The 922,746-nt window shown below is 42.6% G+C and carries 740 protein-coding genes, 14 tRNA genes, 6 rRNA genes, 3 other RNA genes, 6 pseudogenes and 2 riboswitches (2 of these 771 cut by a window edge); of the genes and pseudogenes, 295 read left to right on the forward strand and 474 right to left on the reverse strand.

All coding sequences use genetic code 11. The features are described from left to right. From A6J60_RS02395 to A6J60_RS02410, 4 genes are all read right to left on the reverse strand, one after another. Positions 1–441 carry the 5' portion of a 5-guanidino-2-oxopentanoate decarboxylase gene (locus A6J60_RS02395; protein WP_096064581.1) on the reverse strand. Its footprint begins 1,233 nt before the window's first position, so the window shows 441 of its 1,674 coding nt (coding positions 1–441); the start codon lies at positions 439–441; its stop codon lies off the left edge, out of view. A gap of 277 nt (positions 442–718) precedes the next feature. Then, positions 719–1,675 carry an agmatinase gene (gene speB / locus A6J60_RS02400; RefSeq protein ID WP_096064582.1) on the reverse strand — a complete coding sequence of 319 codons (957 nt, stop codon included), beginning with the start codon at positions 1,673–1,675 and terminating at the stop codon, positions 719–721. A 30-nt stretch (positions 1,676–1,705) separates the two neighbouring features. Further along, complete coding sequence (gabT, locus tag A6J60_RS02405; RefSeq protein WP_096064583.1) at positions 1,706–2,965, reverse strand: 4-aminobutyrate--2-oxoglutarate transaminase; 1,260 nt, start codon at positions 2,963–2,965, stop codon at positions 1,706–1,708. Positions 2,966–3,162: 197 nt separating this feature from the next. Beyond that, a complete protein-coding gene (locus tag A6J60_RS02410; protein WP_096064584.1) occupies positions 3,163–4,617 on the reverse strand; it encodes an NAD-dependent succinate-semialdehyde dehydrogenase in 1,455 nt (484 codons plus the stop codon). A gap of 269 nt (positions 4,618–4,886) precedes the next feature. On the opposite strand from A6J60_RS02410, the gene A6J60_RS02415 reads away from it, so the two are divergent. Continuing rightward, positions 4,887–5,660 carry an IclR family transcriptional regulator gene (locus A6J60_RS02415; RefSeq protein ID WP_193778010.1) on the forward strand — a complete coding sequence of 258 codons (774 nt, stop codon included), beginning with the start codon at positions 4,887–4,889 and terminating at the stop codon, positions 5,658–5,660. A gap of 125 nt (positions 5,661–5,785) precedes the next feature. Here the strand turns inward: A6J60_RS02415 and A6J60_RS02420 are convergent, their stop codons facing one another. After that, a complete protein-coding gene (locus A6J60_RS02420) occupies positions 5,786–7,051 on the reverse strand; it encodes a CaiB/BaiF CoA transferase family protein (RefSeq protein ID WP_096064585.1) in 1,266 nt (421 codons plus the stop codon). Positions 7,052–7,120: 69 nt separating this feature from the next. After that, the gene (locus A6J60_RS02425) at positions 7,121–8,326 is read right to left on the reverse strand and encodes an acyl-CoA dehydrogenase (protein ID WP_227526038.1); all 1,206 of its coding nucleotides are present in this window, start codon (positions 8,324–8,326) and stop codon (positions 7,121–7,123) included. A 170-nt stretch (positions 8,327–8,496) separates the two neighbouring features. Between A6J60_RS02425 and A6J60_RS02430 the strand changes: the two genes are divergently transcribed. Continuing rightward, positions 8,497–9,360, forward strand: a complete 864-nt coding sequence (locus A6J60_RS02430; protein ID WP_096064586.1) for an IclR family transcriptional regulator — start codon at positions 8,497–8,499, stop codon at positions 9,358–9,360. A gap of 57 nt (positions 9,361–9,417) precedes the next feature. Here A6J60_RS02430 and A6J60_RS02435 read toward each other — a convergent pair whose 3' ends face one another. Both A6J60_RS02435 and A6J60_RS02440 read right to left on the reverse strand, forming a co-directional pair. After that, positions 9,418–9,666: a nuclease-related domain-containing protein gene (locus A6J60_RS02435; protein WP_096064587.1), complete on the reverse strand. Its 249-nt coding sequence runs from the start codon at positions 9,664–9,666 to the stop codon at positions 9,418–9,420. Between the two features lie 57 nt (positions 9,667–9,723). Next, a complete protein-coding gene (locus A6J60_RS02440) occupies positions 9,724–10,242 on the reverse strand; it encodes an HPP family protein (protein WP_096064588.1) in 519 nt (172 codons plus the stop codon). A 163-nt stretch (positions 10,243–10,405) separates the two neighbouring features. Between A6J60_RS02440 and A6J60_RS02445 the strand changes: the two genes are divergently transcribed. Next, positions 10,406–10,945, forward strand: coding sequence for a TetR/AcrR family transcriptional regulator (locus A6J60_RS02445; RefSeq protein ID WP_096064589.1), 540 nt, complete (start codon positions 10,406–10,408; stop codon positions 10,943–10,945). A gap of 121 nt (positions 10,946–11,066) precedes the next feature. After that, entirely contained in the window at positions 11,067–11,321 is a 255-nt protein-coding gene (locus tag A6J60_RS02450; RefSeq protein WP_096064590.1) for a hypothetical protein, read from the forward strand. Positions 11,322–11,436: 115 nt separating this feature from the next. On the opposite strand, the gene istB is transcribed toward A6J60_RS02450, so the two are convergent. The 3 genes from istB to A6J60_RS02465 form a co-directional block, all read right to left on the reverse strand. Further along, complete coding sequence (istB, locus tag A6J60_RS02455; RefSeq protein ID WP_193778011.1) at positions 11,437–12,180, reverse strand: IS21-like element helper ATPase IstB; 744 nt, start codon at positions 12,178–12,180, stop codon at positions 11,437–11,439. After that, positions 12,173–13,756, reverse strand: a complete 1,584-nt coding sequence (gene istA / locus A6J60_RS02460; protein WP_096064592.1) for an IS21 family transposase — start codon at positions 13,754–13,756, stop codon at positions 12,173–12,175. The genes istB and istA overlap by 8 nt, the downstream gene beginning before the upstream one ends. 243 nt (positions 13,757–13,999) lie before the next feature. Then, on the reverse strand, positions 14,000–14,203 hold the full coding sequence (locus A6J60_RS02465; RefSeq protein ID WP_096064593.1) for a hypothetical protein: 204 nt from the start codon (positions 14,201–14,203) through the stop codon (positions 14,000–14,002). Positions 14,204–14,292: 89 nt separating this feature from the next. On the opposite strand from A6J60_RS02465, the gene A6J60_RS02470 reads away from it, so the two are divergent. Further along, positions 14,293–14,679, forward strand: coding sequence for a helix-turn-helix domain-containing protein (locus tag A6J60_RS02470; RefSeq protein WP_096064594.1), 387 nt, complete (start codon positions 14,293–14,295; stop codon positions 14,677–14,679). Positions 14,680–14,690: 11 nt separating this feature from the next. Then, a complete protein-coding gene (locus A6J60_RS02475; RefSeq protein ID WP_227526172.1) occupies positions 14,691–15,116 on the forward strand; it encodes a hypothetical protein in 426 nt (141 codons plus the stop codon). Positions 15,117–15,195: 79 nt separating this feature from the next. Here the strand turns inward: A6J60_RS02475 and A6J60_RS02480 are convergent, their stop codons facing one another. The 5 genes from A6J60_RS02480 to A6J60_RS02500 all read right to left on the reverse strand — a co-directional run bounded on the left by A6J60_RS02480 (position 15,196) and on the right by A6J60_RS02500 (position 18,661). Beyond that, on the reverse strand, positions 15,196–15,879 hold the full coding sequence (locus A6J60_RS02480) for a C39 family peptidase (protein WP_096064596.1): 684 nt from the start codon (positions 15,877–15,879) through the stop codon (positions 15,196–15,198). Between the two features lie 66 nt (positions 15,880–15,945). Beyond that, entirely contained in the window at positions 15,946–16,425 is a 480-nt protein-coding gene (locus A6J60_RS02485) for a DUF2059 domain-containing protein (protein ID WP_096064597.1), read from the reverse strand. Between the two features lie 59 nt (positions 16,426–16,484). After that, positions 16,485–16,856, reverse strand: a complete 372-nt coding sequence (locus A6J60_RS02490) for a hypothetical protein (protein ID WP_096064598.1) — start codon at positions 16,854–16,856, stop codon at positions 16,485–16,487. A gap of 389 nt (positions 16,857–17,245) precedes the next feature. Further along, positions 17,246–17,572 carry a hypothetical protein gene (locus A6J60_RS02495; protein ID WP_096064599.1) on the reverse strand — a complete coding sequence of 109 codons (327 nt, stop codon included), beginning with the start codon at positions 17,570–17,572 and terminating at the stop codon, positions 17,246–17,248. Positions 17,573–17,692: 120 nt separating this feature from the next. Beyond that, positions 17,693–18,661, reverse strand: a complete 969-nt coding sequence (locus tag A6J60_RS02500) for a transporter (RefSeq protein WP_096064600.1) — start codon at positions 18,659–18,661, stop codon at positions 17,693–17,695. A gap of 315 nt (positions 18,662–18,976) precedes the next feature. On the opposite strand from A6J60_RS02500, the gene A6J60_RS02505 reads away from it, so the two are divergent. Both A6J60_RS02505 and A6J60_RS02510 read left to right on the forward strand, forming a co-directional pair. Then, positions 18,977–19,672: a hypothetical protein gene (locus A6J60_RS02505; protein WP_127891425.1), complete on the forward strand. Its 696-nt coding sequence runs from the start codon at positions 18,977–18,979 to the stop codon at positions 19,670–19,672. A gap of 116 nt (positions 19,673–19,788) precedes the next feature. Further along, positions 19,789–21,093 carry a hypothetical protein gene (locus A6J60_RS02510; RefSeq protein WP_096064602.1) on the forward strand — a complete coding sequence of 435 codons (1,305 nt, stop codon included), beginning with the start codon at positions 19,789–19,791 and terminating at the stop codon, positions 21,091–21,093. Positions 21,094–21,441: 348 nt separating this feature from the next. On the opposite strand, the gene tkt is transcribed toward A6J60_RS02510, so the two are convergent. Both tkt and serS read right to left on the reverse strand, forming a co-directional pair. Then, positions 21,442–23,442, reverse strand: coding sequence for a transketolase (gene tkt / locus A6J60_RS02515; protein WP_096064603.1), 2,001 nt, complete (start codon positions 23,440–23,442; stop codon positions 21,442–21,444). A 68-nt stretch (positions 23,443–23,510) separates the two neighbouring features. Beyond that, a complete protein-coding gene (gene serS, locus A6J60_RS02520) occupies positions 23,511–24,797 on the reverse strand; it encodes a serine--tRNA ligase (protein ID WP_096064604.1) in 1,287 nt (428 codons plus the stop codon). A gap of 426 nt (positions 24,798–25,223) precedes the next feature. On the opposite strand from serS, the gene A6J60_RS02525 reads away from it, so the two are divergent. Further along, entirely contained in the window at positions 25,224–25,895 is a 672-nt protein-coding gene (locus A6J60_RS02525; protein ID WP_096064605.1) for a YcxB family protein, read from the forward strand. Between the two features lie 380 nt (positions 25,896–26,275). Beyond that, positions 26,276–26,746, forward strand: a complete 471-nt coding sequence (locus A6J60_RS02530) for a Dps family protein (RefSeq protein WP_096064606.1) — start codon at positions 26,276–26,278, stop codon at positions 26,744–26,746. A 136-nt stretch (positions 26,747–26,882) separates the two neighbouring features. On the opposite strand, the gene A6J60_RS02535 is transcribed toward A6J60_RS02530, so the two are convergent. Further along, positions 26,883–28,352 (reverse strand): SLC13 family permease, encoded by a 1,470-nt coding sequence (locus tag A6J60_RS02535; RefSeq protein WP_227526039.1) that lies wholly within the window; start codon positions 28,350–28,352, stop codon positions 26,883–26,885. A gap of 386 nt (positions 28,353–28,738) precedes the next feature. Here A6J60_RS02535 and A6J60_RS02540 point away from each other — a divergent pair, with 386 nt between their 5' ends. The 4 genes from A6J60_RS02540 (at position 28,739) to A6J60_RS02555 (ending at position 32,043) form a co-directional block, all read left to right on the forward strand. Then, complete coding sequence (locus A6J60_RS02540) at positions 28,739–29,470, forward strand: AzlC family ABC transporter permease (protein WP_413772356.1); 732 nt, start codon at positions 28,739–28,741, stop codon at positions 29,468–29,470. Continuing rightward, positions 29,460–29,819, forward strand: a complete 360-nt coding sequence (locus A6J60_RS02545; RefSeq protein ID WP_096064607.1) for an AzlD domain-containing protein — start codon at positions 29,460–29,462, stop codon at positions 29,817–29,819. Before A6J60_RS02540 ends, A6J60_RS02545 begins: the two co-directional genes overlap by 11 nt. Positions 29,820–30,022: 203 nt before the next feature. Next, complete coding sequence (locus A6J60_RS02550; RefSeq protein ID WP_096064608.1) at positions 30,023–31,444, forward strand: aspartate ammonia-lyase; 1,422 nt, start codon at positions 30,023–30,025, stop codon at positions 31,442–31,444. A gap of 203 nt (positions 31,445–31,647) precedes the next feature. Next, positions 31,648–32,043: a hypothetical protein gene (locus A6J60_RS02555; RefSeq protein WP_096064609.1), complete on the forward strand. Its 396-nt coding sequence runs from the start codon at positions 31,648–31,650 to the stop codon at positions 32,041–32,043. Positions 32,044–32,139: 96 nt separating this feature from the next. Here A6J60_RS02555 and A6J60_RS02560 read toward each other — a convergent pair whose 3' ends face one another. The 6 genes and pseudogenes from A6J60_RS02560 to A6J60_RS02585 form a co-directional block, all read right to left on the reverse strand. Continuing rightward, positions 32,140–32,757, reverse strand: coding sequence for a hypothetical protein (locus tag A6J60_RS02560; protein WP_127891426.1), 618 nt, complete (start codon positions 32,755–32,757; stop codon positions 32,140–32,142). Positions 32,758–32,950: 193 nt separating this feature from the next. Next, a pseudogene (ald, locus tag A6J60_RS02565) lies at positions 32,951–34,069 on the reverse strand (alanine dehydrogenase). A gap of 349 nt (positions 34,070–34,418) precedes the next feature. Next, positions 34,419–36,536, reverse strand: a complete 2,118-nt coding sequence (gene uvrB, locus A6J60_RS02570) for an excinuclease ABC subunit UvrB (protein ID WP_096064611.1) — start codon at positions 36,534–36,536, stop codon at positions 34,419–34,421. Positions 36,537–36,976: 440 nt separating this feature from the next. Then, positions 36,977–37,639, reverse strand: coding sequence for a DUF2059 domain-containing protein (locus A6J60_RS02575; protein ID WP_193778012.1), 663 nt, complete (start codon positions 37,637–37,639; stop codon positions 36,977–36,979). A gap of 87 nt (positions 37,640–37,726) precedes the next feature. Then, complete coding sequence (locus A6J60_RS02580; RefSeq protein WP_096064613.1) at positions 37,727–38,410, reverse strand: DUF2059 domain-containing protein; 684 nt, start codon at positions 38,408–38,410, stop codon at positions 37,727–37,729. A gap of 53 nt (positions 38,411–38,463) precedes the next feature. Then, a complete protein-coding gene (locus A6J60_RS02585) occupies positions 38,464–39,030 on the reverse strand; it encodes an acyl-CoA thioesterase (protein ID WP_096064614.1) in 567 nt (188 codons plus the stop codon). A 544-nt stretch (positions 39,031–39,574) separates the two neighbouring features. Between A6J60_RS02585 and A6J60_RS02590 the strand changes: the two genes are divergently transcribed. The 5 genes from A6J60_RS02590 to A6J60_RS02610 all read left to right on the forward strand — a co-directional run bounded on the left by A6J60_RS02590 (position 39,575) and on the right by A6J60_RS02610 (position 41,212). Next, a tRNA-Asn gene (locus A6J60_RS02590) sits at positions 39,575–39,650 on the forward strand. A 404-nt stretch (positions 39,651–40,054) separates the two neighbouring features. Then, positions 40,055–40,130, forward strand: a tRNA-Asn gene (locus A6J60_RS02595). Between the two features lie 252 nt (positions 40,131–40,382). Next, complete coding sequence (locus tag A6J60_RS02600) at positions 40,383–40,721, forward strand: CopG family transcriptional regulator (RefSeq protein ID WP_096064615.1); 339 nt, start codon at positions 40,383–40,385, stop codon at positions 40,719–40,721. A 173-nt stretch (positions 40,722–40,894) separates the two neighbouring features. Next, positions 40,895–40,985, forward strand: a tRNA-Ser gene (locus A6J60_RS02605). Positions 40,986–41,121: 136 nt separating this feature from the next. Next, a tRNA-Ser gene (locus A6J60_RS02610) sits at positions 41,122–41,212 on the forward strand. Between the two features lie 89 nt (positions 41,213–41,301). On the opposite strand, the gene A6J60_RS02615 is transcribed toward A6J60_RS02610, so the two are convergent. The 3 genes from A6J60_RS02615 to A6J60_RS02625 all read right to left on the reverse strand — a co-directional run bounded on the left by A6J60_RS02615 (position 41,302) and on the right by A6J60_RS02625 (position 45,595). After that, positions 41,302–42,426, reverse strand: a complete 1,125-nt coding sequence (locus A6J60_RS02615) for a type I glyceraldehyde-3-phosphate dehydrogenase (protein WP_096064616.1) — start codon at positions 42,424–42,426, stop codon at positions 41,302–41,304. Between the two features lie 146 nt (positions 42,427–42,572). Beyond that, complete coding sequence (locus A6J60_RS02620) at positions 42,573–44,594, reverse strand: AAA family ATPase (RefSeq protein WP_096064617.1); 2,022 nt, start codon at positions 44,592–44,594, stop codon at positions 42,573–42,575. A 272-nt stretch (positions 44,595–44,866) separates the two neighbouring features. Beyond that, positions 44,867–45,595, reverse strand: a complete 729-nt coding sequence (locus tag A6J60_RS02625) for a hypothetical protein (protein WP_096064618.1) — start codon at positions 45,593–45,595, stop codon at positions 44,867–44,869. Positions 45,596–45,896: 301 nt separating this feature from the next. Between A6J60_RS02625 and A6J60_RS02630 the strand changes: the two genes are divergently transcribed. Continuing rightward, complete coding sequence (locus A6J60_RS02630; protein ID WP_096064619.1) at positions 45,897–47,270, forward strand: NAD(P)-binding domain-containing protein; 1,374 nt, start codon at positions 45,897–45,899, stop codon at positions 47,268–47,270. 186 nt (positions 47,271–47,456) lie between these two features. Here the strand turns inward: A6J60_RS02630 and A6J60_RS02635 are convergent, their stop codons facing one another. From A6J60_RS02635 to A6J60_RS02650, 4 genes are all read right to left on the reverse strand, one after another. Next, positions 47,457–48,224, reverse strand: a complete 768-nt coding sequence (locus A6J60_RS02635; protein WP_096064620.1) for an MBL fold metallo-hydrolase — start codon at positions 48,222–48,224, stop codon at positions 47,457–47,459. Positions 48,225–48,430: 206 nt separating this feature from the next. Further along, positions 48,431–49,123, reverse strand: a complete 693-nt coding sequence (locus A6J60_RS02640) for a 1-pyrroline-5-carboxylate dehydrogenase (protein ID WP_096064621.1) — start codon at positions 49,121–49,123, stop codon at positions 48,431–48,433. Positions 49,124–49,177: 54 nt separating this feature from the next. Beyond that, on the reverse strand, positions 49,178–52,372 hold the full coding sequence (gene putA, locus A6J60_RS02645; RefSeq protein WP_096064622.1) for a bifunctional proline dehydrogenase/L-glutamate gamma-semialdehyde dehydrogenase PutA: 3,195 nt from the start codon (positions 52,370–52,372) through the stop codon (positions 49,178–49,180). Positions 52,373–53,233: 861 nt separating this feature from the next. Next, positions 53,234–54,529 carry an NCS2 family permease gene (locus A6J60_RS02650; protein WP_096064623.1) on the reverse strand — a complete coding sequence of 432 codons (1,296 nt, stop codon included), beginning with the start codon at positions 54,527–54,529 and terminating at the stop codon, positions 53,234–53,236. Between the two features lie 516 nt (positions 54,530–55,045). Between A6J60_RS02650 and tolQ the strand changes: the two genes are divergently transcribed. The 5 genes from tolQ (at position 55,046) to A6J60_RS13350 (ending at position 59,160) form a co-directional block, all read left to right on the forward strand. Next, complete coding sequence (tolQ, locus tag A6J60_RS02655; protein WP_096064624.1) at positions 55,046–55,780, forward strand: protein TolQ; 735 nt, start codon at positions 55,046–55,048, stop codon at positions 55,778–55,780. Positions 55,781–55,797: 17 nt separating this feature from the next. Next, entirely contained in the window at positions 55,798–56,250 is a 453-nt protein-coding gene (tolR, locus tag A6J60_RS02660) for a protein TolR (RefSeq protein WP_096064625.1), read from the forward strand. Between the two features lie 109 nt (positions 56,251–56,359). Then, the gene (locus tag A6J60_RS02665) at positions 56,360–57,259 is read left to right on the forward strand and encodes a hypothetical protein (protein WP_096064626.1); all 900 of its coding nucleotides are present in this window, start codon (positions 56,360–56,362) and stop codon (positions 57,257–57,259) included. Between the two features lie 241 nt (positions 57,260–57,500). Beyond that, entirely contained in the window at positions 57,501–58,814 is a 1,314-nt protein-coding gene (locus A6J60_RS02670) for a PD40 domain-containing protein (RefSeq protein WP_096064627.1), read from the forward strand. 169 nt (positions 58,815–58,983) lie between these two features. After that, on the forward strand, positions 58,984–59,160 hold the full coding sequence (locus A6J60_RS13350) for a hypothetical protein (RefSeq protein ID WP_193778013.1): 177 nt from the start codon (positions 58,984–58,986) through the stop codon (positions 59,158–59,160). 114 nt (positions 59,161–59,274) lie between these two features. Here the strand turns inward: A6J60_RS13350 and A6J60_RS02675 are convergent, their stop codons facing one another. Further along, positions 59,275–60,249, reverse strand: coding sequence for a polyphenol oxidase family protein (locus A6J60_RS02675; RefSeq protein WP_096064628.1), 975 nt, complete (start codon positions 60,247–60,249; stop codon positions 59,275–59,277). 104 nt (positions 60,250–60,353) lie between these two features. Then, on the reverse strand, positions 60,354–61,598 hold the full coding sequence (locus A6J60_RS02680) for an RluA family pseudouridine synthase (protein ID WP_227526040.1): 1,245 nt from the start codon (positions 61,596–61,598) through the stop codon (positions 60,354–60,356). A gap of 442 nt (positions 61,599–62,040) precedes the next feature. Between A6J60_RS02680 and A6J60_RS02690 the strand changes: the two genes are divergently transcribed. The 5 genes from A6J60_RS02690 to nrdA all read left to right on the forward strand — a co-directional run bounded on the left by A6J60_RS02690 (position 62,041) and on the right by nrdA (position 71,881). Beyond that, positions 62,041–63,264: an outer membrane protein assembly factor BamD gene (locus tag A6J60_RS02690; protein WP_096064630.1), complete on the forward strand. Its 1,224-nt coding sequence runs from the start codon at positions 62,041–62,043 to the stop codon at positions 63,262–63,264. Positions 63,265–63,573: 309 nt separating this feature from the next. Continuing rightward, a complete protein-coding gene (dnaG, locus tag A6J60_RS02695; RefSeq protein ID WP_096064631.1) occupies positions 63,574–65,820 on the forward strand; it encodes a DNA primase in 2,247 nt (748 codons plus the stop codon). Between the two features lie 537 nt (positions 65,821–66,357). Further along, a complete protein-coding gene (gene rpoD, locus A6J60_RS02700; RefSeq protein ID WP_096064632.1) occupies positions 66,358–68,229 on the forward strand; it encodes an RNA polymerase sigma factor RpoD in 1,872 nt (623 codons plus the stop codon). Between the two features lie 319 nt (positions 68,230–68,548). Next, on the forward strand, positions 68,549–68,896 hold the full coding sequence (locus A6J60_RS02705; RefSeq protein ID WP_227526041.1) for a YbeD family protein: 348 nt from the start codon (positions 68,549–68,551) through the stop codon (positions 68,894–68,896). A 705-nt stretch (positions 68,897–69,601) separates the two neighbouring features. Then, complete coding sequence (gene nrdA, locus A6J60_RS02710) at positions 69,602–71,881, forward strand: class 1a ribonucleoside-diphosphate reductase subunit alpha (RefSeq protein ID WP_096064633.1); 2,280 nt, start codon at positions 69,602–69,604, stop codon at positions 71,879–71,881. A gap of 451 nt (positions 71,882–72,332) precedes the next feature. On the opposite strand, the gene A6J60_RS02715 is transcribed toward nrdA, so the two are convergent. Continuing rightward, a complete protein-coding gene (locus tag A6J60_RS02715; protein ID WP_096064634.1) occupies positions 72,333–72,701 on the reverse strand; it encodes a hypothetical protein in 369 nt (122 codons plus the stop codon). A gap of 237 nt (positions 72,702–72,938) precedes the next feature. Continuing rightward, positions 72,939–74,104, reverse strand: a protein-coding gene (locus tag A6J60_RS02720; RefSeq protein WP_096064200.1) for an IS3 family transposase whose coding sequence is annotated in 2 segments (ribosomal slippage) — positions 72,939–73,846 and positions 73,846–74,104 — 1,167 coding nt in all. Because the reading frame shifts where the segments join, the coding sequence is not laid out codon by codon here. A gap of 132 nt (positions 74,105–74,236) precedes the next feature. On the opposite strand from A6J60_RS02720, the gene A6J60_RS02725 reads away from it, so the two are divergent. Both A6J60_RS02725 and A6J60_RS02730 read left to right on the forward strand, forming a co-directional pair. Then, positions 74,237–74,614 carry a hypothetical protein gene (locus A6J60_RS02725; RefSeq protein ID WP_096064635.1) on the forward strand — a complete coding sequence of 126 codons (378 nt, stop codon included), beginning with the start codon at positions 74,237–74,239 and terminating at the stop codon, positions 74,612–74,614. A 341-nt stretch (positions 74,615–74,955) separates the two neighbouring features. Continuing rightward, positions 74,956–75,831, forward strand: a complete 876-nt coding sequence (locus A6J60_RS02730; protein ID WP_096064636.1) for a YwqG family protein — start codon at positions 74,956–74,958, stop codon at positions 75,829–75,831. 96 nt (positions 75,832–75,927) lie between these two features. Here A6J60_RS02730 and A6J60_RS02735 read toward each other — a convergent pair whose 3' ends face one another. The 3 genes from A6J60_RS02735 to A6J60_RS02745 form a co-directional block, all read right to left on the reverse strand. Then, complete coding sequence (locus A6J60_RS02735) at positions 75,928–77,274, reverse strand: TRAP transporter large permease (protein ID WP_096064637.1); 1,347 nt, start codon at positions 77,272–77,274, stop codon at positions 75,928–75,930. Further along, positions 77,271–77,807: a TRAP transporter small permease subunit gene (locus tag A6J60_RS02740; RefSeq protein WP_096064638.1), complete on the reverse strand. Its 537-nt coding sequence runs from the start codon at positions 77,805–77,807 to the stop codon at positions 77,271–77,273. Before A6J60_RS02740 ends, A6J60_RS02735 begins: the two co-directional genes overlap by 4 nt. 100 nt (positions 77,808–77,907) lie before the next feature. After that, complete coding sequence (locus A6J60_RS02745) at positions 77,908–79,005, reverse strand: TRAP transporter substrate-binding protein (RefSeq protein WP_096064639.1); 1,098 nt, start codon at positions 79,003–79,005, stop codon at positions 77,908–77,910. Between the two features lie 765 nt (positions 79,006–79,770). Here A6J60_RS02745 and A6J60_RS02750 point away from each other — a divergent pair. The 3 genes from A6J60_RS02750 to yfaE all read left to right on the forward strand — a co-directional run bounded on the left by A6J60_RS02750 (position 79,771) and on the right by yfaE (position 82,768). Continuing rightward, positions 79,771–81,114, forward strand: a complete 1,344-nt coding sequence (locus A6J60_RS02750) for a hypothetical protein (RefSeq protein ID WP_096064640.1) — start codon at positions 79,771–79,773, stop codon at positions 81,112–81,114. Between the two features lie 216 nt (positions 81,115–81,330). Beyond that, the gene (nrdB, locus tag A6J60_RS02755; RefSeq protein ID WP_096064641.1) at positions 81,331–82,464 is read left to right on the forward strand and encodes a class Ia ribonucleoside-diphosphate reductase subunit beta; all 1,134 of its coding nucleotides are present in this window, start codon (positions 81,331–81,333) and stop codon (positions 82,462–82,464) included. A 46-nt stretch (positions 82,465–82,510) separates the two neighbouring features. Next, the gene (gene yfaE / locus A6J60_RS02760) at positions 82,511–82,768 is read left to right on the forward strand and encodes a class I ribonucleotide reductase maintenance protein YfaE (protein ID WP_096064642.1); all 258 of its coding nucleotides are present in this window, start codon (positions 82,511–82,513) and stop codon (positions 82,766–82,768) included. A 157-nt stretch (positions 82,769–82,925) separates the two neighbouring features. Here yfaE and A6J60_RS02765 read toward each other — a convergent pair whose 3' ends face one another. After that, positions 82,926–84,272 carry a S1C family serine protease gene (locus A6J60_RS02765; RefSeq protein WP_096064643.1) on the reverse strand — a complete coding sequence of 449 codons (1,347 nt, stop codon included), beginning with the start codon at positions 84,270–84,272 and terminating at the stop codon, positions 82,926–82,928. Between the two features lie 315 nt (positions 84,273–84,587). On the opposite strand from A6J60_RS02765, the gene A6J60_RS02770 reads away from it, so the two are divergent. Together A6J60_RS02770 and A6J60_RS02775 are read left to right on the forward strand one after the other, a co-directional pair. Next, positions 84,588–85,355 carry a Nif3-like dinuclear metal center hexameric protein gene (locus A6J60_RS02770; RefSeq protein WP_096064644.1) on the forward strand — a complete coding sequence of 256 codons (768 nt, stop codon included), beginning with the start codon at positions 84,588–84,590 and terminating at the stop codon, positions 85,353–85,355. Between the two features lie 1,574 nt (positions 85,356–86,929). Beyond that, positions 86,930–88,249 (forward strand): transglycosylase SLT domain-containing protein, encoded by a 1,320-nt coding sequence (locus A6J60_RS02775; RefSeq protein WP_096064645.1) that lies wholly within the window; start codon positions 86,930–86,932, stop codon positions 88,247–88,249. A 293-nt stretch (positions 88,250–88,542) separates the two neighbouring features. Here the strand turns inward: A6J60_RS02775 and A6J60_RS02780 are convergent, their stop codons facing one another. The 37 genes from A6J60_RS02780 to A6J60_RS02960 all read right to left on the reverse strand — a co-directional run bounded on the left by A6J60_RS02780 (position 88,543) and on the right by A6J60_RS02960 (position 118,953). Beyond that, the gene (locus A6J60_RS02780) at positions 88,543–89,166 is read right to left on the reverse strand and encodes a hypothetical protein (protein ID WP_096064224.1); all 624 of its coding nucleotides are present in this window, start codon (positions 89,164–89,166) and stop codon (positions 88,543–88,545) included. Next, positions 89,166–89,474, reverse strand: coding sequence for a hypothetical protein (locus A6J60_RS02785; protein ID WP_096064223.1), 309 nt, complete (start codon positions 89,472–89,474; stop codon positions 89,166–89,168). The genes A6J60_RS02780 and A6J60_RS02785 overlap by 1 nt, the downstream gene beginning before the upstream one ends. Positions 89,475–89,483: 9 nt before the next feature. Then, positions 89,484–95,234 (reverse strand): phage tail protein, encoded by a 5,751-nt coding sequence (locus A6J60_RS02790; protein ID WP_096064646.1) that lies wholly within the window; start codon positions 95,232–95,234, stop codon positions 89,484–89,486. Further along, positions 95,234–95,944 (reverse strand): tail assembly protein, encoded by a 711-nt coding sequence (locus A6J60_RS02795; protein WP_096064221.1) that lies wholly within the window; start codon positions 95,942–95,944, stop codon positions 95,234–95,236. Before A6J60_RS02795 ends, A6J60_RS02790 begins: the two co-directional genes overlap by 1 nt. Then, positions 95,944–96,654, reverse strand: coding sequence for a C40 family peptidase (locus tag A6J60_RS02800; RefSeq protein WP_096064220.1), 711 nt, complete (start codon positions 96,652–96,654; stop codon positions 95,944–95,946). The genes A6J60_RS02795 and A6J60_RS02800 overlap by 1 nt, the downstream gene beginning before the upstream one ends. Then, positions 96,651–97,352: a phage minor tail protein L gene (locus tag A6J60_RS02805; protein WP_096064219.1), complete on the reverse strand. Its 702-nt coding sequence runs from the start codon at positions 97,350–97,352 to the stop codon at positions 96,651–96,653. Before A6J60_RS02805 ends, A6J60_RS02800 begins: the two co-directional genes overlap by 4 nt. Then, on the reverse strand, positions 97,349–97,699 hold the full coding sequence (locus A6J60_RS02810) for a hypothetical protein (protein ID WP_096064218.1): 351 nt from the start codon (positions 97,697–97,699) through the stop codon (positions 97,349–97,351). Before A6J60_RS02810 ends, A6J60_RS02805 begins: the two co-directional genes overlap by 4 nt. A gap of 39 nt (positions 97,700–97,738) precedes the next feature. Next, a complete protein-coding gene (locus A6J60_RS02815) occupies positions 97,739–98,068 on the reverse strand; it encodes a phage tail protein (RefSeq protein ID WP_096064647.1) in 330 nt (109 codons plus the stop codon). 122 nt (positions 98,069–98,190) lie between these two features. Beyond that, positions 98,191–98,778 (reverse strand): hypothetical protein, encoded by a 588-nt coding sequence (locus A6J60_RS02820; protein ID WP_096064648.1) that lies wholly within the window; start codon positions 98,776–98,778, stop codon positions 98,191–98,193. Positions 98,779–98,846: 68 nt separating this feature from the next. Next, positions 98,847–102,236 carry a phage tail tape measure C-terminal domain-containing protein gene (locus A6J60_RS02825; RefSeq protein WP_096064649.1) on the reverse strand — a complete coding sequence of 1,130 codons (3,390 nt, stop codon included), beginning with the start codon at positions 102,234–102,236 and terminating at the stop codon, positions 98,847–98,849. A gap of 86 nt (positions 102,237–102,322) precedes the next feature. Then, entirely contained in the window at positions 102,323–102,667 is a 345-nt protein-coding gene (locus A6J60_RS02830) for a hypothetical protein (RefSeq protein WP_096064650.1), read from the reverse strand. An 8-nt stretch (positions 102,668–102,675) separates the two neighbouring features. Further along, the gene (locus tag A6J60_RS02835) at positions 102,676–103,056 is read right to left on the reverse strand and encodes a hypothetical protein (RefSeq protein ID WP_096064211.1); all 381 of its coding nucleotides are present in this window, start codon (positions 103,054–103,056) and stop codon (positions 102,676–102,678) included. 75 nt (positions 103,057–103,131) lie between these two features. Beyond that, on the reverse strand, positions 103,132–104,067 hold the full coding sequence (locus tag A6J60_RS02840) for a hypothetical protein (protein WP_127891419.1): 936 nt from the start codon (positions 104,065–104,067) through the stop codon (positions 103,132–103,134). 8 nt (positions 104,068–104,075) lie between these two features. Further along, entirely contained in the window at positions 104,076–104,516 is a 441-nt protein-coding gene (locus A6J60_RS02845) for a hypothetical protein (RefSeq protein WP_096064209.1), read from the reverse strand. Then, positions 104,506–104,925 (reverse strand): phage virion morphogenesis protein, encoded by a 420-nt coding sequence (locus A6J60_RS02850; protein ID WP_096064208.1) that lies wholly within the window; start codon positions 104,923–104,925, stop codon positions 104,506–104,508. Before A6J60_RS02850 ends, A6J60_RS02845 begins: the two co-directional genes overlap by 11 nt. An 81-nt stretch (positions 104,926–105,006) precedes the next feature. Further along, complete coding sequence (locus A6J60_RS02855) at positions 105,007–105,261, reverse strand: hypothetical protein (protein WP_096064207.1); 255 nt, start codon at positions 105,259–105,261, stop codon at positions 105,007–105,009. A 25-nt stretch (positions 105,262–105,286) separates the two neighbouring features. Further along, positions 105,287–105,742, reverse strand: coding sequence for a gp436 family protein (locus A6J60_RS02860; RefSeq protein ID WP_096064206.1), 456 nt, complete (start codon positions 105,740–105,742; stop codon positions 105,287–105,289). After that, complete coding sequence (locus A6J60_RS02865; protein ID WP_096064205.1) at positions 105,739–106,209, reverse strand: hypothetical protein; 471 nt, start codon at positions 106,207–106,209, stop codon at positions 105,739–105,741. Before A6J60_RS02865 ends, A6J60_RS02860 begins: the two co-directional genes overlap by 4 nt. 105 nt (positions 106,210–106,314) lie before the next feature. Beyond that, complete coding sequence (locus A6J60_RS02870; RefSeq protein WP_096064651.1) at positions 106,315–107,226, reverse strand: Mu-like prophage major head subunit gpT family protein; 912 nt, start codon at positions 107,224–107,226, stop codon at positions 106,315–106,317. 73 nt (positions 107,227–107,299) lie between these two features. After that, positions 107,300–108,268 carry a phage protease gene (locus A6J60_RS02875; RefSeq protein WP_096064203.1) on the reverse strand — a complete coding sequence of 323 codons (969 nt, stop codon included), beginning with the start codon at positions 108,266–108,268 and terminating at the stop codon, positions 107,300–107,302. A 236-nt stretch (positions 108,269–108,504) separates the two neighbouring features. Then, positions 108,505–109,824 (reverse strand): phage minor head protein, encoded by a 1,320-nt coding sequence (locus A6J60_RS02880; protein ID WP_096064202.1) that lies wholly within the window; start codon positions 109,822–109,824, stop codon positions 108,505–108,507. Next, a complete protein-coding gene (locus A6J60_RS02885; protein ID WP_096064652.1) occupies positions 109,824–111,326 on the reverse strand; it encodes a DUF935 domain-containing protein in 1,503 nt (500 codons plus the stop codon). The genes A6J60_RS02880 and A6J60_RS02885 overlap by 1 nt, the downstream gene beginning before the upstream one ends. Continuing rightward, positions 111,323–112,960, reverse strand: coding sequence for a terminase large subunit domain-containing protein (locus A6J60_RS02890; protein WP_096064653.1), 1,638 nt, complete (start codon positions 112,958–112,960; stop codon positions 111,323–111,325). The genes A6J60_RS02885 and A6J60_RS02890 overlap by 4 nt, the downstream gene beginning before the upstream one ends. After that, positions 112,953–113,528, reverse strand: coding sequence for a DUF3486 family protein (locus A6J60_RS02895; protein WP_096064654.1), 576 nt, complete (start codon positions 113,526–113,528; stop codon positions 112,953–112,955). Before A6J60_RS02895 ends, A6J60_RS02890 begins: the two co-directional genes overlap by 8 nt. Before the next feature lie 8 nt (positions 113,529–113,536). Continuing rightward, positions 113,537–113,836, reverse strand: coding sequence for a hypothetical protein (locus A6J60_RS02900; RefSeq protein ID WP_096064655.1), 300 nt, complete (start codon positions 113,834–113,836; stop codon positions 113,537–113,539). A 1-nt stretch (position 113,837) separates the two neighbouring features. Further along, positions 113,838–114,185, reverse strand: a complete 348-nt coding sequence (locus tag A6J60_RS02905; RefSeq protein WP_193778014.1) for a DUF2730 family protein — start codon at positions 114,183–114,185, stop codon at positions 113,838–113,840. 3 nt (positions 114,186–114,188) lie between these two features. Further along, positions 114,189–114,410, reverse strand: a complete 222-nt coding sequence (locus tag A6J60_RS02910; RefSeq protein WP_096064657.1) for a TraR/DksA C4-type zinc finger protein — start codon at positions 114,408–114,410, stop codon at positions 114,189–114,191. Between the two features lie 2 nt (positions 114,411–114,412). Beyond that, on the reverse strand, positions 114,413–114,595 hold the full coding sequence (locus A6J60_RS02915) for a hypothetical protein (protein WP_096064658.1): 183 nt from the start codon (positions 114,593–114,595) through the stop codon (positions 114,413–114,415). 27 nt (positions 114,596–114,622) lie between these two features. Continuing rightward, positions 114,623–115,279, reverse strand: coding sequence for a M15 family metallopeptidase (locus tag A6J60_RS02920; RefSeq protein WP_264755562.1), 657 nt, complete (start codon positions 115,277–115,279; stop codon positions 114,623–114,625). 92 nt (positions 115,280–115,371) lie between these two features. Continuing rightward, complete coding sequence (locus A6J60_RS02925; RefSeq protein ID WP_096064659.1) at positions 115,372–115,644, reverse strand: HU family DNA-binding protein; 273 nt, start codon at positions 115,642–115,644, stop codon at positions 115,372–115,374. Between the two features lie 53 nt (positions 115,645–115,697). Continuing rightward, a complete protein-coding gene (locus A6J60_RS02930; protein WP_096064660.1) occupies positions 115,698–115,904 on the reverse strand; it encodes a hypothetical protein in 207 nt (68 codons plus the stop codon). Next, the gene (locus tag A6J60_RS02935) at positions 115,904–116,146 is read right to left on the reverse strand and encodes a hypothetical protein (protein WP_096064661.1); all 243 of its coding nucleotides are present in this window, start codon (positions 116,144–116,146) and stop codon (positions 115,904–115,906) included. The genes A6J60_RS02930 and A6J60_RS02935 overlap by 1 nt, the downstream gene beginning before the upstream one ends. A 9-nt stretch (positions 116,147–116,155) precedes the next feature. After that, positions 116,156–116,785 carry a DUF3164 family protein gene (locus A6J60_RS02940; protein WP_096064662.1) on the reverse strand — a complete coding sequence of 210 codons (630 nt, stop codon included), beginning with the start codon at positions 116,783–116,785 and terminating at the stop codon, positions 116,156–116,158. A gap of 42 nt (positions 116,786–116,827) precedes the next feature. Further along, on the reverse strand, positions 116,828–117,055 hold the full coding sequence (locus tag A6J60_RS02945) for a hypothetical protein (protein WP_096064663.1): 228 nt from the start codon (positions 117,053–117,055) through the stop codon (positions 116,828–116,830). Between the two features lie 43 nt (positions 117,056–117,098). Continuing rightward, positions 117,099–117,488 (reverse strand): Mor transcription activator family protein, encoded by a 390-nt coding sequence (locus tag A6J60_RS02950; protein ID WP_096064664.1) that lies wholly within the window; start codon positions 117,486–117,488, stop codon positions 117,099–117,101. 10 nt (positions 117,489–117,498) lie between these two features. Beyond that, positions 117,499–118,041, reverse strand: coding sequence for a regulatory protein GemA (locus A6J60_RS02955; protein ID WP_096064665.1), 543 nt, complete (start codon positions 118,039–118,041; stop codon positions 117,499–117,501). Positions 118,042–118,044: 3 nt separating this feature from the next. Further along, positions 118,045–118,953 carry an AAA family ATPase gene (locus A6J60_RS02960; protein ID WP_096064666.1) on the reverse strand — a complete coding sequence of 303 codons (909 nt, stop codon included), beginning with the start codon at positions 118,951–118,953 and terminating at the stop codon, positions 118,045–118,047. 33 nt (positions 118,954–118,986) lie between these two features. Between A6J60_RS02960 and A6J60_RS02965 the strand changes: the two genes are divergently transcribed. Beyond that, positions 118,987–119,559 carry a hypothetical protein gene (locus A6J60_RS02965; RefSeq protein ID WP_096064667.1) on the forward strand — a complete coding sequence of 191 codons (573 nt, stop codon included), beginning with the start codon at positions 118,987–118,989 and terminating at the stop codon, positions 119,557–119,559. 29 nt (positions 119,560–119,588) lie between these two features. Here A6J60_RS02965 and A6J60_RS02970 read toward each other — a convergent pair whose 3' ends face one another. After that, positions 119,589–121,601 carry a transposase domain-containing protein gene (locus A6J60_RS02970; RefSeq protein ID WP_096064668.1) on the reverse strand — a complete coding sequence of 671 codons (2,013 nt, stop codon included), beginning with the start codon at positions 121,599–121,601 and terminating at the stop codon, positions 119,589–119,591. Between the two features lie 12 nt (positions 121,602–121,613). Beyond that, entirely contained in the window at positions 121,614–121,877 is a 264-nt protein-coding gene (locus A6J60_RS02975) for a helix-turn-helix domain-containing protein (protein WP_096064669.1), read from the reverse strand. Positions 121,878–122,073: 196 nt separating this feature from the next. On the opposite strand from A6J60_RS02975, the gene A6J60_RS02980 reads away from it, so the two are divergent. Further along, the gene (locus tag A6J60_RS02980; RefSeq protein WP_096064670.1) at positions 122,074–122,760 is read left to right on the forward strand and encodes an XRE family transcriptional regulator; all 687 of its coding nucleotides are present in this window, start codon (positions 122,074–122,076) and stop codon (positions 122,758–122,760) included. 269 nt (positions 122,761–123,029) lie between these two features. Here the strand turns inward: A6J60_RS02980 and A6J60_RS02985 are convergent, their stop codons facing one another. The 8 genes from A6J60_RS02985 to A6J60_RS03020 all read right to left on the reverse strand — a co-directional run bounded on the left by A6J60_RS02985 (position 123,030) and on the right by A6J60_RS03020 (position 133,877). Continuing rightward, on the reverse strand, positions 123,030–126,248 hold the full coding sequence (locus tag A6J60_RS02985) for a lytic transglycosylase (RefSeq protein WP_096064671.1): 3,219 nt from the start codon (positions 126,246–126,248) through the stop codon (positions 123,030–123,032). A gap of 335 nt (positions 126,249–126,583) precedes the next feature. Then, positions 126,584–127,069 carry a hypothetical protein gene (locus A6J60_RS02990; RefSeq protein WP_096064672.1) on the reverse strand — a complete coding sequence of 162 codons (486 nt, stop codon included), beginning with the start codon at positions 127,067–127,069 and terminating at the stop codon, positions 126,584–126,586. A gap of 399 nt (positions 127,070–127,468) precedes the next feature. Then, on the reverse strand, positions 127,469–128,689 hold the full coding sequence (locus A6J60_RS02995) for a CNNM domain-containing protein (protein ID WP_096064673.1): 1,221 nt from the start codon (positions 128,687–128,689) through the stop codon (positions 127,469–127,471). A gap of 69 nt (positions 128,690–128,758) precedes the next feature. After that, positions 128,759–129,058, reverse strand: coding sequence for an integration host factor subunit beta (locus A6J60_RS03000; RefSeq protein WP_096064674.1), 300 nt, complete (start codon positions 129,056–129,058; stop codon positions 128,759–128,761). 529 nt (positions 129,059–129,587) lie between these two features. Next, the gene (gene rpsA, locus A6J60_RS03005) at positions 129,588–131,270 is read right to left on the reverse strand and encodes a 30S ribosomal protein S1 (protein ID WP_096064675.1); all 1,683 of its coding nucleotides are present in this window, start codon (positions 131,268–131,270) and stop codon (positions 129,588–129,590) included. A 176-nt stretch (positions 131,271–131,446) separates the two neighbouring features. Next, positions 131,447–132,157 carry a (d)CMP kinase gene (gene cmk, locus A6J60_RS03010; protein WP_096064676.1) on the reverse strand — a complete coding sequence of 237 codons (711 nt, stop codon included), beginning with the start codon at positions 132,155–132,157 and terminating at the stop codon, positions 131,447–131,449. A gap of 200 nt (positions 132,158–132,357) precedes the next feature. Next, a complete protein-coding gene (gene tadA, locus A6J60_RS03015) occupies positions 132,358–132,939 on the reverse strand; it encodes a tRNA adenosine(34) deaminase TadA (protein ID WP_096064677.1) in 582 nt (193 codons plus the stop codon). 194 nt (positions 132,940–133,133) lie between these two features. After that, positions 133,134–133,877: a uracil-DNA glycosylase gene (locus A6J60_RS03020; protein ID WP_096064678.1), complete on the reverse strand. Its 744-nt coding sequence runs from the start codon at positions 133,875–133,877 to the stop codon at positions 133,134–133,136. Positions 133,878–134,260: 383 nt separating this feature from the next. On the opposite strand from A6J60_RS03020, the gene A6J60_RS03025 reads away from it, so the two are divergent. Then, a complete protein-coding gene (locus tag A6J60_RS03025; RefSeq protein WP_096064679.1) occupies positions 134,261–134,455 on the forward strand; it encodes a hypothetical protein in 195 nt (64 codons plus the stop codon). A 116-nt stretch (positions 134,456–134,571) separates the two neighbouring features. On the opposite strand, the gene A6J60_RS03030 is transcribed toward A6J60_RS03025, so the two are convergent. The 11 genes and pseudogenes from A6J60_RS03030 to A6J60_RS03075 all read right to left on the reverse strand — a co-directional run bounded on the left by A6J60_RS03030 (position 134,572) and on the right by A6J60_RS03075 (position 148,941). After that, positions 134,572–136,953, reverse strand: coding sequence for an AAA family ATPase (locus tag A6J60_RS03030; protein WP_413772374.1), 2,382 nt, complete (start codon positions 136,951–136,953; stop codon positions 134,572–134,574). A gap of 57 nt (positions 136,954–137,010) precedes the next feature. Beyond that, positions 137,011–137,136: pseudogene (locus tag A6J60_RS13715) on the reverse strand (Clp protease N-terminal domain-containing protein); the annotation flags it as partial. A gap of 567 nt (positions 137,137–137,703) precedes the next feature. Continuing rightward, a complete protein-coding gene (clpS, locus tag A6J60_RS03035; protein WP_413772357.1) occupies positions 137,704–138,120 on the reverse strand; it encodes an ATP-dependent Clp protease adapter ClpS in 417 nt (138 codons plus the stop codon). Between the two features lie 138 nt (positions 138,121–138,258). Beyond that, on the reverse strand, positions 138,259–139,065 hold the full coding sequence (locus tag A6J60_RS03040; protein ID WP_096064681.1) for a hypothetical protein: 807 nt from the start codon (positions 139,063–139,065) through the stop codon (positions 138,259–138,261). A 362-nt stretch (positions 139,066–139,427) separates the two neighbouring features. Next, entirely contained in the window at positions 139,428–140,495 is a 1,068-nt protein-coding gene (argC, locus tag A6J60_RS03045; protein ID WP_096064682.1) for an N-acetyl-gamma-glutamyl-phosphate reductase, read from the reverse strand. A 119-nt stretch (positions 140,496–140,614) separates the two neighbouring features. Further along, positions 140,615–141,772, reverse strand: a complete 1,158-nt coding sequence (gene hemE, locus A6J60_RS03050) for a uroporphyrinogen decarboxylase (protein WP_096064683.1) — start codon at positions 141,770–141,772, stop codon at positions 140,615–140,617. Between the two features lie 148 nt (positions 141,773–141,920). Then, positions 141,921–143,144: a glutamate 5-kinase gene (proB, locus tag A6J60_RS03055; RefSeq protein ID WP_413772358.1), complete on the reverse strand. Its 1,224-nt coding sequence runs from the start codon at positions 143,142–143,144 to the stop codon at positions 141,921–141,923. Positions 143,145–143,313: 169 nt separating this feature from the next. Beyond that, positions 143,314–144,525: a GTPase ObgE gene (gene obgE / locus A6J60_RS03060; RefSeq protein WP_096064684.1), complete on the reverse strand. Its 1,212-nt coding sequence runs from the start codon at positions 144,523–144,525 to the stop codon at positions 143,314–143,316. Positions 144,526–144,982: 457 nt separating this feature from the next. Continuing rightward, positions 144,983–146,416 carry a glyceraldehyde-3-phosphate dehydrogenase gene (locus A6J60_RS03065; protein WP_193778015.1) on the reverse strand — a complete coding sequence of 478 codons (1,434 nt, stop codon included), beginning with the start codon at positions 146,414–146,416 and terminating at the stop codon, positions 144,983–144,985. A gap of 254 nt (positions 146,417–146,670) precedes the next feature. Continuing rightward, positions 146,671–147,399, reverse strand: coding sequence for a lipocalin family protein (locus A6J60_RS03070; RefSeq protein ID WP_096064686.1), 729 nt, complete (start codon positions 147,397–147,399; stop codon positions 146,671–146,673). A 390-nt stretch (positions 147,400–147,789) separates the two neighbouring features. Continuing rightward, positions 147,790–148,941 carry an NUDIX domain-containing protein gene (locus A6J60_RS03075; RefSeq protein ID WP_096064687.1) on the reverse strand — a complete coding sequence of 384 codons (1,152 nt, stop codon included), beginning with the start codon at positions 148,939–148,941 and terminating at the stop codon, positions 147,790–147,792. A gap of 306 nt (positions 148,942–149,247) precedes the next feature. Between A6J60_RS03075 and hemP the strand changes: the two genes are divergently transcribed. Further along, positions 149,248–149,412, forward strand: coding sequence for a hemin uptake protein HemP (gene hemP, locus A6J60_RS03080; protein ID WP_096064688.1), 165 nt, complete (start codon positions 149,248–149,250; stop codon positions 149,410–149,412). Positions 149,413–149,485: 73 nt separating this feature from the next. Here hemP and A6J60_RS03085 read toward each other — a convergent pair whose 3' ends face one another. Both A6J60_RS03085 and A6J60_RS03090 read right to left on the reverse strand, forming a co-directional pair. Beyond that, positions 149,486–154,504 carry a translocation/assembly module TamB domain-containing protein gene (locus A6J60_RS03085; protein WP_096064689.1) on the reverse strand — a complete coding sequence of 1,673 codons (5,019 nt, stop codon included), beginning with the start codon at positions 154,502–154,504 and terminating at the stop codon, positions 149,486–149,488. Positions 154,505–154,766: 262 nt separating this feature from the next. Next, complete coding sequence (locus tag A6J60_RS03090; protein ID WP_096064690.1) at positions 154,767–158,534, reverse strand: autotransporter assembly complex protein TamA; 3,768 nt, start codon at positions 158,532–158,534, stop codon at positions 154,767–154,769. Between the two features lie 428 nt (positions 158,535–158,962). Here A6J60_RS03090 and A6J60_RS03095 point away from each other — a divergent pair, with 428 nt between their 5' ends. Next, entirely contained in the window at positions 158,963–160,291 is a 1,329-nt protein-coding gene (locus A6J60_RS03095) for an MFS transporter (RefSeq protein WP_096064691.1), read from the forward strand. Between the two features lie 307 nt (positions 160,292–160,598). Here A6J60_RS03095 and A6J60_RS03100 read toward each other — a convergent pair whose 3' ends face one another. Beyond that, on the reverse strand, positions 160,599–160,787 hold the full coding sequence (locus A6J60_RS03100) for a hypothetical protein (protein WP_096064692.1): 189 nt from the start codon (positions 160,785–160,787) through the stop codon (positions 160,599–160,601). A gap of 453 nt (positions 160,788–161,240) precedes the next feature. Between A6J60_RS03100 and A6J60_RS03105 the strand changes: the two genes are divergently transcribed. The 5 genes from A6J60_RS03105 (at position 161,241) to A6J60_RS03125 (ending at position 169,175) form a co-directional block, all read left to right on the forward strand. Continuing rightward, entirely contained in the window at positions 161,241–163,256 is a 2,016-nt protein-coding gene (locus A6J60_RS03105; RefSeq protein ID WP_096064693.1) for a DUF389 domain-containing protein, read from the forward strand. Positions 163,257–163,543: 287 nt separating this feature from the next. After that, a complete protein-coding gene (gene alaS / locus A6J60_RS03110) occupies positions 163,544–166,261 on the forward strand; it encodes an alanine--tRNA ligase (RefSeq protein ID WP_413772359.1) in 2,718 nt (905 codons plus the stop codon). A 373-nt stretch (positions 166,262–166,634) separates the two neighbouring features. Next, the gene (locus A6J60_RS03115; RefSeq protein WP_096064694.1) at positions 166,635–167,918 is read left to right on the forward strand and encodes an aspartate kinase; all 1,284 of its coding nucleotides are present in this window, start codon (positions 166,635–166,637) and stop codon (positions 167,916–167,918) included. A gap of 491 nt (positions 167,919–168,409) precedes the next feature. Then, positions 168,410–168,655 carry a carbon storage regulator CsrA gene (gene csrA, locus A6J60_RS03120; RefSeq protein ID WP_019672642.1) on the forward strand — a complete coding sequence of 82 codons (246 nt, stop codon included), beginning with the start codon at positions 168,410–168,412 and terminating at the stop codon, positions 168,653–168,655. Positions 168,656–168,800: 145 nt separating this feature from the next. Then, a complete protein-coding gene (locus A6J60_RS03125) occupies positions 168,801–169,175 on the forward strand; it encodes a HopJ type III effector protein (RefSeq protein ID WP_096064695.1) in 375 nt (124 codons plus the stop codon). Between the two features lie 111 nt (positions 169,176–169,286). Here A6J60_RS03125 and A6J60_RS03130 read toward each other — a convergent pair whose 3' ends face one another. Both A6J60_RS03130 and A6J60_RS03135 read right to left on the reverse strand, forming a co-directional pair. Then, a complete protein-coding gene (locus A6J60_RS03130) occupies positions 169,287–169,598 on the reverse strand; it encodes a YeaC family protein (protein ID WP_096064696.1) in 312 nt (103 codons plus the stop codon). Between the two features lie 57 nt (positions 169,599–169,655). Then, positions 169,656–170,672 (reverse strand): NAD(+) kinase, encoded by a 1,017-nt coding sequence (locus A6J60_RS03135; RefSeq protein WP_193778016.1) that lies wholly within the window; start codon positions 170,670–170,672, stop codon positions 169,656–169,658. Between the two features lie 257 nt (positions 170,673–170,929). On the opposite strand from A6J60_RS03135, the gene A6J60_RS03140 reads away from it, so the two are divergent. After that, positions 170,930–171,652, forward strand: coding sequence for a Bax inhibitor-1/YccA family membrane protein (locus A6J60_RS03140; RefSeq protein WP_096064697.1), 723 nt, complete (start codon positions 170,930–170,932; stop codon positions 171,650–171,652). 219 nt (positions 171,653–171,871) lie between these two features. Here the strand turns inward: A6J60_RS03140 and A6J60_RS03145 are convergent, their stop codons facing one another. After that, positions 171,872–174,955, reverse strand: coding sequence for a heavy metal translocating P-type ATPase (locus tag A6J60_RS03145; protein ID WP_096066444.1), 3,084 nt, complete (start codon positions 174,953–174,955; stop codon positions 171,872–171,874). 432 nt (positions 174,956–175,387) lie between these two features. Between A6J60_RS03145 and mrcB the strand changes: the two genes are divergently transcribed. The 6 genes from mrcB (at position 175,388) to purH (ending at position 182,531) form a co-directional block, all read left to right on the forward strand. After that, complete coding sequence (gene mrcB, locus A6J60_RS03150) at positions 175,388–177,925, forward strand: penicillin-binding protein 1B (RefSeq protein WP_227526042.1); 2,538 nt, start codon at positions 175,388–175,390, stop codon at positions 177,923–177,925. Positions 177,926–178,204: 279 nt separating this feature from the next. After that, a complete protein-coding gene (locus tag A6J60_RS03155) occupies positions 178,205–178,633 on the forward strand; it encodes a hypothetical protein (RefSeq protein ID WP_096064698.1) in 429 nt (142 codons plus the stop codon). 223 nt (positions 178,634–178,856) lie between these two features. Next, positions 178,857–179,138, forward strand: coding sequence for a tetratricopeptide repeat protein (locus A6J60_RS13355; RefSeq protein WP_096064699.1), 282 nt, complete (start codon positions 178,857–178,859; stop codon positions 179,136–179,138). A gap of 235 nt (positions 179,139–179,373) precedes the next feature. Further along, the gene (prmA, locus tag A6J60_RS03165) at positions 179,374–180,297 is read left to right on the forward strand and encodes a 50S ribosomal protein L11 methyltransferase (RefSeq protein WP_096064700.1); all 924 of its coding nucleotides are present in this window, start codon (positions 179,374–179,376) and stop codon (positions 180,295–180,297) included. 111 nt (positions 180,298–180,408) lie between these two features. Then, positions 180,409–180,711 carry a helix-turn-helix domain-containing protein gene (locus tag A6J60_RS03170; RefSeq protein WP_096064701.1) on the forward strand — a complete coding sequence of 101 codons (303 nt, stop codon included), beginning with the start codon at positions 180,409–180,411 and terminating at the stop codon, positions 180,709–180,711. 245 nt (positions 180,712–180,956) lie between these two features. Beyond that, positions 180,957–182,531: a bifunctional phosphoribosylaminoimidazolecarboxamide formyltransferase/IMP cyclohydrolase gene (gene purH, locus A6J60_RS03175; RefSeq protein ID WP_096064702.1), complete on the forward strand. Its 1,575-nt coding sequence runs from the start codon at positions 180,957–180,959 to the stop codon at positions 182,529–182,531. Positions 182,532–182,693: 162 nt separating this feature from the next. On the opposite strand, the gene A6J60_RS03180 is transcribed toward purH, so the two are convergent. Both A6J60_RS03180 and A6J60_RS03185 read right to left on the reverse strand, forming a co-directional pair. Next, positions 182,694–184,568 (reverse strand): SurA N-terminal domain-containing protein, encoded by a 1,875-nt coding sequence (locus tag A6J60_RS03180; protein ID WP_096064703.1) that lies wholly within the window; start codon positions 184,566–184,568, stop codon positions 182,694–182,696. 142 nt (positions 184,569–184,710) lie between these two features. Next, the gene (locus A6J60_RS03185) at positions 184,711–184,983 is read right to left on the reverse strand and encodes an HU family DNA-binding protein (protein ID WP_019672654.1); all 273 of its coding nucleotides are present in this window, start codon (positions 184,981–184,983) and stop codon (positions 184,711–184,713) included. An 810-nt stretch (positions 184,984–185,793) separates the two neighbouring features. Here A6J60_RS03185 and A6J60_RS03190 point away from each other — a divergent pair. The 8 genes from A6J60_RS03190 (at position 185,794) to fdx (ending at position 193,248) form a co-directional block, all read left to right on the forward strand. After that, entirely contained in the window at positions 185,794–186,432 is a 639-nt protein-coding gene (locus A6J60_RS03190; protein WP_096064704.1) for a hypothetical protein, read from the forward strand. 563 nt (positions 186,433–186,995) lie between these two features. After that, positions 186,996–187,517 carry an Rrf2 family transcriptional regulator gene (locus A6J60_RS03195; RefSeq protein WP_096064705.1) on the forward strand — a complete coding sequence of 174 codons (522 nt, stop codon included), beginning with the start codon at positions 186,996–186,998 and terminating at the stop codon, positions 187,515–187,517. Beyond that, on the forward strand, positions 187,514–188,740 hold the full coding sequence (locus A6J60_RS03200; protein WP_096064706.1) for an IscS subfamily cysteine desulfurase: 1,227 nt from the start codon (positions 187,514–187,516) through the stop codon (positions 188,738–188,740). Before A6J60_RS03195 ends, A6J60_RS03200 begins: the two co-directional genes overlap by 4 nt. A gap of 146 nt (positions 188,741–188,886) precedes the next feature. Further along, positions 188,887–189,288 (forward strand): Fe-S cluster assembly scaffold IscU, encoded by a 402-nt coding sequence (gene iscU, locus A6J60_RS03205; RefSeq protein WP_096064707.1) that lies wholly within the window; start codon positions 188,887–188,889, stop codon positions 189,286–189,288. 300 nt (positions 189,289–189,588) lie between these two features. Further along, the gene (gene iscA / locus A6J60_RS03210) at positions 189,589–189,909 is read left to right on the forward strand and encodes an iron-sulfur cluster assembly protein IscA (protein ID WP_096064708.1); all 321 of its coding nucleotides are present in this window, start codon (positions 189,589–189,591) and stop codon (positions 189,907–189,909) included. Positions 189,910–189,962: 53 nt separating this feature from the next. Beyond that, positions 189,963–190,517 (forward strand): Fe-S protein assembly co-chaperone HscB, encoded by a 555-nt coding sequence (gene hscB / locus A6J60_RS03215; protein ID WP_096064709.1) that lies wholly within the window; start codon positions 189,963–189,965, stop codon positions 190,515–190,517. Between the two features lie 284 nt (positions 190,518–190,801). Then, a complete protein-coding gene (gene hscA / locus A6J60_RS03220) occupies positions 190,802–192,772 on the forward strand; it encodes a Fe-S protein assembly chaperone HscA (RefSeq protein ID WP_096064710.1) in 1,971 nt (656 codons plus the stop codon). Between the two features lie 137 nt (positions 192,773–192,909). Further along, the gene (gene fdx / locus A6J60_RS03225; RefSeq protein WP_096064711.1) at positions 192,910–193,248 is read left to right on the forward strand and encodes an ISC system 2Fe-2S type ferredoxin; all 339 of its coding nucleotides are present in this window, start codon (positions 192,910–192,912) and stop codon (positions 193,246–193,248) included. A 322-nt stretch (positions 193,249–193,570) separates the two neighbouring features. Here the strand turns inward: fdx and A6J60_RS03230 are convergent, their stop codons facing one another. The 4 genes from A6J60_RS03230 to A6J60_RS03245 form a co-directional block, all read right to left on the reverse strand. Next, complete coding sequence (locus tag A6J60_RS03230) at positions 193,571–194,005, reverse strand: HIT domain-containing protein (RefSeq protein ID WP_096064712.1); 435 nt, start codon at positions 194,003–194,005, stop codon at positions 193,571–193,573. A gap of 453 nt (positions 194,006–194,458) precedes the next feature. Continuing rightward, entirely contained in the window at positions 194,459–198,238 is a 3,780-nt protein-coding gene (gene mfd, locus A6J60_RS03235) for a transcription-repair coupling factor (RefSeq protein WP_193778017.1), read from the reverse strand. A 403-nt stretch (positions 198,239–198,641) separates the two neighbouring features. Further along, entirely contained in the window at positions 198,642–199,157 is a 516-nt protein-coding gene (gene rraA / locus A6J60_RS03240; protein ID WP_096066447.1) for a ribonuclease E activity regulator RraA, read from the reverse strand. Between the two features lie 156 nt (positions 199,158–199,313). Then, positions 199,314–200,021, reverse strand: coding sequence for an NAD(P)H-binding protein (locus A6J60_RS03245; protein WP_096064713.1), 708 nt, complete (start codon positions 200,019–200,021; stop codon positions 199,314–199,316). Positions 200,022–200,663: 642 nt separating this feature from the next. Here A6J60_RS03245 and rpsF point away from each other — a divergent pair. From rpsF to A6J60_RS03275, 6 genes are all read left to right on the forward strand, one after another. Continuing rightward, positions 200,664–201,059 (forward strand): 30S ribosomal protein S6, encoded by a 396-nt coding sequence (gene rpsF / locus A6J60_RS03250; RefSeq protein ID WP_096064714.1) that lies wholly within the window; start codon positions 200,664–200,666, stop codon positions 201,057–201,059. Positions 201,060–201,085: 26 nt separating this feature from the next. Continuing rightward, positions 201,086–201,313 (forward strand): 30S ribosomal protein S18, encoded by a 228-nt coding sequence (rpsR, locus tag A6J60_RS03255; RefSeq protein ID WP_019672669.1) that lies wholly within the window; start codon positions 201,086–201,088, stop codon positions 201,311–201,313. Between the two features lie 19 nt (positions 201,314–201,332). Continuing rightward, positions 201,333–201,845, forward strand: coding sequence for a 50S ribosomal protein L9 (gene rplI, locus A6J60_RS03260; RefSeq protein WP_096064715.1), 513 nt, complete (start codon positions 201,333–201,335; stop codon positions 201,843–201,845). 214 nt (positions 201,846–202,059) lie between these two features. Continuing rightward, positions 202,060–202,417, forward strand: a transfer-messenger RNA (tmRNA) gene (gene ssrA, locus A6J60_RS03265). A gap of 324 nt (positions 202,418–202,741) precedes the next feature. Then, positions 202,742–203,623, forward strand: coding sequence for a HEAT repeat domain-containing protein (locus A6J60_RS03270; protein ID WP_127891428.1), 882 nt, complete (start codon positions 202,742–202,744; stop codon positions 203,621–203,623). Positions 203,624–203,774: 151 nt separating this feature from the next. Continuing rightward, positions 203,775–204,416, forward strand: a complete 642-nt coding sequence (locus A6J60_RS03275) for a DUF2939 domain-containing protein (protein ID WP_096064717.1) — start codon at positions 203,775–203,777, stop codon at positions 204,414–204,416. Between the two features lie 150 nt (positions 204,417–204,566). Here A6J60_RS03275 and A6J60_RS03280 read toward each other — a convergent pair whose 3' ends face one another. Together A6J60_RS03280 and ffs are read right to left on the reverse strand one after the other, a co-directional pair. Then, on the reverse strand, positions 204,567–205,751 hold the full coding sequence (locus A6J60_RS03280; protein WP_096064718.1) for a CinA family nicotinamide mononucleotide deamidase-related protein: 1,185 nt from the start codon (positions 205,749–205,751) through the stop codon (positions 204,567–204,569). A 257-nt stretch (positions 205,752–206,008) separates the two neighbouring features. Next, positions 206,009–206,105, reverse strand: an RNA gene (gene ffs / locus A6J60_RS03285) — signal recognition particle sRNA small type. Between the two features lie 394 nt (positions 206,106–206,499). Here ffs and A6J60_RS03290 point away from each other — a divergent pair. Beyond that, positions 206,500–207,246 carry an SIMPL domain-containing protein gene (locus tag A6J60_RS03290; RefSeq protein WP_227526043.1) on the forward strand — a complete coding sequence of 249 codons (747 nt, stop codon included), beginning with the start codon at positions 206,500–206,502 and terminating at the stop codon, positions 207,244–207,246. A gap of 188 nt (positions 207,247–207,434) precedes the next feature. Here the strand turns inward: A6J60_RS03290 and glnA are convergent, their stop codons facing one another. After that, positions 207,435–208,844: a type I glutamate--ammonia ligase gene (glnA, locus tag A6J60_RS03295; protein WP_096064720.1), complete on the reverse strand. Its 1,410-nt coding sequence runs from the start codon at positions 208,842–208,844 to the stop codon at positions 207,435–207,437. Between the two features lie 852 nt (positions 208,845–209,696). On the opposite strand from glnA, the gene A6J60_RS03300 reads away from it, so the two are divergent. From A6J60_RS03300 to A6J60_RS03315, 4 genes are all read left to right on the forward strand, one after another. Continuing rightward, positions 209,697–210,272 carry an anthranilate synthase component II gene (locus A6J60_RS03300; RefSeq protein ID WP_096064721.1) on the forward strand — a complete coding sequence of 192 codons (576 nt, stop codon included), beginning with the start codon at positions 209,697–209,699 and terminating at the stop codon, positions 210,270–210,272. An 86-nt stretch (positions 210,273–210,358) separates the two neighbouring features. Next, complete coding sequence (gene trpD / locus A6J60_RS03305; protein WP_096064722.1) at positions 210,359–211,474, forward strand: anthranilate phosphoribosyltransferase; 1,116 nt, start codon at positions 210,359–210,361, stop codon at positions 211,472–211,474. A gap of 90 nt (positions 211,475–211,564) precedes the next feature. Further along, complete coding sequence (gene trpC / locus A6J60_RS03310) at positions 211,565–212,428, forward strand: indole-3-glycerol phosphate synthase TrpC (protein WP_096064723.1); 864 nt, start codon at positions 211,565–211,567, stop codon at positions 212,426–212,428. A gap of 91 nt (positions 212,429–212,519) precedes the next feature. Next, on the forward strand, positions 212,520–213,251 hold the full coding sequence (locus A6J60_RS03315; RefSeq protein ID WP_096064724.1) for a Smr/MutS family protein: 732 nt from the start codon (positions 212,520–212,522) through the stop codon (positions 213,249–213,251). A 143-nt stretch (positions 213,252–213,394) separates the two neighbouring features. Here the strand turns inward: A6J60_RS03315 and A6J60_RS03320 are convergent, their stop codons facing one another. After that, a complete protein-coding gene (locus A6J60_RS03320) occupies positions 213,395–215,146 on the reverse strand; it encodes a mechanosensitive ion channel family protein (RefSeq protein WP_096064725.1) in 1,752 nt (583 codons plus the stop codon). A gap of 312 nt (positions 215,147–215,458) precedes the next feature. Between A6J60_RS03320 and A6J60_RS03325 the strand changes: the two genes are divergently transcribed. After that, a complete protein-coding gene (locus A6J60_RS03325; protein WP_096064726.1) occupies positions 215,459–217,378 on the forward strand; it encodes a TonB-dependent receptor domain-containing protein in 1,920 nt (639 codons plus the stop codon). Positions 217,379–217,501: 123 nt separating this feature from the next. Here the strand turns inward: A6J60_RS03325 and A6J60_RS03330 are convergent, their stop codons facing one another. From A6J60_RS03330 to hemW, 4 genes are all read right to left on the reverse strand, one after another. Then, on the reverse strand, positions 217,502–218,191 hold the full coding sequence (locus tag A6J60_RS03330; protein ID WP_096064727.1) for a TetR/AcrR family transcriptional regulator: 690 nt from the start codon (positions 218,189–218,191) through the stop codon (positions 217,502–217,504). Positions 218,192–218,587: 396 nt separating this feature from the next. Then, complete coding sequence (locus tag A6J60_RS03335; protein WP_096064728.1) at positions 218,588–219,613, reverse strand: endonuclease/exonuclease/phosphatase family protein; 1,026 nt, start codon at positions 219,611–219,613, stop codon at positions 218,588–218,590. Between the two features lie 99 nt (positions 219,614–219,712). Continuing rightward, positions 219,713–221,302 (reverse strand): glycerol kinase GlpK, encoded by a 1,590-nt coding sequence (glpK, locus tag A6J60_RS03340; RefSeq protein WP_096064729.1) that lies wholly within the window; start codon positions 221,300–221,302, stop codon positions 219,713–219,715. A 249-nt stretch (positions 221,303–221,551) separates the two neighbouring features. Next, positions 221,552–222,808, reverse strand: a complete 1,257-nt coding sequence (gene hemW / locus A6J60_RS03345; protein WP_096066448.1) for a radical SAM family heme chaperone HemW — start codon at positions 222,806–222,808, stop codon at positions 221,552–221,554. Between the two features lie 508 nt (positions 222,809–223,316). Between hemW and A6J60_RS03350 the strand changes: the two genes are divergently transcribed. The 3 genes from A6J60_RS03350 to accC all read left to right on the forward strand — a co-directional run bounded on the left by A6J60_RS03350 (position 223,317) and on the right by accC (position 226,842). Further along, a complete protein-coding gene (locus tag A6J60_RS03350) occupies positions 223,317–224,687 on the forward strand; it encodes an MATE family efflux transporter (protein ID WP_096064730.1) in 1,371 nt (456 codons plus the stop codon). Positions 224,688–225,054: 367 nt separating this feature from the next. Next, positions 225,055–225,474 carry an acetyl-CoA carboxylase biotin carboxyl carrier protein gene (gene accB / locus A6J60_RS03355; RefSeq protein ID WP_096064731.1) on the forward strand — a complete coding sequence of 140 codons (420 nt, stop codon included), beginning with the start codon at positions 225,055–225,057 and terminating at the stop codon, positions 225,472–225,474. Positions 225,475–225,489: 15 nt separating this feature from the next. Continuing rightward, positions 225,490–226,842 (forward strand): acetyl-CoA carboxylase biotin carboxylase subunit, encoded by a 1,353-nt coding sequence (gene accC / locus A6J60_RS03360; RefSeq protein WP_096064732.1) that lies wholly within the window; start codon positions 225,490–225,492, stop codon positions 226,840–226,842. 174 nt (positions 226,843–227,016) lie between these two features. Here accC and A6J60_RS03365 read toward each other — a convergent pair whose 3' ends face one another. After that, positions 227,017–228,252 (reverse strand): argininosuccinate synthase, encoded by a 1,236-nt coding sequence (locus A6J60_RS03365; RefSeq protein ID WP_096064733.1) that lies wholly within the window; start codon positions 228,250–228,252, stop codon positions 227,017–227,019. Positions 228,253–228,635: 383 nt separating this feature from the next. Here A6J60_RS03365 and pyrC point away from each other — a divergent pair, with 383 nt between their 5' ends. The 3 genes from pyrC (at position 228,636) to A6J60_RS03380 (ending at position 231,016) form a co-directional block, all read left to right on the forward strand. Further along, positions 228,636–229,769 carry a dihydroorotase gene (pyrC, locus tag A6J60_RS03370; RefSeq protein ID WP_096064734.1) on the forward strand — a complete coding sequence of 378 codons (1,134 nt, stop codon included), beginning with the start codon at positions 228,636–228,638 and terminating at the stop codon, positions 229,767–229,769. Between the two features lie 130 nt (positions 229,770–229,899). Further along, a complete protein-coding gene (gene rnt, locus A6J60_RS03375) occupies positions 229,900–230,727 on the forward strand; it encodes a ribonuclease T (protein ID WP_096064735.1) in 828 nt (275 codons plus the stop codon). A 213-nt stretch (positions 230,728–230,940) separates the two neighbouring features. Further along, positions 230,941–231,016: transfer RNA gene (locus A6J60_RS03380), tRNA-Glu, on the forward strand. A 236-nt stretch (positions 231,017–231,252) separates the two neighbouring features. Here the strand turns inward: A6J60_RS03380 and ispD are convergent. The 12 genes from ispD to A6J60_RS03440 all read right to left on the reverse strand — a co-directional run bounded on the left by ispD (position 231,253) and on the right by A6J60_RS03440 (position 247,010). Next, complete coding sequence (gene ispD, locus A6J60_RS03385) at positions 231,253–231,954, reverse strand: 2-C-methyl-D-erythritol 4-phosphate cytidylyltransferase (protein WP_096064736.1); 702 nt, start codon at positions 231,952–231,954, stop codon at positions 231,253–231,255. After that, the gene (locus tag A6J60_RS03390) at positions 231,954–232,310 is read right to left on the reverse strand and encodes a septum formation initiator family protein (RefSeq protein WP_096064737.1); all 357 of its coding nucleotides are present in this window, start codon (positions 232,308–232,310) and stop codon (positions 231,954–231,956) included. Before A6J60_RS03390 ends, ispD begins: the two co-directional genes overlap by 1 nt. A 183-nt stretch (positions 232,311–232,493) precedes the next feature. After that, positions 232,494–233,810, reverse strand: a complete 1,317-nt coding sequence (gene eno / locus A6J60_RS03395) for a phosphopyruvate hydratase (protein WP_096064738.1) — start codon at positions 233,808–233,810, stop codon at positions 232,494–232,496. Positions 233,811–234,106: 296 nt separating this feature from the next. After that, positions 234,107–236,413 (reverse strand): heavy metal translocating P-type ATPase, encoded by a 2,307-nt coding sequence (locus A6J60_RS03400; protein WP_096064739.1) that lies wholly within the window; start codon positions 236,411–236,413, stop codon positions 234,107–234,109. Between the two features lie 68 nt (positions 236,414–236,481). Further along, positions 236,482–236,706 carry a copper ion binding protein gene (locus A6J60_RS03405; protein ID WP_096064740.1) on the reverse strand — a complete coding sequence of 75 codons (225 nt, stop codon included), beginning with the start codon at positions 236,704–236,706 and terminating at the stop codon, positions 236,482–236,484. An 86-nt stretch (positions 236,707–236,792) separates the two neighbouring features. Continuing rightward, positions 236,793–237,047, reverse strand: a complete 255-nt coding sequence (locus A6J60_RS03410) for a cation transporter (protein ID WP_096064741.1) — start codon at positions 237,045–237,047, stop codon at positions 236,793–236,795. 81 nt (positions 237,048–237,128) lie between these two features. Next, a complete protein-coding gene (gene kdsA / locus A6J60_RS03415) occupies positions 237,129–237,989 on the reverse strand; it encodes a 3-deoxy-8-phosphooctulonate synthase (RefSeq protein ID WP_096064742.1) in 861 nt (286 codons plus the stop codon). Between the two features lie 408 nt (positions 237,990–238,397). Further along, on the reverse strand, positions 238,398–240,026 hold the full coding sequence (locus A6J60_RS03420; protein ID WP_096064743.1) for a CTP synthase: 1,629 nt from the start codon (positions 240,024–240,026) through the stop codon (positions 238,398–238,400). Between the two features lie 362 nt (positions 240,027–240,388). Further along, positions 240,389–241,387, reverse strand: a complete 999-nt coding sequence (locus A6J60_RS03425; RefSeq protein WP_096064744.1) for a porin — start codon at positions 241,385–241,387, stop codon at positions 240,389–240,391. 232 nt (positions 241,388–241,619) lie between these two features. After that, positions 241,620–242,723, reverse strand: a complete 1,104-nt coding sequence (locus A6J60_RS03430) for a porin (RefSeq protein WP_096064745.1) — start codon at positions 242,721–242,723, stop codon at positions 241,620–241,622. 560 nt (positions 242,724–243,283) lie between these two features. Beyond that, on the reverse strand, positions 243,284–244,381 hold the full coding sequence (locus tag A6J60_RS03435; RefSeq protein ID WP_096064746.1) for a porin: 1,098 nt from the start codon (positions 244,379–244,381) through the stop codon (positions 243,284–243,286). Positions 244,382–244,805: 424 nt separating this feature from the next. Then, positions 244,806–247,010 carry a malate synthase G gene (locus A6J60_RS03440; protein WP_096064747.1) on the reverse strand — a complete coding sequence of 735 codons (2,205 nt, stop codon included), beginning with the start codon at positions 247,008–247,010 and terminating at the stop codon, positions 244,806–244,808. 699 nt (positions 247,011–247,709) lie between these two features. Between A6J60_RS03440 and A6J60_RS03445 the strand changes: the two genes are divergently transcribed. Continuing rightward, positions 247,710–248,483: a tRNA-(ms[2]io[6]A)-hydroxylase gene (locus A6J60_RS03445; RefSeq protein WP_096066449.1), complete on the forward strand. Its 774-nt coding sequence runs from the start codon at positions 247,710–247,712 to the stop codon at positions 248,481–248,483. A gap of 152 nt (positions 248,484–248,635) precedes the next feature. Here A6J60_RS03445 and A6J60_RS13360 read toward each other — a convergent pair whose 3' ends face one another. The 3 genes from A6J60_RS13360 to mtgA form a co-directional block, all read right to left on the reverse strand. Next, positions 248,636–248,803 carry a hypothetical protein gene (locus A6J60_RS13360; RefSeq protein ID WP_193778019.1) on the reverse strand — a complete coding sequence of 56 codons (168 nt, stop codon included), beginning with the start codon at positions 248,801–248,803 and terminating at the stop codon, positions 248,636–248,638. 245 nt (positions 248,804–249,048) lie between these two features. Further along, positions 249,049–251,298, reverse strand: a complete 2,250-nt coding sequence (gene ppk1 / locus A6J60_RS03450) for a polyphosphate kinase 1 (RefSeq protein ID WP_227526044.1) — start codon at positions 251,296–251,298, stop codon at positions 249,049–249,051. A gap of 329 nt (positions 251,299–251,627) precedes the next feature. Beyond that, the gene (gene mtgA / locus A6J60_RS03455; protein ID WP_096064748.1) at positions 251,628–252,305 is read right to left on the reverse strand and encodes a monofunctional biosynthetic peptidoglycan transglycosylase; all 678 of its coding nucleotides are present in this window, start codon (positions 252,303–252,305) and stop codon (positions 251,628–251,630) included. Between the two features lie 128 nt (positions 252,306–252,433). Here mtgA and A6J60_RS03460 point away from each other — a divergent pair, with 128 nt between their 5' ends. The 7 genes from A6J60_RS03460 (at position 252,434) to A6J60_RS03485 (ending at position 259,259) form a co-directional block, all read left to right on the forward strand. Beyond that, on the forward strand, positions 252,434–252,742 hold the full coding sequence (locus A6J60_RS03460) for a glutaredoxin family protein (RefSeq protein ID WP_227526045.1): 309 nt from the start codon (positions 252,434–252,436) through the stop codon (positions 252,740–252,742). Between the two features lie 444 nt (positions 252,743–253,186). Further along, positions 253,187–254,956 (forward strand): L-lactate permease, encoded by a 1,770-nt coding sequence (locus tag A6J60_RS03465; RefSeq protein WP_096064749.1) that lies wholly within the window; start codon positions 253,187–253,189, stop codon positions 254,954–254,956. 215 nt (positions 254,957–255,171) lie between these two features. Next, positions 255,172–256,383 (forward strand): alpha-hydroxy acid oxidase, encoded by a 1,212-nt coding sequence (locus A6J60_RS03470; RefSeq protein WP_096064750.1) that lies wholly within the window; start codon positions 255,172–255,174, stop codon positions 256,381–256,383. A 255-nt stretch (positions 256,384–256,638) separates the two neighbouring features. After that, positions 256,639–257,142: a rhomboid family intramembrane serine protease gene (locus A6J60_RS03475; RefSeq protein WP_227526046.1), complete on the forward strand. Its 504-nt coding sequence runs from the start codon at positions 256,639–256,641 to the stop codon at positions 257,140–257,142. 21 nt (positions 257,143–257,163) lie between these two features. Further along, a complete protein-coding gene (locus A6J60_RS13505; protein ID WP_227526047.1) occupies positions 257,164–257,394 on the forward strand; it encodes a hypothetical protein in 231 nt (76 codons plus the stop codon). 164 nt (positions 257,395–257,558) lie between these two features. Then, positions 257,559–258,389, forward strand: coding sequence for a MipA/OmpV family protein (locus A6J60_RS03480; RefSeq protein ID WP_096064751.1), 831 nt, complete (start codon positions 257,559–257,561; stop codon positions 258,387–258,389). A gap of 90 nt (positions 258,390–258,479) precedes the next feature. Next, positions 258,480–259,259 carry a hypothetical protein gene (locus A6J60_RS03485; RefSeq protein ID WP_227526048.1) on the forward strand — a complete coding sequence of 260 codons (780 nt, stop codon included), beginning with the start codon at positions 258,480–258,482 and terminating at the stop codon, positions 259,257–259,259. A gap of 185 nt (positions 259,260–259,444) precedes the next feature. Here A6J60_RS03485 and A6J60_RS03490 read toward each other — a convergent pair whose 3' ends face one another. The 18 genes from A6J60_RS03490 to apbC form a co-directional block, all read right to left on the reverse strand. After that, the gene (locus A6J60_RS03490) at positions 259,445–260,260 is read right to left on the reverse strand and encodes a ferredoxin--NADP reductase (protein WP_096064752.1); all 816 of its coding nucleotides are present in this window, start codon (positions 260,258–260,260) and stop codon (positions 259,445–259,447) included. 486 nt (positions 260,261–260,746) lie between these two features. Continuing rightward, positions 260,747–262,222 (reverse strand): NADH-quinone oxidoreductase subunit N, encoded by a 1,476-nt coding sequence (locus tag A6J60_RS03495; protein WP_096064753.1) that lies wholly within the window; start codon positions 262,220–262,222, stop codon positions 260,747–260,749. After that, positions 262,222–263,979, reverse strand: a complete 1,758-nt coding sequence (nuoM, locus tag A6J60_RS03500; RefSeq protein WP_096064754.1) for an NADH-quinone oxidoreductase subunit M — start codon at positions 263,977–263,979, stop codon at positions 262,222–262,224. Before nuoM ends, A6J60_RS03495 begins: the two co-directional genes overlap by 1 nt. Before the next feature lies 1 nt (position 263,980). Continuing rightward, on the reverse strand, positions 263,981–265,855 hold the full coding sequence (gene nuoL / locus A6J60_RS03505) for an NADH-quinone oxidoreductase subunit L (RefSeq protein ID WP_096064755.1): 1,875 nt from the start codon (positions 265,853–265,855) through the stop codon (positions 263,981–263,983). Positions 265,856–265,859: 4 nt separating this feature from the next. After that, entirely contained in the window at positions 265,860–266,171 is a 312-nt protein-coding gene (gene nuoK, locus A6J60_RS03510; RefSeq protein WP_026348978.1) for an NADH-quinone oxidoreductase subunit NuoK, read from the reverse strand. A 407-nt stretch (positions 266,172–266,578) separates the two neighbouring features. Continuing rightward, entirely contained in the window at positions 266,579–267,301 is a 723-nt protein-coding gene (gene nuoJ / locus A6J60_RS03515) for an NADH-quinone oxidoreductase subunit J (protein ID WP_096064756.1), read from the reverse strand. After that, the gene (gene nuoI / locus A6J60_RS03520; protein WP_096064757.1) at positions 267,298–267,846 is read right to left on the reverse strand and encodes an NADH-quinone oxidoreductase subunit NuoI; all 549 of its coding nucleotides are present in this window, start codon (positions 267,844–267,846) and stop codon (positions 267,298–267,300) included. Before nuoI ends, nuoJ begins: the two co-directional genes overlap by 4 nt. A 220-nt stretch (positions 267,847–268,066) precedes the next feature. Beyond that, positions 268,067–269,107 carry an NADH-quinone oxidoreductase subunit NuoH gene (nuoH, locus tag A6J60_RS03525; protein ID WP_096064758.1) on the reverse strand — a complete coding sequence of 347 codons (1,041 nt, stop codon included), beginning with the start codon at positions 269,105–269,107 and terminating at the stop codon, positions 268,067–268,069. Position 269,108: 1 nt separating this feature from the next. After that, positions 269,109–272,144: an NADH-quinone oxidoreductase subunit NuoG gene (gene nuoG / locus A6J60_RS03530; RefSeq protein WP_096064759.1), complete on the reverse strand. Its 3,036-nt coding sequence runs from the start codon at positions 272,142–272,144 to the stop codon at positions 269,109–269,111. Positions 272,145–272,160: 16 nt separating this feature from the next. Next, a complete protein-coding gene (gene nuoF, locus A6J60_RS03535) occupies positions 272,161–273,747 on the reverse strand; it encodes an NADH-quinone oxidoreductase subunit NuoF (RefSeq protein WP_096066453.1) in 1,587 nt (528 codons plus the stop codon). A 38-nt stretch (positions 273,748–273,785) separates the two neighbouring features. After that, positions 273,786–274,295 carry an NADH-quinone oxidoreductase subunit NuoE gene (nuoE, locus tag A6J60_RS03540; RefSeq protein WP_193778083.1) on the reverse strand — a complete coding sequence of 170 codons (510 nt, stop codon included), beginning with the start codon at positions 274,293–274,295 and terminating at the stop codon, positions 273,786–273,788. Between the two features lie 51 nt (positions 274,296–274,346). Further along, a complete protein-coding gene (locus A6J60_RS03545; protein ID WP_096064761.1) occupies positions 274,347–275,087 on the reverse strand; it encodes a hypothetical protein in 741 nt (246 codons plus the stop codon). A 114-nt stretch (positions 275,088–275,201) separates the two neighbouring features. After that, entirely contained in the window at positions 275,202–276,989 is a 1,788-nt protein-coding gene (nuoC, locus tag A6J60_RS03550) for an NADH-quinone oxidoreductase subunit C/D (protein WP_096064762.1), read from the reverse strand. A 126-nt stretch (positions 276,990–277,115) separates the two neighbouring features. Next, positions 277,116–277,784, reverse strand: coding sequence for a NuoB/complex I 20 kDa subunit family protein (locus tag A6J60_RS03555; RefSeq protein ID WP_096064763.1), 669 nt, complete (start codon positions 277,782–277,784; stop codon positions 277,116–277,118). A 10-nt stretch (positions 277,785–277,794) separates the two neighbouring features. Further along, positions 277,795–278,433 (reverse strand): NADH-quinone oxidoreductase subunit A, encoded by a 639-nt coding sequence (gene ndhC, locus A6J60_RS03560; protein ID WP_096064764.1) that lies wholly within the window; start codon positions 278,431–278,433, stop codon positions 277,795–277,797. A gap of 299 nt (positions 278,434–278,732) precedes the next feature. Further along, positions 278,733–279,308 carry a dCTP deaminase gene (gene dcd / locus A6J60_RS03565; protein ID WP_096064765.1) on the reverse strand — a complete coding sequence of 192 codons (576 nt, stop codon included), beginning with the start codon at positions 279,306–279,308 and terminating at the stop codon, positions 278,733–278,735. Between the two features lie 199 nt (positions 279,309–279,507). After that, positions 279,508–280,746 (reverse strand): DUF2804 family protein, encoded by a 1,239-nt coding sequence (locus A6J60_RS03570; protein WP_227526049.1) that lies wholly within the window; start codon positions 280,744–280,746, stop codon positions 279,508–279,510. A gap of 171 nt (positions 280,747–280,917) precedes the next feature. Continuing rightward, a complete protein-coding gene (gene apbC / locus A6J60_RS03575; protein ID WP_096064767.1) occupies positions 280,918–282,171 on the reverse strand; it encodes an iron-sulfur cluster carrier protein ApbC in 1,254 nt (417 codons plus the stop codon). A gap of 1,068 nt (positions 282,172–283,239) precedes the next feature. Here apbC and A6J60_RS03580 point away from each other — a divergent pair. The 3 genes from A6J60_RS03580 to A6J60_RS03590 all read left to right on the forward strand — a co-directional run bounded on the left by A6J60_RS03580 (position 283,240) and on the right by A6J60_RS03590 (position 286,929). Next, positions 283,240–284,244: an MBOAT family O-acyltransferase gene (locus tag A6J60_RS03580; protein ID WP_413772360.1), complete on the forward strand. Its 1,005-nt coding sequence runs from the start codon at positions 283,240–283,242 to the stop codon at positions 284,242–284,244. A 161-nt stretch (positions 284,245–284,405) separates the two neighbouring features. Continuing rightward, positions 284,406–285,539: a DUF459 domain-containing protein gene (locus A6J60_RS03585; RefSeq protein WP_096064769.1), complete on the forward strand. Its 1,134-nt coding sequence runs from the start codon at positions 284,406–284,408 to the stop codon at positions 285,537–285,539. A 97-nt stretch (positions 285,540–285,636) separates the two neighbouring features. Next, positions 285,637–286,929, forward strand: coding sequence for a GDSL-type esterase/lipase family protein (locus A6J60_RS03590; protein ID WP_096064770.1), 1,293 nt, complete (start codon positions 285,637–285,639; stop codon positions 286,927–286,929). Between the two features lie 168 nt (positions 286,930–287,097). Here A6J60_RS03590 and mgtE read toward each other — a convergent pair whose 3' ends face one another. The 4 genes from mgtE to A6J60_RS03610 all read right to left on the reverse strand — a co-directional run bounded on the left by mgtE (position 287,098) and on the right by A6J60_RS03610 (position 292,021). Further along, a complete protein-coding gene (gene mgtE / locus A6J60_RS03595) occupies positions 287,098–288,435 on the reverse strand; it encodes a magnesium transporter (protein WP_096064771.1) in 1,338 nt (445 codons plus the stop codon). A 436-nt stretch (positions 288,436–288,871) separates the two neighbouring features. Further along, a complete protein-coding gene (locus A6J60_RS03600) occupies positions 288,872–289,501 on the reverse strand; it encodes a 3-oxoacid CoA-transferase subunit B (RefSeq protein ID WP_102993946.1) in 630 nt (209 codons plus the stop codon). A gap of 124 nt (positions 289,502–289,625) precedes the next feature. Further along, the gene (locus A6J60_RS03605; protein ID WP_102993947.1) at positions 289,626–290,327 is read right to left on the reverse strand and encodes a CoA transferase subunit A; all 702 of its coding nucleotides are present in this window, start codon (positions 290,325–290,327) and stop codon (positions 289,626–289,628) included. Between the two features lie 353 nt (positions 290,328–290,680). After that, complete coding sequence (locus A6J60_RS03610) at positions 290,681–292,021, reverse strand: short-chain fatty acid transporter (RefSeq protein WP_096064773.1); 1,341 nt, start codon at positions 292,019–292,021, stop codon at positions 290,681–290,683. 498 nt (positions 292,022–292,519) lie between these two features. On the opposite strand from A6J60_RS03610, the gene metG reads away from it, so the two are divergent. From metG to A6J60_RS03635, 5 genes are all read left to right on the forward strand, one after another. After that, positions 292,520–294,628 (forward strand): methionine--tRNA ligase, encoded by a 2,109-nt coding sequence (gene metG / locus A6J60_RS03615; protein WP_096064774.1) that lies wholly within the window; start codon positions 292,520–292,522, stop codon positions 294,626–294,628. 354 nt (positions 294,629–294,982) lie between these two features. After that, positions 294,983–295,978 carry an ABC transporter substrate-binding protein gene (locus A6J60_RS03620; RefSeq protein ID WP_096066454.1) on the forward strand — a complete coding sequence of 332 codons (996 nt, stop codon included), beginning with the start codon at positions 294,983–294,985 and terminating at the stop codon, positions 295,976–295,978. A gap of 321 nt (positions 295,979–296,299) precedes the next feature. Next, positions 296,300–297,316, forward strand: coding sequence for an ABC transporter substrate-binding protein (locus A6J60_RS03625; protein ID WP_096064775.1), 1,017 nt, complete (start codon positions 296,300–296,302; stop codon positions 297,314–297,316). Between the two features lie 339 nt (positions 297,317–297,655). After that, entirely contained in the window at positions 297,656–298,549 is an 894-nt protein-coding gene (locus tag A6J60_RS03630; RefSeq protein ID WP_096064776.1) for an ABC transporter permease, read from the forward strand. 111 nt (positions 298,550–298,660) lie between these two features. After that, positions 298,661–299,455: an ABC transporter ATP-binding protein gene (locus A6J60_RS03635; protein ID WP_096064777.1), complete on the forward strand. Its 795-nt coding sequence runs from the start codon at positions 298,661–298,663 to the stop codon at positions 299,453–299,455. Positions 299,456–299,597: 142 nt separating this feature from the next. Here A6J60_RS03635 and A6J60_RS13610 read toward each other — a convergent pair whose 3' ends face one another. Both A6J60_RS13610 and A6J60_RS13615 read right to left on the reverse strand, forming a co-directional pair. Further along, positions 299,598–299,897 (reverse strand): DUF302 domain-containing protein, encoded by a 300-nt coding sequence (locus A6J60_RS13610; RefSeq protein WP_264755563.1) that lies wholly within the window; start codon positions 299,895–299,897, stop codon positions 299,598–299,600. A 51-nt stretch (positions 299,898–299,948) separates the two neighbouring features. Next, positions 299,949–300,152 carry a hypothetical protein gene (locus tag A6J60_RS13615; RefSeq protein ID WP_264755564.1) on the reverse strand — a complete coding sequence of 68 codons (204 nt, stop codon included), beginning with the start codon at positions 300,150–300,152 and terminating at the stop codon, positions 299,949–299,951. A gap of 492 nt (positions 300,153–300,644) precedes the next feature. Between A6J60_RS13615 and A6J60_RS03645 the strand changes: the two genes are divergently transcribed. Both A6J60_RS03645 and A6J60_RS03650 read left to right on the forward strand, forming a co-directional pair. Further along, positions 300,645–301,742 (forward strand): pyridoxal phosphate-dependent aminotransferase, encoded by a 1,098-nt coding sequence (locus A6J60_RS03645; protein WP_096064778.1) that lies wholly within the window; start codon positions 300,645–300,647, stop codon positions 301,740–301,742. A gap of 214 nt (positions 301,743–301,956) precedes the next feature. Next, on the forward strand, positions 301,957–302,319 hold the full coding sequence (locus tag A6J60_RS03650) for a hypothetical protein (protein WP_096064779.1): 363 nt from the start codon (positions 301,957–301,959) through the stop codon (positions 302,317–302,319). A 136-nt stretch (positions 302,320–302,455) separates the two neighbouring features. Here the strand turns inward: A6J60_RS03650 and A6J60_RS03655 are convergent, their stop codons facing one another. The 7 genes from A6J60_RS03655 to A6J60_RS03685 form a co-directional block, all read right to left on the reverse strand. Then, the gene (locus A6J60_RS03655; RefSeq protein WP_096064780.1) at positions 302,456–303,718 is read right to left on the reverse strand and encodes a saccharopine dehydrogenase family protein; all 1,263 of its coding nucleotides are present in this window, start codon (positions 303,716–303,718) and stop codon (positions 302,456–302,458) included. Positions 303,719–303,935: 217 nt separating this feature from the next. After that, positions 303,936–305,081: a carboxynorspermidine decarboxylase gene (gene nspC / locus A6J60_RS03660; protein WP_096064781.1), complete on the reverse strand. Its 1,146-nt coding sequence runs from the start codon at positions 305,079–305,081 to the stop codon at positions 303,936–303,938. Between the two features lie 280 nt (positions 305,082–305,361). Then, positions 305,362–305,838, reverse strand: a complete 477-nt coding sequence (locus A6J60_RS03665) for a septum formation family protein (protein WP_096064782.1) — start codon at positions 305,836–305,838, stop codon at positions 305,362–305,364. Between the two features lie 131 nt (positions 305,839–305,969). After that, a complete protein-coding gene (locus A6J60_RS03670) occupies positions 305,970–307,214 on the reverse strand; it encodes a vWA domain-containing protein (protein ID WP_096064783.1) in 1,245 nt (414 codons plus the stop codon). A 42-nt stretch (positions 307,215–307,256) separates the two neighbouring features. After that, the gene (locus A6J60_RS03675) at positions 307,257–308,138 is read right to left on the reverse strand and encodes an AAA family ATPase (RefSeq protein ID WP_096064784.1); all 882 of its coding nucleotides are present in this window, start codon (positions 308,136–308,138) and stop codon (positions 307,257–307,259) included. Between the two features lie 487 nt (positions 308,139–308,625). Continuing rightward, positions 308,626–309,405 (reverse strand): hypothetical protein, encoded by a 780-nt coding sequence (locus A6J60_RS03680; RefSeq protein ID WP_227526051.1) that lies wholly within the window; start codon positions 309,403–309,405, stop codon positions 308,626–308,628. Between the two features lie 313 nt (positions 309,406–309,718). Further along, positions 309,719–310,039, reverse strand: a complete 321-nt coding sequence (locus A6J60_RS03685; RefSeq protein ID WP_096064785.1) for a YcgL domain-containing protein — start codon at positions 310,037–310,039, stop codon at positions 309,719–309,721. A gap of 162 nt (positions 310,040–310,201) precedes the next feature. Continuing rightward, positions 310,202–310,333: riboswitch (glycine riboswitch) on the forward strand. A 65-nt stretch (positions 310,334–310,398) separates the two neighbouring features. After that, positions 310,399–310,589: riboswitch (glycine riboswitch) on the forward strand. A gap of 362 nt (positions 310,590–310,951) precedes the next feature. On the opposite strand from A6J60_RS03685, the gene gcvT reads away from it, so the two are divergent. From gcvT to A6J60_RS03710, 5 genes are all read left to right on the forward strand, one after another. Beyond that, a complete protein-coding gene (gene gcvT / locus A6J60_RS03690; protein ID WP_096064786.1) occupies positions 310,952–312,097 on the forward strand; it encodes a glycine cleavage system aminomethyltransferase GcvT in 1,146 nt (381 codons plus the stop codon). 147 nt (positions 312,098–312,244) lie between these two features. Next, positions 312,245–312,625 carry a glycine cleavage system protein GcvH gene (gcvH, locus tag A6J60_RS03695; protein WP_096064787.1) on the forward strand — a complete coding sequence of 127 codons (381 nt, stop codon included), beginning with the start codon at positions 312,245–312,247 and terminating at the stop codon, positions 312,623–312,625. Positions 312,626–312,833: 208 nt separating this feature from the next. Next, positions 312,834–313,625, forward strand: coding sequence for a nitroreductase family protein (locus A6J60_RS03700; RefSeq protein WP_227526052.1), 792 nt, complete (start codon positions 312,834–312,836; stop codon positions 313,623–313,625). Between the two features lie 113 nt (positions 313,626–313,738). Further along, positions 313,739–316,621, forward strand: coding sequence for an aminomethyl-transferring glycine dehydrogenase (gcvP, locus tag A6J60_RS03705; protein WP_096064788.1), 2,883 nt, complete (start codon positions 313,739–313,741; stop codon positions 316,619–316,621). A gap of 116 nt (positions 316,622–316,737) precedes the next feature. Next, complete coding sequence (locus A6J60_RS03710; RefSeq protein WP_096064789.1) at positions 316,738–317,460, forward strand: esterase/lipase family protein; 723 nt, start codon at positions 316,738–316,740, stop codon at positions 317,458–317,460. Between the two features lie 9 nt (positions 317,461–317,469). Here A6J60_RS03710 and A6J60_RS03715 read toward each other — a convergent pair whose 3' ends face one another. From A6J60_RS03715 to A6J60_RS03730, 4 genes are all read right to left on the reverse strand, one after another. Further along, positions 317,470–318,780, reverse strand: a complete 1,311-nt coding sequence (locus A6J60_RS03715; RefSeq protein WP_096064790.1) for a ribonuclease D — start codon at positions 318,778–318,780, stop codon at positions 317,470–317,472. A gap of 115 nt (positions 318,781–318,895) precedes the next feature. After that, a complete protein-coding gene (gene recR, locus A6J60_RS03720) occupies positions 318,896–319,483 on the reverse strand; it encodes a recombination mediator RecR (RefSeq protein ID WP_096064791.1) in 588 nt (195 codons plus the stop codon). Between the two features lie 218 nt (positions 319,484–319,701). Beyond that, positions 319,702–320,034 (reverse strand): YbaB/EbfC family nucleoid-associated protein, encoded by a 333-nt coding sequence (locus A6J60_RS03725; RefSeq protein WP_019673357.1) that lies wholly within the window; start codon positions 320,032–320,034, stop codon positions 319,702–319,704. Between the two features lie 140 nt (positions 320,035–320,174). After that, positions 320,175–321,464: an O-succinylhomoserine sulfhydrylase gene (locus A6J60_RS03730; RefSeq protein ID WP_096064792.1), complete on the reverse strand. Its 1,290-nt coding sequence runs from the start codon at positions 321,462–321,464 to the stop codon at positions 320,175–320,177. A gap of 250 nt (positions 321,465–321,714) precedes the next feature. Here A6J60_RS03730 and A6J60_RS03735 point away from each other — a divergent pair, with 250 nt between their 5' ends. The 5 genes from A6J60_RS03735 (at position 321,715) to dusA (ending at position 329,337) form a co-directional block, all read left to right on the forward strand. Continuing rightward, a complete protein-coding gene (locus A6J60_RS03735) occupies positions 321,715–322,680 on the forward strand; it encodes an NAD(P)-dependent oxidoreductase (protein WP_227526053.1) in 966 nt (321 codons plus the stop codon). A gap of 335 nt (positions 322,681–323,015) precedes the next feature. Continuing rightward, complete coding sequence (locus A6J60_RS03740) at positions 323,016–324,788, forward strand: phospholipase D family protein (protein ID WP_096064793.1); 1,773 nt, start codon at positions 323,016–323,018, stop codon at positions 324,786–324,788. Positions 324,789–325,039: 251 nt separating this feature from the next. Beyond that, entirely contained in the window at positions 325,040–326,347 is a 1,308-nt protein-coding gene (locus tag A6J60_RS03745; RefSeq protein ID WP_096064794.1) for an MFS transporter, read from the forward strand. 287 nt (positions 326,348–326,634) lie between these two features. Continuing rightward, entirely contained in the window at positions 326,635–328,047 is a 1,413-nt protein-coding gene (locus A6J60_RS03750) for an MFS transporter (RefSeq protein WP_096064795.1), read from the forward strand. A gap of 291 nt (positions 328,048–328,338) precedes the next feature. Beyond that, positions 328,339–329,337 (forward strand): tRNA dihydrouridine(20/20a) synthase DusA, encoded by a 999-nt coding sequence (dusA, locus tag A6J60_RS03760; protein ID WP_096064797.1) that lies wholly within the window; start codon positions 328,339–328,341, stop codon positions 329,335–329,337. Between the two features lie 6 nt (positions 329,338–329,343). On the opposite strand, the gene A6J60_RS03765 is transcribed toward dusA, so the two are convergent. From A6J60_RS03765 to A6J60_RS03805, 9 genes are all read right to left on the reverse strand, one after another. After that, complete coding sequence (locus A6J60_RS03765; RefSeq protein WP_096064798.1) at positions 329,344–329,949, reverse strand: DUF411 domain-containing protein; 606 nt, start codon at positions 329,947–329,949, stop codon at positions 329,344–329,346. Positions 329,950–330,139: 190 nt separating this feature from the next. Then, positions 330,140–330,595 (reverse strand): hemerythrin domain-containing protein, encoded by a 456-nt coding sequence (locus tag A6J60_RS03770; protein ID WP_096064799.1) that lies wholly within the window; start codon positions 330,593–330,595, stop codon positions 330,140–330,142. A gap of 9 nt (positions 330,596–330,604) precedes the next feature. Then, a complete protein-coding gene (locus A6J60_RS03775) occupies positions 330,605–331,558 on the reverse strand; it encodes a peptidylprolyl isomerase (protein ID WP_096064800.1) in 954 nt (317 codons plus the stop codon). Positions 331,559–331,692: 134 nt separating this feature from the next. Continuing rightward, positions 331,693–332,874 carry a globin domain-containing protein gene (locus A6J60_RS03780; protein ID WP_096064801.1) on the reverse strand — a complete coding sequence of 394 codons (1,182 nt, stop codon included), beginning with the start codon at positions 332,872–332,874 and terminating at the stop codon, positions 331,693–331,695. A 279-nt stretch (positions 332,875–333,153) separates the two neighbouring features. Then, positions 333,154–333,879 carry a respiratory nitrate reductase subunit gamma gene (gene narI / locus A6J60_RS03785; protein WP_102993948.1) on the reverse strand — a complete coding sequence of 242 codons (726 nt, stop codon included), beginning with the start codon at positions 333,877–333,879 and terminating at the stop codon, positions 333,154–333,156. Between the two features lie 13 nt (positions 333,880–333,892). After that, positions 333,893–334,696 carry a nitrate reductase molybdenum cofactor assembly chaperone gene (narJ, locus tag A6J60_RS03790; protein ID WP_413772375.1) on the reverse strand — a complete coding sequence of 268 codons (804 nt, stop codon included), beginning with the start codon at positions 334,694–334,696 and terminating at the stop codon, positions 333,893–333,895. 61 nt (positions 334,697–334,757) lie between these two features. After that, entirely contained in the window at positions 334,758–336,296 is a 1,539-nt protein-coding gene (gene narH, locus A6J60_RS03795) for a nitrate reductase subunit beta (RefSeq protein WP_096064804.1), read from the reverse strand. 36 nt (positions 336,297–336,332) lie between these two features. Beyond that, positions 336,333–340,103, reverse strand: coding sequence for a nitrate reductase subunit alpha (locus A6J60_RS03800; protein ID WP_096064805.1), 3,771 nt, complete (start codon positions 340,101–340,103; stop codon positions 336,333–336,335). A gap of 359 nt (positions 340,104–340,462) precedes the next feature. Beyond that, the gene (locus A6J60_RS03805) at positions 340,463–341,827 is read right to left on the reverse strand and encodes a NarK family nitrate/nitrite MFS transporter (RefSeq protein WP_096064806.1); all 1,365 of its coding nucleotides are present in this window, start codon (positions 341,825–341,827) and stop codon (positions 340,463–340,465) included. A 257-nt stretch (positions 341,828–342,084) separates the two neighbouring features. Between A6J60_RS03805 and A6J60_RS03810 the strand changes: the two genes are divergently transcribed. Together A6J60_RS03810 and narL are read left to right on the forward strand one after the other, a co-directional pair. Beyond that, positions 342,085–344,094, forward strand: a complete 2,010-nt coding sequence (locus A6J60_RS03810) for a histidine kinase (RefSeq protein ID WP_102993949.1) — start codon at positions 342,085–342,087, stop codon at positions 344,092–344,094. A 166-nt stretch (positions 344,095–344,260) separates the two neighbouring features. Further along, a complete protein-coding gene (narL, locus tag A6J60_RS03815) occupies positions 344,261–344,920 on the forward strand; it encodes a two-component system response regulator NarL (protein WP_096064807.1) in 660 nt (219 codons plus the stop codon). Between the two features lie 127 nt (positions 344,921–345,047). Here the strand turns inward: narL and A6J60_RS03820 are convergent, their stop codons facing one another. Next, complete coding sequence (locus tag A6J60_RS03820; RefSeq protein ID WP_096064808.1) at positions 345,048–346,544, reverse strand: MFS transporter; 1,497 nt, start codon at positions 346,542–346,544, stop codon at positions 345,048–345,050. Between the two features lie 413 nt (positions 346,545–346,957). Between A6J60_RS03820 and nirK the strand changes: the two genes are divergently transcribed. From nirK to A6J60_RS03840, 4 genes are all read left to right on the forward strand, one after another. Then, positions 346,958–348,478 (forward strand): copper-containing nitrite reductase, encoded by a 1,521-nt coding sequence (gene nirK / locus A6J60_RS03825; RefSeq protein ID WP_227526054.1) that lies wholly within the window; start codon positions 346,958–346,960, stop codon positions 348,476–348,478. Between the two features lie 155 nt (positions 348,479–348,633). Continuing rightward, the gene (locus tag A6J60_RS03830) at positions 348,634–349,557 is read left to right on the forward strand and encodes a formylglycine-generating enzyme family protein (RefSeq protein WP_227526055.1); all 924 of its coding nucleotides are present in this window, start codon (positions 348,634–348,636) and stop codon (positions 349,555–349,557) included. An 84-nt stretch (positions 349,558–349,641) separates the two neighbouring features. Beyond that, positions 349,642–350,439 (forward strand): SCO family protein, encoded by a 798-nt coding sequence (locus tag A6J60_RS03835; protein ID WP_096064809.1) that lies wholly within the window; start codon positions 349,642–349,644, stop codon positions 350,437–350,439. Between the two features lie 358 nt (positions 350,440–350,797). Continuing rightward, on the forward strand, positions 350,798–353,074 hold the full coding sequence (locus A6J60_RS03840; RefSeq protein WP_096064810.1) for a nitric-oxide reductase large subunit: 2,277 nt from the start codon (positions 350,798–350,800) through the stop codon (positions 353,072–353,074). A 136-nt stretch (positions 353,075–353,210) separates the two neighbouring features. Here A6J60_RS03840 and arsC read toward each other — a convergent pair whose 3' ends face one another. After that, a complete protein-coding gene (gene arsC / locus A6J60_RS03845; protein ID WP_096064811.1) occupies positions 353,211–353,618 on the reverse strand; it encodes an arsenate reductase (glutaredoxin) in 408 nt (135 codons plus the stop codon). Positions 353,619–353,935: 317 nt separating this feature from the next. Here arsC and A6J60_RS03850 point away from each other — a divergent pair, with 317 nt between their 5' ends. The 4 genes from A6J60_RS03850 (at position 353,936) to A6J60_RS03865 (ending at position 358,152) form a co-directional block, all read left to right on the forward strand. Next, entirely contained in the window at positions 353,936–355,033 is a 1,098-nt protein-coding gene (locus A6J60_RS03850) for a siderophore ABC transporter substrate-binding protein (protein WP_096064812.1), read from the forward strand. 114 nt (positions 355,034–355,147) lie between these two features. Beyond that, complete coding sequence (locus A6J60_RS03855) at positions 355,148–356,200, forward strand: ABC transporter permease (protein WP_096064813.1); 1,053 nt, start codon at positions 355,148–355,150, stop codon at positions 356,198–356,200. 15 nt (positions 356,201–356,215) lie between these two features. After that, complete coding sequence (locus A6J60_RS03860; RefSeq protein ID WP_096064814.1) at positions 356,216–357,238, forward strand: iron chelate uptake ABC transporter family permease subunit; 1,023 nt, start codon at positions 356,216–356,218, stop codon at positions 357,236–357,238. 152 nt (positions 357,239–357,390) lie between these two features. Further along, positions 357,391–358,152 (forward strand): ATP-binding cassette domain-containing protein, encoded by a 762-nt coding sequence (locus tag A6J60_RS03865; protein WP_096064815.1) that lies wholly within the window; start codon positions 357,391–357,393, stop codon positions 358,150–358,152. A gap of 57 nt (positions 358,153–358,209) precedes the next feature. Here A6J60_RS03865 and A6J60_RS03870 read toward each other — a convergent pair whose 3' ends face one another. The 4 genes from A6J60_RS03870 to betB form a co-directional block, all read right to left on the reverse strand. Beyond that, positions 358,210–358,551, reverse strand: coding sequence for a DMT family transporter (locus tag A6J60_RS03870; RefSeq protein WP_096066459.1), 342 nt, complete (start codon positions 358,549–358,551; stop codon positions 358,210–358,212). A 181-nt stretch (positions 358,552–358,732) separates the two neighbouring features. Then, the gene (betT, locus tag A6J60_RS03875; protein ID WP_096064816.1) at positions 358,733–360,748 is read right to left on the reverse strand and encodes a choline BCCT transporter BetT; all 2,016 of its coding nucleotides are present in this window, start codon (positions 360,746–360,748) and stop codon (positions 358,733–358,735) included. 258 nt (positions 360,749–361,006) lie between these two features. After that, positions 361,007–362,695, reverse strand: a complete 1,689-nt coding sequence (gene betA / locus A6J60_RS03880) for a choline dehydrogenase (protein ID WP_096064817.1) — start codon at positions 362,693–362,695, stop codon at positions 361,007–361,009. 230 nt (positions 362,696–362,925) lie between these two features. Next, positions 362,926–364,437: a betaine-aldehyde dehydrogenase gene (betB, locus tag A6J60_RS03885; protein ID WP_096064818.1), complete on the reverse strand. Its 1,512-nt coding sequence runs from the start codon at positions 364,435–364,437 to the stop codon at positions 362,926–362,928. A 1,056-nt stretch (positions 364,438–365,493) separates the two neighbouring features. Between betB and A6J60_RS03890 the strand changes: the two genes are divergently transcribed. From A6J60_RS03890 to A6J60_RS03920, 8 genes are all read left to right on the forward strand, one after another. Further along, positions 365,494–367,014, forward strand: coding sequence for a catalase (locus A6J60_RS03890; protein ID WP_096066460.1), 1,521 nt, complete (start codon positions 365,494–365,496; stop codon positions 367,012–367,014). 349 nt (positions 367,015–367,363) lie between these two features. Next, positions 367,364–367,561, forward strand: coding sequence for a hypothetical protein (locus A6J60_RS13300; RefSeq protein ID WP_127891429.1), 198 nt, complete (start codon positions 367,364–367,366; stop codon positions 367,559–367,561). Positions 367,562–367,768: 207 nt separating this feature from the next. After that, positions 367,769–368,515 carry a hypothetical protein gene (locus A6J60_RS03895; protein ID WP_096064819.1) on the forward strand — a complete coding sequence of 249 codons (747 nt, stop codon included), beginning with the start codon at positions 367,769–367,771 and terminating at the stop codon, positions 368,513–368,515. Between the two features lie 461 nt (positions 368,516–368,976). Then, complete coding sequence (locus A6J60_RS03900) at positions 368,977–370,722, forward strand: TolC family protein (protein WP_096064820.1); 1,746 nt, start codon at positions 368,977–368,979, stop codon at positions 370,720–370,722. Between the two features lie 230 nt (positions 370,723–370,952). Further along, positions 370,953–371,912, forward strand: a complete 960-nt coding sequence (locus A6J60_RS03905; protein WP_264755565.1) for an HlyD family secretion protein — start codon at positions 370,953–370,955, stop codon at positions 371,910–371,912. A 27-nt stretch (positions 371,913–371,939) separates the two neighbouring features. Next, positions 371,940–373,451, forward strand: coding sequence for an ABC transporter permease (locus A6J60_RS03910; RefSeq protein ID WP_096064822.1), 1,512 nt, complete (start codon positions 371,940–371,942; stop codon positions 373,449–373,451). Further along, positions 373,451–374,659: an ABC transporter permease gene (locus A6J60_RS03915; RefSeq protein WP_096064823.1), complete on the forward strand. Its 1,209-nt coding sequence runs from the start codon at positions 373,451–373,453 to the stop codon at positions 374,657–374,659. Before A6J60_RS03910 ends, A6J60_RS03915 begins: the two co-directional genes overlap by 1 nt. Positions 374,660–374,699: 40 nt before the next feature. After that, complete coding sequence (locus A6J60_RS03920) at positions 374,700–376,490, forward strand: potassium/proton antiporter (protein ID WP_096064824.1); 1,791 nt, start codon at positions 374,700–374,702, stop codon at positions 376,488–376,490. Positions 376,491–376,636: 146 nt separating this feature from the next. Here A6J60_RS03920 and A6J60_RS03925 read toward each other — a convergent pair whose 3' ends face one another. The 11 genes from A6J60_RS03925 to A6J60_RS03980 form a co-directional block, all read right to left on the reverse strand. Beyond that, positions 376,637–377,305, reverse strand: a complete 669-nt coding sequence (locus tag A6J60_RS03925) for a DUF938 domain-containing protein (RefSeq protein WP_096064825.1) — start codon at positions 377,303–377,305, stop codon at positions 376,637–376,639. A gap of 7 nt (positions 377,306–377,312) precedes the next feature. Continuing rightward, entirely contained in the window at positions 377,313–377,606 is a 294-nt protein-coding gene (locus tag A6J60_RS03930; protein ID WP_096064826.1) for a DUF6804 family protein, read from the reverse strand. A 380-nt stretch (positions 377,607–377,986) separates the two neighbouring features. Further along, positions 377,987–378,358, reverse strand: coding sequence for a hypothetical protein (locus A6J60_RS03940; protein WP_096064827.1), 372 nt, complete (start codon positions 378,356–378,358; stop codon positions 377,987–377,989). A gap of 301 nt (positions 378,359–378,659) precedes the next feature. Continuing rightward, positions 378,660–378,773 (reverse strand): 5S ribosomal RNA (rrf, locus tag A6J60_RS03945). Positions 378,774–378,910: 137 nt separating this feature from the next. Continuing rightward, positions 378,911–381,760, reverse strand: a 23S ribosomal RNA gene (locus tag A6J60_RS03950). A 327-nt stretch (positions 381,761–382,087) separates the two neighbouring features. Further along, positions 382,088–382,163: transfer RNA gene (locus tag A6J60_RS03955), tRNA-Ala, on the reverse strand. Between the two features lie 11 nt (positions 382,164–382,174). Next, positions 382,175–382,251, reverse strand: a tRNA-Ile gene (locus tag A6J60_RS03960). 62 nt (positions 382,252–382,313) lie between these two features. Further along, positions 382,314–383,848: ribosomal RNA gene (locus tag A6J60_RS03965) — 16S ribosomal RNA — on the reverse strand. Together the 16S, 23S and 5S rRNA genes with 2 tRNA genes alongside form the textbook arrangement of a ribosomal RNA operon. A 757-nt stretch (positions 383,849–384,605) precedes the next feature. Beyond that, positions 384,606–385,604: a 1,4-dihydroxy-2-naphthoate octaprenyltransferase gene (menA, locus tag A6J60_RS03970; RefSeq protein ID WP_096064828.1), complete on the reverse strand. Its 999-nt coding sequence runs from the start codon at positions 385,602–385,604 to the stop codon at positions 384,606–384,608. A gap of 90 nt (positions 385,605–385,694) precedes the next feature. Continuing rightward, positions 385,695–386,543, reverse strand: coding sequence for a CDP-diacylglycerol--serine O-phosphatidyltransferase (gene pssA, locus A6J60_RS03975; protein WP_227526056.1), 849 nt, complete (start codon positions 386,541–386,543; stop codon positions 385,695–385,697). A 142-nt stretch (positions 386,544–386,685) separates the two neighbouring features. Next, complete coding sequence (locus tag A6J60_RS03980; protein ID WP_096064829.1) at positions 386,686–387,561, reverse strand: 23S rRNA (adenine(2030)-N(6))-methyltransferase RlmJ; 876 nt, start codon at positions 387,559–387,561, stop codon at positions 386,686–386,688. A gap of 161 nt (positions 387,562–387,722) precedes the next feature. Between A6J60_RS03980 and A6J60_RS03985 the strand changes: the two genes are divergently transcribed. The 3 genes from A6J60_RS03985 (at position 387,723) to A6J60_RS03995 (ending at position 390,416) form a co-directional block, all read left to right on the forward strand. Continuing rightward, entirely contained in the window at positions 387,723–388,652 is a 930-nt protein-coding gene (locus tag A6J60_RS03985) for a 2OG-Fe(II) oxygenase (RefSeq protein ID WP_096064830.1), read from the forward strand. A gap of 123 nt (positions 388,653–388,775) precedes the next feature. Beyond that, positions 388,776–389,984: a succinyl-diaminopimelate desuccinylase gene (dapE, locus tag A6J60_RS03990; protein WP_096064831.1), complete on the forward strand. Its 1,209-nt coding sequence runs from the start codon at positions 388,776–388,778 to the stop codon at positions 389,982–389,984. 30 nt (positions 389,985–390,014) lie between these two features. After that, on the forward strand, positions 390,015–390,416 hold the full coding sequence (locus tag A6J60_RS03995; protein ID WP_096064832.1) for a hypothetical protein: 402 nt from the start codon (positions 390,015–390,017) through the stop codon (positions 390,414–390,416). A gap of 102 nt (positions 390,417–390,518) precedes the next feature. Here the strand turns inward: A6J60_RS03995 and iscX are convergent, their stop codons facing one another. The 3 genes from iscX to A6J60_RS04010 form a co-directional block, all read right to left on the reverse strand. Beyond that, positions 390,519–390,725, reverse strand: a complete 207-nt coding sequence (gene iscX / locus A6J60_RS04000; RefSeq protein ID WP_019672935.1) for a Fe-S cluster assembly protein IscX — start codon at positions 390,723–390,725, stop codon at positions 390,519–390,521. A 122-nt stretch (positions 390,726–390,847) separates the two neighbouring features. After that, positions 390,848–391,663, reverse strand: coding sequence for a tryptophan-rich sensory protein (locus tag A6J60_RS04005; RefSeq protein ID WP_227526057.1), 816 nt, complete (start codon positions 391,661–391,663; stop codon positions 390,848–390,850). Positions 391,664–391,822: 159 nt separating this feature from the next. After that, positions 391,823–392,347, reverse strand: a complete 525-nt coding sequence (locus A6J60_RS04010; protein WP_096064833.1) for an acyl-CoA thioesterase — start codon at positions 392,345–392,347, stop codon at positions 391,823–391,825. Between the two features lie 342 nt (positions 392,348–392,689). On the opposite strand from A6J60_RS04010, the gene groES reads away from it, so the two are divergent. The 3 genes from groES to A6J60_RS04025 all read left to right on the forward strand — a co-directional run bounded on the left by groES (position 392,690) and on the right by A6J60_RS04025 (position 396,473). Beyond that, positions 392,690–392,983, forward strand: a complete 294-nt coding sequence (gene groES / locus A6J60_RS04015) for a co-chaperone GroES (RefSeq protein ID WP_096064835.1) — start codon at positions 392,690–392,692, stop codon at positions 392,981–392,983. A gap of 147 nt (positions 392,984–393,130) precedes the next feature. Next, positions 393,131–394,771: a chaperonin GroEL gene (gene groL / locus A6J60_RS04020; protein ID WP_096064836.1), complete on the forward strand. Its 1,641-nt coding sequence runs from the start codon at positions 393,131–393,133 to the stop codon at positions 394,769–394,771. Positions 394,772–395,234: 463 nt separating this feature from the next. Then, on the forward strand, positions 395,235–396,473 hold the full coding sequence (locus A6J60_RS04025) for a flavin-containing monooxygenase (protein WP_096064837.1): 1,239 nt from the start codon (positions 395,235–395,237) through the stop codon (positions 396,471–396,473). A gap of 74 nt (positions 396,474–396,547) precedes the next feature. Here A6J60_RS04025 and yaaA read toward each other — a convergent pair whose 3' ends face one another. Then, a complete protein-coding gene (gene yaaA / locus A6J60_RS04030) occupies positions 396,548–397,360 on the reverse strand; it encodes a peroxide stress protein YaaA (protein ID WP_096064838.1) in 813 nt (270 codons plus the stop codon). A gap of 676 nt (positions 397,361–398,036) precedes the next feature. Between yaaA and A6J60_RS04035 the strand changes: the two genes are divergently transcribed. The 4 genes from A6J60_RS04035 (at position 398,037) to A6J60_RS04050 (ending at position 402,488) form a co-directional block, all read left to right on the forward strand. Next, a complete protein-coding gene (locus tag A6J60_RS04035; RefSeq protein ID WP_096064839.1) occupies positions 398,037–399,170 on the forward strand; it encodes a Re/Si-specific NAD(P)(+) transhydrogenase subunit alpha in 1,134 nt (377 codons plus the stop codon). A 198-nt stretch (positions 399,171–399,368) separates the two neighbouring features. Next, complete coding sequence (locus A6J60_RS04040; protein WP_264755587.1) at positions 399,369–399,728, forward strand: proton-translocating transhydrogenase family protein; 360 nt, start codon at positions 399,369–399,371, stop codon at positions 399,726–399,728. A gap of 23 nt (positions 399,729–399,751) precedes the next feature. Next, the gene (locus tag A6J60_RS04045) at positions 399,752–401,137 is read left to right on the forward strand and encodes an NAD(P)(+) transhydrogenase (Re/Si-specific) subunit beta (RefSeq protein ID WP_096066463.1); all 1,386 of its coding nucleotides are present in this window, start codon (positions 399,752–399,754) and stop codon (positions 401,135–401,137) included. Positions 401,138–401,774: 637 nt separating this feature from the next. Then, positions 401,775–402,488: a DUF3108 domain-containing protein gene (locus A6J60_RS04050; RefSeq protein WP_096064841.1), complete on the forward strand. Its 714-nt coding sequence runs from the start codon at positions 401,775–401,777 to the stop codon at positions 402,486–402,488. Between the two features lie 136 nt (positions 402,489–402,624). Here the strand turns inward: A6J60_RS04050 and A6J60_RS04055 are convergent, their stop codons facing one another. The 4 genes from A6J60_RS04055 to wrbA form a co-directional block, all read right to left on the reverse strand. After that, positions 402,625–404,754: a TRAP transporter permease gene (locus A6J60_RS04055; RefSeq protein WP_096064842.1), complete on the reverse strand. Its 2,130-nt coding sequence runs from the start codon at positions 404,752–404,754 to the stop codon at positions 402,625–402,627. Between the two features lie 104 nt (positions 404,755–404,858). Next, entirely contained in the window at positions 404,859–405,872 is a 1,014-nt protein-coding gene (locus A6J60_RS04060; RefSeq protein WP_096064843.1) for a TAXI family TRAP transporter solute-binding subunit, read from the reverse strand. Positions 405,873–406,270: 398 nt separating this feature from the next. Then, positions 406,271–406,702, reverse strand: coding sequence for a hypothetical protein (locus A6J60_RS04065; protein WP_096064844.1), 432 nt, complete (start codon positions 406,700–406,702; stop codon positions 406,271–406,273). Between the two features lie 3 nt (positions 406,703–406,705). After that, complete coding sequence (gene wrbA / locus A6J60_RS04070; protein ID WP_096066464.1) at positions 406,706–407,344, reverse strand: NAD(P)H:quinone oxidoreductase; 639 nt, start codon at positions 407,342–407,344, stop codon at positions 406,706–406,708. Positions 407,345–407,541: 197 nt separating this feature from the next. Between wrbA and A6J60_RS04075 the strand changes: the two genes are divergently transcribed. Continuing rightward, positions 407,542–409,116, forward strand: coding sequence for a YihY family inner membrane protein (locus A6J60_RS04075; protein WP_096064845.1), 1,575 nt, complete (start codon positions 407,542–407,544; stop codon positions 409,114–409,116). Between the two features lie 59 nt (positions 409,117–409,175). Then, positions 409,176–410,441: a cation:proton antiporter gene (locus A6J60_RS04080; RefSeq protein ID WP_096064846.1), complete on the forward strand. Its 1,266-nt coding sequence runs from the start codon at positions 409,176–409,178 to the stop codon at positions 410,439–410,441. A gap of 53 nt (positions 410,442–410,494) precedes the next feature. On the opposite strand, the gene A6J60_RS04085 is transcribed toward A6J60_RS04080, so the two are convergent. Beyond that, on the reverse strand, positions 410,495–411,106 hold the full coding sequence (locus A6J60_RS04085; RefSeq protein ID WP_227526058.1) for a GNAT family N-acetyltransferase: 612 nt from the start codon (positions 411,104–411,106) through the stop codon (positions 410,495–410,497). Between the two features lie 240 nt (positions 411,107–411,346). Here A6J60_RS04085 and ribF point away from each other — a divergent pair, with 240 nt between their 5' ends. Next, on the forward strand, positions 411,347–412,441 hold the full coding sequence (gene ribF / locus A6J60_RS04090; protein ID WP_096064847.1) for a riboflavin biosynthesis protein RibF: 1,095 nt from the start codon (positions 411,347–411,349) through the stop codon (positions 412,439–412,441). Between the two features lie 62 nt (positions 412,442–412,503). Here the strand turns inward: ribF and A6J60_RS04095 are convergent, their stop codons facing one another. Continuing rightward, a complete protein-coding gene (locus A6J60_RS04095) occupies positions 412,504–413,745 on the reverse strand; it encodes an NAD(P)/FAD-dependent oxidoreductase (RefSeq protein ID WP_096064848.1) in 1,242 nt (413 codons plus the stop codon). 277 nt (positions 413,746–414,022) lie between these two features. After that, the gene (gene acs, locus A6J60_RS04100) at positions 414,023–415,981 is read right to left on the reverse strand and encodes an acetate--CoA ligase (protein WP_096064849.1); all 1,959 of its coding nucleotides are present in this window, start codon (positions 415,979–415,981) and stop codon (positions 414,023–414,025) included. 354 nt (positions 415,982–416,335) lie between these two features. On the opposite strand from acs, the gene A6J60_RS04105 reads away from it, so the two are divergent. From A6J60_RS04105 to A6J60_RS04115, 3 genes are all read left to right on the forward strand, one after another. Beyond that, positions 416,336–417,628 (forward strand): NAD(P)/FAD-dependent oxidoreductase, encoded by a 1,293-nt coding sequence (locus A6J60_RS04105; protein WP_227526059.1) that lies wholly within the window; start codon positions 416,336–416,338, stop codon positions 417,626–417,628. A gap of 242 nt (positions 417,629–417,870) precedes the next feature. Then, a complete protein-coding gene (locus A6J60_RS04110; RefSeq protein WP_096064851.1) occupies positions 417,871–418,683 on the forward strand; it encodes an ApaLI family restriction endonuclease in 813 nt (270 codons plus the stop codon). Then, positions 418,680–419,864: a site-specific DNA-methyltransferase gene (locus A6J60_RS04115; protein WP_227526060.1), complete on the forward strand. Its 1,185-nt coding sequence runs from the start codon at positions 418,680–418,682 to the stop codon at positions 419,862–419,864. Before A6J60_RS04110 ends, A6J60_RS04115 begins: the two co-directional genes overlap by 4 nt. Positions 419,865–420,016: 152 nt before the next feature. Here the strand turns inward: A6J60_RS04115 and A6J60_RS04120 are convergent, their stop codons facing one another. The 3 genes from A6J60_RS04120 to A6J60_RS04130 form a co-directional block, all read right to left on the reverse strand. Next, positions 420,017–421,513: an amidase gene (locus A6J60_RS04120; RefSeq protein ID WP_096064852.1), complete on the reverse strand. Its 1,497-nt coding sequence runs from the start codon at positions 421,511–421,513 to the stop codon at positions 420,017–420,019. A 157-nt stretch (positions 421,514–421,670) separates the two neighbouring features. After that, positions 421,671–422,381: a pirin family protein gene (locus A6J60_RS04125; RefSeq protein ID WP_096064853.1), complete on the reverse strand. Its 711-nt coding sequence runs from the start codon at positions 422,379–422,381 to the stop codon at positions 421,671–421,673. A gap of 343 nt (positions 422,382–422,724) precedes the next feature. Then, complete coding sequence (locus A6J60_RS04130; protein WP_096064854.1) at positions 422,725–425,898, reverse strand: DNA translocase FtsK 4TM domain-containing protein; 3,174 nt, start codon at positions 425,896–425,898, stop codon at positions 422,725–422,727. A 430-nt stretch (positions 425,899–426,328) separates the two neighbouring features. On the opposite strand from A6J60_RS04130, the gene trxB reads away from it, so the two are divergent. The 3 genes from trxB to A6J60_RS04145 all read left to right on the forward strand — a co-directional run bounded on the left by trxB (position 426,329) and on the right by A6J60_RS04145 (position 429,482). After that, positions 426,329–427,357, forward strand: coding sequence for a thioredoxin-disulfide reductase (gene trxB / locus A6J60_RS04135; protein WP_096064855.1), 1,029 nt, complete (start codon positions 426,329–426,331; stop codon positions 427,355–427,357). A gap of 300 nt (positions 427,358–427,657) precedes the next feature. After that, entirely contained in the window at positions 427,658–428,518 is an 861-nt protein-coding gene (gene aat / locus A6J60_RS04140) for a leucyl/phenylalanyl-tRNA--protein transferase (protein ID WP_096064856.1), read from the forward strand. Between the two features lie 28 nt (positions 428,519–428,546). Beyond that, positions 428,547–429,482 carry an arginyltransferase gene (locus A6J60_RS04145; protein ID WP_096064857.1) on the forward strand — a complete coding sequence of 312 codons (936 nt, stop codon included), beginning with the start codon at positions 428,547–428,549 and terminating at the stop codon, positions 429,480–429,482. A gap of 46 nt (positions 429,483–429,528) precedes the next feature. On the opposite strand, the gene rimI is transcribed toward A6J60_RS04145, so the two are convergent. The 12 genes from rimI to A6J60_RS04205 form a co-directional block, all read right to left on the reverse strand. Continuing rightward, positions 429,529–430,044 carry a ribosomal protein S18-alanine N-acetyltransferase gene (rimI, locus tag A6J60_RS04150; RefSeq protein ID WP_227526062.1) on the reverse strand — a complete coding sequence of 172 codons (516 nt, stop codon included), beginning with the start codon at positions 430,042–430,044 and terminating at the stop codon, positions 429,529–429,531. 142 nt (positions 430,045–430,186) lie between these two features. Further along, positions 430,187–431,119 carry an electron transfer flavoprotein subunit alpha/FixB family protein gene (locus A6J60_RS04155; protein ID WP_096064859.1) on the reverse strand — a complete coding sequence of 311 codons (933 nt, stop codon included), beginning with the start codon at positions 431,117–431,119 and terminating at the stop codon, positions 430,187–430,189. 232 nt (positions 431,120–431,351) lie between these two features. Further along, positions 431,352–432,101: an electron transfer flavoprotein subunit beta/FixA family protein gene (locus A6J60_RS04160; RefSeq protein WP_096064860.1), complete on the reverse strand. Its 750-nt coding sequence runs from the start codon at positions 432,099–432,101 to the stop codon at positions 431,352–431,354. 592 nt (positions 432,102–432,693) lie between these two features. After that, positions 432,694–432,909 carry a cold-shock protein gene (locus tag A6J60_RS04165; protein ID WP_007394029.1) on the reverse strand — a complete coding sequence of 72 codons (216 nt, stop codon included), beginning with the start codon at positions 432,907–432,909 and terminating at the stop codon, positions 432,694–432,696. 369 nt (positions 432,910–433,278) lie between these two features. Beyond that, complete coding sequence (locus A6J60_RS04170) at positions 433,279–433,692, reverse strand: hypothetical protein (RefSeq protein WP_096064861.1); 414 nt, start codon at positions 433,690–433,692, stop codon at positions 433,279–433,281. A gap of 377 nt (positions 433,693–434,069) precedes the next feature. Further along, positions 434,070–435,086: a ketol-acid reductoisomerase gene (ilvC, locus tag A6J60_RS04175; protein WP_096064862.1), complete on the reverse strand. Its 1,017-nt coding sequence runs from the start codon at positions 435,084–435,086 to the stop codon at positions 434,070–434,072. A gap of 164 nt (positions 435,087–435,250) precedes the next feature. Next, positions 435,251–435,745, reverse strand: a complete 495-nt coding sequence (gene ilvN / locus A6J60_RS04180) for an acetolactate synthase small subunit (protein WP_096064863.1) — start codon at positions 435,743–435,745, stop codon at positions 435,251–435,253. Beyond that, positions 435,745–437,460 (reverse strand): acetolactate synthase 3 large subunit, encoded by a 1,716-nt coding sequence (locus tag A6J60_RS04185; protein WP_193778085.1) that lies wholly within the window; start codon positions 437,458–437,460, stop codon positions 435,745–435,747. The genes ilvN and A6J60_RS04185 overlap by 1 nt, the downstream gene beginning before the upstream one ends. 1,012 nt (positions 437,461–438,472) lie before the next feature. Then, on the reverse strand, positions 438,473–439,354 hold the full coding sequence (gene queF, locus A6J60_RS04190) for an NADPH-dependent 7-cyano-7-deazaguanine reductase QueF (protein ID WP_096064865.1): 882 nt from the start codon (positions 439,352–439,354) through the stop codon (positions 438,473–438,475). Between the two features lie 205 nt (positions 439,355–439,559). After that, positions 439,560–440,369, reverse strand: coding sequence for an ABC transporter permease (locus A6J60_RS04195; RefSeq protein ID WP_096066467.1), 810 nt, complete (start codon positions 440,367–440,369; stop codon positions 439,560–439,562). An 11-nt stretch (positions 440,370–440,380) separates the two neighbouring features. Next, complete coding sequence (locus A6J60_RS04200) at positions 440,381–441,346, reverse strand: ABC transporter ATP-binding protein (protein WP_096064866.1); 966 nt, start codon at positions 441,344–441,346, stop codon at positions 440,381–440,383. 491 nt (positions 441,347–441,837) lie between these two features. Next, the gene (locus A6J60_RS04205) at positions 441,838–442,458 is read right to left on the reverse strand and encodes a c-type cytochrome (protein ID WP_096064867.1); all 621 of its coding nucleotides are present in this window, start codon (positions 442,456–442,458) and stop codon (positions 441,838–441,840) included. Between the two features lie 539 nt (positions 442,459–442,997). On the opposite strand from A6J60_RS04205, the gene A6J60_RS04210 reads away from it, so the two are divergent. Further along, positions 442,998–443,074: transfer RNA gene (locus A6J60_RS04210), tRNA-Arg, on the forward strand. Positions 443,075–443,247: 173 nt separating this feature from the next. Here the strand turns inward: A6J60_RS04210 and A6J60_RS04215 are convergent. After that, positions 443,248–443,691, reverse strand: coding sequence for an OB-fold protein (locus A6J60_RS04215; RefSeq protein ID WP_096064868.1), 444 nt, complete (start codon positions 443,689–443,691; stop codon positions 443,248–443,250). Positions 443,692–443,986: 295 nt separating this feature from the next. Between A6J60_RS04215 and A6J60_RS04220 the strand changes: the two genes are divergently transcribed. Then, a complete protein-coding gene (locus A6J60_RS04220) occupies positions 443,987–444,376 on the forward strand; it encodes a surface-adhesin E family protein (RefSeq protein WP_102993951.1) in 390 nt (129 codons plus the stop codon). Positions 444,377–444,478: 102 nt separating this feature from the next. On the opposite strand, the gene A6J60_RS04225 is transcribed toward A6J60_RS04220, so the two are convergent. Both A6J60_RS04225 and A6J60_RS04230 read right to left on the reverse strand, forming a co-directional pair. Continuing rightward, complete coding sequence (locus A6J60_RS04225) at positions 444,479–445,438, reverse strand: hypothetical protein (protein WP_096064870.1); 960 nt, start codon at positions 445,436–445,438, stop codon at positions 444,479–444,481. A 456-nt stretch (positions 445,439–445,894) separates the two neighbouring features. Further along, on the reverse strand, positions 445,895–446,329 hold the full coding sequence (locus tag A6J60_RS04230) for a hypothetical protein (protein WP_096064871.1): 435 nt from the start codon (positions 446,327–446,329) through the stop codon (positions 445,895–445,897). A gap of 269 nt (positions 446,330–446,598) precedes the next feature. Here A6J60_RS04230 and A6J60_RS04235 point away from each other — a divergent pair, with 269 nt between their 5' ends. Then, positions 446,599–447,387 carry an SIR2 family NAD-dependent protein deacylase gene (locus tag A6J60_RS04235; protein ID WP_096064872.1) on the forward strand — a complete coding sequence of 263 codons (789 nt, stop codon included), beginning with the start codon at positions 446,599–446,601 and terminating at the stop codon, positions 447,385–447,387. Positions 447,388–447,508: 121 nt separating this feature from the next. On the opposite strand, the gene A6J60_RS04240 is transcribed toward A6J60_RS04235, so the two are convergent. From A6J60_RS04240 to A6J60_RS04255, 4 genes are all read right to left on the reverse strand, one after another. Then, positions 447,509–448,087, reverse strand: coding sequence for a TPM domain-containing protein (locus tag A6J60_RS04240; RefSeq protein WP_096064873.1), 579 nt, complete (start codon positions 448,085–448,087; stop codon positions 447,509–447,511). 182 nt (positions 448,088–448,269) lie between these two features. After that, complete coding sequence (locus A6J60_RS04245) at positions 448,270–449,439, reverse strand: TPM domain-containing protein (protein WP_096064874.1); 1,170 nt, start codon at positions 449,437–449,439, stop codon at positions 448,270–448,272. Positions 449,440–449,553: 114 nt separating this feature from the next. Then, on the reverse strand, positions 449,554–450,285 hold the full coding sequence (locus tag A6J60_RS04250) for a TPM domain-containing protein (RefSeq protein ID WP_096064875.1): 732 nt from the start codon (positions 450,283–450,285) through the stop codon (positions 449,554–449,556). A 192-nt stretch (positions 450,286–450,477) separates the two neighbouring features. Next, positions 450,478–451,089 (reverse strand): LemA family protein, encoded by a 612-nt coding sequence (locus A6J60_RS04255; RefSeq protein WP_193778020.1) that lies wholly within the window; start codon positions 451,087–451,089, stop codon positions 450,478–450,480. A gap of 869 nt (positions 451,090–451,958) precedes the next feature. On the opposite strand from A6J60_RS04255, the gene A6J60_RS04260 reads away from it, so the two are divergent. Next, positions 451,959–453,515 carry an alanine/glycine:cation symporter family protein gene (locus A6J60_RS04260; protein WP_096064876.1) on the forward strand — a complete coding sequence of 519 codons (1,557 nt, stop codon included), beginning with the start codon at positions 451,959–451,961 and terminating at the stop codon, positions 453,513–453,515. A 194-nt stretch (positions 453,516–453,709) separates the two neighbouring features. Here A6J60_RS04260 and A6J60_RS04265 read toward each other — a convergent pair whose 3' ends face one another. Then, positions 453,710–454,537 (reverse strand): fasciclin domain-containing protein, encoded by an 828-nt coding sequence (locus A6J60_RS04265; protein ID WP_096064877.1) that lies wholly within the window; start codon positions 454,535–454,537, stop codon positions 453,710–453,712. A gap of 260 nt (positions 454,538–454,797) precedes the next feature. Between A6J60_RS04265 and metH the strand changes: the two genes are divergently transcribed. Beyond that, on the forward strand, positions 454,798–458,616 hold the full coding sequence (gene metH, locus A6J60_RS04270; protein WP_096064878.1) for a methionine synthase: 3,819 nt from the start codon (positions 454,798–454,800) through the stop codon (positions 458,614–458,616). Between the two features lie 216 nt (positions 458,617–458,832). Beyond that, positions 458,833–460,140 (forward strand): hypothetical protein, encoded by a 1,308-nt coding sequence (locus A6J60_RS04275; RefSeq protein ID WP_096064879.1) that lies wholly within the window; start codon positions 458,833–458,835, stop codon positions 460,138–460,140. Between the two features lie 47 nt (positions 460,141–460,187). On the opposite strand, the gene A6J60_RS04280 is transcribed toward A6J60_RS04275, so the two are convergent. Genes A6J60_RS04280 through A6J60_RS13620 form a run of 3 tightly spaced genes read right to left on the reverse strand, consistent with a single transcriptional unit; the run spans position 460,188 to position 461,607 of the window. Then, on the reverse strand, positions 460,188–461,147 hold the full coding sequence (locus tag A6J60_RS04280) for a reverse transcriptase family protein (protein WP_096064880.1): 960 nt from the start codon (positions 461,145–461,147) through the stop codon (positions 460,188–460,190). After that, positions 461,116–461,430: a helix-turn-helix domain-containing protein gene (locus A6J60_RS04285; protein ID WP_096064881.1), complete on the reverse strand. Its 315-nt coding sequence runs from the start codon at positions 461,428–461,430 to the stop codon at positions 461,116–461,118. Before A6J60_RS04285 ends, A6J60_RS04280 begins: the two co-directional genes overlap by 32 nt. Positions 461,431–461,472: 42 nt before the next feature. Then, on the reverse strand, positions 461,473–461,607 hold the full coding sequence (locus tag A6J60_RS13620) for a hypothetical protein (RefSeq protein ID WP_264755566.1): 135 nt from the start codon (positions 461,605–461,607) through the stop codon (positions 461,473–461,475). A gap of 598 nt (positions 461,608–462,205) precedes the next feature. On the opposite strand from A6J60_RS13620, the gene A6J60_RS04290 reads away from it, so the two are divergent. The 3 genes from A6J60_RS04290 to torA all read left to right on the forward strand — a co-directional run bounded on the left by A6J60_RS04290 (position 462,206) and on the right by torA (position 467,353). Continuing rightward, positions 462,206–463,141: a bile acid:sodium symporter family protein gene (locus A6J60_RS04290; RefSeq protein WP_096064882.1), complete on the forward strand. Its 936-nt coding sequence runs from the start codon at positions 462,206–462,208 to the stop codon at positions 463,139–463,141. Positions 463,142–463,731: 590 nt separating this feature from the next. Then, positions 463,732–464,874: a NapC/NirT family cytochrome c gene (locus tag A6J60_RS04295; protein ID WP_096064883.1), complete on the forward strand. Its 1,143-nt coding sequence runs from the start codon at positions 463,732–463,734 to the stop codon at positions 464,872–464,874. Then, positions 464,867–467,353 carry a trimethylamine-N-oxide reductase TorA gene (gene torA / locus A6J60_RS04300; protein WP_096064884.1) on the forward strand — a complete coding sequence of 829 codons (2,487 nt, stop codon included), beginning with the start codon at positions 464,867–464,869 and terminating at the stop codon, positions 467,351–467,353. Before A6J60_RS04295 ends, torA begins: the two co-directional genes overlap by 8 nt. A gap of 158 nt (positions 467,354–467,511) precedes the next feature. On the opposite strand, the gene A6J60_RS04305 is transcribed toward torA, so the two are convergent. Both A6J60_RS04305 and ffh read right to left on the reverse strand, forming a co-directional pair. Next, on the reverse strand, positions 467,512–467,673 hold the full coding sequence (locus A6J60_RS04305) for a DUF2256 domain-containing protein (protein ID WP_096064885.1): 162 nt from the start codon (positions 467,671–467,673) through the stop codon (positions 467,512–467,514). A 284-nt stretch (positions 467,674–467,957) separates the two neighbouring features. Beyond that, positions 467,958–469,502 carry a signal recognition particle protein gene (gene ffh, locus A6J60_RS04310; RefSeq protein WP_096064886.1) on the reverse strand — a complete coding sequence of 515 codons (1,545 nt, stop codon included), beginning with the start codon at positions 469,500–469,502 and terminating at the stop codon, positions 467,958–467,960. A gap of 504 nt (positions 469,503–470,006) precedes the next feature. Between ffh and A6J60_RS04315 the strand changes: the two genes are divergently transcribed. The 3 genes from A6J60_RS04315 to rpmG all read left to right on the forward strand — a co-directional run bounded on the left by A6J60_RS04315 (position 470,007) and on the right by rpmG (position 471,706). Further along, the gene (locus tag A6J60_RS04315; protein WP_096064887.1) at positions 470,007–470,798 is read left to right on the forward strand and encodes an inner membrane protein YpjD; all 792 of its coding nucleotides are present in this window, start codon (positions 470,007–470,009) and stop codon (positions 470,796–470,798) included. A 443-nt stretch (positions 470,799–471,241) separates the two neighbouring features. Continuing rightward, positions 471,242–471,478 (forward strand): 50S ribosomal protein L28, encoded by a 237-nt coding sequence (gene rpmB / locus A6J60_RS04320; RefSeq protein WP_007394060.1) that lies wholly within the window; start codon positions 471,242–471,244, stop codon positions 471,476–471,478. Between the two features lie 72 nt (positions 471,479–471,550). Further along, the gene (gene rpmG / locus A6J60_RS04325; protein ID WP_019671862.1) at positions 471,551–471,706 is read left to right on the forward strand and encodes a 50S ribosomal protein L33; all 156 of its coding nucleotides are present in this window, start codon (positions 471,551–471,553) and stop codon (positions 471,704–471,706) included. Positions 471,707–471,857: 151 nt separating this feature from the next. On the opposite strand, the gene A6J60_RS04330 is transcribed toward rpmG, so the two are convergent. The 7 genes from A6J60_RS04330 to aqpZ all read right to left on the reverse strand — a co-directional run bounded on the left by A6J60_RS04330 (position 471,858) and on the right by aqpZ (position 478,106). Beyond that, positions 471,858–472,190: a hypothetical protein gene (locus tag A6J60_RS04330; RefSeq protein WP_193778021.1), complete on the reverse strand. Its 333-nt coding sequence runs from the start codon at positions 472,188–472,190 to the stop codon at positions 471,858–471,860. 217 nt (positions 472,191–472,407) lie between these two features. Further along, a complete protein-coding gene (locus A6J60_RS04335; protein ID WP_096066470.1) occupies positions 472,408–472,719 on the reverse strand; it encodes a hypothetical protein in 312 nt (103 codons plus the stop codon). 44 nt (positions 472,720–472,763) lie between these two features. After that, complete coding sequence (locus A6J60_RS04340) at positions 472,764–473,114, reverse strand: hypothetical protein (RefSeq protein WP_096064888.1); 351 nt, start codon at positions 473,112–473,114, stop codon at positions 472,764–472,766. A 79-nt stretch (positions 473,115–473,193) separates the two neighbouring features. Continuing rightward, on the reverse strand, positions 473,194–473,904 hold the full coding sequence (rpe, locus tag A6J60_RS04345; protein WP_096064889.1) for a ribulose-phosphate 3-epimerase: 711 nt from the start codon (positions 473,902–473,904) through the stop codon (positions 473,194–473,196). A 146-nt stretch (positions 473,905–474,050) separates the two neighbouring features. Then, positions 474,051–474,914 (reverse strand): S-formylglutathione hydrolase, encoded by an 864-nt coding sequence (gene fghA, locus A6J60_RS04350; protein WP_096064890.1) that lies wholly within the window; start codon positions 474,912–474,914, stop codon positions 474,051–474,053. Between the two features lie 359 nt (positions 474,915–475,273). Then, positions 475,274–477,013 carry an AMP-binding protein gene (locus A6J60_RS04355; RefSeq protein WP_096064891.1) on the reverse strand — a complete coding sequence of 580 codons (1,740 nt, stop codon included), beginning with the start codon at positions 477,011–477,013 and terminating at the stop codon, positions 475,274–475,276. A 331-nt stretch (positions 477,014–477,344) separates the two neighbouring features. After that, positions 477,345–478,106 carry an aquaporin Z gene (gene aqpZ, locus A6J60_RS04360; RefSeq protein WP_096064892.1) on the reverse strand — a complete coding sequence of 254 codons (762 nt, stop codon included), beginning with the start codon at positions 478,104–478,106 and terminating at the stop codon, positions 477,345–477,347. Between the two features lie 278 nt (positions 478,107–478,384). On the opposite strand from aqpZ, the gene A6J60_RS04365 reads away from it, so the two are divergent. After that, positions 478,385–478,924 carry a DUF924 family protein gene (locus A6J60_RS04365; protein WP_096066471.1) on the forward strand — a complete coding sequence of 180 codons (540 nt, stop codon included), beginning with the start codon at positions 478,385–478,387 and terminating at the stop codon, positions 478,922–478,924. A 103-nt stretch (positions 478,925–479,027) separates the two neighbouring features. On the opposite strand, the gene pncB is transcribed toward A6J60_RS04365, so the two are convergent. From pncB to A6J60_RS04385, 4 genes are all read right to left on the reverse strand, one after another. Further along, positions 479,028–480,242: a nicotinate phosphoribosyltransferase gene (gene pncB / locus A6J60_RS04370; RefSeq protein ID WP_096064893.1), complete on the reverse strand. Its 1,215-nt coding sequence runs from the start codon at positions 480,240–480,242 to the stop codon at positions 479,028–479,030. A 173-nt stretch (positions 480,243–480,415) separates the two neighbouring features. Beyond that, positions 480,416–482,359 (reverse strand): molecular chaperone HtpG, encoded by a 1,944-nt coding sequence (gene htpG / locus A6J60_RS04375; RefSeq protein ID WP_096064894.1) that lies wholly within the window; start codon positions 482,357–482,359, stop codon positions 480,416–480,418. 257 nt (positions 482,360–482,616) lie between these two features. Then, complete coding sequence (gene puuR, locus A6J60_RS04380; RefSeq protein WP_096064895.1) at positions 482,617–483,237, reverse strand: HTH-type transcriptional regulator PuuR; 621 nt, start codon at positions 483,235–483,237, stop codon at positions 482,617–482,619. Next, complete coding sequence (locus tag A6J60_RS04385) at positions 483,209–483,952, reverse strand: gamma-glutamyl-gamma-aminobutyrate hydrolase family protein (protein WP_096064896.1); 744 nt, start codon at positions 483,950–483,952, stop codon at positions 483,209–483,211. The genes puuR and A6J60_RS04385 overlap by 29 nt, the downstream gene beginning before the upstream one ends. 405 nt (positions 483,953–484,357) lie before the next feature. On the opposite strand from A6J60_RS04385, the gene A6J60_RS04390 reads away from it, so the two are divergent. The 4 genes from A6J60_RS04390 (at position 484,358) to A6J60_RS04405 (ending at position 490,511) form a co-directional block, all read left to right on the forward strand. Further along, entirely contained in the window at positions 484,358–485,767 is a 1,410-nt protein-coding gene (locus A6J60_RS04390; protein ID WP_096064897.1) for a glutamine synthetase family protein, read from the forward strand. Further along, complete coding sequence (locus A6J60_RS04395; RefSeq protein ID WP_264755567.1) at positions 485,767–487,089, forward strand: NAD(P)/FAD-dependent oxidoreductase; 1,323 nt, start codon at positions 485,767–485,769, stop codon at positions 487,087–487,089. The genes A6J60_RS04390 and A6J60_RS04395 overlap by 1 nt, the downstream gene beginning before the upstream one ends. Positions 487,090–487,366: 277 nt before the next feature. Continuing rightward, positions 487,367–488,860: a Na+/H+ antiporter NhaC family protein gene (locus A6J60_RS04400; RefSeq protein ID WP_096064898.1), complete on the forward strand. Its 1,494-nt coding sequence runs from the start codon at positions 487,367–487,369 to the stop codon at positions 488,858–488,860. A 268-nt stretch (positions 488,861–489,128) separates the two neighbouring features. Continuing rightward, positions 489,129–490,511, forward strand: coding sequence for an NAD-dependent succinate-semialdehyde dehydrogenase (locus A6J60_RS04405; RefSeq protein ID WP_096064899.1), 1,383 nt, complete (start codon positions 489,129–489,131; stop codon positions 490,509–490,511). Positions 490,512–490,663: 152 nt separating this feature from the next. Here A6J60_RS04405 and A6J60_RS04410 read toward each other — a convergent pair whose 3' ends face one another. Together A6J60_RS04410 and ispH are read right to left on the reverse strand one after the other, a co-directional pair. After that, the gene (locus tag A6J60_RS04410; protein ID WP_096064900.1) at positions 490,664–491,476 is read right to left on the reverse strand and encodes a thioesterase family protein; all 813 of its coding nucleotides are present in this window, start codon (positions 491,474–491,476) and stop codon (positions 490,664–490,666) included. Positions 491,477–491,699: 223 nt separating this feature from the next. Next, positions 491,700–492,656, reverse strand: coding sequence for a 4-hydroxy-3-methylbut-2-enyl diphosphate reductase (gene ispH, locus A6J60_RS04415; RefSeq protein ID WP_096064901.1), 957 nt, complete (start codon positions 492,654–492,656; stop codon positions 491,700–491,702). 442 nt (positions 492,657–493,098) lie between these two features. On the opposite strand from ispH, the gene gmk reads away from it, so the two are divergent. The 3 genes from gmk (at position 493,099) to A6J60_RS04430 (ending at position 494,766) form a co-directional block, all read left to right on the forward strand. Next, positions 493,099–493,713: a guanylate kinase gene (gmk, locus tag A6J60_RS04420; protein ID WP_096064902.1), complete on the forward strand. Its 615-nt coding sequence runs from the start codon at positions 493,099–493,101 to the stop codon at positions 493,711–493,713. A gap of 142 nt (positions 493,714–493,855) precedes the next feature. Next, on the forward strand, positions 493,856–494,116 hold the full coding sequence (gene rpoZ, locus A6J60_RS04425; RefSeq protein ID WP_096064903.1) for a DNA-directed RNA polymerase subunit omega: 261 nt from the start codon (positions 493,856–493,858) through the stop codon (positions 494,114–494,116). A gap of 452 nt (positions 494,117–494,568) precedes the next feature. Beyond that, positions 494,569–494,766, forward strand: coding sequence for a hypothetical protein (locus A6J60_RS04430; protein WP_096064904.1), 198 nt, complete (start codon positions 494,569–494,571; stop codon positions 494,764–494,766). A 36-nt stretch (positions 494,767–494,802) separates the two neighbouring features. Here the strand turns inward: A6J60_RS04430 and A6J60_RS04435 are convergent. Next, positions 494,803–495,878 (reverse strand): IS3 family transposase gene (locus A6J60_RS04435; protein WP_413772355.1). Its coding sequence is split into 2 segments (ribosomal slippage): positions 494,803–495,623 and positions 495,623–495,878, totalling 1,077 coding nucleotides; the frame shifts between segments, so codons are not numbered across the junction. A 98-nt stretch (positions 495,879–495,976) separates the two neighbouring features. On the opposite strand from A6J60_RS04435, the gene A6J60_RS04440 reads away from it, so the two are divergent. The 4 genes from A6J60_RS04440 to A6J60_RS04455 all read left to right on the forward strand — a co-directional run bounded on the left by A6J60_RS04440 (position 495,977) and on the right by A6J60_RS04455 (position 502,499). After that, positions 495,977–498,193, forward strand: a complete 2,217-nt coding sequence (locus tag A6J60_RS04440) for a RelA/SpoT family protein (protein ID WP_096064905.1) — start codon at positions 495,977–495,979, stop codon at positions 498,191–498,193. A 38-nt stretch (positions 498,194–498,231) separates the two neighbouring features. Then, a complete protein-coding gene (locus tag A6J60_RS04445; RefSeq protein ID WP_096064906.1) occupies positions 498,232–498,627 on the forward strand; it encodes a Rid family detoxifying hydrolase in 396 nt (131 codons plus the stop codon). Positions 498,628–498,854: 227 nt separating this feature from the next. Then, positions 498,855–501,278, forward strand: coding sequence for a primosomal protein N' (gene priA / locus A6J60_RS04450; RefSeq protein ID WP_096064907.1), 2,424 nt, complete (start codon positions 498,855–498,857; stop codon positions 501,276–501,278). Positions 501,279–501,434: 156 nt separating this feature from the next. Continuing rightward, the gene (locus tag A6J60_RS04455; RefSeq protein ID WP_096064908.1) at positions 501,435–502,499 is read left to right on the forward strand and encodes a cation diffusion facilitator family transporter; all 1,065 of its coding nucleotides are present in this window, start codon (positions 501,435–501,437) and stop codon (positions 502,497–502,499) included. A gap of 195 nt (positions 502,500–502,694) precedes the next feature. Here the strand turns inward: A6J60_RS04455 and A6J60_RS04460 are convergent, their stop codons facing one another. The 4 genes from A6J60_RS04460 to serA all read right to left on the reverse strand — a co-directional run bounded on the left by A6J60_RS04460 (position 502,695) and on the right by serA (position 506,163). Further along, on the reverse strand, positions 502,695–502,997 hold the full coding sequence (locus A6J60_RS04460; protein ID WP_096064909.1) for a hypothetical protein: 303 nt from the start codon (positions 502,995–502,997) through the stop codon (positions 502,695–502,697). A 119-nt stretch (positions 502,998–503,116) separates the two neighbouring features. After that, complete coding sequence (locus tag A6J60_RS04465) at positions 503,117–503,461, reverse strand: hypothetical protein (protein ID WP_096064910.1); 345 nt, start codon at positions 503,459–503,461, stop codon at positions 503,117–503,119. A gap of 359 nt (positions 503,462–503,820) precedes the next feature. After that, positions 503,821–504,741, reverse strand: a complete 921-nt coding sequence (locus tag A6J60_RS04470) for an MBL fold metallo-hydrolase (RefSeq protein WP_096066473.1) — start codon at positions 504,739–504,741, stop codon at positions 503,821–503,823. A gap of 195 nt (positions 504,742–504,936) precedes the next feature. Next, positions 504,937–506,163 carry a phosphoglycerate dehydrogenase gene (serA, locus tag A6J60_RS04475; RefSeq protein ID WP_096064911.1) on the reverse strand — a complete coding sequence of 409 codons (1,227 nt, stop codon included), beginning with the start codon at positions 506,161–506,163 and terminating at the stop codon, positions 504,937–504,939. A gap of 419 nt (positions 506,164–506,582) precedes the next feature. On the opposite strand from serA, the gene A6J60_RS04480 reads away from it, so the two are divergent. Further along, positions 506,583–508,094: an FAD-binding oxidoreductase gene (locus A6J60_RS04480; RefSeq protein ID WP_096064912.1), complete on the forward strand. Its 1,512-nt coding sequence runs from the start codon at positions 506,583–506,585 to the stop codon at positions 508,092–508,094. Positions 508,095–508,293: 199 nt separating this feature from the next. Here the strand turns inward: A6J60_RS04480 and A6J60_RS04485 are convergent, their stop codons facing one another. After that, entirely contained in the window at positions 508,294–508,938 is a 645-nt protein-coding gene (locus A6J60_RS04485; RefSeq protein ID WP_096064913.1) for a BLUF domain-containing protein, read from the reverse strand. 867 nt (positions 508,939–509,805) lie between these two features. Here A6J60_RS04485 and A6J60_RS04490 point away from each other — a divergent pair. The 3 genes from A6J60_RS04490 to A6J60_RS04500 all read left to right on the forward strand — a co-directional run bounded on the left by A6J60_RS04490 (position 509,806) and on the right by A6J60_RS04500 (position 513,952). Further along, a complete protein-coding gene (locus A6J60_RS04490) occupies positions 509,806–511,443 on the forward strand; it encodes a carbon-nitrogen hydrolase family protein (protein ID WP_096064914.1) in 1,638 nt (545 codons plus the stop codon). A gap of 171 nt (positions 511,444–511,614) precedes the next feature. Then, a complete protein-coding gene (locus tag A6J60_RS04495) occupies positions 511,615–512,202 on the forward strand; it encodes a protein disulfide oxidoreductase (protein WP_096064915.1) in 588 nt (195 codons plus the stop codon). A gap of 364 nt (positions 512,203–512,566) precedes the next feature. Continuing rightward, the gene (locus tag A6J60_RS04500; RefSeq protein WP_096064916.1) at positions 512,567–513,952 is read left to right on the forward strand and encodes a solute carrier family 23 protein; all 1,386 of its coding nucleotides are present in this window, start codon (positions 512,567–512,569) and stop codon (positions 513,950–513,952) included. A 175-nt stretch (positions 513,953–514,127) separates the two neighbouring features. Here A6J60_RS04500 and A6J60_RS04505 read toward each other — a convergent pair whose 3' ends face one another. After that, positions 514,128–515,102, reverse strand: coding sequence for a DMT family transporter (locus tag A6J60_RS04505; protein ID WP_096064917.1), 975 nt, complete (start codon positions 515,100–515,102; stop codon positions 514,128–514,130). A gap of 316 nt (positions 515,103–515,418) precedes the next feature. Between A6J60_RS04505 and ppc the strand changes: the two genes are divergently transcribed. Together ppc and A6J60_RS04515 are read left to right on the forward strand one after the other, a co-directional pair. Then, positions 515,419–518,235: a phosphoenolpyruvate carboxylase gene (gene ppc / locus A6J60_RS04510; protein WP_096064918.1), complete on the forward strand. Its 2,817-nt coding sequence runs from the start codon at positions 515,419–515,421 to the stop codon at positions 518,233–518,235. A 204-nt stretch (positions 518,236–518,439) separates the two neighbouring features. Next, complete coding sequence (locus A6J60_RS04515; protein WP_096064919.1) at positions 518,440–518,745, forward strand: monooxygenase; 306 nt, start codon at positions 518,440–518,442, stop codon at positions 518,743–518,745. A 122-nt stretch (positions 518,746–518,867) separates the two neighbouring features. Here the strand turns inward: A6J60_RS04515 and tsf are convergent, their stop codons facing one another. Next, complete coding sequence (gene tsf / locus A6J60_RS04520; RefSeq protein ID WP_096064920.1) at positions 518,868–519,746, reverse strand: translation elongation factor Ts; 879 nt, start codon at positions 519,744–519,746, stop codon at positions 518,868–518,870. 291 nt (positions 519,747–520,037) lie between these two features. Further along, positions 520,038–520,820, reverse strand: a complete 783-nt coding sequence (gene rpsB, locus A6J60_RS04525) for a 30S ribosomal protein S2 (protein WP_096064921.1) — start codon at positions 520,818–520,820, stop codon at positions 520,038–520,040. A 796-nt stretch (positions 520,821–521,616) separates the two neighbouring features. On the opposite strand from rpsB, the gene map reads away from it, so the two are divergent. From map to A6J60_RS04560, 7 genes are all read left to right on the forward strand, one after another. Then, on the forward strand, positions 521,617–522,417 hold the full coding sequence (gene map / locus A6J60_RS04530; protein WP_096064922.1) for a type I methionyl aminopeptidase: 801 nt from the start codon (positions 521,617–521,619) through the stop codon (positions 522,415–522,417). A 91-nt stretch (positions 522,418–522,508) separates the two neighbouring features. Then, positions 522,509–525,220 (forward strand): [protein-PII] uridylyltransferase, encoded by a 2,712-nt coding sequence (gene glnD / locus A6J60_RS04535; protein WP_096064923.1) that lies wholly within the window; start codon positions 522,509–522,511, stop codon positions 525,218–525,220. Between the two features lie 77 nt (positions 525,221–525,297). After that, positions 525,298–526,551 (forward strand): succinyldiaminopimelate transaminase, encoded by a 1,254-nt coding sequence (dapC, locus tag A6J60_RS04540; protein ID WP_096064924.1) that lies wholly within the window; start codon positions 525,298–525,300, stop codon positions 526,549–526,551. 289 nt (positions 526,552–526,840) lie between these two features. Continuing rightward, positions 526,841–529,075 carry a DUF294 nucleotidyltransferase-like domain-containing protein gene (locus tag A6J60_RS04545; RefSeq protein WP_096064925.1) on the forward strand — a complete coding sequence of 745 codons (2,235 nt, stop codon included), beginning with the start codon at positions 526,841–526,843 and terminating at the stop codon, positions 529,073–529,075. A gap of 73 nt (positions 529,076–529,148) precedes the next feature. Continuing rightward, positions 529,149–529,769, forward strand: coding sequence for a 3'-5' exonuclease (locus tag A6J60_RS04550; RefSeq protein WP_413772361.1), 621 nt, complete (start codon positions 529,149–529,151; stop codon positions 529,767–529,769). 123 nt (positions 529,770–529,892) lie between these two features. Continuing rightward, positions 529,893–531,914, forward strand: coding sequence for a D-alanyl-D-alanine carboxypeptidase/D-alanyl-D-alanine-endopeptidase (locus A6J60_RS04555; protein ID WP_193778022.1), 2,022 nt, complete (start codon positions 529,893–529,895; stop codon positions 531,912–531,914). A 98-nt stretch (positions 531,915–532,012) separates the two neighbouring features. Then, positions 532,013–532,555: a DUF421 domain-containing protein gene (locus A6J60_RS04560; protein ID WP_096064927.1), complete on the forward strand. Its 543-nt coding sequence runs from the start codon at positions 532,013–532,015 to the stop codon at positions 532,553–532,555. 226 nt (positions 532,556–532,781) lie between these two features. Here the strand turns inward: A6J60_RS04560 and A6J60_RS04565 are convergent, their stop codons facing one another. Further along, on the reverse strand, positions 532,782–533,231 hold the full coding sequence (locus A6J60_RS04565; RefSeq protein WP_096064928.1) for a DUF2147 domain-containing protein: 450 nt from the start codon (positions 533,229–533,231) through the stop codon (positions 532,782–532,784). A gap of 445 nt (positions 533,232–533,676) precedes the next feature. On the opposite strand from A6J60_RS04565, the gene A6J60_RS04570 reads away from it, so the two are divergent. Further along, on the forward strand, positions 533,677–534,564 hold the full coding sequence (locus A6J60_RS04570) for an N-acetylmuramoyl-L-alanine amidase (RefSeq protein WP_096064929.1): 888 nt from the start codon (positions 533,677–533,679) through the stop codon (positions 534,562–534,564). A gap of 143 nt (positions 534,565–534,707) precedes the next feature. Here the strand turns inward: A6J60_RS04570 and A6J60_RS04575 are convergent, their stop codons facing one another. Together A6J60_RS04575 and A6J60_RS04580 are read right to left on the reverse strand one after the other, a co-directional pair. Next, the gene (locus A6J60_RS04575) at positions 534,708–535,514 is read right to left on the reverse strand and encodes a M48 family metallopeptidase (protein WP_096064930.1); all 807 of its coding nucleotides are present in this window, start codon (positions 535,512–535,514) and stop codon (positions 534,708–534,710) included. A gap of 267 nt (positions 535,515–535,781) precedes the next feature. Further along, complete coding sequence (locus A6J60_RS04580) at positions 535,782–537,716, reverse strand: acyltransferase family protein (protein ID WP_096064931.1); 1,935 nt, start codon at positions 537,714–537,716, stop codon at positions 535,782–535,784. Between the two features lie 225 nt (positions 537,717–537,941). On the opposite strand from A6J60_RS04580, the gene A6J60_RS04585 reads away from it, so the two are divergent. Further along, positions 537,942–538,148, forward strand: coding sequence for a hypothetical protein (locus tag A6J60_RS04585; protein WP_096064932.1), 207 nt, complete (start codon positions 537,942–537,944; stop codon positions 538,146–538,148). 88 nt (positions 538,149–538,236) lie between these two features. On the opposite strand, the gene A6J60_RS04590 is transcribed toward A6J60_RS04585, so the two are convergent. Beyond that, positions 538,237–539,454 (reverse strand): SEL1-like repeat protein, encoded by a 1,218-nt coding sequence (locus A6J60_RS04590; protein WP_096064933.1) that lies wholly within the window; start codon positions 539,452–539,454, stop codon positions 538,237–538,239. A gap of 185 nt (positions 539,455–539,639) precedes the next feature. Continuing rightward, complete coding sequence (gene purL / locus A6J60_RS04595) at positions 539,640–543,653, reverse strand: phosphoribosylformylglycinamidine synthase (protein WP_096064934.1); 4,014 nt, start codon at positions 543,651–543,653, stop codon at positions 539,640–539,642. 591 nt (positions 543,654–544,244) lie between these two features. On the opposite strand from purL, the gene A6J60_RS04600 reads away from it, so the two are divergent. After that, positions 544,245–544,742 carry a pyridoxamine 5'-phosphate oxidase family protein gene (locus A6J60_RS04600; protein WP_096064935.1) on the forward strand — a complete coding sequence of 166 codons (498 nt, stop codon included), beginning with the start codon at positions 544,245–544,247 and terminating at the stop codon, positions 544,740–544,742. Positions 544,743–544,966: 224 nt separating this feature from the next. On the opposite strand, the gene pgsA is transcribed toward A6J60_RS04600, so the two are convergent. From pgsA to A6J60_RS04650, 10 genes are all read right to left on the reverse strand, one after another. Further along, complete coding sequence (gene pgsA / locus A6J60_RS04605; RefSeq protein ID WP_096064936.1) at positions 544,967–545,644, reverse strand: CDP-diacylglycerol--glycerol-3-phosphate 3-phosphatidyltransferase; 678 nt, start codon at positions 545,642–545,644, stop codon at positions 544,967–544,969. Between the two features lie 201 nt (positions 545,645–545,845). Then, the gene (locus A6J60_RS04610; RefSeq protein WP_227526064.1) at positions 545,846–546,760 is read right to left on the reverse strand and encodes a class I SAM-dependent methyltransferase; all 915 of its coding nucleotides are present in this window, start codon (positions 546,758–546,760) and stop codon (positions 545,846–545,848) included. A 4-nt stretch (positions 546,761–546,764) separates the two neighbouring features. Next, positions 546,765–547,616 (reverse strand): undecaprenyl-diphosphate phosphatase, encoded by an 852-nt coding sequence (locus A6J60_RS04615; RefSeq protein WP_096064937.1) that lies wholly within the window; start codon positions 547,614–547,616, stop codon positions 546,765–546,767. A 123-nt stretch (positions 547,617–547,739) separates the two neighbouring features. Next, on the reverse strand, positions 547,740–548,471 hold the full coding sequence (tsaB, locus tag A6J60_RS04620; protein ID WP_096064938.1) for a tRNA (adenosine(37)-N6)-threonylcarbamoyltransferase complex dimerization subunit type 1 TsaB: 732 nt from the start codon (positions 548,469–548,471) through the stop codon (positions 547,740–547,742). 84 nt (positions 548,472–548,555) lie between these two features. Beyond that, entirely contained in the window at positions 548,556–549,245 is a 690-nt protein-coding gene (locus A6J60_RS04625; protein WP_096064939.1) for a YidB family protein, read from the reverse strand. A 67-nt stretch (positions 549,246–549,312) separates the two neighbouring features. Further along, positions 549,313–549,774, reverse strand: a complete 462-nt coding sequence (locus A6J60_RS04630; RefSeq protein WP_096064940.1) for a hypothetical protein — start codon at positions 549,772–549,774, stop codon at positions 549,313–549,315. A 169-nt stretch (positions 549,775–549,943) separates the two neighbouring features. Next, complete coding sequence (locus A6J60_RS04635; RefSeq protein ID WP_096064941.1) at positions 549,944–550,207, reverse strand: succinate dehydrogenase assembly factor 2; 264 nt, start codon at positions 550,205–550,207, stop codon at positions 549,944–549,946. A gap of 99 nt (positions 550,208–550,306) precedes the next feature. Then, the gene (gene folP, locus A6J60_RS04640; protein WP_096064942.1) at positions 550,307–551,215 is read right to left on the reverse strand and encodes a dihydropteroate synthase; all 909 of its coding nucleotides are present in this window, start codon (positions 551,213–551,215) and stop codon (positions 550,307–550,309) included. 281 nt (positions 551,216–551,496) lie between these two features. After that, complete coding sequence (gene ftsH / locus A6J60_RS04645) at positions 551,497–553,392, reverse strand: ATP-dependent zinc metalloprotease FtsH (RefSeq protein ID WP_096066476.1); 1,896 nt, start codon at positions 553,390–553,392, stop codon at positions 551,497–551,499. Positions 553,393–553,982: 590 nt separating this feature from the next. Then, positions 553,983–554,615, reverse strand: a complete 633-nt coding sequence (locus A6J60_RS04650) for an RlmE family RNA methyltransferase (RefSeq protein WP_096064943.1) — start codon at positions 554,613–554,615, stop codon at positions 553,983–553,985. A gap of 291 nt (positions 554,616–554,906) precedes the next feature. On the opposite strand from A6J60_RS04650, the gene A6J60_RS04655 reads away from it, so the two are divergent. Beyond that, positions 554,907–555,242 (forward strand): YhbY family RNA-binding protein, encoded by a 336-nt coding sequence (locus A6J60_RS04655; protein WP_096064944.1) that lies wholly within the window; start codon positions 554,907–554,909, stop codon positions 555,240–555,242. A 235-nt stretch (positions 555,243–555,477) separates the two neighbouring features. Here A6J60_RS04655 and A6J60_RS04660 read toward each other — a convergent pair whose 3' ends face one another. Next, positions 555,478–556,227, reverse strand: a complete 750-nt coding sequence (locus A6J60_RS04660) for a CHAP domain-containing protein (protein ID WP_096064945.1) — start codon at positions 556,225–556,227, stop codon at positions 555,478–555,480. A 281-nt stretch (positions 556,228–556,508) separates the two neighbouring features. On the opposite strand from A6J60_RS04660, the gene A6J60_RS04665 reads away from it, so the two are divergent. Beyond that, positions 556,509–557,048, forward strand: coding sequence for a DciA family protein (locus tag A6J60_RS04665; protein ID WP_096064946.1), 540 nt, complete (start codon positions 556,509–556,511; stop codon positions 557,046–557,048). Between the two features lie 294 nt (positions 557,049–557,342). On the opposite strand, the gene lpxC is transcribed toward A6J60_RS04665, so the two are convergent. From lpxC to A6J60_RS04780, 23 genes are all read right to left on the reverse strand, one after another. Continuing rightward, positions 557,343–558,236 (reverse strand): UDP-3-O-acyl-N-acetylglucosamine deacetylase, encoded by an 894-nt coding sequence (gene lpxC / locus A6J60_RS04670; RefSeq protein ID WP_096064947.1) that lies wholly within the window; start codon positions 558,234–558,236, stop codon positions 557,343–557,345. A gap of 624 nt (positions 558,237–558,860) precedes the next feature. Next, positions 558,861–558,974: ribosomal RNA gene (gene rrf / locus A6J60_RS04675) — 5S ribosomal RNA — on the reverse strand. Positions 558,975–559,111: 137 nt separating this feature from the next. Further along, positions 559,112–561,961, reverse strand: a 23S ribosomal RNA gene (locus tag A6J60_RS04680). 327 nt (positions 561,962–562,288) lie between these two features. Beyond that, positions 562,289–562,364: transfer RNA gene (locus tag A6J60_RS04685), tRNA-Ala, on the reverse strand. 11 nt (positions 562,365–562,375) lie between these two features. Then, positions 562,376–562,452: transfer RNA gene (locus A6J60_RS04690), tRNA-Ile, on the reverse strand. A 62-nt stretch (positions 562,453–562,514) separates the two neighbouring features. After that, positions 562,515–564,049: ribosomal RNA gene (locus A6J60_RS04695) — 16S ribosomal RNA — on the reverse strand. Positions 564,050–564,804: 755 nt separating this feature from the next. Further along, entirely contained in the window at positions 564,805–565,269 is a 465-nt protein-coding gene (locus A6J60_RS04700; protein ID WP_096064948.1) for a flavodoxin family protein, read from the reverse strand. A gap of 2 nt (positions 565,270–565,271) precedes the next feature. Further along, a complete protein-coding gene (locus A6J60_RS04705; protein ID WP_096064949.1) occupies positions 565,272–565,685 on the reverse strand; it encodes an OsmC family protein in 414 nt (137 codons plus the stop codon). A gap of 212 nt (positions 565,686–565,897) precedes the next feature. Then, a complete protein-coding gene (ftsZ, locus tag A6J60_RS04710; RefSeq protein ID WP_096064950.1) occupies positions 565,898–567,097 on the reverse strand; it encodes a cell division protein FtsZ in 1,200 nt (399 codons plus the stop codon). Between the two features lie 292 nt (positions 567,098–567,389). Further along, positions 567,390–568,697 carry a cell division protein FtsA gene (ftsA, locus tag A6J60_RS04715; RefSeq protein ID WP_096064951.1) on the reverse strand — a complete coding sequence of 436 codons (1,308 nt, stop codon included), beginning with the start codon at positions 568,695–568,697 and terminating at the stop codon, positions 567,390–567,392. Between the two features lie 230 nt (positions 568,698–568,927). After that, the gene (locus A6J60_RS04720) at positions 568,928–569,704 is read right to left on the reverse strand and encodes a cell division protein FtsQ/DivIB (protein ID WP_227526066.1); all 777 of its coding nucleotides are present in this window, start codon (positions 569,702–569,704) and stop codon (positions 568,928–568,930) included. A 233-nt stretch (positions 569,705–569,937) separates the two neighbouring features. Continuing rightward, a complete protein-coding gene (locus tag A6J60_RS04725; protein WP_096064952.1) occupies positions 569,938–570,924 on the reverse strand; it encodes a D-alanine--D-alanine ligase in 987 nt (328 codons plus the stop codon). Positions 570,925–571,034: 110 nt separating this feature from the next. Then, on the reverse strand, positions 571,035–572,471 hold the full coding sequence (gene murC / locus A6J60_RS04730) for a UDP-N-acetylmuramate--L-alanine ligase (protein WP_096064953.1): 1,437 nt from the start codon (positions 572,469–572,471) through the stop codon (positions 571,035–571,037). A 122-nt stretch (positions 572,472–572,593) separates the two neighbouring features. Further along, positions 572,594–573,721 (reverse strand): undecaprenyldiphospho-muramoylpentapeptide beta-N-acetylglucosaminyltransferase, encoded by a 1,128-nt coding sequence (gene murG, locus A6J60_RS04735; RefSeq protein ID WP_264755568.1) that lies wholly within the window; start codon positions 573,719–573,721, stop codon positions 572,594–572,596. Between the two features lie 578 nt (positions 573,722–574,299). After that, positions 574,300–574,746 carry a DUF2147 domain-containing protein gene (locus tag A6J60_RS04740; protein ID WP_096064954.1) on the reverse strand — a complete coding sequence of 149 codons (447 nt, stop codon included), beginning with the start codon at positions 574,744–574,746 and terminating at the stop codon, positions 574,300–574,302. 218 nt (positions 574,747–574,964) lie between these two features. Beyond that, positions 574,965–575,936, reverse strand: a complete 972-nt coding sequence (gene gshB, locus A6J60_RS04745) for a glutathione synthase (RefSeq protein WP_096064955.1) — start codon at positions 575,934–575,936, stop codon at positions 574,965–574,967. Positions 575,937–576,061: 125 nt separating this feature from the next. Then, positions 576,062–576,736, reverse strand: coding sequence for an orotate phosphoribosyltransferase (gene pyrE, locus A6J60_RS04750; RefSeq protein ID WP_096064956.1), 675 nt, complete (start codon positions 576,734–576,736; stop codon positions 576,062–576,064). A gap of 113 nt (positions 576,737–576,849) precedes the next feature. Then, positions 576,850–578,409 (reverse strand): hypothetical protein, encoded by a 1,560-nt coding sequence (locus A6J60_RS04755; RefSeq protein WP_096064957.1) that lies wholly within the window; start codon positions 578,407–578,409, stop codon positions 576,850–576,852. 127 nt (positions 578,410–578,536) lie between these two features. Then, positions 578,537–579,409: an NAD-dependent epimerase/dehydratase family protein gene (locus tag A6J60_RS04760; RefSeq protein WP_096064958.1), complete on the reverse strand. Its 873-nt coding sequence runs from the start codon at positions 579,407–579,409 to the stop codon at positions 578,537–578,539. An 85-nt stretch (positions 579,410–579,494) separates the two neighbouring features. After that, positions 579,495–580,217, reverse strand: coding sequence for a hypothetical protein (locus A6J60_RS04765; RefSeq protein ID WP_096064959.1), 723 nt, complete (start codon positions 580,215–580,217; stop codon positions 579,495–579,497). Further along, positions 580,195–581,877 (reverse strand): WG repeat-containing protein, encoded by a 1,683-nt coding sequence (locus A6J60_RS04770; RefSeq protein WP_127891430.1) that lies wholly within the window; start codon positions 581,875–581,877, stop codon positions 580,195–580,197. The genes A6J60_RS04765 and A6J60_RS04770 overlap by 23 nt, the downstream gene beginning before the upstream one ends. A 97-nt stretch (positions 581,878–581,974) precedes the next feature. After that, complete coding sequence (locus A6J60_RS04775; RefSeq protein ID WP_096064961.1) at positions 581,975–583,390, reverse strand: esterase/lipase family protein; 1,416 nt, start codon at positions 583,388–583,390, stop codon at positions 581,975–581,977. A gap of 165 nt (positions 583,391–583,555) precedes the next feature. After that, positions 583,556–585,643: a DUF4105 domain-containing protein gene (locus A6J60_RS04780; protein ID WP_096066479.1), complete on the reverse strand. Its 2,088-nt coding sequence runs from the start codon at positions 585,641–585,643 to the stop codon at positions 583,556–583,558. 265 nt (positions 585,644–585,908) lie between these two features. Between A6J60_RS04780 and ampD the strand changes: the two genes are divergently transcribed. Further along, a complete protein-coding gene (gene ampD, locus A6J60_RS04785) occupies positions 585,909–586,493 on the forward strand; it encodes a 1,6-anhydro-N-acetylmuramyl-L-alanine amidase AmpD (protein ID WP_413772376.1) in 585 nt (194 codons plus the stop codon). 66 nt (positions 586,494–586,559) lie between these two features. Here the strand turns inward: ampD and A6J60_RS04790 are convergent, their stop codons facing one another. Further along, entirely contained in the window at positions 586,560–587,483 is a 924-nt protein-coding gene (locus tag A6J60_RS04790) for an HpcH/HpaI aldolase/citrate lyase family protein (RefSeq protein WP_227526067.1), read from the reverse strand. A gap of 295 nt (positions 587,484–587,778) precedes the next feature. Between A6J60_RS04790 and murJ the strand changes: the two genes are divergently transcribed. Next, on the forward strand, positions 587,779–589,329 hold the full coding sequence (murJ, locus tag A6J60_RS04795; RefSeq protein WP_096064963.1) for a murein biosynthesis integral membrane protein MurJ: 1,551 nt from the start codon (positions 587,779–587,781) through the stop codon (positions 589,327–589,329). Between the two features lie 112 nt (positions 589,330–589,441). Here murJ and A6J60_RS04800 read toward each other — a convergent pair whose 3' ends face one another. From A6J60_RS04800 to A6J60_RS04810, 3 genes are all read right to left on the reverse strand, one after another. After that, the gene (locus tag A6J60_RS04800) at positions 589,442–590,875 is read right to left on the reverse strand and encodes a DUF4041 domain-containing protein (RefSeq protein WP_096064964.1); all 1,434 of its coding nucleotides are present in this window, start codon (positions 590,873–590,875) and stop codon (positions 589,442–589,444) included. 315 nt (positions 590,876–591,190) lie between these two features. Next, positions 591,191–591,469: a type B 50S ribosomal protein L31 gene (locus A6J60_RS04805; protein ID WP_096064965.1), complete on the reverse strand. Its 279-nt coding sequence runs from the start codon at positions 591,467–591,469 to the stop codon at positions 591,191–591,193. A gap of 305 nt (positions 591,470–591,774) precedes the next feature. Further along, positions 591,775–592,836, reverse strand: a complete 1,062-nt coding sequence (locus A6J60_RS04810; RefSeq protein WP_096064966.1) for an EcsC family protein — start codon at positions 592,834–592,836, stop codon at positions 591,775–591,777. 499 nt (positions 592,837–593,335) lie between these two features. Between A6J60_RS04810 and A6J60_RS04815 the strand changes: the two genes are divergently transcribed. Continuing rightward, positions 593,336–595,090 carry an anthranilate synthase component I family protein gene (locus A6J60_RS04815; RefSeq protein ID WP_096064967.1) on the forward strand — a complete coding sequence of 585 codons (1,755 nt, stop codon included), beginning with the start codon at positions 593,336–593,338 and terminating at the stop codon, positions 595,088–595,090. A 131-nt stretch (positions 595,091–595,221) separates the two neighbouring features. On the opposite strand, the gene hisC is transcribed toward A6J60_RS04815, so the two are convergent. From hisC to A6J60_RS04850, 7 genes are all read right to left on the reverse strand, one after another. Continuing rightward, positions 595,222–596,334 carry a histidinol-phosphate transaminase gene (gene hisC / locus A6J60_RS04820; RefSeq protein WP_096064968.1) on the reverse strand — a complete coding sequence of 371 codons (1,113 nt, stop codon included), beginning with the start codon at positions 596,332–596,334 and terminating at the stop codon, positions 595,222–595,224. Positions 596,335–596,510: 176 nt separating this feature from the next. After that, a complete protein-coding gene (hisD, locus tag A6J60_RS04825) occupies positions 596,511–597,809 on the reverse strand; it encodes a histidinol dehydrogenase (protein ID WP_096064969.1) in 1,299 nt (432 codons plus the stop codon). A gap of 82 nt (positions 597,810–597,891) precedes the next feature. Then, a complete protein-coding gene (hisG, locus tag A6J60_RS04830; protein ID WP_096064970.1) occupies positions 597,892–598,566 on the reverse strand; it encodes an ATP phosphoribosyltransferase in 675 nt (224 codons plus the stop codon). A 102-nt stretch (positions 598,567–598,668) separates the two neighbouring features. Then, a complete protein-coding gene (murA, locus tag A6J60_RS04835) occupies positions 598,669–599,943 on the reverse strand; it encodes a UDP-N-acetylglucosamine 1-carboxyvinyltransferase (RefSeq protein ID WP_096064971.1) in 1,275 nt (424 codons plus the stop codon). Positions 599,944–600,079: 136 nt separating this feature from the next. Next, the gene (locus tag A6J60_RS04840; protein WP_096064972.1) at positions 600,080–600,334 is read right to left on the reverse strand and encodes a BolA family protein; all 255 of its coding nucleotides are present in this window, start codon (positions 600,332–600,334) and stop codon (positions 600,080–600,082) included. A 147-nt stretch (positions 600,335–600,481) separates the two neighbouring features. Next, a complete protein-coding gene (locus tag A6J60_RS04845; RefSeq protein WP_096064973.1) occupies positions 600,482–601,471 on the reverse strand; it encodes a BON domain-containing protein in 990 nt (329 codons plus the stop codon). A 92-nt stretch (positions 601,472–601,563) separates the two neighbouring features. Then, entirely contained in the window at positions 601,564–602,028 is a 465-nt protein-coding gene (locus A6J60_RS04850) for a YraN family protein (protein ID WP_096064974.1), read from the reverse strand. A 296-nt stretch (positions 602,029–602,324) separates the two neighbouring features. On the opposite strand from A6J60_RS04850, the gene rsmI reads away from it, so the two are divergent. Next, positions 602,325–603,248: a 16S rRNA (cytidine(1402)-2'-O)-methyltransferase gene (rsmI, locus tag A6J60_RS04855; protein WP_227526068.1), complete on the forward strand. Its 924-nt coding sequence runs from the start codon at positions 602,325–602,327 to the stop codon at positions 603,246–603,248. Between the two features lie 137 nt (positions 603,249–603,385). Continuing rightward, positions 603,386–603,877, forward strand: coding sequence for a hypothetical protein (locus tag A6J60_RS04860; protein WP_096064975.1), 492 nt, complete (start codon positions 603,386–603,388; stop codon positions 603,875–603,877). 51 nt (positions 603,878–603,928) lie between these two features. On the opposite strand, the gene A6J60_RS04865 is transcribed toward A6J60_RS04860, so the two are convergent. The 6 genes from A6J60_RS04865 to A6J60_RS04890 all read right to left on the reverse strand — a co-directional run bounded on the left by A6J60_RS04865 (position 603,929) and on the right by A6J60_RS04890 (position 609,445). Continuing rightward, positions 603,929–604,585, reverse strand: a complete 657-nt coding sequence (locus A6J60_RS04865) for a DNA-3-methyladenine glycosylase family protein (protein WP_096064976.1) — start codon at positions 604,583–604,585, stop codon at positions 603,929–603,931. A 56-nt stretch (positions 604,586–604,641) separates the two neighbouring features. Then, positions 604,642–605,343 carry a hypothetical protein gene (locus A6J60_RS04870; RefSeq protein ID WP_127891431.1) on the reverse strand — a complete coding sequence of 234 codons (702 nt, stop codon included), beginning with the start codon at positions 605,341–605,343 and terminating at the stop codon, positions 604,642–604,644. A 212-nt stretch (positions 605,344–605,555) separates the two neighbouring features. Then, complete coding sequence (locus tag A6J60_RS04875; protein ID WP_096064978.1) at positions 605,556–606,320, reverse strand: sulfite exporter TauE/SafE family protein; 765 nt, start codon at positions 606,318–606,320, stop codon at positions 605,556–605,558. Positions 606,321–606,407: 87 nt separating this feature from the next. Further along, positions 606,408–607,235: an oxygen-insensitive NADPH nitroreductase gene (gene nfsA / locus A6J60_RS04880; protein WP_096064979.1), complete on the reverse strand. Its 828-nt coding sequence runs from the start codon at positions 607,233–607,235 to the stop codon at positions 606,408–606,410. A gap of 409 nt (positions 607,236–607,644) precedes the next feature. After that, a complete protein-coding gene (gene coaBC, locus A6J60_RS04885) occupies positions 607,645–608,895 on the reverse strand; it encodes a bifunctional phosphopantothenoylcysteine decarboxylase/phosphopantothenate--cysteine ligase CoaBC (RefSeq protein WP_096064980.1) in 1,251 nt (416 codons plus the stop codon). Positions 608,896–608,977: 82 nt separating this feature from the next. Next, complete coding sequence (locus A6J60_RS04890; RefSeq protein WP_096064981.1) at positions 608,978–609,445, reverse strand: GNAT family N-acetyltransferase; 468 nt, start codon at positions 609,443–609,445, stop codon at positions 608,978–608,980. A 384-nt stretch (positions 609,446–609,829) separates the two neighbouring features. Here A6J60_RS04890 and radC point away from each other — a divergent pair, with 384 nt between their 5' ends. The 3 genes from radC to A6J60_RS04905 all read left to right on the forward strand — a co-directional run bounded on the left by radC (position 609,830) and on the right by A6J60_RS04905 (position 614,442). Next, the gene (radC, locus tag A6J60_RS04895) at positions 609,830–610,510 is read left to right on the forward strand and encodes a RadC family protein (protein WP_096064982.1); all 681 of its coding nucleotides are present in this window, start codon (positions 609,830–609,832) and stop codon (positions 610,508–610,510) included. 303 nt (positions 610,511–610,813) lie between these two features. After that, positions 610,814–613,609 carry an acyl-CoA dehydrogenase gene (locus tag A6J60_RS04900; protein ID WP_096064983.1) on the forward strand — a complete coding sequence of 932 codons (2,796 nt, stop codon included), beginning with the start codon at positions 610,814–610,816 and terminating at the stop codon, positions 613,607–613,609. A 224-nt stretch (positions 613,610–613,833) separates the two neighbouring features. After that, the gene (locus A6J60_RS04905; RefSeq protein ID WP_096064984.1) at positions 613,834–614,442 is read left to right on the forward strand and encodes a M23 family metallopeptidase; all 609 of its coding nucleotides are present in this window, start codon (positions 613,834–613,836) and stop codon (positions 614,440–614,442) included. 8 nt (positions 614,443–614,450) lie between these two features. On the opposite strand, the gene A6J60_RS04910 is transcribed toward A6J60_RS04905, so the two are convergent. Next, positions 614,451–614,951, reverse strand: a complete 501-nt coding sequence (locus A6J60_RS04910) for a c-type cytochrome (protein WP_096064985.1) — start codon at positions 614,949–614,951, stop codon at positions 614,451–614,453. A gap of 117 nt (positions 614,952–615,068) precedes the next feature. Beyond that, positions 615,069–616,208 (reverse strand): EF-P beta-lysylation protein EpmB, encoded by a 1,140-nt coding sequence (epmB, locus tag A6J60_RS04915; protein ID WP_096064986.1) that lies wholly within the window; start codon positions 616,206–616,208, stop codon positions 615,069–615,071. A gap of 128 nt (positions 616,209–616,336) precedes the next feature. On the opposite strand from epmB, the gene efp reads away from it, so the two are divergent. The 3 genes from efp to A6J60_RS04930 all read left to right on the forward strand — a co-directional run bounded on the left by efp (position 616,337) and on the right by A6J60_RS04930 (position 619,422). Continuing rightward, entirely contained in the window at positions 616,337–616,909 is a 573-nt protein-coding gene (gene efp / locus A6J60_RS04920; RefSeq protein ID WP_096064987.1) for an elongation factor P, read from the forward strand. 459 nt (positions 616,910–617,368) lie between these two features. Further along, positions 617,369–618,571, forward strand: coding sequence for a hypothetical protein (locus A6J60_RS04925; protein ID WP_096064988.1), 1,203 nt, complete (start codon positions 617,369–617,371; stop codon positions 618,569–618,571). A 98-nt stretch (positions 618,572–618,669) separates the two neighbouring features. After that, on the forward strand, positions 618,670–619,422 hold the full coding sequence (locus A6J60_RS04930; protein WP_127891432.1) for a hypothetical protein: 753 nt from the start codon (positions 618,670–618,672) through the stop codon (positions 619,420–619,422). Between the two features lie 16 nt (positions 619,423–619,438). Here the strand turns inward: A6J60_RS04930 and A6J60_RS04935 are convergent, their stop codons facing one another. From A6J60_RS04935 to A6J60_RS04950, 4 genes are all read right to left on the reverse strand, one after another. Continuing rightward, positions 619,439–620,059 (reverse strand): DUF4112 domain-containing protein, encoded by a 621-nt coding sequence (locus A6J60_RS04935; RefSeq protein WP_096064990.1) that lies wholly within the window; start codon positions 620,057–620,059, stop codon positions 619,439–619,441. Then, a complete protein-coding gene (ubiA, locus tag A6J60_RS04940) occupies positions 620,046–621,017 on the reverse strand; it encodes a 4-hydroxybenzoate octaprenyltransferase (RefSeq protein ID WP_096064991.1) in 972 nt (323 codons plus the stop codon). Before ubiA ends, A6J60_RS04935 begins: the two co-directional genes overlap by 14 nt. Before the next feature lie 106 nt (positions 621,018–621,123). Then, positions 621,124–621,852 carry an HAD family hydrolase gene (locus A6J60_RS04945; protein WP_096064992.1) on the reverse strand — a complete coding sequence of 243 codons (729 nt, stop codon included), beginning with the start codon at positions 621,850–621,852 and terminating at the stop codon, positions 621,124–621,126. Between the two features lie 74 nt (positions 621,853–621,926). Next, positions 621,927–623,030: an RluA family pseudouridine synthase gene (locus A6J60_RS04950; protein WP_096064993.1), complete on the reverse strand. Its 1,104-nt coding sequence runs from the start codon at positions 623,028–623,030 to the stop codon at positions 621,927–621,929. A gap of 1,073 nt (positions 623,031–624,103) precedes the next feature. Between A6J60_RS04950 and A6J60_RS04955 the strand changes: the two genes are divergently transcribed. Beyond that, complete coding sequence (locus A6J60_RS04955) at positions 624,104–628,243, forward strand: Rne/Rng family ribonuclease (protein WP_096064994.1); 4,140 nt, start codon at positions 624,104–624,106, stop codon at positions 628,241–628,243. A 101-nt stretch (positions 628,244–628,344) separates the two neighbouring features. On the opposite strand, the gene A6J60_RS04960 is transcribed toward A6J60_RS04955, so the two are convergent. Further along, positions 628,345–629,259, reverse strand: a complete 915-nt coding sequence (locus A6J60_RS04960) for a DUF808 domain-containing protein (protein WP_096064995.1) — start codon at positions 629,257–629,259, stop codon at positions 628,345–628,347. Positions 629,260–629,826: 567 nt separating this feature from the next. Here A6J60_RS04960 and A6J60_RS04965 point away from each other — a divergent pair. After that, entirely contained in the window at positions 629,827–630,525 is a 699-nt protein-coding gene (locus tag A6J60_RS04965; protein ID WP_096064996.1) for a hypothetical protein, read from the forward strand. Positions 630,526–630,649: 124 nt separating this feature from the next. On the opposite strand, the gene A6J60_RS04970 is transcribed toward A6J60_RS04965, so the two are convergent. The 4 genes from A6J60_RS04970 to ligA all read right to left on the reverse strand — a co-directional run bounded on the left by A6J60_RS04970 (position 630,650) and on the right by ligA (position 635,608). Continuing rightward, positions 630,650–630,988, reverse strand: a complete 339-nt coding sequence (locus tag A6J60_RS04970; protein WP_096064997.1) for a RidA family protein — start codon at positions 630,986–630,988, stop codon at positions 630,650–630,652. A gap of 164 nt (positions 630,989–631,152) precedes the next feature. Next, positions 631,153–632,412 carry an NAD(P)/FAD-dependent oxidoreductase gene (locus A6J60_RS04975; protein WP_096064998.1) on the reverse strand — a complete coding sequence of 420 codons (1,260 nt, stop codon included), beginning with the start codon at positions 632,410–632,412 and terminating at the stop codon, positions 631,153–631,155. A gap of 260 nt (positions 632,413–632,672) precedes the next feature. Then, a complete protein-coding gene (locus A6J60_RS04980; protein WP_096064999.1) occupies positions 632,673–633,302 on the reverse strand; it encodes a LysE family translocator in 630 nt (209 codons plus the stop codon). 236 nt (positions 633,303–633,538) lie between these two features. Continuing rightward, a complete protein-coding gene (ligA, locus tag A6J60_RS04985) occupies positions 633,539–635,608 on the reverse strand; it encodes an NAD-dependent DNA ligase LigA (protein ID WP_096065000.1) in 2,070 nt (689 codons plus the stop codon). 338 nt (positions 635,609–635,946) lie between these two features. Between ligA and A6J60_RS04990 the strand changes: the two genes are divergently transcribed. After that, positions 635,947–636,822, forward strand: a complete 876-nt coding sequence (locus tag A6J60_RS04990; protein ID WP_096065001.1) for an SDR family oxidoreductase — start codon at positions 635,947–635,949, stop codon at positions 636,820–636,822. Positions 636,823–636,978: 156 nt separating this feature from the next. On the opposite strand, the gene A6J60_RS04995 is transcribed toward A6J60_RS04990, so the two are convergent. Together A6J60_RS04995 and A6J60_RS05000 are read right to left on the reverse strand one after the other, a co-directional pair. Next, complete coding sequence (locus A6J60_RS04995) at positions 636,979–638,007, reverse strand: cell division protein ZipA C-terminal FtsZ-binding domain-containing protein (RefSeq protein ID WP_096065002.1); 1,029 nt, start codon at positions 638,005–638,007, stop codon at positions 636,979–636,981. A gap of 374 nt (positions 638,008–638,381) precedes the next feature. Continuing rightward, entirely contained in the window at positions 638,382–642,329 is a 3,948-nt protein-coding gene (locus A6J60_RS05000; RefSeq protein ID WP_096065003.1) for an AAA family ATPase, read from the reverse strand. Positions 642,330–642,548: 219 nt separating this feature from the next. On the opposite strand from A6J60_RS05000, the gene A6J60_RS05005 reads away from it, so the two are divergent. Continuing rightward, a complete protein-coding gene (locus A6J60_RS05005) occupies positions 642,549–642,863 on the forward strand; it encodes a DUF4298 domain-containing protein (protein ID WP_096065004.1) in 315 nt (104 codons plus the stop codon). Positions 642,864–643,060: 197 nt separating this feature from the next. Next, positions 643,061–644,128 carry a biotin--[acetyl-CoA-carboxylase] ligase gene (locus tag A6J60_RS05010; protein ID WP_096066482.1) on the forward strand — a complete coding sequence of 356 codons (1,068 nt, stop codon included), beginning with the start codon at positions 643,061–643,063 and terminating at the stop codon, positions 644,126–644,128. Between the two features lie 34 nt (positions 644,129–644,162). Here the strand turns inward: A6J60_RS05010 and A6J60_RS05015 are convergent, their stop codons facing one another. After that, positions 644,163–644,939 carry an NUDIX hydrolase gene (locus tag A6J60_RS05015; RefSeq protein WP_096065005.1) on the reverse strand — a complete coding sequence of 259 codons (777 nt, stop codon included), beginning with the start codon at positions 644,937–644,939 and terminating at the stop codon, positions 644,163–644,165. A gap of 165 nt (positions 644,940–645,104) precedes the next feature. On the opposite strand from A6J60_RS05015, the gene A6J60_RS05020 reads away from it, so the two are divergent. The 3 genes from A6J60_RS05020 to A6J60_RS05030 all read left to right on the forward strand — a co-directional run bounded on the left by A6J60_RS05020 (position 645,105) and on the right by A6J60_RS05030 (position 647,756). Then, entirely contained in the window at positions 645,105–645,668 is a 564-nt protein-coding gene (locus A6J60_RS05020) for an NUDIX hydrolase (protein WP_096065006.1), read from the forward strand. Between the two features lie 152 nt (positions 645,669–645,820). Continuing rightward, positions 645,821–646,396 carry a hypothetical protein gene (locus tag A6J60_RS05025; RefSeq protein WP_127891433.1) on the forward strand — a complete coding sequence of 192 codons (576 nt, stop codon included), beginning with the start codon at positions 645,821–645,823 and terminating at the stop codon, positions 646,394–646,396. Between the two features lie 70 nt (positions 646,397–646,466). Then, positions 646,467–647,756 (forward strand): APC family permease, encoded by a 1,290-nt coding sequence (locus A6J60_RS05030; protein ID WP_096065008.1) that lies wholly within the window; start codon positions 646,467–646,469, stop codon positions 647,754–647,756. 130 nt (positions 647,757–647,886) lie between these two features. Here the strand turns inward: A6J60_RS05030 and A6J60_RS05035 are convergent, their stop codons facing one another. Beyond that, the gene (locus tag A6J60_RS05035) at positions 647,887–649,659 is read right to left on the reverse strand and encodes an NAD(P)H-hydrate dehydratase (RefSeq protein ID WP_227526069.1); all 1,773 of its coding nucleotides are present in this window, start codon (positions 649,657–649,659) and stop codon (positions 647,887–647,889) included. A gap of 75 nt (positions 649,660–649,734) precedes the next feature. Here A6J60_RS05035 and queG point away from each other — a divergent pair, with 75 nt between their 5' ends. Beyond that, positions 649,735–650,952 (forward strand): tRNA epoxyqueuosine(34) reductase QueG, encoded by a 1,218-nt coding sequence (gene queG, locus A6J60_RS05040; RefSeq protein ID WP_096065009.1) that lies wholly within the window; start codon positions 649,735–649,737, stop codon positions 650,950–650,952. Between the two features lie 247 nt (positions 650,953–651,199). On the opposite strand, the gene lysM is transcribed toward queG, so the two are convergent. The 6 genes from lysM to A6J60_RS05070 all read right to left on the reverse strand — a co-directional run bounded on the left by lysM (position 651,200) and on the right by A6J60_RS05070 (position 655,574). Further along, complete coding sequence (gene lysM / locus A6J60_RS05045) at positions 651,200–651,703, reverse strand: peptidoglycan-binding protein LysM (RefSeq protein WP_096065010.1); 504 nt, start codon at positions 651,701–651,703, stop codon at positions 651,200–651,202. 237 nt (positions 651,704–651,940) lie between these two features. Beyond that, positions 651,941–652,183 (reverse strand): acyl carrier protein, encoded by a 243-nt coding sequence (acpP, locus tag A6J60_RS05050; RefSeq protein WP_096065011.1) that lies wholly within the window; start codon positions 652,181–652,183, stop codon positions 651,941–651,943. 355 nt (positions 652,184–652,538) lie between these two features. Next, positions 652,539–653,267, reverse strand: a complete 729-nt coding sequence (gene fabG, locus A6J60_RS05055) for a 3-oxoacyl-ACP reductase FabG (RefSeq protein WP_096065012.1) — start codon at positions 653,265–653,267, stop codon at positions 652,539–652,541. A 2-nt stretch (positions 653,268–653,269) separates the two neighbouring features. Beyond that, complete coding sequence (gene fabD / locus A6J60_RS05060) at positions 653,270–654,262, reverse strand: ACP S-malonyltransferase (protein ID WP_096065013.1); 993 nt, start codon at positions 654,260–654,262, stop codon at positions 653,270–653,272. A gap of 131 nt (positions 654,263–654,393) precedes the next feature. Beyond that, positions 654,394–654,576 (reverse strand): 50S ribosomal protein L32, encoded by a 183-nt coding sequence (gene rpmF, locus A6J60_RS05065; protein WP_011959737.1) that lies wholly within the window; start codon positions 654,574–654,576, stop codon positions 654,394–654,396. Positions 654,577–655,010: 434 nt separating this feature from the next. Beyond that, on the reverse strand, positions 655,011–655,574 hold the full coding sequence (locus A6J60_RS05070) for a YceD family protein (RefSeq protein ID WP_096066484.1): 564 nt from the start codon (positions 655,572–655,574) through the stop codon (positions 655,011–655,013). A 468-nt stretch (positions 655,575–656,042) separates the two neighbouring features. Here A6J60_RS05070 and A6J60_RS05075 point away from each other — a divergent pair, with 468 nt between their 5' ends. Both A6J60_RS05075 and A6J60_RS05080 read left to right on the forward strand, forming a co-directional pair. After that, on the forward strand, positions 656,043–656,666 hold the full coding sequence (locus A6J60_RS05075) for an elongation factor P hydroxylase (protein ID WP_413772377.1): 624 nt from the start codon (positions 656,043–656,045) through the stop codon (positions 656,664–656,666). Between the two features lie 123 nt (positions 656,667–656,789). Further along, a complete protein-coding gene (locus A6J60_RS05080) occupies positions 656,790–657,410 on the forward strand; it encodes an L-threonylcarbamoyladenylate synthase (RefSeq protein ID WP_096065014.1) in 621 nt (206 codons plus the stop codon). Between the two features lie 230 nt (positions 657,411–657,640). Here the strand turns inward: A6J60_RS05080 and rplQ are convergent, their stop codons facing one another. The 33 genes and pseudogenes from rplQ to A6J60_RS05245 form a co-directional block, all read right to left on the reverse strand. Then, on the reverse strand, positions 657,641–658,000 hold the full coding sequence (gene rplQ, locus A6J60_RS05085) for a 50S ribosomal protein L17 (protein WP_096065015.1): 360 nt from the start codon (positions 657,998–658,000) through the stop codon (positions 657,641–657,643). 20 nt (positions 658,001–658,020) lie between these two features. After that, a complete protein-coding gene (locus A6J60_RS05090) occupies positions 658,021–659,028 on the reverse strand; it encodes a DNA-directed RNA polymerase subunit alpha (RefSeq protein ID WP_096065016.1) in 1,008 nt (335 codons plus the stop codon). Between the two features lie 39 nt (positions 659,029–659,067). Next, complete coding sequence (rpsD, locus tag A6J60_RS05095) at positions 659,068–659,709, reverse strand: 30S ribosomal protein S4 (protein WP_096065017.1); 642 nt, start codon at positions 659,707–659,709, stop codon at positions 659,068–659,070. A gap of 124 nt (positions 659,710–659,833) precedes the next feature. After that, complete coding sequence (rpsK, locus tag A6J60_RS05100; protein WP_007394225.1) at positions 659,834–660,226, reverse strand: 30S ribosomal protein S11; 393 nt, start codon at positions 660,224–660,226, stop codon at positions 659,834–659,836. A 20-nt stretch (positions 660,227–660,246) separates the two neighbouring features. Continuing rightward, positions 660,247–660,603, reverse strand: a complete 357-nt coding sequence (gene rpsM, locus A6J60_RS05105) for a 30S ribosomal protein S13 (protein WP_096065018.1) — start codon at positions 660,601–660,603, stop codon at positions 660,247–660,249. Positions 660,604–660,857: 254 nt separating this feature from the next. After that, the gene (gene rpmJ / locus A6J60_RS05110; protein WP_007394227.1) at positions 660,858–660,974 is read right to left on the reverse strand and encodes a 50S ribosomal protein L36; all 117 of its coding nucleotides are present in this window, start codon (positions 660,972–660,974) and stop codon (positions 660,858–660,860) included. A gap of 43 nt (positions 660,975–661,017) precedes the next feature. Further along, positions 661,018–662,349, reverse strand: a complete 1,332-nt coding sequence (secY, locus tag A6J60_RS05115) for a preprotein translocase subunit SecY (RefSeq protein WP_096065019.1) — start codon at positions 662,347–662,349, stop codon at positions 661,018–661,020. Between the two features lie 5 nt (positions 662,350–662,354). After that, positions 662,355–662,804, reverse strand: a complete 450-nt coding sequence (gene rplO / locus A6J60_RS05120; protein ID WP_096065020.1) for a 50S ribosomal protein L15 — start codon at positions 662,802–662,804, stop codon at positions 662,355–662,357. After that, positions 662,804–662,983, reverse strand: a complete 180-nt coding sequence (gene rpmD / locus A6J60_RS05125; protein WP_019671651.1) for a 50S ribosomal protein L30 — start codon at positions 662,981–662,983, stop codon at positions 662,804–662,806. Before rpmD ends, rplO begins: the two co-directional genes overlap by 1 nt. Before the next feature lie 34 nt (positions 662,984–663,017). Then, entirely contained in the window at positions 663,018–663,515 is a 498-nt protein-coding gene (rpsE, locus tag A6J60_RS05130) for a 30S ribosomal protein S5 (protein ID WP_019671650.1), read from the reverse strand. Between the two features lie 2 nt (positions 663,516–663,517). After that, the gene (rplR, locus tag A6J60_RS05135; protein WP_096065021.1) at positions 663,518–663,868 is read right to left on the reverse strand and encodes a 50S ribosomal protein L18; all 351 of its coding nucleotides are present in this window, start codon (positions 663,866–663,868) and stop codon (positions 663,518–663,520) included. Between the two features lie 11 nt (positions 663,869–663,879). Beyond that, positions 663,880–664,413 (reverse strand): 50S ribosomal protein L6, encoded by a 534-nt coding sequence (rplF, locus tag A6J60_RS05140; RefSeq protein ID WP_096065022.1) that lies wholly within the window; start codon positions 664,411–664,413, stop codon positions 663,880–663,882. A 251-nt stretch (positions 664,414–664,664) separates the two neighbouring features. Beyond that, positions 664,665–665,063: a 30S ribosomal protein S8 gene (rpsH, locus tag A6J60_RS05145; RefSeq protein ID WP_096065023.1), complete on the reverse strand. Its 399-nt coding sequence runs from the start codon at positions 665,061–665,063 to the stop codon at positions 664,665–664,667. 12 nt (positions 665,064–665,075) lie between these two features. Beyond that, positions 665,076–665,381, reverse strand: a complete 306-nt coding sequence (gene rpsN, locus A6J60_RS05150) for a 30S ribosomal protein S14 (RefSeq protein WP_096065024.1) — start codon at positions 665,379–665,381, stop codon at positions 665,076–665,078. Positions 665,382–665,394: 13 nt separating this feature from the next. Continuing rightward, a complete protein-coding gene (gene rplE / locus A6J60_RS05155; RefSeq protein ID WP_019671645.1) occupies positions 665,395–665,931 on the reverse strand; it encodes a 50S ribosomal protein L5 in 537 nt (178 codons plus the stop codon). A 21-nt stretch (positions 665,932–665,952) separates the two neighbouring features. Continuing rightward, positions 665,953–666,270: a 50S ribosomal protein L24 gene (rplX, locus tag A6J60_RS05160; RefSeq protein ID WP_096065025.1), complete on the reverse strand. Its 318-nt coding sequence runs from the start codon at positions 666,268–666,270 to the stop codon at positions 665,953–665,955. Positions 666,271–666,279: 9 nt separating this feature from the next. Continuing rightward, positions 666,280–666,648 carry a 50S ribosomal protein L14 gene (rplN, locus tag A6J60_RS05165; RefSeq protein ID WP_007394238.1) on the reverse strand — a complete coding sequence of 123 codons (369 nt, stop codon included), beginning with the start codon at positions 666,646–666,648 and terminating at the stop codon, positions 666,280–666,282. Between the two features lie 145 nt (positions 666,649–666,793). Continuing rightward, positions 666,794–667,081, reverse strand: coding sequence for a 30S ribosomal protein S17 (gene rpsQ / locus A6J60_RS05170; RefSeq protein WP_096065026.1), 288 nt, complete (start codon positions 667,079–667,081; stop codon positions 666,794–666,796). After that, positions 667,081–667,275 (reverse strand): 50S ribosomal protein L29, encoded by a 195-nt coding sequence (gene rpmC, locus A6J60_RS05175; RefSeq protein WP_019671642.1) that lies wholly within the window; start codon positions 667,273–667,275, stop codon positions 667,081–667,083. Before rpmC ends, rpsQ begins: the two co-directional genes overlap by 1 nt. After that, positions 667,275–667,688, reverse strand: coding sequence for a 50S ribosomal protein L16 (gene rplP, locus A6J60_RS05180; RefSeq protein WP_019671641.1), 414 nt, complete (start codon positions 667,686–667,688; stop codon positions 667,275–667,277). Before rplP ends, rpmC begins: the two co-directional genes overlap by 1 nt. Further along, positions 667,628–668,429: pseudogene (rpsC, locus tag A6J60_RS05185) on the reverse strand (30S ribosomal protein S3). The gene rplP and the pseudogene rpsC overlap by 61 nt, the downstream one beginning before the upstream one ends. Positions 668,430–668,432: 3 nt before the next feature. Then, positions 668,433–668,762 (reverse strand): 50S ribosomal protein L22, encoded by a 330-nt coding sequence (gene rplV, locus A6J60_RS05190; RefSeq protein ID WP_011959717.1) that lies wholly within the window; start codon positions 668,760–668,762, stop codon positions 668,433–668,435. Positions 668,763–668,772: 10 nt separating this feature from the next. Continuing rightward, positions 668,773–669,048, reverse strand: a complete 276-nt coding sequence (gene rpsS, locus A6J60_RS05195; protein ID WP_096065028.1) for a 30S ribosomal protein S19 — start codon at positions 669,046–669,048, stop codon at positions 668,773–668,775. An 11-nt stretch (positions 669,049–669,059) separates the two neighbouring features. After that, entirely contained in the window at positions 669,060–669,890 is an 831-nt protein-coding gene (gene rplB / locus A6J60_RS05200) for a 50S ribosomal protein L2 (RefSeq protein ID WP_096065029.1), read from the reverse strand. Between the two features lie 11 nt (positions 669,891–669,901). Continuing rightward, positions 669,902–670,252 (reverse strand): 50S ribosomal protein L23, encoded by a 351-nt coding sequence (gene rplW / locus A6J60_RS05205; RefSeq protein WP_096065030.1) that lies wholly within the window; start codon positions 670,250–670,252, stop codon positions 669,902–669,904. Next, positions 670,249–670,851 carry a 50S ribosomal protein L4 gene (rplD, locus tag A6J60_RS05210; protein ID WP_096065031.1) on the reverse strand — a complete coding sequence of 201 codons (603 nt, stop codon included), beginning with the start codon at positions 670,849–670,851 and terminating at the stop codon, positions 670,249–670,251. The genes rplW and rplD overlap by 4 nt, the downstream gene beginning before the upstream one ends. A 14-nt stretch (positions 670,852–670,865) precedes the next feature. Beyond that, positions 670,866–671,504, reverse strand: coding sequence for a 50S ribosomal protein L3 (rplC, locus tag A6J60_RS05215; protein WP_096065032.1), 639 nt, complete (start codon positions 671,502–671,504; stop codon positions 670,866–670,868). A gap of 95 nt (positions 671,505–671,599) precedes the next feature. Beyond that, positions 671,600–671,911 (reverse strand): 30S ribosomal protein S10, encoded by a 312-nt coding sequence (rpsJ, locus tag A6J60_RS05220; RefSeq protein ID WP_007394248.1) that lies wholly within the window; start codon positions 671,909–671,911, stop codon positions 671,600–671,602. A gap of 573 nt (positions 671,912–672,484) precedes the next feature. Continuing rightward, positions 672,485–674,422, reverse strand: coding sequence for an Rne/Rng family ribonuclease (locus A6J60_RS05225; protein WP_096065033.1), 1,938 nt, complete (start codon positions 674,420–674,422; stop codon positions 672,485–672,487). A 444-nt stretch (positions 674,423–674,866) separates the two neighbouring features. After that, positions 674,867–675,493, reverse strand: coding sequence for a Maf family protein (locus tag A6J60_RS05230; protein ID WP_096065034.1), 627 nt, complete (start codon positions 675,491–675,493; stop codon positions 674,867–674,869). A gap of 216 nt (positions 675,494–675,709) precedes the next feature. Next, positions 675,710–676,189: a rod shape-determining protein MreD gene (gene mreD, locus A6J60_RS05235; RefSeq protein WP_096065035.1), complete on the reverse strand. Its 480-nt coding sequence runs from the start codon at positions 676,187–676,189 to the stop codon at positions 675,710–675,712. Between the two features lie 170 nt (positions 676,190–676,359). Beyond that, positions 676,360–677,277: a rod shape-determining protein MreC gene (gene mreC, locus A6J60_RS05240; RefSeq protein ID WP_096065036.1), complete on the reverse strand. Its 918-nt coding sequence runs from the start codon at positions 677,275–677,277 to the stop codon at positions 676,360–676,362. A 71-nt stretch (positions 677,278–677,348) separates the two neighbouring features. Continuing rightward, complete coding sequence (locus tag A6J60_RS05245) at positions 677,349–678,377, reverse strand: rod shape-determining protein (protein ID WP_096065037.1); 1,029 nt, start codon at positions 678,375–678,377, stop codon at positions 677,349–677,351. A 954-nt stretch (positions 678,378–679,331) separates the two neighbouring features. On the opposite strand from A6J60_RS05245, the gene gatC reads away from it, so the two are divergent. The 9 genes and pseudogenes from gatC (at position 679,332) to A6J60_RS05290 (ending at position 687,759) form a co-directional block, all read left to right on the forward strand. Next, the gene (gene gatC / locus A6J60_RS05250; RefSeq protein ID WP_096065038.1) at positions 679,332–679,670 is read left to right on the forward strand and encodes an Asp-tRNA(Asn)/Glu-tRNA(Gln) amidotransferase subunit GatC; all 339 of its coding nucleotides are present in this window, start codon (positions 679,332–679,334) and stop codon (positions 679,668–679,670) included. A gap of 242 nt (positions 679,671–679,912) precedes the next feature. Next, the gene (gatA, locus tag A6J60_RS05255) at positions 679,913–681,421 is read left to right on the forward strand and encodes an Asp-tRNA(Asn)/Glu-tRNA(Gln) amidotransferase subunit GatA (RefSeq protein WP_096065039.1); all 1,509 of its coding nucleotides are present in this window, start codon (positions 679,913–679,915) and stop codon (positions 681,419–681,421) included. Between the two features lie 84 nt (positions 681,422–681,505). Then, on the forward strand, positions 681,506–683,011 hold the full coding sequence (gene gatB, locus A6J60_RS05260; protein ID WP_096065040.1) for an Asp-tRNA(Asn)/Glu-tRNA(Gln) amidotransferase subunit GatB: 1,506 nt from the start codon (positions 681,506–681,508) through the stop codon (positions 683,009–683,011). 62 nt (positions 683,012–683,073) lie between these two features. Then, positions 683,074–683,150: transfer RNA gene (locus A6J60_RS05265), tRNA-Pro, on the forward strand. A gap of 159 nt (positions 683,151–683,309) precedes the next feature. Next, positions 683,310–684,026, forward strand: coding sequence for a tetratricopeptide repeat protein (locus A6J60_RS05270; RefSeq protein WP_096065041.1), 717 nt, complete (start codon positions 683,310–683,312; stop codon positions 684,024–684,026). Positions 684,027–684,290: 264 nt separating this feature from the next. Continuing rightward, positions 684,291–684,473 (forward strand): annotated as a pseudogene (locus A6J60_RS05275) (formyltetrahydrofolate deformylase); the annotation flags it as partial. 208 nt (positions 684,474–684,681) lie between these two features. After that, a complete protein-coding gene (locus tag A6J60_RS05280; RefSeq protein ID WP_096065042.1) occupies positions 684,682–684,873 on the forward strand; it encodes an excalibur calcium-binding domain-containing protein in 192 nt (63 codons plus the stop codon). A gap of 277 nt (positions 684,874–685,150) precedes the next feature. Beyond that, a complete protein-coding gene (gene purU, locus A6J60_RS05285; protein WP_096065043.1) occupies positions 685,151–686,047 on the forward strand; it encodes a formyltetrahydrofolate deformylase in 897 nt (298 codons plus the stop codon). A gap of 386 nt (positions 686,048–686,433) precedes the next feature. Continuing rightward, on the forward strand, positions 686,434–687,759 hold the full coding sequence (locus tag A6J60_RS05290; protein ID WP_193778024.1) for an APC family permease: 1,326 nt from the start codon (positions 686,434–686,436) through the stop codon (positions 687,757–687,759). A gap of 152 nt (positions 687,760–687,911) precedes the next feature. Here A6J60_RS05290 and A6J60_RS05295 read toward each other — a convergent pair whose 3' ends face one another. The 4 genes from A6J60_RS05295 to A6J60_RS05310 all read right to left on the reverse strand — a co-directional run bounded on the left by A6J60_RS05295 (position 687,912) and on the right by A6J60_RS05310 (position 693,578). After that, a complete protein-coding gene (locus A6J60_RS05295) occupies positions 687,912–689,282 on the reverse strand; it encodes a vWA domain-containing protein (protein WP_096065045.1) in 1,371 nt (456 codons plus the stop codon). A 236-nt stretch (positions 689,283–689,518) separates the two neighbouring features. Continuing rightward, entirely contained in the window at positions 689,519–690,184 is a 666-nt protein-coding gene (locus A6J60_RS05300) for a hypothetical protein (protein ID WP_096065046.1), read from the reverse strand. A 128-nt stretch (positions 690,185–690,312) separates the two neighbouring features. After that, positions 690,313–691,146, reverse strand: a complete 834-nt coding sequence (locus tag A6J60_RS05305) for an inositol monophosphatase family protein (protein WP_096065047.1) — start codon at positions 691,144–691,146, stop codon at positions 690,313–690,315. Between the two features lie 197 nt (positions 691,147–691,343). Then, positions 691,344–693,578: a 1-deoxy-D-xylulose-5-phosphate synthase gene (locus tag A6J60_RS05310; RefSeq protein WP_264755589.1), complete on the reverse strand. Its 2,235-nt coding sequence runs from the start codon at positions 693,576–693,578 to the stop codon at positions 691,344–691,346. 743 nt (positions 693,579–694,321) lie between these two features. Between A6J60_RS05310 and ribA the strand changes: the two genes are divergently transcribed. The 3 genes from ribA to A6J60_RS05325 all read left to right on the forward strand — a co-directional run bounded on the left by ribA (position 694,322) and on the right by A6J60_RS05325 (position 696,693). After that, positions 694,322–695,035 (forward strand): GTP cyclohydrolase II, encoded by a 714-nt coding sequence (ribA, locus tag A6J60_RS05315; RefSeq protein WP_096065049.1) that lies wholly within the window; start codon positions 694,322–694,324, stop codon positions 695,033–695,035. A gap of 67 nt (positions 695,036–695,102) precedes the next feature. After that, positions 695,103–696,095 carry an oxygen-dependent coproporphyrinogen oxidase gene (hemF, locus tag A6J60_RS05320; protein ID WP_193778025.1) on the forward strand — a complete coding sequence of 331 codons (993 nt, stop codon included), beginning with the start codon at positions 695,103–695,105 and terminating at the stop codon, positions 696,093–696,095. Positions 696,096–696,240: 145 nt separating this feature from the next. Further along, the gene (locus A6J60_RS05325) at positions 696,241–696,693 is read left to right on the forward strand and encodes a c-type cytochrome (RefSeq protein WP_096065051.1); all 453 of its coding nucleotides are present in this window, start codon (positions 696,241–696,243) and stop codon (positions 696,691–696,693) included. A gap of 180 nt (positions 696,694–696,873) precedes the next feature. On the opposite strand, the gene A6J60_RS05330 is transcribed toward A6J60_RS05325, so the two are convergent. The 13 genes from A6J60_RS05330 to pilM all read right to left on the reverse strand — a co-directional run bounded on the left by A6J60_RS05330 (position 696,874) and on the right by pilM (position 715,500). Next, entirely contained in the window at positions 696,874–697,839 is a 966-nt protein-coding gene (locus A6J60_RS05330) for a mechanosensitive ion channel family protein (RefSeq protein WP_096065052.1), read from the reverse strand. A 172-nt stretch (positions 697,840–698,011) separates the two neighbouring features. Further along, positions 698,012–698,557 (reverse strand): lactoylglutathione lyase, encoded by a 546-nt coding sequence (gene gloA / locus A6J60_RS05335; RefSeq protein ID WP_096065053.1) that lies wholly within the window; start codon positions 698,555–698,557, stop codon positions 698,012–698,014. A 201-nt stretch (positions 698,558–698,758) separates the two neighbouring features. Continuing rightward, positions 698,759–699,403 carry a carbonic anhydrase gene (locus A6J60_RS05340; RefSeq protein ID WP_096065054.1) on the reverse strand — a complete coding sequence of 215 codons (645 nt, stop codon included), beginning with the start codon at positions 699,401–699,403 and terminating at the stop codon, positions 698,759–698,761. Between the two features lie 393 nt (positions 699,404–699,796). After that, positions 699,797–701,215, reverse strand: a complete 1,419-nt coding sequence (locus A6J60_RS05345) for an FAD-dependent oxidoreductase (RefSeq protein ID WP_096065055.1) — start codon at positions 701,213–701,215, stop codon at positions 699,797–699,799. 326 nt (positions 701,216–701,541) lie between these two features. After that, complete coding sequence (gene gltB, locus A6J60_RS05350; RefSeq protein ID WP_227526070.1) at positions 701,542–706,101, reverse strand: glutamate synthase large subunit; 4,560 nt, start codon at positions 706,099–706,101, stop codon at positions 701,542–701,544. A 912-nt stretch (positions 706,102–707,013) separates the two neighbouring features. After that, positions 707,014–708,153, reverse strand: coding sequence for a hypothetical protein (locus A6J60_RS05355; RefSeq protein ID WP_096065056.1), 1,140 nt, complete (start codon positions 708,151–708,153; stop codon positions 707,014–707,016). A gap of 125 nt (positions 708,154–708,278) precedes the next feature. Beyond that, a complete protein-coding gene (gene aroB / locus A6J60_RS05360; protein ID WP_096065057.1) occupies positions 708,279–709,355 on the reverse strand; it encodes a 3-dehydroquinate synthase in 1,077 nt (358 codons plus the stop codon). A 151-nt stretch (positions 709,356–709,506) separates the two neighbouring features. Continuing rightward, a complete protein-coding gene (gene aroK / locus A6J60_RS05365) occupies positions 709,507–710,061 on the reverse strand; it encodes a shikimate kinase AroK (RefSeq protein ID WP_096065058.1) in 555 nt (184 codons plus the stop codon). Positions 710,062–710,215: 154 nt separating this feature from the next. Further along, a complete protein-coding gene (locus A6J60_RS05370) occupies positions 710,216–712,240 on the reverse strand; it encodes a type IV pilus secretin PilQ (protein ID WP_227526071.1) in 2,025 nt (674 codons plus the stop codon). A 165-nt stretch (positions 712,241–712,405) separates the two neighbouring features. After that, positions 712,406–713,047, reverse strand: a complete 642-nt coding sequence (locus A6J60_RS05375; RefSeq protein WP_193778026.1) for a pilus assembly protein PilP — start codon at positions 713,045–713,047, stop codon at positions 712,406–712,408. A 37-nt stretch (positions 713,048–713,084) separates the two neighbouring features. After that, a complete protein-coding gene (gene pilO / locus A6J60_RS05380) occupies positions 713,085–713,429 on the reverse strand; it encodes a type 4a pilus biogenesis protein PilO (protein WP_096065060.1) in 345 nt (114 codons plus the stop codon). Beyond that, positions 713,426–714,220 (reverse strand): PilN domain-containing protein, encoded by a 795-nt coding sequence (locus tag A6J60_RS05385; RefSeq protein WP_096065061.1) that lies wholly within the window; start codon positions 714,218–714,220, stop codon positions 713,426–713,428. Before A6J60_RS05385 ends, pilO begins: the two co-directional genes overlap by 4 nt. Next, positions 714,208–715,500 carry a type IV pilus assembly protein PilM gene (gene pilM / locus A6J60_RS05390; RefSeq protein ID WP_096065062.1) on the reverse strand — a complete coding sequence of 431 codons (1,293 nt, stop codon included), beginning with the start codon at positions 715,498–715,500 and terminating at the stop codon, positions 714,208–714,210. Before pilM ends, A6J60_RS05385 begins: the two co-directional genes overlap by 13 nt. Before the next feature lie 666 nt (positions 715,501–716,166). On the opposite strand from pilM, the gene A6J60_RS05395 reads away from it, so the two are divergent. Then, positions 716,167–718,815 (forward strand): penicillin-binding protein 1A, encoded by a 2,649-nt coding sequence (locus A6J60_RS05395; protein ID WP_096065063.1) that lies wholly within the window; start codon positions 716,167–716,169, stop codon positions 718,813–718,815. Positions 718,816–719,008: 193 nt separating this feature from the next. Further along, positions 719,009–720,058: a rhodanese-related sulfurtransferase gene (locus A6J60_RS05400; RefSeq protein ID WP_227526072.1), complete on the forward strand. Its 1,050-nt coding sequence runs from the start codon at positions 719,009–719,011 to the stop codon at positions 720,056–720,058. A 100-nt stretch (positions 720,059–720,158) separates the two neighbouring features. On the opposite strand, the gene topA is transcribed toward A6J60_RS05400, so the two are convergent. From topA to A6J60_RS05415, 3 genes and pseudogenes are all read right to left on the reverse strand, one after another. After that, on the reverse strand, positions 720,159–722,816 hold the full coding sequence (topA, locus tag A6J60_RS05405; protein ID WP_096065064.1) for a type I DNA topoisomerase: 2,658 nt from the start codon (positions 722,814–722,816) through the stop codon (positions 720,159–720,161). Between the two features lie 656 nt (positions 722,817–723,472). Beyond that, positions 723,473–724,141: a hypothetical protein gene (locus tag A6J60_RS05410; protein ID WP_096065065.1), complete on the reverse strand. Its 669-nt coding sequence runs from the start codon at positions 724,139–724,141 to the stop codon at positions 723,473–723,475. Positions 724,142–724,465: 324 nt separating this feature from the next. Continuing rightward, positions 724,466–725,128 (reverse strand): annotated as a pseudogene (locus A6J60_RS05415) (ParA family protein); the annotation flags it as partial. A gap of 312 nt (positions 725,129–725,440) precedes the next feature. Here A6J60_RS05415 and A6J60_RS05420 point away from each other — a divergent pair. Further along, complete coding sequence (locus A6J60_RS05420; protein ID WP_096065067.1) at positions 725,441–725,938, forward strand: DUF2799 domain-containing protein; 498 nt, start codon at positions 725,441–725,443, stop codon at positions 725,936–725,938. Between the two features lie 165 nt (positions 725,939–726,103). Here A6J60_RS05420 and A6J60_RS05425 read toward each other — a convergent pair whose 3' ends face one another. The 3 genes from A6J60_RS05425 to A6J60_RS05435 all read right to left on the reverse strand — a co-directional run bounded on the left by A6J60_RS05425 (position 726,104) and on the right by A6J60_RS05435 (position 731,835). Continuing rightward, entirely contained in the window at positions 726,104–727,336 is a 1,233-nt protein-coding gene (locus A6J60_RS05425) for a multidrug effflux MFS transporter (RefSeq protein ID WP_096065068.1), read from the reverse strand. Positions 727,337–727,563: 227 nt separating this feature from the next. Beyond that, positions 727,564–728,376: a crotonase/enoyl-CoA hydratase family protein gene (locus tag A6J60_RS05430; protein WP_096065069.1), complete on the reverse strand. Its 813-nt coding sequence runs from the start codon at positions 728,374–728,376 to the stop codon at positions 727,564–727,566. 114 nt (positions 728,377–728,490) lie between these two features. Continuing rightward, the gene (locus A6J60_RS05435; RefSeq protein ID WP_096065070.1) at positions 728,491–731,835 is read right to left on the reverse strand and encodes a histidine kinase dimerization/phospho-acceptor domain-containing protein; all 3,345 of its coding nucleotides are present in this window, start codon (positions 731,833–731,835) and stop codon (positions 728,491–728,493) included. A gap of 230 nt (positions 731,836–732,065) precedes the next feature. Here A6J60_RS05435 and cysM point away from each other — a divergent pair, with 230 nt between their 5' ends. The 5 genes from cysM (at position 732,066) to mutM (ending at position 739,786) form a co-directional block, all read left to right on the forward strand. Further along, positions 732,066–733,013 carry a cysteine synthase CysM gene (cysM, locus tag A6J60_RS05440; protein WP_096065071.1) on the forward strand — a complete coding sequence of 316 codons (948 nt, stop codon included), beginning with the start codon at positions 732,066–732,068 and terminating at the stop codon, positions 733,011–733,013. A gap of 89 nt (positions 733,014–733,102) precedes the next feature. Further along, a complete protein-coding gene (locus tag A6J60_RS05445; protein WP_096065072.1) occupies positions 733,103–733,924 on the forward strand; it encodes a 3'-5' exonuclease in 822 nt (273 codons plus the stop codon). A gap of 115 nt (positions 733,925–734,039) precedes the next feature. Beyond that, on the forward strand, positions 734,040–735,599 hold the full coding sequence (gene rlmD, locus A6J60_RS05450; RefSeq protein WP_193778027.1) for a 23S rRNA (uracil(1939)-C(5))-methyltransferase RlmD: 1,560 nt from the start codon (positions 734,040–734,042) through the stop codon (positions 735,597–735,599). A gap of 527 nt (positions 735,600–736,126) precedes the next feature. After that, complete coding sequence (locus A6J60_RS05455; RefSeq protein WP_096065073.1) at positions 736,127–738,790, forward strand: RelA/SpoT family protein; 2,664 nt, start codon at positions 736,127–736,129, stop codon at positions 738,788–738,790. A gap of 69 nt (positions 738,791–738,859) precedes the next feature. Next, complete coding sequence (mutM, locus tag A6J60_RS05460; protein WP_096065074.1) at positions 738,860–739,786, forward strand: bifunctional DNA-formamidopyrimidine glycosylase/DNA-(apurinic or apyrimidinic site) lyase; 927 nt, start codon at positions 738,860–738,862, stop codon at positions 739,784–739,786. Positions 739,787–739,967: 181 nt separating this feature from the next. Here the strand turns inward: mutM and mscL are convergent, their stop codons facing one another. From mscL to A6J60_RS05475, 3 genes are all read right to left on the reverse strand, one after another. After that, a complete protein-coding gene (gene mscL / locus A6J60_RS05465) occupies positions 739,968–740,402 on the reverse strand; it encodes a large conductance mechanosensitive channel protein MscL (protein ID WP_096065075.1) in 435 nt (144 codons plus the stop codon). Between the two features lie 318 nt (positions 740,403–740,720). Next, positions 740,721–742,568 carry a translational GTPase TypA gene (typA, locus tag A6J60_RS05470; RefSeq protein WP_096065076.1) on the reverse strand — a complete coding sequence of 616 codons (1,848 nt, stop codon included), beginning with the start codon at positions 742,566–742,568 and terminating at the stop codon, positions 740,721–740,723. Between the two features lie 231 nt (positions 742,569–742,799). Next, positions 742,800–743,963: an OmpA family protein gene (locus A6J60_RS05475; RefSeq protein WP_096065077.1), complete on the reverse strand. Its 1,164-nt coding sequence runs from the start codon at positions 743,961–743,963 to the stop codon at positions 742,800–742,802. 609 nt (positions 743,964–744,572) lie between these two features. On the opposite strand from A6J60_RS05475, the gene A6J60_RS05480 reads away from it, so the two are divergent. Further along, entirely contained in the window at positions 744,573–745,145 is a 573-nt protein-coding gene (locus A6J60_RS05480) for a Tfp pilus assembly protein FimT/FimU (protein WP_096065078.1), read from the forward strand. Positions 745,146–745,177: 32 nt separating this feature from the next. Here the strand turns inward: A6J60_RS05480 and A6J60_RS05485 are convergent, their stop codons facing one another. From A6J60_RS05485 to nhaA, 12 genes and pseudogenes are all read right to left on the reverse strand, one after another. Beyond that, positions 745,178–745,942 carry a pyridoxine 5'-phosphate synthase gene (locus A6J60_RS05485; protein WP_096065079.1) on the reverse strand — a complete coding sequence of 255 codons (765 nt, stop codon included), beginning with the start codon at positions 745,940–745,942 and terminating at the stop codon, positions 745,178–745,180. Between the two features lie 91 nt (positions 745,943–746,033). Continuing rightward, positions 746,034–746,741 (reverse strand): DNA repair protein RecO, encoded by a 708-nt coding sequence (gene recO, locus A6J60_RS05490; protein WP_096065080.1) that lies wholly within the window; start codon positions 746,739–746,741, stop codon positions 746,034–746,036. 59 nt (positions 746,742–746,800) lie between these two features. Then, a complete protein-coding gene (gene era / locus A6J60_RS05495; protein WP_227526179.1) occupies positions 746,801–747,760 on the reverse strand; it encodes a GTPase Era in 960 nt (319 codons plus the stop codon). A gap of 155 nt (positions 747,761–747,915) precedes the next feature. Beyond that, entirely contained in the window at positions 747,916–748,674 is a 759-nt protein-coding gene (rnc, locus tag A6J60_RS05500; protein WP_096065082.1) for a ribonuclease III, read from the reverse strand. Between the two features lie 60 nt (positions 748,675–748,734). After that, the gene (gene lepB / locus A6J60_RS05505) at positions 748,735–749,610 is read right to left on the reverse strand and encodes a signal peptidase I (RefSeq protein ID WP_096066490.1); all 876 of its coding nucleotides are present in this window, start codon (positions 749,608–749,610) and stop codon (positions 748,735–748,737) included. Positions 749,611–749,736: 126 nt separating this feature from the next. Continuing rightward, positions 749,737–749,850 (reverse strand): annotated as a pseudogene (locus tag A6J60_RS13720) (signal peptidase I); the annotation flags it as partial. A 125-nt stretch (positions 749,851–749,975) separates the two neighbouring features. Next, complete coding sequence (gene lepA / locus A6J60_RS05515; RefSeq protein WP_096065083.1) at positions 749,976–751,778, reverse strand: translation elongation factor 4; 1,803 nt, start codon at positions 751,776–751,778, stop codon at positions 749,976–749,978. Positions 751,779–752,070: 292 nt separating this feature from the next. Next, a tRNA-Met gene (locus A6J60_RS05520) sits at positions 752,071–752,147 on the reverse strand. Between the two features lie 215 nt (positions 752,148–752,362). Next, positions 752,363–752,733, reverse strand: an RNA gene (gene rnpB / locus A6J60_RS05525) — RNase P RNA component class A. A gap of 194 nt (positions 752,734–752,927) precedes the next feature. Continuing rightward, on the reverse strand, positions 752,928–753,314 hold the full coding sequence (locus tag A6J60_RS05530) for an MliC family protein (RefSeq protein WP_096065084.1): 387 nt from the start codon (positions 753,312–753,314) through the stop codon (positions 752,928–752,930). 543 nt (positions 753,315–753,857) lie between these two features. Next, positions 753,858–754,430 (reverse strand): DUF2799 domain-containing protein, encoded by a 573-nt coding sequence (locus A6J60_RS05535; RefSeq protein ID WP_096065085.1) that lies wholly within the window; start codon positions 754,428–754,430, stop codon positions 753,858–753,860. A gap of 387 nt (positions 754,431–754,817) precedes the next feature. Continuing rightward, complete coding sequence (nhaA, locus tag A6J60_RS05545) at positions 754,818–756,020, reverse strand: Na+/H+ antiporter NhaA (protein WP_096065087.1); 1,203 nt, start codon at positions 756,018–756,020, stop codon at positions 754,818–754,820. Positions 756,021–756,261: 241 nt separating this feature from the next. On the opposite strand from nhaA, the gene A6J60_RS05550 reads away from it, so the two are divergent. Then, complete coding sequence (locus A6J60_RS05550; RefSeq protein ID WP_096065088.1) at positions 756,262–757,017, forward strand: TSUP family transporter; 756 nt, start codon at positions 756,262–756,264, stop codon at positions 757,015–757,017. Between the two features lie 88 nt (positions 757,018–757,105). Further along, complete coding sequence (locus A6J60_RS05555) at positions 757,106–758,065, forward strand: LysR family transcriptional regulator (protein ID WP_096065089.1); 960 nt, start codon at positions 757,106–757,108, stop codon at positions 758,063–758,065. Between the two features lie 124 nt (positions 758,066–758,189). Here the strand turns inward: A6J60_RS05555 and crcB are convergent, their stop codons facing one another. The 4 genes from crcB to A6J60_RS05575 form a co-directional block, all read right to left on the reverse strand. Beyond that, positions 758,190–758,561, reverse strand: coding sequence for a fluoride efflux transporter CrcB (crcB, locus tag A6J60_RS05560; protein ID WP_096065090.1), 372 nt, complete (start codon positions 758,559–758,561; stop codon positions 758,190–758,192). Positions 758,562–758,606: 45 nt separating this feature from the next. Further along, the gene (tsaD, locus tag A6J60_RS05565; protein ID WP_102993953.1) at positions 758,607–759,647 is read right to left on the reverse strand and encodes a tRNA (adenosine(37)-N6)-threonylcarbamoyltransferase complex transferase subunit TsaD; all 1,041 of its coding nucleotides are present in this window, start codon (positions 759,645–759,647) and stop codon (positions 758,607–758,609) included. 192 nt (positions 759,648–759,839) lie between these two features. After that, positions 759,840–760,442, reverse strand: coding sequence for a c-type cytochrome (locus A6J60_RS05570; protein ID WP_096065091.1), 603 nt, complete (start codon positions 760,440–760,442; stop codon positions 759,840–759,842). 227 nt (positions 760,443–760,669) lie between these two features. After that, a complete protein-coding gene (locus A6J60_RS05575) occupies positions 760,670–761,059 on the reverse strand; it encodes a hypothetical protein (RefSeq protein ID WP_096065092.1) in 390 nt (129 codons plus the stop codon). An 898-nt stretch (positions 761,060–761,957) separates the two neighbouring features. Between A6J60_RS05575 and rpsU the strand changes: the two genes are divergently transcribed. After that, positions 761,958–762,173: a 30S ribosomal protein S21 gene (gene rpsU / locus A6J60_RS05580; RefSeq protein WP_007394316.1), complete on the forward strand. Its 216-nt coding sequence runs from the start codon at positions 761,958–761,960 to the stop codon at positions 762,171–762,173. Between the two features lie 220 nt (positions 762,174–762,393). Then, a complete protein-coding gene (locus A6J60_RS05585) occupies positions 762,394–762,843 on the forward strand; it encodes a GatB/YqeY domain-containing protein (protein ID WP_096065093.1) in 450 nt (149 codons plus the stop codon). 7 nt (positions 762,844–762,850) lie between these two features. Here the strand turns inward: A6J60_RS05585 and A6J60_RS05590 are convergent, their stop codons facing one another. Then, on the reverse strand, positions 762,851–764,605 hold the full coding sequence (locus tag A6J60_RS05590; RefSeq protein WP_227526073.1) for a M48 family metalloprotease: 1,755 nt from the start codon (positions 764,603–764,605) through the stop codon (positions 762,851–762,853). 447 nt (positions 764,606–765,052) lie between these two features. Between A6J60_RS05590 and A6J60_RS05595 the strand changes: the two genes are divergently transcribed. From A6J60_RS05595 to thiS, 4 genes are all read left to right on the forward strand, one after another. Beyond that, positions 765,053–765,439 carry a sulfurtransferase TusA family protein gene (locus A6J60_RS05595; protein WP_096065094.1) on the forward strand — a complete coding sequence of 129 codons (387 nt, stop codon included), beginning with the start codon at positions 765,053–765,055 and terminating at the stop codon, positions 765,437–765,439. Between the two features lie 335 nt (positions 765,440–765,774). Further along, positions 765,775–766,641, forward strand: coding sequence for an RNA polymerase sigma factor RpoH (gene rpoH / locus A6J60_RS05600; RefSeq protein WP_264755590.1), 867 nt, complete (start codon positions 765,775–765,777; stop codon positions 766,639–766,641). A gap of 30 nt (positions 766,642–766,671) precedes the next feature. Next, a complete protein-coding gene (locus tag A6J60_RS05605) occupies positions 766,672–767,037 on the forward strand; it encodes a DUF423 domain-containing protein (RefSeq protein WP_096065096.1) in 366 nt (121 codons plus the stop codon). A 91-nt stretch (positions 767,038–767,128) separates the two neighbouring features. Continuing rightward, on the forward strand, positions 767,129–767,329 hold the full coding sequence (thiS, locus tag A6J60_RS05610; protein WP_096065097.1) for a sulfur carrier protein ThiS: 201 nt from the start codon (positions 767,129–767,131) through the stop codon (positions 767,327–767,329). 208 nt (positions 767,330–767,537) lie between these two features. On the opposite strand, the gene hpf is transcribed toward thiS, so the two are convergent. Continuing rightward, the gene (gene hpf, locus A6J60_RS05615) at positions 767,538–767,903 is read right to left on the reverse strand and encodes a ribosome hibernation-promoting factor, HPF/YfiA family (protein WP_096065098.1); all 366 of its coding nucleotides are present in this window, start codon (positions 767,901–767,903) and stop codon (positions 767,538–767,540) included. Positions 767,904–768,512: 609 nt separating this feature from the next. After that, on the reverse strand, positions 768,513–770,177 hold the full coding sequence (locus A6J60_RS05620) for an RNA polymerase factor sigma-54 (RefSeq protein ID WP_102993954.1): 1,665 nt from the start codon (positions 770,175–770,177) through the stop codon (positions 768,513–768,515). Positions 770,178–770,426: 249 nt separating this feature from the next. Between A6J60_RS05620 and A6J60_RS05625 the strand changes: the two genes are divergently transcribed. Beyond that, entirely contained in the window at positions 770,427–771,335 is a 909-nt protein-coding gene (locus A6J60_RS05625; RefSeq protein WP_096065099.1) for a nitrilase-related carbon-nitrogen hydrolase, read from the forward strand. A 143-nt stretch (positions 771,336–771,478) separates the two neighbouring features. Here A6J60_RS05625 and A6J60_RS05630 read toward each other — a convergent pair whose 3' ends face one another. The 4 genes from A6J60_RS05630 to lptM form a co-directional block, all read right to left on the reverse strand. Further along, the gene (locus A6J60_RS05630; RefSeq protein ID WP_413772378.1) at positions 771,479–772,516 is read right to left on the reverse strand and encodes a tyrosine recombinase XerC; all 1,038 of its coding nucleotides are present in this window, start codon (positions 772,514–772,516) and stop codon (positions 771,479–771,481) included. A gap of 29 nt (positions 772,517–772,545) precedes the next feature. Then, positions 772,546–773,430, reverse strand: a complete 885-nt coding sequence (dapF, locus tag A6J60_RS05635) for a diaminopimelate epimerase (RefSeq protein ID WP_096065100.1) — start codon at positions 773,428–773,430, stop codon at positions 772,546–772,548. A 491-nt stretch (positions 773,431–773,921) separates the two neighbouring features. Further along, complete coding sequence (gene lysA / locus A6J60_RS05640) at positions 773,922–775,256, reverse strand: diaminopimelate decarboxylase (protein ID WP_096065101.1); 1,335 nt, start codon at positions 775,254–775,256, stop codon at positions 773,922–773,924. Positions 775,257–775,425: 169 nt separating this feature from the next. Next, on the reverse strand, positions 775,426–775,776 hold the full coding sequence (gene lptM / locus A6J60_RS05645; RefSeq protein ID WP_096065102.1) for an LPS translocon maturation chaperone LptM: 351 nt from the start codon (positions 775,774–775,776) through the stop codon (positions 775,426–775,428). Between the two features lie 534 nt (positions 775,777–776,310). Between lptM and A6J60_RS05650 the strand changes: the two genes are divergently transcribed. The 5 genes from A6J60_RS05650 (at position 776,311) to A6J60_RS05670 (ending at position 782,183) form a co-directional block, all read left to right on the forward strand. Further along, positions 776,311–777,513: an acetate/propionate family kinase gene (locus A6J60_RS05650; RefSeq protein WP_096065103.1), complete on the forward strand. Its 1,203-nt coding sequence runs from the start codon at positions 776,311–776,313 to the stop codon at positions 777,511–777,513. Between the two features lie 70 nt (positions 777,514–777,583). After that, the gene (pta, locus tag A6J60_RS05655; RefSeq protein WP_096065104.1) at positions 777,584–779,734 is read left to right on the forward strand and encodes a phosphate acetyltransferase; all 2,151 of its coding nucleotides are present in this window, start codon (positions 777,584–777,586) and stop codon (positions 779,732–779,734) included. Positions 779,735–779,923: 189 nt separating this feature from the next. Beyond that, the gene (locus tag A6J60_RS05660; RefSeq protein ID WP_096065105.1) at positions 779,924–780,721 is read left to right on the forward strand and encodes a nicotinate-nicotinamide nucleotide adenylyltransferase; all 798 of its coding nucleotides are present in this window, start codon (positions 779,924–779,926) and stop codon (positions 780,719–780,721) included. Positions 780,722–780,987: 266 nt separating this feature from the next. Further along, a complete protein-coding gene (gene rsfS / locus A6J60_RS05665) occupies positions 780,988–781,392 on the forward strand; it encodes a ribosome silencing factor (protein ID WP_096065106.1) in 405 nt (134 codons plus the stop codon). A gap of 23 nt (positions 781,393–781,415) precedes the next feature. Beyond that, positions 781,416–782,183 carry a pantothenate kinase gene (locus A6J60_RS05670; RefSeq protein ID WP_096065107.1) on the forward strand — a complete coding sequence of 256 codons (768 nt, stop codon included), beginning with the start codon at positions 781,416–781,418 and terminating at the stop codon, positions 782,181–782,183. Between the two features lie 12 nt (positions 782,184–782,195). Here A6J60_RS05670 and A6J60_RS05675 read toward each other — a convergent pair whose 3' ends face one another. The 18 genes from A6J60_RS05675 to A6J60_RS05770 form a co-directional block, all read right to left on the reverse strand. Continuing rightward, positions 782,196–783,296, reverse strand: coding sequence for an alkene reductase (locus A6J60_RS05675; protein WP_096065108.1), 1,101 nt, complete (start codon positions 783,294–783,296; stop codon positions 782,196–782,198). 212 nt (positions 783,297–783,508) lie between these two features. Beyond that, the gene (locus tag A6J60_RS05680; protein WP_096065109.1) at positions 783,509–783,988 is read right to left on the reverse strand and encodes a hemerythrin domain-containing protein; all 480 of its coding nucleotides are present in this window, start codon (positions 783,986–783,988) and stop codon (positions 783,509–783,511) included. A 210-nt stretch (positions 783,989–784,198) separates the two neighbouring features. After that, a complete protein-coding gene (locus tag A6J60_RS05685) occupies positions 784,199–784,879 on the reverse strand; it encodes an RDD family protein (protein ID WP_096065110.1) in 681 nt (226 codons plus the stop codon). 522 nt (positions 784,880–785,401) lie between these two features. Next, positions 785,402–785,478 (reverse strand) — tRNA-Arg (locus tag A6J60_RS05690). A gap of 176 nt (positions 785,479–785,654) precedes the next feature. After that, positions 785,655–785,744 (reverse strand) — tRNA-Ser (locus A6J60_RS05695). A gap of 128 nt (positions 785,745–785,872) precedes the next feature. Next, a complete protein-coding gene (locus A6J60_RS05700; RefSeq protein WP_096065111.1) occupies positions 785,873–786,442 on the reverse strand; it encodes a YggT family protein in 570 nt (189 codons plus the stop codon). A 270-nt stretch (positions 786,443–786,712) separates the two neighbouring features. Beyond that, positions 786,713–787,561, reverse strand: coding sequence for a pyrroline-5-carboxylate reductase (proC, locus tag A6J60_RS05705; RefSeq protein WP_096065112.1), 849 nt, complete (start codon positions 787,559–787,561; stop codon positions 786,713–786,715). A gap of 140 nt (positions 787,562–787,701) precedes the next feature. Continuing rightward, positions 787,702–789,303, reverse strand: coding sequence for a tRNA lysidine(34) synthetase TilS (gene tilS / locus A6J60_RS05710; RefSeq protein ID WP_096065113.1), 1,602 nt, complete (start codon positions 789,301–789,303; stop codon positions 787,702–787,704). A 138-nt stretch (positions 789,304–789,441) separates the two neighbouring features. Continuing rightward, the gene (gene fdhD / locus A6J60_RS05715) at positions 789,442–790,596 is read right to left on the reverse strand and encodes a formate dehydrogenase accessory sulfurtransferase FdhD (RefSeq protein ID WP_227526075.1); all 1,155 of its coding nucleotides are present in this window, start codon (positions 790,594–790,596) and stop codon (positions 789,442–789,444) included. A gap of 1 nt (position 790,597) precedes the next feature. Further along, complete coding sequence (locus A6J60_RS05720) at positions 790,598–792,907, reverse strand: FdhF/YdeP family oxidoreductase (RefSeq protein WP_096065115.1); 2,310 nt, start codon at positions 792,905–792,907, stop codon at positions 790,598–790,600. A 589-nt stretch (positions 792,908–793,496) separates the two neighbouring features. Beyond that, positions 793,497–793,838, reverse strand: coding sequence for a carboxymuconolactone decarboxylase family protein (locus tag A6J60_RS05735; RefSeq protein ID WP_096065117.1), 342 nt, complete (start codon positions 793,836–793,838; stop codon positions 793,497–793,499). Between the two features lie 99 nt (positions 793,839–793,937). Beyond that, positions 793,938–794,123, reverse strand: coding sequence for a DUF2892 domain-containing protein (locus A6J60_RS05740; RefSeq protein ID WP_096065118.1), 186 nt, complete (start codon positions 794,121–794,123; stop codon positions 793,938–793,940). A gap of 256 nt (positions 794,124–794,379) precedes the next feature. Next, a complete protein-coding gene (locus tag A6J60_RS05745) occupies positions 794,380–795,177 on the reverse strand; it encodes an acetyl-CoA carboxylase carboxyltransferase subunit alpha (protein WP_096065119.1) in 798 nt (265 codons plus the stop codon). Positions 795,178–795,365: 188 nt separating this feature from the next. Further along, on the reverse strand, positions 795,366–796,883 hold the full coding sequence (gene ppx / locus A6J60_RS05750) for an exopolyphosphatase (RefSeq protein WP_096065120.1): 1,518 nt from the start codon (positions 796,881–796,883) through the stop codon (positions 795,366–795,368). A gap of 342 nt (positions 796,884–797,225) precedes the next feature. Continuing rightward, positions 797,226–798,524 (reverse strand): glutamate-1-semialdehyde 2,1-aminomutase, encoded by a 1,299-nt coding sequence (gene hemL / locus A6J60_RS05755; RefSeq protein ID WP_096065121.1) that lies wholly within the window; start codon positions 798,522–798,524, stop codon positions 797,226–797,228. 364 nt (positions 798,525–798,888) lie between these two features. Further along, positions 798,889–799,038 carry a cytochrome bd-I oxidase subunit CydX gene (cydX, locus tag A6J60_RS13675; RefSeq protein WP_096065122.1) on the reverse strand — a complete coding sequence of 50 codons (150 nt, stop codon included), beginning with the start codon at positions 799,036–799,038 and terminating at the stop codon, positions 798,889–798,891. Positions 799,039–799,065: 27 nt separating this feature from the next. Continuing rightward, on the reverse strand, positions 799,066–800,202 hold the full coding sequence (gene cydB / locus A6J60_RS05765; RefSeq protein ID WP_264755591.1) for a cytochrome d ubiquinol oxidase subunit II: 1,137 nt from the start codon (positions 800,200–800,202) through the stop codon (positions 799,066–799,068). Beyond that, positions 800,195–801,793 carry a cytochrome ubiquinol oxidase subunit I gene (locus A6J60_RS05770; RefSeq protein ID WP_096065124.1) on the reverse strand — a complete coding sequence of 533 codons (1,599 nt, stop codon included), beginning with the start codon at positions 801,791–801,793 and terminating at the stop codon, positions 800,195–800,197. The genes cydB and A6J60_RS05770 overlap by 8 nt, the downstream gene beginning before the upstream one ends. A gap of 640 nt (positions 801,794–802,433) precedes the next feature. On the opposite strand from A6J60_RS05770, the gene cydD reads away from it, so the two are divergent. Continuing rightward, positions 802,434–804,341, forward strand: coding sequence for a thiol reductant ABC exporter subunit CydD (gene cydD, locus A6J60_RS05775; protein ID WP_096065125.1), 1,908 nt, complete (start codon positions 802,434–802,436; stop codon positions 804,339–804,341). After that, entirely contained in the window at positions 804,338–806,182 is a 1,845-nt protein-coding gene (locus tag A6J60_RS05780) for an amino acid ABC transporter ATP-binding/permease protein (protein ID WP_227526076.1), read from the forward strand. The genes cydD and A6J60_RS05780 overlap by 4 nt, the downstream gene beginning before the upstream one ends. Before the next feature lie 210 nt (positions 806,183–806,392). Here the strand turns inward: A6J60_RS05780 and ppk2 are convergent, their stop codons facing one another. Beyond that, positions 806,393–807,526 (reverse strand): polyphosphate kinase 2, encoded by a 1,134-nt coding sequence (ppk2, locus tag A6J60_RS05785; RefSeq protein WP_096065126.1) that lies wholly within the window; start codon positions 807,524–807,526, stop codon positions 806,393–806,395. Between the two features lie 465 nt (positions 807,527–807,991). Between ppk2 and A6J60_RS05790 the strand changes: the two genes are divergently transcribed. Then, positions 807,992–808,885, forward strand: coding sequence for a DegV family protein (locus tag A6J60_RS05790; protein WP_096065127.1), 894 nt, complete (start codon positions 807,992–807,994; stop codon positions 808,883–808,885). Positions 808,886–809,049: 164 nt separating this feature from the next. Here A6J60_RS05790 and A6J60_RS05795 read toward each other — a convergent pair whose 3' ends face one another. After that, positions 809,050–809,403 (reverse strand): zinc ribbon domain-containing protein YjdM, encoded by a 354-nt coding sequence (locus A6J60_RS05795; protein WP_096065128.1) that lies wholly within the window; start codon positions 809,401–809,403, stop codon positions 809,050–809,052. Between the two features lie 389 nt (positions 809,404–809,792). Between A6J60_RS05795 and A6J60_RS05800 the strand changes: the two genes are divergently transcribed. After that, positions 809,793–810,536 (forward strand): YgfZ/GcvT domain-containing protein, encoded by a 744-nt coding sequence (locus A6J60_RS05800; RefSeq protein WP_096065129.1) that lies wholly within the window; start codon positions 809,793–809,795, stop codon positions 810,534–810,536. Positions 810,537–810,689: 153 nt separating this feature from the next. On the opposite strand, the gene A6J60_RS05805 is transcribed toward A6J60_RS05800, so the two are convergent. Together A6J60_RS05805 and A6J60_RS05810 are read right to left on the reverse strand one after the other, a co-directional pair. Then, complete coding sequence (locus A6J60_RS05805) at positions 810,690–811,352, reverse strand: Spy/CpxP family protein refolding chaperone (RefSeq protein WP_096065130.1); 663 nt, start codon at positions 811,350–811,352, stop codon at positions 810,690–810,692. A 1,641-nt stretch (positions 811,353–812,993) separates the two neighbouring features. Then, positions 812,994–815,174 (reverse strand): carboxy terminal-processing peptidase, encoded by a 2,181-nt coding sequence (locus tag A6J60_RS05810; protein WP_096065131.1) that lies wholly within the window; start codon positions 815,172–815,174, stop codon positions 812,994–812,996. Between the two features lie 532 nt (positions 815,175–815,706). Here A6J60_RS05810 and nagZ point away from each other — a divergent pair. Continuing rightward, on the forward strand, positions 815,707–816,807 hold the full coding sequence (gene nagZ / locus A6J60_RS05815; protein WP_096065132.1) for a beta-N-acetylhexosaminidase: 1,101 nt from the start codon (positions 815,707–815,709) through the stop codon (positions 816,805–816,807). 207 nt (positions 816,808–817,014) lie between these two features. On the opposite strand, the gene A6J60_RS05820 is transcribed toward nagZ, so the two are convergent. Continuing rightward, positions 817,015–818,637: an OmpA family protein gene (locus A6J60_RS05820; protein ID WP_096065133.1), complete on the reverse strand. Its 1,623-nt coding sequence runs from the start codon at positions 818,635–818,637 to the stop codon at positions 817,015–817,017. Between the two features lie 620 nt (positions 818,638–819,257). Between A6J60_RS05820 and A6J60_RS05825 the strand changes: the two genes are divergently transcribed. Next, positions 819,258–819,878, forward strand: coding sequence for a rhomboid family intramembrane serine protease (locus tag A6J60_RS05825; protein WP_096065134.1), 621 nt, complete (start codon positions 819,258–819,260; stop codon positions 819,876–819,878). Between the two features lie 147 nt (positions 819,879–820,025). On the opposite strand, the gene hemA is transcribed toward A6J60_RS05825, so the two are convergent. Continuing rightward, positions 820,026–821,414, reverse strand: coding sequence for a glutamyl-tRNA reductase (gene hemA, locus A6J60_RS05830; RefSeq protein WP_096065135.1), 1,389 nt, complete (start codon positions 821,412–821,414; stop codon positions 820,026–820,028). 505 nt (positions 821,415–821,919) lie between these two features. Then, positions 821,920–822,546, reverse strand: coding sequence for a superoxide dismutase (locus A6J60_RS05835; RefSeq protein ID WP_096065136.1), 627 nt, complete (start codon positions 822,544–822,546; stop codon positions 821,920–821,922). Positions 822,547–823,377: 831 nt separating this feature from the next. On the opposite strand from A6J60_RS05835, the gene rdgB reads away from it, so the two are divergent. The 14 genes from rdgB to mmsB all read left to right on the forward strand — a co-directional run bounded on the left by rdgB (position 823,378) and on the right by mmsB (position 842,310). Continuing rightward, on the forward strand, positions 823,378–824,031 hold the full coding sequence (rdgB, locus tag A6J60_RS05840; RefSeq protein ID WP_096065137.1) for an RdgB/HAM1 family non-canonical purine NTP pyrophosphatase: 654 nt from the start codon (positions 823,378–823,380) through the stop codon (positions 824,029–824,031). Positions 824,032–824,493: 462 nt separating this feature from the next. Further along, positions 824,494–825,831: a trigger factor gene (gene tig / locus A6J60_RS05845; RefSeq protein ID WP_096065138.1), complete on the forward strand. Its 1,338-nt coding sequence runs from the start codon at positions 824,494–824,496 to the stop codon at positions 825,829–825,831. Between the two features lie 308 nt (positions 825,832–826,139). Then, complete coding sequence (clpP, locus tag A6J60_RS05850) at positions 826,140–826,862, forward strand: ATP-dependent Clp endopeptidase proteolytic subunit ClpP (RefSeq protein WP_096065139.1); 723 nt, start codon at positions 826,140–826,142, stop codon at positions 826,860–826,862. Positions 826,863–826,960: 98 nt separating this feature from the next. Continuing rightward, positions 826,961–828,235, forward strand: a complete 1,275-nt coding sequence (clpX, locus tag A6J60_RS05855) for an ATP-dependent protease ATP-binding subunit ClpX (protein WP_096065140.1) — start codon at positions 826,961–826,963, stop codon at positions 828,233–828,235. Between the two features lie 298 nt (positions 828,236–828,533). Beyond that, on the forward strand, positions 828,534–829,595 hold the full coding sequence (locus tag A6J60_RS05860; protein WP_096065141.1) for an SDR family NAD(P)-dependent oxidoreductase: 1,062 nt from the start codon (positions 828,534–828,536) through the stop codon (positions 829,593–829,595). Positions 829,596–829,788: 193 nt separating this feature from the next. Continuing rightward, a complete protein-coding gene (locus A6J60_RS05865; protein ID WP_264755592.1) occupies positions 829,789–830,922 on the forward strand; it encodes an MFS transporter in 1,134 nt (377 codons plus the stop codon). A 355-nt stretch (positions 830,923–831,277) separates the two neighbouring features. After that, entirely contained in the window at positions 831,278–833,290 is a 2,013-nt protein-coding gene (locus tag A6J60_RS05870) for a propionate--CoA ligase (RefSeq protein ID WP_096065143.1), read from the forward strand. Between the two features lie 153 nt (positions 833,291–833,443). Beyond that, positions 833,444–834,832 (forward strand): GntP family permease, encoded by a 1,389-nt coding sequence (locus tag A6J60_RS05875; RefSeq protein WP_096065144.1) that lies wholly within the window; start codon positions 833,444–833,446, stop codon positions 834,830–834,832. A gap of 426 nt (positions 834,833–835,258) precedes the next feature. Beyond that, positions 835,259–836,746, forward strand: a complete 1,488-nt coding sequence (locus tag A6J60_RS05880; RefSeq protein ID WP_096065145.1) for a CoA-acylating methylmalonate-semialdehyde dehydrogenase — start codon at positions 835,259–835,261, stop codon at positions 836,744–836,746. A 108-nt stretch (positions 836,747–836,854) separates the two neighbouring features. Then, on the forward strand, positions 836,855–837,811 hold the full coding sequence (locus A6J60_RS05885) for a DMT family transporter (protein ID WP_096065146.1): 957 nt from the start codon (positions 836,855–836,857) through the stop codon (positions 837,809–837,811). 90 nt (positions 837,812–837,901) lie between these two features. Then, on the forward strand, positions 837,902–839,068 hold the full coding sequence (locus tag A6J60_RS05890) for an acyl-CoA dehydrogenase family protein (RefSeq protein ID WP_096065147.1): 1,167 nt from the start codon (positions 837,902–837,904) through the stop codon (positions 839,066–839,068). An 88-nt stretch (positions 839,069–839,156) separates the two neighbouring features. Further along, complete coding sequence (locus A6J60_RS05895) at positions 839,157–839,939, forward strand: enoyl-CoA hydratase (protein WP_096065148.1); 783 nt, start codon at positions 839,157–839,159, stop codon at positions 839,937–839,939. A 94-nt stretch (positions 839,940–840,033) separates the two neighbouring features. Next, a complete protein-coding gene (locus A6J60_RS05900; RefSeq protein ID WP_096065149.1) occupies positions 840,034–841,260 on the forward strand; it encodes an enoyl-CoA hydratase/isomerase family protein in 1,227 nt (408 codons plus the stop codon). A gap of 75 nt (positions 841,261–841,335) precedes the next feature. After that, complete coding sequence (gene mmsB, locus A6J60_RS05905) at positions 841,336–842,310, forward strand: 3-hydroxyisobutyrate dehydrogenase (protein WP_264755593.1); 975 nt, start codon at positions 841,336–841,338, stop codon at positions 842,308–842,310. Between the two features lie 142 nt (positions 842,311–842,452). Here the strand turns inward: mmsB and A6J60_RS05910 are convergent, their stop codons facing one another. The 3 genes from A6J60_RS05910 to argS form a co-directional block, all read right to left on the reverse strand. Beyond that, entirely contained in the window at positions 842,453–843,211 is a 759-nt protein-coding gene (locus A6J60_RS05910; RefSeq protein ID WP_096065151.1) for an IclR family transcriptional regulator, read from the reverse strand. 62 nt (positions 843,212–843,273) lie between these two features. Then, entirely contained in the window at positions 843,274–844,083 is an 810-nt protein-coding gene (locus A6J60_RS05915; RefSeq protein WP_096065152.1) for an SPOR domain-containing protein, read from the reverse strand. A gap of 52 nt (positions 844,084–844,135) precedes the next feature. Further along, entirely contained in the window at positions 844,136–845,965 is a 1,830-nt protein-coding gene (gene argS, locus A6J60_RS05920) for an arginine--tRNA ligase (protein ID WP_096065153.1), read from the reverse strand. A gap of 348 nt (positions 845,966–846,313) precedes the next feature. Between argS and A6J60_RS05925 the strand changes: the two genes are divergently transcribed. Next, complete coding sequence (locus A6J60_RS05925; RefSeq protein WP_096065154.1) at positions 846,314–846,544, forward strand: DUF2788 domain-containing protein; 231 nt, start codon at positions 846,314–846,316, stop codon at positions 846,542–846,544. A 105-nt stretch (positions 846,545–846,649) separates the two neighbouring features. Here the strand turns inward: A6J60_RS05925 and cmoB are convergent, their stop codons facing one another. The 9 genes from cmoB to A6J60_RS05970 form a co-directional block, all read right to left on the reverse strand. Further along, the gene (cmoB, locus tag A6J60_RS05930; protein ID WP_096065155.1) at positions 846,650–847,711 is read right to left on the reverse strand and encodes a tRNA 5-methoxyuridine(34)/uridine 5-oxyacetic acid(34) synthase CmoB; all 1,062 of its coding nucleotides are present in this window, start codon (positions 847,709–847,711) and stop codon (positions 846,650–846,652) included. Between the two features lie 179 nt (positions 847,712–847,890). Further along, entirely contained in the window at positions 847,891–848,472 is a 582-nt protein-coding gene (locus A6J60_RS05935) for a hypothetical protein (protein ID WP_096065156.1), read from the reverse strand. A gap of 22 nt (positions 848,473–848,494) precedes the next feature. After that, complete coding sequence (locus A6J60_RS05940) at positions 848,495–850,063, reverse strand: WG repeat-containing protein (RefSeq protein WP_102993955.1); 1,569 nt, start codon at positions 850,061–850,063, stop codon at positions 848,495–848,497. Between the two features lie 82 nt (positions 850,064–850,145). After that, entirely contained in the window at positions 850,146–850,343 is a 198-nt protein-coding gene (locus A6J60_RS05945) for a hypothetical protein (RefSeq protein WP_096065159.1), read from the reverse strand. Between the two features lie 27 nt (positions 850,344–850,370). Further along, positions 850,371–851,942 carry a WG repeat-containing protein gene (locus A6J60_RS05950; protein ID WP_102993956.1) on the reverse strand — a complete coding sequence of 524 codons (1,572 nt, stop codon included), beginning with the start codon at positions 851,940–851,942 and terminating at the stop codon, positions 850,371–850,373. An 82-nt stretch (positions 851,943–852,024) separates the two neighbouring features. Next, a complete protein-coding gene (locus A6J60_RS05955; RefSeq protein WP_096065162.1) occupies positions 852,025–852,222 on the reverse strand; it encodes a hypothetical protein in 198 nt (65 codons plus the stop codon). 22 nt (positions 852,223–852,244) lie between these two features. Further along, entirely contained in the window at positions 852,245–853,834 is a 1,590-nt protein-coding gene (locus A6J60_RS05960) for a WG repeat-containing protein (RefSeq protein WP_102993957.1), read from the reverse strand. A gap of 66 nt (positions 853,835–853,900) precedes the next feature. Continuing rightward, positions 853,901–854,098, reverse strand: coding sequence for a hypothetical protein (locus tag A6J60_RS05965; RefSeq protein ID WP_096065164.1), 198 nt, complete (start codon positions 854,096–854,098; stop codon positions 853,901–853,903). Positions 854,099–854,120: 22 nt separating this feature from the next. Continuing rightward, on the reverse strand, positions 854,121–855,680 hold the full coding sequence (locus tag A6J60_RS05970; protein ID WP_096065165.1) for a WG repeat-containing protein: 1,560 nt from the start codon (positions 855,678–855,680) through the stop codon (positions 854,121–854,123). A 135-nt stretch (positions 855,681–855,815) separates the two neighbouring features. On the opposite strand from A6J60_RS05970, the gene A6J60_RS05975 reads away from it, so the two are divergent. Next, positions 855,816–856,898: a WG repeat-containing protein gene (locus tag A6J60_RS05975; protein ID WP_096065166.1), complete on the forward strand. Its 1,083-nt coding sequence runs from the start codon at positions 855,816–855,818 to the stop codon at positions 856,896–856,898. Between the two features lie 106 nt (positions 856,899–857,004). Here the strand turns inward: A6J60_RS05975 and A6J60_RS05980 are convergent, their stop codons facing one another. The 3 genes from A6J60_RS05980 to cmoA form a co-directional block, all read right to left on the reverse strand. After that, a complete protein-coding gene (locus A6J60_RS05980; protein WP_096065167.1) occupies positions 857,005–857,571 on the reverse strand; it encodes a bifunctional adenosylcobinamide kinase/adenosylcobinamide-phosphate guanylyltransferase in 567 nt (188 codons plus the stop codon). A gap of 176 nt (positions 857,572–857,747) precedes the next feature. Further along, on the reverse strand, positions 857,748–859,475 hold the full coding sequence (locus tag A6J60_RS05985) for a DUF262 domain-containing protein (protein ID WP_102993958.1): 1,728 nt from the start codon (positions 859,473–859,475) through the stop codon (positions 857,748–857,750). A 111-nt stretch (positions 859,476–859,586) separates the two neighbouring features. After that, complete coding sequence (cmoA, locus tag A6J60_RS05990; RefSeq protein WP_096065168.1) at positions 859,587–860,378, reverse strand: carboxy-S-adenosyl-L-methionine synthase CmoA; 792 nt, start codon at positions 860,376–860,378, stop codon at positions 859,587–859,589. A gap of 264 nt (positions 860,379–860,642) precedes the next feature. Here cmoA and msrA point away from each other — a divergent pair, with 264 nt between their 5' ends. From msrA to A6J60_RS06010, 4 genes are all read left to right on the forward strand, one after another. Beyond that, a complete protein-coding gene (gene msrA, locus A6J60_RS05995; RefSeq protein ID WP_096065169.1) occupies positions 860,643–861,164 on the forward strand; it encodes a peptide-methionine (S)-S-oxide reductase MsrA in 522 nt (173 codons plus the stop codon). A 158-nt stretch (positions 861,165–861,322) separates the two neighbouring features. After that, positions 861,323–862,015, forward strand: a complete 693-nt coding sequence (locus A6J60_RS06000; protein WP_096065170.1) for a thiopurine S-methyltransferase — start codon at positions 861,323–861,325, stop codon at positions 862,013–862,015. A gap of 56 nt (positions 862,016–862,071) precedes the next feature. Further along, on the forward strand, positions 862,072–863,037 hold the full coding sequence (locus A6J60_RS06005) for a D-hexose-6-phosphate mutarotase (protein WP_096065171.1): 966 nt from the start codon (positions 862,072–862,074) through the stop codon (positions 863,035–863,037). 318 nt (positions 863,038–863,355) lie between these two features. Then, positions 863,356–864,759 (forward strand): lytic murein transglycosylase, encoded by a 1,404-nt coding sequence (locus tag A6J60_RS06010; protein ID WP_096065172.1) that lies wholly within the window; start codon positions 863,356–863,358, stop codon positions 864,757–864,759. Between the two features lie 151 nt (positions 864,760–864,910). Here A6J60_RS06010 and A6J60_RS06015 read toward each other — a convergent pair whose 3' ends face one another. From A6J60_RS06015 to A6J60_RS06025, 3 genes are all read right to left on the reverse strand, one after another. Further along, on the reverse strand, positions 864,911–865,099 hold the full coding sequence (locus A6J60_RS06015) for a hypothetical protein (RefSeq protein WP_096065173.1): 189 nt from the start codon (positions 865,097–865,099) through the stop codon (positions 864,911–864,913). 179 nt (positions 865,100–865,278) lie between these two features. Further along, complete coding sequence (gene murI / locus A6J60_RS06020) at positions 865,279–866,469, reverse strand: glutamate racemase (protein ID WP_227526077.1); 1,191 nt, start codon at positions 866,467–866,469, stop codon at positions 865,279–865,281. 73 nt (positions 866,470–866,542) lie between these two features. Beyond that, the gene (locus tag A6J60_RS06025) at positions 866,543–867,181 is read right to left on the reverse strand and encodes a DUF1285 domain-containing protein (RefSeq protein WP_096065175.1); all 639 of its coding nucleotides are present in this window, start codon (positions 867,179–867,181) and stop codon (positions 866,543–866,545) included. A 557-nt stretch (positions 867,182–867,738) separates the two neighbouring features. Here A6J60_RS06025 and A6J60_RS06030 point away from each other — a divergent pair. Next, positions 867,739–869,406 (forward strand): electron transfer flavoprotein-ubiquinone oxidoreductase, encoded by a 1,668-nt coding sequence (locus A6J60_RS06030; RefSeq protein WP_096065176.1) that lies wholly within the window; start codon positions 867,739–867,741, stop codon positions 869,404–869,406. Between the two features lie 138 nt (positions 869,407–869,544). Here the strand turns inward: A6J60_RS06030 and A6J60_RS06035 are convergent, their stop codons facing one another. After that, positions 869,545–871,050, reverse strand: coding sequence for an alanine/glycine:cation symporter family protein (locus A6J60_RS06035; RefSeq protein WP_096065177.1), 1,506 nt, complete (start codon positions 871,048–871,050; stop codon positions 869,545–869,547). Positions 871,051–871,825: 775 nt separating this feature from the next. Between A6J60_RS06035 and A6J60_RS06040 the strand changes: the two genes are divergently transcribed. From A6J60_RS06040 to A6J60_RS06050, 3 genes are read left to right on the forward strand one after another with little or no spacing between them, the layout of a single operon-like run. Beyond that, a complete protein-coding gene (locus tag A6J60_RS06040; RefSeq protein WP_096065178.1) occupies positions 871,826–872,086 on the forward strand; it encodes a DUF4212 domain-containing protein in 261 nt (86 codons plus the stop codon). A 5-nt stretch (positions 872,087–872,091) separates the two neighbouring features. Beyond that, on the forward strand, positions 872,092–873,960 hold the full coding sequence (locus A6J60_RS06045) for a sodium:solute symporter family protein (RefSeq protein ID WP_096065179.1): 1,869 nt from the start codon (positions 872,092–872,094) through the stop codon (positions 873,958–873,960). Between the two features lie 60 nt (positions 873,961–874,020). Then, entirely contained in the window at positions 874,021–874,737 is a 717-nt protein-coding gene (locus A6J60_RS06050) for a hypothetical protein (RefSeq protein WP_227526078.1), read from the forward strand. Positions 874,738–874,795: 58 nt separating this feature from the next. On the opposite strand, the gene A6J60_RS06055 is transcribed toward A6J60_RS06050, so the two are convergent. Together A6J60_RS06055 and mazG are read right to left on the reverse strand one after the other, a co-directional pair. Beyond that, on the reverse strand, positions 874,796–875,266 hold the full coding sequence (locus A6J60_RS06055; RefSeq protein WP_096065180.1) for a ComEA family DNA-binding protein: 471 nt from the start codon (positions 875,264–875,266) through the stop codon (positions 874,796–874,798). Beyond that, on the reverse strand, positions 875,259–876,131 hold the full coding sequence (gene mazG, locus A6J60_RS06060; RefSeq protein WP_096065181.1) for a nucleoside triphosphate pyrophosphohydrolase: 873 nt from the start codon (positions 876,129–876,131) through the stop codon (positions 875,259–875,261). Before mazG ends, A6J60_RS06055 begins: the two co-directional genes overlap by 8 nt. A 226-nt stretch (positions 876,132–876,357) precedes the next feature. Here mazG and A6J60_RS06065 point away from each other — a divergent pair, with 226 nt between their 5' ends. Next, positions 876,358–877,593, forward strand: coding sequence for a nucleotide sugar dehydrogenase (locus tag A6J60_RS06065; protein ID WP_096065182.1), 1,236 nt, complete (start codon positions 876,358–876,360; stop codon positions 877,591–877,593). An 88-nt stretch (positions 877,594–877,681) separates the two neighbouring features. Continuing rightward, positions 877,682–879,181 (forward strand): phosphomannomutase CpsG, encoded by a 1,500-nt coding sequence (locus tag A6J60_RS06070; RefSeq protein WP_096065183.1) that lies wholly within the window; start codon positions 877,682–877,684, stop codon positions 879,179–879,181. A gap of 155 nt (positions 879,182–879,336) precedes the next feature. On the opposite strand, the gene A6J60_RS06075 is transcribed toward A6J60_RS06070, so the two are convergent. From A6J60_RS06075 to sdhC, 12 genes are all read right to left on the reverse strand, one after another. Next, a complete protein-coding gene (locus A6J60_RS06075) occupies positions 879,337–880,677 on the reverse strand; it encodes a UDP-glucose/GDP-mannose dehydrogenase family protein (protein ID WP_096065184.1) in 1,341 nt (446 codons plus the stop codon). 70 nt (positions 880,678–880,747) lie between these two features. Beyond that, a complete protein-coding gene (pgi, locus tag A6J60_RS06080) occupies positions 880,748–882,418 on the reverse strand; it encodes a glucose-6-phosphate isomerase (protein ID WP_096065185.1) in 1,671 nt (556 codons plus the stop codon). A 15-nt stretch (positions 882,419–882,433) separates the two neighbouring features. Continuing rightward, positions 882,434–883,315, reverse strand: coding sequence for a UTP--glucose-1-phosphate uridylyltransferase (locus A6J60_RS06085; RefSeq protein WP_193778029.1), 882 nt, complete (start codon positions 883,313–883,315; stop codon positions 882,434–882,436). A 193-nt stretch (positions 883,316–883,508) separates the two neighbouring features. Further along, the gene (gene sucD, locus A6J60_RS06090) at positions 883,509–884,384 is read right to left on the reverse strand and encodes a succinate--CoA ligase subunit alpha (RefSeq protein ID WP_096065186.1); all 876 of its coding nucleotides are present in this window, start codon (positions 884,382–884,384) and stop codon (positions 883,509–883,511) included. A 73-nt stretch (positions 884,385–884,457) separates the two neighbouring features. Beyond that, a complete protein-coding gene (gene sucC / locus A6J60_RS06095) occupies positions 884,458–885,621 on the reverse strand; it encodes an ADP-forming succinate--CoA ligase subunit beta (RefSeq protein ID WP_096065187.1) in 1,164 nt (387 codons plus the stop codon). 182 nt (positions 885,622–885,803) lie between these two features. Beyond that, the gene (lpdA, locus tag A6J60_RS06100; protein WP_096065188.1) at positions 885,804–887,264 is read right to left on the reverse strand and encodes a dihydrolipoyl dehydrogenase; all 1,461 of its coding nucleotides are present in this window, start codon (positions 887,262–887,264) and stop codon (positions 885,804–885,806) included. A 140-nt stretch (positions 887,265–887,404) separates the two neighbouring features. Continuing rightward, a complete protein-coding gene (gene odhB, locus A6J60_RS06105; protein WP_096065189.1) occupies positions 887,405–888,646 on the reverse strand; it encodes a 2-oxoglutarate dehydrogenase complex dihydrolipoyllysine-residue succinyltransferase in 1,242 nt (413 codons plus the stop codon). Between the two features lie 213 nt (positions 888,647–888,859). Continuing rightward, a complete protein-coding gene (locus A6J60_RS06110; RefSeq protein WP_413772379.1) occupies positions 888,860–891,730 on the reverse strand; it encodes a 2-oxoglutarate dehydrogenase E1 component in 2,871 nt (956 codons plus the stop codon). Between the two features lie 969 nt (positions 891,731–892,699). After that, positions 892,700–893,410 (reverse strand): succinate dehydrogenase iron-sulfur subunit, encoded by a 711-nt coding sequence (locus tag A6J60_RS06115; RefSeq protein ID WP_096065191.1) that lies wholly within the window; start codon positions 893,408–893,410, stop codon positions 892,700–892,702. 127 nt (positions 893,411–893,537) lie between these two features. Continuing rightward, positions 893,538–895,388: a succinate dehydrogenase flavoprotein subunit gene (sdhA, locus tag A6J60_RS06120; protein WP_096065192.1), complete on the reverse strand. Its 1,851-nt coding sequence runs from the start codon at positions 895,386–895,388 to the stop codon at positions 893,538–893,540. Between the two features lie 232 nt (positions 895,389–895,620). Then, a complete protein-coding gene (sdhD, locus tag A6J60_RS06125; protein ID WP_193778093.1) occupies positions 895,621–895,974 on the reverse strand; it encodes a succinate dehydrogenase, hydrophobic membrane anchor protein in 354 nt (117 codons plus the stop codon). 17 nt (positions 895,975–895,991) lie between these two features. After that, positions 895,992–896,369 carry a succinate dehydrogenase, cytochrome b556 subunit gene (sdhC, locus tag A6J60_RS06130; RefSeq protein ID WP_096065194.1) on the reverse strand — a complete coding sequence of 126 codons (378 nt, stop codon included), beginning with the start codon at positions 896,367–896,369 and terminating at the stop codon, positions 895,992–895,994. 1,602 nt (positions 896,370–897,971) lie between these two features. Between sdhC and gltA the strand changes: the two genes are divergently transcribed. Then, on the forward strand, positions 897,972–899,252 hold the full coding sequence (gltA, locus tag A6J60_RS06135) for a citrate synthase (RefSeq protein WP_096066496.1): 1,281 nt from the start codon (positions 897,972–897,974) through the stop codon (positions 899,250–899,252). 187 nt (positions 899,253–899,439) lie between these two features. Here the strand turns inward: gltA and A6J60_RS06140 are convergent, their stop codons facing one another. Further along, the gene (locus A6J60_RS06140; RefSeq protein WP_227526079.1) at positions 899,440–899,958 is read right to left on the reverse strand and encodes a type IV secretion protein Rhs; all 519 of its coding nucleotides are present in this window, start codon (positions 899,956–899,958) and stop codon (positions 899,440–899,442) included. A 493-nt stretch (positions 899,959–900,451) separates the two neighbouring features. Here A6J60_RS06140 and A6J60_RS06145 point away from each other — a divergent pair, with 493 nt between their 5' ends. The 18 genes from A6J60_RS06145 to A6J60_RS06230 form a co-directional block, all read left to right on the forward strand. Beyond that, positions 900,452–901,750, forward strand: a complete 1,299-nt coding sequence (locus A6J60_RS06145) for a replication-associated recombination protein A (protein ID WP_096066498.1) — start codon at positions 900,452–900,454, stop codon at positions 901,748–901,750. 304 nt (positions 901,751–902,054) lie between these two features. Beyond that, a complete protein-coding gene (ribBA, locus tag A6J60_RS06150) occupies positions 902,055–903,167 on the forward strand; it encodes a bifunctional 3,4-dihydroxy-2-butanone-4-phosphate synthase/GTP cyclohydrolase II (protein ID WP_096065195.1) in 1,113 nt (370 codons plus the stop codon). 53 nt (positions 903,168–903,220) lie between these two features. Beyond that, complete coding sequence (locus A6J60_RS06155; RefSeq protein ID WP_096065196.1) at positions 903,221–904,276, forward strand: alpha/beta fold hydrolase; 1,056 nt, start codon at positions 903,221–903,223, stop codon at positions 904,274–904,276. A 129-nt stretch (positions 904,277–904,405) separates the two neighbouring features. Further along, complete coding sequence (locus tag A6J60_RS06160) at positions 904,406–906,727, forward strand: ATP-dependent helicase (protein WP_193778031.1); 2,322 nt, start codon at positions 904,406–904,408, stop codon at positions 906,725–906,727. A gap of 260 nt (positions 906,728–906,987) precedes the next feature. Next, positions 906,988–908,136 (forward strand): polysaccharide biosynthesis/export family protein, encoded by a 1,149-nt coding sequence (locus tag A6J60_RS06165; RefSeq protein WP_096065197.1) that lies wholly within the window; start codon positions 906,988–906,990, stop codon positions 908,134–908,136. A gap of 60 nt (positions 908,137–908,196) precedes the next feature. Beyond that, positions 908,197–908,628: a low molecular weight protein-tyrosine-phosphatase gene (locus A6J60_RS06170; protein ID WP_096065198.1), complete on the forward strand. Its 432-nt coding sequence runs from the start codon at positions 908,197–908,199 to the stop codon at positions 908,626–908,628. Positions 908,629–908,707: 79 nt separating this feature from the next. Further along, positions 908,708–910,984, forward strand: a complete 2,277-nt coding sequence (locus tag A6J60_RS06175; RefSeq protein WP_096065199.1) for a polysaccharide biosynthesis tyrosine autokinase — start codon at positions 908,708–908,710, stop codon at positions 910,982–910,984. A gap of 236 nt (positions 910,985–911,220) precedes the next feature. Next, the gene (locus A6J60_RS06180; RefSeq protein WP_096065200.1) at positions 911,221–913,212 is read left to right on the forward strand and encodes a polysaccharide biosynthesis protein; all 1,992 of its coding nucleotides are present in this window, start codon (positions 911,221–911,223) and stop codon (positions 913,210–913,212) included. Positions 913,213–913,286: 74 nt separating this feature from the next. Next, positions 913,287–914,579, forward strand: a complete 1,293-nt coding sequence (gene tviB, locus A6J60_RS06185; protein ID WP_096065201.1) for a Vi polysaccharide biosynthesis UDP-N-acetylglucosamine C-6 dehydrogenase TviB — start codon at positions 913,287–913,289, stop codon at positions 914,577–914,579. A gap of 69 nt (positions 914,580–914,648) precedes the next feature. Beyond that, positions 914,649–915,674, forward strand: coding sequence for an NAD-dependent epimerase/dehydratase family protein (locus A6J60_RS06190; protein ID WP_096065202.1), 1,026 nt, complete (start codon positions 914,649–914,651; stop codon positions 915,672–915,674). Then, a complete protein-coding gene (locus A6J60_RS06195) occupies positions 915,671–916,933 on the forward strand; it encodes an oligosaccharide flippase family protein (RefSeq protein ID WP_096065203.1) in 1,263 nt (420 codons plus the stop codon). Before A6J60_RS06190 ends, A6J60_RS06195 begins: the two co-directional genes overlap by 4 nt. Before the next feature lie 5 nt (positions 916,934–916,938). Then, positions 916,939–917,883 (forward strand): ATP-grasp fold amidoligase family protein, encoded by a 945-nt coding sequence (locus A6J60_RS06200; protein WP_096065204.1) that lies wholly within the window; start codon positions 916,939–916,941, stop codon positions 917,881–917,883. Beyond that, positions 917,880–919,013, forward strand: a complete 1,134-nt coding sequence (locus A6J60_RS06205; protein ID WP_096065205.1) for a glycosyltransferase family 4 protein — start codon at positions 917,880–917,882, stop codon at positions 919,011–919,013. Before A6J60_RS06200 ends, A6J60_RS06205 begins: the two co-directional genes overlap by 4 nt. A 261-nt stretch (positions 919,014–919,274) precedes the next feature. Further along, on the forward strand, positions 919,275–920,168 hold the full coding sequence (locus A6J60_RS06210; protein ID WP_127891434.1) for an O-antigen ligase family protein: 894 nt from the start codon (positions 919,275–919,277) through the stop codon (positions 920,166–920,168). A 20-nt stretch (positions 920,169–920,188) separates the two neighbouring features. Beyond that, complete coding sequence (locus A6J60_RS06215) at positions 920,189–921,340, forward strand: glycosyltransferase family 4 protein (protein ID WP_096065207.1); 1,152 nt, start codon at positions 920,189–920,191, stop codon at positions 921,338–921,340. Then, entirely contained in the window at positions 921,333–921,941 is a 609-nt protein-coding gene (locus A6J60_RS06220; RefSeq protein ID WP_096065208.1) for a sugar transferase, read from the forward strand. Before A6J60_RS06215 ends, A6J60_RS06220 begins: the two co-directional genes overlap by 8 nt. Beyond that, the gene (locus A6J60_RS06225) at positions 921,931–922,461 is read left to right on the forward strand and encodes a GNAT family N-acetyltransferase (protein ID WP_102993960.1); all 531 of its coding nucleotides are present in this window, start codon (positions 921,931–921,933) and stop codon (positions 922,459–922,461) included. Before A6J60_RS06220 ends, A6J60_RS06225 begins: the two co-directional genes overlap by 11 nt. Next, positions 922,451–922,746, forward strand: partial view of a 1-aminocyclopropane-1-carboxylate deaminase/D-cysteine desulfhydrase gene (locus A6J60_RS06230; RefSeq protein ID WP_096065211.1) — the 5' portion only. 604 nt of this gene lie beyond the right edge of the window; 296 of the gene's 900 nt are visible here — the first part of the coding sequence; the start codon lies at positions 922,451–922,453; its stop codon lies off the right edge, out of view. The genes A6J60_RS06225 and A6J60_RS06230 overlap by 11 nt, the downstream gene beginning before the upstream one ends.

Raw genomic sequence — 922,746 nt, forward strand, 5'->3', positions numbered from 1 at the left:
TGGCAATGCTTCTGGCTTCCAGATGGTCTTACTATATAGCGCGACCTTATCTGCCATACCTTGCTGATCATGCAGCTCATGCAAATGCCCTTCACCGCTGCCCGTATCCCCCACTTTATTGACACTGGAGATGACCAACATCGGAATAGAGTCTGCTAAGGCTTGCGCCATGGCCGTCATAATATTGGTCATACCTGGGCCAGTAATAATAAAGCAGGCAGCAATTTTACCCGAAGCTCTAAAGTAGCCATCGGCCATAAATCCTGCCCCTTGCTCATGACGGGGTGTGATATGGGTAATAGCCGTATTAGGTAGGCCACGATACAGCTCAACGGTATGAACACCTGGAATACCAAATACAGTGTCAACACCGTAATATTCAAGCCATTCAACAAGCAGCTCACCACAAGTCAATTGAGTTGCTGTGTTTGAAATAGACATAGTTAAATCCTTTTAGGGTCTTTTCGCTTATCCCAGTGAAATAGTGACGCCTGATCGTTTCATATCATTGATTGGTTAGAACAATGAGTACAAAAAAACAAGCATATATTTTAATTGTTATAAAATAAAAAAAGGTGAACAAGTTGATTTAAACAGCTTGCTCACCACATGAAAATTGAGATTAAAGGTCCTAAACCTTCGCAACTTTTAATCGCGACTTTATATAGTCAGCATGTCTTAATTTATTAAGCTTAATTTTATCAAGCTCACTGCCCGTTTAAGGCTTTTCGTCATAACGAACGCCTGGCAAAATACACAGCATTTCAAACAACAAGTTGGCTGCAAGTACTGAGGTATTACCAAAGGGATCATATGGCGGTGATACTTCGACCAAGTCACAGCCAACCACATCAAGACCGCGCATACCACGGATAATTTCGATACCTTGAGTAGAGGTTAAACCACCGATTTCTGCGGTTCCAGTGCCTGGCGCAAACGCAGGGTCGATACCATCAATATCAAAGCTTAAATAGACAGGACCTTCTCCAAGCTTTTCTCGTACTTCTGCCATAAGCGGTGCTAGCGACTTGTACCAACACTCTTCTGCTGGTACCACTCTAAAGCCTTGATCTGTTGACCAATCAAACTCTTCAGCGCTATACCCTGTCCCACGCAGTCCAATTTGAACCACACGGTTACCATCTAACAGGTTTTCTTCGACAGCACGACGAAACGGTGTACCATGTGCAATCTTTTCACCAAACATCTCATCATTAATATCAGCATGAGCATCAACGTGCACCATGCCAACTGGGCCATGTTTTTTAGCCAGTGCCCTTAAGATAGGCAGTGCAATGGTATGGTCACCGCCCAGTGTTAATGGGATAGCGTCATACTGTAAGATGTTTTCAGTGTAAAATTTCTCGATAATATCGATACTTTTTAATAAGTTAAAGGTGTTAATCGGCACATCACCAATATCAGCCACTTGCAGTGACTCAAAGGGTGCCGCACGGGTGGCCACATTATAGGGACGCAACATCCGCGACTCATCGCGAATCTGGCGTGGACCTAATCGAGCACCCGAGCGGTTTGATGCCCCGATATCTAAAGGAACACCGACAAAGGCCGCATCCAATCCTTCCGCAGTGGCTTGAGTCGGTAAGCGCATCATAGAGGCAAAACCGCCAAATCTTGGCATATCATTGCCACTTAAAGGTTGATTGAATGTCATAGTCCGTTCCTTGTCTTTTTTATCCAGTGTTTATAGTACTTGTTTAATGATATCTAGGCCTTCTTGAAGCACCTCATCCGATACCGTTAATGGCACCATAACACGAATCGCGTTGCCATATCGACCACATGACGCCAGTAGCAAACCCTTATCAAACGCATCGGTACGCAGTTTAGCCGTTGCTTCTGCATCTGGATTACCATCGGCATCGACGATATCAAACGCTAACATTGCACCCTTGTGACGGATATTACCGATCTTGTCGCTGTTTAATCCTTTTAAGAAATCAGCAATGGTTTGACCGATAACCTTACTGCGCTCAAGCAAACCTTCCTCTTCGATCACTTCGATAACTGCCAGTGCCGCCACACAGCCCAATGGGTTACCTGAATAAGTACCGCCTAGTCCGCCTGGTTGTGGCGCATCCATCACTTCTGCACGTCCGATAACTGCTGAAATAGGATAACCACCGGCCAAGCTCTTGGCACTGGTCATTAAGTCAGGCTCAACGCCTAACTGCTCCGTGGCAAATAAAGTACCGGTACGACCAAAGCAGGTTTGTACTTCATCAAAGATTAATAAAATACCATGCTCATCACAGATTTCACGCAGCTTTTTGGCAAAGCTTGGTGTTACTTGGTGGAAACCGCCCTCACCTTGTACCGGCTCAACAATCATGGCTGCTACATCAGTAGGATGAATAGACGACTGGAAAATGGTCTCAATACTGGCAAGCGCTTGTTCTTCAGTCACGCCCAGCTCTGGTGCTGGAAACAGTGCATGATAAATAGACGCCGGCATAGGACCAAAATTGTTTTTGTAAGGAACCACTTTACCGGTTAAACCCATACACATGTGCGTACGACCATGCCAACCACCAGCAAACGAGATGACACCGTGACGACCAGTACTGGCACGGGCAATCTTCATGGTGTTCTCTACTGCTTCAGCACCAGTGGTAAAAAATACCGCCTTTTTGTCACCACTAATTGGGGCAAGCTCACAAAGCTTCTCCGCCAAACTCACATAGCTTTCGTAGCTAACAATTTGAGCCGCAGTATGGGTGAACTTATCAAGCTGCTCGCGTACACGAGCGGTAACTTTTGGGTGATTGTGACCTGTATTTAAAACTGAAATACCGCCGATGAAGTCAATATAACGCTTGCCTTCGACATCCCAAAGCTCTGAGTTAAGTGCTTTCTCCGCAAAAATTGGGAATGCAATACCCAAACCCTTAGGTAATACAGCCAAACGACGCTCTAATAGTGATTGATTGGTTAATGTGCTCATATCTACATCCTTGTATTGTCATTAATGCAGGTGCATTGTTTGCTATTGTTTAATAGTAGCTTTATTTAATTGTGCGATTTAATTGTGCGTTGGTTTTACCAACTTTGATTTGATTCAACTTAACTTTTTTAACTTAAATTATTTCACTTAAATTATTTATGACGTATTTGGTTAGTACTGACTTTAATGAATACCAACTAACCTAACTCTTGTGCCCAGTATTTAATGGTCACGTATTCATCAATACCGTATTTAGAGCCTTCTCGGCCAAAGCCAGATTGCTTCACCCCGCCAAAAGGCGCAACTTCGGTTGATAAAATACCGGTATTTTGACCGACCATACCGTAGTCTAAGCCTTCACATACGCGCCATGATCGGGTTAAATCATTACTATAGAAATAAGCAGCTAAGCCATAAATGGTATCGTTGGCCTGCTTAATCACTTCCGCCTCATCGCTAAAGGTAAAGACAGTAGTGATTGGTCCAAAGATTTCTTCGTGAGCGATATCCATATCATCAGTCAAATTACTGATAACCGTTGGGTTCATCGTCAGCTTAGATGCTGAATTAATATCACCACCTGCTAATAGCTCTGCGCCTTTATCTAACGCATCTTGAAGCAGTCCTGACACTTTATCCAGTGCGCCTTGGTTAATTAATGGTCCAATATCTACCCCTTCTTTTAGACCATCACCAACTGACAGCTTGGCGACTTTCTCCAAGAATATCTTCATGAAGTCATCTTTAATACTGTCTTGGACATAAATGCGGTTGGCACAAACACAGGTCTGACCCGCATTACGGTATTTGGCGGCAATTAGGCCATCTGCTGCTTTTTCAAGATTAGCATCATCGAATACGATAAATGGTGCATTACCGCCCAGCTCTAAAGATAGCTTTTTGATGGTTGGTGCACACTGTGCCATCAAGGTACGGCCCACTTCTGTAGAACCTGTGAATGACAGCTTATGTACCCGTTTGTCTGAAGTCAGCACACCGCCCACAACCGATGATTTACCGGTTACGATTTGAATAACGCCTTTTGGTATGCCTGCTTGAATGGCCAGCTCTCCTAAAGCAAGGGCAGAAAATGGGGTTTCAGTTGCTGGTTTTACAATCATCGTACAGCCCGCTGCTAATGCAGGTGCCGCTTTACGAGTAATCATTGCAGATGGGAAGTTCCAAGGCGTAATAGCCGCACACACACCTACTGGCTGTTTTAATACGGTAATACGCTGAGTTGGTTTGGTAGAAGGAATGACATCACCATAGACGCGTTTGCCCTCTTCGGCAAACCATCGGATGAAACTGTTGGCGTAGGTGATTTCACCGCGTGATTCTTTTAGAGGTTTACCTTGCTCGGCTGTCATTAACACCGCCAAATCTTCATGATTGTCATCAATCAGATCCGCCCATTTGTGTAATAACTTGGCACGCTCAGCAGCAGTCAAAGCTGCCCAGCCAATCTGTGCTTGCTCTGAATCAGCAACGGCTTGTTCGATTTGAGATTGGCTTAAGCTAGGGATACTACCCAACACTTCGCCATTGAATGGATTGGTGACGTCGATTTTTGCGCCATCTTCGGCATCTACCCAGCCCTCACCAACTAGGCACTGAGTTTTTAATAGATCAGGGTTTTGCAAAGTAAGCATGGTAACCATCCTTGTTAAATTATGCAGTTCGTGACTGCCTTATTTAAATTACTAGTCCGTGTAATTCAGCATATTGAATTTGCATTTCATATATGAGATAACTTATTATAAGTTCACTTTCAGCACAATTGCAACACCTTAATAACGCATTTTTACCTTTTTAAATAAAGCGATTCATCTTTGAATCTGATTGAATGTTTCGCAAGACATGATTTTATTAATGGGCAACGATTAGGTCGCAAATAAGATCATCAACTAGGATAAACACTTTGAAATCTAACGATCAAAAACCCTCGGTAAGTGTGCCTGCGATTGACAGAATGTGTTTGATTCTTGACCTCATTACCGACACCAATTATCCGCTAACTTCGGCAGAAATCGCTGAACAATTAGAGTTGCCGCGCAGTAGCACTCACAACATTCTGCAAAGCTTGTTGAATAAACACTTAGTCTTTAGAGACCGTGATAACCGCTATCATCTGGGCTCATATCTTCTATATTGGGCAGGCAAGTATGAAAAGCAGCACAGTATTATTGACGTATTTCTCGAACTTATTAATAACTACCCTGTTCTACTTAAGAACACAGTGACTTTGTCTAAGATTGATGGCAAAGAAGTGGTATTTTTAGCCTGTTACGAGTCGCCTGCACCTCTAGGATTTACCTTTCGTTCAGGGGTGCGTGTGCCAGCGCCCTTCTCAGCGACCGGCAAAGCCATGTTGGCAACTTACGATGATAAAACTCTGAATCAACTGTTCGGTCAGCAAATGCCAGCACCCTATACCACGCGAAGTGTACAGCGACTAGATGATTTGATTAGCGAGTTACAACAAGTACGTCAGTCAGGAATATCACTTGATGATGGGCAATTAAGAGAAGGCATGTATTGCCTCGGCACTTGCATTAGTGATGCTGACGGCCAGCCTATCGCCGGTATGGCGGTAAGTTTTGTGAAGCAAGAATATGAGCAGCAGCAACAAGCTGTTAGTGAAGCCTTGGTGTCACTGGCACAGGACATTTCTAAACACATAGGCACTCATTGATACGCGCTTACTGATACGCGCTCACTGATACACACACATCGATAATAGGCCATTCAAGCTAATAATCTGTTTCAGGTGTAGATTGCTACTTAGAAAATTATATCTGCCTAAATGGCCGTTACCCTTTAAATGACCCCTTTATCCTGCAACTGCTGAACCTGCTCAGCGCTTAGGTTCAACTGCTCTAATACTGCTTGCGTATCTGCGCCCAACGCTGGCGGCGCACTGTCATAGCGGACCGGCGTCTTCGATAGCTTAATAGGATTGCCCAATGCTCGTACCGGACTGTCTGGGAAGCTGACAACCATGTTACGCGCTTGAACTTGTGGCATCGCCAACGCCTCAGTCACATTGTGAATCGGACCACAAGGCACACCAGCTGCTTGGAACAACTCTAACCACTCTTCACGGGGCTTTTGCTTAAAGATAGGTACCAAAATCTGCTGCAAGCTGTCTCTATTAGCAACGCGCTCAGGATTAGTGGCATAGCGGCTATCTTGATGCAAGTTTTGCCCTATTACCTGGCACACCTTAGCAAACTGACTGTCATTACCACAGGCTAATATAAAGTGACTGTCATCAGCGGTAGCATATACTTGGTAAGGCGTGATGTTGGGATGCGCATTACCCAATCTTGGCGGCGTGTTACCTGATGCCAACTGATTCATACCAATATTTGCCAACATCGCCACCGCACTGTCCAGTAAAGCCACATCCACATACTGACCTTCGCCGGTTTTCGCACGTGCCAATAGCGCCGCTTGAATTCCCACGGTCAACTGTAATCCCGCGAACAAATCAACCACTGCCACACCCACTTTATGCGGCTCTCCATCGCTAGGCCCGGTGATACTCATCAATCCTGATAAGCCTTGGATAATATAGTCATATCCAGGCTTATTGGCATCAGGACCATCTTGACCAAAGCCGGTTAGCGAAGCATAGATAAGCTTAGGGTTAATTGCCTTTAGGGTTTCATAATCTAAGCCGTATTTCTTAAGCCCGCCAACCTTAAAGTTCTCAACGACCACATCACTTTGTTTCGCCAGCTGCTGTAGCAGTTGTTGACCTTCAGGCTTAGTAATATCGACCGTGATTGACTTTTTATTACGATTAACCGTTGCAAAATAAGCCGCTGTTTCTGCCCCTGTTTGCTCATCTTTAAAGCTTGGCGGACGCCATTGACGCGTCTCATCACCAACGACTGGACGCTCGACTTTGATGACCTCAGCACCTAAATCTGCAAGAATCTGAGTACTTGAAGGCCCTGCCAATACGCGAGACAGATCCAACACTTTAATACCGCTTAGCGCTTGTGTTGATTGCTGCTGATTTGATTGAGGCTGTTGTTGAGAGTGCGAACGTGTATCTTGTCCTTGATTGGATTGCATATCATCTCTCTCGTTTTGTGTGTTGAATACGTTTAATGTCCTTTTAGTGAACGGCACACTATTCAAGCATTAAGAAAAGGCTTGAATACCGGTTTGTGCACGACCTAAAATCAACGCATGCACATCATGCGTACCTTCATAAGTATTAACCGCCTCTAAGTTCATTACATGACGAATCACATGATACTCATCGCTAATACCATTACCGCCATGCATATCACGCGCTACTCGGGCAATATTTAGCGCTTTACCACAGTTATTACGCTTGATTAACGAGATCATCTCAGGCGCTGCGTTGTGCTCATCCATTAATCGGCCCACTCTTAATGCCGCTTGCAATCCTAACGCAATTTCAGTTTGCATATCAGCCAGCTTAAGCTGTACCAATTGCGTCGCTGCCAATGGACGGTTAAATTGCTTACGATCTAAAGTGTACTGACGCGCAGCTTGCCAGCAAAACTCAGCCGCACCCATTGAACCCCAGGCAATGCCATAACGCGCTTTATTCAAGCAGCCAAATGGACCTTTTAGACCACGAATCTCAGGGAATGCATTCTCTTCTGGCACAAACACATTATCCATTACGATTTCACCGGTAATAGACGCACGCAGTGAGAACTTACCTTCAATCTTAGGCGCAGATAAGCCTTTCATGCCTTTCTCTAAAACAAAGCCGCGAATCTGACCTTCGTCATCTTTGGCCCACACCACAAACACATCAGCAATCGGGCTGTTGGTAATCCACATCTTACTGCCTTTTAGCTGATAACCGCCGTCTACTTTTTTGGCACGGGTTTTCATAGAAGCAGGATCAGAGCCTGAATCTGGCTCTGTTAATCCAAAGCAGCCCACATATTCGCCCGAAGCTAGTTTAGGCAAATACTTCTCTTTTTGCGCATCCGTACCATAGGCCCAAATCGGATGCATCACCAAACTTGATTGCACACTCATTGCTGAACGATAGCCCGAATCGACGGCTTCGACCTCTTTGGCAATCACCCCGTAAGCCACACTCGATAGACCGGCACAGCCATAGCCATCAATAGTCACACCCAGCAATCCAAGCTCACCCATTTGACGCATGATATTGCGATCAAAATTCTCATGGCGGTTGGCCTGTAAGATGCCAGGCATTAATTCAGTTTGACAAAAATCATGGGCGCTTTTTTGCACCATTAACTCTTCTTCGGTTAATTGGTCACGCAATAAAAATGGATCTGACCATTCAAATGATGGCATCTTAGTGGCGTAAGCAGTATTGGTTGCGTTTGACATAACGGGCTCCTTGTTGGTGTCTGAAGATATTGATGTCGACGTTTAAAGCTGTTAAACTGTCTTTAGTTTCGCATAGTGAAACGCTGTTTCATTAATATGATTAATTAAAGCAGAATTTATTGTGCAAGTAAAGATATATTGCTCACTTAATTAATAAAAAAAGAACAGCCATGACTCAAAATATCATTCAAAACACCACACAAAACCCGACCCAAAATAAGATACCCAATCCAACTGCGCCTTTAAGCGATCACATACAACAGGCGTTACAAACCGCTAAGCAAACGCAAGATAAAGCATTTATCACGGCGCTGGGTCGTGGCATGCTAGTGCTTAGTGTGTTTGAGCAGCAACAGCAATTAACGCATCAGCAAATATGTGACAAAACACAACTGCCTAAAGCCACAGTCAGCCGCTTAATACATACCTTATTGCAATTGAATGTGTTGAAACGTGATTCCAATGACAGCTATCAGCTGGGTAAAAATCTGCTGGCGTTGAGTAACAGTTGGCCAGTACAGGATATGGTCGAACAATCAATGCCGCTGCTGCGAGAGTTTGCGCAAGCGCATCAGGTATCGGTGAATATTGCGACTGAAAGTGAAGGAGAGATGCGCTACTTGGCGTGCTACCGTAGCCCCGCTCGATTGGCAGTGAATTTAACGGTTGGTTCTACGGTGCCGCTTGATAAGACAGCCATTGGTCGCGCTTTTTATGTGGCTCAAACCCCGAGCATGCAGCAGCAAATGATTGATAGCCTGCCCTATCCGCCCGTTTCAGATGAACAGTCTAAAGCGCTGACAAACTTAGCAGCAGCGACTGCCTTTTTTGAGCAACACGGTTATACCCTCTCTGATGGTGAGTATTCGCCAGATATTTTGGCGGTAGCAGTGCCTTTATATGACAGTATTGAAGGTAGATACACCCATTCATTGAATGCCAGTGTGCCTAGAGCCAGCTGGGACGCGCAGGATTATATTGACTTTATTGTGCCTAAGTTACAGGCGCTAGCGCGTCAGATTGAGGCGTTATAAACGAAGGGTTAAGAAAGAATTCTGTTAAAAAGCATCTACACCTTATTTCTGCATACCTTATAAACTTTGTGTCCACTGTGACCGATTTTCACTACCGAATATCCAGCCTTTATAATTTTTGGTCTCCACCACGAATATGCCATAGACTGACACAATGATATGGTCTATTTGGGTCGTTCTCTCATCAGGTAATGGCAAGGTCACATTTTTGATACGGTGATAGACCTGCTTGTCTAACATCAGCCAAGTCGTAAAATTAATAGCCGCTTCACCAAGCATACCTTTTAAGGTAGATTTTAAGGACATTCAGGTTCTCTATGATATGGATATGCTTTAAATAGATATCTTATCAGTAAATTTGATCTACCACCAGTAAGTCGGGTATTGCCGTTCTCTGCCCAAATTATTATAAATAAGCGCAACACCCACCAGTACAAGCGAACCAAGCAGTGTGGGTGTGATAAGAAACTGCCAACCTACCCCTCCTAACATAACGATTAAAGGGTTTGAACCCGCAGGTGGATGCGGTACTCTTAAAATTAACATGAGCGCAATCGCTGTTCCCACAGCCATCGCCATACTCCACCAATGCACGCCAAACCACATCATAAATAATAGTCCTGTTAAGGTTGCGACGAAATGCCCACCAATAACGTTTCGAGGCTGAGCGAACGGACTTTGCGGATAAGCAAATACCAGCAAGCAACTTGCCCCAAATGACCCTAATATCATGACAGCTTGTGTCCAATCCCCTATTAAAGCGACACTAGCCGTTGCTATTGTGCCACCTAACCATGCAACAGCTACCATCCACATTGGTAATCTTTCAGGGCAAGCGAGTGATTGACCTTTTAGCTTTTTGATATTGAAAAATTGACTCATTATGTTCTTCCCTTTTCTATAAAAAGAATTAAATTCTCATATCTTATTAACTTGGTGATATTCATCTAGCTATTAGCTATAATGTATACCGATAAGTATACATAACTAATATACCGATTGGTATACCTGATTTAATATATGTCAAATTAAATAAAGGAAAACAATGAGCATTAAAGAGGATATCTTAGTCAAAAGCTTCGAAACGTTTTATAAAAATGGCTTCCATGATAGTGGCGTGTCGTTATTAGCCGAACGAGCAGGTACAACAAAGCGCACGTTATACGCCCATTTTGATAATAAAGAAGGGTTGATTGAGGCGGTTTTGAATTATCGTCATGATATGTTTATGACGCAATTAATTAGACATTTTGAGTCATTGATAATAAGCGATTCAACAGATGTGACAAATGCCTATGTTGTTTTTCTGAAAAACTGGATAACATCGGATAACTTTTATGGGTGTTTATTTATTAATGCGTGTGCCGAGTTTTCAGAATCTACTTCGATACCGCATGATATTGCGAGACAACATAAAAGTGCAGTAAGACAATTCTTGCTTGAGCAATTTTTAAAGATAAAAACAGATAATCCGAAGCGATTGGCAGATACTTTGTTTGTGTTTGGCGAAGGTTTAATTGTGAGTGCGCAGACGGGACAAGATGATTTGGAGTGGGATTTGGGTTTGATTAATGGAATAACTTGAAAAAAACATAATCGTTATAACAGTTATTGAAACGCTAAACAAAACTTGATACTCTCACTAAGTACACTCGTACATTTTATTAACCTGACCCCTCCTGTCGCCACGTTTGCGCCAGTTAATTATGTTTGAAACTCGTATCGAAGATTACTGGATAACCCGTCCAGATACTTTAAACCTTGGGTATATCAAAGATTTAAACCACTTCCTGATACTTTATAACCTCTCTATAGCCTACCAACCTTGTGAAGACTTGCCAGATTTCGGTATTTTGCAACTGTCTAAAGAAGATGCTAAAACTATTTTAGATGTCTTAAAAGACAACTCATTAATAAACGATTATATCAAGCATAGTATTCAAAACTATATTGCAAAATAACCTCTTACATACCCACCTATTCTTATCAAACGTGACCATCAAATGGCAAATGATGTGACCAGTCATTATTACCATTCGTGACCACATTAATTTCAGAATAGAAAACTATTCAATATTATCCATCAAAAGCATCTGCCACTTTTCTCATAGACTTACCTTTTAATTCTATGATGTGCGCTTGATTGATAACCCGATCTAACAAAGCATCAGCGATCGTTGAATCACTGAACTTATCATGCCAATGCTCTATTGAAAACTGACTAGTAATCATTAGGCTTCCATTCATGGACTGTAAATCAATAATTTCTAGTAATAATGGTGCAATTTGTATATCTATCTGACCTAAAGCGAAATCATCAATGATCAATAAGCGACTTTTTATCAATTTTCGTCTTAATCTAATTAAACTCCCATCAAGCAGTGCATCACTAAGCTCTTCAAGTAACTGATGTGCAGTTATGAACAATGTCTCATAACCTTGTCGACAAGCTTGAATACCTATAGCGCAAGAAAGCCATGTTTTACCAGTACCTGTTGCACCAAATATCAATAGGTTCTGTTTTTTCTCTAACCAACCACCTGATGCTAAGTGCTGTATAATCGCTTTATCTAACTTTCGACTGGGCGCATAAGTAACTTCTTCAAGTCTAGCAGAAGGATAACGAAACTTTGCAGCTTTTATCAGCCTTTCAATTCGCCTTTGATGTCGATTTTGTATTTCAGCATCGCTTAATAGACTAAGCATTTCGCTAAACGACAACCCTTGTTTTAAATATAGTTCATAATTGGTATCTAATAATTCGACAAAGCTAGTTAATTTTAGCTCATTTAATTGTTTACGTAGTGTTGTATTAAGCATGACTATTCTCCAAGCTAGTATTTTGTTGAATAATGTGCTGGTAATAGCCAGCACCTCGAATATTTTCATGACAAATATCTGTATGAGTTTTGCCAGACTTATTATTCAACTTTAAATAGCTTTTACTGGATACCAATTTTTTTAGTGTTGATATATTAAATGATTGCATATTAATCGCACATTGGCATGCACCATCAAGACGCTCTTCAAAGTTATTATCAACAACCCACTCTTTAAAATCTCGAAATTTGAGCGAATTCGACTTAAACTCCCTTTTATTTGCCAAATACTCATGCGCCCATAGCTCACAATTATCTCCCCATTGCCCAGACCATTGTTTTAAGTAGTCAATATTCGATCCAGCTTGATACTGATGGTCTTTAGGCATATGGTTAATATCAATCACATCAAGCTGACCATCACTTGCGATAGCATGAGAAGCAATACGATTACGCTGAAAGTACATTTCAATCAATTTATCTGAGATAGCAATGTCAATCTGTTTATGCGCATATTGATAAGGTACGCTATAGCGCACTCCATCCACGTTCACTTGATAAAACTCATCAACTCTTTGGTCGTACAGCCAATCCCTAATTTCAAAGCTAGATTGTGGTAATGGCGTTAAATACGGTTTATCAAGCTTCAAAAATTGCTCATATCTTGACGTAGGAAAACGTTTAGTGGCTTTAGCGTTTAGTTCAATTAATCCTGCCAAAATAGATTCATTTAACTCATCTAATGAGAAAAAAGTACGATAACGTAGTTTTGCTAAAATACCTCGCTGTACGATTTGTACACATACCTCCGCTAACCCCTTATCTTTGGGTTTACGTGGTCGAGTTGGATTAATTGCAAAGTTATAGTGCTCAGCAAGTTCAGCATAACTTTGATTGATCTGTAGCCGAGTTTTAGTATTGGTGATGACAGCAGATTTTAGATTATCAGTAACGACTTGCTCTGGTACACCTTCAAAATAACGAAACATTTCAATATGACAGCGTAACCAGTCTTTAATTTTCTGTGATTCAACAGCATAAGCAAATATATATCCCGATGCTCCCAACACCCCAACAAATACCTGTACGTAACGCACTTCACCTGTTTCAGGATTCTGTATAGGCATGGTACGACCACAGAAATCAACTAACACTTGTTCACCCACTTTATAGTGTTGACGCATGGATAGCCGATTGGTTTTACGCCATTGTCTATATTTACGAGCAAACTGTGAGTATGACAGGCCTTCAGGGCAATCAATTCGGTATTCTTGCCATAGTAGCATTAGCGTCATATCACGCTTCTTTAGTTCATCGTTTATGTAATCCCAATCAGGTTCGACTTTGTGAGACTGTTGATAAACTTTAGGCTGTGAGCCTAACTGGGCTTCAAACTCATTATTAGGTAGATTCAACAAGTCATCACCATGTATGGTGCACCGCTTATAGAGTCTTAATACCCTGCCAACAGTGTTATGTGAAATGCTAAGCATACTAGCGATTTTACGTTGACTATAGCTTGGATTAATTAAATGATATTGAATGATTTTACGTTGAGTTTTAACATCTAAACGCATAAATATTTCCTAAAATAGATTAAAATATATCAATGCGCAAACATAGATGCTCGGTTTCTGATTGACATCATCAACTAGAAACGTAACAATAGTAATGTCGAAGCTTGAAAACGACACCTGTGCAGTATCTGTGTGTATCAGACACGGATACTGTGCATCTTTATCTACGCAGCCTGTTTATTCAATTGTTGATAGATTTTTTTAGTCCATAACCCCCTCCTGTTTGCGCTGTGTTTTATCGTACTAATCCTTATGATTTATCCTTTGAAATTCGCTGGATAGATAACCTGATGCTTGTAACTCTTTTGTGATAAGCATTGCTGATTGGGCATCTAAACTTCGCATATTATCTAAGCAGTATTGTTCATATGCTTGCCTGATATGAGATGAGGGCAAACGCACTAAAAATGGCTTTGCCCGCTGGGTTGTCTTAGCTCTAACGCTCATGGCATAATCTCCTTGTAACACTTTGTTTATTGCACTAACATAATGTATGTTAATCATACGATTAATTAATGTCAATAGGATTTAATCTTTTGAGTAATTTATTCTTGGCAGAAGAGCGTTCACGGCTTGGCTTAAAGGCAAAAGATGTTGCTGACTATGCAGGTATTGCTATTCCTACTCAATCTAACTATGAGCAGGGTAAACGGTATCCTGATGCTCAGTATTTAATCAAAATTTCTGAATTAGGATTTGATATTAATTATGTCATAACTGGTAGACGAGACAGTCTTTTGTTATCAACACAAGAAAAGCTACTTATTGAACTATTTAGGCAGGCATCAGAGTCTGTGCAAAAGCATGTTATAACTGGCTTGATGTATGGTGAGCAAGCACAAGCAACAGGTACTGGTAATACAATAAGTGTAGGGGATGGTAATACAGGTAGTATAGCTGGAAGAGATATTAAGCTTAAGTAGGAGGTTTTTTGATGCACAACCATGTAACGGTAGGAAGCAATAATCATGGGAATGTTTGCGGGGGTGATTTAACTATTAATTCAATGCTTCCCTGCAAGAACGGCGATGGTATGCTGTCTTTTGAGGATTATCAAAGAATGCCGTACTGTAATAAATGTATTGGTGTTTCAAGGTATCGTAATGAGCAACGTTTTCACTTTTATAGCCTTTTAGCGGGCTTGGTAATAAGTGCATTAGTGATTGCGCTTCACTTGATTGTCACGGGTGGTTTACCAAGGTTTTTATTGCCAATGTTTAAAGACAACTTTCTAGCACCTCTAGTGGTACCTGTGCTTTCCACAGCAATGCTGGCAGTAGTCATTTTGTTGATATGTGCTATTTTTTCTAAAAGATTAGCTGATAGGTATAACAACCAATATTTTTCTTATCATAAGTAGCTGAACCCAGAAGCTAGCTATAAGGAAGTTTTTCAGTTTATATATAATTAGCTGTTTTTTAAAGAGTAATAAGATCAGTTTACATAAACGGACGGAATAGCTCAGGACTTTGTCTTAATAATTGCTGTGTTTGCTTTACTTGCATAAAGCCAATATTGGTATTAAGCTTCTGATCATTATTAGTGGGTAGTATCAATAAAACGCTACCTTTTAAATTGTCATCTGAACGTGTATGCCACATATCTTCAAACTGCTTGCGTGTTAACGTTCGATTACCCCAGCTTGAATCTGCTAGTACAATATGGGTGTCGTTAATGGCTTTAATAACACTAAAGTGATCGCTACGTTTATGGTTGACATAGACAATGGCAGGTATTTTTAATTTTTTTAATGAGTCGTAATTGGTTGCTATACCTTTGGCAGTAAAGCCATATTTTTGACTAACCTCTGCTAGATCTTGAAAAGATGCCATCATATCTGTTAACTGCATATCTTCTAAAATCTGTTGCTCAGAAGTCGGCGTATTATAAAAGTAGGTTAATACCGTTGATAGTGATGATGCACCGCAAGAGTAATCTAAATCCTGTTTAACAACCCCAGCATCACGCATTTGCTTCCAAGTCGTTATGGGAATATCAGACACTGTACCTGCACTGGTATTTAACACTATAGGCGCAGCAGAAGTACTAATGGGCAATGTAAGTGCTAAAAAGAAAGGCACTACTTGTGATATTTTCTTACCATTATTTGAATAATTAATCATAAATAATGCCTATCTAACTTAATACCAGTGATAAATTCAAAAACGCGCTTAAACTAACGACATAGATTAATCCAGCATATCCATTTCAACCAAAGTTTGTTGAATCATCTGTTCAGAGATTTGACTTTGTTGTAAAGCAATACGTTCCGTTAACAACCCCATCTTATTAGCTAATGATTTGCCTATCGGGGAACTATATAACTCAATCAGAGCATTTAGTTCATCAGTGGATAATACTTGTGCATAAGTAGAAGCAAGTTGAGCTTCATAGTCGTAGTTATCCATTTTTTTTGATAGTCTGTCAAAAAACTCATCAGGCATATCAATCATATTACTACGCATAGACTCTATGACGAATTTATTGGCTTGCTTGAAACCTTGTTTAGAGCCATCCATATTAATAAGTTTGCGAGCAAGGGCTACTTTTTGACTGTCTTGTGCTTGAAAAGCTACGGCGGCATGACTTACTTGAGTGATGGATAAGCCAGATAGCATAAGCGTGGCTGATAAGAATAAATGTTGACAAGTTTTAGTTAAAAATGACACTTTTTACTCCTTTTTAAGTCCTTATATTAGATAGCAATGAGGTTTTAATTTTAAAGGATCTAAAGTTTATAAATAATATCGTAGCTTAAACTCAATTTTTGATTGAAATCAGCTTGTATGTAATCTTTATTAGTTATTAGCCTCAAAGCGTTATCACAGGCTTCTTTTTCACCCATCTTATTTTTTAGATGCATAACAGACCAGTAAGCTTCATTATTATCTAGTGATGTTAGCTTTTTAAGCAAGCTTAATCCACTTTCAGATAGTTGATAATATTGATTATCAAGACTGGCAAACATACTTTGCGTATAATCATATCTTATATAAGCAAAGAAATTTTGAATCTTAACGTACTCTACGAATTTTAAGTAACGTTCTTTTGGCAAAAACTCCGCTTGTTGTTTTGAGATAATGATATTAATGATTGTCATAAATATTGACAGTTTCCAATGGTAAAGTTAGAGCATCAACTTTATCTAGAAAGTACCAACGTATTACCAATAGGGTGAATATGAATAGTCCCCCGTAGAACATATCATTACTGTAAAGATAACCAGTATAAAATGCTAGGATTATCGAAACAATTGAGGATAATAATGCATTGGTCTGGATCAAAGAGTTGCAATTTGAGCATTTATAGGGCTCAAGCTTTTTAAACATTAATGGATTGATGACTTTTTCATTGCAACGTGGACATTTTCTTTTTATCATAATTTTATAAATGTTTAAATCTATTAGAATAAGAAGGATTCTAAATATTTACTTTAAAATCCTTCTTATACATACTGTATAAACAAATAGCTTAACTAAGAGATCGTTACTATCTATTGCTTAAACTTTTACCTGTGGAATAAGTACCATATACTAAAGCTGCATTAGATATATAATGCTTAGCGAGCTGACTAGTTACAAAACGACCACCAACGTTTAAAATAATCGGAATAAAAGCACCCTCGGTCTCTTCCATTTCTTGATTAGTCATAGCCATAACTTGAAGGTCTTGACTATCATCAAACGCATAGCTTAAATCAGCAGATGGTTGAACTGCTAGATTTGAGGTAGTTTGAATATTTTCTGAAGCCATTGCTGATACACTTAAGCCCAAACCAAGTGTTGTTGCAGTAGCGATTTTAGTTAATTTTTTCATTACACTTTCCTTATGATTTAAGTTTTCAATGACTGTTGCCCTTATACACTGGCGGGGCAACTGGTTTAATTTTAAGATGGGTAGTTAGTCCATCTGCCAGAATTTGAATAAAGCTAAAATTTATTGAGTCTGTTGTTTATGTTTTCGATACTGCTCCGAGATAGGGGGTGGCAACTTACCTAGCTTGGTTGTCATACCTAATGACAAAGTACTGCCTGAATCACCAGATACCGCTGTGCGCAGGTTGGCGGTTAAATTGCTTCTTTCATTTAAAGCATACGCCAAGCCTACGTTTAGGCTTGTTTCAGTATATTTAGCACTAGAGATATCAGAGTTATCAAATTTATCTCCTTTCACCATACGCCAGCCAACACCTGTATTTAACGTGATATCAGGATTAACTGCGAACCCTACCGAACCATTTAATGAAAATACATCACCAATATCAACTTTACCTATCGACTCTTTAAAATCTCGATTGCCGTTATATTGATACGTGCCTGTTAAGCTAAGTGCTATCGGATCATTGACAGTATAAATGGTACTACCAACAAGAGCAGAAGTTAGATAGTCTGACTTAAGTCCTTGCGTATTATCATAAACAGATAACTCGGTAAAAACTAAACTATCAGGTAAGCTATTATGGTTTTTAGTCAACTGATATTGGGTAGTTAATAAGATGTCTTGAAATCTATCATCACTTTGGGTCGTTACCTTACCGTTGTGTTCAAGCCTCTGCTCCAAAGTTAAGGCATTTGCCTTTACACCCACTTCCCAGTCTTCAGTTATGCCATAACGCAACCCAAGTGTTGCAATTAAATTATCAGTATTTACTTTCCCTTCTGTCGGCATATTAGGAATAGTGATGCTGCGGCCATCACCCAGATCAATATTGGTTGAGCCTTGAGATAATAAATTGGAACTATTTTGATTAAAGTAGCTCACAGTTGTATCTAGCTTAAATCTTCCCTTATCAGTGGTTAGGCTTTCAATAGTAAGTGGCAAGTCTGCATGACTGTAAGGCGCAGTCAGCAAACCTGCCGTGTTAAGCAAAATAAGATGAATAACAAATTTGGGATACTGAGCCATTTTATATCCAATGTTTAAATAAAGTTATGATTGTTAGATGTGAGTATTAACGTTCTAATACGTCTGCTAAATAATAATCATTCCTAATTAAGATGATAGTATTAATCCTGTTAGTGATTGTCAATAGTCATTCAAGAAAATTTAATTCAGGCTATCAGTTAAATCAATAATGATAATATATTTATTGCTTATGATAGCCTATCTAAATTTAGTGTAAACATTGGGCATGGATTTAACGATAAGAATAACTGGTCACCTCACATAATAATTGATGGATATGTTGATGAGAATGTGCACTATATTGATGACACACCTTTGTCTTTTGCAGAATATGAGAATCAACAAAACTATCTAGACCTGCAAAACGCAGACTACGAAACGTTTATCCGCTTTATTACGCATCCGAATATCGCTAATAAGCAACAAAATAATTATGACTTAGATATCTATAAAAAATATCCTGCTAAAAACTGGATAGATGGCGATTTCAATAAGCTTTTAGCGTTTTATCAGCGTTTTTTCAAAGAGTCAGATAAGTTATGGCAAACATACTCTGTTGCTGAGTTGGATGCTATGTTGCAATATATTTTAAATGGTCTTAAGCATGGCTTAGACAAACTGATATACGACAGTCGCTTGTCTTTTGAGAAGCGCCAAGCCGTTATTGAATCAATTTATGATTTGTATGCCAAGCTGTTTATTCATGATTCTATTGGGCATCATCGGCATATGTTGTGGGATGGTCTAGCCTATAGCTATTCGCATGGCTCGTTTAGTTATTATCTTGATAAGAATGACACTGTAGCCTTGCAGAACGTGATGTTTGATACCTTAACTAAAATTTTAAAGATTGATTGTGAAGCCTGCCAAAATGGTGCTTTACACGGTCTTAATCACCTTCACCATCCTGATACTGAAACGGTGATTCGGCAATATTTAAAGAGCCATCCTGATTTAGATGAGGATGATATAGCGTATGCTGAGGCGTGTATTACTGGTGATATGATGTAGATATGAGCTTTTGTTAAATCAAATGAGTGCCTTGTAGATTATATTTTGCACCTGTGCTACGCTCAACTTTCGATGTTCTCTGCTTGCTTTATCTTATTTTACGGGATATTTAAACGATGAGAGATGAGTTTTCATTAGAAGCACTAAAAGATAAAATACATTCTCCGAATACAGCAAACTATTTTGAGGAGGTCTACTCCTGTTATGTACATGGTAACTATAGGTCAGCTGTAGTTATGTTATGGTCAGTCGTAGTTTTAGACCTTGTAGAAAAATTGAAGTCACTTGAAGAGGTTTATAGGGATGACGTGGCAACAAAAATTTTAGAAAAAATTGAAAAGCTTAAGAAGGATAATAGTAAATCTTCAGCTTGGGAGCTTGAGCTAGTACAAGATATCTACAAGCATACAGATTTAATAGATATTAGCGAAATTAAAAGCTTAGAGTATTTGCAACAACAAAGACACTTATCTGCTCATCCTGTATTAGAAGGACTAACAAGGCTATATGTTCCTAATAAGGATACTACTAGAGCACTAATAAGAAATGCTTTAGAGATAATATTTCTTAAACCACCAGTTTATACGGATAAGATACTAGAAAAAATACTAAATGATTTATCTGAGAACCAAGAGCTTTTTTCAAGTCTAGAAGAGTTACAAGAATATGTCGAACATAAGTATTTATCTCGTCTTAGTCCTAAAACAAAATTAAAACTATTTGAAATATTTTGGAAGTTCGTTCTGAAGTTAGATAACGAGGATACCAATGCTAACAGAAAAGTTAATCTTAGATTCCTAATAATCTTAGCATTAGATAACTTAACTGAAGTTGAAAATATAATAAAGAGTAAACCTGAGTCATATAGTGCTATAGAAAATGAAATTAAATTTACATCACCCCTAATTGTATTCTTAGCTAGAGTACCCTCTATTTATCCATTATTAGCCCCTGACCTCCATATTATCCTTAACAAAGCAATTGAAAAGCGTAAAGTTTGGCAAATAGGAGCATATTTCAATAAAGATAACCTAGTAGAACATTACGACCATATAGATAAGTTTATTGACGAAGAAATGAATGTGGAAAAAATTGGTTATAATATATGGAATAGACTAAATACAGTGTCGACTAGCAAAGAAATGCAGGATAGGCTCCATAGGGCAATATGCAAATACTATTACAAAAGTCAGAACTTTGATAGTGCAGACCATGCTTGTTCTAACGTAATTAAATTCATGAATAATTTTAGCATAGAAACTTTTAAATATTTACTTGAAAATGCAGAAAATAACGATCAGACCTATGGAAGAAACCAAGCAGGGGCAGACTATAAAATAATCAAGGATAAGATTCTAGAAAAAGATAGTTCTTTCGATTTTACGCCTTACCCTCACTTCATTAGTACTGTTGATGAATAAACAGACATCTCGCATGACCTACATATACTTCTTATCCGTTCGAATAAAATACTACTAATGCTGCACCGAAGGAGCGGTTTAGCCGTGACAGTAGCGGATATACTTGTGCAACCACTGGCTTGCAGTGACTTGGCTAGGAGTGGTCGCTCGAATGTTGGAACACTACTCGCCTATAGTCACTGCGCCAGTGGGTGTGCAAGATAGTAGCGAATGGCGGGAATAGCTAAAAATAAATCTTAACCTTAAACCGACCATAAAAAAAGAGTTGCCAGATTATCTGACAACTCTTTTTTTCGTTACATTGAATGCTGGGCTAAAGCCTCAGCCTACTCAATTACTTCTATAACTTTATTTGACTAAGCTTGTGACAGCGTCGACCACAGCGTCTGTCGTGATACCAAACTCTTCGAACAGCTCAGCAGCTGGTGCAGACTCACCATAAGTGGTCATGCCGATCACTTTACCGTCTAAACCAACAAACTTATACCAGTAATCAACGTGCGCTGCTTCAACTGCCACGCGAGCACGGATATTTGATGGTAATACAGACTCACGGTAATCGCTGCTTTGCGCCATAAACACTTCAGCACATGGCATAGATACCACTCGTACACCAATACCCTGATCGCTTAGCGTATTATAAGCATTCATCGCTAAGCCAACTTCTGAACCAGTCGCAATAACGATCGCTTGCAGCTCAGATTTTTCTTTAGCCAGTACATAACCACCTTTAGCGATGTTAGCCACTTGCTCGCTATCACGCGTTTGATGTGGCAGACCTTGACGGCTAAAGATAAGCGCAGACGGTGTGCTGTCCGCTTTTAATGCTTCTGCCCAAGCGGTTGCAGACTCAGTGGTGTCACATGGACGCCAAGTGTGTAGATTTGGCGTGCTGCGTAAGCTGGTTAACTGCTCAACAGGCTGATGCGTTGGGCCATCTTCACCCAGACCGATTGAGTCATGAGTATAAACATGAATTACGCGCTGTTTCATCAATGCGCCCATGCGTACTGCGTTACGCGCGTATTCCATAAACATCAAGAAAGTAGCCACGTAAGGGATAAAGCCGCCATGGATTGCGATACCGTTGGCAATCGCTGTCATACCAAATTCACGTACACCGTAATAGATGTAGTTACCATCAGCGTCAGCCTCAATACCTTTTGCGTCTTTAAATAGGGTTAAGTTTGAACCTGCTAAGTCAGCAGAACCGCCCATAAGCTCTGGTAGTAATGGCTGGAAAGTATTGATAGCGTTGAAGCTGGCTTTACGGCTAGCAACATCTTCGCCTTGATCTTGACACTGCTGGATGTATTCTTGTGCTTTTTGTTCAAAGTCAGCTGGTAGCTCACCATTTAGGCGACGCTCAAGCTCAGCTGCAAGCTCTGGGTAGGCTTTTTTGTAAGCTTCAAAGTCTGCTTCCCAGTTCTTTTGAATCGCATCGCCTTTTGCTTTGGCATCCCATGCTTCATAGATTTCGTCAGCCAACTCAAATGGTGCATGTTTCCAAGCCAGCTCATCACGGGTTAACGCGATTTCATCATCACCAAGTGGTGCACCGTGGCTTGACGCTTTACCTTGTTTGTTCGGGCTGCCGACACCGATAATAGTTTTACAAATGATTAAGCTTGGCTTGCTGGTTTCTGCTAAAGCTTCTTCCGTTGCTTTGGTGATTTCATCAGCGTTGTGACCGTCGACTTTGATTACTTGCCAGCCATAGCTTTCAAAACGCTTCTGGGTGTCATCAGTGAACCAACCTTCAACGTCACCATCAATTGAGATGCCATTGTCGTCGTAATAGAACACTAATTTGCCTAGACCTAATGTACCGGCTAGCGAGCATACTTCGTGGCTGATACCTTCCATCAAGCAGCCATCGCCTAAGAAAGCATAAGTATGGTGGTCGATGATGTTGTGGCCGTCACGGTTAAACTGAGCCGCTAAGGTTTTTTCTGCGATAGCAAAACCAACCGCGTTAGCAATACCCTGACCTAATGGACCCGTGGTAGTTTCAACACCTGGGGTGTAACCAAGCTCTGGGTGACCTGGTGTTTTAGAATGCAGTTGACGGAACTGTTTTAGATCTTCAATGCTCACATCATAGCCGGTCAAATGTAGCAATGAATAAATTAACATCGAGCCATGGCCGTTTGATAATACAAAGCGGTCACGGTTTGGCCACTGTGGATCGTTAGGGTTGTGTTTTAAAAACTTACGCCATAATACCTCAGCAATATCTGCCATGCCCATTGGTGCGCCTGGGTGCCCTGAATTGGCTTTTTGAACCGCATCAAAAGAAAGCACGCGAATGGCGTTGGCGAGTTTGCGTTCAGATATAGGTGTCGACATAGTAAATCCTAGGTTTTGGTGGACTATTAAACTAAAAGTTAAAGGTTAATACTGACTTAAATTTACAGTTAAACTGAAATGGTTTCAGCCCCGCCCATGAATGGACGTAGTACTTCAGGAATAGTGATGCTGCCATCTGCATTTTGATGGTTTTCCATAATCGCAAGTAATGTACGACCAACTGCTAGACCTGAACCATTTAAGGTATGCGCTAACTGTGTTTGCTTACCGTCTTTAACGCGAGTACCCATACGGCGTGCTTGGAAATCACCACAGGTTGAGCAGCTTGAGATTTCACGATACGTATCTTGGCTTGGTATCCACACTTCGATATCGTATGTACGGCGAGCACTAAAGCCCATATCGCCAGTACACAGCTTGACCACACGATATGGCAGCTCTAATTGCTGCAAAATGTCTTCTGCTTGCGCGGTCATTTGCTCAAGTAACTCATCAGACTGCTCGGCTGTACCGATATTGACCATCTCAACTTTTTCAAACTGATGCTGACGAATTAGACCACGGGTATCACGGCCATGTGAGCCAGCTTCACTTCTAAAGCAAGGCGTGTGCGCTGTAAATTTAAGCGGTAAATCTTTGGCTTCTAAACGCTCACCACGCACCAAGTTAGTCATTGGCACTTCTGCGGTTGGGATTAGATAAAAGCCCATGCCTTCATTGTTGGTGTGGTTGGTTAGCTTAAATAAATCATCTTCAAATTTTGGTAACTGACCCGTACCTTGCAAGCTGTCAGAGTTCACAATGTATGGCAGATAGCATTCTGTATAGCCATATTTTACAGTGTGCGTATTTAGCATGAACTGAATCAATGCACGGTGTAGTTGCGCAAGCTGGCCGGTTAATACGTTAAAACGACTGCCGGTTAATTTAGCGGCTGCTGCAAAGTCAAGCATGTGCAGCCCTTCACCAATGTCAGTATGGTCTTTAATGTCAAAATCGAATTGACGCGGCGTGCCCCACTTACGTACTTCAACGTTGTCCTCTTCTGACTCACCTAAAGGCACATCATCGGCAGGAATATTTGGAATTTGCAGGGCGGCTTGATTGATTTTATCTTGCAGTGCTTTTAGGTCTTCTTCTGCTTGTTTAATCTCACTGCTGATATTTTGCATCTCAGCCAATAGCTCACTGGCGTCTTCGCCATTTTTCTTTAATACACCCACTTGTTTGGCGCCGGCATTACGCTTGGCTTGCAAATTCTCGGTTTGTACTTGCAATGCTTTGCGTTCTGACTCCATTTGTTGCCAAAAATCGACGTCCAACTCATAACCACGGCCAGCAAGCTTTTGTTTTAGCTCAGTTAAATCTTGGCGTAATAACTTAGGATCAATCATGCAGCACCTTTTTTTAAGTGTATTAGACTTTTAAAATGTATTTTAAGTAGATTAGACAATGCCTTATCAAGCATATCTAACAGATGACTATCAAATAAAAACAACCGTAAAAATAATGGTGACTATAATACCAAGACCTGACATTTTTGACCACGTTTAAACGCAGATAAGTTTACAAATAGCCGATAAAAGTAGACAAAATAGTCCAAATCACAGGCTAAGACACCTAAGCTTTGGCTGAAACTCAATATTTTTGTGACTCACACACGGCTTAAACGTTTCAATTGACCCCAGTTTTCGGTAAGATAAGCCTATCTCTATAACAAGTTTCTGTGACAAGCGTCATTTGCATCAAAATCAGGCACAATGGCGGCTTATCACTGTCTTTTTAGTTTCGCTTTTTTAATATCCTATTCGAGTAATTATATGGCTCTTTACCCTTACACCTTACAACCTGTTGATATCAACTTAACCGAAGAAGAATTTCACCAAGCTCAGTATGAGTTATTTGAGCAATCACAGCCCTCTTTTGGCCTATCTGGCATTAAAATGAAAGAGTGGATTATTATGGCGATTTTTACCGCCATCGGTATCGCAGGCATTGTTTTCGTCAAAGGCTACTCAACCTTTATCTTTTATCTGATGTTGGTATTGGTTGTGATCTATATCTTGATTCGTACCCTTGGCATGAAGTGGTATGTTAAGCGTGAATTTGAAAAGCAGATGGCTGAGCAAGAAATGCCAGATGAAATGAAGCAGTTAAAGCTTGGCGTGCAAAAACATGGTCTAATCATGAGCATCCCTGCGCCAAATGCAGGCCTACAGCCAAAAAACAGTGGCATGTCGAAATCAATGCGTGGCAGCTTACAGATGCGTGCCGCTAACAATCAGCAAGCGGTTATTCCTTGGACCTCAGTTAAAAGCTGGGAAGAGACCGATGATTACATCTTTATGATGTTTGAAATGCAAGGTCAGCAAGGCAGCCAAATCATTCCAAAACGTTTAAAAGCGCAAAAGTTCCCGGTTGATACCGTTCGCACTCACCTGCAAGAAGTCATTCCTGAAAAAGGCTTAAACATGCAGGCATTAGGTCAGTAAACCATTTAAGCCAAGCCGTTCGAATTGAAGGCAGACTATTTAATAAGCACACGCTATTAGATAATCTGCCTTTTTTAATAGCTAACATATTAAAACCGTTGGTTAGAATGGGTTGGCTTTACTTTTTGATTTGTAAAATGTCATTAAGCTGACACCTTATATTGGTTAAGATAGTAGCTAATAAGAAAAAAGCTAAATTAAATATAGAAGTTTAATTTATAAAACCTATCACAAAATTCAATACATTATATTTAACTAATACACCCTGTTTTGCTACTATTATAGGTGTTGAAGGATATAGGTGTTGACGTATTGAGGATAAGCGTAGCAACGCCCTTAACACACGAAAATCTTAACTAACTAAAATAAGGATAAAAGTTATGTCTACTAATCAAATCGGTCTAGAGAAAAAAGATATGTCAGCGGTTATCGAACAACTAAATAACCTACTTTCTACTTATCATATCTTTTATATTAACGTTCGCGGCTATCACTGGAACGTAAAAGGTCCACACTTCTTCTCACTACACGAAAAGTTTGAAGAACTGTATACCGACCTACAGGTTCAAATTGACGAAATTGCAGAGCGTGTACTAACGCTAGGCGGTACCCCACTACATGCATACAGCGACTTTGCTAAGCACAGTGGTATCCAAGAGCACAAAGATGTGTTCTCTGGTGAAGACTGCGTAAAAGGTGTGGTTGCTGGCTTACAAGAGCTAATTGCCGAGCAGCGTAAAGTATCTGCTGTTGCTGAAGAAGCAGAAGACCAAGGTACTGCCGACTTAGTTGACGACTATGTACAAGAGCAAGAAAAACTAATCTGGATGTACAATGCTTTCTTAGGCTAATAGCTTGTTGTTGGTCAGATGCTTGTTTAATTAATAAAGCATAAAAAAATCCCCCATCAGCTGATGACGGGGGATTTTTGTTTTTAGCTATAAACTAATTTTTCGTATTAAGTTTCTTATTAAACGATGGCTGCGGTTATAGCAAGATGAAATATGCCCAGCAAGCCACAACTAGTGAAGCCACGATATTTAATACAACACCAACACGTACCATTTCAGACTGCTTGATCAGACCGGTACCAAACACAATCGCATTCGGCGGCGTTGCCACAGGTAACATGAACGCACACGATGCACCGATACCAATAATCATCACCAGCACCTCTGTCGGTAAGCCCATTTGCTCGGCAATGGCCACAAACACAGGCACTAATAAAGCAGCTGAAGCGGTATTCGAGGCAAACTCAGTTAAGAAGATAATAAAGGCGGCAATCACAAGCATTACTAAGAATAGCGGCGTTGTCATTAACGCATTGGCAACCGTCTCACCCATTACCAATGATGCGCCTGACTGCTTCAACACGTTAGATAAAGCAATACCACCACCAAATAGCATGAGGACGCCCCAGTCGGTATTATCAGAAACCTGCTTCCAGGACACCAACCCTAAGCTGACCACAGCTACCGCTGCACTAAGTGCAATAACAGAGTCCATCGAACTAATGTCTAGATACTCACCCAACTGCTTGCCGAATATCCACGAAATCGCTGTTGCTAAGAATACGATGATGGTCAACACTCGTGGCTTGGTCCACTCAATCTTAGCTTTGTTGATTTTATCAATTTTGACATTCAGATTTGGCTTTAAAACCAAGTACATCACGCCTAATAATAATGGCGTTAATACAAAGGTTAGCGGCAGACCAAACTTCATCCAGTCAATAAAAGACACATCTAACGCTTTGGCAGCAATGGCGTTTGGCGGTGAACCAACAATGGTACCCAGTCCACCCAAACTTGCTGAATACGCAATACCCAATAATACGAAGACAAAGGTGCCTCTGTCTTTTTCACGGTCAACTTGCGACAACATACCAATCGCTAATGGCAACATCATTGCCGCCGTTGCAGTATTAGAAATCCACATCGATAGCAAGGCTGTGGCTGCAAAGATAAGCATTACCGCATTACCCAATCGACCGCCTGCCATAGAAATTAGCCCAAGTGCAATCTTCTCATCTAAGCGCTGCACATGTAACGCCGCTGCCAACGCAAAGCCACCAAAGAACAGATAAATGGTGGGGCTCGCGAAGCTGCTTAACGCGCTTTTGGTATCAAAATCAGGAATACCAATTGCCACGCCGACAATAATGACCAAAATAGCAGTAATGGTCACATGCAAGGCTTCGGTTAACCACAGCACACCGATAAACAGCAGCATGGCCAAGCCTTTGTTAACATCAACATCAAAAGGCAACATGTTAAATGCCAAAATACTAGCAATGGCCGCTATGGCTGTTATCACCAAGCCTTTAACCGTTCCTTTTGGGAAAGTATCGGTAAACAAATACTCATTACCATCCTGAGGAATATGAGCATCTAAACTATCCGTCTCTTTGACGACATTAGGCCGTAGTTCCGACCTGTTATTATTTGGCTCTTTCATATCATTTCCTTATAAAGATCAAAGTGCTTGCTTGAACAGCAGGCAGTTGCGGTATTTAAAATCTTTATCAATAAGACAGCTCTAGGTGAAACTGTCCAACAGGGGTATACTTTGCTAGGTTACTACTCACTTTTATGACAAATTAATGACATAATGATGTCTGGATTAGACAGTTAAAACCAATTGCCATCAGTCCTAAACCGCCATCCATAAGGCGTTCACTCATTATCGCTAATCGCTATAGAACGAGCCGTTCGAAAAAGTAGCTGTAACATAACAGTAACGTTATTATACATTGTATAAGAATAAAGGCGCATTGAACATTACAAAATCAGCTTAAAAATCAAAAAACATCAGCTTAAAAATTAAAACCAGTAGGATAGCCTGTGACAACTCATTCTAAAGACCTCTCTTCAGCACCGGCCAGCACCCACGATTGGGCGACTGGCTTCAAAAAAAGTTTACCCGTTGCCATGGGATATTTACCTGCAGGTATCGCCTTTGGTGTCCTCGCTCAAGTCGCCGGTATTCCGGTGTGGGCAACCATCATGTTAAGTGTGGTGTTATACGCCGGCGCGGCACAATATGCCTGCCTGCCAATGTTAAGCGCAGGCTTACCTATCGGCACCATGGCCTCAAACATTGCCGCCATCAACCTACGTCATATCTTCTATGGCACTCCTCTATTACATGCCTTACCAGATAATAAGTTGGCCAAAACCTACTGCTTATTTGCGTTAACCGATGAGACTTTTTCGGTGATGACCAGTCTGCCGAGTGAATCACGCCGTGCGTTGATACTACCCATCAGCTTGTTTAACCAATCCTGGTGGGTATTGGCAGGCGCGATCGGGGTGATGATTGGTACTGCACTCAATGATATGGTGCCGCATTTAGATTTTGCGTTGGTGTGTTTATTTGCCATCTTAGCGTATGAGCAGTTTCAAAGTATCAAACGCTACTACCCGATTGCCATCGCCGTCATTGCATTAATTATCGCCTCCTTTTTTACCGAAAGCTGGCTGTTATTGACCGCTATTACGCTGTGTACGCTATTAATTCTGGCACGCAGTGCTTGGATTGAGCGTGCGGTAAATGGAGGTGGCCATGACCAGTAGTTATTTAATTTTGGCAACTTTTGCGATGGCCGGTGTCACCTTTATCACCCGAGCGCTACCGGCATTGATCCCAAAAAGACTGCTAGATACACCTTGGCTGCATCGACTTAATGAAAGTTTACCGTTATCAGTAATGGTTTTACTTATCTTAACCAGCCTGTCTTATCAGGACTTGTCTGCCAAAACGGGACTACAAAGCGCAGAGCTGCATCTACTACTGGCACAAATTGGTGCGCTGCTAATGGTATTGCTGGTTTATCATATTAGCCGACAGTTGTTGGTTTCTATGATTGTTGGCATTGCTGCAGTGAATGGTTTTTTATGGCTATTTGCGACGCTTTTTGTATAGATTTTCTTAAAATTAAATACATAACAGGCTAAAAATATTGATAGCAACTTCAAATTTTAGTTTTTTAAAATCAATGAATTAGCGCTTATGTATAACCTTTATTTATCAAAGCCATCAAAAGTATTTGTTCGACTTATTTATTTTTAAATATATGATATTGTATAAGGCTTAATCTAAGACTTCTGACTAGGATGACTATAAGTATGAGTACCTCTACCCGTCAAGAATACGACCTACTTGGTGAACGTGAGATTCCCGCTGATGCCTATTACGGCATTCAAACGCTGCGTGCTTATGAGAATTTTAATATTAGTGGCAACCGCTTACACCAGTTCTCTCCCTTTATTCGCGCTTTTGCAACCGTAAAAAAAGCGGCCGCCATTGCTAACCATCAAGTGGGTGTTTTGGATGGCAAATTAAAAGATGCCATCGTTGCTGCCTGTGATGAGCTGATTGCAGACAAGCTTCATGACCAGTTTATTATTGATATGTTCCAAGGTGGCGCTGGCACCTCGACCAACATGAACGTCAACGAAGTCATTGCTAACCGTGGTCTTGAAATCATGGGCCACAACAAGGGCGAATATAAATATCTGCACCCAAACAATCATGTGAACTTATCACAGTCTACCAATGACTCTTACCCAACGGCTCTAAAGCTGGCACTAGACCATTACTGCGATGAATTATTACAAAAGATGGATGTGCTGCTTAAGAGCTTCTTGAACAAAAAACAACAGCTGGGTGACCGTCTAAAAATGGGCCGTACTCACTTGCAAGACGCGGTACCGATGACAGCAGGTCAAGAGTTCAATGCCTTTGCAACCATGATTAAAGCTGAAAAAGCACGTATCGAACAGGTTCGCGAACATCTGTATGAAATCAATATGGGTGCAACCGCGATTGGTACCGGTATTAATGCGCCTAGCGACTATCCTGAAACGGTTGCTTCGGTATTGGCAGAACTGACTGGCAAGCCTTTTTATACCTCAGAAGACTTAGTACAAGCCACTCAAGACACCAGTACCTACGTTTCTTTATCAGGTAACTTACGCCTACTTGCCACTCGCCTATCTAAGATTGCCAATGACATCCGATTGCAGTCTTCAGGCCCACGTGCCGGCCTAGGTCAGTATCGTATTCCACAAATGCAGCCAGGCAGCTCGATCATGCCAGGCAAAGTTAACCCCGTCATTCCAGAAGTCGTTAACCAAGCGTGTTTTCATGTAATGGGTATTGATCACGCCATCGCTATGGCCTCTGAAGCAGGTCAAATGCAGCTTAACGTGTTCGAACCTGTCATGGCCTTCAACCTATTTACTGGAATGACCATGCTCGGTAATATTTGTGAGACTTTCGCTACTCGCTGTATTGATGGCATTGAAATGAACGAAGATTATTGCCGTCAGCAGGTATTGAGTAATATCGGTCTGGTTACTGCATTAAACCCACACTTAGGCTATGAAGTCTCTAGTCGTATTGCCAAAAAAGCGCAAGAAAATGGCGGCAGTGTGTATAACATCGTCCTTGAAGAGAAACTATTAGATCAAGAAACTCTGGATCAAATTATCTCTCCTGAAAACATGGTTTATCCTTTATTAAAGGGCAAAAAGATGCAAGGCTAATAAAGCTGATGCATAAAAAGCTTAAAGGATAAGCAAAAAAGTGTTAAATTAAAATAAATAAAGTTATGGCTTATAAACAGAGGCTATCGATTGATATTCTCTGTTTTTTAAATCCACTGTTTTTTTAAATCATCTATTTTTTAAGCAGCCTACTTTTTATTCTCAATATTCCATTCCTCAATATTCCATTCTAAGGACCTTGCATGAAACCACTTATCACCAGCATCGCATTATTAACTACTCTAGCCTTGTCTGGCTGCGCTACCACTGGCGGTACAACCAATGGCAATACCACCATGGGTAATGCGACCAATATGGGCATGAATATTTTTAAATCTGCTGTCGATGCCCAGTGTCGCAGCGAGTTAGAAAAACAAAATGCTTGGCGCGTTGCCCGTGTTGCCATGAACACTGAGCAAGAAGAAGCGGCTAAGACCAAAATCTGTGGCTGTGTTAGCGAACAAGCACCACAGCAAGTGACTGTCGTTGAATTAGCAGAAGCGGCGATGGACACCACTTATCGCTCACAGCTAGTCACTAAAGTTGTCGCTAAGTCACTACAAAGCTGCTATGCAAGCTTCACTAAGCCAAGCGCTTAATGATTACCCTCATACTAAAAGCTAACTGTTTACAATAAAAAAAGCCCAGATAGATATCTGGGTTTTTTTATTTAAGTCATCCAAGCCTAGTTGAGCTTAATCAGGAGATGTAGCATGGACAATCCCTGCCGCACCAATCCAAAGCAACTGCAATGGTAGCGTCACGACATCAATTGCGACAGAAGCCGGCAATAACATTAGTTCACCGTAATCTCGATAAGTCTTTTCACCTTGTTGTCTTATCTCTACGTGGCGGCCTTTCTGAAGCGAGTAATTTGCTTTGTCCGAAGCTCTGGTTTTATATAATTCACCTATTAATAATACATCACAATCGTAATAAAGCTTTGGTTTCCATGACTCTGACTTTTTGCTGTTACACATACGATTTAGAAGCTTTTTCTCTTCATCGCTATAGTTTTCATCACTTTTTTTGTATTCAAATGACAGATGGGTCTGAATACTATTTTCAGTAATTCTATCGACATAGACCGTCTTTGGTAGCTTTAAGTATTGAGGATTGAGTTGAGTCATTAACTCTACCTTATCAATCCCTTCATTAAGTACATAAGAGTATTTATCACCTAGCAGTACCATTTTTTTATCATCACCCTCACTGGTACTATAGCCAATATTTCTAATGACATCATCGTCTATTTTAGTATACGTTGTTTTGGTTCTTTCTCTTGTAGCCTGACCTGTAGTTATCAAGGTCATACAGCTTGTCAAAGATAGGGATAACAGACAACAGGTTAGTACTGATAGTGTTTTATTGAAGGTTTTATGCATCGCACTTTATTCCTTGCACTTTATTCTTTTATAGGAGCTGCCTTTATAAATATTAAACACCAGAAAAAAGAGTGAGTCGTCATTGACTCACTCTTATAATATCGCTTTATTGCCATAAATACTACTGTTCAAATACCGAGCTTAGCGCTTTATAATCATAGTCAAGCGCTTCTGCGACCGCTTCATAAGTCATATGCCCTTTTGCAGTATTAACACCTTTTGCTAGCGCAGGATTGTCCACACAAGCTTTTTCAAGGCCTTTATTGGCCAGCTGTAACACATAATTTAAAGTGACATTAGATAAGGCCATGGTTGAGGTGCGCGGCACACCGCCTGGAATATTGGCAACCGCATAATGCACCACGCCATGTCTGACATAGGTAGGATCATCATGAGTAGTGACCTTGTCTGTGGTTTCAAACACACCACCCTGGTCAACCGCAATATCAATGACAACACCGCCATCATCCATCTGCTTAATCATATCCTCTGTGACCAGCTTAGGCGTTGATGCGCCTGGTATGAGCACCGCACCAATCACCAGATCACTGTTTTTGACACTTTCCGCAATATTGACCTTATTCGACATCAAGGTTTGGATATTATTACCAAACATCTCAGACAGCTCTTTTAGACGCTGTGGGTTTAAGTCTAGAATGGTGACATCAGCGCGCAGTCCAATGGCAATTTTTGCCGCTTCTGTCCCTGATACACCGCCACCGATAATGGTAACTCTACCTTTTTTAACCCCAGGGACACCGCCCAATAAAATACCTTTACCGCCATAAAAGCTTTGTAAATATTGAGCACCAATTTGAGTACTCATGCGCCCTGCAATCTCACTCATTGGGGTTAATAGTGGCAACGAGCCATCATCCAACTGCACCGTTTCGTAGCCTAAAGCCGTCACTTTATTATCAATCAATACTTTGGCCAAATCTGGCTCATTGGCTAAGTGTAAATAAGTAAATAAGATCAGCCCTTCAGTTAAGTATTAAAATTCTTCTGGCTGTGGCTCTTTTACTTTGACTACCATATCCACTTGCCAGGCCTGTTTTGCGCTATCAACAACAGTCGCCCCTGCCTGCTTATAATCGTCATCAGAAAACTGTGAGCCTAAGCCTGCATCAGTTTCAACAAGTACCTCATGGCCTTGATCAACCAATACTTTGACACTGTTTGGCGGCAATCCAACTCGATTTTCATTATTTTTAGTTTCTTTAGGGATGCCTATTTTCATAATTATTGCTCCTTATTGGTAATCATCTAACCTAACTTATTCTCCATTTAAATTTAGCCTAGCAAACAACCTAACTAAGATAAAGTAAACAGTCTTCCTAACAGACAAAACACTAACACTCAGACTACCAATCAATTACGCAACTGTCTTTTATTATTGAACTCAGATGATTGCACTCAGTAAGTTATTAGCATTATAAAGATAAGCATAAAAATGTAGGTATAAAAATCTAAGCATAAAAAAAGCGCACCATAGATAATGGTACGCCTTTAACTGACTGACTATGTATGATTAAAACGTTTACGGTAATCAAGCCGTCATCATGACCGCCTAATCACCACAGGTTCAGCTATTGCACGATATAAGTTCTTAACTCTAAAACGGTATCACGAATCTTCGCCGCCTCTTCAAACTTAAGCTCACGTGACAGCTGCTTCATTTGTTTTTCTAAGCGATTAATCTCTTTGGCCAACAAATCAGGACTGCGTAAAATCTCAATATCCACATCAGGCAGACCGGTACTGGTTGGGATTGATTGGTTGTCATTGACATCCTGTTCATCTTCACCGGTATCAATCTTATCGGTAATGCTACGCGTTGCTGATTTTGGCGTAATACCATGCTCTAGGTTAAAGGCAATCTGCTTTTCACGGCGGCGATCGGTCTCTTCAATCGCTTTTTCCATACTTGGCGTAATGCGATCAGCATACAAGATGGCCTTACCATTTAAGTTACGTGCGGCACGACCAATGGTCTGAATCAATGAGCGCTCAGAGCGCAAGAAGCCTTCTTTATCAGCATCGAATATCGCAACAAGCGACACCTCAGGCATATCAAGACCCTCACGCAGCAGGTTAATCCCGACTAACACATCATGTACGCCAGTACGTAACTCGTGGATAATCTGCATCCGCTCAACGGTATCGATATCTGAGTGTAAATAAGCCACTTTGACATCATATTCTTTCAGATAATCGGTCAAATCTTCCGCCATGCGCTTGGTCAGCGTGGTAATTAACACCCGCTCATTAACTTCACGGCGCTTGGTAATCTCTGACAACACATCATCAACCTGAGTTAATACCGGACGGATCTCAATCTCAGGGTCAATCAGACCGGTAGGACGCACTACTTGCTCAACCACTTGCTCACTCTGCTCTAGCTCATATTGAGCCGGTGTGGCTGATACAAAAATCGTGGTCGGTTTAATACGCTCCCACTCTTCAAACTTCATTGGGCGGTTGTCCATGGCACTGGGCAGTCTAAAGCCGTAGTTCACCAAGTTTTCTTTACGGGAACGGTCGCCTTTATACATCGCACCGATTTGCGGCACAGTCACATGCGACTCGTCAATAAATAACAACGCATCCGGCGGAATATAATCAAATAAAGTTGGCGGCGCTTCCCCAGATGGACGACCTGATAAATGCTGCGAGTAGTTCTCAATACCATTACAGTAGCCGAGCTGCTGAATCATCTCCAAGTCATACTGAGTACGCTCTTTGATGCGCTGTGCTTCAATCAGCTTGTCATTATCACGGAAATACTTTAATCGATCTTCAAGCTCTGCTCGGATGGTCTTGCTGGCCGCTTCAAGCTTCTCACGTGGGGTTACATAGTGCGACTTTGGATAAATGGTAATACGCGGCACACTACGCACCGTCTTACCGGTTAATGGGTCAAACCAGCTGATCTTTTCAATTTCATCATCAAACATGCTGATGCGTACCGCTAACTGTTCGGATTCTGCTGGATAAATATCCAAAATCTCACCACGTAAGCGATACGTACCACGCTCAAAATCTAACTCATTACGGGTATATTGCAGCGCCACCAAACGTTTGACTAAAGCTTTGCGATCGACAATGTCACCAACTACCAAATGCAGCAGCATTTTTAGGTAACTTTCTGGATCACCAAGACCATAAATCGAGGACACCGAAGAGATAATAATCGCATCACGGCGCTCCAATAAGGCACGCGTTGCCGACAGGCGCATTTGGTCAATATGATCGTTAATGGCACTGTCTTTTTCGATAAAGGTATCACTGGCAGCGACATAAGCCTCTGGCTGATAATAGTCATAGTAACTGACGAAGTACTCTACCGCATTGTGCGGAAAAAAAGACTTAAACTCACCATACAGCTGAGCGGCCAAAGTCTTGTTATGCGCCATAATAATGGTTGGGCGCTGACATTCACTGATGACTTTGGCCATGGTATAGGTTTTACCAGAGCCGGTTACCCCAAGCAGTAATTGAGCATCCATCCCCGACTCAACGCCTTTTACCAACTTTTCAATGGCTTGCGGCTGATCACCAGCTGGCTCGAAGTCGGTGACCATTTCAAAGGCACGGCTCGATATCTGGGTACCCGAGACGTTAACACCGGTAATCTCTGCTTCATCTTGCAGCTGAGTGGCGAGTTGATTTAATTGTCTTGACGATCTTGGTTCTGGCATGCGCATAGTTATTGTCTTTTCTTTATCTAAGTTTCGTTATTTAAGTTTCTTTATTTAAATAATTTGAATAAGGTTTAATTTTTTATTGTCTGGACTGTCTTATATAACTGAGTGCTTTTAAAATTAGTTGCTTTTAAGGTTTGGGTGTTAGTTAGCTTATTTATGGGGGCAAATTTTAACTTTTAAAGCCGTAACAGGTGTTTGACATAGCCAATGACAGCCTAATAAAAGGCGCTAAACTCAATGCAATCCGTGGTCATTTTAACAATAACTCAAATACCCGCTGCGCTACTCACTTCAACAATTCAGTAATACCCCAATTACCCTATAATCACTCTAAGAACTGTCATAAAAAAAGACGACAACCTATTCAGATTATCGTCTGGTATTCGTCTTATATTTTAGCTATTCGCATTGAACTTGTTTAAATCAAATCTTAAAAATATCTAGAAAACATCCTTCATCAGCTGTTGTAACTGTGGCAACATTTGCTCAAGTTGATCTTGAGTCTGCTGCATCTGATCATCATCTGGTAGTGACTTTTGCATAAAATCAGCCGTTACTTTCGGATTTTTATCCAAGATGCTCTGCCCCACTGCGGTGTCATAAAAGCCGATTATCGCATCCACTTCTTGCTGAGTATAATGCGCTTGTGCTGACTCGATATAGGCTTGGGTCAAAGATTCAACGCTGCCATGACTTTGCAAACTACCAACCACTATTTGCGCATATTCAGTCAAAATGCCTTTCATCTTAGCTTCTAAGACTTTTTTATCACCCTTTTTATCTTCACTCTGGTTTTGCAATATATCAGCCGCTTTTTGCTTACCATCAATCACCGCTTGTATTTGCTGATCAATACGCATCACTTGCATCAGCTTCATCACAGATTCTTTGCTGGGCTTTGCTTGGTTAACGGCTGCTTGATTAGCGCCAGTTTGATTAATGCCACTTTGATTAATGACAGTCGCATTAACGTTCTGACTGCTATTAGCACCATTAGAGATAATCAGCTCAGCATAGGCAGGTGTCACTGCCGTCAACATAGTGGCAGCGGTTAACACTGATAGCTTATGCGCAAGGTTTTTCTTTAGTTTGACACTTAGCATAGATTTAACGCTTAGCATGGGTTTAACGCGTCGCGCTGAATAAAGATGTAACATATATTTTGACCTAAAAGTTATAGAAGAACAGCCTTACCTTAAGATTCGCTCCAACTCTTGCTTTAGTTTTGGTTTGAGCTTCTGCTGGGTCTGATTCACAACATCCATCGTCTCTGGCGTGATGGCTTTCATATAAGCTTGCATGAATGTCGGCTGTTTATCGAGAATACGTTGACCAATATCACTGCTATAAAAAGCAATTTGAGCATCCACCTCAGCTTGAGTGTAATGCTGCTTAGCCAGTACCAAAAAATGCTTTTTGACAATATCAATCATGGCTTTATTGGAGTCTGCCATTAGCTCCTGAGTATAGTCAGATAACACCCGCACCATCTGTTGCCTTTGTGTCTCAGTAATTTGCTGAAGATCCTTATCCTGTAACGCAGACTGCATAACAGAGTCCATCATCTCACCTTGAGCCACTGTCATTGACTGCATCATTTCAGTCATCCGCATCACCTCCATCAGCTCCAGCAAAGAGGCGTCGGTAGGTATTTGGGCAGGCACTTGCTTCTCATTTGCTCCAGCATAACTTGATCCGCTATACCCACCACTATACAAGGACACTTGACCCCCGCCATTGATTGAGTGCTTCATCCCTTTATTGGCCGAATTACCCTGACTTGATTCAGCCAAAGTTAATTCAGCCAAAGCTGGCGTGGTGACCGTGAGCATACCTGCTAATGACAGGGCGCCCAAAGTGAGTGATTTTTTCATCCAATATCCTTCACACTATTCGATTAAAACTTACATTAACCCTGTAAATCTATTTATTTCAGCTGGTCACTTGGCTTAAAGCCGTCTAATTCACCTGGCTTTTCATCAGCTAAATCACAGCTTGGGCGATTAGACTGCTTCTTACGCATCTCTTTACGCGCAGCGGCAGCATCGAAGCGACATTGCTGTACATAGTCTTTAATCTCAAGTGGCGGTACAGGCGTTGGTTTACCATTTTCATCGACAGCGACCATCGTAAAGTAGCAGCTATTGGTATGGCGCACGGTACGCTCTTGAATATTTTCAGCTTCAACGCGAATACCCACCTCCATCGAGGTTTTACCAACATGGTTAATATTGGCCGCAAAAGTAACCAACTCACCCACATAGATAGGTTCTAAAAACATAACCTGATCGACAGACAAGGTAACAACATAAGTACCACTATAGCGACTGGCACAGGCATAAGCGACTTGGTCAAGCATTTTTAACAAGTCACCACCATGCACATTACCAATAAAGTTGGCCATATCTGGTGTCATCAATACTGACATATACAGTTCGTGCTTTAGTGGCGCTTTTACAGCATTAGAGCTTGGTAACGTATTTAATTGTGGCATAACACCCATCCTTATTTTTAGATAAACGGATAATTTAATCAGCACTTTTTAAAGCAACCTGTTATTAAAAGGTCTGGACCTAAACAAAGCTTGTTTTGATAAAAAAGCCAATTAAATTAATCAATAACCCAGTTAGTTTAGCTTAATTTTAAAGTGCTAAGCAATTGAACAGCCGACTATTGGGTTTTGACAGTAACACATATAAATGCATAACCTAAACCAAAGTGATGACAATCTATTAAAAACCGAATTTCAAAGTCCGTATTTTAAAAACAGTTGTTTAAATAACCTCCTATAAAATAGCTTCCTAAAAAAATAGCCTTCTAAAAAATTACTTGCTAAAAACAGCTAAAAACCACTGATTTTTGCTTAAAAAGCCCTTTTTTTGCAAAAAATGCACTTTTTTCATCTTTTTTTTAAAAAAAAGGTTGACGCCTGTTATTTATCTGCTAGAATACGCCCCACTTAACAACGACAGCACATCAATTCAGTGCTTTGAATTCAATAAAATTTTTAATTGAATCTTGTTGTTAACACCAGCTATTCCCTAATAGCTCAGTTGGTAGAGCATCGGACTGTTAATCCGTGTGTCCCTGGTTCGAGCCCAGGTTAGGGAGCCAAATTCTAGCATGTTAAGCATGCTAACACTGCGAAAGGCAGTTTTCTTTATGGCAAAATGCCAAAGTCCTTATCTTAACCGATAAGGACTTTTTTTTGTCTAAAATAATTAGTGTATCTATTTATAGTGGGTCTTCCTAAAACCTAGCCAGCCGCAAAATTAATCAACTAAATAATTAAACCAATCTGGCTGACCCTTACTTTTGTTGAATAATATAAGCTTTCTGGGATACAATAAGCGCGCTAATCAGCCTTGATAAGTAGCAAAAATAGTCGATTAAAAGTTTTTATGACAATTTTATGCAATAAGGCTTGACACCCAGTCAAAGCTTGGCTAGAATACGCATCACTTAGTCGTTAACCCCTTTAGTTCTTTGCTATAAAGATTAATGTGGTGACAAGTTATTCCCTAATAGCTCAGTTGGTAGAGCATCGGACTGTTAATCCGTGTGTCCCTGGTTCGAGCCCAGGTTAGGGAGCCAAATTCTAAAAGGTTTTAACACCCATAGATTTTAGTTAAAACCTAAAAAAGTCCTAATCAGTGATTAGGACTTTTTTTTATGCATGTTGTTTTGTGCATCTCAGTTTGCCACAAAGCACAAAGATACCTTAAGCAAAATCCCCCCTACTTTGCTTATAACACAACTAACACGCTCTATTGGTGCTTACTGCTTGGTGTTTAGTCCCATATCACCTATAATAAATTAAATCTACTTAACCTAATTGATGATAATATGGCTTTAATTCCTCCTCATATCCGCAATAAATATTCAAATCATCCACAGAAAATCACTCGTCCGGTCAGCATTAGACTGTCTGAAGAAATGATCAGCTTAATGGAAGAAACCGCGCATGAGCATGGCTTTAAGCGTATCCAGGGTCTGATTCGTCTTTATATACGTCAAGGCTTAGACAGAGACCATGATGGCTATACCCTAGCTGACGATGAGCTATTTATTGAGCAACTACGCTCTAAAGGTGTTAGCAGCTCTATTATCGAGCAGGCCATTATTGATACCCATAATAGCTATGCCACTAAAGGCTTGCTTGAAGAACAGTATGAAGAAAAATAAGTAAGTTCTATCATGCCCAATGCTGTATGCCCTCACATACCACTTATATGGTTTAGTTTTTGGGGCTCGATTGGGCATTTAATGCTGGCAAAAGCATTGATAATAAAAAAAATTACAAAAATGTGAAAAAATACTTGCAATCAAAATCAAACCCTCTATAATACTGCACCTACGGAGTCGTGGCAGAGCGGTTGAATGCACCGGTCTTGAAAACCGGCAAGGGTTCATAGCCCTTCGAGAGTTCGAATCTCTCCGACTCCGCCAGATACTTAAAAGACCAACTTATTGACTAAGTTGGTCTTTTTTTATGTTCGTAATTTATGTCTGCCAGCTGCCACTAAATTAAATTTTATTCACCCCTTGCATTTGGTCAGATTTTCATTATAATAAGCCACTTATTGGAGTCGTGGCAGAGCGGTTGAATGCACCGGTCTTGAAAACCGGCAAGGGTTCATAGCCCTTCGAGAGTTCGAATCTCTCCGACTCCGCCAGATATTAAAAAGACCAGCTTATTACTAAGCTGGTCTTTTTTTATGTTGTTTATTTTAATGTTGCTGGGTTTTTTATTACAAATTACCGGCTAATCCACATGATGCAGATATAAGCACATATCAAGTAAACGATTGGCATAGCCCCACTCATTATCATACCAAGCAAATACCTTCACCTGACTACCAACCTGCATCAGCTGCTCATCATCGATGATTAGCGACTCAGGTTGATGGATAAAGTCGCTAGACACCAATGGCTCTTCAGTGTATCCCATAATGCCATGCAAACGGCTGTCAGGCGCGCAGGCGGCTTTAAGCACTGCCCTCACCTGCTCTAGATTAACCTCACGCTCAAACACAAAGGTGACATCAATGGCAGCCACATCTATCGTCGGCACCCGTATTGAATGACCATCAATTTTGCCGAGCATATGCGGTAAGGTGCGCTCGGTAGCGGCAATACTACTAGAGGTCGTTGGGATAAAGTTATGGCCTGAAGCACGTGCTCGGCGCTTATCACGGTGTGGTTGATCGAGCACATTTTGATCAGCAGTCACCGCATGAATCTCGGTCATCATTACTGACTGAGTGCCAAAGGCTTTATCAAGGACATAGATGAGTGGCACTAAGGCCTGAGTGGTGCAAGACACACTTGAGATAATCGGTAGCTGGCGGTTCAGCTCTGTTTCATTGACGCCCATCACAATACACGCATCGACGTTGTCAAAGGGTGCTGCGCCAATAATGACTTGTTTTGCACCTGCTTGCAAATGACGACTGGCATCGTCATAAGAGCGAAAGTGACCAGTACACTCAAGTACCACATCCACTTTAAGCTTTTGCCATGGTAATAGCTCTGGCTCAGCAGTCGCAAGTAAGTCTATACAGTAGGTATTGTCATTTTTGGTCAGGCACAGTTGGATGTTTTGCTGCTCATCACTGGTTGCGGCTGACGGATAACGGATACTGGCTTGCACCCCTAGCCGGCTTAATCGACCATGGGTGCTGTCATATTTTAATAGATGTAGCAGTGTATCAACATCCGCCACATCATTGATGGCCACAATGTGTACCAATTTACCCAGTACATCAAAACGCTCAATCAGTGCGCGTAATACATTACGCCCTATACGTCCAAAGCCGTTAATGGCGACGCGTAATGGACGCTTGCGTTGCAATGATGTTGTGGCGGACTGTGCAGGTATAAGGGACATAGTGGCAACTTAAAAATAGCAGAATATAACAGACCAATAGCTCTTAATTTGAGGCTATAAATACAGGGATGAGTGCACAACCGCAGAAGCTAAGCTAACTAACGGCATGGCATAGCATGGTTTTGATAAACGTCGATTGTGATGGATTACTCGACAAATATCAACGCCAGACGGATACTATTATAATCTATTTTCTCATTCAGATATTCATAGATCGGACGCAGCTTAATACGATCTTTGGTAAATAGATCTTTGCCAGCGCTATCGACACCACTGCTATCGTCGCCGCCACTAAAGTCATTGGGATCCGCTGCGGCAATAATCACATCAACAGCAGCACTTACCTTTTCGACAATGGCGTCATCAGGGCGCAGATGCTCACATTTAAAGCTAGGGTCTTGCTGCTTGATTTGAGATAAATGCTTCATAATGGTTGATTGAGCCAAGCCACGAGCTTGAGCAACTTCGGCAATAGATAAGCTCTCTTCAAGCAGCAGCCTGGTTTCCATTAGCGTACTTTGCGAATGATCTGTTAGCTGATTACCAAGCTTATCTCTTTGCGCTTGCTTCTTCGCCTGTCTTTGCTGACGTGCTTTAAACTGAGACTCGTAGGCATCGATACTGCTTTTACTTAAGGTGCCACCTCGGGTCAACACGAAGCGATCATGCGATTCTTTCAGCACTTCAGTTTCAATATCACTAAAGGTCTGCTCTGCTTCATCAGACAGCTGTTGGAATCTAGAATCTGCACCCCGCGCTAATGGATCTAAACGTAAGCTTAAATCATTCATACCTAGCAGCTTAAGACCTTCAAGTGATTTGAGACGTGATAAGGCAACATAGCCTTGTCCTAATTCAAAAGTCTTAGATAAGTCAATCTCTGCTGCATCAAGGGTCATCCCTTGCGACTTATGAATGGTAATTGCCCAAGCTAGGGTTAACGGGATTTGGGTATAACTGGCAAGTATTTCACCATTTTCATCTTCAATCACCCACTCTTCAGGCTCAGCAATGACTTGTCGCCCTGTATTGAGCTTAATAATTGGGTAGCGATCAGTCGATACCGGCGCATCTGATTCTGTAGACTCTACTTCGTCGTCAGTGTCATCTTGATTGGTTAAGCTAGTATCAGTGGCAGCTTTTTGGTCTTTGGCAGCTTGTAGCGCTGAGGACTTAATACTTGAGCTTTCTTTATCATCCGCCGCTTTAACACTACTCGTCTTTAATGGCTTAATGGTCGTAAACCCAACCAGCTCGCCCATGGTGCCGTTTGATACCCCAAGCTCAGTATTGTTCTTAATAAACATTACCTTAGCGCCAATTTTCAACGTGAGCTCATCACTGGTACGCACCGACTTTTTAAGGGTTTCAACCAGTTTGTTATCACCATGCGCTATCGCGTGATAGGTTACGGTTTCACCAGATAGCTGCGCCAACTCATTTTCATTAATTTTGTTTACATTGACGTTATGGGTGTATAACCGTGTACGATTGACGTCCACATCTTGATAAAAGGTATTTTGTAGTGCCAAGATAGCCTCTGCGGTAACCCCTTGATCGCCACGTATCTGATTTAAAATGGCATCTAAAGTAATCTGCTGCTGAACATCCTTTGCCTGGTCATCCGCCTGCTGTCGATGCTGCTCTGTCAAATAACAGACCTTAAACCCAGCATCAAGCCAGGCTTCTGACATAAAGGCGAACTTATCTCTATTGCTTTCACCACGACTGCCTACTGGGGGTAACTGAAAGAAATCACCCGCAGCGACCAATTGAATACCGCCAAAAGGCTTATCACTTTGACGTATGTGCTTTAATACCTGATTGACTAAGTTCAGCTGCTTAGCATGAAGCATAGAGATTTCATCGATAATCAGAACCGATGTGCCTTGCAGCCTATCTTTTAGTATCTTTTTACGTGATAAATTAGACAGGTCACGTTCAGTAAGCTCATCTTTAATACCAATGCCTGACCAACTGTGGATAGTTGTCCCATTCATATGGGTAGCAGCAATACCGGTACTGGCAGTCGTCGCTACCGGTACCCGTCTGGCTCTCAAATAATGAATGTATTGATTTAAAGTGTAGGTTTTTCCTGAACCTGCTGAACCGGTTAAAAAAACATTTTTACCCGTTTTGAGAATATCCAAGGCGGTCGATTGTTTCATGAGCGGGGTGTCTTATTAAAAGCAAGTGAACCTGACAAGGCAGAAATTTGTCTAACGTCAAATGCTATCGGCTACTCTATTCAAACCGTGTAATAAGGTTTGATGTTAAGTGGCGATAGCATTCTGATATAGCGACGTATCTGAAATAGCATCCTGCCTGATATAGCAGGATGATAGTGCAAGTGATGATGTCTCTGCTAAGGGACTGTATATTATCAATCGTATTGAATCAAATATTTATTGAAATGCTAGATTCAAGTTGTCGATAAACGTTATGGCACCAGCTTATGGAAAGTCATAAAGCAGTTAGTACCTTTGGGATCAATACACCAACGCATTAGATTATTCTTAGGTTGATAATCAACGAAAGCCAATAAAGCTTCGCCAGCCTGATCGACCTGAGTACCCGAACAGTCAGGCTTATTATTATCATAGCGGGTCGTAATGGCAATAATAGGTAGGCCTTCGTCTTGATGCTGGTACATATAATTGCTGTAGGTCCACTCTTCACCACTGGTGGTTACCAGTACATTATCAGCACCAAAGCTATAACGCTCGCGACACTGATTGGATGCAGCAACCGTTGCCGGTTGGATGGGCAGTGATTTTGCCTCTGGGTCGTATTGAGTTAAACCCGTACTACTCTTTTGACGATTATTGGTTTGATTATTATCTGCTTGTGCCTGACTGTTTTCCTGACTGGCTTGAACCTGCTTAGCGTGATCAATGATGTCTTGATCAACTCTATTTGCTTCTTGAATCGCTGCGATTAAATCTTGTAATTCCTGACTTTCTGACGCGTCTACAGACACACCGCCTGCTTTATTTTGGGCATCTGGTTTTGCAAAATCTGGGATTGCTTGTAAGTCGAGCTCCCATACGCCAGCAATTTCGGGGCTGACATGAGTGGTAATAACAGCCTGCTCTACATTGGCATTATCTGTAGAGAACGTAGCCATCACTGAAGCCAAAGTGACTGGAAGTATTGAAAGTGGTTCCATATTTTAGCCGTATCCTTTTTTGTATTTATAAGCAGATTAAGCAATTTTGGTTCACATAACAAGGGCACAAACGTTAAGTTTGGTTTATATGCGTCAAGTATTGTCGTTTATATGGATATTTAATCCGTTCTACATAAACATAGTTAATCAAAATACATATCATTGATAAAAATTATTTAACCAACTCTATTTTTCTATTACTATAATTCGTATGACTTGTAAGTCAACATATAAAATTGTTTTTAGATAAATGATATAGTCTTGCCTCGATTTGTTTACTTAAATTAAATAGGAGATAATTTTGAGTCATAAAAAGATCGCTATTTTAGGTGCAGGTCCTAGTGGTTTAGCTCAATTGCGTGCGTTTGAAGCCGCAAGAAAAGCAGGTATGAAGGACTTACCTGAAATCGTCTGTTATGAAAAACAAAACGCTGTTGGCGGTATGTGGAACTACAACTGGCGTACTGGTCTAGATAGAAATGGTGAGCCAGTACATGGCAGTATGTACCGCTATCTTTGGTCAAATGGTCCAAAAGAATGTTTAGAATTTGCTGACTATTCATTTGAAGAGCACTTCGGTGCCCCTATCCCTTCTTATCCGCCTCGCGAAGTGTTACGTGACTATATTATGGGGCGTCTAGAAAAACAAGATATTAATAAATATATTCGCTTCGAATGCCCAGTACGTTGGGTTACCTTTGATGACGAAACTAAGAAGTTTACCGTCACTGTGATGGATCACAAAAAAGGCGAACAAGAAACCAATGAGTTCGACCATGTGATTGTCGCGACTGGCCACTTCTCTACCCCAAATATGCCTTACTTTGAAGGCCTAGAAAAATATACTGGCCGTGTTCTACATGCGCATGACTTCCGTGACGCGCTAGAGTTTGAAGGTCAAGATATCCTGCTAATCGGTAGTAGCTATTCTGCTGAAGACATCGGTACTCAGTGCTATAAATATGGCACAAAATCGGTCACTATCAGCTATCGCACACAACCCTTAGGCTATGATTGGCCAGAAGGCATTTCAGAAAAACCACTGGTGACTCACTTTGAAAATGACGTGGCACACTTCTCTGATGGCACTAGCCAAAGATATGATGCGGTCATCATGTGTACCGGTTACCTATTCCACTTCCCATTCTTACCAGATGAGCTGCGCTTACAGACACACAACTGCTTGTATCCAGCTAACTTGTATAAAGGTATTTTCTGGCAGCCTAACCCACAGCTTATTTACTTAGGCATGCAAGATCAGTACTTTACCTTTAATATGTTCGATGCCCAAGCTTGGTACGCACGTGATGTTATCTTAGGTAAAATTGAATTACCTGATTTAGAAACGCGTCAAAAAGATGAGCAACACTGGTTAGAACGTCATGAAAAACTAAGCAATGCTGAAGAAGAAATCGACTTCCAAGCCAGCTATATTCGTGACTTATATGATGCAACAGATTACCCTGAGTTTGAAGTTGAAAAACAAGGGGAAATCTTCAAGCAGTGGAAGAAGGATAAGAAAAAAGGCATCATGACCTTCCGTGAAAAATCTTACCGCTCAACCTTAACTGGTACGATGGCGCCATCTCTACCTAAACCATGGCTGAAGATTATGGACGACTCGTTAGAGCACTTCTTAAACATTACGCTGGAGAAGCCCTCTCGCTCAGCTTAATCGTTGCTATATAACGATTGGCTTTATCTAAGCGTTAAAAAAGGCCAAGCAGCTATCGTTGCTTGGCCTTTTTAATGGCAGTTTGATAAGGCTGTTGACGTCTATCGTGTAAATAAATTGCTATAAACGCTTAGGCTATTTTAGCTTAAACTGTTTTGTTTTGGTTCATAATTAAATGATTAACGTCTATAAATTTGGCTTAGGCCGTTTAAACCACCAAAACAATTTATGCTCTATGGTCGCCTTCACGGTAACAGGACGCTCTGGCACTCTTTGTATCAACTGATCAAACACTTCAGGCTCGACATACTTAGCACCGCCATGGGCCATCATCACCTGCTCTGGGTTTAACTGTTTTACACGTTTTAGCGATTCACGGTAAACCTGAGGCAAATAAATAGGCACAGGAGCGACAAATTTATGGCGCAATTTGATAATTAAATCAGCGGTATAGATACGCTGTGTTTGTGGGTGATATAAAGACAGGTCGCGATCGGTATGCCCAGCGGTTACCAATACCTGCCAGTCTTCAAAATGTGGCAGCCTTTGGCCATCTACCACTGTGATGTCTGGGGTTAAATGAGCTGGATACCACAAACGTTTAGTCGGACGACCTAAGCGCCTAGCGACCCAATACGCCAAGCTGGTATCAATAAAATGCATCACCCGTCCGCCGACACCGGCATACCATTGGTTTGACTTATCACTGGAGACAATTTGACAGCCGGTCGCTTGCCGAAACAACAGCGCCCCACCGGCATGATCAGCATGCATGTGGGTGACCACCACTTTTAAATCAGTAATGGGCCGCTGCAAGGTATGCTTGATATAGTCTAATACTAAAGGCACATCAGGGCGGCAACACCCATCCAGTAACAGTAGTTTGTCAGGATATACCGCCAAATAAATGGATTGTATGTGACCCTCAAGCTGCACAATCTCCGTTAAGCTCATCGAATTTCCTTTTCGCTTTAAACAACCATCTATAATATCACACCCTAAATTTATGATGCCAACTCAAGTACATAAGTCACTCAAGTAAATAAGTACAGTAGATTAAGTATAGTGGCTGTTTGACCTTAACTTTAATCTTAATATTGTTGTATGACTAACAGATAACTTCCCTGTCACATCTGTTTAATAGCCATTACTAAAAGCAATTAGCCCATACCCAGTTCAATTAAGCTGGCATTACCGCCAATCGCTGTGGTATTGACCGTCTTAACGCGCTCTGTGGTAAAGCGTTCAATATATTCAGGCTCAAACATCTCATGGCAGCCTGCCATATCGGTTACCGCAACTAATTGGGTAATAATACCATCTGACTGAGCCAATTCTTGACCCACTTCAACGGCTTCATCTAGGCTACCGACCAAGCCAACAACAGCCAAACGGTAAATATGCAATAACGTCACCAGCTCTGCATCATTGGCCGTACTCATCACCCCTTCTAATACGCCTGCCTGCTGCAAGATAGTGATGGCCTGATCACATAGTGCTTCATCGCGTTGATAGCGCAAAATAACTTCGTTACCTGCCAGTAGCGCCGCAACCAATTGTCCCAAAACTGGAACAGAATCGGCTTGGTCTGTACCCACAATCATTACTTTACCGCGTGGCGCAAAATATAAATCATTGGTCTCACCAGTCGCACCAGACAGTCTATTGATCTGATCTAAGTGCTCAGCCTGATTTAAAATATGGGTAAATAAACGCTGTGCTTTGTCGGGGTTGCTGGTAATGGCTGCCAGTTTGCGACAGGCTTCAGTCAAAATAATACTACGCTGCACCGCCTCCATCGCACCCCAAGTTTCACAGTGCTGTTGTTGGTTGTCTCTAAATATCTGTGTCATGTGTGATCCTTAAATTTTTGGATTATCCATAATTTGTTTGTTCGTTAACCGTGCTTAAACGTTTTGCCACTTAGTCAAGCGCGCCACATAATGTGGGCCACCCGCTTTCGGACCGGTACCAGACAAACCACTACCACCAAACGGCTGCTCATTGACAATGGCACCAATTTGGTTGCGGTTAATATAGGTATTACCGACTTTAGCACGGCTTTCGATATGGTCAGCGGCCGCTTCAATACGGCTATGAATACCTAAGGTTAATCCATATCCAGTGGCGTTAATTTCATCAATCAACTCATCAAGCTTGCTGGCTTTGTAGCGCACGATATGCATGATAGGACCAAAGTGCTCACCGCCAATCACGTCAATGGACTTAACCTCAATCGCTGTTGGCATCACGAAGGTACTGTTGCTTAGCTTATCGGCACTTTCAGCGCTGATTGGGGTTTGTGCAATCACACGGGCACGGGGGTCTTTTCGCATCGCTTCAATGTGGGCGCGTAGACCTTTTTGAGCATCTCTATCAATCACTGGACCGACATCGGTAGACACTTGCGTTGGGTTGCCCACTTTTAGCTCGGCCATATTGCCTTTTAATAGCTCAATGACGTTGTCAGCAATGTCTTCTTGCAAGCATAAGATACGGCAAGCTGAACAGCGCTGACCCGCTGAACCAAAGGCTGATAATACAGCATCCTTCACCACTTGCTCAGGCAATGCGGTTGAGTCCACAATCATGGCATTTTGACCACCGGTTTCAGCAATTAACACTGGTAAATCAGCGTTGGCCGCCGACGCCTTTCTACCGTCATATAGAGAGCGGTTAATCAGCTGCGCAGTTTGAGTTGAACCAGTAAAGATAACCCCATCAATCTGATTAGACGCAGTCAATGCACCACCGACTTCACCGGCACCGGTGACGAACTGCAATGCATAGCCAGGCACACCGGCTTGATACATCAGCTGTACTGCAAAGTAAGCTATTAAGCTGGTTTGCTCAGCTGGCTTGGCCACAACGGTATTGCCTGCCGCCAATGCGCCCATAATCTGACCGGTATAAATAGCCAATGGGAAGTTCCATGGGCTAATACAGACTAAAGTACCGCGTGCTGCACGTTTTTGGGTAACTTGATTACCAGACAGATCGGTAAAGCTGTTGGTCTCTTCGCTTAAGCGCTCTGCTTCATCGGCATAGTAACGGCAGAAGTCAACCGCTTCACGTACCTCATCGATACTGTCTTGCATGGTCTTGCCCGCTTCTTTGTGACACATAGCCACCAGCTGTGCATAGTTGTCTTCATAAACGTCAGCAACACGGCGTAAAATACTGGCACGCTCACTGACATCAATGCCTTGCCACTGCTGCTGCCCTGCTACCGCTTGCTCAATGGCTTGCTTAGCAACGTCTGCATTGGCGTAGGTCACTTCGCCTACTTTGACATCATGGCTCCAAGGTGCATACACCTCAATGGCCTCTAGATTGTTATCTTTAACATTCACTTGTTCGCCGTTAATAACTGACGTCGCGGTCCAAGTGTCGCTTAAATGGCCATCAATAGCGGTTTTGAACGGTTGCCACTGTGAGTCAACAAAGATATTAGGACCGAAGCTGGCTTTTCTGTCGCCATAGATATCCAGTGGCATCTTGATACGCTCATTATGCAGCGTGGCATGGCTGGTCAGCTTGTCATAAGGATGCACCGTCAGCTCGCTAATCGGATAGCTTTTATCAAGCAGCTGATGCACAAATGAACTGTTGGCGCCGTTTTCTAGCAGGCGGCGTACCAAGTACGGCAGCAAGTCTTTGTGTGCCCCTACTGGCGCATAAATACGAACCGGAATGTTATAAGCGGCTAAGATATGATCATACAGTGCATCACCCATACCATGCAGACGCTGGAACTCAAAGTCTCTGTGTGGACTCATGGTCATCACTGTCGATAAGGTATGCGCGTTATGAGTGGCAAATTGTGGCCATAACACACCACGCACTTGCTCGGTTAATAAGAAGCGCGCACAAGCAAGATAAGCCACATCCGTGCCTTCTTTACGCGTCCATACCGGATAGCCGGTAATGCCTTTTTGCTGCGCTAATTTAATCTCATAGTCCCAGTAAGCGCCTTTTACCAGACGTACTGGAATACGGTCGCCCACTTCTTTGGCCAAGCTTGCCAGCCAAGTTAGCACTGCCAGTGCGCGCTTAGAGTAGCCTTGTACGACCAGACCTAGACCATCCCAATCTTGAGTCATAATATCGCGGTACAAAGACTCAAATAATTTTAATGACACTTCTAAGCGGTCTGCTTCTTCCGCATCAATACTAATATCGACATCAACATCACGTGCCGCTTCAATTAACAAAATACAACGCTGACGCAATAGGCCTAAAACTTGGTCGATTTGAGTCGCTTCATAACGCGGGTGTAATGCCGACAGCTTAATAGACACTGATGGCTTAGGCATACCAGGCTTAACCTGAATATTTGCAGCTGACTTAATGGCATGTAGATAGTCACTAAAGTACTTTTCTGCATCCTTATGAGTGACCGCCGCTTCACCAAGCATATCAAATGAGTAGGTATAGCCTTTATCACGGTAAGGTTGGCTATTTTGACGGGCCTGCTCGATGGTTTCACCCAGTACAAACTGATGGCCCATAATTTTCATCGCACGCTGCATCGCGCTACGAATTACTGGCTCACCCATCTTTTTGGTCATACGATCCAAAAAGCCAGCGGCGGTTGTTTTTTTATCAATACTGACCACACGGCCGGTCATCATCAGACCCCAAGTTGAGGCATTGACGATAAATCCATTGTCATCTTTAAGATGCTTTTTCCAATCGGCAACGCTCATTTTATCGGCAATAAGCGCATCGGCAGTGGCATTATCAGGAACACGAATCAAGGCTTCGGCCAGACTCATCAATAAGATACCTTCTTGCGTATCTAGGCTGTATTCTAATAACAGCGAGTCCACCATTTTGACCGCTTTGTCATTGTTACGCACATGCTCAACTAAGCTTGCGGTTTGATCAGCAGCGGCTTGTCTTTCATCGACACCTTGGCTCACTTGCGGCTCTGCCAGTGGCAATAGCTCGCCTAACCAAGCATCTTCATCGGCGCTATATAAAGGGGATATGAGTTTAAATAGCTCTTTAGACGGCTTGTCGATATAACTCGGATCTAGCACCTGTTGCGGTGAGAATTGAATTGGGTTTTGCGGGTAGAATGGGTTATTAAAACTCATATCATCTCCATTGATAATTTAAATAGATAACGAAATATAGGAATAAAAAAACAAGGTAATCAAATAATTAACAGCCGAGTTTATGGTTTGTCATTTATTGGCACAGGGTCAGCACGAAATTTGCGAATCATTGGCAAATCAGCAGGCTTAATGATTAAAATATTAAATATCACTATAGACTGCATAAGCGTGTCATTAAAGGAAGGATAAGTATCTACAATGTTAAAACAACACATTGTAAACCGAGCTTAATTATAAGACGGCTGCTAAGGAGGACGTATTACTACTAACAAAGATTTGCTATCAATTGTTATTATCAAATAGCGCATGGCATCTGTTAAATACAGAAGCGGTTTACTATTGAAATTTAATATCAATTGGGCAGAATTAATGTAAATATAAAGCGGTCAAAAACAGTAGCAAGTCCAAGCCATCGTCTAATAATGTCACCATCCTCGAACAAAACACTTTCGAAAAAACGGTTTAAAAAACCAACGACAAACTCACTAATGCCTTCTTCTTTGATTGATACTGACTTCAGTGAAACAGAACGTTTGACTGAGGATGTCAGTTAAAGAAAAACCTCTACGGCGTTGATTGAGGTTATGAGCTTGATGGATGAATATTAGCACACTCATCGGCCGTTAGACTATAGGCTAACTGTATCAAAGCATAAAAAATTAGAGTCTATAAACAAGACATTAAACAGGCTATTAAATAAGCCACTAAATAAACATAAGACAAGCCAATAATTTAATCTTTAATTATCAATAAACTAGGCAATAAAAAAGCTGATAAAAACCTAAGTCTTTATCAGCTCTACACCATATGCGATTACTTCATTTATGGCTTATAAACACATTATAAAAATACAATTTTGGCCAATAGAACCACAGTCAACACCCAAACCGCAGGGCTAACTTGGTCAAACTTACCGGTTAACACTTTGACAGCAGTATAAGTGATAAATCCCAGTGAAATACCATCAGCAACCGAATAAGTTAACGGCGTCAATAATAATACAACCGCAACCGGTGCCGCCTCTGTTAAGTCTTGCCAGTCTATATCTTTTAACGTATATAACATCAGTACTGAAACATAAAATATAGCACCTGCAGTTGCATAAGCTGGAATGATACCTGCTAAAGGAGCAAAAAATATGCTTAATAAAAATAAAACACCAACTATTACGGCTGTCAATCCAGTACGACCACCCGCCGCAACCCCTGCGGTACTCTCAACAAAGCTAGTAGTTGATGATGTTCCTAACAAAGAACCAGCTACTGTTGCACTTGAATCTGCCAGTAGAGCTTTTCCTAAATTTGGAATATTCCCTTTATTATCTATAAGATTGGCTTTACTGGCTACACCTATCAAAGTACCTGACGTATCAAACAAGTCGACGAATAAAAAGGCAAAAATGACACTGATCATCGCAACATCGAACGCACCGGCAATGTCTAACTGCATTAAGGTCGGTGCGATAGAAGGCGGCATCGACATTACGCCTGCAAACGGCACCTCACCTACTAGCACTGCAATTACAGTAATGCCCAAGATACCAATGGTCACTGCGCCTGGTACATTACGATAGACCAAGCCAATAATTAAGAAGAAACCCAGCGCTGCCATCATTGGTGAAAATTGTTGTAAGTCTCCCAAACTCACAAAAGTGGCTTCGTTTGCTATAATAACCCCTGAGCTTTTTAAGGCAATAAAGGCTAAAAACGCACCGATACCAGCCACAATACCTTGTTTTAAACTGTTAGGAATGGCGTTAATCACCCACTCACGAATCTTAAACAAGCTAAGTAGAATAAAAATACAGCCTGATAAGAAGACAGCGCCAAGAGCGGTTTGCCAGCTGTAACCCATTCCCAAAACCACACCGTAGGTGAAAAAGGCATTCAACCCCATCCCTGGTGCTAAGGCTACTGGTAATCGTGCATACAATCCCATAATAAAACAGCCTATCGCAGCAGCCAAACAGGTTGCTACGAATACTGCACCCCTATCCATGCCGGCATCCGCCAAAATAGTCGGGTTAACAAAAATAATGTACGCCATCGTCAAGAAGGTAGTAATACCTGCTAAGACTTCTGTTTTTATTGTGGTATTTTGACCATCGATACCAAAATAACGCTCAATTGCATTCATAAGGATTAGCCTATTTTTGGGGTTGAAAACCAAAGAGAACAGTCGTTTTAAACGGTGTGTGGTAACAGTTTACTGAGCTTCAACTATGTTTAGATCAGCTATGAACTACCAAATACACTGGGTAATTAGCACTTAAAGCATCCGTTGACCACGCTGCTGAAAACCTACGTCAATAAAAAAAGGGTCAATTATAAAGGATTCACAACAAAACGAGTAGTTTTGTAAATAGCTCATCAGTTTTTTTGTTGATTTAAGCCATTTTGATGTTACGTTTAATAGGAAATTAAGTATAAGTTTCAAAGATTGCTATGCTATTCGCCTCATTGTAGATTAAAATAACGCATTAAAAATATTAAATTGAAAACATTAAATAATACCCTATACAATGCCGTATAGTTTATCAGCTATTTATTGGCGACGATTTAATTTGCCACTATCGTTAATCCCTGTTATACGCTATAAACCCTATTTTTATCTTCCGTTGTTTTTGCTTATTTAGTAACAAGTGAGTTATTCATGTCAGAGTCTATTAACCTTATCGCCCTAATCACAGAGGCCAGCCTACTGGTACAACTTGTCATGGGTATTTTACTATTGGCATCTATTGTCTGCTGGGTATTAATTTTTCGGTTAAGTGCCAGACTCGGTACGGCAAAAAAATTAGACGAACATTTTGAAAATTGGTTTTGGTCTGGTGAAGATTTGGCCAAGCTATATCAAGGCATCCAAAACTCACCCGATCGTCACGGATTGGCCAATATTTTTTATATTGGTTTTTCTGAGTTTTTGCGTATGAACAAAAAGCGTCAGCCGAAAGATCAAATTATTGATGGTGTCGAACGTAAGCTACGAGTGGGCTTAGGTAGACAACAACAAGCCTTAGAATCAGGTTTGGCGGTATTGGCCAGCATTGGTTCAGTTTCGCCTTATATTGGTCTATTCGGTACCGTTTGGGGCATTATGAACGCCTTTTTAGGTCTGTCTATGACCGATCAAGTGAGCTTATCAGCAGTTGCACCAGGTATTGCTGAAGCACTGATTGCGACTGCTATGGGTCTATTCGCAGCCATACCTGCAGTACTCGCTTATAACCACTTTACCGCCAAAGCAGCAACCTTGTATGACAGTCGCGCCTTATTCTGTGACGAAATGACAGGGATGCTACAGCGCGAAACCTATGAAACCTCATCGGTACCCACTGCTGAGACGGCTATTCGAGCGGCGCAAAACGTTCAATCACCCTTGGTATAGTAAAAAAGGAGCCACTGATGAGAACTAGCCCTTTTTCACGCCACAAAAAACAGCTTAATGCCAGTATGAACGTCGTGCCCTACATTGACGTCATGTTGGTATTGCTGGTTATCTTTATGGTTACCACGCCGATGTTGACCACTGGTATCAATGTCGATCTGCCAAAAGCTCAGACAGAGAATATTGGCACCGGGTCACAAATGCCGGTCATTGTTTCTTTGATGAATAATGGCGAGATTTTTGTCAGTTATGAGAACAATATCGATATGCCTGTCTCTGAGGCTGAGCTGATTGATACCTTAATACGACTTCAAAGCCAAGCGCCAGATGATGCAGTCAAAGTGATGATCAATGCCGATCAAAACAATCAATACGGTATGATTATGCAGCTGATGGCCAATCTACAACAAGCAGGGGTCGAAAAAGTGGGACTGCTCACCGGTCAACCGCTTGATACTGCGACACCTTAACCCGCTTGTACTTTTTACTTGTTCGTATTGGTCTATTTTTTTAAGCGTATCTTTTTAAGCGCATTTACTTTTTATAGACCCCTGTTTAACCATTGTCGAGGCCATATCCGTGCTAAATCGCGCACCTAATGTCTACACTCCTGTTGAACCCGAAGATAACGGCGTTGCACTGCCTGTCGTCTTAAGCTTGGTTGTGCATGGCGCTATCTTGGCTTTTATTGTACTTTCGCATCACATTCCAAAGATAAAAACACCGCCGGCTATAGAGACCAGTATTGTTACCCCCGAACAATTGGCGCAAATGCAAGCTGATATTAGTGCCAATCGTGAGGCCATGACAAGCACTGCTGCATCACAGTATACGCCGCCCCCATCTTATGAATCTTATGAGGCCAGAAACTCAGCGCCTACCCCTTCCAATGAGCCAAGATACATTGGCTCAGAGTCTGGTTTTTCGAGTGGATTTTCTTCTATCTTTGGTGGGGATACAGAAGAACCTGATCTCAATACATTTGAGGAAGATCTGGAGCAGGATCCTATTACCGACAACCCATTTGAGTCAGATGAAGGCGATCCTGATACGTCAACCGAGCCCTCAGACAATGCCAATCCACCAGACAGTAAACCGAAAGGCACTCAAGTTGACACTACTTTCCCACCTGGAGAAAAAAAGACAAATAATAACCCGGCCGGTGGCAAGCCTAACTCAGCATCCGCCAATAAGACCAATAACAAAAGCAAACAACAGGTTGCTGCTGAGCTTGATGCTCTCATTACCCCATTATGGAATGCCGGTGAAGCGCACATTGGTGAAAAAGTTGAGGCGACCATCTTCTTTAATAAGCAAGGTGTTGTCACCAAAGTCGAAACTGTCCCTGACGATGAATTAGGCGCCTTGTTAAAGCAAGCTATTAAGAAGGTTACTGACAAGAATGCCGGCCAATTACCACCTGTGGTTGGCACTGGCAGAGACAATATACCTATCACGTTTACGGTATCGAAAAAATAAAAACAAGCCCATTTTTAGACATACAACACTGACAGTGTATCTAATACTGGTACCCTGCTTGTGGTATAGTCAGTGCATACCCATATACAATACGCACCTTACATATAGGTATTTTAAAAGACATGCGATAAAACATACGCATACAATAAGTGATATAACCTAAAAACTAAGCGCTAACATATTTAATTCCCTTTCAACAATCACCTATTATAAAAACCAACCTGATGACCGGATTAACGCTATGACTTTAAAACTAAAATCATCCAACTTATTAACTTTATCAGCATTATCTACCTGCCTGATATCACTAAGTGCGCTGTCATATCCAACCCTGGCCAGTGCCGAAGGTGATGATGATTGGCATATAACCATCGATAAACAGGTTGAAGTATCTCAAAAGCAGATTGCCTTTGTCCCTTTTGCAGGCAGCGAAGCTATTTCTTCTATTATTGAAAATGATCTAAAAGCTTCACCGCTAAAAATAAGTAGTCAAGGCTTAATCGGTCAGCCACATAGCTCAGAAGAGCTTAAAGTGACCTTGCCAGCTTGGCAAAAGCTTAACTTCCCGCACATGATTATCGGCCAAAGTAGCGTGGTTGGCGGTAAAACTCAAATCAACCTTGAGGTGATTGAAGTCGCTAATGGTAGAGTGATTAAGGGTAAGCATACCGTTAGTGATGCCGATCCTAAAGTGGCCGCTCACAAAGCCTCAAACCGCATTTATGAGCTACTCACAGGTAAAAAGCTTGACCTAAATGCTGCGCTGCTTTATATCGAAGAAAAAGACGTGGGCGAACAAAAAATCTCTACTCTAATGCTGCGTGACGCAGATGGTAGCAACCCAACACCTTTGATATCTGTTCCGGATTCTCGGATTTATGCGCCAGCCGTATCTCCTGATGGTCGCTATATCGCTTACTCATTACAAAAAAAATATAACAACGCTTATTTATACACATACGACAGACAGACCAGAACAATCACGCAACTGGTCAACTTAAAAGGCAGTAACTTAAATCCTAGCTTTTCACCTGATGGCAGTATGATCTTGTTCTCCAACTCAACCAATGCTGACTCAGACATTTATCGGGTTAGCAGCCGCGGCGGTCAGGCTGAGCGACTGTCTGCGTTAGCACTGCCTTATGATCAAGTTAGTCCAAGTTATGCACCGAATGGCAGCATCGTCTTCGTCTCTGACCATGCCAACCGTGGCAAACCAAGCATTTATCGTTATAACTTCAGAGGTGCACCGGTACGACTAACACATGGCGGTTATGCTACTAATCCAAGTGTTAGCGCAGACGGCACTAAGATTGCTTTTTTAAGTGGCAGTAACGCCGCTATTATGGATATGTCAGGTAATATTATTGCTAATTATGGCAGTACCGGACTGGACCAAGCGCCAAGCTTTTCACCTTATGGTCAACGTGTGGTCTATGCTAAAGGTGCTAAAAACAGCAGCCTAGTCGTTCGCTATGTTGATGGTGGGCAGCCGGTAACAATACCCGTTAACGGTGTCGCTAAATCTCCTATTTGGGTACCCAGCGGCAAATAACTGGCTGATTATTGAGAGTCAATCAAGTTCATAGGTTTTTAGATAAAAACGGATTTTAGAGTGACTCTTTCAAACTGAGCAGCTAATTTAAACTGAGCAGTTAACTGAGCAGGTTTTGTATCGACAAAGCCTGCTATTCCCCTAACCGCATTAACAGACAGAATAACTCATGGAAGTCATTATTCGTAAATCTCTTATGTTTTGCCAGCTTTCTGTGCTTAGCATTGCACTAAGCGCCTGCCAGCACATTCAAATTGCCGGCAACCCCATCCCAGTTACTGCAGATAAACAACCCAGCAGTGAACAAGCACCTCTCAATTCTGAAGTGAGCGATCAAGACCAATAAAGATAACCCTTTTTAAAGCTCTCTTTAAAACTCTGATTAAAATCTGGAAGTAACACTGGACTTCTAATAGCCCATATCTAATATAAGCCACATCTCGTAACTGTTATTTAACCGTTATTGCAAACGCATAATTAACATGGCCATGCGTCCAGTACTATCTACACCCAAATGGGTCTGACGCCGGTAAGAGTAATAACTGCTATCGCTATAACTACACGCATAAGCGCCGCTATGGCTGGTTTCAGTCGCTACTGACTGCTGCAACTCAACACCCAACTGCTTTAATTGCAACTGCGCCAGTTTCGGCAAATCTAACCACGCCTTATCTGGATTGTCATGATGACCGACTATTTCTTCACGCACCAAACTCACATCCATATCCAGCTGCTCACATCCTGCTAATAGCTTTTCGACCACGGACGACGATACTTCATAGCAGTTTTGACTGATACAAATGCCCATCCAGGCTTGAATCGGCTGTTGCTGAGTTGAGGGCTGCCCAGTTATCTGCGCGTAACAACTGGCAATCACCCCATTTGCCAAGCCCTGCCAACCGGCATGAATGGCGGCAATATGCTGAGTATTTGGGTTATAAAGCACAATCGGTACACAGTCGGCAGTCATAATCGCCAATGCTTGATTGGGCAACTGAGTGACTAGCGCATCCGCTTTTGGAGCAGTTAAAGCCAAGCGGCTGTCATCATCAATTTCAACCACTTTATTGCTATGTATTTGACTTAACCAATAAATCGCATCGATGTGAGCGGCAGATTTGGCATCTGACGGCTGTGATGATGATTCACTGCGTGCTAACTGCTCATGAACATGCTCATGCTCATGTTCATGTTGATTAAGCAGCGACAATAGCTGTGCTCTATTGGCCAAAACTTGCTGTGGATTGTCATTTACGTGCAGCCCCAAGTTAAAGCGACCAAAGCTACTCGCCTGCACTATATTGGTATCTTTATTCTCAATGACAGATTGTGATGGCTGAGTTAAATACTCGCCAGCGTTGGTCTGTACAATCAGAATATCTGGCGTTTGCGCCAATACGTCATAAACCGGTTTTATTTTTGTTGTTGGCTTCATGAGTTGTGCCTTGATATTTTTAATATTAATAATGCTCTGTTATAGAGTTTCTTTTACATGATTTGTATTACAAGCTTAAGTATTAAATAGCTTAGCACTGCATACTACTCGTCACTTAAGACCTCAGTCAATGCCACGATATCCTCAGGCAATGGTGCGGTCACTTCAATGGCCTCGCCAGTGACTGGGTGAATAAAGCCCAGCTTATAGGCATGTAACGCCTGACGTGGGAAATCTAAAATCGCTTGGCGCTGCTCTGCCGTAAGCCCTGCTCTGAGCTGTTTGCGATTACCATAAATATTATCGCCAATAATAGGGTGACCAATATGACTTAAATGCACTCGTATCTGGTGAGTACGCCCTGTCTCAAGACGCACATCAAGCAAACTGTAATTTTCATTTAATGCCGTGATTTTCATGATATGAGTCACCGCAGGCTTACCCATACTGGTGACTGTCATCTTGGTGCGCTGCACTCTATGACGGCCAATGGGTTCATCAATAGTGCGTTGACGGGTTAAGCTTGCTGCATCACCAGCGACCACACACTGATAATGACGATAGACACTTTTATCTCTTAATTGATCTTGTAAATCCAGCTGTGCAGCTTTGGTCTTACCGATGACCAATAAGCCTGAAGTATTTTTGTCAATACGATGCACCAAACCTGCTCTTGGCAGATGCGCCTGATTGGGATAGTGATACAACAGTCCATTGACCAAGGTACCAGTCCAGTTGCCCGCGCCAGGATGCACGACCATGCCTACTGGCTTATTGATAACCACTACACTGTCATCTTCATACAACACATCTAAATCAATATTTTCGGGCTTATCACCGCTGTGCTGCTCTAGCTTGGCTTCTAATAACAGTTGGTCGCCTTGCTTAACTCGGTATTTGGCTTTGATTTGCTTGCCATTGACTTGCAAGTTACCCGATTTTAGCCAATCTTGTAGTTGCGCACGAGAGTGATCAGCAAACAGTTCTGCAGCCAGTTTATCAATACGTTCGCCTGCCTCATCCTCAGTAACCGTATGCTCGGCGTAAATATCAAGCATGTCGCCGTTTGCATTGCCTTGTGCCATTTTAGCCGCAAGTGGAGACGAAGCTGACTGCGCAGTGCCTTGTAGCGGCTCGCTAAAGTCATCGTCTTCAATATCGCCATCGTCCAGTTCGCTTTCATCGAGCTCACTGTCGTCTAGTTCGCTATCGACATCTGATTCGCTGATGGCTTCTAATTCACTAGCTTCTAGCTCATCATCGGCATTGCTAAGGGGTTGATAATCTGCTTGTTCAGTACTGTCTGTCTGCATATCGGCTTGTGTTACGTTGTGTTTGGCTTGTTTCACGGTGTCGTTCACTTTATAGTTTGTAAAAATAGGTTATAAAAAAGAGTCAGTGTTAATTTAATATATTCAATAGGATAATCAATTTTATGTGCAGCCTCGGCTGACATCTTATATGCGCTAAGTGTAGCATGATTTGAGTGATAAGCAGGGACTGACAGCCGCTTCATTTTAATATTACTTTGACTATCTGGCACAGATAATCCTATACTTTGACTGATTTTGATTGCAGTGGGCTATCATTATTTAGCACCATCTACCATGATTTAACATCCTATTAGGGGTGTGTTTTGATGAGATTTAGCAACCACTGATGAGCCAATGAAGAGCACGAAATGAAATTACATTCAGGTTATAATAGCTCACAATCCTATACCCAAATATTATGCTGACGTGCTACACTAGTGCCACTAAAATTTGACTAAAATATTCTGCGGAGACTTCCATGCAGCGTGCGACAACTCCTTTTATGACAGCATCTTCTAATAAAAAGCCGACTCATTCACATAAAAACAAACTGGCTTTGGCCCTACTGACTGCTGGTATGTTAAGCCTTACTGGTTGCCAAACCCTAAAAAACATCACCGGTGATGATGACGCTGTGGCCAGTGCCAAAAAGTCAGATGCTCAATATTATGCGGATGCAGTAGAAGACATGGATAAAGGTCGCTACCTAAGAGCGATTGAACAGTTGACTGAGCTTCGTACCTTCTACCCTACTGGGCCTTATGCTGAGCAAGCTTTATTAGACTTGATGTATGCTCAGTTCCAGAACAAAGAGTATGAACTTGCGGTGACCAGCGCAGAAGAGTTTATCAAGCTATATCCACGTAACATCCAAGTAGACTATGCATACTATGTGCGCGGCGTTGCTAACATGCATGCCGGTACCAGTGGCTTATTAAGCTTCGCTCGTTTAGAACAAGCGCATCGTGATACCTCTTATTACCGCTTAGCGTTTAACAACTTTCAGGAATTACTGGCGCGCTATCCAACCAGTAGCTACGCCCCTGATGCCGCTCAGCGTCTGACTTACATTTATAACCAATTTGCAGAAAGTGAATTGGCTGCTGCACGCTGGTATATCAAGCGTGAAGCGTATGTGGCTGCTGCCAACCGTGCCAAATGGGTATTCCAATACTATCCATTAAGTGAACAGGTGCCAGAATCTATTGCTATCTTAGCCTTTAGTAACCAGCAATTGGGCTTAACGGACTTAGCTGAACAATACCGCACACTACTTCAGATCAACTATCCTGAGTGGTTAACCGATAATGGTAAAGTGAAGATCAGTAACAACCGTACCAGCAGTCTATTGAACCGTATTACTTATGGTAAATTAGGCCGTGCTCACAAAAATGCCGATGAAAATCCAAATCGTATGCCTAATTATACCGGTGAAACCAAGCAGCAAGTGATTCAGCAAGCAGCGCAGCTTCAGTTGCCAGATGATAATTCAGGCGCTACTAATAGCAATATGCCTTCTTTGCCGACCAACCGTCGTGGTATTAACCTAGGCTTAGGCTTGCCAGAGCAAAACGTTTCAGGTCCACAGCAAACGGCGCCACAGCCTATCCAAAGAATCTCTAGTCCAAGAGACATGTACCCTGAAGACTATAATACGCCTCCACAGACCCCTTCAGATGCTGAAGCTGGTGAGACACCTTAGTCTGTCTCACCTTGCAGCTTAAACTGCGATGACGATTGGCATGATAGACTTTTAGCTTATTATAGCTTTTTAGCCTATTATTAGCAGTTTGCAATTGTCGTTGATTGGTGATATCTGCCCTCTTGTTTTTATCCTTTATCACGATATGATAATCATATCAACACATCGGATTAAAGTAAGAGGGTTCATTATTTGACGACTGTGTTTTTGGGTCCTATTTTGCCGTCTTGGTGTTTTAGTATTTATACTTTGTAATCAGTTGCATCAGCAGTTTCATAACCCCACTCTTAGCCTACTATTAAGTCCCCTATGAGCATTCCAAACCATACTCTTGATCAGCTCAATAGCCAAGCCGACTTGGTAGGGATTATTGGTAAGCACACTACCCTAAAAAGAGCCGGCAAAGAGTTTAAGGGTAACTGCCCTTTCCATGGCGAAAAGACCCCTTCTTTTTATGTCAATCCCCGCAAGAATGTGTATAACTGTTTTGGTTGTGGCGTCGGCGGTAATGCCATCAGCTTCCTACGTGACTATGAAAATTTAACCTTCATGGAAGCAGTGCAAGAGCTGTCACGACAGACAGGGATTGAAATTCCCAAAGAAGACACCCGTGAGCTTCAATACAAGCGCCATACTAAGCCTGCACAACCGCAGCAGCCTGCTAATAATCAACGCGCTCAAAATCAGACTCAAACCCATAATAAAGCCCAAAGCCAACCTCAAAACCAAGCCCAAAATCAGAATCCGGATCAAGGTCAATCGCAGACGCCAAATCAGCAAAATCAAACCACAAACACCGGCGTTAATATTGACAATACTGACAATACCCCTAACTCAGTCAATCAAAGTACGTCAGCGCAATCGGACTCTGGACAGTTTGTGCCTGTAGATGAGGGCTACTATGATGGCTCAATGTATATCAGCGAATCAGACTATCTTGATACAGGCATGCCGCCTATCTGGTCAGATGCTGAGATAGACCCTAACTTTGATCCGTCTGCGCCTTACTTTGACCCCACAGGTGGCACTGCCGTTGATATTGCTCCTCAAGGGCCTCAAGAAGGTAACTTATATGACCTGCTGATTAATGTGGCTCAATTTTATCAGCATAACTTGTATAACAACTCGTTGGCGCTTAGTTACTTTCAAGAACGCGGTTTATCAGATAAGACCATTCAAGAGTTTGGACTCGGTTATGCGCCGCGTGGATGGCAACATCTCGAAGAAGCCTTCCCTCATGATACCGAAGGCTTAAAAGCACTAGGCTTAGTCAGACGTTCTGAAAAAGGGCGTGATTATGACCTCCTAAGAGACCGAGTTATTTTCCCGATTCGTGACAGTCAAGGACGGGTCATTGGATTTGCAGGCCGTGCACTCGATAACGAGGTTAAGCCTAAATATATCAACTCCAGCGACTCCCCTGTATTCCATAAACAGCACGTGTTATATGGCTATTACGAGTCACGCCAGCACCGTGCCAATGATTGGCTGGTAGTTGAAGGCTATATGGATGTCATTGCATTATATCAAGCAGGCATCTATGGCGCTGTCGCCTCAATGGGTACCTCAATTAATGAGACCCAAATTGCGCGTCTGCTGCAGCTTAACCCCACTTTGACCTTATGTTTTGATGGTGATGGTGCTGGTCAAAAAGCAGCTTGGCGCACTTTAGAAGTGGCACTGCCGGTGCTGAGTGATGACAAAGAACTGCGCTTTTTGTCACTGCCTGGCGGACACGATCCCGATACCTATATTGCCATGCAGGGTGTTGATGCCATGCGTGAGCAGATTCAGCGCGCCATGCCATTGTCGCAATATGTATTCGCTTATTTGAGCGAGCGCTACGACTTAACCACTGCTGAAGGCAAAGCTAAGTTGATGTCGCAGGTCCGACAATTAACCAACAATTTGCCCAAAGGCTCTAGCTTTAAGTATCTATTAAATAATGATATCTATCAAAAGTTGGGCGGCCGCAAAGGGCAAAAAAATGCGGCGCACGATGTCTTATTAAACTTCGACAGTGATTTGACCGTTAGCCGTCAGCTAGAACTGTGCTTATTATTTGCGCCCACTTTATTGCAGCCTGATCCGATTGAACGTCTGTGGGAAGAGTCCGGTGTAGCGGCAATTCGGCCCAATCGAAGTAAAAAGCATATGCAGCAACCGGTGCAACTGCCAGCCTTACCCAGCTGGCAAGATTTAAATAATCCAAGCTTATTACAGCTGGTGCAAGTCATTAAGCGTCTGTTGCCGTATCTGCCTAAAGATACCAATGCCGCGGCTCACTTTATTATGGCCAATCTACCCAGTCAGGTGCAGCAGACTTTAGCCAAGCGTTGGTATTCGTTTTGGTCCAATCTTAATCAACGCGGTATCATTGATGTCGATGAGTTGGTTGATGATTTATTAGCTCAATTGATGCTACAAGCACTGTCGAAAAAAATATCACAGTCTCGCAGTGTGCTGATTACTGATCATCTAAATAAGCAGCGCCAAGCACTGGCCAATTGGCTCAAACAGCAACAAGCTGAGCAGTCATCCAAACTTGACGCGTAGTTTTTATTGCTAGTTGCTATTGCCTAATTCCTAGTATTGGCAAACGCTATTATTGATAAATCCTATTCAAAGAAAATTACCAGTGTTTATCAATCAGCCGTTAATCAGCCGTTAATAAGCAGTTTATAACACATTGCTAAAAATATTAGGGCCATCAGTAAAGCGTCATAAATAAGTTTTACCATTGATATACAGCCAAGGGCTTTAAATAAAGCGCTTAGCCCCCATATATATTATATTCGCAGGTAGTATTTACTTGAGTCTTGTCTCTTACAAAGTCAGTATCCATGTTTTTTAACCGTTCAGATGTAACGGTAACGTGCGAATCTACTGGCGTAATTGCGGTGCTATTTTTGATATTATGCTATAATATCAGACTCGTTTTTTAAATTTTTGGCAGCAGATATAGTTGCTCAACCTAATGTCACTAGCTTTTGCAAAAAACTAAAACAATAAGACAACCATCTGGCCAATGAAAAACCAAATGCACCCCTCACTCTACCTTTAACCCACATCTTCTATTGCAAGCGAGATATTATGACCGATAAGGCAGCCTCTCAATCTACCTCTCAACTAGCCACCCTCATCCAGATGGGTAAAGAGCAAGGCTATTTGACTTATGCTGAGGTGAACGACCAACTTCCCGCCTCTATTACCGAAAGCGACCAAATCGAAGACATCGTCCAAATGCTTACGGATGTTGGTATTAAAATATTTGAATCTGCACCGGATGCAGATGATATCTTGATGAACGATGAAGCCAATGACGATGACATGGCAACTGACGAAGCTGCTGCTGTATTGGCAGCGGTAGAGACTGAGCCTGGTCGCACCACGGACCCTGTACGTATGTATATGCGTGAAATGGGTACGGTTGACCTATTGACCCGTGAAGGCGAGATTGTGATCGCCAAGCGTATCGAAGAAGGTATCCGTGATGTCCAGCATGCGATGGCTTACTGGCCAGGTACCGTACAGTTTATTCTTGATGAATATGACTTGGTTGAAGCGGGTGAAAAAAAGCTATCTGACGTGATTACTGGGTTTTTAGATCCAGAAGAGCAAGAAGCGGCTCTTGATGAGGAAGAAGAAGAAAAAATTCCAGTCATCACTAGCAAAACCAAAGCTAAAGACATCGATGATGATGAAGACGAAGATGATGCTGAGGACGAGGAAGAAGCCGAAGAAAGCGGCGGCCTTGACCCAGAAATCGTACGCCAACGTATCGAAGAGATTCGTGAATTATTTGCCACTGCCAAGCAAGCACTTGATGATTATGGCCGTGGTAGCGTTCAAGCAGAAGAAGCGTATGCTCAGCTAGCAGATCGCTTTATGCTATTAAAGCTAAACAACCGCATGTCAGACAACGTGATGGCCATCATGCATGATGTGTATGACGACGTGCGTAAGCAAGAGCGTCAAATCATGCGCTTGGTATTGCGCCGCGGTAAAATGCCTCGTTCAGAATTCCGTAAGACCTTCCCAAGCAACGAAACCAACGTTGATTGGTTGACCGATCGACTTAAGGGTAATCCTAAGTTTGCTGATAGCTTAGCCAAAGTGGTTGACGACGTGGTTGTGCTTCAGCGCCGTATCCGTGACCATGAAGATAAGCTGGGCATGGAAATCACTGAGATGAAAGAAGTGGCTCGCCGTATGGCCATTGGTGAAGCTAAAGCGCGCCGTGCCAAAAAAGAAATGGTTGAAGCCAACTTACGTCTGGTAATCTCTATCGCTAAAAAATATACCAACCGTGGCCTTCAGTTCTTGGACTTGATTCAAGAAGGTAACATTGGCCTAATGAAAGCGGTTGATAAATTCGAATACCGCCGTGGTTATAAGTTCTCAACTTATGCAACATGGTGGATTCGCCAGGCAATCACCCGTTCGATTGCTGACCAAGCCCGCACCATTCGTATTCCTGTGCATATGATTGAGACCATAAACAAAATAAACCGTGTCTCTCGTCAGTTGCTACAAGAAATGGGCCGTGAACCAACACCAGAAGAGCTAGGCGAACGTTTAGAGATGGACGAAGTTAAGGTTCGTAAGGTATTAAAAATTGCCAAAGAGCCTATCTCTATGGAAACCCCAATCGGTGATGATGAAGATTCGCATCTGGGCGACTTTATTGAAGACCAGACCATCTCAAGCCCAGTGGAAGATGCCACAGCGGCCGGTCTTCAAGAAGCCACACGTGATGTGTTAGGCAACTTAACTGAGCGTGAAGCGAAAGTATTGCGTATGCGCTTTGGTATTGATATGCCAACCGATCACACCTTAGAAGAAGTTGGTAAACAGTTTGATGTAACGCGTGAACGTATTCGTCAGATTGAGGCAAAAGCTTTGCGTAAGCTGCGCCACCCTTCTCGCTCTGAGCATCTACGTTCGTTCTTAGAAAACGATTAATCTTCAATTAAGATTAATCGTTAGATATGAAAAAAGCTGGGAGACATCTCTCAGCTTTTTTTATGGCCAGCATTTCAGCTAACTTATAGCACTCACAACAGGCAAAGCCAGTGACTTTAATAACCGTTTTATTGGCTATATCTTTAGTTTTTATGCTATAAAAACACCCAAAAGAGCAGTTAGGCCCCCTTTCTCAAAGGGGGATTTAGGGGGGATTCTAGCTATTGAAAATCACCCCTAGCGATACTCGATATACTTGAAGTTTCAACTTAATAACCCCATATAGGTGCCATAGCAAAATAAACATACCGGAGATAATATGGCTAACAATAACAAAAACATCGACCTAACTCGTGACTTGACCTTATACAGCGATCCATTTGCTAAAAAAACAGACATTCAAAATCCAAGCCTTTGGTCATTCCCAATGGATTATCCAATGAGCATCATTGGTCATGAAGGTGAGCATGATAGCTTGGTCAACGAAGTCAAATTGATTTTGGGTACCCACTTCCCTGATTTTGATCATGAAACCATCAAGGTCAAAAAATCAAGCACAGGTCGCTTTAGCTCAGTACGTGTTAAGCTTTATTTTACCAAAGCAGAAGAAGTGAACGATCTGTATGCGGCATTGGATAAAGCAAAAACAGTACGTACAGTGGTTTAATAGCTTACCCAGCTAGCACAATCCAACCAACGTGCCCTATACACTCAAAAAGCAAAAGAGTCTCTCTTTTGCTTTTTGTTTTGCTATAAGGTTAAGGCTTTTAAGTTAAAAAAGTACAGCACTTTAAAGCATTCAATAAATCAACGGACAAAACCCCAAACTATAAAAGTAGACCTACAATAATTCAGGCATAAAATCAGACAACATAACTTTTAATAATGGCTAGTGTTCGCTTTATTGAAATTATTTTCTAATCGACTTTGATGGTTGATTTTTACCCACTTTTACGGAACAAATTTATCACGCCTATTAAGCTGAATATATTTTTTGCTTTTTAGCCACATCGTGAAAATAGTTTAACCATGACCCCCTCGTTTACAAATTTTTAAAAATCACTATTTATGCCTATTATTTTATTCCCCTACTTTGGGAAACCGTCGCTAAGCAACAGCCATTCTGAGGTTGCTAAAAGTCAATGATTTTTTGCGACCAAAGCATATGCTCAAATCAGCGAACTTGAACTAATACACCGGCGTTTGTCAAGATAGAAAAACAAAAAGTTTTCCTTTATATTGTGTCTACAACAACACATTAGCCCTATATGTTGTGTTTGTGCTAATATACTGCCACAACACTCATCAGGGGCTATTTTGTTTGCATCTGAGGCTTTTACTCTCAATATCGTAATAACTAGCGGAGACAGCAATGACAAATATGGATAAATTAAAAGTAACAAAAAGAGATGGCCGCTTAGAGCCAATCGATTTAGATAAAATCCATAAGGTTATTACTTGGGCTGCTGAAGGGCTAGATAATGTGTCTGTCTCACAAGTTGAGTTAAAGTCACACATCCAATTTTATGATGGTATTAAAACCCGTGATATTCACGAAACCATCATCAAATCTGCTGCCGACCTTATTTCTGAAGATACCCCAGACTATCAATATTTGGCTGCGCGTTTGGCCATTTTCCACTTACGCAAGATTGCGTACAATCAATTTGAGCCGCCTCATCTGTATGACCACGTCAAAAACCTAACAGATTTAGGCAAATATGATCAGCACATCTTACAAGACTACTCTCGTGAAGAGTTTGATGAATTAAATGATTATATCGACCACTGGCGTGATATGAATCTTGCCTATGCTGCTGCAGAGCAAATGGCGGGCAAATACTTGGTTCAAGACCGTGTTACCAAGACCGTTTATGAAAGCCCACAGTTCCTATACATGTTAGTGGGCATGTGTCTGTTCGCCTCCTATGACAAATCTGAGCGCATGCATTACGTTAAGCGCTTCTATGACGCAGCGTCTACCTTTAAGATCTCATTGCCAACGCCAATCATGTCAGGCGTACGTACCCCATCACGTCAGTTTAGCTCGTGCGTATTAATCGAGTGTGGTGATAGCTTAGACTCAATTAACGCCACGACCAGCGCCATCGTACGCTACGTATCACAGCGTGCTGGTATCGGTATCAATGCCGGTAATATCCGTGCATTAGGTAGCCCAATCCGTGGCGGTGAAGCACAGCATACTGGTTGTATCCCATTCTACAAACTGTTCCAAACAGCGGTAAAATGCTGCTCACAAGGCGGCGTACGTGGCGGCGCAGCAACCTTATTCTACCCATTGTGGCACTTAGAAGTTGAATCATTATTGGTTCTGAAAAACAACCGCGGCGTTGAAGACAACCGTGTACGCCATATGGACTATGGTGTGCAAATCAACCGTACGCTATATACTCGATTGATTAAAGGTCAGGATATTGCCCTATTCTCACCATCAGACGTACCAGGCTTATATGAGGCTTTCTTCGCTGATCAAGATAAGTTTGATGAGCTGTATCACAAGTACGAGCAAGATGAAAACATCCGCAAACGTCATGTCCCAGCCGCTGAGCTGTTTAGCTTGATGATGCAAGAACGTGCCAGCACTGGTCGTATCTACATCCAAAACGTTGACCACTGTAATACGCACAGTGCATTCGATCCAAGCGTTGCACCGATTCGTCAGTCGAACCTGTGTATGGAAATCACCTTGCCAACTAAGCCATTAGACAACATCAATGACGAAACTGGTGAAATTGCGCTGTGTACACTGTCAGCAGTTAACCTAGGTGAAGTAGAAAACTTAGACGATATCGAAGAGCCAGCAGAGCTGATTGTACGTGCGTTAGATGCGCTACTAGACTACCAGGACTACCCAGTGAAAGCCGCTGAAAATGGTAGTATGCGCCGCCGTACACTGGGTGTGGGTGTCATCAACTATGCTTATTACTTGGCCAAAAATGGCGCAAGATACTCAGACGGCTCAGCACTGGGCTTAACGCACCAGACGTTTGAAGCGCTACAGTACTACTTACTGAAAGCGTCTAACAAACTGGCGAAAGAAAAAGGCGCGTGCCCAGCGTTTGAAGAGACCACTTACGCCCAAGGCATCTTACCGATCGATACTTACAAGACTGATTTAGATCAGGTATGCAATGAGCCACTACAGTTAGATTGGGAAGCGCTACGCAGCGAAATCAAAGCACACGGCCTGCGCAACTCTACCCTATCTGCTCTAATGCCATCTGAAACTTCAAGTCAGATTGCTAACGCCACTAACGGCATTGAGCCACCACGCGGCTTAGTATCGGTTAAAGCATCTAAAGACGGTATCTTAAAGCAAGTGGTACCTGATATCTTAAACCTAAGAGATCAGTACGAGCTGTTATGGCAAATGCCAAACAACGATGGTTACTTAAAGCTGGTTGCAGTGATGCAGAAGTTTATCGATCAAAGTATCTCTGCCAATACCAATTATGACCCAACTCGCTTTGAAGGCAGCCGTGTCCCAATGAAAGTGTTGTTAAAAGACCTATTAACTGCCTATAAGCTTGGCGTTAAGACGCTTTACTACCACAACACTCGTGACGGTGCTAACGACGCTCAAGCCGATATGGTTGATGATGCGTGTGCCAGCGGTGCTTGTAAGCTTTAATCTGTAAAGTAGAATCTTTCTAAAGCAACACCTGATTAAAAAACCTCTCTGCATCTTCCCTTTTTAAGGGAATGATTCAGAGAGGTTTTTTCTTTAAAGCTCAAAGTAATTCTGTCATTTGAAATCATCAAGTATGATGTCTTAGAGAGACTTTATCTAAATTTTAGTGGTGAGAATGAAAAGACTGGCCTTAGCATAGTGGTTCTTTAGATAGGGAGAAAAATGCGGGTCATCGTTAATCTATTTTTAAACTCAATGTCCGTGTCTCATCCCTAGGCAAAGAGCAGTAACTTAACTATTTTAGGTTATTAAAAGCAGTGCTAATAGTTAAAATTACTGCAAAACTAAATTAGTAGTTTAATAGGTATTATCAACCTCTCATCCACTAATCTATTACTTTTAGGACAATTACATTGCAATATTTTTATAAATAAATAGAACTAAAACTATCTTAAATATACCCTGAAATTAATCTCTCAGGTAGATTATGCTTACGTAGCGCTTTATGGATTTTAGCTAAGTGAATATCAGCCTCTCCTGCAGGTATATAGCCATGTTTATGATAGAATTCAATTCTAATTATTTCTAAAATAAAATCTGAAAGGTTTCGAAACTTACCGTTTAAACAATTTTGAACAAATTGCTGGTGCTCCAAAGGAAATCTTTTCTTTAGAGGGTCTCTCTGTTCTATCATTGTAGCTAAAACTATTGGTAAGTTATTTTCGAGCTCACTCCAGTTATGACCGAAATTTTGTTTTAATATTTTAGCGTGTGTGTTTGCAGTCTGGTAAACTGGATTTAAACCATCGAAAAGACCCATAACATACTCCTCGTTAATAATATGGCTCTAGTCTATCAGATAGTTTCTGCCAGTCTAGCGCCATAATATATATCAAAAAATGCTGATAAACCTAATGATTAAACTATAGCACACCTCATCATAATTAATAACCATGATATATCAATATGGTATTTACAGCTTTGTAACACGATTATATGATAGATATGAAATGACCCCTGCCGTCAAATCCGTACACCTAAACTTGGGAGATTTTGATCAGGCAGCTTGACGATAGAAATCCATCCAAACTTGTCTTGGCGATCTCATACCTAAACTCTGCTGAATCCTGACTTGATTGTAATCTAACTCGATATATTTTATGATACTGTTGATTGCTTCAAATCGAGTTTTGTAATTATGATGATATATCAGCTCATTCTTTAAAACGCCCCAGAAGCTCTCTATTGGCGCATTGTCATAACAGTTACCTTTCGCACTCATAGATCCTTTAAAACCGTATTTACTGATCATTTTGCGATAATCTTCGCTGCAATACTGGCTGCCTCTATCTGAATGTACAATAAGCCCTTGGCTAGGTCGTTTATCCTTGATTGCTTTATTTAAGGCTCTACAGACTAAATCTGCTTTCATGCGTTTATCGATAGCGTAGCCAACCAATTCTTTGGTATATAAGTCTTTGACGCCTGCTAAATAAAGCCAGCCCTCATCTGTCCAAATATAGGTTATATCACTGACCCAAGCACAATTAGGACGGTTAACGCCAAACTGTTGTTTAAGAAAATTAGGATAGACTCGCTTGTTATGGTCTGAGTCCGTTGTCACTTTAAAGCGTTTATGACGTCTACATTTGATGTCATGTTCTTCCTTGATACTACGCACCATGTACTTGCTAATCTCATGTCCATGCTCACTTAAATGTGCATGCAGACGCTGATAACCATATCGCTCTTTAGTCTCACTATGCGCAGCTTTTACAAGCAGCTCACAGCGGTTACGATGTATTTGCTGAGCACTGATATTACGCTTGGTCCAGTCATAGTAGCTTGATGGTTTAATATCAAGGGTTTTACACATGCTGGTAATGCTAAATTCATATTTGTGATGGTCAATAAAGGCGTACCTTACTGACCGTGTTTCGCAAAGTACGCCGTGGCCTTTTTTAGTATCTCTCGTTCTTCTTGTGCTATTTTTAGTTCACGCTTTAAACGCTTCATTTCTTCAAGGGCTGAAACAAGCTCTGGATCGTATTGCTTAGTACCCTTGAGCATGCCTTGATTGGCTTTTCGTTGCCAGTTAGCCAGTGTCTGCATTGGCAGCCCTAACCGCCTAGCTGTAGCACTAACATTGCCACCATTATTCTCTATTGCTTTAACTGCTTCTGCTTTAAATTCTTCACTGTATCTTTTAGCTTTCTTTGTCATGGTAAACTCCTATTTGTCTTCCTTAGTTTACCAAGTTTTTGTCTACGGTTTTTTCAGCATAGCTCAGAAATAAGTAAATAATGAGTTAAGTAAAATTTATATTGTATGACTATTCATTCAAAGGAGTTTAGTATGGGTTGGTTTACCTCTAGAAAATCTAAAAAAATAGAAGCCGAAAAATTAGCACTTATCAACTATATTGCTAATATAATACTCCTTTATAAAAATGATAAAAACTTGACCTGGTTTGATATTCATAGAAACTTAAATATGATTTTATCAACTGTAGGGTTAATTCTTGCAGATGAGAACCCTCAATATCATTCAGATTACTCAAATATTGCGCGAAAAGCAGCAACCGAAGGGATGGATAGTGTTCTTATGTTTATATTATGTTCTGTCACGATAGAGTTTGGAGAGGGTGCATATGAAGATTTCGTTAAACTATCTGCGACTATAGATTCAATTTTATTAGATAAGGGTTTTCCAGATTTTATTATTAATTATTAAGCTTATATCATCTTAATGGATGAATGCATATATGTGACAATATAGACTAGGATGCGTTAGTCACCTTGCCCATTATTTTATCTCAACTCTACTGGTCTAAGATCACAGCCTAATCCAAAAATTTTAGCATCAGCGTAGATTGTGTGGAGTTCACGACACCCAGTAACTTAGTCAAAATTTGTTTTGTTTCCTACTCCTCACTAACAAACTCTCTACTAACTAGAAAACTCAAAACAAACTCCCCCTCCCTACAAGATATAAACTCGAGTTAGATATAATGCACTCAAGGTTATCCCTAGCAGTACGCTAACTTAAAAAGAGTTTTGAGCTGAAGTTTAAGTATGACGATAGATCACTCCCAATTACCGCAGTCACTATCAGAGGTCATAGAAGCCAGTCAAACCTCGATGGTTAGAATCAAACTTGATAATGCCAGTGATGCGCTCTCATTGACCGATAGTAAAATAGGCGGCTTAGGCTATTTACCAGAAGATAAGGCCTATCCTTATACCGATGCAGGTAATCCGCTGTCATTATTAATTCAAATAAACTTTGAGCAACTTGCCGATAATATTGATGTCGGTCAGTTAGCACACCCACTGCCTACGTCTGGCATCTTGCAGATTTATATTGATGCAACCGATGATGTATACGGTGCTGACTATGATAACCCTACTCCAAGCGATGCGTATCAAGTTCGCTTCTGGAAAGATATCAGCGCACCAGTAAATACTCAGGCTCTCAGAGAAGCAAAACTCGCCATACAGGGATATATCAGTGATGACGAATACTACCCGCCTTTTGATGTTCATCAAGAGATTGCGCTTAAGTTTGTGCCTCAGACACAAAGCTGTAGTCCCAGCTGCATAGATTTTAGTTACTATCTAAAGACTATCGATGACTCTGCCCAAGAAACTGAATTTTTCGATTATCTAGAGTCATTAGGCATAGAAGATATTGACGATATTCACGATGTGTACAACGAGATAGCTAACGCTCAAGGTCATCAACTGCTCGGATACCCCTACTTTACTCAAACTGATCCACGCACTTTTGATGACGCCATACAACAGCATATCCTTTTGCTGCAGATTGACACTGATGATGACTTTAATATCAGCTGGGGAGACTGCGGTGTCGCACACTTCTTTATCACACCAAAGGCACTGGCAAACGAAGACTTTAGTGGACTGATTTATCATTGGGATTGTTATTAACGCTAAAACCAAAGAGGGTCTGTTGAATGTTCAACAGACCCTCTTTTTATATCAAAACCATGTATCAAAGCCATATATCAAAACTATGATGTCCTATCAGAGCAACGGGGATAGGCCGAATACCGATGGGAAGACAGCAATTAACATCAACACAAATACTTGGATTCCAATGAAAGGTAATACCCCTTTATAGATCTGTGTTGTTTGTACCTCTGGCGGTGCGACCCCCTTCAGGTAAAATAGCGAGAAACCAAACGGCGGTGTTAAGAATGACGTTTGCAGATTCATTGCGATTAAAATAGCAAACCATAATGGGCTAATGCCTAATATCTCAGATACAGGTAATAAAATTGGCACAATGATGTAGGCAATTTCAACAAAATCAATGAAGAACCCTAAGATAAAGATGGCAAGCATGGTAAAGATAATAAAGCTCCATCTTCCATTACCTGGCAAGTTCAGCATAAACTGCTCAACCAACTCTTCACCACCGGTGTAGTTAAACACCATAGAGAATGCAGTTGCACCAATTAGAATCGCAAATACCATTGAGGTAATTTTAACCGACTCTTGAGCGGCCTCTTTGACCATTGAGAATGAGAACTTACGATATAAAGCACCTAGTACTAAGGCGCCCACACAGCCTACAGCAGACGATTCAGTCGCGGTTGCCATACCTGAGAAAATAGAACCTAACACTAAGATGATAAGGGTTAATGGCGGAATAATATTTTTTAAGGCTTCAAATACCAATGCTTTTCTACTAGTAACCCCAAGCTCGCTTGCAGGTATCGCAGGCGCAGCGCCTTTGACAAAGTAAGCAAAAATTAAAATATACACCACATAGAGACCGACCAGTAATAAGCCAGGGCCAACAGCCGCTTTAAACAAATCACCGACCGGCACCTGAAACACATCGCCTAAGATAATCAGTACAATTGATGGCGGGATGATTTGACCAAGTGTCCCTGAGGCACAAATGGTACCGCACGCAAGCTCTGGGCTATATTTGTGTCTTAGCATAATGGGCAGTGAGATAACCCCCATCGACACCACTGACGCACCAACAATACCGGTAGACGCTGCTAATAAAGAGCCCACTAATACGGTTGAGATAGCCAGACCGCCACGGATTTCACCAAACAGCTTGGCCATTGACTCAAGCAGCTTTTCTGCAAGCCCTGTTTTTTGCAAAATGACGCCCATGAAAATAAACATAGGCACTGCCATCAAAATCGTATTGGTCATGATCGACATAATACGAAATGGCATAAAATCAAACATATCTATCGCTGAGGCAAACCCCTCACCGAGATTAAAATCGGTTTCGACAAGACCTGCTAAAATAGCAAATCCAAATGCCACCGCCGCGAAAGTAAACGCTACAGGGTACCCCATTAGCAACATCACCAATGCGGTAAAAAACATGATAATACCAATCATGACTGTTCTCCCTTGAGCGTATTCTGTCCAGACTTATACTCTTGTAAAATGTTTATCTGCTTAACAATAAATCCGATAGCAGAAATAATTAGGAATAAAAAGCTCAAAGGAATCAGTGATTTTATTATCCAGCGATGGGTTAAACCGCCAGGATTACCACTGGCTTCAGCCGATTGATAGGACTCTATAACATAGTCTATCGAGCCATAACCGATAACGATGGCAACAGGAATGATAAACAGCAGCGTCCCTATAATATTAATAAAGGCTTGCTTGGTAACACTCAAATTGTCATAAAACACATCTACTCTGACGTGCCCATCTTGCTGCAGCGTATATGACATACCCAACATAATGATGATAGAAAATAAATGCCACTCTAACTCTTGAAAGCCAATACTGCCGATGTTAAAGAAATATCGCATCACCACATCATAAAAGACATTGACGATCATTAACACCAAAACGATAGATGTTAATCCCCCTATTGCCGTACCAAAGGCATCGAATGCTTTTTCGATTTTTTTAAGCATAGCTCCTTTATCCTTTTTGTTAATCATTAAAAAAACACCAAAAATGCAACTCTACATTTTTGGTGTTATTGTATTTTTGCAGTATTGAGGACGATTAAATTTACTGATTATCTTTAATATATTGATAATCTGCTAATTTGCCCCAGTTACGCGCCTTAGTTTGGTACGCTTGTTGAGACTCGATAATCTCTTTCATCATCGGGCTTTCATTAACCATATCACCAACCAATCGATCATTAATTGCTTTCAGCTCATTCAATACAGCAGGCGGCATGGTTTTAATCTGCACATTTGGTGCTTCCGTCTTCATTTGCGCTAAGAACTCAGCATTCATATGCTGTGTTCTCACTGACATATCATCGGCAGACACACGCATCGCAGTTTTAAGGATTTGCTGTAAATCTGCTGGCAATTTGTCGTAAGCTTTATCGTTCACTAAATAGTGAAGCTCAGCACCTGGCTCATGCCAACCGGTATAGTAATAAGGAGCGATTTTGTGAAAGCCCATCTTAATATCCATTGAAGGACCAACCCACTCTAGCGCATCAATAGTGCCGCGATCTAGTGCGGTGTATAGCTCGCCACCTGGAATGGTAGTCGGAACGGCACCGGTTTCAGCGATAACTTCGCCAGCGAAACCAGGAATACGCATTTTTAGACCTTTAAAGTCATCAACGGTATTGATTTCTTTTTTAAACCAGCCGCCCATCTGCATACCGGTATTACCGCCTGGGAATGCAACGATGTTATGTGGCTTAAATACTTTTTGCATCAGCTCAAGACCACCGCCATAATACATCCAGCCTTGCTGCTCTGTTGATGTCATACCAAACGGCATGGCGGTGAAAGGTATAGTGGCTAAATCTTTGCCTTTATAGTAATAAGTAGCGGTGTGACCCATATCGTATTGACCAGATTTAACTAAATCTAGAATACCTAATGGTGATTTGTGTTTGTTAGAAGGATCGACTTGAATTTTAAGACGACCATTTGACATCTCTTCAGCCATTTTGGCCATGTTTTGCGAGGCATCGATAAATGGCGTTAATGTTGGGCCCCATGTGGCCGCTAACTTAAGCTTATATACTTTATCTGATTGTCCTGAATCGGCACTTCCTGAACCTGCTGTTTCAGAGTTTGAACCACATGCCGTCACTAATAATGTAGTGGCGACCACCAATGTTATTTTCTTTAACAAGATACTGCTCCTTTTTTTATAAAATCCTTAAATACTTTCTTACAGTCTTGTTACAATATTAATAAACACGATAACAAAAACTTACTTATTAGTTGAGTATACACCTATTTTATAAAACTAAAAGTCAAATTTTTCAAAAACATTTCACAATACAACTATTAAGTTAAGATTTTCTATGTTTCAAATATCACTCTGATGACGTTTATTACTGTGTTTATTCAACTTTTTAGAGTATTTTGTGGCTAAAACCATCTTCAATAATTTATTATCTACCCCCTAAGGTCTATCATTTATTAACGAGTAATATATTAAAATAAGTGATACGCTTAAATAAATGACAGACCTTAACTGCCTATAGAGCAATTAAGTGACCTATGAAGCACTTAAGTAAAAGTCATGTATTAATAATAAATTAGTTTGTAAATATGGCTCACTAAAAACCAAATAGACAAAGAACGAAATGGCGATAAAATGATGGGTCAGGTAAAATAGGCAGACATTTTTAGCGAACTGCTAATATATTGCTAGTGCTAACTCGCTGCTGCTACTTATCAGCTCTGCCGTCTTAATTGTTACAAGTCGCTGCGTTTATTGCATTATTTGTGTTTATTGCTATGATGTCAGGTCTACCCTAATATCTCCTACTTAATCGGCTAACTGAGTGACTTATTTATTAATTTATTGATACGGTCAATACTCGATAAACTCTCAATAAGCTCCTATCGCCAGTAATAGCGTTGACCTTATTAACAACCTTGGAAACACATGAATCGTATCCGCTTTACTCAGAGCCGTGGCCGTTATATTAGCGCTGTATCATCATTGATATGTTTATTAATAGTCAGTCAATCTGCTTATGCGAAACCAAATAAATCAATACTAAACCAAGCTAAGCAAAACGCACCTAAAGTCATTACATGTATTGATCGACAGAATTACTATGACAGTTTAGAAGAGCTGGAAATCAAATTTGAAAGCTGTGCGCAACAGGTAACACTCTCATTGGATATCGACCGCAATGACGAGTTATCGTCAAGCTATTTTGATGCATTATATGAACATATATTCGAAGATGAAGGGTTTCAAAATACGATGGCATCGATCGCAGCACGTGAATCATTGCCTATTACCGATCCGTTGTATGATACCGATGACATAGGCCAAGCCTTAGAAGACAGCTTAGTTGGCACTTATAGCTTACCCACTGGTAGTCAATCTCCAGAAGGCGGTCCGGGCTTGGCGCTGCTGCCTAACCGAAAGTATGCTGTATATAGCTTTGGCTATGCTGCAGGCGGTGATTGGAGAATAGTAAAGGGTAAATATTTACACTTGATTCCTTATAGAGTGCCTCAACCATACTATGTATATGGTCGCCATAATAGTGACTTGGGACAGAAATCAAAAATAAGGTTTAACGGTGGCGATTTTAGTGATGCAACTCTGGTAAGCTTCAATGACAAGCCTGCCACACCCACTGAGCTACCTAAGCTAACACCGGTATTTAATGATGGCGCCAATTGTTTTAGTTGGCCCTATGAGGCCGTTTATCCTAATACCTATAAATTTTTAACACTGGCATATAATGCTGATTACAAAAATAAAGGTGATGACGCCATTACGACGTATACCTTTAATAATGAGCAAGGATTTAATCACTTTCATGCGCTCTCGTTTCGCAAAATGAGCGAGCGCAAAACGATGAAATTCATTATAAAAGACGGTGAGCTGTTTGCTTACTCATTTTCAGAATTAGAAAAGCTCTCTAAGTCTGAACTACCAGAGCCAGATACTGAAAATGCTCAGTTTTTCAAGTATATAAGTACCGAGTCAACGATAGCTGACTCATTATTTTACAACCCTGCTGGCAACGAAATACAGCAGTTTGATTTAGACCCTAATAATTATAGTTACGATGATAAGCTAAAGGCGCTGGTAGCCATCAATACCTGCTCGGATGAGAATTGCCCGCCAGCAGATGATTATCACAACTATGATATTTTTTATGAATACAAACGCTTAGACACCATCAGTCAAAATAAAAGCAAGTTTCAGTTACAACCAAAGCCTCTTATCTATAGCGTCTGTCAGGAAGCAGAAAGAATCGATTAGTAGCCAATGGTTCAGCACTAATCGTCTGAAAAACTGTTTATCTAAATTACAGCTAACAGCTGAATTCGGAGCACTAAGTCAACAGGCACTAAGTCAACATTAGTAATAAGAGCACAACGCAGAACCAATCAACACAATTAGCGCAACTGAAACCACTGACAATAAACAACACCCCTTTAACGACGACCATCACTTGAGAATACTAAGGTAAAAATCATGACTTATTCAATCTTTTGCCAAAATCCAAACGATCAGTTAAAAGAACCAATGTTCTTTGGTCAGCCGGTCAACGTAGCACGCTATGACCAGCAAAAGCATCCTATCTTTGAGCAGCTTATTGAAAAACAACTGTCGTTTTTCTGGCGTCCAGAAGAAGTCGATGTGTCAAAAGACCGCATCGATTATTCAAACCTATCTGCGCATGAGCAGCATATTTTTATCAGTAACCTAAAGTATCAAACCCTACTCGACTCTATTCAAGGGCGCAGTCCAAACGTGGTATTGCTGCCATTGGTATCTATTCCTGAGTTAGAGACCTGGATTGAAACCTGGTCATTCTCTGAGACCATCCACTCACGCAGTTATACCCACATCATTCGTAATATTGTCAACGACCCGTCTGTGGTATTTGACGACATTATGGAAAACGAACATATCTTACAGCGTGCTTCAGATATTGCCTTCTACTACGATGATCTGTATCAAAGCTCACAGCTATATAGCCTATTTGGCGAAGGCACGCATACAGTCAATGGCGAAGAAAAATATGTTGATCTTGCCAAGTTAAAAAAACAACTGTATCTGTGCTTAATGGCGGTCAACGTACTTGAAGCCATCCGCTTTTATGTATCATTTGCCTGCTCGTTTGCATTCGCTGAACGTAAGCTGATGGAAGGTAACGCCAAGATTATTAAATTAATTGCACGCGATGAAGCGCTACATTTAACCAGTACGCAACATATGATCAATATCATGGCATCAGGTAAAGATGATCCTGAAATGGCGCAAATTGCCAAAGATTGCTATGACGAAAGTATTGAGATCTTCCGTAAAGCTGCTGAGCAAGAAAAAGAATGGGCTGGCTATTTGTTTAAAGACGGCTCTATGATTGGTCTTAACAAAGATATCTTGTGTCAATACGTTGAGTACATTACCAACTTACGTATGGAAGCGGTTGGCCTGCCAGCCATCTTCCCTGAGTCAAGAACCAACCCAATCCCATGGATTAATACTTGGTTGTCTTCAGATAACGTTCAGGTTGCACCACAAGAGACAGAAATCAGCTCTTACTTAGTGGGACAAATCGATTCAGACTTATCTGACAGTGATTTCGACGACTTTGAACTATAAGGTAAATAGCTTTAATCATTAATATAAGAGGTAATCGTTAATTTCTATGACTTGGGTTTTTACCGCAAAAACACGCTTTTATTTGCACGATGATGAAAGCTTACTTGATGGATTATTGCGTACTGGGCATGATGTTAACTACCAATGTCGTGAGGGTTACTGTGGCAGCTGCCGAGTCACCCTCACCGCCTCCTCTTATCCGGTCACTTATGCTGAGCCGCCACTAGCAATGATTGAGGGTTCTGAAATACTGCCCTGTTGTTGTCAGGTCAAAGGGATGGTTCGACTTAAAGATGTTCATTAGTTAATATCTTTAAGATATAAATCGTATATGAATAAAAAGAACCGCCACTGAATCAGTGGCGGTTCTTTTATTAGGCTAGTTTATCAAGCTTGTGTATTTAGCATAATATTAAACCAATCAGCTTTAAACCAACCCGCTTTCTATGCGCTAACGACCATTACTCAAAATCAGGCTCTGATTCAGGTAAGACTGGATCAACGTCAGGTCTAGCACCATTTTCAAACAGCTCAATCAACTCTTCACGCATGCGCTCACGTTGCTCCTCTGTCAATGGGCTTGACCCTTCTGGTCTGTCAAACAAGCTGGCAGGATCATCATTAACAGCTGGGGCTGGCGTCAGTAATTCACTTTGGCTTGGACGCTCTGCTAGCGTAATGTTGATATTCATGTTTTTAGAATTGCGCTGTACTTGTACTGACAGCACTGTGTTTGGCATCTTGCGGGCCACATGCTGAATAAGACTATTGGCATCGGTCATTTCTACGCCATCGATAGATAAGATGACATCACCAATTTCTAGACCACTCTTAGCAGCCGGACTACCTGGGATAATATTACGCACTACAACCCCAGTAGAGTTATCAATCTTAGTTGGATCTCTTAGCTGTGATAATACTTCAATACCCAACCAACCACGGCTAACTTTACCGTCTTTAATGATGGCATTCATCACTTGCTCGACCAGTGCGGTCGGGATAGCAAAACCAATACCCATAGAGCCGCCTGAGCGTGAGAAGATAACGGTGTTAATACCGACCAATTCACCATAGGCATCAACTAACGCACCGCCTGAGTTGCCTGGGTTGATTGCCGCATCGGTTTGAATAAAGTCTTCAAACGTATTGACGCCTAAGCCGGTACGACCTGTTGCAGAGATGATACCTTGGGTCACAGTCTGGCCAACACCAAATGGGTTACCAATGGCAAGCGCCACATCACCTACTTCAATTGGGTTTTCTCTGAACGCCAAAGCCTCAAGACCCGTCATATCGACTTTGATCACTGCCAAGTCACTGTCAGGATCGGTACCTACCACTTTTGCCACTGCTTTACGCCCATCATTTAGAGCAACCACAATCTCATCGGCTCTAGCAATAACGTGCGCATTGGTGACGATGTAACCATCTTTTGATACGATAACACCCGAGCCTAAGTTGGTCTCTGAACCTGCTTGCGGTGCTTGACCATGAAACTCGTAAAAACGACGTAATACAGGGTCATTCATATAAGGATTCTGGGTAACAGTCTGAGTGGTATAAATATTTACCACAGAGCGTGCCGCACGGGCAACCGCAGTATGATAAGACACAACCGGCTCAGGCTTATCAGACAATCTGTCGCCATTAAGAGGAATAGACGTCGTTTCACTGCGTGGCGGCTGCCATGTGGCTTGTTGACTGGCTTTCTGGTCAATATAAACCCAAATAAATGCCGCTAATACCGCAAGCAATAATAGCCAGGGCAAAATTCTCCAGATTATATTTGATTTTGAAGATGCAGACATGTCACTCCTCGATAGTCTTAATGGCTAGATTGGTTTATGCTAGCGCAATGGGTATAGTGTAGGCGTCATAAAAGTTTAAAACGTCATTTTACAACTAAAAATAGTATTTAGTTTAACATTTGTTAACCGGTTACTGGTAAACCTCTCTCGCAAATTGCAGTTTAAATTGTTAAGTTCCTGTTACAACGCCCCCTAAAGCACATCTGTTTTATTGAACTTGCCCATGATAGATAGCATTTACAGCGTTAGATAGTTTAGAAAAAGCGCTAGATAAATCAGATGACTGACAACAGGTTAATTCATTAAGGATATATTATGAATCATACTCAGATTTCTCCAACAGCACTGGCTCAATGGTGTGATACCTATTTGCAAGCCAGTGAGTTTAGCGACTATTGTCCTAACGGGCTACAAGTCGATACCGATACCCCGATTGAGAATATTATCACTGGCGTCACCGCTAGCCAAAACCTAATCGATGCGGCTATAGAAGCCAACGCTGATGCTATCTTGGTGCATCATGGCTACTTTTGGAAAGGTGAACCCTCTCCACTAACTGGCATGAAAGGTAAGCGTATCCGTAGTCTAATGCAGAACAACATCTCACTTTTGGCATATCATTTACCATTAGATGCCCATCCTATTATCGGCAATAATGCGATATTGGCTGAGCAATTAGATCTTGAAATCACCGGCGCCCTCTACCCTCATGAGAAGCATCCGGTTGGTAATATTGCGAAATGCGATCCGATAACCATTCAAGATTTTATTACTAAAGTTAGTGACAAGTTACAGCGCATACCCACTCATATCAGTGCCGGTAATGACGTTATTACCCGTGTCGGTATATGTACTGGCGGCGCCCAAGATATGATTGAGCAAGCAGCGGCTATGGACTGTCAGCTCTATATATCAGGTGAGATATCTGAACGCACCACTCATGCCGCCAGAGAGCTTGGTATCGATTATTTAGCGTGTGGTCACCATGCCACTGAAAAAGGCGGTATTCAGGCATTAGGTGATTTGATTGAGCAGTCTTTAGGCTTATCTGTTCGCTTTATCGATGATCCAAATCCAGCTTAAGCTGCTGTCAGCATTATAAGCTTTTGCTAGCTTCAGTCTCTGATCCGCATTTGTTAGCTGCTATATCCTGTAGCAGCTAATTTATTTTGCGTATTTATTCTACGTGCCTCTTGCTTAACCTTTATCTCTTATATCGCTTACTCTAATTTTCTCTGTTATCTGCCTAGTTATTTAGTTATTAATCTGGTTATTTACTTGCCCGTCTAAACTTAGAACTGCCCTGTTTTAAGTTAAAGCACTAACTCAACAATTGTCGTTTAAAAATACTAAAGCTAAAGTTTGATTTAATCATATACCTATTTGAATAGTGTTATTTTATAATTAAACTATCAGGCTATTGCCATGTATTGATAGATAAACGTCATTAAAGATTAACGATGTTTAGGTAGGGTCTCATCGCCTAAAGCGTTTAGGTTTTAGCTCTAAAACGCCACTGATTAGTCCTACCCTAAATCTTGAAATTTTGGTTTGTAGCCCGCATATAGAAAATGTAACAAAACCTATAGCGAAATGAAACAGTGCTTACTAAATTAAGTGCCATAATAAAGGTTATCTTAACTTGGGCGATTTGTTTTGTTTCGCTTATTTTGTTTTGCAGCACACTGCACACTGCCAAATTTTACAAATCATCGCAAGTGCGGATTTTAATTGACTTAGGTTATTGATGTTTTATGGTCGCGCTTATTGAAATCTAACTATAAGCAAGCACTATGATTTAAGCTTATCGTACAAAACAGCTGTTTAAGTGTTCTGTACTAGCTTATTTAATACAAGCCATACGCAGCAGTATTATCGCTGCACCTATATAACCAGGTCCGTTAAGACTTTGCAGCTTTAAGGTATTAATCGATTTAAGTAGAGCTCAAATAGCGTTACCTGTGATTGTCATTAGTAAGTATTTTTTAGCTTCTAACAATTAATATTTCGCTTTAATAGCACCTTTATTAGATTAAAACCCGACAGCAACGCAGTTTAACGTTAACACTTAATAGCTATAAAAATAAAGATATCTGGTGTTACTGTTAACTGTCGCAAAGTAAAAAATAATATAAGGTAAATAACCGCTCGTATTTTTAACACGCCCCTTTTAATTAGCCAGCTGTTTATTAAGTGGTTAACAAAAATGACTGTGTTTAGATACCTGTTATTAGCAATACACTGTGAACCTTTACACCGTTTTAATGTGTGTTGCTAGAGCGCCTAATCATTGTTAATTAAACCGTTAAATGATTGGCGACGCTTTTTATCTTTATTGTTTTTAATTCGTCTTGCTAGCAGCACTTTTATTACCCACTAAGCAGCTGTATCGATTAGTGCTTAATAAACATTATTAACAGGCTATTATTTTATTTTTAGCTTTCATTTTATCCAGTCAGCGATACCCAGTATTTTGGTATTCGCTTATGCCATCAAAAACACGGCACAAAACTGGTTAAATAAATTGAAAATACAAGCAACATGAACCGCTTCGATTAATAATGATCCTGCTTGCTCATAGCTGTGGCTTAAGAGAGCTTAATACAATGGTGTATGACTCTCCACACAGTATGGATGATTAGACAAAGGAGACATCCATGCAACGCATGACCTATTGGTATAAAAGTAGCAAGGCATCACACACGCATCTTCCTATTGATAATCAACAGCTGGCTTATTGCCAGGACTGTCACCCTGTCAGAAAATCAGTCGTTAATACGCAAGGCTTTTATAAGCCACAGCCCAATAAAAATATTAATAAACCAGCACCGCGTCTAACTGACCTTAGCCTGTTAGATAAGCTAAATGCTTATCTTGATCGCGATACTAAGCACAAAAAGTGGACCAAAAATAAACTAATTGCCAGCATTACCTTGGCCTCTTTGTCTGTTATTGGTATTAGTAACTTTGCTTTTTCTGGTCCAGAACCAGAAGCCTATAGCACTGTAATGGCGACAAAAACCTTAACTCTTGCCTCTGTTGCTGGTGATAGCACCTTTTTCTCGACCGATGGTTTTCAGCATGGCTTTGGCTATGATATTGCGCGCTCTTACGCCAATGAGTTGGGTGTTACTCTACTGGTTAAAAACTTCGACAATGAGGTCGAAGCGCTACATGCAGTCAGTACAGGTGAAGCTGATATGGCATTAACCACGGCCAGTACCCAATTAATTGAGAAAAATGATGTCACAGCCATTAATATCAGCTGTGGCTTTGACAGCAGTCTAACTCAAAATGGTCTAAACCCAAGAACCAGTTGGAGCTTCCGCAGCAATCAAGATCAACTTGCGGTACAAGCCAGCCATTTCTTATGCCAAAATGGCCAGCTCATCAACACTGCAAATATTGCAAACTTTTATGATCAAACTTTGTTAAAAGATGACTATAACCGTAAACACTTTGAAAAAGTAATGGCCAATAACCTACCCTTATATCTGGCGTCTTTTCAAGAACAAGCGGAAAACTATGATCATGATTGGCAGCTACTCGTTGCCATGGGCTATCAAGAATCACAATTAGATGCCAATGCTGTCTCACCGACAGGTGTGAGAGGCTTAATGATGCTGACTAATAACACAGCCGAAGCCATGGGTGTCTCTAATCGTGTCGACCCCTATCAAAGTATTGGTGGCGGCGCCCGTTATCTAGAGCAGCTAAAAGAAAGATTTAGTGATATCCCAAATCCAGATAGAATCTGGTTTGCATTGGCTTCCTACAATATGGGCCCAAATGCGATTGCAAAAATTCAAGACAAATTATCGTTAGCTGGAAAGGATCCCAACAGCTGGGCCAACGTCTACAGCTATATGTTAGACAATGCTACTAGCAACTCACGCTACGTACAGTGTATGCACTACGTGACCAGTATCCGTAGCTATTTAGAGACCTTAAAGTCGCAGACTAATTTACTCACTTAAGGTATGACTTTTATAGGCCAAATCTTAGCTATGACCGAATTTAGATAATAAAAAAGAGCTCAATATTGAGCTCTTTTTTTGTCGCTAAGATAGGTGTAGCCGGTCGCTAAAAATGAGAATCGCAACCAGTCAAAATGAGAACAAAAAACCCAGTTAAAACGCCTTTTAAACGTTCCCATTTTAACTGGTTTTTATTGCTTTGTATTGTATATACTAACCTTGTTAAAGCATCTTTGAGGCTATTATAAATAGCATTTAAAGATGCTTTAATCGTCAGTCCAAGCTGTACTTATTTAAAAGTGGCTTGTGTCGATAACCAAAAAGTCGATTGCGGAGCTGGATTCAAAGTTTTCGAATGGGGGTGCGGTGGTTACTGCTTTTGTATACCAGCACAACTCTCCTTGTTCTATAGTCCATACCGTAGTAATAAAGTACGCGAGATTAGCAACACCTCCAAGTTGGATGATGAATGGTATTTTATTAGGGACAATTGCTAAGTTAGTAGTACCGTAATTACGTCTGCCGTGTCTTTGAGCATCAATCCCAGCATCAGCTTTGATATGATCAATAACATTCAGACTTGGGTAGCGACTACTAAATGTAATTACACCATCGCTGTCATATACTTCTAGCCCATACTCATTTTGTCGTGCCTGAGGCAACATATAATCAAATATATGCACTTTAGCACCTGTACTACCAGCTATCTGAATCAATCCGTCTGGTTTATTGGGATTGAAGAACAGGTGAGTAACACCGCTATCGTCATCTGCAACGGGTTGCAGTGCGTATATTTTACTTGGATCGATATAAGTAGCACTTGCTTGCTGTTGTATAATAGTTGATGTCAGTGACAGATCATAAGCTTGGTTTGCAGTCACTTGTAGTGATCCATCAGAGTTATACACCTCGAACATTAGTACACTCCAATAATTACTTTAGTTTTTGAAAAGTCTCTATATCGATAGTTAAGAGCTGTAAACGTAACCGTGCACTTAGTACTTTCGAACTGCACATTAACACTGACACCCACACTGCTTAGTACCATTAATGGCTTTATCATATAAAACGGCGTTTGCTCAGCGAGCAAGGGGTGTGTAAAACTAACAGTCCTTGTTATCTCTGACTGATTTATGCCTTGCACCTCTTTTAAAATTTTGAAAGTGGTAAATGACGTATCTAATACTTTTTTACCTTTCTCATCCCATACTTGTAACCCTTGCATCATTGCTCCTTAATTTAACTTGCCCAATCTGACACGTAACCGCCCAGCGCTGTCATAGACTTCGATTTTTTCATGCGTGGTTTTCAGTCCAGTCTTAGCTGTGCTACTTTGGATAGTCGTGTTGCCGTACTTATCAACAATAAAACGGTTGTTGATATTTAACTCACCGCCTTGTATTTTTGGTGCTGATAGTGTTTGATTGGCTTTGATGTGCTTACCCAAGATTGTGCCGTCTGCGATCAAATCGCCATTAAAGACCGCTTGGTTATTAAGCACAGTAAACATTGGCTTGACGACGCCATCACCCGCATCTCTGACAACGCCAAACTTATCAGCCATAACAATGACTTCGCTTTCTGCTGTTTGCTCATTTGCCATTGCCCCAACAGCAATGCCTGCGAGAGCTCGTTTACCGCCAGCAATGGCTTGTGTTTTGATGGTGTGAGTAGATTGGGCTTTGTCTTTGGTTACTGACGTTTGCTGTAAAGACGTGATCTTGCCTTCAGCGTTATCAATACGAGACAGCGCCTGACTATTAACAACAGTTTGAGCTTGGTCTTTAGATGCTTGAGTCTGCTTAAACTCATCAAGACTTGCTTTTGTACTGTTAATTTCTTCAGCAATGTCTTCTGGCGCTGGCGTCCAGTCTGTTGCTTTGTTGCCTTTTTCTAGCTTAATAGCACCGACACTGGCGTTGCTAACAAAAGCGGTACCAAAATTATGGTTATATACTTGCAGGTTTACAGCTGCACGAGACTCCAATGTGAATGTATGAGATAGCTTGACAGTATCCCCATCTACATAATCACTAGGCGCTCTAAAATAACCTATAGTATTTTTCCCATAAATTCTATACACCCTAAACTGACCCTCTGAGCCATTGTTAGCAAAACTAGCCAACAATGAGAACGTATAAGTACCTGGCTCAAGCCAAAATGCTTTTAGCAAGTCCTCTGACGTTTTATTAGAAAATGTGAGTGTTTGAAACTCACCATCTATATTTGGTGTATATTTATATCTTTCAGAAATCAGTAAGTTACGCCCACCAATCTCAATAGCGTCTGCATGAGCTTTAGCTGCTGACTCAGCTGCATCTGCCTTGGCTTTAGCGTCCGCCTTAGCAACAGCTAGTTTAGCATTGGCATCGTCAATAGCCCTTTGCTCTTCAGCACTTACGAGACCGTCAGCGTATGCTTTATCACTAACGCTCTTAGCATTAATTTGAGCGTTAGCGTATTCTTGAGCAGCAGACTTGGCCTCATCTGCCTTAGCTTTGGCATCTGCTTTGGCAGCATTGATTGCTTGCTGTTTAGCTGTATTCGCTGCACTTTGCCATTCACTCTGCAGCCCAGTACGTGCAAGGCTCACTACCTCAGACTTAGAGGCTTTGGTGCTTTGCAGATTGCTGATACTACTTTCGGCACTATTGATACGAGACAGTGCTTGGCTATTAACCACAGTCTGAGCTTGGTCTTTAGTCGCTTGAGTCTGCTTAAACTCATCAAGACTTGCTTTTGTACTGTTAATTTCTTCAGCAATGTCTTCTGGCGCTGGCGTCCAGTCTGTTGCTTTGTTGCCTTTTTCTAGCTTAATAGCACCGACACTGGCGTTGCTAACAAAAGCGGTACCAAAATTATGGTTATATACTTGCAGGTTTACAGCTGCACGAGACTCCAATGTGAATGTATGAGATAGCTTGACAGTATCCCCATCTACATAATCACTAGGCGCTCTAAAATAACCTATAGTATTTTTCCCATAAATTCTATACACCCTAAACTGACCCTCTGAGCCATTGTTAGCAAAACTAGCCAACAATGAGAACGTATAAGTACCTGGCTCAAGCCAAAATGCTTTTAGCAAGTCCTCTGACGTTTTATTAGAAAATGTGAGTGTTTGAAACTCACCATCTATATTTGGTGTATATTTATATCTTTCAGAAATCAGTAAGTTACGCCCACCAATCTCAATAGCGTCTGCATGAGCTTTAGCTGCTGACTCAGCTGCATCTGCCTTGGCTTTAGCGTCCGCCTTAGCAACAGCTAGTTTAGCATTGGCATCGTCAATAGCCCTTTGCTCTTCAGCACTTACGAGACCGTCAGCGTATGCTTTATCACTAACGCTCTTAGCATTAATTTGAGCGTTAGCGTATTCTTGAGCAGCAGACTTGGCCTCATCTGCCTTAGCTTTGGCATCTGCTTTGGCAGCATTGATTGCTTGCTGTTTAGCTGTATTCGCTGCACTTTGCCATTCACTCTGCAGCCCAGTACGTGCAAGGCTCACTACCTCAGACTTAGAGGCTTTGGTGCTTTGCAGATTGCTGATACTACTTTCGGCACTATTGATACGAGACAGTGCTTGGCTATTAACCACAGTCTGAGCTTGGTCTTTAGTCGCTTGAGTCTGTTTAAACTCATCAAGACTGGCTTTTGTGTTGTTGATTTCTTCAGCGACGTCTTCGGGTGCTGGTGTCCAGTCTGTAGCCTTGTTGCCTTTTTCTAGTTTTACTTTCTGAACAAACACATCTCCTAGACTGTCTATAATTAAGTTGGTATTGCCTTTACTGCTAATGACAAACGAATATGGTAAATACTCACTATCAGATTTTAGTGTTACATAACCAGTCCTTGAACCTCCTCCATATCTACATAATATAGAGCCATTGCCCCTGCACCAAACAGTAGCTATCAATGGAGTGCTAGCAATTACTCCTGTTTGGTAAATATCAGCACCTTTAGTTAACCGCATGGTGCCATCTTTTTCTAATGAAGAACCTGTCGATTGCTTGTACCAAAAATTTAAACCTTGATTAAACTCACTATTTCTTAATAAATTCCGACCACCTATCTCAATAGCGTCAATATCATCACGCCACTCGCTTTGTAGTCCGCTGCGTGCAAGGCTTGCTACTTCGGTCTTGCTGGCCTTTGTAGATTGCAGAGTGTTGATACTGCTTTCAGCAGAGCCAACTCTGCTTACCAACGTTTGACGAGCCTCAGCCTCAGCATTGTCACCCGCAATACGTGCTGTCCGTTCTACTTCCAAACCAGATGTTAAATTGCCTTGTTTAGCCGTCAATGTTGTTAACTGCTTAGCTTGAGCATCATTGACAGTCTCAACCGCACTAATTTGCGTGCCAAGCTGTTGAGCTTTAGCAGTCAAAGCGTCTGTTTGCTTTTTGTCTTGTGCTGCCAGTGCTTTCTGCCGTGCTGTGACTTCAGCTTGTATTGCATCAGCTCGCTTGGTCGCTTCTGCTTGCAATGCTTGAGCACGTTTAGTGGCTTCAGCGGCTACTTTATTATCAGCGTTAACATTGGCACTGTTAATAGCTTGGGTTTTAGCCGTATTAATATCAGTCTGTAAGCTATTAATTAATGCTTGCGATAACTCAGTTCGGGTGATTTTGCCGTTAATGCTTGCGACAATTTGCGATGTGTCACTACTGCACTGACCACTCACAGTTACCCAGTCGCCCATATTGCCCTGGTCATCGATTAAGCGTAACCAAAAGTAATGTGTTTCCGATAACTTAACGCCATTTTGAATAAATGTATCGGTGGGGTAAGACAAAGTAGCAACTTTGGTTGCAGTCGCTCTGTTATTGCTTAAGCTACGATATATCTCAATCTTGGCTTTATTAATAACCCTCGTTGGGTTGGTCCAATCCAGCTTAATCGCAAACAGCTCAGATGTTGCTTTTAGCCCTTTGATGTCATAGTCGATAGACCATGTCTTGATAACTGGCTCAGTCAGTTGCCCGTTTGCTGATTTACCACGGATTTCGGCTTTATACTCACCATTCGGTAAGCCTTTAAGTTTAATCTCGGCACTGTCTTGGCTGTAGCTGCGGTATAGCTCTCCGTCTTTATAGATTTTGATCAGATACTCAGTGGTGTTAGTGCCTTCCCACGCAATTAGTAATTCATCGCCATCTTTAGAGACACGGCCATAGCTAACTTGAGGCGTGTGTTTGGTCGCTGTATCATCTTGTTCAAAAGTTACACCTTTATCAACGATGGCTTCTTTGTTTTCATCGTGTTGTACGGCACTGATTGTGTAAGTGTCGCCATCTTCTTTAATGCTTAAAGCCCTAAATAAACGGGGTTTAACGTCTGTTTTAGCAGCACTAAATACACCTAATTGCTCGATGCCATTTGGGGTATCTGTAAGCGTGATTTTGGTATCATTTACTGATTGCACAGACACAGTTTTGCTATGGCCGTTAGCATAGTAGCGGATACTGCTGATATCAGTCATTGCACGGTCAACAGTGATTGTATTGCCAGTGACTGACAGCACACGCCCAGCGATCATATCGCCAGCGTAGTCATTGTCAGCGATTTCAATGATGTCAAACGGCAAATGGCGGATACCTTCACGACCGATCTTAAAATTAACCATTTGTTGCTCACGAATTGAGGTTTCAATGAGCCATTTACCGACACGGGCTGCTTGCCCACGGCTAGTACAACCAAAGGCGGTGACTTGTTTAACATTGAGTCCATAACGCTTGATTGCATCATCGTTTGCGACGTATTCGGTCTTTGTTGCGTAGTTGTCGGCTTTGTCGTTGTATTTGACATGCACAGCAGTAAATATGGTCTTTTGAGCTGCACCAGAGTATGCAAATGCACCGTCCACCACGTTAGCATTAGTGTAAGTGGCAACTGGGTCTTTTTTGGCGTCTTGCAGTGCCGTCACCATTTGACCATCCCACACAGCAATGCCACGGAACACGCTTGCTAAGTCATCAAGCAGTGCTTTGGCGTCTCGCGGCTCGCTTAGATACGCATTACAGGTAAAGCGGGGTTCTTCACCGCCAAAGCCGTCTGGTACAATCTGATCACAGTATTTAGCGATTTGATACAGTGACCATTTATCACAGCCAAAGTCGCCAAGACGGTCGCCCAAGCCGTAGCGTTTATCAGTCACTAAGTCATAAAACACCCACGCTGGATTATCACTCCAAGCGGTCTTAAATTCACCCGTCCAAATACCATCATACGTGCGTTTGATTGGGTCGTAATTGTCAGGTACTTTAATCTGTGTCCATTTGTTTAAATAAGTACGTTTTGGGATTTTGCCGCCAAATTGTGCAGAATCAATCTCAAGACCGACTACTACAGAATTTGGATAGCTAAATTTAGCATCGATTGACTCAACATAGCTTACCCAATGCGTAGCGTTGCTTGTACTGTCGCTAGTGCTGTCTGGTGTGTTGCGATGTACGCTGATATTAAATGGTGTATCGGGCAAATCAGTTAAAACAACATCTTGATGATATGCAGACGTAGTTTTACCTGTTATGGTAACTGGATAGCTTTTATTACCGCATCTGACGGTTAGTGATACAGAGCTACCGACACGGTCGCCATTGTTCTTCATCTCAACTAACGACCCCAGCGCCAATGTTACCCTGACGCTATCAACAAGCGGATCTGTGATGGTACGGGTAATTGGCTTATCTGCTTTTACTTCAGCACCGACGGATACGATTTTATCCGTGCTATCAAAGCCTGCTAGATAATCCTGATTATGGGTACCAGGTAGTGCAGACACACGGATACCCGTGAAGTTATAACTACCATCTTGGTTTTGGATTGGCGTATTGTCCAGATAGATGTTTTTAAAAGTCACATCTTGACCTGCCACGCCTTCACATAACAAATCTATGATTTTCAGCTTCTGTGCTGATTCTAGTGTGTTTGGTTGCTCGATGGGCGTATGTCCGCCGCCGCCACCTTTTCCGCCGCCACCCATTAATCTACCCTCACTATATAGTTAACTGCTCTCACAGAGTCATCATCTGCATCTAAGTTATAGTTATCAAACGCTGTTGGCACATGATAATCACGAGTTTGCACTAGCTGTGCCGCATCTTTTGCAACAACATCACCGCTCACTTTATAGCTCTCAATCGATTGTGAGATGACTTTACTGCCAATCATTATTTCGCCATATGCGACTGGCACACATGAGCCTTGAGCAGTATTATTACCTAGGCTACTAAACGATGATGAGCGTGATTTATTGGTATTACTCGTATCGCCAAAGCTGGGCTGCTTTGTCAGCATCTGGGCGACACCGCCCAATACCATGCCAATACCAGCAGTTAATAGCCCTGTCGATAAGGCACCCCATGCTGCAATCGATGCACCACCTGTGAAAAAGGCCGCACCAATCATTGCCGTGCCTAAGATAATCTGACCAAACTTACCGGCCCCCGCAATTTCTGGTACAACATGGATCACATCGTTATCCGTTAAATCACGGCTAAAGTCAGTGCCTATCGTATTATCTGTCACATCTTTGCGAGCAACACGCACAAAATAACCGCCCTCGCTAATACGCCTTTGCAGCCCGTCTATTTGAGTAAATAAAGCACGCATGGCTTCACCCGCTGTTTTAACCTTTAAGTCAAAGCGGGTGCCAAAATCAGTCAAGTCGCCATATAGTCTTACGATTGCCATTATCTTGTTGCCTCTAAATCATTGAGTATTGCCGTCATCATGTCTGGTTGCCAGTCTTTATGACGCCATACGCTGTGCATCTGCTTGTGCCAGACGTCACAAAACCCCTCACGCCGTGATAGTCCGCCGTATGGGTGGTGTAGTACTTGCTCATTACCCAGATAGATGCTTGCGTGGTTTGCGTTGCCACGGATTGACGTTAAGATGACATCACCAGCTTGCATCTCAGCCAATTCAACTTGGTAAAATCCAGTACGTGGAAAGTTAACAATAAAAGCGTTATCCGCTATTTCTTGGGCTTCGCCTTTGCGTTTATAAGCCATTAGCTCAATACCGCACAGAATATAAGCATCTTCAACAAGCGAGTAACAATCATGTTTGCCATATTCAAAGATGCGACCACGTAACAGAGGGGAGTAACGATATTTGATTAACTCCCAGTTATCAGAGCCATTAACAGCAATCCACCAATCACAGCGCATCTTATGCTGGGCTTTACGGTCTGCATCGCTCAAATAACGCTGACCTTGCGGGTGCGAATGCACGACTACATCAGCAGGCTGCCACTCATCGTGACTAATCCTAAAGGTCTCTATGGGTTTGTCTGCGACGTTGTCACATGGGATATAAACAGCGTCAACAATAAGACCACAGCACTCATTGGGCAGGGCTTGCTTTGCATGGTCAATTATTTGCTGCTCTAACGTCATAACTTATCGACTCCAACAAAGCCACCAAACGGCAGTACCGCTTTACGGCCAAACCTTGCACGGCAACCTTGTAGACACTTACTGCATTTGTCTTTATCAGGGTCATTGGTAGGCTGATCAAACTCATCAGCGACAGGATGACCCGTATAACCACAGCCATCGCCACGATACGTCCAGCCACACGTATTGGCGACAATGATACGGCGTGGCAACATAGCGCCGTCAGTTTCGCTAGGTACTGCCAACTCAAAGGTGGCTGATTGATTATTTAACGCTGAATAACGCTCAATGACATAGCGAGACACTAATTGTTGATTAGGATCAGCGTTTGGGTTGCCGTTGGCAAAATTAGCTGCGTCTAAATGCTGGGCATAGACTTGACGTCTTGTAACCACTGCACCAACACCACCTTGGTAATCTTCAACGACAGCAGTTACCAAGCCATATAGATTAGACAGCGTGACATTAGGGCGATTGCTTGCACCCGTATTTTTAAGCTCAAATCCGTCAGCAGTGATGGGATATGGCAGATAAGTGACGCCTTGCCAGACGATCGGCTGACCAAGCTCATTGGTCTGATTGCAAAAGTGATAGACGTCGCCACCAAACTTGGTAAAGTCGATATCAAACAGCTCAAGCAGTACGTCTTGCTCAAGCTGAGTGATTGCTTTATTTTGCTCTGGTGTTAACTCTCTCATGCTTCTGTGTCTACTTGCTCAGCATCAGACTCAAAGCCAAGTTCAATGCTTAAAACATCATCTACAAAGGTCAGCACAAATGCATTGACGTTTTTATTTTGATAAGAAAAAGTCTTAATTTGTTGATCAGCCCATGCAGTAATTTCAGCTTGTAGTTTCGAGAAACGACCAGGACGCACATTATTTTCACTGGTCGTAACTAAAAAATCTTTGTATTCGTTATCAAAATCAATACTGACTTGAGCTGTATCTTCTTTATCCCAAGCTTCTTTCGCATAATGAAAGCTCATCAAGACTGATAGTTCGTCAAGAGTGACCGTTTTAGTTGTGTTTGTAGATTCGCTCATAGTTTGCTCCGTTTGGATTGGTTGGGGGTGTGATTGTTATTACGCTAGTACTTGTTGCATCGTCCAATTCAGCGTCCATTTACTGCCACCCTGTGGGCTGCGTGATATATCTTTGGCTATGTATTTACGCAAAGGCTCATCACTTGTGACACGCCATAAAAACGGCGTTACTGTGTGTGCATCAAGGAAGGCTTTGATCTCATCAATAGTGGCTTTATTGCCAACTTTGCTTGCTTGCCAATGCTCTAAACGTGGTGCAAGACCTTTGGGCTGACGTTGGGCATAGCCGTCACCGAATTGCACAATCACGACATCGTTGTCAGTGCTACCTACGGGTTGTATGCCAATGTCATAAGTAAATGTTTTCATGTTACTTAGATTAGCAGGGTGGTCGCTTACAGGTCATTAAAGTGATTTACTGATTTTTAGGCATTAAAAACCCCCTTTAACGGTTGGTTAAAGGGGGTTTAAGAGATAGTTATCACTGTTTATTAGTTACAGTTTGCCTCACCGATGGTTTCCCATTTATCTGAGCTAACAAGCTTATCAATATCAATAATTCTTACAATAACAACTTGTTTAACGTTGAAGTCTGATTTAAGCACTTCGCAAGCATACTCTGCATATCCGTCACGATTACCACTGTCATTATGCATACCCAACTTTAATGTGTCATAAGGGAATAATGCATCAAGAACATTTGGCTCATCGTTACCCTTAAAATACTCAATGATTTCGGCTTTTTTTGCATCAGACAGTTTGCCGTCATCCGCTTTTTTTTCTTTCAGCTTTACAGTCTCAGCCTCTTTAGCTTCTTTTTCTACTTTGGCAGGTGGTGTTACTGTTTTGGTGTCTTCAACGGGTGCAACCTCTGTTGGTGTCATGTCAGGTTCTGGCTCTACTGATACTTGCTCAGGTGCCTCTTCAGGCGTTTCTGTTTCTGTAGCCGTCATTTCTACTGGTGTCGCCTCTACCGTTTTATCTTCTGGGCTTTCAGTAGTATCTTCACCTGCAAAAAAGCCAATTATTAGGATAAATAGTAAAAATAAACCAAAACCAATTAGGATTTTCTTAATCATAACTCAACCTTATCTGTGCTCGTTTAAACTTTAATCATACCCTGTTATTACTAATCACTGCAAAACATTTAGACAGGGGCTAACATTCCCCCTGGTCTTATCTCGTTCTGCAACGTTTGCAACACAACTGCCTTTAAAGACTCAGCAAGTTGTTTGCTGTCTTGGGTAGTTGTCTGTACGTCTGCACTAGCACCGTCACTATTGATATGTATATCAATCTTCACTTGATTAACAACACCAGCAGATTGATTATTCTGTTTGCTGTTAAAGACTTGTACACCTAGCTTGCCATTAGGTCCACGAGTTAATGGCATAACCGCTTCAGGGCCTGCTTCACCCATGACACCAAGACCACCAGCATGCCGGAAAGCTGTTGGCTTATTAAAGATGTCGCCATTGGCATAGTACTGGATGCCTTGATTATTAAACGCACCGCCTTTAGCAAGCTCAAGCAGACCGCTGCCAGCAAAAGCACCACCGTCTTCAAACATACCCACAGCCATTTTAGCGACACGTAACATAGCAAACTTAATCAGCATCTTACTAATATCTTGTAAGATAGATGCGGTTAAGTCTTTAAAACTGCCTTTGCCCGTCGCCACAAAGTTACTAAAGCTGTCACTCATTTTGTTAAAGGCGCCAGTCGTGGCCTGTTGCATAGTTTCATTCAAGCTCTTAGCGCCATCAGATAAGCTTTGAAAGCCTGACTGCAATCCATCGACCCAGTTATTATCTTGTAGCGCTTGCTGTTGCTTGCGTAGCTCAATCAGTTCTTCACGCTGTGCTATGATTTTTTGGGTTGCCTGTTCTGATAAAGTAATACCTGCTTGCTCCGCTTGGTTTAACAAGTTACGTTCAAAGCGCAAGCGTTCAACCTCATCGGCTTGCTTGCCAATCAGTGAGGTTTCAAAAGCGTATTTTTCTAAAGCTGATTGCTGTCGAGCAGTAAAGTCTGCCATCTTTTCAGCTTCTTGTTTCTTAGTGCGTAAAGCAACCAATTCTTCACGCTGAGCAATGATTTGTTGTGTGGTTGCCAACAACTGCTGTTGGGCTTGCTCAGATAAATCTTTGCCATCTTGTTTGGCTTGATTAAGTAGGTTGTGACTAAACCGCAAGCGCTCAACTTCATCGGCTTGCTTGCCGATCAGCGATGTTTCAAACGCATACTGCTCTAAAGACGTTTGCTGTCGAATCGTAAACTCATTTACTTTGTTTATTTCGGCATCCAGTTTGATTAAATCTTCTTTTGCTTTGATTAAATTGCGATAGCTGTTTAATACGCTGTCTTTGATACCCTTATACATACCGTTTGCACGGTCATAATCAAAGCTGGCTAACTCACTATTTTTGCCGAATAAAGCGATGTCTTTTTTAATGCCACTCATCGCATTATAGATATTTTGAGCCAGATTTAGCGCCGCTTGTACAGCCTCGCTTTGCTTGCCTTTAATACCCAAGCCCAAGCCTATTGACAGCCATTCACCAAACTTTTTAAATAGTCTTGATGGCGATCGGATGACAAAGAAGTTTTTGACAGTATCGCTGACACTACTTGCTAAATTGCGAGCAACATCAATCGCACCGCTGATTTTTTCCTTAACACCATTAATGAGACCTTGTACAGCATCCCGTCCAATCTGCAACAGCTTAGATCCCAAAGTGCCAAATGCATCAACAAACTGACTGATTGCTGTTTTAGCAATGCCTTTTAGCTTATCCAGCCCTGATTTAATCGTTGTTTTAAAGCCCTCAATATCGCCTTTTGCCAGCGCTTTAATCGCATTAAAAGCAGTTTTAACAACCGTTTTAACCGTATTAAACCCTGTATTAAAAACGGTAGCAATGATATTTATACCCGCACTAAATACCGCTTTTATGACATTAAAACCTGTACTAACAACACCTTTTATGACATCAAATGAGGTGCTAAAAATACCTTTGATAGTAGCCCAATGTGCTGTAAACAACGCTGATACAACATCCATCGTCGCTTTGACGTACGGTGCAAGAAAATCAAAAGCTTTGCCTGCCCAGTCTTTAATACCTGTAAATACAGACTTGATATTTCTAAAGGCTTCTTGGACTGGCCCAGGCAATGAGTTAAATACCTCAGTTGCCTTGGCTTTGATCGTATCCCAGTTTCGATAGAGCAACACTCCAACAGCAACTAATCCAGCGATTGCGCCCAATATCAGCGTGACAGGACTTGTCGCAACACCAACAGCGATACCAAATGCAGTGGTGACAGCGGTTGCCGCTGTGCCGATTGCTGCCCAAGCGGCCACTGCACCATTAAACAGTAAAAACGCACCAGCAGCCGCACCGATACCGCTAGCCAGTGGGATAATAACCTCTTGATGAGCAGCAAAGAAGTCGGTTACTTGATTGATGACATCACCTGTCTGTGATGCGTAGTCCTTTAAGCGATTAAAGCCATCGCTCACTGCCTGTATCACGGATTGAAGTCTTTCAGCATTTTCAGGAGTTCTGAATATCTCAGTCATACTAGTAGCGAACTCGGCTACACCTTGGATTCCATCTTTGAGCGTCTGCCACGATATTACAGCCTTACTGACCACTAAAGATAAGTTGCTAGCAAAACCACCAATCCAGTTTATAATTTGTTCTTTATTGCTTTCAAAAGCTTCAGCAATTGAAAGTAGAGTTGGCATCATGGCTTTAAACGCAGCTACTTTAAAACCATCAAACATTTGCGTCATCTGGTTAATTGAACCTTTTATTTTTGACGCATTTTCAATATCAACCTCAGACATGATCATGCCTGCATCCTTGGCACTCTTGCCTAAACGGTCAAACTCAGCTCCATTATTTTTTAATAGTGGTTGTAAAAGCGTGGCATCTGAGGCTATAGCCTCAAGATAAAATACCATATCGGCTTGACTGACATTAGCCTTCTCTAAGCTAGTATAGTACAACTGCAAAGCATCACTACCAGATAATCCCTTAAACATCTCTTTAGTGACACCAACCTTTGGCGCAATTTTTTCGAAAAAATCAGCCATTGCGCCGCCACCTGTTTGCATAAAGTCACCAACTTTGTCATTGGTGTCTTTTAAGATGTCAGCCAATTTATCTTGCTCAATACCATACAACTTTGCACCTGCTGATAGTTCTTGGAACTTTTCAACATTTACATTAGCAACTTGTGCAAATTGCTTAATTTCTGTAGCCAAAGATAATTGACTGCTCGTAACAATACCCACAACGCCTGCAAAAGCCCCACCAAACATGGTGACTTTTGTGGCAGCACTTGCCAAAGCACTGCCAAGCCCCTTAGCACGTTGACGTATTCTGTCAAATGTATTACTAGTGCTTCTGTCAGCTTGTCTTGACGTATTATCAACATCATTCAGTCCATCTTCCAGGTCATCAAGTGTCCGTATTGCTGCTGTACCATCAGCAGATATGACCAGCCCAAACTTTAGCTCTTCAGCCATTTACTTATCCTTTAATATAAATACAAAAAGCCCAGTGTTTAAGATAAACACTGGGCCTTCTAAGTATTATTAAAGCTGTTTACTGTTTAAGACGAAGAGCTGTTTGATAAGTACTCATTAATGCTATTTACATAGCCGTCGGTTGCAGATCTAAAGTTTGCAAAGTCCTCTGGTGTTACAGTGACATCTTCACGGCGTAATAATATATCTACTGCGATCCAATCAACCCCCATAACATAACCATTAAAGCTATTGCGCTGTAATACAATGTAGTCGAATAAGGGCAGTATCGGCTCAAACTCACGCCATATTGTCATCACCTCAAATTCAAACTCGGATTGCTCGGTTGCTACGCCAAACTCTGCAAATGCATCATCAAGGGCCTGTTGCTCCGCTAAATAGTCTTGATAGGCTTGTCGTTGACAAGCCACATGACTACCTAGCGCATGGAGTTTTTTTGCTTTAGCTTGTCACCAGCCACACTGTCAAAGTAGCCATCAATAACAGCTTGGCGAAACTCTGAAATAGTCAGCACTTGGCGTTTAGTATCGTCAGTAACTTCTAAGTCGTCACCATTCTCATCTTTCACTTGACCTGCATGCCAACCAGCAAAGACCTTATCAAAGAAGTCGTTTTCAACTTCTTCTACGCTTTCAACGTCTTGCGTTGTTTGGATACGCTCCATTAAACGCATACGTTCATCATGTGGTAAACGGTTAAAGTCCACTTTTACAGTTGTCTTTTTATAACTGCCGTTATGTGGCATCTTAATAGTTACTGTCCAAGGATAGGTATCGGTGACATCGCTAAGTTTAAACATGGTTTTATTCCTAATTTAAGTGGGTTTAAAAGCAGTTAAACGGGTTAACTGCTAGGTTAGAGTTGGATTGATGAGTTAACTAAATACAATGGTGTATGGTGGCTTGCTTGCTGATTGCATGACGCTGCACTCAATCTCGTAGCCCAATGCACCGTCCATATCGGTCGCTTTGGGGATATCTAAAGCTACCGCTGGATAGTCCAGTTTGATTTTCTGACCGGCCGTGGTGCCGTGCTCAAGCACCAATGGCATTTCTTCACCGTCCCAGGCTTTTTGATATAAGTTAATCTCGCTTAATTGCGGCGCACCAACGGTAATAGAAACCACAGGTTTGCGGTCACTAATCATGGATGATTGGTGGTTGACCATATCAAGCGAGGTCACCTCATTGCCTGTGGTGTGGCTGAAGCTTTTCATGGCATAGTCTTTATTACCCAGCTTAAATACAGGCGTGTTAGCGAAGTTAACCGCTTTTGGTGTTTTATAACCTTCAACGATTGTATTTAAGTCGCTCGGTTTTTCGATTGGCACAGTACCGCCTACCATGCTAATTTCAAACTCCCAGTAGCCAAGTTCGCCACTGTTCGCTGATAGTTTGACTTCAGCTTGGGCCTTTTTGCCAATGTGAAACTGCCCATCGAGTAAAAACGCCACGGTGCCATGATTGGTGTCTGTGGTTTCAGGCGTATAAGTGACTGTACTTCCTTCTTCTGATACAGTTTCACTATGCCCAGCCATCAAGAACAAGTCACGATAAGCAGGGGCGGTACCGGCGGTGCCACTTGCTGCAAATGCGACTTTACCTGTGATTTTGACCTTATCTGTTGTACGAAACTTCTTGTTAGCACCCCAGCTTTCACCGTCTTTTTCTTGCTCGATGGTGTCACCTTCAAAGCTAATATCGACATCCTTAGTTTCAACGGGTGTCAGCTCGTTAGCGGCGAGGTCACCAATACCCCATAGCAATAGCTTTTTCTTGAATTTACGACTTAATGCAACTTGTGGCATCATTTACTCCTTTATTGCTGATTAATTTGTTGGGTATAGCCCAGCTCATATATGTCCGCCCACACGTGCAAGCTGTCTTTTAGATCGACCAGTCCGCCAGTGACAAACTTGAGCGGGTCAGTGGTGTCACCTTTTTTAGTACAAATAAAGCCACTAATAGCGTTAAACACCGTATCTTGCATGGCTTCCGCACGTTCACCAACCGCTGCACCATAGCTATCTGTGTAGTTACTGCAAATAGTAATAATCTGATAACGCTCCGTAACGGCTTGATAGTATTCGCTTTGGCTTTGCGCTTGCGTTTCCAATTTGATGACATAACAAGCTTCAGTTGTACTTCGGTTTCTTAGCACCTCATCAAGTTGCCCGCTGTCAGCAACCTCAATAAATAACTGGTCATGAGCTTGGTCATAGTCATTGATACGCTGGGCGATTTGTTGTCTAATTTGCATCTCTTAATGCTCGCTTAATGTGCTTGATAATGGCGTTGCTGTCATCATTACTAATCCCCAAAAATGGACGTTCTGCTTGGACATATTTAGCATATTCTTCAGTTGCACCAACCACTACTTTGCGTTGAGTAGGCACGTTGTATGTAATTGATTGCAATAACATGCCTGTATATACAAGTAAGCCACCGCTTGATTTTCGGCTTTTATATCTGGCGTACTTTTCAGTGAGAGGTTTCCACGCTGTGCCTTCAGGCGTTTTCTTTTCATCAGCGATACGCTCTTTTGTACTTTCAGTGAGCTCATGACCAATGGTGTCGAGTATTGGGGTCAAGTCGTCAGTCTGCTCACGCAATCTTGCAAAAAGCGCTCTACAATCAGCCAAGCCTTGCCATGTTATCGCTGTACTCACATCAAACCCTTTTTAAATCGCTTTAAACCCTTTTTAAATTTGTTCAAAACTTAATTATGGTGCTATGACCGCTTTTTATCTTTACGACGGCTCAGAGGGCGTCTGAGAAGCATGATCTTCAAAATAGCTTTTAGCAGCGCTAGTTAAAAAATCGACTGTAAATTCGAATTTATCACCAGTTGCAGCTGCTAGCTCATGACAAGCTAATATAAACAAAGCTTTTGCATAGCCTTTTTTTTCATTTTCTAAACTTAGATTAGCAATAATAGGACGAATAACTTCATTAAAATCTTTTATCGCTTGCTGGGCGCTTTTTTGTTCATCAGATGCGTACATAACCCAACCTCTTAATATTTTTATGCTAAGTTAAACGACCCATCTTATTACGAGTAAACTGCCGTGGCTCACTGCTAATGTCTGCATGATCACTGGTTTGATTGGCGTCATCATCACCATTATCTTCAGGAATAGCTAAGCCAAGACTGGTGTCGCCCTTGGCAAATCGCTCAAGATGCTTGATGGCATCATCGTATAGCTTAGTAGTAGCGTTATCCGCATTGCCTGTATTACCAAGCTTGACCTTTAGATAGTACACAGCTAAATCAATAGCCAGCGTCTTAACTAAAGCAGGTACGATATCAAGCGGCAGGCTCACACGCTGACCGATATAGCTATCAATAATGCCAGTGGCATCTGCAATAGCTGCATCAGCAACTGGCGTATTAATGCTGTCAGCACGGCGCTTCGGGTTAGTCAGTTCAATAACTGTCTGCGTGCCCAAGCGCAATTCTAGATCTGTGACAGCGGCATAGCTCATTCTGGGATACTCTCGGTATATTCGGCAACAAGCACATCCCAAGCGTGATCACGCTCTTTTGCGCTCACATCAAGACCAGCATCTTTAAGCTCTTTGACAGTTGGCTTATCTGCTGTCATATCAAGATTTAAGCCACGCATTGACTCAGTGATGACAGCTAAACGCTCAACAGATGCCTCTGAATCATCATCGCTTTCAGTAGCATTTGCACCTGCATCATCGCTTTGAGCCGTATCAGCACCTGAATCTGCTGCGATATCTTCATCAACGCCCAATGAACCGCTTGCATTTTTGATATCAGCATCATCGGAGAGCACCTTAACTTTAAGATAACTATCGGCTTCAAGCGCTGCCAGCTCGCTTTGCGTAACCTCAATATCTCTTGGTGTCTTTGTGAATTGCATGCCATTACGAAATCGACTTAGGCAACCGGCTGCCATCACTGATACTAAAACTTTGTTACTCATGGTTATATCCTTTGATTTTTATAAAGCTAAGTTATTAAGTTATGTGATTTAAGGGCTGGGCGTTTTAGCCCAGCTTGGTGTTAAATCGTTACATTAAAAGATTGGTTACACTCGCTGAGTGACTAACACATCAACCACATCTTTGTTGATGTTGGTCTGACCATTCGCCAAGCGTTCCGCTTTTACGAGCTCAAGCGCTTTGGCTCGTAGTGATGGTGGGACAACTAGCAAAGTAGGCTTAATATCAAGCTCACGGCCACCGTCAGCCTTTTGTGACTGCATATGTGCAATGGCAGCGTTTAGATTGTCGCTAGTTAATGGTTTATTTGACATATACGCCATTTGCCAAAAGCCATAGCCGACGTTATGACGTGCTCGAGCGCCCCAACGGAAGATGTCTTGCATAAATACTGACTCATCATCCAGCTTGGTCATGCTTGTCAACTCAACGTCTTTACGCTTCTGAAAGATGATTGGCTTGATGATGTTGCTGGTATCTAGCAAATACCACGCTGGTTCACCAGAGTCAGAATCGTAGTCAAGGTTTGATACAGTTGTGGCAGAGCCCGTGCCGTCATGCTTTTCATAAACAGGGTGGTCAGTATCAAAGAAGTTTTGACCGTCATAGCACAGCTGGTTGCGACCGTCTTTTAATGCACCAAATACCAGCTTATCTGGATGTTGCATTGCACGGCGGCCATGTGCTTCTGCAAGCGGGGTTAATGTGCCAAGATTGTCATCTTCGATATCAGTACGTTTCACCGCAATCGTTGATTCATACAGCTTATTAACAATGGTGTAACCGTGCGTTTTAATATCATTTAGCACACGTTCACCGATCCATTCCCGCATGTCCGGCATTTCACCCAGCCATCCGTAAGTGTTGCTGGCAGTGCTAGAGGGTACGACGGTCGCAATCTGGGTGTATTCAGGTTCAACACTGTCCAAACCTTTTTGGAATGTCTGTTTAATCGCCGTATTGAGTGCTGATAGCGTTGCAGCATTAACTAAAGCCATGAGCTTGTTCCTTATGTTTTATGATTTACTTGAATAAATTTACTGATTAATAAAGTGTTAAAGCAGGTGTTGCTTAATCTAAGACAACACCCATTTGAGCCAGGACTGCTTGTTGCGCACTGTTTAGCTCTGTGCTTTTGTCATCTTTGGGTGATGTATTTGGTAAGTTACTGTCGCCAATAATTGCTGCTTTGGTTGATACAAACTTATTAAAGTCAGCCAAGCCTTGCTCAGTTGAGCAACATTTTGTGTAAAACTCTTTATCAGCAGGGGCAATCTTTTTATCTACAATAGCCGTGTTAATGGCCGTCTCTACTGCTTCTTGATGCTTTGCAGCTTTCATGTCTGCAAGCTGTTGTTTAGCAGTATTAAGCTCAGTGACCACTTGAGTGTGGGTTGCTTGCGGCACAAAGCTATTTAAATCAGGCGTTTGTGGCTCTTTTTCTGACTTAGCAGCTTTTAATGCTTTGATAGCGTCAAGCACTGCTGCTTGATCAGCATCCTCAGGTAAGCCAAGGGCTTTTAATAATTCTGGATCCATAGGAGTGTCCTTTTGCGTTGGGTTGGTGGTTGCATTATTTAGGGCGGGTACATTTAAGTTCGGCTTGTTGGTCAAGCCGACACTAGCTAGTGCATGTACCACGCCATCTTTGGTGACGTTAAAGGCGGGGCTGTAGAATTTATAACGCTTATCGGCTATGACTTGTTTGCCAAGACCATTGAGCTCAAGCAATCCCAAGATATGGTTGTTCTCAATCTTAAGCTGAGTTATCCAGCCGCTAGCTTCAGTGTTTGGTGTGGTTTCACTGGCATGGTCGATATCTAAGATAAACGGCAGGGTGGTGTTTTTAATGACCGCTTCAGGGTCGCTGTTGTTCCAGCTACGTCCATCACGTCCACTAAACTTACCAATGGGAATAAGCGGCAACCATAGCCCGCTGTCTGTATTAGAGTCAGACGGCAAGCTACGGCAAAGTGCAGTGATAACGTCACTTTGACTTTGATTGGTATTGTTAAGCGTGGTATATAGAGGTGTTTTCATATTGCTTAGATTAGCAATATGTCAAGGAGGGTATTATTAAAGTGGTTTACTGATTTTTACTTGATAGGAGTGGGGTTTGGCGTATAATATTAGTTAGTTTTTATGTTGTAGAGCCCAATTCAGGTAGAAGGGATTGTTAACTGTGGTTTTGTAGTATTATGATGGCGGTATTACAAAAATAGGTTAGCAAGTGACGTTGGTTCAAATCCAACCCAACATAAAAACGCCATCTTTTCTTATAACTCCCCCCACAGTAGTTCAAACGCCCTTAAAGTAGATAGCTCATCCTTAGATAACGCCGACCCTGTTTTTACCAAATTCAATAAAATTTGTTTTTTCTCGCCATTGGTATCTTTTGTTTTGACAGCATAATCAACTTTAACGAGTAGCTTTCCATTTTGTTGAGCGTAAACAAACACTAATGTATCAAGTGCATTCTTTTGCCGTTGTTGCTCTTTACTCTGTAATAAAATTGCAGTAGGGTTTTGTAGCTCGATTGGTAAGTTTTGCCAGAACTCTATATCTAAATGCTTATCTAATTTCTGCTTACTATCTCTTAAACCATGCAATATATCCACATCTCGTACGGCAATAATGCGATGGTATGGCGCTTTACCCAGTTGCTCAAGCTTATCAACAACCTCATCTTTTATAGTGCCAACTGCCAGCGTATTGCCATAAGCACGCTTATTCTCAGCAATATCAGTAACCATGTCATGTACCACTTTAGCTATCATCGCTTTTTGAGCTGTATCATTAAGCAAGGCTGTCATGGTGGCATTGGCTAAGCCTGGGTTTTGCGTCACGACCTGTGACAGCTTATCTGTCACCATCTCAAGCGCTTTATGTTCGTGATGCTTACCGACATTATATTCAAATCCTGGATCAATACCCTTGGGCACTTTATGAATACGACCAGTTGATTTATTCACCCAGTCATGCAATTCAACCTCGGGTGATTTGCTGATACCCATTTTCTCCGCTTTTTCAGCAGTTAGGCTTTGCACCCAGCACTTACAGCCCCAGCCATTCATAGGCATATGTGTTTGCCAGAACGGGTCATCAACATGCAATACCAAGCTCTCAAACCCTTTGTGTTCAAGTCTATGTTCTTTGCTTGGCCCAAGGCGATAGCGTAAGTAAGGGTGAGTGGCTTTGTTAGTCTCAAACCGATGCCAAGAGCCTGTGTGATAAGACTGAGTTTTATTAACGCTGTAGACCTTTCTTAATCGACGGTTTGACAATCGGGTTATTTTTTCGCCAGTTACCTCATCTGCTTGCTCAAAGTTACCCCAGCCAGACTCACCAAGTCGATTAAGTATGCCTTTTTTAAATGTGTAAAAACTTTGTCCTTCAGCAACGGCTTCAATTACAGATTGATGGATGTCATCTAATACATCCATCTCCATAATCTTAGCAACCGTAAACTTTGAGGCATGCTGTTGTGCGTATATCTCTGACCAGTTATAGCTGGTTGCCAGCTTTTTACTCTTAATATAAGCAATGGCCTCATGAGGTATAACTTTGGGTTCGTCATCTAAAAGTTTGTCCGCCATTATTTAACCCCATCAGCAAAAGCCTTAATGCCAGCCAATGCCAACGCATCCGCAATATCACTGGTGTTTAATTGAGCGTCATTAAGAAGAGTTAGCATCTCATCAAAGCTATTTGCGCTTTGTAGCTGTGTGACCAACGCTTTAATAGATTGCTCGGTCACATTGATAAAGCCGTCTAAATCATCGTCATCTTCAATATCCAAAGCAGGATTAGCCGTGTTTAACTGTGTTGTACTGTTTAGAGGGGGCATCTGATTAGGCATGATGCCTTGAGCCGTTGGTGCTACCAGCAACTCCTCATCCTCTTGTGGATCAGGGATGCCAAGTTTGTCACGAACAAAGTTCTGTGGCACTTTAAGCCCCAGTGGTATCAGCTTTGATAGACCATCAACCAGCCCTGCAATGTCCTCAGGTTCTGGTACGTGCAGGACAAATTTCGGGTAGACCTCTTGTACGCCATAGTTAAAGTCAATGTACGGCTTAATCAGTTGCTGATTAATCGTAGCCGCCAATTGCTTAGCATCAGCTTTGAGCAAGTCCAAGCGCACTTCGTTGTGTACTTGTGACTGAGCATTGCTGCTGCCATCATCAGCCGTCATCGTCTGCCCAAGCACGGCTTTGCTGATTTGCTTGTCCAGCCAGTTTGCTAGATTCTCAAACAGACTTTCGCCACCCGTTGAGCTTGCGGCTTGGATAAACTCCAGCTGCATACTCTCAGGTATAATGGCCGCCGCATCTGTACCAATATTTGCCACAGCACGCTTTAAGATGGTTTTGTCTTGATCCGATGCGCCATTGCCGTATTTGCCCACACGGATGGGCATACCAAAGACCTCGCAGAACGCCATCCAGTCTGTTAGGGCATAGGTTTTACACATATAGCTAAGTGCTGCCATGCGTGCAAGGCCACCACGGATGGGCACACCCGCTTTTAGCTTGGGTTGATGCACCACAAACTTATAAGCAGGCAGATGCTGACCTGCCGTGCCGTCCTCATTGCGTAGCCTGAGTGTATATGCATCGTCAGCTGCATAAGTAAAATAACGAGGGTCGCACCATTTATATTCTGTTGGCTTAAAGCTCTGCCACATTACTTCACACGCAGCAAAGCCTTTGCCAAGCCCATCAACTAACGCACTGATTAGGTCATCAAATTCAGCTGACTGCACCAAGTTATTGATATCATCAGCAATCTTTTGTCCTAATTCGTCATCACTGCCAGGCTCAACGTGTCTATCTAATCCCTCAATTGCCAGCTTACGAGTGCGAATCACACTGCCATAGTGTGGCTCACGCTCTTCCATTTCTTCGGCAAGCGTTAGGTAGTCGTATATATCACCTTGGTTAGCAGCCGCTAGTACATTGGCAAGCTTAACAGGATTTAACCCCTTGGCTATGCTGTCATCATTCCAAGCACGGCGCACACCAGTCATGGATGCTGTCGCAATCTCTTGCTCTAATATTCTTTTGCCTTTTTTGCTGGTTGGCTCAATTTCTTTCACAGCACGCCTCGCTTAAATCCATAAAATTCGGTGTTGTCATCATCTTGATCAATAGTGTCGTTTTTAACGCTCTCATAGCCGTATTCACGCACCTTGGCTTCAATAGTAAACTGTGCATGACGTAGCAGTAATAACGATATGGCAGTATCAGCATGGCGTTTGATGCCTTGTCTGTCTTCACTAGCCGTCGCAGTGGGTATCTTTGGTATACCTCTAACCACTCTAAATGCCCGTAAATCCGCCAGCACTCGATCTGTTTTAGGTATCTTCTTAAACGTACCATCTTCTAATGCAGATTTTAAAGGCGGGGTATTGTTTCTATACCACGGGTCACTAAAGATGACCTCATCAATCAGACCAGTTTGCTTTTTTTCATCCCAGCGTCCAAACTCATCTGCTGCTGCTTCAGCCAAATACCCGCCGTTGCCTCGGGCATCAAATGCACCGCCCGCAAAGTTAGGCAGTCGCTTTAAAATATAATCAACGATGATTTGTTCTTGTTGCTTGTAGGGCATCTTGCCAAGCTCAACAATAAACTGTACTTCCAAGTCCAAGTTATGTTGTTCAGCTCCCACGCTCAGTGAAGTCAGGTTACTACTACGGGCAAAGTCTTCACCGACATAGTGCTTTAAATTAGGATTTAAGCCGTCTAAAAGGGGCTTTAAATGTTCTTCACACCAGTCTTGTATTTCGCTACGTCTGATATGCTCATCAACCAAGCTAAAGTCATCTGTTTTAATAAGACTAATAACAGGCGTGCCTTTATCCATATTCTTTTCAATCATGGCACGGGTCAGCCAGTTACCAGAGCCATGCTTGGGCACACACATATATTCTTCTTGAGCGTCTTCTTCACTTTCGGTATCGTTCAGCAAGTTTTGTATCCACTGACGCTCGCCCTCAATCGTGTATTCACCGCCAGTGACTTGGCATTTACCCAGCACCTGACAAATACGCTGATACAAGCCATCACGGCAAGCATCTTCAATGGTGATAGTGTGTACAGAGCCACGCTTTTTACCAGATCGGCAATCTTTAATGTACTCATTAAAAGGACTGTCATCGCCATTGTGCGTAGAGATAATGCGGACTTTACTGCCCCACATAGTTAAGGCCATTGCAGCCTTTAATACTTCAGCAAAGCGGTCGTGGAATGCCGCCTCATCAATGACCACGTTACCTTGCATACCACGCAGGTTTTTTGGACTGGATGATAAGGCTTTAACTTTAAAGCCTGACGCAAAGTAAATAACAAAGACCTGAATGTCTTTGTCTTCATCGTTAAACACATCTTCCTGTGTTTCACTTGCAGCATAACCGTAAGCCTTGGCCCACATAGCGACGGCGTCAATATATTCGCGCGCCATCTCTTTATTTGAGCCAATATAGAACGTGTCACAACCGCCCGCTGTACGGCTCATACTGGCATCAAGCGCATTGTCCGCAGCTTCCGCCCAGGTCAAGCCAATACGGCGTGATTTTTCGCCAACCTTGATTTGGCTATCATCGGCTATCCAGCGTTTTTGATAGCCCAACAAAACATCATTTTTATTAAACGCACTAAAGCTATCTAAAAAGTTTTGACACTCATTAGACAGCTGATTAAGTGGGCGCTCATTAACGGCATTAGTCATTAGCGATACCAAGAATTTGATGTTTAATCATCTTGACTGTATCAGCAGACAATCCAGCTTCTGATACGGCTTGCTCGGCGGTATCGGCGGCAAGTGTGGCGATCTCCTTACGTATCGCTTGCTCACGCTTAAAGCTACTGGTTTCAGCTTGCTCAACACGCTGTACCACAAGGGCTAACTGGTTAAGTGCTTTGATATCAACGCCGTCTTCACTTTCACCCACGGTCATTGTGGTTTCAAAAGCCAGCTGCTTGATAAACTCCATCAGCATTTTGCCCACATCGCTTTGCGGTGCTTCACCAAACTGCTTAGTCCAAATCTCTGCCATCTCACGGCTTTCACGAATACGGGCAGACATTTGCTCCATACGAGTGCTAAAGCGATTAAGCCCGCTACGACTTAAGCAGTGTTCCTCATCAAGACCGGCGTCCAAGATGAGCTGATTTATCTCAGATAATATCTTGGCCTGTGATAGCTTTTTATCACGTAGCATCAGCGTTAGTTGGCTTTTGATGTCACTAGGGAGTAGATCCACTTTGCTTGCACGTCCTCGTGTCTTGTCAGTCATAGCTATCCTTAATACTTCGGATTAGGCTTTTTAACACCATCAACGACGCTCACGCCGTTTGTAACATCAAGACCACGCTGGGTGATTGTTGCTACTAATAAGTCAGAGCCTGTCACATCAATATGATTTACTTTAACCAGCCCTTGCTCCTCAAGCCACAGCATATGGTTACGCACTAAGTCCATGCTGATACTGTGACCGTATTGAGCGAGGCAGGTTTGCAAGATGTTTTGGTTGGCGTCGTTATTGCAAGCAACCAATGCTTGAAGCAGTGCTAGGCGCTGATCTGCTATAATTAAATTGGTCACGCTATTTATCTCCTTTGTTTACTTCTTTCTCAACGAGCAAATCAACCAGTCGAGACAATCCTTTAATGCTGGAACGTAATGCATATGTTTCGCCCCTCATTTCTTTGATGGCCGCTTGCAGCCCCATTAGGTCTTTGGCTGAGGGTAGATGTTGTAACTCTTGTTCCACTTTATCGACTCGATTTTCCACTTCATCAAATTTTAGATTGAGATAATCTAAGCCTTCTTTAATCTCTACTTTACGTGCATAACGTGCATCTAGTATCAAATACACGATAGAGCCAACTGTACCGCATAGCGTCAAAAACACTGCCCAATGAGCTGTAATGTATTCAAAGATTTGTCGCACCAGCTATCCTTTTTTTTCATAGTCTTGCTGGCAACCAATACAGCGCAAAGTCAGCCCCAGCTTGACTCGTTGTGGCTCTACCAGCTCGCCACAGTCAATACACTCATAGTCACCATCACTGTTTTGATTGTGAGTTGTTATGACTTGTGCTTTCGCGTGTGCAATAGCTAATTGCTGTGCCAGCATAATATCTTGCTGTTTTTGTGCATAATCGACGTTATCCATAGCTATCTTTTGTGTCTATATGTTTTGTTAAAGAGTAACCACGCCGTTGCACCCAATGTAATCAATGCGCCAACTGCTGTATCAAGCTGTTCCGCATTGAGTAAACCGCTTTGTACCAAGTTAGTACCTAGACCGATAAGCGAATAACGGATGATGGGGAATAAAATGCTGTCTTGCTTATCCATGTTAGATTCCTAATAACAAGTTATTTGCTAAATTTGAAAGTGGGGGTTATCGTACTCACCACGCTCATGCCAACGGCTATCGCCATCCCAATTACCGCCCCACGTTATATCAATACCAAGTTCTGCACCCGCTGCATACATGGCTTTAGCGACTTCTTCAAATAAGTCGATGCGCTCCCAGACAGCATTCGTGTAGGGTGCGGGGAACACATCAACCGCATGACCATAACCATCTGCATGCGCACGGTGTTTAGATCCCAGCGGATTGTTTAGCCACGTCACTTTTCGTACTTTAGGTTTTGCGTATTTAACAGGTACGCCTTTAGCTCGCAATTGACTAGCCGTTCGACCTTTCCCGTACATTTCCCACATCTTCTCTTTACTACGTACACCATCGATCACTTTAAATGGGGTCGTAGTAAGTTCAGCAGCACGGCGCACGACTTTAACTAAATCAGGATGCACACCTTTAAGCTTGGCATCCCAGTCATCCTTCCAATCACCGGCAGCAGGTTTAGCTGGTTCGACTTCTTTTAATCCACTGTCAGCAATCATTTGATTAAATGTCTTTAATGTCTCTTTACCTGCGACACCATCGACTGCTAAGTTGTAACCAAGTCGTCTTAGTGTGTGTTGCATCTGTAAAACGTATCTGTCACCCATATTTACTCCAGTCATAGACATAAAAAAACTCTAACTAATGTGTATTAGTTAGAGTTTATCGAGTGTGTGACTGTGAGGTTATTAAACTGGTTTACTGATTAAATAAGGAGTTATCAGTTGACCGCTTCATCTAAGCTTTTACCAGCTTTAAATTTGGCCACGTTTTTAGCAGGGATTTGCAAAGATTCGCCAGTCTTAGGGTTACGGCCAATACGTGACTTACGCTTTGCAGTACTAAAGGTGCCAAAGCCAACCATTTGCACGTTATCACCATTTGCTAGTGCTTCTGTTACGCCATACTCAAACGCTTGTAGTGCAGAGCGAGCTTGCTCTTTTGTGATACCAGCGTCTTCTGCCATTTTGTTAATTAGATCTTGTTTGTTCATTGTTTAATTCCTTATTTTGATTTATTTCCCAGTATCCGACTGGTGGCGGCTAACTATAAATGTTTAGGTTGTTTGGCTTGCAATGCTTTTACTGCTTTACCTAACTTTTTTGCAAATCGTGATATTTTACGACTAACCAAAACTCGAAAAAGTAAATCTTCTTCATCAGGCCTTAGTTTTCGTTGCACACCGCCAATATAAACCAAGTTTCCATGTTGCTCATAGAATGGGAATACTTTACGCATTTTGCTAATTTTCATTACCACTCCCAGTTTTCATCATTTTCATCATCTTTAAGGTCGTCATCTTCATCATCGTGAGTGACCATGACGACTTTGACATCAAGAAGCGTTCTAGGCCTTTCATCAGGTCTTAAACTTTCATTGAAAGACTTAATTGTTCTAGTCGCCCATTTATACTCGTCCTGATTATTATCAATTTGATATTCTTCAATCCAAGGTTTATCCCTATCATCTTTGACTTTAATTTCAATATGTTTCATACGACCATCCTATACCTTACTAAAATCCAATGAAATTTGATGATACTTACCATGCTCATCACGCTCATAAAAACGCATATATTCAGTGCTGCTAGTTACTTGCATAGCATCCGCAATGGCTTCCATTGCTTTTTCCCACTTGGGATGCTCAAAGTTGTGACGGCGTAGGCCAAGCACACGCTGGGTGCTAACTTTACCTTCTTTATCCACTTGGAACGCATCATTAACTAGGGTCATAATCTCTTTGGCACTGCTTGCACCCCATTCTTCAATACATGCGTGAATAAGGTTTTGGGCTATCTGCAAGCGTTCATCAAAGACAATATGATCTTGGATAGCAATCTGTACTTTGTATTTACCGTCAAAGCTTGGCAGACTGACATTGCCTTTTTTACCACCATATTCAGTGTCATATTCAGCAGCAGACAAGTCCAAAAAGTCTCTAAAATCAGCAAATAAAGAGGCCTTAATATCCTGCATCACACCTCGTAAGTGCTTGGCATCCTTAATCATCATTTTGACTTGCTCATCTCGTAGCCTATCAATAGGTTTTATCTTATCGATAGGCACGTGATAGCCTTTTTCGTTGAGCATATAGCCTGCTGGCACTTGTTCTTGATGTTCTTGATAATGAGTCATACCGCAATTCCTTTTATTATTAAATAAGTTATATCTGGCTACTTACTGTGCAAACCACAGCATCAGTTGCATAGCCAGCACCAGTACTAACATTGCTACCCCCACACGCAGCCACAGATGCACTGTGTCTACATGACGCTTCATCTGTGCAATATCACGCTCAAGCGCATTGCGTCTGTTGTCTGCACGCAACCAGTCTTTGATGCTTCTCTCTTTACCGGTTTTAGCGGTTTTGGCAGGTTCAATATTTTCAATATATTCATCTAACATCGTCTTATCCTCTTAATGTGTTTTAAACGTCTTTAAAGCTAATTTAAAACAGGTTTGGTTGGTTTTTATCTTGCATCTGTTTGCGAACACGCTTTATCACTGCATATACCCAAGCTACGCTACAGCCAAACTCTTTTGCTAGCTGATTATGATTGCTGCCGTTGAATTTCTCGTACATCTGCATATCTCTATTACTGATTTTTACGCTTAGTGTAATAGGGATATACACTTGCGTACCGCCAGCTTGCTCAGCAAACGCCAGTGCAACATCAACGCCAAGCTTGTTTGCAGTAACTGGTGTAAGACCATAGTGCTTAACACCGACATGGGCGACTGTGCCCGCCAAGTCTTTGATCAATTCAGGAGCGGATACATCAAACACATCAAGTGACATACCAGCCGCACTTACTTCTTCTTTTTTTGTATCCGCCATGATTAACCCCTTACTTGTCGTTTTTCAGTTTTTGTAGTCGCAACTTATCTTCTTCTCGTTGCTGCCAGCTTTTTAGTGTTTCGATTAACTGCCAAAGTTCTCTATCATCAGCACCACGCAAGTTGATAATAAGCGGCTTATCATCCTGCTTGCGTTGCTTGTTAAACAGCTTACGAGCAAAGGCATTCAGCGCATTATCGCTACCATCTTTTACAAATCCTTGCTGGTGCATCGTGATCCACAGCGCTTGGACTTTGCCTAGCATAGGCCGTTCAATCCTTTGCTCATCTTTATTGCGGACAGAGTTGTCTTTTTTACCACTGTACTTACCACGTCTGGCCTCAAAGCCTTTACTACGCATCTCATCAATCACGCCGTTAAGCTCAGCCAAAGTCATGTTTTTGATGCTACGCTTGGCACTGCCACTGACACGCTGGCTAACGTTAGCCAACATATCTCTGTAAGTCGCATCATCCAGCTGTAGCGCATGCATGCCAGTCTTTATAGTGCGTTTGAGCTTGTTCTTATAGATAGTCGTCGTATTAGTCGTCATAACTCACCCCATTTGCTTCTGTGCTGATAAGATCAGCGGTAGCGTGATTGGCTCATTGCGAGCCTTGGCAGTTAGTCCTGCAAGTTGCAAGTAGTTGGTTAGGGCACGCAATGAGCCAGCACCTTGACCAATGCTATATAAGGCATTCATCAGCTTGGTGTCAGACAGCTCAAGCCCCCAAGCCTGTGCTACTGCATCGATATCCTTTTTGCTGTTCTGTTGTACTGATTGTCTTTTGGCGTTACGACTCCAAAGCCGTGCAAACTGGTGACGCTGGTTAAATCCACCTTGCATCTGTGTATACACCTTGTCATTACCGATTAGCATAAAGCCGACTTCACTGTCTTCTTGCAAGATGCGTAATTCTTCTAACACCTTAAGTGGTAAGTGGTCAGCTTCATCAATAATCATCAAGCCCTTGGTGCCTGAGAGTTTCGACTTTAAGATGCGTGATAGTTTGCCAGCACGCTTAGGGGCATCACTGATACCAAGCTCTAACGCCATTTCATACAGCACTTCATTGATAGTGCAAATGCTAGGGCGTGCGGTTATCATCCATACGTTATTATTGGCTTTGGTGTATTGGCGAGCCGCTTGCGTCTTACCAACGCCAGATGCGCCGTATACCACACCCATCTTGCCGAACATCTTCAAAAAGTCGCAGTCAGCAAATATCTTTGTCGCAGTAGGTGTCTCTACAAAGTCAGGAGCAGAGACAAACGTAGCAGTCTGCTTTGTTTGTGCGTCATACCAGCTTTGCAGTGACGCCTCCAGCTTCTCGTTATCACCTTTATAACTACCCTTAAAAAAGCTGCTTAACGCACCAGAGCTAAAGCCACATTCTTTGGCAACTTGGGTTTGAGTTAAGCCTTTTTCTTCTATCAGTTGTTTTACTTGATCTGTTAATGTCATAATATTTTCTCTCTTCTATTTAAGAGGTTCGTTATGCTTAAGTTTTATAATACGCCACTCACCGTATCCAACAGCTTTCAAAATATGTTTTACACCTTTCACGAGATGCAACGTATTGCTTTTGAGGGTTGGAGTGATGAGGACTTTATTAATCTAAAAAGATGCCTTTTAATTGTAGGTAGCGATGAATTTTACCGATGGGAGCATGCCAACAAAAACGAGATCTTTTCTTTTTGCCTTGCTGATACAACACGGCGCAACAAGACAAAAAAGTGGCAAACCCCTGTCGCTCGTCTTTTGTTAGCTTGCACACGTTGGCGAATGCTCTGCTATTCACAAGAGTTGCAATCTGAGCTTGAAGATCTTGAAAATTTTGAGTCTGTATCTGAGATGAAAGAAATTCAAATGTCGGTGCAGTTAGTAGCCGACTGTCATGCAATTTTTGACGGTATTCCTGTGCTTCCTCCCGAAGCTGGTGGTCTTCTAGACGACTTAAATCAAACCCCTTGGTCTTTTTGGCAGAAGATTGTTGCAACTGATTTTGGTCAGCTTCTGCTTTCAGACATGGTGCTAGACGGTGATCACTATCGTTTGAAAGATTTTTAGTTTGCATTGGGTTTTTTGCTTGTGTTGTCTTACTCATCACTCATCTCCTTTTTTAACATTGCTATATAATTCATATAGTCATCTTGATGTTCCCACTCGTCATCTGCATCAGCTGTCTGCTTCCGCACCGTATTTCCTTCTATTCTCATAATCTCAGTAATACTTGGTATTGGAGGTGCATCATCTTTCACCTCAATCGCCGCTTCAAGCTCCGCATACTGTCTCTTAGTCATCTTCAACTGTGCTTTAGCAGCAGCTTTCTCATGTCTAATACGCTGTCTAAGATCTCTACTGTGCTCACGAGCCTTAGCCGTATCACCAAAGGCGACTTTCTTGGTACAAACTGCTTCAGCCAAAAACCTACCATCCAAGCTATATACCAGCACATTCTCATGTAGCTTTTGAGGATCAAAGCGGATAACCACTTTCTTATGATGACTACCGATTAAGTCCACCGCCTCATAACGGTTTTTCTGTCCATCAATGCTACCGCCAGAATGAGACTCAAACGTACCATTGTGTTTCAACGTCACCGCCTCACTGGTTAGCATTAGCAGGCGCATCTGCTCAGTGGTGGCACGGCGTATCGTCGCTTGTGCATAATCACGCTCAAACACTTGGTTAAAGCTATACCGCTTTAAACACAATTCAGTATCACGCCCCTCACGGTTGTTCCAAAGATCAACTCCCTTATCCAATGCGGTAATAAAGTCTTCATAGCTTGCTCCACGTTTACCACCGTGATAATTATCAGGCTTATCTTTAGCACTACCACCCGTGTTATGTCCTCTAAGTAGCATGTCTTTATCTACCGTTTCACCAAGGCCGCCGTGACTAAATGCACGTTCAATTGGTTTTGCCTGACCATGCCCTTTGCCATAGTTCACACTCGTCCAATGCACCTTGATACCAAGTATTTTCAAAATCCCATCAGGCTCGTCCTCTTTCACTTTGAAGCGGTAACGGTTAGGCACGCCACCTGTCATCTTCTTGTTAGCAGCCGCACGGGTATTATCAATAGTTGCTTCACGAGGTATGCCGTAGCGATATATCAAATCCATTAAAGATAAACGGATAGTGTCAGTGTTTTCAGACTTATCAGTACGGTAAGCAAGTATCTTGCGAGTACGCACGTCTTGCCAAAACCACGTCACTGGTCTGCAAATCTCCCCATCAGGAAACTCAACAAACACATTGTGTTTGTAGCCATCGCCATTAATCCACTCCATAGCCTCAAGTGACTCAACACTACGTTGTAGAGATGGGTACATTTCAAACAGCTTATGATCTCCTTGACGTAGTAACACTTGCTGGGTCATCGGCACTTCACGCTTAAGCTTACGCTTGACACTGCTAAGACTAGGTATCGTCCAACCATGCTCTTTTGCTAAAAGTTTTAAACGCTCGTAGCAAGTACCCATCTGTGGACGTTCAAGGCGTAAGTAATCTGCTTTAAACGCCTCCCATGCTTCAGGGGTAAAGTCCGCTTGACGCTTTTTGCTTTTGTGATAGTTACCGATTAATATTGGCAACCAATCACTACGCTCAAAGTTGCGTACCTTGTAATACCAGCGCTTTAATGAGCCTTTGCTAACACCGGTATCGGCAGCAACTTGCTCAATCGCTTGCACAGTACCCATGCCCGTGTTGATTAAGTCATCAACAGCAAAGCAGTTACCCACTTGTTCAGTAGCTTTCTGTTTTTGCTTAGCTGTAGCATCCTCCCAGCCACTCCAAAGCACTTCTGGCAAATAGTTTGCCTGTTTAGGTTCATCTGCCTGTTTGGGCTGATTGTCTTTTGCTTCACGAGCTTGTTGCTTTGCTACCTGCTTGGCAACCTTGATATGGATTTCGTTTTGAGCATCCTCAGGCAGGCTTTCAAAGGCGTATTCAAGACCACCACCACGCCCAACCCGTTTTCTGCAAGCCCAACCCTCTTTAGATGCCTTTTTCCGTACATTCGCATGGAAAGTTGGTAAACATGTAAGTTGCATGTTTGCTAGCTCTTTTGCGGTATAATACTTTTTAATTTCTACATTCATGTTTATTTTCTCCTAACATGAGTGTAGACTAGGGGTGTAGTTTCTTTGTGCAAATCTTTGAGGCCAGATAGTTTCAGGTTCGACTCCAATCGCTTCTGCTATTAACCTTTCAGATTTTGGATATGGCTTATCTAGCGCACTTCTAAGCGTACTGGGGGATAAGCCATGTTCTCTTGCCAATCTAGCTACACTCCAGCCTTTTTTATGTAAGGCGGCAACAATATCCGCACGATGCCAGTCGTGCGTATTTTTTTTACTTACTTGTACGTTGTTCATCTTAGTTTCTCCTTTAAGCTGACATGTGTATTACAACATGTATGTAATATAAATTCAACATATATATCTATATACATGTAAAAAAAAGTAAAAAACATAACTTACTTATCGTAATCCACTGATGTATATAGCTTTGATGAAACATGTATATAAATAGAACATAGATATTAAACATACATATTTAAAGGTTTATAACATGTATATAAAAGAGTTTGCTGAGCGGATTGATATTGCGATTGATAAGATAGGTGGAGTGGGTAAAGCATCTTCGATTATTGGTGTATCCAATCCGACTATTGGTAGGTGGAAGGATGGATCATCAGATGCCAAGCTTTCAAATATTGCAGCATTTGCTAAAGCAGCAAATGTAAGCCTAGACTGGTTAATCTTTGGTGATACAGAGTCTCAACCACCACAGCAGCTAGCACCTGACTCAGAAGCGGTTAATGATGATGAATACGTCCATATACCTGCTTTTGACATCGCTGTCAGTGCAGGGCATGGCATGTTCAATGACGGCACTATTAAGCCCAACAAATACCTAGCGTTTCGCCGCCACTGGGTGCAAGCAAGGGGTTTAACTGTTAAGTGTTTAGCGGTGCTGTTCACAGAAGGTGACTCAATGATTCCTACCATTCCAGAGAATGCAGCTATCGTCATTAATAGAGAGCGCAACCAAGCGCTGGATGGCAAAGTGTACGTCATCCGCATTGATGACAGGCTGTATGTCAAGCGTACTCAGTGGATACCGACAGGCGGGCTAAGGCTTATCAGCGATAACAAAGCCTATGACAGCTTCGATATATCCAAGCAGGATATGCAAGCTAATGATATTGAGATATGCGGTCAAGTCATCCATGCCAGTTACGATCTTCCTGACTAATCTTTGCCCACGAAAAAGGGCAGCCTAAGCCACCCTTTTAAAACTCATTTAAACATCTTTTAAAGCCCGTCAGCGTATTCCCATTTTAACTGGCTATATCGCCCTAAATCGGCTGGTGTGCTAAAATGAGAATAATTTAAAACGTCGAACTTTTGAATCTTTCAAACCTTGGAATTACGTGGACTTCATGGGGCTTGTCCCATCTATTCCCGCATAGTTTAACTTATTCCCATATTTAGTGATTGGTTACAATAGGGAGTCCACAGTATTTATTGGACAGGTACTTTTAGAATCTGTCCAACTTGTAGCATGGTGTTGCTGCTAATACCATTAAGTTCAGCGAACTTCTGTGGCGTCATACCGTATTTCTTAGCCAAACCAATCAAACTATCCCCTGATTTTACTTTATAAGTGGTAGTAGTAGATGGGATGGTAATTTTTTGACCAATCTGTAGCTCTGCTGTGGTACTTAGACCATTCGCAGAAGCCAATTGACTCACTGTCAGTCCATGCTGACTGGCTAGGCGATTAAGCGAGTCGCCAGATTTAACGGTATAGTTGCCACTTGTAGTAGTAGCTGAGCTTGAGCTGCTGCTAGTACTCGACTGGCTATTTGAACTGCTAGTGCTAACGCCAGACTTGGTGTTTGGTACCTTAAGCGTTTGACCAATACGCAACCCAGCCGTTGCACTAATGCCGTTCGCTGCTGCTAAATCAGCGGCAGACACACCATACTCACGCGCTAAGTTAATCAGACCATCACCTGCTTTTACCTTATAAGTACCTGTATAAGATACTTTAGAGGCCGTTGAGGTATTGGTTGATGTTGACTTATTGCTTGTTTGATTACTTGTCTGACTGCTAACAGGCTGTGAGCCGCCTGCTGGAATGGTCAATGTCTGACCGATAATTAAGTTTGCCGTTGGGCTGACATTATTGGCTTTAGCAAGATCACTGACAGATACTTTGTACTTATTGGCAACACTGGTTAATGAATCACCAGGTTTCACTTTATAGCTAACCGCTTCATTGCTCACTTTAACGGACACTTGTTCTTTGGTTGCCGGCAACTTCAATTTTTGCCCACGTAATAGCTGACCTGTGTCAGAAATATTATTCATTTCTGCAATTTGGGTATGCGAAACACCCAGCTTATTAGCAATACCAATTAATGTATCACCAGATTTTACCGTATAAGTGGTGGTTTCACCTTGGTAGCTATTAGATGAGCCACTGCTCTTAGACTGACTGCTATTAGTATTTGTGGTTGTAGACTGTGTTGATTGGGCTGGCACTGTTAAGCGCTGACCTACCAATAACTGCTCGTTGGTTTCTAAGCCATTCATAGCCGCCAAGGTATCAACAGACACGTTAAATCGTGAAGCCAGAGCAATTAAGCCCTCACCTCTTTTGACGGTATAACTTTGGGTTTTCCCTTTGTAAGCTGATGCACTGTTAGTAGAAGTGCTGCTGCTACTGGTTTCGACCTTACCTGGGATTAACCAAAGCTTTTGGCCGGTACGGAGCTGAGCATTGGTCGATAATCCGTTATAGCTTGCCAAACGTGAGACACTCAAACCAACACGGTTAGCCGTGCCGATTAAGGTATCGCCTGGACGAACAATATAGGTATTTGGTTGCGCACCACTTTGACTAGGGTCAGGCTTGGCTGCTGAGCCAAGAGGTGCGATCGGCTGTGCATTGTATAAATACAATTTAGTACCGGCCATTAATGTCGAATTTGGATTAATTTGGTTCCAATCCGCAATATCGCGCCAGTTAAGTCCAGCTCTAGAGGCGATATTAACTAAGGTGTCTCCACGTTGTACGGTATAAACACTGCGTGTGCCGGCAGGCTTAGGTGGCGTAGCAGGTTGCTGTTGTGTTGACGATGATGATGTGGTTGGTGCAGTGCTTGTAGAGCGATCAAAGCTGATACGCTTTTCTTCACCACGCGCTTCCAAAATTGACTGCTGGGTCTGAATTGCTTCCAACTTAATATTACCATCGACCGAGCTTACTACTTCACCCACACCTGGAGACTGCTGACGAATTTGCTGTGAAATAAATTCTTTTTCTTCAGGTGACAAAGGCGGCTCTTGCACAATGGTATCGTTCTTAGTTAGTTGCGCAGAGGTAGTCGGCAGCGTGTTTGAAGTCGCTAGCTCAGATTCAATTTTTCTTTTTTCAGCATCACTGATAGGTGGTTCTTGCGTGGTTGAGGTATTCACAGAGGCTGATACATTGGGCGCAATATAGGTGTTATTCTGCTGCGGTGCACGTGCTTTACTGGCGAACTCCGCTAAGCCTTCAGGAGATTTCGCCATGACTTCATATTGTGAGTCAGGGATAGTATAAGGCGTTGTGCTGCCACTTACCGTACCGCCATTACCATTTAGATTACTTAGTTTAGAATCTACTAACACATTAATTTGGTTAGGAATAATGACACGGTTAGGACCAGACGTATCGACTCGGCCATTTGTTAAGGCTGGGTTCAATGCTTTTAGCTCGTCATAGCTAACACCGGTAATCTGTGACACTTCGTACAGGCTAACACCATAGTTAACCGGAACACTTCTGAAATGCTGACGGTTAGCAATGGCTGGTAAAGCGATACTGTATTGATTGGTGTCTTTAACGATTTGGGCTACTGCCATAAAGCGTGGCACATAGTGCATGGTCTCAGTCGGTAAAGACAGTGACCAATAATCAGTGGGTAAGCCACGCGCACGGTTGGCATCTATTGCTTTTTGTACACGTCCTGGACCTGCGTTATAAGACGCTAGGGCCAACTCCCAGCTGCCAAACTGATTATATAATGAGGTTAAGAAGTCGTATGCAGCACGAGTCGATTCGATAACATCACGACGACCATCATAGGTTGGCGTTTGGGTTAAGCCATAAATACGGCCGGTGCTAGGAATGAACTGCCATAAACCAGCAGCGGCGGCATTACTGGTACCGGTTGGATCATAAGAACTTTCAATGACAGGCAGTAGTGCAAGCTCGGTCGGAATGTTACGACGCTCAGCTTCTCTAATCGTATGGTACAAATAGCGACTGGCACGCGCTGTTAATCGGTTGATATATTCTTGACGTGTGATAAACCAGTTTTTCTGAGCATCGATACGCTGCTGTTGGCTAAAGCCATAGCTTTGGTCCATGCGAAATCCAGCGCGCATTCTGTCCCATAAGTTACCGTATTGCTGAATGGCCAACTTATCATCTTCCACCATTTTCATATCGGTGGCTTCTAATAGGTTCTCAAGCTCTGCTAAGCTGTCATCGTCTAACAGTGAGGTGCTGTAGCTACTGTCAGTGGCTGGTACATTTGATACCGCTTCGTTCTGAGCCACTGGGACTCTAGTCGACGTTCCGCCTGCAACCGGCGCTGTATTGCTACTACAACTTGCTAAGAAAACTGAACCTATAGCGATGACTAAAGGAAGTTTGCAGAATTGAACGGAAGTTTTTCTAAAGTCCATAACAGTAATAACCCAGTAGAAGAAATGTAGATGAAATAAAAATTATAATAGTAAGTAAAAAATGAGTAAGCGGGCTCAATATAGCCCGGTCAATATCTAGCCAATATGTGCCGCTGTTTACTTGTTAGCAGTCTAATGTGCGGTAAGCTGTAAAATGCACTCAATTGAAGTGCTTAATTTATATAGCAAACCAGATACGACCCGCTAGACACCATAAAAATGATGCATCTAATGAGACGTATCTAGTCGCAAGCTGTTTGTAACAAATAAGGTGTTAATCTTAAGCCTAATTTTGAAATAACTTAATTAGCTAAATCGGCTTAATCACAATCAACTTAATCAATAGTCACTTGTGATACAGCACGTAGTAGTACCGCGTTATTGTTACCTGCTTTTAAAGTGGCTCTTGAAGAAGTGGTAAATGTTCTTTTCTCACCATCTTTCACCCAAGACTCAACGGTTTTAACGTCTGCTTTGGCTTGACTGCCGCTAATGACGACATTAGATATACTGATATCATAAGTATAGTTGCTTGAGTTCGTCCAACTTTTTTGTAACAAATTAAGATAAGCTGACTTATCTAAGCTGGTCGTTTTGCCACGACGTGATAATGAAATCAAGGCTTCATCAGCCACTAGATTTGATACTTGGCTGACGTTTTTGCTATTTGCCGCTTGCTTCATTTTTGCCGCATAGTTTTGAACGTCGGCTTCAGAAAGGTCGGCAGCTTGAGCAGCTGTTGCTGTTAAGCTTACTGCTGTCGCCATAGCAACTGGTGCAATAACAGTTGATAATAGGTTATTTGTATTAAAAATAGCCATGGTTTGATCCTTTGTTAATTATGAGATTATTTATTGTTAGTATGTTTACGTGTTGACTGTCTTAAGTAGCTGTCTTAACTTAACTGTTTTAAACGATGAGCACTTAAGTGATCAGTCAGTAGTCGTTGTCACTTTTATCATTTCTGTCATGGAAATGTTTGCCTTTGGCATTAAACGATTTGACATCAAATAACAGGACACGTGCCTTAGTATGTGGCCTTATCTTACTATATTAACAAGATGACAATCCTAGCTGAATATTAACCGCATGTAATAATTAGTGACAAAACACAAGATTTACTCACTAACTAGCATGATTTTTTACTATGCCTATTACCAAACTGTTAATGAACTAGCCTATTAAGCCTCTTTATTAAAAAGACTTAGATATTGGTTCGGCTACTGGTTGTTCTCATGGGTATCGTCATCTTCAACCAGCATACCCAAACGTGCAGAGCGACGTTGCATCATTTGTCGTGCTAACGCCTGCATATCCTCTACTCTATCGACTTCATCAACAATCTCTAGTCCCAATAACGTCTCAAGCACATCTTCTAACGTTACCAGTCCTTTCACCTCACCATACTCACCAACAGTAATGGCGATATGGATTCGGCTATTTAACATCAAATCAAGCAAATCAAACAGCTTCATTTTTGAGAACACAAAGGTAATCTCACGCTTATAGCTTTCAAGTGGCTTGTCCATGTGATTATTAGCTTTGGCTAATAAAATATCGGACTTAAGCACAAAGCCTGTCACCTTATCTAGATCTTCATCATAAATCGGCAGTCTTGAGAACATCAGCTTAGGACGATTGGCCAAAAGCTCAGCCACGGTAATAGATTGATCAAAGGCATGCATCACTGAACGAGGCGTCATGATATCTTCAACTTTGATCGCACCAAAAGCTAATAAATTACGAATAATTCTAGATTCTAACGGATCTATTTGACCTGACTGCTCACCCACGCTTGCTAGTGCAGCAAACTCATTTCGGCTAAATGAATGTGCCTTTTTACCACGGGTTAACAGTTTGGTTAACTTCTCAGATACCCAAATTAATGGGTATAACATAAAGATGATAGCTTTAACAAAATAAGCAACAGGGCCTGATAACTGGCGCCAATAAACAGTGCCCAATGTTTTAGGGATAATCTCAGAGCCGATAAGAATAATTAACGTCATTGCCGCTGAGAACACACCAAACCACTGGCTACCAAAGACGATAGTCGCCTGAGCACCCGCTCCAATAGAACCTACTGTGTGTGCGACTGTATTTAAAGTCAAAATAGCAGCGATTGATTGATCGATATTGTCGACTTTGACGTTTTTCAACATCGCTGATTTTTTAGGATTTTCTTCTGCAATAGAAGCCACATAAGAAGGCGTCATTGTCAGTAACGCAGCTTCAGAAACAGAACACACAAAGGAGACGGCAACGGATAGCGTCACAAACCCAATGAGCATAAATACATGAAAGCTGTAACTAGAGGTCTGTATTGCGGTGTCAACGGCACCACCAGCGGCGTAAGCAGCTAACGGCATCATGACTAATAGTGCAAGTAAAGTTGTCTTTTTACGGGAAAACAATGCTGATGTTCTAAATCGAGCTTTCAAGTCAAACACCTAATGTAGTTAAACATAATGAAGAATAAGGGCTACAGGATAGCATTAATTGAGGTTGGATTACATCCATTTATCATTGACACCTTCACGCAATGCTTTGCCTGGCTTAAAGTGAGGAATGGCTTTTGCCGGTACCAATACGGTTTCACCAGTCTTTGGATTACGCCCTTGTCTGGCATCACGATGGTGTAAACAAAAGGTACCAAAACCGCGAATTTCTATACGGCTGTTATTGATAAGATTGTCTGATAACAGTGCCAAAATTTCTCGCACTGCGCTATCGACGTCTGAATCAGTAATGTAGTCGCAACGTGATGCTACGTCTTGGATTAAATCTGATTTATTTATAATACTTGTCATATCCTTGTGACCTTAATAAATAATAGTTAAAAATTAATATAATAATAAATGGCTTTAAATCGCTAGTCCTTTAACTGATTTTGAGCAAAATTTGATACAGTGGCTGTTTAAATAAGAGGGATTTATATTCCATATTGATCTTAAAGTCATTAAGGAAAATACCCAGTACTTGTGCCATATTTAGTATTGCTTCAGTGCTTAATTTAGCTAATAGCACATTCGAGCTTTTTCACTCATTGTTAAGTCTATAGCTAGAGACCCTGCAATTAAATAAATGGTATTGTATTTAATTGCTTAAGTAGATATTAAATCATAACTTGGCCTTGCTGTGGAGTTTATCTGCAACTTTTTTCGACATTTGTAGTGTAATAATCGTTTTTTGCAACAAAAAAGGAGCAACCCGAGGGTCACTCCTATTTTTTGACTTCATATTAGGGCCATATCAAAAATAATAAACTCAATTTATGATATTAAAATTAATGACATAGCCACTAACTAACACTCAACTTATTATCAAAATAAGCGGTGATTAGTCTTCTTGCATTTGCTCTTTAATCAAGTCACCAATTGTTTTTGGCTGTGCTTCAGGAGCAGCTTGAGTGCTACCAAGCTCTTTAATTGCTTGACGCTCTTCTGCTTCATCTTTCGCTTTGATTGATAAGCTGATGCCACGTGACTTACGGTCAACGCTGATGATTTTCGCTTCAACAGTGTCGCCTTCGTTTAGGTGCTTAGTAGCATCTTCAACTTTATCACGCTGGATTTCAGAAGCGCGTAAGTAACCTTCTACTTCGTCAGCTAAAGTGATAGTAGCGCCTTTAGCGTCTACTTCTTTAACCGTACCAGTTACGATTGAACCACGGTCGTTAGCAACTAGGTATTCGTTGAATGGATCAGAGCTTAACTGCTTGATACCAAGGCTGATGCGGTTGGCTTCAGCGTCAACTGATAGAACCATAGCTTCAACAGTGTCGCCTTTGTTGTAGTTACGGATAGCTTCTTCGCCAGCTTCGTTCCAAGAGATATCAGATAGGTGAACTAAACCATCGATGCCACCGTCAAGACCGATGAAGATACCAAAGTCAGTGATTGACTTGATAGTACCGGTTAGCTTATCGCCACGGTCATATTTCTTATCGAACTCTTCCCATGGGTTTGGTAGAGTTTGTTTGATACCTAGGCTGATACGACGACGCTCTTCGTCGATATCTAGGATCATAACGTCAACTTCGTCACCAATCTGAACTACTTTAGATGGGTGGATGTTTTTGTTAGTGTGATCCATTTCTGAAACGTGTACTAGACCTTCGATACCGTCAGAAATTTCAGCGAAACAACCATAATCAGTTAAGTTAGTAACGCGTGCTTTAACGATGCTACCTACTGGGTAAGTACCGCTTACGTTATCCCATGGATCTGTACCTAGTTGTTTTAGACCTAGGCTTACGCGATTGCGCTCACGGTCAAACTTAAGTACTTTAACTTTAAGGTCTTGACCCACTTCAACCACTTCAGATGGGTGCTTAATACGGCGCCATGCCATATCAGTGATGTGTAGAAGACCGTCGATACCACCTAAGTCTACGAATGCACCGTAGTCAGTTAGGTTTTTAACGATACCTTCAACTTCGATACCTTCTTCAAGTTTGTTCAATAGCTCTTCGCGCTCAGCTGAGTTTTCAGCTTCCATAACCGCTTTACGGCTAACAACAACGTTGTTACGCTTCTGATCTAGCTTAATGATTTTGAACTCAAGCTCTTTGCCTTCAAGATGTGTCGTGTCACGAATAGGACGTACATCTACTAATGAACCTGGTAAGAAAGCGCGTACTGAACCGATATCAACAGTAAAACCGCCTTTTACTTTGCTTGAGATAACGCCTTTTACAATTTCATCGCCTTCAAATAATTTCTCAAGCGCATTCCAAGTTTCAACACGTTTTGCTTTTTCGCGCGACAGTAGGGTTTGACCCATGCCGTTGTCAACAGCCTCAACTACCACATCAACGCTGTCGCCCACTGCTACTTCAAGCTCGCCATTGTCGTCTAAGAACTCTTCACGAGCTACCACACCCTCAGACTTTAAACCAGTGTCAACTGTAATCCAATCGCTATCGATTGCTACAACAGCACCGCTGATAACTGAGCCACGCTCAATATCAAGACCCTGCTCTTCTAGACTCGCTTCAAATAGTTCAGCAAATGATTCCATTATGATTACCTTAATATAGCCGTATCCTGTCCAGCACAGTACGGTTCAAGTTAATGAGAATAAAAGATTGACGCTGGTTTTACTCTTTTACTCTCATTTGATAAAAATGTTATTTTGAAAGATGATTCTCTTAAAATCTAAAACGATTGTTTATAACAAAAGACTATTATAAAAAATTATGCACTAAAACTAATGCCTTTTTGTTGGCAGAAGTTTTTGATTTGTGTAAACACCTGATCTGCAGAAAGCTCTGAGCTATCTAATAGTAAAGCATCAGGTGCCGGTTTTGACGGAGAGGCACTTCTATTTTCATCGCGTGCATCTCTATCTTGAATACTTTGTAATATTGCTGCGTAGTCTGCCTGTTGACCCGCTTGTTGCAATTGAGCCACTCGGCGCTCTGCGCGTGCTTCAGCACTGGCTGTCAGATACACTTTAGCATCTGCATTTGGGAACACCACTGTGCCCATATCTCGGCCATCTGCTATCAAGCCTGAGTCATTGGCCATGTCTTGTTGCAATGCCAATAAGGCGGCTCTAACTTTAGGCAAGGCTGCCACTTTTGAGGCATAACCGCCGACGGTTTCATTTCTAATCTCGCCCGCCACATTATGACCATCAACCACAATATCAACTTGCCCTGATGCTTGCGGCAAGAACTGAATATCAAGCTGCTCAGTTATTTGCGCAATGTTCACTTCATCATCAGCATCTAGGTCAGGCTTGTCTTGTTTTAGCAGTCCGGCTTCAAATGCTTTTAGGCCAACAATGCGATATAAAGCACCTGAATCTAATAGGCGGTAGTTTAATGCTTGTGCCAGCCTTAAACACACAGTACCTTTTCCTGCGCCACTTGGCCCATCGATGGTAATGACAGGAAAGCCCATGTTAGTCACCTATTATCGCTGCTTAGTTTACTTAAGTCCTAGCCTTATAAGCTCTATAACGCGCCATTGGCTATGACCATTAATCATTGTCTATCTATCATTGCATTCATCACCAAAACAGTACAACTGTAAGCAATAAACGCAAATAGGGCCGGATTATAACAAATTTCTAACGCTTTCACCAGTCAAAATTAGACGATTTAATTGCTAACTTGCCCAGTGGCTTTTGCCTGACTTTTTTGTTGTCTCCGGGCTTTAAAAAATGACTTTAATTGCTGCTGACTTAACGAGCGTAAAAGTTCAGAGTTCACCTTTATTCGGTGATTATAGAAGCCCATTTTTGATAAATCTAACTGACTGCCTACCATGCCGGCGCGTGGCTCGTATGTGGCAAACACTAAGCGCTGAAGGCGCGCATGTATCAAAGCCCCAAAGCACATGGTACATGGCTCAAGCGTGACATACATTGTGGTATTCGGCGGTAATCGATAGTTCTGTATTGTCTCACAAGCACAGCGTAGGGCCACAATTTCTGCATGTGCTGTCGAATCATGACTGGTGATAGGTTGATTAAAGCCTTCACCAATCACCTCACCATCACAAACCAGCACTGCCCCAACAGGCACTTCTTCTAGCTCAGCTCCGCGCGCTGCTAACGATAAAGCTCGCCGCATAAACTTAACATCAGCTAATGTCCAATATTTGGCACTAGCTAGGTAGCTAAGTGCTTCACTAGAAGACTCAAACCCTTGGTAGGAACTTAAACGATTAGGATGGCTCATAAGGCTCACAACACAGGTCAAAATTTAATGGCTTCAATAATTAATTGCTTTAATACTCAACTTCAACGACTTAACTCTTAAATAGCTTTAATACTCAGTAGCGATTGCTTTATGTTAGTTCATTTATATAAGTCACTTTATCCTAGTTACCTTATATGAGCCACTTTATATAAGTCGCTTTATTTTAATTGGTTTTACTGTGGTAACTGCCATTGAATAGGAGTCTTACCATGCTGCTGTAAATACTGATTGGCTTTTGAAAAGGGCTTACTACCAAAGAAGCCGCCTCTGTTCGCAGCCAATGGCGAGGGATGCACAGCTGATAACACCAAGTGCTTATCAGTGTCAATAAAGCGGCCTTTAAGTTTGGCCTTACTACCCCACAGAATAAACACTGTATTTTGGGTCTGCTGATTTACCACATCAATCACCGCATCAGTAAACTGCTCCCAGCCTTTACCTTGATGACTGCCTGCCATGCCCTCTTCTACCGTCAATGAGGCATTAAGTAATAACACACCCTGCTCCGCCCATGTGGTCAAGTCACCGTGTCGTGGAGTCAATGTGCCAATGTCATCGGCCATTTCTTTAACAATATTACGTAGTGATGGCGGCATCGGAATCATTTTAGGAACCGAGAATGAAAGCCCCATGGCCTGCCCTGGCCCATGATAAGGATCCTGACCCAAGATCACCACTTTCACATTAGACAGTGGGGTTAAATTAAAGGCGTTAAACATTTGACTGGCTTTGGGATAGATACTTTTACCTGAGCCATATTCTTGTTTTAAAAAGTCACGCAAGTTGTCCATATTGTCTGAGGTTAACTCGTCAGCCAACGCTTGCTTCCAGTCTTCTGGCATTTTGACATTGGCCAATATCGCCTGTTTTTCAGCGTCTGTTTTTTGAGTTTTTAGATTTTTTTCAAATAAGTCCATATGTGCTTACCTTGTATTGTTTTATGCACGTCTAAAAAAATAATGAGTTGCTAAATATACCCCACTCTTAACTCTTTGTAAGTTATTGAAAAATAAAGGCTTAGAAAAATTTTATTCTACAATCTAAATTAACAAGCCTTCTGAAACCAATGGATTGGAAAAAAGAGTTGATATTCGGGTTAAATATATTAGCGACTCTATAAGCATATAGTAGTTACTTTTATAACAACACTACTATGGCGTGTACCTAATATAAGCAGTATTACAGTGAAATAATTGATACGTTGATACTGCTTAACCGTTTCGCTATACTTTTCTTATTAAGCAAGACGGCAACAAACATGAAGAGTATTAATAATAGACTCTTCAGATTAGGTGATTGAATGCAAAACAAAAATACAGTACCAAAATGGCTACTAGTAGTAATTATTGCTGCAGTCGTCTCCCATCTCCTATTACTTTTGAGCAGTTATCATAGTAAAAAACAACTACAAGAGCAGCAGGAATTTTATCAATTAGCAAGTGAGATGAAAGAAGAATTGAATCTTGATATCGACATTCCTGAAGTAGAAAAATAAAACCTTCAACAACGATACTTTTACTCAGTTGCCTTTCACTTCAATTTATCGCCCCGACTATAACAAATAAAGCTAGCAATAATGCTAGCTTTATTCACTTGCAACCTTAGCAATTATTAGCCTTCTTCGGTATCAGCGTATTCAACACCACGTTGGCCATGCTGCTCGACGACAGTTAACAAGATACGGCTGCCTTCTGCGGCCGCTTTGCCATCATCATCAATCGCACTATCAAACGCTTCTTCGCTTAAGGTCACATGCACCGCACCGCCATCAACCAAGTCACCAAACAGCACCATGTTTGCTAGTGGCTTTTTGATTTCATTTTGGATTAAGCGCTGCATTGGGCGTGCACCCATCAAGCGATCATAACCTTTTTCTGCTAAGTACTCGCGTACCGCATCATCAATCTCTAACACCACTTGTTTATCATCTAATTGGGCTTGAAGCTCAACTAAGAACTTATCAACTACCGAGATGACAATCGATGGGTCAAGCGGGTTAAACTGAATAATGGCATCCAAGCGGTTACGGAACTCTGGTGTGAACACTCGGTTCATCGCTTCTGTATTGTCTTTACTGTGATCTTGCTTGGTAAAGCCCATAGAAGAGCGACTGATATTTTCAGCACCAACGTTAGTAGTCATGATTAAGATTACTTGCTTAAAGCTAGCGACACGGCCATTGTTATCGGTTAACGAGCCATGATCCATGACTTGCAATAGCAAGTTGAACACATCAGGATGCGCTTTTTCAATCTCATCCAGCAGTAATACACAATGCGGATGTTGATTAATCTTTTCGGTTAACAGACCGCCTTGATCAAAGCCAACATAGCCTGGAGGCGCACCGATTAAACGTGACGCGGTATGCGCTTCCATGTACTCAGACATATCAAAGCGAATCAGCTCAATACCCATCAAGTTGGCAAGCTGTTTAGAAACTTCGGTTTTACCAACACCGGTAGGACCTGCAAACATAAACGAACCAATCGGCTTGTCAGTGGGTTTCAAGCCAGCACGTGACAGCTTAATAGCATCTGATAGCGTCTTAATCGCCTCCTCTTGACCAAACACTAAGCGATTCAAGTCACGGTCTAGATGCTGCAGCAATGATTTGTCATCATTTGAGACAGACTTAGGCGGAATACGTGCCAATTTAGAAATAATGGCTTCAATGTCTTCTACATCAATCACTGTCGGAGCAGGCGCTTCTGTTTGCTGCTCTTCTTGAGCCGCGTCATTATTCTCTGAACCATGTTCTGCTTCAGTAGTCTCTTTCTGAGTACTTTCGGCTTCAACACTATCATCTAAGCTGCTAGTATTAGCATCCGCATCATTGTCTAAACCTGAGTCATCAGCATCAATTTCAGCGGTATAATCAGTACTACTGATGTCACTAATCAACTGATCTTCATCTGCTACTTGCTCAGCATCAGGAGTAATACCCAAACGCTTATAAGCACCTGCTTCATCGATCACATCAATCGCTTTATCTGGTAAAAAGCGCTCATGAATGTGTTTGGCTGACAGCTGTACCGCACTCACTAAAGCGTCATCGGTATACTCAACATTATGGAACTCTTCATAACGTGATTTCAAGCCACGTAAGATTTCGATACTGTCATCAATACTTGGCTCATTGACATCGATTTTTTGGAAGCGACGCGATAGCGCATGATCTTTTTCAAATACTTGGCGATACTCAGTAAAGGTCGTTGAACCAATACATCTTAGCTCACCATTGGCCAAAGCAGGTTTGATTAAGTTCGAGACATCCATATTGCTGCTCATCGACGAACCTGCGCCAATAATCATATGAATCTCATCAATAAACAAAATTGCATTTGGCTTTTTCTTAAGCTCATCAAGCAATGCTTTCATACGTTTTTCAAAGTCACCACGATACTTGGTGCCTGCGATTAAGGTACCAATTTCGAGGCTATAAATAACGCAGCCTTGTAGTGGCTTAGGCGCTTTATTGTTAATAATTAACCAAGCCAAGCCTTCAGCGATAGAGGTTTTACCCACACCAGGGTCGCCCACTAATAATGGGTTGTTCTTACGGCGACGGCACAACACTTGCGCGGTACGCTCAATTTCACTTTCACGACCGATTAATGGGTCTGTTTTGCCCTCTGCTGCGCGCTTATTTAAGTTTTGCGCATATTCTTCTAATGGATCTTTTTTGCCACGGCTTGCTTTGCCCTCTTCGGCTTCCGCATCGTTTTGACTGCTACGCGTCTCATCACCATCGGTACCGTGTGATAAATACTGTGTCAGTTCAAGACGACTAACGCCTTGCTTTTTAAGCAAATAAACCGCATAGGTATCGTGTTCTGAGAACATAGATACTAAGATATCTGAGCCTTGCACCAGTCTACCTGAGCCAATCGATTGCACATGGAATATGGCACGTTGCAAGATACGGTCAAAGCTTTGTGTTGCTTGAGGCGTTTGTTCAAGATCAGCATCAATCTTAGGCGTATGCTTTTCTATGTACGCTTCTAAATCTGTACGCAGGCTACTGATATCTGCGCCGCACGCCTTTAGAGTGGTGACGGCGTTGTTATTTTCGAGCAGTGCCAGCAATAAATGCTCCACTGTCAAATACTCGTGTGACTTCTGTCGTGCCAAAGTCATGGCAAGACGTAATGAAACTTCGAGATGACGACTTAACATAGAGATATCCTAATTATATTGTTATTTTAAATGGGTTAGATCTTGAGAGTAATTACTTTACTCTTCGCCTATTGCTCAGATGGCAACTAAAGGACTCATCTTATTATTTTGGCATTGGCCTGGGGTTATCAAAGTCTATTTTTGTTCAACCGTGGTTTTATAATAGTGTCACTTTAGTCCATTCATTAGCAAGTTAAATTTTAGTTTAAGTGTTTCAGTTACCTAACCAAAGACATCATATTTGTTGCACAGCAACCATTTAATAGCCATCTAAGACAATTATTGTTTCATATTGATGAATTTATCACTCTGGTTTGGCAGTTGGGAACACTCAAAATATAAATATTAACAAGGCGTTAGCCAGATCTATACCACATACTCATACCTACTTAGTAGGGTTGACTCACCCAAAAATCAAGAGCGAACCCTGATAATGTGTTAATCGAAGCTTAACAAGCACAAAAAAACCTCTGAACACCCAATTAGGATATTCAGAGGTTTTCGTTTAATCAAAGATAAAGCCAACTGGATTAAGCTTATTGGTCTAGCCCGTTGTTTATTATCCTATCAGCTTTGATGCGGCTCAATTTGGCTTAATAACGGGTAGCCCTCTTTACGCGCGGTTTGATTAACCTTTTTGGCTTTGGTTTCAGCAATATCCTTAGGATAAATACCAGCAATGCCACGGCCTTGATGATGAATATTGAGCATAATCTCAACCGCGTCATCTATATTATGGCGAAACTCTGACTGTAGCACATAGACCACAAATTCCATTGGCGTATAGTCATCGTTATACATCACCACAGCATACATCGGCGGCTCAGCAATTTCAGGGTCAGCCAGCATCACATCTACCTCACCCTCCTCTTGCGGCTGCTCATCAATCAGACGAGAAGGCAAAGTGGTCGGCATAATAGGCAGTGAGGCAGGATGATGCCAGTCCGCTGATACTTGCTTATTCATGATATTGTCAGTATTCATTGGTTGTTTCATAAATTATATTTAAGCTACATCGGTCTGCTTACTGTTTAAGAGTTATTGTTAAGAATTATCGTGATTAAGCGGTGACTTGATCACCACTTATCCTACAAGTTTCCTATAGCTATTACTTATTAAAGGTTACTTATCTTTATCATCGCCACTCTTACCATCGGTAACAGGACGTTGATCGGTTTCTGGAATTTCAGATAAAGACATTGGCATGGCGTCTACCGGGCTAGATAACTGCCAATTATAGATTTGCTCAACCTCTTCTTCGTTAGCCGTTAGTGTCAATTTCGCCTGCTTAGGGCTAAATCCTTTTGGCATCACAAAGCGTCCACGGATTCGAGCCATACCTTGAATATTATAGGTACTCGGTTCTAATGGCACTTCTACTAGATTTTCTTCATCAAGCAACGTTAAGGTTGGCGTTAATCGATGCTGTCGCCCATCTTTCGATAACATGGCCACATCAAAACGATACTCAAAGGCGTTTTCTGGCAAAGGTTGCATCTTAGCGCCTACGATTTGCAATGGTAAGCCGCCCTGCTCAATCAGGCTATTGGCATAAACATCATTGACTTGCAATAACTGTAAGTTTTTCACTTCCAGCTCTTGGATATCTGAGCGCAACTGACCTAAGTTATTTAAGCTGATATCACGTTCTTTTTTGGCAGCTTCTAACTGCGACGTTAACGAAGTAACATTGGCCTTCAATTGCTGGATACCTTCAGAGGTCAACTCTTGAGATTCATTTTGCTCTTCATAGGCTTTTTGCGATGCTTGATAACCTCGGTAGTAACCAAACTTATGACCAAATGCCATAGCCATCACCCCAGTTAATAGCACGGCACTAGCAAATAATACCAATACCAGCGGGCTCATCAATTTATTAGATGATGACTTAACAAATTTAGGGCTGGGTTTGCTAATTTCGGTAGGCATGTGTTCTAGACTCGTATCTGGTGAATCGGCAATGAGTTAAAGCGCCAAAACTATTAATGTTAAATTTAAGGTCAGAGAAGATTTAAGGCTACGTATTATACCTAACTCTTAAAACAATAACTAACCTCATATTAGCATCGATGAAAACTCTAACTCATTGGTGCGACAATCATTGATGCCATACTAACCCAAGGCATCAACTTAAGCTACAATAAATTTACTTAGCTATCCATCAAGTTTAAATAACAAAAAAATTATATAAAATATTGATTTTTATCAAAAAACTTATCAAATCCTTGAGTCAACTGTACTCATCAATCAACAGCAAGCAAAACAGCTAAAATAAACGCTCTTATGACAGACTAAGGGACAACTGGAACATGGTTAAGCCCTAACGCCTCGTCAAAGCCAAACATAACGTTCATACACTGTACAGCTTGTCCTGCAGCGCCTTTAACCAAGTTATCTTGCACAACCAAAATAGTGGCTTCTTGTCTGTCATTATTTTGATGAACCGCTATACGCAATCGGTTGCTGGCTCTAACACTACGGGTATCAGGATATTCACCTTGAGGTAGCACGTCTATAAATTGCTCATCTTTATAAGCATTTTCGTATAAAGACTGCAGATCTAACTTGCTTGCCTCTTCAGTCAGCCCAAGGTGAATGGTCGTAAACATACCGCGTATCATCGGCACTAAGTGCGGTACAAAACGAATGTTATGAGTAAATTTACTGCCTAATAACTGATGTACACCTTGCTCAATTTCAGGTAAATGACGATGCCCAGTGACACCATAAGCATTAAAGTTATCAGTGGTTTCAGCATAGTTTAAATTTAACTTAGCCTGACGTCCAGCACCTGATACACCTGACTTAGCATCGATAATTATACGCGATTCGACCAGTTGCTTATTGTCTGCATTTTGTGCATCGATGATTGGCTTTAGGCCTAAAATAGCGGTGGTTGGATAACAGCCTGGATTACCAATCACTTGTGCCGACTTAATCGCGTCACGGTTAATCTCTGGCAATCCATAAGCGGCTTGCTTCAACAACTCTGGGCACGCATGCTGATGCTTATACCAATGTTCAAACGCTTCAAGTGACTGCAAACGAAAGTCTGCTGCAAGGTCAATGACTTTTACCCCTGCATCCACCAGTTTTTGAGCCTGTTGCATCGCCACACCGTGCGGTGTTGCAAAAAATACCACATCACACTCAGCTAAGGCTTCTACTGTCTGCTCACCCAGATCACTATAAACCAAATCTGAAATCCCTCTCAAACTTGGAAATATAGAGGCCACTGGCTTACCTGCTTCAGAGCGTGATGTCAGCCACTTAATAGTGACTTCTGGGTGTGAGGACAACAGGCGTATAAGCTCCACACCTGTGTATCCGGTACCGCCGACGATGGCTACTTGCAACATATCTCATCCTATCTGATTATAATTTTTTATCTTTTATGCCAGTCAGTTAAATAACCGCTGGCATATTACGCTTTCTTATAGCCTACCTAAAACAAGCTATAAGACAACTGTTGAATGTATTACAGCTTGTAGCTGTGTACTGCATCCACAAATACTTTGGCATTTTCAGGATTTACCCACTGGGTAATACCATGGCCTAGGTTTGCAACATATCCTGTCTTCTCACCAGACGCATAAGCATCATCAAGCATCAGCTTAACGGCTAGGCGAATTGACTCAGGTGTTCCGTATAAAGTCGCTGGGTCTAAGTTACCTTGTACGGCAACTTTCTTACCAGACTGAGCGATAATTGATCTGGCTCTGTCTAACGGCATGGTCCAATCTAATCCTAAGCAATCTGCTTCACTGTCAGCTTGTACATCTAACCACAGTCCGCCACCTTTGGTAAATACCACTACAGGAATATCAGGATGACGTTTCTTCAGCTCTGCAACCACACGCTTGTTATAGTTGTGCGAGAACTCCACGAATTGACGATGCGCCAATGCGCCGCCCCAACTGTCAAACAACTGAACAATTTGAGCACCAGCCACGATTTGTGCATCTAAGTAATCAATAATGCAATCTGTGGTGTGCTGCAGAATCTTGTGTAAAAATTCAGGCTGACTGTATAGCAAGCCTTTGGTATAACGATAATCTTTTGAGCTGCCGCCTTCAATCATATAAGTGGCTAAGGTCCACGCACTACCTGAGAATCCAAATAATGGTACCAGTCCGTTAAGCTCTTTACGGATGCTGGTTACTGCGTCCATCACGTAGCCTAATGAATCGTTAGCATCAAACGGCTCTAACTGTTTAAAGTCTGCTTCAGTGCGTAAGGTGCGTTTAAACTTTGGACCCTCACCAGTTTCAAAGTATAGGCCTAGACCCATGGCATCAGGGATGGTCAAAATATCACTGAACAGGATTGCCGCGTCTAAATCAAAACGGCGTAGCGGCTGCATCGTCACTTCAGTGGCTCTTGCCGTATCTTTACATAAGCTTAGAAAGTCTCCAGCTTCTGCACGCGTCGCCTTATATTCAGGCAGATAACGACCCGCCTGACGCATCATCCATACTGGCGTCACATCAACATCTTCAAAGCGCAGGACTTTTAGTAAACGGTCATTTTTTAAAGGTGCAAAATTATGTGTTGTATTGGTCAAGTTTACATCCTCATTTTGATTACCGTTGACTAGCTGATCGTCGATACGGTTACTTGTATTAGTAATAGACATTATTATCTCTTTTTAATCCACCTGATTTATATGGTGTTTCATGTGATATTTATTCAGTTTAATAATATAAGCTCGCGGTTTATATTCACGCCAAACGTGACTGGTCGTCTTAAGCTTAATGTTTAGCGCCAATACATCATGCAACTTCTTATTTATTTAAAATGGCCATATCATCACGATGAACCATAACCACTCTGTCTTCAGACTCACCTAAAATTTTATCAAAGTTTTGGGTTTTTTCACGTGCCACACGCTTCGCTTCATCCGATGAGAAGTTGACCTGACCGACTGCGATGCGCTCTTTGGTATCATAATCGACCAAAGCAACCACGTCACCCTCATCGAAATCACCTTGAATCTCAACCACACCAACAGGCAATAAGCTCTTTCCTTGAACGGTAATCGCTTCAACTGCACCTGAGTCAATAAATAACGTGCCTGCCATACGTAAGTGAGCCGCTAGCCACTGCTTACGCGCAATGATCTTATCGGCTTGGTTGGTTTTCAATAAGGTACCGACCGATTCACCAGCAGCGACTCGAGTAATGACTTTATCAATGCTACCGTTAGCGATAACGGTTGGACAACCACCCATGGCAGCCAAACGGCCGGCACGAATTTTGGTTAACATACCGCCGCTGCCCAGCTTACCGCCTTCACCAGCGATATCAAATAAATAATCTGCCATCGCGCGCTCTTGGCGAATCATTTTAGCATCTGGGTTTTCACGTGGGTTATCCGTAAAGACACCGTCTTGATCAGTTAGAATGATATATAGATCAGCGCTGACCATGGCTGCTGCCATAGCACCTAAGGTGTCATTGTCACCAAATTTAATTTCATCGACGGTAATGGTGTCGTTCTCGTTAATTACTGGCAGCACACGCCAAGACAGTAATTTACTTAAGGTGTTGGCTGTATTTAAATAGCGCTCGCGATTAGACAAATCATCATGGGTTAATAGAATCTGAGCACTTTGGACACCGCTTTGGATTAACGCTGATGACCAAGTTTCAATCAATCCCATTTGACCGATAGCGGCACACGCTTGCAGACCTTCAAGCTTTTTAGGTCGCTCTTCTAAGCCCATACGTACTACACCTTCGGCAACCGCACCTGAAGAGACCAATATAACTTCTTTGCCCTCGTTATGCAGCTTAGCAATTTGGCTGGCCCATTCGTAAATGGCTGTTCGATCCAGCCCTTTACCATTATTGGTCAGTAATGATGAGCCAATTTTTACAATGACACGCTGTAATTTAAAAGAACGTTTTTCAGTATTAAAGCGTTCATCACTTGAATCGACAGGTTTTGGGATGCTGCCCTGATTTTGATTTGCTATTGTTTTTTTATCGCTTTTATTAGCACTCATAATCCTTCCTATAATATATTGATTCATCTATATATTTAAATGGTACTATGCCCTGTACTAAAAAAGGCTATCTTTTCGCGCTATAACCCTATAGCCAGTCAGTGCGCTATAGGGTGTTGTTTAAATTTTAAATACATAGCGTATTGCTTTGCTTTTTAGACGCTTTTGCTTATGGTGCGTAAATGACCTCGACACCATCATCGTCGTCATCGTCGCCAAGTTCCATATTGAAGGCAGCTTCACGTTGAGCACGTCGAGCCGCACGGTAGGCTTCTTTTTGCTCTTCGGTATTCAAGCGTACTTCTTCTTCTAAGCGTAGGAATCTTTCTCTCTGCGCTTCGGCAAACAATGGATCTTCTTCCTCACGCTCTTGCTCACGCTCAATCTCATTCATCAGATGATATTTAACATCATCGACGCCTTCGCCGGTTAAGGTTGAAGTTCTGAATACAGCCCCTGTCCAACCTAACTCAGCCACGATATGCAGACACAGCTCATTTAATTCATCTTCTTCTGGTACCTGATCAATTTTGTTCAAAATCAGGATTTGTGGCAAATTGGCCAGCTCAGGAGAGAAACGCTCCAGCTCATTTAAAATAACTCGGCCATTTTCAACCGGATCACTGCCATCTATCGGCTTAATGTCGATAATATGTAGCAGACGGCGTGTACGTGCCACGTGTTTTAAGAAGCGGATACCAAGTCCAGCACCTTCAGAGGCGCCTTCAATTAAACCTGGAATATCAGCCATCACAAATGAACGGTGTAAACCGACATCCACTACGCCTAGATTAGGCACCAAGGTAGTAAATGGATAGTCTGCAACCTTAGGTTTCGCTGAAGAGACCTGACGAATAAAGGTTGATTTACCTGCGTTTGGCAGACCAATCAGACCCACATCGGCCACAACTTTTAGTTCAAACTTAAGCTCTTTTAACTCGCCTTCAAAGCCTGAGGTCGCTTTACGTGGCGCTTGGTTGGTTGAGCTTTTAAAGTGGGTATTACCCAAACCGCCGTCACCGCCTTTGGCAACCAATAGCTCTTGACCGATCTCAGTCAAATCGCCGATCACTTCTCCAGTTTCATTATTTACGATAGTCGTACCAATGGGTACGCGTAAATAAATGTTATCTGCCCCTTTGCCTGAGCAGTTTTTACTTTGGCCATTTTGGCCACGGCCCGCATCATAACGGCGCGTATAACGATAGTCGACAAGAGTGTTGGTGTTATCATCAGCAACAACAATCACATCCCCGCCTTTACCGCCATCACCACCATCTGGGCCGCCCCGAGGAACATACTTCTCTCGGCGAAAGCTCACAATGCCGTTACCGCCATCTCCTGCTTTGACAGTAACAATTGCTTCATCAATAAATCGCATTGGTCTTGCTCCCTAACTTTTCTTAAATTGGTGTATCTTAAATGGCTAAATATGACTTAATTGACGTTATGACAGCTGCAATATGCTTCTGTCTGTCAGTGCTGCATTATTTATGTGATGCTGCACTATACTTATCAGTACGTATCATATTTAGAGTAATTATATTTTATAAAATTATTGGCTAAAAATAAGTAATAAATTCATTACTGCGTATTCTACAGCATTCTAATGATTTATTTTTAATATTTATTATTCATAAAAATACCCGATAACCATAACGATTATCGGGCATGGTTGCAAATCGTCCCAGTCACTTGCTTGGACTCATTCACAATTTTACACTTCAGCTGTTAAACATTTAACGCTGATACCATAAGACTAAATTAGTATCAGCGTGTGATGCAAACAAATGCTAAGCGCATATATCAGTACTGTTATTAATAAAGACTAATATAGATTATGCGCTGATATTGGTATAGTGGATACCTGCCATCTGAGCAGCCACTCTTAATACTTGAGTGCTGTAACCCACTTCGTTGTCGTACCAAACGTAAACAGTAGCATGGTTGTCTGTCACGATAGTCGCTTGTGCATCAAAGATACCCACATGCTTAGTACCAACGAAGTCAGTAGAAACAGCTTCTGTTGAATCAGAGTAAGCAATCTGTGATTGCCATGCATCGCTATCAGACACTTGTTTGAAGAACTCATTTAGCGCGTCTGCACTGGCTGGTGCTTTTTCAAGATTTAGGTTTAAGATAGCCAAGCTAACGTTTGGTGTTGGTACACGAATAGCATTACCCGTTAATTTACCGTTTAGCTCAGGAAGTGCTTTACCTACTGCTTTAGCAGCACCAGTGCTGGTAATAACCATGTTTAATACCGCACTGCGACCACGACGATCAGATTTGTGATAGTTATCGATTAGGTTTTGGTCGTTAGTGAATGCGTGAATGGTTTCAACATGACCGTTAACGATACCGAACTCATCATGGATAACTTTTAATGATGGTGTGATAGCGTTGGTTGTACAGCTTGCAGCACTAACAATAGTGTCATCGCCGATAGTGTCATTATTCACACCATATACAACGTTCTTGATATCGCCTTTTGATGGTGCCGTTAGCAATACTTTTTTCACGCCTTTGGCTTTTAAGTGCTTACCTAGGCCATCTTCGTCTTTCCAGATACCTGTATTATCAATAACAATAGCGTCTTCGATACCATAGCTGGTGTAATCAACTTCACTTGGATCGTTGGCATAGATTACTTGGATAAAGCGACCATTAACCAAGATACCTTGGTTTTCTTCATCAACTTCTACAGAGCCTGCAAATGTACCATGTACAGAGTCACGCTCAAGTAGTGATGCACGCTTGGCTAAATCACCTTCTTTACCTGGACGTACAACGAATGCTTTTAACTGTAGACCTTTATCAGTAACCGCTTCTTGTAGTAACAGGCGCGTTAAGATACGACCAATACGACCAAAGCCGTATAGCACAACATCGGTAGCTTCACTTGTTGCAGACTGTGACTTATCAGCTTTTGCAAAAGCGTCATTAACGCTTAGTTTATTTTTTACTAATTGACCAGCATCAACCACAGCAGTTGTGATTTCTTGGTTATCAGCAACTTGCTTGATAGTAGCGACTATGTCATCAATGCTCAGTGCAGTGCCTTGATTACGAGTGGCTGTTTGCTGAACTTTGGTTAGAATTTCAGAAGCCGCCAAACCGTTTAGGCTATCGCCAAATAAGTTTACTTTAACGTCTTTGTTAACGTATAAATCATGCAATTGATTGGCAAGCTCATAGGCTTTGCTTTCTTGTTGTTGATAGTTAGCCAAATAGTTTTGGTGTAACTCACGGCGCGTATTAGCATTACTCACAATAGTCTTCCTTTGGATAAATGAAGTGAAAGGTTAGTCAAAAAAGTAGGCGCTAACTTACAGTTGATAGAGCTCATTGATTGGTAATCGAATGAGCTCATAAGCTATCAGGATAGATTTTAAATCATATTGGCAATTTTAGCCAGTCGCTAAACCTAAACCCAACTATTGGTTTAATGAATAATTGCTTATTTGATTAGCAAAAGCTATGGCTAACCAGTAACAGTTAATAACGACTATTAACTAACCACAACCTACTGTGCAGACTGTGAGGTATGCGTCGTCATTTTCAACTGGCTAATGTCATAGCCTTGCTGCTGTGCTGCGGCTTTATACTGGCTAATGGTTTCTTCTGGCAATGTCGGTGTACGTGATAATATCCATAGATACTTGTTATCAGGGGTACCCACTAATGCACTTTGATACTCGCCTTGTTGTTGGCCTTGTTGTTCCTGGTCAATAACCATGCCATCAGCAGTTTTACCATCAAGCGCTAATACCCAATAGTCAGCTTTACCGACTGGTAGCCATCTTAACCAACTCGGTAAAAATGACACTTTTAGCTCGCTACCAGTATCATTGGCTGGCTTGGCAAGACCTTTGGCCGTCATATTTGAGCCATCTGTCTTTTTGCATTGGTTAAGCACATCAACCGACTTAATAGAGCCTGAGTTATCAGTATTTAAGGTATAAGTGGCGGTTACATCAGACGCACAGTTGCGCTGGAAGTACATTGGCATACGCGCAATTTCATACCACTGACCGGCATATTTGTTTAAATCAACACGATCAACAGAGGTAGGCTGAGTAACAGGGGCTTGGGTAGCTGTTTGTGTAGCTGCCATCTCTGCTGATCCAGTACTGGCATGTGAAATCGATGAATAGGCCGCTAATGGTACTAATATTGCCAATGCAATACCGGTGTGTTTTAACAGCGCTTTCATAAATGGGCGCTCTGGGATATCTGGATTGTAATCATTCATAGTAAGTAGTTTCATCATTTGAGTCGAATTTAATATCTAATATGGGGGTGTGATGTTACTCACACTTATCGACATAACTAGACATTTGTCATTTAATTTTGCATAACTTAATTGGTAATAGCTTATCCTGATTTGAGTGTCACTAACTTGGCTTTACTTTAACTTTATTATTGATTGATAGCCGTTATTGCTTGTCAGCCATTACGAGATTACGAGCTGTCTTTTATATTTGGTTCGTAACCAATAAATAGACCGCTATTTAACTGGCTCTCAAATCTTGATTGCTTTTATATTGAGTATAATAGAATTGCATTCGGTATATTACTATCGAGAAAATGTGTTATTAAGATACGGTTTGTAAACTAATACGATTAACGTAAACTTTTCAGATTATTGCGTTAAAAAAGCACGTATCCCAGCAACCTTATCGACACCATACTGTCTTGCCGTACTAAGATCACTCGGTGCCAGTCCGCCTAAGCCAATAACAGGTATCTCAGATAATGAGGCTAATTGTTCAGCTTCACTCCAACCCAACGCTTGACGTTCAGGATGTGTTTTAGTCGCCTTGATAGGAGAAATATATGCCCCGACTAGTACAGATAGCTTCTGATTGAGCCGCTGCTGTGCCAAGCTGTTGGCTAACTGGATACTTGCGGCATCATGACAACTGACCGTGATAGGTAACTGGGGTAATTGTTGCGCATCTGTTGGCGGATGATTGGCCCAGTGTGTCAGCTGAGACTGGGTTAAATGCTGCGCCCTGACCTGCTTTGGCAAGGTATTATCTTGTGTACTATTTTGCTCCATCATATACACCGCCAACTCACTACTGATAATTAACTTAAGATCTGGGCGCTGCTGTATCAAATCCAGTATTAGTCGCTGCTGATCATCAAGTTCAGCTTGCTTAAGACGACAATAGACATAAGCGTTTTCGGGTAAATACTGAGTATAATAATTGACCCAAGCTTGAGTTTGCTGCTCTATCGTTGAGCGCTGAGTTGTTGAGCTGACATTTAAGCTTTCTGATTTTGAGGTAACAGACGCTGGGTTATCGACAGCTTTAGGCTCACCCAAATTTAAAGTAATACTAATTTTATCCCCGACTTGCAGCCACGCCAGTATCGACTTATTAGCCTCCGGTAACGGATAGCGAGACGCTAATAAATCAGCCAAATCTACCCAGGTTAACGCCTGCCCTTCTGTACCTTGTTTCTGCTTCAGCTGCTGCTGATATTGGGCATCTGATAGCTGCACTCGATACACATGCAAGCAGACTTGTTTTGATTCTTCACCGTCTTGTCCAGGATAGTGATGACGCAGTATTCCCAATCTATTTATCTGACTGTCAATTGAAATGTCTAGCCCAATCTCTTCATTAACCTCTCTGATGAGAGCCTGCTTAGGCGCTTCATCGGCTTCAATTTTACCACCCACAAACTCATAGCGGTTGCCCTGATGTTGCTGCGCATTTCTATAGCCTAATAAATAATGCTGTCCATGATGAATCACTGCTATCGCCACATCTATCTGTCGCATGGTTGCCCCTACCTCTTTATTTTTGTCTTAATTATCTTAACTTTTTAATTGTTTTATTTTAACTGTTTATATTTTATCCATTACTGGCTTAGTTGGTATCTGTTGCTAATAGTTAGATATTAAAACACCAAACTATCATTTATTTAAAGCGGATGCTGCATTTTGCAATCTATTAAAAAAATACTTGCAAATTAGATGATAATCAATAATAATCAAGTTAATGATAATCATTATCAATTATATTTTGTGGCAATGATTATCCATCAACTCAACTATTTAAACATTCATACAACCAGAGGATAGATCATGGCGACTATTATTTCTCGTGCACTTCATTTACGTGACAATCAACTTCCTATGCTACAGTCTGAGCATCTGTTTGCCCTAACCAAAGAGATTAGAATTCAGCATGAAGGTGAAGAATACCGATTGCGCTTAACCCGAAATAATCGTTTGATTCTGACCAAATAAATACTAACACCTAAAATAAAAAGGACAGCTCAACGGCTGTCCTTTTTGTTTACTTAAACTATTATTTTCTCAACTAGAAGCGGAAGCTATAAACCACATCAATCGCATTCTCAATTGATGACGTGGCCTGCACATAAATGCGTCGAGTCAACTGATAACGCAATGACAAGCTGTTTTGCGCATTAAACACACCAACACCATAACGAATATACAAGTCAGGGGTAATATAGCCGGTAACGTTGACATTGGTATCTTCACTATTACCAGATGCATCGATGGTCAAGCGCTCTAGACCAAAGGCATTACCAATACTGTTGGTCAAGCTACTGGCACTTCTTAGCCCTAGGCTTAGACCAGCTGCCGCCAAGTTATTGGTAACCTCTGACTTAAAGCCCTCTTCACTGATCTGAGTAGCACCAGAGTCAGAGATACGACCGGTAACCAGCGCATTCATAGCCTGCTGCTGGGTCAGACCTGCTTCATTAAAGACGATGATATTTGGATCAGCAATCTCACCTTTGACGCGGATACCAACATCAAAGCCTTCAATCTCTCTAGCAGCTTCGATACTCAACTGTGGATTAGTCACATCACCATTAAAGCGAATTTGACCATAGTTGAGCTCAAGGCTCTGACCAAAGGCATCAATTCGGGTACGGCGGCTCACTTGGATCACACCCAGTCCATTCATCACGCCTTGACCTTTTTGGGTAATATGAATCGCACCGGCCAATGGAATCACGGCACCAAACCCGCGGAAGTTAACATCATTACCTAAGTCGACACCAATCTCAGCGTTAATAGACCAAGGCTTAGATATCGCAAGAACCTCTTCGATATTACCTATTAGCTCACGGTCCAATACCACCACATCTTCGGATTTGGTGACGACCTCTTCGTTCGCTTCAGGCGGACGGATGGTTGCACTTGGTACGGTCACTGCACCGACGATATTAACGTAGCGCTGCTGCGGTTTGATAATGATATTAAAGTCAGGGTTGACCTCAGCAAACAGCAATGGCGGCTGCGTAATGACTAGGTTCTCACCTTTAATACGCAGCATCGCTTGCAGCTCTTGTTGCCAGTTTATCTCACCACTGATATCGCCCTGGCCCTCACCACTCATGAAGTCGCCTTCAATCTTGGCTTGTTGACCACGTATTCTGGCTTTTGCATTAATATCTGTTAAGTTGACTGGCAAATCAAGCATGGCAACTGTGGCATCTTTCAGATCCACATCGCCATAGAAGACCGGTTTTGATAACGTGCCGCCAAGACCTCCTGCCATCGTGATGTTACCGCCTAATTGACGCATTCCTGGGAAGAACGGCTTTAATATCGCTAAGTTAAACTCATTCAATACCAGTGCACCAGAGATTGGTTTTTGCTCTTTAAACGGATCTAATGCAATATCGGCATAACCACGCGCACCTTGACCACTGTCGATGTCGGTTCTGATTTGTACCCCTTTCTCAAACGAGCGTACAATCAAAGACACACGCTTGTAAGGCAAAGTAATTGGATCTAGATAACTGTCTTGCTGCATGCCAATTTGACCGTTATCGGTATACAAGGTTGCATTAATGGTCGGGTTTACACCTTTACCCCAAGCCATCACTGCTTTACCATTAAGCGTTGATTTCCAAGTCAGCTCTTTTGGTAAAAATGGCGCAAATAAAGTGGTATCAATCTCTTGAATCGCGAGGTTGACTTGCCCTTGATCAGCAGAAGCAATTAAATTCTCACGAAGACATAGTTTGCCCTCTTGATTGCTTGCTTGCCAGCAATGTGCAGCCAGCTGTAACTTAGGCTTATTGTTAGCAAAGGATGCATTAAGCTGCGCAGGCTGACTTTGAGACAAGGTGACATATTCTGTCGCAATCTTACCGTTACCAATAGCGCCGTCCCAAGTTTGTGCTTGACGATCTAGACTACCTTTCACCGCAGCCTCAACCGTCACATCGGTACCGGCACTGACCGTATCTGCTTTCAGTGTTAATGTGTGCTGCTGCTCGGTACCATTGAATACAGCTTGTACACTGCTTAGTTTGGTTTGCGCTGCTTGCAGTCCGTCAACCATCACCACTAAGGTACTTGGACGCTTGGCCAGATCAACAATCTTACCTTTAACACTACCACTTTCAAGATAAGCACCTGGCAACTGCAGCTGTTTACTTTCTAAATCAACATACAGGGTTGGCAACGCTTGTCCTTCAGGCTGTACCACCGTTAACGCACCGATGATATTACCGGACATGCTGTCACTAACTTGACCTAAATCACGAATGTTGACTCTGGCCTGAAGGTCTTCAATATTACCATTGGCTAAAATCTCATTATCGCCCCACTGAACCAGAACATTATCCGCATTTAGGATTTCTACAATACTTTTGACCTTAGCGACTTGACCACTGGCATCATCAGTTTTTAGGCTCGCCAAGTACTGGTTCATGTTTTTAGGAAGATGTAAGGTTGTATCAAGGCTGCCTTCAGCGCTCAATGGCTTACCATCAAGCTCACCACGTAGAGCCATTTGGCTGACCTTAATTTGCTGAACACTGTCTTTCCACAGCCCAGTGCTTGAAACACGGCCAGTAATATTACTCGGAACATCACTAACAAAGTAGCCTAAATTGAACTCATCCATCACAGCGTTAATGTCCCAGGCAATGCCATTTTTGACATTAACATCACCTTTGGCGACTAAGCTGCCGGCCTCTCCCACATGACTTAAGTTACGCACGGTGATTTGCTGTGCATTACCGCCAGCATCGATTTTTAGCTTACCTTTAGGTAGCTGCGGCGTATCAATGGCACCGTCAAATTTTACGTCAAATGCGCGCAAGTCTCCCAACTGTGTTTGATTATCTCGCCAATGACCCGAGGTCTGTAAATCACCGCTAACGATGGCATCGGTTTGTGGTGCGAAAAATCCAACATCAAAGTCTTTAGTATTGGCTTTGACATTCCATTTAATACCGTCAGCCAAATTAACATTACCCGACGCCAGTAAATTACCCGCTTCGCCCTGATGGCTTAAGCGTTTGATATTAATATTTTTTAAATTACCATTGGCATCGACATCTAAGTCGCCTTGAGGCAGTCCTTGAGAATCAACCTTACCTTTAAATCTGGCATCAAAGTGACTGACCTCACCGTCAAATAAATCAACAGAGCCATCACCACTGCCTATCACGTTAACATAACGCGGCTCAGTAGTGGTTTTCGCATTAGCCCCTGCATTTGAGGTTTCAACTTGTGCAGTCAACTGCGAATCTAAATCAGCAGATTTGATGGTGAACACATGGCGTTGACCAGTCACCCTACGCCCATTTCTACGCTGAGTAATATCCAGCATTCTACCAGTGGCATTAATATTACCCGAGAGCTTGGCAACAGGAATAGCGTCACTTAGCACCTGTGGTCTAAGCTCACGAGTATTGGCGGTAATATCCCAGATTAGAGGCTGAGACTGGCTGGCTAGAAGTACGCTACCTTTACCAGTCAAGTCGCCCATGACACCATTATAGTTAATGGCTTGTAGGTTTATACTATCGTTTATTTTGCTTAAATCAACCTTGTATCGACCGGCAGGTGCTGCATTAAGCTCTTTAATTTGTGCATCAGCATTTACCCACAATTTATTATCACGCAGCTCGACATTTGCGGTACCGTATGGACTATTGATGTCACCCACTTGTGGCGTATTTTGGCGTACCAAGTTTTGCCAGCTGGCATCGATATACCAAGGCGCACTTTGTCTTGGATTAGTTGGTGTTTTACCTTGCACCACTTTGGCTTTGATATTCTCGCCATCTTTTTGTTGCAAGTTGGCCTGAATTTGCATCAAATCATCTTTATTCTTCAGGTCAAATAAGAAAGCCAACTTACCATTTAAATATTTGGGTGCAAAATCAGCAGCTTCTTCTGGTAATAAGGTACCCACTTGATAGTCATTGCTATACAACATGGCTTTGATATTAAAATCGTTTTGCCAATCTAAAATACCTTTCGCCAGTAAGTCACCGTCGGCTGTTTCAGCAGTTAGACGCTGTACATGCATAGCGCCAAAGTCTCTGATATTGGCACGCCCTTTGTATTGACCATTTGGAATAGTATTGGCCAACAAACGACTATTAATACGCAGCTCAATATCAGATAACACACCCGAAGCTGTGGCTAAACCATTTTGTAAATGAATATCTAGACCTTCAGCATAAGGAATCGTCACTTCATCCCACAGCAGCTTAGCAGAGAATGGACTGTTATCATCCATACCCTGAACTGTAAATTCACCAGTTACTCTACTGTCATTGTATTTACTGCGCAGCTTACCGTAGGTACGCTTTAAACTACCGGTGGCTTCAATCTCAATAGGATCGATATAGGCTTTTTCTAAGCTATGTACGGTGACAACGGTTGATAAATCTAATGGATATTGGTCTGTAAGATCAATAAACCCTTTTAGCTCAGTGACATCAACAACATCACTATACTTTAGGCTGGCCTCACCAATGTCTAACTTAGTACCTACCCACTTTAAGTCATCGGCATAAATATCGGTTACTTCGACCGGCTCTTTACCGTCTTGGTTATAAATAATCTTATCAATATGCGCCTGATCAAAGCGTAAATTTACCGGCAGCTCAATAGACTTATAATCGAATGGATCATCTGATGGCGGATTGTTATTGTTGATAACAATCGATGCAATCTCAGCATTACGCAGATGTACTTCTCGAGCAAATACGGCACGCCAGCCAATTTGCACAAAAGTATCAACGAAATGTACGTTGACCCCTTCTGCGGCATTCATACTGATATTTTTGACCAGCAATCCATCACGTAAGTTGCCTTCACCGTACTCAAGTTTGACTCCGGTTTCAGAAACAATCTTTTCAATTAAAAACTTAGTGCCTCTATCGCTACCTGCCATGATATATAAGGCGACACACAGCATCACCAACAAAAATATGATCAGCGCCAATAGTTTGGTAAAAAAGGACACCGAAAAGAAACGCTTAGACCGCTTAGCCTTAGGCTGAGCAGCGTTATTATCATGGTTAGGCTGTGGCGTTTGCGAATTGGTCATAGCGTAAGTAACTTACTTTAAAGTCAAAGGGATAAGAAACGTTAGTTGTATAGATATTCTAATCTGTGTTGTACTTATTTTGCCTTGTACTGTCTCAAGCTAAACCTGTACTGTATTCAAGCTAAAATGCAGCGCTATAAATTGACAGTAGCCAATGATAATTAAGGCAAAATCTACTGAATTATCATTGGCTAAAATGCTGCTCATAGTAAATCAAATTCGATAAATGGGCAATATAGCTAACTATATGCAGCACAAGCGACTACTGCAGCGGAGAGCCGATATAAAAGTGTAAGCGAATTGGAATACTGTCTTCTAATACCCCGGCACCTAGGTCAACACGAACCATACCGACTGGTGAGGCCCAACGCACACCGAAGCCCACACCCAACTTGGTTTCAGCTTCGAAATCTTTGTCGTAAGCGTTACCAAAGTCGGCAAATACAGCCCCTCTTAAGCCAGGTTTAAATTCGTAGTTGTATTCTGTGCTACCCACAGCCAACACCTGACCACCGACTAAGTAGCCTTTCTCTAGTGCCGATAAGCTGTTGTAGTCATAACCACGGATACTGCGGTCACCACCAGCGAAGAAGCGCAGTTTATAAGGCACACGCTCAAAGTCATCTGCCCAAATATAACCACCATCTAGACTTGCTAATATCTGATGTCTGTTGTCTTCACCAAAGCTATATAGGCCGCTAACCCCTGCACGAGCGATTGCCATATTGGTATCGGTTAATGCATTTTCTGAGCCCGCTTCAATCGAATAATACTGACGCCAGCCTTTGGTTGGGTTTAGAACATTATCCGATGTAGTCTTATCAATTTGATATCCCAGTAGCAACGCTTCTTGATCGAAGCTTGCGCCTTCACGGTTAAATGGCACCGGTAAGTCTTCACGCGCCGGACCTTCAACCCCACTTTCTAACTGATCCATTCGGTATCTTAAAGAATAAGTACGGTTCCAACCATTTTCTTTACGGATGTTGCGCGTAATACCAGCCTGTATGGTGTTGGTTTCAAGATCTAGGTTACCTTCACCTTGATTAATCTCTTCTTGCTCATAGCTGATATTACCAGTCAAGGTGTCATCTAACGGATGCTTCCATGGACGGCTGGCATGCAGGTTAATATTTCTATTAATCTTAGAAGCCCCAACTGTAATACCAGCTTGATATCCGTCTTTATTAATCAGATTATTTTCAAATCGTGTGACCGCGCGCACCCCAGTATCGGTACCATAACCAATACCGATATCCATATCTCTTGGCTTATCAGCGCTCACGAATACATATAAAGGTACAGATTTGCTTTCTGCCACTTGCTGTGGTGTTTTACGATTAGCAAGCACCGTTTTACTTAAATCATCTGGCAGGCTGTCGGTATCTGCATACGGATCTTTGTCATCTGGTAATACTTTTTTGACGGTATTACTAATAGAGTTGGCAATTTTACCTAACAAGCTCTTAGCTTCAGACTCAACTTCATCCAGTACGCGGTCATCAGGCAGACGCGATAGACGCTCTGCTTTAACGCGAATCTGAGCCAGCTTCTCAGAAGTTTCATCATTAATCGAATAAACCACCGGCGCCAGCTCTTCATCCAGTACATCAGAATCATCAGAAGCTTCAAGGTTTTTCGAATCCTCTGAGTCGTCTGAATTGTTTGTGTTATTAGATCCTATACTGTTTAAACCGCCCTCACTTGAGCTTGAATCGTTAGCCGTTATATTATCCGTCTCACTGCCATCGGCTGCCGCTTGATCGGTATCAGCTTGTGCCAGTTCCTGGTCTTCATCCGGCTCTCTTTCTGTCTCTTCAAAGCCTAACACGCCACGACTGGTGCCAGGACGGATGGTTTCGACGTTGACAGAGTTAAAGTACTGAGTTCTGGATAAGTCATTGGTAAACTTAGTCACCAAAGGCGCAGAGAAGCTATCGCCTGCTTTAAACTCATGTAATTGATGCAATAGCTCAAGCTTAACCGGCAGCTTATCTGGGTCTGTGGTCAGTTGACCGGTTTCTTCATCAATGGTGAAGAACACAACCTCATCAAATCGATAACGCTCACCGGTATCATAAATCAAGTCAATATCAGCGGTGTTATCCGGCAAAATCACATCGACAGAGCGGTTCAACCATTGACCATCAAAGAAGCCAAGTTGATCTGTTGCGGTCTCAATCTCACGTTTGGTATTTTCATACACGCCATGATTAAAGACATCATCCGCTTTTGGCGGTGCTTCATCAACAATGGTCTGGAACTCTTCAAGCTCCTGCCCTTCACCACGAATATCGACAATACGACTGGCGACTCTGACCGGCTCACCTAAGTGATCAATTACTACCGCAATTTCATCACTGGCGACCTTTTTAAAACTTAATTTAACATCATAGTAGCCGACCGCTTGCGCGGCATCTAATGCCTCTTGATACAGCTTAGGTGTCGCAGCAGTAAAGTCCGCAATCGAGCCTGCTGGAATATTTTCCATCGCCGCTTTGATATTAGCCGCTGGCTGTTCTTCTTTGTCTGCCACTACCAACTGCGGATTAGGACCTTTTAACGCCTGTTGTAGCTGCTGAGTAGTGACTGGCTCTTCGGTTTGATTGACATATACTTTTGCCTTAACTTTCGGCAGTCCGCCAACCCCATCATTAAAGAAGCGGTTAAACAAACGTTTTACCAGACCCTGCTTAGCTTCAGGTTCTTTTTCGGTGTCATCGGTTGCCGCTAACTGTTCTTGTTCAAGCTCATCATCAATACCATTAGGACGCTGGCGATACTCTGGTAGATAGTCGTCTGGATTGATCTCAGCTTTTTGACCACCGTTTTTTTGCACCTCCTCGACTAAGTCATCGGTGATATCACCTTCCGCCTTAACAATCTTGTCATCGACTTTGCCCAGGTTGCTTTGTTCAAGACTGGCTTTTGCTTTGGCATCAACTTGCTCTTGAGTGTTATCTGGATCTGTCACCACATCCGTGGCTTGATATACAGGCTCGGTTGCCGCTTGTTGCGTACTCGACTCTGAGCTCTTAATACCTAAGGTTTCTCTATTACTCGGATGTAATGAGTCACTTTGATCTATCTTATTATTAAAGCCTAAAGGCGGCTCAGCGGCATCTAGACGTGCCACAGGCTGATCAAAGTCTACAGAAACTTGCGAGCCAATGTCATTTAGCAATTGATCAAGTTGCTCAGGTGAACTCAGGTTTGCCGAGTCATTAAAATCTCTAGCTGCACCCTGCTGACGGGTTGCGCCTTGGTTATCAAAACTACTGTCAGTGAATATACGATCAAAAATAGCATCACTGTCTTTACTGTTACTGCCGTTGTTGCTTATATTGCTACTACCGTTGACGCTCTGACTGTCTTTAGACTGTGGCGTAGCAGGACTGGTAGGCGAGGTTTTATTAATAGGATATGGTTGCACAATAGGCTGCTTGGTTGCGGGCTGATTACCCGTATTGGTCTGGCCATTGGTTTTTTGATTGGTAGTTGAGTTGTCTATAGACTTATCTACCGTCTGCTCAGCTAACGCTTCTGCCTGATTGTATGCTGACTTTGACTCATCACTGGCTTTGTTTAACGTTTCGCGTTGATAGTCTTCTAATACACTGGCATCAACCAATCCCTGCTCAACGGCACGCTTTAGTCTGAGTGCAATCAAAGCTTGTTCTAACTCAGCATCTGACTTAGCTTGTCGTAATGCTTGGGTTTGAGAAGACTGATCTTGAGCGCTCTGAGAGGTTTGTGCGCTTTGATTAACCGCCGCTTGTGAAGGCTCAGAATTGCTTGATGCATTCTTTTGTGAGTCAGTATCATTGACCGCAGCATAGGCAGCATTTGGCAAATAAGCTTGCGCCAATAAGCACAGCGATAAAGCTGTCGCCAGTTGCGAATAACGAAACGGAGGCTTAGCACTTAGCTTACAGTTTGACACGAAACCATCTTGCACTACTGCCTGTTGCGAGCTCTTGTTGCTCACAGATTTTGTTGCAATCATCACTGGCTGTTGTTTATTACGCATTACCAATCTCATATTCAGTCACTTAGCTAAGAAACTTATCAGGAACACATCTAAAAATAAAATCTATCTGCAATGTCAGTCTAATACAATTGCTCTAATATAATCGCTCTAGCTAGCATAACCGCTAGAGTTATAAACATGGATAATAGTTATAAAAATGGATAACTTATGAATAACTACAAAAACGGAACGCTAGGCTTGGAATTATCACGTAACTTACTGACAATGTGTATAAAAAAAACAAAAATTACGTAGTTGTGATAAATTATCGCTATGATAACGTGATTATGCTTATTTATCAGCTGCTATTTTGTCAGCTTTTACTATTAAATCCATAATATATAAGCGTTATAAATGAATGTCTTTTGTAACAAATAAAATCAATATTACCTATAAAACATACTGATAAAATAGTAGGAAGCCGCCTTATGGCATCACAGTTTACTCTTTTTCGTACCCGCCGTTTTACGCCCATGTTCTTTACTCAGTTTTTAGGGGCGTTTAATGACAACTTTTTTAAGCAAGCACTATTACTGGTCTTGACCTATAGCGCTGCCGCTAAGCTTGGCTGGTCAGTAAGCTTACTCAATAACTTAGCGGCCCTGCTTTTTATTCTACCCTTCTTCTTATTTTCAGCGTTAGCCGGTCAGTTGGCTGACAAGTATGAAAAATCTAGGCTGACCTGGTATATCAAAGTACTCGAAGTGGTCATCATGACTTTTGCGGCGATCGGTCTGATATTTGAGCTGTATTGGCTGCTATTTGTGGCGTTATTTTTACTCGGCGCACAATCGACCTTTTTTGGCCCCATTAAGTATGCTTATCTACCACAAGCTATGCGTCAAGATGAATTAGTTGGCGCCAATGGATTATTCCAGACCGGTACCTCTCTTTCCATTTTGGTCGGTATGATGGCAGCAGGCGTGTTTACACAGCTTGAGAATAACTTATATTGGGTCAGCGGCATGGCGCTATTAATCGCTTTGTTGGGCCTGATAGCGACCAAATTTATTCCTAGAATGCCAGCGGTACAACCGGATCTTAACGTCAACTGGAATATCTTTAGCACCAGTCGCGATACAGTGAAGTATCTTTATTCCCTACCTTTATTGTTCTTTATTGTTATCGGTAACAGCTGGTTTTGGTTCTACGGGGCGACCTTTATCACTCAAACCCCTGAGTTTAGTAAGGTTATTTTAAAGGGTAATGAGTCAGTGGTCATCTTTTTATTGACTTTATTTTCAGTCGGTGTTGCCACAGGGTCTTTGCTGTGTAAAAGCCTAACCAAAAATAAGGTCAGCTTTAAGTTGGTTCCATTTGGCATTGCAGGACTCAGCCTGTTTGCGATTGACTTGTATTTTTCACTGTCATCATTGAATATCAGCAGCGATACTTTATTGGGCGTGACTGAGTTGGCAGCAGTTAACGGTAGCTGGCGCGTGTTTGCAGATTTATTCTTTTTGGGCTTTAGTGGCGGTATCTATATTGTTCCTCTATACGCGTCGATGCAAGCTTATTCACCGATTAGCCATCGTGCCCGTGTGATTGGTGCTAATAACATTTTTAATGCCATATTCATGGTGACCTCGGCCATTTTTGCTATTTTGATTTTGGCAGTACTTTCGCTTAGCCTACCGCAGTTATTTTTGGTAACTGGTGTGGTAAATCTACTGTTTGGCATCTTGCTGTACTCTAAACTTAAAAAGTACGCTGGCACCATGCAAATTGAAGATGATAACTTTACTAAAGCCTCTTGACCCTTAAATCGATCTAATCAGCTCAATCAGTGAGCGAAGCAAATTGATTATGTAAACGTTTAGGCTTAAGCCAGTATCATTCAGAAGTACCATTTAGATATGCAGATATGAATACAAAAATAGGGCCCTAATAACTGGCCCTATTTTTTATTATCAATACCAATAATTGTGTAAACCACTTGCTGCTGTTTTTATTTATGCTTTGCTTATTTATGCTGTGAATGCAAATGTAATCATTAGTAGTACAGCACCATTAGCAGTGCACAGCAGCTAGTTATTGGTATTTATTAATTAATGGTTCAATGGATTAATTAATTCTGCCAATCTTTTTGGTTAGCATTAAAGAGATAGGAATAGCAACCAAGGCGCCTACCACTGCCGTTGCAATAATGTGCGGAATATCGTCAAAACCAATAACCAAAGCCGCAATCATAAATACGCCAATCAAGACAGTCGCAGCCATTCCCCAAATCATACTTAGTAATTGCCAGTTCATTTTTTATTCCTCACTTTAAAATTAAAAAGATAACGATTAAAACAATAACTAAAGAAAAAAACTAATTAAGCGGTTATAAACCAAATAAGCTTATTTATTAACGGTTATATGGATGTGGTTGTATTTATATTATCCATTATAGTTAATTATAATATAGTTATACACTAAATCCCTAGTTTGTTTAAGGGTTTTTACAATTATTTTCATTACGCACCATATCGTATATTGTTGCAGACGCTTTTCTTGCAAAATGTTATACTTGTAAGTTGCTTTTTTTTCGCTGGTTTTTGGTGTTTTTCTCTCTTTGATTTTTAAGTCATTTTGCGCTGTTTTATTAAATAGCGATTAAAAATAAAAACGTTAATAAATACTACGCTGAACATAATAAGCACACACCACTTGAGCATACCTTCAATAACGACCCTCTAATGCTTTGGCAACATAGGCTTTATCATGGCAAAATCCACTTTTATACCCGTTCCCTATTTCCAATTTGTTGAAGATGCCACGACCTATGACCTCACTCGCATCAACTACAAACCTGTGCCTAATGAAAAAATTCACTGGCACTGCCCATTTGTGGTGATTGATGCCACTTTGATTAATAAACCCTTTAAAGACATTGCCATCGCAGCGGCTGCACCTACGCCAGCTGATCAGTTGCAAAGCCCTGATGTTGTGCAAATTTCAGATATAGCTCAAACCGATAACCCAAATGCAGTCAGTTCTGACGCATCGCAGCCTGCTTCTGTAGAGTCTGCTGAGCAGCAAAGCCAAAGCTTGGATGGTTCGGAGTCGCAAGCTGAGATAGATCCAGAAGCCGCTGAAAAAGAAAAACAGCGGTTAGATTTTTTGGCACAACAAGAAGCGTTGCCCTACCCTGATGCAGACATGATTGCAGAAGATGGTAGCGAATCCAGTGCCAATCAAAACGTGGCCGCTAATCCTGAAGACGGCTTACAGCAGCAGTCAGATGTTGCCTCAAAAAATGGTGAAATAGCCGAGCCCCAACCAGTTGCAGCGCAAGATCCAGATGCAACCGTCGAAGTGGCTCAAGATGATAATCAAAATCAAAGCCACAATCAGGATGACGCTCAGAATGAGATTCAACAACTAGAACTAGCACAAGATAAATCAGAGCAACAACCCGTTCAATCAGAGCTTGAGCAAGCCGCTGAACAAGCGCCACTTTCTACTAACTTAGATTCTGACGCTTTGGACTCTGATAGTGAATCCAATACTGAACAATTAGAATTAGCTTCTGATGAACAAGATTTAGAGAGCATTGAGCAACAGCTAGACAAAGATCAAGAACAAGACGACGAAGATGAAGATGAAGACGAAAAACTGAGCGAAGAAGAAAAGGAAAAAAAGGAAAAAGAAGCCAAGCTTGAGTCTTACAAACAATTTGTTGCTGAGCAAAAAAGCAAAGTTGATGTCGATTATCAAGGGATACGGGTAGATATCGAGGCCAACGCCTTACCTAGCCGCATGTATTTTATTATGAATGCGTTGTCTGCGATTATCGCCAGTTACGGCTTAGTGATTAACTCAGCGGCTGTGGTCATTGGCGCGATGTTAGTCGCCATGATGCTTGGGCCTATTAGTGGTGTGGCACTGGCCATTATTGACTATCGCATGCCCTTTTTACGTAAGTCGTTAGTGACGGTGCTTAGCGGCGGTGCCATGGTGGTATTGATTGGTTTTGTGGTTGGTTTGACCCATCAAGACACTGCATTGAGCCAAGAAATATTATCGCGTACACAGCCGACTTCGATGGACTTAATGATTGCGCTAGCGGGTGGTACAGCCGGTGCTTACGCTATGATTTCTCCGCACTTATCTGTAGCTGTGGTCGGTGTTGCGGTTGCCACTGCCTTGGTGCCGCCTTTGGCAGCCAGTGGTATTTTGTTTGCCCATGGTGAAGGCTCATTAGGATTGGGTGCGCTGCTTTTGGCGATTACCAACATTATTGCCATTCAATTTACCAACGCCTTGGTGCTGTGGTTTACAGGCTTTCGCCGATTGGTGGAAGATGATTACAAATCCAACCCGATGATTACCTTTTTCCGCCGTAATGCAGTGCCATTATTACTGTTAACCGTCATTGGTGGTTACCTCAGTTATAACCTGCATAATATTACTAAGAAGCAGACCTTCGAAAATGAAGTAGAAGACAGTATCAGTCAATATTTTGCTGATAAAGGCAACACCATTACCTCCACGCAGTTCGTCAACCGCGAAGATCATCAAACAGTACGCGCTGTAATGCATGGTGAAACTGAGCCGACAGCGACCGACGTTCAACAGATTGAAAATCAGGTCAATGAGCAAATACAGCAGCACTACCCTGACTATCAGCCGGTGCGCGTTCAGTTGCGCTATATGCCTGTTAAAGTGGTTGAATCTAGCCCAAATAATACCGATGAGATTAGCAAAACCGATGCAACCATCTTATCAACCGAGTAGCGTTCTGTTAAACAACTGAGTCATTGCTGTGATTTAGTGAGACGTTTTTAAGACACCTGTTTTTATTAATATAAATTTGGTTATAAAACTCTACTGATTAAGACTGCCTACTGATATGACAACACTTGTGATAATGGTCACAGTAGGCATTCATGTTTTAATCGTAAATATGCTAAACTTTGTCGCTAGCATTTTATGTTACCCAACAATCTTGCATCTAATTCTAATATTTAATTTTATAAGTTTTTCATTCCCTTTCGCTTTTAGCCATTCTTTAAGGAGTTCATGTGACTCAGTCTGCGCCTACATCTTCAACGCAAGTGCACCCAAATTCTGATACGTTTTTAAGCACTGCTCAAATTCGTCAAGCTTTCATCGACTTTTTTGTCAGTAAGCAGCACACGCATGTGCCTTCATCTAGCTTGGTGCCTTACAACGACCCGACCTTACTATTTACCAATGCGGGTATGAACCAGTTCAAAGACTGCTTCTTAGGCATTGATAAACGTGACTACACTCGCGCCGTTACCTCACAAAAGTGTGTGCGTGCTGGAGGTAAACATAACGACTTAGACAATGTGGGTTATACCGCCCGTCACCATACCTTCTTTGAAATGCTCGGTAACTTCTCATTTGGTGATTACTTCAAAAAGTCAGCCATTAACTATGCGTGGGAATTCTTAACCTCAAAACAGTGGTTAGGTCTTGATGCCAATAGACTGTATGTCACTATTTATGAGACTGATGATGAAGCGTTTGATATTTGGCATAAAGACGTTGGTCTAGCCGCTGATCGCATTATTCGTATTGGCGACAACAAAGGCGCACCGTATGTCTCTGATAACTTCTGGGCAATGGGTGACACTGGTCCTTGTGGTCCCTGTTCTGAAGTTTTCTTCGATCATGGTGACCATGTTGAAGGCGGCTTACCTGGTACGCCAGAAGAAGATGGCGACCGCTATATTGAAGTATGGAACTGTGTATTTATGCAGTTTAACCGCCTACCTGATGGCACCATGGAGCCGCTACCTGCACCAAGCGTCGATACGGGTATGGGACTTGAGCGTATCAGTGCCATCTTGCAAGGTGTGCATAGCAACTACGAAATCGACTTATTTGTAAACCTTATTGATAGTGCTGCTAAGCTATTAGACATCCCTAACGAGGGTCAAGCGTCATTAAAAGTAATCGCTGACCACATCCGTGCGGTAAGCTTCTTAATCGCTGATGGTGTACTGCCAAGTAATGAAGGTCGTGGTTATGTATTGCGTCGTATCATTCGCCGCGCAGTACGTCATGGTAACAAGCTTGGCGCCACAGACAGCTTCTTCTACAAAATGGTCGCGCCTTTGGTTGCTGAAATGGGCGAAGCCTATCCACAGTTGGTTGAAAAACAAGCCTATATTGAATCAGCCATTGAAAAAGAAGAAGCACAGTTTGCTAAGACCCTGGCTCAAGGCCTACGCCTATTAGACAGTGAGCTTGAGAATTTAAAATCAGGTGATGTGTTATCAGGTGAAGCCGCGTTTAAACTATATGACACTTATGGCTTCCCAGTTGACTTAACCGCTGACATCACTCGTGAGCGTGGCATTAGCATTGACGAAGCCGGATTTGATGAGCAGATGAATATTCAGCGTCAGCGTGCCCGTGATGCCGGTAAATTCGATGTCGACTACTCTGCTGCGATCAAAGTAGATACCCCAACAGAATTTGTGGGTTATGAACAACTAGACGAGCAAGACGTCAATATCATTGGCTTATACCAAGATGGTAAAGAAGTCGAAGAACTAAATGAAGGCGATGAAGGTGTTATCGTCCTTGATCGCACACCGTTTTATGCTGAAGGTGGTGGTCAAGTTGGCGAAATGGGTGAAATTCGCACCAGCTCTGGTGTATTTAATGTAGAAAACACCAAAAAATCAGGGCAAGCCATCATCCATCACGGTGTGGTCAATATGGGTAGCCTACAAAAGAGCCAAGTTGCTGAAGCACAAGTGGTATCAGCGATTCGTTCAGCCAGTGCGCGTAACCACTCAGCCACTCACTTATTACATGCTGCTCTACGTAAAGTACTGGGCGATAAAGTATCGCAAAAAGGTTCTTTGGTTAGCAGCGACGTACTGCGCTTTGACTTCTCGTATGATTCAGCAGTCAGCCAAAAAGACTTGATCGCTATTGAGCGCTTAGTAAATGAGCAAATTCAAGCCAACGTAGCCACTCAGATTGAGTTTATGAACATTGATGATGCCATGGCCAAAGGTGCTGCTGCCCTATTTGGTGAGAAATACGGCGAAACCGTCCGTGTTCTAACCATGGGTACCAATGAGATTGAAGACGGCGTTGAAAAGCCTTTCTCAATCGAGCTTTGTGGTGGCTTGCACGTGAAGCGCACTGGTGACATTGGTCTATTCAAAATCACTTCTGAGTCAGGTATCGCTGCGGGGATTCGCCGTATCGAAGCCTTAACTGGTATGGGCGCCCTACGTTATGTGCAACAAGCCGACAGCCAATTAACCACTTTGGCCAATCAGCTAAAAGCCAAACGTCCAGAAGTGGCTGAACGTGTTCAAACCATGGCGGACAAACAGCGTGAACTTGAAAAAGAAATTGAGCGCTTAAATCAAAAAATCGCCAGTGCGCAAGCAGCGACTTTGGTCAATGATGTACGAACCATTGCTGACACTAAAGCGCTTATCGCAAAAGTTGCTGGTATTGATGGTAAAGCCATGCGTGGTCTAATGGACGACATGAAGTCTAAGCTGCAAGATACGGTTATCGTGTTAATCGGTGAAAAAGGCGATCAACTGGCGCTTGCTGCATCAGTTAGCAAGTCACTTACGGGCAACATTAAGGCCGGTGATATCATTCGTCATCTAGCGAGTGAGCTTGATGGTAAAGGCGGTGGTAAGCCAGATTACGCTCAAGGCGGCGCACCAAATAGTGACAAGCTAGATGCTGTTATGAATCAATTACCACAGTGGCTTGAAGCGCAACTGGGATAGCGTTTAGCAATAATTAAATGCATCCCCTGATACCTAACAGTCGCTGTATCGCAGCACTGTTAGGTTGCCGGTTAGGTTAATATTGCAATAAGTTTAGTCACTAATAACTATTTACCATCATTAATTTTGCTGACATACTTTGCTGCATATAGCCGCTTGTGTTATAAAGTAAGTTTGATATTTGAAGGCAAAAGTTAATACTTCACTTCGGTTTATTGACCGAACAACACATTAAGGGATTACCGTTTTTTATTATTATTTTATCTGGCTGCTTATATGGTGGGTGCGGATGTTGCCCATAATGTTGAGCAATATCTGAACAATAATAGTAGAGATAATGGTGAAAACCAAACTGTAATAAAAAGGGTTTCACATGGCATTGATTGTACAAAAATATGGTGGTACGTCGATGGGCAGTATCGACCGTATCAAAAATGTTGCAAAACGGGTTAAACGCTGGCATGACCATGGGCATAAGGTCATTGTTGTTGTCTCAGCCATGAGCGGTGAAACAAACCGTTTAATCGATCTAGCCAACCAGATTAGTAGTACACCTGACCCTCGCGAATACGACCAAATGGTCTCAACCGGTGAGCAGGTCTCTATTTCTTTATTATCAATGGCGTTGAAAGAGCTTGGTGTGGGCGCACGCTCTTTTACCGGTGGTCAAGTGGCCATTCAAACCAACGATAACCACAATAAAGCGCGTATTGAATCGATTGATGATAAAAACATCAAGGCGCAACTTGATGCGGGTAATGTGGTAGTCGTTGCCGGTTTCCAAGGTGTTGATAAAGAAGGTAATATCACTACCCTAGGTCGTGGCGGTTCTGATACCACAGGGGTTGCGCTTGCTGCAGCACTTAATGCAGATGAGTGTCAGATTTATACTGACGTGGATGGCGTTTATACCACTGACCCACGTGTGACCTCAAAAGCACGTAAGTTAGATAAAATTACGTTTGAAGAAATGCTAGAAATGGCAAGTCTTGGGTCAAAAGTACTGCAAATTCGTGCCGTTGAATTTGCAGGAAAATACCAAGTACCTTTAAGAGTACTGTCGAGCTTCGACGAAGGTCTTGATGGTAGCTTTGATGAAGAATTCCGCCAAACTGTTGGCACCCTGATTACAGTAGACGAAGGAGACGACATGGAACAGCCGGTCATTTCAGGCATTGCATTTAATAGAGACGAAGCGAAGATTGTAGTACGCGGTGTGCCTGATCACCCTGGTGTTGCCTCTTCAATTTTGACCCCGATTAGTAATGCCAACATTGAAATCGATATGATTTTACAAAACCTATCTGATCAAGGGTTAACTGATTTTAGCTTCACAGTGAATCGCCCAGATTTTGAAAAAGCAATCAAAATCCTTGAAGGCAATAAGCAAGACATCGCTGCTAAAGAAATCCATGGTAATACCGACGTGGTCAAAGTATCTTTGGTCGGTGTTGGTATGCGCTCTCACGCAGGTGTTGCTAGTAAAATGTTCCAAGTATTGGCTGAGAACAACATCAATATCCAAATGATTTCTACCAGTGAAATTAAAATCTCAGTACTAATCAAAGAACAGCACTTAGAAAAAGCCGTTAAGTCACTACACACTGCATTCGGTTTAGACAGAACCGATGGTGAAAGTAAGGTCGCAGGACTGTAAGCCCTTATTATTTTGCATTAGTAACTTTATTATTCACTGTTATCAACACCCTGCTGTTGTTAATCGATAGCAGGGTCGATTAAGTTTTGTTAAAAATAGTGAATGCTAATGACAGATTGACCTTAAAGCCTTATAATATCCTGTTCGATTGTGGCCTATCCTGATGTATTTTAAGTTGTTTTCTTCTACTGCTATGCTAACTGATTGATTCAACTTAAGGGCAAATGCATCACACATAGTTATGCCAACCGCTTTACTTACTCAGCGCTTTACTTTACGCTTTGTTCAGAGCCCGTCTTACTAGCCTAGATATTTATTAGTAAAACGGTTGCTTTCGTAACATTTGTGCTTCAGTAATAAGTGAGCAGTAAACTGGCATTGGACTATAAAGGTCGCCTCTTTTACAGGGCAAACTTAATGGGCAACGTTATGAGTATTTTATTATTTGGCTTAAGCCAATTAACTTTTTTGCGACATAAGGAGTGTGACGCATGCTAATTTTAACCCGCCGTGTTGGCGAAACCTTAATGATTGGTGACGAAGTCAGCGTAACTGTACTGGGCGTGAAAGGCAACCAAGTACGTATTGGTGTTAATGCACCAAAAGATATCGCTGTTCACCGTGAAGAAATCTATCAGCGCATCCAGCATGAGCGTGCGATGCAATCACAAATGCAACATCTAGAACAAGGTAACTTCCCTGCGTCATTTGACGATGATGATTTTTTTAATCGCTAGGCCGATAATCCTTATTAATTAATTGATATCACTTAATAAGCTCGATGACTTAATAGCTTTATATAAGACATATACTATATATAAGACTTAAGTCATCACCGGCTACGATACGAATTCTAATTTTACATTTGATAATGAGGGCATTATGGGTATCCGAGATTCTGACGTGTCTGCACTATTGAACGGGCTAAGTAAAAAAGCCATTGGTTTTAACGATGTAATCAACTTCATTGATGATTTTTACCGCTATACACCGGTCAAATTCGTTAATGGTGATGCAGTTAATGAACCGGGTGAGAATGAAGGCAGTGCCAAAGTATTTGGCTTTGCCAAGCATCATCAGCTCAATCAGCTAGATACATTAGCATTATTTGGTGAGCACTATCATTCGGTATTAGCGACGCCTAATGGTACCGATCACGCCAATATCCGTAACTTTTTGCACTGGGGATGGCAAGCCTTTTTAATGGAGAAAAACCCATTAACGCCGCGTCCAAGTGTTGATGTCAAAAATATCTAGTTATCGTTATTTAAATATAAAATAGCTATTTAAATAAAAAAGACTAATCCATGGATTAGTCTTTTTTTATGCCGTTTTAAATCAGATCAAACTAATGCTTTAATTTATCTTTTAGCGATCACGGAATTTAACCGGTTGGATATCGCCTGTTGGGTTCGGTAGGTTTGGATAATGACGGTCGTGCTCGACATCGCACTCCTCACCGACAACAGTGCCATCTTTTTTCACAGGTTTGTGAATAAAACCGATACGCTCTTCTGGCGGTAAGTTTTCGTGTTCCCAAATCATCACGGCCTGCATACAAGTTTCGCGTTGCTCTGCTGTTAAGCGACGACCATCTGGCCATTTACCAATCTCAATCGCAGTGCGAAAAGACGCGACCAATTCTGGGGTCATTGCTGCCAATACTTCTTCTTTGTTCATATACCACCTCAGCTTGCTTACAACGTAATATAACGATAATAAAATAGTTTAATGCGTCTAGTCGTCATCTGCATCCATGCTGAACTCTTCAGCATGCACATTCCAATTTAACTTAGTGCGACAGGCTTTATAAAAATCAAAACCTGGTGGATGCAATAAGGTTAATTTATCAGGGTGCTTACGGATATAAAGTTTTTGATCTTGTTCAATCGCCACACTTTGCTTACCATCTGCACTCACCATAGGTTGAGTGCGATTGTCTCTGTGAATGTGAATCATAATCTCACTTTGATCATTGACCACAATAGGACGACTCGACAAAGTATGCGGATGCATCGGCACCAAACAAATGGCATCTAAGCTAGGATGGATAATCGGACCACCGCCAGACAACGCGTAAGCAGTTGAGCCTGTCGGCGTGGCGACAATTAAACCATCGCTGTGCTGACGATAGACATCTAGCCCATCAATATTAAGCTGAAAATCTATCATATGTACTGACTTACCAGCATGCAGCACCACATCATTTAGCGCCATGTCTTGATGCACAATGTTGCGACCTTCACGCACTTCCATCGCCAGTAAGAAGCGTTGATCAAGCTGATAGTCCCCCATCAACACCTGACGCAGCTTAGCACCGACTTCATCTGGATTAACATCTGTTAAGAACCCAAGACGACCACGGTTGACACCCAATACTGGCACCCGGTAGCGCGCTAATGCTTGAGCCGCTTGCAAAATAGAACCATCACCGCCAACCACAATCACCAAGTCACATATCTCGCCCAATAAGCTGCGCTTGACGATTTGTAACTGGCTCAGCTTAGCTAAATCTAATTCAGGTAAACTTGCGGTATCTGAGTCAATATAAAGACTTAGCCCCATTTCATTAATTCTGCGGCCAATTTCGTGAATGGTAGTGACTACGCCACGTTTACGTGCACGACCCATTACTCCAATCCGACGAAATGCTGGGTTCTTAATGGAGTGGAAATGAGGCGAGTTCGACAAGTTAGGTAACTTATCAGACTGGGCAGAGCTTTCCATAGGCTTAAGCTTCATTGAGTTGGTCATTAACGATTAAACTTTACGGTTGATTATAATTGCTAAGCGTATCACATTCTATACATTGCTGCATTAGACTATTGGTTGAGTTCAGCCTAGACTGGTAGCAATATTACTTTACTCTACTCAGTTGATTAAGCTATTATTGTCGATAACTGTGCTGTATTTCAGCCGTTGAAAACAGTCGATGATATTAAAACAATTGATTATAAAACACATTACACTTTATTAAACCAACCCTTAAAAATACTCAAAGGATTTTTAACATGGCAAACCCTATTGTTAGTCGCACCGAGCTTACTGTTGGCGGCAGAGCAATGACCGTTCAAGGCGTTGTGCATAAAACCAGTTTTTTACTTGGCTTAAGTGCACTTGCTGCCATTGGCTTTTTCTTTTTTATTATCAGTGGTGGTCTGAGCGCTGGTATGACCCAAATGATTACCTTCGGTAGTATGTTTGCTGCCTTTGGTATGGGCATCTTTATTACCATGAAGCCGCAAAAGGCAAAAGCGCTGGCTGCGCCTTACGCCATTCTAGAAGGTCTATTTTTAGGCGGTGTCTCTATCATGTTCGCTGGCATTGACCCCACTATTCCAGTCAATGCATTAGCAGCAACCTTCGTTACTGCAGCAGTCATGCTGGGCTTATATCGCTCTGGCGTCATTAAGGTCAATGAAAAGTTCCGCTCAATCATGATGTCTGCCATCATTGCTATTATGCTGATTTATTTGGTGCAATGGGGCTTTGTTCTATTTGGCTCTAGCCTACCATTTTTGTTTCAAACTGGCGGCTTAGTCGCTATTGGCTTTAGCCTATTTGTGGTTGTGATTGCCTCATTTAGCCTACTGTTAGACTTCGATAACATTGAACGTGGCGTTGCTGCTGGCGTATCAGAAGAATATGAGTGGGTATTTGGTATTGGCATCTTAGCCACTCTGGTTTGGATGTACTTTGAATTCATGCGTCTATTAAGCCATTTCCAAGACTAAACTAATGCGCTTATAAACCAGTCATAAAACAAGCTAATAATAAACAGGGTCGTAAATTACGACCCTTTTTTTATTCCCATAATCTTTGATCAGAAGGTTCATATACTATCGTCAGAGACGTCTCAAATGGCTATTAGGCAACCGGGCGCAAGTACTACAAATGTAGACTTAGCAAGGTTAACACCGTAACCATTTAGCGGTTCACTGACTATAGATGGATTAAGCACGTTGTAGACGTAACGCATTTAGCACCACAACCAGTGAACTTAACGACATGCCAATCGCTGCCAACCAAGGCGGTACATAACCAAAGGCTGCGGGTAGTAATACTAATGAGTTGTAACTGATTGCCCAGTGTATATTTTGCTTAATAATCTTATGCGCCTTGTCAGCTATCCGCTTAGCATCATAAACCGCTGACACTTTGCCATTTAAGATAACGCTATCACTTGATACTTGCGCTAAATCTGCGGCGCCTGCAATCGCAGTAGAAATATTAGCGGCCGCCAACACTGGCGCATCATTAATACCATCACCTACCATCATCACCACATGGCCTTGTTGCTGCAGCTGCTTAATGTGATTAACTTTATCAGTTGGTGATAAGCCTGAGTAAACGCTATCAATGCCCAGTTGATCTGCTACCACTTGCGCATGGCTACTTGGGTCACCGGTTAATATCAGCGGCTGTATATTCTGCTGCTTTAAGGCGGCTATCATCTGCGCAACCCCTTCACGCACACTATCATTGAAATAATACAGTGCCACCGGCTGCCAAGCACCAGAATCGGTATCATCCATTTCAGAGTCTGTAACATAGCGGGTTAACATCACCGCAGTACTGGCTTGACGCTGTTTAAGCGCATTCTCTAAATCGAAGTTTTGCATCAATTGACTGGTCAGAGCCGCTTGGCTTGAAGATTGTTCATTAGCATGCGTATTATTCAAAGCAAAGTCGATATGACCGAGACGGTATTTATAACCGCCACCGACATCTTCAACAACTGCTTCAACGCCACCTGCAGTATGGTGCTGCAACTGGCTTACCTGTGGTAAATGCAACTGATAAGCGGCATCTAGTAAGGCCGTTGCGATTGGATGACGACTGCCCACTTCGAGCGCCGCTGCTATCGCCAGCAGATCATCTTTATCTTGTAGTCCACTATTATTCTGCAAGTTATCTCGTTGCAAGCTGTTTGAGCCACTACCCTCTAACTGATTGTTATCTGATACGGCTTGTTGTAACGTTTCGATATACAGCAAGTTTGGCTTGCCATAGGTTAACGTACCTGTCTTATCAAACGCCACATGGGTAATCTCAGCCAAAGTCTGAATAGTATGCCCACGTGTGGTCAAAAATCCATAGCTTGCCAACCGGTTGGTAGAGACGGTTAACGCTATCGGAGTGGCTAACGACAAGGCACACGGACAAGTTGCCACTAGAACCGCTACCGTTGCCCACAGTGCTTGCTGCGGATCAATAAAGTACCAACCAATAAATACAAACACCGACAATACTAAGATGCGCGCCACAAACCAGCGTGCCCACCTATCTGCTTGCTCGGCTACTTTCGGTTTTTCACTCATGGCACGATTCATGAGTCGGTCAATCAATGCAATTTGGCTGTTTTCAGGCAGCGCGGTGACAATCATAATAAAAGGCTGACTGTCATTTTGTGAGCCGCCTATCACCCTATCACCTCTGTGTTTGACCAGCAGTAAACTTTCACCTGTCAGCAAACTTTGAGACACCGTAGCTGTTTCGCTACATAAGATACCGTCAGCAACCACTTCACTACCGGCTTCAATCATAATCACATCACCGATATTCAACGAGTGCGCTGTGACTGCTTCACTGTCTTGCTGCTCATTTTTTGGTAATTCATTGATGTGCTCTGTGCCAACTTGAATCTGGTCTTGGCTTTTATCTACATCATGACCATCTAAATGAGCATCTAATTTGTCTTGGTCTTGCACGGTCAAAGCCGACTTATGACGTTGAATGGTATGAATTTTCTCACCCAATAGCGCCAATTTCTGCTGCTGAGAATCTGACAACTGTAGGGGCGCCGCATCTGTATCTAATAAATCAGCTTGCTTTTGCTGACCTACAGCGTCATCACTGCTCTCAAGCTCGCTATCTGTCTGATTATTAGTAGACTCTGTAGATGCCGTTAAGTTATTGACACCCATGATGTCTGCGACCAATTGCGGCGCAAAATCAATACGCTGAACCAAAGTTGGCTCAACGACTACCAAATCATTGGCCATATTAGCCGCTTTTAAGCGCGCATTATGCTCGATATAACGCCCGGCCAACAAGAAAAACACAAACATACTGACCGAGTCATAATAGGTTTCACCGCCGCCAGTAATGGTCGCGTATAAACTGGCAAAAAAGGTCACCGTCAGTGCAATACTGACCGGCACATCCATATTGACTTGACGTGCTCTTACTGCCGCTATCGCCGATTTGAAAAACGGCACAGCACAGTAAAAGAAGACCGGCACACTGACAAATAACGACACCCAACGCAAAAAGTCACGTTGCTCAACCAACATGCCGCTGTAACTGGTGTAATTACCAAAATACATCCCTACCGCAAACATCATCGCCTGCATTGCCCCTAAAGCAGCAATGCCCAGTCGTATCAGCATGGTTTTGTTATGGCGTGCCAGCATCGCCTCATGGGTATCTTGACGATAAGGCTTAGCGTCATAGCCTATTTGATTAATGGTGGCCAAAATATCACTGATCGGCAGTTTATTTTCATCCCAAATCACACGCATGCGTTGATTGGTCAAATTCACCTGACACGTATCAACGCCTTCAAGCTCATACAGCCGAGTTTCAATCAGCCAAGTACAAGCTGCACAGCGCAAATTATTGACCGACAGCTCTGCAACTGACTTATCGCCTGAGGCATACACAAACTGCGATTTAATATCATCATGATCGTATGCCTGCAAGCGATCAAGCTGTGTTGGCAAACTAGCAGTACGGTTAATCTCTGAGCGATCTAAATAGTACTGCTCCAACCCTGCCTCGACGATACTTTCAGCAGCCAACTGACAGCCCAAACAGCACATCAGGCGTGACTCACCTAATACAAAAGCATGAAACGGTGGATTAGGTACAGGCTCAGCACAATGAAAGCAGTGCCCCTCTGGCGGTAGCACCAGATTACTAATGTCTTCTTCTAAGTAAGCATATTGTTGATCTGCTTGTGGCAAATCTTCGCTAGAGTGTGTGGTCTGTTTTGATGCTGCAGTATTATTGGTGATGTCTTTAGGATGAGTCATAATGTTATTCACAACCAGTGACACAATTAAGTGTTAAGCAGAGCGCATACCTGAAATCTCGAATATCTCAATGAGATATAAATAACAGGTATGGCAATAATGTGATTTGAATATAAGCTGCTAGATAATAAGGATAATCAACTGACTATTGTATCAGGTATCTGTCGCCGGTGAATCAGCTATCTGTACTCGATGTCTGTATTCAAAGTTAAATCTAGATTCTACGTTTTGAGGCAGTTGCCTCTAACAAAACATCTATCTGAAGAACCGCTATGTTACGCGTTTATAATTACAATGGTAGCAAAGTGTGAAAAAGCAATGAAAAGCGGATGTTATATCACCATATAGCAAGGCAATGACGGCAATTGCATTGAAAATAAAGCCATTTTACGTCATTATAATCGAGTCTTTTTTTATGTTGGTAAAACTATCGTGCATCACAACCCATCAAGCAACAAGCTGCAGCAAACACACTCAAAAAAACACCCCACCAATACCCCACCAAATCCTGAACAACAACGTGGTTCGGTGGTTAGCTTTTTGCTGCTCATCATTATTATAGTGGGCATGCTCGTCTTAGCCATGTATCTGATTAAGCAAGACAGAGTGATTACTACTAAGTTTGAAGGTAAGCGCTGGAACATTCCGGCCAAGGTTTACTCACAACCATTAGAGCTGTATCAAGGCGCACCACTGACCACTAAAAACCTAGATACCTGGCTAGATCTGCTCAATTACAAATCCAGCTCAAATTATGATCGTACCGGCACCTATAATAAGTCGTCTGGTCAGTATATCATTCATACCCGTGGATTTAGTTATAGCGCCAATGATGTTGATCCTGAACAAGTGATTAAGATTAAAATTCAGGACTCTAAAGTTGTCAGTATCCAAAGCACTCAGCCCAATGATACAGGTATTGTGCGCATTGAGCCGGCAACCATCGGTGGCATCTATCCTGATAATAATGAAGACCGTATTGTATTGCCAATCTCAGAGATTCCTCAGCCCTTAATTGATGCTCTGATTGCGACTGAAGATCGCAGTTTTTATCAGCATAAAGGGGTATCAATCAAAGGCATTGGTCGCGCCATTTATAACAACCTGCAAGGCGGCTCGATGCAAGGTGGCTCAACTATCACTCAGCAATTGGTTAAAAACTTCTTTTTAAGCTCAGACCGTACCTTAAAGCGCAAAGCCAATGAAGCGGTAATGTCATTACTGCTTGAGCTGCATTACGATAAAAACGAAATTCTACAGACCTATTTAAATGAAATTAACTTAGGTCAAAATGGCAATCGCTCTATTAATGGCTTTGGTTTAGCTGCGCAGTTTTATTTTAATCAACCTTTAAAAGAGTTGCGTCTTGACCAGCAGGCGATGCTTGTTGGTCTGGCTAAAGGCACCAGTTATTACAACCCACGCCGTAACCCTGAGCGCGCGTTAGAAAGACGTAATACGGTATTGGCCAATATGCTAACCACTGGCAAAATTGATCAAGCAACCTACGATGAAGCCATTGCTCAGCCATTAGATGTGGTCGCAAAACCAAGTACAGGTAAAAGCCTATTCCCTGACTTTATGGATGTGGTTAAGCGCGAACTACAAAACAACTATCATGCTGAAGACTTAAAGAACGAAGGCCTTAAAGTCTTTACCACCATGGATCCGATTGCCCAGTTGGCTGCCGATGCCGCAGTAGATAAGCAGCTTAAATCACTGCGTAATCGCAGCAGCAAAACCAAGTCACTGCAAGCAGCTTTGGTGAGCGCCAATCCAAGCTCTGGTGAGCTGGTCGCTGTGGTCGGTAGTGGTAGTGAGTTTACTGGGTTCAACCGTGCTGTTGATGCCAAGCGTCAAGTGGGGTCATTACTGAAGCCATTCATTTATATGCAGGCCATTGAAAGTGGTAAATATAACCTTGCCAGCCCAGTCAATGACAACCCAGTGACTTTAAGTATGCCGGACGGCTCAACCTGGAGTCCAAAGAATTATGACGGACGTGATCATGGCTATGTGCCTTTATTAACCGCCTTGTCTAAGTCTTACAACCAAGCAGCGGTTAATACCGGCGTTGAATTTGGCGTGTCGCCATTTATCAATCAAATGCATCGTTTGGGTATTACAGAAGAGATACCGACCTACCCATCTATCTTCTTGGGATCGGTTGAGCTGAGCCCAATGCAAGTATTGGGTATGTATCAAGTAATGGCCGCTGGCGGCTTTAGAACGCCACTGATTAGTATTCGCTCTGTGGTTGATAATCGCGGTCAAATCCTACAACGCTCAGGATTAGACACCAAGCGCAGTATCGCTCCAGATGTGAACTATGTCACTAACTATGGCCTACAAGAAGTGGTGCGTAGTGGTACAGCGACCTCTATCAAATCACTGGGTAGCAAGTTGAATCTGGCAGGTAAAACTGGAACGACTAATGACTATCGTGATGCCTGGTTTGCCGGTTACAGTGGCAACTATGTGAGTGTGGTTTGGGTCGGTCGTGATGATAACCAGCCTATCAGTCTTAGCGGCGGCAGTGGTGCCTTGCCAGTATGGAAAGATTATATGAACCGCCTACGTTTAACACCAGTTGAGCTGATGCAGCCTGATAGTGTCGAATGGTTGTGGTTAGAGACTGGGACTGGCAAGCTGTCACACGAAAGCTGTGAAGGTGCGCGTTTTGTGCCAGTGCTTAGTAAGTACTTACCTGAAGAAGCCAGTGAGTGTGCGTTAAACATCTATCAACAAGAGCAAGAACGTCAACGCTTACAGTGGTTTAGAAATCAGCACAAAGGACTATTAGACCAAAGCCGTCAGTTAGATGACGATGCTGAAGTAGAAGGTTTGCCAGAAGGCGAAGGTATCTCACAATCAGAAGCATCTGAGTCTCAACCGGTTGAACGAGAGGATAATAATGACAGCAATGACCGCAATGACACTTGGTATAATAAAGCACTAGAATGGTTCTAATGCTTTAACATCAATTGAGCAGCAGTCAATCAAGTCACCGGTTCAATCAGGCTTAGCGTTATCTCTGCTGTTTGGTTGTCAATACCAAACTGCTATGACCACACTGTTTCTAAGCTTGGGTCTGTTAAACTATGTTTATCTAAATCAAGGGTTATCTCAATCAAATACATTTGGATTGAAACGCACTTGATTGCCATATGTTAAAGTTTAGCAGACCCTAAATGATCTTCTAACGCCTATTGCCTATTAATCTGACGCCAATTATTAACGGACTCAAGCATGTATATGCCTTCTATTATTCGAGCAACACGCCGCTTTCAATCCTTTATCACTCCCATTGGTTTCGCTGTGCTAATGACAGGCGCAATAACTGGCTGTCAGACGACCGAAGGCTTATCTGGGCCAGCATCAACACCGGCCCAATCTACTCAGACGACTCAAACGCCTAATTCGTCGCAAAATCAGACACCTTCTGTCATTACTACCACGCCCAATGATAGTCAAAACACCACAGAGCAAACAAGTCATACATCAGGCTCAGCATCGACGCCTACATCATCACCTTCTCCAACAGAACCAGTTGTTATTGATAACTCACAAACATCGGCGACGACGTCTACTCCAGCACAACCTAAGCCTGATAATAGTCCATCTTCAGCAGAGCCTATAGCTGAGCTACCAGTAGAAACTGACTTATATAGAGCCTGAAGTATCAGTAAAGCCCTCTGAACCGGCAACCCCAACACCGATTAAGCCTGCGCCAGCTACCAGAGTTGAGCCCATTACCCCTCCACCTAGACCAGATGCTAAGACCACTCAGCAAATACTGCTCGATCAGGCGCGTCAAAACAGTGGGCAGACCACAAGGCCAACCACAACCATCCAAGATGGCAATGACCTTCCTGCCTTTCGTAAATTGATGGATACAGGAGTGAATCAGCTGCGCCAAGGTCAGCTAAGTGCTGCGCAAAGCACTTTTACTCGTGCACAGCGTTTGGCACCGCAATCGTCAGCGGTTTATTTCTATTTAAGTCAGGTTGCGTTAAAACAAAACCAACCGTTAAAAGCGGAAGCCATGGCCCGCCGTGGCTTGGTCGTGGCTCAGTCATCAGCGCGGAAAAAGGCCTTATGGCAACTGGTATTGATGGCAGCACAAGATCAAGGCAATACCCGTGTTATTAACGAAGCAAGAGCTGCACTGGCTCAGTTTTGATAGCCGGTTTTTATAACTAATTTTGATAGTCGACTGATACAGTAGCTGCCGTTGCTTTATTTGACTGTTATATAACCGACATTCAGGCTAAAATAAAGCATGCTGACTGTTAACTTAAAACACTTAAATTAAAGCGTTAAAGCACACCCTTTCAGTTAATAAGTTATATCGATTACATTAAATAAAAACAGACTACCGAATCTCGGTACTGGTATCAATTTTTCTAAGGAATATTATGGATTGGCAACAACTGCACCTACAATGTGCAAAACAAGACGTTGAACTGGCAGAAACCTTACTATTAGAATCAGGTGCGTTATCAATTAGCTTAGAAGATGCCGGTGACCAGCCGCTATTCGAACCGCTTCCTGGCCAATCCCCTCTTTGGGATGAGGTCATCTTAACCGGCCTGTTTAGCGCAGACAATGCTCAAGATATCGAAGCTTTAGCTCAGACTATTGCTGTTGAGGTTAATGCCAGTCGCGTATGGACCACTGCCCTAGCTGATACTGATTGGGAGCGTGAGTGGATGTCACATTACGTGCCGATTGAGTGCACTAATAATTTATGGATCGTACCAAAGTGGATGACACCGCCCAATCCTGATGCAATTAACATTATGATGGACCCAGGTCTGGCTTTCGGTACCGGATACCATGCCACTACCCGCTTATGTTTGGACTGGTTGACCGATCAAGACTTAAAAGACAAAGTGGTTATTGACTACGGCTGTGGCTCAGGAATCTTAGGTATTGCCGCGCTTTTACTCGGTGCTAAGCAAGTCTATAGTGTCGATATTGACCCTCAAGCGGTACTGGCAACCAAGCAAAATGCAGAGCGCAACCAAGTTAATGATCAGCTTGAAGCGTTTTTGCCTGACGACTTTGCCGAAGCATTCTCATCAGGACGCATTGCACAAGCAGACATCATTACTGCCAATATCTTAGCTAAACCATTAATGGATTTAGCTCCTTACTTAGCCACCTTAATTAAGCCTGCTGGCGGTATTGTATTGGCCGGCTTAATCTCTGAGCAATTAGAGGATGTCAAACAGGCCTACAGCCCATGGTTTAATTTAGATGGCCATCACAGCTATGAAAAGCAAGATGATGCACACTGGCATCGCTTATCTGGCACACTGACTGTATCGCCTAAGTAGAGTTTTTTATTTTAACAACTGACTTAAATCAGTCGTTAATACGCTATTAATTAAAATGCTAGCAGCTCAACTGCTAGCAACCGTCACTACAGTAATTGATTTGATACTACCATGAGCAACCAACTATCTTCACACAATAACCCAAGCCCTGCCATCCATGAAGACCTGGCATTGGGTGCTGTACCTCGTGCCCCACTACGTCAACATGTTCAGCATGCCGTTGAGCAGTACTTTATTGAGCTTGAAGGACAAACCCCGACCAACTTGTATCAAACCATCTTACAAGAGGTTGAAAAGCCGTTATTAGAAGTGGTACTGGCTCAAACTGATGGCAATCAATCTAAAACAGCGTTAATACTTGGTTTAAATCGCGGCACATTAAGAAAGAAAATGCAGCTGTATGGCCTGATGTAAACCCTCACCTATCTTAATGGCACCCAAACTTAACATTTATTATTACGCATTATCTAAAAACAGAGCACCTTAAACCGGGTGCTTTTTTATTAATAACCCTTTGTCATCTGTTATAATAGCTGCTTGCGCCAAGTGGCATTAAACAGTTGTCATTTAAGCCGTAGTCAACTGCTTAACTTAGCACTATGCAACCCTGATCATTGCATCTAACTCTCTTTTTTATCGTACACACTATGGGAAAAACTATGTCTGATAAGCCGTACGCTCTTATTTCTGTTTCTGATAAATCAAACGTCGAAAGCTTTGCAAAAGGCCTGATTGAAGCAGGATACGACCTATTATCTACCGGTGGCACTTATCGCCTACTATCTGAAAATGGCATCGCCGTTACAGAAGTTGCCGATTACACAGGCTTTGCCGAAATGATGGATGGCCGTGTTAAAACATTGCATCCAAAAATTCATGGCGGTATTTTAGGTCGCCGTGGTCAAGATGATGCTGTTATGAGCGAACATGGTATTCGCCCTATTGACCTAGTGGTCGTTAACCTATATCCATTCGCACAAACGGTTGCTAAGCCTGATGTCACCAAAGCAGATGCTATTGAGAACATCGATATTGGTGGCCCAACCATGGTTCGTTCAGCAGCTAAGAACCATGAGCATGTTGCCATTGTTACTAGCCCAGCCGACTATGACGCTATCTTACAAGAGCTAAAACAGTCTGGTAGCTTATCGCAGCAAACTCGCTTTGACCTAGCAGTTAAAGCGTTTGAGCACACGGCTCAATATGACGGCATGATTGCTAACTTCTTAGGCAGCCGCTTACAATCATTTGATGAGCCTGAAGACTTTTCACGTACCTTCAACCTACAGCTGCAAAAAGCACAAGACTTACGCTACGGTGAAAACCCACATCAAAAAGCCGCTTTCTATGTTGAGACCAATGGTTCAGGCGAAGGCAGTATCTCAACTGCTCAGCAGCATCAAGGTAAAGAGCTGTCATATAACAACATCGCGGATACTGACGCCGCTTTAGAGTGTGTTAAATCATTTAGCGAATCAGCCTGTGTGATTGTTAAACATGCCAACCCTTGTGGTGTTGCGATTGATGCAGATCAGACTCAAGCCTACAAAACTGCCTTTAGCACAGACCCTGAGTCTTCTTTTGGTGGCATTATCGCCTTTAACCGTCCTCTAAGTGTAAAAACGGCTCAGGCCATTGTTGATACACAGTTTGCAGAAGTCATTATTGCACCAAGCCTAGAAGAAGGTGTGCTAGAAGTCACTGCGAAGAAGAAAAACGTACGCGTTCTGACTTGTGGCCAGCTACCTGACCCACAACAGCGTGCACCTCAGTTAGACTACAAACGTGTCACTGGCGGCTTATTAGTCCAAAACCAAGATTTAGGTTTAATCGGTATTGATGACCTTAAAGTAGTCACTGACCTACAGCCTACAGCGGAACAAATGAATGATTTATTATTCACCTGGACCGTAGCGAAATACGTTAAATCTAACGCCATCGTCTATGGTAAAGATCAGCGTACCGTTGGTATCGGTGCTGGTCAGATGAGCCGTGTTAACTCAGCACGCATTGCAGCGATTAAAGCAGAGCATGCGAATCTAACCACTCAAGGTGCGGTGATGGCTTCTGATGCCTTCTTCCCATTCAGAGATGGTATCGATAATGCGGCTGAAGTCGGTATCAAAGCCATTATTCAGCCAGGTGGCTCTATCCGTGATGATGAGACCATTGCCGCTGCTAACGAACATGGCATCGCTATGGTATTTACCGGTATGCGTCATTTCCGTCACTAAGCCGATAGCAGTAAACCGATATATAGTTAGTTTTTAGCAAACAACAAAAAGCCGCTTTAGTGATAACTAAAGCGGCTTTTTTGTAACGTTCAATTTTTACAACATTTAATATTAACTATCTAGCCTATAGAGCAAGCTGTTTGGTTCAACGGCCACTAAACCTTAAAGACCGCCTACCTCATTGATCACAGCTTCGTTCTCTTTAATAGGCGTTGATACACGTAGATATTCAATATAATCGCTGAACTGCTCTTGTCCGCGGGTATCTCTCATATCAAACATCACTTGTGCCAACTCAGCTTGTGGGACATCTTTCATAGAGCCCTTATCAATAGAGCCTAGCACCAATACTGTCGCACCGGTATCTGTGATATCAGAGACCGACAACAGTTTATCGCCTTCGGTGTCTTGACTAAATGCCATCGCCTTCTCCTCTGTGGTTAACAGTGGATTTTGACGGTTAATTTTACCCAATGGACTAAAGGTAACGCTGGCAGCAGACATACCTTTATCATTCACCGTTTCCATGATGCGCTTGGCTTCAACCAATGCCAATTCACTGGCTTTTTGCTTGGTTAAGGTCTCTTTAATCTGTGCAGTCGCTTCTGCCAATGTTAACGGAGCAACCGGGCGATAATTGGTAGGTTGTACCCATAAGGTGCCAGAGTTAACTTTAACACTTGGACTGACTGACTCATCTTGAATGGTGAAGTCATCAAAGGCAGCTTCAATAACCGCAGGCTGACGTAGCTCAGTTTGATTATTAACCTTGGTATAATCTTTTAGCTTATGTACCGTCAGCTCTTCTTGCGCGGCAATTTCTTCGATACCCACCCCATCGGTCGCCATATCATTAATGCGCATGATTTTATCAGCGATCAGCTCTTCTTTTTTCTGACGCTCAGCTTGTGCCGTTAACTCTTCACGCATCTGTTCAAGCGTTGGCATATCATCACCAGACATCTTGGTGACCTTAAATAACTGATAACCAAAGCTGGTTTTTACTGGAGCTGAAACTTGACCCACACTTAACGATTCGATAGCTTTAGCAACTTTTTGACCGTCTTCACCGAATGCATCTGGGTTGAAGGTACCAATATCACCGCCTTTCGGGGCACTGACAGAGTCTGCCGAATATTCCTTGGCCAATGCAGCAAAGTCTTCGCCATCTTTGATACGCTGTTCAAGTTGCTTGATGGTATCTTGGGCCTTATCACCTGTAATCAAAATTTGGCTGATTTGCTGAGTATAGTTACCAACAAAGCGCGCTTTATACGCATCATATTGAGCCTGAATCTCATCTTCTGTCACAGGACTGACCGTCAACGCTTCTGGATCCAGCTTAATGTAAGACAGGTCAACCATAGCTAAGCTATTTAAGTCATTTTTATGTTCATTATAATAGTTTTCAATCTCAGCTTGCGACACAGTCACTTTGTCTTGGAATTGCTCCCATGGCAGGCGGTAGACCCATGCATCACGTGTCTCTAGCTGCAATGCTAACAAATCATTGATATCCGCTTCAGGATACAAGGCAGTCTGAGCAACACTGGCGTATAGCTGCATTAAGTTTAACTGCTGACGATACTCAGCGAATAACTGATCTTTAGTAATGCCCTGCTGTTGTAATGCAAAGGCAAAGCGATCGTTTGAGAACTGACCATCTTGATCTAAGTACTGTGGATCTTGTAGCAAGATATTATTAATAACGCTATCAGATACGTGCATACCCAGTTGTTCAGTTTGATTGCGCAACAAGGCACGGTTAATCAAACTTTTTAATACTTCTTTGTTTAATACATTGGTATTAATGGCACTGGCTTCAACACCACCTTCTAACAACTCTGTTCGACGAGTATTGATGCTGTTTTGATAGTCCATACGGCTAATAGATTGCTCGCCGACTTTCGCCACTTCATTAACACTTGTTCCGCCACTAAAATAACTTTCCAGCCCCAGTATCGCTAATGGCGATAGACACAGCATTAAGAAAATTCTTCCAGGCCAACTTTTGAGAAAATTACGTATCGATTCCATAGTACATATCAGTCATTGGTTAATAAAAAGGTAACGCCCTATCATACGTGAAAATAAGGTCTGACACAAAAAAAACGCACCCTAAGGTGCGTTATTATGTACTAAAGACAGCATTCTCACTTAACTGAGCACGAATATCGGCTTAGTTTAAACGATCTTTAAGACCTTTACCTGCTTTGAAATGTGGTACGCGGCTTGCTGGAATTTGTAACTCAGCACCAGTTTTAGGGTTACGGCCAGTGCGTGCTTTACGCTCTTTTACGCTGAATGTACCAAAACCTACCAATGAAATTGTGTCATTGTTTTCTAGCGCTTCACCAACACTTTCCATCATAGCATTTAAAGCGTCAGCAGCTTGAGTTTTGTTAAGACCGCTTTTTTCAGCAATGCTATCAACCAATTCTGATTTATTCATAAAGAGTTCCTTTAAAAGATTTAAATTCGGGGATAAATTCTATCGCTTAAATGTCAATTAAGCAATAGCCAAGCCCTTAAATACTACACAATAGCGCAAAAAAATGCACCTTTTTATTTCTAGTATTATCAACGAGGCAATTTGTAAATGCAGTTATAACAAGCCGACTTAAAATGTGCAAGTGAATTTACATATTATTGCGCATTATAGGCCGTAAATCACGGTTATTAGTGCCATTTAGCCTTAATTAACCGATTTAAGCAATCATTTGGGTATCATTTATGATCACTCGCATGCTTCTCGCGACAAACGTCTTATGTGCTAAACAACCAGCCTATCTCAAAAAGCCAACCTGTATAAAATATTTGATCGATTCATATTATAACGTTAACTAACTTTATACCTTTAACGCATTGGTTTTTCAAGCATCATTGGGTTAATTTCTGCTATAAGATGTATATTGCCACACCAATAGTTACATAGATAGTTGCATAGACAGTCACACAAATATCAGCTTTCTAGCCTAGCAATGCTTAGTAGGTTTAGTAGATTTAGCAGCTTAAGTAGTTATTCGCCTAACAATACATACCTATAATGACAGCCATGCTAATTAATACAATAACTCTAACGTGTTACAGCGCCCAAAATATTGACCATTTGCATTTAAACCATTTATTTATAACCTAAAATAACATTAGTCACAATGATACCTATGGCGTCAGCGCTGCATTATGCTATTATTTATCCCATTTAATGATAACCCTCCCTTAACAGCATCGCGCTTAATTTTAAAATTCAAATAGGTTTAGTATGAGTCAAAATTCGATATCAAACTCTTTGCTTAATGTCGTACTGGTGCTTGCAGAATCTGCAATTACCTTGGTTTTAAGATTCGACCCGAACCTACGCAAAGCTGTCTATCCTCTAGCGAAGAAAAACACTGTTATTTGTGTTCGTACTTACCTACCGCACACTCAATTTTTTGCTACCTTTACCAATAAAGGGGTGTTACTAGACAGCCAGCTACCCAAACAAGTTACTGAACCTGACGTGGTGATTAACACTTATAGTCACAACCTAATTAATGCGTTAATCAGTAATGAAACCACCCAAATTAATAAGCTGACCATGCGCGGCGCTACCGAAACAGTTCACGAGACGCGTCATTTCCTAGTGCAACTGGGCGTTGCTAGCTTGTTTCAAGGTATCATTAAGACGGTTAAAGGTAAGGGTAAAGACAAAGGCGGTAAAGAATCTGACAGCAGCGACAAGCCAGATTACAAAGCCCGTATTCAAGAGCAACAGCAGCAGCTTAATGCACTAAGCACACGCAATCGTGAGCTTGAAGTGAGCTTAAAAGAGCTACAAAGCAAGCAGAAACTAACGCTTATTGGCTTTGTTATCGCAGCTATCATTGCCATTATTTCAGTCATTGGTTGGGTCAGCTAACCACACACTGCTAGCGTCAAACAAATACCTTTTAGCTTGTGAACAGTTAGCATTTTTAACTAACTTATCAAAATTTAAAAAGCCAGCAGACACTCATTGTGTTGCTGGCTTTTTTTTATCAGCATATTTTTTATGATTTTTCTTATTAATTTCTTATTAAACACGACCACCTTTTTCGTATCATTCTACTTCACTGCTGTTTTGCTATGTTTAACTTAATAATTACCTCAATTAATGAATCACTTCTTATTAGTTATTTATTAATTATTAGCCTCTAAATTTGACCCATTAATTTTGCATTTTTGCGGTTGTAAAATCGTTGCCAACCTCAATATAACAGTCAGGTCATCGTTATTTAACACTGTAGTCAAATCATTGTATCCATTATGGATTTAGCGTATATATCTGCCAAAAGCTATTAATTTTTAACGGCTTAAAACGACACTTAGCATTTGCGTAAGAAGGCCCTTACAAAATAGTTACCAATTAATCTTGACTGTTTTACTCAGGATTAACTATAATAGCGAACATAACAACTTATAGACACTTTGTGGAGGCAATCAATGCGCTTAACAACTAGAGGAAGATACGCCGTTACTGCGTTACTTGATTTGGCCATTCAAGATAGTGAGTCATCAAGTGCTGTCTCCTTATCTGATATTGCCAAACGTCAATCTATCTCTATCTCATATTTAGAACAATTATTTTCTAAATTACGTAAAGCGGGATTGGTCACCAGTACTCGCGGAGCATCTGGCGGTTATCACTTGGCCAAGCCTTTGGCAGACATCGACGTAATGACAATTATTACAGCAGTCGATGAATCTGTGAATGCCATGCAGTGTGGCGGCAAAGGCAACTGTCAAGGCGGCGCTATGTGCTTAACGCATGACTTATGGTGTGCCTTATCAAAGCATATCGAACAGTATCTAACCAATATCTCGTTAGAACAACTACTACAAATGGAAAACGTGAAAGATGTTTCTGATCGACAGCAACTTATTTATGATGTCGCCACAGAGTCGTCTGAATCAAAATCAAATTCGAATATAATATTTTCTGCCAGCGAGGTTAACCCAGCATGAGTAACTCAAATCGTCCAATCTATCTAGACTATGCCGCCACCACTCCAGTCGATCCACAAGTGGCTAAGAAAATGTCAGACTACATGACATTTGATGGCATGTTCGGCAACCCAGCATCACGCTCACACGGTTATGGTTGGCAGGCAGAAGAAGCCGTTGAAAATGCACGTCAACAAATTGCTGATTTAATCAATGCCGACCCACGTGAAATTGTTTTCACATCAGGCGCAACTGAGTCAGACAACCTTGCTATTAAAGGTGCCGCTCATTTCTACCAAAGCCGTGGTAAACATATCATTACCAGTAAAATCGAACACAAAGCAGTGTTAGATACTTGCCGTCAATTAGAGCAAGAAGGCTTTGAAATTACCTATATCGAACCTGAAAAAAGCACAGGTCTTATTTTACCTGAACAAGTAAAAGAAGCGCTTCGTGAAGACACCATCTTAGTATCATTAATGATGGTAAATAACGAGCTAGGTACAGTGACTGATGTTGCTGCTATCGGCGAGATTACTCGTGAAGCTGGCGTTATTTTCCACGTAGATGCGGCGCAAGCTGCTGGCAAGTTACCAATCGACCTTGAACAGATGAAAGTAGACTTAATGAGCTTCTCAGGTCACAAGATCTATGGTCCAAAAGGTATCGGTGCTTTATATGTACGCCGTAAGCCACGTGTTCGTCTACGTGCTGAGCAACATGGCGGTGGTCACGAGCGCGGTATGCGTTCAGGTACACTAGCGACTCACCAAATCGTTGGTATGGGTGAAGCATTTGCTATCGCTGCTGAACGCTTACAACAAGATCATGAACACGCTCAGAAGCTACATGACAAGTTATGGAATGGCATCCAAGATATCGAAGAGATCTACTTAAACGGTGATGCTGAAAACAGTATTCCAAATATCGTCAACATCAGCTTTAACTTTGTTGAAGGTGAATCACTGATGATGTCATTAAAAGACATGGCGGTATCTTCAGGATCTGCATGTACGTCAGCAACACTTGAGCCATCATATGTACTACGTGCTATCGGTCGCTCAGACGAATTGGCACACAGCTCGATTCGCTTTAGCTTCGGCCGTTACACTACTGAAGAAGATATCGATGTTATCTTAGCTCAAATTCATGAAGCGGTAGATAAACTAAGAGATTTGTCTCCACTATGGGACATGTATAAAGACGGTGTCGATTTAGATTCTGTTGAGTGGACTGAACACTAAGATTAAGCTTTATACACAAGTTAAAATAGATAATTACAAAATATAGAACAGCAGTCGTTAGATATTAGTTAAATTGAATTAGTTCAAAATAATGAGCTGCTGTTCAAACAAAATCATTTTCAAGGTTAAACCCCAGGAGTTCTACCATGGCTTATAGTAATAAAGTAATTGATCATTATGAGAATCCACGCAACGTTGGTAACTTAGACAAAGACGCCAAAAACGTTGGTACCGGTATGGTCGGTGCACCAGCTTGTGGTGATGTGATGCGCCTGCAGATCCAAGTTGATGACAATGGCATCATCGAAGACGCGCGTTTTAAAACTTATGGTTGTGGTTCAGCCATTGCTTCAAGCTCTCTAGTGACCGAGTGGCTAAAAGGCAAAACACTTGACCAAGCTGAAGAAATTAAAAACAAACACATTGCTGAAGAATTGGCTCTACCTCCAGTGAAAGTTCACTGCTCAGTATTAGCTGAAGACGCTATTAAAGCAGCCATCACTGACTACCGTACTAAGAGCGGCCAAGTAACTGACGCTGACGCCTAAGCTAACAACGGTTAAGCTTACGTTTGAAAATAGCTATAATATCAGTCACTGATGTTAGGCTAATTTAATAAAGGATTAGCAATCAAAACTGCTTAATAAATACTTAGCTTTAGGTAGTGTTTATAGCTTTATAGCTGATTGTTTATAGCGATTTGTTAAAAAAGGGAGAACAACAATGACTCTCCCTTTATTTATCTATATCGTTATAACATCCTTAACTTTTATAATATATACCTTATGCTGTATATACCTTATGATATATATAGCTAAAGTCACTGTTTTAACAATGGGAAAGTCTCAATGATTGAATTGACCGAACGTGCCGCAAAACACGTTACAGACTATCTAGAAAACCGTGGTCATGGTGAAGGCATTCGTGTGGGTATTCGCACCTCTGGATGTTCAGGGCTGGCCTATGTGTTAGAGTTTGTAGATGAGCCAAACGATGTCGACGTTAAATACCATAGCCATGGTGTTAATATCTTTGTTGACCCAAAAAGTAAAGTTTACTTAGATGGTCTGCACATGGATTATGTCACAGAAGGCTTAAACGAAGGCTTTAAGTTCACTAACCCTAACCAAAAGGGTGAATGTGGCTGTGGTGAGTCTTTCACTGTATAGTCTCGTACCATCCCCTTTTTATTTTTTTATATCAATAAATAGCATCTAAGCCTATGTCTGATAACACGCCTACCTTCGCTAATTTTTTTGCTCTTTTTGAGCAGCCTATTGCGTTTGATATCGATACGTCTCAATTAAGCAAACGCTTAAGACAGCTACAACAGCAGTTTCACCCTGATAATCTAAGCAGCGATGAGTCGGCGTCTTCTCAGCAGAATTCGGCGATTATTAACCATGCTTACGCCACTTTGCTCCATCCTGACAGCCGTGCAAATTACTTATTAGAGTTATCTGGTCAAGAGCTTAATACCGATCACTCTATTGCTGATTTAGATTTCTTAGATGATGCGATGGATATGCGTATGGCATTAGATGATGCGGAAGGGTCAGCCGACCTAGCCACTATCAAATCTTTAAAGTCCAAAGCTGAGCAGCGTATTGAAACGCATTCTAATCGCTTTGAAACTGCTTATAATCAGCAAGATTGGTCAACGGCGATGGATGCAACCCAAAAACTGAAGTTTTTAGTCAAACTAAAAAAAGATATGGATACAGCAATCGATAACAGCCATCAGCAACCTGATGACGATGACGAGCTGTATCTATAAGCGATTATGGTGCTTATAAGCTATATCGTATTACAGATAAAACGTTTTCAAGACAACCTATTTAAAGACTAAATAAAAGACTAAGCTGGTAAAAGATTGAACTGGCTGACTGTTTTGACAATATAATTATAAAAGACCTATGCGCCGATGGTTATAAGAGCGCTGTTTTAGTTTTATCTGTTTGCTACTGGCTGTTAATTACACTAGCCTGCAAGCACCCTGATTATATTTTTAAATTTTAAATTCATTATATTTTTCACTATTAGCCATAAATTGAGTGTGTTATGTCCTTATTACAAATTGCCGAACCCAACCAAAGTGCAAAACCGCATGAACATCAATATGCTCTAGGTATCGACTTAGGCACAACACGCTCCATGGTAGCGGTTGTTCGCTCAGGCAAAGCAGCCCTATTAAAAGACCCAGCAGCTGCATCAGATCAAAATGACGGCGCAGAGAAACAGACAGACACCCTGCTTCCTTCGGTAGTTTATTATGGTAATCAAGATCAGATTAGCGCACCGGTTATCGGTAGTACTGCCCTAGCCTATTTTGAAACCGATCCTGCAAATACCATTATTTCAGCCAAGCGCTTTATGGGCCGTAGCATCAATGACATTAAGTTCTCACACCCGTATCAGCTAAAATCTAGTGAGACAACCAAAGAGGCGATGCCTTCTTTTGTCACTGCACAAGGTGAGGTATCTCCTGTTGAAGTATCTGCTGAAATCTTACGCAGTCTGCAGCATCGTGCTCAACTAGCATTACCAGATGACAGTATCAAAGGGGCTGTGATTACGGTTCCGGCTTATTTTGATGAAGCGCAGCGTCAAGCGACTAAAGATGCCGCAAAACTTGCTGGTTTGAATGTTTTACGCTTACTGAATGAGCCAACAGCAGCGGCTGTCGCTTATGGCTTGGATCGCACTGCGGATGATTCTGATGAAAAAATCTACCTTATTTATGACTTAGGCGGCGGCACCTTTGATGTGTCATTGCTAAAAATGAATGAAGGTGTGTTCGAAGTATTGGCGACCGGTGGTAACAGTGCCTTAGGTGGTGATGACATGGACCGCTTAATTATGGGCTGGTTATTAAAACAAGCCGGCTTGAGTCCAGCTGATCTTAGCGCACAACAGCGCACTCATATTGCACGCAAAGCAGAAAGCTATAAGCAAGCACTAACTCATAATGACAGCGTTGATGTCGCAATTGATGTCGACGGCCATCAGTGGCAAGGTCAATTAAGCTCAGCTGATTTGTTAAATATCGTTGATCCTGTAACACGCCGTACTATCTCTACCTGTGAACAGGTCATGCGTGATGCTGATATTGAGCCTGAACAGCTAGACGAAATTATTATGGTTGGCGGCTCTACACGTATGCCTGTGGTGCAACAAGCTGTGCAGAAGTTCTTCAACAAAGAGCCTTTGGCGCATCTAAATCCAGATGAAGTGGTTGCTCTAGGCGCTGCGCAAGTTGCCGAACAACTGATTAAAAAAGACAAATCTAATAATGTATTATTGCTAGATGTCACCCCGCTATCACTAGGGCTTGAGACCATGGGCGGCTTAGTGGAAGTCCTAATCCCACGTAATACGCCGATTCCAGTTGCCAAAAAGCAGACCTTTACTACCTATCAAGATGGCCAAACTGGTATGGTTATCCATGTGGTCCAAGGCGAGCGTGATACCGTTGAGCACAACCGATCTCTTGGCCGCTTTGAGCTGTATGGCATCCCTCCAATGAAGGCAGGCTTGGCCCGCATTGAAGTTACCTTTGATATTGATGCCAATGGTCAATTATCTGTAAGTGCTTTTGAAGCCACTTCTGGCGTGAAAAGTGATATTAAAATCACACCATCATATGGTTTAAGTGATGAGCAACAAGAACAGCTACTGAGTGCTGGTTTTGAAAATGCAGAGCATGACAAAATAGCCCGCAGCTTAATTGAAGCGAAAGTAGAGTCAGAGCGTGAGATATTAGCGCTACAATCTGCACTACAAGAGTTCCAAAGCCTACTAAGCTCAGATGAAGTTAGCGCACTGCAGCAAGCCATGCAGCATTTAGGCAGTGCGTTAAACAAGGTTTCGACCTCATCAGATAACGACACTGATTTGGAAGCATTAAAAGCAGAAATCGAAGCCAAGCAAGCTCAACTAAAACCGCTCAGTGATTTATTCGCATCACGTATTATGGATCAAAGCGTGAAGCAATCACTTTCAGGTACCAGCACTGAAGACTGGGCACAATAATCTAGCTTTTTAGGTTTATCCAACGAATTAGCTTAAAAGCTAAATATCTTAGCTCATGCAGTGCTTGCTCAAATAGATTGATAGTTAACAAAACGATTTAAATAGAAAATTTTAAACATTTAATACTGGAAAATTTTATGCCAAAAATTACGATACTACCGCATCATGAAATCTGCCCAGAAGGCACAGAAGTTGAATTAGAAACTGGCGAAAACCTATGTAAAGGTCTATTAGATAAGGGCATTAAAATTGAACATGCCTGTGAGATGTCTAAAGCCTGCACTACTTGTCACGTTATCGTGCGTAAAGGCTTCAATAGCCTAGACGAAATGGACGATATTGAGGCGGATCTACTAGACAGAGCCTGGGGGCTTGAGCCTGATTCACGCCTGTCTTGTCAGGTGATGATTGAAGATACCGATCTGGTGGTTGAGATACCTAAATATACCATTAACCATGCTAGCGAAAACCATTAATAACTGGCTGTAACAGCTGATATGGTTAATTGATAGACATTTAAAAAAACAGTCATTCAACAAAAAAAGACACCCAATTGAACATTGGGTGTCTTTTTTTATAACTCAAATCTGATGATAATACTTTAATTCAATAGATTGGCAAGCTATTATCACTGCATTCGCACTGTATTCGATGATGACTTCATTCGATTCGTACGCAACAACTCACTGCTTATTTATCTATTTAGACACTTTTATATTTAGAAGTAGGTATGATGCGATTTATTTACTGAGCGATTTATTTACTGAGCAACTTATTTACTGAGCACCTACAAACAACCTACTGCATTTGCCAGTCAAATGGCATTTGATTATGACCTCTTAACGCCATCATCAAGGTTTGCTGCATTGCCAAGTATACTTCTTGAGTGTAAGCAACAGCTGGCGTGCCCCACACTGGATTTGGCCATGCTAAATCGTTTTGGTAACGCACAATATGATGGAAGTGTAATTGAGGCACTTGGTTACCGAGTGCAGCCACATTCATCTTATCTGCATTGAAGGTTTTAGCCATCTGGCTAGATAACCAGCTTGACTCACGCAAAAATTGAGCTTGATCCGCCGCGGATAACTCATAAATCTCTTGTACACCAGCCACTCTAGGGACCAATATCAACCAAGGAAACTGACAATCATTAATTAGACGACACGTTGATAATGGAAAATCCCCAACTAAAAACGAATCTTTAGCAAGTGTTGGATGAAGTTGAAACATATTGGCTCTCTTAGTTATTGTAATGATTCTGCAAACCAATATTTTATCAGGTATTGACAAGATATTATAGATGCACTCGCATCTTTAATCTTGACGCTAATATATTATTAGCAATTACATCTCCATCGCATCTTCGGCATCATCATCGTGCCAGTCTGGCACCTGTAAATCCTCTAAATCAACGGCAAGATCTATATTCTGCACTAACGTTTTCATTGTTTATTGCTCCTTATATGTCAATTATTATCGGTATTATATAGAGTTAAGCTCTATTAATTTCTACTTGAAGTAGTGCTTGGACTACGACTATATAATATACGCATATTAAATGACAGTTATATTAAGCAATAAAGACAGTTTGCAGACAGGGTGACCGTTATGGATTACAGTTTTTAGACTACAGTTATAGATAAAAGCTACAGAATATGGTCACCCTTTAAAACGCGAATTGATTTAGCCCTCTTGGTTTACATGTTTAGAAAAATGGGTTAACAAGTCACGCACCACTGTTACCCTCTGCTGCGGTGTTTCAAGCTTATCGGGGTTGGTATATCGTATTCCTGATGCCCCATGCATTCGATAACGATTGCCATCTGATTGGATTAACTGAATGATAGCTAACGCATCGACTGGTGTATCTGGTGCAAACTCTAACACCACACTATTAGATGTCGCATCAATCTTATAAATGGCCAGTGGCTCAGCTTGTACACGCAGCTGATGAATCGCAAACAGCTGCTTGGTCTGATCTGGTAAGGCACCAAAACGGTCTATCATCTCAGTGCGAATATCAGTCAGCACGTCTTTGTCTTGCGCATTACTAATACGCTTATAGAACAATAAACGCTGTGGCACGTCATTGACATAGTCTTCTGGAATCAAAGCCGAACAATGCAAATTAATATCACTGGTTAACGACAGTGGCGTATTTAAATCAGGCTCTTTTCCTGCCTTAATGGCCTTAGTTGCGCGCTCCAGCATATCCATATACAGACTAAAGCCGATAGCTTGCATATTACCGCTTTGCTGTTTGCCCAATATCTCGCCTGCACCACGAATCTCTAGGTCTTCGCTCGCCAGCATAAAACCTGCCCCTAGCGTATTGGCACGCTCAATCGCAGTCAGACGCTTTTTGGCATCGCCTTTAAGCCCTTTAATAGAAGGCACAAGTAGATAACAGTATGCTTGATGGTGACTACGACCCACACGGCCACGCAGCTGGTGCAACTGCGCCAAACCAAACTTATCAGCACGTTCAATGATAATGGTATTGGCGTTTGGCACATCGATACCGGTCTCAATGATAGTGGTACAGACTAACACGTTAAACTTTTTATGATAAAACTGCTGCATCACCTGCTCAAGACCACGCTCATTCATCTGACCGTGTGCCACACCAACACGAGCTTCAGGCACCAATTCACGGATATTTTCTGCCATTCGCTCAATACTGGCCACATCATTGTGCAGCAGATACACCTGACCACCACGTAATAGCTCACGCAAGATAGCCTCTTTCATCAGCTGATCTGTTTTTTGCATCACAAAAGTTTTAATCGCTAAGCGGCGTGCTGGCGGTGTGGCAATAATCGACATGTCACGCATGCCAGTGAGTGCCATATTCAAGGTTCGTGGAATTGGAGTTGCTGTCATAGACAAGCTATCAACATCGCTTTGTAAGGCTTTAATACGCTCTTTATGACGCACCCCGAAGCGGTGCTCTTCATCAACAATCATCAAGCCAAGATTGGCAAACTTAACGTCTTTTTGCAGTATTTTATGAGTACCGATAACGATATCGACTTTGCCATCAGCTAAGTCTGCCAGCACCTGATCTTGATATTTTTTGCCGCCAAAACGTGACAAGGTTTCAACCCGAATCGGCCAATCAGCAAAGCGGTCCTTAAAGTTGTCTTCGTGCTGACCAGCCAGCAAGGTCGTCGGCACCAATACAGCTACTTGATAGCCACTGTTAACCGCAATAAATGCAGCGCGCATGGCAACTTCTGTCTTACCAAAGCCGACATCACCACAGATCAGACGATCCATCGGTTTATTCTGCTTCATATCATGCATGACAGCATCAATTGCATTGGCCTGATCTGGGGTCTCTTCAAAGGCAAATTGACTGGCAAATAGCTCGTACTGCGCAGTATCTACTTTAAAGTGAATGCCCTCTTTGGCCTGTCGACGTGCCTGCATATTAAGCAGCTCAGCTGCGACATCATGGATTTGCTCTAACGCTTTTTGCTTGGCCTTATCCCATTTACCACTACCAATTTTATGCAGTGGTGCCAACGCAGGGTCTCCGCCACTATAGCGACTGATAAGCTGTAGATTGGCAACTGGCACATAGATACTGGCATCATCAGCATACTTTAAATGAATAAACTCTTGCTCGCCCTCACCGACATCAATGGTGACCAGTCCATGATAGCGACCGATGCCTTGATCGATATGCACCACAGGGCTACCCTCGGTAAGCTCGGTGACACTCTTAATCAAGAATTCTTCTGACACATCACTCTGACGACGTCGACGCGTTTGCAACACTTGTCTACCAAACAGCTGAGTCTCACTAATGATAGACAACTGCTGATAGATGACAGCACCACGTTCAATCGGCGCAATGGTCAGGCCAACCGTTGGCTTAGCACCCTCTGCTGTTGACTGTTGTTGATATAAGGGGCTGTGAAGAAAGTCATGAAAGCTATCAAAAGTTTTTACATTCAGCTTATCCTTAAACAGCTCGAGTAAGATTTCACGGCGACCAGCCGTTTCTGCTACTACCAATATCGGACGCTGTGTTTGGCTTTGATTTTCGGTATCTATCTGATTCGCAGCATCTGTCTGCTTAACGGCTTCGATTAGTGCCTGCTCGGCCTCCGCTTCGCCCCAGTGACCACTGGCATAGGTAAGCAGCTCTGCTAACGGCTCAGCTTTTTGATGACTCACTGGCAGCTCTGGTGTGTTCAGTGCAGGCAAACGCACCTTACCAGTTTGCGAAATATCCGCACTGGCTAAGTCTTTCTGGCTTAAAAGGATTCGAGGATAGTCATTTAGCTTTTGATTGACCTCATTACTGGGCAAATACAGCAGCGTTGGATCCAAGATAGGCTTATCAATATCGTGACGGCGCTCTTCATAGCGACGTTGTATTTGAGACCAATAATCGGCTTGGGTTTCTGCACTATTTTCATCAATGATAAACAGCGCATCTTTAGGTAAATAGGAGAATAAATGACCAGTTTGATTCCAATCCTCTAACTCAAAAAACAGCGGCTGATAATACTCAAGACCACTGCTGGCAATACCGGCCATGACATCTTTGTGCAGCTCAAATTTTCGACTGCTCACTTTCGGGAACATGGCAGCAAAGTTGGTACGGAAAGTCTCTTTACCGTCTTCAAGCGGAAACTCTTTGGCCGGCAAGATTTGAAACTGAGTAATCGGCTTAGACACATCTGGCAGCTTATGCAGCAGCGATAAAGATTCTACGGTCAGATCGTGGCGACTGGCAGTATCTGCATCAGATTGACCAGCTACCAAGTCAACCAGCGTTTGAGTCGATAAGGTGCGCTGGGTCTGAGGATTAAAGAAGCGGATGGTTTCAATTTCATCATCGAATAAATCCAAACGCAGTGGAAATGGCTGACCCATCGCAAAGATATCAATCACACTACCACGAACCGCAAACTCACCTGGCTCAAACACATTATCAACCGCACGATAGCCTGCCGCGGTTAACATTTCACGCTGCGCTTCAATATCGAAGATATCACCGACACTCAAGTCAAAGTGCTGGCCAATCAACCAGCTTGGCGGTGCCATGCGCTGCATTAGGGTTTGAATGCTAATGAGTAAAATGCCACTTTTAGGCATATCAGTCAGAAGATTGATACGCTCACTGACAATGTCTTGATGCGGTGACAGCTCGTCATAGGTCAAAGTTTCCCAGTCTGGGAATACATAGGCATCAACACCGCAAAACGCCAATTCAGTTTCAATTTGATTGAGCTGATTTTGGTCCTTGGTGACCACCACTTTTAAGCGATTGGCAACATCAGCGACCGGGCAGTTGGATAAGCTTGCTAACCACAGGCTACCTGCTGCACTATGCGCAGGATATAGCCAGCGCCGCTGCGCATTGTCTATTGGAAATAATTGCTCATTAACAGCAGTAAACATCTTGGTAAGCGGATGCGCAGGTTGGTTAGGCGTTAGTTTCGGCATGATATTGTGACTTTTATCCTTTTTTATAAAAAATAAGACGCTAATCTATTAAAATCAATAAGGTATTAATAATGATAAAAATAACATTGTATAAAACAACGAAAGCAAACTTAACTATTTCAGTTAATACGAACTAGCACTTCAGGTATAACAAACGAAAACCATCTAAAATAAACAGGCAGGTCATTCATTTGAATAAATAGCAAAACTGACAGCAAAAACATGTCATAAAAAAAGAAAACCACAATTTAGGGACATACCCTTTGGCATACCCCTAACCGTATTAATTTTCTGTATTAACTATTTCAATGGTTATTTAATAGTCACTTTTAGTAGTGAGTTTTATATAGTCACTCTTTTATGTGACAAGTACTCTAATCCACTGGCTGTTTTCAAAAAACCTTTATAGCAGTGGCTTATCGCTGGCAATGATACCGTTGTTATCCGCATACACATGCATGCCTGAATTTAAAGTCAAATCACCAAAGCTAATTTCTAGATCTGTCTGACCTTCACCGCGGCGGGTTGATTTGCGAGGGATACAGCCCAATGCCATCACACCGATATCCATCTGTGCCATATCATCGACATCGCGCACACAGCCATAAACAATGACACCGGCCCAACCATTATCAATGGCTGATTGAGCAATCATATCTCCAAGCAGTGCACAGCGCATTGAGCCACCGCCATCAACAACCAGCACTTTGCCGTCACCATTGGCATCACGTCCGTCACTATTTAACAGCTCTTTAACACGGCTATTGTCTTCAAAACATTTAACAGTGACAATCTCACCGCAAAACTTATCTTTACCGCCAAAGCTATAAAAAGACTTGCCTTCGATGTTAGGCAGGCATACTTGGCTTTCAGGGTTGGCATCTAATAGATCACAAGTTACAAAGTCAGTTTTGGTCATGTTAGTCATGGCTATTTATTCCCTTATATAGTTGTTCGTTATTGACTGTCGTTAGTTATAAAACTAGATATAAAGTTGGATATGATGTTGGTTAACTTGAGCTAAAACATCATTGATAAAACGATACGTATCACTACCGTTTATAACAATGATAGTTTAAAGCTGCGTCATTGTCAGCAGCTGTTTATTGTCAATCACAGTGACCTGGTTCGGCTGCTCAGCATACCTATCTTGTTTGATAAACTTGTGACGCTCGTGCAAATCTTGCGCACACAACACCATTGCTGCTGCCACACGCTGTGCTTCAATAGGTCGATATTTCATTGTTTTTGGTACCAAAGGCGAGAACAATTTGTACGCCGCCTGAGCACCATTTTCTAATAGACGACCTTTGTGCTTACCTAACAATAAAGAAGGACGGAAAATCAATAACTGCTTAAATCCAAGCGCGCGCACATCGGTCTCAAGCTCTGCTTTGACTCTATTGTAAAAAAACCGGCTGTCACTGTCCGCGCCTAATGCTGACAATAAAAAGAAGCGCTGCACCCCTTTTTCACGGCAACTGTTAGCAAAGCTTAAATTGTAATCGTAATCAATACGTCTGAAATCTTCTTCACTACCGGCCTGCTTCATGGTAGTACCCAAACAAGTGAAGGCATCAGTATCGGCACCAATAGCGATACCCGACATGACCTCTTCTAAGTTGCTAAAATCACCCAGTTGATAAAACTGCATACTGGCTGAAATGTGCTCAGGCGGCTTTCTTGCGATAATAATCAAACTGTCGTACATCAAACTAAGCTGGCGAACCAAATGTCGCCCTACCAGCCCTGTTGCGCCTATTACTATGGCTTTACGCTTCATAAATGATACCTATTTGATAACGTGATATCGTCATACTTACAGCACGAATACCTTGGATGTGGCCTGATAACCACAACTGACTTTTAAATTTATATAACCACATAGCGCAGGATAATTAAACAAGCAGCTTGTATTTTTTTATTACAAAGCCTGTTTAAACCCTTAACAACCCTACGCTTAAATACTTTTCAAACTGTTCTTATTGAGTTTTAACTTGGGTCATCATTAAATATTATGTTGTGTCACGAAAGCTCTATAACTGGTCTTAAATGATTTTAACCTACGCCAAAACTGTCGAAATATTATAATTTTTAAACGGGCAAAATTGTCAAACTATCACCCCTGTCACTGTGATGTTCTCAAGAGCTTAACGAATAGCAGCAGATTACTGTAAACATTTTTCACTAATGGCTCAATCAGTTATTGGCTCCTGAAATCATTTGATACAAAGCTTGTCAAAAGCTGGTATAACTGGTATAATCCCGCGCTTTATAGCAATAAGTAAATTATTTTGTTATTGTTCTAATTCTAAAACAATAACAGCTATTTATTTCACCGTAGATGCACCTTATTCTGCATCTGCTATAAATCTCCTTGCTGTTGACATGGGGTCAATGGCTACTAATCCGTAAGGAGTCTTAAATGCGACATTACGAAGTGGTGCTTATCGTACACCCTGACCAAAGCGACCAAGTAGTCGGAATGGTTGAGCGATATATCAAATTAGTTCAAGACAACAATGGCATGGTTCATCGTCTTGAAGACTGGGGCCGTCGTCAGTTGGCGTATCCAATTAACAAAATCCATAAAGCACACTATGTTCTATTTAACATAGAGTGTGATGGTGACACTCTAGCAGAGCTTGAAGAGCTATTCCGTTATAACGACGCTATTATCCGTAGCCTAGTTGTTCGTCGTGAAGACGCTATCACTGAGCCATCTCAACTAGCGAAAAGTGCTGATGAGAAGCGTGCTCGTAAAGCGCCTCAAACCGACAACGATCAGGATAATGAGTCTAACGACGATTCTGACGACTAATTTAAGCTCATTTAAGGAGAAGATCCATGGCACGTTTTTATCGCCGTCGCAAATTTTGCCGTTTTACCGCTGAAGGTATTACTCACATCGACTATAAAGATGTTGAACTATTAAAACAATACATCAGTGACAATGGTAAAATTGTTCCTAGCCGTATCACTGGTACGTCTAACAAATATCAGCGTCAATTAGCAACTGCTATCAAACAAGCTCGTTACTTAGCATTGCTTCCATACACTGACAACCATAAGTAAGCCAACTTAGGAGTGACTCATGCAAGTTATTTTATTACAGCGTATCGTCAACCTTGGTAAACTTGGCGAAACTGTGGATGTAAAAGCAGGATACGGTCGTAACTACCTTATCCCACAAGGTAAAGCATTACCAGCAACACCAGCAAACGTTGAAAGATTTGAAGCACGTCGTGCTGAACTTGAAGCTATCGAAGCTGAAGAGTTAGCCGCTGCTCAAAAACGTGCTGAAGCATTAACTGACGTTAACGTTATCATGCGCGCTAAATCTGGTGAAGACGGTAAACTATTTGGTTCTATCGGTACTCGCGACATCGCTGATGCCCTAACCAAATCAGGTCTTGAAGTTGACCGTTCTGAAGTTAAACTACCAGAAGGTACTTTACGTCAAGTTGGCGAATACAATGTTGATATCCAGCTACACCACGATATCTTCGCTAACATCCTAGTAACCATTCTTTCTGAAGATGGTAACGTACAAGCAGCGACTCAGCAGCAAGAAGAGCAACAAGAAGCCGCTGAAGAAGAAGAGTAATTCCTTCTTTTTAAGTACGTACTAAGATATAAAGTACAAATAGACTGGTTGTAATTAAACCAGTTGAATAAAAAAGTCAGCTTCGGCTGGCTTTTTTAATGTCCAAATAAACCTATTATGTCTATAAGAGTATGCATATGAGTGCTGGCATAGCACAGTTATCCGCTCTATCTTGCATAGTAGGCAATATTTATGTATAATGTCTCGTTCCATTGGGGATGTTCTGGCTTCGACGCTGGTGATGAAACTCAATGATGCATGTCGAGAGTATATGTCCTCTCGTAAATCAAACATATATTGTTATAGTCGCAAACGACGAAACTTACGCTCTAGCAGCTTAAACCCTGCTTACTCCTCTGCCCTTTACCCATAGTGGGTTAGACGAGTTGAAGCGCACGCATATGGGTTCGCTCAAATATCTGCCTTAGGTATTTGGGTTCAAACTTAAAGGATCGCCCTATCCAACCTGACTGTCGGTTCGGTGCGGGTTAAAACCAAAGACAGACCCTAAACATGTAGAGTCATGAGCGTAGTGCTGGCGGACGCGGGTTCAACTCCCGCCATCTCCACCAAATATTGTAAGTGATATAAGTATATAAAATTCAGCCCCTCGATTGAGGGGCTTTTTTTTGCCATCAATTCGGCTAAGAATTTTGTTAACTCATTGTTTTAACTGGTTTTAATATAACAACGCAACACCCTTCCAATATAATCAAACCTTTAATACTGGTGACCATCTATAGTTAACTCATATTTTAAAATACCGGTTATTTAACCAACTATTCTAGTTCTGAGCAATAATTGTTGGTATTTTTGTTGGTAGTGGCCGTTAAAAGCTATGACACTCTGTTATTATCGATAGTTAAAAGTCAAAATACCAAATTCTAAGGACAGATATGCTATCGCTTTCAAGAATGATATTAACCCCCTTATTGTGTACCAGCATGCTATGCAGCATCAGCAGCCATGCAAATACAGACAATACCCGTGCGTTGCATATAACACCAGAGCCTGCGGTTGTCGCTCAATGTCATGCACAGCATCAAGCACCTACCCTACCTATCATAAAACGTAGTCAGCCGCTAGTTGTGAATAAAGAACACGCTGAAGGCTTAGAGAAAGGGCACCGATTTGCGCAGAAGTATATCTTATCGACGGATCCCACTGACCCGCCACATCGCTTTTATTTTGGTTCTGATGATGAGTTTGTTGCTTTGCTTGGGACGGATAGTTTTTCATTAGAAGAGGCGACACACTTTTTGTCAGGCTTATATCGAGCCTATATAACAGGGGAATATATACCTAGAGATGATGATGAAGCGATCATTTATTTGTCCAGAGTTATCGATTATTGGGAACTAGAAAATCCTGGCAACATATCAGGTTTAGCCTATCTTGTCGCTGTGTACTCCTTAACAGACAGTGATGATTTTGCCTTATTGGAGGGTAATGATGCTGTATTATCCGATACTGATGCCTCATTTGATGATGAGCTTGAAAAGAGTTTGTTCGCTATACTTGCAAAAGCCGGCTCTAAAGATGCTCAGGCGGTACTCATAAAAGAGATGTTAAAAGACAGTGATCCTACTTGTCGTGAGGTTTTAATATCTGATTTGATCGCCTTGGCTGATAAAGGCAGCCCTAAGGCCATCGATATTCTTGCCGACACCTATGAGGCGCTAAATAATGAATATCCAAATCAATATGAGAAGCAGATGGATTATTGGCAACAGCAAGCTAAAAAGTTCCCTGTTGTTAACAATACAACTCGGATCTAGCCCAACGTCATTCACACTCATATTTGCATTAATCTGATGCTTTGTTTTAAACAAACCAATCTTAATAACCTGTTTAAATTTTGCTAAATACTCACTTTATTTTATAATATGTTTCTTTATTTTACTAAAAATTAATATTTAGGGGATAAGTGTGAAGAAACCTTTTATATGGATTGCTGCTATTGTTGTCATTATTGCCGCCTATTTATATGCCTCACCTTATTTGGCGTTAAGAAGCATTAAAAATGCAGCCTTAGAAGGCAATGCTGACGTGTTGTCAGAACATATTGACTTTCCAAGCGTCAAACAAAGTCTAAAAGATCAAATCAATGCTCAGCTGATGAAAGAAGTGGCTAAAGAGGACGCAGATGGTTTTGAAGCATTAGGTGCTATGCTAGCGACTGCGATGATAGACCCTATTGTTGATAGCATCGTTACTCCTGAAGGTATCGCTATGATGGTGCAAGGCAAAGAACCTTTGCAGCAAGATGACGCTGAAGACGAGTCAAAAGACGCTACAGAAGCAATGGAGGCTGAGCTTAACCCCAATATAGACTACAAAACAGGCTATGTTAGCTACAAGACCTTCAAAGTCACTTTATCTAATAAAGACCATGATGGTGAACCTATGGACATCATCATGCGCCGTGATGGTTTAGGTTGGAAGGTAACACGTATCGCTCTACCAGCCGATACTTTTGATAATAATGGATCAGAAATTGACGATGCTGCAGATTTAGCATTAGAGGAAATGTTTGATTTTGGCGAAGATGAATCGCTAAGTTTGAATTAAAAACCAGTGACTAATCATCACAATACATAAATTATCTAAATGAATAAAGGAGCGTGTTCTAGCAACACGCTCCTTTTTTTGGTACTAACTATTAAACATTTAAAGTTATAAGTTTTATGATAACTCTATTGCGTTAACACTCTTATAGGTTTAAGACTTATAAGCCTGCAAAAACAGATATATCGCTGTCTTAGCAGCTCGGATATGTACTGCCTGTCGATCACCAATAAAGGCGCGCTCAATCACTGAGGTTTTACCATTCACGCACAAACCAATAAAGAAGGTTTTGGTCGTCTTACCGGAAGCCGTACTGGCTGAAGGTAAGTCATGACAATGGAACAGGCCAATCGCATTGCTTAACTGTCCATCATTTACAAATTGCGCAAAGCTGTCTTCGACCATCTGCTGATTGAGTGGCGGCTGCATACGCTTGATGGCACTGAGTTGGACATTATCGTTGGCATCGTCCCAGTGTAATACTTTATGAGTCAAATAAGCAGTTGTATTGACTTCTAGCACACCAAAGTCGGCAATCTGTTGCTGTCCGAGCACTTGCTCTAGACTTTCATTATCTTCACTATATAAGTGATCGGCCAAATGCTGCTTAATGTCATCAATAACCGGGATAAACTGAGCCTCGGCCTGCTGCTCACTATTTGCTTTAACCGATAAGCGTACAGTGACCTCACCAATATTGGCATAAGGCGCAACTGACACTGCGCCTTGATTGCTAATCAAGTCTTTTAAACTATCGGCTACAGTCGACTCACCAATACCGCCGAACTTAAGATATTTAGAGTACAGCTTGGTACGGTCGCCTAGCAGCTCATCTAATACTGGCTTAAGCTCATGCTCAAACATGTATTTCATTTCTCTTGGCGGCCCAGGCAACACCGCATAATAGGTCTGTTGATGCTGATATAAAAAGCCAACCGCTAGTCCGACGTCATTTTTTAATAATTGACTGCCCTCAATGGTATTGGCCTGTCTTTTGTTAGCAGCTACTAAAGACTCATGTCTGTCTTTAAATAACTCTAGTATCTTTGCCTCTGCATCAGGATCTAATACCAACTTAGCGCCTGTAAATTCAGCAATGGCATCTTTGGTTAAGTCATCATCAGTAGGCCCTAACCCACCACAGCAGACGATTAAGTCTGAACGTGCGCTGGCGATGCTTAACGCATCTTTGACTCGCTCCATGTTGTCACCGACCACGCCCTGAAAATAGACATCAACACCTAAGTCTGCCAGCTCTTGCGCCATATACTGAGCATTGGTATTGAGAATTTGCCCTAATAATAATTCTGTACCAACGGCAATAATTTCCGCTTTCATATTGCGCTCCTGTTTATTTTATTGTTATTCACTATTATGATTTGATTCTTATTATCTACTTACTTTACAACAGGTCTGCCTTTGTAGTGTATCGTTTTTTTATTTAAATGGTATTGCAAACAAAAAAAAGACTTACCACATCATCAGCGGCAAGCCTTTTTATTTAATCAATTGGGTGTCTACGATTAATCATTATTTGAGTTTAAGCGATATAAACTAGGCTTCATTGAGGCCAAATTTTAAGCAAAAAAAGATGGCCCCACTAGCACATCCTCGGCACACAGTGTATCTACTACCGTTGCTACCTTCCGGTCCTGGCGGGGTTCATAGTACATTGTTGCGAGGCTACCAATGGAGCCACCAAGCACGTATTATAACCAAAAAATGATTATTATCAAGTGCAAAATTAAAATTAATGCGCCATAGCTACTTTAAACTAATCATACTGCTAGTAGCTCAGTATTTTTTAACAGCCTGTATTAACCTCAATAAGCTAATAAAAAACTCTCTAACGCTGATAGTTCTGTGGCGTCACGAGTTAGCGTAACATTATTCACAAGCGCTGAACTTACAAGACAGCTAATGCTTGCTACACTCAACTTATGTTGAAATAGCCATATGCTCAAATAGCTATACTTAAATAACCCAAGACTCCAATTATCCAAATATTTTGATTAAATAAAACCATAAGACCTATTAATAATAATACTCGATTAACAATAATCATTGATTAACAAAGGAATCCATTATGAAAACATTAACCTCAAAAAGCTCTAAGTTAACAAAGCTTTTGACCACCGGCACCATGACTGCATTGGCAGCGCTGGCATTAACCTCTCAAACAGCACAAGCAGAGCCCACTGGTTATAATCAAATTAGCTTTAGCGTTGACGCCTCTCAAGAAGTACAAAATGATGAGGTCACTGCTACTTTATACAAAAAAGCACAGGCCAGCTCACCAAAGTTACTGGCAACTGAGTTAAACAAAGCCATGAATCAGGCAATGAACACTGCCAAGCGTTATCCGAAAGTCATTGCAACCACAGGCTCACAAAATACCTATCCTCGTTACGATGATAACGGCAAAATTACAGGTTGGACTGGAACGGTTAGCATTGACCTAAAAAGTAATGACTTCGCCAGTGCCAGTGAACTGGTAGCGCAACTACAACAAAACTTAGTGGTGCAAAACATTCAGTTTGGTATTTCTGAGGAAAAGCAAAAGCAGGTTAAAAAAGAGTTGATTAAAAAAGCATCGCTTGAGTTTAAAGATCAGGCAAAATCATTGACAGAAACTTGGGATATGAGCGGTTACCAAGTGGTTAATGTATCCATTAATAGCAATGGCGGCTACTACCCTCGCCCAGTGATGATGATGCGTGACTCGGCAGCGACAAAAAGCAGCGCACCACCGGCTCAAAGCTTTGAAGGCGGCAACAGCCGTTTGAGCGTTACTGCTAATGGCACCATTGAGCTTATTCCTTGGATGCAGTAGTCCAGGCATTGATTTAAACCCTGCTAGTATTTTTTATAACAAATAGTATCTATAGCAAATACTCATCTCTAACAGAAAATCTCATTCAACAAAAAGCCCCAGTATCAATGGATACCGGGGCTTTTTTTTATCTATGTTATAACTAACACTAGCGGTTTAAAACTAAGTAGGTCTAAACCAAAAGCTGATTAGCAGCTGTAGTACATATCAAATTCAACAGGATGTACAGTGGTGTTTAGACGGCGTACTTCTTCTGTTTTCAGCTCGATGAAAGCATCTAACATATCTTTAGTGAATACATCGCCTTTTAACAAGAAGTCGTGATCGTCTTTAAGTGCTTGTAGAGCCACCTCTAAGTTCTCAGCAACGGTTGGGATAGAACCTTCTTCTTCTGGCGGTAAGTCATATAAGTTCTTATCTGCAGCATCACCTGGGTGCAGTTTGTTCTGGATACCGTCAAGGCCGGCCATTAGTAGCGCAGCAAAGGCTAAGTATGGGTTAGCAGTTGGATCAGGGAAGCGGGCTTCAACACGCACACCTTTTGGTGAGGTAACGTATGGGATTCGGATAGAAGCCGAGCGGTTACGCGCTGAGTAAGCCAACATGATAGGCGCTTCATAATGAGGTACTAGACGCTTATAGCTGTTGGTTGATGGGTTTACAATAGCGTTCAAAGCGCGGGCATGCTTGATGATACCGCCAATGAAGTATAACGCCGACTCTGATAGACCTGCGTATTCGTCACCCGCAAAGGTGTTAACGCCGTCTTTAGAGATTGACATATGCACGTGCATACCTGAACCATTATCACCAACCATAGGTTTTGGCATAAAGGTCGCAGTTTTACCAAACTGATGCGCAACGTTATGTACCACATATTTAAATTGTTGTACTTCGTCCGCTTTACGAACCATCGTGTTAAATGACACACCAATTTCTGACTGACATGAGGCAACTTCGTGGTGATGTACTTCAACACGGTCTGGACCCATAATGTCTTCTAAGCGCTCACACATAACTGCACGAAGATCCTGTGCGCTGTCCACTGGAGGTACTGGGAAATAGCCGCCTTTTACGCGTGGACGGTGACCCATGTTGCCCCACTCATAGTCATTATTGGTTGACCATGCTGCTTCTTCAGCAGTGATTTTTGAGGTTGAGCCAGACATATCAACTGACCATTTCACATCGTCAAATACGAAGAATTCTGGCTCTGGACCAAAGTATGCAGTATCACCGATACCCGTTGATTTTAAATACTCTTCAGCACGACGCGCGATTGAACGTGGGTCACGGTCATAGCCTTGCATTGTGGTTGGCTCAATGATGTCACAAGTCACAACCACTGTGGTTGCATCAAAGAACGGGTCGATAAATGCGGTTTCTGGATCTGGGCGTAAGATCATGTCTGAGGCTTCAATGCCTTTCCAGCCAGCGACAGATGATCCATCAAACATTTTGCCGTCTTCTAGGACATCTTCATCAATGGTTGAGGCAGGATAACTGATATGCTGCTCTTTACCGATGGTGTCGGTAAAACGAAAGTCAACCCATTTGGCGTTAGACTCTTTGATTAGATCGAATAATTTGTTTGACATTGTATGCCTCTCCATTAATTGTTCACAAAACGACTTTGTGACGGGTGTATAAGCGAAACTGGTTTTAAAAATGAATATGCTGTACTTTGGCTTAGCGCTTTATTGTTATCAATACTATGGTGTTATAAACGTTATCACATATAAAAGTATTTCGTTTTATGGCTTATGGCGTTATAAGAAGTATAGCGTTGAACAAATTGGTACATCATTTATATTTTATCAAAAATCAGTATAGGTGACAGTGGTTTAAAATCCTAGTATTAATTTAAAATCATACTGGCTTCAATGGCTGTCATTTAACTCACATTTAACTAACTGGCATCTGATACGGATTGATTTAATAACGGTACAGTGAATATACATTAATAACCAAGTTATAAATGATATTGCAAATGGCGTGCCAATTTAAAAAAATAAGGACCAAAAGTAAAAATAAGCGTCAAAATTAATTTAAAAAACAATCTAAAACAATCAATAAAAGACTTAGCCACTGTTTTGTATTAAATTATTGCACCACAGACAGCCTTCATTTGCAAAACCATGGCTGAAACTAAGTTTTTGCATGAAATAAGCAGCTGACCGAGTTGGTTAAACCCTCTGGATATCTATCAATTTGGTTGAACCATTATGGTCTATATATAGTATAGTTCAAAATAGGGCAAAATCAGGCGCTAGATTAACTAATTTGCACTATTATTGTGCACTGTATGTAACAAGTTTTCTATTTTAGTGCATACGCTTTTTTTAAATTACGGAAAACCGGCCTAAATCAACAGCATCAATATCACAAAACAATGATTTTATGCTGACAATTATTGCCCACTGACAATGACATATTAGTGACAACCCGCTATGATCTTATTATTAGATAACTATGACAGCTTTACTTACAATATCGTACAATATCTGCAGCAGCTTGGCGGAACGGTTAAGGTATGCACCAATGACAGTGTTGGGCTAGATGATATTGCTGCACTACAGCCACAGGCGATTGTATTGGGCCCAGGACCGGGTACGCCTGATGAAGCGGGTATTACCCTAGCCTGTATCGAGCACTTTGCCGACAAGCTACCATTACTGGGCATTTGCCTCGGTCATCAAGCCATCGCCCAAGTATTTGGCGCACGCGTTATATCGGCAGCACAGATTATGCACGGCCGCATCTCACAGGTACATCACGATCAGCAAGGGGTGTTTAAGGATTTACCCAATCCAACCCATTTTACCCGCTACCACTCATTGATTGTCGATCCTCACAGCTTGCCTGATACATTTCATATTAGTGGCTGGACGGATCAAGATGAGATTATGGCCATCCGTCATAAACACTTGCCTATAGAGGGCGTGCAATTTCATCCTGAATCGATTTTAAGCGATGCTGGATTACAATTATTGAATAACTTTTTGCAAGCACATAACCTAGTGTAAGGTGTGCGATGACTTGCAATAAACGCCAATCAGTATTAGATTGACTGACCTAACCCATCAACCGACAACGATAAGTTTATAACACTATGACAAATGACGCTGCTCTAAGAACATCTGATTTAAGTGATGAACAAATCCACGACATCTTGACCACTGCTTTAGGGCGTATCCTGCGCCGTATTGACTTAACACAGCAAGAGATGCGACAAATCATGACCATTATTATGGATGGTCGCTGTCCTGATGCCATGATGGGTGCCCTACTGACCGGGCTAAATATGAAAAGTGAGTCTATTGATGAGATTACCGCATCCGCCAGTGTGATGCTTGATTTTGCCAATACCATTGAGCCCAAAGGTCGTCAAAACTTGGTTGATATTGTCGGTACGGGCGGTGATGGCAGCAACTTATTTAACGTCTCAACCGCTTCTGCATTTGTAGCAGCAGCTGCCGGTGCCACAGTCGCCAAACATGGTAACCGAGGCGTCTCTTCTAAATCAGGTAGCTCAGACTTATTAGAGCAAGCTGGCCTCGATCTGAGTATTACCCCTGACCAAGCACGTCAATGTATTGAGCAGATGGGTATCGGCTTTTTGTTTGCCCCCAATCACCACACTGCGATGAAGCATGCCATCCCTGTTCGCCGTGCTTTAAAAGTACGCACTATTTTTAACATCCTAGGTCCATTGACCAACCCTGCCGGTGTTAAAAATCTAGTGGTTGGTGTATTCACTGATAATATGTGTGAACCGCTTGCCCACGTATTCAAAAATCTTGGCGCTGAGCATGTGATGGTTGTCGGCTCAAAAGATCGCCTTGATGAAATCAGTCTGGCGACTAGCACCAAAGTGGCTGAGCTAAAAGATGGCGAAGTGAGCGTCTATGATATCTACCCTGAAGATGCGGGTATTGAGTCGCAAACTTTGGTTGGCTTAGAAGTTAGTTCATCAGAAAAAAGCTTACAATTGATTCAGTCAGCCTTATCTGGAGCTGATAGCAATGACTTTGGCATTCCTCAAAATGTAGTAAACAAAGCGCGTGACATGATTGCGTTAAATGCGGGTGCCGCCATCTATGTGTCAGGACTTGCCAGCAATCTGCCGAATGGGGTTAATCAGGCACAAACCATTCTGCAAAGAGGTGATGCGCTACAAAAAATGCAGCAATTGGCTGAATTTACCCAAACCTTTAATCGCAATTAGTGGTTGGTAAAAGTTACTTACCCAAATATGAACCAAATTAATAATTAATAACGACTGAAATAACCAAACTATCTGATTAACGAGCCAATTATGACGCAGGATGCCATCCCCTCAATTTTACAAAAGATTGTTAATACCAAGCAGCAAGAAGTTGCACAGGCCAAAGCGGTTAAAGACATAGCGACTATTAAGGCTGAAGCCGAACAACTACTGGCTTCTGGCTCAGCACCGAGACGTGGTTTTGCCAATGCCTTAATTGCCAAGCAACAGGTTTCAAAGCCAGCTATTATTGCTGAGGTAAAAAAGGCCTCTCCTTCAAAAGGGATTATCTCGCCCAACTTTCAGCCAGCGTTAACCGCTGAACAGTATCAAGATGCTGGCGCTGCCTGTTTGTCAGTATTAACCGATGAGCAGTACTTCCAAGGTCATTCGCAGTATCTTGAGCAGGCCAAAGCCGCTTGCCAGCTGCCGGTTTTACGCAAAGACTTCATGATTGATCCGTATCAGATTTATGAGTCTTACTTGATGGGTGCAGACTGTATCTTATTGATTGTCGCCTGCTTAGATCAGCCTACATTACAGCAGCTGCATCAAGTGGCTTGTGATTTAGGGCTTGATGTACTGATCGAAGTACATACTCAGCAAGAGCTTGAGCGCGCGCTGCAATTGCCTGATTCAGTGCACAACATCTATGGTATTAATAACCGAGATCTCAACACCTTTAATACCGACCTGCAAACCTCCATTAAATTAAAAGCAGTGCTCGACAGTAATGCTTCTGAAGCTGCCACCCAGCCAAGACTGCTGGTGACCGAAAGCGGTATTCATAGCACTGAAGATATGCAACTGATGTTAGACAATGACATTGATTGCTTCTTAATTGGTGAGCAGTTTATGAAGACCGATAATCCGGGTGCGACGTTGGCCAACTTACTCAACAGCTTAACCAAATAGCTGACCATATAACTTAACCAAACAACTCAGAACTCGTTATTAATACAAACTATTTAACCCATTCAATACACATTAAAATAAGGTAATCATTATGGCAAACTCTCTGTTTTCCAAAGAAATGCAAGACCAACTCAAAGAGCTTAAAAGCGAATTGAGCAAAGGTCGCCCTACTTCACCTAATGATCCTGAGAATGAAAAACCAACGGATCCGGTAGCCCTACCAACCAAAAAACAAGTAGAAAAAACTGTTAAGCAGCTAGACAGTGAACATATCGATGATGATAAAGTCTTGTTTATGCAAGCGATGGCTGGTGTGCAACCCATCAAAGACAACAACACCGTATCAGAGATTGCTAAGCCTAAAGTCACCAAACCAGATGCAGCTACCCTATCTAAACGTGCTGCTGCCCAAGGTGAAGACTCTGACTCATTAGAGGCTGGCTTGTCTGATATGCAGGCACTATTAAACCCAGTAAGCGGTGATGCTTATCTGGTTTATAAAAACCCAACTCTACAGAACAAAGTGTTTAATCAGCTAAAACAAGGCAAATTACGCTGGTATGATGCGGTAGATATTCATGGCTGCACTATTGATGAAGCCCGTGAAGCGATGACAACGTTAATTGCTCAGGCCAAAACCAACAACGAATCAGTGGTAAAAATCGTACATGGTAAAGGCTCTGATGCAGTATTAAAGACTTGCGTAAACGGCTGGCTACGTCAATTACCTGAAGTGCTTGGCTTTTGCTCAGCGCCCCCAAAAGATGGCGGTAACGGCGCAGTATTGGTATTGTTAAAAAAGAATAAAAACCTAGATGCTTAATTAACGAGTCACTTTGAAAACTTGATAATTTAAGTCAGATAACTGTCTATAAAATAAGTGCTTATCAAAAAAAATAAAAAAGAACACGATCTAAGATCGTGTTCTTTTTTTATGCTCTTTTTCTTATGTTAAGCAGCTTATGACTAAGGTGATTCCGTAAACGGGTTACTGCCGGAGTTTGAGCTACTTGGACCCTCAGATTCGATAATCATGCGCTGTGTTTCAAGAGCATGTTCAACTGGATAGGTCTCAATTTGTTTTAGAATATCGATTAACAGCTGCGTTTGCTTGTCATAAAACTCATCAGCACCACTGGCATATAGATACGCTCTAAATTCAATCACCATAGAATCCTGGCGCAGCTCTGCAATTCTCACCTGTGTCCACTCAGAGTTGGTCAGTTCATGATCAACCACAAACTCTTCCATCTCAACCAAGAACTTCTCAAGTACTGCTGCTTCAACATTACGCTTAATATAGATATTATGTAAGAAGTGGAACATATCACGTGAAGCAAAGTTCTCAATCGACATCGATGAAAAGTCACCATTGGGTACGGTCACTATGGTTCTATTTAACGTACGTAAACGAGTCGAGCGAATACCAATGTCAATGACCGTCCCTTCTAGATCACCAAACTTACAATAGTCACCAACGCGTACCGGCTGATCGGCAACAACAACCACACTACCGACCAAGTTTTCGATCATCTTTTGCGCACCAAGGGCTAATGCCAAACCACCCACACCCAGTGCAGCAATACCAGTGGTCAAATCAAAGCCTAAATTACCGAATATAAAAATACTCGCCAATATCAGTAGTAAGGTTTTGATAATCTTATGCAGTAGGCTTAAGATTGATACTCTTTCTGTCTGATTGCGCTTATAGCTTTGACGCTCAGCACGATGGAAAACGGCATCCACAATGCGTAGCAATAACCAAGTCGAAGCAAACCAACCGACAATATCTTTGATACGGTTAACGGGCTCACGTACTGTCACCGAAACGCCGGCATAGACCATGACTTCATACAAAATTATAGAGGTAATCACCAATGCCAATGGCAAGATAACCTTAGTATCGACTGGTAATGGCTTTTTGCGAACTTTTGGATAGTAGTTTTTCAAAAACAAGTACAGTAGGCCCACAAAGATATATGACGCGGCGACACAAAATAACGCCAAAATAAATACCGCAAAGATATCGGCTACCCCATAACCACCTATGGTTTTATTTTGTAGCGGTTTTAATGAGTATTTATCAATAATTGTGGTCTTAGCTGCGATATTGGAGCTTTTAATAGACTGCAGTGTCTTACGCGAGATCTGCCAATATTTATTACCATCTGCAGAAGTCCGACGCACTAGCAAGATATCAATGACTTGATCTTGAGCGGTAATGGTACCCACTTTTTCTAAAATCGGCGGTAACTGATCTGCTAAATTACCGGTTGCAGTATTGTCAATTTGCAGCTCTGCATTTAAACGCCCGCCCGTATCTAAAGCCAACTTAACCTGGCGAACCACTTCAATTGGGTTTTCTCCTGTAGTCAGGTTAAGGTAATTAGCAGCCAAGGATGCATTATTCTCACCTAAGGCTTTAATAAAGCCTTGCACCGTACTCCTAGGTGTCTGTCTACCAAAGGGATCTACCACATCCTCTTCTGTCACTACCTTTTGAGATGCAGCATCTGGATCTTCAGCATGAGCGCTAACAGATAACATCAATGCTAACAATAGCCCCATTATCAGCACTAAAAACTTAGCCTGCTGTGACCCTTGTTGCGTTTGGCCGCGCTGCCCCTGATTAGATTGTTGAGCAGGTATTTTCTTAGCGACTTGCTGCCCGCTTTCAGGGACAGACGAAGCGTTAGTGTTGTGTTTTGAAATAAGCATCTTTGACAGCCTAGAAGGTTGCAAGTTGAAAGGTTTGCTAATTTTAGCATGAGTTTGAAAGGTAACAAGGCAGTAAAAGTTTTCGTGTGCGCAAAAAGCATGATTTTGTTGCTGAGGTTGTATTTATAAGCGCCATTAGCTCTATTTTAAGATATCAATCTAAACTTTAGCATCACAGTATTAGGGTAATGTTGAATGTAACTAATGAAAGCATGAGCAAATATCGCTCTAATTTTTTTATTTTTTAACATTAATAAGTGATAATACTCTAGTATGTCTTGATTGTTAATTTTATTATTTTTAGGTAAGTATATGAACACCTGTTTTAGCCCTTTGTACAAAAGCTTGTTTTTAGTCAACCATAACTATCGCCAGCTTAGTTTAGCCACAAGTACGGCATTTATCGCCTCTTTAGCTTGCGCCCCTGCCCTAGCTGCTAACGGTGATGCTATAAATCTTGACGCTAATAGTCCACATATTACATTACCGACAACCACCATCACTGCTACCCGAAGCCCGACTGCGATTAACAATACCATCGCTCAAACGCGTGTGATTAAAAGTGAAGACTTAAAACATTTTCAGGGTCAAACCGCATTAGATGTTATCAAACGTCAGCCAGGTTTTAACTTCAAGCAAACTGGTGGCATGGGAACATCTAGCAACTTTTATGTGCGTGGCTATGATAATAAGCAAATTTTAGTACTAATTGACGGTGTACCTTTCAGGTCATTATCTACCGGTGAGCCTGCTTTAAACCTTATCTCTTCTGACCAGATTGATCGTATTGAAATATTATATGGTGCATCAGGCACTAGTATCTATGGCGCAGATGCCATGGGCGGTGTGATTCAAGTATTTACCAAAGGTTATAATGGTGACCACAGTCAGTTTTCTGTCACTGCCGGTGCTGGTAGTCATGATCATTATCAATATGGAGCGTCAGCTCAATTTAATAGCGACAGTGGTACTCGTCTAAGCTTGTCAGCGAACCGTAATGAAACCAAAGGCTATAATGCCACTTTCATTGATCATCCTTGGGGCATCTACAACCCAGACGACGATGGTTTTGAAAGTAACAACTATAGCTTACGCTTAGATCAAAAAATCAACGATGACATCAATGTTGGTATCAGTGGTTTGTATAGTGATTCAGAGACTGAATTTGATAATGGCTTAACCAACGGTAAAGATAACACCTTAGCTAAGCAAAAAAATGGGGCTGCTCAAGCCTATGCTAACTGGCGCTATATGCCTGGTTCAAACCTAAAACTAGCCTATGGTCACTCTATCGATAAGTCTGACAACCCAACTTACTCTAGTTATTACAATACTAAGCAAGATCAAATCAGCTTAGTTGGTCAACATGCTTTACCCGTAGGTACAGCCATTTATGGTGCTGAACATTTAAAACAAAAACTAGACTCAAACCAATACCAAACTGATGATCGTAAGGTTACCAGTGGTTTTTTAGGCTATCTTGTTTCATATGACAACATCGATGCACAGGCCAATGTGCGATATGATGACTACTCAGACTTTGATGATAAGACGACTTATAACTTAGGTGCTGCGTATCGCTTTACTCCTGATTTTCGTATCGGTGCAAACTATGCCAAAGGCTACCGCGTACCGACATTCGGCGACTTGTATGCATGGGGTGGAGATCCAAACTTAAAGCCTGAAACCAGTGATAACTACGAAGCTTTTGTAGACTATACTACAGTCAACCAAACCACACGGCTGACAGGCTACATCAACAAGTTAGATGATATGATTGCAGGTGATGAAAACTATCAACGCAAAAACTATACTAAAGCCAAGATTGAGGGTGTCACTTTTACCACGGATTGGAATATAGATGACTACTTATTTGGTCTAAGCTATGATTACCAAGAAGCCAAAGATGATGGCGACAAGCAGGATAAAGGTAATTATTTACCAAATCGACCCAAGCATAAAGGTTTAATCTACGCTGGCTATCAACTTGCTGATTTAGATCTACGTGCAGAATATGAGTATGTTGGGCACTATTATTATGATGGTACAAATAATGATAAAGCAGACAACTATGGTCTCTTTAATATCAGCGGTAACTATCAATTGTCACCCAATCTATCACTGTCAGCGCGCTTAAATAACGTATTTAATAAAAAATACGTAACCTCGCCTGGCTATAGCACAGACGATGGCACCAACTTCTTTACTTCTTTAACCTATACTTGGAAGTAATTGGCTAACAGTTATTGCGTATCAATAAAAAAGCCACTCAATCGAGTGGCTTTTTTATTTCTATATTTTTAGTTTTACCTTTCAAAATCCAATATTATTACTAACCTGCCTAACCGATAGCCCTTATTTATTTTTAGGCAGCTTTTGTGGCAGATAAGTGCGCAAGTAGCTAATACAGGCTGTGACTGCCTCATCAATCATCTCAGAGGTAATGACACCATGTTGACGATATGATAATGAAAACACACTATGCGCCAGACTATAAGCGATAAACACCTTTGAATGTAACTCTGGGTAATTTGAGGCATCATAATGAGAGGTCAACCTGTCAGTGATCATGTTGACCATACTCACATCAACTTTCTGTTCATAATCAACGCTATCAAAATCTGGTGTATTACAGCCATACATCAGCTTGTTTTTGGTCAAGTCTTTATTAAAAGTAACCGCTGATTCACGTATGATTTTTTCAATATAACCGTCCCACTGATTAAAATCGGACACTGAAATTTTCTCTAAAATATGCAGCGTTTCGATAAAGTTTAAAAATCGAAGAGCTAAGAAAATGGACTCTACATTTGGGAAAAAATGATACGCAGATGCACGAGGAATACCTGCATCTTCACAGACATCTGCCAAGCTAATATCGCCAATATCACGAAACTCACTAAGTTTTTGAGCACTCATCAACAATTTTTGCCGACGTACTCGACCTTGCTTACTGGTATGCTTAAATTTATTAGGTACGAGTATTTTAGCAAGCTCTGAATCAACTAAAATATCTTGAATCAAGTCATCTTTCTTATGTGGCATTTTACTGATCTCTTTCAGTTAATACATAATACAGTCAATTAAGTTATCACTAATCAACCTGCTCTATAAAATGAATAGCAGCTCATCATAATATATTGGCGTTACTGGTAGAGCTCTCTACTCACTCATAGTGCTTATTAATTGTAAATAACAATAATGTATATTATTAATATGACAGTATTCCTGCCTAAAATCAAAAATAAAGTTATACTTAAAGGTCTATTATAAATGCTAAATTGGACTAGCTTTTATTAAGCTTTTGTGCCATCTTAAAATTATAATGCCTCTAGAAAATCGTACCACATTAAACCATATAAAGTCATATAGTATAAGAGATATTTATAATAATACTTATGCCAACTATATACTAATTCTAATCAATATATCACAATATACTTAACTTAGTTCAATTTTAGCCCTGACAATGCCATGATCGGAGAAGCGATTGTCATATTCTTTTTTTAGATGGTCGTTAAAGTAATCGACCTGCTTCACTTCACCAAGCGAAAACTTACCATCGACCAAGAACTCTTCAGAGACGAACAGCTGGTCAATAACCTCTGGCATACCCTGATACAAGTGGGTGTAGGCCACATCTCGCATCCAACCATAACTGGTCTGAATACGCGCTGCATCAAATAGCGCCACATCGCGCATGGTCTTGTCATAGATAACCTCGCTAGTTTCTGCCAGCAGCTGAGTGGTCACACTGTCCGTCACATCATTCATATCACCCAATAAGATTAACGGATGGTTAGTATTGCGCAATATGTCTATCATAAAGATTCGTAACGCCGCCGCTTCTGCCGCTCGCATGCATAAGCTTCTAAGCTTAGCGCGCACCCGCACTCTTGGGTCGTCATAGTCTTCTAAACGGTTGCCTTGCTCATCACGTAAGTAGTGAGGTCGCTTGCTTTTAAGATGGGCGGTTACCACGGTGATAGGCTGCCCGTAGACATCCAAAGTGACCGATAAAGGCGGGCGATTAAATGCGCGATATAACCCTTGATCAGGCACATCGACTACTGCCAGTGGATCAAAATCAGTCAGCTGCTGCCACTCAATCACTTCAAACTTTGAAATAATACCCAAAGCCGGTGTCCCTTGAGCACCTTTACCTTGCGTTAGCTGGCTTGAAGGGTCATTACTGGCCATAGGCGCCAGTACTTGAGAGCGCTCAAAACCTAGTTTTACTGCCAAATCTTGTAATGCCTGCTCATCCCACACTTCTTGCAATGCGTAGATATCCGATCCTGCATTGCGCAGTAGCTCAGATAGTCCATTTAATTTACGCTGATACTGATCGTCAGTATAAGCGTCCATATTGTCGTAAAAGGTGCGGTGTGGTAGCGCAAAATTTAGCAGGTTGCTGGTTGCTATCTTAAACTCTTTGTCTTGATTGGAATGATGTCTTTGGCTCATTTTCTTCTCTTTATGGTTATGCTTATATATGGTTTTACTTGTCTGATCGACTGTGCTTAACTCAGCGTCCTGATATCGTTCTTATACAGACTAGCTGATTTATTGCAGTGTCTTACTAATGGCCTGATGCCACTTATGTAAATGCTGCTCCCGCTCATCTGCTGACATCTGTGGCTCAAAGCATCGGTCTAAATGCCATGAATCATCAATGGTGGTTTCATCATATAGCCCAGCATTGATACCTGCCAGCAGCGCGACTCCTTTAGCGGTAATCTCGGTATCTTTGGGTCTGAGTACAGGAACGCCAAGCATATCTGCCTGAAACTGCATCAATAAATTATTATTCGAAGCGCCGCCATCTACCCTAAGCTCTGTAAGTGGACTGGGGCTGTCTTTTTGCATGGCGGTTAATACATCGTAAGTTTGGAAGGCAATTGATTCTAAAGCTGCGCGTGCAATATGTGCTTTGCTACTACCACGGGTCATACCGAAAATACTGGCAGTAATATCTGAGCGCCAATAAGGGGCACCGAGTCCGGTAAAGGCAGGGACTAAAACCACTTCTTCACTGCTCTCTACTTCATTGGCTAAACGCTCAACGTCTTGGGACTTATAAAACAAACCTAAGTTATCGCGTAACCACTGCACGATGGCTCCTGCCATAAACACACTGCCTTCAAGCGCATAGGTCACTTCTCGCCGAGCTGGGTTTAGTATTCTTTGACCAGACTTGACCAGTTTTGATAAAGAAGGGTGTTCAATTTGATTGCCAATGAACTGCTGGTGTTTTAATCGGCGCTGCCAGCCGACTGTGGTCAATAACTGATGCTGACTTAACTGCACCTCATGACCGATGTTCATCAGCATAAAGCAGCCAGTGCCATAGGTATTTTTTGCCATGCCTTCTGACACACAGCCTTGTCCAAATAAAGCCGCTTGCTGATCACCTAACACCGCTTGAATTGGAATTTGCTTGGCAAACAGCCCTTTTTTAGTTTTGCCAAAGTCACCATCGGAAGCAATCACCTTAGGCAGCATTTGCTTACTGACATCAAACTTACTCAACAGCTCATCTGACCATTGCAGCTTATTGATATCGTACATTAAGGTGCGAGAGGCATTACTGATATCAATCACATGCTCACCGCCAGTCAGCTTAAACATCAACCAACTGTCTATGGTGCCAACCGCGACCTCACCACGTTGGGCTCGGTCTTTTAAATTTGGATGGTTGTCTAACATCCAAACTATTTTACTGGCACTAAAGTAAGGGTCTAAACGCAGCCCTGTCACTTGCTGCACGTGTTGCTGCATAGTGACATCTGAATCTTTTAATTGTTGCTTTTGCAGCTGCTGGCACCAACTGTCTGAACGTCTGTCTTGCCAAATAATCGCAGGTGCCAAAGGTTTGCCGGTACGCTTATCCCAAAATACGATGGTTTCGCGCTGATTGGTAATAGCTAAGCTTGAAATATCTGTTGCCAATAAGCCGGCTTGGTTAATGGCATCATGGGCACAGCTGATTTGAGTGTGCCAAATCTGCATCGCATCTTGCTCAACATACCCTGCCTTGGGCGTTATCAAAGTTGTCTCTTGCTGAGAGACCTGAATGGGCCTGGCCCTGTCATCATAGATGATGGCTCGACTTGATGTCGTTCCTTGATCTAACGCTAAAATATAACCGGCCATAATGCCCTCTCTAAAAACGATTTATTGATTCATTATTAATATACTTTAGTACTTAGTATTTTATTACGAAAATTATTAGTAGGTAATAAATTAGTGTGACAGCAAATAGTGAGTGCTATAAGAATAACTCAGTAAGACAACAATAACTCAATAGCGCTTAAGGTTTCAAATAACACTTAATATTTCAAATCTAGTTATCAATAAGCGCTGATAGCTGACTGTCGCTGATGTTAATGGGCATAAAAGCAGCTATAAAAATGCGTGTAATACTTGATTTAAATAGCGACGTCCTAAAGCAGTCGGCTGAATCCAATCAGCTTGATTTTCTAAAAGCCCTTGCTGCTGTAACTGGTTTATAATTGGCAAAATTGGCGCCACTTGCAGCCCTGTTCTTGCAGCATACACACTCAAATCAACCCCTTGGGTTAGCCTTAACACATTAAGCATAAACTCACCGCAGATTTCATCGGTTGCAATCGGTACCAATCCAACCATTTTGGGATAGTGCTTATAGCTCATATAATCTTTTGGCAAACGGCTTTTACTAAAACGGTATATGCCCTGCTCTAATGCATCCGTCTCATTGCTATCACTCACATCTGCTATGGTGATTTTGCCATGTGCTCCTGCCCCAATCGCCAAATAATCACCAAACTGCCAATAGTTAATATTATGACGGCTACCGGTATCGTTAGCGCTTACCCAGGCCGAAACCTCATAATTACGATAGCCTAATTGAGATAATAGAGCACTGCCCTGCTCCTCAATTTGCGCCAAGTTATCATCGTCTGGTAATACAGGCGTATTGCGATAAAACACAGTGTTGGGCTCGATAGTCAGCTGATACCATGAGATATGAGTTGCGCCTGCGGCATGTGCCAATCGAATGTCCTCTAGCGCCTCAGTGACACTTTGCTGCGGTAGTCCATGCATCAGATCGACATTGATACGCTCAAAACCCGCTTGTTTCGCCGCTTTAATCGCCTGCTGTGCTTGGTTGGCATTGTGAATGCGGCCCAATGCTTGAAGCTTGCTATCTGAAAAGCTTTGCACGCCAATCGACAAACGATTAATACCGACCGCTAAATACTCAGCGAACGGCGCATGTTCTAACGTTCCTGGATTAGCTTCCATAGTTACTTCGATATCTGCAGCCAGTGGCAACACTTTATTAAGATGCGCAAACAATCGCTGATATTGGTCAATCGGTAATAATGAAGGTGTACCACCGCCAATAAATATGGAGCTGATTTCACGCCCTTGGATATATGGCAACTGTGAGTCTATATCTGCTATTAATGCAGTCACGTATTCTGCAAAAAATTCAGGCGACTGCTGCTGTGTTGAATTTGGCTTTTGTTCATTGACCGGCAAGGTATGCGAGTTAAAATCGCAGTACGGGCATTTTTTGACACACCAAGGTATATGGATATACAAGGCGAGCGGAATATCAGCCACCGCTTGCTGTGAAAAAGTAGGATGCTCAATTGTCTGATGTGAAGGCATAGGGTTTTGCAACATAGATTCGATGACTTATATTTATGATGAAGTAACTTTTTAAACGGTAATTTCTTAAACAGTGATTTTTTTAAACGGTAATTTTTAAACGCTCATATTTTTGATAATTAAAGTGGCTTTTGATAACAAAGGCTATAATAATAGCTTAGCGATAAGCTCTTATACTTAAAGTCTTATGCTCAAAGACCTTATACTTACTGGCAGATAGTGGTATAGTTCTTGCCTTTTGACCCAGTGCTACCTTACTTACTAGCCCAATCTGCTACTAAAAACCAAACTAATTGCGCATTATAGACACTAATGGTTTTAGGTTTAAAACATTTAGCGTTAAAATAAGCGCTTTGGGTGCTAAAAACCGCTCATGAACGAGCTTAATATTTAACGAAATATTTAATCAAACCAGTTATTGTAACGACCCTCATTTTACACTTATTCAAACCTGCCATATTGGCAGGTTGTTTCATTTTTGTCTTATCTCTGAGATAGAAGTTTGCATATGTTGCCTAATTTATCATTTCAAGACTTTAAACAATACAGTTTGCGCCTAGGCACACTCGTTTTTCCTATTTTAATTACTCAGTTTTGCCAAGCGGCATTAGGTGTTGTCGATGCCATCATGGCCGGAGCCGTATCTGCGTTAGACTTAGCTGCTGTATCGATTGGCTCTGGTGTGTGGCTACCATTATTCTTATTAGCCACTGGCACCTTGATTGCCACTACGCCGCTTATCGGTGAGAAGATGGGACAAAAAAGGCCCGAAGATGTACCGCACATTACTCAGCAATCTTTATGGGCCGCGCTTTTAATTGGTATTATCGGGCTCATTGTGGTGTCTTTAACGCCTAATATTTTAGGCGCCATGGGTGTGCCTGCAGACATTCAACCCAAAGCCTCTTTATATCTTCGCTTTGTGGCGTTAGGCTTCCCTGCTATTGCCTGTTACGCAGTACTTCGCAGCTATTGTGAAGCGCTTAGCCGCCCTGAGCCGGTGACCGTCATTAGTATTATTGGCTTACTGATTAATATTCCGATTAACTATATTTTCATTCATGGTTTATATGGCATGCCTGCACTCGGCGGCGCTGGCTGTGGTCTGGCAACGGCTTGTGTGCTTTGGATTAACGTTATTTTATTGGGCACTTATTTATATTTTTCCAAAAACAAAGCCTTTGTTGTCACTCGATTTTTCCATAATTTTGGTGCGCCTGATAAGCAACAAATTACCAAACTGTTTAAATTAGGTGTGCCCATTGGTATTTCTATCTTTTTCGAAGCCAGTTTATTTAGCTTGGCTTCTATTGTTATCAGCCCATTGGGAGCCATTGCAGTCGCCTCGCATCAAGTGGCATTGGCGGTGACTTCACAGCTGTTTATGATTCCTATGTCCGTTGCGATGGGACTGACCATTATGGTATCCAACCGCTTTGGTGAGCAAAACTGGATTGCGCTGCGTCAGGTTCAAAGCACCGGCCTTATCTGGGCAGTACTGATTGCCTTATGCAGTATGCTGGGCGTTTGGTTATTTAGAGAAGATCTAGCTAATGCGTTCACTGACAACCCTGCAGTAAAAGCGCAAGCCATGTTCTTATTACTATTTGCCATTGCTTATCAATTGGTTGATAGCTGGCAGGTTAACATTGCTGGTATTTTACGCGGCATGCAAGACACCAAGGTACCGATGTGGATTACCCTATTTTGTTACTGGCTAGTGGCGCTGCCGTTAGGGACTTATCTGGTGCGATTTACCGATACAGGCGCAAAAGGCTTTTGGATTGCCCTGGTTACTGGGTTAACTTTATCATCTGTTTTACTCAGTTTAAGATTGATTTATCGTCAACGCCAAGTGCTAAATTTTAAATCAGTTTAAATAAAAAGCTGTTTGGAATTGTTCATAAACAATTGTCTAAACTTGATACAAAGGGTTAATCAGCCTATTATTTAGCACTTTATAGCTAAAATTTAGAAAAATATCTGATTTTTCAAACTTTTATTGATTTATTTTTATCACATTTACAGGGTGAGTGGTTACGCTTTATCTCAACATTTAAGCGTATAATAACAACATCTTAGGAAACAGTTGTACACTAAGTTTAATAATGTGCCATAATATCCATGCTGATATTGGGCTAAAATTAGCCAACTGAAACCTAATTACATCAATTGAAGCTCATCAAATGTGAAAAAATTTGTTACAATATAAGTTATTAATTATAGAATAACCGGTAGGCAACCGTATGGACATAAAAAAAATTCGTACGCTCATTGAGCTGATGGAAGAAAAAGACCTTGTAAATCTTGAGATTAAAAATGGAGAGGACAGTGTCAGTTTAACCAGACACTATAACACCCCAATCCCCTCAATGATGGCAGCTGGACCTGCATTTATGCCAGAAACACCTGCTGAAGCAGTCAATCCTGGCAGTTTAGAAACCTCACCTATGGTTGGGGTCTTCTATGCCGCTCCTAGCCCAAGTGATCCACCATTTGTTACTCCAGGCCAGAAAGTACAGGCTGGAGACACACTCGGTATCATTGAGGCCATGAAAATCATGAACCCACTTGAAGCGACTCAAAGCGGCATTGTTGATGCTATTTTGGTTGAAAATGGTGACGTGGTTCAATTTGGTCAACCCGTCATTCGTTACAAAAGCTAAGATATAGGCACCTTGATGATAAAAAAACTGCTGATTGCCAATCGTGGCGAAATTGCTCTTCGTATTGTGCGTGCCTGTAAACAGCTGGGCATCAAAACCGTTGGTGTCTACTCGACTGCTGACGAAGACCTGATGCACCTGCGTTTTGTTGACGAAGCGGTATGTATTGGGAAACCCAATGCCAATCAAAGTTATTTGAATATTTCCGCCATCATCACTGCTGCTGAAATCACTGGCAGTGATGCCATTCACCCTGGTTATGGCTTTTTAGCAGAAAATGCAGAATTTGCTGAAACCATTGAAGATGCGGGCATCACCTTTATCGGTCCACATCCAGACCATATCCGCTTAATGGGTAACAAGGTATCTGCGATTAATGCCATGAAGCAAGCTGGCGTCCCTACTGTGCCAGGATCTGTTGGTACAGTGACCTTGAACAATGCTGAAGAGCAAGCCAAAAACATTGGCTTTCCATTGTTAATTAAGGCAGCAGCTGGTGGGGGCGGTCGTGGTATGCGCATTGTTGAACGCTTTGAACATCTGAACGAACAAGTTCAAGCCGCAAAGCAAGAAGCTGAGCTTTGGTTTGGTGATGACAGCGTTTATATGGAGCGTTATCTACAAAATCCGCGCCACATTGAGGTTCAAATATTAGGCGATGGCAATGGTAATGCCATTCACTTATACGATAGAGATTGCTCCTTGCAGCGTCGCCATCAGAAGGTGTTTGAAGAAGCCCCTGCTCCAGACATTCCTGATGACATTCGCGAGCCTATTTTACAGGCTTGTGTGAAAGCCAGTGAACACATTGGTTATCGCGGTGCAGGTACCTTTGAATTCTTATTCGAAGATGGTAACTTTTATTTCATTGAAATGAATACCCGTGTACAGGTTGAGCACCCTATCACTGAGATGATTACCGGTATTGACGTGGTTGTTGAGCAGCTTAAAATTGCTGCCGGATATGGCCTATCTTATCGCCAAAATGAAATCAGTGTTCACGGTCATGCCATTGAATGTCGTATCAATGCTGAAGATCCTAAGACCTTCGCGCCTTCTCCTGGCAAAGTGACTCAGTACTTCACCCCTAGCGGCTCAGGCGTGCGTTTCGATTCTCATCTGTACCCAGGTTATACCATTCCGTCGTACTATGACTCTTTGATTGGTAAGTTGATCTGTCATGGTCAAACCCGTGAACAAGCCATAGCCAAAACACTACATGCGCTAGATGAGCTGATTATCGATGGGGTTAAAACCAATATCCCATTGCATAGAGATGTCATCTTGCAGGATCCTGCCTTTACCTCTCAGGCTCAGAATATTCATTATTTAGAGCAGCGTCTATTGGCGCCAGATACCGATAGCTAGACTAGCAATCACAGCAGCCAACACTAAATAGTGGAAACTACTAAAATTAATAATTAGTAAATAACACATACAAAAAAGCAGATATCCATTGATATCTGCTTTTTTATTACAAGGCTTTATATTAGATGGCTTATTAAACAAGTGACTGTTATTACAAACCACTAAATCAAATGATTAAGATAAATCACGACCTTTGCTAGCCTCAATCGCTAAACGTAAGCCGTTTAGACGGATAAAGCCTTCAGCGTCTTTTTGATCATAAGCGCCGGCGTCATCTTCAAAAGTAGCAATCTTCTCATCAAACAATGAATAAGGTGACTTACGGCCAACAACGCTGACACTGCCTTTGTATAGTTTCACACGTACCGTACCGGTTACATGCTCTTGAGACTTGTCGATTAATGCTTGTAGCATTTGACGCTCTGGGCTGAACCAGTAGCCGTTATAGATGATTTTTGCATAACGTGGCATCAATTCATCTTTTAGATGCGCCGCTTCACGGTCTAATGTTAATGATTCCATCGCACGGTGTGCTTTAATCATAATGGTACCAGCTGGTGTCTCGTAGCAGCCACGTGACTTCATGCCAACATAACGGTTTTCAACGATATCTAGACGGCCGATACCATGCTTGCCGCCCAATTCATTTAGCTTAATCATCACTTGGTATGGCTCAAGTTTCTCACCATCGATAGCAACGATATCACCTTTTTCATACTCAAGCTCGATGTACTCAGGTGTGTCTGGTGCTTGCTCTGGGCTCACTGTCCAGCGCCACATATCTTCTTCTGCTTCAGTGTATGGATCTTCTAGGATGTCACCTTCATAAGAGATGTGTAGTAAATTGGCATCCATCGAGTACGGTGATTTTTTCTTGTTAGCAGCAAAATCAATTGGAATGTTATGCTCTTCAGCATAGGCCATCAAGCTTTCACGGCTTGATAAATCCCACTCACGCCAAGGCGCAATCGTTTTAACTTCTGGCGCCAATGCAATCGCACCAAGCTCAAAACGAACCTGATCGTTACCTTTACCCGTAGCACCATGGCTAATGGCATCAGCGTTGTGCTCTTTAGCAATTTCAACCAAACGCTTAGCAATTAAAGGACGTGCAATAGAGGTACCTAGTAAATATTCACCTTCATAAATCGCATTGGCACGGAACATAGGGAACACATAATCACGCGCAAATTCAGCACGCAAGTCTTCAATATGAATGTGTTTGATGCCCATCGCTTCAGCTTTAGCACGCGCTGGCTCAACTTCTTCACCTTGACCGATGTCTGCAGTGAATGTGATGACTTCGGCATCATAGGTGTCTTGAAGCCACTTAGCGATAATAGAGGTGTCTAGTCCGCCTGAGTATGCCAGAACGATTTTATTAATATTGTCTTTATTCTCTATTGACATAATGCATCCTTTTAGGAGTAAGTGAGAGGATTAATGGGTATTGGCAAGTATCACGAGTGAAAGTATCACGGGTGCTGCAAACAACTGATGTCACTAAATATTCAACCTTTCAGTTTACACTATTTGATAGCGCAAAAAAAGACGCATAACCTACCCTGCCCTAGTGCAACCGTGTTTCAAATCGATAGTTCACTGTGGTTTAAACAGCCTACACACTGATTATTTTAATTTTAAACTCAGTTTTAATCTTGGCTATAGGTCAATATCTTTAATTAATGCTGACAGTGATATAAGGATAGCAGTCACTGCCGAATTTATTGCCAAAACCTGTTATCATTATAGCCACAGACAACCCAACTTTACATTTGAGATGGCTACCGACTATGACCGAAACAACTTTGAACCATACTAATAACGACAATACAGACACTAGCCTAGACAATAATAGCGCAGCACAGCGTGAAATTACCCTAACCCGTCCTGATGACTGGCATATTCACTTACGTGATGCTGAGGCACTGCCAACCACTGTTGCCCATGCTGCTGAGCACTTCAATCGTGTGATATGTATGCCAAACTTAGTACCACCTGTGGTCAATGTTGATGATGCCATCGCTTATCGCGGCCGTATCTTAGACGAGTTGCAGCGAGCCAACATCAAAGAGGAGTATAAAGCCTCATTTAACCCACGCATGACTTTGTATTTAACGGATACTACCAGCGCTGAAGACATTAAATTGGCGGCCGAGTCAGGTATCGTGCAAGCGGTGAAACTTTATCCAGCAGGTGCCACAACCAACTCATCTGACGGTGTGACCAATTTGGCTGCGCGCACAGATGTGTTTGATGCCATGCAAAAGTACGGCTTACCGTTATTAATTCATGGCGAAGTCACTGAATCGCATGTGGATATTTTTGATCGTGAAAAGCAGTTTATCGACACCACTTTGACCCATATGGTCAATCAGTTCCCTGAACTAAAAATCGTGGTTGAGCACATTACTACCGGTGATGCAGCTGACTTTGTGTTATCACAAAGCGAGCGTGTTGCAGCGACCATTACCCCTCAGCATTTGCTATTTAACCGTAACCATCTGTTGGTTGGCGGTGTTAAACCACATTTTTACTGCTTACCAATTTTAAAGCGTCGTCAGCATCAAGAAGTATTACTCGATGTCGCAACCAGTGGTAATCCTAAGTTTTTCTTAGGTACCGACTCTGCGCCTCACGCCACTCATGCTAAAGAGAATGCTTGTGGCTGCGCCGGTTGTTATTCAGCGTCTATTGCCCTTCCTTTATATGCCACTGCATTTGATAGTGTTGGCAAAATAGATCGACTAGAAGGCTTCGCCAGTCAGTTTGGCGCTAAGTTTTACGGCCTACCGGTTAACAAAGAAACGGTTACCTTAGTGAATACCCCTATGCAGGTTCCAGCAAGCTACCCTTACATGCAGCAGCAAAGCCTGACGCCGTTAATGGCTGGTGAAACTCTACCTTGGTCATTAAAGCAAGATTAACCCTTAACCTGTATACGACCAGTAAACCAAAAACAGCTGTTAATTATTAATGATTAACAGCGCTGTTTTTATTACTCGTATTAACGTGGCCTCTATTTTTATCCTTTATTTAATTTGCGGTTTTTGATTTATGACACACTCTAATTTAACAGAAGCTAATACAGCAGCATCAGAGCAGACGGAACCGAGGGTCTGTGCCAATACCAGTAGTGAGCAGACCAGCGCTGATCAAATTAGCAGCACTCAGCTCAATGGTAATGGTTTTGCACAGCAACCGGTGCTAAAACTGGTCGATCGATTTCGTAAGTTTTTACCGGTTGTGGTCGATGTAGAAACGGCCGGATTCAATGCCGCAACTGATGCGCTATTAGAGATTGCCTGCATCCCTATCTTAATGGATGAACAAGGCGTGTTTTATCCCGGTGAAGCACTCAATGCTCATTTAAACCCATTTGAGGGCGCCAATCTTGAACAAAGAGCATTAGAGTTCACTGGCATCGATCCCAATAATCCGATGCGAAAAGCCATTGCTGAGGAAGAAAAACCAGCGCTGCGCCGTATTTTTAAGTCATTAAAAGAAGTACGCCGAGCCAACGAGTGTATGAAATGTATTTTAGTCGGTCATAATGCTCATTTTGACTTATCTTTCTTGAATGCCGCTATTGAGCGTACCAATAGTAAAAATCAAAACCCTTTCCATCAGTTCTCTGTATTAGACACCGTTAGCTTTTCAGCGCTTGCCTATGGGCAGACAGTGTTAGCACGCGCTTGCAAAGCCGCTGGTATCGATTTTAGCGGCTCTGAGGCACACTCAGCACTTTATGACACTCAAAAGACAGCAGAGCTATTTTGTCGCATTCTAAACAGCTATCCAATGTTAGAAAATGCGATGCACTCAATGGTACCTGAAGATTCAGAAGAAAATACTGAAAGTAACGAGTCAGAAGATAACGACTAATCCGATGCTATTAACTCAACTTTGGATCTATCCAGTGTCTTTACAGAGCGTTTTAGATCCAAATCATGTGTTAATTTGACTGTTTTCTAACTTTTTTCACTTTTTTTGCATTTATTTTAAAAAAGTTCAAAAAAAGTGTTGACAACCTAGGGCGTACTCTTTAGAATACGCACCACTTCGACATTAACGGTGAAAGCGGTCGAAGTGGTCTGTGTCCCGTTCGTCTAGAGGCCTAGGACCCCGCCCTTTCACGGCGGTAACAGGGGTTCGAATCCCCTACGGGATACCACTATTTTGTGATATCTAGTTAGTCATTATCCGGTTGATAATACTAACAACCAAAAAGCCAAACTCAATGAGTTTGGCTTTTTTTATTGTCTTAATTTTATCTTAGTCTATCTAATCTAGTAGCTGTTTATTACGACTATCTTTACGTTGTACGGGTTACGTTAAATTGATAGGCTAGTTTTTAAAATAAATACTCAAATAAAGCTACCGGTCTAATCTGTTTACACAATAGCTCAGCTAATTAGATTCCAGCATGCTTTCAATCAATTGTAAGTCTTCTGGATAAGTTAACTTGATGTTCTGACGACTGCCCTGCACCATCTGAATCGGATAGCCCATATACTCAAAAGCACTGGCCTCATCGGTAATCATCACGCCCTGCTCAGCAATATGCTTTAACACCTCATTTAAGATACCCGCTCGGAACACTTGAGGGGTTTGTGCCTGCCATAACTGACTCCTATCGACCGTACGCTCAATCACGGCTTGCGAATCAACACTCTTTAAGGTGTCTGCTACAGGTACGCCTAATATAGCGCCATACTCAGCGCTACACGCAGCCTCAATAACAGCATCAATATGCTTAGCCGACACACAAGGGCGAGCAGCATCATGAATAAGAATTAAATCTTCTGCTCTAGCACCTGCGTCAAGAATACGGGTTACACCAGATTGTACTGACTGCCAACGCTCTGCACCGCCTACTGCAAACGTTACCGGTAAGGCATAAGACAAGTTTTTGGCCTGAGTGTCATCACTGGCTATCACCAAAAACAGTTCATCGATATATTTGCTGTCAGCTAACGCAGCCACACTGCGCTGTAAGATGGTTTCGCCTTTTAGCCGAGTATATTGCTTAGGCTGCGATGAACCAAAGCGGCTACCCTTGCCAGCGGCGACAATAAGACTAAAAACACGAGGGGATGACGAGTTACTCATTAATCAGGCACACTCTCGACAGCATCTTCTGGATTTACAGGCTCTGCAGGTTGACTACTGTGAGTCACTGGCGCAGTTGATAGCTGCACAAACGTCTCACCTGGCTTAATCAAACCTAAGTCCAAACGCGCATGCTCCTCTACCGCTTCTAGACCATTTTTAAGATCATTAACGTCAGCAAGAAGTACTTTGTTTTCGTCCATTTTTTGATCATTTAACCGCTTTTGCTGCTGTATCTCAACTTGCAGCTCTTCTAAATTGCCACGACCACTTTTGCCCATCCAGTACTGGTACTGTAAGCCCAGCAGCACTGCGACAGCAATTAAAAGCAACATGAATTGGCTAAAATATTTCATAGGACGACTTAGGTTGGTCACAACTTCAAGCGAACAACATGCCACTTTAGGTTGTAAAGATCATTGAAAGAATAAAGAGTCTGGCTTTTGAATAACAAAAACTAAATAACAACAACCTAGGTAACGAACCAATCGCTACCTAGGTGTTTGATTTATACATATATTGTATCGTTTAACGGCTTACTAACCACGTAATCCAATAAACTCTTCACCACCACGGTAGCTGGCATGTACTTGCTGCTCAATACGTAGTAATTGGTTGTATTTAGCTACACGGTCAGATCGGCATAATGAACCGGTCTTAATCTGACCTGCAGCAGTACCTACTGCTAAATCAGCAATAGTGCTGTCTTCAGTCTCACCTGAACGATGTGAGATAACAGTCGCATAGCCATTTTTCTTAGCCAGATAGATAGCATCTAACGTTTCAGATAAGGTACCGATTTGATTGAACTTAATCAAAATAGCGTTAGCAATCTTCTTATCAATACCTTCTTGCAAGATAGCTGGATTAGTTACGAATAAGTCATCACCTACCAACTGTACTTTGTTGCCAAGCTTGCTGGTTAAGTAAGCCCAACCATCCCAATCTGACTCATCAAGACCATCTTCAATTGAGATAATTGGATATTGCTCAGTTAAACCAACTAAGTAATCTGAGAAGCCTTGGCTATCAAAGCTCTTATTGCCTTCACCAGCTAGGATGTACTGACCATTTTTGTAAAACTCACTAGCGGCACAGTCAAGCGCTAAGTGAATGTCTTTACCTGGCTGATAACCGGCTTGCTCAATGGCTTTCATGATAACGGTAATGGCTTCTTCGTTACTGCGTAAATCTGGTGCAAAACCGCCTTCATCACCAACTGCGGTATTCAAGCCTTGCGCTCTTAGTACAGACTTTAAGCTATGGAATACTTCAACACCAGCACGTAGTGCTTCTGAGAAGCTAGTAAAGCCAGTTGGCTCGATCATAAACTCTTGAATATCAACCGTATTATCCGCATGCTCACCACCGTTTAAGATGTTCATCATAGGTACTGGCATGGTCAAAGAGGTTTGATTGCGTAGGTTAGCAATGTACTGATGCAGTGGGATGTTTTGTGATATCGCTGCGGCTTTTGCAGTTGCTAATGACACTGCAAGCATGGCGTTAGCACCTAGATTGTCTTTATTTTCTGTACCATCTAGTTCGATAAGCTTGTTATCGATGTCTTGTTGGTTAGTGGCATCGCTTTCGATTAATGCACTTCTGATTTGGCTGTTTACGTTGGCAACTGCTTTTCTAACGCCTTTACCAAGGTAGCGTGATTTATCACCATCACGTAGCTCTAACGCTTCACGCGAGCCAGTAGATGCGCCACTTGGTGCTGCTGCACGCCCCATTGAGCCGTCGGCAAGAATAACGTCTGCCTCAATGGTTGGGTTACCACGTGAATCAAGAATTTCACGGGCACGAATGTCTTGAATTTCTACTGCATTAGTAATATTTTCTGCGTACATAGCGTCTACAAGCCTCTTGGTTAAATCCTGGTTAAATAATGATAGCCATTTTGAAAACAAGCCAACAACCTATTAATCTTAAACGGATGTGGCAGTTTGAGTATTGCCACTTACTGGTTTTAATTAGGTTTTTCTAACGTGGTCAATTCTCACAAATGGTACAAAATTAAAATTAAAAAAGATACTAAAAACTAATCGATCGCTCGTTATTTTGAGCAAAATTGTTTTATAAGTTTAGGGTACAAAACATGTGTGTAATCATAGCATAAAATCTAAATATCTTGGACATCAGATTATCAGACTTTATAACGGGTCAAGCGTAGCGCATTCATTAAGACTGATATGGAACTTAAAGCCATTGCGGCCGCAGCAATCATTGGACTTAATAGGCCAAACGCTGCTAACGGAATACCCAGACAGTTATAAATAAATGCAAAAAACAGGTTTTGTTTAATATTACGAACCGTCGCGCGTGCCACATCAACCCCAGCATGCACTTGCATAATCGAATCACCCATCAACCGTGCTGAGGCACTGTGCTTGGCCACTTCTGTGCCTTCAAGCATCGCAAAACTGGCATAAGCTGTCGCCATTGCCGGCGCATCATTGACACCATCGCCTACCATCGCCACTTTACGACCTGTGGCCTGATGTGACTCAATCCACTGCGCTTTGTCACGTGGTTTTAAGCTGCCGTGCGCCACTGGTATCTCCAGCTGTTCAGCGACCTGATTCACCACTGATGGCTTATCACCACTTAATAGCACCACTTCTAAGCCATCGGCTTTTAAAGCTTTCACTGCTTGTGGGCTTTCTTCTTTTAGCTCATCAGCTAGAGCAAACATACCTAAAGGAACATCATCGACACTGACCGCGATAGTACTGGCGATTTGCCAAACTTTAGGTAATTGCTTAGGCAGATTTAATCCCACAAACTCTGGGGTACCGACTTTTACCAAGCCAAATCCAGCAACTTGTGCTTGTACGCCCATACCGGCTACCACATCCACCTCTGATGCAGACAATAACTCAATCGCCTTGTCATGAGCAGCATTGACCACAGCCGTTGCTAACGGATGGCTAGCATGTGCCTCGACACTGGCCGCTAATTGCAATACATCATCGGCGTTAATGGCTTTGTTAACCATCATTGCGTCAACAATATGAGGGCTGCCTTTGGTTAGCGTACCTGTTTTATCAAACACTACCGTATCCACACCACCGGCTACCTCTAAGCTTTGAGCATCTTTAAACCAAACGCCATGACGAGCGGCGACTCCCATTCCAGCCATAATAGCAGCAGGGGTTGCTAGACCAAGCGCACAAGGACAGGCAATGACCAGCACTGATACCGCATGAAGCACAGCCGCATCCATGGCACCGGTAAACCACCAGGTTAGCCCAAAGGTCAATAACGCAATCCCAACAACCACTGGCACAAAGATAGCAGCCACTTTATCTGCCAATCGTGCCAAATTGGCCTTACTGCCTTGCGCTTCACTTAGCGCCTTTACCATATCGCTCAGCTGAGTGTCACTGCCAGTCGCAGTCACTTGATAGTTGATACTGCCATTGTCTACCATGGCACCTGCCAGCACTTTATCGCCTGGCTTTTTGCTCACCGGTACCGACTCACCGGTTAGATGGCTTTCATCACACCAGCCTTCTCCCGATACCACAAATCCATCGGTAGCAATTCGAGCGCCTTGTTTGGCACGTAAGATATCGCCTTTATTGACTACCTCTAAATTGACCTGCTCAAAGTTTTGGCTACTTTGTTGCTCACTGGTTTGCTCGGTATCGGCTGCAGAAATTTGCTGAGCACTGTCTGTACCCATCACCCATCTTTCTACTGTGGTTGGGGTTAACTCTAGCAGCATGTTTAAGCTGTTTAAACTATGGCGCTTAGTACGCAGCTCAAGATATTTACCCAACTTCACAAAGGCGATAATCATCACCCCTGCTTCAAAATATACCGGCACATGAGCACCATGCTGCGCGATAATGTCTGACAGCGCATAAGAACCTTGTAGGCTTTGAATCCATACATAGGTTGAATAGGCCCAAATGGTAAAGGTGCCGATGACCACCAGTACATCCATGTTGGCCAATCCACCTTTAATAGACGCCCAAGCACTTCGATAAAATGGACCGGCTAAGCCAAGCTGCACAATAGTCGCCAATATAAACTGTATCCATAACGGTGGCATCCAGCTCATACCTTGTCCTATCAGCATACCTGCCATACCGACCAAAAACGGCAACATACAAATCCAGATAGCAATTAGGCGCCAATCTGTGCTCGGCTCTTGTAGCTGTGGTATGTCATTATTTAATAAAGGCTGGGCACTAAAGCCGGTTTTACTCACCCACTCTGCAATCTGATCAGCATCCGCTTGCGAGGCGTCATAAGACACATTCAATGTTTCGCCAGCGAAGCTAACACTGGCCGATTCTACCGCCGGCTTTTTATTGAGCACTTTTTCGATACGAGTCGCACAAGCTTGGCACGACATACCTTCAATCTGAAACTGTGCTTTGCTAAGGGTTTCAGGATTGTGCTTTGGCAGATTGATGGGATTAGAAGAATGCGACGCAGACATAGTATTACCAAATAAAGGTTAAAGTAGAGAGGATAAGGTGATTATATATAGCGCAAGTGCTTTGCTAACTAGCTGTCTGCAACACTGGCGTCGAAGCCAGCCTCTTCAATAGCTTCAACAATTGCATCTACCGACGTTGCTTGCGCATCAAAGCTGACTGCCGCTTTATTGCCGTCTAAATCAACCTCTATATTTTGTACGCCATTTAACTGACTGACTGCATTATCCACGCTTTTCACGCAGCCGCCACAAGTCATACCTTCGATATTAATCACACGGTTTTCTAATGCCATGATGAGCTCCTTAATGGTTATTTATTATTTGTTAGCCGTTTATTATGTTATTCATTCTTTAAAAGTTATGGCCAATATTACACCAGCTATCTGTCATTATCTGGATTTTGTGGTGCATCTTCAGGGAATGGCTGAGTGATGTAATCCACTGTATTGACAGCCGCTTTAAAAGCATGCACCGATGTCTTCTCATCATCATAATGGACCACGCCTGTCTTGTTTTCAGCGTTGATCTCAACATGGGTTACCCCATCAATATTCTGTAATGCAGTGACCACGCTCTCAATACCATCGGTATCGTCGATATTATCGATATCAAATCTTGCTACTTGCTTAGCCATTAAACACTCCCTTTTATCTCGCTAACTCTTCTGCGGCAGTGTATCTATACCATTATAGATACACCACACTCAGATTCCCGTTTAGTGGGTATCTAATACCTTAAAGCCTTTTACTAAGTCATCTATCTGCTTTAACTGTGCTAAGAATGGCTCTAACTGACTGGTACGCAGCGCACAAGGGCCATCACATTTGGCGACGTCTGGATCTGGATGTGCTTCTAAGAATAGACCGGCAAGTCCTGTTGCCATACCGGCACGTGCTAAGGTACTGATCTGCTCACGACGACCGCCGGCACTGTCACTGCGTGCACCTGGCTGCTGCAAACTGTGTGTCACATCAAAGAAAACTGGCACATCCATTTTCTTCATGATATCAAAGCCCAACATATCAACCACTAGGTTGTTATAACCAAACGAGGTGCCACGCTCACACAAGATCAGCTTGTCATTACCAGCTTCCAAGCATTTATTGATAATGTGGCGCATTTCATGCGGTGCCAAAAACTGTGCTTTTTTAATATTAATAATAGCGCCAGTCTTAGCCATCGCTTGTACCAAGTCCGTTTGACGGCTTAAAAAGGCAGGCAACTGAATGATATCAGCTACTTCTGCTACTGGCTCAGCTTGATATGGTTCATGCACATCTGTGATGATAGGCACATTGTATTTTTCTTTAATTTGACCCAGCCAATCGATGCCCTTTTCTAATCCAGGTCCACGAAATGAGTGCAGGCTTGAGCGGTTAGCCTTATCAAAGCTGGCTTTAAATACATAGCCAATGCCCAGACGCTCGCAGATATCGATATAGCTTTCTGCAATCTCAAACGCTAACTCTTTGGACTCAAGCACATTCATACCGCCAAATAACACAAATGGCTGGTCATTACCAATGCGGATATCATTTAATTGTAGATGCGATTTTGCGGTGGTTAACTCACTCATAATGCTCTCTTTTATTATTAATGGATTAGATAGATATTTATTGTGATGGGCTTAGACTAGTCTAACCGTTGCTGTCTAAACTGTCTAACGCACGCCTTATTATATTAGCTGTCTATTATATTATAGCTGGTGGTGATAAATGAAATAGAATAGAAGATACCCAAGCCCTGCTCTATTAAGTTTAGTCCAGTATGTTTAGTAAGCATCAGGCAATTACTAATTTTAGGCTTATAGGTTTATGGATTTATGGTTTTGTAGGGTTAGGCTATCATCTATATAAGGGCATGAGTAACAACAATAAAGGCAGTACCACAAAACTAAACAACCAATGGCTCAATAGAAAAAAGAGGTTAGACCGAAATCCAACCTCTCTTACTTATTTTATTACCAGCAAATCATAGTGCGCGTCTATTTTTGAGAATCAATCGCTGCACCAATGAAGCTTGAAAATAATGGATGGCCTTCACGTGGCGAGCTGGTAAATTCAGGATGGAACTGAACCCCAACAAACCAAGGATGCGATCCAATCTCAACCGACTCAACCAAATGCTGCTTAGCAGAGTAACCAGATATAGTCATGCCAGCTGCTTCTAATGGCTCAATATAACGGTTGTTCATCTCATAACGATGACGATGACGCTCAGTGATTAGCTTAGAGCCGTAAATTTGTTGTAGCTTAGAGCCTTCAACCAGTTCAGCTTTTTGTGCACCCAAACGCATGGTGCCGCCTAGGTCAGACTCATCGCTGCGTAATTGCAATTCACCGCGCTCATCAACCCACTCAGTAATTAGGCCGATAACAGGCTCTTTGGCTTTACGATCAAACTCGGTTGAATCTGCACTTAGACCCAATACATTACGTGCATACTCAATAACGGCCAGCTGCATACCTAAGCAAATACCCAAATAAGGTACTTGGTTTTCACGCGCATAAGTAATGGCACGCATCTTACCTAACTTACCGCGCTCACCAAAACCGCCCGGTACTAATACCGCATCAGCTTGTTGTAGACGCTGATATAGACTGTCATCGGTTTCAAGCGCTTCAGCATCAATATAATCGATATCTACGTGCGTCTTATGGGTAATACCGGCATGCAATAACGCTTCGTTAATAGACTTATAAGCATCTGGTAGCTCGACATATTTACCGACAATAGCGACCGTTACCTTACCTTCGGCATTAAGCAAACCATCTACCACTTTATCCCAGTCAGACAGGTCGGCTTCTGGTGCATCGATACCAAATCGCTCACAGATTAAGTCATCTAAATCTTGCTCATATAACGTGCGTGGAATCTGATAAATAGTATCCGCATCTTCACACATGATAACCGCACGCTCTTCTACATTGGTAAACAGAGCGATTTTGCGACGATTGTCTTCTCCAATCTTATGCTCTGAGCGGCAGATAAGCACATCTGGCTGTAGACCAATTGAACGCAGCTCTTTAACAGAGTGCTGGGTTGGTTTGGTTTTTGTTTCACCGGCACTAGAGATATAAGGCACCAGTGTTAGATGCATCAGCATGGCTCTATTACGGCCAAGCTCAACTTGCATCTGACGTACCGCTTCCATAAATGGTAATGACTCGATGTCACCGACCGTACCACCAATCTCGATAATGGCGATATCATGGCCTTCACCACTGGCGCGGATGCGATGCTTAATTTCATCTGTGATATGCGGAATAACCTGTACCGTTCCGCCTAAGTAATCACCACGACGCTCTTTGTTAATAACGGTTTGATAAATACGGCCACTGGTAAAGTTATTGGTTTTACTCATTTTTGAGTGGCGTAAAAAGCGCTCGTAATACCCTAAATCCAAATCAGTTTCAGCACCATCTTCGGTTACGAAGACTTCACCGTGCTGGAAAGGACTCATAGTACCTGGATCGACGTTGATGTACGGATCCATTTTGGTCATAGTCACTTTAAGACCGCGAGCTTCTAGAATCGCTGCTAACGACGCAGCAGTAATGCCTTTACCTAGTGAGGAGACAACCCCACCAGTCACAAATATAAATTTAGTCATAAGTATCAATCAGCAGTTGGTAAAAAGAGATTTTACTAAATTTGGCGCAAAATATATAGGGTTGACTTTGTATTAAGTTGTTGTTCTATCATTTTGAATGCTATTTATCAGCGTTTGTGGTGTTGCAACTATAGTTTTGGACTGAAAATAGACTTTATAGATTACAAACACAATTTATAGCCTGTACAGACAGAGGCTTTGCTTAACGCTGATTCGATTAATAAAATCAGTGGTCAATCTTAACCCATCACCCATAAAAAAACTCACCTCGATTTGAGATGAGCTGTTTATATTAATATTTGACTTATTATTTAACCAACTACTTATTTAATCAAATTAAAAGCTTAAATGATAGCTGTGTATTAGAATTTATATTCTAAACCGCCGCCAACAGCGAACAAGTCACGATCTTTGGTGTTTGGCACTTCAAGCGTATTTTGACCAGCGTATAAATGAGCGATGATGTTTTTCTTATAGTAGTATTTACCGCCAACAACGATCTGGTCAGAATCGACATCTTTATCACCACGAACATCAGAAGTATTGTTGTATTGGATAAATACAGAAGCCGGTTTGCTAAAGTTCTGTAAGCCATACTCAGCACTTACGATAAAGCCTTTTTCTTTTTCATCTTTATCATCAATATCTGCTTGCTGATACAAACCACCGATAACCAATGGAAGATTGGTGTTACCTAGTTTTGCAAGGTCAACTGATGCAGTACCACGGATAAGATCGCCTGCTAAGTTAACGTCTGATTCATAAGAAACACCTGCCGTAAAGCCGGTACCTTGATCAAACATTAAAGCGGCGCCAAAACCATCATCACCATTTTCTTCTTCAGTGCTATACATAGCAGCAAATTTTAGTGGCATGCCATTAATCTTTGGTGCTTTCCAAAGAAGTGTATTGGCAATACGGCCACTATCAATCATGTTGCCATCACCACCTAAGTTATCCCAAAAGCCAGCTTCGGCCGCAGGTGTTACATTGTTTACATAATCAGTAGTAGATTGCATATGACCGGCACGGATTTCACCAAAGCTTTCATTGGCTAAACCTAGGTAAGTATCACGATTTTTGAAGGCTTTGTCACTATCACCATCAACATCAATACCATATTCAAGCTGATAGACGACATCAGTATTGTTAGTGATGGCTTCAGAGCCCTTAAAGCCAATGCGTGACGAGTTAGAGTTGATTTGCAGTTCATCATCATCCACTGTCGCACTCTCTACATCGACATAGTCAGCAGTAAGATATGCTTTGCCGTATATAGTTGGTGCTGCTTGAGCAACAGGAATGAATATTGATGCTGCTACTAGGGTAAAAACAGACGTACGTAACGTTTGTTTAATCATTTAAAACTCCAACTTTATAAAGTTATATTTAAGTTAAATAATCATGCACTTAGTGCGCATAATGGGTGGAACTTTGGATTACAACGGTGTTACATTTTTAAAAAATGTATTGGTATTAAAACAGTATAAAGTTACAACCGCGTTAAAACAGATTGAACTTAAATAAAAAAAGCCCATCCCATAAGGATGAGCTTTTTAACATTAACGCTTAACATAATCAGATAGTAGCTGATTAGAATTTGTACTCTAAACCAGCACCAACAGCGAATACTTTACCATCACCAAAGTTACCTGTATATGTTTGACCATCATCAGTAACTTCAAGTACCATGTTATCTGCTTTGTTTTGACCAATATAAGCATGCGCAATTACATTTTTACGATAAAAATATTTACCACCAACAACAATCTGGTCTGAGTCAAAGTTATCAACGCCACCTAAGTTAGAAGTGTTGTTGTACTGAGCGTAAATCATCGCAGGCTTAGTGAAGTTTGTTAAGTCCATTGATGCACTTACAATATAACCTTTTTCTTTCTTTGAACCTGCCCAGTCGTAGTCAGCTTGTTGATATAACGCACCTAAAGTTACTGGTACACCAGCATTCATAGCACCTAAATCTACAGTTGCAGTACCACGAATTAAGTCACCAGCAATGTTAACGTCGTCGTCATAAGCGATACCTACAGTATAGCCTGTACCTTGATCGAACATTAATGATGCACCCCAACCGCCGTCATTTTCACCTTTGATATCATCATCATTAGCGTACATAGCAGCGAACTGTAATGGAACACCGTCAATTTGAGGTGCTTTCCAAACTAAAGAGTTGGATACACGACCACTGTCAGCCATGTTCAATGCAGCAGCATTTTGTTCGCCATCTAGCTTAGTAGAACCTAAGTTGTCCCAGTAACCTTCGTTTACGATAACGTTGTTGATGTAGTCAGTAGTTGACTGGTTGTGACCAGCGCGGAACTCACCAAATGTTGCGTTTTTGATACCTAGGAACGTGTCACGGTTACGGAAAGAGTTATGATCGTCAGCGTCAACATCAACACCATACTCTAATTGATAGATAACATCAGTGTTAGCACTTAAAGGCTCAGAACCTTTAATACCAAGACGCGAACCATTTGAGTTGATTTGAGTACCATTTTCATCGTACTTTCCACCAGTCTCTTTAAATCCATCTTGCTCATGCCAGTAGTAAGCTCTGTCAGCTTCTTCATCCACGTAGTCAACTGTCATGAACAGTTTACCATAGAATGTTGGTGCTGCTTGAGCAGCAGGTACAGATAGAGCAGCAATAGCTGATGCTAAAAGTAGTTTTTTCATGGGAAGTTTCTCCACTTTACAATTTTAGTTACGGGCTGCTCTAAAAAGCTAACACCCATCCTTGCTATAAAACCAAATAATTAATTCCAATAATTTGGTATGAAAGAAATACTCTGACCAGAAGTTCAGAAATGTTTGCAGTATGGCGATTTGATGTGACATTTTTGTTAAAATAAGGATGTTTTCGTAAAAAAATAGTGCTTTTGACGCTATTAACCTATACAGAAACAACCTAATTAATAATTCTGTTACATCTTTCACCAAACTTATACTTCAGGAATAAGGATATCAACTTTGCAATAATTTGCAACATTTTTTTAACACCACCCTTATAAACCCTTGAGTCACATTAAATTTTAACTTAATTTATCATTTATATATTTTAGATAAACTTACTAAATTAATATGCGCTAGACGTAAAAAAGCCTACCTTTTTAAGGTAGACTTTTATAAACAGCAGACTTATCAATGAACTAAATCTTATCAGTAACCCTTTGATTTTCAATTAAATATTAATTTAATAAATATCAACCGACTATAATAGTGTTACCATCGAATGATTAGAATTTATATTCTAAACCACCGCCAACAGCTAACAGATCAGATTCACCATTTTTATTTTCGGTATTATTATAACCAGCATACATATGGGCTATCATATTTTTCTGATAAAAGTATTTGCCGCCAACTACAAACTGATCTGAATCAAGATCTTCGATACCAGCTAAATCAGACACATTGTTATATTGAGCATAGATTGTGGCTGGTTTAGCAAAGTTAGCTAGACCCATTTCAGCTGAGATAACAAAACCTTTCTCATCATTATCTGTAGTGTCAAAGTCAGCTTTTTGATATAAAGCGCCTAGAGTAAGTGGTAAACCAGACATTTCAGCTAAATCAACTGTTACCGTACCACGTAAGATATCACCATCAATTGCAAGATCATCATCATAACCGACGCCTACTGTAAAGCCAGTACCTTGGTCAAACATCAATGAAGCAGCATAGCCGTCTTCGCCATCTTCTTCCGTTTGATACATAAGCGCCAATTCTAGTGGCATCTCATTATATTTAGGCGCTAACCACAAGATTGAGTTAGACATACGACCTGCATCAGACATAGTGTATGCTTCAGCAAGGGTTGGCTCAGTATTATTAACCCCTAGATTACTCCAATAACCTTGAGTTACTGTCACGTTGTTAACGCTATCTAGTGGAGATACTAAGTTACCTATACGAAACTCACCCAGTGAATCATTTCTAAGACCCAAATAAGTAGTACGTTGTTTTAGAGTTTTTGAATCATCAGCGTCGATGTCAACACCGTATTCCATTTGATAAGTTACGTCTGTTGATGCAGTAATCGGCTCAGCACCCTTAAAGCCAATACGTGAACCATTTGAGTTAATAGCAACTTCATCATCGTTTAGGTCAATACGGAAAGGAAGATCATCTTTACCAGCGGCTCTTCGAAGAATGTTTGCTTCAGCAATTCTTACATTATCTTGAGCAATGAATTCATCAGACCAATCTAGGTCTGAATCAACATAATCAACTGTTACGAACGCTTTACCATAGACTGTAGGAGCTGCATTAGCTGCGGTAAAAGCGGTTACTGAAACAGCGGCGATGGCTGATGCCAAAAGTAGTTTTTTCATGGGTAAACTCCATTTTTTTAGTTTTGGGATAGCTGTAATCAGCCATTCCCTAAATTGGTATAACATTCCAACTATTTTTGGCATTTGTGTGCGATGACAAAGTAGCTAAAACCTCATGCGATATAAACCTCGTAATAAATATTCTTATTTAAAACAATCTACATAAGAGACATTTTTTATTAACATAACTTAATTTTGTTACAATAAAATTAAATAGTTAACTTAAAAGAAATATTTACTTACTAAACTCATACTTTGTAAAACATCATAGCAACTCTGCAATAATTTGCAACATATTTTTAAATAAATGATCATTTAATTTTTAATAACAGCTTGTTTAACAAATCTGTCACATAAAAAAACCCGCTAAATAAGATATTTAGCGGGGAAACACCAACTAATCAGGTTTTTTATTAATTAAGCATTAGCCACGTGCTTTTAGATCTAAGCGTGCAGCATGTAATAATGGCTCAGTGTAACCACTTGGCTGCTCACGACCTTTAAATACGAGGTCACAGGCTGCCTGGAACGCGATAGAGTTGTCATAGTTATCAGCCATAGGGCGATATAGTGGATCGCCTTGGTTTTGCTCATCAACTACTTTCGCCATGCGCTTCATAGACTCCATTACCTGCTCTTCGGTAACAATACCATGATGTAACCAGTTGGCAATGTGCTGACTTGAGATACGCAGCGTTGCACGGTCTTCCATTAAGCCCACGTTGTTGATGTCAGGTACTTTAGAACAGCCCACACCTTGATCTACCCAGCGTACAACGTAACCTAGGATACCTTGCGCGTTGTTATCCAGCTCCTGACGTTTTTCCTCTTCGCTCCAGTTGGTGTCTTTCGCCAATGGAATGGTTAGGATGTCATCTAGGCTAGCACGCTCACGGTTCTTAAAGCCTTCTTGAATCTGTTGTACGTTGTTTTGATGATAGTGGATACTGTGCAGTGTCGCGCCAGTTGGTGACGGTACCCATGCCGTTGTTGCACCCGCTTGTGGATGGTTCGATTTGGTTTCAACCATCTCTTTCATCTCATCTGGTTTCGCCCACATACCTTTACCGATTTGAGCACGGCCGATTAAACCGGTTTCAATACCGATATCAACGTTCCACTGCTCATACGCAGGTAGCCACGCTTGTGACTTCATTTCACCTTTACGTACGAATGGACCGGCATTCATACTGGTGTGCATTTCATCACCAGTACGGTCTAAGAAACCAGTGTTAATGAAGATCACACGCTCTTTAGCCTGACGAATCGACTCTTTTAGGTTCACTGTGGTACGACGCTCTTCATCCATCACACCCATTTTTAGAGTGTTGCGTGGCAAGCTTAGCGCATCTTCAACGGCTGCGAATAGATCATTAGCAAACTTCACTTCTTCAGGACCATGCATTTTTGGCTTAACGATATACATTGAGCCTTCACGTGAGTTTGAGCGCTCGTTTTTGCCTTTGATGTCATTGATGGTCAATAGCGGTGTGATTAACGCATCCATGATACCCTCAAAGATTTCTTCTTGACCGTTGCCAAGATCAACCAAGATGGCTGGGTTTTGCATTAAGTGACCCACGTTACGGATTAATAGTACCGCACGGCCTGGTAATACCAACTTGCCGCCATCCGGCGTGGTGTATTCACGGTCTGGGTTTAGCTTACGGGTTAGCTCTTTACCACCTTTGGTGAAGGTTTCGGTTAAGTCGCCATTCATTAGGCCAAACCAGTTGCGATATGCTTCTACTTTCTCTTCTGCGTCTACAGCAGCAACTGAGTCTTCACAGTCTTGAATCGCAGTGATTGCTGACTCTAATAACACATCTTTGATATGTGCTGGGTCATCTTTACCCACTGGATGGCTGGCATCAATTTGGATTTCTACGTGTAGATTGTTGTTTTTAAGCAATACGCCACTTGGATTTGCGGCATCACCAACGTAACCGGCAAACTGAGCGCTGTCTTTTAATGAGGTTGTGCTGTCACCTTGAGCAACTTTTAACTCGCCGCTTTCGACGCTAAAGCCAGTGACATCGGTATAGCTGCCTTGCGCTAAAGCAAAGTTCTCATCTAAGAAAGCTTTGGCATAGGCCACAACTGCTGCACCACGTTTCGGGTTATAGCTGCTGCCTTTGTCTTTACCGTCTGCGGTATCAATAACGTCAGTACCATATAGGGCATCATAGAAGCTACCCCAACGCGCGTTGGCTGCGTTTAGTGCATAGCGAGCGTTACGCACAGGTACAACTAACTGTGGACCTGGGATGCTAGCAATCTCTGGATCAACATTTTCGGTTGATACTTCAAAGTCATCGCCTTCTGGCAATAAATAACCGATATCAGTTAAAAACTGCTTATACTTGGGATAATCGATCTCGCCGTCTTTGGCAGGGTTATCTAAGTGCCACTGATCAATCTTGGCTTGTAGCTCATCACGCTTAGCCAATAGCTCTTTATTGCGTGGGGTAAACTTCTCGACGATATCAGCAAAGTTCTTCCAGTAAGTCTCTGATTCCACACCAACACGGGGTAGCACATCGTTTTCGATAAAGTTATAAAGCTGGCTATCAATAGCAAGGATGCCTTTTTGAACGCGATTCTGATTATTATTAACAGAGTTACTCATAGCATAAAATCCTTTATTGGTGAATTTTTTATCAGTGAATCTGGTGTCTCTGGTTGTAAGCTAATTCTAAGCTAAAGCTTCCTGGTCTTTGCTGAGGCTTATAAGACAAGTCTAAAGAGGGTGTGCTTGACCTTATATTTTAGATTGGTTGTCGCTATAATTTTGCAGCTGTCTCTAACAGCCCATATAGAGGATAAACATTAAGCGAGTACAGCAGACTTAGCTTGCGCACCAGATAGATACGCTTTTACTGATGGATAATCCGATTTGGGTTATCTCATTCTCATACTACTATCATTTATATAAATAAACAAGAAACAGTCATTTAGTAAATAAATGTTTGGCCTTTATCCATTTGATGTTGCTTACTGTGTATGAGCGCAGCTTGGTTTTACACCCTATCATTTTCAGCATGACAGCTTATTGACAACGGCTGTTATTTTTACCATTTACCACAAAAAACCTTTTATTGTTAATTCTAAAAAACTGCCAAATCTAACCTGCTAACCCATCGCTGCAGCGTTTATTTGCTACAATATCTTTTATCCTCAAATTTACGCAAAAAATTTAAGCCAACGCTCAGTGCTAACCTAAATAGCACAACGCTATCAAAGCTATCAAACAACATAAATTAAAGAGTCTAAATCAAAGAGCCTAATTATGACGGTTAATCGAGTAGATACTGAACAATCAGCACAGATGCCAACCAACGATTCGCTAATTAACGACAGCAGTAACACGGTACATGCCCCTGCAAAAACAGACATTTCACACATTCATCAGTTTTTGGGTGCTGCAACGCCGCAAGCCTGGCTAGATGCTGCCTTACAAGATATTCCTACATTACTGCAAGATCATGCCAATTGTGAGAAAAAAGCTGCCGGTACAGCGATGAACCTTATCTTCCGCTATGAGTTCCATCAAGACTTGCAGTTAAAATTGGCTCAGCTGATTCGTGAAGAGATGCTGCATTACGAACAAGTGGTCGGTATTATGCAAGAGCGTGGGCAAGCTTGGCGTCACCTGCCCGCCAGCCGCTATGCTAAAGGTATGCTAAAACATAAGCGTACCTTTGAGCCGGCAGCCATGATTGATGTGCTGATTATTGGTGCGTTTATTGAAGCCCGCTCTTGCGAGCGCTTTGCGGCATTAAGTGAAGTCATTGATGATGAAAGATTGGCCAAATACTATCGCTATCTATTAAAGTCAGAGAGCCGTCACTATGAGGATTATATTGCCCTCGCCCGCTCGCTTGAGCCTAAACTGCCAAAATCTGACAGCGCTGACTCTGATGCGACCGCTACTGCTGCTATCGACTTTGATCAATTTCAGCAGGCGACCAATGGCAGTATCAACAGCGATGCACAGACGTTGGATGTGGATCAACGCATTGCCTTCTTTAGAGAAGTTGAAGCTGAACTGATTACCAGCCCTGATAGTGAGCTAAGATTCCACAGTGGCGTGCCCGCTTAACGCTTGGCTTGTTTGACTAATAGCAACTTTAGACTAATATCACAAACATCCAATATCATTAATAACAGAGATTAAAAAAGGCAGTCCCACTAAAATTTGGACTGCCTTTTTTGACTTATTTTTTATACGTACTTGTACTTAATACATTTTTACTATTTATCGGTACGTAGATCGTCTTCGATAAACGGTGTTTGCTCATCATCTGATAAATTTTGAGCTTTATCGGTATTTTCTGATTTTAAATTGTCATTTAACTGGCTTGGATCCGTATTCTCTGCTGCTTTTTTTACGTCAGACTGATGTGCTTTATCATTACTCATAACAGGCTCCTTTTGTTCGTATTTATCTAGCTCTGGTTTATTTTGTGCTTATTTCTTTATTTAATGCGTTATTTACTACATATCATCTATGTTAGCGCTGACTGGCGATTGGTAACCATATCAAATACGTAGTGTTGTGTTTAAAATTGTTGAAAAAAAAGCAACTTTGTAATCAAAGTTGCTTTTTTAGTATCACAGTATAAGGCTGCAGTAGGTCAAATTATCCCTAGTTAGCTTATGCTATGTTAACGCTTCGCATTACCGTTCGAATTTGACTTCTGTTCTAGATCAGACACATGATTGATTTTCTGCAATATGTAATCTTGAGCAACAAACGGAGCCTCATCTTTTTGCGGCTGTACAGATACCCAGCTGCCATCGCCCTGCAATTCCCAAGCTTGAACATTATCACGTAAATAGCTAATTAAGCCATCTTCAAATACCCGCTTAAATAGCTTAGGATCTTCAATCGGGAATGCCACTTCGACACGATGGAACAGGTTGCGGCTCATCCAATCCGCACTGCCACAGTACAAGCGCTCTTTACCATTATTATAGAAGTAATAAACGCGAGTGTGCTCTAAGAAGCGTCCAACCACTGAGCGCACTGTAATATTCTCTGATAGACCTTTAACTTGCGGTCTAATGCAGCTCATAGAGCGCAGTATCAATTCAATCTTGACTCCTGCTTGCGAGGCATCGTATAGCTTATTAATTAAGTTTGACTCGGTAAGCGCATTACATTTAACAATGATGTGTGCTTTTTTGCCCGCTTTAGCGTTGGCTATTTCATCGTCAATAAAGCTCATTAACTGCGTATGTAGCGTAAACGGAGCATGCAATAACTTACTGACGTTAGCTGCTTTACCCATTCCGGTTAATTCTTGGAAAATTTTATGCACGTCTTCTGACATATCAGGGTCTGAAGTGAATAGGCCATAGTCAGTATAAGCTTTGGCATTACCCTCATGATAGTTACCTGTGCCTAGATGCACATAACGGCGAATCTGATTGTCCTCACGGCGTACAATCAGCATCAACTTCGCATGCGTCTTATAGCCTACGATGCCATAAACCACCACAGCACCGGCTTCTTGCAGCATATTGGCTACTTCGATATTAGACGCTTCATCAAATCGGGCACGTAGCTCAATAATAGCAGTCACCTCTTTACCATTTCTGGCCGCTGCTGCTAGTGCTTTGACAATTTCAGAGTTTTTACCCGAACGGTACAAGGTTTGCTTAATAGCCAATACTTTAGGGTCATGCGCCGCCTGCCAAATCATATTCACCACAGGGTTGAAAGATTCATACGGGTGATGTACCAATACATCACCTCGGCGAATGGCAGTGAACATGCTCTCGCCTTTATCAAACGACTCACGTCTAAAGGCTTTTGGCATCACATGTGAAAATGGCTGGAAGCGAAGCTCAGGCACATCAAAGTCGAACAACAAACGGGTTAAGTTGACCGGCCCATTGACTCGATACAGCTGATTTTTATGCAAACCAAACTCAGTTAATAGATAGTCACTGATTTCTGGCGGACAGTTGGTTGTCACTTCTAAGCGAACTTTATCACCAAAACGGCGATTATTCAGTTCGCCCTCTAGTGCTTTGGCAATATCTTCAACATCGTCCGCCAGCTCTAAGTCCGCGTTACGGGTCAAGCGGAACTGATGACAGCCTGTAACACTCATGCCTGGGAACAGCTTACCGACATGTTCATGAATCACAGCGGATAACATGACGTGGTGCTCTTTACCACCGGTTAGTTCATCGGGTAAGCGAATCACTCGCGGCAGACTACGTGGCGCTGGCACGATGGCCAAATTGATATCACGGCCAAACGCATCTTTGCCTTCTAAGCTCACAATAAAGTTTAAGCTTTTATTGACCAAACGTGGGAATGGATGCGCCGGATCGATACTGATTGGGGTCAGTACCGGCATCACCTGCTCCATGAAGTACTCTTTCATCCACTGCGCTTGTGCTGCATTTAATTCATTGCGCTTCAGATAGCGGATATCCTTCTTGGCCAGCGCCGGCAAGATATCTTTATTTAAGATGCGGTATTGCTCATCGATGGCTTTGTGAGCGACTTCTGATATTTCTTCCAACACTTCGCTAGGGCGCATCTTATCTGGCTTATGCGAGATATTGCCATGATTAAGCTGCTGCATCAAACCGGCAACGCGTATCTCAAAAAACTCATCCATATTAGAGGAGAAAATAATCAGGAAAAATAGACGCTCTAATAAAGGGTGACGAGGGTTGGTTGCTTGTGCCAAGACGCGTAAATGAAACTGTAACCAAGACAGCTCACGGTTGATATAACAGTTAGGCGAATAAGTGCCATCATCGTAACGTACCCAATCTAGTTGAGTCAGCGGTTTCGACTCTGCTTTATTAGCAGCCTTGTTGCTGGCAGCTGCATTACTATTGGCGGTGGCTTTTTGCGTGCTGTTATTAGTGGAATTCGCTTTTATGGTCATAGCTTTTTGCCATCCTTATCGATTCGTTATCATCTATTTAGTATACTTTTAGCTTTTAACTATCTATTTAGCTTTCTATCTAACCTTTTTTCAAGTTATCTTCTTTTAAGCTATCTATTTAACTATTAACATCATCTGTTTAACAGTGCAATGACAGTCAGTTAGCAGTTCTTTTAAACTAGTATTTACATCAGGCATTTATACCAGACATTTGGACGGTCACATCAGAACTGCTGTCGGTGATTAGCCTTTGCTGATTGTTTTTTATCCTAGTATGACAGCCAACTATTAACAAATAATGTCAATAGCAAAGTTATAGCAAAGCAGAATTATGGCAAAGCAGCACTATTCATACGGCGCATAATAATGCGTTGCTTATTGCGTAAACGTTTGGCATTCATATTCTTTTGATAATACTTTGGATTGGTGAGCATACTGATTAACAGTGCTGACTCATCACGATTTAGCTGGCTGGCTGGCTTATTAAAATAGTGGCGTGCTGCCGCTTCAATACCGTAGATACCTTCACCAAATTCGGCCACGTTTAAATAAGCGGTCAAAATACGCTGCTTATCCCACATTGCTTCAATCATTATGGTTATGGTGGCTTCAATACCTTTGCGCACATAGGAGCGATGCGAGGTCAAAAATAAGTTTTTTGCCAACTGCTGAGTAATGGTTGAGCCGCCAGCCGATACCGTACCACTGCTCTCATTCTTTTTCATAGCCGCTTCAATACCTTCCATATCAAAGCCATTATGAGTGCTAAAGCGCCCATCTTCGCTGGCAATTGCGGCCTGTTTTGCTGACTTGGCAATGGCGTCATACTCTACCCAAGTTTGGGTCACGTCACCGCCGCCAATGCGATGCGCTAGCATAAACATACTGTTATTGATGGGCTGCGACTTCCAGACCAACAATAAGCTGGCAACGCCCAAATAGAAAGCCACAAACAGAATAATAAACGCCCAAAACAAACGCTTAAAAAATTTAGAAATTGCCGTCATAATATTTGGCTCAGCTATCGATTAAAATACAAACAATGATAAACTAACTGGCGCTATACTGGTAGTTGTCTTTTTTATCTTAACCTTTTTATGCTAACCGTAAGATTCTTTTTTTAGGAGCTCTTTTTGTGACTGATATTACTAACATCACAGCCACTCGCCATCTTATCTCACAACAAGCATATGCTTCTAATACACCTTTAGATACACAGTCTTGGTGGCTACTAGGCACAGCTGGCTGCCACTTATGCAATGACGCTGAGCAAATGCTTCAGTTGTTCAAAGGCGTTTATCCGATTGACTTTCAACTGGTCGATATTGCTGACTTTGATGAACAGCTGATGACCCAGTTTGCTACCCTCATTCCAGTTGTTATCACGCCAAAAAAACAACTAAACTTTCCATTTTCTCTTGTCGATTTACAACAATTAATTTAAAATGCATAACTCTTGATAGACTTTTGTTTACAATAAGTGATATTTTGTCCCAATACCTGTCTAGAATATTTCTATTTACCCAATTCAATAGCAGCCACTATGCATGGGGTAAATACCTTTTTGTAAAACGTTGTGCCTTACTTGTCTTGCTCTGCAAGCTGCCTTGTGTTACTGGGTTTTAATTGGCAAACGTTTGTTGGCTTGATTGATTAGACCTCACTAACTAAATCAAGATAACTAGTCCAATCTTAATCAATTAAGTTTTAGTCAAAACAATATCAGAAACATATTGCACAAAATGACATTCACACAAACCATATTTATTATAAATATTCTGTAATATCTTGTTCTAAAAACTTTTAGAACCCTAAACTTGACATACCCTTGCTCGTTATTAACCTTAACCATGCATCTCTTTCAACATACCTTTTACAAGGAAGTTTTATGTTCACATTTTTGGCATTAACGCCAATCTTAACTGTTTTCTTATTACTGGTTGTGCTACGACTACCCGCTAAATACGCGATGAGTGCATCATACATTGTCACTGCTTTATTAGCATTGTTTGTGTGGAATGTTAGCGGTGCTCAAGTTGCAGCAGCCACAACTAATGGTATTATTGTTGCATTAACCATTTTGTTTATTGTTTTTACCGCTATTTTGTTACTAAACACCTTAAAGGAAAGTGGTGCTATTATCGCTATCCGTAGAGGTTTTATGGACATATCGCCTGATAGACGGGTCCAAGCCATTATAGTAGCTTGGCTATTCTGCTCATTAGTAGAAGGATCATCAGGCTTCGGTACACCATCTGCTGTTGGCGCTCCTTTACTATTGGCTCTTGGTTTTCCAGCAATGGCCTCTGTTATGACTGTACTTATTATTCAGTCAACGCCTGTATCTTTTGGTGCAGTTGGTACGCCTTTGCTAGTCGGTGTATGGTCAGGTATAGATAATAAACAAGATTTGGCACAATCAATTGAGCCGACCACAGTTGCCGATTACTTATTACAAATTACAGCAAATGTTGGTTTTTTCCATGCTGTTATCGGTGTTCTTATCCCTCTTATTTTAAGTGCATTTTTGACACGCTTTTTTGGACAGAAAAAGTCTTTTGTTGAAGGGCTTAAGATTTGGCCTTTTGCTTTATTTGCTGGTATCTGCTTTACCGTACCTTACTTCTTAGTTGCTAAGTACTTAGGCCCTGAGTTTCCTTCATTAGTAGGTGGGTTTATTGGTCTAATGATTGTTGTGCCTGCTGCAAAGCGTGGTTTTTTGATGCCTAAAGAAATTTTTGATTTTGGTCCTAGAGAGAGCTGGGATAAAGAATGGCTTGGATCACTACAAGAAGAGAAGTTTGATGATACAGTAGCACCAAGATTTTCAGTCATAAGAGCTTTCTCACCTTATATTATTGTTATCTTACTGCTTATTACTACTCGTGTTATTGCACCATTAAAAGCATTTCTAGTTGGAGACATGGCCACTATTAAATTTGCTAATTTATTTGGTACAACCATATCTAGTAAAATTCAATTACTTTATTCTCCTGGTAGTATTTTGCTTATTACCTCAATACTATGTATTTTCATTTATAAAATGAATAAAGAATCGATTAAACGTAGCTGGTCAAGCTCTGCTAAGACAATGATTGCTGCAGCTCCAGCTCTATTGCTGTCTGTACCGATGGTACAAGTTTTCATTAACTCAGGTTCAGCTAGCGAATTAACAACCGCCTTACCAGCTATGCCTATTCTTCTAGCACAAAGCGCTAGTGAGGCATTTTCAACAACTTGGCCTCTTGTTTCACCATGGATTGGTGCTATGGGTGCATTTATTGCAGGCTCAAACACTGTTAGTAACATGATGTTTTCGTACTTTCAGTGGTCAACGGCAAGTCAAATTGGTTTAGGTACTGACCTTGCTGCTCAAGTTGTTGCATTGCAAGCTATTGGTGGTGCTGCTGGTAATATGATATCTGTACATAATGTTGTTGCAGCTTGTGCGGTAGTTGGTCTTATTAATAAAGAAGGCTATGTTATTCGTAAAACACTTGTGGCTATGATTTATTATGTGGTACAAGCTGGTTTCTTAGGAATGGCTGTTGTATTTGGTGGTATGGCATGGTGGTTATTAGCCATTGTTTGGCCAATATCTTTCTTAGTAATCATGTCATTATCAAGTAAGCTTGATAAGTCAAAAACTAACGCCTAGTACAGTTACTTTTACTATGTGTTGAATAAATTTCAAAGTGCAGCTTTATTTCTGACATTAAATCTCTTATTAATGTTTTAGTAAAGCTGCCTTTGTATTATCTATATGGTTTTTATTATATAATTTGATGTATAAATGCCTAGAATCCATATAAATAATACTGTAACAAACTTTTAGTTATTGCCTACACACACCTAGAAAGCGAGAGTTATATCATGAAAGATTTAAGCAAGATGACCGAAATTGAAGACTTACGTAGAGTTGCCGAACGTAAAGTACCACGTATGTTTTATGATTATGTTGATTCAGGCTCATGGACCCAAACTACCTACCGTAATAATGAAACCGACTTTGACCGTATTAAGCTACGCCAACGTGTATTGGTAGATATGGATAATCGAAGCCTTACCACTACTATGATTGGCGAAGATGTGACTATGCCAATCGCAATTGCTCCGACTGGATTTACTGGTATGATGTGGGCTAATGGCGAAATGCATGCTGCCAAAGCCGCCAAAGATTTTGGAGTTCCTTTCTCGCTTTCTACCATGAGTATCAACTCTATTGAAGATGTGGCTGAATACACTAATCACCCGTTTTGGTTTCAGTTATATGTGATGCGTGATAAGGACTTCATGGCCAATCTTATTCGCCGTGCCAAAGAAGCCAACTGCTCTGCGCTTATCTTAACCGCCGACTTACAGGTGCTAGGTCAACGTCATAAAGACATCAAAAACGGACTGTCTGCGCCACCGAAACCGACTTTGGCCAACATCTTAAACCTGATGACTAAGCCAGAATGGTGTTATAACATGCTTGGTGCCAAGCGTCGCACGTTTGGTAACATTGTGGGTCATGCCAAAGGGGTTGGTGATTTATCTTCTCTATCGTCATGGACCGCTGAGCAGTTTGACCCAAGCCTAAGCTGGGATGATGTGGCACGTATTAAAGACTTATGGGGCGGCAAGCTTATTATCAAAGGTATTATGGAGCCAGAAGATGCTATATTAGCAGCACGTAGTGGCGCCGATGCCTTAATCGTGTCTAACCATGGCGGACGACAGCTTGATGGTGCCCCTTCTTCTATTGCTTGCTTATCAGATATCGTCCAAGCGGTACAAGCCGAGGACAGTGACATTGAAGTGTGGCTAGACAGTGGTATTCGCTCGGGACAAGATGTATTGAAGGCGATTTCATTGGGTGCTAAAGGCACTATGATTGGCCGCGCCTTCTTATACGGCCTAGGTGCTTATGGTGAAGATGGTGTGCGCCGTGCACTTGAGATTCTATATAAAGAGTGTGATGTGACTATGGCCTTCTGTGGTCATACCAACATTAACCAAGTTGATGAAAATATCTTGGTTAAAGGCACTTATGAAAACCTTAAAGCGGCCCTGCCCTACACGCCTGCCATACGTTGGGGCTAATTAAGCTAACTGTTAGCTCATTAACTTTTGAGTCATTAGTCTTTAAATTAATGGCTTTACAATCAATAGCTGTTTAATCTTTAAACAGCTACTCCTCCATCTAAACTCTCTTTAAACCAAAGCTTTTTAATCAGCCTCACTCTTGATAGCGGGGCTGATTAAAAAGTAACTGGCATTCAACCCACATTTGACAAGGTTAGGTTATTTTCCAAGACTGGTATAAAATGGGTTTACCTCATACCAGCAGATTGCATTATGACTATCCAACGCTTATTTACTCGAACACCCATCACTGCCCTGTTACTCAGCAGCTTTGTTGTGTTATTTGTGATTCAGATTGCCACTGGTGTCGATATCAACCAGTCTTCTAGCCCTGAATATCAGCAGTCATTACTGCTTTGGGGCGCTAATGCCTTACCCTTCACCCTGATTGAACCTTGGCGACTGATCAGCAGTGCCTTTTTGCACATTGGCTTGATGCACTTGCTGTTTAACTGCTTTGCGATATATTTTTTTGGTCAAGCCACTGAGATGAGCTTTGGCTCAGCCAAGTTTTTGCTGATATTTTTGCTGTCTGCACTCGGCGGTAATCTATTAAATAACTATGTGACCTTATGGCAGATACTGCACAATAATGGCAGCCCTGGTATTTCTGCCGGTGCTTCTGGCGGTATTATGGGACTGGGGATGGCGTTATTAATGGTTGAGCTACTCAAAAAGCGACTGCTCAATGTGCGTCAGCAAGGCCCAAACCCATAGCTAAAAAGTTTGGCTGTGATTATGGGCATTAACCTGATGTATGGGTTTGCGGTACCGGGTATTGATAATGCCGGTCATATTGGCGGCGCTATCACAGGCGCTATTTTGGCCGTAGGTATTATGATCGGCTTACGCTTATCACCTCAAGCGTCAAAACCTGCATTTAAAGCCTTACCTTGGTTGATATTTGTTATTATAAGCGCTGTGTTCTTAATGCTTTGGTTTAACTTACGCCATCAAGTGGGACTTTAAGTGTTATTTAATAACCACTGCTAAATTACCATAGCATCTTATATCAATAAGATACTGGCTTTCACTGAATAAACTTATTAAACTAAGCGCATAAATTCTATATTAACCCTGCTTTTTCTTAGTGTTAAATTAATATAAACAATCTAACTTTAAAAGAGTTTTTTATGATAAAAATAGCCCAGACTACTGTCTCAAACGCATCTCCTAACTCATTAGCCACTTCATTTTTGGCAGCGAGCTTAACACTGGCTTATTTGGCATCAACCCAAGCTCAGGCTGAAGATCTGTATGGCAACAGCTCAACCACTGATGCAGACAAAATCGGCTTACAAATTGGCGCTAACGTCATCGCTAACAAAAGTGCTTATGATTTAGATGACACCCAATTTTCGGTATTACCAAGTGCGTTTTATGAAGGCGAAAAAGTCTATGCCCGTGGTAGCCAATTTGGTGGTTATTTATTTAATGACGGCACCAGTGAGCTATCAGCATACGTAGAGCCAACAGGCCCATACTTCGATCCAGATGAAGCACGTGGCGATCTTAAAAATCTAAGCAAAAGAAAATGGTCTGCCCTAGTCGGTGCCAGCTATTTATACCGCTCTCCTATCGGCGGCTTCCGTGGTCAGGTTGCGACAGACGTTAGTGGTCACAGTGATGGTACCGTAGCACGATTAACTTATATCGCGCGTTTAAACCCTGGCAACTGGACCATTTATCCAAGTGCAGGTGTTGAGTGGAACGATAAAAACTACAACGAATATTATTATGGCGTTGATAACAAAGAGTCAGCCAAGTCTGGTGTTAACAGATATGAGCCAAGCTCAAGCTTTAGCCCTTATCTAAGCGTCAATGGTATGTACACCATCAATAACGATTGGGACGTGTTCTTAGGTCAAAAAGTGACTTTCTTGGCAGATGAACAACGCGATAGCCCGATGGTTGATGACCGCGTCGATTATCGTACGACCCTTGGTCTTCTTTATAAATTCTAAACCTACTACTTGAGGTTTAATGTGACCGTTTTATTTGAATAATAAGACGGCTTTAAGCTGAAGTTTTTGGCTCATAGAAGAGGAAATTACGTGCAACCTACTCAGCAACCTAAGATGGATAAGACAGATGAGTCCTATGCAGATTTTGATGACAATCTAAAATTTAATGTCTCTGATATATGGTCTTATCTTTCTGACAAAGTAAAATCGGTATACAGTAAAGCCGCTAACTCTGTCGATGATGAATTTTCTTTACCTGTCAGCCAAGACCAAGTCAATGGCGCATTAGAGAAGTTCGTCACCAAAAACGTCAAGCAGATACATGAGCTGCGTGTTGAGCTGCACGATGATTGGTTCCGCTTATACTGTACCATCGATGTGATGGGCATTTATGCCGAAATCGCCAGTAACTTTGGTCTGGTACATGTTCAGATTGACCGTGATGTTCAGCGCTTTGTGTTTGCTCAGCAGACCAATACCGATGTGATAAAACTACATTGTGAGTCGTTTATCAAACGTACTGGCGTTAAGCTAGTTATCTGGTTCTATCACAGCGTATTGCACAAAGATCCATTGGGCTTTATTTTAAGTAAGATTAATATCGCCAGACCCAAAGATAACATCATTTATTTAGATATTAATCGTTGGTTAAAGCGCAATAAAAAGATCATCAGTACCCTTCACAAAGTTCAGGTTAATTACGGACTGGTAGAAGAAGAGCAGTTGATCTTAAAAACCAAAGTGAATATACGCGACTTACTGGCCAACAATGGGGTTGAAGATTTAATTACTCCAGATGATGAGCCTGAGTTACTAGAAGGTCCAACTAATCCGATTGGTGACGCCATCTCACCGAGCCAAGAAAGTTAATACTACTAATAGAGATTAGTTAACTAGTAAGCAACTCATTAAATTAAGTGCTCAACTAGACAAAGATTACTTTCAAGGTTTCACTAAACTTTCGTTACTTAATAAAGTCAAAAAAAGCCCTATTTTTATAATAGGGCTTTTTGCTTTTAAGCGATTGGCGGTTTAAAGTTTGAATAAGGCGCAAATTACCAATAGTTTTCTACCGCAATATTACCCATCCCACGGCGGTTCATCGCCATACCCTTCTCGTCTCTTAATGTATTACGCGTATCCTCAACCATCTGTGGGTTACCGCATAACATCACATGAGAGTGTTCTGGATCAAGCTTAGCACCAACGAATTGCTCCAACTCACCATTTACCAATAGTTTAGGGAAACGCTCTTCTAATGCGCCCTCTACTTTCTCACGGGTCACAATTGGCACAAAAGTGAACTTTGCAGGGTTATCCACTAAACCGCCAAAGTCTGCTTCAAGGGTATTAATCAAATCTAAATATGCCAACTCTTCTTTAGTACGCGCACTATAAGCAAGTACGATGTGCTCGTAGTTTTCCCACGTTTGCAAATCTTGTAGCATCGATAAAAATGGCGCGATACCGGTTCCTGTCGCCAACAACCATAAATCCTTAGGCGCTGGCTCTTGATAGCGTGCCAATGTCAAAAAGCCAAATGGCATGGTCTTTAATAATAGCTCATCGCCTTCTTGTAAGTGCTGTAACTGTGAGGTAAACGCCCCATCTTCAATCACAATCGAGAAGAACTCTAACGTCTCGTCATATGGAGAGGAAACCATAGAATAGGCACGAAAGATTTCTTCATCCGGCGCATCAGAGTTACCGGCTTGTTGGTGATACGCCAGGCGACTTGGGTTAACGCCTAAGCGTACAAACTGTCCAGCAGTGAACTTAAAGCTCTCTGGACGAGTCACGGTAAAACTAAACAGATTCGGCGTCCATGTGGTTTTACTGAGTACTTTTACGGTTTGAACATTATCTGACATAAAATATACCTATATTATTTTTATAAAGAATTCTTGTATAAACGATACTTGTGCGTTGATATTTATGTATTGAAAGTTTTATCTAATCGACTGTGTGTTAGTCATCAATGACTTAAGTGAACATCGATGACTTAAGTGAACTAAGTTGACAAGTATGATCTAATTTAATTTGAAAGCGGTTATGTAAGTTGTTATATGCGTTTCAAAAGTCTTTGCCTATTATTATGGTGCATATAGGCCAATAAGTGTATTTGTTTTTCAAGATAACTACTTTTAAATATATTTATTAACACTTTTCGGAATAACGACTTAAATCCTACTTAATCGCGACTGCCTTAGTTCACTAATAGAAAAACAGTTGGCCCATAAAATTAAAACCAAAAATGTAGCCCCAAAAAAATGCTTGTAGCACAATGATTGCACTACAAGCATATTAATCTTAAACCGTTATCAATGGTTAGCTTAGGCTATTGGCTAAGCTAACTGTTACCACATGATTGACTGCGTCGCCCATAGGATAAAGTTATTAGGCAACACACCCACGTAGATTACCAGTAGTGTCACTAAAATAACCATCAGACCACCAACCTGGATACCCCAATGCCACAAGGCATCGAATTCCATAGTACGGTTTGGACGCTTGAATAGCGTAAGCATGACACGTAGATAGTAGAACAGACCAATGGCGCTACCGACGATAATCATAGCGGCAAGCCACCATTGACGACCATCAACTGCTGCAACAATCGCAAAGAACTTAGTGATAAAGCCTGCCGTTAATGGGATACCTGCCATAGACAGTAGCATTACCGTCATCACGCCGGTTAATACCGGACGACGCCAGAATAAACCACGATAGTGATATAACTCTGCTGCCTCACCCTCTTCTTTGTAGCTGCTCGACATTAAGGTTAATACGCCAAATAAACCAACAGAGGTTAGCGCGTACACCGCCATATACATGTTGGTAATCGCATAAGCACCACTGGCGACGCTCAATGCGGCAACCATCACATAACCCATATGCGCGATTGAAGAATAACCCAATAAGCGCTTTAAGTTGGTTTGACGTAATGCCAATAAATTACCAAACAAGATAGATAACGTCGCAACAACCATCAGAACCATTTGTACCGCTGGGATAGCTAATATCGCTGCATCAATCAAGAAGCGTATCGCCAATGCCATCATCGCAACTTTGGTCACTGAAGCCAAATAAGTCGCTACTGGTGCTGGTGCGCCTTGATAAACGTCGGCAGTCCAAATATGGAAAGGTGCTGCTGATAGCTTAAAGGCAACCGCAAATGTCATCATAGCCGCCCCTAAAATCATGAGAGGAGACTGATATACATTAGGCAATGACAGTGCAATTTCTTTAAACTGCAGTGTGCCTGTTGCCGCGTAAATAAAGGCCATGCCCATTAACAAGGTCGCCGACGCTGTGGCAGATAATACTAAATACTTCAGACCAGACTCTAATGAGCGGTTGCGCATAAAGGCATAAGCCAACATACCATATAAAGGCACAGACAATAACTCTAAGCTCATAAAGAATGAAGCTAGGTTGTGCGCAGATACCATCAATAGTGCGCCCACTGTAGATAATAGCAGTAATAAATACAGCTCTTCTTTGTGGTCCTTGAAGGTTCTAAAGTAAGGGTACGCTAAGGTACAACAGGCCAATGCCGCCACTAAAATCACGGCCATATTAAATTGAGCAAACGGATCTATGATAAACATAGCGCTAATCACAGGTTGCTCAGGCATGGCGACCCAGCCCATGATTTGTCCAATTAATAACAGCAAGGCAATATTTAGCCCCATCACACTTAATGTACCAATTAAAAAGTGTGAACGCTTTAAGGCGATACCTAGCATGACTACTAATAAAGTAACCACAACCACAATAATCGGGGCAAAAGGTTGCATCACAGACCAAGCGTTTGCAATCAAATTATTCATTAGCGTACCTCCCCTGTGGCAACTGTAGACTGGATGGTCTCAATAGCATCGAAATGAACCACATCATGGTAGGTATAAGCATTGTTAATCCATTGCATCGCATGACTTGATGTATCTAATACGGTTTGTGGGAATAAACCTAACCACACCAATCCCACTGCAAGCACTAATAACAAAGTAAGCTCACGACCGTTTAAATCATACAAATTAATTGTTTTCTTCTTAGGCTGTTCTTCAACATAGCTTGGGTTTAATGCATGCTGATTGTCAGTACCTGAGTATGCCAAAGCGTGTTGTGGCATTGTCTCTGATTTCGCTTTTAAATACGCTGCTTTTTGAGCTTGCGCTGCTGCATTTAGCTTCTCTAAATCTGGTACTGTTGGTTTGCCAAATAACGCACGATAGATAATGATCAGTGAATACAAACCTGCCCATACCAAGCTAAAGGTCGCAAATACTACAAATATTGGATACTGCTCAAATGAGCCAATAAGGATTAAGAATTCACCAATAAAGTTACCGGTTCCTGGAATACCTAATAAAGCGGCACAGAAGAACATTAATAACGGTGAATAATAACGGAATTGCCCCCACATACCGCCCATCAATGGCAACTCGCGCGTGTGCATACGCTCGTATAACTGACCTGCCATAATGAACAATGCTGCTGAAGCCAAGCCATGAGCAAGCATCTGAACCATCAACCCTTGTAGGCTAATTAGCGTACCGGCATAGACCGCCAATACCACAAAGCCCATGTGTGACACACTGGTATAAGCCAACAAACGCTTAATATCGGTTTGTACAAAGGCCATCCATGCGCCATAGAAGATACCTATGGTACCTAGTGTAATGGCAATCGGTGCAAACTCTTGTGATGCAGCTGGGAATAATGGCAATACAAAGCGAATTAAACCATAAGCTGCTGTCTTAATTAGGATACCTGCTAAGTCAACAGAACCAGCTGTTGGCGCTTGTGCGTGGGCATCAGGTAACCAGCCATGAAATGGCATAACGGGTAACTTAACCGCAAAACCAATGAAGAAGCACAGCATGATTGGATATTCCCAACCGCCCAGTTGTGTGCCTAATAGATCATTGTAGTTAAAGCTAAAGACGCTGGTATTTTGATAGTTGATAATTACCAACAGCAAAATACCGACTAGCATAATTAAGCCAGACGCTTGAGTATAAATAAAGAACTTAGTGGCAGCATATTCTTTAGTCTTACCATTGGTAGCATTGTGCCCCCAAATAGCAATTAGGAAATAGATAGGTACTAACATCATTTCCCAAAAGAAGAAGAATAAGAACAGATCGATGGCCAAAAACACACCGATAACGCCGCCCAAACTCCACAATAAGTTAAGATGGAAGAAACCAACACGACGTTGAATCTCACCCCAAGAACAGCCAACAGCCATAATACCTAAGAAGGCAGTCAGTGACACCATCATTAATGACATGCCATCAAGTGCTAGGTGAAAGCTAATACCAAAGCTATCAATCCAAGGCACCATAAATTCGGTAAACCAAGGCAGCTGAGCATCAGTCGGAAGCACCTGCTCGCTCATACCGGCAAACCCACCTTCACGCCACAAAATAAGTGTCAGCGCAAAGGTGATGATCATACCAATCAGAGCAATCCAGCGTGGCAAGCGGTTATTAATTTTTTCTACTAGCCAACACAGTGTCCCCGCGATAAAGGGGATTGCAATTAATGCTGGCAATATCCAAGCTAATTGAAGTTCTGTCATTTTAAATCACCGTCGTCATGACTAGTATCAATAACACTGCCATCCCCAGTCCAAAGCTTGCAGCATATCCTCGAAGCGAGCCTGTTTGTGTCATGGCCATTACCTTGTTACCGGCCGAAGCAATGGCAGGTAAGATATTCCATGTTTTGTCGACAGGATCTGACTTGAGTATTTTGCCAATAAGTAAAAATGGTTTGACAAACACAATGTCATATAAGGCATCAAAGCCTAGGCCATGGTAGCACCAATAATAAATAGCACCGCCCAAACTTGAGGCTTTAAATTTAGCCAGTAGTTTGCCACTGTTTGCCACATATAATAGAAAAGCTAAGATTAGGCCTGCTGCCATCGCACCCATAGCAATATATTCTGCAGTGTGCTTGGCATGTGCGTCGCCCGCTTGCTCTAATAGATGACCAACACTTTCAGGTAATACCCCTTGTAGTGGCGGTGTGATGAACGCGCCAACAGCGGTCGATAGCACCAATAGCACCACTAATGGTACTTGATACGATAGGCCTGATAACTTGTGAGCAATGGTTTTTTCTTCGCCAAAGAAGGTGTACCAAATCATACGGAACGTATAAAGTGAGGTTAAGAACGCACCGAATACACCCATATAGAACAATACTTGATGGCCAGTGGCATAGGTTTCCCAAAGAATGGCTTCTTTTGAGTAAAAGCCCACAGTGACCCAAGGAATTGCAGCCAGTGCTCCTCCACCAATCACAAAACACCAAAATACCAATGGGATCTTTTTACGCAAGCCGCCCATTTTGAAGATGTCTTGTTCGTGATGAACAGCGATAATTACCGCACCAGAAGATAAGAATAACAAGGCTTTAAAGAAAGCATGGGTCATTAGATGGAAGACAGCGCCTTGCCATGCACCCACACCTAGTGCTAAGAACATATAGCCAATTTGGCTCATGGTCGAATAAGCTAGGATACGCTTAATGTCTGTCTGTGCCAGTGCACAAAATCCAGCAACCACAAGAGTAATCGCACCCACAGCACCTACCCAGTACAATAAGATACCTGGCGTTAGGATAAATAGTGGATGTAAACGCGCAATTAAATAAACGCCGGCAGTTACCATGGTTGCTGCGTGAATAAGTGCTGAAACAGGCGTCGGACCTGCCATCGCGTCAGCAAGCCAAGTATGCAATGGAATTTGAGCTGATTTACCCATCGCACCGCCGACCAACATCATGGTAGCCAGTACTAAAGTTGGGTTATTCACCTCAAACATCTGTGGCGCACGAATGATGATGTCTTGAATGTTTAGCGTACCAAACTCACGGAATAATAAGAATAAACCAAACGCTAAGAATACATCACCAATACGAGTCACAGTAAAGGCTTTCATCGCCGCACGGCCATTGGCTCTATTTTCATAATAGTAACCAATTAACAGGTACGAACAAATACCTACCCCTTCCCAGCCTAAATAGAGCAGTAGCAAGTTATCTGCCAATACCAGTAATAACATACTGGCTACGAACAGGTTCATATAGCTAAAGAAGCGAGCAAAGCCTTTATCGCCTTGCATATACCAAGCGGCAAATAGGTGAATTAAAAAGCCAATACCAGTAATAACACCCATCATGGTTAAGGCTAAGCCATCAAAGCTTAGACCAAAGGCTGGCGCAAAGTCGCCCACTTGTAGCCAAGTCCATAACGGTACATTGATTACAGTGCTTGGATCATTTTGACCAAGATAGCTTAAGCCAGCAATTAATGCACACAGCGCTGACAAGCCCATGCTACCGACACCTAGGTATCGAGCCGCTTGTTCTGATAAGTGATCTCGTCTGAACGCTAAGATTAAGAAACTTAACGCCGGAAAGATGAAGGTTAATGCTAGAAAACTCATGATATTAACCTCTCATCTCATTGGCCGTATCCACATCTAAGTGACCACGGCGATGGTAGAATTGTAATAAGATGGCCAAGCCTAAAGACGCTTCAGCAGCTGCCAACGTTAAGATAAAGATAAACATAATTTGACCATCTGCACTTAACCAATGACTGCCTGCAACGATAAACGCTAAGCCTGCAGCACTCATCATAATCTCTAAGCTCATCAGCATAAATAGGAAGTTACGGCGTACCATCACCCCGCATAAACCGATAGCAAAAATAATACCTGCCAATATCAGGCCGTGCTCCATAGGAATCGGTCCAAGCATTGATGCTTGTGCTGCCTCATCGATATGTGGCGCCTGCATCATCTCAACCGGCTTCATTTCTAGAGTCTGTACGCTGGTGGTGTCTGCTAATTGAGAGCCATCAGTGGTTTGAGCAGCTTCAGTAGTTTCATTGCTTGGTGCCAATTGGGCAGTTTGCGCTGGTGCTGTTTCTGCTGCAACAGCAGTATCAGCTACCGGATCCGTAGTAGTTGCTGGCGCTGATGCTGCATCGACTTGTTCATTGGCTGCCTTGTTATTGACTTCTGCCACGTCATTAGCGTCAACAAATTGACTGCCTTCAACCGCTTCTAGCACTTCATCTAATTGAGTAACTGATGAATTGGCTGTCGTTGTCTCAGTTGCCATTTGAGCATCTGTAGTAACTGTTTCAGAGGTTGCAGTTGCCATTAACTCTCCTCCTTATTATGCAGATTTTTATGCTGATGATGAGTACCCTGCCCTTTTTGCTTCTTAAATTTCGCGGCATCAATGGACTGGTAATGGTAGCCTTGCGAGTCGCTATCTAATGGGTTATTCTCACTGTTCAATCCTCTAGCGCCACGGCTGGTATGACTTTCATTTTCATCATCCAATGCCTTTTTACCTAAGTGATAAGCCGCAACTAACGCAGCTAATAGCAACATAGCCGCCACTTCTACCAGTAATAAGTACTCGGTAAATAAAGCAATACCCACATGTTTCGCTGATACTGTTTGTGCGCCAACCATGGTGACCACATGCTCACCTTGATAGCTATTACCCATCGATAACATGTAAACCAATACCACAGCAATCACAAAGCTTAATGCTGCTGGCACTGCCCACACATCTGAGGACAACCATAGGCTTTCACGTTCATCATTTTTGACGCCTAAGTTGAGCATCATAATCACGAAGACAAATAGGACTAAAATAGCACCGGCATAAACGATCACTTGCAGTGCGCCTGCAAATGGAGCACCTAAAATAAAGAAGATGCCTGCTAATGCTAATAAAGAAACAATCATGGATAAGATGGCGTGGACTGGGTTTGCCAACATGATTACGCGTAAGCTGGCAATAATGGCCACTAAGCCCAAGGCATAAAATCCAACTAATGAGGTGTTATCAAACCAATGTAGCCAACTCATGGCAATAGACTCCTTAAATCAACAGGTTCTGCTTCATTTTTGGCAGCACCTTTTGGTTTGTCTTTAATCGCCATGCCGCTGACACGGTAATAGTTATAATCAGGATATTTACCTGGTCCTGAAATTAATAGGTGCTCTTTTTCGTACACCAAATCTTGTCGCACATATTCACCCAACTCAAAATCTGGAGTTAGCTGAATAGCGGTTGTTGGACACGCTTCTTCACACATGCCACAAAAGATACAGCGTGAGAAGTTAATGCGGAAAAATTCAGGATACCAGCGACCATCTTCTCGCTCTGCCTTTTGTAATGAGATACAGGCAACCGGACAAGCGACCGCACATAAGTTACACGCGACGCAGCGCTCATCGCCATCTGGATCACGAGTCAATACAATACGACCCCGAAAGCGTGGGGGCACAGGAACAGGCTGTTCCGGATACAAAATTGTATCTCTTGGTCTTAACGCATGACTGTTAACCATCCACATAGAGCGTACGATGGTAAACATGCCCACGACTGTATTTTTCAACGTTTTAAACATGTTAACTTCTCTTATTGCTTATTAGTGATCGGCTGGCTCAACTAAAATAAGTTAACGCATGATTCAATTTAATCGTTAACCACCTTTTATAAACTTAAAGTAACTTATAAACTTAAATTAACGGCTTAAGTTTAAAGACTTTAGTCGAGCTGGCTTATCATCACCTAATAAATAGAAGATTTAAAAACTGATTTAATTTAACTAACTTATCTAAACTGGATTAATTGCTGGCAACCAAAATTAAAGCCGCAGTAATTAATAAGTTAATTAAAGTAACGGGTAAACATACCTTCCAACCAAAGTTCATCACTTGGTCATAGCGTGGACGCATTAACGAACCACGTGCTAAGACAAACATGGTCATAAAAAATAAGGTCTTAATCATAAACCAAAAGGCAGGCGGCAAAATGGTAAAGCCAAGATTCATTGGCGCATCCCAACCACCGAAGAACAAACAGGTCATTAATGCTGAGATCAACACCACGTTGACATACTCACCAATAAAGAACATACCAAACTTCATACCTGAGTATTCAACATGGTAACCTTCCGCCAATTCTTGTTCGGCTTCAGGTTGGTCAAATGGGTGTCTGTGAGTAACAGCAACACCGGCGACCACAAAGGTTAAAAAGCCTAAAAACTGTGGGAAGATATTCCAGTGCCAAAAACCACCGGTTTGTGCAGTAACGATATCGCGTAGATTGAACGAGCCGGTAATCGCCACCACACCCATTAATGATAAACCTAAGAAAACTTCGTAACTGATGGTCTGTGCTGCAGAGCGTAAACCACCCAGTAATGAGTATTTGTTTTCAGATGCCCAACCACCAAACATTACCGCATAGACGGCCATACCCGCCATGGCAAAGAAGAACAAGATACCAATATTCCAGTCAGCCACACCTAACGTTGGAGAAATAGGAATGATGGCAAATGAAGCCAAAGCAGTGAACATGGCAATGGCTGGCGCCAAAATGAACATGAACTTATCGGCAAACTTAGGCGTCCAGTCTTCTTTGAAGAAGATCTTCAACATATCAGCGACCAGTTGCAATGAACCCCAAGGGCCCACACGGTTCGGACCATAACGGTCTTGCCACAGTGCCAACATGCGACGCTCATAGATAATCATCAGGGCAGCAACAATGACCACCACTAAAAAGATGACTAACGCTTGAGCCACTAAGAATAATATCGACCAAGCCTCAGTAGATAAGTTTAAAAAGCTAGGTACCTCAGGGATGATTCGTATCGATTCCATATTAGCCTCCCTGACCTTCTAAATTGGGTTGTTTCTCATCTATCGACTCACCTTGTGATTGTGGTGGATCTATTTTGATTACAGATGCTGGTAAGTGACCATGTAATATTGGAGCCTGACCGACAGGATAACCAATACAGCCTTCTGCCAAATAAGGCACAACTTGTACTGGCAGCTCTACGCGATGACCATCAACAGTTACCGCTAACCAGTCATTACTACTGACTTGCCAATGTTGTGCATCATCTGCACCAATGTAGAAACTAGCCGGTTTCATTTGTGATGCCACGACTGGACTGCGATGCGCCATTGCCGAGCTACCATACAGATTATGAACTGGCACTAATTTAGCCTGACCTTGGAAAATGCTGGTTTTAACAGGCTGCGCCATCTGTGGGCGCACATAATCACGTTTAGGATGCTTGCTGTCTGTATCGACCAGATCAAACAAACGCACCCCAGGATCGCCTTGTTTTAACGAACCACCAATCTCTTTTTGATATTTGTTCCATGCTTGTGGCGAGTTCCAACCCGCTGCTTGCGCAAATGGAATCATTGCACTTGGTGTTTGCGCGCCACTATAACCTTCCATTGAGAAAGTTAAAGCAGTATCTAAATCTTTTGGCTGCATCGGCTCATGCACTGACAGATTGGCGCGCATGGCTGTACGACCAGAGTAACGTCTTGGCTCACGAGCAATTTTCAGACCCGAGATACGGAAGTCTGATTCTGGTGCTGCGTTCTTGATACCCTCAAGATTTGGATGCGTCGTAATCAGCTCATCGATCACATCATCAAGCTGAGTCCAATCCAGTGGCATATTATGCAAGCTGGTCTCAACCGCATGTAACCAACGCCAGCCTTCTTTAATGCAGTTCTTGTTGCTATAGTAGCTAGGATCATAAACTTGGAAGAAACGCTGCGCACGTCCTTCAGCCGATACCAAAGTACCGTCCGCTTCAGCAAAGCTAGCCGCTGGCAATACGATATCAACAAACTTATGCCAATATAGGTTTTGATGATCTAACGTAATTACCGTTTTGTCAGATAATAACTGTGCTAGCTTTTCAATATCTAGCGCATCAGTTAACTGATTTTCTGCGACAATGACGGCATCAAAATCTGCAGCCAATAGCTCTTCTACTGACTTACCGCCAAGCAGACAAACACCAACACTGTTGGCATTAGGTACACTTAAGTATAGACCGGCTTGTTGCTTATAGGTTTCATTAACCTGTTTAAGCTCTAATGCTGGCTCATTAGGGTCACGCTCTAGGTTATCAGAGGCTTTAGATCCATCTGCTTTGTTAGGTTTGGCATCCAGCTCTTTGTCTTCAACTGGCTTATTACCTGATTGCTGAGCACGTACTTTGGCATTGTGCGCTTCTACTTGCTCAAGCTCATAAGCTTTAATATCAGCACGCTTATCAGTTAAGCTTTGAGCAACTTGAGCAGATGCTTCAATAACGGCCACACTAAATTGACCGGTACCAGAGATGACTAGTGGCTTATCTGCGGTGACTAAATCAAAGGCTATTTGCTCAGCCAGTGCCTGCATTGGATCTTGCTCTGACTCATCGTTATTAGCGCTTGGCACATTATCAACGATTTGTTGTAAGTCATTACCTATCGCTTTAATGGCATCTGCTACCGCAAAGCCTAGGGCGGCAATGTCTTCTGGTGTTGCCACACAGCTTACTTTACTAATGTCATCAAGCTTAGTTTGCACCGTATCAATAATGTAGACCGGGCTTAGCTCTTTTTGACCGATACGTTGCACAGGCTCTGCCAACCATTCTGGGGTTTTTAAGGCATGCGCCATTTTAACTTTTTCATTTTTGGCAGCTTGACGCACTGCCAATGCCACACGAGCACTGGTTTGGGTAATGTCTTCACCCAAAATAAATACCGCATCATGGCTTTCAATATCAGTCACGCTTGGATTATAAATACCTTGCGTATTTAATACTTCAATACATTTTTCAACCAGTGACTGTTGATGGCTGTTTAGACCGGTTGAGAAATTATCAAATCCAACTAACTTTTTAAGAGCAAAGTTGGTTTCTAAGCTGGCTCGTGGTGAACCAATACCAATAACTTTCTTGTCTTTTAAGCGCTTAACGGTTTCATCAATGGCATAGTCAATATTGATTTTGACATGCTTGTCATTGATGTGTTCAATCGCTTGCACCGGACGGTCTTCACGATTGACATAGCCATAGCTAAAGCGGCCTAAGTCACATAAGAAATAACGGTTTACTTCACCGTTATAACGGTTTTCAATACGGCGTAACTCACCATAGCGCTCACCGGCTGAGATGTTACAGCCTACAGAACAGCCATGACAGATGCTTGGGCCATATTGCATATCCCACTTACGGTTATAACGATCTGAATGGGTCTTGTCAGTAAATACACCGGTTGGGCAAACTTCGGTTAAGTTGCCTGAGAATTCGCTTTCAAACTGGCCATCTTTTTCGCGGCCAAAATAAACACGGTTATTCGACGCATAAACGCCTAAGTCTTCACCACCTGCATAGTCTTTGTAATAACGAACACAACGATAACACGCAATACAGCGGTTCATTTCATGTGCGATAAATGGACCAAACTCTTGGTTGTGGTGAGTACGCTTAGTGAAGCGATAACGACGTTTGTTATGCCCAGACATGTAAGTCATGTCTTGCAAGTGGCAGTGACCGCCCTCTTCACAGGTTGGACAGTCATGCGGGTGGTTGGTCATTAAAAACTCAACGATCGATTTACGAAACGCAACCGCTTCGTCATCTTCGACCGAGATATACATGTCGTCAGTTGGTGCGACCATGCACGACATGACCAAACGCCCTTTACCTGCAGCTGCGTCTTCTGCGTTGTTAAACTGCTTTACCGCGCACTGACGGCACGAACCGACTGAACCAAGTGCAGGGTGATAGCAGAAATAAGGCACATCGATACCCAGTGACAAACACGCCTCTAAAAGGTTGTCTGCCCCGTTTACCTCGACCTGCTTACCGTCAATATGTATGACCGCCATGCCTGTTTCTACTCCTCTACTTCACGTCGCTGGGTTTAGAGGCTGAGTCATTAGACTCACCTTCTGAACCTGCTTTTGCGTCTGAATGATTGTTGGTTTCTGTGCTTGCTTTTGACGATGTTGCAGGCTTACCTTTACTCATAGTCGACATGACTTTTTGAATTTCAGATTCAGCCCACTGTGAGGTTTGCTCATCTACTTCAGGTGCGGGTTCTACCACAATTTTGCTTTCGAACTCGTGGCGGAAATATTTAATCGCACTCATTAAAGGTTCCATGGCCCCTGGTGCGTGTGCACAGAATGTCTTACCAATCCATAAATCTCGAGTTAAGCCTTCAAGCTTTTCAATGTCGCCAACTTGTCCTTCACCGTCATCAATGGCGGTTAATAGCTTCACGCCCCAAGGCAGTCCATCACGGCAAGGTGTACACCAACCGCATGATTCACGTTGGAAGAAAATCTCTAGGTTTTTTAACAAAGGCACCATATCTTGAGACTCATCAACCACCATAATCAGGCCAGTACCCATACGGCTACCGGCTTTTTGAATACTATCAAAGTCCATGATGGTATCAAGATGTTCAGTGGTTAAGAAGTCTGTTGAAGCACCGCCTGGAAGCCATGCTTTTAAGGTTTTGCCTTGCTGCATGCCACCGGCGAACTCTTCGATAATTTCACGGGCGCTGTAACCAAAAGGTAGCTCCCAAAGACCAGGATCATTGACCAAGCCTGAGCAGCCAAATATCTTAGTGCCTGGCGTGGTGCTGTTGCCTTTTTCATTAGGTAGGTTTTGATACCAATCAACGCCATTAACCAAGATTGCAGGCATATTGCTTAGAGTCTCAACGTTGTTAACAACCGTTGGTCGACCCCATGCACCCGAAATCTGTGGGAACGGAGGTTTAGTACGTGGGTTAGCGCGGCGGCCTTCAAGACAGTTAATCAATGCGGTCTCTTCACCACAAATATAACGTCCGGCACCGGTATGCACATGCAGATGGAAACTAAAGTCTGAGCCTAAAATATTATCGCCCATCAGATTGTTAGCGATACACTCATCAATAGCCGCCATCAGGCGCTCAGCGGCGATAATATATTCACCACGAATAAAGATGTAACCGTCAGTCGCCCCGATGGCATGAGCGGTAATTAACATGCCTTCAATAAGCTGAAACGGCAAACGCTCCATTAATAGACGGTCTTTAAATGTACCTGGCTCCATCTCATCGGCGTTACAAATTAGATAACGCGGACCACCATCTGGAGGAGTCATGAATGACCATTTAAGACCAGCGTTAAAGCCCGCACCGCCACGACCACGAACGTTGGCCGCTTTGATCATATCGCCGACTTCTTTTGGCGCTTTGTCTAATGCATTTTTTAGACCTTCAAAACCACGTAACGATTGATAAGTAGCCAAGTCTAAGATGGCATCATGATGTGCCAAACGCCAAGTTAGCGGTCTGGTTTCAATGGTTGCGGTTTCTTTATCGCCATAAATAGGCACGCGCTGCTCATTTAATTGACTCGGCGCTTTGCCTTGTTTGCGGCGGGCAAACTGCTCAGCGATACTAAGGCGTTTTGGCTGTGCTTCAGACGTCATACTCTGGCTCATAGCGGCTGTATTTTGGCTATTTTCACTCATGGGTAGTACTCCAATAACTCAGCAACCTCTTCAGGGCTAACCGGTCCAAAGGTATCCTCATCGATTAAAACCGAAGGACCTTTGTCACAGTTACCCAAACAGCAGATAGGTAATAAGGTAAAACGACCATCTGGGGTAGTTTGGCCGTAGTCAATGCCAAGCTGCTCTTTGAATTTAGCAGAAAGTGCTTCATAGCCGGTTAAATAACAAGCAATAGAGTCACAAACTAAGATGACATGACGACCCACAGGTGAGCGGTAAATGCGGTTAAAGAAAGTGGCCACACCTTCGATATCGGTTACCGGTACGTCTAATAAATTAGCGATGGCATTGACTTGCGCATCATCTACCCAGCCATTGCGTTTTTGTACCAGTTTTAACGCATCTAATGAGGCTGCACGAGCATGAGGATAATGCTGGATATACTCTTTAATACCCTCAATTTCTTGAGCAGTTAAGATGGTTGCAACATCAACGGTTGGGGCTTTATCGGTTACTATTTTAATCATTGTGCTACTTTCTCTTTAGATACTCGCTTAGTATTAATTCAAGTAGGACTAATTAACTTGAAAGCTTTTAAAAATAAGATCAGAATCATCAGGGCTGTTACGCATAATTGTCGATTGCCCCTCATGATGTAAAATATCGCCTTTTCTATTTATGGTATAGCAAGTCTGCACTGTATCTACTCTATTTGGCGTATAATGAATTTTTGAGTTTGTACACAGCTTAGCATTTTGGTTGTCTGCTGCTTTCAAAACCCACATATCATTACAAGTCGCTGTCAAAAGCTCATCACTAAATGATGAAGCTTTATACTCAAGGTAGCCCTCATTTAGCCGACCACTATCACCAATCACTGCTTTATTTGGTAAGTCATAAAACTTAGTATTTACTGTGTCAGTATGATACGTACTACTTGTAGACCCCAAGTACCTAAAGCTATCTACATCAATAAATATAAGCCCTTCTCGCTCCTTAAAAACCTCTCCATCAACGATAGTTGTTGAAGAATAGGGCTTTGACAAGGCAAGTTTGCCTTGAAAGGTACGATTTGGCGATACCGTTAAATCCAGAGCGGGCGATGTTATATCTGTCTCTACACTTTCACGGCCTAATGCTTCTGGATTTTGTAAAATACTTTTAGCACTATAGGCATTCACAAGGATATTCCTATAAGCTGCTTGAACATCGTAACTGGCGCTGCGAGTGGCGTTGTCTATGTTGTCTTTATTAGCTGTAACACAAGCATTAAGACTGAATGATAAAAGGGTAAGTATCATTACTTTATACTTCATGAATTTTTTCCTTAAAACCCGTTTATCTTAAAACTTATTTACTCTAAAAACTATCTTAGAGCTTGAGAACACTACAATTAAGCAAGTTATAACTGACTCAATAACAATTTATGCTTATCTATCCGTATCTGCCATCACAATATCAATGGATGCCAAATATATAATTAAGTCAGACACCAAGCTGCCGTTAATCACAGACGGCATTTGCTGTAAATGGGCAAATGTCGGCGTACGAATACGCGTACGATAACTCATAGTCGCTTTATCTGAAGTAATGTAATAGCTGTTGATACCCTTAGTGGCTTCAACCATCATAGAGGCTTCACCGGCTGGCATCACAGGACCCCAAGACACAGAAATAAAGTGGTTAATCAGGGTTTCAATATCGTTTAAAGTGCGATCTTTTGGTGGTGGTACCGCCAATGGATGATCGGCTTTGTATGGGCCTGAAGGCATATTATCCATACACTGCTTGATAATGCGCAGTGATTGACGAATCTCTTCGATCTTAACCATACAGCGATCGTAGGCATCACCGTTATATCCTACTGGGATTTCGAAGTCATAATTCTCATAACCCATATAAGGACGTGCTTTACGCAAGTCAAACTCAACACCTGTTGCTCGCAGACCGGCACCGGTAACACCCCAAGCTAGCGCTTGCTTAGCATCGTACTGGGCCACATTCTGAGTACGGCCTTTAAGTACTGAGTTTTCCATCGCCGCTTTGACATATTCATCTAAACGCTTTGGCATCCAGTCTAGGAATTCACGCACCAAACGCTGCCAACCACGTGGCAAGTCTGCTGCAGTACCGCCAATACGGAACCATGCTGGGTGCATACGATAGCCGGTGACCGCTTCAATCACGTCATATGCTTTTTGACGGTCAGTAAACATATAGAATACTGGTGTCATACCACCCGCATCTTGAATGAAGGTACCAAAGTACAATAAGTTATTGGTGATACGGAAGAACTCACTCATCATCACTCGAATGGTTTGAGCACGCTCCGGAACGGTAATACCAGCCAGTTGCTCAACCGCCATCACATACGGCAGCTCATTCATTACCCCGCCTAGGTAATCAATACGATCGGTATAAGGGATATATGAATGCCAAGTTTGACGTTCAGCCATCTTCTCAGCACCACGGTGGTGGTAGCCAATATCTGGGATACAGTCGATGATTTCTTCACCATCTAGCTGTAGTATCAGTCGGAAGGCACCGTGAGCAGATGGGTGGTTCGGACCTAAGTTCAAGAACATAAAGTCCTCATCACGGCCACTACGTTTCATGCCCCACTCTTCAGGCACAAAGCGTAGGTTTTCTTGTTCAAACTGCTGCTTGGCTGAGTTTAGAAAGTAAGGGGTAAATTCTGTGGCACGCGCATGATACTCTTTACGCAGAGGGTGACCTTCCCAATATTTAGGCAGCAGAATACGCGTTAAATGTGGATGTCCGGTAAAGACGATACCAAACATATCCCACACTTCACGCTCATACCAGTTGGCATTTGGCCAAATCTTGGTTGCTGTCGGTACATTTAAGTCGTCTTCAGATAACGCAACTTTAACGCGAATATCGCTATTACGCTCAAGTGACATCAGATGATAGAACACCGTGAAATCGCTTTCAGGCAACCCATCTCTGTGCTGACGCAAACGCTCATCGATGGCAGATAGATCCAGCAGCATCACATAAGGCTTAGGTAAAGTACGTAAGAACATTAACACGTCAAGCAAATGCTCACGAGCTACCCAAATGGTAGGAATACCATCAAAAGTAAACTGTTCGCTAAATTTACCTGAAAATTTGTGTCCAAGCTCACGCAGCACCGCAGGCTGTGTCTTATTTGCATCGGCACTACGATGGGTTGCTTTGCTGTTATCCGTTACCATGGTCACCGGTTACCTCAGAGTCATTGCGAATATTACGCATACACAAGAATATAGGTTGTTATATTAGTACGTTTATAGCTGGTTATTTTATCGCTGTATTAATGCTTGATAGCTGCTCAATAATAACTAAATACTGTCTGGACTGCGAAGATTTTTCACCGCAATACGATCCGCTTGCTTACGGTCTCTTTCAGCAAGCATCTGTGGCTTATAAATGCCTTTGTCATTGACATACGCACCAAGTGGACGACGCTCTTGCGTAATCGAATCTTGCAACAGCATAAGCCCTTGGATTAAAGCCTCAGGACGTGGCGGGCAGCCAGGTACATAGACATCGACAGGGATAATTTTATCCACGCCTTGTACTACTGAGTAAATATCATACATTCCGCCTGAGTTAGCACATGAGCCCATTGAAATGACCCATTTTGGCTCAAGCATTTGTTCATATAGACGCTGAATAACTGGCGCCATTTTTACAAAGCAGGTACCAGCCACAATCATCACGTCTGCCTGACGCGGTGACGCACGAATAACCTCTGCACCAAAGCGCGATAAGTCATGAACTGCGGTTAAGGTAGTGGCATATTCCACATAGCAGCATGACGTACCAAAGTTAAATGGCCACAATGAGTTCTTACGTCCCCAGTTTGCAGCAGCATGAACCATGTCCTCAAGCCTGCCCATAAACACATTACGATTAACCTCATCCTCGATAGGGTTATTAACGGTTTGCTTCGATTGCGCAGGATAAGTATCGGCGTCAGGATTCGCACGGGTTAGCGTATATTTCATGATTTAACCCTTAACTAGACGTTTTATTTGATGATGAAGAGTTTGATGAACGGTTAGAGAAGTCCACACTGGTGACATTACCGGTAATATTAATACGGTCAATATTGGCAAGATGGCGTTTATTGGCCTCAATATCGTTTGATACATTGACCTGCCCTGAAGACTGAGCCGGTACTTTACCTGTTGGGTCGGTATGCAATTCATCGATACCGTCAAACTTGGTAATATTCGCTAAATTGAAGCCAGCCGGTGCTTGGGTTAAACGCTCTTTTTTACGGCGTTTGTCCGCTGGTGCCCAGTTCATTGCACCCAGTTTCAATTCATATACTAGGCCAACAAATAGGATACCGATAAACACAGCCGCCGCACCAAAACCAAGCCAGCCCACTTCCCTTACAGACACCGAATAGGCATATAAATAAAGGGCTTCTAAGTCAAAGATAACAAAGAAAATAGCGACTAAGTAGAATTTTGCAGACAAACGAATTCGGGCATTGCCTGCTCCGACAACGCCCGATTCAAATACTTCTTCTTTTTCTGCGCCTTGTGAACGACCCCCTAATAGACGGGGTACAACTAGCATGAAAATCACCAAACCAAGGGCAGCCAAAATAAAGGCTAGCGCTGACCAATTAAAGGCGGAATTCATCTATAAGTCTCCTCACTGGCTAGTATCGACTAGACACGCACAGTCATTATTGTAATTTATAATATAACAACTATACCAATCTAACAGGATGAATAATGTTAGTAACGAGTAAAGTAGGATAGCTTGGCTGGAAAATTCGAGGTGATACTATACTTTTTTTAAATCTTAAATTCCAGTTTAATACTGAATGAGAAGGTCATTCTTCTCATTCTAATATGCGCGCTTGCATCTTGACATTGTTAAACTTTTAAGGCATTGCCATCTGTCGCAAGCGTCATAGATAACGTCATTGATAAATACTAAGTACGAGGTAAAGTTACCCCTCGTTGACCTTGATATTTACCGCCTCTGTCTTTATAACTGGTTTCGCAGATATCGTCAGCATCACTTTGGAAGAACAGCATCTGTGCCACACCTTCCCCAGCATAAATACGCGCAGGTAGTGTAGTGGTATTACTAAATTCTAAAGTCACATGACCTTCCCACTCAGGCTCAAGTGGCGTAACGTTGACGATTATACCACAACGCGCATAGGTTGATTTACCTAAGCAAATAGTCAACACATCACGTGGAATTCTAAAGTACTCCACTGTACGCGCCAATGCAAATGAGTTAGGCGGAATAATACATTCGTCGCCAACAATATCAATAAAGCTATTTTCGTCAAAGTTTTTTGGATCAACGATGGCCGAATGCACATTGGTGAATACCTTGAACTCACGGGCACAGCGTACGTCATAGCCATAGCTTGATGTACCATAACTGACAAGCTTTTCACCTGCATCGTTAAACCGAACTTGACCGGCTTCAAATGGCTCAATCATGCCGTGCTCTTCAGCCATTCTACGAATCCAGCGGTCAGATTTTATTGACATTTTATACCCTTATTTTATCAATTCATACCCAAGCGACATCTTTTATTATACAGATGTAACACTTTAGGTTTTTATTTTAAATAGCACCCATACTCGGTTCATACCAAGCAGGCTTATCAAGGCAGCTATTTTACGTTGATTTAGCGCATTGTTCCAGTATAGATAATGATAGATTTCTAAGGATTGGCTACAAGCTGTATTACCACTTAGCAAAATGATCTTCTGCTAGCCCCATCACACGGTCTAACTGGACTGCCTCTTCTCCTGTCTGTGTCTGAATATATACCTTTCCAGAATACAGACCAATCCACTGCTCAAACACACTGGCGACAACCCCATAATTATCAGTCTTTTTATACACTTTCAAGGGGGTAAATCTAAAATCAACACGCACCTTGCTCCATCCTAAATCTTGATTACTGATGTGCCAGTCTGTTAGATGCTGTAAATCTCTATCTGAACTATTATGACTATTGTTGTGATTGTAAGCAGCCTGCTGTTGCGCCTCATTTTGCTTTACTGCCTGACGTCTCACAACCTTTTTGGTGACACTTTTAATCATACTGCGATAATTTTTGTCAATGGGCGGACGCTTAAATAAAACTGGAGGTAGGTAATAAATCTGACCATCAATCCAGCACGCATTTTCATTCACCCCTGTCTCATTAACTCCCATCGACAAGTTAAGCATAAACTGACGGCCATCTGATAGCTGACTGTTAATACAGCTCCAAAACCAGTTGGTTTCATGACGCATAAAACCAAGCGTCCAGTCCAAATTCGCTCGTGCTTGAGAATCAAACTTAATTCGTGACCTATTGACTGGCAGCGGCTTATCAGCAGATATCGAAGCGCTTGAAGCAACTGATTCAAAATGCTTTGAATCCGCTTTAAAGGTCAACTCGCCCTCAGTAATCTGCAGTGGCTCTTTTTGAGTAAAACTCCAACCCCTGCGACCAGATGGCGAACACACTGCTAAAGGCTGACGACTGCGCTGACAACTGGCGTTCACAGCAAACAACTGACTGTCTAATATCAGCTGAATTGATTGTTGAGAAAATTGCATCTGCAATGACAAGTCAGCATGCTCAAAGCGCATCTCACCTTGCTGGTGATCACCGGAAAAATGACTGTGTCGCAACAAAGGCTGTAGCGCCTCAACCACTTCAAACTGCCCGGACTCTTCATTATAAATATAAGCAAAGGCAGTGGTCGCAAGCTTGATAGTCGCTAGCGCCAAGCAAATTCGATACGGCGGCTGTAGCAGCTGAATAAAAGCAAACTGATTGGCTTTTAACTGCTTACGCCATTTGGCCACTGGCTTTTGTGACAGTAAGTGGCTGCGATAATCTAGATAATTAAGCCGTTTAACTTGAGAAAACACCCCAAATTGAGGCTGTCCTGCCTCTATCAGCTGTTCGATTTGCTTTGCTTGCATCCTGCCTCCTTGCGTCATCTGGCTATTTATTCAAAACTTACTCATTAAGCTAAAACTAATCCGTTTTTTAACCTAGCCATTATCTATAACTATGTTATATATAGTCATATTAAATATTTAGTAATCGATAGTATAGATTAAAGGGCTATGCTTACCCTCCAATCTATTATCTTAAAATATACGCCCATCATCACGCTGCTTCGCGAATTTGGCAATATTGGTCTCAATCTTTTTGGCAATATCGACATAAAACTCAGCATAATCATCACCCTTGCCTTCATTGGCAATCACGCTAGGCTCACCTTTATCGGCTTGTGAGCGAATGGCAGCAGCCAACGGCAATTGGCCAAGCAATGGCACTTGATATTCTTTAGCGATAAACTCACCGCCGCCTGCACCAAAAATAGCCTCAGTATGACCACAGTTTGAACAGGTATGCAGCGCCATATTTTCAACCACACCAATCACTGGAATGCTGGTTTTATTAAACATCTCGATGCCTTTTTGCGCATCCATTAATGCAATGTGCTGAGGCGTGGTAACAATAACCGCACCAGTTACCGCAATACGCTGAGCCAATGTCAGCTGGATATCACCAGTACCCGGCGGCATATCAATTACCAAATAATCCAGCATCGGCCAGTTGGTCTGATTAAACAGCTGCATCAATGCGCCGGTTGCTTTAGGCCCACGCCAAGCTACTGGCGTATTATCACCATCTAACAGACTACCGATAGACAACATCGCTAAGCCATGCGCTTCAATCGGCACAAACTGCTCATTCTCAAGCTGCGGCTTCACGCCCTCAACACCCAACATGCTCGGCATTGACGGTCCATAGATATCAGCATCCAAAATACCGACTCGATTACCCAACTTTTGTAGCGCTAAGGCTATATTAACTGTGGTAGTCGACTTACCAACACCGCCTTTGCCCGAAGCTACAACAATCACATGTTTAATGCGTGGATGTGGCTGAAGGCTAGATTGCATCGGTGCTCGTTTAGTAATGGCAGGTTCTTCAGAGGCTGACTCTGCTTTTGGTGCTGCGGCATTGGTTGTTTTTGGTAGCTTATTACCTGCACCTTTGGTGTTAGAAACTGGCTCAATACCAGCCGTGGTTTTCATATTGGCAGGTCTTGAAGCTGACTTTGGCGGTAGCGTCACATTTAGATTGACCTCTTTGACACCATAAGGCTGTAGTGCGATGCCTAACTGTCTGTGAATTTCTTCTGGATCAACATCACCATTTAAGCGCAAATCTAACGTCACTGATTCACCCTGCGACTTGATTCCAGTTAACTGATTACCGGGATCTTGTTGATTGGCTTGCTGTAATACCTGATCTACAGCCGTTTGCAAAGGCGCATTATCACTGCTAAATGCTGTATGTTTTTGCTTGGTTTTTTTTATAAAATTAAACATAACTGTCTTTTAACCTTTAATGGACTTTTTTATAGTCGATCCAAATGTATATTATTAACTTCCTATATAAAATATATTTTTAAATAGGAAATCAAGTAGTGAGTAAAGATTCATTTTAACTGTTACTTTTGATTGATTTTCATTCTATAGAGTCTGCTAATTACTGTAAAGAGCACATCATATAGATATTTTTTGAGCAACTAAATACACAAAAAAAATTAGGATTTCTATTGCTATAGTTAAAGTGATATTTAAGGAAAACACAGTAGCCGGAGTAAATAATTGTTATTAACTGTGATATTATGTTACGCCTGCTTCTACCTAGTAAAGCAATAGTTTTCCAATTAGGATAAATCTTTAATAAAAAGGCTTGTGCATTAAACTTATTTTTAGAGTCGTTCTACTATCCTTATGATCAAAGCAGTAAGCTTATTTCAAAACCACCTACTCTTAACTTTCTCTTAAGATTGGTTGTTATATAAGCACTAATACGCCAACAAAGACTTTTTCAAAAATGAATGTTTATTAGACACTAAGCCCATTGTTATTAACAGATAAATACTTCATCGCACTTTTAAATTAAAACTAATCCGGCGATTTACGCCCTTATTTTAAGGCTTAGCGTTTATTATGGCTATATTGTCCTACGAGTTTGCTTTATTTTTCACCCTATTCTTTGTCATTTATTGGTCTTGTTATAAGCACCCAAATATTCAAAATATACTATTGTTAATCGCAGGTATTTGCTTTTTACTGACATGGCAATGGTTATTCGTTGCTAGCGTATTATTTGTCTGGGTTGTTTTACAGATATGTACTTTTGGTTTTGTCAAAGTACAGAGTTCTGGTCAAAGAAAGGCTGTATTAGTCTTGGGCTTAGTTGCTTTAGTAGCCCACCTTTGTTTCTTCAAGTATAGCAACTTCGTTATTGAACAATTAAACCAGTCTGTGTTAGACAAATCACATAATCTAACACCTTTAGACATTATCATGCCTTTAGGGATATCGTTTTACACTTTCCAGGCTATCAGTTACCTAGTTGACGTGTATCAGCAAAAAATGAAGCCGATGCCTTCAACTATATTATTAGGCTTTCTGTCTTTTTTCCCAACCATAACAGCTGGTCCTATTTTCCGTGCTAGCGAAGCCCAGCATCAGTGGCTACTGACATCTGAAGCGCCTGAAAGTGACAATAAAGCAGCACCCAAACGTCGCTATGTGTTAATGCCTTATATTGCTATGGCGTTAATTATTATCGCTTTATTTAAAAAGATAGTATTAGCCAGTTGGCTCGAAACCTTATGGGTTACGCCTGTATTTGCAAACCCATTACAATTCCATGGTATAGAGGTTTTAACAGCCATTTACGCCTACTCTTTACAGCTATTCTTTGACTTCTCTGGCTATACAGACTTAGTCCTTGCTATTGCATTACTGCTAGGCTTTAAATTACCTGAGAACTTCAATCGTCCTTATCTAGCTACTGATATTCAAGACTTTTGGAAAAAATGGCACATGACCTTGTCTACCTGGATTAGAGATTATCTATATATTCCTTTAGGAGGCAGTAGACGGTCATATTGGCGTGTTCAATTTAACCTAATGGCTGCTTTCATTATTTCTGGTGTTTGGCATGGTGCAGGTTGGAACTTTTTCATCTGGGGCGCCATACATGGTATCGCTTTAGTATTCTTAAACCTATTGAAGCGATTCAATATGCGCTTTTGGCTAACAAATAACGCTAAGCCTGTTGCTATATTTATTACCTTCCACTATGTGGCATTTGGGTGGGTATTCTTCCATAGTGTCACTTTCAACCAAGCAATGCAAATGCTACAAGCACTGGGCAACTTTAGTGGTGTGACTCTAACGCTATCTGTAGTACCAACCTTGAGCTTAATGCTATTTGCTTGGTTAGTATATCCTTACTTAGGCCAGGCCCGTGAAAAGATTGCACATTTACTGTCCTCTATTCCTTGGTGGGTATTACCTATTCCAATCGCTTTGTATGTGGTATTAATGTTCAGCTTAGCGCCGGAAGGTCTGCCTGGATTTATTTATGCAAACTTCTAGTTGATATTGAATCCAGTTTTATAACCCTATTAACCTTTGAACTTAGCTTATGCAGTTATTTTAATTCACGACTATTTTGACTACCTACTTTTTTAGTTGTCTATTTAATAGTAGTTTTTAAAAGACCTCATAATCTTAATACAAATGCTCGAGATATAGTTATGTCTAAGCCTAATAATGATGCCCCAATCAAAGCTAATCCAGTATTACTAACTGAAAACCAAAAAATTGACGATGGCACGCAACCGACTGAGTCCAGTCTAGCGCTATGGAAGCTGATGGCTATTTTGTTGGCTTGTATGCTTTTAGTGACTTGGTTTAAGCATGACCGTTTAACCAGCTATTGGCAGCAAACGTATCAACAGACTCAAGTATGGAATACCCTAAATAAAATTCCTAGCTGGTCAAAAGGTATCTTTGCTGAAAAAATGCTTAATACCGATGGTGTAGTGTCTCAGCTTGCATCTATTAGCAACCAAAGTAACGAGCAAATCAACCAGGTATTTTATCCTAAACTGGTTGAACAACAACGTTTGTTAGAAATTGAAAAGGCTAAAAAATTGGCTGAAGCAAAACGCGTGGCTCAGCTTGAGGCAGAAAGACGCGAACGCGAACGCTTGATTGTGAAGGAAGTGACTATTAGACCAGATCAGAAGGTGTTTTTCGCTGGTGATTCTATGATGGAAGGCGTCGCACCTTGGGCAATGCGTGAACTGCAAAGTCGTTATCAGATAGCCAGTATCGACTTAAGTAAACAAAATACAGGGCTTAGCTACAGTACATTCTTTGACTGGCCAGCGACTATTGAGCAGACTATTTTAGAAAATCCAGATATTGGAGTGCTTGCAGTATTTCTAGGAGCGAACGACCCTTGGGCTGTGCCTGATCCTAATAACCCAGGTGGAAAGTATATAGACTTTGCAACACCGCGCTGGAATGAGCTATATAGTGAAAAAATCAATCGTATTATGCAGGCGGCTGAACGTAACCAAACCCAAGTGATCTGGATGACACCGCCACTCATGAAGTCTGAAAAACTAAAACAACAAATGATCACTCTATCTGCGCTACACAAAGAGACCATTCCAAATACAAAAGCACTGATCCTTGATAGTCGTCCTTTATTGTTAGATAACCCTGAGTCTGAGACTTATACAGATAGCATTTTAATTGATGGTAATAAAGTAAAAGTACGAACTGCGGATGGGATACATTTTACTTCAGCAGGTCAGCAACATTTAGCAGAAGCTATCGTGTCACATATTCGAGTCATTTCTGACACTGATAAGCAATAATAATATGCTAAAACATAGCCTTAAATTAAATTGTCGTTATTTGAATACTTTAACTTAATTTTAGACCTATTTTATCTAACCTCTATGAGAATGTATTATGATCACACCTGATAGCATCAGCTCACTTATTCCTACTAAATCTAATAAGCTAACCAGCCTATTTACTGCAACACTTGCTATCTTAGCAACAAGCTGTGCTGCCCAAGCATCACCAGTTGAAAACTTTGGCCAAGACTTGCAAGGATTACAAAATGCCTTTAATCAAAAAAAGGTTCATGTTTTGCAGTTAGGTGACTCTCACACTGCCGGTGACTTCCTAACAGATCAATTGCGTAAGCGCTTACAACAAGATATCGGTGACGGTGGCTTAGGATTTGCCTATCCTATGGCAGTTAAAGGACAGCGTGTGGCTCGTCATGGCTATGACGTAACCGGTTGGAGACTAAGTAACAGTAGATTTGATAAAAATGAAGATTACCCATTAGGCGGTATGGTTGCTACCTCTTCAAGTAGCTCTGGGCGTTTAACAGTGACCAGTCAATATTATAATAATGACCAACAACAAGCGCGTATTGTGGTTAAAGGTCTATCTGGCCAAAGCATTAAAATAAGTGATGCTAATGGAACACGTGAGCTACCTTTATCTACCAGTGGTTGGCAAACTATCAACACCCCTATCGTGTTTCCTTACACTATCCAGGCGGATGCAGGAACTAAAGTTGGCGGTGCTTGGATTAATAAAGGAACTGGAGGCACTGTATCAGCACTTGGTATTAATGGAGCTACGCAGAGCTATTGGCAACGCTGGCATTCACAGCTACCACAAGATTTAGCAGCAAGCGAAGCTGACTTAGTTATCTTAGCTTATGGGACAAACGAGGCATTCCAAAGCAACGCAGATGATCAAAAACAAATAACCAAACAAGCCATCGCAACTGTCCGTCAGGGTTTGCCAAGTGCCAGCATATTAGTTCTTGGCGCACCGGAGAGCTTGAAGAGTACAGGTGGTAGTTGTGGGACACGCGCTACTAGCTTAGACAATGTTCAGTCTCAGTTACGTCAGGCAGCTCAAGAGTCAGGAGTACTATACTGGAGTTGGGAAGAAGCTATGGGCGGTCGTTGTAGCATGAAGTCATGGATTTCTCAAGGCTTAGGCGCTTCAGATGGCGTACACTTTACACGTTCAGGATATGAGCGTACGGCTAATATCCTATACTCAGACTTAAAACAACTATTGAGCAGTTCAAACGGTTTGGGCAGTAAGCTGTCGCACATACCAAGCTTCTCAAACAGCACGCCTAATATTGTACCCGCAACGCCATCTGTTAGTAACGAAGCAAACTCCTTACTAAAAGACAGCTCAACAGTCACCATTCGCCCTGTTAAATAATCGCTGATAACACTGAGGTTTAACTACATTCATTATTATTGGTTATTATTCGCGGTTTGAAACCACTGACTTGCTCTACTGTCGTAAATGTTCCGCTTATTTGTGACAGTAGAGCTAATAAATTGCTTATTCTAGCTACTTACTGCCTGTCCTATATACTCTCAGGTTCTATAAAGGCAAAAACTGAGACGCAATAAACAAATAGATAGCCACACCAGACGCATCACATACTGATGTGATTAATGGTGCACTGGCACTGGCTGGGTCAAAGCCAAGTTTGTTTAATACAAACGGCAAGCTCATGCCAACCACACAACCAATCATGACCACAGACACCATACTTAACGCCAATACTAACGAAACAACTGCATCACCACGGAAGTAGCCAATGATGGAGATAGCCACTGCCATGGTCATACCTAATAGCAAGGCAACCATTGCTTCTCGTCCAAGCAGTGAGAACCAGTCTCGCATCACAACTTCACCGGTGGCCAGCGCTCGAACCATTAAGGTAGCTGACTGAGATCCAGCGTTACCGCCACTATCGACCAATAAAGGTAAGAAGAATACCAGCACTAAGTTGGCTGCAATGACATCTTCAAAGTGGGAAATACCCACCCCAGATATCAAGTTACCGAATACCAAAAGCACCAGCCAAAATACGCGTTTGCGATACAACAAACGAATACTGGTGTCTTTAAAACTACCCACGAAGCTTGAAACACCGCCAGACTTGCGAAAGTCATCGGTTGCCTCATCACTGGCCACGTCCATCGCATCGTCATGGGTAACAATACCAACCAGCGCCCCACTGTCGTCAATAATAGGCAGCGCAATTAAGTCATAGCGAGCAACGGTCTTAGCCACATCTTCTTGATCTTCATGTACATTACAGGAGACCACCGAGCTGAGCATGATATCGCCAATCAACTGCTCAGGCGCGGCTAATATTAAGCTACGTAATGACACCACACCCACCAGCTTTCGATGATCATCGATGACATAGGCGTGATAAATAGTTTCCGCATCTGGTGCTTCAAGTCGTAACGCAGCTAGCGCATCAGACACCGACATATGCGCTCTTAACGTGGCATAGTCAGAGGTCATTAATGCCCCTGCTGTCCCCTCTTCATAGGCAGCCAGACGACGGATATCTTCACGTTCAGCCTGTGCTAATGCCGGTAATAGAGCGTCTCTTTGAGTCTGATCTAGGCGTTTGTATAAGTCGGCTCGCTCATCCGATGGCATCTCACCAATTAATTGAACCAGACTGGCTCGCGGAAAGATACGTGCCATCGACACTTGATCTTCAGCATCAAGGTAAGCAAAGACGGTCGCTCGATTCGGCAGACGCTCTAAGACTTGCCAAGCAGACTCTGGATTAACAAGAACCAAAATATCAGCCACGTCAATGGGCCTTAGCTGATATAGCTCATCTATGGCGTGATCAAGCTGCTGTTGCTCAATGGCGATATTTAGTTTTTTGGCAATGGCTTTTAGATCCATAGTTCATACTCCCTGCAGCCTAAGACAGAATCGTAGAATAATAAAAAAAGCCAATAACCTAACTTATTGGCCTACAAATCTTGACTTTGACTGTAATCACCACACCGCAACTTTTCAAAGTCTGCAAAGATGCTAAGCGATTACTGTTTGATAAACAAGTATAGGATTGTTAAATGCGGGGCAAGCCTATGCGGCTTGATGCTTTTAAAAACAGGCGATTATGAAAAAGAATTTTATAGCGAGGTGACTGGTTCAAAATAAACGGTTTGTTTATAAAGAACAAGTTAATTTGAAGTGAGGTGCTAAATTTGTATCAGCTCTTATAAAACTAAAATCTGCGAACTCTTGGTTAATGAGTCCGCAGATTAATATGTCAAAGGTGCTTAAATACATCTAACACCTTATAAATTACTGCTGATTAGTTATTGTTGATTAATTACTGTTGGACAGTCACTGGCGTTTTTTGTTGAACCTCTTCAAAGCTTACGCCATCCGCCAACTCGACTAACTTAAGACCTGTTTCTGTCACATCATAAACCGCAAGCTCAGTAATGATGCGATTCACAACCCCTTTGCCCGTTAGTGGTAACTGACACTCTGACAAAATCTTGGGTTCACCATGCTTGTTGGTTTGCTCCATCAGCACAATAACGCGCTGCACGCCAGCAACCAAGTCCATAGCGCCGCCCATACCTTTCACCATTTTACCTGGAATCATCCAGTTGGCCAGATCGCCACTTTCTGACACTTCCATAGCGCCAAGAATAGCTAGGTTGACATGCCCGCCACGAATCATGGCAAATGAATCAGAACTACTAAAGAAACTAGCGCCAGGCTGTGCGGTGACTGTTTGCTTGCCAGCATTAATCAAGTCAGGATCGACTTTATCTTCGGTTGGAAACTCGCCGATACCCAATAAGCCATTTTCTGACTGCAACCAAACATCCATGCCTTCAGGAATATAGTTGGCAACCATAGTGGGTAATCCAATACCCAAGTTGACGTAAAAACCGTCTTGTAATTCTTTAGCCGCACGCTGCGCCATTTGCTCTCTTGTCCATGCCATTGTCTTGCTCCTTGTTGTCTTTTTCTTGTCTTTGATTGCGTACTTTTTGTCTATATTTCGCTTGAATACATAATTTTGCTTAAATGCATACTCATTGGTATTGCTTAGACAAAATACACTGGTTTTATTTTTTTACGGTGATTTTTTCAATGCGCTTTTCAGGATTGGCATTTAATACCAAACGCTGCACAAAGATACCGGGTAGATGGATATCATCTGGGTCCAATTCACCAATCTCGACAATTTCTTCAACTTCAGCAATGGCAATCTTGCCAGCCATAGCACAGTCTGGATTAAAGTTACGCGCGGTTTTGTTAAAAATTAGGTTGCCCGCTTTATCTGCCTTTTGCGCTTTAACAAGGGATATATCTGCGGTTAATGAATGCTCTAAAATATAACTGCGTCCATCAAATTCACGCGTCTCTTTGCCTTCAGCAACTTGAGTGCCCACGCCAGTAGCGGTATAAAAGGCAGGAATACCTGCACCGCCAGCACGTAGCTTCTCAGCAAGTGTACCTTGTGGAGTCAGTTCCACTTCAAGCTCGCCGCCTAAAAACTGACGCTCAAACTCTTTGTTTTCACCCACATAAGAGGAAATCATTTTTTTAATTTGACGGGTTTGTAATAGCAGACCTAAACCGAAGTCATCAACACCAGCGTTGTTACTAATACAGGTGAGCTCTTTTGCACCGCTATCTCGTAACGCTAAAATCAAGGCTTCTGGAATACCTGAAAGTCCAAATCCACCAACGGCTATGGTTTGTCCATCCTTAACAATGTCTTTTAGCGCCAAGTCTGCGCTGTCGTATACTTTCGATTGACTCATTATTCTCTCCCTGTTTGAATCAAGTGTTGGGTTTAGTAGTTTGGCTGTTTACATAAGATACGGTTTAACTTTATCTGAATTAGCAGATTATTTAAATTAGCAAATTAAACGATGCCCTTGAGTAAAAACCTGTGTTTAAAAATTACAATCGATTCATATTATCATGCACAGTTGTGAACTCAAATAGACTGATTGTAAATAATAGCTTATAAACAACTAATTTAACCAATAGCTGGCTTATCAATAGTTAAAATTTTAGTTGTCTGCTTATAAGCGACCTAGCTGAGTGGCTCAATCTAATTAAGCTTTTCAACTAAGTGGCTTAACTAAGCTGCTCAATTTAGTAATTGCCATTAAACCAGCAACCAGAAGCCGCCAGTGATGATTGCCCCTGATACCGCTAAGATAATCAGACAGTAGCCCATAATGGCACGGGCATCTAATCCGGCAATACCCAATAAAGGCAACGCCCAAAAGGGTTGAATCATATTGGTCCAAGCATCACCCCAAGCAATCGCCATCCCAGTTACATTGGGGCTGACTCCTAAAGCCAAACCGGCTGGCATCATAACAGGACCTTGTACAGCAAATTGACCACCACCTGAAGGGACAAATACGTTAACCAGTCCTGCACTTAAGAAAGCAAAAATAGGAAAGCTGTCAGCAGACGCATTATTAATAAAAAACTCTGTCACTTGCGAGCTAATAGAAATACCATCAGCATTAGCACCGGTCATGATACCCATGATGCCACCGTAAAATGGGAATAACAGCACAATACCTGTAATGCCGCCAATGCCAGATTCTACTGCTCGAAAATAGCGCTCTAATGTCCCGTGAGCCATTAATCCAATAAATAAGAATAAACCAATAACGATATTCAGCCCTAAGTTAAAACCATTGGCCGAAAAGTAATTAATGTAGTACAGCACCCCAAAAGCAAATAAAGCCAATGCAACGATTCGGCTGTCATCCAACTTTTGTGCCGGTGTATTTTTATCAGGAACAGTATACGCTTCGACTTTAATAATGGCCGGATCAACGGTCGTCGGATTTTTTGGATGCATCAGACGATTGACGATAGGTAAAACGACAATCAGCGCAAACAAAATAATGAGATTAAACGGAGCAAATACAGTTTCTGCTAAAGGAATGGCTTCAGTGAGCGCCCCGCCAGACAGTGTGACCAGATTCTCACCGCCTGAGCTTAAGGTTAACGGAATAGAACCTGAAAAGCCGCCATGCCAAATGACAAAACCCGAATAAGCGGCTGCTACCAATAGAGGATAGTCTACGTTTGCCACTTTACGCGCTAACGACTTGGCAAAGATAGCACCGACAACCAATCCAAATCCCCAATTAATCCATGAACCAGCCAAGCCAACCAAGGTTGATACCATAATCGCAGTGGTTGGCGAGGTAACCTTACTTGCCATATTATCCAAAAAACGTTGAATAATAGGCGCATTGGCAAACGCATAACCAGTCACTAAAATAAGCGCCATTTGCATGGCAAAACTATGCAGCGACCACAGTCCTTCGCCCCAGTGTCCGGCCATTACCAAAACATTTTGGCCAGTAAGTGCGATGCCTGTAATCAGCGCAATAAAGGTTAATACAATGGAGAATACAAACGGAGAGGGTAAATATCGGTTGACCAGCTGCACACTGGCATTGGTGAGAAACTGAAACATAATACATCCTTGTCATCGAGTGTTCGGTTACGAATACTGTTTTTAACTTGCTAATGACATCCCTATTTAGCAATCTTAACTTATTATCTTTGACCTATGCTTATTATCCGTATTATTAATCTTACTCATCATGCCTACTAATGCTGTTGGCAGCTAATTTTGATAATAGGTCGGCTAAAAATAATAGCATGTACATCTGTAAACCGAAATAGGTTGGTTAACAAAAAACTCTATCAATCTGGTTTTATACTGCCGTACGTATGAGACAGCTCGCCATACCAATCTACTGATTAGTGATTAGCTATTAAACAACCTGCTGGGTTAACTCAAGAGCCGAAACCTAACTTTCATCCTGTATCGACGACATTTAAACAACAGGAATTTCCCATTTTTATGCCATTTGCGGTATCATAGACACACAATTTTCGGCAATTTCTTTTCGCCAGTACTTACTGCATCCTAACAACTTCAAAACTAACAAACTAAATAGGTGATTTTGTGCGTCAAATTCTTGTAACCAGTGCCCTCCCCTATGCCAATGGCCCCATTCACTTAGGACATCTTGTCGAGTATATTCAAACCGACATTTGGGTGCGGGCGATGAAAGCGCAAGGCCACCAAGTGACCTACGTTTGCGCCGATGATGCACATGGTACGGCCATCATGCTAAAGGCGGAAGCCAATGGCATTACCCCAGAAGAGCAAATCGCCAACGTTAAAGCCTCTCATGAGGCTGATTTCAGCAAATTCTTAATTGGTTTTGATAACTACTATTCAACTCATTCAGAAGAAAACCGTGAGTTCTCAGAGCTAATCTATCGCCGCTTAAATAGCGAAGGTCATATCTCAACCAAAGATGTTGAGCAGCTATTTGATCCTGAAAAAAATCTATTTTTAGCCGACCGCTTTGTTAAAGGCGAATGCCCAGAGTGTGGCGCAGAAGACCAATATGGTGATAACTGTGAAGTATGTGGCACCACTTATAATGCCACTGAACTTAAAAACCCATACTCTACTTTATCGGGTGCGACTCCTGTTTTAAAAACCTCAAAGCATTACTTCTTTAACCTGCCAGAGTTTGAGCAGTTTTTGCAGCAGTGGACTAAGGATAAAGATCGCCTACAGCCATCTGTATCGAATAAGCTACAAGAGTGGTTCGAAGCAGGCTTGGCTAAGTGGGATATCTCACGTGATGCGCCTTACTTTGGGTTTAAGATTCCAGACACACCAGAGGGTGAGCCTGACAAATACTTTTATGTTTGGCTGGATGCGCCTGTCGGCTATATGGCCAGCTTTAAGAACTTATGTCAGCAGCGCCAAGGCTCTACCGATCCATTAAAGCCAGAGCTTAACTTTGATGATTACTGGCTGCAAGAAAATCAGCACAAAACCGAGCTGTATCACTTTATTGGTAAAGACATCGTCTATTTCCATGCCCTATTCTGGCCAGCAATGCTTGCCGGCAGTGAGTTTAGAACTCCGACCGGTGTATTCGCCCACGGCTTCTTGATGGTCAATGGCGATAAGATGAGTAAGTCACGTGGCACCTTTATTCAAGCAGAAACCTTTGTGAAGCATCTGCAGCCTGAATACTTGCGTTACTACTTTGCTAGCAAACTGTCTGAAAAAGTAGAAGATATTAATCTAGACTTTGGCGACTTTATGCAAAAAGTAAACTCAGACATGGTCGGTAAAGTGGTGAACATCGCCAGTCGTAGTGCTGGCTTTATCGTCAAAAAATATGACGGTATGCTGTCAGAGAATTGCGCTGAGCCTGAGCTATTAAACGATATCATGCGTACTGGTGAAGACATCGCTACTGCTTACGAAAACCGTGAGTTTAGCCGTGCGATGCGTTTAATCATGCAGTGTGCAGATAAGGCCAACGAATACATCGATAGCAAAAAACCTTGGGCAATGGCCAAAGAAGAAGGCACTGAGCAAGAAGTACAAGATGTGTGCTCTGTCGCCATTAACATCTTCCGTCAATTGATGGTTTATCTTGCACCGGTACTACCTGAGCTGACTGATAACGCCAAAGCTTTCTTAAACATCGATGACTTAAGCTTTAGCAGTCGCAACCAGCTACTATTGAATCACAAAATCAATAAGTTTAAGCCTTTAATGCAGCGCATTGAACAATCTCAAATCGATGCCTTAATTGAAGAGTCTAAACAAGACCTAGCCGCAGCGACCGGCAATGCTAAAAATAGCACTGCTGCTGGCGCTGATAAGAAAGATAAAAAGTCAGACAGCAAAAAAGCGGACACCGCTACTGACACCATCGAGTTCGATGACTTTATGAAAGTTGAGATGACTGTGGCGCATGTGCTTGAGTGCAACTATGTTGAAGGCGCTGATAAGCTACTACAATTTACGTTAGATATCGGTAAAGACCAGCCAATTAACGTGTTTAGCGGTATCCGTAAGTTTTATGAGCCTGAACAATTAACCAATAAAAAGGTCATCTGTGTCACTAACCTTGCCCCTAGTAAAATGAAGTTTGGGGTGTCAGAAGGTATGATTTTATCCTCTGGTGATCCAAAAACTGGCTTGGTTGTCATCACCCTACCTGACGACTGCCAAGTTGGTGATAAACTTGCATAATTTTTTGCATCGCTCACTGTATAGCAATCAATATTAGCTATTTATTGAGCCATTATGTACCAAACTCGTTGATAAAACGGGTCGTTAAAAGCCGATGTTATAACAGCATCGGCTTTTATCTTAAGCGACCCTCTTTTTTTATTTCCCACTTGTGTTACATTATTGTAATATAGTCTTACACTGTTAAACTTTCATGGAATAGTTAACCTTATGCTGCCAAATCTTTTTACCGCAAATGCGGCATCCTCGTCAGTACTTAATAATCAACAACACATGGCTCAAAACAAGGTGAATTTGCCTAATGCAAATAACACTCATAAACCTAAGCTATGGCGAGGTTTGCTGACCTTAAGCATGGGCGTAAGCTTAGCAGCGCTAACCGCTTGTGGTGATAAGCCAGCTGATGACACAACAGAGCAAGCAGCCAGTAGTGAAAAACAAGCCAAAACCCTAGCAATCACTCAGATTGTCGAGCATCCTTCTTTAGATGATATTCGACGCGGCATTGTTGATGAGCTAGCCGAACAGGACTATGTTGAAGGGCAAAACTTAACCGTCAACTTCCAAAGCGCGCAAGGCAACACGGCCACAGCGGGTCAAATTGCTAAGCAGTTCGCTGGTGATGTGCCTGACGCAATCGTAGCTATTTCGACCCCATCAGCACAAACCGTAGTTGCTTCAACCACAACGATTCCAGTTATTTATACCGCCATTTCAGATCCTGTAGCCGCCAAACTAATTGACCAAAACGATGTACCTATTCAGTCCAATATCACAGGGCTATCTAGTCAATTACCTATCGATCCGCCACTAGATCTTATTCAAAAAATCGTCCCTGATGCTAAGACCATCGGCTATGTCTATAGCCCAGGTGAAGCCAACTCTGTAGTGGTATTAAAACAGCTACAAGATGCCGCACCTGCCCGCGGCCTTGAAATCTTAGATGTCACTGCTAACCGTCCTAATGATGTGGCGATGGCGGCACGCAGCTTGCAAGGTCGTGCTGACGTCATTTATACCTCATTAGATAATAACGTAATCACCGCTTTTGAAGCCATGGCTGGCGCAGCCAATGAAATGGGCATTCCAGTTATTACTTCAGATGAATTTAGTGTTCGCCGTGGCGCCACTGCTGCACTGGGTGTGAACGATTATGACTTTGGTCGTACCACAGGGAAGATGGTATATCGTGTGTTAAATGGTGAAGCCATTACTGACATTAAGCCAGAAGTTATGAATAAGCTGACACTGTATGTCAGCCCTAAGCATGCTAAAGCACAAGGCGTAACTTTAGATCCTTCAATAATAGCAGATGCTATTAATGTTGATGAGACCGAGCCTAGCCACTGATTAAACCCGTAATAATGCTAAGCCGATAGCAACACTTACTAGCTTAGCCAATTGGTTTAGTGATTATGGTTCAGTAGTTTTACGGTTCAATAAAAGTGTTATCGTCCCAGCATTTTAAAGGTGTAGAAGGTCTTATAAGGACGAAGCATAAGGAAATCAATCACAAGAAAAGGAAATCACAAACAATATTAGACACGTAACACACCGAGAAATTTATTTAAATAGTTGATTTATAAATCAATTTTATAGGTCTATAATCAATACAACAGTAACTGGTTATCAAAATAATAGTGGATAGATAACATTTTTTAGGAGAAATCAATGTTTAACTCAAATCGCCTAGTAACAACCTTAATGTGGGGCGGCGTTGCTGCCGCTGTCTTAACCGGCTGTAATAAACCAGATGCAGATAATGCAGACACCACTACCCAAGCTGCTGATGCCGATGTGAAAAATGTGGCGATTACTGCCATTGTTGAGCATCCGGCTTTAGATGCGGTACGCGCTGGTGTTATTGAAGAATTAGCTGCTGAAGGCTTTAAAGAAGGTGAAAACCTTAAGATTAACTTCCAAAGCGCTCAAGGTAACACCGCTACTGCCGGCCAAATTGCCAAGCAGTTCGTTGGTGAGAACCCAGATGTGATCGTTGCCATTGCGACCCCATCAGCACAATCTGTAGCCGCTGCTACCAACACTATTCCATTGGTATTCTCAGCCGTTACTGACCCAGTTGAAGCAAAACTACTAAACTCACTCGATGGTTCAGGCTCTAACGTAACCGGTGCTTCTGATGCGCTACCATATGCACCACAAATCGACTTAATGAAGCAAATCATTCCTGATCTGAAAAATGTCGGTTATGTCTATAGCCCAGGCGAAGTTAACTCTACCATTGTGTTAAAAAATCTAGAAGCACAGCTAACACCTATGGGCATTAAAGTGCACTCTGCACCTGCGCAAAAGAGTAATGATATCGCTATGGCAGCACGCAGTATCGCTGATAAAGTAGACGTAATTTACTCATCAACCGATAACAACGTCGTATCTGCTTATGAGTCACTATATCAAGTAGCAAAAGAAAGCAAAGTGCCTTTAATTGCTTCTGATACTGACTCTGTTGAACGTGGCGCTATTGCCGCATTAGGCGTGAACTACCATGCGCTTGGTCGCGAGACAGGTAAACTGGTCGTGCGTATCTTAAATGGTGAAGCACCAGGCACGATTCCTGTGTACACACCACAAGAATTAGACCTTTATGTCAGCAAAAGTCATGCTTCTGAGCAAGGTATTGAGCTTCCTCAAGCGTTAATCGATGACGCTAAAGAAGTCTTAGAATAAATACTGATAAAACTAAAAGTTAAATATATGCAGGCTATCTTTTGTGATGCTTAACTTTTAGTTATTTGCTAAAATAGTTTTTAACACAGCCAGTTGTTCGTAGCGTTATTAGTGCGTAGCAGTCTTAATGATTATTATTGGTTATGAGCATTTATTCAACGAATACAACAACGCCATGGTTACCTTGAGCTGCAGATCTTTATCTGTTAAATACACGTTGGTGCCCTACTTGTTTTTTTGGTCTTTGGTCACAGTTTTAACTCACTACCTGTTAAAACCTGTCGCTAAAGTCTAAGCAGCAAGCAGCATGCCCTATACATAGCGGTGTCTTAATCTCTTATGTCTCTCATTGCTTTTTTTGGTGCCCTTGAAAGTGGTCTTATCTATGCGCTAGTCGCTCTTGGTGTGCTACTTTCATTTCGTACCCTAGACTTTCCAGATTTGACTGCCGATGGTAGCTTCCCCTTAGGTGGTGCTGTCGCTGGTATTTCCATTATTTCTGGTATTGATCCATGGATAGCCTGCGGTCTTGGTATGCTTGCCGGTGCTGTTGCGGGTATGGTAACCGCTTGGTTGCATGTTAAATTAGGTATTTTACAGCTGTTGGCCAGTATCTTGGTGATGGTTGCCTTATACTCAGTTAACCTGCGTATTATGGGCGCCCCTAACCTGCCTTTATTGGGAGAGCAAACAGTCTTTAGTGATCTGGTAACCAATGAAAATGGTTCTTGGATGCGCTGTTTAATTATTGGTGCGGTGGTCATCATTGCTAAGCTGATACTCGACTGGTTCTTCTCCACAGAGGCAGGGTTGTCGATGCGTGCTACTGGCTCTAACCTACGCATGGCACAGGCACAAGGTATCAATACCTCTGTCATGACTGTGGTTGGTATGGCCATTTCGAACGCCTTGATTGCTTTAGGCGGTGCGCTGTTCGTTCAGACTCAAGGTAGTGCTGATATCTCTATTGGTATTGGTACCATTGTTATCGGTTTGGCAGCGGTTATTATTGGCGAGACCATTATTCCGGCCAAACGCATTTGGTTGATTACTTTTGCGGTTATCTTAGGTGCTGTGATTTACAAGCTGTTTATCCAAGTCGCTTTATCAAGCAGCACCCTACGCAGTATTGGTTTCGGCTCTCAAGATCTAAACTTAATTACTGCACTATTAGTAGTGATTGCTCTACAGCTGCCTTCGATAAAATCAAAGCTGTTATCCGGCCGCAATTAAATGACCTAACCGCTGAGTTTTTGGATTGATCTTGATAATGGATTTTATAAAAATCAGCACAATAAATTATAGCAAAGCTCGTAATATGCTAATACGTAAGGATATCGCCATATGATGGAAGCCAATGACCTACGGTTAACCTTTAACCGTGGTACGCCAATTGAAAACCCTGCGCTACGTGGCATTAGCTTAAACATCGCTGAAGGTGAGTTTGTGACCGTCATTGGAACAAATGGCGCGGGGAAATCTACCTTTTTGAATGCAGTTAGTGGCACCATACGCGTTGATAGTGGCTCTATCTTATTGAACGGTATGGATGTTACCAAAAAGAGCGCACACAAAAGAGCGCATTGGGTTGCCCGTGTTTTCCAAGACCCTATGGCGGGTACTTGTGAAGCCCTGACCATTGAAGAGAACTTAGCACTGGCCTTCAAACGAGGCGGCAGACGTGGTTTAAAGTTTGCGCTCAATAATGAAAACCGTGAACTGTTCCGTGAAAAGCTGTCTATCTTAAAGCTGGGTCTTGAAAACCGTCTTACCGATAGAATGGGATTGTTATCAGGTGGTCAGCGTCAGGCGGTTAGCTTGCTAATGGCCTCATTACAACCGTCAAAAATCTTACTGCTGGATGAGCACACTGCTGCACTAGATCCTAAAACCGCTGCTTTCGTGTTAGAGCTGACTGATAAGATTGTGCATGATAATAATCTAACCACCATGATGGTCACCCATTCAATGCAGCAGGCACTGACCCATGGTGATCGCACTGTGATGTTACACCAAGGTCAGGTCGTACTTGATGTGGCAGGAGATGAGCGTAAAGGCATGGATGTGCATGACTTACTCGATATGTTCGAGCGCACCCGTGGTGAAAAAGTTGAGGATGACAGCTTAATTTTAAGCTAACCACTGCCCTTCACTTATTCGCTTATTTTTGCGATTAAATATGTTAACTATTAAAAAGCTCACCCTTGATAGGATGAGCTTTTTTAACGCGACCAGTTTAATGACTATATTGGAGGGTTACTCTTTTGACAGTTACTCAGAGCTACTGCGTGACTGTATTGCTAATCAGTTTCTCGGCAGCGGCCAAACTGTTTTCAACATCAATGTATTGAATGTTGCTGCCCCTGATAAGCTCGCGAGTATCATTAAAGCTTACCAAAACCTTATTATCAACTTCGGTAATCAATATCTTTAACGGCAACTGTAAAGCAAAGGTTGGATCCTTCTTCATCAGTGGCGTGCCTGCCTTAGGGTGACCGAATATTAACACGGTTGCTGGCTGCATCTGTAAGCCAACATCATGAGCCGCTTGGGTATGATCAATCTCTGCAAACAGAGTCATATTTATGCTACTAATTGCTGATTTTAGACGCGCGACTGTTTGCTCAAAGTCCTAACGACTAGATACGGTTTTTACTTTGCTACTGTTTAAGTCTAATGTATTTGGCTCAAGCATAAATTGCTGACCCTGACTTAATTGTTTACTCACCGTTTGAATGGAGCCACTAGACTTATCCACTCCCTGGCAGGCTGTTAGCAGTATAGTTGCTGCGCATACCGAAAATAGTGTCAGCCCCTTATTTAAATTTGTACTCATGACATACCCTTCTTTTTTAAATCTGTTTGGGGGTTTAATCGCTTTTACTAACTATTTTTGTTAGCCAATTTATTATTAAAATATTTTATTATTAAACAATAGCTTAGATTGTATCACAGGTTTCTGATTCAACTATTATGCAATTATCGTGCTCAATGTTTTAATTTAAGTGCTTAAGTATCTGGCATCTTGATTGGGCTGACTGCTATTCCTACTTACTTACTCAATCTATTCTATTCATCAATTCTTGTCGTATTCTAGACTTTAAGCCTTAACCTGTTAGTGCTATTTAGGCAAACACAGCGGTTCTTTATCAAAACCGGCGCTCAGGGCTGTCAAAACAGGATTAATTTAATAAAAATAACCATAAACTTACCGACAATCATTGCGTCAGCGAAGAAATATGTCTATCCTAAAGTATAAACATTTGTTTGTAGAGGTATAACAAATAGTTTTCCAAATTAGCTATCATATTATTAAAAGGATTTAAGTATGATAAAGAAAGCCCCATTAGCCGCTATCAACCATAAGGGCATTGCCCTACCCAGTGATGTTTTAAGATTAAATTTCAATGAAAATGCCTTAGGGATGCCGCCTAGTGCCAAGCAAGCCATTGCCGATCATATCAATCTGGCTTTTCGTTACCCTGATGAATACCGACGCAAGCTAATCTCGAAACTAGCCACACGACACAATGTCACCGAAAGCCAAATCTCTATGGGTAATGGTTCTAGTGAAAATATTCGCTCAGTTGTACAGATGCTAAATACTAAAGCACTCAGTCAAGGCTTAAAGTTTCAGGTCATTATCCCCACGCCAACTTTCCATTTTGCTGAACTATACGCCAGCTTGCTCAATATTCCAGTCGTGAGAGTGCCTTTAATCAGTGATGATTTTGCGATAGACCTTGAGACCATGCAATGTATTGCGGATAAATTTGATGGCATTAGTCTGTTTTATCTGGTCAATCCAAATAACCCAACCTCAACCATTATTAAGTCTAAGAAACTGCAAAAGTGTATTAAAGACGCACCTGATAATCACTACTTCTTATTAGATGAGGCCTATGGCGATTATGTTAGAGACCCAGGCTTCACCAGTGGTATCGACTTAATCAAGCAACAACTCTCAGATAATATTATCGTTACTCGGACTTTCTCCAAGCTTTATGCCATGGCTGGACTGCGTGTTGGCTATGCCATTTCCAACGCATTAACCGTCAAGTCGCTAGAATCTTTTATGTCGCTTGATAACACCAATCTAGCCGGCGCGCTTGCCGCCAGTGCAGCGTTAGATGACACCGAGTTTCGAGATTATGCCTTACAATCAAACAATGAGGCCCGTCTTATTGTCGAGAATGCATTGGACGAGTTAGGGTTACGTTATTTGGACAGCCAGGCCTGCTTTGTGCTGCATGAGATAACCACCGAGGTGCCACTCTATCAGTCACGTATGGCTGAGCATAATATCTTGGTTGGTCGAGAGTTCTTACCAATTAGGGGTTATAACCGAGTATCACTGGGTACACCAGAGCAAATGCAGAAGTTTGTGACTACCTTAAAGCTTTTTCGTGATAAAAACTGGCTGTAGCAGCTGCAAAAACGAGACAAAAAAAAACTGTTCAACTTTTTCAACATTTGTTCATTTTTTTATTGCGCTGAAAAAATTTTAGGTGTATATTTCGCAGCCACACTACTGTCTCGTTGCTTAAGCACTGTCAGGTTATAGCTATACTGGCATATCTAAGGCTGGCGCTAAACATACGAGCTACTTAGACTAATCCCCTGCTTGGAGTATATTATTGATGAAGGATTCTTTGTTTGGCGTCATATCAGCGGTGACTATAATTGTGGCCACTATGCTCTCTGCCTGTACCATATCGCCTAATACTGGCGATATCGATGTTAGCGGACCACCAACACCGATTTCTGTGCCGGTGATTATCAGTGTTCAAACTGATAATAACAAGCCTAAAAAGGAAGACAAGCCGCAAGATGAGGCAGATAAGTCAATTCATGCCTGTACGCTAAGCGCCTTTACCCATCAGTATCGTACAGAGAACACCAATAGAGGTCGCGCACGTTTCGATGTCAAAAAGCAATGCTTAAGAGAGTTTGATGAGATGTTCTGTCGTGACCAAGATATCAAGTGTACTGAATATAATTAACCTGACCCCATAAACTGTACTCAATACTCAACAGCATCTTGCTTAACGCTAAGCACAAAAAAAGCCTAACAATTATTGTTAGGCTTTTTTTATTGCAGTCTATATTTGTCGAAGCTATTTAATGTTTAAACAAGAATTAGATATCAAACTCTAAAGCACGATCGCCTTGATCATCTTGAATACGGGTTGGCAGGCCGATTTTGTTAAGTAGATTGATAAATGGCTTCACATCCAGCTCTTCAACGTTTGCCATATGACCCACGTCCCACTCACCAGTGGCCACTAAAATAGCAGCTGCGACAGGAGGGACGCCAGCAGTATAAGAGATACCTTGACTACCGACTTCGTTATAGGCTTCTTTGTGATCTGATACGTTGTAGATAAATACTTCAGTGTCTACCCCGTTAATCTTACCTTTAACTTTGTCACCAATACAGGTTTTACCGGTGTAGTTTGGTGCCAATGAGCTTGGGTCTGGTAGCACAGCTTTCACTACTTTCAGTGGTACCACTTCTTGACCTTCGGCAGTAATGACTGGCTGCTCAGATAATAAGCCTAAGCTTTGTAATACGGTAAACACATTGATGTAATGATCACCAAAGCCCATCCAGAAACGAATGTTGGGTACATCTAAGTTCGCTGATAACGAGTGGATTTCGTCATGACCACTTAGGTAGCTGTTTTGCTCACCAACCACAGGTAAATCATCAGTACGTTTGACTTCAAACATTTTGTTTGACTGCCACTGGCTGTTTTGCCAAGAGTATACGGTACCGGTAAATTCACGGAAATTAATCTCTGGGTCAAAGTTGGTAGCAAAGTACTTGCCATGGCTGCCGGCATTAATATCGATAATATCAATATCGGTTACCGAGCCTTTATCCATCATATCGTAACCAACGCGCGCGTACGCATTAACCACACCGGGATCAAAACCAGCACCTAAAATGGCGGTTACATTATTATCGGCACAGCGCTGTTTGCGCTTCCACTCGTAGTTGCCATACCAAGGCGGGGTCTCACAAATCTTGCGAGGATCTTCATGAATAGCAGTGTCAATATAAGCCACACCGGTATCGATACAGGCTTCAAGAACGGTCATATTGACGAAAGCAGAACCCACATTAATCACAATTTGGGTGTCTGTTTGTTTGATTAACTCAGCTACTGCTGCTGAGTCCATCGCATCGATGGCATGGGTATGCAAAGTCGCAGGTTGCTTAAAGCTACCTTTTTCTTTAACGCTTTCAGCAATGGCATCACATTTGGCTTTGGTACGAGAAGCAATATGAATCTCGCCCAATACATCATTGTGCATCGCACATTTATGGGCAACCACTTGCGCAACACCGCCTGCGCCTATGATCAATACATTACGTTTTGAAGCTTGAGTAGTCACTCTAAAAATCCTCCTTAGTGGGTCAGCTTATTTCTAGACAAGTGACGCCGTGAATGTTGTGCGTGAATTAAAAAGGAAGAATTAGGAAAACCCACGCACCCGAATAAGATGTTAAAAAAGCCCGCAATTATAAAGTTAAATGCTCCATTATGCGAGCTTTGATACTGTAAAATATACAAAAATTAGATGACAATTTAGGTTAATAAAAAAAGTTAGCTTAAGACAGGCTGGCCTTAAAGTCGTCATAGCCAAAGGTTTTTTGAACCTTAAGCTCGCCTTGCTCGTCACAAATAACAATCGCTGGCATCGCTACCCCATTGAACCAGTTTTTCTTAACCATGGTATAACCCGCTGCGTTACCAAACGCCACTTTATCACCAATAGCCAATGGCTTATCTAGCGCATACTCACCGAAGATATCGCCTGCCAGACATGATTTACCATAAATAATGGTGCTGTCATCGGTCTCTTGCGATGTCATATGACAGTTGTCATCATTGATTTGAACCAGCGGAGCAGTTTCACGATAGATTAACAAATCCAGCATGTGCGCTTCGATTGACGCATCAACTACGGCCAACGGCTTACCGTTGTGCAAAGTATCTAATACTGTGGTTACCAGTTTGGCAGCGTTATGAATACAGGCTTCACCCGGCTCTAGATACACTTGCACCCGGTATTTTTCACTAAAGTCTTTTAAGCGCTGTGCTAATTTTTCAAGCGGATAGTCTGGTGCAATAAAGTGAATACCGCCGCCTAAGCTGACCCATTCAAGTTGATGAAACAGATCACCAAACTTGTTTTCAATGTCATCAAGACTGGCACTAAAGGCCTCAAAGCTTTCGTTCTCACAGTTATTATGAATCATCACGCCGGTGATGTGGTCAATAACAGGTTTTATTTTGTTAATGTCATGCTCGCCTAGACGACTAAAAGGACGGGCGGGATCAGCAATAATAAAAGATGAGTTGCTGGTTTTTGGATTAATACGCAAACCAACCGGCACACCTTTTGCCGTAGCTTGATCTTTGAACGCATGTAACTGATTAAAAGAGTTAAAGATAATCTTGTCAGCGTAGGTTAATACGTCATCAATTTCATCAGGGCTATAGGCCACACTATAAGCATGCGTTTCTTTATCTGACCCATCACCAAACTCTTCTTTGCCCAAGCGCACCTCATTCAGTGAGGACGATGTGGTGCCATGCAAATAAGGCGCCATCTCATCAAACACGCCCCAAGTGGCAAAGCACTTAAGTGCCAACAACGCTTTTGCACCAGATAAATCACACAGCTGTTTAACAATCTCAAGGTTTTGCTTTAAGGCAGGGATATCAATTTGGTAATACGGTGTTTTTAGCATAGACCATTCCTAGGCAGTGAGTAATAAGGCAAACAGGTTTTTTGACCCTGCGATTATGGGTAGCCTTCAGTCAAAATTCAAGCAATTTTTGATGCTAAAGATGATTTTAGTGGCGCCTATAAGCTGAGCTTTAAGCCATCACATTTTTGAGTATTTCAATAGCTAAGCGATTAAAGCTAACTAGCCAAAATAGTTGAATCAAACAAAAGCTAAATAAGATAAACTCTAAATAAAACAAACGCTAAATAAGATAAAAGATAAACCAGACAAATCTAACCCACTATTCATTGATATCTTTTAACGGAAAATCAATCTTTTTGCCATTAGGATGAAATGCATAACAAACCACTTCCCTATCGCCATCTTCCCAGCTGGTAACGGTTGGTGTCAGCACCGACATTTCATAATAAGACTTCTTATATGACTTACCGACATAACCTTTAAACTTGTCTTCGCACACATCAAGCATGCTGTTCAATAAGGTTTCAGTCTCCACATATTCTTTAGCCTCAGGCAGATTGAATATATAGTAAATCTCATTGTCATGCAGCGCCTGACAATCGACAATAGGAAAGTTATCTGCGGCGGTATTACGCGCCTCATCGATGATGATGTCCTCTTCACTCGGGTCATCAAAGCACATGCCCACAAGCAAGTCATTGACTTCGCTGTCAACAACGATACTTTGGCTGTCTTGCTGTGAGCAGCTAACACCTAATATCGCTAACATCATCATAGCTACCCACCGATACTTCATAAAACGCCCTTTTCTGTTTTAATTTAACTTTTTAACTGACTTTACTTAACGGGTTTGCCCAGTCAGTAATTACAATCAACTTTATAGCCAATTATATAATACTTTATAATTTAATAACTTATCTAAGCCTATTATCTGGCCAAATAAGTGGTCATATCTTCCACACCATGCAAGGTCATCGGATACATGTGCCCCTGCATGATCTTTTCAATCTCATTAATGGTATGCACATACTGCCAGTGTGCTTGCTCAACCGGATTAAGCCACGCCACCTTATCAAAGTGTTCTAATATGCGCTTTAACCATACCGCGCCTGGCTCAGGATTCATGTACTCGACACTGCCGCCCACTGAAAACAGCTCATAAGGCGACATCGACGCATCCCCGACAAAAATCACTCGATATTCACGGCCGTATTTTTGTAGCAGCTCCATAGTAGGCGTACGCTCGGCATGACGGCGTTGATTGTTCTTCCACACAAAGTCATACAAACAGTTGTGAAAATAGAAAAACTCTAAGGTTTTAAATTCATTTTTGGCCGCTGAGAATAAGCTTTCAAGTGCTTCAATATGCTCATCCATACTGCCGCCCACATCAAACAACATTAACACCTTAACTCGATTACGACGCTCTGGCTGCATATGAATATCCAGCACCCCTTTTTGCGCTGTACGCTTAATGGTTTGCTCAATATCCAACTCATCGGCACTACCGGTACGGGCAAACTGACGCAAATTGCGCAGCGCCATCTGTAATTGGCGAGTACCCAGCAGCTTATCATCATCGAGGTCACGGTATTTGCGTTGTTCCCAGACTTTGACCGCACTGCGTTTACGCGATTCACCGCCGACACGAACCCCTTCTGGGTGATCGCCATAAGCACCAAATGGAGAAGTGCCACCGGTACCGACCCATTTACTGCCACCTTGATGGCGCTCTTTTTGTTCTTTTAAGCGCTCTTCGAGTGCCTTCATCAGCTCCTCAAGTGAGCCGTATTTTTTGAGCAAACGACGCTGCTCTTCGGTTAAGTTTTTTGGATCAAGCTTTAAGTCGAGCCACTCTTTGGGAATGTGAGTCAGCTTCGACATCAGCTCATCGATATCTAAGCTATCGACACCTTCAAAATAGTCCGCCATGGCCCGATCAAACTTATCAAAGTGACGCTCATCTTTGACCATACACAGCTTAATCAGCCGGTACATATCGTCACGACTGGCAAAGGTCCATAAGTCCTTGTTGTCGGGATCATCCGCAGACAGCTCTGGATGTGGCTGACGCATCAAGCCCTTATCCAGCGCTGCATTTAAATCGAGTAGCTCACGGGTGCTAACTGGCACCCCATAAGCACGCAAGGTATAAAACAATTTGACAAACATAGCCGCCCTCTTGGTTCTAAATTAGAAACGATGTGCCAGCGACTAGCGATTCATCAAGTTAGCAAAGCGCTGTAATAAGCTAATATCGGCTTCGTTTTTAAGCAGTGCACCATATAACGGCGGAATTGACTTTTCACCACGTAGGTTTTCTTCAAGCTCTTCTTGTGCCATGTCATCTGCTAATAGTAGCGTTAACCAATCAACCAACTCTGATGTTGAAGGCGGCTTTTTAAGCCCTTGTAAACTACGAAGCTTATAGAACACATTGAGCGCATCATTGACCAGTTTTTGTTGAATGTCTGGGAAATGCACCTCAACGATTTGGCGCATGGTTTCTTCATCTGGGAAGTCAATGTAATGGAAAAAGCAGCGACGTAAGAATGCATCGGGCAGCTCTTTTTCGTTATTTGAGGTGATAATCACTACCGGACGCTTGTCAGCAGTGATGGTTTCACCCGTCTCATAAACATAAAACGACATTTTGTCCAACTCATGCAGCAAGTCGTTTGGAAACTCAATATCGGCTTTATCAATTTCGTCAATCAGCAACACGCTGCGCTGTTCTGAGGTAAAGGCTTCCCACAATTTACCAGGCTTAATGTAGTTGTTGATGTCATACACTTTGTCATCGCCCAGTTGTGAATCACGTAGACGCGAAACAGCGTCGTACTCATACAGACCTTGCTCCGCTTTGGTCGTCGACTTAATGTGCCAAGTAATCAGTGGCATACCTAAACTTTGTGCCACTTCTTCCGCCAATAAGGTCTTACCTGTTCCTGGCTCACCTTTAATCAGTAAAGGCTTTTGCAAGGTGATGGCGGCATTGACCGCAAGCTGTAAGTCATCGGTAGCAATATAGCTTTGGGTACCTGAAAATTGGGTATTTTGGGCGTGTTGTTGATTATTATCAATGTCTTGGCTCATAACAAAGTTCTCGCTGGCTAATGGTGAGTTATCTAAGTAAAAATAAGGTTAAATATAACAAATAAAACAACAAACAGAAATTTAATACTGTTATTTATAGCGTTTGTATTTATAGCAACTGAGTCATGCTTGAGTGATTCTAGATTGATGGATATCAGTGAGGTGATATTATCTAAACTAATCACCTAGTCTAGGCAAATACTGAGGTTTTGCAAGTGCAGGGCATTGTTAATAAGAATATTGCTAGCGAAAGAGCTGCCATAATCAGCAAAACAAAATGCTTTCTTATCGCAATCGTCTTATGCCAGTTAGTGATATAACTAATTTAAAACAGAGTGTTATAAAAGAAAGAGATATAAAAGAGAGGGGTATAAAAAGAAGCCGGTATAAAAAAATGGGTTATTAAAGAGGTGGATTCAAGTGTTACCACACTAAAAGTAGTAACACTTGATTGATAGTAGACTTAATTAATAGTGACAGGTGAGCGCTATGATTTTGGCTTATCGTTTGGGCCTTTAGTTGGTTTAGTCACTGTTTTTTCTATAGGCTTCTCTGCAGTTTTAACTGTAGGCTCAGGCTGCTTAACGGGCTTGCTGTCTACTGTTCTATCAGCTGGTTTGGCTAACATTTCATCTTGTTTCTCTGCTGGTTTAGCAGGCTGTTTTCTTGCCTTATTGCTAAGCTTAGTTGCTTCCGATTTTAAGCTTTTGAACAAGCCCTTTGACTTGGTATTGGTTTCTACCTTTTCGCCATCAACTTCTTGTACTATTTGTGCATAATTGGCAGAAGCCAGCTCTAATTGGCGCTGTTCTTCTAGGCGCTCTTGCTCACGCATACGGTCAGAATTTGACTCAATGACACTTCTAATCATTTGCCAAATAAATCCAAGCACCAGTCCCACAGAAAACACCACTAAAATAGGCAATAAACTGCGCATAGCCATGCCTGGCTCTTTCATCAAGATGCCATATATCACACCAATGCTTGCCGGTGCAATATCACCAGAGTCACCTGCTGCTGAACCAGGTGCCATCAATACTGAAAAAACGGCCAACCAGCTCATGCCACCAATAGGGCTTGGTAATACTTTGACCACAAACAACCAAAGTAATAGCACCACAATTGAGAACCCGATATAAGCATACATGGGCAGCATATCAGGTGGCACATCTGCCACAAAATTACTCCACCAAATGGTCAATCGGCTTGCTGCTTCACTGATATCATCAAGTGGTAAATTAGAAACTATATTGCGTAACCAGTCCATGCAATGCTCAGTCTACAATTAATTAATTTAAATTTAAATCTTCGATTTGTTAGGCAGTATTCTACCATGACTTGATGAATAATAAACCTATCATGGCGGCATCTATGCCCTGCTCTGCCCTCTCATCATACAAAATAGTACGCTGATTAAGCTATCAGAAACCACTAAACGCTGCTGTTAGCTCGTTTTAATTTTAGCCTATTTTAAATGTTTTTTGATGAAAAAGAAAAAGCTATCTGTCTATTACTCACCAAAACAACGTTAACTTAAAGCTATCACTCATCTTCTATAGCACTTCTTTATGAGGGAAAAGCTAGTCGTAGCGATTGTCTTGTGATTCTTTCATACGTGACTGAGCTTGAGCCAATAGCACATCAGATGGCGGTGATTGGACAAAATAGCCTTGTGACTCTAATTTAGCGATCACCTCTTGCTTATCTACTCGTGCCAGCTTTTTGGTTTCTGCTAAGTCTAAATGCATTAAAAACTTAGATTCGCCCAAGCTTTGGCGCAGCTCTTTTGGTAACACACCAAGCCAATCTTTTAGCTCATCGGTATCATTAGGATAATCTGGACGCGCGATATAAACATACATTTCACTGTGTTTTGGAAACTTATAAATATCACAATGCATACTAAATCCAACCTTGTTAATTCATTTTTTATAAGCGGCTATTGTAACATGATTGAACCAATCTTAGCGTATGCTTAAACCCAATTATCGCCACTTTAATCCACACTTATTAGCGCAGAAGAATTTGTTACTTGTAAAATAGTGCCACACCTTTCATAATAGCACTGTTTTTCAGGAGAGCGCAGTAAGCGAATACCGTATTGTATGACTCGTATCATATGACTATAGGTATCACTGCCACCGAAGGCGTAATCACCCTGCCAATCGCTCAGGTAACCGGACTGAATAACTCATTAATCTTGTCAGCACCTTAAGCGGTGTTGCAGCAAGAGCTTGAAAGCCAAACACTTTAAAGCAGCAATGACAAATCTGGAGAGAGATACATTTTAGCAAATGCTTAGGCACAGGCTGGTATCCACCGAAGGGGAAAAGACATGTTAGTTTTAATTTGCTAAACAGCTACATGCTATTGATTCAATAAAGACAATAGCAGCAGCTAAATTACAACTAAGATGACGAAAATCTCAGGTCACAGGACAGATGGGGCAAATAAGTTAGACAAGACATCTTATGTCAGTAATGATGAAATCATAGACTGTATTACAGCTTTGGTTTTAACTGATGGATGACGCTTGTTGCTTATTTGCCCTTTTTTGTTGTCTGTCAGTTTTGGTTTCTTATTAGCGCAGCCAGTTACTGTCACTTTATTAACCAGTTACTGCCGCCTTAATTCATAAGACTAGAATTAATAGGACTAGGCAGTCCGAGCATATTAAGCATGTTCAAAGCAGCTTATTTTAAGCAGCAGATTAATACTTAATCAATCACACAATTATTAAAATCGTTATACCCACGCTATGGTTATGCTGCGCAAAAAATCATAGCCTTATCTATACCACACAAGGATTTGTCATGAGCACTTTACAACGTACGCCTTTTTATCAATCTCACTTAGATGCTGGCGGCAAGCTGGTAGATTTCTCAGGTTGGGAACTACCGATTCATTATGGGTCACAAATTGACGAGCATGAAGCGGTTCGTACCGATGCCGGTATGTTCGATGTATCACACATGGTGATTACTGATGTCGCTGGCCCACAAGCCAAAGCCTGGTTACAAAAGCTACTGGCTAACGATGTGGCTAAATTAAAAACCGTTGGTAAAGCCTTATACTCAGGCATGCTTAACGAAGAAGGCGGCATCATTGATGACCTAATCGTTTACTTAATGAACGAAGCAGAAACCGAATATCGTATCGTTTCAAACGCCGCAACCCGTGACAAAGACTTGGCCCAATTCAACAAAGTCGCAGCAGACTTCGATGTTGAGCTAACTGAACGTCCTGAGCTTGCCATGCTAGCGGTTCAAGGCCCTAAAGCGGTTGCTAAGCTAAAACAAGCCAAGCCAAACTGGTCAGACATCCTTGATGAAATTAAGCCTTTCGTTGGTGCTGACTTAGCTGAAATTGAAAGCGACAACTGGTTTGTGGCACGTACTGGCTACACTGGTGAAGATGGTGTGGAAGTAATTTTACCAGGCGAGCAAGCACAAGCGTTTTATAGCCTATTACTAGACAATGGCGTTAAGCCTGCTGGTCTTGGCGCTCGTGATACCTTGCGTATGGAAGCCGGTATGAACTTATACGGCCATGATATGGACGAGTCAACCAGCCCTTATGAGTGCAACATGGGTTGGACCTTAGCATTAAAAGATGATCGTGACTTTGTCGGTCGTGAGGCTTTAGTTGCTAAGCGTCAGCAGTCAAAAGAAGACGGCACCGCTATGAAGCAAGTGGGTCTATTATTAGAAACCCGCGGCGTGTTGCGTGAAGGCATGACAGTGACCATCAATCAAGGCACTGACAATGAGCAAACGGGCACCATCACCAGTGGTACCTTCTCACCTAGCCTAAAACAGTCTATCGCTATTGCTCGCATTCCAGCCAATGTTAGCGACGAAGACAGCGTACAGGTTGATTTGCGCGGTAAAGGTAAGTTTGTTGACTTACGTGTATTAAAGCTACCGTTCGTTCGTAATGGCGAAAAGCAATTCGATTAATATTATTATTTATTTTTTTAAAACCTTTTGTGATATGTTTACTTTAATAGCTTAATTGCATTGTCGTTAGTTTTATTCTAATTACTTTTAATGTGATTAAGCTATGATTCGATTTCACCCAACCCTCTACCTTAATTGGAGAAACCCATGAGTAATGTACCAAGCGAGTTAAAGTATGTAGCAAGCCACGAATGGTTACGTCTAGAAGATGACGGCACCATCACTGTTGGTATTACCGACCACGCTCAAGACGCACTAGGCGATATCGTCTATGTTGAACTGCCTGATGTAGGCGATACCGTTGCTGTTGATGATGAAGTGGCGGTTGTTGAGTCTGTTAAAGCAGCCTCTGACGTTTATGCCCCTATCACTGGTGAAGTTGTGGCGATCAACGAAGCGCTTGAAGACGAGCCTGAAGTAATCAACACTGACCCATACGGTGACGGCTGGATGTATCGTATCAAGCCAGACAATGTTGATGACTATGAAGCATTATTGTCTGCTGAAGAGTATCAAGCTGACCTGTAATATCAGGTAGTGATTACTGATTGATAATCGTCTTATAAAGCGTTGTTTCATTAACATGGGACAACGCACTTAATTATTAAACCAACCACTTTTAAGCAACTGCTTTAAATTAACTGATTTAATTTAACTGCTTTAATTTATAAAAATTTTTCCATTCAAAGTTTTTAAAGTCACGATACTTGACCTGACTTGCAAAGGATATGCCAAAATGACGAACCCGCAACATGATGCGTCACAGGTAAATAGCCAGACTGCTCATGACACAAATAGCGAAACAGGACGTATAAAAGCGCCTAATCTTAATGCTTTTAAACAGGTTATAGAGTCTCGTCGCTCAGTAAGACGATTTACAGAAACACCCATACCTGATGAGGTTTTAAAAGATTGTTTGCGTATGGCAATGCTTGCCCCTAACGCGAGTAACCTACAACAATGGGAGTTTTATGTTATTGACTCTGCAGAAGTTAAACAACAAGCCGTAAAACTTTGTTTGGGTCAAAATGCTGCCAAAACGTCTAGTAGACTTATTGCCGTCGTGGCACGTACAGATAACTGGCGTCAACACAGCAAACAGATTATTGATGAATACCCAGAAAAGCCTGTACCACCCAAAGTGAAGCGATATTACGAAAAGCTAATACCGCTCGTTTATACCCAGGATCCGGTAAACGCCTTAGCGTTGGTTAAATGGGGGTTTGCGACTGCTCATCGCAAACTCAAAGGTCCAGTAGTAACACCGTACTATACTCAGGCTGATCAAGTAAAATGGGCGCTTAGTAACACTTTTTTAGCCGCTGAAAACTTGATGCTGGCTTTAAGAGCCTATGGATTCGATAGCTGCCCGATGGGCGGGTTTGATGAACCTGGTATGAAAAAACTATTAGGCCTTGGCCGTCACCATCACATTGCTATGATGATCGGTGCTGGCGAAAGAGCACACAATGGTATTTATAATGAACAGTTTAGATTTGATTACGACCAGTTTGTTAAACACGTTTAATTTTAATCTTTACTATGAGCATAGCTCACTCTCTTTAACCCTGATTAACCGTTTGCACCCTTCTTAGTGTAAAACCCCAGCTCCTCGTTTGACTTAAATTATTAAGGATCAACATGACTGCACAACAGACCACTTTTTCTAACTTATTTGATGAGGCACGCTTTGTCTCACGCCATTTAGGTTCAAGCACCGATAATCAACAAGCGATGCTAAAAGCCATCGGCTATGATGACATGGACAGCTTTATCGCTGATACCGTACCTGAAGCGGTACGTATGAACCGTGAACTTGAATTGCCTGCTGCTATGAGTGAGCACAATGCTCTGGCTAAGCTGCGTTCAATGGCGGATAACATCACTGTTAACAAAAGCTATATCGGCCAAGGCTACTCACCAGTACGTATGCCAGCGGTTATTCAGCGTAACGTGCTAGAAAATCCAGGTTGGTACACTGCTTACACCCCATACCAAGCTGAAATCTCACAAGGCCGCCTAGAAGCCTTATTAAACTTCCAACAAGTATGTATCGACTTAACTGGTCTTGAAATGGCCGGCGCATCACTTCTTGATGAAGCCACAGCCGCTGCTGAAGGTATGGCGATGGCCAAACGTGTCAGCAAGTCAAAGTCGAACCAGTTCTTCGTTGATGAGCGTGTTTATCCACAAACATTAGACGTCATCAAAACCCGCGCCAAATACTTTGGCTGGGAAGTTGTGGTTGGTGACTTTGAAACCGCTAAATCTGGCGACTTCTTTGGTGCCCTATTCCAGTATGTCGGCCGCGAAGGTGACGTGGTTGACTTAACTGACGTGATCGCTGCAGTTAAAGAAAAGAAAACCTACGCATTAGTAGCCAGTGACATCATGAGCTTGGTGTTATTAAAATCACCAGCTGCAATGGGCGCAGACGTGGCTTTAGGTAGCACTCAGCGCTTTGGTATCCCAATGGGCTTTGGTGGTCCACACGCCGCTTACTTTGCCTTTACTGACAAAGCCAAACGTTCAGCACCTGGCCGTATTATTGGTGTGTCTAAAGACGCCCAAGGTCAAACTGCACTACGTATGGCACTACAAACACGTGAGCAGCACATCCGCCGTGAAAAAGCCAACTCAAACATCTGTACTTCGCAAGTACTGTTAGCCAACCTAGCTGGCATGTATGCGGTTTATCATGGTCCTGAAGGCCTAAAACGTATTGCTACTCGTATCCACGCTTTAGCAACTGCCTTTAGTGATGCAATCAAAGCTGCTGGTGGTGACCTTAAAGTGGTTCACGATCAAATCTTTGACACCGTATTAATTGATTGCGGCTCTGAAAAACTGGCCACTCAAATCTTTGAAAATGCCGACAATGTTGGTTACAACTTATGGCGTGAAGGCGACAGCAAGTTAGCGGTATCTTTCTCTGAAACCAGTGATCAAGCAGACTTTGAAATTCTAACGCAACTGTTTACTAATAAAGCGCAATCGTTAGAAGCTGATGCTAAAGTATCTCTAGATGCGTCACTACTACGTGAAGATGACATCTTAACTCATCCTGTGTTCAACTCTCATCACACAGAGCACGAGATGCTTCGCTATCTGAAGAAGCTAGAAGACAAAGACTTAGCGATGAACCGCAGCATGATCTCGTTAGGCAGCTGTACCATGAAGCTAAACGCAACCAGCGAAATGCTTCCGATTACTTGGAATGAGTTTGCCAATGTGCATCCATTTGCGCCAAAAGAGCAAGTCACTGGCTATCTAGATATGATCGAAAGCTTGCAAGAGCAGCTAAAAGCCATCACTGGTTTTGATGACATCTCTATGCAGCCAAACTCTGGTGCTTCTGGTGAATATGCCGGTCTATTAGCGATTCGTCGCTATCATGAGTCATTGGGTGAAACCGATCGTGATGTGTGCTTAATTCCAAAATCAGCGCACGGTACCAACCCAGCAACCGCCAACATGATGGGCATGAAGGTTGTGGTGGTAGCGACAGATGATAACGGTAACGTTGACATAGATGACCTAAAAGCCAAATGTGAAGAGCATAGCGACAACTTAGGTGCGCTGATGATCACTTACCCATCAACCCATGGTGTGTTCGAGCCAGGTATTCGTGACATCTGTGACTTGATTCATAATCATGGCGGTCAGGTGTATATGGACGGCGCAAACATGAACGCTCAAGTGGGCGTAATGCAGCCAGCTGACGTGGGTGCTGACGTATTGCACATGAACTTGCACAAAACCTTCTGTATCCCTCATGGTGGCGGCGGTCCAGGCATGGGTCCTATCGGCATGAAGTCACACTTAGCACCGTTCAAAGCTAACCACAGCGTGACGCCAGTATTTAACGCGCCACAAGAGACTTCTGCGGTATCTGCAGCGCCATATGGCTCAGCCAGCATCTTACCTATCTCATGGATGTACATCACCATGATGGGACGTGATGGTCTGTTAGAAGCCACTAAGTCTGCACTACTAAATGCCAACTACGTTGCCAGCCAGTTAAAAGACGACTACCCTGTTCTTTACACTGGTAAAAATGGCCGTGTGGCACACGAATGTATCATCGACATCCGCCCACTTAAAGAAGAGACTGGCATCTCTGAAGCAGACATTGCTAAGCGCTTAATGGACTATGGTTTCCACGCACCAACCATGAGTTTCCCAGTTGCTGGTACCTTGATGATTGAGCCAACAGAGTCAGAAGCCAAGCATGAGCTTGACCGCTTTATCTCTGCATTGAAGACCATCAAGCAAGAAGCAATGAAAGTTAAAGATGGTACGGATGGCTGGACATTGGAAGACAATCCATTGGTTAATGCCCCACACACTGCTTTTGTTATCTCAGCAGAAGACTGGGCGCACCCATACAGCCGTGATACAGCAGCCTTCCCATTAGACTATATCCGTGAGCACAAATTCTGGCCATCAGTGGGCCGCATTGATGATGTGTATGGCGATAAGAACCTAATGTGTAGCTGCCCTAGCATCGAAAACTACATGTAATATCACAACGGTAGTATTTAGTTTTAATAGCTTACATAAAAACCTGCAAATCGCTTGATTTGCAGGTTTTTTTTGTTTAACGTAAAGCTTATCTATCCAATCATTAAGATACGCTTATGTCACAGCCAGCTGCTCTAAAGCCCTCCTATCTTAGCGTAGCAGACTCGCCAGCCACTGCGCGGGTCAATCTGCCTTTGGTAGTGCTGATACATGGACTGCATCAACGCGGTTTTATTATGTCGGTGCTTGGCAAGCGTCTTAAAGCACAAGGATTTGACACCCATCTGCATGATTATCACAGTTTAAGTGCACCCATTGAAGAGCACAGCCGCAGTCTTAACCTATGGCTCGAGGCCAATTACAATCCTAGCGATATGTTGTATTTGGTAGGACACAGCTTAGGAGGATTAGTGATACGCGATTTCATTGAACGTTATCCGCATTGGTCAATCGGACGCTGCGTTACCTTAGGTACGCCGCATAACGGCAGTATTAGCGCAGAGTATGTCAGTAGATTACTGCCGGTTGCGGTAGGCGCCGCCTATCAAGGCGCGCTCGATGGGGATATAGCGCCATTACCGGATAGGATTAGCTTGGGGGTGATTGCTGGCAATAAGCCTCATGGATTGGGTCAACTATTTTTGAACCATTACAAGCGCAAGGCTAAATTGAGTGCAGAACAAAGCGCGCATGATGGCACGGTGTTCGTTAGTGAAACACGCTTGGTCAATGCGCGCGATCATTTGGTGCTACCGGTATCGCATACCGGCATGTTGGTCAACAAAACTGTGGCTGACCAAACTTCCTATTTCTTATTACATGGCCACTTTAAGCGCTAACCATCAAACTCAACTATCAGATTCTTTATCCGACTGATTATCATCATCGTCAGGCATATTCATGCCCGCTTTTAACGCTTCTTTATGAGTATTAATCAAAGGAATCAAAGTATCCATTACCCACTCATTACGCCAACCTTTCAAGCCCTCTGGCAGCTGAGTTAACGGTAATTCATAGGCCACAATTTCATACAGCTGCGACAGCCATTTTTTGCGCATAAGCACATTGGCGGGTACACCAATATCGTCGGCATAGGTTTTTACCGCGGCATCGACTGCTTTGGAGAGGGTCTTATCTTTAGAGCGATAAGGCGGTAATATACGAGCCGGCTGCTCTTCTGGGGTTAAGGTTCTGGCATGACTAATGACGCTTAATAACTCATCGCCATACAAGCGCACCATGCTGCGATGCATGGTTGTTTTTTGGGTCAACTGCTTAATGCTGGTCGGCATCTCAAGCACCACATCCCGCACCGCTTGTTTTTTTAGAATGAAGGTTTTTGGCTGATTGGTGGCTCGTGCCAGTGCTTCACGCCAGCTCGATACCGCTTGCAATACCGCAAGCTGCTCGCCGGTATAGCGAAAGTCTGCCATAGCTAAATAAGTGGCATCATTTTCAATATTGGCCGACTCATACAGCTCTTTGGCATAGAGCTGACAATCTTCGACCACTTGATCATAGAGACCATTTTTTTGTAATTGCTGCTCCAAGATATCGTACAGATTAAGCAAATAGCGCACATCATCAATGGCATAGCTTTCTTGTTCTTGGCTTAGCGGTCTGGCCAACCAATCTGATTGACTCTCGCCTTTTTCTAACTGCACATCCAGCTCTTGGCTTACTGCCTGCTGATAACCCATTTGCAGCTGACCGGTTAAGTATGCCAGCGCAATCTGCGTATCAAATACATTGGTGAGCTCAGGGCTGTTAGACAGTAAGTAAAAGATACCGAGATCTTCGCCGCAAGCATGCCAAATCATTTGCGGCATCTCTTCAAGTACTACCCAAAACTCAGTCAAATCAAGCTTTGGTGCGTCGATTAAATAGATACTTTCACCAGTATTAATTTGTACCAGTGCCAGAATCGGGAAATAGGTGTTACGTTTAATAAACTCAGTATCAAGCGCAATACGATCTTGGGTCTCTAAATCATCAAGACAGGCTTCTAGCGCATCAAAGTCCGATACCCAGTACACTGGCAAATCGGTCGATGCCTGCAAATCTTGTTGAATACGCTCAATATCTATCAGCTTACTGTCATCATAAATCGATGCTAATTTTGGCTTACTCGGCTGCTTATCATGCACGGACTGAGTCATTAGGGCCTTCTTTCTTGATGTTATAAAATAAGTAAAACAAAGGTTATTAAAAATAAGTTTATTTTGATACGCTTGCGCTAGTCAGTATTAAACTACTCTGCTGAATATTAAACCACTAAGAGCGGTTTTGTAACGCCTGCGATAAAGTCATACTGTCTAGATACTCAAGCTCGCCGCCCATAGGAATACCTTGAGCAATGCGAGTGACTTTACCCACATGCCGGCGCACGGCCTCGGCAATAAAATGTGCCGTGGTCTGCCCTTCTACCGTGGTGCTGGTCGCCAAAATGATTTCTTCAACCGGGGCGGCTTTCACTCGATTGACCAATTGATCGATATTTAAGTCATCAGCATTGATGCCATCAAGCGGCGATAGATGCCCGCCAAGCACAAAATAACGACCACGATAGCCGGCAGTTTGTTCAATGGCCATCACATCAGAAGCGGTCTCAACCACACACAGCAGCAAATCATCACGACGCGGATCCAAACAAATCGGACAAACCTCATCGTCACTAAACGAGTGACACTGACGACACTCAATAATGTCATGCATAGCAACATCTAACGCTTGTGCCAGCGCCATGCCCTGAGGGCGTTTACCATTTAACAAATGCAGTGCCATTCTCTGCGCAGTCTTTTGACCAACGCCTGGCAATACCCGCAGCTGCTTAACCAAATTATCAAATTTTTCGGTTAACAATCAATCACCTTTGTCTTCTATTTATGTTTGTCGTCTATTTATGTGCGTGTTTTTACTGAGAGTTTATTAGTCGGTTTATTCTAAATCAGTAAAAATTAAAACCGCTAAAAATAAAAAAGGGAGGTAACTAAATACATTACCACCCTAGGTGTTGCGATTCATTTAATAAGCCATTAGCTAATTTAATAGGCCATTAGCTGACTGTGTGAATGCGCTTATTAGCCGAATAGACCTTGCATGCCTGGTGGTAAGCCCATGCCGCTTGTCGCATCTGCTAAGGTTTTGTCTGATAATTCATCAGCTTTAGTCACTGCGGCGTTGATTGCTGCTGCAATTAAGTCTTCAATTAAATCAGGCTCATCTTCAAGTAAGCTTGGGTCAATTGATAAACGCTTCACCACATGACGGCCTGTCATGGTTACTTTAACCAGACCATTACCGGCTTCAGCTTGTACTTCTTTGTCCGCAAGTTCTTTTTTTGCCTTTTCAACATTGGCTTCCACTTGCTTTTGCATGGCTTGCGCCTGTTGCATTAGAGCCTGAATATTCATAATTACCTCTATAAGTCATCACAGATTGGGTTTTGGCTGTCGCCGTCAATGGGGTTATTATACTGATAACTGTGCGTGCTGTCTAAAGTAAATAGCGCAGTTATGTTGCTAATCAGCAACCGCTTAACTTCAGCAACTGATTAACTCAGGCTGTCTAACCCACGCGCCAAGTCGGCGATAATATCTTCTGCATCTTCTAGGCCAACGGACAGGCGAATCAAGGCATCGGTAACACCCGCTTCATCACGGGATTGCTGTGAGATTCTAAAGTGTGTGGTGGTCGCCGGATGGGTAACTGTGGTTTTGGCATCACCCAAGTTATTGGTAATAGACACCATTTGAGTGCTGTCGATGACGTGCCAAGCGGCAGACTGCTGCGTGTGCTCACCAACTGCTTTTACTTCAAAGCCCATAATCGCGCCAAAACAGTTCTCACGATGGTGCTGCTGCTTAGCTAGGTTATGCATCGGATGACTGGTTAGGCCGGAGAAATGCACTTTGCTCACATTAGGGTGTGCTTCTAAGTAGGCTGCAACTTTGTTGGCATTATCACAGTGCGCTTGCATACGTAAGTTTAAGGTTTCTAAGCCTTTGATAAATACCCACGCATTAAATGGACTCATACTAATACCGCCTGAGCGCACCACCACAAAGGCCTGTTGCATCAGCTCATCGCTACCAACTAGCGCACCACCAAGTACTCGCCCTTGCCCATCAATATATTTGGTCGCTGAGTGAATCACCACATCGGCACCAAATTGTAGCGGACGCTGAATGGCTGGAGTCGCAAAGCAGTTATCTACTACAAATAACGCACCGTGCTGATGCGCAATGTCGCTAATAGCACGTAAATCTGCAATTTGACCCAAAGGATTACTTGGAGTTTCACAAAATAGCAGTTTGGTATTCGGCTGTATCGCTTGTGCCCAGGCATCATTGTCAAAACAATCAACATAAGTAACGCTGACACCAAACTTGCCCATAAAGTTATTAAACAGGCCAACAGAGGAGCCAAATAGCTGTTTAGCTGCGACAATGTGATCGCCTTGTTTCAGATAAGCCAGACACATGGTCAAAATAGCGCCCATACCAGAAGCGGTCGCAACTGCTCGCTCACCGCCTTCTAATGCAGCTAAGCGGCGCTCAAAGGTACGCACTGTCGGATTGGTATGACGTGAATAGACATTACCGGTCTTAGTGCCGTTAAAGTGTGCAGCAGCATCTGCAGCTGAAGCATACACATAAGAGCTGGTAGTATAGATGGGGTCGTTGTGCTCCCCTTCATCACTACGATGTTGGCCGGCACGCACCGCAATGGTCTGCATCCCATAATCTTGGGCTAAATCCAATGCGTCGCTACACCAGTTATTGTCTAGACCTGCAGGCTGATTATCTTGAGTCGGCTTGTTGCTTTGATTGGTGTCTATCATAGTATTATCAGCTAATTGTGTTTAAGTGAATAAAAAACGGTATTATTATGGCAAATACGTTACAGTTTATATAAGTGGCTTATATGGTTAATTATTTATACGCTATTTTAACGATAGTTTAATTATTTTGCGTGACTTTATGCTGTTCTAATCTAGGTTAACGCTATTCTGTTTTTAAATATAGGACAAGTCAATAACAATTCAAAGGTGTTTATTAGACCCATCATAACTATTAGATAAGGAATCATCCATGGATATCACAACAACCAATACAAACTCAGCAAACCCTTCGACAAACCCTGACACCCCACTGTTTCAACCAAAAGCAGCGATTGAATCGGTTAGCTTTTTGGGTCTTGGCGCCATGGGTCATCACATGGCCAAGCACTTAGTGGGTCAATTTGATCGCGTGATGGTCTGGAACCGTAGCTTCGAGACCGCTGAAGCACATGCTAAGCAATTTGGCACACAAGCAGTTAGCCTTGAGCAAGCGGTCAGCGCCGATGTTATCTTTTCATGCCTGCCCACCAGTGATGTGGTAGACAGTATTATTGAGCAAGCATTACCACATATGCGCGCCAATAGCGTCTGGGTCGATTGTACCAGTGGTGTGCCTGAGCAAGCCAAACAGAGCCAAGCCAAATTAGCAGCCATTGGCTGTCAATTTATAGATGCGCCAGTGTCAGGACAAACGGCTGGTGCAGACGCCGGTACATTAACGGTTATGGTCGGTGCAGAAGCAGCGGCGCTTGAATATGCCAAACCAGCCATTGACTGCTTCGCCGGTTTGATTGTACACGTGGGTCCATCAGGTGCTGGGTTTGCGGTGAAAGCAGTCAACAATACCTTATTTGCAATCAATGCTTGGGCAGCCGCTGAAGGCTTGAGTGTGCTAAAAGCGCATGGCGTCAATCCAAGTGCCGCACTAAGCTGTATCAATAAGGCCAGCGGTCAAAGCTTTGCGACGTTAGCCACTTTCCCTGACCGCATTGTCAACCGTGAATTCCCAAAAACCTTTACCTTAGATTTAATGGCCAAAGATTGCGGCATTGCCATTGACTTACAGACCGAGAAAAAAGTACCGACCCCAGTGATGGCACAAGTGGCCAGCTTAATCCGTGCTGCCAGCAATCAGCAGGCACCTGGCACAGTCGACTTTTCAGAGTTTGCTAAGTTTTATGAAATGTTCACTGGCATCACAATTGAAGATGACTGATTCACTATGTAAGAGAATTAAGTAGCGTAATAGGATTAAGTAACCCTTAATCCTGTTATAAACATCTTTTATTTCAATAGTTTAAATCTTTTATTGCATTAAGCGCTTGTCGGTAGTTAGCGTTGCCTTGAGTTTGGCATGACCAACTGCCCTGGTTCAGTGTAAAATACCTATTTTACGACATTAAATATTAACTAAACTGTAACTGTAATAATCGCTGAGCAAACCCTATTAAACGAGGTAGTATTATTTTGAACGGCATGTTAAATGGCGACCCAAACCTAAGCCATCGGCTACATCCAAACAAGCGACTATCACCAAACAGTGAGTCGAAGATGGGTAGCCCACTTTGGCTGCTGTTAGTGATACTAATACTACCGATGCTTAGCGCTTGTAACACACTGCCGGCGCAACCGCATACTGCTAAAAGTGTACGCTTGAGCAACCTGTTAGAGTCGCATTATAAAGATGCAGACCGCGGTGATAAGCAAACCATATTAAACGCGCAAGCCCCTAACTATCAACCCATCACTAACCCATACACAGAGCGCCAAAAGATTCGTTTGACCGAATCTATCAACGAACAAAGTGAGCTGCACCCTAACCAATCTGGCTATCATACAATTATTACCGGCTCTAACGCCTTCGCTGCACGTAGTGTGTTAAGCGACATGGCCCGCGAAAGCATCGATGTTCAATATTATATTTGGCACAACGATCAAGCCGGACAGCTACTGTTAAAGAAGTTATGGCAAGCGGCTGAGCGTGGGGTAATTGTTCGCTTTTTGCTTGATGACTTTAATAACACCGCTGCTTTAGATAAGCACTTATTGCGCTTTGCTAGCCATCCGAATATTGCCGTACGTTTGGTCAACCCTTTATCACACCGCAAGCTACAAACCCTAAACTATGTCACTGATCTTAGGCGTATTAATCATCGCATGCATAATAAAAGCATGACCTTTGATCGTAACTTAAGTATTATCGGCGGCCGCAATGTGGGTGACGAGTATTTGAGTAATAATGAATTCAACCAGTTTGCCGATTTAGATGTGTTATTAATCGGTGATGTGGTTGATGAAGTGACCGACAGCTTCGATCGCTATTGGCGCTCACCGCTGGCGTTTGATATTGAAACCTTGGTAAAACCCAGTCTAGCCGATAAGCGTCAAAGCCATGTTCAAAGCAATACCCAAACTAATACTAACAACAACGCTGATAAAAGTTCACAGACACCGGTCTCTGCCAACACTACCCAAACTTCTAATGGCAAACTAGACTTTATTGGCCAGTTAGATAAAATCAGCTTCGACGAGCGCGGTAATAAAGCCCAAAGCCTGACCGCCTATTTGCAAGCGCTACAAAAATCGCGAATCGATATTGATTTGATTAATAAACAAGTACCTTTTCGCTGGGCACCCATGACTTTCTTAGATGATGACGTCGATAAGTTGGTCAATGACGCCTCTGTGGATAGCCACTTAGTGTATAAGCTAAGAGACCTATTAGGCACTCCGGATACCCATTTATCTATCATTTCATCGTATTTTGTTCCCACTAAGGACGGCGTGGCTACATTAATCAAACTTGCAGAACAAGGCGTTCAGGTTAAAATACTCACCAATTCGTTTAATGCCACTGATGTGGCTGCTGTTCATGCTGGTTACGCCCAGTGGCGCCTACCCTTGCTCAAAGCTGGGGTTGAGATATATGAACTAAAAGCAACCGCAGGTACCGAAGAGCGTGAGAACAAACTGTGGCGTGCGCGCTCACAGTCTTCTACCAGCTTACATGCTAAGGCGTTTGCTGTAGATGATCATCATGTGTTTATCGGCTCATATAACGTTGACCCACGTTCAGCCAATATCAATACTGAAATGGGTGTGGTTATTGAAGACAGCGAACTTGCGGACAAGCTGCACGCTGCTATTAGTGAAGACTTATTACCTCAAGCCTATCGCTTAGTATTAACACCACAAGATGAATTGCGTTGGCAGACCATTGAAGATGGGATGCCTGTGATTCATGAAAAAGAGCCTGATGTTGGCTTTATGGACAGCTTTTGGATTACGGTGATGTCGTTAATGCCAATTGATTGGTTGTTATAATTCAGTTTTAAACAGAATAGCCAAATCAATTGAGCCACAACCAAATTAACTTAAAACGAATAACTTATAAACCAATTAAGTAATAACAAAGCCAGCTAAGTTAGCTTATGGCTTTAAGACTGCTGCTACTGCTGCTACTGTTACTGCTGCTGCTAATAGTAATTACGTCCTATCACAGGGTTAAAGTTATTATTTTATACACTCTTTTACGCTTTAAATTTCTTATTGTTTCATAACTGAATGCGACGACTATGCCTTTTATTGCCTTAACAAATAATCAAACTTCCCTATCTCCAAAGCAATTAATGGTTATTTGCTTTGGCAATGCCGTGGCTTATTTTGATTTTTTGATCTACCTTTTTATGGCGGATATCATCAGTGCAACTTTCTTTCCGACCCATGAAAACCCAGTATTAGCCAAACTTCAAGCGTTTAGCTTATTTAGTGCCGGTTACCTAACCCGTCCGATCGGTGCGCTGCTGATTGGTCGCTATGCGGATGTCAGCGGCCGTAAGCCTGCGTTACTGATGAGTCTGCTTTGTATTGCCATTACCACTTTGATAACCGCCTCACTACCTACTTATGCGCAGGTGGGCATGCTGGCGCCGATTTTATTTTTCGTCGCTCGATTATTTCAAGGTATGGCCTTTGGTGCGCATACGCCATTAGGCTGGGTATATATTGCTGAGCATGTGCCTAAGAGCAACTTGGCAACTTATCTAAGCTTCGTGACTGCCAGCTTTATGTTCGGTCAACTTGGGGCCAACCTATTATTTGAAGCGTTAACCACGACTTATACCCAAGAACAGCTTATCGACAGCGGTTGGCGCATTCCTTTTGTGTGGGGTGCCATGCTAAGCTTCGTGGCAGTTATGCTTTGGAATGTGCTTGATGAAACCCCTATCTTCTCTTGTCAGCAAGTAGCCAAAAAGTATGTGCCTAAGTTGGCCGAGATAGGTTTTAACTTTAGACGCTTTAACGCCATTTTCTTAGCTTTAGTATTGACCTTTATTATCTCTAGTCTCAGCATGGTGATTGCTTTATTACTGCCAGAGTTGATTTTGATGCGCTTTAGTGTTGATGAGTCGATGCTGAGTTTTTCAAACAACCTAGGGCTTTTATTCTTGATGATTGGCTGTGTATTTTTTGGCTTAATTGCAGATAAGAGCAGTACCGGTAAAGCGTTGATGATGGGATCTTTTGCGTTGATTATTCAAGCACTGGCTTTTTATTATCATTTAGAAAACAGTGCCGGCTCATTCATCTTATTAATGTATGCCATTTTGGGATTCTGTGCGGGTATCATGAGCTTGGGTTCTGTTATCTTGGTACAGTTGTTCCCAACAGAAGTCAGAGTGATAGCAGTCGGATTAACCTATAACTGTACTTACGCGGTTATCGGTACTGCACTACCGTTTGGTTTGGCTTATGCAACCAATATGATTAGCTTCTCACCAGCGTTGTATTTAACCTTTGTGGGTCTGGTCAGCTTTATTATTGGCTTGTATATTTTCCGCTTACCAAAATTTAGAGATTTGGATGCCTCGCTTAAGCTTTAAAGCTTGGCATCATATAATGACAGTTTTTTCTATAAAGCAGTTTATTTACAGGGTTTTTCTTGTTATTCTGTTTTTAAATAGCAACAGCGTTAGCTTAGTCTAACACTGCATAATTAGAGCTAATGTGTTCTTTATCGGCAACATGGCATATTTATTTTAATAGCAGTCGCAAACTATAGTTTGTTATCTACTTTTTAGTGCCAATGATATTGTGCCAATAACAATTTACCGCTTTCTTGTAGCCCTCTACAGGTTATCGGTGTTCAAGATAAAGATACCCCACATTTATGACTGCTAATCAACATGACAATACCCCGCCACACCTCAGACAGGTATTGGCAGGGGCTACTGATGACACCTCCTCTATCAAAGATCAGACCGCTGACACAGCCAATCAATCTGACTATGTCACTCCGCCTACCTCACAAATACTGTTTGTCGTCTTTACCAGTATGGTGGGTTGCTTCGACTTTTTAATCTACTTTTACTTGGCTGATGTCATTAATCAGGCCTTTTTTCCCGCCTTATCAAACTCTTGGTTAAACCAACTGCAAACCATTGGTCTGCTTAGTGCCGGCTTTTTATCACGGCCAATCGGCGGACTGCTTATCGGACGCTATGGTGATATCCATGGACGCAAACCTGCTTTATTTATTAGCTTAAGCTTTTTGTGTGCCGCTACCATTGTGACTATATTTTTACCCACTTATGCTCAAATAGGCATGCTGGCACCAATATTGTTTGTGTTAACACGACTGTTGCAAGGTATGGCGTTTGGGGTATTTTCGCCTTTAAGCTGGGTATTTATTGCCGAACACGCCTCAAAGCACAGCATCAGTACTTATTGTAGTCTTGCAGTAGCTGGCTTGATTGCTGGTAACCTGGCTGCTGTGTTATTTGCGAAAGTATTGCTAAGCACCCTAACCATGGCTGAGCTGACCAGCTTTGGCTGGCGCATTCCTTTTGTGATAGGCAGCGTGCTAAGTTTGGTAGCATTATACTGTTGGCGTTATACCAAAGAAACCCCAGTATTTACTACCTTAAAGAACCAGCGCAACAGTACGCCTCGTTATTTGCAGGTATTTTCTGCCTTTAATCAACCGCTTGCTTTAACCTTAAGTCTCATTATTGCTTTTTTACAAGCCAGCCTAATCATGGTCGCTGTGTTATTGCTACCGAAGTTAATCGCGATTAAGTTTAGTTTGCCTTCTACCTTTACCAATTATGCCATTTTGTTGGGTCTAATTTTTCAGCTGATAGGCTGCTTGTTTTATGGCTGTATGGCCGATCGGTTCGGTACAGGTAGAGCGCTTATTGTTGCTGCCACGGCGTTAATCCTACAAGCCTTGATATTCTATAACCAGTTAAGTTATGGCAATGGTGATTACATTTTATTGTTGTACGCTTTGCTTGGCTTTTGTAGTGGCATGATTGGGCTATTTCCTTCGATCTTATTACAACTGTTTCCGACCCAAGTTCGCCTCACCTCTTTATCGATTACTTACACCTGTGCTTCTGCTATTGCAGGTACCGCACTACCGGTGGCTCTGTATTATCTGACCAATGTGGTCAGCTTCTCTCCTGCGTTATATCTTACTTTTGTGGGTTTGACTACCATGGTATTGGGTGTCTATCTGCATCATATGGCCTTGTTTAATCAACTGGATAATTTGCAGTCATCGACTATCAGCAATCGCTAAGATTGCAAGTTTTATTAAAATCTATTATTTGATTGTTGTATCTCTATTGTTTGCTGCTTATTGGTTCATACTTTATTTTACCAGTAGCATCAGTGCTACCCCTGGGTTGTTTCTGATGTTTATTGGCGTTATGGCCTTTATACTGGGTTGGTTTTTTTATAACATACCCAGCTTTAGCAAGCTTGAAAGCCAGACTCAGATTGCACAGCCAGTCATGGTATAATGCAGCGCCATGCATAAGCTGATGTTTGCTTAGGCTAAATACAACATAACACAAGGGTTTGAGACTAAATGCTTGATATCATGCACAACAAACGCCTATCGGTTGCCCCTATGATCGACTGGACTACCACCGATTATAGATACTTTGCTCGCTTATTTAACCCGCATGTTTATTTGTATACCGAGATGATCTCAACCGGTGCCATTTTGCATGGTAATACCGATCGTCTATTGCGTTATGATGATATTCAACATCCGTTAGTACTACAACTGGGCGGTGCTGATATTGGCGAGATGAGCCGGTGCACGGTTATTGCACAGCAGCGTGGCTTTGATGAGATCAATATTAATGTGGGCTGCCCTTCAGACAAAGTGCAGCATAATAAAATAGGCGCCTGTTTAATGGCAGAGCCGGATACCGTCGCCAGCTTAGTGCGTCATATGCAGGCTGAAGTAGATATTCCAGTAACGGTTAAGCACCGCATTGGTATTGATGAGTATGACAGCTATGAGTTTATGCGTGACTTCGTGGCTGCCAGTGCTGAAGCTGGTTGTCAGCGCTTTATCGTTCATGCCAGAATAGCGTGGCTGCAAGGATTAAGCCCGAAGCAAAACCGAGAAATTCCGCCCCTACGTTATGATGATGTGTATCGACTAAAACAAGAGTTCCCCGAGCTCGATATCGAAATTAATGGCGGCATAGACAGCATCGAGCAAATCAAACAGCACTTGCAACAAGTCGATGGGGTGATGATAGGACGTGCTGCCTACCATAATCCCTATATCCTGTCAGAGGCGATGCAGCTGTGGGGTGAACCTAGTATCAGCCGTGAGCACATACTAGATAAGCTCTATCCCTATTTAGAACAGCAAGTTGCCAATGGTGAGCCACTGCCCTCTATTGCTCGCCACTTGTTGGGTCTATTCCAAGGGCTGCCTGGCGCTCGCAAATGGCGCCAAGCGTTAAGTGGCAAGCAACAACTCAGTGTCGATGAAATCAAAGCCGCGGCTGACTATACCTTCCAATTGATACACAAAGCAGAGCAAGCCGAACAGGCCGATTCATAAATCTGGTTATAGCTGCTGCTGTGGTGTGTCGACACTGGCAAACTCAATAACAGAGCCATCTTTGTTAATCTGATACACCTTATAGGCCATAAACTGATCATCAACTTCCATGCCAGGGCTGCCGACCGGCATACCTGGTACGGTTAGACCAATCGCATCAGCCGGTGGATTATCTAAGAACTGTGCGATAAATTTCGCCGGTACATGTCCTTCAAATACATAGCCATCTTCAGTCACAGCAGTATGACACGACTGCATTTGTGGTGGAACACGATACTTCTCTTTGAATACCGATAAATTTTGTGGATGCTGAACCGCAGCATGCATGCCCGCCTTTTGGGCATAATCAATCCATTCTGTACAGCATCCACAGTTAGGGTCCTTATACACAGTGGCAGAAACGCCTTGCAATAAGTCACTATGATTAGCGCTGACCTGCTCTACTTGCTGCTCTACCTGCTGGTCTGGCTGAACATTATTCGCTTGCTGAGCTTCTACTGGGCTGCTATTGCCACAGGCCGTCAGTAATGATATTACTGCTGCTGATAGCATTACTTTGCCGCCGCAGTGCAGTTGATGGGGTTTGATCAAATGTTGGCTGATAAGTCGCATCTTGTATCCTCTATCTGGTTTAAACTTAAAGTCCATTCTTTCCTACAATCTATAACTTAATAAAGTCTCTTTCTTAATGCATCTTACCTTAGCTATGATATAAAGTCATGGCCTACATAAGGGTGTGAGGTTATGGATGGTTATCGGCACTTAGTAATAGTTATCGCCACTTAGTAACGGCTATCAACGATTAGCGATTTTCATCGATACGCTTGGCATTACTCGAGCTGGCTTCATAAACGGCTTGTAATTGTTGCTCGCTAAACAGCTGCTCAACTAAGGGAAACAGCTCACGCTCTTCAAATCGAATGTGATCATATAACGCAGTACCCAGCTCACGCACTTGTGCAGCACTTAAGCTATCTAGTGTCACTAGCTGATATAACTGACTGTGCTGCTCGGTTAGCTTTTGCATGACCTCGGCTACTTTCGGATGCTGCTGTTGATACTGAGCCAGTGTGGTCAATATCAAATCATCTTCAACCTTAAAGTGATTGTCCATATTATGATTAATATAATCGGTTAATGCGGTCCAATGCTTGGCAATCTGCTCAACATCATTGGCACATTGTTTGGCATGATTAGAAATCACCAGTCCCAAATGATGCTCTCGGGATAATGGCTGAAGTTGTTCAATACGTTTCATGGTTACCCTTTAACCTCGATATATGTTTTCTTGAGAAAGCTCCATTTGAATGCCGTCAATATACGCCTGCTCAGCAAGCGTATATAGATAATCACATAGCCCATGATGGAAAGCTTGCTGCGCGAGCTTATTAGCGATAGCAGGTTTGGCTTGCAAGTAGTCAAGCTGAACACCTGGCTGCTTATCCATCACATCGACGATATGAAAGCCATAACGGGTCTCAACAGGACTTGGTGCTAACCCTTCATCCATAGTAAATACCACGGACTCAAACTCAGGCACTGTCTGACCTTGGCTCAGTACACCCAGCTCTCCGCCCTGCTCTTTTGATGGGCATGCTGAATACTGACGAGCCAATTCGATAAATTCAGCACTTGGATTGTTGCTGTTTTTAATTTGCTCAATCAGCTCGTACGCTTGTTTCTTAAGTGCTAAGCGCTCTTCCCCATCTTCTGGAAGACTGGCTAGCAAGATATGACGTACCGACATAATCGGTGCAGTTTTATAATCAGATTTGTTTTGCTCGTAGTAACGCTCACACACCTCATTTTCAGGCGTGGCTGCATTTACGTTTTTATCAATCAAATCTGAAATGGCTTGTTCTTCGTTGCTATTCCAAGCTTCTTGACCAAGCGTTTCATCATTAAGTACAGCATCTTTTAGTAGCTCACGAACTACTAATGCTTGCGTTGCTAAAAATAACGCATCTTCTTTGGTAGGTGCTGGATGATACTGTAACTCTTGAGCAATGGCTTGCTTGTCAATCATCACGCCATTAACAGTCACAGTAGGCAACTCTTCACGGCTAGAGGCAATCAGATTTTTATGATTACTATGCTCTTCAGCCAATGCTTTTTCGATAAACTCTTGATCTGAATGCGGTTTCTTCAAATCATCAGAGGTTGGCATAATACGAATGTTGTCATCAGCCGCCTGTTTTGGATCGTAAGTCGTTGCCGTCATGTTGTACTCCATTGAGTCATATTCATTACAAAGCCGATTGAGCAATCAACGCTTTAGCTTGCATTTAACGCTTAGTCGGCTTTATAATGGCGCTGTATAACTAAACAGCTTTAATGATTATTTAGTAAATTAATTTATCCTGCGCTTAGGCTCATTTTTGGACCAAATGGCTCATAATGTAAGTTGTCACCGCTGTGCTCTAACGTCATTAGTCCATCAATCATGCTGTCCATAAATGCCATCGATCCGCACACATAGACATCTGCAGGATTGGGTAATGTTTTTAGCCATGTCTCATCAAGGCGCTGATTGTCTTCAGAATAAAATGTGTTTTTCTGAACCTGCTCTGCTTGCTCGAGCAAAGCATTCACACGCTCATCAAAGGCATGGTGTTCCTGATTTTGGCACGCATAAGCCCAGATGATAGGACGCTTAGGATTGGTCTTAACCTGCACCTCTAACATGGCAAATACGGGTGTGATACCTACGCCTGCGCTAATAAACGCCAATGGTACATCGTTTTGTTCAATCAGTGATTGATTGAGCTCAAAGTCGCCCGCTGGCGCCGATAGATATATGGTGTCGCCAACTTTAACGTTGTCGTGCAAGTGGTTTGATACCAGACCACGATACGCGTTTTTATTATCGCGGCGTACCGCAAACTTTAGACCGTCGCTGCTATCGACTGAATACAATGAGTAATGTCTTAAGGCAATATGGTCACTGTCTTTAGGGTCGGTTTTGACCGTAATGTATTGACCGGCTTTTAACGGTAGCTTACTGACATCAAAGCCATTGTCTTCAGGCTGAACAGTGAAAGCAGCAATATCTGAGCCTGTGATGTCTTTCTTAACCACTTTGAAAGGTACAAAGCCTGACCACATGGCATTTTGATACATATCTGCTTCGACCTTGATAAAGACAGAAGCAATCTCGTCATAGGCTTCAGCCCAAGCATTGATAATCTCATCGGTTGCCGCATCGCCTAGCACCTCTTTAATTGCGCCCAATAAGTGCTGGCCAACGATTGGATAATGCTCAGGTTTAATCTGTAACGCACGGTGCTTATGACCAATTTGCATCACTTGTGGCAATAACACTTCTAGGTTTTCTAAATGCTTAGCCGCTGCCAATACCGTTGTCGCTAATGCAGTCTGCTGTCGCCCAAGCTTTTGGTTGGTCTCATTAAAGATATCCAGTAGCTCAGGGTGCTCGGCAAACATATTCTTATAAAAAACAGTGGTAATCGTATTGCCATGCTCCTCTAATACAGGAACCGTTGCTTTAACAACCTCTAGTGTTTTGGGAGAAACCATCGTTATATCCTTAATGATTGCTAATCGATAAGCCGCTTATCAACGTTTTAGTGTCATTAGCTTATAGACGTATCAACGTATCGATGAAAGTGATGCAATCATGAGTTGGTGGGTTAAGTATGTCGCTATCAAGCTTACTGATGACTAGCGACATAAATTAGATACCTGTCAATTAGATGCCTATCTAAATTACCGACTATTTTATCATAACATTCATTTTAAATTCATGTTATAAACTTATATCACCAACTCAATCCTGTATCACTTTGGTAAGGCTTTCTATTGCGATTGTTTTTGTCTAACAATCTGATAACGGCGGCCCAAATACCACACTGGTGCACTGATGATATGAATCAAACGTGTGAACGGGAAAATCATAATCAGCGTAATACCCAGTGCCATATGCAGCTGATAAATCAGGTCAGCTTGTTCGATACGAGCTGCTGCATGCCAAGGTCTTAAGATAGTGATATCTTGTGCCCAGCCTGCAAGATTCATCATGGTGAGACCGTCTAGATGCTGCATCGAGGTAAAGATTGAAATCAGTCCCAAGTTCAACTGGATAAACAGCAACACCAATACTAACTTGTCACTAAATGATGAGGTATGCGAAATACGATCATCGGTAAAGCGGCGCCACATCAGCATCACCATACCAATCCAGCACATAACACCAGCGATACCACCGACCACAACGGCTAGGATTTGCTTGTTACCCGCACTGATAAATGGCTCATAAATAAAGTGCGGCGTTAACATACCAAATAAGTGACCAAGCAATACGATGATAATACCGACGTGAAATAGGTTGCTCGCAACGCGCATACCTTTACTACGTAGCATCTGTGATGAGCCGGTCTTCCACGAGTATTGTGACAAGTCAAAACGTACCCAAGTGCCTACGATGGCGACTACTAAGGCGATGTATGGGTAGATGCCAAATAAAAATATTTGTAGCCAGCTTAAGTTGGCCAAAGACTGTACACCAGGATCTGCAATATTCATGTCCTCTCTCTCCTTAAGGCTGTTTAACGGATTTCGGTTTATCGAAATCTACCCAATGCACAGGGGCATCGACTTGTTTTGGTGGCATCACATTACGGTCTATTGCAATACCTTTTGCGAGGTTTTGAGTGCTTGATGGGCAACGCTCTTCTTGCTGCGCACCCAAGAAATCAACTACTTCTTCTTCCCACTCTTGGTCAAGCGCTTCAAACGTATCGTCACGTTGCTCTTGTTGCACTTGCTCCTCTAATGCCTTAACGGCGTCTAGTGGCTTGCCCGCTATTTGTAGCAGTGCGTTAAAACAGCCTTCATACAAACTGTCTCTGTCTTTAAGTCTTGCTGCAAGTAGCGCAATGATGTGACTGACATCAGCGATATCCATACGGATTTTGATTTCATCGCCAGTTACTGCCGCTTGATAAGCCAAAAACTCCAAATACATCGGCAGATAATCAGGCAACTCTTTTTGATCAATCACAAAGCCAGCTTCTTCATACTGACCCATCAAATCGACCATAGCCTGTCCGCGGTCACGTGATTCGCCGTGCACATGTTCAAATAACCATAAAGACAGCGAACGACCACGCTCAAACAAACCATCGTATTGTGCTTGCGCCTCAAGAGAGCCCATTTCAATCAGCTCATCGATTAGTGCTACGATTTGAGTGCGCACCTCTGGACTAATCAGTGGTGACTTACTAACAATGTCTTTCGACATTGCCAGCGTTTCACCTTCAAACAGCTCATTGGTTGGATAATCAATCAATAGGCTCAATACTTTGAGAATTTTCATATCAGAGTCTGCAATGGTTGGCATTGCTGCTTCGCTTTGATTAACATCGGTGTCAAAAGCTGTGTTTTGAATAACGTCTGTCATGCTACATCTCCCACTTTTGAACAGTGTCAATGAAGTCACGGCGTGTGGCCTTCTTCTGACCGAACATGCTGGTATCACTGCTGCCTGAGCAGCCTTCACCAAAGGTAAAGCCGCAACCGTTACGCTCTGCAAACGCATCGCTCATGGCCTCTTCGCGATGTGCGGTTGGGATAACAAAACGGTCTTCATAGTTGGCAATCGCTAAGTAGCGGTACATCTCTTCGACTTGTAGCTTGGTTAAGCCCACATCATCCAAGATGCTTTGTACTTCTTGCTTCTCGACCAATTGCATACGCTTATAGCTACGCATTGCAAGTAGGCGTTTTAGTGCCATACGTACGGGTTCTTCATCACCAGCAGTTAGCATATTGGCCAAATAACGCAGTGGGATACGTAAGCTGTCTACGTCTGGAATCAGACCGTCCATGCCTACCTTGCCCGCTTCTGCTGCATTTTGAATCGGTGATAATGGCGGTACGTACCACACCATAGGTAGCGTACGGTACTCAGGGTGTAATGGCAGTGCCAGTTTCCAATCCATCGCCAGTTTGTACACTGGTGATTTTTGAGCCGCATCAATCACTGATTGAGGAACGCCATCTTTTAATGCTTGAGCGATGACTTCTGGATCATTTGGATCTAAGAAGACATCCAACTGCGCTTGATATAAGTCTTGCTCGTTTGGCGTTGCAGCTGCTTCTGCAATCTTATCGGCATCATATAAAAGCACGCCGAGATAGCGAATACGGCCAACACAGGTTTCAGAACAGACTGTCGGCATGCCCGCTTCAATACGTGGATAACAGAAGATACATTTTTCAGATTTACCTGATTTCCAGTTATAGTAAATCTTCTTGTATGGGCAGCCTGAGATACACATACGCCAGCCGCGGCACTTGTCTTGGTCGATCAGTACAATGCCGTCTTCTTCACGCTTATAAATCGCACCACTTGGGCAAGACGCCACACAGGTCGGGTTTAAGCAGTGCTCGCACAGACGTGGCAAATACATCATGAAAGTGTTTTCGTACTCGCCATAGATGTCTGCTTGTACGTTGTCGAAGTTTTTATCACGGCGACGCTTTTCAAACTCTGACCCTAAGATTTCCTCCCAGTTAGGACCCCACTCGATTTTCTGCATACGTTTACCGGTAATGGCAGAGCGCGGGCGAGCAATCGGCTGATGGTTGCTAATGGGTGCGGTTTGAAGGTGCTGATAATCAAAGTCAAACGGCTCATAGTAATCGTCGATCTCTGGTAAATCTGGGTTAGCGAAGATGTTCGCTAACACTCTGAATTTACCGCCGATACGCGGATTAATCGTGCCATTGGCATTACGAATCCAGCCGCCTTTCCATTTGTTTTGATTCTCCCAGTCTTTGGGATAACCAATACCCGGCTTTGACTCAACGTTGTTAAACCATGCGTACTCCATACCTTCGCGGCTGGTCCAAACGTTTTTACAGGTAACTGAGCAGGTGTGACAACCGATACATTTATCGAGGTTAAGCACCATGCCTACTTGTGATCTAATTTTCATGGGTGTGTGCTCCAAATTAAATTGTTTAAGGTTGTCTTAACCTTCCAAAGTCGTTGGTAATGGTTGTGGTAATGAGTCGTCTGGTTTGTCTTCTAACCAATCAATTTTCGACATCTTACGAACCACAACAAATTCATCACGGTTACAGCCCACGGTACCGTAGTAATTAAAGCCGTATGATTGCTGCGCGTAGCTACCAATCATGTGTGTTGGCTTCAAGATAGTACGGGTGACTGAGTTATGGATACCGCCACGGGTACCGGTCTGCTCAGAGCCTGGAATGCTGACCAGTTTCTCTTGTGCGTGATACATCATGGTCATGCCATCTTTCACACGCTGACTGACGACCGCACGTGCTGTAATCGCGCCGTTGACGTTAAATACTTCAATCCAGTCGTTGTCTTCAATACCGGCTGACTTAGCATCATTTTCTGATAACCAAACAATCGGACCACCACGGCTGAGCGTTAGCATTAATAAGTTTTCAGAGTACGTACTGTGGATGCCCCATTTTTGGTGCGGCGTTAAGAAGTTCAGTACAATCTCTTTGTTACCATTTGGTTTAGCGTCTTTCATAATGTCCGTGGTTTTGGTATCAATCGGTGGGCGATACTGCTGCATCTGCTCACCGAACGCCTGCATCCAAGGGTGATCTTGATAGAACTGCTGACGGCCAGTGATGGTACGCCAAGGAATCAGCTCATGAACGTTGGTGTAGCCTGCGTTATAGCTTACGGTTTCAGACTCAAGGCCCGACCATGTTGGGCTTGAGATAATCTTACGCGGCTGGGCAACGATGTCTCTAAAGCGGATTTTTTCGTGCTCACTTGCAGACGCTAAATGCACATGCTCACGGCCGGTAAATGCCTCTAATGCTTTCCAGCCTTTGACGGCGACTTCACCGTTGGTCTCAGGCGCTAGCATTAAGATGGTCTCTGACGCATCAATAGCAGTAAAGATTTGTGGACGACCTTCTGATACACCCGGTGTGGTTACACGGTGGTTTAAATCACCTAAGTCTTTGACTGCTTTGGTCATATCCCAGTTCAAGCCTTTTGAACCGTTTCCTAATTTCTCAAGCGCAGGACCTAGAGAAGTATATTTGGCATACGTATTAGGATAATCACGCTCAACCACTTTAATCATTGGGCAGTTTTTACCAGGTATTGGTTTTTCACCCGCTGTTTTCCAGTCGGTACCGCCAAATGGCTGTGCTAATTCGCCTGGGCTGTCGTGTTGCATCGGCAGCGTGACTACATCTGTCTCAATGCCTAGGTGACCCACTGATACTTCTGAGAAGGCTTTTGCAATGCCTTTATAGATTTCCCAGTCTGTTTTTGATTCCCAAGCAGGGTCAGTCGCTGCGGTTAGTGGGTGAATAAATGGATGCATGTCCGAGGTGTTCATGTCATCTTTTTCATACCACGTCGCAGTTGGCAACACGATATCTGAATACAAGCAAGTTGACGACATACGGAAGTCTAGGGTTACTACCAAATCAAGCTTGCCTTTTGGCCCCTCTTCCACATAATCCACTTCTTTAGGACGCAAGCCATCTGGCAAGTTCTCTTCACTCATTAGGCCGTTTTTGGTGCCTAAGAAGTACTCAAGCATGTACTCATGGCCCTTACCTGATGAGCCAAGTAAGTTTGAGCGCCAGATAAACATATTGCGTGGGAAGTTTTGAGGATTGTCAGGTGACTCACAGGCAAAACGTAAGCTGCCCTCATGTAACGAATCCACGACATACTCTTCAATCTCTTTACCTTGCGCTTTGGCCGCAGCCGCAATAGATAGCGGGTTACGGTTTAGCTGTGGTGCTGAAGGTAACCAGCCCGCACGCTCGGCTTGAATGTTGTAATCAAGCATGTGCTCTGGGAAGAACTTCTTATTTACACGAGGCGATAAGATTTCATGCGCTGAAACTGTCTCATGACGCCACTGTGAGCTGTGGTTGTAGAAGAAGCTTGTGCCGTTCATGTGACGTGGTGGACGGTGCCAGTCTAAAACGAACGCTAGAGGCAACCAACCGGTCTGCGGACGTAGTTTTTCCTGACCCACATAGTGTGCCCAGCCGCCACCTGATTTACCGATACAACCACACAGCATTAGCATATTAATCACGCCGCGGTAGTTCATATCTAGGTGATACCAGTGGTTCATACCGGCACCGATGATAATCATCGATTTACCATGTGTTTTGTGTGCGTTTTCCGCAAACTCACGACCCACTTGGATAACTTTTTCACGTGATAAACCAGTAATGACTTCTTGCCATGCTGGCGTGCCAGGTACGGTAGCGTCGTTATAATCGTCAGTGACGTGCTCGCCGCCTAGACCGTTATCGACACCTAAGTTAGCCACGGTTAAGTCAAATACAGTTGCAACTTTGACAGTGCTTCCGTCTGCTAAAGTAACCGTCTTACAAGGAATGCGTTTAACTTGTAGCGCTTCACCTGGTACGGCTGTGAAGTATGGGTGCTCAGTATGACCAAAGTAATCGAAAGTCACATCACATACTTCTTGCTCATCGCCGTCAGATTTTAGGCTTAGGGTTAAGTCGATATCTTTACCGGTTGAGCCGCTCTTCTGCTCTAAGTTCCACTTACCTTTTTCACCCCAGCGATAACCAATTGAGCCCAGTGGTGACACAAGCTCACCGTCACTATTTAGACCAATGGTTTTCCACTCTGGGTTGTTCTCTTCACCTAAACCATCAACCAAGTCTGATGCACGTAGATAACGGCCCGGACGACGGCTACCGCTCTCGTCTTCTTCTAACATGACCAATATTGGCATGTCGGTGTAACGCTTGGCATAGTCAATGAAATAATCGCTTGGCTGTTTTAGATAAAACTCTTTGATAATCACGTGACAGAATGCTTGAGCCACAGCCGCGTCTGTACCTTGTTTTGGGTTTAACCAAAGGTCGGTTAGCTTTGAGATTTCAGCATAGTCAGGTGTGATAGAGACTGTTTTGGTACCTTTATAACGCACCTCAGTAAAGAAGTGAGCGTCAGGCGTACGTGTCTGCGGAACGTTAGAGCCCCATGCGATGATGTAGTCTGAGTTGTACCAGTCTGCTGACTCAGGCACGTCAGTTTGCTCACCCCATGTCATCGGTGACGCTGGTGGTAAGTCGCAGTACCAGTCATAGAATGACAAGCAGGCACCGCCGATAAGCGACAAATAGCGGCTACCGGCAGCATAACTGACCATAGACATGGCAGGAATTGGCGAGAAACCAATAATACGGTCAGGACCGTAAGTTTTGGCCGTATAAACGTTACTGGCAGCGATGATTTCGTTTACCTCGCTCCAAGTAGAACGAATAAAGCCGCCCATACCGCGTTTTGATTTGTATTTAACGGTTTTGGCTGGGTCTTCTACGATACTGGCCCATGCATCAACTGGATCAGCGTGTTGTGCTTTGGCTGCACGCCATAGTTTTAATAATGGCTTACGCACTTTTGGATATTTAACACGGTTGGCTGAGTACATATACCAACTATAACTTGCACCACGAGGACAGCCACGTGGTTCATGGTTTGGTAGATCTGGGCGCGTGCGTGGATAATCGGTTTGCTGCGTCTCCCAAGTCACCAGACCATTTTTAACAAAGATTTTCCAAGAACAAGAGCCGGTACAGTTTACGCCATGCGTAGATCTGACGACTTTGTCATACTGCCAGCGGTTACGGTAACCATCTTCCCATCCACGCGACTCATCGCGCACTTCACCATGGCCGTTAGCAAACTCCCCTTTTTTACGTTTAAAAAAACGGAATTGGTCGAGTAAATGGCTCATATTGCTATCCTCTAGGTTATTAATCCGATATCAAAGGCTTAGACAAACACTTAAATCATGTCTCAATAAATACCTAAGCGCCATAAAAAACTTTTTCATAGTCACAATTGTAGGTGCTACTAAAAACCCTTGCCATTATCTAACATGAGCAGATAGCTACTCCTTTGGTAGTATTTGGATTATCGATATCGCCCTTAACAAGACTGCACGAAAATTAAAAATGCACTTATGATGCAAATATAAATAATAAAAAAGTGCCAGATGATAAATCTGACACTTTTATACTTGATAGGTTTTTACTATTGGCTAACTCATTTATTTTAAGCTCTAGTAAAAAACCAAATAATAGAGCCTAACTATTAGCTTGGGAACGGCGCATTTTTGCGACTGTAATACCACCAAGTTAATATGATACAAATGATATAAAACACAATTAAACTAATAAAAGTACCCTGTGCACCTAGACTTGAGCCAAACATTTTAGGAATAAAGAATGCACCATAAGCAGCAAAAGCAGAGGTGAAACCAACCACAGCTGCTGATTCTTTATTAGACTCAGTCACTACATCTTTAGTACCTAATTTTTCATGGAACGTTCTAAAGATAACGGGAATCATACGAAACGTTGAGCCATTACCGATACCTGTGGTGATAAATAGCACCATAAATGAGATAAAGTAACCGACAAAGCTGCCTTGAGATATATCACTTGGTAAAAAGTACATGACAGCGGCGACAGCCAATACCATAATAATAAAGTTCCAAAAGGTGACACGCGCACCGCCTAATTTATCTGCCATCCAGCCGCCTAGTGGACGAAATATTGCACCTACAAATGGACCTAAGAAAGCAAATTTCAGAGCATCAATCTCAGGGAATGAGTTTTTAATTAGCATCGGGAAAGCGGCTGAAAACCCAATAAACGAACCAAATGTTGCCATATAAATAATGCACATAATCCAATTGTGTTTGCGCTTAAAGATAATGGCTTGGTCTTTGAAGGAAGCCTTGGCTGAGGTTAAATCATTCATGCCAAACCATGCGGCAATTGCGACCAGAAAAATAAAAGGCACCCAAACAAAACCAGCATTTTGTAAATACAATGTTTTACCCGCACTGGTTACTTGCGGTGCACCACCCAATGCACCAAAGATACCCATACCAATAACCACAGGTATCAGAAACTGCATCACTGAAACGCCTAAATTACCCAAGCCTGCATTAAGCCCGAGCGCCGTACCTTGTTTGTCTTTTGGATAAAAAAATGAGATATTTGACATTGACGAGGCAAAGTTACCGCCACCAAAGCCACACAGTAAAGCAATGATAGCGAATACACTAAATGGCGTATCGGGATTCTGTACCGCAAATCCCATCCATAAAGCAGGAATCATAAGCGAGGCTGTTGAGATGGCTGTCCAGCGTCTTCCTCCAAAGATAGGCACCATAAAGGAATAAAAAATACGCAAAGTCGCTCCCGAAAGACCAGGTAACGCCGCCAACCAAAACAACTGAGCTTGATCAAACTCAAAACCTATATCAGGTAAGCGTACAATAACAGCACTCCATACCATCCAAACTGCAAATGCCAGTAATAATGCGGGGATTGATATCCATAAGTTACGATTTGCTAACTTATTAGCACCACTTTCCCAATACTGTCTATTTTCTGGCTGCCAGTCTGTAATGACTCTACCGCCTTTAAACTTGTTTTTATTTTTCATATTTACCTCAGCTATTATGATAATCAGCGCCTATTTACTTATTAAGAAAGGTTAAAACCAAACCCTTTTTCTAAGCAGTATCTTAAATTACGCTAACTCACTTTATTTTTATATGGGTATTAGGGTTTAATAGACTCTCATATAGAGGTAATGGTTTTTCATACTTGTTAAGTAAGACTTTAGTGGTATATCAAAAATATATATCGAAATTATAATTTATCGCTGTTTACAGTGACACTACTTGAACTTACTATACTATGTCTAAATGCTTATCCAACTCTCTTCCCAATCGTGCTTGGTACGCTGCTTTTATCGTCACTTTATTGCTGGTGTTATCTAGTATCAGCAGTGGGTTTTTAGCATGGATAGCCAAAGAAGATGCACAAGCTATTAATGTAGCAGGCTCGATGCGAATGGCCACCTACCGTCTCAATTTTTTATTGGCGTCAGATTCTGTCTCTTTAGACACTCTGATGCTTAATGAGCTAGGCTCAAACGCCTTAAGCAATGAGACTGATAATACTAAAAAAAGAATATTGGCGAATCATCTCATCAAAGATATGAAGCGTCGTCATGCGTTTTTGAACCAATATCAAGATAAATATAAAAATAAAAATACAGATATTGATTATCAGCTATCTAGTATTAATACACAGTGGCATCAACAGCTAGAGCCTCTGCTTTTGAACTTAGACTCACCACAGTTTTATCAACACTCTCTTACTTATTTAAAAAAAGTAGATACGCTAGTTAGTGAATTACAATACAGAAATGAGGCGCGCCAAGCCTACCAACAACAGCTACAACTGTTTATTCTTTTTATTACCATACTTATTATGTGGTTTGGGCTACGCGAATTACGCCGTAACGTACTAATACCTGTCAAAAACTTAGTAAATGCTAAGAAGAAGTTTAGATCTGGTGCGCTTGGTACGCGTATCGATATAGAGGGATATTCAGAGTTTAGAGAGCTGGGCAATTCTTTTAACGCCATGGCTGATACCATTCAAACCAATCACAATCATTTAGAGCATGAAATAGCAACCAAAACGGCTCATCTAACCCAAGCCAATCAGGTACTCACACTACTCTACGATTTCTCTAAGCGCTTGGCAAAAAACCAAATTAGCATCAGCGAGCTAAATAGTTTAATTGTTAAATTTAGTGAGATAATCCCGGAGCTTGAGTTGACGCTATGTATTCAAAGCGATACGGTCAATAATGACAAAGATGCTATTTCTCTGCACAGCCGTGAGCTCAAAGAGCTGTGTTCAACCACAACCTGTGAGCAGTGCTTGATAAAAAACAATCAACACACTAAGTCTTTCCCTATACATCATAATAAAACGCAGTATGGGGACCTGAGAGTGAGACCTAAAAACCTGGGGATCAGCCGTCGATTAGCATCAAAAGACATACCTGTTATTCATCATAATCAGGATGCATGTGAGACCAACCAAATCCCGCTGATTGAAGAGCCTGTGATTTATACACCAGACGATATAAAAATGGCTGACTTAGTGATTGCCAATAATAATGATGCCATTCATGCATTAGCAAATTTTATTGCTACAGCAATGTATTTGTTACAACAACGTCAGCAAGAGCATCAAATTATATTGTTAGAGGAACGAGCGACCATTGCACGTGAGCTTCATGACTCGTTGGCACAGTCTTTGTCTTATTTGAAAATTCAGGTTTCTATTTTGGAAAAGCAATTGATTAACCATCATTGCACAAGTCCAGAATTTGATAATTTAACAACATCCATTACTAAGATTAAAGATGGGCTAACCTCTGCATATCAGCACCTACGAGATTTGTTAGTAACATTTAGATTGAGTCTTAACGATGATAGCTTTGATGAGGCGTTACATAATTCAGCTGAAGAGTTTTCTGAAAAAGGAGGATTTAATATTCATGTTATCAATCAAGTTATCTCATTAAATTTAAGTGCAACCGAACAAGTAAACATTATTCAGATTACCCGTGAGGCGCTATCTAATATTTGTCGGCATGCTGATGCTACTCAAGTCAATATCAGTTTTAAATACGTGCCAAACAGCAATGACACAATATTACGTATCAGCGATAATGGAGCAGGCATTTCTCATGACTTTGACCAGACCCATCATCATGGAATCATGATTATGCAGCAACGTGCTCAAAGTTTGGGAGGAACATTTAAGATAGCAGAAAACGTGCCAAATGGTACAATGGTAGAAGTTCGGTTCTCACCAGAGTTTTTTAATGAGTCATCAAGTTAGGACGTGTCCTCATTATAAAAATAGTGATAAAAACAAAATACAACCAAGTCAGACAAAAAAATGACTGTTTTTATCCTATTTGAATGTCACTACGAATTAGGATTATCCCTAAAGACTTAATTTTTTTGCTTTTAATTTTAATTTTTATATTAAGATATGAATCCTTATGAGCCCTAAAATATATACGTCCACCTCCCCTGCCAAAATCCTATTAGTTGATGATCATCCTATGTTACGACGTGGCATGGCAGACTTATTGAGTTTAGAGCCTGATTTTGATGTGGTTGCTGATGTGGGCAGCGGCGAAGAGGCCCTAAGCTACCTACAAGATAACGATGTCGATCTCATTATTTTAGACCAAAATATGCCAGGATTAAGTGGTCTCGACACACTTAAGCGAATACATGAGCAGGACTTTAAGACCAAAATTTTGATGTTTACTGTTTCTGATAGTGGCGATGATATTCATAGTGCATTAAAGCTTGGCGTTAATGGTTATTTGCTAAAAGATATGCAACCAGAACAAGTTGCTATGGATATCCGTAAGGCGCTGCGCGGGGAGTTGGTAGTGAGCTCCCGTCTGGCGGCAGTACTGGCACAAGCACTACGCACACCCAATTTAGATGATATCGTTACCAACTTAACTGGCCGAGAGCTCGAAGTTGTTAAGATGATTGCCAAAGGTCATAGCAATAAAATGATCGGAAATGAGCTTGGTATCTCAGAGTCAACGGTGAAAGTACATGTTAAGCATATTTTGAACAAAACCAATCTGCGTACCCGTGTTGATGTAGCAGTATGGGCTGTTAATAACTTATCCTCTTGAATACCAAAATCGCTTATATCACTGTCTGTCTCTCATGAAAAAGTAGCCCAGTCTTAGATTGGGCTACTTTTTACTATCTAAAACTGCATACTTAAAAAGGCTTATCTATCAAGATCTATAGTCGTACTTATCTACCTTCTTGAGCCAAACGCTCCTGTTCAGCAATTTGGCGGTCAACCGATGACATGGCGTATTCATCGCCAAAGGCATCGTCAGGCTCTTTTAACCAGAAGTAGCAGACCAACCATGATATGAAAGCACCACCGGCAATAATAAAGAAGAACTGATTTGGGTCAACGAAGGTAAATAAGAATAAGTAGAATACCGCACCTACGTTACCATAAGCACCTGCCATACCAGATATCTGACCGGTTAGACGACGCTTGATAGCAGGAATGATACCAAAAGTTGCACCCTCAGCACCTTGCACAAATACCGAACATAAGATGGTAAAGACAACGGCGATAAACAACGGCCAACTTTCATTAAGTAGTCCCATTAACGCAAAACCAATACCAATACCAAACATATAAATAAGCATCACTAAACGGCGATTACCGATTTTATCTGAGATATATCCGCCTAATGGACGCGCCCATAAGTTAACAAAGGCGAAAGTTGATGCAATCAAGCCAGCCGTGGTTGGGTTAAGTTTCCAAGTGTCAGCAAAGAACATTGGTAGCATAGATACGACTGCAAGCTCAGCACCAAAGTTGGCAAAGTAGGTTACGTTTAATGCTGCAACAGAGGTAAATGGATATTTATCATCTTCAGGAATACCTTCCTTAAGCATCGGTATATTCACGCTCAGAGCTTTATAAATCTGATAAATCACTAATAACGCAATGATCGCATAACAAATGATTGCGCCTGTCTCACTCAAAAAACCCATCGACTGAGTACGGTACACCAGTACACCTAGTACACCATATAACGGGATGGTAAACAGGCAATAAAGCCATAAATCACGCCATGTAGATACTTCTAAGGCACCTGCTTTTCTAGAGCGTTTATGCGTATCGGCAGTAGGTCCGTCAGTGATTAAAAACCAATAAGCGACACCGTAAATAGCCATGAGTAAACCCGATAACGCAATCGCCCAGCGCCAACCGTCATCCCCACCAAAGAACTGTAAAGCAACTGTTGGAATGGTAATAGCAGCAGCAGCAGAACCAAAGTTACCCCAGCCCGCATAGAACCCTTCAGCAAAACCAATATCTTTTGGCTTAAACCAAAGTGCAGTCATATGAATACCGACCACAAAGCCTGCGCCAACAATCGACATAAACAGTCGTGCGACAAACAGCTGCATGGCAGAGTTGCCAAAGGCAAAGAACCATGTGGGTATGGCCATCACGACCATCAATACTGAGAAGACACGACGCGGACCAAATCTATCGAGGGCCATACCGACCACCACTCGACCTGGAATGGTTAATGCAACGTTCGCAATCAAAAATAGTTTAATATGATCTGGTGTCAAATAGTCCTCTGTCGCCAGCATAGATGTGGCCAAAGGCGCCATGTTAAACCAGACATAAAAGGTTAGAAAAAAGGCAATCCACGTATAGTGGAGCGCTCTGATATCTCGACGTTCAAGTTCAAGCAGCTCTTTTGCATGCATGATATCTCTCCTTACTTAAGGATAGGTTGGCTGTTTGATTAGCCTAGTCACTGTTTAGTTAAGGTGAATATACCAAAAGATAAATGCATTAAATATTGAGCAAAAGCATTATAAATTTAAAGCCCATACTACTTTTGGGGGATTGGTTTTAATCATTTACCAGAATCATAATCATCATAATTATTGATTGTTATCTGAATACCTTTGAAAGCCCTGTCTTTTAAGTGCTTCCGACCTAAAATCAGCTACCATAAGTAAAAATAAAAGTAAATAAAAATTATCAACTATTAGGTGCTCAAATTTCTAATAAACGGTAACAATAACAGTCGATTAACACTAAACATTCATTTATAATATATCTTATAAACATTCATTTTAAATATATGTTTTAAACTTAACGCTCGGAGGACACCATGCGCTTATTAAACTCTTTCTCCACATCGAAATCTCCACATCGATACTCTAAGTTAGCACTCGCCTGCCTATTAGCAGCAAGTACCACATTTTTGGCTAGCTGCGGCGAAGATACCAAAGACAGCAGTGCGACTGCAGCATCTGCACAAGCCGAAGACAAAAAAGCGCAAGCCTCTGATGGCAAACAAGGTGAATTACCGGTTGTCGACGCGGTGTTAACCCATGCGCCAGAAGTACCACCACCTATCGACAGAGACTACCCTGCCAAAGTGGTCGTTAAAATGGAAACCGTTGAAAAAACCATGCGCTTAGCCGATGGCGTGGAATACAACTTCTGGACCTTTGGCGGTCAAGTACCTGGCCAATTCCTGCGTGTCCGCGAAGGTGATGAAATTGAATTTCACTTATCCAATCACCCCGACTCTAAAATGCCGCACAACATTGACTTGCATGCGGTGACAGGTCCTGGCGGCGGTGCAGCGTCATCATTTACCTCACCTGGTCACACCACTCAATTTAACTTTAAAGCGTTAAAGCCAGGTCTGTATGTGTATCACTGTGCTGTGGCACCTGTGGGTATGCACATTGCAAATGGTATGTATGGTCTGATTTTGGTTGAGCCTGAAGAAGGTCTGCCTAAAGTGGATAAAGAGTTCTACGTCATGCAGGGCGACTTCTATACCAAAGGTGATTATGGCGATAAAGGGCTACAACCGTTTGATATGGAAAAAGCCGTTAAAGAAGACGCGGACTATGTTGTCTTTAACGGCTCAGTGGGCGCTTTAACCGGTGAAAACGCACTGAAAGCAAAAGTGGGTGAAACCGTTCGCTTGTATGTTGGTAACGGCGGTCCAAACTTACTGTCTTCTTTCCACGTTATCGGTGAAATCTTTGACAAAGTAAATATGGAAGGCGGCTCAGCTGAGAACCAAAACGTTCAAACCACGCTCATTCCAGCAGGCGGCGCTGCAATCACGGAGTTCAAACTAGACGTTCCTGGTGAATACGTGATGGTTGACCACTCTATCTTCCGTGCCTTTAACAAAGGCGCGCTAGGTATCCTTAAAGTCGATGGACCAGAAGATAAGAAAATATACTCAGGCAAAGTCAAAGAGCAGGTTTACTTACCTGAAGGCTCAGCCACTCAAAGTATTGGCAAAAATGATAAGCCTAAACCTCAAGTGACCGCCAAAAACTTACAAGAACGCATCACCATGGGTAAATCTATCTACGACAGTAACTGTGCAGCCTGTCACCAACCTAATGGTACTGGCGTGCCAAAAGCCTTCCCACCATTGGCGAAGTCTGATTACTTAAATGAAGATCCAACTCGCGCTATTGATGCTATCTTGCATGGTTTAAGCGGCAAAATCACGGTTAACGGTGAAGAGTACAACAGCGTCATGCCAGCGGTTGCGCTTGATGATGAAAAAATTGCCAACGTTGTGACCTATGTCATGAACAGCTGGGGTAACAAAGGTGGTGAAATCACCCCAGAAGATGTCAAAGCCAAACGCTAGTCGTTAGCAGTAAATCATCTTCAACCATTGTTGATATGTATCGATAATACAGTGCCTATTTGTTAATGCTAAAAACACAACAAATAGGCACTTATTGTCTGAATAATCGTCAATAAATAACCGCTCGTATTCGTAGTGAACTGGTAGAGGCTCTTATGTCAGCTAGCAATCATTGTAACCGCACTCATTTTGTGATCTCAACGCTTAGGCAGTCGCAGCGCGTGCTAATGCTCGGCGGGCTTTATGTTGCTATCAGCGTTGGGCTATCTGCGACCAATCAAGTGGCCGGTTTTAACCTAGCACAGACTGGCCTATTTATGCCGACTGCACACGCGTCATCGCACAAGACATCTAAGCTAACCCCAACCAAAGAGCGCCCCATTAAAGCAGGGACTTATCGACCTTTATATTTAAGTAAAAACTCACCACTGGTCAAAGTCAATGACTTCAAAATTGATGAAACGCCGGTGACCAACATTCAGTTTTATGCTTTTTTGAAAAACAATCGCAATTATCAAAAGCAGTCAATTGCGTCTATTTTTGCGGACAAAGGATACCTCAAGCATTGGCTTAAAGCCGATAGAGGCTATACCCCCAAAATAGCTGATTTTGACAAGCCAGTGGTCAATGTATCTTGGTACGCAGCAAATCAGTATTGCCAAGCACAAGGTAAACGACTACCGACTGTTGAGCAGTGGGAATATGTGGCACAAGCGTCAGAGACTCACATCAATGGCAGCTTACAACCAGGATATAACCAGCGCATTCTAGAATGGTATAGCAAATCTGCCGGCAATAATCAAACACTTAACAAAGTCGGTCAAAGCCCTGCCAACTACTGGGGCGTGAAAGATATGCATGGTCTAATTTGGGAATGGACAGAGAACTTTAATAACAGTCTTGTCACCGGTGAATCGCGTGCTGATAGCAACTTAAATCAGCAAATGTTTTGTGGTTCTGGTGCTGCCGGTGCTGTCGATCCAAGTGACTATGCTGCCTTTATGCGCTACGGCTTTCGCTCAAGTTTAGAGGCGAAATATACCGTGAGCAGTCTTGGTTTTCGCTGTGCTAAATACTAACACCTGCCATTTTCATCATTTAGGATTTTTTGATATTTAGACCTTTTAGTTGTTTAGGCTCTTTTGCTTTTTTAGGAATTTATTATGAAACACCCGATTGCTCACGCTGATCGCTCATTGTCACCTGATGGTTTGCGCTCATCATCTACGCTCAATAACTCGGCGCAGCCTTTGATAGGCGTTTGTATAAAAGCTGCGTTAATTGCCAGTGTGTCGTTGACAGCCGTTGCCTGCAGTCAGTCAAGCTCAGAGGCACATCCTGAACAAGCGCACACAACAGCAACCCATGCTTCATTGCAATCAGATGCCGAACAAACGCATATGCAGCACCAAGATCATGGCGCCATGACGCACATGGACATGAACTCGCATGAGCCTGCAGAAGCGCTAGGACAAGACTACTCTATCTATCAAGTCGGCGGCGAATGGACTGACCACAAGGGCCGTAGCTTTGAGCTTGATAACCTGCAAGGCAAAAATCAAGTAGTGGTGATGGCTTATACCAGCTGTCAGCATACCTGCCCTATCTTAGTGCGTGCTATGAAGCAAATAGAAAAAGAGATGTCAGACGAGGCGCGTGCTGAAACAGAATTTGTATTAGCAACACTAGATACTGAGCGCGATACGGTAGAAGTGATGAATAACTATGCTGAACACAATGAGCTTGGCGATCAATGGCGTCTTATACGTAGTAACGAAGCCAATACCCGTATGTTAGCCAACACCTTAAACATTAAATATCAGTTTGCAGATAACGGAGACATCAATCACTCCAATCTGATTTCGATATTGGACAAACAAGGTCGTTTAGTCGCTCAAGAGATTGGAGTCGCTGATTCGGGCATTCACCCATTAATTGATTATTTAAACACTCATTACTGAGCAGTCATCTGACTCAGTAAAAATAGCGTAATAAAACGAGAATCTTTATAACATTCATTTTAAATGAATGTTATAATTTTACTGAAATAAGTTTTACAGTTCTCGAATAAAGTGACTGGCTTTTCTTTACTCAGGTGAATGAGCTAATCAGGTGAATGACTTAATAAGCTGAAACACCTCGATTTTAGACAAATACCGATTAGAACGACGCTTATGTTTAAAGATTCATTTTTAAGTAATCTTTTTATAAGTCTGGGCTATCACAGTTTTGATTGTCACTCACTGAGTCGCGCTTTATTCACTTAGCTTAACCTTAACCCTTAGATTTAAACCATTAAATTAAATATAGGAGCAAGACATGGGCGAGTACAAAAAGTACTGGTGGGGCTTAATAGCCATTCTTGTCGTCACCTTCTCCCTATTAGGTTGGGGTGGCGTTGAGATTTATCGCACCGCACCCCCTATTCCTGATAAATTCGTCGATAATTCTGGTCAAACCTTATTGACCAAAGACGATATCTTAGATGGACAATCTGCTTGGCAACGTACTGGTGGTCAGCAGCTCGGGTCTGTATTGGGACATGGCGCCTATCAGGCACCTGACTGGACTGCAGACTGGCTACATAGAGAGTTGGTGGCTTGGCGAGACATACGTGCCAACGAGCTGTATGGCACAGACTTTGAGTCTGCGACTGAAGACCAGCAAGCCGTACTAAACGCACAATTGAAAAAAGAGTATCGCACCAGCGCGGTTGATAGCAACAATACTGTGGTGCTATCTGACACTCGTATTGCTGCTATCAATCAAGTGGCACCCTACTATATTGGTCTATATGGTGATGATCCAGAGCTACAAACATCTCGTGAAAGCTTTGCGATGAAAAACAACACCATCACCAGTCTAGAAGCACGTGAAAAATTAACAAACTTCTTCTTCTGGACAACTTGGGTTGCTTCAGCAGAACGTCCTGGTACCACAGCCACTTATACCAATAACTGGCCACCAGAACCATTAATTGATAACGTACCAACCACTGAAAATATCTTCTGGTCGGTTGCAAGTGTGGTGTTTTTAATTGCTGGTGTTGGCTTATTAATCTGGGGCTGGGCATTCTTACGCCGTGAAGAGACAGACACCAAGCTTGTTACTCCTGATGCCGATCCATTGACTAAAATTGCATTAACACCGTCACAAAAAGCGTTGGCGAAATATGGCTTCTTAGTGGTTGCCTTATTCGTGGCGCAGGTGTTTATCGGTGGCTTCGTTGCTCACTATACCGTTGAAGGTCAAGAGTTTTACGGTATCCCTGTATCAGACTTCCTACCTTACTCCTTGGTTCGTACTTGGCACATTCAGTCTGCTTTATTCTGGATTGCGACCGCCTTCTTAATGGCAGGCTTATTCTTAACCCCAATTATTAATGGCGGTAAAGATCCTAAGTTCCAAAAGCTGGGCGTTGATATCCTGTGGGTTGCGTTAATCATTGTCTGTGTCGGTTCATTTGCTAGCCAATACTTCTCTATTGCAGAGATTATGCCTGCCAAATACAACTTCTGGTTCGGACATCAAGGTTACGAATACATTGACCTAGGCCGCTTCTGGCAGATCTTAAAGTGGGTTGGTATCTTAATCTGGTTAGTATTAATGACCCGTGGTGTGTTACCAGCACTAAAACAAAAAGGTGATAACAACTTACTGGCCATCTTCTTTGCCTCTGTGGTGTGTGTCGGCTTATTCTATGGCTCAGGCTTGTTCTATGGCGAGCGCACTCACTTAACCATCATGGAATATTGGCGCTGGTGGGTAGTTCACTTATGGGTTGAAGGCTTCTTTGAAGTATTCGCAACCGTTTCATTGGCCTTTATCTTCTATAACTTAGGCTTAGTGAACAAAAAAGTAGCGACCGCATCTTCAATCGCTTCAGCAGGTCTATTCTTGCTTGGCGGTGTACCAGGTACTTTTCACCACTTATACTTCTCAGGTACCACTACCCCTGTTATGGCCATCGGTGCGTCATTTAGTGCGCTAGAAGTTGTACCATTAGTGGTATTAGGTTATGAAGGTTATGAGCACTGGTCTATGCAGCACAAGAGCCCTTGGATGCAAAAGCTTAAATGGCCAATCATGTGCTTTGTGGCGGTTGCCTTCTGGAATATGTTAGGTGCCGGTGTGTTCGGATTTATGATTAACCCACCAGTTTCTTTATTCTACTTACAAGGCTTAAATACCACAGCGGTTCACGCACACGCTGCGTTATTCGGGGTATACGGCTTCTTAGCACTGGGCTTTGTGTTACTGGTGATGCGTTATATCCGTGCCGACTATGTGTTTGATGAAAAACTTATCAAAACTGGTTTCTGGTCACTAAACGCCGGCCTAATGTTGATGATTGCGACCAGCTTATTACCAATCGGTGTGTATCAGGTATTTGCTTCTGTCAATGAAGGTCTATGGTATGCGCGCAGTGAAGGCTTTATGCAACAAGACTTCTTACAGACCCTACGCTGGATCCGTACCGGTGGTGACTTAGTATTAATCTTTGGTGCAGTTTGCGTCGCTATTCAAGTGGTCAAACTGGTGTTTGCAAAACCTTCAAGTTCAAACTATAAGCCTAGCAGTCCAGTTAATGATTAATCGGCTAAGACTAATCGGCTAAATAGTTTATAAAATCAATAATGTATTAACCAAATAAGGGCGCTGTAATCACAGCGCCCTTATTATATTGGCCATTAACAAGCCATTAAAAATTTGTGGTTAATTAGAATGACGACTAATTAGGACGACGCAAAATATCACCATTTTCTTTTTCAAATTCAGCCACTGCATTATCGTCTAATACTGAATAGATTTGCTCTAAAGGACGACACAACACCGCCCCTTTGTCCGTAATAACAATAGGACGGTTAATTAAAATAGGATTTGCTACCATCGCTTCAATCAGCTGCGCCTCTGTCAACTCTGCATTATCCAGTTGTAACTCACTATATACCGCTTCTTTGCTACGCATGATGTCACGTGCCGATAGCTGCATTGTCTCAAGTAATGAGCTTAAGGTCTCAGCAGTCGGCGGATTTTTTAAATACTCCACAATTTCAGGCTCATAGCCAGAAGCTTTTAATAACGCTAACGCATTGCGTGAAGTACTGCATCTTGGATTGTGCCAAATAGTAACCGTCATAATATTCTCCTTATTGATGCATACAGGGGTTAAAAATAGTTTTATTGTGTTACGAAAACTCAATGATAGCAGCTATAACGAAAAATAAACAAAAACCACTACCAAAATTTAATGCGAATAATTATCATTTGTTTCTTGATTAAAAAACGTATCATAAGAATCAAATTTAATGAATATTAATAGATGAGCAGCGGTTTTAACATTTAATTTTATAAACAAACTTTTTACTCATCTAAAGCTGTTTTGACAATCAGCCCTATCCGATAGTTTAAATTTATCATCTACATTAGCAAATTCGATGCTACCAGAGAGGTCTTATGTTTAACCTAACATCTAACTCTTCAACACTTAGCCCTTCAACAGCTCACACCTCAATCAGCCCGTTTAAAAAAACCAAGTCTTTGTTGCTAACTTTAATGGTGACTAGTGCTTTGGCTGCCTGCTCGCCACAAGGCTCCGAAACTGAGCAAAACAGTGCCACAGATACAGAAACTGCCGCCGAAACTGCGCAAACTCAAAATAATGACAACGCGCAAGCCAGCATCCAAGCTAATAATGCCAGAGTAACGATTGACAGTGTTCGCGGCGATGTCGAGCTACCAGCTAATCCTAGCCCTGTCGTAGTATATGACATGACCTTATTACAAGATCTGGCCGCTTTAGGTATTACTGTCGATGGTGCGCCAAGCAACTTATATCTAGACAACTTGAAAGCCGCAGTCAGCTCAGACAGTCCTGATGTGGGCACGGTATTTGAGCCAAACCTTGAGGCCTTAAGTGCGCTGCAACCACAAGCGATCTTAATTGGTAGCCGCATGGCACCTAAGTTCGAGGAACTAAATAAAATGGCGCCCACTGCTGATATGACGTTAGCGGCCGATCAGACCTATGAGATGGGCAAGCAGCGCTTAGCTGATTTAGGCAAATTGTTTAATAAGAGCGAGCAAGCCGCCAAATTACAGCAAGAGGTCGATGATGCCATTGCTAAGGCCAAAGAAGCCAGTGCTGGCAAGGGTAACGGGTTGGTTATCTCAGTTGCCGGTAATAAGATCTCTGCTGCTGGCGAGGGCTCACGCTTAGGCTTTGTACATCGCGTATTTGGTATTCCAGCTGCTGACACCACTATTGAAGACTCAAAACACGGTCAGCCTGTTTCTTTTGAATACCTTCAAAAAGTGGATCCAGACTGGTTGTTTGTTTTGGACAGATCAGCGGCAATTGGCCAAGAAGGATTGGCAGCAAAAGAAGTGTTAGACAATCCATTGCTACATCAAACTAAAGCTTGGAAAAACAATCACATCGTCTATTTAAGCCCAGATGCCTACCTCGCTTTTGGCGGCTACTATCAATGGATGACTGATGCTAAGACTGTGACTGAAGCGATGAGCAAAGCCCCTAAAGTCGCTGCTGATTAATGAGATCTATGGCTAAACTAACTCATTACTATTGGCCATAAGCTATTCATCATCAGATATAAGTCATCTAAACCCAAACTTAGCCCCTATTATCACTGAGCGTTTGTTGCCACTATGCCAATATCATCGACAGCCACTTACATCAAGCCTAGCAAACCCAAAACAAAGCGGTCACCTTTACTGCTGAACGCCTTAAGCATGCTGCTATTAGCACTGCTTATCTTAATGAGTTTGTCATTGGGTGTGGCTGACTTTTCGTGGTCTGGACTGTGGCAGGCCATCACCCAGCAGTCTCAAAGTGATGATTTGCAGCTATTATTGGTCAGTCGCCTCCCCCGCACTGTGGCCATTATCTTAACCGGTGCCTCATTATCGGTTGCGGGTATGATTTTACAAGTGGTATTAAAAAACCGCTTTGTTGACCCCTCCATGGTTGGCGCCACTCAAAGTGCCGGACTGGGACTATTACTGATTAGCTTGTATTTTCCTGCCAGCACTTTGCTCGGTAAAATGCTATTTGCGACCTTATGTGCGATTGCCGGCATGTTTGTGTTCATGCGCCTTATTAAGTATTTGCCTGCGACAGATATCTTGATGGTACCTTTAGTCGGTATTGTATTCGGCGGTATTATCGAAGCGGTCACCACCTTTATGGCCTTTCAGACAGAGTCATTGCAAATGCTGTCTATTTGGCGCTTTGGTGATTTTTCTTCGGTGTTGGCTGGCCGCTATGAGCTACTCTACTTAACCGGCGGCTTAGCTTTTATTGCTTATTTATTGGCTGATAAATTGACCATCGTTGGATTGGGTGACGCCATAGCCACTAATTTAGGCGTTAACAAACAAAGCTTGATATGGTTTGTGATATTAACTGTAGCCATGATTAGCTCAGTGGTTGTGGTAACCGTCGGCGCCATTCCTTTTGTTGGTCTGGTGGTACCCAATATCATCAGCCGTATGATGGGTGATCGCTTACGTCGCAGCTTGCCAGCTGTTGCCCTACTCGGTGCCAGTATGGTGCTGTTGTGCGACATCATTGGTCGCAGTATCAACTATCCGTTTGAGATTCCGATTGCCACTGTATTTGGCGTGTTTGGTGCAGCCATCTTCTTATGGTTGCTGTTACGCAAGCCTAAACCGCAACCGCCAATAAATGAAGGGACTTAAAGGGTGAGGCCGACTATGACTGCGATATTTTCTGCTAAACACTCATCCTCAGCACAGACTGACGCTGACCCACAACCCTCAGCTGTCTGGACCAAGCCAGTGTGCTTAAGCTTATTACTGGCTGTGGTCAGCTGCGTGTTGTTTATTAGTCTCAATGCTCACGGCAACTGGGATTTTGTGATTCCGTTTCGCAGCCAAAAGCTGATTGCGCTCATGATTGTCGGTTACAGTATTGGGGTATCTACCCTACTGTTTCAAAGCTTGACGCATAACCCTATTTTGACGCCATCGCTACTTGGGTTTGATGCGCTTTATGTGCTTATCCAAAGCGTTCTGATTTACTTTTTGGGCACCGTTAATATTTTCACGCATCAGCCGCTATTGAAGTTTGGCCTAGAGCTGCTGCTGATGGTTGGCGCCTCTTTATTATTATTTCGCCTATTATTTACCCGCTCTGAGCAGTCTTTATCACGTTTGATTCTAGTTGGTATTGTATTTGGCGTCTTATTTAGAAGCTTATCAAATCTGGTTGCCCGCTTAATTAGCCCAGAAGATTTTGTCATTGTGCAAGCGCTCAGCTTTGCTCAGTTTAATACCATTAATACCACCATGATGTGGGTAAGCTTAGCGGTCTGTGCTATCAGTGCTGTATTTGTTTGGCGCTGGCGCTATCAAATAGATGTGCTGCTTTTGGGCCGTAACTATGCCATTAATCTTGGCATTGATTATCAAGCGCTGACCTTAAAGCTACTGGTAATTATTGCTCTATTGGTTGCCACGGCCACCTCATTTGTTGGACCAGTTATTTTCCTAGGCTTATTAGTATGCGCGTTGACCAATCGTATTAGCCGCAGCATGTATCACAGCGAACGCTTGGTACTGGTCAGCCTGGTGTCTATTATCTGTCTGGTATTGGGGCAAGCTCTATTTGAGCAGGTACTTGGCATGGCCGGCGTATTGGCTGTAGTGATTGAGTTGTTAGGCGGTATTGTATTTATTGCGCTAATTTTAAAGCAATATCGTAAGCAGTTGGCTTAGGCTATTTTGATTAGCATTTTTAATAGCGCACACTATTAATAGCCCATACTATTGAGCTTAGCAAACCAGCGCTCGAGCAACCAAACTCTCATAACGACCTTGTGGTAATAAACGATCGACTACCCAAACTGACGACTTAAGCTGATAACACTATGATTACTCTTCAAAACGTTAGCCATCATATTGACTCTCATCTGATCTTAGACAATATCAATCTTAGTCTCGAAGATGAGCAAGTCATTGCTTTAATCGGCCCCAATGGTGCCGGTAAGTCAACCTTGTTTAGTGTCATGTCACGCTTGCAACCCCTTCAATCCGGCAGCATTCATTTTGGCGACATTGACATCACTACCAGCAGTAGCAAAATACTGGCCAAAACCGTGGCCATTCTTGCCCAAAGTAATGAAATCCAAGGCCGATTGCGTGTCGCTGAGCTGTTAATGTTTGGTCGCTATCCTTATCACCAAGGACGCCCCACTGAACTTGATCGCCAAAAAGTAGCAGAAGTTATCGAGCGCTTTGAGCTGCAGTCATTGGCACAACGCGATATCGCCACCTTATCAGGCGGGCAAAGACAGCGTGTCCTCATCGCTATGATTGTCTGTCAAGACACACCTTATCTGCTGCTTGATGAGCCATTAAATAACTTGGATATGTATCATTCAGGCAGACTGATGCGTGCGCTGCGCAAACTGGCGCATACCGATAAAAAGACCATCGTTATTGTCATTCACGATATAAATCAGGCAGCACAATTTGCCGATACGGTAGTCATGATGAAATCAGGTAAAATCATTAAAACCGGCCAGCCCATTGATGTGTTGACTCAAAATACCATTGAAGATTTATATGGGGTGAAAGCCACCGTGATTGAACACAATGGCTATCCGGTAATTATTGATAGTAGAGACTAGACTAGCTTAGCCAAACTTATCTTAACTTGATTTCGTATGCTTGTGGTTAATAAAGTGCTAACCAATACTCGATGAAAACAGATTTAACACCACCACACCTGCGACGATAAGACCGATACCCAGTACAGCTGGTCCATCTATGGCTTGTTTAAATACCACCAAACCAACCAATGCGGTCAAGCAAATACCTATCCCGCCCCACAACGCATAAGCGATACCTAGTGGTATGACTCGTAGCGTCTTGGTCAATAAATAAAAGGATATACTGTATAAAACAATAGAAGCAAGCGTCGGTAATGGCCGTGTAAATTCTTGCGACTTTGCCAAAAAAGTAGTGCCGATAATCTCAAAGGTTATGGCACAGACTAGGTAGAGGTAAGCGACCACAGTTGGTGACATATAAAAGCCCTCATGACGAATTGCCATAATTTAACACACTAAGACGTTATTCAAATAGCGTGCCGTGTTAATTTTTTATCTTTAAAACTTAAAACTAATACAGTGAAAGATAAAACGCACCCTTAATCATAAGAGTGCGTTTTTTAATCCAAGAATAATTAGAATGTTAGTCAGTTAAAAATTAACGCCCTAAGTGTAGGTACTGCATATGACGCTCGTATTGATTTAAGATATCCACCAATACTTGCTCTTTTGTGTAACCTACCAAGTCGTATTCTTGAGAACCTTCATTTAAGAACACTTCAGCACGATAGTAATATTCAGCTTGCTTACTTGATGTTGCTAAGGTGAAGTTAGGACGCTCCGCTCTGACTAGGCACACATCATAAATAAAGTCATCTTCGGTGCCATGACCCACTTTTAATCGCAAGCCTTCAAAGCCGCCATCTTGAACAGTACGCTCAATAAGCTGAGTGCTTAAGCCTTCAGTGTTTAGCTCAGACTCCACTTCCTGCATAGCTGACAACACCACATTATCCAAGAAGCGTTGTACTTGCTTTTTGTTAGGGAAGCTAACAATACGCTGTAATCGCGCCTTCCAGCTTTTACCGTTATTAAGTACGTTCGCGGTATCAACAGCATTTGCCTTACGCTTGTTGCCCTCTTCTTTAAGTGACTTCCACATGGCAATCATGTACATCACTAGGATGACAGAAAAAGGCAGACCGGCAATAACAGACACTGATTGTAGTGATGTAAAGCCACCGGCAAACAATAAGCCTAATGTAATCAAACCCGTCGCTGCTGCCCAGAATAGACGAAGCCAAACTGGCGCATCTGCATCACTGGTTAAGCCTCTTGAACTTAGGTTAGCCAGTACTAGAGCACCTGAGTCAGCAGAGGTAATAAAGAATACTAGGCCGATGATAACACCTGCAAATGATAAGATGCTGCTAAACGCATAGTGCTCAAATAAGGCAAACATACCCATAGGAGCGTTATTAATCGCAATTTCGCCCAACTCTGTTGCGCCATTAGCGACGAAGTCAATCGCTGAGTTACCAAAGATTGAGAACCAAGCAAAGATAAAGCCTAGCGGGATAAACATCACACCAAATACAAACTCACGTAGCGTACGTCCACGGCTAATACGCGCAATAAACAGACCCACAAATGGTGCCCAAGCAACCCACCATGCCCAGAAGAAGATAGTCCACCATGACTTCCACTCGGCACCCGCTGCGCCTTCATACGCATAAACATCAAATGTTTTGGCGACAACAGTTTGGAAATAATCACCCACGTTTTGAGTAAAGGCATTAAGCAGGTGCGTGGTGTTACCTAGGAGCAAAATAGCGATTAACAGCATGGTCGCAGTTATCATGTTGAACTCTGACAAACGGCGAACACCCTTTTCAACACCAGTCATCGCTGACAAACCAGCTGCAACGACAACTAAGATAATAATCACACTTTGAACCGTCTTACTGTCTGGCAGACCGAACACGTGCGTTAAGCCTGCGTTTGCCTGCAGCACACCAATACCCAAGCTGGTTGCGATACCCATTAAGGTACACACCACACCAAATGTATCAACGCTATCACCAAGCCAGCCTTTGACTAATCGTTCACCAAATATAGGAGTCAATGCGGAGCGCAGTGCCAATGGCATATTTTTACGGTACGCAAAATAAGCTAAGGTCATACCAATCAAGGCATAAATACCCCAGCCGTGCAGACCCCAATGCAAGAACGTCTGAGGCAAGGCTTCACGCATTGCTTGTGCACTTTCAGGTGTGAGCCCACTGTGCGGGGTTAAATAGTGCATTAACGGTTCTGATGCGCCAAAAAAAAGCAGGTCGATACCGATACCTGCTGAAAATAACATCGCCGCCCACGTTAAGAATGGGAACTGCGCTTTTTCGTGGTCTTGACCAAGCTTAATGTCGCCATAGCGTGACATTCCCACGAATAGGGAAAATATACTATAAGCTGCAACCACTAGCATGTAGTACCAGCCAAAACCGTCTGATACCCACGTCATAGCAGTGCTTAATAGATTTTCACTATAGGTTGGAAAGGCGATTGTCCAAAAGATAAGTAAGATAGAGACAATAGCAGAGCCAATAAACACCGTCTTATTCACACTTAAGACTTCAGGGGTCTCTTCCATGTCTCCTGAGGGTGAACTGTTCATGTAAATTCCTCAAAAATTGAAAATAAAAAAATAGCGGTTGCTTACTCATCATCTGCTGGCCTCTTTTCCACAAAACCAGCACAACAAAATAGAGTTAACAATGGCAAGCAACGCCGCCTAAAATGAGGCTCAAATGCTCTGAGCACTACAAATTACAAATAGCAGTCAAATTAGTGGCCTTAAATCTAAATAGCAGACCATCTAAAATAACGGTAAAACAGTTATCAACCGATACTAATAGCTATCAGCGGAAGCTAATTAAACAGCACGCATCGGCTCGCCGCGAATTGGCGCACCATCTGCTACATAATAGTCCGCTGTCGAACGTGGTAGCTTCTTACCGCGCATCTTATCGGCAATCTTTTCAGCAATCATAATCGTCGTCGCGTTCAAGTTACCGCTGATGATGTTTGGCATAATAGAGGCATCTACCACACGTAGCCCTTCCATGCCATGCACCAGACCTTCGGCATCAACAACCGCCTGATCGTGATACCCCATCGCACAAGTACAAGATGGGTGATAAGCCGTTTCGCCATGTTCACGTACAAACTCATCAAGCTGCTCGTCAGTGACAATATCTTCTGTCGGCGAAATGGCTTTACCGCGATATGGGTCCATAGCAGGCTGAGCGATTATTTCGCGAGTCACACGAATCGCCTCTCTAAACTCGCGCCAATCTTGCTCGGTTGACATGTAGTTGAACAAGATACTTGGATGCTCATTTGGATCACGTGATTTTAGCTTCACGCGGCCACGGCTTGGTGAGCGTAGTGACCCAACGTGTGCTTGGAAACTATGCGCATCAACCGCACTACGGCCATCATAACGAACCGCCAATGGCAAGAAGTGATACTGCACGTTTGGATGGGTAAACTCTTCGTGAGTACGAATAAACCCACCTGCCTCAAACTGGTTCGAGGCACCCAGACCTGTTCCCATAAATAACCACTCTGCCCCAATCGCTGGCTTGTTCCACCATTTATTGGCAGGGGCAATAGACACAGGCTGCTTACATTCGTACTGCAAATAAAGCTCTAAGTGATCTTGTAGGTTGTTACCCACACCCGGTAAATCTTTGACAACAGGAATATTTAGCTCGTTAAGCCATTCCGCAGGACCAATACCTGAGCGCTGTAATAGCTGAGGTGAGCCAATCGCACCTGATGACACAATAACCTCACGACTGGCATGGAAGGTCTTGGTTTCACCTTGATGCTCAACTTTGACACCGATGGCACGATTACCATCAAACAAAATAACGTCAGTCAGTGCACCGGTTAAAATAGTAATATTGCTACGTGGTTTGGCTTTATCTAAATAGCCTCGAGCAGTCGATGCACGGCGGCCGTTTGGCGTCACAAATCGATCCATCGGACCAAAGCCTTCTTGCTGATAGCCATTTAGGTCTTCAGTGTGTGGATAACCTGCCTGCACCCCCGCTTCAATCATAGCTTCATATAAAGGGTTTACACCCGGCTTAGACGTTGTCACCTCTACCGGACCACCCACGCCATGATAGTCATTTTCGCCCGCATCACGGTTTTCACATTTTCTAAAATACGGTAAGCAGTCAAGATACGACCACTCTCCTAGACCTTCAATTTTCGCCCAATCATCAAAATCAAGCGCATTACCACGGATGTAGCACATGCCGTTAATCAGTGATGAGCCGCCCAGGCCTTTACCACGGCCGCAGTCCATCTCACGGTTATTCATATAAGGCTCTGGGTCAGTTTTATATCCCCAGTTATAAGTCGTGCCTTGTAATGGCATCGCTAACGCAGCCGGCATTTGGGTACGAAAGTCTAAACGGTGATCGGGACGCCCTGCTTCAAGTAGCAGTACTGTAGTATCAGCGTCTTCCGTTAAGCGCGTGGCCAAAACGTTACCTGCTGATCCTGCGCCAACAATAATATAATCAAATTTTGATTTTACTGATGTCATAATCCTGTCCTTTTAAGCGACCCTTTTAAACCAGCAGAGTCATTTTTAAAACATACGTCATTCATTCACTACACTCATCGTTTGAGCGTCTAACAATATTTTGAGCGCTAAACTCTGAGCGTCCAAACGAAGAAAACAGTGACATAAAAAAGGCGCTAAGTACTGTGTTACCGGATACTCAATGCAGTGGTAACACAGTGAGTATTAGCGCCTTACACTAAATGAACGCCTTAAAATACAGATTCAAAGCCACCCAGCTCAATTTGAACCGATTTGGTTTGAGTGTAATGTTTCAAGGTTTGCACGCCATTTTCACGGCCAACGCCTGAGTGTTTGTAGCCGCCCACTGGCATTGGTGCAGGTGAATCGCCCCACGTGTTAATCCAGCAGATACCTGCTTCTAACTGAGCAATAACGCGGTGTGCACGGGTGATATCTTTGGTCACGATACCTGCAGCTAAGCCGTAATTGGTATCGTTGGCACGGCGAATGACTTCTTCTTCAGTGTCATAACCTAAGATTGACATGACTGGACCAAAGATTTCTTCACGCACAATACGCATGTCGTCTGTGCAATCTGTAAATACGGTCGGCGCGATATAAGCCCCTTTAGCAAACTCACCAGAGGTTAATCGCTCACCGCCGCACAGCAATTTAGCATCGCTGGCTTTACCGTCTTCGATATAGCTTAAGACGTTGTCCATATGCTTGAAGCTGACCACTGGACCCATAGTGACGCTTTCATCCCTTGGGTCACCAATCTTGATGCGATTAACACGCTCAACAATGGCTTGCTCAAACTTCTCTTTGATAGAATTCGGTACAAACACACGCGTACCGTTGGTACATACCTGACCTGAGCTGTAGAAGTTGGCCATCATTGCAACGTCTGCCGCCATATCGATATCGGCGTCCTCAAAGATAACCAGTGGTGATTTACCGCCCAGCTCCATCGTCACATCTTTAAGCGATGAGCCAGCCGCTGCTTCCATCACTTTCTTACCGGTATCGACACCACCGGTGAATGACACTTTCGCAATGTCTGGATGATTGGTCAGCGCTGTACCGACTTCATAGTTACCTTGTACTACGCTAAACACACCATCTGGCAAGCCCGCCTCTGAATAAATCTCAGCAAGTTTTAATGCAGACAGTGGTGTCACCTCCGATGGCTTAAACACCATGGCGTTACCTGCTGCTAAAGCTGGTGCTGATTTCCACATGGCGATTTGAATTGGATAGTTCCAAGCACCAATACCAGCTACCACGCCCAGTGGCTCTTCACGGGTATAGACAAAGCTTGTCTCACGTAATGGAATCTGACGACCCTCTAATGCTGGCGCTAAGCCTGCATAATATTCAATGACATCAGCACCAGTGACGATATCGACCGCTTTGGTTTCAGACAAACCTTTACCGGTCTCATAAGTCTCAAGTATTGCCAAATCATCATTGCGCTCACGCAGAATATCCACCGCTTTTAGCAAAATACGACCACGCTCAACTGGGGTCATACCTGCCCAGATTTTCTGACCTTTTTGCGCCGCTTTTACAGCCTCATCAACCTGTTCTTTGGTTGTTTGCTGAATCTTCGCCACAACCTCGCCTGTCGCAGGGTTAACGGTATCAAATGTGGTTAGCGACTCATCAACAGGCAAATAAGCGCCATTGATATACGCCGTCTGCACTGAGTCATATTTAACCTTACCTTCGCTAATATTAGACTGATATGTATTGGCCATAACGAGCTCCTTAAATCAAAAGAAAACAACACCACATACTCAACATCACGAAGAGCAGGTTGCTTACAAAATTCTTATTCGGTAATTCGGATGCTGATTAAAATACGCTAGTAATGAGTCATTCATATTTCACTCAATCACTAAAATCATTTAATCAGGTGCTAAAACTATTAAATTAGGACGATTGGTCTAAAATCCAACCATTCGTACAATTCGTAATGTCTAGTCGGCTATTCACCTATCATTTACGTGACCGGCAATAACTATCAAACACCAACCGTCTTATAAACGCTTAACTCACAGCTCAATGACTGCTCAATAGCTGAGTAACATTGCCAATAGGCCAGCCATAACACTCATGAGTTAATAAAAAATCTAAACAATAGAGGTTTGCCATTGGCTTATTTTGGGGATAAAAAAAGAGCCCAACCGCAAAGCAAACTCAATTTTACTTATCAGGTAGCTCTCAACTTAATAATTCTTTATTTTTCAACATAGTAGCAAATTATACAGCCAACTATTGTTCATTTATTATAACAAATACTTTAAAAAATGGTAGTCCAAATTCTTTCTATACCGTTTATCACCTCTACCGTATAGTCATATAAAACATAATATTTAGCATTTTTATCGATATATTTTACGCTTTTCTTAATTAATTTTTACTTAATAGACTACTATATCATCCTATTTATTATTATTCTGACTACTCGCTATAAATAACTTTTATGGATTGATTAAATTAATCGAAAAATTGTAATTAATTTAATATTAAAATGATAGAAAATAGGGTTAAATGAATATTAACAAATAGACTGCATATCAATAAATTAAAGGGTTTGCTAAGACCTGAGAGATACACTATATTTAAGATGTGGTATCAAGTAATGCTTTATTAACCCTAAATTGATAACCTGCATTAAGAATATAGCTTTATAACGTGATTGTTAGGTATGATTTAACAATGTTTAGCTCGTGAAGTGTTTCAAATACCTCACGATTTGGTCGTACATAAAACCACAAACTAATGATAAAGGGAGATCGTCAATGAGCGACATGAATGATAAAAAATGCCCATATTCAGCAACCAATTTAACCATGAGCAATGGTGCACCAGTTGTCGATAATGACAACAGTAAAACAGCTGGCCGCCGTGGGCCTCTTTTGGCTGATGACTTATGGCTGAACGAAAAACTAGCCGATTTTAACCGTGAAGTAATTCCAGAGCGCCGTATGCACGCGAAAGGCTCTGGCGCGTTTGGTACATTCACTGTGACCAATGACATCACCAAATACACTCGCGCTGATATCTTTAGCGAAGTCGGCAAAAAGACTGAAATGTTTGCCCGCTTTAGTACGGTTGCTGGTGAGCGCGGTGCCGCTGATGCTGAGCGTGATATTCGCGGCTTTGCGTTGAAGTTTTATACCGATGAAGGTATTTGGGACTTGGTTGGTAACAACACGCCAGTATTCTTCGTACGTGACCCACGCAAATTCCCAGACTTAAACAAAGCGGTTAAGCGTGACCCACGCACTAACATGCGTTCAGCGACAAACAACTGGGACTTTTGGACACTATTACCTGAGTCATTCCACCAAGTAACGATTACCATGAGTGATCGCGGTATTCCAGCGTCTTACAGACACATGCATGGCTTTGGTTCACATACTTACAGCTTTATCAACAAAGACAATGAGCGCTTCTGGGTAAAATTCCACATGCGCACGCAGCAAGGCATCAAAAACTTAACCGATGCTGAAGCCGCTGATATTATCGCGATGAACCGTGAAAGCCATCAAGAAGACTTGTTAAATGCCATTGATAACGGCGACTTCCCTAAGTGGAAAATGTACGTTCAAATCATGCCAGAAGAAGATGCGGACAAAGTACCCTATCATCCATTTGACCTAAGTAAAGTATGGCCAAAAGGCGATTATCCGCTGATTGAAGTGGGCGAGTTTGAGCTAAACAGAAACCCAGAAAACTACTTCTTAGATGTTGAGCAAGCAGCATTTGCGCCAAACAACCTAGTACCGGGGATCAGCGGGTCACCAGACCGTATGCTACAAGCACGTCTGTTTAGCTATGCCGACGCTCAGCGTTACCGTGTTGGTGTGAACCACAAGCAAATCCCAGTGAACAAACCACGTTGCCCAGTGACCAGCAACCACCGTGATGGTCAGGTACGTGTGGACAACAACTATGATGGTCGCCCACACTATACGCCAAACAGCTTCCAACAGTGGCAAGATCAGCCGCAATATGCTGAGCCACCACTTAAGATTGACGGCTATGCAGAGCACTATGACTTCCGCGAAGACTCAAATGATTATTTCAGCCAGCCACGCGCTCTGTTTAATCTGATGAATGATGAGCAAAAAGAAGCGTTATACGGCAACACCGCTCGTGCAATGGGCGATGCGCCAGACTTCATCAAGTACCGTCACATCCGTAACTGTAATATGTGTGACCCAGCATACGGTGAAGGCGTTGCCAAAGCTCTTGGCTTAACCGTTGAAGATGCTATTAAAGCACGCGAAACGGATCCAGCTCGTGACTTAGATAGCTTACTATAAAGCACCAACTGATGTAAGATTGATGTCATAAGGTTTAAGCACTCTTTACCACGGTAAAGGGTGCTTTTTTATTTCAAACAGTTTATGTCTAAGCAGTAAGGGATAACGCCTGACTCCTCTGCCCTACTGACGTATAATGAAGCGATAGGTATCGATAACATATCAATAATCTTAACGGTTAACCCCATCAAACCCCATGTATCGAGAACAATCGATAGGTCCATATATGAGTCAACATGATCCTTTAAGGTTATATTTTAGTCCTACTTTAACCTCAAGACAGCGGATGATTTGCCGGATATTTTGGAATAAATGTCAACGTGAACCCGATACAGATGTGTTCAGACAGATGCGACACTTAAGTGATAACCTTGGCGTGGGTCCTATCGATGATTTGATGCACATTTTGAAGTTTTGTTATGTCTATGACACTCGCTATCAATGCCAAGTCTGTCAACGACTGCGCTTCATCGATAGCCCCACTGATCTTGGCATCACGCCCAAGTTGCCTTACCGCTGTGATGACTGTTCCATGCTCATTGAGTAGGCTTAACGTTTTGTTTTAATACACGCGATTTTATACACTTAATTTTAATAAACACCATTTTAGAGCACGCTTTTTTAATACATGCTTTAACTGAATAAGCACTGTATATAACAGATGACTTAACTAGAATTAAATCTCAATTAAATTTAAACCCAACAACCCTTAATATCTATAAATAAAGTAATAACCATAAATAAAGAGAAAAATATGACAGATAAAATAATTGATTTAGGATCTGGTTTTTGGAATATCCGCGGCTCATTTAAGCTCGGTGGCATTCTTAATATCGGCACTCAGTGTTCACTGGTCAAGCTTGAGTCGGGTAAGTTTATCTTTTTAGATAGCTATACCCTCACCGGCGATGTGCGTGATGAAGTGATGCGTTTGACCAATAATGGGCAAGATGTTGAAGCCATATTAAACCTACATCCGTTCCATACCGTACACTGTGAACAGATGGCCAAAGACTTCCCGTCGGCGGTAAATTATGGCAGCGCACGCCATATCAAAAAGGTGCCGTCCATCAATTGGTCTGATGATTTAGTAGAAAGTGATGCGGTCGCTGAGCGTTATCCAGAGCTTGAGTTCTCAGTACCTGACGGCATACACTACATTCATCCTAATGAAAAAATTCATGCCAGCTCGTTGTTGGCCTATCATCCTGCCAGCAAAAGCTTGCATGTTGATGATACGTTCGTCACCCCGCCTGCCAATATTTTAAAATCAGTGCTGCCAGAGCTGTCTTTACATCCAACCACTAAGATGGCTCTTAAAGATGAGCCCAACGCAGGTAAAGCTTATTGTGATTGGGCTGAAGCAATAGCTGATAAATGGCAAGACACGATCAACCTGTGTGCGGCGCATTCAAGTCTGGTCAAATTCTCGCCAGGTGAATTCAAGCAGTCGCTAATTGCAACCGTTAATAAGGCACGCCCAAAACTTGAGAAGTCTTAATTAATAATCAACTTCACTATATTTTGAGTCTATTTGAATACTCTCTAAGTCTATTCAAATGGTAGTCAGCTGTTATTAAGCCTTTTATTAAGACTATTATTTAAAACCTGTTATTAACAATCTATTATTAAATATCCTGTTATTAAAACCACTCATTGATGCCATGTTAATTATCGATAGCTATAGGCTTCAATGAGTGAGTCAAGTTATACAATCATTCGCTAATCATATAACTTTTAATCAGCTATTAAGCGTTGTATTATAACCGTTGCTCATCAATAGCCTCGCCTCTTTATTAGTCAAATGCACCTTATTGCTGGCATTTGAAAGGAAGCCAGACTGTTAATTTGTTTAGCGTATCTGACGCTTATCAACCATCAACTCTATAGGTATGCGGTCGATACGTATTTATAATGTAGTATAGTAATACCCCTTACTCCTTTTACGAGTCAGTCGCCATTATGTCATTATTTAAATCAAATCACGTTCATTGTGCTGATAGCAGCACCTCTACTTTTAAAACTGCTGCCGCGGTGACTGATCGCCGTGCGGTGTTAGATACTCAGTGCTTACAAAAGAAACAGCGCTTAAAAACATCACACCTAGCGACGATGATCAGTCTGTGCTTGGTTTCTATCACCGCACCACTGACTGCACAAGCGGTTGATGGCACAGATATTTATATTAACACGACTGACCAAGCCAGTAGCTCATCATCAACTTCAGCAGCAACCGCCTCAGCAGCGAGTATTAGTGACATAGGTAAGAATCTTGAAGCAGGCACCTACCAAAGCTTCCCGCTACACAGCATTACCGACCCCGCCTCTGGCATTACCATAGATGACAGCTACTATATTGAAGTTTCTGACACCTTAAGCCTCAAGCAAGCACAGAATCTGCTACAACAAGTCTCACCCAAGCTTGCCAGCAACAATGCAGGTATTGCAGCCAGTGAGCTACAGTCACAAGCAACACAAGGCTTAAACCGACCTTCTGTGTTTCTACGTGCTGGTATTACCCACTATGATATTGATGCTGATGTCGATTTATCTGATGTCAAATCAAGCGTAGGTGATGGACTATCCGCTCTAAACCCCTTGCCAAACTTACCCTTTGACCCCATACAAGGCATAGGCGATAGAATACCCAACAGCTATGACTTTGAGCGTAAAGACACCACTACCAGTGCTGGTGTGGCAGTGCTTTGGCCGGTTTATACCGGAGGGCGAACGCAGGCAGTCACTGAGCTGGCCGATGCACGTACTGATGAGAGCGAAGCTGACGCACTGCTTGATAATGACGACTTACAAACCACATTAATTGATCGTTACTTTACCGCTCAACTGGCGGCATTAGCCTCTTATTTGAGAGACGATGCATTAAACACCATTCGTGAGACCGATCATATGGCTCAGCGCCTATTAGACGAGGGGTTTATCTCTGGAGTCGAGCGTTTAGAAGCCAGAACTGCTTTGTCTGAAGCAGAAAGTGAGGCTATTAAAGCACGCCATAATGCACAGCTGGCGATGACTGCATTACAGCGATTGTTGCGCTCGCCAACGCCAATAAAACCAACTACCCCACTGTTCGTATCCTCAAAGCCACTGCCTTCTTTGCAGTATTTCCAAAACTTAGCGCTACAAAATCACCCAGGCCTAAAAAAGGTCGATGCCAAATACGCGCAAGCGGTATCTTTGAGCCATCTGTCCGATGCGGGTAGTCGACCGACCATCTCTTTGTTCGGTTATCATGAAATTGATAAAGACCCAAGCTGGATTGCTGGTGTTTCTGCCAGTTGGAAAGTCTGGGGCGGTATTAATAACAGCGCTCTACAGGCCTCCGGCAAGGCGCAGATGCGTCAAGCATTATTAGCCAAAGTAGATGTCAGTGACAACATCCTACTGCTGGTCGAAAAAAACTGGCAATCGGTAGAAAATGCTCGCGTGCGCTATCAGTCATTGAACAGTAATGTAGAGCTGGCTAAAGAGTTATTGCGCTACAAAAAGTTAGGGATGCAAGAAGGGGTTAATACCGCTTTAGATGTCACCACTGCGCAGACCAAGTACTTACAAGCCCGCACTGAGCAAGCAGCTGCTGCCAACGATTATGTGCAAGCATTGGCCGCTTTGATGCAAAGTATTGGTTCACCACAAGCCTTTAATGAATATATGGCCGTCGCAGATATTAAGCTGCCTACGGTTTACTAAAAGGCTTGTTAACTGATTTAGATTGTTTTCTTATTAATATAGCTACCGAATCAGTAAAAGACTAACTGCTTAGGTAATATAACGCCGCCCTTATCTTAATCTTTTTTATCTTCAGGATAAATTGCATGAATGCCCTAAAAAAGCCCAGCTCCATCACAATCAGAAATATCGTCATTACTCTCATTGTGGTTATTGTCATAGGCGTCATAATCTATGGTCTTAACAAGAGCGTGAAAAGCACCGATCAACCTGTGACCCTGCAAGGCCAAATGGAGATGCAATCAACGGCTATTGCTGCCAAAGTACCAGGGCGTATTGCCAAAATCTTGGTCACTGAGGGCGATCAAGTCGAATCAGGGCAGCAGTTGATCGAAATGGATTCACCTGAAATTACAGCAAAAATGAATCAAGCGTTGGCTGGGCGTGAAATGGCACAAAGCCAGTTAGATAAGGCAGAAAATGGCGCCAGACCACAAGAGATTGGGCAAGCCAAAGCAGCTTGGCAAGCAAACCAAGCAGCGGCAGACTTAGCTAAAAGCACCTATGAACGTGTTAATCGCCTATATCAAGAAGGTCTGATGGCACGTCAAAAACGCGATGAAGCTTACACCCAATATGTGGCCAATCAAGACAAGGCGGATGCCGCACGCTTGCAATATGATATGGCAGTAGAAGGTGCGCGTGAAGAAGACAAGGCGGCTGCGCGAGCTCAAGTGGCACAAGTTGATGCCAAGATTGAAGAAGCTCAAGTGGCGCAAGATGAGGCGAACTTAAAAAGTCCGATTGCAGGTATCGTCGATGATGTGATTATTAATCCAGGCGAAGTGGTTGGACAAGGTGTGCCTCTGATGACCTTAGTTGATATCAATGATCAGTGGGTTGTACTCAATGTCACCGAAGACAACTTAAATCACTTTAGTATTGGCTCACAATTTGAGGCAACAATTCCTGCCTTATCAAAAACCGACGCGCCCTATCAAATGACGTTTAAAGTATTTAATACGGCAGCCATGCCTGATTTTGCGGTTTGGCGTGCGACCAATAGCGAAGATAACTTTGATGTTCGCACCTTTGAAGTCAAAGCCCGTCCCCTAAAGGCAGATCCAAAAGTACGTTCTGGCATGAGTGTGTTGGTACAACTTGATCCACAAGACAGTGCTTCAGAGACTAGCGCAACGAAGCGTCGCTAATATTGATTGCTACGGTAAGGCTTGATTATGTCCCAGTCCCAAGGTAGTCACAACCCAACGTCATCTCGCCAAAAGCCCTCTATTGTGTTTGGCGATAAAGACAACAGGCAGTCATCGCTGATTTCAGTCTTCTTGCGTAGTGCACGCTATGAGGGTCGATTTTTGCTGCACAACTCTTGGGACTATGTGATGCTACTGTGGCTGCCGCTACTCACCATTTTAGGTACCTGGTGGATATTCTCCAAGCCCTATATAGTCGATGTGCCGATTGGGGTCATTGATGACAGTAAGAGCAGTTACTCCCGAACACTGACTCGATTTTTGGACACCAGTCCCGATTTAAAAGTTGAGCAAATATTCCAAAACAGTGCTGATGCACAGGCTGCCATCTTAGATCAGCAAGTCTATGCGGTGGTGATTATTCCACATGACTTTTCGGAACAGCTGAACAAAGGTAAACCTGCGCCTGTGGTGCTAAAAGTCAATGCTCAGTATGGTACGCATTCAGGTATTGTGCAAAAAGGAGTACAGACGGTAGTGGGTACCTTGTCTGCCGGCGCTGAAATGAAACGTTTGGTAAAGCAAGGCGCCCACAGCGAGCAGGCAAAAGTCAGCTACTCACCTATTGGTATTGAGCGTATCAGTTTGTTTAATATCGGCGCTAACTATCAGCAATTTTTGGCATCCACCGTCATACCAGCTTTACTACACATATTGGCAATGGTCATTGGCGCCACTACCATTGGGCGTGAAATTAGAGATAAAACGTTTTCGATCTGGTATCACACCATGATTTATCCTGACATGCCCTACCCTGATTTTAAGACGCTCAAACACGTTCCACCAGAACAAAAGCTGGCAGCCCTGCATGCTAATTTGCATCCGAGCTGGCAAATGCCGGTGGATTACCAGTCGTTAAAACAACAAACCTATCGCAAAGATAATCAACTAACCACCACTGCCTTTAGCTTAAAAGATGCAAACTACCGCTACCGGTTAAATCTTAACAAAAGCGCCAAACCGCGCATGCCGACTAAAGTGTCTATTTTGGCGTTAGTGGTCGGATTAAATGGCAAGCTAATTTGGGCGTTGTTATTTTATATGTTGTGGGGCGGATTAATGGTGATGCTAGCGGTAACTGTTCATCCTGCCTCATTGACTGCCATGCTGATGGTATTTGTGGCTTTTGTGGCATTAATGATGGTCTCATTGTGGCTTGGCGCTATCTTTACCCTCACCAGTTACTCATTACGTATGGGATTGTCCTCTACAGGCTTTGTATCTGCACCATCCTTTGCGTTTGCCGGTGTGACATTCCCATTGATGGCGATGAGTGAGGGCGCACAGCGCTGGGCCAATGCACTGCCATTGACTCATTATTTAAAAGTGCATTTATCGCAATTGCAAATGCTCGCGCCAACATCAGTGGCCCTGCCCACTCTAATTGGTTTAATCATTGCTGTCGCAGTTACCTTAGTCATTGCTGCATTATTGTGTCTGCGCGCCTTTAAAAATCCACAGCGTTGGGGGGCTCGATAATGTCTGATTTACCTAACAAGGATAAAAAATACAGCAACGACCCACATCCGTCGTCAAAATCTAATATAACCCATGCCCGATTTTTTGATGGTTTTTTAGGCACGCTTGCCTCTATTTTCAAAGACAAAGGCGTGCTGTTAATGTTGGTGATTGCACCCATTATCTATGGCTTCTTCTACCCTTGGCCATATCGCAGTGAAGTGGTGAAAGAGATTCCAGTGGGCGTAGTGGATTATGATCGCAGTGAGCTCTCAAAGACCATCACCCGCTACAGTGACGCCAGCCCCAACTTAAGCGTGCAGCCTTACGCTAGCGAGCAGCAAGCGTTAAATGCTATGTATCAAGATGAGATTGCTGGTTATTTAATCATTCCAAGCCATCTTGAAAGCGATGTGTATGCTAATAAACCTGCGCATGTCTCAGTACTGGGAAACAACAGTTATTTTCTATTAAACAAACAAATCCAAATGGGATTCACGACAGCGATAGGCACCGTATCAGCGGGCGTCGAGATTAAGCGCGATGTGGCAAAAGGGGCGTATTTCAATAATGCTGAGGCGGGCACTCAATCAGTGCCTTTACGCATTGATCCTTTGTTTAACCGTTCTGAAGGCTATGGTGCTTATGTGGTGCCCGCTGTTGCTATTTTAATTTTGCAGCAGACTTTATTGATGGGTACCGCTTTATTGATTGGTACTTGGTATGAAAAGAAGCAACAAAATGCCACCATATTAGGCTGGTTAGGTCGTATATTGGCTTTAGGGACAGTGACCTTTGGCATGGCCTGTTTTTATTATGGCTGGGTATTTTCATTCCAAAACTATCCGCGTGGTCACAACATGCTCGGAAGCTTGCTGTTTATGGCCCTGTATACACCAACCGTTGCCACTCTGGGCTGTTTTTTGGGTATGTGGTTTAAAGAACGTGAGCGCAGTATGCAGATTTTAATTTTTAGCTCGCTACCTATGTTCTTTTTAAGCGGTTACCCTTGGCCAGTAACCCAGCTACCTGAGCCTTTACAATACGTACGTTGGATTTTCCCTTCTACTTCTGGCATGAACGCCTCAGTGCAATTAAACCAGATGGGCGCATCGCTAACCAATGTCAGCAGTTATATTATTCACATATTAGCATTATGGGCGATTGCCTTTATCCTACTCAACTGGATTCAATATCGACAAATCAAAAGACAGTACCATGGACGGTAACCCCTCTTAAATGACTTAGACTTAAAGGTGTTTTAATAAGATGGAAACCCTAAATATTGTGTATTTAGTCGGCTCAATACTGATTTTTTCCAGTATTTTGGCCAGCACCTTATCCGCACGTTTGGGTATCCCCTTACTATTACTATTTTTAGCGGTGGGCATGCTTGCCGGTGAAGAAGGTATCTTGGGTATTGAGTTTTCACAATACGGTTTGGCCAACTTTTTAGGTCAAGCTGCGCTCGCCTGTATCCTACTTGATGGTGGTTTACGCACCTCATTTCAGTCATTTAGAGTGGGTCTGAAGCCTGCCATTACCCTTGCCACTTGGGGGGTGTTTGCAACCGTCTTAGTACTGGGTCTATTCGTCACTTGGCTGCTGGATGTTGACTGGCGTATTGGGTTGCTAATGGCTGCCATTGTCGGTTCAACAGATGCGGCCGCCGTATTTTCATTGCTGCGTAATGGCGGCGTTAAGCTCAATGATAGGGTGCAAGCCACGCTAGAGCTTGAATCCGGTGCCAACGACCCAGCTGCAATCTTACTAGTGACCGGCTTGATTGCTTTAAATGTCGATCCTGAAGGTCAAACAGTTTGGGGCTTTGTCGGTTTGTTACTTGAGCAGCTTGGCTTTGGTATGGTAATGGGGCTGCTGGCAGGATATTTATTATCTAAGTTACTACCCAAAGTTCACCTTGCTGAAGGCATGTATGCCATTTTAATTTTGACCGCAGGTCTAAGCGTATTTGCTGCCACTAACTTAATGGATGGTAGTGGATTTTTGGCGGTTTATTTGGCGGGTATTATCATTGGCAACAACCGTGTTCGAGCGACCGAACATGTCCTACGCGTGATGGACAGCTTTGCATGGCTATCACAAGCGGTGCTATTCGTCGTATTGGGGCTACTGGTAACCCCTTCTAACGTGATTAACGTTTGGCACTATTCTGTGGCAATTACTGCGTTTATGGTGTTTGTTGCTCGTCCGATTGCGGTGTTTACTGGTATCAAGCCATTTGGCTTTAAATATCGAGAAATTGGTTTTATTTCTTGGGTTGGCCTGCGTGGCGCGGTCCCTATTACCCTAGCCATTTTACCTATTATTGCTGATGTAGAGGATGCATTTTTACTATTTGATATTGCCTTCGGTGTGGTTATTTTATCGTTGGTAATACAAGGCAGCAGCATTCCGTTTATGTCAAACTTATTCAAAGTTCGTATCCCTAAAATTGCTGAGCCTGAAGAGGAGCTCGAAATTTGGGTATCTGACAAAGCAAGCATTACCTTATATGAGTTTGAAGTAAAAGTCGGTGCCTTTGCCAAGGGCCGTCACCCTAAGGCAATATCTTCAACCATAAATACCGATGAAATCGCAGTATTTGCGTTAATTCGAGGCGATGAAATTGTCATTGTCGATAGGGACACGCGCTTACAGTTTGGCGATAGGGTTTGGTATGGCTTACGAGGTGATCATGCAGCCAAAATCGCACGTATCTTTAATGACTTTAAGTTAGACAGACGAGAGTCTGAAAACTTCTATGGCGACTGGATGATTTCGCCTAATGTCAAACTAGGTGACCTGCCTTTCTTTAAAGATTATCAGCTTGAGGCCGCAACCTTGACCAATGGCTCATCTACAACTGACAACACTAATCAGTTTGATAATAAATCCGTTAACATGTGGCAGCAGACCGTAGCAGAATATATCAAAGACAACCTAGAAACAGCACCGGTTGCAGGTGACACGGTAAAAGTTGATGATGAGTGGTCATTGATTGTCAAAGATGTCGATAAACAGGGTCAGTTAAGAACCATCGGCTTAAAGCACTATTAAATGAATACTATCTAAAAAAGTTCTTATAAAGACTATGCTGAGTTAACTTAATAAAAAAACGCGATAAGACTCTTATCGCGTTTTTTATATTTAATAGGACAAATAGATTTAAAGTTATCCATTATTCGACTAGCTGTTACGAAATACTAGTTTTTGATAAATACCAATATCTCGTTATTCGCTGGCATCTTATATTGCTGACTCAAAATCAACTGATGTTGCTTGGCTAAAGCGACTAGATCGTTCTTATCACGAATGCCACTATTAGGATCACGCTGACGTAGATGACTATCAAACTGACGGTTGCTATCACTGCTATATTGACCATTCTCATTAAACGGCCCATAGACAATAAACTTACCCTTAGCAGGTAAAGCCTCTCCTACCAATTCAAATAATCGCTCCACTAAAAGCCAACCGATAATATGTAAAGTATTGGCAGTAAACACCGCGTCATAGGGAGAGTTAGTCTCTGAATCGGCTTTTGCGCTCACTGGCAAAGGAATATCATCACTGTTCAAATCAAAAGTCAATGGCGCATGTAAATTCGGCGCAGGATGTCTATCCTGCCATACCTCTATAACTCGATGGTTATTAACCACATCGCTGGTTTGCCACTGTAAATGAGGCAATCTGGGTGCAAAATAGACACTGTGTTGTCCTGTACCAGAACCTACCTCAAGCACATGGCTGTAACCCCGAAGCTCTTGCTGTAATACTTGAAGGATGGGATCTTTATTATTTTCACAGGCCTGTGAGAACGGTAGTCTACTGGTATGGTTAACGTCTGTATTACCAAGACTTTCTTTGTTCATAATACCTCTACACTCCCTCTTTAAGCTTAGGACTTACAATAAGAAGAAACACTGCGCAACAAAAATCGATCACTGCCCAAGTCTCTTTAGCTAAATAAACCTTTATCACCGGATTAAATAGTAAAGCCAAAACTATAAAAATCCAAGGAAGCAGTGCTTCTTGCTTTTCAAAGGTGACATACGCAGCCCAAGCAAACACAGCACAGCTAATAAGCCTTAATAGTGTGTAATAGCCATAAGGTAAAGGCAGTATGCCGAAGAATAAGAACCCGGCTGCTAGAAATATTACTTGCTTGGGCATATTCAAAATCCTATGACAGATAATAAATAGTTATTCCTACTAGAAATTAATGTATCAATTTCAAGCATATCTTCAGGCAGAGTTTCATGAAGAGACTGCAAGATTACTGTTACATCAAGATCAAAGTAATTAGCATAATCTAAATCAGATAGATCTAATCTTAAGTATAGCCTAGTTGCTATTCAGTCTGTAGGTGAAAAGGCTTTTCCCTTCCCATGATTATCAGTTAGCGCATCGGTAATGATTTGGTTGTAGATGTTAGGCTTACGTGCGTAAGTTGCATTGTATTGGACTATTGATGTGCGTATAGGTTTCTTCCTAAGCCAAAATTCACAAATATACAATCCACTATGAGGTTCAAATAGTGGTTTTATCATGAATCACCAAACTATATTATCAGTATAAGGTAAGTTTTTATACTTCATAAAATCTGAAATTTTAAATAAGGACCTATTAGAAACTATTAATTCCCATATAGCACTATATTGAAACCATGGATCTAATAGTATTTGAATAGTATCTTCATTGATTAACCTTAGTCTTTCTATCCAACAAAACTCTTCTGTTTCAAATTTTGTGAGCTTAGCATTAACCTCATAGCAATCCCAAAGAGTTAAATGCTTACCAGCTACAATTGCATATTTGTTATTTGGATCAATTAAAGCACAAGATGGACCACCGTAAAAACTATCAGTAAATATGATATCGCTGCTTTTTTTATCGATGATAATATACATCGTCACAGCTGCCATATAAATACAATTTTTCCGTTTCCGCAAATATCATCAGGCTATCTCAATAAACTTTAAGTTAACTATCTATAGTTATAAATTATTATCAATAAATAAGCCAATGAAAAGCTCTCTTTCGAGTGAGCGAAGGGGTGTTAGGTATAGGACGCTGACGATGACCTGAACAAAAAGGGAGTTAAGGCACTGCTTTAACCCGAGCGCAAGATAAAATCTCTTAAATGAAATTTTTATGCAAGTTAGATAAATCTTACACAAAGAAAAAGCCCCCGCTCGTTCTGAGCGGGGGCTTTTAGGTATAGGGAGCTGACGATGACCTACTCTCACATGGGCGAACCACACTACCATTGGCGCTACGATGTTTCACTTCTGAGTTCGGGAAGGGATCAGGTGGTTCCATCGTGCTATTGTCGTCAGCAAAGGGGGTATAGATATGAGTTGGTTAAGTTATTTACTTAACTTTGTATTGACTAGTATATCAAGAACCTGAATCAAGTTAATCATCAGGATGATATCGAAATAATTGGCGACATACTAAAACCACTTGGGTGTTGTATGGTCAAGCCAAACGAGCAATTAGTACAGGTTAGCTACACGCATCACTGCGCTTCCACACCCTGCCTATCAACGTCCTAGTCTTGAACGGCTCTTAAGGGAAATCTAATCTTGAGGTTGGCTTCCCGCTTAGATGCTTTCAGCGGTTATCCAATCCGAACGTAGCTACCGGGCAATGCCATTGGCATGACAACCCGAACACCAGCGGTTCGTCCACTCTGGTCCTCTCGTACTAGGAGCAGATCCTCTCAAATTTCCAACGCCCACGGTAGATAGGGACCGAACTGTCTCACGACGTTCTAAACCCAGCTCGCGTACCTCTTTAAATGGCGAACAGCCATACCCTTAGGACCTGCTTCAGCCCTAGGATGAGATGAGCCGACATCGAGGTGCCAAACACCGCCGTCGATATGAACTCTTGGGCGGTATCAGCCTGTTATCCCCAGAGTACCTTTTATCCGTTGAGCGATGGCCCTTCCATACAGAACCACCGGATCACTAAGACCTACTTTCGTACCTGCTCGACTTGTGGGTCTCGCAGTTAAGCGCGCTTTTGCCTTTATACTCTTTGAACGATTTCCGACCGTTCTGAGCGCACCTTCGTACTCCTCCGTTACTCTTTAGGAGGAGACCGCCCCAGTCAAACTACCCACCATACATTGTCCTCGGTATTGTTATACCTGAGTTAGAACCCCAACATGACCAGGGTGGTATTTCAAGGTTGGCTCCACAAATACTGGCGTATCTGCTTCAAAGCCTCCCACCTATCCTGCACAAGTCAGGTCAAAGTTCAATGTAAAGCTGTAGTAAAGGTTCACGGGGTCTTTCCGTCTAGCCGCGGGTACACAGCATCTTCACTGCGATTTCGATTTCACTGAGTCTCTGCTGGAGACAGCGCTGCCATCATTATGCCATTCGTGCAGGTCGGAACTTACCCGACAAGGAATTTCGCTACCTTAGGACCGTTATAGTTACGGCCGCCGTTTACTGGGGCTTCGATCAAGACCTTCGCATACGCTAAGCCCATCAATTAACCTTCCAGCACCGGGCAGGCATCACACCCTATACGTCCACTTTCGTGTTTGCAGAGTGCTGTGTTTTTAATAAACAGTTGCAGCAGCCTGGTATCTGCGACTGTCAATAGCTTACGGAGCAAGTCCTTCACCATCGACAGCGTACCTTCTCCCGAAGTTACGGTACCATTTTGCCTAGTTCCTTCAGCAGAGTTCTCTCAAGCGCCTTGGTATTCTCTACCTGATCACCTGTGTCGGTTTAGGGTACGATTCGTTTATGACTATAGTTTAGAAGCTTTTCCTGGAAGCATGGTATTTGCCACTTCGCTAGTAAACTAGCTTGCTATCAGATCTCAGTATTAACAGCCCGGATTTACCTAAGCCGTCTACCTACATCCTTCCACCTGGACAACCATCGCCAGGCTGGCATAACCTTCTCCGTCCCTCCATCACATCATAAACAAGTATCGGAATATTAACCGATTTCCCATCGACTACGCCTTTCGGCCTCGCCTTAGGGGTCGACTCACCCAGCCCCGATTAACGTTGGACTGGAACCCTTGATCTTCCGGCGTGCGAGCTTTTCACTCGCATTATCGTTACTCACGTCAGCATTCGCTCTTGTGATACCTCCAGCATACCTTACGATACACCTTCACAGGCTTACACAACGCTCCCCTACCACTTGAAACATGTTCAAATCCGCAGCTTCGGCTCCTAGTTTGAGCCCCGTTACATCTTCCGCGCGGGCCGACTCGACTAGTGAGCTATTACGCTTTCTTTAAAGGATGGCTGCTTCTAAGCCAACCTCCTAGCTGTCTATGCCTTCCCACTTCGTTTCCCACTTAACTAGGAATTTGGGGCCTTAGCTGGCGGTCTGGGTTGTTTCCCTCTCCACGACGGACGTTAGCACCCGCCGTGTGTCTCCCGGATATCACTCATCGGTATTCGGAGTTTGCATCGGTTTGGTAAGTCGGTATGACCCCCTAGCCGAAACAGTGCTCTACCCCCAATGGTGTTCGTCCGAGGCGCTACCTAAATAGCTTTCGGGGAGAACCAGCTATCACCGAGTTTGATTAGCCTTTCACCCCTATCCACAAGTCATCCCCTGGCTTTTCAACGACAGTGGGTTCGGTCCTCCGGTGCCTGTTACGGCACTTTCAACCTGCTCATGGATAGATCACTCGGTTTCGGGTCTATACCCTGCAACTAAACGCCCTATTAAGACTCGGTTTCCCTACGGCTCCCCTAATGGTTAACCTTGCTACAGAATATAAGTCGCTGACCCATTATACAAAAGGTACGCGGTCACACTGCAAGAGTGCTCCCACTGCTTGTACGCACACGGTTTCAGGTTCTATTTCACTCCCCTCACAGGGGTTCTTTTCGCCTTTCCCTCACGGTACTGGTTCACTATCGGTCAGTCAGGAGTATTTAGCCTTGGAGGATGGTCCCCCCATCTTCATACAGAATTTCTCGTGTTCCGCACTACTTAATATGCTTCATTATATGTTTCGAATACGGGGCTATCACCCACTATGGCCAGTTTTCCCACACTGTTCTTCTACATATAAATCCGTCGGCTCCTCCCCGTTCGCTCGCCGCTACTAGGGGAATCTCATTTGATGTCTTTTCCTAAGGGTACTGAGATGTTTCACTTCCCCTCGTTCGCTTCCTAATAAATTAGGATACCCAGCTTACACTGGGTGGGTTTCCCCATTCAGAAATCTCCGGATCACAGGATATTGCCGCCTCCCCGAAGCTTATCGCAGGCTGTCACGTCTTTCATCGCCTCTGACTGCCAAGGCATCCACCATGTGCGCTTAATTACTTGACCATACAACCCCAAAGGGTCTTATGTTCAGCAATTATAACGATATCACCTTGATAATTTACGCTTGATTCAGTTCTCTTTACTTTGTAACCAACCCCTTGGGATAACAACTGATGTCATTAAAAGGTTGGTTACTGGTTAAACAATGGCTCAGTGAATGATTCATCGTTTAACCGTATTACAACTCATATCTATGTTTTTAAATAGTAATAACGTCTTCATCAGATCGTCATATATTCTCTGTATAAAACAGAAGTAAGTAATTTATTATTTAACAACTAAATAATCACTTAATTCTACTTTATCCACTCTGATTATCTGCACCTATTATGGTGGAGCCAAGGAGAGTCGAACTCCTGACCTCCTGCGTGCAAGGCAGGCGCTCTACCAACTGAGCTATGGCCCCGTATAGGATAATGGTGGGTCTGATAAGACTTGAACTTATGACCCCCGCGTTATCAACACGGTGCTCTAACCAGCTGAGCTACAGACCCTTCAGAGCTTGCTAAATCAAAGAACAACTTGTTGTGAATTCTTGCTAACCGAATGCTTTTGTTAAGGAGGTGATCCAGCCGCAGGTTCCCCTACGGCTACCTTGTTACGACTTCACCCCAGTCATCGACCACACCGTGGTGAGCGCCCTCTAAAAGTTAGGCTACCCACTTCTGGTGCAATCAACTCCCATGGTGTGACGGGCGGTGTGTACAAGGCCCGGGAACGTATTCACCGCGGCATTCTGATCCGCGATTACTAGCGATTCCGACTTCATGGAGTCGAGTTGCAGACTCCAATCCGGACTACGATAGGCTTTTTGAGATTCGCATCACATCGCTGTGTAGCTGCCCTCTGTACCTACCATTGTAGCACGTGTGTAGCCCTGGTCGTAAGGGCCATGATGACTTGACGTCGTCCCCGCCTTCCTCCAGTTTGTCACTGGCAGTATCCTTAGAGTCCCCGGCCAAACCGCTGGTAACTAAGGAAAAGGGTTGCGCTCGTTGCGGGACTTAACCCAACATCTCACGACACGAGCTGACGACAGCCATGCAGCACCTGTATTCTAATTCCCGAAGGCACTCCCGCATCTCTGCAGGATTCTAGATATGTCAAGACCAGGTAAGGTTCTTCGCGTTGCATCGAATTAAACCACATGCTCCACCGCTTGTGCGGGCCCCCGTCAATTCATTTGAGTTTTAACCTTGCGGCCGTACTCCCCAGGCGGTCTACTTATTGCGTTAGCTGCGTCACTAAGGGATCAAGTCCCCCAACGACTAGTAGACATCGTTTACGGCGTGGACTACCAGGGTATCTAATCCTGTTTGCTACCCACGCTTTCGAACCTCAGTGTCAGTATGATGCCAGGAGGCTGCCTTCGCCATCGGTATTCCTTCAGATCTCTACGCATTTCACCGCTACACCTGAAATTCTACCTCCCTCTCACCTACTCTAGCCTGACAGTATCAGATGCAGTTCCCAGGTTAAGCCCGGGGATTTCACATCTGACTTATCAAACCACCTACGCTCGCTTTACGCCCAGTAATTCCGATTAACGCTTGCACCCTCTGTATTACCGCGGCTGCTGGCACAGAGTTAGCCGGTGCTTATTCTGCAGCTAATGTCATCGCTAATGGGTATTAACCACTAGGTCTTCTTCACTGCTTAAAGTGCTTTACAACCAAAAGGCCTTCTTCACACACGCGGCATGGCTGGATCAGGGTTTCCCCCATTGTCCAATATTCCCCACTGCTGCCTCCCGTAGGAGTCCGGGCCGTGTCTCAGTCCCGGTGTGGCTGATCATCCTCTCAGACCAGCTACAGATCGTCGCCTTGGTAGGCCTTTACCCCACCAACTAGCTAATCCGACTTAGGCTCATCCAATAGCGAGAGCGCAAGCGCCCCCTTTTCCCCGTAGGGTGTATGCGGTATTAATTCGAGTTTCCCCGAGCTATCCCCCACTACTGGGCAGATTCCTAAGTATTACTCACCCGTCCGCCGCTCGACGCCTGGGAGCAAGCTCCCATCGTTTCCGCTCGACTTGCATGTGTTAAGCCTGCCGCCAGCGTTCAATCTGAGCCATGATCAAACTCTTCAGTTTAATCTTGCTATGAAGCTCTTTAAAGAAGCTTCTAAACTTGGCTCATTCGTTACTAGCAAATTTGCTTTCCGTATGTTTCATATAATGAATTAACTTCGAGTTTTTCTACTAATAATGAATGATAATTTCTTATCGCATTCTGTATTAGCAAAAATCCACACAAGTTGTTCTTTGATTTTAGCTTTTAAATAGTTGACTTATCTTGTCGTCCAAGGTAAGTTGTGCATGTAATCAAAAACTCATTCTTAATTTAAGATGGTTAGTGTTACTTGCGAGCCATCCAGTATATCATCACTTTAATATCTGTCAAGCTTTTTTATTCGGTAAGATTTAAATATTTTAAAATCTAAATCTTTATCATTTCACCAAAACACCAGACCAACCCAAAGGTCGCTTCCGTTGTCCCGATAAGGTGCGTATTATAGACGCTTTATTTTTCTTGTCAAGACTTTTTGCTAAGTTTTTTATCACCTAACCACTCCACTCTCGCTTCGCTTTGTCTTGATTAGGTCGTGTATTATAGCGACTTTATCTCAACCGTCAAGGGTTTATTTGGATTTATTTTAGATTGGTATTAATTAGCCTGTGAGACTACATCTAAATCGCGTTATTTCTAATTTTTCATATAGTAAGCCAGCTTGTTTACCTGAATCACTACTATTATTACCTATGTTTGTTAGTTAGTTATTAGCTATATTAGGTTGGCTATTATTCATGACTAATTATTAACTGTCACCAAAAGGTGATAGATAACGGTTTATATTAGATGACTCATAATCATACCTAGTGCAAATAATAGGTTAATGATCAGCGTTATCATCACAATGGCTTTAAGCTGTTTGCCAATCAAGACGGTATCAACACGCATCGTTTGATTATTATCTGATAGGTTTTTGAGCCGAATACGGTGGATAGTATGGATATGCTTATACGCTAAGGGATAGACCAACAATACAGACAGCGTATACCAATTAAAATTAATGGCATATAGTAGATAACACAGATAAGACGCCATAAACAAAAGACCGTAAGCCGATTGCATACGGCTGTCACCTAACAAAACCGCCAGTGTGATTTTGCCTGCTTGTTTGTCACTATAGATATCGCGCATATTATTTACGAATAATACGCAGGCCGCTAACCCGCCACAGCCAGTGGCAACAATCAGATGAGCGATATTGAATTGTTGAGTTTGCAAATAGGCACTACCCAACACCGCTAACCAACCAAAAAACAGTAGGACCGCCACCTCCCCCATCGCACGATATCCATAAGGACGTTTTCCCATGGTATATGCCATGGCTGCTAAAATAGCGATAATACCAAAGGCTAAAAACAATAGAAAATCACTTAAATTATCAAAGCCAAGTGCAATTAACAGTACGCCAGAGAAAAAAGTAAGTGCTGCCCATCCGATAATGATTTTTTTAAACTGTTCAGGCTGCAGTTGCCCGCCTGCTAACATACGCTGTGGACTCGACGCATCACGCAAGTCATCAGTGCCTTTGACCCCGTCACCATAATCATTAGCCAGGTTTGATAAAATCTGTAATGCCAAAGCCACCCAAAAAGTGAGTATCAGCACCAGCCAGTTATGCCATCCGATCGAATCATAAGTGACTAATTGAGATAAGCCCAAACTGCTGCCACAAACAATACTGGCAATCGCTAATGGGAAAGTACGTGGTCGCGTGGCTTGCAAAAATGCTTTTACTAATACAGAGGATGAGTTAGAAACTTGAGAGGAATGCGTCATTACTGATATGCCTGCTCTTGGATGTGCTTACAAACAAATTGTGGTGCAATATGCACCACAATTTACCATTGATTCTAATACGCGAAGAATTTAATGAGTCATCTTAGCTTTAAGGGTCGATAAAATACCTGACAGTGCATAGATAATACCGATGGCTAAGATACCCACTGGGATATCATATAAAACCACGCCCATCACCAGCACAGCAAAGATTAAGGCTACAAAAGGCACTTTCTTTTTATCAAACTCTTTGAAGCTGTAATATTTTAAATTACTGACCATTAATAAACCGCAAATCACGACCCAAATAGCGCTAAGCACCATCACTTGAGTGTCGTACACACCTATCCATTGATTGTGATCGATGGATACCATCACTGAGCTGGTCACTAAGATAGCGGCTAATGGACTGGCCAATCCAACGAAGAATCTTTTATCAACCTCACCAATTTGTACGTTAAATCGAGCCAGACGGAATGCCGCACAAGCAGTGAATACAAAAGCACAAGCAATACCAATACGCCCAAGTGGTTGCAGCGCAAAACTATAGATTAAAATCGCAGGTGCCACCCCAAACGCAAGCATATCTGCCAATGAGTCATACTGCTCACCAAACGGACTTTGCGCATTAAGCATACGTGCCACACGTCCATCAGCGCCATCTAAAATTGCGGATAAAAAGATAGCGAGTGCTGCCTTGTAATAATTACCCTGCATACTCGAAAGGATAGAGAAAAATCCAGACAGTAATGACAAAGTGGTAATTAAGTTAGGCGCCAGATAAACACCGCGACTGACAACAGGCTGGCCATCTGCAACTTCTTGCTCAATAACTTCAAAGGTTAGACTGTCTAAGCCTTCTATGCCCGATTCAGTAGGACGAACATTAAGATGATCTAATGGCGCATCATCTGGTTGTGAAGAAGGTGGCGTTGTCATAGTTAATCCCTACGTATTCCCTATATCAAATTTTTTATGGGTTATTTGGCTTAATTTTTAATCGCTAAAATTTTTGACGACTAGTATGCTTTAACTTTTAGCCTATCACGTGCTCTATAGCGTTAATAATTTGCTGGTCCAGCTATTCGCCGACCAACCAACGGACACCGACTGCTTGGCTTTGTGGCATTTGTGGGGCGTCTTCTGGGCGTAATAACGGTTGTAAGAAGTTTAAAATCTCACGTGCGTGACGATCAAACTGCCAAGGCGGATTGATAATCAACATACCGGTACCATTTAAACCCACTGCTACGTCATTTGGATAGACATTAAGTTCACACAGCAGTTGCTTACGAATTTCAGTGCGCTTCATTTTTTTATAAAACAGTTCAACCGCTTCGATATTCTTAATCGGGAACCATAGTGCATAAACACCTTGTGGCCACTTCTCGACACTCGCTACCAACAAATCAACCAGACTTGAAAAGTCCTTGTGCTCTTGCTCATACGGTGGATCAATCAAAATCACACCACGACGCTCCACTGGTGGAATAACCGCAGGAATGCCTTCAAATGCATTGCGGTTATGGATACCAATGGGCAGCTTATATAGCTGGTAATTTAGCGCGTCATATTCACTGTTTTTAAACTCGAAAGCTTCTGCACGAACTTGTATATCTGGATTTTTTTCGACATGATTTGCAATCCACCATGGCGAGCCCGGATACACATGCTTATCATACGTTTGCTTTGCTTGTGCAATGTCATCAACATATTGACGTACCGCATCTGGCGCTTGATCTAAATCTGCATCCAAAATCTTTTGTACACCGGCCTGCGCTTCTTTGGTTTTGCGCGACTCTTCACTGCTTAAAGAGTATAAGCCACGGCCGCCATAGGCATCTAAGGCATAAAAGGGCTTACCCTTACTGCTCATTTGATTTAATAGTTGTATTAATAAAATATGTTTGACGACGTCGGCAAAATTACCGGCGTGATAAGCGTGTTTGTAATTCATAAGTTAACTTGTATTATGGTAAAGTGTTTGGTTATTGAAACTGTCTTCTATGGTAGCATAAGCAGGTTTAAAATAAGTATATTAATAGTTAACACCTCTATTAAATTCATTAAAATTTACGCCAACGTGCCATTTAGCGACACTAAATCGAGACTCCCTAGATGAACCAAGACGTTACATCGACGATCAACAGTAATTTATCAATCACAGACAGCTCATTACAAGACCCCATCACCGTTGCCATACCACCGCCATTAACCCCTGAGCAGGTACCTGAAGTTAAGCAGCTGGCTGAGCAACTCCAACATCAACAGCTATTAGATATACTGCCAACAACCGATGACAAGCCGTTACCGCTTAAACAGCTGCCTGAATCATTATCAGCGCTAGCGTTAGATGGTGATACCATTGAGGCGTTAGGACTAGAATTAGACACACTCGCCATTGAGGACATCACCACTCAGCAGAGCTTGACGGAGCAAGACTTCGATGTTGACTGGGGGCAGAGCATTGATGATGCTTGCTTGGAGCAATTTATCAACCAAGGCTTTGTCGTATTAGATAATGTCTACCAGCCCAAAGCGTTATTGGCATTACAAGCCGAAAGTGGCTTTATTGATTACCGAGATGCTAAGCTTACTGAAGGTGTGCGCTTGTCTAATATCCGCGGCGACCGTATCCGCTGGATTACCAAACACTTTTTTGCAGGCTACTACTATTTACAAAGCATTAATGAATTAGCGCATCTGTTTAATCGACTGTTTTTCGCCGGTATCCGCCATAGCGAAGCACACTATGCCTGCTATCCACCAGGGTTTGGTTATAAATGGCATTCTGATAATCCCGTTGGCCGTGATGAGCGGGTTATCTCTGCGGTATTTTATTTAAATGACGAATGGACAATTGAGGACGGCGGCGCCTTATCGCTGATTGATATGCAAAATGAGCAACATCAATTACTACCCAAAGCCAATCGCTTGGTTATCTTTGATAGCAATCTACAGCATCAGGTCGAGATTGCCCATCGTCAGCGTTATTCTATTGCTACTTGGCTACGCCGTGACGATGCGGTCTTTATCCCTGAGCCTTAATAGCTGTTATGCTTATAAACATTGAAGTTATAACAACACAACGAAGTTATTATTCACCTTTATTAACTATTTTAGCCGTTTATTAACGGTTATTTATTTTCTATACATTATTTTGAGGTACCTATGAGCGCTAACAACCAATCTGATAACACCACCCAGCATCAACAAGCCACGTTAGAGTTAAGCATTGATTTAATGCGCCGTGACTCTGTGACCCCTCACGACAAAGGAGCGCAGGATGTATTGGTTGAGCGATTAAGCCCGCTTGGATTTGATAGTGAGTTTATGTACTTTGGAGACAAACAAGCAACCGGTCTCAATGCTGAAGTCAAAAACTTATGGCTTAGACGTGGCACTAAAGAACCCGTTATCTGTTTTGCCGGTCATACCGATGTCGTACCAACGGGTAATCCTGATAACTGGAAAGTCCCGCCTTTCGAGCCGACAGTAAAAGATGGCTATCTTTGGGGACGCGGTGCTGCCGATATGAAAACAGGTATCGCAGCCTTCACCGTTGCTGCTGAAAGCTTTGTTAAAAAGCACCCTGACCATAACGGCTCGATTGCGATGTTGATCACCTCAGATGAGGAAGGTCCGTCTATCAATGGCACTGTCAAAGTTATCGAAGCTTTAGAGGCACGCAATGAGAAAATCACTTATTGCTTGGTCGGTGAGCCATCAAGTACCGACACACTTGGTGATATCATCAAAAATGGTCGCCGTGGCTCACTAGGCGGTATTTTGACCGTGACTGGCAAACAAGGTCACGTCGCTTATCCGCATTTGGCAGTCAACCCGATTCATGCCCTCTTGCCAGCCTTAACCGAATTTGAAAGCGCGGTTTGGGATGAAGGCAATGACCACTTCCCTGCCACCACCATGCAAATCTCTAATATTAATGGCGGTACAGGCGCTAACAATGTGATTCCTGAATCGGTAGAAGTGGTGTTTAATTTTAGATTCTCTACTGAAACTACCGAAGAAGAATTACGTGCTAAAACGCATGAGATATTAGATAAGTACTTTGATAATAGTGCTGCCACTTATGACATTCAGTGGAAGCTATCGGGCAATCCGTTTTTAACCGCTGAAGGTAAACTGGTTGATGCGTGCAAGATAGCGGTTAAAGAAGTGACTGACATTGATACTCAGTTATCAACCTCAGGCGGTACCTCTGACGGTCGTTTTATTGCGCCAACTGGTGCGCAAGTGGTTGAGCTCGGTGTACGTAATGCGACCATTCACCAAGTCGATGAAAAAGTAGAAGTAGACGACTTAGGTAAACTGGCGCAGATATATGAGCGTATGCTTGAAGAATTGTTGTTAGACTAATAACCCATGTCATATAGGAAGGTTTATCTGATGAATCGTTTCTCTAAAACACTGTCTTATTTATTCATTAGCAGTGCCATTATATTATCCGGCTGTCAGTCTATGGCAGAGCCTACTAATATGTCATCAGATAATTATGGCAACCAGCAGGACTCAAAAAATACCGCACAGCATGACTTGGAGATAATGGCGCCTATTATCAAGAAATATCGCGGTGAAATTGTCGGCCTATCTAATGATTTTAAGACCAATAGACTTGATGTCGACGTGTGTTTTTATAAACAAGTATCGGCTGATTTGAAAAGTGACATTGAGCAGGAGTTAACTGAGGCAATAGGTAAAAGCGTTGTGGTAACCCCTTCTTCACATCTCACTCTGCCTATCGGCGGTTTAGATGAGTCTACTTATCAGCACGATCCCTGCGTTTATTAGCTAGGCATATTTGATATTTAAACATCGTAATTTTATTAATTAAAAAAAGCCCGACGCATATTAAGCATCGGGCTTTTTTATAGTCAAATTTTAATAACTAGATTAATCTGCTTCATCAATCCAGTTCATTTGAATGGCCTCTAAGATGCCTTCATTCGACTTTTGTGGATCGTCATCAAAGTTCTCAAGCTCGGTTACCCAGCGGTGCAAATCAGTAAAGCGAATGTACTGTGGGTCGGTATCTGGAAACTTCTCATAAAGCTCAATAGCGATATCTAGGCTGTCTGTCCATTTAAGTTTCTGATTCATGAGGTATTCCTTTTAAAGATTAAAGTTTAGTTAAGACGTGTAGGCTGAGACTTAAACCCAGCTATTAATTTTTATAAGGGTGATTCTAGCATAATTTAATTAACACCATTTCGCCCCTCTCCTTAACTAGCAGGCGGCAGAATAGCGTATTTATTTTTATAAAACGTATAGCCAATCAAAGCAATAAAAACAGCAATGCCAAACATGAGCACTATTTGAATGGTAGATGCCATTGACGGGGTATGAGTGCCATTGCTATAGGCACTATAAATACCAAAAAATGCCCAAGCGGGTGCTAATGCAAACAATGCATTTCGATAACGCAGGACATAGCCTGTGATAAAAGCTATCGCCATTAATAATACAATGATTGTCCACACCGAACCTGAAATACCAAAACCGCCCCAACCCTGTTGAACCGCGACAATGGCACTGTTTAGAATCGTTGCGATAAATACCCATGAGGCATATAGCGTAAAAGCGGTGACTGCTAAAGTCGATGGCACCTGTGTTTGATGGGTGTAAATTCTGTGAATAATAGCCATCAACGACAATAAGATGCCGATAATAAATAGCGTGGATAATCCGACTAGCTCGTAAGAAAAAGCAACAATCCAGCCCATATTAAATAGACTACTTAGGATAAATAATCCAGAGATAAGCTCAGTAAGCTTGACAACCCTTGGGTCTTTTCTTTTAATGAATAAGTAAACGAGCGTGGCAAGTACTAGGATATAGATGACACTCCAAATTGAAAATGCAAAACCACTGGGCGTAATTAGGGTGCGATATTTACTCGAAATATCTGACTGATCCATGCCATTAAAAAAACCCGTTGCACCCAAATAGTTAACGCCTAATGTCGTAAAATACACCACGAGATTGGCAATCGTCCACTTCGTCATTGCCTTAGAGTGTTTGGGTTCACTTCTATTCATTTTGTATTCCTTCTTATTATATTTAGCTAGATGTTTATCTGGCAGCATAATAACCCTCTAAAAAGGGAACAACAATTAAGAATAGAAAATCGCTACGAAACACTATCGTGATGTAACCGTTTGGCTTAGAAAAGATACAAGCGGTCGTGGTGACTGTCCTTATTGTGATTTAATGGCTGTCTGGTTAGCATTCCAAGTGCTAATTACCTCAGTCAACTGCTCACCTTGTAAGCCTAATACTTCTGGGCTTTGCTTGCCTTTTTTATTAACTAAAATAAATTTGGTTAGGCCTATCGCCATTAATTTATTTTTGACATAAAAGTGATGTTGAAAATACAAATATTTGTCATCCCAACCTTCTAAGGTACTGGTCACGGTCAGTTTGTCCAAAAACTTAACTTCTTTGAGATACACCATCTCTTGCATCGAGATGATCCAGTTAAGACTCAGTCCGCCCTTACCTTGCTGTTTTAATATTTGATATAGCCAACCGGTGACATTGAGCTCAATAAATGACAAATAACGATAATTGGGAACATGATTACGAAAGCCCATGTCGTGCGGTAATACTCGGTAGCGACGGCTAAAAGGTGCTTTTAAACGCTCAAGATCGATAGAGTCGTTTTTGGCTTGTTCTTGTCTGAGTAAATTGAGCAAGATGGCAAAACGGATGAGCATGTTCATGGTGTTTTATCCTCTAGTTGTGTTTTAAAGGTCCGATTGTCTTTGAATACCCTTAAACTTGGGCGCCTGCAAACTCTAATTTTTGTTGTCAAATGGCTAATATTGGCCTGAGTTTGATAATGGTTACATAAAGCAATCAATTTAGGCAAGCCTAATGTATCTCTAGCTGTCATTGTTGTCATCTGAGTAACTAAAAAAAATTTCACCCAGTTGAACTTGAAACTTTCATCAAGAAACCCCACTTTCAATACAACCCCATAGCTCAATAACAATACTTTAATGAGTGATATGGGTACCCTTTTAAATTTATCTTTTAACTTATTTATTTTAATGGAGTGAACAATGAATATTCGCCCTTTACATGACCGCATCGTTGTCCGCCGTGTGGAAGAAGAACAAAAAACTGCCGGTGGCATCTTGTTGCCAGGTTCAGCTCAAGAAAAACCATCTCAAGGCGAAATTCTAGCTGTTGGTAATGGTCAAGTCCGTGAAAACGGTGAAATTCGTGCGCTTGACGTAAAAGTTGGCGACACCATCTTATTTGGTCAGTATGCTGGTCAAACAGTAAAAGTTGACGGCGAAGAGTTGTTGATTATGAAAGAATCTGACGTATTGGGTGTTTTAGAAGGTAAATAACCTAGATTAAGCTGTCATTGGCATCAATAATTAAAACAGGGTCAATGATCATTTAATCACCGAGCTCAAAACGTTAAACAATTAAAATAATAGATACTTATCAATTATTAACACCATTCATTAACAAAAAATTGGAGAGTTAATCTCATGGCAAAAGAAGTAAAATTTGGCATTGATGCCCGCAAACAAATGATGGACGGCGTAAACGTTCTAGCAAACGCTGTTAAAGTAACCCTAGGTCCTAAAGGCCGTAACGTAGTAATCGACAAGTCTTTCGGCGCACCTGCAATCACTAAAGATGGTGTTTCAGTTGCTAAAGAAATCGAACTTGAAAACAAATTTGAAAATATGGGCGCTCAGCTTGTACGTGAAGTCGCGAGCAAAACCAACGACGTAGCTGGTGATGGTACTACTACAGCAACTGTATTGGCTCAAGCTATCTTAGTTGAAGGCATGAAGTCTGTTGCTGCCGGCATGAACCCAATGGATCTTAAGCGTGGTATCGACAAAGCGGTAACTGCTGCTGTTGAAGAGATTCACAACATCTCTACCCCAGCTGACGACTCTAAAGCGATCGCTCAAGTAGGCTCTATCTCTGCTAACTCTGACACCAAAATTGGTGAGCTTATCTCTGAAGCAATGGAGAAAGTTGGCAAAAAAGGTGTTATCACTGTTGAAGAAGGCTCAGGCTTTGAAGATTCTTTAGAAGTGGTAGAAGGTATGCAGTTTGACCGTGGCTATATCAGCCCATACTTTGCGAACAAGCAAGACAGCCTAACTGCTGAATTTGAAAACCCATACATCCTTCTTGTTGACAAAAAAATCAGCAACATCCGTGAAATCGTGCCATTACTTGAGCAAGTAATGCAGCAAAGCAAGCCACTATTAATCATTGCTGAAGACGTTGAAAACGAAGCACTAGCAACGCTAGTTGTGAACAACATGCGTGGCGGCTTAAAAACGTGTGCGGTTAAAGCACCAGGTTTCGGCGATCGCCGTAAAGCAATGCTACATGACATCGCTATCTTGACTGGCGGTACAGTAATCTCTGAAGAAGTAGGCTTAAGCTTAGAAACTGCTACTCTAGAGCACCTAGGTACTGCTAAGAAAGTAACCGTTGGTAAAGAAAACACCGTTATCGTTGATGGCGCTGGCTCTAAAGCTGACATCGAAGCACGCATTGACTCAATCAACCGTCAGATCGAAGAATCTACTTCTGACTACGATAAAGAAAAACTACAAGAGCGTGTTGCTAAGCTTTCAGGCGGTGTTGCGGTTATCAAAGTAGGTGCAGCAACTGAAACTGCTATGAAAGAGAAGAAAGACCGTGTTGACGATGCGCTACACGCAACTCGCGCAGCAGTAGAAGAAGGTGTGGTACCTGGTGGTGGTGTTGCGCTTGTACGTGCGCTAAATGCACTTGCTGACCTAAAAGGCGACAACGAAGACCAAAATGCAGGTATTAACATCCTACGCCGTGCGATGGAAGCACCACTACGTCAAATCGTAACTAACGCTGGTGATGAAGCGTCTGTTGTGGTTAACGAAGTGAAAGCAGGTTCTGGTAACTATGGTTACAACGCTGCTTCTGGCGAATATGGCGATATGCTAGAAATGGGTATCCTAGACCCTGCTAAAGTATCTCGCTCAGCACTAGAGCACGCTGCATCAGTAGCGGGTCTAATGCTAACTACTGAAGCGATGATCACTGACAAAGCTGACGGTGATGATCCAATGGCCGCTATGGGCGGTGCTGGTGGTATGGGCGGCATGGGCGGCATGATGTAATAGTCTAGTCTGCGTAGAACTGAACTGTGACCGCGTTAACCTCGCTTAGCCTACTTGATGTAGTGCTCACGCTCGGTTGCCTCGTCACATTCCAGTCTACTTGACTTGACACTTATGTGCAGATGACGTGGTTTAACGTTATCAACCCATAATGTTAAAAGCCAGAAAATAGCAAATAAAAGCCCCGTTAGGCAATCGCTTATCGGGGTTTTTTTCATGCTAAAAATTTAATGCTGTAGACAGGGTTATTATTGATTATAACGACTAAATAGTTTGGCTGATGAGAGTCACGCTACTTACTAGCAATTACCGATAGCTTACCTTCAGATTGATTAATTTGTCTTAAACTGCGGTTGACTACTGAGCGTCACTGGTTTATAAAAAGCTCTCTTTTGAAAATGTGAGTTGTATTCAGCATATTTTCAAATCTTAAACCTTATTTAACTTGTTCATCAGGAGAGATATGGCTTTATTAAAAACTGAAGTAGATACATTAGTTATTGGCGGCGGACAGTCAGGTATTGCGATGAGTGAACACTTAAGCAAACATGATATTGATCATTTGGTTGTCGAAAAAAATAGAATTGCAGAGGCTTGGCGCAGTCAACGTTGGGATTCATTGGTCACCAATGGGCCTCGCTGGAATGATAGATTCCCCAGTTTAAAAATGTCAGGTGAACCAGATGGCTTCGTGCACCATGATGATTTGGCGGATTACTTTGAAGCCTATGCCGATAAAATCAATGCACCGATTCAAACCAATGTCGAAGTCACCCATGTCTCAGAGGTGGAGGGTGATGCAAGATATCAAGTCAAAACAAGCAAAGGTCAAGTGTTGGCCAAAAGTATCGTTGTTGCAACTGGCCCCTTTCAACATCCTGTCATTCCGCCAGTTATCCCGACAACAGCGGATGTTAAACAGCTGCATTCACAGCAATACAAAAATCCAAATCAATTGCCAGATGGTGCAGTATTGGTGATTGGCAGTGGTGCTTCTGGTGTGCAAATCGCAAAAGAACTCAATGAAAATGGCCGCTCAGTGTACTTATCTGTCGGACCACATGTACGTCCGCCTAGACGCTATAGAGGTAAAGACATTATATGGTGGATGGGGGTTTTAGGTATTTGGAATGACACAGAGCCGACAGAAGAAGTAGTCAAAGGTTTTGCGGTAAGTGGCACTGGCACAGTCGACTTTAGACAACTGGCTCATGATGGCATTACCTTACTGGGTATGACTGACAACTATCAAAATGGTACGTTGCACTTCTCTGATGATTTAGCGGCGACAATTGATGACGGTGAGCAAGATTATTACAAACTGCTGGATGCTGCCGATAAATTTATTGAAGACAATGGGCTCGACTTCCCTGAAGAGCCTGAGGCGCGAAACCTGCCTGATATGCCTGAATGTGTGACCAATCCACTGACCGCACTGCATCTTAAAGAGGCCAATATAACCAGCATTATCTGGGCCACAGGATTCAAAAACGATTATAGTTGGTTGGATTTAGATATCTTTGATGAAAATGGCAAACCCAAACACTATCAAGGGGTGACCGATGCCCGCGGTGTGTACTTTTTAGGTCTGCCTTTCTTAACCTGTCGCGGTTCTTCATTTATTTGGGGTGTTTGGCATGATGCCAGCCATATTGCTCATAAAATCAAAGTGCAAAACCATTACGATACATATGATGGTTAACCAGATAGCACTTTTGAATAATTGATATAAGCAATACGGCTAAAAATTACGACTCAAAGGATGCTTAGCAATGACTAAGCATCTTTTTCATCCCGCCTAAATGTCCATGTCTTATCATCCGATAACTCATCAACATAGTAATAGCCTGCCAAATCAAACTGCTTTAAATCGTCTGCTTTGGTGATTTTATTATCTGCGGCATATTTCACCATCAGCCCACGCGCTTTTTTGGCATAAAAACTGATTACTTTGTATTTGCCATTTTTTTCATCTTCAAAGCGAGGGGTGATTAAAGTCGCATCCAATTGTTTTTTGTTGACTGACTTAAAGTACTCATTAGACGCCAAGTTAATTAGCACATTATCCTCGCCTTGCTCGCTACTCTCCGCCATGCGCTGATTGATAACGTCAGTGATAGCATCTCCCCAGAACTGATATAAGTTATCACCATTATCATTTTTGAGCTTAGTGCCCATCTCTAAACGATAAGGCTGAATCAGATCCAATGGTTTTAATACGCCATATAATCCTGACAAAATACCCAGATGCTCATTGAGATAAATCACTGTGTCTTTATCTAAGTTATACATATCAAGACCGGTATACACATCGCCATCAAACAAATAACCGGCCGGCTTGGCATTGTCATCGGCAAACGGCTTATCTTCACTCCACGCCCAATCCTGATTACGCTGAGCATTCAGCTGTGCTAAGTCATCTGAAATACTCATCAGCTCTTGCAGATCAATCGGCTCTTTATTCTTTAAAATTTTCATCAGCTGTTGCGCCTGCTCGATTAGCTCAGGTTGGCTGTAGTAGTTACCGACATTAACCGGAACGGTATCACTTTCATTTAAGCTTTTTGCTGGAGACAGTAAGAAGTACATAGCGCTGTTATCCTTTTTAATTTAAATCGTATTGATGAATAGAGATGAATAAAAATTACCCGTCATCATAGCTTTAAACAAACCGTGATTTCAATTCGCTATTGTTATCTTGGCTCTATTGTTACCTAAGCGCTATAGCTATCTAGCTGCTATGATTATCTCAGCATTGTCGTTATCCCATGACTACTCAACAACCTCTTATTCAACAGCCTCCTATTGAACTAATTGCCAGTCAACAACCCCACCCTGCCCACTTTTAAGCACAGCAAACATACAAAATCGAAGCCAAAACCAATGTTGTATAGATAACCTTATGTTATCTATGAATCAACTTGTCTGCAAACCCCATAAATTAAAGTTTGTGATTAAATTTTACTGGTCGGTCATGTTTCTACGATGAAATTTTCTAATTTATGTTCTTATAATAAATCCTGATGATGGTTTTTGAATAACCATTTATTAAATTGATAACCTTTGGTAAGGACTTATAAAACCAAAGGTTTTTTAATCCCGGACCGTTTTTATATCGCTATATATATCACTATTTACACCGTTATCTTTGAAGTCACAGTCTTATATTGGCGCAGCTTTTTAGACGACAGTTAGGGTATTTAACAGCGCATAGATATTTAAAGACGTATACAGATCCAGATCCACCAACACGCTAGGAGCAAACATGATAATAGGCACAATTCAAGCCAAGCAAGAATTTGAAGGTCGCGTTGCCATTACTCCAGACTCAGTCAAAAAACTGGTCAAGCTAGGACATGAAGTCATTATTGAATCTGGTGCAGGTCAACATGCCTATTACGATGACAATGCCTACCTAAATGCTGGTGCAAAAGTTGCCAGTGAGTCTGATGTACTGCGTCAAGCACAAATCATATGTGTGGTGCAAAACCTAACTGCAGAGCAAATTGCTCAATTGGGCAATAACAGCATCGTCATCGGTATGTTAGATCTCTATCGAAACGACCAATTAGACAACTATGCCAAGCAAGGCACCACAGCCTTCGCTATGGAGCTGTTACCTCGAACCCTATCACGAGCACAGAACATGGACGTGCTGTCTTCACAAGCCAACCTAGCCGGTTATAAAGCGGTATTGATGGCGGCCAATGATTATGCCCGCCCTTTCCCCATGTTCATGACCTCAGCAGGCACCGTTAAGCCAGCTAAAGTGGTGGTGCTTGGTGTCGGCGTTGCTGGGCTACAAGCCATTGCGACCGCTAAACGTCTAGGCGCTGTGGTGGAAGCCAGTGATCTGCGTCCTTCAGTAAAAGAGCAAGTAGAATCATTGGGCGGTAAATGGCTGGATGTGCCGATGAGCGATGAAGAAAAGGAAAAAGCCAAGTCAACCGGTGGTTATGCTTGGGTGCCTTCAGAGCAGTACATGAAAGATCAAGCAGCGGTAGTCGATAAGGCAGTGTCTAATGCCGATATCGTGATTACTACTGCACAGATTCCAGGTCGCAATGCACCAAGATTGGTTCATAAAACCACGCTGGATAAGATGAAAGCTGGCTCAGTACTCATTGATATGGCAGCAAGCTCTGGCGGTAACGTTGAAGGTACTGTCGCTGGTGAAACGGTCGTAACTGATAACCAGGTTCGCATTGTCGGTGCAGCCAATATCCCAGCTACTCTAGCTGCCCAATCATCAGACCTATATGCCAATAACTTGGTGAACTTTATTACGACTTTATTCGATAAAGAAAATGACAATGCACTGCACATCAACCTTGAAGATGAAATCCAAGGCGCGTTGGCAGTGACTCATGGCGGCGAGGTGCGCCTGCAGCGTCGCTAGTCCTTCACTTACTCAATCAAAACATACGCCATTTTATTTTTAATCTGAATGATTTTGGAGCTGATTTTGATTTGGCTTAGATTGAGAAGGACAAGCAATAACAAGCAACCCAGTAATATCAAACACGGACATAACTTTTTAAGTTAAGAAAGACATTAGGAGAACACTATGCTTGCTACGCTATTAGCAACCGCACCAATGGGGGTGGCTGTCACAGGGGGCACCCCTTTTGTGGCAATCTTTACCATCTTCGTTTTGGCCATCTTCGTTGGTTACTATGTCGTCTGGGGCGTTACCCCTGCCCTGCATACCCCACTCATGGCGGTCACCAATGCCTTATCGAGTATCGTCATCGTTGGTGCCATGTTACAAACTACCCATATTGATGGCAGCGCCATTTCTTTGACCAGTGTGTTGGGCGCTTTTGCCGTATTTTTGGCCAGTATCAATATCTTCGGTGGCTTTGCGGTAACCGAACGTATGCTTGCCATGTTTAAACCCAAGGAAAAAAAGGCCAAGCCGACTGATGCCGCCAACGCACAAGGAGACGACGTATGAATGAGGTAACTGACTTAGCACAAATGAACTGGGTTGCTGCTCATGCAGATTGGTTTTATCTGGTTGGTGCCATCCTATTTATCTTAACTCTACGTGGTCTATCTAGCCCAAAAACAGCGATTCGCGGTAACCGCTTTGGTATGGCAGCAATGGCCATCGCCGTATTAACCACCTTTTTCTTAGCTGAAGGTCCAGTACTGTGGCTCATCATTGGTGCGATGATATTAGGCGCTGCCGTTGGTATGTGGAAGGCGAAAACGGTTGCGATGACGCAAATGCCTGAGACCGTAGCACTGATGCACTCTTTTGTTGGTTTGGCAGCCGTGGCTATTGCACTGGCGACCGTATTACACACCGGTCAAGAGCACAGCACCATTGCTCGCATTGAGCTGTTTATCGGTTGTTTCATTGGTGCCATTACCTTCTCTGCGTCTGTCTTCGCTTTTGGTAAATTAGCAGCAAAGAAGTGGGCAAAAACTGTCACTGGCGGTTGGGTTAAGCCATTACAGCTGATTTTATTTGTGGCCATGATTGCCTTTGGCGGCATCTACTTCATCACCGAGTCTATGCCTGCGTTCTATGCAATGACTATCTTGGCTGTACTGTTCGGTTGGATGTGGATTGCACCGATTGGCGGCGGTGATATGCCAGTGGTTGTGTCTTTATTGAACTCATTTTCAGGTTGGGCAGCAGCAGGTATTGGTTTTACCTTAGGTAACTCAATGCTAATCATTGCTGGCTCTTTGGTTGGTTCATCTGGTGCCATTTTATCTTACATCATGTGTAAGGCCATGAACCGCTCACTGGTTAATGTGTTATTCGGCGGCATGGGGACTGCAGCAGCAGCGGCTGGTGATGACGATGGCGCACCAAAAACTTACAAATCAGGCTCTGCTGAAGATGCTGGCTTCTTAATGAGTAACGCCAGTGATGTGATCATTGTTCCAGGTTATGGTATGGCACAAGGTCGCGCGCAAAATGCGGTAAAAGAGCTTTATGAGCTGCTTAAAGATGAAGGTGTTAATGTACGCTTTGCGATTCACCCTGTCGCCGGTCGTATGCCGGGTCACATGAACGTACTATTGGCAGAAGCTGATGTGCCTTATGACGACATCTTAGAGATGGATGAAATTAACTCAGACTTCCCAAGCACTGACGTGGTATTGGTGATCGGTGCTAACGACGTGGTGAACCCATCGGCAAAAGATGATCCAAACTCACCTATCTTTGGTATGCCAATTCTAGAAGCATCTAAAGCGCAAACAGTTATGGTCATCAAGCGCTCAATGAGCACAGGTTATGCCGGCCTTGATAACCCACTGTTTTATTTAGATAAGACCATGATGATCTTTGGTGATGCTAAGAAAATGGTTGAAGAAATGGTACGCACCATCAATGGCGGTCACTAATTTTGCTGTTAACTGACCAATAACTGACCAAGCACTTACTGGCTTGATTAACCAAATCAGTTATTCATCTATTCTGTAAACAATAAAGACAGCTTCGGCTGTCTTTATTTGTTTTAAGACTCATACTTTATTATCAAAACAATTAAGCGCTTTGTGCTTGAGTCTTGTGTATAACATTCAATCAATAATTAACCAATGTTCAATCAATTCTCAATCAATACCTAGTCAAGAATGAGTTTGCATAAATCTTATTTAACGCAATAGCGTAACTGTTGGTAGCTTGCCAGTTATATTGATTACTCAAAGTGAGTGCCTGGCTAAGATTAGAAAGGATTACTAACAAAACACCTCCAATAGCACCCTTGGAAATGTAACAAGTTATGACCATATATAAGGTATAGTAGCCACTATTCGCTAGATGCAGCAGGATAAGCAGAAACAACAATCACAAATCAGCTATCCATGTTTAACTTTAATCAGGTGCTTTAACGTGACACTTAAAACTGGACGTCAGATTAGACGTTTTAAGTTTTAACACCAATATAGGCTATACCCCTATTCAGTCTGACAATTCATTTAAGTCGATTAAATTAATCAATTAAGTCAAATAATCTATTCTAATAAGGATAACACTATCATGTTAAACACATTAAAAAATATCAAAACATCAAAAATCGCAGCAGGTATTGGTCTGGCCGCAGCAGCCACTATGGCAGCCGCTCCAGCAATGGCCGCTGACCTTGCGCCATCTACCGCAGACTACACTTTCAGTGTCGATAACAAATACAATGGTACTGGTACACGTACTTTGACTAAATCAGGTAATACTTGGAACTATAAAGTGAATGCCCGCGTCTCTGGTGTGGCAACTGCCAACCAAAATAGCACCTTTACTTTAAGTGGTAATACGGTCATTCCGGTTAAAGCCAGTACTTCATACCGCCTGTTTGGTATCGGCCGTACGCATAACATGAGCTTTAGCAACTCTGGTAAAAAAGTAACCAGTACTTACCGTGGCAAAACTCACAACTTATCGTCATCATCAACCGCATTGGATGACTTAAGCCTAGAGGCACAAATCAGACAAGACCTGTTAAACGGTAAATTTACCGGTAACTACTACATGGTAAAAAAAGATAAAATCGAAAGAACACCATTCAAAAAAGTAGGCAACACCAAGGTTACTGTGCCTGCTGGTACCTATAATACCGTACGTGTTGACCGTGTCCATGATGACAAAGACCGTACCACCAGCTTCTGGTTAGCTCCTAGCCTAAACTATCTACCTGTAAAAGTTGTACAGAATGATGATGGCAAAAAAATTGAAATGGAACTAACCAAAGTTCGTTAATTAAGTTATAAATGAATGGGCCATTTAAAACACCCATCATGAATTTATAGTACAAAAAAAGGAAGCATCTCACGGATGCTTCCTTTTTTATGTCACTTATTTTCAGTTCTTTTAAGTTAGTTCAATTATTTACAACTTAAGCATGAGGCATTTGACCAAGCTTAACTTTGTGACGCTTGGCTTGTAACCAGTAGATAACCGCATACAAACTAACACCTATCACATAGCTCACATATTCATGTGGCAAGTTAAACCACTCTTGAACCATATTCGGTATCATCATCAGCAAGGTAATGATAATCAGTAAAATTACCTCTAGCCAATTGGTTTGAACACGAATCCAGCGCTGAGTGGCTGAAGAGAACGCCAACATACCAAGCACTGCTGTTGCAAAAATAAGCGCAATTTCAAATGGATTGGTAATCCACTGCCAACCTGATGGATCTTTGGGATTTGCAGGGTCAACACCATCAATCAATAACAGCTTACTGTTGAAGAAGAACATAAAAGGTAAGATTGCGGTACGGATATCGTAGGCAAAACCTTGGATACCAGTTTTGATCGGATCGGATTTTGCAATCCCCGCAGCCGCATAAGCTGCCATCCCCACCGGCGGTGTATCATCCGCCAAAATACCAAAGTAGAACACAAATAAATGCGCTGCAATAGCTGGTACCATATAACCTAAATCACCACTTAGACCTAGAATAACCGGCGCTGTTAATGATGCCATTACGATATAGTTTGCCGTTGTTGGCAGACCCATACCTAATACCAAACAGACCACAGCGGTTAATGCTAATACCGCTAAGATGTAGCCGCCTGACATGACTTCAATCACATCGGCCAAGATCAGGCCAATACCTGTAATGGTCACTGAGCCTACTACGATACCAGCTACTGCTGTTGCAATCGCAATAGGTACCATGTTTTTGGCACCGTTCACCATACCTGCACAGATATCGACAATGGCTGTTTTTAAGTTTTCAACAAAATTCAGACCATTTTTTGCCCACAACGATTTAACAAAGGGCTGAACCACCATAATCGCCATCAATACCATAATACCGTTAAATGCGGCACGCTGTGGCGACATACGCAGTACAACTAAGGTGTACATCAGATAGAACACTGGCAGTAAGAAATGCAAACCACTAACGAACACAGTCCAAACTTTAGGCAAACGATCTTTGGCTTCACCTTTAATACCTAACTTTTTGGCTTCTAAATGCACAATGTAGAACAGCGCAATATAGCTGACAAATGCAGGAATGGCAGCGGCCATAATTACGCCCGCATAATCCATGCCCAAAAACTCAGCAATAATAAAGGCGGCTGCCCCCATGATTGGCGGCATAAGCTGACCGTTGGTCGATGCTGCTACCTCTACCGATGCTGCTTTATGCGCTGGGAAACCCAAACACTTCATCAGCGGGATGGTGAAGGTACCGGTTGTCACAGTGTTAGCGATTGATGAGCCTGAAATAATACCCATCATGCCAGAAGCGGCAACCGATGCTTTAGCTGGGCCCCCGTCAAAGCGACCTAACGCCGCATAAGCCAAATCGATAAAGTATTTACCGGCCCCTGCGCGCTCTAGCAGTCCACCGAATAATACAAACAAGAAGACATAGCTGGCACTAACGCCGAGTGGCACACCAAAGATACCTTCGGTGGTCAAGAACATCTGCCCCATCATCTTATTAACGCTGGCGCCTTTATGGGCAATCATGTCTGGCATGAACTGACCAAATTTGACGTAAGCCAAGAATGCGATAGCAATAATGGCCAACGCTGGGCCCAAAGCACGTCTTGATGCCATCAGTAACAGCACAATACCGGCTATTGCCACCCACACATCCATCGGTATCCACGCACCAGAGCGGGCGTTGAGCGCATCATAAAATATAAAGATGTACAGCGAGGTTGCCGCTGCTATTAGACCCAGTGCGTAGTTCCAAATAGGAATACTGCTCATGGTTCGCTTGGTACGAAACATGGGATACATCAAGAACGTCATCAATAACGCAAACGCCAAGTGAATCGACCTAACAAACACATCGTTAAAGGGAATTAATACAACGTATAGTTGAAAAAACGACCATAAGAAGGCGATAACACCAATAATAATATAACCAAAAGAGTTGGTCGGTAATACGCGTTTACCTTCAAGCACGTCTGCTTCATCAATGTGTACTGTGCTATCTGCGTTAATAGCTTGTGAGGCATCGGTAATATCTGTAGCCTCAGAGGGGTGTTTATTCATGGTATTCTCCAAAATTATTTGGCCGACAGAAATCGTTTCAAAAAAAATAAGCACAGGTCAATAAACCTATGCTTACTCATTAACCTAACCCACCATAATTTGACTTATGATGTAGCGTTGGCTGCAACAATTCCTGCTTTTTCGAATACCGCTGCTGCTGCAGGATGTTGTGGTACTGCTAAGCCTTCTAATAAAGACTCTTTAGTGATGCTCTTATAAGCAGGATGTGACTCTTTGAACTCGTCAAAGTTATCTAAGATAGCCTGAGTGATAGCCGCTACTGCATCATCAGCCATATCTTCACGTGTTACCAACACTGCTTTTACACCAATACTTGGTACGTCTTGCTCAACGCCTTCATAGTACTCTGCTAAGATAGTACCTTTGGCATAATATGGGTTTTCTGCTACTAGCTCATCAACACCAGGACCATCGATAGGTACTAGGTCAATCTCTACTGAGTTAGCCGCATCTTTAATGTTAGCGGTTGGGTGACCAACCATATAGAAGTAACCATCAACCTTTTTATCTTTAAGCATGGTTGGGCCTTCTGATGCTTTGAGCTCATTAGCAAAAGCAAGATCATCAATACTGATACCACTGGCTTCAAACACAGCTTCAGCTGTCATACGGTTACCACTGCCTGGTACGTCAACGTTAATCTTTTTACCTTTAACGTCCATCAATGTCTTAATGCCAGAATCTTTACGAACGATTAATGACAGTAACTCAGGATAGATAGCAAGTACACTGCGTAGCTCAGGAACCGGTGCATCAGCGAATTTGCCTTCACCATTTAGAGCCTGATAAGCCGTGTCACTTTGAGCGATACCAAAGTCAAGCTCGCCTGCTTTGATAGTGTTTACGTTATAAACAGAACCACCAGTTGATTCTACTGAACAGCGAATTGGAGATTCAGCTGCTTTTACCATGCGGCAGATAGCGCCACCAGTAGGATAATAAGTACCTGTTACGCCGCCAGTACCAATAGTAATAAATTTGGTTTCGCTGGTTTCAGCTGATGCGTCGCCATTTGCAGTCTCTTCTGCAGGTTGAGAGCAACCTGTCATCATTAACATACCAAGCGCAAGTGCAGATAGAGAAGGAAATAATTTCATGATAATCGTCCTAGTTGATCAAACTTCAAACTTAATTTGAATATTTAAACTTTATTTATGTAAGGTTAAAACTAAGTTATAGACTGCCTTGTCATACGAAAACTTATAGACCACCATTGGGTATTAAGCTGGGTATTAAGCTGGTAATAAAAAGATACAATTCATAACAATTAGTTTCAATGGCTCCATACTATTATAGTTTTATATACAAGTCCAGTGTTTATCCATATAGATAAGACATAAACAACCCATTTTTAGGGCATAAATAACAGATATAAAAAAGGCGAGCCTGCTATGACTCGCCTGATTTTGCGCTCAAAATATCTCAAATAATTTCTAAGATTAGTTGTCGTTATTTATTAAACATCGATTTTAATTTGTTTAAACAGACACCTCTGTTAGCCATTCATAGAAGGCAAACGTTTGAGTAACTTAAATAGCCACACATTGATTAAAAACAGCAAAATAAGATCGATGCCATAGACCCACAGCACACTAATGCCACTGTCATAAAATCTTGAAAACAGCGTCACCCCACTGGCACCCAAATAAATTAGGCTTAGCATACTACTGACCAATAGCGCATAGGCTGATTTTCCAGTCACCATCCAAGGGGTAATAATCAGCGCTGGAATAAGCCATAACAGCTGCCAGGCAATACCGCCAATGATGTTCGGCTCTGTCGCCAACAACAATCCTAATAATATGGGCAAGCCCGCCATTCGATATAGCAACCAAATGAGCCATCCCATGCGTAGCTTTGACTGCATTTGCTTGATGGCCATTTGATTTTCAGCGCTATTGGGGTCAATCCCTTTATTTTTTGCCATGACTTAAGACCAGTTTGCTTGAGACAAAGCTTTGGCTGCTTGCGCAATGCGTTTACCCTGCGCGACTGCCAATGCTCGCTCATCTTGACTCATCGGATGATCATGCGCGGTGCCACTGACGTGTGTCGCCCCATAAGGTGTGCCGCCACGATTGGTTCGACCAAGCTCAGGATTGGCATAAGGTAAGCCCATCATAATCATGCCATGGTGTAGTAGCGGCATCATCATGGTCAGCAAGGTTGTTTCTTGACCGCCATGCATAGAGCCGGTGCTGGTAAACACGCAAGCAGGTTTGTTTTGTAAATTGCCTGCCAGCCATAAAGTGACGGTGTTGTCCCAAAAGTGCTTCATCGATGCGGCCATATTACCAAAGTGGGTTGGGCTACCCAATGCCAAACCGGCACAGTTTTTGAGATCTGCCATCGTACAATATAAGTCGCCCTCATCCGGGATGGCCGGTTTAATCTCTGTGGTTTCTGCTGCCACCGTGGGTACCGTACGAATACGTGCTGTCATGCCAGCATCTTCAATGCCTTGTGCAATAGCGTATGCCAGCTCTTTGGTGGTCCCATGTTGTGAGTAATACAACACCAACACATAGTTTGATGCTTTTGATGCCGTACTGGCGGTTTGAGTTGTCATAGTTCGGTTATCTCCAAGGTAAATATAAGCCAAGCGTTGACCAATTTTCGTCATTTGATCGGCGTCATTTTTTTCAAACGACATTCCGTTGTTAACTTTAAGTGATATCATATCATTTTGACACAAACAAACAGCACAATTAGTATGGCAATTTTTGTTAAACTAGCCCCCTTGTTCACTACACTGACCTAGATACTATGGAAAAACTACTCAAAAAACTGCCCTTTTATGACCACACTTGGTTTAGTTTTTTACGCTTTTTAGTCCGTCACTTTCTAGAGGACAACTGCCAACAAAAAGCCGCCTCTCTGACTTATACCACTTTGTTATCTATCGTACCTATCTTGACGGTATTATTGATGATTTTGTCGTCAGTACCGGCACTAGAGTCTGTACGTGAACAAATCTCACAGGTGATTTATTCTAATTTGCTGCCGCAATCAAGCCTACAGGTCAGCGAATATCTAAATAACTTTGCTGAAAAATCGAGCAACTTGACCGCTATTGGTGCCATGGTGTTATTTGTCACCACCATCATGACCTTGACTACCATTGAACGCGCATTTAACCAAATTTGGCGTGTCGAAGAACGCTCTGGTGGCCTAAAAAGTATTTTGCGTTATTGGACCATTATTACCTTAGGTCCTTTGGTATTGGGCACCGCTTTTATCGCCTCAAGCGCGGTACAAAGCTTAAGTCTGTTAAATAAACAAGTGGCAGGCTACGGCATTGATTGGTCATTTTGGGTACAAGTGATTTCCTTTGCAGTGACAGTTGCTGGCTTTATCGGGATGTATTGGTTTATTCCAAAAGCACGTGTGCCATGGAAAACTGCGGCTATTGCCGGTGTATTTGTCGCCGTGGTGTTTGAGCTATTAAGAAACGTATTTGGCTTAATCATGAGCAACTTTACCAGCTATGAAGCCATCTATGGGGCTTTTGCTGCTTTCCCTATTTTGCTGTTATGGATTTATATGTCTTGGAACCTAATCTTATTAGGGGTCGAGATTAGCTATACATTGACCATTTTTGCCAGTGGTGAAGTACATCCACGTCATCCATTAATCAGTTTGTTGGACATGCTTAACTTATTACATGAGCGTTATCAGCAAGGTCAATGCGCCAAAGAACAAGAACTACGCGATGTATTAGGTCGCAAAGAGCTACCTAAATGGTTTACCTATCTTAACTATCTTAAGCAAAATGAGCTGATTACCGCCACCTCTGATGGCGAGTATGTGTTGAAAAAAGATTTGCACAATCTAACCTTGTGGGACTTTTATCGCACCCTACCCTATCCGCTACCGATTAAAAATGAACTCGATGACGTCAAATTAAATACCGAACAACCTGGCGTTAAGCTGCTACTCGACCGCTTAGAGCATACAGAAGCTTATGTGCGCAAAGAGTTGGATATTCCTTTGTTTGACATCTTTAGTCAAAGTCAGGCAATGGGTAAGAACCACAGCTTATTTGCCGATACCCGCAATCATGCAGAGTCTGCAAACGATAATGGCCATAGCGATGATGATTCGACGCCTGAAGCTGAGTCTTATGATCCTCATGAAGAAGTGGTCACCGATAATAATAACCGCGAAGCTATCATTCCTCAAGATACCAATACTGACGCCGCATCAGAGCAGCAAACAGCTGCTGAAGCAGATGGCGCTAAAAAGGCAGGTAAATCAGGACTACTGGGTACCCTATTCTCTCATCACAACGATAAACCGGTGATTACAGAGGATGACAATCCCAAAAAATCTGGTGACTAATGTTAGAGACAGCTTTTAAACTTGAGTATCACTCTTAAAAAAAGGAATCACGCCCACTTATGCAGCATGCAACCAGCCTCAGTGTTTTTGAAATCGGTGCCATATTCTTAAGCATCACTGCTTTATTAGCCTATATCAATAAGCGCTTTATTGGCTTGCCGACCAGTATCGGGGTTATGACCATCTCCTTGATACTGTCTATCTGCGCAATCTTTTTGGGCGTGTTAGGCTTTGATCAGCTGATTGATTATGAAAAAGGCTTGTTGGCTAAGCTTGATTTCACCGAGATTTTGCTTGATGGCATGCTATCCATGCTGTTGTTTGCAGGCTCGCTGCATATCAATTTAGGCGACTTACGCACTTATAAACTGCCGATTGCCATCTTGGCCTGTATTGGCACTGTGCTGTCTTCGTTATTGATTGCCACCGCTATTTATTACATCCTACCGCTGATTGGATTTGAGATTGGTTTTATTTGGTGTTTGTTATTTGGTGCATTAATTTCACCCACGGACCCTATTGCGGTGATGGGTATCTTAACCTCCGCTGGCGCACCCAAAAGCTTAGAGACAGTGATCGCTGGCGAATCATTATTTAATGATGGTGTTGGCGTGGTTATTTTCGTGGTACTGCTTGGCATTTTGAGCAGTGGCACCATCCCATCGACTGGCGATATTGCGCACACCTTAGCGGTTGAAGCCGGCGGCGGTATCCTATTCGGTTTGGTGCTTGGTAGCATTTTATATTACATGCTCAAAAGTATTAACAGCTACCAAGAAGAAGTATTACTGACTTTGGCCGGTGTATTGGGCGGCTACTCATTGGCCAGCTACTTTCACTTATCTGGGCCATTGGCAATGGTCATGATGGGCTTAATGCTGGGCAACCACGGCCGCACCTATGCCATGAGTGATGAAACTCGGCTACATGTGGATTTGTTCTGGGAATTAATTGACGAGATTTTAAATGCTATCTTATTCGTTTTGATTGGATTAGAGATAGTGACCATTGCCTATTCGGGCAACTTATTTATCGCAGCCGCTATCGCCATTGTCATTGCCTTGGTCGCTCGCTTTATGGTGGTCGGCCTAACCACCAGAACATTACGCCATCAGCTAAATTTACCGGTTGGCGCATGGAAAGTTCTGACTTGGGGCGGTTTGCGAGGTGGCATCTCGGTGGCCTTGGTGCTACAGCTACCCATTGGCATGGAACGTGACGTACTACTGGCCATGACCTATGCCATTGTTATCTTCTCTATATTAATTCAAGGGCTTACGATAGGCAGAGTAACGCGCAGTATCAGACCACTGAGCCAAGCCTAAGAACTGTTCCTGATCAGCTAGCTCTAATGAACTAAAAATGCGTCAGTTAGCGCTTAACTGTTATTGGCCGGCACTACTGATTTACCCAACATCACCACATCAGCGACAAAGGTTTGCATATCACACACCTGCGGCATTGTGCCCCAAGTTTCAAATCCAAACTTGCTAAACAACGCCAGACTTGGCTGATTATGCGAAAAAATCAGCGCTAAGATGTTGCGAATGCCTAACTGTGGTGCCTGTGTTAACATCCATTGCAGAAATAAGCTTGCCAGCCCACGACGGTGATACTGCTGATGCACATAGATGCTAATTTCGGCACTGATATCATAAGCAGGTCGACTTTTGAAATCACTAAAACAGCCCCAAGCCATCACAGTGCCGCTGTCATTTTTGAGCACATAAATAGGACGTATTGGGCGCTGCAAATGCATCTCAAACCAAGGCTGCCTATCTGCGACAGTCACTTCGATTAAGTCAGCCGTTGATTTTTTGGTTAAAATACTTTGATTATAAATGGTAACTATTTGCTCTAAATCAGCTTGCTTAGCAAGCGCTATACTAAAAGCCATGCCAGTGCTATCGTGACCGTCATATAAGTTGTCTGTATCAGTTTCTACTCTATCGGTATCACAGGTATAGTTAGCTTCTTTATCTAATGGCATCTGCGTTATCCTTAAAATGGGTGGTAGCAGTATTACAACTTGCGACATTACAACCTGCAACATTGCTCAGCGATTAATGTTCAACAGCCCAGGTTCGTTTTACACTATAATGGGTTTATAATTCTGCGGTATATATTCTATACTGAACGAACATGAGTAGCGATACCCATTTTAATTGACTAATTTACTGACTACCGCATCGCTGGTACACCCCTTTATTATGTTTATAAACAAGGCTTTATGAAAACAATATTTTTAGACTTAGACCAACTTCACACGCTAACTGGCCATGAGGCACTGACTAAGCCTAGTGCATTAACCATAGGTAACTTTGATGGGGTGCATCTGGGCCATCAAGCCATGCTAACTCAGCTACATGACACAGCCAAAGCTCAGCAGTTGGCCACTATGGTGATGATTTTCGAGCCTCAACCACGTGAATATTTTGCGCAGTTAAAAGCAGATCCTCAATCGGCGCCTGCTCGATTAAGCTCGCAAGATGAAAAGTTAGCATTACTTGCAGAGCTTGGTATAGATACGGTAGTCGTTGCTAAATTTGATGATCGTTTTCGCTCTTTGTCAGCCACTGAATTTGCCGACTTACTGACCAGCAAGCTTAATGTGAAGTCTTTGGTGCTCGGTGATGACTTTAAGTTTGGCCACGATCGAACCGGTGACAGTGAGTTTTTGCGTCGTTACGGACTGCCAGTGACTAACTTACAAACCGTGACTGATACCGATGCCGCTGCTGCCCATGCAAATCAGCTTGATGGCAGTGACAGCTCGGACCTGCAGATTTTAGATGACCGTATTAGCTCAACCCGCATTCGTGAGCTACTTGAAGTAGGTGATTTAACCACTGCCAACCACTTGCTAAACCGAGATTACAGCATTACGGGCAGCGTTATTGGCGGCGATAAGATAGGTCGTACTTTAGACTTCCCCACTGCTAATATTGAATTAAATCGAGTCCGTCCTGCACTACATGGTGTGTTCGGGGTTGATGTGGTTGTATTAGATGAATCCGGCGCAGTCATCGCTGATGCCTTTGAGCAGCTTGCTGAAGACAACCAAACTGGCATCGCCGGCTTACGTCCTTCTAGCTTATTTGGTACCGCTAATATCGGTATCCGCCCTACCCTTGATAAGCCACAAGAATGGCGCCTTGAGGTATTCTTCCCTGAGTTTTCTGGCAGCTTATATGGCAAAACTCTAAATATCAGGTTCTTACATCATCTTCATGCTGAGCGTAAATATGATGGCCTAGAAGCACTTAAAGCGGGTATCAAACAAGATGTTGAAGACCTTATTAATTGGCGTCAACAAGCGGATTAGAGTTTACTAAAATCGTTCACCCCCAATAGTTGAACATCAAGATATCCGCTACCGCAATAACGCTAATTAGCATCATTACTTATAATTTCGACAACATCGGAGGCTGCATTAAAGCAGCTTTCGATACGCCCTCCTTCATCACACCAGTCTCCTGTCACAATCCATTGCCGTTTATGATCAACATAAGCACGTTGCTGTGTGGGTGCGCATGACTCCACTGACTCTTGCAGCGCTTGAGATGCTGCCAATTGAGTCGATGCATAGCGCCAGCGATGACAGTCTATATGTACTGGCGCAGACACCTGGTCCCAACCCAATATCTGTTTTGTCGCCGCCAACATCTTATCTTGCACTGTATCAAGTTCGTCATCGACATGTGCTTGAGCCCAGATATTTGAAGCATGAATGGTTACGCTTGGTAACAGTGACTCACGGCCTGGCTTGTGATGTTCAATAAAGACTCGATCCAATATCGAATCCTCACCATTAGCGCCACTGTTTTCAACTTGTAACACATCCCAATTGCCGGACTGTAGCGAATCAGGCAATGAACTTTGATCATTCCATCCGAGCATCAGGGTATAGCAGGCCAACATGTTTGGTGACTTGATGGCTTGGGTATACTCAAACTTGGTTTGTGCAACCAATTCGATGGCTTGAGCCTGAGGCGCAGTGCAAATCACCCAATCAAACACGCCTAGCACATTGCCCTGCTCATCAAACAATGTCGTTGCACAATCACCATGTTCACTATCTATGCTGGATAGAGCCGATTCGGTTAACGCAGCAACTTTGGTTTTATAATAAATATCAGTGAATTGTAATGTTTTGGCAATTTTACGCCCAAGGCTGGTCATCTTTGCACAGCTGATATAGCGCGGTTGTTCAGCCGACCATTGACCTGTTACTTCAATCGCATTTGCGACACCTTGTGACTGACTGATTTCACCTTTGTTTAATGCAATCGATGCGGTGCGTGCCAGCCACGGCTGGACGACTTCTGCCTCCAACCAAGGTTGTAAATAATGTCTAAATGCCTCGGTTTTTGCGGTAAAAAATTGCGCGCCAAAGTCAAACTGCCACATCTGCTGTTGCTCATTGGCTTGCTTGTAACGTGTTGCTAAACGGCCCACACCCGCCGACTTTTCAAATATGGTCAGCTCAATAGAACAATTATTTTTAAGGCTGTATTGTTCCAATAAGCTTGCCGTTATCAGTCCCGTCAGCCCGCCACCTATAATGGCAACTTGCAGACTATTTTCTTGCTTTGCTTTAAGAGGCTGCTTAGGTGTTGTTGTTATCATAATAAAGGTAAGCCTAAATGGTTGGTCAAAATAAAGAGTAAGATGGGGGTAAGCTAAGATGGTTCAAAGTAAATCAATCAGCCATTATGACAAACTGCATACCATTAAAACAGCAGTAATATAACTCCATAAGCACCTATCAATAAGTGCCCATCAATATATGCAATAAATGTATGCTAAATAAAAAAACACTGCCTTATTAAATAGGCAGTGTTTTTTATGTTATCTATATCAACCTGTACTTTTAAAACAGATTGAACAGAGTCTAGGCCGGTATTTAACCGTTTGCTCGACCTGCTTTGACCGTTTCAATTAATTGCTCAATCACGCTAGAGTCCGCCAAGGTCGAAAGATCGCCTAAGCCATCATACTCGCCTGCCGCTAACTTACGTAGAATACGGCGCATGATTTTACCTGAACGTGTCTTAGGTAGTGCATCGACAATATAAATCGCATCTAAGCTGGCAATAGGACCAATTTCACGGCGTACATGTAAGTTTAGATCAGAGCGTAATCTAGCGCTGTCTTCCTCATCATTTCTTAGAATGATATAAGCACAGATACCCTCACCTTTTAACTCATGCGGCATACCGACAATCGCTGTCTCAGCCGCAGCTGGATGCGATACCAATGCACTTTCAATCTCAGCGGTACCAATACGGTGTCCCGATACGTTCAATACGTCATCGACACGTCCTGTAATCCAGTAGTGACCATCTTCATCTCGCATGGCACCATCACCAGTGAAGTAGCTGCCTGGATAAGTGCTGTAATAGGTCTCTAAGAAGCGCTTGTGGTCGCCGTAAATAGTACGCATCTGACCTGGCCAACCATCGTTAATAATCAGGTTACCAGCAGCAGCATCTTCAAGCTCATGGCCATCAGAGTCGACAATGGCAGGCTTAATACCATATAGCGGATTCATTGCCGCACCTGGCTTCATTTCCACCGTATTTGGCAGAGGCGCCATCAAGATACCGCCAGTTTCTGTCTGCCACCAGGTATCAACGATTGGGCAACGTCCTTCACCGACCACTTGATAGTACCAGTCCCAGGCTTCAGGGTTGATCGGCTCGCCTACTGTACCTAACAGGCGCAGGCTTGAGCGGTCTGATTCACGGACATAGGCATCGCCCTCTTTCATCATGGCACGAATGGCTGTCGGTGCGGTATATAAGATACTGACATCATGCTTATCAATGATTTGACCGATACGTGCCCAAGTTGGATATTGAGGCACACCTTCGAACATAACGGTAGTCGTACCATTGGCCAACGGCGCATAGGTCACATAACTGTGTCCGGTAATCCAGCCCACATCTGCGGTACACCAAAATACGTCATCATTTTTGATATCGAACACATCTCTAAAAGTAGACAGCGCATAAGTAATATAACCGCCCGTGGTATGCACCACCCCTTTTGGCTTACCTGTTGACCCTGAGGTATACAGTAAGAATAAAGGATCTTCGGCGTTCATTGGCTCCGGCGGACAGTCTTCATTTGAGTTGTCGACTAGGGTGTGATACCACACGTCACGACGACCACTCATAGGTACCGAGTTACCAGTGCGATGCACCACTATCACGCGCTCGATACATTGAGTACCGTCCACATCTAGGGCACGGTCAACATTGGCTTTAAGCTGGCTGTATTTGCCGCCACGTACGCCCTCATCGGCAGTAATAATTAGCTTGGCTTGGCTGTCAACAATACGACTGGCTAAGCTGTCTGCTGAGAAGCCGCCAAATACCACGGTATGAATCGCACCAATACGGGCACATGCCAGCATTGAGATGACGGCTTCTGGCACCATTGGTAGATATAAAACCACACGATCGCCTTTGCCAACGCCCATTTTGCGCATGGCGTTACCTAAGCGACATACTTCTGAGTGCAGCTCTTTAAAAGAAATAATTTTGTGTAGTGAAGGGTGATCACCCTCCCAGATAATGGCGGGTTTATAAGGATTGTCTTTAAGATGACGATCAAGGCAGTTTACTGAGACATTGAGCTCACCGTCTTCAAACCACTTAATTTTGAAATCATCTAAATCATAATTGACGTTTTTGATCTTAGTCGGTTTTTTAATCCAATCAATCAGTTCAGCGCGCTCTGCCCAAAACGCTTCATTGTCTTCGTGTGAATTGATAGATTGTTGATAAGTTTTTGCATACTGCTCAGCATTGGTATTAGCTTGATCAGCAAACTCACGACTAATGGGGTATTGTTTCATAACATAAAGTCCTTTTTATGATAATTGTCCTGAAAATCAGGTGTTCCTTAACAGCAACTTTAATTAATCAGTGGTATCATTGACCGCTGGTAATTAAAGCAAAAAAATAATAAATGGCTATCGCGTACAGAGTATATCCTTACCCTAATACGTTCTATTGCGTCATTTAATTTTGCTTTTATCTATAATTTAGATAGCCCAGTACTATTTGTACTAAATTTTGATACAGTTGTAAACTGTTGTTTTGTCTAAAACTATAGTAAATATCTCGCAAATACCTTTTGAAAAACACTAAAAGACTGACGGCAACACAACCTCCATACCTTTCAACTACCCATGACAAAAGCCAACGTAATGACCCATAAGCATCCGACATCGCAAAACGCATCATCAAAATCTGCAACCCCTGCATCACGTTCTAACCCTAGCAAACCATCAAGCCGAACTGTGGTAGACGTGCTTATTATTGGTGCGGGTGCCTCTGGATTGTATTGCGCCATCACGGCTGGACAACGTGGTCGCTCAGTATTGGTCATCGATCATGCCAACAAAGCAGGTAAAAAAATCCTGATGTCTGGCGGTGGTCGCTGTAACTTTACCAATTATGTGGTCGAGCCAGAAAACTTTATTGGCCAAAACCGCCACTTTTGTAAATCTGCCCTAACACGTTATAGCCCTTGGGAGTTTATTGGTTTAGTTGAAAAGCATGGCATTGCTTATGAAGAGCGCGATCATGGCAAGTTATTCTGTGTCGGTTCTTCAAAAGAGATTTTAAATTTACTGTTAGATGAATGCCGTGATGTTGGCGCACGCATACAACTAAAGACGTCAGTTACCAATATTCAGCCAACTGTTGATGATAATGAACAATCAAACGGCTTTGTGGTAAATACCTCAGAAGGTGTCATCCAATGCGCCTCGTTAGTGATTGCCACAGGCGGTCTGTCTATTCCAACTATGGGTGCGACTGGCTTTGGCTACGAGGTTGCTGAACAGTTTGGCCATAATATTTATCCAACCACGGCGGGCCTAGTGCCCTTTACTTTTACTGATAAAACCGGCGAGATGATTGCGTCGTTGGCTGGTATCAGCTTGGATGTGGTCGCCTTCAATGAGCGCATTGCCTTTCCGCGCCCGATGTTATTTACCCACAGAGGCTTGTCTGGTCCTGCGATGTTACAGCTATCTAATTACTGGGAGGTTGGCGAAAATATTCATATCAACTTGATACCCAATGTCGATGTCACCGGCTTACTGATGAGCGCCAAAGCAGAACATCCAAAACAAAAAGTACGCAGCGTGCTAGCCGAATACTTACCCAAAAAACTGCTATTGGCATTACAAGACATGCACTGGACAACCTACAAAGATATGGAACTGGCGAACATCAAAGATGAGGTGCTAGAAAGCATTGGAGATCGCATCAACAACTGGACACTAAAACCTTCTGGCACTGAGGGCTATCGTACAGCAGAGGTGACTCGTGGCGGTGTGGCAACGGATGAGGTCTCGTCCAAGACTTTGGAGAGTCAATTGCAGCCGAATTTGTATTTTATTGGTGAAGTGCTTGATGTGACCGGTTGGCTTGGCGGTTATAACTTTCAATGGGCATGGGCCAGCGGCAAGGCATGTGGTGAGGTCGTTTAGTACAATATATACTTTTCTGTACCTGCTTATTTAAATCTAGTTATAGCCAAGTTATAGTAAAAAAATATAGCCATTACTTGTAAGGGTTATTAGAAACAATATCCTACTCATTATGTAATTGGATAAATAAATATGATATTGTTTATTTCTTTGTCTGATATTCTCTATAAAAAAATTATAAACATATCTATTAAAGTACTATTATTTATTTTCAGTGACTATACTTAAGATACGGAGAAGTAATGAAAGTTGAAAGCCTTAAAAAACCTGAACTTATTGAATATTGTGAAAGCCTAGGGATACAAACTAAAGAGAAAATAAATGGAAGACAAAAAACCCGTTCAGCAAATGATTTAATACAAGCCGTTTATAAATATAGACGTGAAGAAATTGACGTAGCTAGAGAAAATGGTACGTGCCTTCAGCTTCTGGAAAAACAAATTGAAGCTATAGCTGATAAATATGCTGCTAATCTCGATGAAAAGATATCTACAAGAAAGATAGAAATGAAGCAGGATGATAACTCACATTATCTAATTTATAGAGTGCTAGGAGTTTCACAAGAAGATGGTCAGTTAATTGATATATACCAAAATACAGGTCGTTTTCTCTATAAATATGCTGGATCCTTTCTAGAAGAGGTAGCCTCTCTATGCTTGTTTTATGCTAATAGCGAAGGAGGACGAAAATTGGTAGATAATAACTTAGGGGAAAAACCTAAGACATTTGAGATAGACTTTTTAAATGGCAATGACGCTATAGAAATAAAATGGAGAGATGCTACGACTGATGGGGACCATATAACCAAGGAACATACTAGAGTAAAAGTCATAGAGTCCTATGGTTATAAGCCTATAAGAGTCATGTTCTACTATCCGCAAAGAGCTCAATCTATCAGAATACAAAATACACTTAAAACTATATATACGGGGGTTGGTGGCGAGTATCATGCAGGGGATGATGCTTGGAGCTATATTAAAGAGGTAAGTGGCTACGACTTGAAATCGATACTTATGAAAATTGCTGAAAAAAGGGATCAAAAAGAATTAGTATGATAAATAGTATATTGCACGGTGATTGTTTCGAAGTTATGAAGAGTCTAGATGAAGAGTCTGTTGATTTAATTTATCTCGACCCACCTTTTTTTACTGAGAAAACTCATACTTTGAAAAATCGTGATGGTAGCAAAGAGTTTAGTTTTGATGATACTTGGGGAGATAGTGCTAATTACGCTCGTTTTTTGAAAGATAGAATAGAGATTATGCATAGCCTATTAAAAGATACCGGCTCAATATTTGTTCACTGTGATAAAAGTGGAGAACATATTGTTCGAGCTGTTTTGGATAGCGTATTTGGAAGTAATAACTTTCAATCAGAAATAATATGGTCATACAAAAGATGGTCAAATGCAAAAAAGGGACTTTTACCTGCTCATCAAAATATTTATTTTTACTCAAAGTCTAAAAACTTTAAGTTTAATCGTATATTCAAAGCTTATTCTGAGACTACGAACGTGGATCAAATACTTCAAAAAAGAACAAGGAATGAGAAGAATAAAACCGTTTACGCTAAAGATAGCTTTGGGAATATTCAGTATGGCGAGAAGAAAAAAGGTGTCCCCTTAAGTGACGTTTGGGAAATTCCTTATCTTAACCCTAAAGCAAAAGAAAGAGTAGGTTACCCTACACAGAAACCTATCTTGTTACTAGAACAAATTATTGAGCTCGTCACTGATGCAGGGGATTTAGTATTAGACCCTTTCTGTGGGAGTGGTACCACTTGCGTTGCTTCTAAACTCACCAATAGGAACTACTTGGGTATTGATCAATCAGAGTCTGCTGTTGAGTTAAGTCGAGAACGATTAAAAAAACCTATTAAAACAGAATCTAACCTGCTAAAAAAAGGGCGAAAATCTTATTTGAATGTAGATAGCAATGCTCTGAATCTTTTGCAAGGAGTTGAATTCAATCCTGTTCAGAGAAACAAAGGAATTGATGCAATTCTTGTAGAGCAATTTGAAGGAACCCCTGTTTTAGTTCGCATTCAAAAACCTAATGAACCTTTAGCAGATGCAATAAGTTTACTTAAAAAGGCTATGGAAACTAAAGGCTCTAAAAAATCTATTTTAATACAAACTGAGAAGGAAGGTTTAGGATTAGGTTTAATTGACTCTATAGATGGTATTGAAATAATAGAAACGCTGTCTATACAAATAGATAAAAAGTTAACGACGTAATTAACTCATCTATTACTCTAAAAATAATGCCATTCAACTGAATTCTTTGAATGGCATTAAAATACCAATTAAATGGATAAGCTAGCTATATTATTTTTTATCATTCATAAAAACTATTTGATACACAAATTTGACTATACTAAATTGCGGGCTTAAATCGCTGGCTCCGTAAAGAAGCCCGCACGCTCAATGTCTGCCGCTAAACTAAACAATCTTGCCTCGTCATTCATCTGCCCAATCACTTGCATGCCAATGGGTAGCCCCTTGCTACTCATTCCCATGGGCAAAGACATACAAGGCAGGCCAGTGACATTACCCAAAGTGGTAAATGCCATTTTACTGAGCACAGGTGCACTGAGCTTTTCGACTAGGCTTGAGTTATATATCCACTTACCGATATTGACCCCACGCTCAATGACATCAGTGACGCTAAGCAGTAGCTCATCAATACGGCTAGGCGGCAACACACCATGCTTCACCGCTGCAGTTGGCACTGTCGGGCAGACAATCATGTCGTACTGCTCAAGAATTAGCCCGGTTTGATACTGCACATCGTGCCAGCCTTGCTTGGCTTTAAGTAAATCAAGCACACTTAATGAACGCCCTATCAGCGCCATATTACGGGTTTGTGGCTCTAAATTTGCTACCTGCTGTGCACCATGACGCTGCATTAAATCATCAACAAAAAAGGCAGTATGCGCACACACCACGGTGAAAAAGTCACGCCATAAGGTATCCAAATCAATCTGTGGCTGCGCATAATCTAGTTCATGCCCCATGTCTTCAAGCTGCTGACACGTCTTGTCTAACACAGCTAATACTTCCTTATCGACAACCGTGCCAGGAAATAAAGGCTCACGCATAATCGCAATCTTTAACGGTTGACTGGGCTGCTCAGTGGCTTGTAAAAAGCGTGAGCCGGTCATTGACTCAGAGTCCACCACAAAAGCAGATCCTACTTCTCGACCTGCGGTGGCATCGAGCATCGCTGCACTGTCACGCACACTGCGGGTAATCACATGATCGACTACCGCGCCTTCCCAGCCTTCAGCATATAGTGGACCACTTGGGTTGCGGCCACGGCTTGGCTTAAAGCCAAACACCCCACACCACGCTGCTGGGAAGCGAATAGAACCGCCTCCATCACCAGCGCCGGCCATCGGTACAATGCCTGCACTGACCGCTGCTGCACTGCCCCCTGATGAGCCGCCTGTGCTATAGCCTTTTTTAAACGGATTATGCGATGGACCAAAGGACTTAGGCTCAGTGGTAATAATTAATCCAAACTCTGGTGTGTTGGTTTTGCCAAAAGTATTCACCCCAGTGGCGCGCATCCGTTTGACCAGCTCACTGTCATGCTCTGGCACAATATTGACGCTGCGGCTGCCCATTCTTATCGTCTCACCGGCAAACAAGAAGTTTAAATCTTTTAGTAAATAAGGTACCCCACTAAAAATACCTTCTGGCAGACCACTTTGGGCGGCGGCAAAAGCACGCTCATCAAAGCGGTGGATAATGGCATTAAGTTTGGGATTGTGTTTGTTGGCTTGAAACACAGCAGCTTCTAATGCTTGCTTAGCACTAATCTCACCAGATTTAATAAGTTGCGCCAATCCGATGGCATCATATTGGGGGTATTCTTTGAACATAGCGTCCTCTGCTTGAATAATAATTTATAAATATTGATATTAATCCATAGCTTATCCGAATCAGAGACATAAAAAAAGCCAAATCTATTCGATTTGGCTTTTTATTAAACAATACTAGACTGTACTTAAAACCAGTTACTGACTAGTTATTGACTAACTACTGAATAGGTACTTCCATTAGCAATACTCTTGAGTCTTCTAATGCCTCCACATCAAACTCAGTCACATCGATAATGCCCATACCATCACGTCTTTCTAGTACTTCGTCACCAATTTTAACTTTACCTTCAATAACAAAGGCATACACACCGTGGAATGTACCATTTAGTTTGTAATGAGCACTCACACCTTTGTCTAGGTTACCCATGTTAAACCAAGCATCTTGGTGAATCCATACGCCCGCATCATCTGGGTTTGGAGACAAGATTTGACCAAATTCGTTTGGCTTTAACATGTCAGCAATTTTTAACTGCTGATAACGTGGCTCAACACCTTGTTTGTTTGGAATGACCCAAATTTGGAAGAATTTAACTGGCTCATCAGCATTACCATTCATCTCACTGTGCGCAATACCAGTACCTGCTGACATCACCTGAATTTCGCCACTTTCGATAATACCGTTAGTGCCGATGGTGTCTTTATGCGCCAATCTACCTGAAGTGGGAATTGAGATAATTTCCATGTCACGGTGAGGGTGTGTACCGAAACCTTTACCGCCTTCTACATGGTCATCGTTGATAACACGTAATGCGCCAAAGCCCATGCGTGAAGGATCATAGTAGTTCGCAAAGCTAAAAGTGTGTTTGCTTTTTAGCCAACCATGGTTTGCATCGCCGCGAGTATCTGCTCTGTGAATAATGGTTCTCATAGTGATTCCTTATTATTTTTAATCTGTTTTGTATTTAACGAGGGCTATTATATCATGTAATTTAACTTAATCTATATACCCGATTGTTAACTTAGGTTTAAATGTGTAACTAATCTCAGTTTAGCTAAACTAACCCTTTAGTGTCCCTCAGAAATAGCAATCGAGCGACATAAACCATGCCTAATTGACCTAAAGCCGAGCATAAAAGGGCTTCAATAAGTCTGCCTTTGAAATAAGCCATTAAATAAAGAGTTAAAACACGAGAGACCGCAAACCTCAAAATATAACTATGAAAACTAAAAAACTATTTAGTCTAAAAAAGGCTAAAAACAGATTAATACAATTACATCAGCAGCTCACGCTTACCGCTTTTACCCATAGGACTGACTAGACCAGCCTCTTCCATAGAGTCAACAATACGTGCCGCACGGTTATAACCAATACTAAACTTACGCTGAATACTAGAGGCTGATACTTTGCGCGTCTCTAACACAAAGGCGACCGCTTCATCATATAAGGCATCATCTTCACCAGAGGTATTACCGCCACTGCTGGGACTGGTCAGCTCAAAGTTGCTGGCCATATTATCGATATAATCAGGGGCACCACGCTCACGCCAAGCATCACAGACACGGTTAACCTCTTCATCACTCACATAGGCACCATGCACACGATCTGGCTCAATTTGACCTGGGCCTAAGAACAGCATGTCACCGTTACCGAGCATATCCTCTGCCCCGCCAGCATCCAAGATAGTACGAGAGTCTACTTTCGAGTTAACACGTAGCGCGGCACGTACTGGGATATTGGCCTTAATCAGACCGGTAATCACATCGACTGACGGGCGCTGAGTGGCGAGCATTAAGTGGATACCTGCTGCACGTGATTTTTGTGCCAAACGGGTAATCAGCTCTTCAGCCTGCTTACCGACCTGCATAATCATATCGGCAAATTCGTCAGCGACAATCACAATCATCGGCAATGTCTTAAGCTTAGGCGCCTTATCAATACTGACACTGTCATTCGGTCGCCACAATGGATCTAAAATAGGACGACCTGCTTTTTCTGCAGCAATCACCTTCTTATTAAACTCGCCAAGCTTACGTACTTTTAATAAGCTCATCAGCTGATAACGACGTTCCATCTCCGCCACACACCATGACAGGCTGCTAGCCGCTTCATTCATGTCGGTTACTACCGGCGTCAATAGATGAGGAATATCATTGTAGTTAGCCAACTCCAACTGTTTAGGGTCAATCAAGATTAAGCGCAGTTCAGATGGCTTATATTTGAGCAACATCGATAACAACATGGCGTTAACCAATACCGATTTACCCGAACCTGTGGTACCGGCAACCAGCATATGTGGTGCGCGCGCAAGGTCAGTAATAATAGGTTTACCGCCAATGTCTTTACCCATGGCCATGCTAATTTGCGCTTTTGGATCTTGATAGGCTTCAGTCTTTAATAGCTCGATCAGACGTACCATTTCGCGCTTCTTATTCGGCACCTCAATACCGATATAAGGCTTACCCGGAATGACTTCGACCACACGCAGCGATGCCATTGACAAAGAGCGCGCTAAGTCACGTGAAATACCCGTCACTTTGCTGGCTTTTACCCCAGCAGCAAGGTCCACTTCAAAACGAGTAACCACCGGTCCAGGAATGGCGTTAACCACTTCCGCCTTAACATTAAACTCTTGCAGCTTAATCTCTAATAGCTCAGATAACTGCTTTAGCTCTTCTTGAGTATAGCTTGGCTTGCGGTCAGGATCGGGCTTATCTAAGATAGAAATCTCAGGAATTGGGGTTAAGCTTTCTCGATACTTGGCAGTTTGCATCGCACGACTGCTCGACGCAAAGGCGGCATCGTCATGGATTTCAGGCAGTGCTACTTCATCGTCACTGTCAGGAACCATATCTTCAATATGATTGCCATCACCCTCTGGTGTGGCAAAGCGTATGGTTGGCGTTACTGGCTGTGACGCTTTCGACTTATCTTCCGCCTTATGCGGCTCTCTTGGATTCGATGGCGGCGTATTGGTTGGGGTTAAGTCAACAAAGGCTTCCGGCTCTGCTGGTTGCTCCTGATCCGTCGAGACATCTTGCTCAGATGCCTGTTGTGCAGAAACTTCTTGTTGTGCCGAAACCTCGTGCGCTTGTTCCTCTTCTGCTGAATCTGAGTTATCTTCGCTTGAGTTATCTTCGCTAAAGGCTGGGCTTGTTTCAGCAGTATTCTCATCGGCTAGCATCGACTCCGACTCTGCTGTCAAATCAGCCGTTATGCTGTCATCAATAGACTCAGTCGTCGGAGCCGTATCAGGTACCGGATCAACCTCTGGTGCTATCTCTATTTCAGTCGACTCAATGGCGGCAGACAGTTCTGAGTTATCTTGTTCGAACTCTGTTTGCTCAGCCTGTATTTGTTGAGCCTCAACAGGCGCTGTTTGCGATTGGGTGGTTGAAGGTTGTGATGTTGACGGTTGCCCATCTACTGGGTTCTCAGCTTGCGTCGGCTGTGACTGTGACCCGTTACCATCATCAAGTAACTCATCAATAACATCTGGATCATTCCAAGCAAAGCTAGGCTCTTGCTTAACTGTCGGTTGCGATTCAGCGGCGGCTTCTTGTTTTGCTTTAAGCTCACGTTGGGCTTGTGCTTCTTGCTTTTTTTGCTCGCGTAAATTCATGATGCTTTCAGTCAGACCTGAGCTCACCAAAAATTCATCAAGTGCATTGTTCCAAGCCGGATCTTGTGCCTGTTCAGCTTCTTGCTGCGCCTGCTGCTCGTCCAAATTTAGCTTAAGCTGTTGATACATTGGCTGCTCAGCTTCAGGATCTCCTAGCTGATAGCCATCTTCATCACTGTCTTCAGAATCAGAGTCGTGTTCAGTATCCACCTGCGCGTCCTCTTCTGACTGCTCATCGGCGTGAGCCTGCTTATCACGCACACCATTACCCAGCCAAGATAGACTAAATAACGACTTGAGTACCTGACGCCAATGGATATCAAAAGAAAAAGTAGCGGTTAATAACACAAACAGCAATAAGAAAGCGGCTGTGCCATAGATGGTCAATAGGCCTGTTAATCGAGTGGCGATTTCAGCGCCTAAAATACCGCCTACCCGAGCACTACTGACCTCGGAGATACTTAATAGTTGTGGAATGATAGCCACTAAGGCACAGCTTGATAGCAATAAAAACACATAGCCAATCACACGCAATGGACCAATGGCTTGATTGCGCTGCCACCAAATACATAACGCTTCATAAGCTAGGAATACGATGAGCCACCACGCTGACCACCCAAAAAAGGTATACAGCAAATCAGACATCCAGGCGCCAATCGCACCACCCATATTACTGACTTGACCCATGTCACTGCTGATGCGTGACCAACTTGGATCATTTGGCGTATAGGTGAGCAAGATAACGAACAAAAATGCAGACACTAAGACGGCAAGCAATGTAAAAATTACTTTTTTAGAACTATGTAGAAAGTGTGCCGTTATCATTAATAATTTTTCCTAGCGTTTAAAACGTATCAACATGTAAAACTGGTAAAAGAATAGGTTGTGGCTTAGAGACTTGTATTGAAATCCAAAAATAACTTTATGGTTCAAAACTAGTGGAATAACACGGCATATAATCGCTGATGCAGCGTTAAAGCATAAGCCAACCTGTATAACCCTCTATAATAGCAAATTGCGCTCTATTTTCGAGGGTCTGTTGCCTTATTTATTGAATTAATAAATATCATCACTTAAACTTGGTTGTTATTTACAATAAAAGCCCTCATTGAATGAGCATAAGCCTCACAGAATACTAAATCATTTTTAACCATAGTTAGTTATTTTTTTATTACTTTTTTTGACAGGTCATTTTTTGACACCTCATTATTTCATACCTAACTTTTTTGACACATATCATCTTTAAGGAATTTCCATGAGCCAAGATACCACCTCGCCACGTCACGAAAAACTTATTATTTTAGGGTCAGGACCAGCAGGTTATTCAGCGGCGGTCTATGCTGCCCGTGCTAACTTAAAGCCAATTATTATTTCAGGCATGCAATTAGGCGGTCAATTGACCACCACCACAGATGTCGATAACTGGCCAGGTGATGTTGAAGGCTTAACCGGTCCAGACCTAATGCAGCGCATGAAAGCACACGCTGAACGCTTTGGTACAGAGGTCGTTAACGATCATATCAACTCGGTTGACCTAAGCAAACGTCCTTTCACTTTAGAAGGTAACGCTGGTCAGTATACTTGTGATGCTTTGATTATCGCTACCGGTGCTTCGGCTCAATACTTACAGCTTGAATCTGAGCAAAAATTTAGAGGTTTAGGCGTTTCTGCTTGTGCCACTTGTGATGGATTCTTCTACAAAAACCAAAAAGTAGCCGTTGTCGGTGGCGGTAATACCGCAGTTGAAGAAGCGTTATATTTATCTAATATTGCTTCAGAAGTGGTGCTAATCCACCGCCGTGACAGCTTACGTGCTGAAAAAATCTTACAAGATAAACTGTTTGAAAAAGCCAAAAATGGCAACGTAACTATCGAGTGGAACCATCAAGTTAAAGAAGTTGTTGGTGATGAGATGGGCGTTACTGGCTTGATTATCGAGTCAACTAAAGACAATAGTACCAAACAAGTCGATGTGCATGGTCTGTTTGTGGCTATTGGTCACAAGCCAAACACTCAAATGTTTGCCGGTCAGCTTGACATGAAAGATGGCTATATCACGGTCAATAGTGGCACTCAAGGCAATGCGACACAGACCAGTATTGAGGGTGTATTTGCCGCAGGTGATGTTGCTGATAACGTCTATCGTCAGGCAATTACCTCTGCCGGTACTGGCTGTATGGCCGCCTTAGACGCTGAGAAGTTCTTAGACTCTATTGGTGCTGCGGTTGCCAGTGATCACACCTATGACTCAACCTTGACAGCTGCCTCAGACAGCAACGCTTAATTGTTTGCTAGCACCACAGCTTAAACAATCCACTTAGCGTGTCTAAGACTGTTTGTCTATGCTAATACACTGAGCTAACACTGTTTGTCTATGATTGTTAAAAGAGCGACTGCCAGCGCAGTGGCTCTTTTTTTATGCCCTTGGCGCGTGCCACCTATTGAACCTTACTTGTCGTGTAATATGCGGTAAATATTAAGCGCTTTATCCGCCTGAGTGTTTGTGATAGTTTAAAGCCGAACGATTTTGCCAATTTCAAAAATATGGAATCGTTTATTAATAACCAACCACTGATGACTATAAATGGATACCTGTGTGCCAACAAACCATCAAACACGCTTTGACCACGATCAACCCCGTCAAAGCCCGTCCACAGACGTTGACCGCTCAGAAGCAACACCCAACCAGTTTACCAGCAACTACCTGTTTCCCGAGCCAACACTCGCTGACCCTGATGGCTTAGGCTTAATTGCTATTGGTGGTGATCTAGCGCCCAAGACTTTGCTCGATGCCTACTCGCAAGGGTTATTCCCTTGGTTTAATGAAGATGAGCCCATCGCTTGGTGGTGCCCTGAGCCACGCTGCGTGTTGGACCCGACAACTTTTGAGCCCAGCAAATCACTGAAACGCCAAGCCAAATCCTCCTCTTGGCACTTGACGGTTAATCAGGCCTTTGAATCTGTGATTCATGCCTGTAGCCTACCGCGCAGTTATGCCAATGACACTTGGATTCATGATGAGATGATTGATGCTTACACTCAGCTGCATCAACTAGGCTATGCTCACAGTATTGAGGTGTGGGACAACGACACTTTAGTCGGCGGTCTATATGGACTAAAAATTGGACAGCTGTATTTTGGTGAATCCATGTTTCATCGCCAGAGCAATGCCTCAAAAATCGCATTTTGGGCATTAAATGTGTTCTGTCAGCATACTAAAGTTGCGCTCATTGACTGTCAGCTGCCCAATCCACATCTGCAAAGTCTGGGCGCAGGCATCATGCCGCGTGCACAATTTTTGAGCCATCTAAAGCAATTAACCCAGCAAAACAGTAGCGATTGGCAGTCTTTTTCAACACAGCGCTTTGCAGTGAATCGTTTAAAATTAGGTACCGAGCTTTGGCAATCTTCGGCAGCAGACTCAACAACAACAAGAGACCATTAAATAGAAACCATTAAATAGAGAGTATTAAATGCAACAAGCCTCAGATCATAATCCTGGCTTAACCCTAAGTCGTTTAAACTCAGATCATAAAAATACTGAACGTGCCGATAATACGCCGACTGATCGCTCAGATGAAATTAGTCCTAACCAAAACATCAGTGACAAGCAAGACTCCGATGATTTGGTTGAGCAACATCCGCTGTATCTGTCGCCACCTAGCTTATGTAGTTACCTACCCGACCGAGCGTCGCAACTGACATTCATGTTGCTACCTGAAGCCCAAGGTATTGACCGTCTCTTATACACTTATCTCAGCCATCAAGGCTTTCGCCGCAGCGGCAAAGCCATTTACAGGCCTAACTGCCATCATTGCCAACAATGTATCGCCAGTCGCGTTGTGGTCAATGACTTTCACCCCTCAAGACGTTACCGCCGCGTGCTCAATCGCAATGCTCAGGTGAGCATCAATATCATAGATGCCAGCAAAGCCACACAAGAGCATTATGGTTTGTATCAAAAGTATATCAGCGCCCGTCACGCTGATGGTGATATGTATCCGCCTAGCCTGCACACCTTTGAGCAGTTCTTGATTGACAGCCCTGCTGACACCGTTTTTATGGAGTTCCGCGAGCCCAATAACAAACTATTAGCGGTCGCGGTCACCGATAAGCTCAGCGACGGACTATCAAGTATCTACACCTTTTTTGACCCAGATCCTAGTTATCACTCGCGCAGTCTTGGCGTGTTTTGTATCTTGCAGCAAATTGAAATGGCAAAATCATTGGGTCTTACCTACGCTTATTTGGGCTACTGGATTCCAAGTGTCAAAAAGATGAGCTATAAAACAGAGTACGCCCCTATCGAATTATTAATCAATCAACAGTGGCTACGCTTTGAAACCCAACCTAATCACAACGAGGTATTAGCGCTGCTAAATACCAAACCGGTACAGCTACAGAGTTAATATATACTCGTTCAATAGCTCTTAGTTTCCAGTGGCTCAGACCCTATTAATCATTATTAGTATCTTGATAAGCCATAATCAAAGCGTCACATACTGGACTGCTATAATAGGCTATTCTAGTATGAATAAGCTCAAATCCCATCTTTTTATAAAGTGCAATGGCCGCGTGATTGTCGGCTCTAACTTCTAGCAATATTCTCTCTAGTTCTTTATTAGGCATATGCTTTATCAGTGGTTTTAATAGGCACGTGGCCAGACCTTGACGTTGGTATTTTGGATGTGTACCAATTCTTAGTATTTCTGCTGTTTCAAATACAGTGCTATATAGGCAGTAAGCAACGACTTTGATCTCATTTTCATCACCAACATTCGCTTTTAAACTGCCCTCAATGACTGCCCAGCAATGATTGCTATCTTGACTTAACAGAGAAGCTATTGAGTCTTGAGACCATGCGTCATGCGGCTGAATCAATGCTTCTATATTAGCGATTTGGCGAACCAAATCTGTATCATGACTAGCGTCTGTGACAGAACAAATATCATATTCGGTACTTTGTTTCACCCTTAGCCTCCGCATTATTAGTCTAATTGTCTATCAGATATGTGCCCTAAACATACAAGCACCCATAAAAAAAGCCCTCAACATAATGCTGAAGGCTTTTTATTTACTGTGCTGTGTTATTTATACTTATAAAGTATAGCAATTACAGCTTGCTGGTCATTTCTGGAACAGCTTCAAATAAGTCAGCTTCTAAGAAGTAGTCAGCAACGCTAGCAATAGGCGCTTCTGGATCGTTGTTAATAGCAACAATCACTTTAGAGTCCTTCATACCCGCTAAATGCTGGATAGCGCCTGAGATACCAAGAGCGATGTATAGGTTTGGTGCAACAATTTTACCTGTTTGACCAACCTGCATATCGTTTGGTACGTAGCCCGCATCAACTGCTGCACGTGATGCACCGATAGCAGCGCCTAGCTTGTCTGCCAAGGGTTCGATGATCTTAGTGAAGTTCTCACCGTTAGCAAGGGCACGACCACCTGATACAACGATTTCAGCTGATGTTAGCTCTGGACGGTCTGAAGAAGCCAGTTCTTCACCAACGAAGCTTGAAGTACCTGCATCTCGTGCATCGCTCTTCTCTTCGATAGTTGCAGAACCGCCTTCAGCGGCAGCTGGGTCAAACGCTGTAGCACGTACGGTAACCAGTACTTTATCTTCAGTAGTTTTAACTGTTGCAGTCGCGTTACCTGCATAAATAGGACGCTCAAATGTATTGGCATCAACTACTTTAGAGATTTCAGAGATCATGCTCACGTCTAGTAGAGCAGCAACGCGTGGTAAGAAGTTTTTACCATTAGTGGTTGCTGGTACAACGATGTGGCTGTAATCGCCAGCTAGATCTTTAACCAATAGAGATACGTTCTCTGCTAGTTGATATTCATAAGCGGCGTCATCGACACAAATTACTTTGCTAACACCCGCTACTTTAGCTGCTTGTTCAGCAACTGGCTGGCAGCCTGAACCTGCAACTAGAATGTGAACATCGCCACCCATTTGTGAAGCAGCGGTTACTGTGTTTAAAGTTGCCTTTTTTAATTCGGCATTGTCATGTTCTGCATATACTAAAATTGCCATGAGATTATTATCCTTTCTAATATTGAGATGATGATTTGGTAACGGTTGGTTGCTGCCTGTCACTTATTTTAAGTTTTACTTTTTGTGTCCTTAATAACGTCAATGGCTAATAACGTCTTTAGCATCGCACTTTTTTCACTGCTCTGCACTTTGATTGAACGTTGCATTTAAGTTATCGACAGGCGACATACTCGCTGATACTAATCAAATTTAAACAAAATTAATTATTCAATTAGATAACTTTTGCTTCATTTTTAAGTTTGTCGATTAGTTCGTCTACTGAACCAACTTTAACGCCCGCTGTACGTTCAGCAGGTGGCGTTACTTTCAAGATCTCTTGCTTAGTGGCCATATCTACACCGAAGTCTGCTGGTGTTTTTTCATCAAGTGGCTTTTTCTTAGCTTTCATGATGTTTGGCAGCTTCGCGTAACGTGGTTCGTTTAAGCGTAAGTCAGTAGTGATGATAGCAGGTAGTGTTAATGCAACTGTCTGCAGACCGCCGTCGATTTCACGAGTAACATTTACTTTGTCGCCTTCAACTTTTACTTCAGAGGCGAATGTACCTTGACCAGCGCCCATTAATGCAGCAAGCATTTGGCCAGTTTGGTTGTTGTCATCATCAATGGCTTGTTTACCAAGTAGTACGATATCAGTACCTTCTTGCTCTGCAATGCCTTTAAGGATTTTAGCAACTTGTAGAGGATAAGGCTTGTCGTCAGTTTGTACTAAGATACCACGGTCAGCACCTAGTGCTAGAGCGGCACGGATTTGCTCTTGTGCTTCTTTTGGACCGATTGAGGCGATGATAACTTCATCAACTACGCCCGCTTCTTTTAAGCGTACTGCTTCTTCAACAGCAATTTCACAAAATGGGTTGATTGACATCTTAGTATTGCTAAGATCAACTGCAGAATTATCAGCTTTAACGCGTACTTTTACGTTATAGTCAATCACACGTTTAACAGCGACTAATGCTTTCATACGTTCCTCGTTTATTAATGTTATGAATTATTCAGAGTTAATAATTATGTGCCGTATGCTTATCTAAACCTATACACAGCACTTTACAAGTTATTCTTATATATCTTAGCCAATATGTGCACTAATTTATATAACAATTTGTTGGATTTAATTAACTGAGTGCCCTCAGATAAACCCAGTGTTCCATTTCATTCACAAAATAAAATATACCACATCTTGTTTATAGCAATCTTTTTGTTTTCAATTAAGGTGCTATAAATAAAGATAAATTATCAAACGCAACTATATTGCGTGAGCAGCCCATTTAGGTCAAGCCTTTGACGTGAATAAAGGGTCATAAATTATCCCCTTGAAATTTTACAATACCCTTTCTGATTTAGTCAAAACTGGCATACCCGTGCCCTGCTTGTTTCATTTTTATTATAAAAACTTAATGATAACAATGGCCAAAACATCTAACAGTTCATCTAAACGGATGATTAATCGCAATTTTTGACCAAAAAAAAGACAACCGCTTAAGGGTTGTCTTTTTCTTTCACACTCTCACCTTTATAGGTGATAAGCACGAAGTGTAGGTTAAAGCCTACAAAAATTATTCAGCTGATTCGATTTGTTCAGCTTGTGGGCCTTTTTGGCCTTGGCCTAGTACAAAAGTAACTTTTTGACCTTCAGCAAGGGTTTTGAAACCGCTGCCTTGAATAGCACTGTAATGAGCAAATACGTCTTGACCGCCATCGTCTTGTGCGATGAAACCAAAACCTTTCGCTTCGTTGAACCACTTAACAGTACCTTGTACACGTTCTGACATAACTTTTCCTAATATAAAATTGATTTAACTATAGTCATGATGCTTTTAACTGGGCAATAACTACAAAGTAGTCTATGCGCCTGTAGAAAACGTAAATCGAGTATTATTGATTAGGTGAACTAACCCTCACTCTAATAAATAGATACTTCTTACATCACTACGATAAAATGCAGCCATGTTTGAATCAGTAGCTGTGCTATTCATTCAAAAAGTAACTTACTTACTAAAACCTAGTATAACAGCTTTGCAGCGCATGTCCTAATAATATCTGTGCTTTTGGTAGCAATGATGTAAATAAAAGTCCTCTTTAGGTCAGGTTAGTGACAAAACACTGCGTTTTTGAGGGTTAGCATTACTGGATTATCAGTATTAGGTAATCAGCGCGTAAGTGGTGACCGCAACACATAGAACAAAAAACACCAACGCAAACGACTGGCAAAAAGAAATATACGATTCTGATATTTCAAACTTCTCAATATCAGGCGTACCTTTACGCTTAAACAAACGATTACTGTATACCCAGCCTGCAACCGCATAGATCTGATAAGCAATGGGTACTGTCAAATAAATGCCATCCATGTCAAACAGGTACATCGCGCCAATTGAGATGGGCACCCACAGAAAGTCTACGACGGCACAGAATTTAAAAAAAGCGGTCTTCGGTATTTTGCCATTGGTTTTTTTGAGCATTTGCCCTTCGATCCAAATCAAAACAGCTACCAGCGCACTTAACATGATAAAGATGAGCTGGGAATCGATTTGAGCAAACCATTCGGTATTCATTAAATATTATATCCTTTATTCTCGGGTCGTTCGACTATTGTATAGCCAATAGTCTAGTCTATTTTAAGATAGATATTTTCAGCTAGATAGCCTTTAGCTAAATAGCTAAAAACGTTTATTCGCATCAGTCTATACCACTGCTGGCAGTCACCGCAAACAAAACTGTTTAAGTCGTTGCAATCGTATAGCTTTAATTGTAGTAGTTGCACATAATCACAGCAATTACACGCTTTCAACGATATTAATGAGCACCAAACAACAAAGCCCACATGTCTTAGACATATGGGCTTGTTTGCTAATGGCTTTAGGCTTGTTGCTAACTTAGATAAGCAAATCGCTTAAGCCATCAGCTCACAGGTGACAAATAAGTCGAATGATTAGTTCTTCTCTTTGTCGATGATTTTGTTACCGCCAATCCAAGGCATCATCGCACGTAGCTTAGCACCTGTTTTTTCGATTTCATGATCAGCGTTGTTACGACGACGCGCTGTCATTGACGGATAGTTAGCCGCGCCTTCAGCGATGAACATTTTCGCATATTCACCAGACTGAATGCGTTTTAGAGCATTGCGCATTGCTTCACGTGACTGTTCGTTGATTACTTCAGAACCGGTTACGTATTCGCCGTACTCAGCGTTGTTACTGATTGAGTAGTTCATATCAGCGATACCGCCTTCATACATTAAGTCGACGATAAGCTTAAGCTCATGTAAGCACTCAAAGTAAGCCATTTCTGGAGCGTAACCAGCTTCAGTTAGGGTTTCAAAGCCCATTTTCACAAGCTCAACTGCGCCACCGCAAAGTACCGCTTGCTCACCGAATAAGTCAGTTTCCGTCTCATCTTTGAACGTAGTTTCGATGATACCTGAACGACCACCGCCTACGCCTGCTGCGTAAGATAGCGCCAACTGCTTGGCTTGACCAGAAGCGTCTTGATAAACAGCGATAAGATCTGGAATACCGCCGCCTTTAGTGAACTCAGAACGTACAGTGTGACCCGGTGCTTTTGGTGCAACCATGATAACGTCTAAGTCTTTGCGTGGTACAACTTGGTTGTAATGGATAGCAAAGCCGTGAGCGAAAGCAAGGGTTGCGCCCTCTTTGATGTTTGGCTCAATTACGTCTTCATATAACGCTTTTTGGAACTCATCTGGGGTTAAGATCATCACCACGTCAGCAGCTTGTACAGCATCAGCAACTTCAGATACTTTTAGGCCTGCATTTTCTGCTTTTTTCCATGAGCCTGAACCAGCACGAAGACCAACGGTCACATCAACGCCAGAATCTTGTAAGTTTAGGGCGTGAGCGTGGCCTTGTGAACCATAACCAATAATGGCAACTTTTTTGCCTTGGATGATAGATAGGTCACAGTCTTTATCATAATAAACGTTCATAATTTAGTCCTTTTAAATACTTTCAATCAATTTGAAAATAATGGGTGGTGTTGAAAATCAACCTTGAAATAGTACAACAATTGGGCTGGCAAACGTCTCATATATAACCTAATATTTAACATGAATGCTATTAAAACAAAGGCTTATATGAGACGAATGCCCCCTTAAATACTTAGCGTGCGATCGCCACGTAAAATACCGATCACCCCTGAACGCACGACTTCTAAAATACGCTCACGGCCAATAACATCAATGAAACCATCTAGCTTTTCACCATCACCAACAATTTGGATGGTGTATAAGTTGGCGGTCACATCAACAATTTGAGCACGGAAAATATCAGCGCTGCGTTTCACTTCAGAGCGAGCACTGCCTGTGGCTCGAACTTTAATCAGCATCAACTCACGCTCAACGTGCGCATTGTCTGTTAAGTCGATGACTTTAACCACTTCAATCAGCTTGTGCAAATGCTTAGTAATTTGTTCAATTTTTTCTGCACTGGCATTAGTGGTTAAGGTCAAACGTGAAATGGTTTCGTCTTCAGTTGGTGCAACGTTTAGGGTTTCGATGTTATAACCACGCTGTGAGAACAGACCGACAACACGTGATAGCGACCCAGCTTCGTTTTCCATTAGTACAGAGATTAGATGTTGTTGCATTAGGTACGCTCCCCCTTCGATAACCACATATCACGCATAGACTGACCGGCAACTTGCATTGGATAGACGTGCTCGTGACGATCGACATAGACATCGATAAATACCAGCTTGTCTTTCATCGCAAGCGCTTCTGCTAGCTGCTCATCAAGCTTTTCTGGATCGGTAATTTTGACACCGACATGGCCATAGCTTTCAGCAAGCTTAACAAAGTCAGGTAATGACTCCATGTAAGAGGACGCATGGCGACCCTCATACAGCATATCCTGCCACTGTTTTACCATACCTAACTGAGCGTTATTTAAGCATAAGATCTTAACCGGTAACCCATACTGGAAGCAGGTTGATAGCTCTTGGATATTCATCTGAATAGAGCCTTCACCGGTGATACAAACCACATCACGATCAGGATTGACCAGCTTGGCTGCCATCGCATAAGGCAGACCAACACCCATGGTGCCTAGACCGCCAGAGTTCAGCCACTGACGTGGTTCATTATATTTGTAATAAAGCGCTGCAAACATTTGGTGCTGACCCACATCACTGGTGATGATGGCATTACCTTCTGTCAATTCGTATAATTTTTCAACCACAGCCTGCGGCTTCATACCATGCTCGGTGCTGGTGTCATAACGTAAGCCATGACGGTTGCGCCATTCATTGATCTGTGACCACCAGTCTTGTAGCGCTGGCTGATCAAGCTGCTTGTCATCGCCTTCTAGTAGCTCAAGCATATCAGTCAATACTGACTTCACATCACCAACGATTGGAATATCGGCCATAATGGTTTTTGAAATAGATGCCGGATCGATATCAATGTGGATAATGGTCGCATTCGGACAGAATTTTTGAACATTGTTAGTCACACGGTCATCAAAACGTGCACCCACTGCCAAAATCACATCGGCATGATGCATGGTCATGTTGGCTTCATAAGTACCGTGCATACCCAACATACCCAAGAACTGACGATCCGAACCTGGGAAGGCACCTAAGCCCATTAAGGTATTAGTAACAGGTAAGTTAAGCTGACGCGCAAGCTTGGTTAGCTCTTCATGCGCATTGCCTAAGATAACACCGCCGCCTGAATATAAGATAGGACGCTTAGCGGCCAATAAAGTCTCAATCGCTTTTTTGATTTGACCCGTGTGACCTTTCACTGATGGCTGATAAGAGCGGATGTTTACCGAATCAGGATAATTGTATTCAAACTTCTCATGCGGCGCTGTGGTGTCTTTTGGAATATCGATTACCACAGGGCCCGGACGGCCTGATTGAGCAATGTAAAAGGCTTTTTTCACAATTTCAGGAATTTCACTGGCGTGGCGTACCTGAAAGCTGTGCTTAACGATGGGACGTGACACCCCAACCATATCTGTTTCTTGGAAGGCATCATCACCAATCAAGTATCTTGGTACCTGACCTGAGATGACAACCATTGGAATAGAGTCCATGAAAGCGGTGGCAATAGCGGTTACGGTATTGGTTGCGCCTGGACCTGAAGTAGCTAATACCACACCTGGCTTACCGGTAAGACGTGAATAAGCATCAGCCATGTGGCCAGCAGCTTGCTCATGACGCACCAATAAATGCTCAATGGCATCTTGTTTAAAAATAGCATCATAAATATGCAGGACGGCACCACCTGGGTAACCAAAAATATAGTCCACACCTTCATCAATTAAGGACTGGACCAGCATTTCGCCACCAGAAAGCATTATTGGCCCATCGCCATTTTCTAGGAGTTCACGCTTTTTGCCAAAATTAACGGCAGCGTGCGCTGTTTGTGTGTGCCCTGTCATATTAGGGCTTTGGGTTGTTTGGGTCACTGTCATCACCTTATTTATTGCGGGATGTAATTTCAAAATAGCCGTGTGCTATTTTTAAACTTGGTTATGTTACTTTTAAAACCAATTAACTTATCATATTAAGCTTTTTTTATCAGCCATTTCCAGATAATTTAATAACCATTCAGACATGGCAAAAAATACCAACAAGCATGCGCTATGTGATATAAGACTTAACGTTGACAGTGACCATACTTTGCGTGGGGTTGCGATGCTTGATAATACCTAGTTTTGGCAATTATCAATGGGCAAGCACGCTTAGCGTTATTGATCGATTAAGGTGTTAACAAGATTGGTGTGTTTTGGGTTATAAAACATGCAAATCGAGTTAAACAGGCCGATACATCTTTCAAGTTTAATATTAAGTTTATAGACGCAATTTAATATTACACCACTCAATAGGAAGATGATTGCCTTTCAATCTAAACTAAACACGTTAATAACCTAAAGTCATAACGTCATCAAAGACAGCAAACTCTTATTGAAGCTTTAAAGTTGAGTTTGGCAAGTTGAACGCCTAACTGGCTTTAGCATTAGATCGAACACTTAGTCACTGTAGACCGATAAGTCCCTGAGTTCTCGCAGCATCAGCAAAGTTGTCTGACTGCGGCTACTCATCACATTTAAAATAGCTACCCTAAAGTAGGCGGTAAGCCTGCTATAGTTGCTACTTTAAGTTACCTGACTCGATAGAGCCGGTTAACTGACTAATCAAAATCTTATAATCCGATGTTTTGCCAGTGTTGTCAACAAAATAAAATGAATAAGACACCCTACTTTAAGGCATCAGTATTGATAATGAGCACTTAACGTAGGGTGTCTTAGGTTGTAATTTTTCTGTTTTTAATGAATTAGTTCAGATGTTTTATTGGCGTGAAATAAGCTACTGACGCACCAAACGGCTTGGTTTTGGCAGTAGGCTTTCATCACTGACACGGCATGGATTAATATCAATACCACCACGGCGGGTATACCACGCGCGAACCATCAGTGAATCCGGATTAAAACGCTGACTTAAATCGGCAAATACTTGCTCCACACATTGCTCATGAAAGCCATTGTGCTGACGATAGCTTAAGATGTAGCGTAATAAGCTGGCTGGGTCTACCGCCTCAGCGCCTGTCATTTCGATAGAGAGCGTGCCCCAATCTGGCTGATTAGTCACTGGGCAATTACTGCGTAATAGATTTGAGTAAAACTGCTGCTGAACCGGTTGTTTGTCAGATGATTCAGATGGCTGTTGTGAATTAAGTGGCTGTAGCAAACTGGCATCAGGATCAGCGACTAATTCGACTTTCTCATCGCCTTGTAATGCCTGATCGACACACTGCCCTGATGGTTGTGAAATTAACAGCCCACTGTTACTGCCAGAAGCTTGGGTTAATGCTTCTAGCTCAAACAACTCTACTTGCACCTGAGCATCAACGCATGCCGATAAGTCTTTGGCAATGGTCTCTTCCACCGCTTGCCAGCTGTCAAATTCAGTAAAGTTTAAACTGTTTAGATACAGCTTCAACGACTTAGACTCTACGATATATCGAGAGCTGGCAGGAATACCAAATCGAGCAACGGCCACTTGTGAAATGCCCTGCGGTGTTAACCAAGACACTTCAAATGCATGCCACCAGTCCATACCAAGTGCCAACTTATCATGCTCCCAACCTATCGCATCACGCCCTAAAGCGCGCTCAATGGCGAATAATGTGTCGGGCTGATAGGTTTTTGGGTAGCTGGTGCTCTCCCCTAGTACGCCATGAATACTCATAATTTTTCCTGTCTAGTTATGCTGTCTGTTTGCTCAATTTTTGCTAATCACTTTGTGATAACTACTGTTTAATAAGCAGTTTTATATTAAGCAATGTTTATAAGCAATTTGTGAACTGTGATAGATACTGATAATGCTAGATGTAAGGTTAACCGTATTGAGTTGACCGTATTAGGCCAACCGCTTAGTTGGCCTAAAACCAAATTTACAGTCTTAAGCGTGACCCGTTTTCTAATAAACGATAGGCAATGGCATAGAACACACCACAAAAGATAAAGATAGCCAGCATCGAATACCAAACGTTGACATCAGAATAGCCCAAGATGCCGTAACGGAACGAGTTGACCATATACACAATGGGGTTTAGCAGTGACACACTTTGCCAAAATGACGATAAATTGTCTAACGAATAAAACACCCCGCCCAAATAAGTTAAGGGTGTTAATACGAAACTTGGAATGATAGAGATGTCATCGAATGAGCGCGCAAAGACGGCGTTGATAAATCCGCCTAAGGAGAACAACATAGAGGTACCCAGCACCGTAAATAACATCACAAAAAAGTGCTCAATGCCTAGGCGTGTGAAGAACTGTGCCACGATAGAGACAATAACCGCAATCATCAGGCCACGAAACACACCGCCACTGACATAACCCATTAAGATAGAGTGCTTAGAGACTGGCGATACCAATAGCTCCTCGATACTTGAGGTAAACTTGGCACTAAAGAAGCTGGACACCACGTTCGAATAACTGTTGGTAATAACCGACATCATGATAAGACCAGGCACAATAAACTGCATGTACGGCACACCGCCCATTTCACCGACGCGTGAGCCAATCATCTTACCGAAGATGACAAAGTACAAGCTCATGGTAATCACTGGCGGCAACAGGGTTTGTGGCCAAATACGCAAGATACGACGGATTTCTTTCACTACAATAGTACGAAAGGCAATCCACTTTTGTGCAAAGCTAAGGCCGTCTTGAATAGGGCCTGCCGAGTTGTTATTCATTTGATTATTGCTCATAGCCCTGCCTCCTTCATACTGTCTTTTGTCTCCACACCCTGCTCAACCAAACGCATAAATAATTCTTCTAAGCGGTTGGCTTTATTACGCATACTTGAAATTTCTATACCTAGCTCTGATAACTGGCTAAACACCTGATTTAAGGATTCACCCTCGCTCAACGTCACCTCCAACGTTTGTGCGTCAGGCTGTGACATACCGGTCACCCCGGTTAGCTCAATTGGATTAGATACCGGATTGACCAAATCAAATACGAAGGTCTCAATAGACAGCTTCGACAGCAAATCCTTCATCTCAGTATTAATTCGAATCTCACCATGATCTAAAATGGCGATATAACGACACAGCTGCTCTGCCTCTTCAAGATAGTGCGTGGTTAAGATAATCGTAGTATTTTCTTCTTTGTTAATCTGCTGCATAAACTCCCACATCGAGCGGCGCAGCTCAATATCTACCCCAGCGGTCGGCTCATCTAGAATCAGCAGTCTTGGCTTATGAATTAGAGCACGCGCAATCATCAATCGGCGCTTCATACCGCCTGACAGCTCACGAGCTTTATTATTACGCTTATCCCATAGCCCCAAAGCCGTTAGTAGCTTTTTGGCGCGAGGTTTAGAATCACTGGCGGGTATGCCAAAGTAACCGGCTTGAGTGATTAAAATATCCTCAACCTTTTCAAACTGGTTAAAGTTAAACTCTTGCGGAACAATACCCAAATACTGCTTTGCAATAGAGGGGTTTTGCAACAAATCAGTACCAAATATTTTGACACTGCCTTCGGTCGGCTTGAACAATGAGCTAATGATGCCAATCATGGTTGACTTGCCGGCACCATTGGGCCCAAGCAAGGCAAAGAACCCCCCTTGAGGCACCGTTAAATTGACATCTTTTAAGGCAGCAAAACCATTGCCATAAACCTTGGTCAGATTCTCTACTTGTAATGCAGGCGTTGTATTAGTCATAAATTCACAGCTTCATTATCTATTAGTGTGGTAGCGTTAATTTCAGTGTGTTGCTTTCAGTTTGTTAATTAGTTTCTTAATTTGTGAATCTTTAGTCTTTCAATGTCTGAATGAATAAGCCTAACGGCCGAGTATTTATACTATATGGTAGCGAAAATAAATAATTAAACCCTACCCAAGCGCCTCGGTAAACCCAAAGTCTGATTAGCAGCAAGGCAGTAATTGATTTCTACTAACGAAGATTTCTGTTAACAAAAAAACGCTCACCAACTTGGTAAGCGTTTTATTTTTATCCTAACGTCTAATCATTATCTAAATGGTCAATTTAAACTAAGCAGCTTGAACGACCAAAGCAATCAAGGCGGTAAAGCAATTGCTTAATCGTCCTTGATTGCTATACAGCGTTAATGGCTATATCGTCTTCAGCAATGACTTAAAGCATAACAGCTTTATAACGTTGCAGCTTAAAAGTCATTCAGCTTATACACAGATTAGCTTGATTCACCAACCATGTAGTCAACCGCGTTTTGTACTTCTTCATCAGGAATATCCGCACCACCTCTAGCAGGCATCGCGTTGAAACCATTGATAGCATGATCATACAAAGTCGATTTACCTTGAGCGATACGAGGACCCCAAGCACCACTATCACCAACAGCAGGTGCACCAGCTACGCCAGTGGCGTGACAAGTGTGACAAATAGCATCGAATACGGCTTTACCATCACGAGGCTCACCATCAGCAGATGCGCCAGCAGATGCAGTTAAGGTAATGTCACAGTTGGTATCACCTTCAAAACAAACCTTACCGTAAGGCTGAATACGCTCTACCAACTTAGGATACAAAGCAATCACCTTTTTCACTTGAGGTGTATCTTCAGGAATAGGCTCTTCTTCAACAGCAGGTTCAGGCGCTGCAGCCGCTTCTTCTGCACCTTCTTCAGTCGCATCGGTCTCAGTCGCTTCAGCATCATCAGTGCTAGCAGCATCATCGGTAGCAGTCGCTACTTCTGTCGTTTCGGCTGCTGCATCAACAACGTCTTCAGCTTGGCTTAAGGTAATACCAGAAAGACCAAGAATGGCTGCGGCGGATAACATCACGATTTTTTTCATGCGTCACAATCTCTTTGTGGAACGACCGCTAAAGGATGCCATGGCATAAATTGAGCTAGGCCTCAGTCAACAGTCGTGTATGATTGAGTAAATTATTTAAACGTATCAGTTTTTAACAGATTAATAATAAATCAGTAAGAATATCTTTTCCATAGTATTATAAGGGAAAAATAGGGTTAATTGCCATGTTTCAATAGTGACTATATCGACAAATCGTCATTTATTAATATTCTAATGCGATTGTCGTGTGTTACGGACACCCACTAGGTTGTTGTTCCCTATCAGCTTTTATGCGCTATTTTTGGCTAACTCCTGTCTGTCAGGCGTAGTGAATCAACCCTCTTTACTGATAATAAACCTGGTTAAATAACCTGCTAATGTAACAGTTTTGCCACACTTTGTCATTTCTCACGCTAGCAATACCATTATTATTAGCGATAACGTTGGTTTTTAACCGGCTTTTTGCTAAACTAAGCCGCCTATATCTATTGGCCAAAATACGGCTTCATCTGATATAGCGCAGCAGTTGTTCATGATATGCGCCCGTAGCTCAGTTGGATAGAGTATCGGTTTCCGAAGCCGAGGGTCGTGGGTTCGATCCCCGCCGGGCGCACCACTTCTAATCCCCCTATTAACACTCCTTACCTCATACTCCTCGAAAGCCCTATTCTACAGGACTTTTGCCTTTTGTCGTGCCTTGTGATTAGTCATCAATAACTAACCTACCATTTCAAAGAGTACAAAAACCCACTCGATTGAGTGGGTTTTTAAATTATAAATACAGTTTTTTTACTGCATGACACACTTGTCTAGCTGTACAAATCCAGCAATTTCACCAGCACCATTACAAACCATTGTCACATTTTCACCCTTACTAAGTGTTGCAGCTGTATCAGTGAATGTGTCATCACCTTCAGCAGCTACACTCATAAACTCATTAGATGTTGCAAGCTGTACAATTGCTTGATCGCTAATACCGCTGTCAATACTAGCTACTGTACCACTTACTTCTAGCAACTTGCCTTTATACTGCTTATCAGCTGCAACCTCATTATTTTGATATGCATCAAATAACTCATTAGCGGTAACTGGTATAGTCTCTTCTACTACTTCTTCAGCACTTTGAGTGTCAGCAGATGATGTAGAGGTTTCTGTGTCATCGTTACCAGTAAATATAGCAATTACAATTAACACAACAAGGATAATTAAAACCCACTTAAGTATTTTTTTCATAGGAATACTCACAGTCAAAATAAGCAATGGTTAATAAAAATTAAAGAATGATTACTATATCGCATAACCCTGTTACAGATAATGAATTATATTTAATTAAAAATTACTTTAATTGAAATTCTTTTAATTAGTGGCTGTTTTTTTACTATTTCAAATATTTTAGCTGAAATAAATTATAGGTATTCATAGAATAGGTGCATATCCACTGCTGAAAGCTTTATCTAGATATTAGTGCTCTAATGACAGTATTGAGGTATATAGATATAATTTAAGGAAAAATTAAATTAGGATTAATATGATGAGACTAGTAGTTTTAACGGTATTAGGTTTAATCTCAGCAACAACTCATGCGGCTAACTGGGTAGAAGTTGGAATAACCCAAGAAGGCGAAAAATTGTTTGTTGATACTGATTCAATAGTGAATCATGGGAGATATAGACAAGCATTTATTAAATACGATCAAAATGAGGTTCAGACAACAGGCTCCATAAAGTACGACACAATGACTAATTTAAATGAATACGATTGCACCCGACCTATGAAAACGAGAGTACTGTCCGTATCGATGACACTTAATGGAAAATCTACTCACCAAGCCAATGTCCCTAATGCTTGGAGATTATGGGATGTTATTTTCCCAGACTCAGGTAATGAACTTGTAGCTAATTTAGTCTGCTCATACTGATTGTGGGATAAGCAATAAGCATGATTAACTGCTACACAAATATAGATAGAATAAAAAAAGCCAATGATAAATATCACTGGCTTTTTTTGTATCTGCTTTCGCTTAGCGTTTAATTTTGCTGATAATAAAAGTACAGCCGCCAATCAGTAATACAATCCGCTTAACCTTCGAGCCATTCTGATTCAGCTGAGTATTAATGACCTCTAGTAACGATTGCGGCTTAGACCGAGTTACCGCTTGCTTAATAACATCCGCTATCGGACTGTCTTTAAGTTTGCTTTGATTCAGCTTTTTTCGTGCCAACTGTCCAATAGCCAACCTGCTACCAGAGCGACGCTTATTTTTGGACGCTGAGCGATCATCTGTGATTTGTTTTTTCGCGGTCTTATCACGGCTCCACAGAATTTCAGAAGGCTGTCCATCGGCCATATATTTTCTTGCCGCACTACTAACGCCAGCACGATTCACTGTCGCAGCACTGGTATTGTTATGATTGAATGATTGTGTCTGTTGTTGTGGGCTGAGCGTTTCAGTGTCAGCCAACTGTGACACATAACACGCCTCTGCTTGTTGCCATACCTCAGGATACAGCTGATACAAGGTGCTATGCTGTTCGGGCTCACCATACAAAGCAACCAGCATTTTGGCATCAGTCTTCGTCAATAGCTTAAGCTGCTGATAGCCAAGCTGTTGATAGTCGATGGTTAGCTCGGTTACTTTCGATCCAGGGAATTGAACAAATATCTTAAACCCAGGCTCATCTAACTGCGGCGACTGTTTGGGATAAAAAGACTCCCATGCCGCCAGTTGATACAGCGTCCATAGCTGATCTTCATAATCCTGCTGCTGCTTTTTTTGCTCACGAATTATGGCTCTTAATGCCAATACCGACTCTTTAAATCCTAACGGCCAAGGCAAGAACTGCTGCGCCACAGCATATCTTTGCTGCGGGTCATCTTTATGCTGCTTGATATAGTTTGACCAAGACAAAAACCCAGTATCTGGTCGATTGTTCTCTCTTAATGCAACATCTTGTACGGTTTGCTCATCTTGCCACTGCATAATGATTTAAGCCTATAATAAATAGTGAGTTATCCTAGCGTGTGTATCGCCACGACCTGGTATGACGCTGTGCTTTATATCCTTAACACCTGTCTGTATAACTAAAGACATGACTAAAGATATTACTAAAGCAGCTGTTTGCGGCTCTTACTCGACCCTCTTGTCTGACCCAACATAGGACGTAAAGCGGGTAGCATAAGCCAAATTACAAGAAATGCTTAACAGTCAGTTTTAATATTCACTAACTTATTCTAAACAAACAGCAAATCATAGTAAAAAGTATGTGTGCTCGGTCACGCTTAGTCATCATTATCATTATAGCAGCGCTAAAGTCAAATAACGTCGGCGCTGGCAGGTGTGATTAAACAGGCAATTTGCTAGTAATTCACTTATTTCACGCTTAGCTTTATTATCTGATGTATTGCTTTATTGTTTAATCCTACTTTTAAAACAAGCTTATACACCGCTTAATTCAACGCGTAACTCTTCAACACTTGGCATACTGTGAAAATTAATCACAGCAACCTCACCCAGGCGACGACGTCCTAGATCAGCGTTGGTATCTATGGTTAACATGGCGACTTTTTTGGCATTACGCTCTAAGATCAAGTGACTTTCACGTGCAGTGGCGCTAAAGTCTGGGAAGTGCTTGGTGATTCGCTTTTGTAAGCTGAGCATGTCTTGACTGGGCTTACCACTAAAGCTGCCGGCTTTGCTTTGAAACTTAGGTTTATCTGCCTTTGTGGTTTTTATTTTTGCCTTACCCTTCCCTTTTCTTTGATTAGACTTGCCCGTGATATTTGGCTTTTTGACAAACCCAATTGCCAGCAATAGCAGCATGGCAAGCCCAATAATAGCCAGCCATACTGAGCCACTTATCATCTGATTCATACCGACTCTCCGTTTTTATTTATTTTTAATTGTATTTATCATATCAGCTCGCGTCGTCTGATAGCTTTTAATTGTTTATTATTTTTATGTTTCATTGTAGCCCAATACCTATCACTAAAGACCTGCTACTCAAAACCTGTTACTTAAGACTTGCTAGGACTGATAGCGGCTGACCTGTGCTGATAAAAGCACGGCTAAATGTTAAACTGCCCTTAGTCTGGTATAGATAAGATACCCTGTTGTCGATTTTTGCTACTGGAGCGCGTGTCATGACGGATATAACCTCACCTTCTAATTTAGCAACCTCCCCTAATCCATCAGCCATTGCTCAAGCCGCTGACTTAATATCCAAAGCTGATAGCATTTGTGTGCTAACCGGTGCTGGTATCTCAGCAGAAAGCGGTATACCTACTTTCCGTGATAAACAAACTGGGCTATGGGAAAACTATCGAGCAGAAGACTTAGCCAGTATCGATGCCTTTGACCGTGACCCAAAGATGGTATGGTCTTGGTATCAATGGCGCCGTAATCTGGTAAAAGATAAGCAGCCCAATTCAGCACACCATGCGCTTCACTCGATACAAGAGTGGGCGCAACAGCAAGGTAAGACCTTGGCACTAATTACCCAAAATGTGGATGATTTGCATGAACAGGCTGGCAGTGAGGTCACTCACTTACATGGGCATCTGTGGCGTAATAAGTGCAGTGAGTGTGGTGCGCCCTATAATGAAACAATAGATTATAGTGAAGATGGATTGCTAAGCTGCCCTCAATGTGACGGCTATATCAGGCCTGATATTGTTTGGTTTGGGGAGATGCTACCCCAAGATGAGTGGCGGTATGCAGAGTATGCGGTGAATGACTGTGATGTCTTTATCAGTATTGGCACCTCAAGCTTGGTGTATCCGGCGGCAGGACTGTTACAAGTTGCTAAGCAGCAAGGCGCTGCCATCATTGAGATTAACTTAAACCCAACTCAAAATCCGTTAGTCGATATTGAGCTGGCCGGTAAAGCCGGCGAGGTACTGCCAAAATTACAGCAGAGTCTATTAAGCTAAAAAATTTTAATTTAAAACTGATAAAAATCTTAGCTCAAAATAAAAGCTGAGGCTATGACTTAATAGCATACCCTCAGCTTTTTTGTGCATCCGTTGTTATGTTGGTCAGTAGCAGACCCACCTATTTTAAAAATACCACCGTATCTGATAGCTCGTTACCCGCCGGATCATGCTCAAGATAATAATGCTGTCTTAATAACAAGCCAATTTCTGCCAACAGGTCGGTTAAGCTTGACTCCATCTTACCTTTAGACATCCCTGCCAGCGCCTTGTCACACATGGCGCGCCAAACGGTTGGGCTCACATGCGCATTGATACCACGGTCGGCAACGATTTCAAGACTGTGCTCGCAAATATTAACGTAAACTAGAACACCAGTGTTCTCTTCGGTATCCCACACTCGATAAGCACTGAATAAATCAATCGCACGCTCACGGCTGCCAATATGATACGCCTGATTAATCGGCAGATGGTTTTCGATAACCAAAAACACCTCTCCGCGATGGCCTTTTTCAGCCTCACCCACCTGCTCGGTTAGTCGCTGCATCACTTGCTCGGTTAACCACCGATTATGCAGTATGGGGATGAAAATCGCTTGTCGCCACAGCCTGGCAAAGCTTGGCTCACTAACCACAGCATGACCCTCTGCGACATTCGGATGTCGTACATTAGAATCAGGCTTAGGAGGGGGTTGTTGCATGATGTGATACCTCAAAATAGGTTGACTAATAAATCAGAGTCAGGTCTAACAGATTATAATATAGCAGGCTATAAATGGCTCACTCTATATATAGCTCATTGTATATAGGTCATAAGCTTAACGCGGTGTTATCCTTAGCGAATACTTATGGGGCTAGCCAATAACTTTGGCGGTCAAAGTTTCTACCATGAACCGCCAGCACCGCCGCCGCCGAAGCCGCCGCCCCCACCACCGAAGCCGCCGCCTCCAAATCCGCCACCGCCGAAGCCTCCGCCTCCGCCACCAAAGCCGCCGCCTGGGAAGACAATAACACCGCCGCGACGTCTGCCACCTTTACCGCCGCCACGACCGCCTTTACCACCGCCGCCTGAGCCACGTGATATCAAGAACAGCCATAAGAATACGGCCATAAAGATGGTCGCTATGATGCCGGCGCCACTAGACAGTGACATCATCACAAAACCACCGGTCGCAACAAATGAGCCTAGGATGCGTCCTAATACCGAAGTCAAAAACAGACCAAAGATCATCGCGATTAAAAACATACCAAACTGCGACGGCGTATCACCCGCTGACTGTGCCTGACTGCGCTGTTTTGCCAACTCATCAGACTGTCTGAGTATTTCAGGGTCGGTTTGTAAGCGGTTCTCGATTTGGTTAATACCTTTGATCAACCCGCCAGCATAATCGCCTTGCTTAAAAGAAGGCGTAATTTGCTCATCAATAATTCTATTGAGAGCGGCATCCGGTAAGACACCTTCTAAGCCATAACCGGATAGGATATACATATCACGGTCATTGACGGCCACTAAAATCAGCAGACCATCATCAGTATCTTTATCACCCAGCTGCCATCTGTCAGCAACCTGCATACTGTACTGGAAAATATCCATACCATTGGTAGTGGGTACTGTAACTAGTGCCGCTTGCGCTAGACCTTGGTCATAGATCTGACGTAGTCTTTGGGTCAGTATTTGGTTTTGTTGCGGACTAAAGATATTGGCCTGGTCCACCACCGGACTGTTTAAAATCAGCTTATCGCTTTCTACCGCTTCTGAGGTCGATTGACGTGGCTCAGCAGTGTTTGCAGGCGCAGAGGTTTGCGGGGCATCTTCAGCGCTGGCTTCACCAATATTTGGTAAATTATCACGAATCGCCTCATTGCCTAACACCGCATCATTAATGGCTTCATTTTCTTGCCCAGCTTTGGCAATGGCCACCATATCTTCAATGCTTTGGTCATTATAACCTTGGGTAGATGAGGCACCTGTTTCTGCAAAACTCATCGGTGCTGACAGTAGGCTTGCACCCAACAGCATAAAAACTGACAGACGTTTAGTAAGGTTTTGCATAGTATAAGTACCACCCAATTTTTCGTAATATTTATTAAATACTTACCGCTTAAATACTCACCACAAGTATCGCTTTAATTCGAAAAAAGATTAAAGACTAAAGATGTTGCTGTATTAATGATGCTCTTGTTTCAATTTTTCTTGTTTTAAGATAGCTACTAGAGCATCGACACCTTCTGACAGTCCTTGCGCATATTGCGCTTGTTTAAAGTTGGGGGTCATTACATTATCAATAACCTGAGCAACTTTTTTATCTGTCAGTATGTGTTCAATTCCTAATCCTGTGAGGATATACATCTGCCTATCCTCAACGGCCATCATTATCAGTAGCCCATCATTCTCATCAGCGGAGCCTAACTCCCAGCTTTCAGCCACTTGCATGGCATAATCAAAGATTGGCATACCATCGGTAGTCGCAACTAAAACGACACCCGCCTGCATAATGCCTGAGTTATACACCGATCTTAGCTTGGTATTTAGCTGATCAATCTCATAGAGTGTCAGTGTCCCAGTAAAGTCATTTACCGGATCTTTCAGATTAGCCGCAACTGTCTCAGGTGTCAGATAGCTTGGTTTTTTAACCGAGCCCTCTGCCTGTTCTATAGACCCAATAGAAATGCTACTTGAGCGCTGCGACGATTGAGACGCTGTGTTCTGCTGATCATCAGACTTTGAGGTTGACCCAGTAGAATCAGATGCACTGACAACTTCTGTATTAGCACCCTCAGTTGCAATATCATTATAGCCACATGCAACACAGGCCAATGAGCTCAGCACACCTAGGCTAATAGCCATCATGTAGTTAGTTAAACTTTTTGAGCCATTTTTTGTTGAGAGTTTTGACATCCATTTAAACCTATATTGTTGATAGTTATCGTAACTAGAGTTTATCTAAAAAAGCGAATGCCAACTCTCAGAAAATACTAATTATCCGATAGCAGACAGTTAATTAACGACAAGCAACCGTTCATACCTACTCAATCCCTTCTCATCTAATAACTGTCTACTCAGATTAAGCCACTTGATTAGGGCGTATTATTACTCACCAAAATCAACTTTCGGTGCGGTTGAAATCTCTTTTTCATTATCGACACTGAAGTTCTGCTTCGCATCTAGCCCAAACACTTTTGCGGTTAAGTTAGTTGGAAACTGACGAACGGTTGTATTGTAAGTCTGTACTTCTTGAATATAGCGGTTACGCGCCACGGTGATGCGGTTTTCAGTACCTTCAAGCTGAGCTTGTAAGTCAGCAAAGCGCTGATCTGCTTTTAGATCAGGATAGCGCTCAGATACCGCCATTAAGCGTGACAAAGCACCTGTCATTTGAGCCTGTGCTTCCTGATAATTTTCCATCGCTTGCGGGTCGTTTAACGCTTCAGGTGTCAACTGGATGCTACCGGCACGTGAGCGCGCTTCAGCGACATCAGTTAATACGTCTTGTTCGTGGCTGGCATACTGCTTAACCACTTCCACTAAGTTTGGTACCAAGTCGGCACGGCGCTGGTATTGGTTAACTACTTCTGACCAAGCAGCTGCAACTTGCTCATCTTGCGCTTGCAAGGTGTTATAGCCACAACCTGATAGACCTACTGCTGATCCACTTAGGACCACAGACAATAAAAGTGGCTTTAGGATTGATTGACGCGACATAACTGATTACTCCAAAAATTTAATTCACTGATGTTCTAGATAACTGATGTTGTAACTACTGGTGTTGCAACTAACTGATGTTGTAACTTACTTACCGGTTGTATTAACGAACTTTTAATTAAAATTTTCAATTGATTCACATTTTAATTAATCGACACTTTAATTAACATCCATAAACTGACACCCATATTTGTGACCTAGATTATTCACTATCTTGGCTGCCATTAGCCAGTAACGGATAGCATGCATTATATAAGCTTATTGGCGGCAAACCTATTTAAGCTGCAATTATTCAACAATATAAATGCAATAAAATACAAAACAAGCATTTTTCACTGTTAGCAGGCTTTTTAGCATCGACGCACTTTTAACATCAACTCAAGACGAGACTGCTACGTTATGCTACGGATGCTTTATGGGACTGAAACAGCGGATTTACAATTCTTAGTTACCTAAACACAACTACAAACCAACCGCTAAGCCAAACTGTATCCTACCTTTTTATGCGCTCTCAGCATTCATAAAACACTGAATTTAGCTTGTTTAAACAAGCTTAGAGGTATATAAACTGACTGGCTGGCGAGAAAAAATATTGTTTTTATTAAAAAATATTGTAGCAATTTGCTTTTTTTTATGGCAAATTGAGGTTACCTAGGCATACGTTTGTGTAACATTTAGCTAAACTAGCTTACAGTTATTGCAAATGTATCGCTTTTTATCATGTTTGTGCTTATCTAATTGATTAACTGACAGTTTTATTGTCTTATGAATTAAATAAGTGCTGTACATGAACTTAAATTATGACAATTAACTTATGCTCCCATCAAAGATTGTGCGTGATAAGTTTATTAAAATTAGGAACACATACTATGGAAGGCATTGTTAGCTTTTTAAATAGCGTCATTTGGAGCCCCGCTCTTATCTATCTGTGTTTAGGCGCTGGTCTATTCTATTCAATTCTCACCCGCTTCGTACAAGTCCGTTTATTTAAAGAAATGCTGCGTTTACTATTTAAAGGTAAACCAGATAATGATGGTATTTCATCATTCCAAGCATTAGCGGTATCGCTAGCCGGCCGTGTTGGTATGGGTAACATCGCTGGTGTTGCTGCTGCTATCGGTTTTGGTGGCCCTGGTGCAGTATTTTGGATGTGGATTGTGGCGTTCTTAGGCGCGTCAACCGCTTATGTTGAATCAACGCTAGGTCAGATCTACAAAGAACGTGACGTGATTACCGGCGAATACCGCGGTGGTCCTGCTTATTACTTCGAACGTGCTTTAGGTCAAAAGTGGTACGGCGTCCTATTCGCGATCTCATCTATCATTGCTTGTGGTGTGTTTTTACCAGGTGTACAGGCCAACGGTGTTATTAACGCGGTTGCTCAGGTTGCCGGTGAAGGCTCTGCCGTGACCGTTATGGGTATCGATACTGGTAGCGTTCGCTTAATCGCTCTAGGCATTATCTTAGTGGTTCTAGGCTTTATCATCTTCGGTGGTATTAAGCGTATTGCTCGCTTTACTGAATATGCAGTGCCATTTATGGCGCTGGGTTATATCATCTTAGCCCTACTTATCATGTTCGCTAACTACAGCATGATCCCTGAAGTATTCGGCATGATTATTGGTGATGCATTCACTGCTCAAGCAGGCTTTGGTGCTGCTATCGGTTGGGGTGTTAAACGTGGTGTTTACTCTAACGAAGCGGGTCAAGGTACAGGTCCTCACGCTGCATCTGCGGCTGCGGTTGACCATCCTGCACAGCAAGGTTTGGTACAAGCATTCTCAGTATACGTTGATACCTTACTGGTTTGTTCTGCAACTGCATTTATGATCTTATCGACTAAAATGTACAACATCCAAGGTGAATTACCAGACGGACAGTTCGTTGTTCAAAACGTTGCTGCTGATGTTGAAATCAACTCACCGTCATTTACGCAAATGGCAATGGAATCAGTATACGGTACCTTTGGTGATTCGTTCATCGCGGTTGCGGTATTCTTCTTCGCCTTTACCACTATCCTAGCCTACTACTATATCGCTGAGGTTAATATTTCTTATTTAACTCGCTTTATGAGCAGAGGCGCGAGTAAAATTGGTTTGTTTGCGGTAAAAGTAATCATCATGGTAATGGTTGCATACGGTGCACTTAACAGCTCAGGTTATATCTGGGGTCTAGGTGACGTTGGTGTTGGTCTAATGGCATGGTTGAACATTGTTGGTATTATCATCGTGTTCTTCGTGGCGCGTCCTGCACTTGATATTCTTAAAGACTACGAAGCTCAGTTGAAAGCTGGCGGCGGTACAACAGCAAAACGCTTTGTGTTCGATCCTGCTAAGTTTGGTATCAAAAACGCCACTTATTGGGAAGAGCGTCATCAAGAAAACTTAAAAGCACAAGCTCAAAAAGATCGTCAAAATAAGCTATAACCGCTGATTTGACATCTTAATGACTATCGTGATGTTCTAACTATAGATAGAAAGCAATTTAGAAAACTATCGTTAGAACCATAAACAAAAGGCCCAACAGTCATCTGTTGGGCCTTTTTCATGTCTGATATCTGACGTCTGATGTTTGATAGCCAAAGATAAGCTTTATTTTGTCTGTAAGTACTTTTTTATCTCTAATTGACCGGGAACATCACAATATCAATCTCATGCACCATGCCATTTTGGGTGGCGATATTGGGTTGAACAATATGTGCTGTGCGCCCTTTACCATCGATCAAACTAGCTTGAGGCGTTACTTTAAAAGTACGCTTGCTTAACGCTTGCAACTGACCACCCGGTAACTGCGCGACCGTCATCGGCTGATCCGCCTTAACCACATGATAGGCCAGCAAGGCACGCAATAAAGACTTATTGGCCAATAAGCTTTGTTTGGTCAGTGGCGTCTCACTAAACAGCTTGGCAAAAGCAGCATTATTAGGCGCAAAGATAGTATAGCGATCACCAGCAAACCGTAGCATCATGCCAATACCAGCTGCATCAACCGCTTCAACCAAAATTGAAAAATCTGGATCTTGCCTCGCCATATCCAATGCGCTCAGAGATTGATATTGGGTATTGACCGGTGCTCCTCGGAGTGCGGCAGCTGTCTGAGAATTGGAGTTTGCTGCTGATTCTACTGTGGCTGCATTTGTCGACGCTGTTTGACGGGTAATGTTGGTTTGCGAGCCTGCTGCACTTTGCGGCAAGCGGCTATACACCATATTACCGGCATCGATGACTGTATCTGAACGGTTTGCGGTGGAAGTACCAGCATTTTGGCCTTGAACGTTTGCAGTAACTTGAACGCGTTGCTCGGTTAATGTCTCTGTTTTTTGACATCCTGTCAGGGTTAATAACGCAGCCGTTAACGACCCTACCAACTTAGGTGACATTAATTTAGTTGACATTAATTTAGGTGAAAAAACACCTTTTTCTGACAACAGCGTCTGCACTTGTTTCATAGAAATATCCTTATTCTATAGCTATATAAGAGGGTGATAATAACTTGAGTATAACTTATGCTACACTAACAAACATTCACTCTCTATTCACCTCTTAGTCAAAGTCATACAAACAGCGTCATACTCATATAACGGGGTTATTCCCTAATCAGCATCACTCTAAAAGAGAGTAACTTTAAAGAGAGTAACTTTGATAGTCACTGCTGCTGAGCACCTGTTTATAATGGCCTTTGTCTATACTGTAAAAATAAGATAGCACTATGGCAACCTGTTCTCATCCTGAACACAATACTCAAAATAACACTTCAGATGCTCCTGCTAAAAAAGAGCACAATCCAGATAATTTTAATTTAACGCCGCCTAAATCACTGCCTTTTAAAGAGCAGCAAGCGACTGCCCGCCAGCGCATAGAAGCTGAGCTTGCCAAGCGCATCTTAATTCTTGATGGCGCGATGGGTACCCAAATTCAGACCTTTAAATTAAAGGAAGCTGATTATCGTGGTGAGCGCTTCGCTGACTTTGAGCGTGATGTCCAAGGTAACAACGACTTACTGGTATTAACTCAGCCTGACATTATCAAAACCATCCATACCGACCATTTGACGGCTGGCGCGGATATCATTGAGACCAACACCTTTAACGCCACTCAAATCTCTATGTCCGATTATGGCATGGAGCACTTAGTTCCTGAGATTAACCGAGAAGCGGCACGACTTGCGCGTGAAGTGGCCGATGAGTTTACTGCTCAAAACCCTGACAAGCCGCGCTTTGTCGCCGGTGTTATTGGTCCAACGTCGCGTACCTGTTCGTTATCACCTGATGTGAATGATCCGGCTTACCGTAACGTCACCTTTGACGAGCTGGTCGACAACTACACCGAAGCCTTATATGCATTAATCGAAGGCGGTGTTGATCTGATTTTGATAGAAACTATCTTTGATACTTTAAACGCAAAAGCGGCTATTTTTGCGGTTACCGGTGTGTTCGAAGTTATTGGCTTTGAGTTGCCGATTATGATTTCAGGTACCATTACCGATGCCTCAGGTCGTACGCTATCAGGTCAAACGGCCGAAGCGTTTTATAACTCAATTCGTCATGCTAAGCCGTTATCTGTTGGCTTTAACTGTGCGCTAGGTGCTGATGCGTTAAAACCGCATATTCAAACCCTATCTGACATTGCGGATACCTATATATCGGCGCACCCAAACGCTGGCTTGCCCAACGAATTTGGTGAATATGACGAGACTGCGGAGGAAACCGCTGCCCTACTCGATGGCTTTGGTAAAGCAGGCATCCTAAACATTGTTGGCGGCTGTTGTGGTACCCGCCCTGAGCATATCAAGGCCATCCATGATGTGATGCAAAAGTATCCGCCACGTGAGATTCCAACCATTGCGCCAGCCTGTCGTTTATCAGGTCTTGAGCCATTTACCATTAACAAAGACAGCTTATTCGTTAATGTCGGTGAGCGTACCAATGTAACCGGTTCTAAAAAATTCTTACGCCTAATCAAAACCGGTGAATTTACCGAAGCATTAGACGTGGCTCGTAACCAAGTTGACGGCGGCGCTCAAATCGTCGATATCAACATGGACGAAGGGATGCTCGACTCTGAAGGGGCGATGATTCACTTCTTAAACTTGGTCGCTGGCGAGCCTGATATTAGCCGTGTACCATTGATGCTGGACTCTTCAAAATGGGAAATCATTGAAGAAGGTCTAAAACGCGTTCAGGGTAAATCAGTCGTTAACTCTATCTCGCTCAAAGAAGGCTACGATGTATTCGTAGAGCACGCCAAACTGTGTATGCGTTACGGCGCTGCAGTGATGGTCATGGCATTTGATGAGGACGGTCAGGCCGATACTTTCGAGCGCAAGACTCAAATCTGTCAGCGCAGTTATGACATCCTGGTGAATGAAGTCGGCTTCCCTGCTGAAGATATCATCTTTGACCCCAATATCTTTGCGGTCGCCACCGGTATTGTTGAGCACAACAACTATGGCGCTGACTTTATCAATGCTACTAAATGGATTACTGAAAACCTACCGCATGCCATGGTGTCAGGTGGTGTGTCTAACGTGTCGTTCAGTTTCCGTGGTAACCCTATCCGTGAAGCGATTAACGCGGTGTTCTTATATCACGCGATTAAAGCTGGCCTCACCATGGGTATCGTCAACCCGGCGATGCTTGAAGTGTATGACGAAATTCCAAAAGACGCGCGTGATGCCATTGAAGATGTGATGCTTAACCGTAATCAGGGCGAGTCTGGACAAGATGCGACTGAACGCCTGATGACGGTTGCTGAAGGCTACGTGGCTGGCGGTAAGCTTAACGATGGCACCGTTGATTTGTCATGGCGTGAGCAATCGGTTGAAAAACGTATTGAGCATGCGTTGGTCAAAGGTATTACCACTTATATTGACGAGGATACCGAAGAGGCACGCCTCAAATATCCAAAACCACTGCACGTGATTGAAGGCCCATTAATGGATGGTATGAACGTGGTCGGCGACCTATTTGGTGCCGGTAAAATGTTCTTACCGCAAGTGGTGAAGTCTGCACGTGTGATGAAACGTGCAGTTGCGGTCTTAAACCCTTATATCGAAGCTGAAAAAGTAGAGGGCGAAGTTAAGGGTAAAGTGGTCATGGCAACGGTCAAAGGCGACGTACACGATATCGGTAAAAATATTGTGGGCGTAGTACTTGGCTGTAACGGTTATGACGTGGTAGACCTTGGTGTTATGATACCTTGTGAGAAAATCTTGGACACTGCCATTGCTGAGAAAGCTGATATTATTGGCTTGTCAGGCTTAATTACCCCAAGTCTTGATGAAATGGTGTATGTCGCTAAGCAAATGCAAGAACGTGGTATGACCCTGCCACTAATGATTGGTGGTGCGACCACCTCTAAAGCACATACCGCGGTGAAGATTGAACCCCACTATCACAACGATGCGGTCATCTATGTCGCTGATGCCTCACGCTCTGTGGGTGTGGTGACTAAGCTGTTGTCAAAAGAACACCGTGTTGAATTACTGCGCGAAACCCGTGAAGAATATGAAAAAGTGCGTGAGCGCTTGGCCAATCGTAAGCCAAAAGCAGCTAAACTGAGTTACGCAGAGTCAATCGAACAAGGCTTTAAATTTGATTGGGACAACTACACTCCGCCTGTACCTAACGAGCTTGGCCAAGTGGTATTAGACGGCTATCCTATTGAGAACTTACTGCCCTATATTGACTGGACGCCATTCTTTATCTCTTGGGGCTTGGTCGGCAAATATCCAAAAATCTTTGATGATGAGGTAGTCGGTGAAGAGGCCAAAGACTTATTCGCCAATGCTCAAGAGTTACTACAGAAGTTCATCGACGAAGACTTGGTCACGCCTAAAGGGGTGTTTAAAATCATGCCGGCGCGCCGTACCGATCACGACACAGTGACCGTTTATGATAAAGCGCCAAGTGAAGGCGGCCAGCCGACTCATGTGTTTGAACACTTACGCCAGCAGTCTGACAAAGCCAGTGGCAAACCAAACTACAGCTTGGCTGACTTTATCTCCCCTTCTGAAGATCATACTGATTATTTAGGCGGCTTTACAGTATCCATTATTGGCGCGCAAGAGTTGTCTGATAGCTACAAAGAAGCGGGCGATGACTACAATGCCATTATGGTACAAGCGCTGTGTGACCGCTTAGCAGAAGCTTTTGCTGAGCATCTGCATGAGCTTATCCGTACTAAATACTGGGGCTATCAGCCACAAGAGCAGTTGACCAATGAAGAGCTGATTAAAGAAAAATACGTCGGCATCCGCCCAGCGCCAGGCTACCCTGCCTGCCCTGAGCACACTGAAAAAGGCAAGCTGTTTGATTGGCTAGATACGACCAACACCATTGGTACATATCTCACTGAGAGCTTTGCAATGTGGCCGGCGTCATCTGTGAGTGGCTTCTATTACTCACACCCTGAAAGTGTTTACTTTAATGTGGGTAAAATTGACCGTGATCAGTTAGAGGACTATGCCCAGCGTAAAGATTGGGATATTAAGACTGCTGAGAAGTGGTTGAATCCTAACTTAGCTTAAGACTTATCTTAGTTAGACAAATTAGAATGTTTTAAGCTAGATTAGCTTTAATAGTTAATCTAGCTTGTTTTCATACCATGCGTAAGAATACTAATATCTCTAATTGCTATAATAAAATTATATTAAGATAAGTTATTAATAATAATAGGTTATAACAATCAAAGCTATAACAAGATATACTTAAACTAATTGCATATTACTAGAATTTAAAAAGCTATGACTAATTCAGTCTATAACAAGTTCAAAGAGTTCTACGATACGAGCAAAGCTGAACTCTTCACAGCTTTGCTTGCAGGTGTAATTATATCTTTATTCATACCGCTAATAGTGTTTTTAACAGACATATTAACTAATACTTTTGCTGATAAATATTTACAGTTACTAGGTATGGAGAATATAAATTTTATTTCTACAAATAGTAGTCAAGTTCAAAATAGATTCAGTTCCAATATCTTTTTAGTTACTAGTTCAGTAGTTTATGTATTTTGCTTAACACCTTTTCTTTTACGGCTTTTTTATTACTATAATAAAAATGATTTTTCTCTAGGAGAGAATAAATATACTAGAGTTAGAAATGCTTCTTTATTATTTATATTATTTCCTTGTTATGCTTTCATACTAGCTTTATTCTTAAAAAGTGAAGTTGCAACATTCTTAATTATAGTAAGTTTTTTTTCTATTACTTTAATATCTTATTTTAAAATAGTTAGCGCAAAATTTAAATTACACAATGGCTTTTATTCTATAAATCAAGATGAATTCGTAAAATATATCGGAATATCTTCGATCTATGCAATATATATAACAGTCACGTTTATACCCTTCTTTTTTATTTTTAAATTCGTAATAGCATACTATTCCTCAAATAATATAGAGACAGGAGCTGATTACGAGATCATAGTCATAGTTTTCCTTTTTATATTTATTTACGGACTATTATATGGAACTAGAACAGCACTTCATTCGATTTCACAGTACATTGCTGATGTAGTATTGGCACTTTTTATTATTATGGTTTTATACTTCTTTACACCAAGTATACTAATTTTACCAATTGTAGAAATAACAGGAATTAAAGATAAAGATAAAGATTCTTATTATTATAAGATTAGCTTTGATGATTTCGATAGTGACTTAAAAGCTAATGTAACATCTCTTTGGAAATATGACTTATATGATAAGAGGATAAACTGTCGAGATAAAGTTAATAATACTTGTTCATTATTTATGAGTAAATTAGAGAATAGCGATTATTTAATAGTTAACCTTAAAATTATTTATAGAGACAGCAAACAGGTTATCGTCTGTCCACCTAATTTTAAATTAATCATAATTAGTAATTCTAAAAATGATAGAATACAAAAGTTTAAAAATATAGAACTATGCACCGTTATGGAGTCAAATAAAATACTGCCTTCTACTAAGTCCTCTCATTATTTAGAAGCTAATGAAACAAATGAAACATTCGAAAATTTTTATGTAAATGCTAATGATTATCTTTATAAAACTAAGGAAGAAAATTAATCAATTTAATATTTCCCTGTACTTTGAAGCTAAAACACATGAAATATTCAAATCTGTCCTTCTAATTTCTTTTCTAATCTAGCTTGTGTTGTAAAAACAAACTCTGGGACTTTTTGTTGCAACTGCTTTAAATATTGAGCTTTACCTTTAAGAGAATAATACTCATCCTTAAGTTGAGCATAAGAAGCATTATCTATAATGAAGTTAATATCATCGCATAACTGCCTTAACTGCTTATAAAAATCATTCTTAGCGTCTAGATTCTTTGTAAGCGCGATACCTGTAACTATTGGAGTTTGGTTTGAAGTATATCGCTTAGTTTTACTTTCTTTAATTTCGTAACCATAACGCTCCAAGATTTTTCTCATTACGTTGTAATGGCTTTCATTTACAGATTCACCTGATATCGTAATATCGTCCGCATAAACTGTAAATTTATGGTTAAATCTATCGCATTGCAATTTCATTTCGTTAAACATATCTAAATTAACTAAATTACATAGATAAACACTAATCTGACTGCCTGTCGGTAGTGAACCATCAATAGTACATAACTTAGATAGAAGATAAGCGATATCCTGCTCACACTTGAGTTTATGTCTAAAAAACTTTCTTATTAACTCACTACTAATACTAGGATAATATGACTTAATATCAAAAGTCATGAGCTGATTTGAATCTAAATGTACTTCTGCATTACTTATATGAGAGTGACCTTTTTTTGAATAATGAATATAATCAGGTGTTTTAACTCTTGATAACAAGTTAGCTATGCGGTTATGCACAACATACATCAAGTCTCTAGGTTCCTGAATTAAACGTCCTTCTTTATTCTCATAGCAGTTATACAAACCATTACTTTCAGAGTCTGCCATCAACGTAAGCAATTCTTCTTTAGTTATTTTCAGAATTACACAAAGTTTTTTTAAGCTTGGAACCTTATAGAGCAAGCACTGATTTAAAGGATACGTTTTATTAGCTTTTACCTTTAGTTTCTTTTTGCTCACTTTTAATACTCCAGTCTAAAAGCTTTAAAACAAATCCTGCCGATTTAATCCTAAAACTTTTAGAGATTTTGCCTTCGTTCTCTAACTGTTCAGAAAAATACAAAAGAGAAGAGACAGGTATATCAAATACTGTCGCATAGCTTTGTAGGAGCTCAATACTTGGAGGCTTTTTGCCACTTTCAATTTCAGAAAGATAAGAGTTAGAGATATTAAGTTGCTGTGAAAGTTCATTTTGCTTCATATTATGAAACAAACGTATTTTTTTTAACGCATCATTTAGCATATAAGACTCCATAACAAATCTGTTAAGGACAACGCCTAAGAGTTAATCATCAAAGAATCTTAAAATATTTAGTAGACTTGAAATAACTTTAAGAACTTCTACTAACCCAAAAATAAGTCTTTTCAACCATTTTTTGGTTCTCTTAGGCGGTTGCTGATTATTAGTTGAATTATTCATATACACATCTCCTAGTTAATACTAGCAGGATTACTAGTATCCTCATCGCAACTAGAAGAACAGACTTAACCAGCGGTCAATCCTTACAGAGTGCTTGCTTGCACTCATCGCAAGCAAGCACTATATACCGAGCTATTATGATACGTCGAGTCGAGAACGCATGTGCCCGGCAAGAGGTAGAGAAAATTAATTCTCCGCAGGTAAAATATTACCTAATATTAATGATGAGTTGTTCGTCTATACATCAACTAACAGCTCTAATTATAATTATTAAAAATATCATGTCAACAATATTTATTCGCTATTTGCAAATTTTAGTTCTCAAATAGCGAACAAATACTGACTTTATAACTATATCTATTTGTCACCCAACCTATAGACTAATTGCTTTAAAAAAACACTACCCCACCTTAGGTGAGTTTTAGCCCTGATAGTAGCGGATAGCAGGATTGGCTACTTAACAAAATACTCCTCACAAAAATTTACCCGAATCACCAACTTATTTCTCTTCACTGCACAAAACAATTTCATGACTTAGCCGATTAATTCATGCTAATTTAAGTCTTTCTTTATTTAAACTTTTGTCTGGAGTTACGTTGTGCAAGTAATCGCTAATGCCTCTCAATGGGTTGGCAAAACATTTTCTATATGGGCCATCGTTAGTGCCGTGTTGGGATTTTTATTCCCAGAGTTTTTTGCCTCATTTGCTAAATTTATCGTGCCAATCTTGGGCATTATCATGTTTGGTATGGGTACCACACTCAAAACCAGTGACTTTGTTGAAATTATCAAACGTCCAAAGCCGGTTATTATTGGCCTGCTGGCTCAGTTTACCTTAATGCCATTAATCGCCTACTTGCTCACCGTGGTATTTAAACTAGATCCCATGATTGCGATTGGCGTTATCTTAGTTGGCTGTTGTCCTGGCGGCACCTCGAGCAATGTGATTACATTTTTGTCCAAAGGCGATGTGGCTCTAAGTGTCTCGATCACCTCTATCTCTACCGTGCTTGCCCCTATTCTGACCCCGCTGCTACTTCAGCTTTTCGCTGGCGAGTTAATCAATATCGATCTGGCCAACATGATGCTGTCGATTACTAAGATTGTGATTATTCCTATTTTACTCGGCTTACTGTGTCATAAACTACTTGGTGATAAGGTCAGTGTCGTAGAAGATGCCCTACCGCTCGTGTCGATATTCGGTATCGCATTGATTATTGCAGCCGTGGTTGCTATGTCACGAGATACTATCTTAACCAGTGGTATTCTAGTATTTGTCGTAGTGGTGCTACACAACACTATCGGCTATGTGATGGGTTATGTCATTGCCAAACTGAGTGGATTTGATGAAACCCAGCGACGCGCCATCATGGTCGAAGTTGGCATGCAAAACTCTGGATTAGGCGTTGCCCTCGCATCTCTTTATTTTAGCCCGATTGCTGGCTTACCCAGTGCCATCTTTAGTGTTTGGCACAGTGTCAGTGGCGCCTTGCTTGCTAACTTCTTCGCGCATAAAGATAAAGACGCTGTTTGATATTAAACAGCAACTGATTCAAATCTTTACCTCATTAGGCAGTATAACCACTGCCTAATGATATCCCTTCTGTTTTAACCCAATGATTCTTCTCTCTAATCTCTAACCCTCCCTCTAAGCTCAAACATCCCACTTCAATTCAACATCACCCAAATCAGCCATTGGCTAAATAAGACCTTTAACAATTAGAAACCTAACTATTAAATGATTGTTTGATAATCGCTCAGCCACATCATGATAGATAATTTATATTAAAACCGCCTCAATAATAAAATAGATACAATTTGCCCTACCAAAAATGCTTCCAAATCCTTACAATAAGTAATGAATTATATTAAATGTATGTTTAATCTTTCGTTAGTGTAACTTAATCTTAATTTAGATACCTTATTGATTAGCTGTCATTAATCATAGGACGATATGAACAGCTTTTACCCGTTTTTATTTTGAATTTTATTTGGATTTATATTGTATTTGGATGTGTCCTCATTTAATTAGCCAAGAACGCAACATCATCGTTTAAACCTTAATAACGATATCGAACTCAATGAGAACACGCCTAGCCGTCTAGCCAATCGTGGAGAATATTGATGGATAAGCTTGGAAAAAAAGGTCTGATACTGTTGGTCGCTATCGCCATGCTCATTGGTGCCATAGCGTTATATCTCACCCAGTGGTCGCTTGAAGCCACCAGCACCAACGATTTTTGTGTCAGTTGTCACTCTATGGAAAGTGCCAAATTAGAATGGGAAGGCAGTAATCACTTCTCTAACTCTAAAGGCATTCAAGCAGGATGTGCCGACTGTCATATCCCTCACGATACCGATTGGAATTACTTTAAAACCAAAACCACAACTGGCTTAAAAGACGTCTATCACGAAATCATGGGCGGCATTCCTGATGCAGAAGCTTATGAAGAAAAACGTGGCGAAATGGCAAAACGTGTTTGGGCAGATATGAAAAAGAACGACTCTGTCACCTGCCGTTCATGCCACCAGTCAGATGTGTGGGATATTTATGCTCAGTCAAATAAAGCCAGACAGGAACACCTGCTGATGGAGCAGCAAGGTTCAACCTGTATTGACTGTCACCGTGGTGTTGCCCACTTCCCACCTGAATTCACTGAAAGCGCAAAAGAAGCTGGTGCCAAATTAAACCAGTTGGTTGCGCAAACCTCTAACACGGCAAAAACCCTATACCCTATCGCAGAAGCTGCCTTATTTAGCGATGACAAAGCAGATGAAAAAGCCGGTCGTATTTTCCCTGGTGTTAACGCTAGCGTCGTATCAAGCCAAAACGATATGCAGCAACTGAAAGTAGAAGGCTTTCAGCAGCAAGGCGCAGAGCAGGTTATTTATACCGCCTTTGGTAAGCGCATTGTCGGTGCCGTCCTAAATGACGAGCTATTGGATAAATTGGAAGTCAATGGTGACTATACGCTTGATAAGGACAGCAATAGTCAGTGGCGCCCTGTATCTATCACCGCTTGGGCTAAAAAAGACAATCTTATTGATGATGTAGATGGTCTGTGGGCTTACGGTAATGAGCTCAACAATGCTTATTGCGGCGGCTGTCATGCTGTGATTCCAGCCAGCCACTACACTGCCAACCAATGGGCACCTATCGTTGAAGGTATGGTAGGACGGACATCATTGTCTGAGTCTGATCAAATGGTTCTCACCTATTACTTACAAAATGCGGCGAAAGATATGAAAGGAGAAGGTAATGAGTAAGCGTATTAATTGTAGTCGACGTGACTTTTTGAAGACCAGTGCGCTGGTTACCGGTGCCTTTGCCCTCTCCCCATTAGCACCACTGAATAAGGTGTTTGCACAATCGATCAAAGATGGAAAGGTCATTACCGCAGCGCATTGGGGACCCTTATCTGTCACTGTCAAAGATGGCAAAGTCATTAAGTCTGAACCTGTGATTAAAAATAGCATCGAAAACCCGCTGCAATCTGTCGTCGCTGATCAGCTATATAGCAAAGTGCGTATCAAGCAGCCTATGGTACGTAAAGGATTTTTGGATAATCTAAATAATATCGAAAATCCAGACGGTAAGCGTGGTTCTGATAAGTTTGTGCCCATCTCTTGGGATGAGGCATACGACTTAATCGAAAACCAAATTCGACGTGTGCGTGATACCTATGGCTCAGAAGGCATCTTTGCAGGCTCCTATGGCTGGCGCTCCTCGGGTGTGCTGCACAAAGCCTTTACCTTAATGCAGCGATTCTTTACTGCATCAGGCGGCTACGTTGGACACCTAGGCGACTACTCTACTGGCGCGGCTCAAGTTATCATGCCTCACGTATTGGGTACCGTTGAAGTGTACGAGCAGCCAACCAGCTGGGAGGTTGTGCTAAAAGACAGTAAGGTGGTGGTATTTTGGAGTGCCAACTTACACAACACCACGCAAATTGCTTGGGGCTCATCGGACTGTCAGGGTCTTGATTACCTAACCAAGTTAAAAGAAAGCAATATCAAAGTTCTGGTTATCGACCCGACTTATTCTGAAACCGCTGAGTTCTTAGGTGACAAAGCCGAGTGGATACCGGTTAACCCAACCACTGACGTGCCGCTTATGTTGGGTATTTGTCATGAGCTTATTCGTAATGACTGGTATGACAAACAGTTCCTTGAAGACTACTGTGTCGGCTCAGATATCGTCACAGAATATATCTTAGGCAATGGCTTCGATAAGGTCGAAAAAACCCCTGAATGGGCAGCTGAGATCTGTGGCATTCCTGCCAACAAAATCCGTGAACTGGCCAAGCTATTCCATGAAAACCGCACCATGTTTATGGCAGGATGGGCGATGCAGCGTCAACATCATGGCGAGCAAACTCACTGGATGCTAGTCACTATGGCGGCCTATCTCGGTCAAATTGGTCTGCCAGGCGGCGGCTTTGGATTGTCATACCACTACTCTAATGGCGGTGTGCCTGAGCATAAAGCCGGTGTGCTGCCAAATATCGGACTGACATCGGAATCGAGCCAAGGCAGCTCTGCCAATAACAAAGACTGGTTATTGGCCAAAACTGAGCTTTCCTTCCCAGTGGCTCGCATTGCTGATGCGCTGCATAATCCAGGTACTCAATATCCATATAATGGAGAGGTGCGCACCTTCCCGCATATTAAGTTTATCTGGTGGTGCGGCGGTAACCCTTTCCACCATCACCAAGACCTAAATCGTCTGCGCAAAGGTTGGCAAAAACCAGAGGTGATTATCGTATCTGACCCTTACTGGACGGCAACAGCCAAGCATGCTGACATCGTACTACCAGCAACCACCAGTTATGAGCGTAACGACTTAACCATGACCGGTGACTACTCCAATATGCATATTGTGCCTATGAAAAAAGTGGTCGAACCAGTAGGCCAAGCTAAAGATGATCTAGAGGTATTTACGGAGCTGTCTAAGCGTTTTGGGGTAGAAGAAGCCTTTACTGAAGGTCGTGATGAGATGGCTTGGTTGGCTCATTTTTATAATCAAGCGCAAAGCGCAGCCAGACAACAGCGCATTCCGATGCCAAAGTTTGTACAGTTCTGGGCACGCAATGAAGTCTATACCAACCCAGTAACTGAAAAAGGTAAGAACTGGGTGAGATATGCCGATTTCCGTGAAGATCCTATCTTAAAAGCGTTGGGTACACCGTCTGGTAAAATCGAGCTGTTCTCAAAAACCATCGATGACATGAATTATGAAGATTGTCGAGGTCACGCCGCTTGGCTGCCACCTGTTGAGTATCTAGGCAATGCCGATGAAAAATATCCGCTACAGATGGTAACCCCTCATAGTCATTACCGCTTGCACTCTCAGCTGAACCAAACCAGCTTAAGAAAGCAATATGCGGTTGCAGATCGTGAGCCGGTGTGGCTAAACAAAAAAGATGCGGATGCGCGCGGTATTAAAGATGGCGACCTAGTGCGTATCTATAACGATCGCGGGCAGGTGTTGGCTGGTGCTGTGGTCAATGATAGAGTGACTGAGAATGTTATCGCCTTACATGAAGGCGCTTGGTACGATCCAGCCGATGGCAGTGACAATGCCTTGTGTAAAAATGGCTGTGGTAACGTGCTGGCTATTGACCGCGGTACCTCTTCATTAGCACAAGGGAATACAGGCCAGACTGCCTTAGTAAACGTTGAAAAGTACACCGGCGAGGCACAACCTCTAAGTGCATTTACACCACCTGAGGGCGCGAGCTAATACCGTCGCTATTGCATCAATGTAAGTGGTTTTAAACGACTCTAAGTGGTGCTGTATTTAAATATGGCACCACTTTTACCACATCACTTCTATCGACAGTCAATTAAGTTTTACCCTAGCCTTGCCTTATTTATCGAGTATGACTCTAATACGCCTCCCTACTCAGGCTTCTCCACGCCCTCATACTTTTTAACTCGGCGACATTGGTCAGAGCAATACACCATGTTGTCCCAATTTTTATCGAGCTTCTTTGACCAACTAAATTCACGCTCACAAACTGGGCATTCTTTTTTACGGACGTTCTTTTTCTTATGCGCCATAGCGGGCATCCTTATAGGTAATGATTAGCAGTGGTGACTTATAGTCAGCGAAATACTAAACGGTTACGGTGTTAACCTCGCTAAGCCTACATTTGTAGTACTTGCGCTCGGTTGCCTTGTAACCATTTTAGATTTCTTTGACTATAGTATTGTTATTAAATAATGCTGTTAAATATTGGTATTAAATAACAAGGCAATCTAAACCAGCCAATAAAAAAGACCAGATCAAGCGACCTGGTCTTTATCGAATGACATTAGAGTCAGCAATTAATCAGTGCACTGATTTAAAAGCGCTTTTTAAAGTCAGGTGGTAGCTGCTTTTCTAAATCTTTCATTTGACGTTCCATATCTTCTTTGCTCGGCATATTATTTGGATCTAATCCAAATGGAGGCATACCGCCAGCACCTTGGTTTGGCTTAGCACCGCTATTACCACCGCCAAATAATGGGCCGCCACCGCCTTGAGCACCACCGCCCATGCCGGTTAAGCTTTGCACCGCTTTCATCATTTTGCCTAACCCTTCAGGCTTCGATAGCATTTTCATCATTTTTGCCATCTGTTTGTGTTGTTTTAGCAGACGGTTAATGTCTTGAATCTCTTTACCAGAACCGGCAGCAATACGACGCTTGCGGCTTGGGTTAATCTTGTCTGGGTTTTTGCGCTCATAAGGCGTCATTGAGTTAATCAACGCCTCCATTTCCCGCACTTTTTCTTCTGGCTTGGCTTCTTCTAGCGCTTCTTTCACACCAGCACCACTCATGCCTGGCATTTTATCTAAGAAACCGGCCATACCACCCATGTTTTTCATTTGCTGGAACTGGGTTAGCAAATCCTCAAGGTCAAAGTCGCCGCCTTTTTGGATTTTCTTCGCCATTTTTTCGGCTTTGTCACGGTCAATCTTTTGCTCAACTTCTTCAACCAAACTTAAGACGTCACCCATGCCCAAGATACGCTGAGCAATACGCTCAGGGTGGAAGGCTTCAAGCGCATCTAACTTCTCACCACGACCCAAGAATTTAATGGGCTTATCAGTAATGGCACGTACTGATAACGCCGCACCGCCGCGCGCATCGCCATCAGTCTTGGTTAAGATAACACCAGTTAGTGGTAGCGCATCGTTAAAGGCTTTCGCGGTATTAGCCGCGTCTTGACCGGTCATCGAGTCAACCACGAATAGGGTCTCAGATGGGTTAGCCGCAGCGGTTAACGCTTTAATTTCATCCATCATATTCTCATCGATATGCAAGCGACCTGCGGTATCGATAATCAGAATATCTTGGTACTGAATCTTAGCTTCTTCGATAGCGCGCTTGGCGATATCAATCGGATCTTCATCAACCGTTGAATTAACGAACTTGGCATTTACCTGACCGGCGACCTGCTCTAGCTGCTTAATAGCGGCTGGACGATAGACGTCGGCCGAGACCAGCATGACTTTTTTCTTATGACGCTCTTGTAGATATTTGGCTAATTTACCCGCGGTAGTGGTTTTACCCGCACCTTGTAGACCGGCCAATAAATAAACCACAGGTGGCTTACCTGTCATCTCAAGCTGCTGATTGGCACTGCCCATCATTTCTGTCAGCTCATCATAGACAATTTTGACAAAAGCTTGACCCGGTGCCAGCTCTTTTAATACCTCTTGACCCAGCGCTTTTTCTTTAACGCGCTTCACAAAGTCACGGGTAATCGGCAAGGCAACATCCGCTTCAAGCAGTGCCATACGCACTTCACGTAGCGTGTCTTTAATATTATCTTCAGTCAGTTGACCTGAGCCTGAGATTTTACGCAGGCTGCCAGAGAGTCGTTCGGTTAACGTATCAAACATAAGGGGTTCTCAATCAATCGTTGGTTAAATTTACAAATTAAATATTGGTTTTAAGTTTTAACTTTTAAGTAATCACTGCTACTTTATATCGCAAATCGGTTGTCGCTAATTATTTATTACTTAATAACGGTTTAGCGTATACATCTGTTGATGTCATAATTCGGTTGTTGGCCGCTAATTTCAAGCCAATTTTGGCTTTATTCACCATCTTTCGGCCTATTCAGCGTTAAGCGTATTTAGCGTCATGACAAGGCGTTGACATCAATAACATTTGGTATTAATAACAATCGCAAATAAGAGTCATTCTATGTTAAATTAGCATATTAGGCTTTCTGTAGCCTGTCTGAGTGTGGCACTATCGTCTCGCAGGTCAGCTGTTAAACACGCTATCCCTGCTGATATGCCGCGACAAGTTTACGCTGAACCATACAGAATAGCATACTAGTATACCAAACATTATACGGCCTAACCTGTTAACTCGATTTATTTGGAAACCAAAACACCGTGTTGCTCGCATACCTGATCGCTCTTATCGTCTACACCCTAGTTGGCTGCCATTTATTATGGGCGCTACTAAAGATGAAACCCATCGCCAAGGGCTTCACTATCGGCATGTTATTGGTCGGCTTAGTGGCGCACGCCATTACCATCTACCCTCATATATTTACCCTTTATGGGCTAAATTTCAACTTATTTAACACCGCCAGCCTAATCAGCTTCTATTTTACCTTATTTTACGTGATGTTCAGCTTTTATCGTCCCGTACTTAGCTTAGGGGTATTCGCGACCCCTTTGGCTGTGATTGGTCTTAGCTTAGGCTATTTTGGTGTGGCGCCTTATGCGCCCTTAACTGATATTAGCGCTGGTCTTGAACTTCACATTATCTTATCTATCGCTGCTTACTGTATGTTGTTAATGGCTGCGGTACAGGCGCTGATTGTGCGTATTCAAATCCGTGAGCTCAAGCACAAAACCAAACAGCGCTTCTGGGTCGATAAACTACCGCCGTTACAAAGCATGGAATCACTATTATTTGATATGATTTTGGTTGGCTTTACTATTTTAACGGTTGCGTTAGCGGTCGGCTTTGTCTATGTCAGCGACTTATTAGGTCAGCACATTGTCCACAAAACGGTGTTTAGTATCATCTCTTGGCTATTATTTGGTGCTCTATTGGTCGGTCATTGGAAATATGGTTGGCGTGGTCGCCGAGCAGCCAACATGACAATCTGGGCGTTTATTTTATTAGCGATTGGCTTTATCGGAAGTAAGTTTGTGCTCGAGATGCTGCTGTAGCTGTAGACTGTTGTTTAAGCTTAGATTTATCTGAATAAGGTCCTCAACTGAGTTAGTAATTAGCCCCCGTTTCAACTCACCCTATCAGTTTACTGGCGTTGGTTACAATAAATCGTGGCTAAGTTGTGAGTTTTGTTAATATTTATCGGTTTATGCTTAACGTTTGCGCTAAGTTGTGCGATAATAGCGGGATAATTGATTTGAAAAAATACCATTTCTGTGGTATAAATACGCCCTTAAAAATTTTATCATGGTTCCTCTTTATTTGTTGTGGCGAATAAAGGGTTGGCCAATACCTTTCTGTTAACATTTTATTCAAGTTGCAGTCCTATGTGTCCATAACCGCATTGTGATTCGTTATCTTGAGTAGTTAAGGCAATCTATTATTCCGGCATGATTTACATGCCACAACCGATGCCTTACAACTTTATTAGGAGTCCGTCATGTCTCGAGTATGTCAAGTGACAGGAAAGCGCCCTCAGGTGGGTAACAATGTTTCGCATGCGCTAAACAGAACCCGTCGTCGCTTTTTACCAAATCTACATAACCATCGTTTTTGGGTAGAGTCAGAAAACCGTTTTGTTCGTCTTCGCGTTTCTACTAAAGGTATGCGTATTATTGATAAGCATGGTATTGATAAAGTACTTGCTGATTTACGCGCCAAAGGTGAGAAAGTATAGTCAGCTAATCGGCTAACAAGAGCTGTTAATAATAAACAGTATCTTACTTTTACAATTTAATAGGAAAGCATCATGAGAGACAAGATCAAGTTAGTATCTACTGCAGGTACTGGTTACTTCTACACCACTACCAAGAACAAACGTACTATGCCTGGCAAAATGGAAATCAAAAAGTTTGATCCAAAAGTACGCAAGCACGTTATCTTCAAAGAAGCTAAAATCAAGTAATTTATTACTGATTGGCCATCGCTTATTGATTCTATAAGCGTTTTGGTTTTAGAGCAAAGAGGCCGGTTATCAATTGATAACCGGCCTCTTTCTTTTTACTTTGTTTTATTATTGGTTTGATTGCTAGGATAGATTTAACTTAAATCAGAGCTTAGCTAAAATGCTCAGGTTCCTCATCATAGACGTTGGCATGCCACTGGCTTACTTGACGCTGCATCACCTCTTGAATGGCGGCATGAATCATTTTGTGCCCAATAAACTGAGCATCACTACCTAAGATATCTTTTAATTTGCTTGAAAAATCAATGGTTACTAAAGGCTCATCAGAATCGGCTGAATCACGCAGTACGATTTGGCCTTGGTCATTTTCAACCAACTCAAGCACAGTCTCTTGTACAAAACCTTGGCCTTGGCGTGTACGACGCTCACCAGTTTCTGTATCAATATCAATTTCGAATTTATCTTTATCAGAATTAAACACCATGCTTTATTCACCTCTTATTGGCTTGTGTATCATTATACAATGGACGCTTTGGTGTCTAATTTCAAGCCTGAATTGTTGCAATGCATTGCAGCAACTTGCTAGCGCTAAGTTTTGTTGCCAAAACTGACTTTAATAAGCCATACGTCAGCATTTAGGATTTAACGCTTGGCACTTTAACGCTTAGTACATAAGTATAGTAATACTTCATACCAACTGTTTAACGCCAATAACGCAGTTTTGCGAGGGTAAATAGCAGTGCCACGAACATACCCAGATAATAAGCATTCTTTAACTCAAAGCTAGGATCTCGGTATTTAAACGGTATGGCGACGACAGCAGTCGCTGTTGGAAAGATAACCAGCATTAACAGCCACTGCTCGAATACCGCCAGCCAACCTTGCCAGCCTGCGGCATGACGTAAACCTGATAAACCCATCAGTAGACAGGCAATAATTAAGGTTTTAATTAAGCCTTTGGGAATATTTTCAGGATACGGATAATAAAATGAGTTGCGATCAAAGATGGACAAATTGGTTCCTTTTTTAGTTATAACAATAGGCTGCTGTTTGTAAACTAGCTGTATGCGCCCATAAACCATAACATGGTGACACAAGAAATCAGCCAGCCTAGGGTTAACGCATTACGGCGCTGAATGTGCATGCCTTTTACTTTGTTCATAATCACTGAACCCAGCCAAAAACCGGCAGGGATAACAACCACAAATAAAGGTACCAACACTGCCGCATGACGGATAACATCCGCCAACGGATCACCGGCCAATAAGCGAAATACATAACCGGCCAAACTTAATACCAATGCAAATGACGCCAACCCTATGGTCACGCTTTTGGGTATCAGGCTTGGCGTATTAGGGTCATTGCTATCGACTGTATTGGCTTGCTGATCTAGATGATGATTACTCATAATGTCACTTATATTAATAGCCACTTGTGTTCAAGTCGCTCAAATTAAAAGCCACTTAAATTAAAATCACTGGTAATGACTAAACTTGGGTAGAGCCAACCAAACTCAGCTCATGACGCATGGCATCAATGGCTTGCTTATAATCTGGCTGATTAAAAATCGCTGAACCGGCGACAAACATATCGGCGCCCGCTTCAGCAATGGCTTTGATATTATTGGCTTTAACCCCGCCATCAACCTCAAGACGAATGTCACGGCCACTGGCATCAATCAATTGACGGACTTGTCTGATTTTATCAATAGTACCCTCAATGAAAGATTGACCGCCAAAGCCTGGGTTAACACTCATCAATAAGATTTGATCCACTTTATCCATCACATAATCTAGATGGTGCAATGGCGTGGCCGGGTTTAATACCAGACCACACTCAGCGCCGCCATCTTTGATCATCTGTAATGAGCGGTCCACATGCAAGCTGGCTTCAGGATGGAAGGTAATGATACTGGCGCCAGCGTCTAAAAACTGCTCAATCATACTATCGACTGGCGATACCATCAGATGCACATCAATCGGCGCATCGATACCATAATCACGCAACGCCTTACATATCATGCTACCAAAGGTTAAATTTGGCACATAATGATTGTCCATCACATCAAAATGAATCACGTCTGCACCAGCAGCCAACACCGCATCCACTTCATCACCCAAACGGGCAAAATCAGCAGATAAGATAGATGGAGCGATTAAGTAATTAGGTGAGGTAGCTGCTTGCTGTGTACGGCTCATAGTCAAACTCTTTTTTGATTTAAGTTTTGATTTAAGGGGTTCAATAACAAAGCGCTATTATAACAATTATCACAGCGATTAAGCGCTTTATCTTAGTCTAAAGCGTTATCTAAACCCAGCGCTTTACCTTAGCCTAAAGTTTTATCTTAGCTTAAAGACAAGGCGGCGTTGTAATGATGTTCGATATGATCTTCGATAACGGTTTGAATATAGTAGTAGCTGTGATCAAAACCGGCATGATAACGCAAGGTTAATGGCTGCTCGACTTGCTGACACGCTTTTTGTAGTGCTTCTGGACACAAATAGCCTTGTAGATAAAAGTCATCTGCACCGCCTTGATCCACTAAAATCGATGGGTACAACTTGCCGGCTTTAGTTACCGCTGTCACTGCATCATATTGTGACCACGCGCTGTCACCTTGGTTTGAGTCGGCACCGAAATACTCAGTAAAGGCAGCCTGCCCCCACTCTGATTCACTGGCCACACACACTGGCGCAATTGCTGAGACGCTGACAAACTTACTCGGATATTTAAAGCCAAACATCAGCGCGCCATGTCCGCCCATAGAGTGACCGGTAATACCAATGCTGCTAATGGCAAACTGTTCACGCACGAGCTCATACAGCTCATCGATGATATAGCTATGCATGTTGAAATTTTCCGACCAAGGTGCTTGTGTAGCATCCACATAATAGCTCGCCGCTTGACCGACAAAATAACGATCATCATTGGGCACATTATCTCCCTTTGGTGAGGTATCTGGTGCAATAAAGATGACCCCAAGCTCACTACACTTTTGCTGCGCGTGTGCTTTATGAGTGACGTTATCAGGACTACAGGTAAGACCCGATAAATACATCACTGCTGGGCAGCTATTACCCGCCAACGCTTCATCAGGTAAATAGATACTAAAGCTCATCTCAGAGTTAGTGGTACTCGACTGATGGGTATAGTAGTGCTGCTCGCCATTAAAGCAGCGATTCTTACTGGTTAATGTCAATTTGCTCATTATTTTCTCCTAACGAATACGGTATTGTTCATTGTTATCAGTTATTTTTAACTTGGCACTTTTTTATCAGATTAGCTTGATTCTACCATAGCCCCTCGCTTTTAAAAGTAAGGCCACGTATTAATAAGTAACCTGTTATTAACAGGGTGTGCTTTTGCGGATTTAATACCTAAACTCAGTACCTAATATCGAGATAACTGACATTTAGGCAATGTAATGCATAGCTGATAGCTTTTAACTCAGAAACTTAAAATTTAATTCACCACTCATAAAAAAATGGCTTAGCCCTTCCCTCAGCGCTAAGCCATTTTATTTTTTAGACTATATTATCTTATTCGATTAACCTAGTAACTGTTTAATTAAGCGACTGTGCTTAGCTCCTCTTTCATAGCATCAACAATTTTGAACTTTTGAATTTTGCCTGTCACCGTCATAGGATACTGCTCAACAAACCGAATATAAGTCGGAATTTTAAAATGTGCAATTTGGTTATAACAAAAATCACGTATCTCTTGTTCGGTAATGGTTTGACCTTGCTTAGGTATAATCCAAGCTGCTAATACTTCTCCATAGCGTTTGTCTGGGACGCCGACTATCTGTACATCAGCAATCTTAGGATGTTTGTACAAAAAGTTCTCAACCTCAATAGGATAGATGTTTTCGCCGCCTCGGATAACCATATCCTTGCTGCGCCCTACAATGGTGATATAACCCTCCTCATCCATCGAGCCCAAATCACCAGTATGCATCCAGCCGTCAACCACAGCTTCCGTGGTTTTGACTGAATCATTCCAATAACCGGCCATCACCGCATAGCCTTTGGTTAATACCTCACCGACCTCTCCGATAGGCAGGGTTTCTCTGGTTTCAGTATCGACAATTTTGACTTCAAGATGAGGCTGCACCAAGCCGACGGTAGAGATACATTTTTCAAAGGAAGTGGTCGGCAGGGTTTGGGTAGATTTTGGACTGGTCTCCGTCATGCCATAAGCAATGGTCAAGTCTCGCATGTGCATGTCATTAATAATGCGCTGCATCAGCTCTCTTGGACAGCTCGATCCTCCAGACACTCCCGTCCGTAAGCTGCTGACATCATATTGATCAAAATCTGGGTGATTTAATATGGCTAAAAACATACTGGGTACAGCATGTAGCGCTGTGCATTTCTCAGCATCAATCGCTTGTAATACGGTTAATGGATCAAAGCTGGTGCTTGGATAGACCAAAGTTGCGGCATGCATTAAGAAGGTTAAATTACCCAAAACCATGGCAAAACAATGATACAGCGGTAGCGGCAAGCACAGCTTATCTTCTGGGGTTAAACCTAAGGTTTCACCCAAATGATAGGCGTTATTCAATAAGTTTCTGTGGGTCAGTGTTGCCCCTTTTGGGGTTCCTGTGGTGCCACTGGTAAATTGAATATTAATCGGATCATTGGCATCTAACTGTTTACCACGCTCGGCCACTCTTGGATCATTGGCATCACCTTCTGCCAACCAGTCAGAGAATCGCTGCATAAAACCAAAATGCTCATCACTGTCTGGTGCATCAATCCAAATCACTCGTTTTAAGTTAGGGAGCCCGGTAAGCTCTAAGCACTGATAACCTTGATGGCATATCTCAGGCGCCATTTGTTGAATCATTTGCACATAGTCACTGGTTTTGAAATGGCGCATGAATACCAGCACCTTACAGTCGACTTTATTGAGCGCATATTGCAGCTCTGAGATACGGTAAGCGGGATTGATATTAACCAGTATCAGCCCAGCTTTGGCGGTTGCCAACTGCATCAGTAGCCATTCGGTATTATTATGCGACCAAATGCCAACACGGTCGCCTTTTTCCAGTCCCATATTAATCATACTGCTGGCCAATTGATTGGCTTGTTGTTGCAGCTGTTGATAGCTTAAACGAATGTTTTGATGGCGAGAGACCAAGGCCTCTTTATTCGGATAGCGATTGGCGACTTGATCGAAGTAATCTCCTATCGTATCTTCGATTAACGGTGATTCTGTTGGACCAATATCATGGCTTAATGTGAGCGGTGCATTGCGGGAGGCAGCATTGGGAAAACGCTGTTCTAATAATTCTATTGACATGGTATCTTCCTTGATTGAGTTGCATGAATAAACTATTAACCATCCTGTTAATAGCGTTCCAACTATAATGAAACATATTTTATCATTATAGGCATAAGTTATTATAATCACAAAGCTTATTGAAAAAGAAGGCTTATTATTGTCAAATCCTTAATAAATTTAAAATAAAACCTTAAAGCAATAAGCTAAAATAAATAAATGCTAACCTCAAAACAAAATATCCAAACAGATAATAAAAATTAGACAGCGAAATAAAAAATAAAAAAAAAGACCTTCTAAGAGGTCTTTTTTTATGAATACAATATTCTAGTCCTAGCCAGTCATTGTAGTGCTAGCCAATTTTTTTATCCATATCTACACCGCCAACAATGTCTGGACCTTCATGACCAAGCCATGTATAGATGCCACCGCCAATCACGGCACCAATAATAGGGGCTACCCAGAATAACCACAGCTGAGACAGTGATTCACCGCCAACAAATAGAGCAACTGCGGTTGAGCGTGCTGGATTCACTGACGTATTGGTAATCGGAATACTGATTAAATGAATCAGTGTTAGACCAAGACCAATAGCAATCGGTGCAAAGCCAATAGGCGCACGATGATGGGTTGAGCCCATGATAATGATCAAGAACACCGCGGTTAATACCACTTCAGCAATCAGCGCAGCCATCATACTATAGCCACCTGGTGAGAACTCACCAAAGCCATTGGTTGCAAATGCGCCTGCACTGCTGGCATCAATCGCAAAGCCAGCTTGACCAGTGGCGATCATATAGATAATAAACGCACCGAATGCCCCGCCCAATACTTGAGCGATAATATAGCCAGGCAGCTCAGACGCTGGGAAGCGTTTACCAACCATAAGACCAATACTAACAGCCGGGTTAAAATGGCCGCCTGAGATGTGACCGAAGGCATACGCACCGGTTAATACGGTTAGACCGAACGCCAAAGCCACACCCACAAAGCCAATGCCCAGTGGGTTGCCATCGCCACCGAAATTGGCGGCGAATATTGCACTACCACAGCCGCCCAGTACCAACCACATGGTACCTAGGAATTCAGCTGCTAGTTTTTTTGATTTTGTCATAATAATTTTCCTGATGAATTTTTGACATGCCCATGATATCTGTTCAAACTATGACGATGTGTCTACTATGCCTCTATGAGGCTAGTGAATGTATGAACAGGTCATTAATTGGCTTTAAGCGGCTTCAGCAATAAAATGCTGGCACATTTGAGGTCTTTAATGAATATAAGCGACATGCCTATTACCAATAATACCTTAATTTAACAAATTTTAATGTAATTTTAATTAATAATATAAAACATTTTAAAAATAATAAGGAGAAACCCATGCAGCCAAACCTGCAAGCTCAACAAGTGCTAGATTTTTGGTTTAATGACGCCCACCAACCCTATTGGTTTGCTAAAGATGATGAGTTTGACGCTAAGATTAGAGAGCTATTTGAGGATACATTGCAGCAGGCGAAAGCAGGAGAATGTGCGCATTGGCGAGAGACGGCGCAAGGGGCTGTGGCGGAAATCATTGTGCTTGATCAATTCTCACGCAATCTATATCGCAATTCACCGCAAGCCTTTGCTCAAGACGGTATGGCACTGATATTAGCGCAACAGCTATTAAAACGTGATGATTATCAGCAGCTCACTGAGGAACAAAAACGCTTTGGCCTAATACCCTTTATGCACTCCGAATCTAAAAAGATTCATGCCCAAGCCCTCACGTTATTTGAAGAGTTAGGCGATGCGGTTTCATTGGAATTTGAGATTAAGCATAAATACATTATTGATAGATTTGGCCGTTATCCGCATCGTAATGAGGTGTTAGGCCGAGATTCTACAGCGGAAGAGATTGAGTTTTTAAAGCAACCTGATTCTTCCTTCTAGCTTAATGCTAAGCTGTTTTTAAGCTTGTTTTTGGTGAACTAAAAAAAGGACTCCGCATAAGGAAGTCCTGCTTTTGTTTATATTCGAAACTCGGGATTAAGACTTACTCGTCTTCGGTTTGATCAATATCAAATACCTGACGCAAATAAGCCAAATAGGTATCGTTATGAATCATGGTCTTACCCGGGCTGTCTGATAACTTCGCTACCGGTTGGCCGTTACATTCCACTAGCTTAAGTACAATATTAAGCTGCGTCAGTCCCATGTCATTGGTCAAGTTGGTACCGATACCAAAGCTGGTCTGAATACGTCCTTTAAAATAATCATGCAGCTGCCACGCTTTTTCTAAGCTGAGACCATCACTAAAGGTGAGTATCTTAGTTTTCGGGTCAATTTTCAGCTTTTGGTAATGGGCAATGGCTTTATCACCCCACACGTAAGGGTCACCACTGTCATGACGCAGCCCATCAAACAGCTTAGCAAAATACAAATCAAAGTCGCGTAAGAAAGCATCCATTCCGACAACATCAGTCAGTGCGATACCTAAGTCACCGCGATACTCATGTACCCAAGCCTCAAGCGCTGCTTTTTGTGAATCACGCAAACGTACATCGAGTGCTTGGAATGCCTGCATAAACTCATGTGCCATGGTGCCAATCGGCGTAATTTTTAATTTTTTGGCCAAATACACATTGGATGTACCACGCAGCACGCTCGGTGCTGCCTTATGCAAGGTTTCGACCACATGCGAATGCCAAGCCTTACTAAAGCGGCGACGTGTACCAAAATCAGCGACGATAAACTCTGGCATACCACGTTGCTGCTTTAACGCATAGTCTTGTATTAGATCAACTTTCTGTTGCAAGCGCTGCTCACCTTCCTCTAACACAGCAGTTGTGCTCAGACGTTGATAATACAGCTCATTAACGATGGCCAGCACGAATACTTCAAAAAACATCGCTTGAATCATCGGTCCTTCAATATCGATACTCAAACGGTTTTTGTGATCGATACTGACTTTGATATGACGACGCTTTAGCTTAAACAGCTCTAGATAATCAACAAAATCTGAGCGTATAAAGCGCAGACTGCTCAGATAATCAAGCTCATCTTGAGTAAAGCTTAAATCGCACAGATAATCGAGCTGCTGCTCTAATGCAGGCTTGATATCTGCTAACGGATACGCTGTTTCTTTATAGTTTCGGCAACGAAAGCGATATACCCCATGAGTCTGTGGAAACTGATGCAACATGGCTTGTAGCATCGTAAACTTATACAGATCATTATCTAACAGTGAGGTAATAATGGGCTGGGTCATATTAGTGCTCAATTTTTAAGTAGATGATTTATTATTGTTACTAATATTATGACTGTTTCAGTCAATTAAAGCTATTTTGTGTTTACGCGTCTATTATTTATGTATAAAAAAAAAGGACCCAGATTATCTGAGTCCTTTTTATTTGTCTTATTTAAAGTAACGCTATTAAGCTGCTACTTCATTAATAAGTCATTGACGCGTTTTAGGTACGCTGCAGGGTCATCTAACTGACCGCCATCTGCCAATAAGGCTTGGTCAAAGATAACTTGCGCCAAGTCATCAAACTGATCGCTTGATTCAAGCTTTTGAATCAATGGGTGCGTTGGATTGACCTCCAAGATAGGCTGAGTTTCTGGCACTTCTTGACCCATTTGCTTAAGCATTTGAATCATTTGTGGTGACAGCTCACCTTCTGGGGTGACCAAAATTGCAGGGCTATCGACCAAGCGGTTAGACACACGTACGTCTTTGGCACGGCCGCCTAAGGTTGTTTTTAACTTATCAACCACTGGCTTTAAGCTCTCTTCTGCTTTTTTGACTTCTTCTTTTTCCGCTTCGTCTTGCAGATCACCTAAGTCTACCGCACCTTTAGCGATGTTTTGTAGTGGCGTACCGTCAAACTGAGTTAGGAAGTTCATCGCCCACTCATCGACACGGCTGGTCATCAAGATAACTTCGATGCCTTTTTTCTTAAACAACTCCAGTTGTGGGCTGTTTTTGGCCGCTGCTAAGTTTTCAGCGGTTAGATAGTAGATGGCTTTTTGACCGTCTTTCATGCGCTCTTTATAGTCAGCAAAGCCAGTTTCTAATCCGTCAGTAGTACTGGTCGTGTAACGTAGCAATTTTGCGATGCGCTCTTGGTTGGTCATGTCTTCGCCAAGACCTTCTTTGATCACATCACCAAATTCGCTATAGAACTGTTTGAACTTCTCTTGCTTGTCTGCATCTTCGCTGTTGGCAAGGCTAGCTAGTAGTGTTAACACACGGCGCGCGTTACCATCACGGATAGATTTTACATCTCGTGATTCTTGTAGAATCTCACGGCTTACGTTTAATGGCAGGTCTTGCGAATCAATCACACCTTTCACAAAACGCAGATACATTGGTAATAACTGCTCAGCGTCATCCATGATAAACACACGTTTCACGTATAGCTTCAGACCATGCTGCTGCTCGCGTGCGTATAAATCAAACGGTGCCTTTTTCGGGATATATAACAGCTGTGTATATTGCACACGGCCTTCGACACGGTTATGCGTCCATGCTAATGGATCTTCGAAGTCATAGCTGATGTTTTTATAAAAGTCGACGTATTCTTCGTCTTCTATTTCAGAGGTTGAACGGGTCCAAAGCGCGCTGGCTTTGTTAATGGTTTCCCACTCGTCAGTGACTACCATTTCGCCACCGGCTGGTGCATCGCTGTCGTCGCCCTCTTCCTTCACATCTTCTTGCCACACTTCTTTACGCATTTGAATCGGTAAGCTGATGTGGTCAGAGTATTTATTGACCAAGCCTTTTAGCTTATTGCGATCAAGATAGTTATCTTCACCTTCGGTGAACTCTTCTTTTAGATGTAGCGTTATAGAAGTACCACGGCTGTCTTTGGTGATGGTTTCGGTAGTGAATTTACCGGTGCCATCAGATACCCAGCGTACGCCTTGATTAGCAGGCTCGCCCGCTTTACGTGATTCAACAGTGATAGTATCCGCTACAATAAAGCCTGAGTAAAAACCCACACCAAATTGACCGATTAACTGACCATCTTGTTTTTGTGATTCAGACAGCTGTTCTAGGAATGCCTTGGTGCCTGATTTGGCAATGGTACCTAAGTTTTCGATGGTATCTGCTTCATTCATACCAATACCGTTGTCGATAAAGGTAATGGTTTTGGCGTCTGTATCGATATCAATACGAACTTTTAACTCAGCATCGTCTTCATAAAGGCTGTCATCGCCAGTCGCTTCAAAGCGCAATTTGTCACAAGCATCCGATGCGTTTGAGACCAGCTCACGTACAAAGATATCTGAGTTTGAATACAGTGAGTGAGTCACTAAGTGCAATAGCTGGGCAACTTCAGCTTCAAATACGTGCTGTGTGGCTTGGGTGTTTTCGCTCATAGAATTCCTCTTTTATTTTCCGTAATGTTAAGGTCTATTGATCATATTCATCAAATTTGGACATGACTGTTTGATTAACTATTTTTGGTTAACTAACTAATAGGGGCACTGGGTGTGTTTTTCAAGCAAATTGCATCTAATTAGCACTGTATTTTGTTTAATGAGCTTGGTTTAATACAACAATAAAAAAGCCGATCAAAGCTGACCGGCTCAATATTTGAATTAAGTGTAAATTTGATTTAAGAAATAAAAACCCGTTAATAAGTTGCTGGGGTATGGGCACTAATAATACGCGCAACCTCAGAGGTAGGGTTAATAAAGGTATGCGGTTGACTGGTATCAATCACATAACTGTCGCCCTCATTAAGCAAGTACGACATCTTATTGATATGAATCAGTATCTTACCTTCAATGACTGTTCCTATCTCCTCACCTTCGTGTGTAATTTTCTCTTCGGTTGAGCTGTTTGGCTGATAGGTTTCAATTAAGAAGCCTAGATTTCTAGTGGGGGCAAAGTTATAAACTTGCTTTAACGACACGCCATTTTTGCTTGGATCACTCAGCTCAACTAAGTCCTGTGGCGACACCACAACCTGAGCTTTGGTTTTACCCCAATCCTCGCTAAAGAATGTATTTAAATCGGAACCCAGCACCTCTAAAATAGCAGCCAAGGTATTCACCGCAGGACTCACCTTATTGCGCTCAATAGAGCTAATGGCGGTATTTGTCAGACCCGCAAGCTTAGCAAGCTTACGCTGTGAGAATCCTTTGGACAATCTTAATTGATTGATCTTATCTCCAATCATCTCATCAGCACGCTGCTTAGGTGTTTCCTGAATCTCCACTTGATTAGTCTCGTCCCTTGGCTTGTTTTGCATGATTAATAAATCCTGAAAATAAATACTTAGACATCTCGTCATTATTATAGTCAGCTTCTGGATGCCACTGAACCCCTAATAAATAAGGATGCGTCGGCAAACTAATGGCCTCAATCAACGTATCGGGCGCAGTCGCCTCTACCAGTAGCCCCTCGCCCACTTGATTAATACACTGCTTATGCAGAGAATTTACCTTCCACTGAGTGTTAAATGCTGACAAATGACCGCCAGACTGGATAATAACATCATGGACCGGCTGATACTGTACTTCCATTGGTGCATTGCCGTCTTCTAAGTGTTGCTCATAGAAGCCTTCAACCTCGCGCCAATCTGGGTGCAGCGTTCCGCCAAAATAGACATTCATTTCTTGCAGACCTCGGCAAATGGCCAATAAAGGGACCTGATTGGTCTCTGCATACTCTAGCAGCTTAAAGGTTAGCGCATCTCGAGTGAGATCTTTTTTCAGCTCTTCGTGGGTTGCCCCATAGCGCTCTGGCGCCACATTACTATAGCTTCCGGTTAACAAAATACCATCGACCATCGATAGCACAGTATGAAAACTGTCATCCTCTACCAGTGCATGTGGCAGTAACACTGGCGCACCGCCGTGATGTTGAATGGCTTGAACATACTTGTCATACACTGCCTGAGTGGGCTGCTTATCAACGGTTTTTTGGCAGCAAACTATGCCGATAATTGGCTTAGAGATTGTCATACGAACATCCTTATTGCACATGAAATTTTAATGATTGATTGTCGAGGTATTAGCTATCTGAGCGGTAGCTCCCCACAATGACATTTGGCTCACTTTTGAGCCAACACTTTCCTTCCAGTGGAGTGGGCACACAGTCTTTATAAAACCATGCCATGTCATCTAGTCTAAAATTAGCACTGAAATAGCATTATGTAAACTATATATTTCATTACGGGTTAAATTCAGCCTATTGAATTATATAAACCCCATTGAAAATATTTTAACTTAGTATTTGACAACTATATATTTCACCCCTATATTAAATCATAGGGATTAAGTCAGGCAGCTTTAGTAAGGAAGCTAAAGCGACCTGCTGTTTATTATTCAACTTCTTAGCTCAAGAAGTCATCACAAGGATGTGTACCAATGCAAACTAAAGTTAACACTAGCAATGCTCATTCAGAACACACTTCTTATACTCAAACCGCAAATGGCGTAGAGAGTATAGACCCCGCCATTCCTAGCAAACAAATTGAATACGTCTATATCGCTGCCTGTGATATCAACGGTATCATGCGTGGCAAACGTATTCCCTTCAATCAAATGGCAAAAGCAGAAGAAGAAGGGGTTCGACTACCACTGTCTATTCTAGGTGTCGATATCTGGGGTGCTGATGTCATCGAGTCATCACAGTCCAATGGTGATATCGATGCAATCGCTGTACCTACAGGTCGCGACTCTTTCAAGCTCATCAATACCAGCCAGCCCTCTTCACTACTGCCAGTTTGGTTATATGACGAAGACAACCAGCCGTATTACGGTGATGCCCGTCACGTTCTTTCTTATATCAGTCAAAAGTTTAAAGAGCTGGGCCTAACGCCTGTGATGGCAACTGAACTTGAATTTTACCTAGTCGATTACACTGAAGGTAAAACACCTAAGCCTCCTATTCGTCCAAAAAATGGGTTGCGACTCAACAAGACATCCATTCTAAGCATCAACGATCTGTTCCAGTTTGACGAATTTTTAGATGAGGTCTATGACGAATGTCGTAAGCTCAACATTCCTGTCGATGCGGCGCTCGCAGAAAATGGCTGTGGTCAGTTTGAAATTAACTTACTGCATGTTGACGACCCCTTAAAAGCAGCTGACGATGCCGTTTTATTCAAACAAATCGTTAAATCTGTGGCTGCCAATCGTGGCCTAACGGCGACGTTTATGGCGAAACCATATGGCACTCAATCTGGTAGTGGATTCCATGTGCATTGTAGTTTATTAGACAAAGACGGCAATAACGTTTTTGATAATGGCACTGAGGAAGGATCGGAGATGCTAAGACATGCTGTGGCGGGTCTACTAGCAACTATGTCAGACTGCACCTTGTTATTTGCCCCACACGTCAACTCATATCGCCGCTATATCCCTGGCACATTGGCGCCAAACAATGTGTCATGGGGTTATGAAAACCGAACAGCAGCGGTACGTATCCCAGGTGGCGACAACAAAGCACGCCGTATCGAACACCGTGTCTCTGGTGCCGATGCCAACCCTTACTTAGTGTGTAGTGCGGTACTTGCCGGCATGCTATACGGTATTGAAAATAAACTGGAAGCGCCAGAGCCTGTCAACAATATTACCTACGATAAAGACAGCTTAGTCACCTTGCCTATGGATTGGTTCTCTGCCATCCGTGAATTCGAAAACAGCGATGTCATCGAAGAGTTATTCCCAATGCAGATGATTGACCTTTTAATTGACGTCAAAAAACAAGAAGCCAAACGCTTTGCGATGCAAGTGACCAATCTTGAATATATTACCTACTTACAGGATGTTTAATGATGACTACTAACAACAAACGTAATATTCCTCACTACTCAGATCATGGACAGTATCCGGATAGCTACTATGCTGCGAGTCGTAATCAAAAACCTGATCGTCCTACCCTAAAAGACGACATCACCTGTGAAATTTGTATCGTCGGCGGCGGTTATAGTGGCTTATCAACCGCTCTACATCTGACCGAAACCCAACATGATGTTGTGCTACTTGAAGGCGCTCAGATTGGCTGGGGCGCATCGGGGCGTAATGGCGGTCAAATCGTAAACGGGCTAAATGCCAGTTTACAGAAGATTAAAAAATCCTATGGCGACCAGACCGCCGATTTTGTCGGTCAGCTGGTGACTCGTGGCAATAAAATCATTAGACGCTTTATCGCAGACTACGATATTCAGTGCGATCTAAAAGAAAAAAACATCTTCGCTGCGTTCAATAACAGCCAAATGAAAGACTTGATCGAGACGCATGCCTTGTGGGAAAGCCACGGTATGCATGACCGTGAGATTCTGGATAAACAAGCCATTCAGCAGTATGTCAATACTGATGCTTATGTGGGCGGTATGATTGACCATTCCGGCGGTCACATTCATCCACTCAATCTCGCATTAGGCGAAGCGGCTGCCATTGAAAGCAACGGCGGCACTATTTATGAAAACACATTGGTAGTCGATATCGAATATGACGATGCCAGCGCAAAAGTTATTACCGAGTTTGGCACGGTGACATGTGAAAAGGTTGTATTGTGCGGCAATGCTTATTTGAACAAAGTTATTCCGAAGCTGACGGATCGCATCATGCCAGTATCTACTCAAATCATCGCCACTGAACCACTGGGCAGCTTAGCCGATGAGCTGATTCCAAGTGATGTATGTGTTGAAGATGTGCGCTACATTTTAGACTACTACCGTCTGTCTGCTGACAAACGCATGTTATTTGGCGGCGGTACGGTGTATGGCGGACAAGATCCTGCCGATATTGAGGCAAAAATTCGCCCGAATATGAACAAGATTTTCCCACAACTAAGAGACGCTAAAATTGAATATGCCTGGAGTGGTAACTTTGCACTGTCATTCTCGCGTGTACCACAAATGGGTAAACTACACGATAGAGTTTTATTCGCTCATGGCTATAGCGGTCACGGGGTAACAGGCTCTCACCTGTTTGGGCAGATTTTGGCTGATGCAATCAACGGTGACACCAAAGAATTTGACGTCTTTGCCAAGGTGCCATGGATACCCTTCCCTGGTGGACGCGCATTGCGTGTGCCTTATTCGGTGATGGGCTCGTGGTGGTATGCGTTAAAAGATATGACCGGACTATAATTTATCAGCGATAAGCTTATGATAAATCTCAAATGCTATCAGATGAGATGTGAGGTGTTGTAACTGTCATTGTTGTAACTGTCATTACAGGCGGACTGAGTGAGTGGATCAAACTCAGTCCTGTTACCTCTAATGCAAAGGATATGCGTTAGGTACCTCTTAGGTCATGAGTGCTGTGTAAAAACCACAAGCTGACGTGCTATATAGACAATCTGGAGCAAATGTCGCAAACATTTAGGCGCTGTAAGCACTCAGTAATATACAAGGAATGTATTCAATGAACATGAAGTTAAGCGATGCCGTAACAGGCTATTTTGAAAACAAACGGATGTTTCTTACTTTACTCGCCGGTGTTTGTATCTATGCAGCATTTGCCATCTTATCGCATTTTCATCGCGACTCAGGCGATTGGGGGCTTTACTCTTTATTACCCACATTATTGGTTTTAATCACCGCTGTTGTCTCACGCCGTCCTTTTGAATCTATGATGGCAGGCTGTATCGCAGGTCTGGTCATGTTAAACCCCTTCGATCTGGTCGAACCTTTTGCGAATAACATCTCTGCGGTTTTAGGCAATGAAACCATTATTTGGATTATCTTAGTCTGTGGTTTCATGGGCGGATTGATCCAACTTTTAGAATCCAGTGGCTGTCTAAACGGCTTTAGCGATTGGCTAAAAGACATCATCAAGTCTCGTCGCCATTCACTGGTCGCCACAGCAGTACTTGGGGTAATCGTATTCATTGATGATTATTTAAACTGTTTGGCGGTTTCTACTTCGGTTAAAAAGCTAACCGACCACTACGGCGTTTCGCGTGAGAAACTGGCCTATATTGTTGACTCTACTGCGGCACCAATGTGTGTCATCGTCCCTATCTCAACCTGGGCAGTATACTTTGCCGGTTTGCTAGAAGAAAACGGTGTCGCCGCTGATGGTGGCGGTATGAGCTTGTACATCAGCGCCATTCCTTTTATGGCGTATGCTTGGTTTGCCATGTTGATTGTATTCTTAGTCGCGTTCGGTGTGTTAGGCGACTGGGGTCCAATGAAAAAGGCTGAAGCACGTGCCAAAGCCGGTGAGCCAATCCCACCAAACTTTATGGATCAAGACTTAGTTTCTAACGTCAAAGCCAAGCGCAAACTGTCATTTAAAGCAAACATCATTAACTTTGCTATTCCAATGATTCTGCTTATAACATCAACCATTTACTTTGAGGTTGACTTGTTAAAAGGTGCCCTATTAACTCTATTTATTACAGTGATTCTATACTGGGTACAAGGGTTATTAAGCTTTGAGACTCAAATTGAATCTATCTTTAATGGCTTTAAAGTGATGCTGTATCCTCTTTCAACGGTTATTGGCGGATTCTTCTTAAAGGCAATTAATGATGAACTGGGCATGACCACCTATATCATTGAAGCCATCACCCCGTTCATGACTCTATCGACATTCCCTGCGGTTATTTTCGTTGTCATGGCATTTTTAACCTTTGCCACTTCATCAAGCTGGGGACTGTATGTATTAGCCATGCCGATTGTATTCCCAGTTGCCGGTGCACTTGGCGTTAGTACACCATTGGTAATCGGTGCCTTATTATCAGCCTCTTCATTTGGCAGCCATGCTTGTTTCTTCAGTGACTCATCGTTATTGGCGGCACAAGGCGCAGGATGTAGCCCTATGCAGCACGCGTTCACTCAGTTTCCTTATGCTTTATTAGGTGCAGTATTGGCCATCGCTAGCTTCATTGCTTTGGGAATAATGATGGCTTAGGCTATTAACTTAAGCTATTAAATAAACTATTAATAACAAATAACTGGCTAATAGCGAATAACTGACAATTGAAAGGCTGTCAGTTAAAAGCTTAAGTTAAAAATTCTCAGCCAAATATAAACAAAACCAACACATACTAACCAAGTGACACTGACCTGATAAAAACTTACGCGATGTTCTGACATAAATCTACTTATATGTGATCGGACTCTACCCTACAATAAACCTAACCACTCAACACATAAATAATAAGATAAGGATTTCTCTTATGAGTACTGAAAGCATTTATAAAGTCACCAACCCAGCGACGGGTGTTGTCGAAAAGACCTATCCAATAGCCACTGAGCAGGATATTGAGCAAGCGGTGCAGCAAGCACATAGCGCTTATAAAGACTGGAAAACAACCTCTATTGAACAGCGCAGTCAATTACTACATCGTATCGCTGATAAATACGAAGAAAAAATTGATGAGTTAGCGGCCATCGTTACACGTGAAATGGGCAAACCCATAGCACAGTCGAAAGGTGAACTGTCTTTTGTGGCTGAGATATTTAGATATTATGCTGATACCGCCCCTTCGTTATTAGAGCCTGACACCATTGATGTTGATAGCGGTAAAGCTCGGGTTGAAAAACATCCTATCGGCGCGTTATTTGGTATTATGCCTTGGAACTACCCGCACTATCAGGTCGCTCGCTTTGCTGCGCCTAACTTTATGGCTGGTAATACCCTAGTTCTAAAACATGCCCCTCAATGCCCTGAGACTGCTGAAGCCATTGAAAAATTGTTTCTTGAAGCCGGCTTACCACAGGGTGTTTACAACAATATTTTCGCCACTAATGATCAAGCAGCTGACATCATTAGAGACTCTCGCATTCAGGGTGTTTCTCTGACCGGTTCAGAAAAGGCTGGACAAGTAGTTGCTCAAATTGCTAGCAGCGCTCTCAAAAAGGTGGTGCTTGAATTAGGCGGCTCAGACCCATTTATTGTGTTAGAAGACGCAGATTTGGACAGCGCTGTCGAACATGCCATTGATGGCCGCTTTGATAACGCTGGTCAAGCCTGTAACGCAGCCAAACGCCTGATTATCTTAGACTCTATTTATGATCGCTTTGTGGATAAATTTACCAATGCAGTCAAACAAATTAGTCTTGGCGACCCAATGCAAAAGAACACTAGAATGGGTCCACTATCTTCGATTAGTGCCGCTGAAAATTTACAAAAGCAGCTTAGTAGCGCTGTTGATGCTGGTGCCACGGTTCTGGTTGAAGGCGGATATGACGCAGAGAAACCCGGCGCTTGGTTCAAGCCTGCGGTATTAACTGATGTGACTAGCGATATGGAAATCTATCAGCAAGAGCTGTTTGGTCCGGTTGCCGTCATCTATAAAGTTGCCAGTGTTGAAGATGCCATTGCTTTGGCCAATGACGTACCTTTTGGTTTGGGTGCATCAATTCATACCTCAAGTGAAGATCTGGCAGAAAGACTGTCAAATGAGCTTGAAGTAGGCATGGTGACTATTAATGCCTCATCAGGTAGCGAAGCAAATACCCCATTTGGTGGCGTAAAGCGCTCAGGATTTGGTCGTGAGCTTGGCCGCTTAGGTATCACTGAGTTTTTAAACTTTAAACTGGTTCGTGATAAGTCTTAATATCATGTGGTTGCCTATTTGAAGCCAACAATTAATAGCCAATACAATTGATAGCCAATAAAAAAACACCAGCTTTACGCTGGTGTTTTTTTTGTATGACTCAAATGGCTCAATAAGTACTGATTATCCCAAAGCTGAAGCGCTTTTATTGCCTAGGACATAGGTCGTAATGTCAAAATCTGCTCACTGCGACCAAAGGGTCCTTTGGTATCATGCAAAATAGCACTGGTTAGCCCAATGCCATCCTTGCCATATTGCTGAACTGCCTCAATACCCAACCACTTGCCTTGTGGCAGGCGGTGCATATGAATTTGCAGATCTGTATTAGGAAATCCCCACGACATCTCAGACATTGCAACCGCACTACGTGGCACCACACCATTAGCAGTATCGACCAATCCCATGATACGCACTAAGTCTGTGGTATTCTCAGCTTCTACCATATCCAAATCAGAACTAATCCAAACGACCCCTTTACCAGGACGACGTTTCGGATCAGCAACCACAGATATACTCTTAATAAAGCCGCCTGGCCATACTTTCATGCCTTCCCACGCTGGTAGCGATTCAGGCGCTTGGCTCAACGTCACATCCTCAAGGCCAGCGACATCGCTAGAATCTTGGGTAAGCAGTCGCCAAGCACGGGCAATAATACAGTCTCGACCGCCATGACTCATGACTGCTTCAACCAATTCAATGGTTCGACCAGGACGGATGATACAAGTGGTAATGGTGAATGGCTCTAACGGGATGAGTCCTAAGATATCAAGGCTCAAACGTGCCATACGCAGATTTGGCTTCGGTGAGAATAGGGTTAGCTCATGAGCCAAAATACCTGTGGCTGGCGCCATATGTTGTTCATGGTCATTCCAAGCGCCTTGAGCATGTTCGGTCGGCTGATACTGAGCAATACAGCTGCCGTCTTCGGTATAGCTGCGTTCAATACATTGATAATATGAGGTCATAAATCATCCTTAATTTATTTAATCCTATTATTTTTTTAGAGATGCTTTTTCTATATTTTATTATTAATAGATAGCTTTTACTTGAATACACTTACTCTAAGCGCAGGCGACTTTAGACCTTAGCGCAAAGCACAACAGGCCTATGGCTTAGCCATGATTGCCTGTTGCGCGCTTAGAACAGTATCTGCTTGTGCTTATTTAATGATTTATTAAAACTGCTCTGTTAAGGCTGCACTTGCTTTACGGGAATGCGCAGCTCTTTGGGTAAGCTAAAGGTAACATTCTCCTCAATACCTTTAAGCTCATCTGGCATTTCACCGCCCCACTCTTGCAATTGGTTTAATACCTCTTGTATCAAAACTTCAGGCGCTGAAGCACCAGCGGTGACACCCACGGTACTCACACCTTCAAACCATTGCTGCTGCATCTCGCCAGCATTATCAATTAAATAAGCGCGGCAGTTCATACGCTCTGCTAGCTCACGCAAACGGTTTGAGTTTGATGAGTTAGGTGAGCCCACAACCAGCACCACTTCACAACGTTCTGCCAAATCTTTTACCGCATCTTGGCGGTTTTGGGTGGCATAACAAATGTCATCTTTGCGTGGGCCTTGGATATTAGGAAAACGCTTACGCAGTGCATCAATCACTAGCGCCGTGTCATCCATTGATAAAGTTGTCTGGGTGACAAATGCCAAGCGATTAGGATCATTCACTTGCAGCTTTTCAACATCGGCTTCGTTTTCAACAAGATGAATCTCACCACCATATTGAGCACTAAAACGCCCCATCGTACCCTCAACTTCAGGATGACCTTGGTGACCAATGAGTACCGCGTCCATTTTTTCACGAGCAAACTTTGCCACTTCAATATGAACCTTGGTCACTAACGGACAGGTCGCATCGAACACGGTCAAATCACGGCGCTGAGCTTCATCTTCCACCGCCTTTGATACACCATGCGCTGAGAAAATAACGATAGAGCCATCTGGCACTTCATCCAGATCTTCTACGAATACTGCGCCACGGTTGGCCAAGTCCGACACCACAAATTTATTGTGTACGACTTCATGACGAACATAAATAGGCGGCTCGAAGCGTAATAAAGCTTCATTAACAATAGCAATAGCACGGTCAACGCCAGCACAAAACCCACGTGGATTCGCAAGATAAATTTGCATAACAGTTCTTCACAATAGATAATCAGAGAAATAGAATATGGCTTATAACTCAATCAATCCACTTAGCCCGATAGAGAACTCACAAACAATTCACTTTAACCGTAACCCTGTCAGCTTACGGTTTAATCTATCGTTAAAAGCGATTTGGTTTAACAGCTATTTTTAAAAGCCATTTTGGTTTTGTGATTACTATAACATATCCGCTAAAATAGCAGGCAGGGCGAGCATGATTTTGTAAAAATAAACATCTATTTTTCATAATCGCTATTTTGAATGGTTGTTATGGGTCATCCATCTATAAAGGTTAGATGAAAAAAGAGCAAGACTAATAATCCAATGGTTGACCCTAATAAAATGTATAACCCTACTACTAAGTGACAAGTTCAGGCGAACTACCCTCCTATTATTCCTACGATTAACCACTATATAAGAGACAGCAAATATGAAAGGATCACTTTTTATTATTACCGCCGCTTCCGGTACCGGAAAAACCTCACTGGTCAAACAGTTGATTGCAACCACTAACGACTTAGCGGTGAGCGTATCGCACACCACGCGTGATCCCCGTCCAGGTGAAATCGATGGACAACATTATCATTTTACAAATCCGGATGCTTTTATTGAAGGTATTGAGGCCGGTGAGTTCTTGGAACATGCCAAAGTGTTTGATAATTACTATGGCACCTCTGAAAAAAGCGTCAACCAACAGCTAGACTCTGGTATCGATGTGATTTTGGAAATCGATTGGCAAGGCGCCCTGCAAGTTAAAGAGCGCTATGATGATGTCACTATGATTTTCATTCTACCGCCAAGTAAGGCCACATTACGTCAGCGCCTATCTTCTCGTGGTCAAGACTCACAAGAAGTGATTGAAAAACGTCTGGCAGGTTCGGTTACCGAGATGAAGCAGTATGTACACTTTGATTATGTGGTGATTAATGACCACTTTGAGGCAGCACTGAGTGAGCTTAAAGCCATTATCGTCGCAAAACGTCAAACCACTGAGCGTCAAAAAGCACGCTATGGCGAAACCATTGCTGACCTTATTAAAGACTAGCTTTAACGATTAGCGATAGCACCAAGGCTTACTGGCTGCAAATAAACAAAAGTTCACCACTTAATAGCGAATATTTGCTATAATGGTCAATTAATATTCACATGAACACCTATCACCAAGTTGTGATAAACAAGAGGACGTTATGGCACGTGTAACTGTAGAAGACTGCTTACATGCAGTAGACAATCGCTTTGAGCTGGTACTGGTTGCCAGTAAGCGCGCCCACCAATTAGCAAAGGGCATCGCTGAGCCATTGGTTGATGTGGACAATGACAAACCCACTGTTTTGGCGTTACGTGAGATTGCCGCCGGTCTGGTCACTAAAGATATTTTAGACCAGCCTGATCATCATTTTGCGACCAACTCATTAGACATGGCTTTAAGTAACGGTCAAGGATTCTAAACAGCCTACTGTTTTAGATATTAAAAAACCACGATGCGCACTCGCCTATCGTGGTTTTTTTATCGCCTTAATTTTTCATTGCTGTATTTTGTTATCGCTTTGTGTTTTTATCAGATAATTTTTTAATATTATTCATTTAAAATCCTATATTTAATAGGTTTAATATCATTTATAAGGCTGTCATTTCCCACAGCTTTTGATAAACTTAGCGGCTTTTTTAACGCAGGCAATGATTTATTTAACGCTTTATGCTATTTATACTGTTGACAGCACGCTGTTTTTACGATTAATTAAGAGGTTAGCTGTACTTTTTACTTTAATTGATATAAATACAACCCTATATAATATATTGTATTAAACGATTGAAAATAGCCTTAAAAAAACAGGCTCTAAAAGAAAGATAGTTATTGATTGTTTTAATTTAACTGCCGCTTACCTGAAGGATGAATACTATGACAGTCCCCAAAACTGATTCCAAGCCCATCACTCAGGCTAGCACTAACGCATCAGACTCTAAAACGGATATGATAAAAAATTTGAATACTGATATTGACGGTCATGTCATTAATAACATTGCCAATGATGAGAACATCATAGATCCTATTATTAGTGCTGATATCGATCTGCCTAATTCTGATGAAGATGTGTAAATACCCCATTCTTAACACAACATCATCGTAGAATAATTAAGCCACCTGTCTATACTGGGCAGGTGTCATATCATTAAGTGAATCATGGGGTCTTTCGGTGTTATAAACCGTGATCCACTCCTCAGTCAGTTGACTGACTTCATTTAAATCATTGAATAAATAACAATCCAAAACCTCATTGCGGTAACTACGATTAAACCGTTCAATATAAGCATTCTGATAAGGACAGCCAGGCTCAATATAGTCAATATAGATACCGTGAGCCGTTGCCCAATCAGTAAACACTTTAGAGGTGAACTCACTACCATTATCCACACGAATTTGCTTAGGATAACCATGCCACTCGGCTAACTGGTCAAGGTAGCGAATCACTCGGAGTGAGGGAATGCTGGTACCAATATCAATGCCGAGTATTTCGCGGTTGTAATCATCAATCACATTAAAGGTTCGAAAGCGAATATTATTGTGCAGCTTATCGCTCATAAAGTCCATAGACCAAGTATGACCCAATGCGTTTGGCACACTTAACGGCTGGGGGTTACGTGTTGGTAGCCGTCTTTTAGACTTACGGCGTAGGTTTAAGTTTAAAGCTTTATAAACACGGTGTACTCGTTTATGATTCCATGAATAGCCAAGCTTGCGTATACGCTTAAAACACTTTGGGAAACCCCAACGATTGTGCTTATCTGTTAGTTCATTTAAGACATCAATAATCTCACTATCATCAGATAGCTTAGGCTTATAGTAATAAGCGGTTCGACTCATACAGACCACCTGACAGCTCGATGCAATACTGACACCATACTGCGCCTGCAATTCTTGAGCCCAGACTTTGCGCTCACAAGCAGGCGCTATAGCTTTTTTATGATATCTTCCTGCATTTGCGCTTTGAGGCTTAAATCAGCATACATCTGTTTAAGCCTACGGTTTTCTTCTTCAAGCTCTTTTAGTCGCTTAACATCAGAGGCTTCCATGCCTCCATACTTGGAACGCCATTTATAGAAAGTCGAATTAGCAATTCCGTACTTACGGCACAGCTCTTTAGCAGGTATTCCTGCTTCTGCTTCTTTTAAAATGGATACTATTTGGGTCTCAGTCATTCGTTTGCTCATATTAAAACTCCTTATGGGTATTTTATAAGAAATTCTACGTTTGAGCTGTGTTATTTTAGGGGATAGTTACAGATGATCATGTCAATCAAACCTCTTATATGCAAAAGCTGCCCAAGCTGAGTCACCACTTGGTTGATGAATCTCAGCGCAATCTTATGCGTGCAGTGGCTTATTTAACCGATACCGAAAAACAAGATATACTTGATGCCTGCGCCTTTGGTGACAAAGCGCATATTAAAGACAAGCGCAAATCTGGTGAGCCTTATATCACTCACCCGATTGCTGTGGCTGAAATCTTAGCCGGATTCAGACTAGACCGTGATTCGATCATTGCTGCTATTTTGCACGATACCGTTGAAGACACAGAAGTAACCTCTGAGCAAATCTCTGAGCGTTACGGCATTACTGTTGCTCGCCTAGTCGACGGGGTAACCAAGCTAAAATCATCTAATCACAACAAACAACAAAATAAAGCGGCAACTTTCCATAAGATTATGTCCGCAACTTTAGATGATCCACGCGTACTGATTATCAAATTGGCTGACCGTCTACACAACATGTCTACATTGGATTCGGTGCGTCCTGAGAAGCAGCGTGCAACCGCATCAGAGACCTTGCAGTTTTATGTGCCCTTTGCCCGCCTAATGGGGCTTAACGATATCGCTGACTATATGGAAATCTTGTGTTATCGCAACCTAGATCCAGTGATGTATACCAAAATGTCGGACAAGCTGTTACAGCACGGCTTGGGGCGTAAATATCAAAAAGAAGCCATTCAGCAATACCTCAATTATGTACTCGATAAACATGCCATATCTGGCCATGTGCGCGTGCTCGACAATCAAGTAATTATGTACCGTCAGTTCTTCCGTAACCGTGGTGAAATGGAAGATTTACTGCGCCACTATGCGTTTGAAATCGTCACCAATACCATTGAGGACTGTGATTCTCTGGCTGATTACTTGATTAAAAAATACCGTATTCCGAATAATTTAATTGAAGACAACATTCGTCATCCGCTTCCTGGTGGCAACCAGTCGTTAACGCTGACTTATATTCGTGATAACGATACCATTAAGGTCACCTTACTGACCCGTAAAATGCAGGCAGCGGCACGCTTAGGTGTGATTGGTGCGGAGCAAGCTTCTGATCTGAGTCGCTCTGTTATTAAAGCCTCTTTACGTAATATGAAAGAGCTGATTGATACCAAGCAAGACGAAGACAAAAACTCAGACAGCAACGTCGACGCAGTCGATAAAAATGCAGATAATTATGACGATATGGTGGAAACCATTGACGAGCTGATCTCATATTTAAATAGCCGAAAAATTGTCTGCTATAGTCCTAAAGGACGTGCTTATGAGCTGCCTAGAGGAGCGACAGCGTTAGACTTTGCTTATGCCGTCGGTCCTAAAGTGGGCAATATTGCAACCGGCGCAAAAATTAATGGTCATAACGCCAAACTGGGTTCTGTATTACAAGCCGGCCAAAAAGTTGAAATCGAAGTAGATAAAGATGCCAAGCCAAAAGCAGAGTGGCTAGGTATCGTAGTGACCAGTAAAGCGCAGCGTACGTTAAAACGTTGGTTTAGTAGTTTGCCTGAAGAAGAGCAACAGCAGCATGGCAAGCAAGCGTTAGACCGTGCGTTACAGACTTATGGTAAGTCTATCAAGGATGTCACCCAAGAAGACTGGGAAGACTTGTTACAGTGGCAAAATGTGAGCAGCAAACAGGATCTGTATCAAAGAATGAGTGCTGGCGCGCTATTGCCACAGTTGGTAGTGTCTCGCTTATTTAGTGATGATGTGACCAAATCGCATCAGCAAGCACATAAGACTGGCTTTAACCGTCCTAATCAGCTGTTATCTAATGCCAATGGTGTGGAAGTACACTTTGCTGGTTGTTGCCGTCCTATCTTCGGTGATCCAATTATCGGTCACTTAACCATGCATGGTCTGGTGCTACATCGTCACCGCTGTTACTCGATCATTAATAAATATGCTGAGAAACCCTACGAGCTGGTGCAGCTAGATTGGTATAGCGAAGAAGAGATTGAAAAGCATATCGAACACCCTAGCGATCGCCCTCACTTTACCGCCTATTTGAAAATTAATCTGGCGTTAAATGATGAACAAGTTTCTCATGTACTATATACTCTACGACAGCTTAGTATTGGCATCGAAAAAGTGGATATTCGCTCAGACTCCACCATCATTCATGTCATTGTACGCAGCCGTAGCCATGTGCTTGAAGGTATTGAAGCACTGCGCCCACACGTCGGTTTTGGTAGTATCAGACGCCTTTACCGCTTATAACAGCATAATAAACTTGCGATAATACAAAGGAATTTACTATGACACGTCAAACCATTCATACAGATAAAGCCCCTGCCGCAGTCGGTGCTTATTCACAAGCCGTTAAAATCCCTTCGGTGGGTGGCAGCTTGGTTTATATTTCAGGTCAGCTAGGCTTTGATCCTGAGACCATGGAATTAGCTGAAGGTTTTGAAGCTCAAGCAGCACTGGTTATGGACAATATTGAAGCCATTTGTGAAGAAGCCGGCGGTAAGCTAAGCGATGTGGTTAAGTTCAATGTTTCATTGACAGACTTAAACGACTTTGCAGCACTAAATGCTATCTTTGCTGAGCGTTTATCAGAGCCTTACCCTGCACGTGCTGCCGTACAGGTTGCTGCTTTACCAAAAGGCGGCGTTGTTGAAATTGAGTCTATTTTATTTATTGAAGACTAATCTGTTTGATTCTGTTAAACCTAGCATGAGTTAATGCAGAATCGATAAATATAAATCGATAAATACAAACAGTTAGTTGGTTTAAAAAATAGAACGTCAACTTTAAAGCAGCAACTCGGCCAAGGCTAAGTTGCTGCTTTTAATATAGCCTGATCAGGCTTAGCCCATCATCTATTATAAGTTTTCGAGTTTGTCTTTAGCAGGATTAGTAGGGAGTATTATTTTCAATGCTTGTTCGTGTCGCCCTACCCGTTCCCTTATATCGTGAATTCGATTACCTGCCTATCGGTGTCCAAGCGTCTCAGCTAGAGTCAGCCCAACCTTCAGCCCCTGTGAACTTACCGCCAATTGGTAGCCGAGTGCAAGTCCCTTTTGGTCGACAAAGCTTAATCGGCATCGTGATTGATCACATTGATAGCAGCACCAGCGATGTACCGGTTAATAAACTAAAAAGTATTAAAACGGCTTTTGATGATGTTGCCATCTTAGATAAGCAAATGCTGTCATTGGCTCGGTGGCTTGCCGGCTACTATCATTATCCACTTGGAGACGTGCTATCGGTGATGCTGCCGACTTTAATCCGCCAAGGCAAACCGTTGGATTTATTGGTAACACATTGGCGGGTGTTGCCGCACGTTAGTGATACCGACTTTCCTCCCAATGCACATAAGCAAAAGCAGCAGTTTGCAATGTTGCAACTACACGGTGACAAAGGTGCCAGTGAAGATACGTTGCTACTGCAAGGTATGGAGCGCCCATTTTTAAATAAGCTGCAACAAAAAGGCTTGATTGAAAGCTATGTCGAATGCAAGCCAGACCCTGAACCTGTCACCCTGGCCAAAATGCCGCTGCAATTAAATGATCAACAAGCGCATGCGGTTGACGCTATCTTGCACAGTGTCGAGCAGCAGGTCTATAGCGGTTACTTACTTAATGGCGTTACTGGCAGTGGCAAAACAGAAGTCTATTTACAGGCGATGCAGTCGGTACTAGAAGCCGGTAAACAAGTGCTGGTATTGGTGCCAGAAATTGGCTTAACCCCTCAGACCCGTGCTCGGTTTGCTGAACGCTTTGCGGCCAATATTCTGCTGCTACATTCTAATTTAAACAATACTCAGCGTATGCATGGCTGGGAAGACTGTCGCCAAGGACGCGCTCAAATCATCATCGGTACGCGATCTTCTGTACTGTATCCGTTTGCTAATTTAGGTTTGATTGTGGTCGATGAGGCGCATGATCAGTCCTATAAGCAGCAAGACACCTTGCGTTACCACGCCTCCGATGTTGCACTATATCGTGGCTATCAGTTGGGTATCCCGGTGGTATTAGGTACAGCAACACCCTCTTTAGAGCACTTAAAGCTGGTTGAAGACAATAAGCTGACCGAGCTTAGCTTAACCGAACGTGCGGGCGCGGCTACCATTGCACAAATGCATTTAGTCGATGCGCGCGATGCACCCACTGCTTACAGCAATCTGCCGGTTAAGCAAAGTGGTGAGTCTGATACACATCAAAGCGAATCAAGTGACTCGGCCAGTGCTGTGACTTCAGACACGCATCTTTCAGGTCAGCCGCAACAGCCACCCAAGCAGCCTGAACTGCTACCTAATTTACACACTACCCAAAACACTGGCTTAACCGATGCAACCATTGATGCCATTCGCCGCACACTCGATGCCGGTGAACAGGTATTAGTATTCTTAAATCGCCGTGGTTATGCACCTATATTGCTGTGTGACGCCTGTGGCTGGCAGGCCAACTGTGTGCGCTGCGAGGCGCATATGACAGTACATCACAGTCAACTCAACAGTCGCCAACCCAGTTATCTTAAGTGTCACCACTGTGACTGGCAGGCAGCTATCCCAACTTCTTGCCCTGAGTGTAATAGCGTCAATTTAAATGCCATCGGTATGGGAACCACCCGCCTTACTGAAAGTCTGCATGCACTGTTTTCAAACCCACAGACCAGTAAAAAAACTTACCCCATTATTCAAATAGACAGAGACACCACTCGTCGCAAAGACAGTTGGGAAGATATTTATCGCCGTATTCAAACCGGTGATCCGGCCATATTAGTCGGCACCCAAATGGTCGCCAAAGGTCATCACTTCCCTGATGTGACCTTGGTATGCCTGCCTAATGCTGATCGTGGCTTTTTGTCACCAGACTTTCGCTCTCCTGAGCATACGGCACAGCTGATCGTGCAGGTAGCAGGTCGCGCGGGTCGCGGCAGCAAGCCGGGTACGGTATTAATACAAACCGTACAACCTGAAAATCCATTACTGCGTAAACTGGTACGCGATGGTTATCATCCTTTTGCGCTAGAGTTATTAAAAGAGCGCAAAATGTTAGGTCTGCCGCCTTATACTCATGCAGCTTTGATTCGCTGTGAGGCTAAAACCTTAGAGCGTGCGACGCAAGCATTAAAAGACGCTTTGGCGATTATGCCAGCGCATGAGTTGGCCATCTTAGGCCCAATTGACGCCCCTATGAAGATGAAAAATAGTCGCTTTCACAGTCAGCTATTGTTGATGTCCAAGCAGCGTCCTCATTTGCATCAGCTGCTTAGATTCTGGTGGCCCCAAGTATTGCAGCTGCCCTCAGCTAAGTACTTAAAGTTAACGTTAGATATTGATCCAGTCGGATGGTAAGCAGCTATAGCTCATCAGTAACTCATCAGTCGTTTGGCTAAGGCTGTTGGTTGCGCTATGCTGTTAGATAATAATTGAAGATTGATATGTGATTGTTTTAGTTTGCTGCTCTATAGCAATTAAAGATTTGGCTTTATATGGAGAGTAACACCGTCTATGTCCCCACATCATTCAGACCCAAAGCATACCCAGGATGAGCTCATCGAGCATGATCCACCTCACTTTCACGATGAGCCAAGCGCTAGAGACATGAGTAAACAGCGTCGTATTTTGCTGATTTGTTTTTTACTCATTACTTTCTTTATGCTGGTAGAGGCGATTGGTGGATTGCTCACCCACAGCTTGGCTTTGCTATCTGATGCTGGGCATATGCTATCGGATGCAGCAGCATTAGGGGCTACTTTGTTGGCCTTTAAAATTGGTGAGAAGCAGGCCAATAGTAAAAAGACTTTCGGCTACAAACGCTTTGAGATTTTAGTGGCCGGCGCCAATGGTGCAACCTTAATTCTGATAGCGGGCATGATTATTGTCGAAGCGTTCGATCGCTTTAGCTCACCACCTGAAGTCGCATCACAAGGCATGTTAATCATCGCAACCATTGGTCTGATTATTAACTTAATCGTGGCCTGGCTATTACACCGAGGCGGTAATGATCACCATCATGATGATGACCCTTTATCGGATGAAAAAAACCTGAATATGCATAGTGCCTATCTGCATGTGCTTGGAGATTTACTAGGCTCAGTTGCTGCTATTATTGCCGCATTGTCCATGATTTGGATGGGCTGGTGGTGGGCCGACCCTGTGGCCTCTGTAATCGTGGCAATATTAATTTTGATTAGTGGTTACCGAGTGGTCAAAGCGTCGGCACATATCCTAATGGAGGGTGCACCGGAGGAAATTTCACTAGCAGAAGTGAAGCAGACCATTGAAGGACACGATGAGATTATCGCGGTGCATGACTTACATATCTGGAGTATCACCAGTGGACTGCATGCCCTGTCTTGCCATGTGGTGGTTGATGGCGATATGCGCATCCTTGAGGCCAGCGAATTGATTCATGACTTAGAACACAGTCTTGAACTGCTTGGCATTAGTCACACCACCATTCAAGTTGAATCAATTGAGCATCCACACAATCGAATTGAGGCCATTGTCTGCCCAATAGAAGAAACACCGGCTAATCATAGTGGCCACAGTCATCTTGGCCATCACCATTAATTGCTGTTTAAGACTCAATTCAAGTGGTTTAGGCTAACTGGTGTTCTGCTCAGAGCCCTAACAACATAAAAAGACCAAGACAGCGACTTATATAGTCAGTGTCTCGGTCTTTTTGTATGAGTTACTATTAGCTAATATCTTCTATTTGCGTGTTTTTATCTATATGGCTTTATCTATTATGTGGCTGTATACAGCCTACTGGCTTCGATAGCGGGCTGTTATCTTGTTATACAACAAACGCAGTAAAGGATAGACCAACCATACGATGGCAAACAGGGTAATGCCTATCGAGGTTATCAGCATACCGATACGTATGATCATATCTAACGATATTTCGCCTATCCAGACCTCAGGCGCTATCGCCGGTCCCATCGTCGAGGCAACGGCAAAGTAAAAGGCAAACAAGCATAAACCTACCGTCAGTACTAGCCTGACACAGGTAATTAAAATGATGCTCAATAGCGAGTGTTGGTCTTTATACTGAAGTATTTTTAGCATCTCACCCGCCTTTTAATGGATAACATAAAAGGATAACAGGGCCTTATATTTATTCGCCTTCATCAGACAGCTCATCATTATACAACTCAATCAGGCACTCTCATAAGTCGTAGAGGTGCTTACGATGAGATGTGTTGTAGCAGTGGCTGATACTGATCGGCAGGAATCTCTAGCACCTGACATAAGGCTACCACAAAACCATGAGCATCATAATAAGCATCAAGAAAGCTGCCATCCAACCCCAAAGTAGCATGACGTAATACATGATCTAAGCGGTCTTTTGCTGCAATGGTATGTTGGCGTGGATAACCCATGGCTTGTACAATCTGGCCGGGAGTCAGTTTTTGCTGCTGGATGCGAGCAACCATAATCTCGGCCAATGCACAGCGTGGGCGATAACGACGGGTACTTAATAAAGGCACAGAAGTAGTGTAATAAGAACTGGCTGGAGGTAGTACAGACATGATAAATAGACTCCTTGACTCCGACAATAGATACTTATTTATAGGGCACAGAGGGCCTTGTCAGAGTACAGGCTCATGCGCTTTACCAGAGTTTTTTTATCGTGCTGGAAGTTGCAATGCGACCGTTTGATCTACCATTTTGGCCCTAGAATATAATCTAAATGACCTAAAACTGGATTTTAAAAAACAAGCCGCAATTAAACCCACGAATCTGAATAATTAACAGACCATATAATACTAGCACAAAATATGGCCTCTGACAGCAAAAATACGTTTAAGCTGTGTCTTGAGTCAAAACTTGAGTCAAAAATAGTCGCAAGCTCACTAAATACCTATCAGTCAACTCTAACAAATACCGATTAGCTGAGCGTATTTAACGGCACTTTTAGATAGCGAACCCCATTATCTTCTGGCTCAGGCATCTTGCCGGCCCGAATATTTACCTGAACAGAAGGTATGATAAGTCTTGGCATATCAAGCGTTGCATCACGCTCTGTGCGCATTTTGACAAACTCAGCCTCACTGATACCGTCACGCACATGCACATTATCCACCTTTTGTGCAGCGACATTAGTTACCGATGAATGGCTACGCCCTTCTGGCGGATAGTCATGGCATAGATAAATCTGCGTATCATCCGGCAGTGACAAAATCTTTTGAATGGAGTGATACAGCTGATGCACATCCCCACCAGGGAAATCACATCGAGCCGTTCCAACATCTGGTGCAAATAAGGTATCACCAACGAAGATGGCCAGTGCTGAGTTACTGTCAGACTCAGTACTACTAGCCTCTTCACTGCCTTTCTCAACAGACACATGCATGGCGATATAAGCCATGTCAGCTGGGGTGTGCCCTGGTACATGCATCACCGTCAGCTCAATATCACCCAACATAAAGGTTGTACCTTCTTCTGTCAGCATATCGAACTGGCTAGCATCCGTCTTAAAGCGCATATCTAGATTGAACACATCCTTGAATATACGCTGCACCTTGGTAATGTGTTTACCAATGACCAGCTTACCGCCTAACTGCTGCTTAAGATACTGCGCAGCAGACAAATGATCAGCATGTGCGTGGGTTTCAATGATATACATCACCTTTAGCTCATGCTCGGTAATAAAGTCTGCCACTTGCTGCGCCGACTCAGTGTCGGTATGACCAGACTTAAAGTCATAATCGAGCACAGGGTCTATAATGGCGCATACTTTATTGTGTGTATCTGCCAGTACGTGGGTATAGGTCTCGGTGTCTTGATGCAAAAAAGAGGTTACCTGCATAGCGCACATAGCCTATCGCTCCTTTTATTAGTGTTTTTATTATATTAACAGTGGTTAATTATTATCAGTTTCAGTATTATTATATAAAAATATATATTAATTAGCGCATAGTAACACTTTTTGAACAACAAAAAAGCTGGCAACAAGGCCAGCTTTCTTTTTAACTAAAAACATTAAGCAATAAACAACAACCGATTAGAATAAAACACGTACTCGGATGGTTTCTTTAATGTCTCTTAGCTTATCTAATGCTTCTTGTGAGTTGCGGTTATCCACATCCATCACTAGGTAACCCACATCACCTTCTGTCATCAAGCTTTGCGCTAGAATGTTAATGCCAGATGAGGCAAATGAAGTGTTAATTTGTGACAATACGCCAGGCACGTTTTTGTGGATATGTAATAAACGATGCGAGCCTTCTTTAACAGGGATGCTAACTTCAGGGAAGTTAACTGAGGTTGTGGTATCGCCTGTATCTGAGTATTTAACAAACTTCTCAGCCACTTCTAGACCAATATTGGCCTGAGCTTCTTGAGTTGATCCACCAATGTGTGGGGTCAAGATAACATTGTCGAACTTACGTAGTGGTGATTCAAACTCTTCGTCTGCAGATTTTGGCTCTTTCGGGAACACGTCCACTGCGGCGCCAAGTAGCTTGCCTGACTCAAGGACAGCTGCCAAATCATCAATCTCAACACAAGTACCACGTGCGGCGTTAATGAAATAGCTGCCATCTTTCATCTGATCAAACTGCTCTTTTTTCATCATATAGCGGGTGCTTGGCAGGTCTGGCACATGCAATGTCACGATATCAGCTTGTTGTAGTAGCTCTTCTAAGCTGCCCACTTGCACGGCGTTACCCAGTGGCAATTTAGTGACAACGTCATGGTAAATAACCTTCATGCCCAGACCTTCTGCCAGTACAGAAAGCTGTGAGCCGATAGAGCCATAACCGACGATACCCATCACTTTACCGCGAACCTCATGTGAGTTCTTAGCAGATTTACCCCAGCCGCCGCGATGGACCACTGCGTTTTTCTCAGGGATACCACGATATAACATGATGGCTTCAGCCAATACCAACTCAGCAACAGAGCGGGTGTTTGAGTAAGGCGCATTAAATACAGGAATACCAAACTCCCGTGCCGCTTCTAAATCAACCTGGTTGGTACCAATACAAAAACAACCAATCGCGATTAGCTTCTCTGCATGCTCAAGGACCTCACGGGTCAATTGGGTGCGTGAACGAATACCAATAAAGTGCGCATCTTTAATTTTTTCGACCAGCTCATCTGGATCTAATGCGTATGATAAATACTCAATATTGCTATAACCGGCTGCATTTAATACTTTTAGTGCGTTGTCATGCACACCTTCTAATAGTAAAAAACGTATTTTGTCTTTCTCAAGCGATAACGCCATATCTTTGCCCTTATTAAAACCTATTAATTTAATAAAATTACAAACCCATCTGTGCAGAGTGTTCTCTCCAACAGACATCATGATATAAGCTTCTATTGCACAAGCTTAAATTAACAGGCAATTTAACAATTTGCAACGCTGCATTATAGCCTGACAGGGCTACTAAAGCGGCTATATGCGACCCCGTAAAGCATTAAACCACCTGATTATCAGATATGTCATAATACGACTATCTGATGATAAATTAAATAGCTATGGCACAATAAATTGTGAATAAGCGCCTGCTAATTATGACTATCACGCTAAATTATGGCTATAATAGATAATCGGTTACCCCATTTAATATCAATTTATTATTTGTTAAGTATTTATCTTATTATCATTTTTATTGCCCATTTACAATATTCTAAGAGCCTCTTATGACAGCATCTCATCAAGCATCTAATAAAGCCCCCGCCCATGAACAAGCTCATGGTGCACATCAAGCGGATATTGATACCCCAAAGCTACAGCAAGCCCCTACCGACCCTGCTGCATTAAACGCACTGTTAAAAGCGTTGAGTGATCAGCATGGCTTTGATGATAGCCAAGTTAAAACCGATGAGGACAGCTTACAACATTGGGGTAAAGACTGGACCAAGCACTTTGCACCGGCGCCGTCTGCCATTGTGTTCCCTAAATCTACCGAGCAAGTTCAAGCGGTGGTGAAACTGGCCAATGAGCACAACATAGTGGTCACCCCAAGTGGCGGACGCACTGGACTGTCTGCTGGCGCGGTCGCCAGTAACGGTGAAATCGTGGTAAGTCTGGATAAAATGAATAAAATCGGTGATTTCTTCCCTGCTGACAGAATGGTTGAGATTGAAGCGGGAGTTATTACCGAGCAGCTACAACAGTTTGCCGAAGACAAAGGCTTGTATTATCCGGTCGACTTTGCTTCAGCTGGCTCCAGTCAAATTGGCGGTAACATAGGCACCAACGCTGGCGGTATCAAAGTGATTCGCTACGGCATGACCCGTAATTGGATTTTAGGCCTAACGGTTGTCACTGGTAAAGGCGATATCCTTGAGCTAAACCGTGGCATGATTAAGAATGCCACTGGTTATGATTTACGCCAGCTGTTTATCGGTGCGGAAGGTACACTGGGTATCGTCACCAAGGCTCAAATCAAGCTAGACCGCGCGCCGCAAGATTTGACGGTGATGGTATTTGGCATGGATGAGTTTGATCACGTGATGAATGTGCTATCAGCATTTCAATCACAGTTAGACCTGACAGCCTTTGAATTCTTTGATGAGGTCGCCATCGAAAAATTGATGGCCACTGGTCATGTACAAGAGCCTTTCGAAGCACGCACCAAATACTACACGCTACTTGAGTTTGAAGCGCCTTATGAGCCGATTATGGATAAAGCGATGGCTATGTTTGAGCAGTGTATGGAAAATGGTTGGATTGTCGATGGCGTCATGAGCCAGAACTTAGCGCAAGCTGCTGAACTATGGAAGTTGCGTGAATACATCTCAGAAACCATCTCAGTGTTCACACCCTACAAAAACGACGTGTCGGTGCTGATCAGCTATGTGCCTGAGTTTATCAAAGACATTGAAGAGGTCGTTAATAGCAACTACCCTGACTTTGAAATCTGCTGGTTTGGTCACATTGGTGATGGTAACTTGCACTTAAATATTCTCAAGCCTGAAAACCTGAGCAAAGATGAGTTCTTTAAGAAGTGTCAAAGCGTCAATGATTTGGTGTTCCAAACCGTACAAAAATACGGCGGCTCAGTATCCGCTGAACATGGTGTGGGTATGACTAAAAAGCCTTATTTAAATTACACCCGTCCTGATGTTGAGATTGAGTATCTAAAAGCACTAAAACAGGTATTTGATCCTAATGGCATCATGAACCGTGGCAAAATCTTTGATATTTAATTTGTTATTCAGAACGATGATTTGTCGATAATCTATAAGTCATAATCTAAAAAAGCAGGATCAATAATGATTCTGCTTTTTTTAATGTATGGGTTAAACCTAAATACTTTAACGGTTAACCAGCGGGATTTAAAACGCTTAAATCAAATCAAAGCCTAAACCAGATCAACCTAATCTGCACTCACGATATTCGCACTTACTATGAGTGAAAAAACATCTTATACAAAATATAAATCGCTATTATCGTAAAAATACTCAGTACGCCTTGAATAAAGATAAAGGCCTGATGTGGTCCCATAATATGTCTCATTAGATGTCCCATTGCATTTAAATGAATACCGGAAGTTTTGACGTGGGCGGGCGTGGATAACTTCTGAATGGCTATTAAAAACTGCTCAGTGTAAGCAATACTCCACTCATAAGGTCGAAATGGTAAAAATTCTGCCAAGCTACTCGCTTGCTTTTTTGTTTCTGGTGACCACAGCCAACGCTCCAAAAATAGCATGCGCACACCCCAATTAATAAACTGGCGCAGCTTAATCGGTTTAATTAACAGTATTTTTATATTTTTGTGGCGTTCATCATCAAACAGGTTTTGTAGTACCGGCAGCAAGATGCGCTTTTCACCCTCCAAACACTGTAAAAAGCAGCCATTGCCATAACACAAAGTACCTGTAATACCGTGCTGTTTATTATAATCACGCGCATCAGACTGAATGGTTTTAAACACTTTGGGCTGAAAGCGATTTTTTAAGCTCAAACTACTGACGTACACCATACGAATCAGTGCATCATCTTCAATTTGTTTTAGTCTGTTGGCGGTCTCTTGTTCGTATAAGGGCATAAAAACATCCTTTTATGACGTACTCACCTATGCCAATTTTTTATTTTTTCAATATTTTTTATTTTAATTTTGTTTTCAAATTTAAGTTTTATTCTCAACGTTAAATCTGACTTTCGCTTTAAGCCTGCCATCGAGGTCCCACAAACAGACCATCACTTCTAAAATAGAAAAATACAACCAAGACTTAAAATTCGAAAAGTATAAAATGAGAAAAAATGCAAGTAAGGCATACATTACTCATAGCAAAGTATACAATAATTTACGATAGTTATATAGTATTTATACAAAAATAGAGCTTTACATTGTAAACATAGCTTTATATCAATGAATCTCAACTTCACTTATTACCATCAAGCAACAAAATAATTAAATAGAAAATTAATAGTTATAAAGCCTTTCGATAAACGACCTTAAACCACAACGTTACAATTCTTCATTTTATTCAATTGCCATACCTTCTATAATATATGGCCTAGTATCAATAGATAGACTGATTAGCTTCCATAGGTACCTTAGGTTAATAAGTAGATTAAGACAGACGACCGCTAATACGTACCATTAATCATGCGAACTAAGTAAATCACCGCGAAGCAACAGCAGCTAATCCCTTCGACTCTGACCATTTAGACAGCTAACCACAACTGATTTTCAAATAATCCGAAACTAAATTATCTTTACATCTGATTTTCATTTATAGGTATAAACATTTTAGGTTGGATACCCTAAAGCTGCGCCATTGGTTACCAGTAATATCGATTATCTATTAAATAATTTGTTAGGTAACATTAGCTATTATTAAGTAGCATTAACTAAAATTGATACTTACAACACATTTCATTTTCTTTTATCCGTTCTACGAGTAATCCCATGACAACCAAAACCGAAGACTTTCATCTAAAAATTGCCGAAATTAAGAAAAAAGACTATCCACAATTAAAGACATTAATGGATAAAGTGTATGCTGATTTAGGCGGATCTTGGTCAAAAACCACTATCTATGCTTTGATTGAATCTTTTCCAGAAGGTCAAATTGCTTTATTCGATCATGATAAGTTAATCGGTATGGTTCTAACCATGCGCGTTAATTATCAGCGTTTCTCAAACCCGCATACCTATGATGATCTGTTAGGCCAACGTGAAATCATCAAAGACGATCCAAAAGGTGATGCTTTTTATGGTATTGACGCGCTTATTGACCCTGACTACCGTGGTTACCGCTTAGGTAGACGTTTATATGATGCACGCAAAGAACTGTGCCGTCAGATGAACTTCCGTGCTATTTTAGCCGGTGGTCGTATTCCTAAATACCACAACTATCAAGACTTAACACCGGGTGAATATATCGATGCGGTAGAAGCGCGTGAGATTTATGACCCTATCTTGTCGTTCCAGTTGTCTAACGGCTTTATCGTTAAGCGTATTTTGACCGGCTACCTACCTGACGATAAGCAATCAAAAGGCTTTGCAACGCTACTTGAGTGGGCAAACATTTATTATGAGCCTCAAGATTACAAGCCTAATACCCGTAAGACTGACGTGCGTATCGGTGGTATTCAGTGGCAGATGCGTGAAGTTGAATCACCCGAAGAGCTGTTACAGCAAGTAGAGTTCTTCGTCGATATTATGGCGGACTACAATGCCGACTTTGCGTGCTTACCAGAGTTCTTTAACGCGCCGCTTATGGGCTTGTGTGAATCGACCGACCAAAACGTTGCTATTCGCTTCTTAGCGGATTACACCGAATGGTTTAAAAATGAAATCTCAAACCTGGCGGTTAGTTACAACGTAAACGTGATTACTGGTTCAATGCCTTTATTCGATGAAAACGAAGAGATTCTGTATAACGTCAGCTACTTATGTCGCCGTGATGGTACGGTTGAAGAGCAGCGTAAAATTCACATCACCCCTCATGAGCGCAGTGCTTGGGTGATTGAAGGCGGTAATAAAGTACAGGTATTTGACACAGATGCTGGCCGTATCGGTATCTTAATTTGCTATGATGTTGAGTTCCCAGAGTTGGCTCGTCTGCTTGCGTTAGATGACATGGATATCTTGTTCGTACCATTCTGGACAGACACCAAAAACGGTTACTTGCGTGTGCGCCACTGTGCTCAAGCACGTGCGATTGAGAATGAATGCTATGTGATGATTTGTGGCTCGGTTGGTAACTTGCCTCAAGTTGAGAGCTTGGATATTCAGTACGCTCAGTCATCTGTATTCTCGCCATCAGATTTTGCATTCCCACATGATGCGATTATGGCAGAGACCACACCGAACACTGAAATGGTGTTCTTCTCTGATGTTAACTTAGACAAGCTGATTCATGTACGTAACGAAGGTTCAGTGAATAACCTAAAAGACCGCCGTGAAGATATTTTCACTTTAAAGTGGAAGAAAAAGGCTAAAAAGTCAGTTGAAGAAAGCTCCAAACAAGAGCTCAAGGACAACTCTCACAGCGTGCGAGATGGCGTACCATTACATAATCGAGCGACAAAACCTATGTAACCAAGCCTATGTAATGGATGAGCGATTGAGCATAATATTGTTTGATCAAAGCCATGTTCCAATTAAGCACTCGATTTAAATATTATCAAAGCACATTTTTTTGAAAAAACATTTATTTGGCGTTTGGGCTATAATCCAAGCGCCATTTTTTTATTCAGTAGTGGAAATACTATGTCTCAGCACGACCCTAAACATGACCCATCATTAGATAGCTCAACGAATACCAAGCCTATAACCCAATCTCCAAAGTCAGATAGACCAAAGTGGTTAGGCTGGGTGTGGTCAACCTTTAAGTATCTGGCTCTATTTCTAGTCATTTATACCGCAATTAATTGGTGGCGACAGCCGGTCATGCCAGCTGATCCACAGCTGCAATTAACCGATTATCAAGGGCAAATGGTCGATCTTGAGCAGTTAAGCCATGACTCCCCTGTCCTGGTGTATTTTTGGGGTACCTGGTGTGGTGTCTGTAAAGTGACTTCGCCAACTATCAATGCCTTGGCTGAAGACAGCGACTATCCCATTGTGACTATTGCCATTCAATCTGGCGATGAGCAAACCCTTCAGCAATATATGACCCAACACGATTATCACTTTACAACCATCAATGATCCCAATGGTGACATATTCCAACAGTGGCAAGGACAAGTGACGCCCTCTTTTGTAATTCTAAAAGACGGTGAAATGACCCAAGGATTAACTGGAATCCAACCAAAATGGTCACTAAAGTTAAGACTCTGGCTTTCTGCGTTGGGCTAATCCACTGCCTTTAACCATCTACTACCAACTACCAACCCAACTTATCTAATCAAACGCTTTTTTATAACATAGCTTATGGCTTTGCTGTTATTCGCATTTTGCTAAACCGTTAGGACGCTATTGTTGGGTACTGTGATTTACCATTATCTTTAACACAACTCTATCACCTATAATTTTGGCCGCCTTTGGTCAAAATTTGTATTACCAATACTCTATATTTAATGGCTATTTGTTCTATAATAGGCCTGCAAATTTGTCATACATTCTGTTAACAACCATACATACTTGTGTAATAGTTGAGACTAGCGACAACTCAAGATATACCCCTCTTTTTCATTTTCTACCGATACATTAAGGACGGTCTATGGATCCTCGCCCGACGGATAACACCACGCCCAGCGACGCTGCCCCTTTATATGAATATAACCCAGACTTTAGCAATGGCAAATGGTTCCCAAACTGGCGACCTTTTACCGGTGACTTAGACCAAAACCCAGTTGCCATTAATGAGTACTTACCACCTGCCAAAAGCTTAATGCTGGGTATTCAGCACACATTTGCCATGTTTGGCGCCACAGTACTTGCACCATTATTAATGGGCTTTGATGCCAACTTGGCCATCTTAATGTCCGGTATCTGTACCATTTTATTCTTTATCATGACTGGCGGCCGTATGCCCAGTTATTTGGGCTCAAGCTTTGCCTTTATTGGCCCAGTGATTGCTGCTACTGCCTACGCTGGCAGTGGCCCTAATACCAATCTTAATGTCGCCTTAGGCGCTATCATGACTTGCGGCATAATCTATGCTTTGATTGGACTGCTGGTGATGAAGGTGGGTACTGATTGGATTGAGAAGCTGATGCCGCCAATTGTCACGGGTGCCATCGTGATGATTATCGGTCTTAACTTAGCCCCGGTTACGGTACAAGGGGTTTCGGCCAATCAATTCGATGCATGGATGGCAACTTTGACCGTGGTGCTCATCAGTAGCGTGGCCATTTTTACCCGTGGTATGCTGCGCCGTTTGCTATTGCTGGTCGGTCTGATATTGTCTTATATCATTTATTATTTGGTGACCAATGTGCTTGGATTTGGCACACCGATTGATTTTAGCGGCGTACAACAAGCCGCTTGGTTTGGTCTACCTAGCTTTCACAACCCTGAATTTAGCATGGACGCCATTGTCCTAATTGCACCGATTGCTTTTATCTTGGTTGCGGAAAACTTAGGCCACTTTAAAGCGGTTGAAGGCATGACTAAATCGCACGTGACCCCTTATATCGGGCGCGGCTTTTTTGCAGACGGTCTGGCCACTACCTTTTCATCTGCCTTTGGCGGTACTGGTGTCACCACTTATGCTGAGAACATTGGCGTGATGGCAGTGACCAAAGTGTATAGCACTACCATCTTTGTGGTTGCTGGTTTGGTCGCTGTATTCTTAGGTTTATCACCAAAATTTGGTGCCATTATCCAAAGCATTCCTCCAGCCCTACTTGGTGGTGCTTCTATCGTGGTGTTTGGTTTGATTGCCATTGCTGGGGTTAAAATCTGGATCGATAACAAGATTGATTTTAGTAAAAACAGCAATCTAATCATCGCTGCTGTGACCGTTATTATGGGCGCGGGTAACTTTAGTCTACATTTGGGTGGTTTTGACTTAGGTGGTATCGGTACCGCTACCTTAGCAGCCATTGTATTAAATGCTTTATTTAACCGTGAGATCTCAAATACACGCCAAGTAAAGAGCTAATAAACTAGCGTTAGCAAATTAAGCCCATGTCACAAAGTGCTTAACTTGCTTAACCTAAAATAAACCTACTGTATCCATTAAAAAAGCCCATTACGTGAATAACGAATGGGCTTTTTAGTGGGTAGTGTTTTTAGAAGCTAGTCTAAGGTCTATCTTTTGCTTAACGGCGTCTTACTTAACGGCGCCGATAAAAACGGGCAAAGAAGCGATAACGGCGTAGCTTTGTGTTTTGACGTAATGGCTTCGGCTTTAATGATCCCAAATAAATAGCAAACATGGTCAACATTGCCCCTGTCCATTGCGCTCCATTAATTGGTTTATGTAGCCAAAAATAGTCAATGACCAGCGCCGCAACCGGCTCACTTAATAACAATAATCCGGTTAATGCTAACGACAACTTCGGAATCGAATACGCAATTAATCCCCATGCCAAGCATTGCATCACTGTACCATAAATAATAATCCAACCAAGCTCAGATAAACTATTAGGCAATATTTTGCCGCCATCGAGCAACAACATCGGCAATATCATCGCTAACCCACCGCCCAAACTTACCCGCTGCATTAAAATAAAAATCGGAGTCGGCGCTGCTTGGTGGGTCATACGAATAAAGGTCATTGACGCGGCCAACATACTGGCAGAGACGATACCGGTAATAAAGCCATACGCAGCGTGATTATTATTGGCAAACTCAGGACTGGCAATCAATACCACCCCTGCCAATGCAATGAACAAACTAATCAGCTGCACTAGCGTTTGACGTTCTTTAAAAATAATATAGCCCAAAGCGGCTAAAAAGAATATCTGCAGACTATTTAGTAGTGTTGAAATACCTGGTCCGACCGCATAGATACTTTCGTGCCACAGCGCCAAATCAACACCCAAAAAAGCCCCTGACAAACAGCCATAAATAAGCGCTTTGCTTTTATTTTGTGTGCTAATATTGTCTGGCATACGCTGTTTAAACAGCACCGCTAATAGGGTAAAGACGATACCGGAAATGGCCAAGCGCCAAAACGACATGGCAAACCCACCCACCTCAACGTGGGCAACAATCAGACTGCCTAAACCAAAAATTATACAACCGATAATCAGACCGACGGCAGCATATGGCGGCTGTTGTTCACTGTGTACATGCGTCTGGCTCATACCCTACCCTTACTATACTAACGCTGTTGAAATGTATGATAAATTGATGCTACTTTTTTTTAAATCAGCTCTATTTTTTTCCTGACAAAATGATAAGCTTGATAAGTGTAGCAAACTTCCAGATGATTAGGGCACGTCTTCTATTGAAACAACCCATCTTAAATGGGGCCAAACAAGCAAAGGAAATAACCTACCACTAAAATAATCAATCAACTCAAATAGATAAAGAGACATAAATAAAATAAAGGTTTCGGCATAAACAGCTATTTGATTAAACCTAACAATCATTGACACCACAACAAACAAGGAACCCAAGATGCCATTAAATAATGACTTATTACGCTCACGTGTTAGGCTGCTCGGCTCACTGCTAGGCGATACCATTATCCGCCAAGCCGATGAGCAGACGGTTAAAACCATTGAGACCCTGCGTAAAGGCTTTATTCAAGAGCGCCGAAACCCCAATCCTGACAATAAGAAACAATTAATTGAACTGATTGCCTCACTCGATAACAAAACCTTAAAACATGTGATTCGCGCGTTTTCTATTTACTTCTTCTTGGCCAATTTGACAGAAGAAAATGTACTGCGTGAAGAACGACAAGTACTAAAAGAGCAAACCAATCACTTCTGGGAAGGCTCGTTCCGTCATACCTTGCTTGAATGCCGCCAACGTAATATCGACGCACAGCAAATCAAAGAGCTTATCGATCAGTTAAGATTTATTCCGGTGTTTACGGCGCATCCTACTGAGGCACGCCGACGCACGACCATGAATATCTTGCAAAGCTTATATGCTCACAATACGGCGCTTAATGAAAATGAGGAAGGCAGTAGCGCCTACGAAGAAGCCAAACGAAAAGTGGCAGAAACCATCGACTTGCTATGGTCGTCTGACGAAGTACGTACCCGTAAGCCGCTGGTTTATGATGAAATCAATAATGGTCTACATTATTTTAATGCCAGCTTGTTTACTGCGATTCCACAAGTCTATCGCAATATCAAAAACGCCATTAACGACATATATCCAGAACTGAGTGACTACCCTCTGCCAGCTTTTGTTAACTTTGGTTCTTGGATTGGCGGTGATAGAGACGGTAACCCATTTGTCACCCATGAAACCACCGAAATGGCGGTGTTGATGCATGCCAATACGGTGCTACGTCACTATCAGGTATTGATCAGAAAATTACGCCGTCAACTGGTGCATAGCGATACCATTATCTCGATTTCACCAGACATTTATCAGCGTATTAAGGACTACCAAGACCTCGATAAAAAGGTGTTCTATTACAACCTAGATGACTATCACAACGAGCCCTACCGCCGCTTACTGTCATTGGTGTTAGCAAAAATTCAGGCTACCAATGAGCACATCCAAAGCCAAGGCAGCAATCCTGAAGCAGCAGCCGATGCCTATCAAGACCCACAAGCACTGCTCGATGACTTACGCTTAATTCGTCAAAGCGTGACCAAGCATGATGCGGCACAAGCGGAAGGCTTATTATTAGACATCATTCGCTTGGTTAAAACCTGTGGCTTCCACTTGGCCTCTCTCGATATTCGCCAAGACTCTGGCTACCATGGCGAAGTCATCGCTGACATTTTTGCCAGTGCCTCGAACTTGCCTGACTATAATAGCCTGAGTGAAACAGAGCGTCAGCAGTGGCTGACTCGTCTATTACAACAGCCAGGAACGCCGCTCATTTATACCGAATATTTAAGCGAGCAAACGCAAGAGCAATTAGCCTTAACGAAATCGGTAGCTAAGCTGCGTAAATTGGTAGGCGAAAACACATTTGGCAGTTATGTCATCTCTATGACTAATAATGCCAGTCAGTTGCTAGAAGTGCTGTTATTAATGCGCTTTGCTGGGCTGTCAGGTATCGATGAAGATGGCCACCTATTTGCGGCACTGCCTGTGGCACCATTATTTGAAACCATCGAAGATCTTAAGAACATTGATAAAATCTTGCCAACGGTGTTGGACATTCCACTGTATCGCACCTTATTAGAGCATTCAGACAATACACAAGAGATTATGCTTGGGTATTCAGACTCCTCTAAAGATGGCGGGATTATCACCTCTGCTTGGCAACTGTATAGCGCTCAACAAACCATTACTAAGATTGCCAAGCAATATGGTATCCAAACCCGCCTGTTCCATGGGCGTGGTGGTTCGGTCAGTCGTGGCGGTGGCCCAACTCACCAAGCGATTGCTGCTCAGCCAGCCGGTACTTTAAATGGTCAAATCAAGTTTACTGAACAGGGCGAAGTACTGTATGCCAAATACGCCAACTCAGACACTGCAGTGTTTGAGCTTACCATGGGTATTACTGGCGCCTTAAAAGCGACCTCTTCTCGCTTCGTTGAGCAGCCCACACAGTTAGAGCGCTATGAGTCTTTATTTGCACGCTTAGCCGAAGCTGGTGAGCAGCAATACCGTGCTTTGACCGACAACACCGAGGGCTTTTATCACTTCTATTCTCAGGCCACGCCGGTACAAGAGATTTCTCTGCTCAATATTGGCTCACGCCCTGCACACCGCAAAAAAGGCCTACCTAGCAAATCAACCATTCGCGCCATTCCATGGGTGTTCGGTTGGTCACTAGCACGCTTTACCCTACCTGCTTGGTATGGTGTCGGTAGTGCGCTTGAAAGCGTTAAGCAAGATGAGGCATTAATGAAAGAGATGAACCAAAATTGGCCATTCTTCCATGCCTTTATTAGCAATATTGAAATGGCATTTACCAAGTCTGAGTTAAGTATCGCGCATGCCTATAGCCAACTGTGCGACGATGACAGATTGCGTGACGATATCATGCAAGCCGTTACCAAAGAGCATGACTTAACCGAAGCAGGACTAAACTCACTGCTTGATCAAAGCTCATTGTTATCGAAGCAGCAAGATCTGGCCAGCTCTCTAGAATGGCGTAATGCTTATCTTGATCCGATTAACTATATTCAGATTGAATTGTTAAAGCGCTTACGTCAGGATAAAGATGTCGAAGCGAATGACTCTAAGCTAAAAGATGGGGTTGCCGATGATATCTTAACCGAAGAGCTGTCTGTGGTAGATCCTCTAATCCGTAGTATTAACGCCTTGGCAGCGGGTCTACGTAACACAGGTTAATCTAGCTCAGCATCTAGTTCAGCAATGGCCATTGTTATACTTATTAAATAAGTAGCAATGGTTATGGCTAAACGAATATTTTTAAATCTTTTTTTAAATAACCAGCTTTTTAAACATGACCAGCGGTGTTATATCAAAGCAGATATAGCACCGCTTAATGTATCCCTATTAAATGACAAACCATTGATAACGATAGAGGCAGTGATGAAATATTTACTACAGTTCGACTTTCCTTTTTCTGGCCCATTTGGTGATGCGTTCTTTAACGCCATGCAAGATTTGGCCAAAGACATTGCAACTGAGCCGGGTTTGGTTTCTAAAATTTGGACTGAGAATGAGGAAACTCAAGAGGCTGGCGGCATCTATGTCTTCGATAACTTAGACGATGCCAATCGCTATTTAAAAAAGCACAGCGAGCGTTTACAGTCTTTTGGCATTACAGACATTAATGCCAAGGTATTTAATATTAATGAAGAACTTAGCGCCATTTGTCACGCTAAGTTAGATTAAAATATGCGGCTTTCTTAAATTTTAGCGAAATTCTGAGTCCACAAAAAAAGCCCATCACAAAAGTTGCGATGGGCTTTTTTAAGACTGTTTTATCTGATCAAGATCAAATAAACGAAGACTTATTACTTAGCAGCAGCGGCCTGAGCAGCAGCAACTTCAGCAGCGAAGTCTTCTTCTTTCTTCTCGATACCTTCGCCTACTTCAAAGCGAACGAATTCTTTAACAGTTACGCCGTCAGCTTTAAGTACGTCGCCAACTTTCTTGTCATTGTCCATTACGTATGCTTGACGTACTAGAACAACTTCGTCTAGGTACTTACGTAGGCCACCTTCAATCATTTTTTCGATGATGTTGTCAGGCTTGCCAGACTCACGAGCTTTCGCTTCAGCGATTTCTTTTTCACGTGCTAAAAGATCAGCAGGTACGTCAGTGTCGTTTACTGCAACTGGGTTGAATGCAGCGATGTGCATTGCTAAGCTCTTACCGCTTTCTTCGTTGCCACCTTCAGTTGAAACCACAACACCGATACGTAGACCGTGACGGTATGATGCTAGGTTGTCGCCTTCAACGATTTTTGCACGACGTACTTGGATGTTCTCACCAATTTTTTGTACTAGAGCAACACGAGCTTCTTCAACAGTTTGACCATTACCATAGTCTAGTGCTGAGATGTCAGCAGCTTCAGTTTTGTTGTTTGCAAGTGCAAGTTCAGCTACTTTGTCAGCGAACGCAGTGAAGTTTTCGTCTTTAGCAACGAAGTCAGTTTGGCAGTTTACTTCAAGAAGGATAGCTTTGTTGCCTTCTTGAGCGATAACGATAGCGCCGTCAGCTGCGATGTTACCCGCTTTTTTGGCTGCTTTAGCTTGACCTGATTTACGTAAGTTGTCGATTGCTTGCTCAACATCGCCGCCAGTTTCTTCTAGGGCTTTTTTACATTCCATCATGCCAAGGCCAGTGCGGTCACGTAGCTCTTTTACTAACTTAGCAGAAATCTTTGACATATCTTTTCCTCTATTTTTATATGAGTCGTTATGAATAATAAATAAGTAACAGAATTAATGTGCGTTATTCAAGATTCAAGGGTCATTGGTATCGTGATTTAGAATAAATTTATAAAATGACAAGGGCATGACGAGGGTTTCCACATCATGCCGCAATACAGTCAAATCATAGATTCTAAACTTAGATTGTTACCATAGATGTTCAAGATAGAACATAAACGTTTAAGTTAAAACCGCTAAAGTTAAAAACGTAGACGTTTAAGTCAACACTTAAACAGCACGTGTTTCAAATTACTCAGCTGAATCAGTTGCTGCTTCTTCTGCAGGTGCTTCTTCTGCTGCTACTGGAGTTTCAGCATTACCGCCTGCTTGAGTTTTAGCGTATTCTTTACCAGCGATGATCGCATCAGCCATACGAGTAACGTATAAAGTTACAGCACGGATTGCGTCGTCGTTAGCTGGGATAACGTAGTCAACGTTGTCTGGGTTTGAGTTAGTATCTACGATACCGATAACTGGGATACCTAGGTTTTTAGCTTCTTTAATAGCGATTGCTTCATGGTCAACGTCAACAACGAAGATAGCGTCAGGTAAGCCGCCCATGTTTTTGATACCGCCTAAAGAGCGCTCTAGTTTTTCCATAGCACGGGTACGCTCTAATGCTTCACGCTTAGTTAGCTTAGCAAAAGTACCGTCTTCGGCTTGTTTTTCTAGTTCTTTTAGACGATTGATTGACTGGCGTAATGTTTTCCAGTTAGTCAACATACCACCTAACCAACGATGGTCAACGTATGGCTGGCCAGCACGTAGTGCTTGCTCACGGATTACTTCACTTGCCGCGCGCTTAGTACCAACAAATAAGATTTTGTTGTTTTTAGCAGCTAGACCATTAACATAAGTTAAAGCATCGTTGAATGCTTTTACAGTGTACTCTAGGTTAATGATATGAATTTTGTTACGTGCACCAAAGATGTACTGGTTCATTTTTGGGTTCCAAAAACGAGTTTGGTGACCGAAGTGAGCGCCGGCTTGTAAAAGATCGCGCATTGGCATGTTAGTTGGACTGTTTGACATGTGTATTTCCTTTATAAAGTTGGGTTATGCCTCCACATTGCAAAAACTACCGATTTATCGACACGCATTTGTTCTATATTTACCTCGCCAATTAGGGCAACAGCAAATACGATAACGAACAAATTAGTCAAGCCGACAAACACCCAGCAATTCTTACACGCAATGTGTGTGTCATTGGTTAATAAATTAAAGACTGATAGTGGTAAAAATTACCCTCAGCAGCTTTAACTTAATGTGAGTTTTACAAGTATTGTTTTGCTTTCAAAACTTAGTCAGCAAACGCTGTAAATTTAAGAAATAAAACAAGGCAGCTATTTTATCATAGTTTAGTATTAAGTAGAAGTAGTAATTAAGGGTATGAAATGACAAAACAACTTAAAATAAAGCGACGTTATAACACCCTCTTAAGTAGCTTGCTAAATCACTTCCAATCAAAAAAACTGCCAGTAAAGCAACTTGTAATAAAGTAGTTACCAATGTAGTTCTCAATAAAGTAGCTTGTAATAAAGTAACTCTCAATAAAGTAACATAGCCATAAATTAATTGATAAAATGTCTGTGTTATAATAGCCGCTTAAGCTCAACACGCTAAGTTAACCCAGATGCCCAATGGCTAACTGTTAGTTAACTAAAAGCCTAGCAGGTTAGCACTCGATATCAGTACTAAAATATCTATTTTTAAAAACTGTCTTTTAAGTTAAATTTTAAGCTAAATCGGTTAAATGAATTTGAGCCCAATATATCCATTTAACCAACTTATCCCCTATTAATAACCATTAATGTAACACATAATTATTATGACTAATCCAAACAATCTAATTCTTGCACCCGATGCAATTGAGAAAATGAGAGTTGCCGGTAAACTTGCCAGCGACGTATTAGTAATGCTTGATGAGCACGTTAAAGAAGGCGTGACCACTGAAGCTCTAAATAAATTAGCGCACGACTATATCGTTGATGTGCAAGGTGCGATTCCTGCTCCATTGAACTATGGTCATCCGCCATTCCCAAAATCAGTGTGTACCTCAGTCAACCACGTGGTGTGTCATGGTATCCCAACTGAAAATAAAATCCTAAAAGATGGCGACATTATCAATATCGATGTGACCGTCATTAAAGATGGCTACTATGGCGATACCTCAAAAATGTGGATTATCGGCGAAGGCTCTATCATGGCTCAGCGCATCTGTGATGTGGCGCAAAAAGCACTGTATGCTGGTATGGCTGCCGTAAAAAATGGCGCACACCTAGGTGATATCGGTGCTGCAATTCAAGAAGTGGTCGAACCTGAGCGCTTTAGCATTGTGCGTGAGTTCTGTGGTCACGGTATCAGTAACCAATTCCACCATGAGCCTCAAGTGATGCACTATGGCCGTAAAGGCACGGGTATGGAGCTTAAAACGGGTATGACCTTTACCATTGAGCCAATGATTAACCAAGGTACGTGGAAGACCAAAATCCTACCCGATCAGTGGACAGCGATTACTAAAGACCGTAAATTATCTGCACAGTGGGAGCACACCCTAATGGTGACTGACAATGGCTGTGAAGTATTTACTACCCGTCCTGAAGAAGATCTAAGCTTTTTAACCACTTAGCACACTAAAAGACTGCCTCGGCAGTCTTTTTTTTACTCAAAAAAACGTCTATATTGTTATCTTACGTTATCTTGCTGCTTGGAAGCCCGTTATGTTTATCCCTGAACCTACAGATACGCTTATCACTCCCCTACCCGATATTAGCAATGTCATCACCGACAGTACCTGCAATGCTCGTAATTTGGGAATTCCAAACTGGCTAAAACAATTAGAACAAGATATTTCGCAAGCACTGGCTAAGGGCGTCAATATTCGTCAACTGGTCAGCGCCCGAGCGAGTGCGATTGATGAGCTGCTAATCGCTTTATTTGAATATCATGAGCTCGATCAGACCCGACTGGCGCTATTTGCAGTTGGCGGCTATGGACGTGGTGAACTGTCGCCCTACTCTGACGTTGATATCTTATTGTTATCTCCAGAGCCTCTGACCGAGTCAGAATCACTCAAAGTCGATGCTTTTGTAGCAAGACTATGGGATATTGGCATTGAGCCTGGTTTGGCGGTACGTAGTATCGAAGACTGCTTACAGGTCGCCGCCGACATCACGGTCGCGACCAACTTACTTGAAGCGCGTCTACTTGTCGGTAATGATGACTTAAGCGGCGTGCCTAATAATGTGGTACAAGAAGTCTGGTCACAAAAAGACTTTTATGATGCCAAGATGGCAGAGGCGCGTGCCCGCTATATCAATCATAACAGCACAGAATACAATCTTGAGCCGGATATCAAAAAATCTCCTGGCGGCTTACGTGACATCCATACCATTGGTTGGATTACCAAACGCTATTTTCGTATTAGCAAGCTTTATGACTTAGTACCGCAAGACTTTTTAACCGAAAAAGAATTCGATGAGCTGATGTTTGCCGAAGGCTTTTTATGGCAAATTCGTCATCACCTGCATCATTTAACAGGCCGTAATGAGAACTCACTGCTGTTTGATTATCAGCGTGATATCGCAAGACTGATGGGTTATGAGCAAACCGAAGACGATGAGCCCAACACCGCTGTCGAAAACTTTATGCGCGATTACTATCGATGCGCAATGCAGATTTCAACCTTATCAGAGATGCTGACCTCGCACTATTATGAGACCTTGATTGAGGCACGCCTGCCTGAGGCGCAGCGCCCTAAAAAGTCTGTGCTCAACGCCCGCTTTAATCAAATTGGTGATCATATCGCCATTGCCCATCATCATGTGTTTGCTCAGCATCCTGATGCGATACTCGAGATGTTCTTACTGATGGGCGAGCATGGGATTAAATATATTCGCACTCGAACCTTAAGAGCGTTAAAAATTGCTGCCCGCGGTATGGATCAAGCTTATCGTGACAATCCGGTGCATCAAGCCTTATTTTTAGACAATTTAAAACAGCAAAATTACCTCTTCCATCGTCTGCGTATTATGAAGCGCTATGGCGTATTGGCCGGTTATATGCCGCAGTTTGTCAATCTTATTGGACTGATGCAGTACGACTTATTCCATCGTTATACGGTCGATGAGCATATCTTGCTACTGGTGCGCATGCTGCATCGTTTTAGTGACCCTAAATACAAAGATGACTTTGCACTGGTAAGCTCCATTTACCAACGTATTGAGCGCAAAGAGATACTGGTACTGGCAGCCATTTTCCATGATATTGCCAAAGGCCGCGGCGGTGACCACAGTGAGCTTGGCGAATCCGATGCCATTGAGTTTTGCTTAACCCATGGCATGAGTGAGAGTGATGCCAAACTGATCGGTTGGCTGACCCGTTATCACTTATTGATGTCAATGACTGCCCAAAAGCAAGATATCTCAGACCCAGAAGTAGTGACTAAATTTGCCAATCTGGTCGGTAACGTGACCCATCTTAACCATCTGTATGTGCTAACGGTTGCTGATATGAACGCTACTAATCCACAGCTATGGAACAGTTGGCGCGCCTCATTAATGAAGCAGCTGTATACCCAAACTCGACGTATTTTACGTGCAGATTTGGATGCTCCGACCAACCGTCAGGATATGATTACTACCACTCGTCAGCAAGCGCTCGCTTTATTAGATAAAGCAGACAATAAGCACATGAATCGTGAAGAAGTACTGGCGCTATGGGATGAGCTGGGCGATGAGTACTTTTTGCGTGAATTACCCGAAGCGATTATGTGGCATACCGAAGCCATCTTAAATCACCCACCGCTGGGTAAAGCTTCTGATAACAGCAGTGAGCCCTTGATTGTATTGCGTGAGCATCAAGAATTGGCATTGGATGCGGTACAAATTTTCATTTACACTCAAAATCAAGCCAATTTATTTGCTGTCACCATGGCGGTATTTGATCAGATGAACTTAGATGTTCTCGATGCCAGAATTATCACGGCCACTCGTGACTTTGCGCTCGACTCTTACGTTTTGCTAGACCGTCATGGCACCTTGCTCAGTGACCCCGAATCACGTGAAGAGTTAAGTCGCCGCTTAGTGGATGCTTTTAGAAGCCCAGAAACTCCGAGACTGGTGCAAAAAAGACTGCCTCGACGCTTAAAGAATTTCCAAGTGCCGACGCGTATTGATTTTCAATACAATGAAGCCAGTCGTCAGCACATTATGAGTCTGACTACCCTTGATCAGCCCGGCTTGTTGGCGCGCATCGGCCAAGTATTTTTAAAGCAAAGCATCGAGGTGCATGCGGCGCGTATTACCACCTTAGGTGAACGCGCAGAAGATATGTTCTACATTAGTGATATTGGTGATGCACCGCTTAGTGAGGCCAAGCTTGAACGCTTAAAGCAGGCGCTAGAGGATGTACTAAGTCCTGCATCGAACTAAGCACTATATTCTAACTAAACAAATAGCATCTTTAATATCAACACTGGCAACTTTAACTACAGGCACACAAGCAGACTATGAATCCAAAATTAAGCTTACTTCACCCATACCCTTTTGCCAAAATGGCCACGTTACTGGCAGATTCAGAGGCAGCCAGTGACTATGACACCATTAAGCTGGGCATTGGTGAACCCAAACACCAGCCGCCACAGTTTGTATTGGAAGTGCTCGCTAATCAGTTAAATAAAGTACAAAACTATCCGTCGACCAATGGCATGCCTGAGCTGCGTGAGTCCATAGCCAGTTGGTTAAAGCAGCGCTTTCATCTCAATAGTATTAGTACTGACTCTCAGATTATTCCAGTGATGGGCACACGTGAGGCACTATTTAGCTTTGTACAAGCGGCTATTGATCCGACCCTCTCTAATGCTAACACCACAGAATTAGGTTTAGAGAAAAATGGCGATGAGTCACCGCTGATTGTGATGCCCAATCCGTTTTACCAGATTTATGAAGGTGCTGCGCTGTTGGCCGGTGCCACGCCATACTTTGTGCCGTGCACTGCCAGTAATGACTTTAAAGGCGATTATCAGTCACTGCCAAACGACGTTTGGGAGCGTGCTCAGATTGTGTTTGTGTGTAGCCCAAATAATCCCACTGGCGCCGTGTTTGACTTGCAAGATTGGCAAGCTTTGATTGAGTTATCAGATAGACATGACTTTATTATTGCCAGTGATGAGTGCTACAGCGAGCTATATTTTGATAATCCGCCGATGGGCCTGCTACAAGCTTGCGCTGAGCTTGGCCGTGACGATTATAAAAACTGCGTGGTGTTTCACTCGTTGTCGAAGCGCTCTAATCTACCTGGTTTACGCTCAGGCTTTATCGCCGGTGACTCAGCTTTATTAAAGCCGTATTTGCAGTATCGTACCTATCAAGGCTGCGCGCTACCGCTGCATCATCAGCTGGCATCGATTGCGGCTTGGCAGGATGAAGCGCATGTCGAGCATAACCGCCAGCTGTATGCACAAAAGTTTGACTTATGGATGCAGCAACTAGGTAATCAGTTAAAGCTGCGCAGACCCGATGCAGGGTTTTATTTGTGGGTACAAGTGCCTGATCAATTTACCGATGCTCAAGGTGACTTAGATGATGAGGCTTTTGTTAAAGTCTTATATGAACATCTTAATATCCATGCGCTGGCAGGTCGTTACTTGTCTCGTGAAGTTGATGGATTCAATCCAGGTAAAGGCTTTGTACGCTTAGCATTAGTAGCCAGTGTTGAAGAAAGTGAGCAAGCCATTGCTCGCATCAAGACTTTATTTGAATAGTTTTATTCACGTTATTTTATATAAGTTGTTTTATTTAAATAATTTTTTAGCGGCAAAAAGCGATAAGCGCAAATCATATCTGGCTTTTATCTACTATGGTTTGATAGGCTATAGCTATCATCCAGCTTAGCACTTTTATGCAAGCCGTTATTTTTAAAAGTTAGTTTATAACAGTTCGTTTATAAAAGTTATAAAAGCCTTCACTGATGACATGGATTGAGGTTATTGTCGCTAATAACCCATATCATACATTATAAAAACAATATGCTATAAAGCCAGGGAGCGGTTAATGAGTAGGCTAGACTTTACCCAGCCGCCGTTTGACGTATTAAGCGGTAACGAGCGTGCACTGTTAAAAAAGCACGCCAAAATCTTGTATTTAGCCAAACAGCAGCTATTGGCAGACACTCAATATCCATACTTTTACGTGGTATTAAAGGGACGTATCCAACAGCGCCTCAATGGAGATGCCATTGGTGAGTTCGTTGCCAGTACCTATAGTAATGATTGGTTCGATGCACGCAAACAACCTGACGGCCGTATTGATTCCTATGTTCAACCAAACGTAGATGACAACACAGCAGCTGACCATTATCAATACCAAGCGATTGAAGACAGCTTGTTACTTCAAGTCGATGCTCAAACCATTGATAAGCTGTCACGTCAAAACCAGCATATTCGAAACTTATTAAGTGGCGAGTTGGCGCAGCGCATGCAGGCCTATCATGAGCGTACCAAATCCGGAGGGCTTGCTTATGCCAGACGCCAGTCGCAGTCATCCCAGCCTTACCCATCAAATGGTTCACAGTATTTTGATAAAACAGCGCGTACAGCGGTCAGTCAATCGGTGTTGACTGAAACAAATACAGCTACTAGCAATCCTGTCAGCGAGCACTTAGGCGTATCACAGCCTGAATCATTACAGCCAACCACATCAGATTTAGCGACTAACCTAAGCACACCCTCCGAACATACAGATATAGATAGCAGCTTAAACAGCAGTAATTTAAATCATAATCAATCGGGCGCTGAGCACACCCATCATAGCCATAACAATACAGCCTTCTACTCTGTACAAGCTGAGTCCCAACAGCTGATGTTACAGCCGGTGACCGCCATTAGCATGCTTGAGGTGCATACCATACATGAGACCGCCAGCTTATATGAAGCGGCAAGCACCATGACTAAGGCCGGTCTTAAGCACGTGTTAGTCAAGCGCATGAATAGCATTGATCGTCACCCCACTCGCTCCTCTCAAAGCAGTCTCGGCATCTTAACCGATGCCGATATCTGCCGTGCTGTCAGTGAACGACTTGATCTTAATACCACTTTATGTCGCGATTACGCCAAGTTTAAGCTGCACACCATCAATTATGATCAAGATGTCAGTGAAGCCTTACTCGCCATGATACGCCACCGCGTACATCGCTTGCCGGTACTTGATGCCAACCAGGACGTTATCGGTGTGCTTGGTCAAAGTGATTTGCTGGCATTTCTAAGTCACCACTCACAGTTAATTACGGTTCAAATTGAGCAAGCTGACAGTATTGAAAGCTTAAAACAACCGGTTGAACAAATTGGTCGCTATATTCGCTCGCAACATCATAACGGCATTAAAATCGGGGTGATTAGTCGCATCGTACAGGCATTGAATGCACATGTGTTTGCCAAGCTTTGGCGTTTGATTGTACCGGAAATGGTATTTAATAATACCTGTATTATTGTGATGGGCTCTGAGGGGCGCGGTGAGCAAATCATGCGTACCGATCAAGACAATGCCCTGATTATCCGCAATGGCTTTAGAGACCCTAACCTTGAGCATTACGCCGAGCAGTTTAATCAAACCTTAGCGCAGATGGGTTATCCGCTGTGTGACGGCAAGATTATGATGAACAATCCACAGTGGCGATTGCCGTTAAACCGCTTTAAATCGCAAGTCACCAGCTGGTTTCATCAAAGTCAGCCTGAGCATGCTATTTGGCTGTCATCATTGCTTGATGCTTCCTACGTTTGCGGTGATGAGCGCTTATTAGACAGCTTACGCAAGCATCTGCAAGTCGCACATCGAAGTGCAGACCCGATGTTTATTCGCAGCTTTGCGCAAGCGGCGTTGCAATTTGGAGATGTCAATCAATGGTGGAAGAAGTTTATGCCCCTTATCGGCAAGCCACTTGAACAAGATATTGACCTAAAGAAAGTGGGTATATTTCCCTTAGTACATGGCATCCGCAGTCTGGCGTTAGAAAATGATATATTTGACGTAACCAGTAGCAAGGCCCGCCTGCAAGCTTTGGCTCGTGCAGAAGTCATCACTCCTAAGCGAGCTGAGACCTTAAATGAGGTGCTAGAATTCTTTATGGCCAGACGACTTGATATTGCGTTAGCCACTGAGGACAAAACCGCTCACGAAGTCGACCCAACGACTTTGTCGGCACTAGAAAGAGATCTGTTAAAAGAATGTCTGAATGTGGTGAAAGGCTTTAAAAATGATTTGCGTCATCGTTATCAGCTTGAGGTTGCTTAATGCCAGTTATGACAGTTATTAAGGACATTTATAATTTAGCTGATCAATGTCCAAGCTTTATGGTTGATCAACCATGATGACGATTAGCGATACGGTTCATCGGCTAAAAGCTTCTTGGCATCAGCGCCACTTGAGTCGTCCTGAGTATGCGTTTATGTTCGAACCAGCCGCCAAAGATGAGTGGGTAGTGATAGACTGTGAAATGACAGGGTTAAATGCCAAAAAGAACCACTTACTATCAGTGGCTGCTATCCATATCGATGGCTCAGTGATTGATACCGCACAAGGGCTACACTTAATCTGTCGTCCGCCGATGATGCCTACCGAAGACACCATCATTATTCATGGTTTACGTCCGCTCGATGTGGAGTACGGTCTAAGCTATGAGCAGATGCTACAAATACTGCTGCCTTTCATTGGCAATCGGCGCATTGTCGGCTTTTGCCCTCAGCTAGATATGAGCTTTTTAAACCCATTGGCCAAGACTTATATGGGAACACCCCTGCCCAATCCTGTCATCGACATTCGTCACCTGTATAATCGCTATAGCGGTGATCGCACACAAGGTGTCGCCCATCAAGCACAACAGCTAACTGCCATTTGTGAGTCGCTAGATATCCCAGAGCTTGGTGCGCATGATGCTTATAATGATGCGCTGATGACAGCCATGGCTTTTTTACATCTAAAACCTTAAAATAAAGCCCTTAATACCAGAGAAGTCATTGATAAAAGACAGGTTAGCTGTTTTCTCTTAATGTCTGACTCTGCTGATTCTGATCTTTGCTAACCCTTGCTAACTTTTATGAGAGTAACTGCCTTGCTTAAGACTCCTTTTAATCATATTTTGGCAGCAATTCGCCTGTACAAAGCAGCTTCTATGACAGTCGCTGCGATAGTGACGCTTGCCCTAACCCCATTCTCATCTTATGCTCAGCTGCCTGAGCCTATAGAAAATGCGCTACAGGCGGCCAATATTTCGCCAGATAATATCAGTATTGTGATTGCGCCAGTCACAAATCAAGCGCATGACCAAGCACGCAATCAAAGCGAGAACCAAAGCAGTGAGTCGAATCAAACTCAATTAGAGGCAGGCAACTCAAGTCGACTATCGGCGTTGACTAACGATGAGCAAGATCAGCAAGATCAGCAAGATCAGCAAGCCCAGCCTAATAAAACCAAATCTCAGTCTCAAGCAAGCAAGGGTGCTGACGGTGTTAATATTACCTCTAATAGTTCAATACCAGGGTTACCTACTCAACAATTCAATGCTCCACAGCTGCAACACGCTGTGCGTCACCTTGCTAATGTCCCACGTACGCCAGCCAGCACCTTAAAATTGGTGCCCACTTTTATCGCTTTAGATTTGCTCGGACCTGATTTTACTTGGTTTACCAAGGTGTATCATACTGGCTATGTTCATGCCAATACCCTATACGGTGATTTAATTATCGAAGGCGGCGCAGACCCTAAGCTAACTCATGAACATTTAGGTCGATTATTACAGCTAGTCAAAGACCACGGCATACGCCATATTAAAGGCAACATTATTGTGGATAGCGCCATCTTCCAAGACGTCGCGAAAGACCCGGCTGCTTTTGACAATGACCCATTACGACCTTATAACGCCAGCCCAGATGGCCTATTGATAAACTTCAACAGTATCCAAGTCAATGCATACCCAATACAACATCTGCAGCAAGCAAATAAGGCCAAACTATCTTACAAACCTAAGTTAGCTGACTATCACTTGCCCAATACACTGCCGATGAGCGCTTCTGCAGAATGTCGTACCACACTGTCGGCATTAGCTCCAAGCTGGCAGGCCGATGAGCTGGTATTTAACCATCCACTACCAACCTCATGTGATGCGTTTGAGTTTTATATTGCCTACCCGAATACCAAAGACTTTGCCAAACGTGCAATTAAACATAAATGGCTTAATCTAGGTAACTCGTTATCTGGTAATATCAAGTTTTTGGGTCTTGGGAATACTTTGGCTGGGTCTGTAATAAATACAGAAGCACCACAAAAGACCAGATTCGGCAGTTACCTAAGCACTCCACTTGAAGCAGCTAGATATCAGAGCAAACAGCAGGACACTAAAAACAAAAACACCAATAAAAAACAGTCGCAAAAAGAGAGTCAAAAACTGGTTCCAATGCGATCTTCTATCATACCTTCACCGCCGCTGCCTTTTGCCAGCTATCCTTCTGCGCCTTTGTCACAGCAAATTCATGACATCAACCATTACTCAAATAATGTAATGACAGAGCAGTTAACATTGACATTGCCGCTATTTGTGGATAATAAAACCTTAACCAGCAGCAGCTATATAGACTCACCATTTATCAAAACCAAGCACGACAGCCATGCCACTTACCCCAAAGCATTGGCTGTGATTAATCAGTGGTGGCAGCAAAAGCTGCAAACCCCAGCGCCGGTGATGAGTAATGGCTCAGGCTTATGCCAGGACTGTACTGCAACCTCAGATAATTTGGCTGAGCTATTAACTTTCGCCTATAGTCATCCTGACTTTGATACCTTTGCCAACTCATTACGTAGCAAACCATTAACAGGACTTGCTAATATCATTAGCGCTAACAGTGTCAGTAATAACGAGGCGAGCGACTCTTCAACTAATACTCAAAATATAGGTCGTGCATGGTACAAGACCGGTACGCTAAGTACAGTTTCATCAGTTGCGGGTTATGTGCAGAGTCAATCAGGACAGGATTATGTGGTGGTTGGTATTATTAATAGCGATAACGACCAGCCTCTAAATACCTATAATGCACGGGCAGTGCTTGATACCGTGTTAAACTGGACCGCACAGCAGTAAACTTTAAAGCCAAGCCCACAATATTTAGAGCGTACTCAATGATATTTGTCTGGCTCAAATTGAACGGTTTAAATCACCCAGTTACAGGATAAGACACTATGGAAAATATCTTTTTTAATAGTTGGGAGACGCTGTTTCGCATCATCATTGCCTCGGTTGCGGTCTATGTCTGTATTGTCTTATTTCACAAAGTATCGGGGAAACGCTCGAGCTCACAGCTAAACAACTTCGATTGGGTGGTTACTGTGATGATCGGTTCCATTGGTGCCAGCACCATTGTGCTCAGCAACGTACCTATTATTGAAGGCATGGCATCCATTGTCACCCTGCTGCTGCTACAGTTTTTGGTCACTCAATACTCAACAGTATCACCCGAGTTTGCCAGCTTTATTTTGTCTGAGCCACGCGTGGTGTTTTACCAAGGTCAATTTTTACCAGAAGCGATGCGCAAAGAGCGTCTCACTCGTCAAGAAATTGAATGTGCTATGCGTAGTGAGGGTATTCATGATTTTGATGAGGTGGCGGCTGTCATCTTTGAAAGCGATGCTAAGCTGACAGTTGTTGCTAAACGAGATGAGCAGCAACGTTATGATGAGGAGGGTAATATTCGTCCATCAGACACCTTAAACCCACTGACTTAATACCTAATAATTAATACTTAAAGCTTAATAATTTAATACCTAGTCATAGTCAACTAACTTAATGCTTAATTGAATAGGCGCTTCATTAAAGCAGGGATTGGAAGCATAACTTTTTATTAAGTAGCAGCTTGGCAGACAAAAAAAGGTTAGGAAGCAATGCTTCCTAACCTTTTATAACTTTGATAATAAATACGTTGTGATATATGTCTTGCCATAAAACGGTTAATTAGTTAACACGTTTCCAAGTTTGGCTACGCTTCAAGAAAGGCATACCTTTTACGTTACCTGTTAGCTTTAATGTTTTACCGTCATTAGCTAGGTTAACTGTACCGCCATATACTTTACCACTTTCTGGATCAACCAAGTCACCACCTGACCATTTATTGTTACCATCTGCTTTTAGGTTGGTTAAAATTGGCAGACCTACAATTGGTTTATTCTTTAATGCGCCTGAGCATTTTGAACAAACTTCTTTTGCTTTTGATGAATCATTGACTTTGACGATAGTGCCAGTAACAACACCGTTTTTCTCAGTCATTTTGATAACTGCTTTTTTCTCACCGGTTTTATCATCGACTGACTGCCACTGTGTATTGTTAAGTGAAGCCGCCATAGCTGCAGTTGACAAAAGACCTGTTAACGTTGCAGTTGCTAATAATGTAGTGATACGTTTCATATTCGACTCCTATCGAAAAAATAAATCCTTTTAAGGTATTAAACGTCTGCTATTTCAAGTATTTACTAATTTTAAAAAGTACTTTAATAGCGAAAACAAGCCAATAATACAATGTAAAATTAAACTTGTCGAGTAAAAACAATGAACTTTTACTTAAAACAGTATTTATAATCTAAAGTTATATATAGGCGAAACAATTGGGTGCATTTATTGCTCGTATGTTGCCAACAGCCTTTTACCAACTGCCAGTTAATAACCACTTTGTTACTGCTGGTATTACCCCTATGCTTTTAATCAGCTAATAACCAATAATTAATAACTCGCTACTTAATCAGAGCAGATTTTTCGATCCTTACATGAATAATCTTTACATGAATTTAAACTATTTTGGGCTTTACACAAAGCCAATCATATTTTAATCAGCCGTTTGCTATCATCCTTTATTATGACTACACCTAATCGTACTTTCTGTGCGCACACGCTTGCGACATTACGCCCATTATCTCTTGCTTGCGGCTTCGTCTTGGCACTTGCCGGCTGTACCACGACATCGCCCTTTATCATCGATAATAAAAGTTATCACTCACAAGGTCAGGAACAACGTATTAAGTTTATCGTGCTTCATTACACGGTCGGTAATAACGAGCGATCATTGAAACAACTAACCGAGGGAAATGTTAGCGTTCACTACTTAATCATGGATCACCAAGACGACAAGATTTATCAGTTGGTTGATGATGACAAACGGGCATGGCATGCTGGTAAAGGCGCTTTTGCTAATAGAACCATGCTCAACGATACCTCAATCGGCATCGAGATTGTCAACCCTGGCATTAAGCCTGAATACAGACAAGTATTACGCCAAACCGATGCAGAATATTATGCTTACGAGCACTACATGGACTTTGAAGAGGTTCAAATTGAAAAAGTCGCCTACCTTGTAGATAAGCTGGCTAAGCAATATGATATTGACCCAACCCATATTATTGGCCACTCTGATATGGCTCCTTCTAGAAAAATTGATCCTGGCGCCAAATTCCCATGGGAAAAACTACATAAAGAGTATGGTATCGGTGCTTGGTACGATGAGTTCGATAAATCTTATATCATGAATTCTGGAGAGTATGAGACGGCAAGCATTCAAGATATCAAGCAACTATTTCGCGACTATGGTTACGATATCAATGACACAGATGAGTGGGATAAGTCTAGCCGCAATGTGATTTATGCCTTTCAATTACACTTTAGACCACAGCAGCCTACCGGGAATATGGACTCAGAAACCTACGCCATTTTAAGAGCGCTTAATGCGAAATATGTAGATCGAGATTAGTTGTTGAATTCGATAGCTTTAAAATGCAAAGAGAGCGATAAAGATTAGTCTTTATTGCTCTCTTTTTTACTTGAAGTCAGTATTGACTTAAAGCCATCAAAAGATCAGTTATACGCTGATGACAAGCTGATGATAAATAGTGACTAATTACCGTTAGGCGCTTTAGCAGCTGCCTGATAAATAGGCATTACTTCAGGTATTAACTTCTGGATTTTATTAATACGCTGCGTTGAATTAGGGTGAGTAGACATTAAAGTTACAACCGCATTTGATCGGCCGTTGACCGCTTCCATTTTTTGCCAAACACCCATTGCTCTTTCTGGATTATAACCCGCCTGTGCCATTAAACGTACACCAATAGCATCCGCTTCCGACTCTTGGCTACGTGAAAAAGGCTTTGTTATACCTAAGTCACTAATCAAGCTCAACGACTGTGCATCAAGTCCAGTCTTAGCTTGAATTGCTGCACCACCAAACTGAATTGCCAAGCCAGTCAAGAGCTCTTGTCCTGCCCCTTTTTTACTGTGTTCTTCCAAGGCATGCGCCATTTCATGACCAACCACAGCAGCAATTTCAGCATCGGTTAAATTTAGCTTTTCGACAATGCCGCTATATACCGCCATTTTACCCCCTGGCATTGCCCAAGCATTCAGCTCAGGTGAACGAATTACCGTCATTTCCCATTTAAAAGGAACGCCCGTTGTATTGGCTTTATCAGCATATGGTTTTAGACGATTAAAGACGCGATTAACACGAACCGCTGTATTAGAGGTTCTATCAATTGCCCCTTCTGCACTTGCTTTAGTCACTACTTGACTGTAGTTCTTAGCAGCCATATTGTTCATTGACGCTGTATCATAGCCTGCAATATCGGCAACAGTAGCACATCCAACTAAACTGGTCATGGTAGCCGCTAACAGAGACATTTTTATTTTATTAATCGTATTCATACATATCCTTATACAAAAGAGAGGGCGTTCAATTGAAGGATCTCTAACACCGAAATGTAGTCAGAACTTAAGACTCTTGATACTGACGAGTCGTTAGTTAGTTACTTACACAAAATGTACCTTATATGTAAATAATGTATCGATAATATTAATAAAGTTAAATTACCACATCTAATAAATAGTGTCTACCATTAAGTTAAACTACTAATAGTTGTCTGCTTTTAATGAAAAGATACAACTAGTTAACGCCCTCCTCTAAAATGTTTTTTATTCTCTACTTCCAGATAATGCTTGCTTAAACATGGGTATTAGCAGTCTATTACCATATTCGCTTAAATGGTCACCATCATAATAAATGGGTCGGCCATGGTACTCCCCCATACATTCAGTCATAGAACATAAATAGCGGGTTGGATCTAATAGCTGTACATTATCGTTTTTGGCTACGTTATAAAGAATATTTAGTGCTTCTTTATTACGCTTGTCATAAGCATGCCGTGGCAAAGACACATCGGCTTGCTGCTGCTGTAATAATAGTGCTCGGCTTACTCGCTTGGGGATATTTTGCTGCATTTCGGGTACTGGTAATACCAGATAAACTGTTCGATTAGCAGATATTTGTTGAATACTTCTATCAAGGTTAGTATTGAATTGTGATAACAGCTCAGGCGTCGCTTTCTGGTACTCTTCATCAAAATAGATTAACGGCTGCGTATCAATTGAGTTGATGATACGTTCTGGATCATTTTGTCCATACAGGTATACCGCTGTTCTAGAACCCCAAAACACAGGAGTATTTTGATAGTTGCTCTGTAAAAACTCGAGTCGTTTCAAGTTTTCCTGCTTACAGTCCACTCCTTTCTCACGAATATGAGCATCCAATATGAAAGGGCAAGAGGATCTTGTTAAGGCAATGATTCCTTCCTTATTTAAGTCAAGAGCATCCGCTAAAGCAGTGGTTATAGCATCCGCATGGCTATCTCCAACCATTATGGCGCGTATATTATCTTTATTACCAATATAACAAGGAAATTCTTCATCTAGCATACACCGATAAGGATTTTTATTGTTTGCCTCTTCAGTTGCTGCAATGACACTAGGCGAATAATGCCAAATGAAACCCTCTGTTTTATAAGCTGCCCGCCCAACGATGGCAATCAGTATCATCATGTATAGAGGCTTAAAGGTGAGCACCTTTTTAATACCTTTATGTGCTGTGTGCCAGTTTCTTTTTTCAATAAAATGATAGCTTAAATACCCCAACCCAACAGACAACAATATACCAATAAAAATACTGTATTTTGGTAAGTCAAAATAATAGATAGCGACCACTAATGGCCAATGCCACAGATAAATAGAATAGGACCATGCACCTAGTTTTTGTGCTAATGCGTTACGACTAATCAGTCCGTCTTCACGTTGAGATTGAATAATTAAAAAAGTACCAATGACTGGAAACAGTGCTAAATAACCTGGCCAAGCATTCTCAGCTGAAATAAATAAATAAGAGCCGGTGACAGCGGCTAAGCCTATCCACTGGGCATATTTTTTATAACGGTGCAAGACGGTAATCGGATATAAATAAGCAATACCTCCCACCATCATTTCCCATGCTCTTGATGGCAGCAGATAATAAGCGCTGTCTGGGGTCTTGTAAGAGGCATAAATACAGTAGGCAAAACCAACAATCGCTGAAGCCAGTATCAGTCGCTTTAGTACCTGTAGGCTGAAAAACTTGCCAAGCAGTACCAGCAAAAGAGGATAAATAATATAAAATTGCCACTCTACTGATAAAGACCAACTGTGCAGCAGCCACTTCTGGTGTGATGCAGTATCAAAGTACCCTGCTTCATTGTTATAGGTGAAATTAGAGAAGAACCCTATGCTACTAGCCACATGTCGTCCAAGTACCTTGTAATCTAAAGGTATAAGATAAAACCAACCAAAGATGAGTAAGGCTATACATAAAGCTGCCAGTGCAGGGACAATCCGATTGGCACGTGCCATATAAAATTTAGACAGCAAAAAGTTTTGATTTTCGAGGCCACGAAAAATAATACTTGTCATCAAAAATCCAGAGATGACAAAAAATACATCCACACCCGCAAACCCGCCTGGCATCCATGCAGGATTAAAGTGAAATAAAACCACGGCTACAACAGCAACTGCACGTAGACCATTAATATCTGTTCTAAACTTCATAGGTTGATTCTATTGGTTGGTAAGTTTGGTTTGCTTATGAATAAAAGAAAATATCCGCTATTATACCCATAGTCACTACAAAGCCTGGCTTAGTATTTGATAAGGGTGATATATGAGATAAAGTTACTCTCCGTAGTCGCAAATAGTGCTCTAACTGGTTGCTAAGCTTAAAATGGTAAAATAGATCATTAAACCCTATTCTGCATTATCCAAACAGGAGCTATCATGAGTCACTCACAACCTGATTATTCTCAACCTGAAGAGCTAGAAGCCTACTTTAAACGTAAAGCCGAACAGGAAAAGCTGGCACAACAACAAGCTCAGCGAGAAGCTGAAGAGCTGTCTGCATATGAGGCTTGTGTATTAAAAGAAAGTGCCAGAGTGAAAGAGTTAATTGCGCAGGCGCAAGCAAAAGATGAGCACAAAGATTAAAGCCAACCTCTGATACTAAATTTTAACCACAAAAAAGGTGAGCCATTTCTGACTCACCTTTTTATTTAACCATATATACGTGTAAAAACTAATGTTTTGCTTCTTGTAACGACTCAATTTCTAATACTGATTCACAGCCTTGTTGCAAACCTAGATCACAAGCCTGTTGGTACCAGTCTTTTGCCGTATCTAAATTCTTTTCTACGCCGTGGCCTTTTTTGTATAAGCTACCCATACTGTGATAACCAAAAGCAAAATTATTCTCAATAGCTTGGAGGTAGTACGCTTTTGCTTTTTCAAAGTCCTGTGGCACGCCATAGCCATTCTCATACATATCACCCAGATTATTTATTGCTACTGGATATCCATCTGCAATCGCTTGTTGGTATAAATCAATGGCTTTTTGATAATCCACATCAACACCTTTACCTGCTACATACATATTCGCTACATTGATGTCTGCTCCAGGATAGCCATTATTAGCTGCTCTGACATACCAAAAGAAAGCTTGCTCAAAGTTTTGTTCAACACCACCGATGCCAAAATAATTCATTTCCCCTAATATAAATTGCGCCTCATTTGCACCTTGCTGTGCTGCTTCTTTTGCATAAGGTAGCGCCAATTCATACTCATCCATTTCATAGCATGTCTCTGCATAGATAGTAGACAGTGATACATTATTTATTGGATGTTTGAGCGCTTGGATTTTAAATAATTCTGCTTTTTCGTTATTCTTAGGTGTTCCCATCCCACAATAATACATAGCAGCCAATGTCAGCTCCTCATAGCCTACACCAAATATTTGATTCTGATTTGACTCAACCAACTTATTTTGCCAATAAAATGCCTGCTCATAATCAGTATCGGTGCCTCTGCCATAGCGATACATATACGGCAAATCCTGCAATGACCCATAAACACCACTCTTAGCTGCTTTTAATGTCCAATAAAATCCTTTATCGACATCTTTTTCAACATTATATATACCATCCAAGTACATACTAGCTAATAACCAATAAATCTTTGGGTTACTGTCACTCCCTTTCTCAAGCCAATATAGCCCTTTATCAACATCTTTTTCTACGCCAATACCTTCTAAGTACATACCACCTAACCGAGCCTGCGACTCAAGGTCACCGTTATTTGCTTTGGCTTTGATAACGGGTAAAATATATTGCCAAGCCTCATTTGTAATTTCATCGTTGGCTTGAGTGGGTAAGGAATAAGTAAGCGAAACAGTTGCCAGGCTTAAGGCTAGAAAAGTTGATCTAGCGAGGGGTAATAGCAGTTTAGATAGTGAAGGCATGAATTATCCGTAAAAGTGAGCAATCGCTCTAAAAAGTCTATTTACTTTAAAATAATTAATGCAGTTAGGCAACCAATCATTTCCAATCAATATTTCATTTAAAAAGCCAACACTGAACCACAAAAAAAGGTGAGCCATTTCTGACTCACCTTTTTATTAACGCTCTAAATTAAGTAATGCGACGTCTAGCGCAACCAAGCACGAGCGTTGCGGAACATACGCATCCACGCACCGTCCTCATCCCACTCTTCTGGCTTCCAGCTGTGGTTCACCGCACGTAATGTACGCTCAGGGTGTGGCATCATCAGGGTCACACGACCATCAGTGCTACAAATACCAGTCACACCACCTAGTGAACCGTTCGGGTTCAGTGGGTAAGTTTCAGTTGGGTTGCCTTGGCTATCAACATAGCGCATCGCAACTTGACCGTGATTTGACATACCTTCGATGTCCGTCTCATTTAAGGTCGCAAAACCTTCACCATGCGCCACAGCGATAGGTAAAATGCTGTCTTGCATACCTTTTAACAAGATAGACTTGGTACGTTCAACTTTCACGTTCACAGTACGTGCTTCAAAGCGTGCTGACTTGTTGTATGTGAAGCGTGGGAAGTTCTCCGCGCCTGGAATTAAGTCTTTTAGCTGTGCCATCATCTGACAGCCGTTACACACACCTAAGCTGAAGGTGTCAGGACGCGTGAAGAAACGGACAAACTGCATACGTAGCTCATCATGGAATAAGATTGAGTTTGCCCAGCCAGAGCCAGCGCCCAATACGTCACCATAACTAAAGCCGCCACAAGCCACTAAACCATTGAAATCACGTAAGTCGATACGGCCTTCTAATAAGTCGCTCATGTGTACGTCAACCGCATCGAAGCCGGCACGTACAAAGCCTGCTGCCATTTCCAACTGGCCATTCACACCTTGCTCACGCAAGATAGCGACTTTTGGCTTATTAGGACGGCTTGCTAAATAAGGCTCTTCAACTTTTTGATTCAAGTCAAAGTTTGCTTGTGCAATTAGACCGTGATGATTTGGATCAGCAATTAAGTCAAACTCTTGCTGTACGCACGCTGGATTATCACGGCGCTTAGCGATTTGATAGCTCACTTGCGTCCAGGTTTGTTGTAAGTCACTGCGGCTAAATACTAACGCATTGTCGCCTTGATGTGACGGTGTAATGATGGTTAGTTTGTCTTGATTTGCACCGCCTACTGGTGTCTCAATGGTTTGACCGATTAAGGTTAGCATCTCAGAAACTTGATGCTCTTCGGCCAATGCCATGGCTGCTTCAAGATGCTCTGGTAATACTTGAATCACTGCACCTAATTCTTCAGCGAACAATTGACCCAATAGATTATCATTGCTTAGGTTTAGGTTAATGGCCAAGCGATTGGTGAACTGCATTTCAGCAACGGTTGCCAATAGACCGCCATCACCAATATCGTGATAAGCACTGATGACAGCTTGCTCATTCGCTGCTTGGATAAAGTTAAAGAAGTTAACCAAATCTTGTGGATTTTCTAGATCTGGGCACTCATTACCCAACTGGCTTTGAGTTTGCGCTAAAATTGAACCGCCAAGGCGCAACTTACCGCGTGATAGGTCTAAGCGGTACAAGCCTGCATCTACATTTTTAAGCTCAGGGGTTAGCGTCTTATTCACATCTTGTACTGGTGCAAAAGCAGAGATAACCAAGCTCATTGGGCTAACCACTGACTTTTCTTCACCCTCATCTTGCCAATTGGCACGCATAGACAGCGAGTCTTTACCTACTGGAATCGCAATACCTAATGCAGGGCACAGTTCCTGACCGATGGCATATACTGCATCATACAATGCGGCATCTTCTGTATCGTCGCCACATGCAGCCATCCAGTTCGCAGACAAGGTAATATCAGAAATTTGATTGATACGCGCACCCGCGATATTGGTAATGGCTTCTGCAACTGCCAATCGAGCCGATGCTGCTGGATTGATTAACGCCACAGGCGGACGCTCACCCATACTCATCGCTTCACCGGTTGTCGATAATAGACCTGAGCTGGTTACCGCACAGTCTGCGACCGGTACTTGATAACGACCCACATATTGATCCTGAGTCACCATACCAGTGATCGAACGGTCACCAATACTGATTAAGAATGACTTACTGGCAACGGTTGGATGACGTAGCACATCATGAACGGCTTCATCGATTGTAATATCATCAAGCTGTAGAGATGCTAACTCTGTGTTTTTTCGCTCAAACTCACGCTTCATCTGAGGGGTACCGCCAAGCAATACTTGCATTGGCATATCAACTGGCTGATCGTCTAATAAGTTGTCGTCTACTTGCAATTGACGTATCTTGGTCGCTGTCCCTAAGATTGCATACGGGCAGCGCTCACGCTTACAAATAGCATCAAATAATGCTTCGCTTTCAGGGCGGATCGCAAGCACATAACGCTCTTGCGCTTCATTCGACCAGATAGCCATTGGCGACATGCCAGCTTCCAATGATGGAATACGACGTAGATTCAAATGCGCGCCCATGTCATGGTCATCAACCAACTCTGGCATCGCATTAGACAACCCACCAGCACCAACGTCATGGATTGATACAATCGGGTTGCCATCTTTACCACTGTTACTGGCTTCAACATCATCACCAGCCAGCGCCCAGCAGCGGTCAATCACTTCTTGACAGCGACGTTCCATTTCTGCGTTATCACGCTGTACAGAAGCAAAGTCTAAGCCTTCATCAAGTTCACCACTATCCACTGAAGAAGCGGCGCCGCCACCTAGACCAATCTGCATTGCAGGACCGCCCAGTACGATCAGTAAATCGCCCTCTTGAATACCATTTTTTTCAACTAAGTTACGTTTGATATTACCGTAACCGCCCGCCACCATCATTGGCTTATGATAGCCACGCATTTCGCTACCATCTTTGGCATCACTGGTGTCTAACTGGAATGAACGGAAATAACCACATAGGTTGGGACGACCAAACTCATTAGAGAAGTTGGCTGAACCCAATGGGGCTTCGGTCATAATCTCTAAACTTGAGGCCATACGGTCTGGCTTGCCATAGTCTTTACTACTCACTTGACCTGACTGCTCCCACTTTTCTGGCATATCTGGCAAGTGTAAATGCGATACGTTAAAGCCAGTCAAGCCAGCTTTTGGTTTACCACCACGACCAGTAGCACCTTCGTCACGTATTTCACCGCCGGCACCGGTTGAAGCACCTGCATAAGGCGCGATTGCGGTTGGATGGTTATGAGTTTCTACCTTCATCAGGATATCGATATGCTCATCGTGGAAGTCATATTGATGCATTTCAGTCGATAACGTATCTTCGCTTAATTCACCGCCCAACTGTACAGTTGGTAGTGGATAAAAGCGCTCGGCTTTGAAGCCTTCCATCACTGCAGCGTTGTCTTTATAGGCAGATAAAATACCTGCTGGATTTTTTTCATGAGTGTTGCGAATCATTTTAAACAATGATTTTGGCTGCACTTCGCCATCAACTGTCCACTCAGAGTTAAAGATTTTGTGACGGCAATGCTCTGAGTTGGCTTGAGCGAACATCATCAGCTCAACATCGGTAGGATTACGCTTCAGCTCATCGACATAAGCATTCATCAAGTAATTGATATCTTCGGTTGATAGCGCAAAACCAAATTGACGGTTGGCTTGCTCTAATGCTTGACGGCCTTCACCGATAACATCGATGTGATTTAGCTTCTCTGGGGTGTGGTCATCAAACAATTGAGCCAGTTTGCTCATGTCGTACACCAAGCTTTGAGTCATACGGTCGTGCAAAATTTGCTCAGCAGCAGCAGGCAGCTTTGTCGGTAAGTTGTCACCGGTTAAGGTGAACACAATGACTCGCTCTATGCGCTCAATTTCTAGCTCACAGTTATTAAAGATATCCGTTGCTTTACTTGACCATGGTGAAATAGTACCAAAACGAGGGCTGACAACTACCTGACACTGACCAGATTCTGGCGTGACTAAGGCAATATCTTCCCCTTGATTGAGCAGATCTAACGCTTTGTTGCGTTCTGCTTGGTTTAGCTCACGTGATAACACATACACTTGTTGGGTGTTAATGCCAGTCACATTCAATGCGGCTTGGCTATTTAACTGCTCAATCAGTTGATTGGTTTTAAATTCGGTTAAAAAACGGTGTCCAGCAAGGATCATCATAAGGCAAATTCCGCAGTATCTAAGTGGGAGTAGAAAAAGATTGTGATTGTTCGTTTAGTGATATCAATCGACTAAAATGCAATCGTTTTGGCGCTTTGAAACAGGCAACCAAGATAGACGTATAAAACGTTGCATACATAAGTCGCTATTATAGCAAGAACTGACCCGTTAAGTCGCCTGCAAACTTTACTGATTAAGGGGCTATTTTTATGGCGACTGTCTTCAGCTTAAACCTAGTTTTAGTCAAATCCTGAAATCTACTTACTAGCTACTTGTTGGCTGCATGTGATTAGCCGCTTAGTGACAGCAATAGACGTTCTAAATATTGACCGCTTATTTTCAGTACTGATATCTACTCTTACGTTACCTTACTAAACACAGAGTCTGATTACAAAGACCTAACAGCGCTTACATTCTGAGGCTACGAAACTTACATTTTGAATCTACGAAAGGATATTTTCGTGTCTTAATATAAATTCATAACCTATTAAAAAGCTTAACTGCTATCACCTAATAGTTTTTAACTAAAAGATAAATAACAACTTAACTTTTTAATTTAAAAAAGAAATCATAATAAACAAGGAGCGACATATGAGTAAACAACAGCACATCGATACGGTTCGTGAGATTGTAAAAGACATCAAATTTGCGATGATGACAACCATTACTAGCGAAGGGCATTTACACGCCTGCCCAATGACCACTAGTGAAACCAGTCTTGGTGCACGTGAAGTATGGTTTATTGGCGACAAAACCACCGAAGCTGTGGCTAATATCAGTAATAACCCACAAGTTAACCTATCTTATGTCAACCAAGACGGCAAAGACTATGTCAGCATTAACGGTAAAGCTGAGCTGATTGACGATCAAGATAAGTTAGATGAGCTGTGGTCGCCAGTCTACAATGCGTTTTATGAGCATGGTAAAAAGGATGAGAATATTCAGTTAATCAAAGTCGTACCCAATGGTGCCGAATACTGGCGCAGTGGTAATACAGTGGTTACTGCAGCCAAAATGGCCGCCGCTGCCGTTCAAGATGGTAAAGTGGCGGAAAGCTTAGGTGAAAATGGTTCAGTTCAATTTGATTAATGACTGCACTTTTATTAATAACTGTAATGCCTGAGCTTAGTAACAGATTGTCGAAAACTAACGACGATAGTAAATTAATTCAAAGCTCAATTAAAAAAGCCCTAACGTGATGTTAGGGCTTTTTTATTTTATGGCTTTAGACTAGATAGCTTTAATATTTATATTCACAATACCGATAGCTTAATCGATATAACTAAGCCAGCCATTTCTAAAACCAGCGACTGCTAACCACTTTGCTTCAAGTATGGCCAAGCAGCTCGCATATAAATCATCATTGACCACAATGTCAGTACCACTGCCGCCATCATCAGCACATAGCCAATGACTTCAAGAGATTCAATGTTTAATAACAATACCGTGATCGCAATCATCTGAAACGTGGTTTTTAATTTACCCACATAAGAGACCGCAACACTGGTACGCGCACCAAGCTCAGCCATCCACTCACGCAATGCCGATACTGCAATCTCACGAGAAATAATCACAATAGCAGCAATGGCCATAATAATATTTGGATGCCATTGCACCAATACGATAAGCGCTGCAGCCACCATCAACTTATCCGCCACTGGATCTAAGAATCGACCAAAAGCAGATACAATATTCATTTTGCGAGCTAAGTAACCATCAAGCCAATCGGTAATGGCTGCCAATACAAACAGCAAAGTTAATATTAGATGTCGCAGCATACTGTCACTAAAGGCATCCATATTCATACCAATATTGGCAATGGCGTTATCAGAAATCATGGGTACGCCAATTCCTAAAGCAGGCGGCCAATAAGCAATAGCCACAAACAAAGGAATCATAACAATACGCGCGATGGTCAAATTATTAGGCAAGTTAAAGATGCTTGCCTGTTGATCTGACTGAGTATTTGGCGGTGAAGATAATTGAGTCATAATAAGTTATAAACAGCATTTAATTGCGGCTAGCTTAGCATTTATACCTAAACTTAGTAAGCCCTATTGCATCAAATCGGCTGACTAATGAATAGACGTGAATTGTTAACAGTTTTAAAAGTGTTATGGCTATTTTTAGCGGCTAACTTCTGGTTTTTTGCTAATACACTATTGTTATCAGCACAGTATCTATTATTAATGTTAAATCTTATCGCGATTGTGAGCAAAGTAAGCATCGAAGCGTAATACATCATTTTGCCACTGCTCATCGGGCTGACAATTAGCAAGTAACGGAGCAGTTACTGGTCTTTTGACAACCACTCTACCTTTTGCAGCCTCTTTATCATCACTATGATTTACGGTATTTAGTGCTAAATTCAGCAGCGCTTGCTCTTCATCAATATCAGGCGGCAAAGCGATATCATGTAGCGCTTGCATATGCTTACCCACTTTTGCCCCTTTATTACTGTTGGCATGCTCATAACTGTTATCAGGGAACATGGGGTCTAGATAAATCACATCAAACGCTGTAGCACTATGCTGTGAACTCTTACTATCGGCTTTATGGCTGTCATTAGCATGATAATTAGCCATATAGTCGCTAGCATCGGTGCACACTATTTGAAGCCGGCTCATCAGTTTTTGCCAATTTTTATGCTGCGCCATTTTTTGCTGTTCGTACTCTAATAATAACGCCATCAACGGATTACGCTCTAGCATAACCACAGTGGCGCCGGTGCTAGCTAAAATTAAACTATCATGACCAAAACCTGCGGTTGCATCTAAAACATGGCTAGACTGTGTCAACTTACAGGCTTGCAATAACAGCTCTGACTTCCTGCCAGCACTGACGACACGGCGCTGTAAGCTTTGCCATGCTGGCGACACACTCACCTGCCCAGTTAATAATGACAACTGCTGCTTATTATCTAAGGTTAAAATAGGCCGTGCATATTCATCACTTAAGCGCTTGCGTACCTTTTGGGTCAGCTTCTCTTCGATCATAACAGGCGTCAAATTCAGTGGCAAAGTGAACTGCTTGACCAATGTCAAAACCACATTGACGTCATCATCTGCCACATCACCAGCAATGATCAAAGGCGTATCTGACTTCAAAGCGTTAGCCTTCAATGTTATAACCAAATAACCAAGACATAACTAACACCAGCACACCGGTTGCGATACGTAGCCACGCAAAAATAGTAAAGTCGCGGCGGCTAACCCAGTCAACCAGCCAGCGAATACACAGTAAGGCAACCACAAAAGAAACCACAACGCCCACTGCCAATATTAACCAATCTTGGCTGCTGCTTAATACCTCTTTGTGCTTCAATAAGTCGAGTAGCCCTGCACCAACAATGACTGGAATTCCCAAAAAGAATGAAAACTCTGCCGCTGCTTTACGCGATACACCCAGCCATAACGCCCCAATAATAGTAGAGCCAGAGCGTGAGGTACCTGGTATTAATGCCAAGCACTGGAACAAACCGATCATCAGTGCTGTTTTAAGACTGACATCCTCAGCTTCTTCGGCAATCACTGGAATCGGCTTACGCTCAACATAAAAAATCAGTAGACCGCCAATAATCAGCATCGTCGCCACTGTATAGGGGTTGAACAAATATTGCTTAATTTGATCGGCCATAGTAAAGCCGACAATCATCACAGGGATGGTCGCGACAATTAAGCTCAACCCAAGTTGGCGAGGATTCTTAAGTGCATTAGGACCCTCGGATTTACCGGTAATGAGTCCCATCAACGCGTGCCACAGCCGTCCCCAATATTCATATATCACCGCTAATATAGCGCCTAGCTGGATAACAACAATGAATAGATCTGCTTTTTCTTTGGTCCAAAAGTCCATGATATCCGCAGAAAGAATCAGATATCCGGTACTTGAAATGGGTAAAAACTCAGTAATACCCTCAACAATACCCATGATAATGGCTTGGAAAATGAGTAATAAATCCAAAATTCGCGCTCACTCTTGATAGGATTAACAATATAAAAAATAAAAACTAAATCAGATATTAAAGCTTAGATAGTACAATCCAGATAGCAAAACAACGCTATCACTGCTTTAGATGTTTTAGCGTTACGCTTTGCCCTGCTCTTTCAATGTTTTCCAAGCGTCGTTACGCAAATAGACGGGCAGCGCCTGATCAGCAGAGACGCCGCCAAAACGTTGGTAATGAATCACACCAAGTTTTGCCAAACTAAGCGCATCGGGATGAATATCAGAATATATCTTTTGTTCATCCTGAGCCGTCAACAATGCTGCCCCATTACCCGCAATGGCACTGTTGTTTTGTGTACTTTGTTCATAGTCGACAAGCTGTTCTTGTGTGCCATCAACCAGGGTCATGATGCCTGCTAGACCTGAAACAGCACCATCACTCTCTGAGCCATCCAAGTTATTTAAGTTAACTAGACTAACAAACTCATACTCAGCAAAGTAGACCTGATTCATGCGTGCATCTAAAGCAGCATATACCTGCTGCACACCATATTTATCATGGGCAGCTTGAGCAATTGCCGCCAAGCTAGAAACACCAACACAAGGCAAGTCATGAGCCACTGCTAATGCTTGTACCACCGCTGTATTAATACGAATACCACTAAAAGGCCCTGGACCACGATTAAAGATCAAAGCGGTTAAATCAGCAAGCTTAATGTTAGCTTCCTCTAACACGCTATCAATCATTGGCAGTATCTGCTGAGTTTGTTCACGCTTGCCAGTCTGAGTATGGCAACTTAGCGTCTGCAACTGCTCATTAACGATTGCCACAGAGCACTGATCAAAAACGGTATCTACTGCCAAAAACATGAGGGCCTCTTTTTTATGATCATAGTTTAATATCGTTGTTTAACATGCAACGATTGGTTCAACACAGCGTTTGGGTCAATCTGTTTATTTAGGTAGTGCTGCTGATATTTGACTCAAAATATCACTGATTTCACTATTGGCTTCTTGTTCTTTATCCAAGCCGCCAGTTGGAGTCAACTGATTGACAACCTCAGGCAACAACTCAGCCAGACCTTGACGTACTTCGGTCTCATCAGCACCAGTTTGCTTACAAACATGTTCAATTTCTGTTTCATCAAACAGTTTATTAATTTGATTTGGATCTAAGTTCTGGTTTTCTTTGTCAGTGCTCATCCACGACTGTGCTTGATCAGCAAAGCCCATTTTCTGAACTTTAGATAACGCACCAGACAGACCACCATTACGTTGGATCCAATTTAGTACGATAGGCATTAGAGTTGCCACAAGCATGGCCTTACCGCCACCGCCAGAGCGTGCTGCTGTATTATTGCCCAACACACTACCTAGGATGTCACCTAGACCGCCAGTGCTGCCTCGGCTACCACCCATTTGGCTTTTGATAATTCCGCCCAATACATCGTCCATACCAAAGCCGCCGCTTTGAGTATTTTGAGTCTGACGACTTTGTCCGCCACCTAGGACGCTACCTAAAATGTCGCCTAAGCCACCAGTTGCTCGAGGTTCTATACGCTGATTCACTGGATTGCGCTTACCATCTTCAGGGTCTAACGCTTGACGAGCAACTTGAGTGATTAAGTTTCCTAATAAACTCATAATAATTTCCTTTATTGTTTTAGTGTTTAATGAATGTTGGCCACCTACTAATTGACAACGTAGTTTGTTATTGGCTAAGTATTTTCAACTGACGCCAAATAGTGGCCGACACTTGGTCTTGCCATATTATAACTGTTTTTTTACGTATGCTAGGGTGAGTGGTTGCAAATGTAAATACAATACAGTGGTGTAGATTTTGCGATGCTCTTATTTTTGCTTGCCACAACACTGGTCTATCTGCACCTAGATACAGCAGTTGCCAGTTACTGTTGGCCGCATTGATATCACATAAGGTCAAATGTAGCGGTTGATTTCGTAATCCTATCGTTGCCAATACATATATAAGCAGGCTTAGGACGATAATAACCATAATCCAAACCCAGTTTAGGGCGAAACCAAGCTCCCAACTAAGCTGCCACTGTCGACCTAACGTCAACAGCACTCCGACCGTCACTAGCAAAAAAGCAAATCCGTAAAAGTGCTGCCATCGACTAAAAGCTTTAATCTCAGTGGCAAGTTGACGACTCATTGAGCAGTATCTGCTGTCATATAATGACCTATGTTATTAATAATCATCAACGTTAAAGAGCTATGCATACATCCGTTAGTGTTATCTAACCGCTTGAAGAATCACCTTTAGCGTCTAACCTTTATAGCCAACATCTTTTATAGTGGACATCTTTTATAGTGGACACTTTTTAACCATGTTGTAATTGCTTTAACTTAGCAACCAGTTCTGCCACTTTGGCATTGTCTGGTGTGTCTTGGTTCATAAAAAAGTTTAGTAAATCAGGGTCTTCATAAGTTAATAACTTGGCGAAAGTCTCTTGCTCATCCGCATCGGCTAGTAAATAATTTTGCTTCACGTAGGGATCAATATAAAAGTCTAATTCTTTTAAACCTCTACGTGCCTGATAAATCACTCTTCTTTGCTCAATGGTTGGCTCAGGTTGTGTCGTCACGCTGTATCTCCTATGACAATATTTTTTTAAAGCTTCAAATATTAACAAATATAATCGCAAGTCAGTTGCTATTCTATTAGCAGGTCTTACTAATCTACTCTATTTAAATTTTGATTGATTAAGCTGTTGCCACAAAGCAAGCCCTTGCATGGTTAACCCAACATTATGGGTGCGCACAATACTCGCGCCTTGCTGATATGCAAATAAAGCTGCAGCCATGCCAACGCCATCTCTATCAATGGCCTTATGCCCTTCAAAGGCAGGGTGCTGAGTATTATCTAATACTTCACCTAAGAAACGCTTACGTGATATTCCAAATAGGATCGGCAACTTTAAATCATGTAATTGGCTTAAGTTATTTAGTAGCGTCTGATGATGAGTATAATCTTTTGCAAACCCAAATCCTGGATCAATAATCATATTATGACGCTTAACCCCAGCCTGCTCAGCCTTAGCGACAACTGACTCTAGTTCAGAGATTACCTCAGCAATGACATCCTCATACTGAGCCTTGCTATTCATGGTAGTGGGTTCGCCACGCATGTGCATTAAAATAACCGGAATATCCAGTTTAGCAGCCATTTGTGGTGCATTATCACGTTTCAAAGCACGCACATCATTCCATATATCAGCACCCGCTTTCACTGCTTGTTCAATCACGGTTGGTGAGCTGGTATCAATAGACAGCCATAACTGTTCACCAAACTGCTCTCTTATCGCTTCAACCACTGGGACAACTCTGGCACACTCTTCTGCTTCACTAACAGGAGTTGCGTTTGGACGGGTCGATTCACCACCTATATCAATAATGGTTGCACCCTCATCAATCATTTGCTGACAATGAGAAAGCGCTGCTTGCACATTATTAAACTTTCCACCATCAGAAAACGAATCGGGTGTCACATTCAAAATACCCATGATATGTGGCTGTGATAAATCCAATTGCTTTTGAGTGCCACTTAGCATTGTTGTCATTATTCGATGATTCGGAAGGTCGTGTAATTGCATGATAATCGTCTTTATCTGGCTGTTTAAAACGGATTGTTAGAAATTAACTATCCGCTATTCTAACAGATATCCGCTATTAAGACGGCTTAAATATAGCCCATGCTTGTACGCTCATCGTAAATCTAAATCAATTGTTGCCGCTATCAGTCGCTATCAATCGGTTAGTTCTTTATCAATTGGCTAGATGTTTATAGCTATCATTTTTAAAAAGCTATACGCATAAAAAAGCCCCTTCAATAGCTGAAAGGGCTTTTTGTTATTCACTCAATACACAAGCGATATTACATCGCTGGTAGTGGCGGTGGGGTTGGAGGACCTGAGGTGCCTGTACCCACTTCATCTTTAGGTGGCGTGACGTCTTTTTCGTCTTGATAAACACGAGGCTCACGTGGCTCATTACCCGCTAAGATATCTTGCAACTGATCCCTATCAATGGTTTCCCACTTCATTAGCGCATCTACCATTGCATGCATCTTATCTTTGTTGGCTTCGATAATCTCACGCGCAATATCATACTGCTCTTCTAAGATACGGCGAATCTCTTCGTCAACTTTTTGCTGAGTTGCTTCTGAGATAGTGCGAGCACCTGCGCCAAAGTAGCTTTGTGATTCTTCATCTTCATAAACCATCACACCAAGCGCATCAGACATACCATACTTAGTAACCATAGCACGTGCCATTTTGGTAGCACGTTCAAAATCGTTTGAAGCACCTGTTGTTTTTTGATTCACAAACACTTCTTCTGCAATACGACCACCAAATAAAATAGCGATATCGTTCAGCATTTTTGACTTATCAAGGCTGGTCTGGTCAAATTCTGGCAGCTGCCAGGTCACACCCAATGCCCAACCACGTGGCATAATCGTTACTTTGTGCACAGGGTCAGTGCCAGGTAGCATCTCTGCTACTAGTGCATGACCTGCTTCGTGATAAGCGGTTGCACGACGTTCTTCTTCACGCAGTACCATAGACTTACGCTCAGGACCCATAAATAACTTGTCTTTGGCATCCTCAAAGTCATTCATATCAACACTTGTCTTATTACGACGTGCCGCAAATAATGCCGCTTCGTTAACCAAGTTAGCAATCTGAGCGCCACTAAAGCCAGGTGTACCACGCGCCAACGCATTGACGTCAACACCAACTGTTGCAGGTAGCTTACGTAAATGCACCTTCAAGATCTCTTCACGACCTTTAATGTCTGGTAGACCAACATGCACCTGACGGTCAAAACGACCTGGACGCAACAAGGCCTTATCAAGTACATCAGCACGGTTGGTTGCTGCAATAACAATAATACCGTCATTGCCTTCAAAACCGTCCATTTCAACAAGTAATTGGTTCAGCGTCTGTTCGCGCTCATCATTACCGCCGCCCATACCGGTACCACGGCTACGACCTACGGCATCAATCTCATCAATAAAGATGATACAAGGTGCATTTTTCTTCGCTTGTTCAAACATATCACGAACACGTGACGCACCAACACCAACGAACATCTCAACGAAGTCAGAACCTGAAATCGAGAAGAAAGGTACTTTTGCTTCACCAGCAATCGCTTTCGCTAATAAGGTTTTACCAGTACCAGGAGGACCTACCATCAAAATACCGCGTGGAATAGTAGCACCAAGCTTGGTAAATTTATCTGGATCTTTTAGGAAGTCGACAACTTCGACCACTTCTTCTTTGGCTTCTTCAGCGCCGGCGACATCCTTGAAGTTCACTTTAATTTGATCTTCGCCAAGCATTTTAGCTTTTGATTTACCAAAGCTCATCGGTCCACCTGCTTTACCGCCTGCGCCACCTTGCATGTTACGCATGAAGAATAAGAAGATACCGATAATCAATAACACCGGGAAGCTTGCAATCAATAGCTGCATCATAATGCTTTGGCGCTCAGGAGCTGCTGCCTGTACCTCAACGTTATGCTCACGCAATGTCGGCATAAGCTCATCATCAGCCACCGCAGGAAGAACCGTCTCAAATTCTGAGCCGTTCACTTTTTCGCCAGTGATTTGCTCACCGTCGATCTTGATGCTTTTTACCTGATTTTCAGTGACTTGAGTTACAAACTCAGAGTAATTGAGCGTATCAGGCTCATTACCGCTGTCAAAGTTGCTAAATATCAGCACTAATACGCCGATAACAACTAGCCACAATAAGGTATTTTTTACCATGTCGCTCACAAGCTATACCATCCCTTACTTGTTGATGTGTTCAAATTTATAGTCGATCTTTTCAAAATTCTGCTCAATTTATATCTGTTTAACTTATGATTATAGCACGAGGCAGAGAAACAAAAATGGCTCGTCACCTTGTTAATACACCCTGTTATTATTCTGACATTTAAGCATCACCTTCGCTTTAGTGAGCACCCGATACTCTGCTTTTCACAAGGACACCATCGCGCACTCACGGTATATCAGCGATATGCTAAGCTGCCAATTTCTTATTGTCGGTGTATTAAAGACAACAAGTCATACTTATACTAACCTTTATTAGGTCATCTTTGTTATTTATCAAGCTTATTTGTTATATATCAAGCCTAAAAACCACTATTATGTCTTAAATCAGCCAAACTAGACTTTCAAAGTCAGTCAAACAACATAAATAACTATCAAATAAGAGCTATTAAGACTAAGTAGCATATATAAGCCCAAGCTATCTAAAGCTAACTTGTTTCTATAAGCTTCAATAACTAAACGCTTAGATCAGCTGTTAATCCTAATGCTAAGCTCTAGTCTTAGATATTATGAAGGTTTAATAGCTACTTAGTCGCTATCCAGAACACTTCTTTTGAACGTGGGCGTGAAGCAGACGGCTTAATAGTGCGTACCTTAGAAAATTGCGCCTGCATATCTTTACGCAATGCCTGTTCGCCTTCACCCTGGAAGACCTTCATTACTAAGCTGCCGCCTTTAGGAAGCACTTTCATAGCAAAATCAACAGCCAGCTCACATAAATACATCATACGTGGCTGGTCAACCACAGAGTGACCTGAAGTATTGGGTGCCATATCAGACAACACCACATCAACCTGGCGATCACCGACTTCATTCATCAACTGATCGAATACTTCTTGCTCTCTAAAATCGCCTTGAATAAAAGTGACGTTCTCCAACGTATCCATAGGAAGGATATCTGATGCTATCAAAATACCGTCATCACCGACCAATTTGCCAGCCACTTGTGACCAACTACCTGGGGCACTACCAAGATCAACAACGGTCATACCTTTTTTAATCAGGCCCATCTTTTCATTAATCTCAAGCAGCTTATAGGCGGCTCGGGCACGGTAGCCATCTTTTTGAGCCATTTGCACATAGTGATCGTCTATATGCTCTTTCATCCAAGCTTTACTACTTTTTGATAAGGTCTTTTTGGTAATACGTGTTGCCACTTATTCCCTCTCTACAATTTGTTTATTAAAAATAAAATGAGTAACGTTAATGAGTGCTATTGATAATCAGATCGCTTTAGCAATAACTAAAACAGCAACTAAAATAGGTTAATCACCAATTCTAGCATTATTTATACCTTCACAAGACAAATAGTATGCATCAAGCTAAAACTTTCTTTATAATGGTCGGCTTGGGTAAGCATTTATAACTTATCCATAATTAAGTTTTATTTCTACGGCTGGTAAAGTTAGGCCTAATAATCAATACTGAAACGACTAAACTGAGATATTATGAGTACAGCACAAAACAAACGTTCGACCTTAGATAGCACTGAATTACGCCGCCTAAAAGGCATCGGCCATGAGTTAAAGCCGGTGGTAACTATTGGTGGTAAAGGCTTAAGTGAGTCTGTGGTTGAAGAACTAGATCGTGCATTAAACGATCACGAACTAATCAAAATCAAAATGCCGCCAGGCAGCAAAGAAGAGCGTGAAGCCTTTAGTGATGAGTTAGCGGCCAAAACTGGTGCCCAGCTTATCCATAGCATTGGCCGTATGGCTTTATTATTACGCCGTAACCCAAACGCTAACCCTAGACTATCTAATCTAGTTCGCTTTAGCGATTAATATTTTGATTTTACTTTTTTAAAATCAGATTAATTAAATAAAAACAGGTCACTCAATTTGAGTGGCCTGTTTTTATTTGCCACAACTTATATCTATACCCAACTCTATCCACATCTCAAGGGCACTTCTTATACAACAAAAAAACCCAGCCATATAGCTGAGTTTTTTATTCTATATATACAGTCACTTATTATTAATAACCGTTTTATAGTAATTAGATAAGCCCTATGAGCGCTTATTCCATCGCTAGGTAAATACCTTCGTTCGATGCATCGTTTAAGTAACGCGCGTCACGCCATGTAGTATATGAATACTCTTGGCTATATGGGTTTTTTCTAGCCTGGCGGAAATCTGATACCCACTGAGAACCATCATAAATTTGGATATGGCCGTGTGGATGCTTTGACGAACGGTTATAAACAACCACGTCACCAATTTGTGGCGGTGTGTTATTGCTGATTTTAACGAATCCAGCTTGTGCTAAAGTACCACGAGTTGCATATTGATAGGCTGAAGGGTTTGGCGTGAAGCTATAACCTGCAGACTGTAATGCTTTACGAACATAACGTGCACATAAGCCAATAGTTCTAGAGTGTGCCGCTCTTGCTGCACGTGCTGCTGCTACCGCTGGAGGTGCAGAGCTGTCTAATACGGTTGAACCGAAGCCTGGTGTATTAGCCGTAGTTGCAAAAGAAGTCGCAGTGAATTTGCTCTCTTGCTGCTGTGCTAATGCACCTAACGAATCTAATGACTGCTGCTTTTGCTGAATCAAGCTTTCAATACTTTGAACGCTTTGTTGAGCACTATCAGAACGGATGTTGGAAAAGCTATTAACAACAGTTAATCTTTTGGCAGGGGTACTACCAGTATTACTAGCTGAAGCTAATGAGGTGCCCGCAACTGGCTGGTAAGTATGCTGCACTGATGCATTTACTTGTGTGGCACTCAGCCCCATTAACGACAAAATAATAAGTGACTTTTTCATAACGCTCCCAAAATTAATCTTTGCAATATACTATCCAACGTACCTGTCAAATAGCCTTCTATACTTTCATTTGTTTAACTGTATTTGATTTAATGTGTGATTCAAAACCAACACCGTAAATCAAATGAGATATCAAAACATAAGGTGTCTTGTTATGACGGTTATAATCTTATAACCACAAAAACAACTATTATGCTATCTATATCGTTCGTGATACCTTAATCTTTAATACAACACTTAATAAGCGACTGATTTATAACTAACTTAGTTTGAGGCTTGCTATGCAAAACCGATCAAAACCTAATCACTTAGCAAAACTTATTGATCATCAAAAGTCTGCGGCGTCTTCCTTGCCTAAGTCTGTAAAAGATAAGTTCACTGAGCTGAATCAATTAACGCATGAGATAAAAGCGTTATTAAATACTGGCTTACCAGAAGAGATCTTAAATACGCTTTGGGTTGTTAAGTATGATGATGGTAATTTAGTGCTTTCTGTGCAGTCTCAAACTGCGGCAAACCATCTTCGATACCAAGCTAACAACCTAATTCATATACTAAAAGAACAATCTCTTACATTCAGCATACTAAACAATATAGATGTAATTGTTACCTATCCTGCTTCGATCGCTCATCTAAATGAAAGTCAGGATTACTCGAAACCATCTTTAAATAAATCGAACTTAACTAATTATTCTGATGCAAGCCATAATGAACATGGCCTCACCGAATCAACGAAACGAACTATAACACACACTTTGGAGCATGTCATTAAAGACGACAAGTTAAAAAGAGCTTTAAAACGCCTCCTAAAACCTAACTAAAACCCTTCTAATTTGTTTTATTATGTAACTAACAGTAGTGCAACTGCTGAAAAAGGTTGGTTTTTTAAAAGTAATTTAAGTGCTCGGTTAGTTGTAATCAGTATCCTCTACCCAAGTAGACATGGCTAAAACCGCTCTAAGTATGGATTCTGTTAGCATTATGTACATATTCACATTTTTTTCACATAAAAAAGCGAAACCTAAGTTTCGCTTTTTACATCTTTCCACAATGTTTCTTAAAATCGCTAAAAACTAAGCATAAATTTGAAAATAATGTCAGATTTCACTTGAAATTTATAAACTATAGTCTATATCAATTTTATCTATGTCATAATTTGTTACAATTTCGAAGGCGCTGGGGTCTTCATATACCGCTCTGATCAATTTATTGTTAAGTGCATGGCCTGATTTGAAAGCGCTAAACTTACCAATCAAGCTGTATTTAGCTAGATACAAGTCCCCAATCGCATCTAATATCTTATGTCGAACAAACTCATCCTTATAACGCAGCCCTTCTTCATTAAGAATTTGAGTGTCATCGAGCACAATAGCATTGTCTAAACTGCCGCCTAAAGCTAAATTATTGCTTTTTAGGTATTCAATGTCTTTCATAAAGCCAAAAGTTCTAGCCTTACCAACTTTTTCAATATATCCCTTGGTCGAAAACTCAAAGTTAAAACGCTGAGTATCTTTCGGTATTCCAGGATGATCAAAGTCTATCTCAAACTGAACACTAAAGCCCGCATGAGGCTCCAGTTGAGCCCATTTATCACCTTCTGTGACGCGTACAGGCTTTACAATCTTCATAAAGCGCTTCGGTTCGTCCTGCTCTTCAATACCAGCTTGCAGAAGCAAGTCAACATACTGTGCAGAACTACCATCCATAATCGGCATTTCAGCATCAGATACTTTAATTAGTAGGTTATCAATACCTAATCCCGCAAGTGCGCTTAGTAAATGCTCAACAGTACCTATCTTCACACCATCAACCACTAAGTTTGATGACATAACTGTATCTGTCACTAAAAACGCATCTGCAGCAATCAAAGGCGCATTATCTATATCTGTTCGTAAGAAGTGTATACCACTGTCAACTGCTCTTGGTTCAAGTGTTAATGTGACATCCTGTCCACTGTGCAAGCCTACCCCAACCACTGTAATAGGCTGTTTTAAAGTCCGTTGCTTCATAAACTGACACCCTTAATATCTAAGCTAGAATTTAACCATTGGCTTTATATGGCCTTATAACGGTTTTAGCTCAGTTAAAATAAATTTATTCTAGCACAGTGCCTATACCTTACCAATTGATAAAGTTGATATTTTTGCGCTGCATATCACTGTTATTATTACCTTATAGTACAGGTAAATAGAGATTAACGCTTCAATATTACTTGTATAGTCAGCTTAATCTGCTTAATTAACCACAAATCCAATTAATCGCAGTCTAGATGTATTTGAAACGTGTACCTAAATTAGGTTGATAAACTCGCAGTAATTAACTTAACGATCCATACAACTGTATTTTGAAGGGTTTAGGTCAAAAACAATTGCTGCTTATGTCAAACAAAGCATTTTATAAATAATAATGACAGTTTCAACGCGTAATGAAGTGTTTTAAGCTTTGCACACAGCCTTATATAAATGCTTATACAGAAATAAATCCGAATTTAAGTTTCTAAGATAACCTAAATGCATACAAGTTAATGAATATTAATCATTAAAACATAATAACCTTAAAATATTTTCATTAATAACCCCCACGCAAAGAAAAAGCCCCCACTCGGATATGAGCGGGGGCTTTTAGGTATAGGGAGCTGACGATGACCTACTCTCACATGGGCGAACCACACTACCATTGGCGCTACGATGTTTCACTTCTGAGTTCGGGAAGGGATCAGGTGGTTCCATCGTGCTATTGTCGTCAGCAAAGGGGGTATAGATATGAGTTGGTTAAGTTATTTACTTAACTTTGTATTGACTAGTATATCAAGAACCTGAATCAAGTTAATCATCAGGATGATATCGAAATAATTGGCGACATACTAAAACCACTTGGGTGTTGTATGGTCAAGCCAAACGAGCAATTAGTACAGGTTAGCTACACGCATCACTGCGCTTCCACACCCTGCCTATCAACGTCCTAGTCTTGAACGGCTCTTAAGGGAAATCTAATCTTGAGGTTGGCTTCCCGCTTAGATGCTTTCAGCGGTTATCCAATCCGAACGTAGCTACCGGGCAATGCCATTGGCATGACAACCCGAACACCAGCGGTTCGTCCACTCTGGTCCTCTCGTACTAGGAGCAGATCCTCTCAAATTTCCAACGCCCACGGTAGATAGGGACCGAACTGTCTCACGACGTTCTAAACCCAGCTCGCGTACCTCTTTAAATGGCGAACAGCCATACCCTTAGGACCTGCTTCAGCCCTAGGATGAGATGAGCCGACATCGAGGTGCCAAACACCGCCGTCGATATGAACTCTTGGGCGGTATCAGCCTGTTATCCCCAGAGTACCTTTTATCCGTTGAGCGATGGCCCTTCCATACAGAACCACCGGATCACTAAGACCTACTTTCGTACCTGCTCGACTTGTGGGTCTCGCAGTTAAGCGCGCTTTTGCCTTTATACTCTTTGAACGATTTCCGACCGTTCTGAGCGCACCTTCGTACTCCTCCGTTACTCTTTAGGAGGAGACCGCCCCAGTCAAACTACCCACCATACATTGTCCTCGGTATTGTTATACCTGAGTTAGAACCCCAACATGACCAGGGTGGTATTTCAAGGTTGGCTCCACAAATACTGGCGTATCTGCTTCAAAGCCTCCCACCTATCCTGCACAAGTCAGGTCAAAGTTCAATGTAAAGCTGTAGTAAAGGTTCACGGGGTCTTTCCGTCTAGCCGCGGGTACACAGCATCTTCACTGCGATTTCGATTTCACTGAGTCTCTGCTGGAGACAGCGCTGCCATCATTATGCCATTCGTGCAGGTCGGAACTTACCCGACAAGGAATTTCGCTACCTTAGGACCGTTATAGTTACGGCCGCCGTTTACTGGGGCTTCGATCAAGACCTTCGCATACGCTAAGCCCATCAATTAACCTTCCAGCACCGGGCAGGCATCACACCCTATACGTCCACTTTCGTGTTTGCAGAGTGCTGTGTTTTTAATAAACAGTTGCAGCAGCCTGGTATCTGCGACTGTCAATAGCTTACGGAGCAAGTCCTTCACCATCGACAGCGTACCTTCTCCCGAAGTTACGGTACCATTTTGCCTAGTTCCTTCAGCAGAGTTCTCTCAAGCGCCTTGGTATTCTCTACCTGATCACCTGTGTCGGTTTAGGGTACGATTCGTTTATGACTATAGTTTAGAAGCTTTTCCTGGAAGCATGGTATTTGCCACTTCGCTAGTAAACTAGCTTGCTATCAGATCTCAGTATTAACAGCCCGGATTTACCTAAGCCGTCTACCTACATCCTTCCACCTGGACAACCATCGCCAGGCTGGCATAACCTTCTCCGTCCCTCCATCACATCATAAACAAGTATCGGAATATTAACCGATTTCCCATCGACTACGCCTTTCGGCCTCGCCTTAGGGGTCGACTCACCCAGCCCCGATTAACGTTGGACTGGAACCCTTGATCTTCCGGCGTGCGAGCTTTTCACTCGCATTATCGTTACTCACGTCAGCATTCGCTCTTGTGATACCTCCAGCATACCTTACGATACACCTTCACAGGCTTACACAACGCTCCCCTACCACTTGAAACATGTTCAAATCCGCAGCTTCGGCTCCTAGTTTGAGCCCCGTTACATCTTCCGCGCGGGCCGACTCGACTAGTGAGCTATTACGCTTTCTTTAAAGGATGGCTGCTTCTAAGCCAACCTCCTAGCTGTCTATGCCTTCCCACTTCGTTTCCCACTTAACTAGGAATTTGGGGCCTTAGCTGGCGGTCTGGGTTGTTTCCCTCTCCACGACGGACGTTAGCACCCGCCGTGTGTCTCCCGGATATCACTCATCGGTATTCGGAGTTTGCATCGGTTTGGTAAGTCGGTATGACCCCCTAGCCGAAACAGTGCTCTACCCCCAATGGTGTTCGTCCGAGGCGCTACCTAAATAGCTTTCGGGGAGAACCAGCTATCACCGAGTTTGATTAGCCTTTCACCCCTATCCACAAGTCATCCCCTGGCTTTTCAACGACAGTGGGTTCGGTCCTCCGGTGCCTGTTACGGCACTTTCAACCTGCTCATGGATAGATCACTCGGTTTCGGGTCTATACCCTGCAACTAAACGCCCTATTAAGACTCGGTTTCCCTACGGCTCCCCTAATGGTTAACCTTGCTACAGAATATAAGTCGCTGACCCATTATACAAAAGGTACGCGGTCACACTGCAAGAGTGCTCCCACTGCTTGTACGCACACGGTTTCAGGTTCTATTTCACTCCCCTCACAGGGGTTCTTTTCGCCTTTCCCTCACGGTACTGGTTCACTATCGGTCAGTCAGGAGTATTTAGCCTTGGAGGATGGTCCCCCCATCTTCATACAGAATTTCTCGTGTTCCGCACTACTTAATATGCTTCATTATATGTTTCGAATACGGGGCTATCACCCACTATGGCCAGTTTTCCCACACTGTTCTTCTACATATAAATCCGTCGGCTCCTCCCCGTTCGCTCGCCGCTACTAGGGGAATCTCATTTGATGTCTTTTCCTAAGGGTACTGAGATGTTTCACTTCCCCTCGTTCGCTTCCTAATAAATTAGGATACCCAGCTTACACTGGGTGGGTTTCCCCATTCAGAAATCTCCGGATCACAGGATATTGCCGCCTCCCCGAAGCTTATCGCAGGCTGTCACGTCTTTCATCGCCTCTGACTGCCAAGGCATCCACCATGTGCGCTTAATTACTTGACCATACAACCCCAAAGGGTCTTATGTTCAGCAATTATAACGATATCACCTTGATAATTTACGCTTGATTCAGTTCTCTTTACTTTGTAACCAACCCCTTGGGATAACAACTGATGTCATTAAAAGGTTGGTTACTGGTTAAACAATGGCTCAGTGAATGATTCATCGTTTAACCGTATTACAACTCATATCTATGTTTTTAAATAGTAATAACGTCTTCATCAGATCGTCATATATTCTCTGTATAAAACAGAAGTAAGTAATTTATTATTTAACAACTAAATAATCACTTAATTCTACTTTATCCACTCTGATTATCTGCACCTATTATGGTGGAGCCAAGGAGAGTCGAACTCCTGACCTCCTGCGTGCAAGGCAGGCGCTCTACCAACTGAGCTATGGCCCCGTATAGGATAATGGTGGGTCTGATAAGACTTGAACTTATGACCCCCGCGTTATCAACACGGTGCTCTAACCAGCTGAGCTACAGACCCTTCAGAGCTTGCTAAATCAAAGAACAACTTGTTGTGAATTCTTGCTAACCGAATGCTTTTGTTAAGGAGGTGATCCAGCCGCAGGTTCCCCTACGGCTACCTTGTTACGACTTCACCCCAGTCATCGACCACACCGTGGTGAGCGCCCTCTAAAAGTTAGGCTACCCACTTCTGGTGCAATCAACTCCCATGGTGTGACGGGCGGTGTGTACAAGGCCCGGGAACGTATTCACCGCGGCATTCTGATCCGCGATTACTAGCGATTCCGACTTCATGGAGTCGAGTTGCAGACTCCAATCCGGACTACGATAGGCTTTTTGAGATTCGCATCACATCGCTGTGTAGCTGCCCTCTGTACCTACCATTGTAGCACGTGTGTAGCCCTGGTCGTAAGGGCCATGATGACTTGACGTCGTCCCCGCCTTCCTCCAGTTTGTCACTGGCAGTATCCTTAGAGTCCCCGGCCAAACCGCTGGTAACTAAGGAAAAGGGTTGCGCTCGTTGCGGGACTTAACCCAACATCTCACGACACGAGCTGACGACAGCCATGCAGCACCTGTATTCTAATTCCCGAAGGCACTCCCGCATCTCTGCAGGATTCTAGATATGTCAAGACCAGGTAAGGTTCTTCGCGTTGCATCGAATTAAACCACATGCTCCACCGCTTGTGCGGGCCCCCGTCAATTCATTTGAGTTTTAACCTTGCGGCCGTACTCCCCAGGCGGTCTACTTATTGCGTTAGCTGCGTCACTAAGGGATCAAGTCCCCCAACGACTAGTAGACATCGTTTACGGCGTGGACTACCAGGGTATCTAATCCTGTTTGCTACCCACGCTTTCGAACCTCAGTGTCAGTATGATGCCAGGAGGCTGCCTTCGCCATCGGTATTCCTTCAGATCTCTACGCATTTCACCGCTACACCTGAAATTCTACCTCCCTCTCACCTACTCTAGCCTGACAGTATCAGATGCAGTTCCCAGGTTAAGCCCGGGGATTTCACATCTGACTTATCAAACCACCTACGCTCGCTTTACGCCCAGTAATTCCGATTAACGCTTGCACCCTCTGTATTACCGCGGCTGCTGGCACAGAGTTAGCCGGTGCTTATTCTGCAGCTAATGTCATCGCTAATGGGTATTAACCACTAGGTCTTCTTCACTGCTTAAAGTGCTTTACAACCAAAAGGCCTTCTTCACACACGCGGCATGGCTGGATCAGGGTTTCCCCCATTGTCCAATATTCCCCACTGCTGCCTCCCGTAGGAGTCCGGGCCGTGTCTCAGTCCCGGTGTGGCTGATCATCCTCTCAGACCAGCTACAGATCGTCGCCTTGGTAGGCCTTTACCCCACCAACTAGCTAATCCGACTTAGGCTCATCCAATAGCGAGAGCGCAAGCGCCCCCTTTTCCCCGTAGGGTGTATGCGGTATTAATTCGAGTTTCCCCGAGCTATCCCCCACTACTGGGCAGATTCCTAAGTATTACTCACCCGTCCGCCGCTCGACGCCTGGGAGCAAGCTCCCATCGTTTCCGCTCGACTTGCATGTGTTAAGCCTGCCGCCAGCGTTCAATCTGAGCCATGATCAAACTCTTCAGTTTAATCTTGCTATGAAGCTCTTTAAAGAAGCTTCTAAACTTGGCTCATTCGTTACTAGCAAATTTGCTTTCCGTATGTTTCATATAATGAATTAACTTCGAGTTTTTCTACTAATAATGAATGATAATTTCTTATCGCATTCTGTATTAGCAAAAATCCACACAAGTTGTTCTTTGATTTTAGCTTTTAAATAGTTGACTTATCTTGTCGTCCAAGGTAAGTTGTGCATGTAATCAAAAACTCATTCTTAATTTAAGATGGTTAGTGTTACTTGCGAGCCATCCAGTATATCATCATTTTAATATCTGTCAAGCTTTTTTATTCGGTAAGATTTAAATATTTTAAAATCTAAATCTTTATCATTTCACCAAAACACCAGACCAACCCAAAGGTCGCTTCCGTTGTCCCGATAAGGTGCGTATTATAGACGCTTTATTTTTCTTGTCAAGACTTTTTGCTAAGTTTTTTATCACCTAACCGCTCCACTCTCGCTTCGCTTTGTCTTGATTAGGTCGTGTATTATAGCGACTTTATCTCAACCGTCAACCCTTTAATTGGTTTTATTTGGGTTTTATTCAATTCTAGCTGATTTCCCAAGTATTAGTCTATTTTTTGATATGATCTGGTAGCTTTTCACCTACTTTTTATAACTGCTTTTGCTTTCTTCTATAGACAGTAACAGTAATAGGTAGTCTTCTATAAACAACATATCAGTATAGTAGATATAAGCACGCTTCTATTTATTCAGTTATAGTTCTTAATAGATACCCGCTTCTACTCCAGCAGCTAAAGTCATGGCTAACTCTGCCACTTGATCAACGAACTCATCCTCCCATTGCCCTTTTAGTATCAAAGCATCCTGAGTCCATTGCCAACGCAATCCGGTAGTGATAGTGGTTAAGGCGCGTTTAGTACCAGTACCATCGTGACCTGCTCTAATGTAGACCGCAAAAGCAAGGCCTTGCTTCTTTTCTAACACTGGATAATAGCAGCGATCAAAAAAGTCTTTCGTTAACCCTGCCATATACGCTAAATTCTCAGTGGTTCCTAATAATAGCGCATCAGCAGCAAGCACATCCTCTGGCTGGGTATCCTGTGGTGCTTTTAAAACAACTTCAACATCAATATGTTGATGATCGGCACCATCGAAAGCGGCTTGTGCTAATTTTTTGGTATTGGGTGATGGCGCATGCGCAACAATAAGCAGTTTCTTTTGAGCCATGGCTATTGACCATTGGGATAGTTAAAGTGGATATCTTGATTGATATCAGGATGAATGCTCTTTGCAACAGGACATGTTAGTGCTGCAGCCTCAAGGATCTTTTTAGTGCGCTCATCGAAGTCTTGCTGAAACTCGATGGTGACTTTAATTTCATTCACTCGACGCGGATCTGCTGCCATGACTTTGGTTACGTCTGCCTTTGTGCCCACAACATCTATCGCCATATCTGCGGCCTTAATACCAATGATGGTTAACATACAACTGGCTAAACTGGTGGCTAACAAGTCAGTTGGAGAAAAAGCTTCACCTTTACCATGGTTGTCGGTTGGTGCATCAGTAATAATTTGATTATTAGACTGTAGATGCAGTGCTTGAGTGCGCAGATTACCTTGGTAGGTTACGGTTGAGGTGGTCATAACATTAATCCTTTATTGTTTTTGTCTTGTTCTATACTAGCTCATTTCGATTAAATAGCAAAACAGCCAAAATCTATTGCATTACAGCGCGTCAACAATTCAATCAATCTAATCTCTAAACTGGCATAGATTAGGATCAAGACTTATTAGACACAAAAAAAGCCAAGCATTGGCTTGGCTTTTTAAATAACAGATAGCGTCTTAGTGTAAGATTAACGGTTTTGTTGACGCTTCAAGTAATCCTGGATGCTATTAGAAGTTTTTGGCGCTGATTGATTTGAACCACCACCTGCAAACGGATTAGCTGATTGGGTTTGAGTAGGTGCTTGCTGCGCTCTTTGATGCGTTGACAATGCACTTGGATGCTTCTGAGGATCTACTTTTTCGTTACTTTTAATAGAAGGAATGCCAGCTGCTTTAGGCTGATCTTTTGACTCATCTAGAGTCAGACCAGTTGCAATAACAGTCACATGTAGATCTTCACCTAGCTTCTCATCAATAACAGTACCGATAAAGATATTGGCTTCTTCAATATCAGTGATGTCGTTAACCACTTCAGTGATTTCGTTTAACTCATCAAGAGTGACTGACTCTGATGACACCACGTTTACGATCAAGCCTTTTGCATTTTCAAGCAATAAGTTGTCTAACAATGGTGAACGAATAGCTTTTTCAGTGGCTTGACGCGCACGATCTTCACCACTAGCACGACCAATACCCATCATTGCATGACCTTTGGCAGTCATTGCAGTGCGAATATCGTTAAAGTCAATGTTGATCACACCTTCGCTAGAGATAGTTTGTGCGATACCTTGTACAGCATGCATCAATACATCGTCTGCCTTTTTGAAGGCGTCTTGCATTGAAATATTACCATACACTTTTAATAGCTTATCGTTCGGGATGGTAATGATAGAGTCAACAAAGTTAGACAGCTGGTCTATGCCTGCTTTTGCCGCTTTGATACGTTTACCACCTTCGAATTTGAATGGCGTGGTGACAACACCAACCGTTAAGATTTCCATCTCTTTGGCAATACGAGCAACCACTGGTGCTGCACCAGTACCTGTACCGCCACCCATACCGGCAGTGATAAATACCATGTCTGAATCTTCAAGTAGCTTGCGAATGGCTTCTTCATCTTGCTCCGCAGCTTCACGACCTACTTCTGGATTAGCGCCCGCACCTAAACCACGGTTAGTATTAGCACCTAACTGCAGTTTGTTATCTGCGGTCAGTCTATCTAATGCTTGCTTATCCGTGTTGGCGCATACAAAAGTAACACCTTTAACGCCTTGCTGTACCATGTGCTCGACCGCGTTACCGCCGCCACCGCCAACACCGAATACTGTGAAACGCGCTTGACCATTATTTAAATCGTGGCTATTGGTAGCCATTGTGTATTTAGACATTATCACTCCTTGGGGTCTATCATTTGCGTACTTGTCTGTCTGTCAATCATTGTTTGTCTGTCAATGTATCATAAATCTACAAATAATCCGATGATACGCGATTAATCTATTATTCTATAGTCTGCTAATGACATATACATAACACGGAAACATACACCAAATATATTGTGCAGTTAAGCCGTGTAAACATAAAAGTCATCAAGATGCAGATTGAATAAAAGATAACTTAAACAAGGATGACTGGTCAAAAAGCATAGGCAATTGAATAGACTGTCAAATATTAAAATTTAAGTTATAAAATGTTCTTAAAAAAGTTGCTTAAGCTTTGCTTCCATGAGTGCAGCTTGGTTAACTTATTAACCTCAAGTGCTTCAGGTGAGCTTTTTTCACTGTGCTTAAACTGTTCACTTTGGCTATATAACAAGGCACCAAAAGCAGTTTGTAAAGATCGATTATTAACCCATCCATTAAGCTCTTTGTACTTTTTGTCATTGCTTTCAAAACAATCATAAGCCGCTATTGCTTCATGCGGTGTCGTATAGTGTACCGGCATATTTAACAAACGCTTTGAAAAACTAAGCATACCAGCAACCTGACTGCCGCCACCGGCTAATACCACGCCACCTTTCAAATAGTCCATCAAGCCTTCGTCATATAACTTCTGGAATATGATACGATATAGCTCAATGTAGCGCGCTTCAATTACTTTGGCCAATTCTAAAGGATTGAACAGTAATTCTTCGCTGGTATCTTTATTTGAAAGGGTGAAAAAGCGACTGGGGTCCGCACTTTGTATATCTACCGTACCCTTTTCAATCTTCAATTTTTCGGCAGCCGCCATGGTTATACCCAGCTCAGCTGAGATATCCATCGTCACTTTGTGGCCACCTTCTTCAATGCAGCAGGTGAAAATCAGTTTGTTTTCTCGATAAACACAAACACTGGTCGTGCTGGCACCAATATCAATTAAACAAACGCCTTGCTGACGATCTTCTTGTCTTAAGCCATACTCCGCTGTCGATACCGCATCAAACAACACATGGTCAATACTGACATCACAAGACTGTATCAATTTTTGTATGTTCTGACGGCTAACAACAGGCATCATCATCAAATGATACATGACATTGACTTTTTTGGCATGCATTCCTATCGCATCATCTACCATTTTGGTTTGATTGTCTAATAGGATGCCTTGCTGGCAATGGTGCATGACATAATGCGTGTTTTGTAGTACACCTTCTTTCGCCTTGGTCAATGCATGAACAATATGGCGAATTTCAATGGCTTCATCGCCATTTAACGTGTCTAACTCTACAGTACCGGACACATTATAGCTTTTTAACTCAGGGGTTGATAATGTGAGCCAAGCACTGTGAATACGGCAGTTTGCCATCTCTTCAGCATCGGTAATGGCTTTACGAATGGCATTTTTTAACCGATCGAAAGAGTTAATTTGACCTTGCTGAAAATCCTCATTACTTGCCTTCCCTACCCCTTTAATACGAATATCATTAACAGAAATAACATCGCCAACAACAACATAAACTGCTGTGGCGCTTAAATGGATTACGGCTAATAAATTCTCAGGTTTACTCATAGGGTTTAGAACATATGTATGCACTGTAAGGGATTAATAGCATAGTAATATACTGTAGATCCTTATTAAAACAGTTGGGTTAAGAGGATGTTTTGGTCAGGCTTAATCTTTTCAATTTAATGCTGTGTTTAAATTCTATATTTATAAAATAACGGTTAGATTCGATAAATTCATCGTATCTGTCAACTGTGATCTAGATAATTACTAGCTAAATAAAAACTAGCTAATTGCTAGATATCAGTCGAATTTGCATCACTATTTGTATTTGGGCTGTTATTGCTTGGCTGCTCAGCTTTCCAATCAATCACAAATCCATTTTTATAACGCAAATCAATGGCACTGATCTTTTCGCGTTTATCAGACAGCTGGTGTTGTAATAGCTGACTTAAATTCATCAACTTTTGTGAGGTCATCTCATTATCAACAATAACGCGCTGATTATTGGTAAATCGAATAATCCAAGTCATTCGTGGCGTCAACACCATATCAGCAACCTGCATTTTCAAAGGTGCGAACCACTGATTGATTTGCTGCATTTGCTGCATAATTAAAATCGACTGATCGGCATCGCCTTGCAGCATAATCAAATTGTTTTGCTGCAAATCGGCCTCATTAACCGGACGAAACACTTGGCCTTCTACATCGATTAAGTGCTCACTGCCAAAACGAGCAACCGGCTCTCGAGGTAATACCGTAATGACTACCCCCTCACCCCATCTACGCTCGATATCAACTTGGCTCACCCAATCTTGCTGCAACACTTGGTTTTTCAATTGCGGTAATTTTACCGTGAAAAAACTGCCCACTTGCTCTTCAGCAAGCATATCATTTAGTTTTTGATATTCGGCTGCATCCAAGTTTTTGGGATTCACCACCACTTTGGCAGGTTGCGAGTGATACACTCTATTGGCAACTAACAAAAACAGAGTGACAAACAGTACCACTGCAATAGCGACCCACACCCTTGCGGTTAAGAATTTACTCAAGTTCGGCGAGGTTTTATTCACAGAGGCGGCCATCTTGTCCAGTTTAGTTAATAACTTATAATTGTAACGCATTTGCTGTAATAGCGATAGCGCCTAAGGTTAATGAGCATGTATCAATTTATGACAACTTTATAACAGAACAATCACAGATGAAGCTAACTCACCTGATTTTTTGTTAAATTACTCAATAAAGGCAGCTAAACAATCACCACTGCTAATAACCAACATCACAGCAAATAATGCAGCGTTAGCGATTATAGGGTTTGTGCCAAGATATGCCAGCATAACTGCTCAAAGTCCATACCACGTGCTTTGGCTGCCATTGGCACCAAGCTGTGGCTGGTCATACCTGGGACGGTATTAATTTCTAATAACCAAAACTGACCAGCTTCATCTTGCATCGCATCAATACGGCCCCATCCTTTTGCGTCTACCGCTTTGAATGCAGCAACACTTAATGCTTGTAGGTGCGCTTCATCTTGTTCCGATAATCCACAAGGGATATGGTAGGCGGTGTCATTGCGATTATATTTCGCTTCATAATCGTAAAAGTTAGCCACATCGGCTGGCTCTAAGCGAATCACTGGATACGCTTCGTCATCGATGACAACAATGGTGAATTCACGGCCAGTAATCCACTTTTCAGCCATAACTACGTCACCACAGCCTGCCGCCATAGCATAGGCTTCTGGCAACTCGTCTAAAGTATTTACCTTACTCATGCCAATACTTGAGCCTTCGTGTACTGGCTTAACCATTAATGGCAATCCTAAAGTATTAACGATTTGCTGCCAATCAGTGTCTTCCGTCAAAATTGAAAATGGTGCTGTTGACAGGCCACAACCTTGCCAAAGCTGTTTGGTACGCACTTTGTCCATACCAATTGCTGAGGCTAAAACACCAGAGCCGGTTTGCGGGATACCCAACCAATCTAGTAAGCCTTGCAGCTGACCATCTTCACCGCCACGACCATGTAGCACGTTAAAGACTCTGTCATAGTTCTTCAGCTCTGTGATGTCTTGATCTTTAGGATCAAAATGGGTCGCATCAACCCCTTGGTCTTGCAACGCTTTTAATACAGCAGCGCCACTGTCTAAAGAAACAGCACGCTCATTACTGTTACCGCCATACACCACGGCAACTTTACCAAAGACTTTAGGGTCTTTGACAGTTGAACCAGTGGTCGCGTCAGTGCTAGTGGCTAAAGTATCTGGTGTTGATTGGATGGCAGAATCAGTCATAGTATTGGCATCTTACGTAAATATATAATTGGTTAGGATTAACGTCGTTCAATCTACAGCTTTTAGTTCAATTTTAATCAGCCTAACGTTTATTTGGCTGATCTAAAAAATTATTCTTTTATGTACAAGTCATTGGCTGCCAAATCCTGACAAACCTGACCTACATTACCTGCACCTTGGGTGATAAGCATATCACCTGTTTTTAAAACACGGCGCATCACTGGCGCTAAATCATCTTTATCGACTAACATCGGCTCAACTTCACCGCGTAAGCGAATGCTGCGTGCTAAAGCCTTGGTGTCTGCACCAACAATCGGCGTTTCACCAGCGCTATAGACATCCATCAGCAGCAGCTCATCAACTTGTGATAATACGGCAACGAAATCATCGAAGCAATCACGCGTACGTGTGTAGCGATGTGGTTGGAATAACATAACCAAACGGCGCTCAGGATAACTCTCGCGAGCAGCTTTAATGGTAGCAGCAACTTCAACCGGATGATGACCATAATCATCAATCAATAACACATCACCGTCATCTTTTTCAACACAGGCTTGCTGCTCAAATCGACGGCCGACACCAGCAAACTTAGCCAACGCACGCTTAATAGCCTCATCATCGACGCCTTCATCGGTCGCCATGGTAATGGCTGCAAGCGCATTGAGTACATTATGTTGTCCAGGAATGTTCAATGTCAACGGTAGCGGCTCATGATCTTTGCGTAATACGGTAAAGTGGGTCTTGGTGCCTTCAACTCTAACGTCAGTGGCTTGCACATTGTTATGCGGCTCAAAGCCATAGGTCTGTACAGGACGACCAATATCATCAATCATCGCATACAGCTCTTTGTCATCACCACAGATGACGGCCAAACCATAAAATGGCATGTTTTGTAAGAACTGAATATAAGCCGCCTTTAACTTATCGAAGCTGTTTTCATACGTTTCCATATGATCTTGATCGATATTGGTCACAATGGCAGCCATTGGATGCAGTGTTAAAAACGAAGCATCTGACTCATCGGCTTCTGCAATTAAATAGCGACTTTCGCCAAGTGAGGCATTTTTACCTGACGCATTTAACTTACCACCAATCACATAAGTCGGATCTAATCCGGCCTCTGTCATCATCATGGTTAACAAACTGGTCGTTGTGGTTTTGCCGTGTGCACCAGCCACTGCGATACCATGGCGATAACGCATAAGCTCACCCAACATATCCGCTCGACGTACTACTGGCAGCTGTGCTTTTAGCGCCGCTTGAATCTCAGGGTTTTTACGGTCAATGGCTGAAGACACCACCACCACGTCAGCATTGGCAATATTCTTAGAGTCATGGCCAATGCAAATTTCTACACCCAGATCAGCCAATCGTCTGGTCACTAGGCTTTCTTTAATATCTGATCCACTAACGCCATAGCCTTGATTTTTCATAACCTCAGCTATACCACACATACCTGCCCCACCAATCCCAATAAAGTGAATGCATTTGATACGGCGCATTTCTGGAATTTCAATCAATCGTTTTGGCAAGGCTGCTTTTGGCATAAGTCTCTCTTTATTACTCAAAAAATTATTAAAAAAGGTCAATAAATACAATTAAAAATAAAATCAAAAATTCAGTAAACGTTATCAATCATCGCGCCATCGCACAATAACAGTCTAACTGTCTATCGCAACTGTGACCAAATAAAGTCCGCTGTCACCTCGGTAGATTCAGGATTGGCCAAGGCTCTGCCCTTGATAGCCATATCTTGACACTTAGCACGGTCTAGCTCTAACAAAATCTCCGCCAAATATTCAGCGCTCAATTTACTCTGAGCCACCAAATAAGCCGCACCTTCTACCGCAAGTGAGCGCGCATTGGCTGTTTGGTGATCATCGACTGCATGTGGTAAAGGCACAAAAATTGCAGCCAAGCCCACATTTTGAATCTCGGTCACGGTTAAAGCCCCGGCACGACAAACAATCACATCCGCCCAAGCGTAGGCTGCGGCCATGTCATCAATAAACGGCTTAACAGTCACTTTATGAACGTCTTTATTAACCGCATGATACTGATGCTCAGTATCGGCTAAGTTATTACGGCCACACTGATGATGCACTTCAAACGGCTTATCTATTTGAGCTAAGGCTTCTGGCACAGTACGGTTCAGTGCTGCTGCACCCAATGACCCACCAACAATTAATAACTTTAATGGACTATCATCTTCAGTATCATAACGCTCTTCAGGTGGCGCAATATCACAAATAGTTTCACGTACTGGATTGCCGACGGTTTCAAGTTTTGGGTTATCTGCGCTCTCACTGTCACCAAAAGTATTTGGGAATGCTTGTAACACTTTGGTCGCAATCTTAGCCAAATAACGATTACTCATCCCGGCAATGGCATTTTGCTCATGAATGATTAACGGGGTTTTGGTTGCTTTTGCTGCCAATCCACCTGGGGCGCTGACATAACCACCAAAGCCGACTACCACATCGATATTGTTTTGTTTGATAATTTTAATACTGGCCAGCATCGCTTGCGATAAGGTAAAAGGCATTTTTAATAATCGACCAATGCCCTTACCCCGCAGGCCTTGCATATCAATGGTGTGAAAGGTATAGCCGACAGGTCTCACCAAGTCATTTTCCATGCCTTGCGGTGTACCCAACCAATGGATATTCGCGCCTCTTTGACTCAGCTCTTCGGCGACAGCCAATGCAGGGAACACGTGTCCGCCTGTACCTGCTGCCATCATGAGTACATTGGGGGATTGCTTGGCAGTAACGACTGCATTTTGTGGATGACTCACGAAGAACTCTCCTGGAATGTCTCAGCGCTATACGATTCGATACGACACTATTGTATTTAAAATAAATGGTTTGCTAAAAAGTGTTCGATAAAATGCCAATGACTAAACACTTGTTCATAATTTCAATGAATGGCTATATATAGCCTTATTTATTAGGACAAGCAAGCACAAGTAACCAAAATCATAAATGGGACGGCTAATTCGCTAATACCCTGACCGTCTATTCACTGGCTAAATAGTCACTGTCTAAATAATCACTGGCTAACTAATCATTGACTGACTAAATTTTAGACTATTGTATAACTTTACACCTACAAGTATAAAGCCCTATTTCAGTGCTATTGAAGCAAATGCACTAATTTTTGCTCAAAAAAACAGACAAAAAGCCAAGCAACGACTTACTCGCTGCTTGGCTTATGAATTATCTTATTTAGACACTGATATCAAGACCTCTATAACACTCAATTTAAAATGTTTAAATTTTGATTTAAAGGCAATCAAATCAGATCTAATTGACGGTAACTGCTAACTGCCTACTCTGTTTCTGTTATTTATTAATAACATCTACTAATGGCAGATTAGTTACGGCGTTTTAAAATGCGTGTTTTACCTAAAAATGAGATACCTTTATAACCACGTAACTCTAATGTATTCCCTTTTAACTCGCCTTTACCAGAGAAAGTCATACCACTTTCTGGCTCAATACCTTTACCATCAATATATTTATTAGGATTTTTTGGATCTGCTTTTAAATCCCAAAGAACAGTGGCGCCGGTTAGCGGTTTGTTTTTGAATTTACCTTTACAGGTATCACAAACGCTCTTGCCTGCAGCACGTGGGTCTAATATTTTAACGATTTTTGCAGATAACTTGCCGTTGCTTTCAGTAAACTGTAATACTGAATCTGGCTGACCCTTATCATTATAAGTGGTCCATTTGGTATTGTTTAGCTGGTCAGCGGCACTGGCAACCATGCTAAAGGCCAAACCTGTTGTTAATAAAAGCGATTTTGCGAACATATTCATGTGACATCCTTGTTTCAACATTAATGCAAATTACATTATCATCATATAAGAGTGAGATAAAAAATCAATAGCTATCAAGGCGGTTGTTAACTTATTTTGTAAAATAAGTTAATTTTATATTACACGAATATTACTACATCCCATTTAAGCCCGTTGAAATGGCTTAGGTTTTTTATAGCTCAATAAATGTACCGCCACTGCTAAGCCGACTACAGTGATTAATTACTCGCCAGTTTTCTCTCAATGGCTAGGATGAGATCAGTGCCAATGTCTGTGCCGCACTGATCATTAATTTCTCGAATACAAGTCGGGCTAGTGACATTAATTTCGGTAATCTTGCCGCCGATAACATCAAGGCCTACGAACATTAGCGCTTTGTCTTTAACAATTGGTGCGACTGTTTTAGCCACTGCCATCTCTTGCTCTGTCACTGGCATCGCCACGCCTTGGCCACCCGCCGCTAAGTTGCCACGCGTCTCCCCTTTTACTGGAATACGCGCCAAGCTATAAGGCACTACCTCACCGTCAACAATTAAAATACGCTTATCGCCCTCTTTAATCTCAGGCAAATAACGCTGTGCCATAATCGGTAAGGTTTCAAGCTCAGTAAGCATCTCAAGTGTCGCGCCAATGTTTGGGCTATCCTCAGTTAGTCTAAAGATACCTGTACCGCCCATACCATCTAATGGCTTCACGATTACATCTTGATGCTCTTTAATAAACTGACGAATATGCGACTGTTTGCTAGTGACAATGGTTGGGCTCATCAAGTCGCTAAACCAAGTGGCAAATAGCTTTTCATTACAATCACGGATGGCCTGTGGATCATTGACTACCAGTACACCGGCAGCCTTAGCATGGTCAAGCATATAGGTACTATATAAGAAGCGCATGTTAAACGGCGGGTCTTTGCGCATCAAAATCACGTCATAATCGGTAATAGGCTGAGTCACCTTCTCTTCCAGACTATAGAAGTCTTGCGGATCACGGCGAACGGTAACCGCCTGCGCGTCAACTTTTAATGATCCTTTATCCAGCCATAAATCATGAATTTGACAATAACCCAAACGGTGACCACGATCACTGGCCGACCACATCATCGCAAGCGTGCTATCTTTTTTGTAGTTGACCGTCTCAATCGGGTCCATAACCACTAGAATATTAAGCGACTTTGATTGTTCTTTATTCATGATAGCTGACTCCATTATGACTGTAGTTTTTATTATTTAAGCGGTTATTATTAAAGCAATTGTTATTAAAGAAGTACTATTAAAGCGATTATTGTTGCACTGGCTATTATTGAAACAATCGGGTTTTAAACACCATATTGTTCACGATAGTGACGCATTTTTGCCAACTGTGTCGAGTCACCTTGCTGCTCAACATAATCAATAATGTCATCCATATCGACTAACGCCTGCACAGGTACGGATAAGGTTGATGCCAACTCTTGAATGGCCGACTGCTCATTTTGACCTTTTTCTTTACGGTCTAAAGCAACAATAATGCCCGCTACCGTGGCATTGGCTGCTGACAAAATATCGACCACTTCACGCATCGCGGTACCTGCTGTAATCACATCATCGAGTACCCAGACAGCTTTGCCGCTGACATCAGCACCGACTAGATTACCGCCTTCACCATGATCTTTGACCTCTTTGCGGTTATATCCCCATTGTGCATTGATACCATGATTGTTCCATAACGCTTGTGCAGTCGCTGCGACAAAAGGAATACCTTTATAAGCCGCGCCAAAGATAACCAAATCATTATTGCCTGATGCTTTAACCTGCTCGGCCAATACATCTGCATAGCCATTTGCAAGCAGCGATAACATTTCACCGGTTGCTAATAAACCAGCATTAAAGAAATAAGGACTGATGCGGCCTGACTTAAGTACATACTCACCAAACTTCAATACATCATTTGACAGCGCCAATTGGATAAAGTTATGACGACTAAAACGGTTGCTAGCAAGAGAAGATGACATGAAAAATCCTATAAAACAAATGAAAGTAGCAGGTTCAAATAGACCACTACACACCAACGTAAAAGCCATATTTTAATATATAAATGCGGCTCTAACGCTAATTTAACGAAAATTTATGACCATCCGTTAATGTAATAACGGCTGATATTGGGATAACGATTAAACAAGGCAGAACGGGATGACACGTTTAAATAAATTGGCTCACCTAAGTTACTGCTGGTGTTACCTTTACAATTGGTCGCTGAATGACTGGCATGTTGAGCTGCACAGACCACATCCAAGCCCAAATAATGGGCAGCGACTATCACATGACCGACAAACAAACGAATCTGCCGATATTGCTTTTCAAACTGAGGGTGACGATTACACTGACTAAGGACATAGCTGCGCATATGCTGACATATCTGCTGCGCTGTCAGACTGCGATTGATACTCTGCCGAGTCTGACATTGCTTTAGGATATGTACTGCGACACTACAACCTAAAATATCGGTAACTAGACTGTCTACGCCATTATCAAAGCGCTCTGGGTATAAAATCAGCTCCCAGTTTGGTGCAAAGATATCATTAATCATCTCTGGCATCATCGCCGCTAAACTTGAGCTTGATGTTGATATTGACGTCTGCTGCGCTTCTGGTTCTAATTGCTGATTTGACGGTTGCTTTAATGATTTGACGTTAACTTTTGCTTTGCCCGTAAAGCCATAACGGGTTAAGCCTGGATAAGCATCACAAGCCTGCTGAATGTCTGCCAAATCAAGCAGCGTCATCTCAGTTAATGGTGACAGTAAAGCGTAATTGTTTGCCGCCTCATCGGTGCCAGCGTCTTGGCTGGAATCAGCATCCTGATGAGCATCCGCAGTGTGCTTAGCGCTTGATGTTTTGTTACCAGCACGTCCTTGCTTAATGGCTTTAGCGGCTGCAACCGGTTCAAAAAATTGTGCCGGTAAATTAATCAACCCGCCCAGTTGCAACAACTCCAAATGCGACGCCAGCTCAGGAGAGGCAATCAGCCCCCACATAGACGTATCATCATAGTCTGAAGATTCTAGCTCTGATGATAATAGCTGTGCGTTTTTTGGCTTGCTTTGCGCCTGCTGTTTTTCTGAGTCCTGCGCCACTGTAGCCGATGTTGACTGCTTTGATCGTGCCTGTAGCACTGCTGGTATTTGTACGTTATCAGCTATTAGATGCTGTAACACACTTTGGTATCGAGGGGTTGGCTCTGGAATATCAGCTAAACTGCGATCAGGATCTAAAGCAGACTCCCCATGATCAATATTGGGATGTCGGACATTGGTGCCGCTCAATTGACGCTCACTGAATAGACGCGCCAAGTCCTCCTCGAGTCGCTGCTTTTTTTGCTGCGCTTTGGTCAGTTTTACCGCTTCGTTTGCTGCCTGCTGCTCAACTTGTGAATGCTTATCCTGAGCCTGTGCAGCGTGAGCTTTGCTCTGGTTGACAAAGGGCTGATTCAGCTTTTGGTTTAATGCAGCAATAGAACTAAAGTCTTTGTCGATATGCCCAGCTCCTTGTTGGCTGTGTGCGCTATTGTGAGTGTAGGTTGAGTCAGCATTATTATTCGATGAAGGTTTGCTATCGTTGGATTGCTTACGCTTATCCGAATCCGACTCATTTTGCGCATTGTCGTGCGAGTTTCCCATAGATGACATACGCCCTCCTACCAAGCTTTACTTCAAAATGACTGTAGGCGGTTAAGTCTATCAAAACCGGCTCAATTAGCAACTACAGAAGGTTTATATTTTTATTAAAACAATCCTGCAACTATGCATCAAAAATCTATTTAATGGCAGATGCTTCAATCGTTGACAAAATGTGTTGATAACCGACACGCCAATCTGGGTATTGTAGCCAATCTCGCGGGATATTACTGTGTAACCGTTTGCCGATCATTTTATGAGTATCTAACTGTGATAGCTCTGGTGCATCACTGCCAAGCTTGTTTGACAGCCAAGAGCTGAGCTCAAATGAGGTCACAGGTGCATAATCAGTCGCTAGATACATTGGTTTCAGCTGCTTCTCGTCTTCTAACAGCACTTGAACCACGATATTGACCAAATCTGTATCCATGATTCGGTTGGTCCATGCATATTTTGGCATTGGCTGTTTGTTGCTCTCACTCGCTTTGCGGACACGCATCAAACGCTGCTTACCATAGATACCACTAGGGCGGATGATAACCGCCCGCGCAGCATATGCCGATTGTAACACCTGCTCTGCTTGTAAAATGTAACCTGATGCCTCGCGCTTTGGTGTTTGCGGAATGACGGTTTCATCTATCCATTCACCGTTATCCTGACCATAGACACCAGTGGATGATATAAATACCACGCGCTCAAGCTGTGGCAAATTGTCCGCTAACGTCGCGATGTGCTCAGCAATACCAAAGTAAGTCTGCTGATAATCGGTCGCTTGATAGTTATCAGGGGCGACAATAATAGCGATATGAGTAAACGGACTTAGCTGCTCGGCTGTTAGATCATGAGCATCTGCTTGTAAGTATTCAGCCGTATTAGCCAGTTCATATTGATGACGCTCACCGCGTGCCAGCCCAGTGACTTTTATATCTTGATTGGCTAATGCATTCGTTACTGCCAGACCGATATCGCCTTGACCGATAATAAGTGGTTTAAATTCAGTTTGCCCATTCATAGTGGTCTTACCTTTTATTATTTTAATTATTATGGAATGTTTGATTAGTAAGTTTCAGTGGTCGCTGTCTTATGCTTAATGTCAGTTATTGCTGGCAAGGATTAGATATAGTGAAAAGACTTATTCTGCTTTCAGAAGATCTATCGAATACCTCAACATCACCTGTTTTATTAAACATTAAATCATACTTAGGCAGTACATCAGACTCAATGTTGCCAACTGTTTGCACTAAATCAATACGGTTTTCTGAAAAAAACGGAGTGGCAACCCACATTTTCTTATCATAGTCGTACTCTACAGCACACTCTGTTTTTGTATCATAATCAAAGAAGTAATCAAAACCCTGCTTCTTACCCTGTCGACCAACTAATATATTGCCAGCGCAATAACTGCCACAAGCTAAGTTAAACAGATAAATATCATCATTTAGCTTTTTAATTCGGGAATGTGACCACCCATATCCGTCGTATTCATCCATAAATTGTGATTCAACAACCGTACCATCATCTAGCGTTTCAACTTTTAGTACATAGCCTGCTTCACAAGCCAACATATCTGAACCCATATAAACAGATTTTGTGCAAATCTTAGTTAAATAAAATGGCAGAGGGTCTGATCTACCTGCTTTTGATTTATCAATGTCAGCTTGAGTAGCAAAGTGGTTAGGCGTATTGCCATATGCCTGAAGCAAGCTAATATTAGCAACAGCAATACCAACAAATAATAAGCACCAGAAACCCCGAATATTCAGTACATAACTTATCAAAATCTTCGATAACAACTCTTTATCTAACTTCCGATAAGGCATTTTTAGCATCCTGTACGCTATTATATATAATAGGTTTTATAACGTTATTATTAACGCCTAAAACACCATATTTACCAGAATCTTCAACGATAAAAACACCGTTAACATCAATTATGCTGTCATAAATAAAAGGGATGAGGACAGTATCGATATTAAAGACACCATACTGTTTGTTGCTACTGGCGATATAAATATTCAGAGTGTCTTCACCATAATACTCATTAGTAATTGAGTTACTAGAGAAATATTGCTTGTCGTCTTCACCGATTTTATTATATGTTTCATCTGGAAAAGGAATATATTGATCTAGCCCTGTCTCCGCTTCGAACTCTGAGGTTTCTTCATTCCATGTGATTATATCTTCAGTTACCCTTATGTCATCGGTATCGACACTTTGTGCAGGTTGTAGCGTATCAAAGTAACGACGTACAATTAATGCATTGCCTGATTGATCCACCTCTGCCAAACCTAACTTACCCGCTCGCTCAACCAAAAACTTCTGATTGGGTTTGACTATAATTCGATCGTAATTAGCGTCCAATATTATCTCAGCCCAATTATTAATGATGCCAACCTTGCCATTTTTTGAAAACTGATAGAAGTTGCCACGTAAATCTTTTATGGGCTCATCTGAGGTCAGTAGCACTTCTCCTTTCAGCGTTATTAAATTTTCCCTAATCGTATCTTTTTCCTGAGGTCGCCAATAGACAGAATCTACTTCACCTTGACTGGCTTCAATATGGTTTAGAATAAAAGGCGTAAAGGTCTGTGTATTGAAATAAATAATCGACTGCATAGGTGCCAGGGGAACACTCCATTGGCCATTAGGCTGAATCAATCCTAGTTTATTATCAATACGTACTTTTAGCGCATTTGTCTCATCAATATCATAAACAGACTCACATGTGTCGTTCATGACACTCATTTCATCATAAATAAGAGGGACAACCATGTCCCCATGCTGATTAATCACGCCAGACTTGTCATTCTGATCAACTTGAAAATAACCTTGCTGACTTTCAGTATCGTAATGAATGGCGGTAATGCGAACCGCTGTATTTTGCTTATCAGCACCATTAGTTATGCCTGCGTGAGATTTGGCAGGGTAAATAACCTGTCCATCATGCGTCATCAAAGTATCGCTTTGATGCCCTTGGTATTGTGTGGTTAAGATCACTAATTCATCATCTACCAAATCAATACCTTGATATTTAAAGTCATAAATGAGCTTACCGGTCGGATTGATTAGTCCATAGTTGGAGCTGGTATCGCCTTTATTATTAGCTTTAATACCAATAGCTTTTCTATCGTCACCTTGTGGCGTATCACTATTTGCTTGCTTTGCAATAATATAGCCATTGGTATAGACCTCTATATCATATAACCTTTGATATAGAGGCCTGCCTTGAGCATCTTTAACTGTGAAGAAGTCGCCCTTTTTCTCTAAGCGAATGTCTTTTAAAACCTCATTCATATCAAGCACAGTGCCAGCTGGTACTATAAACTTGTTGTTGTTATCACTATAATTTACGCCAACCCCCCGATAATAACAGCTATTGATTTCGGCATAGGTTATTGTGGCTGAACTCATTAATACAGCAAAAATAATCAGAGATTTAATGCCTGTTGAAAGATATTTACTGCATAAGATTAAGGACATAGTGAGGGTTAATACCTGATTGGTTGTTATAAAGAAAATGAAGAAGAGTATTTAGCAAGGATACGGAAGCTGTTTTTTTAAAATAAACAATATATCATCAATCTTTAACCAACCACTCAACCGTCTGATTTAATACGCGCTCATCAGTCAATAAAGCAAAATGACTGACCTCATAAAACACCGCTTTATGCGTATCAGAAACACCCAAAGTTTGCGCCGGTGTATGCTCCCCCAAAGCTGAAGGAATATTTACCAAGCCATCACCCAACAACTGACTCATATCTGACTCATCCTCCGCCTGACTTAAGCTGCCTGCTAAAAAATAACTGCTAATATGCTCAGGCAATGGCGTAAAGTGACGCACCTCATCCGGCAAAACACTACGTGATTGTAGCAACTGCCAATCCTCATCTCTAACACTGCCATGACGCAGGTCAACAATACCCACACTGCGGATATAGCCAAGTTTGGCCAACGCGCCCGCAAAAGGCAGCTTGGCGATACTTTGTTGCACAAAATCACCGATACGTTCTAGCACCGCACCATGATGCGGCGTACCTAGCGTGATTAGTTTACCTACCTTTTCTACCCACTCATATTGAGCTTGAGTACCGTAATAAAGCGCACTACGCGAGACCAGCCCGCCCATACTGTGCCCAACCAAATCTATTTGGCTGATATCAGGATTCTCGGTAATTAGATGATCTAACAGCGCTGCAAACTGACGACCATTGGTCGAGATACGCTGGCCAGTATTGTAACTAACATAGTATAGAGTGACTTCAGGCAAGGCTCTTAATATGGCCAACCCAAGACCCTGTGGATTAGTAGGTTGCCAGTTGATATGACCCATACACAGGCCATGCAACAAGATAACCACTCTACCAGTGATAGGATCAGCTTGTCTGTTAGTCTGTGTTGTATTGGCGGTGGTGTTTAGTCTGTCTGAATTGGCTGAACTATTTGGGTTGGCTAAGCTATCTGATCTTACAGGACGCTTGATACTAACTGACATTGGCTTGATTTGCATCTGAGCGCTTAAATGATGCTTATCATCTAAACCAAGATGCTTGTCAAATTTATATAGCGTCATCGGTAACGCCAGCGGATTGTGATTACTAACAAGATGATCGCCCATTACCCCATTAATGACATTGACCGCCGCATTCAGGTGTGAGGGTAAAGGCTGAGTAGGCAGATGACGAGTGAGGTGACTGTACTGAGTAATACCTAAACTAAGGCCATGCCCGACCACTGAAGTTATCCCCTTCACCACTCCATAGACTCGCCCGCTGATGCCCTTGTTCCAAAGCCGACCGTATCTATGATTGAGCAAACCCAAAGGACGCAGCACAATTTCGCGGTGTATTGCTTCCACAATACCGGTGGTTTCAATCACCCCGATGATAGCCAACTGACTCATCCCAGCGACGAAATCACTGATTGAGATGAAGGTCATATCAGACTGGCTATCTACCACAATAGGGTCTGATTGCTTAGCAGAGTCGACCATAATTTCACATCCATGTTTTGTTTGGCATCTATAGCAGACGTCGGTGAAAGGATAGCGCGTGTCCGTGTCATTGATATTAATATGATCGATTGACTCGCACTATCAATTTATTTGAACAGCCATGTTTTATATCTAAGTTATTTCTTTATCCAATAACTGCTCAACTTAAAAATACTTAACATAGGCCAGTTGAACGTCCTCACGTCCTTCAATTCTATCTTGTAACTCGTAGCTACCCTGCAAGCGAATTGCCTGATTTTGTCCCAAATCATACTGAGCACCAAGACTTAGAATGGGCTGCCAATAATGCCCTCTGACTTGATCAGAATGAGTACTGCCATGATACCAATAAGGCAGTTGCAGCTCACCGACCAAACGTGCATTGCGCGCGAATTGATAGCGGCAACCTAGATTGACGCCCGCACCCACTCGAAAGCCTTTCGAGATGCCCTTACCTACTTGCGCCATACCTGTCCCCATTGCATAGCACAGATGTGGAGGCAGTTCGCCAGATCCAGCTTTTGGTGTACCAAAGGCAGCCGAAATTCCTTTTTCATAGCCTAGGCTTCCGACCAAATGACGGCTGTCATTGTCTGAGTTTTCTCTGGTTCTAAACGCTTGAGAGCCATCTTTAACTTGAGTTGCTTCAACATTGATGCCCCAGCTTGATAGCAAAGAGTCACCACTATAAGCGGTATTAATGGGATTAAAAGATCGGCCACGTACTAACGTTAACTGCTGCAACTCAACGCGATCGTGATTACCTTTAGATTTTTCATCATCGGCATATACTCTAATCTCAGCAGACCCAGCCTCTAGATGGAAGTTTTCTGGGAAACCGCTAGGGCTATCAAGAGGGCCATTAAAGCCGCCTCTATATGATAAGCTCAGATAGCCGGTGTCATCGGTGCTACCGGCTGCGACCATAAAGCGCTGCAGTGAATGTGCGTCTAATGGATTATTGTCTACAGGCTGTAGCGATGTTTTAACCAGCTTGTGGTCTGCGCTGATGCTACTATCAGGTAATTGTGAAAGCTGTGGGTTATTACGCTTAGCCTGTTCTAAGGTCTTATCTGCTGGCAAAAAGCGCTGCTGTTTTAATAAGCCTTCTTTATCCAGCAAACGAACGACATCAAACGGCACCACTGCCAGCTTAAAAGCATCAAGCAGATTGCCTTCAGGACGAACGATATCAATATAGCGCAATATCTCCGAAGCACAGTTATCTAAAGTGAAGTAGTAAGGTAGCTCTAAATCTTTTGACTCCCAGACATGACGCATAATCTGCTGTACTTCTTCTTCATTTAAATCAAGCACATAAGTCCAGACATCACGGCTGTCACGCTGTAAGTATTCAGCCAGCTTTTGTGGAAAGGGCTCAATGGTGATGTCATTATTGTAGCCGCCAAACGCTGAGTTAATCGCATATTTAAACATCGAGTCATCAGGGTCTCCTGCTACGGTGTCATTTAATGCATGCGCTTTGTCAATGGCAGCTGGGTCAGCCAAACTTGCGGTTGAGTCAATTAATAGTAAAGTGTGACCGAATGCAGAGACCAATCTATCAGGATATTCTTCGGCATGAACCACTGACAGCTGCTGCGGGTCAAGCTGTTGCAACCAAGCGTCAAACTCAGGACATTCTGTGCTCACCTCTTCAATACCCAGCTGTGTTTTTAGCCAATGAGTACGTGCCGGAAAGCGGCAAGCCACACTGTCGTTTTTGTCGACAGCGCTGCTATCAATGCCATCTCCATTCATACTCTGGGTCACGGTGGCACGAATAAAGGCCTCCAACTCAGCTTGCGGATTGTGCTTGCCTTGCTCACTGACAAAAAAGTCAGCGCTGTCCACTTCACTGTCATAGCGGCGTTGATTGTCAGGACCTTTGGGACCCTTGGCATGATAAAAATGAAGTCGCAACCAACTAGGATGTGTTGCCAGTTGCTTTTGATTGGCGCGTTCAATTAATTCATCAATCAACGCTTGCTGATTGGTTGTTGAGCTAGATTGCAGCTGGGTTTGATTTTGGGTTTGAGTCAGTTCGCTTGATGCTTGACTGACATTTACCTCATTAGCCATATCCTGAGCATGGGCCGCCATCATAGCGCCACTACTAATGGCCACACCGCCAATAGTGAGCTGCTTTAAAGCAGTCGCAACTACTGATGGCAGCAGCTTTTTGGGTAACACTGGTGTAGCGAGAGGTACCGGCTTACTATAGTTATGCGGCTTAGCGCAATTTTTAGCCATTTTTTTCTGCGTGTGTGACTGTGATTTTTTTGAATGATTAAGCATTGAGGCAAACATAGCCACCCTTTATATAATGAAGTTTTATAATCAACCAATGAAAGATAGTTAGTAACTTATTTTGCTAATGAATTGCTAATCGATAGTTATATTTTCGGCTTATAATCGTTAAAATTATCAGGTAAGATGATGACTGAGGCGTGTCATGATTGTTATTACTTCTTATGCCTCATACCCTATCGAGCCGTATACAATGGAGCAGCACAATATGAAGCAGACCATGAGTGTCACCGCTGGCCGATTAACCGAAGCACAATGGTTAGCCTCGCCTAACTTTAATCAGCGCCCAGAGGGCACGTCAATTAGCGCCATTGTTATTCACAATATCAGCTTGCCGCCCAATGAGTTTGGTCAAACCGATGCTAATGGACAGCACTATGTCAAAGCGTTTTTTACCAATCGCTTAGACTGGGAAGCGCATCCTTATTTCAAGACCATCGAAGGCTTTGAGGTGTCGGCGCACCTATTCATCGAGCGTGATGGCCAAGTTACGCAACTGGTCAACTTTGACGATAGAGCTTGGCATGCCGGCCGCTCAAGCTATCTTGGTCAGCCTGAATGTAATGATTATAGCATTGGTATCGAGCTTGAGGGCTCAGACTATCAAGCATTTACAGATAAACAGTACGATAGCTTGGCTCAGGTAGTGGCCGCTCTATATCAGGCTTATCCAAAAACACGTCGCCATCTCACCGGTCATAGTGACATTGCGCCTGGACGCAAAACGGATCCAGGTGACTACTTTGACTGGGCAAGACTGCGCCAACAAGTCAGTCAGCTAGTTGATGATTAATTTTGCTCAGTTGCTTAACTGCTTAACCAATTAGCTGCTTAGTATTTGGCAGCTCACTAGAAAGTATTAGCTGTTTGACTCAAGCAAACGCTGACATTGCAAAATAACCGGCAAGTCTACCATGACCCCGTCAATGGCAAAAATACTGTCACCGGTCTGCTTATAATGATCGATGACCTGCTTGGCAAATTGTAGCTGCTGTTCTGTGACATTAAACGCCTGATTGACCACAGCCACTTGACTGGGATGGATACACAACATCCCAGAAAAGCCTAAATCTGATGCGTAACCTGCAACTGAGGTCATAGCCTCTGTGTCTTTAAAATTAGCATAAATACTTTCAATCGGCGCCATCAAATGGTGAGCCTTGCTAGCGATCAACATCTGCATCCGTAATTGTCCAAAAAAATCCGCTTCTGCTTGTGAGCCCGTGCGCAAATTAAGCTCATTGGCAATATCTAGACGACCATAGCTGATGGCTTGTAACCCTGATACTTGGGTAATGTCAGTGAGATTACTGATGCCAAGTGCTGACTCAATTTGTGCAATCACTGGTGTTTGAAGCTGCTGCGTGACTTGACGCACCTGTGCTGAGCTACTGACCTTGGGCAATATAATACCGGCCAGCTTACTGCTATTTGACTGTTCACTGTCATTATTACTGTCAATCAACTGATGACACAGCTGCATATCTGACTGCCATGACACCTCATCTTGATCAGGATTATTGATGCGTAACCACAGATGAGGCAAAAAAGAGCGCTCATCAGGCTTTTGCTGTTGATCCAATACGAAACTGGCCACATTCTGACGCGCTTGCTGCTTATGAGTGGCATCGACCGCATCCTCTAGGTCAATAATAACTGCATCAGCACCACTATTCATTGCTTTAATAAATCGATCTGAGCGCATGGCCGGTACAAACAGCCAACTACGCGGGGTTAGCAGTGGCGCTTTGTTGAGTCTAGATAAGCCATTATTATTGGTCATTGCTGTCATCATCCTTGTGTTTATATTTATCACTGTCTTTAATTACTGTTTTTGGTTATTTAGTTTAAAAGCTCTCTAACAATAGCGCTGTAGCGTGCCGTGCTGTCTGTCGTTCGTCTCATTATTTAGATTGATACATCCGTGACTTGCACTGGTTTCATTATAATTTCATCTGTCATCATCATTCTAGCCGTGAGATAGTGCTATAATTTGCGCTATTTTTAAAAAGTGGTACATTTTTTTATAATACCTCTTTTGTAAAACCTTTTGAATTGAACACAGGCATTTACATAACATGGCAAAAAGTAAACTGTTTCGCTCGACGATGATCGTCAGCTCAATGACCATGCTATCACGTATATTAGGCCTTGTACGCGATATGGTTCTGATGGGCGTGTTTGGTGCTGGCGGTCTGATGGACGCCTTTTTGGTCGCCTTTAAAATCCCTAACTTTCTGCGTCGTCTATTTGCTGAAGGTGCCTTCAGCCAAGCGTTTGTTCCTGTGTTATCCGAGTACAAAGAGCGCTTTACCTTACAAGAGGTACAGATTTTAATCAGTCGCACCTCTGGCGCTTTGTTGTCGATTTTAACCATGCTCACCGTGGTTGTCATGTTGGCATCACCTTGGGTCATTACTTTATTTGCCCCAGGCTTTGCTGATGATCCGTACAAGTTCAATACCGCCAGTGAATTGCTGCGCCTCACCTTCCCTTACTTATTATTTATCTCAATGACCGCCTTTGCCGGCAGTATCCTACAAAGTTATGGCCGCTTTGCCGCACCTGCTGTGGCACCGGTACTGCTTAACTTATGTATGATTGCCGGTGCGCTAATTTTTGCGCCTATGTTTGATAAGCCCATTATGGCGTTGGGTTATGCGGTGGCAATCGCTGGATTACTACAATTCTTTATTCAGTTGCCGCAGTTGTACTTACAAAAGCTGTTGGTTGGTCCTAAGATTGACTTTCAGCACGAAGGCGTTCGCCGTATTTTAAAACTGATGTTACCGGCCATCTTTGGGGTGTCAGTCACTCAGATTAACTTGCTGCTTAACACCATCTTAGCGTCATTAATGATTACCGGCTCAGTATCTTGGTTATATGCAGCAGAGCGTTTAACCGAACTGCCTTTAGGTCTAATCGGTGTTGCCATTGGTACGGTTATTCTTCCTAGTCTTTCGACCAGTGAAGCCAAAAAGGATGACGTAACTTTCCGCAAAACTCTAGATTGGGCAGCACGCCTCATTCTCGTCGTCGGCATGCCAGCGGCTTGTGCATTGTTCGTGTTATCTGATGTACTAATGCAGACCCTATTCATGCGTGGTGAGTTTGCGCTTGAAGATGCTAATATGAGTGGTTTTGCACTGCGTAGTATGGCAGGCGGTATCTTAGGCTTTATGCTGATTAAGATTTTTGCACCAGCATTCTTTGCACGCCAAGACACCAAAACCCCAGTTAAAATCGGTGTAATTACGGTTATTGCCAACATGATCTTTAGCTTAGTATTCGTGGGTATTTTCTACTACTTCAAGCTACCTTTGCATGGTGGTCTGGCTCTAGCAACCACAGGTGCTTCTTTTGTGAACGCCGGTTTATTATATTATCTACTACACAAGCGTGATCTGTTCCGCTTTGGCCCACATTGGAAAAAACTACTGGCTCAGTTTGTTGTCTCTAGCGCAGTGATGGTTGGCGTCCTTTATACGGTTCTACCTTACTTCCCAACCCATTCATCACAATTACATCGTGTGATTGCGCTACTACTTATCTGTGCATTGGGCGCTATCGTGTATGGTGCGGTATTGCTGGCATCTGGCTTTAGACCACGTCAATTAAAGCATGGCTAGTTTTAGATGTAGTCTTACATTTTCTGATTGAGAATCAGATGAAGTAAATAAAAAGCCAGCGTTATGCTGGCTTTTTTATTTCTAGTCATTAAATTAAGCTGCTATTTTCTATTTAAATATGTTCTGGCATATCACTTTGTTTTAATGCCCGATCTTTTTTTGACCTTATCTCTAGAGACTCTTTATACTCTCTAGCTTCAATATCATCAATGAACTCAACATCAGGATTCAACTCCCATACTTTCTCTTTGATTTCATCCAAAGTGACATTGAAATATTCTTTTCTGTAATTAACCAAGTTTAATCTTCTATCAGCAAACTCTCTTTGAATCTGTGCCTCAAGTGCGGGTGCATCTTCACTAAATATCATAGCGTGAACATCAAAATAAAATGGAACACTGGCGTCGCCTAGCTCTTTCACCCTATCCATTGGCTCTAATCTTCTGGTCATTCCAATCTTATAAACATTCTCGCCAAACGACCCAATATTCGAAATAACGTAAACGTAACCTAGCTTCGTTTGCTCTGCCATGGCTTTTACTCTGTCATGAACTCTCTGCATTTCCTTAAGCTCATCACCCAGCTTAGCAATTTCTGCTTGCAATCTTTCAAGCTCAGAACCTTCCGAATGACTGGCTTTTTCTTGTACTTTTGATAATAAAGCCTGAAGCTTTTCTTCCTCAGCCAAAGCCCTTTGAGCTTCTTTTCTTAACTGCTCTTCTTCACGTTCTTGTCTTCGTAATTCAGCTTGCTCTTCCTTCTCAATCTGACGTTTTTCTTTATACTCATAGGCAAGACGTAGCTCATTTAGCTTTAGTTGAAGGTAGTATGGTGATATAACAACTTTGTTTGTCTCATTCATTTTATTGATTGCTTCATGGGCTTTTAGTATACGCTTTTCCATACGTTCAACGTTATTCCACGTCACATTAGCAATCGCAGCATCACATTCATTATTGAAAGCTCTAGCAGTAAGGCGAATAGCTCGATTGGTCATTTTTCGACCTTCGGCTTTACTGCCACTTACTTCCCATTCGATAGAGCACGTAATGGCAGATTTCTCTTTTATCATTTCTTTTTGCTTGGCTCTAACTTCTTTTATCTTATCCCTATAGGCTTCTGATGTATCAAAATCGAAATGAGGTTCATACATACCCATTTCAGCATACTCTAGTCGTTCATCATAAATAGCTATATGGTTCAATAAATCATCGTAAACTGATCTCTTTTGTTTATAGCTACTTTGCAATTCTTCAATATTTTGTTTAATACTAAGAACTTCCTGTCTAGCCTCATCTGCTGCTGAATCAATATCTATTACTTTAGAGTATTTATTAGTGAACTCTGTATATTTCTGAGACAAATTAGAATGACTTAAGACTAGCTCATCATGCTGCTGCCTTAAGATCGTCAGCTCATTAATCGCTTTCTTAAGCTGATATGCTAAATATCCCACTACAAATACTAATAGAGCTGGCATATATATCGTAATCAGTAGTATAGCTAATACAGCTATTACCTTAACTGCTAGACTCTTATCCTTCATATCACATTACATCCAAATAGCTAGTTCCTCTGCAATTATCAAATTAAATAAAAACCATATAAATATAATAAGCATTATTAAAATCTAATAACTCTAATATACCGCTTATTAATGTATATTCATTAAACAATAAATCGTTATCGCTTAATTATATATTTAAATTTAGTACTTAAGTCAACCTTCATAAGATAATAGTGATATTAAAGGAATTTCGTTGAGAAAGCTTTGCCTTTAACACAATTTTTAGCCATAAAAAAACCACTGCCTAAGCAGTGGTTCTTATGCTGAAAACAAACAGCGAAGTAATTTAAATGATTACTCAGCGTCAGTTTTCTTAGCCTTGCTACGGCCACCAAACGCGCCAAAGCGTTTGTTGAAGCTAGCAACACGACCTTCGTTAGACGTTTTACGTTGCTCGCCTGTGTAGAAAGGATGTGAAGCGCTTGAAATATCTAGTGGGTAGTAAGGATATTCTGTGCCTTCATACTCACGAGTTGCTTTAGTTTGAGCAGTAGAACGGGTTAAGAAGAAAACGTCCGCGTTAGTGTCGTGGAACAATACTTCTCTGTACTCTGGATGGATATCTTTACGCATAATATATTCTCTCTGTGTCCGATATACAGCAATGCTGTACGTAACTGAGGCACCAAACGCATTAGTAATTAGCCATCATGTCACTGGCTCATTCCAGCACATAACACCAACCACCTGCTATTCTAGCCTTCCTCAGCGGGAAGTTAAGCCGGTAATTCTACCGACTTGAGGCCTTTGTTGCAAGTCATTAATGGGTTAAATTTAACCACTTAATGTATCCAATATAACTTAGGCCATTTAATAATCAGCTATTAATCAACCTCTATCCGCTATTAATCTATTATTTATTAATAGTCGACGTTTGATTATTTATCGTCAGACGCTTTGTCGTCTGAGTTAGCACTGTCATCTGTATCATCAGAGCTTGCGTTGTCTGATTGCGAATCGCTTTTATCAGCAATCGCTTCTTTAGCAGTAACTGGCTCAGGACCAAATGTAGCTCTTGCTACACCGATTACTTGCTCAATCAAGTGACTGTTATAATGCGCAGCGATTAGAACTGATGAGAAAGGCAGTAGCTTGGTTAACCAGCTTAAGTTCATATTATCGATATCGATATTAAACTGCTCTGCAATTTTATCGACTTGCTCAGCATAGTACTGAACGTTGCTGTTACCCATGCCAGAGTTTTTCAGCTCATTACGTAAGCCTTGGCTTTGAGCATTACCTAACAAGCCTTTAGCCATACCAAGACCCGCCAGCAAGGTTTGCTTCTCTTGCATTTTGCTTAAATCAGCATGAGAAACCACTTTATACGCCATTTTAACGCCTTCTTTACCGGTTAATGGCTTATCATAAACAGTGGCTAATTGGTAAACCGTACGTAGCGATACTAGCAATAACCATAACGTATCAGCCAACATACCTGGCAAACCAGCTAAACCAGTCACACCGCCAATGGTAGCAAGCGCACGGTTTTGGTTCGCGATATCACGAGCCAATGCATTACGCTCTTGGTCGCTTAAGCCTTGAATACCAGCAAAACGCTGCTCGCTTGGTAAATCGACTTCACTCCAAGTTGCGGCTAATTTGGCAAGTTGAGTGAATGCCCCTTCGGTTGCTTTGTTGAATAAGCTATCTGGAACTACTTTTTTAGCGTATTTACCGTAAGTGGCAAAGCGTTTACCTACCAGCTGCTGCGATGATTTTAGCGCTTGCTGACTGAATAAGTTATCAACTGACTTAGAGTTTGATTCATAGTCAGATAGGTCAACCGCTCTAAATTGACTAGGCTTACCAGACTTAGCATTGACCTTATCAAGCAGTGATCCTAAACGCTCTAAATTATTGCGCGCTAGGTGTCCTGCAGCATCTAAACCGTTAAATAAAGCTCTACCCGCTTTTGGTTTTTTTGATTTATTATCCATACGATACGCTCCCTAAATTGAATGTAAAAAGTTAAATGATTGGGGTTAATAACAGGTTGTTTTGGTTTAGGCTTATGACCTTAATACTTATGATCTTAATAACATGGGCAAAAAATAAGCCAAACCAGTTTCAAATAGTTAATATCATGCAGTGCGTCATCTAATGGTTCGTCAAGTCGCTCAATAAGTAATTGGTCGAATAAATAAGCGGTTAACTTAATTTATTAACCAGTTTCGTTAATCAATGATAATTAACTTATTAGCGTAAAACAATAATTTAGATTAAAGCAAAATAGCCTTGGCCCTGATATAAATTCGAACTCATTAAGTCTATTTTATGTAATCAATCACCAAATATCAGTTGAAACAGTGTTATCAGCGATTGGCACAATGTAAAATAGTGGCTTTAAAATTCGACAAAAATTGAAAACTCTCATCATGTCATGTTAGGTGGCATCCCTTCAATAAATGACCCGTTAAGCTTTTATGAGCAATCACAATGAGCAATAACCGTTTCCAATTTAACCTTGCGCCTGCACATCAGCTACTGCCTCATCTGACCCAGCTGATTAATGATCCGACATTAATTGCAGCCGTTAGCAATACGATTTCGAGCCCATTACCTTGTACGCGGCAAAACCTGACGCAGACTGTACAAGATTTAGCTTGGCATCTTTGTTGGTTAAATAATGATAAGCACCCGGTGATTGGTCTGTTGCCCAAGGTTGCTTGGACGGTCTACCCGCCTGCTGACTTAGCCTCTTTAGAGGTTAAAATCGTGAAGTCACAACGTCTAGACAATCTTCAGGGTCAAGATACGCGGCACGCTCTGCATAATCAATCAGAGCCGAATCAATCTGAGCAAATCCTATCAAACAAAAGCCAGCCAATTTCTACGCAGCAAACACCCGAGCAACTTAGCTATCAAGACTGGATTGATGAGCTCATCCATTACTCAGAGCAGCATCAACACTCGCCACAACATAACGCGGAAACTTGCTCACAGGCACAGCACACCGCTTATCAACATGGGCTAATGGGATTTATTGGTTATGATATAGGCGCCAAAGCACTGAGTCGAGACTCCAAAGTCATGCTCGCCGATCAGCCCTGTGCGTTTATCGGACATTACGATATTTACTTAACACCTTGCAGTGATGATTATTGGCAGCTGCATACCCAGCCCTCGACATCTCAAGCAGCTATAGATATGGCCGTCTGCATATTAAAGCTGCTAGAACATTACTTGCAACAGCAAACAGTTAAGGTGCTACCCACACCAAGCTTACCCTTGAATCCACGCTGGACACAGCAAGATTATCAATCTGCATTTGCACAAACTCAGCAGTATCTGTATCAAGGTGACAGCTATCAAATCAACCTGACCCAACAATGGCTAGGACAACTGCCAGTGTCTGAGACCTCAGATAAGTCCTACCCTGCTTCGACTGACCCAACTTTGACTGAATCTGACACAACCGAGTTGCACACAGTTCATCAAAACAGATTAAACTTGGTGAACTATTTACCGCAATTACATCAGCAAACTCAGGCGCCATTTGCCGGCTACTTAGCAATAAGCTCAGATAAGCCATCAGCTAATAAAACTTCAGAGTTTGAGCTACTAAGCTGCTCACCTGAACTGTTTGTGATGTTCGATAAAAATGCTGATAACGAGCAACGTATCTTGACCAAGCCAATCAAAGGCACTTTGCCTCGTGGTCAAACGCCACAACAAGACGAGCAGCTAAAACAGCAACTGGCCGATAGTGAAAAAGACCGCGCTGAGAATGTGATGATTGTCGACTTACTGCGTAATGACTTGGGTAAATATGCTAAGACCGGTAGTGTGCAGGTGCCTAAGCTGTTCGCCATCGAAAGCTTTAGCAATGTGCATCATATGGTCAGCTCAATTGTGGCAACTATCAAACCAGAGTGTCATCCGTTGACCGTATTATTCGATAGTTTGCCTGCCGGCTCAATTACCGGCACACCCAAAAAGCGAGCGGTTGAATTAATCAGTGAACTGGAAGCTGAACCCCGAGGCGCCTATTGCGGCACCTTAGGCTATCTGAATTTTGATGGTAGCGGACAGTGGAATGTATTGATTCGCTCATTACAAGCCAATGCCAAAAAAGAAGTCGCGCTGTGGGCTGGCGGCGGCATCACAGTTGCCTCGCAATGTGATTTAGAATATCAAGAATGTTTGGATAAAGTAGGCAACTTATTGGCGATTTTAGCACCTCAATCGTAAAGCGCTTTATTTCATAAATAATAAAAACAGCCATAAACTTATGTCTATGGCTGTTTTTTTGACTACTAATTCAGTACAGGCTTAGATAAGTGCACGCTAATTAAGCCGTACTCAACTCAGTAATTTAGCAACTAAGCGCCTAGTTCCGTTAAGGCAGTGATTAAGCGTTGGTTTTGTTCCGCTGTGCCAACAGTAATGCGCAAGTACTCATCAATACGTGGTTGACTAAAGTAACGGACGATAATCCCCTGCTCACGTAGTTGCTGAGCAACCTCACTGGCATTGCCCTGCGCAGGGCGTGCAAACACAAAGTTTGCTTGTGACGGTAATACATCAAAACCAAGCGATGTTAATTGTTCAATCAGCTGTTCACGTAGCTCAATTACCTGCTCGCATACCTGCTTAAAGTAAGCAGTGTCTTGCACACTGGCCAGAGCGCCGGCTTGTGCTAAGCGGTCTAACGGATAGCTGTTAAAGCTATTTTTCATACGTGTTAACGCTTCAATCAGTGACGGATTACCAAACGCCATACCCACTCGCAGTCCTGCTAATGAACGTGATTTAGAGAAGGTCTGAGTCACCAACAAGTTGTCATGCTCATTAATCAAGCTAACTGCAGATACCGCTTCACCTGACTCAGGCTTAGCAAAGTCAATATAAGCCTCATCAATCACTATCACCGCATTAGGATGCTCATTTGCCAACTTACTGATGGCGTCTAATGACAATATAATACCAGTTGGCGCATTCGGGTTGGCAATGATAATGCCTGAGCAAGGCTGACGGTAGTCATTGGTTTCAATGCTAAAGTCTTCACGCAATGGGATATTCACTAGCTCCACACCGAAAGTATCGGCATACACGGGATAAAAACTGTAGCTGATATCTGGGGCCAATAATGGACGCTCTTTCATAAAGAAGCTGGCGAATACCAAGGCCAGTACTTCATCTGAGCCATTGCCGACAAATACTTGATTGATATCTAGTTGATAGGCATTGGCCAATGCTTGGCGCAAGTCATCTGACTCAGGCGCTGGATACAGACGCAGCGCCTGTGCTTGATCAGCCAACGCAGCACTGATAGCCTCAGCTACTTTTGCAGAAGGCGGAAAAGGGTTTTCATTGGTGTTGAGCTTACATAAGTTATCGTGTTTTGGCTGCTCACCTGGCACATAAGGATTTAAATTACGTGCTTTATTTGACCACAATCGGGTATCAAGTTTAAATTCCATAGGATTTGTCATCTTTTATTATCAGTCGTTTTTATCTTGAGTTATCGTTTTTATATTGAGACATTTATTCAAGTTATTGCTAGTTATGACCATAGCTATTTACATCATACCTATTAAAGGTTAGCTCAGTCAGCTGCTTGGCTTTTTAACTTTTAAGCTATCAACTTCTTTTATGTCTTCACTATGAGTTAACTGTCACTGCGATAGCGTGCTGAGCGTGCATGTGCCTCTAAATTTTCTTGCATCGCTAAGGTATCGGCGACTTTAGCCAACGGTTTAGAGCCCTCCGCCGTACAATAAATTAAAGACGACTTTTTCTGGAAGTCATATACCCCTAAAGGCGAAGAGAAACGTGCGGTACCAGAAGTCGGTAGCACATGGTTTGGACCTGCACAATAATCACCAATCGCTTCAGGCGTATGACGACCCATAAAAATAGCGCCGGCATGACGAATATCATCAATCAACGCTTGCGGATCATTCAACGAAAGCTCTAAGTGCTCTGGCGCCACACGGTTGATAACCTCAAGACCTTCGCGGCGGTCTTTTACTAAGATTAACGCCCCACGATTTTGTAATGACTCACGCGCGATATCTGCTTTTGGCAATAGGGTTAATGCCTTAGTGATCGCAGCATCAACGTCTTTTAATTGCTGCTCACTGGTAGTGACAAATATAGACTGGGCAACGGTATCATGCTCGGCTTGTGATAATAAGTCCATCGCTAGCCAGTCTGCATTGTCTTCGGCTTCACCCTCAGCATAGACCAACACTTCAGAAGGGCCTGCAATCATATCAATGCCGACCTGACCGAATACGGCTCGCTTAGCGGCGGCCACATACTTGTTCCCCGGTCCGGTAATCTTATCCACTTGTGCAATGGTCTCAGTACCATACGCTAAGGCAGCAACGGCTTGCGCGCCGCCAATGGTAAATACTTTCTTCACGCCAGCCAGATAAGCGGCAGCCAGTACCAGTGAATTAAGCTCACCTTTGGGCGCTGGCACTACCATAACAATCTCCGGCACACCGGCTACTTTCGCTGGCAGCGCATTCATCAATACTGATGATGGATACGAAGCCAAACCACCAGGAACATAAATCCCGACTCTATCCAGCGGGGTTACTTTCTGACCCAAGCGATTGCCAAGGTCATCGGTATATTCCCAAGTCGGTTGACGTTGGTGTTGATGGAAGCTTTCGATACGTTCAGCGGCAACATTCAATGCTGCTTTAACGGTCTCATCTAAGCCTTCATAAGCCTGTTGTAATTGCTCAGTGGTTAATAGCAGCTGCTGCATATCGGTTGCTGGATGAGCATCAAACTTCTGAGTGAGCGCCAATACGGCTTCATCGCCCTGTCGGCGCACTTGATCAATAATGTCATCGACCGTCGCCAATAGTTGTTTGTCATTTACCGTTTCAAAGGCAAGCAGCTCATCAAGCTGTTGATCAAAATTCGCATCAGTGCTGATTAACGTCCGCATGAACAATCCTTAAATAAAAATAGCGTAAAACATAGCAGCATTAGCATTAACCGCTTTTAGACTCAGTCTTAGGACTTAACCTTTAAGCATCAACGCTTTGTTTAAAGCTGTCTAAAATAGGCTCAAGCAAACTAAATTTGCGCTTATAGCTGACCTGATTCACAATCAAACGTGACGACACGTCACAAATGTGATCGCGTGGCTCTAAGCCATTTGCACGTAAGGTATTACCAGTATCGACCACGTCAACAATCAAATCACCTAAGCCGACTAAAGGCGCAAGCTCCATCGAGCCATACAGCTTAATGATATCAACTTGCTGACCCTGACTGGCAAAATAAGCACGTGCCACATTAACGTACTTAGTCGCAATACGTAGGCGGCGGTTGGGTAATTCAGCACCTTTGATAGCGGCTGTCATTAACTTACATTGGGCGATTTTTAAATCCAGCAGCTCATAAACATGCTTAGCGCCATACTCAAGCAGCACATCTTTACCGGCCACACCGAAGTCTGCAGCACCATGCTCTACATAGGTCGGCACATCACTGGCGCGCAAAATTAGTACCCGCACATGCTCATGCGAGGTTGGGAATATCAATTTACGTGATTTATCAGGATCTTCTAGCAGCTCAATACCGGCTGCTTTCAGCAGTGGCAAAGTCTCTTTTAGAATACGCCCTTTTGATAATGCCAACGTTAGCCCATTAAAGTCACTATCTGCTTGATTGAGTAGTTCGTTATTATTGTCAGTCATAATAAGATGGTCTTATGGTTGTATTATTTATAGAAAGCCAGTTATATAAACTCAATAACTGGCTCTTCTGACGCCACTGGCTTAGCTTAATCGGCTGCGATATTACTCATCAGCGCTTGGCTTAATACGCTCAATATTAACACCCAAGCCGCGCAGCTTTTCTTCTACATTTTCATAACCACGGTCAATATGATAAATACGGTCAATCACCGTTTCACCTTCTGCCGCTGCTGCTGCCATGACTAAAGACATCGACGCACGTAGATCGGTTGCCATTACTGGCGCTGCATTAAACTGCTCAATGCCACGAATAATAGCGGTATGCCCGTCAACCTGAATGTCTGCACCCATACGCTTCAGCTCTGGCACATGCATATAACGGTTTTCAAAAATATTCTCGCTAATGGTACTGGTACCGTCCGCTAAACAGCATACCGCCATTAATTGCGCCTGCATATCGGTTGGGAAACCTGGGTGTGGCTGGGTGCGAATATCTACCGGCTTTGGACGACCTGTCATTTGAGCGCGGATCCAATCATCACCGGTAGTGATAACAGCGCCCATTTCTTCAAATTTTTGTAGCACTGGTTGTAACAACTGTGGATCGGTATTTCTAGTGGTGACATCGCCGCCCGTCATCAATGCGCCTGCCAGATATGAGCCAGTTTCGATACGATCAGCAACCACAGAGTATTCACAGCCATGCAAGCTATCAACACCTTCAATGGTCATTGTCGCTGAGCCAATACCGTCAATCTTGGCGCCCATGGCCACCAACATATTGGCCAAATCAACCACTTCTGGTTCACGTGCACAGTTTTCTAAAATAGTGGTGCCCTTCGCTAAGGTTGCAGCAATCAGTACGTTCTCAGTACCGCCGACTGTCACCATATCAAAGCTAAACTCACAACCTAATAAGCGACCACCTTCTGGTGCTTTAGCAATAACATAACCGTTTTCAACAGTGATATCAGCACCCATCGCTTTAAAGGCTTTTAGATGTTGATCAACAGGACGTGAGCCAATAGCACAGCCGCCAGGTAATGACACTTCGGCTTCACCGAATCTGGCCAATAGCGGACCCAATACTAAGATAGAGGCACGCATGGTTTTTACCAGCTCATAAGGGGCAAAGTAGTTTTCGATACTGCTGGTATCACAGCGCACGGTATTGCCTTCTTTGACAATATCAATGCCCATACCTGCGATGAGCTTGACCAAAGTGCGCACATCTTGCAAGGAAGGAACATTATTCAAAGTCGTCGGGGTTTCCGCCAATATCATTGCTGCCAACAACGGCAAAGCGGCATTCTTTGCGCCTGAGATAGTGACTTCACCTGCGATACGACTACGGCCAGTGATTAAAAATTGATCCATTGAATATTGTCCTAAACTAAAATTACAAAAAATGATTAAAAAATGAAGAAATATCGGATGTCATGCACAGTATAAAAAATGAGGTAATGGTATGGCGCTTAATGACTAAAGCTAAATCATCAAACAGCCTCACTCCCTACTGACCTGCCTGCATCTGCTCCCACTGTTCTGGTGTTAGTGCTTGAATATTAAGGGCGTGAATTTCACCACTGGCAATAATGTCGTTAACCAAAGCATATACTGCTTGTTGACGCTGCACCGGACGTTTGCCTTCAAAGCTAGCATCGACCACACGCACATCAAATTTGTTACCTTGGTTAGCTGCCTGAATGAGCGCCTCTGGAAAGTGGGGTTGTAAAAATGCAATTAGATCATCAGCGTTCATACTCATGGGACTACCTTTATTATGAAATGATTTTAAATCAGAATTTTAAAAATAAGTTGTTTAATAAGCTCTATCAGGCATCAGCACCTGTTAAATGAAGCAATTGGTTTCGATTATAGCAAGTGTCATCAATAATTGCCTAATATCTAGTGCTTACCAGCCAGGTACTTCTTTCTTATACATTTCTATATAGGGGCTGGCGTAAGTAGATGATCCTTGCGTGGTTGGCGTCTGACCGGATGGATTGCCACTGGTTTGAGTCGGTTGTGCTGGCTGAACGGGTTGCGCCGGTGCTTGCGCTTGTGGCTGCCCGCTGCTCGGTGCTGCACCGCCTGCTTGCGCTTGAGGGGTCACAATCGGTACGCCAGAGTTTTGGGTTTGCGCAGTGGCTTGTGAACTTTGCGAAGCGTCTTGACTGGCGACTGCTTGTTGGGCAGGTGCTTCAATCACCACAGGTGCTTCGGTGTAACGTGCTGCCGGCGGCTCAAGACCTGTCTCTTGGCTAATGCTGTTTTCGTCTAAAGGTTGACCATAGTCATCAATCAGCTGTGTTAACAATACCAACTGCTTAATGCCTACTGTGCTGTCTACAATATTAAGCAAGTGTCCACGCTGCGATGGTGTCAATTTACCCATGGCATAGACAATCCCATCATCGGTCACAATCTTGATTTGGCGACCACTGATGCCGCTGTTTGCCAAAATTTTGGCATTCACCTTCGAGCTGATATAAGTATCATGCACCGTGTAGCTGGCACCTTTGAAGTTACCAACATTCAATTGGTTATAAAACTCTTTCACGTCTGGCATAGACGAAATAATGGTATCGATCTGCTTTTTGTTGGCTTCATCGGGAACCTCACCAGTGACCAAAACGGTACTGTAAAAGCTATAGACATTGATACGACTACGTTCATGCAAAGTTGGATCTTGGCGATTAATATTAACCAGAATCGTATTTTCAATACTCTTATCTAGGATGCGCTGCGCTAAGGTTCTGTCTGTTGCCGCCACACCATAAGATTCATTCGGTGCAGTCATGGTTTGTAATGATGTACAGCCGGACAATACGCCGACACCCAGCGCCATGCAAAGTGCGCTACTGCGAACAACCTTATTGGCTAATAACCAAGAACTCGCCATACCTATATCCTTATTTGTTTACTCACGATCAATGTCAATGTCATTGGTGATCGGTTCGTGAAATACTGATTGTTTAATAACCCCAAACTCATTTACCAAGCCGCTCCCATAAAAGCGCTTTGTACCCATTCTGGCAATAGCATTAATGGTTCACTATCAACTTGACCGGTTTTTGTCTGCTTGGTTTCAAACTGTATCGTCTTTGGCTCATTATAAGCCACCACATCAAAGCGACATTCTAAATGTGCATACTGTGGATGACGCTGCAAAAAATATTTAGCAGTTTTAATCAATTTACGCTGCTTGGCCTTGGTAACACTCGTCAATGCATCACCATAACCACTGACTTTACGCTTGCGCACCTCGATAAACACCAAGGTATCCCAATGCTTTGTGGACTGCAACATGACTAAGTCAATTTCACCAACTTTAGGTTGCTGCCAGTTACTGGCAATAAGCACCAATCCTTGCTGCTGCAAAAAATCAGCCGCCAGTTGCTCATAGTCACTGCCATGCCGCTGCTTCGGTGATACCAATAAATCAGGATTAGATGGCATAAAGTGCCCTTAGTATCGCAAAGCAACCAAACAACGTATATAAGTCGCTTAAATTAGCAGCCATTTAAATCAATAGCTTACACTAGCAAATTCCGTCAATAATTTAGACCCATAACTCAATCCATACCGTGATTGATTATTGATAACTTGCAAGCATCAGAAGGATATATTATCACATCATGGTAAACTGATAACAACAAACCTATTTTTTATCTTCTGTATTATTTTTATCGTTAATATTTTTACACTACAGCCAACTTATCTGTTTTTACACTATTGCACAACGAAGGTCTTTTATGACAACAATCGACACCCCTGCTCTATCTAACACCATAACTGACGCCACAGCAGCGACCAACGCACCCATTATCCACAGTAATCCTGCTCAGGCTGCACTGTATATTGTTGCCACACCCATCGGTAATATGGGCGACATAACCAGCCGTGCCATCGACATCCTTAATCAGGTCGATATCATTGCTTGTGAAGACACCCGCACCTCAGGCAAGCTGCTGTCTAACTTTGGTATTAGCACCCAGACTTGGGCGTACCATGAGCACAACAGTGAGATTCAAACCCCTAAGATTATTGAAATGATTCAGCGTGGTCATTCAATCGCCTTAATCAGTGATGCCGGCACGCCATTGATTAGTGATCCTGGCTATCAATTGGTGCAAGCGGCTCATGCTGCCGGTGTCAAATTAGTCCCTGTGGTTGGTGCTAGCGCCGCTATCGGTGCGTTAAGCGTGGCAGGTTTACCTTCTGACAAGTTCAGCTTTGTTGGCTTTTTACCCGCCAAAACCCATGGCCGCGTCAAGCAGCTTGAGCAATATGCCGCACGTACAGAGACCTTAATCTTCTATGAGGCCCCGCATCGCATTGTGGCCAGTTTAAAAGACATGGCTGCTGTATTCGGTGACAACCGCCCTGCAACCTTGTGTCGAGAGCTGACCAAAACCTTTGAAACAGTAAAAAAGGCCACCTTGGGTGAGCTGGCACAGTTTGTGGAGGCTGATAACAATCAGCAAAAAGGTGAGATCGTATTGGTCGTTGGCGGTGATGTGAACCACACCTCAGACGATGACAGCGTTCACGATAAGTTGTTACTACGTTTACTCGAAGACTTATCAGTCAAAAAAGCAGCGGCTTTGGCTTCTGATATTACTGGGGTTAAGAAAAACGCGCTGTATCAACGACTGCTTGAATTGCAGGATAAATAAAGTATAGATTAATGATGTATTGATTATGCTACAAGGATGTTTGACTATTAGTCATCAAGGTTTATTGGGTTAGAAAACCGCTAAACTCTTGAGTGACTTAAACCGTATCGGATAGGAAAAATAGGACGGACCCATTAATGAGACTTTTACTGACTATTTTAGGCATGGCCGCCGTAACTGGCTGCGTGACTCAACCTGTATCGCCTAACTCACAGCCGGCTCAGGCAAGTAACAGCAGCGTACAATATGCTAAAGAGGCGGTTATCATCGATAGAATTACCTCCGATTACTCAACAATACTTAATACGTCCAAGGTAGAGCCTGCGACAGAGTCACCGCTGACAGCTGAACCTGAAAATGAAAATGAAAATGAAAATGAAATCTATGATGAAATGTTCGTCATACAGGATGAATCCGGCTGGCCGGTCGCCGGTTATGCCTATAAGATTGTGACTGCAGAAGGGGATCTTTATAGAGGATATACCAATGAAAGAGGAGAAACCGTTAGGGTGACGACAGGCAATAGACCCGTCTCCTTATGCTTATTGAGAGATAGGGATAGAGATGACGGCAGGCGCACACTTATTAAAGGTAAAACCGACATACCCTGCCCTGCCTCATCTGAATAACCATTCAATTACAATCATAGATTAACCATGACCGTTGTTTGAGGTTAAAGGTTAAACCGGTAACGCCTGACGGTCTTTTAGCCAACCATAATGCGACCAAAGTAATAAGCTTGCCGCGCTGCGATACGGCGACCAGTCTTGAGTCAGATCTCTTAGCTGCTTAGGCGTCGGTCTGGCATCTAGCTGTAGCAAATCCATTGCGCCAACTTTAATCGCCAAATCATCTACTGCCAATACATCAGCGCGGCCTAAGCTAAACAGCAAATACATCTCTGCCGTCCATTTGCCAATGCCGGTGACAGCGGTTAAGGTTTTAATCACTTCCTCATCGGTCATTACTTCTAGCGACTCAAAGTCGATATCATGCGCTACCAACGAGCGAATATAGCGGATTTTTTGTTTAGACAATCCATGCGCACGCAGCTGATCATCATCGGCATCAATAATTGCTTGCGGATAAATCAGTCCTGCTGATTCTAGCTTATTCCAGATACTGCTGGCAGCGGCAACCGACAGCTGCTGTCCGACCATCGCTCTTATCAGTCGCACAAAACCGCCCTGATTGCGACGTAAATCAGGCATACCTACCTGCTGATACACCGCATCAAAACGTGGCTCAATATCAATCAATGCCTCAATATGACGCTGCAGCTGCTGCTCATCCTTGATGACTCGTATCTGTGGTTTACTATTTGTTTGCTGATTCATGTTATCCGTTTTGGCCTCTAACCCTCTAACAATTGATTGTCCACTCTTTTTATTATCTACTGTTTCTCAGCGGTCTGCTGTTTTAATAAAACCGCGTCTTGATACTGATAACCACCTTCCATCAAGGTGCCCATATAGTTCACTGTGCTTAGTGCATAAGGCTGATTGGGGATGGTATAGATCACATCATCATCTAATAAACAAACACTGTAGGTGGTTGTGGTCTGTGTGGCACTACGATAGTCGCCTTTATCAGTGGCAAGTTGATAGTTAAATTGATACTCATAATAGGTTTCGTCAGAGGCCTCATCACCGCTACTATTAATCGGGCCTAACCATGAGCTTAACTTTGCCCGACGCTGAGTTAACGAGTTAACTTTAATACTGGTCGCTACGTATTCAGGTTCAAGCGAAGTCAGTCGTTGCTTAATACGATTCAGTCGATGTTCAAAAAAGACTCCCTTATCATCAAACTCGTCAAACTGCTTGGTGTTCGGGTTGATATACAGTGAGCGTACTTCTATCAGATTTTGTGGAAACTGAGTATCCAAGTCGTAATAATACAACTGTGGCAAACGCCCCCGCGCATCATCAAAGTGGCGCAAGACATAGACTTTATTATCCCTCGCCTCATAGCCCAAGACCTCAATGCGCTGACCACCGCCAACGGTCGCCAATGCACCAACTGGCAAGGCAAACATAATTGCTAAGCTAATGGCGTGCAATTTGGGGAATAGTCTTGATTTCGTATTTAACATGTCATTCATCAAAATAATTAACAGAAAAATGAAAAACGGTGCAAAGTTTCTTAGATAGAAAGTTTCTTATTTACAGAGACAGATAGGGAGTTGAATAAGATAGAAAGTTAAATAAGATAATAGACAGCAGCGGATAAGAAATCAAAACAAGCCACAGAACAATCAGCTTTTTAGCTAAGTATGCACTGCAATCGACAAATTCATAACACTTATTATGACATCAAGCCTATCACACCTTGCCAAGCCACTCGGCAGCCAAGCACAGTCAAAATAACCAATACCAATTGCCGAAATCTAGCTTGTGATAAGTATTGACGCAAGCGAATACCGACCGTAATACTGGCAATAGAAACCGCCGTTAATAACCCAATCAACAGCCAGTCACTGCTTGGTAGCGCTTTTATTGGCTCCCAAAGAATAATGATTTGTGCCACTTTACCCAAGAAATAGCACATATTACCGACCTTAGCGATGGTGTTTTTATCATCGGTTGCGGACAGCAAATACATCAGCAAAATCGTCGACATCGCATTGGTTGAGCCGCCAACGATACCGGCCAACAATCCAGTGACTATCAGCACCGGCTTGGTATTGGGTAAGATAATGCGCTTGCCCAATACATTGCTAATCACATAAAAGGCAATCACTGCCGCCAACAACAGTAGAATGTAGCTGCTGTCCACCCACAACAATAACTTGACGCCAAGCATACTGCCCAGCAAGCTCATCAACGCCAATAGCCAGTAATTTTTTAGATAATAAACAAAATCGCCCCACATACTACGCTCACCCCCATGCATCCAAGTCATGAGGTTGAGCATCATAGAGGGGAGAATAATCAAAATAATGGCGTGCTGCAGGGGATACATGCTCGCCAGCGCTGTGGTTGTCACCAAAGTAACGCCAAGCCCACTAATGCCATGTAGCAGTGACGCTATGGCGAATATGGCCGATAACAGTAGGGATTCAATATCCATCGCAAACCACTAATTTTAAGTGCCGGATTTAAGTGTCGAAATTTATGTCAAATGTGACGTCCTACTCACAGCTTAGCATAAAAACCATTAGCGCTTACCAAACCCTTGCACATTTAACACATCCATCACATTTGGGCGTAACGGTGTGCCATAAGTTTTCTCAACCTGTGCTGTCCAATCGGCCACTTTATGATCACCACGTGACTCATAATAAGCAGTGACTTCTGCATTATAGTCATCTAATTGCTGTTGTGTGGCTGGCTCAAAGCTATTTTCTGAGATTAAAGCGCCCAATGGCAAGCGTGGCTTTTGGGTAATCTGCTTCGCTTCTTCAGTAGGATAACCCAAGCACATTCCAAATAACGGGAACACATACTCAGGTGCATTAATCAGCTCACCGGCACGTTTTACATCGTTACGCATACTGCCCAAATATACGCCCCCTAGCCCGAGTGACTCAGCGGCAGCCATCATATTTTGCGCAAACAATGCCACATCTACCGCACCGATTAAGGTCACTTCCATCCAATCAGTTTGTGCGGTTGGTACCAGCTGATGATGACGATGGGTGTCGATACAAAATACCAATAACTCTGGCGCCGTTTCGACATAAGGATGGCCCAGTTTTTTGCCCTCAGCGACTGCTTTGTTATAGCTTTCTTCATCCATATCGACCGAAATCTGACGAAACTTCTTACGCAGCTCAGGATCGGTTACTCGCACCACACTCACCGCCTGTGAGTAATTCGAGGTTGATACCATACGCCCGACATTAAATAAGGTTTCTAGCACTTCAGGTGCAACCGCTTCATCTGTAAATTGACGCACAGAACGGTGATTTAATAACGTCTCAACGGTTGAACTGGTCAGTGGACGGCTCTCTGAAAGATGGTTGTTTTGAGTAGATTGGCTCATAGATGTCCCCTTAAGTGATGATGTTAATGACTGTTTTAATAGCGCTTCATAAATCATAGAGTGGCTTACATACAGATAAGCCCTGATACAGATAAACCTTAAAGCTAAGTGTGTGTACTTTTATCTTTATGATTTATAGGTCTATAGTTGTTTTTACCTGTTTACTTCTACTTCAGTCTATTCATTTTGACTACCAATAAATTTGGCTATCAATAAAGATGTATATCAATGAAGCGCTAAATTATCGCACTTTATGAGGGTAACAACATATTTTGGATACGTCATTGATACACAATTAAATCAGTTCAATTACAAACCAAATATTAACAGTAATCACTGCTTATTAAATATTTCTAATTAACTTTAAGCGTTATTGACCTAATCACACGATGACTATCCATGCAATAAATTAAGACTGTAACTGCCCTACTAAGGTCACTAACTGCTTAGCAATATCGTCTTTACTGGCCTTGGCCAAAGCCTCAGGCTGCTGTTGATATTTGTCAGCAAAGAATACCGTCATCGCATTGGCATCACTGGCAAAACCAATATCAGCTCGGGACACATCATTACAAGCAATCATGTCTAAGTTTTTGGCAGCCAACTTACCACGAGCATATTTTTCAACATCTTGAGTTTCAGCAGCAAAGCCCACCACAAACATATCTGGGTAACTGTGTGAAATCGTAGCTAAGATATCTGGGTTTTTGACCAGCTCTAGCGTCATCTGCTCTTGGGTCTTTTTAATCTTTTGTGGTGCAGCTTCACGGGTTCGATAGTCAGCAACCGCAGCCGTTGCGATAAAGATGTCACAACCAGATTCAGCAGCATTAGTAGCTGCTTGTAGCATGTCGTTGGCAGACAGTACATCGACACGCTGCACTTCAAGTGGCGTGGTCAAATCGACCTTACCGCCAGCAATCAAGGTCACCTCTGCGCCAGCATCTCGGCAAGCTCTAGCTAACGCAAAGCCCATTTTGCCCGTTGAGTGATTGGACAAGAAGCGCACCGGGTCTATCGCTTCGACCGTTGGCCCTGCGGTAATGGTTACTTTTTTGCCAGCTAAGCATTGTGGTGTATTCAGCTTGGCTTTGAAGTTAAGCACTCGGCGACATAAAATCTCTGGCTCAGGCAAACGCCCTGCTCCAGTATCACCACAAGCTTGGATACCACTGTCTGGCTCAATGATTTCATAACCCAAATCAGCTAGAGTCTGTACGTTTAGCTGCACGGCTGGATGCGCCCACATTTGTTGATTCATAGCTGGTGCAATTAGAACAGGTGCGGCAGTTGCCAAACAGACTGTCGCCAATAGATCATCGGCCAGACCCATCGCTAAGCGCGCCAAAGTATTGGCAGATGCTGGTGCGATAATCATTAAATCAGCCCATTTGGCCAACTCAATATGACCCATGCCAAGCTCTGCATTGGTGTCTAATAGCTCAGTATGCACCTCATTACCAGTCAATGCTTGTAGCGTCAGCGGCGTAATAAATTGCTGAGCGCCAGCAGTCATAATCACCCGTACTTGAAAACCTTCTTTAATCAGCAGTCGAGCCAGCATGGCCGCCTTATAGGCAGCAATACCGCCGGTGATGGCTAGTAAAACATTTTTAATCTCAGTGGTCACTGGGGCGACGGGAGTGAAGATTGCAGTCATGGAATTGGGTTGCCTTTTAAAAATAACTAAAAATGTGCTTATGGTATCAAGTTTAGGACAGCTTTGGACAGCCTTTATTGTATCAATCAGCAGATAGGTTATGACGATACTGCACCATGTCGGTCTCAGACGCTAATGAATCATAAAGCCGACGTGCTGTGGTATTACCCACTTGGGTAGTCCAATAGACTCGGTTGCAGTGCTTATCTGCTGCAAACTGATAGATGTGCTCAATCAGTGCGCGTCCCACGCCTCGACCTCGTAGCGTCGCATCGACATACAGATCTTCTAAATAACAGCAGTCTGTTGTATCCCACGTATTGGGATGGAGCACCACATGAGCGAAGCCAAGTAGCTTATGACCTTGATAAGCGCCAAATCCATACACCGCTACTCCATCATCAAGCAGCTTATCCCAAGTCGCTTGGTTAATATCCTGACTTAGCTGAGTATTATAAAATCTTAAATAACCCTGCCATAGATTTAACCACTGCGGATAATCCATTCGCGACAGCGGACGTATGCTTATTGCATCTGTAGATGTGTTCATATTCGGTGCCTTGTTTATTTCAATTATTTATTGGGTTTATTTGACGTTTATTGGGTTTAACTTATTGCATAGACATTATGTTGCAATATATGCGATATAGCTGAGTATTAGCTTGGCTCTCAGTTATAAAAAACTATCAGTTTAAGAAACCATAGATTTAAGAAACCATAAGTACGAACCATCATAGTACAACCGATATCAGCTCAGCGCATTATACAAATTGGTTAATAGCGACTATACTCACCTTACACTTAAACTTACAAGCTTAACGCTACCACTCTACACCAATCCTGTAATTTTAATTGCGTGCACTCTGATAAAGCACTTATCACCGCTTACACCAAGCACTCCTGACACAAGCCGTCCCAACAAAAGCAGCCCCTTATGGCAATCAAAGACTGGCACGAAGATGACAGACCCAGAGAAAAGCTACTTAAACTTGGTGCCGAGCAGCTCAGTGATGCTGAGATACTGGCAATATTCTTGCGCACCGGCACTAAGGATCAGTCCGCCATTGAGCTTGCGCGCGGTTTGATAGACCGCTTTGACAGTATCGCCGAGCTATTGGCAGCCCCCAAAGAGCAGGTGCTGGCTTGTCACGGCATCGGCCCTGCCAAATACGCACAGCTGCTTGCCAGCTTAGAGATGGGCAAGCGCTATTTAAACAGCCAGCTTAAGTCAGGTAACAGTCTAAACCGCTCACAAGTGGTAAAAGACTATGTCACCACTCAATTACGCCGCGAAAGCAAAGAAGTGTTTGCTGTATTGTGCTTAGATAATGGTTTAAATTTGCTCGATTTTAACGTGTTGTTTGTTGGCGGCATCTCATCTTGCTCAGTGTGTGTTAAGCAAGTGCTACGCCATGCGCTAGATAACGGTGCCAGCCAGTTGATTGTCGCCCACAATCATCCCAATCAAGACGCCACACCTTCAGCAGCAGACATTCATTTGACCAAAATTTTAAAAGAGGCCTGCCAGCTGATTGACCTTAACTTAGCCGATCACATCATTGTTGGCCGTAATCAAACCTTATCTTTTGCTGAAACTGGAACCGACCCTTTTTAGAGAGTTTTAAAGGGTCTATAAGCTGACCGTTTGTACTAAGAGAATAGCAGTTCTGGGCAAATAAAAAGCCCTAAAGTTCATTGACTTATTAAAGAATAGTTATATAAAACTAACTAATTGTAAAGATTTTAGTCTTGATTATCTTATGCTATCTACTTACTCTGTGGTATAACGCTATAAAAGCGACATCTTTCAATTTTTGGACGTTTTTCAATTTTTGTTAGTCATTATTGTAAGTAAGCATAAATATAACCCGACATTTTATTAACCACATTAACCCTTATCTCTTTTAGGTTACTTATTATGACCACATTGTCTTTAGTTGGCTTTTTCATACTCGCCATTTTATTGCAGCTTCTTGCGCTGCTGGTGGTGTTCTTATATGGGTTTAGCCGCACATTGGGGTCAGCACTATTAATTATTACTGCGATAGTTGCTGCCGTGATTGCGCCTTGGTCCCTACTACTGGGTGTGCCTATTATCCTTGGCTGTTTGGTGGTATTAATTACGCCACTACGTCAGTCTTTGATCAGTAAGCCAGTTTACAAAATGCTTGCCAATGCTATGCCGAGCATGAGTGATACTGAGCGTGAAGCGTTAGATGCCGGTACCAGCTGGTGGGAAAAAGAGCTGTTCATGGGTGCGCCAAATTGGCAGACCTTTGCAGACTACCCTTATCCAACCTTATCTGAAAAAGAGCAATCGTTTATTGACAATGAGGTTGAGACCCTTTGTGCCATGCTTGATGAATGGCAAATCCATCATCATGACAAAGACTTGTCACCGGAAGCTTGGCAATACATTAAAGACAATGGTTTCTTGGGGTTAATTATTCCTGAAAGCTACGGCGGTCGCGACTTTAGCTCATATGCACAAAGCCGTATCATGAGTAAAATTGGCTCACGTAGCTTAACCGCTGCAGTCACCTGTATGGTACCTAACTCATTAGGCCCAGGCGAGCTGTTGATGCATTATGGTACCGAGGAACAAAAGCAGCGCTGGTTGCCTGGCTTAGCGAACGGTACTGAGATTCCATGCTTTGGCTTAACCGGTCCAGAAGCGGGCTCTGATGCCGGTGCGATTCCAGATACTGGTGTGGTGTGTTACGGTGATTATGAAGGCGAACGTGTGCTTGGTCTTAATATGAACTTCTCAAAACGCTGGATTACACTAGCGCCAGTCGCCACTGTTGTTGGTTTGGCATTTAAACTACACGACCCAGACGGCCTACTTGGTGATAAAAACAAAACGGATTATGGTATTACTTGCGCTTTGATTCCTGCCGATTATGATGGCGTCGAAACCGGCCCTCGCCACAATCCAGGCTCACCGTTTATGAATGGTACGGTTGTGGGTAAAAATGTGTTTATCCCACTCGACTTTATTATCGGTGGTATCGAAAATGCCGGTAAAGGCTGGCGTATGTTGATGGAATGTTTGGGTGTGGGTCGTGGTATTTCACTACCTGCCCTATCAACTGCAGCAGGTGAAATGAGCTACTTAAATGTCGGTGCTTTCGCCAAAATTCGTGAACAGTTCAAAATCCCAGTGGGTAAGTTTGAAGGTGTGCAAGATGCCAGCAGTGACATCGCCAGCAGCACCTATATGCTTGAGGCATTTCGCCATCTGGTCACCTGTGGTCTGAACCAAGGTGGTACGCCATCAGTTATGACAGCAATGGCAAAGTACTATGCCACAGAGACCATGCGTTCTGTGGTCAACCATGGTATGGATATTGTTGGCGGCCGTGCCATTCAACTTGGCCCACGCAACTTCTTAGCCCTACCTTATCAAGCGATTCCGGTATCTATCACAGTTGAAGGGGCGAACATCCTAACCCGTTCATTGATGATTTTCGGTCAAGGTGCCATGCGTTGTCACCCTTACCTATTTGAAGAGCTACAGCTGCTTCAAAGTGATGACAAAGTCAAAGCGCAAAAAGAATTTGATGACATGTTCTTTAAGCATTTAGGCTATACCTTCAATCGTGGTGCCAAGTCATTCATGGCAGGCTACTTCGGCGGCAGCAGCAAAGCGCCTCATTTTGCAGATCGCTTCACCCGTCCGTATTACAAAAAGATCAACCGTTTAAGTGCCAACTTTGCGTTAACTGCAGACATGGCGCTGGGTATCTTAGCAGGTGATTTAAAGCGTAAAGAGATGCTGTCTGGTCGCTTAGCGGATATTCATGCTCATTTATTTATCATGACCGCTATCTTACAGTATTATGCCAACGGCACTCAATCAGAGTCTGAGCAGCTGCACGCTCGCTTAGCGTTAGAAAAATCACTATATACCATTCAAGAAGCCTTCTTTGACTTCTATGACAACTTCCCGAACCGCATGGCGGCAGGGCTAGTGAAGCTGGTATGTTTCCCAGGTGGTAAGTTTGCCGACAAGCCAAGCGATGAGCTAAAACGTCAAGTGGGTGATCTGATTATGGAAGATGGTGAAAACAACCCATTCCGTGAGCAGCTTAAGACTTATGTCTACTACACCACTGACCCAGATAACACCACAGGTCGTGTTGAAAATGCGTATCAGATGCTGCTACAAACTGAGCCGTTATGGCAGAAGTTTAAGAAAGCAGAGCACAAAGGCGAGTTTGTGGGCTTAACCTTTGAAGACCATGTGTTAACCGCGCTGAAAGATGGCAATATTACTGAGGCTGAATCAGAGCAACTTATCCACTATAATTCAGTGCGCTTTGATGCACTATTGACTGACGTGTTTGATGAGCATCTGAATGAAGCACTACCGCGTTACAACCCGCATACTTTAGAAAATGCAGCGGAAAACCTAACGCCGTATGTGATAGATGATATTGAAAATGAATCAGCGGCAAACGCTGTAGTTGAAGAAGAAACTGGCAGTGAAAATACAGCGCATGGCTATGAGCAAGATGGTGACGTTGAAACTGTAGCTGAACAAGACACCTTAAATGAGCGTGTTGATCAAGCAGACTTTGACGAAGCTGAGCCAGATGAAGAAGCGCTAGATGACCGTCGTATACGCGATGCTGAGCTGACTTTAGAAAAACGTATGGCACGCAACCATCATAATGAGCAGATGCGTCAGCGTAATAATAAAGATCAGTAGTCGTTACAATACGAACTGATTCAATAGATAGCATCAAAAAACCGTGCCAAGATCATCTTGGCACGGTTTGTTTATTTTATAGCCACCGTTATGTTTAATCTGTTCTTTCAGTGCCGTTTATTTGCTAGCCAATACTGTCTTGCAACTCAAAACTGCATCACAATCAATCCAAGCTGCTATTTAAGCCAAACTAGCTAATTGCGAACTCAGACCCTGAGGTGTTTATGTCAAACCTGCCAACCCGTCCGTCTCAACCAAAGCGAACAAGCTTTGTCGGCCGACTGATCAGATTTGCTATTAAAACTGTTTTGTTGGTAGTTGTACTCTATGCAGTGGTAATTGTTAGCACTGATATTAAACATGAAGTCGCTTTATCACGTATGACTCAGACCCTATCTTTACCGTTTAAATACAGTCAACTACTGCAACAAGACCCGCCTCAACCGAATAGCCTACCCAACCCCATTACTGATGCAGGCCTAACAGACACTTGGGGCGCTGCGCGTAGTAATGGCCGCCGTCATGAAGGGATTGATATCTTTGCTGAGCGTGGAACGCCGATTCTTAGCACCACACCTGGCATTGTGCGCCGAGTGGGCACCAATGAGCTCGGGGGCAATGTGGTTTCTATTGTTGGCCCAGGCGGCGTGGGTCACTATTATGCCCACTTAGAAGAATTTGCGGATATCACAGAAGGCGACTGGGTAGAGACAGGTGATGTCATTGGCTATGTCGGCGATAGCGGTAATGCCAAAGGCACACCGCCACATTTGCATTATGGCATCTATATCGATTCTAGCGCAGTAAACCCCTACCCGTTACTCAAAAAATAGCCAAACCGCTACTTTTCTTGTTCTGGTTCAGGAATAGGATCACGACCCAATGTCGATAAGTAAGCGATAATATCTTGTCTGTACTCAGCTTCAGGCAGAGGGTCCGACAGCATACGTGTATTCGGTAACGCCGCCTCAGCATCTGCGATATAGGTATCTAGGGTTTCTGCATCCCAAGTCCAGTCTGTCGCACTCATCGCGTCACTGTATTTATAGTCCTCCAATTGTCCTGACGGCGCCATATACACCCCAACCAGCTGCGGCCCCTTTTTGTTGCTGCCTGGCTTTAGGGTGTGACACTGCTCACAATACTCAGCGTACAGCTTTTTGCCATTGAGGCTATCGCCGCCTTCATAAACAGGCGCTAGCACTTGCGCTCTATGATCTGGCGGCGTTGGTGTACAGCCAGTCATAGCAAGCATGGCTGTTGCACTGATGGCTAGTAGCGATTTTTTTAGTATTATTGATTGGCTGGATACGACGCTTGATTGAACCAAAAACGAAAACATACGGAACTCGCTATTATTATATTTATATCAAATGTGATGTTTAAAATGCTGTTGCTGCACTATGGTCTGTATTGCCCGTAGTACTATAGAGCAGCATCATTAAAGAAAACTGGTTTTTTACAGTGACTGGCGATTATTGGCATAAAGATCAACAGGGGTTTTAAACGGTTTATTAGGCAGCTCTTGTACCAGCTTTGGCACCAAATAGCCGGGCAACTTAGCCAACATTTGCCAATACAACTCAACCGCCTGCGCTTTAGGCAAATCAAAATGTGCTGCGCCAGCCACTTTATCTAATACGTGTAAATAATACGGCAATACACCTGCCTCGAACAGACGCTCACTTAATGCCAGTTGCGCCTGTAGCGTATCATTAATACCAGCCAGCAACACCGCCTGATTTAATAATGTAATACCACTGTCTCTGGCTTGGCGCAAATACGCTGCCGTATGATCATCAATTTCATTGGCATGATTACTATGTAGCACCATCACAATACGGCAACGACTGCTTTGTAAACGCTGTACCAGCTCACTGTCTAAGCGCTCAGGAATGACTATCGGCAAGCGCGTATGTATTCTAATGGTCTGCAGCTGTGGCAAAGATTCTAATGCGTCTAACCACAAAAACAGACGTCGATTACTTAGCGTTAACGGGTCACCGCCACTTAAAATCACTTCGTTGATTTCAGGGTGCTCAGCAATATACTGCTGAATACGTGTCAACTGCTCCGACTTTGGTAAATTGGCTTGATAATCAAAGTGCTGACGGAAGCAGTAGCGACAATGAATAGCACAAGCACCCGTCACCGTCACCAGCACCCGCGAGTGGTATTTATGTAACAAGCCTTTAATCGGATTTTGCTCATTTTCCGCCAATGGATCTGCCACATAACCACTGACCGCTATCTGCTCACGCTTGCTGGGCAGCACTTGTAATAACAAAGGATCGTTGGCATTGCCCGGCTGCATCTTGGCCACAAAGCCTTTAGGCACACGCAAGCTGAAGTTGTCAGGCACATACAGCTGAGACTTAATATGCGATATATCCAGCATCGCAAGCAGCTGATTAATGTCAGTGATGACCTCGGTTAATGCCACTTGCCAGCTAGCTTTTGGTGGCGCTTGGCTGCCGACTTCCTGTCCTTTCACACCGCCCTCCTCCTCACTAAGATGCAAACTTTGCTCAGATTGGTTATCATCAGGGGATGCAAAAGGAATTTGCCTATTTTTTTGTGGTGGTAAATGGTTTATCATGTCACTCATTATAGGTAATTTAATTATAGATAACTTAATTGGTCAGTCATTAGTCGCTCACAGTATTTTGTGAGTCGATGATGTCATCTGATTTTGTTATTAACTTGAAAAGCATCAGGAGCAATATTGTGGCAAGTTTTTCAACCAACGAATTTAAAGCCGGTCTTAAAGTTATGTATGATGGTCACCCTTGTGCCATCATTGATAACGAGTTTGTGAAGCCAGGTAAAGGTCAGGCTTTCAACCGTGTCAAACTACGTAACTTACGTACAGGCAAAGTTTTAGAACAGACCTTCAAATCAGGTGAGTCGCTAGAAGCTGCTGACGTTATTGATACAGAGATGAACTATCTATATAACGATGGTGAGTTCTGGCACTTTATGCACCCTGAAAGCTTTGAGCAGCTACAAGCAGATGCTACTGCAATGGCTGATGCTAAGCAATGGCTAAAAGAAAATGGTAACGATTTATGTACCATCACTCTATTCAACGGTGTGCCATTATCGGTCACTGCACCTAACTTTGTCGAGCTAGAAATTGTTGAGACAGATCCAGGTGTGCGTGGTGATACTTCAGGCGGCGGTGGTAAGCCTGCCAAACTAGAAACTGGCGCTGTGGTACGTGTGCCTTTATTCGTACAACAAAACGAAGTGGTTCGCGTTGATACCCGTACTGGTGAATACCAAACTCGCGTACAGTAATCGTTTTTGAATACTGTCACTGTTTATAGCAATGCAATAAGGTATTACCCTTAATTTGCTACGGCAGTGGTCAAAAATTAAAAGTCAGATTCAGTCACTTCGAGACTGTCTTGGTAGATTAACTATCTATCCTGACATCTCTGATGACACAGAATCTGGCTTTTTTTATGTCTGATTAGCCAGCCACTAAAGCTAATTATTTATCTGATTTATCACTCAAAAACCTGACACATAACCGCTACTCCCAAGCGTTACATAAGCCCTATTTAAAAGCAGTCAGCCATTATCTACACTGACAGTTAGCCTAGTATTAATCTAAATAACTTTAAATGTAATGAATTTGAATGTACTGAATTGAAATGTGCTATATATAAAGTGGCTGTCTACGCTTTACCGCCTATTTTATTACTATTAATCGATAACTATTGAACTAGTTTATAACCTAAAAGCCCACTTGCCATGTCGTATCCCCTATTACTCCTAATTATAAGCCTCATCGTTATTGTCCCAACCGTATTTGTGGTCAAAGGCAAATCAAAGCAAAAGTTGCTGGCAAATAAAAATAAAGGTCAGGCCTATTTAGCCCATAGCAGCCCTGCCGCTAAGGGTGTGCAACCAACAGCTGAACAGCTGCAAATTGTCAATAAAATAGAGCACTACCGCAGTCACCCAGGCTTACCCATTAGCTTCCGGCAACTACTGACCAATATTCACAGTCAATACCTGACCTTAACCGGTGTGCAACTGGCGCCAGATCAGCGCTTTACGGTGGATAAACTGGCCGGCACTCGATTAGCGGAGATTATTGAGTCCTATCTTAGTCTTGATAAAGAGTATGCAGAACAAAGCATCATTGACCCAGAGAATGACATTACCAGTCAGGACGCGGTGTATGGTCAGCTCACCTCAATGCTTGAGTTTATGCAGCAAGTACAACATGACGGGCAAGCACAAGCGGCGAGCAATATCTTAGCCAATCGTAATTATTTGCAGGCAGTGTATGGCGAATATCAGCCAGATGGCAGCAGTCAAGACAGCGCCAAAGGCATTAAAGCGCCTGTGTTAGATGCCAGTGATATTGAAGAGCCGGCCACTGCTGAGCAGCTAAAAGAGCAAGGCCTACAATATCTTATCGACTGTGATGATGCGTCCAATCAAGCGCTTAAGCTTGCAGACTATGACAAAGTGTTTGGTGATCAGATATTAACCCAGCTGGGACAACTGAGCAGCACAGTGCAACAAACTGTCATCTATAGCCAAGCATTGTTAACTCAGCAGCAGCCTCTGCCTGCTTTTCAACAAATCTTATCGCAAGCCCTGCCCCGCTTGTTACGTCAGTCGTTAACTGCACATTTGCAACAATTAAAAGCAGCAAGTGACGATTCTTATACTGAGGTTAACGATTCGGTTAACAAGGCTACTGATAAAACCGTTACTATAAATAGCACGGCAGAAACAGGGATGAATGACGCCCTAATTTTGCAAAAAATTAGCCGTGTGCAGCAATTAGTAGACGACTGTCTCAATCGATTACAGAAGCTTGCCCAACAACAATATGAAACCGGCGGCAGCTCAGAGCAAGATCTACAGTCGTTGCAAAATACATTAAAAAGTAAACACTCACAGGCTCAGTATTTATTAGACAATGGTTTTTTTAGCTAAAATCTATTGTCGTCAGTCGCTGTTTGAGAAGACAGTAAACCTTATCAATATTTAGCCATCAATCAGAGGATTTTATGCGTTCTATCAGCAGCTTACTTATGCAAACAACATCGACACACTCTCAAATCAAACCGACGCAGCTTGATAAAGGTCTGGTTTCCAAAGTAATATTAGCGACGGCTTTAAGCAGTAGTTTGCTACTAACGGCTTGCCAAAAGTCGGATGATGAAGCGGCAGAATCAGACACTGCGGATCAGACAGAAACGCAAGCCACAGGCAGTGCTGCCGACTCAGCTGCAGGTAGTGCGCAAAACGATGCCTCTCAAAATGGCATGGAAAGTGGTATGGAAAATGGCCTAGAAGGCAATGCGACTGATAACGCTAGTATCAATGACAACAATATGCCCACTCAGCAGAACCCTGAAGCCGGATTAGACCCGTATAACTTAGGCGCAAACAGTACAGCACCCGCTGCGAACAATAGCCAATCACAAGCAGCTTCCGGTGCAGCAACAGCTCAAGCACCTAAAGCTCAGGCCCCTAAGGCTCAATCGTCTGAAACTCAAGTGACCGGCGTAGAATACCAAGACGATCAAGGTCGCAGCATGCATGTCACTTTCCAAACCTCAGAAAGCGCTCAGCTGCAAGCCAGCTTACGACTGCCTTCTGGCAAACAAATTTTACTAACCGCACCAGGAACGCAAGGCAACAATCCGACCTACCGCTCAGCAGATGGCAGTATAGAGTTGGTTACCCATCAAGGCGGTAAATCGATAGATTTAATGTTTGAAGGTCAATCGGTAAGCTTAAAAGCAGTGGATACAGATGCGGCAGTTGTCAAAACCCAGTAGCTAGCTATAAAAATCATTAGCCGATCGCATTGACTAGCCAGCTAATACCTGTCCATAAACCAATGACGATAAGCAGAATAAAGACAATCCCTAGAATATCTGGAATATGCAGATAAATCCAAGCAACCACTGGATTTCGCCAAAATTTGGAGTGTTGTTGCTTGGATTGTAATGACTGATGTAAAAAAGGTCGCTCGACATGTGAGGTGTCATCAATGCCATACTCAAGCTGCATGTGCTCACGCACAATCTCTAACGTCTTGCGACTGGGACGAATAAATATATCCATCACCGTGCCGGCAACAGGCACCACGCCCACTACCAAATCTATCAACGCTAAGCGAACCGCAGGGGTCATTTTGTGAATAGGCACCCCCATCTTGCGCCCTAACATAAACGCATAGCCGGTCAAAATAAGACCAGCTACGTCGCCAGCAATCGGAATGGTTGATAAGGCGGCATCTGCGCCCACACCTTGCTTGGTAAAAGGCACACGAATCAGCGAATCCATCATATTGGCAAACTTTGCCAAATCACGCTCCATTTCCACCACTTGCTCACGACTTAATCCGTGCTGTTGCAAATTAGCTTCAAAATCTAACCGTGATTTTGTCTGACGCTGTTTACGCATAACCATAAAATGCCACCCATAAGCAACTAATCGCAATGACTAAAAATAAATAACGGCCAACCCAAACATTGGCCAAAAATGCTTTGAAGCAAGCCATTGGATCTCGTGTGGCACAGGCTTTATTTTGCTGAGTAAATAAAATAGCAACCAAACCTAGCGCATAAACTGGAATCATGCCAATTTTAGTTGGGCCAAAATAGTGCGCCAATACCAATCCCATCAGTAGTAAAAACGCAGTCTGTAGCAAAGCGATAATCAGTACATCATAACGACCAAACAAAATCGCAGTCGATTTGACGCCTATTTTTAAATCATCATCTCTATCCGCCATCGCATACTGGGTGTCATAAGCGATGGTCCAACACATGTAAGCGGCAAATAATAACCAGCACCACATGTCTGGCGCCCCTTGCACCGCGACATAAGCCATCGGAATCGCCCAACCAAAAGCAGCAGCCAAAAACACCTGCGGCAGATGGGTAAAGCGCTTCATAAACGGATAAATAAATGCCAGTGCCACTGCTCCAAATGACCAGTAAAACACTTTAATGGGTAACCAAAACAGCAAACTGGCGCTGACCAAGGATAATACCAAAAATGCCATTACTGCATCACGTCCAGACAATCTGCCATCTGCTAACGGTCGACCCTTGGTACGTGACACCGAACCATCCACGTGTCGATCGGCAAAATCATTAATGGCACAACCTGCAGCCCGCATTAAAATGGCACCCAGTGCGAAAATAAACAGTACAGACCAAGACGGTAACACAGCAGGAATAGCAGTCGCCATATTCTCCGCCAATGGCTGTGGTGCGCCAAAAGCGGCTAAAAATACCGCCCACAACGTTGGCCATAATAACAGCTCAATACCAACCGGCTTGTCAAAACGGGTCAAATGGATATAGGCCATTAGCTTTTGCTGCGGCGTTAGCTTCTGAGAGGATAGATTGGTTTGTGTCATGGCTGAATTATGTCTTTGATGTCGATAGCTTTTAGTATTAATAGCTTATAGAAAATGTCATTTATAATGGTTCGAATAAATTATTTGGATAATCATTTAAATATTGCTAATTACTGCTGCTGGTTGTATTGCTAGGCGCCGCCAACAATAAGTCTATCAACTGCAGCGGTGTGTCTACCTGATAGGTTGGCTGCTCAGCGGCAAGTGTGGCGGCGGTAGCGGCACCATAATTGACCGCAATACTGGTCATACCCAGCGCTTTGGCCATTTGAATATCGTGGATACTATCCCCCACGAACAGCGCATCGGCCACATCAAAACCGGTCTCTTGTAATATATCTAATAGCATCTGTGGATCTGGCTTAGAGCCAGACTCATCTGCACAGCGGCTGGTCACAAAGTAGTGACGACTGTTGGCATAATCCATCACTCTATCAAGACCTGCCCGCTTTTTACCGGTAGCTACCGCCAACTGTTTGCCTTGGGCTTGCAGCTGCTGCAACATATCCTCGATACCATCAAAAAACTGCGAATGCGGCTGGTTAGGCTCAACACTGGCTTGCACGTAATAGTCAGCATAGCTTTGCTGAATGGCGGCATGCTGCTCTGGTGTCGCTTGAGGGTACAGAATCTGGATACCGCGAATCAGACTCAAACCAATAATTGATTTGACCGCCTCATCAGTGGTGCTAAATCCATGCGCTTCGCCGGCCACATGCATCGACTTAACAATCAGACCAATCGAGTCCATCAAAGTCCCATCCCAATCAAAAATCATCAGCGACTTATTATTAGCCGTCGCTTGCGGTTTATGATCAGTGGTTGTGTTACTCATATCTCACCTAGTTTGTTGATTAGCTTATTCATTAGCATATTGAAACCTAAATATCAGCCTATGTCATAAACAGCTTACTGATTAAAGTCACCGCTGATATCAGCAGGCAGTAACGACTGTATGTCTTCTGGCAGAGGCGCATAGATATCGTCATAATCTGGAATATCAAGTTTCCACGCATGCAAACACAAGCGGCGCACCCCTGATTTATCAGACTCATTATACTTGTCATCACCCAGTAGTGGATGACCTAAATAGGCCAAATGCACTCGAATTTGATGCGTACGACCGGTTAATGGCATCGCCTCTATTAAACTCACCGGCTGCCCATTTAGCTCAAATCGAGCCAATACCTTGCAAACAGTTTGGCTTGATTTGGCATCGGAACTTGATTTATCAACACGTACTCGGCGCTCACCGCTGGCCAAGGTATAGCGCAGTAAAGGCGCATCGATGGTCATATCATTTAACGCCGGCTGCCCTTTGACGATGCATAAATAGTGTTTTTGAATGGTCTTTTGGCGCAAGTGCTCTTGCATTACCTTTAAGGTCGAGCGCTTTTTAGATATCATCAGCAGCCCAGAGGTGTCTCTGTCAATGCGATGAATCAGCTCGAGATACTTTTTACCTGTTGCTTCACGAATGGCCTCAATGACACCAAAGTCGATTCCGCTGCCGCCATGTACTGCCATGCCAGATGGCTTATTAAGTACCAATAGGCCTTCATCTTCATAGACGATGCGCTCAAGCAACCCTTTGGCAAAGCTGTCGCTAATCACAGGCTTTTCACGTGTGGCTAGTTTTACCGGTGCAATGCGCACCACATCACCACGCTCAAGCTTGTCATACGGCTTACAGCGTTTGTTATTAATACGTACCTCATCGGCACGAATCATTTTGTAAATATGCGCACGCGGCATGCCTTTTAGTCTGGCTAATAAAAAATTATCGACGCGCTGACCATGTTGATTGCGAGTGACTTCCAGGTGATTAACCTGACTAAAATCAGCAATGTCTACATCAGCACTTTGCGGGCGTGCCTTGGTTGAATGTCGTCTTACTTCGTTGGGATTGGCACCAACACTGCTCATTAAGCCTTGTAAATCTTGTTCTATTTGCGGGTTTTCATTATTCATTTTATCTTCATTATTCTCAAGTTTAGGGTGTACTTTTGACATATTTTGTTAGGTATTTGGCAAAAGATTTGGTATAGTCTAACACGTTGACTTTGTGTCTCGTGTATTGTTATCGGTAAAAGCTCACTTTTTGAGTAGATCGATCACGCCACGACCCACTTTATATCCCTAATATATCAACACTATATCAACCAAAACATTGCAAAAAGTGTAATGACTTTTCTATTGATATACCGATATGTTCATTAGGATATGTTTTTTACCTCAAAGTCAGCCCACAACGTTATTTTTATAAACCATGATACAGGGTGCGTGGTTTCGTAGCTTACAACTACTAACATTGCCAATTTGGCGCCACATCCCCATTTTAAATTTAACATGAACACAATGCTTTAATATCTTAAGAATATAACTGGTGACTTTAAGTAGCTCCTAGCTGTGTCCGTGCAACCTTACACCTTGCCGACACCCTAAACGTATATGCTACCGCTGATGTCATTGGATGAAAGGCGTAATAATAAAAGAAATGACTGTGCCGAATTGGCGGTCAAATAACCGTAATAGCGCTCAATAAATCTTGCGTTTTATCATAAATCAGCCGTTATTTGCCAAGTACGCCCCGCCGACATTAGCACGATATTGATAAATGAGAAGACACTTTAAAGTTAAACACCAAACGGATTAAATAACACGATTAAATTAAGAGATGACAACGCGCGACTTTATTTTTATGGTCACTGGTACACACAGTGGATTTGACAGCAACATAGTTATGATGCTGACACCCAGTTTGCCATGCCAAGATGACACAACGGTGACCTTACACCTCACCGTTTTCTAACAACCTCAAAATAAATAGATCGGCCTAAACTCTTGATTTGTTACCCAAAACTAGTTTTTAACGTTTTACTTAACTTATCATCTTTTAACTTTTATTATAAAAAACAGATTAGCTTAACGGTGTATTATTCATATAAAACTTTTTAATTAACAATTAATTAAAAGTATTTTTTGATTAAAATGATGCACCTACCATAAAACCTGTTGCCAACATCCTACTCTACTCTTCTTAAGTATCAACCATTGTGTATCATGACCTAAACTAGGATACACCAATGAAACGCATACTTATTAACGCCACTCACAACGAAGAAGTTCGTGTTGCCCTTTGTAAAGGCAATCACCTTTATGACTTCGATCTTGAAAACCGTACGCGTGAGCAGAAAAAAGCCAACATCTACAAAGGTCACGTCACCCGTGTAGAACCCTCACTAGAAGCGGTATTTGTTGAATACGGCTCAAAGCGTCAAGGTTTCTTACCCGTTCGTGAAATTGCCAGTGAATATTTATCAGGCAACCCACGCGAAGAAAACATCCGTAAATTAATCAAAGAAGGCGATGAGCTCATCGTTCAAGTTGAAAAAGAAGAGCGTGGTAATAAAGGCGCTGCTCTATCAACTTACGTCTCTTTGGCCGGCCGCTACTTGGTATTAATGCCAAATAATCCTAAAGGCGGCGGTATCTCTCGTCAAATCTCAGGCAAGCTACGTGAAGACATGAAGCGCATGCTGGGTAATTTAGATTTACCGAAAGGCATGAGCGTTATCGTACGTACTGCTGGTATCGGCAAAACCCAAGACGATTTGCAGCATGATTTAAACCATCTGCTTAATATCTGGAACGCCATTCAAGACCAAAACAAAAAATACAGCTCACCACGCCTAGTGCATCAAGAAGCCGGTGTGGTCACTCGTGCCGTGCGTGACTATTTACGTGATGACATTAGCGAAATCTGGATTGATAACGAAGAAGCGTTTATTGAAGCTGAAACCTTTATCAAAGCAGTGATGCCAACTCAGATCGAAAAGCTGCGTAAGTACACCGAATTTGAGCCAATGTTCTCAAGCTTTAATGTTGAACGTCAAATTGAAACCGCTTATCAACGCGAAGTACGCCTACCCTCTGGCGGCTCAATTGTTATCGACCAAACCGAAGCATTGGTATCGATTGATATTAACTCAGCCAAATCTACCAAAGGTGCTGATGTTTCAGAAACTGCCTATCACACCAACTTAGAAGCGGCTGACGAAATCGCACGTCAATTACGTCTACGTGATATGGGCGGCTTGATTGTTATCGACTTTATCGATATGAATGACAATAAGCATCAAAAAGAAGTCGAAAAACGCTTGGTTGAAGCTACTAAATACGACCGTGCACGCGTTCAGTTTGGTGAGATTTCACGCTTTGGCTTGATGGAAATGAGCCGTCAACGCTTACGTCCTTCTTTAGAAGAATCAACCGGTTATATCTGCCCACGCTGTCATGGCAATGGCATGATTCGTGATTTGCGCTCGTTATCTTTGTCTATCATGCGTCAGATTGAACAGACTGCCTTAAAAGAGCGTCATGGCGAAGTTCAAGCGGAAGTACCGACTGATATCGCCGCTTTCTTATTGAATGAAAAACGTGAAAGTTTGGTTTATTTAGAACAAGACAGTGGCACACGTATTACCATCTTGCCACACGCGCACTTAGAATCACCAAACTTTAATCTGCACTTTAACCATCATGGCTTTGCACCTGCCAGTTATGAGCGTGTTACCGATACTCAGCAGCAAGAAACCAGTGCGTTAGGCTATGATGTAGACTGGCAGACCGCTGAATCAGAACGTCCAGAACAGCAGCCGGTGCGTCAGCCGCGTCAAAAAGACAATAAGACTCAAAGCAATACAGCGCAAGCACATACGCCTGCAAGCAAGGCGAACAAGCCTGCCAATACCACAGGTGCGATTGCTAATCCGCAGCTACCGCCAACTGCCGCTCAAAACACGGCAACCGCACCAGCAGCTGAAGCGGCCAAACCTGCAGCTGTGGCTTGGTTATCAAACTTATTTGCACCAACCCCACAAGCTCAAATGGCCTCAACTGTGAGCAGTGCTGATGCGGCACAAGCGATCGAAGCCATTGTTAATACTGGCGCGCAAAGCCGTGGCGCTTTCGGTCAAGTTGCTGCGCCAATCGTCGCAACCCAAGAGCAAGCTCAAGCCACTACTGCTCAGTCGAATAACAAGTCAGCTGACAATAAAAATGACAGTGGTAGCGATGCTAAAGATGACAATCGCTCGGATAATAAGAGCAGCAGTGACTCAGATAAAGATCGTCGCCGCCCTCGCAACAACCGAAGCCGTCATAAAAATGACAAACGCAGCAAGCCAGACAACCGTCGTCGCAGCCCAGAAAAAGACGACAAAAAGTCGGATAGCTCAGTAGACGCTAACAAGTCGACTCAAGAGGCCTCATCAAGCAAAGACTTACCAAGACGCGAGCCAAACAGCAAACGCGACTCACGTGGTCCAATTGAGCGTGGTGAAGCCAAGCAGCCAGGCAAGTCTAATGGCAATGATCAAGACTCTCGTGGTCAACGCCATTCAAAATCTGATCAACATAAGTCTGATAACAATAAAGACAATGCCGCTCAAGGTAATGACCGCAATATTGATCCTAATGAGGTCAACCTACGCGTCACCGAAGCAGAAGTCACTCTGAAAAAACCAGAAGTGGTACACATCTCATTGGATGACGCGAAAGACAGCGCTAAAGACGAGTCTAAAGCAGAGGCTAAAACTGAATCAAAAGCGACAACCAAGTCAGACGCTCAGTCAGCATCAGAGCAGCAACCAGCTCAAGCTAAGTCTGAGACTAAGCAAGATGCTAGCAAAGAAACTGCTAAACAGGCTGATGTAGAGGCTAGCAAGCAGTCTACCACTAGTAGCGATAAAGCAGACGTCACTGACAGCAGCTCTAATAAAGTGACTAAGTCAGAAGCAGACGCTACCGCAGCTGAGCAAAAGCAGGCCAAGCCAGAGCAAGCAGTGACAGCAACTGACGCTGAATCAAGTGCTGATAACAATGCTGTTCAGCAATCAAATGAGCAGCCAGCTGCTAAACTAGCTGACTCAGCCCCTGCTCAGGCTAGCACTGATGCTAATAGCTCAGAAGCCACAGAAGCCACAGAAGCCACAGAAGCAGACAACGATGCTGCCACGTTAAGCTTCGATGTCTCAAGTCTGTTTGCTGATCGTTATGTCGCAGCCAAGAAGTTTGGTAAAGCGGCCAACGACCCTCGTGTGATTAAAGCGTCACTGCAGCGTCAAATCAGTGAGCAAGCATCCGCTACTCCAGCAGCTGAGCCTGTGACTGCCAAAATCACTGGCTCTGTGGGTCAGTTTATTCACACCCACTTAGCACAACCACGCATGCGTCTGGCCAAAGATGGGGTGATTGCTTGTTTCCTAGCGGCATTAAATGCGCACAAAGAAACTTCAGGCTCACAAGCTAAGCCTGCTGCTAAAACCTCAGAAGCTTCAGCGGCAGCAGCAGAGTCATTGCAGGCGTTTAGCTTTGTGAACTACGGCTACCAGTCTTTATCGCCGAGCTACTTACAGCGCTTTGCGGAGATGACGTCAGCAGTAGCGGCGCATAATGTGGCGCAGGGTAAAACAGAAGTGGCACCTACCCCAATAGGAGCACGTGCCGCTAATGACCCACGTGGACAACATCCTGATTATACGCCGCCTGTCACTAGTGATGATGGTGAAGACAGCGCTGATGACGCGAAAGCCAAGGCAGATAGCGTAGAAGCTGATGTTAACGCCACAGCTACTCAGTCAGAGTCGGCTGCTGCTCAACCATCGCCTGCACAAGCGATGGCTGACCTACTGAAGCTAAATGTTGGTAACTTCATCAGTAAAGTACTTGGTCAAGAAGGTGACGACATGGTGACATCAGGTCAAACCGAAGCTGCCTTCTTAAAAGCACTGCGTCAACCTTGGGATGTGCTGATATCAGTAGCACAGTCAGTTGATACTAAGGTTCCCGAAGCTGTGGTTGATGCGCCTAAAGCAAAGGCTAATGCTGTTGATAACGACAGCCTGCAGCAGTCTGATGATAACGATGTATCTATCGAGCCTACCCCGTTAGAAGTAGCGGCAGAGAAGCAAGAGGATGCCAATGATACTGCAGATACTGAAGCTGAGCAGCCTCAGCAGTCAGCCGGTACGTCAAATAAAACCAGCATTGAGACTTACAAGAGCATGATCGAGAACATCTCTGAACAGCTACTGCCTCAGACGGGTCTATTGAATCTGACGTCGCCAAAAGTGCCAAAAGCACGCAGTCGCAAGGCTAAAGATGATGGTAAAAAGCCAACATCAACACCGGCAAGCGATGAGTCGTCTGATTCAGACAGCTAATCTTTAAATAGCTCTCAATAAAAAAATAGCCACTGTTGAACAGTGGCTATTTTTTATTGAGTTCATTAATCAAATAATGCGTTAATTAGGTAATCAATGCATTAATGCGCATGACGCGCTTTTTGTATCATGGTTATGATGGTCAATACAATAGCACCAATCACAAAGCCGATTAGACCATTTAATAGGGTGTTAGACATTCCTTCAAACACACCGGTCAAATGTGCAATGTCTTCAACGGCATGATGTAAGTAGTTGATGCCGTGCACAATAATACCGCCACCAACTAAGAACATCGCGATGGTACCCACAATAGACAAAAACTTCATCAGTTTAGGAGCAGCTGAAAGTAACATCTGACCAAACTTCTTAGTAAAGTCGCTAGCACCTGGCTTTTGCATTAAGTGCAAGCCGACGTCATCAATTTTCACAATACCTGCTACTAAGCCGTAGATACCAACGGTCACACCAATTGCCAATATCGATAACACAATGCTTTTATCAACCATGCTGGCTGTGGTTAAGGTACCTAGACCAATAACCACAATTTCGGCAGATAAGATAAAGTCAGTACGGATAGCGCCTTTTACTTTATTCTTCTCTAAAGCAACCAAGTCTACTGTTTCATCAGCATTGGCGGCTTTGCGAGCTTCATGCTCTTCATCGTGAGGTAATAGTCTTGGCCAAAACTTGTGCACTACTTTTTCAGCGCCCTCGTAGCATAAAAACAAACCACCCATCATCAATAAGGGTGTAATCAGCCAAGGAATAAAATAGCTAATCAGTAATGCCCCAGGTACCAGAATCAACTTATTAATAAAGGATCCTTTTGCCACTGCCCATACCACTGGCAGCTCACGGCTTGGCTTAACACCAGTCACCTGCTCAGCATTTAGCGCTAAATCATCGCCCAATACACCAGCCGTTTTTTTCGCAGCCACCTTAGTCATGACGGCTACATCGTCCATGAGCAAACTAATATCATCGAGTAGCATCAATAAACTACCACCTGCCATACAATCTCCTTAATGCTTTGAACTCAGTAGCATTTATCCTGACTTCAAAATATGTTTTTTAATTTGTTTATTCGCTAATTATACTATTTGCTTATAACACTATATTTTTAGCGTTGATTTATCAATATTATTCAGTCAATCGCTGTTATTTCTTCAACAAAACTATTGGATTGAATAGCTCATTACTATTGGATCGAATAGCTCATTGAATCGTTTTATCCCTGATTAGACTGTCATTTTGCCTTAGTGTAACCTGTACACTGGCAAAAATCAGATGTCGATTGTAAATTTTTGACAGGTTTTGGTAGTGCATTAGACGTTCTAGACTGCCTATTGCCACCCTATGACCTATCCATAATTTATAATAAATGTCATTCATGTAGTGCTTGTAAGCGTCTATTTAAAAGGCTAGCAGAGTTCAAAAAAGTGCTTATTGTCGAAATGGTTGCTACCTTTATCACATATACTAAAGATGTTAAAATCCAATTCGAACTGGACCTAAGGTCATTTCTAAATAATCCTTCTCTAAACAGCACTTCTCAATAGCGCTTAAATGGAAACCCAATTATGACAGAGCAACTTTCTATAGGCGCAATCAAACAAGCCAACACAGCCCGCTTTGGTGCGCGCGCTCTTATGGTAAGCATCTGTACTTCGATGCTATTGCTATCAGGCTGTCAGCCAGCAGATAAAGCCGCTGAAACACACGCTTCTGAAGTTAATGATGTTGAGACTCAAACTGCGACAGAAACCACTGAAAGTAATGGCTCTGAGTCACAGCTGCATCAAGGCTCTGATAGTGAGGCGGCAAACACTGAGCCGATGGTTTCTACTCGCAATCAACAGCTCAGCATTGACTGGAAAGCGGTCGACTCAGGTGTAAGTCCTATCGATCCAGCCAGCTTTAATTATCCATTTGAGCAACAAAGCAGCGCGGTACAATCTCAAGCATCGTTTTCAAATATAACACCTCAGCAGGCGCAGCATAGCCTAACACTTGGCATGACCAGCAATGAGCCGTTAGAAAAAATCCTCGATCAGTTAGGTGATAGCTATTTATCACATAACTTCTCGCCAGAAACAGCGACGCTAACCATATATACCACCCCCAATGTCACTGCTGTTGAGCATGATTATGTGATTGCAGATGAATTTGCACGTGGTCTTATTTTACCAATTAAAGTGACTTCAGAGATGCCTGCAACTAAAGAAACTACTGCTTCGACTGCAGACACACCGAATGCATCTGAATCAGAGTCTGAATAACTGCTGTCAAATATAAAACGCTAGAAAGATAGAACAATTAAAAAACAGCCCTGCACTAATCCAGTACAGGGCTGTTTTTATTTTATAAAATACTATCTGTTCAGCTTATTAGCTTAATAAAAAACTAGGCAGCAGCAGTTACGATCATCTCAACCAATAACTCAGGACGAGCCAAGGCTGCTTGACCACAAGCACGCGCAGGCGGTGTCACATCACTGAACCACTCATCCCAAACCGCATTCATGGCTGCGAAGTCCGACATGTCTTTTAACCACACTGTGGTCGATAAGATTTTAGACTTATCACTGCCTACCTCTTCAAGTAGGGCTTTAATTTTTTCAAGGCAGGTTAAGGTCTGCGCTGAGATATCATCTTCGGCATTACCCACTTGGCCACATAGATAGATGGTGTCGTTGTGGATAACGATTTTGCTCATGCGTTGATTGCTATGTAATTTTTGCATTGATTTTGTCTTTTTAGTGATGAATGAAAGGTTAGTTTTGACGGGTTGAACACAAAGCAGACTCAGACTGATTTAAGTTATAGATTGGCAGCGATTAATACTACCTTAACCGAACGCTACCCCAGTCATCATCTGCTTTGACAATAAGTTTTATAGCACTTATTTTATTTAAAGCGCTCCGCACTAAATGGCGTCGCATCGACATACAGTGGCTTGTCGTTGATCATTTCTTCGACCAAGCGGCCTGTTGCAGGGCCTAAAGTGAAGCCTTGATGCGCATGACCGAAAGCGAACCACAAGTTGTTGTGTTTATAGCCAGGGCCAATCACAGGTTTCATATCTGCCATACAAGGACGTGAGCCACACCAGGCTTCAGACTCTACAGCATCTTCAAGCGGCAATACATGACGTGCAATTTTTAATACCGCTTCAAGTTGACCGAAGTTCTTAGGCGCTGTCATCGTAGTCATTTCTGCGCCAGTGGTTACACGAATACCCTGCTCCATTGGGCCCATTAAGTAACCTTTTTCAGCATCAAACAAGCTGTGGCCAATGCGGTTTGCTTCACTGACTTTAAAGTGCTGATGGTAGCCACGCATTGGGAACAATGGGAAGTTGTAGCCCAAAGGTCGAGTTAAATCATTCGACCAAGGACCCGCCGCAATCACCACATGATGACTATCAAAAGTCACATCTTCACCATCGATAGTCGCGGTTACTTGCCAGCCGCCCTCTTCTGTCTGAGCAACATTGGTCACATCGGCTTGCTTAAACTGACCTTGCATCTGCTCGAAGCTCTTAGCGTATCTTTTCACCAATTGACTTGGGTTTTTGACCTGCCAAGAGTTTTGCCAATGGATACCACCAATAAAGTCATCAAAATTGACGTTCGGCTCATATTCTTTTAGCTCTTCAGGGGTAAGCAGGCGATACTGAACCCCTTTTTGCTCAGCTCTGATTGCCAGTTGCTTGGCTTCTTCGAATTTTTCTGGGGTACGGTATATCTCAAACCAGCCGCCTTTACGTACTAAGTCATCTGCGCCTGACTCTTGAATCATGACGTCATGCTCACTGGTACAGTGCTCAATTAGGGTCGCCCACTCATCTTCAATTTTAGTAAGCTTGCTGCGATTAGAGTTGGTCCAATATTGATACAGCGCACTTTGATAGTTAAAGATAGCCGACCAACGATAACGAATATCGGTACTGGTGTTAGGCAATACTCTTAGGATCTCACCCATTTGTCTTGGGAACGCCTTTGGGAAGACGGCTTCACGCTGAATCAGACCAGCGTTACCATAAGAGGTCTCTTCACCTGGGTGTTTTTTGTCTAAAACCAATACTTTAGAATTATTTTTTTGTAGGTGCCACGCGATAGAGGTTCCTACCATTCCTGAACCAATCACAATAACGTCGTATTGCATATAATATCCTTGCGACCGAGCTTGAAGCTAGGTAAATAGATTTACAGAAAAATTGACCGAAAAATAAGCAGATAGGCGGCAGCTAATAATGCAGCCTATCCTTTTATAATAACGCTATTATAGGCGAAGCGGGAAAATTATTTGATTGAGTTTATCAATTGATAATGGCTTTATGTTTTGCTCAACTTTAGACTGGTTTTGGCTGTCTTAATTACGTGCTGTAATAGGCTGAAATAAAAGGAATTAAAACAAAGGCAGCATTAGCCTTTTGCAACTAGCCATGCGCCTGCCAGCCCCATAAATGATGCGCCGACTCGATTAAATCGCTGACGTGCTGTTGAGCTTTTTAACTGCTTTTGTGCATAACTTGCCATAAAGGCATATATCATCATACAAATGATTGCCCAAATAAAAATAACCGCACATAAAGCAGTAATATCTAACGCGTTCAATTCGGTGATTGGAAAAAAACTGGGCAGCAAACTGACATAAAATAAAATGACTTTTGGATTACTAATAGAAATTAAAAATCCTGACAATATACTTTTAGCACCCTGATTTTTCTGTTTTACCAACACATCAGCTGTGTTAATTTTAGGCGGTACAGTGGTCCACATTTTATAAGCTAAATAAAATAAATAAGCGGCGCCGACCACTTTGATCACAGTAAATGCCGTATTAAAGTTGGTCGCTAATGCGCTGAGTCCATACGCTGAAAATACCATATAGATGGTATCCCCTGCGGCAAGTCCAATTGCCAGTGGCAAAGCTGACCATGCGCCTTGGGTCATCGCTTTGGCAATAGTTGCAAACACACCCGGACCTGGGGTCATAATAAAGACGAATACCGCGATAATGAAGGTAAGTAGCTGAAGGCTAGTGATGGTCATGATTGTCCTTAATAAATCGTGATTCTATTTAACCCGTCATCCATAAACAGGTTATCTCAAACAAAACGTTGTTGACTTACCATACCAACCACGCCATTTAATCAGTATAAAATCATGGGTAAACAACACGGTCTTAGCTCCCTTGATTGGTCTTGACCATCAAGGCGAATACTAAGACCGTACTGGTTATTTTTAGTTTTACTGCTACGTTGAGTCTATAAAATAAAGCGCTTGCCCTACTCCCCAATCATCTGCAAAAACTCATCTTCTAATACCACGCGCACACCCAGCTTCTCGGCTTTGGTCAGCTTAGAGCCTGCTTTCTCACCGGCCAACAACGCCGAGGTCTTAGATGACACGCTGCCCGATACTTTTGCGCCCAATGCTTGTAGCTTGGCTTTGGCCTCATCACGCGCCATGCCACTATTGACTAAGGTACCGGTAATCACCCAGGTCTCGCCATCAAGTGGTAAATCATCAGAGGCTACCTGCTCAACTGGCTCCCAGTGCACGCCTTGGCTTTGCAGCGCCTCAATCACCTCGACGTTGTGCTCTGCACGGAAGAAGTCGTAAATCAACTCTGCAGTAATGGTACCGATATCCTGCGTCTCTAGCAGCTGTTCAATACTGGCTTGCATCAGTTGTGGCAAATCACCAAAGTGCTGGGCTAGATTTTGCGCAGTGGTTTCACCCACACCGCGAATACCCAAGGCGTAAATAAAGCGTGCTAAGGTCGTCTCTTTACTGTCCTCAATAGCGCTGAGCATATTACTGACCGATTTTTCACCCAGTTTTTCAAAATTAATCAGCTCATCTTGGTGCTGATGCAAACGGTAAATATCAGCCACGGTTTTGACAATGCCGTGCTCAAAGAAACTGATTAACCAGCGCTCACCAAGTCCATCAATATCCATTGCTTTACGGGACACAAAGTGAATCAAGGCTTCCTGCTGCTGCGCCGGACAGAATAGACCGCCTGAGCAGCGCGCCAATGCTTCCCCTTCTGGCAATACCACAGGTGAATCACAAACCGGACAGTTGCTTGGCAACTTAACTGGCTGAGTATCATCAGGGCGAAACTCGTGCCACACCTTAGTCACTTTTGGTATCACATCGCCTGCTCGGTGTACACTCACCGTATCGCCGGCTCGCACATCAAGACGCTGAATCTCACCAAAGTTATGCAAGGTCACATTACTGACAGTAACACCGCCGACTTGGACCGGCTCAAGCTTACCCACTGGGGTGATTTGACCAGTACGCCCCACTTGCCATTCGATGGCATTGAGCTTGGTCATCACCGTTTCAGCAGGGAATTTATAAGCTGTCGCCCAGCGTGGCTCACGTGATAGCGAGCCAAGCTGATTTTGTAGTGCTAGGTCATCGACCTTAATCACCATACCGTCGATTTCAAACGCCAAGCTGTCACGCTCTTCTATCATCGATTCATAATAGGTTTGCACTTGCTCAGCAGTCTTGACCAACTCAAAACGGCTCACCGTAAAGCCAAGTTCTTTAAGCCAGCTCAATGCGTCAGACTGTCGCGTAATATCCTCTGGTAAGCCTTGGTTCACTGAGTAAGCATAAAAGGCTAATGGACGACTGGCAGCAACCGCCGGATCAAGCTGACGCAAGCTACCCGCTGCAGCGTTGCGGGGATTAGCAAAGGTTTTATCACCATTTTCTTCTGCCAAACGGTTCAAGCGCTTAAAGCCTGCTTTTGGCATCAACACCTCACCGCGTACTTCTAGCACATCGATATCGCGGGCTTCTTCAATCACTAACGGGATATTATTAATGGTTTTCACGTTTTGAGTAATGTCTTCACCCGTTTGACCATCACCACGCGTCACACCACGAACAAACTGCCCATTGTGATACTTTAGAGACACCGCAAGCCCGTCGAGCTTCATCTCTACTTCGTATTCAGGATTCTGATTGGCATTGCTTAAGCGATCATTGACGCGGCGCATAAACTCAGTCAGATCGTCAAAGTTGAACACGTTACCCAACGACAGCATCGGAATGTCATGCTCAACTTGTGAGAATGACGGCAACGGATCATCACCCACGCTGGCGGTTGGACTGTCTGACTGAGTCAAATCCGGATAACGTTCTTCAAGCTGTATCAGATTTAAGCGCAGCTGGTCATATTCATTATCGCTGATGACCGGCTCATCCATCACATAATAGGCATTATTATGCTTACGCACTTCTGCAATCAGGGTGCGCATTTTTGCGACAATCTGCTGCTGTTCAGGGCTTAAATTTGGCGCATTTTTGATATCTGTGTTAGTTTTAGTCATTATCGCTGTCTTATCAAAGAAGTTAAATTTAAAAGATAAACAAGTTAAAAAACGAACAAATTATAATATTAAAGGCTTCAATAGAATTAGAATAAATCGGTATTAAATAAGCTGGGTTATGATAACAATTTTCACGCTATCCTGTCTTTATTTTGCTGATTATCATTAGAGGCTGTATTACATAAAAAATAACCTTTAATAGCAGACAGATAGCAATGAAAGGCGCATAATTAGTTAAAATTAAATACCCTTTATGCATTTAATTACTCTAATCATTTTAATCAATCTAAGCGCTGTATCAATTTATACAGCTATAAGACCAACCAACAAGGACTGTTATGAAAAAAGAACTGTTTAGCAATCTCCAACATCAGTTAACACGCCATCTCGGACACAAGCTGTCAGAAGGCAAATCCCTGCTCAATCAAAATATTAATCCGCTAATTGATGAAAAAGTAGGACAAGGCAAAACCATCCTAATCACTGGCGCCAGCTCTGGCATTGGCGCGGCAATGGCCACTCATTTTGCAAAAATGGGCTACAACCTAGCCATCTGCGCCCGTCGTACAGAACGCTTAGAAGCGCTTAAAGCAGACATTGAAGCGGACAATCCAGAAGTAAAGGTTGAGTATCGTGCCTTAGATGTCAGTGATTATGATGCCGTATTTGAAGTATTTGCCGAGTTTCAAAACAGCTTTGGCAATATAGACAGAGTCATTGTTAATGCCGGTGTCGGTGAAGGTCGCCGTGTTGGTACCGATCGATTTCACATCAATCGCAAAACGGCAGAGATTAACTTTATCTCAGCGTTGGCACAATGCGAAGCGGCGATGAAAATATTCCGTGAACAAAATTACGGTCACTTGGTTGCCATCTCTAGCATGTCAGCACTACGCGGCATGCCCAAGCATTTGACAGTCTATGCTGCTAGTAAAGCTGGATTGGCGCATTTGGCAGAAGGCATTCGTGCCGAGATGCTGGCCGATAACCCACCGATCAAAGTTACTACGCTTTATCCAGGCTATATCCGTACTGAAATCAATGAAGGTGCACCAAAACTGCCATTTGAAGTGGATGAGCAGACGGGTAGTAAAGCCTTAGTTGCAGCTATTGAATCTGGGGTTGAAGAAGCTTGCGTCCCTGCCTTACCGTGGATGTTTGTTGGTAAGGCCATGAAGCACTTACCGTTATCAATGCTGACACGTTTAACCTAATAGGTTAAGCCTAGTTGGTTAAAACCGAAAATTTATCTAATACTGCATTAAAAAAGCCGCCTTTTATCGCGTAAAAGGCGGCTTTTTATCAATCTGAATTTACTAAAAACTGGCTTAACACCTAACAATTAAGGCCTAACAATTAAGACCTTATAATTAAGGACTGTTAGCCGCTTGATACTGCTGTACTTGCGCACGTAACTGATGACGACGCTCACGAGTTAAGATTTCGTTATTCTCGTCCAATATCAAGGTATTAAGATCGTTAGAGATTAGATTCACCACACTCATCATGCTGTCAAAGCCTTGCACCGCTTTAGGGTGTGGCAACGATAAGAACAGCACCAATCCATTGAACCTAGAAGTTGGTAAAACATTTAAATCAAAGGGCGTTATGCCATCTTCATTAATACCCATCATACTGAACCACAGAATACCAGAGCCGTCTTTGTGCTCATAGCGATGGAACATGTTCATCGCCCCGTACTTCAAGCCATACTGCTTAACCAACGCCAATATCTTTTTACCATCAATGGTTTCGTATTCATTGGCTGGTATCAGTGTAATATTAACGTTCTCTTGCGCATGGTTAAGAGGACTGTTTTGGTCATGATCGGCTTCAGCTAATAAATGCTGATCCAGCATTGGGCTATTGGCCTCGAAGGTTGGCTCTTCTGCAGTTTCAATCACTGGCATCAGCTTTTCAGTGGCAGAGGCCAAGCTTGAAAACACATCATCTTCACAATCATCGGCAGCTGTTACCGCAGCAGTATTCTCATCAATCGGTTGCGAGTCTTTTGTTAACAACTGCTCTATACTGTGCTGGCCACTATATTGATTCTCAGAGGCATGATCGAAATTCTGCTCTGCATGCTGATATTCAGGCTCAGCAGATTGAGCGTCATATTGAGGAATAACCTGACTGTTGGCTTGCTCAAAGGCTAAGTTGGCTTCTTCAAGCTCTTGTTGCTCTGCGTCGTGGTCGATGTCAGATTGCTGCTGAGCTTCAGGAATTTGTCGCTCTTTACGTGGCACAATAGGAATGCCGTTTTTGTCACGCGTCAGCGCCTGCTCTGCCCCGAGTCGGGTTTGCTTTTGCTTTTTTATACCACGAATAATCATGTATAAACCGACCACCATAATAGCAATAGCAAAAATAATGGAAATATATTGTACGGTAGTCATGATATACGCGTCCTACAGTTAAGCCGACAGTTAAAAAACCAAAAATGTTGAAAGAAATGAATAAGAGTATAAATAGATACAGTAATAAGGCAAACCACAAACAAAATCAAGCTAATCTGATCAGTGATGCTAACTAAACGCGATACTATAATTACATTTAGCGGTTGTATATCAGGCGAGATTGTTTATCACGCTAATTGACGCTTGCATTTATCGTACACAATCAGCGCTGATGCTTATTACTTTTTATTGCCCCGCATTAGTCTAGCACGCTTCAGTTAGCGCGTCATCTACTCTGACTCAGCCACCGCTAATTTTTAACATAAACCATAAAAACAATTAAAACGACGATTTAAATAAGCGGCTTAAACCGGTTAACCAGCAGCATCCAGATACTGCTCTGCTTCTTCTAAGCTGACACTGACTAACGTTGACACGCCAGCTTGTGGCATGGTCACCCCTTTTAACTCATCAGCGATTTGCATCGCAAGCTTATTATGACTGATAAAAATAAACTGCACATCATCAGCTAACTCAGCAATCAGATTGGTAAAGCGGCCGACGTTGGCGTCATCCAATGGCGCATCTACCTCATCAAGCACACAAAATGGCGCTGGATGCTGCTTAAATATCGCAAATATCAGACTTAGCGCTGTTAGCGTTTTTTCGCCACCAGAAAGCACGGCCAGACGGCTGTTCTTCTTACCCTTAGGCTGCGCCATTAGTTCAAGCCCTGCACGCCACTGCTCGCTTTGCTCTACACCCTCTTCTTTGATAAGCGTTAAGCTAGCCTGACCACCACCAAACACCTTAGTGAATAAATGGGTCAAAGAGGCATTGACCGACTCTAAGGTCTGCAAAAATAAGGTTTTGGTCTTGCTATCAATCGACTCGATAGCCTCTACCAAGGTATCCATACTGGCAGTGATGTCGGTAATCTGCTGCTCCAGCGGCAATAAGCGCTCATCAACAGAAGCGAGCTCTGCAGCTGCCGCTAAGTTGACTGGGCCCATATTCTCAAGTTGAGAACTCAGCTGCACCTCTTCGGCCTGCAATTTTTTTAGCTTATCGTCAGGCACGCTGCGACCATGGGTAACATAGTCATTTAAGATGGCGGCAGCATTAAGCTCAGGGTTTAGCTGCTGCAGACGTTCACTGGCATCTTTTATTCGCTCATCAGCAATAGCAACTTGAGTCACACTGTGTGCCAACGTCTCTTGCAACTGTTGCAGTTGTTGCTCTAAGTCATCGCGCTGCGACTGATAGCTATTGACCTCAGCTTGCAGTCCTGTAATCACAGCTTGACGCTCATCTAATGCAACTTTCAGCTCATGATGCTCAATGCTGACTGCTTTTAGCTTAGCTTGAAGCTCTGGTAATGATTGCTGTGCGCTCTGCTGCTCTTTAGTCAGTTTTTGCTCACTGCGTTGCAACTGCTGCTGATCTGCTTGATACTGAGTCAATTGCTGCTGGCTGTGCTTGGCTGCCATTTGCGCTTGGCCATATTGCAGTTGCAATTGACGTAAGCTTTCATTACCTTCGCGCTCTTGCTGACTAATCTGCTGTCGCTGCTGCTCAAGCTTTTGCTGCTCAGCTTTTGCCGCTTCCAACTCAGGAATAAGAACCGCCAGTTGCTGGGTATCTTCGCTTATTTTTTGTTCAAGCTGTGTTTGGGTTTGCAGTATTTCTTGATGCTCAGCATCGAGCTCGTCTTTTAAACGCTGTAAGCGCTGCTGCTCGCTGTCTTGACGCTCTTGTTTGGCGACCAATGCCACACGCTGCTGCTGTCGTTCATGACGTGTATGAGTTAAAGCCGTCAGCTGAGCTGTCAGCTCCTCTATCACCACAGACAGCTGCTCATGCTGGTTAGATTCAGCTTTCAACGCTTTGTTTAGACCCTCAATCTCGTCCTCTACGTCAATTAAATTTTGTTCTAGCTGCTCTAGTCGTTGTTGCTGCTGAACGCGCTGCGTTAAAAAGGATGACTGTTGCGACTGGCCACTTAGTTTGCTCAAATGCAGCGCACCCAAATGACTAATGAACCATCCTGATTGGGTCAATATTACCGCTGACTTAGGCAATGCGGTTAACCAAGCGCTTGCTGCGTTTAAAGCGGTGTCTAAATTAGTGTTATCTATAGATTGCTCGCCAGCTTCTGTCTGATCAACATACAAATACGCATGCTGCCAAATTGGGAGCTTAGGCGCTGCTATTAAGCTATTGACAGCAATTAAATTAGCCGGCAGTTTGTGTTGCTCAGTCTGGACAGTTGATAGCGTCTCGCTTTCAAACAACACGCTGTCTGTAATATCTTGCTTGTCAGCTTTGCGGTTATTTTGAGATTTATTTTTTGATTTATTATGACTGCCAGCTTGCTGATTTAAGGTCTCATCAGACAATAACTGCTGCAGCAAGCTCATATATTCATTGTTAGCACCATTGCTATCATCACTACTGTTCGAACCGGTTATGGCCTTAGCTGGCAGTACTCGTGCCTCTAGCCAAAACGCCAACCATTTGTCCAAAATATCGCTGTATTTCTCACCAGCTTGGGTCAGCTTAATCTGCTCATGCAGCGGTGACAGCTGCGCTAATCTACTTGCTAAGGAGCTTGATTCAGAAGTTATCTGCACAGCCAGATCTGAGCTGTCTTTTGCATTCTGAGTCTGTTGTTGATTCGACTTATCAGATTCAGCTTTGGGCTTTTTCGGATGTACGATGGCATGCAGTGTATTATATTCTGCGCTCAAACTGGCATGCTGCTTTTCAAGCTGTGCTAACTTGCCCTGATTTTGACTCAGTGACTGCTTTAACTGATTGATCGCCGGCTGCTCGGTGTCCAACTGAACTTCAATAGACTCTTGCTGCTTATCTAGGCTTTTTAGATGCTCGTTAATCTCTACAATCTCAGCCTGTAGAGATGTTTTGCTAATCATTTCAGCACTGTCTGTCATAGCATCTGATTGAGTATCAGAATCAGTGTCTAACTCAGCATGCAAGCCATGTTCAGAAGCAGCAATTAATCCCCAAGTCACCGCATCTTGCTGCCACTGCTGCTGTTTGTTTTGCCATTTTGACAGATCAACCGTTAAGCGAGACTGCGATTGTTTATCCAGTGCGATGCGTTGTTCAAGCTCACGCTGCTGCGCCTCAATCTTACTGACCTTGGCATGCCCAGACTCCCAAGCCGCTTGCAAGGGTGCATATTTGTCCTGCATCTGCTTTTGCTGTTGTTGCAGTGCTTCAAGCTCTGGGGATAAGCGCTCTAAAGTTTCCGTTTGCTGCTCATGCTCTTTTTGAGCCTCATTGATACTCGCCTGTAATTTTTGCTGGCGATCAAGATTACCCTGCAATCGTCCCTCAAGCTGACTGAGATTTGCCCGCACATTATTTAATTTATGCTCAGCTTGCTGACGCTGTAAATCCTGCTGATGCAGCTGATCACGAGCCTCATCTTTTAGCCACTGCTCTTCAGCCAGTCGTGCGCTAAGCTTGGTTAGTTTTTGCTTAAGTTTGCTATCTTGTGCTTGCTGCGTGCTTAAGGTTTGCTCTGCTTTTTGTTGCTCTGCTTGGTGTTTTATTTGCAACGCTTTAGCTTGATATAACTGATAAGTTGCCAACTGCTGGCGCACCTCGTTCAGCTTATCTTTAACCATTTCATATTGATTGGCCGTTTGCGCTTGTTTAAGCAGTTTGTTTTTTTGTCGAGTGAGCTCTGACTCGATATCATTTAAGCGCTCTAGGTTTTCACGTGTCTTGAGCAGCTTTTTTTGGGTTTCTTCACGGCGTGCTTGGTAGCGTGACACCCCTGCCGCCTCTTCAATAAACTCACGTAGCTGCAGCGGGCTTGAATCAACAATGCGCCCAATCATGCCCTGCTGGATAACCGAATAACTGCGAGGACCAAGACCTGTACCCAAAAATACATCGACCACATCACGGCGTCGACAACGGGTGCCATTGATAAAATAATCCGACTTACCTTCAGCATTAATCTGACGTCGCACTGACAGCTCATGATACAGGTTGAGCTCATGTCGAATCCCAGTTTGCTCATCCTGGGTATGCTCAAAGGTGAGCTCAACACTGGCCAAACTCTTGGCTGCCTTATTCTCAGTACCGGCAAAAATCACATCACTCATTGCGCCGCCACGCAGTTGCTTAGCAGAGGACTCACCCAGTACCCAACGAATGGCATCAATCACATTGGATTTGCCACAGCCATTTGGTCCGACAATAGCAGTGATGCCATGACGGAAGGTGAAAGTAGTTGGATTGGCAAAGGATTTAAAGCCTGATAGTTTCAGAGATTTTAGACGCATGAAGGCCGCATAGTTGGTTAAAAGAGCAAGGGATTTAATGCAATAATAGGATGTGCTGATAAAGCGCCGCTATTTTAGCGTAATTATCATTATTTTGCAGGTTTCAGCTTTATTTATCTGCTATTTATGCTGCATTTGATTCATATTCAACATGGATTTGAGTAAACTATTAACCAATACATCCATACCAATACAACAATATAGATAAAAGGAAACGCTATGGCCACGCCAGAACAACCAACCAATAGCCCACAACAGCTACAACAAAAATATGAACGTTGGCACAGCTTGTATAAAAAGCAGCTCGAAGCTCAGGAACAATGGCTTGAAGCCGAAGCATTAAAGCAAGAGTTACAAGCTTATTATTTAGATGAAAAGTGGATGGCTGACCGTGAAGCAGATCTGCCGATTGATTATTCAGGTGAAGCGCATTCTATTTTTAGCGAAGACGCCTTGTGGAATATGTTAACCGAACATGATGAAGTTGCACGCAAATGGATCCGTCTGGGTATCGATGCGCTTGATAACAAATAGCTTGCGCTGCTGTTGGCTTTGCGTGTTTAATGGTTGACGTATATTGGTGTAACGATATTGAACACTGACACTCCTATGCTGTGTCCCTGTATCGGCTACATTCTCAACCGGCTAAATTCTCAATCGCCTGTGCCATTAATCACCTAGCCTTTAATCACTCAACCTGTCAATCATAAGTTATCTCTATGCCTCATGCCATGTCTGACTCTACCCCATATTCGACAGCTAACAACACTTCTACTAGCCGCTCAAACACTGCGCAGCATATGCCCTTGACCCATCATCATGTGGCGGTCAGTGCGTCAACCAATACCGAAGTTCTTCAAGGGTTGGCGTCTGGCAATATCAGCAAGTCTGAGCCCTACATGCTGACAGCGAGTATGCAAACGGCAGGACGTGGCCAACACACCCGCACCTGGCAATCACCCATCGGCAATATTTACTTGTCGTTGTACCATCCACTCAGCACCCCGTTATCAGGGCTATTATCATTAGTGGTCGGCTACCATCTGACTCAGTTGCCATTAATTCAAAGCCTAAATCGCCAACGCAAAACCTTAGGCCTACCTGTCATTGGTGTTAAGTGGGCCAACGATATTGGCTATTATGATTTAGACACCCGCAATAACACCAGCTTCTACAAACTAGCGGGTATCTTAATTGAACCGGTGATGACCGATAACAAAATAACCGGCGTGGTAGTGGGTGTCGGCATCAATATTGAGGCAGCACCGCTACTATCTGAGAAAACCAAAGAAGGGATGGATTATCAGGCCATTAGCCTGTCACAAATTATTGAGCAAACGCAGGCAGCGGTTGATGACTCGACGACTGATAATTTGTCAGCGAATAATACTAAACCGGCTAGCGCTACGCTAAATACATCACGCATGCCTTTGCCACGCGCACAAGACTTATATATTTCTGTCAGCGCCACACTATTAAAGGCCATTGACCAATTTAATCGCTTTGGCCATGACCCTTATGCTTTGCCACATTTTATTAATGATTATAGTGCGGTGAATGTACTGGCAGGGCGCGATATTTGTATTACTCAAAACATTCGATCCCAGTCTCATAAACAGTCGCAGAGCCAGTCACAACCCCAGTCGAATCCTCAGTCAAAACAAACGTCACTCATCCAAAAAACCATAACCGGTGTGGTAGAGGGTATTAATGAGGATGGGAGTTTGAAGGTCACTCAACATTCAACCGCAGCAACAACCTATATCTATACCGGCACCCTGCGCTTGATTGACTCGTGACTTAGAGCTTAAAAATTAGAACTTCGGACTTAAACTATGAGGATGGAGGGATTTTGGCGTCTGTGTCAGCCGGCTCATAATACCAAGGCACTTTACGATCAAAACCAATATCCAACAAGCTTGATAGGATACGCCCTGTTAGACCCCACACTACTTCACCATCAACCTGCCAGCTCGGCGTTCGGATCATAATCGTCTGATCACCGAGCTTATAGGGCAAAATATGATCGACAATTGGCTGAGTAATCAGCTGCTCAAAATCTGCCCAAAAGATACGTGAAATTTCACCCAGCTCTGGCACATAAGTAATCGGCGGCTCTACCAAAGCCACTATCGGGCGTACAATCAACCCTTTTTTGGAAACCTCAGTAGGCAGCTGACCAACAATTTGTGCTTTTTTTGGAGGTAATGCGGTCTCTTCACAAGCCTCGCGCAAAGCAGTCACTACATTGTTGCCATCTTCGGCTTCATGTTTACCACCAGCAAAAGACACCTCACCGGCATGACTATTTAAATGCGCTGCACGCCGAGTTAATAACATCTTCGGCTTGGGTTCGTTAGTAATCAGCACCAAAACTGACGCATCTGCCTTGGGGCTGTTTAACATCTGCTGCAATAGGCGTTGGGCATGCGCAATTTCACCGCTACCCTGCTGCTGTTGCAGCATATTGTTCTGCACCCGAGTTACTAACTGCTTTAACGTCGGCTGAGAGACCTGCTCAGGTAGCACAACAGCCAACTCTTCAAAGCGAGCAGACAAAGCGGTTTTGTAATTTTGATGGTGATTTAAGTCATTTAGGTCATCAGGCATGGGGGTTGGTCAATCGTGTTATAAGTTTCAATCCATAATATACCGATAACATAGACAATTAGCTAGTCTTAGACTGTGTCGATTTTAGCGCTAGACTAACGTCAAATCTGTAAGTATGCTATCTTGATAAGCGTCTAACTTTATAACAACGATGAGGACTAATCCATGGCATACTGTTTACAATGTGGGCACCAAGCAGAGCATAAAGTGCCAGAGGGCGATCATAATATTCGCTTGGTATGTCCTAACTGTGACTATATTCATTACGAGAACCCCAAAGTCATTTGTGGCTCTGTGGTGATTCATCAAGGTAAAGTGCTACTGTGTCGCCGTGCCATTGAGCCCAGATACGGCTATTGGACATTGCCTGCCGGATTTATGGAAATTGGCGAGACAATGGCAGAAGGCGCCGCTCGAGAAACGGTCGAAGAAGCCGATGCCGTCGCTATTCACCCCCATTTATACTGCTTGTTTGATATCCCTGATATCGGGCAAATTTACGTGCTTTATCTAAACGAATTAAAAGACGGTCAATACGATGTGGGACCCGAAAGCTTAGAATGTGCGTTGTTCAGTGAAGAGGATATTCCGTGGGATGAGATTGCATTTGAGGCGGTTAAACGAACCTTAAAGCATTATTTTAACGACCGTCAGTCTATCGATGACCACAGCAACTTCCCTATCCACCAAGAAGTGATTCCAAAAGATAAGAGTATCCGACGCTATTAATTTTTGCTGAGGTTGGCTATTGCCTGTGCACTCATAGTGATAGCCAACCCTTATAAATAGCCCTAGCTTTGGTTAAACACCATCCTCGCTGTAACCCTTACCACAAATGATGATCAGCCCCGACCTGACTGACACCCCATTAAGGATGCCGTTTGCCTCACTCTCACTTATCTCGCTTTAAACCCTATTTGGTCCTACCCTGCCTATTAAGCCTTATGCAGCTTGGCCATGCGCAAAGCCCAAATCAAACCGTTTATAAAAGCATCGGTAAATTTGGTGAGGTGAAATACTCACAATTTGCTCCTGAATCTAACTCAGGTGCGGTGATATTACAATTACGCGCTGATGGTCAACAAAGTCACAGTGGCCAGCTGGCTGCCCAGCCTAGCTATCCGGCTGCTACTAACAATCCAGCTGCAAATAACAGTAGTCATAGCAATCCAAATCTTTATAGCAGTCCATCCCCAAATCCTCAAAACCTAACCGCTCCCTCTTCAAGCTACGCTGCTATTGCGCCTATTTCTGCGGCTAAATCAGTCACCGCAAAAGACCCTGCGCATCAACATCAATGTCAAACACTACAAGTGAATCTGACTAACCTTAATGCAGGCGGTCGTATTTATGAAATCGATGCGACGGGTCTACGCACCTACTTTACAGCAGCCGATGTCGAGTTAAAACTGAAAAATACCGAGCAACTACTGGCGCAATACTGCCACACTTCGTAAAATACAATCCGTTATCGATTATAAAATCAATATATTTACTCCCACCAATTAACGTCGTAGACAGGTTGTTATGAGCGCTTTGAAAAAAAACATGAGCATACCACAAGGTGTGGTATTGGCGATTTGCAGCCTGGTTGGCTCAGGACTACTTGGTCTACCCGGGCTTGCGGTGAAGGTCGGCGGCGTTGAAGTAGCTGCTTTAGGTTGGATTGTGTCGATTTTACTGTCTATCCCGTTAGTGATTATCTTTATGCAACTGTCATTGCAGGTGCGAAATGCAGGCGGCGTGGCTACCTTTGCTGGTTTAGCCATTGGCAAGTGGGCGCAGACGGCTGTGTCGTTGATTTTAGCCATTAGCTTTGCCTTTGGTATTCCGCTTGGCATCTATATGGGCGGTATGTATTTACAACAAATATTAGGCTTACCTCATGATAATTTGCTTTGGCTAATATGGGCCATTTTAGCGCTGTCTATTTTGGTCAATTATTTAGGGCTTAGACCCTCAGGTTGGCTTAATACCTTATCGGTCGCTTCGTTAATCATCCTCATTGCGCTGATGATATTGGCTCATGACCACTTTTTATCCTCTGGGATGACAGCCTACGCCGATGCACTGCAAAACATTGACGCTGTCTCCTTTGATAGCATGTGGGCAGTGTGCGCCATTATTTTCTGGGCTTTTTTAGGCTGGGAAAACATGAGTTTTGGCAGTGAGGAAGTCAGTGGTGAAGATGCAGATGCGTCTAAACGCGCCATAAGATGGATTTATTTATGGGCATTTGTGATAGTCAGTGCCATTTATTTATCATTAGCCGTGTTGACCGCTGGTGCAGCAGTCAATGGTTTTTCGGTCAGTGGTGTCACCGGCCTACTGGCATTGCTCGAAAACACACGCTTTGAGACCATCGCTTATGCGCTTATTGTGCTTATTATCTTGGCCAATGTGAATGCCTGGGTCTTCGCTTGTAGTCGCTCATTATATGCGTCAGGCAAAGAAGGTATTTTACCCAGATACTTAGGCAGTCTTAGCGCTGATGGCATACCTAAGGCCAGTGTATTAACCACTGGCGCTGTGCTGTGTTTGATTTGCTATCTAGTATTTGATGGTATATTGCCACTAGAGACCGGATTGGCACTGGTTAACCAAAACTTTATCTTAGTGTACGTCCTATCTGTGGTTTGTTATTTAAAGCTTAATAAGGGTTGGTTTGCTTATCTGATTGGATTTTTAGGCTTAGCCAGTTGTGCTTTTTTAATCACAGGCTTTGGCTGGTTGACTCTCATCCCTCTTGCTCTAATGGCATTAGGCTGGATGCTACATCATTACCGACTACGCGCCAAACAACCAAAACCCGTTTAAACCAACGCAACTGCAACCCAACTAACACTTAACTTGTTACCAACATTACGAGCTGAACTTTCTACTTTGATTAATCCTTTATCTTTGATTAGTGCTTTAGCTTTGTTGGTGAGTCAGCTGCATTGCTATATTAGTTAACCGTTAGCTGCTTTAATACCTCACCAATCAGCTGTGCCATATCATTGGCTTGTAGCGCCCACTCGCCAACTTGCTGCCGCCCCAAATCACCTGCTAACGCATGAATCATGACCGCTTGTTGTAAACTGCGCTGCTGATACGACAGATCAGATTGAGCCAATAAACCAAGCGCTAGTCCAGACAATACATCACCCATCCCAGCAGTGGCCATCCCCGGATTACCTGCCGCGCATACATAAAGCTGCTGCTGACCTGTTCCCTGAGTTCGCACCTGAGCTGGCGCCTGATCCAGCACTAAAGACCCAACCCCTTTAAGCAGCCAGCAGCCTTGATAACGCTGCCCCAGCTCATTAATCGCAGCCAATCGATCAGATTCAATTTGTTCTGAGCTCGTCCCCAACAGTCTTGCTGCTTCACCACTGTGCGGTGTATACCACACTTGGCGCTGACTGGCATGCGCTTTAAGCTGCTCTAATACTTGAGGCTGAGTATCTACCAAACTGGCCAGATGATATAGCCCGTCAGCATCAATAATCAGATCTGCCTTACTGTCCAATACTGCCTGCAGATAGTGTTCAAATAAATGTGCACTTTGCTGATCTCGGCCCAATCCCATCCCAATGGCAACCGTATCGCACTGACTGATAAGCGACGTCACCGCCTGCTCATGATGCAAGTCAACACTCATCGCGTTAGGCACTTTGGTAATTAAGCTGCTATGGAATGCTGAGTGACATGCAACCGTTAATTTACCAACACCTGCCGCCAGCGCACTACTCGCCGCTAGCAAAGCAGCCCCGCCCATCCCTTGGGAGCCATCAACCTGATTGCCACCTATGATAAGCGCATGGCCAAAGCTACCCTTATGCGAATTATATGCCCGAGCATTGAGCGAATAAGCGCTTTGTAGCAAATAAGCTGTGGGTGTCATCTCTAATACGCTAGCAATGAGTGGCAGATCGACCACCTGACCGCTATAATCTGGCCCATCTTTAATATGCAGTCCTAGCTTACGAGCGACTAAACACAACGTAATATCAGCGCTTACCGCACAGCCATCAAATACCTGCCCTGTGTGACAGGCTAGACCACTAGGCACATCGATGCTGACCACTTGATGGTACTCTGAGTTATGTGCCTTTAGCCTATTGATGATAGCAATCGCCTCTGCATAGACGCCTTGTGGCGCTCTGTCTAAGCCTATCCCAAACAGTGCATCGACAATAATAGGTGTCGATAAGGCAGACGGACTGTGCTTAATATCAGAGAACTGACTAACGTTTACCCCTTGTTTAATCGCTTGATACTTCGCAGACACCGCATCTGCGCTCTTCACCTGTGCGACCTCTACCACATGCACTGATACACCTAGCTGAGACAAATAGCAGGCGACCAGCCAGCCATCACCACCATTGTTACCGCTGCCAATCCATACACTAATCTGGTCACTAACCGCATTACTGGCTTGTGTATGGGGTGCATTGTTAGATTGTACCCGTTGCGGTTGTAAATTGTGGTATATCCAATCCGCCATTTGCCACGCTGCTTGCTGCATCAGTCCAAAGCTGGGATTGCCCTGATCGAACCAAGAGGCTTCAATCTGATATACCTGCTTAGGTATAAACAATGGCTGCGCAGGCTTTGAGACAGGCAAATACTGCGACTGTCGGCTGTTGCTGCCGTTACCTAATAAAGTCGTTGGGCTATGCATTGAATCTGATATGAAACTTGCCATTGGACTTAACGGTGATTTTGAGATTGACATAAGACGGCGACTCCCTTTGTTTTATGTTTATTATCACTTATCATAGCGCTTTAGTTAAGTCTTGAGTTTATTATTATGCCTAACGCCAAAGACCATGTAACGCCTTCAGTCAACGCCCAAACTGGCGCTAAAGCTGGTTCACATACAGAAGGGTTTGCGACTAGTGATAACATTGCGATTAACGACTTTCAGCATGCTGAAGATATCAAGTCATGGATACGTGAGCAGGCGATTGCATTGGGTTTTGCAGACTGCGGCTTTATTGGTGTTGACAACCCGGTGTTTGAGGCACAAATGCAAGGGCTACGCGATTGGTTAGCACATGGACATCACGGACAGCTGACTTTTTTGGAAAATAACCATGACAAGCGCGCCAACCCTGGCTTATTGGTTGAAGGCTCTCGCACCATTGTGTCAGTGCGGATGGATTATCTTGAGGTCACACCAAAACCAAGACGTGTGGAAGACAACCATCGTCCCAACCATGGCATTATTGCCCGTTATGCCCGCGGTCGTGACTATCATAAGGTGATGCGCTCGCGCTTAAAAAAGCTGGCTCAACAGATAGAAGCCATGCTGCCTGAGTGGCAACATCTTAATGTCGGCGCAGACAAGCCTTTTGTGTTTCGTCCTTTTAGCGACTCAGCGCCTATTTTTGAGCGCCCGCTTGCTGATGCTGCTGGTCTGGGCTGGACTGGCAAGCATACCTTATTGATTAATCGTCAATCTGGCTCATTTTTTGTACTGGGTGAGTTGTTTTTAAGCCTTGAGTTGCCTGAGGATAAGCCAGTCACTGCACATTGCGGTAGCTGCCAAGCGTGTATTGATATTTGTCCGACTCAAGCCATTCTCGGTCCTTATCAACTCAAAGCCGATGCCTGTATCTCATACCTAACCATTGAGCATGATGGCAGTATTGATCCAAAGTACCGCCAAGCCATCGGTAATAAAATCTTTGGCTGTGATGACTGTCAGTTGATTTGTCCTTGGAATCGTTATGCAAAAACCAGTCCAATCGATGACTTTCATGCCCGCCATAATTTAGATAACAGTCAGCTATTAGATTTGTGGCAGTGGACAGAAGAGATGTTCTTAAAACGCACAGAAGGCAGCCCCATACGCCGTACTGGCTATATTAACTTTTTACGCAACGTCTCTATCGGTATTGGCAATGCACCTTACGCCACAGCTCATATTGAAGCGTTACAACAGCGCCTTGGTCAGCATAATGAGATACTTGATGAACATATCCATTGGGCCATCAATCAACAGCTTGATAAAGCACCACAATAATCGAACCCGCGTCTGAATCCAACATTCTCGTTCACTGCATACAACAAAGAACTAAAGAAGAATTAGCATAAAATAAAAAAGCCACTGACCTAAGGTCAATGGCTTTATAGCATCTGTTATGCTGATAATTAGATTAGACTGAAAATCGAAAAGTGTTAACCTCGCAATTACCGCCTTTGGTCTAATTATTTGTCCGTAGTTATTTGCGTTAGTTATTAAATAATTAAAGACTAACTACTGCAATCAATTATGGCTTTGGAATACGTAGTACTTGGCCAACATAAATCTTGTTAGGATCTGATAGCATTGGCTTGTTTGCTTCAAAAATTTTGTTGTATTCGTTGGCAGAGCCATATACTTCTTGAGCGATTTTTGACAAGGTATCGCCAGATTTAACGGTATACATAGTTGATTCAGGCGCATCTTGTTCGATATCAATGTTGTCGATAACTTTAGCAACGTGCTGAACATTACCAATAGCGATAATGGCTTTCTCACGATCTGCTTGGGTTTTAGCTTTACCACTGATTTCAGCAGTATCTGTTGAACCGTTATATTTAACTTTCAGCTCAGAGATATCTAAGTTCTGTTGCTGGATGCGCTTTAATAGTAAGTTAGCAACTGATTGTGCTGATGGTTCAGTTGCAGCTGGTGCTTTTGACGCATCAGCGTTTGATTCAGTTTCTTTTTTAGCATCTTCACGATTAAAAATTTTATCACCGATGTCTTTGGCAAAACTAAACATACCCATATTATTTTCTCCTAATCATATTATTGATTTTTTTAAGTTTATAATTAAACAGCTTTTCGCTATTGGTAATAGCTGAATTAATAATAGCTCAATTATCATTAAATTCAACAGTGTTTTTATTACCACACAAATCTTAAACAAAGCGACTGCTAATTAATAGAATAAAAAAAGACCATACTTATTTATAGTTAAGTATGGTCTTTTTTTGGTATCAGTTATGACTACTATGTTAATCGATTATGATTCTAGTTTTGATTTAATGTAATCAACTGCTTTTTGAACGGTAGTAATTTCATTTGAATCATCATCAGGAATTGTGATGTCAAAGTCATTTTCAAATGTCATTACCAACTCAACCAAATCTAATGAGTCAGCGCCTAAATCATTGATAAATGAAGACTCATTTTTGATGTCTTCAACATCTACGTCTAACTGCTCTGCTACTGCTGATTTTACTTTTAATTCAATATCTTCGCTCATAACAACTTCCTTTATTTATGGTATCAAACGGTTAATAATTTAATGGTAAATTAAATTCAGAAGGTTAGCAACCTTTGTGTCACTAAGTCTTCTGTCACTCTCTTTCTGTGACTGTTTTTATGCCTTAGTACAACTAAGCCTATTAATAAGTCTGTTGCAATAAGTGGCTGACTAACACTTCTACATCCTAGCTGTTAACCATCTTATCACTTAATGTACACTTGTACACTTAATTTAGTAATAGTAACCGCTATTGTAGGCAAAAGTCCACCCATGTTGGCAATTTTATACAATTAATCATCACTTTCATCATTGCCGCTGATGGACACACCTATTACTTAATCAAAGACGCATTCTACATGTACATCCCGCCATTGACTGGAAGCACAGCACCAGTAACATAGCTTGCCTCATCACTGGCTAAGAATGATACTGCTGCCGCGACATCTTCTGGCTGACCTAAACGGCCAACAGGCACTGCATCCAGCATAGAGTTCAATAAGCGCTCATCTAGCTCATCTGTCATATCGGTCTCAACCAGGCCTGGTGCCACGCAGTTAACTGTTACTTGGCGTGATCCAATCTCACGCGCTAACGTACGGCTAAAGCCTTCGATGCCCGCTTTGGTTGCAGCATAGTTGACCTGACCGGCATTACCCATTTGTGCAACCACAGAGGTAATATTGATAATACGGCCTTTACGCGCTTTCATCATGCCTCTGATAGCACGCTTACTCATGCGATAAATCGAAGTTAGGTTGGTGTTTAACACTTTATCCCAGTCTTCGTCTTTCATGCGTATCAACAACCCATCTTGCGAAATACCGGCATTGTTTACCAGTACCTGCACACTACCATACACACTTTCAATCTCTTCAAACAGCTTATCAATTTGTTCTTGATCAGTGACATTTAATACTCGCCCAATGCCACCGGCATCATGCAAATATTCATCAATGGCTTGTGCGCCTTCAGCGGTTGTGGCCGTACCAATCACGAAATGACCTTCTTTAGCAAAACGCTTGGCAATGGCTTTACCAATACCGCGACTGGCACCTGTTACTAATGTAATTGTACGGCTCATAACTACTCCTCATTTAATTTATCAAATAGCTTAGTGAGACGTTCTGGCTTATCAGTTGGAAAAGCCACAATGGGGGTTTCTTGTCTCTTAGCTAGATTACTTAATACCGTCCCTGCACCGCACTCAATAATTAAATTGATGTGTTTATCTGCTAACTTCTGCATGGTCTGTGTCCATAATACAGGATGACTCAACTGCTCTGCTAGCGCTTTTTTGATGGCTGCTACTGTCTTCTCTTCATGCGCATGTCTGTTTTGAATCACCGGAATCTCTGGCAGTTCAAACTCACACTGTGCTAACTTCTCAGCTAATGCATCACTGGCTGGCTGCATTAATGAGGTGTGTGAAGGTACGCTGACTTTAAGCGGTACCATTTTTTTGCCCGTACACTGAATGTGCTGGCCTAATATTTCCATACCTTTAGCGTTACCAGCAACCACGACTTGGCCTGGGCTATTGAAGTTTGCCGGACTTGCTATGGCATCATCATCGTTGCTTTCAACTTGCTCACAGATGCTAATAACTTGGCTGTTATCTAAGCCCAATACAGCGGCCATTTTTGTCTCTATACCAGACACCGCTTGCTGCATGAGTTGACCACGAGTATGCACCAGTTGCACCGCATCACCTAAGCTAATAGCGCCTGCTGCACATAGCGCACTGTATTCACCCAGTGAATGACCTGCTAAATAAAGCGGCTCAATATCAGTGGTATCTTGCAATATACGCCATACCGCTATACTGGCTGCCAATAACGCAGGTTGAGTATATTCAGTTTTTGCAAGCTCAGCCTCATCTTGACAGATGGCCCATAAATCAAAACCCAACGCCTCACTGGCTTCTGAAAAGGTTTGCTCAACAATAGGATAAGATTCAGCCAACTCATTTAGCATGCCGACCGTTTGTGAGCCCTGACCAGGGAAGACAACAGCTATACGACGTGGCACTTCGATTTGACCTTGTTTTTTAACTGCTTGAGATTGTTTTAGTGACATTATAAGCCTTCTTCTGCCTAAGGATATCTAAAAAGATACAAATAAAAAAAGAGCCAAGCACCACTAATAATAATTCTCATTAGTAAAGCTTAGCTCTTGTACTGCTCCACGATCATCTAGGATGTGGACAGTTAGTCTTCTTGACTCGCTTTGAACAACTGACGGCCGCGATAAAAACCATCTTTAGTCATGTGATGACGACGATGTTTTTCACCAGTAGTGGCATCAATGCTTAGCTCAGCAACTTCCATATGGTGGTGTGAACGACGCATATCACGGCGTGAGCGGCTTTTACGACTTTTTTGAACAGCCATGGGTCTTGCTCCTATTCTAAAATATACTGCAAGTTAGGTAGGGTCATTACCGTAAGCAATGGCTTAGTCACTCAGGTGTCAAGATTAGAATCTTACGCTTTAAGTGGTTAAACCCTGCGATTGTATGACGCTACTCACTTAGCAAAATGAGTTCTCTATTGACCTCAATAAGAGCAACTCTTATTAAAAATCAAATAGGTTAAAAATCTGGGAATAATAAACGAGAGATTATACTCGCTTTATCACATAAAATAAAGGGCTATTCGTAACCAGTGCTAAAGCCAGTTACAAATGTACTTTCTATAATACGGATAACAGCAAAATTTGCGCTATTATAATTTATGCCGTTGATGAAAGCCATATCGCATTCGGCCCTATAGTACCACTTAAAGCGACGTCATATCACAAACGGTTCATAATAAGCTGTATTAAACTTAAAGCTTACCTTTTAGCGAGGCCAAAGCAGCAAAAGGATTCTCAGCTTCTTCCTCGATGATTTCACCCACTTGCACAACTGCCATTTCACAGTCATCATGCTTAGCGGATAAAGGCACATCAAGTAACAGCTCATCTTCGACCAGCTTCTTCAGTGGTAACAAGCGATCGCCTTTTTGATTTTCAGGCTGCTCCGCCAGTAGCTCTTCAAGCAGCAAGTAGTCATCCGCCTCATCAACCAGGCTTTGCTGCTCTTCTCGCTGCAACAATATCAGCTGCGCATCATGCGTAACATCGATGTTAAGTGGATTTAAGCAGCGCTGACAAATGGCCCAGATATCACCAGTAAACGCCAGGGTTAATACCAGTAACTGACCTTGTTTTTTTAGCTCACAGACCAGCTCGATAGGTTGGTCCTGATATTCTTCCGGTACAATATCAAGCAGGCGATTAAACTGGCGTGGTGTCACACGACCTGACCAACTGTAACCCACCTCTTCCCATTTCTCTAAATTAACATGGTTCGGTAGTACGGCTGCGTTGTTTTCAGTATTATTTTTCAATGTTTTATCCATTTTATTCGTCGATTGATATTTTAATTGTTGTTAATAATTACTTATCACACACTATGACTAACTTTTGTCTAACGTTTATGACGGTCTATTTGTCTTTAATAAAGTTTGATTGTTAATAGTTTGATTATTAATAACTGGCTGTCTCTGTTATCTATCTGTTGCTTAAAACCTAAGTTTCAAGGGCTGTGTACTGTTACTGGGGTTATCTGTCTACTCACTGGTAATGCTATAATGCTTACTCAGCTAAATGACTTCTGTCGTTTAAGACTAAAGCAAATATACCATCCAATCTTCAAAACTTTTAACTAACTCAGTTTAGTCATCATCTTTTTGATAAGAACTTTAATTGGTAACACTATGTTGGCAAGTAATATGTCAGACCCTAATTTTTATCATTTACCCATTATACAGCTTCGTGACACTCTAAGACAGCAACTCGCGTCGTTAAAAAGTCAGATGTCACACAGTGAGCCGTCTAATACACTGGCGGTATTTAAGCAGCAGTGGCAGCTTATTCACCAGTCTGAACAACAAAACCAGCACAGTGCTGAAGATATCGAAGCACAACAAGTCGACTGGCTGATACGTTTATTTAATGCGTTGTTTGCATCACAAAACGTGGTTCTAGTACGTGGTAAGCATGAGCCTGAATACTTCCCAGCTACTGAGGAACAACCCGCTCGCATTCAGTTTGCGCATGGTTTCTTTCAAAGCGCGTTACACGAAATTAGCCACTGGAGCATCGCAGGTGCACGTCGACGTACCTTATCAGACTTCGGCTACTGGTATGCCCCCGATGGACGTACAGAGGCGCAACAAAAGGTCTTTGAGCAAGTAGAGATTAAACCTCAGGCCATTGAGTGCTTATTTAGCCTGATGTGTGGCAGACGCTTTAGAGTATCACAAGATAACTTGCACGCTGATTTTGACACCAGTCAAAGTACGTTTGCAGTCGATGTGTTTAATCAGGCCACTCACTATATCAATCAGCCTCAAACACTGCCTAAAGATGCTCAAACACTTTTAACTGCCCTAGCCTACACCTGCCGTGATACTATTGTAGTGGATGAGGTGTGTTAAATCAGACACATACGATCAAATAGGTTAACTAAGATCGTTTAAATAAAGCGCAAATATCCAGCGTTAACCACAAAAAAACAATTATAAATAGGACGATTCAACCTCATAAAAAGGAGTCAAGCTATGCAAACACTTTACATTCACCCAGACAACCCACAACCCAGATTAATTGGGCAAGTCGTCGATGCGCTTAATAAAGATGAGCTTATTGTCTACCCTACCGATACCAGTTACGCATTTGGCTGCAAAATTGGTTCAAAGAACGCGATTGAAAAACTGCGTTTAATTCGCCAATTAGATGACAAACATCAATTTACCTTACTGTGCCGTGACTTAAGTGAAATTGCGACTTACGCCACTGTCGATAACCAGCAGTTCAAATTATTAAAGGCCAATACGCCCGCGCCCATTACTTATATCTTAGAGGCGACAAAAGATGTGCCCAAAAAGCTGTCACATCCTAAGAAAAAAACCATAGGGATTCGCGTTCCTGAGAACCCAATTGCACAAATGATACTAGAGAATATGGGTGAGCCTATTTTGACCAGCTCGTTGATACTTCCAGATACACCACTTACTCTTGATGATCCTTTCGAGATTGAGGACAAACTGGCCAATCAAATAGACTTAATGATTAATGCCGGTATCTTAACCACCAAATTAACCACTATCGTCGATATGACACAGTGTCCGCCTGAACTAATACGTCAAGGTGCAGCTGATGTGACTGAGCTTATAAGTTAAATGCTAGTTAAGCATAAGTTAGGTACTACAGCACATCGCTAATCTTAAGCATCAAAAATAAAGTGCGACTCATATCAAATCATAAACAGTACAACATAAGAAAACCTCAGTGGCTACTTTGAATCATGTTAAAAACATGAATCTAAACAGCTACTGAGGTTCTTTTATTAGCAGTTAAACTACTAGAATCGAGTCTATTTAATCGGACATAAAACGTCCGAAATCAAATATTAGTCACGATCAACTAGTTCAACATATGCCATTGGTGCATTATCACCATCACGATTGCCACATTTGATGATACGTAAGTATCCACCTGGACGATCTTGATAACGTGGTGCTAGTGTACCAAATAATTTGCCAACCATATCTTTATTGCGCATACGGCTGAAAGCCAAACGGCGGTTAGCAACTGAATCTTCTTTTGCCAAAGTAATTAAAGGCTCAGCTACACGGCGCAGCTCTTTTGCTTTTGGTAATGTTGTTTTGATCAGTTCATGTTCAAACAAAGAGTTTGTCATGTTCTGGAACATTGCCTTACGATGGCTGCCGGTGCGACCCAGCTTAACTCCACTCTTACGATGTCGCATGGTCAAATATCCTTTATAGTTTAACGGCTACGATAAGAAAAACGATCATCAACACGTAGATCTGCTGGTGGCCAGTTTTCTAGGCGCATATCCAACTCAAGACCTTTAGACGCTAATACGTCTTTAATTTCGGTTAATGATTTCTTACCAAGGTTTGGTGTTTTCAGTAGTTCAGTTTCTGAACGCTGTACCAAATCGCCGATATAGTAAATGTTTTCAGCTTTTAAACAGTTTGCTGAGCGAACCGTTAGTTCAAGGTCATCCACTGGACGTAATAGTACAGGGTCAACCTCTTCTTTTTCTTTCACAGGCTCTGGCGCTTCTTCTGCTTCTAAATCTACGAAAATCGAGATTTGTTGCTGCAAAATAGTTGCTGCTTTGCGAATGGCTTCTTCAGGATCGATCGTACCATTGGTTTCAAGTTCAATGATTAGACGGTCTAAATCCGTACGCTGTTCAACACGAGCATTTTCAACTTGATAAGCAACACGTGAAACAGGGCTAAAGCTGGCGTCTAGTTTCAAACGACCAATTGCTTTAGTATCACCATCTTCACGGCGTAGGTTAGCAGGCTCATAACCACGGCCCATAACCACACGTAAGCGCATTTTTAAATGACCACGCTCACCAAGTGTGCCTAGTACCAAATCAGGGTTAACAATTTCAACATTATGTGGCAGTTCAATATCTGCCGCAGTGATGATGCCAGGACCTTTTTTGTCTAGTGTTAAAAACACTTCATTTTGATCGTGCATTGTAATCGCAAGACCTTTTAAATTTAATAATAAATCTAAAACGTCTTCTTGCAGACCTTCAAGTGTAGAATATTCATGATCCACACCTTCAATTTCTGCTTCAATAACGGCTGCACCAGGCAATGAAGATAAAAGAATGCGACGCAGGGCATTACCTAAGGTATGCCCAAAGCCGCGTTCTAACGGCTCGAGCGTGACTTTTGCATTGGTTTCATCAACCGCATCCACATTAATGGCATTAGGGGTCAGAAACTCGGTAGCATTAAGCATCATATTGTCACCTCGATTAGTTAATCAAATTATTGTTAGCGATTATTTAGAATACAATTCAACGATTAAGCTTTCGGTGATTTCTGCAGGTAGATCAATACGATCTGGCGCTTGCTTAAATGTACCTTGCATTTTGCTATGATCAACATCTAACCACTCAGGGATACCGCGTTGAGTAGCTAATTCAATAGCATTCTTAATACGTAACTGTTCTTTCGCTTTTTCATGGATAGCGATAACATCACCATCTTGAACTTGGATAGATGGAATGTTCACACGAACAAACTCATCACGACCAGCTCTTTTTAGCATAACGGCACGATGGCTGACTAACTGACGTGCTTCAGCACGAGTTGAGCCAAAGCCCATACGATAAACAACGTTATCTAAACGGCGCTCTAGCATTTGCAATAGGTTTTCACCAGTTGCACCGCGAGCACGTGCAGATTCTTTATAGTAGTTAGCAAACTGACGCTCTAATACGCCATACATACGCTTAACTTTTTGTTTTTCACGTAGCTGTAATGAGTATTCAGACGCTTTGTTGCGTGTATTGCCATGCTGACCAGGTACGCGACCTGCTTTTTTAGTTTTAACGTCATAAGGTTTAACACCTGATTTTAATTGTAAATCAGTACCTTCACGACGCGACAACTTTAATTTTGGACCTATATAACGGGCCATGCTTGTGTCTCCTTGAGTTACGTCTTAATAGTAACTTGTAACGGTAGTTTCGTCTTAATTCACACACCGTACTACCGCTATATAATTAAATAGGGTTATATAGCGACATATACGGCAACAATAGTTATACGCGACGCTTTTTAGGCGGACGGCAACCGTTGTGTGGGATTGGGGTTACATCAGATATGCTGTTAATTTTATAACCTAATGCACCTAAGGCTCTTACCGCAGACTCACGACCCGGTCCTGGACCTTTAACCAGAACATCGACATTCTTAACACCATAAGTTTCTTGAGCTGCTTTACCAGCAACTTCTGCTGCAACCTGAGCTGCGAATGGTGTTGATTTACGTGAACCACGGAAGCCTTGTCCACCTGAGGTGGCCCAAGCCAATGCATTACCTTGACGATCAGTAATCGTTACAATGGTGTTATTAAAAGACGCATGAATGTGGGCTACGCCCTCGGATACCGAACGACGTGCCGTTTTTTTACGACCACGGGTGTCTTTTGCCATCTTTTAGCTTCCTAAGTTAATTATCTTTTAATTGAACGAATCGGACCCTTACGAGTACGAGCGTTATTCTTCGTGTTTTGACCTCTTACAGGTAAGTTACGACGGTGGCGAATACCACGGTAACAACCTAAGTCGACCAAACGTTTAATATTCATTGAAACTTCACGACGAAGGTCACCTTCAACCATGTAGTTACCAATTTGTGCACGGATAGCATCAAGCTGCGTGTCATCTAATTGACTGATTTTAGTCGTAGGCTCAATACCAACCGCTTCTAAGATTTGCTTAGCGGTAGTACGACCAATACCAAAAATATAAGTCAATGAAATCACTGCATGCTTGTTATCCGGGATGTTGACGCCGGCAATACGAGCCATTGATTTCTCTCCAGTTATGAAAAATGAGCCTAACTGACCTTATATATCGCTGATTAACAATAGTCAGAACTTAATCAAAATATTGCTAACGACCTTTGGTCTTAGACTTATGTTTCAGATTTTGCCATTTGCATTAATAGTTAAACTAGTTTACAAACGACGGCAAGTGGCGGATGATAACTCATCCGCCTTAATAATTCAAGTATAACCTTAAAATTTGTTGCTAAAAATTACATTTAGCACAAATTTAAAAATTAACCTTGACGCTGTTTATGACGTGGTTCTGCTTTGCAGATAACATGTACTTTACCTTTACGGCGTACAACTTTGCAGCTACCACAGATCTTTTTTACAGATGCTTGAACTTTCATAATATTCTCCTGTTGAGCAGACACTAATTGATAAGCGTTAAACCTATTTAATCAACGTCTGATCATGATATTGATGTGTCATTAAGTGAGCCTGCAACTGGGATATGAAGTCCATTACTACGACTACCATAATTAACAGTGAGGTTCCACCTAAATGGAAAGGTATGCCAAATGAAGACTGTAATAGCATCGGCATTAAACAGATCACTGTCATATAAATAGCACCAATAAATGTAAGGCGATTTAATACATGATCTAAATAACGCTGTGTTTGTAATCCTGGTCTAATACCTGGGATATAAGCACCACTACGCTTCAAGTTCTCTGCTACTTCACGCGGACTAAATACTAACGCGGTATAAAAATAACAGAAGAAAATAATCATCGCACCGAACAACACAAGATAAAGTGGTTGGCCTGGTGCCAAAACTAGTGACATTGTTTGTAAGAATTGCTCCCACATGCTTGGATCTGCGGAACTACCTACCCACTGACCTAAACTGGCTGGAAACATCAACAAAGCACTGGCAAAAATGGCAGGAATAACCCCAGCCATGTTAATTTTTAGCGGCAAATGCGATTGTTGGTTGGCATAAACCTTACGCCCTAGTTGCTGTTTTTGTGCATAGTTGACTGGAATACGACGTTGCGCTCTTTCAATAAACACAATACCTGCAGTCACTGCGATACCTAACACAGCAAATATCAACAGGATAATCAAACTTTGAGGGTTGGTCTTAACCATCTCAAATGATTGACCTAACATGCTTGGGACGCTAGAAACAATACTGGCAAAAATCAGCATTGAAATCCCGTTACCAACACCGCGCTCTGTAATTTGCTCGCCTAGCCACATCAAGAACATGGCACCTGCTACAAGCGAACTTACAGCAGGAATGTAAAATGTTAGCCCTGATGACAGGGTTAGGTTTTGACTGATTAATCCAGTACACATAAATATGGCTTGGATAGATGCCAAAAAGAGAGTGCCTTGGCGCGTATACTTATTCAGTTTACGACGACCCGCCTCACCCTCTTTTTTTAGTGCTTCTAATGATGGCAATACTGCAGACATCATTTGCACAATAATCGAAGCAGAGATGTACGGCATAATACCGAGTGCCATGATAGACATTCGCTCTAATGCACCACCTGAGAACATGTTAAACATACTCAGGATGGTGTTTTCATTACGCGAGAACAGCTCTGCTAAGCTGACTGGATTAATCCCAGGTACAGGAATATGTGAACCCAAACGGTAAACAACCAACGCCCCTATTAAAAACAATAAGCGATTCCAAAGCTCATCATACTTACGAATAAAGACGAGTGGATTCAATGGAATAGCAGAGGTAGGGCCAGATTGCTTAGCCATTTAAATTACTCCTGTGTTTCCTCAACTGTGCCGCCAGCAGCTTCAATAGCAGCTTTAGCACCTTTGGTCACTTTAACACCTTTAAATGTATAAGCTTTCTTAATCTCGCCAGATAAGATGATACGCGCACGTTTCATGTCATGACGGATAATGTTTGCAGCTTTTAGCGTTTCAATGCTAACAACGTCGCCATCAATCTTGTTTAATTCTGATAGACGTACTTCAGCCGTTGTTAATGCCATTTGACTGGTAAAACCAAACTTAGGCACGCGACGGAATAAAGGCATTTGACCACCTTCAAATCCACGACGGATGCTTGATCCTGAGCGTGATTTTTGACCTTTAACACCACGGCCACCTGTTTTACCAAGACCTGAACCAATACCACGGCCTTTACGATGTGCTGTTTTTTTAGCACCGATGCCTGGTGATAATTCGTTTAACTTAAGTCCCATTACGCTTCCTCCACTTTAACCATGTAATTGATGCGATTCACCATTCCACGGGTTGAAGGCGTGTCTTCAACTTCAACTGTGTGTCCAATACGGCGTAAACCAAGGCCTTTAAGACATGCTTTATGGCTCTTGAGGCGATGGGCACCAGATTTAATTTGAGTAACTTTCATTGTTTTCATCGTAACTCACCTACTATATATTCTAAAAAAATGGTTAGCCCAAGATTTCGTCTACAGATTTACCACGTTTTGCAGCCGCCTTTTCAGGTGACGACATATCACGTAAACCATTGAATGTTGCACGAACTACGTTAGTTGGGTTTGTTGAACCGTAACACTTAGTTAATACGTCTTCAACACCAGCTGATTCTAGTACCGCACGTACAGCACCACCGGCAATTACACCAGTACCTTCGTTAGCAGGCTGCATGTATACTTTACTAGCACCATGACGAGCTACGATTGGATGTTGTAAGGTAACACCATCAAGATCAACTGTGATCATATTACGTTTAGCAGCTTCAAGTGCTTTTTGGATTGCAGCTGGCACTTCACGAGCTTTACCACGTCCAAAACCAACACGGCCATTACCATCACCAACAACTGTTAATGCGGTGAATGAGAAAATACGACCACCTTTTACTACTTTCGATACACGGTCAACAGAAACTAACTTTTCTACTAAACCGTCATTTTGTTCTACTTTAGCCATGATTAAAACTCCAATCCATTTTCACGAGCGGCTTCTGCTAATGCTTTAACACGACCGTGATATTTAAAACCACTACGGTCGAAAGCGACTTTAGTGATGCCAGCAGATTTTCCACGTTCAGCGATAAGTTGACCTACAGCTTTTGCAGCTTCAACGTTACCAGTAGCGCCAGAGCGTAAAGTGCTGTCAAGCGTTGATGCTTGAGCCAATACTTCTCCGCCAGTTGGAGAAATGATCTGAGCATAAATATGGCGTGGAGTACGGTTAACTACTAACCGATGCACACCCAAGTAGCGGATGTGGGCACGTGTTTTTTTAGCTCGACGTAAGCGAGCAGCTTTTTTATCAAACATGTCATTTCACCTTATTTTTTCTTAGCTTCTTTACGAACCACATGCTCGTCACTATAACGAATACCTTTACCTTTATATGGCTCAGGCGGACGATATCCACGGATTTTCGCAGCAGCTTGACCCAAAGCCTGCTTATCGTTAGATTTTAAAACGATTTCAGTTTGGCTTGGAGTTTCGGCAGTAACGCCTTCTGGAAGTGTATATTCAACTGGATGTGAGTAACCAACGTGTAGGGTTACTTTGTTACCAGCAACTTGTGCACGGTAACCAACACCAATCAGTTGTAATTTTCTTTCGAAGCCTTCAGAAACACCGATAACAAAGTTGTTCAAAGTAGAACGCATTGTACCAGTGTGCATCCAAGCATCTTTTGAGTCAGAAACAGGTGATAAGATCAGTTGATCATCTTCTTGTTTTAGCTCGACCAAATCATGCAGGCGTAAAGACATCGTACCTTTGCTGCCTTTAACTTCAACCTGCTGACCGTTCAAAGTAACACTTACGCCCTTAGGCAGTGCTACTGGGGCTTTAGCCACACGAGACATAGGGTAGTTCCTTAATAAGATAAATCTTAATAACAAATAAATAACGAATGATTATGAAAAAATTAACAGGCACTAGGCCTGTTAATTTAAATAATCAGCTCTATATTACTCAAGCTTTTTATTACTATACCACTCAGTGGTCATAGGCCTAAATAAAGGCGCCTATTATAACTGATAATTAAGGTATTAAAAAGTTAAATAATACAAATATTGGTTTAGTGGTTAACTAATTAAACTAAATTTAATTAATATTAAGCCACAAATGCGATGATTTCGCCGCCAATACCAGCTTTACGTGCAGCACGATCACTCATGATACCCTGGCTAGTAGAAACGATTGCAACGCCTAAACCTTGCTGAACCGATGGGATTGTGTCTTTACCGCGGTATTGACGTAATCCTGGACGGCTATAGCGTTTTAGTACTTCAATAACAGGCTTGCCTTCGAAGTATTTTAATTCAATGCTTAATGTCGCTTTGCCATTGGCTTCATCTGTAACTTCTGCTGAAGCGATGTAACCTTCGTCTACTAGTAAGTCAGCAATTGATTTACGTAGTTTTGAACTTGGCATAGACACTGAAACTTTACGTGCCATTTGTGCGTTACGGATACGGGTTAGCATATCAGCAACTGTATCTTGCATACTCATAGTATTACTCCCTTACCAACTAGCTTTACGAACGCCTGGAACATCACCCTGCATTACGCGCTCGCGTAAAATGTTACGTGATAGACCAAACTTACGGAAGTAACCATGAGGACGGCCAGTAACACCACAACGGTTACGTAGTCTTACTGGAGACGAGTTACGTGGCAGTGCTTGAAGTTCAAGAATGGCGTCCATTCTTTCTTCGTCACTTGCGTTAATGTCACTAATGATTGCTTTAAGCTTTGCACGCTTCTCAGCATACTTAGCAACCATTTTCTCGCGTTTTAATTCGCGATTAATCATGCTCTTTTTTGCCATAATGCTTTAAATCCTATTTGAATGGGAAGCCGAATGCTTTAAGCAGTGCGCGACCCTGCTCGTCATCTTGAGCAGACGTCGTGATAGTGATATCAAGCCCACGAAGACGATCAATCTTATCATAATCAACTTCTGGGAAAACGATTTGCTCTTTAATACCTAAAGAGTAGTTACCACGACCATCGAATGCTTTTGGTGAAAAACCACGGAAGTCACGGATACGTGGGATAGCGATAGCAATGAGACGATCTAAAAACTCATACATTTGCTCGCCACGAAGCGTCACTTTGCAACCAATTGGCCACTCTTCACGAATTTTAAAGCCTGCGACAGATTTACGAGCTTTAGTAATTACCGGCTTTTGACCTGCAATTGCAGTCATATCTGCTACGGCACCTTCTAAAAGCTTCTTATCTTGTGAAGCACCGCCAACACCCATATTAAGAGTAATTTTGGTAATTTTTGGTACTTGCATGACGTTTTCTAAGCCCAGTTCTTCTTTGATCTGTTGCTTGTACTGGTCATTGTATAATGATTTTAATCTAGCCATTGCTATTACACCCTTAGTGTTTTACGCAGTCGCCACTACTTCACCGTTTGAACGATAGACACGCTGTTTGTTGCCGTTCTCGTCAAACTGATAAGTAACACGATCAGCTTTTTGGGTTTGCGCATTAAAAATTGCGACGTTTGAAATATGTAAAAATGCTTCTTGCTTAACGATGCCACCTTCAGCACCAGTCGCCACATTAGGCTTTTGGTGTTTGGTTACAATGTTAATGCCTTCAACTTTGATACGGTCATTTTTTACCGCTAGCACAGTGCCTTGTTTGCCTTTATCTTTACCAGCAATAACAATGACAGTGTCGCCTTTACGTAATTTAGACATGGGTTACCTCTACAGTACTTCTGGTGCTAGTGATACAATCTTCATGAATTGATCACCACGTAGTTCACGAGTTACCGGCCCAAAGATACGAGTGGCAATCGGGGCTTTGTTCTGGTTAAGCAACACAGCAGCGTTATCGTCAAAACGAAGTACTGAACCATCTGGACGACGTACACCTTTTTTGGTACGTACAACCACAGCATTCATTACATCGCCTTTCTTAACACGACCACGTGGTATTGCTTCTTTCACAGATACTTTAATGATGTCGCCGACAGATGCATAACGGCGATGTGAACCGCCTAGAACCTTAATACACTGAACGCGTCGTGCACCACTATTATCTGCAACTTCCAGAATTGTTTCAGTCTGAATCATTGCGTTACTCCAATAATATGCAAAAGGCAATAATAATATGAATGAGCCACTTCATGTGATCAAAATCACATGAAGCAGTCACTTACCTGGTATAAGACCACAAGGGGGCGTATTTTACCAGTAATTATAACCAATTGCAATTTGCTTATATTTTTTTAGCTTTCTCAACAACGTCTAACAACTTCCAAGACTTAGTCTTAGAGATAGGACGGGTTTCAACAATGCGAACCACATCCCCTTCGTTACAAACGTTATCTTCGTCATGGGCTTTAATTTTTGTAGAACGACGGATTTGTTTGCCATACAGTGGGTGACGAACTTTACGTTCGATTAATACTGTAATTGACTTGTCCATCTTGTTACTGACAACCTTACCAGTAACAATACCTACATCTGTGCCCGATTGTTCGGTTTGTTGAATATCGTCACTCATTAGGCGCCTCTTTGTTTTTCATTAATCAAAGTCTTGATTTGAGCGATCGCGCGGCGATTAGCTCGGACTTCGTGTGTGCTACCTAGTTGACCGGTGGCTTTAGCCATACGAAGACGAAATGCATCAAGTTGCTTCTCATCTAGTAATCCAGTCAGCTCTTCTACTGATTTTTCGCGTAATTCACTGATCTTCATTACATTATCGTCCGCTTAACAATGGTAGTTTTGAAGGGAAGTTTTGCAGCTGCAAGCGTAAATGCTTCGCGTGCTAGTTGCTCAGATACACCTTCGATCTCATAAAGCATTTTACCTGGTTTGATTTCGCATACCCAGTACTCAACAGGACCTTTACCTTTACCCATACGAACTTCTAATGGTTTGTTAGTAATTGGTTTGTCAGGGAATACACGGATCCAGATCTTACCACCGCGCTTAACCTTACGAGTAATAGTACGACGAGCCGCTTCAATTTGACGTGCAGTCATACGACCACGACCAACTGATTTTAGGCCAAACTGACCAAATGCAACGGTGCTACCACGATGTGCTAAACCCGTGTTACGCCCCTTATGCATTTTACGAAATTTGGTACGTTTTGGTTGTAACATAGCTTAACCTCTATCTGTGTTTGCTCTGTCTGAATTGCGACGGTTTCCACGGCCGCGGCGTTTTGGCGCACGAGATTTGTCTTCTTTAGGAGGATTATAAACGCTATCCATACCATCTAGAATCTCACCACGGAAAATCCATACTTTAACACCGATGGTTCCGTAAGTAGTCTCTGCACGAACTGATGCATAGTCAATGTCAGCACGTAGTGTATGTAAAGGTACACGACCTTCACGATACCACTCAGTACGAGCAATCTCTGCACCACCTAAACGACCAGACAGTTCAACTTTAATACCTTGAGCCCCAGAACGCATGCTGTTTTGTACGGCGCGCTTCATCGCACGACGGAACATAACACGGCGCTCTAACTGGCTAGCGATACCTTCAGCAACTAGACGAGCATCTAAATCTGGAGAAGTAATTTCTTCGATATTAACCTGAGCTGGTACGCCCATCATTTTGGTTAATTCTTTTTGTAGCTTCTCAATATCTTCGCCTTTTTTACCAATAACGATACCTGGGCGAGCCGTTGAAATTGTGATCTTAGCAGCGCCAGTAGGACGCTCGATCATAATGTGGCTTACCATAGCATTGTCTAACTTCTTACGAAGATAGTCACGTACTTGAAGGTCATTTAGTAGGTATTCAGAATACTGTTTTGGGTCTGCATACCAGTTAGCGTTGTGTTTTTTTACAACGCCAAGACGAATTCCGATTGGATGTACTTTTTGTCCCATGAATTATTCTCCTACCTTAACAGTGATGTGACAGGTACGTTTACTGATACGATCAGCACGACCCTTTGCACGTGGTAGGATACGCTTTAGCGTGATGCCTTCATCCACATAGATAGTTGATACTTTAAGTGTATCAATATCTAAACCGTGGTTGTGTTCAGCATTGGCGATAGCAGATTCAAGACATTTCTTAACGAATACTGCGCCTTTTTTGTTGCTAAACGCAAGGATATCCAAAGCACGCTCAATAGACTTACCACGGACTTCATCAGCGACAAGTCGAACTTTTTGTGCCGAAATGGCGGCACCGCGTAATTTTGCAGTTACTTCCATAGTGAGCACCTTATTTTTTTGCTTTCTTGTCAATGCCATGACCGCGGTATGTGCGAGTCGGGGCAAATTCACCTAGTTTATGGCCAACCATTTGCTCACTGATAATAACCGGTACATGAGTACGGCCATTGTGAACTGAAAGAGTTAGACCAACCATTTGTGGTAAAATCATCGAGCGACGTGACCAAGTTTTAATTGGCTTGCGTGAGTTAGACTCAACAGCTTTTTCTACTTTGGCAAACAGATGCGCATCAATGAATGGACCTTTTTTCAATGAACGAGGCATGAAATTTTCCTTTATTTCTTCTTGGCGCGACGGCGACGGATGATCATATTGTCAGTACGCTTATTGTGACGCGTTTTAAGACCTTTGGTCTTCTGACCCCATGGCGTAGTTGGATGTTTACCCATTGTACGACCTTCACCACCACCGTGTGGGTGATCGATTGGGTTCATCGCAGTACCGCGAGTCTGTGGACGAACGCCACGCCAACGTGCTGCACCTGCTTTACCAAGTGATTTTAGGTTGTTTTCAGAGTTCGAAACTTCACCAATAACGGCACGGCAGTTAATGTGTACGCGGCGAGTTTCACCTGAACGTAGACGTATAATTGCGTAGATACCTTCTTTACCTAGTAACTGAACTGATGCACCAGCTGAACGAGCAAGTTGCGCGCCTTTACCGATTTTAAGTTCGATGTTACTAATAGTAGTACCCAATGGGATATTTTTAAGAGGTAAGCAGTTACCTGGACGAATCGGAGAAGATTCACCTGATAATACTGTGTCACCAACTTGCAATTTTTTTGGAGCAATAATATAGCGACGCTCACCATCAGCGTACTTAAGAAGAGCAATATGCGCAGAACGGTTTGGATCGTATTCGATACGCTCTACCGTTGCTGGGATATTGTCTTTCGTACGTTTGAAGTCGATAATACGATAGTGTTGCTTATGTCCACCACCAATGTGACGTGATGTAATACGACCATTGTTATTACGACCACCTGATCTACCTTGTGCTTCAACAAGTGGGGCATGCGGACGACCTTTGTAAAGGTGTGGATGCACCACTTTTTCAACAAAACGGCGACCTGGTGATGTTGGCTTTGCTTTTACGATAGGCATGATTTGTATCCTTATTCGTTGTTCGCTGTTTCGCTAGTAGATGCTGCATTATCTGCAACGTCTTCACCAGCATCAGCCATTTGTACATCTTGACCAGCTTTTAAAGTCACATAGGCCTTTTTAAAGTCATTACGACGGCCAATAGTGCGACCAAAGCGCTTTGTTTTACCTTTAACATTTAAGGTGTTAACTTTAGTAACTTCCACACCTTCAAACATTAACTCGACTGCTTTTTTGATTTCACGCTTTGTGGCATTGCTATCAACTTTAAATACTTGAACACCTAGCGAGTCACCTAGCAGCTGAGATTTTTCTGAGAACACAGGCCCTTTTAAGACCTGATAAAGTCTTGCGTTATTCATGCTAGTGCTTCCTCAAATTGTTTCGCTGCGTCAACAGACATGATGACTTTATCAAACGCAATCAAGCTAACTGGATCCACTTCTTTAGTGCCTAGAACATTCACATGTGGAATGTTGCGAGCAGCTAAGTATAGATTCTCATCAACTTCATTGGTCACGATTAATGCTCTCGGAGCATTAAGATCTGCCAATTTGCTAATTAGTTCTTTAGTCTTTGGCGCTGATACAGTGATTTCATCAACTAGAATTAGACGATCTTGACGTACTAATTCAGCTAGGATGCACTGCATTGCACCGCGGTACATTTTACGGTTCACTTTTTGTGACCAATCTTGTGGTTTTGCAGCGAATGCTCGACCACCACTGCGCCAGATAGGGCTACGAATAGAGCCTGCACGTGCACGGCCAGTACCTTTTTGGCGCCATGGTTTAATACCACCGCCAGAAACTTCAGCACGAGTTTTTTGTGCGCGGGTACCTTGACGTGCGCCTGCTAAATAAGCAGTGACGACCTGGTGAACGAGGGCTTCGTTGAATTCACGACCAAATGCCGTGTCAGACAGCTCAACCGCTGCGCCTGTAACAGTTTTTAAATTCACGTTAATCCCCTTGCTTAGGCTTTGATTGACGGACGTACGATGACATCGCCACCATTGGCACCTGGAAGGGCACCTTTAATGACGAGAAGACCTTTTTCAGCATCTACTGACACGATTTCAAGTCCTTGAACGGTAACTTGTTTGTTACCCATTTGCCCTGGCATTTTCTTACCTTTGAAAACTTTACCTGGGCTTTGGTTCTGACCTGTTGAACCCAATACGCGATGCGAAATTGAGTTACCGTGAGTAGCATCTTGCATACTAAAGTTATGACGTTTTACGCCACCTTGGAAGCCTTTACCTTTGCTTCGACCTGTTACATCAACAAGTTGCCCTGCTTCAAATAGGTCGGCAGTAATTTCGCCGCCAGCTTCACGTCCTTCTAGCTCTTCTTCTGTAACACGAAATTCCCATACACCACGGCCTGCTTTTACGCCGGCTTTAGCAAAGTGACCTTTTTGTGCTGCTGTTACGCGGCTGTCACGACGCTCACCTGTGGTGATCTGAATGGCTTGATAGCCGTCAGTGTCATTCGTTTTAATTTGAGTAATGCGGTTTGCATCGACCTCAACAACTGTTACAGGGATAGAAGCGCCTGTTTCAGTGAAGACACGGGTCATGCCGCATTTCTTACCGACTAAACCGATCGCCATGTTAAACCTCTTTATATCTTCAATTAATAGTTTGGGGTAATTTTTAAAAGTCGCGTTTTATTAATCATTACGCTTAATTTAAGACGCGCTTTTGATTAACCCAATGCGATTTGAACGTCTACACCAGCAGCCAAGTCCAATTTCATCAATGCGTCAACTGTTTTATCAGTTGGTTGCACGATGTCAAGCATACGCTTGTGAGTACGAATCTCGTACTGATCTCGCGCGTCTTTGTTGACGTGTGGCGAGGTTAGGACGTTGAAACGCTCTATGCGAGTAGGCAACGGTACAGGACCACAAACTTGCGCACCAGTGCGCTTTGCGGTATCGACAATCTCTTGTGCCGACTGATCGATCAATCTGTGATCAAAAGACTTTAGTCGGATACGGATTCTCTGGTTAGCCATGCCAGCAAGCTCCTAATAAATGGGTTTATCATTAATCACTACGTTATGTGGTGTTTAGATGATAAATAGCCGTTATATAATTGATTCATTTTTTGGTTAAATCGTGATTAAAATCACATCCAACAATATCAAAAAACAAAATAAGTTTAATCCTTGCCCACCATTTCCTTATAGGAAGGTAGCAAAGAGGTATGAAATTAGTGCCGAAAACGATGCTCCGGCTGTATTAACGTCAAGCTCTACAAGTACCAATGTAATTGACTGCGAACTACAAATTACGTTGCGGTTAATTACTGCACTTACTTGAAACGCTTTTATAAATTCAGTGGGATGTATTATACAGAGCTGACGACGAATTGCAAGGGTAATATGCAGTTTTTATGTCGTCGCCAGCGCTTATATGACGTAGGATTTACATTTCAATAACATTAAATTTGTTATTTATTTTGCCCTACTCTACTCTGATTTTTACCGATAATTAACTCACCCATCTTGTCTTAAAACAGACTTGAAACCAGTGATTCACTCATGCGGTTTAATCAGAATGGCTTAATTAAATAGTTAATAAGTCACTTAATCAAGCACAATATCGTACTGCTCTTGGGTATATAGGTTCTCAACTTCAAAAGTAATCACTCTACCCAACAAGTACTCTAAATCAGCTACCGTGTCAGCCTCTGTGGTTAACAATAAGTCAATCACTGATGCATGCGCCACCACGGTAAACTTCTTCGGTGAGTTATAAGTACGCGCACAGCGCATAATCTCACGGAAAATCTCAAAGCAGACAGTCTCAGCGGTCTTAATAAAGCCTTTACCGCCACAAGTATGGCAGGGCTCGCACAATTGCTGCTCAAGCGACTCTCGCGTACGCTTGCGCGTCATCTCGACTAATCCAAGCTCACTGACCTGAGTAATCTTAGTTTTGGCATAGTCCTGTGATAATTGGTGCTGCAAGCTCTCTAACACATCATCTTTGTGCTCTTGCTCTAGCATATCAATGAAATCAAGAATGATGATACCGCCTAGATTACGCAATCTAAGCTGTCTAGCAATGGCATGAGTGGCTTCTAGGTTGGTTTTGTATACCGTGTCCTCAAGCGAGCGACCGCCTACGAATGAGCCAGTGTTAACATCAATCGTGGTCATCGCTTCGGTTTGATCAATAATCAAGTAACCGCCTGATTTTAAATCTACCCGACGCTTTAACGCATCGCGCAAGTCCTCCTCTACCCGATGCACATCGAATAAAGGCTGCTCACCGGTATAGGCGATGATTCGAGGATGGATAAAAGGCACAAACTCTTTGGCAAACTGACGTACCTCGTTATACATCCCTTCATGATCAACAATGACCTTTTCAGTATCTGGATGTACCAAGTCTCGAATTGAGCGCAGTGGCAACGACAGCTCTTGATAAATCAATACCGCTGGTTGGCTACTGGTCGCTGAAACATCTTTGCGCGCTTGAATGGTGCGCCATAGCTGTACTAAGTAATAGATATCTTCTTCAAGCTTAACCACAGGCACACGCTCGGCTGCCGTCCTAGCAATCAGACCACCGGTTAGATTGACGGTTTGCATCAGCTCTGATAATTCAGTCTTAAGGCGCAAGCGCTCTTCTTCATTATCAATACGCTGTGAAATACCGATATGTTCACTCGATGGCAAATATACCAAATAGCGTGACGGCAGCGAGATATTGGTTGTCAGTCTTGCGCCTTTGGTACCCAACTGATCTTTAGTAACTTGCACTAAGATTTTTTGACCTTCTTGCAGACGATACTGAATCAGTTCATGACGTGGCGGGTCAATCACTTGTCGTTCTTTATTGGGCTGCGGCTTACTGTCAGCCTGAGTGATGGCATTACCCACAATATCAGGCGAAGCATCATCGGTTGTGGCCTCGCTTGCCCGATTGTCTCTAAGACTATGCTCGAGATTATCAGCCTCATCGGTCATTGCAGATTGCTTTTCACCTAACCCCTGCTCTGACATATTGTTTGAAGGGCTGTTTGAGACAGCACGATGCGGCGCATCTTGATTGGTTTGCTGGTTATTTAAACCTAAGTTTTGTGCTTGTGAATCACTGCCTGAGTCGGCTGTGGTATTTTGCTGACTAGAGTCATTAGCGTTGGTATCGGTTTTGGATTCGGTACTGGGATTTTCTGCAATGTGTTCACAGCGATCAACCGGCATACTGGTTAGCACGCTCGGTTCATGCTTGGTAATGTGACGCACAGGCGCAGTATTATTTTCTATACTCGGTGGGGTGGCGCGAGACGGACGGCGCATGTCATTGACATGTAAAAACGCAGTACGCGATTGGCCGATATCAACAAAAGCCGCTTGCATACCTGGTAACACACGTACCACAGTCCCTAAATATATATTGCCAACCAGACCTAACTTGTTATGACGCTCAATGTAAACTTCACTGGCCACACCGTTATTCAAAACAGCGACCCGAGACTCCATTGGGCTGACATTAATGAGTAGCTCTTCTGACATAGCAGACCTTTTTTATTTTTCAATAAGTTATTAAAGTAGTTTTTTTAAGTAATTTTTATAAATATAGCAATCTTAGAAGTCGTTATGATAACTGTAGCTGGTTTAGCTGATGTATTATACCTGACATTATTACATTGTTATTTTATCTGAACTCTCGACCTTATCTATAATCAAAGAATAAACAGATAAGAGATGAGGTCGTGAGTTAATAATGTCGTCAATTAATTGAATTAATATAGCTAACTAAGCTTAGCAAGGTTAACAGCATAACCGTTTAATAGTTAGTTTTAGATTTTCACTGATTATAGCAGTATAAGTACAAAGCGATATCAATAACAAGCTTATCCAGTAACCTTATGTAGCGACTTCAAAATAATGTTGGTCTGTTATGTCAGAGGAGCAAGCACTGTAGACTTTGATTTCAATTGGCTTGCGAAGGCTGTATTAAACTATGTGTTGCTGCATTTTATGAATCGCAGCAACCGTTTGCGCCAAAGGCAAGCCAACCACGTTAGAATAGCTGCCATTAATACGCTCAACCCACACCGAGCCTCTGCCTTGAATGGCATAACCACCTGCTTTATCTTGAGGTTCGCCGGTGTCCCAATACGCTTGCATCGCCTGCTCATCAAGCTCTATAAACTGCACTTGTGTCTTTTCTAACAATTGCTCTGAGGCGACAGTCTCACCCTGCTGATTAACTAAAGTCAGCTGCACAGCCGTCCAAATATTATGCTCAGTGCCAGACATTTGCTGCCACATGGCAAATGCATCTGCTTTATCCTTTGGCTTTACCAGAATATAGTGGTCATCGGCTAATACCCCGATGGTATCGGCTGTGATGATTAATCGTGATGAGTCGGCATCTTTATCCTGATTGGTGGCTTTTGTTTGATAGTGTTGACACGCTTGCTGCGCCTTAGTCTCGACCATACGTACGATATAGTCTTGCGGTTTCTCGTTAGGCAAAATGGTTTCATCGACATCGACTGACAACGTACTAAAATCAATCGCTGCTAACGCCAACAACTGATGACGTCGAGGTGAGGTAGACGCAAGAATTATATCCATAAAATATCTCTTGTTAGGGCAAACAAAGGATGCAAATCAAAGTAGGAATTTAATCAGGACAGCCAGTTAGTACTTTAGTCACGCAGTAAGCGTAATGCAGAAACACAGTGGGAATACATACGATACTTACTGGGGTAATAGCTAAATTTATATACTGGCAGCTTAATGTGTACAATGTATTAAGAAGCGTCAATGCAATACAGGACGCTAAACAAGCTAACGGATAAAGCGACCCAAAGCAGTGTGTACCAAAGGCCAGATAATAATACTAATAATTAAGCTTATCAGGGCTTGCCCATAAAAAATGTTTTGGGTTAAATACTGTATCAGCCATAGGGTTAGCTGAAATACGATCAAGCCAATGGTTGCCACTGTCCAAGCAATCGACAAATTCAAATCGCGCAAATAACGCCCGATAAAGCGAATAGCAAAGGCCACAATCACCGCTGAGAACGCTTGCTGTCCTAACCTGGTATCTAATAGCAAGTCTGCGATAATGCCAATTATGAATGCGGTGCCCACGCCAACATAGCGAGGCTTATAAATAAGCCAAAAAATAAGCACCATAATCAGTGCTGTCGGTCGAAACACAGAGGCTTCTAGGCTTAATGGATAAATATTAACAATAGACGCAGCCACAAAGCTGGCAATGATACCAAGCACTACCTGTCCGGGACTTAAACGAGCTTTCATCATATTATCAGTAGTGCCTATTTATCAGGTATGCTTATTTAGCAGGTATGCTTTAAAGACAATATAACTGTCAGCAGCGTCAGAGAGATAATTATCAATCTCGCTCATAACTCATAGCCAGTCAATAGTTGCTGTTAACGATTGAGTGCTATTACGCGAGACTTAAATAATGATTATTCGCTAGGACGGCTGACTGGGACGTATGGCGCATGGGTTAACTCTAACGAGCCGGTAAAGTTATCATCGGTATAGCTTGGCGCATTTTTGCTGTCTTGCATGATTAGCACATAAGAGCTATTGATGAAGTCTGCTGCCGGTGCCACTTCGATATTCATGAAATTGTCGTTTTGCTCAGGGTTAATGTATTCAACCCGTCCGACACGATAACCTGCTGGGAAACGACCACCTAGTCCAGAAGAAATCAATTCATCGCCTAAGCGGATATCCGAGGTCTTAAAGATATAGTCGAGCTTTAATGAGCTGGGTGAACCTTCGCCTGTGACGATCGCACGCTGACCGGTACGTCTTACGGTAACCGATACTGACTGTAATTCATCAGTAATCAATAATAGGCGACTGGTATTGGGATAGACATTGATAATCTGACCCAGAATACCGTTTTCATCAATGGCAGTCTGCCCCACTTCGACCCCATCTTTGCTGCCTTTGTTAATCACCACAATCTGCTTCAGTGGATTGGTATCTGTACCGATTACTTGCGCCAAGTTTAAGTCGTATTGATCAGGCTTGGTCGTTGATAAAATACCCTGAAGACGCGCATTTTGTGCCAGCACATAATCTTGCTGCTGCAATTTGGCCTGCGCATGTAACAACTGAGCATGCAGTTGCACATTTTCACGGCGCAGTGACTCTTTGCTCATCATGGTGCCTTCTGCCCAATGACTGACAAAGTTTGGGAAGACAGACATTTGATAAATAGGCTGCATAGCCGCATGACTGGTATCACGAACAGGCGTGAACCAGTCTGGGTTTTTGCTGTCTAATAACATCAAAATCATGGCCACTAATAGAACAGCGGCCGTTTTCTTTAAAGACAGACTTTGTTGTGCAAAAATGCTTATGGGGGGCATACGACTCTTTCAAACTTATCAGTGACACACTGTACGAGCGTCATTAGCGACAAAACATGAATAACCCTGAATTATACAAAGATCATGTTCAGGCTTTTGTTATTAATAAATGATAAGGCTGCACCACCACCACGACTAACACAAGTCAATGGATCTTCAGCAACAGTCACTGGCAGGCCAGTTTCTTTTGAAATAAGCTTATCAATGTTACGTAATAACGCACCACCACCAGTCAATACAATACCACGCTCAGCGATATCTGATGACAGCTCTGGCGGCGTTTGTTCAAGGGCAGTTTTAACCGCGCTGACAATGCCGGTTAACGAGTCGCTTAATGCTTTTTGAACTTCTTCAGACGTTACCGTCAAGGTTTTAGGCACACCTTCTGCCATGCTACGACCGCGGACTTCTACTTCAAGCTTAGCATCTTCATCAATGGCTGAACCAACGCTTTGCTTAATACGCTCTGCAGTGGTCTCACCGATGATACAGCCATGGTTACGGCGTACATGAGTAATGATGGCTTCGTCAAAAATATCACCACCAATACGGATAGAATCAGCGTAAACACAGCCTGACAGCGAAATGACAGCAATCTCAGTGGTACCACCACCGATATCAACTACCATAGAACCACTGGCTTCATGTACCGGCAAATCCGCACCAATAGCCGCAGCCATAGGCTCTTCTAATAGCAATACTTTATTGGCACCAGCAGAAGATACCGCTTCACGAATCGCACGGCGCTCAACCAAGGTTGACTTACAAGGTACGCAAACCACTACATTAGGTTGTGCCAAAAAACGTCTGACTTTAGTCTTGTTAATGAAGTGCTTTAACATCTTTTGAGTAACCTCAAAATCTGCAATCACACCATCTTTTAACGGACGAATGGCGGTAATGTTATCCGGGGTACGGCCCAACATTTGCTTTGCATCAATCCCGACAGCAGCCACTGTTGGATTTTGGGTGCGGTTACTGCGCAGAGCCACTACGGTCGGCTCATCGAGAACCACCCCTTTTCCGGGCGTATAAATCAATGTATTAGCAGTACCAAGGTCTATGGCGATATTGTTAGATAAAAATCCAAACGGGTTCATGTATCGTGTTTCCAGCGTATTGCGAGTTAAAGAGTAGCCATCATCTAAGCACTAAATAGCAAAGTTAGGTGCTAAATAGCATAGACCGACTCTCATAAAAGTGAGTTTGACATACTAAAATATATTCTGAGGTATTGCCGAGCAGATATAAGCACACACTTTAACTAAAGTTAAGTATGACGACAAGAGAAAACCTAATTAAAGTCTAATGAAATATTAAAGTGGCACAAATTATAGCGCTTAATTGTCGATAAATCATGCAATTCTGTTAATTTTCATCTTTCTTTAGCAAACTAATTTGCAACATCTCATGTCAAAAGCAATTCTGCTCAAGCATTTTGGCCCCATAACTGAGACGGATGCCTGTAAGTTAAACCAATAACTTAAAAATTGCTAAGCCGCTACCCTCTAACAACTGAAAATAAAAACCAGTTGCTTTATAATACTGGCAATTAGCTATCGAGGATTGGCCGATCAGCTTACTATCAGGTTGATTAATCTGCTGTTAGGTTAATTAGACTGTTCACTGATCTAGATACTTTATAAACTCTAGATGCTTTCTAACTGTTTTAACAGCACTGGACTTTCTTTAAAGTGTTTCAGTCGGGCCTTATCGTTAATAACCATTAATCTTTTATAGCAATTAATGGCTTATAACAAGTAACAGTTAACAACGAACAGTCACTGGATAGCCAGTGCTTATATTTATATTTCATCATCTTATCTATCATATAGATAGTAATAAGTATTTAATAACACATATTTAATACCAAATACTAAGCAAATTACTAACGTTCTAAAAACCATCATTAACAAATAACGCTTAAATAAGGCGTTAGTAACACAAGCACTGCGTATTAAAAGCAAATTGTGTATTAAAAGCAACCTATTTTAAAAGCAGGTTTTACAAGTAACCGGTAACATCACCCATTTTGAAGAAGGATATTTTGTTATATGACTACCAATAATGCACCTCAGGCAGATGCTGTTAATGATACGCAAGCAGATAGAATCTGTACTGCCGATATCTTGCAAGTCGCAAAACTTTCACATTTGGCTGTCGATGAAGCCGCTGCTGAGAACTTTGCTACTGACATCGACAAGATCTTAAACATGATGCAAACCCTTTCTAGCGTGGACACTGAGGGTTTAATGCCACTAGCCAACGTTCATGAAGCTGCGCAAAAACTGCGTGCCGATGTGCCTAATGCCAATATTGATCGTGAATCGAATCAATCGGTCGCGCCTGCAGTGCAACAAGGCTTATATCTGGTACCTCAAGTTATTGAATAAATCAGTATTAATCTTACTTAGCTGACATTGTATTTATACATTATATTTATTTAGCCGTTTAAAATTACCTATTTAACTGACTTAGCTTATAGTAATTAAGACTTATAGAAAACATCATATAGAAATAGAAAACAAACGTCTTGATAATAAGTGCTTACGGGTTAAACGGATAAACAGCTAATAAACAGTCAAAACATATACATTACATTATCCCATTCCAACAACTAAGATGGACACCCAATATGTCTGATTTACATCATTTATCCATAGCACAACTGATTGACGGCCTTGAAGGCCAACAGTTTAGTAGTGTTGAGTTGACCGACCATTTCTTAAAGCGTATCAATAGCTTAGATAAAGACATTAACAGTTTTATCACCCTTGATGAAGACGGTGCTCGCCAAGCTGCACAACAAGCAGACGACAAACGTCGCTCAGGTGATGACTTAAGCAATACACCTTTACTCGGTGTGCCTATGGCGCATAAAGACTTGTTTTGTACTAAAGGCGTGTTAACTACCTCTGGTTCAAAAATGCTGCACAACTTCGTTTCACCTTATGACGCTACCATCGTGTCTAACATTCGTGATGCTGGTGCTGTCAGCTTAGGTAAGCTCAATATGGATGAGTTTGCGATGGGTTCGGACAACGAAAGCTCATTCTATGGCGCTGTACACAACCCTTGGGATACCAAACGTGTACCAGGTGGCTCATCGGGTGGTTCTGCCGCTGCTGTTGCTGCCGGTTTTGTACCCTTTGCAACGGGTAGTGACACTGGTGGTTCGATTCGTCAGCCTGCCTCATTCTGTGGCCTGACTGGCATGAAACCAACTTATGGCCGTGTTTCTCGCTTTGGTATGATTGCTTATGCCTCAAGCTTTGATCAGGCTGGTACTTTTGGCCGCTCTGCTCAAGACTGTGCGTATCTACTACAACCAATGGCTGGTTATGACCCACGTGATGCAACCTCAATCGACCGTGAAGTACCAAACTATGTGGCCGATCTACAAACAGCGGCTGAGAAAGCAGATGCTGACAAGCCATTTGCTGGACTGCGTATCGGGGTAGCAAAAGAATACTTTGGTTCAGGTTTAGACTCAGAAGTTGAATCTACAGTACGTGCCGCTTTAAAACAGTACGAAGATTTGGGCGCAACCATTGTTGAAGTGAACATCACAGACCCAGAAATCACCCTGGCTACCTACTACATGTTGGCGCCAGCAGAAGCATCTTCTAACCTATCTCGCTTTGATGGTGTCCGCTTTGGTTATCGCTGCGAAGAGCCAGAAGACTTGGCTGATCTGTACACACGTAGCCGCTCTGAAGGCTTTGGTACTGAAGTACAGCGTCGTATCTTAATGGGTACTTATGCCCTATCTGCCGGCTACTTTGATGCTTACTATACTAAGGCGCAAAAGGTACGTCGCGTGATCTTAGAAGACTTCAAAAAAGCATTTGAATCTTGTGATGTGATCGCCAGTCCGACAGCACCTACCGCAGCGTACGAGCTGAATACAGCATTAGACCCAGTGACGATGTATCTGGGCGACGTGTACACCATTGGTGTTAACTTAGCCGGTCTACCGGCCATTAGCATGCCAGCTGGCTTTAACCAAGCAGGCCTACCGGTTGGCTTACAGCTGATCGGCAATCACTGGGATGACAGCAAGCTATTAACCACAGCGCACCTGTTCCAACAACATACGGATTATCATACGAAGCTATCGCCTGTGGCACAGACTACGGTTTAGAGCTCGGTCTTAGCCGATAAATAGTTGTCATAATATTTTGCATAATAGATTTTAAATTTTAATCATTTAGTGATAGGAAAAAGTATGAGCGAGTTCCGTGAAATAGAGACGCGTAAAGAACTACTGGTCGATGGCTATGAGGTCGTGATTGGTATCGAAATTCATTGCCAATTAAACACCCAAAGTAAGATCTTTTCGAATGCCTCAACCCAGTTTGGTAATGAGCCAAATACACAGGCCAATATTGTTGATCTAGGTCTACCTGGTGTGCTGCCAGTATTGAATGAAGGCGTGATTGAGCGCGCGTTAAAGTTCGGTATTGGTATCAATGCTGAGCTTGGCATGCTAAACACCTTTGACCGTAAAAACTATTTTTATCCTGACTTGCCAAAAGGCTACCAAATCACGCAGATGGCGCATCCAATCGTTGGTAAAGGCTACATCGATGTGGTGGTCAACGAAGACGAGAAGAATGAATACAAAAAGCGCATTGGCGTTACCCGTGGTCACTTAGAAGAAGATGCGGGTAAATCTGTACATGATGCAGTTGCTGGTATGACTGGGGTTGACTTAAACCGTGCTGGCACCCCTTTAATTGAGATTGTGTCTGAGCCAGACATGCGTTCAGCCAGTGAAGCAGTGGCGTATATCAAAGCCATTCACCAGTTAGTAACATGGCTAGATATTTCAGATGCCATCATGGCAGAAGGCTCATTCCGCTGTGACTGTAACGTGTCTGTGCGTCAGCCAGGTGAAGCCTTCGGTACCCGTACTGAGCTGAAAAACTTAAACTCATTCCGCAACATCGAAAATGCGATTAAGCGTGAAATCGAGCGTCAAATTGATATCATCGAAGACGGCGGTAAAGTGGTTCAAGCAACTATGTTGTATGATCCAGACGCAGATGAAACGCGTATCATGCGCACCAAAGAAGATGCCGATGATTATCGCTACTTCCCAGATCCAGATTTGTTACCAGTGCATATTGATCAAGCCACAGTCGATGCAATCCGTGACAGTATGCCTGAGCTGCCTGTAACTCGTCGTGCCCGCTTTGAAGAAGCATTGGGTCTGTCTGAGTATGACGCGCGCATCTTAACCGGTAGCCGTGAGTTGGCCGATTATTATGAAACTGTGTTAGAAGCCGTTGGAACTGAGCATGCAAAACTGACCGCAAACTGGGTAATGGGTGACTTACTGGGTGCGTTGAATAAAGACGACAAAACCATCAGCGATTCCCCTATCAGTGAAGTACAGTTAGCTGGCTTGTTGAAGCGCTTAAACGATAATACGCTGTCAGGCAAATTAGCCAAACAGGTCTTTACCGCTTTATATGACGGTGAAGGTGGCGATGATGCAGACGCTGCTGACAAAATCATTGAAGCCAAAGGCTTGAAGCAAGAAACCGATACCGGTGCGATTAAAGCCATGGTTGAAGAAGTGATTGCCAATAATCAGGCGATGGTTGACGAGTATAAAGGCGGTAAGGAAAAGGCCTTTAACGGTCTGGTCGGTCAGGTGATGAAAGCCAGCCGTGGTAAGGCCAACCCGCAACAGGTGAACCAGATCCTAAAAGAGTTATTGGGTTAGGCTGCTGTCACACCGATAGCTACTTGCATTATTTTTAATAATGAGTAAAATAGTCTGACCATCGGGGCGTAGCGCAGTCTGGTAGCGCACTACACTGGGGGTGTAGTGGTCGCAGGTTCAAATCCTGCCGTTCCGACCAAACAACATATTAGGGCTGACCGTCATTGACCGTCAGCCCTTTTTTTATAAAGGAATGAAAGGAACTGTGGAATATACATTATCCTAATAAAGCCATAATAACCTGCCTTCATTGTTGGTATTAAAAATATTTACCAAAACACTCACTAGAGCAAAGCTTATGAACCTTTTAAAAAAAACTGCATGTTTATTAACGGTTTTTTGCACTACAACTATATTGTCTATTCATGCATCTGCGTCAAGTTTCGATGAAACTGCTCAATTAGCGAATAATGGGGATATTAAAGCTCAATATGAGCTTGGAAATTACTACAGAAGTGACAAGGAAGGAAATAAAGATTATAGCAAAGCTATTAAATGGTATCTAAAGGCAGCAAACCAAGGAGATTCATTAGCCCAACTGAAACTTGCCGAGATGTACCACTATATTCTGCCATTAAGGGAGCTAAATCGTATTGAAGCTATAAGATGGTATCAAAAAGCTGCTGATCAAGGTTTAATAGAAGCGCAATATAATTTAGGTTTCATATATTATAACGGTCAAGGTGTGAAAAAGAATTACAACAAAGCTTTTGAATGGTACTTAAAAGCTGCCGAACAAGGTGATTTCAAAGCTCAATCTAATATAGGCGCCATGTATAGAGACGGTGAAAGCGTTTCTAAAAATCGTGAAAAAGCTATTGAATGGTTTGAGAAATCTGCTAATCAAGGTTATGCTGCCGCACAGTATCAGCTTGCTTTAATGTATGACTTTTGCTACACATTAGAGCCTGATTTTGCTAAGGCCTCTAAATGGTACCAGCAAGCAGCTGAACAAAATTATTTACCTCCATACTTTATTTGCACTTATACTATTAGTCACTCAGGAGAAAATTAAACTAACAGGTTAATGATCAATAATTTATACATGTAAAACTCTTTAATATTAATTTACTTATAACAGTTGTAAACTTTATTTTAAAGTATTTTTAATATATTTAAATATTACGAATTAACCTTTTGTATTTTATATTCATATAACTTATTTAAAAAACAATACTATGTTCACTGTTTAGACAAAAGAATCCAATGTAATTAAACTAACGCCTAATTGAGACTATTACGTGCTTTTATTTCCGTTGATATATTTTATAGGACCAATATGTCAGACAACACTCAATCAACTCATTCTAAAACCAATACAGTGACAGACACCGCTACCCTATTAATCAAATGCCGTGACCAAGCTGGTATTGTGCAGGCCGTATCTGAATTTATTCACCGTTATGGCGCTAATATTATTACTCTAGACCAATATTCTACTGCGCATGAAGGCGGGCGGTACTTAACTATATCAGCTAAAAATAAATTATCACGGTTTAAAAATTTGTAAACCTAACAACATTAACTACATAATATTATTTATTAATTTAAACAATAAAACTGGCATTGGTTCATCTCTAGACTCTCGCTACCACTTTGATATAATAGAGTTATATGCTCTAATTTATATCTTCTTTATAATTTAATTCACTGATTATAGGGTGTCATTTATGAACAAAGTATTGACTGCTGCCTTTTGTTTTCTATTTATATCAACCAGCTTGCCTGCCCATGCCGCTCGTGTGAAATGTGCTGACTTTAAATCACAAAGAGAAGCTCAAGCCTATTTCAATGCTAAAAAACCTGGTTATAAAAGTCTTGATAGAGACAAAGATGGTATCGCTTGTGAGGCGTTAAAGTAGTATTTGTTACAGCTATACTTTCTGTGACAACCAGTGACAGCACTTTCTATAATAGTGCTATTTTTACCCGCTAATATCTACCCTTAACCTACTCATTGAGTGGGTTATTTTTTTAGGTTTTATTGAAAAGCTATGTTATATATAGTTTATCAGCCGCAACAATGGTCTGAATTATCAGTCTTAAGTCCGTCTGTACGGATATAATAATGGATATATTACTCCTACTCTCTATAGATACTAATTGTTTCTATTATCTAATTCTTTATGTGAGCATATTATGTCAGAATCTACTTCAAATAAAAATAATGCCAATAATCCAAAAATTGACACTGCTACTCTTTTAATTAAATGTAAAGACCAAGCCGGTATCGTCCAAGCTGTTTCTGAATTTATTCATCGTTACGGCGCTAATATTATCACCCTTGACCAATATTCAACGGCACATGAAGGCGGACAGTATTTTATGCGCCTAGAATTTGCATTGGCCGGCTTAAGCGATATTATTGATAACTTTCAAGCCAGCTTTGATCATACGGTTGCTAAACGTTATGATATGGATTGGCGCTTACACAACAATGCGATTAAGACCAAAGTTGGTATCTTAGTATCTAAATTCGATCATGCCTTACTTGACTTGCTGTGGCGTCATCAACGTGGCCTACTTGATTGCGAAATAAGCTGTGTGGTCAGTAACCACGATGACCTACGTCAAGCAGTAGAAAACTTTGGTATCCCCTTCCATCACGTGCCGGTGACCAAAGACAATAAAGCAGAAGCTGAAGAGCAAATCCATCAGATTATGGCCGGCAACGACTTATTGGTATTGGCTCGCTATATGCAAATCTTGTCATCGGATTTTGTAGATCGTTGGCCAATGCAAATCATCAACATTCACCACTCATTCTTGCCAGCATTCGTCGGTGCTGACCCTTACCGCCAGGCCTTTGATAAGGGCGTGAAACTGATTGGTGCAACTGCACATTATGTGACAGCTGACTTAGACCAAGGACCTATTATCGAGCAAGATGTACACCGCGTCACCCATCGTCAAGGCGTTGCGGAGCTACGTGCTATAGGTCGTGATGTTGAACGTAATGTGTTAGCGCGTGCCGTTAACTGGCATGTACAAAATCGTGTTATCGTCGCCGGCAACAAAACGGTTGTGTTCAGCTAATTCATGGCTAAAAAAACAGATTGATAGCTCATAAAATTCAGTAGCTATTTAAATTAAGATCTGCATTTAAGTTAAGGTCAGCACTCAAGCAGGTGCTGGCCTTTTTGTTTTTTTGGGGTGTTATGGACTATATCATCGGCTGTTTCCTAGCCACTGCTAGCAAGCAAGTTACTACTAACGTTTTGAAATCCTTGCAAACTTGCCATACAAATTTACGCAAAAATATAGTAAGTTATTATTAAGTTTAATTTACTGGCTATTTGTTATTGATTAAATCCTCTGTTCACTATGAAGATAAAAAACACCGTAGCCAGCCTCATAACTTCATTAAATTATCAAATTATCAAATTATCAAATGTAAGGATACGAATACTATTATGAGCTACATGGGCAAAAAAGAAATTTTCACTATTGCATTAGGCTCAGTGATTGGCTGGGGTGCATTTATTCTTCCCGGCAATGTGTTTTTGCCAAATTACGGCGTCTTAAATACCATGATTGGTTTTGGCATTGCCATTATTATGTTGGTATTCATCGAAAACAGTTACTCCAAGGTCATGACCAGAGTGCCTGAATCTGGCGGTGAATACAGCTTTGCGACAACCCTGCTTGGCAAAAAACAAGGCTTTATCACCGGTTGGGGACTGTTACTGGCTTATCTGTCCATCATCCCCTTGAACGCAACTGCGGTTCCCATGGTATTAGATGCCGTATTCCCTTTTTATAGCAAGGGACAATTCTTATACTCAGTTTCTGGCTACCCTGTCTACTTAAATGATATTTTGGTGTCTTTATCCATCATCATTTTATTTACCTTTATTAATATCAAAGGCATTAAAGGGGCGCTCAAAGCACAAAACCTACTGGTATTCGCGTTAGTCTCTTCTTTAGTTTTGATTACCGCCATCTCAATATTGCATATTGGTGACACTCAAACCACTAACTTTAATTCAAACTGGGGTGAGCTAAGTACCTCCTCAGTGGTTAGAATTATCGCCTTTGCACCATGGGCATTTATTGGATTTGATGCGGTCGCTCAGTTGTCAGGTGACCATGACGTGGACTCCAAAACGGTCTCAAGAGTGACCATGTTGGCCATTGTCATTGGTGCGGTGATTTATAATGTATTAAACGTGGTAACGGCATTAGGCATTAACAAACAGGAATTAACCGACTCAGCCTGGGCAACAGGTCATGCGGTTAAAATTTTGGTCGGTAGTGGTATTTTTTACTTCTTAGCGGTCGCCATGTTTGGCGCTGTGGTATCCGGGCTTAATGGATTTTTTATCAGCTCTAGCCGTCTGGTCAATAGTATGAGTGAAGACTACGACGTCGGAAAACGTGGTAAAGGCGTTAAGATGACCGGTAACGGCACCATTCCTAGATGGATTATCTACTTTATCAGTATCTGCGCAATCATCGTTCCTTTCTTTGGTCGTACTGCCTTATTATGGTTTGTCGACTTGTCCTCTATTGGCGCTTCTGTGGCCTACTTTATGACCTGTTTATGTGCCTATAAAATTGCACAAAATGGCAAAGACAGAGTGATGAGCAGCTTGGGTATGTTTGTATCTCTCGCGTTCTTAGTATTCCTATTAACGCCAATATTTGACTCAAATATCTCTCTACCCTCTTACTTTAGCTTGGCATTTTGGATTGCATTAGGACTTGGGGTTTACTTTTATATTAGAAACCGCAAGCAGCTGATATAGTTATTGTTATACCGCTAATTAGCTACTCAGTTTATTTAAGTCAGACATAAATAAAGCCATAAAAAAAGGCGCTATACATTAACGTATAGCGCCTTTTTACTAACTGTCTTTTATCAATTAAAGATTATTGACTGCTTTTAATAAAGTTCAGTTTAGTGAAAATCAGTATATTCTTTGATTAAACGTATCATTAACGCGTTTAACTTCTCAACCTCATAGTCGCCAACACTGGCTTCAATATGAGCGTTACCAACACCACTGTCATCGGTAATAAAGGTGTAAGTCCCATTGGTACCCATCGCTAGGCTACGCATCAAAAGCTCAGTTTCTTTATCAATACCACTGGCGGTAATTGGAATAATCTTAATACCTTTTGCCGCGGCTTGAACGATGCTTTGTTGGATGCTTGCCAGCACTTCTGGCTCGTGGTGCGGCGGGGCATCAAGCAACAAAAAGGCAATGCGTGCATGCGCATTGTCAGACCAATCAAGCTTATTAATCGCTGTATCTAACGCCACATCTACTGCTTCTGGGTAGTCACCGCCACCATCAGCATTTTGCTTTTGGATAAACTGTAAGGTGTTATTAAGATTGCCGAAGTCGTCTTTTCGTACTAGGTATTCTTCTTGCGCACCATTTGAGCTTCTGTCACGATAAAAGACTGCAGCAGTTTCTATATTAATTTGGTTATTACTGTCCTTGACGCTATGAATCACACTTTGCAAATCACGCTTCAAAAAGTCGATTTCATCTTGCATCGAGCCAGTTGCATCGACAATAAATGCAATATCTGCCTTTTTAGCGACCGGTTTGACATACGCCTTATTCAGGTTTAATGACATCACTTGTTGATTGTGCGGATAGATATTTTGATCAATCTCATGGCCATTTACACGCAGCTTGTAGTTGTCAAACTTGACACTTTGAGTGTCTTTGAAAAAGTGTGCCCATAGCACGGCTGAGCCTTTGTTATCGGTGCGCGCTGTCCACACTACCTCTGGTTTCGTATGCTGCTGATCGTCACTTTTTTTAACCAACTGCACAATCGCATTGGTCACAGGCTTTTGGTTGCTCTGAATAGAGACACTGACTCTGTGTTTTGGATACACTTGCCAATGATCCAAATGAGTCGCAAAATCTCGCTTATCAATTAACTGGTTCCAATAGCGCCAATTATCCAAATCATTCCACTCTCCAGCGGTAACAATCCCTGACTGGGCCTGTAATGCAGGCTCTGATGACTGCATTTTATCTGGCTCTGCCATTGTGCTTTCTAAAGCCATACTGCTATCTGCTGCCGCACTAGCATCTGCTGCTTTTTCCAGACTTGCTACGCTTGCGCTACTGGCAGCGTCAACCACGATAACAGGTGCAGGCTCAAGCATGGCAACAGGTTCTGAGGAATCACTGACTCTACTGCTCTCAGTGACACTGGATGTTTCACTGACTTTATTTTGACTGCAGCTGATGAGCAGTATAGACGGTATAACCAGCAACACGGGGGAGTATTTATTTAGTGTCATAGCGCTGTTTTCCTTGTTATATAGTTATCACGAATCGTTGATCGTTATCCATTAATCATAGCACATTAAATATTTGGTAAATATTATTAAACCATGAATAAATAATGGAATATAAACAAAAAAGCGCTATCCATCAAAGATAACGCCTTCTACCCAGCCTGTTACTCAGCTTTTTACGGATTGATTAAAAGGTTAACTATATTGATTAAGTTTTAACTTACTCTACTCAGCACAGCCTAATTAACATAGCGACTGTCTTGTTTAGGCTGAATAACCACTCTTAATCCATGATCTGATATTTGCGCCGCATATACATTATCACCAACCATCTTGACTGCTTGCTGTTGCTCACCACTCTTTTCAAAATCATCGACAATCTGACCAATTAGCTTGGCTGTCTCATCCTTTGCTTGAGTGGCTTTCACCTCAGCATTTAATACCTGCATCGATGCCGATACCAGCTCAACCAGAGAAGTAGATTCTGCTTTTATATTATCGTTGACTGGCATGGTATAAGTTAAATCTTGCAGCTTATCCTCATCATTCACCTCACCAACCACACTAATCTGATGCGTATAATCGGTGATAAACACTTTATCTCGATCACTTTCTGACAGGTCGGTAATGGTCTTGTCTGCAAACTCAGTACCGGCAAGCAACTCGTTTATCTTTTTGCCATAAGACTGAACGGTAATGTCAAAGTTAGATTTCTTGATAGGCGGCACATAAGTATCTCGCGTCGCCTGTGTCATTTTTTCATGCCCTGGCGGTGCCACTTCTTCAGTATTTGCAGTTTGCGTATCCGTATTGGTATTTTGTGGTTCAGAATCAGGCTCAGAGCCACATGCAGTCAGTAGAAGAGTAGCTGCGATAAATGCCAATAGCTTTTTGTTATTCATCATGATACCTCTTAATCTGGCTTCAATAGACAAAGGTCAAAGTAAAAGTTCATAAAAAACCCACAAATCCAATATGAATTTGTGGGTCTTCTAGCATTGATTGCCAATTACTTAGCACTCGTTATTTGGCACTAACCGCGAACAGCATTGCCCCACGTTGGCACAACCATTTTCATTAATGGTTTTAATAACTTAACGTTACAAGCAAAGATAGAACCGGTTTCCATTGCGTTATGCGCACCATGATGATCCACAACCACACCACGTGCTTCGTTAACAATCAACTCGCCGGCTGCGATATCCCATGGCTTTAACTTCATTTCAAAGTAACCATCGAAACGACCCGCAGCGACATAGGCTAAATCTAATGCAGCAGAACCTAGACGACGAACTTGACCGCCCTCTTCAGCAATCTTCTGCAACGTGGCGAAATGCTCTTTGGCATAAGAGACGACTTTATCACCTTCTTGACGCTCAAGCGGATGACCCGTTGTAAATAGGCCGCCTTCAATAGTTTTGCGCTGGCTTACTTGCAAACGGCGCTGGTTTAAGCGTGCGCCTTTACCACGGCTGGCAGAGAACATCTCATCACGGATAGGATCATAAATAACACCATGCTCAGTCACGCCATTATGCTGTACCGCGATTGAGATACAAAAGTGTGGCACCCCATGAACGAAGTTGTGTGTGCCATCAAGCGGATCAATAATCCAGCACCACTCAGCATCGCTACCTTGACCTTCTTGTAGGCCAAACTCTTCGCCTAAGAAAGAATGATTGGGATAGTTATACTTTAACGTTTCGATCGTCAGCTCTTCACTAAAACGGTCAATCTTAGTGACAAGGCCTTCTAAGCCTTTAGATTCAGTATCAAATTCGATTTTATGACGATTTTGATGCGCTTTTAATAGTTCAGCACCGACTTTTTCAGCAGCACGTGCTGCTATTACGACCATTGGTTCCATAATTTTCCTATTTGCTTTACTAAAGCGGTTAAAAACTCAGCTGTTATTATTAGCCAAGGGAGCGTTAATTTAAAAAGAGACAACTAAACTCGCTATCTATTAAGTTGTCAGTTTGTTGGTTAAAGAGGTTGATTTGAAGTAGCGTGGTGATTGATAACGACACCACGCTATAAGATTCCACATTAAAAGGCACTCAGCTAAGCGATAAGACTGCGTAATTGTGCAGTGATGCCAGCGACATCTAACCCACAATCAGCAAGCTGCTCATCATGACTGCCATGCGCAATGAAGGCATCAGTAATACCAATATTGTGCAGTTTTACTCGATCATTTGCCTCTGAGAGATTTTGATTGACCACATACTCATTGACTGCGCTGCCCGCACCGCCCATGATGACGTGTTCTTCTAAAGTGATTAAGTGTGTGTAACCATCCGCTATAAGCGTATCGATCAGCTGAGTATCTAGTGGCTTCACCCAGCGCATATTGGCAACACTGATTTCGCTAATACGTGGCTTTTCATTGGATGTTGCTGCATCAGCTTCGATTAACTGCTTCGCCACATCATGTGCTGTTTCCACAATCGGACCGAATGCCAATAAAGCCATTTTTATGGGTTTACGATTTTCAGAAGCGTCTGCAACTTCGTCGATTAAATTGTCGCGACTTTCGGGATGATAAACAGCTTCTATAACTGCTTGACCAACGTCATACAGCTGAGCAGGCTTTTGAATAGGCGCACCTGAACCGGTCCCTCTAGGATAGCGAACAGCTGTTACCCCTTTGTACTCATAACAAGTATTGAGTAATTGATAGCATTCGTTTTCATCTTTAGGAACCGCAATAACCATATTTGGCACACAGCGCATATAAGCCAAGTCGAACACGCCAGCATGCGTTGCACCATCTTCACCGACTAGGCCGGCACGATCAATCGCAAACATTACATCAAGATTCTGTAATGCCACATCGTGAATAAGCTGGTCGTAACCGCGTTGCAGGAAGGTTGAATAAATCGCAACAATAGGCTTCACACCTTGGGTAGCCATACCACCTGCGACAGTCACTGCATGCTGCTCTGCAATAGCCACATCAAAGAACTGATCTGGATATTGAGCTGCAAACTCAGTCATACCAGAGCCTTCCTCCATAGCAGGAGTAATGGCCATAAGGTTGTTATCTGTCGCTGCTTTGTCGCAAATAAACTCACCAAAAACTTGAGAGTATTTCTTTTTATGATTTGGCTGGGCAGAAGCTTTATCAGTTTCCTTCTCTGCTTTAGGTTTATCATTGACAGAACTGCTTTCTTCTGTCTGCTTGGGTAATTTGCTAATGGCATGATAGCCAACGGGGTCAGCCTCTGCAGGTACAAAGCCTTTGCCTTTAACTGTATGTACATGAACCAGTACTGGGCCTTTTAATTTTTTGGCACGCTCAAATACTTGAGTCAACTTAACCACATCATGACCATCAAAGGGGCCAAAATACTGAAAACCAATGGCTTTGAATAAGTTGTCAGCAAATAAGTCATCTACGATTTTATTAGCAATTTTATCAGGCAAACCTTCAAAATCACTTGGGCGTGGCATGACCCCTTCGGCAAATTGTTTGGCGATCTTTGAAATGATTTTATTAGGAATGCGTGCTGACCAATCATTAATTGCCCCATTAGCCATATGCACATAGTGACGGAAGCGCTTATCAGCACTGTCAATAGCACGTTTGGTTAATACAGGATTGCCAGATTTATCGATATCAATAGCAAGACCACGCTGCCATAAGACTGCTAAATGCTTTGAGAACCCACCAGTGGCTTGAGAGATGGACATATCATTGTCATTGAGTACAACGATGATGTCGGCATCCTGTTGTACGGCATCATTCATAGCTTCAAATGCCATACCGCCTGTCATCGCACCATCACCGATAACGCAAGCAACCGTTGACTGCTTACCTAAATGACGCAAGGCAAGACTCATGCCTAATCCAGCAGAAATAGAGGTTGAAGAATGTCCAACGCCAAAGGTGTCATATTCTGACTCTTGGCGCTCTGGGAAAGCGGTCAGTCCATCTTTAGAGCGGATGGTTGATATTAGATCACGGCGACCGGTTAGCACTTTATGGGCGTAAGCTTGATGCCCAACATCCCAAACTAATTTATCATCGGGCGCATTTAAAACGTAATGCAGGGCTATGGTCAATTCAACCACCCCTAAATTAGCACCAAAATGCCCACCGCTCTGACCAGCTGAATACAATAGGTATTCACGCAGCTCATCAGCAAGCGTTAATAGCTGCTTGGTGTCTAGAGATTTTAAGTCGGCAGGAGAATCTATGCTATCAAGCAAAGGCGTGGCAGGGCGCGATGCAGGAATCTGACTAAACATGCGCATCGAAGCCGACGCCTTTTCATTGCCGCTATCAGCAGACATAATACCTACAGCAGATGACGTAGCTGCAGTAGATGACGTATCTTGCGATAGGCTATCTACTGAACGTGCGTCTTCAGAAAGTGAATCCACTTGTTGCGAGGGCGCAGGCTTGGGCGTAGTTGAGTTTGAATTTTGCTGCATAGACCTTACAAAACCTACTAATCTTAGTATATAGACGCTGTCTATTGGATGGATTTAACCGATAGTTATAGCATCAATGTGAGTGAATATGGGTAAAAATAATATGTCTGCGTGCTAAATATAACCCAGCATTTTATTATTATAGGCCAATTTATACGATATCAGACCTGCGCATCTTCTGCACAGATAAAAACGAATATCCGCTTTTTTATTTACACAGTCTTACTTGCCACTCTTGATATTTCGCTATTTACCGTCATTTATCTATCTGGGATAGGTTATAATCTTTACCAGATAACTGCTGTCTAAATGCTATTGTTTTGCTACTATCGCCACGATAATACGGCTGTATTTTTATGACTTATCTTGTATTTATTGCCATTCAGTTCACTGAGCTGACCTGTAGCTAACACTGTATCAAGAACGAGAGTATGGCATAATAGCATTTTTTTTCATTTAGCGCCTTATTCATCCTGTTCGCTGTGTGAATTTTCTATGTAATAAGTCCACAAATGTTATCTATTACGTTGTGTGCCCTGTTGTTTATTAAATGATAAACCGAACCCCAACCTTATTCACGAATATGACTCTTTAGGTCTGTAATGTCTCAACAATCCACTAAAAACACCAGTCCATCGCCCTACCAGTTTGTTAGTAAGGCAAAGTTGCCCACCGCTCACGGCGAGTTTGAGATTCACGTTTTCGAAAACGCTGATCAGCAAGAGCATGTGATGCTGACCTGTGGCTTACCTCAGACAGACACCTCAGCAGCCACAGAAACCTCGGCCGCTGAGTCGACCAGTAATGCCAATCAGAAGCCGCCACTGGTTCGTATTCATTCTGAATGCTTAACCGGCGATGCCTTTTCTTCTTTAAAGTGTGATTGCGGTCCACAGTTAAACGCCACTATGCAGGCGATTCAGGCGGAAGGTTGCGGCGCTATATTATACCTGCGTCAAGAAGGCCGAGGTATTGGGCTGACTAACAAGATTCGTGCTTATGCCCTACAAGATCAAGGCCATGATACCCTTGATGCCAACCTACTGTTAGGCCTGCCAGCAGATGCTCGCACCTATGAGATGTGTAAGCCGATGTTGGATCACGTCGGTATTACCAAGCTGCGCCTAATGACCAACAATCCTGACAAACTAAGCTATCTTGAAGATTTGGGTTTTGAAGTGGTTGAACGTGTGCCCTTAGTGGTTGGCCTCAATCCGCATAACCTAGATTATCTAGTAACCAAGCGTGAGCGTATGGGTCATCACTTGGCTCAAGATATTAGCTCACACTCGTTCAAGCCTATTTCTGAACAATAAAATAGGGTCAAACCCACTGTACTTCCTGTACTTCAAACGCTAAAAGCCAACACCAATGGAGCTGTATATGACCTCACAACATGACAACCCAACTTTTGACGATAAACATCCACCAAGTGGCCAAGATATTGCAAACGTTCGTCAGTTTTTGGTACAGCTACAAGCCAGCATTTGCCAAGCGTTAGAGCAGCAAGAAGCAGATGGCGGTGGCTCAGCTACCTTTATTGCAGATGACTGGGAACGTCCTGAAGGCGGCGGCGGTCGCTCCTGTGTGATGGCTGATGGTGAAGTCATCGAAAAAGCCGGCGTCATGTTTAGCCACATCCATATTAACAACCTGCCTGCTTCTGCGACTGCACGTCATCCAGAAATTGCGGGTCGTAAAGCACAAGCGATGGGCGTCTCTTTGGTAGTGCACCCTCGTAATCCACATGTACCTACCAGTCACGCCAATGTGCGTTTGTTCGTGGCTGAAAAAGAAGGTGAAGATCCTATCTGGTGGTTTGGCGGCGGCTTTGATTTGACCCCTTTTTATCCGGTATTAGAAGATTGTGTGCATTGGCATCAAGTGTGTCATGATTTATGTGCGCCTTTTGGCGACGACGTCTATCCTGAATTCAAAAGATGGTGTGACAACTACTTCTATCTGCCTCACCGCGATGAACAGCGCGGTGTTGGCGGCTTATTCTATGATGATGTCAATACCCAAAGTCGTGGTTGGAGCTTCCAACAATGCTTTGAGTTTATGCAGGCGGTTGGCCAAGGTTATCTAGACGGCATCTTACCCATCTTTGACAAGCGCAAAAACACATCGGTGACCGAACAGCAACGTGCGTTCCAATTGTATCGTCGTGGCCGCTATGTTGAATATAACTTAGTCTATGACAGAGGCACCTTGTTTGGCTTACAAAGTAAGGGCCGCATTGAGTCTATCTTGGTTAGCTTACCACCTTTAACAGGCTGGCAGTACCGCTATGAACCAGAGCCTGGCACCCCTGAGTATGAGCTCACTGACTTTTACTTAACCCCTAAAGACTGGTTAAATTTAAGCCAAAGCTAGCATCGATTATTTGTGATTAATGAGCTTTTAAACAAGTTGTGATAATATGAGCGGGAAATACTTTTAGTGAGTAGCTAATGAGCATATTGGCTACTAATAACTTCCCTCTCTAATTGTCTTTACAACAACTAAAAAGGATTTAGCCATGCAACTAAAACCATTATTGCTAGCCACCCTACTTCCCATTAGCTTAACCTTAGCTGCTTGTAGCAGTGGCGGTCAAAGTGAGCAAGTTAGCGCCCGTCAAGACGACATGAAAAACTGGAAAGACGCTAAAGATCAAGTCGAGAACCTATTAAAAGACACAGAAAACTTTGACTTAGCCGCTGTTCAAAAAGAAACAGCCTTCTTAGCAGAAAACTCAGAAAGCCCTTGGAGCAACTTTTCAGACAGTCAGGACATGGGCGGTGCTTCTGAGGCAGTTTGGGGTGATCCAGAAGGCTTTAAATCAGCCATTGCTAACTATCAACAAGCAGCCACTGAGCTTAACATGGTCGCTCAAAATGCCACCTCAGCAGATGAGATTATGCCTGCATTTAATGCGTTAGGCGACGGCTGTAAGTCATGCCACGAGAACTTTAAGGCACCAAAAGACTAGCGCTTAAAGCAGTAAGCACACTCGCGTTAGAAGACGTCATCAGTCGTTAAACACAGTGCCACAATTGTTTAATAATTCGATGCCATAATGCGATAAAAAAACCAAAACCCCCGTTATCCTTAACGGGGGTTTTTGATATTTATGATTTGCCAATAACATTTATCAATTAGCGTTTAAGACTTAGCGCTTAGAACTATCAACATCAGCTTTTGGCTGTACTTTGCGCTCCTTTTGCCACTCAACCATCTTTTCGGCAACCGCTTCTGCAGAGCCATCACTGAAATCTAACGTACGTATCGGGAACGGAATAGAGATACCAGCGGCGTCTAAATGATCTTTCACAGCCACAATCACCTCATGTATCGAGGCAACCTTATAAGTTTGTGCCCCATCATCAATATACCAGCGTACTTTTAGATCAATACTTGAGTCGCCAAACCCAGTCGCGATCACTGAGGGTTCGGCTCGACGTGACACGCTTGGCGAGTCATCCAATGCTGCCAATATGGCCTCACAGGCTTTGCGAATATCATCGTCATAGCCAATACCAACGCTCACTTCCAAGCGGCGGCGGCTGTATGCGGTATTCACTGTCAACGCACCGGTGTACAGCTGCGCATTAGGGATAACCACCTTTCTACCATCATAAGTTCGGATGGCGGTTGCACGTACCTTGATGTCCTCTACCGTACCCTCGTAATCGCCTGAAATAATCTGATCGCCTATTCTAAAGGGCTCAGATAATAACAACAAAATGCCTGACAATAGGTTTTGAAAAATATCTTTGAAAGCAAAACCGATGGCTACTGACCCGATACCCAAGGCGCCAACCAGTTTAGAGGGCGTAAATCCTGGTATGGCAATGACCATGGCCACCATAAAGCCGATAAAGAAGATTAAACTGCCGCCAATGCGCTGAAATACCCGCACCAGATTACGGTGAGTATGACTTTTGGACAGCAGTTTGCTAACCACTTTTTTGAAAATAATGGCCAACAACCAAAACACCAGCATTACCGCAATAGCCACAATAAAGTAAGGGACTCTGGCCATGAAATCATCAATCATGCCATTGGCAGTCGAGGCAATGGTCTGATACTCGGTAATTTTTTCACTGACTTTTTCGGTGACACTCGGGTCTGGCATAGTAGCTTCCTGTAACGTTGAATGGTGTGTCTAACTTGAGCTGATTGATAAAATTAAAACACAAATTTAGGCGATAAAAAAGCAGCATTAGACGTTAACACTCATTGTTTAACATCTAATGCTGCCTAATTTATACAGTACCTGATTCATGCAGTGACTGTATTAACGACTATTAACCCATTAGGTCAGCTTGAACGATTTCAATCCAATAGCCATCAACATCTTTGATAAACGCAATGTTTTTCATCTTGCCATCTTCTGGGCGTTTTTTAAACTCAACTTGATTTTGATCAAACCAAGCCACTGCCTGCTCTAAGTTTGGTACGCTAAAGCAGATGTGACCAAAGCCTTGAGGCTGCGCATTACCATCGTGATAACTAAAGTCAGCTTGGTTCTCAGTACCATAGTTATGGGTTAGCTCTAGGATACCACGCTGACGGAAAGTATAAATCGCCAAGTCTTCATCGGCTGGCAGGCTTTCACGCTCTTCATCAGTCAATTTAGCTAAGAAGTATAAATCAAATTCCATTTCTGGAAATTTTTTGACCGCCAATAAAGTCATGCCCAAAATGCCGGTATAAAACTCTAACGACGCTTTTGGATCTTTAACACGTAACATGGTGTGGTTAAAAGTAAAACCATTGGTCGCAGAAGCAATAGGCTTCACACCCTCAACCGCTACTGCATTTTTTGGCTGTTCAATATGAGTATTAGACATTATTATTTCCTTTTTTTAAGACTGTTTATGACAAACTTTTTAAACGTTAAGATTTATCTGTAAATAGCTTTTGAGACAACGCTTATAAACCAATCATTTATAAATCAATCATTCAATCAATCAACAAAAGCCACAACACTGACTGCCTTATAGAATAGATGGGCCTAAATATTATAATTTCAAACCCCATCCCTGCTGATGCTAGTCTTCTAAGAACTCAACTTCGCCGGTGGCCAAGTTATACTCTGCGCCGACAATCAACAGCTCACCGCTACGATGCATATCTTCTAGCAAACGAGATCCATGCTTTAACTGGCTCACTGACATGCGCACATTGGCACTAATAGAGCGGTCAATCAGCTCTTGCGCGTCAATATCCGCACCGGTAGCGGTCGCTAACTCATGTAAGTTATAGACACTGGGGCGAATACGATCAACGATAGACTGTAGATTTGGGGTGTAATACTGCTCAGGATTAATCAACGCCTCAACACAAGCCGTCACAGCGCCGCAATGTGAATGACCCAATACCACGACCAAACGGGTGCCAAACTTCTCTACCGCAAATTCAATCGAGCCAATTTGTGACGGAGCCACAATATTACCTGCCACTCGAATCACAAACAAATCACCCAAACCTTGGTCAAACACGATCTCAACAGGCACACGCGCATCGGAGCAACCCAAAATAATGGCAAATGGATCTTGCTCATCAATCAAATTTAATCGGTTTTCAAGTTTTTCTGACTCTAGTAAGTTTTTGACATAGCGTTTATTGCCTGTTTTTAACCACTGCAGCGCTTCTTCGCCAGAAGTGGGTCGGTCTAATTTCGGTTGTGAGCTCATAATCGTGTTCTCTTAGCTAATTGTTATTTTATTATTGTGGTGAATATAACATCAGGCTCTGTTGTACTCAGAATCCCATGTTTCCAATTCTGGCTAATTTTAACATAACCGCCAGTACACGCTGCCGTTATTGACGTCTGATTTACATAGCTTCCACAATTGACGCATCGCTTAGTAGTATGGACTTGGCAATTTGTTAATCATTTTGACAAAAAAATGCCCTTGAACCAAAGCATTATCGAACGCTTAAATTCAAGAGCATTTTATAATCTATCTTTAGGCGCTGAAACAAACGTAGGTTTCAGTCACCTATCAAAAAGCTATTAAAAACTAACTATTAAAAACGAATAGGCATTAAAGTCTGTATCTACAATAAACCTCTAAACCAAGCCCCTAAACTTCTAAATAGTCGAGGATACCTTTAGCGGCTTCACGCCCTTCCCAGATAGCAGTCACTACCAGATCCGAACCACGTACCATATCACCGCCAGCGAAGATTTTTGGATTTTTGGTCTGGAACTTATAGGTTTGTTCCTCTGCTGCCAACACACGACCAGAATCATCTAAGCCAATATCTGCTAACGCAAACCAATCGGCAGGACTTGGGCGGAAACCAAATGCCATGATGACCGCATCACACTCAATAATCTCTTCTGAGTTTGGAATCGGTTCAGGACGTTGACGGCCTCTGTTGTCAGGCTGACCCAGCTGAGTGGTCACCACTTTAACGCCTGTTACTTGCCCATTTAAGCCTACAATCTGAGTGGGTTGACGGTTAAATAAGAACTCAACTCCCTCTTCCTTGGCATTTTTTACTTCACGTAATGACCCTGGCATATTGGCTTCATCACGACGATAAGCACAAACCACACGTTCAGAGCCTTGACGGATCGCGGTACGGTTACAGTCCATAGCGGTATCACCACCGCCCAGTACCACAACCTTTTTGTCTTTTAGATTAATATACTCTTCTGGATTGGTTTCCCAGTTATTACAGCGGTTGACGTTGGCAATCAAGTAGTCCAATGCATCATAGACACCGTTAAGCTCTTCACCAGGATAACCGCCCCGCATATAAGTATAGGTGCCCATACCCATAAAGATGGCGTCGTACTCTTCAAGTAGCTCGTCGATGGTGACGTCTTTACCAATTTCGGTGTTTAAGCGAAACTCAACCCCCATGCCTTCAAAGACTTCACGGCGATTACGCATCACCGATTTTTCCATTTTAAATTCTGGAATACCAAAGGTTAACAGACCGCCAATTTCAGGACGTTTGTCAAATACGATGGGTTTAACACCGGCGCGGACTAAGATGTCTGCACAGCCAAGACCAGCAGGGCCGGCACCGATGATGGCGACTTTCTTGTCTGTCCACTGCACATCGCTCATATCAGGACGCCAACCTAATGCAAAGGCGGTGTCATTAATGTACTTTTCAACATTACCGATGGTAACTGCGCCAAAGCCATCATTTAAGGTACAGGCGCCTTCACACAATCTATCTTGTGGGCACACGCGACCACATACTTCAGGTAAGGTGTTGGTGCGATGGCACAGTTCAGCGGCTTGGAAAATTTGACCCTCGGTCGCCAGCTTTAACCAGTTTGGAATATAGTTATGTACTGGACATTTCCATTCACAGTAAGGGTTACCACATTCAAGACAGCGATGCGCCTGTTGCGCCGCTTCTGACGATTCAAACGGCGTATAAATTTCTACAAACTCAGTAGAACGGGTTACGATGTCCTTTTTTTCAGGCTCACGGCGGGGTACATCTAAGAACTGAAAGTTGTTATTAATACGCTTCATTAGAGTATTGTCTCCTTAAGTTGGTATCGTAGGTGATGTCAGTCAGGCAGATCATAAGGTAGTTATCACTAACCGGTAATAATGTGATTTGCTGCTGGTTATTGCTGCCTACAATACCTGCCACAAGAGGGGTTACTGCCTCACTTGGACAAAATATATTTGGGGGATTGATAGCTGCTGTTGTTCAATCCTATCAGTGTCGAACTATCTATTATTTAGCTATAAACAGTTGCTTGGCTATTAACCAGCCAGCCCTATAATCGATATCTGGCTGGTTATAGCTGAGCAGTTGCCGGAGTATTGCTGTTACTACTACTGCATTATTACTACTGCGGATCTGCTGTGGTGCTGTGTAATAAAGAAGCCATATTGGCAGCTTTTGGTTTCACTAAGAATACTTTACGCACGTAGTGTTCGAAGTCTGCCAAAATTTGACGTCCCCAAGCACTGCCTGTTTTTTCGACATGATTTTCGATGATTTGCTTCAAGTAAATACGGTGCTCTTCCGTTTGCTCACTCGAGATACGATGCAAATCAATCAGCTCATGGTTACAGCGGTCAAAGAAGGTATTGTCTAAGTCTAATACAAAGGCAAAACCGCCTGTCATACCGGCACCAAAGTTAAGGCCCGTTTTACCCAGAACAGTCACCACACCGCCTGTCATATACTCACAGCAGTGATCACCAACCCCTTCAATGACAGCATGCGCCCCTGAGTTACGTACTGCAAAACGCTCACCGGCTGTACCTGAAGCATACAGCTTACCACCGGTCGCACCATACAAACAGGTGTTCCCAATAATGGCGGTGTGCTGCGAAGCAAAGGTAGATTCTTTTGGCGGATAAATCACAATCTCACCGCCGGCCATACCTTTACCGACATAGTCGTTGGCATCACCTTCAAGCTCAATGTTAAGACCACCGGCATTCCAAACGCCCAAGCTTTGACCTGCAGTACCGGCTAGATGCAACTTGATTGGCATGTCTGACATACCTAGGTTGCCCCATACTTGCGCAATCTCACCAGACAGTCTTGCACCAATTGAGCGGTCACAGTTACCCACTTGATAGCTGTAAGTACCGCCTTGACCTTGGCGAATGGCGACAATCATGTCATCGACCATTTTTTCTGCCAATAAGCCTTTATCAAATGGCTCATTGCGCTCAACTTGGCAAGTTTGTGGTTTGCCTTCAGCAGCAGGATGGCTGCGTAATAATGGCGATAAATCTAAGTTACGCTGCTTATCAGTGGTACCTTCTAGTAACTCTAACAGATCAGTACGACCAACCAGCTCTTCCATGCTACGGACACCTAGGAAAGCCAACCACTCACGTGTTTCTGTCGCAATGAATTTAAAGAAGTTGATCAGCATCTCTGCTTCGCCAATGAAGTGCTCATCACGTAAGCGTGCTTGCTGAGTTGCCACACCTGTTGGACAGTTGTTTAAGTGACAAATACGTAAGTATTTACAACCTACCGCAATCATCGGCGTGGTACCAAAGCCAAAGCTTTCTGCGCCTAAGATTGCAGCTTTCACCACATCAAGACCGGTCTTTAGACCACCATCGGTTTGCATACGGACTTTGTCACGTAGGCCATTAACGCGTAGCGATTGATGCGCTTCTGCCAGGCCTAGCTCCCAAGGAGAGCCGGCATGGTGAATAGAAGATAAAGGTGAGGCTGCCGTACCGCCGTCATAACCTGAGATAGTAATCAAGTCAGCGTAAGCTTTTGCAACACCGGTAGCGATAGTACCGACGCCTGGACGTGATACCAATTTAACAGATACTAACGCTTCTGGATTGACTTGTTTTAAGTCAAAAATCAGCTGCGCCAAATCTTCAATAGAATAAATATCATGATGCGGTGGAGGCGAAATTAACGTCACCCCAGGTACGGAATAGCGCAGGCGTGCAATTAGTGAGTTCACTTTACCGCCAGGCAGCTGTCCGCCTTCACCAGGTTTTGCGCCTTGGGCCACTTTAATTTGCATCACTTGAGCGGAGCGCAAGTAAGCAGGCGTGACCCCAAAGCGGCCAGAAGCAACCTGTTTGATTTTTGAGTTACGCATGGTGCCGTAACGGGTTGGGTCTTCACCGCCCTCCCCTGAGTTTGAGCGCCCGCCAATGGTATTCATCGCCATAGCAATCGCTTCGTGTGCCTCTGGTGATAGTGCACCAAGTGACATACCGGCAGAGTCAAATCGAGGTAAGATGTCCTCGATGCCTTCAACCTCATCGATATCAATGCCATTGCCTGATTTTAATTTTAATAAATCACGCAGTGTCGCCACTGGGCGGTTATTTACTAGTGCCGCATACTCACGGTAGTTTTCAAAGTCACCGGTGCGTACTGCTTTGTGCAAGGTGTTAATAACGTCTGGATTAAACGCATGATATTCTTTGTTAAATACGAACTTCAGCATCCCGCCTTGATCCAGCGGTGTGCGACGACTAAAAGCATTTTTTGCTAATAAAGTTTGATCATGTGCCAAGTCGGCAAAGGTAGCGCCTTTGATACGGCTTTGTACCCCTTTAAAGCACATCTCAACGATTTCTTCCGATAAGCCGACGGCTTCAAACAACTGAGCGCCACGGTAAGAGACAATGGTAGAAATACCCATTTTCGATAAGATTTTTAATAAACCCTTATCTAGGCCCTTACGGAAGTTGGCACGCGCTTGTAATGGATCACCTAACAGCTCACCTGAGGCAACTAGGTCAGCAATCACATCGTAAGCCAAATAAGGATAAACACAGGTGGCACCAAAGCCAATCAATACCGCCACTTGATGTGAATCACGTGCGACACCAGTTTCAATAATTAAGTTAGCGTCAGTACGCAAGCCTTTTTCGATTAAATAGTGATGCACAGCACCGGTTACCAGAATGGCATTAGCCGGTAATTTACCTTTTTCAATGCCCTTATCTGACAAGATAATGATGGTGTTGCCATCATTAACCGCCTGCTCTACTTGCTCACAAATTTGCTGAATAGCCGCATCTAAAGTCAGCGACTCATCATAGTTGATGTCGATACGCTGATGTAAAAAGGCAGGATCATCTAGCGCCTCAATCTGCTGCATCTTGCTCGGTGACAGCACAGGCGACGATAAGATAATACGGTGCGCATCACGTGGTGTCGGGGTAAAAATGTTGGTTTCTGCACCCAAGCAGGTTTGCAATGACATTACAATCGATTCACGTAATGGATCAATCGGTGGGTTGGTCACTTGCGCAAACTGTTGACGGAAGAAGTCGGCCACATTGCGCACTTGCTTTGACAGTACAGCCACTGGCGTATCATCGCCCATTGAGCCGACTGGCTCTTGGCCATTTTCAGCATTAGGGCGGATGATTTCAGTGCGTTCTTCATTGGTGATGTTGAACATTTTTTGCAATGCTTTTAACGGCTCACCACGCACGCCTTTCTCAAGCAGTTTTTCTTCAGCTTGTTCGCTATCACGAATACGAGTGGCTTCTTCACGCAACCATTTGCGATAAGGATGCGCTTTCTTCAGACGATTACTAATAATCTGATCATCAAGTACTTCGCCATTTAAGGTGTCAATCACCAGCATTTGGCCCGGTCCGACGCGACCTTTGGCAATCACATCGTCTGGATCATAGTCCCACACCCCAACTTCCGAGGCCACTGTGATATAACCATTTTTGGTAGTTACCCAGCGTGATGGACGCAAGCCGTTTCGATCAAGCATACATACCGCATAACGGCCATCTTGAATCACCAGACCTGCCGGCCCATCCCATGGCTCCATGTGCTGTGAGTAAAACTCATAAAACGCACGTAAGTCCATATCCATACTGTCAACGTTCTGCCAAGCAGGCGGCACTAGAATTGACATCGCATGGAATAAGCTCATACCGCCAGAGATAAGCACCTCAAGCATATTATCCAAGCTCGATGAGTCTGATCCAGTACGGTTGACCAACGGATGCAGCTCAGTGATTTCTGGTAATTTATCAGTTTCAAGCTTAGGCGTACGTGCTACAGACCAGTTACGGTTGGCAGTAATGGTGTTTAATTCACCATTGTGTGCCAAATAGCGGAATGGCTGAGCCAGTGGCCAACGCGGTAAGGTGTTGGTTGAGAAGCGTTGGTGGAATACCACAATATGTGACTGCAAACGACTGTCTTGCAAGTCACTATAGAAGGTCGGTAAATCTGCTGGCATCATCAGACCTTTATAAATAACAGTCTGACAGCTCAGTGACGTCACATAAAATAAGGGATCTTCAGTTAATGCTAACTCTGCTTTTTTGCGCGCTACATACAGTTTGCGGTTAAAATCTTCTGCACTTAACTCATCTGGTGCATTAACAAAGATTTGCTTAAATTGTGGCAAGGTTTCACGCGCAATTTCACCAACAATCGATAAATCAACCGGCACATCACGCCAGCCTGCCACCGTCAAACCTTGAGCAGCCACTTCTTTATCTAGAACCTGTTGACTGTGTGTCGCTAACTCGTCATCCAGATTTAAAAATACCATACCAACGGCAAAGTTTTCGCCCAGTTCAAAACCAAGCTCATTTGCCACTGTATTAAAGAAGTCTACTGGTTTGGCTAATAATAAGCCGCAACCGTCACCTGTTTTGCCATCAGCAGCAACACCACCACGGTGAGTCATACAGCTAAGACTGTGAATCGCGGTTTTTACCAAATGGTGACTTGGCTTACCTTCAATATGAGCAACCAGACCAAAACCACAGTTGTCTGAGAAGTCTTCTGGTGAAGCAAGATAGGTAGTGTTGTCAGTAATGGAGGTGTCAATCGAGGTGTTATGAGGAGGTTTGCTGTCAGGATAGTTGGTGGCTGAATTTGAATGAGAGGGGGTAGGATTGGCTAAAAAAGTCTGGGTCATGGCATGTCCTTTATTTATGCAGTGCCTAATTGCACCACTAAATGAGAGTTCTAAATATGCAGTATGACTCAGTCAGATGATCGGGTTTACTGTCTTAATTTCAGTTAAGTAGGATAGGCTTAACACTTAAGACATTTAAACCAAACACCGTACATCATAGACGTCATTACTGCGTTGTGGAGTAAGCCAAAAAATGAAGATGAGAAGTATTAACTTGGTTCTATCTTCGATGACTATACGTTTTTTGGCGCTTTTTTGATTCTGTATTGCTAAGTTACTGATTGATATAAATAGGAAACCACAATCAAAAATCAGGGTCAAAATAATGAGATGAGCACTTAAGTTTGCTAGATAAAATTTAAATAGTCGATCGGTCCTATCTGCCAACCAATGCCATCTCAATCAGAATAAAAACGTTAAAAATTCTGACCAGCGCATCGATATTGATAAAGTCACTAACTCACTGCTATTAATTAACTAAAGGCAACTTATTAAAAGATTTCTCGTTAAAGGGTTACTCGTTAAAAAACAACAGTAGCCGTTAGCCACTCAAACAACACGTTTATTGGGTAGAAAAAATCCCACTTTACTATCCATTAAACCATCAATTAAAAAAATACCTGTGATAATGTTGCTAAACATCACTTGTTCCATATTAGAGAAACATAACTACAAAATCTAGTGAAATTTAATGACCGAGTCAGTTTTTCTCAGTGAGCAACTGTTAGCTAAGCCATTATCAAGTCTACAGTTTTGAGTGCTTAGCGTATTAAAAATAATGCATCAGGTATAAAAAAAGACACCCTGTGATTAACAGAATGCCTTTAGTGACTCGTTAGCCAAATTGCGCCTGTACACTGGCGCCAAACACAATTTGCGCCTGTTGCAACCCACTCAATCTGACTTGATTCATTACTGTGTCTTCTCTTCAATCAACTGTTTGATTTGATCAACTTCAGCATTGTTTGCTGTCCCAGCGTTGGCAGGTTTTTGAGCATTATCAGCTGCTTTAGGCTTCTCTTGTGGCTTTTTAGGCTCAACAGGCTCGGCCCTTGGCTTCTCTGCATTCTGATTTTCTCTGCCTGCTGCCGGTCCTCGACTTTCAGGAGGCTGAGGCTGATTATTGCCGCGAGGGGCCTGCTCACTATTGTTAGCATTGTCATTATTAGACTGACGCTGACTGTCAGGGACCACAACTCGGCGCTGCTCTTGAACAGCAAGTGTATCACTACTGTCATTTGAGGTTCTAATATTGGTCTCAGTTGCCGGCTCAGCTGTTTCTTGCTCTGATCTTTGACGACGCGCCCTTTCCTCATTGCGCTGTTGCTGCTGTTGTTGCTGACGAACTTCGCTGGCACGGCGACGGGCAGCCAACTCACGTTTTGTCGGTTGTAACTTCACCTGTCTGACTCGGTTTTTCGATAAGTCTTTAATCGGTCCTGTCAGCTCATAAGTTTCAATTACATCAAGATAGCTGTCCATCTTTTCTGGAATAACCTGTACATTAGCAGGCAATTCAAAATCAACCGATGACGCCTCTTTTTGAGCTGCTTTCTCACTGCTAAGCGCATCATAGGTTAAGATATAACGTGGCTTATTCTCAGAGTCGCGATAGCGGAAATAAGCAAATTTCTTTCTATCATCACGTGAGTTTAAGTAATCAGAGATGATCTCATGCTCTGACACATCCATCACCTGAAGTGTCCACTTACCTTTGTTTTTCTTCAGATAAGTTGAATCTTTAAATTCTGGCGGATAGTCACGCAAGTCACGGATTAAAGCATCAAACGAAATCGGATGCACGTCCGCACTCAGCTCATCTAATTGATCAATTGCAGTGACTTGAGCAATATTAAAAGCAGCAACCTCTGGCGGCTCTTCTTCTTGTTGTGCTTCACTATCAAATGCTGGCGCTGAGCTGAACATCCATAATGCTAAGGCTGCCGCACCAGATAATAAGGCCATAATCAGCCAAATACTGGCCACAACACGGCTTTTTTTAACTTGTGACTTATGAGGCTTATCTGAAGCGGGGCTTTGAGTGATTGCCATAAAGCAAATCCAGTAATAAGGTAAATATGAATATAATTAAGACGTTTTGACTATTTATCGCACACGTCATATATCAGTTATAAGTGCACAATAGATATGCTGTGCACCGTTAAATGTATGCGTTATTATACGTGCTCATTTAATACAGCTTCAAGCTGTGTTTGATCAAAGTCAGCTGTGACCACAGCATCACCTAGTGATTTTAACAAAATCAAACGCACTTGTCCTGACTTAACTTTTTTATCGTGCTGCATTAAGTCTAATGCGGTTGTCAGCTCGATAGCTGGCGGTACGATTGGTAATTGCGCTGCCTGCAACACCTCGCAGATTCGATCAACATCATCACGACTGATCCACTGCATTTGTTGAGACAGTTTTGCCGCTTGCACCATGCCCGCAGCGACCGCCTCACCATGTAGCCATTGCCCATATCCCTCATGGGTTTCAATGACGTGGCCAAAGGTGTGGCCAAAGTTTAATAATGCACGCTTGCCGGCTTCGCGCTCATCTTGTGCCACGATATCTGCTTTGTATTGACAGCATCGAGCTACTGCTTCAGCAAGAGCGATTTCATCCAATCCCATCAAATCGGCCATATTATCTTCAAGCCAAGTCAAAAATTCAACATCCATAATCAGTGCGTATTTAATCACCTCAGCCATGCCAGCCGATAATTCACGCTTGGGCAATGTGGTTAAGGTGTGCATATCGGCCAATACCATTTGCGGCTGCCAAAAGGCGCCAATCATATTCTTGCCTTTGGGATGGTTAATGCCAGTCTTGCCGCCAACACTGGAGTCCACTTGCGATAATAAAGTAGTCGGAATTTGAATAAAGTTGACACCGCGCATGAATGACGCCGCTGCAAAGCCAGTCATATCTCCAACAACACCGCCGCCAAGCGCTACTAAGGTAACATCTCGACCGCAATGCGCATCCATCAAGGCATCATAAATACGGTCAATGTATTGCTGGGTTTTGTACTGCTCTCCATCTGGGAGCACCACGTGGTGTACTTCAAATTGTTCGGAAAGCCCTGTCAGTAAGTCTTGTAAATATAACTTTTCAACCGTGATATTGGTCACCACCATCACTTGCTTACCCTTAATATAAGGCGCTATTTCTACCGCCATTTGGCTTTTACTAGTAATAATAATGGGGTAATCATGGCTTTGAGTATGGACGGTTAATTGTTTTCTCATAAAACTCTCACAGGGCAAGGTTATGACTTATTGTTGATGGCTGGCTCACTAAATATTAACTCATTAAATAATAGTTGGCTTAGCTGACTCAATAAAATTAAACAGATGTCGTCATTGTTTCATTATTGCTCAATGACAAACCCAAATGAACTTAACGGTTGTGCTTTTCAATGACATAATCTGGATAGTGCTGCTTGAGGGTTGCAACAACTTTTTTGAGCATATATCTGGGATAGCCTTCACCGGTCTCAACCACAATATCCGCCACTTCCTGATACAAGAGATCACGAGCCTCAAATAACGACTCTAAAACGGCTTTGGGATTGGAGGTTTGCAATAAAGGACGTGACTTGTCTTTTGAGGTACGCTTTAACTGCACATCTACACTGGCGCGTAAATAAATAGTGATGCCACGCTGCTTTAAATTTTCACGATTTTGCGGCTGAGTCACCACACCGCCGCCTGTGGCCAATACAATATTAGGTCGTGCTGTCAGCTCATCTATGGCTCGCGCTTCACGCTCTCTAAAACCGGCCTCCCCTTCTTTTTCAAAAATCCAAGGAATATCGGCACCAGTTTGTTCACATATATAGTGGTCACTGTCTATAAAAGATCGCCCTAAATATTTGGCCAATAGCTTACCCACAGTCGTCTTCCCTGCTCCCATAGGGCCTACAATAAATAATGACGGCAATGATGATTGCATTATTATCTCTCACATAAATTCACGGATTATACAGACATTGTTCCACTAGTCCTAATGCTGAGTCTGAACACGATTACTGTATTAATTATAGTGGCTCATGTCTACTTTAGCCACTGATGCTTTATTGATAATCACCTTACTTTGTACTGACCATTTAAAGCTGGCGCTGATCTTCTGTGACTAAGAATGAGTCATTCATTAGCTTAGGGGTAATAAAAATCAACAGCTCTTGCTTGTCATTACGACGCAAATCTTTTTTAAATAAACGTCCTAAATAAGGAATATCACCAAAAAAAGGGACTTTTTCGACATTATTAAAAATTTGATTGCGATAAATACCGCCAAGTACAATGGTCTGACCTGCGCCGACTGTCACATTAGTACTTAGGGTGTCGGTATCAATCAAAATAACGCCTTGGCTCACTGGATTGGGGCGACCATTTTCAATATAAATTTGTAAGGTAATCTGATTGTCAGGCGTGATGCTAGGTGTCACCTCTAAGCTTAATACCGCCTCTTCAAACTGAGTGGTTGTCCCTCCGCCCTCCGACTCACCTTGATAAGGTATTTTGGTACCAGAGGATACTTTGGCGGTTTGCTTATCTAAGGTCAAAATCTTTGGGGTTGAAATAACCTCACCGCGTCCTTCAGCCTGCATCGCCGACAGCTCTAAGTCAATTAATAAGTCTGATAAATTGATCAATCCAAACGCGATGCGTCCGGCAGGATTGGCGACGCCAAGATCGACATTCAAGTTATCAGGACGGCTGATATTATAGTTTGGCCGCACAATAGGCTGACCTTTATAGGTTGAGTTTTGTAAGGTGAACTGTTTTAAATCGGCCAGTGTCTGATCACTGCCTCCGACCAATAGGTTGTTATTGTTCGCCACGCCTTTCGATAAAATACCCCACTTCACCCCAATCTCTTTACTAAAACTGTCTGAGGCACTGACGATTCTAGCCTCAATCATCACTTGCCGCACAGGGATATCGACTTGTTCGATTAACGCTTTGATATTTTCAATACTGGCAGCAGTATCTTTTATAATTAAGGTATTGGTGCGCGCATCTACGGCAATAACGCCACGCTTTGACAGTAAAGTGGCTGGATGGTGCTGTGTCTGACCCGCAGCTGAGATAACTGTGGACGGCGTGGCCATTGTTGATTTCTGCGCAGCCGGCAGTACCTGAGCGCTTGGCTGAGAAGCAACCGCTATTCCTGAGTTAATAGCACCAGCACCCCTTGAATGACTGGCCTTAGTAATCAACGCCATAATGTCAGCCGCTTTGGCATAATTTGGACGGATATAGACACTGTGTAACGGTACCAGCGATCCGTTATGTTGGTATTTGGCCATCTCTTCCAGTGGCGCTACCAGTATCACATTGCCTTGACGCTGCTTGCCCAGTTGTTTGCTTGATAAAATGATATCCAGTGCCTGATCCCAAGGCACATTGACCAAATTTAACATGATACTGCCTGTCACCTGGTCACTGGCAACAATATTGAGGCCAGTAAATTGTGATAACAGATGCAGTGCACTGCGCACTTCAACATTTTGAAAATCAATGGAAATAGGTGCACCTTGATACTCAGTGACGACTAAAGGCTTAGCCTGTATTTTATGCACACTTAGCTTGACCTGCTGATCGGTTTGATGAGCCTGATAATCAAAGTCTTGCTTCATGGTCATCACAATCACACCATCTTTGCCGTCATTGCTTGCTACTACTGAGCTTAACAATCCGCTGCCTTGATAATGCTGGCCAAGCAGGTGTGGGGATATACTGCTGTTGGTGAGTTTAATAAAGATCTGATTGCCCTGACTTTTTATTTCAGTGGCGATATTTGGGTTGCTTAACAATAGTTCGATATCTGCTTGTGTACCTTGAGAGAGCTGTGCGCTGACATTGAGTTGTTGTAAGCCAGTATTCTGGGTCCTGACAATTGAATCGGCTTGTACTTGCCCTTCTACAACTGCGACCGAATCAGGCTGCCTATCAGTAACCACTATTAAAGGCAGCTCTTGAGCAAAACTACTGGCAGCGGGAAATAAACCAACCGCTATACAAGCCATTAATATTTTGGAGAAACGCTGTGAAAAGCAAGATGATAAAGAGCCAGTGCTGCCAGTATTGAGCGGCTTGGGTATGTCCTCTGGCGTATAAATTGTCATTTGTTGTCCATAACTGTGGATATAGCCATCGCCATATAAAAGGATAAATTGGGTCTGTCTTATTAAGGTCTACTTTTTAAAATCCGTGTTTTTAGATTTGTGTTTACGGATTAAAGCTAATGTTTCAATTACTTTAGATGGATCAACTACTTTACCTAATTGCTTTTACCTTGAAATAGGCGCAATAAGTGATGCTGGCATCGGCTTATAGCCCACTTGAGGATCAAATACAGTTTCAATCAAATTAATCTGAGTGGCTGTTATCTCAACAATACGGCCACTGCGCTGACCCAAGTACTGACCCAGACCAACCCGCAGCACTGCCCCATCTGGGCGCTGAATCAACCCAGCTTTAGTGTTACCTGTGGCCATCATGCCGCGATAGATAAGCTCACTTAATCCATAAGCCTCCAATGGCTGCCTTGGGCGACCCGCATCAGGCGGCGGGCCAGGTTGTCTTTGTGCAACAGGCTCAGGTTGTACTGGCTCTACTTGTGCAGGCTGTGCTACTACTAAAACAGGCGGAGGACTGGGTGCAGGCGGGGTTTTCAATTGCGTTTGAGGTTGATTCTGTGTCACCAGGACAGCACCATGTACCTTAAATGGACTTCGCAGCCCAGTCGCTGCATACACGTAAGGCGTTATCAATTCAGCTGCTTGAACAGGCATTGTTGTGGTTGTTGATAGTGTTTGGCTTGGCAGCTTACCTTGTGAACGGTTATCTGATTGAGTCTGCTCTACTTGGCTTTGCTGCATTTGCTGCGCCATCTGCTGCTTCGGGTCATCGCAAGCACTTATAGTTAGCATAAATAACCCGCCCATACTAAGAAGCACAAGACGCATACTATTGCTCCCGCTCTAAAAATGGAGGCTCTAAATCTGAATTAGAGTCAACCGATGTACTTGGCATAGATTGATAGGCTGTGGTGTGCAGTACCAGCGACAATGACTGTGGATCCATTATCAAAGGGTTGCTGTTGGTCACTGCAAAACCTTGAATGGTGATTAGTCGTGGCAAAGCTGCTAGACCGCTCAGAAACAACCCTAAATTGTGATAGCCACCGACTAATACCATATCAATGGGTTGCTGGATATATAAGGTTTGCTCTATAGTCTCAGCCAAAGAAATATCCTGCAACCTCACACCACTACTTAAAGCCACTGTATTATTGGGAACTTGTCGACTCATGGGCTGCCCCTCTCAGACACCACTGGCTTAGGCAACATGGGTTCTGCTGATTGGACATGGGCTGATTCTGTGTAAGCGATCACTGGTTGATTGCTGTCTGTCAGTGGCTGAATACTTCTAGCAGCTGCTGCTTGCTGTTTAAGCAATGCTGCAACTTGACCGACCTCGATAACTACTGCCGATATCACAAAGTTATAAGGATAATTGTTTATAGATTTCTGTGCTTGAGTGCTTTGTTGGTGTTGGATTTGTAAGTTTTGTATGCTCTGCTGGCTTGGATTCGACCCTTGATTTGAACTAGGCAACGTACCTTGTTTGACGTACTGTATTTGCGCTTGTTGTAGCCAAGCGCTGTCACTAAGCTTCTGCGCCCATTTAGTCACTTCTGTCGCATGCGTCGCACTGCCATTAATGGTTACCACCCCTGCTTCATATTTAATCGCCGTTACATATAACCTGTTAGATAGTGTACTGGCCACATCCGCCCATATGCGTGGTAGCAAGGTGCGCTCATAATTTAATGCCTCGATAGCCGTCTGCTTTACCGCGATTGTTTGCTGTTGCATCTTATTATCTTCAATAGCGCTAATCACTTGATCTAATTGGTCAATAGCGTCATTTAGATAAGCCGTGGCTGCCAGCTGACGACTTTGCTGATAATGCAAAAAGCCCCAAGCCAGCACTGCAAATCCTAAGCTCATGACAACACTGAGCGATAAACCCTTTTTAAATTGCTTGTTTTTATCTTGGCGCAGCTGCTCACGCCACGGCAGTAAGTTTATCTGCGCCATAGTCGCCTCTTTCTTGTATGCTTAGCCTGCTGACAGCTGCGCATACTTAGACCACAAGCACTCATTAAACGTGGCGCATCTTTGCTAAGTTGCTCAGCATTAATGGTTGGAGACAATGCCATAGCTGCAAAAGGATTGGCTATCGTCACTGGTAGACCCAACTGTTGTTGCAACAACGCATCTAACTGCTGCAGCGCCGCACTGCCACCACACAAGATGACCTGCTCTATTTGCGGTGCGCTGTCTGTATTTGCAGAATTATCGACATAGCTGTCTGTATCTTGATTGGAGTCGTTTTCTGCCGCTGAGTTGGTCTTGGTCGTATTGTTTTGAGAGGAAGCTAAGTGCTGTGGCTGAAAGTAAGCATGTAACGCCTGTTTTATAGTGCTTACTAATGCTTGTGTAAAATCAGTGACATACTGATAGATATCTGCGTCGGTTATGCCTGCTATTTGTGCTGACTCATCACTTTTAATGCGATTGATTTGCTCGTCATCGAGTTGGTATTCGCTTTGCAGCCGTTCATCAAGCTGCGCGCCGCCAAATAACTGCTCACACTGATAGACAAAAACGCCTTGATTGGCAACATATACTGTGGTGCGACTCTGGCCTATATCGACTAATGCGACCACAGGCACCTGCGTCGGCAGCTGCCAATATATAAACTGGAACGCACGCTCTATGGCGTGCGTATCGACCTCAACCAGTGCAGTATTTAATGAGCCAAAGGTTAAGGCATCTGTCAGTTGCTCAACGTCACGGGTTAAAGTAACCACCAGCAACACATCTACCAATTCTGTACCACTTATGACATCAGTTGCTTCAGAGTTATCATAACTATCATAGGTATCAGAGTTATCAGAGCCATCCGCTATTGCCGGACCGAGTACTTCAAAGTCAAAGCTGGCCTCTGCTATTGGATAGGGAATGTGTTGATCCGCATCAATACAAATCTGTGCTTCAATTTCTACATCAAGTAACCAAGCAGACATTTGAACGGTTTTAGTGAGGGTCAGCGCTTGCGGTATGGCGATCGCCGCTTGCGTCGCGGTCAAATGCAGTTGCTGTATTAACTGCGCGATGGTTTGCCCCATTTGTTCGGTATCGATAATCTGATTATCGACAACCTGACCTGGGCTAAGCTCTGACAACCCATAATGGGTCAGCTGATAGCTGTTTATTTGACCGCCTTTATGATTGCACAGTGCTACCACACAAAGCGCTGTATTGCTGATGCTAATACCCACATATGACGGGGCTGCTGTAGACAATAAGCGCAAAAATAATTCCTTTTATTTTGGCATGCAGGTATTTTAGAGGCGAATTCAATATGACAGTAGTTATTGAGTACGACATTAGCCATGATAGTGTTTTATTGAGGACTACCCTATTTACTTAACCACCCTTTGTCAATGATATTTTAAATTAAACATTTCTTAATAATAAATAACTATAATGTCAACTAATCATCTGGATTTTAGCATCAGTTGTTATTACAGCACTAGTATTAAGGCAATTAATCGGATAGCCATAATTAACCGATACACTTATTTAATATATTTTATTGACTATAAAGTGAAGCTTATATCCAATCCAAAACCAACAATTAGCCAAACGCTAAGCAAACCATTATCATAGTCAATATAATGTCCCCCAAACCGCACTTTTTATTATAAAATAGTTGCCAATACTATTTTATAATATAAATATAAGTTTAAAATAGTGTTTTCATGTTAGCTGTATAAGATAATGCTCATTTGCTTTATAATTATCAGCATTAACTACCGTTAGATAATGTAGGTTTAAGTATTTACATTTAGCGAGTTATGCCTAGATAGACCTTAAGTTATTGAGGTTATTAGCGATAACAATGAGCTGATAGACTGCTTTGCGACTGCTGAGGCCGTCTATGTCTAATATTTTAGTCTTTAATTAATAGAGTAATTATGCCGCAACCGCCTGCTGTTTCTCGTCTTATCCATTTCATTGTATCTGCTTTGCTGGCCTTTATCGCCCTAGCAATTATCTTGGTACTGGCATTCCCTATCGGCTTTTATGGGATGGCCATGTATCTTGAGCCAGAGCTGCCCAGCGTCTCTAAGATGCAAACCGCTCGCCTTGAGATGCCTTTACAAATTTATAGTAAAGACAACAAGTTGATTGGACAATATGGCAATCGCATGTCATTGCCTGTGACTTATGAAGAGATCCCTGAGAACTTTATTAATGCTTTCTTGGCGGCAGAAGACTCCTCATTTTATGAGCACAGTGGTATTAGCATCAAAGGCTTAGGTCGTGCGGTTACTGAGATTATTACCGATGATGATGGTCAAACCGGTGGTTCAACCATTACCATGCAGGTTGCAAAAAACTATTTCTTATCTCCTGAGCGTACCTTTAGCCGTAAGCTAACCGAGCTGTATCTTGCTCGTAGCATCGAACAAGAGTTAAGCAAAGAAGAGATCTTAACACTATACGTTAATAAGATTTATATGGGTGAAGGCGCATATGGTATTCGCGCTGCAGCCAAAAAGTATTTCAGCAAATCGCTAGAAAGCTTAAGCATTGCCGAAATGGCAACCTTAGCAGGCTTGCCAAAAGCGCCTTCTCAAAACAACCCTGTCTCTAATCCAGAAGAAGCGTTAGAACGCCGTAACTGGATTTTAGGGCGTATGTTAGAGCTGGGCTATATCACTCAAGCAGAACATAATGAAGCGGTGAATTCACCCATTGGCGTGCATCTATACAAAGAACAGCTTGATGTAAATATGCCGTATTTGGCAGAAATGACCCGTAGCGCCTTGGTAGATCGCTATGGCAGTGAAGTGATGAACGCCGGCTGGCGCGTGAAGCTAACCGTTGATAGTGAAGATCAAAATGCTGCTGATACTGCAATCAAAAAAGGCTTGATTGGCTATGACAGACGTCATGGCTGGCGTGGTGTTGAAGCCAGCGGTGAACCTTTAGAAAACTTCGTTACTTATTCAAATATGGTACCTGCCAAGGTCACTGAAGTTGCCTCTCGTAGCTTCAAAGCACAGTTGCAAAATGGTGACATCGTCACCGTGCCTTGGTCTGGTATGAGCTGGGCAAAACTGTATCTGGATGCCAACCGTATTAAAGGCTATCCAGGTCGTGCTTCTGACTTGGTCAAAAAAGATGACATCGTACGCCTGATTGCGAACGAAAGTCAGACCTCATGGCGCTTAACTCAGGTACCTAAAGTTCAAGGTAGCTTGGTAGCGTTAGATCCTGAGACCGGTGCTGTTGAAGCCTTGGTCGGTGGTTTTGATTATAGACACAGTAAGTTCAACCGTGCGACTCAAGGTTGGCGTCAACCAGGTTCGACCATTAAGCCATTAAACTATGCAGCTGCATTAGAAAAAGGCTATCGCCCTGACAGCTTAATTTCTGATGGACCATTACGTATCGGTAGCTGGCGCCCTAAGAACGCCGATGGCCGTTACTATGGCAACATGACCTTGCGTCAAGGCCTAATTTTATCACGTAACTTGGTATCTATTCGTTTATTACAAGCGGTAGGCACAGAAGATGCGCGTCAATTACTCAACCAATTTGGTCTAGATAAAGACAAACTGCCAACCACCTTATCATTAGCACTGGGTGCTGGTCAGGCAACACCGCTTCAAATGGCAACCGCTTATGCCACCTTTGCTAACGGCGGCCACCGTGTGCAACCTTACTTAATCGATCAAATTTACGATTACAATAACAAGTTACTGTATCTAGCCAACCCACAACGTGCATGTGCCCTATGCTTCAATGAGCGACTAGATAAATACAATGCTGAGCTTGAAGAAGCGTACGAAGAGCAAGCAGAAGCTGAGTTAAAGCAACGCGAAGAAGCATTAAAAGCTTTAGAGAACAAAGCAGAAGAAACTGATGCTGAAGGCGAAGACTCTGAACTACAGGCTTCAATGGATGACTTACGTTACGATGCATCGCCTAAATCAGATCGCCTGAAACCAGCGGTAATCCGTTATAGCCCTGCCGAACAAGCACCTCGTATCCTATCACCAGCGGTGTCTTATGAAATGGCTGGCATGATGCGTGATGTTATCCAACGTGGTACTGCAAAACGTGCTCGCGCGTTAGGTCGCAGTGATGTTGGCGGTAAAACCGGTACAACCAACGAGATGAAAGATGCTTGGTTTGCTGGCTTCCATCCAACGCAAGTAACGATTGTATGGCTTGGATTTGACCAACCTTCAACCTTAGGTAGAGGCGAATATGGTGGTGTTGCCGCCTTGCCGATGTGGGTTGACTATATGCGTCATGCGCTAAAATCAACACCATATCAATGGGTTAGTGTTAATAACAAGGCCAAGTCTGAGACTCAAAAGCAAGAAGTGGTTAATTTAGGCGAAGACTCAGATGATGACAAAAAGCCAGACACTAAAAATGACAGCAGAATTACCAATCAAAGAGTAACCGGCGCTCAGCCACCAAAAGCGGCAGTGAGCGAGCGTAAACCGCCAGAGCCACCACCTGAGCCAGAAAACTCTGATGAGCGTAAATCAAATGCAGCCCGTAATAGTAACAGTGAGTCTAGCTCTGATAAAAAAGAAGATTAGTAATCCTTTGATCAAAATCTGACTCGCCAAAGCTGATTAATAAACATTGGTTTAACTCACTAGCAATTACAATACATTTCACTTCAAGTAAAAGCGCTATTAGAACTAATTAGCGCTTTTATTTTTTACTGTCAGTCTTAACGACTGATTCATTCACGCACTAGGTTTACGACCTAGCCAGCAGGAGAAAATAATGTCTAATTCTACTCAATCGAGTGGCAGTAACCCACACAACCAGCCTAACCCAACAGGCGTTGATAAAACAGACGATATCGTGGTGACAGCGCTATACAAATTCACCCGCTTCGATGACTACGAGTCTTACCGTGAGCCACTACGTCAGACCATGCTTGATAATGAAGTACGCGGTACCCTGTTATTGGCCAGCGAAGGTATCAACGGTACCATCTCTGGTGACCGTGTAGGTATTGATGCTGTTATTGACTATATTCAAGCCATTCCTGCAATCGGTACGGTTGAATATAAAGAATCTTTTACCGACACTCAGCCCTTCTTTCGTACCAAGGTAAAACTAAAAAAAGAGATTGTCACCATGGGTGTCGAAGGCATCGACCCATTACAATCGGTTGGTCGTTATGTTAAGCCCAGCGAGTGGAATGATTTAATCAGTGATCCTGATGTGTTATTAATCGATACACGTAACGATTATGAAGTTCAAATCGGCACCTTTAAAAATGCGGTCAACCCGAAGACTGAAACGTTTCGCGAGTTCCCAGAGTACGTCAAAAATGAGCTCGATCCGAACAAACATAAAAAAGTGGCTATGTTTTGTACCGGTGGTATTCGCTGTGAAAAATCTACCGCCTATCTACGTGAGCAAGGCTTCGAAGAAGTGTATCATTTAGAGGGTGGCATCTTAAAGTATCTTGAAGAAGTGCCTGCTGAAGAGTCGATGTGGCAAGGCGACTGCTTTGTTTTTGACAACCGAGTGGCGGTTAATCACAGTCTTGAAAAAAGTGATTATGACCAGTGCTACGCTTGTCGTATGCCGATTACCGAAGAAGACAAGCGGCATCCTGCTTACGTCAAAGGTGAGTCATGCCCGCACTGTATCGATAAAGCAACTGAAGAACAGCGTGCTCGCTTCCGTGAGCGTCAACGTCAAATCAAGCTGGCAAAAGCACGTGGTGAAGCCCACATAGGTGCAGAAGTTAATGAAGTAATTGAGGCGCGTAAGCAGCAAAAACTAAAAGCCAAACTTGAGCAGAAAAAAGACTCATAGTTGTCGGCTATTTTCTGAATTAAGGTCATAAAAAAAGAGCCCTGTTATATTTAACAGGGCTCTTTTTATTGTTTTAGCTTAAACACTAAGCGGCATCTACTTATTGCTCAGTCCACTCACCATTACGCCAGTATAGACCCCAACGTGTGGCTTTGCCGGTCTTTAAGCTTTCCGAGCCAATATACTGCTCTTTTTGCTTACGCGACCAACGTAAAATGGTTGGGTTACCGTCTGGGTCTTCGTCAGGACCATTGAATAAGTACTGGAACTTATCCTCCATCTTATCTTTTACCGCACGCAGTTCAGACAACTTAGGCGGTCTGGTTTCACGTACTTTCGGGAACTTAGATGCCGCTAAGAACAAGCCTGCTGCACCTTCACGTAAAATAAAGTGGTCATCATGCTTAGTTGATCGCAACTCAGGCATGTCGATAGGGTCCATACGTGGTGGCGCAGGCTCACCGTTCTTAAGCACTTTACGCGTGTTATCACAGTTGTTACAGGCAAAGTATGGACCAAAGCGACCGGTTTTCAGCTCCATTTGCCCATCACACTTATTACAATCGATGGTTGGTGCATCCGAGCCAGGTACTTCAAACTTACCTTCTTCTAATAAGTAGCCATCACAATCTGGGTTGTTACCACAGATATGCAGTTTCAGACCGCCATCGACGATATAACCGTCCATGGCTGTACTACATTTAGGACAGCGCTTTTTCTCCATCAGCTCTTTGACTTCAACGGTGTCGTCAATTTCACTGTCATCAAGATTAGCAAACGCTTCAACTGGCATTAGGTTCTTAGTACCCTTACAGCGCTCTTTTGGCGGTAAGTTATAACCGGTACAGCCTAAGAACACGCCGGTTGTGCCATTGCGAAGCTGCATTGGTCTGCCGCATAAGTCACAATGCACGTCAGGCACATCGGTTGGGTCGTTAGGACGCATACCATCTTTTTGCTTTGCATGCTCAAGCTTGGTTTTGAAGTCACCATAGAAATCATCTAATACCGCTTTCCAGTCTTGATCGCCTTGGGCAACATGGTCAAGCTCATCCTCGAGCCCTGCGGTAAAGGCATAATCCATCAGCTCTGGGAAGCTTTCGGTCAAACGCTCAGTGACAATATCACCCATTTTTTCGGCATACAGACGCTTGTTTTCTAACTTAACGTAACCTCTGTCTTGAATGGTCGAAATAATCGACGCATAAGTAGACGGACGGCCAATGCCTTTTTTCTCAAGCTCTTTTACTAAGCTAGCTTCAGTATAGCGAGCCGGAGGCTTAGTAAAGTGTTGGCTTGGATCAAGTTTAATCAGGTTGAGCTCATCACCCTTTTTAACATCTGGCAGCAAGGTATCATCAGTTTTGGCAGGCGGCATCACTTTGGTAAAGCCATCAAAAGTCATGGTACGACCACGGGCTTTTAGCTCAACATTACCCGCTTCTACCAATAGATTGACTGACTTGTACTTAGCTGGCAGCATCTGACAGGCCACAAACTGACGCCAGATTAACTCGTATAAACGAATCGCGTCACGCTCAACCCCTTTTAACTGAGTAGATTTTAAGTTAGCGTTAGTAGGACGAATTGCTTCGTGAGCCTCTTGAGCGTTTTGCTTACTGCCATAAAAATTAGGCTTTTCAGGCAAATACTTAGAACCATAATTATCTTCAATAAAGCCACGTACACTTGATAACGCATCACCTGATAAGAAGGTCGAGTCAGTACGCATATAGGTAATGTGACCGGCTTCATACAGGCGCTGTGCCAGCATCATGGTCTTCTTAACGGGGAAGCCCAGACGGGTACTGGCTGCTTGCTGTAAGGTTGAAGTAATAAAGGGTGCGCCCGGCTTCGATTGAGTCGGCTTCTCTTCACGCTCTTTGACCACATACTTAGCCGGCTTTAATACTTCTAACACCGCATCAGTTTGTGCTTTATTACCCAGCTTTAATACTTTGCCGTCTTGTTTTACTGCTTCTAAACGAATCGGCGTGTCAGCAGCAACATTGGCATTATCGCTACCCTTCATCGTGGTATCGGCATGAATTTGCCAGTACTCTTCAGGGATAAAAGCACGAATTTCACGCTCACGCTCGACTACCAATCGAGTCGCTACTGACTGTACACGACCGGCTGATAATCCGCGGGCAATCTTTTGCCACAACAGCGGCGATACCATAAAGCCGACCACTCTATCTAAAAAGCGGCGCGCTTGTTGCGCATTGACTCTATCGATATCTAACTTACCCGGCTGCTTGAATGCATTTTGAATCGCCGATTTGGTAATCTCATTAAATACCACGCGCTGATACTTGCTGTCATCACCGCCAATCACTTCGCGCAAATGCCAAGCAATGGCCTCTCCTTCTCTATCTAAATCCGTTGCCAGATAGATAGTGTCTGCATCTTTGGCCAATGCTTTAAGCTCTTTAATAACCTTAGTTTTGTTTGGCAGCACTTCATAGACGGCTTTCCAACCATGTTCAGGGTCAATACCCATACGGCGCACCAAAGCCTGCTGTGCTTTTTCTTCTTTGCTTAGGTTATCTTCCGCTTTCGTGGCCGCTTTTTTCTTAGCGCCACTGCTGGTCGGTAAGTCACGCACGTGACCCACACTTGAGCGCACGATAAAGTCGTTGCCCAAATATTTGTTAATGGTTTTTGCTTTCGCAGGAGACTCCACAATCACTAACGCTTTACCCTTTGCGCTGGATGCAGGAGTGGTTGTTGATTTTTTTCCGCTGGTTTTTGCCATTGATATTAAAGTCCTAATTAATCTTTCTTATAAGTTTTATCTATAATTGGTTAATTTGTCTATTTATCTGTCGCTATTTATCTTATCTCTATGTGTCTTTAGCTGCTTTATTACTGGCCATCTTAGCTAGTTGTAATCTCAGTTGCTTACCATCTTAGCTAGTTACAATTTCAGCCGTTTGCAATTTCAGTTATTGGCTGTGACTGCTACTAAGCTATACCTATTACGTTATATAAGCCACTGCTGCTATTTTTTCAATAACACTTTAGAGTAAGTTGCTTTTAAAATGTCTGTTATCAACGTCTATTATCATCACAATTAACATCTATTAACCACTTCTTATTAACTATTAATAGAGCTCGTGGAATACAGTCTCACAGTTTAATAAGGGCTCACAATCATCTTAATTAATGGTGCAAGGCTGATCGAGTCAAGCACCATCTGTGCCAGAAATGGTTAAAGTTGTCTTGAAGTTACACTGCTTACAGTTGCGCTGTCAACCAAGTTTTTCAAGTACGACAAATGTAACCATACTGAAAATAGTCGGTATCCAACATTAAAAGCATCATTTTCAAGTCATTTTATCAGCGCGTATATGGCTTAGGTTGGCTTGGATTTCACTGTGATGCGTTATAATTTTTATACTACTGATTAAACTATTGACTGGATTTACCCGAAGCGTGCTGTGCCCACTGCAGCATTTTAGCTTTCAATACTTCCAAGTCCTGCTCTGCTTGTTTGGCATCATAGTCAGGATTTAATTTTGGCTGCACATAACCCGTATCATGCCAAAACACAACCAAGCTATTGGCTTTTAGATAGACCGCTTTAATTAATGGCTGCATTTGTTTTGGCAGCTGTAACGGCTCATCTTGCAAGCTTTGATTAATCACTGTAGAACGCTTAACGGCTTGCTGTTGCAATGAACCGGTGACTGCCAGTTTATTGGCCGCAGCAGAGTCGTTACGCCTTGGCGTATTGTCATGGCCGTCCCTCTTAGAATCGTCGCGCTTAGCACCATCAACCTGCTTAGTGCCATCAACAGCACATGACCTCGGTTGTAATGTGCCCTGATGCACCTCATAACAGGTTTCAGTAAATTTATAATCGTCCAGAATTAAACTATACTGGGCAATCATACCTTTACCATATTCATCCTGACGACCGCGTACCCAGCTCGGGCAAGCAATCAACTTTGGATTAAGATCTAAGCGTCTGGCTGCCATACGTAGCTTATCAACCCGCACTTCAACCACACTTGGCTTAAGCGCCATCATACAGCCCAATGCAAATAGCCCAATAACCGCTGCTACCCAAATACCCATACTTTTCCTATAATGAGGGCGTATCTTTATTTAGCTCATATTTAGCTAAAATAATATTAATTAAGAACACGCCCAGTGTAATGAACAACTAGAAATACAAATAACCAGCCACTTATTTAATGGTTATGGTGACTTATAATATGATAACCAATAAAATAGGCTGACTGATAAATAGTGCGCTAGTTTATGCTTTTTTGCGCTCTATTCATAGCAGGCGGCTTATTCATACCAACTGCTGTCTTCTTTTTCTGCTTTTTCGACTGTTTGCGCCGTCGGTAGCTTTTCTAGTGTTGCAGGAATGCTAGAGTCTGCCAACACAGCCTGATATTGCTCGGCAACTTCTGGCATTAATACTTGCAAAATAGGTTGCCACTGAGCTTGAACATCACGATAACGCTTTTGTTGGTAATCAAAAATAGTCAGCCCCTGCTCTGCCAATTGTGGATAAAGACTTCTATCACTGAGCCAAGCGACCGGCTGTTGACCCATTTTCTCAAAGAAGCCTTCTAGCACTTGGTTGTTATTGGTCTGCGGGCGAATACGATTGGCAACCAAGTGAATATCGACTTTGCCTTTACGAATACGCTTGATATCTTGAATTGATTTTAAAAACTTTTTAGTGCTGTCAGCATCAAAAATAGAAGGCAACACCGGGATTAATACTGCCTTGGCTTCACTGATTAAAGACTCTGCGCGCTGCTCACTGATTGAGCCTGGAGCATCGATAATCAACCAATCATTTTTACCTAAATTTTTGGCTGATTTCTTGGGTAAATCGCCAATATCATCCACATCACGCCAATCTACTGCATAAATTTTGGCGGCTGAATCCGGACGCTGCTTAAGCCAGCGCAGGCTGGATTTTTGCGGATCTGCATCGGCTAAAGCAACCTTTTGCCCTTGGTTTGCTAATGCAGCAGCTAATGTTATCGCAACTGATGTTTTACCACAGCCTCCTTTTTGATTTGCTACTAGTACAGTATTCATGATTGTGTCCACATCCCAGTTTGAAATTTAGATTAAATTGAAAATTAAGCCTAAAGTGAAGATATTCAATATTATATATAACTTATCATGGCTTATATCAAATTAGTATCATTAATGATATTAATACCTTGCCAGCATCATAACAGAACAATGCTATGGAAAAGTGTCAGAACATGGCATCATAATCATAGATGTGTTAATCAATGACCCTGTCCAAACATATCACTAAATACCAGCTCTGATATTGAAAGCTCGAACGTCATTCTTTCACTTAAATGTCAGCCTATTTTGGCTAACCACTAGGAGTAAAACATGAATTACCTGCGAATCACTGTTACCAGTAGCGCCTTAGTGGGTGCCCTTGCCTTATTATCAGGATGTGCCACTACTCAAGCCTTATCTCCAGAGCAATGTCAAGCCGGCAACTGGAAAGAAATTGGCTATGCCGATGGTACGGTTGGCCGATCAGGCAATTATTTTGGTCGACATGTTGAAAACTGTGCCCCAGTAGCTGGTAGCACCCCGAACCGCGTGTTATGGGAAGAAGGCCGTCAACAAGGGTTAAAAGAGTACTGTACTGAGCTCAATGCGTATAAGCTTGGACGTGAAGGACTTGCTTGGCAGCCTGTTTGTCCAATGGAGAATATCGAAAAGCTAGAAGAAGCCTACAGTCAAGGCCGCTATTACTATATTCGTCAGCGTGACTTAAACTACCTAAGCAGCCCTTATCCTTGGGGCTATGGTCGTTACGGACGCTATGGCTATGCGCCTTACGGCTATTACAGTCCTTTCTGGCACCCAGTTTGGTAGCCCCTGTGTAGTCCCTGTCGCTTATTTGCATACTTATTGGACAGCTGCACTATCACGCATCAGCATGCGTTCACAAATTAAAATAGCCACTATCAAGTTATGCTCGATAGTGGCTATTTATTAGTATCAAATCTGCTTTTAATTAATCTGGCTCAAATAATTAACTTAAGTCGTGTGGTCTAAGTTTAAGTTCTTATCGACACGGTAAACCAAAAACGTACCCAAACACATCAATATACACATGGTCACGCCAAGCTTAGCCACTGGATTTACCGGGAATAGATTTAACAGCAATCCGCCGAAAATACCTACACAGAACATCAAAGAACCTTGCAGCGCACTGGCCATACCCGCACGGTGTTTTTGAAATGCCAATGCAATGGCCGAAGCGTTTGGCTGAGTCAAACCTAAGGCTGCAATACAAAAGAAAATACAGCATAATACCAGCGGTAACCAAGCCTCTGCACCATAAATGACACCCAGTAGTAACAAACAGGTAGCCGAAATGGCCTGTATGGTTGCCCCAAATCTAAGCAAGGTAATCAGACGATAACGGTTGGTTAAGAACTGGTTAATCTGAGTAAGCGCCACAAAGCCCGCGGCGTTCATACCAAATATCAAACTAAACTGGGTTTCTGTTAATCCATAACCATCCATTAATAGCTCAGGAGCAGCACTAATATACACAAACATAGCGCCCATCAACATGCCTGCACCGATTGCAGGATAGCCAAATGACGGATCTTTTAACAGATCTAAATACTGGCTAAGCACTGTACTAAATGGACGATGACTGCGGTTTTCTTCGGTCAGTGTTTCTTTAAAGAAGAAACGGGTTAGCAATAGGTTTAAAATGCCAAACCCTGCCAAAAACCAAAAAATGGCATGCCAACTAAAAAAGGTCAAAAATGCCGCACCCAATGATGGCGCAAGAATCGGAGCCAGTCCCATCACCAATACCATGATCGAAAAGGCTTTGGCCATTTGCTTGGGCGGCAAGGTGTCACGAATTGCCGCTCTGGTCACTACTGCACCCACACAAGCGCCTAATGCCTGCAGTGTACGCGCTGCAAACAGTACATATTCACTGTTGGTCGTGGCACAAATCACCGACGCAATCACATACAAGGTCATGCCAAAATATAACGGCTTCACTCGGCCGACTCGGTCACTCAGCGGCCCATATACCAGCTGGCCAAACACCAGTCCCACAAAGTATGCAGGCACAGAGTTGGCTATAGCAGCGGTACTGATACCAAAATCATCTGCCATGGTCGGCAAGGCTGGCAAATACATATCAATCGATAACGGCCCAATAGCAACAATCAGCCCGAGCATCATAATCCATGCTACTGGCAGTCTTGAGGGCGCCGATTGAGGGGTTTGGTTGTTTGTCATAAATACACTGAGACCTAATAGTTAAAGTGAATCTTGATATTCGGATAATCGATACTGGCTATATGACTAATTAAAGCTATATGAGTAACTAAAAACACTTACCAAGTTAAAATGCTTAATGCGATAAATGGTGAGAGTAATGAAAAGCGGGATATATTACCATCAACGCTTCATTTAATCTTAATTACAAACGCAATATCAACAGGTCTTTAACAGCACATCAACAGTTAGCGAAACTGGCGTTTTAAAAACTGCACACTATTATCTTTGGCTTTTTTGATTGCTAGCTTGCGGTTCTTACCGCCGCCCATCAATTTTAACTGCCACACTTTTTCGTTATAAAGCGCGCAGCTACTTTGTTTAGTCATATAGTTAATGACACGCTTGCCAGCTAATACTGCATCAGGAGAGCGCTGTGCAATCTCTGTTGCCAATGCTCGTGCACGCTGCTCTGGATCGTCATCTAGGTGACTGACCAAACCATACTCTTTGGCGGTTTTGGCATCAATTAAGCGCGCTGTCATGGTCAGCTCTTTTAACGCATCAGCAGACAATACCTGTAGCGCCGACTGAGTTAAGCCCATATCTGGCACCAGACCCCACTTGGCTTCCATAATGGCAAACTGACAGTCTGGTGAGGTAATACGAAAATCACAAGCCAATGCCAACTGTGTGCCGGCACCGATACAATAACCATGCGTCACTACGATAACCGGCATCGGAACTTCACGCCAAATTAAGCATACGCGTTGGAAAATACTTTGCGTCGGCTTTAACAGTTCATACAGACCCATTAATGCATTTTTTGGATTATTCAAATCACCCAAGTCGATACCGGCACAAAACACATCACCCGCGCCTTTGATAATCACCGCGCGAATGTCTCTGTCTTTTTTCAAACGCTGCGCCACATCAATCAGCTCACGCATCATATTAAAGCTCATTGCGTTCTTTTTATCTGCTCGATTGAGCGTCAGGGTTAGTATTTGTTCTGAGACATCCAGCGAAATCAATTGGTAATTTTTGGTTAGTAACGACATAACGTTGGCCTTAAATTAAAATGGTAATAAAAAAAGCAGTAACAATAATAATAACGCTAATAAGAAAGACAGTAACTGTAAAAATAATAGTTGTGATAATGTTAGATAACCAGATTAAATCATTTTCCAAATCATATCATTTTCACTCAATGACTTATTCTCTGTATCCTCGATTTGCTGGGTAATATACGCCTCTAAATCTAGCGACTGTAATTGCTCTAAGCTATCGACCAGCGCCTCATAGTGCGGCTGTAACATGCTAAATTGTGATGGCGTGGTGTGCTGCACATTGAGCAAACACTTATCTTCTAAGTCCTGACTGGCTTGACGAATTTGTGGCACACCAGAGTAACGACTCGCGCCTAACACTCGGTGCGCAATTTGCCCTAGCTCCTCACGATCTCGCATCTCCCAAGCCGCTTCAAGTGCCTCAAGCTCCTCAGGCACAGATTGCTGCATCATTAATAGCAGCTGCTTAGCGAGCTCCGGTTTATTGGCTGAACGTACCAGCGCATCTCGCCAGTCTACAACCAGCATCTCGTTATCAGAGCTCTCATCTTGCGAGATATCAGTTAACTGATCTGATCCAATCAATGATTGTTGTTGCGCCTCTTTTCTTAACGAGTTGACCGGCGTTTCATTACCGCGTCCTAGCCAGCGCTGTAAGATTTGTAGTAACTGTGGGCGACTAATAGGCTTACCGACATAATCATCAATACCGGCATTGATCAAGCGCTCCTTTCCATCTGCCAAACCGTGTGCAGTTAACGCAATAATAGGCAATTTCTTAATATCAGCGCGATGGTTTTGCTGGGCATCTGCTTCTAGTTGACGTATTTTCTTGGCCGCTTCATCACCAGACATACGTGGCATCTGAACGTCCATAAACACCAAATCAATGTTATGCGCTGAGCCGTCAGTCACTGGCTTGTCTTGAGAATCATCGGATTCATATAAATTATGCCCATCGTATTCTAAATCAGTCAATTGCTTGGTTTCAGACATCAGCTGCTGACTGATAATATCAACCGCATCATAGCCACTGTTGGCGGTAATCACTTTGATACCCAGCTCGCTGAGTAACGCATCTAATACCAGTAAGTTTGGTAGGTGATCATCAACGGCTAATACAGTCACCCCTTTCCAGGTTGGCGGAGCGACCATGGTCGACATATTCACCGTACGCGTGTCTAGCATGCGATACAGTTGACGCTTGTCTAATGGCTGATACAGACCGCCGGCTTTATAGCGCTCTAACAGCGTTGCATCAAGCGCTACCTGATAGCCATAAATGGCCAACTTGCCTTGGTAGTGCAATCGAATTTGTTTTAATAAAGCCGCCCTGTCCTCACTGCCCTCACCTTCACTGCCATCGATGACGACCCAATCCCAACGCTTACCTTCTTCTTTTAAGCGCTCTAACGCACCGGCCAAGGAACGAGCCACTGTGACATTAATATTGAGTGGTCGTAGCGCTGCCATAAACACTTGTATCGTCGGTGCATGGTTGATCCAAACCAACATATCAAACGGCTTATCATCACCGCCTTGCGCCTGCGCAAAAGGACGTAATATCGGCAGTTGAAACTGAGCTTCATTGTCAATGTCTTCAAAGGTACTGCCAAACTCAATATCAGTTGGCGCATCTACCTCGACATGGGCTGGAATACTAAACCAAAACGTCGCGCCGGTTCTAACGATAGGCTTGCTGACCGTCGCCCCCTGCAAGGTTGGATCAGGCAATGCCAATGGCTCATTATTGGCATTATTATCATTATTATAAAAGCCGATTTTACCGCCCATTAGGCGTGTCAACTGCTTGGAGATAACCAGACCCAGACCGGTGCCGCCATATTGACGGGTAATAGAAGGGTCACCTTGGCTAAAGCTTTTGAACAGTTGGGTTTTGGCTTTATCAGACAATCCGTGACCAGTATCCTGAATGGCAATATGAATCATGCCATCATTGGGTTGGCTGGTCGCATTATTAGCGGTATCTGAAGTCTCATTATCTGCTTGGTTATCGGCCTGTTGTACAGCGATTGCTGACTCATCAGCCACTTCATCAACACCGACTCGCACTACTACTTCACCCACGTCTGTGAACTTAATAGCGTTGCCCACTAGATTGGTGAGTACCTGCTTGATGCGTAACGCATCGCCGATAATGGTATTGGGCACATCGTTGTAATACATGACCGCCATACGCAGCCCTTTTTCTGCTGCTAACGGCGACAACATATCCATCACATCATAAATAGCAGAATATAGACTAAACTCATGCTTATCGAGTATCAGCTTGCCCGCTTCAATTTTTGAAAAGTCCAGTACATCATTCACCAATGCCAATAAATGTGCTGAGGACTTGCGAATAGTCTGCACATACAGATCTTGCTCTGCAGTCAATTCACCATGGCGCGCCAGCAAGTTAATAAAACCATCAATACTATTTAAAGGCGTACGCAGCTCATGACTGATATTGGCCAAAAAGGCGGACTTGGCTTGGCTACTTGAGATGGCTTGATCTCGCGCTTCACGGATAAAGATGTTTTGCATCTCCATCTCATCAAATGCGTCACGTAAGTCTTCTTCAGTCTGATCGGAGTGATCTTTTAACTCTTGGAAATCACCATATAGTCGGCGCAAGGTCTTCACCAAGTCTTGTTGCAGCTGATTTAGCTCACCACTTGATTCAGTATTCACCGGCAAATACATATTCTCAGGACTAATCTGCTGCAGATGCAGGCGCAAATCATAGATGGGTACAATCCAGCGCTTGGCATAAATATTTAGACTTAATAGCAGCATTAGTAGTGTAAATAAACCGGTCACCCCGAGCCCAAGCCATACTTTGAGCTGTGCAATGGTTAATGGCTCATTGTCCATATCCACAAACAGCCAGTATTTAAGACCATCATACTCACCCAATAGATGACCATAGGCTGTGCCCGCCGGGGTTGCAATGCCCGAGATAAAGTCCTCTTGCTCTGTCTTTGCCGTTAAATGAATCCAAGGCGCTGCAGTTTGATCCCCTGAGGAGGCCAACTTTTTGCCTTTTTCATCAATAATCGCCACCCGATGGATATGCAGATCATTATTCATCGAGGTTAAAATAGTACTAATACGAGACTGCACATCATCTAACGAAGGCATATCTGGTTGCTCAGCTTGATTTTGAGACTGATTCTGATCTTGCCCTGAGGTGCCAGTTTGATCTTGATTTTGTGATTCGGCCAATGCCTGCTGACTGTCTATCATCGCAGGCAAGATTTGTTTCACCATCGGCTCATAGCGAATCAAAGCAGCTGTTGCTACAGTTCGCTGCTCGGACTTAATAGCCTTACTCGATTCTTTTTCAACCAAATAGGCACCCACTGCCGCCAAGATGACTGTCGGTAAAAAAACCAGCAAAATCAGTTGTGCATAAGCACTGCTAAAATCAATTATCTTTTTTCGCATATCAGTTGTCGCATATCAGTTGTCGCATCTCAGGTTCGGCAAGTTAGGTACTATAGGCCGCCTTATAAACTTATATAAAAAGCATTTCGTTCACCTAAGTTAAGTGTAACAGGTTTTCAACGTATTGCAGATAACCAGTTGCTACTCAAAGTGTTATAATCTTTTACATTTAGTCTGTCGCATTTAAAGTCTGTTTTATTTATTAAACCAAACATACATTGAGAGCTTTTATGTCAAATTCCAACCAAAATCCGGTGAGCTTTATTGAACAAATCAGCACGTTAGCAGACTGTGTTGGCAATACTCCCTTGGTGTCTTTACAGCGCTTACCACAGCTTGAAGGGGTTTCTGACCAGGTTCAACTGCTTGCCAAGCTTGAAGGCAACAATCCAGCCAGCTCAGTAAAAGATCGTCCAGCGTTTAATATGATTTTGCAGGCAGAAAAGCGAGGTGATATTAAGCCAGGTGATACTTTAATTGAAGCCACCAGTGGCAATACCGGCATTGCTTTGGCCATGGTCGCTGCGATGCGTGGCTACGAGATGATCTTACTGATGCCAACCAACTCAACGCAAGAGCGTAAAGATGCAATGGCGGCATACGGCGCTACATTAATTGAGGTCGACGAAGGTATTGAAGCTGCCCGTGACCAAGCGTTACAGATGCAAGCAGATGGCAAAGGTATTGTGCTTAATCAGTTTGCTAACCCAGACAACAGTGCCGCACACTATGCCACGACAGGTCCTGAATTATGGCGTCAAACTAACGGGCGTATTACCCACTTTATTAGCTCTATGGGTACTACCGGCACCATCTCTGGCACAGGTAAATATTTAAAAGAGCAAAACCCAGACATCCAAGTGATTGGTCTGCAGCCAGATGACAGATCTTCGATTGCTGGTATTCGCCGTTGGCCAGAAGCCTATAAGCCTGAAATTTATGATGCCAGTGTTATCGATCGCGTTATCGATATCAACCAGCACACCGCGGAAGACTATATGCGTAAACTAGCACGCACTGAAGGCATTTTGGCCGGTGTTTCCTCTGGTGCAGCAGCGTGGGCGGCGATACAAGTGGCAAAAGAAATTAGTGCCTCTGATGCTGACGCTGTGATTGCCTTTATTGTCTGTGACCGTGGTGACAGATACTTATCTACTGGCTTATTTACCGCTCAATAAGTGGCTGTAAATAATCGACTGACTCATTAGGTTTATTGCTTAGTTTTTGAAGCTGAATATATAAACCATAACGCCTGACAGAGTATGTTATGACTGACTTTGCTAACCGCCCTATTTTGGTATTTGATGTCGAAACCGTCGCTGATATCGACGGGGCGCGTCGCATCTATCCAGAGCTGGCATCGCTTAATGACCAAGATGCACTGACCGCATTGACCAGCCTACGCACTCAAGAAGCAGGCCATGACTTCATGCGCCTGCCCTTACATCGTATTGTCTGCATCTCTGTACTGTATATAAAATCAGGTCAATTTTCTTTATTTTCACTCACTGCTGACGAGCACAGTGAAAAAGAAATCTTAGCTACTTTTTTCCGCGCCTTTAATGACCTACAAAGCTTACCGCAATTAGTCAGCTGGAATGGCTCAGGCTTTGATATTCCTGTGATTATCTACCGCGCCATGCAGTATGATTTAAGCGTGCCTTTGTTGTTTGAAACCGGCGACCGTATTCACAGCATGCGCTTTGACAACTATGTCAGTCGTTATCATGATCGACATCTGGACTTAATGGATCGATTTAGCCAATATGGCAGCAGTCGTCGTGAATCCATGAATTTGGTAGCCAGTCTCTATGGTCTGCCTGGCAAAACCGATATCGATGGCAGCATGGTCGGTGACTTAGTTCAGCGAGAACAGTGGCATGAGCTTGCGCTGTATTGCGAGTCAGACGCATTGAATACGTGGCTAATCTTCTTACGTTGGCTGCGTTTAACTGGCACCTTAAATTCTGCCAACTTTGAGAGCTGGCAGGCACAAACTCGTGACTATCTCAGCACCAAGCGTGAGGCCGATGACAGCATACGTCATCAAGCCTTTTTGGATCATTGGCCTGATGTGTCTAACAGCTAATACCTAATCAGGCTGAAACATTGCTTGATGGCCTCAAAGCCTTGGTTTATGTGTTAAAATCGACTCTGATATCTCCACCCTATTTTTTCAGCACTTTTAATAAACAGGCAGGTCTATGCAGCCCACCGATACCCCAAAAAATCCGTCATCTAACACCAAAACCAAGCGTTCTGTATTGGCTGATGCACCGAGCAAAAAACAGTCCAAACCAAGCTCACGTGTGCGTCGTCGTCTAAAAGATGCCCCGCCGCTTCCTTTTAAAATCGATGGCCTGTCTCATGACGGTCGTGGCGTGGCCATTTATGGCAACCAATTTGGTACAGAAGACGGACACAGTGAAGACAAGCATGGCAAAAAAGTATTTGTCAGCTTTGCACTGCCTGATGAATCTGTTGAAGTACGCCTGACCAACAGTCGTAAAAGCTTTGAAGAGGGTGACGCTGTCAAACTGATTAGCAACCCACATCCAGAGCGTCAGACCCCGCCCTGCCCTCATTTTGGTATATGCGGCGGTTGTAGCTTGCAACATTGGCAGCCTGAAGGCCAAATCGCGTTTAAACAAACCGTATTAGCTGAGCTGTTAGAGCATCAGGCCAATATTCAGCCTGATAATTGGCTTGAGCCCGTCGTGGCAGATCGTTTGGGCTATCGTACTAAGGCACGCATGGGTGTTCGCTATGTGGCCAAAAAAGAAACCGCTTTGGTCGGTTTCCGTGAGCGCAACAGCAACTTCTTAGCTGAGTTAAATGAGTGCCATATTCTTGATGAGCGCATTGGCTTCGAGCTTGAAAACTTAAAAGCACTTATTAGCTCGTTAGAAGCACGTGCACACATTGCTCAAATCGAATTAGCTATGGGTGAAGCGCTACCAGAGCTGCCAGATGGCGATCAACCTGTCGCACTAATTTTACGTCATCTAGAACCCTTATCTAACACTGATATCGAGCGATTAAAGACTTTCTTTAAAGCACGCCAATGGCAGCTTTATCTGCAGTCTAAAGGTCCTGATAGTATCCAACGTGTCGCTTTAAATGATTATGATGATATGAGTCAGCAGTTTGGCCGCTTGTATTATCAGCTTCCTGAGTTTGATTTAACTTACGAATTTATCCCGACTGACTTTACGCAAGTGAACTTATCGGTGAATCGCAAGATGACTAAGCTAGCGTGTGACTTACTCGACTTAAAACCAGGCGAGCGCGTACTGGATTTGTTTAGTGGTTTGGGCAACTTTAGTTTACCTCTAGCACGCTTGGTCGGCGGTGATGATGGTTCGCAAGGTCTTGCCATCGGCGTTGAAGGCTCAGATGCAATGACAGCCCGCGCAGCAGATAATGCCAAGCGCAATGGCATCACCAATACTGAGTTTTATAATCAAGATTTGACTCAAGACTTTAGTGATCAGCCTTGGGCACAGCAAGGTTTTGATGCCATCTTAATTGACCCACCTCGCTCTGGCGCTTGGGAGGTCATGCAGTATTTACCACGCTTTAATGCCCAGCGTATTGTCTATGTGTCTTGTAACCCGGCCACATTAGCACGCGATACTAAAACTTTAATTGAGCAAGGTTACCGCCTAACAGACGCCGGCGTAATGGATATGTTCTGTCATACTGGCCATGTTGAATCTATCGCCCGCTTTGAAAAAGTGACCGATATTTCAGAAGCTGATTAAGCGTTATGTGAACTTTTGATTGACAATTAATTTGAGCTCAATAATTGCAGGTCTAAACTGAGTTTAGGCCTGCTATTTTATATTTATACCTCTTTTTATAGCGACAGTTTTAGCAGCTTTATTTGGGAAAAGTCTTTAAGAAATCAGTCCAAGTCGTCAAACGAGTACATACCAACCTAAACCTGTCAATTGCCATATCAGTCCGATTAAAAATAAATCACATTTAGAGTACAGTTGTACACAATTAGTACCTTGAAATTTAATTTTTAGACAAGATAATAATAGGTAGTCATTATCAGTGCGTAAGGCACCATAAATTATTGAAAACCTTAATGTCTGCTAAACATTAAACGGCAGTATTTAGGTTTAGCCAGATACTTTCAGCAGCTTTATGAAACGTCTAAATTTTTCAGCGACTGACAGCCTAAATCACTAAAAATAATAACTTCACAGATGCTGAATAAGATAACGACTAACAAAACAAATTAGACAGCCTGCTTGATAAATACATACAAAGGGAGGAAGACTTGGTAAAAGTTCGTGAAGGGTTACCCCTGATTGATGGTCAAACGACGGCGGAAGACAGCGCCTCCCTAGCGGCACAAATGATAGCCCAGCAGCAGCATGGCTATTATAACCCTACCCGCGTCTCCTACGATATGCTTAACGAAGATCTGAAAAAGCAGTTGGCAACTTCAAAGTTGACCACAGCCATGGATCGTACCCTACAAGCAGACATATTGCCGCTTAATGATGTCTCCATTCTAAAAAAGATTCAGCTTGATAACCTGACTTACTTTCAAAATACAGCGCACCCTACCACAGGTGATCATGTCCGGTCTAACAGCAACATGGGTAATCAAGGCGATAGTAGTGTATCTACCGCTGAAACAGATGCCAAATTAACCGATGAACCAACCAAGAAACTGGCAGAAAATACTCTCATTGACCTGCCTGCTTGGCTAAAGGCGGTTTCCAACCGAGTCAATATCTCACAGTTGCCAGATTTGGCTAAAGCCTGTGACTTGATTGGCACTAAGTCTAGCTTAGACGAAGAAGGCGGTCGCTCTAGCGCCTTTATGACAGGTATTGGCATGACCGATATCCTAACCTATTTATATCAAGATGAAGATGCGCTGACCGCTGCTATGCTCTATCGTGCTGCACGTACGCAGCTGATTACGCATGCGCGTATCCAAGAGGTGTTTGGCAATGAAGTCGCTACCTTGGTAAAAGATGCGTTGGCCATGGGGCGGTTGTCAGAAATTATTGAAAGTAACAAACACCTAGAAGATCACTTCGTTAATAACCAACGCGAGCAGTTGTCTAATATCTACAGTATGCTAATCTCAATGACCAACGATGTGCGTGTGGTATTGATTAAGCTGGCTGAGCGTACCTTTGCTATGCGCGAGCTATCCTACGCCAGCGAAGAGCGTCGACAGCGCGTATCACGTGAGGTAATGACCATCTATGCGCCACTGGCACACCGCTTAGGTATTGCGCAAATAAAGTGGGAGCTTGAGGATTTAGCATTCCGCTATTTGGCCCCCGAACGCTACAAAGAAACCGCCAAGCTATTGGCAGAAAAGCGCAGTGAGCGTGAAGCCTATATCGAGCGTGTACAAGCAAAACTTGAAAACGCCCTAAAAGAGGCCGGTATCAAAGGCGAGGTCTCTGGACGGGTCAAGCACATCTACTCTATTTATCGCAAAATGAAGCTCAAAGGGCTATCCTTTGATCAACTTTATGATATCCGTGCGCTACGTGTGTTGGTCGATACGCCAGCTGAGTGTTACCACACTTTAGGCTTGGTGCATGGCATGTGGCGCCATATTCCTGAACAGTTTGACGACTATATAACCAATCCTAAAGCCAATGGTTATCGCTCATTACATACCGCTGTTATTGCGGAACACAAGTCATTAGAGATTCAAATTCGTACCCATCAGATGCACTTCGAAGCTGAGCTGGGTATGTGTGCTCACGTTAACTACAAAGAGGGCGGCAAAAATAAACAAGACGCTTATCTGAGTCAAAAGATTAACTCGTTGCGTCAGCTGTTATTGGCCGGAAGCGACAATACCAATAAAAACCTGCTTGACCCTAACTTAACCGAAGAATTTGGGCAAGACGTAGAGTCAGATGACGAGCAGTTGGTCGATTTTGGTGAGCTTGAACACATTTACGTCTTTAGCCGTGACGGTGACATTACTGAATTACCAAAAGGTGCTACGGTGCTCGATTTTGCCTATTATGTGCATACTCAAGTCGGTAACCGTGCCCAAGCAGCGCGTGTTAACCAACGCTTTGTGCCACTCACCTATCAACTTAAGACAGGTGAACAGGTTGAGATTATCACCAAGTCATCGCGCGAGCCCAACCGTGATTGGTTGGTGCCATCTTTAGGCTATATCCAAACCAGTCGCGCCCGCTCTAAGCTACGCCAATGGTTTAATAAGCAAGATAGAGATAAGAACTTAGAAATTGGCAAACAGATGCTTGCCAAGGAGCTTGCTCGCTTGTCGGTTAGCGCCAATAGTGTCCATCTAAAAGATTACGTTAAACACTTTGGCATGAACTCTGCCGATGATATTTTGATTGCGTTGGTCACCGGCGAGATTGGTCTGCATCAACTGACTGGTCATATTTCTCGTGAACTTAATCTAGTCACTGATAAAGATGAGCCAGACTATGTGCCTAATACGCATCACACCCAACATAAGTCCCATGATAAGCAAGATGCCAATCAGGTATACATCGACGGTCTAGATAACATTGAAACCCGTTTTGCCAATTGTTGTCAGCCCATCTATGGTGAGCCTATTGCCGGCTTTATTACCCAAAGCAGTGGCGTGTCCATTCATAACCGCGGCTGTGCAGAATATGCCCGTCTTATTGAACGTGAACCTGAGCGTCAAATCTCAGCGACTTGGACTACCCAACAGACGACCTATCAGCCAGTTGAGATTATCATTGAAGCCTATGACAGACGTGGCTTACTGCGTGACTTAACCCAAGTCATTGATAAAGAAAACATCAATATTCGCGGTGTAGACACCAACAGTGATAATGATAATGTGGCGCACTTGAAGTTTAAATTAGAAGTCACCGGTCTGTCTCAGTTATCAAAACTGTTGGCAAAACTTGAGCAGCAACCAGGTATTTTACATGCCAGACGTGCTGTTTAGGCTATGGTTTGATTTAAACTTGTGATTTGATTTAAGTTAATAATATAAAACAAAATAAGATAAGCAACGATGCCTGAGTTACCTGAAGTCGAAACCACAAAAGTAAGCTTAACGCCCTTGTTAAATCAGCAAGTGGCCAAAGTTGACGTATTCCAGCCTAAGCTGCGCTGGCCGGTACCAAATGACCTAGCACAGCTAGAAGGTTATCAGTTAAAGCAGGTCTCTCGCCGCGCAAAATATCTTATTTTACAGTTTCAGCGTGACTCAGATAATCAAGATAGTTTGGTTTTAGATAAAAATAAGCCGCAATATAAGTCTGTGATTATCCACCTGGGCATGTCAGGCAGTCTTCAGCAGTTTGAAGAAGGCAGTGACAAGCGCAAGCACGATCATTTGATTCTTCATTTTCAAAACCCTCAAAACCCAGGCGCTGATAAACAGCTGCATTATCATGATCCACGCCGCTTTGGGGCTCTACTTTGGTTTGATGATTATGCTGATCGACTGTTCTCACATTTAGGCGCAGAACCGTTAAGTGAAGAGTTTAACGCGTCGTACCTGTATAACCGAATCCATAGAATTGCTGAAAATAAGGAACGCGGTCAGTCAAATAAAAAAGCACTGAAGCCCATATCGCGCCCGATTAAATCGGTTATTATGGATCAGGTTGTGGTGGTTGGTGTGGGTAATATATATGCAACCGAAAGCTTATTCTTGTCTCATATCCATCCTAGCACCCCAGCAGATCAACTGAGTAAAACTCAGCTTGAAACATTAACTAAGCACATTCGCGCCATTTTACAACGCGCTATTGAAAAGGGAGGCTCCAGCTTACGTGACTTCAAAGTAGCCAGTGATGCAACTGGATATTTTCAGCAGACATTACTGGTATATGGCAAGCATAAAGAGCCTTGCCCAACTTGCGGCACTGATATCGATAAAGTAGTGATTAATGGCCGTGCCAGTACGTTTTGTCCAGAGTGCCAGCCACTTTAACTAGCTGGCTTTGATGAAATTAAAGTTTTTTTAGATTGATATGATATTTAGTTAGATTAATATCTAGATAGTTATTTAGATTATATCTTCAGCACAAACTGTTGGTTTGTATATTTTGATAGAGCTAAAAAAAAGAAGCCAAATTGGCTTCTTTTTTTTGCATTGAAAATAGCAGTGTTAATTACTTGCTTAGCTTTTTGCTAATTTCACGTAATAACAATACTTCTTCTGATGGTGTATCTTCAACCACTTCTTCTTCAACCGCATTGTTACGGCGCATTTTGTTCATGCCTTTAACCATCATAAAGATAATGAAGGCTAAAATTAAGAAGTTAATTAATACGGTGATGAAGCTACCGTAAGCTAAGATAGGAATACCCGCTCCTTTTAAGCTGTCGTATGTCATGGCAACGCCTTCTGGCACATCACCTAGTACAATAAACATGTTCTTAAAGTTGATTTCGCCACCGGCAATGAAAGCCACGATAGGCATAATGACATCTTCAACCAATGAGGTGGTAATGGTTGAAAAAGCACCGCCGATAATGACACCGACTGCCAAATCCATAACATTGCCTTTTAGGGCAAACTCTTTAAATTCTGAGATCATGCTCATAAATTGTCTCCAAAACCATCTGTGATACTTAACTAATGCACTAAACTTTGCCTATTATAATCTATAACTAATCACAGTGGTTAACCAGATTAACGAATACAAAGACAAGCAGTAAGTCGCAATAATCTACTAAAAGATCAGTAGCAGTTCTTTGTAAGGTATCTCAGAAGCATTTAATATCAAAAAATATCTTAATAGAATAGGTGTAAAAAAGGGATGACATAATAGCTTATGTTATCCCTTTTGTTTATTAGTTTATTGTTAATAAATAATAAACATTAAGTACTAATAAACGATTTTGGTTAAAACCGTATTAGCTTACTTTTCTTTTTTACGGCCGTGACGCTTACGCTCACTTTCAGTTAAATATTTTTTACGTAAACGAATCGACTTAGGTGTCACTTCAACCAGCTCATCATCTTCGATAAACTCAAGCGCTTGCTCAAGAGTGAACTTGATAGCAGGAACTAAGGTTAACGCTTCATCGGTACCACTGGCACGAACGTTGGTTAACTGCTTAGCAGTCGTTGGGTTAACAACCATATCATCACTACGTGAGTTTAGACCAACAATCATACCCTCATACACTTCTAGTTGAGGTTCGGCAAATAACTTACCGCGTTTTTGTAGGTTAAACAACGCATAGCCCAAGCAAACACCGTTGGCCATAGAAACCAGCACACCATTGGTACGACCACCAACATCACCAATTTTTTGTGGACCATAATGCGAGAAGCTTGAGGTTAAGATACCGGTACCTGATGTCAATGTCATGAACTCAGAACGGAAACCAATCAAGCCACGAGCTGGCATAACGGCTTCAATACGCATACGGCCTTTACCATCAAGTTGCATATCGGTCATTTCGCCTTTGCGCAGACCTACTTGCTCCATGATAGTACCTTGATGCTGCTCTTCCACATCAAAAATCACATTTTCATAAGGCTCTTGTAGCTTACCGTCTACTTCTTTCACGATAACTTCTGGACGTGATACTGCAAGCTCGAAGCCTTCACGACGCATATTTTCGATCAGTACAGATAAGTGAAGCTCACCACGACCAGATACTTTAAATTTCTCTGCTGACTCAGTGTCTTCAACACGTAGTGCCACGTTATGAATCAATTCGCGCTCTAAACGCTCACGAATATTACGTGAGGTTACAAACTTACCTTCGCGACCAGCGAATGGTGAGTTGTTAACCTGGAACGTCATAGAAACAGTCGGCTCATCTACCGTTAATGGCGGTAATGCTTCGACATTATTTGGATCACAAATGGTGTCTGAGATATTCAACGCATCGATACCGGTAATACAAACAATATCACCTGCTTGAGCGTTTTCAACATCAATACGATCTAGGCCATGATAGCCCATGATTTTTAAGATACGACCGTTGCGGGTTTTACCTTCTTTATCAATAACAGTCACTGGTGTGTTAGTCGAAATGCGACCACGCTCGATACGACCAATACCAATAACACCAACAAAGCTGTTGTAATCTAAGCTTGAGATTTGCATACGGAAAGGTGCATCCGCATCAACTTGAGGTGGCTCTACCACATCAACAATAGTCTCAAATAATGGCGTCATATCTTCAGCCAGCTCATCTGCCTGAAGACCGGCAATACCATTTAAAGCTGATGCATAAACGATTGGGAAATCAAGCTGCTCATCAGTAGCGCCTAGGTTATCAAATAGATCAAAAATTTGATCCATTACCCAATCAGGACGTGCACCAGGACGGTCAATCTTGTTAATAACGACAATAGGTTTCAAGCCTTGCTCGAAAGCTTTTTGAGTTACAAATCGGGTTTGCGGCATTGGACCATCAACAGCATCTACGACTAATAATACGCAGTCTACCATTGACATAACGCGCTCTACTTCGCCACCGAAGTCGGCGTGGCCAGGGGTATCCACAATATTAATGCGATACTCAATATCTCTGGTCGGATGTTGCCATTTAATGGCTGTGTTCTTAGCAAGAATCGTAATACCACGTTCCTGCTCAATCGCGCCTGAATCCATTGCGCGTTCCGCAATATTAGCTCGGTCGTCGAAGGTACCTGATTGATGTAATAATTTATCAACTAAGGTAGTTTTACCGTGATCGACGTGGGCAATGATAGCGATATTGCGTAAATTTTGTATTTCATTAGACATATATTAAAGACTCAATATTTTTCGGGTAATAATTAGTAACTGTATTTCTTGGCAGCAGTATAACACTATTATGTGACAGCTTTTTAACTGATTTTATAATTGCTTGAAGAAAATAATAAAAGTTACTTTTTGGTTTGATATCAACAGGGTTGATATAAATAAGAATAAAACAAAAAAAAGCTACCAATTGGCAGCTTTTTTTTAAATAACTACTAAAACATACTCAAGATATTACTGAACGTTCATATCTTTAGTTTGATCAACAGTCATGGTTTTGTTACCAGTGATAACAGCATATACACGACGGTTCATCGCACGACCTTCTTCAGTATCGTTAGGAGCGATTGGACGATCGAAACCATAACCAACAGTGCTTAGACGGTTTGGAGCAACGCCAAATTCGTTAGTAAGCATAGTTTTCACAGCGATAGCACGTGCTTCAGATAGACGCTGGTTGTAGGTAGCAGAACTGCGGCTAGTTTTAGAAGCGTGACCTTCGATGCTAGCAGATGAGTTTGGATACTCACGCATTTTTTCAGCTACTTTAGCAATTTCTGGCTTGTACTGTTCTTTGATTACTGATTTGTCGTTGTCAAAGAATACACGTAATTCCATTTTCAGTTCGTCATCGATCTGAACTTGAACTGGACAGCCGCGCTCGTCAACTACAACGTTAGGTGCAGTGTTTGGACACTGGTCTAATCTGTCAACAACGCCGTCGCCGTCTGAATCTTGGTCAGCTTCAACAACAACAACTGGAGTAGGTTCAACTGTTGCTACAGGTGGCGCAGCAACTGCTGGAGCTAAGTGACCGCCTAGAACTACTTCTAGACCAGCAAGAGCCATACCTTCCCACCAGTTTTGGTCGAAGTTATGAATCGCACGCGCTTCACCACGTAGGCTTAGTGCGTCGTTGATGCGATACATAGCACCTAGACCTAGGTTACCGATAGTGTCTTTTGAATCAGCAGTTCTAGTACCATCTCTGCTTTCATACTTAAGCTTAGACTGACCAGCACCAACTAAAGCGTATGGACGGAATGCGCTGTCACGGTAACCAGTGAACTCGTCAAAGCCTACTAGGAAGTTACCAGAGATCATTCTTTGTTCCATATCGCCAACTTCTTGGCCATTGCTTTGAGCATCAGTATCAGAGATGCCGTATTCAATTTGGAACTGAGTAGATGGGGTTAGTTCGATACCAAGAGCGGCACCAGTATATAGGCCATCTTCTTTCGAGATGTCGCTACCAAATAACTCTGCAGTTCTTTCTTCAGTTTTACTACCTTCAGTGTAGTGGTAACCTAATAGTAGTGGACTAACTGTTACGCCTGCAGTTGCTAGCATTGGTGCAGAAGCTGCAAGTATAGCCAAAGTCATCTTATTGAATTTCATAAACTTCCTCCAAGGGGGTGGTTTTGTGTGCAAGAAACACTTAATACCTTAAATTAATTATAACACTTAGCCCATCTATTACACAAACTAAGCACTAATTTATACTTTCGCATAATAGCTTATATATAAATTAAATAATTTACAACATATTTTTGTGACTCAGTCATCTAATACACACAGCAACCACATGAGTTCCCTCAGTGATTTTATTGAAGTTTCTTTAATATATTAAAAAAGAAACAACAACCGCTTTAATTTATGTGATTAAATGATATCAATCAATAAAGCTAAATGTGATGCACAAATTACTAAAATCAATTCTAATACATAGAACCAAATAGTTCTATCCCTAACGCTACTTTTTTCACCAAATGTAACAAAATTTGACAATAGTGCCTATTATTCCCATATTAACGGCAAGGTTATATGTTAATTATTCCCAATAATCTTACCTACTGGGTACAAATGAATAGAAACCTTTGATTAATGACTGGTTATTAGGATTTATTACATATTGTCGATTATAGACTATTTTTGTGGCTGTTTAATGGCTCCGCTTCTAACGGTTTTCATCATCAACTTTAACGCTTTCTAACTCAATGAGATGATATGCCGCCTACTTGCGATAATCACAATATACGATATAGCGCTTATCAATCTGGCTTTAGCTTGTTGGAAACACTCATCACAGTGGCAATCATTGCATTAATGGGTTCTATTGCTATCCCCTCTTTTATAAACAGTCTAAAAGGATGGGAAGCCAATCAAATCCGCAGTCATATCACCAATGCCATACGCACTGCTAAGATACAAAGTCGTATTCAAAGACAAAACACCATTATGTGCTTTGCCAACGAGCAGCTCGCCTGCCACAAACAAGCCAACGCTTATTTGCTGGTATTTGTAGATACTGATAATAGCAATACCTTTACACCTAATAGCGACCGCTTGGTGTTAAAACAAGCGATGGGACTAGATTATGGCCAAATTTATCTGCGCGCAGCCAACCGTCACTACATAAAGTTTTATGGAGACAGCGGCCTACCTCGAGGTCACTTTGGTCATATAAAGTATTGCCCGAACAATGCAGACACCCAAAATATGTACCAAGTATCGATAAATCAGCAGGGCAACCATCGCTTTAAACCTTACGATTTTAAAAAGACGGGCTGCCCTAATTAGTTAGATATATAACTAGCGTATTGGCAGCTGAATTATATCTTTTTACCTTGCATGGCCGCTTGCATGGCCTGAACTGCTTTCTCTAGGCCCATAAACACGCTGTCTGCGATCAATGCATGACCGATATTCAGCTCATAAATGCCATGTATGCTAGCAATGGCATGCACGTTATCCCGAGTCAAACCATGACCCGCATTGATGATTAACTGTTCACTCTTTGACAAGGCATACTCTGCCGCTTGCTGAACACGTGCTAATTCTTTGGCAATCTCTGCCTTATCTTCGGTCAATGTAGCCTCAGAGTATTTACCTGTATGTAACTCCACAGCATCGGTACCACAGTGTAAAGCCGCTTCAATTTGAGCAGGCTCAGGGTCTATAAATAGTGACACCTTAATATCAGCTTGCTGTAGCGATTTAATATAAGGTGCTAACGTCTCTACTTGCGCAGCCACATCTAAACCGCCTTCGGTGGTCAGCTCTTCACGCTTTTCTGGTACCAAGCATACCCATTCAGGCTTAACATCTAATGCAATGGCTAACATCTCGCTAGTAGTCGCCATTTCCAGATTCATACGTGTTTTTAACAATGGCTTCATGCGATACACATCGTCATCTTGAATGTGACGTCTGTCTTCACGCAAATGTAGCGTAATGCCATCAGCACCCGCTTGCTCACATAATAAGGCAGCAGCGATAGGATCTGGATAAGCAACCCCACGCGCTTGACGCAACGTAGCAACGTGATCAATATTGACACCCAATAACGGTGTTGCAGTAGATACATTTTTAGTCATAACAGCTTACCCCAAAATAAATAAATGCTCACTCGGCCGTCTTAATGACGCCTATCCAGAGCATATGTTGGTTGATATCAACCTAAATTCATTATTGATAACGATGAAATTGCTGCCAAAGTATACGGCTTTGTAGCGGTTGATAATCAAATAAGTGATCAACCAGCTGTCGATGTACCAGTGACCAGCTGTCTAAACTTTGCTCATCAATACCTGAGCGCATAACAATTATCTGATCACCAGTTAACGTTTCGACATGCTGACTTAAGTGGTCATTACTATCACCACTCTCCTCATCTATTCTTACCCAGCCTCTATCTGCAGCAAACCTATAATTAGCCTTTGCATCAATAGCCAGTTGCTCACTATCAAACTCTAAATCGATTGCAAAACCAAGCTCGTTAAACAACACATATTCATAGCGTCTAAGCACCAGCTTGAGCTGTTGTAAGTCAAGCGGTTGCTGCAAGTGACACATGGTTTGATTGTATTGCTCATAGATGATAGGCACGCTGTCTTCGACCGGTAATAGCTTCAGCGTAATCTCATTCACATAAAGCGCCGCATATTGCTGTTGCCCGACCAAACTCGGTACTGTGGTTGCAATATTAACTTGTTGTAGGGTTTTAAGAGATTTTTTACCGGTTGCAAAAAGCGTTAACGGCGCAAACTGGGGAATGCCTTTTTTGGCAATACCATGTAATACGCCGTGCTCTTTGGTCAGCAAATAGTAAATACTACGTTTGTCTTGAAAGGCTCTTTGATGCAAGCTATAAGCGTGCAAAGGTTCATTACGCAATGTAATCGCTCTCCTTGCAATCTAAGCGGCTTATCGCACAATAAAAATGAGTAGACTTTCTAATACCCTAAGCTGCTTAACGCTCGAGCATCATCTGACCAGCCCTGCTTCACTTTAACCCATAAGTTAAGCATAATTTTGCGCTCAAACAAGGCTTCCATATCTTCACGAGCAGCAATGCCCACTTGTTTAATACGGCTGCCTTTATCACCAATAACAATCGCTTTTTGACCATTACGCTCAACAAAAATAGTGGCGTCAATAAAGGTGACCGCTTTGCGCTTACGTCCTGTTTTAGGATCAATATGCGCCGCTTCATCTTTAAATTCATCAATTTGAACCGTCAAATCATAAGGTACTTCATCGCCAGCTAGACGCATAATCTTTTCACGAATAATTTCACTGGCCAAGAAACGCTCGCTGCGATCGGTAATTTGCTCAGTATCGTAAATCGGTGCACCTTGAGGCAGATGTGAACGAATTACTTCCTGCAGACGATCTAGATTCTTACTCTTTAATGCTGAAACCGGTACGATATCAGAGAAGTCAAAGTTTTCATGATAGGTTTCAATCAATGGTAAAATGGAGCCTTTGTCCTTGATGGTATCGGCTTTATTAATAACCAATACCACAGGGGTCTCAGTCTCACCTATTTTCTCTAAGGTTAATAAGTCATCTTCACGCCATTGCTCACCATCAACCACAAAAAGCACTAAGTCCACATCAACCAAAGCAGACAGTGCTGCTTTGTTCATACGCTCATTAATCAGGCGTACTTCATTACTGTGAATACCAGGGGTATCAACAAATACCGCCTGCATATCTTCACTCGATAAAATGCCGTGAATACGGTGACGCGTGGTTTGTGGCTTACGTGAAGTAATCGATAACTTTTGACCCAACATGTGGTTCATCAAGGTAGATTTACCAACATTCGGTCTACCAACAATGGCAACATAACCGGCTCGATAGTCTTCAGGCAAACGCTGTGCGTCACCGCTAAAGAAGTCATCTAACATGTCATTGGTTTCAGGGGTGTTCTCTTGTTGCGCAGTATTTGCTTGCGCAAGTGTTTGTTCATCTTGTGGTGCATTTGCCATATATCTTGTTATCCGATTATCTATGTATGTAGTTCTTTCTATGAATTTGTTTGATGCGCTAACTAATTAGCTTTCTAGCTTTTTAACTTAATGACGCGATCATTGACCAGTTTATTTAACTGATTGATCATTTTTTCTGCTGTCTTTTGTTCAGCGATACGTCGACTCTCTCCTGACTCGACAATAGCTGTGGTATGAGGGACATCGACCTCGCAGCGCACAATAAATATCTGATTGGGCGCATTACCCTGTGTTTCTAATAAATCATAATTGGGCAGCTCAAACTTATAGCCTTGCAACCATTCTTGTAGTCGACTCTTGGCATCTTTTAAGACCCGCTGATCGTTAACATTGGCAATCAGCTCTGAGAACCAATCTAACACGCAGGCTTTGACCACATCTATACTTTGAGAGTCTAGGTATATAGCACCAATTAATGACTCTACGGTGTCTGCAAGGATAGAGGCTCGCTCTCGACCGCCGCCTTTGCGCTCGCCAATGCCTAATATGAGATGTGAAGACAAGCCCAGCTTTTGCGCCACTTCAACCAACGATTCCTGACGCACTAAGGTAGCACGCATTCGCGTTAAACGACCCTCGTTTTGCTTGGGATATTGATAATATAACGCTTCACCAATAATCATCCCTAACAGCGCATCACCTAAGAACTCTAGGCGCTCATAGTTTATCTTGCCATCAAAAGAACGATGGGTCAGCGCAAGCTTTGCCAAACTGGTATCTTGAAAGCGATAGCCTAGTTGTGTTTGTAAACTTTGGAGACCTTGCTCAAAGTTAGTATATCGTTGTCTGGGCACCTGCTTTGACATGGACATCAGTTGCACTACCTTGTATATCTTATCAATAATAGCGTATCGATATTATTGCATTTGTTATTAATCAATAGAACGGTTATAGCTAAAGGTTGGCAGATTGGTCAATCCTGGTTTTTTGTGCATCCAGACATAAACCGCTTTACCCGCTAAATTCTCATCCGGTACAAAGCCCCAATAGCGGCCATCTTCACTGCGATCAGAGTTATCACCCATCACAAAATAATTGTCTTCCGGTACCGTCACTTCCCAACTACCTTCATAGTCTAATGACTGCTGTAGGAAATTTGAGTAGTTTGAGCCTTGCAGACTAGGCGCTAAGTAACGACGTAAATAACTGTGTGTGCCTAACTGCTCTTGGAAATATCTGGCACCAGACTCCTCAGTACGTGCCGCACTGATCGCTTCTTGTTCAGACACCTCACGCTGCATGCCATTACCTTTAACTGGGGTATATAAGCGATCGGTCAACACTTCATCAGCGGTAAAGTCAACTGGCTTAGTCGGTACAGGCTCACCATTGACCGAGAGTTGGCCTTGATTAAAGCTAACCGTATCACCGGGCAAACCAATTACCCGCTTAATATAATAAATCTTAGGATTTTCAGGGAAACGGAATACGACCACATCACCATGCTCAGGATTTCCGGTATCTATCACTTTGTTATACGACAGTGGCAGACGAATACCGTAAGCATATTTATTGACCGCAACATAGTCGCCGGTATACAAGGTAGGCACCATTGATGATGAAGGGATGTTAAACGGCTCAATAATAAATGAGCGAACCACTAAAACCACAGCAAGCACGATAAAGTAATCATGTGCCCAGCGAATTAGGAAGTGCTCTTTTGATGCTTTAGGATCACTTAAATTTTGCGTGATGCTAACGTTACGCTTGGCTTGACGATACTCACGCTCTGCCTGCTTAACAGGCATCGGCGCATCTTCGGTACTGACAGCATCTAAATTGCCATCAGTTGGTGCTAGACCATGCTCAGTTAACGCATTGCGATAAGCTTGCTCTTTACTGGCTAAGTTAGCCTCAGCAGCTTGTTGCTCTTTACCCTGACCTAGACCAGCACGCTTGTGCTGCTTTAACCAGAGCTTATCAAGCAGCCATATCACCCCTAAAATTAAGGTTACTGGCACTAAAATCACATTAAAATCAAAGTCCATACTGCTGCCTTAACCACACTATTATTTATCGATTGCCAAAGCTGACCCAATGGGTTTATTGACTGTTTACTGATTCGCTGTTCAATGATTTATTTTCAACGACTCTCTTTCCAACAATTGGCTATTTACTGGTTATCTACCTGTAATACCGCCAAGAAGGCTTCTTGTGGAATTTCCACACTACCAACCTGCTTCATGCGCTTCTTACCTTCTTTTTGCTTAGAAAGTAGCTTTTTCTTACGCGATACGTCACCGCCATAACACTTGGCTAATACGTCTTTACGCATTGCTTTCACAGTACTACGAGCGATAATCTGACTGCCAATAGCCGCTTGAATCGCCACGTCGAACATTTGTCTTGGAATCAACTCTTTCATCTTCTCAACCAGCTGATTACCACGATAGCGGGCCTGTTCTTGGTGACAAATCATTGCCAACGCATCAACTTTATCGCCATTGATTAACACATCCACTTTAACTAACTTGTCCACTTCATAGCGGTCAAATTCATAGTCAAGTGACGCAAAACCACGTGATACTGATTTGAGGCGATCAAAGAAGTCCATCACCACTTCACCCAGTGGAATATCAAAAATAAGCTGGACTTGCTTACCCATAAAGCGCATATCGACTTGCGTACCACGGCGCTCCATACATAGGGTCATCACGTTGCCCAGATAGTCTTGTGGCACCAATATATTACAGCGTGCGATTGGCTCACGGAACTCTTCGACAAAACCTGGATCTGGTAGTTTAGATGGGTTATCTACCAGCATTATTTCGCCATTTTTCTTTTTGATTTCATAAATTACAGAGGGCGCAGTGGTGATTAGGTCTAGATCATATTCACGCTCAAGACGCTCTTGGATAATCTCCATATGCAGCATACCTAAGAAGCCACAGCGGAAACCAAAACCTAATGCATCAGAAGTGTCTGGCTCAAAGAATAAGGCTGAATCGTTAATTTGCAGCTTTTGTAGCGCTTCACGGAACTTCTCAAAGTCACCCGAGTCTACTGGGAATAAACCAGCATAGACCTGAGGTGTGATTTGCTTAAACCCTGGAATCAGGTCCACATCTGGAGTGCTAGCATGGGTCATGGTGTCACCAACAGGTGCGCCATGAATGTCTTTGATACCCGCAATCACAAAGCCCACTTCACCAGCTTCAAGTTTGCCCGTCTCTAATGGCTTCGGTGTAAATACACCGGTCGATGAAACCAGATGTGAATCCATGGTCGATTTAATTAAAATCTTATCGCCTTTTTTCAAGCTACCTTGACGCACTCTCACTAAAGAGACAACGCCCAGATAGTTATCAAACCACGAGTCAATAATCAGCGCTTGTAATGGTGCATCACGGTCGCCAGTAGGTGCCGGGATATGTTCAACCAAGGCTTCTAATAGCTCATCAACACCCAAGCCTGACTTAGCAGAAACACGCGGTGCATCAATGGCTTCGATACCAATAATATCTTCAATCTCTTGAATAACACGCTCTGGCTCAACTTGCGGTAAGTCAATCTTGTTTAATACCGGCAATACTTCCAGACCTAAGTCTACCGCAGTGTAGCAGTTCGCCACAGACTGAGCTTCAACACCCTGAGCGGCATCAACGACCAATAACGCGCCTTCACAGGCTGCCAAAGAACGTGAAACTTCGTATGAGAAGTCAACGTGTCCAGGCGTATCAATGAAGTTTAGCTGATATCGCTCGCCATTAGGATGGTCATAATACAAGGTTACCGACTGGGCTTTAATCGTAATGCCTCGTTCTCGCTCAATATCCATTGAGTCCAAAACCTGTGCCTGCATTTCACGATCTTGCAGGGCGCCACATGTTTGGATAAAGCGATCAGCCAAGGTCGACTTACCATGGTCAATATGGGCGATGATTGAAAAATTTCGAATGTTTGATAATGCGGTCACGTCTTGCGGCTACCTAGTTGTTGAGTTCATTAAAAGTTGAAAGAAATGAAGTGAATAATGTTTTAAGGTCAACTATTCTATCAGCTTTACGTCGGCTTGTAAGTGGTAGAAATGAAACACTGACAGTTAAAGGTAAAGATAGTCACCCAAAGTGACTGAAAGTGTTGTAGAAGAGGCGACGAAGATACTAAGCCTGATTGCAATAGCATTTTGTGCAGACATAAAAAAAGCCAACTACTTAGCTTCACATGGCAAAGTAATCGGCTATTTTAAGGCGCTATGGCCAGATATATGGTGGCGATGAAGAGACTTGAACTCTTGACCTCACGATTATGAGTCGTGCGCTCTAACCAGCTGAGCTACATCGCCATTTGAGGGCGGTATTATCCCTGAAACATTTTAAGCCGTCAACCCCTAAATCAAAAATAATTGAAATTATTTTAAAATAAGAGGTTATTCTCTGCTATTTTGCGGTTATTTTCGTCTATTTAAGCTTTTTTTGATTAATTAGCACCTTGAATCACTGCTAGTAAAAAATCACTGCTAATAAAAAATATAGACCGAAAAAAATCAATCCCTAATATATTTTTGGTAAACCGATAAGCCGGGTTCTGTCGAGAACGATCATTCATCTAGGCGTATCGTTGCCAATACGCTCGAGCAACCTACCCGTGTCCCCTGCAGGCGACAAGTAATGGACACCTATTTGGTCTTGCTACGCGTGGAGTTTACCTTGCCATGAACTGTTGCCAGCCATGCGGTGTGCTCTTACCACACCCTTTCACCCTTACCTCCTACTTTAAAGCAAGCTCTAAAGCAATATTGAAGGCGGTCTCCTCTCTGCTGCACTGGTCGTCGGGTTACCCCGCCCAGCCGTTAGCTGGCACGCTGCCTTATGTAGCCCGGACTTTCCTCCCTTCTGCAATAGCAAAACGGCGATCGTCTAGTTTACCAAGTTGCACATTATAGCAGACCCAAAAAAATATGATACAAAAAACTGTCAATTATATGAAAATTTACCTTAGCGTATTCCATAAAACCTATTTAACAAAAAGTGCCCATAAAAAAAACAGCAACGACTTAACGTCATTGCTGTCTTTTATACTTCAGCTTTAATTAAAGCTTGCAATCAAGCCTTAAATCAAAAGCTTATCTGCGCTCACAGTTTACGCTGTATTCATTACCGTTAGCCCAAGTTACTGTCATGATACCCATGTCAGCTTTGGTGTGCCAGTCATAAGCAACGTTTTGGCTTTCGTTGTTAACGTAGCGTGAACCTGAACCTGATGGTGCGATTTGCATCGTTAGTGGCTGGTTTTCCCACTTAGCTTTAGGCAAGTTAACGTTTAGCATCGCTTGCTCGCCGTCCATTGAGTATTTAGCTTGAACGCTTGCATTGTCTTCACAAACAAACTGCTCTGCTGCCATACGGTCATAAGCTTTGTCTGTTTGCTGTGTACCAGTTGTCGCATTTGGGCTAGTCGCACAAGCAGCTAGAACAACACTTAGTGGTAATAAAGTAACTAGTTTTTTCATTAAAAACACTCCGTTTATTTGGTTGGTTGGTTCATTCAACATTTTTCATTAAAAATCAAATGTTTGAATATTTTGGTTTGAAAACTTTCATTAGTGTCTAGCTATAATTAGCCTAACTGTATCAATGCTTAGTTGCACTTACTTAAGGTTATTCAGCACCCAGTCATTATTAAGACTAAGTATCATTATTAAAACGTATCATTATTAAAACCTAACAACTACTCTCATTTTATTATCAGGTAATAAACGACTAGTAAACCCCCAAAAGGATGCTCAAGCTCAATAAGCAACTTTAATAAATAACATTGTCCAAGGCTCAATGAGTATTGACTATAAAGACTAAAATCTAAGTGTAATTATAGTCTTTATTCAAATATTGTCTGTTATTGGTTGACATAATTTATACTACTTACTTCATAGTTTTGGTTGAATTATGTAAACAAACTATTAATAATAAATTATATTCGGGACAGGTTAAATCCTACTAAATATTGGTCAACCTAAAACCAAATCTAGTTTACGATTAAATGGTATAAGCGATGCTTAATACCCGACGGCTTGTTGTAACTGCTGAAGCTGATATTCAAGACGATCAATGCGCTCTTGTACCTGATATATCTTAGGAGGCAACTCAATCAAATAGCTTCTGGCATCACGCTCATCAGTAAAATCTAAATTACTGCCATTACGTAGTGACTCATAGTCGTCGGTATACTCTTTTAGCTTTTTCTTTTCATTAACTATTTGCTGATTGATTGAATAGTAACGACGTCCGTCGGCATTGATTCTATCTAATTTTGGTGTCACTGATGCAGGACAAACCGCATTTAGTTGACTGCCTCTTTTACCAAGTTGATAAGCATTAGTTGCGGTGCAATATTGCTTTAATCCTTGTTGACGACCCTTTTCCCACATCTGATAATTGGTTGCCACACCCACTTTGGCACAGGCTTTATTGTGTCTATTCAAATGATCTGAAGACCGGCCTGCTGCGCCATCTGCGTAACCTATCGATTCCCAGTTACCGGTTAAGCACTCTTCTTTAGATAAGGTTGCACAGCTTGTTAATAACGGCACACTGACAATTATCCCTAACAGCCAAAAAGCTCCTTTCATTCTTTTACTCCTTAAGTATCAATCATCTTATTATTTACCTCAGGTGTACTATCAAAGCTTACCACTTTTTTTGATGTTTCTTAACATGTTTTGTACAAACACTGGTCTTTTTTATAAATTTTTAAATGATTGATAATATGATTTAAATCCAGAGACCATAACTTGAATACAACCTAAATAGAGCAGGAGTTATGGTTTTTTTATCTTGATAACTGTCGTTTATGACCGCCTTGATTGTAGTTAACCCTTTTAATCCTTTGCTTATCAAATAATCGCTCGTGATGAAAAATAGGATAAAAAAAGGCCTGAAAGTAAGGTTTACTTTCAGACCCTTGATATAATAAACAGCTAAGTCGCTCAATAACATCAATGAGCGCTTAGGGTGCTTTACCCTTTTGTTAAATCTAGCGAGCTTTCAGGACTAACACCCGGCTTTAAGGTAGTTTTTAATAAGAAATAACCGATAATACCTGAAATTAATGAGCCTAGAATAATACCTAAACGCGGATCGAAACCTTCTGTACCGCCGCCAAAGGCTAGGCCACTAATGAATAGACTCATGGTGAAGCCCACACCACATAACAATGACACACCATATATTTGCTTGAAGTTAGTGCCATTAGGTAACGACGCCAATCCAAACTTAATAATCAACCAGCACATCGTCATAATACCGACTTGCTTACCGATGAATAAGCCGGCAGCAATACCAAATGGTACCGAATGCAACAGCTGTTCCATACCAGCGCCCTGCAATGAGATACCGGCATTAGCAAAGGCAAACAGCGGTAAAATCGCAAAGGCAACTGTGCCGTGTAAGTCATGCTCCATATCTTCTAGCGGTGAATGCTCTGGGTCGTCTTTGTTGACCATAGGGATAAATAACGCCAGTAACACGCCTGCCAATGTCGCATGCACGCCTGACTTTAATACCGCAATCCACATAATGATGCCAAAGAAAATATAAGGCGTAATAGCAGTAACGTTACGGCGATTAAGCATATATAAAAACGGCAGACACAGACCGGCAATCAGCAACGACAATAGCGATAAATCACTGGTATAAAATAACGCAATGATTAAAATTGCGCCGATATCATCGAAAATCGCAATCGATACCAAGAATATCTTTAACGCATTCGGCACACGACTGCCCAATAAGCTCAAAATACCAATGGCAAACGCAATATCAGTTGCGGCAGGAATTGCCCAACCCGCCAAGTACTCTGGGTTATTATGGTTGAACGCCACATAGACCAAGGCTGGCGCAATCATACCGCCGATGGCTGCCGCTGCAGGTAATATAATCTGCTTAATATTTGACAGCTCACCAATCAACACTTCTCGTTTGAGCTCAAGGCCGACTAAGAAAAAGAATACCGCCATTAATCCATCATTAATCCAGTGGTGGGCATCTTTATCGATAATCAAGTCTCCCACTTGCACAACAACTGGCGCATGGATAAATGACACATACCAGTCGTGCAATGGAGAGTTTGCCACAATCATGGCGGCTAAAGCGGCAATTGCGAGTACAACGCCCCCTGCTGCCTCATAGCTAAAGAAATTTTTTATTTTTTGAAGTAGCATGCATCCTCTCTATCTTGCTTGTAAGGTCAAATATGAAATGAACCTTTTATCATTTTGATTATTTATTGGCATTTATGGTAGCAGAAAAACACAAGTGTCGAGTGAATTTTTGGAAAGGACTTGTGTTTTTTGCTGCCTAAGATAGGACAAACAACATTACCTCTGACAGCAGTGCTTGGCGTATCTCATGCTATAATCAACTCTTTTTTCAACGCTACTATATAAGTTATGGATGCCTGTTATGGAATTGTCATTATCTATTGAGATTATTATCATGCTAACGGCAGTGGCAACCGTTGCAGGCTTTATTGATGCCATCGCTGGCGGCGGTGGCTTATTGACCATTCCTGCTATGCTACTGGCGAATATTCCGCCGGTGATGACCTTAGGTACCAATAAGCTACAGGCCACTTCTGGTGCCCTCACCGCCTCGATTACTATGATCAAAAAAGGCGTGGTATCACCATCCAAAATTAAACTGGCCATCATCGGTGCTTTTGTGGGTTCTGCTGTCGGCACCATCGCTGTTCAGCTATCACCGCCTGATATGCTAGAAAAACTGATCCCTTTTTTGATTGCCGCTATAGGCATTTATACCCTATTTGCACCCAGTCTTGGTGAGGTAGAAGCAGAACCTAGAATTAAAGAATCAACTTGGCAGCGGATATTTAGCCCCTTGATTGGCTTTTATGACGGCTATGTTGGGCCCGGCACTGGGATGTTTTTTGCACTAGGCAATGTTGCCTTACGAGGTAAAGAAATCGTTTCGGCCACGGGTACCGCCAAAGTGCTTAATTTTTCAACCAATATCGCCTCGCTGATTTTCTTTATTTTGGGAGGTAAGGTGATATGGAGCGTGGGCTTGGCAATGATGGTTGGACAAACCGTAGGTGCTTTTGCCGGGTCACATATGGTGGTCAAAGGCGGCAGTAAAATTATCCGCCCGATGATTGTCATTATGTGTTTGGCAATGATTACGAAGTACGTGTTTGGCTAATATAGCCATTCCCTATATAGCGGATGACCTTATCACAACGAATGGGTTAGAATAACAATATCCTTCATTAATAAACTGATTGACGACTATGCTCGAGCTTCGCCACTTACAAACTTTAACCGCATTACGTGCTCATGGCTCTCTGGCCGCAGCTGCAGATGAATTACACGTGACCGCATCTGCGGTGTCACATCAACTAAAAGAGCTTGAAAACTACTATGGTGTCAAACTGGTCAATCGTCGTACTCGTCCGTTGACTTTTACACCTGCTGGTAATGTTGTTTTAAAGTTGGCCGACAGCATTTTGCCGCAAGTCATCCGTACTAAAAACAACCTAAAAAGATTGGCTCATGGCCAAGCAGGACGACTGCGTCTGGCTTCTGAATGTCACAGCTGTTTTGATTGGTTAATGCCCATTTTGAATCAGTTCCGCCGTGAATGGTCTGATGTGGAGCTCGACTTTGCGACTGGATTTGACCCCGAGCCGCATCACTTGCTCAGTGAAAGTGATATTGATTTGCTGATTACGACCAGCGATTTGGATATTGACGGTATTTGCTACCAGCCGTTATTTACTTATGAAAGCCGCTTGGTACTGTCGCCGACTCACCCACTTGCCAGCAAGCAGCTGATTGAACCCAGTGATGTGGTCGATCAGACCTTGATTGCCTATCCGGTAGAAGCCAAGCGCCTGGATGTCATCGCTAAATTTATGGCGCCTGCCGACTTAAGCTTCGCAAAAATTCGCACCACGGAGCTGACGGCGATGCTAATTCAGCTGGTTGCTAGTGAACGTGGGGTTGCAGCGCTTCCTGACTGGGTAGCGGCAGAGTATGAGAAAAAAGGATGGATTGTGACACGTCGGTTGGCAGCACAGACCACTGACCAAACGACGGCTAAAGCGACTGGCAAAACAACTAGACAGACGCTAGACAATCAAAAACAAGGCGTTTATTGCCAACTGTTTGCAGCAACCCGTGAGAGCAGCTCAGATGTGGCTTATATGCAAGGTTTTGCCAAGCTATTAGAAGGACTGGTTAAACCGTAACCGTTGGTGCCGTAAAGAAAGATTAGTTTAGAGAAACTGGTTTAGATTTAGCCAGTGCAGCTGTATAACCTATGTAAGATATGACTAAAAGCTGACGACGGCTATAGAAAAGAGAATACTATTGTTATAGCAACGTCCGCATCAGATAGTATCCGACAGCGGTTGCGATTAGGGTAAGTAGTACATGCACCCCAATCAGCACAATGCCGGCTCCAATTTTTCCGCTATTGAGCAAACCAAACACTTCACTACTAAACGTGCTAAAAGTCGTCAGTCCGCCTAAAAACCCAGTCATCACAAACAGTTTCACATTTGGATGCCAAGCACTACCGATACGCATAAATAGCACCATCGCCATACCGATCAGCAGTCCGCCTAAGACATTCGCGCCTAAAGTTCCCAGTGGTATCCAACTGTGCAGTGGATTTAGTTTGGCCAGCCAAGCACGTAAACAAGCGCCGATTGCTGCACCTAAGCCAATGGCTATCCACTGCATCAGACTCTCCTTTGCTAGTCATTTAATTTATAGGTAAGCGTTTATTTATGACAACGCAGGCAACTCACTGATATTCCATCTTGGCACACAGCTGACAGATAAATCATCAGCTTGACCAGACTGCAATCTTTGATAACCCGCATACGCAATCATCGCACCATTGTCTGTACACAGCTCAAGCGGTGCATAATGCACAGTGGCATTATTTTTGGCCAGCTCAGTCTCTAAGCTTTCACGTAAATGCAAGTTTGCACTCACCCCGCCAGCAATCACTAGCTGTTTCATACCTGTTTGCTTTAACGCTTTAACGCATTTTTTTACCAAAGTATCGACTACCGCATGTTGGAAGCTGGCAGCGATATCCGAACGTACTTTTGGGTCGCTGTCTGAGCCTGGAGTATCTTTAATCAGATTATGCACCGCAGTTTTCATACCACTAAATGAAAAATCCAATCCCTTATGCAACATGGGTCGTGGCAAATCATAAGCAGAGGCATCACCATCAAGGGCTAGCCGTGCCACATTTGGTCCGCCTGGGTACGGCAGATCTAACATTTTGGCTGCTTTATCAAAGCACTCGCCGGCCGCGTCATCAATGCTTTCACCCAGTATTTCATACTCACCAATAGCGTGCGCCGCCACCAGCAGAGTGTGTCCTCCGGATACCAACAATGACACAAACGGAAACTGCGGTGGATTAGCACCTAACAGTGGCGATAGCAAATGCCCTTCCATATGATGCACACCAATGGCAGGCACATCAAGCCCATAAGCCAAACTACGCCCAAACAGCGCGCCTGTCATCAGAGCCCCGATCAGACCTGGGCCTTTGGTAAAGGCAATGGCATCAATCTCATCTTTGCTCATCTGGCATTGCTCGAGCAACTCATCAAGTAGCGGTACCAGCTTGCGAATATGATCGCGACTGGCAAGCTCAGGCACCACGCCACCATAGGTCGCATGCAGATCAATTTGAGAATACAGTACTTGTCCGACCAGACCATTGCCGTCTTGTTCCAGGCGCTCGCTATCAAAAATAGCCAGCCCTGTCTCGTCACATGATGTTTCTAAACCTAATACTTTCAAATGGCACCCATTCATTGATTGGCATCAACATCCGTATCTGCCATCAAACCTGTTTTATTAATTGGCACAAAAAACCGCCAGTGTAGCTATACAATGGCGGTAGTTTACCAAATTATCAACAATACGTTTTATCTATTGTTTATCGCCAATCATGACAAATCATCTATTGGCTATAAAAATTACTATATTAGATTAGCTAGATTGCTCAACCATATAGTCAACAGCCGCATGAACTTGTGCTTCAGTCACATCACCCGCTGCTTGAGGTGGCATTTGGTTAAAGCCTTCTGCTGAATGCTTATACAACGTCTCTTTACCTTGAGCAATACGTGGTGCCCACGCCTCTTTGTCACCTAACTTAGGTGAGCTTAGCAGGCCCGTCGCATGACAGGTTTTACACGTTTTTTCATACAGCTCTGCGCCAGCATTAGCATCTAGTGGTGCATCGTCTGTCGCAGCTGCAGCAGCCTCTACTTCAGGCTCAGCTTCTGCCGCTTCTACTTCTTCTGTCACCTCAACTTCTTCTGTCACCTCAACTTCTTCAGTTTCAGGCGCAGCTTCCACTTCTGGTGCTTCTACTTCAGCAGGTTCAGCTGTGGTTGTTTCTGCGGCTGTATCCGCTGTTGTCGTTGTTTCAGTTGACTCTGAGCCACCGCCACAACCGACCAGCAGTCCTAACGCCAGCGCGCTACTGATAAGTAGACCACTTTTGGCAAATGCTGATTGACCGTTGCGATTGGCAGTGCCAACAGATAATGATGATAATTGACTTTTTTGTTGCTTATTGCTTAGCATGAGAGACCTCGCCTTTGCTAAATGTATGTTAACTTTTTAAAAAATAAAAAAGATTAAAATCTGCAAATAGATTGCATCGGGGTTTTACAAAACAAGCAACCTAAAGCCAGTAATACAGTGACTAAATAAACCCTGCATTAGACTGATCACATTATCTGTGGCTATCCAGCCTAGGCCGTGTCTTTATCAAACAACTGACTTTTTAACAATTAAGAACCGACCTCGGTTTATTCAGCAGCAGGTTCTTCAGCTGCTTCAGTCGCCTCTTCCATTGCAGGCTGCTCTTCAGCAGTGTCTGCTGCTTCTGCGGTTGCAACGTCTGCTTCTGCATCCGCAGCATCTGTTGCGTCAGCATCGGCTTCAGCATCTGTACCTGCTTCTGCGTCTGCTTCACCTTCTGCTGCTGGTACGGTTTCAATGTCTTCAAGGTTTAATGGCTCTGGCTCTGGTGCATTTGCTCTTGCCAGCTCAGCCGCTTCTTCTACTTTATCAATCGCTTTCACTTCATGTTCATCGCTACCACCACAAGCAGTTAGCAATAAAGCAGTACCTAATACCAAAGCAGGTGCAGAGAACATACGGTGAACATTTTTCACTTGAAGATTGATTAGTGACATTATTAACTCCTAGATAGGTTGCGGATACATCGTGTATCTGTATTAAATAAATAACTATTTAACGAACAACTATTAAATAATACGGCTATTATCGGATTAATCTGCGTCTGTGCGCTCCACATTATCATCACGCTAACATCGATAGATAACGGTTTAGCAGAGCATACAGCATCACTCAATAACCCGAACTTAATTTACGCCACAATAATATCACAACCGTTGATATGTCACTATCACTAACCGCCTTAAACCGCTACTGATTAATGGGGTAAAATTTAACATCCTACCGACATTCATCTGTACTCGGCTTTACACTTGATTTATAAACCCCTAATAGACAAAATTAATTAATGACACTTAATCAATAAAATTAGCCATTGATTAAAAATAATATCACTATAATTATAATGATTCATTTTAAATGAATGTTATTAAGCATTATAAACTTATAATAAACGCGCTTCAAATACATTTTTCTATTTTAAGTATAAATTTAAGGACAAAACGCTTTAGATTTTTCAAATTAAAACATTAAACAACTATTTTCACTTTTAGAAGTCTGGCCTCTGCTCTACTCTTCTACTCTCATATAGATACAAAAACTAAGATTAGTGCCATGTAACTAAAACTGATGACCAAAGCTTAATAATCAAATAAAGTTGACCCTGAATAAACCTGCCGCCTGAGCCATTGATAAGCATATTGACAGTTTATTTATTTTTTAGTATAATTTCGCTCTTACTTTTGCGTGTTTGACACCCAAAGTAATGATTTTAAATTTTATTCTAGCAAGAGCTGATGCCGTAAACCCCTTGAGACGCTACGGCTAATACCAACCACACAGCATTGCTAATGTCACTAGTCTCTCATTTCCACTAAATGTTATTAAGGAGTCTGCATGCCTTCAGTTAAGGTTAAAGAGAACGAACCTGTTGATATCGCTATCCGTCGCTTCAAGCGTGCCTGCGAAAAAGCTGGTGTTTTATCTGATGTTCGTAAGCGTGAGTTTTACGAAAAGCCAACGCAAGAGCGTAAGCGTAAAAAGGCAGCAGCAGTAAAACGCTACAAGAAAAAATTACAACGTGAATCAATCCGTACAACTCGTATGTACTAATCATCGGAACTACCGATTGATTCAGCTGTAAACCCCTTATTTGCAGGACGCTATGCGCTAGCATAATAACGGAATTTACAACGTAAAAAAACCACCTTATTTGGTCGCCTACTTGCTTCATTGCTAATAGCGCCCTAATACAGGTGGTTTTTTTATGGTAAAATTTTCTTATTATTTATCATTATAATCACAACAATCACGAACACGTAAGGAAGCCGCCATGAGCGCATTAAAAGACACCATTACTGAACAAGTAAAAACTTCAATGAAAGCACGTGAACTTGAAAAAGTAAAAGTGCTACGTAACGTACAATCAGTAATCAAGCAAATTGAAATTGATCGTAAGATTGAGCTAGATGATGCCGGTATTCTTGAAATTCTTCAAAAGCAGCTAAAACAGCGTCAAGAATCATTGGCTGTGTTCAAAGAAAACGGTCGTGAAGACTTGGTTGAAAAAGAACAGTTTGAAATCGATATCATCAACGAGTTTATGCCACAGCAGATGAGTGATGAAGAGCTAGCCGCATTGGTTAATGAAGAAATCAGTGCCCAAGGCGCAAGCTCTATGCAAGACATGGGTAAAGTGATGGGTGCGCTTAAGAGCAAAACCGCTGGACGTGCTGATCCTGCGACCATCTCACAGTTGGTGAAAAAAGCATTAATGGGCTAATAGCTCACTAAGGTTTGAATTCCTTGGCCGCATTGACCTGAGCGATTTCATTATTGATATTGGCCAATAGTGAGCGGGTACTCACCTCATTTGAGTTACTGGTTTCGGCCTTTTCAACTAGGCTTTTTGCCTGTTGCAATGAAATCAATGCATCTGAATACCTGCCCTGCCACAACTCGCCTTGCCCGCGATAACGCAGGGCATTAACAGCATAGATATTGGCCAGCGCTGGTTTGTTTTGACGTTCGCTGCTGGCCATTAGCTCATAAGCACGCTGTAATCGGAATAAGGCTTCGGTGTCATAAGAGCGGTTATCAACGATCGGTTTGACCGCGCTGATGACCTGATTATAGTTACCCAGATGTAGCCAAGCCTCTGACAGTAATAACTTAATATCACGACGCTCAGGATAGACATTATAAAAGGGTATTAAAATCTGCTCAGCGTCTTGCCATCTGCCTCGGATTGCAGCGGCCTGCGCCTCTGTAATGGCCAGCAAGATATCAAAAGCAACCTGATCGGCATATGCGGCATTTAACTTGGTATTTTTTAACTGATTAAATCGCTCATTTGCCTGCTGATAACGATTGCGACTGGCGTACCAGTAAGCTAAAGCCATCGTAGCCCCTTTACTCTTAGGCGCCGCTGCCAACAAATCACCCTCAGTGACTTGATTGGTCAACACCTTTAAGCGCCATTTTAGTAAATCAAAAACCAATTTATCACGCTGCTCGCTTAACGCCACCGGTGGATAACTGCTTGCGCGGCTTTGTGCCTCGCTCAAACGTTCTGAGCTGAGTGGGTGGGTCATGATAAAGCTGGGTAGATACGCGTTCTTGCTCATATTGAGCTGCGCTTTTTGATTAAGAGTTGCAAAGAACTTGGGCATCGCTCTGGGGTCATAACCAGACTTGGCCATCAGTTGCATGCCAATACGATCGGCTTCACGCTCATTGCTACGACTAAAGGCCATTTGACTATTTAACGCTGCCGTTTGGCTGCCCATCATCACCGCAGCAGCAGCATCACCATCGGCTGCAGAGGCAGCAATGGCTGCTAACAGTCCGCCTATTTGTAACAACAATGCCTTACGGCTGGCATCTTCTCGATGCTCGTAATGGCGTTGACTTAAGTGTGCTACTTCGTGAGCAATGACACTAGAGACCTCATCCATGCTACCTGATTCGGTAATGGTGCCGGTATGAATCCCCATCAAGCCGCCAGGAATGGCAAACGCATTGATACTGGCGTTATTAATCAACAGCAGCGCCAACGGTGCCTGGGTACGAGCTTGCGCATTAATCTGCCAAGCCATACGTTCGAGCTGCTCTTGAGACCAAGGGTCATTCAGCAGCGGTGCACTTCTAGACAGCTGTTGTAATGACCACTCGCCAATGGCTTTGTGTTGATTGGACTCGATAAAACGACCGCCACCACTGCCAAGATCTGGTAAATCTAACTCAGGTTGTCGTCTTCTAGGTTGAGTATAAAGGGAACCAAATCGATTGTCCGTGGTTAGCTTATCGGTCATACCAAAGCTCGTACCAAACGAGGGCGTTGACGTTGAAGAATTACCAGAGCTGCTCATTTCAAATTGATTTGAGCCAGTAGGGTCAGCAGCGGCACTGACTGTGACACCCAATAAGGCAGCAGGCAATAGCCATAGCGATGCCTTGGTCATTAGGCGCTGACCTTTCGCCACTTTAGAGGACGTCAATGGTTGATGACTGTCAGGGTGCGTTTCGGACTTAAGCAGGCTCAATACAACTTCCTTGAAAAATACCAATAATGTTGAGGACTTTGTCAGCCCTTATATGATTAGCTTGTGTGATCAGGCATTTGTGATTAGACATGTGTGATTAAGCGCATGGTTTATAACGCTAACAGCTATGACTTAATAACGACTAAGCGTACTGCGTTAGGGCGCGTTAAGGTCTGTTGACCATTTATAACCATTCATGCCGTGGTTTAATGATACCATCATAACCAGTCAACCTTATACCATCTTATCTATGATGTTACTTTTTATAAACCCCCTTATTTAGAGAGGCGCTGACATATCAATTGTGCTGCACATTCAACTATTTCACTGGCTTGTTAGCTTGGCGCTTTAAAATTTTACATCAACCCCTACTTACCTCTTTAATAAAAGATATACCTTAATAACAATATACCCATAAATACACGGATACTGACGAAGCCTATCATTATGATACAACTTAATTTATCTGATTCAGAACAAAAACAGCTGGCCACAGACAGCCTACAACAAATCAAAGAAACCAACCCATCAGCGCAATCGACTTTGGATGGTGTCAGCGATGAGATTAACATTGCTGCATTGGTTGATGGTCGTGGATTGGCATGCCCAATGCCATTACTGAAAACCAAAGTTGCGCTACGCACTCTAGCAGAAGGCGATAGTGTGTATGTACTCGCCACTGACCCCAATTCACAAATTGACTTGGCTGCATTTTGTCAACAATCAGGACTAACATTACAGCTTAATACCCGTACCGATGCGGCAACTGAGGATAGTTTAAAAAAACTCGATACAATCTTTCACCTCATCATTACCAAAACCAATGGTAACTAGTGGGTGGTATCCTTTACAATAGATCTCAATAAAGTGATTACTTTTAAGGTCAAAATATGGCTAATTCGAAAAAAAACGAACTAAAAACAAAAAAGAAAGCTGCACCAAGCAAGGATACTGCTGTGGCTAAAAAAGCTGAGCCTATTGATGTCGACGTTGCTGACTTGCCTTTTGCTGAAGCGGATGAAATTGTGGAAGAGGATATCCTGCCGGCCAAAGATGTTTCCAAACCAGCAGAACCTGTCACGACTATTGATGCGGATCAAGCCGAAGTCGTTCCAGAAAACTGGGTCAGCGACTATCCAAACACCAGTACGCGTGATTTGGTGCCTGCGATGCCGGTCAACTTATCTGCACCCGGCATCAACTTGGGTGCCTATATGAATTCTGTGCACCAGATTCCCATCTTAACCCCTGAGCAAGAACAAGAGCTTGCGCATCGTTATTATGACGATGGTGACGTTGAGGCGGCACGTATTTTGGTGATGTCACACTTACGTTTTGTGATTCACATTGCGCGCAGTTATTCAGGCTATGGCCTACCCCAAGCCGACTTAATTCAAGAAGGTAACTTGGGATTGATGAAAGCGGTTAAACGCTTTGATCCTAATAAGGGCGTGCGCCTAGTATCATTTGCCGTGCACTGGATTAAAGCAGAGATTCATGAATTTGTTATCCGTAACTGGCGTATTGTTAAAGTAGCGACCACCAAAGCACACCGTAAATTATTCTTTAACTTACGCAGTCTTAAAAAGACCAACAATCAGCTGACTTTAGAAGAGGCTGACGCGATTGCTGCTGACTTAAACGTCACTCGCAAACAGGTATTAGAGATGGAGTCACGTCTGACCTCTTATGATGCTTCGTTTGAAGCTCAAAGCAGTGATGATGAAGATGGTCACTATGCCCCACAGCTGTTCTTGGAAGATGGTGTTGATCCAGCCGAGATGGTAGAGGATGCGGATTGGGAAGAAAATAACACCAATGCCTTGATGGATGCGATGGACACACTCGATGAGCGCTCACGCGATATTGTTGAGCAGCGCTGGTTGTCTGAGCAAAAATCTACCCTGCATGAACTGGCCGCGGTGTATAACATTTCTGCTGAGCGCGTGCGTCAAATTGAAAAAAATGCCATGGATAAGATTCGTGAAGCCATGACCATTGACAGCGTCATTATGCCTAACGAAGACAGCTTCTAGTACGCATTGTTTTATTAATAAGAGACTAATATGAACTGGATTGCTATTGCTGCATTGAATCTTGCGCTTGCTGTTGCACTGGGTGCATTTGGTGCTCATGGTATTAAATCTTTTGCGTCGCCTGAACAAATGGCTTGGTGGCACACCGCCACTCAATACTATTTTTATCATGGCTTAGGACTGCTTGTTATTGGCTATTTGATTAAGCAGGGTATGGTTAATTCAACCGCTGCTTGGCTGATCCAAGTTGGGGTGCTCATCTTTGCAGCAAGCTTATATGCCATGACTCTTGGTGCACCACGTTGGTTTGGTGCTATCACCCCCATTGGCGGCAGCTTAATGGTAATTGGCTGGTTGTGGCTTGCCTTTGCAGCCTTTAAAAGCCCTCAGCTTTAAGTCATTACCTTAAGCATAAAGCACATTAAGCACAAAGCATATTAAGTTAAGCAAAAAGTTATAAGCGTATTCAGTTATAAGAGGGAAAACTATGTATCACATTACTGTTAACGGACAGTCCATTGAAACCAATCAAACCACCATTAAACCTGTACTAGACGAGTTGCAATTGACAGAAGGTCGTTATGCGGTTGAGGTCAATGGTGAGCTTATCCCTAAATCAGAGCTAGCAACTACGGCTTTAGAAGCAGATATGGTTATTGAAGTAGTACAAGCTGTCGGCGGTGGTTAATAAGTTTGATTTGATTCGCTGCACCGCATAGTCTTTATCGCGTTTTTTATCTCATCGCTTTAAAAACTTGATCGCTCTAAAACTGAAAAAGCCCCTCGCAAATTTTGCAGGGGCTTTTTCTTTAACTGGTTTTAGATAGTTATTTAGACCACTATTTAGACAACTGTTGTTTAGATAGTTGTTATCTAGATAACTGCTTTATTATCAGTTAATAAGCGAGCGCATCATCTGATGAGATATCTGGTACAAAGTTGGGCACTCTACGTTTTGTTCCACGGTTCTTGCGATCCATACGGGTTTTGTATTTACGAATCTGACGGTCTAGTTTGTCTGCCATTTCGTGAATGGCTTTATACATATCATCATCATTAGATTGAACAAACATTTCTTGGCCTGCGACTCGCATAATGGCTTCTGCTTTGTTGTTCTTTTTACCACTGCTGTCTAGCGATAAGATGACTTTCAGGCTTTGGATTTGATCAAAATGACGCTCTACTTTTGAAAGCTTATCCATAACCATGTCTTTCATTGCATCGGTAACGGTAATATGGTGGCCACTGATTGAAATGTTCATAATACTACATCCTTTTATAGAGTTGAGCCGCGAACGCTGACTCAAAGTAACTTTTTATAACCTGGCTTTCTCATGTGCGTTGTAACCAACACCTGCTAAAGCAAATTACGTATAAAGTGACTTATATGATTAATAACAACATTATTATTAACATTAAAACTATGCTCTTCAGCCCAACAATTAATATCCTTATTAATGGTGCACTGACACAGTTTTAGTTGAGTCTCAACCTAACATTTGATAATGGGTTAAACCTGCTTGGACAACATCTTTAAAACGGATTTAAAAATATTACCTAGAAGTATTCAACTCAATTACTGACGTTTTTATTGGTTGGGACATCTTTAATTTGACATGAAAACCAAGTTTATACAAGCAAATTTATTGTAATTTAATGTAATCATTGCCCATATTTACAATTAAACACTATATAATCTGAAATTTTTTATTTTCAATCGCTGTCTATTGTTGCCCAATCAATTGGCTTTGTATCCGTATCAATAAGCCTACTAATCATCTTCTAGCACCCTACTAATCATCTTCTAGCACCCTACTCCTCATCTCCTCCTCATCCACTTATACGCCTATATACAATCGTTAGCTTTTACTCTAAAACTTACGTTTACGCTGCGTTGATGACCCAATATTCATCGCTTCTCGATACTTGGCTACCGTTCGACGCGCTATATCAATACCTTGCTGCTGCAAATGCTGCACAATCGCTGAGTCTGATAACGGCTTTTTCGGATCTTCTTGCTCGATAAGCTCAGCAATCATCGCGCTAATCGCTGTCGCCGAAACATTGCCGTTCTCTCCTGAAACGTGAGATGAAAAAAAGTGCTTCAATGAAAACAGACCTTGCGGGGTCAAGATACTTTTACTGGTCGTCAGCCGTGAGACAGTCGACTCATGCAGCCCAACCCGATCTGCCACTTGTTTTAAAATGAGCGGCTTCATTGCCGTCGCGCCTTGCATCAAAAAGTCTTGCTGCAGCTCAACAATACAGGTCGCTACTTTTAACAAGTTTTGATTACGCTCCTCAATGCTACGTATAAAAAGGCGGGCATCCATCAAGTTATCACGTAAATACACGTTGTCAGCACTGTCGTCGCCACGCTTCACAAGACTGGCATATTCTTTGTTAATACGCAGCTTAGGCAGCGTTTCTGGGTTAAGCGCGACCTTCCATACCCAATTCGCACCGCTATCATCCTGTTGCAGCTGTACAATAACATCAGGAATATCATACACCTCAGGCGCTGCTGCATAGTTAGGCTGCGACTTAACAAAACCCAGTCCTGGGGCGGGATTTAAACTTCTAATCAAATCCAGACACGGGTTAATATCAGCTTGCTTTAGCCCCGTTTGCTGCAGCAGCTGCTTGATATTATTACTGACTAACAGCTCATGCGCTTCTAATAACCGCCATGCTTTATCTCGATATGGCACGTCTTCCTCTAGCGCATTGAGCTGTATTTGCAGGCATTCTGCCAAGCTTCTGGCGCCCACACCTAAGGGATCACAACTTTGAATCAAGTCGATCACCGCCTCAATCTGTGCGGTTTCAATGGCAGCCGGCCAGTCATAAAAATCGGCCATCTCATCAAAACTGGCTTTCAGCTCTGCAACATCAAGCTGAATAAACCCAGACTCATCCATGGCATCAATCAGATAGTCGGCAATCAAATTATCGGTATCAGACAAATGGCTAAAGGTTAACTGCCAACGGATATGATCTTGCAGGCTGACAGCGGTCGCGCCTTGATAATCTGTCATCTGCTGTACATCGGGACTGCCCAGCCCAGTGGGGCTATGGGTATAGATATCCTCCCAATCAGTATCTATCGCCAGCTCACCGAGCCCATTATCAGCGACAGTAGGCTCTTGATCAGCCAGTTGCTTGGCGATATCAGAAGCACTGCTATCAACTTTGACCGTAGCAATTGCCTCATTCGGGTTATTGCGCTCATCATCAAAATCATCATTACCCAATCCATCGTCTTGATTCGATGTGCTACTAACAGCGTAGGGATCATAATCACTGTCGTCACCTTGCTCGATACGGGTCAACGCTTCAATGCTATCAAAATCCTCAGCACTGATGTCATCCTCCTCTACTCTTTCTAACAGTGGATTACTATCCAACTTCATTTGCACTTGTTGCTCAAGCTCAATACTTGATAATTGCAACAGCTTAATCGCCTGCTGCATTTGAGGCGTCAGCTTTTGGGAGGTAGATACATTTAAACCTAAATTGAATGAAGCGCTCATCATAGGGCGTTATTAAATCCTAATTATTTTTGTCATATCGGGTTAGCACTGTTTTGATTTTTGCTTGTTATTGTTGGCAGACACAACCTTTGGAGAACAGATAGATTGACTGCTGATATCATGATAATCTAACACACAAGGTCACTGTGATAGGTTGCTGTGACAGCCGTATAAAAGACAGTGCAAACAAAAAATGCAGCGCTAAGATAAAGATAGCGTAAACCATAACTGGATAAAATAATAAGAGTAATAATGACTTTAGCAACCATTGGATGTGTACAACTCAACAGTCAATATGATATTGACGCCAACTTAGCCACTATTGAGCGTGCCGTTGAGCAAGCCAAACGCCAAGGCGTTCACTTACTGGTGTTACCTGAAAACGCTTGCCGTATGGGCGGACAGCATCAACTTGCTGAGCGCTTTGATGAGATTTCGCAGTGGTATGCGCAATTGGCATTCAAACACCAATTGTTTATTGTGGCCGGTACCCTGCCTTGTGCATATCGACCAGATGGCACACCAGTTGCAGATAACAAACTGCGCCAAGTCAGCCAAATCTTTGCCCCTGATGGCAAGCGTGTAGCACGCTACGACAAGATTCATCTGTTCCGCGCCCAAGTGGCTGACAGCACAGGCAGCTATGACGAAGGACGCACCTTTGAGCCTGGTACCAACACCGTGGTTGCTCAGTGCGATATAGGCAACTTATTGGGATACACCGACCGCTCACCTTCAGCGAAGACTGGTCAGGCCGACCCAGGCCTACTGTCTATCGGTATGATGGTTTGCTTTGATTTACGTTTCCCTGCTTTCGCACAGCAATTACGTCAAGCCGGTGCTGAGATACTAACCGCGCCATCAGCCTTTACCTACCAAACCGGCAAGGCACACTGGCAGCTGCTACTACAAGCGCGCGCATTAGACGCTCAGTGCTTAGTGGTTGGTTCTGCCCAAGGAGGCACCCATCATGGCAAGCAAGGCAGCCGAGATACTTGGGGACACAGTAGTATTGCCAATGCCAACGGTGAACTACTGATTAGCACTGGAAAAACACAAATAGATGATGCGTTTGAAATCATCACTACGCCTTTTGATATAAAGCAACAACAGCAGTGGCGTCAGAACATGCCATTAATCCATAGTCATCGTTTGGCATAAGCAGTTCAGATAGCCATCTATTCTCTCTAACACTAATTCTAACTGACAATAGATTTGTCAGTTAATTGATAGGTCAGTTATCAGTTGGATTTGAGAGGAGCTTGGGTTTGATAGAGATTTAGTAACAGCCTTTGAAGAGGAGTTTACTTTTCGGAGGTCGGAGCTGACGCTACTGGAGTACTGTGCACCGCACGTGGATGTGCCTTGTCATAGACTTGGGTTAAGCGCGCAAAATCAACATGGGTATAGATCTGCGTGGTGCTAATATCGCTGTGACCCAACATCTCTTGCACCGCTCTCAGATCACCACTGCCAGACAACATATGTGAGGCAAAGCAGTGACGCAATAAATGCGGATACATATTTTGGGCAATACCAGCACGTGCAGCCGCCACTTTCAGGCGCTGCTGAACCGCACGTGTACTCAAGCGCGTTCCTAACTTTTCACTGATAAACAGTGCCGTATCGCCATTCTCTTCCCATAGATAGCGATGCGGTAGATAAGTGGTAATCGCTTTTAATGCTTGCCGGCCGACTGGCACCAAGCGTGTTTTATTACCTTTACCCAATACGCGAACTTCGCCACGCTCACCACTGGCATCAATACGCAAATCTGCCACATTCAATCCAACCAGCTCACCAACACGCAGACCACTGCTGTATAGCAGCTCAAACATCGCTTTGTCACGTATCCAAAGCCGCGCTTGCTCTGGCGTATCTGGCATCGGCTGCTCCAGCAGCTGCGCAATGAGATCACCATCAGCAATGCTCGGTAAAGGTCTTGGGGTTCGCTTTAATTGATAGCCTGTGGTCGGATTAATTCGAGCCGTGCCCTGCTCAATCATCCATCCATAAAAATGGCGGATGGCAGACAGCTCTTGCTGTACACTGGAAATGGCCAATGCATCGCCATCGAGACGCTTGGCAATATAGTTAGACAGCTGACGTTTATCACAACGGGTCCAAATCAGCTTACGGGTATCCAAAAAACACGCCAGCTGATATAAAGCCGCATGATAGGCAGATAGCGTATGCGGTGATAGTTGCTGCACTTTTAGCTGCCCCAACCACTGCTCTACCGGCACTAATAACGCCTGCATACTGTCGCTCAGCTGCTGCACCTGATCGTCTGCTTTGACATCAGACTCAGCAGCTACTGCTTGTTTTGACATTTTTGGCATGGCTTTGTTTGGCACTGTAACGCTGCTATTTATGGTGCAGCGGGCTTGATGCCTGCTTGGGCCATCATGCCATCTGGGCTAAACACACCTTCGTAGACAAACGCTGTCGGGCCAGTCATCATCACAGAATAGCCAGGTGACCAACGGATGAGCAAGCTGCCGCCATATAGCTGCGCTCTAATCTCTTCGCCTTCATCTAGCCAACCTTCGCGAATACCAGTAGCCACTGCCGCACAAGCACCGGTACCACAGGCTTGGGTCTCACCCACACCACGCTCATAGACACGCAGACGGATATGACGCTGATTCATAACTTGCATAAAGCCAACATTGACGCGCTCAGGGAATGCTGGATGCGACTCAATAGCCTTACCTAATTTCTCAACGTCCGCGGTCAAGATATCATCGACTTTAATCACCGCATGCGGATTGCCCATATTGGCAACATACAGCTGTACCGGCGTACCATCGACATCTAAATGATAGGCATTTTGAATTTTGGTAATGGCTTTTGGGGTAAATGGAATCTCAGCAGGCTCAAAGCGTGGCTTACCCATATCCACTTCGACCCAGCCATAATTATCGGTAGATAGTGTCAAAATACCGGACTTAGTCTCAACGCGAATGCGCTGCTTAAATGACAACTTGCGCGCTTGTACAAAGCGAGCAAAACAGCGTGCGCCATTACCACATTGTTCAACTTCACTGCCATCTGAGTTAAAAATACGATATCGGAAGTCAACATCTGGGCGCATCGGCGGCTCAACCACTAACAGCTGATCAAAACCGATACCTAAATTACGGTCGGCCAATAACGAAATAAGCTCTGGTGTTAAGTCCAAACGCTGGGTAACCAGATCAATGACCATAAAGTCATTGCCCAGACCATGCATTTTTGTGAATTCTATTAGCATTTTTTCTGTTCCTTAGATTTTATTTATGTCTTATATTACCACGCAGTTTGTGACAATGATAATGCCAAGCGTGTGTTCGACTAAAAATATGAAAACTGCCTTTTTTTACGCTTAATCTATCGCCAAACACGCCTAAAATAATGACAAGGCGAGCTAGCTCAAACATATCTTACACACCTTAACCAATTTAACGTTATCACTACCTAGTCGTTCACTCCCCTAACAGTTACGGGTTGAGTATTAGCCCAAAATACAGGGCACAAACCACAGGTTCCAATATAAAAAAAGCCTGCATGTTAAATGCAGGCTTTTGATGATTTTATCAATAGCAAATATCGGTTATTGGCTTTTTAAATTGCTATTTTGAGCCTCTATTTGCAACAAACCTTTTATAATAGAGGCTAAACAAACTAGGATTCAAGTAAAGCCTAACTTAAATAAAACAACACCTAAACCATCAATAGCAAACCAAACTCAGTTTTAGTAACGTGCTAAGCGTCAAACACTGACTCAGACTCGAACAGCTGCTCAACGGTCTCACGTTGACGCACCACTTGATGCTTATCGCCAGAGACCATCACTTCAGCTGGACGAGGACGGGTGTTGTAATTGCTGCTCATCACAAATCCATAAGCACCCGCGCCTGTCACTGCCAATACATCACCGACTGCTAACGATAGCAGACGCTCTTTGGCCAAGAAATCACCGGTTTCACAGATAGCACCAACAATCTCCCAGCTTTGCTCTTCGGTATCGGCTGCCGGCTCACTGCGCGCAGGAATCACTGCCATCTCTGCCTGATATAACGCCGGACGAATCAAGTCATTCATAGCCGCATCGACGATAGCGAAGTTTTTGTGCTTGGTTGGCTTTAACACTTCAACCTGTGTTAATAGAACGCCCGCATTGGCAACAATACTCCGACCTGGCTCAAAAAATACTTTTAGACCCAATTGCTGTAGTTTTGGTAATAATGCCGCAGCAAATTCACTAACTTTGGCCACTTCTTCATCAATATATAACACGCCCAAGCCGCCGCCTAAGTCAATGTGCTCAAGCTCAATACCGACTTGTTTTAACGCGTCGATTAGCTCAATGACTTTATCTAACGCATCAACAAAAGGATCAATCTCGGTCAATTGTGAACCAATATGACAGTCAATACCGACAATATTCAAGTTCGCTAGGCTTTGCGCATGTTGATAAGCTGCAACCGCGATATCATGGCTGATACCGAACTTATTGCCTTTTAGGCCGGTTGAGATGTAAGGGTGAGTTTTGGCGTCGACATCTGGATTAACACGAATAGATATCGGCGCTTGCACCCCAAGTTCAGCGGCTACTGCATTTAGGGTGTCCAGCTCGCTCAATGACTCCACATTAAAGCAGCCAATGCCGGCTTGTAGCCCTGCTTTTAATTCAGCGACCGTTTTACCGACACCTGAGAAAACCACTTTGCTTGGGTCTGCACCGACAGCCAATACTCGTGCCAACTCGCCAGCAGACACTAAATCAAAGCCAGCACCAGCCTCAGCCAATACTTTCAATACCGCCAAGTTTGAGTTTGCTTTTACCGCATAACACACTTGGTGATCGATGGCAGCGAAGCTATCACTATAAGCATGATACGCTTCTAAGATAGCCTGCTTAGAGTAGACGTATAACGGTGTGCCATATTGCTTAACCAAGGTATCAACACTAACCGACTCAATGGTTAAAGCGCCTTGTTGATAACTTAAACTTGGTAATTGTTTAACAAAGGCTTCTGGCTGAATGCGTAATCCATTTGCGGTGTGCTGTGCTGCTGAAGAAGTCGAATTGCTCATAGTATGCGGATATCCAAGTGTTTGCTGTTCGGGTAACGGATTGGTCATTTAATTTAGTAATTTAATAAAGCTTGGCTAATAAAGCCACGCTGTTAACTTAAGCTAAGTTGCTAGATAACACAAGATTTTTTGCTGTTGTAGACGGTCAGTATGTTAGTTAGTCAGTATGTTAATAGTCAGCAGGATTCTCTGCGGCTGCCTCTTGTACTTCCTGTTGGGTGTAATCTATTGTTGGCTTAGCATCTTCAGATTTATTGCCTTTATATAAAATAAAATCGGTATTACTCGGGGCATCTTTTGTCAAATATAAGTCGCCACTTTGACCACACCCAGTCAATAACACAGGCGTTATTAATACTGCGGTTAATAAAGCAGCTCGACAACGTTTGGCAGAATATAAGCCTTTCATAGAAGTTATAGAAGAAAGCTTTGTGGCCAGTTGCGGTTTAGCGCTGATTTTAGTTGCATCAATCAATCGCGCTTTTAGATTTTTATCAGTGTTATAACGAACGTTTAGCATAAGTGGCGTCCTATAAATTCAAACTTAGGGTCATATTCAAGCAGTCATGTTTAACAATCATGACAAATGACTAAGTGGTTTGCTATGGTAACAAACTTCTTAAAAATTGCCTAAATGCTTTTTTCTAAAAATTTTATTCTATTAAACAAAGTTTTAACTTTTAAGTGGTTAACCGCTGTTTTTCAAATAAATCTAGGCTATACTTATAACTGAGCTTATGAGCGTTCACTCATAATGATATACTCATCACGCTATCATGCTAAGAACTTCTAGCTTATCAAAGACATAGATATCATTGGGTTCAGGGACTTTAAAACCCAGTTGCTATTGTTAAATTCAATAGTGGTTAACCCAACCGTCATCCAGCCTATCGATGTTTATAAAGCAAAAGGTTTACTCAGCAGATAGCGTTTCGCTTATAAGCTTGGGGCGTATTGAAGCTAAAAACTATCTCTAGAATAGTATTAAAATCCATAAAGCTTACGGCGCTATTTCTCTTTTTTTATTCACTTCAACCTACTGTAAGGATACAACATGAGCAATACCATCATCACCAAACCTACCTTAGTTGTTAACTGTGGCTCTTCTTCAATCAAATATGCGCTACTAAGTGAAGACAATCAACACCGTATCACTGGGCTTGCAGAAAACTTAGGATTAGACGATGCCCGTATTGTTCATAAATCTGTTGAGGGCGAAAAAACAGAAGTTCATATTCCAGGGGCAAACCACAAAGCAGCATTGGTAAAAATCATGGAGTTATTGGGTGATCAATCTCCTATCGCTGTTGGACACCGGGTGGTTCATGGAGGCCGCGAGTTTAGCTCAGCAGAAAAAGTCACCCCACACGTTATCAAAGAAGTAAAACGTCTAAAAGCATTGGCACCACTTCACAACCCAGCCAATGCCACAGGTATTGAAGCAGTACAAGCGATTCACCCAGATCTACCACAAGTGGTAGTATTCGATACAGCTTTCCACCAAACCATGCCACCAAAAGCATTCCGCTACGCCATTCCAAAAGAGATGTATGAAAATGACTTCATCCGTCGCTATGGCTTCCATGGCACATCACACGCCTACTTATCTGAGCGTGCCAGCAAGTTAACTGACAAAGAAGGCCCACATGGCTGGTTGATTGCTCACTTAGGTAACGGTAGCTCAGCAACCGCGGTTTATAACGGCGAAAGCTTAGACACCAGCATGGGCTTGACCCCACTAGAAGGTCTAATGATGGGTACTCGCTGTGGTGATGTTGACCCAAGCTTGCACATTCATCTAAAACGCACCATGGGCTTAAACCTAGAAGAAATCGACACTATCTTGAACAAAGAAAGTGGCCTGTTAGGTGTTTCTGGCGTGTCTAATGACATGCGTACTGTTGAATCAATTGCCAATGACGACTCGCACCCACACCAAGCTGATGCACAATTAGCGGTTGAAATGTTCTGCTATCGCGCTGGTAAATACTTAGCCTCGTTATCTTGTGCCCTACCTGAGCTGACCGGTATTATTTTCTCAGGCGGTATTGGTGAAAACTCAGCAACGATTCGTGGCCGTATTCTTGATGTCATGCGTCACTTTGCACTTGATGTCGATAGCAGTAAAAACGATGCCTTATTTGGCGGCAACGAAGGCAGCTTCCACGGTGAGAACAGCCGTTATGAGCTGTGGGTTATCCCAACTGATGAAGAGTTCCAGATCGCTGAAGAAACCAGACAAGTATTGGGCCTGTAATAGGGTGTATGTAACATAGCAACTTGTTTCAATATTTTGATAAATAATTTAAATAAATAAGGATTGTTTTATGCAAACTATTTTACTGGTACCTACAGGGCGTGGTGTTGGCTTGACCTCTGCCGCACTTGGTCTGATTAAATCATTAGAAACGATTGGCGTTAAGGCCAGCTTTAGCAAGCCTTTTTTACAAGATGATTCGCATGACTCGCGTCAAACACTAGACAGCTCAAGTGAGCTTGCCCAACAAGTATTCGGTTTTAATCCGCCTGAGTCTATTTCTCGTGATCGCCTTGAGCGCATGATGAATGTGGGCAACACAGACGATTTAATGGAAGAAGTGGTCAGCAATATTCAAAATGCAGTTACCGATCAAGACAGTGTTGTCATTTGTGAAGGTATGGTGCCGACTGAAGAAGCCAACTATGCGGCACAATTGAACTATGCGCTGGCCATTGCGTTAGATGCTAAGGTGATTTTCGTCAGTATGGCTGACCTTGAGAATCCGAAAAACTTAGCTGAAAAAATGGAAACCTATGCGCGTGTATTTGGCGGCTTAGCTTCTGAGCGCACCCTAGGCTGTATCTTAATGCGTGCTCAGAATATGGATTCAGAGACAGATACCAATCCTGTGGCACCAGGTAAAGCATACCAAGCACTAGATGCAAGCTTTATCCAGACCATTCAGTCGCACTCACCTAAGTTTGCCACCGATGCCTTCCATCTGATCGGTGTGGTTCCATTTAGTAACCATTTATCCGTACAACGCGCTTGGGACGTCGGTGAAGGTCTAAGTGCCAACTGGTTGAATATCGGTGATGCCAAAAAACGTCGTGTATTAAAAACCAGTCTAACGGCACGCACTATTTCACGCGTTGGTGAGGTATTCAGTAAAGGCACGCTAATCGTTACGCCAGGTGATCGTGATGACTTACTATTGGCCAGTGCTATGGCAGCGGTCAATGGTATTGAGATGGCGGGTATCGTGTTAACCGGTGATATCGTACCAAACGATACGGTGTTTGAGCTATGTCAGCCTGCTTTAGAAGCTGGTCTACCGATCATGAGTGTGCCAACCAACAGCTTTGAGACCGTCACTGACCTGACCAACTTAAGCAACGAGATTCCAAAAGATGATGTTGAGCGTGCTCAAGCGGTTACTAGCTTCGTAGCAGCGCATCTTGATTTAGAGTGGCTGAAGAAGTTCTTTGAACGTGACTATAAACCTCGCTTATCACCTTCTGCATTCCGTAACCAAGTGGTTAGAAAGGCACAAGGTGCTAAAATGCGTGTGGTATTACCCGAAGGTGAAGAGCCACGTACCATTGAAGCGGCGGCTATCTGTCAAACCCGTGGCATCGCAAAATGTGTGCTATTAGGTAATGCACAGCAAATTAACAAAGTGGCTAAAGAGCACGGCGTTAAGCTGCCTGAAGATATCGAAATCATTGACCCAAGCAACCTTGATCTTGATAAATACATCAAAGCGTTCGTTGAGCGTCGTAAAGGCAAAGCCACAGAAGAGCAAGCTGCCAAAGAGCTTGAAGATACCGTGGTACTGGGTACAACCATGTTGTATCTAGACGAAGTCGACGGTCTGGTATCTGGTGCGATTCATACCACCGCCAATACCGTTCGCCCAGCCTTCCAGCTGATTAAGACCGCACCTCAATACTCGCTGGTCTCTTCAATCTTCTTCATGCTACTACCTGAGCAAGTTGTGGTCTATGGTGACTGTGCGATTAACCCAGATCCAAATGCTGAGCAGTTAGCAGAGATTGCCATTCAGTCTGCCGCATCAGCCAAAGCCTTTGGTATTGAGCCAAAAGTGGCAATGATCAGTTACTCAACCGGTGCTTCTGGTACAGGTGATGATGTTGAGAAAGTTAAGCAAGCGACACAAATTGTACGTGAACGTGCACCAGACTTATTAGTTGACGGTCCGTTACAGTATGACGCCGCTTCTGTGCTGAGTGTGGGTAAACAAAAAGCACCAGACTCACCAGTTGCTGGTCAAGCCAACGTCTTTATCTTCCCAGACTTGAATACTGGTAACACCACTTATAAAGCGGTACAACGTAGCGCGAATGTGGTCAGTGTAGGCCCAATGCTTCAAGGTCTGAATAAGCCAGTAAACGACTTGTCTCGTGGTGCGTTGGTCGATGATATCGTCTACACCATCGCGTTAACTGCGATTCAAGCCAGTAGCCCAGACGTATAGGCTAGAGACTCACTTATATAGAGAATCACTTATATAGACAGTGATTTATAAAAGTGAATGACAGTTAAACTTGATTGTTATTAATAAAAAAAGGCCAACCGCGTGTGTTGGCCTTTTTTATGGGTTAAGCTACTGCTACCCTGTTTATTATTGTCGATATTGATTTAAATCGTTTTATAAGAAAAAACCATGACTAATCCAGACGCTACAATAACCGCTAACCCACAACAGCTTCCCATCCAAATCTATCTTGGCGGCTCTTTTGACCCGGTGCATCATAGCCATCTCGACATGTTACAACACGTGGCTCACAGTGTTGCTAACCATAAATACTCTCAAGTACCAGCGGCATCACATCAAAGCGCATCTCCTGCTCAGGTTGACGCCTATTTTATGCCTACTTCGCGCTCTCCGTTAAAGCAAAATAGCAGCAGTCCTCAGCATCGATTGGCAATGTTACAGTTGGCCATTACCGACTGTCAGCAGCATCAGCACACTTTTTGTGAGCAAGCCGGTGATGACAGCTCTCTGCAACCGCGCTTTTTAATCAGTGAGGCTGAGATTTGGCAGCCGCCACCTACCTATAGCATCGACACCTTAACCCAGCTGCGCGCTGATAACCCTTCAGCCAGTTTAATCTTTGTGATAGGTGCAGATAATATTGCCAGCCTGCCGCAGTGGCGTGATGGTGATAAACTGACCCAACTGTGCCATTTGTGGATTATCCCTCGTGATCAATTGCAACACAAACAGCAGGTTATCGACCTGTTACCTAAGTCGTTAACCGAGCAAGTAACCGACTCTATAAGTGACTTGAAAACCCATCGCCAAGGACGCATATACATAGATTCAGTCAGCGTTGCGCCTATTTCTAGCACCGCAATAAGACAAGCGATTTTCGATGGGCAGCATAATATTGCAAAAACTGCTTTGCCAGACTCTGTTTATTCGTATATTATGAAAAACAATTTGTATACACCTCAGTGATACAGCATTGGCAACCTCTGAAAACATTTGCTTATACTTTAGTGGCCTAACCCTTTGATAGTCTAAGCTAACCGTTAAAGAGGAACTGCTCAGCGGCTTAAAACACCCCCTTTTCACCTTTTTAAATCTCTCTATCCCCTCATGACACTATATTGATGTTATCGACTAACGATAAACTATAGACCAAAAATGATAGAATAGACCCAGACAAACACACCCACTTACTGAACAGTAATAGATAAATTAGATAATCTAATAGGATAAACATGACGATAGAATCACAATCAAACACACCAATGACAGATGCTAGACTGAAAGTTTGCCTGAATATGGTACAAGAAGCGCTAGATGATGTTAAAGCCAGAAATATCACGGTATTAAACGTGGCTGAACTGACCGATGTTATGGAATATATGGTCATCGCTGAAGGTACTTCAAAGCGCCACGTTAACGCGGTAGCCGATCAAGTTGGTGCTATTGCTAAGCAAGCAGGATTTATGCCACTAGGCCGTGAAGGCGAGAAAGACAGCGACTGGACTTTGGTCGATTTAGGCGGCGTTGTGGTACACATTATGACCAAACAAGCGCGTGAGTTTTATGACTTAGAAGGCCTATGGTCATCACCAGAAGAGCTGAAGAAGCTTGTGGCTCGTGATTTGAGTGAGCGCTAGGATACAATACCTTAGGAGTATTCATGGCTAATCTTTGGCTTGATTTGGGCAACACCCGCCTAAAGTACTGGTTGACCGATGATGTCGGTCAAATCATTACCTGTGATGCAAAGCAGCATCTACAAGCACCGGCAGAACTATTAATAGGTCTAACCGACCGCTTTTCTAGCTTGGCACCCGAGTTTATCGGGGTATCCTCTGTGCTTGGTGAAGAGGTCAATGCTCAGGTAGCTGAGACCTTAGCCACGTTAGATATCTCCTTTGAGTTTGTACATGTCGATGCCTGTCACCCCTTATTGAGTAGTGATTACGATCCTGCTCAATTGGGTGTCGATCGTTGGTTACAGATATTAGGTGCAGTCGATCGCAAAAAGCGCCAATGCATTATTGGCTGCGGCACTGCTGTTACGATTGACTTGACCGATCATGCCCATCATCTTGGTGGCTATATTTTCCCCAATATTTATCTGCAGCGTGAGGCGTTATACTCAGGCACTAAGCAGATCACGATCAGTCAAGGCACGTTTAATAGTATTAGCCCTGGCACCACCACTTCTGACGCGGTGCACAGAGGGATTTTGTTGTCTATTGTCGGCGCTATTAATGAGATTGCCAGACGCAATCCCAACTATGAGCTGACGTTGACTGGCGGTGATGCGCCTATCTTAGCGCAGCACCTTACCTATCCGATTCATATTCATGAAAACTTACTGTTAAACGGGCTGATGCGTTATTTTGAGCAGCAACCCTCTGTTGGATCTTCAGCACAAATAGCGCTTAATATAGATTAACGCTCAAGCCTATCAGTTTGAATAAAACGGATAGTCGATATAACCGACTAGACCGCCACCATAAAAGCTTTCAGGGCGCTGTTCATTCAGCGCTAAGCCTTTGGCAATACGCTCAGCCAAGTCTGGGTTGGCGATATAATCACGGCCAAAAGCAACCGCATCAATCAGCCCCTCTTGCATCAACGTTTCCGCTTTTTCCGCACTATAGCCACCGGCCACAACGATTGTATTGCTAAAGGCTTGGCGAATTCTTTGTCTAAATTCAACACGGTATGGCTGACCACCTGCCCAGTCTGGTTCTGATAAATGCAAATACATTAGATTATGCTTATTAATCTGCTCAATTAGCCATATCGCTTCGTCTTCATCATAACCACCATCAACATTATTGAAGCTGCCTAGTGGCGAGATACGAATACCTACATGGTCAGCATCCCATGCATTAACACAAGCCTCAATCACTTCTAGCATCAAGCGAGCACGATTGTCACGGCTGCCGCCATAGTTATCGGTACGCTGATTGGTATGCTGTGCCCAGAATTGATGTAATAAATAACCATGTGCACCGTGAATCTCTACCCCATCAAAGCCAGCTTGCTTGGCATAACTGGTCGCTTGAGCAAAGTCGGCAATCACTTGCTGTATTTCATCAGTAGTGGCTGCACGAGGCGTGGTGCTCTCTGCACGTAGTGGATTGCCTAATGCGTCACGTAAAGTGGTGCGTACGCCCACATTAACCGCAGAAGCAGAAATTGGCGCTAACCCCTCAGGCTGCACGCTACGATGCGACACTAAGCCGGTATGCCACAGCTGGACCACAATTTTACCGCCTTTAGCGTGCACCGCGTCGACGATTACCTTCCAAGCCGCCATCTGCTCTTCATTGTGCAGACCAGGCGCACCAGCATAGCCTTTGGCTTGAGCCGATACTTGTGTCGCCTCAGCAATAATCAAACCTGCTCCTGCACGCTGTGAGTAATATTCAGCTGCTAGAATATTGGGCATATCTGAGGGCTCAATAGAACGTAGGCGAGTTAACGGCGCCATAAATACTCTATTTTTGAGAGTTTGTGCACCAATGGTGAGTGGTTGAAATAATGTGTCATGCGCCATGATAGGCTCCTTTCGTAAATGCGATCGATAACAATATGACCGATAAAATGAAAAAAAGTTGATTAAAGTTGGCTATTATTATGACAATATTGACCAAAAATAAAAGACAAAATAGACCGGTCGTTACAATTTATTATATTTAGATAATAAAAAGCCCACTGCATTCAGTGGGCCTCATCTTAAACTTTCACCTTAAACAGAAAAACTGTTATTTATTCAGCTTCGTGCTTTTGCATAAACTCATCATGCTCTACTTGATATAACGCACCCAAACGCTGCTGCAGATCATCATCTAAGATCTTACGGGCTTGTTTAAAAAACTCGTTCTCTTCTTCTTTTAAATGATGACGCACCTTATGGATTAAATCAGCACAGGTATTATCCCAGGTCTCTTGGCTGATACGACCATCACCCAAAGTTTCCATCATCTCATCCATTTCATGGTGCTCAGTGATGGCGTGGCGTGACAAATCAAGGCCGTCGTCATGCTGCATCACCGGAATGTATAAGTGACGCTCTTCGGCAGCGGCATGAGCTTGTAGTTCAAGCTTTAGTTCCTGATAAATGGTATTGCGCTTGTCATTATCGGTCTCTTTTTCAAGCTTGTCACACAGATCGCGCTGCACTTCATGCTTATCAATCAATGCGGCGAAAATATCTTTATCTAATTGAATATTATTGTCCTGACTCATTATACTCCTCCTAACAGTGATAAATTTTAAGCTCTATTATTTATTCTAATAATTGAAGTATAAGCAGTCTGGTGACAAAAAGCTGTGGTAGTTGGCTTAAGATTTGTGTGGGCTTGTGAATAATGACAGCCATTCTTATTTAACAAGCGTATTTAATAAGCATTATCGAAAACTGACTGGGGTTTTGCTCAAAAACCTTGCCTTATTGCATTATTTACTGGCTTTGCCCTTTTTCTTTCTTAGCGAGCGCAGTAGGCTTTGATGGTGAATTTTAGGCATTTTTAGGGTCACAGTACTCGATAGCATGTCATGAACCGCTAAACCGCGACTGTTAAACAAACAAAACGCATAGTTAAAAATTAAACCGAAGAAAGCACTAAGCAGCATTGCCCAGCGGGAGCCATGTAACAGATAACCAATCAAACCGCACATCACAGGTACCACACAGGCAGCGAGAATACGCTTAATGCTCAGCATCCATGTTAATAACTGCCCGTTACTATCCACGGTCTTTAAGCGCCAAGTCTGCATACCTAAGGTTTGACCAGCACGACGCCAAAACAACCCGTAGAAGCCAATCAGGGTCAAAATAAATGCAGGGGTTAATACTAGGTTTTGATACCAACGCGGCAGGGTCTGCGCTTGATCTGATGTGACCCCTGTTTCCATAGTCAGCATGGTACCAATAACGGTTAAAACGGTACCAACCAAAAACAGCAACGCCAATATCAACATGCCATCATACACAATCGCAATCATACGCACACCGGCTTTCGCAATCTCCGGCTCACCTGATACACTCACCCCATCAATACCGGTTGGGCGTAGCTTTTGTTTTTGGTTTGCGGCAGGGTTTGCTGTCGGACGACGCGATAACTTGTTTTTAGACATAATGATATGGATAACCTAATAGTGACAGACAGGTAATAAAATTAACCCGTGTATTGTAGCTTATTTTGAGCCTCAATAAGTAATACTGCTCTCAACCACAAACTAACTTTATCAAATTATAGCCAGCGAACTACTAACGGTTACGGCGTTAACCTTGCTAAGCCTACATTAGTAGTACTTGCGCTCGATTGCCTTGTAACCATTTTAGACTTCTTTGACTATACTTTGGCTTATTGGTTACTTTAAGAAGTTATCCATAATCTCAAAAGATTATTATTTATCGAGATCAGTTATAGAGATTTGCTATCGGAATTAGTGATGCTGGTACTGCACTAGTAATAGATTATTTTATTAGAAATATAATTTTAGAATACTAGAAAGTAGGGATGGCAAAACAGTTGCTGCCAAAAGTGAGGATGTTAATAAAAGTGAGGGTGTTGATATAGGTTGAAGCTGAAATCTTAAATTTTAGGCATAAAAAAATCGCCAAACAATGGGCGATTGATTTTATTTATCGTTAGATGGTGCGCCTGGAGAGATTCGAACTCCCGACCCCTTAGTTCGTAGCCAAGTGCTCTATCCAACTGAGCTACAGGCGCATATTGTCTTATCAACAACGATCTAACTGATAGTGTTAACACTGATTTCTATTATCAAAATTGCTCAAGATAAGTTGAAATAAGTTGTCGTTAACAGGGTGACTATTATAGTCATATTTTTTTAGTAGTCAACATTTTTTTGATTTTTTTATTTAAAAAATAAAGTATCAAATAAATGGCGGTGAAGGAGGGATTCGAACCCTCGATACGCGTTAACGTATACACCCTTAGCAGGGGTGCGGTTTCAGCCACTCACCCACTTCACCGTAACTGCTAAAATACACAAATGAGCTGCCGGTCATTAAGACCATTTACCTCATGTTGTGGGCGTGTATTATAGCAAACTAAAACCAGTTTGCAAGCATGTTTTTAAGGTTTTAGTAAATTAAAGCAATTATCCGACCATTGGCAACAAGTTTTGGGCAATAATATTGATAAAAATCTCAATCAATAACATGCCAAAAATAGCAATCATCGGTGACAAGTCAAGCATACCTAAGTTCGGTGTGATACGGCGAAAAGGCGCCAGTATCGGCTCAGCCATTTGAATAATAATTTCAAAAATTGGATGCATCTTTTGAGTAAACACCACAATCCAGCTGATAATAATGGAGCCGATAATTAAATAACGCGCTGCACGTAAAAAACTTAGAATTAAACTTAATGTGCCTTCAAAGAATAAACGAATCGGGGTATAACCGTGACCTGCTAATGCCGCATTACCTGACAAATCAATCAGCTTTAGGATAAACAACAGCATCACAGCTGCCAAACTGACGCGCCCATCCCCCACTGTCGGAAAGATACGGCCAAATACATCGACGATACCTGTGGCCTTATAGGCAGGCGCCACTGCCGGATGATTGCGTTCAAATCCTGCAAATTGCAACATGAAGCGAATAAAGATCAGCAACATGGCAAAACTGATGACCATGTTAAACAACGGAATAAAAGAACTAGACATTCAGCACACTCTTACTAATTTAAGGATGGGTCACAGGGCATTCTACATATTAAGCCTGATGTACGAAACATAAAACTCATGGCTCAATACATTTTGAATCATGACCTTTTAAGATAATGGGATTGTACCAGTTTTTCCATGTTTTTCTTTGACTAAATTTTAGGCCCATTGATTGGTTATAGGTTGGCTCATGTCAGCCGCTACCGCCATAACCAACACTAGGCCTAAACTTTTAACGCACACTGTTAAATTTTTAACGCACACTAACCACTATTGTGCCAACTCTTGGCTAATCTGGACACTGCGATCATAACAAGCTTGCATGGCTTTTTTCATAATTTTATCTAGGCCATCTTGTTGTAGCGACTCAACTGCCGCTTGCGTTGTGCCATTCGGTGACATGACCTTACGGCGTAGCTCTGCAGGCGTTTCATCACTGGTGATTGCCATTTGCGCTGCACCAAGTGCGGTTTGCATAGCCAAAGCACTGGCTTGTTTTTCATCAAGGCCAAGCTCAACACCTGCATTAATCATAGACTCAATCATAAAGAAGAAATAGGCAGGCGCTGAACCAGAAACTGCAGTAACCGCATGCAGCTGCTCTTCTTCTTCAACCCAGCTGACCAAACCAGACGCGGCCATAACTGCACCTGCTAATTGCTTATCATCTTCACTGATGCTGTCTGTGGCATACAGACCTGTTGCCCCTTTTTGAATCGTAGAAGGCGTGTTTGGCATGGCACGTACAATATTTTGATAACCGCCTACCATCTTACTTAGTGTCTCTGTTGACAGACCTGCTGCCACTGAAATCAATAGTTGCTTGTCTAACACGTCAGCAAACTCAGGCAGTACCTCACCCATCACTTGTGGCTTAACCGCTAACACCACGATATCAGCAGACTCAACCGCAACTTTCGGGTTGTCTGTTTCAGTATTGCCTTTTGGATTAACCGTATTGATTCTCTTACTGCGAAATAAAGCACGCGTTTCTTCTGATGGGGCTGCAACCGTAATATCTGTTGGCTTGATGCCTCGACCAATTAGGCCACTGATTAAGGCTTGCGCCATGTTACCGCCACCGATAAAGCTGATTTTCTTTCCTTTTAACTCTGACATGATTGCCTCATTTCGTTATTTAATATCGTATTTGTTTTAACTTGCCATTATTTTAGAAGAGTGGTTAGTGTATCACAACCTATATGACTATTCGTGTCACTGCCGCTAAGCGTTGATTACTCTCACTAAACACTCATTCGCTAACTATCTATATCCCTAATCTCAATATCGCTAACCAACTTCTGATTATCAACCAAAGTAGTCAGCGCTGCCAAAAATGGACTTTGTAGCAATATAATTGCCTCTGGGGTAACTAAAAACAGTGGCGTTGAACTCGACACTTGATCTGATTCAGTCACTAAAGAACACAACACAACTGAAGCGCGCTTAAAGCTGGGTTGCCCTATCGCTTGCAGCAGTTTTTTACCTGATTTACGGCCAACACGACCCGCTAACGACACCTTGATATCTCGAGGCAATGGCTCAAAGCTGAGCTCAGCTGGTTTGAGGTGCATTAACTGGTTTAACAATACAGACGATAAACCAGTCATACCCTGTATATACCAATTAAATACAGAGTCTCCCTTCCTCAACATTAATTGATCTATTGATTGAGCAGCGTTTAAAGGTAGTATTTGTTGTTCAATAGGCTGCTGTAGCCAATCTACCCACTGCTGACTGAGGCGATACAGATGATTTTTGTATCGGCGAATTTGGTATTGCTGAGCGGCACTGTCCCAATACAAACAGCTTTGATGGTCAGGATTTTGACGACTGGCCAACTGCAATACTTGATCAACCAAGCGCTTAGGCGGCGATAAATCCTTTGCAGTTGGCGCCAGCCATGCATGTATCAGTGCCGACTGGCGAGCGCTTGAGAGTAGCTGTAATTTATCGATATCAAGAAGCGACTGCCAAGCGCTATTGCCCGCACAAACCTGTGACAGATCAGCGTGTGTTTGTTCATCGATAATAACTGCCGCGTCTTGCATTAACAGACCGGTTCGAGCGATGGCCGACTTAGCTTGTGGATAGCGCTGCGTAATGTGGGGCAATAACAGACTGCGAAGCCAAGCCCTATCATTTACCGTTTGTGGATAAGTTATGTTTTGCTGATGCGGCCCACTATCAAGCTCATCATGAATATCCGGTTTATTGATGAGTGGTTCATTAACTGGGGATTCACTAATAAAGGGTTTATTAATTGAGTCACCGACAATATTGGTTGGGTCATCGATATAATCTAGCTGCTGAGCTTGCGCATACTCAGTAATTTGATCGCGGCTGACTGCTAGCCAAGGACGCCACAAAAAGATTTGTTTGTCGGCATGGCTTTTAGAGGTCCACGGCCGCATGCCACCAAGCCCTGTGACCCCTGCCCCACTAAACAGACGCATCAATATGGTCTCAACCTGATCGTCTTGATGGTGGCCAAGCATTAAGACATCATCGGCATTCATGACCTGCATCATGGCTTGGTAACGCGCGTTGCGTGCGCCTTGCTCACTTTTATCCTCTAAATCTAAGTTTAGCACCTGACAGTGCATGTGCTGCTTCTTTGCCCAGGTCATTACCTGCTGCGACCAAGCTGCATTGGCCTCTTGCATGCCATGATTGACATGTAACAGTTGTGGCAAAAAAGGCAGCTGCCCACTATAGAACAACTGCCGACATAAAATAGCCAGACTTAACGAATCACGCCCACCGCTACACGCCAGCCACACCCGCTTACCGTTTAACGACTCAGCAAACTGATGAAAACTATCGAGCAAAGCATGGGTTAACGCATCGGTGGGGGTCATAGGCTATAAAACTATTGATTAGAAAGAGAGTGGTTTATTAGAAAAACAGCAGGACATTAGGACTATGCTGGATAAGAGGATTGTGGTGCGACATCGGATGCAGTCATTGCTCTGATAATATCATCGCGTCAGCTTAACCTATTCAGAATAATAGGTCACCCGATTGTCTCTTAAAAATCCTGCCAGCCCCAACCCATAGCGTTGCGCCACACGTACCGCTGTGCTGGTCGGAGCAGACATGCCCACTAGCCAAGGTAGCTTTGAGCGCACCGCCTTTTGTACCAGCTCAATAGACAGCCTTGAGGTCATCACCACACAATCAATCTCTGCTTGCTGACGCAATTGCCAACCAATCAGCTTATCTAGTGCATTATGACGACCAACATCTTCAAAGATATACAGCTGACCCTGATACAAAGTAGCGGCTGCATGCACCGCGCCGGTTAATTGGTGCGTGGTTTGCGCCGCATCGATTTGCTGACGCATAGACAATAGATAGTCCAGCTCTGGTCTATTAGTGATGGGTTTTTGATATTGACTCAAATCAGGTAGCGCTTGGCTAAGCCCTGTCATACCACACATACCGCAGCCGGTTCGACCTGCCAGTTGCCGACGCTGTGCTTGAATACGTTGATGACTGCGCTGATTGAGGGTTAACTCAACCACATAGGCATCATAGTCTTGTAGCTGCTGCTGTAGTTGCTCAAGCGTTGGCGATTTATCAGCATCGTTAGGGCTAAACGCCTGCATATCTGATGCACTGGTTATCTGTGTTACTTCCCAATCAAGCAAGTGTTGACTGCGCTCAATCAAACCTTCACTGAATAAAAAGCCCAACGCCAAATACTCAAGCTCACTGGGGCTCGCCATTAATACTGCATAATGAATGCCGTTAATAACGATAGCAACTGCGGCTTCAACAGCCAGACTTTCAGTTAAACAAGTGGGGTCAAAATAGCCAGGTGCTTTCTTTACACTGCCCTCACCTGAATGCAGATCCAAGCCATTAGAATCGTGACTATCAACTAAAGCTTTTTGTTTAAGCACACTGCTTTGAGCAGGGTTTTGATGGCTGCTTGCTTGTTTTGAGCTGTTTACTTGTTTTAAGCTACTTGCTTTTTTTGAGTCGCTTGCCTTTTTTAAATAATCACGATGAATAAGATGTGAACGTGCCAGTAGTATCACCGGCACATTTCGCTCTTCATCAGCTGCCGACACTGGCATTGATGTAGCCTCACCCTCTGGTGTTGGCTGTTGTTGCCGCTGCCTTGTATCGTGAGTGGTGGCTATCATCTTAGCCCCGCTCTAGCACCACAGTCACTGACTTGTAGGACGGAATATGCGAGTCAGGGGCATGACTGTCTAAATCCATCAAGTCATTACATTCAGGATAGTAAGCCGCAACCGCATTAGAAGCGATATCCATTGGTGTCAATACAAGCGGCCCTAAACGACGCGCGCCGCCCTGACTGTCTTGACGGGTGACGGTAATCTTGTCACCTTGTTGCCAACCCATACGCGCCATCTCATCAGGATGCATAAACAGCACGTCACGGCGTTTGGTCTGACGATAACGGTCTTCATGGCCAAAGATAGTGGTATTAAACTGATCGTGACTACGCACGGAAGTGAACTGCCAAACCGCTTGCTGTGCGCCGCCTTGCTGTTGGCTATCACTGTCGTTACCACTCTTATGAGAGGTTGTGGTTTGCTGCATTTCTTTGGCGACATAAGTAATCGGATACTGCGGCACTTCAAATTGTGCTTTACCCGACGCGGTATGCCATTCATGATGACGTGCCGGATGATATAAATGAAAACCACGTTCATTCTCACGAATGCGCTTATTAAAGTCATCAAAACCATTGATGGCTTGCGCAATATAATCACGCACTAGATCATAATCTTCACTCATGGCTTGCCAGTCAACACCGCTGTCTTCACCAAACAGATGTGTTGCCATACCGGCCACAATTTGAGCTTCCGACTTCAGCTGGTCACTGACTGGAGATAAAGTGCCGCGTGTCGGTACAATCTGACACATAGAGTCTTCAATCGTGGCAAATTGATTGCCTTTTGATGTAATTAGCTTTTCGGTACGGCTTAAGCACGGCAAGATAATATTATCGACACCAGGATATAACATGGTTTCGTTCAGCTTGGTAGCCACAAACACGTTCAGCTGATTATTGGTCAGTGCTTGCTGAATGGCGGTGCTGTCCGGCGCTGCCACTGAATAGTTACCACCCATACCAACAAAGGCTTTAATTTTACCTTGAACCATTGCTTGGGCACCACGGACCACATCATAGCCGTGCTCGCGTGGCATTGGGCGGTTAAACACTTGCTCTAGGCTATCGAGCAGCGCTTTGGCCGGGCGCTCATGGATGCCCATAGTACGATCGCCTTGGACGTTTGAGTGGCCACGTACTGGCGACGCACCTGCACCATCAACCCCTATCATACCCATTAGTAGTAATAGGTTGGTCACCATCGCCACGTTATCATCACCCTGTACGTGCTGAGTAATACCCATACCCCAGGTACAGATAGTGGCTGGACTGTCAGCAATCAATTTTGCCAGTTCAACAATTTCTGCTTGCGAAATACCGCAGCCCAGCTCAATGTCTTGCCACGTTTGATTTTGCACCCATGTCTTCAGCGCGTCATAACCTGAGGTATGCTGCTCAATAAAGGCTTTATTGACTTTGTCATTATCAATCAGCCATTTAGCCAGACCAGTTAATAACGCTGCATCACCGCCAATTTGAATTTGTATAACATCATCGACCATGTCATCGCTTGAGCCTGCGACCATATGGGTGACTTTTTGTGGGTTTCTAAATCTTTGTAACCCCTGCTCACGCATCGGGTTGATAGAAATAATTCGGCAGCCTTCACTGTGAGCATGCGCTAACATCTCCAGCATGCGCGGATGGTTAGTGGCTGGGTTTTGACCAAACATTAAAATCAGCTTGGCTTGTTCGAAATCTTCTAATACCACCGACGCTTTACCCACCCCAATTTGCTTAGATAACATCACTGAGGTTGGCTCGTGGCACATATTTGAGCAATCTGGCAAGTTGTTAGTGCCAAAATAACGCACAAACAGCTGATACATAAATGCCGGCTCATTGGTCACGCGACCAGAGGTATAAAATAGTGCTTCATCCGGCGATTGTAAGCTTTTTAGCTGCTCGGCAATACGCGCAAAAGCATTATCCCAACTAATAGGAACATATCGATCTTGCTTGGCATCATAATGCATTGGCTGAGCTAAGCGCCCTGCTTGCTCTAGCTCATAGCCTGACCAGCCTTGTAGCTCTTTTACTGAATGCTTGGCAAAAAAGGCAGCATCGGCTCGCTTAGTCATCACCTCACTGGCCAATACTTTAATGCCCGACTCACACACATCAATGCTTTTGTGGGTCTTGTGATCCGGCCATGCACAACCTGGACAATCAAAGCCGCCTTTGGGCTGATTACTACTAAACACACTTGCGCTACCACGTAAGAATGCTTTGTAATCCATAAGAACACGGCTGGAATCGATTAAAGCAGACCAGCCAGCAGCGGGGTGATTATAGACAGGTATCTTGCGCATGATGAATCCTTATTATTCTATTAAAAATATATCAGTAGATCGCAAAATCATACTTTATATTAATAGTATACAACTGCTCACTTGCATTAGCACCTATCCTAAACAAAAAAGAAACCTTCAACAGCATGACGCCATTGAAGGTTATAACCAGAGATATAAAACTGTGAATATTTTGGGTTAACCCAGATAGTGTTTAATAAAAATTACCTTTAATAAAAACTACCCTAAAAACCCACAGTAGAATCAAAGGTTCTTAAACGTTGATAACGCTGTTCTACCAGCTCATCGACGTCAACTTGCTCAGTTAAGATACCGCCATGCACCCGTAAACCTTTCGTCTATACGCTCATGGGCATGTTATATTTCACAAACGCAGCCGCTTTATAAGTACGTGCCATACCCGCGCCAATATTAAACGACCCATCACCCCACAGTGGCGGAAATACGATATCACCACGATTGCCTTTTAAGCCCTCATATCGTTAAATCTTGGGTACAAAAAAACACCGACTACGTTTAAGTAATCGATGCTTGTTAAATTAGAGTTTAATGATAAATACTGTACTATGCTAATTAAGACAGTTGCGAGTTACGCACTAAACTCTTCAAAAGCCGCCATCGCTTCAGCAGCATACATATAGCTTGGACCGCCGCCCATATAAACACAAACGCCTAAAGTTTCAGCGATTTCTTCACGTGTTGCACCCAACTTAATCAATGCTTTGGTATGAAACCCAATACATGCATCACAGCGCTGTGATACAGCAATCGCCAGTGCAATAAGCTCTTTTTGTTTTTTATCCAACACCCCGTCGTTAGATACCGACTGCGCTAAACCTGAAAAAGCTTTGGTTGTCTCAGGAATACTCTTACCCAAAATTGCTAAGTTTTTACTGACGTGACTGGTAATGTCTTTAAAAGATTTACTCACTGCTCTCTCCTCACTAAGCTAATTGAAAAAGATATTTGATTTAAGAAATGGCTGAACTTAGCTTGGTTTTAATTTATTACCAAGACCTATCTGAGCAGCTTATTTCGTTTTGCAGGTACTCATCCCGAGTAAAGTATATAAAGGGCAGAAACGAGTCAGCCCTGTTACTAAAGGAATCAAGCCTACTGCTCCCCACCAACTACCATAGTAAATACCTAATCCAATAATGATAATACCGGCAATAATTCTTAAGGTCTTATCAGTGCTACCTATATTGGTTTTCATAAGTCACTCCTTTTTTTCAATATTAGTATATTAAAATTTAATATACTTTTATATATAATATATTATCCGATAAATAAAAGCCAGTCTTATTCAAACTAAGTATTCGTTTAACTTATGGATAGAAGATAGTTGCTAAAATAAAAACAAAAAAAAGACAGGCATTTAGCCTGTCTTTTTAAATAGCTGTCTTTTTAAAAACCAACGTTTCGTTTCTTAGTAACACTGACAAGTCGTGAGTCAAAACCTCAGTGTTATCCTAAAAACCCACAGTAGAATCAAAGGTTCTCAAACGTTGATAACGCTGCTCTACCAGCTCATCGACATCAACTTGCTTTAATTCTGCCAGTTGATCAGTAAGCAGCTGTTGTAGGTTATTCATGGTTAGCTTAGAATCTAAATGTGCGCCCTCACCTTCGTCGATGATGGCATCAATTAGACCCAACTGATAGAGGTTATCTGCGTTTAGCTTCAGCGCATCAGACGCTTCTGGTGCTTTTTCAGCAGTTTTCCAAAGGATAGAGGCACACCCTTCTGGTGAAATAACCGAGTAAATGCTGTTCTGTAGCATATTAACCTTATCACCAACACCAATCGCTAGTGCGCCGCCTGAACCACCCTCACCAATAATAGTAACGATAATCGGAGTTTTTAGACTACTAAAAGTCGCGATACTTTCAGCAATGGCTTGTGCTTGTCCACGCTCTTCGGCATCAACACCTGGATAAGCACCTTGGGTATCGACAAAGGTCATTACTGGCAGCTTAAAGCGCTCAGCCATTTTTACTAAGCGAATGGCTTTGCGATAACCTTCAGGATAAGCCATACCAAAGTTGTGGGCGATACGCTCTCGCGTGCTACGACCTCTGTGCTGGCCAATAATAACAACGGGCTCACCATTAAAACGGGCCAGTCCACCAATGACAGCTCTGTCATCAGCAAACGCTCGGTCGCCATGCAGCTCATCAAATTCTGTAAACAATTGACCGACGTAATCTAAGAACAACGGTCGTTTGGCGTGTCTTGCTAAGCTGACGCTTTCCCATACTGCGCTCATAACATATCCTTAATCTTTATTATTAGAGTAGCTGAACCTTTTTATTATTACCTTTGAACTATTTATACTATTAAACGTTAAACTATTAAATGTTCACTATCAGTGTATTTATCACTGACTATTTTATTTTTTACTACTAACTATGCATACCTTAAGCTAAGCGCTCCACACGATGCGCTCATTTAACACTAATCAGCGTCGCACTCCACGCTCAACTGTACACCCCACTTCTTAAACTGATCGATATCATCTTTAAGGTCAAGGACCAGCAGAGCATGTTCTTCTTCATCTGATTCGACACTGATTTGCCAGTTGTCTTTATCGATGATATTTAATTTTAATGCGCTCTTGTCTTGATCATTGCGGCTACGGTGAACCAACACGGCCAAGCGTAATAGTAAGCACAGATATACCAAGCTGTCACCGCCCACATCCTGTGCTTGCTCTAAGCCTTCTGACTTAAGCTTGCGTCTGTGATTACGTGCAATCTGTGCCATTCGCAATTGATCAACTTGAGAAAAGCCGGGGATATCCGAGTATTGTAATAAATAAGCACTGTGATGATGGTAACCACTGTGACTGACTGCCAGTCCAATTTCATGCAAATAAGCAGTACGACGTAATAGATCATTATCCTCACTTTCTAGACCTAACGCCTCATGCGTTTTTTCGTACAAGCGCTCACAGCTTGTGACCACACGTTTGGCTTGCTTTTTATCGACCGAATAACGCTCAATTAATGCCTGTACGCTTCTGTCACGCACATCTTCACTGGCAAAACGCCCGAGCATATCGTACATTACCCCTTCACGCAGCGCGCCATCAGAATAAGCAATAGTCTCGATGCCCAGTACTTTCATGGCAGCACGTAACACAGCGACACCGGCAGGGAATACTGCTTTACGGTGCTCTTTTACACCCTCAAGCTCAATGTCTTCGACTCGGCCAATTTTTAATAGATGCTGTTGTAGCTTTTTGACACCCTCATAAGTAATGCGCTCTTGATCATCAGCCCAGCCTTTTGAAACTAAAACATTACGCACCGCTTTGATAGTACCACTTGAGCCGGTAACACTGCTCCAGCCTGCTTTTTGATAAGAACGGCTGATACGCAATATCTCTTTACGCGCAGCAGCGATGGCATTATTAAATGAATCTTCGTCAATATCACCTGACTCAAAGAACTTCTGAGTAAAAGCAACACAGCCCATCTGCAAACTTTCTGTTAATAGCGGATCGAAGCCTTGACCAATAATAAACTCAGTTGAACCCCCGCCGATATCTATTACCAGACGCTGCTCGCTACTGGCATTGGTATGTGACACACCCAGATAAATCAAACGCGCTTCTTCGCGGCCGGCAATAATTTCGATCGGCTTAGGCAAAATTTCATTGGCACGTTGGATAAAATCATCGGCGTTTTTTGCCTGACGTAGGGCGTTGGTTGCCACAATACGCAATCGATCGGCTGATACCGACTCTAATCTACCCATAAATCGAGATAAACAATCAAGCCCACGTTGCTGCGCCTCTTCACTTAAAAACTTGTTTTCATCTAGGCCGGCAGCCAACTGCACTTTTTCAGACATAGAGGCTATTTTGCGAACCTCTCCATGATCTAGGCGAGCAATTGCTAAGTGAAAGCTATTTGAACCAATATCAATAGCGGCCATCAGTTCGTCATTTTCAAGAAAATTATTGGGCATAAGTGATTGTTTTACCTTAAATTAAACTGTCCGTATCGTAAGATAAGACATTAAAAAAACGAAAGAAGTCTATTACACTAAAATGATAATTGCACAGTCACAACCGGTAATTGTGACAATTTATGTCCATCTATTCTAACAAATTCTATATACGATAGGCTAAATCTAGCACAATATAAACAAAAAGAAATGCGCCTAAAAAAACACCATCTTCATCAAGGTTAAGATGGTGTTTCGCTGATTTTATGTTCTTACTTCATCAACGCGGTTATCTTATTTGCAGGTCTTGTCATGTTGACCAAGCCTATAAGTCTATAAATTTGATGAAGCGTCAACTAAGCGCTAGCTGACCATTGATGCAAACACTTCATCAGCTGCTTTAATGGTCGCATCTAAGTCTTCTGTGCTGTGCTTCGATGACATAAAGCCCACTTCATAAGCCGATGGTGCCAAATAAATACCGCGCTCTAACATGCCATGGAAGAAAGTATTAAACTTATCCATATCGCAAGCAGTCACTTCATCAAAGTTCTGTGGTACACCCGTGGCGTCTTCTTTCACAAAGAATAGACCGAACATACCGCCAAGCTTAGTCGAACGTAACTTGATGCCATGTTTCTCAGCAGCGGCTTGAATACCGTCAACTAAGTAAGTCACTTTATCGGCTACTTTGTCATAGAAACCATCAACGGTTAAATCTTCAAACATAGCGATACCCGCACGCATCGCCAATGGGTTACCTGATAATGTACCCGCTTGATAGACGCCACCCATCGGTGCGATGCACTCCATAATTTCACGCTTACCACCAAAGGCACCTACTGGCAAACCGGCACCAATAATCTTACCGAAGCAGGTCAGGTCAGGCTCAATACCAAAGTGACCTTGTGCACCGCCAAGACCCACACGGAAGCCGGTCATCACTTCGTCAAAAATAAGCACTGCCCCGCCATTAGTACACTCTTCACGTAAGGTGTTGTGGAACTCTTGAGTTGGGATAACCATGTTCATGTTGCCGGCGATTGGCTCAACGATAACACAGGCAATCTCATCGCCCCATTTTTCAAAGCAGTCTTTTACCGCTTGTGGGTCGTTGTATGGCAAGGTAATGGTATGCTTAGCAAAGTCGGCTGGCACACCTTGTGAGGTTGGCTCACCGATATCTAACATACCTGAGCCTGCTTTTACCAATAAGCTGTCTGAGTGGCCGTGATAGCAGCCTTCAAACTTAACAATTTTGTCACGACCAGTATAACCACGTGCTAGGCGAATGGCGCTCATGGTCGCTTCTGTACCTGAGCTGGTCATACGAATCATTTCAACACTTGGCACGATGTCGCAAATGGTATCTGCCACTGAGGTTTCAAACGTGGTTGGCGTACCAAAACTTAAGCCATCATCGGCCGCTGCTTTTACCGCATCAATGACTTTTGGATGCGCATGACCCAAAATCATTGGGCCCCATGAGCCGACATAATCGATGTATTCATTGTCTTCGGTGTCATAAATCTTACTGCCGGCTGCTTTGTGCATAAATACTGGCGTACCGCCAACACCAGCAAAAGCGCGCACTGGCGAGTTAACACCACCTGGAATGTGTTTTTTTGCTTGTAGGAATAATTGTTCGTTCTTAGTACTCATAATTTACACTCTTCTGTCATCGATGAAAGGAAACTGTTTTGATTTTAATTATGAAAATTGCAGTAATAACTACTTTTATAATAAATAGCGACTTTTAATAAGTGACTTGTAATCACTAACTTTAAGTGTTTTACTCGAAATAGTTTGCTTGGTTAAAAGTCTTACATTAAGGGACTAACTGCTTGCCCTCATTAGAATGACCATCTTAACAAAAAAAAGCGAGCTCCGAGGAGCTCACTTTGTATCGTTGTTATTATACAAGCTTAGCTATCAAACAAGCGAAGCCAAATTGCTATACAACGATTGCTACGCAACGTTGGCAACTATAATAAAAGCAATTATACCCGCTTATTATTGATAGTGCTTATGGTTGATTCGGGTCATCTTGCCCTAACGTCTTGTTCTTTTTTGGATAGGAATCCAAGCGGCCTTGCTCATGCTCTAACCAAATCGCATTAACGATGGCCAATAACACAGCAAAACCCAATCCTAATATCCATGCGAAGTACCACATAATGTTCTCCGAAAATAGTTATAAGGGTTAGTAAGAGGTGTGATCATTTTCACGGATATAAGCGACCGTCACCTTACCACGCATCACGCTATACGCCCAGCTGGTATAGAACACAACCACTGGCAGTAATAGCACTACCACATATAGCATTACCATCAAGGTCAAGTGACTAGAGACACTATCCCATACGGTTAAGCTCATGCTTGGCACAGTTGATGATGGCATAACGAATGGGAATAAAGAGACACCCGCCGTCATAATCACGCCCAATACCGCAAAGCTTGAAGTCACAAAAGCAGTTAACGTTTTACCCGCTTTTAATAGGCCCGCTGTGATCAATGGCATAATAACTCCAAGTGCTGGGAATGCCCAAGCCCAAGGATAAGCTTCAAAGTTTGCCATCCAAGCACCTGACTGTACCACCACTTCTTTGGTCAATGGGTTTGGTTTCGCTGAAGGATCAATTTGTGACACGATCGCATAACCATCAATTGACTGAAGCCATACGCCGCCGGCTGCAAACAATACCACCATCGCAATGGCTGAAATAATGGTGTATTTGATGGTACGTGCTTGAATCGCATCTTCGGTACGGTGCGCAAGGTAAGCACCGCCTTGCATAATCAACATAGTGGCACTGACCAAACCACACAATAAAGAAAATGGGTTTAATAATTGCCAGAATGAACCAGTGTACGTCGATACCATGTTGTTATCGAAGCTAAATGGCACGCCTAAGAATAGGTTACCAAACGCCACACCGAACACGACGGCAGGCACGAATGAACCCACGAATAGGCCCCAGTCCCACGCATTACGCCATCTTTGGTCTTTCACCATACTGCGGTATTTAAAGCCCACCGGACGGAAGAATAATGCCCAAAGCACCGCCATCATTGCCCAGTAAAAACCACTAAATGCCAATGCATAGACCATTGGCCAAGCCGCAAATAGTGCACCACCGGCAGTGATAAACCAAACTTGGTTACCTTCCCAGTGTGGGCCTACCGTGTTGACGATAACCCGTCGCTCGTCGTCATTTTTACCGACAAAAGGCAACAAGCTACACACGCCCATATCATGACCATCCATGATGGCAAAGCCAATCAATAAGGCACCGACTAACAACCACCAAATGAGTTTTAGCGTTTCATAATCAAACAACATGATCCGTCTCCTTATTGCTGGTCACAGGGGTAACATTACGTGGCGTTTCACCGTCATAACGACCTGTACCTAAGCTTGCAGGACCCAGTTTTACGTACTTGATCATCAAGTACACTTCAATGATAAGCAATATGGTGTAGAAGATAACAAACCCGGCCAATGAGCCATAAACGTTTGCCACACTAAAGTTGGTCACCGATAAATGAGTCGGTAGCACACCATAAATAGTCCAAGGCTGACGACCATACTCGGCCACGAACCAACCCAGCTCAGCAGCAATCCATGGCGCAGGTAGCATAATAACTGCCCACTTCAGTAGCCATCTATTTTCAGAAAAATTACCTTTGACGGTTTGCCACATTGCCGCTACAAACAATGCTAACATTAAAAAGCCAAGACCAACCATGCCACGGAATGACCAAAACATAGGTGCTACCGCTGGAATGGTGTCGTCTGTTGCTTTTTGAATCATCTCTGGCGTGGCTTGAGAGACATCATCGGTATACTTTTTAAGCAATAATCCAAAGCCTAAGTCATCTTTGACCACTTCAAACTGTGCTTTTAGCGTTTCGTCCTGTGGATTTTCACGCAATTGATCAAGCAAGCCGACCGCAGTGATACCATGCTCAATACGCTCACGGTTGACTTCTTTAATATCATGAATACCTGGGATTTCTTTATCAAACGAGCGTGTGCCGATGATACCCATCGCATAAGGAATTTGAATCTGCCAATCGTTCTTCTCTTCTTCCTCATTAATACCTGCGATCAGGTTAAACGGTGCTGGTGCTGGCTCGGTATGCCACATGGCTTCCATAGTCGCAAGCTTAGTCTGCTGCGCCGCACCAATAGAGTAACCAGATTCGTCACCCAGTACGATAACACTTAAGATAGACGCTAAACCAAAGGCAGAAGCCACTTGGAAACTGCGCTTGGCAAACGCCACATCACGCTTACGTAGTAGGTATAGGGCAGAGATTGATAGGACAAATACCGCAGCGGTCACATAACCTGCTGACACGGTATGAACGAACTTGTTCTGTGCATCTGGATTGAGCAAGATAGTCGCAAAACTATCCATCTCCATACGCATCGTCTCATAACTAAACGAAGCGCCGACTGGACTTTGCATCCAGCCGTTGGCAATCAAAATCCAAAGTGCTGAGAGGTTGGTACCCAAAGCCATTAGTATAGTAACGACCAAATGCTGGGCGCGAGACAATCTGTCCCAACCAAAGAAGAACAAACCTACCATGGTAGATTCTAAGAAGAATGCCATCAGACCTTCAATGGCTAGCGGCGCACCAAAGATATCGCCGACATAATGTGAATAATAAGCCCAGTTAGTTCCGAATTGGAACTCCATGGTGATCCCTGTGGTCACCCCTAGGGCAAAGTTAATACCAAATAATTTGCCCCAGTATTTGGTCATGTCTTTCCAGATCTGCTTACCTGTCGTGACATAGACAGATTCCATAATCACCAGAATCCAGACCATACCTAAGGTCAAGGGCACAAACAAAAAGTGGTAAAGCGCTGTCACCGCAAACTGTAAGCGGGATATATCAACGAGATGTTCAGTAATCATACTAAACCTCCTAAAAAAAAGAACTAAGTCACACTAGCATCTGATTGTCACACTACAACGGCATCGCATTGCTACGTCTTATTAGCCCAATATCCTTATTGTCATGCGCTACCTTACTTACCCACTCCTTATGCACTGTTCAACCATCTAAGTGATTAATCCTGCGTTACCCATGATTTTGACAACATCTATAACCACTGCTATTACTCATAGGGATTAGTTATAGATATTGTCAGTTGATTGTTTATGAAAAATTTATAGCAACACTAACGTCTTTTTTGCTTAAGACTTTTATAAAAAAATATTGAATATTTTAACGCTTATTTATACAAACAATTATAGTATAAATTTTTATATAAATAATTATTGTATAGTATATAGCTAGACTTACTTACTACTAATATTTACTTTCCACTTTAGATATCAGAGATTGTGGTTTGTTATATTAATATAACAATAAAAACACTTAAATTAGACTACACCCTCTATACTATCACTTTAGTGGTTAATTGTCTGATATTCACATAAAATTAATTCCATACTCGAAATAATGATTTAATCGATTATCTGATTGATATTGATACATTTTGTTTGAATAATTCACCTAATTATTCATTTTTAGAGTTAAGACAGATACATTATGGCAACACTTTCTAATGCCGAAAAAAGCTTATTAAAAAAATTAGTCGCCGAGGTACGTGGTCCGCTTAATCTGGCCTGGCTATTAACCGTCATCAGCACCTTGCTGTTTGTTTGGCAGGCCTGGCTACTTGCCCGCCTATTTAGTCAATGGTTGAACAATTATTTTAACCAGTTGCCTCTAGCCACTGACATCTCAGCGTATTGGCTACTTGGATTGCTATTGTGCTTTGTATTGCGTCCTTTATTAAATACTGGCCGAGAGCTACTCAGTGCAAAAGCCAGCTTACGCGTACGCAGTCAGTTACGTCAGTCACTATTGGCAACCATGGCAAGCCTTGGACCTAACCTGCGCCACTTTGGTAGTGACGGCAGCTTATCGAGTCAAATTATTGATCAGACTGATGCCTTAGATGGTTTTATTAGCCGCTTTAGCGTCCAAAAAAAGGTAACAGTGACTACCCCTATCATCCTGCTATTTGCTGTGGCCTGGCAAAGCAAGTTTGCCGCGGCGTTACTGCTAATGACGGCGCCTTTGGTACCTATTTTTATGATCTTGATTGGGCACTTAACGGCACGCAAAAGTGCGGCGCAATTTAACGCCCTATCACAGCTAAGTGGTCGATTTTTGGATTGGATACGCGGGTTGCCAACGCTAAAGCGACTGCAAGCAACTCACATTGCTGAGCATGACTTGGCACTAAGCAGTGAAGATTATCGTAAGCGCACGATGGATGTGTTGAAGATTGCCTTTTTAAATGGTGCGGTATTAGAGCTACTCGCTGCATTGAGTATTGCACTGGTTGCGGTGTATCTAGGTTTTGGTCTGATGGGTATTTTACCCTGGGACAAGGGCGTAGTGCCGGTGCCTTATTTTGGCGCTTTATTCATACTGCTATTAGCACCTGAGTTTTATGTGCCGTTACGTCAACTTGGCGCAGATTATCATGCCAAAGCAGAAGCCGAAGGTGCAGTACAAAGCCTGCTACCTATTATCGCGGCTGCTAAAGCGGCTGATCAACATCAAACGCATAGCGAGCAAGGCAGTGTCGATGACAATACAGACTACAGCTCTAGCTTAGCTCAAGCCTTTGGTCTACAGTTCACTGATTTAAGCATTCGCACACCGATTGCAGATGTCAGTTCTGATGCATCAGACGCAGACATAGACGACAACCAAACCCTTATTGAAACACCACAATATCGGACACGCTTAGCACCAGTGAGTTTTTCTGTATTGCCAGCTCAGCGTATTGCCTTAGTCGGTGATAGTGGCAGCGGTAAGTCAAGCTTGCTGCAAGCCATAATGGGATTTGTTGATTATCAAGGTGATATGCAGCTGAAGCTGAACCAACAACCTAGTCAGCAACCATTAAAACAAACAACCTCTAAGCAGACAGATGCTCAGCCAAGCAATTGGACTAGTGTATCCATGCAGCAAGTCGATATCCACGCGCTACGCCAGCATATTGGATATTTAGCACAACAAGTGGCGTTAATGCCGCTTAGTATTGCTGATAATTTACGTTTGGCCAATCCAAAGGCCACGGACGACCAGCTCATCCAAGCACTGCAACAGGTAGAGCTGTGGGATTTGATTCAGCATTTACCGCAAGGTATCGACACCCAACTTGGTGACCGCGGTCAAGGGCTGTCAGGCGGACAGCAGCAACGCTTAGGCATTGCCCAGCTGCTATTGCGTGATGACAGCTTGTGGCTGTTAGATGAGCCCACAGAGCATCTAGACCCTGATACAGCACAGCGTATTCATCAGCTGTTAGGACAAGTCAGCCGTGGCAAAACCGTGATTTGGATCACCCATGCGCATCAACAGCTTGATTGGCTCGATGCTGTTATAAGGCTGTCGTTACCGCAAGCTGTGACTCAAAATACAGGAGAGGTGCAATGACCATGCCAGCCAACCATACACCTCACAATCTAGCTAATCGTAATCTGAATAATGACAATCTGGCTAATCGTAATCTGAATAATGACAATCTGGCTAATCGTAATCTGAATACAAAGCCAGCCGCTGTCTTTCGTTTACGTGACTTAGTGAAGCCCTCTTTTGACTTGTGGGTGTTTTCTTGGATGTTAGGGCTTATTACCGCCCTCTCCATGTTGGCGTTACTGATGATTTCAGGCTGGTTTATTACCAGTGCTGCATTAGCAGGCATGATCGCTATTGGCTCACACAGCTTTAACTATATGATGCCTGCTGCCATCATCCGAGTGATGGCAATGGCACGTACTGCCGGTCGTTACGGTGAGCTGATGCTATCACACCATGCTGTGTTTTCATTATTAAAAGTACTGCGCCTACGCTTTTTTAGACAACTGGCTGCACAGCCGTTAATACAGCAACGTAAAACCTTGCATGCATCACAATACATGCATCGTTTGGTCAGTGATATCGACAAGCTCGATGAGTTTGTGCTGCGCGTCATTTCGCCTTGGTTAATTGGCATCGTTAGTATTGTTTTATTGGCGCTATTTGCCAGTTGGGTATTGCCTGTTGCAACAGGGGTTAAGCTGATTATCGTGGGCTTATTGGCAGCAAGTCTGCTACTGCCTTTTTATGCCAGCTTAAAAGGCATCGGCCAGGCCAGTCACTTATCGCAAGTGGCTGAAGCACGCCGCCAAAAGCTACTCGCCCCTTTATCTATTATCACTCAGTTATTGTTATGGCAGCAGTGGTATGCCCAAACCAAAGATTACGTGAATCAAGATGACCGCTTACAACAACTCGAATGGCGAGTGCAAAAGCAGCGTTCAGCCTACATGTTGGTCATACAGTGGCTGTTTAATGGTAGTTTGCTATTGGTGTTATATGGATTACTGCAGCTGACCCAAAACCATGTAACGCCTATGACCTTTAATGTACCGCTTGCACTGGCAGTGACTTTGGGCTTGCTTGGTATTCAAGAGATTATCGTACCGTTAGGACAGCACTTCTTAGCCTTGGGCAACAGTATTGCTGCCAAGAACCGCTTAAATGATTTGCTAACCCCTGACAGTCAGACTCAAACAGCGCTGCAGTTATCACAACAGCCAGCATCACTGCCCCTGCCCGACTCTGAGCTTAGTGCCAGCTTGCAAGATGTCTGTGCCAAAATTCCACAGGCCTTGGTCGGTGCTCAACATGTGAACGCCCATATTCAGTCGGGACGACCATTAATCATTAATGGGCCATCAGGGTGCGGGAAGTCGACGTTGCTACAAATGCTTGCCGGTGAGTTGCCTTTATTATCAGGCACTGTATTGCTCAATGAGCACCCTTGGTTTGATTATGATTGGCAAGATCAGCTGGGCTATTTGGGTCAACAGTTAGATATCTTTGATCAAAGTTTGGCCGCAAACCTAAGATTGGGCAAACCAGATGCCAGTGATGATGAGCTACTGGCTGTGTTAGATAAAGTGGGATTATCGCAATGGTTACAAGCACAGCCGCAAGGGTTAGACACCCCACTTGGTGAGTACGGTACGGCAATTTCTGGTGGTCAAGCAAGACGCATTGCGTTGGCACGATTGCTGTTAAAGCCGCGCCGAGTATTGCTACTCGATGAGCCGTTTGCAGGGCTAGATGCTCAGACCCGTGAGCATGTCTGGCAGCAGTTACGTCAGCATCAGCAGCATGATTTGCTCATCGTGGTCAGCCATCATGAGTGGGATATGGGCGAGTGTGACACCTTGACCCTTACTGAGGGTGTTTATCCGTTTTCAAACAGCAGTCACACTGATAACTACTAACAATCAATGACAGCCACAGACTATCACTAACTTAAAATAAGTAGTTAATAGCCTAACGGTTTAGCGGTTGTTAGACTATATAGACGATGGTTTTAGGCGGGATAACATAGGTCACATAACTATAAATGACATAAAAAGAGGGCGTGCTCATTAAGCACGCCCTCTTTATTTAATACAACCAATCACTTGTAATACTTGTTACTGGTAATATTAGTCAACCGCAAGGTCTTCTTTTTCGCCCAGCTCATATAAAGCGCCAGCACGACCCACGATTAATGGATCAACGTTGCCGACTTGCTGCTTGTCTTTGCCGTCATACGGAAGTTTGTTTAATACATAACGCATGGCATTTAGACGCGCACGCTTCTTACAGTCTGACTTAATTACAATCCATGGCGACTCAGCAGTGTCTGTGTTGTAGAACATCGCTTCTTTGGCTAGGGTGTAATCGTCCCATTTATCCAGTGATGCCATATCAATCGGTGACAGCTTCCACTGCTTTAATGGATGTGCTTCACGCTGTTTAAAGCGGCGACGCTGCTCATCACGGCTCACTGAGAACCAGAACTTAATCAGATGAATACCTGAATCAATCAAGTGCTTTTCAAACTCAGGCGTTTGCTTCATAAAGGTTTCGTACTGTTCATTGGTACAAAAGCCCATCACGCGCTCAACGCCGGCACGGTTATACCAAGAGCGGTCAAATAACACCATCTCACCCACTGAAGGTAAGTGCTGAATATAACGTTGGAAGTACCACTGACCCATTTCACGCTCTGTTGGCTTCTCAAGTGCCACAACACGCGCACTACGTGGATTTAAGTGTTCCATAAAGCGCTTGATTGAACCACCTTTACCCGCTGCGTCACGACCTTCAAAGATAATCACAACTTTTTGATCGGTTTCACGTACCCAGCGCTGTAGCTTTAATAGTTCTACCTGTAAGTGATACTTTTGTTTTTCATACGTTTTGCGCGACAGACGATTTTTGTAAGGGTAGCCACCTTCACGCCAGTTATCAGACAACTCATCGTCTCTTTTGCTACCGGTTTTTACTTTATTAGCCAAAGCATGTTCAGCAAACAAGTCTTTTAACTTAACCAAGTCATCAGGTGCGGCGTCATGAATCAAAGCTTGCAGGTGATCAGAGATACCCTCAACATTGCCATCTTTTAAATCTTTTAATAAGACCTCATCAATGACTTCTTTAGTTTTGATACGAGAACCCGCTTTCTTTTTTGTGGTCTCATAACGCTCAATGCCTTTGGCATCAGTTTTATAGTCATCGACTACCTTTTCAACTTTATTGTCTTTTTTGTTGGTCTTCTTTGATTTCTTTGACATAACCGCTCCTCACGTTAAGCAGAACATTATTTAGTAAAACACAATACTTGAATAGGTTTCTTTAAACTATTATAGCAAGAATTTTAATCACCTTTATTGACTATTTGGTATATATTAATTGTTTTGAGTCTCAAGCTTCCAATCCCTTAAAAAAGTTATGGTTTAACGGCCATTGATTAAAAATGCGCTTGATTAAAAGATGCGCTTATTTAAAAGGTTTGCTTGATTAACAGATATACTGGACGAAAAGATGCCCTCTTTTTCAGTTAGCGCTATGATTTATCGCAGTAATATTATAAAGTTATTGTTTTTATCACTTATTTAGCATAGGGTCTGTTGACCATTGACCACACAAACCCAACCAGTGGTTTATTTTCAAACATTGATTATTCTTAAACAAAAATATTGCTCTTAAACACAAACATTGTTCTCAAGCAAAAATAAAGATAGGTATAGGTGCCCAATATGAGTCGCATAGTTTTAAGCACATCTTCTTCTGGGCTGGATGATATGGATATCAGCCATAATGTTGAGCTGATTCGTCTACGTATTCATGTCAATAACGTAGAGTTCATTGATGGTAAAAACATCAGTAGTGAGCGCTTACAGTATTTAATGAATGAGGTGAGCCACTCCCCTGTGCGTACTTCGCCAGCGCCGGCACATGAAGTGGCTGTTATGCTTAACAACCTGCAGAATAAAGGGGTCAAAGAAGTGTTCATCACCACCCTATCTTCACAGGTTAGTGAAAGCTATCAGATTATTAAACAGGTCGCTGACAGCTTCCAAGACAGCATGGATGTCTATGTTTATGACACCAAAGATCTCAATGCTTGTGAGGCATTACTGGCTTTAGAAGCCGATCGCTTGATGCAGCAAGATTACAGCATGACCGATATTGCTTCCCGTTTAGATGCATTACGCCGCAGTCATCAGATGCTGTTTGCCGCCGATGACCTATCGTATTTGATTAAAAATAAAAAGGTGTCTGGAGCTGCAGGATTCTTTGCCAATCTGTTTAGTATCAAACCAGTGCTGCAAGTTTCTGATGCTGGCGCTGTGGTGCCGATTAGTAAAATTCGTAAAATTGATAAAGCGTTTGAATATATGATTGATGCACTGGCTGAAACCATGCTGCGCCCAGATTCATTTGCTTATATGTTGAGTGCCGGCCGTCCTGATTTAGATCAGCGCTTTTTGCAGATGATTAAGCAGCGCACTGGCATTGATCGTTTGGCAGTGTTGCCGGTGTCATCCATTTCATTGGCCAATCACGGGCCGAGCGGATTAGGCTTATGTGTATTTAAAGGCGATGTACCTTCTGCTGCTCAATTATTCAAAACGACTGTTATAAATTGATTGGTATAAAATGATAGATATTAATTGATTGGTATTGGCTGACTGGTACTAACTGATTGATATCAACTGACTGAATAAAAAAAGCTCACCTGACATGTGTAAGGTGAGCTTTTTTATTGACTTAAAATTTAAACTTAAGCCTTTGTCTAACTGATACTGATAACTTAGGCTTTTTTAACCACAGAAGATTTTAACTTCATTGGACCAAAGCCATCAACTTTACAATCAATATCATGATCATCAGGCGCATCATGTAGCAGACGAATGTTCTTCACTTTGGTGCCCACTTTAATAGGCGTAGAAGACCCTTTTACTTTTAGGTCACGAATAACGGTGACGGTATCTCCGTCTTGCAACTCATTGCCTACCGCATCACGGATAACCGCTTCAGCCTCTGCAGACTCAGCATTCTCTGCTTCAGCAGCAGTCCATTCATGGCCACACATAGGACAAACAAGTAATGCGCCATCTTCATAAGTTAAGTCAGAATCACAACTTGGGCAATTAGGTAAGCTCATTATATCCTCATTATTAAGTTAGTATTACACCGAGTAATTGAATTATTAAATCACTATCTTTGACAATGATAACCTGTTAGTAAGATAGCCTTTTAGTATGATAGCTTTAGTACAGCCACTGTTATAGAGTTGACTAAACAACTAAATAACCTTGAAAGCTATACAATGTTAGATGCTTAGTAGCAGCTTAGCTTGGTTATTGTAGCCTAAATGCGAATGTTTTGCTCATTAGCGATGATAAATTGAAAATCATCCCCATCTATAACGCATAGATTATAAATATTGCTGTCAGCGCTTGATGTCTTAAAGGGCCTGACCTATTAAATGTAAGTGATATGATAAATAACCCGCTAACACATAAATATACATGAATAAAAAGGATGCTAATTATGAGTACTGTTAACTTTCAACAACTGACCGTATCCGGTGACGATAGCAGTAAGTTTTTGCAAAACCAACTCACTGTTAACACTAAAAAACTAAGCGTATCAGACAGCTACCAGCCATCTGCTATTGCCAACACTAAAGGCCGTATTGAGTTTGGTCTTTGGATCAGACAGTCAGCTGAAAACCAATTTGATATTGTCACCAGTAGTGACTGCGTAGAAGGCTTACTGGCGCACCTCAAAAAGTATGGCGCATTTTTCAAAGTAGACTTCTCTGCACCAACCGATATTTATCCGTACGTTGCTGAACAAGACGGCACTAAAGTGGCGACCTTTAGCGATAATGCAGACGATAGCCAACCAGAAGCCTGGATGAGCGAAAGTATTGCTAGCGGCAACTTTTGGATCGTGGCTGATACACAAGGTCAGTTCCAGCCTCAAGAGCTACGTTTACATCAACGTGGCGGGGTCGATTATGACAAAGGCTGCTATCTAGGCCAAGAAGTGATTGCCCGCATTTACTTCAAAGCATCACCGAAAGCCTTCTTACATCGTGTCAAAGGCACAGGTGACGTTCCTGCTGTCGGTGATAGCCTGGATAAAATCAAAGTGGTCAACGCCATTGCCACTGATGATGGCTTTGAAGCCTTAGTGGTTGCCAGACCTGAGCATATCGAGACCTCTGAGCTTGAGGTGTTATCATTGCCTGAGCCATTACAAGGCAGTGTTGCCCGTCCTGAGTCTTAATAATCAATAATAACGGTGAAAATTTATAATAATGGTTAAGATTTAACAGTACTGTTACCGACAACACCATTATTAATACGATTAACTAAAAAAAGCGGCCTAATTTAGGTCGCTTTTTTGTTCAATTACTTTCTATCAGTAATCAGCTCTACTCTATTGGCTGCCAGCCGCATTACCCATAGATCTTTGAGCACCGCGTTGTGGCTGCATGGGCTGCATTTGTTGTTGCAATTGGGCTCGTTGCTCATCTGTCAGTAATTGGTTCATCTGATGCATATACTGCATATTTTCCATAAATCTGGCCTTTGACATTGCCGCATGCTGATCTGCCAACTTATTAAGTGCTGTTTGGTCTAGATTAGGGTTGTTCATTAAGGCTTGAGCTTGAGTATGCATTTGTTGCATTTGGGCATGATGGCCTTGGTATGCCTGAGCCTGTGATTGTCTTAATGCTTGTAATTTTGACTGCTGTTCAGCGGTTAGATTTAATCGATCATAACCGCCCTGACCCATCATCATACCCATGCCCATCATACCATGCATGCCATAACCGCCCATGTGATGCTCACCACGCATCATGGTAGCATGACCTTGCCCGCCCATATGGTGCTGTCCTTGGCCCATCATTACCTCATACATAGGATGATTTTGATTCATATGGCCCATTTGACCGTAATGATGACCTTGCTGCATCGAATGATGCATCTGACCCACAGAACGTGACTGCATATCTGACACTGCATCATTCTGGGCGCAAGCGACCGCTAGCAAACTGGCTGAAGCTATAAATAGTGCATTTCGTGCTAACTTTTTCATCGTTTCCTCCTTCAATGCCTATCAATGACAGGGTCTGTATCTACTATTATGATAACCCATTTGGTTGTTATATTGCTTAATGAAACATTAAGAAAGGTAACTTTAACTGAGGCGAGCTCGATAAACGCTGGCTTAATTATTGCTGCCTTAGTTTTGGACTTAATTATTGCGACTATTTTTTATTTATTTTGCATAAGGCTGGCTTTTTGATATCTGTAAAACACAACAAAGCCGCATAACTTTCGCTATGCGGCTTTCGCTGTTGTCATCCTAACAGACCTACTATCTGCTACCCCATCCTAGAATAGTTGATAATAGCGAGCATCCTGCTCTTGTCATTCCAATTTCCCTTTATCCTAAACACCACATCCTATGACGCTTACAACAAAGTGTTTGTTTCCCTACTTGCTTGGCATTTAATACGTCATATTAAAATATGACCTAATAACTGCTTCGCTTAATCCTTTATACGATAATTTGAACTGTTACATTCAAACCACTCAATCCTTTGAGTCATCATCCTTGATGCCGTAAAGCTATAATCGCAAATATCAGGGTAAGATAATAGTCGCTTAAGCGTCTAGTGTTGTAAGCATATGCTTACACGCCTACCTACCTGGCACAATAAAGCCGCATAACTTTCGCTATGCGGCTTTATTATTGTCATCCTTGACGGCGCTAATATCATCCGATCCATCCTAGACCAGTTAATAATAGTGAGCATCCTGCTCTAAGTCATTCCTTTTCCCTTTATTCCAAATGCCACATCCTGTGACCGTTACAATAAAGTGTTTGTTTCCCTACCTTATGACACCCCATTAAACTAAATGTGTTGTTCATAAGTCCTTATCCTTAATACGATAGTCTAAATAGTCTGGTTTAGACTTTAAGTGCCATACTTAAACTAAACTCTCTTACTTAAACCACTCAATCCTTTGAGTCATCATCCTTGATGCCGTAAAGCTATAATCGCAAATATCAGGGTAAGATAATAGTCGCCTAAGCGTCTAGTGCTGTAAGCATATGCTTACAAGATACCTTTAGCTGACTCCATTGGGCCATCTAAAATAGGCCTGCTGGCCCTACCAGCTATGGGCTCATCATACTAATAGACTGATGTATTAGTCGTCTACTGGCTATAAACTAATTTAAGAAGATACTTAGTTTAAAAAGCAGCTTAAAATAAGGGATAACCTATAAGAAACCATATATACATATGTAAGAGAAAACCTAATTTAAGAAACAACAAAGCCGCATAACTTTCGCTATGCGGCTTTCGCTGTTGTCATCCTAACAGACCTACTATCTGCTACCCCATCCTAGAATAGTTGATAATAGCGAGCATCCTGCTCTTGTCATTCCAATTTCCCTTTATCCTAAACACCACATCCTATGACGCTTACAACAAAGTGTTTGTTTCCCTACTTGCTTGGCATTTAAAACGTCATATTAAAATATGACTTAATAACTGCTTCGCATAATCCTTTATACGATAGTTTGAACTGTTACATTCAAACCACTCAATCTTTTGAGTCATCATCCTTGATGCCGTAAAGCCATAATCGCAAATATCAGGGTAAGGTAATAGTCGCCTAAGCGTCTAGTGTTGTAAGCATATGCTTACACGTCCCTGATAATGCACTACTTTTTGTCCTTCGCTTGCAGCATAATTTTTGCCGCTTCGATTACAAAGGCTTCATTTTCAGGCAGCTTAGGACGCTCATCTGTCTTCATACGACTACGCTCTTCAAACAACGCCTCGACTGCTGCTTGATACTCAGTCCAAGTCGCGTAAGGCTTCTCACCCAACGCTTTGCGGCGCGCATTTTCAGCATCTAAAGTACGTAGCTCAACTTGTTTTTGATGCGCACGGCGTTCTGAAATATTCAGCTTCACCGGCTTTTTATCATCTTCCATATTGCGCACTTTATTTAACGTATCTAAGTACACAAACTGCGGATTGGTGGTTTGACGAATTTTAGATTGCTGGTTTAATGTCGCCAGCGTATTGCTGCTGAATCGACCCTCTGGCTTATAAGGTGAGGTTTTAATCGTATCCCATGCCATCGCATTTTTTTGATCGCGCTCACTAAACTCAGCACCTTCATAGATATTCACCAACTCAACATCTGGCACGACCCCTTTATTCTGGGTACTGCCACCTGTGATACGGTAGAACTTACGCTGAGTTAGGGTTGCAGAGCCAAGAGCCAAGCTATCTAGCTGTACTTGAGCCGATCCTTTACCCGTCGTGGTGCTACCCACAACCAATCCACGGCCATAGTCTTGTACCGCCGCAGCGAAAATCTCTGACGCTGACGCAGAGGCTTTGTTGACAATCACAACCATGTCGCCAGAATACAGCTGCTTACCGCCGTCTTCATCTTGATAAACCTGAACATTACCGCGGTTATCACGAATCTGAACCAGAGGCCCTTCTTTAATGAACAACCCTAGCATTTTGGCCACTTCATCGAGTGAACCGCCTGGATTGTTACGTAAATCGACCACTAGACCATCGATGTTTTGCTTATTCAGCTCTTTTAAAGCATTTTGGGTATCAATGCTGACGCTACGATAATCTTGGCCGCTACGACGCGCTTGATAGTTCAAATAAAAGCTTGGAATCTCTAGAACACCAATGCGTTTTTGCTCATTACTACCCTCTGGGGTCACCGTAACCACACGTTGGCTGACGCCAGCATCTTCTTGTTCAATCACATCACGCGTCAACACGATAGTACGTGCTGCTGCATCAGGACTGTTCGGCTGCTTCACTTTCACTGTGACATCAGTGCCGCGCTTACCACGGATTAAAGCGACCACTTCACGGGTTGACCAGCCCACCACGTCTTGTAGGGTCTCGCCATCTTTAGCGACTGCCAAAATTAAATCATTGGGCTGCACCTTGCCTGACTTAGCTGCAGGGCCACCATCGACAAGAGTCACTATTTGAGTATAGTCTGGGTTTTTGCGGTAAGGACGGATCGATACCCCAATACCCTCAAGCTGCAGATTTGACTGCACTTGCATTTCGACCGACTGCACCGGTGCATAGTAATTACTATGAGGATCGTATGTTAAGGTGGCACTATTTAGCACCGACTCCATGATTTCATCACTGGTAATACGATCAAGCTGCTCTTGTTGACGCTTAAGACGATTTAATAAAATCTCTTTTGGGCTGCGATCTTCACCTAAAATTAGGTCATTACCTTTGGTTAATTCAGGATTTTTACGATACAGCTCGTCACGTGCTTTGTCTTCTTCTTGACCCAGTGTCAGGTTAATCACTTGCAGCGTTAACTGACGCTCCCAGTACGCTCTTTGCTGTGAGTTATTCTTAAAGCGTGGCGCGTCTTCTCTATCTAATACCACGCTATCATTACGATTCAGATTAATTTTCGTGGTCAAAAACTTATTGGCAAAGTTGTAGTATTCGTTTGAGCGCTGGGTATAACGCTTGAAGATATCCTGGGCTGCGCTTAAGTCACCCTTTTTCAAACGTGCCGCAAACGTTTTGCCATACTTTTTGGTTAACTCATCAATATCTGATTGTAAAAATAAGGTATGGTTTGGATCCAAACGATCAAAATACATTTCAAGTACTTTTTGACCCATCGACTCGTCAAATCTTATATTCGAGTAATGACCTCTATCTAATAAGGCAGATACTTGACGAGCAGTTAATTGCTGCTCCGGGGATGCAACAAATGCCGTATGGTCTGCAGCAACAGCGGCAGTATAACTGTGGGTAAACACGATCCCTGCGACACCAAGGGCTGCAGCACTTAGTACCAGCTGTGTTGGTTGAAATCTCATAAAACTCTCTCACCTATTCTTGTCTTGTAGCATGATGTTTGGAGGCATGATGCACTTTATTATTTTGCCATGATTTCACGTGTTATTTAACAGGCTGCTCATGGTTTATGTCATGATAATTTTATGGGTCATCATGGTTTGTTTAAAGGGTGGCACACAATAATGCTTTGATATTAGCATACCAAACCATAATTAACTGTCTAAAACTGTATAAGCAATCTTTCCTGTTTTATTTTACAGGCTTTACTGTAATAATATTCAAACAGGAGTCGTCAGTAACAGTTATTCAGTTTCAGTGATTAATAGTCATATCGTGAATTTATCCATATCACCTATTAACTCAATCTCTTTATCAATTAGACCACTTATTAACGTTATCACAGTGGTAGGTAAAGTAATTAGAGCTAAAATTGATTACAGCTAAAAGTCATTAGATCTAGGAATAGCGTGCGACTATTACTATTACTGCGACCTTATAAATCAAATTTTATTATTAACTGATATTAACAATATACCAAAAAGAGGAAGTTTTATGTACGGGCCATTAATGATTGATGTGGCAGGCAGTCAGCTAACCGAAGCAGACCGTGATGTCCTGAGCCAACCTGAGGTGGGCGGAATTATCTTATTTGCCCGTAATGTCGAGACGCCAGAGCAAGTGCGCGCCCTATGCGATGATATTCGCCAAGTACAGCCCAATATTATCATTGGTGCCGACCAAGAAGGTGGCCGTGTCGCAAGGTTACGTGACGGCTTCACACCACTACCTGCCATGGGTAGAATTGGTGAGCTGTTCGACCGTCAGCCTTGCCAAGCACTGTCTTTGGCTTATGACTGTGGTTATTTGATGGCTTCTGAAGTGTTGGCGGTTGGTATTGATATCAGCTTTGCGCCTGTACTCGATATCAATGGCGTCAGCAAAGTGATTGGCGATCGCAGCTTCCACCCGCACACCGAAGCCATCGTGGCATTATCAATGCAATTTATGCGCGGCATGAAAGCGGCGGGTATGGCCACCACCGGCAAGCACTTCCCTGGTCATGGCTCAATTGCACCTGACTCACATGTGGCAGATGCCATTGATGAGCGTGAGTTTGATCAAATTATGGCAGTCGATCTACAACCCTTTGTACAATGCCAGCCTTGGCTTGATGCCTTAATGCCAGCCCATGTTATTTTTAGCCAAGTCGATGATAAACCTGCCGGATTTTCAAAAATCTGGTTACAAGACATCGCTCGTAAGCAATTGGGCTTTGACGGGGTATTATTCTCAGATGACTTATCCATGAAAGCGGCTCACGTCGCCGGTGATGCCGGTGCTCGAGTGAAAGCTGCCCTTAGCGCCGGCTGTGATATGGCCTTAGTCTGTAATGATAGAGAAGCCGCCCTATTGGCTATTGAGACTGCAAAGCAGCTACCTAAACCCAATCAGCAACGCTTGCATGCGATGCGTAGTGAGATACCGCAGTGGCAAGGCAGCCTTGAAGCCACTTGTGCTCAATTTGATTACTGGGCACAGGCCAAACAAAATGTCACTGAAGCCTTCTTTGGCAACCCATCAGATTGCGATAGTAAGGACAAACCTCTAGCGGTTCAATCACAGGCAGTGGATCCAACCAATTATTCGAGTTAATTAGTTTCTTATTCCATAGTTTTTAAACTAATAAATAAGGTATTAAAAGCTATTAGAAACAGATAAGCACTGATTGGCAGTTAGCCATCGTTTTACAGCCACAAAAAAAGCCACCCTAGGGTGGCTTTTTTAATTGGCATTATTTTTATAACACTTTTATAGCATTTTTATAGCATCAATCGTATCAATATGATTGTGTGCTATCTATTATTCAGCAGCAGCGGCTTCAGGTTGCTCAGCTGAATCATCTACTTTAGCAGCATCTTCAACTACTTCGATGTCTTGTGTACCCATTGCTGTTTCGTCATGAACAGTAAACTCGATACGACGGTTACGGAACTTACCATTGTCAGTTTCGTTGGTAGCGATTGGGTCAGTTTCACCCATACCTTTAGTCATTAGTTTACTGGCGTCAACACCTTTAGAAACTAAATAGTCTTTCACTGAATCAGCACGGCGCTGTGATAAGTCTTGGTTATAAGCGTCTTGACCATCACTATCAGTATGACCAATAATCATCAGTTCCATATCAGGAACTTGTTTCATCACTTCTACTGCGCGATCAAGTACTGCTTGGTTTTCTTCTGGAATATCAGTCTTATCTACTGCGAAGTTAATTACCTGGATGCTAAGGGCACGTGCCACATCTTTTGGATCTGGGTTCTCACCTAAGTTATCCATTGCAGCGTGTGCGTCAGCGATACTTTGCTCAACTTCTGCATCAAAGTCTAGAGGACCAGCAGCCACAACATTTAGCTCAGGTGCCGCTTCTTTAATGTCAGCCACTAGCTTATCAAGTTGTGCTTGATCTGGTGCATCAATACGAACTTCATCACCTTCGATGATAACGTTAGCATTTGGCGTATCTTTGATTAGCGGTAAGATAGCAGCTAAGTGTGGTGCAGCTGGCATATCAGTATCGAAGCTATCATCGATATCGGCACGACAGTTGTCAGTACCTGTACCGAACACGTCTTTTACAGAATTGATAACTGAGTTACCTAGCTCATCATTACCTGCGCTGATACGGCAAGCAAATAATTCATTACCTTCACCGGTCGCTAAGCTTAATACTGCTGGCGCTAATGCTGTAGTACCCGCTACTGCGTTTTCAGCAGGCTGTTGTTGCGTTGTTTGATCTGGTGCAGCTACTGGTGCTGGATCTGACTGACAGCCTTTTAATAGTGCCCAAGCCAATGCCGCTAGAATAATTAGACCAATAATAGGTAGTAGCGCTTTTAAGAAACCGCCACCTTCTTTTTCTTCATGGTGTAATGGCTTCATGCTGGTCGTATCAGAGATACGATGACCTGCTTCATTCACATGCGCTGCGGTAGTGTTTGCCGCAGTCGTACCCGCTGCGTTTGCATGTGCTGCATGAGCACCTGCCGCGCCGGCACCTAGTCCTAATAGACCTGCTGGTAAGAAGCCAGTAGCCCAAGATGGAATAAGGTCACGGAATGAGCTTAAGTTATCACGTAAGAACTGTGGAACTGGCGTGGTGCCTGATAAGCTCTTAATCTCATTTAATGCCATTGGCGCAGCGCTGACTAGCAAGCCTTTCACTACTGATTCATCAACTTGGTTATCAGAAACCAAACCTTTGATTAAAGATGATTTATTAGCATCATCTGACCATAAACGATCAAATAATCCTAAATCATCGTTATGAATGTCTTGTTTGGCAGCGTGATCAAAGGTTGTTTGGTCCGTTAGTTTTGCAGCCAATACAGCATAGAATTGTTTTAACAACCCTTCTTTTTGAGGGCTAGCCGAGCCTTCTAATACAGCAGGCGTTACGATACGACTCAGGTGAGCAAGAATATCCATTTAGAAAAAACCTCTTAGAGTGAAAAAATAAAAATAATGAATGAAAAATAATCCTGAAAAAATAGATGATTAAAACAGTGTATAGTCTGGGCAGCTGTTGGTTAACACATTGATTAACACAATTGATTTGAATAGTGAATCAACAACATCTAATAACTTAATAACCATCTATTTGAAATAATCTGTCAGTGCTAAGCATAATAGCTTCCCTGCATTTATAATTTACTCAAATATTTAGATTAAATAATTTATATTTTAATAAATTTTATTATATATTTTGTAAAAAATGCAGGCTTATTAGCACAATAATTGAGTTACTATTTATTTTGTAATAACAGTTTATTTTATTGTGTTAGATAGACTAATAATTAAATTAGCAGCGACATTTGCCTATACAATACCTGAAAAAGGGCAAGTACAACGTTATTGAAAAGTAAATTCTATATTAAGCAATGTTACAATGGCCGCTAAAATTGACAAAGATATAGCAAAATAATGGTCATCAAACACATTATTTCATGCTATACATACAGCATCAAAACCCACATAACGATAAAACAAATCAACGCGATTATTATCAAGTAATCTTGCGAAACTGATTGTTTTAACAAGGATTAAGAGTGAATAGTTTATTAAGCAGCCACACCACCCTCATTATTATTATCACGGTTATTGTCAGTTTGATGGCATGGCAAAACAAAGGATTAATGGATCGATTAATCTTTTCACCAATCGCAGTCAATAAAGGTCAATGGTACCGCTTGATTACGCATGGTTTTGTACATGCGGACAGCACTCACTTACTATTTAACATGTTTACTTTGTACTTTTTTGGTCGCGCGGTCGAAAACTACTTTAACCAATATTTAGGCGGATTTGGATTTATTGCGGTGTATTTAGCAGCGATTATCGTCGCTATGCTGCCCAGCTATATGCAGCACAAAGATGACTTTCGCTACCGCAGCTTAGGTGCATCTGGCGGCGTATCGGCAGTGCTATTTTCTTTTATATTAATGGCGCCATGGAGCATGTTATACCTATTCGCCGCAGTGCCAATCCCAGCCATTGTGTTCGCCATTGCTTACGTGGCCTATAGTATTTATGCCAATAACAAAGGCAACACTAATGTTAATCACCTAGCCCACTTATGGGGCGGCGCCTTTGGAGTAATAGCGACTATCTTGCTGTCACCCAATATGCTATTACATTTCTTTAATGCGTTAATGCACCCAAGATTTTAATAAATGTTGTTATTTTGAACATACTTTTATAGAGCCTAATTTATAGAGCCTAATTTATAGAGCCTAGTTTATAGAGCCTAGTTTTAGACAATTAATAAAAAGCCCACCATAGTCAATCACTGTGGTGGGCTTTTTTAGTTAGGCTGTTTATTTAGAGCGATAGGCTTCTTGTAATCCAGAAATAACTAAGTCTAGTACCTCGGGATTACCATCACGTGCGGCTCGGCGCATCAAGGACGATGGCGCATGCGCTAAGGTCTGAGTCAATCGACGCGTCAATTCAACCATCAGTGCCTCCGGCTCAGCATCGGTATGCTTTAATTGATGTAGCACATCGGCCAACACCACAGCTGCCTTACTCTCAGCTTCAGTGCGATAATCATGGATGTCTTGACCCACTTTACGCACTTGATAGCGGCGCTCAATCTCAACGACCAAGTGACTAACAAACAACTCAGCTTCAACCGCTGCTTGGCGGCGCTTCTCTAAGTTACCAGCAATCACATGCTGCAAGTCATCTACCGAATATAAATAAACATCATCAAGTTTAGAGATTTTTGAATCAATGTCTCTAGGTACCGCCAGATCCACCATTAGCATCGGGCGATAGCGGCGCTTTTTGAGTGCGCGGCGAGTCATATCATAGTCGATGAGCATATCCATGCTACCGCTACAACTGCTGACAATATCAGCCTGAGGCAACAACGCATCGAGCTCAGTTAAAGGATGCACTTCCACTTGCAAGTCAGGGCGTTGTAACTCTAGCGCCAACTGCTGCGCCCGCTCTGGGGTACGGTTACAGATTAAGATACGCTTCATACCCAACGCAGCGATATTCTGCGCCACCAAACGGTTCATTTCCCCAGCGGCGATTAATAAGAAAGTGGTCTCTTCTGGTCTATCAAAGATTTGGGTCACTAACTTGGCAGCGGCGTAACCAAGTGAGATGGCCTGAGTGCCGACATCGGTTTCGTTACGCACTCGCTTAGCAGCTGCGAAAATCTGCTCAACCACCCAGTTTAATTGATTGGTTAAGAACCCTTGCTCTTTGGCAGCGCTGACCGTTCTTTTGATTTGACCAAAGATTTGTGGCTCACCTAAGATCATAGAGTCCAGACCTGCGGCCACACGCAATAAGTGAGTTAACGCTTGAGCATCGATATAATCGTATAGATACGGACGCACCTCATCGATGGGTAAAACCTTAAAGTCGGCCAACCATTGCATCAATTGCTCGGTAAGCTCAGTGGTATTCTGTGCCAAGTCCATCTCTGCTTCAGAATCGCTATTAGCTACTGCGCTCGAATCGACATTCACATCAGAATCACGCGCGGCTTGCTGATCATTTTGCTGCTGCGTATTGGGCGCTAAGGCATAAATTTCGGTGCGGTTACAGGTAGAGATAATCAGGCTACCTGCGGTAATTTTCTGCAAATAAGCTTGTGCAACTTCAATGTCACCGCCCACAAAAGCCAGCCGTTCACGCAAGGCAACGGGAGCAGTTTTATGGTTTACGCCGATGACAACAAGATTCATGTAAATCTACCAACTTATGAAAGGTTAAACCGCTAAATCTAATCAGATAAATTGCTTATTTAAATAGTCAGTTTTAACTGACCAATACAACCTATGTAAAGGGTATCTATCAATATAAAGGTTGTATATAAAGCTTTAGATGTATTAATAAGGCATGTTATCCACAATATCAAGAGCGGCATTTAATGCTCTTAAATAGTGAGATTAACAGGTACCATTGCATACGCTATAAACAATGCGCTACAAATCAAACCATAGATTATATCATTGAATAGCTCGACAAACACAGTTTAAGCAGCTAACCAGACAAGCGACTAGACAATCAATCGTAAAAACCGTCAATAAAACAACCAAACACTTAAACAATCATCGAAGAAACAACAATCATTGAAGAAAACCATTTAAATAAGCCATTAAAAAAAAGGACGCCTAATAGGCATCCTTTTTTATTGAACGTATGATTAAACGTTCTATTTAACACTATCGTTAAAAGTCAAAGCGACAATTAAGATTCAACGCCTGCGTCTTGGCCTTTGTACTTAGCGTTTGCATAATCCCAGTTTACAAGCTTGTCTAGGAAAGTGTCTACATAGTCTGGACGACGGTTACGATAGTCGATGTAGTAAGCGTGTTCCCAAACGTCACAAGTTAATACAGCAACTTTGCCATGAGCAAGTGGTGTATCAGCGTTAGCTGTTTTCATGATAGACAGTTTGCCGCCTACAGAATCAGCAACTAACCAAGCCCAACCTGAACCGAACTGTGAAGTAGCAGCGTTTTTGAACTCTTCACGGAACTTATCGTATGAACCGAAGTCTTCTTCGATTTTGGCTTTAAGATCGCCAGTAGGCTCGCCGCCACCGTTTGGTGCCATGCTGTTCCAGTAGAAAGTGTGGTTCCAAACTTGAGCAGCTTGGTTGAACATACCTTGCTTGCTGTCATCTTCAGCAGTTGCTTTGATGATTTCTTCAAGCGATTTACCTTCAAGACCAGAACCTGGTAATAGGTCGTTCAGTTTAGTAACGTAAGCATTGTGGTGCTTATCGTGGTGAAATTCTAAAGTTTCTGCACTGATATGTGGCTCAAGTGCGTCTTTTGCATATGGAAGATCTGGTAAAGTGATATTTGACATATTATTTTTTCCTTGGCTGTGTCATTGTTTTTAGCGTAACTTTTGGATACCACAGTTAACGGCATTCAAAGCGGCGCTCAAAACGAATGAGGTGGCTTAATTATTTATGATTATTGTTTCCGTACAGTCAGCACATCAACATCCATCAAAGGCTACCAAAGCAAACGTTAACTCATAACACTCGATAGATCTGGCTGCTGATACAAATTTAGGGGCTACCCTTCAATAAATATACATCCTGTACATATCATTTATCATTATTGTTACTGAATAACTCAAACTAATATAAACAGATAAATAATATGTATCTTAATAAGGATGAATACAATATAAGGCAACTAAACCTTAAACTTGTCACCCCATAGCGAATACGTATGCCGTGAGGTTATGCTGCGCATTATAGCAATCAAACAAATAAAACTCAGTTACTGAATGTTATGCTTGGTAACCTTCATTAACGGTAGCAGCCGCTTATTAAGTTATGTTAAATATAACGACGCCGTCTATTTGACAACATTTTTCGACTAATGCGCAGTGCATTATAATAGCAATAACCGCCGTTAAATCAATACTGTCAACGGCTTGCACAATTGACTATTATTTAAGCTATTAATCGAGCAGCCTTGGTGATGATGCTAAAATAAACACGCTGAGCATTAAATTTTTAAATCAGTGTTATTTAATTTACTGATTAATCATTACCTGATTTTCTAAATAATGGTCTTAAATAGTTTCTGATCACCATTCGTTTAAAGCTGATAATCATTTGTTTAAAATAGATGCTAACTAAAGTTGCTAAGAAACAGCCATATAAAATAGGACACCAAAACAATGACAACGACTTCCTCTACGCCTACCCCAGATTGGCAACAACACAAATCTTGGGTATTGGCCAGTAATAATAAAGGCAAGCTGGCTGAGTTCAAACGTCTGTTTCAACAGGCCAACCTTGATATTGATATCGTGCCTCAAGGTTCACTGGATATTGAAGATGCTATCGAAGATGGCTTGAGTTTTGTGGAAAATGCCATTATTAAAGCACGTCATGCGAGCCGTCAAAGTGGCTTACCGGCCATTGCCGATGACTCTGGATTGTGTGTGCCGGTGCTTAATAATGCACCAGGTATCTACTCTGCCCGTTATGCCGGTGAGCATGGCAATGATGACAAAAATAACCAGAAGCTACTGGCTGACTTACTGCCGTACCGTGGTGAGCAGCCGATTAAAGGTTATTTCGTGTGTGTGCTGGCATTAGTGCGTCATGCCGATGATCCCTTGCCTATCGTGGCGCAAGGTCTGTGGCAAGGTGAAATCTTGCCTGAAGCTAAAGGCGAGCATGGCTTTGGTTATGATCCTTTGTTTTGGATACCTGAGCTACAACAAAGTTCCGCACAGTTAGAGCCGATGCGCAAAAACGAACTCAGTCACCGTGGTTTAGCGATGCAAAGCTTATTGCAACAGCTGTCATCGGTTATGGCTAATTAATTGTTACGGCTAATTAAAGGTACAGCCAAATAAGCATCAATTTATTAGCTACTCAAGTACAAAGTGCAAGCAAATATAAACGCTTAAATAGATGTAAAACACCAATAATTGTTAAAAAAGCGCGGTAATAGGCGAAAAATTTGATTGTATTGCGTAATTTCTACTTTATTTTTACTTTGATTGGCTGATAGACTATACTGTTCTACTTTTATTATTTTATAGCAGCTGCTTGAGATTCTCATCCCTGCGCCCTTACGTTTTTGCTTAGCCCCATAAAACGTCTGATGGTAGAATATAAGGGCTATTTAAATTTTTAGATGACGTTTTTTAAGACCAGTTTTAGCGTTAAATTCTTGGCAACTTTCATACTGTGAGTGTCAAACTTATTGATTGGTATTTCTATACAGTGTGGATGTGTGCTTATCATCAAAATCAAATGATTAATATACAGGGTTAATAACCATGGCAAAAGATCTACAAGTCACGACGAATAAAGTCAATGACAATCAAACGCAACTGACAGTTAAAGTACCTGTCGAACAAATTCAAAACCAAGTTGAAAGCCGTATCCGTAAAGTGGCAAAAACCGCTAAAATCGATGGCTTCCGTAAAGGTAAAGTGCCTGTGTCACATATCCGTGCACAGTATGGCGCTGGCATCCAGCAAGAAGTGATCAACGATGTAATCCGTGACACTGTATTCGAAGCTATCAAAGCTGAAGACGTTCGTGCCGTTGGCATGCCAAACATCGATGACGTGAAACTAGAAGACGAATTCTTAGTATATCAAGCCACTGTAGAAATCTTCCCAGAAATCGAAGTTGCTGGTATCGATGAAATCGAAGTTGAGCGTCACACTGCGAGCATCAACGACGAAGACGTTGACACTATGATCGAAAACTTACGCAAACAGCGTCAAGAATTCGCAGAGAAAGAAGGTGCATCAGCTGAAGGCGATCAGGTTACTTTCGACTTTGAAGGTACCGTTGATGGCGAGAAGTTCGAAGGCGGTTCTGCTGAAGACTTCAAACTGGTACTTGGCAGCGGTCAAATGATCCCAGGCTTTGAAGACGGTATCGTTGGCATGAGCGCTGGCGAAGAAAAAACCATCGACGTGACTTTCCCAGCTGAATATCAAGCTGAGAACTTAGCGGGTAAAGATGCTCAGTTCAAAATCAACGTTAAGAAAGTTGAAGAGCCTAAACTACCAGAAATTGATGATGAATTCTTAGAGCTATTTGGTGTTACTGAAGGTGGCGTTGAGCAGCTAAAAGCAGACGTACGCAAAAACATGCTACGTGAAATCAAAAATGCAGCACGTGCTCAAATCAAGAAAGCGACTTTTGATGCGCTACTTGAAAAGAACCAGTTTGACATCCCAACTGCTATGGTTGACCAAGAAGTTGAGCGTCAACGTGATCTAATGATGCAGCGCTTTGCACAACAGTTCGGCGGTAACGTCAACAGCATCGACAAAGATATGTTGCCACGTGAGCTGTTCGAAGAACAAGCTATCAACACTGCGCGTCTAGGTGTGATCGTTTCTCGCATCATCGAAGAGAACAAGATGGAAGTGGATCAAGAGCGTGTAGAAACCTTCATCAAAGAAACTGCTGAAAACTACGAAGATCCTCAAGAAGTGATCGACTACTACACCAATGACGCACAGCAACGTGCTAATATTGAGTCAGTGGTATTAGAAGATCAAGTAATTGACTTCTTACTAGAAAAAGGCACTGTCACTGAGAAAGAAGTAAGCTATCAAGAGCTTCTAGCTTCTCAGCAACAAGGCATGATGTAATTCATCCTGCTTTAGCAGTCACTTATTGCTAAACCAAAAATGCCCTAACTAAATTAGTTGGGGCATTTTTGTCTGTAACTGTTGCTATATTTTTTTCGGTGTTTGCTGCTGTTTGTTTTTATCAGTACTAATCATCAGTATTAAGTTTATCAGCATTAACGGCCATTATCGATTATTATCGATTATTCGCCAAACGCTTGATTTATTATCAACTACCCCCAAAATATAAACTAATAACACACTCACTTAAAATTAACATATCATTAGAATATATTATTAAAACCATTGACCAAAAACAGGGATTATTTATGAACCTACAAACGCACAATCAAGACATCGAACGCATTATGAATAACCCACATTTTGAGAAGCTGGTTGCGGCTCACGATGCGGTATTAAGAGATATGCGTGATGCAACGGTTAGCACGCCTCAAGCAGCACTTGTACCCATGGTTGTTGAGCAGTCTGCGCGCGGCGAGCGCTCTTTTGACATTTTCTCACGTCTACTTCGTGAGCGTGTTATCTTCTTAACCGGTCAAGTTGAAGACAACATGGCCAATCTAATTGTGGCACAGATGCTGTTCTTAGAAGCTGAAAACCCAGAAAAAGATATCCACTTATACATCAACTCGCCAGGCGGTTCAGTAAGCGCTGGTCTTGCGATGTTCGATACCATGAACTTTATTAAGCCAGACGTATCAACCATTTGTATGGGCGGTGCGTACAGCATGGGTTCATTCTTATTGGCCGCGGGTCAAAAAGGCAAGCGCTATGCCCTAGCCAACTCTCGTGTGATGATTCACCAACCATCAGGCGGTGCACAAGGTCAGGCCACTGATATCGAGATTAACGCGCGTGAAATCTTAAAAATCCGTGACCGTCTAAACCGTATCCTAGCTGAGCGTACTGGTCAGCCATTAGAAAAAATTGAAAAAGACGTTGAACGTGACTACTGGTTAGATGCCTATGAAGCCAAAGAATACGGCTTGGTAGATGAAGTATTAGAGCGCCGTCCAGAAGAAGAAAAGTAATCGCCTTGCTGGCCTAGAGATGGGCTAATACCAGAATCTAAACACTATTAAACTGGTATCATATTACAACGCTAAGAAATAATTAAGGAGCGCCAAGCATGGCCAAAGACAAGACACCACAGTGTTCATTTTGTGGTAAAAAGAAAGACGAAGTAGCTCAACTGATTGCTGCCGATGACGCCAATATTTGTAATGAATGTGTGGCACTTTGCACCGACTTAATCGAAGAAGGCGATATCGATAGTGGCGAAGAGGACGGCGAAGTAAATACTTGGCTGACCAAAAAGCTGCCAACGCCAAAAGAAATTAGAGAGCATTTAGACGGCTATGTAATTGGCCAAGATACGGCTAAAAAAGCATTGTCAGTTGCGGTATATAACCACTATAAGCGCTTAAAAGTTGCTGCATTATTGGCAGAAGACCGCAAACAAGCCAAATTAGGCGCCGATGACGCGATGGTAGAGCTGTCAAAAAGTAACATCTTACTAATTGGCCCAACCGGCTCTGGTAAAACTTTATTGGCGCAAACCTTAGCACGTATGCTGGATGTGCCTTTTGCGATGGCCGATGCCACTACCTTAACCGAAGCCGGTTATGTTGGTGAAGACGTTGAAAACATCGTTCAAAAGCTACTACAAGCGGCTGATTATGACGTTGAAAAGGCCGAGCAAGGCATTATCTACGTCGATGAAATCGATAAAATCAGTAAAAAAGGCGAAAATATGTCAATCACCCGTGATGTCTCGGGTGAAGGCGTGCAGCAAGCATTACTGAAACTGATTGAAGGTACGGTTGCCGCTATCCCGCCTCATGGTGGTCGTAAGCATCCGAACCAAGAGCTGATCCAAGTGGATACCAGCAACATCTTGGTCATCGTGGGCGGTGCTTTCTCAGGACTGGATAAAGTCATTCAGCAGCGTACTGAAAAAACAGGTATTGGCTTTAATGCTGAAGTGAAAGCTAAAGATGACGGTCGTCAGTTATCTGAGCTGTTTAAGCAAGTAGAGCCAGAAGATTTGATTAAGTTTGGTCTAATCCCTGAATTGATCGGTCGTCTGCCAGTGATTGCAACGCTTGAAGAGCTTGATGAAGATGCGTTAATGCAAATCTTAACTGAGCCTAAGAACGCCATCGTTAAGCAGTATCAGTACTTGTTTGAGATGGAAGATGCAGAGCTGACGTTCACTGAAGAAGGCTTGAAAGCCATTGCTCACAAAGCGATGGAACGTAAAACCGGCGCACGTGGCTTACGCTCTATCGTAGAAAACGCACTGCTTGATACCATGTATGAGCTGCCTTCTATGAGTGATGCGAAGTCAGTGGTGGTTGATGAAACCGTGATTAATGACGGTGTGTCACCTAAAATTGCTTAAGTAACTGGCTTAACTAACTAATTGTCGATTGAACCAAAAAACGCTTATCTCTATGATAGGCGTTTTTTATTGCTTAAAATAACCGATAATTAAACCATAACTAGGCAGCTTCAAGTAAAATGTATTTAATCAAAACTTAAATGATTTAAATACAGCAACTTAAATAAAGCACACAGAATAATAACTGCTATAGTAGCCTCTATATTAGTAGCCACTATATTTCCAGTCATTAATATTAGTCGCTAATACTTACCACCAATACTCAACACTGTTATTCGCCACTGTAGGACACCGCCCCATGCGCCCATCTCAATTGCTCACCGCTGCACTGCCGCCATCTGTTATCAACAACTTACGCGCTTATCTCCCCTTTACAAATAATCTGCCGCTTATAAAACCAACCATTGATGAGCAGCAACTGACCGAGTTTTATCAGTCTCACGTTGCTGCCATTACCGGTGCTGGCTCAGGCATTGGTCGTCAACTGGCGCTTAATTTAGCTCAAGCCGGCTGTCATCTTGCCTTGTCTGATATCAATGATAAAAACTTGGCTGAAACCTATGCCCTACTCAAGCCCTATTCAGTGAAAGTAACAACGACAGTACTCGATGTCTCCGACAAAAACGCTGTTTTTGCCTGGGCCGAACAGGTTATGGCAGATCACGGAAAGGTCAACTTTATTTTTAACAATGCTGGTGTCGCATTGTCATCGACAGTCGAAGGCGAGAGCATTGACGATATCGAATGGGTGATGGGTATTAACTTTTGGGGCATGGTGTATGGCACCAAAGCCTTTTTACCGTTAATCAAACAAAGCCTAAACCCTGCATCTGATAATAGCCAATCAGAAGACGGCAATCGTCAACATCATGGTCATATTATCAACATCTCTAGCTTGTTCGGATTGATAGCATTGCCAGGACAGTCTGCTTATAATGCCAGTAAGTTTGCCATCCGTGGCTTCAATGAAAGCTTGCGTCAAGAGTTGGCTATCGAAAATAGCGGCGTTTCGATTACCTCGGTGCACCCGGGCGGTATTAAGACAAATATCGCGAACAATGCCCGCGGCAATGACAGTATTGGTAGCTTAGGCATGCCTACTGGCGCTAGAGGTATAAGAAACTTCAATCGTTTATTAAAGTTTGACCCTGATATGGCGGCCAAAATTATCCTGATGGCAGCAGCGAATAACCAACCGCGCTGCCTAATTGGTGATGATGCTAAGCTAGCAGATTTACTACAGCGCATCACCCCGTCGCATTATGGGCCACTGATGGCAAAGGCTACTAAACTTGCCGCTGGCCATAAAGGCAAAAAGAGCAAAAATAAGCGTAAAAAGCAAAATGAGCCTCAGAAGTAACGAGAGAAATAAAGCCAATAAATACCGCTAGTTAAATCATAATCATCGACACTTAGACTCTGTTATTCTATTAACAGAGTCTTTATCAAGCTGAGCCTACGTTATGCCAAACTCTAAGCCTGCAAACTCGTCTAACGCCAATAGCGCCCTGCCCGCCTATGCACAGCCGACTTGGATTCTAAAAGCCACGGTGATGATTATCGCGGTGTTTGCTTTTTTGCAGGTCTACTCTATCCAATCGGTGTTGCCGGTATTGATGCTCGATTTTGCAGCAACAGAAGTGCAAGTCGGTATGGCAGTTGGCGCTACGGTGATGGCAGTGGCTATCATGTCGCCGTTCTTAGGGATGCTGTCAGATGCCATTGGGCGCAAGTCGATCATCGTGGGTGCGCTGCTGTTTTTGGCGATACCGACTGCCTTGATTGCCGATAGCCAAAGCATAGAGATGCTCACCTTTTGGCGCTTTTTACAAGGGCTGTCTGTCCCGGGTATTACGGTGGTGACCATTGCTTATTTGGGTGAAGAGTTTGAAGGCAGTGCGATTGCAGAGTTAATGGCGTACTACGTATCAGGCACCGTATTGGGCGGGTTCTCAGGACGGTTTGTATTGGGTCACTTGCATGAGTGGGTTGGCTGGCGCACAGCTTATTATATGATGGCAGCATTAACCTTCGCTGGCGCATTGTGGGTCGCCAAGACCCTGCCAGCCTCTCAGCACTTTGTACCCAGTCCTAAGTTTCGTACCGCACTGACCACGCTAGCAGGACATCTACGTAACCGCTATGTATTGTCAGCATGTTTGCTTGGCTTTTGTGTGCTGTTCTCATTGGTCGGCTGCTTCACCTTTATCAATCTACATCTGGCACAAGATCCGTATAATCTGAGCACCGGACAGCTGGCCAATATCTTTGCGGTGTATCTGATTGGGGTGATTATTACCCCACTATCGACACGGCTGATACAACGCTTTGGTTCAGCTCGTACCATCATGGTTGCTGTGTGCTTGTCGATGCTGGGCGTGCTACTGACATTAACTGCGCCATTATGGTTGGTAATTGTCGGACTCACTGTGATGTCATCTGGGGTATTTATCACTCAGTCTGCAACCATTGGCTATATCGCCACCAACGTTCATCAAGGGCGCTCATTAGCCTCTGGTCTGTATTATATGTGCTACTACGCTGGCGGTACGCTAGGGGCTTGGGTATGTGGCTTGGTCTACAGTCATGGCCAATGGTCCGCGACAGTAGTGGCGTTATTATTGATGCAGGTATTTGCTATTTTGGTTGCTGGTTTGGCGATGATTAAAACCCCATTAAAAGCATAAAAGCTTCAAGTACCGTATTACGTGCTCTGAGCTCTAAGTTTTGGTAAAAAGTATGTGTTATTAAATCAAATCATAAGTCATAACATAAACCATAACTAGAATTGATCGATACAGGCACTATTATTTCATTTAACACCAGCTAATGTCATACTAAGCGATAATTGTTATTGACCTACACCTGCAAACTTTGTTAAATTGAATTCACTATTAAAACGATATATTTTGTATCGTTTTCTCTTTTTTACTCTTTTTTAAATTAAAAAGAGAAACCGGATTTGCAAGGAAAGCAAACCTCATAGGTAAGGTGGGTGGGTGCCCCCTTATTTCTATTTTATCTTTAGCTAAGGACAGCGCCATGAAATACGCCGATTCAAACTATACCGCAACTGCAACCCGTTCATTTGACGAACTGTATCAAACCTCTTTAGACAACCCTACAGACTTCTGGCGACAACAAGCCGAACGTATCTACTGGCATAAGCAGCCAGACACCATCTTAGATGATAGCAAACTCCCTTTTGCCAAGTGGTTCGTCGGTGGTGAGACCAATATTTGCTACAACTGTGTCGACCGTCACTTAGAAGAGCGTGCTGAACAAGATGCCTTTGTGTGGGTATCCTCTGAAATCAACCAAGACCTAATCGACAATCACCCTGGCGTGGTCGATGCCTTTAAAGCATTAGACAATCACGTGGAGTTTTATACCGATTATGCCAAACGCCGCCTGACTTATAACCGCTTATATAAAGAAGTCAATTACTTTGCCGATGTGCTACAACGTTTAGGCGTGGGCAAAGGCGACCGCGTCATTATCTATATGCCAATGATTTTGGAAGCGGCTTACGCCATGCTGGCCTGTACGCGTATTGGCGCCATCCACTCTGTGGTATTTGGTGGCTTCGCGGCACATAACTTGGCGGTGCGTATGAACGATGCACAAGCCAAACTGGTCATTACAGTTGACGCCGGTCTACGCGGCGGCAAGGTCATTAATTACAAAAATCTAGTTAATCAAGGCATTGAACAAGCCGATAATAAGCCTGAAAACGTACTGGTCGTCGATCGCGGTATTATGCCGTATCAGCCACAACCCATCGATGTTGATTATGCCACTGAGCGCCGCATCAGCTGTGATGCCAAAGCTGTGGTTGATCCGGTGTGGCTTGAGTCTAATGAGCCTTGTTACCTGCTATACACTTCAGGCACCACTGGCACACCAAAAGGCGTACAGCGTGATACCGGTGGCCATGCCGTCGCTCTGACGACCTCGATTGATTTGATCTATGATGGCAAGCCAGGCGATACCTTCTGGGCCATCTCAGATATTGGTTGGGCAGTCGGACATTCTTATACCATCTATGCGCCGCTGCTTGCAGGCATGACCAGCATCATGTACGAAGGTCTGCCCCATCGTCCAAATCCAGGTATTTGGTGGCGTATTGTTGAGGCCAACAAGGTCAATATACTATTCACTGCTCCAACCGGGGTGCGTATGCTCAAAAAACAAGACGAGTCTTGGTTGACTCGTTACAACACCAGTAGTGTCAAATCCTTCTTCCTAGCAGGTGAGCCACTAGACGAGCCGACTGCCGATTGGCTGTCTGGGCACCTAGGCGTTCCCATCTTAGACCACTATTGGCAAACCGAAACTGGCTGGCCAATCTTAAGTCATGTGCCAAAATTTGACTATAAAGATCACAAACCTGGCTCCCCTGGCTATCCAATGTATGGCTTTAATGCCAAAGTGCTTAACGAAGAGACTGGCGAGCCTTGCCAGCCAGGTGAAAAAGGTCTGCTCGCTATTAGCGCACCACTGCCACCAGGCTGCTTAACCACTGTATGGAATAACGATGAGCGCTTTATTAAGAGCTATTACAACTTATTTAATGGCAAGGAATACTCAAGCTCAGACTATGCCATGACCGATGAAAATGGCTATTTTTACATCCTTGGACGTACCGATGATGTGATTAACGTTGCCGGCCATCGTCTTGGTACCCAAGAGATTGAAGCCGCTATCAGTGAGCATCCAGAAGTGGCAGAGGTCGGCGTGGTCGGTATCAAGGATGAGTTAAAAGGCGAGTTGCCCATCGCATTTTGTATCTTACGTGACCCCTCGATTATCGAAGACACTGAAAATCGCTTCCGCGTTGAACAGCAAATCTTCGGTATTGTCGCCAAGTCTTTGGGCGCCCTCGCCCGACCTGCTGCGGTCTATTTCCCGACTGCGCTACCCAAAACGCGTTCAGGCAAAATCTTACGTCGCGCCATTCGTGCATTAGCCGAAGGTCGCGATACGGGCGACATGTCAACGCTAGATGACCCAACGGCCATTGATGCGGTAAAAGCAGCGATAGACAGCTACTAAACACAAAGCCTTTGGCAACCGACCCATCAGTAAAGGGCACCATCAAGAAATGCAACTAATAGCGCCCAGCTGATACCCCATCAGCTTGGCGCTATTTTTTTATAATTCTATTCACAGCGTATCGCTACAACCCCTATTTAGAAGGAACTAAATATGAGTATATTCGCGATTTTATTATCTTTAGTATTACTGATCTATTTTGCTTACCGAGGCGTTAGTGTTCTAGTACTGGCACCGGTATTAGCGATGTTGGCCATTATCCTAAGTGGTCAAGGCACCCAAGCCCTCGGGTTTTATACCCAAGTATTTATGGACGGTGTCGGCGGCTTTACAGTTAAGTATTTTCCGTTATTCATCCTCGGTGCCATTTTTGGTAAGTTAATGGAAGACTCGGGCTATGCACACAGCATCTCCCATCATATTGTCAATAAATTAGGGCACAATCACGCCTTATTGGCCATCGTACTGGCCTGTTCTTTATTGACCTATGGCGGTGTCTCAGCATTCGTCGTCACCTTTGCCATCTACCCCATTGCGGCCGCTTTATTTAAGCAAGTTAATATTCCTAAGCGTTTGATACCTGGCGCGATTAGTATTGGTGCGTTAACTCTGACCATGACCGCGCTGCCTGGCTCGCCTGCCATTCATAACGCCATTCCTATGCCCTACTTCCAGACCGATGCGTTTGCCGCACCCGGCTTAGGTCTCATCGCCTCAGTCATAATGTTGGGCGGTGGTATGTGGTGGATGAATCGCCAAGTTCGTCTGGCCAATATCAATAACGAAGGCTATGGCAATCATTATCTGAATGAAAAAGAGCTCGATTTAAACGACAAAATACCCAATTTCTGGCTGGCGTTATTTCCCATTATTATCGTGGTAGCCGGTAACTATTTCTTTTCCAAGCTCATCATCCCGATTTGGAACAACAGCTATTTGGCCGATGAGCAGTTTGGCGGTGTCACGCTCAGCTCAGTGATTGGGATCTGGTCAATTATTTTGTCACTGGCCATCGCTTGTTTATTCGTCATCATCTTTAACTTTAAACGTATCAAAAATCTTGCAGACAGCTTAAACAAAGGCGCCACAGGTTCACTACTACCTATCTTCAATACCGCATCAGAAGTAGGTTATGGCTCTGTTATCGCAAGCTTGGCGGGCTTTGCCATTATTCAGCACTTCTTTATGGGCATTGCACCAGGCAACCCATTAATCTCTGAAGCGATTATGATTAATATCTTGGCCGGTATCACAGGCTCAGCCTCAGGCGGTCTTGGTATTGCTTTGGAGGTCATGGGTGCTAATTACATGCAATTGGCGCAGGAGTACAACATCGACCCCGAATTGATGCACCGTATTGCATCGCTGGCTTCTGGCGGTCTCGATTCACTGCCACACAATGGCGCCATTATTACCATGCTGACCATCTGTGGCCTGACTCACAAAGAATCATATAAGGATATTTTTGTGACCGCAGTGCTGATTCCAATTGTTACCCTGATTGTGATTATTATGCTGGGTACTGTATTCGGATCGTTTTAACACGCTAACTTTGACGGTTTAATATTTGACGTTGAATCCTCTAACTACTGAGGTTCAACGTCTCATTTTTTACAGCTTTTCTCTCAGCTTGTTTCTCTCAGCTACAGTCTAGAGCCTGTGCTGTTATCCGTATTGGTTATAAGCAAAACCATTTATTATCAGCACTGATAACCACTAACAATGATAAATAACCTAAAAAATTAACCACTTATTTTTAATTTGGGTCTTGTAAAATGATATGTTTTGTATCATTATTATTTACATAGCCAAATATTCAGATATTAGGTTTTCACTATCGTCAAAGAAGCCAGCTACAGTGATAAGCCCAACCCTATAGTGGTTCGTTACTTCACTAATTAAGGTTTTACTGACTATAAGCTGATATCTAATAATCCCTAACATAGTAAATAAAGATAAGGACATCTTATGCATCACGTAAAACAACTCATTAATGGACAATTCGTTGAATCAAACACCTCAGAATGGATCGATCTAACCGATCCTGCGACGCAAGAAGTCATTGCCAAAGTTCCACAAACCACAGATGACGAAATTAATGAAGCGGTTGCGGCTGCTAAAGAAGCGTTCAAAACTTGGCGCAAAACCCCAATCAGTAAACGTGCTCGCATCTTCTTAACCTATCAAGCCTTAATCCGTGAACACATGGACGAGTTGGCTGAGCTATTGACAGCTGAGCAAGGCAAAACCATCGCTGACGCCCGTGGTGACGTATTCCGTGGCCTAGAAGTGGTTGAGCATGCTGCCGGTATTACCAACCTGCAAATCGGTGACTTTGTAGAAAGCGTCGGCACTGGCGTTGATACTTATAGCATCTGGCAACCTCTTGGTGTGTGTGCCGGTATTACACCATTTAACTTCCCAGCCATGATTCCGCTGTGGATGTTCCCAATGGCAATTGCAACCGGTAACACCTTTGTATTAAAGCCCTCTGAACAAGATCCTATGGTCACCATGCGCTTGGTAGAGCTGGCATTAGAAGCTGGTGTCCCTGAAGGTGTATTAAACGTGGTCCATGGCGGCAAGCCAACAGTTGATGCCATTTGTGATCACCCAGATATTAAAGCGGTATCTTTTGTTGGTTCAACCAAAGTTGGTAAACACGTCTATCAACGTGCCAGCGAAGCCGGCAAACGTGTACAGTGTATGATGGGCGCCAAAAACCACGCGGTTATCCTACCGGATGCCAACAAAGAACAAACCCTTAATCAGTTAGCTGGTGCTGCCTTCGGTGCGGCAGGTCAACGCTGTATGGCGCTATCGGTCGTGGTATTAGTCGGTGAAGCACAAAACTGGATTGATGAAATCAAAGCCAAAGCAGAAGGCTTAGTAGTTGCTGCCGGTAAAGATGACAAAGACTTAGGTCCACTAATCAGCCCACAAGCCAAAGCACGTGTTGAGCATCTGATTCAAACCGGTGTCGATGAAGGCGCTGACTTATTATTAGATGGTCGTGGTATTGTGGTTGACGGCTATGAGAAAGGTAACTTCGTTGGCCCAACTATCTTTGATAATGTGACCACTGATATGCAGATTTATAGCCAAGAAATCTTTGGTCCTGTGCTGTGTATCATGCGTGCTGACTCACTTGATGACGCGATTGAAATTATCAACGCCAATCCAAATGGTAACGGTACTGCTATCTTTACTCAGTCTGGTGCTGCAGCGCATAAATTCCAGCAAGACATTGACGTGGGTCAAGTGGGTATTAACTTACCGATTCCTGTGCCATTACCAATGTTCTCTTTCTCAGGCTCACGCGCCAGTAAGCTGGGCGACTTAGGTCCTTACGGCAAGCAAGCGGTACAGTTCTATACTCAGACCAAGACTGTGACTGCACGTTGGTTTGATGATGAAGCCAGCAAAGGTAAAGTAAACACTACCATTTCGATGTAGAGTGGTTTCGTTAATTTAGGTAAAGCAATCTCTTTGTTTTAGCCATCCCTATCTTAATGACGATTATGACGCTAATAAACGTAAGATTAAGATAGGGAGGCATAACCATTGAAAGCGCTTATTGCCTCTTTTTTATTTATATTTTTATATGGATCGGGATTTGTAGCGACCCAATATGGTCTTCCCTACGTTGATCCCGTTTCATTTTTAGTGATTCGATTTGCCATTACCGCCTGTTTGATGGGCACTTTGTGTCTAGTTATTAGACCGAAGTTAGCTGGCTCTAAGCTGACAACATCTAAATCAGCGGGCTCTCAGGATACTGCTGGTTCAGATACCATCAAAGATTTGATGCATACCTTTATCGCAGGCGCCCTGATGGTTGGTTTGTTTTCACTGGGTGTGTTTTTGGCAATTGATTATGGTCTGTCCGCCTCAACGACCGCTTTGGTGATTTCGTTTCAGCCGTTAGTGGCCAGTGTAATGGCTCAGATATTCTTTAAGGCCAAAGTATCGATTGCACAATGGATAGGCTTAATCATTGGTTTAATTGGCGTCTTGTTTATTGTGTTTTGGGGATTAAAAACTCCAAATATAATCGGTCTGTTGCTGGCAGGTTTGGGATTGCTAGGTGTGGCTTGCGGCAGTGTTTATCAAAAGCACTTTTGTGCCGACATGCACTTAGTATTTGGTGGATTCATACAGTCTTGTGCCGCTTGTATTCTATGCGCACTGGTGTGGCCACTTTATGGAGCTCACTTTATTGAATGGACACCTGAGTTTATATTTTCACTACTGTGGATGGCCATTGCGGTCTCAATCGGCGGGGTAAATATGCTCTATATTTTGATACGTCAGCTATCAATCAGCAAAGTATCGACTTTATTTTATTTAATTCCCATTGCAGCCTTGGTATTATCATTGATATTCTTAGAAGGCCATATTTACAAAGTACAGGGCATTGGCATTATACTGATATCTTTGTCCATATATTTAGTGGCTCGCTACGACCAACGATCTATTCAAGCCGCTATTGAAACTGAAAAAGCCAAACAAATTGTATAAGCTTTAATCAGCACACATTTGACAAAGGATATGTCTCATAGACGACCGTCTGTATTCGAAGACTGTCTGTATTTAAAGGAATAACATACTATGGATTTTGCATTAACCGATGATCAGTTGGCTTACCAAAAAATGGCACGCCAATTTGCACAAAAGGAATTGAAACCCAACGCCGCTGAGTGGGATAGAAACAGCCACTTTCCAATCGATGTCATCAAAAAAACAGGTGAGTTGGGCTTTTTAGGCCTATACACCAATCCAGACTATGACGGTCTTGGTTTACCCCGTCTTGATTCAGCCATTGTGTTTGAAGAATTGGCTTGGGGTGACACCGCCGTTGCCGCCTATATCAGTATTCACAATATGGTCGCTTGGATGATCGGCGAATTTGCCACCGATGAGGTGCGTAGCGATATCGTACCAAAACTGGTCAGTGGTGAGTATTTAGGCAGCTACTGCTTAACTGAACCCAATGCCGGCTCTGACGCAGGCTCTTTGACCACCAAAGCCATCAAACAAGACGGCGAAGATTATTATCTGCTTAATGGCGAAAAAACCTTTATCTCAGGCGCCGGCTCGACCGATATTCTAGTGGTTATGGCACGCACTGGTGGCGCAGGCCCTAAAGGTGTCTCTGCACTGGTTGTCGATGCGCACAGCGACGGCATCAGCTACGGTAAAAATGAGCACAAAATGGGCTGGAAAGCACAGCCAACCCGCACCATTCATTTCAAAGACGTCAAAGTGCCTGCCAAAAACTTGCTTGGCAATGAGGGCGAAGGCTTTAAGTTTGCCATGAAAGGCCTTGATGGCGGCCGTATCAATATCGGTGTCTGTGCCGTTGGTACCGCTCAAGCTGCGTTAGAAACTGCACTGGCGTATGTCCAAGAGCGTAAGCAGTTTGGTAGCGCCATCGCTGAGCTACAGTCAGTACAGTTTAAGCTGGCTGATATGCTGACCCAAACCGTTGCTGCCCGCCAAATGTTATACCTTGCTGCCAGCAAAGTGGATGCCAACGATCCCAATGCCACTACCTACTGCGCGATGGCCAAGCGCTTATCAACCGATTTAAGTTTTGATGTCGCCAACCAAGCATTACAACTGCATGGGGGCTATGGCTATCTCAATGAATATCCGCTTGAGCGCCATGTGCGTGACTTGCGAGTGCATCAGATTTTGGAAGGCACCAACGAGATTATGCGCGTCATTGTGTCACGTAAGATGATGAGTGACCACGCACTAGATAGCTTACGTTAAACTGCTTACGTTAATAGTCGTCAGCAATTTATAACCGTACTAGATAATAGTTAACAACCCATTAGCATAAAAAATAAATAGGGACATTATGAGCAACTACACCAACCTAGATCTTAATATTGATGGACACGTCGCAACCTTAACGCTTAACAATCCTCCAGCACATACCTGGACCTTAGAGAGTCTAAACGCTCTAAAACAATTGGTCGCCGATTTAAATGACAATGACTCAGTATATGCACTTGTCATTCATGGCGACGGTGAAAAATTCTTCTCAGCCGGTGCTGATCTCAATACCTTTGCTGATGGTGATAAAGGCAATGCTATTTCGATGGCCGTTGCGTTTGGTGAAGCCTTTGAAGCCCTATCCAATTACCGCGGCGTTAGTATCGCAGCCATTAACGGCTATGCCATGGGCGGCGGCTTAGAAACGGCCCTAGCCTGTGACATTCGCATTGCTGAAGAGCATGCAATAATGGCGCTACCAGAAGCCAGTGTCGGTCTGCTACCGTGTGCTGGCGGTACCCAAAACCTACCTTGGCTAGTCGGTGAAGGCTGGGCGAAGCGTATGGTACTGTGCGGTGAACGTGTTGATGCCGAAACTGCGCTACGCATTGGCCTAGTTGAAGAAGTGGTTGCCAAAGGTGAGGGCTTAAACACGGCGGTTGAGCTTGCTAAAAAAGTCGCAAGACAATCACCAGTTGCCGTCACTTCTTCAAAACAATTGATTCAAGCTGCCAGACAGCAAGCGCCTGCTTATAATCTAATCAATGAGCGTGAAGCCTTTGTGAAGCTGTTTGACACTGCCGATCAAACCGAAGGGGTTAATGCATTCTTAGAAAAGCGTAAACCAACTTGGACCAACAAATAAGCCTAATCATTCTACAAAAAGATAAGCCAATAAAAACGTCTCAGTAAAGACAGTGTAATAAGCAGCATAACTATCAGGGAAAAGGGATTTTCAAATGCAACATTCAGACAATGCGCCGGTATTATTTGCCACCCATAGCACCAACTCAGGGCATGTGATTGGTGAGATGACGCTAAATGCACCAAAGTCACTCAACGCTTTAAGCGTTGATATGTGTCAGCTTATGAGTGAGCAGCTGACACAGTGGCAAAATGACGACAAAGTCATGGCTGTCTTGCTACGTGGCTCAGGTGATAAAGCATTCTGTGCCGGTGGTGATATTCGTAAGCTGTATGACAGTATGCTCGATAATCCGCCGCTGCCTAATCCTTATGCGACTGATTTTTTCGGTAGCGAATATGCGCTATATCGACAAATGCATTTTTATAACAAGCCAATCATCTTATGGGGCAACGGTATCATCATGGGCGGCGGCATGGGACTGATGGCCGCTTGTAGCCATCGCGTCGTGACTGAAACCACTAAGTTTGCCATGCCTGAGATTAGCATTGGCCTCTTCCCTGATGCCTCTGGCAGTTGGTTTTTGCAGCGCATGCCAGCACACACCGGCTTATTCTTAGGTCTAACTGGTGCGCTGTGTAATGCCAGTGATGCTCAATTTGCAAGTCTTGCTGAATACGCCCTGCCTAGTGATGGTTATCAAAATCTCATCGATGCCTTGGCTCAGGCTGATTGGCAAAACAGCTCTAGCAAAGACGCTGACGGTTTAACCAGTGACGCCCGTCATATCACCAGTCAATGCTTAGCGACCCTGTCACAAAATACAGCAGTTGAATTAAAGCCAAGCAAACTTGCGCAGCACTGGCAAACCATCAAAGCATTAATGGTCAGTGGCGGGTTGCAACACATTGATGCGCTACTACACGACGATGACGCCATCGCCAAGCTTGACTCCCAGTTTGCAGAAGACAAATGGACGCAGCGTGCTTTGGCAACCTATCGTGCCGGCTGCCCAGTAACTGCTGCATTGACCTACGAGCTGTACCATAAAGTCAAAGACTTATCATTAGAACAAATCTTATATCTTGAAGCCAATGTGGCCGTACACTGTGCGGACAATCCAGACTTTAGAGAAGGCGTTCGCGCACTACTCATTGATAAAGATAAAAACCCAAGCTGGTCACGCAGCTTACAAGACTGCTTGAGTGATGAGGGTCGCGCCTATATTGCCAACCACTTTAATAACCCTTACCCAGACGGCGAACACATATTCGCTGACTGGCTTGGTGAACAAGCACTGGGCGCACAAGCGGTCAGATAAAACATAAGCAATTAATAGATAGATTTGATTGCTTTAGCAAAAGCATCCTATTAATTGAGCAACTTAAATATTTGAATACATCAAAAAAATACATCAAGGAGTGATGATATGAGCAGCAACACAAACGACAGAAATATTGCCTTTATTGGACTGGGTAACATGGGCGGCCCAATGGCCAAAAACCTAGTCGAAGGCGGCTATAATGTCACCGTATTTGACCTATCCGATGCGGCGCAACAACAGCTGGCACAAACCGGCGCTAAGACCTCTACCTCGCCTAAAGAAGCGGTAGAAAATGCGGATGTGGTAATCACCATGTTACCGGCAGGCAAGCACGTAAAAAGTGTGTATTTAGGTGATGCCGATGCCACTGAATTGACGGCTGATGGCTTGTTATCGCACTTACCAAGCGGCACCTTAATTATTGACAGCAGTACCATTGCCGCCGCCGATGCCCGATTGGTCGCTGCTGCCGCACAAGACAAAGGCCTTGAGATTATTGATGCACCAGTTTCCGGTGGTACAGCCGGCGCTGAAGCTGGGACACTAACCTTCATTGTTGGCGGCAATGCTTCAGCTTATAACCGTGCCAAACCAATGCTGCAAGTGATGGGCAAAAACATCTTCCACGCTGGCGATAATGGTGCCGGTCAGGTTGCTAAGATTTGTAACAACATGCTGCTAGGCATCTTAATGACAGGCACTGCTGAAGCCATTAACCTAGGCGTCAAAAATGGCTTAGACGCCGGTGTCTTGTCAGAAATTATGCTCCAAAGCTCAGGCTGTAACTGGACCCTTGAAGTGTATAACCCATACCCAGGCATTCAAGAAAAAGTGCCTGCCAGTCGCGGCTATACTGGCGGCTTTATGACTCAGCACATGCATAAAGATCTGCATTTGGCACTACAAACCGCTGAAGATTCTGGCGCCAAAGTACCGATGGGTACACAAGCGACTAACCTATATGATGGTCACAATGAGCAGTATAATGACAAAGACTTCTCAAGCATCATGGGCTACTTTGACGACAGCGTGTTAAAAGACGTATAGCCTTAAAAGACAGTTTCTTGGCGGTTTAAAACTAAAAGCTACGTCAATAATATGCTAATAAAAAAATACCGCAAGCATCACTTGCGGTGTTTTTTTGTCTTTTAAATCAGTATGTGATTAGTGCTTTTCTTTTATGCAAAGTCTAACTTTGTAGCTCATAGACCAGACTTTGAATGTCATCTGCTGCTTCACGCATGCGTGGCACAAAGTCCATCAGCTCAGGCAACGATACCCGCACCGTTGGCGCATGCAGATAAAGTGACGCTAAATAACGTTCCTGCTTATCCAAAATAGGCACCGAGATGGCCACCATCTCTGAGATAAACTCTTCATTATCAACGCCAATCCCGGTCTCAGCAATGCTATCAAGCTCCGCATTGAGCTTATCAATATCAGTGATGGTATTTTTGGTGAATTTATCTAGGCTTAGGTTTTGTAGCACGCGGTTACGACGATTGACCGACAGCTGACTTAAATACAGCTTACCGGTTGCGGTACACCACATCGGCGACTTAGATCCCACCGGCAGGTAAATTTGCAGTGGCAGCTCTGTTTTAGCCCGATTGGTGTAGACCATATGCATATTATGCGACACGCTAATGCCGCAAGTTTCTTTTACATCACGTACCAAGCGCTGCAGGATAATATGGCGCTCGCTATAGAACTGACGCTGCTGCCACAGCTCAACGCTTAGGTTACGGACACGCTTGCCGGCAATAATACCGCCAGTGATATCGACCATCACAAAGCCCTCTTCCACCAGCTGTTTTAACAGTCGATGTACAGTGGGCTTAGGGATATCTAGCTCTTGTGATAACTCCAAAGGTGTCATCGGCTTTGCCGCATAGGAGACTGCCTCTATGATATGCAGTACTCGAGTAATGGATGATACTTTGGGCATAGTTGGTACACCTTGATAGTTGTCACACCTTAAATGCAGGCTTGAATGTTCAAAAGTCTGGCTTAACGGCGCTGTTCTACGACCAACGCATCAATACCATTGTTTTGCAATTTTTGTAAGGCAGCGGCCACCGCTTGCTTACTGGTCATGCTAGATGACACCACTTGATAGACGGTTTGGCCGTTGTCTCTTGAGTTTTTAATCACTTTAGCATCAACGCCTGCCAACAGTACTTGTGCACGGCGTTTATCAGCCTCTTCTGCATTGCTGTAGCTGTTAATCTGCAGAATGTAGCTTGGCTTAGCCTCAGCGCTGGCGGTTTGGTTTGAACCTTGAGCGGCATTTGGCTGCTCGTAACTGCCTGATTCTTCAACAATAACAATATCTGGCTCAGAGGAAGCTTGCGACTGTCTGCCCTGCTCATCGCTATCTCTATTAGAAGCGACTTCATCTCCAGCGACCCCATACCCTTCTGAACCCTGCTGGTTATCACGTGGCTGCTGCGATCGTCTTTGAGAGTCTGTTGCTTCTGTTTCTGGACGGGTGAGCACCACATCTGGCTGCAGTCGCACATTCTCGTCTGGCAGCTCGGTATCACCGAATACCGCTTCGTCAGGCAAGCTAATCATCTCTTGATCTGGCAACAGATCGTAAAACTCATAGTTCTCAGTCTGAGTCACTGGCTGCTGATTGATAGGCTCTACCGTCCGCTCTTCTACTTTTTCTTCTGAGCCAATTTCAAATGGATTTAATAAAAATAAACCCAAGCCAAGCATAATGGTCAATACTGCACCAACAAAGATCCACAGTAAGCTTGAAGCACTGCTACTTTGTCGCTTCTGTACGCCACCTTTAGGTTTTTTTGCTAACATAATTTCTCCATTTATGACTCAATTAAGCCAAATACTGTCTTGATCAATCAGATTACATACTGGTTGGTGCCGACAGTCCAAGCAAGCTTAATCCATTGGCCAATACCTGACGCACCGCTTTTGATAAGCGCAGACGGGCTTGCATTAATGCCAATTCTTCTTCGCTCGGCGTCTCATCAGCAATAATGCTTACTGGCAAGATACGGTTGTCGTTGTACCACGCATGGAACAATGACGCCAAGTCTTTTAGATAGTTAGTCAATACGTGTGGATCATGACCGGTCGCTGCACGCTTCAAGGTTGCCGGATAAGCAGCAAGTAGCTTAATCAGCTCACTTTCAACTTCAGCGGTCAATAAGGTTTGTTTTTCTTTACCTTGTGCATCATCGACATCGAAGCCTTTAGCAACCAGCTTCTCAAGTACACTGCACACACGCGCATGCGCATATTGGATATAGTACACCGCATTGTCTTTGCTTTGTGATTTAGCCAGCTCAAGGTCGAAGTCAATATGCACTTCTGGCTTACGTGCCACATAGTAAAAACGTGCCGCATCATTGCCCACTTCTTCACGCAGCTCACGCAAGGTAACAAACTTACCAGAGCGCGACGACATTTGAATTTTTTCTTCGCCACGCCATAACGCTACGAACTGTACCAAAATCACTTCTAGGCGCTTTTCATCAATACCTAATGCGCTCAATGCCGCACGTACACGGGCAATATAACCATGATGGTCAGCGCCCCAAACGTTGATTACCATATCAAAGCCACGGTCAAACTTGTTCTTATGATAGGCAATGTCAGAAGCAAAATAGGTGGTCAAACCATTGGCACGGCGTACCACACGGTCTTTTTCATCACCAAACTCGGTTGATTTAAACCAAACATTACCATCTTTTTCGTACAGATAGCCTTTGCTGTCTAGCTCTGCTAATACTGGCTCAATCTGATCTGATAACGATTTTTCACTGAACCACTGTTCAAAATGAACCCCAAACTCGCCCAAGTCTTGCTTGATATCACCTAAGATACTGTCTAAAGCGGCATTGGCGAAGATGTCATAGCCGTCACCCAATAAGCGCTTGGCATTGGCAATGATGCCATCAACGTGAGCATTTTTATCACCAGAGACAACATCTTCTTCACCGTCAGCAGTCACGGTGATTTCGGCATCTTGTGCCACATCAGCGCTCAACTCGCTATACGGGTGCACATACACACTGCCATGCTCAGCTTGTACGCCTTCTGCGATTTGAGTCACATAGTCGCCTTGATAACCGCCAACTGGGAAATGAACCTGCTCGCCGTTCACTTGCAAGTAGCGCAAGTAAGTACTGACCGCCAAGATGTCCATCTGACGACCGGCATCATTAACGTAATATTCACGGGTTACATCGTAACCGACGGCTTCAAGCAAGTTGGCAACGCTCATACCAAAAGCAGCGCCACGGCCATGTCCCACATGCAAGCTAGACGTTGGGTTAGCAGATACAAACTCAACCTGAACCTTTTTACCTTCAAACTCATCGCTTAATCCAAAGCGCGCATTGTTGGTAAAGATGGCGTCTAATACTGCAAACTTCGCGTCATTGTTCAAAAAGATATTGATAAATCCAGGCCCTGCCACCTCAAGCTTAGCAATGCTGTCATTGTCAGGCATGGCAGCAATCAGCTGTTCGGCCAGCGCATGTGGATTGGTTTTGGCCGCTTTGGCAGCAGTCAGGGCAATATTACTGGCATAATCCCCATGCTCAGGGCTTTTACTGCGAGTAATCTGGCTGTTATTTTGCCAATCAGACGGCAGTACATTTTGCTGAATTAAGGCGGCAGCAGCGCTGTCTAATAAAGCTTGGATTTCATCAATTTGAGCTTGCGACATAATTTATTAAACTCTTATATTAAACGTGTGAGGGGTTTTTTAACCAACCCTTTAATATATCAAGGTTAGCGCTTTTTTTCCATAAACATTATAGCGTGAATTTAGACGTTAGCTTTAAGGATTAAATGTGTATTTTACGATTAAGCCGGCGTGTGACTGGTGCGCTGCGATGCTCGCTGATACTCATCGCTGTTCACATTATGATAACTTTAAAAAATACAGCGACTATATATCATCACCCTAATATTTGTTATCCTATCTGTCTAAAATCAATACAATAGCGACAACTGCTGCAATAGCAGCGAATCATATTGTCTATAGATAACTACAATAATTGGGGTTTAAGTCATGATAGCGACCATCTTTGCCATTTCTGCCGAAACCGTGACAAATTGGGGCTTATACATCTTATTGCCTATTTTTATCGCGTTTTTATTCTTCATTATGTGGGATATTTCAAAGAAATCAGATGCAGGACGTGCTGGTACATTTTGGATCTTTGTGGCACTGGGCGCAGGCTTTGTCGGCTTTTTATTAAAACTGGTATTAGAAGTTATCTTCGAGAAGTGGGTATTATAGCAAATCTAGCAGGCCATCCGTAGATAGCCAACCCCACTCTCTCTATTCTGTTCGTAATGATCTATTTTTACTGGTCTATTTCCACTAGTACTATTTCTACTAATACTATTTGGTCGCTATCAGCGTCGCTCGCATCGGCGCTGGATAACCTTCGATGGTCTTACTCGGATCATTTGGGTCCAAGAAGTCTTTCAACGATTGATAGGTCATCCAATCGGTGGCACGTTGCTCCTCAGTCGAAGTGATATCGATATCGACACATCTCACCTCACTAAAGCCAACCTTCTCTAGCCAGCCGGTTAGCGCCGCAACAGACGGAATAAAATACACGTTATTCATCTTAGCGTATCTGTCATGCGGCACCAGCACTGTATTCTTATCACCTTCGATAACCAAGGTTTCTAATACCAATTGCCCGCCTTTTATTAGCTGATTTTTAAGCTGATTGAGATGCTCAAACGGTGACTGGCGGTGATATAGCACCCCCATACAAAATACGGTATCAAACAACTGATTGCCCTGATCTGAGCTTGCCGGTAACTCTTCCAAACCCACGGGAATATAATGCGTACGGTAGCCAACGCCAGTCTTATCATCATCAGTATCGGCATCAAAACCACCGACAAAGTGACGAATCGCCATAAACTGATGATAAAACAAACACGACGGGTCAATAATAACCACTTGTTTTGCGCCCGCTCCTGCCATACGCCAGCCATGATAACCAGAGCCGCCGCCCACATCGAGCACATAACGCCCCTCAAGGGTGCCCAAATGCGGGGCTACTCGATTCCATTTCCAATCACTGTGCCATTCGGTGTCAATAAATACCTTATTATCGCCGGTACCAATCTGAAACGGGCCCTTACGCCACGGCATCAGCTGCTTCATTAAAGCGGTGATTTGCTTATTTTGTGCTTCGGTTAATTGGGCGTCTATGGTCAAGACATCACTGTTTAAGTCAACATTGTTGATATCCAGTTGCGGCAACTTTTCAACCGCTGCCAAAAATGCCGGCGCATGCGCATACTTACGCTTGTCTTTGATATCACTTAACCACTGCGGCAATTTAGCTAGCCACTGGGTCGCAATGGGACGATATTGAGCACGCTGAATCAATGCCAGATACAGCTCGCGTTCGGCAGTTTCAATGGTTTTATTTATCATAGAGGCTTCGTTGTGTTTATATGTTTGATTTGGCGTTACGTTTTTATATTTGGTAGTGAGCTTGATAATGAAGGTCGCTATTATAAAGGGTAATACGCTTAGGGTGAACTTTGAAAACCGTTAGATGAAAATATGAGCATAGATAATAAATAGAATAGATGAGTGCAGTGCTATTTAATTTATATCTCCATCGTTATAACATATCCTTTTATCTTCTCTTCTTCACTACGTAAATCATCATATTCAAAACCACCTAAATCACATTTTTCTGCTTTAAAGACAATTTTACCAGACTCTAACCAATGCAATGCATTTTCAGTATCGTAAACAATATCGGGATAATAACTTTCAACAATATCGTTAACATCACCATTTGAATCCGAGGTTTGGGCATGCATAACCCAGAGCCCGTAACTCAAGCCTAGCTTTTGTAAAAACTCATATCCTATAAAATAAAACTCATATAACATTCGAATAGAGTGAATATAATCACCGTCTCTATTAATAATTGAATATAAATATTCTTTTATTAAATCTGCTTCAAATTTATGAAAACCAACATACTTTGCAAAGCTAAGCCGAAATGCATCAAGACTAGACTCACGACTATAATCAAAAGAAATCAGCTCAAAATATAAATCTGGATTTGTAGACTCCAACTCGTCATTTTGATATAGCCATTGCTCAAAGTCTTTTAGGCTCAATTTTTCGATGATAACTTGATGCATCTTTTGTTCGAGTGAGAATGGGATTGTGTTCATAGTGGATGCCTAAATAATAGCCCTAGTTTAAAGCCTCAGTATCGCCCCCCTCAACTGGATTACCATCCCTATCAAATAAATAAGAGACACCGTTTTTGGTTGCTTTAATTTGAGAGTAGCTTTCAATAATCACATCATCATACTCAAAAGGCACTATTATATTATTACCTCTATCTATCACACCCCAATGACTTGCTTTGCGCACGGCTGTCATGTTGTCACTGAACCGATACTTCCTATCAACCCTCGTACGCCAATCGTCGATATCAATATTGGCATCGTCATAGTCAAAAGGGATAACTGTTTGACCGTCTTTATCAATAAAGCCAAATTTATTGTTTTTCTTTACCGCCGCTAAATCATCGTAAAATTCAACTACTTTGTCATATTCAAAAGGGATAACTGTCTCAAAGTCACGATTAATAAAGCCCCACTTACCGTCTTTTTTTACTGCAAAAAACTCATCAAAAAGGGAACTCCACACAATCTTGTCAAACTTTTTTGTCGTCGCTAAATTGCCATTACTGTCGACAAAATCAAAGCCATCAGACTTCTGAATATAAAATAAGTTAGGATTAATCCTTGTAATCCCTTGATACTCAAATGACACAATGGCATGGTTATCTTGATCAATGATGCCATAAGTATCCCATTGTTCCGCCTCATCCCAGCCAGGCGCTAAGCTCAGATTGTTATCATCATAAACCACAATCGCACGCCCCTGCTCAAAGTCCTCGGCTTCACTATAAATAAAGGGAATCGCTAACTGCCCTGACTCATCGATATAGCCATATCGACCCTCTTGCTTGATCCAAGCCATCGACTCCGAAAAGCGACCGACATCATCTGCCCAATACGGCAATAACAACTCACCTTTGGTATTTATAAAATTGCATTTGTTATCTTTACACAGTCTTGCCCATTTATTACCGTTAAAGTTAATCGGTGCATCATAAATCAGAGGTACGACAATTTGGTCAGAATAAGTAACCAATCCATATTTGATATCATTGGTACTATCGCCGACTTTGATACCTACATCGAGAAGCTGATTATTACTATCACCAGCACTGTTAATAAAGCGATATTTGGGCTCAATGATAATTTGACCTTGACTATCAATCAGTCCGGTCTTCATATCCTCAACACTTTTACCAACCTGAATAATGGCATGTTCTTCAAAATATTGCACTCTACTCCGAAGCGGATCTACAACATCATAGATGACAGGCAGTACTATCTCACCATTATGGTTAATAAGACCTGCTTTAAAATCCTTATCAAAAGCGATAAATATGTCATCTGAAAAAAACTTAAAGAGGCTATACTCTGGTGCAATAACCTCTTCTCCATCGGCATTTACCATACCAAAGCGAGTATTATCGGTATTGTCTCCCACTCTAACAACAGCGATATCATCGTACAAACAACTTACATCAGTGTATTTTTTTCCTATAATATCAGGCTTCTTGCAATCATCTTCGACTTCAAAGTCCTCATCATAATCAGGGTCGTTACCAGCAAGCGCTGAAACAGAAAAAAAGGATGCCAACATCAATGCGAGAGTGGCTTTTTTTAAGGTGAAACTCATATTGTCGTCCTTTACAAATTATGGTCTGCTATGATGCAAAAGTGAGGCATGCTATCTATAAGCTGATTAAAATATTAGATGGTTAACAGCAACTAAGCTGAAATGCTTTAAGACTAGACTCATGCCTATAATCAAAAGAAATCAGCTCAAAATATAAATCTGGATTTACAGACTCCAAATCGTCTTCTTGATATAGCCATTGCTCAAAGTCTTTTAGGCTCAACTTTTCGGTGATAACTTGATGCATCTTTTGTTCGATTGAGAATGGGATTGTGTTCATAGTGGAAGCCTAAATAATAGCATTGGTCTAAAGAATCGGTTCTAAAAACTCAGCATCATCTGCCTCAATCGGATTACCCTGCACATCGAAATAAAATTTTTGACTACTTTTACTCACCTTTATACTATATACACTTGATAAACTTGTATTCTTATCATCAAAGCCGATATCAATATCATCATATATAAAAGGTACTATGATAGTATTATCTTTATCTATCACACCCCAATATCCATTTTTCCTCAACGCCACTATCCCATCATAATCAAATCGATACTTACTACGCCAATCATCAATATCAATATTGGCATCGTCATAGTCAAAAGGGATAACTGTTTGACCGTCTCTATTAATAAAACCAAACTTGTTGTTTTTCTTGACCGCCGCTAAATCATTTTTAAATTCAACTGCTTTGTCATATTCAAAAGGAATAACTGTCTCAAAGTCACGATTAATAAAGCCCCACTTACCGTCTTTTTTTACTGTAAAAAGCTCGTCAAAAAGGGATCTCCATACAATCTTGTCAAACTTTTTAGTCGTCGCTAAATTGCCATTATTATCTAGAAAAGAAAAGTCATCTGCCTGCTGCACATAAAGTAAGTTTGGATTAACCCTTGTAATCCGTTGATACTCAAATGGCACAATAATATTGTTATCCATATCAATCACACCGTAAGTATCACGCTGTATCTCTTCACCATATCCTTGTGTCAGATTTTCAGGGTTATAGGAAACAATCGCACGTCCATTTTCGACGAAGAAGTCAGTATCATCGTATAAAAAAGGGATAACTATTTGCCCTGATTCATCAATATAGCCATATCGACCATTTTGCTTAACCCAAGCTTTAGATTCGTTAAATATACCAACATCATCTGCCCAATAAGGTAATAATAACTCACCCTTGGTATTTATAAAATTACAGTGCTTATCTTTACAGGCTTTTGACCATCCGTCTGTAAAATAGAAAGGCTTGTCATAGATAATTGGGACGATAATCTGACCAGAGAGGTTTATTAATCCATATTTAATATCATCCTCGCTTTTTTTAATACTAACTACTAGTACGTCACTATCAGATCCAACAGCAGAAAAAATCTCATCATATTTAGGCGAAGCAATAACCTCACCTTTTTGATTCACTAAACCTTTTTTAACATTATTACTCTCTGAGTCTGCTATAAGTATTTCTGCGTAACCATCATGTAATACGCCAATGTCATCATAAACGGTCGGCAAAACTACTTTGCCAGTCGTAGTGATGAGACCTTCTTTATGACCTTTCTCAATTCGTAACAAACCATCTGAAAAATACCGAATTGCTCTATATTCTGGCGCAGCTACTTCCTCACCTTTGGCGTTAATCAGACCAAAAAGGTCATTATCTAATTCATCTTTTATGCCAAAAACAGAAACACCGTTATGCAAGCAGGTCACTAAAATGTACTTGGTGTTTGTTCTATCAAAATCAGGTAGATTACAGTCCTCCTCGACCTCAAAATCCTCATCATAATCAGGGTCGTTACCAGCAAGCGCTGAAACAGAGAAAACGGATGCCAGCATCAATGCGAGAGTGGCTTTTTTTAAGGTGAAACTCATGGTGTCGTCCTTTACTAACTGTGGGCTGCTATGATGCAAAAGTAAGGCATGCTATCTATTGGGTGATTAAACTATTAGATGATTAACAGCAACTAAGCTGAAATGCTTTAAGACTATAATCATGGCTATAATCAAAAAAAATCAGCTCAAGGTATAAATCTGGATTTACAGACTCCAACTCGTCATTTTGATATAGCCAGCTTTCAAAGTCTTTTAGGCTCAACTTTTCGGTGATAACTTGATGCATCTTTTGTTCGAGTGAAAATGGGATTGTGTTCATAGTGGAGGCCTAAATAATAGCGCTAGTCTAAAGACTCAGTATCGTCCGCCTCAACTGGATTACCATCCATATCAAATAAATAAACCACATCATTTTTATGCGCTTTAATATGTAATCCAGAAATATTTAGTTCAGATGTTATGGTTATCTCATCATACTCAAAGGGCAAAACGCTCTCATTTTGTTTGTTAATCACACCCCATAACCCATCTTTACGCACTATGGCACGCCCTAGTAAAAACCGATAAGGGTCAGAAATTGTTTGATCTTCTCTGATATCTATATCAACCATATCGTAAATGTAAGGAATAACAATTTTTCCCTGATTATTAATAAAACCAAATTTATCGGACTTTACTACTGCTGCTAAGTCATCATTAAACGCTAGTGCCTGATCAAACTCAAACGGAATGACCGTTTCAAGCTCATTATTTACAAAGCCCCATTTATCACCTTTTTTAACAGTGAATAAATCGTCTGAAAGTGAATCATAAATAATATCGTCGAAATCCGCTTCTGTCACGACATTGCCATCATTATCAATAAAATCAAATGATCGTTTGCCTTGACTTTCCTTCGCCTTTTCTACATAAAATAGCGTCGGTGAGACTCGTTTAATATCCTGATATTCAAAAGGTATAATCGTATTGTTATCTGCATCTATTACGCCATAAACCACATAATCGTTATCATCAGCTTGATCTTGCTGTATAGGCTTAATCTTCTCTGATTGATATACAGACACAATGGCACGCCCAGACATAAAGTCTTCAGCATCAAGATACCTATCAGGTATTATCATTTGACCAGAGGTATCTATATAACCATAGTTATTATCTTTTTTAACTGCGGCTCTAGACTCTGAAAAGCCGCTTGCGCTATAAACCCAGTAGGGCAATAACAGCTGACCTTTTGTATCAATATAATTATATCCACGCTCTTGATCATCCCTATAAACGCTAGAAAAGCCCTCTCTAAAACTTAGAGGTGCGTCATATATTAAAGGAGCAATAACCTCGTCAGAATAGCTAATCAAGCCATATTTAAAACCTTCACCATCTTCTACACCCACTTGTAACACACCATCATCAACGTCGAATATATGAAAATACTTAGGCTCAACAACGATTTCTCCCTGTTTATTGATGAGTCCTGATTTAAAACCTTTAGCGTACAGCTCTCCTATAAAAACTGGCAGATGGCCATTAAAACCATAGTCTTTATTAGGATCACCAATCATGTCAAAAATAAAAGGCAGTACGGTCTCACCTTGCTTGTTGATAAGTCCCACCTTACCGTCTATTAGCGACGCTTCGAATAAACCTTCTGTAAAGTTATTAAGATAAGCATATTTTGTGGGTATGAGCACACGGCCTTCAGCATCTACTGCACCAACCAACGTACCGACTCCATTCTTTATCCATGCCTTAGCAACGCCTTGTTTCAGGCAACCGACTTGATAATAATCAATACCTGAATATTCTGGGCGTTCACAGTCCTTCCCGATATCAAAGTACTCATCATAAAAAGGGTCATCACCAGCATGCGCTGAAACGGAAAATACGGATGCTAACATCAATGCAATAGTGGCTTTTTTTAAGATGAAGCTCATGGTGTCGTCCTTTACAAATTATGGTCTGCTATGATGCAAAAGTAAGGCATGCTATCTATTGGGTGGTTAACAGCAACTAAGCTGGAATGCTTTAAGACTAGACTCATGGCTATAATCAAGAGAAATGAGCTCAAGGTATAAATCAGGATTTACAGACTCCAAATCATCTTCTTGATATAGCCAGTTTTCAAAGTCTTTTAGGCTCAATTTTTCGATGATAACTTGATGCATCTTTTGTTCGAGTGAGAATGGGATTGTGTTCATAGTGGATGCCTAAATAATATCGCTAGTCTAAAGACTCAGTATCGTCCGCCTCAACTGGATTACCATCCATATCAAATAAATAAGAGACACCGTTTTTGGTTGCTTTAATTTGAGAGTAGCTTTCAATAATCACATCATCATATATAAAAGGTACAATGGTATTATTATCTTTATCTATCACGCCCCAATAACCATTTTTATACACAGCTACTACCCCATTATAATCAAACCGATACTTGCTATCAGCCAACGTACGCCAATCATTAATATCAATATTGGGATCGTCATAATCAAAAGGGATAACTGTTTGACCGTCTCTATTAATAAAACCAAACTTTTTGTTTTTCTTTACCGCCGCTAAGTCATGTTCAAATTCAACTGCTTTGTCATATTCAAAAGGAATGACCGTTTCAAAGTCATGATTGATATAGCCCCATTTGTCGTCTTTTTTTACGGAAAATAAATCATCAAAAACAGATCCCCACACAATCTTGTCAAACTTTTTTTTCGTCGCTAAATTGCCATTATTATCTAGAAAAGAAAAGTCATCTGCCTTCTGCACATAAAGTAAGTTTGGATTAACCCTTTTAATCCGTTGATACTCAAATGGCACAATAATATTGTTATCCATATCAATCACACCATAAGTATCACGCTGCATATATTCATCTTCATCAAGCTCTTGTGTCAAATTAGCAGGATTATAGGATACAACCGCACGTCCATTCTCAAAAAAACCAGCATCATCGTATAAAAAAGGAATAACTATTTGCCCTGACTCATCGATATAGCCATATCTACCCTCTTGCTTGACCCAAGCCATCGACTCGGAGAAGCTACCAACATTATTTACCCAATATGGCAATAACAACTCACCTTTATTATTTATAAAATTACAGTGCTTGTCTTTACAAGCTCTCGCCCATCCATCTGCAGAATTCAAAGGCTCGTCATAGATAATTGGGACGATAATCTGACCAGAGAGGTTTATTAATCCATATTTAATATCCTCCTCGCTGTTTTTAACACTAACTACTAGTACGTCACTATCAGCAATGTTAGAAAAAATCTCATAATATTTAGGCTGAACAACAACCTCACCTTTTTGATTCACTAAACCTTTTTTAACATTATTACGCTCTGAGTCTGCTATAGATATCTCTGCATAACCATCATGTAATACGCCAATATCATCATAAACGGTCGGCAAAACTATTTTGCCAGTCGTAGTGATGAGACCTTCTTTATTACCTTTATAATTACCTTTATAAATTCGTAACAAACCATCTGAAAAATACCGAATTGCTCTATACTCTGGCGCAGCCACTTCCTCACCTTTGGCGTTAATCAGACCAAAAAGGTTATTATTTAATTCACCTTTTATGCCAAAAACAGAAACACCATTATGCAGGCAAGTCACTAAAATGTACTTGGTGTTAGTTCTATCAAAATCAGGCTTCTCACATTCCTCCTCGACTTCAAAGTCCTCATCATAATCAGGGTCGTTACCAGCAAGCGCTGAAACAGAGAAAACGGATGCCAACATTAATGCGAGAGTGGCTTTTTTTAAAGTGAAACTCATGTTGTCGTCCTTTACTAACTGTGGGCTGCTATGATGCAGAAGTGAGGCATGCTATCTATTAGGTAATTAAACTATTAGCTGATTAAAATATTAGATGGTTAACAGCAACTATAGCCGATATATTTGAGAAAAAATATGAAAAAATTTAAGCAACTAACTGCGCTAACTTTCTGCTCATTACTTATTCCAATCACCGCCAGCGCATCTCTAGATGCCGCTGACTGTCAGACCGTATCCTTTGACACCAGTGAGTATGATGAGCTTTGGGGCTGTCCAGACACCCCTGTTGATAGCGACTTCGTTATGATTGCTATTAAAGATGAAAAGGCAGGGGCAATTAACTCAAAAGGCGAGATTATATTGCCCGTTATTTACGACTCCGTTCAGCCCAATTCTTATGAGAAGCTGTTAGATAACGCCGACCCATCAACCATAGAATTTAAGTACAAAGGTAATGGCGTCGCTGGAGTCATCAATGGTTTGGGTGAGGTTATTATTCCTGAATATTCCAGTGATAATAGCATTTTAGGTCAACTGATGCTTTCTAAAACAGATGATGGCAGAAGCAAATTAACTCATATAAAAACCCACCAAAGCGTGATATACGACCATGTTTTTCCTCTAACCTTAGGTAATGATAAAGTACCGGTTAGTAACGATGAGCTCTGGGGTATGGTTAATACCGACACCATGCAAGTTGACATACCGTTTATCTATCAACAGCTGTTTTTTTTTGATGATGGTATAGGTGTGACCAAGCTAAATGGCAAATATGGGGCGATTGATGAACAAAATAATATAATCATACCTTTTATTTACAAGAACTTAACCGGCTTTGATCAGCTCTCCCGATACCCATCGCCTGTCGCAATAGCGACGCCTTATGACCAACCAAACTTTTTAGTGATCAATAAAAAACATCAAAAAGTTGATACTCTTAGCAAGCCAACGCCTGATGCTATCGCTACCAACGTTATTGAAGATTTATTGGCCTTTAAACGAGATAATGGGCGTACTGGGATAGCAAACTGGCAAGGTAAGATTTTGTTTGAGCCTGAAGTGGGTTTTGAGATTTTATTTATAGATGAAGAGTTTATTCATCTTGACGAATCAGCGAATGAGATAGATGAGTCTGAAGCAACTGCAGATAATTCTAAGTTGCTTTGGTATCAGTACGATAAACAGCAACAAAAACTGACTATTACGGAAAAAGATTAAGAAAGATAAAGAGATAAAGATGAGTTGAATTGGCTGAAGACTGAGCTTGTAGGGTATCAATTTGGCTCATCTGTTACTTATATTTATTCTCTATTATGAGCTTAGTTTACTTTAGAGTGACCGGCAATCCTGACACCACCAAAGTCGCTTTATCCGCTACTTGCGCCAGATATTGATTGACCCAGCCTTGTAACGACACAAACTGTCGACCCTCAGCGGTACTAGCGTGTAAGCTCATACCAATTTCGTTAGAAACAACAAACAGTGTGGCGTTGTACTGGTTGGCAAAAGTGACTAGAGAATCAATGTCTTGTTTGGCTAAAATCAAGCACTGGTCAACATCATAGTCATAATCCATCACGTAATTGGTCAACCATAAAGTGACACAGTCGATAACGATAATTAGCGGTTGGTTATACTGCTTTAAATCAGACTTGTGCTGATTAAAATAGCGCTGTAACGCTTCTGCTAAATTCAAATCCGCTTCAATGGTCGTCCACTGACGGCTCGACTCCGCCCTATCCTTAACATGGCGCTGAACACGCTCAGCAAAATTATCATCAAGCACCCGAGAAGTCGCTAGATAATAAGGCGTGTCGCTCATATTTTCGGCTAAGCGCTCAGCATAACTGCTTTTACCTGAGCGCTCACCGCCGGTTATGTAGTGAATCATTTAAACGCAATCCTTTTTAAACACTACCCTACTTAGATGCGACTCTACTTAAAAGCAACAACTGGTGCAAAGTTTAAAAACTATAAAGTAAGTTTTGACTGAGTATAACAACCTTTCTCCTTTTAAATAAAAAAAGCGTTTGAGATATTTATTATTTTTTGCTTGTCATATACCCCTCAAACCCTCCAAACTTCTAGAGCTTTATCCAGCATATCTTCTGCTCTTTTCTCAATCTCCACTTCATCCCATATATCAAGCTGAAGATATGGTGACAATGTTTCAATACCACCAGAATAATGTTTCAAACCTGCCTTGTTTTTACTTCCTTCTTTTTTTGTTATCCAATCGGCATCACGAATAGAAGTGTTTAATGACTGCGTAATAATCGCTAAGTTACCTAAGGTTTTTAACTTAAAATCTCTTTTATTCTGTTCTTCTTTAGTGGGCAAATCACCCCATTTGTTCTGCCACTTTTTAGGCATCAAATGCTCAAGACTATACTTATTAATACCTAAAAGCTGAGTTGCTTGCTTAGACTTATCTCTTATCTTAGATTCAAGAAGATAAATAATACCTTTACTTTGTTTATTCACTAAAACAGAGTTATGAAAGCCCTGCTTCAACTCCAAATCGCTTGGCAAATAGTTAACTTTATTTATTTTAGTCTCTAGATACTGAATAAACTGTTCTTTTGATAATATATTGTTTGATATGAGACTTTCTGTAAAAAGCTGATTATAGTTTTTTGTTGTCGCTTTAATAACCATTCTTCGCATGATATAACTTTCTATAAAGGCAAATAAATCATTACGCTTTACCTCATTATCAACATTTTTTAATACATATAGCGTATAAGGGATTAATGTAGATGTATCTAGACCAAAAATAATGGCATTTATTCGTTCAATACCACTCTCATTTGTTAATTCATTATTTACAATATCATAATTAAAATTCTGTCTAAATAACTGAGCATATACTTTAATCTCTTCTAATATATCATCTCTACTTAACCCATAGTCCCTAATAAAACGTTTATAAGACTCAAACAGATTATCAACCTTAGAAAAATCAATTTTATCTTCTGCTTTTACTTTAAGCTTTGATTCTTGAATTTTAATCTGAAGATATGAGTAGAAGAAAATATCAATAAAAGTTCTTTTTAGTCGGCCGGTTGTCACCTCTCTATCCCAATAAGATTTTGTTTCATCATCACTTTCGAATATATCTTTCCAATACTCATTATACTTTTGAATTTCATCACGTTTAAAAAAGTAATTTTTTAGTAGTTCTGCTGTAGTTAAACGCACACCTAGTGAGTTTATTGTGTCAAAAATTTGCTGTTCATCTTCATTATAACTAAGGTCAATCCCAACAAATAAAATATTATCTAAAATATCAAAAAAATCTAAGTTTCCTGCCAAGTCCTCTTCAGTAATATTATCTTTAAAGAAGTTATAAGCATCAATAATATTATCGTTTTGTTTAGTGTCATTAATATCCTGCAATTCTTCAAGGTTAACGACCTTATTAAATGATGCTTCGTCATTATGATTATGAAGTAAGATAATACTTTTATCGCGTTGTTTTTTAAAAGTTTCAGTAAAATCAGAGTCGTGATTACCTTTTAAACATAAAACCTTCAAAAAAATATTTAATGTTGTCAGTCTTTGTTGCCCATCAATCACTGTTAATATTGAGTCCTTATTAGAGGTTGTCTCTTGTTGTTTAAGAATGACTGAACCTAGAAAGTAAGGCTTTTTAGTCAGTGAAACCATACGCATATCTTCTAAGAATCGTTGCCATTGTTCATCACTCCAAACATACGCTCTTTGGAAAAATGGAATCTCTAAATTTCTACCTCTATTAAAAATATCTCTAATAGTTCTTTTTCCAGCTTCCATAAAATTTCCTTATTTTTTAAATAAATAATAATGTTTATAAACTCATCGTAGTGAAATAGGCTTGAACATTTAACTTCAATACATAACTACCTAAGCCATTCTTTGGCAACCCTACTTAAACGCAATCATAGACGCGAAGTTTAAAAATTGAAACCAGGTCAAACTACGGCGAAAGCCCACTTCTGCTAAGCGCTGATGATGGGTATCTAAGGTATCGGTAATCAGCACGTTTTCTAACGCATTACGTTTCCCGCTAATCTCAAGCTCGCTGTAACCATTTGCCCGTTTAAAATCATAATAACGTTCGACCAGCCATGCATCATCTTGTTCATCGCCAGTATGCGTCTTTTCGGTCAATACCAAGATGCCACCATCATTTAAGGCGTTATAAATGGTTTGCAGTACTTGGGTACGGTCTTCTGGCGGTAAAAACTGTAAGGTTAAGTTTAAAATCACCATGTCGCATGGCTCAAGCTGAAAGCCACGAATGTCGGCAGTAATCACTTCGATGTCATGGTCTGGATAGTTTTCGGCCAACACACGCGTCGCTTTTTCGGTCATCGCTGGTGAAATATCGACCGCTTTGATTTGTAGCTGATCAGCGGTAAATCCGCCCGCTTCATTTAACAACGCCATGGTTGCACCGCCTAGCGAACAGCCCAAGTCATAGACACGGCTGATGCGCTTGCCCGCTTTATTGGTCTGACCAAATTGGCAATGACGCTTGGCAAATATCGGTAGCATCGCCAGCATTTGCCCATAACCTGGCACACTGCGGCGAATCATATCTGGGAAGCAGGCGACCACTTGCTCATCGAATGAAAAGCGGGCGGCTTTGTCTAAAGGCGTGGTAAATACTTTGTCATAGACCACTGCATCTGGGGTGTTTGGCGTCGTTGACATAGGAACTCTCTTGGCTGTTTGTGGTGATGGCATTTTGCTCATGCTGTACTAAATCATGCTGTGCTAATAATAAATCGCAATAGTGCAGTATATCATTACTGTTTGTTACTCACCTACTGACATTCGCCTGCTAAAATTTATGTCATTAATCAATACGACTCACTTGAAGTTAGCGCCTTATAGCCCTATCAATCAATAAATTAACCAAGGCGCAAACCAATCGGTTAATGGGTCAAATAACAAATAACAAATAGGATAACAATTATGCAAACATTAGTATTAGGCGGCGGTTGCTTTTGGTGTACCGAATCTGTATTCCGCTCGGTTAAAGGGGTAACCAACGTCACCTCAGGCTATATGGGCGGCGATGAAGCCTCGGCCAATTATGAAGACGTGTGCAGCGGTGAGACCGGACACATCGAAGTGGTGCGTGTCGACTTTGATGACAGCGTGATTCCACTAGAAGCGGTATTAGATATCTTCTTTGCTACTCATGACCCCACTACTCGTGACCGTCAAGGCAATGATGTGGGCAGTCAATACCGCTCTGTGGTCTTCTATACCGATGAAGACAAGCAAAAACCAACCATCGATCGTGTCATTGGTAAACTGAGCGACATGGGGCTACAAATCGTCACTGAAGTACATCCAGTGCACGAGTTTTATGCCGCTGAAGAGTATCATCAAGACTTCTTTAATAAAAACCCAACTCAAGGCTATTGTGCTGCTGTCATTCCACCGAAACTAGGCAAGCTGCGCAAAGAATTTAAGCAATATTTGCAGTAAGCCGCATTTGAGAAGACAACTTAAAGAAAGTAGCTTAGAACAAACAACTTACAAAACAGATTCGCTTAAAAAGTAAACCGGCTTAAGCGCAAATCACAACAATACGCACAGACTGATATATACTATTGGTCTGTGCGTATTTTTATAAGGGATTCTATATGACACCTGAGTTTTGGCATAATAAATGGCAATCTAACAAGATCGGCTTTAATCAGCAGCAGCCCAATTCACTGCTGATTAAGCACCTGCCTGATTTAAAGTTAAGCGCAAACGATCAGGTGTTTGTGCCTTTGTGCGGTAAAAGCATCGATATGGTTTGGCTTGCCAGCCAGCAGCTGAATGTGGTCGGGGTTGAGTTGGTTGAACACGCAGTGATTGAGTTTTTTGAAGAACATGATCTTACCGCTTCAGTACAGCCACACCCGACACAGCCAAACTTAAAGCAATATTATGCCCAGCATAACGACATCACGATTCGAATTTGGGTTGGTGATATCTTTGAGTTAAGTGCTACTGATATGGGTCCAGTCGCTGCTGTTTATGACCGTGCTGCGTTGGTCGCTTTACCCGACAGTGCGCCAGAGCATTTGCGTCAGCGCTACGTCGAGCATGTGATTGAGCTGACCAATAATGCACCACAATTGCTACTAAACTTTGGGCTGAATCCTCCGGCTATGGATGCCGAGACCTTATTAAGTCGTCAGCAAGGTGGGCCGCCGTTTGTGGTATCAGAACAGGATTTGCATCGTTATTATCAAGCGCACTATCAGCTGCAGTTTTTGGGTCAAGACGATTATGCGCCAACCGATAGACTGATTAATCAAGCCTGGCTATTACTGCCACATGGCTAGCTCATGAATTAACCAATAAACACTCACTGTTACCACTGAAATAGACGACAAACATCATGCACACACAGCCCACACCCAGCGCTAACAATAATCTTCAATACAATAAAGTAGGTAGCTTGGATGCCTTTACCATTAACGGTGATGGCTTTCATGCCGTGGTATTAAAGCAGGGCGCACAGCTGATTCATTTTTCGACTGATGCGGATACCGATTTAGACAAAGCGGATAATTGGCTGTGGCTCAGTGAGCTTGCCGAATATGAGTCTGGTGAATCAGTACGCGGCGGTGTGCCAATATGTTGGCCAGTGTTTGGTCAATTTAATGCCAATCCGCAGTCAGTAAAGGACAGCTTTAGCACGGTGTCTGCTATGCCACAACATGGCTATGCGCGTACTCAACCTTTTGAACTGGAAAGATTTAGCGTTGATAACACCAATCAAGAAGCAACGCAAACCGCGACTTTGGTATTGCGCTTAGACCATAACAATATTGACCCAACATTCAACTCTGCACCAAATCTAGGCTTAACAGCGATATTTACCTTTAGCGAAAAAGGCTTCGGTATTGAGCTGATTACCCACAATAATAGTGAAAGTACAGTGACCTTTTCACAAGCATTGCACACCTACTTGCCTACCGCTGACATTAGTAAAACCTATATTAAAGGCTTTGATGGTACAACCTATAGTGATGCATTAACCACAGATCCTGTCACCGGCGGTTGGCAGACCAAAACTCAGCACGGTGATATTGAATTTAAAGGCAGCGTTGATCGTGTTTATCATAGCGCACCACAAATTGCACTTACCACACCAAAGTATCGTTATCAGTTAAGCGCAACTTCTAGCGACAGCACCGTGATCTGGAGCCCTGGGCAACAGTTTGCACCAACCATCAGTCAATTTGCAGCCGATGCGTATCAACGTATGCTCTGCATCGAAACCGCCAACGCCCATTTGGATGTGGTGACATTAGAGGCCGGTGATAGTCACTCATTGACGCTTAAAATGTCGCGTGATTAGGCTGACTGTCCTGTTTGACTGACTTCAGCTCATCCATCACAGAATCAACAGGGTTGGCACATTCCCTTTATGTGCCACCTCACTCCTACCTTGTTCTCACGTCATCTTATCGTAACCAAATCACTGCATACCTTTAATTTAAAGCCAAATTTAGTTACCCTAAGCTGACCTCATTTTATGTTTTTATTATTATCGTTGTATCATCACTTATCTTTTAATAAAAACAGTTTTATAAAAACAATCGTAATACCCCTATTGTGATCATAACTATATCGTGATGATAATGACCGCAACCGCTTAGATTAAAGGATCTTTTTTATGCGTTATACCAAGATTACCGCTGCATTAACCGCTGCCATTGGCTTAGCAATGACTGCTACTGCAGCACACGCCGCCAAGCCGCCTGCACCAAACTTATCGAATGCTGAATTTCAACAGTGTCTAGACAGACTACAAAGATCAAGCACATTTCGCAGTATTGATAGCTATACCTTTAATAACTACCGTCCCAGTGAGCCAGATCCAAGCGTGATTCAGTCGCTTAATTATCAACCTGAATTCCAAAAAGATGTCTGGGATTACCTGTCGGTATTGGTAGATAAAGAGCGTGTTGAAGATGGTATCCGTGCCAAACATGAGATGGCTGATACTTTACGTCAGATTGAAGCACGTTATGGCGTTAAAGCGGAGCATGTACTAGGGGTTTGGGGCGTTGAATCAAACTTCGGTCAGACCTTGGGTAAAAAAGATTTGTTCCAGTCACTGGCTACCCTATCTTGCTTTGATCGTCGTCAATCTTACTTCCGCGGTGAGTTCGCCAATGCGTTAAAAATCGTTCAAAACGGTGATATCGCTGCCAGTGACATGACAGGCTCATGGGCCGGTGCTTTTGGTCAAACTCAATTTATGCCAGGTACTTTCTTAGATCTGGCCGTTGACTTTGATGGTGATGGTCGCCGTGACTTAGTCAACAGTAAGCCAGACGCGTTAGCATCGACTGCCAACTTCTTGAAAAAGCGTGGCTATCGCAGCGGTGAACCTTGGGGTTATGAAGTTAAGTTACCACAAGGCTTCTGGGGCGCTAACAGCCGTAAAGATAAGAAGTCTATGAGCTACTGGCGTGACAAAGGCTTGACCCTTGCTGACGGTCGCCCACTACCTTATGACTTAAGCAGCGCTGGTTTATTATTACCTGCTGGTCTTGAAGGTCCTGCGTTCTTAGTCGGTAAAAACTTCGATACTTTCTATTCGTACAATGCGTCAGAGAACTATGCACTGGCCATTGCTCACTTATCGGACTTAATTACCAAAGAAGACAGCACCAAAACTGACTTTGTCACCGCATGGCCAACCGATGATCCAGGTATCAGCCGTAAGCAAGCCAAAGACATTCAGCAAGCGTTAATCGATGCAGGTTATGACATCGGTAACGTTGATGGCATCATTGGCGACAATACACGTAAAGCGATTCAGCAATATCAAACCAGCAAAGGCGTATTTCCTGCTGATGGCCGTGCCGGTCAGAAGTTCTATCGTCTAATTATGGGTAACAACAGCGGCGCATCAAACCGTTCTTTTAGCGCGCCATCAACCCCTGTACAAAAGGCACCAAGTGCGACCAATGACAGTATTACTCAGCTGATCGAAAAGCAAGATGGCTACCGCCGTATCGTTGAAGCCGATGGTACAGTACGCCTGATTCGTGTTGATACTGGTAAATAGTCGCTTATTTAGCTAGCGTATCAGTTAGCAGCGTTGTTTAAGTGACGGCGCTGTTTAACACGCAGCTTAAAAAGCAACTCGCAATAAAAAACCAAGCCACGCAATTGCATGGCTTGGTTTTTTTATCTCTAATGATTCTAAGACATTAAGACTAGTCTTTTTTGTCCCAATCATCTTCTTCGTCATCATCCCACTTTTTGTACGCATCTTTTGGGTTGATACCACGACGCTTCATATCTTCAACCTGCTCTTCTAGGGTATGAAATTGTTCTGCGTCATGCATGGTTTCTTCAAGTTGATCCAACTCTTTTTTTAAGTTTTCTGATTCTGGAGTGCTCATATTGAGTTTCGTCCTTAGACCTATTGGGTCATTAAATTAAAAGGGTGATTAAAAATAAGGTGATTAAAAAAATACAAAGGTGATTAATTTTACTGCAAGCCGTCAGCGAGTACAAACAAATCCTCAATACTGCCTTTGACTAATCTAAAACCAAGTGCTCTAGTCTAAAACTAAGTGCGCTAACGTGAAATCAAACGCTGTACCAAATTAGTGACCATAGACAAGTCTGCCGCTGGATCTGATACAAAAAACGACAACTTATGGCTATCGGTTGCGTTCTGGTTATTATTGTTTAAGGTGCTATTGGCCAATGCACCGTTTATTAATGTGCTGTTCATTAAGCTATTGGTGTGATTAACGTATAGCCCAGACGCCTGTTTATCAGATGTAGGCTCACTAGCTTCCATTAGAGGCGCTGTCGTTTGTCCATTATTAAAGACTTGATGCCGTTGCTGCTGCAATAAGTCTTTGACGCGGTTAGCAATGGCCGCACCTGAATCAATCACAGTGATACCCAAATTCTGGCGTGCCACTTCGTCAATCACAAAGTCACGGAAAAAGGGATAATGGGTGCAACCTAATACCAAATGATCGACTTGCTCCTCAGCAAACTGGGTTAACTGCTGCTTTAAGCGTAATGCGGTGTCGCAATGCATGGGCATGCCAGCCTCAACCCAAGGTACCAAATCTGGATTAAACCATTTAATCACTTTGACCTGTGCTGGCAATGCATAGTCATCAATCACCGCATTCAATAGAGCCCCATCTAAAGTGGCTTTGGTTGCCAATACCGCCACGCTTTTGCTGACACTATTGAGTACCGCAGGCTTTAACGCCGGCACCAGCCCAACAATCGGAGTCTGTGGATACTTCTGACGCGCCAATTGTAGCGCATGCGCCGAAGCACTATTACAAGCAATGACTATCAGCTTGCAACCAGCACTAACCAACCAATCGACAGCGGTCAAACTCAACTGTTGAATCTCTGCACTGCTTCTCGGGCCATAAGGCACATTCAAAGTATCTGCATAATAGATATAGCGCTCATTAGGCAAAGCCTGCTTTAAGTGCATATATACCGATAAGCCGCCTACACCAGAGTCAAACAAGCCAATGGGCGCAGCAGACGACTGGGCTGACACCTGTTGTGCAAGCGACTTGTGCTGCTCAAGCTGAGAGCCAATATCCTGTGACCGTGTAAACGATGACTCATTGCTGGCTTGCAGCGGCTGGCTTGATTGATGAATAGACATAGGTCTTACATCCCTGGCATGCTGTGTCTGATTGGGCGTCGTATCACTCTGCTTACTCTCATTAGCATGGGCATTATTATCGGTGTTGGCAGCGTGGGAGGTCGAATGGGTTGGCATGGCTGATTACGGCTTATCACATTAAACGGATTGGGCTTGCGGTTCAGTTAGTCTATTTAGTTAACCTTTGCAGCTAACTGGGCACCGCCAGTGTGAACTGCTTACCGCCACTGGTTAATGTTAAGCGGGTTTCACCTTGGTGCTCACTAAGCTCACCCAGTCTTACCAAATGCATCAACACATTGCGTGAAATCAGCGCGCGCATACCAAAGCGCACTTCTATATAAGGTCGATAGTCCTGACTGTCTTTATTAACCTGTTGCTGATACAAGCGCATTTCAAGCGGGTTGTCTTCGGTCAAATAAACCACATCGCCAGTACTGGTGATGAACTGCAGGTACTCTACCCCTTGCTGCTCGACTTCATTAACTTGAGTGATTAAAAATGGCACATCTTCTACTTGAATGCGCAGTTTTTCAACCGGGGTTTTCAAAAAGTACTCTGGCGCTTCATCAGTGCCTTCTCGCCACAATACGGTTGAGAATAAATCGACAAGTGATTGACGGGTAATTTGATCACCCTCATGCCACCACTCACCATTGGCTTTAATCAGTAGATCCATATCAGCCTCAACTTCTGGCTGCCATTTATCTACTGGCGGAAGTGAGCGTCCACTGACATTACCGGTCGGCAATCGTGCTTGCTGCTCAATATGTTCTGATAGTGTCTCTAATCCACGAGGGTTTGTCTGTTTGACATCTGTATTAGACATTTTAATAACTTCCTGTGATTAAAAAGTGGGTCAACGACGCTGTTTGATACTTTATCACGCCTCAGTCACAAATCGTATCGTCTTTATCTAACTTTTATTTTATAATGAGTAACTAACTGCAACCCTTTTTTTAATAATACTGCCAGCTTAAGTGTCAAAACCTGATTTTGTACCCTTAAAATTCGCTTATTGTGACGTATTTGGGTATATTGAGTGGTTTATACCAATGTTTGCTAGCATCTAAAATTAACATAGTCGCACGGTTACAGCGGACAAGTGATTGTTAAGCAGCTATTTTTCTCAGTAGCTTTTGTATAAGCAATGGTTGACAAGGTGTCTTGTCGATCGCTTTTGATTAATAACCAATGGTTTGATATAGGTCATGGTTAAATCATAACAGGTTGTGCACATTGATAAGGTATGACTCGATTGGTTTCAACCTTGCATAACCAATATATTTTGTAAACCAGATGCTTATCTATCCTGATGACTTGTCAATCAACCCCTGTTTCTGCCACTGATTGTGTGATTATTGAGCCAGCTATAAGGAGTCTAAAATGCAAGATGAACAAATAGAACGTGAATCTATGGAGTTTGATGTTGTTATTGTTGGGGGTGGTCCATCTGGCCTTGCAACGGCCATTCGTCTACGCCAACTTGCTTTAGAAGCTGGCAATGAAGAATTTATGGTCTGTGTGGTCGAAAAAGGCTCAGAGTTTGGTGCACACACCTTATCTGGTGCGGTTATCGAACCACGTGCCCTTAACGAGCTTATTCCTGATTGGAAAGAAAAAGGCGCTCCTTTAAATGTGCCTGTCACCGAAGACAGAGTGTATTACCTAAACTCGAAAACACGCTCAACCAAAACACCAAACGGTCTTATCCCTGCACCGATGCATAATGAAGGCAACTACATTGTCTCATTAGGTAACGTTGTACGCTGGATGGCTGAGCAAGCAGAAGAGTTAGAAGTCATGATGTTCCCAGGCTTCGCAGCTTCTGACATCTTATACAATGATGATGGCTCAGTACGTGGTGTATTAACCGGTGATATGGGTGTGGCAGCAGATGGCTCACAAAAGCCAAGCTATGAGCCAGGCTATGAGCTATTAGCAAAATACACTGTATTCGCAGAAGGTTGCCGCGGTCACTTAGGTAAGCGCTTAATCAGCCGCTTTGACTTAGATAAAGACAGCGATCCACAGCACTATGGTATCGGTATCAAAGAGCTTTGGGAAATCGACTCAAGCAAGCATGAGCCTGGTGTAGTGATGCACGGTTTAGGCTGGCCATTAACAGAAACCGGCTCAACTGGTGGTTGGTGGTTATACCACGATGAGAACAACCAAGTTAGCTTCGGTTTGGTCATCGACTTAGCATACAACAACCCATACCTGTCTCCATTTGATGAGATGCAGCGTCTAAAAACACACCCAGTTATCAAGCAAGTACTAGAAGGCGGTAAGCGTCTGTCTTATGGTGCCCGTGCCTTGACCAAAGGTGGTTTAAACTCACTACCTAAGCTAACCTTCCCAGGTGGTGTATTGGTTGGTGATGATGCTGGATTCCTAAACCCTGCGAAAATTAAAGGTACGCACACTTCTATGAAGTCAGGTATCTTAGCAGCAGAAGCGGTATTTGAAGCGCTGCAAGCGGGTCGTCAACATGACGAAGTGACCAGCTATACTAAGAAATTCCAAGACTCATGGTTATATGAAGACAACAAAGCGGCACGTAACTTCGCACCTGCGATGCACCGTTTAGGTCTATTCATGGGCGGCGCGTTTACCTTTATTGAGCACAATTTATTAAAAGGCAAAATGCCGCTAACTATCCATGACAACACGCCTGACTATAAGGCATTGGATAAGGCAAGCACTTCATACAAACCAGATTATCCAAAACCAGATGGTAAGTTAACCTTTGATAAGCTGTCGTCAGTATTTATTTCAAATACCAACCATGCTGAAGATCAGCCGGTTCACTTGAAGCTAACTGACCCAACGGTACCCGTAGAAGTCAACTTGCCTATCTATGCTGAACCTGCACAGCGTTACTGCCCAGCTGGCGTTTATGAAGTTGTGAAAGATGCTGAAGGTGCTAAGTTTGTGATTAACGCTCAAAACTGTGTGCATTGTAAGACCTGTGATATTAAAGACCCATCACAGAACATTACTTGGGTAACGCCAGAAGGTGGCGGCGGTCCAAACTATCCAAACATGTAATTTTAAAAATAAGTATTAACTTATTGATTTTAAATAAAAAACCCGCTCAGTGAGCGGGTTTTTTATTAGCGGCTTGTTATGATTAAATAGTATTCAATGAGCTTTTAAATTCTTAAATAAAGCCAGTTATATTAACTATTAATCATCCCACGCATCACGGTTGGCTTCATTTTTTAATTTTACAAATCGATCTGGATCAAAGGTAATTTGATCTGGTGATTTACCTTCTTTAATTTGACGCTCATAATCTCTTAAGATGCGCAGCGCCACAGGGGTTAGGATTAAAATAGCTGCCAAGTTAGTCAATGCCATCAAGCCCATAGACAAGTCAGCAAAGTTCCAAATCGCCGGCAGGCTGGCGACCGAACCGATAAATACCATCACCAATACCACCACTCGGAAAATCATAATCGCTGGTTTGGCATTTTTGCTACCAGAGATAAACTCAAGATTCGACTCACCATAGCTGTAGTTGGCAATAATAGAAGTAAATGCAAAGAAGAAAATCGCAATCGCAATAAAGTACACACCCAAGTCACCGACATATTGTGACAAGGCCAACTGCGTCAACTGAATCCCTTCTTGCTCAACATTGGGATCGACCACGCCAGATAAGATAATAATCGACGCTGTCGCGGTACAAATCACTAGCGTATCGATAAACACACCTAGCATCTGCATAAAGCCTTGTACTGCTGGATGGTCAGGATGACTTTTTGCAGTAGCCGCAGCATTAGGCGCTGAACCCATACCCGCTTCGTTAGAGAACAGACCGCGTTTAATACCATTAATCATGGCTTGAGCGATACCATAACCGAGTACACCGCCTGCTGCTTGCTCAAGACCAAAGGCCGATTTGACAATGTGCGCAATCGCCACTGGGAATAATGAAAAGTTGGTAATAATAATAAATAAAGCCAAGAAGATATACAGCATAGCCATAATCGGTACCACTTTACCCGCTACTCGAGCGACAGAGCGCAGGCCGCCAAATACCACAGGTGCAACCAGCGCAACCAACACGGCACCGGTCGCCCAAGTTGGAACACCAAAGGCTTCATTGGTGGCTTGTGCGATGGTATTGGCCTGAACGCCATTGAACGCAAGACCAAAAGCGACCAGTAGACACAGTGAGAATAACACCGCCATCCAGCGCTGACCGACGCCACGCTCAATGTAATAGGCCGGACCACCACGATATACATTATCGTTGTGCGGTACTTTATAAGCCTGTGCTAGCGTTGATTCAATAAAGCTGGTCGACATACCCACCAGCGCCGTTATCCACATCCAAAATACAGCGCCTGGCCCGCCGACATAGACAGCGATCGCCACGCCAGCCAAGTTACCGGTACCCACTCGCGCTGCTAAAGAGGTCATCAAGGCTTCAAACGAGCTGATACCACCATCTTTGCGACCTTGACCTGAAGTTCGCAATAGACCCCACATGTGGCCGAAGTGACGAAACTGAATAAAGCGGGTGGCAACCGTAAAGAAGAGTCCGGCACCGATTAATACAAACACCAATAGACCAAACCAAGGGCTATTCATGATGAGCCAATCATCATTACCCCATATCAGTCCATTACCCCAAGACACGAAGGTGTTAAACCCTTCCACAAAACCATTCGATGATTGCGACATCGATACTCTCCTCTTGATTGATTTTATGTAGCCACTAACTTATGAAGTCATTTATTTAGCGACCAATTTATTTAGCGATAAGTTTATGAAGCGGTTTATTTAACGACTTGCTTAACCACATATGTAGTGTCTTATAGAGTGCTTTATATAACCGCCGGTCACTGTCGTCTGATTTCAAACCAGGGCTAACCGCAAAACACTCTCTTTACTCTCTGCTCTATCCTGACACTACTATTAACTATTAATGTTTAACTGAAGTTGACGTTGGTCTGACATTGATCTAAAACTGGGCGTCAATGAGTTTGCCCTAAGTTTTCTTGCCCTAGGCTTTAGATTGATTTGCCGTCGATTTGCATGACGTATATTTGAAAATAACTGACGCTGAATGGTCGCTATTGACACTGTGGCTACTGAAAACGTCTATTGTAAAAAAAATAAATCCCTATTCACAGTAATAAGCAACTTTAATTGAGTTTTTTTATTTATTTATGGAATGAAAAAGTGATTTTAATTTAGTTTATAAATGAAAATTTAATAAATAGTTTGTTGCTATCAGTCACTTACAACTGTAGACTAAAAGCTATAACTTACTAAGCTAATACAATTTGTGTTGTTTTAGAGTCATTTTATACTTAATGTTACAGTCATATTAATGGCTATTGCAGCATAAATGATGGAAATTTAGCGTTATAAACGGATTTACATCAGGCGGAGTTATCACTTAATCCGTTAACCCGCCTTCTTTTAACACCTCATGACAAAAGGAGCTTGTCACATGAATAACAAACATGATGCCCCAGGCTATTGGAAAGCCAACGTGCGCCTCATTTTAGGCTGTTTAGCGGTTTGGGCTATTATCCCTTACGGCTTTGCCATTTTATTCCGACCTCTACTTGCAGGCATCCAATTCGGCGGCGCCGATTTGGGTTTTTGGTTTGCACAACAAGGGTCCATTGCGACCTTTATCGCCATCATCTTCTTTTACGCCTGGCGTATGAATAAGCTTGATAAACAATACGGTGTAGAAGAGGAATAAGCCCAATGAGTCAATTTACAATCAACATCCTATTTGTTGGTGCTTCTTTTTTGCTATATTTCGGTATTGCAATTTGGGCCCGCGCAGGATCTACCAAAGAATTTTACGTCGCTGGCGGCGGTGTTCACCCTATCTTAAACGGTATGGCAACTGGCGCTGACTGGATGAGTGCGGCCTCCTTTATCTCGATGGCCGGCTTGCTAGCAGCAGGCGGTTACGGTGCCTCATCATATTTGATGGGTTGGACCGGCGGCTATGTTCTATTAGCGTTACTACTTGCCCCTTACTTACGTAAGTTCGGCAAATTTACTGTGCCTGACTTTATCGGCGATCGCTTTTATTCAAAAACCGCGGCTTTAGTTGCCGTGGTCTGTCTAATTGTCGCCTCAACCACTTATGTTATCGGACAGATGACCGGTGCTGGCGTGGCATTCTCGCGATTCTTAGAAGTAGATAACACCACCGGCCTTATTATTGCCGCTGTTGTGGTATTCTTCTACGCCGTATTAGGCGGTATGAAAGGCATTACCTACACTCAGGTTGCTCAGTATGTGGTTCTAATTATCGCTTATACGGTACCTGCTGTGTTTATCTCACTTGAGCTAACCGGTAACCCTATCCCAGGCTTGGGCATGTTCTCAACCCATACTGAATCTGGTATGCCGTTATTAACCAAGCTGGATCAAGTGGTTACTGACCTTGGTTTCACAGCGTATACCGCAGATGTGCCTAACAAATTAAACATGGTACTGTTCACCTTATCGTTAATGATAGGTACTGCCGGTTTACCGCACGTTATCATTCGCTTCTTCACCGTTCCTAAAGTTGCTGACGCACGCTGGTCTGCCGGTTGGGCATTGGTGTTTATTGCACTGCTATATTTCACTGCCCCAGCGGTAGGTTCTATGGCGCGTTTAAACTTAATCGATACCGTATATCCACAAGGTGTTGATGCCCCTGCATTGCCGTATGAGGAGCGTCCAAGCTGGATGCAAACTTGGGAAGACACCGGTCTTATCCAATATTCAGATCTAAATGGCGATGGCCGTATCCAGATGTATAACGATGGTGGTCTCGGTGCTGCACAAGCTGCATTAGCAACTGCTGAAGCGGAAGGTGGCGATGTCGCTGCTGCAACTGCTGCTGTTGAAGCCGCACGTAGCGCACACAGTGACGTATTAGAAGGTAAGTTTGATAATGCCGGATGGCAGGGTAATGAACTTGATGTGAACAAAGATATCATGGTACTTGCTAACCCAGAAATTGCCAATCTACCACCTTGGGTTATTGGTCTAATTGCTGCAGGCGGTCTTGCTGCTGCACTATCAACCGCTGCTGGTCTACTACTTGCTATCTCATCAGCCATTAGCCATGATTTAATCAAGCGTAACTTGAATCCTAATATTAGTGATAAAGGTGAGTTATTAGCCGCACGTATCTCTATGGGTGTTGCCATTGTTGTTGCCACTTACCTTGGCTTAAATCCACCAGGATTTGCTGCGCAAGTAGTCGCATTGGCCTTTGGTATTGCTGGTGCGTCTTTATTCCCAGCATTAATGATGGGTATCTTCTCGAAGCGTATTAATAGCATTGGTGCCATCTCAGGTATGTTAACCGGTCTGATTTTGACCTTGGTTTATATCTTTGTCTATAAAGGCTGGTTCTTTATGGCAGGTACAGCAAACTTCCCAGATACTGCTGAATACTGGTTACTAGGTATTTCACCGCTATCGTTTGGTGCTATTGGTGCATTAATTAACTTTATTGTTGCCTTCGCTGTATCATCAGTGACTGCGCCACCTCCAGCACACATTCAAGAGCTGGTAGAAAGTGTCCGCTCTCCAAAAGGCGCTGGTGCTGCTATTGATCATTAATAAATGGGGTTAAATAGACAGTAGACACAACGCTATCTATTTAACACCGCTATTTGAAACGTGTACACAAATGAGCCAGAGCTATCTGGCTCATTTAACTTTAGGGCTTTGGAAGCGCTGTCATATAAAGTTAAAACCAACAGCCAAGCCAATACAGGAAAAGAAATGATTTACGAATTTATTGCCACCATCAGCGCAGGATTTGCGATGGCCGGCTTCGCACTAATTATCCGCCATATTCTAAAACTACTAAAAACGCCCTCACCTAAATGGCTGATACCCATCTTCGCTGGTATTGGTATGTTAGGATTCCAGATTCATCAAGAATACCATTGGCATGAACAGCAAATTGAAAAGCTGCCCAAAGATGCTCAGGTGATTAAACTCATCGAAGGTAAAACCTGGTTTCGCCCTTGGAGTTACGTCAAGCCACAAGTCATTCGTTTTATGGCTGTTGCAACCGATAAAACCATCTCTAACCCGCAGTTAGGCAGCATCAAATCTATTAATATCTATTTATTTGAAAGACGCATCAGCACCAAGATTGTGCCGCAGTTTATTAACTGTGACAGTCAAACCATCGCTGATCCTTTTGAGCAACAACATTCACAAGAGACTACCGACCAGCCTGCCACTGATTCTGCTTCAGCTAATACAGCTACTGAATCAAGCAACTCGCCAACAGCTCAACGTCTGGCATTAAGCGAATTGAACTGGCATCCGCTAAAAGCGACAGACCCATTATTAAAAGCAGTGTGTGGTACAAGCACTTCTTAACACCAGTGTTGAAGTCACTAATACTCAAACCTCTAGATTAGACAAACACAGCAGCCCATTACTCTATTGATAATCGGGCGCTATTGTTGCTAATGGTTTTCGCACCAATCCCCTTCACTTTTGCCAAATCATCAATGGTTGCAAACGGCCCAAACGCATCACGATACAATATAATCTGCTGCGCTTTTTTGCTGCCTATCCCTTTTAATAATGTCAGCTCCGCCTCGCCAGCTTGATTGATATTAACCTTTATATTCTGCTCCGCCCACTCAGCTTGCTGCTGTGCCAACTGCTGCTGCTTAATCATAAAGTCATACGCTAACTGTGCATCGGCAAAACATTGCTGAGCTTGTTGTTGCTGTTGATCTAGAACTTGAGATTTTGCTTGAGCTACTGACGGTATTAGCAGGACTAATAACAATATCAGCGTTAGGCCAGAATGAAAGTTAGCTTGAGTTTGACCAGTATCGCCATCAAACAGATAACCACCTGTGCCACTAACAATACTATTAGCCCCAGTATTATTCATGCTGTTTGGCTTGCTCCCATAGTGCATCCATCTCATCTAAACTACTGGTTTCTGGGGTTTTGCCTTGCTTGCTCAGCTCGTCTTCGATATACCCAAAGCGAGAGCGGAACTTATGCACACAGGTTAACGTCGCCGCTTCTGCATCCAAGTTTAGCTTACGTGCCACGTTAACCAAGCCGAATACACAATCGCCCAGCTCTTTTTCAAGTTCTGCTTTTTGTGCGGCATCAGCCTTTTCGCCGTCTTTAGGGATAATCTGTTTGAGCTCAGCGATTTCTTCTTCTAACTTAGCAATGGCGCCTTCGATACCATTCCAATCAAAGCCCAGTTTACTGGCTGCTTTTTGTAAGCTTTGTGCTTGCATCAAGGCACTACCGGCTTTGACTGAATCTAAGCTGCGTTTTGGCTTACCACGCCGCTCACGTTCGGCATTTTCTAACGCTTTAATTTCATCCCAGCGTTTTTTGACCGCCTCATCATCTGCTAGCTTATCGGCTTCAAACACATGCGGATGACGACGAATCAATTTGCTCTGTAAGGTGTAAATCACATCGCCTAAGTCAAACTGATGTTGCTCAGCATAGATCTGACAATGAAAGATGACTTGTAATAGCACATCACCAAGCTCGCCTTTGATATCCTCAATATCACCCTCTTGCACCGCCTCGGCCAGCTCATACGCTTCTTCTATCGCATACGGAATCAAGCTGTGGTTAGTTTGTTTGATATCCCATGGGCAATCCGCACGCAATCGTGCCATCAATGCCAGTAAGTCATCTATATTGCCTGTCGGCTCTGGTGTGCCGGCCACCGGCGTTGGTGCAGTAACACTTGAGTTTGTCGAATTTTTGCTATTTTGTGACATACCCTACCCCCTGTTTATGTATTAATTTTCAATATCTTTTTTAATCATTTTGATATTCATAAGCTAAGCCTAGTTTGCCTGGATATGGCTCAATAGTGGCTTTACTTAGACTGTCATATTTGCAGTGTATCATTTTATCAGTGTCATGATGACTTGATGAAAAACGTCACCCGGCTTTGTTGTGATGAGCCCAGTAATACACCTGTTAATAAGAAGAAAAAAAGCTATGACAGATCGAACCAACCTAACTCAAACCAGCCTAAAAAACATCGTAGTAATAGGTGCCGGCTATGTGGGACTGTCCAATGCCATTTTGTTGGCTCAGACCCATTTAAACACTCAGGTTCTATTGTTTGATATCGATCAGCATAAAATCTCACTGATACAACACAAACAATCGCCACTACAAGACCCAGATATTTGTGATTATCTAAGCAATCAATCACTCAACCTTAAAGCCACCACCCAGATTTTAATAGACGATCAAGGTATTTATACGAGTGCAGTCTGTGATTTAGTAATTATTACCACACCGACCAATTATGACGTGGCCTCTGGTAAGTTTGATACCTCATCGGTTGAAACCAGTATAGCCGCGGTACGTGAACAAAATGCTAACGTGCCTATTGTTATTAAATCCACTATTCCAATCGGCTTTACTGACTGCATGCGTCAGCAATTTGACCAGCATATTTTGTTTATGCCTGAGTTTTTGCGTGAAGGACAGGCGCTACATGACAATCTACATCCCTCACGCATTATCGTTGGCGCATCAGCTGATCAGCAGAATTTGGCTAATGCCTTGATTAACTTATATCAACATGCCAGCCTATCTGATCATGTCGAATCTCTGGTAATGCCGCCAACTGAAGCCGAAGCGGTTAAGCTGTTTGCCAATAGTTATCTGGCCACTCGCATTTCATTTTTTAACGAGCTGGACAGTTTTGCTGAAAAACACCAGCTCAATAGTCAGTCAATCATCACCGGTGTCGGCTTAGACCCACGCATTGGGCTGCATTATAACAATCCCTCATTTGGCTATGGCGGTTACTGCTTACCGAAAGACACGCAGCAACTAAAAGCCAATTACGCTGGCATTCCTGCCAATCTAATTCACGCTGTGGTCGATGCCAACAATACACGCAAACGCTTTATCGCTCGTCAAATTATCGATAAAAACTGCCATCAAGTGGGTATCTATCGTTTAAGCATGAAAAAAGACGCGGACAATTTTAGAGATTCGGCCATCCTCGATATTATCGATATCATCAAACAGCACGGGGTTAGCATCACTATTTATGAGCCCGCCATTGAGACGGATAGCTTTAATGACTGCCAAGTGATTCATGACTTGGCGCAGTTTAAACAGCAAAACAGCTTAATTATTGCCAATCGTTGGCACCATGAGCTTGATGATATCAAAGATAGGGTTTACTCAAGAGATGTGTTTGGCTATAGTTAGGACAGCTTCGATAGCCTAGATGATGCTTGTTGCTACAAGCTCATTGCTTAGGCCTATTGCCTCCTTTACTTTATAAAAAAGGCTGAACATGACTACCTCAAACCCTGCAAATAACCTTTCTAATAACGCAGCTAATGCTAATGATAGCAATGACACACTGGCTCATCGCGCCATCACCTCATTTAAAGCCTATGACATTCGCGGTGAATTAGGCGTTAACCTAGACGAAGACATCGCTTATCGTATTGGCCGAGCATTTGCTCAAATTTTAGCCAGTCAAAAGTCGACCAGCCAAGGCGCAGACACTTTGCAAAACAGCATAGTCATTGGCTGTGATATTCGTGATTCCAGTGAAACGTTAAAACAAGCAGCGATTCGCGGTATCATCGATGCTGGCGTGGACGTAATCGACTTAGGGATGACCGGTACCGAAGAGGTCTATTTTGCGACCAGTTACTATCAGGCATTGGGCGGCATTGAGGTCACAGCCAGCCATAACCCAATTAATTACAATGGCTTAAAGCTGGTGCGTGAAGGCTCAAGACCCATCAGTGCCGATTCAGGTCTTGCCGATATTCAGCAACTGGCTGAACAAGGCACTTTCGCTAAAGCCGCTAAAGTTGGTCAGGTCGCTGAGCAACATGACAAGACCGCGTATATTGATCATTTAATGCGCTTTATTGACACCGATAAGCTGGTACCGTTAAAGATTGTCATCAACTCTGGTAATGGCAGCGCTGGTCCGACAGTCGATTTATTAGAGCAGCGATTACAGCAAAGAGGAGCTCCTATTGAGATGATCAAAGTACATCATAATCCGGATGGCAGCTTCCCGAACGGCATCCCTAACCCAATGATATTGGCTAATCGTGAATCGACCAAGCAAGCAGTAATCGAAAATAAAGCCGATTTGGGTATCGCCTTTGATGGTGACTTTGACCGCTGTTTCTTATTTGATAACAAAGGCGAATTTGTGGAAGGCAGCTATATCGTCGGTATGTTGGCACAGGCCTTTTTACAGAAAAATGCTGGCGCCGCCATCGTCTACGATCCACGGGTACTGTATAACACCGAAGCCATCATTGCTGAGGGCGACGGACAGGCGGTGATTAGTAAGTCCGGGCATTCGTTTATTAAGCAAATCATGCGTGAGTCAGGCGCCGTTTATGGCGGTGAGATGAGTGCACACCACTACTTCCGTGATTTCTTTTATTGCGACAGCGGCATGATTCCTTGGCTATTGACCATTGAATTGTTATCGACAACTGGTAAAACGCTAGGACAATTGGTTGATGAGCGCATCAGCGCCTACCCCAGCTCTGGCGAGATTAACTTCAAGCTGACTCAAACCAGCAGTGATGAAATCATTGATGCCATTGAAGCCTATTTCAGCACTGATAATCCTGATAAAAATACCTTGGATGGATTAAGCTTAGACTTTGGTCAGTGGCGCTTTAATATTCGTGCTTCTAACACTGAGCCTTTGATTCGACTCAATATTGAGACCAAAGGCGATGAGGCACTACTGGCTGAAAAAACGGCGCAAATCAAACAGTGGCTGGCAGAGCAAGGCGCACAGTTGGCATAATTTAATTGAGCCCATAACAAATTAGCTAAAACAGCTTATCCATATATTTAACCCCGTTAGGCCTAGGCTTAACGGGGTTTTTAGTGCGAATATCATTAGTGTATCAATAGCACCAATAACTTAACCAGCACATAAAATACTGGATATGACTGATGTTAGTCTTTGCGACGTCCAATACCTTGATAACCACCCACCAAGCTTTGGATATGCTCGCGGCTAAAGGCATTTTGCGCGTCAAATACCGGCAGTACTACCTCATTAATGGCACTAATTGGCAAGCGTTTGGTATCAGGCCAAGACAACACAAACAGCGCATCGCTATTAGCTAACGGCTGAGTCGGCTCGCTGATAAACTTCAATAATGGCTGCTGTGGATATAAGCTGGCCAGCTCCGCTTGTGCTTCTAAGGCATAAACATAAGTAGTGATATTATACGACCATAGTAGGCGCAGCAGCGGATGAATCGCTGCCGATGAGGTACGTCCTGAGCCAGACTTGTAGCTTGCACCCCAAACAGTGACCTGCTTTTGCTCAATCGCACCATCAAAATACTGCCAGAACTTACGGAAAATCAGCTCTTTTTGATCATCATTAATCACATTGACCGCCTGCATTAATCGATGATCGACCTGGGTATCTTGTAAAGTTTGGTGCAGTGCTTCAATTTCAGTTGGTAAGGTTTGACCACCAAAGCCCCACCCTGCTTTTAGATAACTGCTACCAATTCGGCTATCAAGCCCCATGATATCGGCCACTTGTAGGATATCTACGCCTTGCTGATCCGCCAGACGCGACCATTCATTCATAAAGCTAACCCGTGTCGCTAACATGCTCATAATAGCGCTGCGTGAAAACTCAATGGTTGCAATATCACTGACATAGCTGTTTTGAGCTTGCGCCATTAATGGCTGTATCATGGCGACTTTATCAACCGAATCTGCTGTCTTCTCCCCCATTAACCACAGCTTAGGAGACAACATTGACGGATAGGCACGACCGTCTTGTAGGAACACAAACGGCACGTAATATACCCAAGGTCGACGACACTGCTCGGCCAAATCAGCAAACACGCCTAAAGTGCTAATACCGCTTAATATCACCGGAGTTTGCGTAGAGAGCTGGCTTTCATTGAGGTCACTGATCCAGGCTGGTTGCTCGCCATTTTTTTGCTGCCAATCTACTGACAAATCACTATAAAACAGCCAATATAAACTGGCCTGTGCTTCTGCAAACACAGCTGACGCTTGCTGAGGTAACTCAGAGATGACAATTGAGTTTTGGCTTACATATAGCTGCCACAGTGCTTGCTGCTGATGCTCAAACTCATAGTTCGCCAATGTATGTTCAAGCTGTTGTTGATCAGCATACAAGCTCACTTTATTGCCCAAGCTCACCATGACTGTCGCTGTAGTAATCGCATCAATGGAGTGACCAACAATGACGCACTGTTTATTTGCTGTACTATTATTGACGCTTACAGGGGTTGGCATAGTCATCAAATATCATCCTTTGTATTATTTTTAATCGTTATTAGTCAGTCTTATACAGTCTGCTTGCTTAAGCTGATTACTCTGCAATCTGCTGATTAATATGCTGTAATAACGCTTGAGTAGAGCTGTCAAAAGCAGCGTGACTCTCTGCCGCTTCAGCAGATCCTGACTCTGATTTTGCTAAATTAATATGCGCAAAGACTTCATTGGCCACCTGCTTACCCATTTCTACGCCCCACTGATCAAATGGGTTAATATCCCAAATACTGGCCATCACAAACACCTTATGTTCATATAAAGCAATGAGCGCGCCAAAGCTGGTCGGGGTTAATTCATCTAATAAAATAGTGGTCGATGGCTGATTACCACGATAGCGTTTAAATTTATCCAGCTCTGAGACCAGCTGATCAGGTTTAGCAGCCACAGCATCATTACCAAAAGCCAATACACGACTTTGTGCCAAACAGTTGGCCAGTGATAAGGCATGCTGACGCTTTAATTCACCTGCATCAGTGTCTTGATAATAGTGAACACAGGCGATGAAGTCACAAGATACTTTTTGAGTACCTTGGTGCAACAGCTGATAAAATGCGTGCTGTGCGTTCGATCCAATCTCACCCCATAAGATGGGACAAGTTGCATAGTTCACCGGCTCACCATTGTGCGTGACCGACTTACCATTACTCTCCATCTCTAATTGGGTTAAGTAGCTGGGAAAATACTTCAAGCGTCCATCATAGGGCAACACGGTATGCGCATTAATGCCCATAAAGGTACTGTTCCAAACACCAATTAGCCCTAATAATACTGGTAAGTTTTGATCCAAATCAGCGGTTAAAAAATGCTGATCAATCGCATGAGCACCTGCCAGCATTTGATAAAATTTATCCATACCGATACGTATAGCCACTGCCAGACCAATCGATGACCACATAGAGAAGCGACCACCAACCCAATCCCATAACTGTAATAAGTGCGCTTCATCAATACCCCAGGCCAATGCACGCTCAGGGTTGGCTGATACGCCAATAAAGTGACGGCGCAATAAACTGGCTTGACTAGCACCAGTGGTCATCAGCCAGGCTCTGGCGGTTTGTGCATTAGACAAAGTATCTACTGTCCCAAACGACTTAGATGACACAATAAACAAGGTAGTTTCAGGACTTAAACGTTCAAGCAAACTGCCTAATTGAGTGCCATCCATATTGGACACAAAGTGCACGTGAATAGGACTGTCAGCCCATTCATCTAATGCGGTATTAGCCATCACTGGCCCTAAGTCTGAACCACCAACGCCAATGTTCACCACATCGGTAATGGCCTTACCGGAGTAACCACGCCAAATACCTTGGCGGATACGCGCAACCAAATCTGCTGCTTTATCCAAGCTGGTATGCACAGCGCTGACCACATCCTCACCATCAACGACTAGCTTTGCTGATGCTGGCAAACGCAGGGCCGTATGTAGCGCCGCTCGCTGCTCACTACTATTGACTCGATCGCCTAGATTCAATGCAGTGATCTTTTCTTGCAGCTTGCAGACTTTGGCCAACTCGATCAACTCTGCTTTGACTTGCGCATCTACACACTGCTTTGAATAGTCAAAGTAAATACCTTCGGCACTGACCTGAAACTGCTGTGCTCTGTCGCTATCTTGTGCAAACAGCGCTGTCAGCGACCAGTCTTGTTGTGCCAATTGTTGTAATTTTTGCCATTGCGGCAGCTGGCTAGGTAATGGATTTGACATGATAAGCACACTCGATTATTTTTGCGATAACTGCTGCTGGGCGAAGTAAATAAAGGCCTGCATATAACTGGTCATATCACCGGCATCAAAGCTATCACCTAACATAGTCGTCACATCGACGCCTTGAGTACTGATTAGCGCATCAATGGCATCAGTCAATTGAATCTCGCCGCCGACTGATGGCTCAGTCTTGGCTAAATAATCAAAAATCTCCGGGGCAAACACGTAGCGACCAACCACTGCTAGATTTGAGGGCGCCTGCTCTAAACTTGGCTTTTCAACAAATCCATCAACCGCGAAGCTGGCATTGCTGTTGTCGGTATTGGCTATACGTTGAAGCTGTTCAGCTTGTTTTAATTTGGCAATACCGTATTTATGCACATCTTCATCGGCAACGGCACTGACCAAGATTTGTGAGTGCTGAGACTGCTCAAATTCTTTCATCATAAACGCTAGGTTATCTGTGCTCATATTGGTCGTAAATGGGTTAAGCACCACATCCGGTAGCAGTACGGCAAAAGGATTATCACCGACGATAGGACGCGCCTTTAACACCGCATGACCTAGACCTAAAGGTTTGCCTTGACGAATCATCGATACTGATACATCATCAGGTAGCCAGTTTAAGCTATCAGCCAACTCATCTTTACCCTTGGCACGTAACTGGTTATCAAGCTCAGCATTAACATCAAAATAATTTTCAATGGCACTTTTTTGCGCATGACCTACCAGCACAATATGTTTAATACCGGCTGCTATCGCTTCTTCAACCACATAATGAATGGCAGGACGATTGCCAAGCGGTAATAGCTCTTTCGGCACCGACTTAGACAATGGCAACATACGTGTGCCAAATCCAGCAACAGGAATAACAGCATGGGTAACGTGTGAGTTCATAAGAATCCAGTTCAAATTAAATTTTAGATATGAGCACAATTAGTATAATTTATTATTTATAGATTCATTGTAGCAAACTTATATGACGATATTTAAAACAAAAAAAAGAACACCCCGAGGGATGTTCTTTTTTATTTCAGCTAAATGCTATTGATATAAAGACAATAGCATTCAAGCTAACAGTATCTGCAAATTACCAACCGGTAACTTCTTTAACTGTCTCACCAATCTTAGATGGGTCACGAGTATAAGCGATGCCCGCATCTTCGAATGCTTTGAATTTCTCTTCAGCGGTACCTTTACCACCAGAGATAATCGCACCAGCATGGCCCATGCGCTTACCTTTAGGTGCAGTAACACCAGCGATGTAACCAATAACTGGCTTAGTTACATGCTCTTTGATGTATGCAGCTGCTTCTTCTTCAGCAGTACCACCGATTTCACCGATTAGTACGATTGCTTCAGTTTGAGGATCTTCTTGGAACATCTTCAAGCAATCAATTTGGTTCATACCTGGGATTGGGTCACCACCAATACCAATACAAGTAGACTGACCGAAGCCTAGTTTAGTAGTCTGAGCCACTGCTTCATAAGTCAATGTACCAGAACGTGAGATGATACCCACTTTACCTGGCTGATGGATGTGGCCTGGCATGATACCGATTTTGCACTGACCTGGAGTGATAACGCCTGGGCAGTTAGGACCAACCATTTTCACGTCGCCAGCTTGCTCGATGTAACGCTTCGCTTTAAGCATATCTAAAGTAGGTACGCCTTCAGTGATCACAACGATTAGCTTAACGCCAGCGTCTACTGCTTCGATGATTGAATCTAAAACGAAAGGTGCTGGAACATAGATAACTGATGCGTCAGCGTTAGTCGCTTCCATCGCTTCTGCCATAGTGTTGAATACTGGCAGACCTAGGTGAGTTTGACCACCTTTACCTGGGGTAACACCACCAACAACTTTAGTACCGTACTCAATCGCTTGTTCTGAATGGAAAGTACCGTTTTTACCAGTAAAACCTTGCACCAATACTTTGGTGTCTTTGTCGATTAATACACTCATTATTTACTCCGAATTATGGTTAACTAACTTAAAAGGTTATTTATAAATTGAATTTTTTGTGTTGGGCTAGCAATTAAGCAACCGCATCAACAATTTTTTGTGCAGCATTAGATAGACCTTGTGCTGAAATAACTTCAACATCAGACTCGTCTAATAATTTAGCACCTAATTCAGCATTGTTACCTTCTAAGCGAACCACGACAGGTACAGTTACATTTACTTCTTTAACCGCTGCAATAATTGCTTCAGCAATCATGTCGCAACGTACGATACCACCGAAGATATTGATTAGAACGCCTTTTACACTCTCATCTTCTAGGATGATTTTGAATGCTTCAACAACACGATCTTTAGTAGCACCGCCGCCAACGTCTAGGAAGTTAGCTGGCTTACCGCCGTACAGCTTGATGATGTCCATTGTAGCCATTGCAAGACCAGCACCGTTAACCATACAACCGATGTTACCTTCTAGAGCAACATAGTTTAGGTCAAATTCAGCTGCTTTAAGCTCACGCTCATTTTCTTGTGATGGGTCATGTAGCTCAGCAATTTTTGGCTGACGGAATAGAGCGTTTGAATCAACACCAATTTTGCCGTCAACACAAGCTAACTCGCCGTTTTCACGAACAGCTAGTGGGTTGATTTCAATCATATCGAAATCATTTTCAACAAATGCTTTGTATGCGCCAGTCATTAGTTTAACGAACTGGTTAATTTGCTTGCCTTCAAGGCCTAGTTTGAAACCAACTTCACGTGCTTGGAAAGGCATTAGACCCACTAATGGATCAACTGTGATGCTGAAGATTTTCTCAGGTGTTTCTTCTGCAACTTTCTCAATCTCAACACCACCTTCGGTAGATGCCATGAAAGTTACGCGACGAGTTGCACGGTCAACTACTGCACCAAGGTATAGCTCAGTCTGTACTGGGTACATATCTTCTGCAACTAGTACGAAGTTTACTGGCTGACCTTCAGCGTCAGTTTGGTAAGTAACTAGGTTAGTACCGATTAGTGCATCAGCGATTTCTTTTGCTTCTTCACGAGTCTTAGCAAGCTTAACACCGCCCGCTTTACCACGGCCACCAGCGTGAACCTGTGCTTTGATAACAGCAACGTCTGTTGGGGTTTTATCAAAAGCTTCTGCAGCTTCGTCACCAGAGTATGCGATGATACCTTTCTGGATTGGTAAGCCGTAGCTTTCTAGTAATAATTTGGCTTGATATTCATGTAAATTCATAAAGTTACCCTTTAATTTTAATTCCAAGTTTTAAAACGGATACTAAGCGTTTTTTGCTGTTAATAAGTAACCTAGTACCTGTACCTATAGTGGCAACAGACTGACTGATAAGATGAGTGGCTTAAAAGCTCTAAGCCACTATCTTCAATCTATTGACGCTGTTATAAACTACTATCAAGCAGTTATTTTTTACGTTTTTTGCGCTGGATAGCGTGAATAGCACGGCCGTCAGCAGATAGTGCTGCTTCGTGTACCGCTTCACTGATGGTTGGGTGAGCAAACGTCATTAACTGTAGGTCTTCAATGCTTGAAACGAATTCCATTGCAATCATACCTTGGTGAACGATGTCGCCTGCGCCTGCACAGATAGCGTGCATACCTAATAGACGATCCGTTTTCTCATCAGCAACAACTTTAATTGAGCCTTGGCCTTCGCTTTGAGCCAATGCACGGCCGTTAGCTGCTAAGTTAAATGAACCAGTCTTAACTTCGTAGCCTTGCTCTTTCGCTTGCTCTTCAGTTAAACCAACCCATGCGATTTCTGGATGCGTGTAGATAACGTTGATGATGGTGTCATAGTTAACTTGAGCTTTTTCGCCATGAATACGCTCAACCGCCATCATACCCTCTTCCATTGCTTTGTGAGCAAGCATTGGGCCACGTACTAAGTCACCAATAGCGTAAACGCCATCAAGGTTAGTCTTACACTGATCGTCAACTTCAACTAGACCACGGTCAGTTAGAGTGATACCTGAATCTTCACCTAGAAGTTTTTCAGAATATGCACGGCGACCCACACAAACGATTAGCTTGTCGAAAGTCTCTTCATTAGACTCGCCGCCTTTTTCGCTAGTCACCACTACTTGACCATCTTTTACTTCAGCGTTGGTTACTTTAGTATCAACACGGATGTCTAGACCTTGTTTCTTAAGTAGTTTGCCGGCTTCTTTAGCGATTTCTTTGTCAGCTGCAGCTAAAAACTCTGGAAGTGCTTCATAAACAACCACTTCAGAACCTAGACGACGCCATACTGAACCAAGCTCAAGACCGATAACACCAGCACCGATTACGCCTAGACGCTTAGGTGTTTCAGTGAAATCTAGCGCACCTGTTGAGTCAACGATGATGCCTTCTTCGTTGTTAACTGGCGCAACAGGGATATCGATTGGCACAGAACCCGCTGCTAAGATAACGTTTTTAGCAGTAATAGTGGTTTCTGATTCGTCTTCTAGCGCCGTAAATTTAACTTTTTTCTCGTCGCCTTTACCGTCTACAAGCGTACCCCAGCCTTGTAACCAGTCTACTTTGTTGCCTTTTAATAAAGCAGCAACACCACCAGTTAGCTGCTTAACGATCGCTTCTTTACGCTCAATCATTTTAGCAACGTCAATCTCAACGTCGCCAGTGCTAATACCGTGCTCTTCAAGCTCATGCTTGGTCACTTCATAACGATGTGATGAGTCTAGTAGTGCTTTTGATGGGATGCAACCCACGTTTAAGCAAGTACCGCCTAGTGCAGGCTCGCCTTTATAAACGCGTTTTTCGATACAAGCAACTGTCATACCTAATTGACCTGCACGAATAGCCGCTTCATAACCACCTGGGCCACCGCCGATCACAACTAAATCATAATTGTCTTTCATGTTAATTCCTATTTATTATTTTGATAAAAGCTTAATTATCGTTAAACGTAAATAAGCTTTTATAATGGTAATAGCTTAAATAAATCAATCTGTAATGAAAAAGCTTGTACCAGATTGCCTCCGATACAAGCCCGTTGACCTTATAGGTCTAATAACATTTTCGCTGGATCTTCGATAAGCTCTTTGATTGTCACTAAGAACTGTACCGCGTCTTTACCATCAATCATACGGTGATCGTATGACAGTGCAAGATACATCATAGGTAAGATTTCAACTTGACCGTTTACTGCCATTGGACGCTCATTGATAGCGTGCATACCTAGAATAGCAGTTTGTGGTGGGTTAAGAATAGGCGTTGACATTAGTGAACCGAATACACCACCGTTAGTGATAGTGAATGTACCGCCAGTCATGTCTTCTAGAGCCAATTTACCATCACGTGCTTTACCAGCAAAATCACGGATACCTGATTCGATATCAGCCATGCTCATGCGATCAGTGTCACGTAATACAGGTACCACTAGACCACGATCTGAAGATACGGCAACACCAACATCATAGTAGCCATGATAAACAATATCATCACCATCGATAGAGGCGTTTACTGCTGGGAAACGTTTCAGCGCTTCTGTAGCTGCTTTAACAAACATAGACATAAAGCCTAAACGAGTGTCATGACGCTTCTCGAACTCATCTTTGTACTTAGCACGTAAGTCCATTAATGGCTTCATGTTCACTTCGTTAAACGTCGTTAACATTGCTGTTTCTTGAGTCGCTGCTAATAGACGGTTCGCAACAGTCTTGCGTAGACGTGTCATTGGAACGCGTTTTTCAGTACGCTCACCTACTGATTCAGCAACTGGACGACCGCTGTCAGACTTGATAGAGCTGTCCGCTTTTAGCTTAGGATTGGCCATATCTTGTTTAGTTACACGACCACCACGGCCTGAACCTTCAACATTCTTAGGATCTACGCCAGATTCTTTGGCTGCTTTACGAACTGCTGGGCTTTGATCTTTGTGATCGTCTGCAGAGTCTTTAGACGCTTGTTTAGGCTCGCCGCCTTCAGCTGACTGTTCTTCTTTCTTGGCATCAGCGTCTTCTGATTTGTCTTCAGCGCTGTCGTCTGAACCCGCTGAACCAGTTGCACCGGCTTCGAATTCTGCGATAACTTCTTCAGATAACACAGTGTCATCTACTTGCTTAACAATTTTAGTAACCACACCGTCGTCTGGTGCAACAACTTCTAAAACCACTTTATCGGTTTCAATTTCAGCAAGAATATCATCACGGTTAACTTGTTCGCCTTCGCTTACGTGCCACTCAACAAGGGTACCATCAGCAATAGACTCTGGGAATACGGGGACTTTAATCTCTGACATGGAAGTGCTCCTGTTATGTATATCGGTATTATTAAGTTATTAATGACTTATTTATGAAGAAAGATAAGCACATTACATTTATATTTATAAATTAAAAACGTTTGTTGATTGTTTTAATTGTCGATTGAAATAACGAGTTACTCAATTGTTTATTCAACTTATTCAACGAACACCAAAAGTCTAAACGGCGAACCGCTTAGACCTCGTTATCATTTATTTTAATTGGTCAACATCAACACCTAGACCACCAGCGACCAACTCACGCTGCTGACGTAAGTGGATTGATGGCAAGCCAGTTGCAGGTGCAGCAGAAGCTGGACGCGCTACCGGATCAACAACATGTGCTTTAGTAACACGTGGTTGACCATCAGCTTGTGGACCAAAGATACGGAACACGTGCGGCGCTAAGTAATACCATGCACCTTGGTTTAATGGCTCTTCTTGACACCATACAATCTCTTCAAGGTTGCTGTATTTCTGAGCTTCTTCAACCATTCTTTGTTCTGGTAGTGGATATAACTGCTCAATACGAACAATAGCCACATGGTCTAAGCCAAGCTCGCGGCGCTGCTCTAGCAAGTCATAGTAGACTTTACCGCCACACAGTACCAGACGCGTTACTTTGTCGTTGTCTAGTTGATCCAGTTCTGGCAATACCGTTTCAAACTTACCATTAGCAAGCTCTTCTAGCTCTGATGTTGCAAGCTTGTGACGTAGCAAGCTCTTCGGTGACATCACTACCAATGGTTTACGAATTGGGCGGACTGCCTGACGACGTAACGCATGGAAGATCTGAGCTGGTGTTGTTGGTGTAATAACTTGCATGTTGTCTTCAGCACATAGCTGTAAGAAGCGCTCTAGGCGGGCTGAAGAGTGTTCAGGACCCTGGCCTTCGAAGCCATGTGGTAATAGCATAGTTAGACCACACACACGCTGCCATTTGGTTTCGCCACTTGAGATGAACTGGTCAATAACAACCTGCGCACCGTTAACGAAGTCACCAAACTGAGCTTCCCAGATAATTAACGCTTTTGGCACTGTGGTTGCATAACCATATTCGAATGCCAATACCGCTTCTTCTGATAACAGTGAGTTATAGGTCGCGAAGCGTGCTTGCGTATCATTTAAGTTAGCCAGCGGTACGTACATATCTCCATTAGCAGTGTTGTAGATCTCAGAATGACGATGTGAGAAAGTACCACGGCCCACATCTTCACCGGTAATACGTACTAAGAAGTCTTCGTCCACTAGTGAGGCATAAGCCAACGTCTCAGCAGCACCCCAGTTTAATGGCTCTTCACCCGTTTGCATCGCTAAACGCTGTTCAACCACACGCTGAACTTGACGCTGTAGCTTGAAGTCTTCTGGCATTTCAGCCATGCGGCGACCATATTCTTTCAGTTTTTCAATATCAACACCGGTATCCCAATCATCTTCTAGGTCATGACCTAGGTATGGGCTCCAGTCAACGTATAATTCTTCGTTAGGATCTTTAACCAATGAGCTGGCAACATATTCACCTTTGTCTAATGACTCACGGTAAACATCTTCAAGCTTCTTGTCTTCGCCCTCTGAAATAACACCTTCTTCAATTAGCTTTTTCGCATATTGAGTACGTGTTGTTGGCAGTTTTTTGATAACCGAGTACATTAATGGCTGTGTTGCAGATGGCTCATCGGCTTCGTTATGGCCGTTACGACGATAGCAGAACAGGTCAATAACGATGTCTTTATGGAACTCATGACGATAGTCTAGTGCCATTTGAGCGGCAAATACCACAGCTTCAGGATCATCACCGTTTACGTGTAAGATAGGTGCGTGAACCATCTTGGCGATGTCAGTACAGTATTCTGTAGAACGCGCATCTTCTTGACGGCTGGTTGTAAAGCCCACTTGGTTGTTAATAACAATGTGAACTGTACCCCCTGTGCTATACGCACGGGTTTGTGACATCTGGAAGGTTTCTTGAACCACACCCTGAGCGGCGATAGCAGCATCACCATGCACAACCAATGGCAGTACTAAGTTGCCATCTGTGTCATTGCGACGTACTTGACGTGCACGTACTGAGCCTTCTAATACTGGTGATACGATTTCTAAATGTGATGGGTTAAACGCTAATGCTAAGTGAGCCTCACCGCCTGGTGTCATCACGTTTGATGAGTAACCATTGTGGTACTTAACGTCACCAGACCCTTTTTCAGGAAGCACTTTACCATCAAATTCGTCGAACAAATCTGCTGGGTTTTTACCTAAGATGTTCACCAATAGGTTTAGACGACCACGGTGAGCCATACCGATAACCATTTCTTTGGTACCGTAGCCACCAGCGCGTTGAATGATTTCGTGAACTGCAGGGATGAAGCTTTCACCACCTTCAAGACCGAAACGCTTCACACCAGTATATTTACGCGCTAAATATTTTTCTAAGCCTTCAGCAGCGGTTAAACGCTCAAGGATGGTTTTTCTTTTTTCGTCATCAAATTTGATATGACCTAGGTTTGATTCCATGTACTTTTCAAACCAACGCTTCTCAGTGCTGGTTGTCACATGCATGTACTCAAGACCGATATGGCCACAATAGATACGATCTAAAGTTTCAATGATTTCGCGTAACGTCGCTTCTGATTTACCAATGTTAAAGTCACTGGTTGGGAATACGGTATCTAGGTCAGCTTCTGATAAGCCATGAAACTCAAGAGTTAAGTCTTCAACCTCGTCACGTACTTGTAGTTTTAATGGATCAAGTTGTGCACGACGATGACCACGACGACGATAGGCTGAAATTAGTTTTTGCACACCCATTTGACGTGGGTCAACACAGTTCGCGTCTGAACGTGCGCCAGATGCTGGTGCAGCAACAACGCCCTTATTGGCAGTTTGGTTACGTGCCAACAGCAAGAACTGGTCCTGAATGGCGTGGTGCAAGGCATCATCACCGGTTTCAAATTCTTTGAAGTAAGTTTGCCACTCTGCATCTACACTGTCAGGATCTTGTAGATACTGTTCGTAGAGGGCCTCGATATAGCTTGCGTTGTCACCTGCAAGCTCAGTAGCATCGGCTTTTACGGCATTATTAGTCATAGTATTCATAGTCTTTTCTTATTTACATTAAGGTTTAATTAAAATAAAAACACAGGCATTCGTGCGGTTGCTATTTCATGCTATTGCTATAGGTGAATGTACTGTTTTTCAAGTCCACTGACTTTAAACCCAACGAATTAAAATCCAGTGACCTAAAAAATCAAATATCCTATTTATGGTTATTACTTATTATGATGAGTACTTAATTGTTTTACCCAGCATTGTTTTACCTAGCTATCAGCTTCCCAGCTATCGTTTTTTACTCAGCTGTTTTGATATCTTTCACTCTAATGGCTAACTAATGGCTAAATTTCTATTGGCTGAGACTTTTAACTTAGTTGTGACTTACTCGCTGTTTACTTATTCATTGACTACTTACTGATTAACAGCGTTTTAAACCAATAGCGCCAAATTGTTGTTATATCACTTGTCATATTATTAGCCACTGACTGTCTTACTTTGACTTGCCTTTGGCTTTTTTAGCTTTAGCGACTGGTTTATACTTCGCAGCTTAAAATAATTAGCTTTTTCATTTATATAATGCAGCTTAATGATGACACTTCTATGGTGTTCGCTTTGTATAGACTTATTTACTGTTTTTCAAGAGTATCAGTCGTTATTTTTGCGCAAAACTTAATTTTTCTACTAACAACACATCAGCTGAAACTCAAAGCTCATCAATTCGACAGTACAGCCATTCAAGTAGCAAACCAAACGCAATTTAAGAAAACAGTTGCACACTGAATACAAGGGTAACATGTAACTCTAACCCGCTGCGTTTGTTTGTTCAATAGTAACTATTTATAATCTAAATGTTCGATATTCGCACTGTGACAATTTTAACAAAAAAAGACCCCTATCAACAAATAGAGGTCTGTGGTATTCACGTAAACTATTGCAAATTTGTAACCTTAGCGTATCCGAGTAATCGGGGATATGTACTTAGTAGTACCAGTTAACCTACGGTTATTAACCTGCTTGTTCTAGCAGCAAGCTACGTAAGTGACCAATCGCGCGGGTTGGGTTTAATCCTTTAGGACAAACAGCAACACAGTTCATGATACCACGGCAACGGAATAAGCTGAATGGATCGTCCATACGCGCTAAACGTGCACGAGTATCGGTATCACGGCTATCAGCTACGAAACGATAAGCGTTTAGTAGTGCTGATGGGCCTAAGAACTTCTCTGGGTTCCACCAGAACGATGGGCAGCTGGTTGAACAACATGCACATAAGATACACTCATACAGGCCGTTTAGCTTCTCACGCTGTTCTGGAGACTGTAGACGCTCTGTTGGTGGTGCAGGCTGATCGTTGATTAAGAAAGGATGTACTTTCTCATACTGCTCATAAAACTGGTTCATATCTACCACTAAATCACGTACTACTGGTAAACCAGGTAGCGGACGAATAGTGATCTTCTCTGGTAGCGTGTTCATGTTAATCAAACATGCCAAACCGTTTTTGCCGTTAATGTTCATACCATCTGAACCACAAATACCCTCACGGCATGAGCGGCGGAAAGTAATGCCTTCATCTTGCTTTTTCAAACGAAGTAGAACATCAAGCAACATACGATCTGAGTCTAACAGCTCAATCGTATAAGTTTGCATGTAAGGTGCTGCGTCCTTGTCCGGATCGTAGCGGTATATCTCAATGGTGCGAGTACCTCGGCTCATAGTGCTAACTCCACACGGCGTAACGCTGTTGTTGCATCAGTTGCAGTCTTCGTAAAACAGCGTTACTAATTTAAAATTAAATTCGACTTATTGACGTTAAAACGCTTTGCTATACGTGGTGTACTGATTAGTAAACACGTACTTTAGGTTCAACGTAATCAACAGTAAGTGGTACTTTACGAACAGGCTTATAAACAATCTTATTGCCTTCAGAGTACCAAACAGTGTGTTTCATCCACTCATTGTCGTTACGGCCATTTGGTGCGACTGGATCATCTTCTGGACGATCATAATCTAACACCGTATGTGCACCACGGCACTCATGACGATTAGCCGCTGAAATCATAGTCGCTTTAGCCACTTCGTATAAGTTAGCAACTTCTAAAGCTTCGATGCGTGCTGTGTTAAATACTTGCGACTTATCAGCTAAGTGAATGTTGTTTACTTTTTCTTCAAGCGCTAGCAGCTTTTGAACGCCTTCATCCATTAATTCCTGAGTACGGAATACACTGGCGTGCGTTTGCATTAGGCTACGGATTTCATCAGCAACGTCTTGTGCGTTATAGCCTTCGGTTGAGTTTTGTAGCTTGTCTAAGCGGCCAACAGTGAAATCTAGTACACGTGGGTTCATTGGATGATAGTTGTGATCAGAGCCACTGAAGTTATCAATGATATGCTTACCAGCAGCACGGCCAAACACAACCAAGTCAAGCAATGAGTTGGTACCTAAACGGTTAGCACCGTGAACACTCACACACGCACACTCACCGATGGCGTATAAGCCTTTAACGATTTTCCCGTCAGTGTATAGGCCTTCTTCATCAACGTTACCTTCAAGATCAGGTACGATAACTTGACCATGAATAGTCGTTGGAATACCGCCCATCATATAGTGAATGGTTGGAATAACTGGAATTGGCTCTTTGGTAATATCAACGTTAGCGAAGTTTTTACCAATTTCAAATACTGAAGGTAAGCGCTTCATAATGGTATCCACACCTAAGTGAGTCATATCCATTACGATGTGATCTTTGTTTGGACCACAACCACGGCCTTCTTTAATTTCTTGGTCCATTGAGCGTGATACTAAGTCACGTGGTGCCAAGTCTTTAACCGTTGGTGCATAACGCTCCATGAAGGCTTCACCATCTTTGTTACGTAAGATAGCACCCTCACCACGACACCCTTCGGTTAATAGTACACCAGCGCCGAACACACCCGTTGGGTGGAACTGCCAGAATTCCATATCTTGTAATGGAATACCTGCACGCACTGCCATACCTAGGCCATCACCAGTATTAATGTAAGCGTTGGTTGAAGCTGCGAAAATACGACCTGCACCACCAGTAGCTAATACAGTGTTGGTTGCTTGGAATACAGCCACAGTACCTGTTTCTTGCTCAATAGCGATCACACCATTGATATCACCTTTCTCATCTTTGATTAGATCTAAAGCGATCCATTCGATGAAGAACTCAGTGCCTTTTTCAAGGTTTTTCTGATATAGGGTGTGTAATAGAGCGTGTCCAGTACGGTCAGCGGCAGCACAAGCACGTTGTACGGCTTTTTCACCATAGTTAGAGGTGTGACCACCGAATGGACGTTGGTAAATAGTACCGTCTGGGTTACGGTCAAACGGCATACCCATGTGCTCAAGCTCATACACCACTTTTGGTGCTTCACGGCACATATACTCGATGGCATCTTGGTCACCTAACCAGTCTGACCCTTTAACGGTGTCATAGAAGTGGAAGTGCCAGTTGTCATCACTCATGTTACCTAAGCTTGCGCCAATACCACCCTGTGCTGCAACAGTGTGCGAGCGGGTTGGAAATACTTTGGTAATGACAGCTACTTTCATGCCGCCTTCTGCTAATTGCAGAGCTGCACGCATACCTGAGCCGCCACCGCCAACGATAACAGAGTCGTAATTTAGGGTTTTAATATTGCTAATTGTATTGTCTTGTCTAGTTGCCATTACGTTTTCCTAATGAATACGTTAGTCGTCATATTAGCTGGCGATGGGGCTATAAACTGTCATTCACTTTATTTATAGCGTCACATTACCAGATAGGCTCACTTCATTCTGAAGTCTTATTAAAGCTAGCTAAGCGACTTAATTGGTAGGGACGAATTGGGAGCTCAATGCATATCATCCATACATACCAACCAGCTTTCGGTGATTTAACATCGCCGTCAAAGCGCTTATTTTATAGTAGACCTGGACCCCAGAAAATCATGATACCCCAGAATAGGTATACTAAAATTGCGATGATCATAGCAGCTTGCAGTACGATACGCATGCCAGTAGATTTAACATAGTCGGTAAATACCGTCCACATACCTACCCATGCGTGAACTGCTAAGGCAACAATTGCCAATAGACTTAATAAACGCATTGGCATACTCATAATGAACATCTTCCATTGTTCATAACCAACATCGCCGTTGAACAAGAAAAATGCCACCATTACTACGGCGTACACGGCTAATACTACAGCGCTAATACGCTGCATTATCCAATCGCGCGAGCCAGAGCCGGTTAGGCCTGTCGCAGATTTAATTCCTGAATCATTTCTCATTAGAACATCACCCATATAAATGATAGCACTATCAATATAGCGGCAATAACAAAACTCACAATTGACGCTCTTCTACCTGATTGTAACTCTTCGTTAAAGCCCATATCAGCAAACAAGTGCTTGATGCCCATAACGAAGTGATATGCAGTTGCTGCGACAAAAACCCACGCAACAAAACGCACAACAATATTATCAAATACGGCTGCAAAGTGTTCAGGAGAAGTTAAAGAGGTTTGCAAAAGCCACAACATCGCCGGAATTAATAAGAACAAAATAATTCCTGAGATACGATGTAAAATCGAAGCTCTGGCCGTTGGTGAACTGTTAACGCTTATCACTTGGCTAAGTGGTAGATTTATCGGTCGGTTGCTTTTCACAGCGGGCGTCCTTTTGCAGTTGACACTCGTAAATACGCATTTACGCTCAATCACTTAGCGAGCAGTACTTAAAGCAAGCACGTCGTTAAGCTTAGTTTGATGCTTAGTAGCGTACACGAGACGGATAAGTTAAGGAGTAGCTAACTGGCTAATTTTTAGCCTTACTGTAAAGCTTACAGCATTCTAAACATTTTAAATATTCAAATTCACAGCAGCCCAAAACAAATCAGACTGTTTGATATGTCTAAAATTGATAAGCTCAAAATTTAATAACTAATGTTAAATATCTAAAAGGTTTAGAGCATTTGGATGCGATGCTAAAGCTGACACCGTTTCCAGAATGGTTTTCTTACTAGGTTTTACAGGTCCATCTATTTCCTAAAATACAGACAGAATGCTCAACTATGCAGAATAAATCTGGAGGGCGTTGGCGGTTACCTTTTCATTAAACTAAGGGCTTAATTAAAAACCTATTAATTAAATGGTAAACCAGCATCTATAACGTTCTAATTATAGAGTTTGTTGCTGTCAATTACAAATAAAATACTCATTTAGGCGTAATACCCCTACTCTTAAAGGCATCATTTCAGCTAAACTTAAGGGGTTAATTGCGCTGCCTGCATAGACAAACACTGGGCGCTAAGCCAGTAATATTCTAAGCTGTATAGGTTTTGTATTACTGGTTATAAATCAAAAATAAGCATTTGCGACCAATTAGATTTTTTAACCTATACTTTGTAATGGGCTCAAGCGCTTTTGTTACGCTAGTCTTACTTGTTTGCGTCTGCTACTGGGTTAAACTGGTTGAAACCGCTTAATTAAAACATTGACGTTACCCTGACATTGAACCGCTAATATCAAATAACTCATAGAATAAACTGCTATTAAATAAGTCGCCAAAAAAACAACCAATCAAATTACTGCATCACTGAACTCAATAATTCACAATAAATGATGTCATAAAATGGTGGCAAAAATCACAGTAAAAGTTATCTCATTAAATCGTGTCATAAATAGACACACTTTTTATAGCCACCAACCACACCAGGCTACATATATGAAAATGAAACAAATTAATTAATAACCATTGACTAATGGGTGGGTATTAAGCTATAAATATTTTTTCAATTCTGCTTATTAACTGGTAAGATACCAACCGTCTATGCGGACAGCAGTGCAAATACCAAGCTAATACTAGGTCTAAGTTTGGCTTAACTTACCCAAATCAGATCAATGCTCAACCCAGATCAGCTTAAGGTGTTAATAAAATAAGCTATTAACAACGACCTAAAGGGATTTAACTGAACTTAATGGTTGGTACTAAATTACAACTAACATTCTAATTTAGCACGCAGAATATTAAAGTAGAATAGATATTAAAGCAAAATGGATACAGACGCTGACCGTCCCCTACTACGGACAACGCCTGTTCTTAATAGAATATTTTACAGTGTCATCCCTTCGATAACTTAACTCATGTCGCAACTGATATCAGGGGCACCGTGCTTAATGGCATATCAGCGCTCAGGGATTGGTTACATTGAGCCTTTAAGCTATCGAGTTCCAAAACTTATTATTAATTCTAACAACGAAGAGGATTTTATGGCTAACGATACTGCATATTTTAAGGTAGACGGAGAGGAATACGAGCTACCTATCCATAGAGGCACATTAGGCAACCCAGTTGTCGATGTATCTGCATTTCAAAAAGCAGGCTACTGGACGTACGATCCAGGCTTTAAAGTTACTGCCCCTGTTGAGTCAAAAATCACTTACATTAACGGCGAAAAAGGTGAGCTTTTACACCGTGGCTACCCAATCGACCAGTTAGCAGAAAACGCTGAATATCTAGAAGTATGTTACGCCCTACTACATGGCGAGCTACCAAACGCTGAGCAAAAAGCTGACTTCTATGAAAAAGTTCGCATGCACACCGGCGTTCATGAGCAACTACGTAAGTTCTTTGAAGGCTTCCGTCGTGACGCGCACCCAATGGCAGTTATGGTTGGTGTTATCGGTGCTCTATCTGCTTTCTATCATGATCACTTAGACGTGACTGATCCAAAACAGCGTGACATCACTGCGATTCGCCTAATTGCAAAAATGCCAACTATCGCGGCAATGAGCTACAAGTACACCAAGGGCGAACCATTCATGTACCCACGTAACGACTTCAGTTACGCTGAGAACTTCCTATACATGATGTTTGCAACGCCTGCTGATGTTGACTACAAAGTAGATCCAGTCATCGCTCGCGCAATGGACAAGATCTTCACCCTTCACGCAGACCATGAGCAAAACGCTTCAACCTCTACTGTACGTCTAACTGCTTCAACTGGTGCCAACCCTTACGCGTGTATCGCTGCAGGTATCGTTGCGCTATGGGGCCCATCACACGGTGGTGCTAACGAAGCTGTTCTAAGAATGCTTGACGAAATCGGTACTGTCGATAACGTTGAAGAATTCATGGAAAAAGTAAAACGTAAAGAAGTTCGCTTAATGGGCTTTGGTCACCGTGTTTACAAAAACTTTGACCCACGTGCCAAAGTAATGAAAGAAACCTGTGACGAAGTATTAGGCGCTCTAGGTATCACAGATCCTAAGCTTGAGCTTGCGATGAAACTTGAAAAAATCGCTCTAGAAGACGAGTACTTCGTAAAACGTAACCTATATCCAAACGTTGACTTCTACTCAGGTATCATCCTAAAAGCAATCGGTATCCCAACCTCAATGTTTACCGTTATCTTTGCTCTAGCCCGTACTTCAGGCTGGATCAGTCACCTACTAGAGATGCACAGCGCACCATTCAACATCGGTCGCCCACGTCAGCTTTACACTGGTGAAACTAAGCGTGACTTCGTTAAAGTAGAAGACCGCAAATAAGCCAAATTAACAGACAAACGTCTTGTTAAAAAAAGCCCTCGGTGTTTAGATACCGAGGGCTTTTTGTTGTTTGTTTCGTTTATTAAACTGCTTTTATTTAGCTAGGTTTGTTAGCGACGTTTATTTAGATACGTTTATTTAGCTAACTAATACTCTGCTCCGTAATGATTGACTGAGTTTAGCTTTATTATGCACGATAGGTTGATGTTTGGGATGTTTGTAAAAAAGGAATACATGCCTCCCATGCCTGACAATCCTGCCCGCGCTCACGACGCAGATAATAATCTTGCACCATGCGTGCTTGCTGCTCAATACCATATTTAAAAAACGACTGTCCCAATACATAGTCATAGCGACGATTAATCAGCGCGCCGCGCACTACTTTTAGACCTTGCTGTAGCTGCCACACATGGGTCAGCTCGTGAATCAACCACCCCTGTTTTGATAACGATGCTTTGGAGAAATCCTCAATCCAATCGCGTGGATGGAAATAAATATTACCATTGGGACTGACTGCATAATTTTTTAATACCCAAAAGGCGGTTTTAATTTGCACCTCACTGACATCAAGCTGTTTGCCAAACACAGAGTGCGCCATAGCAACTTCCCCTGGGGTCAAGGCTCGGCTTTTGACCGGCTGAGTTCTATCCGTCCATTGCTGGCCCAGCTGTTTAAATAAGGGCTGTTTAAATAAGGACTTTCTCATCTGCTGTTTATTCCTATTGATTACTCACTGCTGTCTATTAATCTATTATAAGCGTTATCAAGCGCACTCATTTTTTAAAATATGCTTTTGTTTAAATCATGCTCACTAACATTATGATTTCTATATGGTTATGGCTTCTATTAGCACCTTATGATTAATGCCTCATAATCTACCAAGTTATGTGATAACTGGGAATATATCTCATAAGACTACTATACTGGTTACTCTCACAAAACCCATACCGAATAACAGCGCCCAAACTTGCTTTAAACTCAGTCGAATACTATAGTAAAACCACTTTTATAGCTCTGCAATTAAAACCAATACTCATAATCCATCAAGGTAGCTTGCGATAACTATGGCCACATCGAACACCTCAAATCAGCCATCATTAATTCCAGAAGAAGAAACACCTGCTTCAAATACTGGAGCAGCGAAAACAGCAGGCTCGACATCCCAATCTGCTCAGCAAAAAGGGTCAAAATCGGCCGCTATGTCAGATGCTACCAACCCTGATATCCCGTTGGCACAGCGCATGCGCCCCGCTTCCCTAGATGAAGTGATTGGTCAGACTCACTTATTGGCAGCAGGCGCTCCGATTCGTCGTTTTGTTGAGCACGGTCACCTACCCTCACTGATTTTGCATGGTGAAGCTGGCATTGGCAAGACTACCATTGCCATGCTGTTAGCAGATGCGGTGGGTCGTCCATTTTATCCGCTATCAGCCATTAACACTGGGGTTAAACAGTTACGTGAAGTGCTTGATGCGGGTGCCAAAGGCGGTCTCGATTTGGCGGCGCCGGTGGTGTTTATCGATGAGATTCACCGGTTTAATAAGTCTCAGCAAGATGCCCTACTTGGTGCGGTTGAGTCCGGTGATATTACTTTAATTGGTGCTACCACTGAGAATCCGTCATTTAGTGTCAATAATGCGTTACTATCTCGCTGCCAAGTGTATCGTTTACAGCCATTGGATGCAGCGCAAGTTGAAGACTTGCTACAGCGTGCATTGAGCCAAGATATCGTACTGTCTAAGCTTAATATTGAACTTAACGCTACTGCCGAAATTACTAAACTGGCACACGGTGATGCGCGCAAAGCATTGAACTTACTGGAGCTGGCGGTACAAGCCTCAGATCATTCACAGCAGCCAATCGTCATCGATAATTCTCTATTAGCCAGTGTCGCTCAGACTGCACTGCAGCGTTATGATAAAGATGGAGATCAGCACTACGATATGATCTCAGCGATGATTAAGTCAGTGCGTGGCTCAGATCCAGACGCCGCTTTGTACTGGATGGCACGGATGTTGGTTGCCGGTGAGCCGCCAGAATTTATCGCGCGGCGTTTGGTGATTTTGGCCAGTGAAGACATTGGTAATGCCAATCCCAATGCCTTACTGCTTGCCGATGCCGCTTTACGCTCGGTGAAAGCCATTGGTATGCCTGAAGCACGCATTATCCTAGGACAAGTAGTGGTGTATCTGGCAACCTCTGCCAAGAGTAACAGCACTTATATGGCAATCAATAAAGCGATGCAACTGGCACAAAAAGATCAGTCTCCAGTGCCGCTACACTTACGCAATGGCGTCACCAAACTGATGCAAGCTGAAGGTTATGGCCAAAATTATGTCTATCCGCACGACTACCCTAATCACTATTATCCGCAGCAGTATTTGCCAGATGCGCTGGTCGGCACTCAGTTTTATCAGTATGCAGATAACCAACGTGAGCAACACAGCTTGCAATTTATGCAGTGGCTACAATCACAGCCGCAGACCAAGTCGTCTTAACATTATCAACTTCACATAAAACGCCAGCATCAATATGACATTGACTCACACTTTGGTCGGTTAATGATTTCAATACCATTGATTCATGGCAGTTAATGGCGCTCAACCTCAGTTAGGGGTACAATGGTCACCTATAAAATCCTTAACCAGATATTTCGATAATAAAATCATAATCACAATCGCTGCCAGATAATTAAGCTATAAACCAACCAAGTGCAAGTGCTACTCATGTAGGCTTAGCGAGGTTAATACAGTAGCTGTATCTGGCTATGACGATATCAAACAATAAAAGAGATCCATTACTATGGCACTAGATAATATTAAAGACATCATTGAAGACATTCGCGCCGGTAAAATGGTCATCTTAATGGATGATGAAGACCGTGAAAACGAAGGCGACCTCATTATGGCCGCCACCCATGTTAACAGTGAAGCCATCAACTTTATGATTACCCATGCCCGCGGTCTGGTGTGTCTAACCCTGACCGAAGAGCGCTGCCGCCGTTTAGAATTGCCACTGATGAGTGATCGCAACCAAGCCAAATTTAGCACCAACTTTACCGTGTCTATCGAGGCGGCTGAAGGCGTGACAACAGGTATCTCTGCAGCTGATCGCGCACGCACTGTTCAAGCAGCAGTGTCAGCCACTGCCAAAGCAGAAGACATCGTACAACCGGGTCATATTTTCCCAATCATGGCACAAAAAGGCGGGGTATTGCACCGTGCGGGCCATACCGAAGCAGGCTGTGACCTAGCACGATTAGCAGGCTTAGAGCCAGCAGCGGTTATCGTTGAAATCATTAATCCAGATGGCACCATGGCACGCCGTGACGATTTAGAGAAGTTCGCTGCCGAGCATGACTTGAAGATCGGCACCATTGCTGATTTGATTAACTACCGTATTGCCAATGAGCAAACCGTGAATGAAGTCAGCCAACGCCCATTTGAGACTGACTTTGGTAGCTTCACTCTATATCAATTCCAAGAATATGGTGCGACTGAAACTCACGTGGCGTTGGTTAAAGGTGATCCTAGCGAAGGCGTCAGCACTGTGCGTGTGCATGGCTTCCATCCTCTACGTGATTTGTTCGCTGCTAAGCGTGATGAAACCGGCCGCAGCGGCTGGAGTGTGCAAAACTCGCTAAAAGAAATTGCTCAGTCTGAACGTGGCGTCTTAGTATGGATTGGCAGCGATCAACCTGTTGATTTAGGCGATGTGTTACAGCGTGCCAGCGACAACCAGTCCATCTCTACTCTATCTAATCAGCCATATCGTAGTATCGGTGTCGGCGCCCAGATTTTACGTCACTTAGGCGTGCGTGATATGCGCTTATTATCAACGCCACTTAAGTTCAATGCGTTGTCTGGCTTTGACTTAAATGTGGTTGAGTGTGTTGACTCACCCGATAGCAAATAATGTTAATCATGGTTAAGACGAAAAGCGCATCCCTATTGGCAACTTGATACGTTATGTTGACTATTAAATCGAATAAACCGCGTTCAAACAGCAGTAAGTCAAAAATCAGTCAGCGGCCTCCTAAGCTGCTGGCTGCGGCAACTTCTGTATTCAAGCCTTATCAGCTTCAGTTGCAGCAAGTGGTCAGCTATGATGGTAGCTGTATACCAGTGCACATGATCGGTGATGGTGAGCCGGTACTACTGCTACATGCATTTGGGATGGATGCGCGTCAATTTTTACCGTTTATATTGCCGTTAGCGGATCGGTTTCGCTTTTACTTGCCGCATTTGCGTGGTTTTGGCTTAGCTGCTGCTACGCCAAGCACTGAGTTTAATTTCATTGAGCAGTATGCCGATGATGTGGCAGTGCTGCTGGATTATATTTGCGACAAGCATGAGGTCGACGCAATAGATGTCGCCGGTATATCTATGGGAGCATTGGTGATGTGGGCCCACTTTGCCCGTCATGCAAATCCCGAGCAACCTGCTAACCTTCATAAAGTGCGCCGTTATTTAAATATTGACCAATCGCCGATTGTGCACAATCAGCCCGATTGGCAAGGCGGTGTGTTTGGTGACAGACAGCCTCAAGTTTTTGAGCGCTTTGAGCAGGTATTACAGGCAGCACTGCCCTATTTCCAACACTCAGTGACCGAATTTAGCCATTTACCATTTGCAGTAAAACAGCAAGTGTTAAAGCTAGAGGCCGACTTTTCGTTGATGTCGGTAGCACGACCTGCGTCAAGGCTGTTTATTCAGACCAGCAGCTACTTGCCTGATCATAAGCTGGCGCTGTATCAGCACCCGACTTGGCGTCAAAAGTTACATGGACTGCAAGCTTATTTGCACTTGCCTTATGATTATCGTGAGGCGCTGGCAGCCACTGATATTCCAGTGACTTTATTGATAGGGCAGCAATCAAAGCTGTACGACCCTAATTGGCAGCGTCAACTGGCGCAGCTATTACCGCAAGCTGATATCGTAGAGGTTGCAGACTCAGGGCACGCCATTCCATTAGATGCGCCGATTCGCTTTACACAAGCACTAAAAGCGTTTTTAATAGACTAGACTGTAGTAGAGTGTTGATAATGGATTAATCAGCGCTAGACTGCTGCAACGATAAGCCGTGCACTCTATTGATACAGCTTATTAAAAACCCATACTTGTAATAAACACTGACCACTTGATACGGATGCCATGACTGATACTTTATTAGACCTGACCCCTTATAGCTACCCGCAACTGCATAAGGATGTCAGAACCAAGATTGATCACTTAAGCCAGTCTATTGCAGCACTGGAGGCCAACTTAATCACGCCCCAGTCATTATCTGATCAATCTTCATCTAACCAGCCTTTATCAAATAAGCCGCTATCTAAAAAGTCAGACACAGCTCAATCTTCTACGCCAGACTCATCCGAATCAATCAATAAACTCACTTCTGCCACCGACCCTGAAGTTGACTATCTAACTGAGCTCAATCCAAGCCAATATTTGGCTGCGACCACCATCGAGGGTAAAGTACTAGTGATCGCCGGTGCTGGCTCAGGCAAAACCAAAACCCTGACCTACCGTACCAGTTATCTCATCGAAAAAGGCGCTGCGCCACGTAGTATCTTATTGCTGACCTTTACCCGCAAAGCGGCCAATGAGATTAAAGCGCGAGTCAAAACCTTACTTGGTGACCGTTTAGAAGATGGTCAAAATATCAATGACATCACCAGCGGTACCTTCCATTCTTTTTGTAACATGCTGCTGCGTCGCTATTCTGGGTTACTGGGTATTAATCCAAGATTTAGCATTTTGGATACTGGTGATAGCGAAGATGCGATTGATTTGATTCGTAAAGAAAAAGGTTATACCACCAGTTCGTCCAAAACCAAACCGACCAGCGCACAAAGCAAACAAGCTTTTCCGCGTAAGCAGCGGCTACAAAAGATTATCTCTACCGCGCGCAATCGTCATATCCTAATTCATGACTTAATTGAGTCTGAATATCCGGACTTAATGATACATGCTGATGCCATAGAACAGTTGGCTAAGGATTATCATAAGTATAAGCGAACCCATCATTTATATGACTTTGATGACATCATCTCGCAGGTAGTTAAGCACCTGAAAATCAATCTTCAGTTTCGTAAACTTCTGCAAGATACCTATCGCTACGTGATGGTGGATGAGTATCAAGATACCAATATTCCGCAAAAGCAGCTAATTGATTATATCTGTCAGCCTGAGCAAGTGTCGTTGATGGTGGTCGGTGATGACAACCAAAGTATTTATGCTTTTCGTGGTGCCAGTTATGAAAATATCTTGTTATTCTCAGACAGCTATCCACAGGCTAAGCTGATTAAACTTGAACAGAACTATCGCAGCACGCCAGCCATATTGTCGTACGTCAACGCTCTATCCGATCAAATTACCTTGGGTTATCAAAAAAGACTGTTTTCTGAGCTACCGGTTAATGGGCAAAGACCAGTATTTTGTCGCCGTAGTGATGAGGCTGCTGAGGCCAAATATATCGCGGACACCTTACTCGAGCTAAAGTCGGAGTACGACTACGGTTACAATGATTTTGCGGTATTAGGACGCACTTCGTTTCAGTCTAGCCATATCCAACTTGAGTTTATGAAGCGCGGTATTCCCTTTATCGTGGTGGGTGGCATTAAGTTTTTAGAAAAGCGCCATATCAAAGATGTGTTGGCGTTGGTGAAGATACTACACAACCCCAATGACACCATTGCGTGGCATCGCATCTTAACCTTGTTTAAAGGCATTGGCGAAGTGACCGCTACTAAGCTAACCCAAGCATTCATACAACAAGGCAATTCGCTGCAGCCGCTGCTTGATCCTAAACTGAATAAGAAAAATGAGCATCTCATTGAGCTATATCATGTGCTAACCAAGGCCGAACAGACCGATGCTGTGGCTGAAATGATTGACGCACTGATTGATTTTTATATCCCTGTGTTACAGGCACTTGAGGACAATTGGCGTGAGCGAGCCGAAGATTTTCGGGTATTGAAAAGCTTGGCACAAGAGCACAGCAGCATTGATCGCTTTTTGGAAAGCTTGGCACTTGATCCACCTAATGACTCGGTCGCTGCCTTTGACCCCTCGGCGCCAGAGGATAAAGATGCAGTAACCATCTCTACCATTCATAGTGCCAAAGGTTTAGAGTGGCCAGTGGTCTTTATCAACGCGCTAATCGATGGCATGATGCCGCACCATCGCTCATTGGATGATTTTGAATCAATAGAAGAAGAGCGCAAGTTGTTCTACGTTGCTTGTAGCCGTGCTAAGACCCATCTGTACTTGACAGCACCCAACTACTTCTCGAGCTTTGCCGGATTTTTTGATAAGATATCACGCTTTATTAGTGAGGTGCCGGCAGACTGTGTTAACTTCGAAGCCACTACTCAAGCTCAGATGCAGCCAAATGGTAATAATAGACACCTCGGCAATAAACACAACAGACTAGAGGATATTGGTTCAAACCAAGACCCTGATTGGTGGTAGTTCTTATCATAACTCTGATCAGAGCGCTCGTTTTTTGTCATAATTCCCTACTATAATCAACGTTATGCTAATATGGTAATGCTTTTTTATAGCACCACATGGTCATATTGAGACAGTTCACTTAATTTAGTGTTAAAATACTAAACACAATGCTCTGCAATAGCATGAATGCTGTTCGTTAGCAACTCCATCTTAGCAATACCCCAAGGTAGCGCATCACCAGCCATACAACAGTAAAGTAACAAGGTAGACAATTTCACATGAATGTTTTACGCCGCCCTAAATCCTTATTAGCCAGCACCACTCTAGCAGTAATGATCGGGTTAACATCCGGTTGTGCCACTATCAATCCTGGCTTACAATCTGGTGAACTACCACCTCAAGGCACCTTTATTGCTGATAACGGTATGCAGTTTAATATACAGCCATTAAGCTTGGCTAATTTACCAGCATCGAATGCGTATAGTGCAGCCAATAATAACCATCCCTCACTGGGACAAAAAAATGCACGTGTGCGTGAGCTGTTACGCTCAACCCGCGGTGGTGAGTATCGTATCAGTAGCAGCGATATCTTAAGTATTAACTTAATTGGTTATCCAGAGATTACACCATCCAGTAGTAGTAACAATAATGCCAATGCATCTAACCCTTTTGCTGCAGGCTATCCAGTAGATCAGCAAGGTTACATACAGTTCCCACTCATAGGTCGAATTAAAGCCAGTGGACTAACAGTAAATCAATTTACAAACTCGCTGCGCAGCAAGTTACAACGTTATCTAAAATATCCTGATCCACAGGTTAAAATTGTTAACTACCGCGGCAATAAATTTTTTATTGATGGCGAAGTTCGTCAACCTGGTGAGTTTACCATCGATGATGCGCCTGCCACTCTTTATAGTGCCATCTCATTAGCTGGTGGGGTAACTGCAGTTGGAGATTCAAATAACGTTACGCTTATTCGCGATGGGCAGCAATACCTACTTGGATTGCGTGACTTACAAGCAATGGGGATTCCAGCCAACCAAATTTATTTACAAGATGGGGATGCTATCCATGTTAATAATCGAAGTCGCAATCGTGTTTATGTGCTAGGTGAGTTTGGTAGTATTAAGCCAGTAGAAATACCCGATCAGGGGCTTAGCCTAGCCCAAGTATTAGGTGAGGTACAAGGACTAGATGCCCGTACTGCCGACGCAGCGAAGCTTTTTGTTGTGCGTGACCACGGTCAAACTTCTTATACTGATATTTACCATGCTAATCTACAGTCGGTTACTAACTTAGCATTGGCTAACCGTTTTGAAATGCAACCGAATGATATTATCTATGTAGATCCTACTGGATTAACACGTTGGTCAAGATTTATCGGGTCGGTATTACCTTCTGCATATGCATTAGATAGGCTGAGATAATTATCTTGTTTATACTTACAACGTCTAAATAGTAATCAACCAAGGTTTTGAGTTTACGTTATGGCATTTGACAATATTTTAGTGGTTTGTATCGGCAATATTTGCCGCAGTCCAATGGCAGAAGCTCTTTTAAAACAGCGCTTCCCAAATAAGCACATTGACTCAGCCGGTATCGGTGCCCTAGTCGGTCATCCTGCCGACCCTGCATCTATTAAAATTATGCAAGATATTGATATCGACATCACTAATCATGTTGCAAAACAAATGGATGAAGCGTTGGCTCATAAAGCCGATCTGATCTTTACCATGTCTGATGGCCAAAATAGGTGGATAGAAGAGCGTTGGCCATTTTGTCGCGGTAAAACGTTTAAGCTTGGTCACTGGCAAGGTAATGATATCGCTGATCCTTATAAAAATGAAATGAGCGCCTTTCAACAAGCCTACCAAGATATTGTGCGTGGTATTGAACAGTGGCAGGATAAGCTGGACTAGCTAAAGCCAAACGAACACTCTATATTAATACTTGTTAATTGATACCTAATACTTAACGATTGAACGATAGCGAAACTTTATGAGCAAATCCGTGCCAAATACTGTTGCAACCGACACCACTCAACATGACGATGAGATCGATCTGATTGCCCTATTAATGACATTACTACGTGGATGGAAAACCATTGTTGCTTGTGCTTCTCTTGGCCTTATCTTAGGTGTCACCTATAGCCGTTATGCACAGCCCACTTATCAGACAGATGCCCTGATTCAAATCGATCAAAAATCTCAAGGCATTGCTGCGCTTGGAGCTAATATTTCTGAGTTGGTCGGGGCGGAGGCCAGTCCTGCCGAGACCGAGCGAGAGCTAATCAAGTCACGTATGGTACTTGAACCTGTAGTAAAACAGTTACACTTAGATATTCGTGTTAGTGATGCTGAAATTAATGCTTTTGATCGTATTGCTCAAGCCGGGATACCTAGCCAAAGCAGTACGGCTGAAAGTGTAACGCTAAATACTCAATCTGGCATGGTTGAAGTTAAGCAACTTGACATGCCATTTGCTTATCAAAATAAGAACTTTAGTTTAGTCAAGACTGAGTCTGGGTTCAAATTAAGCCATGAAGATAAAGTTAAAGGTAATATTATTATTTCTGGTAAGCTTGGTGAGTCTGTTAACTTTAGCACCCCTGAGGGCGACATCTCAATTGAAGTGGCCTCACTACCTGCAGCAGGTCATGCAATTAACATCCGCAAACTATCAACACCAAGAGCTATTGATAGCTTAAACAGCGCTTTATCTGTTACAGAACGTGGCAAACAGACAGGAATTGTACAGCTGACGATGACTGGCTCCAATCAAACTCAAGTAAGCCGCGTACTTAGTGAAGTAGTGCAGTCTTATGTCGATCAAAACCTATCACGTGGCTCTGAGCAAACGACAACAACTATTAAATTTATGGAGTCTCAGATTCCACAGTTAAAGGAAAAGCTTGAGCAGTCTGAAGAAGCATTTAACAAGTTTCGTGAACAATATGGCACTATTGACGTTACAAAAGAGGCTGAAATTCTACTAACTGAAAGCTCTAAACTTGAACAGCAATTAAGTGAATTAAACCTCAAAAAAGCTGAACTATTGACCTTTTATACCAATGAGCATCCATTGGTTTTACAAATTAATGAACAGTTAAATATACTCAACGAACGACGTACAGAAATTAAAGAAACCATTGAAAGAATGCCTGAAGTTCAGCGCGAGTTTTTACAACTGTCTCAAGACAGTGAGATTAACCGTGAAATCTACTTGACCATGCTCAAAAACTATGAGCAACTAAAAATTGCACATGCTGGAGAGATTGGCTATGTGCGTGTGGTAGATACACCAATTAATACCTATCAACCCATTGCACCCAAAAAATTACAAATTTGGGTATTGTCTCTACTGTTGGGTACCATGCTAGGCACACTGCTTGTATTTATTAAAAGCTTATTGCGTAACACAGTTAAAGACCCCGAACGTTTGGAGCAAAAAACTGGGGTTCCGGTATTGGCGACCATTCCTCGCTCAAAGACAGCGCTTAGCTTAACCAAAAACAATAATAAAAACCGTCGCCTATTAGCCATGGTAGACCATGATGGTTTAAGCTATGAAGGTATTAAAAGTTTACGTACCTCACTGATGTTTGCTATGCCAAAACAAAGCAAAGTGGCAAGCTTGTTTGCAGATAGTACATTGGTAAATGAAACGACTCAACAAGCCAACAAACAAGGCAAGGTTATTATTATTTCAGGTGAGTCGCCAGGTATCGGTAAGTCGTTTATCTCTTCTAATTTAGCCGAGACCTTCTCGCAGTTAAATAAAAAGGTGTTGATTATTGATGGTGACATGCGTCGTGGCGAGTTACACCATATCTTCACCGTTCCACAAACCAATGGCTTAGGTGACTATCTAACAGATAAGGATGCAACACTGGCTAACTTTATCCATCCAACTAGCTTTGAGTTTATTGACTTTATGCCACGCGGTAAGCACCCAAGCAATCCAGCATCGTTATTATCTACCGATAAATTTGCACAAATGCTGTCACAGTTAGTCGCTATTTATGACTACGTGCTTATCGATACGCCTCCAGTATTGGCCGTATCTGATGCTATTGTTACTGCTCAGTATGCAGACAAAGTGCTTATGGTCACTCGCTATAACCATTCGGTTGAAGGCCAATTGAGTTATGCCATTAGACAAATGCATAAGGCACATATCGAAGTGGATGGTATCGTATTAAACGATGTGGTACAAAGCATTACGAGTAAATACAGTTATCACTATAGCTACGCCTATAGCAATACGAAAGATTAATGATACTCAATTTATCTACTTTTAGAACAAGTCGCTGACTTTATACTCAGCGACTGCTATTTTAGCTTAAATAATCTATAATAGTCATTAATAGGTGAATACCACTATTGAACTATAAAGTATGACTTGCCTATTCAACGAACCACCCTCACACAGTCACTTCTATCGATGTACTATGGATATCTGTGGCTCCTCTTTTCATATAGCAATCATGTTAACACAGTAGTAGTTATGCCATGATAGAACCTGATAAAACTAGCCACACCAGTCGTAAAGACTTAACACATAAAACAGCTAATAAGGTAGCTTCTTTATTGCTGGGCTTACCACGGCCTGCGAAGCAAGCTATTTTATTTATTGGCGATTACATAGTGTCAATTTTGTGTTTGTTTTTGGCGCTTTCATTACGCCAAGGCATGTTAGATGTCAATGCCAGTCCAGTGTTGGTTGCCTTTTATGCTCTTATACCTGTCGCTGGGCTGTATGCGATAGGCTTTTATCGCGGTGTGACTCGCATTTTTTTCGATACCGATATGCGACGCGTTCTGTTGTTATTCGTCGTAATTATAATGTTATATGCACTGGTCTTTATACTTGATGGTATTACCAGTATCCCTAGGTCGGTGCCACTGTTATATCTATTTATGCTGTTCATCTGGCTATGGGGTAGTCGTTTATTTTTACGCGATCTCCTATTGCGTTTACAAGGCAAACCTATCTATCAGAACAGCCAGTACCACTCATCACCAAATCAAGTTAGCGATAAAGTAATTATCTATGGTGCTGGTATCTCTGGTACTGCCTTGCTCGATGCCTTACAAGACTCACCTCGCTATGAAGTCGTTGCCTTTGTTGATGATGATACCCGCCTAACAGGTGGTCATATATTGGGAAAAAAGATTTACAAAGCTAACAATATTGAAGCGCTAGTGGATGAACTAGATGTAGTGCAAGTGTTTTTAGCCATGCCCTCAGTCAGTCGTCAACGTCGTCGTGAAATCATTAATGACCTAACTAATTTATCTGTCAAAATTAAAGAGCTACCAAGTTTGCAAGATATCGCCGAAGGCAAAGTGACTGTCAGCACCATGCGCCGAGTTGATATCCTTGACGTACTGGACCGCCAAACTGTCGAGCCTAACGAACAACTGCTAAGACAAAACATTACTGGTAAAAATGTATTGGTCACCGGTGCCGGGGGCTCTATTGGTAGTGAGCTGTGTCGACAAATCATAAAGCACCAACCTAAGTGTCTCGTATTATACGAGTTATCTGAATATGCACTATACGCGATCCATCAAGAACTACTGTCTTGGCAAAAACAGCATCCTGAAAGCCAATCTGTTGAAATTTTTGCGTTATTAGGTAATGTTACTAATGCTGACAGACTATATAAGATATTTAATAAACATAACATCCAAACCGTGTATCATGCAGCGGCTTATAAGCATGTGCCTATTGTCGAATTTAACCCCTTTGAAGGTGCGGTTAACAACGCTAAGGGCACATACCACTGTGTAAAGGCAGCTACAGACTCAGGTGTTGAAACCTTCGTGCTCATATCAACTGATAAGGCAGTTCGCCCTACCAACATCATGGGCGCTTCAAAACGCTTAGCGGAATTAGTATGCCAAGGTTTTAGTAATGAGTTAGCTGCCAAGCAAAACTCTCAGTCCAGTGTTCAATCTATTCGTATTAGTATGGTTCGTTTTGGTAATGTACTTGGATCTTCAGGATCAGTAGTTCCTCTATTCACCAAGCAAATTGCTCAAGGCGGTCCTATTACAGTTACTCATCCAGAAGTCACTCGTTACTTTATGACCATTCCTGAGGCTGCAAACTTAGTCATTCAAGCCGGTGCGATGGCGCAAGGCGGTGAAGTATTCGTGCTAGATATGGGCAATCCTGTTAAAATAGTCGATTTAGCGCGACGAATGATTCACTTAAGTGGCTATCAGATAAAAGATGAGCAACACCCTGAGGGTGATATAGAGATTGTATTTAGTGGATTACGCCCTGGAGAAAAGCTTTATGAAGAGCTGATTATCGGTGATGATAATATTGAATCCACTCAGCATCCATTGATCATGCAGGCGCGTGAGCACAGTTTTTCATTGACAGAGATAGAAACCACACTTGAAGAGTTGAATATTCGATCCCAGCAGCATGATGTGGCATGGCTAAAACAGCAGTTTAAAAAGTATGTAGAAGGATATCAGCCCAACTAAATCAGTTTAAATACCCTCTTTAGAAACTTAAGTGGGCTTAATCAAAAATAATAAATCACATTTAAAGGTGCTTCATGTTAAATTTGAATGATAATAATCTTAAGATTGCCGTCATTGGCCTTGGTTACGTTGGTCTACCACTTGCTGTTGAATTCGGTAAGCAACGACCCGTTATCGGTTTTGATATCAATCAAACTCGTATAGACGAGCTTAATTCTGGTACGGATCATACGTTAGAAGTTAGTGATTCAGAGCTTGCTAGTGCTACTCACTTAAGCTTTAGCTCTAACATTAATGATTTGGCTGAATGCAATTTTTACATCGTAACCGTACCTACCCCTATTGATGAATACAAACAGCCCGACTTAACGCCTTTAGTGAAAGCTTCTGCTGCTATCGGTAGCGTACTCAAGACAGGCGATATTGTGGTTTATGAGTCTACCGTCTACCCTGGCGCCACTGAAGAAGTCTGCATCCCTGAATTGGAACGTAGCTCTGGTTTAGTGTTTAATAAAGACTTCTTTGCTGGTTATAGCCCAGAACGTATTAATCCCGGCGATAAAGAACATAGAGTGACCAATATTCTGAAAGTAACAGCGGGTTCTACACCACAAGTTGCTGATTTTGTCGATGAGGTTTATAACTTAATTATAACCGCTGGCACTCATAAAGCACCTTCTATCAAAGTAGCTGAAGCGGCTAAAGTTATTGAAAATACACAGCGTGATGTCAACATAGCCCTGATCAATGAGCTAGCGGTTATCTTCAATAAAATGAACATTGATACTGAGGCAGTATTAACTGCGGCAGGTACAAAATGGAACTTCTTACCGTTCCGTCCAGGTTTGGTCGGCGGGCATTGTATCGGTGTTGATCCTTACTACCTCACTCATAAGGCTCAAGCCATTGGTTACAATCCAGAAATCATCTTGGCAGGTCGTCGCTTGAATGACAGCATGGGTGAATATGTCGTGACTCAGTTAGTAAAAACTATGATTAAAAAGCGTATTCAAGTTGAAGGTGCAAAAGTTCTCATCCTAGGTTTAAGTTTCAAAGAAAACTGCCCTGATGTGCGTAATACCAAAGTGATTGATATCGTCCATGAGCTAAAAGAATACAACATAGATGTTGATGTATACGATCCTTGGGTAGATGCTGATGAGGCTCAACAAGAATATGGTATAAGCCCTATTAATGAAATTGCTCATTTAGAGAGTAATTGCTACGACGGTATTATCTTAGCTGTAGCACATAATCAGTTTGTAGAAATGGGTGTGGAACAAATTAGAGCGCTAGGTAAATCTAATCACGTCCTATACGATTTAAAATATCTATTTGATAGTAAGCTGAGCGATATTCGCTTGTAATACAGCTTTGTTTATAAAGCAAACTCTCAATACTAGATGAACTAAATTTAAAAAAAAGAGTAAATTACTATGACCCAATACCAGAAGATTCAACAAGATTTAGTAGCTGCACCTAAAACCTGGCTTATTACAGGGGTGGCAGGCTTTATTGGCTCGAACCTACTTGAGACTTTATTAAAGCTAAATCAAACGGTAGTGGGTCTGGATAACTTTGCTACTGGCTATCAAAAAAACCTAGATGAAGTTCAAAGCTTAGTATCTAACGAGCAGTGGCAGCGCTTTAGCTTCATTGAAGGTGATATTCGTAACTTTGCAGACTGCCAAAAAGCATGCTCTGGCGTAGACTATGTACTACATCAAGCCGCACTTGGCTCAGTTCCTCGCTCACTAGCTGACCCTATCACCACCAATGAAGTTAACATCTCAGGCTTTTTAAACATGTTAACCGCTGCTCGTGATGCAGAGGTGAAGAGCTTTACCTATGCTGCCAGCAGCTCAACTTATGGCGATCACCCTGGCCTACCCAAGGTAGAGGATAAAATTGGTAAGCCATTATCTCCTTATGCGGTAACTAAATATGTGAATGAGCTGTATGCCGATGTATTCGCTCGTTCATATGGCTTCAAGAGTGTTGGCTTACGCTACTTCAACGTCTTTGGTCGTCGTCAGGATCCAGATGGCGCTTATGCAGCGGTAATCCCTAAGTGGACAGCTGCCATGATTAAAAATGATACGGTATTTATCAATGGCGACGGTGAGACCAGTCGTGACTTCTGCTATATCGAAAATACAGTGCAAGCTAATATCTTAGCGGCGACAACTCAAAATAAAGAGGCTACCAACCAAGTTTATAATGTGGCTGTTGGTGATCGTACGACACTTAATGAGCTATTTAGCGCCATTAAATCCGCGTTAGCAGACAACGGTGTAACGTATGAACAGGAGCCAACTTATCGTGACTTTAGACCCGGTGATGTACGTCATAGCCAAGCTGATGTCAGTAAGGCTAATAGCCTATTAGGTTATGAGCCAAAGTTTAATATTTCTCAAGGTATTGATGAGGCCATGGCTTGGTATGTGGAATCGCTTAAATGATAAGGCGTTTATTAAATTATTTAAAAAACCCAGCTAATAATAAAATTATAGAAAACATTTTCTCTTTAGGCGGACTGAAAGCCGCCACAATGCTTTTACCACTAATTATTATTCCTCATCTTATTAGAAGCATTGGGATGGAATTAGTTGGCTTATTGGCTGTTGTTAGTTCAATTAGTGCTTACTTGCGAACACTGATAGATTATGGCTTTGTATATACTGGTACAAGAGAAGTTTCTCGTAACAACCTTAATAAAGAAAAAAATACCTATTCATTTTATATAATCACCTACTGCAAGATTATTTTAATATTAATTTCGTTTTTTATAATCCTATGTCTTAGCTTATTTATTAACTTTATTCACGACAATTTAATTCTATTGATTATAAGTTTAGCTAATGTTTCTATAGCATCCTTATCTCCAGCATGGTTTTTTCAGGGTGTTGAAGATATGAAGAAAATTGCTGGCGGTGAGGTGGCTGGTAAGATCTTTTCTTTTTTTCTAATAATATTTCTTGTAAAAGATGAGAAAGACATTCTATTTGTACCAGGGTTTTATTTACTAGGCCAACTGATGAGCTTAGCTGTCTATTTTATCTTCTTAAAGAAATATATATTTCTTACTCATCTACCAACTTTTAATGTTCATGACGTTAAGTCTAAGCTTATAGATGGCTGGAGTATGTTTATTAATATCCTACTACCAAACTTTTATAATAACTACTCATATCTAGCTGTCGGATACTTTTCAAATTTATCAGCTGTGGCTGCGTACGATATTATCCGAAAAATTATGAATATCTCGGAACAAGCAATGGGGATTTTATCTAAGGTATATTACCCTTCTCTTGCTAGCAACTTTAAAAGGTTCTCTACGTTTTTACGAGTTATCTTTGTAGCTGCTGCTCTATTAACTATATTACAATTGGTATTGAGCGTTATTGGAACTTATTTACTTAAAGACTCAAGTATAGTTATTGATCCTAAATTATTATACCTACAAGCTATAGCGCCGTTAATCTTTGCTGCTAATCTTGCATATGGTATAAACAGCTTAGGAGTGAATAATAAAGACCGTCAGTTAAGAAATATAACCTTAGCAACGTCCTTTATAGGCTTTATATTAGTTAGTTTATTAACTTATTATTTCGCTGCATTTGGAGCACTATCTGGTGTTTTACTAACTATGCTTATAAGAGCGATTATTTGCTATAAAACATCAAAAAGCTTAAATCTATACGCATATATTAGGAACTAAAAATTATGTACCACCTACTTAAAAAAAGAGCACGGCAGCTGACTCATAAGTCGGAATTACTAAAATCACTTTATGCGCAATTAAATACAGCTAAAACAAGCTTATTAAAACCACTTAATGATGATATTGTTGCTAAAATTAATTATAAAGAAAATACTGGCAAGACTTTAAACCTAGATAACCCTGTATACTTTAATGAAAAGCTCTGGTGGTTAAAAATAAACTATCGCAACCCCCTAATGACCCAGTGTAGTGATAAGGTTAAAGTTAGAGACTACATAAAAGAGATAGGCCTTGAGCACATACTAACTGACATCCAAGGCGTCTATGACTCAGCTGAGGACGTACCTTTCGAAAACTTGAAAGGTAAATACTTTATCAAATGTAATCATGTTTCAGGCACTAATGCTATTTATGACTCTGAATACCCTGAACAATTTGATAAACAAAAATTTATAACAGAGTTTAATAGAGCTCTAAATAACAACTACTACTACCAGTCTCGAGAATGGAACTACAAAAACATTAAACCAAAAATTTTAGTAGAAAAATTTATAGAAACTGAAAGCAAGCTGCTTGACTATAAGATATTCTGTTTTCATGGAAAAGCAAAATTAATATTTGTTGATATGGATGTTGCGTCAGAAGATGGAAGTCATAACCCCAACGCTAAAAGAAATATTTATGATAGAGAATTTAATCTGCAAGACTTTACAGTCCATTTACCAAACTTTGATACTGACTTGGCCAAAAAGCCTGAAAATCTCGAGCAAATGCTGCAAATAGCTGAAAAAATAGCAGAGCCTTTTATATTTTGTCGAGTCGACTTGTATAATAATAATGGTGAAATAAAGTTCGGAGAAATAACTTTTTATACTGGTGGTGCCACAAAACAATTTAGTTCTGAAGAAGCCGACTTAATGGTCTCAAGTTGGTTGAATATCTCATGATAAAAGTAGTTCATATTATCATTGGCCTAAATGTAGGTGGTGCTGAGCTAATGCTAAAGCGCTTAGTAACTCATAGTAGTCAACAATCTAATGAGTTTAAGCATATTATTATTTCCCTAACAGACTTAGGTATTATCGGTAAGCAGCTACAGCATGAAGGTATCGCTATTCATTATCTTGGTATGAGTTCATTAAAGTCACTACCTAAAACTATCTATCAGTTACAGAACCTACTCAAAAAGATGAAACCTGATGTCGTTCAAACATGGATGTATCATGCTGACTTTTTAGGGGGATTAGCGGCTAAAAGTATAGGGATAAAAAATATTATTTGGGGTATTCGTACTACAGATGTCTCCCAAGGTGCGTCTAAGCTGACTGTATACCTTAGTAAGCTATGTGCAAAATTATCTTACATAATACCTAATACTATTGTATGTGCTGCGCATGTATCTAAAGACTACCATATTAGTATTGGATATGATAAAAGCAAGATGACTGTTATACCTAATGGATTTGATCTAAAAGCCCTTTCCACCACTACAGAAGCAGGACTTGAGATAAGACGACAAAACAATCTCAAAGAAACAGATGTTGTGATTGGTTCAATCGGAAGATTTAATCCTGTTAAAAACCAGAAACTGTTTATAGAGACAGCTGCTGAGTTGGTTAAAGAAAAACCAAACCTTAAGTTCATTATGGTAGGCAGAGACAATACAATACATAATAAAGAATTAATGTCTTGGATTAAGTCTTATGATTTAGAAGAAAACTTTAGATTATTAGGGCAACGTTCCGATATTCCTCAATGCCTTAAAGCAATGAATATCTTCTGTTTACACTCTAAGACAGAAGGTTTTCCTAATGTTATTGGAGAGGCAGTTCTTACAGAGACCCCTTGTGCCAGTGTTAATGTGGGTGATGTAACTGTTCTACTTGATAAAGAGTCTATTACTAAAAGTAATGACAAGTATGAACTAATTCGTATCATCAATAGTCATTTAACTACTCCAAAAAACATTTTAGAAGAAAAGGTAAAACTAAATAAAGAACAGGTCGAAAAAAACTATTCAATTGAAAACATTATAGAAAAATATCATGATTTATATTTAACAGGTAGAACTACTTAAATAATGAAAATAATGAGCACAAGAAACATCAATATTTTTGGCTTTAACTCTTTTGTTATAAGCTCAATATTTATCATTTTCATCGTAAGCTTTCCTAGCTTAAGTATTTTAAGAGTTCCTTTATTAATAGCTCACTTTTGTTTTTTTTATTTTTTCAATCTATTTAGATTCAAAAAGGTGTTTTTTAATACTAACGTCTTTTTTATCTTTCTTTTAATATTATATATTGTTATTCAAAACTTGATTCTACAAGATGACTTTTTGTCAATCATACAAGCTATAGTAGTTACTTTCTTTTTGTTTATTGCTTCACAAATTTCACTTTCTGAGAGGCAGTACTATCTAAAACAAAATAGGCATGTATTTTTAGCGAAAATACTTTTATTTATTTTACCTTTTTTCTTGATTAGTTTTACTCAATGGAGTGACTTTAGAAAACCTGGCTTATTTATGAACCCTAATATTACAAGCCAGCTATCAGTCATGTTACTACCTTTTGTAATATTAGGATTAAATAAAAAAAGCCTTAAAGCTGCTGGTATCTTCATAGTATTTCTTATAGCTGTCATAACAGCCTCAAGAAGTACGCTAATGGCTTTGATACTCAGTGTTATTATTTATATAACTGTTGCTAAATTTCCAAAATTAAAGTTCCCAAGTTTATTATTAATACTTAGCACTACCACAGTAATATCAATATATGCTGTTGATATATCCATCTGGGTTTTTAATACTTTTTCAAGCATCCTAAATCAGTCCAGTTCTCGATTATTATATTTAGGTTATAATGGTAGAGATGTATTATTAGATCTAGCAATCGAAAGATTCAAAACTCAACCTTATTTTGGTCTAGGTTTTGGTGGAGCGAAATTTGATTTTGATGGGCACGTCTTAGGAACACATAACGGGTTAATAGAAATATTAATTAAATTTGGAACTATTGGTGCTATTATTTTTACAATCTTTATTATTAGATTAATATCGATAGTTTCTAAGCATGATCCAAAATTTAAAGCCGTATCAATGATGTCTTTGACCGCTATACTTTCTCTTTCTACAAATAGCTCTACCTTTTTCGTCTTAAATTACCTATTCATATATTCTATACTGCTGGTTTATTTAGGTTTACCTAAGAAAACTTCTACTAACATTTAATATTACAAATAGACTGCTCTATGAAATTCCTTATAATAGCTAGTTCTCCTTCTTCTATACTAAACTTTAGAGGAAAGTTACTTGAAGCAATTAGTAATGCTGACATAGAAGTACATATCGCTGCTCCTGACTTTAGTAATAACTCTGACGAACTTACCAAGCTCAATAATCTTGGTTATATTGTGCATAATGTACCCCTACAACGTACAGGTACAAACCCGCTATCAGATATAAATACTCTTAAATCTCTATATCTAATTATAAGAGATATCAAACCACAATATGTACTCAGCTATACAATCAAACCAGTTATATATGGAACCCTTGCAGCCTGGCTAAATCGAGTACCAAATCGTTTTGCTCTGATAACTGGACTCGGATACACATTCCAAAGTGTAGAGGAAACTGGAAAAAGATCGAAATTTCAAAAAATCATACATGAAATGTATAGTCAAGCTTTAGCTAAAGCACATCACGTTTTCTTCCAAAACCCTGATGACTTAAATCTGTTTAGAGAATTAAATCTAATTAAGGAAAATAAGCCTACTACTGTTGTTAATGGCTCTGGTATAGACTTAGAAAAATTTGAAGCTACCCCTTTACCTGCGATAAACTCTGATAATAGAATCACCTTTCTCCTAATCGCTAGACTATTGGCTGATAAAGGGGTTCGAGAATATGTTGAGGCAGCAAAAAAAATCAAAGCTAAATATCCCTTTATTAAATTTAATTTGGTAGGTCCTATTGATAGTAACCCTAGCGCTATAGCTAAAGAAGAACTAGACGGATGGGTCAAACTCGGAAACATTAACTATTTAGGTAAGTTGAATGACGTTAGACCCGCTATAGCAGAAAGCTCCGTATTCGTTCTGCCTTCCTACAGAGAAGGAACACCTCGAACAGTCCTTGAGTCTATGGCAATGGGACGCCCTATTATTACTACGGATGCACCAGGCTGTAGAGAAACTGTTATCGACGGAATGAACGGTTTTCTAGTCTCTGTAAAATCTGTTAATGATCTTGTTGATGCAATGGAGAGGTTTATACATGATCCTAGTCTTATTGAGACAATGGGAGCTGCCTCTCGAAAACTTGCAGAAGAAAAGTTTGATGTTAATAAAGTTAATAAAGTTATGCTAGATAAAATGGGAGTTAACAAACCAAATGATTAAAAGAATTTTTGATATAACAGCCAGTGGAGCGGCACTAGTAGCCCTATCTCCTGTATTGGCTGTAACTGCTTATAAAGTAAAAAAGAACTTAGGCTCTCCAGTCCTATTTAAACAGACCAGACCAGGTCTTAATGGTGAACCATTTGAGATGCTGAAGTTTAGATCGATGACTGATGCAACGGATTCAGAAGGTAACCTATTGCCAGATAGCGAAAGGTTGACTGACTTTGGTCGATTCCTAAGAAAGTCTAGCCTTGATGAATTGCCTGAACTTTGGAATATTTTCAAAGGCGATATGAGTATAGTTGGTCCAAGGCCTCTTCTCATGCGATACATCCCCTACTATACCGAGGCAGAACAAAAGCGACATAATGTACGACCCGGCCTTACTGGATTAGCACAGGTCAGTGGTAGGAATATGCTAAATTGGGATGATCGTCTGGCATTAGATACATACTATGCTGAAAATCAATCATTATTATTAGATGCAAAAATCATATTAAAGACCATATTAGTAGTCCTTAATAAAAAAGACATCGCTGAAGTGCCAGGTGATATTTTCCCACCTTTAGATATATATAGGAAACAAAATGCGAGTTAAGAACTTCTCCGCTGAGGATATAAAAACCCGAGTATCTTGGATAAACAACTCGAATATTAATACTTCAATGTATTTTGATTTACCCGCTACTATAGAACAAACCCAAAAATGGCACGAGTCTAATAAGACTAAAACTAATAGGCAAGATTTTACTTTTTTTAAAGGTAATGAAATTGTAGCCATGGGGGGACTAGTATCTATAGATAAACAGGCAAGTCATGCAGAACTTTATATCATGGTAAATCCTAACTTACATGGTCAGGGATGGGGAAAGAAATCAACCAAATGGCTTTTGTTTTATGGGTTTGAGTATTTAGAATTAAATAAAGTATACTTGTTCACTGATGGTGCAAATGTTAGTGGCTACCGCCTATATGAATCTATAGGTATGGTTTATGAAGGAACTATGCGTCAACATAAGTTAAAAAATGGAGAGCTAAAGGATAGAAGAATCTATTCTATATTAAGCGAGGAATGGGAACTCTTAAATTACGAAGAAGACTTTAAATATGAAAATTAATTTAATAGAACCCTTAAACTATCAACAAAACAACATATTTGTACTACGTGATGACCTATACCCTTTTTTAGGAGGCGGTAATAAGGGTAGAAAAATTGCTACTATTGCAGAAGACATAAAGTCTAAAGGCTCGACAGCAATTGTTACCACCGGCGGTATTAATTCTAACCATTGTAGAGTTACAGCTGTTTATGCTGCTCAGCACAATATACAGTGCACACTAGTACTGCATGGTTGTAAAGAGACATTTTTTAAACAGCAAGGTAACTCTCAAATAATGCGCGA

The organism is Psychrobacter sp. FDAARGOS_221, assembly GCF_002313155.2.
GTDB lineage: Bacteria > Pseudomonadota > Gammaproteobacteria > Pseudomonadales > Moraxellaceae > Psychrobacter.

Excerpts from the sequence above, each read along its gene's own strand:
- A6J60_RS04890 (WP_096064981.1), bottom strand. The coding sequence starts at position 609,445 with ATGAACACATCTACAGATGCAATAAGCATACGTCCGCTGTCGCGAATG.
- pncB (WP_096064893.1), bottom strand. The coding sequence starts at position 480,242 with ATGACCCAGCCCATTATTACCTCACTGTTAGATAATGATCTGTATAAG.
- A6J60_RS02910 (WP_096064657.1), bottom strand. The coding sequence starts at position 114,410 with ATGGATAACGTCGATTATGCACAAAAACAGCAAGATATTATGCTGGCA.
- A6J60_RS02845 (WP_096064209.1), bottom strand. The coding sequence starts at position 104,516 with ATGCAAATTAGACAACAAATCGCCCAGCGTATCAATGACTATGACCAA.
- A6J60_RS03090 (WP_096064690.1), bottom strand. The coding sequence starts at position 158,534 with ATGCGTAATAAACAACAGCCAGTGATGATTGCAACAAAATCTGTGAGC.
- uvrB (WP_096064611.1), bottom strand. The coding sequence starts at position 36,536 with ATGCGCATGCCAGAACCAAGATCGTCAAGACAATTAAATCAACTCGCC.
- A6J60_RS02555 (WP_096064609.1), top strand. The coding sequence starts at position 31,648 with ATGAAACCACTTATCACCAGCATCGCATTATTAACTACTCTAGCCTTG.
- A6J60_RS05890 (WP_096065147.1), top strand. The coding sequence starts at position 837,902 with ATGGATTTTGCATTAACCGATGATCAGTTGGCTTACCAAAAAATGGCA.
- A6J60_RS05325 (WP_096065051.1), top strand. The coding sequence starts at position 696,241 with ATGCAACTAAAACCATTATTGCTAGCCACCCTACTTCCCATTAGCTTA.
- A6J60_RS04860 (WP_096064975.1), top strand. The coding sequence starts at position 603,386 with ATGAGACTTTTACTGACTATTTTAGGCATGGCCGCCGTAACTGGCTGC.
- A6J60_RS04760 (WP_096064958.1), bottom strand. The coding sequence starts at position 579,409 with ATGAATGGGCAAACTGAATTTAAACCACTTATTATCGGTCAAGGCGAT.
- A6J60_RS03270 (WP_127891428.1), top strand. The coding sequence starts at position 202,742 with ATGCTATCGCTTTCAAGAATGATATTAACCCCCTTATTGTGTACCAGC.
- ispD (WP_096064736.1), bottom strand. The coding sequence starts at position 231,954 with ATGAGTAACTCGTCATCCCCTCGTGTTTTTAGTCTTATTGTCGCCGCT.
- A6J60_RS05925 (WP_096065154.1), top strand. The coding sequence starts at position 846,314 with ATGATAGCGACCATCTTTGCCATTTCTGCCGAAACCGTGACAAATTGG.
- A6J60_RS04910 (WP_096064985.1), bottom strand. The coding sequence starts at position 614,951 with ATGTTTTCGTTTTTGGTTCAATCAAGCGTCGTATCCAGCCAATCAATA.
- puuR (WP_096064895.1), bottom strand. The coding sequence starts at position 483,237 with ATGCAAAACAAGCCAAGGGACGAGACTAATCAAGTGGAGATTCAGGAA.
- aqpZ (WP_096064892.1), bottom strand. The coding sequence starts at position 478,106 with ATGACAAAATCAAAAAAACTAGCAGCTGAATTCCTAGGTACCATGTGG.
- rplP (WP_019671641.1), bottom strand. The coding sequence starts at position 667,688 with ATGTTACAACCAAAACGTACCAAATTTCGTAAAATGCATAAGGGGCGT.
- nuoJ (WP_096064756.1), bottom strand. The coding sequence starts at position 267,301 with ATGAGTTGGCTACATTGGTTTGATAACACCTCATTAGTTGGATTTTAT.
- rpmG (WP_019671862.1), top strand. The coding sequence starts at position 471,551 with ATGAGAGACAAGATCAAGTTAGTATCTACTGCAGGTACTGGTTACTTC.
- rsfS (WP_096065106.1), top strand. The coding sequence starts at position 780,988 with ATGACGATAGAATCACAATCAAACACACCAATGACAGATGCTAGACTG.
- A6J60_RS05020 (WP_096065006.1), top strand. The coding sequence starts at position 645,105 with ATGGCATACTGTTTACAATGTGGGCACCAAGCAGAGCATAAAGTGCCA.
- A6J60_RS02690 (WP_096064630.1), top strand. The coding sequence starts at position 62,041 with ATGCAGCGTGCGACAACTCCTTTTATGACAGCATCTTCTAATAAAAAG.
- A6J60_RS05880 (WP_096065145.1), top strand. The coding sequence starts at position 835,259 with ATGCATCACGTAAAACAACTCATTAATGGACAATTCGTTGAATCAAAC.
- A6J60_RS06195 (WP_096065203.1), top strand. The coding sequence starts at position 915,671 with ATGATAAGGCGTTTATTAAATTATTTAAAAAACCCAGCTAATAATAAA.
- queG (WP_096065009.1), top strand. The coding sequence starts at position 649,735 with ATGCCTAACGCCAAAGACCATGTAACGCCTTCAGTCAACGCCCAAACT.
- ribF (WP_096064847.1), top strand. The coding sequence starts at position 411,347 with ATGAAAACAATATTTTTAGACTTAGACCAACTTCACACGCTAACTGGC.
- A6J60_RS04505 (WP_096064917.1), bottom strand. The coding sequence starts at position 515,102 with ATGAGCCAGACGCATGTACACAGTGAACAACAGCCGCCATATGCTGCC.
- proB (WP_413772358.1), bottom strand. The coding sequence starts at position 143,144 with ATGAGTGCTAATAAAAGCGATAAAAAAACAATAGCAAATCAAAATCAG.
- A6J60_RS04390 (WP_096064897.1), top strand. The coding sequence starts at position 484,358 with ATGCAAACTAAAGTTAACACTAGCAATGCTCATTCAGAACACACTTCT.
- A6J60_RS04900 (WP_096064983.1), top strand. The coding sequence starts at position 610,814 with ATGACCACATTGTCTTTAGTTGGCTTTTTCATACTCGCCATTTTATTG.
- mazG (WP_096065181.1), bottom strand. The coding sequence starts at position 876,131 with ATGTCACAAAATAGCAAAAATTCGACAAACTCAAGTGTTACTGCACCA.
- A6J60_RS06160 (WP_193778031.1), top strand. The coding sequence starts at position 904,406 with ATGACTGATACTTTATTAGACCTGACCCCTTATAGCTACCCGCAACTG.
- A6J60_RS02785 (WP_096064223.1), bottom strand. The coding sequence starts at position 89,474 with ATGCAAGGGTTACAAGTATGGGATGAGAAAGGTAAAAAAGTATTAGAT.
- A6J60_RS05420 (WP_096065067.1), top strand. The coding sequence starts at position 725,441 with ATGAATTACCTGCGAATCACTGTTACCAGTAGCGCCTTAGTGGGTGCC.
- gltB (WP_227526070.1), bottom strand. The coding sequence starts at position 706,101 with ATGACCCAGACTTTTTTAGCCAATCCTACCCCCTCTCATTCAAATTCA.
- A6J60_RS04445 (WP_096064906.1), top strand. The coding sequence starts at position 498,232 with ATGACACGTCAAACCATTCATACAGATAAAGCCCCTGCCGCAGTCGGT.
- A6J60_RS04340 (WP_096064888.1), bottom strand. The coding sequence starts at position 473,114 with ATGAGTAATCATCATCTAGATCAGCAAGCCAATACAGTCGATAGCAAT.
- A6J60_RS06025 (WP_096065175.1), bottom strand. The coding sequence starts at position 867,181 with ATGTCTAATACAGATGTCAAACAGACAAACCCTCGTGGATTAGAGACA.
- mreC (WP_096065036.1), bottom strand. The coding sequence starts at position 677,277 with ATGCCCCCCATAAGCATTTTTGCACAACAAAGTCTGTCTTTAAAGAAA.
- A6J60_RS02895 (WP_096064654.1), bottom strand. The coding sequence starts at position 113,528 with ATGACTGACAAGACACGAGGACGTGCAAGCAAAGTGGATCTACTCCCT.
- A6J60_RS05780 (WP_227526076.1), top strand. The coding sequence starts at position 804,338 with ATGACCATGCCAGCCAACCATACACCTCACAATCTAGCTAATCGTAAT.
- A6J60_RS03700 (WP_227526052.1), top strand. The coding sequence starts at position 312,834 with ATGACGAACCCGCAACATGATGCGTCACAGGTAAATAGCCAGACTGCT.
- hisC (WP_096064968.1), bottom strand. The coding sequence starts at position 596,334 with ATGACAAATCCTATGGAATTTAAACTTGATACCCGATTGTGGTCAAAT.
- A6J60_RS02490 (WP_096064598.1), bottom strand. The coding sequence starts at position 16,856 with ATGACAATCATTAATATCATTATCTCAAAACAACAAGCGGAGTTTTTG.
- A6J60_RS05805 (WP_096065130.1), bottom strand. The coding sequence starts at position 811,352 with ATGAAAAAGTTAGCACGAAATGCACTATTTATAGCTTCAGCCAGTTTG.
- A6J60_RS04460 (WP_096064909.1), bottom strand. The coding sequence starts at position 502,997 with ATGCTAAAAATACTTCAGTATAAAGACCAACACTCGCTATTGAGCATC.
- A6J60_RS05575 (WP_096065092.1), bottom strand. The coding sequence starts at position 761,059 with ATGTCACTAATCAATCTTCAAGTGAAAAATGTTCACCGTATGTTCTCT.
- ppx (WP_096065120.1), bottom strand. The coding sequence starts at position 796,883 with ATGCCCAATAATTTTCTTGAAAATGACGAACTGATGGCCGCTATTGAT.
- murA (WP_096064971.1), bottom strand. The coding sequence starts at position 599,943 with ATGGATCAATTTTTAATCACTGGCCGTAGTCGTATCGCAGGTGAAGTC.
- A6J60_RS03425 (WP_096064744.1), bottom strand. The coding sequence starts at position 241,387 with ATGATTAAACAAACGTTACGTACGTCTGTTTTTACCCTAGTAGCAGCA.
- A6J60_RS05770 (WP_096065124.1), bottom strand. The coding sequence starts at position 801,793 with ATGATTACTGAACATCTCGTTGATATATCCCGCTTACAGTTTGCGGTG.
- A6J60_RS05030 (WP_096065008.1), top strand. The coding sequence starts at position 646,467 with ATGAGCGCTTTGAAAAAAAACATGAGCATACCACAAGGTGTGGTATTG.
- A6J60_RS02965 (WP_096064667.1), top strand. The coding sequence starts at position 118,987 with ATGCTTAAGTTTTATAATACGCCACTCACCGTATCCAACAGCTTTCAA.
- A6J60_RS05300 (WP_096065046.1), bottom strand. The coding sequence starts at position 690,184 with ATGATGAATAACAAAAAGCTATTGGCATTTATCGCAGCTACTCTTCTA.
- glnA (WP_096064720.1), bottom strand. The coding sequence starts at position 208,844 with ATGTCAAACAAATTATTCGATCTAATCAAAGAGTCTAACGCCAAATGG.
- nhaA (WP_096065087.1), bottom strand. The coding sequence starts at position 756,020 with ATGCTACTTCAAAAAATAAAAAATTTCTTTAGCTATGAGGCAGCAGGG.
- A6J60_RS03000 (WP_096064674.1), bottom strand. The coding sequence starts at position 129,058 with ATGACAAGTATTATAAATAAATCAGATTTAATCCAAGACGTAGCATCA.
- A6J60_RS03865 (WP_096064815.1), top strand. The coding sequence starts at position 357,391 with ATGATTACTCTTCAAAACGTTAGCCATCATATTGACTCTCATCTGATC.
- hisG (WP_096064970.1), bottom strand. The coding sequence starts at position 598,566 with ATGACTGACAATAATAACGAACTACTCAATCAAGCAGATAGTGACTTT.
- A6J60_RS06085 (WP_193778029.1), bottom strand. The coding sequence starts at position 883,315 with ATGAACTCACACGTTACCCATGCTGTTATTCCTGTTGCTGGATTTGGC.
- A6J60_RS05015 (WP_096065005.1), bottom strand. The coding sequence starts at position 644,939 with ATGCCTGATGACCTAAATGACTTAAATCACCATCAAAATTACAAAACC.
- A6J60_RS04655 (WP_096064944.1), top strand. The coding sequence starts at position 554,907 with ATGAGTACAGCACAAAACAAACGTTCGACCTTAGATAGCACTGAATTA.
- rplE (WP_019671645.1), bottom strand. The coding sequence starts at position 665,931 with ATGGCTAGATTAAAATCATTATACAATGACCAGTACAAGCAACAGATC.
- A6J60_RS03020 (WP_096064678.1), bottom strand. The coding sequence starts at position 133,877 with ATGGACTTATTTGAAAAAAATCTAAAAACTCAAAAAACAGACGCTGAA.
- A6J60_RS04515 (WP_096064919.1), top strand. The coding sequence starts at position 518,440 with ATGAAATATTTACTACAGTTCGACTTTCCTTTTTCTGGCCCATTTGGT.
- A6J60_RS03840 (WP_096064810.1), top strand. The coding sequence starts at position 350,798 with ATGGGCGAGTACAAAAAGTACTGGTGGGGCTTAATAGCCATTCTTGTC.
- A6J60_RS05290 (WP_193778024.1), top strand. The coding sequence starts at position 686,434 with ATGGGCAAAAAAGAAATTTTCACTATTGCATTAGGCTCAGTGATTGGC.
- A6J60_RS05915 (WP_096065152.1), bottom strand. The coding sequence starts at position 844,083 with ATGTTAGCAAAAAAACCTAAAGGTGGCGTACAGAAGCGACAAAGTAGC.
- radC (WP_096064982.1), top strand. The coding sequence starts at position 609,830 with ATGGCAATCAAAGACTGGCACGAAGATGACAGACCCAGAGAAAAGCTA.
- rplQ (WP_096065015.1), bottom strand. The coding sequence starts at position 658,000 with ATGCGACATCGTAAGAGTGGAGTTAAGCTGGGTCGCACCGGCAGCCAT.
- dapE (WP_096064831.1), top strand. The coding sequence starts at position 388,776 with ATGAGCGCTAACAACCAATCTGATAACACCACCCAGCATCAACAAGCC.
- rpsU (WP_007394316.1), top strand. The coding sequence starts at position 761,958 with ATGCCTTCAGTTAAGGTTAAAGAGAACGAACCTGTTGATATCGCTATC.
- ftsZ (WP_096064950.1), bottom strand. The coding sequence starts at position 567,097 with ATGTCTAAATACACAATGGCTACCAATAGCCACGATTTAAATAATGGT.
- A6J60_RS02800 (WP_096064220.1), bottom strand. The coding sequence starts at position 96,654 with ATGACGTTAGAGCAGCAAATAATTGACCATGCAAAGCAAGCCCTGCCC.
- A6J60_RS03765 (WP_096064798.1), bottom strand. The coding sequence starts at position 329,949 with ATGCGACTTATCAGCCAACATTTGATCAAACCCCATCAACTGCACTGC.
- iscU (WP_096064707.1), top strand. The coding sequence starts at position 188,887 with ATGGCTTATAGTAATAAAGTAATTGATCATTATGAGAATCCACGCAAC.
- A6J60_RS03430 (WP_096064745.1), bottom strand. The coding sequence starts at position 242,723 with ATGAAAAAACTACTTTTAGCATCAGCTATTGCTGCTCTATCTGTACCT.
- A6J60_RS04925 (WP_096064988.1), top strand. The coding sequence starts at position 617,369 with ATGTCGTATCCCCTATTACTCCTAATTATAAGCCTCATCGTTATTGTC.
- A6J60_RS02960 (WP_096064666.1), bottom strand. The coding sequence starts at position 118,953 with ATGACATTAACAGATCAAGTAAAACAACTGATAGAAGAAAAAGGCTTA.
- istA (WP_096064592.1), bottom strand. The coding sequence starts at position 13,756 with ATGCGTTTAGATGTTAAAACTCAACGTAAAATCATTCAATATCATTTA.
- ispH (WP_096064901.1), bottom strand. The coding sequence starts at position 492,656 with ATGCAAATTTATCTTGCGAATCCACGTGGGTTTTGTGCTGGCGTTGAC.
- A6J60_RS04215 (WP_096064868.1), bottom strand. The coding sequence starts at position 443,691 with ATGAAAAAAATACTTAAGTGGGTTTTAATTATCCTTGTTGTGTTAATT.
- A6J60_RS05010 (WP_096066482.1), top strand. The coding sequence starts at position 643,061 with ATGTCTGACTCTACCCCATATTCGACAGCTAACAACACTTCTACTAGC.
- A6J60_RS02725 (WP_096064635.1), top strand. The coding sequence starts at position 74,237 with ATGGGTTGGTTTACCTCTAGAAAATCTAAAAAAATAGAAGCCGAAAAA.
- rplX (WP_096065025.1), bottom strand. The coding sequence starts at position 666,270 with ATGTCTAAATTACGTAAAGGCGACACTGTCATTGTTATTGCTGGTAAA.
- A6J60_RS05225 (WP_096065033.1), bottom strand. The coding sequence starts at position 674,422 with ATGTCAGAAGAGCTACTCATTAATGTCAGCCCAATGGAGTCTCGGGTC.
- A6J60_RS05940 (WP_102993955.1), bottom strand. The coding sequence starts at position 850,063 with ATGAGTTTCACCTTAAAAAAAGCCACTCTCGCATTGATGTTGGCATCC.
- nuoL (WP_096064755.1), bottom strand. The coding sequence starts at position 265,855 with ATGAGTTTTCTAGCATTAACCTTCATCTTTCCGGCGTTAAGTTTCTTA.
- narJ (WP_413772375.1), bottom strand. The coding sequence starts at position 334,696 with ATGCCAACCATTGCAGACTCTGATATGAAAATTCTCAAAGTATTGAGC.
- nrdA (WP_096064633.1), top strand. The coding sequence starts at position 69,602 with ATGACAAATATGGATAAATTAAAAGTAACAAAAAGAGATGGCCGCTTA.
- A6J60_RS04355 (WP_096064891.1), bottom strand. The coding sequence starts at position 477,013 with ATGTCAATAGAATTATTAGAACAGCGTTTTCCCAATGCTGCCTCCCGC.
- A6J60_RS05280 (WP_096065042.1), top strand. The coding sequence starts at position 684,682 with ATGAACAAAGTATTGACTGCTGCCTTTTGTTTTCTATTTATATCAACC.
- A6J60_RS06145 (WP_096066498.1), top strand. The coding sequence starts at position 900,452 with ATGTCAGATGCTACCAACCCTGATATCCCGTTGGCACAGCGCATGCGC.
- glpK (WP_096064729.1), bottom strand. The coding sequence starts at position 221,302 with ATGGCCGGTTATATTTTAGCGTTAGATCAAGGAACGACATCAAGTCGA.
- rpsE (WP_019671650.1), bottom strand. The coding sequence starts at position 663,515 with ATGGCTAAAGTAGAACAAAATGACGGTTTAGTAGAAAAGTTAGTTTCT.
- A6J60_RS03075 (WP_096064687.1), bottom strand. The coding sequence starts at position 148,941 with ATGCGACAGATAGATGTGGCGATAGCAGTGATTCATCATGGACAGCAT.
- A6J60_RS05800 (WP_096065129.1), top strand. The coding sequence starts at position 809,793 with ATGAGTACTGTTAACTTTCAACAACTGACCGTATCCGGTGACGATAGC.
- lpxC (WP_096064947.1), bottom strand. The coding sequence starts at position 558,236 with ATGAAGCAACGGACTTTAAAACAGCCTATTACAGTGGTTGGGGTAGGC.
- A6J60_RS03570 (WP_227526049.1), bottom strand. The coding sequence starts at position 280,746 with ATGCAAGCAAAGCAAATCGAACAGCTGATAGAGGCAGGACAGCCTCAA.
- A6J60_RS02435 (WP_096064587.1), bottom strand. The coding sequence starts at position 9,666 with ATGTCCTTAAAATCTACCTTAAAAGGTATGCTTGGTGAAGCGGCTATT.
- A6J60_RS04810 (WP_096064966.1), bottom strand. The coding sequence starts at position 592,836 with ATGGATAATAAATCAAAAAAACCAAAAGCGGGTAGAGCTTTATTTAAC.
- rplO (WP_096065020.1), bottom strand. The coding sequence starts at position 662,804 with ATGGGACTTAAGTTAAACGAATTATCACCAGGCATCGGTGCTAAAAAA.
- A6J60_RS06010 (WP_096065172.1), top strand. The coding sequence starts at position 863,356 with ATGCGTTATACCAAGATTACCGCTGCATTAACCGCTGCCATTGGCTTA.
- A6J60_RS03835 (WP_096064809.1), top strand. The coding sequence starts at position 349,642 with ATGAAACACCCGATTGCTCACGCTGATCGCTCATTGTCACCTGATGGT.
- fabD (WP_096065013.1), bottom strand. The coding sequence starts at position 654,262 with ATGTCACTAAAACAATCTCAAGCAGTTAAAAAACAAGGTCAAATCGAA.
- A6J60_RS02635 (WP_096064620.1), bottom strand. The coding sequence starts at position 48,224 with ATGAGCTTAACGGAGATTGTGCAGCTTGAGGGTCACATACAATCCATT.
- A6J60_RS05595 (WP_096065094.1), top strand. The coding sequence starts at position 765,053 with ATGATACAACTTAATTTATCTGATTCAGAACAAAAACAGCTGGCCACA.
- A6J60_RS02575 (WP_193778012.1), bottom strand. The coding sequence starts at position 37,639 with ATGCTAAGTGTCAAACTAAAGAAAAACCTTGCGCATAAGCTATCAGTG.
- A6J60_RS04740 (WP_096064954.1), bottom strand. The coding sequence starts at position 574,746 with ATGAATATGTTCGCAAAATCGCTTTTATTAACAACAGGTTTGGCCTTT.
- A6J60_RS03725 (WP_019673357.1), bottom strand. The coding sequence starts at position 320,034 with ATGAATATTCAGGCTCTAATGCAACAGGCGCAAGCCATGCAAAAGCAA.
- A6J60_RS04600 (WP_096064935.1), top strand. The coding sequence starts at position 544,245 with ATGAGTAAACAACAGCACATCGATACGGTTCGTGAGATTGTAAAAGAC.
- A6J60_RS04045 (WP_096066463.1), top strand. The coding sequence starts at position 399,752 with ATGAACTGGGTTGCTGCTCATGCAGATTGGTTTTATCTGGTTGGTGCC.
- A6J60_RS04490 (WP_096064914.1), top strand. The coding sequence starts at position 509,806 with ATGACAACCAAAACCGAAGACTTTCATCTAAAAATTGCCGAAATTAAG.
- accC (WP_096064732.1), top strand. The coding sequence starts at position 225,490 with ATGATAAAAAAACTGCTGATTGCCAATCGTGGCGAAATTGCTCTTCGT.
- A6J60_RS02815 (WP_096064647.1), bottom strand. The coding sequence starts at position 98,068 with ATGAAAACATTTACTTATGACATTGGCATACAACCCGTAGGTAGCACT.
- A6J60_RS03475 (WP_227526046.1), top strand. The coding sequence starts at position 256,639 with ATGACTATCCAACGCTTATTTACTCGAACACCCATCACTGCCCTGTTA.
- A6J60_RS02765 (WP_096064643.1), bottom strand. The coding sequence starts at position 84,272 with ATGTCTGCATCTTCAAAATCAAATATAATCTGGAGAATTTTGCCCTGG.
- A6J60_RS02920 (WP_264755562.1), bottom strand. The coding sequence starts at position 115,279 with ATGTCTATGACTGGAGTAAATATGGGTGACAGATACGTTTTACAGATG.
- A6J60_RS03890 (WP_096066460.1), top strand. The coding sequence starts at position 365,494 with ATGAATGATAAAAAATGCCCATATTCAGCAACCAATTTAACCATGAGC.
- mtgA (WP_096064748.1), bottom strand. The coding sequence starts at position 252,305 with ATGACGGCAATTTCTAAATTTTTTAAGCGTTTGTTTTGGGCGTTTATT.
- A6J60_RS02740 (WP_096064638.1), bottom strand. The coding sequence starts at position 77,807 with ATGCTTAAAAAAATCGAAAAAGCATTCGATGCCTTTGGTACGGCAATA.
- A6J60_RS03800 (WP_096064805.1), bottom strand. The coding sequence starts at position 340,103 with ATGAGCCATTTACTCGACCAATTCCGTTTTTTTAAACGTAAAAAAGGG.
- A6J60_RS05430 (WP_096065069.1), bottom strand. The coding sequence starts at position 728,376 with ATGTCGTTACTAACCAAAAATTACCAATTGATTTCGCTGGATGTCTCA.
- A6J60_RS05395 (WP_096065063.1), top strand. The coding sequence starts at position 716,167 with ATGCCGCAACCGCCTGCTGTTTCTCGTCTTATCCATTTCATTGTATCT.
- nuoH (WP_096064758.1), bottom strand. The coding sequence starts at position 269,107 with ATGGAATCGATACGAATCATCCCTGAGGTACCTAGCTTTTTAAACTTA.
- A6J60_RS02985 (WP_096064671.1), bottom strand. The coding sequence starts at position 126,248 with ATGGACTTTAGAAAAACTTCCGTTCAATTCTGCAAACTTCCTTTAGTC.
- A6J60_RS02825 (WP_096064649.1), bottom strand. The coding sequence starts at position 102,236 with ATGGCTGAAGAGCTAAAGTTTGGGCTGGTCATATCTGCTGATGGTACA.
- tviB (WP_096065201.1), top strand. The coding sequence starts at position 913,287 with ATGTTAAATTTGAATGATAATAATCTTAAGATTGCCGTCATTGGCCTT.
- A6J60_RS04980 (WP_096064999.1), bottom strand. The coding sequence starts at position 633,302 with ATGACCATCACTAGCCTTCAGCTACTTACCTTCATTATCGCGGTATTC.
- thiS (WP_096065097.1), top strand. The coding sequence starts at position 767,129 with ATGTATCACATTACTGTTAACGGACAGTCCATTGAAACCAATCAAACC.
- A6J60_RS03025 (WP_096064679.1), top strand. The coding sequence starts at position 134,261 with ATGCAAAACAAAAATACAGTACCAAAATGGCTACTAGTAGTAATTATT.
- queF (WP_096064865.1), bottom strand. The coding sequence starts at position 439,354 with ATGAGTATTCATGGCGTACTAGGGGAGAGCACCAGCTACCCAAAAACC.
- A6J60_RS02805 (WP_096064219.1), bottom strand. The coding sequence starts at position 97,352 with ATGAGAGAGTTAACACCAGAGCAAAATAAAGCAATCACTCAGCTTGAG.
- A6J60_RS02670 (WP_096064627.1), top strand. The coding sequence starts at position 57,501 with ATGACTTTAAAACTAAAATCATCCAACTTATTAACTTTATCAGCATTA.
- wrbA (WP_096066464.1), bottom strand. The coding sequence starts at position 407,344 with ATGACAACTCAAACCGCCAGTACGGCATCAAAAGCATCAAACTATGTG.
- A6J60_RS04990 (WP_096065001.1), top strand. The coding sequence starts at position 635,947 with ATGAAAAAAGAACTGTTTAGCAATCTCCAACATCAGTTAACACGCCAT.
- ppk2 (WP_096065126.1), bottom strand. The coding sequence starts at position 807,526 with ATGTCAAAGAAATCAAAGAAGACCAACAAAAAAGACAATAAAGTTGAA.
- A6J60_RS03930 (WP_096064826.1), bottom strand. The coding sequence starts at position 377,606 with ATGCCCAAGCAAGTAATATTTCTAGCAGCCGGGTTCTTATTCTTCGGC.
- A6J60_RS03180 (WP_096064703.1), bottom strand. The coding sequence starts at position 184,568 with ATGGAATCGATACGTAATTTTCTCAAAAGTTGGCCTGGAAGAATTTTC.
- A6J60_RS06110 (WP_413772379.1), bottom strand. The coding sequence starts at position 891,730 with ATGACTAATAATGCCGTAAAAGCCGATGCTACTGAGCTTGCAGGTGAC.
- A6J60_RS04775 (WP_096064961.1), bottom strand. The coding sequence starts at position 583,390 with ATGGTCGACTCTGCTAAGCAATCAGACCCTATTGTGGTAGATAGCCAG.
- A6J60_RS03155 (WP_096064698.1), top strand. The coding sequence starts at position 178,205 with ATGTATATGCCTTCTATTATTCGAGCAACACGCCGCTTTCAATCCTTT.
- hpf (WP_096065098.1), bottom strand. The coding sequence starts at position 767,903 with ATGAACATTTCAATCAGTGGCCACCATATTACCGTTACCGATGCAATG.
- A6J60_RS04780 (WP_096066479.1), bottom strand. The coding sequence starts at position 585,643 with ATGGCTAAAAATTGCGCTAAGCCGCATAACTATAGTAAGCCGGTACCT.
- cysM (WP_096065071.1), top strand. The coding sequence starts at position 732,066 with ATGTCAAATTCCAACCAAAATCCGGTGAGCTTTATTGAACAAATCAGC.
- A6J60_RS04170 (WP_096064861.1), bottom strand. The coding sequence starts at position 433,692 with ATGAATACCGAATGGTTTGCTCAAATCGATTCCCAGCTCATCTTTATC.
- A6J60_RS06165 (WP_096065197.1), top strand. The coding sequence starts at position 906,988 with ATGAATGTTTTACGCCGCCCTAAATCCTTATTAGCCAGCACCACTCTA.
- A6J60_RS03820 (WP_096064808.1), bottom strand. The coding sequence starts at position 346,544 with ATGCATGCAAAAGAGCTGCTTGAACTTGAACGTCGAGATATCAGAGCG.
- A6J60_RS03290 (WP_227526043.1), top strand. The coding sequence starts at position 206,500 with ATGAAAACATTAACCTCAAAAAGCTCTAAGTTAACAAAGCTTTTGACC.
- A6J60_RS03280 (WP_096064718.1), bottom strand. The coding sequence starts at position 205,751 with ATGAAAGCGGAAATTATTGCCGTTGGTACAGAATTATTATTAGGGCAA.
- A6J60_RS02780 (WP_096064224.1), bottom strand. The coding sequence starts at position 89,166 with ATGTTCGAGGTGTATAACTCTGATGGATCACTACAAGTGACTGCAAAC.
- A6J60_RS06000 (WP_096065170.1), top strand. The coding sequence starts at position 861,323 with ATGACACCTGAGTTTTGGCATAATAAATGGCAATCTAACAAGATCGGC.
- cydX (WP_096065122.1), bottom strand. The coding sequence starts at position 799,038 with ATGTGGTACTTCGCATGGATATTAGGATTGGGTTTTGCTGTGTTATTG.
- A6J60_RS02715 (WP_096064634.1), bottom strand. The coding sequence starts at position 72,701 with ATGGGTCTTTTCGATGGTTTAAATCCAGTTTACCAGACTGCAAACACA.
- nuoI (WP_096064757.1), bottom strand. The coding sequence starts at position 267,846 with ATGTTTAAAACGTTGAAAAATACAGTCGTGGGCATGTTTACCATCGTA.
- A6J60_RS02585 (WP_096064614.1), bottom strand. The coding sequence starts at position 39,030 with ATGCCACAATTAAATACGTTACCAAGCTCTAATGCTGTAAAAGCGCCA.
- A6J60_RS04075 (WP_096064845.1), top strand. The coding sequence starts at position 407,542 with ATGGAAAAACTACTCAAAAAACTGCCCTTTTATGACCACACTTGGTTT.
- hscB (WP_096064709.1), top strand. The coding sequence starts at position 189,963 with ATGTCTGATAACACGCCTACCTTCGCTAATTTTTTTGCTCTTTTTGAG.
- serA (WP_096064911.1), bottom strand. The coding sequence starts at position 506,163 with ATGGCGTTATCGCTTGAGAAAGACAAAATACGTTTTTTACTATTAGAA.
- folP (WP_096064942.1), bottom strand. The coding sequence starts at position 551,215 with ATGCAATTACACGACCTTCCGAATCATCGAATAATGACAACAATGCTA.
- A6J60_RS04120 (WP_096064852.1), bottom strand. The coding sequence starts at position 421,513 with ATGTTCAAAGAATACCCCCAATATGATGCCATCGGATTGGCGCAACTT.
- A6J60_RS03330 (WP_096064727.1), bottom strand. The coding sequence starts at position 218,191 with ATGCCACATAAGAAAGATGACTTGATTCAAGATATTTTAGTTGATTCA.
- A6J60_RS06045 (WP_096065179.1), top strand. The coding sequence starts at position 872,092 with ATGAGTCAATTTACAATCAACATCCTATTTGTTGGTGCTTCTTTTTTG.
- A6J60_RS03145 (WP_096066444.1), bottom strand. The coding sequence starts at position 174,955 with ATGACTCATCCTAAAGACATCACCAATAATACTGCAGCATCAAAACAG.
- rplF (WP_096065022.1), bottom strand. The coding sequence starts at position 664,413 with ATGTCTCGTGTGGCTAAAGCCCCAGTAGCACTGCCTAAGGGCGTAAGT.
- A6J60_RS03580 (WP_413772360.1), top strand. The coding sequence starts at position 283,240 with ATGCCTTCAACTATATTATTAGGCTTTCTGTCTTTTTTCCCAACCATA.
- gatB (WP_096065040.1), top strand. The coding sequence starts at position 681,506 with ATGAGCGAGTTCCGTGAAATAGAGACGCGTAAAGAACTACTGGTCGAT.
- A6J60_RS02465 (WP_096064593.1), bottom strand. The coding sequence starts at position 14,203 with ATGAGCGTTAGAGCTAAGACAACCCAGCGGGCAAAGCCATTTTTAGTG.
- A6J60_RS03135 (WP_193778016.1), bottom strand. The coding sequence starts at position 170,672 with ATGACCAACTCAATGAAGCTTAAGCCTATGGAAAGCTCTGCCCAGTCT.
- A6J60_RS05305 (WP_096065047.1), bottom strand. The coding sequence starts at position 691,146 with ATGGAACCAATGGTCGTAATAGCAGCACGTGCTGCTGAAAAAGTCGGT.
- A6J60_RS03465 (WP_096064749.1), top strand. The coding sequence starts at position 253,187 with ATGTTCACATTTTTGGCATTAACGCCAATCTTAACTGTTTTCTTATTA.
- lepB (WP_096066490.1), bottom strand. The coding sequence starts at position 749,610 with ATGCCTGTTAAGCAGGCAGAGCGTGAGTATCGTCAAGCCAAGCGTAAC.
- A6J60_RS03710 (WP_096064789.1), top strand. The coding sequence starts at position 316,738 with ATGTCACAGCCAGCTGCTCTAAAGCCCTCCTATCTTAGCGTAGCAGAC.
- A6J60_RS03555 (WP_096064763.1), bottom strand. The coding sequence starts at position 277,784 with ATGAAATATACGCTAACCCGTGCGAATCCTGACGCCGATACTTATCCT.
- A6J60_RS02930 (WP_096064660.1), bottom strand. The coding sequence starts at position 115,904 with ATGAAAATTAGCAAAATGCGTAAAGTATTCCCATTCTATGAGCAACAT.
- betB (WP_096064818.1), bottom strand. The coding sequence starts at position 364,437 with ATGGCCAATACATATCAGTCTAATATTAGCGAAGGTAAGGTTAAATAT.
- mgtE (WP_096064771.1), bottom strand. The coding sequence starts at position 288,435 with ATGGATCTAAAAGCCATTGCCAAAAAACTAAATATCGCCATTGAGCAA.
- A6J60_RS04225 (WP_096064870.1), bottom strand. The coding sequence starts at position 445,438 with ATGCAGTGGCAAGATGAGCAAACCGTACAAGATGTTGCATTAAGAGAG.
- A6J60_RS02820 (WP_096064648.1), bottom strand. The coding sequence starts at position 98,778 with ATGATTAAGAAAATCCTAATTGGTTTTGGTTTATTTTTACTATTTATC.
- A6J60_RS05955 (WP_096065162.1), bottom strand. The coding sequence starts at position 852,222 with ATGAACACAATCCCATTTTCACTCGAACAAAAGATGCATCAAGTTATC.
- A6J60_RS04040 (WP_264755587.1), top strand. The coding sequence starts at position 399,369 with ATGGGGGTGGCTGTCACAGGGGGCACCCCTTTTGTGGCAATCTTTACC.
- rpsQ (WP_096065026.1), bottom strand. The coding sequence starts at position 667,081 with ATGAGTGACGATATTCAACAAACCGAACAATCGGGCACAGATGTAGGT.
- acpP (WP_096065011.1), bottom strand. The coding sequence starts at position 652,183 with ATGAGCGAAGATATTGAATTAAAAGTAAAATCAGCAGTAGCAGAGCAG.
- A6J60_RS05345 (WP_096065055.1), bottom strand. The coding sequence starts at position 701,215 with ATGAAGCGTATTAATAACAACTTTCAGTTCTTAGATGTACCCCGCCGT.
- A6J60_RS02640 (WP_096064621.1), bottom strand. The coding sequence starts at position 49,123 with ATGACACAGATATTTAGAGACAACCAACAACAGCACTGTGAAACTTGG.
- A6J60_RS05795 (WP_096065128.1), bottom strand. The coding sequence starts at position 809,403 with ATGAGCTTACCTAATTGCCCAAGTTGTGATTCTGACTTAACTTATGAA.
- aroK (WP_096065058.1), bottom strand. The coding sequence starts at position 710,061 with ATGCAATCATCATTGCCGTCATTATTTATTGTAGGCCCTATGGGAGCA.
- gabT (WP_096064583.1), bottom strand. The coding sequence starts at position 2,965 with ATGAGCACATTAACCAATCAATCACTATTAGAGCGTCGTTTGGCTGTA.
- A6J60_RS06040 (WP_096065178.1), top strand. The coding sequence starts at position 871,826 with ATGAATAACAAACATGATGCCCCAGGCTATTGGAAAGCCAACGTGCGC.
- A6J60_RS13620 (WP_264755566.1), bottom strand. The coding sequence starts at position 461,607 with ATGAATAATTCAACTAATAATCAGCAACCGCCTAAGAGAACCAAAAAA.
- narL (WP_096064807.1), top strand. The coding sequence starts at position 344,261 with ATGAGCCCTAAAATATATACGTCCACCTCCCCTGCCAAAATCCTATTA.
- obgE (WP_096064684.1), bottom strand. The coding sequence starts at position 144,525 with ATGCGATTTATTGATGAAGCAATTGTTACTGTCAAAGCAGGAGATGGC.
- A6J60_RS02855 (WP_096064207.1), bottom strand. The coding sequence starts at position 105,261 with ATGTACGCATCTGATGAACAAAAAAGCGCCCAGCAAGCGATAAAAGAT.
- A6J60_RS03810 (WP_102993949.1), top strand. The coding sequence starts at position 342,085 with ATGTCTAAATGCTTATCCAACTCTCTTCCCAATCGTGCTTGGTACGCT.
- mscL (WP_096065075.1), bottom strand. The coding sequence starts at position 740,402 with ATGAGCATGATCTCAGAATTTAAAGAGTTTGCCCTAAAAGGCAATGTT.
- A6J60_RS05230 (WP_096065034.1), bottom strand. The coding sequence starts at position 675,493 with ATGGATATAATTCTTGCGTCTACCTCACCTCGACGTCATCAGTTGTTG.
- A6J60_RS06175 (WP_096065199.1), top strand. The coding sequence starts at position 908,708 with ATGAGCAAATCCGTGCCAAATACTGTTGCAACCGACACCACTCAACAT.
- csrA (WP_019672642.1), top strand. The coding sequence starts at position 168,410 with ATGCTAATTTTAACCCGCCGTGTTGGCGAAACCTTAATGATTGGTGAC.
- fghA (WP_096064890.1), bottom strand. The coding sequence starts at position 474,914 with ATGAGCAAATTGACATTAACCAGTAAGAATCGCTGCTTTAATGGCGAG.
- A6J60_RS03100 (WP_096064692.1), bottom strand. The coding sequence starts at position 160,787 with ATGAACTGGCAATTACTAAGTATGATTTGGGGAATGGCTGCGACTGTC.
- pssA (WP_227526056.1), bottom strand. The coding sequence starts at position 386,543 with ATGACAACGCCACCTTCTTCACAACCAGATGATGCGCCATTAGATCAT.
- A6J60_RS03900 (WP_096064820.1), top strand. The coding sequence starts at position 368,977 with ATGTCATTATTTAAATCAAATCACGTTCATTGTGCTGATAGCAGCACC.
- lysM (WP_096065010.1), bottom strand. The coding sequence starts at position 651,703 with ATGGGTATGTTTAGTTTTGCCAAAGACATCGGTGATAAAATTTTTAAT.
- A6J60_RS05355 (WP_096065056.1), bottom strand. The coding sequence starts at position 708,153 with ATGGCAATCACTCAAAGCCCCGCTTCAGATAAGCCTCATAAGTCACAA.
- A6J60_RS03870 (WP_096066459.1), bottom strand. The coding sequence starts at position 358,551 with ATGTCACCAACTGTGGTCGCTTACCTCTACCTAGTCTGTGCCATAACC.
- A6J60_RS05550 (WP_096065088.1), top strand. The coding sequence starts at position 756,262 with ATGGAATTGTCATTATCTATTGAGATTATTATCATGCTAACGGCAGTG.
- A6J60_RS06055 (WP_096065180.1), bottom strand. The coding sequence starts at position 875,266 with ATGAATAATACTGGGGCTAATAGTATTGTTAGTGGCACAGGTGGTTAT.
- A6J60_RS05685 (WP_096065110.1), bottom strand. The coding sequence starts at position 784,879 with ATGTCTAAAAACAAGTTATCGCGTCGTCCGACAGCAAACCCTGCCGCA.
- A6J60_RS02865 (WP_096064205.1), bottom strand. The coding sequence starts at position 106,209 with ATGAGTAACAAAGTTTTAGTATCAGTGATGGCAGCCGGTTGCCTAAGT.
- A6J60_RS03390 (WP_096064737.1), bottom strand. The coding sequence starts at position 232,310 with ATGAAATATTTTAGCCAATTCATGTTGCTTTTAATTGCTGTCGCAGTG.
- priA (WP_096064907.1), top strand. The coding sequence starts at position 498,855 with ATGCTTGTTCGTGTCGCCCTACCCGTTCCCTTATATCGTGAATTCGAT.
- A6J60_RS05605 (WP_096065096.1), top strand. The coding sequence starts at position 766,672 with ATGAACTGGATTGCTATTGCTGCATTGAATCTTGCGCTTGCTGTTGCA.
- purU (WP_096065043.1), top strand. The coding sequence starts at position 685,151 with ATGTCAGAATCTACTTCAAATAAAAATAATGCCAATAATCCAAAAATT.
- torA (WP_096064884.1), top strand. The coding sequence starts at position 464,867 with ATGAGTAAGCGTATTAATTGTAGTCGACGTGACTTTTTGAAGACCAGT.
- A6J60_RS04230 (WP_096064871.1), bottom strand. The coding sequence starts at position 446,329 with ATGAATCAGATGATAAGTGGCTCAGTATGGCTGGCTATTATTGGGCTT.
- A6J60_RS03545 (WP_096064761.1), bottom strand. The coding sequence starts at position 275,087 with ATGAAGTATAAAGTAATGATACTTACCCTTTTATCATTCAGTCTTAAT.
- sucD (WP_096065186.1), bottom strand. The coding sequence starts at position 884,384 with ATGAGTGTATTAATCGACAAAGACACCAAAGTATTGGTGCAAGGTTTT.
- A6J60_RS04975 (WP_096064998.1), bottom strand. The coding sequence starts at position 632,412 with ATGCAATACGACGTTATTGTGATTGGTTCAGGAATGGTAGGAACCTCT.
- A6J60_RS02500 (WP_096064600.1), bottom strand. The coding sequence starts at position 18,661 with ATGGCTCAGTATCCCAAATTTGTTATTCATCTTATTTTGCTTAACACG.
- A6J60_RS02440 (WP_096064588.1), bottom strand. The coding sequence starts at position 10,242 with ATGAGTCAATTTTTCAATATCAAAAAGCTAAAAGGTCAATCACTCGCT.
- A6J60_RS04590 (WP_096064933.1), bottom strand. The coding sequence starts at position 539,454 with ATGCCTTCACTATCTAAACTGCTATTACCCCTCGCTAGATCAACTTTT.
- hemA (WP_096065135.1), bottom strand. The coding sequence starts at position 821,414 with ATGAATCTTGTTGTCATCGGCGTAAACCATAAAACTGCTCCCGTTGCC.
- groES (WP_096064835.1), top strand. The coding sequence starts at position 392,690 with ATGAATATTCGCCCTTTACATGACCGCATCGTTGTCCGCCGTGTGGAA.
- A6J60_RS05530 (WP_096065084.1), bottom strand. The coding sequence starts at position 753,314 with ATGAAAAAACTAGTTACTTTATTACCACTAAGTGTTGTTCTAGCTGCT.
- A6J60_RS04260 (WP_096064876.1), top strand. The coding sequence starts at position 451,959 with ATGGAAGGCATTGTTAGCTTTTTAAATAGCGTCATTTGGAGCCCCGCT.
- era (WP_227526179.1), bottom strand. The coding sequence starts at position 747,760 with ATGTTAGATGACTTCTTTAGCGGTGACGCACAGCGTTTGCCTGAAGAC.
- A6J60_RS03420 (WP_096064743.1), bottom strand. The coding sequence starts at position 240,026 with ATGACTAAATTTATATTTGTGACTGGTGGGGTTGTCTCCTCACTAGGT.
- A6J60_RS02880 (WP_096064202.1), bottom strand. The coding sequence starts at position 109,824 with ATGGCGGACAAACTTTTAGATGACGAACCCAAAGTTATACCTCATGAG.
- A6J60_RS03040 (WP_096064681.1), bottom strand. The coding sequence starts at position 139,065 with ATGCCTACCGAAATTAGCAAACCCAGCCCTAAATTTGTTAAGTCATCA.
- A6J60_RS03200 (WP_096064706.1), top strand. The coding sequence starts at position 187,514 with ATGAGTAACTCAAATCGTCCAATCTATCTAGACTATGCCGCCACCACT.
- dcd (WP_096064765.1), bottom strand. The coding sequence starts at position 279,308 with ATGTCAATAAAATCTGACCGCTGGATTCGTAGAATGGCTGAAGAGCAC.
- A6J60_RS03300 (WP_096064721.1), top strand. The coding sequence starts at position 209,697 with ATGATCTTATTATTAGATAACTATGACAGCTTTACTTACAATATCGTA.
- A6J60_RS06215 (WP_096065207.1), top strand. The coding sequence starts at position 920,189 with ATGAAATTCCTTATAATAGCTAGTTCTCCTTCTTCTATACTAAACTTT.
- ribBA (WP_096065195.1), top strand. The coding sequence starts at position 902,055 with ATGGCACTAGATAATATTAAAGACATCATTGAAGACATTCGCGCCGGT.
- A6J60_RS04845 (WP_096064973.1), bottom strand. The coding sequence starts at position 601,471 with ATGGCGAGTTCTTGGTTATTAGCCAATAAGGTTGTTCGCAGTAGCGCA.
- ftsH (WP_096066476.1), bottom strand. The coding sequence starts at position 553,392 with ATGGTAAAAAATACCTTATTGTGGCTAGTTGTTATCGGCGTATTAGTG.
- A6J60_RS02545 (WP_096064607.1), top strand. The coding sequence starts at position 29,460 with ATGACCAGTAGTTATTTAATTTTGGCAACTTTTGCGATGGCCGGTGTC.
- msrA (WP_096065169.1), top strand. The coding sequence starts at position 860,643 with ATGCAAACATTAGTATTAGGCGGCGGTTGCTTTTGGTGTACCGAATCT.
- A6J60_RS02430 (WP_096064586.1), top strand. The coding sequence starts at position 8,497 with ATGACTCAAAATATCATTCAAAACACCACACAAAACCCGACCCAAAAT.
- argS (WP_096065153.1), bottom strand. The coding sequence starts at position 845,965 with ATGTCGCAAGCTCAAATTGATGAAATCCAAGCTTTATTAGACAGCGCT.
- rplR (WP_096065021.1), bottom strand. The coding sequence starts at position 663,868 with ATGTTTGATAAAAAAGCTGCTCGCTTACGTCGAGCTAAAAAAACACGT.
- A6J60_RS04275 (WP_096064879.1), top strand. The coding sequence starts at position 458,833 with ATGACTAATTCAGTCTATAACAAGTTCAAAGAGTTCTACGATACGAGC.
- topA (WP_096065064.1), bottom strand. The coding sequence starts at position 722,816 with ATGGCAAAAACCAGCGGAAAAAAATCAACAACCACTCCTGCATCCAGC.
- A6J60_RS03745 (WP_096064794.1), top strand. The coding sequence starts at position 325,040 with ATGCCTTTTATTGCCTTAACAAATAATCAAACTTCCCTATCTCCAAAG.
- A6J60_RS03620 (WP_096066454.1), top strand. The coding sequence starts at position 294,983 with ATGGGCGTAAGCTTAGCAGCGCTAACCGCTTGTGGTGATAAGCCAGCT.
- A6J60_RS02790 (WP_096064646.1), bottom strand. The coding sequence starts at position 95,234 with ATGGGTGGCGGCGGAAAAGGTGGCGGCGGCGGACATACGCCCATCGAG.
- tsaB (WP_096064938.1), bottom strand. The coding sequence starts at position 548,471 with ATGTTTTTGGCAGTAGATACCGTTTTTGATCAGTGCTCTGTGGCAATC.
- ilvC (WP_096064862.1), bottom strand. The coding sequence starts at position 435,086 with ATGAACGTTTATTATGATAAAGACTGTGACCTATCTATCATCCAAGGC.
- A6J60_RS03625 (WP_096064775.1), top strand. The coding sequence starts at position 296,300 with ATGTTTAACTCAAATCGCCTAGTAACAACCTTAATGTGGGGCGGCGTT.
- A6J60_RS03445 (WP_096066449.1), top strand. The coding sequence starts at position 247,710 with ATGCCAACCAACGATTCGCTAATTAACGACAGCAGTAACACGGTACAT.
- gltA (WP_096066496.1), top strand. The coding sequence starts at position 897,972 with ATGGCTAACGATACTGCATATTTTAAGGTAGACGGAGAGGAATACGAG.
- A6J60_RS05910 (WP_096065151.1), bottom strand. The coding sequence starts at position 843,211 with ATGCCCAAAGTATCATCCATTACTCGAGTACTGCATATCATAGAGGCA.
- crcB (WP_096065090.1), bottom strand. The coding sequence starts at position 758,561 with ATGCAGTGGATAGCCATTGGCTTAGGTGCAGCAATCGGCGCTTGTTTA.
- betA (WP_096064817.1), bottom strand. The coding sequence starts at position 362,695 with ATGACATCAGTAAAATCAAAATTTGATTATATTATTGTTGGCGCAGGA.
- A6J60_RS13300 (WP_127891429.1), top strand. The coding sequence starts at position 367,364 with ATGCGACACTTAAGTGATAACCTTGGCGTGGGTCCTATCGATGATTTG.
- A6J60_RS03185 (WP_019672654.1), bottom strand. The coding sequence starts at position 184,983 with ATGAATAAATCAGAATTGGTTGATAGCATTGCTGAAAAAAGCGGTCTT.
- fdhD (WP_227526075.1), bottom strand. The coding sequence starts at position 790,596 with ATGATAGCCACCACTCACGATACAAGGCAGCGGCAACAACAGCCAACA.
- A6J60_RS13615 (WP_264755564.1), bottom strand. The coding sequence starts at position 300,152 with ATGAGTACAAATTTAAATAAGGGGCTGACACTATTTTCGGTATGCGCA.
- A6J60_RS13505 (WP_227526047.1), top strand. The coding sequence starts at position 257,164 with ATGGGCATTAACCTGATGTATGGGTTTGCGGTACCGGGTATTGATAAT.
- A6J60_RS06115 (WP_096065191.1), bottom strand. The coding sequence starts at position 893,410 with ATGAGCCGAGGTACTCGCACCATTGAGATATACCGCTACGATCCGGAC.
- rplN (WP_007394238.1), bottom strand. The coding sequence starts at position 666,648 with ATGATTCAGACTGAAACAATTCTGGAAGTTGCAGATAATAGTGGTGCA.
- A6J60_RS04950 (WP_096064993.1), bottom strand. The coding sequence starts at position 623,030 with ATGTCAAAAGTACACCCTAAACTTGAGAATAATGAAGATAAAATGAAT.
- A6J60_RS04385 (WP_096064896.1), bottom strand. The coding sequence starts at position 483,952 with ATGACAATCTCTAAGCCAATTATCGGCATAGTTTGCTGCCAAAAAACC.
- A6J60_RS04665 (WP_096064946.1), top strand. The coding sequence starts at position 556,509 with ATGCAAAACCGATCAAAACCTAATCACTTAGCAAAACTTATTGATCAT.
- A6J60_RS03325 (WP_096064726.1), top strand. The coding sequence starts at position 215,459 with ATGAACACCTGTTTTAGCCCTTTGTACAAAAGCTTGTTTTTAGTCAAC.
- A6J60_RS02990 (WP_096064672.1), bottom strand. The coding sequence starts at position 127,069 with ATGGCTATTTTTAATACAAATAACCTATTATCAACTGTTATTGCACCA.
- A6J60_RS05835 (WP_096065136.1), bottom strand. The coding sequence starts at position 822,546 with ATGTCAAATATCACTTTACCAGATCTTCCATATGCAAAAGACGCACTT.
- pgi (WP_096065185.1), bottom strand. The coding sequence starts at position 882,418 with ATGTCAAATCCATTACCTAGCCAGCTGCCGCAATGGCAAAAATTACAA.
- A6J60_RS05400 (WP_227526072.1), top strand. The coding sequence starts at position 719,009 with ATGTCTAATTCTACTCAATCGAGTGGCAGTAACCCACACAACCAGCCT.
- A6J60_RS05720 (WP_096065115.1), bottom strand. The coding sequence starts at position 792,907 with ATGCGCAAGATACCTGTCTATAATCACCCCGCTGCTGGCTGGTCTGCT.
- ilvN (WP_096064863.1), bottom strand. The coding sequence starts at position 435,745 with ATGCAACAACATCTAATCTCTGTACTAATGGAAAACGAAGCTGGGTCG.
- A6J60_RS04870 (WP_127891431.1), bottom strand. The coding sequence starts at position 605,343 with ATGTTAAATACGAAATCAAGACTATTCCCCAAATTGCACGCCATTAGC.
- A6J60_RS05745 (WP_096065119.1), bottom strand. The coding sequence starts at position 795,177 with ATGAGCGCAGTATGGGAAAGCGTCAGCTTAGCAAGACACGCCAAACGA.
- aat (WP_096064856.1), top strand. The coding sequence starts at position 427,658 with ATGGATACCTGTGTGCCAACAAACCATCAAACACGCTTTGACCACGAT.
- A6J60_RS04025 (WP_096064837.1), top strand. The coding sequence starts at position 395,235 with ATGGCTTTATTAAAAACTGAAGTAGATACATTAGTTATTGGCGGCGGA.
- A6J60_RS03735 (WP_227526053.1), top strand. The coding sequence starts at position 321,715 with ATGGATATCACAACAACCAATACAAACTCAGCAAACCCTTCGACAAAC.
- A6J60_RS04115 (WP_227526060.1), top strand. The coding sequence starts at position 418,680 with ATGATAAATAGTATATTGCACGGTGATTGTTTCGAAGTTATGAAGAGT.
- lptM (WP_096065102.1), bottom strand. The coding sequence starts at position 775,776 with ATGCTAAACGTTCGTTATAACACTGATAAAAATCTAAAAGCGCGATTG.
- A6J60_RS03915 (WP_096064823.1), top strand. The coding sequence starts at position 373,451 with ATGTCTGATTTACCTAACAAGGATAAAAAATACAGCAACGACCCACAT.
- A6J60_RS03805 (WP_096064806.1), bottom strand. The coding sequence starts at position 341,827 with ATGAAAAATAAAAACAAGTTTAAAGGCGGTAGAGTCATTACAGACTGG.
- A6J60_RS03860 (WP_096064814.1), top strand. The coding sequence starts at position 356,216 with ATGACTGCGATATTTTCTGCTAAACACTCATCCTCAGCACAGACTGAC.
- A6J60_RS03895 (WP_096064819.1), top strand. The coding sequence starts at position 367,769 with ATGACAGATAAAATAATTGATTTAGGATCTGGTTTTTGGAATATCCGC.
- hscA (WP_096064710.1), top strand. The coding sequence starts at position 190,802 with ATGTCCTTATTACAAATTGCCGAACCCAACCAAAGTGCAAAACCGCAT.
- murI (WP_227526077.1), bottom strand. The coding sequence starts at position 866,469 with ATGCCAACCCATTCGACCTCCCACGCTGCCAACACCGATAATAATGCC.
- A6J60_RS04405 (WP_096064899.1), top strand. The coding sequence starts at position 489,129 with ATGAGTACTGAAAGCATTTATAAAGTCACCAACCCAGCGACGGGTGTT.
- A6J60_RS05435 (WP_096065070.1), bottom strand. The coding sequence starts at position 731,835 with ATGCGAAAAAAGATAATTGATTTTAGCAGTGCTTATGCACAACTGATT.
- A6J60_RS03610 (WP_096064773.1), bottom strand. The coding sequence starts at position 292,021 with ATGTTTCAGTTTCTCACCAATGCCAGTGTGCAGCTGGTCAACCGATAT.
- rplW (WP_096065030.1), bottom strand. The coding sequence starts at position 670,252 with ATGAATAACGCAAGACTTTATCAGGTCTTAAAAGGGCCTGTGTTCTCA.
- A6J60_RS04955 (WP_096064994.1), top strand. The coding sequence starts at position 624,104 with ATGAAACGCATACTTATTAACGCCACTCACAACGAAGAAGTTCGTGTT.
- A6J60_RS04095 (WP_096064848.1), bottom strand. The coding sequence starts at position 413,745 with ATGATAACAACAACACCTAAGCAGCCTCTTAAAGCAAAGCAAGAAAAT.
- A6J60_RS03170 (WP_096064701.1), top strand. The coding sequence starts at position 180,409 with ATGAGCAACCAACTATCTTCACACAATAACCCAAGCCCTGCCATCCAT.
- gcvT (WP_096064786.1), top strand. The coding sequence starts at position 310,952 with ATGAGCACTTTACAACGTACGCCTTTTTATCAATCTCACTTAGATGCT.
- A6J60_RS03230 (WP_096064712.1), bottom strand. The coding sequence starts at position 194,005 with ATGTTTCAACTTCATCCAACACTTGCTAAAGATTCGTTTTTAGTTGGG.
- A6J60_RS02535 (WP_227526039.1), bottom strand. The coding sequence starts at position 28,352 with ATGAAAGAGCCAAATAATAACAGGTCGGAACTACGGCCTAATGTCGTC.
- A6J60_RS04545 (WP_096064925.1), top strand. The coding sequence starts at position 526,841 with ATGAGTAGGCTAGACTTTACCCAGCCGCCGTTTGACGTATTAAGCGGT.
- A6J60_RS05820 (WP_096065133.1), bottom strand. The coding sequence starts at position 818,637 with ATGGATATTCTTGCTCACCTGAGTCGTATCGTAACGCCTGCTGTATTA.
- tilS (WP_096065113.1), bottom strand. The coding sequence starts at position 789,303 with ATGACCCCCACCGATGCGTTAACCCATGCTTTGCTCGATAGTTTTCAT.
- A6J60_RS04200 (WP_096064866.1), bottom strand. The coding sequence starts at position 441,346 with ATGACTAATACAACGCCTGCATTACAAGTAGAGAATCTGACCAAGGTT.
- A6J60_RS04050 (WP_096064841.1), top strand. The coding sequence starts at position 401,775 with ATGTTAAACACATTAAAAAATATCAAAACATCAAAAATCGCAGCAGGT.
- A6J60_RS03315 (WP_096064724.1), top strand. The coding sequence starts at position 212,520 with ATGGCAAACTCTCTGTTTTCCAAAGAAATGCAAGACCAACTCAAAGAG.
- A6J60_RS04035 (WP_096064839.1), top strand. The coding sequence starts at position 398,037 with ATGATAATAGGCACAATTCAAGCCAAGCAAGAATTTGAAGGTCGCGTT.
- A6J60_RS03440 (WP_096064747.1), bottom strand. The coding sequence starts at position 247,010 with ATGAGTAACTCTGTTAATAATAATCAGAATCGCGTTCAAAAAGGCATC.
- hemL (WP_096065121.1), bottom strand. The coding sequence starts at position 798,524 with ATGAGTACTAAGAACGAACAATTATTCCTACAAGCAAAAAAACACATT.
- A6J60_RS03585 (WP_096064769.1), top strand. The coding sequence starts at position 284,406 with ATGTCTAAGCCTAATAATGATGCCCCAATCAAAGCTAATCCAGTATTA.
- A6J60_RS05875 (WP_096065144.1), top strand. The coding sequence starts at position 833,444 with ATGAGTATATTCGCGATTTTATTATCTTTAGTATTACTGATCTATTTT.
- A6J60_RS05650 (WP_096065103.1), top strand. The coding sequence starts at position 776,311 with ATGAGCAATACCATCATCACCAAACCTACCTTAGTTGTTAACTGTGGC.
- A6J60_RS05295 (WP_096065045.1), bottom strand. The coding sequence starts at position 689,282 with ATGACACTAAATAAATACTCCCCCGTGTTGCTGGTTATACCGTCTATA.
- A6J60_RS05660 (WP_096065105.1), top strand. The coding sequence starts at position 779,924 with ATGACTAATCCAGACGCTACAATAACCGCTAACCCACAACAGCTTCCC.
- A6J60_RS04495 (WP_096064915.1), top strand. The coding sequence starts at position 511,615 with ATGTCTCAGCACGACCCTAAACATGACCCATCATTAGATAGCTCAACG.
- A6J60_RS04850 (WP_096064974.1), bottom strand. The coding sequence starts at position 602,028 with ATGCCATCTAATCCTGATTTATTGGTATCACCGAAGCAGCGGCATGGC.
- A6J60_RS06005 (WP_096065171.1), top strand. The coding sequence starts at position 862,072 with ATGCACACACAGCCCACACCCAGCGCTAACAATAATCTTCAATACAAT.
- narH (WP_096064804.1), bottom strand. The coding sequence starts at position 336,296 with ATGAAAATTAGATCACAAGTAGGCATGGTGCTTAACCTCGATAAATGT.
- A6J60_RS03085 (WP_096064689.1), bottom strand. The coding sequence starts at position 154,504 with ATGACCAATTCGCAAACGCCACAGCCTAACCATGATAATAACGCTGCT.
- A6J60_RS04840 (WP_096064972.1), bottom strand. The coding sequence starts at position 600,334 with ATGAGTATGAACGCTGATGATCTAATTGCATTTTTACAACCCCACTTT.
- prmA (WP_096064700.1), top strand. The coding sequence starts at position 179,374 with ATGGATTGGCAACAACTGCACCTACAATGTGCAAAACAAGACGTTGAA.
- A6J60_RS03125 (WP_096064695.1), top strand. The coding sequence starts at position 168,801 with ATGGGTATCCGAGATTCTGACGTGTCTGCACTATTGAACGGGCTAAGT.
- narI (WP_102993948.1), bottom strand. The coding sequence starts at position 333,879 with ATGAATATTGCAGATCCTGGTGTACAGTCTTTGGCCAACTTAAGCTGG.
- A6J60_RS03245 (WP_096064713.1), bottom strand. The coding sequence starts at position 200,021 with ATGAAGCGTAAAGCCATAGTAATAGGCGCAACAGGGCTGGTAGGGCGA.
- A6J60_RS04145 (WP_096064857.1), top strand. The coding sequence starts at position 428,547 with ATGCAACAAGCCTCAGATCATAATCCTGGCTTAACCCTAAGTCGTTTA.
- A6J60_RS05680 (WP_096065109.1), bottom strand. The coding sequence starts at position 783,988 with ATGAGTCAGGACAATAATATTCAATTAGATAAAGATATTTTCGCCGCA.
- A6J60_RS02705 (WP_227526041.1), top strand. The coding sequence starts at position 68,549 with ATGGCTAACAATAACAAAAACATCGACCTAACTCGTGACTTGACCTTA.
- rpsJ (WP_007394248.1), bottom strand. The coding sequence starts at position 671,911 with ATGGCTAACCAGAGAATCCGTATCCGACTAAAGTCTTTTGATCACAGA.
- pta (WP_096065104.1), top strand. The coding sequence starts at position 777,584 with ATGCAAACTATTTTACTGGTACCTACAGGGCGTGGTGTTGGCTTGACC.
- rpmD (WP_019671651.1), bottom strand. The coding sequence starts at position 662,983 with ATGAAAACAATGAAAGTTACTCAAATTAAATCTGGTGCCCATCGCCTC.
- A6J60_RS02475 (WP_227526172.1), top strand. The coding sequence starts at position 14,691 with ATGCACAACCATGTAACGGTAGGAAGCAATAATCATGGGAATGTTTGC.
- A6J60_RS02980 (WP_096064670.1), top strand. The coding sequence starts at position 122,074 with ATGTATATAAAAGAGTTTGCTGAGCGGATTGATATTGCGATTGATAAG.
- rplB (WP_096065029.1), bottom strand. The coding sequence starts at position 669,890 with ATGCCTATCGTAAAAGCAAAGCCAACATCACCAGGTCGCCGTTTTGTT.
- A6J60_RS06140 (WP_227526079.1), bottom strand. The coding sequence starts at position 899,958 with ATGAGAAAGTCCTTATTTAAACAGCCCTTATTTAAACAGCTGGGCCAG.
- A6J60_RS03925 (WP_096064825.1), bottom strand. The coding sequence starts at position 377,305 with ATGAACAAAGAAAGTCTTGGTAATACAGACGTTAACCATACCAGTAGA.
- A6J60_RS03490 (WP_096064752.1), bottom strand. The coding sequence starts at position 260,260 with ATGTCAGATAATGTTCAAACCGTAAAAGTACTCAGTAAAACCACATGG.
- arsC (WP_096064811.1), bottom strand. The coding sequence starts at position 353,618 with ATGACGGTTACTATTTGGCACAATCCAAGATGCAGTACTTCACGCAAT.
- A6J60_RS05960 (WP_102993957.1), bottom strand. The coding sequence starts at position 853,834 with ATGAGCTTCATCTTAAAAAAAGCCACTATTGCATTGATGTTAGCATCC.
- A6J60_RS04250 (WP_096064875.1), bottom strand. The coding sequence starts at position 450,285 with ATGTCAAAACTCTCAACAAAAAATGGCTCAAAAAGTTTAACTAACTAC.
- tadA (WP_096064677.1), bottom strand. The coding sequence starts at position 132,939 with ATGAGCCATCCTAATCGTTTAAGTTCCTACCAAGGGTTTGAGTCTTCT.
- metH (WP_096064878.1), top strand. The coding sequence starts at position 454,798 with ATGGCAACCTGTTCTCATCCTGAACACAATACTCAAAATAACACTTCA.
- A6J60_RS04755 (WP_096064957.1), bottom strand. The coding sequence starts at position 578,409 with ATGTCATCTATGGGAAACTCGCACGACAATGCGCAAAATGAGTCGGAT.
- A6J60_RS04935 (WP_096064990.1), bottom strand. The coding sequence starts at position 620,059 with ATGGTTATGCGTAAACAGCGTCAGACAAAATCACGGTTAGATTTTGAA.
- A6J60_RS04705 (WP_096064949.1), bottom strand. The coding sequence starts at position 565,685 with ATGACCACCTCAACCGTAACCTACCAAGGTAATCTGCGCACTCAAGCA.
- A6J60_RS05485 (WP_096065079.1), bottom strand. The coding sequence starts at position 745,942 with ATGACTAAAAATGTATCTACTGCAACACCGTTATTGGGTGTCAATATT.
- A6J60_RS04465 (WP_096064910.1), bottom strand. The coding sequence starts at position 503,461 with ATGTCTGTACTACCTCCAGCCAGTTCTTATTACACTACTTCTGTGCCT.
- A6J60_RS02730 (WP_096064636.1), top strand. The coding sequence starts at position 74,956 with ATGACGATAGATCACTCCCAATTACCGCAGTCACTATCAGAGGTCATA.
- A6J60_RS03470 (WP_096064750.1), top strand. The coding sequence starts at position 255,172 with ATGAAAGATTTAAGCAAGATGACCGAAATTGAAGACTTACGTAGAGTT.
- rpsN (WP_096065024.1), bottom strand. The coding sequence starts at position 665,381 with ATGGCAAAAAAGAGCATGATTAATCGCGAATTAAAACGCGAGAAAATG.
- A6J60_RS04875 (WP_096064978.1), bottom strand. The coding sequence starts at position 606,320 with ATGGATATTGAATCCCTACTGTTATCGGCCATATTCGCCATAGCGTCA.
- A6J60_RS05000 (WP_096065003.1), bottom strand. The coding sequence starts at position 642,329 with ATGCGTCTAAAATCTCTGAAACTATCAGGCTTTAAATCCTTTGCCAAT.
- gshB (WP_096064955.1), bottom strand. The coding sequence starts at position 575,936 with ATGAATAAAGAACAATCAAAGTCGCTTAATATTCTAGTGGTTATGGAC.
- A6J60_RS13610 (WP_264755563.1), bottom strand. The coding sequence starts at position 299,897 with ATGACTCTGTTTGCAGAGATTGATCATACCCAAGCGGCTCATGATGTT.
- A6J60_RS04500 (WP_096064916.1), top strand. The coding sequence starts at position 512,567 with ATGGATCCTCGCCCGACGGATAACACCACGCCCAGCGACGCTGCCCCT.
- iscX (WP_019672935.1), bottom strand. The coding sequence starts at position 390,725 with ATGAATCAGAAACTTAAATGGACAGACAGCCTAGATATCGCTATTGAG.
- rpsH (WP_096065023.1), bottom strand. The coding sequence starts at position 665,063 with ATGAGTATGCAAGATACAGTTGCTGATATGCTAACCCGTATCCGTAAC.
- A6J60_RS05080 (WP_096065014.1), top strand. The coding sequence starts at position 656,790 with ATGCAAACACTTTACATTCACCCAGACAACCCACAACCCAGATTAATT.
- A6J60_RS06190 (WP_096065202.1), top strand. The coding sequence starts at position 914,649 with ATGACCCAATACCAGAAGATTCAACAAGATTTAGTAGCTGCACCTAAA.
- A6J60_RS06205 (WP_096065205.1), top strand. The coding sequence starts at position 917,880 with ATGATAAAAGTAGTTCATATTATCATTGGCCTAAATGTAGGTGGTGCT.
- trxB (WP_096064855.1), top strand. The coding sequence starts at position 426,329 with ATGAGCCAAGATACCACCTCGCCACGTCACGAAAAACTTATTATTTTA.
- A6J60_RS03320 (WP_096064725.1), bottom strand. The coding sequence starts at position 215,146 with ATGCTTATTTCAAAACACAACACTAACGCTTCGTCTGTCCCTGAAAGC.
- A6J60_RS02775 (WP_096064645.1), top strand. The coding sequence starts at position 86,930 with ATGCAACGCATGACCTATTGGTATAAAAGTAGCAAGGCATCACACACG.
- coaBC (WP_096064980.1), bottom strand. The coding sequence starts at position 608,895 with ATGACTGCAATCTTCACTCCCGTCGCCCCAGTGACCACTGAGATTAAA.
- A6J60_RS04580 (WP_096064931.1), bottom strand. The coding sequence starts at position 537,716 with ATGAAGTTTAGAACAGATATTAATGGTCTACGTGCAGTTGCTGTTGTA.
- A6J60_RS03365 (WP_096064733.1), bottom strand. The coding sequence starts at position 228,252 with ATGTCAATAGAGAATAAAGACAATATTAATAAAATCGTTCTGGCATAC.
- A6J60_RS04240 (WP_096064873.1), bottom strand. The coding sequence starts at position 448,087 with ATGCAACAACCCCCTCCTAAGCCTGATTCTAATGTACGACATCCGAAT.
- dusA (WP_096064797.1), top strand. The coding sequence starts at position 328,339 with ATGCTTGATATCATGCACAACAAACGCCTATCGGTTGCCCCTATGATC.
- rpsD (WP_096065017.1), bottom strand. The coding sequence starts at position 659,709 with ATGGCCCGTTATATAGGTCCAAAATTAAAGTTGTCGCGTCGTGAAGGT.
- A6J60_RS03855 (WP_096064813.1), top strand. The coding sequence starts at position 355,148 with ATGCCAATATCATCGACAGCCACTTACATCAAGCCTAGCAAACCCAAA.
- A6J60_RS02860 (WP_096064206.1), bottom strand. The coding sequence starts at position 105,742 with ATGAGCTATGCCGCTGTCACAGATCTAGAATTGCGCTTGGGCACGCAG.
- nirK (WP_227526054.1), top strand. The coding sequence starts at position 346,958 with ATGCGCTTATTAAACTCTTTCTCCACATCGAAATCTCCACATCGATAC.
- betT (WP_096064816.1), bottom strand. The coding sequence starts at position 360,748 with ATGAACAGTTCACCCTCAGGAGACATGGAAGAGACCCCTGAAGTCTTA.
- A6J60_RS06035 (WP_096065177.1), bottom strand. The coding sequence starts at position 871,050 with ATGTCGCAATCATCGAATGGTTTTGTGGAAGGGTTTAACACCTTCGTG.
- A6J60_RS04130 (WP_096064854.1), bottom strand. The coding sequence starts at position 425,898 with ATGATAACGGCACACTTTCTACATAGTTCTAAAAAAGTAATTTTTACA.
- speB (WP_096064582.1), bottom strand. The coding sequence starts at position 1,675 with ATGACATTCAATCAACCTTTAAGTGGCAATGATATGCCAAGATTTGGC.
- nuoG (WP_096064759.1), bottom strand. The coding sequence starts at position 272,144 with ATGGCGGTCATACATATTGACGGTAAGCAGGTCGAGGTAAACGGGGCA.
- A6J60_RS03105 (WP_096064693.1), top strand. The coding sequence starts at position 161,241 with ATGGCAAAATCCACTTTTATACCCGTTCCCTATTTCCAATTTGTTGAA.
- A6J60_RS03435 (WP_096064746.1), bottom strand. The coding sequence starts at position 244,381 with ATGAAAAAACTACTTTTGGCATCAGCCATCGCCGCTGTTTCAGTAACC.
- tolR (WP_096064625.1), top strand. The coding sequence starts at position 55,798 with ATGAGAACTAGCCCTTTTTCACGCCACAAAAAACAGCTTAATGCCAGT.
- A6J60_RS03780 (WP_096064801.1), bottom strand. The coding sequence starts at position 332,874 with ATGGTTTCTCCCAAAACACTAGAGGTTGTTAAAGCAACGGTTCCTGTA.
- A6J60_RS03750 (WP_096064795.1), top strand. The coding sequence starts at position 326,635 with ATGACTGCTAATCAACATGACAATACCCCGCCACACCTCAGACAGGTA.
- A6J60_RS02615 (WP_096064616.1), bottom strand. The coding sequence starts at position 42,426 with ATGTCCCTTATACCTGCACAGTCCGCCACAACATCATTGCAACGCAAG.
- ppk1 (WP_227526044.1), bottom strand. The coding sequence starts at position 251,298 with ATGACCATAAAAGCGAATTCCACTAATAACAGCACGCAAAAAGCCACC.
- A6J60_RS05740 (WP_096065118.1), bottom strand. The coding sequence starts at position 794,123 with ATGAAAACCAATATAGGTAGCACTGATAAGACCTTAAGAATTATTGCC.
- A6J60_RS02770 (WP_096064644.1), top strand. The coding sequence starts at position 84,588 with ATGAATCATACTCAGATTTCTCCAACAGCACTGGCTCAATGGTGTGAT.
- A6J60_RS04570 (WP_096064929.1), top strand. The coding sequence starts at position 533,677 with ATGACTACACCTAATCGTACTTTCTGTGCGCACACGCTTGCGACATTA.
- hisD (WP_096064969.1), bottom strand. The coding sequence starts at position 597,809 with ATGCGGACGTTAATCAGCACTGATGCGAATTTTGATCAACAGCTTGAT.
- A6J60_RS04550 (WP_413772361.1), top strand. The coding sequence starts at position 529,149 with ATGATGACGATTAGCGATACGGTTCATCGGCTAAAAGCTTCTTGGCAT.
- A6J60_RS04660 (WP_096064945.1), bottom strand. The coding sequence starts at position 556,227 with ATGAAAAAGTCACTTATTATTTTGTCGTTAATGGGGCTGAGTGCCACA.
- rplV (WP_011959717.1), bottom strand. The coding sequence starts at position 668,762 with ATGGAAGTAACTGCAAAATTACGCGGTGCCGCCATTTCGGCACAAAAA.
- rpsB (WP_096064921.1), bottom strand. The coding sequence starts at position 520,820 with ATGTCAAACAGTCCAACTAACATGCCAATGCGCGATCTTTTACAAGCC.
- htpG (WP_096064894.1), bottom strand. The coding sequence starts at position 482,359 with ATGAGCGAAAACACCCAAGCCACACAGCACGTATTTGAAGCTGAAGTT.
- A6J60_RS02625 (WP_096064618.1), bottom strand. The coding sequence starts at position 45,595 with ATGGAACCACTTTCAATACTTCCAGTCACTTTGGCTTCAGTGATGGCT.
- rplC (WP_096065032.1), bottom strand. The coding sequence starts at position 671,504 with ATGGCGATCGGTTTAGTCGGTAAGAAATGCGGCATGACCCGTGTCTTC.
- A6J60_RS03190 (WP_096064704.1), top strand. The coding sequence starts at position 185,794 with ATGAGTCAAAATTCGATATCAAACTCTTTGCTTAATGTCGTACTGGTG.
- sdhA (WP_096065192.1), bottom strand. The coding sequence starts at position 895,388 with ATGGCAACTAGACAAGACAATACAATTAGCAATATTAAAACCCTAAAT.
- lysA (WP_096065101.1), bottom strand. The coding sequence starts at position 775,256 with ATGAGCAATTCGACTTCTTCAGCAGCACAGCACACCGCAAATGGATTA.
- mutM (WP_096065074.1), top strand. The coding sequence starts at position 738,860 with ATGCCTGAGTTACCTGAAGTCGAAACCACAAAAGTAAGCTTAACGCCC.
- A6J60_RS04220 (WP_102993951.1), top strand. The coding sequence starts at position 443,987 with ATGATGAGACTAGTAGTTTTAACGGTATTAGGTTTAATCTCAGCAACA.
- A6J60_RS03635 (WP_096064777.1), top strand. The coding sequence starts at position 298,661 with ATGATGGAAGCCAATGACCTACGGTTAACCTTTAACCGTGGTACGCCA.
- rpsS (WP_096065028.1), bottom strand. The coding sequence starts at position 669,048 with ATGCCTCGTTCATTGAAAAAAGGTCCATTCATTGATGCGCATCTGTTT.
- A6J60_RS04455 (WP_096064908.1), top strand. The coding sequence starts at position 501,435 with ATGTCCCCACATCATTCAGACCCAAAGCATACCCAGGATGAGCTCATC.
- putA (WP_096064622.1), bottom strand. The coding sequence starts at position 52,372 with ATGAGTTTTAATAACCCATTCTACCCGCAAAACCCAATTCAATTCTCA.
- A6J60_RS02975 (WP_096064669.1), bottom strand. The coding sequence starts at position 121,877 with ATGAACAACGTACAAGTAAGTAAAAAAAATACGCACGACTGGCATCGT.
- A6J60_RS04005 (WP_227526057.1), bottom strand. The coding sequence starts at position 391,663 with ATGAATAGAAGTGAACCCAAACACTCTAAGGCAATGACGAAGTGGACG.
- A6J60_RS02620 (WP_096064617.1), bottom strand. The coding sequence starts at position 44,594 with ATGAAACAATCGACCGCCTTGGATATTCTCAAAACGGGTAAAAATGTT.
- mreD (WP_096065035.1), bottom strand. The coding sequence starts at position 676,189 with ATGATGAAAGCTCGTTTAAGTCCCGGACAGGTAGTGCTTGGTATCATT.
- rpmB (WP_007394060.1), top strand. The coding sequence starts at position 471,242 with ATGTCTCGAGTATGTCAAGTGACAGGAAAGCGCCCTCAGGTGGGTAAC.
- A6J60_RS05310 (WP_264755589.1), bottom strand. The coding sequence starts at position 693,578 with ATGTCTGCTGATAGCGGCAATGAAAAGGCGTCGGCTTCGATGCGCATG.
- groL (WP_096064836.1), top strand. The coding sequence starts at position 393,131 with ATGGCAAAAGAAGTAAAATTTGGCATTGATGCCCGCAAACAAATGATG.
- gatA (WP_096065039.1), top strand. The coding sequence starts at position 679,913 with ATGTCTGATTTACATCATTTATCCATAGCACAACTGATTGACGGCCTT.
- A6J60_RS02525 (WP_096064605.1), top strand. The coding sequence starts at position 25,224 with ATGGCTCTTTACCCTTACACCTTACAACCTGTTGATATCAACTTAACC.
- A6J60_RS03920 (WP_096064824.1), top strand. The coding sequence starts at position 374,700 with ATGGAAACCCTAAATATTGTGTATTTAGTCGGCTCAATACTGATTTTT.
- A6J60_RS02650 (WP_096064623.1), bottom strand. The coding sequence starts at position 54,529 with ATGAATGCAATTGAGCGTTATTTTGGTATCGATGGTCAAAATACCACA.
- rraA (WP_096066447.1), bottom strand. The coding sequence starts at position 199,157 with ATGACCAAAACTGACTTTGTAACTTGTGATCTATTAGATGCCAACCCT.
- rnt (WP_096064735.1), top strand. The coding sequence starts at position 229,900 with ATGACACACTCTAATTTAACAGAAGCTAATACAGCAGCATCAGAGCAG.
- A6J60_RS05975 (WP_096065166.1), top strand. The coding sequence starts at position 855,816 with ATGAAAAAATTTAAGCAACTAACTGCGCTAACTTTCTGCTCATTACTT.
- A6J60_RS05935 (WP_096065156.1), bottom strand. The coding sequence starts at position 848,472 with ATGAACACAATCCCATTCTCACTCGAACAAAAGATGCATCAAGTTATC.
- A6J60_RS04725 (WP_096064952.1), bottom strand. The coding sequence starts at position 570,924 with ATGACTGATTCTGCCATCCAATCAACACCAGATACTTTAGCCACTAGC.
- eno (WP_096064738.1), bottom strand. The coding sequence starts at position 233,810 with ATGTACGCAGAAAATATTACTAATGCAGTAGAAATTCAAGACATTCGT.
- fdx (WP_096064711.1), top strand. The coding sequence starts at position 192,910 with ATGCCAAAAATTACGATACTACCGCATCATGAAATCTGCCCAGAAGGC.
- A6J60_RS04245 (WP_096064874.1), bottom strand. The coding sequence starts at position 449,439 with ATGCAAAACCTTACTAAACGTCTGTCAGTTTTTATGCTGTTGGGTGCA.
- epmB (WP_096064986.1), bottom strand. The coding sequence starts at position 616,208 with ATGATAAACCATTTACCACCACAAAAAAATAGGCAAATTCCTTTTGCA.
- A6J60_RS03600 (WP_102993946.1), bottom strand. The coding sequence starts at position 289,501 with ATGGCATGGACAAGAGAGCAAATGGCGCAGCGTGCGGCTAAAGAATTA.
- A6J60_RS05375 (WP_193778026.1), bottom strand. The coding sequence starts at position 713,047 with ATGCTAACTATAAGTGCTTGCGATGACCCGAAGCAGCAGATGGCGCAG.
- A6J60_RS04160 (WP_096064860.1), bottom strand. The coding sequence starts at position 432,101 with ATGAAAGCATTAGTCGCTGTTAAACGTGTGATTGACTATAACGTAAAA.
- A6J60_RS05340 (WP_096065054.1), bottom strand. The coding sequence starts at position 699,403 with ATGAGCTCACAACCGAAATTAGACCGACCCACTTCTGGCGAAGAAGCG.
- A6J60_RS04055 (WP_096064842.1), bottom strand. The coding sequence starts at position 404,754 with ATGAATAAACACCCCTCTGAGGCTACAGATATTACCGATGCCTCACAA.
- A6J60_RS04440 (WP_096064905.1), top strand. The coding sequence starts at position 495,977 with ATGCAAAAGCTGCCCAAGCTGAGTCACCACTTGGTTGATGAATCTCAG.
- A6J60_RS05385 (WP_096065061.1), bottom strand. The coding sequence starts at position 714,220 with ATGGCGCAGATAAACTTACTGCCGTGGCGTGAGCAGCTGCGCCAAGAT.
- aroB (WP_096065057.1), bottom strand. The coding sequence starts at position 709,355 with ATGAGAAAACAATTAACCGTCCATACTCAAAGCCATGATTACCCCATT.
- A6J60_RS02890 (WP_096064653.1), bottom strand. The coding sequence starts at position 112,960 with ATGACTAATGCCGTTAATGAGCGCCCACTTAATCAGCTGTCTAATGAG.
- A6J60_RS05700 (WP_096065111.1), bottom strand. The coding sequence starts at position 786,442 with ATGTCTAGTTCTTTTATTCCGTTGTTTAACATGGTCATCAGTTTTGCC.
- A6J60_RS02915 (WP_096064658.1), bottom strand. The coding sequence starts at position 114,595 with ATGGATAAGCAAGACAGCATTTTATTCCCCATCATCCGTTATTCGCTT.
- pilO (WP_096065060.1), bottom strand. The coding sequence starts at position 713,429 with ATGAGTCGACAAGTTCCCAATAATACAGTGGCTTTAAGTAGTGGTGTG.
- A6J60_RS05445 (WP_096065072.1), top strand. The coding sequence starts at position 733,103 with ATGACTGACTTTGCTAACCGCCCTATTTTGGTATTTGATGTCGAAACC.
- A6J60_RS04965 (WP_096064996.1), top strand. The coding sequence starts at position 629,827 with ATGACAGAGCAACTTTCTATAGGCGCAATCAAACAAGCCAACACAGCC.
- cmoB (WP_096065155.1), bottom strand. The coding sequence starts at position 847,711 with ATGATAAATAAAACCATTGAAACTGCCGAACGCGAGCTGTATCTGGCA.
- A6J60_RS02970 (WP_096064668.1), bottom strand. The coding sequence starts at position 121,601 with ATGAATGTAGAAATTAAAAAGTATTATACCGCAAAAGAGCTAGCAAAC.
- A6J60_RS04400 (WP_096064898.1), top strand. The coding sequence starts at position 487,367 with ATGAACATGAAGTTAAGCGATGCCGTAACAGGCTATTTTGAAAACAAA.
- A6J60_RS04125 (WP_096064853.1), bottom strand. The coding sequence starts at position 422,381 with ATGAGAACCATTATTCACAGAGCAGATACTCGCGGCGATGCAAACCAT.
- A6J60_RS05970 (WP_096065165.1), bottom strand. The coding sequence starts at position 855,680 with ATGAGTTTCACTTTAAAAAAAGCCACTCTCGCATTAATGTTGGCATCC.
- A6J60_RS04305 (WP_096064885.1), bottom strand. The coding sequence starts at position 467,673 with ATGGCGCATAAGAAAAAGAACGTCCGTAAAAAAGAATGCCCAGTTTGT.
- yfaE (WP_096064642.1), top strand. The coding sequence starts at position 82,511 with ATGACTTGGGTTTTTACCGCAAAAACACGCTTTTATTTGCACGATGAT.
- A6J60_RS13350 (WP_193778013.1), top strand. The coding sequence starts at position 58,984 with ATGGAAGTCATTATTCGTAAATCTCTTATGTTTTGCCAGCTTTCTGTG.
- A6J60_RS03715 (WP_096064790.1), bottom strand. The coding sequence starts at position 318,780 with ATGACTCAGTCCGTGCATGATAAGCAGCCGAGTAAGCCAAAATTAGCA.
- odhB (WP_096065189.1), bottom strand. The coding sequence starts at position 888,646 with ATGTCAGAGATTAAAGTCCCCGTATTCCCAGAGTCTATTGCTGATGGT.
- lpdA (WP_096065188.1), bottom strand. The coding sequence starts at position 887,264 with ATGAAAGACAATTATGATTTAGTTGTGATCGGCGGTGGCCCAGGTGGT.
- A6J60_RS02835 (WP_096064211.1), bottom strand. The coding sequence starts at position 103,056 with ATGTTTAAACTTAGCGATGTCACCGATACCTATCCTTGGACAGTAACT.
- A6J60_RS05410 (WP_096065065.1), bottom strand. The coding sequence starts at position 724,141 with ATGGGTATTTGGGTAGCAGCGGTTATTGGGCTATTTGCATTGGGCTGT.
- tolQ (WP_096064624.1), top strand. The coding sequence starts at position 55,046 with ATGTCAGAGTCTATTAACCTTATCGCCCTAATCACAGAGGCCAGCCTA.
- A6J60_RS04800 (WP_096064964.1), bottom strand. The coding sequence starts at position 590,875 with ATGAAGGATAAGAGTCTAGCAGTTAAGGTAATAGCTGTATTAGCTATA.
- A6J60_RS02580 (WP_096064613.1), bottom strand. The coding sequence starts at position 38,410 with ATGAAAAAATCACTCACTTTGGGCGCCCTGTCATTAGCAGGTATGCTC.
- A6J60_RS03630 (WP_096064776.1), top strand. The coding sequence starts at position 297,656 with ATGTCTCTCATTGCTTTTTTTGGTGCCCTTGAAAGTGGTCTTATCTAT.
- A6J60_RS04470 (WP_096066473.1), bottom strand. The coding sequence starts at position 504,741 with ATGCAGGTAACCTCTTTTTTGCATCAAGACACCGAGACCTATACCCAC.
- A6J60_RS02940 (WP_096064662.1), bottom strand. The coding sequence starts at position 116,785 with ATGACTCATTATCAAGAACATCAAGAACAAGTGCCAGCAGGCTATATG.
- purH (WP_096064702.1), top strand. The coding sequence starts at position 180,957 with ATGTCTGATAAGCCGTACGCTCTTATTTCTGTTTCTGATAAATCAAAC.
- A6J60_RS06015 (WP_096065173.1), bottom strand. The coding sequence starts at position 865,099 with ATGAGCACTCCAGAATCAGAAAACTTAAAAAAAGAGTTGGATCAACTT.
- A6J60_RS02425 (WP_227526038.1), bottom strand. The coding sequence starts at position 8,326 with ATGTCAAACGCAACCAATACTGCTTACGCCACTAAGATGCCATCATTT.
- A6J60_RS05675 (WP_096065108.1), bottom strand. The coding sequence starts at position 783,296 with ATGGCGCATGACACATTATTTCAACCACTCACCATTGGTGCACAAACT.
- rpmJ (WP_007394227.1), bottom strand. The coding sequence starts at position 660,974 with ATGAAAGTTCAAGCATCTGTAAAAAAGATCTGTGGTAGCTGCAAAGTT.
- A6J60_RS02480 (WP_096064596.1), bottom strand. The coding sequence starts at position 15,879 with ATGATTAATTATTCAAATAATGGTAAGAAAATATCACAAGTAGTGCCT.
- nagZ (WP_096065132.1), top strand. The coding sequence starts at position 815,707 with ATGTACGGGCCATTAATGATTGATGTGGCAGGCAGTCAGCTAACCGAA.
- A6J60_RS02675 (WP_096064628.1), bottom strand. The coding sequence starts at position 60,249 with ATGAAGCCAACAACAAAAATAAAACCGGTTTATGACGTATTGGCGCAA.
- A6J60_RS02955 (WP_096064665.1), bottom strand. The coding sequence starts at position 118,041 with ATGACGACTAATACGACGACTATCTATAAGAACAAGCTCAAACGCACT.
- A6J60_RS05475 (WP_096065077.1), bottom strand. The coding sequence starts at position 743,963 with ATGAAATTCAATAAGATGACTTTGGCTATACTTGCAGCTTCTGCACCA.
- A6J60_RS06170 (WP_096065198.1), top strand. The coding sequence starts at position 908,197 with ATGGCATTTGACAATATTTTAGTGGTTTGTATCGGCAATATTTGCCGC.
- rpsM (WP_096065018.1), bottom strand. The coding sequence starts at position 660,603 with ATGGCTCGTATTGCCGGCGTCAACATCCCGGATAACAAGCATGCAGTG.
- A6J60_RS06225 (WP_102993960.1), top strand. The coding sequence starts at position 921,931 with ATGCGAGTTAAGAACTTCTCCGCTGAGGATATAAAAACCCGAGTATCT.
- nuoC (WP_096064762.1), bottom strand. The coding sequence starts at position 276,989 with ATGGTAACGGATAACAGCAAAGCAACCCATCGTAGTGCCGATGCAAAT.
- A6J60_RS05480 (WP_096065078.1), top strand. The coding sequence starts at position 744,573 with ATGCCGCCTACTTGCGATAATCACAATATACGATATAGCGCTTATCAA.
- A6J60_RS06030 (WP_096065176.1), top strand. The coding sequence starts at position 867,739 with ATGCAAGATGAACAAATAGAACGTGAATCTATGGAGTTTGATGTTGTT.
- A6J60_RS02810 (WP_096064218.1), bottom strand. The coding sequence starts at position 97,699 with ATGAGCGAATCTACAAACACAACTAAAACGGTCACTCTTGACGAACTA.
- istB (WP_193778011.1), bottom strand. The coding sequence starts at position 12,180 with ATGCTTAATACAACACTACGTAAACAATTAAATGAGCTAAAATTAACT.
- A6J60_RS06065 (WP_096065182.1), top strand. The coding sequence starts at position 876,358 with ATGACAGATCGAACCAACCTAACTCAAACCAGCCTAAAAAACATCGTA.
- rpoZ (WP_096064903.1), top strand. The coding sequence starts at position 493,856 with ATGGCACGTGTAACTGTAGAAGACTGCTTACATGCAGTAGACAATCGC.
- nuoK (WP_026348978.1), bottom strand. The coding sequence starts at position 266,171 with ATGCTTGGACCGATTCCTATGGAGCACGGCCTGATATTGGCAGGTATT.
- nrdB (WP_096064641.1), top strand. The coding sequence starts at position 81,331 with ATGACTTATTCAATCTTTTGCCAAAATCCAAACGATCAGTTAAAAGAA.
- A6J60_RS02840 (WP_127891419.1), bottom strand. The coding sequence starts at position 104,067 with ATGATGCCACAAGTTGCATTAAGTCGTAAATTCAAGAAAAAGCTATTG.
- A6J60_RS03480 (WP_096064751.1), top strand. The coding sequence starts at position 257,559 with ATGATAAAAATAGCCCAGACTACTGTCTCAAACGCATCTCCTAACTCA.
- dapF (WP_096065100.1), bottom strand. The coding sequence starts at position 773,430 with ATGCTAATAGAATTCACAAAAATGCATGGTCTGGGCAATGACTTTATG.
- murJ (WP_096064963.1), top strand. The coding sequence starts at position 587,779 with ATGGCAAAAAGTAAACTGTTTCGCTCGACGATGATCGTCAGCTCAATG.
- A6J60_RS03850 (WP_096064812.1), top strand. The coding sequence starts at position 353,936 with ATGTTTAACCTAACATCTAACTCTTCAACACTTAGCCCTTCAACAGCT.
- ndhC (WP_096064764.1), bottom strand. The coding sequence starts at position 278,433 with ATGAATTCCGCCTTTAATTGGTCAGCGCTAGCCTTTATTTTGGCTGCC.
- rplI (WP_096064715.1), top strand. The coding sequence starts at position 201,333 with ATGCAAGTTATTTTATTACAGCGTATCGTCAACCTTGGTAAACTTGGC.
- A6J60_RS04630 (WP_096064940.1), bottom strand. The coding sequence starts at position 549,774 with ATGAGTCGTCAACTTGCCACTGAGATTAAAGCTTTTAGTCGATGGCAG.
- hemF (WP_193778025.1), top strand. The coding sequence starts at position 695,103 with ATGACCTCACAACATGACAACCCAACTTTTGACGATAAACATCCACCA.
- A6J60_RS05900 (WP_096065149.1), top strand. The coding sequence starts at position 840,034 with ATGCAACATTCAGACAATGCGCCGGTATTATTTGCCACCCATAGCACC.
- A6J60_RS02445 (WP_096064589.1), top strand. The coding sequence starts at position 10,406 with ATGAGCATTAAAGAGGATATCTTAGTCAAAAGCTTCGAAACGTTTTAT.
- A6J60_RS03940 (WP_096064827.1), bottom strand. The coding sequence starts at position 378,358 with ATGGCAGCTGTGACGATGTATATTATCATCGATAAAAAAAGCAGCGAT.
- A6J60_RS06220 (WP_096065208.1), top strand. The coding sequence starts at position 921,333 with ATGATTAAAAGAATTTTTGATATAACAGCCAGTGGAGCGGCACTAGTA.
- A6J60_RS04060 (WP_096064843.1), bottom strand. The coding sequence starts at position 405,872 with ATGAAATTATTTCCTTCTCTATCTGCACTTGCGCTTGGTATGTTAATG.
- pyrC (WP_096064734.1), top strand. The coding sequence starts at position 228,636 with ATGACCGAAACAACTTTGAACCATACTAATAACGACAATACAGACACT.
- tkt (WP_096064603.1), bottom strand. The coding sequence starts at position 23,442 with ATGTCGACACCTATATCTGAACGCAAACTCGCCAACGCCATTCGCGTG.
- A6J60_RS04970 (WP_096064997.1), bottom strand. The coding sequence starts at position 630,988 with ATGCAAAAATTACATAGCAATCAACGCATGAGCAAAATCGTTATCCAC.
- A6J60_RS04960 (WP_096064995.1), bottom strand. The coding sequence starts at position 629,259 with ATGGCAGGTGGTAGTTTATTGATGCTACTCGATGATATTAGTTTGCTC.
- A6J60_RS05245 (WP_096065037.1), bottom strand. The coding sequence starts at position 678,377 with ATGAACCCGTTTGGATTTTTATCTAACAATATCGCCATAGACCTTGGT.
- A6J60_RS02550 (WP_096064608.1), top strand. The coding sequence starts at position 30,023 with ATGAGTACCTCTACCCGTCAAGAATACGACCTACTTGGTGAACGTGAG.
- A6J60_RS05630 (WP_413772378.1), bottom strand. The coding sequence starts at position 772,516 with ATGCCAAAAATGTCAAAACAAGCAGTAGCTGCTGAGTCTGATGTCAAA.
- A6J60_RS04790 (WP_227526067.1), bottom strand. The coding sequence starts at position 587,483 with ATGACCAATAATAATGGCTTATCTAGACTCAACAAAGCGCCACTGCTA.
- A6J60_RS05270 (WP_096065041.1), top strand. The coding sequence starts at position 683,310 with ATGAACCTTTTAAAAAAAACTGCATGTTTATTAACGGTTTTTTGCACT.
- A6J60_RS05425 (WP_096065068.1), bottom strand. The coding sequence starts at position 727,336 with ATGACAAACAACCAAACCCCTCAATCGGCGCCCTCAAGACTGCCAGTA.
- A6J60_RS05570 (WP_096065091.1), bottom strand. The coding sequence starts at position 760,442 with ATGCTAAGCAATAAGCAACAAAAAAGTCAATTATCATCATTATCTGTT.
- A6J60_RS05860 (WP_096065141.1), top strand. The coding sequence starts at position 828,534 with ATGCGCCCATCTCAATTGCTCACCGCTGCACTGCCGCCATCTGTTATC.
- A6J60_RS03740 (WP_096064793.1), top strand. The coding sequence starts at position 323,016 with ATGGGTAGCCCACTTTGGCTGCTGTTAGTGATACTAATACTACCGATG.
- A6J60_RS04865 (WP_096064976.1), bottom strand. The coding sequence starts at position 604,585 with ATGAATCAGCAAACAAATAGTAAACCACAGATACGAGTCATCAAGGAT.
- A6J60_RS05790 (WP_096065127.1), top strand. The coding sequence starts at position 807,992 with ATGAGTCGCATAGTTTTAAGCACATCTTCTTCTGGGCTGGATGATATG.
- A6J60_RS05330 (WP_096065052.1), bottom strand. The coding sequence starts at position 697,839 with ATGCCAGACCCGAGTGTCACCGAAAAAGTCAGTGAAAAAATTACCGAG.
- A6J60_RS04945 (WP_096064992.1), bottom strand. The coding sequence starts at position 621,852 with ATGAGTAACACAACCACTGATCATAAACCGCAAGCGACGGCTAATAAT.
- A6J60_RS04930 (WP_127891432.1), top strand. The coding sequence starts at position 618,670 with ATGCAAACAACATCGACACACTCTCAAATCAAACCGACGCAGCTTGAT.
- A6J60_RS03605 (WP_102993947.1), bottom strand. The coding sequence starts at position 290,327 with ATGAGTCAATCGAAAGTATACGACAGCGCAGACTTGGCGCTAAAAGAC.
- A6J60_RS04770 (WP_127891430.1), bottom strand. The coding sequence starts at position 581,877 with ATGTCCTTAATCTTATGCAGTAAATATCTTTCAACAGGCATTAAATCT.
- cmoA (WP_096065168.1), bottom strand. The coding sequence starts at position 860,378 with ATGTCAACGACGCCAAACACCCCAGATGCAGTGGTCTATGACAAAGTA.
- A6J60_RS03665 (WP_096064782.1), bottom strand. The coding sequence starts at position 305,838 with ATGAAGTATCGGTGGGTAGCTATGATGATGTTAGCGATATTAGGTGTT.
- A6J60_RS05555 (WP_096065089.1), top strand. The coding sequence starts at position 757,106 with ATGCTCGAGCTTCGCCACTTACAAACTTTAACCGCATTACGTGCTCAT.
- A6J60_RS06200 (WP_096065204.1), top strand. The coding sequence starts at position 916,939 with ATGTACCACCTACTTAAAAAAAGAGCACGGCAGCTGACTCATAAGTCG.
- A6J60_RS04585 (WP_096064932.1), top strand. The coding sequence starts at position 537,942 with ATGAGTCACTCACAACCTGATTATTCTCAACCTGAAGAGCTAGAAGCC.
- sucC (WP_096065187.1), bottom strand. The coding sequence starts at position 885,621 with ATGAATTTACATGAATATCAAGCCAAATTATTACTAGAAAGCTACGGC.
- cydD (WP_096065125.1), top strand. The coding sequence starts at position 802,434 with ATGGCAACACTTTCTAATGCCGAAAAAAGCTTATTAAAAAAATTAGTC.
- A6J60_RS05370 (WP_227526071.1), bottom strand. The coding sequence starts at position 712,240 with ATGACAATTTATACGCCAGAGGACATACCCAAGCCGCTCAATACTGGC.
- A6J60_RS05090 (WP_096065016.1), bottom strand. The coding sequence starts at position 659,028 with ATGATGCTTAATGCTACCGAGTTTCTGACCCCTAATGCCATTAATGTG.
- rpsA (WP_096064675.1), bottom strand. The coding sequence starts at position 131,270 with ATGGAATCATTTGCTGAACTATTTGAAGCGAGTCTAGAAGAGCAGGGT.
- ribA (WP_096065049.1), top strand. The coding sequence starts at position 694,322 with ATGTCTCAACAATCCACTAAAAACACCAGTCCATCGCCCTACCAGTTT.
- clpX (WP_096065140.1), top strand. The coding sequence starts at position 826,961 with ATGGCCAAAGACAAGACACCACAGTGTTCATTTTGTGGTAAAAAGAAA.
- A6J60_RS05870 (WP_096065143.1), top strand. The coding sequence starts at position 831,278 with ATGAAATACGCCGATTCAAACTATACCGCAACTGCAACCCGTTCATTT.
- A6J60_RS02510 (WP_096064602.1), top strand. The coding sequence starts at position 19,789 with ATGAGAGATGAGTTTTCATTAGAAGCACTAAAAGATAAAATACATTCT.
- A6J60_RS02735 (WP_096064637.1), bottom strand. The coding sequence starts at position 77,274 with ATGATTGGTATTATCATGTTTTTTACCGCATTGGTGATGTTGCTAATG.
- A6J60_RS03775 (WP_096064800.1), bottom strand. The coding sequence starts at position 331,558 with ATGACGGCAACGACTTACGATCCAAAACAGGCGGCTGATGACAACATT.
- A6J60_RS05865 (WP_264755592.1), top strand. The coding sequence starts at position 829,789 with ATGATTATCGCGGTGTTTGCTTTTTTGCAGGTCTACTCTATCCAATCG.
- pyrE (WP_096064956.1), bottom strand. The coding sequence starts at position 576,736 with ATGTCATCTTCTCTTGCTAGCAACCGTTTTAGTCGTCATAACTTTATC.
- rdgB (WP_096065137.1), top strand. The coding sequence starts at position 823,378 with ATGACAACGACTTCCTCTACGCCTACCCCAGATTGGCAACAACACAAA.
- secY (WP_096065019.1), bottom strand. The coding sequence starts at position 662,349 with ATGGCTAAGCAATCTGGCCCTACCTCTGCTATTCCATTGAATCCACTC.
- A6J60_RS03830 (WP_227526055.1), top strand. The coding sequence starts at position 348,634 with ATGTCAGCTAGCAATCATTGTAACCGCACTCATTTTGTGATCTCAACG.
- rpoH (WP_264755590.1), top strand. The coding sequence starts at position 765,775 with ATGCCGGTCAACTTATCTGCACCCGGCATCAACTTGGGTGCCTATATG.
- rpoD (WP_096064632.1), top strand. The coding sequence starts at position 66,358 with ATGACCGATAAGGCAGCCTCTCAATCTACCTCTCAACTAGCCACCCTC.
- A6J60_RS04185 (WP_193778085.1), bottom strand. The coding sequence starts at position 437,460 with ATGCTTTCTGGTGGCGAAATGCTGGTCCAGTCCTTAATTGATGAAGGT.
- fabG (WP_096065012.1), bottom strand. The coding sequence starts at position 653,267 with ATGAGCCGTACAATTACATTAGTAACAGGTGCCAGTCGCGGTATTGGT.
- A6J60_RS04330 (WP_193778021.1), bottom strand. The coding sequence starts at position 472,190 with ATGGTGTTTAATTCTGATAAAGATAAATTCGAAATTGATATTGATACA.
- A6J60_RS03670 (WP_096064783.1), bottom strand. The coding sequence starts at position 307,214 with ATGTTTGTCAAATTGTTTTATACCTTGCGTGCTTATGGGGTGCCAGTT.
- A6J60_RS04805 (WP_096064965.1), bottom strand. The coding sequence starts at position 591,469 with ATGCGTAAAGATATCCATCCAGAGTACAGAGAAGTATTGTTCCACGAC.
- rpmC (WP_019671642.1), bottom strand. The coding sequence starts at position 667,275 with ATGAAGATCAGTGAATTACGCGAAAAATCAGTAGAAGAGCTGACTGGA.
- A6J60_RS04010 (WP_096064833.1), bottom strand. The coding sequence starts at position 392,347 with ATGAACATGCTCATCCGTTTTGCCATCTTGCTCAATTTACTCAGACAA.
- A6J60_RS02925 (WP_096064659.1), bottom strand. The coding sequence starts at position 115,644 with ATGAACAAACAAGATCTAATTAACAAAATGGCAGAAGACGCTGGTATC.
- A6J60_RS05535 (WP_096065085.1), bottom strand. The coding sequence starts at position 754,430 with ATGAAAGGAGCTTTTTGGCTGTTAGGGATAATTGTCAGTGTGCCGTTA.
- A6J60_RS02410 (WP_096064584.1), bottom strand. The coding sequence starts at position 4,617 with ATGCTTACTTTGCAAAACCCTGATCTATTAAAAACTCAGTGCCTAGTT.
- A6J60_RS02750 (WP_096064640.1), top strand. The coding sequence starts at position 79,771 with ATGAATCGTATCCGCTTTACTCAGAGCCGTGGCCGTTATATTAGCGCT.
- A6J60_RS02530 (WP_096064606.1), top strand. The coding sequence starts at position 26,276 with ATGTCTACTAATCAAATCGGTCTAGAGAAAAAAGATATGTCAGCGGTT.
- A6J60_RS04205 (WP_096064867.1), bottom strand. The coding sequence starts at position 442,458 with ATGAAAAAAATCGTGATGTTATCCGCCGCAGCCATTCTTGGTCTTTCT.
- A6J60_RS02875 (WP_096064203.1), bottom strand. The coding sequence starts at position 108,268 with ATGAAAACACCTCTATATACCACGCTTAACAATACCAATCAAAGTCAA.
- A6J60_RS05945 (WP_096065159.1), bottom strand. The coding sequence starts at position 850,343 with ATGAACACAATCCCATTCTCAATCGAACAAAAGATGCATCAAGTTATC.
- A6J60_RS05005 (WP_096065004.1), top strand. The coding sequence starts at position 642,549 with ATGGCCACGCCAGAACAACCAACCAATAGCCCACAACAGCTACAACAA.
- A6J60_RS04995 (WP_096065002.1), bottom strand. The coding sequence starts at position 638,007 with ATGACTACCGTACAATATATTTCCATTATTTTTGCTATTGCTATTATG.
- rpsF (WP_096064714.1), top strand. The coding sequence starts at position 200,664 with ATGCGACATTACGAAGTGGTGCTTATCGTACACCCTGACCAAAGCGAC.
- A6J60_RS05895 (WP_096065148.1), top strand. The coding sequence starts at position 839,157 with ATGAGCAACTACACCAACCTAGATCTTAATATTGATGGACACGTCGCA.
- ftsA (WP_096064951.1), bottom strand. The coding sequence starts at position 568,697 with ATGAGTAAACCTGAGAATTTATTAGCCGTAATCCATTTAAGCGCCACA.
- A6J60_RS05950 (WP_102993956.1), bottom strand. The coding sequence starts at position 851,942 with ATGAGTTTCACCTTAAAAAAAGCCACTCTCGCATTGATGCTGGCATCC.
- A6J60_RS03410 (WP_096064741.1), bottom strand. The coding sequence starts at position 237,047 with ATGGCTAAGCAAGTAGCAAGATTTGATATCGATAATATCGACGATACC.
- A6J60_RS06155 (WP_096065196.1), top strand. The coding sequence starts at position 903,221 with ATGTTGACTATTAAATCGAATAAACCGCGTTCAAACAGCAGTAAGTCA.
- tig (WP_096065138.1), top strand. The coding sequence starts at position 824,494 with ATGGCAAAAGATCTACAAGTCACGACGAATAAAGTCAATGACAATCAA.
- purL (WP_096064934.1), bottom strand. The coding sequence starts at position 543,653 with ATGATGATCCTTGCTGGACACCGTTTTTTAACCGAATTTAAAACCAAT.
- A6J60_RS03680 (WP_227526051.1), bottom strand. The coding sequence starts at position 309,405 with ATGGACTGGTTACGCAATATAGTTTCTAATTTACCACTTGATGATATC.
- murC (WP_096064953.1), bottom strand. The coding sequence starts at position 572,471 with ATGCCAAAAGCAGCCTTGCCAAAACGATTGATTGAAATTCCAGAAATG.
- hemP (WP_096064688.1), top strand. The coding sequence starts at position 149,248 with ATGGCGACTATTATTTCTCGTGCACTTCATTTACGTGACAATCAACTT.
- A6J60_RS04480 (WP_096064912.1), top strand. The coding sequence starts at position 506,583 with ATGACAGCATCTCATCAAGCATCTAATAAAGCCCCCGCCCATGAACAA.
- A6J60_RS02795 (WP_096064221.1), bottom strand. The coding sequence starts at position 95,944 with ATGGCAATCGTAAGACTATATGGCGACTTGACTGATTTTGGCACCCGC.
- rlmD (WP_193778027.1), top strand. The coding sequence starts at position 734,040 with ATGCAGCCCACCGATACCCCAAAAAATCCGTCATCTAACACCAAAACC.
- A6J60_RS04195 (WP_096066467.1), bottom strand. The coding sequence starts at position 440,369 with ATGAATAACAACTCGGCAGGCCCTATTCAAGACGGCCTTAGCTTTGCA.
- rsmI (WP_227526068.1), top strand. The coding sequence starts at position 602,325 with ATGACAACAATCGACACCCCTGCTCTATCTAACACCATAACTGACGCC.
- A6J60_RS04560 (WP_096064927.1), top strand. The coding sequence starts at position 532,013 with ATGGAAAATATCTTTTTTAATAGTTGGGAGACGCTGTTTCGCATCATC.
- A6J60_RS04485 (WP_096064913.1), bottom strand. The coding sequence starts at position 508,938 with ATGCCCTTATACGAACAAGAGACCGCCAACAGACTAAAACAAATTGAA.
- A6J60_RS02450 (WP_096064590.1), top strand. The coding sequence starts at position 11,067 with ATGTTTGAAACTCGTATCGAAGATTACTGGATAACCCGTCCAGATACT.
- A6J60_RS03730 (WP_096064792.1), bottom strand. The coding sequence starts at position 321,464 with ATGATAGACACCAATCAAAGCAACAAGCCGACTCAAGATAATCAGCCT.
- A6J60_RS03400 (WP_096064739.1), bottom strand. The coding sequence starts at position 236,413 with ATGTCTGCGTCGCATTCTTCTAATCCCATCAATCTGCCAAAGCACAAT.
- A6J60_RS03140 (WP_096064697.1), top strand. The coding sequence starts at position 170,930 with ATGGCAAACCCTATTGTTAGTCGCACCGAGCTTACTGTTGGCGGCAGA.
- A6J60_RS04265 (WP_096064877.1), bottom strand. The coding sequence starts at position 454,537 with ATGAAACAAGTGCAGACGCTGTTGTCAGAAAAAGGTGTTTTTTCACCT.
- yaaA (WP_096064838.1), bottom strand. The coding sequence starts at position 397,360 with ATGTACTTCTTACTGTCTCCAGCAAAAAGCTTAAATGAAAGTGATACC.
- tsf (WP_096064920.1), bottom strand. The coding sequence starts at position 519,746 with ATGTCAAAGATTTCTGCTAAGTTAGTAAAAGAGCTACGTGACCGCACT.
- A6J60_RS05620 (WP_102993954.1), bottom strand. The coding sequence starts at position 770,177 with ATGATGAGCGCTTCATTCAATTTAGGTTTAAATGTATCTACCTCCCAA.
- A6J60_RS03910 (WP_096064822.1), top strand. The coding sequence starts at position 371,940 with ATGTCCCAGTCCCAAGGTAGTCACAACCCAACGTCATCTCGCCAAAAG.
- ampD (WP_413772376.1), top strand. The coding sequence starts at position 585,909 with ATGAAGCAGACCATGAGTGTCACCGCTGGCCGATTAACCGAAGCACAA.
- A6J60_RS04165 (WP_007394029.1), bottom strand. The coding sequence starts at position 432,909 with ATGTCAGAACGTGTACAAGGTACTGTTAAGTGGTTCAACGAAGCGAAA.
- A6J60_RS02420 (WP_096064585.1), bottom strand. The coding sequence starts at position 7,051 with ATGCAATCCAATCAAGGACAAGATACACGTTCGCACTCTCAACAACAG.
- gloA (WP_096065053.1), bottom strand. The coding sequence starts at position 698,557 with ATGTCTAATACTCATATTGAACAGCCAAAAAATGCAGTAGCGGTTGAG.
- ubiA (WP_096064991.1), bottom strand. The coding sequence starts at position 621,017 with ATGACACAAACCAATCTATCCTCTCAGAAGCTAACGCCGCAGCAAAAG.
- ffh (WP_096064886.1), bottom strand. The coding sequence starts at position 469,502 with ATGTTTGATACGTTAACCGAACGACTCTCTGGCAGCCTGCGTAAAATC.
- A6J60_RS03675 (WP_096064784.1), bottom strand. The coding sequence starts at position 308,138 with ATGAGCCAAGACATTGATAATAATCAACAACACGCCCAAAATACCCAA.
- A6J60_RS03350 (WP_096064730.1), top strand. The coding sequence starts at position 223,317 with ATGTTGCCTAATTTATCATTTCAAGACTTTAAACAATACAGTTTGCGC.
- clpS (WP_413772357.1), bottom strand. The coding sequence starts at position 138,120 with ATGAATACTGACAATATCATGAATAAGCAAGTATCAGCGGACTGGCAT.
- A6J60_RS13360 (WP_193778019.1), bottom strand. The coding sequence starts at position 248,803 with ATGAGTAATGATAAAGCACATCAGTCTGACGTAAAAAAAGCAGCAGAG.
- kdsA (WP_096064742.1), bottom strand. The coding sequence starts at position 237,989 with ATGAGTGAGTTAACCACCGCAAAATCGCATCTACAATTAAATGATATC.
- A6J60_RS06070 (WP_096065183.1), top strand. The coding sequence starts at position 877,682 with ATGACTACCTCAAACCCTGCAAATAACCTTTCTAATAACGCAGCTAAT.
- A6J60_RS05625 (WP_096065099.1), top strand. The coding sequence starts at position 770,427 with ATGACTTTAGCAACCATTGGATGTGTACAACTCAACAGTCAATATGAT.
- A6J60_RS03115 (WP_096064694.1), top strand. The coding sequence starts at position 166,635 with ATGGCATTGATTGTACAAAAATATGGTGGTACGTCGATGGGCAGTATC.
- ppc (WP_096064918.1), top strand. The coding sequence starts at position 515,419 with ATGCCATTAAATAATGACTTATTACGCTCACGTGTTAGGCTGCTCGGC.
- A6J60_RS04155 (WP_096064859.1), bottom strand. The coding sequence starts at position 431,119 with ATGGCAATTTTAGTATATGCAGAACATGACAATGCCGAATTAAAAAAG.
- A6J60_RS02560 (WP_127891426.1), bottom strand. The coding sequence starts at position 32,757 with ATGACCTTGATAACTACAGGTCAGGCTACAAGAGAAAGAACCAAAACA.
- A6J60_RS03130 (WP_096064696.1), bottom strand. The coding sequence starts at position 169,598 with ATGAACAAAGAAGAAGTATTGGCAGCAATGACCCCAGAATTGGTCGCG.
- cmk (WP_096064676.1), bottom strand. The coding sequence starts at position 132,157 with ATGGGCTTTCCTGTCATTACCATCGATGGGCCAAGTGGCGCAGGAAAA.
- A6J60_RS04765 (WP_096064959.1), bottom strand. The coding sequence starts at position 580,217 with ATGCCTTATCGGAAGTTAGATAAAGAGTTGTTATCGAAGATTTTGATA.
- A6J60_RS04575 (WP_096064930.1), bottom strand. The coding sequence starts at position 535,514 with ATGAATACGATTAATAAAATAAAAATGTCTCTGTTAGCGGCTACCATG.
- gcvP (WP_096064788.1), top strand. The coding sequence starts at position 313,739 with ATGACTGCACAACAGACCACTTTTTCTAACTTATTTGATGAGGCACGC.
- nspC (WP_096064781.1), bottom strand. The coding sequence starts at position 305,081 with ATGCTAAAAACACCGTATTACCAAATTGATATCCCTGCCTTAAAGCAA.
- gmk (WP_096064902.1), top strand. The coding sequence starts at position 493,099 with ATGAAAGGATCACTTTTTATTATTACCGCCGCTTCCGGTACCGGAAAA.
- argC (WP_096064682.1), bottom strand. The coding sequence starts at position 140,495 with ATGTTGCAAGTAGCCATCGTCGGCGGTACCGGATACACAGGTGTGGAG.
- A6J60_RS06075 (WP_096065184.1), bottom strand. The coding sequence starts at position 880,677 with ATGACTATGCCAACCCCTGTAAGCGTCAATAATAGTACAGCAAATAAA.
- nuoF (WP_096066453.1), bottom strand. The coding sequence starts at position 273,747 with ATGACGTCTGAAGCACAGCCAAAACGCCTTAGTATCGCTGAGCAGTTT.
- A6J60_RS04105 (WP_227526059.1), top strand. The coding sequence starts at position 416,336 with ATGACCCATAAGCATCCGACATCGCAAAACGCATCATCAAAATCTGCA.
- A6J60_RS04905 (WP_096064984.1), top strand. The coding sequence starts at position 613,834 with ATGTCAAACCTGCCAACCCGTCCGTCTCAACCAAAGCGAACAAGCTTT.
- A6J60_RS05670 (WP_096065107.1), top strand. The coding sequence starts at position 781,416 with ATGGCTAATCTTTGGCTTGATTTGGGCAACACCCGCCTAAAGTACTGG.
- A6J60_RS03195 (WP_096064705.1), top strand. The coding sequence starts at position 186,996 with ATGCGCTTAACAACTAGAGGAAGATACGCCGTTACTGCGTTACTTGAT.
- A6J60_RS05585 (WP_096065093.1), top strand. The coding sequence starts at position 762,394 with ATGAGCGCATTAAAAGACACCATTACTGAACAAGTAAAAACTTCAATG.
- A6J60_RS03335 (WP_096064728.1), bottom strand. The coding sequence starts at position 219,613 with ATGAGCCAAAGACATCATTCCAATCAAGACAAAGAGTTTAAGATAGCA.
- typA (WP_096065076.1), bottom strand. The coding sequence starts at position 742,568 with ATGTCTAATGAAATACAAAATTTACGCAATATCGCTATCATTGCCCAC.
- rpsR (WP_019672669.1), top strand. The coding sequence starts at position 201,086 with ATGGCACGTTTTTATCGCCGTCGCAAATTTTGCCGTTTTACCGCTGAA.
- A6J60_RS03645 (WP_096064778.1), top strand. The coding sequence starts at position 300,645 with ATGATAAAGAAAGCCCCATTAGCCGCTATCAACCATAAGGGCATTGCC.
- rpe (WP_096064889.1), bottom strand. The coding sequence starts at position 473,904 with ATGAGCCGTACACAGCAAGCAGCTACCTCACCTAATTACTTAATCGCT.
- A6J60_RS03095 (WP_096064691.1), top strand. The coding sequence starts at position 158,963 with ATGGCATCACAGTTTACTCTTTTTCGTACCCGCCGTTTTACGCCCATG.
- A6J60_RS04110 (WP_096064851.1), top strand. The coding sequence starts at position 417,871 with ATGAAAGTTGAAAGCCTTAAAAAACCTGAACTTATTGAATATTGTGAA.
- hemE (WP_096064683.1), bottom strand. The coding sequence starts at position 141,772 with ATGTCTATTACTAATACAAGTAACCGTATCGACGATCAGCTAGTCAAC.
- A6J60_RS03590 (WP_096064770.1), top strand. The coding sequence starts at position 285,637 with ATGATCACACCTGATAGCATCAGCTCACTTATTCCTACTAAATCTAAT.
- A6J60_RS05075 (WP_413772377.1), top strand. The coding sequence starts at position 656,043 with ATGTCACACAGTGAGCCGTCTAATACACTGGCGGTATTTAAGCAGCAG.
- A6J60_RS04700 (WP_096064948.1), bottom strand. The coding sequence starts at position 565,269 with ATGGCTCAAAAGAAACTGCTTATTGTTGCGCATGCGCCATCACCCAAT.
- A6J60_RS03980 (WP_096064829.1), bottom strand. The coding sequence starts at position 387,561 with ATGAATTACAAACACGCTTATCACGCCGGTAATTTTGCCGACGTCGTC.
- A6J60_RS04625 (WP_096064939.1), bottom strand. The coding sequence starts at position 549,245 with ATGAGTTTATTAGGAAACTTAATCACTCAAGTTGCTCGTCAAGCGTTA.
- nuoM (WP_096064754.1), bottom strand. The coding sequence starts at position 263,979 with ATGACAGAACTTCAATTAGCTTGGATATTGCCAGCATTAATTGCAATC.
- A6J60_RS03995 (WP_096064832.1), top strand. The coding sequence starts at position 390,015 with ATGAATCGTTTCTCTAAAACACTGTCTTATTTATTCATTAGCAGTGCC.
- A6J60_RS02600 (WP_096064615.1), top strand. The coding sequence starts at position 40,383 with ATGGCTTTAATTCCTCCTCATATCCGCAATAAATATTCAAATCATCCA.
- A6J60_RS04080 (WP_096064846.1), top strand. The coding sequence starts at position 409,176 with ATGCAGCATGCAACCAGCCTCAGTGTTTTTGAAATCGGTGCCATATTC.
- dnaG (WP_096064631.1), top strand. The coding sequence starts at position 63,574 with ATGAGCATTCCAAACCATACTCTTGATCAGCTCAATAGCCAAGCCGAC.
- trpD (WP_096064722.1), top strand. The coding sequence starts at position 210,359 with ATGACAAATGACGCTGCTCTAAGAACATCTGATTTAAGTGATGAACAA.
- A6J60_RS05810 (WP_096065131.1), bottom strand. The coding sequence starts at position 815,174 with ATGAGATTTCAACCAACACAGCTGGTACTAAGTGCTGCAGCCCTTGGT.
- gatC (WP_096065038.1), top strand. The coding sequence starts at position 679,332 with ATGACTACCAATAATGCACCTCAGGCAGATGCTGTTAATGATACGCAA.
- nfsA (WP_096064979.1), bottom strand. The coding sequence starts at position 607,235 with ATGAGCCAATCTACTCAAAACAACCATCTTTCAGAGAGCCGTCCACTG.
- pgsA (WP_096064936.1), bottom strand. The coding sequence starts at position 545,644 with ATGACTCAATTATCTTCACCGCCAAATACTCAGTCAGATCAACAGGCA.
- rpmF (WP_011959737.1), bottom strand. The coding sequence starts at position 654,576 with ATGGCTGTTCAAAAAAGTCGTAAAAGCCGCTCACGCCGTGATATGCGT.
- A6J60_RS04085 (WP_227526058.1), bottom strand. The coding sequence starts at position 411,106 with ATGCCATTAGATAAAGAAGCTAACTATACCTGTGATACCGATAGAGTA.
- A6J60_RS04285 (WP_096064881.1), bottom strand. The coding sequence starts at position 461,430 with ATGCTAAATGATGCGTTAAAAAAAATACGTTTGTTTCATAATATGAAG.
- A6J60_RS04430 (WP_096064904.1), top strand. The coding sequence starts at position 494,569 with ATGACAGTCCCCAAAACTGATTCCAAGCCCATCACTCAGGCTAGCACT.
- gcvH (WP_096064787.1), top strand. The coding sequence starts at position 312,245 with ATGAGTAATGTACCAAGCGAGTTAAAGTATGTAGCAAGCCACGAATGG.
- trpC (WP_096064723.1), top strand. The coding sequence starts at position 211,565 with ATGACGCAGGATGCCATCCCCTCAATTTTACAAAAGATTGTTAATACC.
- dapC (WP_096064924.1), top strand. The coding sequence starts at position 525,298 with ATGAATCCAAAATTAAGCTTACTTCACCCATACCCTTTTGCCAAAATG.
- glnD (WP_096064923.1), top strand. The coding sequence starts at position 522,509 with ATGTTTATCCCTGAACCTACAGATACGCTTATCACTCCCCTACCCGAT.
- A6J60_RS05980 (WP_096065167.1), bottom strand. The coding sequence starts at position 857,571 with ATGATTCACTACATAACCGGCGGTGAGCGCTCAGGTAAAAGCAGTTAT.
- map (WP_096064922.1), top strand. The coding sequence starts at position 521,617 with ATGACTAATCCAAACAATCTAATTCTTGCACCCGATGCAATTGAGAAA.
- A6J60_RS04815 (WP_096064967.1), top strand. The coding sequence starts at position 593,336 with ATGAGCAATAACCGTTTCCAATTTAACCTTGCGCCTGCACATCAGCTA.
- A6J60_RS05035 (WP_227526069.1), bottom strand. The coding sequence starts at position 649,659 with ATGTCAATCTCAAAATCACCGTTAAGTCCAATGGCAAGTTTCATATCA.
- A6J60_RS06180 (WP_096065200.1), top strand. The coding sequence starts at position 911,221 with ATGATAGAACCTGATAAAACTAGCCACACCAGTCGTAAAGACTTAACA.
- menA (WP_096064828.1), bottom strand. The coding sequence starts at position 385,604 with ATGACGCATTCCTCTCAAGTTTCTAACTCATCCTCTGTATTAGTAAAA.
- A6J60_RS02495 (WP_096064599.1), bottom strand. The coding sequence starts at position 17,572 with ATGAAAAAATTAACTAAAATCGCTACTGCAACAACACTTGGTTTGGGC.
- proC (WP_096065112.1), bottom strand. The coding sequence starts at position 787,561 with ATGTCAGAGTTAAAAGGAAAGAAAATCAGCTTTATCGGTGGCGGTAAC.
- accB (WP_096064731.1), top strand. The coding sequence starts at position 225,055 with ATGGACATAAAAAAAATTCGTACGCTCATTGAGCTGATGGAAGAAAAA.
- A6J60_RS05965 (WP_096065164.1), bottom strand. The coding sequence starts at position 854,098 with ATGAACACAATCCCATTCTCACTCGAACAAAAGATGCATCAAGTTATC.
- A6J60_RS04395 (WP_264755567.1), top strand. The coding sequence starts at position 485,767 with ATGATGACTACTAACAACAAACGTAATATTCCTCACTACTCAGATCAT.
- mfd (WP_193778017.1), bottom strand. The coding sequence starts at position 198,238 with ATGCCGAAACTAACGCCTAACCAACCTGCGCATCCGCTTACCAAGATG.
- apbC (WP_096064767.1), bottom strand. The coding sequence starts at position 282,171 with ATGTTTAATTTTATAAAAAAAACCAAGCAAAAACATACAGCATTTAGC.
- A6J60_RS03495 (WP_096064753.1), bottom strand. The coding sequence starts at position 262,222 with ATGAATAATTTGATTGCAAACGCTTGGTCTGTGATGCAACCTTTTGCC.
- A6J60_RS02870 (WP_096064651.1), bottom strand. The coding sequence starts at position 107,226 with ATGGCTTTAGTTAATGCTGCAACGCTATCAGCACTCAATACGGCGATT.
- A6J60_RS03770 (WP_096064799.1), bottom strand. The coding sequence starts at position 330,595 with ATGAAACGTATTGAACAACTTCAGCCATTATCCCGAGAGCATCATTTG.
- A6J60_RS02945 (WP_096064663.1), bottom strand. The coding sequence starts at position 117,055 with ATGTTAGATGAATATATTGAAAATATTGAACCTGCCAAAACCGCTAAA.
- A6J60_RS02950 (WP_096064664.1), bottom strand. The coding sequence starts at position 117,488 with ATGGCGGATACAAAAAAAGAAGAAGTAAGTGCGGCTGGTATGTCACTT.
- A6J60_RS03985 (WP_096064830.1), top strand. The coding sequence starts at position 387,723 with ATGAACCAAGACGTTACATCGACGATCAACAGTAATTTATCAATCACA.
- A6J60_RS04065 (WP_096064844.1), bottom strand. The coding sequence starts at position 406,702 with ATGGCAAAAAATAAAGGGATTGACCCCAATAGCGCTGAAAATCAAATG.
- A6J60_RS03070 (WP_096064686.1), bottom strand. The coding sequence starts at position 147,399 with ATGAATGATTACAATCCAGATATCCCAGAGCGCCCATTTATGAAAGCG.
- ligA (WP_096065000.1), bottom strand. The coding sequence starts at position 635,608 with ATGACTAAAACTAACACAGATATCAAAAATGCGCCAAATTTAAGCCCT.
- A6J60_RS03650 (WP_096064779.1), top strand. The coding sequence starts at position 301,957 with ATGAAGGATTCTTTGTTTGGCGTCATATCAGCGGTGACTATAATTGTG.
- serS (WP_096064604.1), bottom strand. The coding sequence starts at position 24,797 with ATGATTGATCCTAAGTTATTACGCCAAGATTTAACTGAGCTAAAACAA.
- A6J60_RS04565 (WP_096064928.1), bottom strand. The coding sequence starts at position 533,231 with ATGAAACGTATCACTACATTATTAGCAACTGCAACGTTAACAGGTCTT.
- rnc (WP_096065082.1), bottom strand. The coding sequence starts at position 748,674 with ATGTCCATGTCAAAGCAGGTGCCCAGACAACGATATACTAACTTTGAG.
- hemW (WP_096066448.1), bottom strand. The coding sequence starts at position 222,808 with ATGCCTTCACATCAGACAATTGAGCATCCTACTTTTTCACAGCAAGCG.
- A6J60_RS04410 (WP_096064900.1), bottom strand. The coding sequence starts at position 491,476 with ATGACCTCATATTATCAATGTATTGAACGCAGCTATACCGAAGACGGC.
- A6J60_RS03685 (WP_096064785.1), bottom strand. The coding sequence starts at position 310,039 with ATGCATTGTGATATTTATAAGTTTCCAAAACACAGTGAAATGTATGTT.
- rpsK (WP_007394225.1), bottom strand. The coding sequence starts at position 660,226 with ATGGCAAAAGACACCCGTGGTCGTAAAAAAACGGCACGTCGTTCGGTA.
- acs (WP_096064849.1), bottom strand. The coding sequence starts at position 415,981 with ATGAAACAATACCCCATTAGTCGTGAGTTTGCTGATCAAGCTAATACC.
- A6J60_RS05985 (WP_102993958.1), bottom strand. The coding sequence starts at position 859,475 with ATGGAAGCTGGAAAAAGAACTATTAGAGATATTTTTAATAGAGGTAGA.
- A6J60_RS02935 (WP_096064661.1), bottom strand. The coding sequence starts at position 116,146 with ATGAAACATATTGAAATTAAAGTCAAAGATGATAGGGATAAACCTTGG.
- A6J60_RS04235 (WP_096064872.1), top strand. The coding sequence starts at position 446,599 with ATGACGGATATAACCTCACCTTCTAATTTAGCAACCTCCCCTAATCCA.
- A6J60_RS04295 (WP_096064883.1), top strand. The coding sequence starts at position 463,732 with ATGGATAAGCTTGGAAAAAAAGGTCTGATACTGTTGGTCGCTATCGCC.
- A6J60_RS03405 (WP_096064740.1), bottom strand. The coding sequence starts at position 236,706 with ATGGCATTAGAAAACCGTGTGATTAATATCGAAGGTATGACTTGTGGC.
- iscA (WP_096064708.1), top strand. The coding sequence starts at position 189,589 with ATGATTGAATTGACCGAACGTGCCGCAAAACACGTTACAGACTATCTA.
- clpP (WP_096065139.1), top strand. The coding sequence starts at position 826,140 with ATGAACCTACAAACGCACAATCAAGACATCGAACGCATTATGAATAAC.
- A6J60_RS04255 (WP_193778020.1), bottom strand. The coding sequence starts at position 451,089 with ATGTCGCGTCAATCAATCCTAAAGCCACTTTTATTGTCTGTGGTCCTA.